This window comes from Sebaldella termitidis ATCC 33386 (assembly GCF_000024405.1).
Classification (GTDB): Bacteria; Fusobacteriota; Fusobacteriia; order Fusobacteriales; family Leptotrichiaceae; genus Sebaldella; species Sebaldella termitidis.
In genome coordinates, this window is sequence record NC_013517.1 from 692,057 (window position 1) to 1,614,802 (window position 922,746).

The 922,746-nt window shown below is 33.6% G+C and carries 881 protein-coding genes, 1 rRNA gene, 2 other RNA genes, 8 pseudogenes, 1 CRISPR repeat array and 4 riboswitches (2 of these 897 only partly in view); of the genes and pseudogenes, 689 read left to right on the top strand and 203 right to left on the bottom strand.

The window, feature by feature from the left end:
• The 9 genes and pseudogenes from STERM_RS03145 to STERM_RS03185 all read left to right on the top strand — a co-directional run.
• On the top strand, window positions 1–16 hold the final stretch of the coding sequence (locus STERM_RS03145; RefSeq protein WP_012860110.1) for an L-threonylcarbamoyladenylate synthase. It extends 614 nt beyond the left edge of the window; only the last 16 of its 630 coding nucleotides appear in the window; its start codon lies off the left edge, out of view; its stop codon occupies window positions 14–16.
• Entirely contained in the window at window positions 13–447 is a 435-nt protein-coding gene (locus STERM_RS03150; protein WP_012860111.1) for a hypothetical protein, read from the top strand. Before STERM_RS03145 ends, STERM_RS03150 begins: the two co-directional genes overlap by 4 nt.
• A 36-nt stretch (window positions 448–483) precedes the next feature.
• Window positions 484–1,599, top strand: coding sequence for a GspE/PulE family protein (locus tag STERM_RS03155; protein WP_012860112.1), 1,116 nt, complete (start codon window positions 484–486; stop codon window positions 1,597–1,599).
• A complete protein-coding gene (locus STERM_RS03160; RefSeq protein ID WP_012860113.1) occupies window positions 1,596–2,249 on the top strand; it encodes an HAD-IB family hydrolase in 654 nt (217 codons plus the stop codon). Before STERM_RS03155 ends, STERM_RS03160 begins: the two co-directional genes overlap by 4 nt.
• Before the next feature lie 113 nt (window positions 2,250–2,362).
• Window positions 2,363–3,551: pseudogene (tuf, locus tag STERM_RS03165) on the top strand (elongation factor Tu).
• Window positions 3,552–3,647: 96 nt separating this feature from the next.
• Complete coding sequence (locus tag STERM_RS03170) at window positions 3,648–4,667, top strand: hypothetical protein (protein ID WP_012860114.1); 1,020 nt, start codon at window positions 3,648–3,650, stop codon at window positions 4,665–4,667.
• Window positions 4,668–5,709: 1,042 nt separating this feature from the next.
• On the top strand, window positions 5,710–6,030 hold the full coding sequence (locus STERM_RS03175) for a (2Fe-2S)-binding protein (protein WP_012860115.1): 321 nt from the start codon (window positions 5,710–5,712) through the stop codon (window positions 6,028–6,030).
• 203 nt (window positions 6,031–6,233) lie between these two features.
• A complete protein-coding gene (locus STERM_RS03180) occupies window positions 6,234–6,965 on the top strand; it encodes an AzlC family ABC transporter permease (RefSeq protein WP_211205120.1) in 732 nt (243 codons plus the stop codon).
• Complete coding sequence (locus STERM_RS03185; protein ID WP_012860117.1) at window positions 6,955–7,272, top strand: AzlD domain-containing protein; 318 nt, start codon at window positions 6,955–6,957, stop codon at window positions 7,270–7,272. Before STERM_RS03180 ends, STERM_RS03185 begins: the two co-directional genes overlap by 11 nt.
• Window positions 7,273–7,357: 85 nt before the next feature.
• Here the strand turns inward: STERM_RS03185 and dhaL are convergent, their stop codons facing one another.
• The 10 genes from dhaL to STERM_RS03235 all read right to left on the bottom strand — a co-directional run bounded on the left by dhaL (window position 7,358) and on the right by STERM_RS03235 (window position 17,652).
• On the bottom strand, window positions 7,358–7,999 hold the full coding sequence (gene dhaL, locus STERM_RS03190) for a dihydroxyacetone kinase subunit DhaL (RefSeq protein ID WP_012860118.1): 642 nt from the start codon (window positions 7,997–7,999) through the stop codon (window positions 7,358–7,360).
• A 9-nt stretch (window positions 8,000–8,008) separates the two neighbouring features.
• Entirely contained in the window at window positions 8,009–9,013 is a 1,005-nt protein-coding gene (locus STERM_RS03195) for a dihydroxyacetone kinase subunit DhaK (RefSeq protein WP_012860119.1), read from the bottom strand.
• Between the two features lie 20 nt (window positions 9,014–9,033).
• Window positions 9,034–9,483, bottom strand: a complete 450-nt coding sequence (gene rpiB, locus STERM_RS03200) for a ribose 5-phosphate isomerase B (protein WP_012860120.1) — start codon at window positions 9,481–9,483, stop codon at window positions 9,034–9,036.
• Between the two features lie 19 nt (window positions 9,484–9,502).
• Complete coding sequence (locus STERM_RS03205) at window positions 9,503–10,360, bottom strand: sugar phosphate isomerase/epimerase family protein (protein ID WP_012860121.1); 858 nt, start codon at window positions 10,358–10,360, stop codon at window positions 9,503–9,505.
• A 46-nt stretch (window positions 10,361–10,406) separates the two neighbouring features.
• Window positions 10,407–11,324, bottom strand: coding sequence for a cupin domain-containing protein (locus STERM_RS03210; RefSeq protein ID WP_012860122.1), 918 nt, complete (start codon window positions 11,322–11,324; stop codon window positions 10,407–10,409).
• A gap of 160 nt (window positions 11,325–11,484) precedes the next feature.
• Complete coding sequence (locus tag STERM_RS03215; RefSeq protein WP_012860123.1) at window positions 11,485–13,422, bottom strand: BglG family transcription antiterminator; 1,938 nt, start codon at window positions 13,420–13,422, stop codon at window positions 11,485–11,487.
• 353 nt (window positions 13,423–13,775) lie between these two features.
• Window positions 13,776–14,825 carry a zinc-dependent alcohol dehydrogenase gene (locus STERM_RS03220; protein ID WP_012860124.1) on the bottom strand — a complete coding sequence of 350 codons (1,050 nt, stop codon included), beginning with the start codon at window positions 14,823–14,825 and terminating at the stop codon, window positions 13,776–13,778.
• A 17-nt stretch (window positions 14,826–14,842) separates the two neighbouring features.
• Window positions 14,843–15,721: a class II fructose-bisphosphate aldolase gene (locus STERM_RS03225; RefSeq protein ID WP_012860125.1), complete on the bottom strand. Its 879-nt coding sequence runs from the start codon at window positions 15,719–15,721 to the stop codon at window positions 14,843–14,845.
• Between the two features lie 78 nt (window positions 15,722–15,799).
• Window positions 15,800–16,237: a PTS mannitol transporter subunit IIA gene (locus STERM_RS03230; RefSeq protein WP_012860126.1), complete on the bottom strand. Its 438-nt coding sequence runs from the start codon at window positions 16,235–16,237 to the stop codon at window positions 15,800–15,802.
• Window positions 16,238–16,341: 104 nt separating this feature from the next.
• The gene (locus STERM_RS03235; protein ID WP_012860127.1) at window positions 16,342–17,652 is read right to left on the bottom strand and encodes a PTS transporter subunit EIIC; all 1,311 of its coding nucleotides are present in this window, start codon (window positions 17,650–17,652) and stop codon (window positions 16,342–16,344) included.
• A 534-nt stretch (window positions 17,653–18,186) separates the two neighbouring features.
• Between STERM_RS03235 and STERM_RS03240 the strand changes: the two genes are divergently transcribed.
• The 4 genes from STERM_RS03240 to STERM_RS21035 all read left to right on the top strand — a co-directional run bounded on the left by STERM_RS03240 (window position 18,187) and on the right by STERM_RS21035 (window position 21,057).
• Complete coding sequence (locus tag STERM_RS03240) at window positions 18,187–18,954, top strand: DeoR/GlpR family DNA-binding transcription regulator (RefSeq protein WP_012860128.1); 768 nt, start codon at window positions 18,187–18,189, stop codon at window positions 18,952–18,954.
• Between the two features lie 324 nt (window positions 18,955–19,278).
• The gene (locus STERM_RS03245) at window positions 19,279–19,860 is read left to right on the top strand and encodes a DUF1349 domain-containing protein (RefSeq protein WP_012860129.1); all 582 of its coding nucleotides are present in this window, start codon (window positions 19,279–19,281) and stop codon (window positions 19,858–19,860) included.
• Window positions 19,861–19,935: 75 nt separating this feature from the next.
• Entirely contained in the window at window positions 19,936–20,343 is a 408-nt protein-coding gene (locus STERM_RS03250; protein WP_012860130.1) for a YccF domain-containing protein, read from the top strand.
• Between the two features lie 132 nt (window positions 20,344–20,475).
• Window positions 20,476–21,057 carry a hypothetical protein gene (locus STERM_RS21035; RefSeq protein WP_012860131.1) on the top strand — a complete coding sequence of 194 codons (582 nt, stop codon included), beginning with the start codon at window positions 20,476–20,478 and terminating at the stop codon, window positions 21,055–21,057.
• A gap of 126 nt (window positions 21,058–21,183) precedes the next feature.
• Here the strand turns inward: STERM_RS21035 and STERM_RS03260 are convergent, their stop codons facing one another.
• Window positions 21,184–24,561: a DEAD/DEAH box helicase gene (locus tag STERM_RS03260; protein WP_012860132.1), complete on the bottom strand. Its 3,378-nt coding sequence runs from the start codon at window positions 24,559–24,561 to the stop codon at window positions 21,184–21,186.
• Window positions 24,562–24,854: 293 nt separating this feature from the next.
• Between STERM_RS03260 and STERM_RS03265 the strand changes: the two genes are divergently transcribed.
• The 3 genes from STERM_RS03265 (at window position 24,855) to STERM_RS03275 (ending at window position 27,061) form a co-directional block, all read left to right on the top strand.
• The gene (locus STERM_RS03265) at window positions 24,855–25,187 is read left to right on the top strand and encodes a nucleoside triphosphate pyrophosphohydrolase family protein (RefSeq protein WP_012860133.1); all 333 of its coding nucleotides are present in this window, start codon (window positions 24,855–24,857) and stop codon (window positions 25,185–25,187) included.
• 521 nt (window positions 25,188–25,708) lie between these two features.
• On the top strand, window positions 25,709–26,398 hold the full coding sequence (locus STERM_RS03270) for a metal-dependent hydrolase (protein WP_012860134.1): 690 nt from the start codon (window positions 25,709–25,711) through the stop codon (window positions 26,396–26,398).
• Window positions 26,399–26,524: 126 nt separating this feature from the next.
• Window positions 26,525–27,061 carry a hypothetical protein gene (locus STERM_RS03275; RefSeq protein WP_012860135.1) on the top strand — a complete coding sequence of 179 codons (537 nt, stop codon included), beginning with the start codon at window positions 26,525–26,527 and terminating at the stop codon, window positions 27,059–27,061.
• Between the two features lie 73 nt (window positions 27,062–27,134).
• Here STERM_RS03275 and STERM_RS03280 read toward each other — a convergent pair whose 3' ends face one another.
• Entirely contained in the window at window positions 27,135–27,908 is a 774-nt protein-coding gene (locus tag STERM_RS03280) for an IclR family transcriptional regulator (RefSeq protein WP_012860136.1), read from the bottom strand.
• Between the two features lie 426 nt (window positions 27,909–28,334).
• Between STERM_RS03280 and kduD the strand changes: the two genes are divergently transcribed.
• Both kduD and kduI read left to right on the top strand, forming a co-directional pair.
• Window positions 28,335–29,114, top strand: a complete 780-nt coding sequence (gene kduD, locus STERM_RS03285) for a 2-dehydro-3-deoxy-D-gluconate 5-dehydrogenase KduD (protein ID WP_012860137.1) — start codon at window positions 28,335–28,337, stop codon at window positions 29,112–29,114.
• Between the two features lie 47 nt (window positions 29,115–29,161).
• Window positions 29,162–29,992: a 5-dehydro-4-deoxy-D-glucuronate isomerase gene (gene kduI, locus STERM_RS03290; RefSeq protein WP_012860138.1), complete on the top strand. Its 831-nt coding sequence runs from the start codon at window positions 29,162–29,164 to the stop codon at window positions 29,990–29,992.
• 233 nt (window positions 29,993–30,225) lie between these two features.
• Here the strand turns inward: kduI and STERM_RS03295 are convergent, their stop codons facing one another.
• Window positions 30,226–31,068, bottom strand: coding sequence for a replication initiation protein (locus STERM_RS03295; protein WP_341872147.1), 843 nt, complete (start codon window positions 31,066–31,068; stop codon window positions 30,226–30,228).
• Between the two features lie 480 nt (window positions 31,069–31,548).
• Here STERM_RS03295 and STERM_RS03300 point away from each other — a divergent pair, with 480 nt between their 5' ends.
• From STERM_RS03300 to STERM_RS03330, 7 genes are all read left to right on the top strand, one after another.
• Window positions 31,549–32,853 carry a PTS sugar transporter subunit IIC gene (locus STERM_RS03300; RefSeq protein ID WP_012860140.1) on the top strand — a complete coding sequence of 435 codons (1,305 nt, stop codon included), beginning with the start codon at window positions 31,549–31,551 and terminating at the stop codon, window positions 32,851–32,853.
• Window positions 32,854–32,921: 68 nt separating this feature from the next.
• Entirely contained in the window at window positions 32,922–34,013 is a 1,092-nt protein-coding gene (locus STERM_RS03305; protein WP_012860141.1) for a DUF871 domain-containing protein, read from the top strand.
• Window positions 34,014–34,032: 19 nt separating this feature from the next.
• Entirely contained in the window at window positions 34,033–35,046 is a 1,014-nt protein-coding gene (locus tag STERM_RS03310) for a sugar kinase (protein ID WP_012860142.1), read from the top strand.
• Window positions 35,047–35,164: 118 nt separating this feature from the next.
• A complete protein-coding gene (locus STERM_RS03315) occupies window positions 35,165–36,277 on the top strand; it encodes an amidohydrolase/deacetylase family metallohydrolase (protein WP_012860143.1) in 1,113 nt (370 codons plus the stop codon).
• Between the two features lie 50 nt (window positions 36,278–36,327).
• Entirely contained in the window at window positions 36,328–37,425 is a 1,098-nt protein-coding gene (locus STERM_RS03320) for a DgaE family pyridoxal phosphate-dependent ammonia lyase (RefSeq protein ID WP_012860144.1), read from the top strand.
• A gap of 88 nt (window positions 37,426–37,513) precedes the next feature.
• A complete protein-coding gene (dagF, locus tag STERM_RS03325) occupies window positions 37,514–38,263 on the top strand; it encodes a 2-dehydro-3-deoxy-phosphogluconate aldolase (protein WP_012860145.1) in 750 nt (249 codons plus the stop codon).
• A gap of 137 nt (window positions 38,264–38,400) precedes the next feature.
• A complete protein-coding gene (locus tag STERM_RS03330; RefSeq protein ID WP_012860146.1) occupies window positions 38,401–38,943 on the top strand; it encodes a hypothetical protein in 543 nt (180 codons plus the stop codon).
• A 35-nt stretch (window positions 38,944–38,978) separates the two neighbouring features.
• Here the strand turns inward: STERM_RS03330 and STERM_RS03335 are convergent, their stop codons facing one another.
• The 4 genes from STERM_RS03335 to STERM_RS03350 form a co-directional block, all read right to left on the bottom strand.
• Window positions 38,979–39,392, bottom strand: a complete 414-nt coding sequence (locus STERM_RS03335) for a hypothetical protein (protein WP_012860147.1) — start codon at window positions 39,390–39,392, stop codon at window positions 38,979–38,981.
• A gap of 90 nt (window positions 39,393–39,482) precedes the next feature.
• Window positions 39,483–41,198, bottom strand: coding sequence for a proline--tRNA ligase (locus tag STERM_RS03340; protein ID WP_012860148.1), 1,716 nt, complete (start codon window positions 41,196–41,198; stop codon window positions 39,483–39,485).
• A 17-nt stretch (window positions 41,199–41,215) separates the two neighbouring features.
• Window positions 41,216–41,947, bottom strand: a complete 732-nt coding sequence (locus STERM_RS03345; RefSeq protein ID WP_012860149.1) for a class I SAM-dependent methyltransferase — start codon at window positions 41,945–41,947, stop codon at window positions 41,216–41,218.
• Between the two features lie 145 nt (window positions 41,948–42,092).
• On the bottom strand, window positions 42,093–43,490 hold the full coding sequence (locus STERM_RS03350; protein ID WP_012860150.1) for an L-cystine transporter: 1,398 nt from the start codon (window positions 43,488–43,490) through the stop codon (window positions 42,093–42,095).
• A 219-nt stretch (window positions 43,491–43,709) separates the two neighbouring features.
• On the opposite strand from STERM_RS03350, the gene STERM_RS03355 reads away from it, so the two are divergent.
• The 7 genes from STERM_RS03355 to STERM_RS03385 all read left to right on the top strand — a co-directional run bounded on the left by STERM_RS03355 (window position 43,710) and on the right by STERM_RS03385 (window position 48,418).
• Window positions 43,710–44,204: an RrF2 family transcriptional regulator gene (locus tag STERM_RS03355; protein ID WP_012860151.1), complete on the top strand. Its 495-nt coding sequence runs from the start codon at window positions 43,710–43,712 to the stop codon at window positions 44,202–44,204.
• Between the two features lie 129 nt (window positions 44,205–44,333).
• Window positions 44,334–44,708: a pyridoxamine 5'-phosphate oxidase family protein gene (locus tag STERM_RS03360; RefSeq protein ID WP_012860152.1), complete on the top strand. Its 375-nt coding sequence runs from the start codon at window positions 44,334–44,336 to the stop codon at window positions 44,706–44,708.
• Window positions 44,709–44,902: 194 nt separating this feature from the next.
• The gene (locus STERM_RS03365) at window positions 44,903–45,364 is read left to right on the top strand and encodes a hypothetical protein (protein WP_012860153.1); all 462 of its coding nucleotides are present in this window, start codon (window positions 44,903–44,905) and stop codon (window positions 45,362–45,364) included.
• Window positions 45,364–45,738, top strand: a complete 375-nt coding sequence (locus STERM_RS03370; RefSeq protein WP_012860154.1) for a hypothetical protein — start codon at window positions 45,364–45,366, stop codon at window positions 45,736–45,738. Before STERM_RS03365 ends, STERM_RS03370 begins: the two co-directional genes overlap by 1 nt.
• A 117-nt stretch (window positions 45,739–45,855) precedes the next feature.
• Complete coding sequence (locus STERM_RS03375; RefSeq protein WP_244407212.1) at window positions 45,856–46,872, top strand: S66 peptidase family protein; 1,017 nt, start codon at window positions 45,856–45,858, stop codon at window positions 46,870–46,872.
• A 146-nt stretch (window positions 46,873–47,018) separates the two neighbouring features.
• The gene (locus tag STERM_RS03380) at window positions 47,019–47,882 is read left to right on the top strand and encodes a hypothetical protein (RefSeq protein ID WP_012860156.1); all 864 of its coding nucleotides are present in this window, start codon (window positions 47,019–47,021) and stop codon (window positions 47,880–47,882) included.
• Window positions 47,840–48,418, top strand: a complete 579-nt coding sequence (locus STERM_RS03385; protein WP_211205121.1) for a hypothetical protein — start codon at window positions 47,840–47,842, stop codon at window positions 48,416–48,418. Before STERM_RS03380 ends, STERM_RS03385 begins: the two co-directional genes overlap by 43 nt.
• 106 nt (window positions 48,419–48,524) lie before the next feature.
• Here STERM_RS03385 and STERM_RS03390 read toward each other — a convergent pair whose 3' ends face one another.
• Window positions 48,525–49,265, bottom strand: coding sequence for an NADPH-dependent oxidoreductase (locus tag STERM_RS03390; protein WP_012860158.1), 741 nt, complete (start codon window positions 49,263–49,265; stop codon window positions 48,525–48,527).
• A 186-nt stretch (window positions 49,266–49,451) separates the two neighbouring features.
• Here STERM_RS03390 and STERM_RS03395 point away from each other — a divergent pair, with 186 nt between their 5' ends.
• The 20 genes from STERM_RS03395 (at window position 49,452) to STERM_RS03490 (ending at window position 72,537) form a co-directional block, all read left to right on the top strand.
• Entirely contained in the window at window positions 49,452–50,942 is a 1,491-nt protein-coding gene (locus STERM_RS03395; protein ID WP_012860159.1) for a UxaA family hydrolase, read from the top strand.
• 33 nt (window positions 50,943–50,975) lie between these two features.
• A complete protein-coding gene (locus tag STERM_RS03400) occupies window positions 50,976–52,070 on the top strand; it encodes an ABC transporter ATP-binding protein (protein WP_012860160.1) in 1,095 nt (364 codons plus the stop codon).
• Window positions 52,071–52,090: 20 nt separating this feature from the next.
• Window positions 52,091–53,494 carry a glucuronate isomerase gene (gene uxaC, locus STERM_RS03405; RefSeq protein ID WP_012860161.1) on the top strand — a complete coding sequence of 468 codons (1,404 nt, stop codon included), beginning with the start codon at window positions 52,091–52,093 and terminating at the stop codon, window positions 53,492–53,494.
• Window positions 53,495–53,608: 114 nt separating this feature from the next.
• Window positions 53,609–54,256: a GntR family transcriptional regulator gene (locus tag STERM_RS03410; protein WP_012860162.1), complete on the top strand. Its 648-nt coding sequence runs from the start codon at window positions 53,609–53,611 to the stop codon at window positions 54,254–54,256.
• 266 nt (window positions 54,257–54,522) lie between these two features.
• Window positions 54,523–55,881: a family 4 glycosyl hydrolase gene (locus STERM_RS03415; RefSeq protein WP_012860163.1), complete on the top strand. Its 1,359-nt coding sequence runs from the start codon at window positions 54,523–54,525 to the stop codon at window positions 55,879–55,881.
• Between the two features lie 356 nt (window positions 55,882–56,237).
• Window positions 56,238–57,326, top strand: a complete 1,089-nt coding sequence (locus STERM_RS03420) for a glycoside hydrolase family 88/105 protein (protein WP_012860164.1) — start codon at window positions 56,238–56,240, stop codon at window positions 57,324–57,326.
• Window positions 57,327–57,374: 48 nt separating this feature from the next.
• Entirely contained in the window at window positions 57,375–58,676 is a 1,302-nt protein-coding gene (locus STERM_RS03425) for an ABC transporter substrate-binding protein (RefSeq protein ID WP_012860165.1), read from the top strand.
• An 88-nt stretch (window positions 58,677–58,764) separates the two neighbouring features.
• Complete coding sequence (locus STERM_RS03430; RefSeq protein WP_012860166.1) at window positions 58,765–59,646, top strand: carbohydrate ABC transporter permease; 882 nt, start codon at window positions 58,765–58,767, stop codon at window positions 59,644–59,646.
• A gap of 1 nt (window position 59,647) precedes the next feature.
• Window positions 59,648–60,553 (top strand): carbohydrate ABC transporter permease, encoded by a 906-nt coding sequence (locus STERM_RS03435; protein ID WP_012860167.1) that lies wholly within the window; start codon window positions 59,648–59,650, stop codon window positions 60,551–60,553.
• 15 nt (window positions 60,554–60,568) lie between these two features.
• Window positions 60,569–62,098 carry a glycoside hydrolase family 28 protein gene (locus STERM_RS03440; protein WP_012860168.1) on the top strand — a complete coding sequence of 510 codons (1,530 nt, stop codon included), beginning with the start codon at window positions 60,569–60,571 and terminating at the stop codon, window positions 62,096–62,098.
• A gap of 66 nt (window positions 62,099–62,164) precedes the next feature.
• The gene (locus STERM_RS03445; RefSeq protein ID WP_012860169.1) at window positions 62,165–63,574 is read left to right on the top strand and encodes a tagaturonate reductase; all 1,410 of its coding nucleotides are present in this window, start codon (window positions 62,165–62,167) and stop codon (window positions 63,572–63,574) included.
• Window positions 63,575–63,972: 398 nt separating this feature from the next.
• A complete protein-coding gene (locus STERM_RS03450; RefSeq protein WP_012860170.1) occupies window positions 63,973–64,872 on the top strand; it encodes an OmpG family monomeric porin in 900 nt (299 codons plus the stop codon).
• A 372-nt stretch (window positions 64,873–65,244) separates the two neighbouring features.
• Window positions 65,245–66,144: an OmpG family monomeric porin gene (locus STERM_RS03455; RefSeq protein ID WP_012860171.1), complete on the top strand. Its 900-nt coding sequence runs from the start codon at window positions 65,245–65,247 to the stop codon at window positions 66,142–66,144.
• Window positions 66,145–66,366: 222 nt separating this feature from the next.
• Window positions 66,367–66,735 (top strand): hypothetical protein, encoded by a 369-nt coding sequence (locus STERM_RS03460; protein ID WP_012860172.1) that lies wholly within the window; start codon window positions 66,367–66,369, stop codon window positions 66,733–66,735.
• A 111-nt stretch (window positions 66,736–66,846) separates the two neighbouring features.
• Window positions 66,847–67,068 carry a hypothetical protein gene (locus STERM_RS03465; protein WP_012860173.1) on the top strand — a complete coding sequence of 74 codons (222 nt, stop codon included), beginning with the start codon at window positions 66,847–66,849 and terminating at the stop codon, window positions 67,066–67,068.
• Between the two features lie 145 nt (window positions 67,069–67,213).
• Window positions 67,214–67,522: a helix-turn-helix transcriptional regulator gene (locus STERM_RS03470; RefSeq protein WP_012860174.1), complete on the top strand. Its 309-nt coding sequence runs from the start codon at window positions 67,214–67,216 to the stop codon at window positions 67,520–67,522.
• Between the two features lie 86 nt (window positions 67,523–67,608).
• Window positions 67,609–67,774, top strand: a riboswitch (M-box (ykoK) riboswitch).
• 257 nt (window positions 67,775–68,031) lie between these two features.
• Entirely contained in the window at window positions 68,032–70,668 is a 2,637-nt protein-coding gene (gene mgtA / locus STERM_RS03475) for a magnesium-translocating P-type ATPase (protein ID WP_012860175.1), read from the top strand.
• A gap of 193 nt (window positions 70,669–70,861) precedes the next feature.
• A complete protein-coding gene (locus tag STERM_RS03480) occupies window positions 70,862–71,329 on the top strand; it encodes a hypothetical protein (RefSeq protein ID WP_012860176.1) in 468 nt (155 codons plus the stop codon).
• A gap of 297 nt (window positions 71,330–71,626) precedes the next feature.
• Window positions 71,627–72,106, top strand: a complete 480-nt coding sequence (locus tag STERM_RS03485) for a GNAT family N-acetyltransferase (RefSeq protein WP_012860177.1) — start codon at window positions 71,627–71,629, stop codon at window positions 72,104–72,106.
• A 20-nt stretch (window positions 72,107–72,126) separates the two neighbouring features.
• Window positions 72,127–72,537, top strand: coding sequence for an ACT domain-containing protein (locus STERM_RS03490; RefSeq protein ID WP_012860178.1), 411 nt, complete (start codon window positions 72,127–72,129; stop codon window positions 72,535–72,537).
• Here the strand turns inward: STERM_RS03490 and STERM_RS03495 are convergent.
• Window positions 72,518–73,126: a 5-formyltetrahydrofolate cyclo-ligase gene (locus tag STERM_RS03495; RefSeq protein ID WP_012860179.1), complete on the bottom strand. Its 609-nt coding sequence runs from the start codon at window positions 73,124–73,126 to the stop codon at window positions 72,518–72,520. The genes STERM_RS03490 and STERM_RS03495 overlap by 20 nt on opposite strands.
• Before the next feature lie 114 nt (window positions 73,127–73,240).
• On the opposite strand from STERM_RS03495, the gene STERM_RS03500 reads away from it, so the two are divergent.
• Window positions 73,241–74,023 (top strand): hypothetical protein, encoded by a 783-nt coding sequence (locus STERM_RS03500; RefSeq protein WP_012860180.1) that lies wholly within the window; start codon window positions 73,241–73,243, stop codon window positions 74,021–74,023.
• 58 nt (window positions 74,024–74,081) lie between these two features.
• Window positions 74,082–75,224 (top strand): cysteine desulfurase family protein, encoded by a 1,143-nt coding sequence (locus STERM_RS03505; protein ID WP_012860181.1) that lies wholly within the window; start codon window positions 74,082–74,084, stop codon window positions 75,222–75,224.
• Between the two features lie 83 nt (window positions 75,225–75,307).
• Here the strand turns inward: STERM_RS03505 and STERM_RS03510 are convergent, their stop codons facing one another.
• The 7 genes from STERM_RS03510 to STERM_RS03540 form a co-directional block, all read right to left on the bottom strand.
• Window positions 75,308–76,312 carry a LacI family DNA-binding transcriptional regulator gene (locus STERM_RS03510; RefSeq protein ID WP_012860182.1) on the bottom strand — a complete coding sequence of 335 codons (1,005 nt, stop codon included), beginning with the start codon at window positions 76,310–76,312 and terminating at the stop codon, window positions 75,308–75,310.
• A 75-nt stretch (window positions 76,313–76,387) separates the two neighbouring features.
• A complete protein-coding gene (gene ebgA, locus STERM_RS03515; protein WP_012860183.1) occupies window positions 76,388–79,462 on the bottom strand; it encodes a beta-galactosidase subunit alpha in 3,075 nt (1,024 codons plus the stop codon).
• Window positions 79,459–81,213, bottom strand: a complete 1,755-nt coding sequence (locus tag STERM_RS03520) for an amylo-alpha-1,6-glucosidase (protein WP_049768966.1) — start codon at window positions 81,211–81,213, stop codon at window positions 79,459–79,461. The genes ebgA and STERM_RS03520 overlap by 4 nt, the downstream gene beginning before the upstream one ends.
• A gap of 10 nt (window positions 81,214–81,223) precedes the next feature.
• Window positions 81,224–82,054 carry a carbohydrate ABC transporter permease gene (locus tag STERM_RS03525; RefSeq protein ID WP_041310373.1) on the bottom strand — a complete coding sequence of 277 codons (831 nt, stop codon included), beginning with the start codon at window positions 82,052–82,054 and terminating at the stop codon, window positions 81,224–81,226.
• Between the two features lie 80 nt (window positions 82,055–82,134).
• Window positions 82,135–83,094, bottom strand: coding sequence for a carbohydrate ABC transporter permease (locus tag STERM_RS03530; RefSeq protein ID WP_012860186.1), 960 nt, complete (start codon window positions 83,092–83,094; stop codon window positions 82,135–82,137).
• Between the two features lie 12 nt (window positions 83,095–83,106).
• Window positions 83,107–84,348, bottom strand: coding sequence for an ABC transporter substrate-binding protein (locus STERM_RS03535; RefSeq protein ID WP_012860187.1), 1,242 nt, complete (start codon window positions 84,346–84,348; stop codon window positions 83,107–83,109).
• Window positions 84,345–85,214 carry a DMT family transporter gene (locus STERM_RS03540; protein WP_012860188.1) on the bottom strand — a complete coding sequence of 290 codons (870 nt, stop codon included), beginning with the start codon at window positions 85,212–85,214 and terminating at the stop codon, window positions 84,345–84,347. Before STERM_RS03540 ends, STERM_RS03535 begins: the two co-directional genes overlap by 4 nt.
• A gap of 747 nt (window positions 85,215–85,961) precedes the next feature.
• On the opposite strand from STERM_RS03540, the gene STERM_RS03545 reads away from it, so the two are divergent.
• From STERM_RS03545 to STERM_RS03580, 9 genes are all read left to right on the top strand, one after another.
• Entirely contained in the window at window positions 85,962–97,718 is an 11,757-nt protein-coding gene (locus STERM_RS03545; protein ID WP_012860189.1) for an autotransporter-associated N-terminal domain-containing protein, read from the top strand.
• A 237-nt stretch (window positions 97,719–97,955) separates the two neighbouring features.
• Window positions 97,956–98,336, top strand: coding sequence for an adhesion protein FadA (locus tag STERM_RS03550; protein WP_012860190.1), 381 nt, complete (start codon window positions 97,956–97,958; stop codon window positions 98,334–98,336).
• 399 nt (window positions 98,337–98,735) lie between these two features.
• The gene (locus STERM_RS03555; RefSeq protein WP_012860191.1) at window positions 98,736–98,981 is read left to right on the top strand and encodes a hypothetical protein; all 246 of its coding nucleotides are present in this window, start codon (window positions 98,736–98,738) and stop codon (window positions 98,979–98,981) included.
• A gap of 10 nt (window positions 98,982–98,991) precedes the next feature.
• Window positions 98,992–99,135, top strand: coding sequence for a hypothetical protein (locus STERM_RS22025; RefSeq protein WP_012860192.1), 144 nt, complete (start codon window positions 98,992–98,994; stop codon window positions 99,133–99,135).
• 24 nt (window positions 99,136–99,159) lie between these two features.
• Window positions 99,160–99,438 carry a hypothetical protein gene (locus STERM_RS03560; RefSeq protein ID WP_012860193.1) on the top strand — a complete coding sequence of 93 codons (279 nt, stop codon included), beginning with the start codon at window positions 99,160–99,162 and terminating at the stop codon, window positions 99,436–99,438.
• Window positions 99,439–99,458: 20 nt separating this feature from the next.
• Window positions 99,459–99,656 carry a hypothetical protein gene (locus STERM_RS03565; protein ID WP_012860194.1) on the top strand — a complete coding sequence of 66 codons (198 nt, stop codon included), beginning with the start codon at window positions 99,459–99,461 and terminating at the stop codon, window positions 99,654–99,656.
• The gene (locus tag STERM_RS03570) at window positions 99,653–100,189 is read left to right on the top strand and encodes an OmpA family protein (RefSeq protein ID WP_012860195.1); all 537 of its coding nucleotides are present in this window, start codon (window positions 99,653–99,655) and stop codon (window positions 100,187–100,189) included. Before STERM_RS03565 ends, STERM_RS03570 begins: the two co-directional genes overlap by 4 nt.
• Before the next feature lie 856 nt (window positions 100,190–101,045).
• Window positions 101,046–104,816, top strand: a complete 3,771-nt coding sequence (locus STERM_RS03575; RefSeq protein ID WP_012860196.1) for an autotransporter domain-containing protein — start codon at window positions 101,046–101,048, stop codon at window positions 104,814–104,816.
• Between the two features lie 197 nt (window positions 104,817–105,013).
• Window positions 105,014–105,688, top strand: coding sequence for a C40 family peptidase (locus STERM_RS03580; RefSeq protein ID WP_012860197.1), 675 nt, complete (start codon window positions 105,014–105,016; stop codon window positions 105,686–105,688).
• 73 nt (window positions 105,689–105,761) lie between these two features.
• Here STERM_RS03580 and STERM_RS03585 read toward each other — a convergent pair whose 3' ends face one another.
• Complete coding sequence (locus tag STERM_RS03585) at window positions 105,762–106,364, bottom strand: TetR/AcrR family transcriptional regulator (protein ID WP_012860198.1); 603 nt, start codon at window positions 106,362–106,364, stop codon at window positions 105,762–105,764.
• Window positions 106,365–106,651: 287 nt separating this feature from the next.
• Here STERM_RS03585 and thiI point away from each other — a divergent pair, with 287 nt between their 5' ends.
• The 16 genes from thiI (at window position 106,652) to STERM_RS03665 (ending at window position 131,024) form a co-directional block, all read left to right on the top strand.
• Complete coding sequence (thiI, locus tag STERM_RS03590) at window positions 106,652–107,818, top strand: tRNA uracil 4-sulfurtransferase ThiI (protein ID WP_012860199.1); 1,167 nt, start codon at window positions 106,652–106,654, stop codon at window positions 107,816–107,818.
• A 32-nt stretch (window positions 107,819–107,850) separates the two neighbouring features.
• Complete coding sequence (locus tag STERM_RS03595) at window positions 107,851–109,125, top strand: YihY/virulence factor BrkB family protein (protein WP_012860200.1); 1,275 nt, start codon at window positions 107,851–107,853, stop codon at window positions 109,123–109,125.
• A gap of 88 nt (window positions 109,126–109,213) precedes the next feature.
• Window positions 109,214–110,497 (top strand): DNA recombination protein RmuC, encoded by a 1,284-nt coding sequence (locus STERM_RS03600; RefSeq protein WP_012860201.1) that lies wholly within the window; start codon window positions 109,214–109,216, stop codon window positions 110,495–110,497.
• Complete coding sequence (locus STERM_RS03605; RefSeq protein ID WP_012860202.1) at window positions 110,497–111,240, top strand: L,D-transpeptidase family protein; 744 nt, start codon at window positions 110,497–110,499, stop codon at window positions 111,238–111,240. Before STERM_RS03600 ends, STERM_RS03605 begins: the two co-directional genes overlap by 1 nt.
• Before the next feature lie 103 nt (window positions 111,241–111,343).
• Window positions 111,344–112,396 carry a flavodoxin-dependent (E)-4-hydroxy-3-methylbut-2-enyl-diphosphate synthase gene (gene ispG / locus STERM_RS03610; protein ID WP_012860203.1) on the top strand — a complete coding sequence of 351 codons (1,053 nt, stop codon included), beginning with the start codon at window positions 111,344–111,346 and terminating at the stop codon, window positions 112,394–112,396.
• 171 nt (window positions 112,397–112,567) lie between these two features.
• Entirely contained in the window at window positions 112,568–115,165 is a 2,598-nt protein-coding gene (leuS, locus tag STERM_RS03615; RefSeq protein ID WP_012860204.1) for a leucine--tRNA ligase, read from the top strand.
• Window positions 115,166–115,193: 28 nt separating this feature from the next.
• Window positions 115,194–116,255, top strand: coding sequence for a tRNA 2-thiouridine(34) synthase MnmA (mnmA, locus tag STERM_RS03620; RefSeq protein ID WP_012860205.1), 1,062 nt, complete (start codon window positions 115,194–115,196; stop codon window positions 116,253–116,255).
• Window positions 116,256–116,271: 16 nt separating this feature from the next.
• Window positions 116,272–116,991, top strand: coding sequence for a hypothetical protein (locus tag STERM_RS03625; protein WP_012860206.1), 720 nt, complete (start codon window positions 116,272–116,274; stop codon window positions 116,989–116,991).
• Window positions 116,992–117,296: 305 nt separating this feature from the next.
• The gene (locus STERM_RS03630; protein ID WP_012860207.1) at window positions 117,297–118,223 is read left to right on the top strand and encodes an ADP-ribosylglycohydrolase family protein; all 927 of its coding nucleotides are present in this window, start codon (window positions 117,297–117,299) and stop codon (window positions 118,221–118,223) included.
• Between the two features lie 104 nt (window positions 118,224–118,327).
• Entirely contained in the window at window positions 118,328–119,266 is a 939-nt protein-coding gene (locus STERM_RS03635) for an aminotransferase class IV (RefSeq protein WP_012860208.1), read from the top strand.
• Between the two features lie 454 nt (window positions 119,267–119,720).
• On the top strand, window positions 119,721–121,193 hold the full coding sequence (locus tag STERM_RS03640; RefSeq protein ID WP_012860209.1) for a DUF1254 domain-containing protein: 1,473 nt from the start codon (window positions 119,721–119,723) through the stop codon (window positions 121,191–121,193).
• A 225-nt stretch (window positions 121,194–121,418) separates the two neighbouring features.
• Window positions 121,419–121,970 carry a hypothetical protein gene (locus tag STERM_RS03645; protein WP_012860210.1) on the top strand — a complete coding sequence of 184 codons (552 nt, stop codon included), beginning with the start codon at window positions 121,419–121,421 and terminating at the stop codon, window positions 121,968–121,970.
• Window positions 121,971–122,059: 89 nt separating this feature from the next.
• A complete protein-coding gene (locus tag STERM_RS03650; protein ID WP_012860211.1) occupies window positions 122,060–122,605 on the top strand; it encodes a hypothetical protein in 546 nt (181 codons plus the stop codon).
• Between the two features lie 88 nt (window positions 122,606–122,693).
• Complete coding sequence (locus tag STERM_RS03655) at window positions 122,694–123,752, top strand: aminopeptidase P family protein (protein WP_012860212.1); 1,059 nt, start codon at window positions 122,694–122,696, stop codon at window positions 123,750–123,752.
• A gap of 94 nt (window positions 123,753–123,846) precedes the next feature.
• Window positions 123,847–124,374 (top strand): NUDIX hydrolase, encoded by a 528-nt coding sequence (locus STERM_RS03660; RefSeq protein WP_012860213.1) that lies wholly within the window; start codon window positions 123,847–123,849, stop codon window positions 124,372–124,374.
• A 374-nt stretch (window positions 124,375–124,748) separates the two neighbouring features.
• Entirely contained in the window at window positions 124,749–131,024 is a 6,276-nt protein-coding gene (locus STERM_RS03665; RefSeq protein ID WP_012860214.1) for an autotransporter domain-containing protein, read from the top strand.
• Between the two features lie 106 nt (window positions 131,025–131,130).
• Here the strand turns inward: STERM_RS03665 and STERM_RS03670 are convergent, their stop codons facing one another.
• Entirely contained in the window at window positions 131,131–131,661 is a 531-nt protein-coding gene (locus STERM_RS03670) for a flagellar basal body-associated FliL family protein (protein ID WP_012860215.1), read from the bottom strand.
• 254 nt (window positions 131,662–131,915) lie between these two features.
• Here STERM_RS03670 and STERM_RS03675 point away from each other — a divergent pair, with 254 nt between their 5' ends.
• The 7 genes from STERM_RS03675 to udp all read left to right on the top strand — a co-directional run bounded on the left by STERM_RS03675 (window position 131,916) and on the right by udp (window position 139,055).
• The gene (locus STERM_RS03675) at window positions 131,916–132,989 is read left to right on the top strand and encodes a BMP family lipoprotein (protein WP_012860216.1); all 1,074 of its coding nucleotides are present in this window, start codon (window positions 131,916–131,918) and stop codon (window positions 132,987–132,989) included.
• Window positions 132,990–133,061: 72 nt separating this feature from the next.
• On the top strand, window positions 133,062–134,552 hold the full coding sequence (locus STERM_RS03680) for an ABC transporter ATP-binding protein (protein ID WP_041310378.1): 1,491 nt from the start codon (window positions 133,062–133,064) through the stop codon (window positions 134,550–134,552).
• Window positions 134,542–135,630, top strand: coding sequence for an ABC transporter permease (locus tag STERM_RS03685; protein ID WP_012860218.1), 1,089 nt, complete (start codon window positions 134,542–134,544; stop codon window positions 135,628–135,630). Before STERM_RS03680 ends, STERM_RS03685 begins: the two co-directional genes overlap by 11 nt.
• Complete coding sequence (locus STERM_RS03690; protein ID WP_012860219.1) at window positions 135,614–136,519, top strand: ABC transporter permease; 906 nt, start codon at window positions 135,614–135,616, stop codon at window positions 136,517–136,519. The genes STERM_RS03685 and STERM_RS03690 overlap by 17 nt, the downstream gene beginning before the upstream one ends.
• A gap of 93 nt (window positions 136,520–136,612) precedes the next feature.
• Entirely contained in the window at window positions 136,613–137,356 is a 744-nt protein-coding gene (locus STERM_RS21040; RefSeq protein ID WP_012860220.1) for a GntR family transcriptional regulator, read from the top strand.
• 9 nt (window positions 137,357–137,365) lie between these two features.
• Window positions 137,366–138,298: a nucleoside hydrolase gene (locus STERM_RS03700; RefSeq protein ID WP_012860221.1), complete on the top strand. Its 933-nt coding sequence runs from the start codon at window positions 137,366–137,368 to the stop codon at window positions 138,296–138,298.
• A 4-nt stretch (window positions 138,299–138,302) separates the two neighbouring features.
• Complete coding sequence (gene udp, locus STERM_RS03705) at window positions 138,303–139,055, top strand: uridine phosphorylase (RefSeq protein ID WP_012860222.1); 753 nt, start codon at window positions 138,303–138,305, stop codon at window positions 139,053–139,055.
• Window positions 139,056–139,323: 268 nt separating this feature from the next.
• On the opposite strand, the gene STERM_RS03710 is transcribed toward udp, so the two are convergent.
• From STERM_RS03710 to STERM_RS03720, 3 genes are all read right to left on the bottom strand, one after another.
• Entirely contained in the window at window positions 139,324–147,684 is an 8,361-nt protein-coding gene (locus tag STERM_RS03710) for an autotransporter domain-containing protein (RefSeq protein ID WP_012860223.1), read from the bottom strand.
• Between the two features lie 554 nt (window positions 147,685–148,238).
• Window positions 148,239–149,324, bottom strand: coding sequence for an NAD(P)H-dependent flavin oxidoreductase (locus STERM_RS03715; RefSeq protein ID WP_012860224.1), 1,086 nt, complete (start codon window positions 149,322–149,324; stop codon window positions 148,239–148,241).
• A gap of 34 nt (window positions 149,325–149,358) precedes the next feature.
• Window positions 149,359–149,997, bottom strand: coding sequence for a hypothetical protein (locus STERM_RS03720; protein WP_012860225.1), 639 nt, complete (start codon window positions 149,995–149,997; stop codon window positions 149,359–149,361).
• Between the two features lie 448 nt (window positions 149,998–150,445).
• On the opposite strand from STERM_RS03720, the gene STERM_RS03725 reads away from it, so the two are divergent.
• The 3 genes from STERM_RS03725 (at window position 150,446) to prfH (ending at window position 152,656) form a co-directional block, all read left to right on the top strand.
• Entirely contained in the window at window positions 150,446–150,742 is a 297-nt protein-coding gene (locus STERM_RS03725) for a winged helix-turn-helix transcriptional regulator (protein WP_012860226.1), read from the top strand.
• A 208-nt stretch (window positions 150,743–150,950) separates the two neighbouring features.
• Window positions 150,951–152,030: an RNA ligase RtcB family protein gene (locus STERM_RS03730; RefSeq protein ID WP_081439590.1), complete on the top strand. Its 1,080-nt coding sequence runs from the start codon at window positions 150,951–150,953 to the stop codon at window positions 152,028–152,030.
• Between the two features lie 5 nt (window positions 152,031–152,035).
• Window positions 152,036–152,656: a peptide chain release factor H gene (gene prfH, locus STERM_RS03735; protein ID WP_012860228.1), complete on the top strand. Its 621-nt coding sequence runs from the start codon at window positions 152,036–152,038 to the stop codon at window positions 152,654–152,656.
• Between the two features lie 109 nt (window positions 152,657–152,765).
• Here prfH and STERM_RS03740 read toward each other — a convergent pair whose 3' ends face one another.
• Window positions 152,766–153,275 (bottom strand): hypothetical protein, encoded by a 510-nt coding sequence (locus tag STERM_RS03740; RefSeq protein ID WP_012860229.1) that lies wholly within the window; start codon window positions 153,273–153,275, stop codon window positions 152,766–152,768.
• A 155-nt stretch (window positions 153,276–153,430) separates the two neighbouring features.
• Here STERM_RS03740 and STERM_RS03745 point away from each other — a divergent pair, with 155 nt between their 5' ends.
• The 15 genes from STERM_RS03745 (at window position 153,431) to STERM_RS03815 (ending at window position 167,894) form a co-directional block, all read left to right on the top strand.
• Window positions 153,431–154,132: a vWA domain-containing protein gene (locus tag STERM_RS03745; protein WP_012860230.1), complete on the top strand. Its 702-nt coding sequence runs from the start codon at window positions 153,431–153,433 to the stop codon at window positions 154,130–154,132.
• A 288-nt stretch (window positions 154,133–154,420) separates the two neighbouring features.
• Entirely contained in the window at window positions 154,421–155,431 is a 1,011-nt protein-coding gene (hrcA, locus tag STERM_RS03750) for a heat-inducible transcriptional repressor HrcA (RefSeq protein ID WP_012860231.1), read from the top strand.
• A gap of 12 nt (window positions 155,432–155,443) precedes the next feature.
• The gene (grpE, locus tag STERM_RS03755; protein WP_012860232.1) at window positions 155,444–156,007 is read left to right on the top strand and encodes a nucleotide exchange factor GrpE; all 564 of its coding nucleotides are present in this window, start codon (window positions 155,444–155,446) and stop codon (window positions 156,005–156,007) included.
• A 22-nt stretch (window positions 156,008–156,029) separates the two neighbouring features.
• Window positions 156,030–157,853 carry a molecular chaperone DnaK gene (gene dnaK / locus STERM_RS03760; protein ID WP_012860233.1) on the top strand — a complete coding sequence of 608 codons (1,824 nt, stop codon included), beginning with the start codon at window positions 156,030–156,032 and terminating at the stop codon, window positions 157,851–157,853.
• Window positions 157,854–158,030: 177 nt separating this feature from the next.
• Window positions 158,031–158,894, top strand: coding sequence for an aldose 1-epimerase family protein (locus STERM_RS03765; RefSeq protein WP_012860234.1), 864 nt, complete (start codon window positions 158,031–158,033; stop codon window positions 158,892–158,894).
• Between the two features lie 18 nt (window positions 158,895–158,912).
• Window positions 158,913–160,052, top strand: a complete 1,140-nt coding sequence (gene dnaJ / locus STERM_RS03770; RefSeq protein WP_012860235.1) for a molecular chaperone DnaJ — start codon at window positions 158,913–158,915, stop codon at window positions 160,050–160,052.
• Window positions 160,053–160,139: 87 nt separating this feature from the next.
• The gene (locus tag STERM_RS03775) at window positions 160,140–161,156 is read left to right on the top strand and encodes a lactonase family protein (RefSeq protein ID WP_012860236.1); all 1,017 of its coding nucleotides are present in this window, start codon (window positions 160,140–160,142) and stop codon (window positions 161,154–161,156) included.
• Between the two features lie 105 nt (window positions 161,157–161,261).
• Window positions 161,262–161,519, top strand: a complete 258-nt coding sequence (gene yajC / locus STERM_RS03780; RefSeq protein WP_012860237.1) for a preprotein translocase subunit YajC — start codon at window positions 161,262–161,264, stop codon at window positions 161,517–161,519.
• Window positions 161,520–161,542: 23 nt separating this feature from the next.
• Window positions 161,543–162,559 carry an N-acetylmuramoyl-L-alanine amidase family protein gene (locus tag STERM_RS03785; protein ID WP_012860238.1) on the top strand — a complete coding sequence of 339 codons (1,017 nt, stop codon included), beginning with the start codon at window positions 161,543–161,545 and terminating at the stop codon, window positions 162,557–162,559.
• A gap of 15 nt (window positions 162,560–162,574) precedes the next feature.
• A complete protein-coding gene (locus STERM_RS03790) occupies window positions 162,575–163,078 on the top strand; it encodes a hypothetical protein (protein WP_012860239.1) in 504 nt (167 codons plus the stop codon).
• Between the two features lie 10 nt (window positions 163,079–163,088).
• Window positions 163,089–163,673 carry a bis(5'-nucleosyl)-tetraphosphatase (symmetrical) YqeK gene (gene yqeK, locus STERM_RS03795; protein WP_012860240.1) on the top strand — a complete coding sequence of 195 codons (585 nt, stop codon included), beginning with the start codon at window positions 163,089–163,091 and terminating at the stop codon, window positions 163,671–163,673.
• Window positions 163,670–165,757, top strand: coding sequence for a ribonuclease R (gene rnr / locus STERM_RS03800; protein WP_012860241.1), 2,088 nt, complete (start codon window positions 163,670–163,672; stop codon window positions 165,755–165,757). The genes yqeK and rnr overlap by 4 nt, the downstream gene beginning before the upstream one ends.
• Window positions 165,758–165,781: 24 nt before the next feature.
• Window positions 165,782–166,363: a hypothetical protein gene (locus STERM_RS03805; protein ID WP_012860242.1), complete on the top strand. Its 582-nt coding sequence runs from the start codon at window positions 165,782–165,784 to the stop codon at window positions 166,361–166,363.
• A 9-nt stretch (window positions 166,364–166,372) separates the two neighbouring features.
• Window positions 166,373–166,819, top strand: a complete 447-nt coding sequence (smpB, locus tag STERM_RS03810; protein ID WP_012860243.1) for an SsrA-binding protein SmpB — start codon at window positions 166,373–166,375, stop codon at window positions 166,817–166,819.
• A gap of 160 nt (window positions 166,820–166,979) precedes the next feature.
• Window positions 166,980–167,894, top strand: coding sequence for an aldo/keto reductase (locus STERM_RS03815; protein ID WP_012860244.1), 915 nt, complete (start codon window positions 166,980–166,982; stop codon window positions 167,892–167,894).
• 150 nt (window positions 167,895–168,044) lie between these two features.
• Here STERM_RS03815 and STERM_RS03820 read toward each other — a convergent pair whose 3' ends face one another.
• On the bottom strand, window positions 168,045–168,497 hold the full coding sequence (locus STERM_RS03820; RefSeq protein ID WP_012860245.1) for a MarR family winged helix-turn-helix transcriptional regulator: 453 nt from the start codon (window positions 168,495–168,497) through the stop codon (window positions 168,045–168,047).
• Window positions 168,498–168,501: 4 nt separating this feature from the next.
• Window positions 168,502–168,927 (bottom strand): SRPBCC family protein, encoded by a 426-nt coding sequence (locus STERM_RS21045; RefSeq protein WP_012860246.1) that lies wholly within the window; start codon window positions 168,925–168,927, stop codon window positions 168,502–168,504.
• A 144-nt stretch (window positions 168,928–169,071) separates the two neighbouring features.
• On the opposite strand from STERM_RS21045, the gene STERM_RS03830 reads away from it, so the two are divergent.
• From STERM_RS03830 to STERM_RS03845, 4 genes are all read left to right on the top strand, one after another.
• On the top strand, window positions 169,072–169,626 hold the full coding sequence (locus tag STERM_RS03830; RefSeq protein WP_012860247.1) for a PadR family transcriptional regulator: 555 nt from the start codon (window positions 169,072–169,074) through the stop codon (window positions 169,624–169,626).
• An 11-nt stretch (window positions 169,627–169,637) separates the two neighbouring features.
• Complete coding sequence (locus tag STERM_RS21050; protein ID WP_012860248.1) at window positions 169,638–170,183, top strand: flavodoxin family protein; 546 nt, start codon at window positions 169,638–169,640, stop codon at window positions 170,181–170,183.
• Window positions 170,164–170,826 carry an NAD(P)H-dependent oxidoreductase gene (locus STERM_RS03840; RefSeq protein WP_012860249.1) on the top strand — a complete coding sequence of 221 codons (663 nt, stop codon included), beginning with the start codon at window positions 170,164–170,166 and terminating at the stop codon, window positions 170,824–170,826. Before STERM_RS21050 ends, STERM_RS03840 begins: the two co-directional genes overlap by 20 nt.
• A 117-nt stretch (window positions 170,827–170,943) precedes the next feature.
• Entirely contained in the window at window positions 170,944–171,588 is a 645-nt protein-coding gene (locus STERM_RS03845) for a CDGSH iron-sulfur domain-containing protein (RefSeq protein WP_012860250.1), read from the top strand.
• Window positions 171,589–171,676: 88 nt separating this feature from the next.
• Here the strand turns inward: STERM_RS03845 and STERM_RS03850 are convergent, their stop codons facing one another.
• Window positions 171,677–172,336, bottom strand: a complete 660-nt coding sequence (locus tag STERM_RS03850) for a GntR family transcriptional regulator (RefSeq protein ID WP_012860251.1) — start codon at window positions 172,334–172,336, stop codon at window positions 171,677–171,679.
• A gap of 296 nt (window positions 172,337–172,632) precedes the next feature.
• Between STERM_RS03850 and STERM_RS03855 the strand changes: the two genes are divergently transcribed.
• Genes STERM_RS03855 through STERM_RS03880 form a run of 6 tightly spaced genes read left to right on the top strand, consistent with a single transcriptional unit; the run spans window position 172,633 to window position 180,176 of the window.
• On the top strand, window positions 172,633–174,354 hold the full coding sequence (locus STERM_RS03855) for an acyl-CoA synthetase FdrA (protein ID WP_012860252.1): 1,722 nt from the start codon (window positions 172,633–172,635) through the stop codon (window positions 174,352–174,354).
• 19 nt (window positions 174,355–174,373) lie between these two features.
• A complete protein-coding gene (locus tag STERM_RS03860; protein WP_012860253.1) occupies window positions 174,374–175,633 on the top strand; it encodes a YlbE family protein in 1,260 nt (419 codons plus the stop codon).
• 1 nt (window position 175,634) lies between these two features.
• Entirely contained in the window at window positions 175,635–176,540 is a 906-nt protein-coding gene (locus STERM_RS03865) for an oxamate carbamoyltransferase subunit AllH family protein (RefSeq protein WP_012860254.1), read from the top strand.
• 26 nt (window positions 176,541–176,566) lie between these two features.
• Window positions 176,567–177,505, top strand: a complete 939-nt coding sequence (arcC, locus tag STERM_RS03870) for a carbamate kinase (RefSeq protein WP_012860255.1) — start codon at window positions 176,567–176,569, stop codon at window positions 177,503–177,505.
• Window positions 177,506–177,553: 48 nt separating this feature from the next.
• Window positions 177,554–178,906: a hypothetical protein gene (locus STERM_RS03875; protein WP_012860256.1), complete on the top strand. Its 1,353-nt coding sequence runs from the start codon at window positions 177,554–177,556 to the stop codon at window positions 178,904–178,906.
• Window positions 178,907–178,946: 40 nt separating this feature from the next.
• Window positions 178,947–180,176, top strand: coding sequence for an amidohydrolase family protein (locus tag STERM_RS03880; RefSeq protein WP_012860257.1), 1,230 nt, complete (start codon window positions 178,947–178,949; stop codon window positions 180,174–180,176).
• Between the two features lie 219 nt (window positions 180,177–180,395).
• Here the strand turns inward: STERM_RS03880 and STERM_RS03885 are convergent, their stop codons facing one another.
• A complete protein-coding gene (locus tag STERM_RS03885) occupies window positions 180,396–181,043 on the bottom strand; it encodes a GntR family transcriptional regulator (RefSeq protein ID WP_012860258.1) in 648 nt (215 codons plus the stop codon).
• A 636-nt stretch (window positions 181,044–181,679) separates the two neighbouring features.
• Window positions 181,680–182,126 carry a hypothetical protein gene (locus STERM_RS03890; protein WP_147289465.1) on the bottom strand — a complete coding sequence of 149 codons (447 nt, stop codon included), beginning with the start codon at window positions 182,124–182,126 and terminating at the stop codon, window positions 181,680–181,682.
• 391 nt (window positions 182,127–182,517) lie between these two features.
• Here STERM_RS03890 and STERM_RS03895 point away from each other — a divergent pair, with 391 nt between their 5' ends.
• Window positions 182,518–183,060 (top strand): hypothetical protein, encoded by a 543-nt coding sequence (locus STERM_RS03895; protein ID WP_012860260.1) that lies wholly within the window; start codon window positions 182,518–182,520, stop codon window positions 183,058–183,060.
• 357 nt (window positions 183,061–183,417) lie between these two features.
• Here STERM_RS03895 and STERM_RS03900 read toward each other — a convergent pair whose 3' ends face one another.
• Window positions 183,418–185,703 (bottom strand): bifunctional dihydroorotate dehydrogenase B NAD binding subunit/NADPH-dependent glutamate synthase, encoded by a 2,286-nt coding sequence (locus tag STERM_RS03900; RefSeq protein WP_012860261.1) that lies wholly within the window; start codon window positions 185,701–185,703, stop codon window positions 183,418–183,420.
• A 345-nt stretch (window positions 185,704–186,048) separates the two neighbouring features.
• A complete protein-coding gene (locus tag STERM_RS03905; protein ID WP_012860262.1) occupies window positions 186,049–186,708 on the bottom strand; it encodes a GntR family transcriptional regulator in 660 nt (219 codons plus the stop codon).
• A 189-nt stretch (window positions 186,709–186,897) separates the two neighbouring features.
• On the opposite strand from STERM_RS03905, the gene ssrA reads away from it, so the two are divergent.
• Window positions 186,898–187,238, top strand: a transfer-messenger RNA (tmRNA) gene (gene ssrA, locus STERM_RS21545).
• Here ssrA and STERM_RS03910 read toward each other — a convergent pair.
• The 20 genes from STERM_RS03910 to STERM_RS21055 form a co-directional block, all read right to left on the bottom strand.
• Window positions 187,217–188,707, bottom strand: a complete 1,491-nt coding sequence (locus STERM_RS03910) for a recombinase family protein (RefSeq protein WP_012860263.1) — start codon at window positions 188,705–188,707, stop codon at window positions 187,217–187,219. The two genes, ssrA and STERM_RS03910, sit on opposite strands and share 22 nt — an antisense overlap.
• Before the next feature lie 125 nt (window positions 188,708–188,832).
• Complete coding sequence (locus tag STERM_RS03915; RefSeq protein WP_012860265.1) at window positions 188,833–189,090, bottom strand: hypothetical protein; 258 nt, start codon at window positions 189,088–189,090, stop codon at window positions 188,833–188,835.
• Window positions 189,087–189,338, bottom strand: coding sequence for a hypothetical protein (locus STERM_RS03920; RefSeq protein WP_012860266.1), 252 nt, complete (start codon window positions 189,336–189,338; stop codon window positions 189,087–189,089). Before STERM_RS03920 ends, STERM_RS03915 begins: the two co-directional genes overlap by 4 nt.
• A 1-nt stretch (window position 189,339) precedes the next feature.
• Window positions 189,340–189,684 carry a hypothetical protein gene (locus STERM_RS03925; RefSeq protein ID WP_012860267.1) on the bottom strand — a complete coding sequence of 115 codons (345 nt, stop codon included), beginning with the start codon at window positions 189,682–189,684 and terminating at the stop codon, window positions 189,340–189,342.
• 93 nt (window positions 189,685–189,777) lie between these two features.
• Window positions 189,778–190,044 (bottom strand): hypothetical protein, encoded by a 267-nt coding sequence (locus tag STERM_RS03930; RefSeq protein ID WP_012860268.1) that lies wholly within the window; start codon window positions 190,042–190,044, stop codon window positions 189,778–189,780.
• Between the two features lie 11 nt (window positions 190,045–190,055).
• Window positions 190,056–190,340, bottom strand: coding sequence for a hypothetical protein (locus STERM_RS03935; protein WP_012860269.1), 285 nt, complete (start codon window positions 190,338–190,340; stop codon window positions 190,056–190,058).
• A gap of 78 nt (window positions 190,341–190,418) precedes the next feature.
• Window positions 190,419–190,625, bottom strand: a complete 207-nt coding sequence (locus STERM_RS03940) for a hypothetical protein (protein ID WP_012860270.1) — start codon at window positions 190,623–190,625, stop codon at window positions 190,419–190,421.
• An 11-nt stretch (window positions 190,626–190,636) separates the two neighbouring features.
• Window positions 190,637–190,915 carry a hypothetical protein gene (locus STERM_RS03945; RefSeq protein WP_012860271.1) on the bottom strand — a complete coding sequence of 93 codons (279 nt, stop codon included), beginning with the start codon at window positions 190,913–190,915 and terminating at the stop codon, window positions 190,637–190,639.
• Complete coding sequence (locus STERM_RS03950; protein WP_244407214.1) at window positions 190,912–191,424, bottom strand: hypothetical protein; 513 nt, start codon at window positions 191,422–191,424, stop codon at window positions 190,912–190,914. The genes STERM_RS03945 and STERM_RS03950 overlap by 4 nt, the downstream gene beginning before the upstream one ends.
• Entirely contained in the window at window positions 191,384–191,587 is a 204-nt protein-coding gene (locus STERM_RS03955) for a hypothetical protein (protein WP_012860273.1), read from the bottom strand. The genes STERM_RS03950 and STERM_RS03955 overlap by 41 nt, the downstream gene beginning before the upstream one ends.
• A 1-nt stretch (window position 191,588) precedes the next feature.
• Entirely contained in the window at window positions 191,589–191,969 is a 381-nt protein-coding gene (locus STERM_RS03960; protein WP_012860274.1) for a YopX family protein, read from the bottom strand.
• A complete protein-coding gene (locus STERM_RS03965) occupies window positions 191,970–192,230 on the bottom strand; it encodes a hypothetical protein (protein ID WP_012860275.1) in 261 nt (86 codons plus the stop codon).
• Entirely contained in the window at window positions 192,227–192,571 is a 345-nt protein-coding gene (locus STERM_RS03970; RefSeq protein WP_012860276.1) for a hypothetical protein, read from the bottom strand. The genes STERM_RS03965 and STERM_RS03970 overlap by 4 nt, the downstream gene beginning before the upstream one ends.
• Window positions 192,561–192,716, bottom strand: a complete 156-nt coding sequence (locus STERM_RS22030) for a hypothetical protein (RefSeq protein ID WP_012860277.1) — start codon at window positions 192,714–192,716, stop codon at window positions 192,561–192,563. Before STERM_RS22030 ends, STERM_RS03970 begins: the two co-directional genes overlap by 11 nt.
• An 8-nt stretch (window positions 192,717–192,724) precedes the next feature.
• Window positions 192,725–192,994: a hypothetical protein gene (locus STERM_RS03975; protein WP_012860278.1), complete on the bottom strand. Its 270-nt coding sequence runs from the start codon at window positions 192,992–192,994 to the stop codon at window positions 192,725–192,727.
• A gap of 37 nt (window positions 192,995–193,031) precedes the next feature.
• On the bottom strand, window positions 193,032–193,868 hold the full coding sequence (locus STERM_RS03980) for a pentapeptide repeat-containing protein (RefSeq protein ID WP_012860279.1): 837 nt from the start codon (window positions 193,866–193,868) through the stop codon (window positions 193,032–193,034).
• A gap of 8 nt (window positions 193,869–193,876) precedes the next feature.
• Complete coding sequence (locus tag STERM_RS03985; RefSeq protein ID WP_012860280.1) at window positions 193,877–194,152, bottom strand: hypothetical protein; 276 nt, start codon at window positions 194,150–194,152, stop codon at window positions 193,877–193,879.
• A gap of 47 nt (window positions 194,153–194,199) precedes the next feature.
• On the bottom strand, window positions 194,200–194,577 hold the full coding sequence (locus tag STERM_RS03990) for a single-stranded DNA-binding protein (protein WP_012860281.1): 378 nt from the start codon (window positions 194,575–194,577) through the stop codon (window positions 194,200–194,202).
• The gene (locus STERM_RS03995; RefSeq protein ID WP_012860282.1) at window positions 194,577–195,191 is read right to left on the bottom strand and encodes an ERF family protein; all 615 of its coding nucleotides are present in this window, start codon (window positions 195,189–195,191) and stop codon (window positions 194,577–194,579) included. Before STERM_RS03995 ends, STERM_RS03990 begins: the two co-directional genes overlap by 1 nt.
• A gap of 115 nt (window positions 195,192–195,306) precedes the next feature.
• Window positions 195,307–195,927: a phage antirepressor N-terminal domain-containing protein gene (locus STERM_RS21055; RefSeq protein WP_012860283.1), complete on the bottom strand. Its 621-nt coding sequence runs from the start codon at window positions 195,925–195,927 to the stop codon at window positions 195,307–195,309.
• A 163-nt stretch (window positions 195,928–196,090) separates the two neighbouring features.
• Here STERM_RS21055 and STERM_RS04005 point away from each other — a divergent pair, with 163 nt between their 5' ends.
• Window positions 196,091–196,300, top strand: coding sequence for a helix-turn-helix domain-containing protein (locus STERM_RS04005; protein ID WP_012860284.1), 210 nt, complete (start codon window positions 196,091–196,093; stop codon window positions 196,298–196,300).
• 289 nt (window positions 196,301–196,589) lie between these two features.
• Here the strand turns inward: STERM_RS04005 and STERM_RS21060 are convergent, their stop codons facing one another.
• The 4 genes from STERM_RS21060 to STERM_RS04030 all read right to left on the bottom strand — a co-directional run bounded on the left by STERM_RS21060 (window position 196,590) and on the right by STERM_RS04030 (window position 198,752).
• On the bottom strand, window positions 196,590–197,327 hold the full coding sequence (locus STERM_RS21060; RefSeq protein ID WP_049768968.1) for a phage antirepressor KilAC domain-containing protein: 738 nt from the start codon (window positions 197,325–197,327) through the stop codon (window positions 196,590–196,592).
• Window positions 197,328–197,528: 201 nt separating this feature from the next.
• The gene (locus STERM_RS04020) at window positions 197,529–198,248 is read right to left on the bottom strand and encodes a DNA methyltransferase family protein (protein ID WP_012860287.1); all 720 of its coding nucleotides are present in this window, start codon (window positions 198,246–198,248) and stop codon (window positions 197,529–197,531) included.
• 15 nt (window positions 198,249–198,263) lie between these two features.
• The gene (locus STERM_RS04025) at window positions 198,264–198,464 is read right to left on the bottom strand and encodes a hypothetical protein (RefSeq protein WP_012860288.1); all 201 of its coding nucleotides are present in this window, start codon (window positions 198,462–198,464) and stop codon (window positions 198,264–198,266) included.
• Window positions 198,465–198,752 carry a hypothetical protein gene (locus tag STERM_RS04030; protein ID WP_012860289.1) on the bottom strand — a complete coding sequence of 96 codons (288 nt, stop codon included), beginning with the start codon at window positions 198,750–198,752 and terminating at the stop codon, window positions 198,465–198,467. It abuts the gene before it with no gap.
• A 207-nt stretch (window positions 198,753–198,959) separates the two neighbouring features.
• Here STERM_RS04030 and STERM_RS04035 point away from each other — a divergent pair, with 207 nt between their 5' ends.
• From STERM_RS04035 to STERM_RS04050, 4 genes are all read left to right on the top strand, one after another.
• On the top strand, window positions 198,960–199,424 hold the full coding sequence (locus STERM_RS04035; RefSeq protein WP_012860290.1) for a helix-turn-helix domain-containing protein: 465 nt from the start codon (window positions 198,960–198,962) through the stop codon (window positions 199,422–199,424).
• 14 nt (window positions 199,425–199,438) lie between these two features.
• A complete protein-coding gene (locus tag STERM_RS04040) occupies window positions 199,439–199,873 on the top strand; it encodes an ImmA/IrrE family metallo-endopeptidase (RefSeq protein ID WP_041309795.1) in 435 nt (144 codons plus the stop codon).
• Between the two features lie 96 nt (window positions 199,874–199,969).
• A complete protein-coding gene (locus STERM_RS04045; RefSeq protein WP_012860292.1) occupies window positions 199,970–200,200 on the top strand; it encodes a helix-turn-helix domain-containing protein in 231 nt (76 codons plus the stop codon).
• 79 nt (window positions 200,201–200,279) lie between these two features.
• Window positions 200,280–200,465 carry a hypothetical protein gene (locus tag STERM_RS04050; RefSeq protein WP_012860293.1) on the top strand — a complete coding sequence of 62 codons (186 nt, stop codon included), beginning with the start codon at window positions 200,280–200,282 and terminating at the stop codon, window positions 200,463–200,465.
• Here the strand turns inward: STERM_RS04050 and STERM_RS04055 are convergent.
• Window positions 200,449–201,042 carry a hypothetical protein gene (locus tag STERM_RS04055; protein WP_012860294.1) on the bottom strand — a complete coding sequence of 198 codons (594 nt, stop codon included), beginning with the start codon at window positions 201,040–201,042 and terminating at the stop codon, window positions 200,449–200,451. The genes STERM_RS04050 and STERM_RS04055 overlap by 17 nt on opposite strands.
• A gap of 251 nt (window positions 201,043–201,293) precedes the next feature.
• Between STERM_RS04055 and STERM_RS04060 the strand changes: the two genes are divergently transcribed.
• On the top strand, window positions 201,294–201,482 hold the full coding sequence (locus tag STERM_RS04060; protein WP_012860295.1) for a hypothetical protein: 189 nt from the start codon (window positions 201,294–201,296) through the stop codon (window positions 201,480–201,482).
• On the opposite strand, the gene STERM_RS04065 is transcribed toward STERM_RS04060, so the two are convergent.
• Window positions 201,459–201,839, bottom strand: coding sequence for a DUF2513 domain-containing protein (locus STERM_RS04065; protein ID WP_012860296.1), 381 nt, complete (start codon window positions 201,837–201,839; stop codon window positions 201,459–201,461). The two genes, STERM_RS04060 and STERM_RS04065, sit on opposite strands and share 24 nt — an antisense overlap.
• A gap of 104 nt (window positions 201,840–201,943) precedes the next feature.
• Between STERM_RS04065 and STERM_RS04070 the strand changes: the two genes are divergently transcribed.
• The 56 genes from STERM_RS04070 (at window position 201,944) to STERM_RS04325 (ending at window position 237,559) form a co-directional block, all read left to right on the top strand.
• A complete protein-coding gene (locus STERM_RS04070) occupies window positions 201,944–202,393 on the top strand; it encodes a hypothetical protein (RefSeq protein ID WP_012860297.1) in 450 nt (149 codons plus the stop codon).
• Between the two features lie 149 nt (window positions 202,394–202,542).
• Window positions 202,543–203,259: a conserved phage C-terminal domain-containing protein gene (locus STERM_RS21065; protein ID WP_012860298.1), complete on the top strand. Its 717-nt coding sequence runs from the start codon at window positions 202,543–202,545 to the stop codon at window positions 203,257–203,259.
• Window positions 203,204–204,022, top strand: coding sequence for an ATP-binding protein (locus tag STERM_RS04080; protein WP_012860299.1), 819 nt, complete (start codon window positions 203,204–203,206; stop codon window positions 204,020–204,022). Before STERM_RS21065 ends, STERM_RS04080 begins: the two co-directional genes overlap by 56 nt.
• A 4-nt stretch (window positions 204,023–204,026) precedes the next feature.
• Window positions 204,027–204,206: a hypothetical protein gene (locus tag STERM_RS04085; protein WP_147289466.1), complete on the top strand. Its 180-nt coding sequence runs from the start codon at window positions 204,027–204,029 to the stop codon at window positions 204,204–204,206.
• Between the two features lie 8 nt (window positions 204,207–204,214).
• A complete protein-coding gene (dcm, locus tag STERM_RS21070) occupies window positions 204,215–205,366 on the top strand; it encodes a DNA (cytosine-5-)-methyltransferase (protein WP_012860300.1) in 1,152 nt (383 codons plus the stop codon).
• 9 nt (window positions 205,367–205,375) lie between these two features.
• Window positions 205,376–206,284, top strand: a complete 909-nt coding sequence (locus STERM_RS04095; RefSeq protein WP_012860301.1) for a DNA-methyltransferase — start codon at window positions 205,376–205,378, stop codon at window positions 206,282–206,284.
• Window positions 206,281–206,862 carry a hypothetical protein gene (locus tag STERM_RS04100; protein WP_012860302.1) on the top strand — a complete coding sequence of 194 codons (582 nt, stop codon included), beginning with the start codon at window positions 206,281–206,283 and terminating at the stop codon, window positions 206,860–206,862. Before STERM_RS04095 ends, STERM_RS04100 begins: the two co-directional genes overlap by 4 nt.
• A gap of 10 nt (window positions 206,863–206,872) precedes the next feature.
• Entirely contained in the window at window positions 206,873–207,412 is a 540-nt protein-coding gene (locus STERM_RS04105) for a hypothetical protein (protein WP_012860303.1), read from the top strand.
• Window positions 207,413–207,420: 8 nt separating this feature from the next.
• A complete protein-coding gene (locus STERM_RS04110) occupies window positions 207,421–208,482 on the top strand; it encodes a hypothetical protein (protein ID WP_012860304.1) in 1,062 nt (353 codons plus the stop codon).
• 12 nt (window positions 208,483–208,494) lie between these two features.
• The gene (locus STERM_RS21075) at window positions 208,495–209,124 is read left to right on the top strand and encodes an ORF6N domain-containing protein (RefSeq protein ID WP_012860305.1); all 630 of its coding nucleotides are present in this window, start codon (window positions 208,495–208,497) and stop codon (window positions 209,122–209,124) included.
• An 8-nt stretch (window positions 209,125–209,132) separates the two neighbouring features.
• Complete coding sequence (locus STERM_RS04120; protein ID WP_012860306.1) at window positions 209,133–209,561, top strand: YopX family protein; 429 nt, start codon at window positions 209,133–209,135, stop codon at window positions 209,559–209,561.
• 16 nt (window positions 209,562–209,577) lie between these two features.
• Window positions 209,578–210,429: a putative HNHc nuclease gene (locus STERM_RS04125; protein ID WP_012860307.1), complete on the top strand. Its 852-nt coding sequence runs from the start codon at window positions 209,578–209,580 to the stop codon at window positions 210,427–210,429.
• Window positions 210,430–210,437: 8 nt separating this feature from the next.
• Window positions 210,438–210,659: a hypothetical protein gene (locus STERM_RS04130; protein WP_012860308.1), complete on the top strand. Its 222-nt coding sequence runs from the start codon at window positions 210,438–210,440 to the stop codon at window positions 210,657–210,659.
• Window positions 210,660–210,691: 32 nt separating this feature from the next.
• A complete protein-coding gene (locus STERM_RS22035; RefSeq protein WP_012860309.1) occupies window positions 210,692–210,868 on the top strand; it encodes a hypothetical protein in 177 nt (58 codons plus the stop codon).
• On the top strand, window positions 210,837–211,019 hold the full coding sequence (locus STERM_RS04135) for a hypothetical protein (protein ID WP_012860310.1): 183 nt from the start codon (window positions 210,837–210,839) through the stop codon (window positions 211,017–211,019). The genes STERM_RS22035 and STERM_RS04135 overlap by 32 nt, the downstream gene beginning before the upstream one ends.
• Window positions 211,019–211,285 (top strand): hypothetical protein, encoded by a 267-nt coding sequence (locus tag STERM_RS04140; RefSeq protein WP_012860311.1) that lies wholly within the window; start codon window positions 211,019–211,021, stop codon window positions 211,283–211,285. Before STERM_RS04135 ends, STERM_RS04140 begins: the two co-directional genes overlap by 1 nt.
• Before the next feature lie 93 nt (window positions 211,286–211,378).
• A complete protein-coding gene (locus STERM_RS22040; RefSeq protein ID WP_012860312.1) occupies window positions 211,379–211,540 on the top strand; it encodes a hypothetical protein in 162 nt (53 codons plus the stop codon).
• A gap of 26 nt (window positions 211,541–211,566) precedes the next feature.
• Complete coding sequence (locus STERM_RS04145) at window positions 211,567–212,028, top strand: thermonuclease family protein (protein ID WP_012860313.1); 462 nt, start codon at window positions 211,567–211,569, stop codon at window positions 212,026–212,028.
• A 19-nt stretch (window positions 212,029–212,047) separates the two neighbouring features.
• On the top strand, window positions 212,048–212,677 hold the full coding sequence (locus STERM_RS04150; RefSeq protein WP_012860314.1) for a hypothetical protein: 630 nt from the start codon (window positions 212,048–212,050) through the stop codon (window positions 212,675–212,677).
• A gap of 86 nt (window positions 212,678–212,763) precedes the next feature.
• Window positions 212,764–212,910, top strand: a complete 147-nt coding sequence (locus tag STERM_RS22045; RefSeq protein ID WP_169305375.1) for a hypothetical protein — start codon at window positions 212,764–212,766, stop codon at window positions 212,908–212,910.
• Between the two features lie 120 nt (window positions 212,911–213,030).
• The gene (locus tag STERM_RS04155; protein ID WP_012860315.1) at window positions 213,031–213,663 is read left to right on the top strand and encodes a phage antirepressor N-terminal domain-containing protein; all 633 of its coding nucleotides are present in this window, start codon (window positions 213,031–213,033) and stop codon (window positions 213,661–213,663) included.
• A gap of 35 nt (window positions 213,664–213,698) precedes the next feature.
• Window positions 213,699–214,187, top strand: a complete 489-nt coding sequence (locus STERM_RS04160) for a DUF6933 domain-containing protein (protein ID WP_012860316.1) — start codon at window positions 213,699–213,701, stop codon at window positions 214,185–214,187.
• A gap of 198 nt (window positions 214,188–214,385) precedes the next feature.
• Window positions 214,386–214,495: ribosomal RNA gene (rrf, locus tag STERM_RS22795) — 5S ribosomal RNA — on the top strand.
• Window positions 214,496–214,869: 374 nt separating this feature from the next.
• Window positions 214,870–215,004, top strand: a complete 135-nt coding sequence (locus STERM_RS22645) for a hypothetical protein (protein WP_012860317.1) — start codon at window positions 214,870–214,872, stop codon at window positions 215,002–215,004.
• 92 nt (window positions 215,005–215,096) lie between these two features.
• The gene (locus STERM_RS04170; RefSeq protein ID WP_012860318.1) at window positions 215,097–215,396 is read left to right on the top strand and encodes a hypothetical protein; all 300 of its coding nucleotides are present in this window, start codon (window positions 215,097–215,099) and stop codon (window positions 215,394–215,396) included.
• Window positions 215,397–216,089 (top strand): antA/AntB antirepressor family protein, encoded by a 693-nt coding sequence (locus STERM_RS04175; protein ID WP_012860319.1) that lies wholly within the window; start codon window positions 215,397–215,399, stop codon window positions 216,087–216,089. It abuts the gene before it with no gap.
• Window positions 216,090–216,111: 22 nt separating this feature from the next.
• The gene (locus STERM_RS04180) at window positions 216,112–216,987 is read left to right on the top strand and encodes a terminase small subunit (RefSeq protein ID WP_012860320.1); all 876 of its coding nucleotides are present in this window, start codon (window positions 216,112–216,114) and stop codon (window positions 216,985–216,987) included.
• On the top strand, window positions 216,965–218,464 hold the full coding sequence (locus STERM_RS04185) for a tRNA(Met) cytidine acetyltransferase TmcA (RefSeq protein WP_012860321.1): 1,500 nt from the start codon (window positions 216,965–216,967) through the stop codon (window positions 218,462–218,464). The genes STERM_RS04180 and STERM_RS04185 overlap by 23 nt, the downstream gene beginning before the upstream one ends.
• A gap of 12 nt (window positions 218,465–218,476) precedes the next feature.
• Window positions 218,477–219,697, top strand: a complete 1,221-nt coding sequence (locus STERM_RS04190; RefSeq protein WP_012860322.1) for a hypothetical protein — start codon at window positions 218,477–218,479, stop codon at window positions 219,695–219,697.
• Window positions 219,690–220,250, top strand: coding sequence for a hypothetical protein (locus STERM_RS04195; protein WP_012860323.1), 561 nt, complete (start codon window positions 219,690–219,692; stop codon window positions 220,248–220,250). Before STERM_RS04190 ends, STERM_RS04195 begins: the two co-directional genes overlap by 8 nt.
• A 13-nt stretch (window positions 220,251–220,263) precedes the next feature.
• Complete coding sequence (locus STERM_RS04200; RefSeq protein WP_012860324.1) at window positions 220,264–220,869, top strand: hypothetical protein; 606 nt, start codon at window positions 220,264–220,266, stop codon at window positions 220,867–220,869.
• Between the two features lie 14 nt (window positions 220,870–220,883).
• Window positions 220,884–221,255 (top strand): hypothetical protein, encoded by a 372-nt coding sequence (locus STERM_RS21080; RefSeq protein WP_012860325.1) that lies wholly within the window; start codon window positions 220,884–220,886, stop codon window positions 221,253–221,255.
• 11 nt (window positions 221,256–221,266) lie between these two features.
• A complete protein-coding gene (locus STERM_RS04210; protein WP_012860326.1) occupies window positions 221,267–222,319 on the top strand; it encodes a major capsid protein in 1,053 nt (350 codons plus the stop codon).
• Window positions 222,320–222,328: 9 nt separating this feature from the next.
• Entirely contained in the window at window positions 222,329–222,643 is a 315-nt protein-coding gene (locus STERM_RS04215; protein WP_012860327.1) for a hypothetical protein, read from the top strand.
• A gap of 2 nt (window positions 222,644–222,645) precedes the next feature.
• Window positions 222,646–222,966 carry a hypothetical protein gene (locus STERM_RS04220; RefSeq protein WP_012860328.1) on the top strand — a complete coding sequence of 107 codons (321 nt, stop codon included), beginning with the start codon at window positions 222,646–222,648 and terminating at the stop codon, window positions 222,964–222,966.
• 9 nt (window positions 222,967–222,975) lie between these two features.
• Window positions 222,976–223,215 (top strand): hypothetical protein, encoded by a 240-nt coding sequence (locus tag STERM_RS04225; protein ID WP_012860329.1) that lies wholly within the window; start codon window positions 222,976–222,978, stop codon window positions 223,213–223,215.
• Window positions 223,157–223,606: a hypothetical protein gene (locus tag STERM_RS04230; RefSeq protein WP_147289467.1), complete on the top strand. Its 450-nt coding sequence runs from the start codon at window positions 223,157–223,159 to the stop codon at window positions 223,604–223,606. The genes STERM_RS04225 and STERM_RS04230 overlap by 59 nt, the downstream gene beginning before the upstream one ends.
• A complete protein-coding gene (locus STERM_RS04235) occupies window positions 223,606–223,971 on the top strand; it encodes a hypothetical protein (RefSeq protein ID WP_012860331.1) in 366 nt (121 codons plus the stop codon). The genes STERM_RS04230 and STERM_RS04235 overlap by 1 nt, the downstream gene beginning before the upstream one ends.
• Window positions 223,955–224,425, top strand: coding sequence for a hypothetical protein (locus STERM_RS04240; protein WP_012860332.1), 471 nt, complete (start codon window positions 223,955–223,957; stop codon window positions 224,423–224,425). Before STERM_RS04235 ends, STERM_RS04240 begins: the two co-directional genes overlap by 17 nt.
• Window positions 224,412–225,542 carry a hypothetical protein gene (locus STERM_RS04245; RefSeq protein ID WP_012860333.1) on the top strand — a complete coding sequence of 377 codons (1,131 nt, stop codon included), beginning with the start codon at window positions 224,412–224,414 and terminating at the stop codon, window positions 225,540–225,542. Before STERM_RS04240 ends, STERM_RS04245 begins: the two co-directional genes overlap by 14 nt.
• On the top strand, window positions 225,542–225,979 hold the full coding sequence (locus tag STERM_RS04250; protein WP_012860334.1) for a hypothetical protein: 438 nt from the start codon (window positions 225,542–225,544) through the stop codon (window positions 225,977–225,979). Before STERM_RS04245 ends, STERM_RS04250 begins: the two co-directional genes overlap by 1 nt.
• Before the next feature lie 16 nt (window positions 225,980–225,995).
• A complete protein-coding gene (locus STERM_RS04255; protein WP_012860335.1) occupies window positions 225,996–226,493 on the top strand; it encodes a hypothetical protein in 498 nt (165 codons plus the stop codon).
• A gap of 286 nt (window positions 226,494–226,779) precedes the next feature.
• Complete coding sequence (locus STERM_RS04260) at window positions 226,780–229,725, top strand: phage tail tape measure protein (protein ID WP_012860336.1); 2,946 nt, start codon at window positions 226,780–226,782, stop codon at window positions 229,723–229,725.
• A 9-nt stretch (window positions 229,726–229,734) separates the two neighbouring features.
• Window positions 229,735–230,382 (top strand): hypothetical protein, encoded by a 648-nt coding sequence (locus STERM_RS04265; protein ID WP_012860337.1) that lies wholly within the window; start codon window positions 229,735–229,737, stop codon window positions 230,380–230,382.
• Window positions 230,354–230,692, top strand: a complete 339-nt coding sequence (locus STERM_RS04270) for a hypothetical protein (protein WP_012860338.1) — start codon at window positions 230,354–230,356, stop codon at window positions 230,690–230,692. The genes STERM_RS04265 and STERM_RS04270 overlap by 29 nt, the downstream gene beginning before the upstream one ends.
• Window positions 230,692–231,618, top strand: a complete 927-nt coding sequence (locus STERM_RS04275) for a phage protein (protein WP_012860339.1) — start codon at window positions 230,692–230,694, stop codon at window positions 231,616–231,618. Before STERM_RS04270 ends, STERM_RS04275 begins: the two co-directional genes overlap by 1 nt.
• Window positions 231,619–231,629: 11 nt before the next feature.
• Entirely contained in the window at window positions 231,630–232,250 is a 621-nt protein-coding gene (locus STERM_RS04280; RefSeq protein WP_012860340.1) for a hypothetical protein, read from the top strand.
• Window positions 232,250–232,612: a contractile injection system sheath initiator gene (locus STERM_RS04285; protein ID WP_012860341.1), complete on the top strand. Its 363-nt coding sequence runs from the start codon at window positions 232,250–232,252 to the stop codon at window positions 232,610–232,612. The genes STERM_RS04280 and STERM_RS04285 overlap by 1 nt, the downstream gene beginning before the upstream one ends.
• Before the next feature lie 8 nt (window positions 232,613–232,620).
• Window positions 232,621–233,787 carry a baseplate J/gp47 family protein gene (locus STERM_RS04290; RefSeq protein ID WP_012860342.1) on the top strand — a complete coding sequence of 389 codons (1,167 nt, stop codon included), beginning with the start codon at window positions 232,621–232,623 and terminating at the stop codon, window positions 233,785–233,787.
• Window positions 233,780–234,421 (top strand): hypothetical protein, encoded by a 642-nt coding sequence (locus STERM_RS04295; protein WP_012860343.1) that lies wholly within the window; start codon window positions 233,780–233,782, stop codon window positions 234,419–234,421. The genes STERM_RS04290 and STERM_RS04295 overlap by 8 nt, the downstream gene beginning before the upstream one ends.
• Window positions 234,421–235,269, top strand: coding sequence for a hypothetical protein (locus STERM_RS04300; RefSeq protein WP_012860344.1), 849 nt, complete (start codon window positions 234,421–234,423; stop codon window positions 235,267–235,269). Before STERM_RS04295 ends, STERM_RS04300 begins: the two co-directional genes overlap by 1 nt.
• Before the next feature lie 8 nt (window positions 235,270–235,277).
• Entirely contained in the window at window positions 235,278–235,730 is a 453-nt protein-coding gene (locus STERM_RS04305; RefSeq protein WP_012860345.1) for a hypothetical protein, read from the top strand.
• Window positions 235,727–236,386 carry an N-acetylmuramoyl-L-alanine amidase gene (locus tag STERM_RS21085; protein WP_012860346.1) on the top strand — a complete coding sequence of 220 codons (660 nt, stop codon included), beginning with the start codon at window positions 235,727–235,729 and terminating at the stop codon, window positions 236,384–236,386. Before STERM_RS04305 ends, STERM_RS21085 begins: the two co-directional genes overlap by 4 nt.
• Before the next feature lie 8 nt (window positions 236,387–236,394).
• Window positions 236,395–236,727, top strand: coding sequence for a hypothetical protein (locus STERM_RS04315; protein WP_012860347.1), 333 nt, complete (start codon window positions 236,395–236,397; stop codon window positions 236,725–236,727).
• 17 nt (window positions 236,728–236,744) lie between these two features.
• Complete coding sequence (locus STERM_RS04320) at window positions 236,745–236,969, top strand: excalibur calcium-binding domain-containing protein (RefSeq protein WP_012860348.1); 225 nt, start codon at window positions 236,745–236,747, stop codon at window positions 236,967–236,969.
• Complete coding sequence (locus STERM_RS04325; RefSeq protein WP_012860349.1) at window positions 236,966–237,559, top strand: hypothetical protein; 594 nt, start codon at window positions 236,966–236,968, stop codon at window positions 237,557–237,559. Before STERM_RS04320 ends, STERM_RS04325 begins: the two co-directional genes overlap by 4 nt.
• Before the next feature lie 21 nt (window positions 237,560–237,580).
• Here the strand turns inward: STERM_RS04325 and STERM_RS04330 are convergent, their stop codons facing one another.
• Both STERM_RS04330 and STERM_RS04340 read right to left on the bottom strand, forming a co-directional pair.
• The gene (locus tag STERM_RS04330; protein ID WP_012860350.1) at window positions 237,581–237,778 is read right to left on the bottom strand and encodes a hypothetical protein; all 198 of its coding nucleotides are present in this window, start codon (window positions 237,776–237,778) and stop codon (window positions 237,581–237,583) included.
• 425 nt (window positions 237,779–238,203) lie between these two features.
• Window positions 238,204–239,357 (bottom strand): annotated as a pseudogene (locus STERM_RS04340) (IS3 family transposase).
• Window positions 239,358–239,447: 90 nt separating this feature from the next.
• Between STERM_RS04340 and STERM_RS04350 the strand changes: the two are divergent.
• The 3 genes from STERM_RS04350 to STERM_RS04360 all read left to right on the top strand — a co-directional run bounded on the left by STERM_RS04350 (window position 239,448) and on the right by STERM_RS04360 (window position 241,522).
• Entirely contained in the window at window positions 239,448–239,711 is a 264-nt protein-coding gene (locus STERM_RS04350; RefSeq protein ID WP_147289468.1) for a hypothetical protein, read from the top strand.
• 656 nt (window positions 239,712–240,367) lie between these two features.
• Window positions 240,368–240,916 (top strand): hypothetical protein, encoded by a 549-nt coding sequence (locus STERM_RS04355; RefSeq protein WP_012860351.1) that lies wholly within the window; start codon window positions 240,368–240,370, stop codon window positions 240,914–240,916.
• A gap of 87 nt (window positions 240,917–241,003) precedes the next feature.
• Complete coding sequence (locus tag STERM_RS04360; RefSeq protein WP_012860352.1) at window positions 241,004–241,522, top strand: hypothetical protein; 519 nt, start codon at window positions 241,004–241,006, stop codon at window positions 241,520–241,522.
• 210 nt (window positions 241,523–241,732) lie between these two features.
• Here the strand turns inward: STERM_RS04360 and STERM_RS04365 are convergent.
• A pseudogene (locus tag STERM_RS04365) lies at window positions 241,733–242,944 on the bottom strand (IS256 family transposase); the annotation flags it as partial.
• Window positions 242,945–243,020: 76 nt separating this feature from the next.
• Entirely contained in the window at window positions 243,021–243,422 is a 402-nt protein-coding gene (locus STERM_RS04370; RefSeq protein WP_012860353.1) for a hypothetical protein, read from the bottom strand.
• A gap of 559 nt (window positions 243,423–243,981) precedes the next feature.
• On the opposite strand from STERM_RS04370, the gene STERM_RS04380 reads away from it, so the two are divergent.
• The 11 genes from STERM_RS04380 (at window position 243,982) to STERM_RS21870 (ending at window position 249,620) form a co-directional block, all read left to right on the top strand.
• Entirely contained in the window at window positions 243,982–244,167 is a 186-nt protein-coding gene (locus tag STERM_RS04380) for a hypothetical protein (protein WP_012860355.1), read from the top strand.
• Window positions 244,125–244,358 (top strand): hypothetical protein, encoded by a 234-nt coding sequence (locus STERM_RS04385; RefSeq protein WP_012860356.1) that lies wholly within the window; start codon window positions 244,125–244,127, stop codon window positions 244,356–244,358. Before STERM_RS04380 ends, STERM_RS04385 begins: the two co-directional genes overlap by 43 nt.
• Before the next feature lie 75 nt (window positions 244,359–244,433).
• Entirely contained in the window at window positions 244,434–244,661 is a 228-nt protein-coding gene (locus STERM_RS04390; protein ID WP_012860357.1) for a hypothetical protein, read from the top strand.
• 98 nt (window positions 244,662–244,759) lie between these two features.
• Entirely contained in the window at window positions 244,760–245,752 is a 993-nt protein-coding gene (locus STERM_RS04395) for a tetratricopeptide repeat protein (protein ID WP_012860358.1), read from the top strand.
• A gap of 53 nt (window positions 245,753–245,805) precedes the next feature.
• A complete protein-coding gene (locus STERM_RS04400) occupies window positions 245,806–246,537 on the top strand; it encodes a putative HNHc nuclease (RefSeq protein WP_012860359.1) in 732 nt (243 codons plus the stop codon).
• Window positions 246,538–246,630: 93 nt separating this feature from the next.
• Entirely contained in the window at window positions 246,631–247,266 is a 636-nt protein-coding gene (locus STERM_RS04405) for a hypothetical protein (protein WP_012860360.1), read from the top strand.
• Window positions 247,267–247,369: 103 nt separating this feature from the next.
• Window positions 247,370–248,134, top strand: coding sequence for a DKNYY domain-containing protein (locus STERM_RS21090; protein WP_012860361.1), 765 nt, complete (start codon window positions 247,370–247,372; stop codon window positions 248,132–248,134).
• Window positions 248,135–248,251: 117 nt separating this feature from the next.
• Window positions 248,252–248,641, top strand: coding sequence for a DKNYY domain-containing protein (locus STERM_RS04415; RefSeq protein WP_012860362.1), 390 nt, complete (start codon window positions 248,252–248,254; stop codon window positions 248,639–248,641).
• A complete protein-coding gene (locus tag STERM_RS04420) occupies window positions 248,638–249,123 on the top strand; it encodes a hypothetical protein (RefSeq protein ID WP_012860363.1) in 486 nt (161 codons plus the stop codon). Before STERM_RS04415 ends, STERM_RS04420 begins: the two co-directional genes overlap by 4 nt.
• Before the next feature lie 11 nt (window positions 249,124–249,134).
• Window positions 249,135–249,260, top strand: coding sequence for a hypothetical protein (locus STERM_RS22650; protein WP_256594919.1), 126 nt, complete (start codon window positions 249,135–249,137; stop codon window positions 249,258–249,260).
• A gap of 189 nt (window positions 249,261–249,449) precedes the next feature.
• A complete protein-coding gene (locus tag STERM_RS21870) occupies window positions 249,450–249,620 on the top strand; it encodes an AbrB/MazE/SpoVT family DNA-binding domain-containing protein (protein ID WP_115388747.1) in 171 nt (56 codons plus the stop codon).
• 119 nt (window positions 249,621–249,739) lie between these two features.
• Here STERM_RS21870 and STERM_RS22800 read toward each other — a convergent pair.
• The 3 genes and pseudogenes from STERM_RS22800 to STERM_RS22655 all read right to left on the bottom strand — a co-directional run.
• Window positions 249,740–249,937, bottom strand: a pseudogene (locus STERM_RS22800) (IS91 family transposase); the annotation flags it as partial.
• 441 nt (window positions 249,938–250,378) lie between these two features.
• The gene (locus STERM_RS21555; protein ID WP_169305388.1) at window positions 250,379–251,212 is read right to left on the bottom strand and encodes an IS91 family transposase; all 834 of its coding nucleotides are present in this window, start codon (window positions 251,210–251,212) and stop codon (window positions 250,379–250,381) included.
• Window positions 251,213–251,281: 69 nt separating this feature from the next.
• Window positions 251,282–251,521 (bottom strand): annotated as a pseudogene (locus STERM_RS22655) (transposase zinc-binding domain-containing protein); the annotation flags it as partial.
• Between the two features lie 56 nt (window positions 251,522–251,577).
• Here STERM_RS22655 and STERM_RS04435 point away from each other — a divergent pair.
• Complete coding sequence (locus STERM_RS04435; RefSeq protein WP_012860364.1) at window positions 251,578–251,829, top strand: hypothetical protein; 252 nt, start codon at window positions 251,578–251,580, stop codon at window positions 251,827–251,829.
• A gap of 30 nt (window positions 251,830–251,859) precedes the next feature.
• On the opposite strand, the gene STERM_RS04440 is transcribed toward STERM_RS04435, so the two are convergent.
• Complete coding sequence (locus STERM_RS04440) at window positions 251,860–252,660, bottom strand: YdcF family protein (RefSeq protein ID WP_012860365.1); 801 nt, start codon at window positions 252,658–252,660, stop codon at window positions 251,860–251,862.
• 628 nt (window positions 252,661–253,288) lie between these two features.
• Here STERM_RS04440 and STERM_RS04445 point away from each other — a divergent pair.
• Entirely contained in the window at window positions 253,289–260,365 is a 7,077-nt protein-coding gene (locus STERM_RS04445; protein ID WP_012860366.1) for an autotransporter domain-containing protein, read from the top strand.
• A gap of 204 nt (window positions 260,366–260,569) precedes the next feature.
• On the top strand, window positions 260,570–261,415 hold the full coding sequence (locus tag STERM_RS04450) for a hypothetical protein (protein ID WP_012860367.1): 846 nt from the start codon (window positions 260,570–260,572) through the stop codon (window positions 261,413–261,415).
• 115 nt (window positions 261,416–261,530) lie between these two features.
• Here STERM_RS04450 and STERM_RS04455 read toward each other — a convergent pair whose 3' ends face one another.
• Window positions 261,531–262,028, bottom strand: a complete 498-nt coding sequence (locus STERM_RS04455) for a hypothetical protein (RefSeq protein ID WP_012860368.1) — start codon at window positions 262,026–262,028, stop codon at window positions 261,531–261,533.
• A gap of 200 nt (window positions 262,029–262,228) precedes the next feature.
• On the opposite strand from STERM_RS04455, the gene STERM_RS04460 reads away from it, so the two are divergent.
• From STERM_RS04460 to STERM_RS04640, 38 genes are all read left to right on the top strand, one after another.
• Window positions 262,229–263,020, top strand: coding sequence for a Cof-type HAD-IIB family hydrolase (locus STERM_RS04460; protein ID WP_012860369.1), 792 nt, complete (start codon window positions 262,229–262,231; stop codon window positions 263,018–263,020).
• 244 nt (window positions 263,021–263,264) lie between these two features.
• Window positions 263,265–263,777 (top strand): COG2426 family protein, encoded by a 513-nt coding sequence (locus STERM_RS04465; RefSeq protein WP_012860370.1) that lies wholly within the window; start codon window positions 263,265–263,267, stop codon window positions 263,775–263,777.
• Window positions 263,778–264,128: 351 nt separating this feature from the next.
• Window positions 264,129–266,825 (top strand): calcium-translocating P-type ATPase, PMCA-type, encoded by a 2,697-nt coding sequence (locus STERM_RS04470; RefSeq protein ID WP_012860371.1) that lies wholly within the window; start codon window positions 264,129–264,131, stop codon window positions 266,823–266,825.
• A gap of 660 nt (window positions 266,826–267,485) precedes the next feature.
• Window positions 267,486–269,018 carry a DUF1538 domain-containing protein gene (locus STERM_RS04475; RefSeq protein WP_218564930.1) on the top strand — a complete coding sequence of 511 codons (1,533 nt, stop codon included), beginning with the start codon at window positions 267,486–267,488 and terminating at the stop codon, window positions 269,016–269,018.
• Complete coding sequence (locus STERM_RS04480) at window positions 269,018–269,740, top strand: hypothetical protein (protein ID WP_012860373.1); 723 nt, start codon at window positions 269,018–269,020, stop codon at window positions 269,738–269,740. The genes STERM_RS04475 and STERM_RS04480 overlap by 1 nt, the downstream gene beginning before the upstream one ends.
• 33 nt (window positions 269,741–269,773) lie before the next feature.
• A complete protein-coding gene (locus STERM_RS04485; protein ID WP_012860374.1) occupies window positions 269,774–270,451 on the top strand; it encodes a type 1 glutamine amidotransferase family protein in 678 nt (225 codons plus the stop codon).
• Between the two features lie 487 nt (window positions 270,452–270,938).
• Window positions 270,939–271,928, top strand: coding sequence for an ABC transporter ATP-binding protein (locus STERM_RS04490; protein WP_012860375.1), 990 nt, complete (start codon window positions 270,939–270,941; stop codon window positions 271,926–271,928).
• Window positions 271,921–272,781 carry an ABC transporter permease gene (locus STERM_RS04495; RefSeq protein WP_012860376.1) on the top strand — a complete coding sequence of 287 codons (861 nt, stop codon included), beginning with the start codon at window positions 271,921–271,923 and terminating at the stop codon, window positions 272,779–272,781. Before STERM_RS04490 ends, STERM_RS04495 begins: the two co-directional genes overlap by 8 nt.
• Window positions 272,778–273,572 carry an ABC transporter permease gene (locus STERM_RS04500; protein WP_012860377.1) on the top strand — a complete coding sequence of 265 codons (795 nt, stop codon included), beginning with the start codon at window positions 272,778–272,780 and terminating at the stop codon, window positions 273,570–273,572. Before STERM_RS04495 ends, STERM_RS04500 begins: the two co-directional genes overlap by 4 nt.
• A gap of 321 nt (window positions 273,573–273,893) precedes the next feature.
• A complete protein-coding gene (locus tag STERM_RS04505) occupies window positions 273,894–274,829 on the top strand; it encodes an MBL fold metallo-hydrolase (protein ID WP_012860378.1) in 936 nt (311 codons plus the stop codon).
• A 166-nt stretch (window positions 274,830–274,995) separates the two neighbouring features.
• Window positions 274,996–275,178 carry a hypothetical protein gene (locus STERM_RS21875; RefSeq protein ID WP_147289470.1) on the top strand — a complete coding sequence of 61 codons (183 nt, stop codon included), beginning with the start codon at window positions 274,996–274,998 and terminating at the stop codon, window positions 275,176–275,178.
• 214 nt (window positions 275,179–275,392) lie between these two features.
• A complete protein-coding gene (locus STERM_RS04510; protein WP_147289471.1) occupies window positions 275,393–276,124 on the top strand; it encodes a hypothetical protein in 732 nt (243 codons plus the stop codon).
• Window positions 276,121–276,753, top strand: a complete 633-nt coding sequence (locus STERM_RS04515; protein WP_012860380.1) for a hypothetical protein — start codon at window positions 276,121–276,123, stop codon at window positions 276,751–276,753. The genes STERM_RS04510 and STERM_RS04515 overlap by 4 nt, the downstream gene beginning before the upstream one ends.
• A complete protein-coding gene (locus STERM_RS04520; protein ID WP_012860381.1) occupies window positions 276,750–277,523 on the top strand; it encodes a hypothetical protein in 774 nt (257 codons plus the stop codon). The genes STERM_RS04515 and STERM_RS04520 overlap by 4 nt, the downstream gene beginning before the upstream one ends.
• A 95-nt stretch (window positions 277,524–277,618) precedes the next feature.
• Complete coding sequence (locus STERM_RS04525; protein WP_012860382.1) at window positions 277,619–278,170, top strand: hypothetical protein; 552 nt, start codon at window positions 277,619–277,621, stop codon at window positions 278,168–278,170.
• 60 nt (window positions 278,171–278,230) lie between these two features.
• Window positions 278,231–278,470 carry a hypothetical protein gene (locus tag STERM_RS04530; RefSeq protein WP_041309804.1) on the top strand — a complete coding sequence of 80 codons (240 nt, stop codon included), beginning with the start codon at window positions 278,231–278,233 and terminating at the stop codon, window positions 278,468–278,470.
• A 93-nt stretch (window positions 278,471–278,563) separates the two neighbouring features.
• A complete protein-coding gene (locus tag STERM_RS04535; RefSeq protein WP_041309806.1) occupies window positions 278,564–278,998 on the top strand; it encodes a hypothetical protein in 435 nt (144 codons plus the stop codon).
• Window positions 278,999–279,371: 373 nt separating this feature from the next.
• A complete protein-coding gene (locus STERM_RS21095) occupies window positions 279,372–280,043 on the top strand; it encodes a porin family protein (protein ID WP_012860384.1) in 672 nt (223 codons plus the stop codon).
• 930 nt (window positions 280,044–280,973) lie between these two features.
• Window positions 280,974–281,447 carry a hypothetical protein gene (locus STERM_RS04545; protein WP_012860385.1) on the top strand — a complete coding sequence of 158 codons (474 nt, stop codon included), beginning with the start codon at window positions 280,974–280,976 and terminating at the stop codon, window positions 281,445–281,447.
• Window positions 281,440–281,715, top strand: coding sequence for a hypothetical protein (locus tag STERM_RS04550; RefSeq protein ID WP_012860386.1), 276 nt, complete (start codon window positions 281,440–281,442; stop codon window positions 281,713–281,715). Before STERM_RS04545 ends, STERM_RS04550 begins: the two co-directional genes overlap by 8 nt.
• Entirely contained in the window at window positions 281,715–283,145 is a 1,431-nt protein-coding gene (locus STERM_RS04555; protein WP_012860387.1) for a phage tail sheath family protein, read from the top strand. Before STERM_RS04550 ends, STERM_RS04555 begins: the two co-directional genes overlap by 1 nt.
• Before the next feature lie 12 nt (window positions 283,146–283,157).
• Entirely contained in the window at window positions 283,158–283,679 is a 522-nt protein-coding gene (locus STERM_RS04560; protein WP_012860388.1) for a phage major tail tube protein, read from the top strand.
• Window positions 283,680–283,745: 66 nt separating this feature from the next.
• Window positions 283,746–284,021 carry a phage tail assembly protein gene (locus STERM_RS04565; RefSeq protein ID WP_012860389.1) on the top strand — a complete coding sequence of 92 codons (276 nt, stop codon included), beginning with the start codon at window positions 283,746–283,748 and terminating at the stop codon, window positions 284,019–284,021.
• 183 nt (window positions 284,022–284,204) lie between these two features.
• Window positions 284,205–286,088 carry a hypothetical protein gene (locus STERM_RS04570; RefSeq protein ID WP_012860390.1) on the top strand — a complete coding sequence of 628 codons (1,884 nt, stop codon included), beginning with the start codon at window positions 284,205–284,207 and terminating at the stop codon, window positions 286,086–286,088.
• Window positions 286,081–286,293 carry a tail protein X gene (locus tag STERM_RS04575; protein WP_012860391.1) on the top strand — a complete coding sequence of 71 codons (213 nt, stop codon included), beginning with the start codon at window positions 286,081–286,083 and terminating at the stop codon, window positions 286,291–286,293. Before STERM_RS04570 ends, STERM_RS04575 begins: the two co-directional genes overlap by 8 nt.
• 9 nt (window positions 286,294–286,302) lie before the next feature.
• Window positions 286,303–287,391, top strand: coding sequence for a phage late control D family protein (locus tag STERM_RS04580; protein WP_012860392.1), 1,089 nt, complete (start codon window positions 286,303–286,305; stop codon window positions 287,389–287,391).
• The gene (locus STERM_RS04585) at window positions 287,388–287,921 is read left to right on the top strand and encodes a phage baseplate assembly protein V (RefSeq protein WP_012860393.1); all 534 of its coding nucleotides are present in this window, start codon (window positions 287,388–287,390) and stop codon (window positions 287,919–287,921) included. Before STERM_RS04580 ends, STERM_RS04585 begins: the two co-directional genes overlap by 4 nt.
• A gap of 20 nt (window positions 287,922–287,941) precedes the next feature.
• Window positions 287,942–288,442 carry a phage tail protein gene (locus tag STERM_RS04590; RefSeq protein WP_012860394.1) on the top strand — a complete coding sequence of 167 codons (501 nt, stop codon included), beginning with the start codon at window positions 287,942–287,944 and terminating at the stop codon, window positions 288,440–288,442.
• Window positions 288,435–288,752, top strand: a complete 318-nt coding sequence (locus STERM_RS04595) for a hypothetical protein (protein ID WP_012860395.1) — start codon at window positions 288,435–288,437, stop codon at window positions 288,750–288,752. Before STERM_RS04590 ends, STERM_RS04595 begins: the two co-directional genes overlap by 8 nt.
• Entirely contained in the window at window positions 288,749–289,858 is a 1,110-nt protein-coding gene (locus STERM_RS04600) for a baseplate assembly protein (protein WP_012860396.1), read from the top strand. The genes STERM_RS04595 and STERM_RS04600 overlap by 4 nt, the downstream gene beginning before the upstream one ends.
• A complete protein-coding gene (locus STERM_RS04605) occupies window positions 289,855–290,496 on the top strand; it encodes a phage tail protein (protein ID WP_012860397.1) in 642 nt (213 codons plus the stop codon). The genes STERM_RS04600 and STERM_RS04605 overlap by 4 nt, the downstream gene beginning before the upstream one ends.
• 45 nt (window positions 290,497–290,541) lie before the next feature.
• Window positions 290,542–291,678: a phage tail-collar fiber domain-containing protein gene (locus STERM_RS21100; protein ID WP_012860398.1), complete on the top strand. Its 1,137-nt coding sequence runs from the start codon at window positions 290,542–290,544 to the stop codon at window positions 291,676–291,678.
• 11 nt (window positions 291,679–291,689) lie between these two features.
• Window positions 291,690–292,871 (top strand): gp53-like domain-containing protein, encoded by a 1,182-nt coding sequence (locus tag STERM_RS21105; protein ID WP_012860399.1) that lies wholly within the window; start codon window positions 291,690–291,692, stop codon window positions 292,869–292,871.
• A 9-nt stretch (window positions 292,872–292,880) separates the two neighbouring features.
• The gene (locus STERM_RS04620) at window positions 292,881–293,288 is read left to right on the top strand and encodes a hypothetical protein (protein ID WP_012860400.1); all 408 of its coding nucleotides are present in this window, start codon (window positions 292,881–292,883) and stop codon (window positions 293,286–293,288) included.
• 19 nt (window positions 293,289–293,307) lie between these two features.
• Window positions 293,308–293,625 (top strand): hypothetical protein, encoded by a 318-nt coding sequence (locus tag STERM_RS04625; RefSeq protein WP_012860401.1) that lies wholly within the window; start codon window positions 293,308–293,310, stop codon window positions 293,623–293,625.
• A 25-nt stretch (window positions 293,626–293,650) separates the two neighbouring features.
• Window positions 293,651–293,830 (top strand): hypothetical protein, encoded by a 180-nt coding sequence (locus tag STERM_RS04630; protein WP_012860402.1) that lies wholly within the window; start codon window positions 293,651–293,653, stop codon window positions 293,828–293,830.
• Between the two features lie 132 nt (window positions 293,831–293,962).
• Window positions 293,963–294,661, top strand: a complete 699-nt coding sequence (locus STERM_RS04635) for a class I SAM-dependent methyltransferase (RefSeq protein WP_012860403.1) — start codon at window positions 293,963–293,965, stop codon at window positions 294,659–294,661.
• Window positions 294,662–294,687: 26 nt separating this feature from the next.
• Window positions 294,688–295,173, top strand: a complete 486-nt coding sequence (locus STERM_RS04640; protein WP_012860404.1) for a GNAT family N-acetyltransferase — start codon at window positions 294,688–294,690, stop codon at window positions 295,171–295,173.
• Between the two features lie 154 nt (window positions 295,174–295,327).
• On the opposite strand, the gene STERM_RS04645 is transcribed toward STERM_RS04640, so the two are convergent.
• Entirely contained in the window at window positions 295,328–296,125 is a 798-nt protein-coding gene (locus STERM_RS04645; protein ID WP_012860405.1) for a histidine phosphatase family protein, read from the bottom strand.
• A 317-nt stretch (window positions 296,126–296,442) separates the two neighbouring features.
• Here STERM_RS04645 and STERM_RS04650 point away from each other — a divergent pair, with 317 nt between their 5' ends.
• On the top strand, window positions 296,443–297,189 hold the full coding sequence (locus STERM_RS04650; RefSeq protein ID WP_012860406.1) for a GntR family transcriptional regulator: 747 nt from the start codon (window positions 296,443–296,445) through the stop codon (window positions 297,187–297,189).
• An 86-nt stretch (window positions 297,190–297,275) separates the two neighbouring features.
• Here STERM_RS04650 and STERM_RS04655 read toward each other — a convergent pair whose 3' ends face one another.
• The 9 genes from STERM_RS04655 to STERM_RS04695 form a co-directional block, all read right to left on the bottom strand.
• Window positions 297,276–298,586 carry a uracil-xanthine permease family protein gene (locus STERM_RS04655; protein WP_012860407.1) on the bottom strand — a complete coding sequence of 437 codons (1,311 nt, stop codon included), beginning with the start codon at window positions 298,584–298,586 and terminating at the stop codon, window positions 297,276–297,278.
• Between the two features lie 50 nt (window positions 298,587–298,636).
• Entirely contained in the window at window positions 298,637–299,119 is a 483-nt protein-coding gene (locus STERM_RS04660) for a nucleoside deaminase (RefSeq protein WP_012860408.1), read from the bottom strand.
• 200 nt (window positions 299,120–299,319) lie between these two features.
• Window positions 299,320–300,300, bottom strand: coding sequence for a D-isomer specific 2-hydroxyacid dehydrogenase family protein (locus STERM_RS04665; protein ID WP_012860409.1), 981 nt, complete (start codon window positions 300,298–300,300; stop codon window positions 299,320–299,322).
• Between the two features lie 192 nt (window positions 300,301–300,492).
• Window positions 300,493–301,125 carry a beta/alpha barrel domain-containing protein gene (locus STERM_RS04670; protein WP_012860410.1) on the bottom strand — a complete coding sequence of 211 codons (633 nt, stop codon included), beginning with the start codon at window positions 301,123–301,125 and terminating at the stop codon, window positions 300,493–300,495.
• Window positions 301,126–301,453: 328 nt separating this feature from the next.
• Complete coding sequence (locus tag STERM_RS04675) at window positions 301,454–301,957, bottom strand: hypothetical protein (RefSeq protein ID WP_012860411.1); 504 nt, start codon at window positions 301,955–301,957, stop codon at window positions 301,454–301,456.
• An 81-nt stretch (window positions 301,958–302,038) separates the two neighbouring features.
• Entirely contained in the window at window positions 302,039–302,452 is a 414-nt protein-coding gene (locus tag STERM_RS04680; RefSeq protein WP_012860412.1) for a PTS sugar transporter subunit IIA, read from the bottom strand.
• Window positions 302,453–302,600: 148 nt separating this feature from the next.
• Window positions 302,601–303,419 carry a PTS system mannose/fructose/sorbose family transporter subunit IID gene (locus tag STERM_RS04685; RefSeq protein ID WP_012860413.1) on the bottom strand — a complete coding sequence of 273 codons (819 nt, stop codon included), beginning with the start codon at window positions 303,417–303,419 and terminating at the stop codon, window positions 302,601–302,603.
• Between the two features lies 1 nt (window position 303,420).
• Window positions 303,421–304,164, bottom strand: a complete 744-nt coding sequence (locus STERM_RS04690; protein ID WP_012860414.1) for a PTS mannose/fructose/sorbose/N-acetylgalactosamine transporter subunit IIC — start codon at window positions 304,162–304,164, stop codon at window positions 303,421–303,423.
• A 176-nt stretch (window positions 304,165–304,340) separates the two neighbouring features.
• Window positions 304,341–304,826, bottom strand: coding sequence for a PTS sugar transporter subunit IIB (locus STERM_RS04695; RefSeq protein ID WP_012860415.1), 486 nt, complete (start codon window positions 304,824–304,826; stop codon window positions 304,341–304,343).
• 579 nt (window positions 304,827–305,405) lie between these two features.
• On the opposite strand from STERM_RS04695, the gene STERM_RS04700 reads away from it, so the two are divergent.
• Window positions 305,406–307,748, top strand: a complete 2,343-nt coding sequence (locus STERM_RS04700; protein WP_012860416.1) for a transcriptional regulator — start codon at window positions 305,406–305,408, stop codon at window positions 307,746–307,748.
• Window positions 307,749–307,826: 78 nt separating this feature from the next.
• Here STERM_RS04700 and STERM_RS04705 read toward each other — a convergent pair whose 3' ends face one another.
• On the bottom strand, window positions 307,827–309,011 hold the full coding sequence (locus STERM_RS04705; protein WP_041309810.1) for a replication initiation protein: 1,185 nt from the start codon (window positions 309,009–309,011) through the stop codon (window positions 307,827–307,829).
• A 250-nt stretch (window positions 309,012–309,261) separates the two neighbouring features.
• Between STERM_RS04705 and STERM_RS04710 the strand changes: the two genes are divergently transcribed.
• The 7 genes from STERM_RS04710 (at window position 309,262) to STERM_RS04740 (ending at window position 319,481) form a co-directional block, all read left to right on the top strand.
• Window positions 309,262–309,627 carry a PRD domain-containing protein gene (locus STERM_RS04710; protein WP_012860418.1) on the top strand — a complete coding sequence of 122 codons (366 nt, stop codon included), beginning with the start codon at window positions 309,262–309,264 and terminating at the stop codon, window positions 309,625–309,627.
• Window positions 309,628–309,645: 18 nt separating this feature from the next.
• A complete protein-coding gene (locus STERM_RS04715; protein WP_012860419.1) occupies window positions 309,646–310,011 on the top strand; it encodes a glycine-rich SFCGS family protein in 366 nt (121 codons plus the stop codon).
• Window positions 310,012–310,042: 31 nt separating this feature from the next.
• The gene (locus STERM_RS04720; RefSeq protein WP_012860420.1) at window positions 310,043–310,324 is read left to right on the top strand and encodes a DUF4312 family protein; all 282 of its coding nucleotides are present in this window, start codon (window positions 310,043–310,045) and stop codon (window positions 310,322–310,324) included.
• Between the two features lie 8 nt (window positions 310,325–310,332).
• Complete coding sequence (locus STERM_RS04725; protein ID WP_012860421.1) at window positions 310,333–311,046, top strand: DUF4311 domain-containing protein; 714 nt, start codon at window positions 310,333–310,335, stop codon at window positions 311,044–311,046.
• A gap of 23 nt (window positions 311,047–311,069) precedes the next feature.
• The gene (locus STERM_RS04730; RefSeq protein WP_012860422.1) at window positions 311,070–311,708 is read left to right on the top strand and encodes a DUF4310 family protein; all 639 of its coding nucleotides are present in this window, start codon (window positions 311,070–311,072) and stop codon (window positions 311,706–311,708) included.
• Between the two features lie 21 nt (window positions 311,709–311,729).
• Window positions 311,730–312,479 (top strand): 2-dehydro-3-deoxy-phosphogluconate aldolase, encoded by a 750-nt coding sequence (dagF, locus tag STERM_RS04735; protein WP_012860423.1) that lies wholly within the window; start codon window positions 311,730–311,732, stop codon window positions 312,477–312,479.
• Between the two features lie 291 nt (window positions 312,480–312,770).
• Complete coding sequence (locus STERM_RS04740; RefSeq protein ID WP_012860424.1) at window positions 312,771–319,481, top strand: autotransporter domain-containing protein; 6,711 nt, start codon at window positions 312,771–312,773, stop codon at window positions 319,479–319,481.
• A gap of 94 nt (window positions 319,482–319,575) precedes the next feature.
• On the opposite strand, the gene STERM_RS04745 is transcribed toward STERM_RS04740, so the two are convergent.
• Window positions 319,576–320,472 carry an ROK family protein gene (locus tag STERM_RS04745; RefSeq protein ID WP_012860425.1) on the bottom strand — a complete coding sequence of 299 codons (897 nt, stop codon included), beginning with the start codon at window positions 320,470–320,472 and terminating at the stop codon, window positions 319,576–319,578.
• Window positions 320,473–320,495: 23 nt separating this feature from the next.
• Complete coding sequence (locus STERM_RS04750) at window positions 320,496–321,458, bottom strand: LacI family DNA-binding transcriptional regulator (RefSeq protein ID WP_012860426.1); 963 nt, start codon at window positions 321,456–321,458, stop codon at window positions 320,496–320,498.
• A gap of 842 nt (window positions 321,459–322,300) precedes the next feature.
• On the opposite strand from STERM_RS04750, the gene STERM_RS04755 reads away from it, so the two are divergent.
• From STERM_RS04755 to STERM_RS04785, 7 genes are all read left to right on the top strand, one after another.
• Complete coding sequence (locus STERM_RS04755) at window positions 322,301–322,579, top strand: hypothetical protein (protein ID WP_012860428.1); 279 nt, start codon at window positions 322,301–322,303, stop codon at window positions 322,577–322,579.
• Between the two features lie 18 nt (window positions 322,580–322,597).
• A complete protein-coding gene (locus tag STERM_RS04760; protein ID WP_012860429.1) occupies window positions 322,598–322,864 on the top strand; it encodes a hypothetical protein in 267 nt (88 codons plus the stop codon).
• A gap of 16 nt (window positions 322,865–322,880) precedes the next feature.
• Window positions 322,881–331,415: a transporter gene (locus tag STERM_RS04765; protein ID WP_012860430.1), complete on the top strand. Its 8,535-nt coding sequence runs from the start codon at window positions 322,881–322,883 to the stop codon at window positions 331,413–331,415.
• A 169-nt stretch (window positions 331,416–331,584) separates the two neighbouring features.
• The gene (locus STERM_RS04770) at window positions 331,585–338,385 is read left to right on the top strand and encodes an autotransporter domain-containing protein (RefSeq protein WP_012860431.1); all 6,801 of its coding nucleotides are present in this window, start codon (window positions 331,585–331,587) and stop codon (window positions 338,383–338,385) included.
• Between the two features lie 316 nt (window positions 338,386–338,701).
• Window positions 338,702–340,144 (top strand): glycoside hydrolase family 1 protein, encoded by a 1,443-nt coding sequence (locus STERM_RS04775; protein WP_012860432.1) that lies wholly within the window; start codon window positions 338,702–338,704, stop codon window positions 340,142–340,144.
• Window positions 340,145–340,156: 12 nt separating this feature from the next.
• The gene (locus STERM_RS04780) at window positions 340,157–340,873 is read left to right on the top strand and encodes a glucosamine-6-phosphate deaminase (protein ID WP_012860433.1); all 717 of its coding nucleotides are present in this window, start codon (window positions 340,157–340,159) and stop codon (window positions 340,871–340,873) included.
• Window positions 340,874–341,278: 405 nt separating this feature from the next.
• Window positions 341,279–341,518, top strand: coding sequence for a P-loop NTPase family protein (locus STERM_RS04785; RefSeq protein ID WP_012860434.1), 240 nt, complete (start codon window positions 341,279–341,281; stop codon window positions 341,516–341,518).
• Window positions 341,519–341,743: 225 nt separating this feature from the next.
• On the opposite strand, the gene STERM_RS04790 is transcribed toward STERM_RS04785, so the two are convergent.
• Window positions 341,744–342,049, bottom strand: a complete 306-nt coding sequence (locus STERM_RS04790) for a hypothetical protein (protein ID WP_012860435.1) — start codon at window positions 342,047–342,049, stop codon at window positions 341,744–341,746.
• A gap of 328 nt (window positions 342,050–342,377) precedes the next feature.
• Here STERM_RS04790 and STERM_RS04795 point away from each other — a divergent pair, with 328 nt between their 5' ends.
• From STERM_RS04795 to STERM_RS04810, 4 genes are read left to right on the top strand one after another with little or no spacing between them, the layout of a single operon-like run.
• Window positions 342,378–342,587: a hypothetical protein gene (locus STERM_RS04795; RefSeq protein WP_012860436.1), complete on the top strand. Its 210-nt coding sequence runs from the start codon at window positions 342,378–342,380 to the stop codon at window positions 342,585–342,587.
• 8 nt (window positions 342,588–342,595) lie between these two features.
• Complete coding sequence (locus STERM_RS04800; protein ID WP_244407218.1) at window positions 342,596–343,525, top strand: FAD:protein FMN transferase; 930 nt, start codon at window positions 342,596–342,598, stop codon at window positions 343,523–343,525.
• A 12-nt stretch (window positions 343,526–343,537) separates the two neighbouring features.
• Window positions 343,538–344,854 (top strand): electron transport complex subunit RsxC, encoded by a 1,317-nt coding sequence (gene rsxC / locus STERM_RS04805; protein ID WP_012860438.1) that lies wholly within the window; start codon window positions 343,538–343,540, stop codon window positions 344,852–344,854.
• Window positions 344,854–345,942 (top strand): RnfABCDGE type electron transport complex subunit D, encoded by a 1,089-nt coding sequence (locus STERM_RS04810; RefSeq protein ID WP_012860439.1) that lies wholly within the window; start codon window positions 344,854–344,856, stop codon window positions 345,940–345,942. Before rsxC ends, STERM_RS04810 begins: the two co-directional genes overlap by 1 nt.
• A 282-nt stretch (window positions 345,943–346,224) precedes the next feature.
• On the opposite strand, the gene STERM_RS04815 is transcribed toward STERM_RS04810, so the two are convergent.
• Window positions 346,225–347,577, bottom strand: a complete 1,353-nt coding sequence (locus tag STERM_RS04815; RefSeq protein WP_012860440.1) for a PTS transporter subunit EIIC — start codon at window positions 347,575–347,577, stop codon at window positions 346,225–346,227.
• A 284-nt stretch (window positions 347,578–347,861) separates the two neighbouring features.
• On the opposite strand from STERM_RS04815, the gene STERM_RS04820 reads away from it, so the two are divergent.
• The 7 genes from STERM_RS04820 (at window position 347,862) to STERM_RS04850 (ending at window position 359,556) form a co-directional block, all read left to right on the top strand.
• Window positions 347,862–349,061, top strand: coding sequence for an enolase C-terminal domain-like protein (locus tag STERM_RS04820; protein ID WP_012860441.1), 1,200 nt, complete (start codon window positions 347,862–347,864; stop codon window positions 349,059–349,061).
• A 72-nt stretch (window positions 349,062–349,133) separates the two neighbouring features.
• Window positions 349,134–349,847, top strand: coding sequence for a GntR family transcriptional regulator (locus STERM_RS04825; RefSeq protein ID WP_012860442.1), 714 nt, complete (start codon window positions 349,134–349,136; stop codon window positions 349,845–349,847).
• 302 nt (window positions 349,848–350,149) lie between these two features.
• Entirely contained in the window at window positions 350,150–350,395 is a 246-nt protein-coding gene (locus tag STERM_RS04830) for a putative hemolysin (protein WP_012860443.1), read from the top strand.
• A gap of 333 nt (window positions 350,396–350,728) precedes the next feature.
• A complete protein-coding gene (locus STERM_RS04835) occupies window positions 350,729–350,944 on the top strand; it encodes a hypothetical protein (RefSeq protein ID WP_012860444.1) in 216 nt (71 codons plus the stop codon).
• A 151-nt stretch (window positions 350,945–351,095) separates the two neighbouring features.
• The gene (locus STERM_RS04840; protein ID WP_012860445.1) at window positions 351,096–351,473 is read left to right on the top strand and encodes a YbaN family protein; all 378 of its coding nucleotides are present in this window, start codon (window positions 351,096–351,098) and stop codon (window positions 351,471–351,473) included.
• 576 nt (window positions 351,474–352,049) lie between these two features.
• Window positions 352,050–352,304 (top strand): hypothetical protein, encoded by a 255-nt coding sequence (locus tag STERM_RS04845; RefSeq protein ID WP_012860446.1) that lies wholly within the window; start codon window positions 352,050–352,052, stop codon window positions 352,302–352,304.
• A 322-nt stretch (window positions 352,305–352,626) separates the two neighbouring features.
• On the top strand, window positions 352,627–359,556 hold the full coding sequence (locus tag STERM_RS04850) for an autotransporter domain-containing protein (protein ID WP_012860447.1): 6,930 nt from the start codon (window positions 352,627–352,629) through the stop codon (window positions 359,554–359,556).
• A 191-nt stretch (window positions 359,557–359,747) separates the two neighbouring features.
• Here the strand turns inward: STERM_RS04850 and STERM_RS04855 are convergent, their stop codons facing one another.
• Window positions 359,748–360,122 carry a VOC family protein gene (locus STERM_RS04855; protein WP_012860448.1) on the bottom strand — a complete coding sequence of 125 codons (375 nt, stop codon included), beginning with the start codon at window positions 360,120–360,122 and terminating at the stop codon, window positions 359,748–359,750.
• Between the two features lie 200 nt (window positions 360,123–360,322).
• On the opposite strand from STERM_RS04855, the gene mnmH reads away from it, so the two are divergent.
• Window positions 360,323–361,351, top strand: a complete 1,029-nt coding sequence (mnmH, locus tag STERM_RS04860; protein WP_012860449.1) for a tRNA 2-selenouridine(34) synthase MnmH — start codon at window positions 360,323–360,325, stop codon at window positions 361,349–361,351.
• A gap of 240 nt (window positions 361,352–361,591) precedes the next feature.
• On the opposite strand, the gene STERM_RS04865 is transcribed toward mnmH, so the two are convergent.
• A complete protein-coding gene (locus tag STERM_RS04865) occupies window positions 361,592–362,509 on the bottom strand; it encodes a hypothetical protein (RefSeq protein WP_012860450.1) in 918 nt (305 codons plus the stop codon).
• Window positions 362,510–363,797: 1,288 nt separating this feature from the next.
• Here STERM_RS04865 and STERM_RS04870 point away from each other — a divergent pair.
• The 12 genes from STERM_RS04870 to STERM_RS04915 all read left to right on the top strand — a co-directional run bounded on the left by STERM_RS04870 (window position 363,798) and on the right by STERM_RS04915 (window position 394,228).
• Window positions 363,798–370,811, top strand: coding sequence for an autotransporter domain-containing protein (locus tag STERM_RS04870; protein ID WP_012860451.1), 7,014 nt, complete (start codon window positions 363,798–363,800; stop codon window positions 370,809–370,811).
• A gap of 862 nt (window positions 370,812–371,673) precedes the next feature.
• A complete protein-coding gene (locus tag STERM_RS04875; protein ID WP_012860452.1) occupies window positions 371,674–378,486 on the top strand; it encodes an autotransporter domain-containing protein in 6,813 nt (2,270 codons plus the stop codon).
• Window positions 378,487–379,046: 560 nt separating this feature from the next.
• Entirely contained in the window at window positions 379,047–379,199 is a 153-nt protein-coding gene (locus tag STERM_RS22055) for a hypothetical protein (protein WP_169305389.1), read from the top strand.
• Between the two features lie 233 nt (window positions 379,200–379,432).
• The gene (locus STERM_RS04880) at window positions 379,433–390,490 is read left to right on the top strand and encodes an autotransporter-associated N-terminal domain-containing protein (protein ID WP_012860453.1); all 11,058 of its coding nucleotides are present in this window, start codon (window positions 379,433–379,435) and stop codon (window positions 390,488–390,490) included.
• Window positions 390,491–390,558: 68 nt separating this feature from the next.
• On the top strand, window positions 390,559–390,933 hold the full coding sequence (locus STERM_RS04885; protein ID WP_012860454.1) for an adhesion protein FadA: 375 nt from the start codon (window positions 390,559–390,561) through the stop codon (window positions 390,931–390,933).
• Between the two features lie 31 nt (window positions 390,934–390,964).
• Entirely contained in the window at window positions 390,965–391,207 is a 243-nt protein-coding gene (locus tag STERM_RS04890; protein WP_012860455.1) for an FAD-I family protein, read from the top strand.
• 12 nt (window positions 391,208–391,219) lie between these two features.
• Window positions 391,220–391,360, top strand: a complete 141-nt coding sequence (locus STERM_RS22060; RefSeq protein ID WP_012860456.1) for a hypothetical protein — start codon at window positions 391,220–391,222, stop codon at window positions 391,358–391,360.
• 16 nt (window positions 391,361–391,376) lie between these two features.
• Complete coding sequence (locus STERM_RS04895) at window positions 391,377–391,601, top strand: hypothetical protein (protein WP_012860457.1); 225 nt, start codon at window positions 391,377–391,379, stop codon at window positions 391,599–391,601.
• Window positions 391,602–391,618: 17 nt separating this feature from the next.
• Entirely contained in the window at window positions 391,619–391,816 is a 198-nt protein-coding gene (locus STERM_RS04900) for a hypothetical protein (protein WP_012860458.1), read from the top strand.
• Window positions 391,813–392,352 (top strand): OmpA family protein, encoded by a 540-nt coding sequence (locus STERM_RS04905; RefSeq protein WP_012860459.1) that lies wholly within the window; start codon window positions 391,813–391,815, stop codon window positions 392,350–392,352. Before STERM_RS04900 ends, STERM_RS04905 begins: the two co-directional genes overlap by 4 nt.
• Window positions 392,353–392,633: 281 nt before the next feature.
• Window positions 392,634–393,374, top strand: a complete 741-nt coding sequence (locus STERM_RS04910; protein ID WP_012860460.1) for a class I SAM-dependent methyltransferase — start codon at window positions 392,634–392,636, stop codon at window positions 393,372–393,374.
• A gap of 95 nt (window positions 393,375–393,469) precedes the next feature.
• Window positions 393,470–394,228, top strand: coding sequence for a DKNYY domain-containing protein (locus STERM_RS04915; protein WP_012860461.1), 759 nt, complete (start codon window positions 393,470–393,472; stop codon window positions 394,226–394,228).
• Window positions 394,229–394,341: 113 nt separating this feature from the next.
• On the opposite strand, the gene STERM_RS04920 is transcribed toward STERM_RS04915, so the two are convergent.
• Window positions 394,342–394,947: a histidine phosphatase family protein gene (locus tag STERM_RS04920; protein WP_012860462.1), complete on the bottom strand. Its 606-nt coding sequence runs from the start codon at window positions 394,945–394,947 to the stop codon at window positions 394,342–394,344.
• Window positions 394,944–395,681 (bottom strand): adenosylcobinamide-GDP ribazoletransferase, encoded by a 738-nt coding sequence (gene cobS, locus STERM_RS04925; protein WP_370452841.1) that lies wholly within the window; start codon window positions 395,679–395,681, stop codon window positions 394,944–394,946. The genes STERM_RS04920 and cobS overlap by 4 nt, the downstream gene beginning before the upstream one ends.
• Before the next feature lie 159 nt (window positions 395,682–395,840).
• Here cobS and STERM_RS04930 point away from each other — a divergent pair, with 159 nt between their 5' ends.
• From STERM_RS04930 to STERM_RS05070, 30 genes are all read left to right on the top strand, one after another.
• Window positions 395,841–396,692: a hypothetical protein gene (locus tag STERM_RS04930; protein WP_012860464.1), complete on the top strand. Its 852-nt coding sequence runs from the start codon at window positions 395,841–395,843 to the stop codon at window positions 396,690–396,692.
• 74 nt (window positions 396,693–396,766) lie between these two features.
• Complete coding sequence (locus STERM_RS21880) at window positions 396,767–396,955, top strand: hypothetical protein (RefSeq protein ID WP_147289472.1); 189 nt, start codon at window positions 396,767–396,769, stop codon at window positions 396,953–396,955.
• A 68-nt stretch (window positions 396,956–397,023) separates the two neighbouring features.
• Complete coding sequence (locus tag STERM_RS04935) at window positions 397,024–397,353, top strand: hypothetical protein (protein WP_012860465.1); 330 nt, start codon at window positions 397,024–397,026, stop codon at window positions 397,351–397,353.
• 95 nt (window positions 397,354–397,448) lie between these two features.
• Window positions 397,449–397,622: riboswitch (cobalamin riboswitch) on the top strand.
• Between the two features lie 216 nt (window positions 397,623–397,838).
• Window positions 397,839–398,234, top strand: a complete 396-nt coding sequence (locus STERM_RS04940; RefSeq protein ID WP_147289473.1) for a sirohydrochlorin chelatase — start codon at window positions 397,839–397,841, stop codon at window positions 398,232–398,234.
• 66 nt (window positions 398,235–398,300) lie between these two features.
• Window positions 398,301–399,011 carry an energy-coupling factor ABC transporter permease gene (locus tag STERM_RS04945; RefSeq protein ID WP_012860467.1) on the top strand — a complete coding sequence of 237 codons (711 nt, stop codon included), beginning with the start codon at window positions 398,301–398,303 and terminating at the stop codon, window positions 399,009–399,011.
• A complete protein-coding gene (locus tag STERM_RS04950) occupies window positions 399,012–399,299 on the top strand; it encodes an energy-coupling factor ABC transporter substrate-binding protein (protein ID WP_012860468.1) in 288 nt (95 codons plus the stop codon). It begins immediately after the preceding gene.
• On the top strand, window positions 399,286–399,975 hold the full coding sequence (locus STERM_RS04955) for a CbiQ family ECF transporter T component (RefSeq protein ID WP_012860469.1): 690 nt from the start codon (window positions 399,286–399,288) through the stop codon (window positions 399,973–399,975). The genes STERM_RS04950 and STERM_RS04955 overlap by 14 nt, the downstream gene beginning before the upstream one ends.
• The gene (locus STERM_RS04960) at window positions 399,968–400,783 is read left to right on the top strand and encodes an energy-coupling factor ABC transporter ATP-binding protein (protein ID WP_012860470.1); all 816 of its coding nucleotides are present in this window, start codon (window positions 399,968–399,970) and stop codon (window positions 400,781–400,783) included. Before STERM_RS04955 ends, STERM_RS04960 begins: the two co-directional genes overlap by 8 nt.
• Complete coding sequence (locus STERM_RS04965) at window positions 400,784–402,112, top strand: cobyrinic acid a,c-diamide synthase CobB (RefSeq protein WP_012860471.1); 1,329 nt, start codon at window positions 400,784–400,786, stop codon at window positions 402,110–402,112.
• Between the two features lie 16 nt (window positions 402,113–402,128).
• A complete protein-coding gene (locus STERM_RS04970) occupies window positions 402,129–402,764 on the top strand; it encodes a precorrin-8X methylmutase (RefSeq protein ID WP_012860472.1) in 636 nt (211 codons plus the stop codon).
• Window positions 402,765–402,769: 5 nt separating this feature from the next.
• Complete coding sequence (gene cbiD, locus STERM_RS04975) at window positions 402,770–403,867, top strand: cobalt-precorrin-5B (C(1))-methyltransferase CbiD (RefSeq protein ID WP_012860473.1); 1,098 nt, start codon at window positions 402,770–402,772, stop codon at window positions 403,865–403,867.
• Between the two features lies 1 nt (window position 403,868).
• Window positions 403,869–404,492: a precorrin-6y C5,15-methyltransferase (decarboxylating) subunit CbiE gene (gene cbiE / locus STERM_RS04980; protein WP_012860474.1), complete on the top strand. Its 624-nt coding sequence runs from the start codon at window positions 403,869–403,871 to the stop codon at window positions 404,490–404,492.
• A 74-nt stretch (window positions 404,493–404,566) separates the two neighbouring features.
• Window positions 404,567–405,130, top strand: coding sequence for a precorrin-6Y C5,15-methyltransferase (decarboxylating) subunit CbiT (gene cbiT, locus STERM_RS04985; protein WP_012860475.1), 564 nt, complete (start codon window positions 404,567–404,569; stop codon window positions 405,128–405,130).
• A 4-nt stretch (window positions 405,131–405,134) separates the two neighbouring features.
• Entirely contained in the window at window positions 405,135–405,851 is a 717-nt protein-coding gene (gene cobI / locus STERM_RS04990; RefSeq protein ID WP_012860476.1) for a precorrin-2 C(20)-methyltransferase, read from the top strand.
• Complete coding sequence (cobM, locus tag STERM_RS04995) at window positions 405,830–406,591, top strand: precorrin-4 C(11)-methyltransferase (protein ID WP_012860477.1); 762 nt, start codon at window positions 405,830–405,832, stop codon at window positions 406,589–406,591. The genes cobI and cobM overlap by 22 nt, the downstream gene beginning before the upstream one ends.
• A complete protein-coding gene (gene cbiG / locus STERM_RS05000; RefSeq protein ID WP_012860478.1) occupies window positions 406,588–407,586 on the top strand; it encodes a cobalt-precorrin 5A hydrolase in 999 nt (332 codons plus the stop codon). Before cobM ends, cbiG begins: the two co-directional genes overlap by 4 nt.
• Window positions 407,587–407,631: 45 nt before the next feature.
• Window positions 407,632–408,354 carry a precorrin-3B C(17)-methyltransferase gene (cobJ, locus tag STERM_RS05005; protein WP_012860479.1) on the top strand — a complete coding sequence of 241 codons (723 nt, stop codon included), beginning with the start codon at window positions 407,632–407,634 and terminating at the stop codon, window positions 408,352–408,354.
• 136 nt (window positions 408,355–408,490) lie between these two features.
• The gene (gene cobU / locus STERM_RS05010) at window positions 408,491–409,045 is read left to right on the top strand and encodes a bifunctional adenosylcobinamide kinase/adenosylcobinamide-phosphate guanylyltransferase (protein WP_012860480.1); all 555 of its coding nucleotides are present in this window, start codon (window positions 408,491–408,493) and stop codon (window positions 409,043–409,045) included.
• Between the two features lie 50 nt (window positions 409,046–409,095).
• Window positions 409,096–409,800, top strand: a complete 705-nt coding sequence (locus STERM_RS05015) for a hypothetical protein (RefSeq protein WP_012860481.1) — start codon at window positions 409,096–409,098, stop codon at window positions 409,798–409,800.
• A 37-nt stretch (window positions 409,801–409,837) separates the two neighbouring features.
• Entirely contained in the window at window positions 409,838–411,322 is a 1,485-nt protein-coding gene (locus tag STERM_RS05020; RefSeq protein WP_012860482.1) for a cobyric acid synthase, read from the top strand.
• Between the two features lies 1 nt (window position 411,323).
• Window positions 411,324–412,250, top strand: coding sequence for an adenosylcobinamide-phosphate synthase CbiB (cbiB, locus tag STERM_RS05025; RefSeq protein ID WP_012860483.1), 927 nt, complete (start codon window positions 411,324–411,326; stop codon window positions 412,248–412,250).
• 22 nt (window positions 412,251–412,272) lie between these two features.
• Window positions 412,273–413,367 carry a threonine-phosphate decarboxylase CobD gene (cobD, locus tag STERM_RS05030; protein ID WP_012860484.1) on the top strand — a complete coding sequence of 365 codons (1,095 nt, stop codon included), beginning with the start codon at window positions 412,273–412,275 and terminating at the stop codon, window positions 413,365–413,367.
• Window positions 413,360–414,367, top strand: a complete 1,008-nt coding sequence (gene hemA, locus STERM_RS05035; protein ID WP_012860485.1) for a glutamyl-tRNA reductase — start codon at window positions 413,360–413,362, stop codon at window positions 414,365–414,367. Before cobD ends, hemA begins: the two co-directional genes overlap by 8 nt.
• 32 nt (window positions 414,368–414,399) lie before the next feature.
• The gene (gene hemC, locus STERM_RS05040) at window positions 414,400–415,293 is read left to right on the top strand and encodes a hydroxymethylbilane synthase (RefSeq protein ID WP_012860486.1); all 894 of its coding nucleotides are present in this window, start codon (window positions 414,400–414,402) and stop codon (window positions 415,291–415,293) included.
• The gene (cobA, locus tag STERM_RS05045; RefSeq protein WP_012860487.1) at window positions 415,286–416,767 is read left to right on the top strand and encodes a uroporphyrinogen-III C-methyltransferase; all 1,482 of its coding nucleotides are present in this window, start codon (window positions 415,286–415,288) and stop codon (window positions 416,765–416,767) included. The genes hemC and cobA overlap by 8 nt, the downstream gene beginning before the upstream one ends.
• A 48-nt stretch (window positions 416,768–416,815) precedes the next feature.
• Entirely contained in the window at window positions 416,816–418,120 is a 1,305-nt protein-coding gene (hemL, locus tag STERM_RS05050; protein WP_012860488.1) for a glutamate-1-semialdehyde 2,1-aminomutase, read from the top strand.
• Window positions 418,121–418,442: 322 nt separating this feature from the next.
• Window positions 418,443–419,474, top strand: coding sequence for a nicotinate-nucleotide--dimethylbenzimidazole phosphoribosyltransferase (gene cobT, locus STERM_RS05055; RefSeq protein WP_012860489.1), 1,032 nt, complete (start codon window positions 418,443–418,445; stop codon window positions 419,472–419,474).
• Entirely contained in the window at window positions 419,467–420,105 is a 639-nt protein-coding gene (locus tag STERM_RS05060) for a histidine phosphatase family protein (protein WP_012860490.1), read from the top strand. Before cobT ends, STERM_RS05060 begins: the two co-directional genes overlap by 8 nt.
• A 25-nt stretch (window positions 420,106–420,130) precedes the next feature.
• A complete protein-coding gene (gene hemB, locus STERM_RS05065) occupies window positions 420,131–421,108 on the top strand; it encodes a porphobilinogen synthase (protein WP_012860491.1) in 978 nt (325 codons plus the stop codon).
• Window positions 421,105–421,857 carry a cobalt-precorrin-6A reductase gene (locus STERM_RS05070; RefSeq protein ID WP_012860492.1) on the top strand — a complete coding sequence of 251 codons (753 nt, stop codon included), beginning with the start codon at window positions 421,105–421,107 and terminating at the stop codon, window positions 421,855–421,857. Before hemB ends, STERM_RS05070 begins: the two co-directional genes overlap by 4 nt.
• A gap of 76 nt (window positions 421,858–421,933) precedes the next feature.
• On the opposite strand, the gene STERM_RS05075 is transcribed toward STERM_RS05070, so the two are convergent.
• Window positions 421,934–422,416: a hypothetical protein gene (locus STERM_RS05075; protein WP_012860493.1), complete on the bottom strand. Its 483-nt coding sequence runs from the start codon at window positions 422,414–422,416 to the stop codon at window positions 421,934–421,936.
• Between the two features lie 493 nt (window positions 422,417–422,909).
• Here STERM_RS05075 and pduB point away from each other — a divergent pair, with 493 nt between their 5' ends.
• The 32 genes from pduB (at window position 422,910) to STERM_RS05235 (ending at window position 469,614) form a co-directional block, all read left to right on the top strand.
• The gene (pduB, locus tag STERM_RS05080; protein ID WP_012860494.1) at window positions 422,910–423,605 is read left to right on the top strand and encodes a propanediol utilization microcompartment protein PduB; all 696 of its coding nucleotides are present in this window, start codon (window positions 422,910–422,912) and stop codon (window positions 423,603–423,605) included.
• Window positions 423,606–423,688: 83 nt separating this feature from the next.
• On the top strand, window positions 423,689–425,350 hold the full coding sequence (locus STERM_RS05085; RefSeq protein WP_012860495.1) for a propanediol/glycerol family dehydratase large subunit: 1,662 nt from the start codon (window positions 423,689–423,691) through the stop codon (window positions 425,348–425,350).
• Between the two features lie 19 nt (window positions 425,351–425,369).
• Entirely contained in the window at window positions 425,370–426,044 is a 675-nt protein-coding gene (locus STERM_RS05090; protein ID WP_012860496.1) for a propanediol/glycerol family dehydratase medium subunit, read from the top strand.
• 13 nt (window positions 426,045–426,057) lie between these two features.
• A complete protein-coding gene (locus tag STERM_RS05095; RefSeq protein ID WP_012860497.1) occupies window positions 426,058–426,558 on the top strand; it encodes a diol dehydratase small subunit in 501 nt (166 codons plus the stop codon).
• A gap of 109 nt (window positions 426,559–426,667) precedes the next feature.
• Complete coding sequence (locus STERM_RS05100; RefSeq protein WP_012860498.1) at window positions 426,668–428,497, top strand: diol dehydratase reactivase subunit alpha; 1,830 nt, start codon at window positions 426,668–426,670, stop codon at window positions 428,495–428,497.
• A complete protein-coding gene (locus STERM_RS05105) occupies window positions 428,498–428,833 on the top strand; it encodes a glycerol dehydratase reactivase beta/small subunit family protein (RefSeq protein WP_012860499.1) in 336 nt (111 codons plus the stop codon).
• A gap of 28 nt (window positions 428,834–428,861) precedes the next feature.
• On the top strand, window positions 428,862–429,341 hold the full coding sequence (locus tag STERM_RS05110) for a GlcG/HbpS family heme-binding protein (protein WP_012860500.1): 480 nt from the start codon (window positions 428,862–428,864) through the stop codon (window positions 429,339–429,341).
• A 13-nt stretch (window positions 429,342–429,354) separates the two neighbouring features.
• Window positions 429,355–430,761 carry an aldehyde dehydrogenase family protein gene (locus STERM_RS05115; protein WP_012860501.1) on the top strand — a complete coding sequence of 469 codons (1,407 nt, stop codon included), beginning with the start codon at window positions 429,355–429,357 and terminating at the stop codon, window positions 430,759–430,761.
• A gap of 19 nt (window positions 430,762–430,780) precedes the next feature.
• The gene (gene eutM, locus STERM_RS05120) at window positions 430,781–431,056 is read left to right on the top strand and encodes an ethanolamine utilization microcompartment protein EutM (RefSeq protein WP_012860502.1); all 276 of its coding nucleotides are present in this window, start codon (window positions 430,781–430,783) and stop codon (window positions 431,054–431,056) included.
• Between the two features lie 411 nt (window positions 431,057–431,467).
• Window positions 431,468–431,743, top strand: a complete 276-nt coding sequence (gene eutM, locus STERM_RS05125; protein WP_012860503.1) for an ethanolamine utilization microcompartment protein EutM — start codon at window positions 431,468–431,470, stop codon at window positions 431,741–431,743.
• A gap of 51 nt (window positions 431,744–431,794) precedes the next feature.
• Window positions 431,795–432,142 (top strand): ethanolamine utilization microcompartment protein EutS, encoded by a 348-nt coding sequence (eutS, locus tag STERM_RS05130; RefSeq protein ID WP_012860504.1) that lies wholly within the window; start codon window positions 431,795–431,797, stop codon window positions 432,140–432,142.
• A gap of 4 nt (window positions 432,143–432,146) precedes the next feature.
• A complete protein-coding gene (locus STERM_RS05135; RefSeq protein WP_012860505.1) occupies window positions 432,147–432,581 on the top strand; it encodes a EutP/PduV family microcompartment system protein in 435 nt (144 codons plus the stop codon).
• A gap of 43 nt (window positions 432,582–432,624) precedes the next feature.
• A complete protein-coding gene (locus STERM_RS21110; protein ID WP_148211847.1) occupies window positions 432,625–433,395 on the top strand; it encodes a BMC domain-containing protein in 771 nt (256 codons plus the stop codon).
• An 11-nt stretch (window positions 433,396–433,406) separates the two neighbouring features.
• Window positions 433,407–433,700 carry an ethanolamine utilization microcompartment protein EutM gene (eutM, locus tag STERM_RS05145; protein WP_012860507.1) on the top strand — a complete coding sequence of 98 codons (294 nt, stop codon included), beginning with the start codon at window positions 433,407–433,409 and terminating at the stop codon, window positions 433,698–433,700.
• Window positions 433,701–433,728: 28 nt separating this feature from the next.
• Entirely contained in the window at window positions 433,729–435,180 is a 1,452-nt protein-coding gene (locus STERM_RS05150; RefSeq protein ID WP_012860508.1) for an acetaldehyde dehydrogenase (acetylating), read from the top strand.
• Window positions 435,181–435,198: 18 nt separating this feature from the next.
• On the top strand, window positions 435,199–435,945 hold the full coding sequence (locus STERM_RS05155; RefSeq protein ID WP_012860509.1) for a cobalamin adenosyltransferase: 747 nt from the start codon (window positions 435,199–435,201) through the stop codon (window positions 435,943–435,945).
• 200 nt (window positions 435,946–436,145) lie between these two features.
• Complete coding sequence (gene eutD, locus STERM_RS05160) at window positions 436,146–436,781, top strand: ethanolamine utilization phosphate acetyltransferase EutD (RefSeq protein ID WP_012860510.1); 636 nt, start codon at window positions 436,146–436,148, stop codon at window positions 436,779–436,781.
• A gap of 9 nt (window positions 436,782–436,790) precedes the next feature.
• Window positions 436,791–437,360, top strand: a complete 570-nt coding sequence (locus STERM_RS05165) for a hypothetical protein (protein WP_012860511.1) — start codon at window positions 436,791–436,793, stop codon at window positions 437,358–437,360.
• A 3-nt stretch (window positions 437,361–437,363) separates the two neighbouring features.
• On the top strand, window positions 437,364–437,612 hold the full coding sequence (locus STERM_RS05170) for a EutN/CcmL family microcompartment protein (RefSeq protein WP_012860512.1): 249 nt from the start codon (window positions 437,364–437,366) through the stop codon (window positions 437,610–437,612).
• A 13-nt stretch (window positions 437,613–437,625) separates the two neighbouring features.
• Window positions 437,626–437,871, top strand: coding sequence for a hypothetical protein (locus STERM_RS05175; RefSeq protein WP_012860513.1), 246 nt, complete (start codon window positions 437,626–437,628; stop codon window positions 437,869–437,871).
• Window positions 437,872–437,921: 50 nt separating this feature from the next.
• Entirely contained in the window at window positions 437,922–439,043 is a 1,122-nt protein-coding gene (locus STERM_RS05180) for a 1-propanol dehydrogenase PduQ (protein WP_012860514.1), read from the top strand.
• A 55-nt stretch (window positions 439,044–439,098) separates the two neighbouring features.
• Window positions 439,099–439,677, top strand: coding sequence for an ANTAR domain-containing response regulator (locus tag STERM_RS05185; RefSeq protein ID WP_012860515.1), 579 nt, complete (start codon window positions 439,099–439,101; stop codon window positions 439,675–439,677).
• The gene (locus tag STERM_RS05190; RefSeq protein ID WP_012860516.1) at window positions 439,670–441,067 is read left to right on the top strand and encodes a sensor histidine kinase; all 1,398 of its coding nucleotides are present in this window, start codon (window positions 439,670–439,672) and stop codon (window positions 441,065–441,067) included. The genes STERM_RS05185 and STERM_RS05190 overlap by 8 nt, the downstream gene beginning before the upstream one ends.
• Window positions 441,068–441,306: 239 nt before the next feature.
• Window positions 441,307–442,734: an ethanolamine ammonia-lyase reactivating factor EutA gene (gene eutA, locus STERM_RS05195; protein WP_012860517.1), complete on the top strand. Its 1,428-nt coding sequence runs from the start codon at window positions 441,307–441,309 to the stop codon at window positions 442,732–442,734.
• 42 nt (window positions 442,735–442,776) lie between these two features.
• Entirely contained in the window at window positions 442,777–444,141 is a 1,365-nt protein-coding gene (locus STERM_RS05200; RefSeq protein ID WP_012860518.1) for an ethanolamine ammonia-lyase subunit EutB, read from the top strand.
• 11 nt (window positions 444,142–444,152) lie between these two features.
• Complete coding sequence (gene eutC, locus STERM_RS05205) at window positions 444,153–445,052, top strand: ethanolamine ammonia-lyase subunit EutC (RefSeq protein WP_012860519.1); 900 nt, start codon at window positions 444,153–444,155, stop codon at window positions 445,050–445,052.
• A 19-nt stretch (window positions 445,053–445,071) separates the two neighbouring features.
• Window positions 445,072–445,725 carry an ethanolamine utilization microcompartment protein EutL gene (gene eutL / locus STERM_RS05210; RefSeq protein WP_012860520.1) on the top strand — a complete coding sequence of 218 codons (654 nt, stop codon included), beginning with the start codon at window positions 445,072–445,074 and terminating at the stop codon, window positions 445,723–445,725.
• A gap of 211 nt (window positions 445,726–445,936) precedes the next feature.
• Window positions 445,937–447,031: an ethanolamine utilization protein EutH gene (gene eutH, locus STERM_RS05215; protein WP_012860521.1), complete on the top strand. Its 1,095-nt coding sequence runs from the start codon at window positions 445,937–445,939 to the stop codon at window positions 447,029–447,031.
• Between the two features lie 27 nt (window positions 447,032–447,058).
• Window positions 447,059–447,520: a cupin domain-containing protein gene (locus tag STERM_RS05220; RefSeq protein ID WP_012860522.1), complete on the top strand. Its 462-nt coding sequence runs from the start codon at window positions 447,059–447,061 to the stop codon at window positions 447,518–447,520.
• 436 nt (window positions 447,521–447,956) lie between these two features.
• Window positions 447,957–451,028, top strand: a complete 3,072-nt coding sequence (locus tag STERM_RS05225) for an autotransporter outer membrane beta-barrel domain-containing protein (RefSeq protein WP_012860523.1) — start codon at window positions 447,957–447,959, stop codon at window positions 451,026–451,028.
• A 222-nt stretch (window positions 451,029–451,250) separates the two neighbouring features.
• Window positions 451,251–465,944, top strand: coding sequence for a beta strand repeat-containing protein (locus STERM_RS21885; protein ID WP_012860524.1), 14,694 nt, complete (start codon window positions 451,251–451,253; stop codon window positions 465,942–465,944).
• A gap of 1 nt (window position 465,945) precedes the next feature.
• A complete protein-coding gene (locus STERM_RS05235) occupies window positions 465,946–469,614 on the top strand; it encodes a porin family protein (protein WP_012860525.1) in 3,669 nt (1,222 codons plus the stop codon).
• 72 nt (window positions 469,615–469,686) lie between these two features.
• On the opposite strand, the gene STERM_RS05240 is transcribed toward STERM_RS05235, so the two are convergent.
• From STERM_RS05240 to STERM_RS05265, 6 genes are all read right to left on the bottom strand, one after another.
• Window positions 469,687–470,313, bottom strand: coding sequence for a hypothetical protein (locus tag STERM_RS05240; RefSeq protein ID WP_012860526.1), 627 nt, complete (start codon window positions 470,311–470,313; stop codon window positions 469,687–469,689).
• Between the two features lie 213 nt (window positions 470,314–470,526).
• Complete coding sequence (srlD, locus tag STERM_RS05245) at window positions 470,527–471,303, bottom strand: sorbitol-6-phosphate dehydrogenase (protein WP_012860527.1); 777 nt, start codon at window positions 471,301–471,303, stop codon at window positions 470,527–470,529.
• Between the two features lie 99 nt (window positions 471,304–471,402).
• Window positions 471,403–472,404 carry a PTS glucitol/sorbitol transporter subunit IIB gene (gene srlE, locus STERM_RS05250; protein WP_012860528.1) on the bottom strand — a complete coding sequence of 334 codons (1,002 nt, stop codon included), beginning with the start codon at window positions 472,402–472,404 and terminating at the stop codon, window positions 471,403–471,405.
• 12 nt (window positions 472,405–472,416) lie between these two features.
• Window positions 472,417–472,962 carry a PTS glucitol/sorbitol transporter subunit IIC gene (gene srlA, locus STERM_RS05255; RefSeq protein WP_012860529.1) on the bottom strand — a complete coding sequence of 182 codons (546 nt, stop codon included), beginning with the start codon at window positions 472,960–472,962 and terminating at the stop codon, window positions 472,417–472,419.
• Window positions 472,963–472,997: 35 nt separating this feature from the next.
• The gene (locus STERM_RS21115) at window positions 472,998–473,384 is read right to left on the bottom strand and encodes a transcriptional regulator GutM (RefSeq protein ID WP_012860530.1); all 387 of its coding nucleotides are present in this window, start codon (window positions 473,382–473,384) and stop codon (window positions 472,998–473,000) included.
• Window positions 473,385–473,718: 334 nt separating this feature from the next.
• A complete protein-coding gene (locus tag STERM_RS05265) occupies window positions 473,719–474,813 on the bottom strand; it encodes a glycerol dehydrogenase (RefSeq protein WP_012860531.1) in 1,095 nt (364 codons plus the stop codon).
• Between the two features lie 387 nt (window positions 474,814–475,200).
• Here STERM_RS05265 and STERM_RS05270 point away from each other — a divergent pair, with 387 nt between their 5' ends.
• On the top strand, window positions 475,201–475,884 hold the full coding sequence (locus STERM_RS05270) for a fructose-6-phosphate aldolase (protein ID WP_012860532.1): 684 nt from the start codon (window positions 475,201–475,203) through the stop codon (window positions 475,882–475,884).
• Window positions 475,885–476,255: 371 nt separating this feature from the next.
• Entirely contained in the window at window positions 476,256–477,206 is a 951-nt protein-coding gene (locus tag STERM_RS05275) for a sugar-binding transcriptional regulator (RefSeq protein ID WP_012860533.1), read from the top strand.
• Between the two features lie 133 nt (window positions 477,207–477,339).
• Here the strand turns inward: STERM_RS05275 and STERM_RS05280 are convergent, their stop codons facing one another.
• Window positions 477,340–478,110 carry a DeoR/GlpR family DNA-binding transcription regulator gene (locus STERM_RS05280; protein ID WP_012860534.1) on the bottom strand — a complete coding sequence of 257 codons (771 nt, stop codon included), beginning with the start codon at window positions 478,108–478,110 and terminating at the stop codon, window positions 477,340–477,342.
• A 404-nt stretch (window positions 478,111–478,514) separates the two neighbouring features.
• On the opposite strand from STERM_RS05280, the gene STERM_RS05285 reads away from it, so the two are divergent.
• From STERM_RS05285 to STERM_RS05340, 12 genes are all read left to right on the top strand, one after another.
• Window positions 478,515–479,477 (top strand): sugar-binding transcriptional regulator, encoded by a 963-nt coding sequence (locus tag STERM_RS05285; RefSeq protein WP_147289474.1) that lies wholly within the window; start codon window positions 478,515–478,517, stop codon window positions 479,475–479,477.
• Between the two features lie 43 nt (window positions 479,478–479,520).
• Window positions 479,521–480,999 carry a glucose-specific PTS transporter subunit IIBC gene (gene ptsG, locus STERM_RS05290; protein ID WP_012860536.1) on the top strand — a complete coding sequence of 493 codons (1,479 nt, stop codon included), beginning with the start codon at window positions 479,521–479,523 and terminating at the stop codon, window positions 480,997–480,999.
• Window positions 481,000–481,178: 179 nt separating this feature from the next.
• Window positions 481,179–482,075, top strand: a complete 897-nt coding sequence (locus STERM_RS05295; RefSeq protein WP_012860537.1) for a glycyl-radical enzyme activating protein — start codon at window positions 481,179–481,181, stop codon at window positions 482,073–482,075.
• A gap of 37 nt (window positions 482,076–482,112) precedes the next feature.
• Window positions 482,113–484,521, top strand: a complete 2,409-nt coding sequence (locus STERM_RS05300) for a glycyl radical protein (RefSeq protein ID WP_012860538.1) — start codon at window positions 482,113–482,115, stop codon at window positions 484,519–484,521.
• A gap of 725 nt (window positions 484,522–485,246) precedes the next feature.
• Window positions 485,247–485,930, top strand: a complete 684-nt coding sequence (locus tag STERM_RS05305) for a hypothetical protein (protein WP_012860539.1) — start codon at window positions 485,247–485,249, stop codon at window positions 485,928–485,930.
• Window positions 485,931–486,155: 225 nt separating this feature from the next.
• Window positions 486,156–487,379, top strand: a complete 1,224-nt coding sequence (locus tag STERM_RS05310; RefSeq protein WP_012860540.1) for a BaiN/RdsA family NAD(P)/FAD-dependent oxidoreductase — start codon at window positions 486,156–486,158, stop codon at window positions 487,377–487,379.
• Between the two features lie 29 nt (window positions 487,380–487,408).
• Window positions 487,409–488,995 carry an NAD(P)/FAD-dependent oxidoreductase gene (locus STERM_RS05315; RefSeq protein ID WP_012860541.1) on the top strand — a complete coding sequence of 529 codons (1,587 nt, stop codon included), beginning with the start codon at window positions 487,409–487,411 and terminating at the stop codon, window positions 488,993–488,995.
• Between the two features lie 49 nt (window positions 488,996–489,044).
• Window positions 489,045–489,242: a YwbE family protein gene (locus tag STERM_RS05320; protein ID WP_012860542.1), complete on the top strand. Its 198-nt coding sequence runs from the start codon at window positions 489,045–489,047 to the stop codon at window positions 489,240–489,242.
• A 139-nt stretch (window positions 489,243–489,381) separates the two neighbouring features.
• Window positions 489,382–489,951, top strand: coding sequence for a hypothetical protein (locus STERM_RS05325; protein WP_012860543.1), 570 nt, complete (start codon window positions 489,382–489,384; stop codon window positions 489,949–489,951).
• Between the two features lie 68 nt (window positions 489,952–490,019).
• A complete protein-coding gene (locus tag STERM_RS05330; protein WP_012860544.1) occupies window positions 490,020–490,526 on the top strand; it encodes a GNAT family N-acetyltransferase in 507 nt (168 codons plus the stop codon).
• A 101-nt stretch (window positions 490,527–490,627) separates the two neighbouring features.
• The gene (gene tpx, locus STERM_RS05335) at window positions 490,628–491,143 is read left to right on the top strand and encodes a thiol peroxidase (RefSeq protein WP_012860545.1); all 516 of its coding nucleotides are present in this window, start codon (window positions 490,628–490,630) and stop codon (window positions 491,141–491,143) included.
• Between the two features lie 454 nt (window positions 491,144–491,597).
• Window positions 491,598–494,345 carry an autotransporter domain-containing protein gene (locus tag STERM_RS05340; protein WP_012860546.1) on the top strand — a complete coding sequence of 916 codons (2,748 nt, stop codon included), beginning with the start codon at window positions 491,598–491,600 and terminating at the stop codon, window positions 494,343–494,345.
• Window positions 494,346–494,510: 165 nt separating this feature from the next.
• Here STERM_RS05340 and STERM_RS05345 read toward each other — a convergent pair whose 3' ends face one another.
• From STERM_RS05345 to STERM_RS05360, 5 genes are all read right to left on the bottom strand, one after another.
• Window positions 494,511–495,284 (bottom strand): Cof-type HAD-IIB family hydrolase, encoded by a 774-nt coding sequence (locus STERM_RS05345; protein WP_012860547.1) that lies wholly within the window; start codon window positions 495,282–495,284, stop codon window positions 494,511–494,513.
• A 222-nt stretch (window positions 495,285–495,506) separates the two neighbouring features.
• A complete protein-coding gene (locus STERM_RS22365) occupies window positions 495,507–495,869 on the bottom strand; it encodes a hypothetical protein (protein WP_012860548.1) in 363 nt (120 codons plus the stop codon).
• Window positions 495,870–496,002: 133 nt separating this feature from the next.
• A complete protein-coding gene (locus tag STERM_RS22660) occupies window positions 496,003–496,125 on the bottom strand; it encodes a hypothetical protein (protein WP_256594927.1) in 123 nt (40 codons plus the stop codon).
• Between the two features lie 68 nt (window positions 496,126–496,193).
• The gene (locus tag STERM_RS05355; protein ID WP_012860549.1) at window positions 496,194–497,609 is read right to left on the bottom strand and encodes a sensor histidine kinase; all 1,416 of its coding nucleotides are present in this window, start codon (window positions 497,607–497,609) and stop codon (window positions 496,194–496,196) included.
• A complete protein-coding gene (locus STERM_RS05360) occupies window positions 497,593–498,258 on the bottom strand; it encodes a response regulator transcription factor (protein ID WP_012860550.1) in 666 nt (221 codons plus the stop codon). Before STERM_RS05360 ends, STERM_RS05355 begins: the two co-directional genes overlap by 17 nt.
• A 145-nt stretch (window positions 498,259–498,403) precedes the next feature.
• Between STERM_RS05360 and STERM_RS05365 the strand changes: the two genes are divergently transcribed.
• From STERM_RS05365 to STERM_RS05390, 6 genes are all read left to right on the top strand, one after another.
• Complete coding sequence (locus STERM_RS05365) at window positions 498,404–499,171, top strand: YlmH family RNA-binding protein (protein WP_012860551.1); 768 nt, start codon at window positions 498,404–498,406, stop codon at window positions 499,169–499,171.
• Between the two features lie 14 nt (window positions 499,172–499,185).
• Complete coding sequence (locus STERM_RS05370) at window positions 499,186–499,881, top strand: hypothetical protein (RefSeq protein WP_012860552.1); 696 nt, start codon at window positions 499,186–499,188, stop codon at window positions 499,879–499,881.
• Between the two features lie 10 nt (window positions 499,882–499,891).
• Window positions 499,892–500,083, top strand: a complete 192-nt coding sequence (locus STERM_RS05375) for a hypothetical protein (RefSeq protein ID WP_012860553.1) — start codon at window positions 499,892–499,894, stop codon at window positions 500,081–500,083.
• Window positions 500,084–500,097: 14 nt separating this feature from the next.
• Window positions 500,098–501,993, top strand: coding sequence for an oligoendopeptidase F (pepF, locus tag STERM_RS05380; RefSeq protein WP_012860554.1), 1,896 nt, complete (start codon window positions 500,098–500,100; stop codon window positions 501,991–501,993).
• 64 nt (window positions 501,994–502,057) lie between these two features.
• Window positions 502,058–502,564: a PTS glucose transporter subunit IIA gene (gene crr / locus STERM_RS05385; RefSeq protein ID WP_012860555.1), complete on the top strand. Its 507-nt coding sequence runs from the start codon at window positions 502,058–502,060 to the stop codon at window positions 502,562–502,564.
• 204 nt (window positions 502,565–502,768) lie between these two features.
• A complete protein-coding gene (locus STERM_RS05390) occupies window positions 502,769–503,401 on the top strand; it encodes a porin family protein (RefSeq protein WP_012860556.1) in 633 nt (210 codons plus the stop codon).
• A 153-nt stretch (window positions 503,402–503,554) separates the two neighbouring features.
• Here STERM_RS05390 and STERM_RS05395 read toward each other — a convergent pair whose 3' ends face one another.
• The 3 genes from STERM_RS05395 to STERM_RS05405 form a co-directional block, all read right to left on the bottom strand.
• Window positions 503,555–504,301 (bottom strand): type III pantothenate kinase, encoded by a 747-nt coding sequence (locus tag STERM_RS05395; RefSeq protein WP_012860557.1) that lies wholly within the window; start codon window positions 504,299–504,301, stop codon window positions 503,555–503,557.
• A gap of 70 nt (window positions 504,302–504,371) precedes the next feature.
• Window positions 504,372–505,205: a formamidopyrimidine-DNA glycosylase gene (locus tag STERM_RS05400; protein WP_012860558.1), complete on the bottom strand. Its 834-nt coding sequence runs from the start codon at window positions 505,203–505,205 to the stop codon at window positions 504,372–504,374.
• 185 nt (window positions 505,206–505,390) lie between these two features.
• Window positions 505,391–506,206, bottom strand: coding sequence for a sulfurtransferase (locus STERM_RS05405; RefSeq protein WP_012860559.1), 816 nt, complete (start codon window positions 506,204–506,206; stop codon window positions 505,391–505,393).
• Window positions 506,207–506,263: 57 nt separating this feature from the next.
• On the opposite strand from STERM_RS05405, the gene STERM_RS22065 reads away from it, so the two are divergent.
• The 6 genes from STERM_RS22065 (at window position 506,264) to hydE (ending at window position 512,490) form a co-directional block, all read left to right on the top strand.
• Complete coding sequence (locus STERM_RS22065; protein WP_169305390.1) at window positions 506,264–506,422, top strand: hypothetical protein; 159 nt, start codon at window positions 506,264–506,266, stop codon at window positions 506,420–506,422.
• Window positions 506,423–506,451: 29 nt separating this feature from the next.
• Window positions 506,452–507,222, top strand: coding sequence for an SDR family NAD(P)-dependent oxidoreductase (locus tag STERM_RS05410; RefSeq protein WP_012860560.1), 771 nt, complete (start codon window positions 506,452–506,454; stop codon window positions 507,220–507,222).
• Between the two features lie 13 nt (window positions 507,223–507,235).
• Window positions 507,236–508,132, top strand: a complete 897-nt coding sequence (locus tag STERM_RS05415) for an alpha/beta fold hydrolase (RefSeq protein WP_012860561.1) — start codon at window positions 507,236–507,238, stop codon at window positions 508,130–508,132.
• A 180-nt stretch (window positions 508,133–508,312) separates the two neighbouring features.
• On the top strand, window positions 508,313–509,743 hold the full coding sequence (locus STERM_RS05420) for an NADP-dependent glyceraldehyde-3-phosphate dehydrogenase (protein ID WP_012860562.1): 1,431 nt from the start codon (window positions 508,313–508,315) through the stop codon (window positions 509,741–509,743).
• A gap of 514 nt (window positions 509,744–510,257) precedes the next feature.
• Window positions 510,258–511,394, top strand: coding sequence for a cysteine desulfurase family protein (locus STERM_RS05425; RefSeq protein ID WP_012860563.1), 1,137 nt, complete (start codon window positions 510,258–510,260; stop codon window positions 511,392–511,394).
• 1 nt (window position 511,395) lies between these two features.
• Complete coding sequence (gene hydE, locus STERM_RS05430; RefSeq protein ID WP_012860564.1) at window positions 511,396–512,490, top strand: [FeFe] hydrogenase H-cluster radical SAM maturase HydE; 1,095 nt, start codon at window positions 511,396–511,398, stop codon at window positions 512,488–512,490.
• 459 nt (window positions 512,491–512,949) lie between these two features.
• Here hydE and STERM_RS05435 read toward each other — a convergent pair whose 3' ends face one another.
• Both STERM_RS05435 and ahpC read right to left on the bottom strand, forming a co-directional pair.
• Window positions 512,950–513,582: a thioredoxin family protein gene (locus STERM_RS05435; RefSeq protein ID WP_012860565.1), complete on the bottom strand. Its 633-nt coding sequence runs from the start codon at window positions 513,580–513,582 to the stop codon at window positions 512,950–512,952.
• A gap of 105 nt (window positions 513,583–513,687) precedes the next feature.
• The gene (gene ahpC, locus STERM_RS05440; protein WP_012860566.1) at window positions 513,688–514,251 is read right to left on the bottom strand and encodes an alkyl hydroperoxide reductase subunit C; all 564 of its coding nucleotides are present in this window, start codon (window positions 514,249–514,251) and stop codon (window positions 513,688–513,690) included.
• A gap of 662 nt (window positions 514,252–514,913) precedes the next feature.
• On the opposite strand from ahpC, the gene STERM_RS05445 reads away from it, so the two are divergent.
• From STERM_RS05445 to STERM_RS05460, 4 genes are all read left to right on the top strand, one after another.
• Window positions 514,914–515,864 carry an ROK family protein gene (locus STERM_RS05445; protein WP_012860567.1) on the top strand — a complete coding sequence of 317 codons (951 nt, stop codon included), beginning with the start codon at window positions 514,914–514,916 and terminating at the stop codon, window positions 515,862–515,864.
• Window positions 515,864–517,387, top strand: coding sequence for a Ppx/GppA phosphatase family protein (locus STERM_RS05450; protein WP_012860568.1), 1,524 nt, complete (start codon window positions 515,864–515,866; stop codon window positions 517,385–517,387). The genes STERM_RS05445 and STERM_RS05450 overlap by 1 nt, the downstream gene beginning before the upstream one ends.
• Window positions 517,388–517,519: 132 nt before the next feature.
• Window positions 517,520–519,565 (top strand): RNA degradosome polyphosphate kinase, encoded by a 2,046-nt coding sequence (locus tag STERM_RS05455; protein WP_012860569.1) that lies wholly within the window; start codon window positions 517,520–517,522, stop codon window positions 519,563–519,565.
• 210 nt (window positions 519,566–519,775) lie between these two features.
• Window positions 519,776–521,095 (top strand): VanW family protein, encoded by a 1,320-nt coding sequence (locus tag STERM_RS05460; protein ID WP_012860570.1) that lies wholly within the window; start codon window positions 519,776–519,778, stop codon window positions 521,093–521,095.
• Between the two features lie 216 nt (window positions 521,096–521,311).
• On the opposite strand, the gene STERM_RS05465 is transcribed toward STERM_RS05460, so the two are convergent.
• Together STERM_RS05465 and STERM_RS22765 are read right to left on the bottom strand one after the other, a co-directional pair.
• Window positions 521,312–522,223 carry a DMT family transporter gene (locus STERM_RS05465; protein ID WP_012860571.1) on the bottom strand — a complete coding sequence of 304 codons (912 nt, stop codon included), beginning with the start codon at window positions 522,221–522,223 and terminating at the stop codon, window positions 521,312–521,314.
• 124 nt (window positions 522,224–522,347) lie between these two features.
• Window positions 522,348–523,394, bottom strand: a complete 1,047-nt coding sequence (locus tag STERM_RS22765; protein ID WP_012860572.1) for a bifunctional transcriptional activator/DNA repair enzyme AdaA — start codon at window positions 523,392–523,394, stop codon at window positions 522,348–522,350.
• 298 nt (window positions 523,395–523,692) lie between these two features.
• Here STERM_RS22765 and STERM_RS05475 point away from each other — a divergent pair, with 298 nt between their 5' ends.
• From STERM_RS05475 to STERM_RS05495, 5 genes are all read left to right on the top strand, one after another.
• Window positions 523,693–524,178 carry a flavodoxin family protein gene (locus STERM_RS05475; protein WP_012860573.1) on the top strand — a complete coding sequence of 162 codons (486 nt, stop codon included), beginning with the start codon at window positions 523,693–523,695 and terminating at the stop codon, window positions 524,176–524,178.
• A gap of 70 nt (window positions 524,179–524,248) precedes the next feature.
• Window positions 524,249–524,887: a hypothetical protein gene (locus STERM_RS05480; protein ID WP_012860574.1), complete on the top strand. Its 639-nt coding sequence runs from the start codon at window positions 524,249–524,251 to the stop codon at window positions 524,885–524,887.
• 370 nt (window positions 524,888–525,257) lie between these two features.
• Entirely contained in the window at window positions 525,258–525,677 is a 420-nt protein-coding gene (locus STERM_RS05485; protein ID WP_012860575.1) for a 4Fe-4S dicluster domain-containing protein, read from the top strand.
• Complete coding sequence (locus STERM_RS05490) at window positions 525,667–527,421, top strand: aldehyde ferredoxin oxidoreductase N-terminal domain-containing protein (protein WP_012860576.1); 1,755 nt, start codon at window positions 525,667–525,669, stop codon at window positions 527,419–527,421. The genes STERM_RS05485 and STERM_RS05490 overlap by 11 nt, the downstream gene beginning before the upstream one ends.
• Before the next feature lie 56 nt (window positions 527,422–527,477).
• Window positions 527,478–527,708: a hypothetical protein gene (locus STERM_RS05495; protein ID WP_012860577.1), complete on the top strand. Its 231-nt coding sequence runs from the start codon at window positions 527,478–527,480 to the stop codon at window positions 527,706–527,708.
• A 229-nt stretch (window positions 527,709–527,937) separates the two neighbouring features.
• Here the strand turns inward: STERM_RS05495 and STERM_RS05500 are convergent, their stop codons facing one another.
• Entirely contained in the window at window positions 527,938–528,429 is a 492-nt protein-coding gene (locus STERM_RS05500) for a hypothetical protein (RefSeq protein WP_012860578.1), read from the bottom strand.
• Window positions 528,430–528,760: 331 nt separating this feature from the next.
• On the opposite strand from STERM_RS05500, the gene STERM_RS05505 reads away from it, so the two are divergent.
• From STERM_RS05505 to STERM_RS05565, 13 genes are all read left to right on the top strand, one after another.
• The gene (locus STERM_RS05505; protein WP_012860579.1) at window positions 528,761–529,441 is read left to right on the top strand and encodes a deoxynucleoside kinase; all 681 of its coding nucleotides are present in this window, start codon (window positions 528,761–528,763) and stop codon (window positions 529,439–529,441) included.
• A 301-nt stretch (window positions 529,442–529,742) separates the two neighbouring features.
• Window positions 529,743–531,218, top strand: a complete 1,476-nt coding sequence (locus STERM_RS05510; RefSeq protein WP_049769017.1) for a nicotinate phosphoribosyltransferase — start codon at window positions 529,743–529,745, stop codon at window positions 531,216–531,218.
• Between the two features lie 137 nt (window positions 531,219–531,355).
• On the top strand, window positions 531,356–532,459 hold the full coding sequence (locus STERM_RS05515; RefSeq protein WP_012860581.1) for an ABC transporter ATP-binding protein: 1,104 nt from the start codon (window positions 531,356–531,358) through the stop codon (window positions 532,457–532,459).
• A 1-nt stretch (window position 532,460) separates the two neighbouring features.
• On the top strand, window positions 532,461–533,294 hold the full coding sequence (locus STERM_RS05520) for an ABC transporter permease (RefSeq protein WP_012860582.1): 834 nt from the start codon (window positions 532,461–532,463) through the stop codon (window positions 533,292–533,294).
• A complete protein-coding gene (locus tag STERM_RS05525; RefSeq protein WP_012860583.1) occupies window positions 533,294–534,079 on the top strand; it encodes an ABC transporter permease in 786 nt (261 codons plus the stop codon). Before STERM_RS05520 ends, STERM_RS05525 begins: the two co-directional genes overlap by 1 nt.
• Before the next feature lie 138 nt (window positions 534,080–534,217).
• Entirely contained in the window at window positions 534,218–535,810 is a 1,593-nt protein-coding gene (locus tag STERM_RS05530; protein WP_012860584.1) for a DEAD/DEAH box helicase, read from the top strand.
• A gap of 193 nt (window positions 535,811–536,003) precedes the next feature.
• The gene (locus STERM_RS05535) at window positions 536,004–536,483 is read left to right on the top strand and encodes a hypothetical protein (protein WP_012860585.1); all 480 of its coding nucleotides are present in this window, start codon (window positions 536,004–536,006) and stop codon (window positions 536,481–536,483) included.
• Between the two features lie 190 nt (window positions 536,484–536,673).
• The gene (gene tpiA / locus STERM_RS05540; RefSeq protein ID WP_012860586.1) at window positions 536,674–537,429 is read left to right on the top strand and encodes a triose-phosphate isomerase; all 756 of its coding nucleotides are present in this window, start codon (window positions 536,674–536,676) and stop codon (window positions 537,427–537,429) included.
• Window positions 537,430–537,447: 18 nt separating this feature from the next.
• Complete coding sequence (gpmI, locus tag STERM_RS05545) at window positions 537,448–538,989, top strand: 2,3-bisphosphoglycerate-independent phosphoglycerate mutase (protein ID WP_012860587.1); 1,542 nt, start codon at window positions 537,448–537,450, stop codon at window positions 538,987–538,989.
• An 8-nt stretch (window positions 538,990–538,997) separates the two neighbouring features.
• Complete coding sequence (gene secG, locus STERM_RS05550; protein WP_012860588.1) at window positions 538,998–539,198, top strand: preprotein translocase subunit SecG; 201 nt, start codon at window positions 538,998–539,000, stop codon at window positions 539,196–539,198.
• A gap of 69 nt (window positions 539,199–539,267) precedes the next feature.
• Window positions 539,268–540,494 carry a replication-associated recombination protein A gene (locus STERM_RS05555; protein ID WP_012860589.1) on the top strand — a complete coding sequence of 409 codons (1,227 nt, stop codon included), beginning with the start codon at window positions 539,268–539,270 and terminating at the stop codon, window positions 540,492–540,494.
• Between the two features lie 48 nt (window positions 540,495–540,542).
• Complete coding sequence (locus tag STERM_RS05560) at window positions 540,543–541,829, top strand: hemolysin family protein (protein WP_012860590.1); 1,287 nt, start codon at window positions 540,543–540,545, stop codon at window positions 541,827–541,829.
• Window positions 541,830–541,897: 68 nt separating this feature from the next.
• Window positions 541,898–542,227 carry a hypothetical protein gene (locus tag STERM_RS05565; protein ID WP_012860591.1) on the top strand — a complete coding sequence of 110 codons (330 nt, stop codon included), beginning with the start codon at window positions 541,898–541,900 and terminating at the stop codon, window positions 542,225–542,227.
• Between the two features lie 66 nt (window positions 542,228–542,293).
• Here the strand turns inward: STERM_RS05565 and STERM_RS05570 are convergent, their stop codons facing one another.
• Window positions 542,294–542,599 carry a DUF6506 family protein gene (locus STERM_RS05570; RefSeq protein WP_012860592.1) on the bottom strand — a complete coding sequence of 102 codons (306 nt, stop codon included), beginning with the start codon at window positions 542,597–542,599 and terminating at the stop codon, window positions 542,294–542,296.
• A gap of 348 nt (window positions 542,600–542,947) precedes the next feature.
• On the opposite strand from STERM_RS05570, the gene STERM_RS05575 reads away from it, so the two are divergent.
• Together STERM_RS05575 and STERM_RS05580 are read left to right on the top strand one after the other, a co-directional pair.
• A complete protein-coding gene (locus STERM_RS05575) occupies window positions 542,948–543,301 on the top strand; it encodes a hypothetical protein (protein ID WP_012860593.1) in 354 nt (117 codons plus the stop codon).
• A gap of 142 nt (window positions 543,302–543,443) precedes the next feature.
• Complete coding sequence (locus tag STERM_RS05580; protein WP_012860594.1) at window positions 543,444–543,824, top strand: hypothetical protein; 381 nt, start codon at window positions 543,444–543,446, stop codon at window positions 543,822–543,824.
• 178 nt (window positions 543,825–544,002) lie between these two features.
• On the opposite strand, the gene STERM_RS05585 is transcribed toward STERM_RS05580, so the two are convergent.
• The 4 genes from STERM_RS05585 to STERM_RS05600 form a co-directional block, all read right to left on the bottom strand.
• Window positions 544,003–544,422 carry a VOC family protein gene (locus STERM_RS05585; protein ID WP_012860595.1) on the bottom strand — a complete coding sequence of 140 codons (420 nt, stop codon included), beginning with the start codon at window positions 544,420–544,422 and terminating at the stop codon, window positions 544,003–544,005.
• Window positions 544,423–544,490: 68 nt separating this feature from the next.
• The gene (locus STERM_RS05590; protein ID WP_012860596.1) at window positions 544,491–545,867 is read right to left on the bottom strand and encodes a sensor histidine kinase; all 1,377 of its coding nucleotides are present in this window, start codon (window positions 545,865–545,867) and stop codon (window positions 544,491–544,493) included.
• Window positions 545,851–546,504 (bottom strand): response regulator transcription factor, encoded by a 654-nt coding sequence (locus STERM_RS05595; protein ID WP_012860597.1) that lies wholly within the window; start codon window positions 546,502–546,504, stop codon window positions 545,851–545,853. The genes STERM_RS05590 and STERM_RS05595 overlap by 17 nt, the downstream gene beginning before the upstream one ends.
• Window positions 546,505–546,731: 227 nt before the next feature.
• A complete protein-coding gene (locus STERM_RS05600; protein ID WP_012860598.1) occupies window positions 546,732–547,142 on the bottom strand; it encodes a hypothetical protein in 411 nt (136 codons plus the stop codon).
• Between the two features lie 324 nt (window positions 547,143–547,466).
• On the opposite strand from STERM_RS05600, the gene STERM_RS05605 reads away from it, so the two are divergent.
• From STERM_RS05605 to STERM_RS05635, 8 genes are all read left to right on the top strand, one after another.
• On the top strand, window positions 547,467–548,096 hold the full coding sequence (locus tag STERM_RS05605; protein WP_012860599.1) for a hypothetical protein: 630 nt from the start codon (window positions 547,467–547,469) through the stop codon (window positions 548,094–548,096).
• Between the two features lie 208 nt (window positions 548,097–548,304).
• Window positions 548,305–549,549: a histidine--tRNA ligase gene (hisS, locus tag STERM_RS05610; RefSeq protein ID WP_012860600.1), complete on the top strand. Its 1,245-nt coding sequence runs from the start codon at window positions 548,305–548,307 to the stop codon at window positions 549,547–549,549.
• The gene (gene aspS, locus STERM_RS05615; RefSeq protein ID WP_012860601.1) at window positions 549,542–551,335 is read left to right on the top strand and encodes an aspartate--tRNA ligase; all 1,794 of its coding nucleotides are present in this window, start codon (window positions 549,542–549,544) and stop codon (window positions 551,333–551,335) included. Before hisS ends, aspS begins: the two co-directional genes overlap by 8 nt.
• A 1-nt stretch (window position 551,336) precedes the next feature.
• Window positions 551,337–551,536, top strand: a non-coding RNA gene (gene ssrS, locus STERM_RS21670) — 6S RNA.
• A 130-nt stretch (window positions 551,537–551,666) separates the two neighbouring features.
• Window positions 551,667–553,019 (top strand): MATE family efflux transporter, encoded by a 1,353-nt coding sequence (locus tag STERM_RS05620; RefSeq protein ID WP_012860602.1) that lies wholly within the window; start codon window positions 551,667–551,669, stop codon window positions 553,017–553,019.
• Between the two features lie 31 nt (window positions 553,020–553,050).
• On the top strand, window positions 553,051–553,560 hold the full coding sequence (locus tag STERM_RS05625) for a DUF4274 domain-containing protein (protein WP_012860603.1): 510 nt from the start codon (window positions 553,051–553,053) through the stop codon (window positions 553,558–553,560).
• A gap of 33 nt (window positions 553,561–553,593) precedes the next feature.
• A complete protein-coding gene (locus STERM_RS05630) occupies window positions 553,594–553,902 on the top strand; it encodes a winged helix-turn-helix transcriptional regulator (protein WP_012860604.1) in 309 nt (102 codons plus the stop codon).
• Window positions 553,903–553,995: 93 nt separating this feature from the next.
• Entirely contained in the window at window positions 553,996–554,559 is a 564-nt protein-coding gene (locus STERM_RS05635; protein WP_012860605.1) for a YbhB/YbcL family Raf kinase inhibitor-like protein, read from the top strand.
• 69 nt (window positions 554,560–554,628) lie between these two features.
• Here the strand turns inward: STERM_RS05635 and STERM_RS05640 are convergent, their stop codons facing one another.
• The gene (locus STERM_RS05640; protein WP_012860606.1) at window positions 554,629–555,747 is read right to left on the bottom strand and encodes a DNA glycosylase AlkZ-like family protein; all 1,119 of its coding nucleotides are present in this window, start codon (window positions 555,745–555,747) and stop codon (window positions 554,629–554,631) included.
• A 154-nt stretch (window positions 555,748–555,901) separates the two neighbouring features.
• On the bottom strand, window positions 555,902–556,402 hold the full coding sequence (locus tag STERM_RS05645; RefSeq protein ID WP_012860607.1) for a DUF1439 domain-containing protein: 501 nt from the start codon (window positions 556,400–556,402) through the stop codon (window positions 555,902–555,904).
• 147 nt (window positions 556,403–556,549) lie between these two features.
• Between STERM_RS05645 and rapZ the strand changes: the two genes are divergently transcribed.
• The 13 genes from rapZ (at window position 556,550) to tenA (ending at window position 569,194) form a co-directional block, all read left to right on the top strand.
• Entirely contained in the window at window positions 556,550–557,413 is an 864-nt protein-coding gene (gene rapZ / locus STERM_RS05650; RefSeq protein WP_012860608.1) for an RNase adapter RapZ, read from the top strand.
• Window positions 557,410–559,194 (top strand): excinuclease ABC subunit UvrC, encoded by a 1,785-nt coding sequence (gene uvrC, locus STERM_RS05655; RefSeq protein WP_012860609.1) that lies wholly within the window; start codon window positions 557,410–557,412, stop codon window positions 559,192–559,194. Before rapZ ends, uvrC begins: the two co-directional genes overlap by 4 nt.
• 16 nt (window positions 559,195–559,210) lie before the next feature.
• The gene (locus STERM_RS05660; RefSeq protein ID WP_012860610.1) at window positions 559,211–560,239 is read left to right on the top strand and encodes a hypothetical protein; all 1,029 of its coding nucleotides are present in this window, start codon (window positions 559,211–559,213) and stop codon (window positions 560,237–560,239) included.
• Between the two features lie 43 nt (window positions 560,240–560,282).
• A complete protein-coding gene (locus STERM_RS05665) occupies window positions 560,283–561,848 on the top strand; it encodes an ABC transporter ATP-binding protein (RefSeq protein WP_012860611.1) in 1,566 nt (521 codons plus the stop codon).
• On the top strand, window positions 561,841–562,905 hold the full coding sequence (locus tag STERM_RS05670) for an ABC transporter permease (protein ID WP_012860612.1): 1,065 nt from the start codon (window positions 561,841–561,843) through the stop codon (window positions 562,903–562,905). Before STERM_RS05665 ends, STERM_RS05670 begins: the two co-directional genes overlap by 8 nt.
• A complete protein-coding gene (locus STERM_RS05675; protein WP_012860613.1) occupies window positions 562,902–563,756 on the top strand; it encodes an ABC transporter permease in 855 nt (284 codons plus the stop codon). Before STERM_RS05670 ends, STERM_RS05675 begins: the two co-directional genes overlap by 4 nt.
• A 47-nt stretch (window positions 563,757–563,803) precedes the next feature.
• On the top strand, window positions 563,804–564,493 hold the full coding sequence (locus STERM_RS21120; protein ID WP_012860614.1) for a LexA family transcriptional regulator: 690 nt from the start codon (window positions 563,804–563,806) through the stop codon (window positions 564,491–564,493).
• A gap of 169 nt (window positions 564,494–564,662) precedes the next feature.
• The gene (locus tag STERM_RS05685) at window positions 564,663–565,283 is read left to right on the top strand and encodes a helix-turn-helix domain-containing protein (RefSeq protein WP_012860615.1); all 621 of its coding nucleotides are present in this window, start codon (window positions 564,663–564,665) and stop codon (window positions 565,281–565,283) included.
• A gap of 84 nt (window positions 565,284–565,367) precedes the next feature.
• Window positions 565,368–565,604: a hypothetical protein gene (locus tag STERM_RS05690; RefSeq protein WP_012860616.1), complete on the top strand. Its 237-nt coding sequence runs from the start codon at window positions 565,368–565,370 to the stop codon at window positions 565,602–565,604.
• A gap of 424 nt (window positions 565,605–566,028) precedes the next feature.
• Window positions 566,029–566,127, top strand: a riboswitch (TPP riboswitch).
• 85 nt (window positions 566,128–566,212) lie between these two features.
• Complete coding sequence (gene thiD / locus STERM_RS05695) at window positions 566,213–567,031, top strand: bifunctional hydroxymethylpyrimidine kinase/phosphomethylpyrimidine kinase (protein WP_012860617.1); 819 nt, start codon at window positions 566,213–566,215, stop codon at window positions 567,029–567,031.
• A complete protein-coding gene (thiM, locus tag STERM_RS05700) occupies window positions 567,024–567,854 on the top strand; it encodes a hydroxyethylthiazole kinase (RefSeq protein WP_012860618.1) in 831 nt (276 codons plus the stop codon). Before thiD ends, thiM begins: the two co-directional genes overlap by 8 nt.
• A gap of 76 nt (window positions 567,855–567,930) precedes the next feature.
• Window positions 567,931–568,515: a thiamine phosphate synthase gene (gene thiE, locus STERM_RS05705; RefSeq protein ID WP_280109824.1), complete on the top strand. Its 585-nt coding sequence runs from the start codon at window positions 567,931–567,933 to the stop codon at window positions 568,513–568,515.
• A 10-nt stretch (window positions 568,516–568,525) separates the two neighbouring features.
• Window positions 568,526–569,194, top strand: coding sequence for a thiaminase II (tenA, locus tag STERM_RS05710; RefSeq protein WP_012860620.1), 669 nt, complete (start codon window positions 568,526–568,528; stop codon window positions 569,192–569,194).
• Between the two features lie 66 nt (window positions 569,195–569,260).
• Here tenA and STERM_RS05715 read toward each other — a convergent pair whose 3' ends face one another.
• Both STERM_RS05715 and STERM_RS05720 read right to left on the bottom strand, forming a co-directional pair.
• Window positions 569,261–569,788 carry a hypothetical protein gene (locus STERM_RS05715; protein ID WP_012860621.1) on the bottom strand — a complete coding sequence of 176 codons (528 nt, stop codon included), beginning with the start codon at window positions 569,786–569,788 and terminating at the stop codon, window positions 569,261–569,263.
• A 78-nt stretch (window positions 569,789–569,866) separates the two neighbouring features.
• Window positions 569,867–570,829 carry a helix-turn-helix transcriptional regulator gene (locus tag STERM_RS05720; protein WP_012860622.1) on the bottom strand — a complete coding sequence of 321 codons (963 nt, stop codon included), beginning with the start codon at window positions 570,827–570,829 and terminating at the stop codon, window positions 569,867–569,869.
• 195 nt (window positions 570,830–571,024) lie between these two features.
• On the opposite strand from STERM_RS05720, the gene modB reads away from it, so the two are divergent.
• The 39 genes from modB to STERM_RS05915 all read left to right on the top strand — a co-directional run bounded on the left by modB (window position 571,025) and on the right by STERM_RS05915 (window position 609,127).
• A complete protein-coding gene (gene modB, locus STERM_RS05725) occupies window positions 571,025–571,699 on the top strand; it encodes a molybdate ABC transporter permease subunit (RefSeq protein ID WP_012860623.1) in 675 nt (224 codons plus the stop codon).
• A 40-nt stretch (window positions 571,700–571,739) separates the two neighbouring features.
• The gene (modA, locus tag STERM_RS05730; RefSeq protein ID WP_012860624.1) at window positions 571,740–572,534 is read left to right on the top strand and encodes a molybdate ABC transporter substrate-binding protein; all 795 of its coding nucleotides are present in this window, start codon (window positions 571,740–571,742) and stop codon (window positions 572,532–572,534) included.
• Between the two features lie 412 nt (window positions 572,535–572,946).
• Window positions 572,947–573,480, top strand: a complete 534-nt coding sequence (gene infC, locus STERM_RS05735; RefSeq protein WP_012860625.1) for a translation initiation factor IF-3 — start codon at window positions 572,947–572,949, stop codon at window positions 573,478–573,480.
• A gap of 21 nt (window positions 573,481–573,501) precedes the next feature.
• Window positions 573,502–573,708, top strand: a complete 207-nt coding sequence (gene rpmI / locus STERM_RS05740; protein WP_012860626.1) for a 50S ribosomal protein L35 — start codon at window positions 573,502–573,504, stop codon at window positions 573,706–573,708.
• Window positions 573,709–573,728: 20 nt separating this feature from the next.
• Complete coding sequence (gene rplT / locus STERM_RS05745; protein WP_012860627.1) at window positions 573,729–574,073, top strand: 50S ribosomal protein L20; 345 nt, start codon at window positions 573,729–573,731, stop codon at window positions 574,071–574,073.
• Window positions 574,074–574,825: 752 nt separating this feature from the next.
• Window positions 574,826–577,549 carry a DNA translocase FtsK gene (locus STERM_RS05750; protein ID WP_012860628.1) on the top strand — a complete coding sequence of 908 codons (2,724 nt, stop codon included), beginning with the start codon at window positions 574,826–574,828 and terminating at the stop codon, window positions 577,547–577,549.
• Window positions 577,550–577,579: 30 nt separating this feature from the next.
• Window positions 577,580–578,626, top strand: a complete 1,047-nt coding sequence (mreB, locus tag STERM_RS05755) for a rod shape-determining protein (RefSeq protein ID WP_012860629.1) — start codon at window positions 577,580–577,582, stop codon at window positions 578,624–578,626.
• A 327-nt stretch (window positions 578,627–578,953) separates the two neighbouring features.
• Window positions 578,954–579,583: an SMC-Scp complex subunit ScpB gene (gene scpB, locus STERM_RS05760; RefSeq protein ID WP_012860630.1), complete on the top strand. Its 630-nt coding sequence runs from the start codon at window positions 578,954–578,956 to the stop codon at window positions 579,581–579,583.
• Complete coding sequence (locus STERM_RS05765) at window positions 579,570–580,256, top strand: pseudouridine synthase (RefSeq protein WP_012860631.1); 687 nt, start codon at window positions 579,570–579,572, stop codon at window positions 580,254–580,256. Before scpB ends, STERM_RS05765 begins: the two co-directional genes overlap by 14 nt.
• A gap of 18 nt (window positions 580,257–580,274) precedes the next feature.
• Entirely contained in the window at window positions 580,275–580,922 is a 648-nt protein-coding gene (locus STERM_RS05770; RefSeq protein ID WP_012860632.1) for an MtnX-like HAD-IB family phosphatase, read from the top strand.
• Entirely contained in the window at window positions 580,909–581,196 is a 288-nt protein-coding gene (gene gatC, locus STERM_RS05775; RefSeq protein WP_012860633.1) for an Asp-tRNA(Asn)/Glu-tRNA(Gln) amidotransferase subunit GatC, read from the top strand. The genes STERM_RS05770 and gatC overlap by 14 nt, the downstream gene beginning before the upstream one ends.
• Before the next feature lie 10 nt (window positions 581,197–581,206).
• Entirely contained in the window at window positions 581,207–582,646 is a 1,440-nt protein-coding gene (gene gatA, locus STERM_RS05780) for an Asp-tRNA(Asn)/Glu-tRNA(Gln) amidotransferase subunit GatA (protein WP_012860634.1), read from the top strand.
• A gap of 8 nt (window positions 582,647–582,654) precedes the next feature.
• Window positions 582,655–584,091, top strand: coding sequence for an Asp-tRNA(Asn)/Glu-tRNA(Gln) amidotransferase subunit GatB (gene gatB / locus STERM_RS05785; RefSeq protein ID WP_012860635.1), 1,437 nt, complete (start codon window positions 582,655–582,657; stop codon window positions 584,089–584,091).
• 9 nt (window positions 584,092–584,100) lie between these two features.
• Window positions 584,101–586,071: a penicillin-binding protein gene (locus STERM_RS05790; protein ID WP_012860636.1), complete on the top strand. Its 1,971-nt coding sequence runs from the start codon at window positions 584,101–584,103 to the stop codon at window positions 586,069–586,071.
• Between the two features lie 12 nt (window positions 586,072–586,083).
• Entirely contained in the window at window positions 586,084–588,231 is a 2,148-nt protein-coding gene (gene priA / locus STERM_RS05795; protein ID WP_012860637.1) for a replication restart helicase PriA, read from the top strand.
• Window positions 588,232–588,248: 17 nt separating this feature from the next.
• Window positions 588,249–588,737 (top strand): peptide deformylase, encoded by a 489-nt coding sequence (gene def / locus STERM_RS05800; protein ID WP_012860638.1) that lies wholly within the window; start codon window positions 588,249–588,251, stop codon window positions 588,735–588,737.
• A gap of 3 nt (window positions 588,738–588,740) precedes the next feature.
• Window positions 588,741–589,445, top strand: coding sequence for a hypothetical protein (locus STERM_RS05805; RefSeq protein WP_012860639.1), 705 nt, complete (start codon window positions 588,741–588,743; stop codon window positions 589,443–589,445).
• A gap of 20 nt (window positions 589,446–589,465) precedes the next feature.
• Window positions 589,466–590,395, top strand: a complete 930-nt coding sequence (gene fmt, locus STERM_RS05810; protein ID WP_012860640.1) for a methionyl-tRNA formyltransferase — start codon at window positions 589,466–589,468, stop codon at window positions 590,393–590,395.
• A gap of 16 nt (window positions 590,396–590,411) precedes the next feature.
• On the top strand, window positions 590,412–591,062 hold the full coding sequence (locus STERM_RS05815; protein ID WP_012860641.1) for a redox-sensing transcriptional repressor Rex: 651 nt from the start codon (window positions 590,412–590,414) through the stop codon (window positions 591,060–591,062).
• Window positions 591,063–591,064: 2 nt separating this feature from the next.
• A complete protein-coding gene (gene folD / locus STERM_RS05820; RefSeq protein ID WP_012860642.1) occupies window positions 591,065–591,922 on the top strand; it encodes a bifunctional methylenetetrahydrofolate dehydrogenase/methenyltetrahydrofolate cyclohydrolase FolD in 858 nt (285 codons plus the stop codon).
• Complete coding sequence (gene accB, locus STERM_RS05825) at window positions 591,922–592,386, top strand: acetyl-CoA carboxylase biotin carboxyl carrier protein (RefSeq protein WP_012860643.1); 465 nt, start codon at window positions 591,922–591,924, stop codon at window positions 592,384–592,386. The genes folD and accB overlap by 1 nt, the downstream gene beginning before the upstream one ends.
• A gap of 123 nt (window positions 592,387–592,509) precedes the next feature.
• Window positions 592,510–593,235 carry a hypothetical protein gene (locus tag STERM_RS05830; RefSeq protein ID WP_012860644.1) on the top strand — a complete coding sequence of 242 codons (726 nt, stop codon included), beginning with the start codon at window positions 592,510–592,512 and terminating at the stop codon, window positions 593,233–593,235.
• 70 nt (window positions 593,236–593,305) lie between these two features.
• The gene (gene ndk, locus STERM_RS05835) at window positions 593,306–593,758 is read left to right on the top strand and encodes a nucleoside-diphosphate kinase (RefSeq protein WP_012860645.1); all 453 of its coding nucleotides are present in this window, start codon (window positions 593,306–593,308) and stop codon (window positions 593,756–593,758) included.
• Window positions 593,759–594,105: 347 nt separating this feature from the next.
• Entirely contained in the window at window positions 594,106–594,549 is a 444-nt protein-coding gene (locus STERM_RS05840) for a CBS domain-containing protein (protein ID WP_012860646.1), read from the top strand.
• Window positions 594,550–594,586: 37 nt separating this feature from the next.
• Complete coding sequence (locus STERM_RS05845; protein ID WP_012860647.1) at window positions 594,587–595,861, top strand: hemolysin family protein; 1,275 nt, start codon at window positions 594,587–594,589, stop codon at window positions 595,859–595,861.
• Window positions 595,862–595,868: 7 nt separating this feature from the next.
• Window positions 595,869–596,312: an NUDIX domain-containing protein gene (locus tag STERM_RS05850; RefSeq protein ID WP_012860648.1), complete on the top strand. Its 444-nt coding sequence runs from the start codon at window positions 595,869–595,871 to the stop codon at window positions 596,310–596,312.
• Window positions 596,313–596,320: 8 nt separating this feature from the next.
• Window positions 596,321–596,851, top strand: a complete 531-nt coding sequence (locus tag STERM_RS05855; RefSeq protein ID WP_012860649.1) for an adenine phosphoribosyltransferase — start codon at window positions 596,321–596,323, stop codon at window positions 596,849–596,851.
• A 45-nt stretch (window positions 596,852–596,896) separates the two neighbouring features.
• On the top strand, window positions 596,897–599,062 hold the full coding sequence (locus STERM_RS05860; RefSeq protein WP_012860650.1) for a RelA/SpoT family protein: 2,166 nt from the start codon (window positions 596,897–596,899) through the stop codon (window positions 599,060–599,062).
• Between the two features lie 12 nt (window positions 599,063–599,074).
• Window positions 599,075–600,229, top strand: coding sequence for a tRNA guanosine(34) transglycosylase Tgt (gene tgt / locus STERM_RS05865; protein WP_012860651.1), 1,155 nt, complete (start codon window positions 599,075–599,077; stop codon window positions 600,227–600,229).
• A 100-nt stretch (window positions 600,230–600,329) separates the two neighbouring features.
• Entirely contained in the window at window positions 600,330–601,172 is an 843-nt protein-coding gene (locus STERM_RS05870; RefSeq protein WP_012860652.1) for a YcxB family protein, read from the top strand.
• A 30-nt stretch (window positions 601,173–601,202) separates the two neighbouring features.
• A complete protein-coding gene (locus STERM_RS05875; RefSeq protein WP_012860653.1) occupies window positions 601,203–602,051 on the top strand; it encodes a hypothetical protein in 849 nt (282 codons plus the stop codon).
• Window positions 602,052–602,099: 48 nt separating this feature from the next.
• Window positions 602,100–602,729, top strand: a complete 630-nt coding sequence (locus STERM_RS05880; protein ID WP_012860654.1) for an O-methyltransferase — start codon at window positions 602,100–602,102, stop codon at window positions 602,727–602,729.
• A 30-nt stretch (window positions 602,730–602,759) separates the two neighbouring features.
• Window positions 602,760–604,472 carry a Na/Pi cotransporter family protein gene (locus STERM_RS05885; protein ID WP_012860655.1) on the top strand — a complete coding sequence of 571 codons (1,713 nt, stop codon included), beginning with the start codon at window positions 602,760–602,762 and terminating at the stop codon, window positions 604,470–604,472.
• A gap of 30 nt (window positions 604,473–604,502) precedes the next feature.
• Complete coding sequence (locus STERM_RS05890; RefSeq protein ID WP_012860656.1) at window positions 604,503–604,829, top strand: DUF5713 family protein; 327 nt, start codon at window positions 604,503–604,505, stop codon at window positions 604,827–604,829.
• A gap of 290 nt (window positions 604,830–605,119) precedes the next feature.
• Entirely contained in the window at window positions 605,120–605,854 is a 735-nt protein-coding gene (locus tag STERM_RS05895; RefSeq protein WP_012860657.1) for an endonuclease/exonuclease/phosphatase family protein, read from the top strand.
• Between the two features lie 44 nt (window positions 605,855–605,898).
• Entirely contained in the window at window positions 605,899–606,837 is a 939-nt protein-coding gene (locus STERM_RS05900) for a YheT family hydrolase (RefSeq protein ID WP_012860658.1), read from the top strand.
• 102 nt (window positions 606,838–606,939) lie between these two features.
• A complete protein-coding gene (locus STERM_RS05905; protein WP_012860659.1) occupies window positions 606,940–608,160 on the top strand; it encodes a glycoside hydrolase family 10-like protein in 1,221 nt (406 codons plus the stop codon).
• A gap of 59 nt (window positions 608,161–608,219) precedes the next feature.
• A complete protein-coding gene (locus tag STERM_RS05910) occupies window positions 608,220–608,594 on the top strand; it encodes a hypothetical protein (RefSeq protein WP_012860660.1) in 375 nt (124 codons plus the stop codon).
• A gap of 20 nt (window positions 608,595–608,614) precedes the next feature.
• Window positions 608,615–609,127 carry a hypothetical protein gene (locus STERM_RS05915; protein WP_012860661.1) on the top strand — a complete coding sequence of 171 codons (513 nt, stop codon included), beginning with the start codon at window positions 608,615–608,617 and terminating at the stop codon, window positions 609,125–609,127.
• A gap of 113 nt (window positions 609,128–609,240) precedes the next feature.
• Here STERM_RS05915 and STERM_RS05920 read toward each other — a convergent pair whose 3' ends face one another.
• The 7 genes from STERM_RS05920 to STERM_RS05950 are packed head-to-tail and all read right to left on the bottom strand — an operon-like array spanning window position 609,241 to window position 615,804.
• On the bottom strand, window positions 609,241–610,008 hold the full coding sequence (locus STERM_RS05920; protein WP_012860662.1) for a sugar phosphate isomerase/epimerase family protein: 768 nt from the start codon (window positions 610,006–610,008) through the stop codon (window positions 609,241–609,243).
• 18 nt (window positions 610,009–610,026) lie between these two features.
• Complete coding sequence (locus STERM_RS05925) at window positions 610,027–610,977, bottom strand: aldo/keto reductase (RefSeq protein ID WP_012860663.1); 951 nt, start codon at window positions 610,975–610,977, stop codon at window positions 610,027–610,029.
• An 18-nt stretch (window positions 610,978–610,995) separates the two neighbouring features.
• Window positions 610,996–611,724 carry a glucosamine-6-phosphate deaminase gene (locus STERM_RS05930; protein WP_012860664.1) on the bottom strand — a complete coding sequence of 243 codons (729 nt, stop codon included), beginning with the start codon at window positions 611,722–611,724 and terminating at the stop codon, window positions 610,996–610,998.
• A 19-nt stretch (window positions 611,725–611,743) separates the two neighbouring features.
• Window positions 611,744–613,063 (bottom strand): PTS sugar transporter subunit IIC, encoded by a 1,320-nt coding sequence (locus tag STERM_RS05935; protein ID WP_012860665.1) that lies wholly within the window; start codon window positions 613,061–613,063, stop codon window positions 611,744–611,746.
• Between the two features lies 1 nt (window position 613,064).
• Window positions 613,065–613,412, bottom strand: coding sequence for a PTS sugar transporter subunit IIB (locus tag STERM_RS05940; protein WP_012860666.1), 348 nt, complete (start codon window positions 613,410–613,412; stop codon window positions 613,065–613,067).
• A 14-nt stretch (window positions 613,413–613,426) separates the two neighbouring features.
• Window positions 613,427–613,729, bottom strand: coding sequence for a PTS sugar transporter subunit IIA (locus STERM_RS05945; RefSeq protein WP_012860667.1), 303 nt, complete (start codon window positions 613,727–613,729; stop codon window positions 613,427–613,429).
• A 23-nt stretch (window positions 613,730–613,752) separates the two neighbouring features.
• On the bottom strand, window positions 613,753–615,804 hold the full coding sequence (locus STERM_RS05950) for a BglG family transcription antiterminator (RefSeq protein ID WP_012860668.1): 2,052 nt from the start codon (window positions 615,802–615,804) through the stop codon (window positions 613,753–613,755).
• A gap of 634 nt (window positions 615,805–616,438) precedes the next feature.
• Between STERM_RS05950 and STERM_RS05955 the strand changes: the two genes are divergently transcribed.
• The 19 genes from STERM_RS05955 (at window position 616,439) to STERM_RS21130 (ending at window position 639,368) form a co-directional block, all read left to right on the top strand.
• Complete coding sequence (locus tag STERM_RS05955; protein ID WP_012860669.1) at window positions 616,439–618,601, top strand: hypothetical protein; 2,163 nt, start codon at window positions 616,439–616,441, stop codon at window positions 618,599–618,601.
• 250 nt (window positions 618,602–618,851) lie between these two features.
• Window positions 618,852–619,289, top strand: coding sequence for a hypothetical protein (locus tag STERM_RS05960; RefSeq protein WP_012860670.1), 438 nt, complete (start codon window positions 618,852–618,854; stop codon window positions 619,287–619,289).
• Window positions 619,290–619,441: 152 nt separating this feature from the next.
• Window positions 619,442–620,221 carry a hypothetical protein gene (locus tag STERM_RS05965; protein ID WP_012860671.1) on the top strand — a complete coding sequence of 260 codons (780 nt, stop codon included), beginning with the start codon at window positions 619,442–619,444 and terminating at the stop codon, window positions 620,219–620,221.
• Window positions 620,222–620,317: 96 nt separating this feature from the next.
• On the top strand, window positions 620,318–620,722 hold the full coding sequence (locus tag STERM_RS05970; protein WP_012860672.1) for a DnaJ domain-containing protein: 405 nt from the start codon (window positions 620,318–620,320) through the stop codon (window positions 620,720–620,722).
• A 229-nt stretch (window positions 620,723–620,951) separates the two neighbouring features.
• Window positions 620,952–621,761 (top strand): FHA domain-containing protein, encoded by an 810-nt coding sequence (locus STERM_RS05975; protein ID WP_012860673.1) that lies wholly within the window; start codon window positions 620,952–620,954, stop codon window positions 621,759–621,761.
• Between the two features lie 33 nt (window positions 621,762–621,794).
• On the top strand, window positions 621,795–622,346 hold the full coding sequence (locus STERM_RS05980; protein ID WP_012860674.1) for an FHA domain-containing protein: 552 nt from the start codon (window positions 621,795–621,797) through the stop codon (window positions 622,344–622,346).
• Window positions 622,347–622,357: 11 nt separating this feature from the next.
• On the top strand, window positions 622,358–623,101 hold the full coding sequence (locus STERM_RS05985) for a PP2C family protein-serine/threonine phosphatase (protein WP_012860675.1): 744 nt from the start codon (window positions 622,358–622,360) through the stop codon (window positions 623,099–623,101).
• 7 nt (window positions 623,102–623,108) lie between these two features.
• Window positions 623,109–625,421, top strand: coding sequence for a PP2C family protein-serine/threonine phosphatase (locus tag STERM_RS05990; RefSeq protein WP_012860676.1), 2,313 nt, complete (start codon window positions 623,109–623,111; stop codon window positions 625,419–625,421).
• Between the two features lie 27 nt (window positions 625,422–625,448).
• Window positions 625,449–626,270, top strand: a complete 822-nt coding sequence (locus STERM_RS05995; protein WP_012860677.1) for a serine/threonine protein kinase — start codon at window positions 625,449–625,451, stop codon at window positions 626,268–626,270.
• Between the two features lie 10 nt (window positions 626,271–626,280).
• Window positions 626,281–627,300, top strand: a complete 1,020-nt coding sequence (locus STERM_RS06000) for a hypothetical protein (RefSeq protein WP_012860678.1) — start codon at window positions 626,281–626,283, stop codon at window positions 627,298–627,300.
• A gap of 31 nt (window positions 627,301–627,331) precedes the next feature.
• Entirely contained in the window at window positions 627,332–630,112 is a 2,781-nt protein-coding gene (locus STERM_RS06005; protein WP_012860679.1) for an acetate and sugar kinases/Hsc70/actin family protein, read from the top strand.
• Between the two features lie 153 nt (window positions 630,113–630,265).
• Window positions 630,266–631,792, top strand: a complete 1,527-nt coding sequence (locus tag STERM_RS21125) for a hypothetical protein (protein ID WP_012860680.1) — start codon at window positions 630,266–630,268, stop codon at window positions 631,790–631,792.
• A 103-nt stretch (window positions 631,793–631,895) separates the two neighbouring features.
• Window positions 631,896–632,741 carry a tetratricopeptide repeat protein gene (locus STERM_RS06015; RefSeq protein WP_012860681.1) on the top strand — a complete coding sequence of 282 codons (846 nt, stop codon included), beginning with the start codon at window positions 631,896–631,898 and terminating at the stop codon, window positions 632,739–632,741.
• Window position 632,742: 1 nt separating this feature from the next.
• A complete protein-coding gene (locus STERM_RS06020; RefSeq protein WP_012860682.1) occupies window positions 632,743–633,999 on the top strand; it encodes a DUF4280 domain-containing protein in 1,257 nt (418 codons plus the stop codon).
• Between the two features lie 7 nt (window positions 634,000–634,006).
• Complete coding sequence (locus STERM_RS06025; protein WP_012860683.1) at window positions 634,007–634,807, top strand: hypothetical protein; 801 nt, start codon at window positions 634,007–634,009, stop codon at window positions 634,805–634,807.
• A gap of 3 nt (window positions 634,808–634,810) precedes the next feature.
• Window positions 634,811–635,644 (top strand): hypothetical protein, encoded by an 834-nt coding sequence (locus STERM_RS06030; RefSeq protein WP_012860684.1) that lies wholly within the window; start codon window positions 634,811–634,813, stop codon window positions 635,642–635,644.
• Window positions 635,645–635,833: 189 nt separating this feature from the next.
• Window positions 635,834–637,117, top strand: a complete 1,284-nt coding sequence (locus STERM_RS06035; RefSeq protein ID WP_012860685.1) for an efflux RND transporter periplasmic adaptor subunit — start codon at window positions 635,834–635,836, stop codon at window positions 637,115–637,117.
• Between the two features lie 24 nt (window positions 637,118–637,141).
• Entirely contained in the window at window positions 637,142–638,050 is a 909-nt protein-coding gene (locus tag STERM_RS06040) for a permuted SH3 domain-containing protein (protein ID WP_012860686.1), read from the top strand.
• 73 nt (window positions 638,051–638,123) lie between these two features.
• Entirely contained in the window at window positions 638,124–639,368 is a 1,245-nt protein-coding gene (locus STERM_RS21130) for a LysM peptidoglycan-binding domain-containing M23 family metallopeptidase (protein ID WP_012860687.1), read from the top strand.
• Window positions 639,369–639,487: 119 nt separating this feature from the next.
• On the opposite strand, the gene STERM_RS21675 is transcribed toward STERM_RS21130, so the two are convergent.
• Both STERM_RS21675 and STERM_RS06055 read right to left on the bottom strand, forming a co-directional pair.
• Window positions 639,488–640,300 (bottom strand): TSUP family transporter, encoded by an 813-nt coding sequence (locus tag STERM_RS21675; RefSeq protein WP_081439598.1) that lies wholly within the window; start codon window positions 640,298–640,300, stop codon window positions 639,488–639,490.
• Window positions 640,301–640,569: 269 nt separating this feature from the next.
• Complete coding sequence (locus STERM_RS06055) at window positions 640,570–641,472, bottom strand: OmpG family monomeric porin (RefSeq protein WP_012860689.1); 903 nt, start codon at window positions 641,470–641,472, stop codon at window positions 640,570–640,572.
• A 734-nt stretch (window positions 641,473–642,206) separates the two neighbouring features.
• Between STERM_RS06055 and uvrB the strand changes: the two genes are divergently transcribed.
• The 7 genes from uvrB to STERM_RS06090 all read left to right on the top strand — a co-directional run bounded on the left by uvrB (window position 642,207) and on the right by STERM_RS06090 (window position 648,951).
• Complete coding sequence (uvrB, locus tag STERM_RS06060) at window positions 642,207–644,180, top strand: excinuclease ABC subunit UvrB (protein ID WP_012860690.1); 1,974 nt, start codon at window positions 642,207–642,209, stop codon at window positions 644,178–644,180.
• Between the two features lie 31 nt (window positions 644,181–644,211).
• Window positions 644,212–644,562, top strand: coding sequence for a Spx/MgsR family RNA polymerase-binding regulatory protein (locus STERM_RS06065; RefSeq protein WP_012860691.1), 351 nt, complete (start codon window positions 644,212–644,214; stop codon window positions 644,560–644,562).
• Window positions 644,563–644,574: 12 nt separating this feature from the next.
• Complete coding sequence (xseA, locus tag STERM_RS06070; protein ID WP_012860692.1) at window positions 644,575–645,915, top strand: exodeoxyribonuclease VII large subunit; 1,341 nt, start codon at window positions 644,575–644,577, stop codon at window positions 645,913–645,915.
• Window positions 645,916–645,996: 81 nt separating this feature from the next.
• The gene (locus tag STERM_RS21145) at window positions 645,997–646,710 is read left to right on the top strand and encodes a tetratricopeptide repeat protein (protein WP_012860693.1); all 714 of its coding nucleotides are present in this window, start codon (window positions 645,997–645,999) and stop codon (window positions 646,708–646,710) included.
• 37 nt (window positions 646,711–646,747) lie between these two features.
• On the top strand, window positions 646,748–647,233 hold the full coding sequence (locus STERM_RS06080) for a DUF3592 domain-containing protein (protein WP_012860694.1): 486 nt from the start codon (window positions 646,748–646,750) through the stop codon (window positions 647,231–647,233).
• A 441-nt stretch (window positions 647,234–647,674) separates the two neighbouring features.
• Window positions 647,675–647,935: a hypothetical protein gene (locus STERM_RS06085; protein ID WP_012860695.1), complete on the top strand. Its 261-nt coding sequence runs from the start codon at window positions 647,675–647,677 to the stop codon at window positions 647,933–647,935.
• A 311-nt stretch (window positions 647,936–648,246) separates the two neighbouring features.
• Window positions 648,247–648,951 (top strand): DNA-processing protein DprA, encoded by a 705-nt coding sequence (locus STERM_RS06090; RefSeq protein WP_012860696.1) that lies wholly within the window; start codon window positions 648,247–648,249, stop codon window positions 648,949–648,951.
• A gap of 156 nt (window positions 648,952–649,107) precedes the next feature.
• Here the strand turns inward: STERM_RS06090 and STERM_RS06095 are convergent, their stop codons facing one another.
• The 5 genes and pseudogenes from STERM_RS06095 to STERM_RS06115 all read right to left on the bottom strand — a co-directional run.
• Window positions 649,108–650,517, bottom strand: coding sequence for a recombinase family protein (locus STERM_RS06095; RefSeq protein WP_012860697.1), 1,410 nt, complete (start codon window positions 650,515–650,517; stop codon window positions 649,108–649,110).
• 110 nt (window positions 650,518–650,627) lie between these two features.
• The gene (gene bet / locus STERM_RS06100) at window positions 650,628–651,344 is read right to left on the bottom strand and encodes a phage recombination protein Bet (RefSeq protein WP_012860699.1); all 717 of its coding nucleotides are present in this window, start codon (window positions 651,342–651,344) and stop codon (window positions 650,628–650,630) included.
• A 9-nt stretch (window positions 651,345–651,353) separates the two neighbouring features.
• Entirely contained in the window at window positions 651,354–652,565 is a 1,212-nt protein-coding gene (locus STERM_RS06105; protein WP_012860700.1) for a DUF1351 domain-containing protein, read from the bottom strand.
• Window positions 652,558–652,749 carry a hypothetical protein gene (locus STERM_RS06110; RefSeq protein ID WP_012860701.1) on the bottom strand — a complete coding sequence of 64 codons (192 nt, stop codon included), beginning with the start codon at window positions 652,747–652,749 and terminating at the stop codon, window positions 652,558–652,560. The genes STERM_RS06105 and STERM_RS06110 overlap by 8 nt, the downstream gene beginning before the upstream one ends.
• A gap of 9 nt (window positions 652,750–652,758) precedes the next feature.
• A pseudogene (locus STERM_RS06115) lies at window positions 652,759–653,352 on the bottom strand (YqaJ viral recombinase family protein); the annotation flags it as partial.
• Window positions 653,353–653,668: 316 nt separating this feature from the next.
• Here STERM_RS06115 and STERM_RS06120 point away from each other — a divergent pair.
• A complete protein-coding gene (locus STERM_RS06120; protein ID WP_012860702.1) occupies window positions 653,669–654,055 on the top strand; it encodes a hypothetical protein in 387 nt (128 codons plus the stop codon).
• Window positions 654,056–654,081: 26 nt separating this feature from the next.
• On the opposite strand, the gene STERM_RS22665 is transcribed toward STERM_RS06120, so the two are convergent.
• From STERM_RS22665 to STERM_RS06125, 4 genes are all read right to left on the bottom strand, one after another.
• Entirely contained in the window at window positions 654,082–654,210 is a 129-nt protein-coding gene (locus tag STERM_RS22665; protein WP_012860703.1) for a hypothetical protein, read from the bottom strand.
• A complete protein-coding gene (locus STERM_RS22670; RefSeq protein ID WP_012860704.1) occupies window positions 654,204–654,335 on the bottom strand; it encodes a hypothetical protein in 132 nt (43 codons plus the stop codon). The genes STERM_RS22665 and STERM_RS22670 overlap by 7 nt, the downstream gene beginning before the upstream one ends.
• Before the next feature lie 14 nt (window positions 654,336–654,349).
• Complete coding sequence (locus STERM_RS22070) at window positions 654,350–654,493, bottom strand: hypothetical protein (protein WP_169305391.1); 144 nt, start codon at window positions 654,491–654,493, stop codon at window positions 654,350–654,352.
• Between the two features lie 294 nt (window positions 654,494–654,787).
• Entirely contained in the window at window positions 654,788–655,135 is a 348-nt protein-coding gene (locus STERM_RS06125; protein ID WP_012860705.1) for a hypothetical protein, read from the bottom strand.
• A gap of 184 nt (window positions 655,136–655,319) precedes the next feature.
• On the opposite strand from STERM_RS06125, the gene STERM_RS06130 reads away from it, so the two are divergent.
• From STERM_RS06130 to STERM_RS06175, 8 genes are all read left to right on the top strand, one after another.
• Window positions 655,320–656,000, top strand: coding sequence for an XRE family transcriptional regulator (locus tag STERM_RS06130; RefSeq protein WP_012860706.1), 681 nt, complete (start codon window positions 655,320–655,322; stop codon window positions 655,998–656,000).
• Window positions 656,001–656,041: 41 nt separating this feature from the next.
• Window positions 656,042–656,860: a serine/threonine-protein kinase gene (locus STERM_RS06135; RefSeq protein ID WP_012860707.1), complete on the top strand. Its 819-nt coding sequence runs from the start codon at window positions 656,042–656,044 to the stop codon at window positions 656,858–656,860.
• Window positions 656,850–658,001, top strand: coding sequence for a hypothetical protein (locus STERM_RS06140; protein ID WP_012860708.1), 1,152 nt, complete (start codon window positions 656,850–656,852; stop codon window positions 657,999–658,001). The genes STERM_RS06135 and STERM_RS06140 overlap by 11 nt, the downstream gene beginning before the upstream one ends.
• A gap of 39 nt (window positions 658,002–658,040) precedes the next feature.
• Complete coding sequence (locus STERM_RS06145; RefSeq protein WP_012860709.1) at window positions 658,041–658,559, top strand: hypothetical protein; 519 nt, start codon at window positions 658,041–658,043, stop codon at window positions 658,557–658,559.
• A gap of 84 nt (window positions 658,560–658,643) precedes the next feature.
• Window positions 658,644–658,829: a hypothetical protein gene (locus STERM_RS06150; RefSeq protein WP_012860710.1), complete on the top strand. Its 186-nt coding sequence runs from the start codon at window positions 658,644–658,646 to the stop codon at window positions 658,827–658,829.
• Window positions 658,830–660,211: 1,382 nt separating this feature from the next.
• Window positions 660,212–661,129 carry a hypothetical protein gene (locus STERM_RS06165; protein WP_012860711.1) on the top strand — a complete coding sequence of 306 codons (918 nt, stop codon included), beginning with the start codon at window positions 660,212–660,214 and terminating at the stop codon, window positions 661,127–661,129.
• Window positions 661,117–662,409 (top strand): replicative DNA helicase, encoded by a 1,293-nt coding sequence (locus STERM_RS06170; protein WP_012860712.1) that lies wholly within the window; start codon window positions 661,117–661,119, stop codon window positions 662,407–662,409. Before STERM_RS06165 ends, STERM_RS06170 begins: the two co-directional genes overlap by 13 nt.
• The gene (locus STERM_RS06175) at window positions 662,384–662,581 is read left to right on the top strand and encodes a hypothetical protein (RefSeq protein ID WP_012860713.1); all 198 of its coding nucleotides are present in this window, start codon (window positions 662,384–662,386) and stop codon (window positions 662,579–662,581) included. The genes STERM_RS06170 and STERM_RS06175 overlap by 26 nt, the downstream gene beginning before the upstream one ends.
• A gap of 44 nt (window positions 662,582–662,625) precedes the next feature.
• Here STERM_RS06175 and STERM_RS06180 read toward each other — a convergent pair whose 3' ends face one another.
• A complete protein-coding gene (locus tag STERM_RS06180; RefSeq protein ID WP_012860714.1) occupies window positions 662,626–663,036 on the bottom strand; it encodes a hypothetical protein in 411 nt (136 codons plus the stop codon).
• Between the two features lie 98 nt (window positions 663,037–663,134).
• Here STERM_RS06180 and STERM_RS06185 point away from each other — a divergent pair, with 98 nt between their 5' ends.
• The 32 genes from STERM_RS06185 to STERM_RS06335 all read left to right on the top strand — a co-directional run bounded on the left by STERM_RS06185 (window position 663,135) and on the right by STERM_RS06335 (window position 693,572).
• Window positions 663,135–663,584: a BAR domain-containing protein gene (locus STERM_RS06185; RefSeq protein ID WP_012860715.1), complete on the top strand. Its 450-nt coding sequence runs from the start codon at window positions 663,135–663,137 to the stop codon at window positions 663,582–663,584.
• 293 nt (window positions 663,585–663,877) lie between these two features.
• Window positions 663,878–664,612 carry a putative HNHc nuclease gene (locus STERM_RS06190; protein WP_012860716.1) on the top strand — a complete coding sequence of 245 codons (735 nt, stop codon included), beginning with the start codon at window positions 663,878–663,880 and terminating at the stop codon, window positions 664,610–664,612.
• Between the two features lie 713 nt (window positions 664,613–665,325).
• The gene (locus STERM_RS06200; RefSeq protein ID WP_012860717.1) at window positions 665,326–665,727 is read left to right on the top strand and encodes a DUF3592 domain-containing protein; all 402 of its coding nucleotides are present in this window, start codon (window positions 665,326–665,328) and stop codon (window positions 665,725–665,727) included.
• A gap of 134 nt (window positions 665,728–665,861) precedes the next feature.
• Window positions 665,862–666,260, top strand: a complete 399-nt coding sequence (locus STERM_RS06205) for a DKNYY domain-containing protein (RefSeq protein ID WP_012860718.1) — start codon at window positions 665,862–665,864, stop codon at window positions 666,258–666,260.
• 61 nt (window positions 666,261–666,321) lie between these two features.
• The gene (locus STERM_RS22075; protein WP_012860719.1) at window positions 666,322–666,471 is read left to right on the top strand and encodes a hypothetical protein; all 150 of its coding nucleotides are present in this window, start codon (window positions 666,322–666,324) and stop codon (window positions 666,469–666,471) included.
• 67 nt (window positions 666,472–666,538) lie between these two features.
• A complete protein-coding gene (locus tag STERM_RS06210) occupies window positions 666,539–666,733 on the top strand; it encodes a DUF4177 domain-containing protein (RefSeq protein ID WP_012860720.1) in 195 nt (64 codons plus the stop codon).
• A gap of 223 nt (window positions 666,734–666,956) precedes the next feature.
• Complete coding sequence (locus STERM_RS06215; protein ID WP_012860721.1) at window positions 666,957–667,883, top strand: terminase small subunit; 927 nt, start codon at window positions 666,957–666,959, stop codon at window positions 667,881–667,883.
• Between the two features lie 2 nt (window positions 667,884–667,885).
• Window positions 667,886–669,136, top strand: a complete 1,251-nt coding sequence (locus STERM_RS06220) for a PBSX family phage terminase large subunit (protein ID WP_012860722.1) — start codon at window positions 667,886–667,888, stop codon at window positions 669,134–669,136.
• 1 nt (window position 669,137) lies between these two features.
• Window positions 669,138–671,327 carry a phage head morphogenesis protein gene (locus STERM_RS06225; protein ID WP_012860723.1) on the top strand — a complete coding sequence of 730 codons (2,190 nt, stop codon included), beginning with the start codon at window positions 669,138–669,140 and terminating at the stop codon, window positions 671,325–671,327.
• Complete coding sequence (locus STERM_RS06230; protein WP_012860724.1) at window positions 671,317–671,787, top strand: phage virion morphogenesis protein; 471 nt, start codon at window positions 671,317–671,319, stop codon at window positions 671,785–671,787. Before STERM_RS06225 ends, STERM_RS06230 begins: the two co-directional genes overlap by 11 nt.
• 67 nt (window positions 671,788–671,854) lie before the next feature.
• Window positions 671,855–672,733, top strand: a complete 879-nt coding sequence (locus tag STERM_RS06235) for a hypothetical protein (protein WP_012860725.1) — start codon at window positions 671,855–671,857, stop codon at window positions 672,731–672,733.
• Between the two features lies 1 nt (window position 672,734).
• Entirely contained in the window at window positions 672,735–673,112 is a 378-nt protein-coding gene (locus STERM_RS06240) for a hypothetical protein (RefSeq protein ID WP_012860726.1), read from the top strand.
• Between the two features lie 12 nt (window positions 673,113–673,124).
• Window positions 673,125–674,123 (top strand): hypothetical protein, encoded by a 999-nt coding sequence (locus STERM_RS06245; protein ID WP_012860727.1) that lies wholly within the window; start codon window positions 673,125–673,127, stop codon window positions 674,121–674,123.
• A 9-nt stretch (window positions 674,124–674,132) separates the two neighbouring features.
• Complete coding sequence (locus STERM_RS06250; RefSeq protein ID WP_012860728.1) at window positions 674,133–674,468, top strand: hypothetical protein; 336 nt, start codon at window positions 674,133–674,135, stop codon at window positions 674,466–674,468.
• Window positions 674,469–674,471: 3 nt separating this feature from the next.
• Entirely contained in the window at window positions 674,472–674,879 is a 408-nt protein-coding gene (locus tag STERM_RS06255) for a hypothetical protein (RefSeq protein WP_012860729.1), read from the top strand.
• A 3-nt stretch (window positions 674,880–674,882) separates the two neighbouring features.
• Window positions 674,883–675,821, top strand: a complete 939-nt coding sequence (locus STERM_RS06260) for a phage tail tube protein (protein ID WP_012860730.1) — start codon at window positions 674,883–674,885, stop codon at window positions 675,819–675,821.
• Window positions 675,822–675,833: 12 nt separating this feature from the next.
• Complete coding sequence (locus STERM_RS06265; RefSeq protein WP_012860731.1) at window positions 675,834–676,418, top strand: hypothetical protein; 585 nt, start codon at window positions 675,834–675,836, stop codon at window positions 676,416–676,418.
• A 92-nt stretch (window positions 676,419–676,510) separates the two neighbouring features.
• A complete protein-coding gene (locus STERM_RS22675; RefSeq protein ID WP_256594931.1) occupies window positions 676,511–676,645 on the top strand; it encodes a hypothetical protein in 135 nt (44 codons plus the stop codon).
• Window positions 676,646–676,655: 10 nt separating this feature from the next.
• A complete protein-coding gene (locus tag STERM_RS06270; RefSeq protein ID WP_012860732.1) occupies window positions 676,656–682,433 on the top strand; it encodes a hypothetical protein in 5,778 nt (1,925 codons plus the stop codon).
• A 2-nt stretch (window positions 682,434–682,435) separates the two neighbouring features.
• Complete coding sequence (locus STERM_RS06275; protein WP_012860733.1) at window positions 682,436–684,724, top strand: hypothetical protein; 2,289 nt, start codon at window positions 682,436–682,438, stop codon at window positions 684,722–684,724.
• Window positions 684,708–685,001 (top strand): hypothetical protein, encoded by a 294-nt coding sequence (locus STERM_RS06280; protein WP_012860734.1) that lies wholly within the window; start codon window positions 684,708–684,710, stop codon window positions 684,999–685,001. The genes STERM_RS06275 and STERM_RS06280 overlap by 17 nt, the downstream gene beginning before the upstream one ends.
• 10 nt (window positions 685,002–685,011) lie before the next feature.
• Entirely contained in the window at window positions 685,012–685,623 is a 612-nt protein-coding gene (locus STERM_RS06285; RefSeq protein ID WP_012860735.1) for a hypothetical protein, read from the top strand.
• Between the two features lie 2 nt (window positions 685,624–685,625).
• Window positions 685,626–686,222, top strand: a complete 597-nt coding sequence (locus STERM_RS06290) for a hypothetical protein (protein WP_012860736.1) — start codon at window positions 685,626–685,628, stop codon at window positions 686,220–686,222.
• Entirely contained in the window at window positions 686,223–687,512 is a 1,290-nt protein-coding gene (locus STERM_RS06295) for a hypothetical protein (RefSeq protein WP_012860737.1), read from the top strand.
• Between the two features lie 12 nt (window positions 687,513–687,524).
• Window positions 687,525–687,986, top strand: coding sequence for a BppU family phage baseplate upper protein (locus tag STERM_RS06300; protein ID WP_012860738.1), 462 nt, complete (start codon window positions 687,525–687,527; stop codon window positions 687,984–687,986).
• Between the two features lie 14 nt (window positions 687,987–688,000).
• Window positions 688,001–688,438 carry a hypothetical protein gene (locus tag STERM_RS21150; RefSeq protein WP_012860739.1) on the top strand — a complete coding sequence of 146 codons (438 nt, stop codon included), beginning with the start codon at window positions 688,001–688,003 and terminating at the stop codon, window positions 688,436–688,438.
• A gap of 10 nt (window positions 688,439–688,448) precedes the next feature.
• On the top strand, window positions 688,449–689,240 hold the full coding sequence (locus tag STERM_RS06310) for a hypothetical protein (protein ID WP_012860740.1): 792 nt from the start codon (window positions 688,449–688,451) through the stop codon (window positions 689,238–689,240).
• Window positions 689,241–689,250: 10 nt separating this feature from the next.
• Window positions 689,251–689,994: an N-acetylmuramoyl-L-alanine amidase family protein gene (locus STERM_RS06315; protein ID WP_012860741.1), complete on the top strand. Its 744-nt coding sequence runs from the start codon at window positions 689,251–689,253 to the stop codon at window positions 689,992–689,994.
• Between the two features lie 20 nt (window positions 689,995–690,014).
• On the top strand, window positions 690,015–690,338 hold the full coding sequence (locus tag STERM_RS06320; protein WP_012860742.1) for a hypothetical protein: 324 nt from the start codon (window positions 690,015–690,017) through the stop codon (window positions 690,336–690,338).
• A gap of 16 nt (window positions 690,339–690,354) precedes the next feature.
• Window positions 690,355–690,762, top strand: a complete 408-nt coding sequence (locus STERM_RS06325; protein WP_012860743.1) for a phage holin family protein — start codon at window positions 690,355–690,357, stop codon at window positions 690,760–690,762.
• Between the two features lie 121 nt (window positions 690,763–690,883).
• Window positions 690,884–691,909, top strand: a complete 1,026-nt coding sequence (locus tag STERM_RS06330; protein ID WP_012860744.1) for a dsDNA nuclease domain-containing protein — start codon at window positions 690,884–690,886, stop codon at window positions 691,907–691,909.
• Entirely contained in the window at window positions 691,899–693,572 is a 1,674-nt protein-coding gene (locus STERM_RS06335) for a coiled-coil domain-containing protein (protein WP_012860745.1), read from the top strand. The genes STERM_RS06330 and STERM_RS06335 overlap by 11 nt, the downstream gene beginning before the upstream one ends.
• A 359-nt stretch (window positions 693,573–693,931) precedes the next feature.
• Here STERM_RS06335 and STERM_RS06340 read toward each other — a convergent pair whose 3' ends face one another.
• Entirely contained in the window at window positions 693,932–694,615 is a 684-nt protein-coding gene (locus STERM_RS06340) for a hypothetical protein (protein WP_012860746.1), read from the bottom strand.
• 176 nt (window positions 694,616–694,791) lie between these two features.
• Here STERM_RS06340 and STERM_RS21680 point away from each other — a divergent pair, with 176 nt between their 5' ends.
• The 10 genes from STERM_RS21680 (at window position 694,792) to STERM_RS06380 (ending at window position 702,234) form a co-directional block, all read left to right on the top strand.
• Window positions 694,792–694,923, top strand: coding sequence for a phage holin family protein (locus tag STERM_RS21680; RefSeq protein ID WP_081439601.1), 132 nt, complete (start codon window positions 694,792–694,794; stop codon window positions 694,921–694,923).
• 81 nt (window positions 694,924–695,004) lie between these two features.
• Entirely contained in the window at window positions 695,005–695,181 is a 177-nt protein-coding gene (locus STERM_RS22080) for a hypothetical protein (RefSeq protein ID WP_012860747.1), read from the top strand.
• A 45-nt stretch (window positions 695,182–695,226) separates the two neighbouring features.
• The gene (locus STERM_RS06345; RefSeq protein ID WP_012860748.1) at window positions 695,227–695,766 is read left to right on the top strand and encodes a hypothetical protein; all 540 of its coding nucleotides are present in this window, start codon (window positions 695,227–695,229) and stop codon (window positions 695,764–695,766) included.
• Window positions 695,767–696,103: 337 nt separating this feature from the next.
• Window positions 696,104–696,529: a hypothetical protein gene (locus STERM_RS06350; RefSeq protein WP_012860750.1), complete on the top strand. Its 426-nt coding sequence runs from the start codon at window positions 696,104–696,106 to the stop codon at window positions 696,527–696,529.
• Window positions 696,530–696,671: 142 nt separating this feature from the next.
• Complete coding sequence (locus STERM_RS06355) at window positions 696,672–697,181, top strand: hypothetical protein (RefSeq protein ID WP_012860751.1); 510 nt, start codon at window positions 696,672–696,674, stop codon at window positions 697,179–697,181.
• A gap of 121 nt (window positions 697,182–697,302) precedes the next feature.
• A complete protein-coding gene (locus tag STERM_RS06360; RefSeq protein ID WP_012860752.1) occupies window positions 697,303–697,821 on the top strand; it encodes a MarR family winged helix-turn-helix transcriptional regulator in 519 nt (172 codons plus the stop codon).
• 130 nt (window positions 697,822–697,951) lie between these two features.
• Window positions 697,952–698,257: a 7(1) septoil knot domain-containing protein gene (locus tag STERM_RS06365; protein ID WP_012860753.1), complete on the top strand. Its 306-nt coding sequence runs from the start codon at window positions 697,952–697,954 to the stop codon at window positions 698,255–698,257.
• 329 nt (window positions 698,258–698,586) lie between these two features.
• A complete protein-coding gene (locus STERM_RS06370) occupies window positions 698,587–700,557 on the top strand; it encodes an alkyl/aryl-sulfatase (RefSeq protein WP_012860754.1) in 1,971 nt (656 codons plus the stop codon).
• Between the two features lie 561 nt (window positions 700,558–701,118).
• On the top strand, window positions 701,119–701,301 hold the full coding sequence (locus STERM_RS06375) for a hypothetical protein (protein ID WP_012860756.1): 183 nt from the start codon (window positions 701,119–701,121) through the stop codon (window positions 701,299–701,301).
• A gap of 690 nt (window positions 701,302–701,991) precedes the next feature.
• Complete coding sequence (locus STERM_RS06380; protein ID WP_012860757.1) at window positions 701,992–702,234, top strand: hypothetical protein; 243 nt, start codon at window positions 701,992–701,994, stop codon at window positions 702,232–702,234.
• A 23-nt stretch (window positions 702,235–702,257) separates the two neighbouring features.
• On the opposite strand, the gene STERM_RS06385 is transcribed toward STERM_RS06380, so the two are convergent.
• Window positions 702,258–702,911 (bottom strand): DUF421 domain-containing protein, encoded by a 654-nt coding sequence (locus STERM_RS06385; RefSeq protein ID WP_012860758.1) that lies wholly within the window; start codon window positions 702,909–702,911, stop codon window positions 702,258–702,260.
• A 9-nt stretch (window positions 702,912–702,920) separates the two neighbouring features.
• Entirely contained in the window at window positions 702,921–703,367 is a 447-nt protein-coding gene (locus STERM_RS06390) for a DUF3290 domain-containing protein (protein ID WP_012860759.1), read from the bottom strand.
• A 974-nt stretch (window positions 703,368–704,341) separates the two neighbouring features.
• Here STERM_RS06390 and STERM_RS06395 point away from each other — a divergent pair.
• From STERM_RS06395 to STERM_RS06435, 9 genes are all read left to right on the top strand, one after another.
• Window positions 704,342–705,094 carry a hypothetical protein gene (locus STERM_RS06395; RefSeq protein ID WP_012860760.1) on the top strand — a complete coding sequence of 251 codons (753 nt, stop codon included), beginning with the start codon at window positions 704,342–704,344 and terminating at the stop codon, window positions 705,092–705,094.
• 218 nt (window positions 705,095–705,312) lie between these two features.
• Complete coding sequence (locus STERM_RS06400; protein WP_012860761.1) at window positions 705,313–706,329, top strand: permease; 1,017 nt, start codon at window positions 705,313–705,315, stop codon at window positions 706,327–706,329.
• A gap of 19 nt (window positions 706,330–706,348) precedes the next feature.
• Window positions 706,349–706,576, top strand: a complete 228-nt coding sequence (locus STERM_RS06405; protein WP_012860762.1) for a thioredoxin family protein — start codon at window positions 706,349–706,351, stop codon at window positions 706,574–706,576.
• 20 nt (window positions 706,577–706,596) lie between these two features.
• Window positions 706,597–706,935: an ArsR/SmtB family transcription factor gene (locus STERM_RS06410; RefSeq protein WP_012860763.1), complete on the top strand. Its 339-nt coding sequence runs from the start codon at window positions 706,597–706,599 to the stop codon at window positions 706,933–706,935.
• A 37-nt stretch (window positions 706,936–706,972) separates the two neighbouring features.
• Window positions 706,973–707,434: a C-GCAxxG-C-C family protein gene (locus STERM_RS06415; protein ID WP_012860764.1), complete on the top strand. Its 462-nt coding sequence runs from the start codon at window positions 706,973–706,975 to the stop codon at window positions 707,432–707,434.
• Window positions 707,435–707,451: 17 nt separating this feature from the next.
• Complete coding sequence (arsB, locus tag STERM_RS06420) at window positions 707,452–708,513, top strand: ACR3 family arsenite efflux transporter (RefSeq protein ID WP_012860765.1); 1,062 nt, start codon at window positions 707,452–707,454, stop codon at window positions 708,511–708,513.
• Between the two features lie 4 nt (window positions 708,514–708,517).
• On the top strand, window positions 708,518–708,919 hold the full coding sequence (locus tag STERM_RS06425) for an arsenate reductase ArsC (RefSeq protein WP_012860766.1): 402 nt from the start codon (window positions 708,518–708,520) through the stop codon (window positions 708,917–708,919).
• 491 nt (window positions 708,920–709,410) lie between these two features.
• A complete protein-coding gene (locus tag STERM_RS06430; protein WP_012860767.1) occupies window positions 709,411–710,022 on the top strand; it encodes a lactate utilization protein in 612 nt (203 codons plus the stop codon).
• 98 nt (window positions 710,023–710,120) lie between these two features.
• Complete coding sequence (locus STERM_RS06435) at window positions 710,121–710,708, top strand: DKNYY domain-containing protein (protein WP_012860768.1); 588 nt, start codon at window positions 710,121–710,123, stop codon at window positions 710,706–710,708.
• A 636-nt stretch (window positions 710,709–711,344) separates the two neighbouring features.
• Here the strand turns inward: STERM_RS06435 and STERM_RS06440 are convergent.
• Window positions 711,345–712,346 (bottom strand): YhdH/YhfP family quinone oxidoreductase, encoded by a 1,002-nt coding sequence (locus STERM_RS06440; RefSeq protein WP_012860769.1) that lies wholly within the window; start codon window positions 712,344–712,346, stop codon window positions 711,345–711,347.
• Window positions 712,347–712,481: 135 nt separating this feature from the next.
• Here STERM_RS06440 and STERM_RS06445 point away from each other — a divergent pair, with 135 nt between their 5' ends.
• From STERM_RS06445 to STERM_RS06470, 6 genes are all read left to right on the top strand, one after another.
• Complete coding sequence (locus STERM_RS06445) at window positions 712,482–712,910, top strand: MarR family winged helix-turn-helix transcriptional regulator (RefSeq protein WP_012860770.1); 429 nt, start codon at window positions 712,482–712,484, stop codon at window positions 712,908–712,910.
• A gap of 523 nt (window positions 712,911–713,433) precedes the next feature.
• Window positions 713,434–714,084 carry a DUF4145 domain-containing protein gene (locus STERM_RS06450; RefSeq protein ID WP_012860771.1) on the top strand — a complete coding sequence of 217 codons (651 nt, stop codon included), beginning with the start codon at window positions 713,434–713,436 and terminating at the stop codon, window positions 714,082–714,084.
• Between the two features lie 101 nt (window positions 714,085–714,185).
• Entirely contained in the window at window positions 714,186–714,497 is a 312-nt protein-coding gene (locus tag STERM_RS21155) for a hypothetical protein (RefSeq protein ID WP_244407220.1), read from the top strand.
• 161 nt (window positions 714,498–714,658) lie between these two features.
• Window positions 714,659–716,185, top strand: coding sequence for a DUF3696 domain-containing protein (locus STERM_RS06460; protein ID WP_012860773.1), 1,527 nt, complete (start codon window positions 714,659–714,661; stop codon window positions 716,183–716,185).
• Window positions 716,185–717,240 (top strand): hypothetical protein, encoded by a 1,056-nt coding sequence (locus STERM_RS06465; RefSeq protein WP_012860774.1) that lies wholly within the window; start codon window positions 716,185–716,187, stop codon window positions 717,238–717,240. The genes STERM_RS06460 and STERM_RS06465 overlap by 1 nt, the downstream gene beginning before the upstream one ends.
• A gap of 341 nt (window positions 717,241–717,581) precedes the next feature.
• Window positions 717,582–717,956, top strand: coding sequence for a hypothetical protein (locus STERM_RS06470; RefSeq protein ID WP_012860775.1), 375 nt, complete (start codon window positions 717,582–717,584; stop codon window positions 717,954–717,956).
• 425 nt (window positions 717,957–718,381) lie between these two features.
• On the opposite strand, the gene STERM_RS06475 is transcribed toward STERM_RS06470, so the two are convergent.
• The gene (locus STERM_RS06475; RefSeq protein WP_012860776.1) at window positions 718,382–718,813 is read right to left on the bottom strand and encodes a hypothetical protein; all 432 of its coding nucleotides are present in this window, start codon (window positions 718,811–718,813) and stop codon (window positions 718,382–718,384) included.
• A gap of 384 nt (window positions 718,814–719,197) precedes the next feature.
• On the opposite strand from STERM_RS06475, the gene STERM_RS06480 reads away from it, so the two are divergent.
• The 6 genes from STERM_RS06480 (at window position 719,198) to STERM_RS06500 (ending at window position 722,931) form a co-directional block, all read left to right on the top strand.
• Window positions 719,198–719,554 carry a hypothetical protein gene (locus STERM_RS06480; RefSeq protein ID WP_041309842.1) on the top strand — a complete coding sequence of 119 codons (357 nt, stop codon included), beginning with the start codon at window positions 719,198–719,200 and terminating at the stop codon, window positions 719,552–719,554.
• Between the two features lie 40 nt (window positions 719,555–719,594).
• Window positions 719,595–720,239, top strand: coding sequence for a type II TA system antitoxin MqsA family protein (locus tag STERM_RS06485; RefSeq protein ID WP_012860778.1), 645 nt, complete (start codon window positions 719,595–719,597; stop codon window positions 720,237–720,239).
• Window positions 720,240–720,257: 18 nt separating this feature from the next.
• On the top strand, window positions 720,258–720,665 hold the full coding sequence (locus tag STERM_RS06490; RefSeq protein WP_012860779.1) for a tetratricopeptide repeat protein: 408 nt from the start codon (window positions 720,258–720,260) through the stop codon (window positions 720,663–720,665).
• Window positions 720,646–722,250, top strand: a complete 1,605-nt coding sequence (locus STERM_RS06495) for a tetratricopeptide repeat protein (protein ID WP_012860780.1) — start codon at window positions 720,646–720,648, stop codon at window positions 722,248–722,250. The genes STERM_RS06490 and STERM_RS06495 overlap by 20 nt, the downstream gene beginning before the upstream one ends.
• A 94-nt stretch (window positions 722,251–722,344) precedes the next feature.
• Window positions 722,345–722,509 carry a hypothetical protein gene (locus STERM_RS22085; RefSeq protein ID WP_012860781.1) on the top strand — a complete coding sequence of 55 codons (165 nt, stop codon included), beginning with the start codon at window positions 722,345–722,347 and terminating at the stop codon, window positions 722,507–722,509.
• 44 nt (window positions 722,510–722,553) lie between these two features.
• Window positions 722,554–722,931 carry an SPFH domain-containing protein gene (locus tag STERM_RS06500; protein WP_012860782.1) on the top strand — a complete coding sequence of 126 codons (378 nt, stop codon included), beginning with the start codon at window positions 722,554–722,556 and terminating at the stop codon, window positions 722,929–722,931.
• A gap of 594 nt (window positions 722,932–723,525) precedes the next feature.
• Window positions 723,526–723,884: direct repeats of the CRISPR family, unit length 31 nt; unit sequence CTATTAATATAACTATCCTAGAATGTAAATT.
• 195 nt (window positions 723,885–724,079) lie between these two features.
• On the opposite strand, the gene STERM_RS06505 is transcribed toward STERM_RS06500, so the two are convergent.
• From STERM_RS06505 to STERM_RS21160, 8 genes are all read right to left on the bottom strand, one after another.
• On the bottom strand, window positions 724,080–724,625 hold the full coding sequence (locus STERM_RS06505; RefSeq protein WP_012860783.1) for a tetratricopeptide repeat protein: 546 nt from the start codon (window positions 724,623–724,625) through the stop codon (window positions 724,080–724,082).
• A 97-nt stretch (window positions 724,626–724,722) separates the two neighbouring features.
• Complete coding sequence (locus tag STERM_RS06510; protein ID WP_012860784.1) at window positions 724,723–725,433, bottom strand: BRO-N domain-containing protein; 711 nt, start codon at window positions 725,431–725,433, stop codon at window positions 724,723–724,725.
• Window positions 725,426–725,713, bottom strand: a complete 288-nt coding sequence (locus tag STERM_RS06515; RefSeq protein ID WP_012860785.1) for a hypothetical protein — start codon at window positions 725,711–725,713, stop codon at window positions 725,426–725,428. The genes STERM_RS06510 and STERM_RS06515 overlap by 8 nt, the downstream gene beginning before the upstream one ends.
• 204 nt (window positions 725,714–725,917) lie before the next feature.
• Complete coding sequence (locus STERM_RS22490; RefSeq protein WP_012860786.1) at window positions 725,918–726,409, bottom strand: helix-turn-helix domain-containing protein; 492 nt, start codon at window positions 726,407–726,409, stop codon at window positions 725,918–725,920.
• A 99-nt stretch (window positions 726,410–726,508) separates the two neighbouring features.
• Complete coding sequence (locus STERM_RS06525) at window positions 726,509–726,799, bottom strand: hypothetical protein (protein ID WP_012860787.1); 291 nt, start codon at window positions 726,797–726,799, stop codon at window positions 726,509–726,511.
• Between the two features lie 17 nt (window positions 726,800–726,816).
• Window positions 726,817–727,113 (bottom strand): hypothetical protein, encoded by a 297-nt coding sequence (locus STERM_RS06530; RefSeq protein WP_012860788.1) that lies wholly within the window; start codon window positions 727,111–727,113, stop codon window positions 726,817–726,819.
• A gap of 95 nt (window positions 727,114–727,208) precedes the next feature.
• A complete protein-coding gene (locus tag STERM_RS06535) occupies window positions 727,209–727,859 on the bottom strand; it encodes a hypothetical protein (protein ID WP_012860789.1) in 651 nt (216 codons plus the stop codon).
• Window positions 727,860–728,426 carry a hypothetical protein gene (locus STERM_RS21160; RefSeq protein ID WP_012860790.1) on the bottom strand — a complete coding sequence of 189 codons (567 nt, stop codon included), beginning with the start codon at window positions 728,424–728,426 and terminating at the stop codon, window positions 727,860–727,862.
• 103 nt (window positions 728,427–728,529) lie between these two features.
• On the opposite strand from STERM_RS21160, the gene STERM_RS06545 reads away from it, so the two are divergent.
• The 3 genes from STERM_RS06545 to STERM_RS06555 all read left to right on the top strand — a co-directional run bounded on the left by STERM_RS06545 (window position 728,530) and on the right by STERM_RS06555 (window position 730,776).
• On the top strand, window positions 728,530–728,892 hold the full coding sequence (locus tag STERM_RS06545; RefSeq protein ID WP_049768974.1) for a DNA-processing protein DprA: 363 nt from the start codon (window positions 728,530–728,532) through the stop codon (window positions 728,890–728,892).
• A 306-nt stretch (window positions 728,893–729,198) separates the two neighbouring features.
• The gene (locus STERM_RS06550) at window positions 729,199–730,101 is read left to right on the top strand and encodes an aldo/keto reductase (protein WP_012860791.1); all 903 of its coding nucleotides are present in this window, start codon (window positions 729,199–729,201) and stop codon (window positions 730,099–730,101) included.
• Window positions 730,102–730,299: 198 nt separating this feature from the next.
• Window positions 730,300–730,776 carry a cupin domain-containing protein gene (locus STERM_RS06555; protein ID WP_012860792.1) on the top strand — a complete coding sequence of 159 codons (477 nt, stop codon included), beginning with the start codon at window positions 730,300–730,302 and terminating at the stop codon, window positions 730,774–730,776.
• Between the two features lie 134 nt (window positions 730,777–730,910).
• On the opposite strand, the gene STERM_RS22090 is transcribed toward STERM_RS06555, so the two are convergent.
• The 3 genes from STERM_RS22090 to STERM_RS06565 all read right to left on the bottom strand — a co-directional run bounded on the left by STERM_RS22090 (window position 730,911) and on the right by STERM_RS06565 (window position 731,859).
• Window positions 730,911–731,072, bottom strand: coding sequence for a hypothetical protein (locus STERM_RS22090; RefSeq protein ID WP_012860793.1), 162 nt, complete (start codon window positions 731,070–731,072; stop codon window positions 730,911–730,913).
• A 24-nt stretch (window positions 731,073–731,096) separates the two neighbouring features.
• On the bottom strand, window positions 731,097–731,279 hold the full coding sequence (locus STERM_RS06560; RefSeq protein ID WP_012860794.1) for a hypothetical protein: 183 nt from the start codon (window positions 731,277–731,279) through the stop codon (window positions 731,097–731,099).
• Between the two features lie 163 nt (window positions 731,280–731,442).
• Window positions 731,443–731,859, bottom strand: coding sequence for a MarR family winged helix-turn-helix transcriptional regulator (locus STERM_RS06565; protein ID WP_041309845.1), 417 nt, complete (start codon window positions 731,857–731,859; stop codon window positions 731,443–731,445).
• Between the two features lie 323 nt (window positions 731,860–732,182).
• Between STERM_RS06565 and STERM_RS06570 the strand changes: the two genes are divergently transcribed.
• Window positions 732,183–732,773 (top strand): hypothetical protein, encoded by a 591-nt coding sequence (locus STERM_RS06570; RefSeq protein WP_012860796.1) that lies wholly within the window; start codon window positions 732,183–732,185, stop codon window positions 732,771–732,773.
• A gap of 163 nt (window positions 732,774–732,936) precedes the next feature.
• Here the strand turns inward: STERM_RS06570 and STERM_RS06575 are convergent, their stop codons facing one another.
• Entirely contained in the window at window positions 732,937–733,413 is a 477-nt protein-coding gene (locus STERM_RS06575; RefSeq protein ID WP_012860797.1) for a GNAT family N-acetyltransferase, read from the bottom strand.
• Window positions 733,414–733,692: 279 nt separating this feature from the next.
• On the opposite strand from STERM_RS06575, the gene STERM_RS06580 reads away from it, so the two are divergent.
• Together STERM_RS06580 and STERM_RS06585 are read left to right on the top strand one after the other, a co-directional pair.
• Window positions 733,693–734,178 carry a DKNYY domain-containing protein gene (locus STERM_RS06580; protein ID WP_012860798.1) on the top strand — a complete coding sequence of 162 codons (486 nt, stop codon included), beginning with the start codon at window positions 733,693–733,695 and terminating at the stop codon, window positions 734,176–734,178.
• A gap of 364 nt (window positions 734,179–734,542) precedes the next feature.
• Window positions 734,543–735,103, top strand: a complete 561-nt coding sequence (locus STERM_RS06585) for a DUF1062 domain-containing protein (RefSeq protein ID WP_012860799.1) — start codon at window positions 734,543–734,545, stop codon at window positions 735,101–735,103.
• A gap of 105 nt (window positions 735,104–735,208) precedes the next feature.
• Here STERM_RS06585 and STERM_RS06590 read toward each other — a convergent pair whose 3' ends face one another.
• From STERM_RS06590 to STERM_RS06605, 4 genes are all read right to left on the bottom strand, one after another.
• Entirely contained in the window at window positions 735,209–735,460 is a 252-nt protein-coding gene (locus STERM_RS06590; protein ID WP_012860800.1) for a hypothetical protein, read from the bottom strand.
• Window positions 735,461–735,488: 28 nt separating this feature from the next.
• Complete coding sequence (locus STERM_RS06595) at window positions 735,489–736,115, bottom strand: YdcF family protein (RefSeq protein ID WP_012860801.1); 627 nt, start codon at window positions 736,113–736,115, stop codon at window positions 735,489–735,491.
• Between the two features lie 198 nt (window positions 736,116–736,313).
• Window positions 736,314–736,682, bottom strand: a complete 369-nt coding sequence (locus STERM_RS06600; protein ID WP_169305392.1) for a MarR family transcriptional regulator — start codon at window positions 736,680–736,682, stop codon at window positions 736,314–736,316.
• Window positions 736,683–737,249: 567 nt separating this feature from the next.
• Window positions 737,250–737,627 carry a GyrI-like domain-containing protein gene (locus STERM_RS06605; protein ID WP_012860803.1) on the bottom strand — a complete coding sequence of 126 codons (378 nt, stop codon included), beginning with the start codon at window positions 737,625–737,627 and terminating at the stop codon, window positions 737,250–737,252.
• Between the two features lie 194 nt (window positions 737,628–737,821).
• Here STERM_RS06605 and STERM_RS06610 point away from each other — a divergent pair, with 194 nt between their 5' ends.
• The 8 genes from STERM_RS06610 to STERM_RS06645 all read left to right on the top strand — a co-directional run bounded on the left by STERM_RS06610 (window position 737,822) and on the right by STERM_RS06645 (window position 745,515).
• Window positions 737,822–738,706, top strand: coding sequence for a DMT family transporter (locus tag STERM_RS06610; RefSeq protein ID WP_012860804.1), 885 nt, complete (start codon window positions 737,822–737,824; stop codon window positions 738,704–738,706).
• Between the two features lie 30 nt (window positions 738,707–738,736).
• The gene (locus STERM_RS06615; protein ID WP_012860805.1) at window positions 738,737–739,048 is read left to right on the top strand and encodes a hypothetical protein; all 312 of its coding nucleotides are present in this window, start codon (window positions 738,737–738,739) and stop codon (window positions 739,046–739,048) included.
• Window positions 739,049–739,402: 354 nt separating this feature from the next.
• Entirely contained in the window at window positions 739,403–740,002 is a 600-nt protein-coding gene (locus STERM_RS06620) for a homing endonuclease associated repeat-containing protein (protein ID WP_012860806.1), read from the top strand.
• A gap of 440 nt (window positions 740,003–740,442) precedes the next feature.
• Window positions 740,443–741,963, top strand: coding sequence for a zincin-like metallopeptidase toxin domain-containing protein (locus STERM_RS22370; RefSeq protein WP_244407270.1), 1,521 nt, complete (start codon window positions 740,443–740,445; stop codon window positions 741,961–741,963).
• Window positions 741,964–741,974: 11 nt separating this feature from the next.
• Window positions 741,975–742,472, top strand: coding sequence for a hypothetical protein (locus tag STERM_RS06630; protein ID WP_012860808.1), 498 nt, complete (start codon window positions 741,975–741,977; stop codon window positions 742,470–742,472).
• Between the two features lie 92 nt (window positions 742,473–742,564).
• A complete protein-coding gene (locus STERM_RS06635) occupies window positions 742,565–743,383 on the top strand; it encodes a pentapeptide repeat-containing protein (protein WP_012860809.1) in 819 nt (272 codons plus the stop codon).
• A gap of 254 nt (window positions 743,384–743,637) precedes the next feature.
• A complete protein-coding gene (locus tag STERM_RS06640) occupies window positions 743,638–744,414 on the top strand; it encodes a PhzF family phenazine biosynthesis protein (RefSeq protein WP_012860810.1) in 777 nt (258 codons plus the stop codon).
• Between the two features lie 300 nt (window positions 744,415–744,714).
• Window positions 744,715–745,515 (top strand): hypothetical protein, encoded by an 801-nt coding sequence (locus STERM_RS06645; RefSeq protein WP_147289479.1) that lies wholly within the window; start codon window positions 744,715–744,717, stop codon window positions 745,513–745,515.
• Window positions 745,516–745,735: 220 nt separating this feature from the next.
• On the opposite strand, the gene STERM_RS06650 is transcribed toward STERM_RS06645, so the two are convergent.
• Together STERM_RS06650 and STERM_RS06655 are read right to left on the bottom strand one after the other, a co-directional pair.
• Complete coding sequence (locus tag STERM_RS06650) at window positions 745,736–746,158, bottom strand: DUF3592 domain-containing protein (RefSeq protein ID WP_012860812.1); 423 nt, start codon at window positions 746,156–746,158, stop codon at window positions 745,736–745,738.
• A 212-nt stretch (window positions 746,159–746,370) separates the two neighbouring features.
• Window positions 746,371–746,709 (bottom strand): winged helix-turn-helix transcriptional regulator, encoded by a 339-nt coding sequence (locus STERM_RS06655; RefSeq protein ID WP_012860813.1) that lies wholly within the window; start codon window positions 746,707–746,709, stop codon window positions 746,371–746,373.
• 103 nt (window positions 746,710–746,812) lie between these two features.
• On the opposite strand from STERM_RS06655, the gene STERM_RS06660 reads away from it, so the two are divergent.
• Entirely contained in the window at window positions 746,813–747,154 is a 342-nt protein-coding gene (locus STERM_RS06660; RefSeq protein WP_012860814.1) for a TIGR04076 family protein, read from the top strand.
• A gap of 247 nt (window positions 747,155–747,401) precedes the next feature.
• Here STERM_RS06660 and STERM_RS06665 read toward each other — a convergent pair whose 3' ends face one another.
• From STERM_RS06665 to STERM_RS06680, 4 genes are all read right to left on the bottom strand, one after another.
• Window positions 747,402–747,644, bottom strand: a complete 243-nt coding sequence (locus tag STERM_RS06665; RefSeq protein WP_012860815.1) for a hypothetical protein — start codon at window positions 747,642–747,644, stop codon at window positions 747,402–747,404.
• Between the two features lie 125 nt (window positions 747,645–747,769).
• Complete coding sequence (locus tag STERM_RS06670; RefSeq protein ID WP_012860816.1) at window positions 747,770–748,681, bottom strand: AraC family transcriptional regulator; 912 nt, start codon at window positions 748,679–748,681, stop codon at window positions 747,770–747,772.
• A gap of 75 nt (window positions 748,682–748,756) precedes the next feature.
• Window positions 748,757–749,338, bottom strand: a complete 582-nt coding sequence (locus STERM_RS06675; protein WP_012860817.1) for a GrpB family protein — start codon at window positions 749,336–749,338, stop codon at window positions 748,757–748,759.
• 158 nt (window positions 749,339–749,496) lie between these two features.
• Window positions 749,497–750,552: a lipocalin-like domain-containing protein gene (locus tag STERM_RS06680; protein WP_012860818.1), complete on the bottom strand. Its 1,056-nt coding sequence runs from the start codon at window positions 750,550–750,552 to the stop codon at window positions 749,497–749,499.
• Window positions 750,553–750,969: 417 nt separating this feature from the next.
• Between STERM_RS06680 and STERM_RS06685 the strand changes: the two genes are divergently transcribed.
• Entirely contained in the window at window positions 750,970–751,467 is a 498-nt protein-coding gene (locus tag STERM_RS06685; RefSeq protein ID WP_012860819.1) for a hypothetical protein, read from the top strand.
• A 146-nt stretch (window positions 751,468–751,613) separates the two neighbouring features.
• Window positions 751,614–751,732, top strand: a riboswitch (molybdenum cofactor riboswitch).
• A 404-nt stretch (window positions 751,733–752,136) separates the two neighbouring features.
• Entirely contained in the window at window positions 752,137–752,289 is a 153-nt protein-coding gene (locus tag STERM_RS22105) for a hypothetical protein (protein ID WP_012860820.1), read from the top strand.
• 84 nt (window positions 752,290–752,373) lie between these two features.
• Here STERM_RS22105 and STERM_RS06690 read toward each other — a convergent pair whose 3' ends face one another.
• On the bottom strand, window positions 752,374–753,003 hold the full coding sequence (locus tag STERM_RS06690; RefSeq protein ID WP_012860821.1) for a hypothetical protein: 630 nt from the start codon (window positions 753,001–753,003) through the stop codon (window positions 752,374–752,376).
• 241 nt (window positions 753,004–753,244) lie between these two features.
• Between STERM_RS06690 and STERM_RS21165 the strand changes: the two genes are divergently transcribed.
• From STERM_RS21165 to STERM_RS06730, 8 genes are all read left to right on the top strand, one after another.
• Window positions 753,245–753,910, top strand: coding sequence for a toxin-antitoxin system YwqK family antitoxin (locus STERM_RS21165; RefSeq protein ID WP_012860822.1), 666 nt, complete (start codon window positions 753,245–753,247; stop codon window positions 753,908–753,910).
• Window positions 753,911–753,988: 78 nt separating this feature from the next.
• Entirely contained in the window at window positions 753,989–754,831 is an 843-nt protein-coding gene (locus STERM_RS06700; protein WP_012860823.1) for a hypothetical protein, read from the top strand.
• An 84-nt stretch (window positions 754,832–754,915) separates the two neighbouring features.
• Window positions 754,916–755,680, top strand: a complete 765-nt coding sequence (locus STERM_RS06705; protein ID WP_012860824.1) for a glucose 1-dehydrogenase — start codon at window positions 754,916–754,918, stop codon at window positions 755,678–755,680.
• A 34-nt stretch (window positions 755,681–755,714) separates the two neighbouring features.
• Window positions 755,715–756,509: a tetratricopeptide repeat protein gene (locus STERM_RS21170; RefSeq protein WP_012860825.1), complete on the top strand. Its 795-nt coding sequence runs from the start codon at window positions 755,715–755,717 to the stop codon at window positions 756,507–756,509.
• 150 nt (window positions 756,510–756,659) lie between these two features.
• On the top strand, window positions 756,660–757,190 hold the full coding sequence (locus STERM_RS06715; protein ID WP_012860826.1) for a YcxB family protein: 531 nt from the start codon (window positions 756,660–756,662) through the stop codon (window positions 757,188–757,190).
• Between the two features lie 35 nt (window positions 757,191–757,225).
• Window positions 757,226–757,648, top strand: coding sequence for a hypothetical protein (locus STERM_RS06720; protein ID WP_012860827.1), 423 nt, complete (start codon window positions 757,226–757,228; stop codon window positions 757,646–757,648).
• A gap of 8 nt (window positions 757,649–757,656) precedes the next feature.
• A complete protein-coding gene (locus STERM_RS06725; RefSeq protein WP_012860828.1) occupies window positions 757,657–758,634 on the top strand; it encodes an HAD family hydrolase in 978 nt (325 codons plus the stop codon).
• A gap of 53 nt (window positions 758,635–758,687) precedes the next feature.
• Window positions 758,688–759,353 (top strand): hypothetical protein, encoded by a 666-nt coding sequence (locus STERM_RS06730; protein WP_012860829.1) that lies wholly within the window; start codon window positions 758,688–758,690, stop codon window positions 759,351–759,353.
• 97 nt (window positions 759,354–759,450) lie between these two features.
• On the opposite strand, the pseudogene pepT reads toward STERM_RS06730, so the two are convergent.
• The 3 genes and pseudogenes from pepT to STERM_RS06745 all read right to left on the bottom strand — a co-directional run bounded on the left by pepT (window position 759,451) and on the right by STERM_RS06745 (window position 762,158).
• Window positions 759,451–760,668, bottom strand: a pseudogene (gene pepT / locus STERM_RS06735) (peptidase T).
• A gap of 107 nt (window positions 760,669–760,775) precedes the next feature.
• On the bottom strand, window positions 760,776–761,327 hold the full coding sequence (locus tag STERM_RS06740; RefSeq protein ID WP_012860830.1) for a hypothetical protein: 552 nt from the start codon (window positions 761,325–761,327) through the stop codon (window positions 760,776–760,778).
• 66 nt (window positions 761,328–761,393) lie between these two features.
• The gene (locus STERM_RS06745; protein WP_012860831.1) at window positions 761,394–762,158 is read right to left on the bottom strand and encodes an alpha/beta hydrolase; all 765 of its coding nucleotides are present in this window, start codon (window positions 762,156–762,158) and stop codon (window positions 761,394–761,396) included.
• 423 nt (window positions 762,159–762,581) lie between these two features.
• Here STERM_RS06745 and STERM_RS06750 point away from each other — a divergent pair, with 423 nt between their 5' ends.
• Complete coding sequence (locus STERM_RS06750) at window positions 762,582–763,721, top strand: RtcB family protein (protein WP_012860833.1); 1,140 nt, start codon at window positions 762,582–762,584, stop codon at window positions 763,719–763,721.
• A 95-nt stretch (window positions 763,722–763,816) separates the two neighbouring features.
• Here STERM_RS06750 and STERM_RS06755 read toward each other — a convergent pair whose 3' ends face one another.
• Window positions 763,817–772,072 (bottom strand): autotransporter domain-containing protein, encoded by an 8,256-nt coding sequence (locus STERM_RS06755; protein WP_012860834.1) that lies wholly within the window; start codon window positions 772,070–772,072, stop codon window positions 763,817–763,819.
• 390 nt (window positions 772,073–772,462) lie between these two features.
• The gene (locus STERM_RS06760) at window positions 772,463–773,680 is read right to left on the bottom strand and encodes an RtcB family protein (protein ID WP_012860835.1); all 1,218 of its coding nucleotides are present in this window, start codon (window positions 773,678–773,680) and stop codon (window positions 772,463–772,465) included.
• A 576-nt stretch (window positions 773,681–774,256) separates the two neighbouring features.
• On the opposite strand from STERM_RS06760, the gene STERM_RS06770 reads away from it, so the two are divergent.
• From STERM_RS06770 to STERM_RS06785, 4 genes are all read left to right on the top strand, one after another.
• The gene (locus tag STERM_RS06770; protein ID WP_012860837.1) at window positions 774,257–774,676 is read left to right on the top strand and encodes a DUF4431 domain-containing protein; all 420 of its coding nucleotides are present in this window, start codon (window positions 774,257–774,259) and stop codon (window positions 774,674–774,676) included.
• A gap of 277 nt (window positions 774,677–774,953) precedes the next feature.
• Window positions 774,954–776,615, top strand: a complete 1,662-nt coding sequence (locus STERM_RS06775; RefSeq protein WP_012860838.1) for an alpha,alpha-phosphotrehalase — start codon at window positions 774,954–774,956, stop codon at window positions 776,613–776,615.
• A gap of 176 nt (window positions 776,616–776,791) precedes the next feature.
• Window positions 776,792–777,127 carry a tRNA-binding protein gene (locus tag STERM_RS06780; RefSeq protein WP_012860839.1) on the top strand — a complete coding sequence of 112 codons (336 nt, stop codon included), beginning with the start codon at window positions 776,792–776,794 and terminating at the stop codon, window positions 777,125–777,127.
• A 36-nt stretch (window positions 777,128–777,163) separates the two neighbouring features.
• A complete protein-coding gene (locus tag STERM_RS06785; RefSeq protein WP_012860840.1) occupies window positions 777,164–777,691 on the top strand; it encodes a DUF4303 domain-containing protein in 528 nt (175 codons plus the stop codon).
• A 91-nt stretch (window positions 777,692–777,782) separates the two neighbouring features.
• On the opposite strand, the gene clpB is transcribed toward STERM_RS06785, so the two are convergent.
• Complete coding sequence (gene clpB / locus STERM_RS06790; RefSeq protein ID WP_012860841.1) at window positions 777,783–780,356, bottom strand: ATP-dependent chaperone ClpB; 2,574 nt, start codon at window positions 780,354–780,356, stop codon at window positions 777,783–777,785.
• 420 nt (window positions 780,357–780,776) lie between these two features.
• Between clpB and STERM_RS06795 the strand changes: the two genes are divergently transcribed.
• The 4 genes from STERM_RS06795 (at window position 780,777) to STERM_RS06810 (ending at window position 785,917) form a co-directional block, all read left to right on the top strand.
• A complete protein-coding gene (locus tag STERM_RS06795) occupies window positions 780,777–782,822 on the top strand; it encodes a BglG family transcription antiterminator (RefSeq protein ID WP_012860842.1) in 2,046 nt (681 codons plus the stop codon).
• 61 nt (window positions 782,823–782,883) lie between these two features.
• Complete coding sequence (locus STERM_RS06800) at window positions 782,884–784,275, top strand: PTS mannitol transporter subunit IIBC (protein ID WP_041309848.1); 1,392 nt, start codon at window positions 782,884–782,886, stop codon at window positions 784,273–784,275.
• A gap of 125 nt (window positions 784,276–784,400) precedes the next feature.
• Window positions 784,401–784,760, top strand: coding sequence for a PTS mannitol transporter subunit IIA (locus tag STERM_RS22680; protein WP_280109825.1), 360 nt, complete (start codon window positions 784,401–784,403; stop codon window positions 784,758–784,760).
• Window positions 784,761–784,771: 11 nt separating this feature from the next.
• The gene (locus STERM_RS06810) at window positions 784,772–785,917 is read left to right on the top strand and encodes a mannitol-1-phosphate 5-dehydrogenase (RefSeq protein WP_012860843.1); all 1,146 of its coding nucleotides are present in this window, start codon (window positions 784,772–784,774) and stop codon (window positions 785,915–785,917) included.
• A 90-nt stretch (window positions 785,918–786,007) separates the two neighbouring features.
• Here the strand turns inward: STERM_RS06810 and STERM_RS22110 are convergent, their stop codons facing one another.
• From STERM_RS22110 to STERM_RS06830, 5 genes are all read right to left on the bottom strand, one after another.
• A complete protein-coding gene (locus STERM_RS22110) occupies window positions 786,008–786,166 on the bottom strand; it encodes a hypothetical protein (RefSeq protein WP_012860844.1) in 159 nt (52 codons plus the stop codon).
• A gap of 361 nt (window positions 786,167–786,527) precedes the next feature.
• Entirely contained in the window at window positions 786,528–787,562 is a 1,035-nt protein-coding gene (locus STERM_RS06815) for a tyrosine-type recombinase/integrase (protein WP_012860845.1), read from the bottom strand.
• Between the two features lie 124 nt (window positions 787,563–787,686).
• The gene (locus STERM_RS06820) at window positions 787,687–788,301 is read right to left on the bottom strand and encodes a hypothetical protein (RefSeq protein WP_012860846.1); all 615 of its coding nucleotides are present in this window, start codon (window positions 788,299–788,301) and stop codon (window positions 787,687–787,689) included.
• A 10-nt stretch (window positions 788,302–788,311) separates the two neighbouring features.
• Window positions 788,312–788,773 (bottom strand): ImmA/IrrE family metallo-endopeptidase, encoded by a 462-nt coding sequence (locus STERM_RS06825; protein WP_012860847.1) that lies wholly within the window; start codon window positions 788,771–788,773, stop codon window positions 788,312–788,314.
• Window positions 788,774–788,792: 19 nt separating this feature from the next.
• A complete protein-coding gene (locus STERM_RS06830; protein ID WP_012860848.1) occupies window positions 788,793–789,221 on the bottom strand; it encodes a helix-turn-helix domain-containing protein in 429 nt (142 codons plus the stop codon).
• A gap of 171 nt (window positions 789,222–789,392) precedes the next feature.
• Between STERM_RS06830 and STERM_RS06835 the strand changes: the two genes are divergently transcribed.
• On the top strand, window positions 789,393–789,620 hold the full coding sequence (locus STERM_RS06835; protein ID WP_012860849.1) for a helix-turn-helix domain-containing protein: 228 nt from the start codon (window positions 789,393–789,395) through the stop codon (window positions 789,618–789,620).
• A 20-nt stretch (window positions 789,621–789,640) separates the two neighbouring features.
• On the top strand, window positions 789,641–789,853 hold the full coding sequence (locus STERM_RS06840) for a hypothetical protein (protein WP_012860850.1): 213 nt from the start codon (window positions 789,641–789,643) through the stop codon (window positions 789,851–789,853).
• A gap of 53 nt (window positions 789,854–789,906) precedes the next feature.
• Here the strand turns inward: STERM_RS06840 and STERM_RS06845 are convergent, their stop codons facing one another.
• Both STERM_RS06845 and STERM_RS06850 read right to left on the bottom strand, forming a co-directional pair.
• Window positions 789,907–790,479: a hypothetical protein gene (locus tag STERM_RS06845; RefSeq protein ID WP_012860851.1), complete on the bottom strand. Its 573-nt coding sequence runs from the start codon at window positions 790,477–790,479 to the stop codon at window positions 789,907–789,909.
• A 321-nt stretch (window positions 790,480–790,800) separates the two neighbouring features.
• Window positions 790,801–791,016 carry a hypothetical protein gene (locus STERM_RS06850; RefSeq protein ID WP_012860852.1) on the bottom strand — a complete coding sequence of 72 codons (216 nt, stop codon included), beginning with the start codon at window positions 791,014–791,016 and terminating at the stop codon, window positions 790,801–790,803.
• Window positions 791,017–791,089: 73 nt separating this feature from the next.
• On the opposite strand from STERM_RS06850, the gene STERM_RS06855 reads away from it, so the two are divergent.
• The 63 genes from STERM_RS06855 (at window position 791,090) to STERM_RS07135 (ending at window position 831,487) form a co-directional block, all read left to right on the top strand.
• A complete protein-coding gene (locus STERM_RS06855; RefSeq protein WP_012860853.1) occupies window positions 791,090–791,419 on the top strand; it encodes a winged helix-turn-helix domain-containing protein in 330 nt (109 codons plus the stop codon).
• Between the two features lie 10 nt (window positions 791,420–791,429).
• Entirely contained in the window at window positions 791,430–791,657 is a 228-nt protein-coding gene (locus STERM_RS06860; RefSeq protein ID WP_012860854.1) for a helix-turn-helix domain-containing protein, read from the top strand.
• A gap of 2 nt (window positions 791,658–791,659) precedes the next feature.
• Complete coding sequence (locus STERM_RS22685) at window positions 791,660–791,791, top strand: hypothetical protein (RefSeq protein ID WP_012860855.1); 132 nt, start codon at window positions 791,660–791,662, stop codon at window positions 791,789–791,791.
• Window positions 791,788–791,961: a hypothetical protein gene (locus STERM_RS22115; protein WP_012860856.1), complete on the top strand. Its 174-nt coding sequence runs from the start codon at window positions 791,788–791,790 to the stop codon at window positions 791,959–791,961. The genes STERM_RS22685 and STERM_RS22115 overlap by 4 nt, the downstream gene beginning before the upstream one ends.
• Complete coding sequence (locus STERM_RS06865) at window positions 791,961–792,215, top strand: hypothetical protein (RefSeq protein ID WP_012860857.1); 255 nt, start codon at window positions 791,961–791,963, stop codon at window positions 792,213–792,215. Before STERM_RS22115 ends, STERM_RS06865 begins: the two co-directional genes overlap by 1 nt.
• On the top strand, window positions 792,215–792,394 hold the full coding sequence (locus STERM_RS06870; protein WP_012860858.1) for a hypothetical protein: 180 nt from the start codon (window positions 792,215–792,217) through the stop codon (window positions 792,392–792,394). The genes STERM_RS06865 and STERM_RS06870 overlap by 1 nt, the downstream gene beginning before the upstream one ends.
• Before the next feature lie 11 nt (window positions 792,395–792,405).
• Entirely contained in the window at window positions 792,406–792,558 is a 153-nt protein-coding gene (locus tag STERM_RS22120; protein WP_012860859.1) for a hypothetical protein, read from the top strand.
• 8 nt (window positions 792,559–792,566) lie between these two features.
• Window positions 792,567–792,893: a helix-turn-helix domain-containing protein gene (locus STERM_RS06875; protein WP_012860860.1), complete on the top strand. Its 327-nt coding sequence runs from the start codon at window positions 792,567–792,569 to the stop codon at window positions 792,891–792,893.
• 4 nt (window positions 792,894–792,897) lie between these two features.
• Window positions 792,898–793,107 carry a hypothetical protein gene (locus STERM_RS06880; RefSeq protein WP_012860861.1) on the top strand — a complete coding sequence of 70 codons (210 nt, stop codon included), beginning with the start codon at window positions 792,898–792,900 and terminating at the stop codon, window positions 793,105–793,107.
• A 4-nt stretch (window positions 793,108–793,111) separates the two neighbouring features.
• Window positions 793,112–793,309: a hypothetical protein gene (locus STERM_RS06885; protein WP_012860862.1), complete on the top strand. Its 198-nt coding sequence runs from the start codon at window positions 793,112–793,114 to the stop codon at window positions 793,307–793,309.
• Window positions 793,299–793,604: a hypothetical protein gene (locus tag STERM_RS06890; RefSeq protein WP_012860863.1), complete on the top strand. Its 306-nt coding sequence runs from the start codon at window positions 793,299–793,301 to the stop codon at window positions 793,602–793,604. Before STERM_RS06885 ends, STERM_RS06890 begins: the two co-directional genes overlap by 11 nt.
• Entirely contained in the window at window positions 793,592–793,846 is a 255-nt protein-coding gene (locus tag STERM_RS06895) for a hypothetical protein (RefSeq protein ID WP_012860864.1), read from the top strand. Before STERM_RS06890 ends, STERM_RS06895 begins: the two co-directional genes overlap by 13 nt.
• 70 nt (window positions 793,847–793,916) lie before the next feature.
• Window positions 793,917–794,078 carry a hypothetical protein gene (locus tag STERM_RS22125; RefSeq protein WP_012860865.1) on the top strand — a complete coding sequence of 54 codons (162 nt, stop codon included), beginning with the start codon at window positions 793,917–793,919 and terminating at the stop codon, window positions 794,076–794,078.
• 168 nt (window positions 794,079–794,246) lie between these two features.
• Window positions 794,247–794,798: a hypothetical protein gene (locus STERM_RS06905; RefSeq protein WP_012860866.1), complete on the top strand. Its 552-nt coding sequence runs from the start codon at window positions 794,247–794,249 to the stop codon at window positions 794,796–794,798.
• An 80-nt stretch (window positions 794,799–794,878) separates the two neighbouring features.
• Window positions 794,879–795,304: a hypothetical protein gene (locus STERM_RS06910; protein WP_012860867.1), complete on the top strand. Its 426-nt coding sequence runs from the start codon at window positions 794,879–794,881 to the stop codon at window positions 795,302–795,304.
• Window positions 795,304–796,473 (top strand): DUF2800 domain-containing protein, encoded by a 1,170-nt coding sequence (locus tag STERM_RS06915; RefSeq protein ID WP_012860868.1) that lies wholly within the window; start codon window positions 795,304–795,306, stop codon window positions 796,471–796,473. The genes STERM_RS06910 and STERM_RS06915 overlap by 1 nt, the downstream gene beginning before the upstream one ends.
• Before the next feature lie 19 nt (window positions 796,474–796,492).
• Window positions 796,493–797,080, top strand: coding sequence for a DUF2815 family protein (locus STERM_RS06920; protein WP_012860869.1), 588 nt, complete (start codon window positions 796,493–796,495; stop codon window positions 797,078–797,080).
• A gap of 56 nt (window positions 797,081–797,136) precedes the next feature.
• Window positions 797,137–798,141: a DNA polymerase family A protein gene (locus STERM_RS22495; protein ID WP_244407222.1), complete on the top strand. Its 1,005-nt coding sequence runs from the start codon at window positions 797,137–797,139 to the stop codon at window positions 798,139–798,141.
• Between the two features lie 34 nt (window positions 798,142–798,175).
• Window positions 798,176–799,105: a DNA polymerase gene (locus STERM_RS22500; protein WP_244407224.1), complete on the top strand. Its 930-nt coding sequence runs from the start codon at window positions 798,176–798,178 to the stop codon at window positions 799,103–799,105.
• A gap of 225 nt (window positions 799,106–799,330) precedes the next feature.
• Window positions 799,331–799,558: a hypothetical protein gene (locus STERM_RS06930; RefSeq protein WP_012860870.1), complete on the top strand. Its 228-nt coding sequence runs from the start codon at window positions 799,331–799,333 to the stop codon at window positions 799,556–799,558.
• Between the two features lie 16 nt (window positions 799,559–799,574).
• Window positions 799,575–799,754, top strand: a complete 180-nt coding sequence (locus STERM_RS22130) for a hypothetical protein (RefSeq protein WP_041309856.1) — start codon at window positions 799,575–799,577, stop codon at window positions 799,752–799,754.
• The gene (locus STERM_RS06940; RefSeq protein WP_012860871.1) at window positions 799,755–802,175 is read left to right on the top strand and encodes a virulence-associated E family protein; all 2,421 of its coding nucleotides are present in this window, start codon (window positions 799,755–799,757) and stop codon (window positions 802,173–802,175) included. It abuts the gene before it with no gap.
• Window positions 802,176–802,662: 487 nt separating this feature from the next.
• Window positions 802,663–802,995: a PDDEXK family nuclease gene (locus STERM_RS06945; RefSeq protein WP_012860872.1), complete on the top strand. Its 333-nt coding sequence runs from the start codon at window positions 802,663–802,665 to the stop codon at window positions 802,993–802,995.
• Entirely contained in the window at window positions 802,976–804,352 is a 1,377-nt protein-coding gene (locus STERM_RS06950; RefSeq protein WP_012860873.1) for a DEAD/DEAH box helicase, read from the top strand. Before STERM_RS06945 ends, STERM_RS06950 begins: the two co-directional genes overlap by 20 nt.
• Window positions 804,353–804,357: 5 nt before the next feature.
• The gene (locus STERM_RS06955) at window positions 804,358–804,639 is read left to right on the top strand and encodes a hypothetical protein (RefSeq protein ID WP_012860874.1); all 282 of its coding nucleotides are present in this window, start codon (window positions 804,358–804,360) and stop codon (window positions 804,637–804,639) included.
• A 9-nt stretch (window positions 804,640–804,648) separates the two neighbouring features.
• On the top strand, window positions 804,649–805,179 hold the full coding sequence (locus STERM_RS06960) for a hypothetical protein (protein WP_012860875.1): 531 nt from the start codon (window positions 804,649–804,651) through the stop codon (window positions 805,177–805,179).
• The gene (locus tag STERM_RS06965; protein ID WP_012860876.1) at window positions 805,179–805,385 is read left to right on the top strand and encodes a hypothetical protein; all 207 of its coding nucleotides are present in this window, start codon (window positions 805,179–805,181) and stop codon (window positions 805,383–805,385) included. The genes STERM_RS06960 and STERM_RS06965 overlap by 1 nt, the downstream gene beginning before the upstream one ends.
• The gene (locus STERM_RS22135; protein WP_012860877.1) at window positions 805,382–805,528 is read left to right on the top strand and encodes a hypothetical protein; all 147 of its coding nucleotides are present in this window, start codon (window positions 805,382–805,384) and stop codon (window positions 805,526–805,528) included. The genes STERM_RS06965 and STERM_RS22135 overlap by 4 nt, the downstream gene beginning before the upstream one ends.
• Complete coding sequence (locus STERM_RS06970; RefSeq protein ID WP_012860878.1) at window positions 805,528–805,752, top strand: hypothetical protein; 225 nt, start codon at window positions 805,528–805,530, stop codon at window positions 805,750–805,752. The genes STERM_RS22135 and STERM_RS06970 overlap by 1 nt, the downstream gene beginning before the upstream one ends.
• 4 nt (window positions 805,753–805,756) lie before the next feature.
• The gene (locus STERM_RS06975; protein WP_012860879.1) at window positions 805,757–806,200 is read left to right on the top strand and encodes a hypothetical protein; all 444 of its coding nucleotides are present in this window, start codon (window positions 805,757–805,759) and stop codon (window positions 806,198–806,200) included.
• Window positions 806,182–806,346, top strand: a complete 165-nt coding sequence (locus STERM_RS22140; RefSeq protein ID WP_012860880.1) for a hypothetical protein — start codon at window positions 806,182–806,184, stop codon at window positions 806,344–806,346. The genes STERM_RS06975 and STERM_RS22140 overlap by 19 nt, the downstream gene beginning before the upstream one ends.
• A complete protein-coding gene (locus STERM_RS06980) occupies window positions 806,330–806,857 on the top strand; it encodes a hypothetical protein (protein WP_012860881.1) in 528 nt (175 codons plus the stop codon). The genes STERM_RS22140 and STERM_RS06980 overlap by 17 nt, the downstream gene beginning before the upstream one ends.
• Window positions 806,858–807,175: 318 nt before the next feature.
• The gene (locus tag STERM_RS06985; RefSeq protein WP_012860882.1) at window positions 807,176–807,448 is read left to right on the top strand and encodes a hypothetical protein; all 273 of its coding nucleotides are present in this window, start codon (window positions 807,176–807,178) and stop codon (window positions 807,446–807,448) included.
• Window positions 807,449–807,493: 45 nt separating this feature from the next.
• Entirely contained in the window at window positions 807,494–807,934 is a 441-nt protein-coding gene (locus STERM_RS06990) for a terminase small subunit (RefSeq protein ID WP_012860883.1), read from the top strand.
• Window positions 807,918–809,210 (top strand): PBSX family phage terminase large subunit, encoded by a 1,293-nt coding sequence (locus tag STERM_RS06995; protein WP_012860884.1) that lies wholly within the window; start codon window positions 807,918–807,920, stop codon window positions 809,208–809,210. The genes STERM_RS06990 and STERM_RS06995 overlap by 17 nt, the downstream gene beginning before the upstream one ends.
• A 9-nt stretch (window positions 809,211–809,219) precedes the next feature.
• Window positions 809,220–810,671, top strand: coding sequence for a phage portal protein (locus STERM_RS07000; RefSeq protein ID WP_012860885.1), 1,452 nt, complete (start codon window positions 809,220–809,222; stop codon window positions 810,669–810,671).
• Window positions 810,658–812,583, top strand: coding sequence for a minor capsid protein (locus tag STERM_RS21175; RefSeq protein ID WP_012860886.1), 1,926 nt, complete (start codon window positions 810,658–810,660; stop codon window positions 812,581–812,583). Before STERM_RS07000 ends, STERM_RS21175 begins: the two co-directional genes overlap by 14 nt.
• The gene (locus tag STERM_RS07010) at window positions 812,583–812,789 is read left to right on the top strand and encodes a hypothetical protein (protein ID WP_012860887.1); all 207 of its coding nucleotides are present in this window, start codon (window positions 812,583–812,585) and stop codon (window positions 812,787–812,789) included. Before STERM_RS21175 ends, STERM_RS07010 begins: the two co-directional genes overlap by 1 nt.
• Before the next feature lie 137 nt (window positions 812,790–812,926).
• The gene (locus tag STERM_RS07015; protein ID WP_012860888.1) at window positions 812,927–813,529 is read left to right on the top strand and encodes a phage scaffolding protein; all 603 of its coding nucleotides are present in this window, start codon (window positions 812,927–812,929) and stop codon (window positions 813,527–813,529) included.
• 17 nt (window positions 813,530–813,546) lie between these two features.
• Window positions 813,547–814,620, top strand: a complete 1,074-nt coding sequence (locus STERM_RS07020) for a hypothetical protein (RefSeq protein ID WP_012860889.1) — start codon at window positions 813,547–813,549, stop codon at window positions 814,618–814,620.
• Window positions 814,621–814,638: 18 nt separating this feature from the next.
• Window positions 814,639–815,031 (top strand): hypothetical protein, encoded by a 393-nt coding sequence (locus STERM_RS07025; protein WP_012860890.1) that lies wholly within the window; start codon window positions 814,639–814,641, stop codon window positions 815,029–815,031.
• On the top strand, window positions 815,025–815,384 hold the full coding sequence (locus STERM_RS07030) for a hypothetical protein (RefSeq protein WP_012860891.1): 360 nt from the start codon (window positions 815,025–815,027) through the stop codon (window positions 815,382–815,384). The genes STERM_RS07025 and STERM_RS07030 overlap by 7 nt, the downstream gene beginning before the upstream one ends.
• The gene (locus tag STERM_RS07035; RefSeq protein ID WP_012860892.1) at window positions 815,385–815,834 is read left to right on the top strand and encodes an HK97 gp10 family phage protein; all 450 of its coding nucleotides are present in this window, start codon (window positions 815,385–815,387) and stop codon (window positions 815,832–815,834) included.
• Window positions 815,834–816,268 carry a phage tail terminator family protein gene (locus STERM_RS07040; protein WP_012860893.1) on the top strand — a complete coding sequence of 145 codons (435 nt, stop codon included), beginning with the start codon at window positions 815,834–815,836 and terminating at the stop codon, window positions 816,266–816,268. The genes STERM_RS07035 and STERM_RS07040 overlap by 1 nt, the downstream gene beginning before the upstream one ends.
• Before the next feature lie 2 nt (window positions 816,269–816,270).
• A complete protein-coding gene (locus STERM_RS07045; RefSeq protein WP_012860894.1) occupies window positions 816,271–816,462 on the top strand; it encodes a hypothetical protein in 192 nt (63 codons plus the stop codon).
• Between the two features lie 9 nt (window positions 816,463–816,471).
• Entirely contained in the window at window positions 816,472–817,779 is a 1,308-nt protein-coding gene (locus STERM_RS07050) for a phage tail sheath family protein (RefSeq protein WP_012860895.1), read from the top strand.
• A 17-nt stretch (window positions 817,780–817,796) separates the two neighbouring features.
• Complete coding sequence (locus tag STERM_RS07055; protein WP_012860896.1) at window positions 817,797–818,276, top strand: phage tail tube protein; 480 nt, start codon at window positions 817,797–817,799, stop codon at window positions 818,274–818,276.
• 25 nt (window positions 818,277–818,301) lie between these two features.
• Window positions 818,302–818,721 (top strand): phage tail assembly chaperone, encoded by a 420-nt coding sequence (locus STERM_RS07060; RefSeq protein WP_012860897.1) that lies wholly within the window; start codon window positions 818,302–818,304, stop codon window positions 818,719–818,721.
• A 181-nt stretch (window positions 818,722–818,902) separates the two neighbouring features.
• Window positions 818,903–821,023: a tape measure protein gene (locus tag STERM_RS07065; protein WP_012860899.1), complete on the top strand. Its 2,121-nt coding sequence runs from the start codon at window positions 818,903–818,905 to the stop codon at window positions 821,021–821,023.
• 71 nt (window positions 821,024–821,094) lie between these two features.
• Window positions 821,095–821,670 (top strand): hypothetical protein, encoded by a 576-nt coding sequence (locus STERM_RS21180; RefSeq protein WP_169305393.1) that lies wholly within the window; start codon window positions 821,095–821,097, stop codon window positions 821,668–821,670.
• Window positions 821,657–822,769, top strand: a complete 1,113-nt coding sequence (locus tag STERM_RS07075) for an XkdQ/YqbQ family protein (protein WP_012860901.1) — start codon at window positions 821,657–821,659, stop codon at window positions 822,767–822,769. The genes STERM_RS21180 and STERM_RS07075 overlap by 14 nt, the downstream gene beginning before the upstream one ends.
• On the top strand, window positions 822,766–823,206 hold the full coding sequence (locus STERM_RS07080) for a DUF2577 domain-containing protein (RefSeq protein WP_012860902.1): 441 nt from the start codon (window positions 822,766–822,768) through the stop codon (window positions 823,204–823,206). Before STERM_RS07075 ends, STERM_RS07080 begins: the two co-directional genes overlap by 4 nt.
• A complete protein-coding gene (locus STERM_RS07085) occupies window positions 823,206–823,616 on the top strand; it encodes a DUF2634 domain-containing protein (protein ID WP_012860903.1) in 411 nt (136 codons plus the stop codon). Before STERM_RS07080 ends, STERM_RS07085 begins: the two co-directional genes overlap by 1 nt.
• Window positions 823,616–824,707, top strand: coding sequence for a baseplate J/gp47 family protein (locus tag STERM_RS07090; RefSeq protein ID WP_012860904.1), 1,092 nt, complete (start codon window positions 823,616–823,618; stop codon window positions 824,705–824,707). Before STERM_RS07085 ends, STERM_RS07090 begins: the two co-directional genes overlap by 1 nt.
• Window positions 824,704–825,336 (top strand): putative phage tail protein, encoded by a 633-nt coding sequence (locus STERM_RS07095; protein ID WP_012860905.1) that lies wholly within the window; start codon window positions 824,704–824,706, stop codon window positions 825,334–825,336. Before STERM_RS07090 ends, STERM_RS07095 begins: the two co-directional genes overlap by 4 nt.
• Window position 825,337: 1 nt before the next feature.
• Window positions 825,338–826,156: a phage tail-collar fiber domain-containing protein gene (locus tag STERM_RS21185; RefSeq protein ID WP_012860906.1), complete on the top strand. Its 819-nt coding sequence runs from the start codon at window positions 825,338–825,340 to the stop codon at window positions 826,154–826,156.
• Window positions 826,157–826,164: 8 nt separating this feature from the next.
• Window positions 826,165–826,605 carry a hypothetical protein gene (locus tag STERM_RS07105; RefSeq protein WP_012860907.1) on the top strand — a complete coding sequence of 147 codons (441 nt, stop codon included), beginning with the start codon at window positions 826,165–826,167 and terminating at the stop codon, window positions 826,603–826,605.
• A 4-nt stretch (window positions 826,606–826,609) separates the two neighbouring features.
• On the top strand, window positions 826,610–827,167 hold the full coding sequence (locus STERM_RS07110; RefSeq protein WP_012860908.1) for a peptidoglycan recognition protein family protein: 558 nt from the start codon (window positions 826,610–826,612) through the stop codon (window positions 827,165–827,167).
• A gap of 15 nt (window positions 827,168–827,182) precedes the next feature.
• Entirely contained in the window at window positions 827,183–827,506 is a 324-nt protein-coding gene (locus tag STERM_RS07115) for a hypothetical protein (protein WP_012860909.1), read from the top strand.
• Between the two features lie 15 nt (window positions 827,507–827,521).
• Window positions 827,522–828,070: a hypothetical protein gene (locus STERM_RS07120; RefSeq protein ID WP_012860910.1), complete on the top strand. Its 549-nt coding sequence runs from the start codon at window positions 827,522–827,524 to the stop codon at window positions 828,068–828,070.
• Window positions 828,071–828,250: 180 nt separating this feature from the next.
• The gene (locus tag STERM_RS07125; protein ID WP_012860911.1) at window positions 828,251–829,189 is read left to right on the top strand and encodes a 1-phosphofructokinase family hexose kinase; all 939 of its coding nucleotides are present in this window, start codon (window positions 828,251–828,253) and stop codon (window positions 829,187–829,189) included.
• Between the two features lie 141 nt (window positions 829,190–829,330).
• Window positions 829,331–830,851, top strand: coding sequence for a phosphohexomutase domain-containing protein (locus STERM_RS07130; protein ID WP_012860912.1), 1,521 nt, complete (start codon window positions 829,331–829,333; stop codon window positions 830,849–830,851).
• Between the two features lie 156 nt (window positions 830,852–831,007).
• A complete protein-coding gene (locus tag STERM_RS07135; protein ID WP_012860913.1) occupies window positions 831,008–831,487 on the top strand; it encodes a DKNYY domain-containing protein in 480 nt (159 codons plus the stop codon).
• A 48-nt stretch (window positions 831,488–831,535) separates the two neighbouring features.
• On the opposite strand, the gene STERM_RS07140 is transcribed toward STERM_RS07135, so the two are convergent.
• From STERM_RS07140 to STERM_RS07155, 4 genes are all read right to left on the bottom strand, one after another.
• Window positions 831,536–834,220 carry a glycoside hydrolase family 38 N-terminal domain-containing protein gene (locus STERM_RS07140; RefSeq protein WP_012860914.1) on the bottom strand — a complete coding sequence of 895 codons (2,685 nt, stop codon included), beginning with the start codon at window positions 834,218–834,220 and terminating at the stop codon, window positions 831,536–831,538.
• Window positions 834,221–834,323: 103 nt separating this feature from the next.
• Entirely contained in the window at window positions 834,324–835,382 is a 1,059-nt protein-coding gene (locus tag STERM_RS07145) for a PTS fructose transporter subunit IIC (RefSeq protein ID WP_012860915.1), read from the bottom strand.
• Window positions 835,383–835,452: 70 nt separating this feature from the next.
• Complete coding sequence (locus STERM_RS07150; RefSeq protein ID WP_012860916.1) at window positions 835,453–835,758, bottom strand: PTS fructose transporter subunit IIB; 306 nt, start codon at window positions 835,756–835,758, stop codon at window positions 835,453–835,455.
• Complete coding sequence (locus STERM_RS07155; protein ID WP_012860917.1) at window positions 835,755–836,210, bottom strand: PTS sugar transporter subunit IIA; 456 nt, start codon at window positions 836,208–836,210, stop codon at window positions 835,755–835,757. Before STERM_RS07155 ends, STERM_RS07150 begins: the two co-directional genes overlap by 4 nt.
• A gap of 275 nt (window positions 836,211–836,485) precedes the next feature.
• Here STERM_RS07155 and STERM_RS07160 point away from each other — a divergent pair, with 275 nt between their 5' ends.
• From STERM_RS07160 to STERM_RS07205, 10 genes are all read left to right on the top strand, one after another.
• On the top strand, window positions 836,486–837,640 hold the full coding sequence (locus STERM_RS07160) for a replication initiation protein (protein WP_012860918.1): 1,155 nt from the start codon (window positions 836,486–836,488) through the stop codon (window positions 837,638–837,640).
• A gap of 68 nt (window positions 837,641–837,708) precedes the next feature.
• Complete coding sequence (locus STERM_RS07165; protein ID WP_012860919.1) at window positions 837,709–838,131, top strand: hypothetical protein; 423 nt, start codon at window positions 837,709–837,711, stop codon at window positions 838,129–838,131.
• 542 nt (window positions 838,132–838,673) lie between these two features.
• Window positions 838,674–846,866, top strand: a complete 8,193-nt coding sequence (locus tag STERM_RS07170; RefSeq protein ID WP_012860920.1) for an autotransporter domain-containing protein — start codon at window positions 838,674–838,676, stop codon at window positions 846,864–846,866.
• Window positions 846,867–847,223: 357 nt separating this feature from the next.
• The gene (locus STERM_RS07175; protein WP_012860921.1) at window positions 847,224–849,278 is read left to right on the top strand and encodes a BglG family transcription antiterminator; all 2,055 of its coding nucleotides are present in this window, start codon (window positions 847,224–847,226) and stop codon (window positions 849,276–849,278) included.
• A gap of 3 nt (window positions 849,279–849,281) precedes the next feature.
• The gene (locus STERM_RS07180) at window positions 849,282–849,731 is read left to right on the top strand and encodes a PTS sugar transporter subunit IIA (RefSeq protein ID WP_012860922.1); all 450 of its coding nucleotides are present in this window, start codon (window positions 849,282–849,284) and stop codon (window positions 849,729–849,731) included.
• Between the two features lie 12 nt (window positions 849,732–849,743).
• Complete coding sequence (locus tag STERM_RS07185; RefSeq protein ID WP_012860923.1) at window positions 849,744–850,028, top strand: PTS sugar transporter subunit IIB; 285 nt, start codon at window positions 849,744–849,746, stop codon at window positions 850,026–850,028.
• 2 nt (window positions 850,029–850,030) lie between these two features.
• Window positions 850,031–851,299 carry a PTS ascorbate transporter subunit IIC gene (locus tag STERM_RS07190; RefSeq protein WP_012860924.1) on the top strand — a complete coding sequence of 423 codons (1,269 nt, stop codon included), beginning with the start codon at window positions 850,031–850,033 and terminating at the stop codon, window positions 851,297–851,299.
• A 90-nt stretch (window positions 851,300–851,389) separates the two neighbouring features.
• Window positions 851,390–852,211, top strand: coding sequence for a transketolase (locus STERM_RS07195; RefSeq protein WP_012860925.1), 822 nt, complete (start codon window positions 851,390–851,392; stop codon window positions 852,209–852,211).
• Complete coding sequence (locus STERM_RS07200) at window positions 852,204–853,148, top strand: transketolase family protein (protein ID WP_012860926.1); 945 nt, start codon at window positions 852,204–852,206, stop codon at window positions 853,146–853,148. The genes STERM_RS07195 and STERM_RS07200 overlap by 8 nt, the downstream gene beginning before the upstream one ends.
• Window positions 853,149–853,657: 509 nt before the next feature.
• Window positions 853,658–864,727 carry an outer membrane autotransporter barrel domain-containing protein gene (locus tag STERM_RS07205; protein WP_012860927.1) on the top strand — a complete coding sequence of 3,690 codons (11,070 nt, stop codon included), beginning with the start codon at window positions 853,658–853,660 and terminating at the stop codon, window positions 864,725–864,727.
• A gap of 85 nt (window positions 864,728–864,812) precedes the next feature.
• On the opposite strand, the gene STERM_RS07210 is transcribed toward STERM_RS07205, so the two are convergent.
• Together STERM_RS07210 and STERM_RS07215 are read right to left on the bottom strand one after the other, a co-directional pair.
• A complete protein-coding gene (locus tag STERM_RS07210; protein WP_012860928.1) occupies window positions 864,813–865,388 on the bottom strand; it encodes a DUF4865 family protein in 576 nt (191 codons plus the stop codon).
• A gap of 51 nt (window positions 865,389–865,439) precedes the next feature.
• Window positions 865,440–865,766 carry a winged helix-turn-helix transcriptional regulator gene (locus STERM_RS07215; protein WP_012860929.1) on the bottom strand — a complete coding sequence of 109 codons (327 nt, stop codon included), beginning with the start codon at window positions 865,764–865,766 and terminating at the stop codon, window positions 865,440–865,442.
• A gap of 151 nt (window positions 865,767–865,917) precedes the next feature.
• On the opposite strand from STERM_RS07215, the gene STERM_RS07220 reads away from it, so the two are divergent.
• The 3 genes from STERM_RS07220 (at window position 865,918) to STERM_RS07230 (ending at window position 868,750) form a co-directional block, all read left to right on the top strand.
• Complete coding sequence (locus STERM_RS07220; RefSeq protein WP_012860930.1) at window positions 865,918–866,436, top strand: nitroreductase family protein; 519 nt, start codon at window positions 865,918–865,920, stop codon at window positions 866,434–866,436.
• Between the two features lie 488 nt (window positions 866,437–866,924).
• Window positions 866,925–868,439: a DUF4280 domain-containing protein gene (locus tag STERM_RS21190; RefSeq protein WP_081439605.1), complete on the top strand. Its 1,515-nt coding sequence runs from the start codon at window positions 866,925–866,927 to the stop codon at window positions 868,437–868,439.
• Complete coding sequence (locus STERM_RS07230; protein WP_012860932.1) at window positions 868,439–868,750, top strand: hypothetical protein; 312 nt, start codon at window positions 868,439–868,441, stop codon at window positions 868,748–868,750. Before STERM_RS21190 ends, STERM_RS07230 begins: the two co-directional genes overlap by 1 nt.
• 345 nt (window positions 868,751–869,095) lie before the next feature.
• Here the strand turns inward: STERM_RS07230 and STERM_RS07235 are convergent, their stop codons facing one another.
• Complete coding sequence (locus STERM_RS07235; RefSeq protein ID WP_041309858.1) at window positions 869,096–869,338, bottom strand: hypothetical protein; 243 nt, start codon at window positions 869,336–869,338, stop codon at window positions 869,096–869,098.
• 353 nt (window positions 869,339–869,691) lie between these two features.
• On the opposite strand from STERM_RS07235, the gene STERM_RS07240 reads away from it, so the two are divergent.
• On the top strand, window positions 869,692–870,645 hold the full coding sequence (locus tag STERM_RS07240) for a DKNYY domain-containing protein (RefSeq protein WP_012860933.1): 954 nt from the start codon (window positions 869,692–869,694) through the stop codon (window positions 870,643–870,645).
• A 480-nt stretch (window positions 870,646–871,125) separates the two neighbouring features.
• On the top strand, window positions 871,126–872,022 hold the full coding sequence (locus STERM_RS07245) for an alpha/beta hydrolase (RefSeq protein WP_012860934.1): 897 nt from the start codon (window positions 871,126–871,128) through the stop codon (window positions 872,020–872,022).
• Window positions 872,023–872,192: 170 nt separating this feature from the next.
• Here STERM_RS07245 and STERM_RS07250 read toward each other — a convergent pair whose 3' ends face one another.
• From STERM_RS07250 to STERM_RS07270, 5 genes are read right to left on the bottom strand one after another with little or no spacing between them, the layout of a single operon-like run.
• The gene (locus STERM_RS07250) at window positions 872,193–873,287 is read right to left on the bottom strand and encodes an ABC transporter permease (RefSeq protein WP_244407228.1); all 1,095 of its coding nucleotides are present in this window, start codon (window positions 873,285–873,287) and stop codon (window positions 872,193–872,195) included.
• Window positions 873,288–873,323: 36 nt separating this feature from the next.
• On the bottom strand, window positions 873,324–874,451 hold the full coding sequence (locus tag STERM_RS07255) for an ABC transporter permease (RefSeq protein ID WP_012860936.1): 1,128 nt from the start codon (window positions 874,449–874,451) through the stop codon (window positions 873,324–873,326).
• A 13-nt stretch (window positions 874,452–874,464) separates the two neighbouring features.
• Window positions 874,465–876,234 carry an ATP-binding cassette domain-containing protein gene (locus STERM_RS07260; RefSeq protein WP_012860937.1) on the bottom strand — a complete coding sequence of 590 codons (1,770 nt, stop codon included), beginning with the start codon at window positions 876,232–876,234 and terminating at the stop codon, window positions 874,465–874,467.
• A complete protein-coding gene (locus STERM_RS07265; RefSeq protein WP_012860938.1) occupies window positions 876,231–877,280 on the bottom strand; it encodes an HlyD family secretion protein in 1,050 nt (349 codons plus the stop codon). The genes STERM_RS07260 and STERM_RS07265 overlap by 4 nt, the downstream gene beginning before the upstream one ends.
• 17 nt (window positions 877,281–877,297) lie before the next feature.
• Window positions 877,298–878,773 carry a TolC family protein gene (locus tag STERM_RS07270; RefSeq protein WP_012860939.1) on the bottom strand — a complete coding sequence of 492 codons (1,476 nt, stop codon included), beginning with the start codon at window positions 878,771–878,773 and terminating at the stop codon, window positions 877,298–877,300.
• 385 nt (window positions 878,774–879,158) lie between these two features.
• On the opposite strand from STERM_RS07270, the gene STERM_RS07275 reads away from it, so the two are divergent.
• The 19 genes and pseudogenes from STERM_RS07275 (at window position 879,159) to STERM_RS07360 (ending at window position 896,498) form a co-directional block, all read left to right on the top strand.
• Entirely contained in the window at window positions 879,159–879,602 is a 444-nt protein-coding gene (locus STERM_RS07275; RefSeq protein ID WP_012860940.1) for a MarR family winged helix-turn-helix transcriptional regulator, read from the top strand.
• Between the two features lie 465 nt (window positions 879,603–880,067).
• Complete coding sequence (locus tag STERM_RS07280; protein WP_012860941.1) at window positions 880,068–880,751, top strand: YoaK family protein; 684 nt, start codon at window positions 880,068–880,070, stop codon at window positions 880,749–880,751.
• Between the two features lie 349 nt (window positions 880,752–881,100).
• Window positions 881,101–882,096 (top strand): LacI family DNA-binding transcriptional regulator, encoded by a 996-nt coding sequence (locus tag STERM_RS07285; RefSeq protein ID WP_012860942.1) that lies wholly within the window; start codon window positions 881,101–881,103, stop codon window positions 882,094–882,096.
• 235 nt (window positions 882,097–882,331) lie between these two features.
• A complete protein-coding gene (locus STERM_RS07290) occupies window positions 882,332–883,264 on the top strand; it encodes a sugar phosphate isomerase/epimerase family protein (protein WP_012860943.1) in 933 nt (310 codons plus the stop codon).
• Window positions 883,265–883,300: 36 nt separating this feature from the next.
• A complete protein-coding gene (locus tag STERM_RS07295) occupies window positions 883,301–884,329 on the top strand; it encodes a substrate-binding domain-containing protein (RefSeq protein WP_012860944.1) in 1,029 nt (342 codons plus the stop codon).
• Between the two features lie 87 nt (window positions 884,330–884,416).
• Window positions 884,417–885,901, top strand: coding sequence for a sugar ABC transporter ATP-binding protein (locus tag STERM_RS07300; protein WP_244407230.1), 1,485 nt, complete (start codon window positions 884,417–884,419; stop codon window positions 885,899–885,901).
• Window positions 885,894–886,883: an ABC transporter permease gene (locus STERM_RS07305; protein ID WP_012860946.1), complete on the top strand. Its 990-nt coding sequence runs from the start codon at window positions 885,894–885,896 to the stop codon at window positions 886,881–886,883. The genes STERM_RS07300 and STERM_RS07305 overlap by 8 nt, the downstream gene beginning before the upstream one ends.
• Before the next feature lie 16 nt (window positions 886,884–886,899).
• Window positions 886,900–888,033 carry a Gfo/Idh/MocA family protein gene (locus tag STERM_RS07310; RefSeq protein WP_012860947.1) on the top strand — a complete coding sequence of 378 codons (1,134 nt, stop codon included), beginning with the start codon at window positions 886,900–886,902 and terminating at the stop codon, window positions 888,031–888,033.
• Between the two features lie 219 nt (window positions 888,034–888,252).
• Complete coding sequence (locus STERM_RS07315; protein WP_012860948.1) at window positions 888,253–888,795, top strand: hypothetical protein; 543 nt, start codon at window positions 888,253–888,255, stop codon at window positions 888,793–888,795.
• A gap of 148 nt (window positions 888,796–888,943) precedes the next feature.
• A complete protein-coding gene (locus tag STERM_RS07320) occupies window positions 888,944–889,348 on the top strand; it encodes a DUF3592 domain-containing protein (RefSeq protein ID WP_012860949.1) in 405 nt (134 codons plus the stop codon).
• A 52-nt stretch (window positions 889,349–889,400) separates the two neighbouring features.
• The gene (locus STERM_RS07325) at window positions 889,401–890,339 is read left to right on the top strand and encodes a DKNYY domain-containing protein (RefSeq protein ID WP_012860950.1); all 939 of its coding nucleotides are present in this window, start codon (window positions 889,401–889,403) and stop codon (window positions 890,337–890,339) included.
• A 44-nt stretch (window positions 890,340–890,383) separates the two neighbouring features.
• Window positions 890,384–890,917 (top strand): hypothetical protein, encoded by a 534-nt coding sequence (locus STERM_RS07330; RefSeq protein WP_012860951.1) that lies wholly within the window; start codon window positions 890,384–890,386, stop codon window positions 890,915–890,917.
• A gap of 90 nt (window positions 890,918–891,007) precedes the next feature.
• Window positions 891,008–891,742, top strand: coding sequence for a DKNYY domain-containing protein (locus STERM_RS07335; protein ID WP_012860952.1), 735 nt, complete (start codon window positions 891,008–891,010; stop codon window positions 891,740–891,742).
• Window positions 891,743–891,812: 70 nt separating this feature from the next.
• The gene (locus STERM_RS07340; RefSeq protein ID WP_012860953.1) at window positions 891,813–892,427 is read left to right on the top strand and encodes a hypothetical protein; all 615 of its coding nucleotides are present in this window, start codon (window positions 891,813–891,815) and stop codon (window positions 892,425–892,427) included.
• A gap of 224 nt (window positions 892,428–892,651) precedes the next feature.
• A complete protein-coding gene (locus STERM_RS07345; protein WP_012860954.1) occupies window positions 892,652–893,092 on the top strand; it encodes a MarR family winged helix-turn-helix transcriptional regulator in 441 nt (146 codons plus the stop codon).
• A gap of 67 nt (window positions 893,093–893,159) precedes the next feature.
• Window positions 893,160–894,542, top strand: a complete 1,383-nt coding sequence (locus STERM_RS07350) for an MATE family efflux transporter (protein ID WP_012860955.1) — start codon at window positions 893,160–893,162, stop codon at window positions 894,540–894,542.
• Between the two features lie 211 nt (window positions 894,543–894,753).
• A pseudogene (locus STERM_RS22805) lies at window positions 894,754–895,086 on the top strand (ISL3 family transposase); the annotation flags it as partial.
• Between the two features lie 372 nt (window positions 895,087–895,458).
• On the top strand, window positions 895,459–896,190 hold the full coding sequence (locus STERM_RS07355; RefSeq protein ID WP_012860956.1) for a DKNYY domain-containing protein: 732 nt from the start codon (window positions 895,459–895,461) through the stop codon (window positions 896,188–896,190).
• Window positions 896,191–896,291: 101 nt separating this feature from the next.
• Complete coding sequence (locus STERM_RS07360) at window positions 896,292–896,498, top strand: hypothetical protein (RefSeq protein WP_041309860.1); 207 nt, start codon at window positions 896,292–896,294, stop codon at window positions 896,496–896,498.
• A gap of 390 nt (window positions 896,499–896,888) precedes the next feature.
• Here STERM_RS07360 and STERM_RS07365 read toward each other — a convergent pair whose 3' ends face one another.
• Both STERM_RS07365 and STERM_RS07370 read right to left on the bottom strand, forming a co-directional pair.
• Complete coding sequence (locus tag STERM_RS07365; RefSeq protein ID WP_012860957.1) at window positions 896,889–897,149, bottom strand: hypothetical protein; 261 nt, start codon at window positions 897,147–897,149, stop codon at window positions 896,889–896,891.
• Between the two features lie 240 nt (window positions 897,150–897,389).
• Entirely contained in the window at window positions 897,390–897,608 is a 219-nt protein-coding gene (locus STERM_RS07370) for a helix-turn-helix domain-containing protein (RefSeq protein ID WP_012860958.1), read from the bottom strand.
• Window positions 897,609–898,345: 737 nt separating this feature from the next.
• Between STERM_RS07370 and STERM_RS07375 the strand changes: the two genes are divergently transcribed.
• The 10 genes from STERM_RS07375 (at window position 898,346) to STERM_RS07410 (ending at window position 907,276) form a co-directional block, all read left to right on the top strand.
• On the top strand, window positions 898,346–898,624 hold the full coding sequence (locus STERM_RS07375) for a hypothetical protein (protein ID WP_041309862.1): 279 nt from the start codon (window positions 898,346–898,348) through the stop codon (window positions 898,622–898,624).
• The gene (locus STERM_RS22690) at window positions 898,614–898,742 is read left to right on the top strand and encodes a hypothetical protein (protein ID WP_256594943.1); all 129 of its coding nucleotides are present in this window, start codon (window positions 898,614–898,616) and stop codon (window positions 898,740–898,742) included. The genes STERM_RS07375 and STERM_RS22690 overlap by 11 nt, the downstream gene beginning before the upstream one ends.
• Before the next feature lie 501 nt (window positions 898,743–899,243).
• Window positions 899,244–901,217, top strand: coding sequence for a hypothetical protein (locus STERM_RS07380; RefSeq protein ID WP_012860959.1), 1,974 nt, complete (start codon window positions 899,244–899,246; stop codon window positions 901,215–901,217).
• 107 nt (window positions 901,218–901,324) lie between these two features.
• Window positions 901,325–902,110, top strand: a complete 786-nt coding sequence (locus tag STERM_RS07385; RefSeq protein ID WP_012860960.1) for a tetratricopeptide repeat protein — start codon at window positions 901,325–901,327, stop codon at window positions 902,108–902,110.
• Entirely contained in the window at window positions 902,111–902,281 is a 171-nt protein-coding gene (locus STERM_RS22145) for a hypothetical protein (protein WP_012860961.1), read from the top strand.
• Window positions 902,282–902,308: 27 nt separating this feature from the next.
• Window positions 902,309–902,998, top strand: coding sequence for a tetratricopeptide repeat protein (locus STERM_RS21195; RefSeq protein WP_012860962.1), 690 nt, complete (start codon window positions 902,309–902,311; stop codon window positions 902,996–902,998).
• A complete protein-coding gene (locus STERM_RS07395) occupies window positions 902,999–904,384 on the top strand; it encodes a PAAR-like protein (RefSeq protein WP_012860963.1) in 1,386 nt (461 codons plus the stop codon).
• 1 nt (window position 904,385) lies between these two features.
• Window positions 904,386–905,213, top strand: a complete 828-nt coding sequence (locus STERM_RS07400; protein WP_012860964.1) for a hypothetical protein — start codon at window positions 904,386–904,388, stop codon at window positions 905,211–905,213.
• A 3-nt stretch (window positions 905,214–905,216) separates the two neighbouring features.
• Window positions 905,217–905,969, top strand: a complete 753-nt coding sequence (locus STERM_RS07405; protein WP_012860965.1) for a hypothetical protein — start codon at window positions 905,217–905,219, stop codon at window positions 905,967–905,969.
• Window positions 905,970–906,103: 134 nt separating this feature from the next.
• Window positions 906,104–907,276 carry an iron-containing alcohol dehydrogenase gene (locus STERM_RS07410; RefSeq protein WP_012860966.1) on the top strand — a complete coding sequence of 391 codons (1,173 nt, stop codon included), beginning with the start codon at window positions 906,104–906,106 and terminating at the stop codon, window positions 907,274–907,276.
• A gap of 209 nt (window positions 907,277–907,485) precedes the next feature.
• Here STERM_RS07410 and STERM_RS07415 read toward each other — a convergent pair whose 3' ends face one another.
• Complete coding sequence (locus STERM_RS07415; RefSeq protein ID WP_012860967.1) at window positions 907,486–909,207, bottom strand: ABC-ATPase domain-containing protein; 1,722 nt, start codon at window positions 909,205–909,207, stop codon at window positions 907,486–907,488.
• Window positions 909,208–909,249: 42 nt separating this feature from the next.
• Entirely contained in the window at window positions 909,250–909,549 is a 300-nt protein-coding gene (locus STERM_RS07420) for a nucleotide pyrophosphohydrolase (protein WP_012860968.1), read from the bottom strand.
• Between the two features lie 221 nt (window positions 909,550–909,770).
• Between STERM_RS07420 and STERM_RS07425 the strand changes: the two genes are divergently transcribed.
• On the top strand, window positions 909,771–910,241 hold the full coding sequence (locus STERM_RS07425; RefSeq protein WP_012860969.1) for a DKNYY domain-containing protein: 471 nt from the start codon (window positions 909,771–909,773) through the stop codon (window positions 910,239–910,241).
• Window positions 910,242–910,329: 88 nt separating this feature from the next.
• Here STERM_RS07425 and STERM_RS07430 read toward each other — a convergent pair whose 3' ends face one another.
• The 3 genes from STERM_RS07430 to STERM_RS07440 form a co-directional block, all read right to left on the bottom strand.
• On the bottom strand, window positions 910,330–911,910 hold the full coding sequence (locus STERM_RS07430) for an ABC transporter permease/substrate-binding protein (protein ID WP_012860970.1): 1,581 nt from the start codon (window positions 911,908–911,910) through the stop codon (window positions 910,330–910,332).
• The gene (locus STERM_RS07435) at window positions 911,897–913,048 is read right to left on the bottom strand and encodes an ABC transporter ATP-binding protein (protein WP_012860971.1); all 1,152 of its coding nucleotides are present in this window, start codon (window positions 913,046–913,048) and stop codon (window positions 911,897–911,899) included. Before STERM_RS07435 ends, STERM_RS07430 begins: the two co-directional genes overlap by 14 nt.
• Window positions 913,049–913,609: 561 nt before the next feature.
• Window positions 913,610–913,993, bottom strand: coding sequence for a septal ring lytic transglycosylase RlpA family protein (locus tag STERM_RS07440; protein ID WP_012860972.1), 384 nt, complete (start codon window positions 913,991–913,993; stop codon window positions 913,610–913,612).
• A gap of 383 nt (window positions 913,994–914,376) precedes the next feature.
• Here STERM_RS07440 and adhE point away from each other — a divergent pair, with 383 nt between their 5' ends.
• Both adhE and STERM_RS07450 read left to right on the top strand, forming a co-directional pair.
• On the top strand, window positions 914,377–916,968 hold the full coding sequence (adhE, locus tag STERM_RS07445; RefSeq protein WP_012860973.1) for a bifunctional acetaldehyde-CoA/alcohol dehydrogenase: 2,592 nt from the start codon (window positions 914,377–914,379) through the stop codon (window positions 916,966–916,968).
• Between the two features lie 944 nt (window positions 916,969–917,912).
• Window positions 917,913–922,307 (top strand): autotransporter outer membrane beta-barrel domain-containing protein, encoded by a 4,395-nt coding sequence (locus STERM_RS07450; RefSeq protein WP_012860974.1) that lies wholly within the window; start codon window positions 917,913–917,915, stop codon window positions 922,305–922,307.
• Between the two features lie 66 nt (window positions 922,308–922,373).
• Here STERM_RS07450 and STERM_RS07455 read toward each other — a convergent pair whose 3' ends face one another.
• Window positions 922,374–922,746: the 3' portion of a hypothetical protein gene (locus tag STERM_RS07455; protein WP_012860975.1), read on the bottom strand. It continues 176 nt past the right edge of the window; the window shows 373 of its 549 coding nt (coding positions 177–549); the start codon falls outside the window, past its right edge — the gene reads right to left on this strand; its stop codon occupies window positions 922,374–922,376.

The window sequence follows — 922,746 nt, forward strand, 5'->3', positions numbered from 1 at the left end:
GGCAGAGAAAAAATGAAAAGACAAGCAGTAAACCCAAGTGCTGTAGATGCTATGGCAGCAAGGACACAAAATAAAGCAGCTTCACTTATACAAAAAATAGGCAGAGGGAAAAGAAATCTAAAGGTAGAGCTGAGCAGAGGAAATATGAAATATCTTGCCAAGCTGGTAAAAGAGATGAAAAAACAGATGCTTCCATATGAAAAACAGGCTTCTAATGTATTTACATTTTTAAATTATCTGGAAAAAGAAGCACAATCAAAGAGTAAAAAGATTACTTTAACTCTATCATATGAAGAACTGGACTTTTTAAAAATGCAGGTAAGAGAGTCTACAAAAGCAGTGGAAGAATTAAAGCAAAATTTGAAATGGCACAATATGATCAAAAAGATAGTATACGGACTTCTTGTTAAGCAAAATAAATACTTTCTGGAAGAATTATCAAAATAATAATCTTTGAATAATAAAATTAAAAGGCGGGGGAACATGGGGGACAATTTTAGAATTCATAACGGAAAACCGGGTATTATAGAAAGTGTAAACCGGATAATTCGTGATGCAACAACAAAGCATGCAAGTGATATACACATAGATATTAACAGCAGAGAGTTTAACATCCGCTACAGAATAGACGGTGTTTTGGAAAAAGCAGAAAAATTTTCATTTGATAATGAAAAGCTTGAAGTCATTTCAAGGATAAAGATCATTTCCGGAATGAATATAGCAGAGAAAAGACTTCCGCAGGATGGGAGTATCAATATCGTGATAAATAATCGAAAATACGATATAAGAGTATCTTCTCTGCCAACTGTTGATGGTGAAAGCCTTGTGTTAAGGATTCTTCAAAATGAAGAGAAAATAACGGATTTTGAGTCTTTGGGTTTTAGAGGCAAGAGTTTTTCCAATATAAAAAAATTAATTAATAAAAATCATGGATTAGTATTAATAAGCGGACCAACGGGTTCGGGAAAAACAACTACATTATTTTCCATAATAAATAAGCTTAATGATAAGAGTAAAAAAATAATTACTGTAGAAGATCCTGTAGAAAAAAAATTAAAAGGGATAACACAGATTCAGGTGAAAGAGAAGATAGGACTGACTTTTCTTGAAGGCTTAAAGCACGTACTTCGTAATGATCCGGATATTATAGTAATAGGTGAGATAAGGGATAAAGAAACTGCTGAAATTGCAGTTAAATCTGCGTTGACAGGACATTTGGTAATTGCTACTATACATACCAATGATTCATTGTCAACTATTTTTAGATTAATGGATATGGGAATTCCTGAGTACTTGATTTTAAATTCCCTGAACGGGGTGATTGCACAAAGGCTTGTCAGAAAAATATGTGTGAAATGCTGTGGTCAGTCCTGTCCTTCGTGTAATTCCGGATACAGCGGGAGAATAAATATAAATGAAATTCTTGTTTTTGATGACGGGGTACATGAATTATTCAGAAAAACAAATTCATTGGGAGAAATCAAAAATAAAATCAAAGAAACCGGATTTCGGGATATGCTGGATGATGCCCTTGAAAAAGAGAAAGAAAAAATAATAAACAAAGAAGAAATATTCAGAGTTTTAGGAGAATTGCAATGACAAAACTATCAGTATATGATTTCGATAAAACTATATATAATGGAGAAACTTTAAATGATTTTTACAGATTTTATCTGATAAAAAAACCTTGGAAAATTTATACTGTAATCTTTCAGTTATGGTATTTTTTGTTATATGTATTAAAAATAATAAATCTGGAGAAACTAAAGGAGAATTTTTTACGTTTCTTGAACGGAGAAAATACAGGTGAGTTAAAAAAACTAATAAGGGAATTTTGGAAAAAAAAAGAGAGTAAAATAAATCTCTGGGTAAAAGATGAAATACTAAAAAATAAAAAAGAAACAGAAATTTTAGTGGCAATATCTGCATCTCCGACATTTTTAATAATTGACAGATTAAGATTAATGGGATTTGATGTGGTAATAGGTACAGATTTTTTATTTGAGAGTACGAAATTTCATTCACATATAACAAGTAAAAACTGTAAAAATTATGAAAAAGTGAAAAGACTGGACAAGTGGGCAGAAGATAACAATATCCAGTATGATATAGTGAATTTTTATTCTGATAGTATAGCGGATAAACCTCTTTTTGATCTTGCAGAACACAAATACTGGATAAAAAAAGGAATATTGAAAAATGGGATGCCGCAAAAGAAAACCCTCATTGATAAATTATTCTGGAAATAGTCACAGTACGAGCCTGTAGCTGATTATAACACTACTAAAAGGGTTGCAAAGCCCAAAAAAATATGATATAATTACACATAAAATTTAATGAAATTGTAGGAGGAGAATTACAAATGGCAAAAGCTAAATTCGAAAGAAGCAAACCACACGTAAACGTGGGAACAATCGGTCACGTAGATCACGGAAAAAACAACAACAACAGCAGCAATATCAAAAGTATTATCGGATAAAGGACTGGCTCAAAAAGTAGATTTTGAAAATATTGACCAGGCACCTGAAGAAAAGAGAAAAGAGGAAATAACAATAAATACAGCTCACATAGAGTATGAAACAGAAGCAAGACACTACGCACACGTAGACTGTCCAGGCCATGCGGATTATGTAAAGAACATGATAACAGGAGCAGCACAAATGGATGGAGCAATCTTAGTAGTATCAGCAGCTGACGGTCCAATGCCTCAGACAAGAGAACATATCCTGCTTGCAAGACAGGTTGGAGTTCCTTATATCGTAGTATACTTAAACAAAGTAGATATGGTAGATGACGAAGAATTATTGGAATTAGTAGAAATGGAAGTAAGAGAATTACTAACAGAGTATGGATTCCCTGGAGACGATATACCAGTAATACAAGGATCATCATTAGGAGCGTTAAACGGAGAAGAAAAATGGATAGATGCAATAATGGAATTAATGAATGCAGTGGATTCATACATACCAACACCTGAAAGACCGGTAGATCAGCCGTTCCTATTACCAATAGAGGATGTATTTACTATAACAGGAAGAGGAACAGTAGTAACAGGAAGAGTAGAAAGAGGAAAAGTTAATGTTGGAGAAGAAGTAGAGATCATAGGAATAAGACCTACAACAAAGACAACAGTAACAGGAGTAGAAATGTTCAGAAAGTTATTAGATTCAGGAGAAGCAGGAGATAATATCGGAGCATTATTAAGAGGAACAAAGAAAGAGGATGTGGAAAGAGGACAGGTACTAGCTAAGCCGGGATCAATAACACCACATACTAACTTTAAATCAGAAGTATATGTATTGACAAAAGAAGAAGGCGGAAGACATACACCATTCTTTACAGGATACAGACCGCAGTTCTATTTCAGAACGACAGATATAACAGGAATGGTAAATCTGCCAGAAGGTATTGAAATGGTAATGCCTGGAGATAACATAGAAATGACAGTAGAATTAATCCACCCAATAGCAATGGAAGAAGGATTAAGATTCGCCATCAGAGAAGGCGGAAGAACAGTTGCTTCTGGTGTAGTTGCTACTATAACTAAGTAGTGAACTGTATAAATTTACATAAAAGTATTTACATATGAGGAATTATGTGGTATAAATAAGTGATATAAAATTTAAAATATTGTGGAGGTAAATTAAATGAAAAAATTATTCGGGTTATTAGCTTTAATGACAGTTATATCGGGTGTATCTGTCGCTGACGATTTTACTAATTTAAGTATTGATTCTCACTGGAGAAGCTTACATAGTGGTCGGACTACTAATGAAGCAATGAGAAATAGAACTCACATGACTGGTCAGGAAATGAGAAATGAGTTTACTGGAAAATTAACTTTAGATGATGAGTGGCAAGGATTAAGCTTTAACTTTGATTTTTTAAAGAAAGATTTTTATAATAGTAAAGGTAAACATCAAGGAAATGGTTGGGATAATGATGTATATTTCTCAAAAGATTTCTCAAAAGGTCCATTTGTTGGAGATATGAAATTAGGATGGAAATATGAAGGATATACTGATTCAGGACATGGTAATGAATTTTATTTTGGACCAACTGTAGGGTTTAAATTACTAGGACAAGAAGGAACTTTCTCAGCTCAGTTTGTATACTATAATGATGTAAACAGCCAAAAAGATTTTGGACCAAGTATTGTAGAAGAAAAAGTATACAATAGACACTATAAAGATACTGGTACAGAAGGAATCGGAGGAAACTTTGATTTTAACTTCAATGGAACTATCTTAGAAGGAAGATTCGGAACAGTTTCTTATAATTTAGATCTTAAAAACCATTTAAGAGATGCTACTAATACAAAAACTACAACTTCAGATGGTAGAAATACAGTATACTTAGATTATGATGGAGTAATTTCATATGACTCACCTAGATTCTACGGATTTGGTGTTGGATTAGACATTGAAAATGAATATGAAATGCAAACAGGTAATGGATGGTATAATAATGGGTTCTATTTAAGTCCAAAAGCTTCATTTAAGCACACTTTCGATACTTCACTTGGAAAAATTGGTGTAATGCCTTATGTTAAATGGGATGCAATTGATCAACAAAGAGGAGAATTTGCTGAAAGTGATGATACTTATTCAGGATATGGAGATACTAAGTTAAGAGCAGGATTAAACATATCATTAGACAGAAACTAATTATAATTATATAAAACAGGCTGAAAAGCCTGTTTTTTTGTAAAGTTTTTTGAATTATGAAAATTGGATAATGGTTATTATGGCATTATAAGTGTGGTGAAAAAAGTAAAAAAATTGCATAAGTGAAAATTCAATAGTATCATGTTTTTAAAAGAAAACAATATAAAAGGAATTTTACTTATGCGAAGTAATTATAGATATTTAGAGTAAAATGTTGAAGAGGTGAAAAATTTGACATATGTCATGTTGAAGCACTCAGGATTGATATAAGAGCAGTTTGCTGCCAAAAAAAGCGCTGAAACCTCTAAATTAAATGTAAGCTGGATAAAGAAGTTATGGAAGAATATAATGAAAATAAAGGTAACAATAGGTATTCTATAAGATAAAAATTTAATATATTCAAAAAACTGATTCAATTATGGTTTTCATTTTATATAGATTGTTTTTAGTCTGCTTATTGATAGAGAACTATAATTATAAAAAGAGTTATTATAAACTAAAAAAGCTATAGGAGTTAAAAGTTTTAGCGAGAGTGGTATTACAAAATTAATTACAGGAGGAAAAAGAAAAGTATGTCTGTGAAGAATTATGAAGTATATAAAGAAAAGACAGATAATAAAAATAAGAAAACAATATTTTTAGATACAATTGTATAAAAAAATCAGGCCTACCAAACCTGATTTTAAATAAAAAATTATTATTATCTTCTCTAGCGTATTTATCATACAATTTTTTATTTAGAAAAAACTTATAATAAACTTAGAAAAATCTTTGTTAATTAATTTTTGATGATTATAAAAAGTAAAAAATAGAATAATTGTAATTTTTATAAATTTGTATAGCTCAATTTAATAAAATTGTATATATTATTAAAAATGCACTGTATATTAGAATATTACATTTTGAATATAATATGATATATATAATATTAGGAAATATAGTACAATGGAAAATATTTTATTTTAAATTAGATTTTATTTGACATAGAGTGGAAAAATGATAAAATATAATATATAAAATTGGAATGAAAAGGAGAAGAATTTTGGCTGGAAATAGAATAGTTTGTGAAAAGAACAATGTAGATTACATAACTGTACGTAAAGCAATGTCTCAGGGAGCAAGAACAAAGGAAGAGATGAAGGAAACTGCGGGTGTCTGCCTTGAATGTGATAGCTGTAAAAGCGAATTAGATCAAATACTCAGCTCTGTGTGCGGATGTAAAAATGTATCACTGGAAGCTGTAATAAATGCTGTGAAACTTGGAGCAGCAACAGTTGACGAAGTAGGGCAGGCAACTGGTGCAGGGATAGACTGTGGAAGATGTAAAATTTTAGTAGAAAATATTATCGAGATAGGAAGATAGAATAGAAAATATCATTTTAACTAAAAATTTTAGTAATGTCTGATATTTTATTTTTGGAAACATATTTCATTATGAGCAGAATGAAGTTATATTGTAAATTTTCTGCTCATTTTTTATTGGATTCTAAAATATGAAATAATAAGATATATAATTTACTAATGTACTTAAAGATGATAAAATATAAATGTTGATTTGAAATTATTATGAAAGGTAATGATATGGGGAACAATATTACATACTGGAAGCAGGGGGTCAAAGACGGGGTTCCAATATGTCTGGGATATCTGGCAGTATCTTTTACATTTGGAATCGCAGCAAGAAATACTGGATTGACAGCTTTTCAGTCTTCATTAATGTCTGCAACAAATTACACATCAGCAGGACAGTTTTCTGCAATAGGTCTGATAGGAGTGTCAGCTTTATATTTTGAAATGGCTGTAACACAGCTTATAATTAATTTACGTTACTGTCTGATGTCATGCGCCTTATCGCAAAAGCTTAAAGAGAAAACTCCATTAATACATAAGTTTATTATGGCTTTTGGGATTACTGATGAAATTTTTGGAATATCAGTATGCAATGATGGAAAATTAAATCCTTTTTATATATATGGTGCAATGAGTGTAGCAATGCCCGGGTGGATTTTGGGAACATTTTTAGGAGTTATTTCGGGTGATATTCTGCCATTGGGAATTATAAGTACTTTAAGTGTGGCACTTTATGCTATGTTTATAGCAGTTATTATACCGCCTGCTAGAGGAAACAGAATATTAGCCGGTCTTATTACATTATCTATGATTTCAAGCCTTATTTTTTCGAAAATCCGGATTTTATCAGTAATATCACCAGGATTTAAGATTATTATTCTTACTATACTGATAGCTGGAGCTGCAACTGTAATTTTTCCGCTGAAGGAGGAGGAATATGAGGGGTAATGTTTATATTTACATACTTGTAATGTCTGGAGTCACTTATTTAATACGTCTGCTTCCATTACTGCTTTTTAACAGAGAGATAAAAAATATTTATATTAAGTCATTTTTATATTATGTACCTTATGTTACTCTTGCTGTTATGATTTTTCCGGGTATACTGTACGCAACAGGAAATAGATGGTCGGCTTTTGCCGGATTTTTAACAGCTCTTATACTGGCTTACAGGGGAAATAATTTATTTAGGGTTTCTCTTTGCGCATGTTTTTCAGTTTTTATTGTTGAATTAGTTCAAAAAATTATATTTTAACAGAATAATAAAAGACCGGCTGATATATCTTCAGCCGGCCACACTTTATATATAAATTTAGAAAACGGGACTTTATTTGAGCTGTTTAAGTTTCTGAAAGCATTTTTTGAATCGTATCAGCCATGGATTCAATAATCAGATAACAACTTGTAGCTCCTGCATCTAAAACACCTCTTGATCTTTCACCAAGTCTTGAAGCTCGTCCTATTTTGGCGACCATATCTTCTGTAGACTGCCAGCCTTTATAGGCAGCATCTTTCATTTCATTTAATGAGTCATAAAAATTATTTCCTTTTATATGGGCATTTTCAAAAGCTTCGTATGCAGGTACCAGAGTGTCAAGCAAAGTTTTATCGCCGGGTTTGGCATTTCCTATATCTTTTATTGCTTTAATAGAATTATTAAGTACTTCTGCAAAAATTTCAGCAGAAATATTTTCTTTATTTATTGAAAGTGATATTTCTTCAAAGAAAACTCCATATAAAGGACCCATTGAACCTCCAATATCATCCATAAGAGTTTCACTTAATACTTTTAATCCTTCAGAAAAAGAATAGGTTTTTCCTGCGAGCTTTTCACGGCACATAGTGAATCCCTTATTCATATTAATTCCATGGTCACCATCACCGATTTTTCCGTCTATTTCACTTAGATAATCTCTGTTATTCTGTATAGTAGTGATAAGATTATCTACAATTACTCCAGAAGTACTGTTTTTAAATATCATAAAATTACCTCATTTCCCAAACTGTGTTAATCCTACGGATTCTACAGGTATATCAATTAGTTCTTTTAACTCGTCGTCCAGTTTCATAACAGTAAGAGTTATACCCATCATTTCAAGTGATGTAAAATAGTTGCCTACATATGCTTTATATATGTTTATGCCTTTTTCCCTAAGAATACTGTCTACTTTATTATAAACTATATATTGTTCCATAACAGGCGTAGCACCAAGCCCTGAAAGAAGAACCACAACTTCGTCGCCGGAATTAAAAGGCAGATCAGGAAGAATAATATCAGTTATTTTTTTGGCTATTTCGTCAGCTTTTTTTAATGACTCTACAGCTATACCGGGTTCACCGTGATGTCCTATTCCGACTTCCATCATTCCTGCTTCTATAGTGAAGTTCGGATGTCCTACGGCAGGAATAGTGCATGGAGCAGTACCTATACCCACTGATCTTGTATTATCAATAGCTTTTTGAGCCGCTTTAATTACTTCGTCAAGATCAGCACCCTGTGAAGCTTTGGCACCGCCTATTTTCCACATCAAGACTTCTCCTGCCACACCTCTTCTTTTTTCTCTTTCACTTTTTCCTGCAGAAGCACAGTCGTCATTTGCAACTACGGTTTTTACTTCTATCCCGAGTGCTTTGGCTTTTCTTATTGCCATATTTACATTCATATTGTCGCCTGCATAATTTCCATAAAGACAGGCAACACCTTTACCGGAAGAAGCAGCAGATATTGCATCAAGAAAAGCATTTGCAGTAGGAGAAGAGAAAATCTCACCTACAGCAACAGCATCACACATATTTTTTCCTATATAACCGATAAACGCAGGTTTATGTCCTGAACCACCGCCTGTAACAATTCCTACTTTTCCTTCTACAGGTGCATTTATATATTTTATTACTCTCGAATTTTCAGTGGCTGTTACAAGATGTTTATTTGCTTTTATAAATCCTTTTAACATATCTTCTACCACAAAATCCGGATTATTAACTATTCTTGTCATAATACCCCTTTCTAAAAAAATCAACGGCGGTAAATTTTTTCTATTTCATTAATCATTTCTACTTTGTCTGTACTGCCTCCGCCTGAAAAATCATTTGAAAGCCAGATTTCTAACAGCTGTTTTGCCAGTTCATTTCCTATTACTCTTGCACCCATACACATAATTTGTGCATTATTGGAACATCTTGAACGGACTGCCGAAAAACTGTCATGACAAACTGCTGCACTGACACCCGGGATTTTATTAGCAGTAATACACATGCCTATACCTGTACCGCAAATTAAAACTCCTCTTTCATGTTTTCCGCCGGCTATTGCTTCTGCCACTTTTCTTCCGATATCAGGATATAAAACAGGATTTTTATCATAACAGCCATAGTCTTCTATACTATGCCCCAGCTCTTTTAATTTAGCAGCTATGATCTGTTTTAGATCGAAGCCGGCCTCATCACAGCCTAATGCAATATTCATATTAATCTCCTTCTTATGATTAAATAGTTTCGGCTATTTCTTTCAGATTTTTAAGTCCTTTGACAGCAAGTTCCTCGCCTGTATCGGCAAATTTTCTCCATATAGCACAGTTGCCGCTCAGTTCTTCAAAGCTTGGATCAAATGATTCTATTACAAGAGGACCTTCATAGCCTATATTTTTAACAGCAAGAAAGAATTCTTTGAACGGAACAAGCCCTGTTCCGGGAATACCTCTGTCATTCTCATTTACATGAATATATCCCAGATATTCTTTTCCGCATGTTTTAACTGCTTCGGTAAAGTTTTTTTCTTCCCTTATCATATGGAAACAGTCTAAATGAACTTTTATATTATCATAACCAACATCTTTACAGAATTTAACTGCGTCCTCTGCAATATTCAGAAAATGGGTTTCAAATCTATTTACACATTCTACACAGATAATGACATTTCCTTTTTCCTTGGCATATTTACACACTTCTTTCATGTTAGCTACAGCCCAATTCCATTCTTCTTCTGTTCGCGGCTTTTTTGTGAGATAACCCCATGCTGCATAATTAACCCCGCCCAAAATAGGAGATTCCAGTTCTTCACATATATCAACACATTTTTTCATAGCTTCTGCTGCATTTTTTCTTATTTCCGGATCGGGCGAAATCGGATTTGTTTCAGCAGTGAGAGTAGTAGTACATACACAGTCAATTCCTACTTCTTCCAGCTTTTCTTTTACAGCTTTAACAGGAAAAGAAAATGGGTCTGCTATAGCAAAATCAATAACTTCAAAACCAAGTTCCTTTGCTTTGGGAATAATCCATAGATCCTTTTCACTAAATTTTTCTGCCCATATAAAACTGTCTACACCAAATTTAAAATACATAAAAACACCTCACATTTGAATAAATTTAACTAAAGCGTAAAGAAGATCATAAATCAGTTATGGCAAAGACTAATTTTACAGGATGATTCTGAAAGTTTACCAGCTGATACTTGATTCCGGCAGGAATAAAGAAAGTATCTTCAGGCTCTATCTGAAAAGATTCCTCCATATCCACAAGATTAACAGTTACCGGTCCGTCAACACAATATAATGCAGCGTCTCCTTTGTGTATATCGGGATCTGAGCAACGAGGTCCGTATCCGCCGGCAGGAAGTATAAATTCACCCATGTGACCATAATCATTGCTTGATATGAATCTCATCAGCATAGGATGTGCAGTGCCGTGAACATTATTAAGTTTATCTCCGTCTCTTACAGCATATACTGCCTGAGGAGCTTTTCTTGCTTCCGGTCCGCTTACAGGCCATGCTCCTATATCATCAGTACACCCCTGTCTTGCAAAATCCTTTATGATTCCTCTCATATCAGGAAGATTATCATTATTAGGTCCTTTATAAAATTTAGTTTCTGAATCAGTAGGGATAACAGCAGGCGGAATATTTTCGCCCCATGCTTTAGGAGTAATAAAATAAAGAACTCTTGCTGTTTTGTCAGAAAAATTATGAGCTTTATGCCATGCTTCTTCAGGCATGTAAAGTCCGTCACCAGTTTCAAGGTATGCGAACTGACCATTTCCGCTTCTTTGTACAATAGGACCCTGAAGAATATAGTAAGTTTCATCACCTGGGTGAATATCAAGCGGATCAAATGCCCCGCCTGGTCCTAATTCATATATTCCCAGCATAAAAGTATCTGTAGTAACAATAGTATATGTGTTATCGCTGGTGAATGCATTATTCGGCGGATAAAGAGCCATAGAGTAATCCTGCTTTCTGATTAACATAGGTTTTTTCTTGTCAGGTTCGAATGGGAATTTACCCATAATTTCCATTAATTTTGCCATATTTCTTATCTCCTTTATAAATTATTTTTTTGATACTGTCGTTTGAGAAAATTGTATAAATTAATAATGTTTAAAAACTATATATTTTTATTAAGACCATAATGCCGATATTTGGGGAGCAGAGAGTATTAAGATTAATCGGATCGGAATTGCCGGAAGATCAGCTTTGTTTTAATAGAACCTGAAACATTTCCTCAGAATTTTCTACGTCAAGTAAATGTACCTGTTTTTCCGGGTTATCAATAAAAGTATAGAGTTTTTGAAGTAATTTTTTCATTTTATTTTTGGAATTTATATCAAGTGCCATGAGCAGTATAATTTTGACTTTATCTTCCCCGCACCATAAAACGGGATATTTTAATCTTACTGCTGCAATTGCCGTTTTCTTGACACAGTCTTTGAAAACATGCGGTATTGCTATTTGTGAACCGATAGAAGTAGGAGTTTTATTTTCACGTTCCAGTACTTTTTCTTCAAAGCCTTCGCTGACATAGCCTTTTTCCATCATCAGATTGCAAATTTTGGAAATGGCATCTTTTTTATCCTTGGCATATAGGTCACATAATACAAGTTCTCTGTGAAACACTTCTTCAAAAATATTGCTTGAAATAATTTCATCATAAAATTTTTCTCCTATTTTCTTTTGTATAAGTTCTATATCATCTTCATTGACCTCTTTACTTATGAATGCGGAATTATTGATATTAAGTGCTACTGTGGTAATAATGAGAGGAGGCTTTAGTGATTTTTTCATTTTGAAATTTTTATAGTGACTTATCTCTTTTACATCAAGTCCCATAATTTTTTCCATCAGCTTATTGGCCATGTATCTGGAAGTCTGTTTATCAGAGGCGGTAATGAGAACAGCTTCCTTTGATTTTACAGTTTCAACAATAGTGTTATGCAGGAGAAGAACAATCCATGCTACATCATCCTGTGTAAAGTCAACATTAAGCTCATCTTCGATATCATGAAGCTGTGCAAGACACATGCCGTAAAGACTTGCAAACCTTTCCTTTATGTCATGGTGTATATCATTCCAGGTTATTATTTGATAATCATTCCGGAATTTTATAATTTCGTAGAAGGCGGCTATATCTCTTATAAGATGATTTTTCTGAGAGAGAGTTGTTTCTCCGATAACACCTCCTATACCTGAAATGAATTTTTTTGCTATATTTTTATAATATTTATTTGAGGATAAAATATTGCTGGTACATGTGCGGTAAACCATAAGCCTTGCAGCCAGATAGGTGCTTTCCAGCTCCAGACCGGCTGTTTCTGCTTTGACTATACTGTTGAAAAGGTTTCGGGCTGCAGTAAAACATGATTCATTTAACTCAAGGGAGCTTTCAGGTTTTTGACTGGTGATAAATTTCTCATTTTTCATTCTTATGAGGCTGACTATAATATATTCCAAAAGCTGATAGAAAGAATCATCGGAAAATGTAATGTCCAATTCTTCTTCAAGCTTCTGGACAGCAGTCAGTATTTTTGACATATCAATATTTTCATAAGTATTTCTGAAATAGGAGTACTTTTTGCTGTCAAAACGTCTGTCCAGATCCTCGGGTAATTCAAAAGAATCTGAAACTGAATATTTTTTTATATTATGTTCGATCATAGCCTGTCTGATGTTAAATTCATTACCTTCAATTACAATTCCATAATTTCTTTTTTTCATTAGCGTGAGATCATGTCTTTCCAAAATATTCGTAATATACTGCAGGTCTTTTCTTATAATACTGCGGCTGACATATAACTCATCTGCGAAAAGCTGAATTGTATAAACGGAGTTATACTGAAACAGGGTATCAAGAATGTAATTTTTTCTGAATGAAAACGAATCAGGAGAATTAGCATTATCTATTTCCTGAAGTGTCAGAGCCCTTTGGCTGTTGTCAATATCAAGGCAAAAACCTTTTCGCGGGATGCTGAGCAGCTCGATATCGTATTTTTTTAATTCTTCACGAACATCTTTAATATTGTGTTTAATGCTGCTTACGGAGACATTCACTATTCTTGCAAGTTCATCGGCTGTCATATAATCATGAACATCAAGTAAAGTACGGATAATCTTTTTTACTAAATTTTTCATAATAATTTCTCCCAATGATTTTAATAAAAATTTATTTTAGCTGAGTACAATATTTTCTACATTAGTATATTACCCCAAAATTCTGGAAAACAAAGAAAATATAAAATCTAATTTTGCACTATAATTACTCAAATAATGCAAAAAACTTTTAACAGAAATACTTGATATATAAAAATTAACATTAATAAATATATAATATCAGACTCAAAAAATGAGAGAGGATATATGAAAATATATATTTATGGAAACTGTCTTAAAGTAAAATTTTTAAGACAGCTTCATAAAATATGTCTGTTTTAATAAATTACTCAAAATATTTTTATAGTTATTCTGAATGATATAGAATTTATAATTTATAGTTCTACTGTAACCCTGTATTTTCCAGGAATAGAAGCGTATTCCAGTGCTTCTTTAAAGTCATCCAGCTTAAAGGTTTTAGACTCAAGGAGATTAGTGACCTTAACTGCTCCTGAATTTAACAGTTCGGCAGCATCCATAAAGTCTATATAGTCTGCTGAAAAAGTTCCTATGATTTCCATACGTTTGTAATGTATAAGATTAGAGCTGATGTCAAAATTTGGCTCGGGATATCCTGCAGCAAAAACTAGGATTCTGCCGTAAGCTTCTTTCAGCATTTTTACAGACTGATTATTTGCTGCAGAATTACCCACAGCAACAACTACTGCATCCACTCCTTTACCGTTAGTAAGTCTCATTACACCTTCTACAGGATCCTCTTTTTTTATATCAATAACATCAAAACCAAGAGCTTTAGCATTTTCCAGTTTATTATCAAAACTTTCTGTCAGAATAACTTTACATCCATAAGCTTTTAATGTGAGGGCATTTAACAGCCCCATAGTTCCTGCGCCTATAACTGCAATAGTTTCATTTGGTTTTGCCTTGACCAGCTTTACCCCTTTTACTACTGTGGCTAAGGGTTCAAGAAATCCGGCCTCTGCTGAAGGAAGATCTTTATTTATTTTGGCAATTCTTCTGCTTGGTACTACCATATAATCAGCGAATCCAAAAAATCCTTTGTATCCGTCTTCCGAAAATTTATCCAGAATATCAGCGTCAGCGCACCGCCCTTCCTGTCCGGATTTACACATGTCGCAACGCCCGCAGGCATCATATAAAAGGGCAACTCTGTCTCCGATTTCGTATCCCTTTACTTTCCTTCCCTTTTCTATAATAATTCCTGACCCTTCGTGTCCCCCGGCCATAGGATATCCCTGATGTTCCCTTAAACCTGAAAACTGACCGTAATCTGTAGTACAGATATTGCAGGTTTCCTGTTTTATAAGCACGTCGAATTCTCCCATTTCAGGAAGGGCTCTCTCCCTTATTTCTGTAACTCCCTTAGCTTTCAGCATACCAAAGCGCATTTTTTTAATATCCATATTGTTATTACCTCCATCTATTTTCCATTTCTAAATGCTGTTAGGACTTCTTTCGCATGTTCTTTCATCAGACCGTAAACTGCCTCCTGCAATTCGTGATATCCAATTTTACCTTCTGTTTCTCTGATTTTTTCTTCTGCAAATTTAACAGCAGCTTTTGACATGTATGAATAATAGTTTATTTTGGAACAGCCGGCATCAATAGCACGCTGAACCTGATCAAATTCTACTCCTGATGCTCCGTGCATAACTATTCTGCAGTTATCCGGCATAGCAGCGCGGATTTCTTTTACTCTTTCAATATCAAGTACAGGCGGTTCGGCATATATACCGTGCATTGTACCAAAGCAGACAGCCAGAGCGTCACAGCCTGTTTCCCTTGCGAATTTTCCTGCTTCCTCAGGATCTGTAAAGTACTCTTTTATATCTTCATTTGTCAGCACTCTTGATTCTGCATCTCCGTGTGTATCTTCAGCGGAAGAAGCCATAACGCCGAGTTCGGCTTCCACGGTTATATCAAGTTCTTTTGCGATTCTGACAAAATCTTTTACATTTTTCATATTTTCTTCGAAGGGCAATGCGCTGCAATCATACATAATAGAAGAAAATCCAAGCCTGATAGCTTTCATAACAAAGTTAAAATCTACTCCGTGATCCAGATGTACACATACGGGTACTTTTGCCTGTTTGGCATATTTGACCATTTCCGGTCCTATTTTTTCAATAGGAATAACTGAATCATGAACCTGTGCATGATCTATGATTACAGGTGTATTCAGCTCTTCTGCTGCATCTACCACAGCACGCAGAGTTTCCATATTTGGTGTATTAATGCAGGGAACGGCGTATCTTTCTTTTTCCGCAATATCCAAAATTTCTCTCATGTTTACTAACATTTTATATTCCTCCTATTTTTTATAAACTCTATATCAGTCTGATATTTTAAACATCCATATTTGAATCAGTCTGATATTTTAAACATCCATATTTGAAAATGTGTTAATAATAAGATTTTTATCGTTTGTGTGACGTAATATTTCAATAGTTTCCAGTTCAGAGCATGCAAGGGCAATGTTGCTCAATATATCAATGTGTGTTCCGTCTTTTCCTGCAATACCTATCATAAGATAGGCGGTATCTTCGCCAAAAGATACCCCGTCAGGAATTTGTATAAATGAAATTCCAGAATGAAAGATGTGGCATTCGGAATTGGCAATTCCGTGGGGAATTGCCAGATGATTGCCGATGTGTACTGTAGCTACTTTTTCCCTCTCCAGCATATCATCAATATATTCTTCGGCGACATAGCCCTGATTTACCAATATTTCCCCGCAGGCTCTGATAGCATCCCATTTATTGTCAAATTCAGCCTGTAAAACTATATTTTCTTCACATATTATACTTTTACACATACTACCTCCCTTTGCAGATAACTTTTTCATAATACTATGGTCTGAAAACTGCTGTTTATACCGGTATATTCCGTATAACTGCATATTTTTCAGCAGTTATTAACCTAAGACAGTGTTTTTAAATATTCTATTATTTTTTCATATTCTGCATTATTCATAAGATTATCCACGGCAAAAACAGGAATATCCTTATTGTATTTTTTTATAACATCCCTGACTCTTCCCTCAAGGGATTTTGTGGTAACTATTAAGTCAGCCTTTTCCGGAATTTCAGCTACGGATACATGCTCGACATTTTTATAGATCATGGCTTTTTTCAGCATATTTTTCATAACGGAAACTCCCATAACACTTGACCCCATACCTGCATCACATGCAAATATAATATTTTCGATATTTCCAGATGGAGTCATTGTTTCCAGGGTATCTGCCGGCTCTCCGACACCTTCTGTGTTTAAGGCAGCTTCTGTTTCGTAATCTTCTGTTTTGTCCCTCATGAGGAAGAAAGAAGCTACAAGCATTGCAACAGCAGCTACGGTTCCGCCGTTAAAAGTGGTAAGGATAAACAGCGATGCCATGTTTCCGAGTATAGCTCCGAGCAATGTTTTTGGCTTACTTAATACATAAGGGAATACAACTTCTCCGATACCGCCGAAAAACATAATAAGTGCGGCTGCGGGAGCAGATTTTTTGGCCATGCCTTTTCCGAAGAACATAAAGGCAAGTGTGATACCAAACCAGCATCCGCAGTTTGCCTCTACGAGAAATATAACTGATTTTCCAAATTTAGCAGCCTGTTCTATTGCAATAGGTGTCATGATACCGTGATTAATAGCATTATTCAGGAATAATACCTGGCCAGGCTGGACAAATAATGCTGTTAATGGCAATAGCTTAGCATTAATAAGGAAATTTACGCCGACAGTCATTACGCTTAATATAACAGAAATAATGGGCTCAATAGCTACAAAGCCAAATATCATCATAATAAGTCCGACTATTCCCATGGAAAAATTATCAACGAGCATTTCCATTCCGGGTTTGACTTTACCTTCATATAGTTTATCAACCTGTTTCATTATCCAGGCACCCAGCGGTCCCATAATCATTCCGCCGATCAGCATAGTGATATCAGCACCTATGACAACACCCATTGTCGAAATAGCACCGATAACTCCTCCTCTTCGTCCGTATACAGCCCAGCCGCCGGTATAACCAATTAAAACCGGCATTAAATAATTCAGTGTAGGACCGACCATGCTTCCCAGTCTTTCATTAGGAAACCAGCCTGTAGGGATAAAAAGCGCTGTTAAGAGTCCCCATGCAATAAATGCTCCGATATTAGGCATGACCATACCGCTTAAAAATGCTCCAAATTTTTGGATTTTGATTTTAATTTGATTTTCTTGATTCATAAACGTCTCCTTCTTTCTCAAGTTCTTATGCTATAAGCAGCTTGTGAAACACTATGATGTCGTTTTGTAAATCCAGAGCTGTGTTAGTTTCTGTTTTATCAAACAGAAAAAGTTACAATTTTGTCTAATTGGTAATAAACAGCAGTTATCCGTTACAACCGGCTTATAAAATCACAGGATTGATATTTTATTTGCAGTATTAGACTGCATGGATTATTAGTACAGACCGGTACTGTCTTCGAAGAGCTGTACAGTTATTTAACCGTAAGGATGATGAAAATCATATGTTTTTGAATGAAGATGTGTAGAGATATTTCGGCAGAAAATTTAGTTCTGACTGATTCTGATAATTGACAACAGCGGATTTCTAATATCTACCTCCTTTCGTTACCGATTGATATTATTCGTTATCATTTATTATCAATATATACCATGATTTATTATCATTGTCAAGCGAATTTCTGAAAAAATGTTGAATTTATTCTCGATTTATGATAATATAAATAAAATGATAACAAATGGGAGTGCATATGTATGTTTATAGAAGAACGTCATGAAGTAATTCTTGATATGCTTAACAAAGAAGGAAAAGTAAATGTCAAGGAATTAAGCAAAACTTTTAATATAAGCGAAAGCATGATTAGAAAAGATCTCCAGTCTTTAGAGAAAAACGGAAAGCTTAAACGTACATACGGGGGAGCTATCCAGCTTGAACGTACACTGGTGGACGAGGAGGACTTTATAATTACAAGAGTTTACCGTAACAGGGAGGCTAAATCGGAAATAGCACATAAAGCTCTTGATCTGATACAGGATGATGATATTATTTTTCTTGATATTTCCAGTACTTCGTATTTATTGGCAAAAATGCTGGTAAACAGTAATAAAAATATTACAATCATCACAAATATGCCGCTGCTCGCTTCAATGATAAAGTCTACAAACGAGCAGAAATTTATTTTTATAGGCGGGGATTATAATACACTAGCAGGCGGTAATATAGGTTCTCAGGCAATAGAGCAGATAAGTAAATATCGCTGCAGCAAGTGTTTTATAGGATGCATAGGAATAAACCTGGATGACGGAAGCCTTACAGCACTGAATTCTGAGGATTCTCATACTAAAAAATCAATTATGGACATATCAAAAGAATCATATCTTTTTGCACCGAGCATGTATTTTAAGCAGGACGGATTATTTAATTTTGCCAATCTTATTGATTTTAAAGGGGTAATTACCGAAATAAAGCCTGATGATAAGACAATGTCTGCACTAAATCAGTACGGAGTAGAAGTAATATAAAAAAATTCCATAAAATGATAAAATATAAAGGAATTTTTCGGATATTTCAGTATGAATGATAATAAATGATAAAAAAAGAAACTTTATTTTTATATTTTAATCAGCTGCATATTAATATATTGTTTAATATCAACATAAATAGTGATATCATATAGTATATTGAAATATTTTTCGTTCTTTCTTAGTATTTTTACTTGGGGCAAATAGACGGCACTGCCGTCTTTTTGCGTTTTATAGGTGTAATGGTTGACAGAACTGCGGAAATATTATTATTATATAATAGTAAATATCTGTAAATTATGTGAATTTACAAGGAGGGATAAAATGGAAAATATTAATGCAGAGAAAGGCTTTTGGATTAATAAGCCGAAAAAATTTATAATTTCAAAAGAAAAAATAGTTATAACTACGGAAGAAAAAACAGATTTTTGGCAGAGAACTCATTATGGCTTCAGGAATGATAATGCACCGGCTTTTCTTTTTGAAACTGACAGAGAAGCTTTTTCATTTACTGTAAAAACTGCTTTTAATTCAAAAAAAGTTTATGATCAATGCGGAATCATCATTTATCAGAATAGCGATAACTGGTTTAAAGCATCTATAGAGTATGAAAATGAAATTTATCAGAGACTTGGAAGCGTAGTGACAAATAACGGCTATTCAGATTGGGCAACTACTGATATTGAGGCAGATATAAACGAGATGTATTATCGTCTGAGCCGTAAAGGAAACGATTTTTGTCTGGAAAGTTCTGCAGATGGCATTAATTTTAAACAAATGAGAATATTTCATCTGTTTGAAGCTAAAAATGAGATAAATATCGGAATATATGCATGCAGCCCGTCAGAATCAACATTTGATGCTGTATTTACAGAGATTGATTTTTCTGAATCAGTCTGGAAATAAAAAATTAACAAAGATTTGATAAATTATGATGGAAATGCTATAATTTACCGAAATTATAAAAATAGGGAGTGAATTATGAGCACGTTATTAAACATTATATGGATATTTTTCGGCGGTCTTGGTCTGGCACTGGGCTGGGTAATTTCCGGAATTTTATGCATAGTTTTTATTGTAACAATTCCATTTTCAGGAGCTTGTTTTGAACTGGCAGGACTTACACTGGCACCTTTCGGGAAAGAAGTAGTAGAAAGAAAACATTTGAATAATGCAGTAGTTCCCAAGCCTATAGCAAGTACACTTTGGATAATTTTTTCAGGATTCTGGCTTTATATAGGATACTTAATATCAGGTATACTTATGATGTGCACTGTAATAGGGATACCTCTTGGACTGCAGTGCTTCAAAATAGCAAAGGTCAGTCTGAATCCTTACAAATACACACTGGTTGACAGCAAAGTAATGAATATGATAAATAACAGATAAAATGACCGTTTTACGGTCTTTTTTTTATTACAAACAGAAGTTGAAAATATTGGAAAAATAAAGTAAAATAATATATGTTATTTTAGAAAAAATAAAAAAATTACGGAATATATCAAAGAACGGGAGATTAAAATGCAGGAATATGATGATAATAATGCTAATGCACCTGAAGTAATTACAGTCTACAGAAGTTTTGACTTTGAAGCTTACGATATAAAAGAAGCCGATAAAAATTATCTGTATGAAATAGAAAGAACAATAACCGACAATCAGGAGGCAGTTACAAAAGAACTGTGCGAAATAGCCAGAAAACTAAGCGAGGCCAGAAAGATACTCGGCGGATATGCAGACGGATGTTTTAATAAATGGTTTGAAAATCTTGGTTTTGAAAAGAATTATGTAAGTAAAATGATTGATAAATATGATCTGGTAGAGGAAACGCATGTGGAAAAGGCTATAGACCTGCCGGTAAGACTGGTTTCCGATATGAAAAAAGAAGATCTTGATACTGAGCAGAAAACAGAGATTGTAAACAGTCTGGAGCCTAAGCAGAAATTTAAAGAGATAAAAGAGGAAATATACGGACCTGAGCCTGAAAAGAACGAAGTAGAAGTAATTCTGGAAAAAATACATAAGGCAGAGCTGGCTATAACCAAGCAGGAGGATAAAATAGAAAGATTAAAAGAAAAATTAGAAAAACTGCGTGATATGTAATTTATATAGGGAAACGGCATATGGAAAAACCGTTTCTTTTTTATTACATTTTTTTAAATAAAGATAAAATAAAAACCGCAGTAAATATATGAAATTTATTTTCTGCGGTTTATTAACAAATCTTTTTTAAATATCAAAGAGATTTCTGATATCTTCCTCGGAAAGAGTATTTATAAGACTTCCCTCACTTGTAAGGACATTGTCTATCAGTTTTTTCTTTTTATTCTGAAGTTTCATTATTTTTTCTTCAATAGTTCCTTTAGTTATTAATTTAATAACCTGTACGCTGTTTTTCTGACCGATTCGGTGTGATCTGTCAGAGGCTTGATTTTCCACACTTGGATTCCACCATGGATCTACATGTATTACAGTGTCAGAGCCTGTAAGATTTAGTCCTGTTCCTCCGGCTTTCAGCGAGATAAGAAATATCGGAGTATTTCCAGCATTAAAAGAATTAACAAGTTCGAGTCTGTCACGAGCTTTCATGCTTCCGTCGAGGTAAAAATGTTCAATCCCTTTTTTCTTAAGCTCGCCGGAAATCAGTTTCAGCATAGTAGTAAACTGTGAAAAAACAAGTGTTTTGTGGTTTCCGGAAATCAGATCGTCAAAAAGCTCAAAAAGAGTTTCAAATTTTCCGCTGCTGTGTGCATAGTTGTCAATAAAGAGCTTTGGATGACAGCATATCTGTCTTAGCCTTGTAAGCAGAGAGAAGATTTTTATCTGGCTTCTGCTTAATTTCTCATTTTTTATTTCATTCTCAATTTCTTTTTTGGCAACTTCCAATTGGGACTGATAGAGTCTTTTCTGGTCAGTATCCAGTTCACAAAGCTGAGTTGTTTCTATTTTTGGGGGAAGCTCCAGAAGAACATCCTTTTTTATACGTCTTAAAATAAATGGTTTTATATGAAAGCTTAATGCTTCCAGTGCAGACTTATCATTCTGTTTCATAATAGGCGTCATAAAATTCTTGGAAAAATATCCGTGGCTGCCTAGATATCCGGGCATAATAAAGTCAAATATAGACCAGAGCTCGCTGAGATTATTCTCTATGGGAGTTCCGGTAAGGGCAAATCTGTGCTTTGCATTAACTGACTTTATAGCCTTGGTAAGGTTAATGCCGGGATTTTTTATATGCTGGGCTTCATCAAGAAAGCAGAAGCTGAACGTATATTTTTCATATATATCAATATCACTTCTGAAAAGTGAGTAAGAAGTAATTATAATATCATAATTCTCAGTTTTCTTTAGAAGCTTTTTTCTCGTGGAAATAGAACCTTCCACAATCAGAAGCTTTAGATTAGGAGAGAATTTTTTGAATTCTTCTTCCCAGTTATATAAAAGTGTTTTTGGGACTATGATAAGAGCAGGTGAAGAAAGCTCAAGCTTAGTAAGCAGTGCAATAACCTGCAGTGTTTTACCAAGTCCCATATCATCTGCAAGTATTCCGCCGAGGTTGATTTGTGAAAGAGATTCCATCCACTGTATGCCGAATCTCTGATAATCTCTCAGCTTTACATTCTCCAGCAGTGAATCGTCATATTTATCTACGTTAAGACTTTTTATTTTCTTAATATAGTTTTCAAGGCTTTCACTTTTTGTGTATTTATCTTCAAAATATTCTGTACCCAATAAATCTATATAAAAAGATTTATATTGGGGAATTGTTAATTTTGAGGAAAATTTAGAATTTTCAGGGAAAATCTTTTCTATGGAATCAAGCTGCTTTTTTAGTTTTTCATCCTCAAAATTTACAAAGCTGCCGTTTTTCAGCCTGTAAAATTGTTTTTTGATTCTGTAGCTGTGATAAAGATCTTCCATTTCTTCCGGTGTCATATCTTCTATCTCAAAGTTTATATTCAGATAGTCATCCTCCAAGGATACATTCATTGCAAAGTTTTTCTTATTTCTGGAAGATTCGATTTTTTTATCAGTATAAACAGCTGCTATTTCTTTTAGTTCGTCTATTCCGCGAAACAGAAAATCATAGATATCCTGCTCGATATTCATAATAAAACGGGCTTCTGTATTTTCTGATTTATCTTCATAATTTACTCTGTATCTGTGAAAAAATTCGATTATTTTGTTTTCTTTTGAATGATCTATTTTCTGTATTTTATCACCGTTTGTCAGCGGTGTCCCGTCAAGAGAAAAAACTGTATCTCCATAACAAAAATGAATACGGACTGTTAAATGCTGGGCATGTGTTTCTATATAAATTTTTGTTTCCAGTTCAGAATGATTTTCTTCATATACAAGTGATTTTGGAAGATAAAAATTACTTTTATTTACGATATTCGGGATAACATTATTAATAAAGATATCCTCATTATTTTTCGGTATTTTAAAATTAGTTAAATTCAGCTGATTTATCTTAAAAAGCGGTCTCAAAAATTTATTATCTTTCTCATCTGTAAGGTATGCAGTATCTTCCTGAATATATATACCGGAATTGGCAAGTGTATCAAAATCCCAGATTTGTTCACCGTCAGTATTCAAAATCAATTGGTCGTTTTCTCTGGAAAGATAAAAATCAACTTTTGGAAGTCCGTTTTTTACGATAATAGCTTTGCTTTTGGCATAAGAAGCAGTATCTGTCTTAACGTAGATTATCTCATTTTCATAAAGCTCAAAAAGTCTTCTTAAATCTTCCGGAAGCAGGAATTGTTTTTTTCCGTTATAGAGATAAGAATTATAAAAATTTCCTTTTACGATATTTTTCAAATTCCTTTCTTTATCAGCACAGTAAAACAGGAAATCTATGATTTTTTTTGATTTTTCATCAAACTGATCTTTTTTAAAATCGCATGTAAGATTTTTTCCCAGCTCAAAGATGCTGTTTCTTCTTAATGCAGTAGTGAAAAAATTAATGTCTTTTACCACATATTTATGTTTGTTCAAATAGCCCACCTTGTATTCCAGATAAGGATCAAGTTTGGTAAGAATAAGCTCAAAAGATAATTCGAGAAGCTCTTTGTTATAATTGCTTTTTTCCAGAGTTTTGTAGTCATCCATCAGAAGCTCTACAGCTCTTATACCGCTACTATTATCAGAGCGTGTTTTATTCGCTTTTTTTTCCGTATTTTTTGCTTTCTCATGAAAAAGATCATCAAGCATATTTTCTATATCGACATCTTTATATTTCTCAGCTTCTGTTTCCGTATCCTGAAAAATGAAATTATTTTCCTGCTCAGGTAAAATACTGTTTTTTTCCTGAAGATCCCTTAATTTTATAAGAACAGCAATAATATGTTTGCAGGCACCGCTGAACTGCTTAAAAGCGGTACAGTTACAGTGACACCGATAATCTATAATATTGGAATTTTTATCTAAGCCCACAGTTACGTCATAAACAGAGTCATTGCCGATTACTCTGCCCTCCCAGTTTAAGCCGAAGTTATCCGTACTTTTCAGGCTGATTATCCGGTTGGAAGAAAAGTAATCTTCACCTCGGGAAAAAACAGCTTTATTAGAAGCAAATTTTTTTATATCTGAATAGTTTAACATGTTATACTCCAATACTTATTTCTTGATATTTTCTCTATATTATATCATATTTCTTCTATAACATAATCAAAATTCTTTTCTAAAAACAATTTTTATTTTTATGAGCTAATTTTTATCATTTATCCATTTCAATGGAATATTGTTTTTGAATTTACAATTATCAGAACAAGCAAAACAGTTCGAAAAATAATTGGATATATTGGAAATCTGATGAAAAATGTGAGAAATTGAGATATAATTAATTATATAAACAAAGTATGGGAAGCAAGAAAAAAATATTTAGGAGGCAGAAAATGATATCTATTAACAGCTTACAAAAAGAAATACATAAAAATGCGGTATCTCATGGATGGTGGGATTCAAAAAGAGAATTCGGTACTTTGATAGCTTTGTGTCATTCAGAATTATCCGAGGCTCTGGAGGAAAACCGGAAAGGGATTCCGATTAACCAGACTTACTATACAGAATCCGGAAAGATGGAGGGTGTTCCTTCTGAGCTGGCAGATACAGTAATCAGAATTATGGATATCTGTGAATATTACGGTATTGATCTTGAAAAGGTTATTTTAGAAAAACATGAATATAATAAAAACAGAGAATTTAAACACGGTAATAAAAAATTTTAGTATAATTATGTAACCAAGAAAAGAGTTCCTGATAAAAGCTGGTAATAAAAATCATTTAAATTACGGAGATTCTTTCATATATTTACACTAAAAAGAGATCGGATTTTTCCGGTCTTTTCTTTTTTATCCGGAATTATATCATATGTTTAATAATATATTACATATCATAATATTTTTTTCTGAGTAAAATTATTATATTTGAAAATCAGAAAACTAATTTGGGTTTAGAAAAGGCAGAAAATATTTTTTTATTAACCGTCAAATCAAAAATAAAGTTTAAATAAAGCAAGGACTAAGGCTCTAATCATATAATAAACATAAGAAAAAAGTAAATACCCGAAAAAATTTACCTTTTTATATATAGAGACTATCAGTTACCCGACTGATAGTATTTTTTTTAAGCAAGGTATAAATTGTCTGTACAAATCATCTGTACAATGATAAAATTAATATAAACGTTTAATATAATAACTTCTTTCTGAAAGTAAGTCTGCAGCTATATTAATACAGGAGGTAACAAAATGAAAATAAAATTTTTGGGGCAGTCATGTTTCCTTATAGAAACTAACGGTAAAAATATAATAATAGATCCTTACCTTACGGAAAATCCAAAAAATCCCACTTCTCTTAATGATATTCCAAAGCTGGATCTGATATTGATAACACATGCGCATTCAGATCATGTAGGAAATGCTGTGGAACTGGCACTAAGAGATGATGCTCTTATAGTAACGGGAACTGAGCTGGCACGCTGGCTTGCATCTAAAGGGGCAAAGGTCATTCCCGCAGGGATAGGCGGAAAGAAGGATTTTGAATTTATAAGTGTAAAATTCACTCAGGCAATACACAGCTCCAGCATAAATGACAACGGACAGATGCTTTATGGCGGGTTGGCAGCAGGAATACTGATTTATGCAGAGGGAAAAACAATATATCATGCAGGGGATACAGCGCTGTTTCTTGATATGAAGCTTATAGGAGAAATGAATAATATTGATTATGCGATACTTCCTATAGGGGATAATTTTACTATGGGAATTGACGATTCAGTGACAGCCGCAAAATGGCTTAAGGCAAAAAAGTATATACCAATGCACTATAATACAATGCCGCTTATAGAACAGGATCCTTATGAGTGGCTTGGGAAAATAGAATCAAAAGGGCTTGCGGGAGAAATACTGAATTATGGAGATGTTCTTGAGATACAGTAAATAATAATGATTAGTGACAATAAACAGGATTCTTTTATGTTGTAAGTAAAGACATATTAATAATTGCTTGACGGATAAATTTAATGATGATAAAATTAAATATTAAAAATAAACGGAGGTTTAAATGTGAGGAAATTATTATCAGCATTATTTTTAGTTCTTGGTGTCGTTTCTTTTTCTAATTGCAGTCTCTTTACAGGAATAAATAAAGATCCCATGGCTGCAGCTGTTGTTAATGCCATTAGCGAGTCAAAATTAGATAATAAAGTATACTGCGACAACTCAGGATACTTCATGGTATATTACTGGAATGGACAAAACGGGATACAGGTCGGGCTTGCTTATCAGGTTCCAAGCATACAGAATGGAGCACCAACAGAAGCTTTTATAAAAGATGTAAAAAATATTCAGAAAAAATTGCCGAAAGAGTTTAAAGAAATGCAGATACACTATAGAATGTATATATACACGTCAAGTAAGACTTATTTTTACGGGAGTATCTTCATGGATAAAAATAAAGAATATCATTACAGTAATGAAAATAACAGAAATACATATTTGGAAGGAAAGCCTTTTGCTTCAACAGTTTCGACGTTCGGTGCAGGTATTTTTTCAGAATATAAATATCAAGGCTGGCAGTATACTGAAAATATAATTTATTAATTATAATGCCGATAAAGATAATATATAAAAAAGAGGTGTAACAAAATTATGCATTTTGTCCAGCCTCTTTATTTTATTTCGGAGAATAGCCCAGATTTTGGGAAATTTCCAAAGTAGTTTTCAGAAGGTATTTCAGTACCTTTTCTTCTTTTTCTTTATTAAATCTGTTTTTTGGAATAGAAACGCTTACGGCATAGTTGACAGTTCCGAGATTATTAAATACAGGGGCTGCAATACATATTATTTCCAGTTCCTGCTCTTCATTATCGTACGCATATCCGTTTTTCAGGATATTTTTTAGTTCATCTCTCATTTTATCTATGGAGACTATGGTGTTGGGAGTATAAGACTTTAGGTCAAATCCCGCCCATATCTCATCAAGATTATCCATATAATTATATGCGAGCATAATTTTTCCCACGGCTGTAGAGTAAAGAGGATTTCTTTTGCCGATGTAGGTATTCATTCTGTAAGGCATATCCTTTGGTTCCAGCTTATCTATATATGCGACTCCGAGACCGTCCAGAAATACCAGATGTATTGTTTCATTTATTTCAGAAAGAAGATTTTTCAAAAACGGTGCAGCTATTTCGTTAAATTTTGTTTCATTAAGAAGTTTGCTGCCAAGACTTAATATTTTAAATGACATTTTATATTTCAGGGTTTCCTCATTTTGTGTAATATATCCTCTTGCAAGAAGAGTATTGGCAATTCTGTGTGTAGTTGCTTTATTCCATTTTAAATTATTTGAAAGATCCGTAAGGGATAGTCCATTTTCATATCTGCTCAACAGTTCAAGCAGATCGAATGCTTTTAAAATGGATAAAACATTATTAGCATTATTCATGCTTCCTCCTTTTGGCACCGTAGTTTTGAATAATTAATTCCTATTAGAATAAGTCTCTTATATGGCATAAAATTATTTCCTTCTAAAACTTTTGGCAGCCAGAATTCTAAATAAGATTATTATAAGGTATAATTGATATTTTATCAAGATAGGCATATTTTGAGTATTTACGTGAAAAATATATATAAGTTAACAAATTTACTTATATGATATATTTTATAAATCAAAAAAAGTAAAATGATATATTATATATTATTTTGAAAAAACATAAAATGATGTATACTAGTATTGTAAGAGATAAATTTTTTTACAAAAATAAAAATGAAATTCAGTTTCATAATACGAAACTATTTTAAGAAAGTAAGTAATATCAGTTATTTCAAGCAAAAATAATATTTTAAAATAAATCAATAAGGAGATGATGGAATGTCAGGGTTAACAGGATTTTCAATGGACTTTTTCTCATTGAAAGGAAAAACGGTTTTTATTACAGGTGCCAATACAGGACTGGGACAGGGATATGCAATAGCGCTTGCCACAGCAGGAGCTGATTTGTTTATAGTGACTTATGACAGAGAATGGGAGGAAACAGAAAAGCTGATCACAGCTGAAGGAGTAAAAGTAAAGTTTTTTCAGGCAGATCTGACTAAAAGAGATCAAGTAACAGCAGCAGTAAATGCATGTATTGAAGAATACGGTAAAATAGATGTTCTGGTAAACAATGCGGGAACTATAAGAAGAGCTCCTCTTCTGGAGTATAAGGATGAAGACTGGCAGGCTGTCATGGACATTAATCTGAATGCCGTGTATTATCTGAGTCAGGATGTAGCAAAGCAAATGGCAAAGCAAGGCGGAGGAAAAATTATAAACGTTGCTTCCATGCTTTCATTTCAGGGAGGAAAATTCGTACCTCCGTATACAGCAAGCAAACATGGTGTAGCAGGCTTAACAAAAGCTTTTGCCAATGAACTTGCAGAGAAAAATATACAGGTAAATGCAATAGCACCGGGATATATAGAAACTGCGAATACTGCGCCAATAAGAGCAGATGAAAGCAGAAATAAAGAGATTCTGGGAAGAATACCGGCGGGCAAATGGGGAAAACCGTTTGACTTAATGGGCAGCATTGTATTTTTAGCAAGCAAGGCTTCTGACTATGTAACAGGACATATTTTGGCTGTTGACGGCGGATGGCTTGTAAGATAGAATTAATAATAAATTATAAAAAATAATAAATAAAGGAGAATGGAAAAATGGATGTAAGATATGCAAGTCACCCGGATGACGTAAAAAATTATGATACAGAGACTTTAAGAGAAAAGTTTTTAATAGAAAAAGTATTTGGAAAAGACGAAATAAATTTAACATATTCACATGTAGACAGAATAATAGCAGGCGGGATATTCCCGGTAGAAAAGGAACTGAAGCTGGAAGTGGGAGACGCTCTGGGAACTGATTATTTTCTTGAAAGAAGAGAAATGGGGATTATAAATATAGGCGGAAAAGGCGAGGTAGTTCTTGACGGAGAAACTTTTGCACTAAACCCGAAGGACGGAATGTATATGGGACTTGGAATTAAGGATGTTATTTTCAGATCACTTGATAAAAACGATCCTGCCAAATTTTATATGAATTCAGCACCGGCACATAAAAAATATCCTACTGTAAAAATAGATATAGATAAAGCAAATCCGGCTCATATGGGTGATGAAAAGCTTTCAAACAAAAGAACAATATATAAATATATAGATCCTAGTGTATGTGAAAGCTGTCAGCTTCTAATGGGAATGACTATACTGGAACCTAATAACATGTGGAATACAATGCCGTGCCATACACACGACAGAAGAATGGAAGTATATTTTTACTTTAATCTTCCGGAAGATCAAAGAGTATTTCATTTTATGGGAAAACCTGATGATACAAAGCATCTGGTACTTGCGAATGAGCAGGGAGCAATATCTCCAAGCTGGTCTATACACTCAGGTGTAGGAACACACAACTATACATTCATCTGGGGAATGGTCGGGGAAAATGTAAATTACGGTGATATGCAGGCAGTAAAAATGGAAGACTTAAAATAGTTTGTTACCTCTAAAATATTAATAGCAGGACTGTATAAAACAAAATAATTATGAATACTGAAATATCTGAAAACATTTAGTTTATTGATATTTATTCTGTAGATAATTTTTGTTTTTAACAGTCCTGTATTTAGTTCTGAATAAAACCTGTAAAATATATTTGAAAAGATTATTTTCCCTTATATTTTGCAGGTATGAAAGATTCATATTCATTCTGTTATTTTTTGTAAGATTTAAGTTTTTTTGTATATTTTTATATCATAAAACTTATCTGAAAGCTCCAGTATTTCTATTCGGATAGTTTTAGTTTCAAAAAAGATTTTTTTATCAATATTAAGCATATAGAATTTTTTATTAAATCTGCTGTTTATAATCTGATCATCAAAAATTTCGCTTTCCTTTATTTTTCCCATTTCCTGAAACAGTATTTTCTGAAGCAGTATAATATTATCTGCTTTTTCTTTTATATGAAGCAAAAGTGAGCTGTTTTCAAAAAACTGGTCTTTTATTATATTTTCAAGGTGATTTTCTATTGTTTTGTTTTTATCAAGATTTTTAATCCCTTTCAGGATAATTTCCTTGGAGTAAACACTGAGCAGTTCGGTAATTTTGGTAATTGCAGTGTTAAAATTTATGTACTGTGTGGTTTTTTCAAGAAGTTCTATAGCAAATTTAGAATTGGCATAAAAATTTTTATTTGTAATAATAAAGCTTAAGCTTACTATTTTATTATTAACACTGCTTCCGGATTTTATTTTATCATAAAAAACAATATAAGGAGTATTTTCTTCTATATCTGATACTATAGTTTTCAGTATAAATTTTTCAAAATCATAAAACCGTGCATAGGAATCTATTTCGATAGAATCCTTTAGATCGTCAACAGAGATATCTATTTTTTTGCTGTCACTAATATCCTGGCAGTATTTCAGGAAAAAACGCAGTGTAAATTTTTCCTGTAACGTCAGCACAGACTGAAAGTCAGGAATGATATTCATGTGTGAAATATTCTTTAATAAATCGCTGAACTGCAGACTTACTATATTACTGGTAGCTTCGTATCCTGACAGAAACATGTAGGAATATATTTCCTCCTTAAAATATATTTTTACATTTTTCTTTTGAAATTTGTCTAAAATATTGTAAAGTTCACTTTTGTTTACATCGATCTGAGACAAAATCTCTAGAATAGTGTATTTTTCAATTTTTTTATGTAAAAAATTTTTTATTAAAACTTTTTCATGTTTAGAAAGAAATTTGTCAAAACTTATTTTATGATTATCATAATAAAAAAATTCCATTAAATCACCTCTTTTTTTATCCGTGAAAAGTATCTTTTTTTAGAAAATACACGAAAACAGCTGACTGTGATTTTCAATTATTATATATTATACCATTATTATTGCTTAGTTACAAACGCTTAAGGCAAAAAAAATATTTTAAACGAAAACAGCACAAAAAATAGCCGGAATTTGACTTAGCATTATAATGTGGTAGAACATGAGTAGAATAAAAATTATTAACTAATTCAAAAAAATTTCAGGAGGAAAGAAATTATGAGTAAAATTATGACAATATTAGAAGAAAGGGTAGCACCGGCTGTAAACAAAATAGGCGGACAAAGACATTTGAGAGCAGTAAGAAACGGAATAATATCAATGCTGCCTCTGACTATAGTAGGATCATTTTTTGTAATATTTCTAAATGTACCAATACCGGGATATGATGAGCTGATAGCTCCTATCAAAGCTTCACTGGACATACCGTTCAGATATACCGTGGGTATAATGTCAATATATGTATCTTTTGGTATAGCACACCAGCTGGCAAAGAGCTATAATCTGGATGAGCTTACTTCAGGGTTTCTTGCTGTGGCAGGATTTCTTATTTCATCAGTAGTGCCTACACAGGTTTCAAAAGGCGTAGAAGGTGTAATTGCTGCCGGAAGATGGATGCCTATAGCAAAATTAAGTGCATCAAGTCTTTTTGGAGCAATACTTGCGTCAATAATATCAGTGGAGATATACAGATTCTTTAAAGAAAAGGATATAGTAATAAAGATGCCTGACGGTGTACCGCCTGCAGTATCAAACTCTTTTGCAGCATTATTTCCAGCAGTTGCCATAATATTGCTTTTCTGGACAATAAGACATTTATTGGGATTCGATATAAGTGAGGCTCTGTCAACGCTGCTTGCACCGTTAAAAGGTATTCTTGCAGGGAATTCACTGCTTGGAGGATTACTAACAGTTTTTCTTATACTGTTTTTCTGGGTTTTGGGAATTCACGGGCCTGCAATACTAGGACCGGTTATAAGACCGATCTGGGATGCTACAATAGCGGAAAATATGGATGCATTTACAGCAGGTGCCAGTGCACATGCACTGCCGAATATCTTTACAGAACAATTTCTGCAATGGTTCTTATGGATAGGCGGATCAGGTATGACGCTTCCTCTGGTATTCCTGTTTTTAATATCAAAATCAAGATTTCTGAAGGATCTGGGGAAATTATCACTCCTTCCGGGAATCTTTAATATAAATGAACCGGTAATTTTCGGAGCGCCGATAGTTATGAATCCGATTCTGGCGATACCATTTATAATAGTGCCTATAATATGTACAATAATATCATATATTTTAACAAGAGTGGGCATGATACCAATGATGATGGCGAAGCTGCCGTTTACAGTTCCTGCACCTATAGGGGCGTTGATAAGTACTAACTGGAGTGTGATGGCCTGTATTCTGGTATTTGTAAACTTCTTTATAGGACTTGTTATATACTATCCTTTCTTTAAAATGTATGAAAAACAGCTGCTTGAACAGGAAGCTGCTGCTAAGTCAACAGAAGAAGCATAAACTGATTATCATTGTGAAGGTAAAGCTGCCTTCACAATGGTATATTTTATAATTTACAGGAGGAAAAAATGAAAAGAAAACTGGGAATATCAATATATCCTGAAAAATCAACAGTGGAAAAAGATAAGGAATATATAGAAAAAGCACATAAATACGGATTCAGTAAAATTTTTACATGTCTTTTATCTGTGGATAAGCCTATAGAGATAATAAAAAAGGAATTTATAGAAATAATAGATTTTGCAGACAAGCTGGGAATGGAAGTAATACTGGATATTTCTCCGGCAGTATTCGATAAGCTGAATATAAGCTATAATGATCTGAGCTTTTTTAAAGAGCTCGGGGCAGCGGGAATACGTCTTGATCTTGGATTCGACGGTTTGAAAGAAGCTCAGCTTACTTATGACAAAACAGATTTGAAAATAGAGTTGAATATGAGTAATGATATAGATTATCTTAATAATATATTAAGCTATACACCCAATAAAGATAACCTGATAGGAAGTCACAATTTTTATCCACAGAAATATACAGGGCTTGAATACGGGTATTTTTTGAGATGCAGCAGAAGATTCAAGGAAAAAGGGATAAGAACATCAGCCTTTATTTCATCGCAGGCGGCAAGTTTCGGACCTTGGAGTATAAATGACGGTTTGTGTACGCTTGAAATGCACAGAAATCTTCCGGCAGCTGTTCAGGCAAAGCATTTGTGGGCAACAGGTCTTATAGATGATGTGGTAATAGGGAATGCTTATGCAAGTGAAGAAGAGCTGAAAGCCCTCGGAGAACTTAACCCTTATCTTCTTGAGCTGGATGTAGAGCTAGAAAATGGTATATCAGATGTAGAGAAGAAAATACTTTTTCAGGAAAATCATCTTAGAAGAGGTGATATAAGTGAGTATATGATAAGATCCACAGAAGTAAGAAAGAGATATACAGGAGCTGATATTCCCGCAAGAAATTATGATTCACAAAAAATCGGGGATATTGTGATAGGAAATAATGAATTCGGTAAGTATAAAGGAGAAACTCAGGTAGTGATAAAGGATATGCCGGCAGACAGCAGAAAAAACAGAGCAGGGAAGGTTATAGAGGAGGAATTGTTTTTACTTTCATTTATTGGTCCGTGGATAAATTTTAAATTCAAAGAAAAAAAATAATATAGAAAAGGTGATGTTAGTGAAAGTAGCAGCATTTGGGGAAGTGATGATGAGATGCAGTGTTCCCGGAAAAAAGAAGTTATTTCAGTCAAATAATCTGGAGTATATGTTTTCAGGAACTGGTCTGAATGTAATGGGACAGCTTGGAAGATTCGGTCTGGAAACAGAACTTATTACAAAGCTTCCCGATAATCCTCTGGGGGATGCGGCAGTCTCACAGATACAGAGTCTTGGTGTAAATACTGGGAAAATAGCCAGAGGCGGAGAATTTATAGGAATATATTTTCTCGAGGAAGGTTTTGGAAAAAGACCTTCTGTGGTTACATATACAGATAGAAGAGGAAGCTCCTTTTGTAAATCTAAGTTAAAGGATTACAATATGGAGGATATTCTGGAAAATGTACAGATGATTCATTTCTGCGGGATAAGCCTTGCAATGAATGATGATGTAAGAAATATTATGTTCTCTATGGCTAAAAGAGCTAAGGAAAAAGGGATACTGGTTGTTTTTGACTGCAATTACAGGGAAAAATTATGGAAAAAGAAATATGAGGATGCTATACCAAATTATAAAAAAATAATAGAATATTCTGATATTGTTTTTGCAAGTGAAAAAGATATAAGTAATATATTTGGCATAAAAAGTGAAAAAGAGAATGTAGAAATAGAGGAAATATTAAGAGATCTTATTCCGGAATTTGCTGCGAAGTATGATCTGAAGCTGGTGTCAGGAACAATCAGGGATAATAAAAGCCTGAATTCTCAAAAATTAAAGGGATTTGCTTATAAAAATAAAAAAATTTACTTTTCCGAATATCAAGAACTTGAAATTTATGATAGAATTGGAGGAGGTGATGCCTACACTTCAGGTATACTTTATAAATATCTGAAAAAGGCAAAGCTTGAAGAAATGGTAGATTTTGCAGTAGCAAGTGCTGTTTTGGGACACACTACATATGGAGATACGCCTGTATCAGCTTTGGAAGAAGTGGAGGAATTGCTTCACGGTGATTTTAGCGAGCTGAAAAGGTAAGGAATTACTTCTTCATGTCAAAATATGAACAAGTTTAACATCAGATGTTTTGATATTATTATTATACTATTATTTACTTCAGGCAAAACATCAATAAAAACATAAAGGAGGGAAATTTATGCTTATTAAGAACGGGGTGTTGATTGACAAAAACAACGGTTTTCATCTGAGCAGAAAGGATATCAGGGTCGAAGACGGACTCATAAAGGAGGTAGCTGATGATCTTCTTCCATATGAAAATGAAGAAATAGTGGATATCAGCGGTCTTGTAGCGGCTCCCGGCTTTACAGACATACATACACATGTATATCACGGGAAAACTGCCATAGGAATAGATCCGGACAGGGTCGGTGTAGAACAGGGAGTAACAGCGGTAGTAGACGCAGGAACTGCCGGAGCTGATACTTTCGAAGATTTCTATGAGCGTATTATAAAAAAAGCCAAGACCAGAGTATACGCCTTTTTGAATATTGCATCACCGGGACTGTTGAGTCTCAGCGAGCTGACTGATTTATCAAACATAGAATTTGAAAAAGTAAAGGAAACCGTAGAAAAGTACAAGGATGTCATAGTAGGAATAAAAGCAAGAGCTTCCGGTTCTGTCGTGGGAGAGAACGGGGCAGAGCCTATAAGAATAGCAAAGGAAATAGCTAAAAAACTAGGGCTTCCTATTATGGTACATATAGGAAACGCACCTCCGAAAGTAGAAGAGGTTTTGAATTTCATGGAAAAAGGAGATATAATAACACATTGTTTTCATAATAAAGTGAATAATCTGATAAGGGAGATAGGAATTCTTCCTGAAGCAAAGGCTGCCAGGGAAAGAGGAGTACTTTTTGATGTAGGACATGGAAATGCAAGCTTTTCATTTGATACAGGTGCTAAAGGTATAGCAGACGGTTTTATTCCTGATTTTTTGAGTACGGATATTTATGATAAAAATATAGAAAAACCTGTAAAAAGTCAGATAACTACTTTGAATAAAATGCTGTATCTGGGACTTACCCTGGAAGACTGCATAAATAAACTTACCAGAGAACCTGCCAAAGCACTTTCACTGGGAGAAACAGGAGAAATAAAAACAGGATACAGAGCTGATTTTACAATATTTGAATTGGTGGATAATTATACGGAATTAACTGATTCAGTGGATAAAACAGTGAAACAGAAGCCGTATGTAAAAGGGAAATACAGTATAGTAGGTGGAAAAGTCTACGAATGTGTGCAATAATATTATTATACCAATAACAGGATTTTATTATCCGTTTCTAAGGAGGAAAAGTGAATATATATGAAAAAATAGGTCTTCAGAAAGTAATAAACGCTAGCGGGAGAATGACAATACTAGGAGTATCGGTATTATCAGATAAGAGTACAGACGGCTTCAAGGAAGGAAGTCAGAATTTCGTGGTAATGGAAGATCTTATGAATAAAGCAGGAGAAATAGTTTCAGCTTATACAAAGGCTGAGGCAAGCTGTGTTACATCTTCGGCATCAGCAGGAATAGCAATAGCTGCAGCTTCTCTTATTACAAAGGATAATCAGACAATGGCTGAGAATCTTCATATACTGAATACTGATAAAAGAGAAATAATTATACAAAAAGGTCATGTAGTAAACTATGGCGCACCTATAAAGACTATGATAGAGCTAGGCGGAGGTAAGCTGGTGGAAGTAGGCCAGTCAAATCTTACAAGCGAAGAAAATATAACAGGAAATATAAATGAAAATACTGTGGGAATATTTTACGTAAAATCACATCATAGTGTACAGAAGGGTATGCTGAGTCTGGAAAAGACAATAGAGATAGGAAAGAAATATAATATTCCAGTAGTAGTGGATGCAGCAGCAGAAGAGGATCTGGAAAAATATGTGTTAATGGGAACAGACATGGTGATATACAGCGGTTCTAAGGCAATAGAAGGACCAGCATCGGGATTTATAACAGGAAAGAAGGAGCTTATCAAGAATTGTAAGCTGCAGTATAAGGGAATAGGAAGAGCAATGAAGGTGGACAAAGGAGTAATAATGAGTCTTTTGAGCGCTTTGGAACAGTATAGTCAAAAGGATGAGGCAAGGATAGAGCAGGAAAATAAGAAGAAAGCAGAGCTTCTAGCAGAGGAATTAAAGGGGATAAAGGGTACTGCAATATCAGTGGTAAAGGATGAAGCAGGAAGAGAGATATACAGAACAGAGATGAAGCTTCTGGATACTAAGCTGAATGCAGAAGAACTGATAAAGGAGCTGGAAGGCGGGAATCCTGCGATCTATACAAGAAACTATTATAAGAATCAGGGGAAAATACACTTTGACATGAGATCAGTAGATGAAAAGGAAATAGGAAATATATTTAAGAGAATAGAAGAAATATTAGGTTAACTCTATAAAAAATAAAAGCTTTTGTCCATTCAAAAGAAAAATATACAGAATGGAATGCTTATTCAAATAAATACAGGAGGAATATGAAATGCTTGATACAAAAATAAAGTTTTATAAAGGAAGAGTAGCATTAAATGTGCTTGCGAAAGATCTGGCGAATGCAAAGGAAATATATGAAGCAGCAGAAGGTCATGTAGTAGTGGGACTTTTATCGAAAAACTATGATAAGATAGAAGACGGAGTTGCAGAAGTAAAGGAGTATCTGAAAGAGCTGGGAGTGGTATCTGTAGGTCTTGGAGCGGGAGATCCGAGTCAGTTTGAGAAGGCAGCACTGATATCATGTGAGACAGATCCGGGTCATGTAAATCAAGTATTTACAGGAGCAGGATATGCAGCAGGAGCATTAAGAGCAAAGGGTCATGGCAGAACATATATAAATGTATTAATGAGTCCTACAGGAGAGCCTGGAAAGGTAAAGATAAGCACGGGAGAGCTGAGTGAAAAGGAGAAAGCAGCAATAGTCGATGTAGATACAGCAGTGGCAATGCTTAAGGATATGAGAGCACATTCGGTGAAATTCTTCCCTATGGGAGGTCTGAAATCACTGGAGGAGCTGAAGGAAGTGGCAAAGGCGAGTGAAAGAGGGAATCTGGAGCTGATAGAGCCTACAGGGGGAATAGATCTGGAGAATTTTGAGGAGATACTAAAGGTGTGTGTGGAAAGCAGTATACCAAGAATAATGCCGCATATATACGGATCAATAATAGATAAGGAAACAGGACTTACAAGAGTGGAAGACATAAAAAAACTTTATGAAATTATAAAAAAGCTGGTGTAATATAAATATTGAAGTTCGGAATATGGAATTAATCCGGACTTTTTTAATTTTAAATGATTCGGAATATAAAAGAATTTGAAAATAATAAAAAATAATGGTACAAATATAAAAAAACTGAATATAAGGTGAGGAGTCTGATGGAGCTGAAAGATATCTTATTCGGAGAAAAATTTTATAATATATGGGAAGAAGTCCAAATAAAACTGCCGAGAGAGGATTATTACAAAAAGCTGGCTGATAACAGGGAGAGAAGTGAATGGATAATTGATGAACTGACTTATTGTATAAAGAATGTAGCAAAAATTTTTGAGAAGTCATATCAGGAAGTTATAGAGTATTTATATGAATTTTTAATGTCAGATGTGGTTTTTTTATCTGATTTTACTGCGAAATGGATAAACGGGATATCAAAAGAAGAATTTGATGAGGATGAATTATCTGATTTTTTGCAGGATACAGGCATGTCAGAAGAAGAATATTTGGAATACAGTGCAGAAGGAAGCTATGATATCGGTATTGTATTTGATGCTTTAATTTATGCTTTTATTATAAAAAACAATCCTGAAGCACTGCTTTCCTATTTAGCAGAAGATATGTACATAAATCAGAAAAATTTAGAAAAAAGAAGGCAGATACTGATGAAAATTTTTAGTGAAAGTATACGAAAAGATAAGAATTAATAAAGCCGGAACAATTTCAATTTCCGGCTTTATTTTTATTTTTTATTAAAAATTTTGTCAAAAAGTTCATTTACAAATTCAGCAGCTTCACTATCAACATCGGAAACAGATTCGTAAACCTGTTTTCCGTCTTTTGTAATAACTGTCTTGGTATATTTTGCATAAATTTTTTTAATGTCATCTTCTGTGAGCTTAACATTATGTACATATTTATCCGAGGTAATATCACCAAGAACATCTATTACAGGACCTAAAAATTCATTTATGGTTTCCCTGCTTATATTATCACTGTCATTTTTAGTACTGTCTTTGCTGGAAAAAAATTCCCGGGAATTTGAATTTTCTTTTTGAAAATCTGCTTCTTTTTCTCTTTTTAATTCAGAAGCGGCAAAATCCGTTTCTGAATCTGAAATTTTTATTTTTGAAAAAAGCTTTTTAAATATGACCATAAATTACTCCTGATTTCTTGATTATAAAATTAATTACTGGTAATGAAGCAGTGAGCATTGATATAATGATAGTCTGAAAAAACAGAAGATTTATTTTCCAAGATGATTTTTTACATAATCAAGCAGTGTACCTATTTCAACAATTTCTGTATTTCCTGTCTTTCTGTCCTTTACTTCTACTTTTCCTTCGGCTATAGATTTTCCAGTGATTATTTTCATCGGGAAACCTATAAGATCAGCATCTTTAAATTTGAACCCTGCTCTTTCATCTCTGTCGTCAAGAATAACATCAATATTATGATCTTTTAGAAGCTGATAAACATCTTCTGCCACTCTTACCTGATCTTTATCTTTGATATTAGGAATTATGACATCTACTTCATACGGAGCGATGTTTACAGGCCAGATAATTCCGTTTTCATCGTAGTTTTGCTCAATTGCAGCGGACATTATTCTGGAAACCCCTATTCCGTAGCATCCCATTTTAAGAGTAGCCTGTTTTCCGTTTTCATCAAGAACATTTGCCTTCATAGCTTCTGAATACTTTGTTCCAAGCTCAAATATATGACCTACCTCGATACCTCTTGCTATTTTCAGAGTTCCGCCGCATCTCGGACATTTTTCTCCTTCTTTTGCTTCTCTTATATCACCTGTCATATCGTATTTAAAATCACTGATATTTGAATTTATATAATGATGATCTTTTTTATTAGGTCCCAGTGTAAAGTTTTTCATGAATTTTACACTTTCATCCATTACTATTTTTATATTTTCGTTATTTAATCCTACCGGACCGATAAATCCTTTAACAAGATTAAGTTTTTCCATATCGGAATCATTTATCATTTCCAGCTCTACAGCAGCATTAACAAGATTTTTTACTTTTATTGTATTTACTTCGTAGTCCCCTCTTATCAAAGCCATGTAGTATTTATCATTTTCACCGAAGGCTTCCTTTAGAACAATGGCCTTTACAGTTTTGCTTGTAGGAATATTAAAGAATGCAGCTACATCTTCTATAGTCCATGTATTAGGAGTTTCTACAAGCTCTATGCTTTTTGCTTCCTCGTCTGATTCTTTAAAATCAGCTTTGCTTGTGGCTTTTTCCTTATTAGCTGCATAATCGCATGAATCACAGTAAAGAACGTCATCTTCACCGCTTTCGGCCAATACCATAAATTCATGAGTAACATCTCCGCCTATAGATCCGGAATCAGCTTCTACGGCCCTAAAATCAAGTCCGCATCTTGTAAAGATATTTTCATAGGTAGTTTTCATATTCAGATATTCTTCATCAAGAGATTCATGAGTAGTATGAAAGCTGTAAGCATCCTTCATAATGAACTCCCGGCCTCTCATAAGTCCGAATCTTGGTCTTATCTCGTCTCTGAATTTTGTCTGGATCTGATACAGATTCATAGGAAGATCTTTATATGAATTTATTTCATTTCTGACAATATCAGTAACAACTTCTTCATGTGTAGGACCAAGAGCAAATTCTCTTTCATGTCTGTCTTTCATTCTCATGAGTTCAGGACCGTAAGCAATCCATCTTCCGCTTTCCTTCCAAAGATCAGCAGGCTGCAGAACAGGCATAAAAACTTCCTGTGCACCTGATTTGTCCATTTCTTCCCTTACGATGTTTTCTACTTTTTTTAATACTCTGTTACCAAGCGGCAGATAAGAATATACACCACTTGCAAGTCTTTTTATCATAGAAGCTCTCAGCATAAGCTTATGACTGATTACTTCTGCTTCTTTCGGAGCTTCTTTGTATGTTTTTACGAATGCTTTTGATAATCTCATATATTTTTCCTCTCTTTTTATAATTTTCTTGCTTTTATAAATAAAAAATGTGCTAAATTTTTTCCGTTTAAAAATTTTGGTTCTTTGGAAATAAGCTCATCATCTGCACGGCTTTCGGCAATTTCCAGAATTTCAAAATTATTTTTGATTATGGTATTTATTATGGTAGACAAAGTTCTATGATACTTTTTTACATTATCTATAAACCATTTCTCAAATCGTTCACCCTCTTCATTATAATTACTGACAGGCCAGTAACGGCTTTTGGTTTCCGGGTCGCAGATCCAGTCCTTTAATTGTCTGTTAGCCGTGACCATGGGGTGCTCCTGTGAAAAAATCAGACTTCCTCTTTTTCTCAATAATTTTGAAATATCCAAAATCAGTTTTTCAAAATTTTCAACATAGTGAAATGCCAGTGAGCTGACAGCTATATCAAATTTTTCACTGAGACTGTCGATATTCTCCATGGATAATTCCTGATACCGGATATTATTACTTATGTTTTTTTCTCTGGCGGTATTAAGCATCTTTTGGGAAATATCTATTCCGAGTACAGAATTGGCTGTTTTTGCAAGTATTGACGATAAATCACCGGAACCGCATCCGATATCGAGGATATCTTTGCCTTCTGTATTTCCGATAAGCTTTAGCATAAGGGGTTCTTCAATGCAGTTGTTATAATTCATTTTCTGACTGCGTATGCTCATGTACCCGTTAAAAAATTTTTCGTTATCGTAATAATTAGCCACGGGGCATCTCCTTTCCGTGAAAATATAAAACTTTGTACCTGATATTATACCAAATTCTTCAATTATAGTAAAACGTTTATTTAAACAAAGAAAAATAAAATTCCCTGTATACATTAAGATACAGGGAACTTATTATGATATGGATTTATGAGTGCATTTCATCACTTTCTACAGAGATGAGAGCAGGGTCGTTATACATATCAGTATTCAGCTCGTTTAACATTTTTCCGGTAACAACTCCGGAAAGTATAGAGTCATTGACATTTAGTGCAGTTCTTCCCATGTCGATCAAAGGTTCTACAGAGATCAGAAGTCCTGCCAGTCCTACAGGAAAGCCTAAAGATGAGAGTACTATAAGTGCCGCAAATGTGGCTCCTCCTCCTACGCCTGCCACTCCGAAAGAGCTTATGGTAATAATAACGATTAATTTTGCGATAAAGCCTATACTGTAAGGATTTACTCCCACAGTAGGTGCGATCATAACTGCAAGCATTGCAGGATAAATGGCTGCACAGCCGTTTTGCCCGATAGAGGCTCCGAATGTAGCAGAAAGATTGGCAATTCCCTGTGATACACCCAGTTTTTTAGTCTGTGTTTCTATATTCAGAGGTATTGCACCCATACTTGTTCTTGAGGTAAAGGCGAATGTAAGAACCGGAAATACCTTTTTCAGATAAATAACAGGGTTCAGCTTAAACAATGCAAGTATAATCATATGTATTATGAACATAATAATTATTGCAGTGTAAGATGCCAGTATAAACTTAATAAGCTTTGCAATCTGCAGGAAATCACTGCTTGCCAGTACATTGGTAATAAGAGCAAGTATACCGTAAGGAGTAAGTCTCAAAACAAGTGTAACCATTCTCATAACTATGTCGTGTGCAGAGTTAACAATGTTTCTGAAAGTTTCAAGAGATTCAGGTTTTTTCTTTTGTATACCAAGAGCTGCTATACCTACGAATGCCGAGAAAATAACCACGGCTATTGTGGATGTATTTCTTGCGCCTGTCATATCCAGAAACGGATTTGTCGGGATGAAATCCAGAACTTTCTGCGGGAAGGAAGAATTCGCTTCTCCGAGTTTATTCTGTAAGTATTCGGCTCTGGTCATTTCGGCACTTCCCTGAAGCATACCTGTAGCATCAAGCTTATAGAAAAGTGAAACCATGATTCCTACCAAACCTGCAATAGCCGCTGTAATTAACAGAATTGCTATAATATTTCCGCCCATTTTACCAAGCTGTTTACTGTCTTTAAGATTAATGATTGCCGAAGTAATGGAAACCATTATAAGAGGCATTACTATCATTTGAAGCAGTCTCACATATCCCGATCCGATGATGTTAAACCAGTCTTTGGTTACACTGATTGTATCAGAATTAGGTCCGTAGACATAATGCAGTATAAGTCCGTAAACTATCCCCAGCCCGAGTGCTGTGAAGACTCTTTTAGTAAACGAAAGATGTTTTTTTTGCATTTTATATAATACAAAGATTAAAGCTATTAATCCGATAATGTTTATTATCAGTTTGAAATCCATAAAGAATCCTCCTTCATAAAAATATATTTATTCACGTTATTGAAATCTATCTGTAGTATAGAATATTTTTTTCATTTTTTCAAGATTTTTTTGAATATACAAATGTTTTTTGAGAATATTTAATTATAAAATGGAGAATAATAAAAAGTCTTGACATATGCAATATAATTATGTTAAAGTAATTACAGATAATAATTGTCTGTAATTGGGAGTGGTAATATGCATTACAGTGTAGGTGTGGAATATGCGCTGCATTGTCTGATTTATCTGGCAACGCCGTCTGTTAAGCCGGTACTGACAGTAAAAGAGCTGGCTGAATTTCAGGGTATATCAGAAACATATCTGTCTAAGATTTTTACTAAGCTTTCTAAAAACGGCATAGTAAAAGCAACACCGGGAGTTACCGGAGGTTATCAGCTGAAACAGGATCCTTCTGTTGTAACATTCTGGGATGTGGTTCAGGCGGTGGAGGGAGAAAAACAGATATTCCGCTGTAAAAATATAATAGGGACATGTGCTCTGCATGATAAAAAAACTGAAGCAGAAGAATGTCCGGGTAAGGTAGACTGCCTTATAAATGATGTAATGCTTGATGCAGAAAAGCAGATGGAATTATATCTGAAAGAAAAAAATCTGAAATGGCTTACGGAAAAGCTTGAAAAAAAGCTTACAAAAGAATATCAGGATTTAACTGCGGATTGGTTTAACGGTTAGTATAGTATTTGATTAGTATATGAAATGCTATACTTTTTAATGATTTTCATTCTTAAAATGTAAATCTTATTTTTTTGAAAACAATTACGGATAAAAGTTATCGATAATAGAAAATAAGGAGGAATAAATATGTTTAATGAAAAATTCAATGAGGTACTTACTAAAGAAGGTGTAGTTTCTATTACATCATGGTCAGCAGAAAATGTTCATGTGGTGAATACATGGAACAGTTATCTGGTGAAGAGCGGTGAAAATAAACTGCTTATTCCTGCTGCAGGTATGAGAAAAACACAGAAAAATGTAGAAGCTAACAGCAGAGTAATATTAACACTGGGAAGTAAAGAGGTTATGGGCTATAAAGATTATCAGGGAACAGGATTTGTTATAGAAGGGACAGCAAAGTATCTTACTTCGGGAGAAGAATTTGATATGATGAAAGAAAAGTTTCCATTTCTAAGCAGAGTACTTGAAATAACTGTTGAAAGTTTGAAACAGACAATTTAATTTATTTTTATATATTTCGTCTGAAATATAGAGTGTTTTTTGTGGAAAATCATATGAAAATAAAATAGTGTTTAAATCCTGATATCATTTAAATATATCAGGTTTTTTTAAATTGTAATTTATGAATTGACAAGCATTATACTATATGGTATATTTAAAAATAATTTAATCAAACTATCGGGGGTTAGTGGGAAATGAGATTATATAAAAGTACAAGGCTGTGTCTGGAAAATAAGTCAAAAGAATTTGAAAAAGTAGGGTGGTATTCTCATGAGAAAGAATACAATAATTCTGCTGTCAGCAGATATTATTATTCAATGTTTATAAGGGTTTCTTATATTTATAAAGGGATTATGGGATATACAGACACTGGTTTGAATTCTCATCAGAGAGTATTAAGCCAGCTAAAAAAAATGATTGAAGGTTTTATTCTTGAAAAACAATATTTAGAATCAGGCACCGGGAAAAAAATCAGTGAGCTGTTTATAAGGCTGGAGTTATGCTGTAATTATAGAAATATTGCAGATTATAAAGATATTGAATTAACAAAAAATAATGTTAATTATTTAAAAAAGACTCTTTGGATGTTTAATAGTCTGTATGAAATAATCTTAGAAATTTGTGGAATTGTAAAAAAAGAAAGGGAGGATGTATAATGGGGAAAAAATTAATAAAAGCAGCAGAATCTGCTGTTTTTGAACTTCAAAGCAGATATGAGGGGTTGAAAATCCTTTTATATAATAATTTAGAAAGAAATCAGTATGAGATAATCGTAGATGTGGAAAAATACGGTCTTGATGATGCATTTGTGAGTGACTTAGCAAGAACTGTCCGTGAAAAAACGAATCCTGAAGGTTTTGGGATTTATACTTATTTTGTTAATGATTTTGATGAAAAGAAGAGAGCGCAGGAAAATATGAAAATACAGGGGAAGATATGTACCTTTTTTCGCCCGATTACTGCTGCAATGTCAGAATTTAGATTGAAGTATCTAATACGAAAACATAGAAAGAAACTAGAAAAATACTGATTATTTGAATAACTGAATAAAAATCAGAAGTCATATTGGCAGGTGTAATGTAAGAAATATATAAAATATCAATTTCCTTTTATACAGGGATTGTGATAAAATATATATAAATGCAATGTGAAAATAATACAGATAAAGGGAAAAGGTGCCGTAAATATGAAAAGACAGATTTTAATTTTATTAGTTTTATTTACTTCAATTATTTTAGGAGACGGAATGGTAAAGCCGCAGGCGTTAAAATACGGGGATACTATCGGTATAATTGCCCCGGCGAATTATTCAGGTGCTTCTGCCGATACAATGGTAAAAGATCTTGAGGCAAGAGGCTTTAAAGTCGTACTCGGGGATTCTTTCTATTCAAAATGGTATAATTTTGGCGGTTCTGATGAAATAAGAGCAAAAGATATAAACAACATGTTTAAAAATAAAGAAGTAAAAGCCATATTTTGTGTACGCGGCGGATACGGAAGCATACGTCTTCTGGATTTGATAGATTTCGATACAATAAGAAAAAATCCTAAAATATTCGTGGGCTACAGTGATATTACCACTTTACTTATGGCAATAAGCCAGAAAACCGGACTTGTGACATTTCATGGTCCGATGAGTTCTAATTATACGAATTTTGATGATATAACAAGAATTTCTTTTTTTGACACAATAATGACAGATAAGGATTCATATGTTCTGTCTGATTATTTGGGAGCCGATCTCAGAGTAATAAGCAGCGGGAAAGCAGAAGGAGAAATAGTAGGCGGTAATCTTTCGCTGATAGTAGCTTCTCTCGGGACAAAATATGAAATAGACACAAAAGGGAAAATTTTATTTATTGAAGAAGTAGGGGAATATACCTACAGAGTAGACAGAATGTTTCAGCAGCTAAAGCTCGCAGGAAAATTTGATGATGCAAGCGGAATAATACTGGGAAGTTTTACTAAGGCTAATCAGGAGGCACCGGAAGATATGCCGCTTCAGGAAGTGTTTTATGACAGCTTCGGCAGTTTGAAAAAGCCTGTAGTGAGTAATTTCAGTTCGGGACATATGAGACCGTTTATTACTGTGCCAATCGGAGCAAAGGCTAAAATGAATACAGATACAGGGAAAATAGAGATAGTAGGGGGAACTGTAAAATAAACACTAAAAAAGCAGAGAAGTCATATTGAACCTTTTCTGCTTTTTTAGTAGAAGTTTTTAACTATTATCTGATATATAGAAAATTGACTTAAATTAGTAAATAGTATAGAATTAATAAAGGATTTTATTTGAAGAAGGAGTTTATAATGAAAAAAATAGTTGTTTTACTGGTATTTTTATTTTCTTTTTGTGTTTTTTCAAAAGTATATGAATATGCAGTGATAAAAGATGCAAGAGGTTATACAGAAGTGATGGAGAACAGTAATACCGGTGCAAAAGTAAGGGCAAAATTAAAAAATAACACACTTGTCCGAATTGAGGAAATTAATGAGTCAAAAGGTCAATGGATAAAGATTTCTACAAGAACAGAATATATTGAAAATTCAAAATATACAGAAAATGCAGATGGCTATGTAATGAAGGATAAACTTTCATATGAATTCGGGCCTTTAATTTATGTAAGCTCAAGCACAGAGTGTGATAATACCACACTGGCAAAATTAGTATTGAAAAATAAAATGGATTACGATGATTTTAGTGTTCTGGCTGATTATATACAAAATAATGCCAATAATTATGAAAGAAATAAAAACAGCAGTTATTCCGTAAAAAGAGATTCTGAGGAAGAGTACATCTATATACTGAAAATTAATAACGGTCTGGAATTAAGACTTACTGAAGATTATGATATTTATATAAGCGGACTGAAATATAAAAAAATAAACATCAATAATGAAAAAATTCCTGTATTAAGCGAATTTGTCCCGGATACAAGTATTTCCGGGATTAACAGCATAAATATTTTTGAAGATAAAAATTATACAATTATAAATATTCCCATGGAAATAAAAGGTGATGGCTGCAGTATAGAATCAGGGAATAAAATATTTATGTTTAAAGATAATAACCTGACTTTTACAGCTGATATGATTTATGAAAATATCAGCAGTGTAAGAGAATTTAGGAAATGGATAAAGGTAAAGGAAGAAAGTATGACAGAGGAGAGGTAAAAATGAAAATTCCGGTATATTTAAAAAATAATGTAAAAAATTATGAGGAAAAAGACTTTGCAATAATGACGATTTGTTCGCAAACAGGAAATGACCTGCTTGAAGTATGGTATTACGGAGATTTTTTTATGGTCTCCGGCGAGGAGCGGAACTATATAGTAGGAACAGATTCTGCACCTGAAAAAATCGTAGCTAAAGATCCTGAAACAAATGAAGAAATTCTAATTTTTGACGGTACGGTGCACGGTTATGATAATATGTTTTGCGATGTATACACAGAAGAGCAGATTAATGACAGAGAATTAAAAAAACTTGATATTCCCGCATCGCAGCTTATTTTGGAATTAGGCTACAGTATTGACTATGAAGATGAAAAAGACGATTATGATTTTGATGAAAACGGGGAAGTAATTTTGGTGAATGGAAATAAAATGTCATGGGATGATGTGGTTTTGAACGGCTTCGATTATCTGGCATTATCGTATATTGATAAAAATGGTAAAAAAATTCAATTTGTAGATTGTGAGCTGGCATAGTAAAATTATGAAATGCTGTTCAGATACTATTAGAATAAGGGTGTAATAAATAACGGATCTGTACTGTTACAGATCCGTTATTTATTATCTTTAGTATTCCGATAGTTTATTTATCAAATTTGAAGCCCTGTTTTAAAGCTGTCGGGTATACATCAGGGAAATAAACAGTTTTGTAGGCATTAGCAACAAAATTACTCCATGATTTTTCCTGTTCTCTTCCGATTTCGTCCAGATATTTCGCTATTTGTCTGTCGTAGTTATTTATTAACTCGGGAAGTCTGTCTTTATCATATTTTTCATCAAAACGAAATGTCTTGATATCCATTCTTGGTTTCTGTCTTGAATGATCCTTGGGATGACCGACAGCCAGACCGACCATAGGGAAAGTATACTCAGGAAGCTCAAGAAGGTCTATTACAGTCTCGGGATTTTTTCTTACTGCACCTATAGGAACTATTCCGAGACCAAGTGATTCAGCGGCAGTTATAGCAGTACCGAGAGCTATTCCTGCATCTACTGACGCTACCATCATACCTTCCACACTTTCATGGATAATCTGTTCATATCCTGCATTTTTTACTCCAAGGCTTGTTTTATATAAATCAGCAATAAAAATTAAGAATACCGGGGCCTGTGCTACCCAAGTCTGACCGCCTGTAAGCTCAGCCATTTTTTCTCTTGTGTTCTTGTCCTTTATGACAATTATGCTTATTCCCTGTCCGTTTATGGAAGTAGGAGCATGCTGGGCGGCACTTATTACTGCACTTATCATTTCTTCAGATACTGGTTCATTTGTAAAGCTTCTTATGGATCTATGATTTTCCATAATTTTTATAGTTTCTGTCATTTTATCACATCCTTTACGTGTATGTACAAAATGATACTCTTTTTCACTAAAAATGTCAATTAATAAGAAAATTTTATTTTATATGTAAAGTATATTATTGACAATTAATAAAAAATGGGGTATATATTTAGTAATATATTACAAAATATATTTTTGTAAAAAATAGTCATAACGGAAGGTGAAGACATGAAAAAATATATTAAAATCAATAAGAATGATAATGTAGCAATAGTATTGGAGCCGATGAAAAAAGGAGAAATAATTACAGATGGGGATGAAGACACGATACTTGCAGAAGATATAGATAAGGGACATAAAACAGCTTTGACAGACATAAAAGAAGGGGAAAATATTATAAAATACGGAATGCCTATAGGAAAGGCAGTAAAAGATATCGCAGCCGGAGAATGGATTCATACACATAACGTAAAAACAAATCTTTCGGATCTGAATAATTATGAATATAATCCGAAGTTTCAGGAACACAGCATTAAGATTCCAGAAAAAAAGATCAATGCATACAGAAGAAAAAATGGTGAGATAGGTGTAAGAAATGAATTGTGGATTGTCCCCACTGTGGGCTGTGTAAACGGGATAGCGAAAATAGCAATAAATGAATTTCTAAAGGAAAACGACATATCCATGATTGACGGAATAAATATACTATCACATAATTACGGGTGTTCGCAGCTTGGTGATGATCATGAGAATACTAAAATAATACTGCAGGATGCTGTAAAGCATCCAAATGCAGGCGGTGTTCTGGTAATGGGACTAGGATGTGAAAATAACCAGATAGATGTATTTATGGATACACTGGGGGATTATGACAGGGAGAGAGTGAGATTTCTGGCTGTTCAGCAGGTAAGCGACGAGATAGATGAAGCAAAGAAGCTTTTGAAAGAGCTTTTTGATATAATGAAAAATGACAAAAGGGAAGAAACAAGTATTGCCGAATTAAAAGTTGGGCTGGAATGCGGGGGATCGGACGGTTTTTCCGGAATAACAGCTAACCCTATGCTCGGGGAATTTTCCGATTACATGGCTAATTACGGCGGGACAACCCTTTTGACAGAGGTTCCGGAAATGTTCGGAGCGGAAACACTTTTGATGGAAAGATGTGAAAACAGGGAAATATTTGAAAAAACAGTAAATCTGATAAATGATTTTAAAGATTATTTTATAAAGCATGACCAGGTAATATATGAAAATCCTTCACCAGGAAATAAAAAAGGCGGAATAACCACTCTTGAAGATAAATCTCTGGGATGTACACAAAAATCAGGAACTGCAAAAATAAGAGATGTTTTAAAATACGGGGAAAAAATAAAAAAGAACGGCCTGAATCTTCTTTCTGCACCGGGAAATGACCTTGTGGCAACTACGGCACTTGCAGCAGCAGGCTGTCATATGGTATTTTTTACTACTGGAAGAGGAACACCTTACGGAGGCTTCGTACCTACGGTAAAAATTTCCACTAATACAGAGCTGGCGGAGAATAAGCCTAAATGGATAGATTTTGATGCAGGAAAGCTGATAAGCCGTAACATGGAGATGGAGAAGCTTCTTGAAGAATTTATAGATTATATAGTAAAAGTAGCAAATGGTGAAAAAACAAGAAATGAAATAAATGAATTTAAAGAACTGGCTATATTTAAGTCAGGCGTAACGTTGTAATATTATAAAAAAACGAATTATGGAGGAGGAAATATGGCAAAGGTAACATTAAAAGGAGTGGAGAAACAATATCCAAACGGATTTAAAGCAGTACACGGGATAAATCTTGATATTAAAGACGGGGAGTTTATGGTCTTTGTCGGTCCCTCGGGATGTGCTAAATCAACTACACTTAGAATGGTAGCAGGTCTTGAAGAGATCACAGGAGGGGAAATATATATCGGTGATAAGCTCGTTAATGATGTAGCACCAAAAGACAGAGGAATAGCAATGGTTTTCCAGAACTATGCCCTTTATCCGCATATGAGCGTTTATGATAATATGGCTTTTGGACTGAAGCTAAAGAAGACACCAAAAGCAGAAATAGACAAAAGAGTAAGGGATGCAGCCGAAAAGCTTGAAATAACAGACCTGCTGGACAGAAAACCAAAGGATATGTCAGGAGGACAAAGACAAAGGGTAGCACTTGGAAGAGCAATAGTAAGAGAGCCGGAAGTATTCCTTTTTGACGAGCCTTTAAGTAATCTTGATGCAAAGCTGAGAGTATCCATGAGGGTAAGAATAAGCCAGCTTCATAAAGAGCTGGGGTCTACAATGATTTATGTGACACATGATCAGGTGGAGGCAATGACAATGGGAGACAGAATATGTGTCTTAAGAGAAGGAAAGATCATGCAGGTGGATACGCCGTTAAATCTGTATAACCATCCAGCGAATAAATTCGTAGCAGGCTTTATAGGATCACCGACAATGAATTTTTTGAATGGAGTAATAGAAGAAAAAGACGGGAAGCTGTTAATGAAGGTAAAGGGGACAGAGCTGGAATTTCCAGAGAGCATGAGAGAGAAGATAAAAGGACATACAGGAAAAGAGGTGTCATTCGGAATAAGACCGGAACATATCTCACTGGGAAAAGAAGGAGAGCAGAATGCACTGAGAGGGAATATACTGGTAAAGGAACAGATGGGAAATGAAGAGATAGTGTATTTTGAGAGTGAGGGAAACCAGATAACGGCAAGACTGACGCTGAATCAGGAGGAAAGTCTGAGCCTGAAGGAGAGCGGAATATTTAAAATAGATATGGAAAAATGTCATTTATTTGACAGAGATACTGAAGAAGCTATTTAACGATTTTAGGAGGATAATAAATGAAACAGTTTATGGACGAAAACTTTTTGCTAAAAAATGATGTGGCAGTGGAGCTGTATAATAAATATGCCAAAGATATGCCGATAATTGATTATCACTGTCATTTGAGCCCGCAGGAAATAGCTGAGAATAAAAGATATAAAAATATTACTGAATTATGGCTCGGAGGAGATCATTACAAATGGAGAGCAATGAGAATCAATGGCGTAGGAGAGGAATATATAACAGGAACAAAAGATGATAAGGAAAAATTCATAAAATGGGCGGAAACAATTGAAAACTGTATTGGAAATCCATTGTATCACTGGACACACCTTGAATTAAAGAGATATTTCGGTATAGATGAAGTACTGGGGAGCAAAACAGCGGAAGATATATGGGAAAGAGCCAATAAAATAATACAGAGTGACAGTTTTACGGCAAAAGAAATAATAAAAAAATCAAATGTAGAGATAATATGTACTACTGATGATCCGGCAGATGACTTAAAATATCACAAGGCGATAAAAGAAGACAAGGATTTTCCCGTAAAAGTATTTCCTGCATTCAGACCTGACAGAGCTATAAATATTGAAAAAGAAGATTTTGTTACATGGCTTGGTCTTCTTGAAAAAGCGGTAGGAAAAAAAATAAATGATATTAACGGACTTTTAAGTGCATTAGTAGAAAGAATCGAATATTTTCACGAGGCAGGATGCAGACTTTCGGATCATGCTCTGGAGCCTGTTATGTTCAGACATGGTAATATAAGCGAGATGGATGCGGTATTTAAAAAGGCACTATTAAAAGAAAGCTTCAGCGAATCTGATCTGACGCTTTATAAAGGGCAGTTAATGCTGTTTCTCGGGAAAGAGTATGCTAAAAGAGGATGGACTATGCAGATACATACAGGAACAATGAGAAATAATAATACAAAGATGTTCCGACAGCTGGGGCCTGATACCGGATTTGACGCTGTGGGGGATTACAGCTGTGCAAAAGCTCTTTCAGATTTGCTGAACAATCTTGACTATAATGATAAGCTTCCAAAAACAATACTGTATTGTCTGAACCCTAATGATAATTTTGTATTGGGGACCTTGCTGGGTTGCTTTCAGGACGGAAAAACTCCGGGAAAAATTCAGTTTGGCTCGGCATGGTGGTTTAATGACCAAAAAGAAGGAATGATAACACAGATGACAGATCTTGCCAATCTGGGGCTTCTTCCAAGATTCGTGGGAATGCTTACGGATTCCAGAAGCTTTTTATCATACACAAGACATGAGTATTTCAGAAGAATTTTATGCAATCTTATCGGCGAATGGGTAACGGACGGGGAATTTCCTTATGATACCGAGCTTCTGGGGAATATTGTGCAAAATATAAGCTATACAAATGCAAAAAATTATTTCGGACTTATATAAAAAAGGATAGATACTAAAAATCCGGGGGAATATGTACAAATAAGAGAATTGAAATATAAGAAAAAATATAATATAATATAATATATTTACAAATATATTTAAAGGTGGAAGATGATGGATACAAATAATTTGAAAATAAAGGCATATAATTATATCAAAAATAAGATAATTTCCGGAGTGTACCCCCCTAATCAAAAGATAGAGGAAAGTGAAATATCAAATGAGCTGAATTTTAGCAGGACACCAATTAGAGAAGCCATAAATACGCTTAAGGATGAAGGCTGGATAACTATAATACCCAGAAAAGGGATATTTGTAAGCGAGATATCATTAAAAGACATCAATGATATTTTTCAGGTAAGAGAAACTATAGAACCTATAATATTAAGGCTTGCTTTTGAAAATCTGAATACACAGGAGCTGGATGATTTTGAAAAGGCCTTTAAGAAATATGATAAGTCAAAAGAAATCAATTCTATTGTCCTTGATGAAAAGGATAATGATTTTCATAATTTTATACTGTATGCTTCGAAAAATAAATTTTTGATAAATATGATGAGCAATGTATATGAACATAATCAAAGACTGAGAAATATTTCAAAGCAGAAGCTGGAGAAAAGAAAGGAAGCTATACAGGAACATCTGGAGATAATAAAGGCTATAAAAGATAAGGATATAGAGAAGGCTGTGGAAAATCTGAGTCTTCATATTATAGAATCCAGAAATAATTTTCTTTCATGTATAGGAAATTTGAAAATTTAGATGTGTAATATATTACACATGATTTCAGCAGACAAAATTTCCATATTTTTATATATTTTATTATTATAAAAATACTCCTAGTATATTTGAAAAAAATTGTCTGCGGCAAAAGTGCTAAATAATTATATTGATATAAAATACCTGATTGATCAGGTATTTTTTTTACATATTGTATATTGACTTTTTTTAAAAAACGAGGTATATATTTAGTAATATATTTCAAAATATATTATGAAAATAATTTGAATTTATATCAGGAGGGAAAAATGGAATATAATGAAGAACTCACAAAAGTAAGTAAGATCAACATAGCATATATCGGAGGAGGTTCTCATAACTGGGCCAGAATTTTTATGAATGATATTTCCCAGGATAATGATATAAGCGGTGAAGTCAGGCTGTATGATATAGATTTTCAGGCGGCAAAAGCCAATGAAATGATAGGAAATAAAACTTCCGACAGATGGGAATATAAAGCCGTGGAAAAGGCGGAAGAAGCCCTTACAGATGCAGACTTCGTTTTTATATCAATATTACCGGGAAGCTTTGAAGAGATGAAAATAGATGTTCATATGCCTGAAAAATACGGGATATACCAGTCAGTAGGAGATACTGTGGGTATAGGCGGAATATTCAGATCATGGAGAACAGTTCCGATGATAGCCGAAATAGCCGAGAACATAAAAAAATATTGTCCTGAGGCATGGGTAGTGAATTTTACCAATCCTATGAGCAACTGTATAAAAACATTATATGAAGTATTTCCTGAAATAAAAGCTTACGGGTGCTGTCATGAAGTATTCGGCACACAAAAGCTTCTGAAAGCTGCCCTTGAAGAAAAAAAAGGATTAAAAAACATAGATTTCAGAGAGATAATGGTAAATGTAAAAGGAATAAACCACTTTACATGGATAGACAGAGCTTCTTACAAAGGGATAGATCTGCTGCCGATATACAGAGACTTTGTGGAAGAATGCAAAGAAAGCGGTTTTCAAAAGGGAGAAAAAAACTGGTTTAATGATCATTTTGTTTCTGCCGAAAGAGTAAAATTCGATTTATTCAGAAAATATAACTGCATAGCAGCTGCCGGAGACCGTCATCTTGCTGAATTTGTACCAAATGACTGGTATCTTCATGATAATGAAAAGTGGATGTTTAAGCTGACACTTGTAGACTGGCGAATATCTAACAGAAAAGAGCTGATAAAGGAAACGGAAGATCTTCTGAGCGGTAAAAAAGAGTTTGAGAAAAAGGAAGATTCCGGTGAAGATTTCGTAAGACAGATAAAAGGAATACTGGGACTAAAGGATGCGGTAACAAACATAAATATACCGAATTACGGGCAGGTGGAAAATATAGAAAAAGGGGCTATTGTGGAAACAAATGCTTTTTTTACCACAAACTATGTAAGTCCTATAATGGCCGGAAATGTTGATGACAAAGTACTTGAGCTGATGAAGCCGCATATAGAGAATCAGAGTCTGATAGTAAAAGCATGTCTTAGCAGAGATAAAGAATTGCTTTATAAGGCATTCCGAAATGATCCGCAGGGAGCTTCACTAAAAGAAGAGGATGCCGGCGCACTTTTTTCCGAAATGTTTGAAGCTCTGGAAAAGTTTAACTGATCAGCAAAAAAATGAATATCTGAAAAGTTTTTCGCAGTTACTGTATTTTCTATCGGGGTATCACCCGTTTATATAGAAAAAAATTCATATTTCTCAAGTTGTAAGCTTGTAAATACCCAAATTTAAAAGTATATTTATTTGAGTTTTTAATTGCCATATTACAAAATTTGGGTATTACAGCTTTTCAAAGTAATGTGATTTTTTTAATAAAATTATGTAAAAAACTGTACATGATTTTATCAATTTAATTCTAAAAAACTGATTACATAAAAGGGTTTAGAGAAATAATCAAATTATCAGTTTAGTTATATGAAAATTTTTAAGATATATATGAAAAAATATAAAAGGAGCTGGAAATGTTAGAAAATTTTGTTAAACAGATAATGGAAAATTTTAGTTTTTATAAAGAAAGCTGGAATTATGAGGATGGATGCATATATACAGGTATTATGGATATGTATAATGCGACCGGTGATGAAAAATATTATGATTTCGTTTTTGACAATATAAAAAAATGGATAGGTAAAGACGGAAAAATAAGAAATTATGAAATTTCCGAATATAATATTGATAATTTGAATTCAGGAAAAGTCCTGTTTTCAATATATAGCAGAACAAAGGAAAAAAAATACGAAACAGCAATAAAAGAACTTTATGAACAGGTAATGACACATCCGAGAACACTTGAGAAGAATTTCTGGCATAAAAAAATATATCCGAATCAGGTATGGCTTGACGGTCTGTATATGGCTCTTCCGTTTTATCTGGAATATGAAAATGTATTTAACAGCAGAAAGAGTTATGATGATATATACAATCAGATATTAAATGTAGAAAAATATATGAAAGACGGGAAAACAGGTCTTTACTACCATGGCTATGATGAATCGAGAGAAGAAAGATGGGCTGATTCCGAAACAGGACTTTCACAGAATTTCTGGTCAAGAGCAATGGGCTGGTATGTAATGGCTTTAATAGATGTACTTGAAATAACTGATGATAAATATGAAAAAAAGGAAAAAGTAAAGGAGGTATTCAGAAAGGCAGCAGATGCACTTTTAAATTTTCAGGATAAAGAAAACGGGATGTGGTATCAGGTAATAAACAAGGGAGATAATCCGAAAAACTATGCAGAAACTTCCGGAACACTTATGATAGCATACTCTATACTAAAGGGATGCCGTCTGGGAATTTTGGATGACGGATATAGAAAATCCGGTGAGAAGGCTTTTTACGGAACTATGAAAAAATACCTTTCGGAGAAAGACGGAAAAATAATTCTCGGCGGTATATGCGGAGTAGCTGGACTGGGTAATGACCCGTACAGAGACGGAAGCGAAGAATATTATTATTCAGAAAGGCTTATATCGAATGATGCCAAAGGAACAGGACCGTTTCTTATGGCTTACAGCGAGATAATACAAAATCAGAATATAACAAAATAAATTTGAATCAAAAAATAAATTTGAGAAAATAAAATTCAGGAGGAAAATATGAAAAAAATATTTATGTTATTAATGACATTTTTATTAATGATAAGCTGCGGCGGAGATAAAAAATCAGGCGGAGACGCAGGAGGAGACGGAAAAGAAGTAACCTTGAGATTTTCATGGTGGGGTGGAGATGAAAGACATGAAAAAACTCTGCAGGTAATAAAACTCTTCGAGGAAAAGAATCCAGGAGTAAAAATTAAGGCTGAATATTCTGGATGGACAGGACATTATGAGAAAATAACTACTCAGATGGCCGGAGGAACAGCAGCAGACATTATGCAGGTAAATCATAACTGGCTGGATGCTTTCTCCAAAGACGGAAACGGATACTACGACTTAAACCAGATGGCTGAACAGCTGCACTTAGATAACTATTCAAAGGAAGAACTGGCAAAAACTACAATAGACGGAAAATTAAATGCTATTCCCGTGGGAATAACTGCAAAAGAATTTTATTATAATTCTAATACATTTCAAAAAGCCGGACTGGAAATTCCAAAAACTTGGGATGAGCTTTTTAACGCAGGAAAAGTATTTAAGGAAAAATTAGGGGATGATTACTATCCAATGCAGGCAAATGCAGAGTATGCATTTCAGACAATGCTTTACTATCTGGAGCAGAAAACAGGAAAACCGTTTATTAATGATCAGAAGCAAATCAACTATACAGAAGAGGAGCTTACAGAGGGTATGAAGTTTTTTGAAAGACTTGTAAGCGAACATGTATTGGTTCCGTTACCTGTAAAATTATCAGCAGGAAATGTACCTTTGAATGAAGATGTAAACTGGATAAAAGGAAAATATGCGGGAGTTTATGAGTGGGACAGTTCTGTAGAAAAATATCAGGGAACACTTGAAGAAGGTCAGCAGCTGGTAGTAGGGGAATTTCCTACACTTGACGGAGCAGCTAAAGAAAATGCAGCTTTAGTAAAAGTTTCACTGGCTTTTGCGATAAACAAGAAATCAAAGAATCCGGAAATGGCGGCAAAATTCATAGACTTTATGCTTAATGATCCTGAGGCAGTGGAAATACTGGGGCTTTCAAGAGGGATACCTTCAAGTAAGGCTGCACAGGATGTATTAAAAGGTAAGGATATGTTAAAAGGTCTTTCATACGAAGGATACTTAAAAATGCAGGCAAGTCAGGGATTTGGTCTTTCGACTCTTGTAGAACACAGTAAATTTAAGGAGCTTTACAATTCTACATTTGAAGAATTAGGATATGGAAAAATAACTGCGGAACAGGCAGCAAAAAAATTATTAACTGACGGAAATGATATATTAGCCAGTATAACAAGATAAGATAACAAAAGCATACAGGGAAGTCTGCAAATGACAGCTTTCCTGTATGGAAAATTTTATAAAGCTATATAAGGAGAGGTGAAATAAGATGAAACTAACTAAAAAGCAGATGGGGATGATCTATCTGACACCTTGGATTATCGGTATTCTGGTATTTAAGCTGGTTCCGTTTGTATCAACGCTGGTCTTGAGCTTTGCAGATTATGACCTTATTACTGCACCAAGATTTATTGGATTTCAAAATTATATAAAGATATTTACACAGGATAAAAAATTTGTTACATCATTAATTGTTACATTTAAGTATGTGTTTTTAACAGTTCCTATAAAACTGGCTTTTGCGTTATTTATAGCATATATACTGAATTTCAAGCTAAAAGGGGTAAATTTTTTCAGAACGGCTTATTATATTCCTTCTATACTGGGTGGAAATGTGGCTATTGCGGTTTTATGGAGATTTTTATTTGCAGATACGGGATTAATAAATGTTTTGACAACAAAAGCAGGACTCGGAACCGTAAGCTGGCTCGGAGATCCGTCAACAGCATTGTTTACGCTTACATTGCTGAGAGTATGGCAGTTTGGTTCCGCTATGGTTATATTTCTGGCTGCATTGAAGAATATACCGGAGACACTTTATGAAGCTGCACAGATAGACGGGGCTTCAAAGATGAAGATGTTTTTCAGCATAACGATACCGCTTTTGACGCCTGTTATATTTTTTAACTTTATTATGCAGCTGGTACAGGCATTTCAGGAATTTAATGGTCCGTATATTATTACAAACGGGGGACCGCTGAATTCAACATATCTGTACTCACTGCTTATATACGACAACTCATTTAAATATTTCAGTATGGGTTATGGAAGTGCGCTTTCATGGATACTCTTTGTAATTATTCTTATATTTACAGCACTTACATTCAAAACTTCAAAACACTGGGTATATTATTCAGACGGGGAGGCATAACATGAATGAAAATATTGTTATAGATAAAGATATAGTGGAAATGAACAAAAAAAGGCTGAAAAAAATGAAAATGAAAAATACAGTAAATTCGGCTGTAAGATATTCTGTACTTATAATAGTAGGATTTATAATGCTTTATCCTCTTTTATGGATGATTGGTTCATCATTTAAAACCAATGCGGAAATTTTCAGCTCTGTAGGCTTTATTCCAAAATCACTTAATTTTGATAATTATGTAAAAGGATGGGAGACTTCGACAGAATATAGTTTCACCACATATTTTATAAATACTTTTAAGATACTCGTACCAAAGGTTTTCTTTACGATAATTTCTACTGTTATCACTGCATATGCATTTGCAAGATTCAAAATTCCCGGGAAAAAAATATTATTCGGAATATTAATAGGAACACTGCTTCTGCCCGAAATAGTAGTAAGAATACCTCAGTATCTGATATATAAACAGTTTGGCTGGCTGGATACTTACCTGCCTTTGATTGTTCCATCGGCATTCGGTGTAGATGCATTCTTCGTATTTATGCTTGTGCAGTTTTTCAGAGGGATTCCGAAAGACCTTGAAGAAGCTGCAGAAATAGACGGATGCAATACTTTTCAGACTTTGATTTATGTATTGGTTCCTGTTTTGAAACCGGCAATAATCTCTGTTGCGCTGTTTCAGTTTATGTGGACAATGAATGACTTTATGAGTCCTTTGATATACCTGTCAAGTGTAGAAAAATATCCTGTTTCCATAGCCTTGAAAATATCAATGGACGCCAGTGCGGCGGTGGAATGGAATAAAATTCTTGCAATGTCAGTGATAGTGCTGCTGCCTTCGCTAATAATTTTCTTTTTTGCACAAAAATACTTTGTTGACGGTGTATCTTCGAGCGGACTGAAAGAATAAAGAGAGGAAGATAAAATGAAAATAAAGCTGTTATGTAAAACTCCGAAAACAATTACATTTCAGATAATAAATGAAAACTGCTTTTATCTTGATGAAGAAACAGAAATATATGTAAACGGGGAAAAAGAGCTCGTGACTTCAAAAAATATAAATACAATTTATAATCTTATACCCGATAAAGAATATATTATTTTCGTGAAAAATTCAGAAGGAGAAAGCAATAAACTGAAAGTGAAAACAGAATTTGCGGCTTTTATTCTGGATATCAGGGAATTCGGAGCTGTAGGTGACGGAAAAACAGTGAATACATTTGCTATTCAGACAGCAATACTTTCAGCACCTGAAAATTCTATAATAGAAATTCGTGACGGGAATTATCTTACTGGACCTGTTCTTCTAAAAAGCAATATCACAATCAATATTGCCGGAAATGCAAGACTTACAGCTCTGAAAGAAAGAGAGATGTATCCTATACTTCCGGCCAGTATTAACAAAGCTGACAGAACTTTTTATCTCGGTTCATGGGAAGGGGAGCCGGCAGCCTGTTTTGCAAGTCTTTTTACAGGGGTAAGTGTAAATAATGTAAATATAACTGGTGAAGGAACTATTGACGGTAATTCTGACAGGGAAACCTGGTGGAAGGATGCAAAGATAAAGAGAATATCATGGCGTCCCAGAACGATATTTCTTACAGACTGCAGTAATATAAATATAGTGGGGATAAATATAGAAAATTCGCCTTCATGGACATTGCATCCTGTCTTTTCATCAAATCTTGGTTTTTTTGATATGAAAATAAGGAATCCTAAAGATTCTCCCAATACAGACGGCATAGACCCGGAATCATGTAAGAACGTGAGTATAATAGGGGTGAAATTCTCTGTAGGCGATGACTGTATAGCAATAAAGTCAGGAAAAGGTAAAATAGGCCGGGAAATAGGTATTCCTTCGGAAAATATAAATATAGAAAACTGTCATATGGAATTTGGACACGGAGGTGTGGTCATAGGCAGTGAAATGTCCGGCGGAATAAAAAATGTAAATATAAAAAACTGTCTCTTTGAAAATACAGACAGAGGACTGAGAATAAAAACAAGAAGGGGAAGAGGCGGAATAATTGACGGGATTCATGCTGAAAATATAGTAATGGACAAAGTCCTGACACCATTTGTAATAAATGAATTTTATTATTGCGACAGTGACGGAAAAACAGAATATGTATGGAATAAAGATAAACTGGAAATAACAGAAGAAACTCCGGTTATAAAAAATATTACTTTTAAAAATATGGTATGTAAAAATTCGGAGGTATGTGCGGGATTTATGTACGGACTTCCTGAAAGAAAGATAGAGAGGGTTGTGTTAGAAAATCTTACCATAGATTTTGCCGAGGATCCAAGGAGGGATATTCCGGCAATGATGGATTTTATTGATTCACAAAGCAGAGGAGGATTTTATTTTAATAATATAAAAGATCTTGAAATAAAAAATCTGACTGTAAAAAATGCCGAGGGTGAAGAAATAATCAGGAACAATGTAGAATAAGCCGTATCAGGTTTATATTTTGAATTGTAAGATTTTATTATGGTTATTTAGAGAGGAGAGAGTTTTTTGGAAAGAACCAGAAGATATCCCGAAAAAATAATTCAGTTTGGGGAAGGAAACTTTTTAAGATGTTTTATTGACTGGCAGATAGATATATTAAATGAAAAAACTGATTTTAATTCGGGAATTACAGTTATAAGACCGATTGATTATGACAGTGTACCCCTTCTGGATACACAGGACGGGCTGTATACTACTGTTATAAGGGGAATCAATGAAAGCGGCGAGGCAGTAAAGGACTACAGGCTTATTCAGTCTGTAAACAGGGAAATACCGGTTTATAAGGAATTTGATAAATATCTGAAGCTGGCTGAAAATCCTGAAATAAAATGGATTATATCAAATACTACAGAAGCAGGAATTGTATTTGACGGGAATGATAAATATGAAGACAGACCGCAGAGCACATTTCCCGGAAAACTTACAAGACTGCTGCATGAAAGATATAAGCTTTTTAAGGGAAGTAAAGACAGCGGATTTATAATACTGCCATGTGAGCTGATAGACTATAACGGTAAAATTCTGAAAGAAACTGTAATGAAGTATGCTGATATCTGGAAGCTGGACAGCGGATTTAAGGAATGGCTGACAGAAGCAAATACATGGTGTTCTACACTGGTAGACAGAATAGTAACAGGATATCCGTTTTCTGAAAAGGAAGAGCTGGAAAAAGAACTGGGATATAAGGATAATTTTATTACTACAGGAGAATATTTTTACCTGTTTGTAATACAAGGTCCTAAATGGCTGGAAAAAGAGCTGAAACTGGATAAAGTCAATATGAATATAAAAATAGTGGATGATATAAAACCATATAAACTAAGAAAAGTGGGTATATTGAACGGTGCTCATACTTTAATGGTTCCTGTGGCTTATTTATACGGGCTTGATACGGTAAAAGAAAGCATAGAGGACCCTGTCATAGGAAAGTATGTGAAAGAAGCGGTATTTGACGAAATAATCCCTGTATTGGATATGGAGGAGAAGGAACTTACAGATTTTGCAAATTCAGTAATAGACAGATTCAGAAACCCTTATATAAAGCATATGTTAATGTCAATATCACTGAATTCTATGAGTAAATACAAGTCGAGAATTCTTCCGCAGCTTTTGGGATACTATGAGAAGTATGATAAACTGCCTGAAAAGCTGGTATTTTCACTTGCGGCACTGATAAGATTTTATAAAGGAACCAGAAATGAAGAAAAAATTGATCTGAAAGATGATGCATATATTTTGGAATTTTATAATGAACTTTGGGATGGAGAAAATCACAATTATACTAGTATGGTAGAAAAGGTACTTAAACTTGAAAAATTATGGGGTTGTGACTTAAGTAATATAGATGGTTTATTAAAATTAACATCTTTTTATCTTAATGAAATAGATAATGAAGGTATAAAAAAAATGCTGTAAATAGTAAAAAAATAATAATATGACTTTACAAATGGAAAAAACGAGGTATAAAGTATTAAACTTATAATTTCAATATTTTTATGCCTTGTGGCTTTTATTGAAAAAAGATTGAATGTTTAATCAAATGAACTGGAGTTTAATATTTTATTGGTTGAATTAAATTCTTTGTCATATATTAGAAAAAATGTGAAAATATTTCTTTTTCATATGTAATTATCAATTTTATGTAATTAATTTTTATGATATTAATTATTGTTTTTAGATTATTTTATATATCATAAAATATAAAAATAAAATTTGAAAATGACATTGTTTTAGTTACTAATATTTAAAATTTGTTGTTTTAAGAATGCCGGATTTTAAATATTTATATAAAAAAATATTTTTTGGAGGTTGTGATGAAAAAATTACTAGTGTTAAGTCTGTTTTTGGGACTTATGGGTAGTGCGTATGCTTTGGAAAAGGTAGATATAACTACAGGGGTTTACATGGAATCTGAAAATCATAATGCAGAATATAATTCAAGTGATGTAACTGTACATGGTGTCAGAGCAAAGCTGGATTTTAAAGATTTTCCTTTATGGACAGAATTTGCATATGAGTACAGAAATGCTGACAGTCTTTCAGGACATCAGGGTGACGAAGACAGATATAAGTTTATGCTTGGATCTAGATTTAATGCAGGAGATTTTAGCTTTAGACCTGAATATGAATTAAGAGTAGGGGATAAAAGAGAATCGGCTGAAAAAAATGTCGGTCACAGATTTAAGCCGAATTGGGGATATAAGTTTAACGACCAATGGTCATTGTTCAACGGATGGTTATTTGCTTATGAACCTAATAAAGCGTACAGAGGGTATTCAGAAACAAAAACATGGGATGACTATTACCATGAGATAGAAACAGGATTGAAATTCAAATTTGCTGATGATCAGGCAGTAGCTTTCGGATTCTATAATGAATATAAGAAAGAAGAAAAGTCTGATATGTATCAAAGAGCTAAAAAGTTTGATGAGTGGCAGATAAGACTTGCTTATGAGAAAAAATTCGATAATGGAATTTTAGTATCTCCATTTGCAAGAATAACAGTAAGTCAAAAAGAAGAAGCTAAAGAAGGTTATGATATCAAATCTAAAGGAAAAGGAAGATATGGTGTTAAAATGGGATATGCTGCTGACAATGGTCTTGGCGTATATGGAGAAACATATTATCAGAATGAGCCTAGAGAAGTAGACGGTCATGATCAGTCTGATAAAAATAGATTCTTCCTGAAATTAGGTGTTGATTACACTTTTTAATCCGAATAATAAAAAGTGATTTACTTCCAATATAAATATGCAAAACTGTCTGATATTTCAGACAGTTTTTTTGTGGGAAAATTTTTTATTAAGTGAGAAAAATAATATTCATTAAAATAAAAATATGGTTAATTAATATTAAAAATAACTGGATCAGTATTTACAATTTCCAAAAACGAGGTATATATTAATCGTACAAATAATTAATTATGATTCTTGGATTTTATTAGGAGATGATAAATTAGATACAGAAGATTTTTTATTGGTATGAAATTTCGCTGATTTTTATTGGTTGACTGCCGCAGGAAGGCAGCCTGAATTTAGGGCAACAATATTTTAATATAAATAAATTCAAATTTTTGGAGGTTGTGGATGAAAAAACTAGCAATTTTAAGTCTGTTTTTAGGACTTGTAGGAAGTGCGTATGCTTTGGAAAAGGTAAATATTACTACCGGGGTTTACATGGAAAGCGAGGATCATAATTCGGAATATTCTTCAAGTGATCTGGATGTAAAAGGTATAAAATTAAAAGCTGCAATGAAAGAAATACCTTTATGGGTTGAGTTTAACTACGAGTATAGAAATGTCAATCTTAGCGGTCACACAGGAGATGAGGACAGATATAAATTTATGATCGGATACAAATTTGAAGCAGGAAGCTTCGTATTTAGACCTGAATATGAATTGAGAATAAGAGAATTAAGAGAATCGCCTGATGAGCAGTGGGGAAACAGATTTAAGCCGAACTGGGATTATAAATTCAATGACCAGTGGACTTTGTTCAATAACTGGATGTTTACATATCAGCCGACTAAGGCATACAGAGGAATGGCTGATACTAAAAACTGGGATGACTATTATCATGAGATAGAAACAGGGATAAAGTACAAATTTGAAGGAAACCAGGCTGTTTTATTCAGCGTCTACAATGAATATGAGAAAGATGAAAAATCACCGGCTCAAGTACAGGCTTACAGCTATGATGAATGGCAGTTAAGACTTGCTTATGAGAAAAAATTCAATAACGGTGTATTCGTATCTCCTTTTGTAAGAATAGGAATAGATAAGAGTGAAAAAACAGTTCTTGGTTATGATAATGATAATAAGTTAAGAAACAGATACGGAGCAAAAATGGGATATACTGCAGAAAACGGTATAGGTGTGTATGGTGAAGCATATTATCAGGATGAAGAAATGCAGACTGCTTCAGGAGTGAAAATGAATGAAAGAGATAAAGTATTCCTTAAGCTTGGTGTAGATTACACATTCTAAGTAAAAATGCCGAATGATTTATTTAAATATATTCAATAAAACCGTCTGGAATTATTCCATGCGGTTTTTTTAGGTAAGGTAAAAATACAGCAGTAATAATTTGACAGAGGATCAAAAGAAAAGATAAAATATTATAATCAGATAATGAGTTTTTTATCTAAAAATAGCTCCGGAAAAATTTAGAAATAAAAGCAGAAAAATTATATATATGAAGGTGGAAAGATGCAGTGGATTATTTTGATAGGTGATGAAAATTTTGATATTAGCAGCATAAAGGCTATAGAGCATTATGAAAGTATAAATTGCTATGATGTGGATGAAGGCAGGTATTGTGTAGATTATGGGAAAGACCATATTTTCTATGATTTGGATAATCTGACTGATGATTATGAAGAAGATGAGCTTTTGAAAATTCCGTTTAAAAATCCCCGCTTTATTGTGATGGTTTATACATCAAAAGAGCTTATGAAAAAAATATTGCAGCAGGATAATTATTTACGTAATATTTATGTGGATAATGACCATGAATGTATTCTTCCGATTGAAAAATTTATTGAAATCGGTATGCCGGTTGACTGGGGAAAATGTTAATTTTGAAAAAAAAGAAGGAACTGAATTTTTTGATATGGAAAAATAAAATTTATCAGAATGTCTTAAATGGATCAATGAATAAAAAAACAGCAATGAAAATGGGAGTCAGCCGTGAAAAATAAGAAGATGAATGAAAAATGGAAAGAAATAGGGATATTATTAGCAAATGATCCAAAAATAAAAATTCCTTGTCCTGTCTGTAAATATAAACAGCTTGAAGTAACAGATATCAATGCAGAGAGCGAGATTGATACAACTTTATTTGAAAGAATTATATTTTGTTCTAATTGCAACGGAAGAATTTATTTGAGAATGCATCATAAAAATAAGTAGTTTAGAGGATAAAAATTGAAAAAAGGAAAAATATATCAATAATTTTATTTTATCCTTATTTTCACGTAAAAAAGATATCAACCCTTGATTATTTCATATACAAATCATCTCATTCATGCTATAGTAAAGAAAAAAGGGAGAAAATATGATTTCTAAAATATTAAAATGCATTGCACAGGAAGATGTACTGAGAATTCTTAATCTGATTAACTGCAAAAAGACAATAAGCGAGGATGAGCTAAATGAAGTACTGAATATGCCGAGCTTTGAAATACATAAGCATATAAAAGAGCTGATTAATCTGGAAGTCATTATCGACAGGGAAATAGACAGAAAAGAAGTTTATTTTTTTAACAGTGCTTTTGTAAAGAAGTTTAAGTTTTTTGAAGTATTAATGAACGAACTTGAAAATGAGAATTTATATGTTCTGGATATGAGAAATCTGAGAAAATAATCTGAACAGATAAAAGTCATTACATTAAAACAAATAATCAAAAAAATTTGACATTTGTATTTTTTTATGAGTATAATATGTTGTCAATTGAATATCGGTAGGTGAGGTTAACTCAAGGGATACGGATTGCTGCCGCGGGAAGATGGAGACATTTTTTCGTTTTGGTATGAGCAGTCTAGGTCGATTCAAGGCTTAGAATAATGCAATTTCATTGCCCTGAGAAGCTAAAACTCGTACGATACTGTAATAGTAAACTTCGCCGTCTTTATGTGGGCGTTTTTTTATTTATAAATATTAAATTCAGGAGGTGGAAGAAATGCCGGAAGAACCCAGTAAGAATATAGAGCACAGGAGAATTACATATAATATAAGTATTTGCATGGAAAGTGGAAGGATTTCTTCCATCATATTGTAATGAAATAAATTTTTGGAAAATTATTGTATGAAATTCTTCAAGGCTTTATATTTTTGAGACATAGATTAAAAATAATAGCTTTGGAGGTAGGACAATGAAAAAAAGAGAAAATTTTCTGTCTTTTTCTGCTGCAGATCTGTTTAGATATGCAGAAATGGACATGAACGAGGTATATGAAGGATTAGAAAGCAGCAGCAGAGGTTTGAGCGAAGAGGAAGCTGAGGACAGACTTGAAATATTCGGTTTGAACGAAGTAAAGCATAATAAACAGGAAACATGGATAACACAGTTATCAAAAGCTTTTATAAATCCCTTTGTAGTTGTATTAATGCTACTTGCGGGAGTTTCTTTCATAACGGACGTATTTATGGAAACACAGGGTAAAAAAGACTGGACAACAGTTATAATAATAGGTCTTATGGTAGGTATCAGCGGAATGCTGAGATTTGTTCAGGAAATGAGATCCGGGAAAGAGGCAGAGAAGCTGAAAGCGCTTGTTCATAATACAAGTGATGTGCTGCGTAAGGATGGGAACAGACAGGAAATTCCGATGAAAAATGTGGTGCCGGGTGATATTGTAAGGCTTGCGGCAGGGGATATAATTCCCGGTGATTTGAGAATAATATATTCAAAGGATTTATTTTTAAGTCAGTCTATGCTTACAGGAGAAGCAGAGCCTGCTGAAAAATATAATGTTATAAAAAATCCGGATGAAAAGAAAACAGTCCTTGAGCTGGATAATATATGTTTTATGGGAACAAACGTAGTCAGCGGAAGCGGAATTGCAATAGTTGTCAATACAGGAAACAGAACATATTTTGGTTCTATGGCAAAAAGTCTTGCGGAAAAAAGACCTGAGACTAGCTTTGACAAAGGCGTAAACAGTGTAAGCTGGCTTTTGATAAAATTTATGCTTGTAATGATACCGCTGGTATTCTTAATAAACGGAATAATAAAAGGCGACTGGCTGAGTGCATTTTTATTTGCTGTTTCTATAGCCGTGGGACTGACTCCCGAGATGCTTCCTATGATAGTTACCACTAACCTTGCCAAAGGCGCGGTTTTTATGTCAAAGCATAAAACAGTAGTAAAAAGTCTGAATTCGATACAGAATTTTGGTGCTATGGATGTACTTTGTACTGATAAGACAGGAACTCTGACACAGGATAAAATTGTACTTGAAAAGCATCTTGATGTACACGGTAATGAAAATGACAATGTTCTAAAGCATGCTTATCTGAACAGCTACTACCAGACAGGACTCAAAAATCTTATGGATCTGGCAGTTATAGAATATGGAAATGAAATAGGACTGGAAAAAATACAGGATAAATATGAAAAAGTAGATGAAATACCATTTGATTTTGCAAGAAGAAGAATGTCAGTGGTAATAAAGGATAAAAGCGGGAAAACGCAGATGGTAACAAAAGGTGCAATAGAAGAAATGCTTTCGATATGCAGTCATACTGTTTATAACGGCAGAGCAATAGAGCTTACTGATAACATAAAGGATGAAGTAAGAAAAAATGCAATAGAGCTGAATGAGGACGGTATGAGGGTAATAGGAGTGGCACAGAAAACGAATCCGAGAAGTGAAGGGCTGTTCAGTGTGGAAGATGAGAAAAATATGCTCCTGATGGGATACATAGGCTTTCTCGATCCTCCTAAAGACAGTGCGGCAAAAGCAATACAGGCGCTTCATGAGTACGGTGTCAGCATAAAGGTGCTTACAGGTGATAATGAAATAGTAACAAAAAAAATATGTAAAGAAGTAGGAATAAAAGCAGAAAAAATAATTCTTGGGGTAGAGGTAGAAGAGCTTAGTGAGCTACAGCTGGAAAATATTGTGGAGGAAACTACAATATTTGCAAAATTATCTCCGCTTCAAAAATCAAGAGTGGTAAAGGCGCTTCAGAGAAGAGGGCATACAGTAGGATATATGGGTGACGGTATCAATGATGCACCGGCGCTGAAAGACGCAGATGTAGGAATATCTGTCGATACAGCCGTAGAAATAGCAAAAGAATCTGCTGATATTATTCTTCTGGAAAAAAGTCTTATGGTGCTTGAAGAAGGAGTAATAGAAGGAAGAAGAACTTTCGGAAATATAATAAAATATATAAAAATGACTGCGAGCTCAAATTTCGGTAACATGTTCAGTGTACTTGTGGCAAGTATATTTTTGCCTTTTCTGCCAATGCTTCCGATACATATACTTATACAAAATCTTATTTATGATATTTCGCAGATTTCGATACCATGGGATACGATGGACGAAGATTATCTAAAGCAGCCTAGAAAATGGGATGCATCTGGAATAAGCAGGTTTATGATTTTTATAGGACCGATAAGCTCAATATTTGATATAGTTACTTTTTTGGTGATGTGGTTTGTATTTAAATGCAGTGCAGGAACAGAAGCTGCACAGGCATTATTTCATTCAGGATGGTTTGTAGAGGGACTTTTGTCGCAAACATTGATTGTACATATGATACGTACAAAGAAGATACCTTTTATTCAGGATTCGGCTTCATTCCCGGTAATGATGCTTACATTCCTTGCAATGATAGCCGGAATAGTAATACCATTTACATCATTTGGACGTTCGGTAGATCTTACTGCACTTCCTCCGCTTTACTTTGTATGGCTTGCGGGAATTCTGATATCATATTGTTTCCTTACGCAGGTAGTAAAAAAATGGTATATTAAAAAGTTTAATTCATGGCTGTAGCTTGTCAATACAGTACTTGTTTATGCAAAATAAACAAGACAAGGTATAGATATATTTATACATATATATTACCCTGATTTTTATCAGGGTAATTTTTTTATAAAATAAACTGTAAAGTAATATTGCTTTTGCTAAAAAACAGGGTAAAATTTATTATGGTATTTTATATAAAAGTGAAAAAACGGAGGGATTTATGGCAAAAAAATTTTCTGATGAGGTATGTCTGGCTAATTATAAAAAAGTTCAGGAATTATTCAATAAGGTAATACCGGATCACAGCCGTTTTTCTGTAGTATACGGCTGTGGAGTAGATGTAGGAATGACTAACTTTGTGGTTGTCCGTAAAACTACCTATACATATTCCAGTTATGCAGTAGGCTTTGACACAGGCGGGGAAGAGATAGTGATACTGCCGATAGATATTGATATGGAGTCATACGGATCACCTGTATATCTGAAAAAATCCGAAATTGACAAGGCGAAAATAAGCTGGCTGTCAAAAGAAATAACAATACGGGATAAAAGACTTCCTAAAAAATATATTCAGTTCAGTGTCCCTGAAATGATTAATCAGGATCCTGACAATGTTGTTATTCCGGTAAAGCAAAATGAGGAAGCAAAAAGATTTGCGGAATTTTTTAAGAAAAGCTATTCAAAATAGAAGTACTAAAAACAAATCTTTTGGGAAAAAGTTTTGTAAAATGGGCGTGTAAAAAATAAGGCTCATTTTTTATTAATATTATTTTGAAAGGCGTGGTTTTCAGCAGTTTACCGTATAATACCAATTTGTATATGATTTTATCTGCTATTGCTAAGAATGTATAATCTGAGTAAAAATAATGTTTTTTTAAAATAAAGTGTTGATTTTATTGATATAGAAATGTTATATTATGTTATAAGCAGATTTAATCTGTTTTTGCGGGAATATAACAAATTTTTTGGGAGGTTTTCTAGACAGATGAAGGAACTTATAAAAATACGTGAAGCACAGGAAAATGATACTGGGATCATTCTGGAGTTTATAAAGGAACTGGCAGTATATGAAAAATTACTGCATGAAGTAACTGCGGATGAATCTTTACTGAAAAAAACACTGTTTGATACTGAGTATGCAAAAGTATTAATAGCTGAATATGACGGTGAACCTGCAGGGATGGCCTTATATTTTCACAGTTACTCTACTTTTCTGGGGAAACCGGGAATATATCTTGAAGATCTTTATGTAAAAGAGAAATTCCGAGGTAAGGGTCTTGGTAAAGGGCTTCTAAAAAAGCTCGCGGAAATATGTGATGAAAATGATTTTGGAAGACTGGAATGGTCTGTTCTTGATTGGAATAAGCCCTCAATAGATTTTTATGAAAGTCTGGGAGCTGACAGTCAGGATGAATGGATAAAATACAGAGTAACCGGTGATACTTTAAAGAAACTTTCAGAATAAGAAAAATTAGAGGAGAGAGAATGAAATTAAACATGAAGCTATTGCCGGGTGTTTACTCGGTTGTACAGGTAAAAGATATTTCCAAGATTAATTTTGAAAAATTCAAAGAATCATTTTTTAATCTCTGTATTACTGATGATGAGGTATCGGTTCTTTTGAATGAAGAGTATTCAGAATTAATTGATGAAAAAATAAATGAGGAAAAAGGATTTAAATGTCTAAAAATAGAAGGAGTTCTGGATTTCGGCGAAATTGGAATAATTGCCAAGATAAGCGGAATTCTGGCTAAAGAAGAAATAAGTATTTTTGTAGTTTCTACTTATAATACAGACTATGTTTTGGTAAAAGAAAATAAAATAGCACATGCTATACATGTGCTGAAAGAGAATCAAATTAATATATCCGAAATATCTACTCAGGTATTGTGCTAGGCAGATAACATTCCAAAAAAGTTTTTGAATATTTTGGATGATCGCTTATTACCGTTCTTTTCTCGGTAACAATAAGGTCCATTTTTATATCATTCTTACTGGTAGGAATATTATCGTATAGTTGAAAATCATAACATACACCAACTTTTAAAACAGATTTTTTAATAGAGGATAAAAAATTATCGTAAAATCCTTTGCCATAGCCTATTCTGCTTAGATTCTGGTCAAATACCACGCCCGGAACAATAATAAGGTCTAAAGTTTCCGGATCGGCATAGTCAGTATCCGAAGATTCAAGAATACCGAATTTATTTTTAACAAGTTTAGATGTATCCAAAGTATTTATTTTCATTGTTCCATCTTTAAATGTTTTTGGAATAAAAAAGTTTTTGTTTTTATACTGTTTTGTAACATTGGAAATGGTAACTTCATTTTTTATTTCCATAAATATTAAGATGTTTTTGTAGTAATCATTATTTAGAATGCAGAATAAGTTGTTAAGTATAATCTGTGATTTATGATTGACAAAATTGGGGTGTAGACGATTTCGAATATTTAAATTGAAGTCTCTTATTTCGGTTTTAGCCATTTATTATCACCTCTTTTCACATTATATCATATAAAATACATTAATAACATAGTCTTATTACAAAAAAATTGAGAATAATTAAAGGATAAATAAAAAATATATCAGGAGGAATTGATGAGTAAATTCAAAAAAATTATTTATATTTTACTTATTATGGTCATATATCTGATATTGATATTTATTCAGGTAACACCTAAGATATCTTTTAAGGGCCGGGTAATGGGAATTCCGGTGAATGAGAGAGTTTATATCTATCCGGGCAAGAATATCAGTATTTCAAAAATAGATGACAGGTATACAGGGATAATAAGTCCCGGTGTTATCGAGCTGTCGCCGGGAACACATGAGATAAAAGCGGAGTATAAAAGAGATGGAATAGCAGGCGAGTATTATTTTGAGCCTTATAATTATCCGCCGGGAACCAAGGTTATAGTCACCGCCACAGAAAAAAAAGGTGCCAGAAACGGTCTGGAATTTGATCTGAAGCTGGGAGAGGAAAAAGCCGAAGGCGGTCTAAATATTCTTGAATATATATTTTATACAATTTCTACTTTAATTGCTTCGGTGGCAGTATTTGTACTGACGAAGCAATTAAAGATAGTAAGAAAGTATGAAAGAAAAGCAAGAATAAATGAAGGAGCATTTTTAAAAACCGCGGAAGATCTTTATTTATATAAAATAAACGGGAAAAGAATAAATATCAAAAGTATGAAAGTACCGGGGGGAAAGTATTTTTTTGATATTGTTTATAAAAAGAAAAATGAAAAAGGATTTTTTGCGGGAACTACCTCTATACAATTTGATAATGTGGAAATAGAGGTATTGGATAAAGATATTCTGGAAATAGGGTATCTCATAGAAAATAAAAAAATAAGATTAGATTTTAAACTGGTATAGTATTCTGTCTGCTTTTCAGCTGATTGCAGAATAATACTGTACTGGATCAGGAGTAAAAATGATATATTTAGATAATGCGGCAAGTACAAGAGTGAGAGAAGAAGTTTTGGAAACTGTAAATGATATTTTGCTGAATGATTATGCTAATCCCGATGCTGCGCATGAATTCGGGCTACAGGCGGCCAAAAGAATAAAAAAATCCAGACAGATTATAGCAGACGCACTGAGTGTCAGCACAAAAGAGGTTTATTTTACTTCTGGAGGATCTGAGGGAAATAATATCATAATACAGGGAATAATAAACGGCAATCCAAGACAGGGGAAACATCTGATTACTACAAAAATAGAGCACCCGTCAATATTTGAGATATTTAAGGAATATGAAAGAAACGGATTTGAGGTGACATATCTGAATGTAGACTCAGACGGCAGGATAAAACTTGATGAGCTTACAGACAGTATACGTGATGATACTGTTTTGATTTCTGTGATAGCTGTAAACAGTGAGACAGGTGTAATTCAGGACTTGGAAAAAATTGGAAATATAATAAAACAAAAAAATAAAAATGTGTACTTTCACTCTGATTTTGTTCAGGGACTGGGACACATAAAGATAAATCCTGCGAAATGCCGTCTGGATGCATTAACGGTGAGCAGTCATAAAGTATACGGACCTAAAGGTGCCGGAGCAATTTATCTTTCAGGAAATGTGAAAATAAAACCGCTTATTTTCGGATCGAATCAGGAACAGGGAGTGGTGCAGAGAACCTTGAATTCATCCGGTATTATAGGTTTTGGAAAAGCAGTCCAGATTGCCTGTGAAAATTTTTCCAAAGATAATGCACAGATAAAAGAGGTAAAAGAATATCTTTTGCAAAAAATCCAAAATGAAATAAGTGATATAAGAGTAAATACCATTGAAGAAGATTCAGTTCCGCATATATTGAATATTTCATTCAGAGGGATACAGGGTGAGGTTCTGGTACATTTTCTCGGAATGAGTAAGATATATGTTTCGACGGGGTCGGCATGTTCATCAAGAAAGGGAAACAGCAGAATACTGGAAAGTATGGGACTGACTAAGGAAGAGGTCGCAGGGGGAATAAGGTTCAGTTTTTCTGTTTTTAATACAAAAGAAGAAATGGACGAAACTGTAAAAGTACTGAAAGAGGCTGTAGCAGCTATCAGAATGATGAAATAAAATTTAACTGAATATAATTATAGATAAGAGGCTTTTTGGCACAGCAGCCTCTTTTATATTACACATAAAAACTGCCTCAAAAATTATTTTGAGACAGTATTTTTTTCTATACAGCTTTTTCTTATTACAAGTTCTGTGGGGAGGATAACTTTTTTACTAAGCTTTCTGCCGTCGCGGATACGCTCCATAAGAAGACTTACTGTAGTTTCCCCCATAAAATCAGTATATATTTTCACAGTAGTAAGGGGAGGACTCATATACTGCGTTATAGAGATATCATTAAACCCTACTATGGAAATATCTTCCGGAATTGAGAGTTTATGCTCTTCTACAGCTTTATAGGCCCCGATTGCAATAGAATCGTTGGCAAGAAAGAAAGCACTCGGATATTCGGAGCTGTCTAAAATTTCATTCATATATTTATATCCGCAGTCAGAAGTAAAGGCTCCTATTTTTATAAAACTTTCATTATAAAGCTTTTTCTCTTTCATATATTCAATATAGTGAATCTGTCTGAAATCTATGGTATTTTCACCGTTTATGACATCAGAACCGCCTATAAAACCAATTTTCTTATGTCCTAAATTCAACAGATAGTCTAAAACTTTTCTTACAGATTTTCTTATATCAAATATTACACAGTCTATATTTTCATCTTCTATGTAAATATCACTGAAAATAATATTTTGATTCATTTTTTTTACAGTATCTATTTCATTCTGGGAAAAAAGTCCTGTAAGAATAATTCCGTCCAGTTTTTTCAGGCTGTCTGATATTGCATCTTTTTCTAAAATTTCATATTTTACATTATTTTGTTTTAAAGATTTTTCTATGGCAAGTCTGGTAGAAAGATAATAAATATCATCCAGTTCTTCCTGCTCGGAATATCCTTTGATAATATTTACACTATAACTGCTTTTTTTATTTTTCGGCTTCTTTTCTTTCAGATATTCCAGTTTTTCAGCAATTTCAAATATTTTTTTTCTTGTTTTGTCGGTAACCTTAAGAGTATTGTCGTAATTCAATACCCTGGATACCGTAGTTATAGAGACATGAGCTTTTTCAGCAATATCCTTAATAGTAGCCATATTTTCCTCCAGATATTATTTATACTTAATAGTATTATAATAGATTTATTTTGTCAAGATTTTCAGATATCAGCGTTAAAAAATAATTTTTTCTCCGGCTAAATCCAGATCGTTTATTTCTTTGTTATTATATAATGAAATTTTCAGAGATAAACTGAATTTTTCAAACCTGCACTTATATTTTTCCATCTGGGACTGTCCGCATGAATTGGAACCAAGGCCGTTTTGTTTGTAATCGATATTCAGAGTGATATAATCTCTCTTTTTTAGATCAGGCGTGTGTCCCGCATATTCAAGATCAGAGTCTTCAAAAAATCTTGCACTAAAGTCAAATTTATCCTGAGAGTAAACCATAAGTCCCATACCTCTGTCATTAAGCAGTCTTGTCCAGCTGCAGCTGCTTCTGCTGCCGTTTTCCTGCGGTTTTACATAGTTTGTAAAAAGTCCGTCTATATTATTTTCATAGAAGCCGAATAATTGTGATTCTTTTGAATCAGGATAAGACTCTCCGGGTCCTTTCCCGTGCCATCTCACATTTTCACAGGCTTTATTTAATCTGAGCTTTACACCGATACGCGGGATCATTTCAGGTGCCTGAGCTGTAATCCCCGAAGGAATTCCCTCAATGTCAAATAATATTGTTCCGTCAGCGAAAACCTTATACAGATATGTACTTTTATAATACCAGGCGGCATTAGGCGCTCCATTTATTGTCTTTACACATATCTCCACATAATTATCAGCAGCATTATACAGGAAGCTTTCAGTATTTTCTGTCATAAGGTTCATAAAATACTTTTTATAATAATCCTCGAGAAGATACATATCATTATCAATAGGAGCACGCCAAAAATTTAATTCAGGCCCGTTTTCCAGAATTTTTAATCCGTCTTTTTCTGCATACAGCATTCTTCCGGTAATTTTATCAAATGCACATTTAAAATCAAGACCGTAAATATTTAGTACTGACTGTGTTTCTGATACTAAAAGGGAACCATCCGTTTTCTTATTGCAGAATTCTGTTTTTTCACTAAGCAAAAACTGTGCCGCAGCCAGCTCGTGTCCCTCGTCAGACCAGTTAGTGCGTTTGTTTGTTCTGTATGAGATATTAAGATAATAGTCATGTGTATCTTTATATTTGATCTCTTTTAACGCTTCTATACAGATATTTTTTGTATCTCTGGCTGAGATATCGAGAGCCAGACTGCCGCTTTTTATGATCCTGTTATCCTCGTAAACACTGTAAGACATAGTAAGAATATTAAGATTAATAAAATCATAACGGCTTGTCAGTTTCAGAATTCCGTTATTCAGATCAACAGCCTCTGTTTTTACCGGCTCTATAATCTTTTTATATTCAAAAAGACTTGGTGACGGAGTTCTGTCAGGCATCAATAATCCGTCGATACAAAAATTACCATTATTAGGATTGTCTCCGAAATCTCCGCCATACTTATAATAAGAGTTTCCATTTTTATCATAAGCCTGAATCCCGTGATCAAACCATTCCCATACAAATCCCCCCTGCAGATGCTCGTATTCATAAAACAAATCCTGATATTCCTTGAAATTTCCCGGTCCGTTCCCCATCGCATGGGCATATTCACAGAGAATGTGAGGCTTTTTGGATGTAAGAGCTATATCTTTCATAAAAACTTTCTTTACCTCAGGTGTCTGGGAATTTTTTTCAAGCCACGTATACATAGTAGAAAAAACATCAGTTACTTCTGCTTCAAAATCACCTTCATAATGGACAAGCCTTGTGGGGTCATTTTTCTTAGCATATTCTGCCATAGCTCTGAAATTATCTCCGAAGGCTGACTCATTTCCCAGAGACCACATAATTATCGAAGGGTGATTTTTATCCCTTGCCATCATTCTTTCCAGTCTGTCGATATAAGCACTTTTCCAGACAGGATCATCAGTAATCCAGTCATATTTTTCCGTAAGCTCAAAACCATGACATTCAAGATCAGCTTCGTCGATTACATAAAGACCGTATTCGTCGCATAAGTCATAAAAGCAGGAAGAGTTAGGGTAATGTGCTGTTCTTACTGCGTTTATATTATTTTGTTTCATCAGAATAATATCTTTTTCCATCTCTTCTCTTGAAACAACACGTCCGTTTGCAGGATTATAATCGTGTCTGTTAACGCCTTTGAGCTTTATTGCTACATTATTAACAGTGAAGGTATTGCCTTTGATTTCAATTTTTCTAAATCCGGTCTTTTGTCCGGCAACTGCCAGAATCTGATCCTCTTTCTTTAGTGTAATGATGAAAGTATAAAGATATGGAGTTTCAGCAGACCATTTTTTCGGATTTGCTATTTTTTCACTTATATTATCAAAATTACTGTTTAGATTATTTTCAATATTAAGTATTTCATTATCCTGATCATCAAGAAGCAGATAATTTACGGTACAGCCCAGTACATTTCCCCTGAAGCTGACAGAAACATTCAGCACAGAGTCAGTATAATTTTCATCAAGATCAGTAGTAACAAAGATATCGTCAATACAGTCAAAAGGCTCGGCATATATCTCCACATCTCTGAAAATACCGCTCAGCCACCACATATCCTGATCTTCTAGGTAAGTTCCGTCCGACCATTGATAAACTCTTACAGTAAGGTCGTTTTCACTGTTTCGGACAATATGATCTGTAATATCAAATTCAGCTTCATATCTGGCACCTTTGCTGTAGCCTATTTCTTTGCCGTTCAGATAAATATGAAATGCAGAGTCCACACCATGAAATTTTAGTATAATTCTTTCATTTTTCCATGAATCAGGAATTGAAAATGTTCTTTTATAAATACCTGTGGGATTCAATGAAGGAACATAGGGAGGATTAATAGGAAAGTTATACCATAAATCTGAATAATGCATTTTTCCATATCCCTGCATCTGCCAGTTTCCCGGTACTGTTATATTATCCCAGTCTGATGTGTCAAAGCTCTTTTCAAAAAAGCCTTCAGGAGAATACTCAGGCGCATCTAAAAAGAGAAATTTCCATACTCCGTTCAGATTTTTGGAATTTTTTTTTCTTCTGTTGTCAATGGCAGCATTAATATTATCGTAAAGTCTGAAATCAGCTCTTTGCTTTAGTCTGTTTATATTGTTTATATTTATGTTTTCCCATATTTTCATTCGTTTGTCCTTTCGAAACTGTTATTCAGTATTAAAAATACTGCTGAAGTCCAGGCAAATCCTTTGTCACGCAGACCTTTACCGGTTTTGGCATCAAAATTTTCAGCCAGTCCGCCTGTATGTACTAAATTCAGATATCTGGCAGAAAGCTCTTTTGAAAATTCAATTTCCCCCGTGCGATACAGAGCATCTGTCATAAGCATCATAACCGGTGCCCATATAGGTCCTCTCCAATATCCGTCAGAATTATAAAACGGACTTTTCAGACTTTCTGTTGCCAGCCCGTAATCAGTGAGAAATCTTCCGTCTTCTTTTAGACCGGAAATCATTTTATCCGAAATATTTTCAGGAAGAAGCTTTCCCAGAATGAGCGGAATATACGAAATTAGAGAATCTCCCTTTGTGACTGGAATTTTCTTATTATTTTCAATTTTTTTTGAAATAAATTTTTCGCCGTTCCAGAATTCATTAATAAGTATTTTTAGAAATTCATTGCTTTTATTTTTCCAGAATTCTGTTTTATCATTCAAAGAAAGCTCTTTTGCCAGCTCTGAAAGATAATTCATCTGTAAAATGAGAAAACTGATCAGATCAGGACTTTCCAGCGGACCGCCGTCATGAAAGACAGTGCTGTTATCCCAGCCTGAATCATTTCCGTGATAATATTTCGGGATAGGATCATTTTTATGAGTTCTGTATGTGAGCCAGAAATTCGTCCATCCGGAAAGCATGTTATAAATCATTTCCAGCTTATCTTTGAAAAATTCCGGATTTTTTTCATACATATATTTTACAGCCCATCCGTGTACAGGCGGCTTGCAGCAGCTGAACGAAGCATATCTGTCATTTATATAATCAGGGAAAAGTCCGCTTTCATCCTGTAGGGAATAAAAGGCTTCCAGCTGAGCCCATGCCAGTTCGGGGTGATTTTCTATAAGAGCCATGGCAACAAAGCAGTTATCCCAGCTCCAGATGTTAGTCATCCAGTTTTTGGACATATATACTGCATCATGAGTAAGAACTCCCTCGCTGTAAACTGTATTATTCCATAAAACATAAGCTGCAAGAGCATTTTCTTCTTTATACTTTACGGGAACAGGGAAGCTTTCCAGCCATGCAGAAAATTCTTTTTTTATTTCTTCAAGACTCAGATCAAAATCTTTATATTTTTCTTTTGGGAGATAAACGCTTTTATAAAAGTGAAGAACACACTCAAAGCTTTCGCCACATATTTCTGCCTGTACCTTCTCGCTTCTTTCTTCATTCCATGGTGCGGTAATTACAGTTTTCCCAGAAAGAGGGACAAACATGGATTTTATATGCTTTGAGTAACTGTTAAACTCCCAGTTATTATTTTCGTGTGAAATAATATGATCATAAGACTGATTATTCAGCGTAAGACGGAGGGAACAGTTTTTTCCCCTGATTCTTATTTCATTCTTTTCAGAAATGATAAGCTCAATTTCGCCTTTTTTACCTGTAAGTTTCAGTCTTTCAGGCTCCATATCTATTCCATAATTCACCAAAACCCCGTCTTCCAGCATTTCAGCCAGAAGGAAGTCACCGGAATCCTCGTCTCCGCCGCGTATATTTCTTATATACAGTCCTTTTCCGAGTTCTTTTTCTTCCTTATAATAACTTACCGAAAGAAAAGAACCATATCTGCTGAATGAAATATTTTCTATATTTATTTTCATTTTTTTCCTTTCGATACAGTTTTTATTTATTTCTATTGCCTGAAAATTCTGCATTATCAGAAAATCAGCCTTTTAATCCTGTAGAGCTTACCCCTTCCACAATATGTTTTTGTGCGATAAAGAAAATAAGCACGGGAGGAATACAGATTAATGTAGTAATAGCCATAATAGCTGTGGTATCTACGCCGAATACACCTTTAAACTGCGCAAGTCCAAGTGTAAGTGTATATTTGCTCTGGTCATTCAGGAATATAAGGGGACCGAGATAGTCATTCCATGTATTCAGAATATTAAATATAGCAACAAGAATCAAAGCCGGTTTCATCAGAGGAAGATATATTCTCCAGTAAATCTGAAATGCATTTGCTCCGTCTATTCTTGCTGCTTCGTCAAGCTCCTTCGGAATTCCGAGCAGAAACTGCCTCAGCATAAATATAAAGAATCCCGAACCAAAGAATGACGGTACAATAAGCGGTTTTAGAGTGTTTATCCATCCGAATAAGTTAAATTCCATATAAAGAGGGATCATAGTAACATCCCATGGAATCATCATTGTGGCAAGTACAATTATAAAAAGAAAATTTTTCCCTTTGAAGTCAAATCTGGCAAAGCCGTAAGCAATCAATGAAGATGAAAAAACCTGCGCTACAGTAGTCATACCTACAACAATAAGAGAGTTTTTCAGAAACATGCCAAACGGCTGGAGCTGCCACGCATTTCCAAAATTTTCAAATTTGAAATGAGAAGGTATCCACTTTGGAGGAAAAAGAAAAACTTCATTGCTTGGTTTTACGGATGTACTGAACATCCAATAAAACGGTGCCAAAAATAACAGTGAACAAAAAATCAGCAATGCATAAATAAAGATATTTTTTAATAATTTATTTGTTTTCATATTTTTCATAAATTTCGGCCTTTCAAATATTATTTATAGTTATGCGGAAACTCTTGTCAGAGTAGCCGGCGGTATTATAATCAAGCCTTCTGAAAAGATTTTTTCAGAAACCCGAATTTTTTCTTTGTTTTTTTGGTTTTGGATACTTCACCCTCATAGTAAACCCACATAGACGAGGATTTGAATACAAGCAGTGTCAGAAGCAGAATAATAATAAACATAAACCATGCATTAGCTGAAGAGTATCCCATTTTAAAATACTTGAAAGCATTATCATAAACATACATTGCATAAAAATATGTAGCCCCTGCAGGACCTCCTCCCGTAAGAAGAAGGGCAAGCGTAAGCTGCTGGAATGCATTGATAATACTGGTAATAACATTAAATAATATAGTAGGACTCAGCATTGGCAGAGTAATCTTAAAGAATTTCTGAACCGGATTAGCTCCGTCTACTTCTGCCGCCTCATACAGCTCTTTAGGTATATTCTTAAGTCCTGTAAGGAATATAAGCATCATGGTTCCCTGTCCCCACAGGCTTGCCAGTACCATTGATATAACAGCCCATTTGGAATCCAGAAGCCAATTAGGCCCCTGGATATGTATAAGTGAAAGAAAGTAGTTCAAAATTCCGTATTCTCCGCTGTAAACCCATGACCAGATCATGGCAAGAGCAACACCCGATATGACAGACGGAAGATAAAATATAGTTTTAAAGATACCGCTTCCCTTTACATTTTGATTCAGAAGGATTGCAAGAATAAGTGCAGTAATAATATTTAAAGGAACGAATAAAAATGAGAATTTTAATGTTATCCCTAATGATGCCCAAAACTGGGGATCTTTGGTAAGCATAGTCTGATAATTCTTTATACCTACAAATTCGGCATCTCCTACAATAGGCCAGTTAAAAAAGCTGATAACCAGCGAAAAAATCAAAGGTCCCAAGGTAAAAAGCAAAAATCCTATAATCCACGGCGATATAAATAAATACGGAGTAAGATTAAATTTTTTTGTTTTTTTTGAAATAACTGTATTCATACAAAACTCCTTTTAGTTTAGTAAATGTTCGGATTTATTAACTACATCAGCAAGTCCTGTCTTGGCATCAGTATTTCCGATCAGAATATTTTCAAGTGCCATTGCAAGATTTCTCTGGACTTCCTTCCAGTTTTTGTTTAATAAGAAGGCAGGAGTATTATCAGATGTTTCCAGCATTTTGTAAAATGGTGCCATCATAGGGTCATTAAGAATTTCAAATTTTTCAACAAGGGATTTTCTTACAGGAAGATCAGCCACTCTTAATTTTGCTGCTTCTTCACTGTTATAAAACTTAATAAATTCCCATGCTGCATCCTTATGCTTTGAACCTTTCCACATAGATACAGCTGATACACTCATAACACTTTTCGGAGAATTGTTTCCTTTTCTTGGTAAAAGAGCAACGCCAAAATCTATATCAGCTGACTTAAATCCGTTCATAGGCCAGATACCGCTTTCCCACATGGCAATCTTCTGGGCTTTGAATATATCGTCTCCCGACTGCTGATCTTTACTGCCTACAAGCACCCCGGCTTTATTTTTTACAAGATCTGCAAAAAGCTGTGCAGCAGCAGCACTTTCCGGAGAATCCATATATCCTTTAAGTGTTTTTCCGTCAGGGCTTATATATGAGCTTCCGAAGCTCCATAAAAACTGTTCAAAATCATAAGGATCCGGTTTTGCAAGTACACCGAAACCATATACCTTTTCTTCGGGTCTGCTTAATTTTTGTGCTTTTTCTGCGAATTCCTCCCATGTCCATTCCTCTGTAGGATAAGGCACATTTGCATCATCAAAAAGCTTTTTGTTAAAATAAATTACATGTGTGGTAAATCCGGCAGGTATTCCGTATGTTTTTCCGTCAAGCTGTACATAGTTCATAAGCCCTTCGTAGAAATCCTTCATATCAACAGAGCTGTCCTTTTCAATATATGCGTTAAGATCTTCAAGCGATGAGCCGTAAGTAGGGAAATCCCACATATACATAACATCAGGAGCATCTTTGGCCCCGAATGCGGCTACCAGTTTTTGATCAAATCCGTCACCGTAAGCTTCTACCTGAACCTTTATATTCGGATTTTTTTCTTCAAATTTTTTAGCTATTTCTTTCTGGATATTTAGTGCTTCACCTGAATCCCATGTAGCGAATCTAAGTGTTACGGTACCATCCGCAGCCTCATTTTTTTTGCTGCCTCCGCCGCATGAAATGAGTAAAAGAAGCAAAAGCAGATTAATTATAAATATTTTTTTCATATTATATTCCTCCTAGATTTATATATAAAATTTAATTTTGTTTCGGAAATTATTATTGCTGCAAATATAAACAGACAGCCTATAAGTAATTTTGTAGTAAACTGTTCATTTAGAATAAGTATTGAGAATACTGCACCGAAAACTGTTTCTGTGGATAAGATCACCACTGTTTTGGCGGAGCTGGTGTATTTTTGTGCGGCTGTCTGTATGGTAAAAGCCAGAAATGTGCTGAATATACCAAGATATAAAGTGGCGAGTAAACCTTGGCTGCTTATCCCGAAGCTTACCTGTCCTGTAATTAGCGCTGAAACCGCAGAAAATAAAAATGCAAAGATTATTTGTAAAAATGCCAGAATCAGAGTGTCGTAGATTTTGGTAAAATAATCAAGTGCAATAATATGAAGGGCAAAAAATAATGCACAAAAGAGTGTATAGATGTCTCCCTTATTCATGGAAAGGCTTCCAAGCTCATTCGTATCCACAGACAGAAGACATATTCCGAAAAATGCCAGCAGTGTGGAAAATAAAGCAAATTTATCAGGTTTTTTTCTGAAAATAATCCAGCATAAATATGGTACAAAAATTACGTTTGTTCCGGTAAGAAATGCGTTTTTTGCTGATGTTGTATACTGAATTCCTATTGTCTGTGTGGCAAAAGCCGCATATAAAAATATCCCTGTAATAATTCCGGCTTTTATTTCTTTTTTGGTAATTTTTGATTTATGATAAATTATTAAAAATAATAGCGCAATACCGGCAATGCCAAATCTGAGAGTCATCATCCAAAACGGAAGCACGCCGCTTTCCACGGCAATTTTGGATGCAGTAAAGCCTGTGCCCCAGATTACTGCTACAAGAAGCAACATAAGATCGGCAAAATAATTCTTTTTTATGTCTTTATCCTCCTTTTTAGTAAAAAAAATTCTTTTAAAATATCAGTAATAATGATGTTGTTTTAAATATTATTATTAATATGATAACATCATTTTAGTAAAAGTCAATACAGTTTTACTAAAAAATATTTTTTTGAGTGATGAAAGTATTGAATTTAAAGACTTTTATTCAAGTAAAAAAATGAAAAAACAAGCCGGGAATTATCTGGGTGGATAATTTCTATATTCTCTTGACATTTATTTAAATTCACGGTAAAATTAAATCGGGTGATAGAAGAATATTTTCAGGAAAAATTTTTGGTATAACTTGGTATAAAAGAGTATTTGAGATACAGTAAAACAGAATAATAAAGAAAAAACATTATATATACATCTGTTAATTTAAAAAAACATTCTACAAACTTTTCTAAAAGTCAGTTTTTGATCACAAAATTACAGAATAAAAGCTCCGATATTATTATAGACAGCTGTTCCGAGAAGCTTTAAGAACAGACTTTGTACCTTATATTTTTCTTCTTTTCAAAATTAGAACGAAAATTCAATCCATTCAATTATTCATTTGAAAATAGCACTTCTAAATCCAGTCATTTAAAAAACTAATATTGCAATTAATTTTTTAATTGATAAATAATAAAAGCGGGAGGTAACCGGGGAAGAGGTTATCTGGTATTTGCATAACTTTAGAATTATTATTTAAGAACACAGTAAGGAAGGTGACATATGAAGAATGTGTTAGGACAGGTAGAGAAAAGGTTAAAATCATGCCTGAAACATAACAAGAGGATAAGATACTCAAAAGCACTGGCTTTGACATTTTTGTTGACCGGGGGATTTTTGAGTGCCGAACAGGCTGAATTAGCCGAGGATGTGAATTTCGTAAAGGTAAGCGAAAATCTGAACAAAAGAATAAAGCAGCTGCGGCTGGAAAATAAAAAGAAACTGAAGGACAGCAGGCTGGAATTGGAAAGGCTCGAAAAAGAGGGAGATCAGGTAATAAAATCACCTTGGGAGAGCTATATTTTTTCTACATTCGGCGGATTTAAAGATACAGATAAAAAAGACAAGGTATGGAAATACGGGTCAAGAATGGACACGGAACAGGACAGAATGAGAAACATAATGAGCGGTCAGCAGGGAGCTTATACAGGGCAAAGAGGAACAACAGGATGGATAACAGAGACACATACTAATAAACACGGGTACAGCTGGGCAAATTTTTCTCAGAATGCATGGGACGGGAATACAGCTATTTATGATAATACATATATGTTTTCCATAATGGCTACAGTAACTCCAAAGCAGCAGCCGGATATACCAGTGCCAAATGTGAATCTTCCTTCGTTGGGCGGAATAAATGCCCCTTCTTATAATCCTATAAGCATAAATGTAAATGAACCTTCTTTAATAGGAAGTATAAATATAAATCAGGTAAATATAGGATTTGTGGGAGTAAATCCTCCGCTTCTGGGTTCGATTGCCAATGTAACATCGCCTAAAAGTGTAACAGTAAGCGGTGTAGACCCGAATATAAACATAAATGTAGCGGCACCGGGCGAAGTAAAGATGGATGTCATAGTACCGCCGAAAATAGACGTAAATCCTCCGGTGATATCTGTAGACCCACAGACTCCGCCAAAAATAGAACCTCCGGTAATAGTGATACCGTCACCTAAGACGGTAGAAGCACCGAATTTCAGTAACTACATAGCACCGGGAGGAAGCTGGATTACAGGACACGGGGAAAGCATAAGAGGGGTAAATACTTTCCAAAGCGGAGTTTTAGTGGCATATACTACAGCCGAACCTTCAAAGGGAACTACGGAAAATCTTAGAATCGGTCAAGTAAGAAGACTTACTGATCCAGCTTTTCCTTTGTTTTCTGAATTGAGCCTTTCTGGCGGCAACGGCGGAAGAGGGACTGTATATGCGTACAGAACAGACGATAAAGTAACGGGTACAAGCGGATATAGCAATGTAAGAATTGGGGAGGCAGTAGCAGAATATGATCCGAAATACTGGAGTGCTGCCCCCGGTAACGGACAGGATATAGCTAACAGTGCAAATAGAACAGGATACGGAGCAGGAGCAATATTAACAAACAGCATTAATCAGAAGAACCGATGGCTTATGACAATTCATAAAAGAGGCGGCAGTGTTCCGACTACTATAGACAGAATTGATTTTATATTAGGAGGGCCTGATGGAGTGCCGGGAACACCAGCACCTGCCGGTGAAGCAGCAAAAACTGGGGAACAAGGTGTTCTGCTGATGAGAAATGACGGTGATGTGCAATTCAATAATTCCAGCATAACATTGCGGGGAAAAACTACAATTAATCAGAACATAGTGCATTATGGTAATCATTATCTTACTTCACTTGAATTTAACAATGTAACAATAAATATAGTAGGAAATGAAAATACTTTATTTACAAATGTCTCTGTTTCAGATATAGGTTATTGGTCAACACCTGAGATAAATTCGTCATACCCAAACTGGGGACTGCCTGAAAAAGATAACGGAATCGGAGCCAAAGGAATCTTTGGGAAGACAGATCTAGATATAGATACAAGAGTAAATACAATATTTTTTATTCAAAAGGCAGCCTCAAGAAGATGGAATGGATACAATGCCGTAACAAATCCAGGTGGTCTTGTGGTTTATACACCACTGATGGGAAGAATCAGATATTATAACAGAGATGGTTTAGGTGTCAAAGGAACTTTTAACTTCAACGGTGCGGGAAATGTAGGTGCATGGATTCATAAATATACACCTGACAGGGCAGCGTACGGATATTCCGGAGTAGGGGCAAGTGAGACTCCGTTGATAGATCTTGGAACTGTAAATATGCGCGGAGACAGCAATGTAGGAGTGTATTTTGCACAGCATGCTTCAAATGAGCAAAGACCTGATTATAATGGAATATATCAGGGAATTCTTCCATTGGATTTCAGAATAGGGGAAACTCTTGGAAAAGGCGGAGCTTTGACCCAGAGTAATGAAGGAGATAAAGACGGGGATAAAAGCACAACAACAGGAAACGTAGCTTTATATGTAACATCAGGACAGAGAAAAGAATTAACTGTGTTAAATGGATATTTTCCTGCTACTGTAAATCTTATTACACACGCTTCCACAAATACGCAGGCAACAGGAATAGCACCGGGAACTCAGCTGGGCTATACTGACCTGAATACACCGCAACATGCTATAAAAGATCTGACAGTAACAGATTATTCAGTATTGTTTGGAAAATATTCAAAAGATAATATAGCGGTAGTAGCAAGAAACGGAAGTGTGGTAAAAATACAGCCTGCCGGAAATATTACTGATGGTGTAGCAGCTGGGGCATCTGATGCAGACAGGGCAACAGGAACTATAATAGCTTATGCCGAAGGTGTATGGTTCAATCCAAGACCGGCTGTAATAAGTCCGAATACCGGCGGAGTAGGACCCGGACTGGTAGTTACAGACGGTACTCCGGGTCAAAAATATGTAGCAAATTACGGATCGGAAATTCATCTGTTGAAACCTGTTTTTATGGGAAGTAAAAATGCAATACCTCTGTATGCAAAGGATGGAGCCAAAATAGTAACACAGTCAATAACACTTTACGGGCCTGAATCTATAGGGTCTTATGCAGACGGAAGAAAATTCTGGGCTGTCTCTTCGCTTCAGGCAAGCGGTGCCGGCACAGGAGGAAAGCCGCAGACAAATGTAACAGTAAACGGAGATATAACAGCAACAAACGGAAATAATAACAAAGGTGTAATTTCGCTTAGTGCAAATAAACCTGCTAACTCTGAGACAGTAACAAGTACGGGTGACGGAAGTAACGTAACTGTATCGGGAAAAATAACTATAAACGGACTTGGTGCTTATGCAGACGGAGCAGCATCAAAGATAACAATTTCCGGAGCAGGAAGTTTAATTACTTCAAGCCCTGACGGGGCATTAGTTGCTAAAAACGGAGGGAAGATAAATTTCGCAGGGGGAACAGTAAATCATAATCATGATGACTCACTGGCATTTTTTGCAGGGGAGATAGGTACTAACCCGACGCTTTCACCGCTTTCCAATATTAACTTTACTGGAACAACAACGATAAACTACTCAAAAGGTGTGGTATTTTACGGAAAACCATCGGATTATTCATCAGTAGTCAGTACTACTGCAAGATACGGCGGAATGTCAAATGTTAAGATAAATATAACAGGACACGGTGTTAATCTGGGAGTATTTGAATTCACTCCTGCAGAAACTATAACAACATGGAACGGAGATAATACATCCCTTATGGCTTCATTGCAGACAAGAGTCGGAGGGGCAACAATTACAAACAGCGGAGGTTATTGGGTAAAATCATCTCTTGACGGCGGTAAATTCATTATAAATTCTGATGTAAACAGAGATAGTGTTTCGGCAGGATCTGTTTCGGGAGATCAGTTTAATGATATAACTATGGAAAGAGTGGCATTCACTCTTAATGCAGGAAAAACTATCAGCTCCAATGCCGGAAAAGGTGTGCTTATTACATCAAACAGTAAGGCTGCAAGCAATAATGAAACAGGATATACCATAGACGGAACTATAGATATAAATGGTGCAAACGGACTGGGAACTTTCGTAAACTACGGACATACAGTAGTAAACAGCGGCGGACAGATCCTTACTGAAAACGGTGTAGGAGTATATGGAGTAAACGGAAGCAGAGTGGAGAACAAGGCCGGTGGTCTGATATCTGTAGGAACAGCTTCGACACAGGAAAATATTGGTATAATAGGACTCAGTGAAAAGAAAAAAATCGGAGCTGAGGCTGATGATAACTTCGGATTTAAGGTGAACGGAGCATTAACCGCAGTAAATATCACAAACTCAGGTGACCTTGAAGTAACAGGTAACAAGAGTATGGGGATTTATGCAGATAATAATGTAGCATCACCTAATAAAGCCAAGGTGTTAGTAGTAAACGAGGGGAAAATAGAGGTTACCGGTGATGAAACAACAGGAATATATGTAAATACCGGAACAATAACTCTGAAAGACAGCAATAATATAATAGTAGGAAAAGACGGAAAAGGAGTTTACGGAAAAAATTCCGATCTTGCCGTAGGAAATACTTCGATTACAGTGGGTGACAACGGTGTAGGACTTCTGTTCGAAGGGACTACTACTGTTAATCCATACGGAGGAGCAGGAAAAACTCTGGAGGTAAAACTTTCAAGTCCTGCTACAGAAAAAGGAACAGGAATATATTTTACAGGGTTAAATGGCGAGACATTAACTAATAATATAAATATAAAAGCAGGAATAGACGGTCTGGGTGTAGACGACGGAAGTTCCGTAACGGGAATTTACGGTACCGGGAAAAAGGTCGGTGCAGTTCAGCATATGCCTGCAGTGATAAATAACGGAAATATACTTGTAGGTGAAGGGGATAAGGGTATATACGGAGAATATCTGAATATAAACAATACCGGCGAAATAGCTCTTCAAAATAAATCTGTGGGAATATATACGAAGAATTCTAATGTTACCACTGCTTCTGATAAAATAAAAGTAAACGGCGACGAAACAATAGGAGCATATGTAAGATGGAGCGGAACGCTGAACTTTGGAACGGCTGCCTCACAAGTACTTGCAGTAAACGGTAAAAAATCAATAGGTATGTATGTGGGAGGATATACAAGAAATATTATAAACGGTATTCCGGAAGATCCTTATGATCCGGGAAGTCCGAGTGTAAAAGCACCGGGAGCAAGAGGAATAAATAATGCCGTAATTACTCTGGCAAATACTACAAAAACAGCTTCTGCCAATCCTTATGAGGATCTGAAAATAGGAATGTATCTAAACGGCGGAGAAGAAATAAACAGTACACAAAATAATCTGAATAATACAGGGGCGGTAATAAACGTAGGAGCCAATAATATCGGAGTTTACGGTGTACGTTCGGAATTTACCAATGCTGGAACTATAAATAATAAAGATACAGGATCAGGAAATCAGAATATCGGTATTTACTTTACCGATGCGGCAACAGGTGTTCCGGCTCTTTCAGGCGGAGATAAATTCAGAGTTACCAATACAGGAACTATAGATGTGCTGGGTGAGAATAACCTTGGTATCTTTGCCACTATAAATGATATTTCGGGAAGAACAGATTCAAGCGGGGTAATCTATCTTGATGCAGGCGGAATAATAAATGTAAAACCTGTGAATAAAGGTGCAAGTCCTGTAAACACACCTATAGGAGTGTATGCTAAGGGAAGCGGGATAACAATAAGTACTTCTACAGCTGCCGGAAATACATTTAATGTAGATGAAGACGGAATAGGAATTTATTCAGACGGTGCGAATGAGCTAACAGGATATAAAGGTGCATATAATCTGAAATCAAGTATGGCAGGAGCACAGGCAGTAAAATCAATAGGAATATTTCTGAAAGACGGTTCTGTAGCTAAGAGCGGGGATATAACATTGAACAGTGTAACAGGAAATGATTCTTCCGGAAATGCCATTAGACCGATAGGAGTTTATTATTCTAAGCCGACAATACCGGGAATGCTGGGTACGATTGAACACGGACTGAATATAACGGATACAGGAAGCGGAGCTGGGAAATCAGTAATAGGATTGTTTATAACAGGAGTAAATGATACAGATTCTATAAAAAATACAGGGAATATAACTCTGGGAAGTAATGAAAGCCTTGGGGCATATGTAATAGATTCAGTATTGTCAAGTACAGGGACTATTACAGCTAACGGAAACAGTTCATATGGTGTTTACCTTACTAATTCCACAGCATTTGCAGCACAGGACAGTATATTTACAAATGAATACGATCCTCTGAAAAAAGGTGAAATATACGCTAAAGCAGATGGTTCTATAGGAATTCTGATCAAAGGGGACACAGCGGTAACAAAGGTTCCGCTCGGAATTAACAAGGGAGCTGTAGAATCTGGAGTCGGACTGACATCAGGAATAGATGCAGTAGGAGTGTATGTAGAAAATGGAAAATTCATAAATGATAAGACAGCAGCATATACAGGAATTATAAAATCTAATCTTGCTTCTACAGAACCTACGCCGGGGACAATAATAGCAGGAAGTATAGCTGTGTCATCTAAAGACGGGGAAGTATTAAATAAAGGAGATATAGTTTCCGAATATGTGGGAATTTATTCCGAAGACAGTAAAATAGAACATCAGGGAAATATTGATATTTTAAGCGGAACAGGAATAATAGGAAAAAGAACAACAGCACCCGGTGCAGATTCTACTGTAGTGCTGGATACTGATACAGTAACTGGAAATTCATCGAAGATAACAGGGACTGCAAACGCTCTTACAGGAGTGCTTGCATTGGACGGAACAAAGGTTACCCTGAAAAATTCAGATATTTCATTGACAGGAAACAATACTTTCGGATTATTGCTCACAAGTATGGTGCCCAGTGCCCTGAACAAGTCATCTGCAGAGCTTCTGAAAGGAGATATAACAGTAGGAAGCGGCGGAATAGCAGTTTACTCTGTTAACGGAAATCTGGATATAAAAAATTATGATGCAAATTCAAAATTTGTGCTGGGTAATGAAGGTATAGGGATATACGCAGATACAGCTACAGTAATTGATGCTGGTTCCGGAGTAAAAGTACTGAATATGGATTATACCTCTACTGCAAATAAAGGAGTAGGTGTATATTATGAAGAAAGTACGGGGACAGGAAACAGAGTCAATAATATTACTGTAAAAAATATAAATACCGGACTGAAAGAAAATTTTGTAAATATTTTGAGCAACAATACTAATCTTACAAATAATGCAGATCAGGTAGTAGGCAAGAGCGGAATTGGAATTTACGGTTCGGGAAGAGGAAGTATCATAAATAACGGTACGATTTTCTTAAACGGTGAAACTGCTGTGGGACTTTATGCCAAGGGAGCAGGTCCGCTTGATATAGTGACAATAACTAAGCTCGGATCTATAGAAGAAGAGGCTTCAAGTCTTGTTGATTATAAAGAAAGAATAGGAGCATATATAGATACTAATGCAAATATAACAGGTACAGACAGTTATTCATTTAATGTAGACGGCGGAATAGGAATGTATCTGAAGAGTTATATAGATTATGCGGGAACTATGATTGTGGGCGGAACTACGTTTAATGACGGCATAGATGATCACAGAACAATAGGAATATATGTAGACAGTTCGGTAAATAATCTGGCAAAAGATCTTAACGCAAATATAAAAGTAACAGGCGAGGAAGGTGTAGGAATTTATCTTGCCAAAACAGGAATGACCGGAGCAGCAGTGAAATATACAGGAACAATGGATCTTCTGGCAGTAAATCCTAATGGTAAATACGGAATAGGAATATACTTAAGCGAGTACAGCAATCTTGACTTTACAGGAACTATAAATATAGGAGGAGCCACAGGAGTAAACAATATAGGGTTCTATATAGAAAATAATGCTGTTTCAAACCTGACGGCCGGAACTATCAATACCAATAACAGCGGTATACTTGCATATATTAAGGAAGGAACGTTTAATACTTCAGGAAGCCTTGTAATAAACGGTCTGACTAACATAATAGTAGAAGGAACAACTGGTACTCTTACAAACGGAGTAAATGTAGAGGTAGGTACTACAGGACTTCAGGGTATAAACGGAGCTACAGTGGCCAATCTTTCAGCTGGTAAGCTGTGGTCAACGATAGATCAGGCATTAGCTCTTTCAGGTTCAGATGGTGTAAAAATATCAAATGAGGGAGTAATAGAACTAAAAGGTGAGAATTCCGTGGGAATATTCACAAAAGATTCTACAGCTACGCTGAAAAACGGAAGTACTATAGAAGTCGGGAAAAATGGTGTAGGGGTATATGCCCTTCTTGATAATAATGCTCCGGATTCTGTGGTGAAAATAGATACAGGATCATCTCTGATAAAAATAGGAGAAGGAGCTACAGGTATTGCCTTTGATAAGAAAGGAGTTTCCACAGGAGACTTAAAGCTTGATTTTGCAGGAACTGTAGATATACAGGGAACAGGCGGAGAAAATAAAGGTATATACATGAAGGATACAATCGTATCGGGAACAGTAGACGGAAATATAATTCTGAGTGATAATTCAACGGGAATTTATACTGACAGCAGCAATTTTACTACAAATGCTTATATAAAGGTAGGAGCAAGCACTGGAACTGGAACAGCAGTGGGAATATTTGCCGATAACGGAGCAGCAGTAACGAATACAGGTACAGTAGAAACAGGAGAGGCAGGTATAGCACACTTTGCAGGAAACGGAGCTGTAATAGATACCAGCGGAACAAACATAATGGCAGATAAGTCGACTATAGCAATGGCAGGTGCCGGCGGAACTATTAATTATAATAATTCCGGAGATGTATTTGTAGGAGATAATGAAAAGAAAGGATTTGCAGCGGACGGGGGAATTGTTAATCTTACAGGCGGAAAAACAGTAAATGTAGGAAATAACAACAGTGTAGGAATTATCATAGGTTCTTCTGGGAGTGTAAATAATATAAACAGTGTAAATGTAGGAAATGCTTCTACGGGAGTGTATGTAAAAGATAACTCAAACTATAATGTATATTATAATATATTCTTAAATGACCAGGGAGCAGGCGGAATTTCCGGAGAAGGCGGACTGATTACTCTTAACAGCGGAATTTTCATATTATCCGCAGCAGGTGTAAATGAAGCTATAGGTATGATAAACAAAGGTGCCGGAGGAATAGCAGATAACAGAGGGGTAATAGATTTCAGAGCAGGAACTGGAAATATAGGAATGTACGGAAGCAGCACTGATAATATTCAGAATAATAACCAGATACTAATAGGAGAGTCTGCAAGTACAAGTACAGCTGTGGGAATGTACGGAGAGGCAGCAAATAATGTACTGAATTATGCTGATATAACTATAGGAAAAGCAGCAATAGGAATGTACGGAAAAAATGTCACAGACGGAATTTCAGGTGTGGATAACTATGCAAACATAACAAGTACAGCCACAAATGCAATAGGAATGTACGGAGAAAATTCCGGAGTAAAAAATGCCGGAACTGTAGCAATGTCTCTTGCAGGTGTGGGTATATACGGAAAAAACAGTATAATAGAAAATACAGGAACAATAATAACAGGAGATACAATAAAAACAGGATTGGCAGAAGAAACAGCAGTGGGAATATATGCTACAGGAACAAGTGATGTAAGAAATGTAAGCAATATTAACACTGGATGGTCATCTGTGGGAATTTTCGGAGAGAACGGAACCATAATAAATGATGGTACAATAACTGCCGGTGAAAGTTCAATATATATGTTTACATACGGTGCCGGAGGAAACATAATAAATAACTCGCTTCTTAACCTTACAGACAGAAGTATAGGAATATATGCTACAGCGGGAACAGCTGTAAACAGCAATACCGGTGTAATAAATGTAGGGAAATCAGACATTATGAGTGATCCGAGAGAATTCGCAGTAGGAATGGCGACTGAAACAGGTACTGTAATCAACAGAGGAACTATTAATGTAGATAAGGAATACGGAGTAGGAATGTTTGCCGGTAAGAAAGATGCCAATACAGGGAAAGCTTATAATGAAGGAACTATAAATGTAACTGGTAAAAATGCTTATGGTATACAGGTAAATGAAGAGGCACAGGCATATAACAGCGGTATAATAAATGTAAGCGGAAACGGAGCATACGGTATAGCTGCTTCCAAGAGATCAAGTGTATATAATTCCGGAACTATGAATATAAGCGGTACTTCTATGGGAGTTTATCTGGAAGACAGTTCATATTTTGAAAACAGCGGTACAATGGTAATGGATACTACAGGACAGGGAGTGTATCTGGGGACAGGTTCACAATTTGTAAATACTCTTACAGGAACTCTGATAATAAACGGAATAAGCGCAACAGAGGATCAGGTTAAGAAAACCGGAGCAACAGACTTTACCAATATAGGAAATATAGTATTTGAAGGGCCTAATGTACAGATACACGGGGTACCTATAACAAATATAGGAAATATAGTAATTAACGGTCCGCTGAATATACCGGCAGGAACAAATGTTATTTTGAATACCGTAGATACAGACAACGGTATGGGCGCATGGAAGATTCTAGACGGAGTTACGGGAACAGGAAATATTATATTAAGCCCGGGAGCAACACAAGGCAATTCAAAACTTGTTCATAATGTTCAGATAATGGACTTTGGAACTACGGCAGGAGACCTGTCAATAGTATCGCAATCAGTAACATGGCTTGCAGATAAATGGTATGATGAAGAAAATACACGTCATGTATTAAGACTGACAAAAATACCATATGTAGAGCTTTTGGCAAATACTGAAGCAATGGAATTCGGAAGAGGTCTTGATTATATTTATGAAAGACAGGCAGCAAAAGAGCTTCAGATGTTTGACGGCATTGATACTATAATGAATAAAGACGAACTGGCAGAAACATTTGATATGCAGCTGAGAGGTAATGTATATGCGAATATCCAGCAGAGAATGATGGATGTGGACGGTGCATTCGATATGGCATACAGACAGCTGAAGAGTGAAGAGAATACAACTAAGGACGTGACTAAAGTATCTGCAATATATTCAGGGGGAAATATTTCGGATAAAAATCCGGGGGTAGAAGAATATGATTATCAGTCACTAGGGATTATGTATCTGAAAGAAAAAGAAACATTGAAATACGGAACAAATCTTAATTATTCACTCGGAATAATGCAGACTAAATTTGATTTTGACCAGGACTCAAAAGAGGATGTAACAAGTCTGAAAGCCGGAATAGGCTATGAACAATACCTTACACAGGGCAGCAGATTTAAATTCATGACAAGAGGGGAGCTGGGAGTAAATTATCATGACATGGAAAGAAAGATGCATCTGAATACAGGTACATATAAAAATAACGGAGATTATTTTTCAGGAACAGCGCAGATAAAAAACAGACTTAACTATGAACTGCCTATAATATCAAAAACATTTAAAATGGATGTTTACGGAAGTCTGAATATGGGCTACGGAGTATACGAAGGCTTTAAGGAAGACGGAGACGGAATATATCTGGATGTAAAATCGGAAGATTATTTCTCAATAAGACCGGGAGTAGGAATTGAAGGGGAAATTGCCTACACTACAGTCAAAGGAAATAAATTCATGGTGACTGCCGGAGCAGCATATGAGTATGAAACACAGGATATATATGATGACGGAAACCGTGTGAAGATAGCAGATACTCCTGCAGGTTATTACAGACTTGAAAAACCCGAAAAAATCGATAATATAGTAAAAGCTAATCTGGGACTGGGATTTGAAACTGCCCACGGATTTAAGACAGGTGTGAGAGTGGAAAGAGAAGAGGGAAGTGTAGACGGTACAAAGTATCAGATAGATTTCTCATGGAAATTCTAGTATAATATTCAGCATAATGACATCATAATGATATCTGCTGAAATTTATCAAAATTATTATATTTCAAATATTCGGGAAACATGGTCAGGATTATCAGACCGGCTGTAAAATAAGAAATATTTTCATTAGTTATATAAAGGAACTGCAGACTGCAGGAAAAAATCCTGCAGTGCAGTTTCGGAAAAAGGGTTTTATCCGGAATTTATACTTTTCGGAAAGAAGCCGGCAGGAGGAAAAATGAGAAAATTACTAATATGTTTTATGATATGTTTAAGTGCAGGGAGTTATGCCTATACAAGAACATCAACAATAACAAAGGAAGCAGAAAAAATAGAAAAAGCGGAAGAACAGAGAAAAGACAGGCTCAGCAGGAGAAAAGACAAGCTTGAGTCAGAGCTTGCTGAATTGCTGAAAAATTATAACAGCAGAGTAGAGATTACTGAAAAGCTTAAAATGGACTCAGAAGTAAGATGGTACAGAGATGAGTACAAAGAAATACTGAAAAAATATGAATCGGTTCAGGATAATCTGGAAAAAGAAATAGAAAAAAAAGAAAGAGAACTGGCGATAGTCAACAGAGGTCTCGGAATATCAGCAGAAGAAATTACAGAAGAATAAGATATAATTTTTTTAGATAAGAAAAACAGATATTCGTAATTTTGCGGTATTGTATCTTTTGGGATCTGTTTTGCGGAAGTCGCTGATATATGAATTTAAGATAATACAGACAGATTTAACGTCATTTCTTTACTTAAAAACAGTTATTTACCGGATTCCCCAAAAACCCGAAAATAAACTTTCAAGTTTTTAGATATATAAATACCCTTGTTCGAGTGTAAGTTTTATATGCTTTTCAGATAATTTAACAGATAGAAAAAAACATCCATTTTTAGAAAAACATCAGTCTTGCTGCAGAACAGATCTGAAAAGATACAATGTCAGTAAAATATGTAGTGTCTGTTTTTCAAAAAAAGAGATTAATAAAATGCCGTTTTTAATGGAGAAAAGAGGAAAGTCATGAAAAAAGTAATAATATTATCAGCATTACTGATATTTTCCGCAGGACAGGTCTCATTGTCAGCTCCGAAAGTAAGAAAAGTAAAAAAAACTGAAAGTCAGAAGATGAAAGAAGAAATAGACAGAATAGAAAAGAGAGTAAATGAGATAAATAAAAATATAGAGGATTATAAGACTGCTGAAATAAAACTGGACGAACTGGATGAAAAGTATTCACAGACAATGAAGGATCTAAGATTAGAATAAAGGAGAAATTATGAAAAAAATTTTTTTATCGGCAATAGCTCTGTTAATAATAACAGCCTGTACTTCCGGTGAAACCAAGAGAACAATAGATGATACCAAAGAGCGTGTAAAAAATACAGAACAGTATCTGTGGGAAAATCAGGTAGTGGAATAACAGAAGTGAAAGGAGAAATTTAGGATGAAAAGAAAAGTTTTTATATACGGCCTTCTGGGATTCTTACTGGGAATAGCAGGATTTGCTGCAGAAGAAGAGATCTATGATATAGAAGAAATACAGATATTGGAAGAGGAAAAAATACCTTTGACAAAAGTGGAAAAAGCAGAGCAGGAGCTCGCTCATATGCAGGGAAAAGTAGATTTTTATAAAAGAGTGGTAAGAAGTGTAGAAAGGGAAGAGGCTGAGCTTAAGGAACTGAATAAAATAAAAATGAGAGATATAAAGAAAACAATAAAATAGAAGCATTTAAAGGAGAAAATATGAAAAAAATTATATTATTATCTGTGTTCTTTCTGACAGTATCCTGTTCTACAAATAAAGCACTAGTGGAGTATAACAGACAGAGAATGGATAAAAATGAGGAATATCTGAATAGTGTAGAAGGAAAAACAGTACCTAAAGGGGAAATTAACGGAACAACCAGAAGAGTTCCTCTGGAAAAGGAGGCTGACAGATGAAAAAATTAGCATTGGTATTGCTGCTGGCAGTTCTTACTGTTCAGGGTATGGCCAGACCTTTTACCACAAAGCAGATGAGAAATGATACGATAAGAATAAATGCAATGGAAGTAGAGCTGATAAATGAGAAAACAGAGCCTGCTGAAAAGAAAGAGGTAAAGGAAGAAAAGAAGGTAATACGACTGGGTGAGGATAAGTTATATTTTGATTTTGACGACAGCAGGGTAAAGCCGGAGTATTACGGAGAATTACGAGCAGCAGCTGAAGTGATAAAAAACAGCAGCATGAGAGTAAATATAACCGGATATACTGATTCCAAAGGAAGTGCCGAGTATAACGAGAAACTTTCACTGAGAAGAGCAGAAGCAGTAAAAGCAAAGCTTATGGAATTTGGACTGAATGAGAATTATATAGCCGGTGTGAGAGGCTTAGGAGAAAGCAATCCTATAGCTCCGAATACAAAATCTGACGGAAAGGATAATCCTGAAGGAAGGGCAAAGAACAGAAGAATAGAATTGGAACTCATAAAATAAAAATAAAAGATCCCCGAAAGATACAATGCTTTCAGGGGATTTTTTATTAGAAAAAATTATTTATGAACAAATATAAAAATTGAAAAATTACAATTTTATAAAAAATATTTTTTTAAAATATAAATTATATATTCTTGACAAGACTACATTTTTCGGAAGATACAGCTTACAAAGAATTTTATTGTTGACAAATTCTGTGAAATAAGTATAATTTAATTAATTGTCTGAAATTTTAAGCTTTATAATTAATCTGTTTATATAAATTGATTTTATAAATTTAAATATAAAAGATCTGTCTTATTTTACCAGAAGGCTATGTAGGCAGAGCTATGATGAGATTTAACAGTAAAAGAATGAAAGAAAAATTTTTTCAGTTTGAATAAATTGAATACTTAATCAAAAATTCTTGATAATAATTTTGAAATAGAAATTTGACATTATAATTATCTTATTAAATAAAATAACTGTAGATATCAAATTGACAAAATCACTAGAATGGTTGATCTATTTTTGAGAATTAAGAATTTTAACCTGTGATATTTGAAAAAGTACATAATATAAAAATGCAGATTTGGAAAATATATACAGAAATATGAATACAAATGTTTGGAATTAGCAGTAGAGGCATAAAAGCAGATATTGTTAAATAAAAAATTCAACTTCTTTTATCATTTCAGAAAATCTTTTGACTAGAAAAACAGACAAGATTACTTTAAAAAGGATATATTTTCATATGTAACAGTAATATTCTTTTAGAAAATTATCAGAATGACATATCTTACAGATTTTAACACTGATATACAGGATTTTTGAGATTTGTATATTTATTTGCTGTATTCTGAGAGGAGATGTATAAATGAAAAAGAGTTTTTTGAAAGCAGGTGCTTTTATTCTTGCTTTAGCTCCTGCTATAAGCATGGGAACACAAAATAGTTTTGGAAATCCGGACGAGTTTTTATTATGGGGATCTTACTATAAATTTAAAAATAACAAAAAATCAACATATACTTCTAATTTCAAAGAAACTGAGGGTTCTGAGGAAGAAGGAGAAAAACCGGTGCCTCCTGTACCGGTTCCTGATCCGATAGCTGTGGTCAAAGAAAACGGAATAATAAAAGCCTGGAAGAACAATACAGGTGACAGTCTTTATTACACTGTTTCGGATAATATATTTTCCGCTGATAAGGCAGCCCTATGGCTGACTGATCTAAATACGAAAGTAGTGAATAATAAAATACTAGACTCTGTTTTTACAGGAGCAGGAAGTGAGCGTTTTTCAGTGGAGGCTGAGGGAAATGCAGTATTTGTTAATAATGGAACTGTGACTGGGACTCACGGAGGAATCAGGGGAAAAAACGGAACTGTGATTTATAATAATAACATAATAGCTAATACTGGGGATTACGGTATGTATCAGGAAGACGGAGATGCATATAATAACAGTGCAGGAGTAATTTCTAATACAGGAGATTATGGTATTTTTGCAGCAACAGAAAATAGTAATGCTGTTAATGAGGGAATCATAGATAACAGCGGTAATTACGGAATAGCTGTGAATGGCGGAAAAGCAGTGAATGCAGCCAGCGGAGTAGTGAAAAATGGTCAGGATTATGGTATATGGGGATATGGTGTAAATAGTGAGGTCATAAATAACGGAACTGTAGAGAATGGCGGAACTCACGGAATTTTTCTTTCTGACCGATCAGAGGGAGTGAATAACGGGACAGTAAAAAATGCCGGAGATTATGGTGTAGCTTTATCTGATTCGTATTTTGAGAATACCGGAATCATAGAAAATACAGGCATGCATGGTGTATATGCCGATATAGGTTCACAGGTTCTGAATAATACAACAGGTGTGATACAAAATAACGGCGACTATGGAGTTACAGTTTCAAATACAGGAGCCGTTGCTTCAAAGGCACTGAATAAAGGAACAGTAAAAAATAACGGTAATTACGGAATGTTTGCAGAATGGAACGGTGCTGTTATAGAAAATGAGGGTATGATAGAAAATACCGGAACTCACGGCATGTATGCAGAAAATGGTGCAGAAGCCCTGAATACTGTGGGCGGGATAGTGAAAAATTTGGGAAATACCGGAATGGCGGCTTCCGGCTCAGGAGCTATGGTCATAAATAATGGTACAATAGAAAATATAGGAGAAAACGGCTTTCATATTTCTGCTTCAGGAGAAGGGATAAATAATGGAATAATCAAGAATGCCGGTAATTACGGAATGCGTGTAATGAATAATTCCTATGTGCGAAATACAGGTACAATAGCGAACAACGGTACAAACGGGATACTTGTAACGGTAAATTCAGAAGCCTTGAATGATACCACAGGAATTATAGAGAACCAGGGAAATTACGGAATAGCAGTAGGTTCCGCTTCGAAAGCAGAAAATAAAGGGATTATAAAAAATAATGGTGCAAACGGTCTCTATGTAATTAACGGCGGACTGGGTATTAACAGCGGAACAATAGAAAATACGGGGACTCATGGTATCTTTATAACAGAAGCCGGTTCCAAAGGAGTAAATGACGGGACAATAAAAAATACCGGAACTCATGGAATGTATGCTACTAATGATTCCGAGGCAGTAAACGGCAGCGGAGGAATAATAGAAAATACCGGGAACTATGGAATTGTTGCCGGAAAGGACTCATTGGGGATAAATAACGGGATCATAAGAAATCAGGGAACAAACGGTATGTATACTACAAATGCAGGAACGATAATCAATAACGGAAGAATAGAAAATGTCGGAACTTATGGTATGCAGGCAACAGCAGCCGGTTCACAGGCTGTTAACGGGGTATCCGGAGTAATAGCAAATAAAGGGACATCAGGACTTTATGCCATTAACGGTGCTCATGCGGTAAATAAAGGGAGAATAGAAAATACCGGGGACTATGGTATGCATCTGAATAATGCCACCGGTATAAACGAAGGAACTATTCATCTGACAGGCGATAATAAGGTCGGAGTGCATATAAATAATAATGCTGTCTTCACGAATAACGGTACTATAATAGTGGACGGAAATAATGTTACCGGAATAAAGGCCATGGGAAATAGCGTGGTACAAATAGCACAAAATTCTCAGATAATCTTAAACGGCAATGCAGCAGTAACACAGAGCAGTACCGATTACAGTGATAAACAGAGTACAGGTGCAGCAAACAGCAATTCAGCGGGGAAAGCATATAATATAGATTCGACATCGACACTTATAAATGCCGGAACTATATCTGCCTATGGCACATTTACAGTAGAAGAAACGGGAAAATTTGTACTGGATACTAAAACAGGGGTTATAAATGCAGAAAGCATAAATTTAGAAGGGGATTTACATATAAACGCCGCAGGGACTGCTGATTCATTCAGTAATAAATTTATACTGGAAAATCTGAATACGGGGAAACTGACAGGTGACGGAACATTAATATCAGATTCATTTTTGTTTACAGGGAAGCTGGAAAAAAATTCCGGCGGAAAATATGATATAGTAATGGAAAGAAAGAATTTTTCCGAAGTGTTTAACAGTGAATTCGGGAAAATACTGGAATCAAATTATAATGAATCAGGGAATACAGAAGAAAAAAGTAAAATATATAATTCGCTGAAAATGAGTATAACTTCCGAAGCTAAGGCATTAACAGCGGAAAATGAACTGACAGGAAGAAGTATAGTAAGTAATCTGATGTATCAGGAATTCAGAAGAAACCGGGTATTGGAAGCCGGTGTAAATGATCTTCTTGAAAACAGGGACAGATCAGCAGATAAAGGAGTGTATGTTAATATACTCGGCGGAAAAGAAGATGCTGATAATGACGGTGAATTTCTTGGTTATAAAAACAGAGAAGCCGGTGTGATATTCGGAATGATGAAAAAAATCAACGGCAGAATATCGGCTGGAGGGTTTGCAGGCTATCTAAATTCTGATATTGATTATAAAGATGACGGGAATTCAAATCAGAAAACAGACACATTTTCATTAAAAGGAGCTTTGGAAGCAGAAATTACAGATAGTCTGAAGTGGCGTAATGTCTTGGGATATAATTACGGGAATACCGATACTAAAAGAAAACTAACGTATGACAGAAGCTATACTGAACTCAACGGTAACTTCGATTCATGGTCTGCAGAGATTGATACAAATCTGGAATATACTTATAATCTGAATAAAAGTATAAGTGTAATACCATCAGCCGGTCTGAATGTAAGCTACCTTCATCAGAATTCATACACTGAAAGCGGTGCTGACGGCTATAATCTGAAAGTAGATTCTGCATCGGGAACTTCGGTAAGACCGAAAGCCGGAGTAAGGGCTGAGCTGGGATTATATGAAAATAAAAATACGAAATTGAAATTAGTACCTTCGGCTCTTTATTCATATGAAACGGCAAATCCTTATAAAATAAGAAATATAGGCATAGGAGCATTTGATGATACACTGTCTCTGGATTCGAGAGATTCTGAGAGAGGAAATCTTGATCTGGGAATAGGACTTGAATATAATTATAACAGAGAACTGGTATTTTACGGACAGTATAAAAAAGAAGTACTTAATGACTCAGGTGATGATAAAATGAGTTTAGGTTTTAAGGTATATTTTTAGGAGAGAATAAAGTTGATTCAGTGATATATCTTCCCGATATTTGTCGGGGAGGTATATTTTTTATTGTTATTTTATTTTGGCGGGAAAGTTTTTCCGGAACAGAGTGCTGGACTTAGATATATTTTTCTATTATAATAAAAAATATTATATTTGAAATAAAATAAGCGAAGTTTAGATAAATTATTAAGGAGGATAAATTGAAAAAAGTTTGTATATTTTTATTTTTAGCAGTTAGTATATTCGGCTTCTCTAAAAAGACCTACGATGAAACAAAATTCAGACAGGAGCTTATAGACTGGGCTTCTTCCAAGGTGGGGGCTGCTTACAGTATGGAAAACCGATGGGGTGAAAATACTTATGACTGTTCGAGCTTCATAAGCAGAGGACTGCGTGAGACTGGAATGATATCTGTATCCGGCAAAAAATCTGATTACGGGACAACTGCCAGAGGTTTATACAATAACAGCGGTCAGAAAATAGAAAAAGATGATTACGGATTGCTGAAACCGGGGGATATAGTTCATTTTTCACCTGTTGTTTCCACTACTACTGGTCATGTGGGAATAGTAATAAGGAATCTTGGAAAGGGTAGAGTAGAGATAATAGATGCAAGAGGGACAATTTTCGGAGTAGTAAGAAGAGTAACGAATTTATCAAAAAATAAAAGATATTTAGGAGCAACAAGTGCTTCGCAGATTTTACGGAATAACGGCTATACTCCGGTTAATCAGGAAGGAATAATCAATATTCCTAAAAAATCATATCATCTGAGTCCGGTACAGTCAGCTGGAATTTTTACAGGCGGGATAATTATATTTTTTATAATGGTAAAAATATTTAAAAAACGAAAAAGAAGAAAAATAAAAGGATAAATATATTATAAAAAAAGCTATATCAAAACAAAAATATTTTTATTTTAATGCAGCTTTTATTTTTCCGGTGAAACTAAGACATAACCCTGTTTTCTACGTATAATCCTGACCAGATAAGATCATTCAGTATGTCAATTTTTTCATCATCCAGCGAAATATTCTTGTGGATAATGTCTTCCTTCATAAATTCATAAATGACTCCCAGAATAAAGGCGATTATGAATTCTGTACTTACATTTTTGATAATCCCTTTATCCTTGCATTTTTCCCAGAATGAGTTAAAAAAATTTGCTCCTGTGAACCGCCCTCTTTTTATCTCATCTGAAAGATAGCATGAACTTTTTGAAGTTATGATAAAGTTCAGCATACAAGGATTTGATTTATAAAAATAAATAACTTTTTTTACAAGATCCTCCATAAGAGTGGTGTACACTGTACACTCCTCATCTTTGGAAATTTCCGTGTAAGTTTTTATATCGACTGCTTCTATTAAACTGTTAATGCAGTAATAGTATAGTGTATTCAATAATTCTACTTTGCTGGAAAAGTAAAAATATACATTTCCAGGACTGACTTTTATTTTCTTGCACAGTCTTCCGATAGAAGCTTTTTCAAGACCAGTTTCAGCAACTAAGTCTAACATCCCTAATAAAATTTTTTCTTTCGTTTCAATCATTTCTCCCTAAAATCTCCTTCATAATTTTTATATCAATTAAAAGCTTACTATTCAGTAAAATCTTTCTGTTGATTGAATAATAATTCAAAACTCAAATAAAGTCAAGATAAAATTTGCAGACATTTAGTATGAATGTTCTAAAAATTGAACCTGAGTTGAATTTTTAAAGTGCTTCAAATATAAAAAAACAAAAAATATTTTTTTTGAAAAGTATAAAGATATAAAATATTTAAACCATCTCCATTCTATGATATAATTAGATAAAAATATAGTAAAGAGGGTATAAAATGTATAATGCTTTAGGAATAAGCTACGGAGAGCTGGCTTTGAAAGGAAAAAACAGAGGAAATTTTGAAAGAATTCTGAATACAAGAATAAGAAATATATTAAAAGGAACTGATTATAAATTAATAATAGACAGTTCAAAATTATATATACTGTCCGATCAGGAAAATATAGATGAAATAATAAGGAAAGTAAAAAAAATATTTGGAATAGTTCTTATTTCCCCGTCAGTACGTGTGGATAATGATGAGGATGAAATAAAAAAAGCTGTTTTGGAGGCAGCAGAAAGAGCTTATGAAAACGGAGCGAGAAATTTTAAAGTAGAAGTAAAAAGAAGCAATAAAAAATTTCAGAAAAGGTCAATGGATTTTGCAAGAGAGCTGGGAGGACACATCCTTGTGAACAGTAAATTTGAGCATGTGAAAATGAAAAATCCCGATGTGATGATATATCTTGAGATAAGAAACAGTACATATATATGCACTGAAAAAATAAAAACATACGGAGGACTGCCGCTGGGAACTACAGGAAAAGGTCTTGTACTTCTTTCTGGAGGGATAGACAGTCCGGTGGCTGCATTCATGATGGCCAAGAGAGGTATGTTTGTGAATGCGGTTACATTTCACAGCTTTCCTTTTACCAGTACTCAGGCATTGGAGAAAGTAAAGGAGCTGACTGAAATCCTGTCGCTTTATATACCCAAAACGAGACTTTTTTCTATGAATATATTGAAAATACAGCAGGAAATAAATCAGAAGACCAATAAAGAACTTGCTACTATTCTGACAAGAAGAGTAATGATGAGACTGGCTGAAAAACTTGCCAAAAGCAGGGGATACGGAGCTCTGATTACCGGAGAGAGTCTTGGTCAGGTGGCAAGCCAGACGATAGGCGGACTTACCTGTACGAATGCTTCTGTAAAGGATATCCCGGTTTTCAGACCGCTTATAGGCATGGACAAAACTGAAATTATGGATATTGCAGCAGAAATAGATACTTATGAAAAATCAATAGAGCCGTATGAAGACTCATGTGTAATTTTTGCACCAAAGCATCCGGTGACAAATCCTAAACTTGAAAATGTACTTTTGGAAGAGGAAAAAATCGAAGGTTATGATGAAATTATGGAAGAGATATACAATAATATGGAAATTTTTACTTTTGAATAATCTTAACAAATTTTAGAAGAACAGGTGAGAAAATGAGAAAAAAAGTAGAGAAAATGTATAATAAAATCAAGACTTTTAAAGAACATTTTGAAAAACAGATTCTTCTCGTAATAACAGTATACAGAAACTATAATGACAGTCAGACACAGCTATGGACAGCTTCACTGACATATTATTCAATACTGGCAGTGATTCCAGTAATAGCTCTTACTCTGGGAATAACAAAAGGCTTTGGAATAGATATGTTTTTTGAGGAAAAAATATACAGTACATTTCCTGAGAGCAAAGAAGGAGCCGCCATGATTATAAATGTGGCAAAAAAGCTTATTGATTCTACCAAAGGAAGTGTCCTCACAGGTGTCGGTGTGGTTATTTTGTTATGGACAATACTGAAACTGCTGCTGATGCTTGAAAATGCTTTTAACAGAGTATGGAAAGTAAAGAGAGACAGGTCTATTGTCAGAAGAATGATAGATTATGTAGCAATTGTCTTTTTGGGACCTATATTTTTTGCAGTGGTGCTGGCTACAATTTCTTTGCTTACCCGTTATTTGAGAGGACTGGCAAGAGGATTTCTGTTTAGTATGGGAGTACCTTTATTTCTTAATTTTGCCGGATTTCTGATTATAATATTATTATTTACATGTATTTATATAATAGTTCCGAATACAAAGGTAAAGTTTAAGCCTGCCCTTGTTGCCGGAATAGCCACTACAATAATGTTTTACATATTGAAATTTATATTTTTTCATGTACAGTCGTCAATTTCAAAATATAATGCAATATACGGAAGCTTGTCATTTATTCCGATATTTCTTATATGGGTACAGTATATATGGATGTCAGTACTGGTAGGGGCACAGATAAGCTTTTCCAGCCAAAATCTGGAAAAGTACAGTGTAACCAGAAATGCAGATGAAATGCCGGTGAAATTAAAAAAAGAGCTTTCGATACTGGTGATTTACTGTATGCTTAAGAAGTTTCACGAGGCAGAGGCTCCTTACAGCAGCAGAGAGCTTGCAAAAGAGCTGGGAGTGGAGGTTCCGTTAATGAGAGATATACTAAACGGACTTGAAGATATAGAATTAATAAATGAAATAGTAAATAACAGCGACGATGATAAATATCAGATTTCTGTAGATCCTGCAGTTCTTACTCTGGAAATGCTTCTGAATAAAATAGAGGTCAGAAATACAAACTTATATGAGGATGTGGAAATAAGCAAGAAATATAAGCCGATATTGAAGAATATACAAAAGGATATAATTTATAAAAATGAAAAACTGGTAAAGGATATAGAAAAATAATTTTTTGAATAAAAATATAATTTGATAAACCGGAATACTGCGGTAAATTCTCTGCGGTATTCTGACAGGAAATTTCAAAGGAGAGAGTATGGAGATAATAATAGTAGTTTTGCTGGCAGCTGTTATATTAATACAAATAATCGGCATTTTTTTCCAGAATAAAAAAAGAGCAGAGGAAAGCTCGGAAGTCACAGAGCTTTTAATTAAAAATATAAATAATGAGAAGGAAATTTTTCTGCAGATGGAAAATAATCTTGCATTAAAAAGTAAAAACACACTTCTTGAGGGTTTACAGGAAGTAAATAAAAATCTTTCGGCAAATAATGAAAATTTATTAATAAAATTCGGAAGTTTCAGTCAGAATCTTACTAATACTTCCGCAGAAAATAACAGACTGCTTACAAAGGATATCAATATATTTAAGGATGAGTTCAAATCCAGCATGAATAAGGATTTTGAACAATTAAACCAAAAAATAGAGTCAAGACTCGATATGCTGAATCTGAAAGTGGAGGAAAGACTTTCGAAGGGCTTCGAGCAGACAACAAAAACTTTTAATAATATAATAGAAAGACTTAGTAAAATAGACGAAGCACAGAAAAAAATAGACTCGCTTTCCACAAATATTATATCTTTGCAGGATGTACTTACTGATAAAAAGAGCAGGGGGATTTTCGGGGAAATACAGCTGAATCAGATATTAAAAACAGTATTTGGTGAAAGAAATGATAAAATCTTTTCGCTTCAGTATAAGCTTATCACGGGAGCAATAACGGATGCGGCAGTTTTTGCACCGGAACCTGTAGGAACAATATGTATAGATTCTAAGTTTCCTCTGGAAAATTATAAACGTATGTTTGATAAGAGTCTTGAGGAATCACAGAGAGAGGCTGCTAAAAAAGAATTCGGGATTAATCTCAGAAAGCATATTGATGATATTTCGGGAAAATATATTATAAAAGGGGAAACTGCCGATCAGGCAATAATGTTTCTTCCGGCAGAAGCAATATTTGCCGAAATAAATGCATATCATCAGGAAATTATAGAGTATTCCCACAAAAAGAAAGTATGGCTTGCATCTCCGACAACTCTGATGTCTGTGCTTACGACGCTTCAGGTGGTAATGGTAAATGTGGAAAGAGAAAAATATGCCCATGTGATACAGGAAGAGCTGCTCAGACTGGGGCAGGATTTTGACAGATATCAGAAAAGATGGACTAATCTTGCAAAGGATATAGATAAAGTGCATAAGGATGTGAAAGAGATTACAACCACTTCAAATAAAATAAGCAAGAGGTTTGATCAGATATCTACCGTAAAACTGGGGGAAAAATCAGAAATAACAGTATCTGAAGCAGACAAGGAGGAGTAATGGGGAAAAAGGGGAAAATAGCAGTCTTGGCTCTATTCTTTTTAGTGTTCATTGGGATCAGCAATAAAATAAGTTTTGAAAAAGTAATAGATGAAGGAGAAGAAATTATCAATACTATAAGCTTGGGAAATAAAGAATACAGAAATTCCGGCGAAAAAGGCGGACAGGAAAATATAAAAACGGGAAATCCTCTGTATATCAGAGTATTTAAAGAAGAAAAAGAACTGGAAATGTGGATAAAGAATGACAGCGGTACATACAGCCTGTATAAAGTATTTGATATATGTACTTTTTCGGGCGGACTGGGTCCCAAGAAGAAGGAAGGGGACAAAAAAAGTCCTGAGGGATTTTACTACACACAAAAATCATTTTTAAATCCAAACAGTGCATATCATCTTTCATTTAATATAGGATATCCGAATGAATATGATAAAAGTCACGGTTATACGGGAAGCCTTATAATGATTCACGGAGACTGCCTGTCTATAGGCTGTTATGCGATGACTGATAAATATATAGAAGAAATTTACGGGTTAGTGGAAAAAACGCTTAATAACGGTCAGGAAAAAATAAATGTTGATGTTTTTCCGTTTAAAATGACAGCAGCTAATATGAAACGGCATAAAAAATCGGAATATTACAGCTTTTGGGAAGAGCTAAAGCCCGGCTATGATTATTTTGAAAAAAATAAGATACCTCCGAGAATGACAGTAGAGAATAAAAAATATAAGCTGATGCCCTGATAAAGCATCTGAAAAATTAAAAAAAACAAGCTGTCTCTTGACAAAAAGAGAAAAAAGGTATAATCTGATTTATCAGGAAAATTACATAATGTAAGGAGGAAAAATGAGCCGGATAGTAAAAATAGGAAATGTAGTAATAGGCGGCGGAAATCCTATAGCAATACAATCAATGACAAATACAGATACAAAAGATGTAGATGCCACGGTAAAGCAGATAAAGGAATTGGCAAGTGCAGGATGCCATATAGTAAGAATGGCAGTAAAAGATAAGTATGATGCAGAGGCAGTAAAAGCAATAAAAAACGAAGTATCAGCAGTTCCACTTGTGGCAGATATACATTTTGACTATAGATTAGCCCTGGCGGCAATGGAAAACGGGATAGACAAGATAAGAATAAATCCCGGAAATATAGGTGACGAGGGAAAAGTAAAACTCGTGGCGGATGAAGCCAAAAGAAGAAGCATACCGATAAGAATCGGAATAAATTCGGGTTCTCTGGAAAAGCATCTTTTGATGAAATACGGTCATCCTACACCTGAAGCGATGGTAGCAAGTGCAATGTTTCATGTCAGACTTCTGGAAAAATACGGTTTTGAGGATATTGTTATTTCTCTGAAATCAAGTAATGTAAAAACAATGTATGATGCATATGTGAAAATGTCCGAGAATACGGACTATCCTCTTCATCTCGGTGTAACAGAAGCAGGAACCATGGAAAGAGGAAGCATAAAAAGTGCAATGGGAATAGGCGGACTTTTGTTAAGGGGAATAGGAGATACAATAAGGGTTTCGCTTACTGAAAATCCGGTAGAAGAAATAGGTGTAGCAAAAACTATTCTGAAAGTGTCCGGCTATATAGATGAGGGTGTAGATATAGTTTCATGTCCCACATGCGGAAGGACGGAAATAGATCTTATCGGTCTGGCAAAGCAGGTCGAAAAGGAGTTTAAAGATAAAAACTATAACATAGACATAGCTGTAATGGGATGTGTGGTAAACGGTCCCGGTGAAGCAAGAGAAGCTGATTATGGAATAGCAGGCGGAAAACAGGTGACAGTTCTGTTCAAAAAAGGACAGATAATAAAAAAAGTAGCTGAATCAGAAGCTTTGGAAGAACTAAAGAAAATGATAGAAGAAGATATGCATAAAAAATAAAAAGCTGAAAGCACTAAGACCGGTATCTGTTTGGAGCCGGTTTTATTTTACAGGAGACAGTCGGGTGTTGAAGATGCTGGTAATTGTATATTTCAACACAGATTTCTTGTGAAAAAAGTTAATTTATGTTATTATTAAGATAAAAAATAAAATTTATGGAAAGGGAGTTTCATGAGAGAGTACAATCCAAAAGAAATAGAGAACAAATGGCAGTCAAAATGGAATAAAGACAATATTTTCAAAAGTGAAAATGTAAGCGATAAGGAAAATTACTACATTCTGGAAATGTTTGCCTACCCGTCGGGAAATCTGCACGTTGGCCATCTTAGAAATTATACCATAGGTGATGCTATTGCCAGATATAAAAAAATGAAGGGCTTCAATGTACTTCATCCATTCGGGTGGGACAGTTTCGGACTTCCTGCTGAAAACGCAGCTATTGAAAATAAAGCACATCCGGGAGACTGGACCCGTAAAAATATAGATAATATGAAAAGACAGCTGAAACTAATGGGGATATCACATGACTGGTCCCGTGAGCTGGCAACATATCAGGAAAATTATTACAAATGGAATCAGTGGATGTTTATAAAAATGTATGAAAAAGGTCTGGTATATAAGAAAAAATCTTATGTTAACTGGTGTCCTGAGTGTAATACAGTTCTGGCTAATGAACAGGTAGAAGACGGAAAGTGCTGGAGACACTCAAAAACTGATGTTATTCAGAAAGAGCTTGATCAGTGGTATTTCAAAATTACCGACTATTCGGAAGAGCTTCTTCAAAGTCATGATGATCTGGCAGGAAACTGGCCTGATAAAGTAATTACAATGCAGAAAAACTGGATAGGCAAGTCATACGGAACAGAAATAGACTTTGTTCTGGAAGACGGAAAAACTAAAATACCTGCATTTACTACAAGACCTGACACATTATACGGAGTGACATATGTAGTACTGGCTCCCGAGCATCCCGTAGTAGAGGATATTATACTGAAAGATAATCCTGCTCTGAAAGTCAAAACTGATGCAATGATAAATGAGGATAAGATAGAAAGAACGGCTGAAGATAAAGAAAAAGAAGGCTTTTTTACGGGGAAATATGTTACTAATCCCGTAAACGGCGAAAAAATACCTTTGTGGGTAGGAAACTATGTATTGATGGACTATGGTACAGGGGCAGTAATGGCAGTTCCTGCTCATGACGAAAGAGATTTTCTGTTCGCAGGTAAATATGATCTGCCATTAAGAGTAGTTATAGAGCCCGAAGGGGAAAAGCTGGATATCAGCACAATGAAACAGGCTTACACAGGAGAGGGTATTCTTGTTAATTCTGATAAATTTGACGGAATGAAAAATAATGATGCCAAAACTGCTGTTTCAGAATATCTTGAGGAGATAAAGGGAGGATTAAGAACTGTAAATTACAGACTTCATGACTGGCTTTTAAGCAGACAGAGATATTGGGGAACTCCGATACCGGCTTTATACTGTGAAAAATGCGGTTTGGTTATGGAAAAAATAGAAAACCTGCCTGTAAAGCTCCCTATGGATATAGAATTTTCCGGTGTGGGAAATCCTTTGGAAACATCAGAGCAGTTTAAGAATGTAACATGTCCTGTATGCGGCGGAACAGCTAAAAGGGAGACAGATACAATGGATACATTTGTGGATTCTTCATGGTATTATCTGAGATTTTTGAACCCGAACCTGGATACTGCACCTTTTGATAAAACTGATGCAGATAACTGGACTCCTGTAGACCAGTATATAGGCGGAGTAGAGCATGCCGTAATGCATCTTCTTTATGCAAGGTTTTTTCATAAAGTACTAAGGGATATGGGACTTTTGAGTTCTAATGAGCCGTTTAGAAGACTGCTTACTCAGGGAATGGTTCTCGGACCTTCGTATTATTCAAATGAAGAAAGAAAATTTTATTTTGAGGCAGATGTGAATGTTGACAATAAGACTGGTAAAGCTTATTCAAAGAAAACAGGAGAAGAGCTTGCAGTAAAAGTGGAAAAAATGTCTAAGTCAAAGAATAATGGTGTAGATCCGGAAGTAATAGTAAAAGAATACGGAGCAGATTCTGCAAGAGTATTTTCTTTATTTGCAGCGCCGCCTGAAAAAGAGCTGGAGTGGAATATGAACGGTCTTGCAGGGGCATACAGATTTTTGAACAGATTATTTTTATTAATAGAGGATACAAAGGAGTTTTCTGAAGCCGGTGAGATAGATCACGGCAAGAGAAATAACGAAGATTCCGAAATACAGAAAAAACTTCACCAGACAGTGAAAAAGGTCAGTGAAAGCATGGAGGATAATTTTCACTTTAATACAGCAATAGCAGCATTAATGGAGCTTTTGAATGATATGACTTCATACAGACAAAAGGTTATAGATACTGGGAAGATCAGCAGCGAGTCAAAGAAAATATGGAGAGAAGTAATGGAAAAAACAGTATTAATGCTGTCTCCTTTTGCACCGCATATAGCTGACGAACTGTGGTCTGCCTCTGGAAGAGAAGGATATGCTTTTCTTGAAAGCTGGCCTGAATATATCGAGGAATTGACAAAAGAAAGTAAGATTAATCTTGTAGTTCAGGTAAACGGTAAATTAAGAGATACTATTCTTGCAGATGTTAACATACCAAAGGAAGAGCTGGAGAAAATAGCTCTTGCTTCCGAAAAGGCGCAAAAATTTCTGGAAGGTAAGGAAATAGTCAAGGTAGTGGTAGTTCCTAATAAACTGGTAAATATTGTTGTAAAATAATTACAAAAAAGAAAACAGGAAAGAAAATATGAAAACAAAAGTTATAGTAGGAATGAGCGGCGGCGTGGATAGTTCTGCCGCTGCTCTTTTTTTAAAGAAGCAGGGATATGAGGTAATAGGTATAACACTGAAACATCTCCCTGATGAACTATCTGAAAACGGCGGGAAGACCTGCTGCTCCATTGATGATATAACTGATGCAAAAAATGTATGCAGTCATTTGGAAATACCGCATTACACCATTGATGTATCAGAAGAATTCAAAAAAGAGGTCATGGATTATTTTATAAAAATGTATAATGAGGGAAAAACTCCCTCACCTTGTGTTATATGCGATGAAAAGATAAAAATAAAAAAGCTTGCAGAGATTGCGGATAAAATGGGTGCAGAATATATAGCGACAGGGCATTATTCGGGGAAAACCCTTGAAAATAAGCTTATATGGGACAGAGAGAATACAAAGGATCAGACATATATGCTTTACAGACTTGATACTGGTATTCTTTCAAGAATGCTGTTTCCGCTGTCAGGCTATAACAAGAAGGAAATACGCGAGATAGTAAAAGAAGCAGGAATAAGAATTCACTCAAAGCCTGACAGTCAGGGCATATGCTTTGCCCCGAAGGGCTATGAGGATTTTTTGAAAGGCAGCAAGGAAATAGTAATAAAAGAAGGGCTTTTTAAGGATAAAAACGGAAATGTACTTGGAAAGCATAAGGGATATCAGTTATTTACAGTGGGTCAGAGAAGAGGGCTGGGTATTAATCTGGGAAAAATGTATTTTATAACGGATATTATACCTGAGGAGAATCTGATAATTCTGGGAGAATTTCAGGATTTGATGAAAAAGTCGGTAAAGGTAATAAATTATAAATTTAATACAGAGCTGGAAAATACAGCCGGGAAAAAAATTACTGCAAGACCGAGATTTTCCAGTAAGGGATTAACAGGAGAAATTATTACAAAGGATAAAGAAGTTTATTTTGTATTTGATAATGAAAATGCAGAAAATGCAGAAGGACAGCACATAGTTTTTTATCTTGATGATGTACTTATCGGAGGCGGGGAAATAGCATTTTATAAATTTTAACAGGAGGATTTTTTACATGATTAATATTTTTGAGGTTTTAAGCAAAACATTTGATGATTATAAAAATAATTTTTTTAAGGCTTCTGTTTTATGCCTTATAATATACTGGTTTTATGAGCGAGGATTTTATATTTACAGTCCTTTGGATTTTTTTGCATACACTGCTTCTGGAGACAGCTTTTTTACACTGAGATTTATTTTGAGCTCTATAATAACCTTATTATTAGGCTCTATATTGATTTTCGGAGTTTATGATTATTTTTTGAAAATAAGCAGAAACGAAACTTATGGATTCATTATGTTAAGAAAAAACTACAATTTGACAATAACAGGAATTTTTTTGATGATTGGCTATTTTTTAACAGCTGCAGTGTTTTTTTTCATGATGTTTGTTTTTTCAAACGGGACAGCACTTACAGGAAAAAATATATATTTGAATGAATATATAAAAATTATTGTTGATTTTATTCCGATGTTTGTGATTTTATTTTATTCACTTATATTTTTTATAATAATAGACAATCCTCATTATAATGTCTGGGAAGTAATAAGGGAAAGTATTCTCCTTTTCAGGTTTCCCGACATACTTAACATGACAGCGCTGTTTATATTATTTGCTCTTTTGAAGTATGCGGCGGATCTGACAAGAGGGCTTGCTTATCTGGTTCTTATTCCGATGCTTTTTCTCTTTATGGCAAATTATTATAATGAATTATATTTGAGAAGGAATTCATAAAGTCGTAGTACATTAAAAAAATAAAATATGGTATATAAAATCCGGGAAAGTATTATTTGATATTGAAAATACCGGATTTTTGTTTTTCCATATATTTTAAAATAATAGAAAAATAAAAAATATATAATATTCTTGAAAAAATGACTGACAAAATTTTGGAAAAATGATAATATAGAAGTGTATGTATTACTGTCTGGATTTTGGAAATACTGTCTGGTAGTAACCGTCTGCAGATTAGTAAAAAATGGGGATTTATGTATTTGGCATTATAGGCTGAAAAAATTCAATTTATGGGAGTATGAAGAATGAGAGAAAAAATGAAGAGCGGGATTTACGGATATTTGATCGGTGATGCTGTCGGGGTTCCATACGAGTTTTGTACCTCTGAAAAACTCAGAAGACTGGAAAAAATAGATATGATACCTCCGAAGAAGTTCAACAGATCACATAAAGAAGTAAAACCCGGAACATGGTCGGATGACGGGGCACAGATGCTTTGTATGTTTGCGAGCCTCATGGAATGCAGAAGTTTTAACGTAAATAATCTGGCAAAAAAGCTTTTGGCTTGGTATGAAAAAGGATATATGGCTGTGAATCAGAAAGTTTTTGATGTGGGGGTACAAACGTCAAGATCACTGATAGAATATAGTAAAACTAAAAATCCTCTGACATCTGGACTTGTAGTAAAGAATGGCAGAGGGAATGGTTCTCTTATGCGTGTATTTCCGCTCGGGCTGTATAACAGTGAGCACGGGGAGGATAAAATTGTGGAATATGCACATCTGCAGTCAATGATTACTCACGGGGATATTGTTCCGCAGATATGCTGTGCTTTTTACAGTCTTTGGGTAAGAGAGACCGCAAAAGGCGGAAGTATAAAGGAATCGTACGAAAGATCTGCTGATAAGCTTATGAAAATATATGATGGTCAGACAGAGTACCTTTATTACCTTAATGAAAGGCTGAGACCGCTGGATTATAATATAAAGGGAAAAGGAACAGGCTATGTGCTGGATACGCTGAGAAGTGTACGGGATGTATTATTTGAGCATAATAATTACAGAGATGTAATAATTAATGCCGTTTTACTTGGAAATGATACAGATACTGTAGCTGCCATAGCAGGAGGTATAGCAGGTGTACATTATGGATATGAAGCCATACCTGAAGACTGGCTGAGGCTGCTGAAAGGTAAAAATATCGTAGAGAAGCTTCTTGCTAATTACTCTTAAAAATAAGTAAATCTTATGATAAAAATATTTTTTATTAATTTTACTAATGAGTATTTATTATGGTAATATATAATATAAGATGTAAATTTAGGAGGTAGAAAGATATGGCTGAAACAGCAGATTTTATGGAATATGCTTATTTTAGAAAAAATATAGTCGAATTCGAAAAGGCACAGGTAAGTATAGCAGCAAACAGTCTGCAATACGGAACTCTCGCTTTTGGAGGAATAAGAGGATATTTCAGAAATGGAAAAACAACAATATTCAGATTGAAAGAACACCATGAAAGATTAATGAATGCTTCAAAAATGCTGGGCTTTGAGTATTATATAGAATATGAGGAATTTAGAAATATAATGGGAGAGCTGATAAAGAAAAATAATGTATCCGGGGATTTTTACATCAGACCGTTTATATTTTGTGATACTCCAAGAATAGCACCAAAAAAACCGGGATTGGAATTTGATCTGGCAGTTTATTTTCTTCGTATGGATGACTATGTGAAATTTGACGGCGGAGTAAGATTTATGAGTTCTACATACAGAAAATATAATGATGCTTCTATACCGACAAAGGCAAAAGCAGGAGGGGCATATATAAATTCATTTCTGGCAACAAGTGATGCCGTAAGAAACGGATATGACGAGGCCCTTATGATGGATGATCAGGGAAATGTAGTGGAAGCTGCAGTAGCTAATGTTCTGGTAGTATACAGAGGAAGACTCTTGATACCGGATACAGGGGCGGCAGCACTGGAAGGAATAACAATCAGAACTGTCGTGGAATTATTAGAGCATGCAGGACATACTGTGGAAAGAGAAAGAATAGACAGATCAATGATTTTTTCCGCAGATGAGCTTTTGGTGACAGGAACAGCAATGAAGGTAGTTTATGCTGAATCTCTGGACGGAAAACCAATAGGAACACCTAATTATTCTGAAAAGCCGAAGGCAGGAAAATTCTGTAAATTCTTACAGGAGGAATTTGAAAAAGTAATAAACGGAGATCATGAAAAATCAAAAGACTGGTTGGAAGTGTTCTAAACTTATATATAAAGCAGGGCTGTATCGTGAGATGCAGCTTTTTTTGATATAAGAGAAAGTAAATTTGAAGATATCGGGGAGAAAGATGGGGGAAATTATAGAAATGGAGCTTTTTAAACAGGAGACTGTAAAAACTAATTAAATAAGATATTTTTAGTATAAGAGATATTTTAATAATAAGGGGAATGATTTTTTGCTTTTTTAATCATGCTGATGATAATCGACTTACTGGTTAATATTTTTAATTGAGGAAACGGGCATGGGAAAAGGGGAAAATTTAAGCTAGTAAGTACTAAAATAAAAAGTGATGTATAGTAAATAGAAAAATAAAATATATAATTAAGAAGATTCGAAAAAACCTAATGGACAATATTTTGAATATAAGATATAATTAAATAGAATTAATGTAAAATAAGAAGGTCTGTTCAATAACTGTCAAAAACAAGGAGGAAACATGAGAAAATCTAAAATATTATCTGCTGCTGTATTAGCATTGCTGTTAACAGCAACAACGTATACGGCCGGCACTGTCAGTACAGCTGCAAAGACAAATACTGCAGCAGTGAAAAATGTAAATACTGAAAATATGGAATTTACAGAGGCTTATGTAAAAGAGATCGGGAAAATGTCATATTTTTGGGGCTGGCCAATGGTAAATATGCATAACAGATATATAATAAGTTCACAAAATACTTCAATCGGTCTGCAGGGCGGTACTGTGCCGACCGCACCTCTTAATTATCTTTCAATGTTTCATGACTACGTAGATCCTGGAGGCAGAGTAGTAGCCTGTCCTAATCAGGATGTTGTTTACGGACAGTCAATGATGTCTCTTGATAAAGATGCTGTTATAGTACAGGTTCCCGATTTTAAAGGAAGATTCTGGGTTTATCAGATAGTAAACCAAAGAACAGACTCTATAGCAGAATTAGGTTCCATGTATAATTCAAAGCCCGGATTTTATATGATAACAGGACCTGACTGGAAAGGGACTGTACCAAAAGAAGTAATTAAAGTATTTCATTCTGATACAAAAATCGCATATGCAATACCGAGAATATTCATGAATGATACTGCGGAAGACAAAAAAGACATACAGGAGTTTATTAATAAGATAGATATATATCCTCTTTCAGAATTTGACGGCAAGGTGAAAGAAAGAAGCTGGGCTGACTTACCAATATTATCAGCACCTGCAACACAGGGCAGCAGTGAAGTAAAATGGGTGGATCCTGCTAAGTTTGCGGATGAGCTTCCTGTTATATTACAGGATGTACCGCCGTTAGCCGGGGAAGAAAATCTTTATGCGACTATGAAATCAGTACTTGAAGTGATAAAGAATAATCCTAAACTAAAGGAAGCATTTACTCAGGGAGCAGTGGAAGCAGATAAAGAGCTTGTAACACCATTATTTCAATTTAGCAACTATGGAATTAAGCTAAAAAATAATTGGACAACAACAAATAATGGAGCAGATTTCGGAACAGATTATTATACAAGAACAGCAGCGGCGAAGTCTAATATATTTATAAATAAAGCAGCAGAAACAAAGTATTTTTATCAGGATTTTGATTCAAATAAAGAAAGATTAAACGGAAGTAATAAATATACGGTAACTTTTCCAAAAGGGCAGATACCGCCTGTGAACGGCTTCTGGTCATTGACTTTGTATAATTCAGAGCATTTTTTTGAGCCGAATGAAATAAACCGATATTCACTTGGAACAAAAAATAAAGATTTAAAATATAACAGGGATGGCTCACTGACATTATATGTTCAGTCTGAAAAGCCGTCAAAGGACAAGGAAAGTAACTGGCTTCCCGCACCAAAGAACGGGGAATTTTCATTATATATAAGAGCTTACTGGCCTAAAGAGGTCATAAGTAACGGACAGTGGACACCTCCAGCAGTAATTAAAGCGAAATAAATGAAAATCAGATTATGGGGTTACACATTAGAGACGAAGTAAAGGTATCTGAATAATTTGAAAAGATAAAATAGAGCCGTAAGAAGCGGCTCTTTTTTGGTGCAATAAATCCATATTATTTTTATAGTATTGTTAAATATAGTTTAGTATAGTAGAATAAGATAAAGAATGCAGGAACTTCAAATAAATGTATCAGCTCGGAAAGCAGGCTTTGAAAGGAATATAATGAAGAAAAAAAATTATGATTTTTTAAAAATATTCGCAGCAGCAATAATACTAATTGGAGGAACTATCTGGTCAGTTAATCTGGTAATGACTGTGGAAAATAAAATTGCTCTTATGAATCGGGATAAACTTGTTCTTATTGAGGGAAAGGTTACCAGTCAGAAAGAATACTCCCTGAATCGCAGTGATATTGTATATGTGGATTGCAAAAATAATTGTATTGCACGTGTGAGGTATACTAAAATTATGCTTGAAAATAATCCGGAGTATTATTATCTGAATGGATATAGTGCTGAGGATCTTACAGGAAAAAGAGTGAAAACCTATTATGACAGAAATAAAAAAATTTTTCCAAAAGGGAAAACTGATTCTTTTGGGCTGTTTCTTGACAATAGAGAATTAATACCGGTTATTAGTAAGAGAGACCGTGATTCCAAAAGTGTTTATGTGTATTTGATGATAATGATTTTTGCAGATATAACATCTGTTGCTGTAATTCTTTTAATAATGTGGGAAAATTCTGTTTTTAATAATAACAGGAAAACAAGCTGAGAAACAGAAGAATTATATAACAGTAGCATTAATAATAAAAAATCAAAAGATATATAATAATATAGAAAAATAGAAAAGAGGTAGTGTGAATGAAAAATAAAGTTATGGTAATATTGTTTTTTCTGTTTGGTATTGTAATTTTCGCTACACCGCATTTTCCCGGAGGAATTCCCAGTATAGGGCCTTTAAAAGGCGGAGAGACTTTTTGGGGGACAGATGTCGAGGGAAATTATATTGACGGAGTAACATATCATGCCGATTACAATATTGAGATACCTAAATATGGGCAGGTACAGGTAAAAATAGGAGCAACGGAATTTTATTCCGGAGGAGGAAAAGCTGAAACCAGTGTTTTGTTTATATTAAAGAAGCCTATGGACGGCTTTACGGGTGAAATCAATATAAATACTGTTAATTCCGGCGGGAAAACCATCATAAAAAATTATAAAGGTTATTCGGACAGAAGCGGAGAATATATGTATAATGCAATGTTTGATTTTTCAGATGCAGATGCTAATTCCAGAGTTACTGTGGAATTTTTGCTTAATGACGGAAAAAAGCTTTCGGTAAAGCTTAAAAAAGTAGTTTCACAAGACTGGATTTTTATATCCCAGAAATTTCCTGTAACAAAATAAGGGAGATAAAAGCTGTTATTTAAAAAATAGAAATAAAATAAGAAGTATTTTGTGATATAATAAAAATAAAATCATTCAAGGAGGAAAAATGTTGAACAAAATAATGGAAAATGTGAATGTTGATGCGATATTCATAACAGATATGTATAATCTCAGATATTTTACCGGATTTACCGGAACTACAGGTGTTGCACTTGCCACAAAGAATGGAAATTTCTTTTTTTCGGATTTTAGATATAAGGAACAGGGAGCAAAGCAGGTAGAGCCTAATGGATTTCAATTTGTAGAAGTAGGAAGAAATTCTCTGGATAAGGTAAAGGAAAAAATAGATGAGCTTGGTATAAAAAAATTAGGATTCGAAGATTTGAACGTAACTTTCAGTTATTATAAAAAGCTGGAAGAATTATTTGCAGTGAGCATGTATCCTTTAGGTGATTCTTTAGTAAAACAGAGACTTGTAAAAAAAGATCATGAAATAGAAAATATAAAAAAAGCAATAGAAATTTCTGATATGGCATTCAGCGAAACTTTGAAAATTGTAAAAGTCGGTATAACTGAAAAGGAGATAGCAGCACATCTGGAATATATACAGAGAAAGCTCGGAGCGGAAAACAGATCCTTTGATACTATAGTAGCGAGCGGATACAGATCTGCATTACCGCACGGAGTGGCATCAGATAAAAAGGTAGGTATGAACGAACTGGTAACCACAGATTTTGGAGCATATTATAACGGTTATGTATCTGATATGACGAGAACATTTTTTGTGGGAGACGAAATTTCCGATAAACAGAAAGAAATTTATGATATAGTTCTGGAAGCTAATAAAATGGCAATAAAACAGGTTAAGGCCGGAATGAAGTGCAGTGATCTTGATAAAGTAGCCAGAGATTATATTGCATCAAAAGGATATGGGGATAATTTCGGACATGGCTTAGGACACGGAATCGGACTTGAAATACATGAGGCTCCTACGGTTTCGCCGGCAGGGGATATTATTCTTGAGGAAAATATGCTTATTACAATAGAGCCGGGAATATATATTGACGGATTCAGCGGTGTAAGAATAGAAGATGATGTAATAGTGAAAAAAGACGGCTGTGTTGTTTTGAATAAATCAAACAAGGAACTTATAATGATAAAGTAAAGAATTTTTGTAATTAAAATATAATATCTTCTACAGTATTTTACTGTAGAAGTTTTTTATAAAAATCATGGAAATACTATGAAAGGAAGCAGATATGAAACGGCTTGGCAGAAAAGTAATGTATGAAAGCAACTGGATTAATTTTTATCTGGACAGGGTAGAAATGAATGATAAAAGTATTATTGAAGATTACCATGTCATAAAATACCACAGAGAAGGGGTTACTGTCGTCGTAGAAAATGACAATGACGAAATATTATTTGTAGAGGCACACAGATATCTGCTTGGTACCACTGAGTGGGAGATACCAGCAGGAGGAACTGAAAAAGGCGAGGATATTTTGAAAACAGGTGAAAGGGAAGTCTTGGAGGAATCAGGCTATCATGTAAAAAATATTGAATATCTTTTTTCATACTATCCTGCAAGCGGGAGTACAGATCTGAAATTTCATGTTTTGAAAGCTGTATTAGATGAGGGAAAAGAGAGACAGGATTTTGATTTAAATGAAATAGCAGACGTAAAATGGATAAAAAAAGAAAAAATAAAAGAGATGATAAAAAATAATGAATTAAAAGACGGACTCACGCTCAGCGGTCTGATGTATTATTTGTTTCTTAATTAAGAAATGTAAATATATATTATTACTATATATAATTGAAATTTAGAATACAGGAATATATTAGACTTTCTGGAAAGTATTCAAATTTTCATAGATTATAAAAAATTAAAATTTAGTTCATGCAGGGATTTTGTCCCTGTTTTTTAATGATAATTTTTTTATAAAAATCTATAACAAAGAATTGAACGTTTTGTTTTTTTTGTTATATAAGTCATGTATTTATTGGAAAAATTTATTGACAAATTGAATAATAAAAATATATATTTATTAAATAAGAAATTATTTTATGTATTTTAAAATAAAATATTTTAATTATATAAAATAAACTGATAAGTCAGTATTTTAGGGAAGGATTAGAATAGAAGGAGAATTATAAAATGAAAAAAAATAAAAAATTATTAATGTTTTTAGCACTGAATTCGGTTTCAGCTTCTTTTGCTGCAACAGGACAATTGTCAGCTAAATCTGAAAGAATATACAATTCTATAGTAAAAAATATAAAATCAGAGAAGTCGAATGAAAAAAATTATAAATTATTAGAAAAAATATTAAAAGATAAAAATAAAGAATTAGAAAGTTTGTATCTACAAAATGATTATATTGTAAAACCTGAATATTTGGAATGGCAGATATTTTTTAGCGGTTTTTATAATGAAAAAAATAAGGGAGGACAGCCGTATAATAAACCGTACAGAGATAAACAAAAGGTTAAGGTGATAGATTTAGGCGTGACTATACCAATAAAGGGGAAAAATATTAATGTTTTAGATATAGATGTAAATCCGTCAGTATTTAAACCATTAATTCCACAGATAGAAAATACTGCAGCACTTAATTTTCTGAATATTCCTCTTTTAGATCTGCAGAAAATCAGCTACCAATCACCGAATGTTAATATAAAAAGTCCGTCTTCCATAGATATACGGACTCCGAGTCTTAATACTTATCAAAATTCTGCTTTTTTGACTCTGGTTGGCAATGAAAATGATTTAGGACCCGGGACATATATTTTAAGTACAGCACCTTATAATAGAAATAATGCAATAGTAGAATACGGACGTGGTCCCGGGGGAACGACAACATCTGATGTGAATTCCCTTATGATAGTGGATGTAAATAACAGGAGAGCAGTATCTATAGATTCGACCGGTCCCAGAACTTTTACTAATTATGGAAAAATACAGTTAATTTCCACTAATACAGCCGGACTGGAAGTGCAGGCCCAGGAGGGCGGAACAGTTACTGATGTTATGAACATGATAAATGAGGGAATAATAGAGGGAAATAACAGTTTACAGGCAGGAATGATTTTTACCCCTGAGAATGTAGGTACTGGTCCGACGACAGGAAGACCGAATATATTAAATAATAATAATTTGATAGAATTAAGCGGACGATATTCTACAGGAATGATGATAAATGGCTGGATGCCGAATTTTACTTGGCTTATTCAGGCTGAGAATAACGGGGCAATAAACATAAATGGAAATAACAGTTATGGAATGGGACTTAATATAAATTCAGACTTATTGCCGAATTCTTTTATAAAAAATAATGCAAACGGCGTGGTAAACATCTACGGAGAAGAATCAGGCGGAATTCTTATTCAGAGCTTTCTGAATGAATCTGAGATTAATCTTGGTAAAATTAACATTTATGGTGATAATTCTTTCGGGCTATATTCAAGTGTATCTCCAAGCCTGAAAAACTCAGGAGAAATAAATTTAAAAAATTCAACCGGATCAATAGGATTTAGAACCGAGGGAGGAAACTTAACTAATAATGCCGGCGGATTGATTGATATTTCCGGCGGGACGGAAAATATAGCCATGTATTCGATCAGCGGAGGAAAAAACATAAATAACGGGACAATAAAAATAACAGACGGTACTTTAAATAAAGGCTTTTTTATTACAGGTGCTGACAGTAAAGGGGAAAATAACGGACAAATAGAGATTAATGCAGATAATTCCTATGGAGTAGTTGTAACAGACAAGGGAAGTTTCATTGATAACGGATTATTGTCAATTTCAGGAAATGATTCTTACGGGATAGTTTCTAAAGGAGGGACTGCAGGCACTGGTAATTCGTTATCTATAGATTTAACTGGTGAAAATTCTATAGGTATTTATGCAGGTGACGTAACTGCTTCGAGTCAGGTTACGTTAACAGGCGGATCAGTCAGTGCAGATAACGGAGGTGTTAATTTCGGGGCCGGATTAAATGGTACTGTATCATTAAATAATGTTAATTTTACAGTTGGAAATAAAAGTTTAGGATTTTTTACTCAGGAAAATGGAATAATAAATATTCAAAATTCTACTGGTATAATAAAAGGAGCCGCTGCTTCTTCCGACAGAGGGACTGCGTTTTCACTCACCGGGGATGGAATTGGGATAACAGAGATAAATTCCCTTGCAGATTTAAATTCATTAATAACTGCTTCAGGATTAAATTTATCAAATCTGACTTTAAATATGGAATCCGGTTCAAGATTGTTTTTGATTCAAGATGCAAGTGTAAAATTAAGTACCATTAACAGAATAGAGTCAAATCCTGCATTATCAGGGGTTATAATAAACGGGTCAGATTATAAAACAATGTCTCTGCATAGCGCACTTTTGAATATAGACGAAGAAATGAATCTGGATAATAATAATGTAGAAATAACCAACAGCAGCGTAATAAATAACAGTATTATAAAAGGGACAAACAGTTCACAGCAGGGAATAGCCCAGGCAAATACAGCAGGAGCGGCAAAATCTTCGCTGGTATTAGTAAATAACGGCGAAATAAACCTTTCCGGACAGGAATCTGTGGGAATCTATGCAGATTATGGATTTATAAATAATAATAATATAATAAGCACTCAGGGATCCAGCTCATTTGGCATATATGGAGTAAACGGGACAGATATAGAGACAGCTGCCGGGAGTATCATAAAATCAGGGACAAACGGAGCTGGAATAGTAAGTCAGAGCTATATTCTGGATCCTGTAACAGGTTTAATAATAGATAACGGTTACGGGGACGGAACATTTAAGATAAGCCATAACGGTAAAATAGAAATGTCAGGTTCAAATTCATTTGGAATTTATGCAGATAATAACGACACAAATATTTTGACTGATATATCTGCAAGAATAATAAATCTGAATACCGGTTCATTAATAGATATGAGCAGTACATCAACTAAAGGAACAGCATTGTATGCTAATAAAGCCACGGTTAATGTGTATGGCAATATAAAAACCGGATCTGAAGGGATAGGAATTTATGCGGATAGCAGCAATATTACTCTGAACGGCGGAATAATTGATATATCAGGAGATAATGCTACCGGAATATTTTTGGACGGAAGTTCAAATATGACTTTGACTCACGGGGTAATAAATATCAAAGGGAACAATTCAACAATATTTTATATAAATTCATCTGCAATATTAACAGGGCAGGACAATGTTGTGATAAATGCAGATCCGGCACTGAAAATGGTACTGGCGAATGTAAAAAATAATAATTTTATTTATAATAGGGCATTGTCTGATGTCGGGCAAGGCTCAGTATTAATAGCAGGAGAAAATTCAATAATAGGATTTGAAACAAATGCAATTATTGATTCGAATTCGGAGGATGTGACCGGATTAGCAGCTAATGGCGGAAGTGCTGTGAATAAAGGAAAACTGACTTTTGCCGGAATAGATTCAATGGGAATTTATACAGAAAATGCAGATGCGGTAAATATGGGCGAACTGATTTTAGGAGAAAAAGGAACCGGTATTTATAATGAGAATGGAACAGTTAATAATGCCGGAAAAATAGAGATCGGAGAAAAAGGGACGGGTATATACGGCAGTAATTCTACCAGTATAAATAATAATTCACTGATACACAGTTTTGGAAATTCAACAGTAGGTATTTATGAAAATGGGGATACCGCAGGATCAGTAATAAAAAATGATATGTTAGGAGTAATTAATCTGGACGGATCAGGTACAATCGGTATTTATACTTCGGGAAACAGTGCTAAAAATGTGACTAATGCCGGAGAAATAAAGGTAGGTGATTCAAAGGATAGCAATAATCCGAGCATTGGAATATATAATAGTGCTTTAGGAACAGCTATTGTAAATAACGGAACTTTGACATCCGGGGAAAGCTCACTTGGAATTTATGATAAAGGCGGAAATATTACTGAAAACGGTATATTAAATGTCGGAAAATCCGGGATTGGAATATATACTGACGGCGGGATTGCCAATATAACACAGTTTTCGGTAATAACTACAAATGGAAATGAGGCTGCGGCGGTTCAGGGGAAAAATAACGCTTCAGTAGTAAATAATTCTCCTAATATAACATTAGGCAGCGGGGATTTCGGCTTTATACTGGAAACAGGTTCAAATTTGACAAATCTTGCCTCGGTAAAACTTGGAGATAATAATGTATTTGTTTATGGAGATAATGCAGGAATAATAAAAAGCGCCGATAGTATACAAATAACTGCTGACGGATCAAACAATATAATCTTTTATACAGTAAACGGCGGAGCAATACAGAATGATTCTATACTAAAAGCCGATATCGGAATAGGAAATATAGGGATTTTCAGTGATTCCGGAAATATAAAAAATAACGGAGATATTCTAATAGGAGATTCTAAAATCGTATATACAGCAGGTGTGGTAGATTCAAATTTAAGTACATATGCAGTGGGAATATACGGCGAAAACTCAGAAATAATAAATTATGGAGATATTTCATTAGGTGCGGGGGCAATAGGAATTTATACAAAGAACAATTCTGTGATAACCCAAAATTATGGAAACATAACAGGGGGGACTTCATCAATACCCAAAACAGGAGTAATAGGAATAATAGCTAATAACGGCAAAGGAATAGAGAATTTCGGAAATATCACACTTTATGGAGACGGTGCAATAGGAATAGCCGGAACTAATGCCCGAAATATAATAAATAACGGAATAATAAGTGTAACAGGAAATAATGCTATGGGAATTTACGCTCCGTCAGGTACTCTGGTAGAAAATAACGGAACTATAAATATATTAGGAACTGGCAGTGCGGGAATAGTGGCACCGAGTGGAAAAATAGCAAATAACGGGACAATTTATTTTTCAGACGGTGCAGCAGCAACAAAAGAACCGAATGAATATCCGCTGCCGGATCTGGAAAATATGGGGTTAATAATAGTAAACGGACATTTCAGCAATGAAGGAATGAATATTTCAATAAAGCCTGATATAAATACATTAAGAGCCTCTACTATAGCGGGTATAGATTTTGTACTGAACAGCGGAACAATATCAGCAAATACTATGACAATAACAGACACTGTAAATATACTCCCTGATTTTTCACAGGGAACAAATGCTAATGTATATATGCTGGAAAATATATTTATAACAAGTACCGGACAGGTAGTTTCACCAAACGGCAAGCTGCCTGTAGTCAGTAAATCACTTACCTGGGAAGCAACACCGAGTATAAATGATTCTGGAAATATAGATATTTATATGAGTAAATTGTCTTATCAGGATTTTGCATCCGGTTTTTGGTATGAAGGTTTCGGGAAAATATTAGATGAGAAGTATTTTAATGCAGCCGGCAGAGCCTTGAGTATATTTGATAAAATAGATATAATAGAAGATGAAAGTGAATTCAGACATATTATGTCAAGTCTCGGCGGGAATATATATGCGAATATAAACCAGAGAGAAGAGACAATAAAAGGAATATTTGATACATCATTAAACGTTTTACAGAATTCTGAAAATAATACAAAAGAAAATGTAAAAATAAATGTAATAGCAGGAAAAGGCGAGGTAACAGAAGATACAGACGGTATAACAGGCTATAATTATGAAACAGCAGGGATTTTAGCTTTAAGGGAAGTAGAAAGAACTTATAAGCATACATTCGGCTATTCACTGGGATATGCTCATACAGGATTTGAATTCAAAGATGGAAATGAAAGTGAAGAATGGGTGGATACAGTACAGCTGGGATTACATAACAAGTATAAATCAAATGGATGGAAAGTAGTAAATGACCTGACAGGAAGAGCAAGTATCCACAATATTGACAGAAATATAGACTGGGCTGATTCAGGAAGGTCTGAAATGAACGGAAATTACCAGACTTACAGTGTGACAAGTGATAATATTTTGGGTAAAGAGATTTCATTGGGGAAAAATACCAGAATAACACCTTATGGCGGTCTGGAAGCAACATATATGACAAGACCTACATTTGGTGAAAAAGGACTGGAGTCTCTCAATATAGAGGGAAATGATGCATGGAGTGTAAAACCAAAGGCAGGATTAGAATTAGAAGGAAGCATGCCATTAGGGGATACAGGCGGATGGAAATTAAAAGGTGCACTTGATCTAAGATATGAATATGAACTTGGAGATCTGAATGTAAGAGAGTCTGCAAAATTGACAGCAGTAGAAAATGAATATCGTCAGCTGGCAAAACCTGAAGATGAAAATGGGAAATTTAAGACAGGTGTTTTGGCAGGTGTAGAGATAGAGGACAGATATGGAATATTCTTAACCGGGGATTATTCAATAAGTGACAGTGATCAAAATGAATATAAGGTTGGAGTGGCATTTAAAGCTGTTTTTTAAGGGCGGGGAAATAATCTTAAATTTTATATGATATTGTAACAATAAAAAAGTACTTTCTTAATTCAAAATTTGGAAAGTACTTTTTTTATTACTATATATAAATTTATTAATTCCATTCTCCGACAGCATCCAGATAAAAATAATAAAGATTGCTTTCGATCCATCTTACTTCAAAAGTAGCAAAATCTCCTTTTTGGAAATGGTTATACATCTCATTGTTGCCAATATAAACCCTGTATTTCTCACCATTACATGAAATCATCCCGCCTTCGGCTTTTTGATCCACATTACTGGGGATTTTCTTTTCTTTAGCCGTAATTTCACATTCTATAGGTCTTACAGCTACTCCTCTTTCTGTGTAAGTATCAAAAGCTTCTTTTGCTGTAATGTAATTGGCTTTATTTTTAGCTGCTTTTTCATCAGCCTGTTTTTTTTCTGCTGCTTTCTTTTCATCAGCTTCTTCTTGTTCTTTTTCCTGTATTCTTTCCTCTACCTTCTGGTTTATCTGCTCTTCCTGTTCAGCAGCGGCAGTTTTCTGATTGTTTGAAATAAGGGTAAATGATAAAGTCCCTATTGCTAAAAGAAGGAATACAAATACAGCTGCAACAGCCGCAATAATAACAGTATTTTTTTTCATAACAATTCTCCTGAATTTTTAGTTTAGTATAGTTTCAAAAATTAAAACATACATAAAGATTATACCATTAAATTTAATAATGTCAATGAAATTTATTATTTTCAGCGAGGAAAAAAAATATTTTTTGTTTTGTTTAATTATTTTGGAAAATTATATATTGACAAATAGAAAAAATAAGGTATAACTTATTAAATTGTACAACTTATTTAACTTGTTCAACAAGTTGTACAAAAGAAAATATTTGAGGTGATGAGATGTTGAAGAAGAATTTTAAGTATCTGTTGTTGGTAATGACTATGATATTGGCAGTTTTAAGCTGCGGGAAGAGTGAAAGCGGCGGGGACAGTACTTCTGGGAAAAAGAATATAAAAGTAGGGGTTATATATACTAAAGCAAAGCTTGGAGGAAATTCATTTAATGATCTGGTATTTGAAGGTGTAAAAAGAGCAGAGGCAGATTTTGGAATAAAATATAACAATGTAGAGCCTAATACTGCGGCAGATCAGGAAAATGCACAGGAAACAATGGCTAGTTCCGGAGAATACGCGCTGATTATAGTAGTAGGACAGGAGCAGATGGATGCATTAAAGAAAACAGCGGAAAAATATCCTGATCAGAAGTTTGCATATATTGACGGAATATTGGAAATGCCAAATATAGCATCTTATGAGGCTAAAGAGCAGGAAGGGTCATTCCTTGTGGGTGTGCTTGCAGCATTATCAAAGGAAAATAAAATAGATCCTAAATTCAACAGTGAAAATAAGCTTGGATTTATCGGAGGAGTAAATTCGCCTCTTATAAATAAATTTTATACAGGTTATATGGCCGGAATAAGATATGTTAATCCGTCTTATGCGGTAACAGCTGATTATGTAGGCGGTTTTAATGATCCTTCTACTGGAAAAGTAATAGCAAGTACAATGAATCAAAAGGGAAATGATGTTATTTATCATGCTGCGGGAGCATCAGGAACAGGATTATTTCAGGCAGCAGAGGAAAAAGGCTTTATAGCAATAGGTGTTAATTCGAATCAAAATACACTCGCACCAAATAATATAATAGCAACAATGATAAAAAAGGTAGATGTAGCCGCATATTCGGCAATAAAAGATATCACAGAAGGGAAATTCAGCCAGGGTAAAAATATTCTGGGACTTAAAGAAGACGGTGTAGGATATACAACTGAGGGAAGCAATATAAAAGTACCTCAGGAAATAATAGATGAAGTGGAAAAAATAAAACAGAAAATAGTCAGCGGGGAATTAGTAATACCAGATACACCGGAAAGCGTAGATGAATTTTTGAAAAATAATACTTATTCCAAATAAGGCGGAATATTTAATTTAAAACTATTTATAAAACAGGTGAAAGTGAGGAGTAAAGTGTCTCTAGTTATAGAAATGAAAAATATAACAAAAACCTTTCCCGGTGTAAAAGCTAATGATGATATTACCTTTGAAGTAGAAAAAAATGAGATTCACTGTCTGCTAGGGGAAAACGGAACCGGCAAAAGCACCCTTATGAATATTTTATTTGGTCTTTATAAGCCGGATAGGGGAGAAATATTTATAAACGGAGAAAGGAGCAGCATCTCGAATCCCAGAGAGGCATTTCATAAAGGGATAGGGATGGTTCACCAGCATTTTATGCTTGTCAGTCAGATGACCGTTTTGGAAAATATCATTCTTGGGAAAGAGCACGGAAATTTCTTTATGGATTTAAAGGAAAGCCGTAAAATAATAAATGAACTGGCACAGAAATATAATTTTAAAATAGAACTGGATGAAAAGGTAGACAGTCTCTCTGTAGGAGTAAAGCAAAGAGTGGAAATACTAAAAACTCTGTACAGAGGAGCGGATATTATTATTTTGGATGAACCTACTGCAGTACTTACACCTCAGGAAGTGGAGGAGCTGTTTAAAATACTGAGAAGTCTTAAAGAAGACGGAAAAACAATAATTTTTATCACGCACAAGCTTAATGAAACAATGGAGCTTTCTGACAGGATAACAGTTTTGAGAAAAGGAAAAAAGGTAGTTACCCTAAACAAAGAAGAAACCAGTCCTGCCGAGCTTGCTTACTATATGGTGGGCAGAGACGTGAATTTTGAGATAGAGAAAGAGGCTGTAAAAACAGGCGATGTGATTCTTTCTGTAAAAGGACTGAAGCTTTTGGAAAAATCACAGAGTAAGGTTGATTTTACGGTAAAAGCCGGAGAGATTCTCGGGATAGCGGGTGTGGAAGGAAACGGGCAGCTGGAACTTGAGGAAATAATAATGGGGCTGCGAAAGCCTTTGGACGGGGAAATATTTATAAAGGATGAAAATATTACACATAAAAGTGTTCATGAACGCAGAGAAATGGGGATAGGATACATACCGTCCGACAGACATAAAAGAGCAATGGTAAAAGAATTCAGCATAAAGGAAAACTTTCTTCTTGGATATCAGGACAGCAGCCAGTTTACCAGAAATAAATTTGTAAAATACGGGGAACTTACTGAATACAGTAAGGAAATGATAGAAAAATTTGACATAAAAGTACCGGGGCCGGAGCATACAATAGGAAATCTTTCCGGAGGAAACCAGCAGAAGGTGATACTAAGCCGTGAAGTAAGCCACAGTCCGGAGCTTATAATAGCGGCACAGCCTATAAGAGGGCTGGATATAGGGGCTATAGAATTCATACATAATATTCTTCTGGAATTACGCTCACAGGGGAAAGCCATTCTTTTGATTTCGGCCGAGCTTTCCGAAATAATGAAATTAAGTGACAGAATAGCTGTATTTTATGAGGGTGAAATAAACGGACTTGTGAATGCGGGAGAACTGGAAAGAGAAGAAATAGGACTGCTTATGGCAGGGGAAAGGTTAGAAAAATATGGGAAATAATAAAAAGGATTTAGGTTTGGTTTTAAAAGAGATATCATCCATAAAATCCGTAAAGGATATATGGTCGTCCATAATAGCTATAATATTGGCTTTTCTGGTAAGCTCGGTGATTATTCTTTTAATGAATGAATCACCCGTAGAGGCTTATTCTTATTTGATACAGGGAGCTTTTGGAAATACAAGAGCCTTGTATAATACCATAGCTATGAGTATCCCTCTCATGTTTACCGGACTTGCTGTAGCTGTGGCTTCACGGGGAGGTCTGTTTAATATAGGGGCAGAAGGGCAGCTTTATATAGGGTCAATGTGCTCTGTACTTACTGCACTTGCTTTTCCGGGACTTCCAAAGCCTGTCTTGCTTCCGCTTATATTAATTGCAGGATTTGCAGGCGGAGCAGTATGGGGTCTTATTCCGGGATACCTGAAGGCAGTAAAGGGAATAAACGAAGTAATAGTTTGTATAATGCTGAATTATGTGGCACAGCTTTTTACATCTTATCTTGTAAACGGACCGTTTAAAGATGAGGGGATGCAGGCTCATACAAAGCAGATATCGGAAAATGCAAGGTTTGTACGTTATACGACAAGCTCGCAGCTGACTAACGCTGTTTTTGTAGCTATACTTATTATAGTCTGCATTTATATACTGCTTTGGAAAACATCAGCCGGTTTTAAGATAAGAACAGTAGGTCTGAATTTCTTTTCATCCGAAGCTGCAGGGATAAATCCCAAAATAACTATGATTGCTACAATGGCATTAAGCGGAGGAATAGCATCTATGGCAGGGGTAACGGAAATAACAGCTAAATACTACAGATTTGTGGATACCTTCTCGCCTTCATACGGCTTTACAGGAATAGCGGTAGCAGTATTAGGGAGAAATAACCCTTTCGGGATCATACTTACTTCACTGCTTTTTGGAATGCTTGATTCGGGAGCACTTAGAATGACACTGGAGACTTCTATTTCTTCCAGTATGATAAAAGTAATACAGAGTCTTGTAATATTATTTGTGGCAGCACCGCAGATAAGCAGGATTTTCAGTAAGAAGGTGATAAGATTTGGAAATTCAGATTAGTAATATTTTAGCAATAACATTTCAGATACTTATTCCTATTGCTCTTGCAGCTATAGCAGGAACAATTTCCGAGAGAAGCGGAGTAATAAATCTGGGGCTTGAGGGAATGATGCTCATAGGTGCGTTCGGAGGGGCCTACGGCAGTTTTATATCAGGGAATCCATATGTAGGAATAGTGTTTTCTGTGATAATATGCTCTGTAATGGGATTTTTACATGCATATTTCTGTCTTGCACTTAAAGCGCACCAGTCAGTGGTAGGAGTGGGAATAAACATATTTGCAGGCGGGATTACTGCCACACTTTTAAAAATAATCTGGCAGAATGAAGGGCAGAGTCCCATAGTAAAATCAGTGCCTAATGTGACAATACCGGTACTAAATAAGATACCTGTTTTAAGAGTCTTATTTGAAAATCAGTCTGTTTATCTTTATTTTACAATAATAATAGCAGTTTTTTCATATATAGTTATTTATAAAACCAAAGTGGGACTCAGACTGCGGGCAATAGGAGACCACCCGAAAACTGCACAGACATCTGGAATAAATGTAAATAAATACAGATATATTGCTGTTACTATAAGCGGGGCAATAGCAGGACTGGCAGGATCATATCTTTCTATTTCCCTTAATAATCTGTTTGTAAAAGATATGACAGCAGGAAGAGGTTTTATGGGTCTGGCTGCTAATATTTTCGGCGGATGGAATCCTTTGGGATCACTGATAGCGAGCTTTGTATTTTCGGTAGCACAGGCTTTGAGATTTTATCTTACAGGTCTTAATATACCAAGCTATTTTATAGAAATGATTCCTTATCTGGTGACTCTGGTAGTTCTGGTTGTTATAAAAAATAAATCAAAAGGACCGGAAGCTCTTGGTAAAATTGAATAATTTTAATGATGGGAAAATTCTTTTCATTTTTATTTTTTAAATTTTATTAATATGTTACAATAATAAGAAAACTTAACCAAAAGAGGGTATATCATGGCTAAAGAAAATAAGGATTTAGAAAAAGTAAAAAATAAGATTCCTTTGTATGTAACTGTTTATGAAGAGATATTCAGTATGATAAACAGAGGGGAGTTTAAGCTGGGAGAAAAGCTTCCCGGTGAGAATGAGCTTGCCAAAATGCTGAATGTAAGCAGGGGGACATTAAGACAGGCTCTGCTGCTGCTGCAGGAAGATAATATTATTTTTAATTATCAGGGAAAAGGAAATTTTATTACAAATAATAAATTTAAAATAAATGAGACTGCACAAAAGGAAGTAATAATAGCTACTGCATGTAATATTCAGGAATACAGTGATATAGAAGCAGAGGTTGTTTTTCAGCTGCCTACTGTAAAGCTTCAAAGAGCTTTGAATATAGAAAACAGCAGAATGATAGCAGCTTTTGACATTGATTTTTATATAAAAGGGGAACGTGTATGCTATATGGTGGCATTTCTGCCTTATGACAATATAAGCGAGTATAATATTGATTTTAAGGATAAAAAGAGTATAGCAGCTTCTCTTTTTGATTATGTGGAAAAAAATGTAGTAGATATAAGAACAAAGCTTACAATAATAGAAGTAGAAAAGGAACACAGGAAAAAATTCGATCCTGAGCATACAAAATCGCTGGCAGTATTTGACGAGATAGTATACTCTGATCTTGGAATGCCTATTGTCACTATGAAAACATACTGTGTTCCGAAATATTATGAATTTTACATAAAAAGAAAGTGACGGATAAATATGAAAATTATATTTGATTGTGATCCCGGGCTGGATGACGGAATAGCACTGCTTACTGCATTCAGTTACAAGGGATTTGATATAAAGGCTGTAACTACAGCTTTCGGATGTTCAACGCTGGAGAATACTACAAGGAATGCGTTAAGGCTTATGGATTTTCTCGGACGAAAAGATGTAAAGGTAGCAATGGGAGCATTTCAGTCAATGCTTGGCAAAACTGATATTGCGCCCTATGTACACGGGGAAGACGGTTTTAAAAATATAAATCTTCCTGAGACTGATATTAAACCGTATACTAAAAATGCAGCTGAAACTATTTATGAAACTGCAATGGAAAGTGAGGAAAAAATAACTATAGTTGCTACAGGTCCACTGACTAACATAGGAACAGCTCTGAAAAAGTATCCTGAATTAAAAGATAAGATAGAAAAAGTGTCTATAATGGGTGGCGCTGTGGGAATAGGGAATAAATCTCCTGTAGCTGAAGCAAACATATCAAATGACCCCGAGGCTGCGAGAATTCTTTTTGAATCAGGAATTCCGGTAATCATGAGCGGTCTGAATATGACTTTTAATGCACTTGTGTATGATGATGAAATAGAAGAGATTGCTGCACTCGGAAATAAGGAGGCGAAGCTTGGAGGTGATTTTCTGAGAGCTCACAGGGAATTTTACAGAAAACAGAATTTTGCAGGTGATCCGCCTCATGATATTTGTGCTGTAGCTCAGCTGATAAAGCCTGAAATCTTTGAAACTGTACACTGTCATGTAGATGTGGAGACTAAAGGTGAATTTACAAGAGGGGAAACAGTAGCTGATTTGAAAAATAAATTTGGTAAAGAAAAAAATGCTTTTGTAGCTGTCGGAGTAGACAGAAAAAAATTTATTGAATTTATCAAAGAGAGATTATCGGCGTATAAGGAGGGGAAATAGAACAATGAATGGAAAAGATGAATTTCATATAAAATGTAAGACCGGAGATGTGGGAAGATATGTTTTATTGCCCGGTGATCCTGACAGAGTGGAAAAAATCGCAAAATATCTTGATAATGCAGTCAAAGTACAGCAAAAAAGAGAATATACAGTATATACCGGATATCTGGACGGAGAAAAAGTATCTGTCTGTTCTACAGGAATAGGAGGCCCGTCAGCAGCAATAGCATTGGAAGAGCTTGCTAATATAGGCGGAGATACTTTTATCAGGGTAGGAACAGCAGGAGGAATGGATATTAATATAAAAGGCGGAGATTTGGTAATTGCTTCAGGAGCGATAAGAAATGAAGGGACAAGTAAGGAGTACCTTCCGCTTGAGTTTCCTGCTGTTGCTAATCATGAAGTGATGAGTGCGCTGATAACGGCAGCAGAAAATCTTGGCAGAGAATATCATATAGGAGTAGTGCACTGTAAAGATTCTTTTTACGGGCAGCATACACCGGAAAAAATGCCGGTGGGAAGTGAACTGAAGCATAAATGGGAGGCATATCTAGCAGGAGGAGCATTATGCTCTGAAATGGAATCTGCAGCGTTATTTACTGTGGGGAGCTACAGAAAAGTAAGGGTGGGAACAATATTGCTTGCTGTGGCTAATCAGGAGCGTGAAAAGCTCGGGCTTGAGAATGTTTTTGCAGATGATACAGAGCTTGCTATAAAAACAGCCGTGGAGGCTGTAAGGGTACTTATCAAAAAATAAGATAAAAAAAGAGGAACTGTATTGGTTTGGATACAGCTCCTCTTTTACATTTCCTGTTGTGTTACAGCTGATTTTAGGATATATACATTCATTCCTGCAGAAAAAGAAAGATTTAAAATTCTTTTGTTAATTTTCTTTTTTGATAAGTCGTGACGTGATTATTATAATATGTTTTGTTTGCTGAATTTTCTATTTTTCAGAGATGAAAAATAGAGTGTTTCCTGACTAAGAACATCAAAGTCTTGTCCGGGAAACACTCTCTATTTATTTAAAATATTGCTTTAAATGTTATTCCTGTTCTGTAATCATCTTCCTTATCATTTCCTGTTGAATACTCCCCTGTAAGGAATATTCCGTATCTGTCTATTACCTCTAACCCTATTGCTGCTTTTGTTCTGAATGTTCCTTTTTCATCTTCAGGTTTTGATAATTTATGATAGCCGTCTTCTACTGCTATGAGTCTCGCTTTTTCTCTTTCATTAAGATCCGCAAGCTCATATTCGTATGCAAGGTCAAGTGCTCCTTTTAACTGCCAGTTAGCTCCTAAAGGTAGTGCTCCTTTCAGCTCTAGCCCTGCTCTCGGCTTCGCACTCCATGCATCATTTCCTTCTACCTCAAGTGCCTCCAGTCCGCTTTCATTAAATGTAGGTCTTGTCACATACATTGCTCTGAATGCTCCGTATGGCATCAGGCTTGCTTTTTTACCTAAGCCAAATTCTTTCCCGAGTATATTGTCACTTGTTATACTGTATGTTTCATAAGATCCGTTCATTTCTGATCTGCTGTTAGGACTTGGCCAGTCTATATTTCTGTCCACATTATGGATACTTGCTCTTCCAGTCAGATCATTTACTACTTTCCATCCATTTGATCTATACTTGTTATGTACTCCCAGCTGGATTGTATCTACCCATTCTTCACTTTCATTTCCGTCTTTGAATTCAAAGCCTGTATGAACATATCCCAGTGAATAGCCGAATGTATGCTTATATGTTCTTTCCACTTCTCTTAAAGCAAGTACTCCTGTTGTTGTATAATCATAACCCACTACTCCGTCTGTTTCTTCTTTGTTCTTTCCTTTTCCAGCTATTACACTTATTTTTACATTTTCTTTTGTGTTGTTTGCAGAATCCTGCAATAAGTGCAGTGATTCTTCAAATGCCTTTGCTATGTCATATTCTCTCTGGTTTATATTAGCATATACATTTCCTGCAAGACTTGCCATTATATGTCTAAAGTCAGATTCATTTGTTATATAGTTGATCTTATCAAATATTTTTCTTCCCTCACCATAAGTAACGGCATATTTCTCATTCATCACTCTTCCAAAGTCTTCGTACCACAAGCCGTCTGTAAATTCTGTATATGGTTTTCTTGTCATTACCAGATTGCTTCCCTGAGCTGTTGCATCCCATGTTAGTGATTGAGATATATATTCACCTTTTCCCGTAGAACCTTTAAATATGTTTTCAAACACATATCTGTCTGTTGCAGTTCCTACAGAAAAATCTGGTGTTACTTCCAGTCTGTCCGGTATTACACCGCCGAATCCAACCTGACCTGACGAGTTTGTAGTTGGAGTATTTGTAGAAGGGTCGATTGTTACTATTACTTTTATCCCGTCATAATTAAAGTTCCCGCCTACATTTATGTTTATTACTCCAAAGTTCACCAGTGTCGGCATATCAGGCAGAATATACTGCTTTGATGTATACCCCTGTGTTGTGCCTGTGCTGTCCTGTATATTACCTTGCTCCACACTTGGTGTATAAGCTATTCCCAGTCCTGTTCCCGTTATATTTATAGTTCCCTTATTTACCAGCTTAGTATCATCTCCAGCCAGATATATTCCTGTTACATTATTACCAGTTACATTTATTATTGATCCGGTATGATTGTATATCTGGGCTCCGCTCTGTCCTGCTATTCCTATTACTCCTTCACCAGTCATATTAATTGTACCATAGTTATTTACTACTGCATTCTCTGCTGCAAATATTCCCTTGGCATTATCTCCGAAACCATTTATAATACCTCTGTTCTCCGCTGTATAACCTGCTCCTTTTACATAAATTCCTATCCCATCTTTTCCTACCTGTATAGTTTTGCCTGCATTATTCGTTATATTAGAATTTTCACCGTATATTCCCACTGAATAGCCCGTTTTATATTTTTCTCCCTTTGAATCTATGTGTTCTACTAAATTTGAATCTCCTAATATTATATCTGCATTATTTATTATACCTGCATTTTTGGCATATATTCCTATATTCGAAACTCCTGTATTACCTGTTATATCTGCATTGTTTATAAAAGATCCGCCGTTTTTCAGGTAATACCCTATGTTATCTGATCCTGTCATTGTCAGTGTTCCGCTATTATCCGCTGCCAGTACAGAATCAGCAAATACAAATATACTGTTATTTCCTATTACTGATGACTGATTATTTATAAATGACGGGGCTGTACTTCCTGTGAATACAAATCCGTATGATCCGTCTCCCACTGATACTGTAGAATCATTTAGTACCATTCCTGTCTGATTTACTGCATATACTCCCACTCCGTCATTCTGACCCACTGTTATTGATGATCCGGGGTGTAAAATTATTGTTCCTCCCTCTGAATATATACCTGTTCCGCCGTTTCCTGCTGTTATTGCTCCGTCATTTGTTATATTTCCGTTCTTATTATAGATTCCTACTCCGTTATCTCCTACATTTACTGCACTTGCTGTCATATTATGAATATTACTGTTTATGTTATCAGCATAGATTCCTACACCCGGCTGTGTCTGACTTGCAGAATTACCTATTAATATTGTACCTGCATTGACTATACTATTAGCACCGGCTGTGTATATCCCTATTGACTGGTCTCCGGTTAAGCTTATTTTATTGCTGTTTATTATTGTTGTCGGTAATAACGCTGAGTTTTCGGAATATATTCCCACTGCTTTCTGACTTCCGCTGTTTATTTCCGATATACCTGAATTCAAAATAAAGTCTCCGTCTTTTAGGAACAATCCTGTCGATTCCTGTCCGATTGTAATAATTCCGTTATTGTTTACTATATGCGAGCCTGCTCCTTCTCCATATATTCCTACTGAATTATTAGTTAACATTATCGTTCCTTCATTTCTTCCTCTTGCTCCTCCTGTCAGATACATTCCTGCTGATGAATCTCCAAGCGTTATTGATCCTAAATTCGTTCCTTCTTCATTTACTGTTATTCCCGGTGTAGTGAATGTATATGGAAGTGTTGAATACTGACCACTAAGTACCATTCCTGATACATTTGTTCCTAATGAATTTATATTTGATGATGTTCCAAATAATGATACTGTATTTATTCCATTTATCAATGACCCATTTGAACCTAATGTTGCTGATGTATCATTATAGAAATCCCCGCCTATCATATTTCCTACTACATATGTTGAACCTGGTGCTGAGTTTACTGTAAACGGTGTTGACAGATTTATACTTGAACTTGAATCTGTTATCATTAATGTTATGTTTTGTCCGTTTACTGCTATCGTTCCTCCAAGATTTGTGAAGCTGCTTCCGTTTGTCAGGTAGTAGCCTATTGCATTATCTCCGTTCAGTGACATTGTTCCGCCGTTTATATTCCCTGTACTTCCGCTTGCATATATTCCTACTCCGTCTTTTCCCACTGTTATATTTCCGTCTATATTCAATGTCGAATTTACTGCATAAATTCCTATTCCTGCCGCACCGCTTGATACATCTATATTTGAGCCTGTTCCAAGTGTTATTAATGAACTCGCTGCCGGAAGTGCTGTATTATTGGCATATATCCCGTATCCTCCATGTGCTGTCCCTGTGGAGATTATATTTCCGTTATTATTTATGTTTATTGTTCCGTTTCCATATAATTCCGGAGTAGTTAAATAGTTTACCCCATATATTCCTACACTTTTATTTCCTATATTTACTGTTCCCGCATTTGTTATCACAGTTCCGTTTGCTCCGTATATTCCTACTGATTCTTCTCCTGTTACTTTTATAAAGCTTCCGGCTCCTGTATTTGTTATATCTCCAAAATCTGCCAATATCCCTGTAGATTTATTTCCTGACATATCTATTACATTATTATTGTTTATTGTTATTATTGCTCTATCAACAGGAGCTGCTCCTGTTCCGTAGTTTACCTGTCCTACTCCCAGCTGTCCGGTATTTGATCCTGTTATTGATGAATTTACATCTACACTTGAATTTATGAAATCTGATTTATTATATGAATCTGCTGCATTGTTCAGGCTTACTGCCTGATCTACTATCAAAGTTCCTTTTGTTATAGAAAACGGTGTATAGTTTGGATTACTTGATGATGATATTTTTACCTGCGGTGTTATCGTTGCTCCCGGAGCATATGCCGCTCCCAGTGAGCTAAGCAGTATTGTTCCCGGTGTATCAAGTATCGCCAGTTTTGAAGTAGGATCCTTCAGATTTACTTCCAGTGTTCCTCCGCCTGTTACTAAGCTGCTCAGATATGTATTCAGGGCTCCTGTGGATGAAAATGCCATTCCTCCTGCTTCTACATCCACTACTATATTATTTCCTACAGGTATATTTATATTTCCCGAACCATTATTCAGAGCAAATATACCTCCGTTATCAACTACTGATTTATATGTTCCCGACAGCTGTATTGTTGCTCCGTTATCTGCATAAAGACCTATTGCTCCGCTTCCTGTCTTTATTATTCCGCCTGACAGATTATTTACAGTTCCGGCTTTGGCATAAAGACCTGCTCCGTTTTGCGAATATACTTCTATATTACCGCTTCCCATACTGAAAGTTCCCGAATGATTATACACTCCCACCTGATCTTTATCAGTTCCTACAGCTGTCAGCCTTATATTCCCGGCATTGACTCCTGAACCATGTACACCTATATACATTCCTATTGCTTTATCGGCAGATAGCGGCAGAGACTGTATGGTTCCGCTGTTTGTTATAGTTCCTGTATTACCTGCTGATACTCCGATACCATACATTCCTGTTACATTATCTCCGATGGATATTGTGTTTGTATTTGTTCCTGATGAAGTATTTCCGGCTGTAGCTTCCACATACATACCTATTCCAGTATCTACACCGTCTACTTTTACTGCTGCACCGCTGTTCATATTAGAATTTTTCAGATAAATTCCTGTTCCTGAACCGCCGGTAACTTCGATGCTTCCTGTTATTGAGGTTGATGTACTTTCATCTCCGTAAATTCCTATGGAGCTTCCTCCTGAAGCAGATTCCGCTTTTATTGTTCCTGCATTTGTGACATCTGTTTTTTTCAGGTAAACTCCTATAACCTTTCCTGACCCTTTTAAATCTAGATTTGATGTCGAAGTTAAATTAACTGTTGAATCTGAAAGAGCTAATGCATTATTTGCGTAAATACCAAAGGCATCTCCTGATACTCCGCCGCTTATAGTTTTTATATCTTTTTGATTTTCAATATCTATTTTTCGATTTCCATAAGCCGCAGCAGTGCTTCCAAAATCATTTTTCCCGTACATTCCCACAGAACCCGAACCTAATTCTATTAGTCCGTTATTCAGAGAATCGCTGCCATTTGAAATATACATTCCTACTGAATTTGTTCCTAGTTTTACAGAACCGTTATTAGTCATTGTTATATAATCTCCGGCTATTCCCGTAGATTTATTTCCTGATAATATAATATTTCCGTTATTTTCTATTTTTCTTCCAGTCACAGGATTTCCAATTTTATTTTTCTGTGCTATAGCAACCTGCTCGGCAGCAGTACCTTTTATATCTACACCGCTTGCCACGGTTATATCTGAATTAATAAACTGTATTTTCCCGTATGCTCCGGTATCTAAATTTGATTGCACAGTATCATTAAGTGTCAGATCAAAGCCATTCATTACATACTGATTATACCCAGTTCCGCTGAAATTAAAAAAGCTGGTTGTCATATCAGGCAGGCCTGTAAAATTTAGAATATTCGCTGATCCTCCGGGTAAATCTATATACATAATATTTGATCCTGCGTCCATATTGGCTGTCATGTTATAGGCATTGCTGAATGCTCCTTTTATAGCACCGGCTAAGGTCGGTATGTCAGTTAACGAATTTACTTTTGCATAAAGAAGCATTCCTCCAGCCTCTACTTTTAAAGATGAAGGAGCTGTTATATTGTATTTTCCAGTTACAGTACTTCCGCTGGCATGATTATAAAAGGCTAATCCACCGGCCTTTGCTGTAATTATATTTGATCCTGCTGCATTTATTGTTGCGTTATTACCGGAATAGAATGCCATTCCCCCATTTTGCGCTGTTATATTTCCGCCGCTTATATTTGTAACTGAGGCATTTCCTTCAGAATATACTCCTATCGAATTTTCTGCTCCGGATATTATTTGTCCGCCTGACATCGCAAATGTTCCTGTGTTATATATACCAAGGGAGTCTTTTCCGCTGATAGTTATTGACCCGCTGTTTTCACCTGTGGAAATAGTTCCTGCGGATGCTCCGAATACTGAAATTCCCTGTGATTTCATTCCGTTTATAGTTATTGATCCGCTGTTCAAAGCATGTCCGCCGTTCATTGATAAAAGAGCGGTTGCCTGCTGAAGATTACTTCCAATAGTAATTCCGGCTTTATTATTTACATATGTTAATTTGCCGCCAAGACTGTTTTTGTCATTGGCAAGCATCACGACATTGTCTGTTGCCGTATTCACTGCGTTAGTATTATCGATAGTTATGTTTTTATTCAGAGCAACACCATATTTATCATTTCGGATTAAAACACTGTTTTGGGCATTATCTCCAAATCCTAAACTCTGTATATGAGTATTGTTTAATTCTATTTCACCTGTTGTTGTCGTGACAAAGTTTTCATTTCTTAAAATTCCTACTCCTTTTGTCCCGTCAACTAAAATTCTCAGATTTCTTATATTTCCTATTATATCAGAACTGTTTGAAGCTGCGAGACCTTGTACTCCTGCAACTAATGTTGAGCCTGTTATTCTTTTGGAAAGTGAAATTCCTACGTTTTCTGTTCCGGCTACTTTTATTACACCGCCAGATCCGTCTATCAGGGTTTCATCGAAATATTTAGTTCCATTTGTTTGATTGTCAAATACTGTAGGAACTCTTAAGCCGTAATTATGCTGTCCGTTTATATCGATATTTCCGATTCCCACATAAAGTGTAAGAGCTCTTCCGGTAGGACTGTAAGTATATTGTGCAAAATCTATTCCTATACTGTCCTCACTGTTTATTATTATTTTATTTTTATTTTCCAGAGTTGACTCTTCCAGCGGACGTCTGCTTGTACTTGTGTATGCGTATTTTTCTATCATAGCAGTCATTCCAAAAAGGTTTTTTCCACTTTCCAGTGTAATAACTCCATTATTTATTGCTTTTGCAGGGAGTGCATCATAAGACTGATATTCTATGCCCACAGTCATATGTCCGTCTGTTCTTCCATATAAACTTACATTTGATCCTGCTGCTATTTCAAAAACAGTATTCAGGGTTTTTGCCCCGTAAGCATGATTTACACTTACAAATCTTGTAGTATTGGGTGAACTTACGGTAGTTTCATTTCTGAACTCCCAATTTCCGCTTATTGTATAGGATCCTGCCAATGCATTCAAAAATGTATGTTTGTAATTGCTGGTAACAGTACCTACAGCCTGCGTTCCGCTGCTGCTTGTCGAATCATTATATCCGCTCCAGTTAAAACCAACACCTGAAATATCAAAATTGGCATCTCTCACTTTGACGACTGTGGTTCCTCCGCCCACAGGACTGGCTGAAGCATTTCCCAAAATATTATTTTCTACATTTACCCCTAATGCCGCACCCTGAGAAAATCCTGTTGAGATCTTGTCCAATGCCGGAGGAGTGAAAGTTGCCGGAATTGCAATTACAGGATTTACAGGATTAAAGCCGCTGACAACTACTGTGCTGATAGACGGAGGTGTTATCGTTACCGGTAATGGTGTAGTCGGTGCGGCTATTGTCGGCACTGAGAATGATGTCAGCGGCGGTAATATCGGATTTATTGCGCTTACTGCAGGGCTGGCAGGAGACAGCGGTGTTACCATGGGCATTGAAGGTTTTGACACTCCCAGTGATATCGGCTGTCTGTTTGGCTCTCTTACCTGTATCCCTATTCCCATATCTATTTCTTTCGGTTGCTGTAATGGACGATGCGGTTTTCCGGACAAACCGTTTATACTTCCGCTTGTCATTACATAATTTCCGTTTACATCGTAATAACCAGTTACCTTTGAGTGATAGCTGGCATTTTCCTTGGTATTATCCTGCCCCTCGCTGTATTCCTCATAGAAACCTGTAAAAAATACCTGCCACTCCAGATATTCAGGTTTTACTATATAATCTCCCTGCAGATATAAATCTTTTAATTCTTTATTTTTTTGTTTGAGTATTCGTTCAAGTGTTTGGTAAGTTTTTTCACTTGAGCTTCCTTTATCTATACTTTTTACAATACTATTGTACATTCTGTCGTATTTTGTAGTTAAGGAAGCAGATGCTGCTGCTCCATAAGACGGTAATATTGCATTTATTGCCAGAAATGATATTAATAATTTTTTATTTTTTTTCATTATTCCTCCCGTATTAATGTATATGATTTTCTGTTTCGTACTACTTGATTTTAAAACAGCAGATTTTTTATTTTCTGTATTCAGACTTTTTATCAGTAATTGTCAGATACCTCTATGGCTTTTGACAGCTGTCTTAGATATTGTTTTAATATTTCTCAATTTTCTTTTTGTTTTTTATATCAATGAATATCCATGTTATGAGTAAGAGCTGAGTACAGAATTGTGATTATATTTTTTTAATGAAATAAAGAATATTTTTTATTTCCCTCCTTTCGAATAAATGTTAAAAACTTAAAAAAATTTTCAATATTGCTATTTTAGAAACATAATAATATAACCATTTTACTAAATTTCAGCTTTATAGTCAATTTTAATATAAAGAAACATGCTTTCTTATTTTTTAGAAAATAATTATTTATAAACATTGAAATTAGTTTTTTAATTAATAAAGACTGTCGAATATATTTTTTTAGAAAAAAGACATAAAAAAAACAGGGGAAATCCCTGTTAATTATAATATTTATTAATTTTTTGATGTTCTTATAAAATATTTTCTATTTTGGTCCGTTTAGCAGCTCATCAATAAGTTCTTTCACAGACATCATTTTATTAACTCTGTATCCGTTCGCTCCTGAGAAGAACAAACCTGTTTTAAGTCTTCCAAGATATGAATCCCCAAGACTGTCAGCGATACAGTAACCGACTTTTCTGGCACCTTCTCCTCTCTTACAAGGGAAGATACAATTACTGATACATTTTATAGGTGTTTCTCCCGGTTTTAGGTTTTCAGTCAGGTGTGATCTCATTGCACGCCCGGGGTATCCCACAGGAGAGCTTACTATTACCATATCCTCTTCTTTTGAATTAATAAGCATCTGCTTAAATTCATCACTGGCATCACACTCCGGAGTAGCTATGAATCTGGTACCCAGCTGAACTGCGTCAGCTCCGAGAGCCATCATTTTTTCTATATCGTCTTTGTCGAATATTCCTCCTGCAGCTATTACAGGAAAGTCTCCAAGCTTGTCTCTTTCAGCCACTACCTGTGGAAGAATAGCTTCCAGCTGATGTTCAGGCGAGAATAACTCGTCCTTTTTTGCTCCTTGGTGCCCGCCGCTTCTAGGCCCTTCTACAATAACTGCATCAGGAAGACGCCCGGCAGACTGTTTCCATTTTTTGGCTATAATTCTCAATGCTCTGTCTGATGAAACTATAGGAATAATGGCAACATCAGGATTATCTGCCACAAGGGAAGGAAGATCCAGCGGAAGTCCTGCACCTGTAACTATTATATTAGCTCCGGCTTTTACGGCATCTTTCACTACTCTCTGATAATCGTTAATAGCATGTAAAATATTACAAGCCAGCGGTTTGTCACCGCATATCTTTCTTGCGTTTTTAAAAATTTCCTCAAGAGCTCTTGCAGAATAAGTATTCACAGTATCAAGCGGTCTTCCGTCAACCTGTTTATCAATAAACTGCATGTTTTTGTAATAACCGCTGCATATTGCACTAATAGTACCAAGTCCTCCAAGTGAAGAAACAGTACCGGCCAGCTGGTCCCAGCTCACTCCTACTCCCATACCGCCCTGAATAATAGGGATGTCTATATTATATTTTCCTATACGAATTCCTTTCATTTCTCCTCCTATTTAAAATAATTTTTCGGATAATCTAAATAAAAGGCGGGGCCCTTACAATCCTTATCTGTGTTACTTCAAAAGAATAAAAATTCTTTTTAGACAGTATTATAAGTCTTGATAATTTTACCAGTTCCAAAAGCCTTCTTATAAATTTAATCAAAAAAAACGAAGGGAAATCAAAATGATTTACAAAATGAAAATCATCAAGCTTTTCTAAAATAAAACCGGCATGCTTATCATCAAGAAGCATAATTTTCTTACCGCCAAAGACGTGATTTTTTTTAATTAAATCAGTAATTTTGTTCGTTTTTTCAGAAAACCAGTTTTGTTTTTCGGAAATTACAAGATCTATATTTTTTACATGTTCGTCAAAATATGAACATGCCTGTCTTGATAAAGTTTTTATATTGGAATTTTCAAACTTTTCATTTATATAGCTCAGGCTGCCGTCAAAATAAGAAGACGCCTGTTTAGAAAAAGCTCTTATGTTTTTATTAAGGCTAAAATCCAAATTAAGATTATTAAACCAGTCCTGGCTTTCAGCAATGAAAATATCTATATTTTTTATACGGTCGTCAAAATAAGAATGTGCCTGTTTAGAAAAAGACTTTACATTCTTATTTATAATATTACTAAAATTAAACTGAAACCGGACATTAAATTTTATCATTGCGGATCAATATTCCTTTATAAATTTATATGTAAAAAACATATGGTTGAAAAATTCATCTTATTGTACGACTTTAGAGCTTAAAAGTCAAATATAAATATATTTTCAATTATATAATTTGTAAATAGACCGATATGATTACAGAAATATAAAAATATACAGCAAGGGATACAAAAAATAGCCGGAAAATAGTATTTTTTTGTATTAATGCTTTTTTCTTCTACTATTTTAATAATGAATAAATACATAATAAAAAAGCAGTTTTCTGTATATATGCAGAGTCTTTTTTTAATTTCGGTATAAAATGATTATTAACTTACTTTTTATAAGATAATTTTTGGTAAAAAATACTTTTTTTTATATATAATATACTCTTTTTATGGTATTTACATTTCAGCGGTAAAAATATACAATATATTATAAGAAATGTGACACAGGGGGGAGGGAAGTGGTACTTATAAAAATTCAAAAAGCATTTGAAATTCTGGGTAAAAAATGGTCAGGTCTGGTATTATACACACTATTGGAAGATCCTATGAGATTTACGGATATAAGAAGAAATATTCCTGAATTAAGCGACAGAGTATTGGCAGAGCGCTTAAAAGAGCTGGAACGGCTTCAGCTTGTGAAGAGGAATGTATATACCAGAATTCCGGTAAAAGTGGAATATGAACTGACCAAAAAAGGAAAAGAACTTGAAAAATCAATGAGAGAAATTGAAATATGGGCAGAGGATAATCTGTAATCAGGTATGTTCGTACAGATTATCATCTGTCTGTTTCTTTTGTAAGATAAGAAAAACTTGATTTATATATGATGTATATGGTAAAATAAGTGCTGTATATGAAAAAGAAGGAGATGGTTTTAATGAAAATAGATAAATGGAGCATGAGAGGATAAACATGTTCTGTTATTCTCTCGAATGAAAAAATAACACTAAAAAACAGGAGAGAATAAAATTGATAAACATAGTAAGAAATGAAAAGTCCTGGATAGAGAGCAATGCTGTAGAACAGCTGAAAAAATATGAAAAACTCGACGGGATGATAAGAATAACAGGGCTGCCTGATCTGCATGCAGGAAGAGTACCTGTAGGAGCGGCTTTTATAACAGAGAAAAAGATATATCCGTATCTTACAGGGTCAGATATCGGATGCGGAATAGCACTGTTTGACACAAAAGTAAAAATGAAAAAATTTAAAAGGGAAAATTTTATAAGAGATCTGAGCAGGGTAAAGCAGATGGAAGATATAGAAGCTGACTTATCAGAATATGAATTTCCCCATATGGAAAAACTCGGAACAATTGGTTCGGGAAATCATTTTGCCGAATTCCAGAAAATAGAAAAAATATATCTGAAGGATGAATTTGAAAAGTCAGGTATAAGCAAAGATAATCTTATGCTTTTGGTACACAGCGGTTCAAGGATATACGGGCAGGTCATACTTGAAAAATATCTGGAAAATCACGGAATGCTTCCTTTGGAAGAAGGCAGTGCGGAATTTGAAGAATATATGAAAGAGCATAATGATGCCGCAGCATATGCAAAGGCAAACAGGAAAGTAATAGCGGAGAAGCTTCTGAAAGTCATAGGTAAAGGCAAGCCTGATCTGATATTGGACAGTTCGCATAATATGATAGCGGAAAAAATAGAGATGGGTTCACGGATATATATTCACAGAAAAGGTGCTGCGCCTTCTGATGCAGGAATGATAGTGATTGCCGGAACACGAGACAGTCTTTCATATATTGTAAAGCCAAAAGAAAATCTTTCGAAGTACTGCTATTCAATATCTCACGGTGCAGGGAGAAAATGGACGCGTGAGGGATCTAAAGACAGAATGCTAAAGATTCACGGGAAAAATAAAATAATACAGATGAATAAGAATCTTATATATTCTGACAGAAAAGTATTGTTTGAAGAATCAAGGGAAGCATATAAAAATATAGAAAGAGTAATTCAGGATCTTATCAGTCACGATATGATAGAGATTGTAGCTTCTCTGAAGCCTCTTATTACTTTTAAGAGGTAGGGAACATGCGGATGATAATAAGTTCGGGAAATGGTCCCCAAGAATGTGAAAAAGCAGTATACGAATATTTTAAATATTTGAAAAAAGAATTTGCAAAGTATAATATAGAATACAGGTACATAGAAAGTGAAGCCGGAAACAAGGCGAAAACATTCAGGTCAGTTGTTTTGCAGATAAAAGAAAATACAAAATTTACCAATATATATACCGGAACTATTTTATGGATAAATGAAAGTATTTACAGAAAAAATCACAGAAGAAAAAACTGGTATATAAAATCAGTTTTAATCAAAGAAAATGAGTTTTTAAATAAAAGCATCAGTAAAAAAACAACAGAAATAACAACTATGAGAAGCAGCGGAAACGGCGGTCAAAATGTAAATAAACTGGAAACCGCAGTGAGGATAAAACATATTCCCACTGGAATTTCCATAGTTTCCAGAGAAGAAAGAACTCAATATGCCAATAAAAAAGCAGCTGTAAAAAAGCTGGAAGAAAAACTGACTAATATGGAGATTTATCACCAAAAAGAAGAGGAGATGAAAATCTGGTCTGTTAAAAACGAAATAGAGAGAGGAAATCCTGATCTTATTTTTGAGGGGGATAAGTTCAGAAGGATAAAATAATTTTATTTCAGATAGTAATTAAAAGGACTATATCAAAAAAATTGGTTATAGTCCTTTTTATATTTCAGAGAGAAAACAGACGCTTTAAAAGGTGTCTGTCCGGATATTACTACTCTTCGTCTGACACTGCTTCGATAGTATAACCGTTATTTGAAAAAAGGAAAGTCATGTTATAGTATTGAACAGCAGTTCTTGTTTTTGAAATTTTGAAAATTTTTATTTTTTTATATTCTTTTCCCGGAATAAGGATTGAAAAATCACCGGAAACAGCCTGAATTTCAATATAATCAGCGTTTTTGAATTCATTGTTCAAAGGGATAAGCACGGGATTTTTTATAGAATTCAGAAAAGTATACCCTGAACTTGACTTATTAAATGTAATAAGTCCGTTTCCAGTTATTGTCATATTTTTATAACTGACAGTTTCACCTGATAAAACATCATTAGGTGTATGTTCGGCATCGTCAACGGTAATTTCCTTATTTACAGTTCCTTTGTAGATTATTCTGTAATCTTCATTTCCAGTATCTAAGAGCCATGTATTTTCACTGTCAAAATCACTTTTCGCAAAAACCAAAGCCGAAGTGAAAAATAAAATAAAAACAATTAATTTCTTCATAATTACCTCCAAAATAGTATTTAGCCGAATTATGGTATAAAAAGCAATAAATGTAAAATAAATATTTTATATGTAAAATTGACATATTGAAATATGTCAGGTAGAATTATATAAAGTAATAAAATAAAGAAAAAATAATATTTTGGAGGTAATTAATGAAAAAGTTAAGTATTTTAGCAGGTGTTTTGTTTTTATTTGTATTCTCATTATTGTTTTCCAGATCTGTCACTGTAAAACCGGTGACAGTTAAGGATTCATTGCCTGTAGAACTTGTATTTGTAATGGACAGAAGCGGTTCTATGTCTGGTTTTGAAGCAGACACTATAGGAGGCTATAATACAGTTCTGAAGGAACAGGGAAAAGGCAGTAATGTCATTGTAACCACTGTATTGTTCAGTCATGAATATAAGGTTTTATTTGACGGCATAAAACCGGAAAAAGCAGAGCTTAATACGGATAATTATACTGTAGGCGGTAATACTGCCATGCTTGATGCGATAGGAAAGACTATAAATGATATAAAAGCACGTGAAAAGAAGCTGGGGAAAAGAAAGGTCATTTTTGTCATTACCACAGACGGCATGGAAAATGCGAGTAAAGAGTACACATATGCGACTGTAAGTAAAATGATTGATGAACAGCAAAAGAAAAACGGATGGACATTTATGTTTCTCGGAGCAAATATAGATGCATCCAAAGAAGCTGAAAGATTAAAAATACCTGTAAAACAATCTGCAACTTATATCCAGTCAACAACCGGAAATGATAAAATGTACAGATCGTTGAATGAAAACATATCTAATGTACAAAGCGGGAAAGAAGTAGATTTTAGCGAGCTGGAAAAAAATCCTGAATAACAGGGTCTTATATAATATATTGAAGATATACCTTTTAATTTTTTTGAAAGGTATATTTTTTTGTGATAAAGCATATCAGAAACTAAAAAAACTTTTCTTTTACTTTTTTTTATTTGATAAAAAATTAATAAGCCGTATAAAATAAAAAACAGCAGGGCTAAATAATAATACACCAAAAAAAATTGAAAAAAAATAAAAAAAACTATTGACAAAATTAGAAAAATGTAATATATTATGTTTAGTTAGCACTCTATGGTGATGAGTGCTAACAGAGGAAGGTGCTTGGTAATGAATGAAAGAGAAAGAGCGATTCTTACAGCAATAATAACACATTATCTGGAATACGGAGAGAGCGTAGGATCTCGTACTTTAGAAAAAAAATATAATATAGGAGTATCTTCGGCAACTATCAGAAATGTAATGGCTGATTTAGAAGATCAGGGTTTAATAGAGAAGATGCATACTTCTTCGGGAAGAGTCCCTACAAACAGCGGTTATAAGTTGTATGTAGAAGAATTGATAAAAATAAGGAAAATTTCCCTGAATGAGAAAAAAAGAATAGAAGAAGTATATAAAAATAAGATAAATCAGATTGACAGCATAATGGAAGAAACCTCAAAGCTTCTGTCTAAGATAACTTCGTATGCAGGGATAGTAATAGAGCCTTTTATAAAAAAAGAGAGCATAAAGAAGGTGGAGTTGGTTCATGTTAATAATTATATGTCATTGGCAGTGATAGTCATGAATAACTCCCATGTAAGAACGATAAATCTTTACTATGAAAATCCTGTTACTGAAGCAGAGGTAAGAGAGTCTAATTCTATATTAAACCGTTTGATGACAGAGCAAAAAATAACCTTTACAGTGTCAGAACTGGAAAAATTACTGCAAAAAATGAATAAATTCGAACATATGAAAATAGAAGACAAGAGCAGTAATGAAAGGGAAAAAATATTTTTTGACGGAATATCAAACTTACTGGAAAGTAATGCTACAAATGTAGAAGCGGTAATAGACAGGGCAAAACTTCTGAACCGGCCGGATTATCTTAAGTCCATATTCGTAAAGCTGATTGAAACTGATAAATACAAAAATGGAGAAGTATATATAGTTTTCGGCGAGGACTTTAATGTAAGAGAACTGGAAGATTTTAGTTTCGTTTTTTCTGTTTACACAGTGGAAGGTTCTAAAGGAATTATAGGGGTAATCGGCCCTAAGCGTATGGAATACTCCAAAACGGTAGGACTGGTAAACCATGTATCAGCAGAGGTTAAGAAAATGATGAAAAAAATAGAATAAAAGGAGTGAATAATGGAAAAAGACAACAAAACCAACGGAATGAACGGTGAAGCGCCTGTGGAAAATATGGAAGATAATACACAGGAAACAGTTCAGGAAGAAGCGGTTCAGGATGAAATGATAACAAAGATAAACATACTGGAAAAAGAACTGGAAGAATGGAAATCAGCTTATACAAGAAAGCTTGCCGATTTTCAGAATTATTCTAAAAGAAAAGATAATGAACTTGCTGAAATGAAAAAATTTGCAGCAGAGGGTTTAATACTCAAAATTCTTGATAATGTGGATAATCTTGAAAGAGCGGTATCAGCTTCTAAGGAAAATAAAGACGTAGATTCACTTTTGTCTGGTCTGGATATGGTACTGAAAGGAATAAAAGAAGTTTTGGTATCGGAAGGACTGGAAGAGATAGATGCAGCCGATAAAGAATACGATCCTTATGAACATCAGGCGATGATGGTAGAAAATGTAGATGAAAAAGAGAATAATATAGTTCTTGATGTCTTTAATAAAGGATATAAATTAAAAGGAAAAGTAATAAGACCGGCAATGGTAAAAGTAAATAAAAAAAATTAAATAACAAAAAGGAGAAATAGATATGAGTAAAATAATAGGAATAGATTTAGGGACAACAAATTCATGCGTAGCAGTAATGGAAGGCGGAAACTTTACTATAATACCTAATGCTGAAGGCGGAAGAACAACTCCTTCGGTAGTAAATATAAAAGAAAACGGAGAAATTATAGTAGGAGAAATAGCTAAAAGACAAGCTATTACTAATCCTGAATCTACAGTAATGTCAATAAAAACACATATGGGTTCAAATCATAAAGAAACAATATTCGGAAAAGATTATACACCGCAGGAAATATCAGCAATGATACTAAAAAAATTAAAAAAAGATGCGGAAGGATATTTGGGAAGTACAGTTAAAGAAGCTGTAATCACAGTTCCTGCATACTTTACAGATGCACAGAGACAGGCAACAAAAGATGCCGGTGAAATCGCAGGATTGGAAGTAAAAAGAATAATAAACGAGCCTACAGCAGCAGCACTTGCTTACGGACTTGACAAGCAAAAAGAAGAAAAAGTACTTGTATTTGACTTAGGTGGAGGTACATTTGACGTATCTATACTTGAAATAGGAGACGGAGTAGTAGAGGTATTGTCTACATCAGGTAATAACCATCTGGGAGGAGATGATTTCGATAAAAAGATCATGGACTGGCTGGCTGAAGAGTTCAAAAAAGAAACAGGAATAGATTTGAGAAATGACAAAATGGCAGCACAAAGACTAAAAGATGCAGCTGAGGATGCTAAGAAAAAATTATCAACAATGTTGGAAACTACTATTTCATTACCATTTATTACAATGGATCAAAATGGACCAAAACACTTGGAAAAGAAATTAACAAGAGCAGCATTTGATGATTTAACAAAAGATTTAGTGGAAGCTACAAAAGGTCCTGTTAAAACAGCTCTTGAAGATGCAGGATTTACTCCGAAGGATATAGATGAAGTATTATTGGTAGGAGGATCTACAAGAATACCGGCAGTTCAGGAATGGGTAAAAAGTTTTCTTGGAAAAGAGCCTAACAAAAGTATAAACCCTGATGAAGTGGTTGCGGCAGGAGCGGCAATACAGGGCGGAGTATTAATGGGAGATGTAAAAGATGTATTACTTCTTGATGTAACTCCGTTATCATTAGGAATTGAAACAGCAGGAGGAGTATTTACAAAAATAATTGAGAAAAATACTACAATTCCTGTAAAAAAATCTCAGGTATTTTCAACATATCAGGATAACCAGGAAGCTGTTACAATAAATGTATTACAGGGAGAAAGAGCAAGAGCTGCGGATAACCATAAATTAGGGGAATTCAATCTTGACGGAATACCGGCAGCACCAAGAGGTGTACCTCAGATAGAAGTAACATTTGATATAGATGCAAACGGAATAGTTCATGTTACTGCAAAGGATAAAGGAACTGGAAAAGAGAATCAGGTAACTATTTCAGGATCTTCTAATCTGTCAAAAGACGAAATAGATAAAATGAAAAAAGAAGCAGAAGCACATGAGGCAGAGGACAAGAAGTTTACAGAATTGGTAGAAGTAAGAAATCAGGCAGACCAGTTAATCTCTGCTGTGGAAAAAACTATTAAAGAAAATGAAGATAAACTTCAGGGTACTGAAAAAGAAGATATGGAAAAAGCAATAGAAGAATTGAAAAGTGTAAAAGATTCTGACAATGTAGATGAAATCAGAGCAAAAATAGACGGATTGTCAAAAGCGGCAGAAGGATTCTCAACAAGAATATATCAGGAAGCTCAGGCAAATGCTGCACAAAATGGTGAAGCACAGGGCGGAAATGATTCTGACGGCAGCGATGATGTTCAGGATGCAGAAGTGGTAGAAGACTAGTACTTTGTTTAGGCAGCATTCAAAATAAAGACTATATTTCGATGTCAAATCATGATAAGGGTTCTTTATTGAAGTATAGGGATAGACAGGGTCTATTCCTATTTTCAATAATTTATACATGCAATTTCATAAATAAAATGCTATAATTTATAAAAAAAATAGGAGAAGGTGCGCTATATGGAATATAAAATAAAAAAAGGAAATATTGAACTTGGAGTTTTAGGAAAAGGTGCAGAATTGGTAAGCCTGAAAAAGGACGGAACAGAGTTTGTATGGGAAAGAGATCCTAAATTCTGGGGGAAATCATCACCTGTATTATTTCCATTCGTTGGATCAATAAAAGACGGAAAATATAAATATAACGGAAAAGAATATTCAATGGAAACAAGACACGGATTTGCAAGAGACAATGATTTTGAACTTGTGGAAAAAGGTGAGGATTTTCTAAAATTTCTTTTGAAATCAAATGAAGCTACTTTGGAAAAATATCCCTTTAATTTTGAACTATATCTTACATATAAAATTGAAAATGAAAAGGTAGATGTAATTTATGAGGTAGTAAATCTTGATAAAGATGAAATGTATTTTTCAATAGGAGCGCATCCTGCTTTTGCTACGCCGATTAGTGATGAAATAAAGCTGGAAGACTATTATCTGGAATTAAATGAAAAAGAAACTGCTTCAATTTATCAAAATGAAGAAGCATTATTAATAAGAGAGAAGAAGGCGTACCTTGAAAATGAAAGTATAATAAATCTCGGAGAACATGTATTTGATAATGATGCAATTATTTTCAAAGGACTGAATTCCAATGAAGTAACAATCAAATGTAAAAAAAGCAGCAGAGAACTTAAAGTGGAATATGATAATTTTCCTTATATAGCATTTTGGAGTGTGCCGAAAGCACCTTTTGTATGTATAGAGCCATGGTACGGGCAGTCTGATTTTACTGATGCAAGCGGGGAACTTACAGAAAAAGAAGGAATAGAAAAGGTAAAAGACAGATTTACCGCAAAACTTTCTATATCAATGAAAGTATAATATTAAAAGGAGAAAGAAATGGCAAAAAAAGATTATTATGAGGTTTTGGGAGTAGAAAAAAATGCCACTGAACAAGAAATAAAAAAAGCCTATAGAAAACTGGCTATGAAATATCATCCTGACAGAAATAAAGACAATAAAGAAGCCGAAGAAAAATTTAAAGAGGCTTCGGAAGCGTATGAAGTACTTTCTGACGCTGATAAAAAAGCGCAGTATGATCAGTTCGGACATAGTGCATTCGAAAACGGCGGACCGGGACCTGGAGGATTCTCTGGATTTTCGGGAGGGTTCGGATTTGACGATATCAGTGATATACTAAACGGATTTGGATTTGGAAGAGCCGGCGGCGGACAGACAGCTGTACGCAGAGGAAGTGACATTCGTTATACTATGGATATGACACTTGAAGAAATAGCCGCAGGTGTGGAAAAAGAACTGAAATACAGAAGAAAAGGAAAATGTACTACATGCAGCGGTTCAGGAGCTGAGCCGGGGCATAAAATGAATACCTGTGATAAGTGTAACGGTTCCGGACAGATGAGAGTACAGATAAGAACTATATTCGGTATAAGTACTTCTATAGAGCCGTGTGATAAATGTCACGGGACAGGAAAAATTCCTGAAAAAGAGTGTCATGTGTGTCATGGAAGCGGTGTAGTGCGTGAAACAACTACAAAAAAAGTAAGAATTCCGGCAGGTGTGATGAACGGAATGGAATTAAATGTGCCGCAGGCCGGTGATGCCGGGGAAAATAACGGGGAATACGGGAATTTGCGTATTCGTATAATGGAAAAGAAGCATCCGATATTTACCAGACATGATACAGACATACACTGTGAAGTTCCTGTGGAACTGACTACTGCCATAATGGGCGGTGAAGTGGAAATACCTACTCTTGAAGGGAAAACCAAAATAAAAATACCGGAAGGAACACAGAGCGGAAAAGTATTCAGGCTGAAGGACAGGGGAATACCAAGACTTCATTCCAATTATAAAGGCTCTGAAATATTGGAAATAAAGGTAGAAATACCAACAGGACTTACTAATAAACAGAAAGATCTTTTGAAAAAATTCGGAGATTCATTGAGTGATAAAAATTATAAAAATTCAAAATCTTTTTTTGAAAAGGTAAAGAAATTTTTCGGAGCAGATGCTTAAAATGAATAAACCATTTGATAAAAAATTGTCAAATGGTTTTTCGTATTTAAAAATAAATATGAAATTACTTTATAAGGAGCTGGTTTTATGAAAAAGGAAGTTTATATAGGTACATATAGTAATGATGAGAACAGCGGAATTTTCAGACTGAACGTGAATACCAAAACTGGTGAAATGGACGGACTTACACAAATTACCAAAACTTTGAATCCCAGTTATATAGTAATGAACAAGGAAAAAAAATTGGTTTATTCAGTTTTAAAAGATGGTGATGACGGAGGGGTCTGTGCATCAGAAATTACAAATAATACAGTAATGCCGTTTTCTAAAATTTTATCGGGCGGTCATCTGCCGTGTTATATAAATATAGATAAGAATAAATCATTTTTATTTTCTGCCAATTACGGAACAGGTGTAATAAAAATATATTCTCTCGGAGAAAAAGGAGAGCTTACAGGAATAACAGCAGAGAGAGACCATAATGATCTGGGACTGGGAAAAACTCATCCGCATTATATAGGACTTACACCTGATGAGAAGTATTTATTTGTGGTGGATTTGGGCTTGGATATGATAATTTTGTATAATTATTCTGAAGGAAAGCTTGGTGAAATTTTTCAGAAAGTATTGTTCAAAAAAGGATGCGGACCAAGGCACATGGTATTTGACAATGACGGTAAATACGCATATCTTATAACAGAATATTCAACAGAAATTGTAACCATGAGATATTCAGAAGCAGAGGGGCTGGAGATAACAGATTATGTTTCAGCTTTGGGAGACGGATTTAACAATGAGGGAGACGGTTCGGCAATAAGGCTTTCCGGAGACGGTACCAGATTATTCAGCTCAAGCAGAAAACCGGGAACTGTATCAATGTTTGAGATAAATAAGGAAACAAAAAAGCCTGTGCTTCTGGATACTTCGGAATCAGGCGGTGAACATCCCAGAGATATAAATATAGATGAAGATGGAAAGATACTTATAGCAGCCAACAGATTTTCAAATAATCTGGTTACTTTTCTTGTCTCAGAAGATGGCAAAAAACTGATAAAAAGTGGGTATGAACTGCAGCTGGCTGAGCCTACATGCGTGGCTTTTTAATTTTTGAGACTTTGAAATGTATTAGAGACTTAAATTTAAATTTGGTATTTAATGCTATTTTATGTTATAATACTGTAGATTTATATCAATTAAAAGGAGTGTAATATGGGAGCTTATGTTCAGTATATATATTTTTTACCATTAGTAGTAATGCTTGCTATAATTTTTTATTCAAGCAATAAAAGAAAAAAGGAACAGATGAAATTAATGGACGGCCTCAAAACCGGGGATAAAGTAGTAACAATAGGCGGGATAAAAGGAACAATAGTAAAGGTAAATGAAGAGGATAATTCACTAGATATAAAAATCGACAACAATGCTAAAATGACTGTAATAAAATCAGCTATAGCTAGAAAAGGGTAAATAATTATAAGGAGTAATGAGTAATGAAAAAAATAGTTATATTAATGTCAATTATTTTATTTAGTTTTACACTGTTAGGTGAAACTTTAGACAGAACTACATATAAATCGGGGTCTTATTCTATATTTTTTAAGGAAAGAAGAGTCCCGCAGTATAAAACCAGATATGATAAAGGGCAGGATGCATTAGTAATAGAGTTTTCCAATTCTACAATAAGCAGAACAGTACCGAATACACTAAATGTAGACGATAAATTCGTAGATACAGTAGCTATGAGTACTTTAAATAATACAGTCAGTACGACTATATATCTTGCAAGAGGAGTGGACTATAAAGTTGCAGCTTCCGGCGGAGAATTAAGAGTAACACTGACTAAGTCAACAACAGCCAAAAAGAAATATACCATAATAGTAGATGCCGGTCATGGGGGAAAAGATTCAGGTGCTACAGGAAACGGATACAGGGAAAAGGATATAGCTCTGGATGTGGCGAAATATCTTGCCAGTGAATTAAGAAACGACTATAAGGTAATTTTGACAAGAGACAGTGATGTATTTATACCTCTTGGTGAAAGAGCAGAAATAGGTAATGATGCTAATGCTGATTTCTTTATAAGTATTCATTTGAATTCCGCTTCAAACAGTTCAGGTAACGGGTCAGAAGTATTTTACTACTCAAAAAAAGAATCATCATACGCAGCTGAGGTAGCTAAGTTTGAGAACAGTGTGGATTCTAAGTACGGAGTAACGGAACCTGTCTCGGATTTTATTTTAAATGATATATTTTACAGGGCAAACCAGCAAAAAAGTGCTGCTGTGGCAACAGATGTACTGGATAATATAGTAGGGGATATAGGATTAAGAAAAAGAGGCGTTTTTGGAGCTAATTTTGCAGTATTAAGAGGAAGCAAATCACCTTCGATACTGGTTGAAATAGGATTTATATCTAATTCCGGAGATATGTCATATTTTGGGAATGATTATTATAAGAGGGTAGTAGCTAAATCTATAGCTGAAGGTGTCAGAAAACACTTTTATTAGAAGGAGTAAAGGTTCATGGATATTAAGAAGATTCTGGCCGGTAGTAAATTTGTTATATTTATGCTGATTCTGGCTGTAATAGTAGGAATTTTATCTTACCGGGATTCTAAGGTAGATATAAAAACAATAAAAAAAGTAGATGTAAAAACTTCTTCTGATCAGGAAGATATACAGACTAAAATGGAACAGATAAGTTTTTATTTCTATAATCCGGCAACAAATGTTATAGAACAGACTACAAACGGGATAGAAAGTAAAAGAACCATAGTAGAAGGTGACTATGTGGAACAGATAATATTAAAATCACCGTTTGTACCAAAAGAGGTAAAGTTTCTTAGTGCTTACAGAATAGAAAACGGAAAGAAAGAAATAATCATATTCAATTCGGATCTTAGAAGCCTTAAAGCAACTAATGAAACACTGTATAACGGATTTGTAGAATCTATAAAAAGAACGATTTCGGAAAAATTCAATATACAGGAAGTAGTAGTTCAGATTGACGGAGATTCTATATTATAAGGTGATCATCATGGAAATAAAAGAAATAAGTGAATATGTAAAAGCAAGACTGGATGAAAAGAGATACAGTCACACAAAAAGAGTAGTGAAAAAAGCCAAACAACTGGCTAAATTATATAATGCACCTATTGACAAAGTCAAAATAGGTGCATATTTACATGATATAGCTAAATTTTATAAGGTAGAGGATATGGCAGAGCTGATAGGAAATAAGTATCCCGAGGTAAACCGGGAGGTCTACAGAAACGGACAGATACTTCACGGCTTTGCAGCTGCCGAAATAGCAGAAAGAGAACTCGGTATAGAGGATACAGAGATTTTGGATGCTATAAGATATCATACAGTAGGAAAAGAAAATATGTCACTGACAGCTAAAATAGTATATCTTGCAGATGCAATAGAAGATGCAAGAGACTGGTTCGGAGTAGTAAAGGCAAGGAAGCTTGCCGAAAAAAATATAGATACAGCTATAATTTATGAATTAGATAAAAAAATAGAGTATCTTATAAAAAAAGCATCTCTGATACATCCTAATACACTGGCTTTTAGAAATGATCTATTAACTAAAAAGAAAAAAGAGAGAGTAAAAATATGAGAGAATTAAAAGATTTAAAAGAAATTTTAGAACATAGATCCTTGACTTACAATGAAATTGTCAGCAGTCTTGGATGGTCTAAAAAAAACAGAAAGAAAAATAAACAGATTCTGGAAGAATGGATAGACAGAGGTGAAATACTTCTGATAAAAAGCGGTAAATATACACTTCCTGAAAAAGAAGGGTATGTAAGAGGAGATATTTCTATTACAACTGGGAAATTCGGCTTTTTGGATCTGGAAGGGGAAAACAGCATATTTATTCCCGGGCCTTATTTAAAAGGAGCAATGAATGGTGATACTGTTCTTGTAAGAATTTTGAAGGAGGCTAAGTCGGGAAAGAGCAGAGAAGGTGAAGTATACAAAATAATCGAAAGATCCAAGAATGTGGTAATCGGTGTTTATCAGCAAAATGATAATTTTGGCTTTGTTCTGCCCAGAGAAGCAATGGGAAGGGATATTTATGTCAGTAAGAAAAAGATAAGAGGAGCTAAAAACGGTGACCTTGTTGCAGTAAAAATTTATTTTTGGGGAGACGAGGACAGAAAACCTGAAGGTGAAATAATAAGTATTCTGGGGGATCCGCATAATACAGAAGCCCTTATAAATGCCATTCTTATTAATAACGGAGTAAGTGAGGAATTTTCCGAGGAGATAGAAGAGGAGCTGGCAAGAGTCACAAAAGTAGAAGCCTCTGATCTGAAAGGAAGAAAGGATCTTAGAGATTTTGATATCATAACAATAGACGGTTCTGATGCAAAAGATCTGGATGATGCTGTATATGTAAAAAAATCTTCTGAGGGCTTTAAGCTGATAGTAAGTATAGCTGATGTTTCTCACTATGTAAAAGAAAAAACAAAACTGGATGAGGAAGCTTTAAAGAGAGGTAATTCGATATATCTGGTAGACAGAGTAATACCGATGCTGCCGAGAAAGCTTTCCAATGATCTGTGTTCACTTAATCCTAATGAGGATAAGCTGGCTTTTTCTGCTGAAATAGACTTTGATCACAGCGGAAAAGTAGTAAAAAATGACTTTTACAAGTCTGTAATCAAATCAAAGCACAGAATGACATATTCAAAGGTAAATGAAATCATAGCAGAATCTGAAGAAGCAAATGCAGAATATCAGGACATAAAAGAAATGATTTCTGAAATGCTTGAGTTATCAAATCTTTTGAGGGAAACTAAAAAAAGAAGAGGAAGTATAGATTTTGAGCTTCCTGAAATAAAAGTGGTATTAAATGATGACAAAAGCGTAAAAGATATAGAACTGCGAAAAAGAGGAGAATCTGAGAGAATAATAGAGGATTTTATGGTTGCGGCTAATGAGGCTGTGGCTGAAAAATTATTCTGGGAAGAAATTCCTGCTATATACCGGGTTCATGAGGATCCTGACAAGGAAAAAATAAAAACATTAAACGACACACTGATAAAATTCGGGGTTCATCTGAAAAATCTGGAAGATATTCATCCCGGAAAATTTCAGACTATAATAGAAAAGACAAAAGATCTTGATGAGGGCTATCTGATACATAAGCTGATATTAAGAGCAATGCAGAGAGCAAGATATAATAATAAGAATCTGGGACATTTCGGCTTATCATCGAAGTTTTATCTGCATTTTACATCACCGATAAGAAGATATTCCGATCTGATAGTGCACAGAGTACTTGGGAAATCTTTGGAAAAATTCATAAAAGAAAAGGAAAAAGAAGAAATGCTTTCTAAATATGAAGTAATTTCTAAGCATATTTCCAAGACTGAAAGAGATGCGGACAGAATGGAAGAGGAAAGTGTAAAAATAAAACTCATTGAATATATGCAGGATAAAGTCGGAGAAGTATTTGTAGCAAGAATAAGCGGAATGAATAAAAGCAAGATATTTATGGAACTGGAAAATCATGTGGAAGTAGTTTATAATATACATAGCGAACAGGATGACTATTTGTATGACGAAGAAAATTACAAAATGATAAATACGCATAACGGTTTGGAATATACAATGGGAAATACATTAAAAGTACTTGTAACAAATGCTAGTTTTGAAAAAATGGAAATAGAAGTAATTCCATATAAGGAATAATTTTTTGGAAGGAAAGGTGAAAATATGAAAAAGCTAATTTTTACATTGTTTATATTGATTTTTACACTGGGGTTTACTGAAAATGTATTGGATGAAGTAAATACGCTGGAGACACTGCCTGAGGATTCTGCAATAAAACAGGAAGAAACTGCGGCTCCAAAAGCTACACCAAGAACTACTCCTAAAACGACTAAAACAACACCAAAAACAACAACAAAGGAAACAATGCCTGAAGAACCAAAAGGCGATAAAGCAGTCACTACAAAAGTTACACTTAAATTAAAAATAAGTAGAAATATTCCTGCTATAAAAAACGGAGATGCAGCAGTAACAGTATTTGAATATGATCCTTTACTTGCAGATTATCCGGCTGATGAGGTATTCTATAATGATTATTCCATAAAGCATGCTGGGAGGGCGGATACTCTAAAAACATTCAGCTTTAATATAAAAAGAACCAAAGGGAAAAAATATTATGCAGTAATAGAGGTAATAGACAATAAAACTCTGGATGTATACAGAGCTAAAAGTACAAAGGATGATATAGGAAGAATTCTTGAGTCTGATGTGGCAGGGCAGATATTTGTGGTTGACGATGAAGAATAGGAGAATATTATGAATATAGCACGAAACAAAAAAGCCTTTCATGATTATTTTATAGAAGAAAAACTGGAAGCAGGAATAGAGCTTCACGGTACAGAAGTAAAATCCATAAAAAACGGAAAAGTAAGCATAAAAGAAAGTTTCATCAGAATAATAAAAAATGAAGTTTTTATTATGAATATGCATGTAAGTAATTATGAATTCGGTAATATAAATAATCTTCCGGAAACAAGAGTGCGAAAACTGCTTCTTCACAGAAAAGAGATAGAAAAATTAATGGGCAAAATAGCTGAAAAGGGCTATACTCTGATTCCTCTTAACATATATACCAAAAATAGACTGGTAAAGGTGGAGATGGGGCTGGCCAAGGGTAAGAAGCTTTATGATAAAAGGGAAGATCTGAAAAGAAAAGATCAGAAGAGAGATATAGAAAGATCAATAAAAGATTTTAACAGATAAATATTACAGCTTTTGCAGTAAAAATACAGGGACTTTCGGTTATATGGAGATATATGAAGAAAGTTCCGTTTTTAAAAATGGAGAAAATATTGAAAAGCTCATAAAATTACAGAAATACACATGATTCAAATTAATAAAAAAATATTAAGGAGATGAAAATATGAAAAAAATTGCTGTTGGAAACATGTTTGACGGGACGGAAGTGTCTTTGGGGTGTATGAGAATGAAAGCACTGTCTGTTTCTGATGTGGAAAATATAGTTGGTGTAGCAATGGAGCAGGGTATTACATATTTTGACCATGCAGATATCTACGGGGATGGAAAATCAGAGGAAATATTCGGGCAGGCTTCAAAAAATCTCGGTTTAAAAAGGGACGAGATAATACTGCAGACTAAATGCGGAATTAGAAAAGGATTTTTTGATTTTTCCAAGGAGCATATAATCTCATCTGTGGAAAAAAGTCTGAAAAGACTTCAGGCAGATTATGTAGATGTTCTGCTTCTTCACAGACCTGATACTCTTGTAGAACCCGAAGAAGTAGCACAAGCTTTTGATACTCTGTATCAAAGCGGAAAGGTAAAATATTTCGGAGTAAGTAACCATAATCCTTATCAGATAGAACTGCTTCAAAAATTTTTGAAACATAAAATAGTGATAAATCAGATGCAGTTTGGAATAATGCATACAGTTATGATAGATGCAGGAATAAATGTAAATATGTATAATAATGACTCTGTTATGAGAGACGGGGGTACGCTCGATTACTGCAGGCTGAAAGATATCACAATACAGGCTTGGTCTCCATATCAATATGGTTTTTTTGAAGGAGTATTTCTGGATAATGAAAAATTTTCTACACTGAATAATGTAATAGACAGAATTGCCAAAGAAAAAGGGGTCTCTAATGTAACAATAGCAACAGCATGGATCTTAAGACATCCGGCAAAAATGCAGGTAGTAGTTGGTACTATGAATAAAGAGAGACTAAAAGAAATAGCAAAAGCAAGCAATGTAGAATTAAGCCGTGAAGAGTGGTATGAAATTTATACAGCCGCAGGACATGCTTTACCATAAATAATAAAATTGCAGAAAAATTATTTTTCTGATAAAAATGACAGAATAATTTCGTAATTTAATAATTTATAAAAAAATAAGATTTAGCTGTGAAGTTTTCTTTTATAGAATACTCTCCAAACTTAAATCTTATTTTTTGTTATCTGAACTCTAAATTTTTTCATTATCTTTTCTAAGCTCAGTAAGGAGCTCAAGAAAGAGTCTGTTTTTTTCAATATCTTCGAAAAAAAAGTTATCATCAACATTTTCCACAGCGGGAATAGCAGCATAGATAGCCTCGGTTCCTTTGGGCGTAATAATAATTACATTGGCTCTGGTATCCTTGGGGTGTGGTTTTCTTGTGATATAATTATTTTTTTCAAGAAGCCTCAATACACTTGAAACAGTCATTACATCGATAGAAGAAAAATCAGAAATTTCCTTTTGGGTAGCAGTCATATCATGCTCGCTTAATTCCTGTATAGTGGCAAGAATAACAAACTGAGTATGTGTGATTCCGATTTTATTAAGTGCTTCCTTGACCTTTCGCTGCCACAGGACAGAGACTCTCCAGAAGACAAGTCCTACACTTTGTTCACTATCATCAAATTTAGAAGTTTTCATATTTTTATCCTTTGCTTGAAAGTTTTATTAATTTCTCCATGCTGTCAGGTATATCTACAGTAAAGCTTTCTCCTATCTGTTCTGCTACCATATCAGCATTTTCACCTTTTATTATAACAGAATGTCTTAGAAAAAATCTATCATTTGTTTTCTTTTCAATAAAATGACCGACTATAATACTGACATTCAAAGGCTCAATAACTGTTTCATCAATAAAACATTTCTTTTCTTCCACTGTCGTCAGTGTGAAGTTCATAGGCTCCTGTCCCGTCATTGTCATAACTCCCTTTGTACCGGCAGTAAATTTACCGTCAATACTTATAGATCCTACCTCCTCATCCCATAATTTCCAGTTTTCTACATTTGAATACAAATCCCACAGTCTGTCTATATCAATATTGCATTCTTTCTCATGAATATAAGTCCACATTTTCTTTCCTCCTAATTTAATAAGTATAATTATTATAAGTTAACTTATTATAATTATATAGGAGATAAAATGAATTGTCAAGAAAAATTTGACTTTACTCAAAAAATATATTATTATAAAATTGGAATATGAAAGGAGAATGGTATGGCATTAAAGCATGGAATTTTAGGATTATTAAATTATGGAGATATGACAGGCTATGATTTGATGAAAATTTTTGAAAAATCACTTCATTATTTCTGGCATGTAAAAACAAGCCAGATATATCTGGAGCTGGATAATATGACAAAATCAGGACTTGTGGTTTTCAGGAAAGAAATACAGGAGAGCCGTCCCAATAAAAATATATTTATGATAACGGAAAAAGGGAAGGATGAGCTGAGAAAATGGCTGTCACATTATGATATGAAAAAATCTTTTAATATGAAAAATGAATTTTTAATGATCATATTTTTTCTGAATGAACTTCCTAAAGAAGAAGCATTGAGGATACTTGAGGAATATAAAGAACAGTGCATGAAGGAGAAGGATTCTCTTATGGATGCAAATGAAACAGTACAAACATTCAAGGATATATACAGTGTTAATAAAAAAGACCATATTTTTTGGCAGCTGACGGTAAAACACGGGGAATTATGCTATGAGGCATGTCTGAAATGGGCTGATTATGCTATTGAAGTAATAAAAAATAAATTGTGACAGGAGGAGAAATGAATATTCTGTATATTATTGATAACAGAGTTGCAGGCAGTACCGTGGCATATGTAGAAAACTTTAACAAAAACAGGTTTGGAAATAATGATAATATAAAAATATTTAATCTGAGTGAAATGACAGTAAATCAGTGTACAGGCTGCTTTTCATGCTGGCTGAAAACTCCGGGCGAATGTATATTTAAAGATTCAATGGAGGAAATATATTTTGAAATTGTAAAAGCAGATATTATGATTCTGGTCTCACCGATAAAAACAGGATTTATCAGCGGTAAAATAAAAACTTTTCTGGACAGACTTATTCCTTTGCTTCTTCCGTATTTTGAAATAATAAACAATGAATTTCATCATACAGGGAGATATGAAAATTATCCCATACTGGGAATGATTTTGGAGAGAACAGAAAGTACCGAAGATACCGATATAAACACAATAAAGAAATTTTTTGAAAGATTTTCTTTGAATTTTCATTCAAAAGTTGAAATTTTCGATGTGCTGGAAAAAGAACAGGAGGTATTGCGGAATGTCACTGGTAATATTTAACGGTTCTCCAAGGGGAACGGGAAGTAATTCTAAATTAATGGCAGATTCTTTTTTAAAAGGGTTCACAGCAGAGTCAAGTGAGGAAAGCAAAGTATTTTATTTAATAAAGAAAAAAGATCTGGAACTTCATAAAGAAGAATTTAAAAATGCAGAAAAAGTTATTTTTATTTTTCCGTTATATACAGATGCAATGCCGGGAATGGTAAAAGAATTTTTTGAAGAAGCGGAAGAATATAATTCTGAGAATAAAAAAATTGGTTTTATAGTTCATTCAGGATTTCCGGAAGCTATACATTCCGAATGTCTCGCAGAGTATCTTAAGAGGTTTGCGGAGATAATCAAGGCAGAGTATACAGGTACTGTGATTGCAGGAGGAAGTGAAGCTCTGAAATTTACAGATGAAAAAATGCAGAATAAAAAACTCGCGCCATTTTATGCATTAGGAAGCAGATATGCCTCAAACAGTAAATTTGACAGTGAAATAACTGAAAATTTAAGTAAAATACGCAGGTTTAACGGGTTTATTCTGGTAATTCTGAAAATCTGTATATCTCTGGGAATCTTTAATATTAACTGGAATAAAATACTGAAAAAAAACGGCAGTATGGATAAAAGACTGGCAAAACCTTATAAGAATATATAACCTGAGTTTCATAAATAATAAAATTCTGACATAAAATCCTGAAAATGATATAATGAATCATAGGGCTAAAAATGCCTTCTGTAAGTATCAACAGAAAATTTTTAGGAGGTACAAGTTATGGAAGATAACGAGAAGAAGGGAATAATAGTTTTTACCAAGTATAGTCCGTATTCAGCAGCGGATACCAGAATCGAGAATTATAAAGGCGAAGAGTACAAAACACTCAGAGTAGTTTCTTTATGCAGATGCGGTCACTCTAAAAATAAACCTTTTTGTGACGGAACACACAGCAGGATAGAATTTGACAATGAGAGAAAAGAAGAGAAAAAACATGGTCCAAAAGCTTACAAAGGAGCGAAAATAACTGTTTTTTATGACAGGTATCTTTGTAAGCATATAGGAAAATGTACACATGGTCTCCCGGAAGTTTTCGATGCCAAAAGAACACCGTGGATAATTCCGGATCAGACACAGGATGTGGAAAAACTTATTGAAGTAATAAGAAAATGTCCTTCAGGTGCATTGTCATATTCAATTGAAGACGGGAAAAGAGAAACAGAATATAGTAATGTGCAAAAAATAAGGATAGAAAAAAACGGGTCAATAAATATTTCGGGCGGGATAAAGCTTATTGATGATAATGACTCTGAAAGTATACTGGATAGTAAGGAGCATTATTCATTATGCAGATGCGGAGCTTCGAAGCATAAACCTTTCTGTGACGGAACTCATTATGAGATTGAATTCAACGGGGAGGAATAGTAAAAAATCATATTTATAAATGAAAAAAGAGCTTTTAGAATGCTCTTTTTTTAGTGTGAAATATCAGTGATGTTATTTTTGCAAAAAATTATAGACTGAAAGAATCAAGATTTTTAAAAAATTCATATTGCTCTTTTTCAATATGCCCTACGGAACATTCAAAAAGCTTTTCATATGATTCGTCGTTAAGAATAATATCTATTATTTCAATATGTTCTTTTATCGTTTCTCTTCTTTTAGGAATATCTTTATGAAGAGCCTTTCTTATTCTTGTAAGATTTTCATAAATAAAATTCATCTGACTGTAAAAAAACTGGTTGCCGCAGTTATCGGTAAAAAAGTGATGGAATTCATCATTATATTTATTAAAAAGTGTATCGTTTATTTCATCAAGCTCCAGCAGCTCGGTAAATTTTTTTTTCAGAGGCAGAAGATTTTTTTCAAGAAAGCCTTTTGTTTTTATTTTTGCTGTAAGGTCTATAATTATAGGCTCCAGCTTTAAGCGTATCTGAAAAGTATCCTTTATAGTCTTCAGATTTACCTCGTTAACAAAAACTCCCTTTCTGGGCTTTATATTTATAAATCCAAAATATTCCAGATAAAAAAGTGCCTCCTTTACAGGTGTCGTGCTTATATTCAGAGACTTTGCAATAGCACGTTCATTAATTTTTTCATTTGGTTTAAGTTCATTATTTATAATTTTCATTTTTAGGTTTTCAAAAATCTCATCTTTTAAACTATTTTTCATAATAGAAACTCCTTGAGTATGATATGTTATATTATCACAAATTATTGATTTTTTGTCAATCGAAAAAACTTTTGTGATATTTCACAATGTATAAAATTTGAAGAATATTTTTTGATTAATATTGACTATTGAAATATTATATTGTATTTATATATTAGACAAATATATTTGGAAAATGCAAAACAAAAATTTTATAAAGCTATTTTTATATAAATTTTTTGAACTTACATAGTTAGAGCTTATCGTTTTATACGGGCTTTAATGAATGAAATAATTAGAAAAGGAGAGTTTGGAAAATGCTGTACACGATAATTAAAAAGAACTCATATCAGGATTCAGTGAATTTAATGCTGCTAACTAAGGAACTTTCTGCTGCAGAAGGTATAGAGAAAATTTCTGTTATGATGGGAACTCCGGCTAATAAAGAAATTTTTGCCAATTCGGGATTGTATACTGAAGAATTGGAATCAGCTACTCCTAATGATATCTGTATCGTAATAGATACAGAGGATGAGGGAAAAATAGACGGAATACTGGAAAGCATCGAGTCATTTTTGAAAAATCAGTCATCTAAATCAAAAGGAAAAAAAATTCCTGTGGCAAGAACATGGGATTCAGCGTTAAGAAAGCTTCCTGATGCTAATCTGGCAATAATCTCTATACCAGGAGAATATGCCGCTGAGGAAACATCGAAAGCACTTGAAAAAGGACTAAATGTATTTTTATTCAGTGACAATGTTTCGATAGAGGATGAAAAAAGAATAAAAGAAGAGGCCAGAACAAAAGGTCTGCTTGTAATGGGACCCGACTGCGGAACAGGAATAATAGGCGGACTGCCCTTGGCATTTGCCAATGTAATAGAAAAAGGAAATATAGGGATAGTGGGAGCATCAGGAACAGGAATACAGGAAATTTCTACTATAATTTCAAGAAAAGGTTATGGAATTACTCAGGCGATAGGAACAGGAGGAAGAGACCTGTCAGCGCAAATAGAGGCAGTAACAGCAATAGAAGCTTTAAAACTTCTGGCAGCTGATGAGGATACAGATGTAATTGTATTTATATCAAAGCCGCCGGCACCGGAAGTAAGGGATAAAGTAATAGAGACATTCAAAATACTAGGAAAACCTGTAGTTGCTAATTTTTTAGGAGATAAAAAAAGAGAGAATCATGATAATGTTTTCTATACACATACTCTGGAAGATACAGCACTAAAAACAGTAGAAATAGCAGAAAAATATAAAATTTCGGAAAAAAATATAAGAAAAGAAATAAAAGAAGTAAAAGATATAATTGAAAATAAGGAACAGAGATCAATAAAAGGACTTTACTGCGGAGGAACCCTTGCTGCGGAAACAGGAATGATAATAAGAGACTATTATGGGATAGAAGACAGCGGATCACATGATAAGGGGATGATGCTCCATTATAACGGGCATGAAATTATAGATCTCGGAGATGATTTTTATACGCAGGGAAGACCGCATCCGATGATAGATCCGAGCATAAGAGTGGACATGGTATACGAGATGGCTAAAAGACCTGAAACAGCAGTTATCTTACTGGATAATGTAATTGGTTACGGCGGTCATGAGGATATGGCAGGGGTATTTGCTCCTGTAATAAAAGAGATAAAAGAAGATCCGGCTTATAAAAAAATAGTTTTCATTGCTTCAATAACAGGAACTGAAAATGATCCTCAAAAATACAGCGAGCAGTACAAAAAGCTGGAGGACAGCGGAGCAGTGGTATGTGAAAGCAATGCACAGGCAACAAGAATGGCTGTGGAAATAATAAAATCTCTTGAAAAGAGTGAAACAAATAATATAGAAACAGGAGAAGAAAGTATAGAAGTAAAATCCAATATTATAAATACAGAGCCTGTAATTATTAATATAGGTCTTGGAAAATTCGCAGAAACAGTTAAAAAATACGATGCAAAAGTAATTCAGTATAATTGGGCACCGACAGCAGGCGGAGATAAAAGACTGGCAGAAATACTGAAAAAGCTCAGATAAAAACAGAGGAGGATATAAGATGAACTATAAAACAATAGATGAAGCAAATGAGGCAGTAATACAGAAAATTACAGAAGCACAGCCGTTCCTGATTGATGTAAAGCCCGGAAAAGAATTAATACCGGAATTAAATGAAAGAGTTATACTCCATGCAGGACCTCCGATAAAATGGGAAGATATGACAGATCCTATGAAAGGTTCCTGCGTAGGCGGAGTATTATTTGAAGGCTGGGAAACAACAGAAGAGGGAGCAAGAAAGCTTCTTTCAGAAGGCGGAGTAAAATTTATACCTTGCCACAGTGTAGATGCAGTAGGACCTATGGGCGGAATAACTACTGGAAATATGCCCCTGCTTGTAGTAAAGAATAATGCAGACGGTAAAAAGGCTTATTGTACAATGAATGAGGGAATCGGGAAAGTGCTTCGTTTCGGAGCTTACAGCAGTGAAGTGGTAGACAGGCTGAAATGGATGAAGGACGTGCTGGGACCTGCTCTTTCAAAAGCGTTGCAAAAAATAGAAGGCGGATTAAATATAAATGTTATAGTAGCAAAAGCATTAACAATGGGAGATGAGTTCCACCAAAGAAATATAGCGGCTTCTGCTTTATTCCTGAAAGATATTATGCCATATCTTTTGAAGACTGATATATCACCGGCAGAGCTTGAAGAAGTAACAGTATTTCTTGCAGATACAGACCAGTTTTTTCTGAATATAATGATGGCTACATGTAAAGTAATAATGGATTCTTCAAGAGTAATAGAAGAAGGAAGCATAGTTACTGCAATGACGAGAAACGGAGATCAGTTCGGAATAAGAGTAAGCGGACTTGGTGAAGAATGGTTTACAGCACCGGTAAATACGCCGGAGGGCTTATTTTTTACGGGGTATTCACAGGAAGATGCCAATCCTGATATGGGAGACAGTGCAATTACAGAGACATTCGGTGTCGGGGGAATGGCAATGGTGGCTTCTCCGGGAGTAACAAGATTTATTGGTGCAGGAGGCTTTGAAGATGCCCTAAGCATTAGTGAAGAAATGAGAGAAATATGTATAGCAAATAATTCTAATTATGCGATACCAACATGGGATTTTCAGGGAACATGTCTTGGAATAGATATACGTAAAGTAGTGGAAACTGGAATTACTCCGGTTATTAATACAGGAATAGCACATAAAAAGGCAGGGATCGGACAGATAGGTGCAGGAACAGTAAGAGTTCCGCTTGAATGTTTTACCAAGGCACTTGAAGCATTGGCTAAAAAGTACGGAGTGAGTTAAAATGAGAGCTGTGTCTTCGAATTCCTATTCAGAAAATATATTGTTAGTTTTGGAGAAGGAAGATAAAGGAAAGCTGCACAGTTTATTCGAAACAAGTATTAATTTGAAATTCGGCGAAAGACTCATTAATATAAGCTGTAATAATACAGTTATGCCTCCTTTCGGTATACAGGTTCCGGAATACTGCATAAAAAAAATAACAGCAGATATGGAAAACCGGGAAGAAATAATTTTTGACAGTACAGAAAAGTCATTATTATTTAAAGACATGGATTTAAAGCTGAATTTACGGGGCAAGGTATATGACAGCAGGATTTTGCCTGTTCAGGCAGATAAAAAAAATGCGGAGAAAAATATAAAAGAGATTCTGGATTATTTTTTGGGAAATAATGAAAAAAATGGTTTCGGAATAGGCAGCAGAGAATTTGTAAAGGTAATTACCGATGTGGAGAACAGTACCTTAAACGAAGAAGTATTAGTAAAAATCAATAATATAAGAAAAGATATAGAAGCTGGGAAAACAGAGATAAAGAGTTATAATTACTTTTTGGGAAGAGGCGAAGGACTTACACCGGGCGGCGATGATTTCATAATAGGAATAATGGCAGCGATGAATTTTTTTAATCATAAGAAAACAGGGAAATTGAAAAAGGAACTGATGCAGGATATATATAAGAAAACTACGGATATCTCGGCAGAGTATCTGTATTACGGGGTGATTTCCTGTTTCAGCCTGAATATAACGGAATTTTGCAAGAAACTACTTTTGAATAATATAAATAAAGAGGAAGAGAAAAAAGCACTGTACAAAAGCTATGAAAATCTGATAAAAAACGGTCATACATCGGGAGTAGATACTCTTATGGGAATATTACTGTATATTATAACGGCCTTAAAAACAGTGTAGAAAATGAAACAGGAGGACAGGTAAAAATGTCAAAAAAAATAGTTATAGCTTTGGGAGGAAATGCTTTTGGGGATACACCAAAAGAGCAGCTTGAAGCTGTAAAAAAAACAGCAAGACCTATAGTTGATCTGATAGAGGCAGGAAATCAGGTTATACTTACACATGGAAACGGACCGCAGGTAGGAATGATAAATACAGCACTTGGAAAAGCAGCAGAAATTGATGATAAAATTCCTGATATTGATTTTCCGGAATGCGGTGCAATGAGTCAGGGATATATAGGCTTTCATCTGCAAAGTGCAGTAAGAGAAGAACTCAGAAACAGAAATATGGGTAAATCTGTTGCAAGTATAATTACACAGGTGATTGTCGATAAAAATGACAAAGCATTTGAAAACCCTACAAAGCCTGTAGGAATATTTTATACAAAAGAAGAAGCTGAAAAAATAGAGAAGGAAAAAGGATATATAATGGCGGAAGATTCCGGCAGAGGATACAGAAGAGTGGTACCTTCGCCAATGCCTGAAAAAATCGTAGAAGCTGAAATAATAAAAGATCTGGTAGAAAAAGAGCATGTGCTAATAACGGTAGGAGGCGGAGGGATTCCTGTAATTGAAAACGGAAACCAGCTGCAGGGTATTCCGGCAGTTATAGATAAAGACTTTGCAAGTGAAAGACTGGCAGAGCTTCTGGAAGCAGACTATCTGATAATACTTACAGGCGTAGAAAAAGTAGCTGTTAATTTTGGAAAACCGGATCAAAAATGGCTTGATGAAATATCAGTAAGTGAAGCAGAGCAATATATTAAAGAAGGACATTTTGCTCCGGGATCAATGCTTCCCAAAGTAGAAGCCGCAATAAAATTTATAAAGAGTAATCCGGATAAAAAGGCACTTATTACATCACTGGAAAAGGCAAAAGACGGGATTAACGGATTAACGGGAACAGTAATAACAGGTAAATAATAAATAAATTAGTTTACAGGAGAATGAGCTCCTGACAGGAGGAAAAAAATGTTTAAGAAAAATTCTTTGATTTTAAAAGTCATGTTTTCAATGTTATTCGTTTCAGGAATAACATTTGCCGAAGAGGCTGAAAAAGTAATACAGAAACCAGAGGGATTTATGGCAGTGTTAACTGTAATACCGTTAATAATAATAATATTTATGCTGTACAAAAAATTCGATATGCTGGTAGCAGGATTCGTAGGCGGAGCTCTTGCAATGGTGATAGGAAAAATATCACTTGGAGAAGCAAACGGAATTTTACTAAAATCAATACCGGCTATGCTGACAATTACTGTACCGATTATAAACTCAGCTCTTGCAATGGCAGTATTTAAATCGGGAGGGTATACTTCTGCGCTGTCACTTGTAAAGAGAGGAATAAAAGGAAAAGTAGAATATCTGGCAGCGTTCATAGTTATACTGCAGGCAGCAGCTACATATATGTCGGGAATCGGCGGAGGAAGTGCTATGGTTATTGCACCGCTTGCATTTGCAGCAGTAGGAGCTATACCTGAGCTGATAGCGGCGATGTCTATAGCAGCAGCGGTTTGTTTTACTACATCACCTGCATCACTGGAATCAAGTATAGTTTCTAAACTAAGTAATATACCTGTGGCAGAATATGTTTCAATGATGAAAATATTTGCTTTAGTGTTCACAATACTTGCTATTGCTTTGGGATATTACGGAGCAAGAAAAAGAAAAGTAATTTTTAAAGAGGATCACGAGGATGAATTCTCGTCAAAAAGCAACAAAGAATTGTTTATAATGACAATACCTACAATTTTCCTGTTATTTGCAGTTATTTTCGGACCGTTTGTAAATCAGATAGCAGGGATGCCGTTAATATCACCGCTTGTTTATTCGATAGTTACAATTATACTAATAGCTCTGTGTACTAAACTATCTTTAGGAGAATCATCAAATTCAATGGTGGAAGGATCAAATTATATACTGGTAAGATTATTCAGCGTGGGAATATTCCTTACTTTCATTAATATAATAGGTGAAACAGGAGCTTTTGCAGCTATAGTAAGTGTGGCGGAAATAGCGCCGAAAAGTCTTGTGGTTCCGGTTGCAGTGCTTGCAGGGTTCCTTGTAGGTGTACCGGCAGGAGCATATGTAGGCTCTATACTGACTCTGGTAATACCGATTGCAGTTTCGCTTGGCTTCTCACCGGTAGAATTAGGATTTGTAGCAATAGGTGTAGGTCTTGGCAGTCAGATGAGTTTCGTAAATATCACAATGCAGGCATTATCATCAGGATTCAGAATCCCTATTATAGATGTGGTTAAAGGTAACTCAAAATGGATTCTCGGATGTCTTGGTATACTATTGGTAATCTCTTACTTTGTATAATCGGAAAAATGATATATAATAAAATCTAAGGAGGAAAATTATGGATATAATAATCAGAAATGCCAGAATTTCAGACAAGGAAAACCTTAAAGACGTAGCAGTAAAAGACGGAAAAATAATAAAAATAGAAGAAAATATAGCTGAAAAAGCCAGCGAAGAAATAGATGCAGACGGAAGAGTACTTATTCCGGGACTTGTAGAAAGTCATATTCATATGGATAAAGCATTAATAGCTGACAGACTTCCCAACAGATCAGGAACTCTTGCAGAGGCGATAAAGGTAACAGCTGAATTAAAGCCTACTTTTACAAAAGAAGATGTAGAGGAAAGAGCAACTAAAGTTTTAATGATGCTGATACAGCACGGGATTACACATATAAGAACTCATTCGGAATTTGATCCGAGTCAGGGATTCACAGGGTTTGAAACAATTTTAAAGCTGAAAGAAAAATTTAAAAATGTAGTTGACATACAGGTAGTGGCGTTCCCGCAGGAAGGGATATTCAAAACGCCGGGAACAGAAAAAATGATGTATGAAGCAATGGAAATGGGTGCTGATGCTGTGGGAGGAATTCCTTATAATGACGCTCCGGCTAATGAGCATATAGATCTTGTTTTTGAAATAGCAAAAAAATATAATAGACCGCTTGATTTTCATCAGGATTTTAAAGACGGACCGGAAGGGATGACAATAGAGTATCTGTGTGAAAAGACAATAAAGGAGGGTTACGAGGGAAGAGTGTCAGTAGGTCATTTGACTAGTCTCGGAGCCATAGAAAGAGAAAGACTGCTGCCGATCATTGAATTAATGAGAAAAGCACAAATAAATGTTATGAGCCTTCCTGCTACAGATTTACATCTCGGAGGAAGAAACGACGAATATAATGTAAGACGCGGAATAACACCTATAAGAGCATTAAGAGACGGCGGAGTAAATGTATGTATAAGTACAAATAATATCAGAAATGCTTTCACACCGTATGGAAACGGAGACTTAATGCAGACTGCAATGCTTGCAATACCAGTAGGACACCTTGGAGGTGCAGATGATATAGAAACTGTTCTTTCTATGATAACTGTAAATCCAGCAAAAGCAATAGGAATAACAGAATACGGTCTTGAAGCAGGAAAAAATGCAGATATGGTTTTACTGGATACAAAAAAGGTAAAGGATGCAATTATAGATATTCCGGAAAGACTTTATGTAATTAAAAATGGTAAGATAACAGTAAAAACAGAAAAGAAGATACAATATAACTTTGCTGTATAATATAAATTCCGGTATTTTGTCTAATTAATAACTATACCTCTTAATGTCAAAATACCTGTGCCTGTTCCTTTTGCAACAAACCTAGATAATATAATTTGGGAACAGGAGTATTGAATAAGTAATAACAAAAAAAACTGCCATGAAATAAATAGCCATTTCTAAAAAAGAAAATATTTCAGGCAGTTTTTTTGTGTAAAAATTTATATGATTTTTAAAATTTTAAATTTTTAGATTATCCAGATTTGAGAAGAAATCACTCTGAGCATTTTCAATATGCTTTACAGAAAGACTTCTTGTGATTTCTATCGGTGATTCGTTAATTATCGAATCTATTATTTCGATACTTTCCCCTATTCCTTCAAGTCTTCTGTGATCTTCTTTATATAAGGATCTTCTGATTCTGTGGAGATGATCATACACGACATTCATCTGCTTCGTAAGGTACAGATTATTGCAGTTATTGGTAAAAAAATATCTGAAAGATTCATAAACCTTATCAAAAATATCTACATCAAGATTTTTTACTCTTGAAATATCAGTAAAATCTTTCTTTAGATTCAACAGATTCTTCAAAAGGAGTTTTTTTTCCATTGATTGTATGGTTAGTTCGATCAATACAGGTTCCAGTTTCATACGGGCCTGGAAGACATCTTTAATAAGCTTCAGATTGACTTCCTTTATATAAATACCTCTTCTGGGAAAAATCTGTATATGATTTTCCAGTTCCAGACGAAGCAGGGCTTCTTTCACAGGTGTAGTACTGATATTCAGTTCTTTTGCGATAGTTCTTTCATTAAGGTTTTCACTTGCGGGTATTTTGTTGTTTATAATCATTTCTTTCAGGTAATCATAAGTCATTGTTTTCATCTGCCGGTTCTCCGTTTCTAAAATAAAAAATGTTTCAATTAAATTATACAGGATAATTTTTAATTTTTCAATTTAATTAAATAAATATTCTTCCTTGAATTGTTTTTTCTTGTAAATATAATTTTGGTACATTTTTACTGCTTAAATTTGGGTCAGAAATATTTTTTATTTTCTTTTCAATAATTGAAATTATTTCTGATAATTTTCATTAATAACTTATTTTTATGTTCTTTGATTAAGTCATTTAGCATACTAATATTACCCATCTATAAAAAATATTGGTAAAACAGTTTCTTATTTGTTATAATTGCAGTGCTAGAGACTAGTAACAATTTTTTATTTGAGAGCAGCTTAGTCTGCTCTTTTGTAAGTTGACTTATTTTTAAACTTGTGTTATAATTGATCTTACTGATAAGGAATTATTAGTATTTATTCTAGCATTAGAAGTCTTTCGGGACTTCTTTATTTTTGTTTAGTGCATAAAAAAATAGCTATATCACTTTTTTGGACTTTAAAAAATCAAATACAGTTTAGAATTTGCAGGTATGATTAGAAATGAATTGTATTTTTTTGGATAAGATGAGGATTGATATCAAAGAATTTTAAGCTTAGTAATAGAGAGCCCAATTTTTCAGATTATATAATATATTTTATTAATTCATCTGTAAGCTTAACCTGAAGCTCTAAATAATTTTCGGCAAAAGCACTTTTAGTTGCAATTACTCGTTCTAACGGTGAAATAATCAAATCAGCTTTCAGCTCCAGAACTTGTTTTTCTTCATTATGAAAGATAACAAAATCAAAGTTTATGGAATAACCGTCAGGAAGTTTTTTTAATAGTCCGTAAGAATATTGAAACGCATTGTTTTCAAATTCTTCATAGTTTGGTTCATTAAATATAAAGAAGTTTCGTATAGAAGTGTTTTTTTGGGGGTCATAAAGCTTGAATACTTTGAGAGAATTTTTAAAGACCGGCTGTTCGAGTACTTTAGTATTAAAATAAAGATTATTTTCTTTGATAAAATCAATATTATTTTTATTCATAGCTTCCTTTCCATTGGGCTCTATTTTATGATACCACATATTTATAAGAAAGTATATTGCATGAAAAACTGAATTCAGAGAGTAAAAATAATAATTATAAATATTCCGGAACAATGAAGTATATCAATAAAAAAAGACCTTACTATAGGTCATAATACTTTTGCGAATTTGGTTAAAATAATTATACCACAGAAATTTAAATGATTCAATCAAAGCATTTTTAATTTACATATAATGGGGTTAATAATAGAAGTGAAATATACAGAAGTATAAAAAATTATTTGAAGAAATATTTAATGGATATAGGAGATAGTATATTATTAAGATAATTTTGAGTTTTTTTATTTAATTAAACAAAATATCCTTTATATTTCACATAAAATTCACATTGGTGTTATAATATATAAAAAAATGGGAGTGTGAGTTAGATATGAAATTGAAGAAAAATATTTTAGTTTCAGGATTTTTTTATTTATTTTTGTTTGTAACGAATATAGGAATAGCGGGAAGTATACTTGGAACTTATGAACAGGTTACTGTTTCAAAGCCGAAAGCAGTAAAAATAAGTGCTAATAATGTAAAAATAGTAAAAGACACAAAAGAAACTAAAAAAATATGGGTGAAGAACTTTCTTTCCGATGATATCTATGCAGTTAGACATACTTCAAATGAAGATACAGAAATATATGTTATTCCGGAACAAAATACAAAACAATATAGTGTAAAATCAGGATGTATAGTTTATTCAGAAGACAGAATAATTTTATCAATAGATAATAAAAATGACTGCCGAGGTATTAACTCAGAAGATTACAAAGTTGTAAAGATCGGAAGCGGAGGGATAAAAGCCGGAGACGTAAGTATTTCGCCGTCAGGAGTTTCAACATCAGGCGTGAAAGTCGGAAAAGACGGGGTAAAAGTTTCAGGAGAAGTACTAAAAGGTATTCAGTATATAGGTGAAAAAATTGATTAAGCAGATATATATAAGAATCCGAAAAAGGGTTCTTTTTTTAATAGGTTTTATAAATCAGAAATACAGATGTATTTTAGTAATTTAGATTTTCATAATCAAATAGAAAAAGCCTTCATATGAAGACTTTTTGGAGTAAAAAGAAATTTTCACGTGTATTAAAGTCAAATACTTTGATTAACAAAATAATTATATATTATAAAAAATAAAAAGTCAAGAATTTTTTAAAATTCTAAACATAATATTTTATAGGGTTAAAGTTGAAGAATTTGATAAATATATTTTTATATTTTGTCAGTCAAAATATTTTTTTGAATAAAAATTCCCGGCTGTAAAATTCCGGGAATTTATAATATTAAACTAGTTTTCTTTCAAAAATTCATCTATAGCCTTAGCTGCTTTTTTACCGGCACCCATTGCAAGGATAACTGTAGCAGCACCTGTAACTGCGTCTCCTCCGGCATAAACTCTGTCTTTTGTAGTTTTTCCTGTTTCCTCATCTGCAACTATACATTTCCATCTGTTTAGCTCTAATCCCGGAGTAGTACGTGATATAAGAGGATTAGGCGAAGTACCTATTGACATTATAACAGTATCTACATCAAGAATAAATTCAGAACCCGGAACTTCTACCGGTCGTCTTCTTCCGCTGTCGTCAGGCTCTCCAAGTTCCATTTTTATACATTTCATTCCGTTTACCCATCCTGATTCATCTGCAAGAATCTCTACAGGATTATTCAGGAATAAAAATTTAATTCCTTCTTCTTTGGCATGCTCTAATTCCTCTGCTCTTGCAGGACATTCCTCTTCAGATCTTCTGTATACGATATATACTTCCGATCCAAGTCTTAATGCTGTTCTGGCAGCATCCATAGCAACGTTTCCGGCTCCGACAACAGCAACCTTTTTACCAAGCTTTATAGGTGTTTTATAGCTTTCATCAAAGGCTTTCATCAGGTTACTTCTTGTAAGAAGCTCATTTGCTGACAGAACTCCGTTGGAATTTTCCCCTTTTATATGCATGAAATTAGGTAATCCTGCTCCAGAAGCAATATAAACAGCTTCAAAGCCTTCTTTTCCCAGCATATCATCTATAGTAAGAGTTTTTCCGACTACAACATCAGTTTCTATTTTGACTCCAAGATCCATAACACCCTGTATTTCAGGTTTTACAACCTGTTCTTTAGGAAGTCTGAATTCCGGAATTCCGTAAACAAGAACTCCTCCCGGTTCATGAAGAGCTTCAAAAATAGTAACATCATAACCGCTTTTGGCAAGATCACCGGCACATGCTATACCAGAAGGTCCGCTTCCGATTACAGCTACTTTCTTTCCGTTTTTCACTATTTTAGACGGGAAAGTAATATTTTTTTCTCTCACATAATCTGCCACAAATCTTTCAAGTCTTCCTATACCTACAGGTTCATTTTTAATTCCGACAACACAGCTTCCTTCACATTGATCTTCCTGCGGGCATACTCTTCCGCATACAGCAGGAAGTGCATTGGTTTCAAGAATAATTTCGGCAGCCTTTTCAAAGTTTCCGGCTTTTACTTCCATAATAAACTGCGGTATCTGTACATTTACCGGACAGTTATCCACACAACGGGGATTTTTACAGTTCAGACATCTTGTAGCTTCCTGCATTGCCAGCTCTTTTGTATATCCGAGACTTACTTCACTGAAGTTTGTTACTCTTTCTTCGGCCGGCTGAACAATGTCTTCGGTTTTTTTCTTTTTATCAAACGGTACATCTATTTTCATAGAATCACAACCGCAGCCTTCTCTGTGGTGTGTTCCCTTTTCTTCCTGTTTAAGCTGTATTCTTCCTTCTACAGTTTTGTACATAGTTTGTCTTCTTAATGCTTCGTCAAAATTAACTTTATGAGCATCAAACTCAGGTCCGTCAACGCATGCAAATTTTACTTCCCCGCCTACGGTAACTCTGCAGGCACCGCACATACCGGTACCGTCTACCATGATAGGATTCAAACTGACTATAGTAGGAATATCAAGCTCTTTAGTAAGGATTGATACGAATTTCATCATGATCATAGGTCCTATGGCTACAACTACGTCATATTTTTTTCCCTGAACCTGAACAAGATCTTTTAAAACATCAGTAACAAGCCCTTTATATCCGTATGAGCCGTCATCAGTAGTCACGTAAACATCCTTTGCTACTTTTTTCATCTCTTCTTCCATAATAACTGCTTCTTTGTTTTTAGCACCTATTATAACATCCACATTTACCCCGTTTTCATGAAGCCATTTTACCTGTGGGTAAACAGGAGCTGTTCCAAGTCCTCCAGCAACAAAAAGAATATTTTTCTTTTTCAGCTCATCTATATTTTCGTGTATGAAGTCGGAAGGATTTCCTAAAGGACCAACAAAGTCATGAAAATAATCCCCTGCTTCATAATCGAATAATTCTCTTGTAGAATTTCCAATAGTTTGGATAACTATTGTAACAAGTCCTTTTTCTCTGTCATAGTCACAGATGGTAAGAGGAATTCTCTCACCTTTCTCGTCCGCTATAAGTATTATAAACTGTCCTGGTTCTGCTGACTGAGCAACTCTCGGAGCCTCAATATCCATAAGGAATATTGAAGGAGCCAATATTCTTTTTTCGACTATCTTATACATATCTCTTTACACCATCTTCCGTTATTGATTTTATATTGAAAAAAATTTTAAATATATAAAACTAAACATTGATATCAATATGATTAATTATATATATTTATATATTTTATTTGATAAATTTTTTTTTATTTGATGAATTATTTTTCAACATATATATAAATTATATCTGATTTTCAGCAATTGTCAATTAAAAATGTTATATTTTGAAAAAAAATTTTTAAAATTTTTGAAAATATAAAGAAATCACTATGTTTTATTGTGTTTCACAGTGATTTTTAGATGCCTGTTTTTGGGGATCGGCAAAATAAAAGCAGATATTGTTTTTGATAATATCTGCATATAAAATTAAAGATTTAGATTATCAAGGTTTTTAAAGAAGTCCATCTGAGCTTCTTCAATATGCTTTTCACAAAGTTCCTTTATGAACTCTGCAGAGTTATTATCTAAAATACAGTCAATTATATAAATATGCTCTTCCAGAGCTTTCAGCCTTCTCATATTATTTCCATATAAAACTTTTCTGATACGGTGAAGATGATCATAAACAAGATTCATCTGACTGGAAAAGAAAAGATTGGCACAATTATCTGCGAAAAAATGTCTGTAGCTGTCATACAATATATCAAATTCATCATTATCAACAATTTTAACAGACGACATTTTTTTGAATTTCTCTTTGAAATCCAAAAGAGATTTTGTCAGCATTTCCTTATCCATAGAATTTATGGTAAGCTCTACAATCAGCGGTTCGATTCTTGAACGAACCTGAAAAACATCTTTTATCAGCTTTAGATCTACTTCCCGTACAGAAACAGATTTTCTCGGATTAATAATTAAAAAATTTTCGCTTTCCAGATATAAAAAGGCTTCTTTAACCGGGGTCTTGCTGATAGAAAGTTCATCGGATATCATTTTTTCGCTTATTATCTGGTTTGAGGCATATTCATTATTTAATATTTTATCTTTTATATAATTATATGCTAAAATTCTTAAATCTGTCTTCATAAAATCACCTTCTGGTTATAATTTAAAATTATTACAGAAAAACTTCTGTTTGTCAAATTAATTCTTCTGTCCTGCTGTTTAGGTAATTTTATTTTGCAGTATTACAATACCGGAAATATAAAGTTTTTCTGTAAAAAGTAAAAAAAATAATGAAAAAAATAAGAAAGTGTAGTATAATATGTGTTACTTGGGAGTGTCAAGGTTTCGACAGGGTAAAAAGGTTACTGTCAGCAGGTAAGCGGGAGCTTTAAAATCCAACCAAATAATAATCGGAAACGATAATTACGCTTTAGCTGCCTAATAAGGCGGCTCACCCTGACTAGAGATGCTGTTGCTCTTATCAGCGGTGTCATTTATTAACAGCTTACTCTTTCAGATGTCTATAACGGAAGAGGAAATTTTATAGACTCGCTTTGTGACTTTTGTTTGTTTAATATCACACTGTTAAAAATGATAAATAGACTAAACCTGTAGAAGACGGTAGTCGGCTTTTACTTTGGACGCGGGTTCAATTCCCGCCACTTCCACCATCATTACCCCCGTCCGGTAGACCAAAAAATTTTAGCCGGATGGTTATATGCCCTTTAAATACTAGAATTTCTTCAACGAATGTTTGAAGAATTTGTTTTTTTATAGAGACATTTTTATTTTCTAACCCTTCAACCAACTTTCTTACGTAGGCTTTGATTTTATTGACGTCTATGCCGTTTCCTCGGTTCAAATTTTCCCTCTCTCTTATTTTCTCAATTAATTGTAATTCCAACTCATCATTTTTTGGTTTAAATTCATCCTCATTCAAATGAGAGTCCAAAAATAAGCTTAGGAGCTTTTCTTTTTTATTTTTGATATTTTGTATAGCTTGATCATTCTTTTTAGTCAGAACGTCAATATTTTTGTTCTGATCATCTATTTTTTTTGTTAGTTCTTGAATAAATATATTTAATCTATCAGGAGAAAATATTTCATCCTTTATTGCTTTAAAAACGATATGCTCCAGAACTTCTTTTCTTATTTTAGGATTTATACAATCGGTTTTTTTACTTTTTCTACTTGTACATCCGTAAGAATCGTATTGTTTACTTCTCCCTTTTATCTTGCCGGCACCTGAATATGAACCTCCACACTCTCCGCATTTGCAAAATCCAGTTAATAAATAATCAACTTTGGCATTTGATTTTTTAGATGCAATTCTGTTTTTAAAAATATCTTGTACAGCGTAAAATGTTTCTTTATCAATTATAGCCGGTATAACACCTTCTTGAATTTTTTCTCTCCCTGTGAGTTGTCCTTTTTTATTCTTTTTCCCTAAGATGTAGTTGCCTATATATTTTTCATTTAATAGCATATCCCTTATTCCACCTTTTCCAAAAGGTCGTTTTCTTTTATTGAGATAGCCTTTTTTATTTAGAAAATTTGAAATGAAAGCATAACCATTACCTTCAAGAGATAGCCTGAATATTAATCTTACTATTTTAGCTTCTTCCTCATTAATGACATATTTTCTTGTTTCCTTATCCACATCTAAGCCCAGTGGTGGCATCCCGCTAGCATGTTGACAGTTATAAAAGTTTTCATAAAGTCCTTTTTTAGTCTCCCTTGAAAGATTTAAGGAGTAGTATTCATTCATACTGGTAATGACACCTTTCAAAATTACGTGTTCTGGGGAATCGTTAAATTGTTCAAGCACTGATATAATTTTTACCCTATTATCATTAAGTTTTTTCTCGTAGTATGCCTGATCATAGCTATTTCTAGCGAATCTATCTAATTTATGAACAACAACATAATCAAAATTATTTTTGCTACTATCCTCAATCATTTTCAAAAAATGGACTCGGCTATTAGCAGAAGTTCCGCTTATAGCCTCATCTATATAAGTATCAGTAACTAAAATATTATTTTTAGAACAATAATCTCTTATTGCTCTGATCTGTGCATCAATAGAAACGCTTCGTTGATTATCACTTGAAAATCTTGCATATATAACCGCTTTTTTCATATTGTCTCCTTACAAACCTGTCATAAAATCTTCTGTCAACATTTCCATTAATATATCAAATGATATTAATGTATCAACTATTTTCATGTCAACATTAACTCTCTTTTTCATTTTTCTCACTCTCCTTACTTAACAATTCTTAAAGTTCCATCTGCATTTAATCGAGGTACGACTGATATACCAAGGCTTTTATGTCCTTTATCTTCAAAGATCAAATATTCGATATTGGTTTGAGGGTCAACCCATGTAATAACTTTTAAAGTATCTCCTCTTAAGCCAATATCTAGACCATATCTGCTGTCAATCAACCACATTTTTCTTATACCTTCTGCTGTTAATAAGACTGATAATATTATAAATACTATAAATATTTTCTTTTTCATTTCGCTCCCTCCAACAATTTCTCAATCTCATACGGCTCGTCGTCTTCCCATTTGATGAATTTGAAATCTGAATAGACGTAATCGGATATCCAGTCATAGTAACCTTCACCATCCCAATCTAAACCACCTTTTACAGGTTTTGAACTATGTGCATACACTTCGCCATCTCCATCACGTGCTACAAATCTATAACCATCTGAATATTTTTCTTTTAAAACTTCTCTTTCCTCTTTTGTTAACTGCTGCATATTAATTCCCTCCGTTCTCTAGTTTTGACAGATGTTTTTTGATATATTCAATATCTTCATCATAATAATCACGTGCTCTATGTCTTGAAGTGAAATTGATTAGTTCGTTTAAATAAATTTCAATATATTCTCTCTGACTTACAGATTTTGCTAAAATTTCATTTTTCCAAACCCAATCAGCACCGGCTAATCTACATTCTTTGCCATAAAAAACATCCACTAAATATTGATCTTTGCTACCAAAAGATGTAACAATTCCTTTTCTTCCATCTTTTAATTCTAGTACATCTAGTAATACATATTCATGTAAATTATTATCAAAGTTTTTTAAATTTAATCGTTCCATTTACCCTTTCACCTCAAATCTCACTCAAGTATATAGCCAAACAGGCTATTGAAATACAGATACCAATAATTAGAAATTTCTTCATGTTACCTCCTAAATCTCTTTGATTTCCTTTTCAATTTCTTCTATCTTTGCTTCACTCAGCTCCAGAAGTTTAGAAAGGAAAGTTTCTTGTTCAGATTTTGAATCTATTAATCTCAAATCTTCATAATTAAGAGTATAATTGAAATATTCGCCTTTAAGTTTTATTTCCATATTTGTATTTTCAGTTACTGCCAGTTTTAAAATTCCTTTAATTTCTTTTGTTGCTTCATGCTTATTATTTAATTTGATGATTTTTTCAACGTTTTCTATTTTCATAGTTAATCCTCCTATTTCTTCAAATCTTCATGTAGTAGATCAAATCTTCCAGATTCACTGAACAATATTTTTATTTCTTCAAAAGCAATTTTTATATCTTCTTGTAGTGCATTTATATCCGTCGCTTCTGATTTTAGAATCTCCAAATTAAGAAGTCCGGCTAGGCAGTGATGTAAAGTCGCATAGTGATACTGAGCTATAAAAATTGATACACCTTCATTATTGGTTATTTCTTTTCCTATTTGATAAGAATTAGAATCACTTTTTATTACATAATTTTTAAATTTGATATACATTATTCCTCCTATATATTTTATTTTCCCGCTAATTTTATTCCTCCTTTTGTTCGTACTTGTTAGAAAGAGCGAACGTTTTTAATTATCTTCCCATTTTGCTATTCTTTTTAACCCTCCTAAGGTGTAGCTTGATTTTATCCCACATCTTGTACAAAAATATTTTGATTCGCTAAGTTCACTTTCTTCAATAAACTTTCCGATACTTCCGTCGTTTTCTATTTCATAATAATTTTTCTTGTATTCCGCTTCTCTTACATTTCCGCCACACTTTTTACATCTCCACATGCTAGTCCTCCTTAAAAAAGTCTCTTACATTCTTCAAATGCTGTGCATTTTCCACAATCCATGTTAGCCCTTGTTCTTGGAAAAAAAGTAACTGTGTCATCATGGTTTACTTTCCCGGATTTTATATCTTCCATTCTTATTTTCAAGCATTGGACATCATAAAAAGCTAGCTCTAATTTGTATAAAACCCCGTCTACATCAATGAACGGAAAATAAAATAGTATATTTAACCATATTCTTTTTAACATTGCTTTTTTATATTGTTTTTTTAAGTTCTTAATTTCGATCACTCTTTCACCTCTAATTCCATTAACTCCGATTTACTCCAAGCTTTTCCGCTTTCCCATGTGATGAAGGGGAATAGTTCGCTGTTTATTACAAGTCTGTCATCACCCCAAATTCTGCCCCAGTGACCTAATGAACATTGCTGTGGCATTTTCTCGAATATGCATAAACTATTATTTTCGCTTCTTGCTATGAAAAATTCATCTTCGTGACACTCTATAAGTATTTTCTCTTTCCTCGTAAGCTTAGGCTTTTCGTTAAGTATCACTTTGAGTCCGTAGAATTCTAGTTCTGCGAGGTTTTCTAAGCCTATGAATCTTAAAGAGATACAACATAATAATCCTTTGTTATCAAAAGTATCTGTTTGTTTTAAGACAAGATAATCTTGTCCGGTGAGAAGAAACTTTTTACCATGGTATTCCCACTCATACCCTTTTAATTCTTCCAGTTTCTCTATGTGTTTTGTTTGCATTTCAATACCTCCCATATCCGTTGATTTTCTTGTTTTGTTCAATTGCTCGTTTTTCTCTTTCTGCCTCTAGCATTCTTAAATATCCTTGATATTCTTTTTCCGTTAGTTTTAGAATTTTTATCTGTTCTTCCGCCCTTAAAATCTCATCTCTTAATTTTGTGTCCGATAGTTCCTTTATGTTTAGTTTATCTAGCAATATACCCATGTTATACCTCCAGCAACTCAGGATTTTCGTATATGTTTCCAATAATCTCAACTTTAGATTGATATGAAAATACTTTCTTGAATTCTACTGCTACATTAAAAGGGTAATTGATTAATTGAATATAATAGTTACAATTTAAATTGTTATATTGAACTATGCCAAAATCTCCGTTTTCCAGTTTTAATATATCTTCTTCAAAAACTTCCTTACCATTCATATCCTTTTGCCCTGTAAATTGCATTAATTCTGTCTCATCTAAATTAGCTACAAGTCTTAGATGTTTAGATATTAAATATACAGCATTACCCTTAAAATGAATGCTCTCTACTTCTGCCATTTCTTTTCTTCCGCTACTCCACGCTCTAAACTTAATCTCTCTCATTTATTCACCATCCATTATCCGTTTAATTTTTTTCATAAGGTCTAAAATAGCAGTTGTATTTTCTATTGTTAGACTGTTTAAGAAGCTGTTATATAGATGTACTTTATTTTTTCTATAAATCATAGCAATACTTTCACATGTTTCAGATAATTCAGCTTCTAAATAAGTATCTCCTGAAACATTTATACTTGAGAAATTTTTATATATTTCCTCATCATCAATAAGTTCTTCTATTTCTTTTTCCTTGTCTTTAAAAGTCATAGCTTCTCCTTCATTAATATATAATCTATCCATTTGCAAAATCCAATAACAAAAGGTTTCCAATTCTCTGAATCAGCCCATCCGGCAAAGCCTACAAATCCATCTTGATTGAAAGTAATGCCTTCACGGCTCTTAAAATTACTACCTTTTACTAATATTTCTGCAAATTTAAGTCCGTTCTTTCTCATATTTATATTTATTTTGATAACTTCCATTGATTTATTTTCAAAATTATCCAGTTCATTTTGAACAAAGTAAACTAATAAGTATATATGTTGTTTTTTTAAATTTTTATATGTAAAGTACTCATTGAATATTTTTCTAGCTTTATCAGTCGTCATTGCTGCTCCTTTCTGCTCTCAATTCATGACAATCACAAGTTTCATGTGGTTCCACAGTACCTTCATAAAAGAAACAGTAATATGTTCCTTCTCTTGCTTCGTAATCTACAGCAAATCTACAGTTATCACAAATAAGTTCTTCCATCTTTCCTCCTAAGATTTTAATGTATATAAGAATTTTATTAGACTAAATATAAAACTCATATCTTCGTAATCTATCTCAAAAATAGGCTCCTCGCCATCTAATATTATTCTAAATTCAAATTTTTCAGATATTTCAGATATTTCAGCATGATTAACTCTGCCAGAATCAAAATATCCTGTTAAATTTATTGAGTTTTTACCTATTAAAATATAATCATCTTTCTCAATGTTATTTTTTATCCAGTTTCTTATTTCTTCTTTATGTTCTCTAAAATTCATCATTCCTCCAATCAAGAGGGGAGTGATCCCCTCAGAATTATTTATCTATTTCAAGCTCTTTGCAAACATCTATTCCTGTTATTTCTTTGAAAATTTCATTGTCAAAGTTTGGCAGCTTTAATATAAGTTTTCTATTTTCTTTATTAGCATTATTCCAGCTATATTTCCATGCTTCTTTATATGTCATTTTTCTTAAACATCCGCCTAAAGCTTCATAATCAGGATTATTTTCTTTTTCTTCATCTGTCATGTCACAAGTATAAATGAACTTATTTAAAACATCGAAATACATGAAATCAGGTTTAATAGCTTTATTCCATGTTTCTCGGCTACACTCTTTATTGAAAACTAGTATAGTATCAGGTGTAATAGTATTTAGATATCCTGAGTTCCAGTTTCCTGAGTTCCAGTCTCCTGAGTTCCTGTTTCCTGAGTTCCTGTTTCCTGAGTTCCAGTTTCCTGAGTTCCAGTCTCCTGAGTTCCAGTCTCCTGAGTTCCCGTCTCCTGAGTTCCAGTCTCCTGAGTTCCAGTCTCCTGAGTTCCTGTTTCCTGTATTGCCAGAACCTACATTAACTAATTCAAGTACCTCATGCCATGATAATTCTCTTATAATCTTAAATTTATTAGTAACTTCTTTATCGTCACCATCATTTTTTATGTCACCTAAAATTTCTATTTCTGCTACTTTATTATTGCTATTAAAACCATAGTAATTAAAACAATTAACTAATTTAGGGCAGTAATGGAAACCTCTTTCACATATTTCAATTTCTCCATCCATTTCATATATTTCGCCTATTACATTTCCATTTCTTTTATAGTCATAATCCCTACATATCCAATCTGGTTCGAATACTTTGTATGCTTTTTTCATATTACCTCCTAGAATTTTATTTTTACGTGCTTTAATTTTGCTTTCAATTTTTCAAAATTTATTTCGTCATTTTCTTGTAAAAGTTTTACAAATTCTTTTATGACTGATACAGTTATTTCATCATCAAAAAATGCTTCTTCATAGTCATATTTGCCCTCTGTTCGACTTCCTAATGTTATCCTTACACAATTAACCTTTGACATAGATAAAGCTCTGCTACGGGCGTTTAAACGGTCACGTTCTTTTTTGAAAAACTTAACTTTTTCTATCTGAGTATCATTCATAGTTCCTCCTAAGAGTGCAGCGGTCGCTACACTCTATTTTTATTTATTCAAAATGGAAATTCCTCCGGATCTGATTCTGGAGCATCATTATGCTCATAATTATCATTTTCTTCAGTATCAGATTTTTGGTAATCAATAAAGTCAAACTTATCAACAATAACTTCTGTAATCCATTTAGTTTCTCCGTCTTTTTCATAGTTTCTCACACTTAATCTACCTTGTAGTGCTATTCTTCTGCCTTTTCTTAAATACTCGCAGATAGTTTCTGCTCTTTTGTCCCAAGCTATACAGTTTATAAAATCTGCTTCATCTCTGTTAAATTCCCTTGTTACTGCAATACTGAATTTTGTGAAAGCTTTTCCTGATTGAGAATATTTCAGTTCCGGATCCCTTGTTAATCTTCCCATTAAAGTAACTAAATTCATTATGCCACTCCTTCCTTATTTCGACTTCCTAATTTCTTGGCAATGTTATTTTTTAAGTAGTCTATTTGTTTATCGTCTAATTCCTCAATAGTTTCCTTTCCGGCTTTGCTTAGACATTCTGTTATATATGATTGGTATTCCTTTTGATGCTGCTTAATAAATTTGATTTGTCCATCTCGTTTAGGATTTTTTGCTGATTTTTCGCTTGCTTTGTTGTTTTCGCCAGTATTCGTAAAATCGCTATCTTTTACATCATCAATTGCAAATAATCCATTAAGAGCATATTTTCTTGCATAAGATGAACTTGAACCTGTTAATTGTGAACCGTCATATTTCTTCTTTTCTTCATCTTCACGTGCTGCGGCTTTTGTTTCTATTTTTTCACCGTTTTCTATATCTACAAAGTTTAGTGTAGTTTCAACATATATTCTATTTCCTTTTTCAATAACACTATCACTAAAGAATATAGTAACTTTTTGTTCTTTTAAGTGTGGTTTTAATGCAGTTAGTATATCTTCAGCACTTCTGAAATTATATCCACCAAAATCATTTCTTTGATTTTTCGGTACTATTAATTCCTGCTGTATATTAGATAACTTTTCATAAATTGACATATCTATTCCTCCTTGATATTTATTTTGAAATTTGTTATATTTTTTTTTGCAATAACTAATAAAAATTTTTTCTTTGAGAGGCAATTAAGCCTCTCTTTTATATTAAGTTTCTTTGCTATCTTCCGTTTAACTTGTCAATATCCTTAGTAGTAAGCTCTTTTCCGTTATCAATAAAATGTTTTTGTTTAGCTTTTCTGATATTTCCGATATATTCATCTCTTTTAGTTTCTGATCTGTTCCTTATCCAGTTGTAGTGATACACTAATTCATCGTATAGTCTTGTAAGTTCTGCTTCTATACCTCTAATGATTAAAGACCTGTCGTCAATATCATTTAAGTGTGGGTTTACTTTTGTATCATCTTTGCCCGGTAATACCATTTCCCTTTTCCCGAAAAATTCATCAGCGAGTATGTCTTTACAATGGAGCTGATAATCTAACAGTTTCTGTTTAAGTTCCTCGTTGAATCTTGAAGGGTTTATTTTGGCTAACCATATTGGCAAGTAGTCCAGTTCAAGCATTAAAACCTGTTGTATTCCGCCGTTTGTTTCAAGGGGGGCGAAAATTCTCCCACCTTTCAAAGTATAGTCATTGTTGACTTTGTCTCTTTGATTTTTACATTGTGATTCAGTCATGCCTAAGCCATTGCATATATGTTTCACACTTACATAGATTTTTCCATTTTCCTTAATTGTCAAAATTTTGTCCTCATGGAACACTATTTCTTTTTTAAGCATTTCGATACCTCCTAAATAAATTTTATTCTCTCTAAAAAAATAATATACCATTTAAATTTATTTGTCAAGAAAATAATTCATTTAAAAAGAATTTTATTTTTAAAACTCTTGAATAAAGAACTTTAAAGTGATATAATTTCTTTATACAAAGGAGGAAGCATTTATGATTAAATTAAAAATACATATTTTAATGGCAGAGCATAGAATGTCACAAAAAGATGTTTCTATTGCTACAGGAATTCAACCCTCTGTAATGAACAAGTATTATAATGACACTATTGTTAGAATAAATAGAGAACATTTAAATGCTTTTTGTAAATTATTCAACTGCACGATCCAAGACTTAATAGAGTATATCCCTGATGAGAATTAAGCCTTTAATGGAACAACCCAAGTTTTAGAGAGAGTAAATAGGAGGCTAGTCCTATTGAGTTGCTCCGTCAAAGGTTTAATACCTTTCTGCACTGCCTGATTTTAATTCTCTGAAATCTCTCCAAAAGACAGTGCAGATGTAAAATTAAGTTTCTTGTGGAATAACTCATTCTTCTATTACCCAATAATCTGAAAAATTGAGTTATTCCACTTAATGCTTAATATTGATCCCTGAACCGTGCTGTCTTTTTTTCTAACCCCCTTAATAGACAGCACAGTTGAGGGATTGTTTAATTAGCTATATTTGATACAGTAAAAGTATTTTCTGGAGAATTTTTCTTGTATCCTAAGTTCAGTAATAATTTCAAGATACCATCAACTCCCTTTTGGTAAACTACAGTTTTATAAGTTATACAAGTTTCTCCGTCAAGTTTTGTAAACTTACTTTCTATTAATCTGAACCAACCACGATCAACATACGACTGATAAGGAGTGTTATCACTTCTTAATATCTCGTTTTTTCTCAAGATATCAAACAAAGTGTTTCGACCGATTTTTTTAAAATTCAGTATTTTAGCTACTTTATCCATAGTGAAAGTAGTTTTGCTTCCAGTTACTTCGTCGTAAAATTCAACTTTGGGCATATCTTCAATGACTTTTAATTCAAGTGCTTCAATTTTCTCTTGTTGTTCTAATGCTAATAACAAAGCTTCTTTCATGGTAACAGGAGCTTTTATTTTATTTTGTAGTTCATTGACTTTTTGTATTAAGTTAAATCTAATTATCGCATCATATCTTGCACCTAATTGTAAAACCCCGTCTAAAGTTATGTTAAATGCAGGTTGTTTTCTATTTCTATTGTCCAGATATTCAATCGGCTGAAAAATTAGCCGACTTCTATCTTCCCCTAATTTACTGACCTCATCTCTAATATCAGCTAAAATATTTTTATGTTCTTTATTCGTTAACTCGGCTACTTCTAGACTTGTTATAGTTTCTTTATTCTCAATTCTCATTAATTCATTCACTCCAACACCACCTTCCTATTTTCCTCCAGCCTTATTTCAGATTCTTTTATATCGTCCTGCATTCCTTTTATTTGATTGATTGCATTTTCCCAGAAAGTTCTTTCTTCTTCCCACATTTTCATCACTCCCTTAAATTTATTCTTACCGAGGTATACGACGAGCAGAGGTGTCATATACCTGAGCAAGAATATATCTTGCTTGTTAAATATTTTTTCTTAAAACAACTATTTCAGCTTTTATTTTAGTTCTTGCAAATTCTTCTTGCATATCTTCTCTATCAACAACTTGAAATTTTTCTAAAATCTGAACTAATTTTTTGGGTCTTTCTTTGTCAATAAATCCCTTTGGAATTAATAAAATTGCTGTTCCGTCGTCCGTTAAAGTTTCATATAACCATTCAAGAAATTCAGTTAATACAGGTATTTCATATGGTGGATTTGAAATAATATTTTTTTCCTTTTCTTTATAGTCTTGGAACAAATTTCTTTCGGCAACTCCCTCAGTCCATTCGTCATATAATTGAATTAGACCTGCATCTATTTCAAGCCCTCTTACTTCAAAATTTTTGTTATACATTAATGCTTTTGTTAAACTTCCGAATCCACAACAAGCATCTAAAACTTTAGTCCCTTCAAAAAATCTTTCAGCCAATTCTCCCATTCTTTCCGCTGTCTTTCTTGGAGTGAAAAACTGTGAATTGTACACCCCAGCTCTTTTTTGGTATTCCACATAGCAGTCATAAAGCCACCAGTCACCTTCATATTCATTTTCAGAATTTTCATATCCTTCATATCTGAAAGGCAACTCATTGTGCTCTTTTAAATATTCAAAACATTCTTCCGGTGTTTGTGGAAATTGTGGATTTCTTAATTTAAAATAACTATTATTCAAAGCATATTTCTTTTTGATTTTTTCAAACATTTTATATTCTCCTCTCTAAATAATTTTTTCTATGAATTTTCTTGTTTCTTCAGATTCTAAATACTCATCTAAAGAATTCATATATGGTTCATATTCAACAATAATAGATTCACATATTTTTACAATTTCTTCAGCGGTATAAGATAATATTTCATCTGAAAATTCTCTTTGTAAAAACATTGCACATACTACAATGTCTTCAATTTCAAAATTCATTTACGCCACTTCCTTTCTATTTTCTAATTTAAATTGGAACTCTACATCATAAAAAGTATAATTTTCATCTTCACTAGCTAATGTGACACCAAGAGATTCCTTATAATATTTTTTCTTATCTATTTCGTAACTGTCTAGGTAGAAGTAGGGTATATCTGAAAGTTCCTGTAATTCTTCCTCATCTACTAATACAGTGACATAGCCTTTTACTCTGCCGTCTTTTATGTTCAAAGATGAATAATCTAAGTCTGCGTTATATATTAGTTCTTTTATTTCTTCTGGTGTCATGTTATCAGCTCCTTATAATTGTATAACCTATTTTTAGTTATGGAATATTGCAAAAAAAATTACCTATGGTGTTCTTCTGCCATCTAAAAATATTATAACTTATTTTTGGTTATATGTCAATAAGAAATAATAAAAATATTAGTAATGTTTGGAAAAATGCTTTGAAATATGGTATTATAATAAATAAAGTATAAGGAGAATTCGGTTATGGGATATCAAATTTCTCATTTTTTGAATGAATTTTTAGAGCGAATAGGAATAAGTGTGACGGAGCTAGCTAAAAAATTAGACATTAGTCAGGCTTATGTTTCTTATGTAAAGAATGGAACTAAAACAGCTTCTAAAAAATTTATCGAAAAGTTAGTGAGCACATATCCGTCATTAGAAGCGAAGAAAGAGAAATTGCTTGAAATGTTGGAAAATGACAAAAATATGGAGAAGTTAGAGAAAATAGAAAAGAAAAAACAAGAAGTTTTATCAAGTGTAGAAATGGTAAGCCCAAACGGGAAAAAATTATCTAAGAGGGAGAGGATGCAATTAAATGAAGTGATTGGTAGTGCAAATTATTTTTTTAATGACGAAACTGTTGATTTTGAAGACAAGGAAAAACTGATTTTAACTTTACACGAATTGTTTATTGATGCTAAGAATAAGAATAAAACAAAAAAATAAAATGGGTGATTAAGGTGAAAAAGCGGGAAGACATAAAGAAAATAGTTGATAAACTTGTTAAAAAGTATGGAACTAGAGACCCCTATATCTTGTGCCAAAAATTAAACATAAACATAGTATATAAATCTTTTAAAGGTATTAAAGGGTTTTACAAAAAGATATTGAGGGTTAAATATATTGTGTTAAATGAAGATTTAGATAAAGGTTCAGAAATTTCTGTTTTATCTCACGAACTGGGGCATGGTATTTTACATAGTAATATAGATATAGGTTTTATGAAGGGAAATTTCCGTTTTTATAATGAAATATTAGAAAGAGAAGCAAATATGTTTGCAGCTGAATTACTTTTTTCAGATGAAACTACAGAAGAATATTTTTATTTAAATAATAAAAATTCTGTCGGTTTTGAGTTTATAGAAAAATTATTTAGATACAAATTTAAGAAATAAATGATTATTAGTGTATTTATAGAGAACAAGTACACTAATATTTTTTCTATTGACTTATAACTAAAAATAAGTTATCATAAATATGAGGTGATAAGAATGAAGCTAGAAGAAATGAATAAAATTATAGCTAAGAATATTGAAAAATCTCTAATAGATAAAGATATGAGTAAGACAGATTTGGCAAGAAAATTAGATATTCAAGAAAAATCTGTCTCTTTCATATTCAGAAAACTAAAAAACGGAAAGAATGTTAATAATGCCACTTTATGCAAATGGGCAGATGTCATAGGGGTAGATGTTGGTGATTTTTTTTGCAACTTAACATAACCTTTTTTTAGTTATGGAAACTGAGATAGTATAACCAATCAAGACAAATAACCAGCACAGAGCGCGGAGAGGAGGAGGGATGGAAGAATTAAATAAATTAAGAACAGAAAATGAATGTTTAAAAGAAAAAATAAATAGCCTTGAAAAAGAGCTTCAAGACTATAGAGTTGCTGTTTTTGGTATTTTAAATCCAATTCAGAATTCAATAAATGAGTTATTAGTAGAAGTTGTACCAAAAGAAAAATTATTTAAAAAAACAACTTAACAAAAAATTTTCCGACAGCAATAGCTACATCAGAATGCTTGGCTAATAAATCGGAAAATTTAGAAAATATACCCTTAGTTAATGGTTTATTATTCACAGATGCCTCTTTGATTTCATCTAAAAGTTTTTGTAAAGCTTCTTTATCTTCTGTTTTGTTGTTGATAATTTCCTGAATATTTTTAATTGAATTATCAATATTTAAGGTAAAATCATGTGATCCAATAACATTTGTTCCATTTAATGGAGCATTGAAGTGAAAAACGTTATTAACCTCATTACGATTATTGGATTCGCTTACTTTTGGATCTGTTGAATATTCAAGCATATAATAACAAACTTCATTATCAAATGCTTTTGGTTGAGCATTAGTAACATAATATTTTTTTGATTGAAAAACTAGGCAATCATTATCTAAGATTTCAGTTTCTTCAACAGTTTGAATAGTATTAGGATAATCTTTCCCACAGACAAAAGCTTTCACAAAACCAATTGATTGATTATTTCTTATGATTTCAAAATCATTAGCCATTTTACGAATTGGTTGTAGTTGTTTTTTGATCATACGAGCTGTAATCATTTGTACACCTCCTTTCAGAGGTATTGTAACACAAATTTAATATTAATGAAAGAACTCAGACAAGTCCGCAAAGACTATAAACTATACCCCCTTGAAATATTTATAGATACAGAGAAACTCTGTATCAATTATGCCAGTGTTTTCATGATGGCACGGTTCATATCATACTAGTCAATGTTATGTATAAAATCCGGGGTGGTTAAAGTCCACCCACTGGCTGCCAATTTTTAAAGAGGAAGAAAGGATAAGATATGGAAGAACTACCAAAAATAAAAATATTAAGAAATAACGGTAAATCCGAAAGGATATTTATAGATGAAAAAGAAATAAAAGGTGTAACATCTATAAAAATAAAAAACTCAACTACAAATGAAGAAGACGATACATCTATAGTAGTTGAGATTGGTTTCATAAAGTCACTTGAAATTTTTGATGATTAATTCCGATATGACGTTTGATGCTATATCTTTTAAAGCATCTAAGGAATTGGTGCCTATTGTGTTAGCGATTTTTTTAGTTTTGTTCCAGTTGGTATTTTCCCTTATATTAGCTAAAAATTTATGACCTTCTGGCGATAAATCTTTTATTTGGAAGAGTGAAGATGTAAGTTTCATTTGAGTCGGAACAAGGAACTTATGATAAAAACATTGCCGTATATGATAAATGAATTCATCTTCCGAGTATTTATTTAAACGTTCAGGAATAGAATTTTTGTAAACGACAATAGAGTTTCTAGGTGTTATAACATCCTCAACCCAAAGCAAGATATCTCTGATACAATCAGGATTTAATTTCATAGTATGCCTCCTTTCACTTCAATAAGGATATTATAACATAAGCTTAATTTTGATAAAAGAAATCAGACAAATTATTAATAAAAATAAAATTTAAAGAGGACAATATGTTTAAAACTGAGCGTGAAATGCAAGATTTATTTATAAAAGCATTAGCTAGGAAATACGACCATTTTTTTCATTTATTTGAAGAAGTAAATACTAATTGGTGTAGGCCGGATATTGTGATGTATAGAAATTTAAATAATATCTGGGTTTATGAATTGAAATTAACAAATTCAAAAAAAGTATGGTATCAGGCTTTGAAGAATTTGCATATAAGTCATAAATCTTATATTGTTGTTCCGGTAGGAAAAGGATTGAAAATTCCGGCCGGATGGAATGGACAGGATTTGAAAGGTTCACCGATTGGAATATTAGAATTTGATGGTGAAAACATAATACAAGTCAAGAAATGTAAGAAAAATCCTTATAACATAAAAAAAGAGATATTGCTGCACTCTTTGGCAACACAGCAATACAAAGGCGGTATGAGGATGTTCAATAGTTATAAATAGCAAAGTTCAAAATGAACTTTAGCAACAGTTCAAAATGACCTTTGGGAACTTCCAAAGTTCAAAATGACCTATAATAATAATATTATCTATAGTATTTATATTATTATATATATTAATACTAAAAGATAATATATGCCGGAGGGATAGTAATGAAAGAAACGTTAAATTCATACTTTTCACAAAGAAAAGCAATGGAATTTGAATTAATGAGAGAGGATCTGGACTTTTTGGAATGGTTTATTTTCTGGAAAGATACAGGTGGTATGAGTAGTGAAAGCATTATTCATGCAGAAGATAAATATTATTGGATTTCTTACTCAAAAATATTACAGGATCTTCCGTTTATATTCCGGTCAGAATCAACAGTAAAAAGATCGCTTAATAGATTAATTGAGAAAAAGATAATAAAAAAATACCTCGGAAGTAAAAATGGAGCCAGAGCAACATATTTTGCTATAGGAGAAAATTATATTGCTTTATTAAAGGCAGATACTCGAATAAAAGATGAAATTCCAGCTGCTAAAGAAGAAAAAAAGAGACCAGCAAAATTTGAAAAAGAACATATTGAAATAATAGATCATCTAAATACGGTAACAAAATCAGCTTTCAAGTCAGACACAGTCGCATCAAAACAATTAATGAACAAGCTTTTAGAAAGCGGTTTTACTGTAGAAGATATCAAACTGGTAATAGAATTTAAGGCTAAAGAATGGGAAGGCACCGACCGGGAACAATATTTAAGACCAAAAACATTATTCAAAATGGATTATTTTCCGGGATATTTAAAAATGGCAAGAAAAGGAGCATGTAATGGCAGTGGCAATTTTGAGAGAGATGAAGGATCAGGCTTTAACAGATTTAACTAATGACGATATAAAAATAAAATTTATAGAAGAAAGCAAAAAAGAAGGTCAAAAAAATTATGAAGCTTTCCAGAAAAGAGAAGAAAAAAATAAGAAATTACAAGAAGAATTATTAAAGGAAGCAGAAATAAAAAAATATAAAAGTAATTCACAAATAACAAAAAAAGTTCAGAAAGCAAGTTTTGAAATTGCAACTTTTAAAAATGATAAAGAACGGAAATATTTTAATTATTTCAGAAATTATTGCAAACACTTTGATGAAGTGAGAGAAGATGTTATTGGAATACTGATAACTGGAAATCCGGGAACAGGAAAATCATTTGTTACGAGTTGTATTTATAATGAACTTCAAAATAAATATAAAGTTTACAGGTTTAACTTCAGTTTTTATATTGAGACTCTAAAGCAGAATTTTAATGAAATGGAAAGGCTAAACCTAGTTAAAAATGCGGATCTCGTTATAATAGATGATTTAGGAAACGAAATGCTTGAAACGGAATATAAAAAAAATCAGAATGATGAAAATACAATAAGCTGGCGACAGGAAAGAATGTTTAATTTGTTTCAGGAGATATATGAAAATGAAATTCCAGTAATTATAAATACAAACTTGACTTTTAGTCAGTTGAATAAATTTCTTGAAATAAAAAAAAGTGATAAATTACTTGATAGATTGATAGAAGATTGCAAACATCTGTATTTTGATTGGAAAAGCAGACGATCGGAAATAAAAAAAGACAAATTCAAAAAATATTTTGGTGAATAATATGATGACTAAAACGGAAAAGGATGAGATAAAAGTCAAAATATCAAAGATGGATATTGAGAGAATAGAAAAACTCATTTTATCCCAAGAATTAAGGGTTGAGAAAGCAAAATTTATACTGGATGCATTAATAGCTGAAAAATGGGAAAGAAATAGCAAAAAAGGTGGGAATGTTAATAGATAGGAGGAAAAATGCCTAGAGTAGTGGAAGCTTTTTCAGGGATAAGATCACAAACACAGGCCTTAAAAAATCTTGGGATAGATCATGAAGTAGTAGCAACTTTTGAAATAGATAAATGGGCCATAGAAATGGCTAAACTACTACATGGAAATGTCAATAATCTAGGAGATATATCTAAAGTTGATCCTAAAGAAGTGCCGGAACACGATTTATTTACTTATACTTTCCCGTGTCAAGATATTTCAACAGCTGGACATCAGGCAGGTCTTGAAAAAAATTCAGGGACTAGGAGTAGTTTACTGTGGGAGTGCAAGAAGATAATAGAATACCATAAACCAAAATATTTACTTATGGAAAATGTGGACAATCTATTGAGTAAAAGACATATAAAACAGTTTATGGATTGGTTGGTAGTACTTGAAAAGCTTGGATATAAAAATTACTATAAAATTTTAAATGCTAAAGATTACAGAATACCGCAAAGAAGAAAGAGAGTCTTCTGTGTAAGCATTTTTGGAAATGAAAAATATGTCTTCCCTAAACCTGTAGAATTGAAACTTAGATTAAGAGATATGCTTGAAAAAGAAGTGCCAGAAAAATATTATTTGAAAGATATTGATAATAATAAATTTCATGTAAATATGAATAAAAAACAGGGATATTTTATAAGTGGAGAAGTGGCAAATGCATTAACATCTAAAAATAATAGAAATAATCTGATACAAGTTGGCTATATAAATACAAATAGTCAGGGAAATAGAGTATATACAGATGATGTAGCTTGTACCATAAGTGCCTTAGGTGGTGGTGGTGGTGCGAAAACAGGACTTTATCTCGTGCCAAATGAAAAGATAATAGACGATGACATTTCATACTGTATAACTGCAAGCTATCACAAAGGCACTAACTTAAAAGGATATTTTAAAAAAGGAAGAAGACAATTAATTCAAGATGATAATTTCAGAATAAGAAGACTGACACCACGGGAATGCTGGCGGTTAATGGGATGGAAAGATGAACAAATAGATAAAGTTATACATTTTAGCGATAAACAGCTTATAGAAAAAGCTGGAAACAGTATAGTAATTGATGTACTAGAAGAAATATTCAGAAGTTTATTTTTAACAATACATGAAGAAGAGAATGAATATAGACTATTTTAAGGAGGTTAAATGAAATTATATCATGGAAATGCTGTAAGTTTGATAGATAAAATTAAAGATAATAGTATTCAATCAATCATAACAAGTCCGCCTTATTTTTGTCTTCGGGATTATGAATATCCTCAACAAATAGGACTAGAGGATCAAGTCGAAGACTATTTAACTAAATTGATCCAGATCTGGAACACAGCAAAAAATAAACTAAAAGATGATGGATTATTATTTATCAATATAGATGATACATATTATTATCCGAGACCAGGTGAAACAAAAATCTGGGGAATGAATGCAAATGGGGATAAACGACCGGGCATAAAAAAACATAATGAATATCGAAAAAGTAGTTTGATGGCAGTTCCACAAAAATTAATAATAAAAATGATTGAATCAGGTTGGATATTCAGGCAGCAGATAATATGGCAAAAACCAAACTGTATGCCTGAAAGTACAACTTCAAGATTTACAAGAGATTATGAAGCAATATTTATGTTCAGTAAATCAGAAAATTATAAATTTAATCAATTGAAAGAAGATATGAAAACAGAGGATTTATCAAATCCACGTGGAAGTAATGGGACTACAAAACAATCTGGTCGACGAAATGAAGAAAATAAGAAAACTGAATATACAAGAAATATGAGATCAGTATGGAGCATAAATAATGTGTGTTCAAGTAATAATAATCATTATGCAACCTTTCCAGCTGAGTTGGCCAGAAGATTAATATTATGTTCAACAGATGAAAAAGATACAGTATTAGATCCATTTAGTGGATCGGGAACAACCTTAAAAGTTGCGAAACAACTTAACAGGCATGGTATAGGAATAGAAATAAATAGCAAATATGTGGAACTAGCAGAAAAGAATATAAATGATCTTTTCACAAAAGTGGAGATTATAAAGGAGGAATGTATTTGAATATAACAGATCATGCGTTAATGCGATATGCACAAAGATTTGAAGGCGAACAAATATCAAGTGATAGTGTATTCAGAGAATGGAAGAAAAGCAATATTGATAAAGTGGAAAAATATGAGAAAGCATTAAGAATTTTATTTCAATCAGCAAAATTCTTGACGGAAGGAAAGTATGATAAAAACGGGAAAATATCAAGCTTTTATATTGTAGAAGAAGAAAGGGTATGTTTTGTTTATGATAAAAAACAGCAAAACATAGTAACTGTTTATTTTATTGATTTTGGGATGACGGAAGAGGAAAATTCTCAAATGTTAGCGATATTTCTTAATTTTATTTCTAATACAAAAGTAGAAAAAGAAGAATTTGAATTGAAATGGTCAGAAGAATTAACGCAATTAAAAAGAAAGAGCAGTGCTTTGGAAATTGAAAAAAATGAATACAGAGAAAAAATTAAGAAATTAGAATCAGAACAGCAGCTTATAAATAAACAAATCGAATTTTCGGGTAATAAAAGAAAAGTTTATGAAGCAAATTTACAAAATGCATATAAAAAAATAATAAATTCTATAGAATTTTAAGGAGATGAAAATGAAAAAGACAATATTTGGATTAAGTTTGATCGGAGTTATATTATTAATAGTATTTGTATTAGTAGTAAGTGCTTTAAATTTCAGAAATACAGCTATTAAGCTGGAGAAATCGTTTGAAGTTCAATATGTAGCAAATCAATCCAGTTATGATGCTATGTGGAAAAAATTCAGGGAATTAGCACAGGTTTCAGATCTACAGGCTGAACAAGTAAAAGAAGTTTATACAGGCCTAATTTCAGGAAGATATGAAAATGATACACAGGTTCTATTCAAATTAATAAGGGAAGACAATCCTAAAATGATAGATACTTATTCAATTATTCAACAGCAGTTGGCAGCAGATAGAAATAGTTTTAACAATGAACAGAAAAAAGTGGTTGATAAAGGAAATCAATACAACTACTACATAAAAAAACACTTTATCTGGAATAAATTTTTCAACTATCAAGAGAAAGATTTAAAGAGTCTTGTAGTAACTTCTGAGAAGACAGATGAAGCTTTTAAAAACAAAAAAGATGATGAATTAAAAATAAAGTAGGTGATTAAGTGGTAATAGGATCATTAATATTATTGGTACTGTTTTGTATTTTTGCGTGGTACTCCAAAGAACATACAATTTTAGATGTTATCATCTTAGGAATTTTATTCTTAATTATCTCCGGTTTCGTTTCTTGTATTGATAGGAGTATACAGACTTATGATGAAGAAATATGGTCTGGATATGCTTATGATGTAAAACATATTGAAGAATGGGATCAGTGGATACCACCACAAAGAATATGTACCAGAAGTGGAAAAACAACTAAATGTACAACAAGGCCGGGTTATTGGGTTCACCATTCAGCAGAAAATTATATATATACAACTGATGGTGGAAAAATTAAGGTTAATTGGTCTTTAGATGGAAAAGTCAAACTCAATGATAGGTTTCCAAATAAAAAAGAAGAATTGATTAAATTATGGCCTTTAGGAACTACGACAGCATCTAAGCATGAGTATAAAAACTTATTGAAAGCAAGTAGTAGCTTATATAAATTTGATGGTAATGTTAAAGATTATAAATTACCTGAATATCCAAATGAATTTAAATCTTATGTGAAAATAAATAGATTAATTGGTGATTTTGAAAATCATGTGGAATTAAATAATAAAATTATGAAAATAAATACTAATTTGAATATAAGGGATAAAAAACAAGTAAATTTTATTTTAGTGAAATTTGATAATGTAACTAATGATCATCTATATGCGTTAAGAGATTACTGGAAGAACGGGAAGAAAAATGATTATATAATAGCTTTGAATATGAATGGTGATTATGTTCAGGATATGTTGATAATATCTTGGACAGAAGCCGAAATTCTTAATACTAAAATAACAACTATGACTTTGCATAAAAGACTGGATATGAAAAATTTTGATAAATACTTGGAAAATGTGGAATATTTAATCAAAGAAAATTTTGTAAGAAAAGAAATGAAGGATTATGAGGAATATATTGTAATTGAAACTTCATTGACTTCAAAGATAATTTGTTTTGTATTAGAAATCTTAATAATTATAGGTTTCATAATATGTCCGGTGAAGAAAATGATGGATAATTATTAAAGAGGTGATTATATGAACAAGATGATACTTATAAACAATACATCAATAATAGCAAAAGAATATTCGGAAGAAAGAGTTATAACTGCATGGGATATTGCAAAACTTCACAAAAGAGAAATAAGGGAAATAAATCAAAATTTTAAACATATAAAAGATAGACTCAAATATGGTGAAGATTATTATGTGGTTTCCAGAGATTTTGCTGAATCAAATCAGATGATTCAGGAATTTTTGCCAAATAATGTCCGGGAAATAATACTTTTTACAGAAACAGGGTATCTGATGTTGGTGAGAACACTTAATGATGATCTAAGTTGGAAAATACAAAAATCTTTGATAAAAACATACTTTACATTGAAAAAAATCGAAGCTTTGACAGTTGAAGACATGATCATAATGCAAGCTAATGAAGTAAAAGCAGTAAAAACTAAAGTAGAAGTACTTGAAGATAAAATAAATAATCAGATTAGGAAAAAGAATAAAAATGAAAAAGGAGTTTTTCTTACTAAATTTAAAATAAAATCAAAGACTTACTCCATTCAAACCAGTAAAAATTATACAAAATATTTCAAGCAGGAAAAAACGCTTGCCAAATACTTAAATGAAAATGGTTGGAAAATATATACTGAAAATAAAAGCTAGGAGGATTCATGGATAAATTAAGAGTTTGGATAGAAAAGAAAAAATTATTAGGTGAAGTAAGAGAGGTAAATTATATTGATAAAATAGTCTGGGTAGTAGGTCAATGGGGTGGATTCCGTTCAGAAGATGCAATCTTTATGAAGCCATTAATGAAAAAAGATATAACAGGCAAAGATATATTTGAGGGTGATATTATTCAGTTTCATGATAATGACGGAAACGCCGGAAGAATGATAGTAAAATATGGTGAACTAGAACATATGGTATTGTCGAAATATAATCAAACACTTAAAAAAGTAAAAATGTGGGGTTTTTACTTTGAAGTATCTGATGAAGATAAAAAAGTACTTTGGAGGGCTGAAAATGATGATAGGACAGAAAATGATATTGAAAAAGAAATAAAAATTGTAGGGAATATATATGAAAATAAAAGCTAATTAAAGAAGGTCTTATATGGATAAATTAAAAACAGGGATATTTCAGTATGATGGAGAGAGTAATGAGCTGAAATTATACTGGAATGTTCAAAGTATACCAAAACCAAGTGACTTGAAGCTACAAACTGAAATACTCACAAATACACCAATTAAATTAATTCCTCAGTTGAGATTAAGTTTAGATCAAATGAGATTAATAAAAGTTCTGACAAGTGAATATGGGGCTATATTAGGTTATGAACAACCTGAAATGCAAGAAATTTTAAGGGATGAATTTTGTGAATTATATGAGTTTGAATGGTTTAGTACATCACCATACAAAACAGAGGCTTGTACATTGGAAGTGGCTACTAAATTTATAGATTTTATTATTAATCATGCAATTATAGTCAATAATATATATTTATATGTAATTGACAAAAAAGAAAAAAGAGCGATTCCGTGTAGAGAATATGTAAGTGACTTCTATAGTTATGTTGTAGCATGCTATTTAAATAAAAAATGTGTGGTATGTGGTCAAAGACATGAATATGAACAAGGGTATATAGTTGATTTTGACCATGCGGATAAGGTAGGAACTCTAGGAGCAAGAAAATATGATGACGGATTACAATTAAGAGGGTGGACATTATGCAGGAAGCATCACCAGCAAAGAGAAGCCACTCCGCTATTGGATTTTATGGAATACTGGCACATAGCACCAATTAAATTAAGTCCTACTTTAGTAGCAATAGGACAAAAACTATATCCTGAACAATTCAAAGCTTTTGATATTGAAAAGCATAGACCGCATGTCAGATTAGAAGTTCAGGAGTTTGTTCAAAAAAATAAAGGGAAGTTATTCCGTCAAGGGATAGCGTATGCATAGGAGGAACAATGAGTTTAGATGTTTTAGAAATAAAATTTAAAAATAAAGATCTGTTAGTAGTACATGATGTTAAATCTACAATTATGTTGCAAGAATATTGTTCGTTTATTGTAAAAGCAGCATCAGTGTTTAAATACAATAATAAAGTCGTAAAAAACTATACTTTTAATCTTGCGAAGATAGAAACAATAAAAAAAAATAATAAGTTGATTTATTTGGAAAAGTGCTAGGAAGACTCTTGTGTAGAAGATAGGAGGCTATAATGAAAAATAAAATAGAAATCCGTTGCAAAAAATGTGGAAAGCTAGCTATGGAGATAGAAGTAGAGGGTAGAGTAAAATATGACTTTAAGTGTAAAAGATGCAGTTGTAAAAATATAGGCATAGTAAAGGGTTTAAGGAGGAAATATGGAACAAATCTTACAATTATGGACGGCTGAGCCATTAAAGGTTGGATATTTAGTTAATATAATAAGCTTGAGTGAAAATAAAGAAGTTAAAGCTGAAATAATAAAAATCATAAGCCAAGATGTAAATGAAGTAGGAAATTGGTTTAATGTGATTACAGCTAAAGAATTAGGGGTGAAGTAATGCTAGCAATAACAATTGTAATATGTATATTTTTGTTTCTGATGGCTGCTTTGATATTAGGCCATATAGAAAAGAGACAGGCTGATAAAGAAGATATATATGAAATATTGAGCGAATTAGATAAACGCATACATGATTTAATAAAAAATAAAGTATCAATAGATGATTTGAATATAACGCAAGGAGCAATTGATCAACTTAGTTGTTTAGTCACGGAATGTAGAGACAGGGTTAATAATTTAGAAAAAGAAAAACACAATATATAGTTTTAAGTGGGATAATTTTCCGATAAAATACAATACAAAACACAAGATGTTGTAATTACCATCCAGCAGGATAAGAAAGGATTAATACTGAATATGAAGAAAGTTAGAGTGAGATGTAAGTTTTGTGGAAGACATGTAATAGGACTTGAAATAGAAGGGCAAGTAAAAGGCAATTGGAAATGTAAAAAGTGTGGCAGAGACAATAATATATCTGTTTTTGATAAAAATATTGAAAATGCACAATCAAAATGTTAAAATGTATTAAAAAATCGAGGTATAACATGAGAAAAATATTCTTGGTATTTTTGGTTGTTTCAAATTTATTATTTAGTTATAGAGTTATTAGTGTGAGTGATGGAGATACTATAACAATAATGATGAATGGTGAAAAACAGAAAATACGTTTATATGGGGTTGACACACCAGAAATCAATCAGTCATTCGGAACAGAAGCAAAGCAATTCTTATCAGATCAAATCCTTAATAGAGATGTAGAAATAGAAGTAAAAGACACAGATAGATATAAAAGGCTTGTGGCAATTGTTTATTTAAATGATAGAAGCATGAATGAACTGTTGTTAAAAGAAGGCTGGGCGTGGTGGTATGAAGCTTATGCTAAAAAGGAATACAAATATAAAGAGTTACAGGAGCAAGCTCAAGAGAAAAAGCGGGGAATGTGGAGAAATAAAGGAAATATTCCGCCTTGGGAGTTCAGGAAGATGAAAAAGGTTAAAACAAAATAATATATATTTAGGAGGGAAGATGAAAAAACAATTTTTATTAGGAATAGGTATAATAATTTTTATTTTTCTAGCAGTGGGGAGTACAGATTCTGACAAAGAAGAAAAAGAACGTGAAATAAAAGAATATGCTGAAAAAACAGCGAAATTGTCACCAGAAGAAAAAGCAAAAATAGATGCTGCAAATTTGGAAGAGAGGAGAAAACAAGAGGAACGGTCAAAGGAAAAACAGGCTAATAAAGTCCAAAAAGCGACGAGTTCTGTTTCGCCAGACTCTAAAACCGTTTATGAAGATGATGAAATTGGAAAAGAATTACGAGGTGAAATTGGTCATAGAGCTAAAAAAATAACTATTTTTGATGATGGGGCAATAGTACAAGTTGAAGCTCAAGATGGTATTGATAGAAAAATGGTAGTAAAGGGAATGGTGAGAGATTCAGGACAAATACTTGAAAAATTAGAAAAAATATCAAAGAAGCATGGAGCAAATTCATATCAAGAAGTTACAATAGAATTCTTTTTTGATTTGAGAGCTCCAGACGGGAAAGTGAGCAATGAAAAAATATTCAGAATAACAAAATCAGGTTCAGATATAAAGTCTACATTCATTCATCCTGTGATACAGCAAGCTTATTCTGAACTGTATGAATAATAGCCTAAATAAAGGGCTATTTTTATTTTGAAAAATATTTCTTGACTTCAATGTGTAAATGTGTTAATTTGTAAATGAGTTAGGAGGTGAGTTTTATAAAAAATATTGGCTTCACTGTTGAAGATGAATTCCATAAGAAACTCAAAATAAAAGCTACAAAAGAGGGGAAAGGTATAAAAGAATATATCATAGATTTGATAAAAAAAGATATGGAAAAAGACAGTGATAAATAAAAACAGCCCTTCATCTAAAAAAGATAAAGAGCTTTTGAAGTTTAATACTTCCTCACAAGAGTATTATATCAAAAAAAGCTCTAAATATCAATATAAAATACAAATTTAGGAGGTATTTTTATGAATTATTTAGAGAAAAAGATTGTGTTTCATGAAGATGAAATTTTGACATTTCAAGATCAAGAAACTGGCAAAATTTATGTAGCTGTTACAATGATATGTAATAGTCTTGGCATGTCAGAGAATCAAAGAGACACGCAGGTTAAAAAAATAAAAAATGATGGAACATTGAAATTAGGGGCTAAAGAGCTCACCGTCAAAATTGACGGTCAGGTTCGAGAACAGATGTTTATTGAGTTAGAGTTCCTTACAGGTTGGTTATTTAAAATAAATCCAGCAAGATTTTCCGAGGAGCTAAAAGAGAAACTTATTGATTATCAGCTTCATTGTCAAGAAATTTTAACTGATGAATTTTTTGGAAAAAGAGAACTATTATTACCCGGACACAATGATGAAAAATTGAATCCTCACTTAAATGATATTGACGACAGGTCTTCAATCATCAGGGGCATAGAAGCGGAACTTACAAAATTATATGACGAATTAGTATATCACTACAACTGGATAAAGAATAGATCAGAAGTCAAAAGAGATGAATATATCGGAAATATCAGAAAAGCTAAACAAAAACGTTTTATTGATAATGGAAAAGAACTTACAACAGAAGATATTGACAAGTTAAACGGAAGATGACAATAAAGGGACTAAATTTAAGGAGAGATATTCAAATGTTGGCAATTCAATGTACAAAGAAACTAAAAGATGAACTGAAAATAGAGTTTGAAGATAAAGAACTATATAATGTAGATCCGCTTTATTCATGGCATTCACATTTATTTAAGTACGGCAGAATGAAATGTGTAGTAATTATGAATACTTTGACAAGATATAATTTTATATTAGTCGGACTTAAAAGCAAAGATTTTAAAGATTATGAAAGAATAGTTTTAGAAGCAATAAGAGAAAATCTTTTGTTAGATGGTGCGACTGATGAAATGGTAGAAAAGTATTTTGATAAGATAAACCAGATTATTTATTTGCCTACAAGCAGTAGACCTGTAATAAGCCAAATGAATGAAGTTATAACAACATTTACTTGGTGGATTGAAGATAGCACTGTGGAAGAAGTGAATCGTAAACTGAATGATCACCCTATGCTGACATTACCTAAAATATATTCAGGAATATCAATGATGGATGAATTGAATAATTTGTGATAAAAAATATTGTTTACTTTAGTATATTATTTTGATATAATTTATATACTGAAAAAGCAACATCATCTCTTTTTCAGTTTCAATTTCAACTAGCTCTGGTAGGCTAGTATAAAAAATAAAAAAATAAAAAAAGATTTTAAATTGTAATCGAGTCATGCAGGACTCCTTTATTTGGGTGGAGAAATCCGCCTTTTTATTTGTTAATATTTAAATTCAGAGGGTACACCTTGTCACATGCCGAACCAAGCAGTTAAGTTCTGAAACTCAAAAGATACTTTTTCATTAGGGAAAATATGATATGTTAACGAAAATAAAAAAAGGAGAATATGTAATGTCGGAGATTACAATATTAGTTCTTGCTCTAGCCATATATAAGATTATCGATAAGCTAAAGTAAGAGTTTTGAAATTTTCAACCCTGTACCAGCAGGGTTGTTTTTATATTAAATAAATCATAAGCAAATGAGCTAAAAGTAAGTAGTAATGTTGACAAACACGAACTTTTGTAGTATAATTAAGTGAAAATTGAATATTGCGGAGCATTTAGTATAGATAATCTACGGACAATGTCTTTAATTCGCGCGAGTCCTAACGGGACCTGACACATAGCAATGTGTGTTGGGTTCCTTTTTTTTATTTTCAAAACTTAATCAAAATTAAATGTTTAGTGATGGAGGTAAGGCATGGCTAAAAGTAAAGTAGAAAGTGAAATTACTATAAAATTAGATTTTACTGATATAAAAGAACAGTTGCAAAATTTACTAAAAGCGATTGAAGTAATAGAAAATGAAAATAATCAGCCCGCATGTGAGCGCTAGAACTAATTGTAAACATAATAATTTTATAAAAATTTAAATAATATGGTTATGGCACAGTAGATTGATTTAGGTGCAGGGCATGGGAGGGAATAATGAAATTAAAAATAGGATGGAAGAAATACAGAATACTTAAAAAGAAAAAACCACGAATGGATAAGAAAGTAGTAAATGGTTCTATTGATTCTGACAGTTTAATAATTCAAATAGAAGAATCTTTATCAAAAAAAGTACAGCAACAAGTTTTAATTCATGAAGTAATACACGGGATATTTGAACATTCTGGAAAACAGGAATGGTTTGAAAACGAAGAGCTGGTAGATTGTGTTGCTAACGGAGTAATGCAAGTTATATATGATAATAAAAAGAATATATTTGAAAAGGTTGGTGAGTGAGTGAAAGAGTTAATAAGAGTGGTAGTTTCAAATAATGTCAGTATAGTAAGTTCAAGAGATTTATATGAATTTTTGGAAATAAAAGAAAGATTTAGCAGATGGTTTTCAAGAATGCTTGATTTTGGATATAAAAATGGTAAAGACTATACCCCGTACCTAATAGTACACCCTCAAAATAATCAAAAAATAAAAGACTATTGGCTAACTTTGGATATGGGCAAGGAATTATGCATGTTGGCGAGAAGTCCAAGAGGAAGAGAAGCCAGACAGTATTTTATAGATAGGGATAATGAATTAAGAAAATTAGAAAAGGCGAATATTTATAAAGAAAATACAGAATGGCTTATAACTAGAAAACAAGGAAAATTAGTAAGAAGAAATGAAACAGATTGTTTGGCTGAATTTATTATATATGCCAGAGAACAAGGAAGTAAAACTCCGGAAAAGTATTATATTAATTTCTCAAAGTTGGTTAATAAACAGGTCGGTATAGGAAAAGATATGCGGGATAAGGTAAGCATAACAACATTGAACCATATAGCTAATCTTGAGAACTTAATAATCAATACAGTAAAAGAAAATATGTTAAGCAAAGTTTATTACAAAGACATATATCAAATATGTAAAGGTAAATGTGAACAATACAAAGATTTATTGCAGCTTGAAAAAATAGAATGCAAGTTAATAAGTTAGGTTGGTGAGTGAATGAGGGGATATGGCTAAAAAACACAGTGATTTATTGATAAAGGAAATTAGAAAAGAATATGAAGCCGGAAGCTCAATAAATCATTTATCTAAAAAATATAAGGTATCAAGTGGAACTATAAAGTATTGGTCTACAAATAATGGATGGAAGAAAAAAAAACAGAACCAGCCAACCGTTAACCAACCAACCGAAATAGAAAAAACAACTTATCCAACCAACCAGATTAAAGAGGTTGGTAGGAGTGAAAAAGAAATAATAAAATCTATTGATAAAAAAATAGAAAGAGATAGACATTTAAATGACTCTGAAAAAGATTTTTGTCATATTTATATAAAGACTTTTAATGGAGCTTTAGCGGTAAAGAAAGCAGGGTACACTACAAAATATCCTGAACGGTATGCATATACATTGCTACAAAAAGATAAGATCAAAAAATACATAAATGAACTTCAGGATGAGATAAGGCAGAATGTAATTGTGAACATGGGAAATGTAATAGATCTTATGAAAAGAGTTGCATTTGCAGATATAGGAGATTTTGTAGAATTTGGATCAGAAGAGAAAGAAAATAGTAGTGGTGAAAAATATAAAAAAAATTATATCAATTTCAAAGATATAGAAGAAGTAGACGGGCAGCTCATCAATGAAGTATCGGTCGGTAAAGATGGAATAAAGGTTAAGCTTGTAAGCAAGGAAAAGGCTCTTGAGTTCTTGGCGAAATATATGGATTATCCGGATAAACTTGCGAAAGAAAGATTTGAACATGATAAAGAAAAATACAATGATGAGAAAGCAATAGAAGTTGAAAATGAGAATAACTCAAAAAATATTATAACAGAAATAATAGGAAAGGCTGATTTAAATGCAAAGAATAACAACTCTTAAAGAAGCTTTTGAATATTATAGAAGAGATCCAGTAAATTTTTTCAAAGATATATTGAATTTTCATTTTTTATCAGAGGATCAAACAAGAGTATTGCAAGCATTTAATGAATATAGAAGGCTAAGTGTGCCGGCAGGGCATTCAACGGGAAAATCAAGTCTGGCAGGTGGGTTAACTACATATTGGCTTATAACAAGACCGAAAAGCAGAGTAATAGTAACAGCACCAACTTATAGACAATTAAAAACTATATATTGGGCAGAAGTTAACAAAATATATAACAGAAGTAAATTAAAGCAATTAAATCTATTTGAAATCAATGACAAGATTATGAGGATTAATGATAAGGATTTAAAGCGTGAGTGGTTTGCATTACCAGTAACAGCAAGCACACCAGAGGGAATGCAAGGGCAGCATGGAGATAAAACAGAAGTAATAGAACAGATAATGAAACATTTAGGGATAGAAGAAATAGGTGATGATGAAACAATTGAAATAGTGAGTCAGATACTGAGAGGGGAAAAACAAATTGAAGGATTAACAAAGGAGGATAAAGAAAAATTACTTGTAATGGTAGATGAATCTTCCGGAGTTAAGAATGAAATATTTGAAGTCTTAGAGGGAACAGATTATGACAAACTTGTATTGTTTGGAAACATGACAAAAAATACAGGCTATTTCTATGAGAGTGTATATAATCCTAAAAGTAAGTTTTATAAGGTTACAATGAGTAGCTATAACAGCCCATTTATGAAAAAAGAACAGATACATGATCTAGAAGAAACATATGGTCCTGATAGTAATGTTGTAAGAGTGAGACTTAAAGGTGAAGCACCCGATGGAAATGAGAACTCTATATTTAGTAGCAATAAAATAGATTCTGCTTTTCAGAGATCATTATCTTTGTCGGAATATGAAACTATTAAGTTAGGTGTTGATGTTGGTAAAGGTAGCGGCGGAGATTCAAGTACTATTTATGAAAAAAAAGATAATAGAGTAAGAAAGAAATTAGATAGAAAAGATTTTACACTTCCAGATGTAAAAAGAGAAATAATTCAGTATTGCTATAAAAATAGAGACAAATTGATAATAGCAAATATTGATGGAACAGGTTTAGGAACAGGGTTAGTACAAGAGTTGGAAGAAGGGGAAATAGAAAACCTTGTTGTAAATGATATTCAGTTTGCTGGTAAAGCTAAAAATAAGAAAGAATTTAACAATAAAAGAACGGAAATGTACTTTGAATTATCAAGGAATCTGGATAAGTTAGATTTGGAAGAGGATCAGGAATTAAAGAGAGAACTATTAATACAAATATACGAATTTGATAATAACGGAAGATTTAAGCTGATAAGCAAAGATAAGATAAAGGAGATGCTGGGACATTCTCCAGATAAATCAGATGCATTGGCTTTATGTAATTATGAAGCTGAAACAAGAAATACAAGTTACAGAATGAGTACAGAAGATCTTTATTAAAAGGAAGGGAATATGGAAAAAGATGAAAAAATAGAAAAACTAAGACTATATTATTCTGATGAAATGTATGAAGAACAAGAAAATATACTGCAGCCTGTTTCAGCAGATGGAGCAACAGATGTATTATTACAACCTGTTTTTAATCCTCTTAAAAGAATAATTGACAATCTTTATTCTCTAGCCTTCAAGAATTTTGATTGTTCTGAAAAATCAGTGAAGGAAATATGGGAATTGAATAACTTTGAAGTAAGTAAAAAGAAATTAATTTCAGAAGCTATATTAACAGGAGAATCTTATTTAGAAGTTATAAAAAGCAGTAATGCTACAAAATATATCTTTCATAAAGTAGATGATGTAGAAGTAGAAAAAGATTTTGGTGAAATACTTAAATTTAGTTTCACAGGCGTGGCGAAAATAGTTAATGAAGATGGTGAAATAGAGGAAAATGAGATAGAAAAAACTTATTTCAAAATAGATGAAAAAGTTTTTCTTATTATAAATGATGAAAGTCCATTGTACATAGGCGATACAATGCCAATATTTGAATTTAATTTTGGATTAGATCTATTTAGAGCTTTGTATTACATAGATACATATAATGAGCTGGAATCTGAGTCAAGAACAATAATAAACCTTCATTCCTCACCTGAAAAATTAGGAAGAAACTTAGGAATTAAAAAACCTAAGGAGGAACAGCCAAATAATAACATAAATATTTTTCAAAAACTATTAAGGGCATTGAGTGAAAATAGATTCAGAAAGCAAAGAATGATTGTTGTAGATGAGAAAGAAGAAAGAACGGCAGACATTAAATATATTGAAATGAATAATACATGGGTAAATAGTGACATATTACCAAAAATGGAACAGGTGATGAATGATTTTAAAGAAGAGTTTCCAGAAATAGATTTAAAAGTAGAAAGTGGTAATGTAGCTATAAGAACATATTTGATGACAATGCAAGGCTTACGATCAAAAATATCTACAATAAGAGATAGTTTTATAGAGAAGATTAGGAAAGTGGATAGTTATTCAACAGGAAAAGAAATAGATATAAAAAAATATTCATATTCAGATATATTTGAACAAATGGAGGAAGAGGCAAATGTAGAGATATTAAATAAAAAATTAGATGCATTAGAAAAAGTTAATAGAATTCAGTCTGATGACAGAATACTAAAAATTGTTAATGATCTTTCTGAAGGAATACTGGAAGGAATGAGCAATGAATAAAGTTGATTTGAAGTACAGCTTAGATCATGAATATAGATTATCTAAGATATTACAGTCAATGACATTAAGCCTTTTAAATCATAAAGAAAATGATTTTCAGGAAATAAGTAAGGAAGTCAGTAAAGTTTTACTGGATTTCACAATTAAGAGTCAGGAGAAATATAAATCTTTTGATGCTGAAAGAGATAAGGAAAAGCATCTCGAAATTGTAAGGGAACAATTAATTAAAATAAAGAGATATATCAACGCTCAAACAAAGTGGATAGAAAAAAATAGGGACAATAAGGAATTGAAAAAGAAAGCATTAAGACATTCAGAATTAAAAGGTAGAGATATAAAAGGAAATGCTTATGCTGCTTTTTTGAAAGATATTGTTTCAAAAGATTCGGTTGGATTTGTATGGAATACAGTTGGAGACGACAGAGTAAGACCGGAACATGAAGATAGAGATCAAGAATTCTTCACATGGAAAGATGCAGATTTGTTACCTGGAGAAGATATTATGTGTAGATGTTGGGTAGAGGTGTATTTAAAAAAAGAAATAAGAAAATAAATAAGGAGGAAACATGAGATTTTTTAAAATAAGACAGAGATTTTATGATGCTAATGATCAAAATGGAGGAGAAGGAGGGGGTGGTAAAGAAGACGAAAAGGATGAAAAAGAGGATGAAAAAGATAAGCAGGCGGATAACGATATAAAAAAAGACCTTGAAAATATTAAAGCAGACATAAAAAAACTTATGGATGGATCTGGTGGGAATGATGCGACATTAAAGAGTTTGCAGGAACAAATTGATAAACTTGAAGATGGAGAAGCTAAATCCGGATTAGAAAAGATAAAAAATGAACTTACAGCTTCAAAAAATGAAAATATGATATTGAAATTGGAAATGTATAAGTCTAAAGCATTAGAAAGTGAAAAAATAAATAATGGATTCGCTGAACTAATTACAATAACTCCGGAAATGAAAACAGAGGATATAGATAACCTCGTAAAAAAAGCACAGGAAATTCAAGAAAAAATAAAACAGGATTTGGTTACAGTTAATCAAGATAAAAATCCAGCTTTTAAAATTGGGGATAAGAAAAAGACAGATGATTTTCATGATGAAATGATTAAAGAAGAAAGCGAAAAATATAAAGAAAAAGAAATGCCAAAATTTTTTAGATAAATAAGGAGGAAATAATGAGAAAAACAGTAATAGACACAAGTCAAAAACAACCAATTTATAAAGTTGATTATGCTGTGCCGGTCACAATAGATGCTGCAGCTACAGAATTTGAAATGGTTGGAAATAATAAAATTGTGAGAGCTGGAACTATTGTTAGTTCAACAAAGAATTTAACTGAACCAAATCAGGTTAAGGTTTTAACAGATAATACGGCAGGAAAAGGAATCCTAATGGATGATGTAGATATTACATTTGGTGATGCTATCGGAACAGCATTAGTAAAAGGAATAATATTTGCTGAAAGAATAACAAACCCGCCAACAACAGTAGACTATAATGATTACTTGGGAAATGGCTTAATTCAAGCTGTTTCTATAGACAGATAAGGAGGAAATAAATGAAATTACAAGAAATGTTTAAAGCAGAAAAGATAACAAATTATAATAAAACTTTGGGGAAACCAATGTTTTTACATGAATTTTTTATGGAAGTAAGATATACTGACAATTTTAAAATATCTACAAAAGTTAACGGGAAAAATGAGGGAATTGCAATTAATCCATCAAATTTTGATGCTGATCCAATACTGAGAGAATTTAAAGAAGTAGCGACTTATGATGAGGATAAAATATATTTTAAAGAGGCTCATAAACTTAATGAGGAAAATAGAAAGAGATTATTTGAATTACTTAAAATGGAGAGCAATAAAGCTTTGGAGATATTTGTGAAGCAAAGATTTAAAGAAATGGCTGGTGAAGATGGCTGGTTAGATTCTGTTAGAATTAGAGCTGAAATAATGTTTATCCAACTTATTACAAGCGGAAAAAATGCAATAAAAGAAAAGGCTGTGGAAAAAGAAATTGATTACTTGCACCCAGCTGATAATAAAATTGCATTAACAGGTGGGGAATTGTGGACAGCCCCAACAACAGCAACCCCAATTTCTGATTTATTAAGATGGAAGAAGTTTAATAAAGCTAATACAGAATATGCAATTATGAATAGAAAAACATTTGAAGATATGATTAAGACGGATGAAGTAAAAAATTATATGAAAGAAGAGTTCAAAATAACTCTTGCTTCAGATGAAGAATTTATAACAGCAGTACAAAGAAAAACTGGGCTTCAAATTATTATATATGAGTATGAAGCTAAAGCAAAAGAAACAGAAGCAAAAAAAGTAATTTTTCCTGATAGTGTTGTGGCATTATTGCCAAGAAAACTTGGGTATATATCTTACGGTCCGACAATAAGTGGAATAGATACAGAACTAGGATTAGAAGTTGAAGATAATATGTCTGTAATTCCTAAAACATACGCTACTTTAACAGTTACATTTGAGAAAAGTGGACAAGCTAGCAAGATAAGACAAATGATATTTGAAATAGAGTCTACAATGGCACCTGACGAACCTGATATGTCAAATTTAATTATAGCTAAGACAGCATAAGGAGGAAAAATGAAAGAAGCAGATATAAAAATAGATGATCTAGAAAAAGAAGAAACAAAGTCTGAAAAAAAAGGTAATGTGAAAAAAGAAAAAAATCAAGAAGCTGTAAAAAAAGATGATAGTGCTGAAATCCTTAAAGAGAATCGAAATGAAGACGATAAGAATGATACGGAAAATATAAAAGAAAAAGTAGTAAATAAAAGTACCAAAAAATATAAAGTATTAATAGGAATGGTAGGGAAAATAAGAAAAGGCGGAGAAATAGAACTGACAGATGAAGATGCTGAGGCACTTCTAAAAGAAGAATATATAGAAGAGGTATAAATATGGAAATACCTGAAGATCTAAAAATATTTGTTCCAGAAATAAAGAATTATCCTGACGAGGTTATACAAGCTATATATGATGTGGTTTATGCCTTATATCCTGACGAAGAACATAAGTTACTTAGATATTATTTTTTTGGGTTTCTGTTAACTAGTGACGATCCTACATACTTAGCAAGTAAGATTGAAATTTCAAATACTAAGATAGAACAGATAACTGGTGATAATGGAAATCCATATTGGGTAATGTATAAAAGGCTGTTAGGAGCTTTAGGTTTAGACGATGATACAGAAAATGAAACTACTGTTGTAGTTTATTGAGGAGGGAAAATGAAAGTAAAGATAATTTCAGAACTTGAAGCTACTCTTTATACAAGAAGAAACTTGATTGTATATAAAGGAGAGTATGAAATGATATTAGGCGCTCAGGATCTGGAAAATTATAAAAAAGAAATAGAAGATAGAAAACTTCCTATAAAAATTGAAGTTCTACCTGAAGAAGGTGTGGATAATGGGAATAAAGACAAAGGAAACGGTAAAAAATCCGCTAAAGAAGGTAATGGGATCTAATAAGGTACAAGTCGGTATCTTTGGAGATGGGGAACTGACAATGTTAGCTAATATATTTGAAGATGGGGGTGGACGTTGGGGGAGTGTGCCTGATTGGTCGCCACTAGAAACAGCAGCACCTAAGATATTGGAAGCTGCTGTGAATATAGTTAAGCAAGAAGCCGCTCAAATGATTATAAACGGGAAAGATAATACTTTAAAAAAGGTAGCTTTAGAAGGTGCAGGGATATTAAAAGAAACCATTGAAGGAATAAAAAGTCCGGGCAATAAAGAATCTACAATCAAGAAAAAAGGATTTGATAATCCTATGGTTGATAGTGGTAAATTCAAAAAGGCTGCTTCTGGAAAAGTGAATGGTGTTGGAACTTTTGGGAAAGGTAAATTAGGATAATGGCTGGGAAATTTAGAATATATCAAAGGATAAAAAGGTTATTTGAAAGAGATGTTATTTTACAAACAAGAACAATCACAAAAAGCTTTATTGGAGAACCTCAACCAACAATTACAGAATATAATATCAAAGCAGCAATTTTAAATCAGAAAACTGGATATAAACTTAATTCTTTAGCACTAGATAATGAAAGACAAAACACTGATTTAACAATGGATATTTACTTTCATGAAGATCTGGAAATAGAACCAAAAGTAAAAGATATAGTTTTGTGGAATGGTAAAAAATATCAAATTAATAAATTAGAAGATAATAGAATAACTTCTGACTTCTGGAAAGGAGAGATTGTTGAGCTTAGCAAATAGACTAAAAGAGATACATGAGGAAGTGAAAACTGTATTATGTGAAATCATTTATGAAAAAACAGAGATAACAAAAGAAGAAATAAATAATGATGATTATTTGAATGAGTATGATAATGAAGAGTTAGATAAACCAACAACATTATTCTATAAAGTAGATCTGATTTCTCCTTTTTCACCGGAAATAAATGGAAGTTATATTTATGATTTGAAGTTTGACATTAATTTACATCTACAAACCAAAGAACATAAAACAATAGCAGAATTATTATTATTCCTGTCAAATGATAGGGAAATAGTAAAAAGATTCAAAGGAACAAATAATAAATTAAAAATAAATATAAAGGATGTTGCATTACTTCAAAGCTCTAATTTCACACATAACAACGAAACATTTCATAAAGAGGTAATGACATTCAATATTATGTACGAGGAGGAATACAATGGCGATATATAAGCCTACATTGAATTTTTTGAATACAATTAATGTTGATACTAAATATTCAAAAAGTTATTTAACAGATGTAAGAGATGCATTATTTTTATCAACTGTAAAAGATGTAGAACCTACTGTAATAACAGAGGTTACAGATTTAATAACATTAGGTTTCACAACATCTGATCCTATTTATAAAAAAGTAGCTGATGCATTTGGACAAGGCGGAATAGATAACATATTAATTTATGGTGTTGATATGGTAACAGCAACTTCAATGACACCTGAAAGTGTTATGGAAGCTTATGATAATCATGTGCTTGCTACTGACTATACAATCTTGATTTTAGATGTAGTGGACATGGCTAAAGCTCAGTTATGGGCGACTGCTTTTAAACCACTTATTGATGATAAGCATCTATTCTTACAGTTTGACACTGTAACAAACACTATAGCAGAAATAAATACATTTAAAACAACAAATAATCTTGATAATGCAAGTGTATTTGTAATAGATAATGATACATACACAAATAATCTTGATTCTATCACATGGGCAAGAGTAAGAAACAGAGATCTAGGATCGTATATAGTTCACTCAACTGAAGTAAGAAATGTAACAAAGCCTAATTGGACAAAGACAGAACAACAAAATTTAAAAGATATGGGATTGAATTTTATCTCGAATCCAATAAGAGGGAAATTCCACATTCAAAACGGACTTACAACAAGCGAATTGCCAATAGAGGTACATTTGTATAGGTTATGGGAAATAAAAACACTGAGAGAGAGATTAACAAGGCTACAGATAGAAACAGATAAAATCCCTATCAATGAAAGTGGATATGAAATGATAGAGGGAACTATTAAAGGAGTAATATTTACAGCTGTGAATATGGGAATAGCTAAAACAGTAAATGGTGATCCGTTGGCTATTGAAAGAAGAACAGATGATAACGGAAATTCTCTTGATTACTTATTAGGAAAAGTAGAACTCCAATTTCCGTCAGAAGAAGATATAAGAAACGCTGATTTTAAGTTCAGATACTTTCATACTTTGCTTGACGGGATAAGACACGTGGATGTATCTGGATATATTTCCCAAACAGGAGAATTAATAATAGGAGGTACACAGTAATGATTAATTATAATTGGAGAAATGTACATATAACAATGTTATCCAATGATTTTCCTGGAGGAGTACTGAAGTTTGATTGTTTCCACGAAGATGGATTTCAAGATGAAAAAAAAGAGGAATCTTCACAATCTGTTAGTTTAAGCTGTGGTCAAACTATAAACGCAGTAAATACAAATAATGAATTTACTTTTACATTAGCTCTGGGTTATGGAACAAGTGAAGAAAAAGCAATGGTAGTATTTTACCAAACTGTTGGAATGTTACAACCAAACTATAGCTTAACAGTGATAATAAAGGATGATAACGATAGTTCAATTACAACTTATCCAGGAGTAGTGATAACAAAGCCATCTTCAGTAACACATAAAAAAGATGGTGCATTAGATGCTAGAACATGGGAGTTTAAAGCAGAAAGCAGAAGTATAGTTTATTACTAATAGAAAGGGTGAAATAATGGAAAAGAAAAATCCAAATCAAGATTTCAATATGGATGATGAAATAAAAAAAGCACAAGAAGAATTAATAAAAGAAGGTAAATTAGAAAAAGGTATTATTGATTCAGATGAATCAATTACAGAAGGTGTAGATCCCGAGGAACTGGCAGGCATGAGAAATGAAAAAGAACTGGAAAGACTAAAGAACCTTAAAAGAATAAAATCAGGTGATAGAGTAAACTATTTCATGGTAGATAATGATGACAGAGTAAGGGAAGTAGCTTTTAAGTTTCCGGCAACAAAAGTAATAATGAATCTAGCGGAATATGGAGTATCTGGGGACGGAAGATTATATTTAGATTTAACTAAAGCTATTGAAGTTTTAGAACAAAATAAACTATTTGTTGGAAAATTTGATGTTAATGACTTCTGTCAGGAGGAGTTGGAAGGATTTGGTGGTTTCTTAATGAGTATATTAAGAAATCCCAGAAAATTTATACAAAACTTATCTAAATAATACTGTTAATTTAAATGATGAAATTATTGTAGGAAATATAACTTATATAGAAAGTCTGGCATTTGAATTAGAAACAGATAGTTTTTTCAATAATTTTAATGCATTAGACTTTCTAAAGAGATATAACAACAATGAAATTTCAGATTATGAGTTTGATGTATTTTTAAAACAGATTTCTTATTCAAGATTTTTGAAAAAAAGAGATGCGAATACATCATTAGTAACTAATCAATATATAGTAGGAATAGCAAAAGGCTTTACAAAAAAATAGGAAGGAGGTTTATCAGTGGCAGCAGTACAAGGTTTATATGTTGAAATAGATTTTAAGTTCAAAAATGAATCACTAATGCAAGGTATTAATAATGCAAAAAAAGCTTTAAAAAGCTTAGGTGCAGATTTTCAAAATGTACAAAAAAATATACAGAAATCTGGCTATAGAGCTGGCGAAGTTTTTAAAAAAATAAATAAAGATGTTTCTAAAACAGCACAAACTATGAATAAGACGGCAAGCGATATAAACAAAAGCTTTAATAAAGTAAATGGAACAAAAATAGATAAACCTCTCGACGATTTTAATAAAAAAGCAAAGCAATCAGTAAACTTAACTAATAACTTGCAAAAAGGAATAAACAATATAGCACGTGGTGCTGCATATAAAGTCGGAGCTATGGCTGTTCAAGGAATGCAAGAAGGATTTAAAGGTGTAGCTGATGTAGATTTTAATATTCGTGGTGCTGTAGCAAAAACTGGAACAATGGCTCAAGGCTATAAAGAAATGTTGTCGCTTGCTAATGAAGTAGGAGGAAAAACAAAGTTCAATAACCTTGACGCTGCCCTTGCTATTAATAGTGCAGCTACATTAGGGTTAATGGATAAAGAAATAAAAGAACTGTTACCCTCTACTGCTGATTTAGCACAAGCATTTAACAGTGACTTAAATAAAACCTTAGAATCCACAATCGCATATATTAAAACATACAATATGGAAACAAGCGAAGCAGTTAGAGTAAATGATATGGTTGCAATGGTTTCCAAAAAATCTGCAGCGGATCTTGATAGACTGCAAGCTGGATTTCAATATGTAGGAAGTACTGCTAAATCTATGAATATTCCGTTAGAATCTACATTTGCCGTTCTTGGAAAGCTAAATGATTCAGGTATTTATGGAAGTAGTGCTGGAACTGCCTTAAATAATTTCTTGGTTCAGATGGCTAAGAATGCCCCTGATATTGAAAAATTAATAGGGGATAAGTTAACGGACAAAAACGGTAAATTAAAATCATTGCCAGATATTTTTCAGAAAGTAGCAGATAAAGTAAAGAATTTAGATGATACTACAAGAAGTGCGGTATTATTTGATTTATTCGGTATTCGTGGTGGTAAAAATATCTTAACATTCCTGAATCAAGGTGTAGAAGGATTAAAAGAGTTAGAAGCACAAATAAAAAACAGTGATGGAACAGTAAATGAGATGGCTAGATTTATGATGCAGGGAATCGGAGGAGCAATAGAAGAATTAGGCTCTACATGGGAGACAGCATTTCAATCAGTATTTCAGGCACTTGAACCACTATTGATGCCTATTTTTGTTGGCTTAACTTCAATAGGTGATGTGATTATACAGTTAAACAAGAATTTTCCTGAGCTTGCACAGGCAATAGGAACAATAGCAGGACTTGTAATAGGAAAAGCAGTATTTAAGTTAATGGCTAAGCAGATAGGAATGGTTAAGGCGGCACTCAGCGGAGCAATGACACTAAAAATGTTAGCCTTAGCAGCAGCATTATTTATAGTTTATCAAGGTATAAAAAGATTTAAAGAAGCTCTTGAAAAGGATAAAGAAGCGGCAGCACAGTGGCAAAAAGTTATTGAAAATGCTAAAGGTGTATTGAAAGAGTTGGCAAATATAATACTGGATGTAATAAAAGCAATGTTTGGATTTAGTGAGGAAAAAAACAAACTTATAGGAGACGGGCCAAATAAAAATCCAAGTAGCGATCTTGCATTATTTTTAAATGATGTGAGGGAAGCTCTGAGAAAAACACAGGCAAAGCTTGAAGAATTTAGAGACTGGATAGAAAAACATAAAGAAACATTTAAGAAACTCGGTAAATTTTTTAAAGATTGGGGACCTGCTATATTAGGATCAGGAATAGCACTATTTCTAATTTTAAATCCTTTATGGTTGATTCCTATTGCTGTTCCACTTGCAATAGGTGCTTTAGACAAACTGAATAAAGCTCTTGATGAGACTAAAGATTCAGCAAAAAAACTGAAAGAAGATGGTGATTTAGGAGCCTTTTTTGAAAAAGAATGGAAAAAACTTTTATTATATACAGGAACACTTACAGCAAGAAATCCGGGTTTTCTTGAAGCATACGATAATTATAAAAATTTATCTCCGGAAAGAAAACAGAATATAACCAAACAAAACAGTAAAACAACTATAGCCGGAAGTCTATTATATTCAAAACTACCGGTTTCACCAGCGGAAATGATTTATAACAAGTTTAAAGAAATTGATTGGACAGGACTTGCAAAAAAGATATATGACTCTTTGAATTATGTTTTTTTTGGCGGACTAGCTTCAGACTTAGGAACAAAAGTAGGGGAAAAAATAAGGTCAATAAATTGGAGCGGTCTTTGGGATAGTGTTGTAAACATTGCGAAAAGTAAATGGGATAGTTTTGTTCAGTGGATGTTTGGGAAAATATCAGAATTAAAAGAAAGATTTCCATTATTGGCACAGGGATTGAATGCATTTCATAATGCTTTGGAAGTAGCTAAAGGATTACTGCGAGAAATTATGAATTTTTCAGGTAAAGTAATAACAATAACATTGAATTTTCTACAAAAAGGTACAATTAAAGGCATTACAAATGATGTAATTGAAGCTGGTAAGAAAAATACAGAGAATGCAGGTAATCTTTTAAGAGGTGTACAACAAGAATACACAGGAACAAACTATTTCAGCGGTGGACTGACTACTATTAATGAAAAAGGTGACGAATTAATTATGGGACCATCTGGAATGATTGTGGCTAATAACCCATCTACAATGAATATCATGAGTAAATTAAGTAATTTAGAATCACAAACATCACAAATGAGATTCAGAATGGGAGAATCACAAGGTTCAGTAAATAACATAACTCTTAATATAGGCAGTGTTAGAAGTGATGATGACATTACAGAAATAAAAAGAACATTAGAAAATTTAGCATTAAGTTAAGGAGGAACTATGGCAGGAATATTGACAGATTTAATTCAGAACTTCGACATGGAAAAAGCAAATAAACTATGGCAACAGTTTTATGATGGATTTGCTAAGTTTACAGGTGCTTATATTTATCCTAACGGAATGCTGGGAGATACTCCTGTATTTATATCTTCTTTTGAATGGCAGACATCAACAAACGTTACATCAAACATCACTTTTGAAGGAACTGAAATAGCCGATAATGTTTCTGTCAATCCATATGGAGCAAAAATTAAAATTGTTGCGTTTACAGATTTTTATATAGATGTAATAGAACTTCATCAAAAAACAGCAAGGAATAGTAACGGACAAAAAGGATTAATGGCATTTTATTATAATAAATTCAAACAACTTTATGGTCCTGTGGTTATAACTAATATGAATTTCACAAATACAAGCAAAGATACTTTTATACAATTAATTGATATTGATTTGAAGTTTGTGGAAGTAAGGAAATTTGTAACTAATGAAGATGGAGTAATAACAACAGAAACTTTGGGTGCAAATAATTTTTTCCAAGATCAACAATTATTAGCAGAAGGGATGCCACAAAACTGGTTTGATGAGTTATCAAGAACAGATAAATTCAAGGAGATAGAAAATGCTGTCAAAAATTCGATTAACATATGATAAAGAAAGTTCAAATAATACTAAATTCATTATAGATGACGGAACAAATCAAAGAATAATAAGATTATCAGTCTATTATGTCTTAGGCTCGTGGTATGTTGACATATCTGATAATGAAAATTATTTGTTATATGGAAAAATAATAAATACATGGGTAGATTTGTTTGAGCTGCTTAAAATTTATTATAAAGATTTTCCTGATTTAAAACTCATGGCTTTGCCTTCCAATATTCAAGGTATTAACAAAAATTTTGTAGAAGATCTTCCAGGAGTATTACAAGAAATATATTTATTACAGGAGGACGTATAATGGAGAATTGTATATTATTTGGCAGAGTAGCATCTTTAAGATTTGAAACACCGCCTAGTGAAGCAAGTGGAGATACTCCGGCTGTTGAATCACAGATAATAAGTCTAACTAATGAACAGGCAACATTTGAATGTAATGTACAATTAGATAATACAAATAATTCAAATAAAGCAACTATAAGTATATATAATTTGCCTGCTAACATTAAGAACCTTCTTAAAAAGAATACTAAAGTGACAATTACAGCAGGATACGAAGGAGAGAATTGTTCAGGAACTGTATTCTTTGGAGTCATAGAAAAATATAAAGATTCACGTAATAATGAGGATATAAAAACAGAAATAACTTGTACTACTGCAAATGACGAGATGAAAGAAAATAAGATAAAGCTTTCTTTTCCTAAAAATTCTAAAGCTAGCTCAATTATAAGTACTGTTATCAAAAAGACAGACCTTAAAAACGGCGAAATAAAACTAGGTAAAGATACAGTATATGAAAGAGGAAAAACCTTAAATGGCAATGTAAAAAAAATATTTTCAACTATGGCAAGAACTACACAAAGTAGATTTTTCATTTCTAATAGAACAGTTTATTTTTATCCAATTGGAGAGGTAAAAAAAGAAGAAATACAATTAATAACTGGAAGTATATTAACAGTCGAAGAAACAGACGAGGGATGGAAAATAAATACAGTTTTAGATCACAGAATAGAAGAAGGCGTTTGGGTAATAATTGGTTATCAAAACGAGAGTTTAAGGCAAGATATAAAGGGTAAGTTTGAAGTTGTCAAAGTTAATCACAGAATTAATGCCAAACAAGGGGATCATAAAACTGAAATAGAAATACTGACTAAAATAAAAGAAGAAGAAAAAGCTCAGGAAATAAAGATAAATGGACAGAAAAAAAGAAAAACAAAGAAGAAATAATAGGTGGAAGTATGATTAATAAAATTGAAGAAGGAATACAAAAAAAGATAGGGGATTCTTTTGATGAGCTCAATAATTTAAATACATTAGCATTGGCTAAAATAATAGAAGTTAATAATGAAGGTTTATTTGCCACTATAAAAAAAATAGCTATGACAGAATTTAATGGAGAGTTTGATGATGACGAGCCTGTAGAAAATGTTCCAATAATGCCAATATTTAATTCGTCTGCTTTCTTTATTAATGCTCCTTATAATGTAGGAGATTTAGTAGTAGTAGGTTTCTTTCAACACTCACTTGAAGGAACTTTGGATCAAAGCGAACCAGTGGAGCCAAACAGTTATGACAGATATTCTGAGAATGATGCATTTATACTAGGAAATATAACCGCAAGGTATTCAAATAGTCACACAGATGGATTTTCAATAGTTCATAAAAAATCTGGTAATTACATAAAAATAGGTTCTGGCGGTGGAATAGAGATACAGGGTAATGTCAATATAAACGGTGATTTAAACATGAGTGGTAATAGTCAAGCAGCAGATCATATCAGTTCTGGAATAAGCGGAAAAGATCATAAACATGGTGGAGTAACTACCGGAAGTTCAGATACGGAGGTGCCTAAATCATAATGGACAGTAAAAATAGTTGGCTATTAGATGAGTCTGGTGATGTTGTGATTGGGAAAGGCATCACTTTAGCGGATTATGACAAGACAATAGCACAGAGAATTCAGAATAAAATAGCTTTACAATATGGGGAATGGTTTTTACATAATCAAGAGGGTGTAAGATGGTTTTCAGTAAATGATTTACCTGGAGTATTCGGACGTGAAGTTGCTGAAATAAATCTTGATACGCAGATAAAAGAATATATTGAAAATGACAAAGATGTTGAAAGGATAACTGAATATAAAACAAATTTCACTGATAAAGGTGATTATAAAATAGATATAGGGATATTGACAAAGAATAGTGAAGAAATATACTTCTAGGAGGAAATATGGGGCAATTAACAAATATAGGATATAAGAAAGAAACATTTTCAGAGCATTTGACTAATATTGAAAAAAGATGGAAAGCCAGATTGAATGACAATGAATTTACATTTGATTTCAACGCTCCGGAAGGAATTCACAATGAAGCATTAACTTATGAGATAACAAACTTAGATGAACAAATACTGGAATTATCAAATATGTTTAATATAGATGGAGCAAAAGGTATATTTCTTGATTATATTCAGAAACTTCTTCCGGTAGAGCCAAGATATACGGGGAAATATGCAAGCGGTTTGGTCTATGTAATAGTAGATACTCCTGTAACAATCCTGAAAGATACAATTATTAAAGCTGGTAGTCTTGAATTTCAAGTTATAGCAGACACGAATATTGATACAGTAAATAAGGAACTTTATGTAAGAGCAGTTGAAACAGGGACAGAATATAATATCGGAGAGCGAGAAATTAATAGTATTGAAGGATATACAGTAAATGAAATATATAATCCATATCCTTTTACAAACGGCGAAGATCTGGAAAGTGATTCAGACTTCAGATACAGACTTAAAAATTCAAAAAATATAGCTTCGACAGCTACATATGAAGCTATAACAACAGCTTTATTAGAATTAGATGTTGTAAATGATGTTATCATTCTTGATCCAAAGACTAATCCTTCTACAGAAAATGGAACTGTGGAGATTATAGTTGATGGAACTCCGGATAGGAAAATAGCAGAAGCAATAAAAGATACTCTTGCGGTTGGAATAATGACTCTTGAAGATAAAAAACTTGAAAGTAAATCAGAGGAATTCACAATAGCTGGAAATATAACGACAAAAGTAACTTATAATATTTTACAATTTGAAACTTTAAAAATAAGAGTAGAGGTTCTTGAAGTAAATGGAGAAAAAGATAATCGGTGGACTGAGCCTATTCAAGATGAACTGATTAAATATGTAGATTCTTTAAAATTAGGAGAATCTATTCTGTATAATGAACTTCATTCTGAAGTAAATGGTATAGATGAAATAAGATATGCCAAAGTTTATGTTTATGACAAGACAGATGATGAATATAAAACATACGATTTAAATCATAAATTCACAATATCACCAACACAAAAATTCAGATTAACCAGAAATGATATAGAGGTGATTTATGTATAGAGAAGATAAATTAAATGAGATATTAGAAAGATTTCCTCATATGTATAATATTGATATAGGAAGTAACAACGAATTTCTCATAAACTCAATTTATGAAGAAATAAGAAGCTTAAATCAAGCAATATATGATTTAAGTAAAGTAATTGATGTAGAAAATGCAAATGGTGTCTGGCTTGATAATATTGGTAGAATATTTAATGTTGTAAGAGAAACAGGTGAAGATGACGAAAGTTACCGTATTAGAATTTTAGCTTATTGGCTGACAGTAAGTAGAAATGCAACTACAGAAATCATAATAAAATTTCTAATGTCGGCAATAGAAGACGAAACAAATTTATTTAAATATGAAAATGGAATTGGGGAAATAACAATTATTTTGAATAAAAAGCTAAGGGCAGAGATAAAAAACACAATTGAAAAATCTTTGCTGGATATAAAAGCAGCCGGCGTAAACTTAAACTTATTTTTTCAATATAAAATGCAAGTAGGTAGTTATATATGTGGAATATCTCAAGCTGGAACTGAGATACAATTATATATAGAAGAAATACTGATAGATGATATATTCCAAAATAAAGGGTATGAAACAAATATATCTAAATCAGGAGTAATAGGAATGGAGGGAATATATTAATGGGATTCTTGAAATGGAAAGATTGGGCAGGGGGAGCTTTAAATGTTTTTAAAGAAACACCAGCTAGTGATATTGGTGAAGGCTTAATCCGTCATGAATGGCAAGGAGATAAATATAACGTACAACAGATAGGAACGACTCTAAAAGCAGAGATAATGAATAATTTACAAATGGGGTTGAATTTTTTAGTAGATTCTAATCATACTGTAGTAAATAGTGAAGATCATTATACTGTTGCTATAGATGGTCTTAAAACGACTACTTCTAATTCTGATGGATACGAACTTACAGAAAATTTACACTTTTCAATTAAGACAACAGAAGAAAATATAAATGGTGTCAGTAAATTAATTATTAACGGAGATAGCTATGATTTACAAAAAAAAGAAGAGGGTACTGTTGTTGAGTTAAATCAGTTGGATTTAAAAGCCGACAAAGTTTATAGTGTTTATTTTGATGGAGCAGGATTTATTATAGATAGTTCATCATTACAAGCTACAGAAAAAACAGCCGGAATAATAACACTCGAACAAATTAAAAGTGAAATAGAAAACTCATTTGAATTAAAAGCAAGTATTCCGGGGTATGAAAAAAGACCGAACGGGATAATGGAACAGTGGTTTTTAGCTCAAGCACTCTCTTCAAATGGTGAAGCAGGAACAATTGTAAATTTCCCTTATCCTTATGAAAATTCTGTGTTGGATATACGTGGCGGAGATGGCGGGAGTGGGGCACATTCTGTAGGAATAAGGATATTAAGCAAGACACAATGTATTGTTTGGGGGAAGCTTCCGGGTACTACAGGTTATATTGATACAACAGTAAGAATCTTTGTGAAAGGATATTAGGTGGAAAAATGTATTTATTATTTAATAAGCAGGGTGAATTTTCAGGATTTTCATACGGAAATTTAACTGATAAAGAGAAAGAAGATGGTTTCAATATAAAAGAAATCACAGATGAGGAACATAAAACCTATATAGAAAAAACAAATATGAAAGGATATACTTACTACCTTGAAAATGATGAGGTAGTTGAGAGAAGTCCAAAGCCTGATTTGTTTCATATTTGGAATACAGAAAGTAAAGAATGGAATTATAAAAAAGAGTTAGAAATTTCAGTACTTGAAGAGGAACTAGGAAGTTTGGAATTGGAAATAACTAATATACAAAAAGAAATAAAAAATCTTAAAGAAGCTGGAAAAACTTTTGCAGCAAAGAAGTTGGAAAAGGAAAATATAGAACTCGATAAAACATATCAGGAAAAACTAAAGAGATATGAAGAATTAACAGGAGAGGAGGAAAAATGAAAAAAATATGTTTGATAATAGGGCACGGACAATATAAAAAAGATAAAAATGGACAAACATACAGAGAACCGGGAGCGACTAATCCACACAACAAATATACTGAGTTTCAATATAACAGCGAATTAGTGCCTAAAATATCTGAAAAACTTAAAGGACAATATGAAGTCTTGATTGAAAATAGAGGTAATAACAGCATTGAAGATACAAGTAAAATAAATGCTTTTAATCCAGAGCTTATAATTTCATTTCATTGTAATGACTCGGAAAATGATACGGCAACAGGAACTGAGGCTATCTATTATCCCGGAAGTGTAAAGGGAAAAGGATTGGCAACAATAGTTTCTAAAAATGTTTCAGCAGCTTTAGGACTTAAAAATAGAGGGGCAAAGGAGCCGTGGCAAGGAAGGGGGAATGGATTATTATCGAGAACGAAAGCACCTTGCATTATCAGTGAAGGCTTTTTCATTGATAATGATAATGATTTAAGTGCCGGATTAAATAAAATGAACGATTATGCAGATGCAATTGTTAAAAGCATACATGAATTTTTAGGAGATGAAACAGTGCAGCCAAATCCTGATCCGGTTCCAGATCTGGATGAAACTATTTATATAGTAAAAAATGGACAAAAAATAGGAGAAATAAAATATTATTAGGAGGAAATATGGGAAATATATTAAATATGATAAAGATTTTTTTAGGAACAATAACAATTTTTGACTGGATATTGATAGGGGTAGCCGTAGTAGGGGTTGGATATGCATGTTATAAAAATTTCGATGCTGTAAAACAAATGGGATTAGAAGCTATGAAGCAAGCTCAAATAAAGTATTTCGGTGCTACTGGTGCTGAAAGAAAACAAAAGGCTATACAGATATTCAAAAGTATGAAGTTTGTTCAAAAATCAGCTATTTTAAAGCTAATTCCAATTGAAAAATTATATGATTTCTTTGAAAAATTATATCAGAAAAATAAGGATGAAATAAAAGCAAAATAATATAACAGGAGGGCAGCATGAGGAAGATGAAGAGAATTATATTATTAATAGCCGTAATAGGATTAATTCTTATTACGGCTGGGTATGGATATTATATAAAAGAAAAAGAGACATTCTATAACTGTACTCAAGCAAAATTGAAAGGTTATTACAACATTCCAAAAGAGAGCAAATTATATAGAAAATCATTAGATAGAGACAATAATGGTGTGGCTTGTGAGGTTAGCGAGGATCAGTTATGACTGCAGGTTTTATAATGTCACTTGGTGGTCTCATAGGATTTGTAGGATTTGCGATATGGGGGCTTGTAAAATATGTTTTAAAAGATGACGATATTACAAATAAGGAAATAGAAGAAAAAAATCAGATGAGACACGAAGAAACACAGAAAACATTTCAGAGAATGACACAGGCAATTGACAATTTAACAGATACAATGCAGGGGAAATATATAAGTCCTCAAAATTTTTCCGATTCTGTAAGTCTGAAGTTTAAAGAACTCCAACTGCTATTCTATTCGACCGTGGAAAAGAACAATGTGCAACAAAATTATGATGATATTATGAAAGAAATTGATATAAGAATAGAAGAAAAGCAGAATGAACTTGAAAATAATATAAAGCTTTCGGGGAACTCAGAACTATCTAAACTAATATTATCAGAATTAAAACCTATTTTCTTGAATTACTCTGAAAAAATTAAAGATGCTTTTTTCAAGTATCGTGAAAGTTTGCTGGAAGGAGAAGCAAAGAAGGGTGAAACAAAAAGAGAAATTTCAAATCATACGCAAGAAAGCATATTAAAATGCAAAGAAAAATTAGAAACCAGATAAAAAAGCAGCCTTAATGACTGCTTATTTTTTTACAATAACTTTTCCTGTTTTATCTAGTTTAGGAGTTAGGGAAGTTCCAGATCTTAAGTATATAACTCCAGTATCTTCATCAACAAACTCATCTATTTTAGTATCGTACTTACTAAATATAATAGCTATAATAGCAAAGAAACTTATGATAATGATAATCATAAAAGTTTTTCCTGCTCTTTTTTTCATAATTATTCCTACTTTCTATTTGATTTATTCATTAATAAATGATAAAATCAACTTGCATGGAGTGATTTTGTCACTTTAAAAAGGGAGCTGTGAGAGGCTTCCTTTGTGCATTTAGATGCTGTTGCACGGGTATATTTTTTGGTTAGTGATAAAAAAAGTTTATCCCCACTTCCACCAATAGTATCCCGAACTAAAAATTTATAAATTGGAGTTTCACCTCGACTCTATCCTTATATATGATGACTTTATCCACGAATGTTTCAACAACATTTCTCTTAAAATCATCATTTTTTTGTTCAAATTTTTCTGCTAAATCTTTCAAGTATGCTTTTATATCTTTCCGAGATATAACATCTGTATTATTTAATAAATTCAATTCAAGCTGCAGATCATGCAGATTCTTTTCCAGCTCTTGGTTTTTTACATTATATTCTTCTTTTGTTATTATTGAATCTGGAATGGCAACAAAAATTTAGACAGTTTTTCAAAAATTCTACAGGGTTTAAATATCCTAATGTAGAATGTATTCTATAATTGTTAAACCAATTAATGTAGTCTGCTAATTTCACTTCTAATTCATTAAATGTATTGAATATACTATTATTGTATTGATAAATTCTGTTAAAAGTAGACTCTGCTACTGCATTATCATATGGATTTCCTTTTCTACTCAAAGACTGTGATATTCCAAAGGAACCAAGGGCTTCATCAATAATGTAATTATTAAATTCACTTCCTCTGTCACTATGAAATATTTTTATCTTTTTCAAATTTACTTTTATTCCTGCCAAGGCTCTGTATACTTATTCTGCACTCTTTTTTCTTCCTACACTGTACCCAACTATCTGTCTATTAAAAATATCAACAAAAAGACAAATGTAGTTCCATTTGCTATTCACCCTTACATATGTGAGATCACTTACCAATATTTCTAGAGGATTTTTACTTTTAAATTCTCTATTCAAAAGATTACCGGTCTTATTTTCCGATATTTTGATATTAACAGGTTTGTAACTGGCTTTTGTATAGCTTGAAACAAGACCTGATTTTTTCATTATTCTACTGATTTTTCTTCTTGAAACTATATATTTTAATTTAGAAAGTTCAATTTTTATCTTTCTAGTCTCATAATTATTTCTACTATCTTTGAATATTTTTTTTATTGTCTGTTCCAAAATATCTGTATCTTCTTTTTTTACTGCTTTATAATAGTAAGTACTTCTAGATATTTTGAGGACACGATATATTGCTGATACTGAATATTTATGTATATTTGCTTTTATTATACTTATTTTCGTCCTAAGATCAGCCCCGCTTGCTTTAGGATATCATTCTCCATTTCTAAATCTTTATTTCTCTTTTTTGGTTGAATATTTTCAAGTTCCAGTTCACTTCTGTTTTCTTTTTCTTTAAAGTATCCGCTATTGTCATATTGACTAAGCCATCTCCCTATTACTGATACATGAATATCGTATTCTTTTGCTATATCTGCCTTACTTTTCCCATTTTGGTATAACTGGACTATTTGTTTCTTAAAAGTGGATGCGTAATTTCTTCTCTTTCTTTTTTTAGCTGCTATTTGCTATCTCCTTCTTTTTATCATAATTATTTTATATTAACTTATTTTTTCTGTCCAGTTTAGTGTAACCCATCCAATTTTTCATTAAGAGTGATAGAGAAAATGTTTAGATATTATGGCTTGATAATAAATATTGATAAAATTGATACATTCTATAAAATGAAACATTTGCCACTACATTTTTTAAGGAAATATGATTTAGAAGAAGGAAATAAAAATGATATCAGACTCATAGAATTGAAAGATACAACTTTTAATATACCAGTTTTAAAAGATAGAAGTAAGGAAAAATATTATTTCCAATGTGAAGGTTCTTATTCATCGGATGACAGAACTTTTTTTCCCCCAGACTGATCTATTTAAGACTGAGAGAGTAACTAAAATATCAAAAGTGAGATTTTCTAATATTGTAAATGAAATGGGAGGATCATTTGATATTAATAATCCAGCAAAATTATTTAGGAGAAGAATTGAAATACTGGAACCACTACTAGTGGTTATCTAAAAGAATATATTGGAGAAACAGGACTGTTAGATGTAAATTTTGATGGTTTAACAAAATCTGCTCATGAGAAAGATGTAGAAGAAATAGAGATGTTATTTAATTTCTTTACAGAAGATAAAGACGGTTAATCTGTCTTTTCTTTTTTACATCACTTTGCTTTAAAACAATATATTATATGAATATAATCATTGTATCGCCTTTTGTCAATAAATGTGTTATCATATATTAAAAGAAATAAACAGGCTATTATTTTCATAAAAGGAGATGTGGTTCCGTTGAGTGAAGAACAGGCAGAAAAAGAGAAGAAGGAAGATAAAGAAAATATTGGGAAAATAGATTACAGAATAATTTCATACATTCATAACAGAGAAAAATTTAAATTTAAAAAGGATTAGTGGGGGATACTTTTCTTAAAGAAAGAGCGACAGGAGAGCTCTTTTTTTTAATACTTGATAAATTACTAAAATCAAGGTAGAATATTAAAAAACATTTAGGAGGGTTCAAAGTGAGAAAAATATTAATTTTATTGGTTTTATGTTTAGGAGTATTAAGCTTTTCAGCAAGTAAGACAAGCAGGGAAGTAGCCAAAAAAGTAGATACGGTTCCTGGGTTTGAAAAGCTTATCTGGGGAATGAGTAAAGATGAAGTTATCAATAAGTTAGGAGAACCTAAGTTTAACTTCGATAAGATATTGACTTATGAAAATTTGGAATTTATAGGATTAAATGTTGAAGTTGATTTTTATTTTAAAGATGGAGAATTGTATCAATGGAGAGGCGATGCCGAAACAACTAGTTCAGATAATTTCGAGTTATTACGTATGTATATGAGAAAATATCCCAAAGGAACGAATTGGGGTACAGGTGAGATGTATCATTTTATGAATTCTGAAAGAGAGAATGACATGTCAATATATTTTTATATGGATAAGAAACCGGCAAAAGTTGAATTTCGTTATACTTCACCAAAAGAGTTTGATAGGAAAGAACAGGAACGGAAAGAAGAAAAATTGAAAAAAGAACAGCAGGAGAAACAAACATATGATAAAATATAAGTGACCTTACAGGGTTACTTTTTTTAATGCTTGATAAAATATTAAAATCAAGGTAAAATATTAAAAAACATTTTAGGAGGGTTCAGAGTGAAAAAAATATTAGTTATATTAGTTTTAAGTTTAAGTTCATTGTGTTTTACTGCGGAAGGGTTTAAAGATTTGAAATGGGGAGCTTCTAAAGAAGAAGTTATTCAAAAAATGGGTAAAGGGTATAAGGTCGACAAAAAGCAAAATGCACTTGTGTATAAAAATGTTGAGTTTTCTGCTTTAGATTTATCAAGTTTGACTTTTATTTTTGATGGGGACGATTTGACTGCTTGGGATTCAACAGCATTAACTACTAAAAGACAACTATCAGATTTAATTGAAGCTTATAAAAATAAATATGGAGAGAGATCAATTTACAAAGAGGTAGTGAAAGAATTTACTATAACAACAATTGAAGGAAAAACAGGGTTAATAAAAATATGGGAAATGAGATTACCGTTGCCAAATAACCAAGTTTCAATTCAAATTAATTATAGAAAATATAAACAAGAAGAACTGAAGAAACAAAAAAATGAATCAGAAGAAGAGTATAACGAAAGATTAACGAAAGATTTATAAGAGATAGGTTTTAGTTAAGGCAGCCAAAGAAGCTATCTTAATGGGAGTGCGTGAAATTCTCTGTAAATCAATCTTTCTATAATAAATAATTTAATCCATGTACTGTTTTTTGCTCTGGTATAATATACCTCTTAAATAACAGCATGTCAAGGAAACATCCTTATTCAGGATGTTTTTTTGATATTTTTTCTCAGTTTTATGGTAGTCTGTTTCATACATTATGCTAAATTCTCCATATACCTGACCCCAGTTTCTCTGGGGCATACTCCATTTTTTTGTCGCTTCAAATGTCGATAAATACAAAGTTTTTAGTAAGGAGTTTTTATTTGGAAATACACTTCTCAATCTGTTTAATCTTCTGTAAGTACTATTTAAGCTTTCTATTGCATTTGTTGTATATATTAATTTTCTTACTTCCTCTGAAAATTTAAACAACGGACTTATCACATCCCAGTTTGCCTCCCAGCTTTTCATTGCATGAGGATATTTCTTTGACCATTTCTCACTTATCTCCAATATATTTTCTTGTACCTGACTTTCTGATGGTGCATGATAGATTGTTTTCAGGTCTTTGGACATTTCTTTCTTATCTTTATTTGATACATATTTTAGTGTGTTTCTTACCTGATGGACTATACATCTCTGATATTCTGTATGAGGAAAGGCTACTGATATTGATTCCTTTATCCCACTTAATCCATCTCTGTACATAATATTAATATATCCTTTACTCCACGACCTTTTAAATTATTCAGTACCGACAGCCAGTATTTACTGCTTTTATTTTCTCCTATGTCTATACTCAATACTTCTTTTCTTCCTGATTCATTTATTCCTAATATTATGTAAGATGCTAATTTCTTAACTATTATTATTCTCTCTTACTGAAAAATGCACCGCATCTATGAATACTATCGGATATACTGTAGATAATGGTCTGTTCTGCCAGCCTTCTATCTTTGGAAGCAGTTTATTTGTTATATCCGATACCATTGTTTCTCCTACACTAAATCCGTAAATATCTTCTATCTGTTCTGATATCTGTCTTGTTGATAAACCTCTTGCATACATTGAAATTATTTTTTCTTCTATTTCTGATATGTCTTTTGTCCTTTTAGATACTATCTTTGGTTCAAAGCTTGATTCTCTGTCCTGGGGTACTGATATTGGTATTTCTCCATATTTACTGCGGATCATTTTTGTTTTTTTACCATTTCTTGAATTTGTCTTTGTACTTTTTACGTATTCATTGTACCCTAAATGTTCTGATAACTCACTGGTAAGCATGTATTCTATTGTTTCTCCTAATAGATCTTTTAGAGCGTCCTGTATATCTTCTGCTGATTTTATATCATACAGCACTATTAATTCTGTGATTACATTTCTTTTTCTTGATTTCTCCTCATTATTTCTTTTAGACATAAAAATCGCCCCCTATGATATTTTAATTTTATCATAGAAAGCTTTTTTTATTTACAGACTTTTTCTCACAGGCTCTTTAATAAGGGTATTCTGCATCTTCTTTAGTTGTTTCAATAATGGAATATGCAGTTTTACCACCAAAAAGTCCAGGTTTCATTTCACTTTTAATAATATAAAATTTACCGGCTTCTAATTCTGTATCGAAAGTTTTAGCAGCATCCATAAAGCCACCAAGTAATCTGGTTTTAAAAGTATAATTTCCAGGAGCTATAAAAATTCTAGCTTCATTTACTTTAAATTTAAGAGAATTAATTTCTGTAACTGTAATATTAGCAGGAACTTTAATAACAGCGTACTCACCTTCAGATAATTCAACAGCACTTGTATGCATGACTACTTTATTAGTAGTAACTTTCTTAGCAGAGACTGTAACAAAAATATTTAAAATTATAATTGTAAGTAAGAATAATTTTTTCATATAACCTCCATAAAATTTGATAGTTAATCATTATATTAAATTGATTAAAAAATATAAAGAAAAAGAGACTAGTCTGTTTCTTCAGCATTACGAACTTTAGTATATATTTTTTATAGTCATTAAAAATGTCAATATAATATGTTTGATTAGGTTTGAAATCATATTTAACAGGTACAGTGGCATATTTCTTCCCAGAACGATAATAAATCCCGATTGTATGGATACCTGGTTCGATTTTTATACTGTGAAAGTATGAAGTATGGAAAGTGAGTCCTTTATGAATTGACACATTATCAATGCTTAATATACCAGTATTACTAGATTTAACGTTGTTTTCCTTTTGTTTAATAAAATTAAGTTGAACTGTAACTGTTGCATTAGGATTGTCATCATTTAACTTATTATGTTTGGCATTAACACACATAAACATTAAAAGACACAATAAAAGAATAATTTTTTTCATATAACCTCCAATAAAATTTAATATCAGATTATAACATGAATTTTATAGAGAGTAAATTAAAAAAATTAAAAAATAAAATAATAGGAGGAAATAATTATGAACAATGAAATATTAATAGATAAAGTAGGAACATACGGAGTAAAGAAATGCAGCAAATGTGGAATAGAATTCCCGAATATTAAAGAATATTTCTATCAGACTACAGGAATAAAAGACGGACTAAGGACAGATTGTAAGAGATGTCAGGATACGCAGAAATTAAGAAAAAGATATTTTATCTGAAAGAGCTGGAGACAGTAGAAGCTGCCAAAGCAAAAGAAGCGGAAATAAAGGAATTAAAACGAATTATAGAAAAAGGAAATCAGGAAAGAAAGAATCTTGAAAATATAATAGCAATGACAGACGAAAGAAATGAAACTTTATCCGATACTGTAGCTAAATTTTCGGAAAAATACTTAAGATCTCATAAATAGAATTATGTATTAGGGGTATGTCTTGTATTAATCATAATTGGATCCGGATTAATAATATTTCTATAGGAGGGCCTGATGTTTTATAAAATATCTGATATAAAAAGAGAATGTGACAGAATTTATAGTGTGGAAAAAATAAACTATATAACCAGAGAAGGCAATGAAATAAAAGTATTTTATAATAGCTGGTCAAATGAATTAACACTGGGATCAGATGAAGAAGCGGAAGAATTTATCTTGGAGATGCACAAACTTTTGAATAAGAAGGGTTTATTTAGACAGATATTAGATTTATTGATATAGAAAACTAAAAAATGGACAATAACAACTGAATATTGAGGGTTTATCTTGATTTCTAAAAGTATTTTCTTTATAATAAGAAGAAAATATGGGAGGTTTTTATGAAGAAAAATTTATTGGTTTTATTTATAATTATTATATCATTATTTTCATGTTCAAAAGATACAATTAAAGAAAAGACTAATTTTAAAACTGCAGTTGAATATGAAGAAAAGGAAGATTATGAAAATGCTATAAAGTATTATAAATTAGCAATTGAAAAGGATAAGAATAAAGACGCAATGTATAATCTCGCACTTCTATATAAAGAACAAAAAAGGTTCACGGATCTTATCAGCTATTATAAAGTATTAGCTGATAGTGGAGAGGTAGAAGGAGCAAGGCTTTTAGGAATTATGTATTACGAGCAAGGAGACTACAAAGAAGCGGAGAAATATTATAGAATAGCAGCGGATAAAGGTGAAACAGATTCAATGTGTAATTTGGGACTTTTATATGATGAAGAAAAAAATGATATTGTAAAAGCTGAAAAATATTATAAAATGTCAGTTGATAAAGGAAATGTAGAATGTACAAGTTATTTGGGATATTTTTATTTAAAGAATAAAAATTTTAATGAGGCAGAAAAATACCTGAAAATAGCAGCGGATGAAGGAAATGAAAATTCAATTCATAATCTAGCAATATTGTACTTTCAAACAGGAAATTCTAAAGATGCTATTAAATATTTGAAAATAGCAGCAGAAAAGCATAATAGCATAATTGCTATAGAGAGTTTAGGGAATTTTTATTATGAAGAAAAAAATTATAAAGAAGCTGAAAAATATTATAAAATAGGAGTTGCAAGAAATAGTTTACATTCTATAAATGCTCTGGGAGCGACGTATGAAATGCAAAAAAAATATGAAGAAGCCGAAAAATACTATAGAATAGGAGCAGATAAAGAAGATGTCAACTCTATAGGTAATTTGGGAAGGATACAGTACTTTTTCCTGAATAATCATAAGGCAGGAGAAAAATATCTAAAGAAAGCGGCAGAAATGGGAAGTAAAGAAGCGCAGGATATATTAGACGGATTAAACATAGAATATTAACAACAAACCCTCGATATTAAGTTGAGGGTTTTTTAGTTCAGAAAGGAAAAGACATGGCTTTAGCAGAAATAACAAAAAATAAAATACTTTTAACTGTACCGGTTCAGGAAGTTACTCCTGGTATTAAAACAGAACTTGAAGAAGTCCTAAATAATTATCCAATTGAAGTAATTCCTAAAAAAATGATGTCAATTGAACAGATGAGACTTATTTATGTTCTGTTTCATCAATGGGCCGAAGAAGAAGCAGGAGGAGATTATTTATATATAAAAGATGTTCTGATAGGAGAGTTTTGTAGTAAATATGAGATCCCGGGATTTTCTACAAGTCCATATAAGGAAAATACCTTGGATATGGAAACCGCAACACAGTTTATTCAGTTTATCATTGAGCTTGGTATTGAGGAGAACAGAGTATTGTATATAAGGGACAAAAATCAAAACTATAAACATATCAGGACTATAGTTCCGGATATTCAGAAATATGTGATAACCTGTCTTAGAAACCGGGTATGTGCAATATGTGGGAAAAGGCATGATGAATATAATACTGTAGAATTACATCACTGGAAGTCGGTTGCTTCAGCTGTAGGAACTTATGAAAATGACGACGGGCTTAGTACACCTTTTATATCATTGTGTACAGAGCACCATCAGGAATTTCACGGTGTGGGAGTGGAAAGTTTTAAGAATAAGTATCATATTGAGGGTGTGTATTTGAATGAGAAATTGGTTATAGAGCTTAAAGAGATTTATACTAATCATTTTAAAGCTTTTAAGGGATAAAAGAATTTTGGACAATGGGAATTGAATGTTAGTCTTGTAAATTAAAATAGTTAATGTTATACTTATGAAAAATACTAAATGTGGAGGTTAGTTATGAAGCAAATTTTATTGGTAATAGTGCTAATTATTGGAATACTATCTTGCGGAATGCCAAAAGAGGTAGAGTATCCTAATGAGAATTTAAAAATTGAAAATAATATGGTTTTATATAAAAATAAGAAATACACAGGTAAAATATCAATAGAAGATGAGGGAAAAAATGTTACAGGAGAAATAAATTTAAAAGATGGTAAGTTAGAAGGAGGTGGCTTTTATAAAATAGGAGATGTGTATTTATTGGAATATAATATAAAAGAAGGAAAATTAGATGGTAAATTTGCAATTAAAGATACAAATGACAATTTTGAAATGTTATCTGAATATAAAGACGGAAAAATCAGAAAGTTTTTTACTGAAACTGAACTTATGATAACAGATTTTAGTTTTGACGAAGAAGGAAGAGTAAATGGAACAGAAGAAGCAGTGAGTGTAGGAGAAACTATCGCTTTTAAAGATGGTTTTGGAGAGAGACCGGATTGGGGTATGGAATTTAAAAAATACATAAATAAAGACGGGGAATTAGTTGAAGAAACCTATAAAAATGGTGTGTTGGATGATATGTATATATCAAGAGATAAATTTTATAATAGTGATGAAATAACAAAAACGATTTTTGGAGTTTTAAAATAAAGAATGTTTATTTTAAATTTTAGAAACAGAAAATGGAACGAGACTAAATAAAACAGTCTTGTTTTTTATAATGATAAATGTGAAAAAATACTTAAGGAGAAAGATGAAAAAAGTTGTTTTATTTTTTATGACAATATTTACTATAAATACTTCTATAACTATGGGGTGTTATTATTACGATATACGGCAGGATTCAGTGGAGTTTGCTTGTAAAAAAATAGAAGAAGCAGATAGTGAAACATTTCAAACTCTTGACTTCTTTTCAAGTTATGCAAAAGATAAAAATTATGTATACTATAATGGAAAAATTATAAAAGAGGCAGATGTTAGAACAATTGAACAAATAGATAAGTTAAGGATGTATGTGAAAGATAAAAAAGATGTATACTATAATGGAAAACGTCTACCTTTTGCTGATCCCACTACATTTGAATTAATAAACTGGAGTTTTGCGAAAGATAAAAAACATGTTTATTATAATGAGAAATTATTAAATAGTGCAAACCCCGAAACTTTTGAAGTTTTAGAATATTCTTTATACTCAAGAGATGGAAAAAATATTTACTTTGAAGATAAAAGATTGGAAGATGTAGACATAGAAACTTTTGGAGTAATAGAAAATTCACTATCAAAAGATAAAAGATATGTATATTATAAAGGTGATAAAATAAAAGATTTAGATATAGAAACTTTAGAAATATTAACTCCTTTATTTTTAAAAGATAAAAATGATTTTTATTATGAGGGAAAAAAGTTAAATATGGATATGAAAACTTCACACTATACAATAGGAGCATGGTGTTTAAAAGTAGAAGATAAGAATAAAAAACTTGAATATAATTGTAAAGATGGATGGAGTGTCGAGTGAACAAGGATAAAGCAGTCTTGTTTTTATTGAAACTAAAACTAGATAATGGCAATTGAGTATTTAGTCTTGAATTAAAAATTAAGTTATAATATATAAAATAATTTTAGGAGGTTATAAGTGATAAGAAAGTTAATGATTTTAGCAGGGTTATTTATGATGTTTCAATTTGGGTTTTCACTGAGTTGTTCAATGCCAAGAAGATATGAAATAAAGGAAAATGATATATTATATTCAGGGATTTCTGTTAAAGGAGTTGATAAAAGTTCTTTTAAGAAATTAGATATTAATTTAGCGAAAGATAAAAATAATATTTATTATAGAGGAAAAAATTTGAAAAACCTTGATTTAGAGACTTTTAAGGTAGTATCTTGGTATGAGCCAGTTCCACACCCAGTTTGGGGAATGAGTTGTAAATTTAGATATATTGAAAGATTTAGAGACAAAAATGGAGAATATGGAATAGAAGATATTAGTGATGGGGAATTAAAATTAGAGGAGAGAGAATGAAGAAAATTATATTGGGAATGCTAATAATATTAACAAGTTTAAGCTTTAGTAATAATTTAGATAAGTATGAGTCTAAGAGGGTTTTTGATAAAAATATAGAAGTACTTTTAACAGGGAACTATGATAAATATAAAGATGATCCTGAGATGGTAAGAGCTTTAGGAGAAATTGATAAAAAGTCTGAAACTAAGATGTCGGAAGAAGTTTTACTAAGTTACAAAAATAACCAATACAAAGTTACGGATGTGAAAGAGAATAAATATAAAAGTGAACTAACTGTACTAGTAACTTATTGTTCATTTTTAGATGTACTTCAAGATGAGCCATTGGAAGAGCTACAGATAGAAATTTTTAATAAGTTTCAGGAAGTTGTAGATGAAAGTGGTAAAACAGAAGAAGAGCTTGAAGATGAGTATGTGAAAGTATTATTGAATGTTTTATATGAAAAATATAAAGAAAAAGCACAAAAAAGACGAAAATAATAAAAGTGCATATGAATAAAAAGAATGGATTGTGGGATATAATAGGCTTTGAAGAAGAAACTAATAATGAGTTATTTTATACATTTTTTCCAATTCTAGAAATTTCAGAAATTTTTGGAGATACTTTAGCAGAATAGAATAATGTAGTAAAACAAGACTAAATATAAACAGTCTTGTTTTTTTATTGGAAACAAAACTGGACAATGACAATTGAATATTGAGGGAAAGCCTTCCTAGAATTTTTGGAGTTTGTAGAGTAGAATAAAAATAATTGGCAATTAGTCACTTATTATGTGAAATATAGGTGACTGATAGAAAAGAATAATATGGAAAAAAGAGATTTAAAAATTTCTTTTTATAAGGCTGGGACTGGAAAAGGTGCAAGGATTATTTTACCGATTCCGTGGCTTCGAAAATTAGATATAACAGAAAATGAAAAAGATATAGAGCTAATTTTGGATGAAGAAAATAACCAGCTTATAATAAAAAAGAGATAGAAAAAACTCCCATAAACTTTTTACAGTCTACAGGAGCAATTCAGTATAATAATATACCGTTACAAGCATATTATACTGTATTAACTCCAAAAATTCAAATTTGGGGACCGATCCACTCTTTAATTTTTACGGTAAATATTATGGAATTGATATTTAAAGATATCATTAACAGCCAAAGCAAGTTTAGAAAGAAGGGTTCTGTCATAGAAGAAAAATTCTCTGCATTGTTTAGGAATAGTAAAAAGGACATGTCTGTGAGGACAGTTGATAATATCTTTTGAAATTCTCTCAGTCCATGTAGCAGAATATTTGAAACCACAAGAAGGACAAAGTCAGGATTTACATGTAAGAGGGATTTTATGGGAATGACCGCAAGAGAAGCATTTGAGGAGAAGGCATTCTTTATCTAAATCCCTGCAGGCAATAAAGTTAGAGATAGATTTTTTGATGAATGAAATATCAGAATAAGAAAAATAAGTCTCCTTGAAAAGAAGATCAATGAATATTATTGTTGAAAATATATTTTCAGTTTATTCTGTATAGTTATTTTATTAGTCATAAAACAATTATACAAGAAATCAGCCGGATTTTGAATTCAGCTTTTTTTAAATAGTAAGGAAAGTTAATGTATTGAAATCAAGAAAAATAGATAAAACAAGAAATTTTGATATATATGAGATATGAATAAGGAGCGTAAGCTCCTTATCTATTAAAAAAAAACATCACAAAATAATCTAACAGAGTTAGATTAAAAAAAATCAAATATATATTCTGGTTGGTGGATATAAGTAATGATAAAATTCTGAGACTTTCATTTTAATATTACATTTAGGGCAAACAAAAGGATTGATACCAAAGGTATTGAATATTTGTCTTTCATACCATGGAAAATTTGAAGAAACAGCAGAAGTTTTAAATGCTTGAATAGCGTTAGTGAGTTTATGTGATTTTCTTCTGGCGTAAAACCCAAATCTGCTGATCATTTTAAAGTTTTTAGGAGGCAGGTGAATAAGGATTTGAGTAATAAATTTGGACAAAGGCATGGTAACTAAAGTTTTCTTTTTACCTAGTTTAAGATCATAAAAAAAGAAAGAAACAGAATCATGGGAAATATTAGAGATTTTGTATTCAGCAATAGGAGCTCTAGCAAGATACCGGCCAAGATATTTAATGATTCCCTTGTTGTTGTTAATATTCCCGTTAGCAACATCAAAGAAGAATCTTTTATCAATTTTGTACATTAGACTGACAGTATTTTTAGCTTTTAAACGAATATGTTCGTTAGGATATTTACCATTTGAAATAATATCAAGAAGAAGGAATTTCCATTGTCTAGCGATCGATTCAGCGTGAAAATATCGAAAGTTAACAAAGTGAAAAAATTTATTAAAACCGCCAAGAGAGAGAATAGCATGAATATGAGGATTCCACTTGAGGTCCCTGCCAAAGGAATGAATAACAGTAATAAGTCCGTAATGAATGACATCAGAGGGAGTAAAGTATTGATAGGAAGATTTAGGAATTTTGTTAACTCTTAGATTTTTACGATGAATATTATGAAATTGATATTTAAAGATATGGTTAACAGCCAAAGGAAGTTTAGAAAGAAGAGTTCTGTCATAGAAGAAAAATTCTCTGCATTGTTTAGGAATAGTAAAAAGGACATGTCTGTGAGGACAGTTGAGAATATCCTTTGAAATTCTCTCAGTCCATGTATCAGAATATTTGAAGCCGCATGAGGGGCAGAGTCTGGATTTACATGTAAGAGGAATTTTATGAGAATGCCCGCAAGAGAGACATTTAAAGATAAGGAATGCTTTATCTAAATCCCTGCATGCGATAAAATTAGAGATAGATTTTTTGATGAATGAAATATGGGAATTAGAAAAATATCTCTTGATTTCATTTTATTTGTATGTTAAAATATCGAAGTTGATAACAATTAAGGAGGTAAATTATGAGATATTTTAATTTGAAAATATTGGCGCAAAATCCTGAAAGTTATGAAGAAAAAATTGAAGAATTAAAACGGTATCCCAGAAATAAACTTTTTTTGGCTATAGAAAACTGTAAGAGACAAAAATATTCCGAAAGTATGATAATGCAGGAATTGATAGAAAGCGGATATGGGGAAGTAGAAGTGGATATAGCGCTGGAAGAATATTATAGATTTATAGAAAAATCTGTAAATTATAAATTGAATATATAAAAAAAACAAGACTAAAAAAGTCTTGTTTTTTTATGATTTGAACCTTTCATCAGCTACTCTTACATAAGAACCGTAATACTTTTTCAAATAATCAAATGCTTCTAAAACTTCATTTGGAATATTTACAGAAGCTATAAAGTTTTTTCCTTTAGGTCCGTAACCATCTTCATTATCGCATAATCTCGGAATCTCACCCATCAAAAGATTAATATATTTTTCCATATCCCACATTCCGGTTATATCTGAATCTTCGAAAACCAGTCTGTCTCCGCCGGCTTTAACTTTGGCAATATAAGGAGCAAAATTAATTACATTTATGCTGTTGTCTTTAAAAAGCAGTTTAAATGTAGCATCCATTCTCTGCTGCATTGTGGAATCCTGAATAATTATTATATTTTTCGGGGAAATGAAATTTTCTTTTAGTGTATTTAAGGCAAAGGTTACATTATTACCGCAGTTTGTAGATTGATTTTCGATCAGAGGATTGTTAATATTGTATTTTTGCATAAGATAGTCAGCGATAATATCGGCCTCTGAATGGTTTTCAGCTTTTATGGCAGGAAAATTTTCAGAGACAATTTTCCATAATTCACTGGTAGTATGTCCTATTCCCCCTGAAATAAGAAGTCTGTCAGCAAGATTATCCGTTACTGCCTTTGCAGCAATATCCCAGCCGTAAATTATACTTCCGCCGAAAAGTATCAGAACATCAGCTTTTTCAATTCCATATTTATTTTTCAATGCTTCTCTTGTTAATGCGGGAACATCCCGCCTTGATAAAAAATCACTAATAATATTTATATTTTTAGCAGATACATTTAAGTTTTCCATCATTATTCTCCTGTCTATATAAAAAAAATAAAGCTTTAGAAAAGTTTAGCATATATAGTGATAAGATTCAAATGCACACGAAGTCTGAGCTGATTAAAAAGCATTTCCGGCTAAATAAAAAAAACCGGGTGCTTAAAACCCGATTTCTTAAATAAAAAATTATTATTATTTTCTCTAGCACATTCATCGTATAATTATTAACTTATTTCCCAGTTAGTTTATTCTTTGAATTTTCTTTGGGAGCGAAATAAAATATGAGAATTGTAAAATGAAGAACTCTTTATGTAATAAAAGTAATATTTAGCAATGAAATTACAGAAGTCTGATATATGAAAATAAACCCATTCTTTAAAAAATATTTTTTAGAAACAGAGAAAATCGTCCGACATATTTTAATTTTAAATTTTTTTATGATTAAAATTGACTTTAGAAGAATATTCTAGTAAAATATTGGTAGCTATTGTACAAACTTAGAAATATACCAATTTAAAAAGCAATTCTATATCATTTATTTAAAATATCTTATGAAAAGTTTTAATGAAAGGAGGGTAAAGAAAAAAACAAAAATGTTGTTCAAATTGAAGATCATAAGTAAAAGTATTTTTAAACTAATTATCAAGGAGGGACAATGAAAAAAAATAAAAAATTATTAATGTCATTTCTAGCACTAAATGCATTAATACCGACATATTTGAAGGGAGCCGAAACCCCGCTCTCGCTAAAATATGATAAGCTCTATAATAAAATAACTAAAAACATAGAACTCGGGAAATCTAATGATGACTCTTACCGTTTATTGGAGAAAGTATTAAATCAAAGAAACAGAGAATTAAAAGATCTGTATTTACAGAGTGATTATATAGTGAAACCTGAATATCTGGAATGGCAGGTGTTTTTGAATACTTATTATACCGAGAGAAGGAAGGGAGACAATACACTGGAAAATGCAAAATATTATTCAGTGTCAACTACTTACAGCGGGAAGAAGAAGTTTAATCAGAATGCCTATAATGAAATGGCAGATGCACTCCGGGCTTCGGGTCTGCTTACTGAAAGCCAGCTGGCTTCTATTATGGCCGGTCATTATAATGTGATAAATTCTTTAAATGTAAATGATCAAAAAATAATTAGAAATATTCTTGACGAAAGGCTTTCATCTATTACACAGACAGACGGATTCAGAATTTATAAGGCACCCCAGAAACCAAAAGAGATAGACCTTGGAATAAATATAATACCAAAAGTGATTAACAGACAGCCGTTAAATCCGAATCCGACACTGCCGCAGGAACCCAGTATGAATGTGCCTGTATTCACGCCTTCGACACCGGCAGCTCCGGCAGTACCGTCACTGACAATAAAGACTTTTAATCCTGTCAGTCCTAATGTGGATCAGCCGACTCTTGGAGAGGCTCCTGATTTTAATATAAAACTGGGATCGTTTTGTAACTATATGAATCCAAACTGTGAAACGCGGGGAACAGACGGAGGTCCCTATGCAGGTATGGTAAGTAATGCAGTATCATATGAAAGCGTGGGGATTTATGATATAACTGCAGGTACGCAAAGTAATTTCGGGGCAACTACGGTTCTTACTCCGGGAAATCCGGCTATAAGACATGCCTGGCTTACATCAGGACCTTTTAATGCTGCACTGTTAAAAGTTTATTTTGATTATGGAAGTTCACTTACCCATAATTCAATAGCAACGTTAAAAGAAAATCTGACAATAGATTCTATTTCCAATTCTGTCATACAGGGTGATGCTTCTTTGGCAGCCTTTAACCGTCAGCAGTTTCTGGTGGGCGGTTCAAGAATTGCCACAGTTGATAACGTAATGAACGGAGCATTAGTAAATCAGGCTGTTGTAAATCTTGTGGGTCCTTTAGTTGTTGGCTTTGAAGTGCAGACTGATACGAACTGGTCAAGTCAGGGTTATGGAAATCAGGGGACAAGAAGGCTTTCTAATGAAGGGACTATAACTGACGAGGCAGAAACTACAAGCGTTGACTTAAATGGTGTGTTAGCTCTGAACAGCAGTACAACAATAAATTTAGCTCCTTTTGCAGGCGGAACACCTATTACAGTAAGAAGAGACGGAAGCGGTTATACAGGATACAAGGTAGGAATAATACTTACTTATGAAAATGATGATAGTGTTACAGGGCATAATTATATTTTACGGAATGAAGCAGCAGGGAAAATAAAATTTAACAGTGAAAAATCAGTAGGAATACAGGTTTATGCTCCTCAGTCTTTGAATACCAATGTAAATGTAGACAATGTAAGCGGCGGGGAAATTTCTATGGGCGGAATAGAAAGCTACGGCTTGAAATTATCTTCTAGAATAAGTTCGACATCTACATTCGCAAATAACGGAACAATAAATATAAGCGGTTCTACAAGTGACTTGAGCGGATCACGGTCTTCGGGAATAGGGGTAATAGAAGATCCTACATTGACCGGGGGAAGTTCTGTAAGAGGATATACCGGAGTAGCGAGAAATTCAACAACAGGAATAATAAATGTTTCGGGCGGGAAGGGAAATACAGGAGTCTTCCTGAAAGTAGCAGCTGCAGATAATATTACAAATGACGGTATAATAAATGTAATCGGAGAGAAAAACTCGGCAATGAGAGTAGATAACGGAGTAGTTGCTACTGATGCTGCCGGAAATCCTCGAATAATCAATTCAGGTTCCGGGATAATAAACATAAATTCCGGAGAGAACTTCGGAGCTATAGCTGCTGACGGAAATGCGTCAAACAGGGCGGAAGCAGTGAATAACGGAACTATAACTATAGAAAATAAAGGGCTGCCGGGAACATTTATAGAAAATATAGTGGGAATGGTTTCTATAAAAGCAGCAGTTTCAGCCACAAGCGGTGGTTACATAGAAAATAACGGAACTATCCAGATGCTGAATGATATAAAAACTTCTCAGGGAATGGCAATTCTTGCAAGTTCAGAAGGATTAAACACAGGAAATATTATAATAAATTCCGGGACTTTAGGTGAAAGTTCAGTTGGTGTTTATAATGAAGGAACATTCAGTATGACAGGCGGTCTTGTAGATGTAGCCTCGCCAAAGGGAATCGGAATATATGCCAAAAATAATTCGGCAGTTACTGCTGTAACTGGAGGAATAATCAGGGTTTCAAACGGAGCTATAGGACTATATGCCGATGATAAAGGAAATCTTGGAAACGGGGCAACAATAAATCTCACAGGCGGTGCTAAGCTGGAAGTAAATAGCGGCGGACTTATGCTTTATAACTATTCGGGAACAAGCGGAAATCCTGTAGGAAAATTTAATGTGACAGGAACAGTAAATACAGATATTAATGCCGGAGGAACAGCATTTTATTTTAAAGGTGTTCCGTCAGGAATTAATACATTTTTGACAAATATGGTAACAGGAAGCGGAAACCTGAATGTAAAACTGACAAGTTCTGATTCTAGTCTTTTTGTACTTGATAATCCGGGAAGTACTATAAATCTCAGTGATACTACATCTATCGGAATTATAGGAAGTCTGCCGCTGACAGTAACAATCGATCCTTCGAGTGTTTCTAATTATAAACCGTACTCGGTATTTAAGGGCGGTCTGAATGTAGATCTGGATGTAAATGTGGATGACCCGAATGATGCTTATAACAGATCGGAATTTTTGTCATCTAAGGTTACAGTGCTTTCAGGTAAAACTATATCCGGTGTGGGAGCAGGAAAATACGGTATCGGGCAGGAAAGCTTCCTCGGAAGTGTAAATAGAAATGATATACTAATAACTGTAAATAACGGTGCTGCTATAAATATGACCGGAGCAGGTTCGGCAGGTATTATAGCAAATTTCGGGACAGTTATTAATAACGGACAGATATCGGCAACCGGGGCAAACTCAATAGGAGTGGTATCATACAACGGAACACTTACACAAAACAATAATATAATAAAAGTTGGTGAAAGCGGAGCAGGTATATATGGAGAAAATAAAGTAAACAGCTCATACGGCAACGGCTTTATAGAGATTGAAAATAACGGACTGATAACAACAGCAGCATCAGCAGGAGGAACAAGCTACGGTATTTATGCCAATAATACAGAAGCTTTTCTGACTAGAGCTGACTCATTAATAAGACTTAATTCAGGGTCGGAGATAAATATGTCACCGCAGGACGGCGGTGTTGGTGTAAGTGCTGTAAAATCAACATTAACAAGTAACGGTAAAATAACCGTGGGTAAAAATGGTATAGCAGTATATGCAGATAATTCCGAAATAAATATAAACAGCGGAGATATAAATCTAAACGGAGATAATGCAATAGGATTTTACCTGATTAACGGCAGTGCATTTAACGGTAATTCAGGGACAATAAATATAAACGGACAGAATGTGGTACTTTTTAATATAATAAATTCAACATTTAATAATAATCTGTCAATAAACGCAGCACCGGGATCTACATATGTAGTGGGAAATCTTTCAAATGCCGCATATACCCACTTAGGAACTAATACTCTTTTTTCCGACAGTGTACTTCTAAATGGGACTAATTCTGCAATACTTGTAGGCAGCAGTTCAAATATAAGTTCATCTGGAACAGGAGTAGTGGGAGTATCAGTAGACGGTCAGTATTTATCACCATTTGCTCCTCCTTATACAGTAGAAGGAGAAAATGCAGGAACCATAGTCCTTGGAGATAATTCAGCAGCTGTATATGGTAAAAATAGTGCGAGACTGAAAAACAGCGGAATAATCGGACTGGGAGCTAATTCTGTGGGACTCTATTCCTTAGGTGCAGGTGCAGAGACTGAAAATACAGGGCTTATAACTTTGGGAAATAGTTCTGTGGGTCTTTATCAAAAAGGCGGAATAAATATAGTCAATAATAATACAATAAATGGAGCCGGAATCGGTGCTATAGGAATGTATATGGACAGCAATACAGGACTTACAGCTAATAACGGACTGATAGAGCTTTCGGGAGACAGGGCAATAGGAATTTATGCCGCAGGAAGTCCGCAGAATATAATTAATAACGGAACTATAAAAGTATATGACTCCGCTTCAATGGATGATCCCAGCATAGGAATTTATACTAAGGGTATCTCAGATACAATAGTAAACAGTACTTCCGGAATGATAGAAGCAGGAAAAAGATCACTGGGAGTTTACAGTCTGGGGCCACAGGTAGATCATATGGGAACTTTGAAGGTAGGAGACGAAGGAACAGGAATATATAAGGATACAGGTATATTAAACATTCACACCGGTTCTGCTGTACAAATAGGAAATAATGAAGCAGTGGGATTATATGGTATAAACGGTTCCAGCATAAATATAGCTCCGGGAGTAAATTTTCAGCTGGGATCGGGCAGCTACGGCGTAATAGCTGAGTCAGGTTCCAGTTTAAACAACCAATCGGCAATAACACTCAGTGACAGTAATATTTTTGTGTATGGTAACGGAGCCTCTGCTATTACAAACAGCGGACAGATTAATATGACCGGCTCTGACAATACGGCATTTTATACAATTAAGGCCGGAAATATTTTTAATACTGGAAATATAACAGGGACAGCAGGTACAGGGAATATAGCTTTGTATAACAGAGGACATTATGTAACTGAAGTGCAGCAGCCTGACGGGACAATGAAACTGGAAGGACTTATTACAGCGGGTTATATAGAAAATGACGCAGATATAACATTGGGAGATTCATTTTTAGTAACAAATGCCCACGGTGTAAAGACCGGATATTCAGTAGGGATTTATGCCGAAGGGTCAAGTGCGGTTAATAAAGCTACAAGAACAATAACCGTGGGAAAAGACGGTGTAGGAATGTATGCAAGAGATGCTGCAGCACCTTCGTATAATTACGGAACGATAACCGGAACCGGCGATAAAATCATCGGAATGTTTGCAGATAATACAAGGGCAGAAAATCATGGACTGATTAAGCTTACAGGCGATGAAGTAGTGGGAATGGCAGGAAGAAACGGAGCATATATCTATAATGCACCTTCTGGGGTAATAGAAGTTACCGGGAAAAATGTAACAGGTATATATCTCGCAGGAGCTGATACCAAGGTAGAGAACAAAGGACAGATTATAATAAAGAATACCGGAGATCCTCTGGAGGATCAGGGAGTCGGACTGAAATATGCAGCAAGCTTTGATGAGGATAATATAATAGGCGGAGTAGGAAGTATAACAGGAACTGGTTATATAGACCAAGGCTATACGACGACAGTATATAAGCTTCCTGAAATGCCGTCACTGATAAATTCCGGAGAGATAACTATAGATCTGGGAAGTAAGTTCTCATATGAAAATATGAAGGTAATAGTGAAGCTGGATCCGACAACAAATGAAGCAACAACAAGTTTTTCCGATACGATAGGATTCGGAGGGACAACAATTCCTGAAAAGCTGGAAATATCACCGGACTTTTCACAGGGAACATCAGCAGACAGATATACATTTAAGAATATATTCCGGGGAATGGACGGAACTGGGGAGTACATAAGCCAGTCATTAACTTGGGATGCCACAGGTCAGGGTACAGATATAGTAATGACAAGAATACCTTATATGGATTTTACAAGCGGTTTTTGGTATGAGGAATTCGGTCAGACATTGAATGACAGATATGCCAATCAGACAGGAAATGCGTTGAAAATCTATGATAAAATAGATATGATACAGACAGAACCGCATTTCAGACATGCTGTAGCCAGTCTTGCAGGAAATGTATATGCCAATATAAATCAGCGTGAAGAAGACATGGCAGGAATGCTTGAAGAATCATTACATACATTGCAAAATTCAGATAATAATACAAAAGAAAATGTGAAAATCAGCATAATCGGCGTGAAAGGTAAGACAGAAGAGGATACTGACGGCGTAGTACCGTATAAATACAGTGCAACAGGAATTCTTGCATTGAGAGAAGTAGAAAGAACATATAAACATACCTTTGGTTATTCACTTGGATACCTTCATACAGGCTTTGAGTTTGAAGACCATAATAAAAGTGAGGAATGGGTAGATACAATTCAGCTTGGACTGCATAATAAATACAGTGTTCAGGGATGGAGTCTGCGTAATGATCTTACGGGAAGGGTAAGCTTCCATAATATAGACAGAAATATTGACTGGCCTGATCAGTCAAAAGGTGTGGAAAGATCAGAAATGAATGGTACATATGAAACTTATTCCATTACTTCTGACAATATTCTGGGAAAAGAATTTAGTATAGGCAAAAAATTTAGTGTTACACCATATGGAGCATTTAAAGCGATGTATGTGACAAGACCCACATTCAGCGAAAGCGGTCTTGAAGCACTTCAGATAGAAGGAAATGATGCATGGAGTGCTAAGCCCAGAGCAGGTCTGGAACTAAAAACTACATTGCCGCTGGGTGCTAAGACAGCATGGCAGCTGAAAGGCTCGCTTGATTTTGCATATGAATACGAGCTGGCTGACTTGAATGAAAGGGAAAAAGCAAGATTGATAGCAGTAGAAGACGGTTATCACAAGCTGTCAAAGCCGGAAGATGAAAAAGGAACATTCAGAACAAGAGCAGTACTCGGAGTGGAAGTGGCAGACAGATATGGAATATTCCTAACCGGGGAATATAATCTGGGTAATGATGAACAGGACGGCTACAGAGCAGGGATAACTTTAAAAGCTGTGTTTTAATGAGATAGTAAAACTATATGGAGAAGATAATTTTATCTTCTTCATTTTTATCTTCTAAAATTCTTCTGTATGCATATTTTCAGAAATTTGAAGTTTATGTTAACTATACAAGAAATGCTTTTTTTGTTATAATTATTACTGTAATGACCAAAGAAATATAGTAAAAGAATAACGGATTAAATATATTGAAAGGAAGTCAGCTATATGAAAATAAATAAAAAGATAATATGGGTTTTCACGGCTTTACAAATAGCAGCTTTTATTCCTATTTCGGCAGCATCGGCAGGAAATGGAAAGGATAATACAGGCTCTGTAAAAAGTATATATCAGATGCCAAAGCTTTCGAGCAGTGATCTCAAAGTAATCGGAGACAAGATTTTTAAAAATGAGGCAGCCGGAAAAAAGGAAAATCTTGTATACTGGAACACAGGAGAGGATTTTCCATCATTGGGAATTGGACATTTTATATGGTATAGAAACGGACAGAAGGAAATTTTTGATGAAAGCTTTCCAAAGCTGGTTGATTTTTATAAAGAAAATAATATAAAGCTTCCAAAAATTCTTCAGGATAATAAATATGCACCCTGGACAGCAAGAAGTGCTTTTCTTGCGGATAAGGAAGCAGGAAAACTGGATGAACTAAGGGATTTTTTATATGAAACAAGAGATACACAGGTAGTGTTTATTTATAAAAGACTTGAAGCTTCACTTGATAAAATGCTCTTGCAGGCTGACAACAAAGAGAATGTAAAATATCAGTTTTACAGAGTATCAAATTCTCCAAACGGGCTGTATGCTTTGATTGATTATGTTAATTTCAAAGGGGAAGGTACATCGGAAACAGAAAGATATAACGGACAGGGCTGGGGATTATTGCAGATATTGGAAAATATGAAAGGAAAAGAAACAGGAAAAGCAGCTATGGATGAATTCAGTGCCAGTGCAAAATTTGTTCTTGAAAGAAGAGTTCAGAATTCAGATCCGAAAAGAAATGAAAAGCAATGGCTGAAAGGCTGGGAAAACAGAACAGAAACTTATAAGATAAAATAATAATTTAAAAATCGGATAAATTATTAGAAAATAAAAAAGAGATGTTTTCAGGAGTAAAAACCTGTTTCATCTCTTTTTTATATAGATTTTTTAAAAAATATAAATTTATTTGTTATCAAAATATTTTATGATTGATGATATCTATAAATTCTTCATTTTTATCAATAGAATCCAATACCCACTGTTTGTCTTTGGATAATATCATATATACAGAAATAGTTTTTTCCTGAAATTTCAGATCTTTTTGCTTAAGAGCTTCTTTCATTAGGGCAATTTTACTGTTAACACGTTTTTCAAAATCTATTTCAGGGTCATTGGGCAAACTATCATAATAACCCAAATCCGGGCTTTTGATAAGTATAGTTATAACACTGCGGTCTTTATCTTCTTTGGTTTCTATAATTTGAAATTCAATTTTTTTAGCACTGTCAACAAAATACGGAGCAAATTCAGTTATTTTTCCATCATTTCCTTTATGTCCTAAAAATTGTAAAAATTCCCCTTTTTCCTGTAGAATATTCATATAGGATATGAATGCTTTTTCTGATTGCGGAGATTTATTAATGCAGCCTGCTGCTAAAAGTATTAAAATTATAAATAAAATCTTTTTCATGAAAAATTCCCTCTTTTATTTTTTCAAAAATTTTAACATTGATTTTGCAGAGAGTCAAGAAAAATAAGAGCAATTATAAATTTAAACATTGATATAATATAATTTTTAGATATATAAGGAATTGAAAAAGTTATTTTTATTTACTTTTATAATTTTTCTCACTATAATTAATTTATAAACTATTATAGCGGGAGGATGGTATGGGAATTAAATTAATTGCAGTTGACATGGATGGAACATTTTTATCAGAAGCAGGTAATTATGATCGTGAAAGATTTAAAAAGCAGTATATAAAGATGAAAGAAAAAGATATAAAATTTGTAGTAGCAAGCGGTAATCAGTATTATCAGCTTCATTCGTTTTTCCCGGAATTCGCCGACGAATTGACTTATGTGGCGGAAAACGGAGCTTATATAGTATCGAAAGGAATAGAGCTCTTTGCAGCAGAGATTCCCAGAAAAGAGACAGAGGCCATAATAGATAAAATATCAGAAATGTCTGCTGTAAATATGGTTGTATGCGGGAAAAAAAGCGCTTATGTAAAAATGGAAACAAGTGATGAATTTTTTAATTATGCAAACCGTTATTACCATAAACTCTTAAGAACTGCAGATATAAAAAGTGCAGATGATCAGATTTTTAAATTTGCACTGAATTGTCCTGTAGAAATGGTAAAGGAGGTTCAGAAAGAGCTGAATAATCTGATAGGACATATTCTTATCCCTACTGCGAGCGGACATGGAGACATTGACCTGATTCTGCCTGGTATTAATAAAGCACATGGATTGACTGTTCTTCAGGAAAAATGGGGGATTTCAAAGGATGAAATTCTTGCCTTCGGTGACAGCGGCAATGATATAGAAATGCTGGCTCATGCATATTACAGCTATGCAATGGAAAATGGAAGCGAAGAGGTAAAGAAAACTGCAAGGTTTACCGCTCCGTCAAATAATGAAAACGGGGTACTGGAAATTATTGATAAATATATCTGAGCTTTGTCAGCTAATAAACTAAGTTATATAGGACAGATAAAATATTTATTCAAATATTTTCATTTATAAATAAGACTTTTATAAAATTACTGAATTAATAAATTTATATTTGAAAAATAGGCAGCATATAAATTATGATATCCGGGAAAAGTCAGATAATCTGAGTAAAAATAATCTGGTTAAAGATACTGTGATATGTTATAATAGCCTGATAGTTCAAAATTAATAGTAAGGGAGTTTAGTCATGCAAAAAGCAGCACAGTCAATAGTGGCTTTTATAATAGGGATTTTTGGGGTAAGCGCAGGAAAGATAATAGGAATTACATTTATTTCCATGATACCGATTATTGAATTACGTGGAAGTATTCCGGTAGGATTTGTTATGGGTCTTCCATGGTATGCGAGTCTGGTATGTTCCATAATAGGAAATATGCTTCCGGTACCCGTTATTCTGTTATTTGTGGTAAAAGTGTTTGAATTTATGAAAAAACATAATATATTAACAAAATTTGTAAATAAAATGGAACAAAAAGCAATGAACAGAAGTGAAAAAGTTTCCAAAGGAGAATTTTGGGGATTAATGCTTTTTGTAGCAATTCCGCTTCCGGGAACAGGCGCATGGACAGGTGCATTAATAGCAGCATTATTGAAAATGAACAGAAGAGATTCATTTCTTTCAATTCTGCTTGGTGTAACAATAGCCGGAACAATTATAACATTAGGGACTTATGGAGTATTAGGATTTATATTTAAATAGACTTACAGGCCGTGTATCTTTGAATAATAATTTTTCAAAGATTTCGGCTTTTTTTATTATAAAAAAATTTAATAACTCATGTAAATTTATAAAAAATACAATTTTGATATACGTCAAAGCTTTGAAAATCAATTAATTGAATAAACTAATGATCCCTTGACTTTGGAAATGAAAATATGTATAATTGAGAAACTGTAATTAAAAGGGAGTAATTCTAAGCACATATATCAACATGCTGATATTATAAATATCTGGTAATGTGGCCATTTCATATGGTAATGAGACTTTTAGTTTGAATAATTCAAGCTGGGAGTCTTTTTATTTTTATAAATTAATTTGGGAGAGAAAGATATGGAGTTTTATAGTGGAAACAGAGAAAATGTATTAAAAAAACTGGGAAGCAGTCAGAAAAGCGGGTTAACTAATGAAGAGGCGGAAGAAAATAAACTGAAATACGGTGTAAATCAGTTTAGCCAGGGGAAAAAAGAAAGTCTTATAGTGCAGATAATGGCTGCACTGAAGGAACCTATGATTTTTATTCTTATATTTGCTTCATTTATTACATTATTTGTAAATCTTTATATAATGTATAAAGGAGGGAAACCAGATTTTATTGAGTATGCAGGAATTCTGGCAGCAATAGTGCTTTCCGTTGCTATTACACTGGTAATGGAGGGACGCTCGCAGAAGGCATTCGAGACATTAAACAAGCTTAAAGAAAATATAGCCGTAAAAGTAAGAAGAAATAATGAGGTTATGCTTATACCGCAGCAGAAAATAGCCGCAGGAGATATTATTTTACTTGAAACAGGGGATAAGGTCCCTGCTGACTGCCGTCTGCTTGATTCTGTCAGTCTTGCAGCGGATGAGTCTTCACTTACAGGGGAAAGCAAACCTGTAAAAAAGGATGCGGCAGTAATATTTGATAAAGAAGATATACCTCTTGCCGAGCGATATAATATGTTATACTGCGGATGTTATATAACCGAGGGTTCATGCGCTGCTGTGGTTACAGCCGTGGGAGATAGTACAGAGCTGGGAAAAATTGCATTTGAGCTTAGGGAAAAGAAGCATACCAAAACTCCGCTTGAAGAAAAGCTGGACAGACTGGGGAAAATTGTTACAATTTTTGGAGTTTTGGCAGCTCTTGTGATTTTTTCAATACAAATAATACAGTATTATGCATTTGGAAATACAGTGCACAGTTCTGTATCGGAAATATTTATTAACAGTATAGTACTTATTGTTGCTGCAGTTCCGGAAGGACTTCCTACAATAGTAGCAGTATCACTTGCAGTAAATGTGATAAAGATGGCAAAGGAAAATGCCCTTGTGAAAAAAATAGTAGCCTGTGAAACTATAGGCTCTGTAAATGTAATATGCTCGGATAAAACAGGGACTCTCACTGAAAACCGTATGACTGTAACCGGTTTTTATGACGGTGAATGGCATGATGATCCGAGAGAGCTCGATTCGGGATATATGATTCATAATATCTGCCTGAATACCAATTCAAATTTATATATGGAGAACGGGAATTATAAATTTGTGGGGAATCCCACAGAAGGATCTATTTTAGCAGCTTATGAAAATTCAAATCTGCGTGAAAGTTCGGGAAAGTCATATACAGATGAACGGAGCGATCATGAAATCATACATGTTTTTCCGTTTTCTTCAGAGCTTAAACATATGACTACTGTTTCTAATGTTGATTCAAAGATAGTATCTTATGTAAAAGGAAGTCCGGAATTAATTTTGAAAATGTGTGATATATCTGATGAAAAGCTGGAAGAAATCAACAGACTTATATATGATGCTCAGGATCAGGCAATGCGGGTAATAGCCTTTGCACATAAAATTCTTGAAGAAAAGATAGACTACGGTGCAGAAGAGGAGCATGACAAGCTCGAAGAACATATGAATTTTGACGGCTTTGTTACTATAACAGATCCTATACGTTCTGAGGTTTTTAAGGCTGTAGAAACATGCAGGGAAGCAGGGATATCATTAAAAATATTAACGGGAGATCATCTGGTAACTGCAAGGGCTATAGCAAAACAGCTGAATATAATAAATGAGAATTCTTTTGTAGTATCAGCACATGAAATAGAAAAAATGCCAGATTCCGAGTTAAATGAAATGCTAGATAAAATATCTGTTATTGCACGGAGTACTCCAGCATTAAAACTGCGTATAGTAAAACTGTTAAAAGCCAGAGGCAGTGTAGTGGCAGTTACCGGAGACGGAGTTAATGACGCTCCGGCAATAAAATATGCTGATGTGGGAATTGCCATGGGAATATCAGGAACAGAGGTATCCAAGGAAGCTTCGGACATAGTGCTGCTAAATGATTCCTTTGCGGTTATTACGAAAGCAATTCAATGGGGAAGAGGAATATATCAAAATTTTCAGCGTTTTATGATCTTTCAGCTTACAGTGAATCTTTCAGCAGTTTTAACTGTGATACTTTCCATTTTGTCCGGACTGCCGTCACCTTTTGAGGCCCTTCAGCTTTTGTGGATAAATATTATTATGGACGGTCCTCCTGCGTTGACACTGGGGCTTGAACCGCTGAGAGAGGATCTTATGAAAGAAAAGCCTGTGGAAAGAGATGCACAGATAATAACCAAGAGAATGTGGATAAAAATAATTTACGGCGGAATTACAATTACTGTTTTATTTATGCTGCAAAATTTATTTAATGTACTTGGAGTATATCCCGAGGAGCAAAGAAGTACTTTATTTACTATGTTTGTGCTGTTTCAGCTTTTGAACGCTTTTAACTGCAGAGAACTGGGATATGAAAGTATCACGAAAAATTTTAAACAAAATAAAATAATGTTAGGTGTTTTCACACTGACATTTATATTACAGATACTGATAACACAGTATGGAGGAAAAGTATTCGAGACTCACCCGCTGCGGCTTATAATATGGATAAAAATATTTTTATACTGTTTTATTTTGATTCTGCTTTCTGAAATTATAAAGGCAGCAGTAAGGGGAAAGGGACATAAGCTGGAAAAAGCAGCAGCTCAAATAAATTAATGAATCAGTGCATTTAGGTTTTTATTACCCTAAGTGCACTTTTTTATGAATATTAAAATTAATTTTCTGCTGATATTTGCAAAGACGGGAAAAATATAAAGAGAAGAGCCGTAGACTTTCACTGTACCAAAACAGACACATTTTTTAAATAACATATCATGGTTTCTCTAGAGCAGTAATCTGAATATAAAATATAAATAATAAAATACATAATAAAAAGAAAAATCTTGTAATGTAGTTCCTAATATATTATAATAACAGGGAGAACCAGGTTTTAAATATGGAGTAGTTTTTAATATTTTTACAATTCTAAGTACAATCGTAATCTAAAATATAATTATTATCATAAGACAGAAAATAAAGTATCAAAAAAATATAGATTAAAGTAATCTATTTTTTTTGGCAATAGACTGAATGGCAAGTCAACTTTTGTGAAGCAATACCGGAATTTAATTTTTCCAAAAGCTGACTGTTGGAATATTTCAAAAAGTTATTTTATAGATTAAAGATTTTCAAAGAAAAACTGCCTGATAAAACACTATGAATCTGTAGATTTTCATTTCAATAAATGCGGCTGTAATATGTACAAAATCAATTGATTTCAGTCTTATATGGATATTACAGAATTATCCAAGGTCTCAAACTTAGAAGAAAATCGAGGTGATAAAGTTGAACCAGAAACTCAAGGAAAAGATTCAAGAAGCGTTTGCATCAGTATTGCCGATTACTGCAATTGTACTGATTCTGAGTACGCTGATGGTGCCGATATCCATAGGTACCATTGTTATGTTTATAGCAGGAGCTTCCCTGCTTATCATCGGTATGGGATTTTTCTCATTGGGAGCCGATATGGCTATGATTCCTATAGGTGAAGCAACAGGAATCCAGCTTACTAAAACAAAAAAATTATTGTTATCTGTGATACTCTGTTTTACAATGGGGTTCATTATCACTATTGCCGAGCCGGATTTACAGGTACTGGCAAGACAGGTACCGGCTATTCCGAATAATGTATTAATTCTTACAATAGCAGCAGGTGTAGGGGTATTTCTTGTTATTGCCCTTCTTCGTGTATTATTCAGGGTGAATTTGTCTTTGCTGCTGATAATTTTTTATCTGATAATGTTTGTATTATCAATATTTGTTCCTAATAATTTTATAGCAGTGGCATTCGATTCGGGCGGAGTAACGACAGGCCCTATAACTGTTCCTTTTATTCTTGCTATGGGAACCGGTCTTGCATCGATTCGTAGTGATAAGGACTCGCAGGATGACAGTTTCGGTTTTGTGGCATTATGTAGTATAGGGCCTATTCTCGCAGTTATGCTGCTGGGAATAAGCTATAATCCAAGTGATGCCGAATACGGGCAGGTAGTGATACCTGCAGTAGAAACAATGCAGGATGTAGTAAAGCAGTTTACGGTAGAATTACCGGTATATACAAAAGAAGTATCACTGGCAATGCTTCCTATATGTGCTTTTTTTGCAATATTTCAGCTTGTGTCAAGAAAATTCAATAAACATCAGCTTGGAAGAATTGGAATAGGTGTTGTTTATACACTTATTGGTCTTGTGTTATTTCTTACCGGCGTAAATGTAGGGTTTATTCCTGTGGGAAGTCTGCTCGGAGGACAGCTTGCCGATTCAGCCTTTAAATGGTTCTTGATTCCGATAGGAATGCTTATAGGATATTTTATAGTTGCTGCCGAGCCGGCTATTCACGTACTTAATAAACAGGTAGAGGAAGTTTCCGGCGGTGCTATCCCGTCAAAGGCAATGAATCTCTGTCTTTCATTGGGAGTGGCAACATCAGTGGGAATAGCTATGATAAGAGTATTAACAAGCATATCGATTTACTGGTTTCTTATACCGGGCTATGTAATAGCCATAGCACTGACATTTTATGTTCCCAAAATTTTTACAGGAATAGCATTTGACAGTGGAGGCGTAGCAAGCGGACCTATGACAACAACATTTCTGCTTCCATTTGCAATGGGTGCCTGTGAAACACTGAATGGAAATGTACTTACAGATGCGTTCGGAATTGTAGCCATGGTTGCTATGACTCCGCTTATAGCCATTCAGGTAATGGGACTTATTTATAAAAAGAAAATGGCTGAAATGGCAACAGAAAGTTCATCTGATGATAATTTTACGGAATTTATTAATTATGACGGGGAGGAGGATCAGTAATGGACAAATTTGATGAAAAGAAAAAAATGATTCTCGAGAAAATAGGAAAGTTTAAGCTTTATTTATTAGTAACTATAGTAGACAGAGACAGGGCAAAAAAAGTAAACGAGGTGCTTGCGGAGAAAAGTATAAAATCACAGTTTCTCTGGTTTGCGGAGGGAACAGCAAAGTCGGAAATATTGGATCTATTGGGTCTTGGATCAGTAGATAAAGCAGTAATGCTGAATATTTTACCGGACAATATGGTAGGTGAACTGGCATCTTCATTAAGCGATAAGCTGAAGCTGGAAAAGCCGGGAAAAGGAATAGTATTTGCCATTCCGCTGTCAGGTGCAGGAGCTCCTGAGCTGCAGAAAATAAATGAGGGTAAATGGAAAAAATGGCAGAATGAGATGGAAAAAGAGGTGGAGCAGATGAATATAAATATAAGTCATGATTTGATAGTGGCAGTTATAAATCAGGGAGACAGTGAGAAATTAATGACAGCTGCAAGGACAGCAGGTGCAAGAGGAGGGACTATGTTTCATGCCTTAAAAATGGGTGTGGGTGAAGCTGAAAAGTTCTTTGGTATTTCAGTCCAGCAAAAAAAGGATATTGTTGCTATAATTACAAAGCGTGAAAATAAAGAAAGTATAATGAAAGCTATAAACCAGTTTTGTGACGGGGAAAATAAGGCAGTTGTTTTTTCGCTTCCTGTAGATAATGTATTTGGGATAGCTTAGGATAAATTAATAAAGTACATCAGGAGAAATTTTATGAGATCAATATTGCTTAGTCAGTTTAATTTTGATGAAGAGTGGATATATGACAGTGTAAAGCAGTATATTACCGGCAATGAGAAAGTGGCAGTCTGTCCGCTGGCTTTCTCTCCGGCAATTATAAAAAACAGCGGAGACTGGACAGAGTTTTACAGTCACGGCTGCTGGTATTATGAAGAAATAACAGCACCGCTCAGAAAATTCGGATATATAGGCGATAAGGAATTTTCTGTTATATGGCTGAATTATTTTTCTGACAGCGGAGAGACTTTCAGAAGGAAGATAGCAGAAGCAGATATTCTTATACTTCCCGGAGGACTGCCGGATTTTCAGATGGAAAGAATGAAGGAACTGGATATTATTAAGACTATACAGGAATATAAAGGGCTTGTTATAGGAAAAAGTTCCGGTGCTCTCACGCAGACGCCTTATTTTTATCTTTCCCCTGATTCGGATTATCCTGAATTGAAATTCGGGGAAGGAATCGGACGTATTGATGCCGGATGCTATTTTGAAGTGCATTTTGATCCTAAAAATGAAGTACAGATGAAGGCACTAAAAAAAGCATTGAAAGAAAAATATAAAAAGGTCATTGCTATGGGAGATAAAGGCGGTCTTATTATTGAAGACAGTAATATAAGGGAATTTGGAGATGTATATACTTACAGCAAATGAATATCCAATTTGACAAATTATATATTCTTATGGTATACTGGCTAAAATTATTAAAGAAGGGAATGTTTGGATGTCGGATATTGTGACGGAAACTATAAACTGAATATAGTTTGAAGGCATAAAAAAGAAAAGAAGCTGTTTTGTAAAACGGTAATTTTGATTTGCAGTTTTTGATATTTTTTGTCTTCGGCCCGAGCAGAACAGCCGATATATGACATTTATAATAAATTATAAGTTTATATTTATGATATAGTATAAAGTGTAGCGGATTTTCTACTACACTTTTTTTGTGCGAAATTATTTTTATAACTATTATAAATACAGTCTTTCTTAGGACATTATTTTTTGGTGTGAATATCCACAGGGTTTTTCTGCTTCTGTAAGATAGCTTTTTTATCTTTGGAAACGGGCGGGAATTTTCTGTGGATATTTTGATATACGGCTGTTAGTCGGTATAAAAAAAATGAAGTTTTGAGAGGAGAAACAAATGAATATTATAGAAATAAAACAATTAACAAAAATATATAAGCTTTTTGAAAAAGAAGCAGGTTTCAGAGGCAGCTTGAAATCACTCTTTAATAGAAAATATACAGAGAAAAAAGCAGTGTCAGAGTTTGATCTGACTGTGGAAAAAGGAGAATTTATAGGGCTGATCGGCCGGAACGGTGCAGGAAAAACTACACTAATAAAAATGCTTACAGGGATTATAGCGCCAAGCTCGGGGAATCTTTCAGTATTGGGATATTCGCCTAATAAGCTTGAAAATGAATTTAAGAAAAGATATGCTGTGGTTATGGGGCAGAAAAGCCAGCTGTTTTTTGAGCTTACTCCTGCCGATACATTTATTTTATTTAAGGAATTATATGATATTCCTGATGAAGAGTACAGAAAGAACATAGAATATTTTACGGAATTATTTGATGCAGCAAAATATATGAATGTTCAGGTAAGGACTCTTTCGCTGGGAGAAAGAATGAAAATGGAGTTAATAACTGCTCTTTTGCATAATCCCGAAATTCTGTTTCTTGATGAGCCTACAATAGGGCTTGATGCTGTGGCACAAAAGCAGATACGTTATTTTCTGAAAGAGATAAACAGAACAAAAGGAACCACAATTATTCTGACATCACATTATATGGAGGATATAAAAAGTCTTTGTAAAAGATGTGTTGTAATAGAAAACAGCAGAAAAATTTATGACGGAAAAACAGATATTTTATTTGAAAAATTTCAGCTGTATAAGAAGATAACGGTTTCTTTTGAAGAGGAAACTGATGTAAAGCTGCCGGAAGATTTTGAAATTTTGGAAAAAACACCTTATAAAATGTCATTTATAATGCCAAAAGAAAAAGCCCGGGGAATTATAAAAGAATTTTTTGAAAATTATAAGGTAAAAGATATAGCAATAGAAGAAGAAGACATAGGAAACGTTGTAGAGCGTATTTATAAGGAAGGAAGCGGGAGCTATTATGAATAATAAAATTACTGAAAAAAATGAAAATGGATTTTTACTAATTAATAAATTTATATATGAAATAAAAAAATACTGTGAAGTAGCAAAAATTAATTTTAAGGGCTGTATAATATGGAGATTTGATATTTTGGCAAATCTTTTACTGACTGTTACAAAGATTACATTTGCATATATTTTATGGAAAGCAGTTTTTGGCGAAAATGATGTGATAGGCGGGTTTACTTTTTATTCTATGCTTACATATTATGTAACAGGAGCATTTTTATCCGGAGCTGATATGTCAAAGAAAATAAGCACTGAGATATGTACAAGGGTTATAAGCGGAACTTTTTCAAAATATATTATAATTCCTGTTAATATTCAGATATATTTTATGGCACAGAATTTCGGAAGACTGATTTTTTATCTGCTGCTAAACATGATTTCATTATTTACATGGATTTTTATTTTGCAGATAAGCTTTTCTTTTACAAATAATATGTATTATCTTGGGACAGCAGCAGTAATGGCACTGCTGGGTCTTATATTTATGACGGAGTTTCAGTTTTTTATAGGAATTTTATCATTTAAATTTCTGGAAATATCGATGTTTAGAATAATAGTAGATAATATAATGGTTTTTATAACTGGTGCGGCAATTCCACTTTCACTGCTGCCGGAAGCAGTAACGGCAGTTATGCGGATCTTTCCGTTTTATTATATTATTTATCTTCCTTCCATGCTTGCTATAGGAAGAAACGGTAATGAGGCATTATCAGGGCTTATTATAATTTTTGCATGGGTATTGGTATTTTTTATTATAAATAATCTTTTGTATAAAAGATTAAGAGTATTATTTGAAGGAGTAGGGATATGATTATAAAAAATTTACGATTTATATTTACATTATTAAAACTGAAATTTTCAAGAATGATGGTATTCAGATTTGATTTTTTCGGGGCATTTTTTGTGGATAGTTCTTTATTTATACTTCAGCTGCTTATGTTTGAGGCAATTTATTCCAGCGTGGATTCTATAGGAGGCTTTCGGCGAGGCGACATGATTATATTTATAGGGACTTTCTCACTGATAAATGCAATTAATATGACAATATTTTTCTTTGGAACTTATGATATTCCAAGAAAAATAAGAGAGGGGGAGCTTGATTATTATATTACAAAACCTGTAAATCCATTATTCAGAATGACTTTTGAAAATATAAATCCCGGATCATTTCCTTTGATTATTGCAAGCGGATTTATAATATTTTACGGGATTTCGGTTCTTGATTTGAAAATCAGTGCAGTCGGTATGGCTGTTTATATGATATGGGTATTGATGATGACACTTCTTTGGTATGATATATCAATTATATTAAGAACAGTTTCATTTTTTACATTTTCAAGTGCTGCTATGGAACAGCTGGAAGAAAATCTGCTGCCGCTTAATATGAAGCTTCCGGGTGTGGCATATAAAGGAATATTCAGATTTTTATTTTATTTTGTATTTCCGTACGGGATAATGGCGACATTTCCTACGCAGTATCTTACGGGAACTTTATCATGGCTTGGAATGGTTTATGGTGCAGTGCTGACCTGCTGTTTTACTTTATTTATGCTGTGGTTCTGGAAAACCGGACTTAGGAATTACAAGAGTGCGAGCAGTTAGTATGGGAAAAGCTGTATTTTACAGGATATTTTTGAATATTAGTTAGGTATAATAAGTAATGGTATATTTGGAGGATTACTTTAACAAAAAAGGCTTTATAAGAATTTCAGGAGGGACTGCCAGACAGACAGAGAAATTTTCGAAGAGGAAAAACGGGCTGAATAAAACCATCCTGTGATTTATAGTTTTAATTTTGACAAAGAATGTACAAAAATGTTAAAATTTTTAATAGAAAGGCATAAAATATCTAAGGAAAAATGAAACAGTAAAATGAAAGTGTAGAAATGTAATTTAAAAATCATATTTTTATAAGGAGGAATAATGAAAAAAATCATATTATTATTGAGTATTTTGTTTATTTCTGTTTTACATGCTGACACTGTAAAAATACAGAAAACACAGGTTCCGGGATATTACAGGTTTATGGTGGGGAGTTATGAAGTAACATCGATTTATGACGGGTACTCAAATCTGCCGTTAGATACATATAAGGGAATAGATGCGGCAAATGCCGAGGCAATTATAAAAAAAGAATATTCTCATATTTCAGGCAGCGGAAAAAACTTTAGTTTTAAGGTATCTGTAAATACGTTTCTTATTAATACAGGAAAGGAACTGATATTAGTAGATACAGGTTCCGGAAATTCTATGGGTCCTGCAACAGGAGCAGTTAAGAAAAATATAGAAATGGCGGGATATAAACCGGAGGATATTACCAAAATCATATTTACACATCTTCATCCTGACCATGTAGGAGGACTGTCGGAAGGCGGAAAACAGGTCTACCCCAATGCAGTTATCTATGCAAATGAGAAAGAAATGGATTTTTGGATGAATAATTCCGATTTTAACAAGGAATTTAAAGATATTCTGAATACTTATAAAAATAATAAAAAATATAAGGCTTTGAAAGATGGTGCAGAAATTGCAGCCGGAATAAAGGGAGTTTTATTACCCGGGCATACAATAGGTCATATGGGATATGAGATAACTTCAGGCGGGCAAAAACTCCTTATCTGGGGAGATATTACACATGGTTATGAAGTCCAGTTTGCAAATCCTGATGTAACAACAGCTTATGACTATGATCAGAATCAGGCAAAAGAAACAAGAAAGGCCCTTATGAAAAAGGTTTCGGATGAGGGAACAATGACAGCAGGTTCTCATCTTCCTTTTCCGGGACTGGGACATGTAGCTCCAAATGCTGACGGCAAAGGATATCGTTGGATTCCTGTGCAGTATGTCCCTTTGGATTAACGGGAAAATATATTTATATAATAAGGAATCCTTGAGATATAGGATTCCTTATTATTTTTTACCGCAAATTTATTTTAACATGAAAGGAGAACTGTGAATATTATAAAAAAATACAGAATAAAAAGTATAGATTATATAAGAAAATGTAACAGATGTTTTACAGAAATTGAGACTCCAAGATGGCAGATTCAGAGAATCAGGAGAAAAATATACACTTCATGCATCTATACGAATAACAGAACCGCACTTAAAGGTTATTTTGGATGAAGAAATGACTATAAATGAAAAAGAGTACTTTATGAAAAACTCCGATAAGATCATAATTACGACAGAGCTTGAAAAAATATAAAAGTACAGTATTTTATCTGTCTGTTCATTTAATTTTATTTTTATAATTTTTGATTATAATATGATATATATAAATAGAAATATATGTATAAATAAGCAACAAATACTAAAGGTTTTAAACAGTCAGAGAAATATTATAAATAATAATATTGAATAAAATTTATTGATTTTAAAATAATAAAATGATATTATTATATTAAAAAAATGGTGGTTTTATGAAGTTTAGGATTACGATAATGCAGTCACAGGGGAGTACTGATGTAAGCAGTGATATAAAATCTGTTAAGAATGCATTTTCAAGTACAAATAATTTTTTTGGCAATTCTGTAAAAACTGATAAATTATTCAAAAATTACAGCGGTGACGGAATTATTATTGCTCCTGAAGAAATTACAATGGTTGACTTTAATATTTCAGATTTTGGAGATAGTGTTGTTTCTAATACTGAATCAGACGTGACTGTAAGAGTATGCGGACTTATGCTGGCGCATCTTGAAGAATCAGGCAATTCAGTATTGGGAATAGAGAGCCTTCTTTCTTCTTATGCAGGTAAAAAACTTAACGGAGTAACACAAGGACTAAGCCAGGGGATAGATTATTTAGGGAATACTTTTGGGTCGAGCTTAAGTTCTACTTTAACTGGAATGCTTGGAAGCCTTTCACAGGGGAGCTTTAATTTAAACAGCCTTTATAATAATAATTTAAAAAATACAATAGAGTTAGCTAAATGGGCCTTAGAATATGGAGAAAGTACAGATTACAGGGATGTAGTAATAGAAACAATTATTAATGAATCTGTTTCCAAAACATATATACTGCCGGATATGTTTGCAGTGAAATATCATGAAAGCGTGAATGTTTCAAGCGGAAGCGGATTTTATGAATTTCTTCTGAAACAGAAAAGATACAGTAATAGAAAAATTCAGATAACAGGAGGAAATATTTGAAAAAGACTGATGTTACAGTGAATATTTTTGTTAAGTTAGTCATTTTGACTTTGTTTATTTTGTTTAGTTATTATAAAATGAGAATAAATATTTTTTATATAACAGCTGAGTTATTATTATTTTCTTTTATTAATTCCTTTTTTATTAAAGATAAAAAATTTCTTTTTAATATGGAAGTTTTTTCTTTTCAGGCTGCTACAGTTTTTTATTTTGAAAGGAGAGCTAATTTTTATTGGAGAGAAGTTCCTGAAAAAATATATGATAATTTTGATTATGTTAAATTATTATTTTTGTTATTTTTAGTAATCATTTCAATATTTTTATATTTTAAAAGTGAGAATAAATATTTAAAAAAATATATTTATTTTATATTTTTTCTTTTATTAATTATGGGAGATATTTTTAAAGTAAATATTTTTTCTTTGATTCCACTTGGCGGGGAATTATGGCTTGGTTTTTCAATAGGAAATATTGCTTTAACTCATTTGAAAATTGATATTATTTTAGTTGGCATATTTCTTTTTTTTCTGGGTAGGAAAGATAATGTTTTTTTCTTTATTTATAATTTTATAATTTTATGCTTATTTGTGAGATATATGACTGTTAATTTAGTGTGGGGGATCTTATGAGTAATAATTTTATTAAAAGAAGCGGAAAACTATCTGATAACAGTGATTTAAAGCTTTCTGATACAATTAAAATTAAAATACTGGCTTCTGACAGCGAATTTTCTATTTTGGCAAAATTAAATACATTTTTAAACCTTGGAATAATATTTCAATCAACTTCTTCAGTTTGTATGAGTTATTACATTGATGCTAAAACTCGTGCATCACCTCTTAATATGTTTAGCTTAACTGAATTTTTGAATTTACCCTATAAAAGATTAGTGGATATTGCCAGAGGGAGTATAGCAAACATTAATACTAATCAGGATTTTTTATGTTTTTATGGTTATGATGCAATAGGAAGAGGTGATTTATATACATACGCAAGTAAGATCAAGAATTATCTAATAAGTAACGTTCAATATGCTATTAAAAATAATGTTCCCAAAAAAGATATTCTAAAGTTTTATAATTATCAAAAAATTCCTGAAATTATCAGAAATAAAAAATCTCCTGCAGATAATGATTTTTATTTTGCTGTTGGAGACGGAAATTATCTTTATGGACAGGTTCATACATTAAATGAGAGAAAAAGAGAATTTCAGATTTTGTATGTTTTATATGATGAGTACAATTGGGATGACAATGTTACTTATTTTATAAAGGTTGAGCCAAAAGAAGGTCCATATTATTTAGTTCTTGAAACTGCAGCTTTCAAAAAATTGGAGAAATCAGGTTTGGCAAAACCGTTTTTACAATTTTTTATTGATACTTACACAGTTAGTTATTAAGATAAATAAGGTCATACAATGATTTTGTTTCGGATATTCATTATTTTGTTTATTTCCAAAATAGAAAGGCACAGTAATAGAAAAGGAGGTAAGGGTTGAAAAAAATAGATTTGATATTAAATATTTTGATAAAGCTGATTCTTTTGGCAATCTTTGTTTTATTTAGCTTTTACAAGCTGAAAATAAATATTTTAGTTATTACAATGACCTTATTGGTATTCTCATTTATTAATTCGTTTATTATAAAAAATAAAAAAATCAGTATTGATGTAGAAATTTTTATTTTTCAGGCAGCTTCAGTTTTTTATCTTGAGCGCAGAGCAAATTTTAAATGGAGAGAGGTGCCGGAAAGGATATTTGATAACTATGGATATGTGAAAGTATTGTTTATATTAGTATTTATACTTACTTTTATATATTTATGTATTAGAAATGAAAATAAATTATTAAAAAAATATGTTTATAGTATATTTTTTATTTTAGTAATTATTGAAAATATTTTTGAAATTGGTATCATATATACAATTTCTCTTTTATTTTCAATACCAAGCACTGTTTTGTCTTATACAAGAATAGATATTGCTGTTATGGGAATAGTAATTTTTTTGTTTATTAAAAAAAGAAAAAAAATTCTTTTTAATTTATAATTTTGTAATTTTATGCTTATTTGTGAGATATATGACAGCTAATCTAGTATGGGGGATTTTATGAGTAATAATTTTGTAAAAAGACAGGGAAGGTTGTCAGATAATTTAGATTTACAAACATCAAACTGGGTTATAAAAACGAAAATTTTGGCTTCTGACAGTACTAATATCATATTGTATAATTTGAAAAAAGGCTTGGTACCCTCGATTTATTTTCAATTTACTTCTTCAAGATGTCTGGATTATTACATCAGAGCCGAAAATAGATCGCATTCAGAAAAATTTTTCTCTTTGATATAGTTATTTGGTTTACCTGATAAAAAATTACAGGATATAGCACGAAAAAATACTAATATAAATCAGGATTTTTTGTCTTTTTACGGTTGTGATGCAATGAGCAGAGGCAGCTTGTATGTTTACACAAACAAAATAAAAAATTATTTAATAAATAATGTCAGGTATGCAATTAGGAATAATGTACCAAAGGAACAAATTTTAAAGTTTTATACATATCAGGATATTCCGGAAATTATCAGGGATAAAAATTCAGTACCAGATAATGATTTTTACTTTGCAGTAGGTGACGGAAATTGTCTCTATGGTCAAGTACATACCTTAAATGAAAGAAAGAGAGAATTTCAGATTTTATATGTTTTATATGATGAATATAATTGGGATGACAATATTACTTATTTTTTAAAAGAAGATACTGGAAAGGGAGCATACAGACTTGTAGTAGAAACAGCAGCATTCAAAAAATTAGAAAAGGCAGGAATAGCAAAACCGTTTTTGCAATTTTTTATTGATACTTATACAGTTAGTTATTAAGATGAAGAATAGAAGCATACCAAAGTTTTGTTTTTAATATGATCCGATTTTTACTTTTAAAATGGAAGTAAGCCTGATTTTGGAGAATAATTTTTGATTTAGAAAATAATATATAAGAAATTGGTATGTCAAAATTTTCTCCTGTGTTTTGAATAAATTTGTAATGGAAAAATTATCATCATATAAAACATTATATTTGTTTAAATTACTGTTCTTTCAATTAATTTGTTTGGGTTTTACTGTGCGTTATTTGATTAATAGATATAAAGATAAGTATTGGAATATTATTGAAATAAATAATAATATAATTAACGTTGACATTAAAAAACAGGTGTGATATAATTTTTGAACAAATTATACGGAGGTAAAATTCATGAAAAAATTATTATTAGCTTTTAGCATTTTAGCATTAGGCAGTTTTTCTTTTGCAAATGAAAGAAGCGGGCCGCAGATTGAAGGAAGGGTAGGCTGGAGCTTTAACAAAAATTATGACAATGATTACGATACTGATTCAAAAGGAATGGAATTTGCAGAAGGCGGGGTAGAGTTTAGAAAAGCCGGAATAGGAAGTCTTGAAAATTTAGAATTAGGTGTCGGAGGTTCATTTATGTATGATAACGGAACAAGACATACAGTAAATGATTATTCGTCTATACCGCTTTACGGTGTGGTAAGATATAACATAATAAATATTAATGACAGTATTATGCCGTATGTAAAAGGTCATCTGGGTTATTCGATAAATTCTCTTTCAGATAATGTCTATAATTCACAGGGAGGACGTGTAGACGGGGATATGAAAGGCGGACTTTATTATGGTGTTGGTATAGGAGTAGAACTGTACGGATTTACTGTTGAATTGATGTATAGAGGAATTAATGCAGAGTTTAAACAGGATGATAAATATGATTACTATGATGGTGAAACAAAAGCTAATAAAACATCATTGGGACTAAGTATAGGGTATAATGTATCCTGTCTTATTAATCCTGCTGCATGCTACGAAAGTGCATTTAAGCAGCCTGATTATATTCTGGTAAAATAGAAAAAGTATATAAAAATAATAGAAAATAGCGGGCTGTATTAAAATTTAATTTTGGTACAGCTCGTTTTAATTATATAAAATGAGGTAATGGTCATTATTTAGGAAATTTATATAAAAGAAAAGCTTGAGAAAATTACTTGAGAAGAAGCTCAGGCAGGATTAACACTGGAAGAATTTATAATTTTGAATTCTAATTTGGATTTGTGAAGTAATATTTATCTGATAAAATTTTTAAAAGAGAAAAAAGTATGGAGAATTTACATAAAAAATTTTTTCAAAAAAAATCTTGACAAAAAGCAATGAATGTTGTATAATTAATCATAACAATAAATGAAGTACATAATTAAAGAAAAAAAGGTGTAAAAGAAAATTAATCAAAATATTTTGAAGTTAAGAGTTTTTAAAAAAGAAATGACAATAGGAATAAAAATATTTTTTTGATCCATATATTGCAATAAGGCAATGAAGTGAAAAACCTTACTCATTATAAATGACAATTAAACAGCCGGACGAATAGTTGGATTTACTATATGTAAATTCTTAACCGGCATGCGGCTCAAGCAGCCCTGGTATATAGAGATATATGCCGGGGTTTTTTTGTTTTAAAAATTCAGATATTTAGAAAAATTGAATTTAGTGCTTTGAAAGTTTTGTATATTTCAAAATTCATTATTTGAAAAAATATGCATAAAACCATATTCAGTAAGGATTAATACAAGACAGACAGCATTGTTTTGAAACTCAGGTTAAAATTTGTGGAAATAATAAATATATCAATCAGGGTACAAAAATCAGTTGTTTTTTAACTTATTCTCCGTAAAAACCAGGTACGGCATTGATATATTTATGTTTTCATAAATAAACGGAAAGGGGCTGATTTCATAATGAAGTAAATAATTTTCGCAATAATTTACAGAAAGGGTAAAAAATATGATTTTAGAAGTAGAGAATACTCTGTTTGACGCTTTACGGAATTTATTTAAGGAAAACGTTTTTGAAACAGAAAACGGAAGTAAAACTCCTGTTATTGCAAGAGCATATTCATCACTTGAGAATATAGACAAGGACAGTATAAGTTATCCCTGTATTCTGGTAAAGCTTGATGAAGATACACATCTTGTGACAAAGGAAAAAGAAGATAAAAGCCTGAAATATCATTTTTTTATCGCAACAGATATTTCCAATAAGGAAAAGTCCTATGAAGAAACAGTAAAAATGTACGAAATCATTAAAAGCACTGTTGTAAATAACGGACGAATAGGCAATGTCATTGCGGACAGAAGAAATATGAAAGGAACTTTATCGGAAAACGGTCAGAATCCGTTTATATGGATGGATATGAGTGTGCAAATCACTGATGCCGTTCTTACCACAAATTTAGAGGAGGAAAATTTTTATGATTGAAAATTTGCAGGAAACAGAAATCAAAATCGGCAGAGCCGGTAAAATGGTTTATATAGGCCCTAATATTGAGGGACTGTTAAGCGGTACAGTATTTGACTATATGCCTGAATTGGAAAATTACAAAGAATATGAAAGTATTGAAAAATTATTTATTCCATTGGAGTCTCTGAAGGAAGAAACTTTGAAGCTGAGAGAAAAATCAAATTATCTGCATTTTATCTATGATGAAATAGCAGAATCAAAAAAGAGAAAAGGGAGTGTTGATTAATGGCGTTAGAACATGGAATTTATACGAGAGAGATAGATACGGCAGGCTTTTCAATGGTTTCTGTTGATACAGCCATTCCGTTTATAGTGGGGACTGCCCCTATTAATATGAAAGATACAAAGAATGTAAATAATGTAGTATTCTGCAATAACCTTGCAGAATTTACAGAAGCATTCGGGTCATCGAATAATCTTATGGATTACACACTAGTACAGGCTGCGAAGGTATATTTTACACTTTATGGTGTAGGGCCGGTATTTATGGTAAATGTACTTGACCCGAAAAAGCATGCTTCTGCTGTAATAACTGAGGAAGTGGCAGTTACTGACAAGAAAGCTGTAATTGAAACAGAAGGGATACTGCAGAATACATTAAAAGTAACAAATAAAGCGAGTTCTGCAGAGCTTGTAAAAGGAACTGACTATTATGTTTCTTATGATGAAGACGGATATGTAGAAATTTATCTTGTAAATGAAGCAGATATAAAAGTGGAATACAAAAAGCTTGATCCTTCAAAGGTAACAAAAGAGGATATAATCGGCGGGGTTGATCCTGTGACTTATGACAGAAAAGGTCTGGAATTAATTCATGAGGCATTTGTAAAATACAGAAAAACTGTAGGTGTAGTAATGGCTCCGGGATATTCGCATCTTTCTGATGTAATTGCAGTAATGGAAACAAAGACAAAGAATATAAGCGGTGCTTTTCAGGCTCATGCGATTATTGATTGTCCTGCTGATAAAAAATACAAAGAAATTCCTGAGTGGAAAAACAGCCTGAACATCGTAGATGAAGATATAATAGGGACTTACGGACTTGTAAGACTTGGTGACGAGTATTATTACCAGTCGCTTCACTTAGGTGCCCTGATGGCTTCTGTGGATAATAAAGCAGGCGGAGTTCCTTCTGAATCACCGTCAAATAAAAACTATAAAATGGATGGATTATTTATAAAAACAGCTGATGGTTTTGAAAAAATAAATCTTGACCTTACACAGGCAAATTATCTGAATGAAAACGGTATTGTAACTGCATTAAACTTCGTAAACGGATGGACTTCATGGGGGAACTACAATACATGCTATCCTTCAAGAACAGATATAAAGGATTCTTATGTTCCTGTAAAAAGAATGTTCAAATGGGCTGCAAATACATTGATATTAAGTACATGGCAGTTTATAGACAGAAAATTTACAAATGTATTAAGAGATTCTATTAATATGACAGTGGAAGACTGGCTGAAAACATTAACAGGAAATCACCTGTATGATGCAAAGATAGAATTAAGAGAGGAAAGCAATTCTCTTACTGATATGCAGAAAGGTAAATTTACATGGCATATAGATTTTAGTCCGATTCTGCCGTTCCAGGCCGGAGTTTATGAATTGGAATATAACTTGAACGATATTACAAATTATTATTTTAAATAGGAGGAATAAAATATGAGTACAAATGTACCTGCAGCGATTAATGCTGCAAAAGTATACGTAGACGGAAGCAACGAAGTAACAGGAATAGCAGAGGTTACACTTCCTGAATTAAAATTTATGGTGGCTGAAATAGAGGGCTTTGATATAGCCGGTAAAATAGAAGAGCCTATAATAGGGTCTACAGATGTAATGGATCTTGTAATGAAATTTTCAGCTATAAACGGGGATATTTCAAATATAAATGATCAGCAGGCACATACATTTCATTTGAGAGCAGCTCAGCAGCATATTGATTCTGCTACGGGAAATGCCGTTTTAAAAGGTCTTAAAGTAGATATAAAAGGAAAAGTAAAGGAATTCAAAGGCGGAACCGTAAAAGCCGGAGAAAAAACTGAAACTGAAATAGTTATTTCTTGTCTTGCATATAAAGTAACTTTGGACGGAAAAGAGATCATAAATATAGATAAATTAGGATTTAAGAGCAGTATAAACGGTGTGGATCAGGCTAAGAGATTCCAGAGTCTGTTAAGCTAGAGTTGCCTTATTTATATTTAAAATTTAGTCAGATAAAACATAATTAAAATCAGGAGGATAATATATATGGAAATTAAATTGGAAAAAGCATATGACATTAACGGGGAAATGACAGATACTATCGAGCTGGATTTTGATAAGCTCACAGGAAGACAGCTTATACAGCTGGAAAAAGAATTTAAGAAGGAAAACAAAGGGGAGTTAATATTAGTGGCGAATAATGCTTTTGCAGCTAAGGTAGCAGCTTTTTGTGCGGGAGTGAAGGAAGATGATATTCTTGATTTTTCCGGGAAAGACTTTACTACAGTAACAACAGAGGTAACCGTTTTTTTGAATTCATAAAGCCGTTTGATCCGTTAAATTACACCTATTCAGATATATTATCCAAACAAATAGCAAGAATTGTAGTCAGGGGAAATAATAATCTTCAAATGAATCTGAATTACGAGGACTTAAACAATTCCAGCGTATTTGATCTGATTAAATATGTGGACTTAATATCTGAATTGGAAAAGGAGGTGAAGAATGGCTGAAAAAATCACAGGGAATGATGAATTAAAACGGCAAAGGGAAGAATATGAAAAAATAATTTCTAAGTTGAATTCTGAAAAAAAAGCTTATGAACAAGTGTATAAAAAGTTGGAAAATATAGAAAAAAATATAAAACTAATAGAAAATATTCCTAAATCAATTTTTATTAAGGCTGAAGCAGAACTAGCTATACAAGATAAAAAGAGTGCTAAAAAGTCTAATCAAGGTAAAGAAGATAAAACGCCTATGTCGTATATTATTCAGGAAGTGACTATGAAATTTGCAGAAACTATACCGCAAATGGGGGCTGTACAGGCAACATCAATGAATTTAGAAATATATTTAGCTACAATTTGTAGTTTATTACAAATGAATAATGCTAATAATGTTGCTTGGAATTCACTTAATAATGTTATGTTAAGTAGTATTCACAGTGCTCTATTGGTGAATAATTCTGAACTGGTTTCTTTACGTGATGAGCTTAGTAAATGCAATGAAAACTCTGGAAAAATGCTTGTAGAGAATAAAACAAGATCTGAAGAAGCAGAACAAAAATCAACTGTAGATGTACTGGGAAATTTTTTGGATGTATTTGCTACAACATCAAGATATTTTGTTACACTAGATAAGAGCAAAAATCCATTTTTAATAAAAGTAGCTGTAGTAGCAACGGTCGCAGATGCAGGCTTTAAAACTGGAAAAATAGTAACTGAAACTTCTCTTTTTAAGAAAATATTTAAAACAACAGCAGTACAATATAACCCAGAATTAGGAGATAACTTTAGAAATAAACTTGTTCCTCTAGGAGAAATAAAAAATCCTAATACAGCAATAACTGTTTCGTCACCATCAGGTTTTGAACTATATAATTCTAACGTGGAGAAGGGAACAACAAATAATCAGTCAGCTAAAAGTCTAGAAAAATTAAAAAAACTTGAAGAAGGCATAGCAAAATCAAATATGGATAACAGGTTAAATGAAACAACAGTAAATATGCAACCAAACGCAGCTTTTAATCCCTCAACTAACACACCTGATCCCTCCCAAGGTACAGGAATCGAAGAAAAACTAGCTTTAATGCAGGCATCATCAACAGAAAACATGAATGCCTTAGCATTACTCTGGGATACTTATCTGCAGAAAGTAAGCCAAGTCTACGATATGATTCTGCTGACAATAAGCATGAAACATATGTTAATGACAATGAACACATTGTTAACAATACTAAATCTATACCTGACATGGATGACTTTACCGCCGATGCTCGAAGGAGTATGGCAGCAGATATTATCTGGTGCAGATATATTTTTATCAAACCTGAAATCAAAATTTACTGCGGCAATATCTGAAATAAAGCAGAAAATGTTGGAATTGTCTTCAGTTAGCATAAATCCGCCGTCTTCTGGAGGCGGAGCACCCGGACACAAATATACAGGTACAGGTTTCTGGAAAGGTGGATTAACATATGTAGGAGAAAGAGGGCGTGAATTAATCCAGTATCCTACAGGAGAACGTTTTATGGCAGAAGCAAAGATGCTTATGAATCTGCCGAAAGGTACCAAAATATTCAGAAATTCCATGACAGAAAGAATAATGAATAATGGATTTTCCGGAAATAATATGATGACAGCAGATGAAAACAATCAGTTAAAGAAATTAGGTGGATTTAATGGTTTATCAGATTATACCGATTCTAAATTTGGCGGAGGCATTAATTATTCAAGTGTTAAAGCCGATAATATCACAGTTAATATAACAAATACATATGGAAATCAGTCACCGGCACAAATAAAAGATACAAACAATGATTTGGTCAGAAAAATAAATGAAGTATTATTTCAGAAGGAAGACAGGAAAAGGAGGGTAAGTATTGGATAAGAAACTGGATGTGTATTATACGAAAGAAGGAGATACATGGGATAAAATTGCTTATAACGTTTATAATGACGAACTTCTGTATATCGATCTTATGCTGGCAAATGTTCTGCTTATTGATATAGCAGTATTTGATGCAAATATTCCCGTGATATGCCCTGACATAAAACCGACAAACAATGCAAACCTGCCGCCTTGGAAGCAATAGGAGGAGTATATGGAATCAAGGGAAACACTGCTTGTTATTACTTATAACGGCAAGGATATAAGTACAGATATTCAGCCGTATATTCAGTCATTCAGCTATCATGACAATTCCAAGCTTGAAATCGATGATATAGATTTATCTCTGGAAAATATTGATAAAAGATGGTTTGGAGAAGAATGGTTTCCTGAAGACGGTGACAGTATAACAGCATCTATTGTAAAAAGAAGATGGGATGACGAGCTCATAGAAGAGACGCTTCCCTGTGGAAAATTTTATGTAGACCAGATTGATTTTTATCCGGGCTCTGTGAGCATAAAAGCTCTTGCCATACCTTCTGCGGGAAATCTGACTAAACAGGAAAACAGCAAAGGCTGGGAAAAAATTTCTCTTAAGAATATAGCAATGGATATTTGTAATAAACATAGCATGAAGCTTGAATTTTATTCTGAAAAAGATGAGACTTTTGAAAGGATAGATCAGGATAAAGAAACAGATCTGGCATTTTTGACTCGGATATGCACAGATCAGGGGCTAAATCTAAAAGCTACGGAAAACAAAGTTGTTGTATTTGATAAAGAAGAATTTTATGAAAAGGAAGCAGTCATATCAGTATCTAGTTTAGATACTGATATGATAATAGATTATAAATTTTCTCATACTACTAAAGAAATTTATGACAAAGTAGAAGTCAGTTATTATGATCCTGAGAAGAAAAAGCTGGTGAGGGAAACTTATACCAAAGACGAGCTTGAAGAAAAGAGAAATAAAGAAAGAGAAGCTGAGAAAAAAAAGGAAAGTTCAAAAGCTTCGCAAAGAGGTCAGAGTAAAAATCAGAAAAGCAGCAAAGGTTCAGGTCCTACAAAAAAGATAAACGGAACCGGCGGAAGCAAAAAAGCCAAAGCCGCAATGGACGAAAAAAATAAAGAAAAAGAAACGGCAAGTATGACACTCCGCGGGAATTTCAGTCTTTTGGCAGGACAAAATGTAGAACTTACAGATTTCGGGAAATTCAGCGGAAAATATGCCATAGAAAAATCAACTCACAGTTTGAGCGGAGCTTATACGACAGATATTGAATTAAAGAGGATAAAAGAATGAATATAGAAGATATTATCAGAGTGGGAAATGTAGACAGCATAAATGCCCAGAACGGCACTGTAAGAGTAAGATTTCCCGACAGAGACGATAAGGTGTCAAAGGAGCTTAAGGTAATTTATCATAAGACACATCAGGATAAATCATATTTTATACCTGAAATCAATGAGATAGTATTATGTGTATTTCTGCCCGGCACTCAGGAGGAAGGCTTTGTTTTGGGAGCTTTTTATAATCAGGAGGATACTGTGCCTGTTTCTGACCCGAATAAAGCTGCCTGGTATTTTTCAGACGGAGGAATAATAGAATATGACAGGGCAGCAGGAAATCTGCTTATAAATGCCATAAGCAAAGTAGAAATAAAAGCGCCTGAAGTGGAAATAACAGCGGGAAATATTACTCTGAACGGAAATGTAAAAGTTTCTGAAAATCTGGAAGTTTCAGGCTCTTCAAAATTAAAAGACGTAAAAGCAGAAAGTGTGGATGCATCAGGCGGTGTAAAGAAAGGCGGGGCACTGTATATTCATCCGTAATAAGCGAAAGGAGGTAACATATGCAGATTGGATCTTTTGGAGATGTTATATTTCGTGTAGAAGAAGAAAATATACTGACAATAAAGGCAATGAGCAGGGAGAAAAAATCCAGATGGGAAGAAGCCCAGATACTAAACGATTTGTCATTTTTGGAATTCCGCGGAAGGGATCTGACGACAGTCAGTCTGGATATACAGCTAATAGAAACTTCCAAAATGAAAATAGTAGATACGCTTAATACATTAAATAATATGCTGGAAAACGGCGAGAATCACGAACTGATTCTCGGAAATACACTGATAGGGGAATTTCCGTTTGTACTGGAGAGCATGTCGGAAAAATTTGAAAAACATCAGGAGCAGTTTCAGCATGTAGAGTTATCAATAACCTTGAAAGAATATAGGGACAATCAGAAAAGCTTGAAACAGATAAGGGAAGAAAGAAATAAAAAACAGAATACCGAACAGGTTTCTGAAGGAACAATAATGGCTGAACAGACTGAGGTGAGCAGAAATGTATGAGTTAAGCAACGAAGATTTCAAAGTAAACTATATGCCTGACACGATCATTGAAGAAATTCTTCAGAACGGAAGAACAATTCTCGGTACTTTTTCAGGAACAGTTCCTTTGATGCGTGAATTTGCACAGGATTTTTCACTAATAGATCAGAATTCAATAGCAGTTTCCAATATTCTGTTATCCAGATTAATACCTTTATTTAAGAAATATGAGCCAAGAATAAGACTTAAGAGTCTTGATATAGATATGAACAGAAAAACAGGAATAACAGGAACATTTTATATAAAGTGTTATGTGGAGGTGATTGCGTGAATAATGAAGATTTTGACTTTATTGATACTACGGCAAAAGATAATGAAACGGCAGCAGTAAATAAATATGCGGAGTTAACAGGCGTTCAGCTGACAGAAGCTGATCCGAGAAGAATTATATTTAAATCCGTGTCATATATGCTGGCACTGGCTCAGGAAGTAATGAATGATACTGCAAAACAGAATTTTCTAAGATTTGCAAGAGACAACAGGCTTGATGCAAAAGGGGAGCTGTATGGAACCCGCGGGAAAAGACTGGATTCCGAGCCTGCAAGAACAACACTGCAGTTTGAGATAAGTGCTCCCCAGCAGAGTGATGTGGTTATACCTCTTGGAACAAAGACTACAGTTAATAAGCTGATATTCAAAACTGAGGAAGAGGGGCGTATAAAAAAAGGCGAAACTACAGTAGATGTTCAGGCTGTATGTACTGAAAACGGCGAGACAGGAAACGGGTTTCTGCCGGGGCAGATAGATAAAATAGTTGATGTTTTTCCGTATTATAAATCTGTAAAGAACATTACCGAAAGTAAAGGCGGAACAACTGTGGAAGCTGATGATCAGTACAGGGAAAGACTTATGGCCGTACCTGAAAGCTTTTCGGTGGCCGGTCCGTCAGGGGCTTATGAATTCTGGGCGAAATCAACAAGCCCTCTAATAACTAATGTAAGGGCAATATCTCCGACACCGGGCTGTGTGGATATTTATATCTGGACAAAATATGGAGAGCCTACGGTAGAGCTCATACATCAGGTTCAGGAGAAGGTCAGCGATGCAGAAGTAAGACCGCTTACAGATCTGGTAACTGTAAAGGTTCCTGAAAAGGTTTATTATTCTGTTGATCTTGAGTATTATATTGATAAAGAAAATGAACTTTATGCAGATGAAATAGAAAAAAATGTAAGAAGTATGGTTGCCGAGTGGGTAAGCTGGCAGCAGGAAAAGCTGGGAAGAGATATAAATACTGATGAACTGATTTATCGTCTGAAAAAAATAGGAGTAAAAAGAGTAAAAATCTTAAGTCCGGTATTTACAAAAATAGACGAGCATGAAGTTGCTATCATAGAAAGTGATGCAAATATTGTAAATAAAGGAACAGAAATATGAAGCGGATATATGATGTAAGTTTATTTGATTTTATACCGTTTAATTTTAAAGGTGATAAGGAAACAGAATATATAATAGAAACAATCGATTATCTGCTGAGAGAAAGATTTATAAAGCAGATACCCGAGGTTATACTGCTGGACAGGGTAGAACAGCTGGAGGACTGGAAGGTAAACGAGCTTTTTGCAGAATTTCATGTGGACTATTATAACAAAAATGTTTCTATAGAACAGAAAAGAGAACTTATCAAAACTTCCCTTCTTACTCACAGAACAAAAGGGACTCCGTTTGCTCTTAAGATCATTACGGATATTCTTTTCAAGAACGGAAAGGTCATGGAATGGTTTGATTATGACGGAGACCCCTATAAATTCAAAATAAGCACACAAAGCGACCTGAAAAATCAGGATGATTATGATCAGACAATTCAGGCAATAGAGATTTATAAAAATGCCCGTTCATGGCTGGAAAGTATTATTTTTAACAGGACAGACGATATGGAGCTTTTTGAGGCACATTTATCGCAGAAGAAAGTAAAGACTGTTCTGAATATGATAGAGCTTGAATTTCCTGTGGAAAATACAAAAAATCATACAGGGATTGCAACATTTGAGCACAGGAAAATGGAGATAAGGTAATTAATTTATAAATCTGAAAATAAATTTTTGGAAAAAGGAGGAAAAATGGCAGAATTCAGCGGATTTATCCTTACCAATAAGGGAAGGGAATTACTGGCAAAAGCAGTGGCAGGAGAAACTCTGACATTTACAAAAATCAGTTTTGGAGACGGACTCTATGAAGGGGATAAAAAAGAGATACAGGAATTGGCAGGTCTGAGAAATGTATTTTTTATTAATCAGATAAAGAAAACAGGTGTCGGGCAGGTTTCTTTGAGAGCTGTTATTACCAACAGGGCAGTGGAAACGGGTTATCATATAAAGGAAATAGGAATATATGCTGTCTGCGGGAATGAGGAGGAGGTTCTTTATGCTTATAATACAGCTGTGGAAGCAGATTATCTTCCGCCGTTTAACGGGAATAACCTTATAGAGCTTGAGTATCAGAATTATATTGTAATTGATCAGGCTGAAAAGGTGACGGCTATTATAGATCCTAGTGCTACTTATTTGACTAAGGAGGAGGCAGAGGAGATTTATGTTCCGCAGACGCAGGTGGCAGATGAAAAAAAATCTGGGATAGTTAACTTGGCTAAAATCAGAAAAGAGATTGGATATTTAGCACATGCACAATATGATGGTATATTTGGATCGGATTTGAAAAAAATAGTAAACGGAAAAAGTTATTTATATATAGATGATAATGGAGACGGCTACATTTATAAAGCTAAACAGAATAACGCAAATACAGCAGGGTTTTTAACTCCCACAGATGAAAATTTTGTAAACATAAGTAATAACATCTTAAATGAGAGAGTTAATAATATTGAATACAGAATTTCAAAATATGGACAGATAGCAAACTGGAGTCAGGGCGGACGTTATATAGATTCAAATTATGAGGTTATAAAAGCAGATTCAAAAGATGAATTTCATATCAGAGTAAAAGAGTGGGGCATATATATGTTTAGTGCGAAGGCTTTCGTTTATATGAATGCAAATTCAAGAGCAAATATAGCTGTTTATAATGATAATGCATTAGCAGGAGATACAAGAAATGGAATTATGACTGCTGGAACAGAGATGTTGACATTGCCAGTAGTAACAAATGCAGTAGCAGCAGGGAAAACAATAAGATTCTTAACTACAGGGCAAACAAGCATAGGCTCTGAATGGGGTTATTATATAACACGATTAGTGTAAGAGGAGGTAAAATGGGAAGTTTTAATGGTTTTATTTTAACAAATAATGGAAAGAAACTATTGGAAGAAGCATTAACGGGGAAAAGACTTGTGTTTACTAAATTTCAGTTTGGTGATGGGGAAACAACAGAGGATCCTAAGGAAGTAACAGAATTAGTTAATATGAGTAAGGAAACGACTATTAATCAGATAGAAAACAATGGAAACGGTCAGGTAATGTTAAGAGTTATCATAGATAACAAAGATATTGATACAGGCTATTATATAAAAGAAATAGGTGTTTTTGCCAAATGTGATGACGGTAAGGAAGTTTTATATGCTTATAATAAAGCTATGAAGCCGGATTATTTACCTGTTTATAATGGAATAAATCTTGTGGAACTGGAATATCAAAATTATATAACAATTGCTCAGATTGAGGATGTAACAGCTATTATTGATGAAAATTTTACTTATCTTACAAAAGAAGAGGCTAATGAGAAGTTTGTTAAACAGACTCAGCTGGCATTGGAGGAAAAACCTGGAATCATTACTTTGAATGAGGTTTATGAAGCTGGAATGCCTTTTAGAGGTATTCTTCCCTATGAAAATAAAATCTTGACGTATAGAGAAGTTATGGCTTTAAGAGATGGAGTTTATTCTGTAGAAGGAGCTAAATATTTTAAGTGCTTGAATATTCCAAAGAGTGACAGGGGAATGCATGATTGGGGAATATTAAGGAAAAAAACATTTGAAATATTAGAGGATCAAATAGCAACGAAACAGACTACCTTGGAGTATATACCACATAATTATAGGGCTGGAGTAAGTTCAACTATGTTACATTTCTGGAATAGGGAAGCTTCTATGGATTTAGAATTAAATACAAGTTATGAAATAGCAGGATTTTGGGTAACAAATGTTGGGTGGGATAAATTTAGCATGGCTAATCCTGGATATGCTAAATTAGCAAATGGTCTAACAATGCAATGGGGACAAATAACTTCTTCTGTTAGTAGTACAGATTATAAATATTTTCCTGTAGCATTTGACAATGAAGTATTTGTTGGGCTTTCGTCATATAGTACTTTGGAGTCTTTAGGAATGGGAACAGCTTTTCAAAAAGTTGATAGATCAAGATTTCTTTTGAGCTGTCGTTTATCAAACGGGAATTTGGTACAGGGTCATGTTCCATGGATAGCAATAGGATTTTAAGGAGGTTTAATGAATATATTATTAGATAAAGAAACTAAAACTTTAATGGGTTTTAGTTTAAAAGAAAAAGAGGAATATGAGAATCAAGAAATATCTGATGAAGAGCACAAAAAGTTTATAGAATTACAATCAAATGGCTATAGCTTGCTATGGAATAAAGTAAAAAATCAGGTGGAGTCAGTTAAACTTAATCAATTCGAATTCATAAATGAAAACGGCAAAATAGAGAAAAATATAGAAGCAGAAAAACAATATAACAATGACACACTTCTAAAGCTAAAGAGAGAGAAAATACAGTTGAAAAAAGACATAGCAGATTTTGAAGAGTTTGAAGAAGACACAGCATATCTGAAAGAACAGCTAAAAGAAAAAGAGACAGAAATAAAAGAACTGGAAGAGCAGTTAAAAAAATTGTAAAGATAAAAAAGGAGGAATTATGAATTTCATAAAAAACCTAATATCATTCTACACACAAAACACACTGCTAAATACAGTAATATTAATAGCAGCAGCAATTCTGTGCTGGTTTTTGTGGACATACAGAAAGCTGAAAGTAATGGCTTTAGCAGCAAGTATAAAAGCAGAATTAAAAGCTTATCTAAAAGGAGAGCAGAAACTGAATTTTGCTTTGGAATGGCTTATGAAACAAGACTTTTTTAAAAACACTATATTAAAATTTATACCTGCAAAAATAGTAAAATGGGTTATAAATACAATATTTAATGCAAACAAAGAAACTATAGAAGCAAAATAACCATAAAAATTTATAAGGTGGTATAATGGATCTTACTAAATTGGCAGATTACGGTATAATGGGAATAGTTCTGACCTATTTTATCTGGAAAGATATAAAAACCTTTGAAACATTTAAGGAATCTATGAGAGAAATAGTGGATGAACTAAAGGAACTGAATATAAGAATCGATAAGCTTGAACAAAATGATAAAGGGCCTGAATAATTCAGGTTCCTTTTAATTTTAAAAATTATTTGGCTGTTATTGTACAATTCATAATTTTATTATAATATAAAAAAATATAAAATTGACAAAATAAGAACTCTATATTAGAATGTTAAGACGAGGAGGTTTAAAATGTCAAAAGAGTATGTATATTCAGATTATACTTACAATAGTAGAAATCCATTAGTAAGATTTTCACATAGAAAAAGATTTTTAACTGCATTGAATTTTATTTTAAAAGAAAATTTTAAAAATCTTTTAGATTATGGAGCAGGGGACGGGCATTTTTTAAAAGAAGTATCAAAAATAAAAACAGATATAGAGCTGGTTGGTTTTGAACCGATTATGGACAATACTGATTCAGAGAAAATAAAGTATTATTCAGATGTGTCAGATATCAAGGATCAGAAATATGATGTAATTACATGTTTTGAAGTTTTGGAACATTTCAATTCAAACGCTCAGAATGAAATACTGGAAAATATATATAATCTTTTAAGTGATGATGGAGTGGTAATTATTTCTGTTCCAATAGAAATTTACTTTCCAAGTTTTATAAAGAACATCATAAGGATAAAATATACTAAATTGGATTTTCAATATATAAAAAATATATTGAAAGCATTGTTCGCTATGAACATTCCTGAAATACGAAATGAGGAAGGATATATAGGAACTCACTTAGGTTTTAATTATAAAAAACTAGAACTTTTATTTAAGAAATATTTTAAAATAATGCAAAAGAAAAACTCTCCTATGGAGTATTTACCTGTAATAGTAAATTCACAAGTTTTTTATAAACTCAAAAAAAATAGCAGTAACTGTTCTTAATATTGAATTTGAAAGGAGAAATATAGATGATATCTTACAGAAAAGCAGGGAAATCTGACATAGATGAATTAGTAAGAATAAGAAGTATTTTTCTTGAGGAATATGACAGGGAAAATCATTTGAATAATAAGGAAAATGTAGATAAAGAAGTGGAAAAATATCTGCAGAAATTTATGGATACAGAAATATTTACAGGCTTTGTAGCAGAAAAAGATGATAAAATAGTGGGGACAAGTGCGATAGCTTTTTATGATATTCTTCCGGCGGCACTTTATATGAACGGAAAACTAGGATATATTTCTAACGTCTTTGTTTTTCCCGAATACAGAAAACAGGGAATAGCAAAAAAACTTTTTGAACTGGCAGTAAATGAGGGACTTGACAGAAACTGTTCCAAGCTGACACTTCATGCGAGTAAGGACGGAGAGCCTGTATATAAAAAATTCGGATTTGTAAAAACTGCAACTGAAATGGAATATGTAAATGAGAAGTTTTATAACACAAAAAAATAATATTGAAAATAAAAATATCTGTATAAAAGTTCTTAAACAGATATTTTTATTTATAACGGGATGTTTCCTTGAAATTTTGTAATTTGAGAAATACATTATGTCAAGGTAAAAAATGATACAAATATTTGAAGATACTGAATAAGAGACCGGAGGATTATTTTCCGCCGAGCTTCTGCCCCAGCTCTACGAAGCTCATATCCCCGACTTCTTTAATTTCGTATTTTCCGTTCTTGTAAATAACTTTGGTAACACTGGCATTTTTAAGCCCGGCAGGCACATTAAGCTCAGGATCAAGAGTATTCACAAGAGCCGTTATGCTCAAACCGTGTGAAACAATTAAAACATTGCCTCCGCCTTTTCTGGCAGATTCCTTTGCAATTTCATCAATCCCGGCTTTGAGCCTTTTTGTGATAGTTTCATAATCCTCGGCAGGCCAGTTAAGACCCTCAGGATCACGTCCCTTATCCAGTGCTGCTACACTGTTTGCAAAGTCTTTCGGCGAAATTCCAGCTGCCTGCCATTCTTCCAGTGTCTTCCCCTGACTTTTAGCTATATCAGTCCACATTGTATGATTAAGATCTCCTTCATAAGTCCCGAAATTGAATTCTCTCAAACGCCAGTCGGTTTTTAGAGGAACAGCCTTTTGTCCGGTTTTTTCCAGAACAATATCGGCTGTTTGTATGCTCCGCCCGCTGTCACTGCTGTAAGCGGCACTAAATTTAATCTTTTTTTCCTTTAATCCGGCTCCGAGATATTCTGCCACTTCTATTCCGGCAGGAGTCAGAACTGCATCAGACCATCCCTGCACTCTGTCAGTAGTATTAAGCATAGTTTTCCCGTGTCTTACAATATACAAAACAACTTCATTGTCCTTGGCAGCAGAATACGAAGTAATACTAACAGCCAGAAACAAAAAGAAAACCCCAAAAATTCCAAAAAATCTTTTTTTCATTCTAAAATCTCATCCTTTCTAAAATAATAAATTTTTTAAGTGTTGGTACTATGGTAGTTTACAGATTATCTTTACACTAAAAAAGACAAAATCAAAAAATATCAAAGAAACTTGATAAATTTTAGATTTTGCCTCTAAAAAGAGTAACAACTCCAAACTATTTATATAAGGATACCTTGAAAATTTATAAAAGTCAATGAAAAACAAATAGTGAAAATTGAAAAAGCGTATTTAATATAGTATAATAAGCTGAATAAAAAAATCTGGGACATAAATAGAATTTTACTTTTAAAAAATAATAGTGAGGAAGGATTTTTATGAAAAAAATAAAAATAAAATCTTTAAGCAGTGAAGTAAAAACAGAGATATATAATTATATAAAGAAAAATTTTGACGGAACAAATATAAAACTGCCCACAGAGGATGAATTTGCAGATATTCTGGGTGTCAGCAGGGTAACAATAAGAACCGCGCTAAACGAACTTGCTTCTGACGGCATTATTTTCAGGAAGCAGGGCAGGGGAACATTTATAAACCCACAGGCTGTAACTATGAAAGTACAGTTTAATCCGGTAGTTCTTTTTAAGGAAATGATAATGCAGTCTGGTTATACACCGTCAGTGGATATTCTGGGGTATGAAGAGATAAAGCCTGACAAGGAAACTGCCGGAAAGCTTGGAATAAATGAAAATGATAATATTATCATGGCAAAAAAAGTTTTTTATGCAGATAAGAAGCCCTGTGTTTACTGTGAAGATTATTTTTCGAAAGAAATTTTCAGAAAAGACAGTGATCTTGTATATCTGAAAGATTATAAGGAATCTATTTTTGATTTTATCTATACTTACAGCGGAAGAAAAATATCGTGGGACAGAGTGGAAATTCTTACAGTGACTAATCATGACAAAAAAGATTTAAATACTTATTTTCATTGTGAAGATAAATTAAAGTCTTTTCTTTTGCTGGAAGGAATAAATTTTGACCAGGAGGACAGACCTGTTATTTTTGCAAAGGAATATATTGATACTAATTATATATGTTTTAACAGTATCAGAAAAAAATAATATAATAAACAACAAGAATAAAAAAGACGAAATCTGCCAAAAATTCCGTCTTTTTTATTTATATGATTTAAATATTACTTACTTATTTATTTTTTTACTTTCACATGATTTAACAGAAGATTCAGGGTTATGGTGACTAAACCTACCACAAATAAACCGTTGCTGAATAACATAGAAAGTATAAGCGGAAATTTATCAAAAACATTCGGAGTAAATGTAACGCTTACTCCTAAAGCCAGTCCGGTTCCCAAAACAAGGGAATTATTATTATTTGAATAATCAACTGAAGACAATATTGATATTCCGGCAGCGGTAATAGTCCCGAACAGGGCAAGAGTAGCTCCGCCTATAACCGGTTTTGGAATGCATGTGATAAATACAGAGAGTTTCGGTATCATGCTTATTATCAGAAGCATTACTGCAGAAGCCCCCACTGTTGAACGTTCTTTTATTCCGCTTAATTTAATGACTCCGACATTTTCATTAAACATAGTGGAAGGAACTGAGTTGAAGATTCCGCTGAAAATCTGTGCGAAAGCCTGACCCCTCATACCGTTTATTTTAGTTCCCGTATCAGTTTCTGTATTGCATACATCATCCAGAAAGGCATAAACACCAATACACTGAATCATGTTTATTACACAGAAAAGGACCATAATAAATACTGCATCTGCCCTAAATTCAGGAATGCCGAATTTAAAAGGGGTAATAAGTTCAAAGTAGCCGGCACTTTTTACAGGAGAGAGATCCAGCATATTTAAGGGAACAGAGATAACAGTCCCGATTGCCAGTCCGAGCAAAAGAGAAACAGACTGGATAACACCTTTTCCAAATCTGTTAAGAAGCACAATAATCATTAGGACAGTCAGACCAAGCAGAATATTGCTTATGCTTCCGAAGGTTTCGCTTCCGTATCCCCCTGCCAGATCATTAAAAGCTGTGGGAGCGAGGCTGACACCTATGAGGGTGACAAATGATCCTACCACTACAGCAGGGAAGAATTTTATTATTTTATTTATATAAAAGCAGATAATAAACATAACAATTCCTGAAACTATTACAGAACCGAAAAGTGTAGGGAGCCCGTACTGATTGCCGATAAGTATCATGGGTCCTAATGGGGCGAAAGCTGATCCCAGAACTATGGGAAGTCTGGAACCTATAAATTTTCCAAGTCCGTAGACCTGAATAAGAATTGCCACTGCACTTGTAAAAAGATTGGCAGCAACTAAAAATGAGGTTGTAGCGGCATCCAGCCCCATTGCATTTCCCAGAATAAGCGGAACTGCAATGGAACCAGGAACCATTGTAAGCAGATGTTGTATACCCATTGTAATATTTGTGGATAGTGAAGCCTTATTTTTTGAAGAATAAGTACCTGCTTCATTATTAGTCATATTTACCTCCTGATTATAAAACGGATAATGTATCCGGACAGATAATTTTTTTATTTCCAGTAACCTTCATGTACTTTTGCCGCTTTAGCTTCCAGTTCGGGAAATGGGCCTATTACTGTAATATCTTTCTGTCCTTTGCTGAATACATCTCTGCACGGAAGATCAAAGGTAGGGTTTTGCTCATCGCTTCCTGTTAATTCCAGAAGTCTTTTTTCTGTCATAGCATACGCCACAGTACCGATGTTTGCCCAGTAAATAGCACCGGCACACATACAGCACGGTTCAGCTGTGGTATATAAAGTACAGTCCCACAAAAATTCTTTTGAATATTCGTGAGAAGCTCTTTCGGCGAGAGACGCCTCAGCATGCCCGGTACATTTTTTTGCAGTAATTTCAATATTTCCCTGTTCCATAATAATATTTCCTTCTTTATCTACCAGTATTGCTCCGAAAGGAGTATTTCCCGATTCTCTTGCCTCTTTTGAAACCTCAATGGCTCTTTCCAAATAAAATTCATGACTTTTCTTACTCATAGTAACCTCCATAATCTAATTTTAAAAAATAGGTAATACGTATTACTTTATTATAACCGGATTTTTAAAAAATGCAATAGCAGGAAAAAAAATTTATGAAATAATTTTTTTATGAATAATAAAAAAGCATATATTCACATGCTGAAAACATGCGGATATATATGCTTTTGAGAGATGACTGCTTATCTTATATTAGAATATTATTTATATAAACGGTTTGTAGGTTCTTTACCGGCAAGAACATTTTTTATATCGCTGACTACACTTGAACACATCATATGATTGCATTCACGGTTATAAGCACCTATATGCGGTGTTGCAATGATTTTTTCATGATGTAAAAACGGATGATCTGCTTTCGGAGGCTCGAATTCCAGTACATCTGTAGCATATCCGCCAATTTGCCCGGCATCAAGAGCTTTTATTATATCATCTTCGATAACAAGCCCTCCTCTTGCACTGTTGATTAAAACAGCACTGTTTTTCATCTGAGAAAAACTTTTCTCATTAAAAATTCCTTTATTTTCAGCACTTACATTCATGTGAAGCGAAATGATATCAGAATCAGCAAGCAGCTGTTCAAATGTTACCTTTTTTCCACCTCTGTTTTTTACTTCTTCTTCGCTCAAATAAGGATCATAGCAGATAATTTCACAATTAAATGCACTTTTCATTATTTCACCGTAACGTACCCCTATATTTCCAAAACCGCATATTCCTACAGTTTTTCCGTTTACTCTCTGACCAAGGTAACGTTCACGGTTAACTGCCCATTCACCATTTTTGACAGCTGTGCTGGAAAAAACAAGAAGCTTTGCCATAGAAAGTGTAAGAGCTGCTGCATGCTCTGCGACATCATCCTTTTCCATAAAAGCAGGAATATTGGAAACCATAACTCCGTTTTCATTAGCAGCTATTACATCAACATTGTTATAGCCTATTCCAAAACGTGCTACAAGCTTCAGACTGTCGGCTTCCTGAAAAAAATCCTTTGTAAGCTGCGGTTCTGTTCCGATTACTATAAACGAAAAACCGCTTAGTTCTTTTGCCAGTTGTTTTTGATCTATATCTGCAGGAAATTTAAATCGTTCCACCTCACCTACATTTTTTGACAGATCATCAAGAAATTCCGGGAAATATCTGCCGAAACTGTTTGCATTTACTATTGCTGTTTTTTTCATTTTCTCTCCTTCCATTTTTTCTATAATGTCAAAATAATTGTATTTACGCCATGTTTCACTCGCAATTAGTCAAACAGTACCTGATATTTTATCATCTGAAACGCTGTAAGAAGCATAGTCACTGTTATGCTTTTTTGCAGACTGATAACCATTTAGCACCATTTGACCAAGAGCGGGTGATAATTTATAATATCAGCTGTTTCTTGTTTTGTCGGCTATTTCTCTCAGACGCTTTGCATTCTGAGCTATTTCTTCGCTTGTTCCTTTTGTCAGAAGTCCGCCTATACCAACACAGTCAATACCATTTTCAAACCATGTATGAAGATTATCAAATGTAGCACCGCCTGAAGCCAGCAGCGGAGTGTGAGGGACAGGGACCTTGATTACTTTTGCAAGATCCGGACCATAATAATTAGAGATAGGAAATGCTTTGATAAATGATGCCCCTGCTTTCAGAGCATCCATCATTTCACTGTATGAAGTACATCCCGGAGCGTAAGGAACCTGATATAAATTACATATTTCCTGTACTCCCTGATCATATGTAGGAGCTATAACAAATTGTGCTCCGTCTAATATTGACAGTCTTGCAGTTACAGGATCCAGTACTGTTCCTGCTCCGACAAGGATTTTGCTTCCGAATTTTTGTTTGATTGCTTTAATGACATCGCCTGCATTATTGTTAGTGTAGCTGATTTCCAGCACATCGACACCGCCGTCAAGACATCCCTGAGCGATTTCAATTCCACGTTCTATTGTTTCCACACGTACAATTGCCATAATTCCTGTTTTGCTGATTCTAAGAGCTGTTTCTGATTTCACCATAATGTTTTCCTCCTGATTTTTTGGTGTCATGTCTCATTTGTAAAAAATGATAAAATTTTAACTAAAGGTAAGAGAGACATAACACTGGTATTATTTTTTATTTTATAAAAATATAAATCTTTTAAGTCAGATGATTTTGTAATCAAATAAAATATGTCGGACACTTTTGGAAATGTTATCTATTTTGACTGCTAAAGATTATATTTCTGCTAAATTGTACAATCCGGTGCAGGGTTCTGCTCATAATTAACCAAAAACTATTATTTGTTTTCTGTATCATTTGATTAATTACAAGCAGAGTATTACACTGGTATTTATTATTTGATTCTCATAACCGCCCGTTTGCTAAGCTGTTTAAAACCTGTTTTGTTCCCAGAAATACTGCAATAACAATTACAGCATATACCATGATTTTCATTGAAGGATCTCCGGCCTGATTAGTCAGAACACAATATACCAGCCCGGCTGCAATTATAATAAATCCGATACCCTGTACAAGGGGTGCAGTAGAATTTGATGTGGGCTTCTTTTTTATTTTGATATTTTTAGCTGCTGCTTGATCAAATGACGGCAGTAATTTAGTATTAAACAAAAATAAATAAACACTGTAAATTATAAGTGCAGCTATAATGCAGAAATAGTATTCAAGATTAAAAAACAATCTGAGAATCATACCTGCTGTCAGTGCATTCAGAATATTATTCTGCAGCAGCTTGATCTGCGCTTCCTGTTTACTGGAAGAAATCTGATAATATTCATTCTTTCCCCTGATAAATAAAAATCTGTTATTTTTTGTATTTTCAACTATTCTGGTCTGAAATCCGAAAATCATGTTGTTCCCTCATTTCTTTCCGGTGCTTTGCCTGTAGCTGTGACAAAACACCTGTAATTTTTAATATATGAATCAAGAATATCAGATATCCAGAGATTTTCTCAGGTTGGCAACTGTACCCTGTGATGTCTCTTCAAGATATGCTGTTAACTCTTCTATAGTCATAGATTCTCTTTCTGTTAATGCCTCCATAAGTACAGGCATATTAACTCCTGTAAAGCATTCGATTTTATGGTTTTCTTTTAGTTCTTCCACTGCCAGTGCTGCCATATTAAACGGTGAACCACCGAAAATATCTATAAATATCAGAAAACCATCGCCGTCATCTTTATTTTTTATTTCACTGCATATTTTATCTTTCAAATCCTCTGGATTTTCCGTGGGAAATAATCCTATTGTACATATGTCGTCAGCCTGATCTCCGAAAAACATAGCGGCACTTTCACGTAAAGCACCGGCAAGCGGGCCGTGTGTTACTATTAAAATTTTAATCATTTTTGTCCTCCAGTCTGTAAATAAAGCGGAATTTATTTGAGGTTCCGCTTTAATAGCAGGGCAGAACCGGTATTTTTATAATGCTGATATAAAAATACCCGTATCTTAAGTATATTTTCAGTTTTTAAGTATGAAAATAATTAAGATATTACCCTAATAATCCGATGGCTCCTCCCAGAAAGCCTATGGCAAATAAAATTAACAGAATTGTAGTAATACTTTTTCCTTTGAGCTGCAGCCAGAATGAAAATAAAGTAAATCCTAACGGCAGTAAAGACGGTACAATTTTATTAATAAGCGTTCCTATAGACATTTTTCCTGTTGATAATTCCAGTTCTAATACAGCGTTGATTGATACATATTTTACAATCATGGCTCCGAGACAGAAGAGACCGACTATTCCCAGAAAAGAGGTTATCTTATTAATAAATCCGCTTTCAAGAAATTTATCAATTGAATCCATACCTAGTTTATATCCCTGTGTAAACATACCATATGTCAAAGCAAAATCTATAAGCGTAAATCCGATTCCAAAAGCAAATGCACCCCATATATATCCCTGAGCAGCCCATCCCAGTGTAATACTCAGGAAAATCGGCTTAAGCAGTCCTGCAAACACAGTATCTCCGATTCCTGCCAGAGGACCCATAAGAGCTGTTTTAATTTCTGTAATCATAGAATCATCTACATCATCAGAAGGATTATTGGCAAGTCCTTCTTCTAAGGCAACAGTCATTCCCGGAAGAACAGCTCCCAAACGAGGCTCGGTATTAAAGTAAAGCATGTGTCTTTTTAATCCCTTTGTCACTTCCTCCTTGTCGCCTTCATACATTTTATCCAGCAGCGGTCCCATTACTGTTGTCATGGCACCTGCCTGCAGACGCTGGTAGTTATAAGTAAGATGTGAAGATACCCACCATGTAACCGCAGCCTTTCTTATATCTTTTTTATCCAAGTGTTTTGCCATTTTATGACTCCTCCTTTACATCAGTGAATCCAAGTTTGATTAAAACAAATGCTATACAAACAGAAATAATTGCATACATCATTAAGTCCTTCATTCCTGTATATGCGGCAATTGCAAATCCAATAGCAAAGAAAGGAAGCAGTTCTTTCTTATACATAAATTTAAACAGCATCGACATACCTAATGCAGGAAGAATTTTTCCTACAGCACTTAATCCTCTCATTGCCCAAAGCGGCAGCAGATTAATCATGATCTGTATATATTCGCTACCTAATAAAGCTATCAGGAATACCGGCAGTGCTCTTAGCACAAGTACAATTGCAGGGCCTCCGAAAAACTGAATTTTTCTTATAGCGCGCCAGTTGCCGTTTTCAGCTAGTTTATCCATTTTTGTAGGCCAGAATGATGCAAGAGTCATATATGTGACGTGTACATAATTGCCCAGTAATCCTATAGGCACCGCAAATGCTACTGACTGCTCTATATTCATACCTCCCTTGATGGCAACGAATGCCCCGAGTAATCCTGCCCAGTATAAATCAGAGGCATTAGCGCCTCCGGCACTTATCCAGCCCAGATATGAAGCATTAATAGTAGCACCTATCATTACTCCCTGTACAGGATTTCCATAAATTAACCCTACCCAGAAACCTGCCATAACCGGTTCTCTGAAAAGCCACCAGGATACCGGCCACTGCATTCCGTTTAACAGGGCTAAAAAAGCCATTAATAAAGCTTGTACCATATTTTTCTTTCCTCCTTTATATATAAAACTTATTTGGAAATAGTATATTTCTATATTTCCGCACGAGTTTTTATTACATACAGATTGTTTTAACCGTGTGATAATGTTTATCGGTAATACCAGCAGATATAATAACAGTCCGGAAATTATGCAGTCTCTCTGCTGTGTTTAATATGTTAGAATTTATCCAGTGCAGTTTTAAACGGCACTTCCGAATCATCAGGTATAGGCTGACAGAAAACTTTTACACCACCGTCATGAATCGGCTTCAAATGATCAATATCCTCTTTTGACATTACGATATTACGGCATATATTTTTCTTCAATGCAGAGCCTTCTATTCCTCCTATCTGTAGAGATTTGAAGTCAATGCCTGCTTTCCATGCTCTTCCTGTAGTTTCGGGATCTTTGAATAAAATTAACAGGTTTCCCTTAGGAAAGTTTCCTTCTTTCCAACGAACAACAGCACTTTCCACAGATTCGATTTCCACCTTTATTCCCGCAGGTGCTGCATTAAGCAGAATCTTTTTTAGTATAGGGCTTTTTGAAGATTTATCATCAATTACTACAATATTTGTAATGTCATATTTTTTTACCCATCTTGTCATAACCTGTCCGTGAATTAATCTAAAGTCGATTCTTACCAATTTTAAGTTATCCATTTCTTACTCCTTTCTTATTTCATCATATAGAATTGTGATTTTTGTTAATTTTACAGAACGATTTTATAAGTATTTTGGTACTTCTAAAATTCAATGCCTGTTTTAGTGTTACTATTCTGTGTATTTTATTTCGGTATAGTTATGTCTCATTCATAATTAGCAAACAATACTGCCTGTTTTATTGCTTCATAACGGATTGTTTCCCTTCTTCTGCTTTGCAGAATGATAAAATATTCAGTGCTGTTTAACTAAAGATGGACAAGACATAACATTTAAAAAGATTTTTTATGTCCATTAGTTTCTTTTTTGGAGATAATATCTCATTAACTGATTTTCAAAATTGAAAATGAAAATTAACTTGATCACACTACAAGGTATAACAGGGGAATTATGTTTTGTCAAATTTCCAAGGAACACATTATTTTTTTAGAATGTAACACTGAAAAAGCCTTTTATTTTATATTTTTTTTAAAAAGATACACGGTTTATTGTTTTAGTGTTTATAGTGTGTTATAATGAAATGTAGATTAGTGCAGAGAAAAAGTTGAATATTACAACAAATTTCAGGAGGAATTATTTATGTCAAACCGTAGGGATTCTATAATAAAGTTAATTGAAAACTATACTCAACAGCAGATTTTGAACGGATCACTGGACTTTGGAGACTGTAATGCACATAATATTTCAGTTGATCTGAAAATAGACCGCACAAATATATCGCGGCTTTTAAACCAGCTTCATAAAGAGGGGAAATTTATTAAGATAAACGGGAGACCTACACTGTATATATCCATGAAGGTTATGGCAAATAATTTTCCTTATGTTTCGCTGCCAAATATAATTAATAAAGATGATGAGATAAATAATTATATACATCAGGCATCGGCAGCCGGACCTGTAGTAATAGGGGCAAAGCTTGATATGGTAGGCAGTGACATAAACGGTTCGCTTTATGAGAGTATTTTGAGGATACTGCCGATTCTTTATTATCCATATGAAGAAGTAAAAATTATAACTCTTCGCGGTGAAAAGGGAACCGGAAAAAAGCATTTTCTGTCACAGTTTTTGAAAAGAGGTCAGGAAATAGGAAAATTTAACAGAAAACAGGGAATTTTTTATACAGACCTTGACATAATTGCAGTTGCTCCTGTTTTTGAACTAAAAAAGCTTGAAAACAGCAGTTATGCAATTATCGCAGTTGCAATAAATAATGACACACAAATAAACAGTATGCTGTCTTTTATAAATCAGATTTCATACTATTACAGAAACAGCAATACAGCCCAGCCTGTGATAGCATTAATGATAGATTCAAAGGTAAAGGAATATCTGCAGTATTATGATCTGACTCCGTATAATTCGTATTTTCCCCCGCTGTCAAAAAGACCGCTTGGTGAAACAGTAGAATTAATTTTATCAATAATTCAGAACGAAGCAGACAGATTATCACAGGAGGTTCAGATATCAAAAGATTTTATCGTGGCTCTTGCGCTGGAAAATTATACTTCAAATATATTTCAGCTTAGAAATGAGATTATATACGCTTTGTCGCATTCCCGTTTTAATTATTCCGGAAAAACAAATACGCCTCTTGTGTTAGAGCTTCACTGCTTATCGGACGGTATACTCCAAAAGCAGAATAACAAAGCAGATATAAAAGATTCTCTACTTGCGGAGCTTCCGGAAAGAATTGTACTGGTACCCGGTCTGACTGTTGATTTGACAAAAATAATAAGGGAAAATAATGTTTCTAGGGCAAAACTGATTAAGGATAAAAGAGAATCGAAGATCAATATGATGGAAATGCTTATGACTAATCTGCCTACAGATTTGCACAATTACAGCTTTTCATTTCATGATCTTTCTTTTAAATACAGTATTTCCTCTATTTTTGAAGGAACTGTTCTGGGAAAAGACCCTGTATTGTTTGAATATGTCTTAAGTGTAGTAGATCAGGTAGTATTTAAGCAGATTGACATAAATAATTATTATTTTTCAAAAACCAGTAAGGGGTCAAAGCCGGCTCAGTCTGTTTACAGAAAGCTTATGAGATTTTTGGATATGAACATAGGCGGAATAGAAAACGAGAAGAAGAATTTTTTGAAACAGGTAATTTTTTCAGCGTTTGATCTGGTGAATCAGGTACAGATTCCTGTTATTATAATTACACACGGATCGGAGCTTGCAGATAATTTTGCATTAAGCTTTAACAAAATTCAGGGAAGAAGAGTTTTTTACTCATTGAATTACTCGATTGAACAGCAAAAGAATGAAATTGATTATTTTGTAAAAAGAATTTCAAAATATATCAGTACAGTGAGCCGGGGACAGGGAGTTCTTCTGGTCGTGGATCATGATCCGCTGAATAAGCTAGACAGCAAGTTATTTCTGAAAACACGTATTTTGACTTTTAGTACATATCCTGCTTCAATAGTTCATATAAACAGTGTATTTGAGCTGATGAATTCAGGGATGAGCATAGTTTCGTTTTCTGCTGCCATAATAAGAAAGAAAAACAATCATAAGGACTATCTGGCTGACTTTACCTTAAATGATAAAATAGTACGTAATAATGACAGTAATCTCAAGCTTATGACGGAGCTTTTCCCGAACATGGATATTCCGAGAACAAATGAAATTTTATACCGTCTGTTAAGGCAGATATGTGATAAAATATCATTAAGACCGAATAATCAGCTGATTGTGGACTTTCTTTTTCATGGAAACTGTGTTTTGGAGCGTGCTCTGCAAAGTGACGGGAAATATTTTAAGCAGGTAAGCTCTATGGAGGATCCTGATAATGAGCTTATTGAAATTATTAAGGAAAAAATTTCTCAAAGTACAGAATTAAATACAGTCGGATTTTCTTTGAATGATTATGTTATATTTTATGATTGTATTCATTCGGCTTTGGATATATAATAATAAATAGAAACTGCAGCTGATGAGGAACGGCATTTTTCTTGTCAGCTGCAGTCATAAAATTACTAAACCTGAGATTTACTTTTCAAAAACAAACATTCGGCTTTGATACTCCCCGTTATATTCTATAAATACGGCAATTTGATTATCGATATATTCCAGTTCGTTATATTTTTTCAGTTTATAAAGCTCCCTGTAAAAAGTATCCACCTGTGTAAGATAAAATAAATTCAGATTGGCGATGATCTTAAAAAATTCCGTATGCAGATCTGCAAGTGAAGCATAATGTTTTTCCTCATCAAAAACCAGCTTATGAGTTTCGCTGAATTTTGCCACTCTGTTTTTCAGTCTGTTGTCGTAATGGTTATATTTGAGAGCCTCTACAATGTATCTGTCCATATTGTCTTTTCTATGCAAAATAGTATAGCTTATATTTTTTTTCACATATTCGTATCCCTTTTTAGACAGCATGCTTAGTGTATAGTCCCATATCTTGTTATACTTTACAAATAAATCTTCGTATCCTTTCAGCAGTTCGTTGGTTTGCTTGCTTAAATTACTTCTTACATTATCAATGATGTAAAATTTTATTCCCACTATTTTACTATTCAGATAAGATTTATTCTTTATCTTTTCATATTTTATTTTTAGAGGAGTATATTTTTCAATCTGTGCAATAGATTTTTTCAGAACATTTTTTTCAAAATCATAAAAACGGTCATAGGTATTGGATAGTTCAAGATATTCTTTAAGATATTCCTCAGAAACTTCAAGTGTATCATTTATACTTTTATTATTAATAAGAAACAAAAAAAGTTTTTTTACAATCATACTGTCGAATTGAAGCAGAATGTCAAAGTAAAGCTCCTTAAAATTATTTTCTTCAGCAGAAAAAATGCTGTAAAATTTTTCGGAAATATCAATATAAAATTTTTCATCATTGAATTCAAAGGAAGCTACAGGATACAGGGAACCTTCAAATGTAAGAAGATTGAATTTTTTACATTTGTAGATTATTCTCTTTTCTGAAAAACTATTCATAAACCTTTCAAATTCCTCTTTTTCAGTAATATTAAGCACTTTAAAAAGTACCTCAATCTCAAAAACAAGAGTTTTTTCATTTGGATTTTCAAAATTATTTTTTATTTTTTCTATTAAAAATTCCAGGAAAAATTTTTCCCGCTTATTAATTTTTTTATGAAAATCAATAAAAATATCGTATTCCTGAAAAAAAAACTGGTTTTTTTTACTATTTTTTTCCATTTTTTCACCTAATTTCGTCAAAATTATATAAAAAATATGATTTTTTTGCGAATTTATATAATTTATTTTTTCGTTAACATGTAAAATCACTTTTATATATAACATAAAAAAAGAAAAAAATCAAAGAAAAATGGAAAATTAGCGACGAATATGTAAAATTTGACATTCGTGTATTTTGTGGTAACTTATATAGTGAAAAGATTTTTATCTTAAATATATATGTATAGAACAGTTTGAGAGGAGGAAAATCATGGAACAAAATTTTCTGGAAGACGTAAGACAGCATTTGGGACTGTCAGAAGCAGATTTTTCCAAGTATACTGAAAATGCTGCGGAAGTAGAAAAAATACTGGAAGAAAATAATGTAATATTTACTTATGAATTCAAGCTGGTATTTTATTCCCATATTGTCAGCTTTTGTCAAAGACTCGAAGCAAAAGAAAAACTAAATGTTACTAATTCAGGATTTGAGGAAGAAGTCAGCAAAGAGGCTTATGGAATATCTTCAAAGATAATAACAATGCTGTCGGAAAAATATGGAACAGAAGCAGATGATCTGGAAATAATACTGGCAGCAATTCAGATACAGCTTGCACTGGAATTTCAAAATCAATAAAAAAACAGGAGGAAAATCATGGAAAAGGAAATTGTAGTAGTAATAGGACATCGTCTCGGGCAGGGAGACAAGGTAGCCAAGGGTGTGGAAGAAGCAGGAGGAAAAGCAATAGTAATAAAAGGCATGGGTGCTGATACCAAGCTTGGCGACGTAATGAAGGAAAATAACGCGGATATAGGAATTTCATTTTGCGGAAGCGGCGGAGCAGGAGCTATAATGGCACAGACAAAGTACGGTTATAAGGCAAAGCATCATTTGAGATCTGTAGATGCCGGAGTAACAGCAATAAAAGAAGGTTATACAGTATTAGGTTTTGGTTTTCTTGATGTGGAGGAATTGGGCAGAAGAATAGTAGAGACATATAAAGAAAAGTATTCGGTATAAACTGCACAAAAATGTGTATAAGGAGAATCAGATGAACGAAATAATGTATCATGAAGAGAAAGATTATACTATTAAAGCAAAGGGCAAAAATGAGGAAGAGGTAATAGGGAAAATATTTACTATTTTGAAAAAAACTGTTACTTCGGATATTGAGGGAATAGTAATAAAGCTTGAGCCTGTTAATGTATACGAGATAAGCAAAAAAACAGAAGAGTATACAGAAACTTTTTTGTGGTTTTTTATGCCGAGAAAAAAACAGGAAATAGAAATAGAGCTTAAAATAGTAGTTAGTGTAAAATATGTAAAAATATAGGAGGTTTTATGTTAATAATTTTGCTAAAATCATTGGTTGTCGGCTTCCTTGGCGGATTCGGACTTACTGCAGGAGCCGCAAGGATGTTTCATACACCTACGCATCAGTCAATGGGAGCTTTTAGAACACTTGGGGAATTAAATGCCTGTCAGGGAGACCCCATTTCACATTTTTCATTTGGATTAGGTTTTTTATTTAACTCGGCAGCATCATCAATAGGAGCAGGGGCACTTACACAGGATGTATTTCACAGAATAGTTCCGAACTTCGCAGCGGCAAGTCTTTTATTTAAAAATAAAAAGGTTGAAGAAACTCTGTATGATCCGTATAAAATGGGAATAGCAGGCGGTATTATAGGGGCAGTAGTAGTGGTAATGCTGAATACAATGGCAGCTTTCGTACCAATAGAACTGGCAAAGGTAGCAAAGGAAATACTTACACCAGCATCAAATCTTATGATAAATCCTGTCATGCCTATCATTTTCTGGCTTGCGGCAATGGATGCAGGGAAGCTTACAGGTATGTGGTCTACTGTCTTAGGAGGATTAGGACATATGGTAATGGGTAATTCACTTCCGGGACTTGTGCTTGGTATCTTAATTGGTCAGTCAATCGAGGAAAAAGGAGTTACTAAATCTGTAAAAATAATGATATCTGTAGTAGTAGTACTATTCTTGGTAATAGCATATGCAAGAGGATTCTTTGCAAAGCTTGGCTTCTAAAAGTTTAGATTAAGGAGGAAAAAATGAAATCAACAAAGGAAAAATTCTGGTTAAGTGATAAAACCTTCCCCATACTGGTAGCATTAGCCTGTGCGGCTATGGTCGGGGGAACTCATATGTATATTAAGCATGGAACAGGTGCTTTAAATGAAATATTCGTAATACAGCTGCTGGATCAGGGACTACAAACAGGTGATTATGCAGCGGCAGCGGGATTTGCATTCGGATTCCTGCTTGCAAGAATATTGGAAGGGCCTCTGGTAGGTCTGTTAGATGTCGGGGGATCGTTGATGACGGGAGTAGGAATAGGAATTCCTGCGGTTTTACTGTCGGCCGGCTACGGAAAAAGTCTGAATAGTTTTGCATTAAGTCTCATAATCGGGGGAGCAATAGGATTAGTTATAGGATATATAATCATAGGTATAAGAAAGCTTATGCCGGAAAATGTCTCGGCAGCCGGAACAGGAATAATGATGGGTGCAGGGAATGCAACGGGAAGATTCCTCGGACCGCTTATTATATTATCGGCAGTACAGTATAACGTACCTGCGGGATTAGGTTCAATAATCGGGGCAGCCTTATTTTATAAAATAGACAAGCCGATAGCAGGAGGAGCAATATTAGGTTCTATGGCTTTCGCAGGGCTCGGACTTTTAATATAAGAAACACATCAGGAGGTAAAAATGTTAGATACAAAAATAAAATTTTATAACGGACGGGTTGCATTAAATGTTTTGGCAAAAGATCTGGAAAATGCACTTGCTGTGTATGAAGCAGCGGAAGGACATGCTGTAGTAGGTCTTTTGTCAAAAAAATATAATACTGTAGAAGAAGGTGTAAAGGAGGTACAGGAGTATCTCGGGAAATTAGGAGTGGTTTCAGTAGGGCTGGGAGCAGGAGATCCGAGCCAGTTTGAAAAAGCGGCATTAATAGCTGCGCAGACAGATCCCGGACATGTGAATCAGGTATTTACAGGAGCAGGGTATGCTGCAGGAGCTCTCAAAGCAAACCGGTTCAGCAGAACTTATATAAATGTATTAATGAGTCCTACAGGACAGCCGGGTAAAGTAAAAATAAATACGGGAGAGCTGAGCAGTAAAGCAGCAGATGCAGCAGTGGATATAGATACAGCTGTTGCTATGCTGAAAGATATGAGAGCCCATTCTGTAAAGTTTTTTCCTATGGAAGGATTAAAAGGTGCGGCTGAGCTTAAGGAAGTGGTGAAGGCCAGTGAAAGAGCAGGACTTGAATTAATAGAGCCGACAGGCGGTATAGATCTGGAAAATTTTGAAGAAATAATGAAGATATGTCTTGACAGCAGTATTCCAAGAATAATGCCGCATATATACGGATCAATAATAGATAAGGGAACAGGTCTTACAAGAATAGAAGATGTAAAAAAAATGTACGGAATCATAAAAAAACTTGTGTGATTTTTATCTGCTGTTTTAAATAACGGAAATTTTATTCTTCTTTGGGATATAATAATAGAAATTGAAAAATTACACCAATATAAAATAAACTGCCTGATTTTTTGTGTCTTAACTTAAAAATCAGGCAGTTTTTATATAAACAGCGGTATTATAAAATATAAAAAGAATGCAGTCAAATTGACATTTCTTACAAATTAGGATATAATATAATTAAGTATATTAAAATTAAACTAATGTATAATTAAGAGAGGAGAGGAGCATATACTGTTATGATAACCAAAAGGAGGAATAATGAAAAAAAATAAAAAATTAATATTATCATTTTTAGCGTTAAATGCAGTACTACCAATTTCTGCATCAGGAGCAGAGTCTTCGGCATCATTAAAGTATGACAGACTCTATAATAGCGTCATAAAAAATCTAGAAGCCGGGAAATCAAATGAGAAAAACTATAAGCTCATAGAAAAAGTCTTGAGTCAAAGAAATAAGGAACTAAAAGATCTGTATTTACAGAGTGATTATATAGTAAAACCGGAATATCTCGAATGGCAGATATTTTTCAGCGGATTTTACGAGGAGCATAATGAGGGAAGAGATAATACAGGAGAAAATGCCGAGTATTATTCAAAAGTAAACGGTTATTATGAAACAGACGGTTCTTATACAGTTACAAGTGCTAACAGAGCTTCAACTTCAGGGAAACCGTACCAGCCGCTGCAGAAGCCGAAAGAAATAGATTTAGGGGTAAATGTACCTATAAGCGGTATAACAAGACCGCCTCTGGAATTAAATATAAGTCCGAACAGCGGTTCCAACGTAACAGGAAATTACGGTCCTGTGACTATAGCAGCTCCGAGTGTTTCACCGGGAATTGCCATAAGTAATTTCCAGCCTGCTAATCCTAATGTAAGCATTTTAGCGCCTTTTGTAATAACACCTGTAACCTTTACCGGAACAGGATTTGGTCAGGGAACATCGAATACTTTTACTCCCGGCGGAAATCCACCAATGGAGAATTACAGCTATATTATTTCAAATACTACAGCAAACCTGAATACAGGAGGAACTTTTTCAGGAGATATAAGTTTCGGTGATTCCTTATCATCATTGAGTAACTGGAATTCCAGTACAGCAAGCGGAACACCGGCGGCATTTTACAGTGCAGCGGCAGATAAGAGAATAACTATAAGCGGTGAATGGAATGTAACGCATGCTACTGCCGGACAGACAATGTTCATAAGCTATAACCCTTATGAAGTCGGAAGAGGCGGTTCTACCGGAGCACAGTTTATGGAATTTGCGGGAACTTTAAATCTTAATAATACAGGGACAGGCTCTTTAATAGGAATAGAACATCAGGTATTGTCAGGCGGAGGAGGCGGAGGAAGTGCTTTTAATGCTGGGGCTTTTCCTGTAGTGGTAAACTCGGGGACAATAAATATTGACAATGGTACACGTATGCTGGGAATAATGATAGACCGTGAGTTTGCTACAACAGATTTCGTTTTACCGTCTCAGACATACAATACAGGTAAAATAGAATTAAAAGCAAACAGCTCCCAGAGTATTGGGATAGATTTTGGTCAGTATGGAAACGGTGCACTTAATACTGATGCTTATGTAGGGGATATAGTAGTTGACGGAACAGAAAACTACGGTGTCAGAGTGTATGATGTACATGCCGGGAATCTGAATTATTATGATAATATAAGAGTTCACGGTGAGAAGAGCAATCCTCTTATTTACGGAGCCGGCGGAGACGGGTTAATACATATAAAGGGAACTAAAAACATAGGAATAGCTTTTGTAAAAAAAATAGGTGCTTCTGGTTATGTTGATAATGTCAGTAATCTAAATATACTGGTAGACGGTAATGAAGGAATAGGGATACTAAGAAGCGGAGACTATGTTGCTACACAGACAGCGAATATTCTTCTTACAGGTTCACAGTTGAAATCACTGATGTACGGAGATAATTCAAATCAGAGTATTCTTGTTCGTAGTGACAGATTTACAACAGTTATAGATCCTACTTTGGGGGCAAATATAGGATCTAATGTGGGAGGAACAGTTACATTAGGCGGAATCGTAAAAAACGGAAATGATAATATTTTATTTCTTGCTAACGGAACCGGACAGACAGCTGCACAGGCAGGGAAAATAATTAATAATTCTGATATTACAGTTACAAGCGATGCAAAAAATGCAAAAACACTTGTTGCATATCAGGGCGGAGAAATAACTAATAATGCCGTTATGACAAATAATTCTACAAGAGACAGAGCAGTAGGCTCTACTAACGTAGGTGCTTTGGGAATGGCTCTTTTAGGTTCTTCAAGCATCGGGACAAATTCAAATACAGGGAAATTACTGCTTCAGAATACCGGAACCAAATTGTCGGTAGGGGTGTATAACGAGGGAACATTTACAAATAATGGAGAAATAGAAGTATACGGTAGTGAAGGAATAGGGGTATACTCACAGGGGGCAGCTTCAATAACAAATTTGACCAATAAAATTCTGGTGAATGGTGATAATTCAGTAGGTCTGTTTTCAGATAATACAAACAGCTCTAATTTTAGTGTAGGTTCTCTGACTCTGAATGTAAACGGTACTGATGCATATGCATTTTATGCCAAAAACGGAGGGGGATTTAATATTACCGGGAATACAGCAGTAAATGTAGGAGCCGGAGGTATCGGATTTCAATATGTGGGAACTGGGCTGACGACTTCTATAAGTCCGACACAGATCACTTCCATGTTTAATGCAGGCGGAGGTCATCTTACATTTAATCTTGATCCGAATTCATATGCTATGGTAATAGAAAATGCCCAGATAAAAACATCAGAAATAGGAACTTTTACTGCGATAATGCCTTCTCATGTGACAATGTCCGGATCAAATAAAGTAAAGCTGTATAAAGGACATTTGGAAATAGATGAGAATTCAAATATAGATTCAGCAGCAGCAACAGATATAAAATACAGGGATTTACCGATAGCTTCTTCAAGAATAACACTGAATTTCGGAAAAACAATATCAGGAACAGAAAGCGGACTTGCCGGAATAGGTCAGGAAAATGACAATATAGCAGGTATAACAAATGCTCAGATGCTTTTGACAAATAACGGGACAATAACACTTACCGGAGCTAATTCTACAGGTATGTATGCAAGCTACGGATCACTTGATAATGCATTGACGGGGAAAATACAGACAGCGAGCGGCGGAGTAGGATTATACGGTACGAACGGGACAATAACAGCAAATTCCGGGATAATAGAATTCGGTGACGGTGGAATAGGGATATACGGTACGAATGTAACTCCGGGAACCACGCCGACATATGGTACAAAAGATGTATCAATAACACATTCAGGAAGTATTGAATCTAAAGGTACAACTAAAGGATACGGGATAGTAGCTGATAATGACGGAAGCGGGTCATCATCCCTTACTATAAATTCCGGGTCATTAATTGATTTAAGTTCGGTGACTAATGCAGCAGTGGGAGATCTTGTAGGTATATATGCAAAAAATACTGTGGTAAATTCAAGCGGAGATATTACTATAGGAAAAAATGGAATAGTTATGTACGCCGAGGACAGTAATGTTACAATAAGCGGCGGGACAATAAATATTACCGGAGATAATGTACTGGGATTTTATCTGAAGGGAGCAACAACTTTCAGCGGTTCAGGAACAATCAATGTTTCGGGACAGGGAGTCACAATATTTAATCTGAATACAAATCCAGGTATGGCATTTACAAATCTCTTTACTATAAATACAATTGGCTCGGGAACTTATACACTGGGAAGTATAGCCAACGGATCATATTACTATAATAACGCTACTACTCTAGGAGGAAACGGAGCTATGGTTTCCGGAAAATCTTCCACAGTGCTATTTGACAGCGGTGCAAATATCGGAACTACAGGGGACAGCAATATAGGTATATATGTGGACGGTGTTTACACAGGAGGAGCTGTACCGGGATTCACAGCAGGTATAGAAGCTGAAAACAGAGGGATAATAACCCTGAATAATTCATCGGCAGGTCTTTATGGCTTGAACGGGGCAAGTGTCTATAATGCTGGAGGAACAATAACAGTAGGAAATGATTCTACGGGAATTTATGCATCAGGAGGTACATCAAATGCGATGAATACCGGAAACATAACAGTAGGAAGCAATTCTCAGGGAATATATCTGAAGGATGGTATATTAGCAGCTAATACAGCAGGGAATATATTAAGTGCCGGAACCAATTCAGTGGGAATTTATGCAGATAATATTTCGGGTGGCATAATAAACGGAGGAGTAATAGATTTATCTGGTGATAAATCAGTGGGAATTTATGCGACAGGACCTGCTAAGAACATAGTAAATACAGGAACAATAAAAGTAGGTAATTCAACTGAATTAAATAATCCGAGTATAGGAATATATACTACAACGCCGGGAGATATAATAACCAATTCTTCTGTTATTGATTCTGGGAAGAATTCAATAGGAATATATGCTGAAGGGGCAACAGTAAATCAAAACGGAACATCTGTAGTAGGAGAAACGGGAACAGGTATATATACAAAAGGCGGAACTGTTGTTTTAGGATTTGCAAGCGATATGCAGGTGGGAATGAATGAGGCTGTAGGTGTATATGGGACAAACGGAACATATATAGTAAACAGCAGTATGAACCCTGTGAATATAGGAAACGGCGGATACGGCTTTATACTGGAAACAGGTTCTGTATTGGATAATCATGGTATACTGGCTTTGAACGGGAAGGGAACAGGGGTATATTCCGATGGTGCAAATATTGTAAATAATCTTGCAGGAGCCGATATAAACATGGCCGGTGATAACAATATAGGAATATACATGGTTTCAGGCGGAACTATAAATAATGATGCAAATATAAACGGAACTCCAGGAAAATCAAATATAGGAATATACAATAAAAACGGTACAATTACAAATAGCGGAACTATAAGTGTAGGAGCATCTGTTCTTGCATATAATTCTGACGGAACAGTAGACTATGATAACAGCGGATATGCAGTAGGAATTTATGGTGAAGGATCAAATATAAATAATACCGGACAGATAAATATCGGTGAAAATGGTATAGGACTCTATACCAGAGATAATCCGGTAAAAATAGTAAATAAGGGAAATATAACCGGTGTAGGAAATGGTGCAACAGGAATTTTCGTAGACAACGGAATAGTTGAGAATGATGCCGGGGTTACTATTTCAATGACAGGCGATAATACAACAGGAATGGTGGCCAATAAGAACGGTACGATAATTAACAACGGAAATATAATAATGACAGGTAATGATGTAACGGCAATGTTTGCTAATATTACATCCACAGCAATAAATAACGGAGTAATAGATATGTCGGGTGCTACGGGAAACAGTGTGGCCTTTCTTCTCGGAGCAGGTTCTACATATGTAAATAATGTAGGAAGTACTTTGAATCTGGGACTTAGCGGAACTTTATCCGGAAGAGCGGGAATAACACATGATATACCCAGCATAATAAACGGAGGAATAATCCAGTCTGACGGAGTTCTTGCACTTGACGGAATATCAATTTCACTGAAGGTGGATCCGAGTACTGTAGTATACCAGAGTGATCCGACTACCGGACCGCAGTTCATAGCAAACGGTGCTTCGATAGTAGCAGACACTCTGATAACAGATAAGCCGATAATAATACTTCCGGGATTTGCTGACGGGACTAATGCAAATGTTTATAAAATAGTAAACGCGGTAAAAGCATCAGGCGGAATTTATGAATTTATAAGCGGATCGCTGTTATGGGAAGCAATTCCGGAAGCTACAGGAACAGGTGCGGATGTATACATGAAGAGAAAAAGCTTTACTGATTTTACAGACGGGTTATGGTTTGAAGATTTTGGCAATGCCTTGGAAGAAAAGTTCCTTGGTTCTTCCGGAGATGCAATGAAAATATACAATAAAACAGCCTATATAAAAACAGAGGAAGATTTTCGTCAGATAATGGCAAGTCTTGCTGGAAACGTATATGCTAATATAAACCAGAGAGAAAATGACATAGCGGAAATATTTGAAAATTCATTGAATCTTATATCTGATTCTGCGAATAATACAAAAGAAAATGTAAAGGTAAATGTAATTGCAGGAAAAGGTAAAAACAAAGAGGAGACAGACGGAGTTGTACCTTATGACTATACTACTGCGGGTGTTTTAGCTCTTAGAGAGGTAGAAAGAACATACAGACATACTTTCGGTTATTCACTGGGATATTTGCATACCGGATTTGAATTTAATGACGGAAATGAAAGTGAAGAATGGGTGGATACAATACAGCTCGGAGTTCACAGCAAGTATAATGCCGGAGGATGGAAGCTGAGAAATGATCTTACCGGAAGAGCAAGCATACATAATGTAGATAGAAATATCGAGTGGGGTACTGATCTTGGCAGATCTGAAATGAATGGAACATATGAAACATACAGTATTACAAGTGACAATATACTCGGGAAAGAATTCGGGCTTGGAAAAAGAGTAAATATAACACCTTACGGAGCATTTAAGGCAATGTATGTTACAAGACCGACTTTCAAAGAAAGCGGACTGGAAAGACTTGAAGTGGACGGAAACGATGCTTGGAGCGTAAAGCCAAGGGCAGGAGTGGAGCTTAACGCAGCTGTACCTTTGGGATCACAGTCACCGTGGCAACTGAAAGGAACTTTGGATTTTGCTTATGAATATGAGCTTGCAGATTTGAATGAAAGAGAGAAGGCAAGACTTGTAGCTGTTGAAGATAATTATCATAAATTATCAAAGCCGGAAGATGAAAAAGGAACATTCAGAACAAAAGCATATTTGGGTGTTGAGGTAGCAGACAGATACGGGATATTCCTGACTGGTGAGTATAAGCTGAGTGAGCATGACAAAGATGATTACAGAGCAGGAGTAATACTGAAAGCAGTTTTTTAGGATAGTATAATAAGTATAACAAAGTAGCAGAAATATAAAAAAGAAGGATATTTTCAGTTTATGGAATATCCTTCTTTATACATAAATATGATTTTTAGCTGTATTCCTGGAGATGATGAGCCAGAGCACCGAGTATATTGGCATCTTTTCTGTATGTAGCAGGTTTTATAACAGGTCTTATTTTATAAAAATTTTCCAGATTATCCAGTATTTCATTAGTTTTTTTATTTAGACCGTTTATAAAAGTATTATTGCAGCTTATAGCTCCGCCGATAAAGATCATTTCAGGATCGTATATATACTGAACATTAATTATACCTGCAGCTAATGCGGAATAAAATTCATCAATAGCTTTCAGACAATTCTTATCACCGTTCTCAGCTGCCTCAAAAATCATCTTTCCATTCATATCTTTATCTGGATAAATTTTTTTGACCTTTCTTACAAGGGCCTGTGTAGAACCAAGCTCACTGAGGTTTCTGAATCTGTCTTTCTCTGAATATGAGATATCAAGAAACATAAAGCCGAATTCTCCGCCATGAAGGTGTTTTCCGTGATGAATTCTGCCGTCCTTTACTATGGCACCGCCGACACCGCTTCCGCATACCAAAAAAGCCATATCTTTTATAAAGTTATATTTTCCAAAGTATACCTCAGAAAAGGCGGCACAGTTAGCATCATTTTCTATACTTACCGGCAGGGAGAACTCTGTATTCAGATTTTTTTTCCAGTTTGGGCCGTGAATATAAGGGATTGCACTGACTCCGCCTATAATTCCAGTTTTGCAATCTACTGATCCCGGTGCACTTACAGCTATTCCCATGATAGAATATCGTACTTTTGCATTTTTTATATATTCAAAAATAGATTTGGTAAATTCATAAAGAGTTTTCGGAATATTTATAGAAGATTGTTCATAAATATTTCCATTTTTATCTGTAATGGCTGTTTTTACAGAAGTTCCGCCAATATCAAGGCAGATATAATACATAAGAAACCTCCCGAAATTTTGATTTAGGTACTTTTTCTTTCCACAAGGTGAAAGCTCAGGGGAAATGAAGGTGTATTTTTATTGTTTAATATATTATCTATTATAATAAAGGCATTTTTAGCCTGTAAATCTATGGGATAGTGTATGGTAGTAAGCTTCAGCAGGCGGGAAATTTCAATATCATCAAAGCCCATTACTGAAAAATCACGCGGAATATCCAGTCCGTATTCCTGAGCCTTGGTAAATAATCCTGCCGCCACTGAATCTGAAAGAGTAGCAAATGCGTCGGGCTTCTCTTTTTGCTTAAGCCACCACTGTGCCATATTTTCACCGTTTTTTACAGAAGCAATGCCGTGAAAATTCTCGTTATAATGGATATTATATTTTTTACAGAAGTCTTCGTATGCCTTCATTCTGCTGCGGGTATTCAGACTTTCCAGATTGCCGTAGAGATTTACTATTTTTCTTCTTCCTTTTTTATAGAGGTGTTCTAGGGCAAGCGTATATCCGTCATATTGATTCATATAAACGGAGTGGATAATATCAGAGTCCAGTCTCTGCCATGTGACAACAGGGCCGTATTTGGCATACTGTTCAAGAACAGACCATTCGTTCAGACGGATAAGCAGCAGCACCGCATCAATCTGTTTTCTTCTAAGCATTTCAAATGCCTGTATTTCTTTATTTTTATCATTAAGTGTCATAAACAGACTTATATTATACCCTTCCTTTTGTGCAGCCATTGTAAAATGACTGAGCAGAAGATTCATGGAATCATTGAAATAAGGAGCGACAATTCCGAGAAAGCCGGTACGCCCTGTTTTTAACGAAACGGCATTTCTGTTGGGGACATAATCCAGCTGTTTCATGATTTTTTCTATAGTTATTCTGGTTTTTTCATTAACATAACCGCTTTGGTTTATTACTCTGGAGACCGTGGAAGCTGATACACCGGCAAGTCTGGCGATATCCTTTATATTAGCCATTGCTCCTCCTTTTCTTTGCAGATAAATAATCAGTTATATATATATTATCATATTTTTACATAAAACCGGAAGCAAATACAATAAAAACTTTATATTTCTAAAGATTTTATACTGCTGAGTAAAGACTGGATTTTACTAGTTCATATTTATTAAAACAGCTATATAAGATTACAAAAATTATAATTTTATTCTTGAAGCAAGAGCTGTCAAAATAAATTCAGAATATGAATCAGAAATACTTGTATAACAAATATAAATGTAATAACAAATGTTTATACAACAAAAATCAGAATAATGATTAAATTTAAAATAGTAAAATATTATTGTTTTATAATTTTATAAAGTAATATATCAATTTTTAGTATATAAATATATATGATTAATATTAGATTATAAAAAAATATTATTAAAATTCTGTAATACATAAAAATATAAGAATGAAAAAGTGGTATAATTATATAAAAGATAGAAATATCTTGTCATAATTCTAAAAAAAAATATTTTTTAATATTCTATGATAGTCCGACAAATTATTATAAATATATATTTTTTTTATTAAAATTGACTTTAAAACGTAAATTTAGTAAAATATTTATGATGCTTTACTTATGAAATCAACAAGTACGAATGATATTTCATTGAAATATCATTATTTTGAAAAGGAGGTCTGGTGAAAAAACTTATATTTAAGAATGCAGATCACTGCAAGCTGTTTTACATAAGCAGCCAAGAAAAGAAACATCAGATGAAAACAACAGGTTATAAAGTAAAAAATAACATGGCATAATACTGAACAAAATGAAATGTAAACATTTTAATAAATCAAAAAAATAGGAGGAAAAATGAGAAAAATCACGTTAATTTTTTTATTAATCTTGGTATCACTGACTCTTTACAGTAATGAGGCAAAAGCAGACAGAGCTGTGGAAGAAAGTGTAACAAAAGATTATGATCAGGACGGGGTGTATTCATCATATGAAAAAGCCTTGAGAAGGGCTCAGGGTTCGATATATGTGACATTACCCGAAAAAAGAGGATACTGGTATACTATGCTTGACAGAATAAAGGCGGAAGAGGAAGAATTAATGCCGGATGAAACAGCAAGAATGAGAAGAAAATAATAATTTTTGGGAGGAAAAATGAAAAAACTAGCAGTAAAAGCACTTTTATTTATTATGGGAACGATGCTGTATTCAGCGCCTACTTATGAATATAGGAGAGAATTAAGAGAAGGGGCAAGAGGAAAGTGGACTAATTTAAGACAGCATCTTAACAGCGGAACAAGACTGGAAAAAGAGCTGACTAAAGTAGATAAACAAATTGATAAGAAAGTAAATGAAATTCAGGAAATAGAAGATTTATTATTTAGAATAGAACAATATAAGGCAGCAAATAATATAAGATAGTATAACAGGAGGGAAAATGAAAAGAAATAAAAAATTATTAATATCATTTCTAGCACTGAATGCGATATTAATATCTTATGCAAAAGCAGAAACGGTACAGGCAACAAGATATGAAAGAATGTACAACAGTATTGTAAAGAATATAGAAAAAGGAAATACTAATGAAAAAGCCTACCAAACACTTGAACGAATACTCAAACAAAAAAATAAAGAATTGAAAGATTTATATCTTCAGGGAGATTATATAGTAAAACCTGAATATTTGGAGTGGCAGGTATTTTTTACCGGTTTTTATGATGAATACAGTGAGGGTCAGGATAATACCAGAGAAAATGCCAGTTATCATTCAAAAGTAACTGGTTATTACGATGTAAACGGAAATTACGTAATGACAAGCGGAAGCATAAACGGATTATTAGGAAAACCGCATCGGTCATTACAGCAGCCGAAAGAAATAGATCTTGGAATATCAATACAGGTAAGGGAACCAAACAGACAGCCGATATCACTGGGAGTGACAAAGCCTTCAATGCCGAAGATATCTCCGAATGCACCGGTATCGTTAGCTATTAATGCACCAGTGATACCTTTAATGCCAAATTTGTCTTTTGAGATAAATCCGCCGGCAGTATTCAATGTTCCGACTGTAAGTGCAAGCGTGAATTTGAATTTGCCTAATATAGCGGTAAGAGCTTTTAATCCTGTGGCTCCGAATCCTTATGTAGCTAATATACCTACCATAGCAAGCTTTCAGGTAAAAGTTCCAAGTACAGGAAACGGAGATGATGACTTTAACAGGTTAGGTCAGGTAAGTTCGAGTGACGGGACATCGTTTGTAGGGAATTACAGCTTTAGCAGCGGGGAGCTTGGCGGGACATGGCGGAATAGTTCGGGAACTTTAGAATCTTATTATTATACAAATTTGACCGGAAGCTCGAATTGGAAGAGCGGGACTAATACGATGACTAATGCTACTACAGGAACAATAACTGTAACTAGTCCCAAAGCAGCATTGTATGAATTTACCGGTGCACAGGTAGTAACTTTGGGAACAGCAGGGCAGCCTGTGGGAACAGTGGGAAATCCCGGAAATAATACAGTTTTGAGGATAATAGGACAGGCACCGTATACTTCATCTTCTACAATGGGGCATTTAATCCAGTTTGATCCGCATAATTCTTATTCATCAAGAACAGGATATCTGAATTATACATTAAATCATTATGGTGTAAGTACCGGAGTTTCAGCACCGGGAGATGGAAATCCCAATTATTATAATGTTCTTAGAAATCATGGTTTGATTCAGGCGGAAGGAAATTTTGTACTGATGGTAGGATTACAGGAACATGCAGATGCACATAGTGCAGTTGTTGAAAATTATGGAGCAATGGTGGGACATTGGGATGGCAGCAGCAGTCTTTATTCAAACGGACAGGGTAAACAGGTAGCCAATGCATTTATTGCAGGCGGCGGTGGGAATGCACAAAGAAGATTTGAATTCTATAATATGTCCGGCGGATCAATTGAAATGAGAGCACCTGAAAGTGTGGCTTATTTTTATGGAACAGTAGCATCAAAAGCTTATCATCATAATGTTATAAATAATGGGCGAATTGTAATGTATGGAGCTAATAATGTCGGAATACAGACAAATCAGGCAAGTCAGGATTTGAGCGGTTCCAAAATTATTTTGAATAAACCGATAGAAGTCAATGGAGATGAAAGTATCGGAATAGAGATAGCGAGAAATATGGATTATGGATATGGAGGTGTTACTCCAGGAGCGTATGATCCTCAGACGGCAGTGTTTAAAGTGTCACTGGGAACAGAGAGCAATAAATATTCCGGTGATTTGAATGATCCGAACTTTGTTGAAAATTCGGTCGGTTTATATATAAATATAACAAGCTACTATAGTGCTGCAAATATTGAAAGACTGAGAAATTTTGACTTTAAGTTCGGTGACTATGCAAAAGACAGTACATTAATATATGTAAAGAAAGGTAATTTACTTTTAGATACCGGCGGAACCGGAATAATAGATATAACTGCAGGTAAGAATAATACAGTAATAGCAGGTAATACCAGTGATTCTAAAATAACAATAAAGACAGATATAAATATAGGGAATGCTACTACAGAAGTAGAAAATACAACGGCAGTATTCGGAAAAGACAAAGCAGTTATTGATTTGTACGGGAATATATATGTTAACGGAAGCGGATCTTCAGGTTTTGCATTAAAGAATGACGGTACGGGAAATGCTGTGGGAACTATGCATACAGGCTCTGCAATAACGGTAAAAAAAGGAGCAACAGGAATATACAATGATGGTACATTTAATATGACAGACGGAACAATAGAAGCAACCGGAGATTCTGCAGTAGCGGTATACGGGGCGACAGGAAATACTGATACTAATATAAACGGCGGTACAATAGAAGCCGGTTCCGGAGGAATAGCCTTATTTTCAGGTAACGGGTCTAAAATCAATATAAAATCTGCAGCAGGTATTAAAGCAAATGCCGGCGGACTTTTATTTTATAATCATGCTGGTGGAACATTTACAGGGAAATATGTTCTGGATGGTGTAGTTTCACCAAGAGTAGAGGCTGGAGGAATGGTTTTCTATTATAAAGGCGGTTCATTATCTATTTCTGATTTAGCAGGAATTCCTAATATATTAAATTCATTTGAAGCAAAAACATTATTTGGAACTGATAAATTAGATTTAAAAATGGCAGCGGGTTCAAGTTTAATATATCTTGAAACAACACCGGGATTAACTAAAAATATTTCGGATTTAAATTCACTTCCGTTAACACCGTTAAGTGCTTCATGGCTTACTGTAACACCAGATTCAGGAGCTATAATAAAAACATACACATTATCTGATCTAAATCTGATATTGGATAATGACGGAGACTCAAATTTAGATACAGGTATATACAGCCAGCTGCAGATATTGAGTTCTGATGTAACTATAAACAGCGGGGTTACTGTAGCCGGAACAAAAGATGATCAGATAGCTGTAGTACAGAGAAATAAAACAGGAAGTACAAATCCTTCGGATATTTTAATTACAAATAACGGAACAATAAATTTAACAGGAGATAAAACTGTAGGTTTAGTAGGAGATTATGCACAAATAGATACCAGTTCATCATCAGTTATCAATTTATCCGGAGATAAATCAACAGGAATAATTTCTGCAAACGGAACTCAGACAACAAATGCCGGAACTATAATAATAGACGGGCATGAATCTCTCGGAATATACGGTGGGAATACATTAGATGATACACCGGCAGTTTTGGGATATGGAAACGGGAAGATTAACATAACTCACAGCGGAGAAATAAAGACTACTGCCACAGCAGGGAAAAGATATGGGATATTTGTGGAGAATCTTCCTTTATACTCAGTTTCGGCAGCAGATTCAGTCGTTACGACAACAGCAGGATCAAAAATAGACCTGAGTCTGGCAGCAATGGGAGGAGTAGGAATATATTCCGATAAAAGTACTGTAAATCATTCAGGTTCTGTAAAAATCAGTTCTACTGCAACGAATAACGGTACAGGTATATATGCAATAAAAGGAACTAATGCGGAAATTTTCAGCGGCGGTTCTGTAACAGTAACAGGAGACAAAGGCTATGGATTCTTTCTGGAAAACTCTACAGGAAAAAACAGCGGTACGATAACAGTAGGGAAAGAATCAATAGGAATAAGTCTTGCAGCGCTCTCTACAGGGAATAATAACGGAACACTTACTATAGGAGAATCTTCGGCAGGTCTGTATGTCGGCGGAACATCAACAGGAAATAACAATACAGGTGCTCTGATTACATCATCGGATTCAGAGGCTTTGGGAATTTATGTATTAAACGGGGCAACAGGAACAAATGCAGGAAATATAACATTAACAGGACAAAAATCATCAGGAGTTTATAACAAAGGGACTTTTACAATGACTGGCGGGACAGTAGAAGTTAATTCCATATCAGGAGCAGGTATATATGCAGATGCAGGATCGACAACAAGTATAAACTCAGGAACAATAAAAGTAGGAAAAGGTGCAATAGCACTTTATGCAAACAGTTCTACGATAAATGTAGCCGGAGGAACGAATTTTGATATCTCGGGTGACACAGACGGAAAAAGTATTTTTGCATATAATTATAATAATCTCGGTGTTATGACTACAGGTAAAGTAAATCTTACAGGAGCAACAAATACTACAGTAAATATAAATTCCGGCGGAATAGGATTTTATGTAAAAGGAATGACACTGAATACTTACATAGATAATCTGATATCAAACAGCGGAACAGGAAAACTTGAAATTGTAATGAATAATTCCAATTCAAATCTTTATGTACTAGACAGTCCTGGTTCTGTTACACAGCTGAGTACGATTTCATCATTAGTTCCGGGAACAACCTTGGGAACAGCAGGGGATGTAGTAATTTCGACTGGAAGTGTTTCGGATTACGGGCTTTTGACACTGGTAAAAGGTGAATTGGAAATAGATCAGGATGTAAACCTTGATGCAGCTTCAGATGCTTATAATAAATCAGACTTTGTAAACTCTTCTGTAAAATTAAATTCAGCCAAGAGTATAACAGGGACAGCAGCAAATGCTCTGGGAATAGGTCAAAGAAATTATACTGGCGGAACACTTGCTAATCTGCTTGTACAAAATGACGGGACTATTAATCTGACAGGGATTAAATCTACAGGAATCGCCGCAGATTTTGGACGAGTACAGAATTCGGCAGGAGCAGTGATAAATGTCGGAGAAGACGGAATAGGAATATATGCGGCGAATAGTTCACAGGTAACAAATGCAGGTGCTATAAACTTAACAAACAACGGAGTGGGTATATACGGGGCAAATTACTTTGACGGAGTAACAAGTGCGGCATATGGAACTGATGATATTGATATCACTAATTCAGGAGCAATAATTTCTACAGGAACAACAGGAAGAAATATTGGAATATATGCAAATAATACAGCAGGAGCCGGATCAACAGTAGTATTGAATACAGGCTCGAATATAGATGTTTCAAGCTCAGAAGACGGAATAGGAGTATATTCGGTAAATTCTACACTTACAATAAATGACGGAAATATAACTGTAGGGAAGAACGGAATAGGAGTATATGCAGAGGGAACAACAGGAACAATAGCTGGCGGAACAGTAAATTTAATAGGAGATAATGCAGTAGGATATTATCTGACTAATTCGAGCAGTCTGACTAATAACGGGGGAAATATTTATATTGACGGTCAAAATATAGTACTGACAATATCAGATGCAAGCTCAAGCATAAATTTTCTGACACCGTTTACTATAACAGCAACAGCCGGATCAACATATGTAGCAGGAAGCATGACAGGAGGAGAGTTTTATAATAATACTACAGCAACACTAGGTTCAAATGGTATGCTTATAAATGGTCTTGGTACTGCAGTACTTTTTGGAACAGCTTCAAATGTTAATTCGACAGGAACAAATGTAGCAGGTATGGTATTAAGCGGACGATATACGGATAATCCGCTGCCTTATCCGATTTCTGGAACACCTGTAAATGTAGAGGGAACAAATCTGGGGACGATAAGTCTTGGTGATTCATCAGCCGGAATATATCTTATGAATGGTGCAAGAGGAGAGAATAAAGGAACAATATCAGTAAACAATTATTCTGTGGCTATGTATGCAGAAGGAGCAGGCTCTTCCGTAAAAAATGACAGCGGTATTATTAGTATCGGTCAGGAATCAACAGGATTGTTTATGAAGGACGGAGCAAGTATTTCCAATACAGGAACAGCCGAAATAAACAGTACAGGGTTGAAAGCTGTAGGAATATATTCGGAAAATAATTTGGCAGGATCAGCAACAGTAACAAACAGTAATAAAATAGATTTAAACGGAGACCAGTCAATAGGAATATATACAACAGGAGAAAATAATGTAACAAATACCGGAATAATAAATATAGGTAATTCATCAAGCCAGACACAGCCGGGTGTAGGAATATATGCAGATCATGTAGGCAGCAGTATTACAAATTCGGCATCAGTAAATGTCGGAGATAACGGGGTAGGGATATATAACCTAAACGGAAATGTAACAAACAGTGGAGCAATAACAGCAGGAAACGGCGGAACGGGAATATATTCCGAAGGAGGAACGATAACTTTAAATGCCGGCTCATCAATAACAACCGGTCAGAATGATGCTGTGGGAGTATATGCAGTGAATCAGACAGGCGTGGTAACGAATAACTCGACAGTATCTGTAGGAGACGGATCATACGGATTTGTATTCACAGGAACAACAGCACCGACATTTATAAATAACCAGTCAGCTGTGATAGGAAATAACAGTATATTTGTATTCTCGGATTCAGTATTATCAGCAGATAACAGCGGGGCACTGACAATGACAGGCTCTGATAACATAGGGTATTACCTGAAAAACGGAGGATTATTTATAAATAATTCAAATATTACAGGGAATGCCGGAGTCTCTAATATAGGAGTGTATGCCAAAAATGCAGTAATAATAAATAACGGAAATATTATTCTTGGAGATTCAAATCTTATTGAACATACAGATGCCAGCGGTGCTAAATATAAGACCGGTTATTCAGTGGGAATATACGGAGAAGACTCAAATATAATGAATATGGCAGGAAATACTATTCAGGTAGGAAAAGAAGGGATAGGGATTTATGTAAAAGGAGCAGGCTATGCAGCAGTAAATTACGGAATTATAAATGGTTTCGGGGATGATGCCAAGGGGATATTTGCAGCGGATCACTCGGCTGTGAGAAACTACGGTACCATAAATATGACCGGGGATAATGTAATGGGAATAGCAGGACAGAACGGAGCTCAGATATATAACGACTACAGCGGGATAATAAATGTAAGCGGAAATGACGTAACAGGGATATATCTGGCAGGCGACGGTACAAAACTGGTAAACTACGGAACTATAAATATAACAGGGACAGGACTTGGAATAGCTTATACGCCGACAGTGGAATTAAGTGATGTAATAGATACAACAGGCACAACGCAGGGTTATACATCAAAACAGTATAGTCTTCCTGATATGCCGACTCTTGTGAACTCAGGTGTAATAAATATAAATGTAGGCGGAAATTTCAATTATGACGGAATAAAAGTAATAGTAACAGTCGACCCGTCTACAAATACTCCTACTACAAACTCGTCAAGCCAGGTAGGATTCGGCGGGGTAATACCGGATAAACTGGAGGTAGCACCGGATTTTGCAGTAGGAACAGCAGCGGACAGATATGTATTTGAGAATATATTCAAAGGAGCAACAGGGAAAGGAGACTACATATCACAGTCATTGACATGGGATGCAACAGCTCAGGGAAGCAATCTGGTAATGACAAGAAAGGCATATACAGAATTTACAGACGGTCTGTGGTATGAAGATTTTGGAGCGGCTCTGAATGAAAAATATGCTGTTACAACAGGTGAAGGAAGAAAAATATTTGACAAGATAAACTATATAACAAATGAAGCAGATTTCAGACATATAATGGCAAGTATGGCAGGAAATGTGTATGCTAATATAAACCAAAGAGAATACGATATGGCAAAGGCATTTGAAGAATCTCTGCATTTATTGCAGGATTCTGCAAATAACACAAAAGAAAATGTAAAAATAAGTGTAATAGCAGGAAAAGGAAAAAATAAAGAAGAAACTGACGGAGTAACAGGTTATGATTATACAACAACAGGAGTACTTGCCCTGCGTGAAGTAGAAAGAACTTACAGACATACATTCGGATATTCACTTGGATATCTGCATACAGGGTTTGAATTCAAGGACGGAAATGAAAGTGAAGAATGGGTAGACACAATTCAGCTGGGAGTACATAATAAATATAATGTAAACGGATGGCAGTTAAGAAATGATCTTACAGGAAGAGCAAGTATCCATAATGTGGACAGAAATATAGACTGGCCAAGCCCTAACAGCAGATCAGAAATGAACGGGTCGTATGAAACATACAGTATAACAAGTGACAATATACTTGGAAAAGAATTTGAACTGGGGAAAAAAGCAAGTATAATGCCGTACGGGGCCTTTAAGGCAATGTATGTGACAAGACCGTCATTTGAAGAGAAAGGTCTTGAAAGACTGGAAGTAGAAGGAAATGATGCATGGAGTGCAAAACCGAGAGCAGGAGTGGAGCTGAAAGGTGCAGTGCCTCTAGGAGCTAACACAGCATGGCAGTTAAAGGGAACTTTGGATTTAGCGTATGAATATGAACTTGCTGATTTGAATGAAAGAGAGAAAGCAAGATTAGTAACAATAGAGGATGAATATCACAAATTATCAAAACCTGAAGATGAAAAGGGAACATTCAGAACAAGAGCAGCCATAGGAGTAGAAGTAGAAGACAGATATGGTTTATTCCTGACAGGAGAGTATTCAACAGGAAATGATAAAGAAGATGATTACAGAGCAGGAGTGAGTTTGAAAGCAGTATTTTAATTAATAAAAGGAAGGAATGGAAGTTTTTCGAACAAAATATGGTATGTTCGGTTCGGGAAGCTTCGTTCTTTCTTTGAAAAAGGATAAAAAAAATTTTCGGAAAGGGTGAAAACCAGCAGACAATGCATTGCTTGGTATAATAGTAAAAATAATTAACACAGGAGGAAGAATGAAAAAAAATAAAAAATTATTGGTTTCTTTTCTAGCACTTAATGCAATGATGCATGCTTATGGAGCAAATACAGCTTCGGCAAAATATGACAGAATGTATAACAGTATTACAAAAAATATAGAAACCGGAAAATCAAATGAAAAAAATTATCAGGTAATAGAAAGAATACTTAAACAAAAAAATAAAGAATTAAAAGATTTATATCTGCAGAATGACTATGTAGTAAAGCCTGAATATCTTGAATGGCAGGTATTTTTTACAGGTTTTTATGATGAGTACAATGAGGGAAGGGATAATAGTTCTGAAAACTCATTATATCATTCAAAAGTAACGGGATATTATGATACGACCGGCAGTTATATAGTAACAAGCGGTTTTAAAGACGGGACATCTGGAAAACCTTATAAGGAACTGCAGCAGCCGAAAGAAATAGATCTGGGTGTAAATGTTCCTATAAGCGGAATAACAAGACCACCTCTTAGTTTAAATATTACGCCGAACAGCGGTTCGGGAGTAACAGGTAACTATGGTCCGATTACCATAGCGGCTCCAAGCATAGCACCAGGGGTTAATATTACTCCGTTTGTTCCGACAAATCCGGAAATTGTAGCACCGGGGTTACCCTTAGCGCCAGATTTTACAATAAGAGTTACATCGTATTGTAATACTTTTTGTTCTACGATTATACAGCGTGGCGGAAAAGGGAATTCGAGTTTCTCACAGGCAGATATTATTGCGAATCCTTTACCGGCAATTAGTTTTAGCTGGGCAGGAGCAACACCGTCGACAGGATTAATTTTTAAGTCATTTCTTGATACTGGGGTAATGTCTGATTTTGGATCTTCAGGAGTAGCACCATCATTACAGGAAATTACAATAGATTCTATACCGGAAGCACCCTATACGTCAAGTTTCGGAGGGAGTGTTACCTCAACTTTGAATGACCAGTATTTTTATGTCGGAGGTTCAAGGGTCGGTTCAATAAATAATTACGGGACTGCTGGGATTAACAATTATGCCAAGGTTAATATGATAGGTTTTAATGTAATCGGTTTTGAAGCACAAACTTTAGGCGGAGATCAAATAATAGAAAATCATGGGATTATCAGCGATGAGATAGAAAAAGATAATGCATATGTACAAAGCGTTCCCTCGAGTTTCTCAATGCTAAGAGCTGATTCAGGAACAACGACAGAATCAATAACAGTTAATAAATCTGCAGACGGCTATATAGGATACAAAGTCGGTATGGCCTATGTGGATGAAGGAAATAAATCAAGTGCAGCAACGAATTATTCAAGATTTGAAAATTATGAAACAATAGAATTTTATGGACCAAGATCGATAGCGATGCTTTCATATATTCCCGGTTATTCAGATTTAGCAGGAGGTTATAATGCAACTGATGCAGGATACCGTGTATTTTGGAGCAACAAATCTGGCGGAGATATAATTTTACATGGAAGTGAAAGCTACGGAATAAAAATCGGGAATGCAATTACCGCAGATTCTACAGTATATAATGAAGGAATGATAAAATTTACTAAAGGATTTAATGCAGATAAACCGGATAACAGTATAGGTATGGCTGCTATAGAAGATCCCGGAATAAATTCGGCAAAGCCACAGCTGAGAGTAAATATTTATAATGGTGTAATGAAAAATCTTGTAACAGGGACTATAATGTTTGAAGAAGGAACTACAAATTCAACAGGAATGTATCTGAAAGTTTTAGGAAATAATGATATAACAAATGAAGGAACAATTTTAATAGACTCAACAGCGGGCAAAAAAAATATGGGAATGCGTGTTGATCTGGGAAGTATAGATTTGGGAACAGCACCGGATAAAAATCCTGTTGCAATAAATACAAAGGACATTAAGATTAACGGAGTTAATACATTGTCAGAAGCAGATTATGTCAATTACGGAATGGTAGCAAACGGCAAATCAGGAATAAACATTGCTACAGCAAAAAATACAGGAACAGGTGTAATATCAGGAACAGGAGATAATGTAGTAGGATTATTTGCAGTAAACGGAGGAAAAGTCGAAAATGCCGGAACAATTAATTTTACTGACAATACAACAAAAGGCAAATCAGGAATAGTAGTAAAATCAGGAAGTGAGGGGGTAAATACCGGATCAGTTACAATTGTTGGAAATAATTCGGTAGGATTTTACAATGAAGGTTCCTTTATAAGTGATTCCGGGATATCTGTGACAGGAAATGACAGTGTGGGTGTTTATTCACTTGAAGGTTCTGCGAATACTGAAATTAAAGCAGGGACAATCACAGTATCGGGGAATAACGGAGTGGGAGTTTTTGCAGCAGCGCCGACAAATGCTGGGACAACAGTAAAGCTTGGAAGTACAGGAGCAGTAAATTTGAATGTAAGCGGAACTGATACTTATGCTTTTTATGCAAGCGGGTCAAACAATGTATTTTCAATTCTGGATAATACTACAGTAAGTGTAGGGGCAGGAAGTATAGGATTTCAGTATATCGGCTCGGGATTGTCCAACGCAATAAGCAGTTCGGATATATCAGCAATGTTTCCTGTAGCTGCAGGAAAAAGCCTGACTTTTAATCTGGATCCCAATTCATATGCAATGGTAATTCAAAAGGCTAAAATATCTTTATCTAATATCGGTACTTTTTCATCTATTTTACCGTCAAATGTGACTATGACAGGTTCGAATAAAGTAAAGATATATAAAGGTCATCTGGAAATAGATGAAAATTCAAATATAGATGCCGGAGCCGGAACAAATATAAAATTCAGAGATCTGCCGGTAGCTGCTTCATCAGTAACTTTATTAGCAGGAAATACAATAACCGGAACTGAAGGAAACCTTGTGGGTATAGGACAGGAAAATGATGACAGACTTCCTTTGACTCCAAATACTGATATCACCCTTACTAATAATGGTACAATAAATCTGAGCGGGTCGAATTCAACAGGATTGTATACAAGCTACGGAGTACTTAACAACAGCGGTTCAGGAATAATAAATGTATCGCTTAACGGAGTGGGATTGTATGGGACAAATGGTACAGCAGCAACAAATTCCGGGGTAATCACCTTTGGTGATAATGGAATAGGAATATACGGTGCCAATGTGACGCCTGCAACAACACCGACTTACGGGACAAAGAATATAAATATAACACATTCAGGAAGTATAGTATCAAATGGGGCAAATAAAGGATATGGAATAATTGCCGATAATGATAACAGCGGTACGTCAGCAATAACAATAAATGCAGGGTCTGCAATAGATCTAAGTTCTGTGACAAATGCTGCGATCGGAGATTTGATAGGAGTATATGCCAAGAATACCACAGTAAATTCCGACGGTGATATAACAATAGGCAAAAACGGGATTGTAATGTATGCGGAAGACAGTATTGTAAATATCACCGGGGGAACAATAAACATAACTGGGGATAATGCACTTGGATTTTATCTGAAGGGTGCAACAAACTTTACGAGTACTGCAGCTGCAACAATAAATATTTCAGGACAGGGAGTAACATTATTTAATCTGAATACAAATCCCGGAATGACATTTACGAATTTGTTTACTATAAATACAATCGGAACAGGAACATATACTTTAGGAAGTATTGCAAACGGTTCTTATTATTATAACAGTTCGACAGTATTAGGCGGCAATGGCGCCATGGTGTCTGCAAAAGACTCTACAATATTGTTTGATACTGGTGCAAATATAACTAGTACAGGTGATAATAATATAGCAATATATGTGGACAATGTTTATTCAGGACTACCGGTTGCAGGGTTCACGCCCGGAACAGAGGCTGAAAACAGAGGAACAATTACATTAAACAATTCATCGGCAGGATTATACGGTATAAACGGAGCAAGCCTGAATAACAGCGGTGCTATAACTGTAGGAAATGGCTCTACAGGAATTTACGGATCAGGAGCCACAGCAAATATAATAAATACAGGAACTATAACAATAGGGAATGACTCACAGGGAATTTATCTGAAAGACGGACAGACAGCAGATAACAGCGGAGTGATAACAAGTTCCGGTTCTAAGGCTGTAGGAATGTATACAGATAATGTATCAAATCCTATATTGAATAATAATCTGATAAATTTGACCGGTGATAAATCAATAGGTATTTATGCAGCCGGTGGAGTTAAAATAATAACAAACAATGGAACAATAAAAATCGGAGATTCATCAGATCTGAATGATCCAAGCATAGGTATCTATACAACAGCGGCAGGAGATACAGTAACAAACAGTGGTATAATAGATACAGGAATTAAATCAATAGGAATTTACTCAGAAGGAGCAGCAGTAAATCAAAATGGGACATCAACAGTAGGTCAGACAGGAACAGGAATATATACAAAAGGAGGTTCTGTAACTCTCGGAGCAGCAAGTATAGTATCAATAGGACAAAATGAAGCAGTAGGAGTATATGGAACGAATGGAACTTTAGTAACAAATAACAGTACTAATTTTTCAGTAGGCAACCGAGGTTACGGGTTTGTACTGGAATCAAATTCGGCATTAAATAATAATACTGCAATAAATCTCACAGGAAAAGGAACCGGGGTATATTCAGACGGGACAAATACTGTTACCAGTATAGCAGGAGCAGATATAAATATGACAGGTGATAACAATATAGGCTATTATCTGGTAAATGGAGGAACAGTAACAAACAGTGCAGATATAAACGGCACTTCCGGAGAATCAAATATAGGAATATATGCTAAAAATGGAGTGATAAATAACAGCGGAACAATAAGTGTAGGAGATTCAGTATTAGCATATAATTTAGACGGAACAGTAGATTATGATAACAGCGGTTATGCAGTAGGAATCTATGGGGAAGGATCACAGATAAATAATACAGGAAATATAAACATAGGTGAAAATGGAATAGGACTGTATACAAGGGATAATGGTACAACACCGGTAGTAAACCAAGGGAATATAACCGGGACAGGAAAAGGAGCAACGGGAATATTTGTAGATAATGGAATCGCCGAGAATGCAGCTGGAACGATAATAACAATGACAGGTGATGATTCCATAGGAATGGTGGCAAATAAGAACGGAACAATAATTAATAACGGAACAATAATAATGTCAGGAAATAATGTATCTGCGATGTTTGCCAATATAGGATCCACAGCAATAAATAATAATGTAATAGATATGACAGGAGCAACCGGAGATAAAAGTACAGCATTTTTATTAGGAGCAGGTTCAACATATGAAAATTACGGGACATTAAATCTAGGCTCAAATGCGACAATATCAGGAACAGCCGGGATCACTCACAAAATACCGAGCATGGTAAACGGTGGAATAATTCAGGCAAGCGGAGTACTGGCAGTGGACGGGATATCTTTATCAATAAAAGTAAATCCTGACAGTGTGGTTTATCAGACTTCAGTAACCTCAGGACCGCAGTTTGTGGCAAACGGAGCTTCAATAGTAGCAGATACGCTGATAACAGATAAACCGATAACAATACTTCCGGGATTTGCAGACGGGACAAATGCAAATGTATATAAGATAGAAAATGCAGTTATAGCATCCGGAGGAAATTATGAATTTATAAGCGGCTCGTTATTATGGGAAGCAACACCAGAAGCAACAGGAACCGGAGCAGATGTATATATGGAAAGAAAAGCATTTACAGACTTTACAGATGGATTATGGTTTGAAGATTTTGGAACTGCCCTTGAAGAAAATTTTCTGGGAGCTTCCGGAGATGCAATGCAGATTTATAATAAAACAGCATACATAAAGACTGAGGAAGAATTCCGACAGATAATGTCGAGTCTGGCAGGAGAGGTATACGCTAATATAAATCAGAGAGAATATGATATAGCAAAGGCATTTGAAGACTCGCTGCATTTACTTCAGGATTCCTCAAATAACACAAAAGAAAATGTAAAAATAAGTGTAATAGCAGGAAAAGGAAAAAATAAAGAGGAAACTGACGGAGTCACAGGTTATGATTATACAACTACGGGAGTACTGGCTTTACGTGAAGTAGAAAGAACCTATAGACATACATTCGGATATTCACTTGGATATTTACACACAGGCTTTGAATTCAAGGACGGAAATGAAAGTGAAGAATGGGTAGATACAATCCAGCTCGGGGTACATAATAAATATGCATCGGACGGATGGCAGCTGAGAAATGACCTTACGGGAAGGGCAAGTATTCATAATATAGACAGAAATATAGACTGGCCGTCGCCGCTAGGCAGATCAGAAATGAACGGAACATATGAAACATACAGTATCACAAGTGACAATATACTTGGAAAGGCATTTGGTCTAGGCAAGAATGCGAGTGTAATGCCGTATGGAGCATTCAGGGCAATGTATGTGACAAGACCTGCATTTAATGAAAGCGGACTGGAAGCTCTTGAGGTGGAAGGCAATGATGCATGGAGTGCAAAACCGCGAGCCGGTGTAGAATTGAAAGGTGCAGTACCTTTAGGAAGCAAGTCAGCGTGGCAGCTAAAAGGAACTCTTGATTTTGCTTATGAATATGAGCTTGCAGACCTTAATGAAAGGGAAAAAGCAAGACTGATAGCCATAGAAGACGGATATCATAAGCTTGCAAAGCCGCAGGATGAAAAGGGGACATTCAGAACAAAAGCAGCAATAGGAGTAGAGATAGAAGACAGATACGGAATATTCCTGACAGGAGAATACTCAACAGGAAATGATAAGGAAAATGATTACAGAGCAGGAGTGACATTAAAAGCAGTATTTTAATTATTTGATTAAAGAAAATGATTTTTTGGGATAAAAACCTGGTATGTTCAAGTCCGAAAAAAATCTTTCTTATAAAATTATTGCAATACTTATGTTTTTTATCTGATATCTTGCTGTTAGAATTTTTTCAACACGGCAAATCATAATAAATTAAATATTTATATTAAAGGAGCTGTATCAAAATATGAAAAATTTTTGATACGGTTTCTTTTTTTGACTGATTTTATAATTTTAATATATATATAATAAAAAAGTTCTTGACATGGAATGCATACCATAATTTATAGTATAAATATATAGGAAAAGGAGGTATTTTATGCAGAATTTACAGAAAAAATTCCCGGAAAATTTTCTTTGGGGAGGGGCTACAGCGGCGAATCAGCTGGAAGGTGCCTATAAAGAAGGCGGGAAAGGTCTTTCGATCATGGATGTTATACCGGGAGGTAAAAAGAGACTGGAAATAATAAGAAATCCTGATTTTGACTTTGAGATACATGATGATAAATACACTTATCCCAATCATGAAGGAATTGATTTTTACCATACATATAAAGAAGATATAGCTTTATTTGCCGAAATGGGATTTAAATGCTACAGACTGTCTATAGCATGGTCAAGAATATTTCCGCAGGGTGATGAAACTGAGCCTAATGAGGAAGGGCTGAAGTTTTATGATAATGTGTTTGATGAATGTCTGAAATACGGCATAGAACCTGTAGTAACCATTTCACATTACGAGATGCCTTTGAATCTTGCCGTTAAATACGGAGGATGGAAAAACAGAAAGCTGGTAGAATTTTTCAAAAGATATGCAGATACTGTATTGGAAAGATATTATAAAAAAGTAAAGTACTGGATGACCTTTAATGAAATAAACAGTGCCTTTTTTATACCCTTGTTTAGTCAGGGGTTTGTAAGAAAAAATACTGAAACATCAGAACAGGAAATATATCAGGGGCTTCACCATCAGTTCTTGGCAAGCAGTCTTGCAGTGAAAAAAGGACACGAGCTGGATAAGAATCTAAGAGTAGGGTGTATGATTATTTACGGTACAAGTTACTCATATGACAGTAATCCTGCCAACCAATGGGCTAATCTGGAAGAAAGCAGAATGTTCAATAATTTTTGTGCAGATGTTCAGGTAAGAGGTAAATATCCGTCATATATAAAAAAAGTATTTAAAGCTGAAAATATCAAGCTGGATATACAGCCTGGAGATTTGGAGCTGATCAGGGATTATCCCGCAGACTATATAGGATTCAGTTATTATATGTCGGCAGTAAGAGCAGCAGATCCGGGAAATCTGGAAAAAACTAACGGAAATCTGCTTTCAGCGATAAAAAATCCATTTTTGAAGGCCAGTGACTGGGGCTGGGAAATAGATCCCACAGGATTGAAAATAGCATTGAACGAGCTTTATGATAGATATCAGGTTCCTTTGTTTGTGGTGGAAAACGGACTGGGGGCACATGATATTCTGGAAGAAGGCAATAAAATAAATGATGACTACAGAATTCAGTATATGAGAGACCATATAGAGGCTATGGCAGAAGCTGTAGAAAGCGGTGTGGATCTTATGGGTTATACAAGCTGGGGCTGTATAGATCTCGTAAGTGCATCAACGGGAGAAATGGCAAAAAGATACGGTTTTATATATGTAGATATAGATGATGAAGGAAAAGGAACAGGGAAAAGATTTCCTAAAAAATCATTTTACTGGTATAAAAAAGTGATTGAAACTAATGGTGAAGAGATATAGAAAGGGGAAGACATGAAACTGATTATAACAAAAACTTATGAAGAAATGAGCGGTATAGCTGTAAATATTTTAATGGGTCTGATGTATCAGAATAAGAGAGTAAACCTTTCAATTACTGCAGGAAGTACGCCGAAAGAGATTTACAGACAGATGATAGCACAGGTAAAAGGAAAAGATTATTTTGACAATGTACATTATTATAATTTTGACGAGATACCTTTTAAGGGCTTAGACAGAGAAGGAGTAACAATAAGCAATCTCAGAAATGATTATCTTACGCCTGCGGGGATAAAAGAAGAAAATATACATAAGCTTACAATGGAAAATTATAAGGAGTTTGATGAAATGCTGGAAAAAGACGGCGGACTTGATGCGATACTGATGGGAATGGGAGCAGACGGACATTTCTGCGGAAATCTTCCAAAATTAACAAAATTCGGTAATAAAACATATATGGTTCCTATAGCGGAAGATTTAAAAGAACTGATGGTCGGAGAAGTAGGAGATATAAAATACGTTCCTGATTCATTTGTAACAATGGGGCCGGCAAGTGTATTTGCGGTGAAAAAGCTGATACTTGCAGTAAATGGGAAACATAAAGCATCAATAGTAAAAAAAGCACTTGAGGGAGAAGTGACTGAGGATGTTCCGTCGTCGCTTCTGAGACTGCATCCTGATATTACAATAATTCTCGATGAAGATGCCGCTTCTGAATTAGAGCTGGTGTAAAACCCACTGACTGATTTTGAAGTGAAGGAATATCAAAAAAACCAATAAAATACTCAGGGGGAGAATAGGGGAAATGCTGGTTAAAATTTTTGTAAGTTTTTTTAAAATAATATTTTTTCTCTAAATTTGTTTAGGATTTTAATTTAAAATATTTTAATTGCATAATTCATCTGAAAAATATTTAAATAAGGTTCTTTCTCTAAAAAGCAGATTATTACAAATATATTTTTTTCAGTGTTTCCCGCATTCTCTTCCTGAGTAAAGAAGACTGTATCATAAGTAAAATAGATCATGATACAGTTTTTTATTTTACGGAATTTTTAAAATTATATATAAAACATTTATTTTGGCTTTTCTTATATATTGGTATAATGTATATATAAAATTTTAAACGGAGATAGAAATATGATTATTGAAATTGAAGGTTATCAAATAAAAGCTTTTGTTTCAGGAAAAAAGTGTACAGAAGGAAAACTGCAGTGGCAAATGAAAAAGGTAATGGAACATATCGGGGATGATCAGCATTTTGTATCATTATTTTGTCATTTATTTGATTATGAAGAAATAGTATATTCTGATGAGACAGAGGCTGATTATGTCATAGATACAGATATTCACAGGGTATATAAACCTGTATATGGATAATAAAACCGGAAGTCAAAAGGCTGTATTGAAATTGCCCGTTTCAATACAGCCTGTAATGTTTATTTTTATATGAATAAATTTCTTTTCAATTATCAGATTACTGATTTTTAGCAAAAAATCCTAAAAATTTGCTAAATAAAAAAGATAATTAATATAATAAAAATTATTATATGAAATACTTATTTTCTTTTCTCCTTTTGTTAATCCAAGTCTAAAAAAGTCCCTCTATTGTAAAGGTAAATTTCTCTTTATCATTTCTTGCTCATACAAATTATATGCCGCTTCAGGTATTTTCAAATAAGATTTGTAAAAGATTCCTGACAGAAGAAAAGCCATTAATTTGTTGTCTTTCTGTTTTTTATATGTGTTGTATAATTTTACCAGTTTAGCATCATCGATTTTTCCGGACTCAAGTCTTTTCTTTAACTGCTTTGAGCTTAGCTTTGCCAGAAATCTTGTATATACACTAAAAAGCAGCATAAGTCCGCCAATAATGATGATAAATAGCAAAAATCCTACTAAATTTTCCATTACTGTTGCACTCCTTCCTAATATTCATAATTTTTGACAAAATAATTTTTTTTATTTACTGTTATTTATTATTGTCAAAGAATTACTTTCTATTATAATAAAAATTTTTTTAGATTGCAATGTTTTTTTGAAAACCTGTATATATTTGCTTAACTATCTGGAAGTATATTAAAAAAATAACAGAACAGGAGATCAGCAGAAATATTTGGAAATTGAAAATAAAATATGTTAAAATAAATAATAAAATATACATAATACTTTGGAGTCTTTTAAATATATCCTGTAATGTTTTCTGTAGTGAAATCTTCTAAAAAAGGAGCTGATAAAAATGACAAAGATAAAGAAAATCCTGATATTTCTAAGTGCTGTATTGCTGGTAATAGCAGGAAATAAAAAAAATTCGGATTTTGCAGCCAAAAATAAAGAAAAGAATAATAAAGAGATATTAGAGCAGGAAAAATCCACGGAAGCCGGGAACAATAACGGCAAGGTGACAACAGAGCCTGATGAAAAAGAAAGAGCAACGGCAAGCAAATGAAGAGGCTTATGTATAAAGCCAGAACGGAATATTTATTTCATTCACATATAAAAATAAAAATACCTGATAATTACGAAGACAAAATTTTTGATGAATTATTTGGAATTATGGAACAGGTAGATAAAAAATACAATTCATACTCGGAATTCTCTTATTTTGATCTGATAAATAAAAATGCCGGAAAATATACAGATGTGGACAGTATAACCATAGAAATACTGGAAGCAGCGAGAAAATATTCTGATTTTTTTGACGGTGTTTATGATATTACAGTAATGCCTCTTATAAGATTATGGGGATTTTACAGAGAAAAACGCAGGACAGTTCCATCACTTCATGAAATAGAAAAAGCAAAGAAAAAAACAGATTATAAAAATATTGAAATTGATCCGGTTAACCTGAAAGTAAGATCGGGAAGCGGGCAGGAGATAATAACAGGCTCCTTTCTAAAAGCATTTGCAGTGGATAAGGCTGCTGTAAGACTAGCGGAGCTTGGCATTGATAATGCAGTTATTAATGCAGGGGGAAGCAGTATAAGATGTTTTAACAATGATATAAAGAAAGAATGGACAATATCAGTTTCTGATCCTGATGAATCACAGAGAGATTTGTTCGATCTGAAGCTGCAAAATAAAGCATATTCTACATCTGCAATGGGAGGCAGCTTTGTAAAGATAAATAATAAAAAATATGGTCACATAATAAATCCGGTTACGGGATATCCGTCAGAAAATAAAGCAGTTGGGTTAATAACTGAGGAAAGCTTTATTGGGGATATATTATCAACAGGTTTTTTTAACTGTGAGCCGGAAAGATTTTTGCAATTAATGAAAATCCTGAAAAGAGATATGTACATAGAAGGGTTTTTAATGGATAAAGCCGGAAAGATTCACTATTCGGATGGTTTTGAAAAACATATAATTAAGTATGAGATTTAGCGGGGTGAAAATTTGAAAAAAGTACTTAACGAAAAAATGAGAATAACTTCTATGAAGGATGAAACTAAAAAAAAGAAAATGAGTCAGCTGGAGGAGCCGCAGTTTTTTTATATTTCACTTTCACAGCATATCGGCAATCCGGCTGCAGAAACTGTAAAAACCGGTGATTATGTGAAAAGATTCCAGCTGATAGGCGAATCACAGGGAAATATTTCTGCAAAAATACATTCGCCTGTATCAGGAAATGTGAAAGATATAATAGAAAAAGCTATGCCAAACGGAGCAAATGTAAAAACAGTCGTAATTGAGAATGATTTTCAATATATTGAAGAGGAGACTGTGAAAAGAGAAATAAGAAACCTAAGCAGCTATTCTGAAAAAGAGCTTCTAGAAATTATAGAAAATGCTGGTATTACCGGTGAAGGAGGAGCACAGTTCCCTGCACACATAAAGTATGATGTAAAAGATAAAAGGATAAAGAATCTGATCTTGAACGGCGCTGAATGTGAGCCTTATCTTACATGTGATTATACTCTTATGAAAGAATATACAAGAGAGCTTTTTGACGGAATAAAGATAATTTGCGAAATACTTAAACCGGAAAATATAATTTTGGCAATTGATGAAAAATACTCTGCTCTGGAAAGTGAGTTCCAAAAATACAATACTGATAATGTGAAGATATTAACAGTTTCGGATATTTATCCTCAGGGCAGCGAACAGCTGTTAATAAACAGTATTCTTAACAAAGAAATACCAAAATCAAAGCTTCCGGCCGAGGAAGGCATTATAGTAAGCAATGTAGGGACAGTAAAAGCTGTATATGAGGCCTTTTCATACGGAAGACCCCTTGTAGAGAGAATAGTGACAATATCCGGGGAAAAATCAGGAGAGTACGGGGATTATATTATAAAAATAGGAACACCTCTAAGTCATATTATAAAAAAATCAGGATTAAAAGATCAGCCAGAAAATGTAAGGATGATATTCGGCGGTCCTATGATGGGAAATGAAATAAGTGATTTAGAAACAGGCATAATGAAAGGAACATCAGGAGTTTTGTTTTTATCAAAAGAAATAGACAGAATAGAAAGAAAAAACTGTATTTTATGCGGCTATTGCTCTGAGGTATGCCCTGTTTATCTGATGCCTATGAAATTTGAAGAGTTCTACAGAAAAGGAAAGTATAAAAAGCTTTTGGAATTTAATCTGAATTCTTGTATAGAATGCGGAGCCTGTGAATATATTTGTCCTTCTCGTGTCGCACTGATAGAAAGCATAAAATCCGGTAAAAAAGAGCTTGCTAAAGGGAAAGGGGATAAAAATTAATGGATAATGCCGAAAAAACTTTTAATCCGTATATCAGAACAAATGACAATGTAGGGAAAGTGATGGGGGATGTGATTTTAGCTCTGTTTCCATGTATACTGGTAACTTTTCCCGCATACGGGATAAGACCTTTACTTTTGTGTACAGTATGTGTTTTGAGTACTGTTTTGGCTGAATGGCTTTTTTCAATGTTTTTCCTGAAAAAGAAAAATTCTGTAAATGATCTGTCTGCTGTAGTAACAGGTATACTTCTTTCTTTTACTCTGGCTCCTTTTACACCGCTTTATATTGCGGCTTTCGGAGGTGCAGCTGCTGTAATATTCGGTAAAATCGCCGTTGGAGGGCTCGGACGTAATATATTTAACCCGGCCTTACTGGGAAGAGAATTTATGACTGTATTTTTTCCGGCAGCAATGGGTTCTGGGATGATATGGGGAAACGAGAGTTTATTAAAATATAAGTATATAGAAATAATCAAATCTTCCGAGCCGGGAAGCTGGGCGGAATATCTGGACAGGATTTTTTTTACTGCAAGCGGTGCCATAGGAGAGTACTCGATATTTCTGCTTGCTGCAGGGGGAATTTATCTTATATACAGGGAAAGAATAACATGGCATATTCCGTTTTCCATGTTTATAGTGATATTTTTAGGGATAACGGTTTTTACATTTTTGGGATTTGATATAAAAATAGCTTTAGGCGGTCTGATTCTCGGCGGGATATATATGGCGACAGACATGCCTACGAGTACTACTACACCTGCAGCAAAAATATATTACGGGTGTATGATAGGAGTATCGGTAATTCTTTGCTGGATGAGCCGTATTGAATTTGAAACATTGTCTTATTCAATACTTATTATGAATGTATTCAAAAATCCTGTGGACAGCTTATGCAGACCAAGGGTATTCGGGACAGAAAGAGAAACTTTTAAAAGAATACTGCACGGCTTTTTCCTTTTTGTTATTATTGCATGTACTGTATTAATAGTGATGTTTTTTCATCATAACAATCTTATAAAATATCTGCTGTATATTTATATAATATGGTCAGCAGTAAGACTTATAAGGTCAGGAGAGGTTTTGTAAAAACAGCTTATATGTAAAAAAGATAAAATAAATCAAATAATAGGAATAAAAAAAGAATAGCCTAAGCTGTAAGAGGTAGAATTATTTTAAGCTAATAAGAAGAATAATTTTTTCATTACCCCCTTAATGAAAAAGCAGCTGCCTTGATCTGGATTGATTCAGGCGGCTTTTTTTTATGAACACGGAAATTAAAAAAAGAGAAAAACTAATATAATTCATATAAAAAAAGTATCGATGCAGTAAAATGCATCGATATATTTTTAAAAAAGTCAAAAAGCAGTTTTATTTTCCTTTTACTACGAATACATAAGAAAGTATACATGAAAGGATAATAGCAATAAGTATTCCTGCTACTGCAAAAGGAAAGTAAGGTCCTATATATGCAGGAAGACTGAATATGCTGGATAATATATATCCGTAAATACGCACTCCGAAAAATGCAATGAATGCAGATGCTGCCGAGCTTCCTATAGTAGCTGCCAGAAAAGCCTTTTTATATTTTGTAAGTACTCCGAATAAAGCCGGTTCTGTAATTCCGAGAAGTCCGGATATAGCAGAGGAAAGTATTACAGATTTTTCTTTTTTATCTTTCTCTTTAAAGTATACTGCAAGTGTAGCACCTGTAATAGCCATATTTGCCATAAACATCATAGGCATAAGCATATCATAGCCCTGTTCCTGAAAATTCTGCAGTGCAATAGGCGTCATGGCATGATGCATTCCGGTTAGTATAGCCACAGGACGGATTGCTCCTACGATCAGTCCGGCAAGAACAGGAGATATATTAAATAATGCCTGTATGATAACGGCAAGACCTTTTCCTAGATAAATACCCACAGGTCCTATGATACTTAATGTAAGAAAAGACATGATAAATAGAGTAACTGTAGGTGTAAAAACAGTTTTTAGAACTTCGGGCATGACTTTATCTACCATTTTATAAACATAACTCAAAACCCATACTGCAAATATAATGGGAATGACACTTCCGCTGTAATTAAACACAGGTATAGGGACAAAACCAAGGAAGCTGAACGAAGCAACAGCACCTTCCTTTGCCGCGGCAATCATATTAGGTGACATAATACATGCCGCAATTGCTGCTGCAAGATACTGGTTTGTCTTAAATATTTTTGCTGCAGATACTGCAAGGAAAAACGGAAGAAAAGTGAATACGCCGCTTGCTGCCATATCTATGATCTTTACTGTATCACTTTCATTGGAAATAATCTTTAAGGCAATAAATCCTGCAAGAAGCCCTTTTATCATCCCTGCTCCGGCAATAGCCGGAACAATAGGACCGAAAACACCCGATACTATGTCCATAAATATGGAAATTATCCCTTTTTTAGAATTTTTACTGTCATTCTGGGATTCTGTATTATTACTCAGCTCCATTTCTTTGGAAAATAAATCATAATAATCCTTTACATTTGTTCCGATAACTATCTGATACTGGTCGCTCTGAAGCTGTGAACCCATTATTCCGTCAAGTCTGTTTATATTTTCCTGATTTATTTTATTATTGTCTTTTAAGTCCAGTCTTAATCTGGTCATGCAGTGCCAGACATTATTAATATTTTCTTTTCCACCAACATTTTGGATAATTAATTTTACAACTTCTCTTTTATCCATTTTTCTCCTTCCAAAGTGTATATTATTTTAAAATTTTAGCAGCTACTAATTTTCTATACTAAATATACCATATCTTTCTGGAAAAGCAAACTTACCATTTTTTATATATTTTTTTAAATATGATAATAAAATAAAGGGTTTTGTTGATTTTTTATGATAAATTGGTATGTTATTTTCCTGTTATTGATGATTTTTTGAAACCAAATTGACAATGAAATTATTTAATGTTTTAATAACATCAGAAACAGTTAAAATATAAATCTTTTAGAAGAGAGGAAGAAATAATGACTCCTACAATAATAAAAAATATAGAATGTATTGTAACAAAGCCGGGGCGCCATAATCTTACAGTAGTAAAAGTGGAAACAGATAAAAATATTACAGGATACGGATGTGCAACTTTTCAGCAGAGACCTCTTGCAGTAAAAACAATGGTAGATGAATATATAAAGCCGCTGCTGACAGGAAGAGATGCTAATAATATAGAAGATATATGGCAGATGCTGATGGTAAATTCCTACTGGAGAAACGGTCCGGTAATAAATAATGCAATATCGGGAATAGATATGGCACTGTGGGATATAAAGGGGAAGCTGGCAGGAATGCCTTTATACCAGCTGTTCGGCGGTAAATCGAAAAATGCGGTTCCTGTTTATACTCATGCAGCCGGAGAAAATCTTAATGAATTATATGAGAAAATAGAATTTTTTTTAAATAAAGGTTATCGTTATATACGATGCCAGCTTGGGTTTTACGGAGGAAATTCAAAAGAGATACATATGACTGAAAATCCTGTCAAGGGGGCCTATTTTGATCAGGATGAGTACATAAAAACAACTTTATTTATGTTTAAATCTTTGCGTGAAAAATACGGGGACAGATTTCACATACTGCATGATGTCCATGAACGTCTGTTTCCAAATCAGGCTCTGCGTTTTGCAAAGGAAGCTGAGAAGTATAACCCGTACTTTATAGAGGATATACTTCCTCCGGATCAGAATGAGTGGCTTTCACAGATAAGAAGCCAGTCTTCGGTTCCGCTGGCAACAGGAGAGCTGTTTAATAATCCTATGGAATGGAAAAATATTATTATAAACAGACAAATAGATTTTTTACGCTGCCATGTATCGCAGATTGGCGGTATAACTCCTGCATTAAAGCTCGCAGCTTTATGCCAGACATTCGGGGTAAGAATGGCATGGCATACACCGCCTGATATAACTCCTGTCGGGTCGGCAGTTAATACACATCTGAATATATATCTTCATAATTCGGCAATTCAGGAATACGTGGAGGAACAGGAAGCTGTACTTACGGTTTTCACAGGAGCGGAAAAACCAAGAGACGGATATTTATATCCCGCAGAGAGAGCTGGTATAGGTGTAGAATTCCTCGAAGAGGAAGCAAAAAAATATCCTGTGGAATACAGACCGCATGAATGGACACAAAGCAGACTGCCGGACGGAGCTATTATGACTCCTTAATACTTTACTTTGGAAGAAGACTATTATATAATCTGATTAGTTAATATTGTCTGAAATGTGCGGAGGGTTCGTATGAAAAAAAAGGAATTTGTGGCACAGGATCTGCTGACTAAAATCTATCAGAATCTGTATAAAGATTATAAGCTTCCCACAGAAAGAGAGCTGGCATTAAAATATAATGTTTCCAGACACACGGTAAGAGAAGCACTGAAAAAACTGAATAATATCGGAATAATTGAAATAATTCAAGGATCAGGGATATTTATAAACCGTAAATTTCATCAGAGCCCCTTGATTTATAATTCGATAACCGAAAAAAAATATAATCAGATAAAATCAAAAATCATATATTTTGTCCCTAAAAAACCCGGGAAAGAAGAAAAACAGATTTTTGACCTGAAGGAAGATGAACTCTTATGGGAATTCCAGAGAGTAAGAATAGTAGATTATAAAATTACACAGATAGAAATATCAAAGCTTCCTGTTCATTTGTTCAGGGATCTGGAGAAGAAAAATATAGAAAGTTCCATACAGAAATATGTAAGGGACAAAAATCTGGAAATTTCCCATTATATAACTACTTATGAGGCAGTATCAATAAACAGGGAACAGGCAGAGCTTCTAAAATGTAAAAAAGGTACACCGGCTATGAAAATATTAAACAGGGGAATACTGGAAAACGGAATGGTATATGAATACAGTGAAATAATAGACATTGATTATTCCTGTACATATTTTATACCGTTTAATAAACAGAATCACAGTTTCAGACAGTTAGTGCCGTGAGCATCTTGCTTCTGAGAGCTGCGAATACACGGCTTATTTAATAGGGAATAAATCCGGATATACTGATGTAATAAAAAGCTGTCCTGAGAAATAGTTTCTTAATGAAATTATATTTCAGGATATTTTTATATTCTTTAATTCTTATATTAAAAATGAAATATTGTACTTTTGTCATAAAGAAACAGCAGAATTTATTTTACTTTTAGTTGATAAATGAATATGGTATAATTAGAGCAGTAAAAATGAAATATTATTATATAGCTATTATGAATTTTGATATGAGTAAAATGAGGAGGGAAATAATGAAAAAACTATCAGGACTATTGATATTGATCGGACTGACAGCATGCACTTCAGTAAAGAGCGGTACAGGCAGCGAGAATACCAAGATAGGAATGCCTAACCCGGCTTCTAAATATTGTGTGGAACAAGGCGGGAAATCTGAGATTAGAAAAGCAGAAAATGGAGGAAGCTACGGCGTATGCATATTTAAAGACGGAAGTGAAGAGGATGAATGGGAATATTTCAGAAAAAATAATGCAAAATAGTATGTAGCTTATCATTAAAGAGGACAAGAATCGACTAATGTTTTATCACCTGTTTTATTATAAAAAAATATTGATGGTTTCTACTATAGGACACGGTTTTAACTATAAATAATTATTTACTTTTTTTGCTTTTTAGGGTATAATATATGTTCTAAAATCAGAAAAATAAACAATAATTATGTGACTAAACAGATACAACATCTGTATATATTTCAAAATTGGTCTGGGCTTTACAGCTCTTTGATTTCGTGTTACAAATTGTCAACATACTGTTAATATTGAAATTCTATATTGGATAGGGATAAATAAACACTGGGAGATAAAAGGAGAAAAATGAAATTTTTAATGAAGTTTTTTCGCAAAATAACATGTTTTAAAAAACTGGATCATACAAAATTTACTTTGGAATCACAATATCTGGAGTATAAAGATTCAGATTACAAATATTATTATTTTAAAGATATAAGGACTAACCGTTATGTAAAGGTACTAAAGGAAGAAAATGACGAAAAGCTGGATATTTACACAAATTGGCTGAATAATAAGTAAATATGTTATTTTGTACTAAAGAAATCAGGGAGCAGAAGACCCTGATTTTTATTTTCTCTGCATTTTTTAAAATAAAAATTTACTTTGATAGACAAAGTATGGTAAAATTGAAAAGAAATAATTATAGTAATATAGATATATGGAGGTCATTTTGAAAAAGTTATTTAAAGGAATTTATATTATTTTGGGAATAATATTTTTAGGTGTCGGTATTATAGGAATAGTACTTCCTGTATTGCCAACCACACCGTTTGTACTTCTTGCTTCTTTTTGTCTTGCCAAAGGCTCTGACAGAATAAATAATCGTTTTAAAAAAACCAAAATATACAGAGAGTATATACTGAATTTCAAAGAAAACGGACTTACAAAAAAGCAAAAGATAAGAATAGTGCTTACAGCGGATCTGATGCTGCTGGCAAGCGGGTATTTTGTCAATAATTTTCATGTACGGATTTTTTTGTTCTGTCTTGCATTAATAAAAACAGCAGTTATTTTCAGAATAAAAACAAATGCCGGAGAGCCTGCATAAAAAAGTAGATATTTCGAATAAACCAGAGAAAATAAAAGTTTCTGTCCAAAGCTTTTATTTTTTTATGTAACAAAATAATATTCTAAAGAACTGAAAATTAAAATTAGTTTTTATCCCAGAAAATATAAAGAAATAATAAGAAAATAGTATTTTTAACCAAAAGCAGCTGCAGAATAAAATTGACAAGGATAATAATTTTTAGTAAAATACAGGTAGATAGTAATCCTAAAATCTTTTCGATAATCACAATCTAATTTCCAAAAATTCGATTTTTTATTCTTATTATTAAAATATTTAAAAAAACAAACTTGCTGTTTTACAATGTAAAATAGGTTTTTATAATGCTTTTCAAAAACTCTGTTCCGATTCATTTATATTTTCTGTTCTTATCTGTTCCAAAAAAATCCATAACTTATTCAGTCTATAATTTTTTAGTTTATATAAATTTTATAGTGTAAGGGTGTTTATATTAAAACATGAAAGGAGGGATACTGTTTATCTGTCGGCTTTTGTAATGCTTTTTGATTTTATTTGAAATAAATTCTGCAGTTTTAAACACAGGAACAGGAGGAAATTATGAGAAAAGCAGTATTGATATTTCTGGTATTATGTACAATATTTGTAGTATACGGAAAAACAGATGAAGATATGAGACTTCTGGAAGAAAGCATAACTAAAGATTATGATCAGGACGGTAAATATTCGGCCTATGAAAAAGCTTTAAGAAGGGCACAAGAAAGTATTTATGTAGCACTGCCCGAAAAAAAGGTTATTGGTATACAATGCTGGAAAAAATCAAAATTGAAGAAGCGGAACTATATACTGATGTAGAAGCGAGAATGAAGAAAAAATAAAACAGGAGGATAAAAATGAAAAAAATATTGCCTGTATTTTTGTTTTTTATCAGCTGCAGCAGTATCCAGTGCTGTAAAAACATATGAATACAAAAGAGAATTAAGAGAAGGGGCAAGAGGGAAATGGGTAAATCTGAGAAAACATTTAAGTAGCGGGGAAGGGCTCGAAAAAGAGCTGATAAAAGTAGACCGCCAAATAGATAAGAAGGTGAATGAAATTCAGGAAATAGAAGAATTATTATTTAAAATAGAAAAATATAAGATTGAAAATAATATCAGATGATTTCAAAGGAGGAGAAATGAAAAAATATAAAAAGTTTATAGTAGGATTTTTAGCATTGAATTCTATGATAACATCCTATAGTGAAACTTTGGGAGTTCAATCTTCGGGAAAATATGACAGAATATACGAAAATATAATAAAAAATATAAACAGAGGCAGACCAAGCGATACTTCATATAAATTAATAGAACAAATGCTGAAAAAGAAAAATAAAGAATTAAAAGATTTATATAATCAGGGCGATTATATTGTAAAGCCTGAATATCTGGAATGGCAGATATTTTTCAGCGGATTTTATGCAGAAAGGGATAAGGGGGATAATACTGAGGAAAATGCTGAAAGACATTCAGATCCTACATATGGGACAACAGGGTTTTATGACGAAGACGGCAGATATATAATAACAGGAACAAATAAAGCAGCTTACGGAAAAGAATACAGAGATCCTCAGGCACCAAGAACCGTTAATCTGGGAGTAAGCATTCCTATAAAAGGGCTTTCCAGAGGAGAGGTACACCTTGATTTGCCGTCGGGAAGTCCTGTAGAGATAAATCCGAGAAATTATGATGTATCTCCTCCTTCCGGGCTGGTAATTCCTGAAATTAATGTGTTCAGATTTGAAATAAATATTCCTTCAGTAGTCCTGCCTGTTATAACTACTCCGGGTTCATTTACCGTATCTGTTCCTGATACCGGTAATGGAGATGATACTGGAAGTTATCTTGGAGTAGCAAATTCATATACTGCTAAAATAGCTCAGTTTAATCTTACATCAGGACTTTTGGAAGGAACATGGAGCAGTACTTCCAGTCTGTCTGCTTACAGAGCAGTAAATTTAAACGGGAAAAGCGATTACGGCGGAACTACAATGGGAAGCAGAGCAGATATTACAAATTATACTTATTCTTCAAACAGCGGTGACGGAGCCGTGGCACTGTATAAAGTAGGGGGAGCTGAAAAAATAACACTGGGGACACAGGGAGATCCAAATGCTTTTATAATGAGAATAATAAGTAATGTGGGTGATTCATATCCGGCTGCCAGTACACTTCCGCATTTGATACAATATGATCCTCACGGAAGCCGAGGGACTTATAACAGATATCTTACGAATTATTACGGAACAGGAATTACGCCTTCAGGAATATTTGATTATTATGCAGAGCTTAATAACTACGGAAGACTGGAGGGAATAGGTGATTCATTTCTAATGATAGGTCTTCAGGAGCATACGGGAAATTTCAGCCCCACTGTAAAAAATTACGGAACAATAATAGGGATCGCAGATGATCAGTATACTCAGGGCGGAAGAAGACATGTAGCTTTTTCATTTATGGCACCGCAGCAGCATGGAACACAAGGCAGAAGATTTGAATTTTATAATATGACCGGTGGAAAAATTGAACTGCAGGCAAGAGAAAGTATTGCATTTAATTTTGGTGCTTCTCCCGGACTTGCTACCAGACCGCATTTTTTGATATATAATGACGGAGATGTTGTTCTTTACGGGAATAACAGCGTGGGAGTGAAAACAGCAAATAATAATCTTGATCTCCCATATTCAAAACTGGTATTTAATAAACCTATAAGAATAAACGGAGATCAGAGTATAGGAGTAGAACTGGTAAAAACTATGGATGACGGATATGGAAATGTAGAAGCCGGGAAATATGATCCTATGGAAGCTGTGATCAAAGTCATAATAGGTGACGAGCCGAACAGTAACACCGGAGATTCTAAAGGAGATAAGTCAAAAGTAGAAGAATCAATAGGTTTATATATAAATAAATCAACTATTGATTACAGGCTCGGAACCTTTGATTTTCAGTTTGGGGAATATGCCAAAAGAAGTACTTTGATTAATATTTCCAGCGGAAAGTTATTTCTGGATGATAATAAAGTAAGTGAAATATTCATAAATAAGGGGATAGATAATTTTGGTATTATTGCAACAGGATCAGCCTCCGAATTAACATTAAAACCAAATATTAAAATAGGAACTGCGGCGGATAATGTAAACGGAACAATAGCATTATACGGGACAAACGGAGCAAAAATTCATCTTCATTCCGGAAATAATATCGAAACAAACGGACTAAATTCTCACGGAATAATACTAACCAATTCGAATACAGTTCTGGATGATACATCATCCGGCGGTTCAAACCATTCTTTTACAGCGACGGGTAATGAAAGTACAGTAATATATACAGAAAACGGAGCTTCAGTAAATCTAGCCAATTCATCAAATATAGATGTAAAAGCAACAGGAGAAAAATCAATAGGGGTATATACAAAAGGAGGAACAGTAACACTGGGAACAGCAGGTACAGGTACGGGAACATATGAAATAGGGAAAAACGGAGTTCTCTTTTATAGTGACGGTACCGGAAACGGAAGAATAAATATTTCGGGAACTGACTTTACTGTGGGAGAAGGTTCATTATTTGTAAGAATAAATACGCCGTCGTTAATTGCAGGTAATCAGCAGATAAATTTTACGCATAATACAGGAAATACAAATCTGAATCTGCTGTCAGGAGGTATAGGATTCGTCTATACCGGAGACGGAATTAATCCGGTAGGGCTTTCAGATATTCAGAATTATTTTTCAAATAATTTTACCGGAATCAGCAATATGAATGTAACAGTTAATAAAGGAGCAAGACTTTTTGTAATAGAAAAGTATGCATCTATGAATCTTTCGGATATTATAGCAATCAGTTCCCCGACAGGCTTATTTAATGATGTGCGGAATAACGGCGGAAGTAAAGCATTTATGGTAAGGGGTAATCTGGTTCTTGATCCTGCAGGGGGTGTAATTAACCTTGATGATATAAATGAAGATTATAATAACATAGAAAGAGCACTAACGGGAATAACGGTGCCTTCGGGGGTGACTGTAACAGGAAGCGGCGACAGACAGACTGCATTGGTAGATGATAATTCATATGACAGTACATTATATGTAAAAATGGAGAATAACGGAACTATAAATCTTACAGGAAATAATTCAACAGCAATATATGTCAATAACGGACAGATTGATAATAAGGGAACGGTCAGCTCTATAGGTAACGGAGGAATAGGGTTGTTTGGAGAAAATGGTACAGTGATTAAAAATACAAATTTAATAACCATAGCCGATAACGGAGTAGGAATATACGGGATATCATATCAGGATCCTGCTTCAGTGCCTGTATACGGCGGAGGGAAAATCAATATTACCAATACAGGAATAATTCAATCAAATACGGGACAGCACGCTATAGGAATATATGCCGAAAATAACAGGACAGGCGGAGGAATTGCGGATTCACATATAGATTTGTCAAATGGAAAAATAAATCTTCAGAATTCAGAAGGAGCAATAGGCTTATATGTGGATAAAGGAACAGTCACAGACTCAGGCTCTGAGATAACTGTGGGAAAAAACGGCATAGGAATATATGCAAAAGACAGCGATATAACATTAACAGGGACAACAGTAAATTTATTTGGTGATAATGCTTTGGGGCTGTATGCTGACGGAAATACCAATCTTATTGGGAATGGCCAGATAAACATATCAGGAAAAAATGTTGTGTTATTTAATATGGTTTCAAGCGGTTCAATAACTAATAATTTTGTGGTAAATAATGTAGCACCCGGTTCTTCATATACTTTGGGAAATATATCCGGAACGAGCTTTGAATATGCGGGAAGCAGTCACCTGTCATCAGATGGAACGCTGATTAGCGGAAAAGATTCCACAATATTATTAAATGCTCTTTCATCAGTAAATGCTAATTCGGGAGAAATAAATATTGCTGCTCTTATAGCAGACGGGCAGTATACAGGAATTACTCCTTCAGGATTCACTCCGGGAATAGAGGGGGAAAACAGAGGAACAATCATAATGGGGAATTTATCCGCGGGATTAATAGGGAAAAATAATGCAAGATTAAAAAATGACGGTTTCATAACTGTAGGAAATAATTCGGCAGGTATGACATCTTTTGGAGGAGGTGCCCTTTTATTAAATACAAAATCTATAATAATAGGGAGTGATTCACACGGGATGTATCTGCAGAATGGTACTGATATAACCAATGATACGGGGGGAATAATAACAAGTGCCGGTAATAATTCGGTGGGGATATATGCTGATGCTATAACAGGGACTATTACAAACAAAGGGATAATAAGGTTAACCGGTGATAAAGAAATAGGAATTTATGCAACAGGAGCAAGCAATAAAATAATTAACAATGACGGTTTAATAGAAATAGGCGACTCAATTGACATAAATGTCCCGAATATAGGAATCTACAGCGAAACTGCCGGAGATACATTTACCAACAACGGAACTGTAACTTCCGGAAAAAATTCAATAGGAATGTACAATTACGGGGATACGGTAATACAAAACGGAATATTGAATGTGGGAGATACGGGGGTGGGAGCATATATAACAAATGGTAATATAACTAATACAACTGCAGCACAGTTCAATTTTATGAGCATAAATGCTATAGGAGTATATGCTTTAAACAGTCAGGTTTCCAACAGTGCCTTGATGAATATAGGCAACAGTAATTACGGATTTATATTAATGGACAGCAGCTTTATAAATATGGCACCTAATATTAATCTGGGAACAGATTCGGTGTTTGTTTACAGATCAGGGGCAGGAAATATAGTAAATAATGCAGGTACTGCCATAGCAATGAGCGGATCAGACAACATTGCTTATTATACGATAAACGGCGGAAGTATAACAAATGACGGGGATATTATCGGAACAGCCGGAAAAAATAATGTAGGTATTTATAATGTCGGAGGCGGAATTCTAAATAACGGTATAGTGGCGATAGGTGATTCAGATATAGCATATAAAAAAGACAGCCTGGGAAACTATATATATGATGTTAACGGAAACAGAATACTAGATGCGGAGAACAGTAAATATGCAGTTGGACTTTACGGGGAAGGTTCTGCTATATCAAACAGTGCATCAGGAAATATTACAGTAGGTGAGGGTTCGATAGGAATAGCCACAAAGGGCGGAAGCGGAATCAATGATGGAGTAATAACAGGAACGGGTGAAAGTACAAGAGGTATGTATACTGAGAAAGGAACAGTAATAAATAATAATATCATAAATATAACAGGGGATAATGCAATCGGAATGGCAGGAAACGGAGCAGGATCAGTAGTTATAAACAATGGTACGGTTACAGTTACCGGAAAAAATGTAATAGGATTATACGGGAATCTCGCAACAACAGTAATAAACTCTGGAACAGTAATAGCAAATGGCGAAGGTGCAGCGGGAATAGTACTTTCACAAGGTTCGAAGCTGGATAATACAGCAAGCGGGACTATGATAATTAATAGTGTAAGAACTGAGAATTACGGGACAAGTGCCGGTGAAATATATGAAACTCCTACAATAATAAATTCAGGAGTAATAAAAATATCAGAAAAATTTGAGACAGACGGAATAAATGTAGTAATAAAGGTAGATCCTGAAAGTGTAAGAAAGCCCACACCGGAAGAGATAGCAGCCGGCGGATATGATCCGTCAGATTCAGGAGCGGACTATCTTATATCAAATGCAGTGAGTATAGAGGCGCCTTCATTTACTATAACAGATCCGCTGCAGATAAGCGGAAATTTCACAGAAGGAACAAATGTAAAAAAATATAAACTTGAAGATATAATAAAATCAGCTTCGGGGCACGGAGTAAATGAAGGAATGGTTCCTGTAGTGAGCAGATCACTGACCTGGCGGGCAACTCCGATAGTAAATGAAGCAGGACATGTGGATATCTGGATGGAGAAAATAGACTACAATGAATTTACCGGAGGCTTGTGGTATGAGGAATTCGGTGCCGCTTTGGAAGATAAATACTATAATGCTGCAGGAGATGCACTTACTATTTATGATAAAATAGATGTCATAGAAAAAGAATCTGATTTTAGACATGTAATGGCAAGTCTTGCAGGAAATATATATTCCAATATAAACCAGCGTGAGGAAGATATGGCAAGAACTTTTGAAAATGCATTGGATGTAATCATAAATTCAAAAAATAATACAAAAGAAAATATAAAAATAAATATAATAGCTGGAAAAGGTAAGACTAAGGATGATACAGACGGTATAACAGATTATGATTACACAACAACCGGAATACTCGCACTCAGAGAGGTGGAAAGAACCCACAGACATACATTCGGTTACTCGCTCGGATATCTTCATACAGGATTTGAATTTAAGGATGGAAATGAGAGTGAGGAGCTGGTGGATACAATACAGCTGGGAGTACATAATAAATATACAGTAAACGGATGGAAGCTAAGAAACGATTTGACAGGAAGAGTAAGTTTTCATAATATAGACAGAAATATAGACTGGCCGAACAGACCGTTTGGGACAGAAAGGGAAGAAATGAACGGAAATTATGAAACTTACAGCTTCACATCTGATAATATACTGGGAAAAGAATTTAGTATTGGGAAACAAGTAAGTGTAATGCCTTACGGGGCATTCAGAGCTATGTATGTGACAAGACCGACATTTAGCGAGAGCGGTACGGAAAGACTCCAGGTAGAGGGAAATGATGCTTGGAGCGCAAAGCCGAGAGCGGGATTGGAGGTGAAAGGAGAGATGCCGCTGAGTAACAAAACAGCATGGAAACTAACTGGAAAACTTGACTTTGCTTATGAATATGAACTCGCTGACTTAAATGAGCGGGAAAGAGCAAAACTCATAGCAGTGGAAGACAGTTACCATAAATTATCAAAACCAGAGGAAGAAAAAGGTATGTTCAGAGCAAAAGCTTTATTTGGCATAGAGGTGGAGGATAGATACGGTTTATTCCTTACAGGGGAATATATGACGGGAAATGATGATCAAGATGATTACAGAGCAGGAGTAACACTAAAAGCAGTATTTTAATATTTTACTGTCATAAAAATTTGAAATTTAGATAAGGAATAGTGGTATGTTCATATTTAAAAAGTAAAATTAATATTTTAGGAAACAAATATAAGAAGAAACTGCCGGAATACCAAAGGAAAATGAGAATATTCAGGCAGTTTCTTTTATTTTGTAAAATAAGGCTGATGTGTAAATTTTACTGATAATAATTATCCGACAAAGAGGCACCATCTGACACCGAATTTATCAATAAGGTCCGCTAAATGTGTAGTGTAATCACAAGGGCCTAATGGAAAAAGAATTTTAGCATTATCAGTAAGAATATCATAGGCTTTTTTTAATAAATCTGTTTCTTCCTTGGAAAACTGCAGACAAAACTGCATTGTATTTCCTGTTATGCTGTCAGCGTCATCTGTTCTTTCTGCTACAGATATTATCTGACCGTAAACATTCAGCTCTGAATGATAAAAAGTCCCGTCCTCATGCACTACATTATATCCGAGAGTCGTGTTAAATGCTTTTTGATATAATTCGACAGCTTCTGCACTACCTTTAACATAAACCTGCATTAGTGTTCTTTCCATAACTATAACCTCCTTTAAGATATAGGCTCATTATAACACAGGTTATGCAATTTTTCTGTAATAATTTCAGAATAAAGCTGTGGCAATTGGAGAAAAAATTTACAGGAGAAAACAAACAGTTATAAATTACAGGAAATATTAAACAGAAAATGATAAAATTATGATATAATAAATATAAAAGCCGGAAAAGGAGAATAGGAATGGTAACAGCTCAAAGCTACGAAAAATTGTCTGAAAGTAAAGGGAAAATAATATTTATAGATGTAAGAACACCAAAAGAATATGAGGAGGCACGTATACCCGGCGCGGTTAATATTCCGGTCTTTAGCAACAGTGAACGTGAAATAATAGGAACAATATATAAGCAGGAAGGAAAACGGAATGCTATAAAGGAAGCACTGAAAATAGTCGGACCGAAGGTACTGGAGCTGTATATGCAGTTCGAAGAATATCATAAGGGAAAGAACAGAATGGTAGTTTATTGTGCAAGAGGAGGAATGAGATCTTCTACAGTTACGGCTCTTATGAAAGAGCTTTCACTGCCGCTGGTAAAACTGGAAGGCGGCTATAAGGGCTACAGACAGTATATAAATGAAAAACTGCCTTTGCTTGTGAAAAAATTTCAGTTTATAACATTATACGGTAAAACAGGGTCGGGAAAAACAGATATTTTGAAAAGATTGAAAAATGACGGATATGATATATTAGATCTTGAAGCATGTGCTAATAACAGAGGTTCTCTTTTGGGGGATATTGGTCTGGGCGGCAGATACAGTCAGAAATACTTCGAATCACTGGTTTTTGAAAGCCTTGTGAATGCTAAAAACGATATTCTGATAACTGAAGGCGAGAGCAGAAGAATAGGCAATATAGTCATGCCGACTTATTTATATGAAGTACTGATAAATTCCAGAAAACTGTATATAGAAACCAGTCTTGAGAGAAGAACAGAGATAATAAGAAAAGAATATCTCAAGGACGGGGTGGAACAGGAAGAGATAATAAAATCCATAGAACGTCTGAAAAAATATATAAATGAAAAACAGGTTCAGGAGTTTATAAACGGTGTTAAAAATGAAGATTACGATAATGTTATAAAGGATCTGATGATAAAATATTATGACAAGGTATACAGCAGTAAGGGCAAGACTTACGAGAGAGTTTTTAATAATGATAATGAAGACAGATGTGTAAAAGAGTTAACAGATTATATTTTTTCAGAAAAATAGCCGATTATCACAGAAAATATCAAAAATTTTCATATTATATCTATAAAAGATTATGATATTTTGATAATAAAAAAGCTTCGGAACTTTAAACAGTTCTGAATTTTTTTATATAAAAATCAGGCTTAAACAGCCTGATAGAGAATCAAAGTTTTTAATACAATTATGATATTATACTTGTATTAAGGATTTTCTTAATATTTTATATTTAAAACTTTTATTCTAAAAAATTGATTTTTGTACTTATTTTTCGTTTAAAACTTCTTTCCATACATCAGATATTTTAGTTGTCTGAAAATAATAGAATATAGAGGACGGATTTGGAAGAGATTCATTTTTTGCTATCTCTGTCTGTGTCAGTTTCCTACCGTATTTTTTATATTTATTATAAAGCATTAATTTTATTCCCTGCTTGCTGTATTTGGGCGTGATCTCCCTTTTTATTTCAAAACCGGCAATTTTTCTTAAGTAATTCAGACTTGTAAATCTGCTTGCCAATACTGATTTTGAATATGGAAAATCATATTCCTTGAGATCTCTTGATGTTGCACCATATTTTTCTTTCCCGATCTTTATGGATATCCTTCTGTACAGCTCTATCAGTTCTTCATTTGTATGAGTTACGCTGGTAATGATATGATTTGGTTCTTCACCCATATACCTAAGAAACATATTCCAGCTTTTAAAGTATTTTCTGATAGTCCCGGCACTAATGCCGGTTTCTTTTTTCAAGAGCTCGAAAGTTATTTTATTGTGCTTCTTTTTTACTTTATTATATTGGAGTGCTATACTTTCTGCAGTATATGAATATTTTTTTATTTTTATTCCGAATATTTTTTCCATTTCCTCTATAGTCCATAATTTTTTTATATATTTATAGCTTGGAAGATCAGCTATTTTATCAATATCTGAAATTCTTTTTATTTCTCCGGAATTTATTTTTTCTTTTATGGCAGCTAATAATTTCAGCTTATTATATTCTATACCGGAGGAGAGTCCTATTTCCTTCTTAGCATTGTTCCAGGTTCCAAAATATCTTTTCACTGTAGTAGAGCAGCAGACGTTTTTGTTTTCATTAAAACTTTTCATGGTTATAGTTTTCTTTTCACTGTAATGTAATCTCATTTGCTTTGTTATTTCTTCTTTGCTGTATAATTTCATTATATATCACCCCGGATTTTATGAACAGTAACAGAAAGGACATACTTTTCAAATGATACTTTCCTTTTTTGTACTTTTTTATTAATAATCCCTCTTAAGTGCTGTCTCTAGTAAGGTAGACAAATGTTAATTTTAAAAAGAAAAAAGAATTACAGCGGATTTTTAAATGTGATAAAATAAAGAATAAGATCTAAAGGTCTTTTTTTCATTTATTTACTCCTTTCTTATTATAATTTAACAATATTCGCATTTTATAAATAATACGAACATTTTTTTTGTGTTTTTAACTTTAAAATTATGGTCTGACATTTTTTAAATTTTTATTTTTTAAAAATTAAAATTGACTTTATTAAGCAGTTTTAGTAAAATAATTATATATTTATATTACGTATTATTTATAGAATGCGAACTTCATAATATAATCATAAATTTAGGACTGATATAAAAAAACAGAAATTTTATAGTGATAGCAGACAAATAAATTCTGATATGAATTCTTAAACCGTTCTTCCGTGCTTAATTCATTTCCCGAAATATTCTATAGTTTATATAATTTTTGAGATACATTGTTAAAATGTAAATAAATTTTATTGTTAATACAATTGTAAATCTAACAGGAGTAAAGAAATATAATTAATAAAATATAAAATAAAAATAATAATTCAAATAACAGATTTTTACAGAGAAAAATTATTGAAAAAGACAAAGGTAATGAAACTGGCAGATCAGGTACATTTCTCATCTTTAATATTTAAAATAAGTAAAAATATATTAATTTAAAAAGCATTATATATGTTAGACAAAAATAAGAATTATGATATAATTATATTGAAAAGTTTAAATTTTGTTATTAATACTATTATTTTAGAGATAAATTATAAAAATTAGTCAAAAATAAAGGTCTGACAATTTCTGTGAAATGTGTTTTTTTATAATTAGAATTGACTTCAAATGCTATTTTTAGTAGAATAGAAATAGCATACAAGAAATTTTTTTCACATAATTAAAAATGAATATTCGTTCTAAAAAGAAGAGATTTTATGAAGTTATTTTGTTTGAAAAAATATTTTAAAATTGGAAATTTTACAAAATTAAAATTATAATATTGTTATAAAAATAATAAAAAATGAATTTAATATTATAAATTTAATTTGCAATAAAGTTTTTGAAATTTTTAAATAATATCTGAAATAAGGAGGTGAAAATTAAATATAGAAAATGAAAGATTTATTGTTCAGGACAAAGCAATGCAAAATTGAAGCTAATGTAAAATAAACAAGGAGGAGCAATGAGAAAAAATAAAAAATTATTGGTATCATTTCTAGCGTTGAATTCAGTATTATCAATGTATAATACTGCGGCACCGGTAACTGTAAAGTATAACAGAATGTACAATAATATGGTAAAAAATATAAATCAGGGAAAGTCTAATGAAAAAAATTATGAAACAATACAGAAAATACTTAATCAAAAAAATAAGGAATTAAAAGATCTGTATTTGCAGGGAGAATATATAGTAAAACCTGAATATCTGGAATGGCAGGTATTTTTTACTGGATTTTATGACGAGTACGGAAAAGGTGTGGATAACAGTGCGGAAAATGCGGAGTATCATTCAAAGGTAACTGGATATTATGATGCCGGCGGAAATTATGTGGTAACAAGCGGGAGCATAAAAGGTCTCGCAGGAAAGGGATACAGAGCACTTCAGCAGCCTAAGGATATAAATCTGGGAGTAAGCATTCCGCTGAAAGGACTTTCTAGAGAGCCGCTGAACTTATCGTTAACACCTGCGGGGGAAATAAATATAAATCCGGGTTCACAGAATGTAACACCTCCGGTATTTTCCATCAATCCTACAGTTACTACTAATACTTTTAATATAGATATACCAAATATTACTGTTAATTCACCAACTGTTCCGACACCGTTTTCGGTAAAGCCGCCGGGAACAGGAAACGGAGACGAGACATATACAGCATTAAGACCAACAGATGTCGGGACTACTTATCGAGGCTATACAGCCATGATATCACAGTATAATCTTACAACCGGAAATATGACAGCACATTTTTCAGGAAGCGGATATACTGGATTAGGGAGCTGTACTTCCGGCGGATGCCTGACCAGCTATGATGTGGAAAATCTGAATGGAGCTATAGACTGGAGAGTAGGCAGCGGTGCAAATTACGGAGCGACGGATCCTGTTATAAATGATCTTACTGTAAGCTCGGCTCCGGGAGTAGGAAAAGCTGTTTATGACAGTCTGACAGCTTTATATAAAATAACAGCGGCCGAAAAAATAATATTGGGAATACCTAATAATCCTGTGGGAGGGACAGCAGATAATCTGGTAATGACACTGGATTCCAAAGCTACGGGAAATGATATGCCGCATTTAATTCAATTCGATCCCCATACCAATACTAACAGAAAATATACCGCATATATACAGGATCACTATGGAAATGCCACTGGAAGAACAAATACTTCGGATCAGGAATCTGATACTGATAAAAGAGTTCAGTATTACTATAATGTTCTGGAAAATCACGGACTGCTTCAGCTAAAAGGAAGCAACGGTCTTTTGATAGGTCTGCAGTCTCATAACGGAGTTGTAAGTGCTGTTTATGAGAATTACGGTGAGATGATAGGTCTTAATGAGGGAACTAATCCTACCAATCATGTGGCTCATGCTTTTATCGCTGCACAAAATAACAGCTATAATCACAGAAGATTTGAATTCTATAATAAACCCGGAGGATTGGTGGAGCTTCGTGCAAAAAGCAGTATCGCATATTATTATGGAGATCCGAATAATTATATAAGTAATAAAGCTCCTCATTATAATATTTTTAATGAAGGGCGTATAGTTTTGTACGGAAGTGAAAATATAGGGATTTCTACAAATGGTGCTTCACGAGATCCGGAAGGGTCAAAAATAGTACTTTATACTCCTATAGAAATAAACGGGGATAACAGTATCGGGGTAGAAATATCAAAATTAATGGATGACGGTTACGAAACACCTGTTGCTGAAAACCCAAGCGGAGGAGCAAATACTTATGATGCACGTCCTTCTGCAATAAGAGTCATTATAGGTAAGGAAGAAAACAAATATGCAGGAAACAGTACAGGGCTCAATTCAGCGGGAAATCCTTTTGAAGCAGGATATGTGGAAGATTCCGTGGGATTATATATTGATAAAGCAGGGCTTACATACAGACTAAAGGATTTTGGATTTGAATTCGGAGATTATGCAAGATACGGGAAATTAGTATATTTAAAAGCAGGAACTCTGTATCTCGACAACAGAGAAACTACAGATATAAACATAACTGCCGGAAAAGACAACTATGTATTTATAAGTGATTCATCAAGTTCGGATCTGACAGTAAATCCTAATCTGAATATAGGAACTGAAGCAAAGCCTGTTAACGGAACCATAGGAATTCTGGGTATAAATAACGGAAAGATACATTTCGGAGCTTCAAACAGTATAAAGACATACGGGGAGAACAGTCATGCAGTGATAATACAGGGCGGATCTGTTCTGAATAATGCTGCGGCAGGATTAAATCACAGCTTTGAGGTAAACGGAAAAGGAAGTATAGCCTTATATGTAAATCAGGGAACAGCTGATTTCAGCAATTCTCCTGAGATAAATGTGAAAGCAGTCGGGGAAAAAGCAGTCGGGGTATATAATTCTTCGGGAGTAGTAAAACTAGGAGCTTCCGGGACAGGAACAGGGATTTATACGGCAGACGGGCTGAACAGCGTGTTATTTTATAATAAAACTACAAATGCAGCAAATTCAATAGAAACTTCCGGTTCAATTTTTACGGTGAAAAACGGAGGATTGTTTTCATATATAGAAAACAAATTATCTGCACCGCAGATAAAATTTACGAATACCGGCGGAACAACACTTAATTTATCTGACGGAGCCAGAGGATTTATATATACCGGAAATAATACATCGGTAGCAGCTGCAGATATTCAGAATTACTTTAATGATAATTACAGCGGTCACGGTAATATGACAGTAAATCTAAGCTCAAATGCAAGTTTATTTGTAATACAGGAATTTGGTTCAATAAGCCTTGATGATGTCAATACTGTGGCAGCAGGAACGGGAATATTTAATCAGATAAATAATACAGGCGGGAAAAATGCTTTTTTAACTAAAGGAACACTGGTATTAAATCCGGCTTCCAATCTTGTGGATCTGGACAGTCCGTCGGAATTATACCTGAATATAGATAAGGCATTACTGGGAATAACAGTAAATTCCGGTGTGGCTGTCAAAGGAACACAGGATGGTCAGGCAGCCTTAGCTGATGATAATTCATATGACGCAGTTCTGCACGTAAAAATGGAAAATAACGGAACTATTGATCTGCAGGGAAAATCATCAATAGGAATATATACAAATAACGGGAAAATAACTAATAATAATATAATAAATGTTTCAGGAGATAGCTCTCTCGGAATATTCAGTGAAAATGGAACGGTAACATCAAATACCGGGACAATAAACATAGGAAACGGCAGTGTGGGAATATACGGAATATCACATCAAAATCCTGCAAGTGTTCCTGCACACGGCGGAGGACTTATAGATATAGCAAATACCGGAGTAATAAGAGCATCAGCCGGAACAGGGGCAATAGGAATATATGCTGATAATAACAGAACAGGCGGTATAGCTTCTGATGCAGATATAGATCTTTCGACAGGGACGATAGATGTAAAGAATTCTGAAAATGCTGTAGGAGTATATGTAAATAAAGGAACAATAGTAGATTCTGGATCAAGGATAACAGTAGGTAAAAACAGTGTTGCATTATATGCAAAAGATAGTGATGTTTCACTTAACGGAATAATAATTGACTTAAACGGTGATAATGCTCTCGGAATATTTTTGGACGGGACATCATCTCTGGCTACTACAGGAACGAATATCATAAATATAGACGGCCGGGATATAATTTTATTTAATATGAATTCAAGCGGGGCAGTCAGTAATAACTTTACTGTAGGAAGTATTGCGCCGGGGTCAACATATACTCTGGGGAATATAACAGGCGGAGTATTCAAATATACAGGAAACAGTGAACTTGCTTCAAACGGAACACTTGTAACGGGAAAAGAGTCAGCGGTATATCTGGACGGGTCAACTGTTACTTCGGCAGCAGGCTCTGTAAATGTAGCTGCAATAGCACTGAATGATCAATATTCAGGTTTGCTGCCTTTACCGGCAGGAATGACAGCCGGAATTGACGGTGAAAATAACGGAACTATTATTTTAGGCGACGGTTCAGCGGGAATTTACGGAAAGAACGGTTCTCGGATAAGCAACAAGGGTGCGATAACTGTAGGCAGTTCATCGGCCGGATTAATGACGTCAGGATCAGGATCAAAGGTTCTGAACAGCGGAATGATAACTGTGGGAACAGGTTCACAGGGAATTTATCTTAAAGACGGAATAAGTGCAGAGAATCTGGGAGCTGGAAATATATCAGGTACCGGAGCAGGAACAATAGGAATATATGCAGACAGTAATATTTCAACAATGCAGATAAGCAATGACGGTATTATTAATCTAAGCGGGGATAAATCTGTAGGAATATATACAACAGGGACAAACAGCTACTTAATAGACAACAATTCAACGGGAATAATAAGTATAGGTAATTCTACGAATACATCGGATCCCGGAATAGGAATTTACGGATCAACAGCTGGAAGTATAATAACAAATCACGGTACTGTAAGTTCGGGCGAAAATTCTATAGGTGCATACAGCAGCAGCGGTACAGTGGATAATAACGGTATATTCAATGTCGGTAATTCAGGAGTGGGAATATATTCATCAAATGGAATTGTGAATCTCAATACAGGTTCTGCAATAAATATGGGGACAAATGGAGCAGTGGCTGTGTATGGAGTTAATTCCGCAGTAACTAATTCATCTGATCTGAATATAGGAGATAAGAATTACGGATTTATTCTGAAGGGCGGTTCATTAACAACAGGAGCCGGTACAAACAGTATCTTGGGAAATGACTCGGTTTACATGTACAGTACAGAAGCTGTAACAGTGATTAATAACGGAAATGTTGCCATGACCGGCTCTGATAATATAGGATTCTATATGGCCAAGGATCCTGTAAGCAAAACAGGCGGAGGAACTATTGTCAACAGTCCTGGAAGTGTAATAGCAGGTACAGCAGGGGATAACAACATAGGAATCTATAACTACGGCGGAATAGTGGACAACTACGGTATGGTCATGGTAGGCGGCTCAGAGCTGAAGCTGATAGACGGAACTTCGGATATAGATGTGAAGAGCAGTAAATATTCAGTAGGAATATACGGTGAAGATGCTGCTGTTACAAACTACGGAAGCGGACTGATAACAGCAGGCTACGGCGGATTTGGTATAGTAGCCAAAGGCGGAACTGCAAGCAATTTCGGAATTATAATAACAAACGGGGATCACTCTACTGGAATGTATACAGAGGATGGAATAATAACAAATGAAGCAGCAGGAGTAATAGATGTAACAGGTAAGAATGCAATAGGAATGGCAGGAAAAGGAGAAGGCTCGCAGCTGATAAACCATGGAACTATTAATATTGACGGTGACGGTGCAATAGGAATGTATGGTAATGTGGGGACTGTAATTTTCAACAGTCCAACGGGAATCATAAATGTAACTGGAAATGGACAGGCTTTTGTATCGGCTGATCCTGCAAATTCGTCACATAATATAGAGAACGGATCGGCATTTATAAATGGTGCGATAACAGCTAATGTAATAGAATCAATAGGAAGTTCACACACACTTCCGACGCTGATAAATGCAGGGATAATAAAGTCAAGCGGAATACTGGCATTAGACGGAATGCAGGTAATGATAAAACCTGATCCTACAACAAAACAGCCGTCATCAGATCCGGATTATGACTTTGAATTATCAGGAACGTCGATAATAGCAGATCAGGTAACTGCCTCAAAACCTATAGTGATTCTTCCCGGATTTTCTGACGGGTTGATTGCCAATGTAATAAAGCTGGAAGGTCTGATACAGGCAACATCAGGGCAGTATGACTTTATAAGCGGATCGCTTCTGTGGGAAGCTACGCCTAAAGCAACAGGCTCAGGCTCTGATGTATATATGTCAAGAAAAGCATTTACAGAATTTACAGACGGACTCTGGTTTGAAGATTTTGGAACAGCACTGGAAAATAATTATATGACGGCATCAGGCGATGGAATAACAATATACAATAAGACAGGCTATATAACGAATGAAACAGATTTCAGACATATAATGGCAAGTCTTGCAGGAAATGTATATGCTAATATAAATCAGAGAGAAAATGATATAGCGAGAACATTTGAAGATTCAATGCATTTACTGCAAAATTCAGTAAATAACACAAAAGAAAATGTGAAAATAAGTGTAATAGCAGGAAAAGGAAAAAATAAAGAAGAAACTGACGGGGTAGTGAGCTATGACTATGCTACAACGGGAGTACTAGCACTAAGGGAAGTGGAAAGAACATACAGACATACTTTTGGATATTCAGTGGGATACTTGCATACAGGATTTGAATTTAATGACGGGAACAGCAGTGAAGAATGGGTAGATACAATCCAGCTCGGAGTACATAATAAGTATAAGTCGGGTGGCTGGGAAGTAAGAAATGACCTTACGGGAAGAGTGAGCTTTCATAATGTGGACAGAAATATAGACTGGCCGTCACCGCTTGTAAGATCGGAAATGAATGGGACATATGAAACATATAGTCTAACAAGTGATAATATTCTCGGGAAAGAATTCGGACTTGGTAAGAAAGCAAGTATAATGCCGTATGGGGCATTCAGGGCAATGTATGTGACAAGACCGGCATTCGATGAAAGCGGGCTGGAGGCACTTGAGGTGGAAGGAAACGATGCATGGAGTGCTAAGCCGAGAGCAGGTGTGGAACTAAAAGGATCTGTACCGCTCGGGGCAAAGTCGGCATGGAAGCTGAAAGGAACACTGGATCTTGCTTATGAATATGAACTGGCAGATCTGAATGAAAGAGAAAAAGCAAGATTAACAGCAATAGAAGACGGATATCATGAGCTGTCGAAACCGCAGGAGGAAAAAGGAGCATTCAGAACAAGAGCAGAAATAGGTGTGGAAGTAGAAGACAGATACGGAGTGTTTATTACAGGTGAATATTTGTCAGGGAATGATAAAGAAGATGATTACAGAGCAGGAGTAACACTTAAAGCAGTATTCTAGACTAAGAAAATAAAAAGGCAGGCATTTTGGAAAATCCAAAACTGCCTTTTTTATAATTTGGGAAAAAATATAATATTCCTGATGAAAATAATTAGAACGAATATTATTAATGTAAATATTTTGTAATATGATATTTTGTAACATATTTTTTTAATCAAATATTTTATATAGTTATTTAAAATAACTGCATATACATTTGTAGAGAGTATAAAAAAGATTTTTTCAATTAATTTATCGTAAAATAAATCTAATATTTTCAAAAATGAGACATATAACAAAAATTTTAAAATGTAATAAAATTAGACGGTTTATTCTATAAAAATATGTATATATCATAAAATCTTATATTAAAAAATAAAAATGAACATTAGATTATTTGTATATTATTGGTATAATTATAGTGAAATCTGATAATAGATACCTGCATATTTTAATTTTAAACATAAAATTTCTGTTAGTTAAATAAAATCAGATGTATAAATTTCATAGAAACTATTATTTTATCTACTGTGTATTGAAAAAATGTAAAGGAGTTTGTAAGGAGTATATTTAAATTGATTTATTTACAGAAATGTAAGGTTTGAATTAGAAAAAGAGAATTTTTTCTAACATTTTCGGCTATAAATGAAAATATTTAGAAAATCAGGATTTTGTCAGAATTTGGCAATTAGTAAAAATGCGGTATGTTTAATTTCTATATATAAATTGAGGAGGTGTAAATAAAAGCAAATTTTTCGTTATTTATCTCATTTAAGTCTATTATTCGGCAGAAATTTTTGTTATAGAATAAAAAATGAGAAGAAAAAATAACGAAAAAATATAATTTTATATTAACGTATTATAAGTGGATCAAGGAGGAAGAATGAGAAGAGATAAAAAATTATTATTATCATTTCTGGCGTTAAATACTGTACTATCCGGATATGCCGTGAGTGCGGGGAAAACTGTAGCATTAAACAGTGATAGATTATATAATAATATGATAAAAAATCTGGAACAGGGGAAAACAAACGAAGAAAATTACAAGCTTATAGAAAAAGTATTAAACCAGCGAAATAAAGAATTAAAAGATCTGTATTTACAGAGTGACTATATTGTAAAACCTGAATATCTGGAATGGCAGATTTTTGCCAGTGCATTTTATGAAGAACACGGAAAGGGTGTAGATAATACCAAAGAAAATGCAAAATATCGTTCACAGGTATCAGGATACTATGATGACAGCGGAAATTTTGTGACAACAAGCGGATCAATAAACGGAGTGGACGGAAAACCTTATCAGCCGCCACAGCAGCCTAAAAATATAAATTTAGGGGTCAGCATTCCTATGAAGGGAATGACCAGAGAGCCATTAAATCTAAACATAACACCGGCAAGCGAAATTAATATTAATCCTGCCGGATATAATTTTAACATACCTTCAGGAGCAACAATCCCGCAGATAAATGTAATAGAATTTCAGCCGATAGCACCTGATCTGACAGCACCCACACCTATTACGGTAAATCCGCTGAGCTTGTCATTCCCGGGAAGTGGTAACGGGGATAGTACATGGTTTGGATTAACTGCGAATAATGCACCTATAAAACAACAGTCAATGACAGGAATAAGCGGAACAGGAACTTTTGAGACATTGTTTACCGGTGCAAATAATATAAGACAGTATATAGACAATACTTTAATGCAGGGATATGCAGGTGGTCACACAGCTACTTCAGGAATTTCACATCCTGAAAATAATTATAAATTTAGCGGAACAGCTACATTTGGAAGTATGCTTCTGGTAGGTGGGGAATATATTCCGATAAATAACATGAATTTGACAGCTATGAAATTAGCCGGAGCTAATAATCTGGCAGTTTTCCACACAGATTCACACAATGATTTCGGGACTTCACTATGGGATTTGAATAATACAAATGTTACTATGAAAGGTGAAAAAACAATATTATATGATGTTCAATATCATGGGACTAACGGTGATTCCGGTATGGTATTTAATAATGGAACAATATTAGCAGATAATACTACATCTTATACTTCATTGTATGACGGAGCAGTATATAATTATAGTCCTGAAAAGAGATTTGTTTTTGTTTCCATTGCTGACGGCGGAGGTACTTCAAGATATCTTTATTTTAAAAATGAAGCTGGCGGAAAAATTTATCTAAATGGAAAAGAAGACGTTCTTTCTAACTTTGCAGCTGAAGATAATGCAAATTATGGAGGGTCATATTTTGAAAATAGAGGAACAATTGAACTGAACGGAATAAAGTCCATGGGGGCAGTATTTGCCAGAGAGTATACCAGATCTTGGGTTAGATTTGAAGAGGCTCTGAGCTTAAACGGTGATAAGAGTGTGGGAGTTGCATTTACATATAACTTTAATACTAATGCGACTAATGGTGCCGGAGCAGCACCAGTACTTAATGCAAACTATGAAACCTCACCGGTAAAAGATTCAGTATTTAATATAAAGATCGGAGAAAAATCAAATCCCAGCAATGCAGATTCAAATGACACTTCTATAGCAGGAAGTACTACAGCTCTGGTAGAAGAGGCAACAGCACTGTATTTTAATAACGGAAGCGGAACTAGAAAAGATTATAAAATAATGCATGCACAGCTTGATGCATTAGAAAATGCTAAAAGAGCAACATTGGTATCAATAGTAAGAGGAAAGGTAATATTAGACGGGACTGATACGGCAAACAGACTGAAAATAGACGGCGGGACTTCAAAAACAGGAATAAATAATATAGCAATATATGCAGGAGCTACCGGAACTCCAGGCTCTACACAGTCAGAAATAGAGAGCTATATTCCGTTAACTATAACAAATTCTGATTTATCAACAGCTATTTTTGGTGAAAAGAAGGCGGTAATAACAAATAACGGTGATATTACTATATCCGGCAGTAACGGAGTAAAAGGAATAATAATAGACAGCGGTGCTCAGGCAACAATAGGAGGAAATATAACACTTGCCAACGGAGGAGTGTATACGGATTCAGCGAATGTAAAAACCGGTTCAGTGGTGCTAGGTGTGATGAACGGATCTATGCTGACAAGTACCGGAATTATAACAGCTGATGTCCATGGTAAGGAATCAATAGCAGTTTATGCTGACAGCTCGGTAGTAACTATGACGAATGCAGGCTCAAGCATAAAAGCATTGGACGGAGCTTTTGCAATGACAGCTGTCAATGGCGGAAGCATCAAATATGACGGTAACTATATAGAAGCGGGACAAAAGTCACTGTTGTTTTATCTCGATAATACCGGGGAGATAAGAATAACATCACCAGCAACTGCAAAAGTAACCGGAGCTTCAAATGCCACAGACAGAGGAACAGCATTTTATTATAAATCTCCTACAGCATATGGAACATTTAATTCAAGTGATATTTCCTCATATTTTACAAATAGATATAATTCTACTTTAGGAAATCTGACATTAAATATGGATCCAGGTTCAAGATTGTTTATTGTGGACAATGTAGCGATGAACTTGTCAAGTACCAATGTATCAATGGGGTCTGTGCTAAATGCACCGATAATAAACGGAAGCTCATATAAAACATTTATGCTGTATCAGAGTGATTTGACAATAGATAAAGCAATAAATCTTGATTCAGCCACAGATGACTATAACAATCTGGAAATAGTAACTTCAAAAATAACAAACAACGGATTTAATATAACAGGGACTGCAGCGGGTCAGGCCGGAATGGCCCAGGAAAACGGGCTTGATATGACATCAACGCCATTAGCCAGATCAACTGTGACTTTAACAAATAACAACGGAGTAATTTCTCTCGGCGGAGCCAATTCAATAGGAATATACACAAGCAACGGGGAAATTTATAATAATGGTACAGGAAAAATAAACACAACAGGTGATAATTCAATCGCTATTTATGCAGTAAATGGTACTAAAGTGGATACAGCAGCAGGAACTGAAATAAATATAGGGAAAAATGGAGTAGGAATATTTGCAGAGGGCTATAAACAGGGGACAGCGCAGGTTTTTGGAAACGGCGAGCTTGATATAAAAAACAGCGGATTGATAAAATCAGGAACTGGAACTAATGCAATAGGGATTTACCTGAATAATAACTCAGGAGTGGCAATTGGTAATTCAAAACTTAATTTATCAAACGGAATTGTAGATATGAGTGCTTCTGAGGGTGGAGTAGGTGTTTATGTAGATAAAGGAACTGTAACTGATTCCGGCTCTACAATAACTGTAGGTAAAAACGGTGTAGCTCTTTATGCTAAAGACAGCAGTGTAACACTTGCAGGTTCTACAATTAATTTATTAGGTGATAATGCATTGGGACTTTATCTTGACGGCACAACAAGCTTTAACGGAACAGGGAACATAAATATAAGCGGACAGAATATAGTTTTATTTAATATGAATTCAAGCGGGTCAATCTCAAATAATTTTAATGTGGCAAATGTGGCTCCCGGCTCTACATATACTCTGGGAAATATCACAGGAGGAGCATTTGAATACACAGGAATCAGTAATCTGGCTACAAATGGGACACTTGTTTCGGGAACAAATTCTGCTATATATCTAAACGGATCTGTTATAACTTCAGCAGCAGGTGCAACAAATATAGCTGCCGCAGTTCTTAACGGGCAGTATACAGGAACAGTACCGGCTGGTATGACAGCAGGAACTGACGGAGAAAACAACGGAACGATTACTTTGGGAGATAGTTCAGTAGGATTATTCGGTAAAAACGGATCAAGAGTGAGCAATAAAGGGGTAATAACAGCAGGTAATGCATCAGCAGGCTTAATGACATCAGGAGCAGGTTCACTGGCAATGAACAGCGGAGCAATAAATCTGGGAGCAGGTTCACAGGGAATGGTTCTGAAAAACGGAACAACTATAGATAACTTAGGAACAGGAAATATATTAAGCAGCGGTGCAGGAACTGTAGGGATATTTGCTGATAATATTACAGGGAATATAAATAATGCCGGGGCAGTTGATCTTAGCGGTGATAAATCAATAGGAATATATTCGGCAGGATCAAATGCCGTAACTATAAATAATACAGGAACAGTAAAAGTAGGGAATTCATCAAATGTTTCCGACCCTTCAATAGGGATATACAGCGGAATAGCTGGAAATACAGTAACCAATTCGGGAACTGTAACTGCCGGTGATAATTCAATAGGGATATACAGCAATACAGGAACTGTTAACAGCAGCGGAATAATGAACATCGGAAATGCAGGTGTGGGAGTATACGGAACAAATGCAGTAATTAATCTAAATTCGGGAACAATAAATATAGGGACAAACGGAGCAGTAGGAGTATATGCTGAAAGCTCTGCGGTAACTAATTCATTAAGCTTTGATGCAGGAAGTCATAACTATGGTTTTATACTAACAGGCGGATCATTCACGAATAATGCGGGAACAAACAGCGTTATAGGTACAGATTCTGTATTTATGTACAGTCAGCAGGGAACAGCAGTAACAAATAACGGAAATCTTACAATGACAGGATCGGATAATGTCGGTTTCTATCTTGATAAGGATTCAAATTATGTCGGCGGAGCTGTAATTACTAATAACGGAACTATAACAGGAACAGCGGGGAATAATAATGTCGGAATCTATAATTACGGCGGAACAATTGATAACTACGGAACTGTAGCTGTAGGAGGTTCAGATATTGTAATTTCCAAAGGAGTGGTAGACAGTGATAAGAGTAAATATGCAGTGGGATTATACGGAGAAAATGCTGCAATCATAAATCATTCAGGAGCAACAGTAACAGCAGGTTACGGCGGATACGGAATAGTAGCCAAGGGCGGAACAGGAAGCAACTACGGTACGGTAACAACAAACGGAGATTATTCAGTAGGAATGTATACAGAAAATGGAACAGTAACCAATGAATCTGGCGGAGTAATTAATGTAACAGGCGACAATGCAATAGGTATGGGAGGAAAAGGAACAAACTCATTTATTACGAATCATGGTACTATAAATATAACAGGTAATGATGCAATAGGAATGTATGCTAATCCCGGAACAATAATAACAAATACAGGTACTATAAATATAACAGGAAACGGTCAGGCATTCGTATCTTCGGATCCTGATGATCCTGCTCATAGTGTAAACAGCGGAAGTGCCACAATAAATGGAGTATCAGATAATGTAATTCAGGGATTGGGAAATACTTATGCGATACCGACGCTGATAAATGCAGGAATAATCAAAACAACAGGAGTATTGGCACTGGACGGGATTCAGGTATTAATCAAGACTGATCTATCTACAAGACAGGCATCATCAGATCCTAATTATGATTTCGTAATATCGGGAACTTCAATAACAGCTGATGAAATACTGACAACAAAGCCTATAGTAATAATGCCCGGCTTTGCAGACGGAACAAATGCAGATGTTTATAAACTGGAAGGATTAATTAAGGCAAATTCAGGAAAATATGACTTCATAAGCGGATCGCTTCTGTGGGAAGCAACACCGAAAGTAACATCAACAGGCGCAGATATTTATATGTCAAGAAAAGCATTTACAGACTTTACAGACGGACTGTGGTTTGAAGACTTCGGGACAGCACTGGAAAATAATTATGCTGCTGCCACAGGAGATGGAGTAAAAATATACAATAAAACCGGCTATATAGCAGACGAAGAAAGCTTCAGACATATAATGGCGAGTCTTGCAGGAAATGTATATGCCAATATAAATCAGAGAGAGAATGATATAGCAAATGCATTTGAAAACTCATTACATTTGATGCAGAATTCAACAAATAACACAAAAGAAAATGTAAAAGTAAATATAATAGCAGGAAAAGGGAAAAACAAAGAAGAAACAGACGGGGTAACGAGTTATGATTATACAACAACAGGGGTACTGGCATTAAGAGAAGTGGAAAGAACTTACAGACATACATTCGGTTACTCACTTGGGTACTTACATACAGGCTTTGAATTCAATGACGGGAACGAGAGTGAAGAATGGGTAGATACAATCCAGCTTGGAGTGCATAATAAATATGATGCGAACAGCTGGCAGCTGAGAAATGATCTTACAGGAAGAGTAAGTTTCCATAATGTAGACAGAAATATAGACTGGCCATCACCGCTTGGAAGATCAGAAATGAACGGAACTTATGAGACATACAGCATAACAAGTGACAATATACTTGGAAAAGAATTCGGATTAGGAAAGAGAGCAAGTATAATGCCATATGGAGCATTCAGAGCAATGTATGTGACAAGACCGACATTTAATGAAAGCGGACTGGAAGCCCTTGAGGTGGAAGGGAATGATGCATGGAGTGCAAAGCCGAGAGCAGGAGTGGAACTAAAAGGCTCATTACCTTTAGGAAGCAAGACAGCATGGCAGTTAAAAGGAGCATTGGATGTAGCTTATGAATATGAGCTTGCGGATTTGAACGAAAGAGAAAAGGCAAGATTAATAGCCATAGAGGATGGTTATCATAAACTGTCAAAGCCACAGGATGAAGAGGGAATATTCAGAACAAGAGCTTCATTAGGAGTAGAGGTGGAAGACAGATACGGAATATTCCTGACAGGAGAATACTCAACAGGAAATAATAAGGAAAATGATTACAGAGCAGGAGTAGTATTCAAGGCAGTGTTTTAATTAAAGAATAATATAAAAAAACAGAATCTTTGTTATTGCTATTATAAAATCAGCAGTAATACACAGGTTCTGTTTTAAAATTACCGGGAATATTATATTCTGAAATTAAAAAAATAATCTTATTATTATGTATGATATTTTATATTGTTTTTAAAAAAAGATTATGATATAATTCTGTTAACAAAAAAAATGATAGTATTGTTATTATGGAATTCATTATTATCAGTATTAATAAACGAAAATTAACTATAGTGTATGCATTTTTTCTGTGATGAGAAGTCAGAAGATTATCAATGAAGAATCAAAAAATAAATTTATAAAATAGTTAATATATATAATAGTATTCGTATAAATTTAATAATACGAAAATTATTATTTGATTATTATATAGTAATGATACATATTTCTGAAAAAATGAAAAGCGGATCATTATCAGCGGTCATTTAGCTCGATGTCTGAAAAGAAAGAATTTTATATAATTGTTTTAGTCGCATTATTAAATGAATGCGACTGTTTTATTCCGTGAAGTAAAATTTTGGTTTTATTAAATTTTGAAGGAGGTGAAAATAAAGAATAAAAATAACAGAAAGAATTCTAAAATAATTAGTTTTTTACAGGGAAATATGATGAAAAAGATAACAGGTAAAGAGGAACCGGACAATAACAGGAATTTTAGTTTTAGAAAACAGCATGTAGACGGAATATTTGCTTGACAATAGACAGAAATTCAGTTATAAATAAATAAGTATTCTTAAATTTGAAACAAATTTTATGCTAAAAAATTTAAAATTAATCATTTTTTTAAATTTAACATAGGGTCAGTTTGAGGATTTTTTGGTGTATTTACCATGATTTGTACATTGATGTTAATTAAATTATATGTAATTAATTTTTATGGTAACAGACCGGAAAAAGTAATAAGAAAATGTGTACAGGAAGGTGAAAGATGAAAAATATACTTGGATATACTGAAAGGCAGCTAAAATCATGCCTAAAGAAAAATAAAAGGGTAAAATTTTCAAAAAGCCTGCCATTGATTTTTCTGATGACAGGTAATATTTTAAATGCAGGTGAAGAACCCGCTATGGGAAGAGTAGCTGAAAATCTACAAAAAAAGATAAAAAAACTGCGTGATGAAAATAAGAAAAATCTGAGATACAGCAGATTGGAACTGGAGCGTCTGGAAAAAGAGGGAGATCAGGTAATAAAATCTCCATGGGAAAGCTATATATTTTCAACATTATTTGGATATAAAGATATGGACAGTCAGAGCAAAGAATGGAAATACGGGGACAGGAAAGATACTATGCAGGATATGGACAGGGCAGTTTTGAGAAGTTTTCTCGGCCTGTCAAGTCTGCGCGGAGGAACCACTGGATGGATCACTGAAACTAATACAGGAGACGGAGAAGGAAATGCATGGACAGTGAATACATCGGTATATGATAATACGGCACAGTTTACAATAATCCCTACAATAAAAGTGCCTGAAGTAACAACTCCGCTGTCGCCGCAGGTTGATCTTCCAAGCATTAATGTACCTGTAGTTCCCGGAGCACCGGCAGTAACCTTAACACCTGTGAATGTGGGTACTATTTCCGTGAGTGTGGCAGCTCCGAGCATTACCGGGGCAATACCGGCAGTAACGCTGAATTCGCCGAATGATGTAAGTATAAGTACAATAGCACCTAACATAAATGTATCTGTGGATGAAGTAAGCGGTCCTGTAATAAGTACAGTAAATCAGCCGGTTATTTCATTTACACCGCCGAATTTAAGCGTAGCACCACAGGTGCCTCCGAAAATAAAAGTACCTACACCAACAGTGACGGCACCGGTTTCACCGCCGGCACCAAGCTTTGAGGCTTTTACAAGAGGAAGAGGAGACTGGCTGGGCGGTTTTTCGTTTATTCAGGGAAGAAATAATTTTGACAGAAAAATACTGGCATGGGAGCAGGGTTCGCCGGCACCGTCGCAAAGAGGAATAAACAGCCAGCCAATGTTCAATATAGGCGGGACAATAAGCGGGCACGGTAAAAATACTTCAAGTAAAATATATGCTACTACAAGCCCTCTGGGAGTAGTAAATAACCAATATACTGATATAAGGTTAAGCAATGCGGCAGCAGGAGGGAAACCTACGAACCAATACGGAGCAATTCCTTATCCTACAGTAGTGGTGAGTCCGGCGGCATTTCCGTCGAATTTAGCTGGAGAATGGGTTTCGGCAGTTGATAATGACACACTGCAGGGCTTTAGTACTTCAAGATATCAGCAGTCATGGATTTTTCAGGGTTCTCCCATAGTACAGGATATGGATATAATAGTAGGAGGATCTGCAACTTATTCTACGGCACTATTTGCACAGACTGGCTCAATTCAGATGAACAGAGTGGGACTGGAACTAAAAGGAAAAACAATAATAGGGCAGCTCAGCATAAGAGGTGCCTATAATGTAAAATTTACAGATGTAGATATAAATATAACAGGGGATTCAAACAGTCTTCTGACAACCCAGCTTTATCCCAATACACATGTATACTGGCAGTCTAGTGACGGGAGAAACTCAACTACATGGGGATCAAGTTATCTTGATAATGTTGCAAGTACTACAGCTATAGATTTTGGCGGAACAAAACTTGTAGCAGACAGAAGCAAAAATACTATAGTTTATGTAGCACCTGCCGAAATGCACAGATGGCTCGGATATTCCCAGATGGTACCGCTGCCTGGGACGACTTCGCCTACAGTTTATGATGTGAATGCTGCAAAGTATTATATGTATGCTCCTGTAATGGGAAATGTCAATGTAAAAAATACCGGCGGAGATGTAGAATATACAGGAAGTGGAAACGTAGGAATATGGGTAGCAGGTTATGTTCCAGACAGGACAAAATGGGCTACAGGACTGGCACCATCCCTTGATCTGGGGACTGTGAAGCTTCAGGGAGATAAAAACGTAGGTTTTTATCTTGCGTCGCATGATACAAGACCAGATGCAAACGGGATATTTCAGGGAAATATCAATGTGAATGTAAAACTGGGAACGGATATAGACGGTAAAGGCGGGACAACACAGACCGGAACTGGAAATATAAGCGGAAACAGCAATACAAAAAGTGAAGATAACGTAGCACTTTATGTATCATCAGGGCAGAGAGCCGGAATGAATAATACAGTAGGGACGGCGTATCAGGAATATTTTCCTGCTACACTGGATTTTAAAGTAGATAAAAGTGTTACTCCTAATCTTGTGGGAATAAATAACGGAACACAAATAGGATTTCAATATCTGACAGCTGATCCGATAAGAGATTTAAGCGTAACTAATTTTAATCTGGAATTTGGTAAATTTTCTGAAAGAGGAATAGGAATTATTTCTAAAAACGGAAGTGTGGTTAATGTAAATAAAGGAACTGCAATATCGGATAATGCCGGAACAGGTGCAGACAGAGCAACAGGAACAATTATGTTTTACAGTGAAGGTGTCTGGTTTAACCCGAGAAAAGTGCTTACAGGCGGAGTATACAATAAGGAAGCATACGGTAGAGGGGAAAGTCAGACAGGTCAGAAAAATATAGTAGATTTTAATTCTACAATAAATGTGAGTAACAATGTTTCCATGTCAAGCTATGAGGCAATAGCTTTCTTTGCTAAAAACGGAGGAAAGATAACAGGTAATGATGTAACTATGACAGGTCATAGTTCTATAGGAGCTTTTGCATACGGGGCTAATGACTTTGATTCGTCAAAAACTGTACTGGCTAACAATACAGGAGCGGGAAGTCAGGCTTCTACGACAATTACTCTGGGAAATGTAACTGCAACAGGACTTGGTTCAGCAGCTAATAAAAATGACGGAAGCAACAGTAATGTCGGAGTAGCAGCCTTAAGCATATCAAATGACGAGCTAACTAAAGGAACAGGAAATACAGCAGTAACTGTTACAGGAAATCTGAATGTAAACGGTGTCGGAGCTTTTGCTAAAGGTGACAAAGCCGTAATAAAAATTCTGGGAACAAACAGTACCGTAAATACAGGTGAAAATGGAGGGCTTGTTGCTCAGAAGGGCGGTAAGGTAGAATTCGGCGGCGGAACTATTACTCATAAAATTGCTGATAAAGTAGCTTTTTATTCTGATGCAAAAGCCGGGGCAACAGTATCTACCATAGACTTCAAAGGCGGAACAACATTTGAAATGTATAAGGGGATAGCTTTTTACGGATCGAAAAGTGATTTTGACGGAACTACGGGACGATATCTCGGAATGAATAATGTAACTGTAAATCTGAGAGACAATGGTATTAATCTGGGGTATTTTCAGTACAGCTCAAGCGAGAGCGATGCAGACAGAACAATTAACTGGACTGGGACTAATATTTCCACATATCTGAACAGTCTAAAAAGCAGAGTAGGAAATGCTACCATAAATGATAACGGCTTCTGGTTCAAATCTTCTTTAGACGGGGCAATTGTTAATGTAAACGGAGATGTAAATCTGGATTATGCGTCTGATGATTCAGGCGGAACACCGGATAAATTCAATGATATAACAATAGAAAGATCAAAGGTAATTGTGAATCCGGGTATAACTGTCGAGTCAATCGATAAAGGGAACGGACTGAAAATGGCTTCCAATACAAGTGCAGCTAATAATACGGAAACTGGTTATACAATAAAAGGGACAGTAAATATAAAGGATCCTACAGTAACTGGGCCGGGAGCTAAAGAAAATGTCGGTATTTATACCAGCTTCGGTCATATAAATAATACAAATACAGGATTAATAAAAGTAGATAAAGGTGTGGGAGCATACGGGGTAAACGGCAGTCAGATAATAAACGACGGAGTAATAGAAATTTCTGCTAAGACAAACAATACTCTGGGCGGAATAGGACTGGTCGGTGTTACAAGAAAGGTAAAAGCTGACGGTACTGTGGATACCGCAGAGAATTACGGTACTGACAATACTTCAAATCCGTCTATGGCGTCTCTGCCATTGGTAGATATTATAAATAGAGGTACATTAAATATATATTCGGCAGGAACAACCCCTGCTTCAAATGCTACTGGAATATTCGCGGAAAATAATACAGGCGGTGCAAGAAGCAGAGTAAAAATACACAATGAAAGCGAAGCGATAATTCTCGGGAATGAAAGTGTGGGAATTAAAGTAAAAGCAGCAAGCGGAATTACCGAGGGCGGAACTCTTACACTAAAGCATAAAACGGGTGTGAGCGGACCGGATATAAAAGTAGGTGAAACTTCATTTGTAATATCGGCAGAATACTCTGATGTGAAATTTGACGGAAATTATACTGTGGAAATGGGAAGAGAAAGTGTAGCGCTGAATCTTACGGGAAATAGTACTGTAAGTACTGCAAGTGCAGCTGATGTACTGACTGTTAATTATGATTATAATGATCCGGGGATAACAACGGCTCCGAAATACGGAACAGGAATTTATTATACGGGAAAAATCGGAGAAATAGTAACGAATAATCTGAACCTTGCATTACAGCCGGCAGGGCTCATATCAGATGATAATAACGCACTTGTAGGTATTTATGCGGCAGGAGCCGAGACAAATACTTCCAATATAACAAAACTCTATAATAACGGAAATATTTCCGTAGGTAATTATGATTATGGAATTTATGGAAAAAATATTTATACAATAAATACAGGAAATATCGAGGTAAAAGATAACGGTATAGGTATTTTATCAGATGAGGGCCGTGTAGAAACAGCGGATAATAAAATAAAAGTAACGGGTGACAAGGGAATAGGTATTTATGCAGGAGCTGTCAGCGGAACATATAACAGAGATGTGCTGATAAATCCGGGAATGAGCGGCAAGCTTGAAATAACAGGTGAAGAAGGTATAGGTGTATACCTTGAAGGAAAAGCAAGACTGGATAATAAAGGAACAATAGAAATGGCAGATTCTAATACACCGGGAGCTTTACCAGGAGAAATACTCAGAAAAACCGGGGTTTATCTGAAAAATTCCGATACTGCCAATGAATCAACAGGAATAATCAAAGTAAATAAAAACAATATAGGAGTATATTCACTGAATTCCAGATTTGAAAACAAAGGAGCTGGTCTGGTGTCGGTAGAAGATACTACAGCAGCACAAAATATAGGAATATATGCTGTAACTTCAAATGATGCCGCAGCAGATAATTTTCTTATTTCAAACAGCGGAACCATTGAAGTAAAGGGTTTGAAAAATATAGGGATCTATTCTGAAATAAAAGACACGGCAAGTGCTGGAGATACTGGACATATAAATCTGTCTTCGGGAAGAATAAATGTAACAGCTTCAGATCCTCTGACAGATTCAAATATTCCATTGGGAGTATATGCAAAGGGGCAGAATATAAATGTGTCATCAGTTTCATCTATTACAAAAGTCAGTGAAAATGGGATAGGTATTTATATTGACGGTATTTCGACACTGGGAAATTCCGTTAATGCATTTAACGGCGGATTTACACTAAAATCAGCAGCATTATCTACGCCGGCAATAGGGGCATATCTGAAAAACGGAGCTCAGGCACTGGCTGGAAATATTAATGTGATTAGTACAGGAACTGCAAATGACAGTTCAGGAAATCCTTTAAGACCAATAGGAATATTTTATGCGGAGAATACAGGAGCTCTTACTAACGGTGTAAATATTACCCTGACAAATGACGGTATAAATCTAAATCAGGAAACGATCGGGCTGTATGCAGAAAAAAATAACAGCCTTACAAATACGGGGAACATAACAATAAATGCAAATTCAAAAGGTATAGGCGGGTATTTTAAAGATACCAACCTTATAAACAGCGGAGCTGTAACTGTAAATGCAGATGGTGCATACGGGCTTTATGTAAAATCAGACGGAGCAGCAGTAACAAATTCTTCTAATTCAGGATTAATAAATGTTAATAATAAAGAAGCAGTGGGAATTATTCTTGATGATAAAGCCAAGCTGACTAATACAGCTGTAATAAATTCCACAGCTGGAGGAAATGCAGCACAAAATGGCTCTATGGGTGTATATGTGACAAATCAGGGAAATTTTGTAAATGATGTATCCGGGAATATATATGCTACAGCAGCAGCTGCAGGAACTAATCCGGGAAGTGTAGGAATTTATATAAAAAATGGTCTGGCAGATAATAAAGGAACAATAACATCTGATTATGTGGGGCTGTATGCAGAAAAAGACAGCAGTCTGGCATCTTCTTCAACTATCGCTGATCATACAGGAACTATAACTATAAATAACGGAATAGGAATATATGCTAAGGATACAGGAACACAGATAAATCTGAATGCAGGCGGAGCAATAAACGGTACTGTAAATGGTTTATCCGGAGTAATGGCTTATGATAAAGCATCTGTAAAATTAGCAGGAACAAATATATCACTTACAGGTGACCAGTCAAATGCAATAATATTGGGGAATAGTACTTTAAACACCGATAAGTCGGTTCTGGATCTGAATTCTGGGAATATAACTGTAGGTAAAGAAGGAACTGCAATATATTCTAAGAATGGAATTATTAATATAGCCGGCGGGTATACAGGATTAATTACATTGGGGGAAAAAGGAACAGGAGTATATGCCGATAAAGATACAGCAGTAAGTGCTGGGACTCTGGAAACAGTATATTCACACGGTACAAACAAAGGTGTGGGAATATTCTATGACGGAGGAATTCAGGAAAATAAAGTAACAATAAAACAGCATGCCGGGAATAATAATCTGATAAATATTTACGCGCAGGATATAGCACTTGTAAATAATGCAGATCAGGAAGTATCACAAAACGGAATAGGTATTTTTGTAAAAGGACCTGGATTAGCAACAAGCGTAGAAAATAAAAAGACGCTGTCACTAACAGGAACTAATTCTGTGGGAATAGTAACAGAGGCAGGCTCAGCTGTAACAGGTATAGGCAAAATAGCCGGGATAAACGGAAAACATGATAAGATAGGCGTATATGTAAAAGGCGGGGATATATCGGGAACAGCCGGTTATGAATTTGATATAGACGGCGGAATAGGAATATACCTGAACAATGCAGTAAGCTATACAGGGACAATGGAGCTGAAAGGCGGAGTGTATGATGACAGTCTGAATAAATACAGGGCAATAGGAATTCTTGCAGCACCGTCATTTGGTACTGGAACACTTTCTGCAGGTATAGATATGACAGGTTCTGGAGGAATAGGGATTTATCAGGAAAATGGAACTGATATCACATATACCGGTAAACTGGACATAAAAGGAACAAGTACAGCTGCTGATCAGGGAATAGGGGTTTATACAAAGGCAGGAAGCCAGTTTAATCTTGCTTCAGGCGGAGATATCAAAATAGGCGGTACAAACAATATTGGATTCTATGTGGAGTCTGGAGGAATCCTTAATGTAACAGGAGGAACCGTAACTAATACCGAAGACGGTATATTTGCTTATCTGGAAGGCGGAAGCATGACTTTTACCGGCGGAGGAACTAATATTAATTATGCCAATGTAATAGTAGCTTCAGGAGGAAGTCTTGTAAACCAGACAACTATAGCAACAGGAAAAACAGGACTTCAGGCAACAGGTGAAAGCCCACTGCTGGTACCGTCGACAATATTAAACGATACAGGCGGTATTATAAATTCATCTACACTAAATGCAGTGGCAATGACAGGACTGGACAAAGCTTATATTGAAAATAAAGGGAAAATAAATTTGAACGGTGACGGGTCTATCGGTATGTATGTAAGAGATGCCGACGGATTAACAACAGGTGAGGTTAATGTAGGCGAAAAATCTGTAGCTTATTATGCCGACGGAATAAATGGTAAAATGATAATTAACGGAACAAGCAATATAGGTAAAAACTCGACGCTGCTTGCAGTAGCAGACGGAGCGAGAATTGATTATCAGAGCGGAGCAATAAATCTCGGAGATGAAAGATACGGAGCCCTTATAGACGGAGCGGCAAGTATAATTGATTTTGGCGGGAATAACATAACAACAGGCAATAAGTCAGTAGCAATAATGCTGCAAAACGGCGGACAGCTGAATACTACACTGCATGATATAACAGTAGGCAGTGAAGCTGTAGGAATATATCTTGCAGATTTTACGAATGTAATATCGCCGTTATCAAGAACTATAAACCTTGGAACAGGTTCAACAGGTATATACGGGGAAAACGGAGGAAATATCCAGCTTGACGGAAGTATACTTTCAGCGGCATATGGAGCCAAAGGAATAGCATCTAAAAATTCTGCAGTAACATGGATAGAAAATTCCGGGATGATAAATCTGTCAGGTGCAGCAAGTGTGGGGATGTACGGCGAAGGAATAGCACAAATAAGAAACAGCAGTGGAAAAACAATAAAAATCGGAGACGGGGATACTATAAACAGTAAATCTGGTGTAGGAATCTTTGGACTTAATTCAGACAGCATTGTAAATGAAGGAATAATAGAATTTGGGAATGAAGCTGCGGGAATCTACGGTGAAAATATTACATCAGGTATAGAAAACAGAGCAGGAAGCCTGCTTACAAATAACGGCGGCCAGAAAGGAACAGGAATATTCGCCAAAGGCTCGATGGTGGAAAATCGTGGAAATATAGCTATGGGAGATGCATCAAATGGTATTTATTCTGATAACGGCTTAGTAAATAACTACAGCAATATAACTGTAGGGAATGATAAGTCGGCGGGAATATTTACTTCGGGAACAGCAGCTATAAATCATATTTCCGGAACAGTAAGTGCGGGATCAGATTCTGTAATTCTTGCTTCGGAAAGCGGGAATATAATAAATAACAGTACACTTATATCCACTGGTGAAGGAACTACATATATTTACAGTAAAGCCGGGAACGGGGAAACAAATACGGCTCTGACATTAACAGACTACAGTGTGGGAATGTACGGGCAGTCAGGAACAATGACAAATAAAAGTGTAATAACTGTGGGAAAATCAGATGTAGCAGCTGGGAAATTCTCTGTGGGAATGGCAACTGAAACAGGAAATATAATAAATTCATCAGGTGCTTTGATAACTGTGGGAAATGAAGCCGGAGTCGGTATGTTTGCCAGCGGTATAGAAGTAAAGCATTCTGACGGGACAGTGACTTTCGGTCCTTCAGGAAGAGCTGAAAACTATGGCACTATAGATGTAACAGGGCTAAAAGCTTACGGGATGCTCGGTACAAACGGTGCAACCGTATATAATGATTCAAACGGAATTATAAATGTGGACGGGACAGGTGCAAAAGGTCTCGTTGGAACAAATGAAGCACATTTGATAAATAATGGTACTGTAAATGTAAACGGACAGGATGCTCAGGGAGTATATATAGAAAAAGGCGCCACACTTACGAATACAGGACAGATTAATGTAAGCGGAGCCGGAAGAATCGGAGTATTTGTAGGAATGGGAAGCTCTTTTGTAAATACTGCGGGAATAACAATAAGCTCTGGAGGGACTGTAGTACTTGACGGAGGCGGAACACTCGCTAACATAGGAGATATAGTCATAGACGGACCTAATGCAACTGTAAACGGAATTACAATAAATAATACCGGAAAAATAGAGGTAACAGGAACAATTAATTTTACTGACAATATTCTTCTGGAAACAACACCGGGAAAAACAGGAACGATAAATGTAGGCGGAATATCCGGAACAGGACATATTATACTTAGTCCGGGAGCAACACTTGGAAATAATTATGATATGTATCATGTACAGCTTCTCGGAGGACTGCATAATCCGACTACAGAAACAATAAGGCTGACATCTCAATCGGTATCCTTCCTTGCGGAAAAATATTTTGACAAGGATCTGAACAGCTATGTACTGACACTTACAAGAATACCGTATGCACAGATGCTTAAAAATACAGAGGCGGTAGAATTCGGAAAAGGACTGGACGAGCTTTATACAAAAGGGCCTTCAGGCAGTGAAATGGATATGTTTGATGCATTGAAATCAGTATCTGATAAGGATGAACTGGCTGAAACATTTGATATGCAGCTGAGAGGTAATGTATATGCGAATATCCAGCAGAGAATGATGGATGTAAGCGGAGTTCTTGATACAGCATACAAGCAGCTGAAAAGCGAAGAAAATACAACTAAGGATATTACTAAGGTATCAGCGATTTATTCGGGAGGAAATATTACAGATAAGAATCCGGGAGTGGAGGAATATGATTATCAGTCACTGGGAATCATGTATCTGAAGGAAAAAGAAACATTGAAATATGGTACAAACTTTAATTATTCACTTGGAATACTGCAAAGTAAGTTTGATTTTGATCAGGGATCAAAAGAAGACATAACAAGTCTGAAAGCGGGAATAGGATATGAACAGTATCTGAAGCAGGGCAGCAGATTCAAATATATGACAAGAGGAGAGCTTGGGGTAAATTACCATGATATGGAAAGAAAGATTTACTTAAGCAACGGAACATACAAGAATAACGGAGATTACTTCTCTGGAACAGCAGAATGGAAAAACAGACTGAACTATGAACTTCCAATAATATCAAAGAATTTTAAGATGGATATATTTGGAAGTCTGAATACAGGATACGGGAAATTCCAAGGCTTCAAGGAAGACGGAGACGGAATGTATCTTGATGTAAAATCAGAGGATTACTTCTCATTAAGACCAGGAGCAGGGGTAGAGGGAGAATGGTCATATACAACGGTAAAAGGAAGTAAGTTTATGCTTACGGCAGGAGCAGCTTATGAATATGAGACACAGGATATCTATGGAGACGGAAATGAGGTAAAAATAGCCAATACAGATGCAGGGTACTACAGACTGGAAGAACCTGAAAAAATAGATAATATATTTAAGGCAAATGTCGGAGTAGGCTATGAAACATCAGGAGGATTTAAAACAGGAGTAAGAGTAGAGAGAGAAGAAGGAAGTGTAAAGGGTACAAAATATCAGTTAGACTTTTCATGGAAATTCTAAAGGGTAACAGACAGAAGAAATGAAGGCTTTCTTCATTTCTTCTGTTATAAAAATGAACAGGAGGAGAAATGAAAAGAATATTATTATGTTTGCTTTTAGGAACAATATGTTTTGGATATACCAGAATGTCAACACTTACCGAGGAAGCCGGGAAGATAAACAGCGCAGAGACAGCAAGGCAGGAAAGACTTCAGCGTAGAAAAGAAAAATTAGAGAATGATCTGGAAAAATTATATAAAAATTATGACAGCAGAGCAGAAATAACAGAAAAACTGAGAGTGGATTCGGAAGTAAGATGGTACAGGGATGAATACAGGGAGATACTGAAAAAATATGACGATGTCCAGAATAATTTAAATGAAGAGATAAGTAAAAAGGAAAAAGAACTGGCACTGGTAAATATAGGACTAGGCATTCAGGAAGAACCAGTTTTGGAAGATTAAGCAGTTTGTCAGAAGAAAACAGGAGGAAATTATGAAAAAAATGATATTACCCTTATTGATGTGTTTATTTGTAAGTCACGGACTTTTGGCAGCACCAAAACTGAAAAGCGGGAAAAAAACAGAAAGTCAGAAAATGCAGGCTGAAATAGACAGAATAGAAAAAAGAGTAAATGAGATTAATAATAATATAGAGGCTTATAAAGAAAATGAAAAAAAACTGGATGAGCTGGAAGTAAAATATGAGGAAACAGTAACAGATTTGAGACTGAAATAAAAGGAGACTGTGATGAAGAAATATTTGGTGTTAGTAGCGGTATTATTTCTGTTGGGATGTACCTCTGGTGAGACAAAAAGAACAATAGAGGATACGAAAGAAAGAGTAGACAGAACAGAAGAGTATTTATGGGAAAATCAGGTAAAAGAATAAGCTGGAGGAGGTAAAAATGAGAAAAATGATTCTGACAGGATTGTTTCTGTTTATTATAGCTCCTTTAGCAGCAGAGGAAATAATAATAGAAGAGGCAGAAACAGACGTAAAACTGGAAAAGGCAGAAGCAGAGCTGGATTATATGAAAGAAAAAGTAGATTTTTATAAAAGAGTGGTAAGAAGTGTGCAAAGGGAAGAAGAAGAATTAAAGGCACTGAAAAGAATAAGGGTTAGAAAATAAAAGACTAAGGAGAAAATATGAAAAAGAAGCTGCTGTTACTAATGAGTTTTTTACTGGTATCATGTACAACAAATAAAGCTTTGGTGGAATATAACAGAGTTAGAATGGATAAGAATGAAGAATATCTGAGAAATGTAGAAAATAAAACAGTACCAAAGGGAGAAGTAAAGGGAACGACAAGAAGAGAGCCTCTGGAAAAGGAGGCGGACAGATGAAAAAAAAGATAATATTGTTATTATTTGTGCTGGCAGTATTTAGCACAGCAAGGCCGTTTACGACAAAGCAGATGCGAAATGATACAATAAGAATAAATGCCCTGGAAGTAGAGTTTGTGGAGGAGAAGGCTGCGGTACAGGAAGTGAAACAGAATGGAAGCGGAGAAGTAAAGAAGATAATACGTCTGAATGAAAATAAGCTTTATTTTGATTTTGATGACAGCAGAATAAAGCCGGAATATTACGGATTATTGAGAGAAATGGTAGAAGAGATAAAAGCAATGGATTCAGATGTAATAATAAGAGGATATACAGATTCAAAGGGAACAGACGAATATAACAACAGACTGTCCCAGAGAAGAGCAGAGTCAGTCAGGGATAAGCTTATAGAGTTTGGTTTGGAGTCGGGCAGAGTTCTGAAAACAGAGGGAATGGGTGAACGAAATCCAATTGCACCGAATACAAACAAGGATGGAAGTGACAATCCGGCAGGACGTGCTTTGAACAGAAGAATTGAATTGGAACTTGTAAAATAGAGACTAATAAAAATTAACATAAAAAAAATCTGTGAATAAAAATCGACTGTTGTTTTAGAGATTTATTTTCAGATTTTTTGTAATTTAAAAAATTATATATGAAATCTGTATTTCAAAAGATATTGATTAAAAAGAAATTTTTATGAAAATATGTTAGAATAAAAAAGTACATGATTTATATGAAGTGTCTGAATAATTAGGAAAAAGGTATTTCGGTAAATAATTATATCAGTATTGTGGACGAAAATAAACTCAGATTTTATAGAGAGGTGAGGATAAAATTGAAAGAAAATAAATATGATGATGAAAAATTTTTTAATCAGTATAAAAAAATGGCAAGATCAACAGGCGGATTGGAAGCTGCGGGAGAATGGCACGAGTTCAGAAAAATGATGCCTGATTTTCAGGGGAAACGTGTGCTGGATCTGGGCTGCGGTTTTGGATGGCATTGCAGATATGCAGCAGATAACGGGGCAAAAGCAGTAACCGGGATAGACATATCAGAGAAAATGCTGGAAAAAGCAAAAGAAATGACAGAGTCGCCTGTAATTGAATATATTTTAATGCCTGTAGAGGAAGTTGACTATCCGTCTGAAAGCTTTGATGCAGTTCTAAGTTCACTGACTTTTCATTATATAGATTCCTTCAGGAATATGTGTAAAAAAATATATAATTTTCTAACTGACGGAGGATATTTTGTATTTTCTGTGGAGCATCCTGTATTTACTGCATATGGAACACAGGACTGGTATTACGGGAAAAACGGGGAGCGTCTTCACTGGCCGGTGGACAGATATTTTTCTGAAGGACTTAGAAAAGCAAATTTTCTCGGAGAGGAAGTAATGAAATATCATAAGACGCTTACCACTTATATAAATGATCTTATATGGGCAGGCTTTGAAATAACGGGATTTATGGAGCCGAAGCCTGAAGAGTCTATGCTAAGAGACATTCCGGAAATGCAGGATGAATTAAGACGTCCGATGATGCTTCTTATTTCGGCTAAAAAAAGGAAGAGATAAAATAACGGGAAAAGGGCTGTATTGTAAAAAAACTTTACTGATACAGTTTTTTTCTTAATTTTTATAATTTTTTACAAAAAAGGAGATACAAAAAAATGAAGAAAGTAATATTATTTTTTGGAGTAATAGTAATAGTATTAGTCTTAGGAATAAGTATTGTAAAAATTATTGAAGAGGGTGATTATGATTACTGGTCACATTATTTTGATAAAGATTATCTTGCGTTTAAAGGAATGAAAAATTCTGATGCGAAATATCTGTTAAGAGCAATAGAATTAGGTGAAAAAAGTACATGGGCATATTGTACGCTGGCATCTGTTTATGTAGAAGACAAGAACGATGACTTGGCTGAAAAGTATTATAAAAAAGCAATAAATAAACTGGATACAGAAAGTATAAAAATACTGGACAGCAGATATATTAAGGATAAAAATAATGTGTACCTTGAGTGCAGTGAAATTAAAGAGAGGGATGCGGAAAGTTTTGAAGTATTATCATATTTTTATACGAAAGATAAAATCAGAGTTTTTTATGTAGATGAAGAATTAAAAGGTGCAGATACTGAAACATTTACCATCTTAAACAGTGACTATGCAAAAGATAAAAATAATGTATATTATAATAATAAAAAAATAAATAAAGCAGATCAGAAAACATTTGAAGCTTATGAAAATTACGGAAAAGACAGAAACAATGTATATTATAGGGAAATATTGATGAAAGATGCTGATTCAGAGACATTTACAGAAAATAAAGTATGGCAGAGGACAGAGGACGGGATCGAATACATGGCAGAAGACAGAAATAATTACTATGCAGGAGAAGAAATAGTAAAAGAAAAAGACCGGAATTAACATATTGAATGAAATAACCGATTAAAAAATCTGCTGGTTAAAAGAGCTTAAAAATAAAAAATTAGAATATAAAAAAATAGGAATCCGGATAAGAATCCTATTTTTTAGTTTTATTATATTCTGTTAACATATTCCAAAAAAGCAAAATCAGAACTATCAAAACACAGCTTAGTCATAGAGCCGTGATTAAATCTGAATTTCCAGTAAGCCTCAAGGTTTCCTGTGAAATAATATGAAAGAACTGACTGTATAACACCTGAATGTGTTGTTATAAGAATTCTTTCTCCTTTACAGGCTTTTTTTATTTCCTCAATTTCATTTACAGCTCTCATCATAAAATCATGAATACTCTCACCGCCGGGAATACGGTATGTTTCCCAGTTTTTAAAAAAAATATCGGCTTCTTCTGGATATTTATTCATTAACTCTTCATGGCTTATTCCTTCAAAAATTCCGAAATTTAATTCACGAAATCCTTCTTTTTCTATAATATCAAGATTAAGAGATTCATTTATGATTTTTGCAGATTCAGTACATCTTTTCAGATCACTGGAATAAAACAGACTGATATTTTCATTGATAAGATTTTTTTTTGTATTTTGAATCTGCTGAATTCCTTCATTAATTAACGCCGGGTCAAGCTGTCCGAAATATACCTTTTTTACATTCAATTCTGTAATACCGTGACGTATAAATATAAATTCCGTATTTTTATTCATTTTAGAATCACTCCTGTGATAAGTACAAGGATACTGGTCATTTCAAGGCTTGCACCCATGGTATCACCCGTAACTCCGTCAATTTTTTTTGTGACATAAAATAAAAAATATATAATAAACGCCAGACACACAAAAACAGAGATTATACCTTTGAAGCCTCCTAAAAAAAAGCAGATTACAGAGGTAATGAGCAGTGAAATCAGAATATCAGACTTTGAATTATAATCCATTATAGCATTGCTCATGCCGTTTTTTCTGGCATATGTCCCGAGACCGGCATTCGTAACTGTAGCAAGTCTGGCGATGACAGGCATCATGATGATATACTTTATGTCAGCTTCTGCAAGCAGGAAAGTTTTCAGAAGAAAGTATATGATGAGAACAATCGCACCGTTAGTCCCTATTCTGGAATCCTTCATTATTTCCAGTATTTTATCTTTCGGACGGTAGCTGAAAAGTCCGTCAAATGTATCGGCAAGTCCGTCTAAATGTATTGCTCCGGTAATAACAGTTTCTGCAATAACAATAAAAACCGCAGTAAGAAGCCGGCTGTCGGTAAATTTTGTTACAATAAAATAAGTAAGATATAAAAGTCCGCCGATCAGCAAGCCCAAAACGGGAAAATATTTTATTGATTTTCCGAAATCCTTTTCATTATATTCAGTTTTCACGGGAACAGGAATACGTGTCATAAACTGTGTAAGCAGAATAAATTGTTTTATCAAAGTCAGCACCTCTAAATTATAATATTTGTTTTTATATTATCAGATATCTGATATTTTGTACAGCAGTAAAAATTTAGTATACAAACCTTTTTATATATGTTAAAATTTTTATGATCAGACAAATAGAAATTTAAAAAATATAAAATAAAAGATTAAGGAGATGAAAATATGCCGGGAGAGCAAAAAGGAATTCAGGATTTATACTTTCCGAACAGAAGTTATAGAGAAAATACCCATTTTCCAAGTATTATGGCAGCAGTGGAGAATCTGGACTTCGAGCAGGCAGTTTCAGAATTTGATAAATTAATACCAAGCGAGAGAAAGTCATACATAATAATGAGTTCTGTGCTGAAAAATTTTCTGGAGCCCAGAAAGATTAATTTTAATCTTCTCTTTCAGACAGGTGCCGAGTTATATAAAAATATAGGAGAACTGGGATTTTATTTTCAGGCCATATTGGACAAAAACAGTGCAGATAATGAAGATGTCAGAAAGTATGCTGATTTATTGATGCAGCTGAGTATTGCGGGAGTAATGAAAGTACAGGAAGAGTCAAACGGATATCCGGAAAAGCCGATTAACGGTATGGTATGGCTGGACGGAGCATGTATTGACGTGTGGAATGATTTTTTAGCAAATTATTTTGATATAATAAGGGATTATAAAAATTATTATAATTCAAGGCTTATACAGTCAAGAATAGTATTTTCAATAAAGCGTCATTATTCTTATGAAATAGCAAGAAGTACTTATAATATGGGACTAGCTAACAGCAAAATAGGTGAAATGGAGACAGCACTAAAATGTTATCAGGCTGTGGTAGATGATTTTCAGGAGATACTTGATCAGCCTTTGGAGTATTTTGCCGAGAACATGGAGGCTGTGCATGAGCTTTATTATTTGGGAGAAGCACTGGAAAAGTATATTGACCTTGAAGGGCATTCTGACGAGACTTTGCGGAATCAGTATAGAAAAGTAAAAGAACTGGAAAATATGATAAAAGCAAAAATGAATATTTAATGATAAAAAGGCAGTACTGGTGAGAAAATCCGGTACTGCCTTTGTAATTAATATAAATTAGTTTTTTTGGGGAGTTGTTTGAAACATGTAATTATAAAGCTTTAAAGTGTGTGGAGCATGAAGAAAAATGCAGTCACTGGTGGCATTATAATTTATCTGACGAAAGAGTTTTAAAAGAAATACTTGTAAATGATTTTGGCAAGTATAGCATTCAAACAGAAAAAATCATAAAAGTAATAAGAGAAATTTTGATAAAAAACTAAGAATCAGGTCAAGATTATTGATTAATCCGGCAATGATTCTGTAAATAACCTGCTAATGAAAGGAAAAAATGCAAAAGGAAAAATATGAGGTACACTTCGGTGAAGATGATTTTTGGATAAACGGATTTAGATTTAATGCAGTTCATATAATACCGAAAATACCGAATGAAATAACTGAAGTAGATTTTTATATGGACACTGGCGAGGAAATCTGTCTTTTGAGAGTGAGAAACAGTCCTTTGGATAAAATAACATTTTGTCAGGGAGAAATCACTTATATTATTATAGAAAAAACACTGCAGTTTGAAATAAAAAAAGAACTGGAAATGATTGCCGAAATTTTGAAAAAAGTAAAAATTCCGCATAATTTTAAAGAAAATATTTCTTTTTCAATATAAATGTGCCGAAAAAATCAAGATTTAAACAGGGAAAATAATTTTTCTGCTAAGTAAAAACCAGTTTGACAAATTTTTATTTCATGGTATACTTTAATAAATAATTTTAATAATCAGGTGTTTAAGGAACTTAATAAGGAAACCGGTTTGAATCCGGTACAGCCCCCACTACTGTGAAGCTGACGAAAGCATATTACCACTGGAAGTTTTTCCGGGAAGGATGTGAGTAGGGTGAAGCTAGTCAGGAGACTTGCCTGTTATTATTTATTTAAATTTTCTGGGAAGGGAAAATTTAATATACTATTAGAGAGATATATAAATCAATGAAGATTTAATTTCTGTGTATCGTTTTGGTTCGGTATACAGCAGTTTTATTTCTTAAATATTGTATATTAAATTCAGCTTCTTGCTGATTTTTTTGTTTTTATAGCCTAAAAATCAAAGATTTCGGGGATATTTTCCGGCAGGGAGCAGAAAATAAAACACAATTGAATAAGAAAGAAGGATTGATCAGAATGAAAGCAGTAATGATAGTAGGGCACGGAAGCCGTTCCCTGAAATCACAGGAAGAATTCAAAAAAATAATCGAGGTCATGAAACAGAAACTGGCTCATACAAAGGTGTATGGTACAAACATGGAATTAGCAGAACCGCTGATGGAGGATACTATTGACGAAATAGTAAAGGAAAACAGCGGGATCAGTGAAATTATTGTTGTACCATTTTTTTTGTTTGAGGGAATGCATATCAGAAAAGATATTCCTGAAAAATTAGATGAGTTCAGGGAAAAATATCCGGATATAAAAATAACGTTCGGAAGACCGCTTGGAGCAGATCCGATGATAGCAGAGGTATTAACTGCAAGAGTAAATGAAATGCTCTAGTATATATTCAGGATAACCAATGATTATAAAGATCATTATACTCAAAATAAAAAATAAGGAGGAAAAATGAAAAATAAAAGTAGAATATATTTAATTGCATCAGCATTTTTAATATTATCAGTGAGCAGTTATTCAATGCATATTATGGAAGGATATCTGCCGGTAAAATGGGCAGTATTCTGGTTTATTCTTTGTGCTCCGTTCTGGATTTACGGACTTGTAAAATTACAGAAAGAAGCAAAAGGTAACGTGGAAGAAAAATTGACACTGGCACTTGCAGGAGCGTTTATTTTTGTTCTTTCCGCATTAAAAATACCGTCAGTAACAGGAAGCTCGTCACATCCTACAGGTGTAGGACTGTCTGCAATATTATTCGGACCGTTTATTACATCAATACTGGGAACTATAGCACTTATATTTCAGGCAGTGCTGCTTGCACACGGAGGGCTTACCACACTCGGGGCAAATGCATTTTCCATGGCAGTGGCGGGACCTTTGGTGTCATATGGTATCTACAGACTTCTGAAAAAAAAGAATAAATCTCTTGCTGTATTTCTTGCGGCTTCACTGGGAAACCTGAGTACATATGTAATAACTTCTTTCCAGCTGGCACTTGCGAATCCATCGGCAGACGGGGGAATAACAGCATCATTTGTGAAATTTGCCATGATATTTGCCGTGACACAGATTCCTTTGGCAGTAATAGAAGGACTTCTGACTAACGTAGTAATGAATTTACTTGAAAAATATAATATAAAGCAAGGGGTGAAGGCATAAATGAAAATTTTGAAGAATAATATAGCATTAATCTGCCTTGTAATAGTTATCGGAGCAGCACCTCTGATGCTGGTAAAAAATTCCGAATTTGGCGGTGCAGACGGGAAGGCCGAGGAATTAATAACTGAGATAAATCCAGGTTATGAGCCTTGGGCGGAAAGTCTCATAGAGCCGCCGGGCGGAGAAACAGAAAGTCTTCTGTTTGCTTTGCAGGCAGCATTGGGAGCAGGAGTAGTCTGCTACGTTCTGGGATATTTCAGAGGCAGAGCCAAGAATGCTGATAGATAAAATATCTTATGCTAATTCTCTCAAGGATGTTAATCCTCTTGAAAAATTTATTTTATCGGCAGGAGTACTGGTATTCCTATTAATGACAAAAGAAAAAACAGTATTTATAATGAATTTTGTTATATTTAATTTTATTATTTTATTTATTATGAAGGTAAGTGCAGGAAAGCTTTTGAAGCTGTATTCGATTCCGGCGGTCTTTATACTGACTACACTTATTCCCATGTTTTTAATAAAAGGAGATATAACAATGCTTCTGCTGAGGGCATTTGCATCTCTTTCTGCTGCATATTTTCTGGTGTGTTCCACGCCGGCGGCAGATCTGGATTATATTTTTGAAAAGCTGAGATTCCCGAAAATTTTCAGAGAGATGTTTTTGCTGATTTACAGATATATTTTTGTTTTATTTGATATAAAAGATCAGATAATTACGGCACAGAAAAGCAGGTCAGGATATGTGAATTACAGAACGTCAAAGAGATCATTCGGAATTCTGCTGATATCAATATTAAGAAAGACATATTATTACAGCAGAAATTCCGTAAAGGCTGTAGAAGCAAGACTTGGAAATGAATTTATATTTTATCAAAGAAGATATAACAAGCCGGGTAAAGAAGTAGTTTTTATAATAACAATATTATTAATAAATTTATTTTTGGTGGTATGGTATGCTTAAATTGGAAGATGTTGTTTTTTCATATGAAAAAGGGACAGAAATAATAAAGGGAATAAATATTAATATAGAAGAGGGAAAGAAGATAGTGTTTCTGGGTGAAAACGGATCAGGAAAATCAACATTGTTTTTACTTATGAACGGTCTTCTGAAGCCTGAAAAGGGAAATCTTTACTTTAAAGGTGAAAAGATAGGATATAAGAAAAAAGAACTGGATAAACTGAGGGAAAAGGTAGGTATTGTATTTCAAGATCCGGAAATACAGATATTTGCTCCTACAGTGATGCAGGAGGTAGCCTTTGGTCTGCAAAACCTCGGTTACTCTTCGGATGAAACAGAGGAAAGAGCATTGGAAGCAATGAGAGCTCTGGAGATAGAAAATTTACGTAATACACCATGCCATCATCTAAGCTACGGCCAGAAAAAAAGAGTGGCAATAGCATCTATAACGGCGATGAAGCCGGAAATATTAATATTGGACGAGCCTCTTGCCTGGCTGGATCCTAAAAATAAGAAGAGAATACTGGAAATACTTCTGAATTTTTCAAAAGAGGGAAAGACAATGATTGTTTCCACACATGATGTAAATTTTGCCTATGATTTTGCTGATTATATTTTTGTGCTTAGGGACGGACAGCTTTTGAAAAGCGGTGATAAAAAAGAAGTTTTTTCTGATTTTGAATTTTTGAAAAATGCAAATCTGGATGTCCCTGTGATTCTGAAAATGTACAGCCATCTAAAAGACAGTTTGAATACTGACTTTGACAGCTTTCTTGCAGGATATAACAGATTTTTGAAGGAGAATTTTTAGATGAGAAAGATATTAATTGCCGGCACTATGAGCGGAAGCGGAAAAACTACAGTAAGCAGTATTATTATGTCTGCCTTTGCAAATGTTGCTCCGTTTAAAATCGGGCCGGACTATATAGATCCCGGATATCACAGACTTTTTACGGGAAATGCCTCATATAATCTGGATTCATTTATGTTTGACGAGAATACACTGAAATATATATTCGAGGAAAATTCCAAAGGAAAAGATATAGCGGTAATAGAGGGAGTAATGGGACTTTATGACGGAATAAACCATACAAAGGATAATTTCAGTACTGCACATACAGCAAGAATTCTCGATGTTCCGGTAATTCTCGTGGTAAATGCAAAGGGAATATCTACAAGCATAGCAGCAGAGGTGCTGGGATTTTCAGGCTTTGACAAAGATGTCAATATAGCAGGGGTTATTCTGAATAATGTTTCCGGGGAAAAGCTTTATCTTAGTCTGAAAGAAGCTGTGGAAGCATATACGGGTATTGAGTGTCTGGGATATATACCCAAGGATGAAAATATCGGTGTGGAGAGCAGGCATCTTGGACTGAAGCAGGCATTTGAAGTAGAGGATTCGGCTAAAAGAAAAGAATTTTTGAAGGATATAGGGGAAAAATATCTGAATCTAAAAAGAATATATGAAATTGCGGAAAGCTCCGAAGAATATAATATAAAAAATCCTGCTGAGGAACTTAAAAATATTTTTAGAGGGAAGAGAGCTGCTGTAGCCAGAGATAAGGCATTTTCATTTTATTACGAATCGAATTTTGATATGATGAAATACGCGGGTCTGGAGCTGGTGGAGTTTAGCCCTGTGTATGACAGTAAGGTTCCTGAAAATGTTGACTTTATCTATCTTGGCGGAGGATATCCCGAGCTTTATGCAAAAGAGCTTGCGGAAAATACAGAGATGAAAAAAAGCATCACGGCGGCACATAAGGCAGGAATACCTATATATGCAGAGTGCGGAGGTTTTATTTATCTTACAGACGGACTAAAAAATACTGATGGAAAATTTTATGAATTCTGCGGAATATTTGATATAAAAACAGCTATGAGAAAAAAGCTTAATATGGGAAGATTCGGATACATAAATATAAATATGGAAAACGGAATTAAAATAAGAGGGCATGAGTTTCATTATTCAGAGATATTTGAGAATAATGAAAAACAATGTTTTTACAATATAAAGAAAGAAAACGGCAGGGAATGGGAATGCGGCTATAAGAAAAATAACACTCTTGCCGGTTATCCTCATATTGCTTTTTATTCCGAGCCTGAATTTTTGAAATTTTTATTTGAACAGGTCCCATAGAAAACAGGAGGGAAAAATGTCGTATATAAAAGCACCAATGGATATAGAAAAAAGAAGCTTTGAAATAATAGAAGAGGAGCTCGGGGAAAAAATAAACAGCTTTACAGAAGCCGAGAAGCCCGTGGTAAAAAGAATTATACATACCACAGCGGATTTTGAATATGCAGATCTTCTGGATATAGAAAATGATGCAATAAATTCCGGAATGGAAGCATTAAAATCCGGTTGTAAGATTTATTGTGACACTAATATGATAGTAAACGGACTAAGCAGAGGTATACTTGAAAAGTTTTCCGTGAAAGCATATTCACTTGTATCAGATGAGGAAACTATAAAGGAAGCAAAAGAAAGAGGCGTTACAAGGTCTATAGTAGGAATGGAAAAGGCTCTGAAGGATAAGGACACAAAAATATTTCTTATAGGAAATGCACCTACAGCTCTTTACACACTTTTGGAAAATATGAAGGAAAATATGCCAAAGCTGATAGTGGGTGTTCCTGTAGGTTTCGTAGGAGCGAGTGAATCAAAAGAGGAGCTGTCAAAGTATGATGTTCCGTATATAAGAATAAGAGGCAGAAAGGGCGGGAGTACAGTAGCTGTATCTATTCTTCACGGTATTTTATACCAGATGTACCAAAGGGAAGGAATGTAAGTGAAATGGAAGGATATAGATATTATCAGGGGAAGCAGTTAAGGTGCGGTTTTACTACGGGAAGTGCTGCAGCTGCAGCTGCTCAGGCAGCAATGGCTGCGTTTTTCGGAGAAAGAGTTCCGGATGAAGTTATAATAGATCTTCCGGCAGGAGGAACTCTGAAAATAGAAATAAATACCGTGCGTGTAAGGGAGGGCTATACTATCGCCTCTGTAATAAAGGACGGCGGAGATGACCCTGATATTACACACGGCATTGAGATTTTTTCAAAAATAAGTATCCGTGAGGATAATAAGGTAAATATATATGGCGGAATAGGAGTGGGGACTGTTACCAAGCCCGGTCTTCCCATGAAAGTGGGGATGTCTTCCATAAATCCGGTGCCTATGAAGATGATAGAAAATGAAGTGCGGAAGGAACTTCCGGCTGGTAAAGGCGTGGATGTGGAAATATTCGTACCCGAAGGGGAAGAAATTGCAAAAAGAACATTGAACCCTAAGCTTGGTGTTTTGGGAGGAATTTCAATACTGGGAACAACGGGAATAGTAAAGCCCATGTCGGAAGAGGCTTTTAAAGATTCACTTGCCATAGAGCTGAAAATGCTTTTAGCTGAAAATCCTGAAAAAGAAGTGATTTTTGTATTTGGCAACCATGGGAAAAAATTTATAAAGGAAAAGTTTGATACAGACGAGGGGAAAATACTTGTAATAAGTAATTTTGTGGGCTTTATGCTTGACAGGGCATGTGAATACGGGGTAAGAAAAATCTTTTTTGCCGGAGATCTAGGAAAGTTCGTAAAGGTAGCGGGCGGGATATTTCATACACACAGCAGAATGTCCGATGCAAAACTGGAAATATTAACAGCAAATGCACTGCTTGCAGGGGAGGAGAGAAAGAACCTGTTGAAAATATTAAATTCCAACACCACAGAAGAGGCTGTTAATTATGTGACAAAAAAGGAAACATTTACACTTCTTGCGGAAAAGGCAAAAGAAAAATGTCAGGAATATGTAAGAAGAAACGGTGCGGAAATATCCGTGGAAACTCTGATATTTGCTTCAGGAGGAAGAGAGCTGGGGCGGAGTAAAGGATGGAAATTATAATATGAAGAAGATAAGGGTGGCAGGGCTCGGACCGGGAAATCCCGATTATATTCTGCCGGCAGTGAGAAAAGCGGCGGAGGATTCAGATATAATAATCGGCGGCAGGAGGAATATAGAAAGCATTAAGGAGCTTTTGGAAGGAAAAGAAATAAAATATATAGACAGCCGTCTTGCAGAACTTGCAGAATATATGAAACAAAACAGAATGAAAAAAATAACTGTAATAGTATCAGGTGATCCGGGATTTTACAGTATGCTGAATTATCTGGAAAATGTTTTCGGCAGGGAGGAACTGGAGGTTATACCCGGTATTTCTTCTGTGCAGTATATGTTTGCCAGACTTGGAATGCATTGGTATGATGCTTTTGTTTCCAGCCTTCATGGTAAGGAGTTTAATTTTACGGAAAAATTGAATGATTATAATAAGATGGGTTTATTAACAGACAGTAAGTTTACGCCGCAGAGAATAGCCGGAGAGCTTTTTAAAAATAAACAGAATGATGTAAAAATCTTTGTGGGGGAAAATTTGTCCTATGAAAATGAAAAAATATGGGAATTTTTTCCTGAAAATTTATATGATTTTGATTATAAATTTGGGATTAATGTAGTGGTGTTAGTGAAGTGAACGGATTTTAGCCGTTCAGGAACACTGCATTGATATAAGAATAAAATATTAAATTGTGAAATGTAAGGAGAGATATGTATCACATAAAAGACAGTGAATTTTTAAGAGGAAAAGTCCCTATGACAAAAGAGGAAGTAAGGGCTGTGAGCATAGCGAAGCTGGATATGAAGGATACTGATATCTGTCTGGATATAGGTGCGGGAACAGGTTCTGTATCTATAGAAATGGCACGGTTTGCCTCAAAGGGAAAGGTTTATGCCATAGAAGAAAAGCAGGAAGCAGTGGAGCTGATAAAAGAAAATATGAAGAAATTCCGTGTTTCCAATATTGAACTTATAACAGGCAAGGCTCCCGAGGATCTGAACAAAGTAAAAGCAGATAAGATATTTATAGGCGGTTCAGGAGGAAATTTAGACGGGATAATTAGATATTCATATGAATACTTAAATATAGACGGAAAAATTGTTTTGAATTTTATTGTTTTGGAAAATATTTTTACTGCACTGGAAAGCTTGAAAAAAACAGGATTTCAAAATATAGAAATAACTCAGATGATGATAAGCAGAAATAAAACAATAAAAGATTTTAATATGATGGTTGCAGAAAATCCAATATATATAATTTCAGCAGAAAGGTGACAAAATGAAGGGAAAATTTTACGGAGTAGGCGTAGGTGTGGGTGATGAAGAGGAGCTTACACTAAAAGCAGTGAGAATATTAAAGGAAGCAGATATTCTTGTATTGCCTGAGGCTAAGAAAAGTGAAGGAAGCACGGCATTTGAAATAGTAAAGAATTATCTGAGAGAAGATGCCGAAAAGCTTTTTCTGGAGTTTCCAATGCTTGAAGATGTAAAGGAGAAAGAAAAAATCAGGGTGGAAAATGCAAAAGCAATCAGGGAAGAACTGGAAAAGGGGAAAACTGTAGTTTTTCTTACAATCGGCGATCCTATGATTTTCAGCACTTACACATATATTCTGGAACACCTAGAGGAAACTGATGTAGTAGAGACAGTTCCCGGAATTACATCATTCGGAAGCATGGCTTCAAGACTGAATATTCCGCTTGTAATAGGAGATGAGGATCTTAAGATAGTATCATTAAATAAAAATACAGATATCCATAAGGAAATAGAAAACAATACCAATATTGTTTTTATGAAGTTAAGCAGGAATTTTGAAAGGCTGAAAAAAGCATTGGAAGATACAGAAAACCTTGAAAATTCCATATTAATATCAAATTGTGGAAAAGAAAACGAGGAAATAATCACAGATGTGGCAAATACTGAAAAGGTTCATTATTTTTCCACTTTAATATTAAAAAAAGGAGGGCTGAAAAAGTGGAAAAGGTTTATTTCATAGGTGCAGGACCCGGAGATCCTGATTTAATAACGGTAAAAGGGAAGAAAATAGTGGAGAAGGCAGATATAATAATCTATGCCGGTTCGCTGGTAAATAAAGATATTATTGCCTGTCATAAGGACGGAGCCGAAATATATAATTCAGCAGTAATGAATCTGGATGAGGTAATGGAAGTAACCGTAAAAGGAATAAAGGATAATAAAACGGTGGCAAGAGTACATACGGGAGATCCGAGTATATATGGTGCAATAAGAGAGCAGATGGATATTCTGGATGAGCACGGGATAGAATATGAAGTAATTCCCGGGGTTAGTTCGTTTGTAGCATCGGCTGCAGCGATAAAAAAGGAATTTACTCTTCCTGATGTAAGCCAGACTGTGATATGTACAAGACTTGAGGGGAGAACTCCTGTACCTGAGGGGGAAAGTCTCGAATCACTGGCAAGTCATAAAGCTTCAATGGCAATATTTCTGTCTGTTCAAATGATAGACAGTGTAGTGGAAAGACTTGGCAGATATTATGAAAAGGAAACACCTGTAGCAGTAATACAGAAAGCAACTTGGCCTGATGAAAAAATAGTACAGGGAACACTTGAAAATATAGCAGAGCTTGTAAAAAAAGAGAATATAACAAAAACTGCGCAGATTCTTGTAGGATGGTTTATGGGAGATAAGTATTCCAAATCAAAGCTGTATGATAAAAGCTTTACACATGAGTATAGAAAGGGAAGCGGTGAATGAAAACAGCTGTTTATTGTGTAAGTAAAAATGCCCTGAAGCTGGCTGAAAAAATAAAGACAGACAAGAGGTATGATACAGATCTGTATATATCCAAACGTATAGCAGAGTATACTGAAAAACAGGATTATGTGATAATACAGGGGACATTGAAAGAGACAGTAAAAGAGACATTTAATATATATGATCTGCACGTGTTTATTACTGCGGCCGGAATAGCAGTAAGGGTAATAGACGGTCTGCCGGATTCCAAGGCTAAAGATCCTGCGGTACTGGTAGCAGATGAACAGGGGAAATTTATTATTTCTTTATTATCGGGACATCTTGGGGGAGCAAATGAGGAATGCCGTTATCTTGCAGAAATGCTGGGCAGTATTCCGGTAATTACCACTGCTTCTGATGCAGGAGGTAAAATAGCAGTAGATACTTTGTCGCAAAAGCTGAACGCGGGACTTTCAGATCTGGAAGGTGCCAAAAAGGTAACTGCATTAATAGTGAATGGTGAAAAGGTAAAGCTTATACTGCCTGAAAATATTACACAGAAAGACGAGAATGTTTCCGGGGCAATTGTGGTATCAAACAGAAAAAATATAGAGATAAGCAAGATTATTCCAAGAAATATCATCATTGGAATCGGCTGTAAAAGAAATACAGATAAAGCGGAAATAATACATGCTGTAAATGATGCACTGAGCCGGTATAATCTGGAGTCTGATTCTGTGAAAAAGGGTGCTTCTGCATGGCTGAAAGAGGATGAAAAAGGACTTTTGGAGGCTTTTCACGAGCTGGGCAAGGAGCTGGTGTTTTTTTCAAAGGAAGAAATACTTGAGCTGGAAGGGAAGATACATAAAGAATCCGAATTTGTAAAAGCTCAGACAGGAGTGAGTGCGGTATCAGAGCCGTGTGCTTATCTGGCCTCTGAAAAAAACGGAGGATTTATTGCCAGAAAGCTGGTTTATAACGGTATAACAATATCAATCTACGAAGAAGCTTTATGAGCTAAAAAATATACAGAAAAGGAATAAAAGCGGAGGTAAAAAATAATGGCAAAAATTTATGTAGTGGGAATAGGTCCGGGGAAAAAAGGGGATATGACTTTCAGGGCTTATGATGCTCTTGAAAAAAGTGATGTTATTATAGGATATAAAACATATATTGATTTGATAAAGGAATATTTTCCGGAAAAGGAACTAATTTCTTCACCAATGAAAAAAGAAGTGGACAGATGCCGTGAAGTGGTGGAAATCGCTGAAAGCGGAAAAACAGTGAGCCTAATAAGCAGCGGTGATGCCGGAATATATGGTATGGCAGGGATAATGCTTGAAATAGTGCCGGAAAGCATAGAAACAGAAATAATTCCGGGAGTAACTGCTTCTAATGCAGCAGCAGCAACAGCGGGAGCACCGCTTATGCATGATTTTGCCACAATAAGTCTGAGTGATCTGCTGACTGACTGGGATCTGATAAAAAAAAGAGTGGATCTGGCAAGTCAGGGAGACTTTGTAATAAGTCTTTATAACCCCAAAAGCAAGGGAAGAACAACACAGATAGAAGATGCGGCAGAAATAATGCTGAAATATAAGTCGCCGGAAACGCCTGTGGCGATAGTAAGAAATGCAGGAAGAGAAGACGAGAGAGTAACGGCGGCAACTTTGGGTACTATGCTGGAGCATGAAATAGACATGCTTACTGTAATAATCATAGGTAATTCAAAAACGTTTATGAAAAACGGAAAAATAATTACTCCGAGAGGGTATAAATATTAATATTATTTTATATATTTTTGTAATTTGATAAACAGGAATTGATACGGATATTTTGATATTGAAGAATGTTTAAATGTAAACGAAATAAAATCTGTATCTGAAAAAATTGAAATTTAGGTATTGTGAGAGGTTCTTTATGGGAATTATATTTATAACAGGCGGGGCTAAGAGCGGTAAAAGCAAATTTGCAGAAAGTCTGGCTTTTAAGAGGGAAAAAAGGATATATCTGGCAACTTCCGTTCCTCTGGATAATGAAATGAAAAGCAGGGTGCAAAAACATAGAAAACAGAGGGGCGGGGACTGGATCACCATAGAGGCTTATAAGGATCTGGGCAAGGTACTTGAAAAAACTGCGGAGAACATAGATGTTATTTTACTGGACTGTCTTACGAATATGATAAGCAATATTATGTTTGAGGTATATGACGGTAACTGGGAAAGTATACCTGATTATATTCCTGAAAAAATTCAGAATACTGTTTTGGCAGAGGTAAATAAAATTCTTGATTTTAATAAAGTATATATGGGAGATATTATCTTGGTTTCTAACGAGGTAGGTCTGGGACTTGTTCCCGAAAATCCTCTGGGCAGATATTTCAGGGATATTGCAGGAAGCATGAACCAGATCATCGCTGCTGAATCAGATGAGGTATATATGGTAGTATCGGGAATTCCGGTAAAAATAAAGTAACCGGTTGCAAAAGTGAACGAAACATAAGGTAAGGGAATAGAGATAAGATTATGAAAGAAAATAAATTTATATATAATTTGAAAGATTTTGAGTATTTTAAAAAGAATATCAGACTGACATGTATTTCAGATACTTTGAAAAGAGCATTAACGGGAACGACAGCTGCAGCTTTGGGATTATGGATTATTTTAACTGTACTGGATATTATTTTCGGCATTTATAAAGGGAAATTATATGCTTTGTTAGGAAACTGGAAAACTCCGTTGATATTTAGCGGACTAATATTATTTTTTGTTATTGTGATATCAATTTTAAGTCTGTATTCCAAAAAAGCACTGGATGTGAAATATCATGAAATACACAGTCTTTACCTGAGCAATCCCGTTGTTTTGAAAAGAAGAAAAATATCCGGAAGAAAAAGAAATGTTCTGTGTGTAATAGCAGAGCTTCCAAAGGAACAGGAATATCTGGAAAAAAGACTAATGAAATTATTTTATGAAAATAAAAAAGCAGAAAAAACAGTGTATTCATTTTTGGCTGTAAGTCACGGGAAAAAAGAAACATTAAAGCAGGAAAGATTCAAAAATCAGATAATTTCCTGTGATGAAACATTAGAGAATTATTTTTTCAGCTTTGAAAGATTCAGAAATGATAATGAAGAGGATGATTTTGCATATTATATGATTATTAACGGTCATAATATAAGAATAAATAATGATAGAGCGGTAATGGCAGAAATAATTTTATTCAGGTAATTTAATTTTGAAATAAAGTGCCGGGAAAGGGGAAAATGTGAAACATAAAAATATAATGATACTGGGAACAGGATCAAATGTAGGGAAAAGCGTGGTGACAGCAGGTTTATGCAGAATATTCGTGCAGGACGGTTATAAAACGGCTCCTTTCAAGTCACAGAATATGGCACTGAATTCTTTTATTACAAAAGACGGTAAAGAAATGGGAAGAGCACAGGTGGTGCAGGCAGAAGCTGCCGGAATAGAGCCGGAAGTATATATGAATCCTATTTTGCTGAAACCTACCACAGACAGAAAATCCCAGGTAATAGTAAACGGAAAAGTTCTTAAAAATATGGATGCCCGTGATTATTTTGCCTTTAAGCATAATCTTAAGGATGAAATAATGAAGGCCTATAATTATATAAGGGAAAACTTTGAAATATCAGTACTGGAGGGTGCGGGAAGCCCTGCGGAAATAAACCTCAAGGAAGATGATATAGTAAATACCGGAATGGCGGAAATGGCAGATGCACCTGTAATTCTCATAGGAGATATTGACAGGGGAGGGGTATTTGCTTCGCTTTACGGTACTGTAATGCTTCTTGAGGAAAGTGAAAGAAAAAGAATAAAGGGTATTATAATAAATAAATTCAGAGGGGATGTTTCCCTTTTGGAGCCGGGTATAAAAATGCTGGAGGAATTGATAGAGATACCTGTTTTGGGAGTTTTGCCTTATGTAAAGCTGGAAATAGAAGAAGAAGACAGTCTTGGAATAAAAAATTTCAATGTGAAAAAAGACGGGAAGATAAATATTTCCGTGATAAAATTAAAGCATATATCTAATTTTACTGATATAAATGCTCTTGACCAGTACAGCGACCTGAATATTAAGTATGTAACGAAGGCTTCCGAGCTGGGAGACGAGGATATGATAATTATTCCGGGATCAAAAAATACTATTGAGGATATGAAAGATCTGTCAGATAAGGGAATAAGCGAAAAAATAGCAAGAGCAGCTAAGCAGGGAACTGTGATATTCGGTATATGCGGGGGATTTCAGATTCTCGGAGCCAAGATTACCGATCCTTATAATATAGAATCCAATATAGAGGAAATCCCCGGAATAGGTCTTCTGGATATAGAAACTGTAATGTCAAGGGAAAAGACAACAACACAGTATACTGATAAATTATCAGGTACAGAGGGAATACTTGCCGGCGGAGACGGACTGGAAATAAGCGGGTATGAGATACACCAGGGGATAAGTACCGGAAGCGGGGAAATAATTCTTGGGACACCGGAGGATATAAAAGGTGCAGTCAGGGAAAATATAATAGGGACTTATGTTCATGGTATTTTTGATAACGGGGATTTTACGGGATTTTTATTAAATAAGATCAGGGAAATGAAGGGTCTTGATAAAGTGGAGGAATACTTTGACTTTAAAGAATTTAAAGAACAGGAATATAATAAGCTTGCTGATGTAATACGCCAGAATCTGGATATTGAAAAAATTTACAAAATAATGGAAGGTGAATAGCTTGGTATTTATTCTGAAAATATATATTGCATATATTCTGGATCTTATATTCGGCGATCCTTATGTAATTCCGCATCCTGTTCAGGCAATAGGAAAGCTTATAAGTTTTCTGGAAAAAAGACTGATAGGATTTTCAAATAAAAAATTTTTTGGAATGATTCTGAATATTACAGTTTTAGCTGTTACCTTTACTGTATGCTATTTCCTGCAAAAGTTCGTAATTGTGGAAATATATCTTATGTACACTGTATTTTCAGTGAAGTGTCTGGGGGATGAGGGAAGAAAGGTATACAGAATATTAAAAGAAGGAAATCTTGCTAAGGCAAGAAAAGAACTTTCATATCTGGTATCAAGAGATACGGAAAGTCTTGAAAAAAATGATATAATAAGAAGTACGATGGAAACAATTTCGGAAAACACTGTAGATGGAGTAATAGCACCGATGATTTATATGTTTATCGGCGGCCTGCCGCTGGCTATGGTATATAAAGCCATAAATACCATGGATTCCATGCTTGGGTATAAAAATGATAAATACGCTGAATTTGGTTATTTTTCTGCAAAGCTCGATGATGCAGCTAATTTTATCCCGGCAAGAATTACAGGAGGTCTGCTTATTCCGCTGTCATGCTTCTTTCTGAGATATGATTATAAAAATGCATGGAAAATATTTTTCAGAGACAGAAAAAATCATGCGAGTCCCAATTCTGCACATCCTGAAGCAGCAGCAGCAGGAGCTCTGGGCATACAATTCGGCGGGAAAACGTCCTATTTTGGAAGGGAATACGATAAACCGACAATTGGAGATAAAAAAAGGGAATTTCAGACTGAGGATATAAAAAAGAATATAAAAATACTGTATATGACCAGTTTTCTGGGCTTGATCATATGCTCGGCAGTATATGCAGCTGTTTTGAAAATATTTTAGATTATTAAAAAAGGAGAAGCAAATGGATCTGCACGGCGGAAATATATATAAGATTTTCAGAGAAAAGGACATGGATAAAATACTGGATTACAGCTCAAATATTAATCCTTTCGGACTGCCTGAAAGTTTGAAAAAAGCAATATCGGAAAATATGGAGATTCTGGAAAAATATCCCGATCCTGATTATTATGATTTGAGAAAAACCATTGCTGAATATAACGGTACTGAAATAGATAATGTTTTGGCAGGAAACGGGGCAACAGAGCTTATATTTTTATATATGAAAGCTGTTAAGCCAAAAAAAGCACTTATTTTATCACCAACCTTTGCAGAATATGAAAGAGGTATAAAATCAGCTGCCCCGCAATGTGAAACAGTGTATTTTCATCTTGAAGAAGCAGATGACTTCATTCCTGATATGAAAAAACTAAAGGCTGAATTAAAAAAAGGCTATGATCTGGTGGTTCTCTGCAATCCGAATAATCCCACGGGAAAATTTCTTTCCAAAGAGAAAATACTGGAATTATTATCTGAATGTGATAAATATGATACAAGACTTTTTGTAGACGAGGCATTTATAGAATTCGCAGAGGGCGGAATAAAAAGCAGTCCTGCCGGGGAAAATGCCAATAAAAAAAATCTTTTTATAATAAGGGCATTAACTAAGTTTTTTGCACTGCCGGGTCTTCGTCTCGGGTATGCTTTGTTTTTTGACAGCAGTCTGAAAGAGATATTTGACAGTCTGAAAGAGCCGTGGAGTGTAAATGCTTTTGCGGAGCTTGCGGGGAAAACATTGTTTTCAGATACAGATTATATAGAAAAAACTGAAGGCTGGATAAAAGAAGAAAAAAGATATATGTTTAATGAGCTTGGTAAAATAAAAAATATAAAAGTATATAAAACAGAAACTAATTTTATTTTATTGAAAATGTATAAGAAAAATGCTGCATTTGTAAGGGCGGAGATGCTGAAAAAAGGGATACTTGTAAGAGATGCATCAAATTTTACCTATCTGGATGAGACATTCATCAGGCTTGCAGTAAAAGACAGGGAAAATAATAATATAGTAATAAAAAAATTAAATGAAGTTATTAATGGAGATAATGAGAATGAATAACATGAAAGCAGAAAATTTTTATATTATAAGTTTCAGCTATAAAAGCCTGAATCTTGAGGAACGGGAAGAGTTCGTCAGAACCGGCTATAAAAATATAATGGAAGAGTATTTTCAGAGAAAAGAAATAAAAGGATATACTGCTCTGGAGACATGTCTGCGTGTGGAGCTTTATCTGGAAACAGGAGAAAACTTTGATATTGATATGTTTCTGGAGAGAATGAATGCTTCAAATACGAGGATTTACAGAGGGAAAGATGCGGTAAAGTATCTTCTTACGGTTATCTGCGGTCTGGATTCTGTTATAAAAGGCGAGGATCAGATATTATCACAGATAAAAAAAACATATCTTGAATATATGGAAAATAATAAAACTTCTGCACTGCTGAATATTATTTTTAATAAAGCAGTAGAAACCGGAAAAAAATTTAGAAGCGTAAGCGGAATAAGCAGAAAAAATCTTTCTCTGGATTCTATAGCGGTGAAATTTATAAAATCAAAATTTTCCAATCTTGAAGATAAAAATATCTTTATAATCGGGGTAGGAGAACTAAGCCAGGAAATACTTGCCATACTTCACAAGATAAATAATGACAAAATAACCATGACAAACAGAAGCAGAAAGAAGTCAATAGAAGTACAGAAGCTGTTTTGCGGAGTTATGACAGCAGAATTTGATGAAAAATATAAAGTGGTAAAAAACAGCGATATTATTATTAGTGCTACATCAGCACCGCATCTGGTACTCAAGGAAAGCTTCATGAAAGAAATACTTGCCGACGGGAAAGAAAGATTTTTTCTTGATCTTGCAGTACCGAGAGATATTGATACCGAACTGAAAAAATATAATAATGTGACCTTATATCATCTTGAAGACATATGGGATGAGTATAATAAAAATATAGACAGAAGAAATAATATAGCCGACGAATATTACTATATAATCGAGGAACAGATGGAAAAGCTCGGAAAAAAACTTATGAGCAGATACCAGAGAAATTAATATTTTTGAAAATACAGGAAGAAGGCAGTATAATGAGAAAAATAGTAATGGGGACAAGGGGAAGTGTTCTAGCAGTGGCTCAGGCAGAAACCGTAAAGAAAATGCTTATTGAAAAAATTCCCGGTCTTACAGTAGAAATAAAAAAAATAGTGACGAGCGGAGACAGGGATCAAACTACAAACTGGGGAGGAGATTCTTCTCTGAAAAGTATGTTCGTAAAAGAGATAGAGAGAGAGCTTCTTGAGGGAACGATAGACTTTGCTGTTCATTCGATGAAGGATATGCCGCAGATATCGCCTGAAGGACTTATAAATGCCTGTTTTCCCATAAGGGAGGATAACAGGGACGTGCTTGTATCAAAGAATAATACTGTTTTTTCAGAAATGCCGTCCGGTTCGGTAATAGGTACAAGCAGTCTCAGAAGAAAGTCTGCAGTAACAGAGCTGTATCCTGAAATGGAGATAAAGCCCATAAGAGGAAATATTCATACAAGACTGGGAAAGCTGGATTCAGGTGAATATGACGGAATTATACTTGCGGCTGCAGGGCTTATAAGAACAGGACTTGAAAGCAGAATAAGTGAATATATAGATCCTGAAAAAATGCCGCCCGCACCTGCGCAGGGCATTTTATGCGTACAGTGCAGGGAAAATAATATGGAAATATTGGAAATACTAAAGGAGATAGATGACAGGGAAACACGTATAATCTGTGAGGCAGAAAGAGAATTCTCCAGAATATTTGACGGGGGATGTCATACTCCGATGGGTTGTTTTGCAGTGATAAAGGAAGAGGAAATATTCTTAAAGGGCATGTTTTGCTCCGGTGAAAAAATGTATTTTGGAGAAGCAGGGGGAAGTATAGAAAAACCTAAGGAAGCAGCACAAAAACTGGCGGAAATAATCAGGAGGCAGATAAATGAGTAATGGGAAGGTATATATAGCAGGAGCAGGATGTGGAGATCCTGGGCTGATAACAGTAAAGCTGAAAAAAGCTTTGGAAAATGCTGACTGTATTGTGTATGACAGACTGGTAGGAAGTGCGGTTCTGAATTATGCAGGGAAAAATGCCGAGCTTGTTTATTTTGGCAAGGAGAATACAGAGGGCGGGCTTATACAGGAAGAGATAAACAGGATTCTTGTGAAAAAGGCTAAAGAAGGAAAAAATACCGTAAGGCTGAAAGGCGGCGATCCTTTTGTCTTCGGAAGAGGCGGAGAGGAGATACTGGAGCTTGTAAATGAAGGGATTGAATTCGAGCTTATTCCGGGTATTACTTCGGCGGTAGCTGTCCCTGAATATGCGGGAATTCCCGTGAGCCACAGAGGGATTAATACGTCTTTTCATATATTCACAGGACATACGCAGAAAGACGGCAGCTGGCCGAATCTTGAAGCAGCAGCAAGACTCGAAGGCACACTTATATTTCTTATGGGTGTAAAGAATCTGGGACGAATATCACAGGAACTTATAAAATACGGTAAGGATAAAGGTACACCTGCCGCTGTGATAGAAAAAGGCTCTACTGCGAAACAGAGAGTAACACAGGGAACACTGCAGGACATAGAAAAAATATGTATTGAGCGAAACGTAGAATCACCTGCTGTTATTATAATAGGTGAAGTAGTGAAGCTGAGGGAAAAAATGAAATGGTTTGAGGAAAAGGAATTTTTCGGGAAAACTGTTTTGGTAACAAGAAATCAGGAACAGGTGCACTCACTTTCCGAAAAAATAAATGAAGCAGGCGGGAGTGCTTTGGAGCTGCCCTTTATAAATATAAGGTATAATGATTTTGAACTGCCTGATTTTAAGGATTATAAAGCAGTGCTGTTTAACAGTGCAAATGCTGTAAGGGGATTATTCGCCGGGATAAAAGATCTGAGGGTTTTAGGAGATATAAAAATCGGTGCAGTAGGAATAAAAACTCTTGAAGAGATCGAGAAAAACAAGATTATACCGGATTTTTTTCCAAAAGAGTATAAAATAGAAAAACTTGCTGAAATAGCAGTGGAATTTACGGGAGAAAATGACAGGATACTTGTGGTAACCTCGGATATTTCACCTTTTGATGAATCGGCTTATTCCGAAAAGCACAGCAGAACTTTTCAGGCATTAAAAGTATATAATACGGAAAAGATCATAAGGGATAAAACAGAAGTGGAGGATTATATAAATAAAAGTGATATTCTTACTTTCCTGAGTTCTTCAACATTTGAAGCGTTTATGGAAAGCATAAAGTCTGATAAAAAGCTTCTTGAAGGAAAAGTAATAGCTTCAATAGGACCTGTTACAAGCGATACTATCAGAAAATACGGTGTAAATGTGGATATAGAAGCCAAAAGCTATACAGCTGAAGGACTTTTGGAGATGATCGGAAAATTTGAAATATCTTTTAAAAATTGATAAGAATAATCGCAGTGCTGTAATAAAATCACTATCAGGGAGGATTAGATGAATATAAAAAAATCGGGTGAAATATTTGAAAGATCTCAGAAGTCAATACCGGGAGGAGTAAACAGTCCTGTGAGAGCCTTCAAATCTGTGGACAGACAATACCCCATATTTATAGAAACAGCTAAAGGAAGCAGGCTTTATGATGTGGACGGCAATGAATACACTGACTGTATCGGATCATGGGGACCAATGCTTCTGGGACATAATAATGAAAGAGTGCTTGAAGCTGTAAAAAAGAGTCTTGATGAAGGGACATCCTTTGGTCTGCCTACGGAAAAAGAAGTGGAGCTTGCCGAACTTATAAAAGAATGTTATCCGTCAATAGATAAAGTAAGACTGACTACGTCAGGGACAGAAGCAGCAATGGCAGCAGTGCGTCTTGCCAGGGCATATACCCAGAAAAATAAGATAATAAAATTCGAGGGCTGCTATCACGGACATTCGGATTCTCTAATGGTAAAAGCAGGCTCGGGGCTACTGACTTTTGGTCATCAGGACAGCAATGGGATAACAGAGGGTGTTATGAAAGATACTATAACACTTCCTTTCGGTAACAGTGAAAAGCTTATTGAAATACTGGATTCAGAAGAAGAGGCCGCTTGTATTATTCTTGAGCCGGTACCGGCTAATATGGGACTGATAATACCGGAAGAAGGTTTTCTGAAGTTATTAAGAGAAAAATGTACGGAAAAAAATATAGTTTTGATTTTTGATGAGGTAATAAGCGGTTTCAGAGTATCGCTGGGAGGAGCACAGGAATTATTTAATATTACTCCTGATCTGACTGTACTGGGTAAAATCATAGGCGGAGGCTTCCCGGTGGGGGCATTCGGCGGGAAAAAAGAGATAATGGATATGGTGGCTCCTGTAGGAAATGTGTATCATGCGGGAACTTTGTCAGGAAATCCTGTTTCTGTAAGTGCAGGGCTTGAAACTATAAATATACTGAAAGAAAACAGGGAGATTTATAATACTCTGGAAAAAAGAACAAAGGAGCTTGTGTTAAGAATAGAAGAGCTTATAGAAAAATATAATATAAAAGCCACTGTAAATCATATTGGAAGTCTTTATACGATATTTTTCTCTGATAAAAAGGTAGAAAACCTTGAAGATGCAATGGCTACAGATGATAAGGCATATAATACTTATTTTTCTTCTATGCTTGAAGACGGAATAATAGTTCCTCCTTCAAAATATGAGGCACATTTTATTTCATGGGCACATAATAATGAGGATTTTGAAAAACTTATTGCGGGAGTGGAAAAAAGCTTTATTGCAATAAATCAGAATTCAGGCCGTTAGTATGTTTTATATGTATCCAGTCAGTAACAGAAGTAATTTTTTATATAAAGAAACAGACAGTAAATATTTAATCAGATTGTAACTATGGAAAGACAGAGGTCGGGGAGCGTTGGTAATATATTTTACGAAGAACAGTTTTATTATTTTTTATCCGGTTAAGATATAATGAGGATAAGGACTCTAGTTGTATTGATGTCAGAAACTGTACGTAAAAATACTGTATTACCAACGTCCCCCCGCCTCTGAAAAATTATAAATTTACGACTTTCTGATTTACATCTTTGTTAATACAGAAATAAGCCGGAAAAAACAGGAGGCATATATGGAGATATTAAAGAAAACCATAGAGGGTATAGAGAAAATCAACAGGGAAAGTATGAACAGCAAAGAAAAAGAACTGAATTCCCTGCTAAAAACCCCGAGAGGTCTGGGAAAAATGGAGGATCTGGCAATACAGCTGGAAGGAATAAAGGAGAATTACACTCCGGATAAAAAAATAGTCTTGGTTATGGCCGCTGATAACGGTGTGGAGGCTGAAAAAGTAAGTGCTTCCAAGAGAGTAATAACCCAGTATGTGGTAGAAGCAATGCTGAGCGGTAATTCTTCTGTTAATTCTCTGGCAGTTTCGTTCGGGGCTGATGTAAAGGTAGTAGACTTGGGAATTGATTCCGAAAAAGATTTTTTTGGAATAATTAACAGAAAAATTATGAAGAACGGTACAAGGAATATAAGACGCGAAAGCGCAATGACAAGGGAAGAAGCAGTAAAGGCCATAGAAACAGGTATAGAAATAGTTGATGAGCTGGCAGAAAAAGGGTATAATCTTTTTGCACTTGGTGAAATGGGCATAGGGAATACAACTACAAGCAGTGCGGTATTAAATGTACTTACAGATATACCTCTTGAGGAAATAGTCGGAAGAGGAAGCGGAATAAATGATCAGACACTGGAGCATAAAAAAAATGTAGTAAAAGAATCAATAAAAATAAATGATCCTGATAAAACAGATCCTCTTGATGTACTGGCAAAGGTGGGCGGGCTGGATATTGCAGCTATGACCGGAGCATTTCTGGGCTGTGCCAAAAACAGGATTCCGGTAGTAATAGACGGATTGATATCGGGGGTATCGGCTCTTCTCGCTTATAAGCTCGCAGAAAATTCAAGAGATTATATGATTCCTTCTCATTTGAGCGAAGAACCGGGAATGAAGTGGCTGATGAAAGAAATGGATCTCGAGCCTGTATTTCTCATGAATATGAAGCTCGGGGAAGGCAGCGGTGCGGTACTGATGTTTCCGTTTGTGGAAGCGGCCTGCAAAATTACAAAAGATGTGAGGTTATATCCTGATGTGTAAAGACGAACAGCTGAACATATACTTTGTGAGACATGGTGAAACTCTTTGGAACAAAGAGGAGAAAATTCAGGGTGAGCTGGATTCGCCTCTGACACTCAATGGAATAGAAGATATACAAAAGCTTGCGGAAAATCTCGGACAGATAAAATTTGACGAAGTCTACAGCAGTGAGCTGGGAAGAGCATATGAAACAGCTTTGATATTAAGTAACGGCAGACACAGAATAAAGCGCATGAAAGAATTTAATGAAAAAAATTTCGGAGACTGGCAGGGAATGGAAATCAAGGAAATTTACAGAAAATACCCTGTACAGGCAGAATTTTATTTTAATGATATAAAAAATTATAACAGCAAGGAGATAAATGCTGAAAGTCTGGAGCATGCACTGAGAAGATTTGTCTCGGGAGTAAAAAAAATAGAAAAGTCCGTAAGAAATGGAAATGTGCTGGTAGTATCACACGGGACGATCCTGAAGCTTTTCTTTAATTATATTGATAATAAAGACATAAATGAGCTGAACGAAAAAGATCTTATGGAAAATACGAGCTTTAGGGTATTGCAGTACTGCGGAAGAAATATGGTTCAGAATTCCCGACCGGCAGAGAAAATATTAAGCAGTAATAAGACATGATACTAATTTAAGAGGGTGAACAAATATGTTTAAAAGACACAGAAGGCTCAGAGTAAATAAAAATATGAGAAATCTGGTAAGAGATGTGTATCTGGATGCGGATGACCTTGTATATCCGCTGTTTATAGAAGAAGGAACTGATATAAAAAGTGAGATTCCTTCTATGCCCGGTATATACAGATATTCTGTGGACAGGCTGAAAGAGGAGCTTGACGAGGTACAGTCTTTGGGAATAAAGACGCTTCTCCTTTTCGGAATTCCAAAGCATAAGGATAATACTGCAAGCGAAGCATATAATGAGCATGGAATAGTACAGGAGGCTGTAAGGTATATAAAAAAAGAATATCCTGATTTTCTTGTAATAACAGATGTATGCAACTGTGAGTATACAGATCACGGGCATTGCGGAATACTGGACGAAAATGGTTATGTATTAAATGATGTAACACTGGAGCTTCTGGGGAAAACAGCAGTTTCTCATGCTAAGGCAGGTGCGGATATCATAGCTCCTTCGGATATGATGGACGGAAGAATAGAGAAAATAAGAGAAGAGCTGGATAAAAACGGTTTTGAAAATATACCTGTAATGTCTTATGCAGTAAAGTTTTCATCGGCTTTTTACGGACCGTTCAGAGATGCAGCAGATTCAGCGCCGAAATTTGGTGACAGAAAATCCTATCAGATGGATTACAGGGCAGAATTTGACGTGTTAAGCGAAGCCTGCGAGGATATAAAGCAGGGAGCAGATATGATAATAGTAAAGCCTGCTCTGGCATACCTTGATTTAATCGCAAAAATAAAAAGAGAATGTAATGTACCTATAGTGGCATACAGCGTGAGCGGTGAGTATTCAATGGTAAAGGCAGCGGCACAAAACGGCTGGATAGATGAAAAAGGCGTGGTAATGGAAAAGATATATGCTATGAAGAGGGCAGGGGCAGGTATTATAATTACATATTATGCAAAAGACATAGCAGAATGGCTCAGAGAGGAAAAAAAATGATCTGGCTGGTGGCGGGTACTAAAGATGCAAGAGTCATTGCTGATAAGCTTCTTCTAAAGGGGACTGACAGGCTTTTGGCAAGTACTGCTACGGAATACGGAGGTAAGCTTTTTAATGACAGCAGAATTGAAGTGACTGTTAAGAAGCTGGAGTATGAGGATATGAAAAAGCTTATAGCTGAAAAAAATATAGATGTTATAGTAGATGCAAGCCATCCGTATGCTGCAAATGTGAGCAGAAATGTAATGAAAGCAGCAGAAGATACTGGAGCTTCATATTTCAGATTTGAGAGAAAAATGCTGGATTATAAAGGAGCGAAAAGATTTTCTTCGCTGGATGAAATAGTAAGATACATAAAAACAGCTTATAAAAATGAAAACATATTAAGTACTCTCGGCAGTAATAATCTTCCAGAAATAAAGTCTATCAGTGAGGAAAATAATCTCTATATAAGAATACTGCCTATAGTTTCTTCAGTAGAAAAAGCCGAAAGTCTGGGCTTTCTTCCGGGGAAAATAATAGCTGTGCAGGGGCCTTTCAGTAAGAACCTTAATAAAGTTATTCTGGAGGATTATAAAATAAAAGCTTTGATAACCAAGGAGAGCGGTGAAACAGGCGGGGAAGCAGAGAAAATAGAAGCATGTATTGAAACAGACACAGAAATTTTGGTTCTGGAAAGACCGAAAATCAGCTATATTAATTGCTTTGAGAATATAGAGGAATTAGTAAACAGAATTTTGAATAAATAAAAAGAGCTTTTCTGAGATTTCTGCAGGAAGCTCTTTTTTAAGTTCTAAAATTCCGGGGTTATAAAAAAATCAGCAGCTATTCAAAAGCAATACTGTCTGAAATAATCAGCCGCATATTTTTTTCGTCATAACCAAAGACAGTTCCAAGAATTTTATGTCCGGGATAGAGATTTTTAGGACTGCTGTTTTTTCTGCATGTATCATAATCAGAAATTCCCTGTATTTTGTCAATCTCCATTATAATGCCCTGCGGATAAAAATATTTGATAAATCCTTTTACTTGACTTCCTACAGGGTATTTTTTCTTTTCCTCATTCCAGACATTTAAATATGGAAAAGAGTATATATTCCATATTTTTTCAAATTCATCATTATCTATGGGTAAAATATTTTCATCAATTTCATCTGTAAGAATCATTCCTTCCGCAAGACAGTCATCCCTGCAGGAAATAGCGGCAAAACCGTCTTCTGACAGAATAATTTGTCTTAAAGCATATTTTTCCTCATCTAATTCCAGCCAGTAAGTTTCATTTTCAAAAGTAAAAGTTATATATTCCAAGACAGCCTCCCAAAATTAAAATTAATACTGATCTGCATTCAGTCCGGTACTGCATTACTATATCAGTCTAATATATTGGTTGTTTTTTGTCCAGTTATTTTCTGTTTAGTATCAGTAAACACAATAACAGAAGCAGACCGGGGAAAAAATAATTTGACAAATAAAGAAAAACAGGCTATAAATAAATGCAATTGTACGAAATAAGCGCTGCAACTTTGTGCAAAAGAATGGTTTTTAAAATAAATTTTTCACTAATTAAGATTAACAAAATATATTGACAAAATCATAAATTATGGTAAACTAAAACTAAGTAATAAAACATTTTTTATAATTTGTTTAACAATTTTCAATTCAATTTCAAGTAATATCAAAACATATCGTATTTAGAAATTTTTTACTATGTAAATAAGAAAATTAGTAATCTTGTACCACATTAGAAACACTGTAATTTTTAGTTGTTATTTAATAAATAATAATATAGAGAGGTGGAATAATGGCAGGAATAGGAGTAACCGAATTTGTAGGTGTTGCCAGAGGCGATACCATAGGATTGGTAATAGCTAATGTAGATGATGAGGTAAGGAAAGCCATGAATGTCGAAACTAAATACCGTTCAATCGGGATAGTAGGGGCAAGAACAGGAGCCGGACCTCATATTTTTGCTGCAGACGAAGCAGTAAAGGCAACGAATGCCGAAATAGTGAGCATAGAATTGCCGAGAGATACCAAAGGAGGAGGCGGACACGGGAACCTGATTATTTTCGGGGCAGATGATGTATCTGATGTAAGAAGGGCTGTGGAAGTGTGTCTTGGGGAACTGGAACGTACCTTTGGAGATGTATACGGAAATGAAGCAGGACATCTGGAATTTCAGTATACAGCAAGAGCAAGCCATGCAGTGGCAAAGGCATTCGGTGCACCAGTAGGAAAGGCATTTGGAATAACAGTAGGAAGCCCTGCTGCTATAGGTGTAGTAATGGCGGATAATGCTGTCAAAGCTGCCACAGTAGATGTAGTGGGATACTCTTCGCCTGGTCACGGGACAAGCTACAGTAACGAGGTAATTCTAAGTATCAGCGGAGATTCCGGAGCTGTAAAGCAGGCGATAATATCAGCAAGAGAGATCGGGTTAAAGCTTTTGGCACAGCTCGGAGCAGAGCCTGTAAGCGATACAAAGCCGTATATCTGATGTGTCTGATCATAAACGGAAATGATAGTCAGGAACAGATATAAATATTTTGACATTAGGAATGACGAGGAGGAATATAGATTATGAAGTCAAAAAGATTTGAAGTCCTAAGAAACAGACCGGTAAATCAGGATGGATTCGTTGCTGAATGGCCGGAGGTAGGATTTATCGCTATGAACGGACCAAATGATCCCAAGCCCGGAGTAAAGGTGCAAAATGGCGAAATAGTAGAGCTGGACGGTAAAAGGAAAGAAGATTTTGATTCGATAGATATGTTTATAGCAAAATATTCGATTAATATAGAAAAAGCAGAGGAAGTAATGAAAATGGATTCACAGAAGCTGGCAAACATGCTTTGTGATCCTAATGTGCCCCGTACTAAGCTGATAGAGATAACTACTGCCATGACTCCGGGGAAAATAGTAGAAGTTTTGGGACATATGAATGTACTGGAAATGATGATGGCGCTTCAAAAAATGCGTGCCAGAAAAACACCGGCAAATCAGTGTCATGTTACCAGTGTAAAGGATAATCCCGTTCAGATTGCTGCAGAAGCAGCAGAAGCAGCAGTAAGAGGATTTGCCGAGGAAGAAACTACAGTGGGAATAGCAAGATACGCTCCTTTTAATGCTCTTGGACTGCTTATAGGTTCTCAGGTGGGAAGAGGAGGAATTCTCACACAGTGTGCCCTTGAAGAAGCAACGGAACTTCTTCTGGGAATGAGAGGACTTACTTCATATGCAGAGACAATTTCTGTTTACGGAACAGAAGATGTCTTTACAGACGGTGACGACACTCCGTGGTCGAAGTCGTTTCTGGCATCTGCGTATGCGTCAAGAGGATTAAAAATGAGATTTACTTCCGGGACAGGTTCAGAGGTTCAGATGGGATATGCCGAAGGAAAGTCAATGCTTTATCTTGAGGCAAGATGTATATATATAACAAAAGGTGCAGGGGTACAGGGACTGCAGAACGGTTCCATAAGCTGTATCGGGATACCCGGGGCAGTACCTTCGGGAATACGTGCCGTGCTTGCGGAAAACCTTATAACAACAATGCTTGATCTGGAAGTAGCTTCCGGGAATGACCAGACTTTCTCGCATTCGGATATAAGAAGAACTGCGAGAATGCTTATGCAGATGGTTCCGGGGACAGATTTTATCTTTTCGGGATACAGTGCGACCCCTAATTATGATAATATGTTTGCCGGGTCAAATTTTGATGCTGAGGATTTTGATGATTATAATATTATACAAAGAGATCTGAAAGTAGACGGGGGTCTTCGTCCTGTAGTGGAAGACGAAATTGTGGCAATCAGAAATAAGGCTGCAAGAGTACTTCAGGCTGTATTCAGAGAACTGGGTCTTCCGGAAATTACTGATGAAGAGGTAACAGCAGCTACCTATGCACATGGAAGCAAGGATATGCCTGACAGAAATGTGGTGGAAGATCTGAAAGCAGCAGGAGAAATGCTGACAAGAGGTATAACCGGAGTGGATGTAGTAAAAGCTCTTCATAAAAATGGATATCTGGATGTAGCACAAAATGTGCTGAATATGCTGAAACAGAGAGTTTCCGGGGATTATCTTCATACATCGGCAATTATAAACAAGGATTTTGAAGTAATAAGTGCCGTGAATGATCTGAACGACTATTCCGGACCGGGAACCGGGTACAGAATAAGCGAAGAGCGTTGGAATGAGATAAAAGATATTCCAAATGCAATAAAACCTGATTCAATATAGTCCATGAAGGAGGAAATGTATGAATATTGATGAGAAACAGTTAAAAGATATAATTGCCGGCGTAATAAAGGAAATTCAGAATGAAAAAGGAAACTGCGGATGCACTTCTGACGGGAAAATCAGTTTCGGACAGGGAAGCAGTGATAACAGATTAAAGCTGAATGAGAACGGACAGGCAAAACAGGGAACAAGATCAGACGAAGTAGTTATAGGAATAGCCCCTGCATTTGGGGAATCACAGACGGAAACTATTATGCATGTTCCGCTTTATAAGGTATTAAGAGAGATAATTGCAGGAATAGAAGAAGAAGGGTTAAAATTCAGAATAATAAGAGTTACACGTACATCTGATGTTTGCTTTATAGCACATGATGCTGCGAAGCTGAGCGGTTCTAAAATAGGAATAGGAATACAGTCAAAAGGGACAGCGGTAATACATCAGGCTGACCTTATGCCTTTAAGTAATCTTGAGCTTTTTCCTCAGTGTCCTCTTTTGGATCTGGAAACATACAGGGCAATAGGAAAAAATGCTGCTAAATATGCCAAAGGTGAAACGCCTAATCCGGTTCCTGTGCGGAATGACCAGATGGTAAGACCAAAATATCAGGCCTTAGCTGCAATATTACATATAAAAGAAACAGAGCATGTTATTCCGCTTTCTAAACCTGTGGAATTAGAAGCTATATTTTCTTGATGGAGGATAGTTTATGGATGAAGTAATGATAAAAAATATGGTAAAGGAAATACTTAATAATATAGAAAAGCATGACAGCGGTAAAAAAGACAGCAGCGGGAAAATAGGAGTCTCATCTTATCCGCTTGGTTCCAGAAGACCGGATCTGGTAAGAACACCTACAAATAAAACACTTGATGATATAACGCTGGAAAATGTCATGAACGGTAAAATAACTATAGAAGATCTGAATATAACAGCTGATACGCTGGAGCTTCAGGCACAGGTAGCAGAAGATGCAGGAAGATCTTCCATAGCAAGGAATTTTAGAAGAGCAGCCGAGCTGACTACGATACCGGATGACAGAATATTACAGATATATAATTCATTAAGACCGTTTAGATCTACTAAAGCCGAGCTTTTACAGATAGCAGACGAGCTTGAGAATAAATATGGGGCATTGATAAATGCAGCATTGGTAAGAGAAGCCGCAGAGGTTTATGAAAAGAGAAAAAAATTAAGAAGCGATGATTAGCAGTTATTTTGATTTATACACAGAACATATTGCTGTAGAGGCTTTTGAAAAACAGATATAAGTATTACACGGTAAAAAATTATCAAGCTAAAATTATTTAGGAGGCATTATGAAGTATATAGCAGGGATAGATGTGGGAAATTCAACTACAGAAGTAGCTTTGGCAGAAATCTCGGAAGATAATGCCGTAAAGTTTTTATCAAGTGCTTTTGTATTAACCACTGGTATAAAAGGAACCCTGCAAAATAAACACGGAATATTCGGAGCTCTGCAAAAAGTACTTCAGAAATCAGGACTTACATACAAGGATCTCAGTCTGATAAGGATAAATGAAGCTGCCCCCGTAATAGGAGATGTTGCTATGGAAACTATCACGGAGACTATCATTACAGAATCCACAATGATAGGACATAATCCCAAAACTCCAGGAGGAATAGGGCTGAGCTCGGGAATCACGGTTATGTTTGAGGATATATTGAAACAGAATGCCAATGAAGATTTGGTAGTGATAGTGACAAAAGAAAATGATTTCGAAGAAGTAGCAAAGACTCTTAATAGAGCAGCAAAAAACGGAATAAAAATCTGTGCTGCTATTATGCAGAAAGATGATGCAGTACTTGTCAGCAACAGGCTGGATTTTAATATACCGATTATAGATGAAGTGTCTATGATAGATAAAATACCTCTGGGCATGAAATGTGCCGTGGAAGTGGCAGAACAGGGGAAGGTAATAGAAAATCTTTCGAACCCTTACGGTATAGCAACAGTTTTCGGTCTGACCCCGGAAGAAACGAAAAAAATAGTCCCTGTATCCAGAGCACTTATGGGGAACAGATCAGCTGTAGTAATAAAAACCCCGAAGGGTGATGTAAAGGAAAGAGTTATTCCGGCCGGGTCAATAGAAATAATCGGGGAAAATAAGACTGTAAAGGCAGGAATAGAAGAAGGAGCAGAGAGGATAATGACAGGGGTGGAGAGTGTTCAGTGTGTTACCGATGTAAGAGGCGAGCCCGGAACGAATGTGGGCGGAATGCTGGAAAAAGTACGGCAGACTATGGCCTCTCTTACTAAGAAACTTCCCTCTGATATCTATATTCAGGATCTTCTGGCAGTGGACACCTTTGTTCCGGTGAATATAAAAGGAGGACTTGCCAATGAATTCTCCATGGAAAATGCTGTGGGAATAGCTTCAATGGTAAAATCAGACAGACTGCAGATGCAGATTATAGCTGAGGAGCTGGAAAAAGAGCTGGGAGTAAAAGTAGAAATAGGCGGAGTAGAAGCTAATATGGCCATAATGGGAGCTCTTACTACTCCGGGAACAGACAGTCCCCTTGCCATTGTGGATATGGGGGCAGGTTCTACAGATGCATCTATTATCGACAGACAGGGAAGAATTTTTTCTGTGCATCTTGCAGGAGCAGGAAATATGGTAACCATGCTTATTAATTCTGAACTGGGACTTGCAGATACCGGACTTGCAGAGGATATAAAGATTTATCCCCTTGCAAAGGCGGAAAGCCTTTTCCATATAAGACACGAAGACGGTACGGTACAGTTTTTTAAAGAAGCACTGAAGCCGGAAGTTTTTGCAAGAGTTGTGGTTCTAAAAGAAGACGAAATGCTTCCTGTGCCGGGAGAACATTCTCTTGAGAAAATAAAGGCCGTAAGAAGAAGCGCCAAAGAGAGGGTATTTGTGAAAAATGCAATCAGAGCTTTAGAATTCGTGAGTCCTACAGGAAACATAAGAGATATACCTTTTGTGATAATGGTGGGAGGTTCTGCACTTGATTTTGAAATACCCGAGCTGGTAACTGACAGGCTGGCAAAGTATTCCATAGTAGCAGGAAGAGGGAATATAAGAGAAACCGAAGGGCCGAGAAATGCAGTAGCCACAGGTCTGATACTCGATATTGCGAATAAGGGCAGGGTGAAATAAATGAGAGCAGATATACCGGCAATAAAAATATCTGTTTTAGACAGAAATTCCGAATATATAAAAGAAATAACATACGGGATTGAAGAAGAAGGAATTCCGTATGAAATAACAGAGGAAAATTTTTATAATATAAAAGAAAAAGCATTTGAAATTTCACAGGCTTCCAGATTATCAGTGGGGATAGCCGTGGATAAAGAAGAGGCAGTTATCCATTTTTCAAAGCTTAGGATAGACAAACCGTTATTTATTCTGAGTCTGGACGGGTTAGAGAAAGAGAAGCTGAGAATATACGGAAGTAATGCTGCAAGACTTATAAAAGGAATTCCTTTTAAATAAAAATTCTTAAGAAGACCGGGGTGGAAAAATGTATCCTGAAAAAGAATACGAGGAACTAATTAAGAAAATAAAGACAAAGGTAAAAGAAGAACTGAATAAAAACAGTAAAGCAAATGTTTCCGGACTAAATCTCGATACTGCAAAAAGACTCGCAGATGCAGCAGTAAAAAAAGCCGGAGAGATGGGTGTAAATGTAGCAGTGGCAGTTATGGACATCCATGGGAATATGATACTCTTTAACAGGATGGACGATTCCGTGCTGGCAGCTATAGAGGTAGCACCCAAAAAAGCTTATACCAGCGCAGCCTTGAGAATTCCGTCATCAGAAGTATTAAAAGGCGGTTTTGACAAGCTTGTGGAAACGATGGAGGGGAAAATAGCCGCTTTCGGAGGCGGACTTCCTGTGAGAAGCAACGGAATATTTCTGGGTGCTTTGGGTGTAAGCGGGGGTACTTCGGAAGAAGACATAAAAATAGCAGAGTATGCAGTTAATGCTGTGTTTGGATAAAAAGGAGGCATTAATGTTGGATGGTTTACAATTAGAAGATATAATAAAAAAAGTTATAAATGATGTAAAAAATGAAAAGGATATAAATATTACAAATAAGGAAAATTCCTGCGGACACGGAATTTTTACGAATATAGAAACAGCAGTAGATAAGGCTTATGAAGCACAGCAGACGTATAACAGCCGTAGTCTTGAGGAAAGAAGAAATATTATAAGCAATATAAGAAAAGAGCTTTTGAAGTATACTGAGGAAATGGCGGAAAAAACCGTAGCTGAAACAAAAATGGGAAGAATAAAGGATAAAATATTAAAAAATAAACTTGCCATTGAAAAAACACCGGGAGTAGAAGATCTTGGGACAGAAGTATTTACAGGTGATGACGGTCTTACGCTGGTGGAGCTTTCAGCTTTTGGGGTTCTCGGTTCTGTAACTCCGGTTACCAATCCTACAGAAACTATTATAAATAATACGATTGGGGCTCTTGCAGGAGGGAACAGCATAGTTTTCTGCCCGCATCCGTCAGCAAAGAATATATGTCTTTGGCTTATAAAAAAACTGAACGGAATAATAACAGAGGCAGGCGGACCTGAAAATCTCGTAACCTCAGCCTCAGAAGCAAAAAAAGAAAATGTGGATATATTATTTTCACATGAAAAAATAAATATGCTTGTAATAACAGGCGGAACAGAAATAGTAAAGCTTGCTTTGAAAAGCGGGAAAAAAGTAATAGGAGCAGGGGCTGGAAATCCTCCGGTTATTGTAGATGAAACAGCAGATATAGAAAAGGCTGCAAAGGATATAGTAAACGGTGCGGGATTTGATAATAACCTTCCCTGCATAGCTGAAAAAGAAGTATTGGTATTGGAAAGTGTTGCTGACTATCTGATATTTAATATGGAGAAAGCAGGAGCATTTCATATTACAGATAAAGAGGACATAAAGAAGCTTGAAGACACTGTATATAAAAATGGCATGGTAAACAAAGAATTCATAGGAAAAGACGCCGGCTTTATATTGGAAAAATCCGGTATCAAATGTAGCTTCGATCCGGCACTGATAACACTTGAAACAGATATAAACCATGTGTTTGTTCAAAAGGAGCTCATGATGCCTGTACTGGCAGTAGTAAGACAGAAAAATTTTGAAGAAGCACTGAAAAATGCAATTCTTACAGAACACGGATTGAAGCATACAGCAGTCATGCATTCACAGAATGTAACAAGGCTGAGTATTGCCGCACGTGAAATGCAGACAACGATTTTTGTGAAAAATGCTCCGTCATACGCAGCTCTCGGATTTCAGGGAGAAGGCTACACCACTTTTACAATAGCGGGACCTACAGGAGAAGGGCTGACAAGTGCAAGAAATTTTACAAGAAAAAGAAGATGTGTACTAGGAGGAAGTTTTTCCATAAGATAAATAATCTGGGAGGTAAAATATGGCAGAATTAAGTGCATTGGGAATGATAGAGACAAAAGGACTGGTAGCAGCAATAGAAGCAGCAGATGCAATGGTAAAAGCCGCAAATGTTACTTTGATAGGAAAAGAGCATATAGGCGGAGGACTCGTAACAGTAATGGTGAGAGGAGATGTAGGAGCAGTAAAAGCAGCTACAGATGCCGGAGCGGCAGCAGCCGAGAGAGTAGGAGAACTGGTTTCTGTACATGTAATTGCAAGACCGCATGGAGAAATAGAAATGATACTTCCCAAATAAAAGATGATTTTCTCTTTTGGGTGTAACAGGACATAAAGTTTTGAATGAATTTGCCCCTTTGAAATCCGGCTTCCGGATAGTTTTAACTTGAAATTAAAAATAAAAGTGTTGACATTTATAGAAAATGAGTTAAAATTATCTTGTAGGTTAGGGATTTCTGACAATGGAGTTAGAAAAAAAATAATGTGTGGCTGTTTGAAAAATCTGCAAAATTACAGGACATAATCAAGTTATACTTATTTTTTCGGATAACCTTTTGAATTATAGAAATGAAAAATAGTTAATTTAATAGAGCAAAGGGGCTCAAAAACTATATGTTTTTTGAGTTCCTTTTTATTTTTATGTAGTTTTCAAAAAAATTTTAAATAGGACTCAAGTAAAAAAATAAAAAATATCTTAGGAGGAAGAACTATGTCTACAATGAATGCATTGGGAATGATTGAAACAAAAGGTCTGGTTGCGTCAATAGAAGCAGCAGATGCAATGGTAAAGGCAGCAAATGTTACTTTGATCGGTAAGGAGCATATAGGAGGAGGTCTTGTAACAGTAATGGTAAGAGGAGATGTAGGAGCAGTAAAAGCGGCAACTGATGCAGGAGCAGCAGCGGCTGAAAGAGTAGGAGAACTGGTTTCTGTTCACGTAATTCCAAGACCACACGGAGAAATAGAAGCTATTTTACCTAAGTAATATTCTCTGACAGTGTAACTTTTTGGAAAAAACCAATAATGAGGTTAGGATATGGATGAAAAAAAACAAAGGATGATACAGGAATATGTGCCCGGACGACAGCTTACTCTCGCACATATAATAGCAAGCCCGCAAAAGGAACTTGCCAAAAAAATCGGTCTCGACGGAAGTAAAGTAAATGCCATAGGGATTCTTACTATTACACCGGGAGAAGCTGCTATTATTGCCGCAGATATAGCTACTAAGAATGCTGCTGTAGAAATAGGCTTTGTGGACAGATTTACAGGCTCGGTGGTAATCAGCGGAGACGTGTCCAGTATCGAATCAGCAGTAAGCGAGGTAGTTGGTTACTTTCAAAATACTCTCAGATTTAGTATTACCGAAATAACAAGGTCGTGATAATTTGAAGCGTATACTTTTAATAGGAAGAACTGAATGCGGAAAAACAACTCTTGTACAGAGATTAAACGGACAGGCATTAAAGTATGAGAAGACACAGATGCTAGGGTATTATGACAACATGCTGGACACGCCCGGCGAATACATGGAAAACAGGGCATTGTATAAGGCACTTATTATTAGTTCCTATGACTGTGATGTAATAGGAATGGTACACTCCCTGAATGATGAAAGAAGTGTTTTCCCTCCCAACTTTTCGTCTGCATTTACCAAGCCTGTAATAGGAATAATTTCCAAAGCAGACCTTGGAGGAGATGTGGAGAAGGCAAAGGAGATTCTTGAGGATGCAGGTGCAGAGGAAACATTCGTGATCAGCTCATACAGTAATGAAGGAATATCAGCCCTGTATGAATATCTCGATGATGAAACAAGTTCATAGGGGCAAAAATACATGTTCTTAACTAAATAATATTTATTTGGGAATGAAGACAGAGGGTGATAATCAAATGGATTCATATGGGTATATAGAAACTATGGGTCTGTTAACGGCAATTGAAGCGGCGGATGCAGCATTGAAAGCAGCTAATGTAGTATTTACTAACTGCTACATAGTAAAAGGCGGTATAGTTACCGTGGAATTAGCCGGAGATGTGGCGGCAGTTACTGCAGCGGTAGAGGCCGGAAGTGAAAGTGCCAGAAAGCTCGGAAACTTTATAAGCAAAAATGTAATAGCAAGAGTGGATGATGAAACGAAAAAGATACTAAAAGGCGATACTTTCATTTCGGACAATAATAAAGACGGTAAAACAGAGAAAGAAATTTCTGAGGAAGAATTACTTCAGAATGAAATGGAAAAAGAGGAAGAGAGTATAGAAGAACTGGATGCACTGGAAGAGATCATAAAGGCTGATATTCCTACTGCAGAAGGAGATATACCTCTTTATGACGAGGTAATAAAAAGTCCGGAATTTTCTGAACTGGAAAATGATGAAGAAGCAAAAATAATAACAGAAACAGTAAAAAGAAACGATTCAGACGGGGAACCATATGAAACACAGGAAAAAATTACTGTGATAGAAGAAGAAATAAATACAAAACAGACAAATAACAATACAGATTATGAAAATATGAAAGTCACTGATTTGAGAGGAATAGTAAAGGAATTGAATTCACACCTCACATGGAATCAGGTAAAAGCAATGAATAAGAAAAAACTTGTGGAAACACTTAAGAAAAACAAGAGAGAAAAATAGGAGGTAGAACAATGGCAGTTTTAAATGCATTGGGAATGATAGAGACTAAAGGATTAGTAGCAGCAATAGAGGCAGCAGATGCGATGGTAAAAGCAGCAAATGTTACTTTGATAGGAAAAGAGCACATAGGCGGAGGTCTTGTAACTGTAATGGTAAGAGGCGACGTAGGAGCAGTAAAAGCTGCAACTGATGCAGGAGCAGCAGCAGCAGAAAGAGTCGGGGAATTAGTATCTATTCATGTAATCCCAAGACCGCACGGAGAAATAGAAGCTATATTGCCAAAGGCAAATGTAACAGCAGAATAATAAAAGAGGTTTCTTAGAAGGGAGAAGTATGGATAAGGATTTACTATCAATACAGGAAGTACGTGATTTGCTGAAAGAAGCTAAAAAAGCTCAAAGCATATATTCGACTTTTACTCAGGAACAGATAGATGCAATAGTAAAGGAAATGAGCATAGAAGCCACAAAGCACGAGGTAGAGCTTGCCAAAATGGCAAATCAGGAAACCGGTTTTGGTAAATGGGAAGATAAAGTATTAAAGAACCGTCTTGCTGCACAAGGTGTATATGATTATATAAAAGATATGAAAACTACGGGAATCATAAATGAAGATAAGAATGCAAAAATAATAGAAATAGGGGTTCCTATGGGAATTATAGCGGCGCTTATTCCGTCAACTAACCCTACTTCTACAGTAATATACAAAGTTATGATATCCCTGAAAGCAGGAAATGCTGTAGTAATAAGCCCGCATCCGAATGCAAAAGAATGTATCATAAGAACAGCGGAAATATTAATAGAAGCTGCTGAAAGAATGGGAGCGCCTAAAGGTCTTATAGGTGTAATAAAAACACCTACATTACAGGCTACAAACGAGCTTATGAAACATAAGGATACATCGCTTATTCTAGCTACAGGCGGAGAAGCAATGGTAAAGGCTGCATACAGTTCAGGAACACCTGCAATAGGTGTGGGACCAGGTAACGGACCTGCATTTATAGAAAGAAGTGCGGATGTAAAGCTGGCAGTAAAAAGAATACTGGACAGTAAAACTTTTGATAACGGGGTAATATGTGCCTCTGAACAGTCAATTGTTACTGAAAGCATTATCAGAAACGATGTAATAGCCGAACTGAAAAAACAGGGTGCTTACTTTTTGAACAGAGAAGAAAGTGACAAAGTAGGAAGCATTCTTATGAGGGCAAATGGAACAATGAGTCCTAAAATCGTAGGGAAAACAGCTGTTTATATAGCTGAAATGGCTGGAGTATCTGTTCCTTCAGATACAAGAGTACTTATTTCCGAAGAAAGAGAAGTTTCGCATGCTAATCCTTACTCAAGAGAAAAGCTTTGTCCTGTATTAGGATTTTATACAGAGGAAAACTGGGAAACTGCTTGTGAAAGATGTATAGAAATATTACAGAATGAAGGAGTCGGGCATACTATGACAATTCATTCGGAAAATGATAATGTAATCAGGGAATTTGCACTGAAAAAACCTGTTTCAAGACTTCTTGTTAATACAGCGGCAGCTCTCGGAGGAGTAGGAGCAACTACTAATCTCGCACCGGCATTTACACTTGGATGCGGAGCAGTGGGAGGAAGTTCTACTTCGGATAATATATCACCTCTGAATCTGATGAATATCAGAAGGGCAGCATACGGGACAAAAGAATTATGCGATTTGAGAAACAGCGGGGGAAGCAGCTGTGAATGTCAGTCAGGGGCAGAAGCAGAACTTGAACAGATCGTAAAAAAAGTTTTAAATGAACTTTTATCTTAAGAATAGGTTGTGGTAAATATGCCTGTTATTACTGAAGAATTTTTAAGAAAACTGGAAAAACAGGGAAAACTGAATACTCTAACAATAGATAAAAAAGATATTCTTACACCCTCAGCCAGAGAATTCTTAAGCAGTAGAAAACTAGATCCTGAAAGCAGGAGTGAAATTCCTGCGGTATCTGCAGAGTCTGAAAACACAGTCAAAGAAGCTGCGCCGGTCTATAAATATAAATGTTATACTACTGATGCACTGTTTGAAAAAAAACCGGAATATATGACACAGATTTTCGGAAACTATCTTGTGGTAAAAAATCATAAGAGGATAGTTCTCAGAGGGAAATTTGATATTCTTCAGGCAGAAACCATAAAATACTGGAAAAAATATCAGAAAAATAAAAAGCTGGAAAGTGATTTTTCACAGGCTTACAGATATATAAGGGATCTTTTTATATGTGAGATGACTGATTCGGAATTTATAGAAAGAGACGTATTAGGTCACACTATAGACAGTCTTAAAGATATTACGCATAATACAGTGAAATATTTTAAAACAGGACATCTTTTTGAGATAAATGCAGATTTCGGAGAAGATGTAATAGATATAAACTGTCTGAGAGCACTCTCAAGAGAATGTGAAGTAGCAGCAGTAGATGCTTTTTACAAAGAGGGGAAAACAGAGCACAATGATATTTTGAAAGCTTTGAACAGATTAAGCAGTATTTTCTACTTAATGATGTTAAAAGCAAATAACGGGGATTATAAATAAACTTTATCCGGTACTTTGACGGCATAAAAGATTTAGGCAGAATTCTTAAGTTATTTGAGATATTTTTAGACAAAATACTAGCACCTTATATTATCGAGTGTCTGAGTTTTAAAAATACGTAGGAACAGGTACAAGTATTTTGACACTATAAGGTATTAATTATTTGACAGAAACATTAGACAAAATACTAGGAGACCAATATGGATAAAATCGAATTGGAAAAGATTGTCAGGGAAAAAATAAAAGAAATGCTCGGTGATTCCGGCGATGAATTCATGGTAGAAGCTTCAGGAAGACACATTCATCTGTCAGAAGAGCATATGAAACATCTGTTTGGTGAGGATTATAAACTGACTCCGGTAAAAGACCTGTCTCAGCCAGGGCAGTATGCCTGTAAGGAAAGAGTCAGAGTAATAGGGTCAAAAGGAGAATTTTCCGGAGTAGTAATACTAGGGCCATGCAGAAATGAAACACAGATAGAATTATCACTCACTGACTGTACTACTATAGGGGTAAAAGGAGTTATCAGAGAGAGCGGAAAAATAGAAGGAACGCCGGGAATATTAATCGGTGTGGGAGATAAATTTGTAAAGATAGATAAAGGAGTAATAGTGGCACAGAGACATGTACACATGACTCCTGAGGATGCAGGCAGACTCGGCGTAAAAGACGGGGAAATAGTAAAAGTAAGAGTGAACGGAAGAAGACCTCTGATCTTTGATGATGTTTTGATAAGAGTAAAGGATTCATATAAGCTAAGCATGCACATTGATTATGACGAGGCAAATGCCTGCGGATTTGAAAGTGGGACAACGGGAAGTATCTATAGAAAGTAGGAGGAACCAATGGATACAGACAAACTCACAGAACTGATAAAAAAAGAACTGTTAAGAATACTGGAAGAAAAAAAAGCAGAAGATAAACCGGCCGAAGTAAAGTTTTGCGGTGATGACTCTCTTTTGAGAGATGAATTATCCAAGAAAATAAAAATTTCGGAAAATGGTGAAATTCTGGTGATTTCTACTCTTGGAATTAATGATATGGTAGATATAGCTTCCGGAAAGACTCATCCTGCAATCAGCGGTCTGCTGGAAAAAAAGACTGTATATATAGTAGAAGAAGGGCTGGAATATAAAAGATATTCAGAGCCGAAGGCTTTGATGGAAACTTATGACAAGCATCTGGATACTATTATAAAATACGGAATTCAGGTGGTAAAAAGAGTCGAGCTTATTGATAAACTCGGAGCTGTTACAGAAAAAACAGTACTAAAAGGTGTAATTACAATATCAAAATTACGGGAAAGAAATCTAAAAAATGCAGTACTTATTTTAGATAAAAAAAGTATAATAACACCACTTGCCATGGAATATATTAAAGAAAATAATATAGAGATACTTTATGAAAGAGGTTAAATTATGTTAATTGGAAAAGTTATAGGAAATGTATGGGCAACTAGAAAAGACCCGAAACTTTCTGGTCTGAAGCTTATGGTGGTGGAAATAAAAGAAGGCAGCTCGGTGAAAAGCATAGTTGCTGCAGACTATATAGGGGCAGGAATCGGTGATAATGTGATAGTGGTGAGCGGAAGTTCTGCAAGACACGTTTTTGACAATGAAACACCGGTAGATGCAACTATAGTGGGAATCATAGATAGTTTAGAATAGGACTGGTGAAAATATGAAAAAGAAATTAGTAACCATAGGTAATTTTTCTGAATACATATCCGGTAAAAAATTTGTTGCCTCTCATGATATGATAATAACTCCGGGAGCAAGAGATAAGATAAGAGAAGCCGGAGCAGAAATAGTTTATGAAAATCAAAGTCTGGAATTAAAGATAAAAGAGATTCTTGAAAAAGATTTTAATATAACAGATGACTCTATGGTACAGAAAGTAATAAACAAAATAAAGTCAATGAGTTAATTATAAAACCCCTTAATTAACTATCATGATGCACAAAGGAGGATAGTTAAATGGATTTATTTCAGGTAAAACCAAGGATTTATTACGGGAAAAATTCGTTAAAAAGCTTAAAAGAACTGGATATAAGCAGAGTCTTTATCGTTACCGACGAGAATATGGTAAGATTAAAAGTAGTAAATAATATAACAGACATTCTAAATAAAATGAATGTGGAAATTAAGATTTTTTCCAATATAAAGCCTGATCCAACAGATGAAGAAATAATAGAAGGGATGATAGAGCTTAATAAATTTGACCCTGACTGTATTATAGCTATAGGAGGAGGGTCTCCTATAGATGCATGCAAGGGAATAATATATTTTACCAACAAAATAAAGCAGGCTCTAAATGAGGAAACAAAAAAACAGATATTTATAGTAATACCAACTACAAGCGGTACGGGGTCAGAGGTTACCACTTATTCGGTAATTACTTCTGAAGGAAGGAAAATAGCTATTAGTGATGAGGAAATGCTCCCGCATATAGCGATACTGGATCCGGAATTCATTAGAACACTGCCGCCGCAGATAATAGCAGATACAGGGATGGATGTTCTCACACATGCAGTAGAAGCATATGTTTCGCTAAAGGCTAATATGTTTACCAGCAGCCTTGCATTAGGTGCAATAAAAACTGTTTTTACAGATCTGGTAAGTAACTATGAGAATCCGGAACTGGAATCAGAAAGAATAAATATGCAGCTGGCTTCATGTATGGCCGGAATTGCTTTTAGCAATTCGTCACTGGGAATAAACCATAGTATTGCACATGCTATAGGCGCTAAATATCATATACCTCACGGAAGGGCAAATGCCGTGATAATGCCTAAAGTAATTTTGTTTAACAGCAAAGTGGAGGGGGCACGTAAAGCTTATGATGAAATAGCAAAGGCTTTGGAATTTAGTTTGAAAAGAGAAGGCGAAGGTGCCGAAATCTTAGCCAAAGCAATAGACCTCAGAAAAGCAAAAATGGGAATTCCAATGAATCTTGAAGATCTGAAAATATCAAAAGAGCAGTATTTTAATGATCTGGAAGATATTATCGACCTTATATACAAGGATATTGCCACTGAATATAATCCTAGAAAATTTAACAGAAATGAAATAAGAGAATTATTGGAAACTTTATATTAATTTAATATTTTAAGAGTATAATCTATTTAAAAATACATTATGATAAAGGTGAAAAATGAGAAGAGTAATAGTAGTAGATGATGAGCCAATAACAAGAATGGACATTTGTGAGATATTAAGAGAAGGCGGTTACGATGTAATAGGACAGGCAGCAGACGGCTTTGATGCCATAGAGCAGTGCAAAAATCTGAAACCGGACTTCGTTATAATGGATGTTAAAATGCCGATATTAGACGGGTTAAAGGCCTCAAAAATAATCATAAAAGATAAACTGGCAAGGGGAGCAGTGCTGCTTACCGCTTATTCCAGCCAGGAGTTTATAGAAGAAGCCAAAAACATAGGGGTCTCGGGTTATATAGTAAAGCCTATAGATGAAAAATCCTTTTTGCCGAACCTTGAGGTAATACTGAGTAAGCAGGAAGAATATGAAGCTTTGGAAAAGAAATATATCAAAACTAATCAAAAACTGGAAGACAGAAAAAGACTGGATATAGCAAAAAGTATTCTGATGGAAAGAGATAAGATGACTGAGAAAGAGGCATATACCTACATAAGAAGTCTTAGCATGGATAAAAGATGTGATATGGGGAAAATAATTGATATTATAATTTTATCGGGGGAAACTAATGCTTAGAACTATATGTAAACAACACACTGCTCTGCCGGACAAAAGTATAAGAAAACTGGAAAAAATAGCCGAAGGACTGACAGTATTAAGTAAGCTGCTAAAGGCGGATATATTTATAGACTGCCCTACAGGAATTAACGATGCAGCAATAGTAGTAGCAGAAGCTAATCCTGAAACAGGTTCGAGCTATACTCAGAGTGTAGTAGGACAGTATGCATATAGAAAGAATGAGCCGGCTGTTTTAAGAACGCTGGAAACAGGACTTCCGTCGAGGGATTATAAAGCCCTGACTCAGGAAAATACTTTGGTTAGACAGAATGTGGTTCCTATAAAGAATGAAAAGGAAGAGGTAATAGGCGTCCTTATAGTGGAAGAAGGGAGTAATGATACCGGACTGAATAAGGAACTGAATTTTCTGCATGATGCTACAAACGAGCTTCTGAGAAGCTCCATGGAGATGACAAAGGAGCAGAAAATAATTGATTACATAAATGACGGGATTATTATTTTCAATGAAAAAGGAATACTTATATATGCTAATTCCAAGGCTAAAAATATTTATAAAAAAATAGGATACAAGCATAATATTCTTGGAACCAAATTTAGTAATATAGTTTTGAATAATATAGCTTTTAAGGATGTGCTTGACGGGATAATACCGGGAAGTTCAGACATACACATAGCAAAGATGGATCTGAACATACATTATTATCTGATAAAGGAATCCAAAAATGTAAAAAATGTGGTTCTTTTCATAAAAGATCTTACTGAAATAAAGGAAAAAGAGAAAGAGCTTATACTAAAATCAGTAGCAATAAAAGAAATACACCACAGAGTAAAAAATAATCTTCAGACTATAGCAAGTCTTCTCAGAATACAGGCAAGAAAAACCGAGGATGAGGCAGTAAGACAGGCTTTTAACGAAAGCATAAACCGTATACTCAGCATAGCAGTTACACATGAGATATTGGCACAAAATGGATTAGATGATCTTAAAATAAAAGAGATGTTTTCAAAAATTTTAAAAAATTCAATAAGAGCAAGTATAGGAGAAAATTTAGATTTAAAAACAAGTATTTCCGGTGATGACTTTAAGATAAATTCTGATAAGTCTACTTCTATAGCCCTGATAGCCAATGAACTGGTACAGAATTCCATAACACACGGCTTCAAGGGGATGACAAGCGGAAAAATAGATATTACCGTAAAACAGGGGAAAATTAAATCGAAAGTGACAATAGCTGACAATGGGGTTGGTTTTAAGTCAAAAGACTTCAAAAATGAAAGTTTGGGACTTCAGATAGTGAAAAGTCTGGTAAAGGAAAAACTTTTCGGAACTATAGATATTAAGTCCACAAAAAACGGAACGATAATAGTTTTTGACTTTGAAAATTAAAAGCTTGTTCTGTTTTCATTCTGAAGACTGAAAATAGCAGTGAGATATAAGTGTTTTAATATTGAAAGGTATTATGAAGCCGGATATAGCCGGCCAAAACACTAGGAGCAAAGGAGCTCAAAGAACATAAAAGATATGGTGTTTTTTGAGTTCCTTATTTTTTTTGACAATCACCCGTAACTTTTATTGAAAAACAGGGACTTTTCAGATAGAAGCAGTCTCTTACAAGGAGAGTTCACATGACAGAAGAAATATTAAGCGTAGGAATCGACATAGGAACATCAACTACACAACTTATATTTTCAAAGATATATATAGAAAACCGTGCTTCGGCATTTAGTGTTCCTCAGATAAAAATAACCGGGAAAGAGGTAATATACAGAAGTGACATATATATTACACCTTTGGAAACAGAAACCAAAATAGACACTGAAAAAGTACGGAAAATCATTGAGAATGAGTATAAAAAAGCAGGGGTTGATTACGGGGATGTGTCTACAGGAGCTGTTATAATAACCGGTGAAACAGCGAGAAAGGAAAATGCTAAAGAAGTGCTTGCAGCACTTAGCGGAATGGCAGGGGACTTCGTAGTTGCCACAGCAGGACCGGATCTTGAAAGTATAATTGCCGGAAAAGGTTCAGGGGCTTTCGGTTTTGCAGAAGATAAAAATACTTCCATAGTGAATTTCGACATAGGCGGCGGAACTACAAATATAGCCATATTTAACAGAGGTGACATAGAAGACACAACCTGTCTTGATATAGGCGGAAGGCTCATAAAACTCGACGGCAGCGGAAAAATTTCATATATTTATAAAAAGATATATGATGTGGCTAAAGATGTGGGAGTAAGTATAAATATAGGTGACAGAGCAGATGAAACCGCCCTTAGAAAGATATGCAGAAGAATGGGCGAGCTTATGTTTGAAAGTATGGGATTCTTCGAAAAAACTGATTTATACAGAGAAATAGTGACTTATCAGGATTTTAAAAAGAATTTTAAACCTGATTATTATTCATTTACAGGCGGGGTAGCTGATTTTGTCTACGGCGGTAAAGAAGCAGGATTATTTGAATATGATGATATAGGGGTAATTCTGGGGCAGGAAATAAAAAAGTTAGTAGAACAGTTAAATATAAATACAGTAAAGCTTGGCGAAACAATAGGAGCGACAGTTGTGGGGGCGGGAAGCCACACTACCGAGATAAGCGGGAGTACCATAACTTACTCAAGCGGAATCTTTCCGATAAAAAATATTCCGATACTGAAACTCAGCAGTAAAGATGAGGAAAGTTCTCTTGCAGAGCTGGAGGATATCATGGATCATAAGCTCAGCTGGTTTAACTCGCAGAATGAACAGGAAAATACAGCATTGGCACTAACCGGGAAACATAATATGGATTATCAGGAAATATCCGACTTGGGACGAGTTATTTCCAGAGTAATGAATAATAAAATAAACACAGGTTCTCCGATTATTGTCATTGTGGAAAATGATATGGCAAAAGTTTTGGGGCAATGTATGAAATTAGATTTGCAGGACAGAAATTTGATTTGTATAGATGGAATAAAGGTAAAAAACGGAGACTATATAGATATAGGAGCTCCTTTGGGCAATGGAAACGTACTCCCTGTAGTAATAAAAACACTGGTTTTCAGTTATTAATGCTTCAGAGCGGGTAAAGAAAAACTAAGAGAGGTGAAATTAATGGTATTAAAGACAAAATTATTTGGTCATGTCTATGAATTTAAGGATGTAAAAGAAGTTCTTGCCAAAGCGAATGAAGAAAGATCTGGAGATACACTTGCAGGTGTATCGGCTTCTACAGCTGAAGAAAGAGTGGCAGCTAAAGCAGTGCTTGCCGAATTAAAACTTTCTGATCTTAGAAATAATCCTGTGGTAGGATATGAAGAGGATGAAGTAACAAGAATAATACAAGATGACGTTAACGAAAAAATTTATAACGAAATAAAAAACTGGAGTGTAAGCGAACTTAGAGAATGGATACTCAGCTTAAGAACTTCGGGAGAAGAAATAAAAAGAATAAGCAGAGGACTTACAAGTGAAATGGTAGCAGGTGTGGCTAAGCTTATGACTAATATGGATCTTGTTGCTGCTGCAAGCAAGATTAGAATAACTGCACACTGTAATACTACAATCGGGGGAGAAGGAATTCTTGCAGTAAGATTACAGCCTAACCATACTACTGATGATCCGGACGGAATTATGCTTTCTACTTATGAAGGATTAAGCTATGGTATAGGAGACGCTCTTATAGGTCTGAATCCGGTGGATGACAGTGTGGACAGCGTAATGAGAGTACTTGAAAGATTTCATGAAATAAAAACTAAATGGGAAATACCGACACAAATTTGTGTTCTTGCCCATGTAACTACACAAATGGAAGCAGTAAAAAGAGGGGCGCCTACAGATATGATATTCCAAAGTATAGCGGGATCTGAAAAAGGAAATGAGGCTTTTGGAATAACAGGTACTATGATAGAAGAAGCAAGACAGCTTGTACTAAAGCAGGGTACATCTACAGGGCCGAATGTAATGTATTTTGAAACAGGACAGGGCTCTGAATTATCGTCTGATGCTCACCACGGTGCAGATCAGGTGACAATGGAAGCCAGATGTTATGGTTTTGCAAAAAGATATAATCCATTCCTTGTTAATACAGTAGTAGGGTTTATCGGACCGGAATATCTGTATAACAGTAAACAGGTAATAAGAGCAGGACTGGAAGATCACTTTATGGGAAAACTTACTGGAATATCTATGGGAGTAGATGCATGCTACACTAACCATATGAAGGCAGACCAGAATGATATAGAGAATCTGGAAATGCTTCTGACTCTTGCGGGATGTAACTATTTTATGGGAATACCTGCAGGTGACGATATCATGCTGAATTACCAGACTACTTCTTTCCATGATATTGCAACATTAAGAGATTTAGGTAAGGTAAGACCTATAAAAGAATTCGAAAGATGGCTTGAAAAAATGAATATAATGAAAAACGGAAAGCTCACAGACATAGCTGGTGACGCTTCAATTTTCTTAAAATAAGGAGGATTATAATGTTATCAGAAAGAGAATTAAGAGAAATCATAGGGAAAGTAATAGATGAAATGGGTAGTAACGGAAAAACTGATATCCCGGCAGCAGTAGGAAATGACTTCAAAGCTTCTTCATCAGTAAAAGAAAATGTTTCTGATGATCAACTGGTTGATTTAGGGGAGATAAATATAAAAGATCAGCTGCTGGTAGACAATCCTGCCAACAGAGAAGAATATATGAAATTAAAACAGAGAACTTCTGCAAGACTGGGAATAGGAAGAGCAGGAACAAGATTTAAGACAGATGTGCTCCTAAGATTCAGAGCAGACCATGCTGCTGCACAGGATGCGGTATTTAATGATGTACCTGAGTCATTCCTGGAAGAAGCAGGTTTATTTGAAGTAACGACAGAATGTAAAGACAGAGATGAATATATAACAAGACCAGATCTTGGAAGAAAAATTTCTGCTGAAGGAATAAAATTACTTGAGGAAAAATGCAAAAAATCTCCTACAGTACAGGTTTATGTATCTGACGGGTTAAGTTCTACAGCGGTGGAAGCAAATACTAAAAATATACTTCCGGCAGTATTAAACGGATTAAAAGGGTATGGAATAGATACAGGTACTCCGTTCTTTGTAAAATATGGAAGAGTGGCAGCTGAGGATCATATTTCCGATATTTTAAAGCCTGATGTAGTATGTGTGTTAATAGGTGAAAGACCGGGACTTACTACTGCAGAAAGTATGAGTGCATATATAGTGTATAAAGCATATGTAGGAATACCGGAAGCAAAAAGAACAGTAGTTTCTAATATTCACAAAGACGGAACGCCTGCAGCAGAAGCAGGAGCACATGTGGCTGACTTAATCAAAAAAATACTCGACGCTAAAGCAAGCGGACAAGATTTAAAATTATAATAATTTTAGGAGGAAAAAAATGAAAGATGACAGACAAAAAGCAAGCGTTCTTGCAGTAAGAATGATACCAAATGTGGATCTGGCTATGTGTAAAGAATTCAGCATGCCGGAAGGGCATAGAAGTATAGGTTTGATAACTTCTGACTGTGATGATGTTACATATACAGCATTAGACGATGCTACGAAAAAAGCAGATATAAAAGTAGTATACGCAAAATCTTTTTACGGAGGGGCTGCAAATGCTAATACAAAACTTGCCGGTGAAGTAATAGGGATAATTTCAGGACCAAATCCTGCCGAAGTAAAAAGCGGATTAAGTGCTGTAGTTGATTTTGTGGAAAATGAAGCCGCGTTTATAAGTGCTAATGAAGATGATTCAATTGCATATTATGCACACTGTATTTCAAGAACAGGGTCATATCTTTCAGAAGTAGCGGGAATACCAGAGGGAGAATCAATCGCATACCTTATAGCACCGCCTTTAGAAGCTATGTATGCTTTAGATGTGGCATTAAAGTCAGCTAATGTGGAATTAGTAGCATTTTACGGACCGCCATCAGAAACTAACTTTGGCGGAGGTTTATTAACTGGAAGCCAGTCAGCTTGTAAAGCAGCCTGCGATGCATTTGCAGAAGCAGTAAAAGCTGTAGCGGCAAATCCGCTGGGGTATTAAAAGTAACGTAAGCTTAAGGGTATTCAAACAAAGAAAAATCCTTACATTTATAGAAGATAATATTTAGCCAGATGGGAATGGCAGTATTATGAGCAATAAAGAAAGCTGTATTAATAAGGATAAGAGTTCTCAGCCAAATGGGAATAAACTTGGGAATATTCGAAAAACAAAAGTACTTATACTAAAGTTACTTTAACAAGAAGGAGGAAAAATGGGTATTAATGATATTATTATTTATATAATGGTCATATTTATGATCATTGGCGGAATTGATAAAATTTTAGGAAATAAATTCGGTTACGGGGAAAAATTCGAGGAAGGGTTTATGGCTATGGGATCTCTGGCTCTTGCAATGGTGGGGGTTATATCACTGGCTCCTGTTCTTGCCAAGGTGTTAAGACCTGTGGTAGAGCCTTTATACACTGCACTTGGTGCAGATCCTGCGATGTTTGCTACTACATTATTAGCAAATGATATGGGTGGATATCCGCTTGCAATGGAACTTGCAAAGGATCCTAATGCCGGATTATTTGCAGGGCTTATACTGGGTGCTATGATGGGGCCTACTCTTGTATTCACAATTCCTGTAGCTTTAGGAATTATTGAAAAAGAAGACAGACCTTATCTTGCAAAAGGTGTTCTTGCAGGTATGATAACTATACCTTTAGGATGTCTTGCCGGAGGACTTGTGGCAGGATTCGGAATTAATATGATCATAATGAATCTGATACCGATAATCATTTTCGCTGTACTAATTTGTATTGGATTATGGCTGATTCCTGAAAAAATGACAAAAGGATTTACTATTTTTGGTCAGGGTGTAGTAATAGTAATTACTATAGGATTAATGGCTGCGATAGTGGAAACACTTACAGGAATAGTAGTTATTCCGGGAATGGCACCGCTGAGTGAGGGAATCAATGTAATAGGATCAATAGCAATAGTGCTGGCAGGGGCATTTCCATTAGTGCACTTTATAACTAAGGCATTTAAAGCACCGCTTACTAAAGTAGGAAAGCAGCTGGGAATGAACGAAGTAGGTGCAGCAGGACTGGTTGCTACACTTGCCAATAATATACCGATGTTTGGTATGTTAAAAGATATGGATGAAAACGGGAAAATAATAAACGTTGCCTTTGCAGTAAGTGCGGCATTTGTATTCGGAGATCACTTAGGATTTACGGGCGGAGTAAATAAAAGTATGATTTTTCCAATGATAGTAGGAAAATTAGTTGGGGGAATTACTGCAATAGTTGTAGCAAAGATATTATTTGCAAGAAAGAAAAATAAACTGGAAGCTAAGTAATCTAAAGTTACTGGGAGGAAAGATCAGATGGATTTTAAAGATTTAGATAAAAATATGCTTGAGACTATTATTAGAAAAGTAGTAGAACAAGAATTAGGGAAAAATGGAAATACTTTTGAAAAATATATGGATAAAAGCGGTGTCGGTGTGGTAAAAGCCCGTACTGTAAAGCCTGAAAAGTTTGATACAGGGAATCCGAATGATAAAGTGTATCTGACAGATGTTTTTTCTATTGATGAAAGTGAAAGACTGAGCTGCGGAGTTATGGAAATGGAAGAATCTACGTTTGACTGGACTCTGAACTATGACGAGGTAGACTATGTGATAGAAGGAACACTGGAAATAATAATTGACGGAAGAAAGGTCACTGGTAACAAAGGAGATATTATTTTGATTCCAAAAGGGTCAAAGATAAAGTTCAGTGCACCTGATTATGCAAGATTTTTATATGTTATTTACCCTGCAAACTGGCAGGATACATGTAAATAATAAATTAACTGTTTTAATACCAACCTAAATAAATTATTAACTGTCTGGAATAGAGTAAAAGCACCTGTAATTTTCAATGAAAAATACATTTGAATTGCTGAAAACTCTGTTTCGGACGGTTTTTTTATAAAGGGGTTGTTTTTTATATTGGAGTATGGTAAAATTATTTGTTATAAATTGTCAGACTTTTGTAAAGGATACAATTTTGTAAGTATTAAAAAAAATCAATGTTTTTTTTTGATATATTTTAGAATGAATGATCGATAAATAGTCGCGAAAATTAGATGCTTCTCTAGTTAAAATCACAAGAAATGTCAAAAAATAAAAAAATGTCATTTATTTTCTCAAAAAAACAGATATAATAATATACAATTTTAATATATAGTATAATTGAGAAGGAGATTTTTTTAAGAAAAAAATTATATGGGGTGGAAAAATGAAAATAAAAAACACATTGAAAAATAAATTAGGTGTATTAAGTTTTTTTCTCTCCGCAGCAGCAGTTCCAGAAGCAAAAAATATATATGAAGTTTCGGGAACAGACTTTACACAGACAATTTGGAATAACTCGGCAGGCTCGACTCCTAAATACGGAGATGATGTAACTATTACAACGTCCGGTTCAGGAAATGGTGCCGGAATAGGTGCGAATGCCGGTGTTTATTCCAATATAGGCGGGGATATTATAGTTGGTGACAGACTTACGATAAAGACAATAGGAGCAGCAGCAGATGCTGTTCGTACGAATCCTTCCGGTACTAATGATTACAATAATTCAACAGGTGTAGTTACTATAGGGAACAATCTTACAGTAAGAGTATCCGGGGTGAGTGCCGATGGAATAAATGCAAACGGGCAGTCAAAGGTAGTAGTAGGAAATGACGCCGATCTAACAGTAGGAGGACTTGCAGGATATGCAGTAAGGGCAAATCACGGCAGTGAGGTAATTGTCGGGAATAACATGAAAGTGGAAATAAATGCCGGCAGCTCCTATGCAGTATATACAGACAGGGCAACTGCATCTACTACGGGATATACAGGCGGTTCTTCTATAGAGATAGGAGAAAATTCAGATATAAAAACAACAGGGAGTTCAGCTCATGCTGTATACCTAAATAATATAAACAGTTCAATATTGATGAGAGATAACGGCACAATACTTACGAACGGGAATAATTCAGACGGTTTTGTAATAAGTGCAAACGGATCAGGCGGAATAATCACTATAGGAAACAACTTTAGTGTAGAAACATTAAAAGATAAATCAGACGGAATAGTAACGGCAAAAGACGGTGCAGTGAAGACAGGAAACGATTTCAGCATAATAACCAATGCTAATGAGTCTACGGGAATTACTGCCAAAGATTCAAGCAGGATTGAAACAGGCAGTAATACAGTAATAAATACAAGGGGAAACAAATCACATGGAATATTTTTAAGCAGTAAGGATGCAGGAGTTAGTTCAAATTCAATTTCCATAGAAACTACAGGTGGATTGTCAGACGGAATTCTAGTTTCTTCGGGTGGTAATGTAACTGCAGGTATTCTTAATATAGAAACTAGTGATCCTTCTTCATATGGTCTTCATTTAATCGGAGATAGTTCGAACGTTAATTCTATTTATGGCGGAAGGATTCATTCTGAAGGGACAGCAGTAAAATTTCAGACAAATTCTGCAGGAAGTGACGGGCAGAAAGTTACATTAAGGGGAGTAACATTAACAAATAATGGAATTGCAGCAAGTGTAATAACAGGAAGTGCTTCTGATGTAGATAATGCAGGAAATTTGATACAGGTTGGCGGATTAACGGCAATTAACGGAAATGCAGACCAGGTCGTAGACAGTACTCTGAGTTTATATGACAGCACGGCAGCAGCAGGAGGAAGTAAAGAGCTGCTGAATGTAAGCAACGGAAGTATATTTACTTTTAATAATGATAATACAGTACTTACAGGAGATATAGAAACAGACAGTACCAGCTATGTAACTGTAAATCTAAAAAATAATTCATCATTTTCAGGTACAATTAATAATGTAAACAATATTAATATTCTTGACCTGAATATAGTATCAAGTACTTGGGAAATAACAGATGATTCATGGATTAGAGATCTTAATAATTCTGGGAAGGTTGTTTTTAGCGATACAGGGAAAATATTAACGGTAAACGGGGATTATATTGGGAATAGCGGAGTTTTGAATATTAAAACAATTCTTGAAGACGATAATTCTATCACTGACAAATTACATGTAAAAGGAAATACATCCGGCGAAACCTTGGTAAATATAGAAAAAGCAGGCGGGAATGGTGCAGCTACCGATGAAGGAATAAGGATAATAGAAGTGGAAGGCAATTCAGCAGGAAATTTTAGTCTTTCGGCACCTGTTCAGGCAGGGATATATGAGTATAATCTTTATAAAGGCGGAGTAACTACGCCTAATGACGGTGACTGGTATCTGAGATCTTATTATTATGAGGCTCCTAAGGAGCCTGAAAAACCTGTGGATCCTGAAAAACCGGAAGAATCAAAAGAACCGGAAAAAGTAATTCCGCCGCCTATAAATTCTCAGGAACCTGTAATAACTTACAGACCAGGAATATCCAATTATGTATCAGGACAAAAAGCAAACGCAGAACAGGGAATGCTCCAGCTTTCTACATATCATCAGAGAATGGGAAAGCAGGAAAAAGAATATGCAGAAGATAAGCAGATGTGGATACGTGCTTATGGAAGCCATCAGCATAATGACGGAAAAAAGAGATTTGATTATGAGCAGACAATTACAGGTATGCAGTTTGGAATGGATTTGTACAATAATGTAAATAGCAAAAGCACAACAGACCGTGCTGGTCTGATACTGGATTATTCATATGCGAATGCTCGTTTTTTCGATGATTTACGTTCTGAAAAAAATACAGGAAGAATGCATGCACAAAGTACCGCTTTTGGCGGGTATTATACAAAAATAACTAATGATTCGGCATATTTTGATATAGTGGGAATAGTCGGTCTATTAAATAACGGTTTTAAGGATTCATACGGAGAGAAAAGTGCACAGGACGGCTGGCGAACAGGTATATCATTGGAAACAGGATATCCTTTTGTAAGTAATAGCGGCTGGGGGCTGGAGCCGCAGCTGCAGCTGGCATATCAGCATACACATTACAGCAGTTTTAGTGATTCATATTCAGATATAGAAGGATATAACGCTGATATGTTACGTGGAAGAGGTGGCTTCAGGGTATTTAAAGATATTGGAAATAATGGGAGCCAGCTTTACGGAGTAGCAAATATAATACATGATTTTACAGATTTTAAAGATTTGAAAATTGACGGAACATCAATTGGTGAAGAGTATGACAAGAGTTACGGGGAAGCCGGGGTAGGCTTTAACCTAAAAACAACAGAAAAAAGCAGTATATACGGTGATATGCGTTATCAGAAATCCTTTGGCGGGAATATGGACAATGCGACATTTAGTATAGGATTTAAAAAAGAATTTTAAAAACACTAAAACACGGGCTGAGAAAATATAAAATTTTATCAGCCTTTAGTGTGAAACAGAACAAACTTAATAGCTTTAAATAATTAATTCTTTGTATACAGAAATGTATGACTGGGTTTATATTTTAAAAATATTAAAATTGTTGAGATCAAAAAAATTCTTATAAGCTTTTATTCTAATGGATAATTAAATTGAAGAAAGTTTAAAATGAAGGAGAAAAAAATGTTAATAAAATATAAGATGAGAGTACTTTTACTGATAGTATTTATTTTCAGTTTTCAGTTTTTAAGAGCTGAAGTCGGAGTTATCAGTGCAAATGAATTAGAAGTGATACTTGCCAGAGATGACGTAGATGCAATAGTACTTGAAGACAATATAATACTTACAAAAAATATTGACGTGACTCCGAGAAATGTAAAAATACGGGGAAATGGTTATGATCTAACCAGAGCCGGATATTATCTTAATGCTACTGGAACGAGCGGCTCTTATGATATTACATTTGACGGGATTTCATCTGGCGGGAGCAGTTATTTACTGTATAATTCCACGGCATCAAGCTGGAATGTAAAAATCACAGGAATAAATGAGCTTAGTAGTACAGGCGGGACAATATTTCGTGAAACTGCGAGCAGCAGTACTTTTACTGTAGATACAGGCGCGGTAGCTAATATGTCAGGCGGCGGAGCAGCTAACGGAATGATAAGCAATTATAAAAATAATGTAATAAAAGGTGAAGCAAATATATCTACTTCAAGCAGCGGAAGAGGAATATACACAACAGCTGCAGATGCTGTGCTTCAAGTAACAAGCAGCGGAAAATTAACAACTAATTCTTCGGCAGGTACTACATACGAAGCTGTGGGACTGTCAAATGGCGGAACAGTAGATATTAACGGTCAATGGACAGCGTCAGTTTACGGGGGAAAGGCTTTTGAAGGGGGAAAAGCAACAACTTTTAATGTAGACGGCGGAAATGTAAAATTTTCCACAGGTGTTGGTTATTCAGCAGCATCAGTGGCAGGAGCGGCTTATGAACAGGGAAGCGGGGCTGCCGGTACAATAAATATAAAAAATAACGGAACTATGGTTATAGAGGGAAAATCTGCGTATGGGATAAACAGCAGTGCTAATTCATCTTATGATTTTAATGTAAATGTAGAAAGAGGAAGTACGCTTAATGCATTTGGAGTTACGAACGGACTTCGTACAGTTACTATAACAGGAGCTGTTATCAAGCTAAATGTAAAAGGAACAGCGGAAATAACTTCAAATTCAGGTCCTGCTATACAGGGCGGTAATAAGACAAATATACTTGTAGACAGTGGAAAACTTACTGCTAATTCAGCAACGGACAACGCATTTTTAACAAACGGATACGGGACAGATATAAAAGCGATAAACAGCGGAACTATAGATTTCAGTTCAAGCGGGACAACAGCTGCTTCCAGAGTAATTTATATATCGGATGCGACTGCCACCAATGTAAGTAATTTTGAAATTTTAAGCGGTTCAAAATTTATTGTAACACATAAGGGAGCAGGAAACGGAATATATATGGATGATACATCCGATACTACAATTACTGTAGACGGCTCTGGGTCAGAATTCAAAGTAGAAGCTCCGAACGGCTCGTATGCTTTGTATACACAAAAGTACGGAACGGATTTTTATGTTACGAACGGTGCAAAAGCAGAATTCATATCAGGCAGAGCCGGTTCAAATACATTTTATCTTTCAGATGCAGGGTCGCCAAGTAATATTAATATACTAGGCGGAGCTTCATTTAATGTAACAAATAACGGAACAGGAGCGTCACGAGGGATATATACTGATGAGGGAACGACAATAATAAATCTTGATAATTCCGAATTAAACGTAAATGTTCCGAATGTGACAGGGACAGGATATGGTATATATATTTATAATCCTACGACTACAATTAAAGCAGATAATAAATCAAAAATAAATATAAATACCGGAGGAAGCGGCAGCGCAGCAGCTTTAAGAACCGGAACGGGAAATACAAAGATTACAGTTCAGGGGGCTTCTCAAATAAAAGCAATGAATAATTCTTCCGGCGGAGCTGTACTTGAACTGAATTCCGGCGGAGAATTTAATGTGACCGGTGCTGATTCACAAGCAAATATAGAAATAACAAATTCATCAAATTCAAGCAGTGCAGTTTCGGGAACTTCATCAGGTTTTACAATAAATCTTACTAACCTGGCAGAAATGTATATTTCAAACAGAAGCTCGTCAAACGCTACATTAAATGCAGGCGGAGGAGTTGTATTCAATGATCCGTCAGCATATGACGTGAAAAATCTCGGCGGAGGTCCTGCTATTTATAATGCAACAACGGCAACAGCCTTAACACTGGTAAATACAGATATAACGATGTGGGATAAAAGTAATTCGCCCGGATTCAGCAGCAGCAGTATTTTAGATGTATGGTCGGATTTAAATGCGAATTTATTAAGAACAGGGTCCACGACAGTTGCTCCGGGAAGTAAAGGAACAACTTCGGTAACAATGAGTAATATAGGACGTATAACAGCATTTGAAAAAAGTGCAAAAAAAGCAACAATAGCCGGAGGAACCAGTACTGTTATTGATTCCAAAACCGGAACCTATTATCCGGGAAGTACTATAATATATGAAGTGACGTATAAAAATGATTCGAATTTCACAGTTGCTCAGGCAGTAGTAGTCAAGGACAAATTATCTGAAATACAGACAGCTCTGGCTGACGGGACAACAGGGCAGGCATTCAAAAGCTGGACAATAACAGCTTCAAATGCACTTGGATCATCAGGAACTTCAAATGGAACTACTTTGGGAACATATTCCGATAATGCAGATTTAGATACAATAATAGATATAGCAATAGGAGACAGTGTAACATATAAAATTACTGCAACAGCAGCAGATACAGCAGTAGGAAATATAGTGAATACAGCTTTGATCGGAACTGCAGATGTAGAACCGAGCATAACATATACACCGCAAAGTCCTTCTCTGACTACTGCAAAAGCAGACGGGATAACAGGAACAAATACGGGAATATATTATGCAAACGGGATAATAACATATAAGCTGACGATTTCCAATGCTTCGAATACAGGCTTTGCAGATAATGTATCAGTTTCAGACCAGCTGTCGGCAATAAAAACAGCATTAAATGATTCTACGAACGGTTCGGCATTTATAAACTGGACAATAAAAAAACCGGTATTAAACGGGACAGGAACATCATCAACAATAAGTACAGATATTACAGATACAACAGCAGATCTGACAGATACTGCAGATATTGCACCCGGAGGAAGTATTGAATACACAATTACAGCTAAAGTAAATCCAAAAGCAATAGGTGAAATAACAAATATACCTGTAATAAATTCAGCATCTGTACCTGAAGCGACTACAAAACATACATATACAAAATTAGATGCTTCAAAGATATATAAAGGCTCTGCTGAAGGTTATATACCCGGGACAGAAACAACATATGAAATTATTGTAACAAACAACGGGGCAGGAACAGCAGGCGGAGTAACAGTAGAAGATATGCTGTCAAATGAAAAAACATATAAACTTGATGGAACAACAGAAATACCAGCCTATACAAGCTGGACAATAACATCAGCGGTATCAGGAACAGTATCAGGAAACAGCAGCGGAATAACAACAGATCTAAACGATACTCTGACTATAGGGCCGGGATCTTCGGTTACTTATACTGTTAAGGCAATAGTAAATTCAGAGGCTGCGGGAGTAATAAGCAATACTGCAAAAGTTGGCGGTGAAGAGATAAAAGCAGCAGATATAAATCCTGTAAATGATAAAAGCAAAGTGCAGGCAGTCAAAAAACTGGAGACAAATCTTCCCGGTAATCTTTATAATCCGGGACAGATAGTAGAGTATACAATAGAAATAGAAAATACGGGAACTTCTCCTGTAAAAGGATATAACATACAGGATATAAAAAATGAACAGAAAACAAAAGATCTTCTGGGAAATGAAATAAATGCATTTGATTCATGGGTAGTGACAGGGACAATAATCAGCGGTGAAGCTAAAAATGTAACATTGACTTCAGAATCAACAGATTTAAATGATACCATAGATTTAGGCCCGGGAGCTAAAGTATATTATTCTGTTGAGGTACAAATCAGTCCTAATGCAGCAGATGCGATAATAAATACAGCTAAGGCAGACGGGCAGGAAATAAAATCTCCTGTTATAAATCCTGAAAAAGGACTTAGTAATATAGTTGCAACAAAGACATATACCGGACCGGCACAGGGTTATACACCGGGTCAGCAGGTAACTTATGAACTGAAACTGGGCAATCCGGGGACAGCCTCAGCAATCGGGGTAACAGCTGTAGATATGCTGTCGGCAGAAACAACAACCGATATAAACGGTACATTAATTCCCGCATACACAAGCTGGACAATAACATCGCAAATACTTGGAGTAGTGTACGGCAATAGTACCGGAATAACAACAGATTTAAATGATACTTTAAATATAGGAGTTGGAGGATTAGTTGTTTATACGATAACAGCTACAGTGAATCCTGAAGCAGCAGGGAAGATAGGGAATACAGCAAAGGTAAACGGAAATGACATAACTGATCCAAGCGGTCCGAAAGACCCGGAAAATGGTAAGGATAATGTAACAGCAGTGAAAACGTATACTGGACCATCACAGGGATATACACCAGGCGGACAGGTAACTTATGAATTAAAGCTGACGAATACAGGTACAGCATTAGCCACAGGAGTTACAGCAATAGATACATTATCATCAGAAACAACAACTGACATAAATGGGGCATCAGTTCCGGCATATACAAGCTGGACAATAACATCAGCGAAAACCGGTTCGGTATCTGGAAACAGCAGCGGAATAACAGCTGACTTAAACGATACATTAAATATGGGAGCAGGAGCCACAGTAACTTATACAATAACGGCAACAGTAAATACAGATGCAGCAGGTAAAATAGGTAATACAGCAAAAATAAATGATACAGATGTAACAGATCCAAGCGGACCAAAAGACCCGGAAGACGGGAAGAGCAATGTAACTGCAACAAAAACATATACCGGACCGTCACAAGGCTATACACCGGGTCAGCAGGTAACATATGAACTAAAACTGACGAACAGCGGTACAGCATTAGCTATAGGGGTAACCGCAATAGATGCACTATCCTCAGAAACAACAACAGATATAAACGGCGCTTCAATTCCGGCATACACGAGCTGGACAATAACATCAATGAAAACTGGTTCAGTATCAGGAAACAGTACTGGAATAACAACAGATTTGAATGATACATTAAATATGGGAGCAGGAGCTACAGTAACTTATACAATAACAGCAACAGTAAATACAGATGCAGCAGGTAAAATAGGTAATACAGCAAAAATAAATGATACAGATGTAACAGATCCAAGCGGACCAAAAGATCCGGAAGATGGGAAGAGTAATGTAACTGCAGTGAAAACATACACAGGACCATCACAGGGATATACACCAGGCGGACAGGTAACATATGAACTGAAACTTACAAATACAGGAACAGCATTAGCTACAGGAGTAACAGCAGTAGACACATTATCCTCAGAAACAACAACAGACATAGACGGCGGATCAGTTCCGGCATATACAAGCTGGACAATAACATCAGTAAAAACTGGTTCAGTAACTGGGAACAGCACTGGAATAACGACTGATTTAAATGATACATTGACAATGGCTGGAGGCTCAACAGTAACCTATACAATAACAGCAACAGTAAATACAGATGCGGCAGGAAAGATAGGAAACACAGCAAAGGTAAATGGAAATGACATAACAGACCCAAGCGGGCCAAAAGACCCGGAAGATGGAAAGAGTAATGTAACTGCAACAAAAACATATACCGGACCATCACAAGGGTATACACCGGGTGGACAGGTAACATATGAGCTAAAACTGACGAACACTGGTACAGCGTTAGCTACAGGAGTAACTGCGGTAGATACACTGTCCTCAGAAACAACAACCGATATAAATGGTTCATCAGTTCCGGCATATACAAGCTGGACAATAACATCAGTAAAAACTGGATCAGTATCTGGAAACAGCAGTGGAATAACAACTGATTTAAATGATACGTTGACAATGGCTGGAGGCTCAACAGTAATCTATACAATAACAGCAACAGTAAATACAGATGCGGCAGGCAAAATAGGGAATACAGCCAAAATAAACGGTACAGATGTAACAGATCCAAGCGGACCAAAAGACCCCGAAGACGGGAAGAGTAATGTAACAGCAACAAAAGTATATACCGGACCATCACAAGGCTATACACCGGGTGGACAGGTAACTTATGAACTAAAACTGACAAACAGTGGTACAGCATTAGCATTGGGAGTAACAGCTGTAGATGCATTATCCTCAGAAACAACAACCGACATAAACGGCTCATCAGTCCCGGCATATACAAGCTGGACGATAACATCAGTGAAAACCGGTTCGGTATCTGGAAACAGCAGCGGAATAACGACTGATCTAAATGATACATTGACGATGGCTGGAGGTTCCACAGTAACCTATACAATAACAGCAACAGTAAATACAGATGCGGCAGGAAAAATAGGTAATACAGCAAAAATAAATGGTACAGATGTAACTGACCCAAGCGGACCAAAAGACCCGGAAGACGGAAAGAGTAATGTAACAGCAGTGAAAACATATACCGGACCATCACAGGGATATACACCAGGTGGACAGGTAACATATGAACTGAAACTAACAAACAGCGGTACAGCGTTAGCTACAGGAGTAACAGCAGTAGATACATTATCGTCAGAAACAACAACCGACATAGACGGTGGATCAGTTCCTGCATACACAAGCTGGACAATAACATCAGTGAAAACTGGTTCGGTATCTGGAAACAGTACTGGAATAACGACTGATCTGAATGATACTTTGACAATGTCTGGAGGTTCCACAGTAACTTATACAATAACAGCAACAGTAAATACAAATGCGGCAGGAAAAATAGGGAATACAGCAAAAATAAATGATACAGATGTAACAGATCCAAGCGGACCAAAAGACCCGGAAGACGGGAAGAGTAATGTAACCGCAGTGAAAACATATACCGGACCATCACAGGGGTACACACCAGGCGGACAGGTAACATATGAACTGAAACTGACAAACAGTGGGACAGCGTTAGCCACAGGGGTAACAGCAGTAGATGCATTATCCTCAGAAACAACAACTGACATAAATGGTTCGTCAATTCCTGCATACACAAGCTGGACAATAACATCAGTGAAAACTGGTTCGGTATCCGGAAACAGCACTGGAATAACGACAGATCTAAATGATACATTGACAATGTCTGGAGGTTCCACAGTAACTTACACAATAACAGCAACAGTAAATACAGATGCGGCAGGAAAAATAGGGAATACAGCTAAGATAAATGGTACAGATGTAACAGACCCAAGCGGGCCAAAAGATCCTGAAGATGGAAAGAGTAATGTAACGGCAACAAAAACATATACCGGACCATCACAGGGGTACACACCAGGTCAGCAGGTAACATATGAATTAAAACTGACAAACAGCGGTACAGCGTTAGCCACAGGGGTAACAGCAGTAGATATACTATCCTCAGAAACAACAACCGATATAAATGGCGCTTCAGTTCCTGCATACACAAGCTGGACAATAACATCAGTGAAAACTGGTTCGGTATCCGGAAACAGCACTGGAATAACGACAGATCTAAATGATACATTGACAATGTCTGGAGGTTCCACAGTAACTTACACAATAACAGCAACAGTAAATACAGATGCGGCAGGAAAAATAGGGAATACAGCTAAGATAAATGGTACAGATGTAACAGACCCAAGCGGGCCAAAAGATCCTGAAGATGGAAAGAGTAATGTAACGGCAACAAAAACATATACCGGACCATCACAGGGGTACACACCAGGTCAGCAGGTAACATATGAACTAAAACTGACGAACAGCGGTACAGCGTTAGCCACAGGAGTAACAGCAGTAGATACACTATCCTCAGAAACAACAACCGACATAAACGGTTCATCAGTTCCGGCATATACAAGCTGGACGATAACATCAGTGAAAACCGGTTCAGTATCTGGAAACAGCAGCGGAATAACAACCGACTTAAGCGATACATTAAATATGGGGGCAGGAGCTACAGTAACTTATACGATAACAGCGACAGTGAATCCAGATGCAGCAGGAAAGATAGGGAACACAGCAAAGATAAATGATACAGATATAACAGATCCAAGCGGGCCAAAAGATCCTGAAGATGGAAAGAGTGATGTAACGGCAACAAAAACATACACAGGACCATCACAGGGTTATACACCGGGTGGACAGGTAACATATGAACTGAAACTTACAAATACAGGAACAGCATTAGCTACAGGAGTAACAGCTGTAGATGCATTATCGTCAGAAACAACAACTGACATAAATGGTTCATCAATTCCTGCATACACAAGCTGGACAATAACATCAGTAAAAACCGGTTCGGTATCTGGAAACAGTACTGGAATAACGACTGATCTGAATGATACATTGACAATGTCTGGAGGTTCCACAGTAACTTATACAATAACAGCAACAGTAAATACAGATGCGGCAGGAAAGATAGGGAACACAGCAAAAGTAAATGGAAATGACATAACAGACCCAAGCGGACCAAAAGATCCAGAAGATGGAAAGAGTAATGTAACGGCAACAAAAACATACACAGGACCATCACAGGGCTATACACCAGGTCAGCAGGTAACTTATGAATTAAAACTGACAAACAGCGGTACAGCATTAGCTACAGGAGTAACAGCAATAGATATACTATCCTCAGAAACAACAACCGACATAAACGGTACATCAGTTCCGGCATATACAAGCTGGACAATAACATCAGTAAAAACTGGTTTAGTGTCCGGAAACAGCAGCGGAATAACAACTGATTTAAATGATACGTTGACAATGGCTGGAGGCTCAACAGTAATCTATACAATAACAGCAACAGTAAATACAGATGCGGCAGGCAAAATAGGGAATACAGCTAAAATAAACGGTACAGATGTAACAGATCCAAGCGGTCCAAAAGACCCCGAAGACGGGAAGAGTAATGTAACAGCAACAAAAGTATATACCGGACCGTCACAAGGCTATACACCGGGTCAGCAGGTAACATATGAACTAAAACTGACGAACACTGGTACAGCGTTAGCTACAGGAGTAACTGCGGTAGATACACTGTCCTCAGAAACAACAACCGATATAAATGGTTCATCAGTTCCAGCTTATACAAGCTGGACGATAACATCAGTGAAAACCGGTTCAGTATCTGGAAACAGCAGCGGAATAACAGTTGACTTAAGTGATACATTAAATATGGGGGCTGGAGCTACAGTAACTTACACAATAACAGCAACAGTAAATACAGATGCAGCAGGCAAAATAGGGAATACAGCAAAGGTAAATGGAAATGACATAACAGATCCAAGCGGACCAAAAAACCCGGAAGATGGAAAGAGCAATGTAACGGCAACAAAAACATACACAGGACCATCACAAGGGTATACACCGGGTGGACAGGTAACATATGAACTAAAACTGACGAATACTGGCACAGCGTTAGCTACAGGAGTAACTGCGGTAGATACACTGTCAGCAGAAACAACAACTAACATAAACGGTTCATCAGTTCCTGCATATACAAGCTGGACAATAACGTCAGTGAAAACCGGTTCAGTATCTGGAAACAGCAGCGGAATAACAGCTGACTTAAGCGATACATTAAATATGGGAGCAGGAGCCACAGTAACCTATACGATAACAGCGACAGTAAATCCAGCTGCAGCAGGTAAGATAGGGAATACAGCGAAAGTAAACGGAAATAATATAACAGATCCAAGCGGTCCTAAAGATCCTGAGAATGGTAAAGATAATGTAACTGCAGTGAAAACATACACAGGACCATCACAGGGTTATACACCAGGTGAGCAGGTAACTTATGAACTGAAATTAACAAATAGCGGTACAGCGTTAGCTACAGGAGTAACAGCAGTAGATGTGTTGTCAGGGGAAACAACAACAAATATAAACGGCGCTTCAGTTCCTGCATACACGAGCTGGACAATAACATCAGTGAAAACTGGTTCAGTATCTGGAAATAGCAATGGAATAACTACTGATCTAAATGATACATTAGCAATGTCTGGGGGTTCAACGGTAACTTATACAATAACAGCAACAGTAAATCCAGATGCAGCAGGCAAAATAGGAAATACAGCGAAAGTGAACGGAAATAACATAACAGATCCAAGCGGACCAAAAGACCCGGAAGACGGAAAGAGTAATGTAACTGCAACAAAAACATACACAGGACCATCGCAGGGCTATACACCAGGCCAGCAGGTAACATATGAACTAAAACTGACGAACACTGGTACAGCGTTAGCTACAGGAGTAACTGCGGTAGATACATTATCATCAGAAACAACAACAGACATAGACGGCGGATCAGTTCCTGCATACACAAGCTGGACAATAGCATCCTCAAAAACTGGTTCGGTATCTGGAAACAGTAATGGTATAACAACTGATTTAAATGATACATTGACGATGGCTGGTGGCTCAACGGTAACTTATACAATAACAGCGACAGTAAATACAGATGCAGCAGGCAAAATAGGAAACACAGCGAAAGTAAACGGAAATAATATAACAGACCCAAGCGGACCAAAAGACCCGGAAGATGGAAAAAGTAATGTAACAGCAGTGAAAACATACACAGGACCATCACAAGGATATACACCGGGCGGACAGGTAACATATGAACTAAAACTGACGAACACTGGTACAGCGTTAGCTACAGGAGTAACTGCGGTAGATACACTATCATCAGAAACAACAACCAACATAAACGGTTCATCAGTTCCTGCATATACAAGCTGGACAATAACATCCTCAAAAACTGGTTCAGTATCCGGAAACAGTAATGGTATAACAACAGACTTAAATGATACATTGATAATGTCTGGAGGTTCCACAGTAACCTATACAATAACAGCAACAGTAAATCCAGATGCAGCAGGCAAAATAGGAAATACAGCAAAGGTAAACGGAAATAACATAACAGATCCAAGTGGACCAAAAGACCCGGAAGATGGAAAAAGTAATGTAACAGCAGTGAAAACATACACAGGACCATCACAAGGGTATACACCGGGCGGACAGGTAACATATGAACTGAAACTAACAAATAGCGGTACAGCGTTAGCCACAGGAGTAACAGCTGTAGACGCATTATCGTCAGAAACAACAACCAATATAAATGGTTCATCAGTTCCTGCATACACAAGCTGGACAATAACATCAGTGAAAACCGGCTCAGTATCCGGAAACAGTAATGGTATAACAACAGACTTAAATGATACATTGATAATGTCTGGAGGTTCTACAGTAACTTATACAATAACGGCAACAGTAAATACAGATGCTGCTGGCAAAATAGGGAATACAGCAAAGGTAAATGGAAATAACATAACAGATCCAAGCGGACCAAAAGACCCTGAAGATGGAAAAAGTAATGTAACAGCGACAAAAACATATACCGGACCATCACAGGGCTATACGCCAGGTCAGCAGGTATCATATGAACTGAAACTGACTAACAGCGGAACGGCATTGGCTATAGGAGTAACAGCAATAGATACATTATCATCAGAAACAACAACCGATATAAACGGAACATCAGTTCCGGCATATACAAGCTGGACAATAACATCAGTGAAAACCGGCTCAGTATCTGGAAACAGTAGCGGAATAACAGCTGACTTGAATGATACATTAAATATGGGAGCAGGTTCCACAGTAACTTATACAATAACAGCAACAGTAAATACAAATGCAGCTGGAAAAATTGGGAATACGGCAAAAGTAAACGGAAATAACATAACAGATCCGAGCGGACCAAAAGATCCTGAAAATAATGTAAATAATATCAGGATAAATAAAGAACTGGTAACAGATTTGTCAAACGGCTATACACCTGGTCAGACAGTACAATATAAGATAACAGTTGAAAATCAAGGTACTGTCTTAGCATTGGGGTATAATGTCAAGGATATAAGAACAGATCAGAAAACTACGGATATGAATGGGACAGCAATAGATACATTTACAAGCTGGCAGATAAAGGGAACTGTTATATCCGGTTCAGCAGCGGGAGTAACTTCAAATACTACAGGGGATCTAAATGATACAATTTCACTTTCTTCGGGCGGAAAAGTAGAATATCTGATAACTGCAGTAATAAATACTAATGCAGCAGGTAAAATTACTAATAAAGGTGTAGGAAATGGAAATCCTGTAGAACCGTCGACACCTCCTGTTGATCCTGAAAATAATAAAAGTAATATTTCAGCTAAAAAAGAATTGATAACAGATTTATCAAACGGCTATACACCGGGTCAGACAGTACAGTATAAAATAGTGCTGGAAAATACAGGAACTACGCTGGTAAGCGGCTATGAGATAAAAGATATAAGAACCAATCAAAAAACTACAGATATAAGCGGAAACAGCATAGATTCATTTACAGGATGGACAATAACTGGTACTGTTACAAACGGGACAGGAACAGGAGTGACGCCAAGTACTACAGGTGATTTAAATGATACTGTATCATTATCTGCCGGCGGAAAGATAGAGTATATGATATCAGCAGTAATAAATACTGATGCGGCAGGTAAAATTACAAATGCAGGATTAGCTGACGGAAATAAAATAGAACCGTCAACACCGCCTGCAGAGCCTGTAAATGACAAAAGTAAAGTAACTGTAAAAAAAGAATTAGTTACAAGCTTATCAAATGGTTACATGCCGGGGCAGACTATAGAATACAAAATTACTTTAAAAAATACCGGAGTTTCGCCTGTAAATAACTATAGTATCAAAGATATAAGGGCAGATCAGAAAACGACTGATTTACTTGGAAACAGCATAGATTCATTTACAAGCTGGACGATAGCGGGAGCTGTTACAGCCGGAACAGGCGTAGGAGTAACACCAAATACCACTGGTGATTTAAATGATATACTGACACTGTCACCGGGAGCTGTAGTAGAATATACAGTAAATGCAGTTATCAATACTAATGCAGCAGGAAAAATCACAAATGCAGGATTAGCTGACGGAAATAGTGTAGAACCGTCAACACCGTCTGTAGATCCTGCAACAGATAACAGTAAAGTAACAGCGGTAAAAGAAATAATCACAAACTTTGAAAACGGCTATACTGCGGGTGAAAGAGTAGAATATAAAATTACTGTTGAAAATAAAGGGAATGTAATTGCTAAAGGAAATGTAGTAAAAGATATAAGACTGGATCAAAAAACTTTTGATTTTGACGGAAATACAATAAATGCCTTTGAAGGATGGACAGTAAGCGGAAAAGTAGTAAGCGGGCAGGCTTATGGTGTAACTGGAACTACAACTTCCGATCTGAATGATACTATTAATCTGGGACCAAATTCAAAAGTAGAATATATTGTTTCAGCAGTTATACATAGAGATGCTTATAATGATATTATAAATACAGGTTTTCTGAATGGTACTGAACTAAAAACAGCTTCCATAAAAGCAAAACCAGAAGCAGCAGATCTTACTATAAGTATTACTGCATCAAAAGATATAGTAGAGTTAGGCGAAACAATAGAGTATACTGTAAGGGTTTATAACAAAGGAAGAGTAGCAAGAACAGGATTGAATGTTAAAAATTTACTGCCTGTAGGATTTAGCTATATTGATGAAACTGTAGCATATAAAAAGGACAGTTCAAAATCAAGAACAGCATCAGCGGCAGGCGGCAGACTATCGGCATCTAATACTGGAGATGTAATCTTCAGTACTTTCGATCTGAACCCTAAAGAAGAAATAATAATAACTTATGCTGCTAAAATAGGAACTACAATACAGCCGGGAAAATACAAAACATCTGCAATTGCAAGGGAAGATAGCCAGGAAGTCACTGGTGCTGCAAGTGCAACGGTTCAGGTAACAGGAAACAGTATTGCGAATAGTGCAAGCATAATAGGAAAAGTCTTTGAAGATGTGAACGGAGACGGAATACAAAATGATGCAGGAGCAAATAAAATAATAATTAAGGATGCAGTAAACGGATCAGATTATGTTGATAATACAGCAGAATTAATTATGCTGGATGCATCTGGAAAAGAAATATCAAGAAAGAAAGTTAATGATAATGATTTGATTTTTAACGGTATAAAGATAGAAAAAATGGAAGGAAAATCATTAAACAAGACTCTAAAAGGAGTAAATAAAGTAATTGTGAGAACAGAAATAAAAACTCCCGAAATACAGGAAACATTCATGACAATTACGACAAAAGAAGGAATGGATCTTACATATAATAAAGGAATAATAAGTACTCTGGGCAGCAAGGGAGATGTGAAGTCGGGAATGTCATCACAGGAATTCTATATAAGTAAAGAAATAAAAAGAAGCGGTACTAAGTATATTCAGGAAGTTACAATAGAGAATGTGGGAATTCAGGAAGAGGGAATAGCAGGTGCAAAATTAAGAACTCCGACAGGAATAACTGTAACTACTGATGAGTACGGCAGATATCATGTTCCTGATGAATATGTAGAAAAGGAAAGAGGGAAAAATTTCATAATAAAAGTAGATGAAGCATCACTGCCGAAAGGAATGAAAGTAATTACCGAAAATCCTAGAGTAAAATTAATAACACAATACGGATTAAATGAATTCAACTTTGGAGTGCAGTCTGAGAAAAGAGGTGAGGAATAGCATGTTGAATCTTAAAAATAAAAAATCTCTGTTGTTTTTTTCGATATGCCTGAACTCACTTCTGTTGACGGGAAAGGGCTTAAACGGCCCTATCCCTGATCAGTCTGAAAGATTTATAGTAAAAAACAACAGAGAAGATGAAGAAATTAAAACTGAAAATACTGACGGATCAGATGATCCTGATGAAGTAATACCGGATCCTGAGAGTTTGACAACAGATACAATAGAGATAGAGGAAGTTTTATATAAAAGTGAATCGGATAATAAATTTGATGAAACACAGTTAAACAGAGAAAATCACAGGATAAATGTGGGGAATGGAACTATATGGACTTCTACTGAGGTTATAAAAGTAGATCCTGAAATGAATGTGGAACTGCTTACCAGCCCGGTAGTAAACGGAAGGAAATTTACGGAAGAAGAACTTGATTTCAGGGTAAAACTTAATTACAGTGATTATATTACAGGATATGAACTAAAAATTTACAGGGGGGAAGATAAAAATACACTAAATCCTCTGGCAGTGATTAAAGGCAAAGAATTAAAAAATGAAGATACGATAAGCTGGAAACCAAAAAGCTCCGACTATTTTATTCCGGGAAATCAGCTTACATATAAATTAAAAGTATATGATAAATCAGGAGATTTTGATGAAACAAATCTGGGAATAATAGATTTGATAAGCAGAAAGTCAAAGGAAAATACATATGATTTTGGAAAAGAATATAAAGATCAAGTATACAGTAACGCTGAATTAAGAATAAGAAATATAAAAAGTACTTTTGGAAAAGTAATTATCTCAGGAAATAATCTTACCAACATCCAAACCTTGAAGATAAACGGGGATAATTACTCGATAGATAAAGAAACAGATGCTGTAAAAGTGGAAAGATTGATTCCTTCGGGAGAGAGCAGCCTTTTGATACAGGCAATAGATAAAAACGGAAATACAGAAGAGCATAATCTAAAAGTTGAAATAGACAACAGATATTTCTTTGGTGTCGGAATAGCCGACTTTACAATAGGGCAGTATTCCAATACCGATGAATATAAGGATATCGACGGCAATGAAATGAACGGAAAACTTTTCAAACAGGGAAGGATAGCTTTTGACGGAGAAGCAAAGTTTAATGATAATCTGAGGGGAAGACTGCAGTTCGACACTAAGGACAGTGATATAAAGGATTTATTTGATGATTTTTTCAAAAGAGACAGAGAAGATGTATTTTTTAGAATAAGAGAAGATAATTTTTATCCCACATACGGTGATGATTCTATAATAACAAATGCAAACAGCTATTTACAGCAGGGGAAAATATTTGGTCAGCTGGAGTATAAGAAGTCCAGTATAATGTGGGGAACTTACGGTACAGGACTGAGCGGTCCGGAATTTTCACAGGTGAACAGAACATTATACGGAGCTAAAGGAGAGCTTATAAGCTCTAAAACCACAAGCTTCGGTGAAGATAAATATAATATTACGGCTTTTGGCTCAGAAGCTGAAACAATTCATGCAAAAAATGAATTTTTAGGAACAGGGGGAAGTCTTTATTTTCTAAAAAACGGAGAAGTCATCAGGGATACTGAAAAAATAAGTGTAGAATTAAGGAATAAAGACTCGGGGATAACAGAAAAAGTAGTTTACCTCGTAGAAGGAAAAGATTATGAAATAGATAATTATCAGGGAAGAGTTATTCTGAGAAAACCGCTTAAAGACCATGTGGCAGATTCATACAGTGATTTGATACAGGAAGACGGAAAGTCCGGAAGTGAATTATATCTTGTGGCAGAATATGATTATGAGCCGGGAACATCAGAATCATTGAGCAATATGACTTATGGAGGAAGAGGAAGTGCATGGATAGGTGAACATCTGCAAATAGGTGGTACTTACATAAAGGAAGAAAAGGATAACAGTTCTGATTATGAAGTTTATGGCGGAGATGCCACTTTAAGATATTCGGACGGCACATATTTAAGAGGAGAATACAGTGAATCCAAATCAAGAAATATAGATAATTATTATATATCTTATAACGGTGGCCTGGAGTTTACCAATAAAAACAGCAATCCTCTTGAAAAAAGCAGCGGAAGAGCCTATTCACTCAGGGGAGTATTAAATCTTTATGATTTGAACAAGAACTTATTTAAGCCGTATGGAAATGAAGTAAACGGCTGGTATTTAAATGTAGGAAGCGGTTTTTCCGGCGGGCAGTACAGTAATGACTATGCTCTGGAGGCTTACGGCGGGGAAATAAAGCTGAATCCTGCAGACGGATTATATTTCCGTACAAAATATGAGAGTACGGAAAAAGATTACTATTTAGACGGAAGAATAGAGACTAAGGAATCTATAACCGGACAGATAGAATATGCAGTAAGTGAAAAACTGAGATTATCAGCGGCATTGGAAAATAAGACAGAAAAAATGACGAATGAAGAGGATAAAGAAGCACTCATTCTTGCAGCAAGAGCTGATTATAAAGTAACTCCCAATCTGGATATTTACGGAGTAATTCAGGAAGCTGTAAAGCAGAAGAATTATGATAACAGATCACTTTACAGACTGGGAGTGGAAAGCAGATGGAATGACAGACTGACAGTAAAAGCAGAAGGTAAGCTCGGGGATAATGATACATCAGGTGCAGAGATTACTGCTGATTATAAAATAACTAATAATTATAGTGTTTATATGGGATATGATCTTTGGAACAGTATCTCGGAAAATTCTGATAAAGTTGTAATCGGTCAGAGGGCAAGAATAACAGACAAGTTTTCAGTATATGCAGAAAATCAGTTTTTAAAAGAAAGAGATGAAAAAAGTTATCTGGAATCATACGGAGCTGACTACAGTCTTACTGATAATTACAGAGCAGGAGTTTCATATCAGTATGGAAGGGTAAATCCCAACAACGGACCTTCTTATGACAGAACAGCAGTGAGTCTGTCATCAAGTTTTATAAAATCGAATTTTCAGCTTCAAAATAAATTGGAATACAGAATGGATAAAGGAGATGCTACAGATGAAGTCCAGTATGTATTGCTGAATTCGGCAAGCTATAAAGTAACAGAATCTTTGAGATTTCTTGCCAAAGGTGATTATACGATTTCCAAAGATAAAAGGACAAACAGAACTATTAATGAGTATGCTGAAGCGGGAATAGGAATAGCTTACAGACCTATACACAATAACAGGCTTAATATGCTGGGCAGATACAGCTATATATTAAATAAAGAAAATGATACTGACAGGGAAACTTCTTATCTTGAAGAATCAAAACACATATTTGAAGCAGAGGGGAATTACAAACTTACCAAAAGATTTACAACAGGTATGAAAGCAGCAGTAAAATTTGAAGATGACTATTATAAAACTTCAGACGGAAGAAATATAAAAGTAGAAAAGAACTTTGCACTGCTGGGATTCAGACAGGAATATGAAGTGATAAAGGACTGGGATCTGATGGCAGAATACCGGTTTCTTGCTGATATAGGAGAAAATAATAATACGGAGAATTTAAAACACGGGGCGTTAGTAGGAGTATACAAGCATATAGGAGAAAATCTGAAAATAGGTGTAGGATATAATTTTTCAAATTTTCAGGATGATCTGAGGGATACAGATATAAATGCTCAGGGATGGTTTATAAATATAATAGGGAAATTTTAAAAAAGAGGCAGCTGCCTCTTTTTTTAGTGTAGAAGTCATAGTTATATTTTCAGTTTAGTTATAATTTTATATTCAAAATTCAGTATAATCATATACAGAATTTTCCAAAGTCCATATATTATCTGCTTTTTTGGCTTTTATACTGATAATCTGACTTTTGAAATCTTTTATTTTAGGGACATATTCTAGTACAGATTCAGAAATTACAATAAAAGTAAGAAAATAAAGCTCATTTACTTCCTGATCAGAAAATTTTTCAATATCTGTAGCATAAGCACTGCCAAGTCTTTCAATAAGTTTTTTATCTATAAAATCATTAAAGTCTTTATTTTGGATAAGTATATCTATATCAGGAACACTTATTTTTACTAAAACAAGAGCGTCACCGGGAGAAAGGTAATGAATTTCCTGAATTTCATATTTTGTGGTCAGAAATTTAATATTAAGAAGCAGATAGGAGAAATAAGAAACCTGCAGCATTTCTTCAGAAATATTTTCAGAATGAATATCAAGTTTTTCTATTTCTGTTTTTTGTCTGGAAACAGAATCTTTAAATGCCTGTTCTATAAGAAGATTATTTTGTGTAAGTGTGTCTTTTTTTAGTCTGAGATCGGCTTCTTTCGTAGTCTTATATCCCGGAGCTGAAAAGCATACAATAAAAAATAAAATCAGGATAAGAATATTTGCTGATCTTCTCATAACATCACCTCGTTTCTTATAATTTATTTTAACCTTTTAAAATAAAAAACACAACAGATTTTATTGCAGATAATATCTTATTTATTTGAAGTAAACAGAATATTATACTTAAAGAGCTTATTAAAAAGATGAATGACAATTTTCAGGATTTATAAAACAAAAAACTGTATCTAATTTGATACAGCTTTTTAGAAAGAATTTTTATTTAAAAAATTAAAACATAACCTGTCCGCCGGTAATATTAATAGACTGACCCGTACAGTAAGAAGCTTTTTCAGAAGCATAAAACAGAAGGATATTCAGAACATCCTGATATTCACAGCCTCTTTTTAGCGGTACTTTATCTCTGTAGATTTTCTCTACCTGATCCTCGGAAACTCCGAGTTTTTTGGCATATTGCGGCAAAAGACTCTGGAACATAGGGGATTTAAGTAAATTGCCCAGCATAAGACTGTTTACCCTGATATTATGTTCTGCAAGATCCAGAGCAAGCGACTGGGTTAACCCGACACCTCCGAATTTTGAAGCAGAGTATGCTGAATTATGCTTGCTTCCTACTTTACCGGATTTTGTATTTATCTGTATAATATTCCCAAAACCTTGTTTTATCATGATTTTTGATATTTCCCTTGCACACAGAAAATATCCGGTAAGATTTACAGATACAGAGATATCCCAGTCTCTGAGATCAAAGCTGTCAATTTTCGAGCTTCTTGCTACTCCGGCATTATATACAAGAAGATCAACATGCTTGTAATTTTGTTCTGCAAATTTTCTCAGGTTTATAACTTCCTCTTCATTGGCTGCATTTGCCTGAAAGCTTTGAAAGTTTCCCTGATATTTGCTGCTAATTTCATCTTTTACTTTTTCGGCATTTTCTCCGTTTATATCTGCTATCAGTACATCATAGCCGGCTTCGGCCAATCCTTTGGAAAGAAACTCCCCGAGGGTTTGTCCGCCTCCTACTACTATTGCGACTTGTTTTTCCAATTTAAATCATCCCTTTCGTTTGTATCAGATTTAGTGTATTGTTGTGTCTGTCTCCCGATAAATATCATAGTACACTAGTGTAGTTTGATCTGCTGTGAATTATTTTGAATACATACCAAAGCTTGCAAGCCATGCTATGAATACTGTAGGTGCTCCTGTGAGGAAACGTGCGTACAATACTGAAGGAACCCCGACTTCTACTGTTTCTACCTCTGCCTCTGCCAGTCCCAGACCAACAGGAATAAAGTCACAAGCTGCCTGTGAATTAATGGCAAATAATGCCGGCAGTGCAAACTGTGCGGGTATATTTCCTTTTCCTATTTCCACACCTACAAGAACTCCTATTACCTGTGCTATTACAGCTCCCGGCCCTAAAAACGGCGATAAAAGAGGGAAAGAACATATCAGTGAAATTATAAGCAGTCCCGGAAGAGTACTTGCCAGAGGAGTAAGAGCCTTGGCGATAACATCTCCGATTCCTGATTTCAGTATAACACCTATAAGCATAGCAACAAATGCCATAAAAGGAAGTATTGTTTTTATTATGGTATCTATAGTTTCTCTTCCTGCCTGATAAAGAGTACTTACCAGATTACCCATTCCCATACCGATTTTCCCCATTAATCCCGAAGACTGCTGACTGATTTTTTTGTCAGTTGAATATTTTGGCTGCTTATTTTCCGAAGCAGCCTCTTTTACGGCAGCTGGAGCTGGTACAGCCGCACTTTCTTCTCCGGTATATTCTGTTATATTAGATGGTTTAACAGCTGAAACATAAATATCTTCAGTTATATACTGAGCAAGAGCTCCGCTTTTACCTGTTGCCATGATATTTATAGTAGGGACTCTTTTTTTGGGATAAATTCCGCATCTGAGATTACCTCCGCAGTCTATTATTACAGCTGCAATCTGTTCATCTTCTACTTTTGTCTTAAAACCGTCAACCAGTTCACCGCCTGTTTTTTCGGCAAGAACTTTTGCTACTTCGGGAATATGTCCTCCTGTTACATAAAGAATAACGTTTTTCTTTTCATCAGGGGCAATTATCAGCGGACCTCCGAAACCTCCGTCACCGGCATGAACTATTACTTTTTTATACATAAATATCCTCCTCTATAATTTTATTTCTGCAGGAAGCTTTACACCCTGCTGTTTTTCCACATAGGAAGTAGTAAAGTCTGTTACCCATCCTCTGAAAAAATTAGTAACGACCCCTACAAGAAAATATCTGAGTGCCAGATCCGAAATAGGAAGTCCCAGCTGTGTAATACCATTTGCTACTCCGAGAAAAACAAATAATTCGCCGGGATTAATATGAGGAAATAAACCGTTCATTGTATGGCACGCATATGTAGAAGCAGAATAATAGCTCGGCTTATATTTTTCCGGAAGAAATCTCCCCAGAGACATAGTCATAGGATTAATAAAGAAGAATGTACCTACTGTAGGCAGTACAAGATATCTTAATAACGGGTGAATAGCAGATTTTTGTGCCAATCTTTCTATTTTGTCCTCACCGACAAATTTAATAAGCGCATTCATTGCCACAAGCAGACATATTAAAAGGGGAAGTATTCCTGATACTAAACCTACAAAAACAGTTCCGCCTTCCTGAAACAGACCAATAAATCCTGTGGCCAGTTTTGATAAAAATTCCATATAGTTCCTCCTAAAATTTATTTTTAGCTGAAAGATTATGCAGGGATATTTTGTGTATTTAACATTTCCAGCTCCTTGATATAATTAGACTGTGCATTATACAATGCTTTTTTTATAACACTATCTATCTTTTCATCTTCCCAGTTTTCCATAATATTTCTGTTTTTAACGAAAGCTAAGGTTTTGAATCTTGTGAATACCGTATAACCGTTCATAACCTTGCCGTCCAGAATTTCTCCGTCTCTTGTGATAAGAAGAAGTATTACACAGCCTCTGCTGATTCTGGATCTCTGTTTTCCGATAAGTACAAATCCTTTTTTTCGCAGATTTATATATTCCCTGTTAAAATATTTCAGCTGAAATAGAGTGAAAACACATTGCAGAGCCCAAACCAGGATAATTAATATTATTAGTTGAATCACTTTTGTCACCTCCTTTTGAAATTTTGTATACTGTTAGCACAAAATTGCAAAAAAGTCTAAAAAAATTTGTATTAACATTATTTGCGGTGCTTTGAAATTTTGTTCTTGTATTGCACAAAATCGTAAAAAAGTCTAAAAAAATTGCAATTTTGTGTTATTTGAGAAAAAAATTGCTTATAATAATATATAACCCTAATTTATGGTTTTGTCAATAGAAGAAAAATAATTTTTTTAAATTATATTTTATAAGAAATTACTGTAAAAGGGAACAAAATACCAAAAAAACCTGAACAAAAGTCAGGTTTTTTACATCTAAAATTATAAATTAATAAAATTAAGAACTAAAATCTTCACCAAGTGAATTTGCCGTAAGAATTGCCGAGTATACATCATCAACAGTTACTTCAAAGGGCATATTATAAATAGTTTCGCCTTCTGCACATGCAAGTTTGGCTGCTTCGTAAATTTTTTCTTTATTTATATTTTCGATTCCCATATCTTTAAAGCAAACCGGAAGGTTGATTTTTTTACAGAATGACAAGACATCTTCTATTTCATTTTTCGGTGCATTTTCCAAAACCAGCTGCACCAGCACTCCGAAAGTTACTTTTTCTCCGTGGTATAAATGATGAAGTTCTTCTACAACTGTAAGTCCGTTATGTATAGCGTGTGCTGCCGCAAGTCCGCCGCTTTCAAAACCTACCCCGCTCAGATAAGTATTTGCTTCAATTATATTTTCGAGAGATTTAGTGACAACTTTGTTTTCAACAGATAATTTAGCAAGATATCCGTCAGACAGAAGTGTATTATAGCATAATTCAGCAAGCGCAGCAGATGCTTTGGTAGCAGTTCCGCCGGCCATAGTCTTTTTATTGGCGGCAGTACAGGCACGTGCTTCAAAATAAGTTGCCAAAGCATCCCCCATTCCTGCGGCCAGTAATCTTACCGGAGCATTAGCTATAATTTTTGTATCCATAATAACAAGATCAGGATTTTTGGAAAGGAACAGATACTCGCTGAAAACACCTTCATCAGTGTATATTACAGACAAAGCACTGCACGGAGCATCGGTAGAAGCAATGGTAGGAACTATCACTACAGGGATTTTTGCGTAGTATGATACTGCTTTAGCTGTATCCAGAGTTTTTCCCCCGCCGATTCCTACAATGGAGTCTATTTTGTTCTGCTGTATTATTTCCATAAGTCTGTTGATTTCTGTTTTTGAACATTCTCCGTTGAATTTTTCGAATAAGATGTTGCTGCTGCTGTTTTGATAGCTGTTTGAAACAGGTTCTTTAATAATTTTTGTAATAAAATCATCAGCAATGATAAGTGAATTTTTTCCTAAGCTTGAGGTATAAACTTCAAGTCTTTCAATAGTGTTATATCCTTGAACGTATTTTGACGGTGATAAAATTATTTTGTCCATTTGTGTTCCCTCCTTGTATAATTTAAATTGTTTAATTCTAACATTTTATTTTTAAATTATCAAATTATATTTCCAAATATTTTGTTAATTAAAATATAAGCATTGAAGGACTGGAAAAATACCCGCTGTAAAGAATATTGAGGTAAAAATATCCGGTGTTAACAAGTGATTTAAAGAATTCTAAAACAGCGGATGCATGAAAAACAGCGCAGACAAAATATAAAAATGTGCTAACACAGATTTGGCAGTCATGTAAATTTATTCTGTTAAATAAAAACTTGACAATTTAAAAAAATAAAAGTATAAATAGAATATAAGAATGTGTTTTTGATACACATATGTGCATAAATGAAAATAAAATTTTAAAATAAAATAACAGGAGGAAAAATGGAATATTTATTAGACACGGCTGATCTTAATGAGATTAGAGAAATTAACGCGTATTTCCCAATAACAGGAGTAACGACAAATCCGTCGATAATTGCAAAGGAAAAAAAGGATTACAAAGAGGCAATAAATGGAATTATCGAAATAATAGGAACTGAAAAAATGCTTCATGTGCAGGTATTGGGAATGACTGCGGATGTAATAGTAAAGGAAGCAAAATTACTGAAGGAGACTTTTAAGGCTAATCTCTTTATAAAGATTCCAGTATCGGCTGAAGGGCTGAAGGCTATGGGAATATTGAAAAAAGAAGGGTTTAATATTACTGCGACTGGAATACTGACATCACAGCAGATAGTAATGGCTGTTCAGGCAGGTGCTGATTATATGGCTCCTTATGTTAACAGAGCAGATAATATAAACGGTGACGGGGTAAGAGTAGTGGAAGAAGCATATAAAATAATCAGCAGAGACAAAAATAACAAGGCAAAAATACTGGGTGCTTCGTTTAAGAATGTAAAACAAGTTCATGATGCAATACTTGCCGGTGCAGAGGCTGTTACAGTGGGAACAGATGTTTTGAAACAGCTGATTTATCACCCATACACAGACTGGAGTATAGATAAGTTTAATTCTGACTGGGGAAAAGCATACGGAAACGGAAAAACACTTCTGGACATTTTATAAATATAATTTTAACTTATTAATAAATTCATCTGGTGCATTGGCCAACTTAATCAAGGTTGAACAGGGTACTGCATCAGCACAATATTTTCTGAAGAATTGTTTTAAAACTAAAAAATTCTGTTTAATATTTTTTACGGACTTGTTTTGACTGCAAAATTTTTAATCAGGATACTGTTAAGTACAGATAATTGTTTTTAAACAATTCTTTTGTTTTTTACTGAAAGTATATAAAATATATATATTTAAAATTCTTGTTCAGATACTTATTTATAATGGTATGGAATATATAAATTAATTGACAAAATATACGAAAAATTATATATTATATTAATAAAAGAACCCTGCATTTATTAAATATCGGGAAGGGAAAAATGATGATTGATAAAAAGCTGTTGTCAACGATTTGTAAATTATACTATTACGATGAGTTAACGCAAAATCAGATATCTGAAACATTAAAAATAGAACGTACAAAAGTAAGCAGACTTTTGAAAAAAGCAAAAGAGCTGGGTATAGTAAAAATAATAATAAATGATATGTATCTGGAACAGCTTGAGCTAGAAACAAGGCTAAAGAAAAAATACGGGCTGAAAAGCGTACAGCTGGTAGCAAGTGATGAGAATATTCTTATAAATATAGCAGGAGCTGCACATGCCTATCTGGAAACAATAGCAGAAAATAACGAAATAATAGGCATAACCTGGGGAAAGACCATAAGGGAATTTTCTCTTTATAAGCCTTTGAATGTAAATAAAAAAATAGATTTTATACCTCTTTTGGGCGGCTATAACAACATGAAGGATTATATGTCTATAAATTCCATGATTTATAATCTTGCGTCATTATATAAGGGAACGCCGTATTTTATAGAATCACCTCTGATCGTAGACAGTCCTGAAATGAGAGAGCAGATTATGAATTCTACATTTTTTAAAAAAATTATAGAGATCTGGGAGAAGCTCCGAATAGTAGTTGTCGGAATAGGTGCTACGGAAAAATCTTCAAATGTTTTGTGGGAAATAGGGCTTTCGGAATTGAAAGAACTGAATAATCTGGGAGAGATCAGGGAAAAAGCCGGAAAACGCAAAGCTATAGGGGAAATTTGTTCGAAATTTTATGATATAGACGGAAAGACAGTAAAAACAATACTGGATGACAGAGTAATAGGAATCGGACTTGAAAAACTGACACAAATGCCTTATTCTGTGGGTATTGCCGGCGGTGTGGAAAAAACAAATGCAATTTACGGTGCTATAATGGGAAAATATATTAATGTTTTGATAACTGATATGGAAACCGGAAAAAAATTGCTGGAAAAATAGCAGTTTATAAAGCGGGAATATGTCTGAAATCATAGAAGAAAAATGATTTTGGACATATTTTTTTTTGCAGAAAAAAACACAAAACCTGTAATAAAATTATAAAGTTTTGTGTTTTTATTTTTATAAATACTGATTATATAAACTCAATCATAAATTTTTTTATAAGTTTTTTTATATTAGGTGAAAGCTGTTCTTGTTTTTTTTCAGTGATAACAGTATCGAATTCATTCAATGATGAAAAACAAAACGTTCCTTCACATTCGAATTTTTTTGTTTCTACTATAAGAAATTTTTTCTTGGCAATGGAAAGAACGGCCTTTTTAGTGTTGCCGTCTTCGGACTGAAAATTCATAACAGCTCCTGTTTCTAAATTTATACCGCAGCTTCCGAGATATGCTTTGTCTACTTTATATTTATTAATACAGTTTATTGCTTCGCTTCCCACAATTCCGCCGATCTCCTTATTATAATTTCCGCCTGTTATAATAATTTCCGTTCCGCTGTCTTTTCTGAAAAGAGCTGATATGCTGGGCATATTTGTAATAAGAACAAGATTTTTATCTTCTTCTGCAAGCAGCTCGGCTACCATGTAGTTTATACTGGAAACATCAAGAAATATAGTTTCATTTTCAGAAATAGATGCAAAAATTTTCTTAGCAATATGACTCTTTTGTATGGTTTTATTAATGAGGCGTTCATCAAGTGTGGAAAGATGAACTATTTCTTTTCTTAGTATGGCCCCTCCGTGTGTTCTTTTCAGCTTTCCTTCTGTTTCAAGTCTCTGCAGGTCCTTCCTGATCATAACCTCGGATATACTAAAATGCTTTGCTAGATCATTTACTTTTACTTTTTTTTCTTTATTTAAAATCTCCATTATGGAGTTTAAGCGCTCATCTAAAAACATTTTTCACCTCTTTTGCCTTAAATATAGTTTAGTTTTGATATCTTTCATTTCATTATATAATAAAAAAATTCTTTTTACTATATAAAGTTTTTACGTGTGTAAAACAATAGAAAACACCTTATTTTGATTATTTTCATTTTTTTTGTAAAAAAAATAACAAAATAAAATAAAAACAATAAAAAGTAAATGAAATTAAAAAAATAATATAACGAAACAAAAAATAAAAAATAAATTAAAAGAAAAAAATTCTATATTGTTAAATCTAAGTTGAATATATTTTTATTTAAAAAGAAAGAAAATAATATTCAGTATAAACTTAAAGTTATTACATTTTGTCGGCTTGACAATAACTGAAAATATAGTATATATAGGTGAAATAAAAAATATCAAAACAGAACACAAATGTGAATTTAAGAAAAAATAAGGTAGGATTGATGAGAATGGAGCATGAATTACTGGTAAAGGTTGCCAAACTTTATTATCTTGATGAATGTACCCAAAGTCAGATTGCTAAGAAAATCGGTGTAGAAAGAAGCACTGTAAGCAGACTGCTGAAAAAATCAAGAGCAGAAGGAATAGTAAAAATAAGTATTGATGAAGGGCATACAAAGCAGGCAGGAATTGCCGGAGAGTTAAGAAAAAAATATAGTATGAAAGATATCATAATAGTGAAATCCGGACCGGGAATGCTCGAAGAAGTACATGAAAAAGCACATCAATATCTGCAAAAAGTAACAAATAAAAATGAAATAGTGGGTATAACCTGGGGAAAGACATTATGTGATTTTTCCAAATATAAGCTTTCCCAAAAGAATAAAAAACTGAATTTTATAGCTCTGACCGGCGGTTACGGTAATCTGAAGGAATACACCCATATAAATGCAATGATAAATAATCTTTCGGAAATGTATAACGGAAAAGGATACTTTATAGATTTTCCTCTGATTATGAACAGTGAACCGATAAAAGACGAGATTTATAATTCAAAGTTTTTCAGAAATATACGTAATATATGGGAAAGACTTCAGACAGTGGTAGTAGGAATAGGAACCTTTGAAAAAGATATCAATGTATTGTGGGATTCAGGACTTCCGGCGCCGAAAAATATGTGGGCGCTGCTAAAATCCGAGCAGCCTGTGGGTGAAATATGTACGAGGTTTTATGATGCAGAGGGAAAAATTATAAAAACAGAAATTGATAAAAGAAAAATAGGGATAGAAATAGAGCGTTTCAGAAAAATGAGAAATGTAATAGGGATTGCTGTGGGGGACAAAAAGGTAAATGCTATAAAAACCGCGATAAATTCTAATTTTATTAATGTTTTGATAACAGATGAAAAAACCGGGCAGAGTCTGCTCGAAGCATAAATGATGAATAAATAAATTATATATAAACTAGGAGGAATTGAATATGAAATTATTCACTGAGTTACAAAAAATAGGAAAGGCACTTTTAACACCAGTGGCAGTACTTCCTGCAGCAGGACTTCTGCTGGCTCTTGGAAATAAATTAGGGATTCCGTTGATGGAACAGACAGGAGGTATTATATTCAGTAATCTGCCGCTGTTATTCTGTGTGGGAGTAGCTGTAGGACTAACTAATGATGGTATTGCTGGTTTGGCGTCGATAGTAGCGTTTTTGGTTATGAATACAGTAATGGGGATAACAGCAGGTGTTACACCTGAAATGATAGGGAAGAACCCCGCATATGCATCGATAATGGGAATACCTACATTGCAGACAGGAGTTTTCGGAGGCTTGGTTGCAGGAGTAATAGCGGCCATAATGTTTAAGAAATTTTATAATATTGAATTGCCGGCTTATCTCGGGTTTTTTGCAGGAAAAAGATTTGTACCGATAATAACAGCGGCAGTAGCATTTATAATAGGTCTGTGTATGCCGTTTCTATGGAAGCCTGTTCAGGCGGGGGTAGCTGCATTATCTTATTATGCAAATGAATCAAATACTAATATATCTACTTTCCTTTTCGGACTGGTGGAAAGAGCTCTTGTACCTTTCGGACTTCACCATATATTTTATCCGCCGTTCTGGTGGCAGTTTGGAGAATATACTACTAAATCGGGACAGATAGTAACGGGAGATCAGACTATATGGTTTGCGATGCTGAAAGACGGAGTAAAATCATTTGATTCGGCTACTTATCAGGGAGCAGGGAAATTCATGGCAGGAAAGTTTCCCTTTATGATGTTTGGACTTCCGGCAGCAGCACTGGCAATGTATCACGAGGCAAAACCGGAAAGAAAAAAAATAGTGGGCGGAATACTTTTTTCTGCGGCGCTGACATCATTTCTTACAGGAATAACAGAACCGATTGAATTTGCATTTTTATTTGTGGCTCCGGTATTATTTATGGTTCACTCGGTATTTGCAGGATTATCATTTATGATAATGAATATTCTAAAAGTAAGGGTAGAATCTACTTTCTCAGGCGGGCTTATAGATTTTATAGGATTCGGGGTTCTGCCGTCTACTCAGGGCTTCCAGACAAGATGGATATTGGCAATTATAGTAGGACTGGTATTTGCAGTGGTATATTATGCTGTATTTAGAGCTTCTATCAGATTGTTTAATCTGGCAACACCGGGAAGAGAAGCTGAAGTGGAAGTGGAAGGCGAAGAGGGTGAGATATTCGCAGGAGGACTTGCAGATTCTGTTTTGCAGGCATTAGGAGGAAAAGATAATATAGTTTCTGTGGATTCATGTATAACCAGACTGAGAGTGGAAGTGGTGAATGTCGAAAAAGTAGATGATAATGTACTGAAAAGACTCGGGGCAGCAGGAGTATTAAAAGTAGGAAAGAACGGAGTACAGGCAGTTTTCGGCTCAAAAGCACAGTTTATATGTAATGATATAAATCAGTTAATATAAAAAATTCAAAAATTTGTCCCAAAATTATTTTATAGATTTTGGGACATTTCTTATTATGTTTAGTGGCTGATGTAATTAAAAAAATACATTTTTAAAAATATAGCTTGACAATTTTCTTTAAATGAAATAAAATAAAAATAAATGAAAGTAATTGAAATAAAAAAGGAGGAGAGGGGAAAATGAAAACCTATGTTTGTGAAATAGAAAGACTGGGGATACATGACGGACCGGGCATCAGAACAGTAGTATTCTTAAAAGGCTGTCCTCTGAAATGCATATGGTGCTCTAATCCTGAAACTCAGCTGTCATTGAATCAAATTTATTATAATGAAAAAAAATGCATAAAGTGCAGAAGATGTGTGGAAGCATCAGAAAATAATTCTGTGGAATTTGACGATGAATGGAAATTTTTTCCGGAAAGATGCAGTGATGTAAATAAAATTATACAAAGCTGTCCGGTTGGAGCATTAAAAAATACTTCCGAAAAAATGACGGCAGATGAAGTCTTTGATGAGGTAATGAAGGATTATCCTTACTATAAGAATTCAAACGGGGGTCTTACTGTATCAGGAGGTGAAGTGCTTATGAATTCAGATTTTGCTTATGAGCTGATAAAAAAAGTAAAAGAGGAATACATAAGTACAGCGATAGAAACCTCAGGTTTCGGAAATTATTCAGGACTGGAAAAAGTGGCAAAGGTCACGGATTATATTTTATTTGATATTAAACATATGGATGAAAAGATACATGAAGAAATAACAGGAGTTTCGAATAAAATAATTCTGGCTAACCTGAAAAAGCTTTCAGAATGGCATAAAAATATTATAATCAGGGTACCTCTGCTGAAAGGAGTAAACGATACAGAGGATAATATAATTAAAACTATCAAGTTTGTAAAAGAAATGAAACTAAACGAAATTCATATACTTCCCTATCATACATTAGGACTTGAAAAATACAGACAGTTAAAGATGGCTTATATGGGAAATGATTACAAAAAGCATACGCCGGAGGATTTGGAAAAAGTCAGAGAAATGGTGGAAGCAGGCGGATTGAAATGCAAGATAAACGGGTAATAAAAAATAATAAGAAAAAATCAAAGGAGGAATAAGTATGAAAACTTATGAATTGAAAAGTGAGAGAGTGGCAAGATTAAGGGAAGAAGCACTTGCTAAAGAGCCGGGAGTATGTGTAGAGAGAGCAAGATACCTTACGAAAGCATATAAAGAAAATGAAGAAAAATCAAAATATATAAAAAGAGCTTTGGCAGTGAAAGAAGTTCTGGAAAATATGAGTATTTACATAAAAGACGGGGAGCTCATAGTAGGGAACCAGTCCTCTGATGTGAGAACAGCGCCTTTATTTCCTGAATATGCTGTAGAATGGATAATTGAAGAGCTGAATGAAAAAGGAAACTTTGACCACAGAGACGGGGATAAATTTCATCTTCCCGAGGAGCATAAAAAAGAAGTTTTGGAAATTTGCGAATACTGGCAGGGGAAAACATTAAGAGAAAAATGTTATGCACAGATGCCTGAAGAACTACAGAAAGCTTCACAGGTAAAAGCAGTGCACGGAGAAGGGAATATGACATCAGGAGACGGACATATAGTACCGGATTTTGAAAAAGCATTAAAGGTGGGATTAAGAGGGATAATAAATGAAGCTGTCGAGGCAAGAGACAAAGTAGATATTACAGTATTCGGAGGATATGATAAAAGAGATTTTTTGGATTCCATTGTTATTCTTAACGAAGCAGTTATAGATTTTGCACACAGATTTTCAAGTCTTGCTTCTGAATTTGCAGAAAAAGAAACAGATGAAAAAAGAAAAAAGGAGCTTTTGACTATAGCAGAAAACTGTAAAAATGTTCCTGAAAATTCACCGAAAACTTTTTGGGAAGCAGTACAGCTTATATGGTTTATCCATTTGGTAATACAGATAGAAAGTAACGGACATTCAGCATCTCTTGGAAGAACAGACCAGTATTTATACGAGTTTTATAAAAAGGATGTTATAACTGATAAAACTATGGACAGAGAGTTTGCAAAGGAGCTGCTGCAATGTCTGTGGGTAAAGCTCTATACAGTGATTAAGGTAAGACCTACTTCACATTCGGGTTACGGGGCAGGATATCCTACATATCAGAACGTAACAATAGGAGGATCTAATTACGACGGAAGTGATGCGTGCAATGAGCTGACTTATCTGATTTTAGAAAGTGTGGCAGAAAATAAAATGACACAGCCTAATCTGGCAGTCAGATTTCATTCCAATTCACCGGAAAAATTCATCAGAGAAAGTGCAAGTGTGGCAGCTACAGGTTATGGAATGCCGGCTATGCATACAGATGAAATAATTATTCCTGCATTATTAAACAAAGGCGTAGAATTCAAGGATGCTTATAATTACACTATGGTAGGATGTGTGGAAGTAGCTGTTCCGGGAAAATGGGGTTACAGATGTACTGGAATGACTTTTCTGAATTTTATCAAAATAGTGGAGTTAGTAATAAATGACGGTCATGATCCGAGAACAGGAATGACTTTATATCAGGGTAACGGAACATTGCTTGATTTTGAAAGCTTTGATGATTTATGGAAATCATGGGAAAAAAATATTGCATATTATACAAGATTAAGTGTTGCTCTTGATGTACTTGCCGATACGCATCTTGAAGAGCTTCCCGATATACTATGTTCAAGTCTGATAGACAGCTGTATAGAAAGAGGAAAAACAGCGAAAGAAGGCGGAGCTAAATATGATATTATCGCCGGTCTCCAGGTAGGGCTATCTAATGCTGCAAATGCAATGTATGCTTTGAAAAAAACGGTTTTTGAAGATAAGGTTCTTACTAAGGAAGAAGTTTTTGAGGCATTAAAAAATAATTTTGAGGGCATAGACGGAGAAAGAGTAAGAAATATCCTGCTGAATGTACCTAAATACGGAAATGACATAGATGAAATAGACAGATTTACAGTAAAAACATACGAGCCTTATATCGAAGAGATTGCAAAGTATAAGAATACAAGATATGGAAGAGGGCCGATAAACGGAGGCTACGGTCTGTCTACCTCTGGAATTTCTTCTAATGTGCCTATGGGAACTGTAACAGGTGCTACACCTGACGGAAGATATGCTTATACACCTGCTGCCGAAGGAGCCTCTCCTACACAGGGAACAGATGTAAAAGGGCCTACAGCAGTGCTGAATTCAATAGTAAAGCTTCCGACACTTCTGATAACAGGCGGTCAGCTTCTAAATCAAAAATATTCTCCTGATTTGATAAAATCAGAGGATCAGTTTGAAAAATTTGTGGGAATTATAAAGACATTTATAAATCTGAAAGGATGGCATATACAGTTTAATATAATTTCGCGAGATACACTTCAGGCGGCAAAGGAAGATCCGGAAAAATACAGAGATATAGTAGTAAGAGTGGCAGGATACTGTGCACAGTTTGTGACACTGGATCCTATTACACAAGAGGATATAATAGCAAGAACAGAACAGGTAATGTAAATAAAAAAAAGTGCCTTGATTTTAATAAAAAGGTACTTTTTTTTATCTTCTAAATTTGTTTTATTTATATTGTGAAAAAATTAAAAATAAAATAATTTAAGAGTGTATAAATATAGAAACATAAATTAAAAATATTTTTTGACATAAGACTATTTTTTTAGTATAATGACTTATGAAGATTGGTTATATCTTCATATCATAGAGATTAAACCGGCTCTGGCAGGCTGGGAAACATGTAATAAAAAAACAGTTTTTAATTATTGTGTTCAGACATATTAAGGAAACTCCAGAAAAAAAGGCGGAGCTATCCGTCTTTTTATAGTGGCAATATTTAATGGGTCAGAATAGCAGACTTTCGAAGAACATCCTGAAATAGTATTTTGGCAGTTTTTTGTTTTAATTGCTAAAGTACCTGTATTTTATTCGATTAGTCAGAAGAGAATGAATAATTCTGATATTATTAGGGAAGAATATGTAATGTTAGCACTTTATTTTGCTGGCATTATTTATTTATCTGAAGGGGGAGGTTCCGGATGTCTGATATGATAATATTAATTTTAGCCCTAGCAGTTCTTAAGCTGTCCACACAAAAATAGGGTTAAGAAGAACTGTTTTAAAACAGCCTTTGTGCCAGCAGAGGCTGTATATTTATACAGTGTCTTACTAAATTGTTTAAAGCGGCAAATTATTGTATAATGATCATAAAGATTAAAAACGGAGGAGTTATGAAAAAAATAATATCGGCATTATTGCTTTTGATAATAACTGCTGCATGCTTTACAGGAAATAAAGCAAAAAGCAGGGAAGAAGTATATAAAGAAATGGAAAAAGAAATAGCAGAAATGAAATATTTTAAATATACCTCGCAGGATAGTGCATATCTCTCATTTTACGAGGGACAGAGCACGAATACTTTTAGTGTGGATAAAAAAGGGAACAGCTACAGCAACAGAAACGGAGAACACAGATATAAAGTAGACGGAGCAGTGTATCTGCGTTCTATTGTCCTGAAACAGGAAGGGGTAAAGGCTGCAGTAATAATGGATACTCTTTCGGAAGACGAAACGGATATAGGATATTTTGACAGAAATACAGAAAATGTGCGAAACTTTCTTCTGAGCAATATGAAAGCATTTAGTAAGCTTCCCAGCCAAAAGATCACCACACAGGGTAAGGGCATAAAAATAGAAATAACAGATTTGAAAGATACTAATTATGATCTTCTTGATAATATAGAAATTTTTTATGAACCGGGAAAGCAAATAACTTATTTATTTAGCAGAACTGAAAATCTAAACGGAGAGCAGAAAAAATATACTGTTACAGATAAGCTGGCACTTAATTCCGCGGAAGTAATAAAGCTTCCTGAACTAATGCAGCAGGGAGCAATACTGGAACTAAAACGATAAATAATATAGGAAAATGAACAATTTACTGTATGTAAAAAATCATTTTTTAGATGCAAAAGAAATTGCAGCTGATTATTAGGCAATGAGATTTTTATGCACTAATTTGATAAATAAAAGTCCTGTAAGGACTCAGGGCTTTACTTTTACTGCGGAAAATAAAATTTTGATATTCCCTTCTTATTATGGTAGTATGATAAATAAAGAAAAAACCCGGGAGTTGGTAAAATGTACACAGAAGCAGCAGTTATAGGCGGAGGCGCGGCAGGATTCATGGCTGCGGTTACAGCTAAGGCAAATGGTTTGGATATTATTATTATGGAAAGAAAAGACAGAGTTTTGAAAAAAGTTTTGGCAACAGGAAACGGAAGATGCAATTATACGAATATCAATGCCGGTATTTCTAATTATTACGGGGAAGACAGAGAATTCGCAAGGGATGTGCTGGAAATATTCGGTCCTGAAAATGCAGTGGATTTTTTTGAGAAACTTGGTATAGTACATAAAATAGAAGAAAACGGAAAAGTATATCCTTACAGCGGACAGGCTTCAGCTGTGGTAGATGCACTCAGATTTGAAACACAGAGACTGGAAATACCAATTTATACTAATTTTGATGTTTCCAGAATAAAATATGAAAATTCATTGTTTAAAATTTTTTCAAATGACGGAAACAAAATAATAACATGCAAAAAACTCATTATAGCAGCAGGAGGATGTTCTTATCCCGAGCTTGGGTCAAATGGGAGCGGGTACAGGCTTGCTGAAATGATGGGGCATAAGTCAACAGAACTTAGGCCTGCACTTGTACAGCTGAAAACAGAAAAAGATCCTGTAAAGGGTCTGCACGGAATAAAAGTAAATGCAAAAATTACGGCGTATTATAAAGGAAAAGAGCTGAATTCCTCTGAAGGAGAACTTTTGTTTACTGATTACGGCATATCAGGTCCGGTAGTTTTTAATCTGTCATATTTAACAGCTTTATATGACAATCTTATATTCAGGGCTGACTTAATGCCCGATTATAATATCTGTGATATAGAGAAGATGCTTACTGTAAGAAAAGAAAATCTGAGTCATCTGACAATGGAGGACTTTTTAGTGGGTATGATAAATAAAAAGTTGGGACAGCTTTTGCTGAAACGATCGGGAATAGAAAAGCTTTCTCTCTCTGTAGAAAAACTTTCTGATGAAAGAATTACCAAAATTGCATTTTTGATAAAAAATTATGATATAAAAATTCAGGAAACGACAGGTTTCAGGAATGCTCAGGTAACAGCAGGAGGAGTAAAAACAGAGGGAGTAAATCCCAAGACTATGGAATCAAAGAAAGTGAAAAATTTATATTTTGCCGGAGAGGTGCTTGATATTTTTGGCGACTGCGGAGGATATAATCTTCAATGGGCATGGGCTTCGGGCTATCTTGCGGGAAAAAGTGCCGCCGGAAAATAAATCTATGAAAAAAGTAAAGGACTTTGGATATGTTGAGAATAAATAATATAAAAATACCTGTAAAACACTCTAAAGAAGATGTATTAAAGCAAGCAGCGGAAATACTGGGAGTAAGAACAGACGAAATAAAGGAATTCAAAATAACGGGACAGTCAATAGATGCAAGAAATAAGAGTAATATTATATATGTGTATTCTGTGGACATAATGATTCCTGATGAAGACAGATTTTTAGAAAATAAAAATGTAAAAAAAACAGAGACTTTCATATATAAAACTGAAAAACTATCAAATATACCTGAAAAAAGGCCTGTAGTAGCAGGAAGCGGTCCTGCGGGAATATTTGCCGCGCTTATTCTGGCAGAAGCGGGACTGAAACCGGTTATACTTGAAAGAGGAAAAAATGTAGATGAAAGAAAAAAAGATGTCTATGACTTTTTTAAAACAGGTATTTTGAATACTGAATCAAATGTACAGTTTGGTGAAGGAGGAGCCGGAACATTTTCGGACGGGAAACTTACTACAAATACTCATAATATCAGAATAAAAAAAGTGATAAATGAATTTATCGAAGCAGGCGGGGGAGAAGAACTTGATTATATGTCTAAGCCTCATGTGGGAACGGACAGATTAATAGGAATACTTAGAAATATAAGGAAAAAAATAGAAGGTCTCGGCGGAGAATACAGATTCCAGAATAAGCTTACTTCTATAAATCATTCGGACGGCAGACTTCAGGGGATAAAAGTCGCAGGACCGGGCGGAGAGTATCTGATGGAAACGGATTATCTTATTCTTGCAGTAGGACACAGCGCACGGGATACTTTTTATATGCTTAATGAGAAAAAAATAGAAATGCAGCAAAAGCCGTTTTCTGTGGGCGTAAGAATAGAGCATAAACAGGATATGATAAATAAAAGCCAGTATGGAAAACTTGCAGACGAGCTTCCGCCGGCAGAATATAAAATAAATGTAAAATCATCAAACGGAAGAGGTGTTTATACCTTCTGTATGTGTCCAGGCGGAGTGGTAGTTCCGGCAGCGAGTGAAGACGGCTTTCTTGCGGTAAACGGAATGAGCTATTATAAAAGAAACAAAGAAAATGCCAATTCAGCAGTGCTTGTAAATGTATATCCTGAAGATTTCCGGGGTGATGACGTACTTGCAGGAGTAGAATTCCAAAGAAGGCTTGAAAAAAAAGCTTTTGAGCTCGGGGGCGGTAAATATAAAGCACCTGTACAGCTTGTAGGTGATTTTTTGAAAAATAAAAAATCTGAAAAACTTGGAAATGTTATTCCAAGCTACAGTATAGGATATAAACTAAGCAACCTGAATGACTGTTTTCCAAAATTTATAGCAGAGTCACTTAAAGAAGGAATACGGGAAATGGATAAAAAAATAAGGGGCTTTGCCGGCTTTGATTCTGTAATCACGGCTGTAGAAAGCCGAAGTTCCTCACCTGTGAGAATATTGCGCGATGAGAAAATGTTTTCCAGTATAAAAGGTCTGATTCCGTGCGGAGAAGGTGCCGGTCATGCTGGCGGTATTATTTCTGCTGCAGTAGACGGAATAAAATGTGCTGAAGCCTTGAATAATATAATAAAGGAACAGCAGTAAATATTAGCTTGATGAACTAAAAAAATTAAAGAAGATAACTGGAGGAAAAATGAACGGTCAAAATAGAAAAGATATAAAAATAGGAGCTTTGGTAGATATAGTCCTGAAAAAAGATCAGCGTACAGGAAAGCTTACACGGGGACATGTGAAAAAAATTCTGACAAACAGTCAGTTTCACCCTCACGGAATAAAAGTAATGCTGGAAGAAGAAGATCAGGTTGGTCGTGTGCAGATAATCGCAGAATAAATATAAGAAAATGAGCTGATTAATTAAACTGAAAAAAAATCAAAAAAAATAATGAAAACAATAGTGTTGTGATATAATATAAAAGATACAGACAAGAAAGTACATGTATGAAATCTTATTATAGTATAAGGAGGAACAAATGAACAAGAAAATATGTATATTAGCGGGAATAGCAATGCTTGCATTTTCTGCACAAGGTCTGGCAGCAGTAAAATCTACCAAATCTACTAAAACTACCAAGACAGTAAAAACAGAAGCAAAAACTAAAGCTGAAAAGCCGGTTTTGGTAAAGATGTCAATGGATAATTGGTTTGGATTACCCGCGGATAAATTGAGATTACAGGTAAAAGGAACAAAAGATGTTTTTATAACTGATGATAATGGAAAACAAGTTCTTGCAGGACTTGAGAAGAGAGAGACATGGTTTGGGATGAGCGGAGATGCTTTTTATTCACTGGCTGACGGCGAATCACCAAGCGGATGGGATGCAGGAGAGCTTCAGTCTATAATCATTACATATAAAAACGGATACTATAATACAGTAGTAAAGAATGTAGAAAAACAGCTGAAAACTGCCCCTGTTTCAAATGAGACTTCAAGCGGATACGAGACGATCTCGGAAGCAGTATTTACAAGCGGGAAACTTCGGTATGAAGTAAAAGAATATTTAGACAATGTAAAGGTAGAAATAGAATATAATGCAAATTAGTAATTAATGCCGTACCGTTTTTGGTATGGCTTTATTTTAATAAATATTTACAGGAAAAGGAGCATAATATGAAAATGAGACATGCAAAAAATGAAGATCTGGACAAAATAATGAAAATTATTGACGAAACAGTAAAAGAAATGAATGAAAACGGGAATTTTCAGTGGGACGAATCATATCCAAACAGAGAAGTTTTTATAAATGATATAAAAGAGGGGACACTTTATGCTGCGGTAAATGACCGTGATGAAGTAATAGGAATCAGTGTTGCCAATTTTGATTCTTTTGAAGAATATGATAATTTGGAATGGAAATCTCAAAAAAGTGATTATGTGATACATAGACTGGCTGTAGATAATGTATACAGAAATGAAGGAGTAGCGGCTTTTTTAATGGAGAATATAGAAAAGGAAATTATTAAAAAAGGAAAATGTTACATGAGAACTGATACAAATTCTAAAAATATAAAAGCACAAAGATTTTTTGAAAAAGTGGGATATAAATTTGTCGGCGAAATAAAAGTTCCAAGATTAAAAGATACTTTTTTCTGCTATGAAAAGAGGCTTTGTGATTAATAAAAAAGTTAATATTTTATTTTTAATTTTTTTATGCTAGAATATATTTGAGTATTCAAATATAAAATGATTATAAGATTTTTAAAATAGGAGGAATTAAGATGTTAGAAAGAAAAGGTATCGTAACATTTAAAGGAAATCCGGTAACACTAGTGGGTGAGGAAGTAAAGCCCGGAGATAAGGCTCCAGATTTTACAGCCTTAAAAACAGATCTGTCTGAATTAAAATTAAGTGATTATAAAGGAAGAGTCGTTATATTGACATCGTTTCCATCTGTGGACACAAGTGTGTGTGCATTGCAGGCAAAAAGATTTAACGAAGAAGCAGGAAAGCTGAAAGATGATGTTTCTGTTATTACGATTTCTGTTGATCTGCCTTTTGCACTTGGAAGATTTTGTGCAGCTGAGGGAATAGAAAATGAAGTGACTGTTTCAGATCACAGAGATTTGGATTTTGGTTATAAATATGGCTTCGTGGTAAAGGAATTAAGACTCCTTGAACGTGGAATAGTAGTAATAGATAAAGATGGAATAATAAGACATGTAGAGTATTGTAAAGAAATAGCAGAGCATCCTGATTATGATAAAGCTCTGGAAATAACAAAAAGCTTAATATAAGCAAAGGAAACCCGGGATTCCGGGTTTTTTATATGCAATTAAAATCATATATTACAATAAAAATAAATTTAAAAAAGATTAGTTAAATATAATTTATTTATTTGTTTTTTCGTAAAATAGCCAGTGAAAATACTTAGAGGCAAATAATCATATAAAAACTTAAACATCATCTAACAATAATAAATATTGAATTCATAAATGAAATAAAATAATGAATTATTGTAGTAAAAATATATTGTTATTTTGTACGTACATTTGTTTGTAAAAATAATGTTGACATCAATGAAAATAAATTATATAATAACTCACATGATAAGAAAAGAAATATGTAATTATTACAAATCGAAACAAAATATATTTTAGAAAATGACTCCTTATTCAAAATTGGATACAAGAAGAAACACACGACTCTAGTTTCTTGTATCTAATATTAATGAATAGAGGAGGAACAACAATGAATAAGAAAATTATGTTTATTATAACTTTGGCAACAGCTTTGGTAAGCTGTTCGAGCTCTGGCGGGGGCGAAGGAAACAGTGGCGGAGGAGGAACTGCAACACCGACTCCGATTGATGTGACTAGAGATATTCCTTTTAATCAAGAAGATCCGCATAGTGCAAAAGAAGCTAAAGTAAATAAAATAGATGGTACTGGAGTTACAGTTGGTGTAGTAGATAGTAACTTTGATGTCAATAATATCGAATTCAGAGATTCAAACGGTAAAAGCCGTATAACAAAAGACAATAAATATGCCGGAAGTACAAATATACACGGAAGCCTTGTATCGGAAATAATAGGCGGGAATACAATAGGTGTAGCTCCAAAAGTACAAATCAGGGGTGAAGCAGCAGGGACTATATGTTCTGATGGAAGTAACAGCTGTATAGTAGTGCAGAGAGGTATGTATGATAATTTATATAATAACGGTGTAAGAATATACAACCAATCATTCGGAGTAGCATCAAGAACAATAAAAACAGCTACAAAAGCTGATATGCCCTTGTCAGATCCGGTAATAGCTTTTTACAGAGATAAGGCATCAACAGACAGCCTGTTTATCTGGGCAGCAGGTAATTCGGGGAAAGACGAGGTTTCGGCAGAAGCAGGACTTCCATACTTTTATCCGGAGATGCAAAAAGGATGGATAGCAGTTATGGCTGTAAATTCTGCTGACGGAACTCCAAGCGATTATTCAAATAAATGCGGTATAGCACAGAATTGGTGTATAGCAGCAGTTGGTGATTATGACTTTAATGTAAGAAATGTTTCAGGAATGGGGACTTCATTTGCAGCACCGGTAGTAACAGGAACAGCAGCTCTGGTTCAGCAAAAATATCCGTGGATGAACGGAGACCTTATAAGACAGACAATCCTATCTACAGCCACTGATAAAGGTGCGAAAGGTGTAGATGCAGTATATGGCTGGGGACTTCTGAATATAAGCAAAGCAGTAAAAGGACCTGCACTTTTTGATAAAAGACTTGCATTAGGTGATTATGTCAATGTAGCATTTGATAATACTACTTCCACATTTGAAAATGATATATCAGGAGATGCGGGACTTATAAAAGCAGGGACAGGAAAATTAATACTCAGCGGGAAAAATACATATACAGGGAAAAACGTAGTAAACGGCGGAGTACTGGAAGTAAACGGACAGGTAGTATCGGAAGTAGATGTACAGTCTGGAGGAACTCTGTCAAGCAACGGAGGATACATAAATAATAATGTGGTTAATAACGGAGGAACTGTCAGCAGTATAGGTCAGGGAATGAATATACAGGGAAATTATACTTCTACTCCTGAAGGTGTAATAGTAAGTACAGCAGGAGCAACAATAAATGTGGGCGGAACAGCAGATTTAAATAATTCTATTTTAAGAGTAACAGCTCCTAAAGATGATGATAATAATCCAGTATACATAAGTAAAGAAGTGATAACAGAAAATGTAGTAAATGCAGCAAACGGAGTAACAAGCACATTTGGAAAAGTGGAAACACCTGTATTTCTTCAATCAGACGTTATATACGGAAATGACGGAGTAAAATTAAGTGTAGCAAGAAGAGATATAGCAGAATATGCTGATGAAGCTTATAATTCAGATGCAACAAGAAATAATTCATCACAAAATCTGGAACAGGTTTTGACAGCACTGGACAATAATAAAGGAAGCGATGAGTTTAGAACAAAAATAGCAATGCTGCAGCAGTCGTCATCATCAGATCTGGCAGCAACACTGGACAGTTTATCAGGACAGATTTATGCTTCGGCACAGGCATTAACATTTCAACAGTCGCAGGCAGTGAACAGAGACCTTACAAACAGACTGGTAATGCTTGGAAGCATGGAAAATAAGGCAGATATAGCAGGTCTATGGTTCAGCGGCATAGCATCTACAGGAAAACTAAAAGAATCGGGTTATGCTTCGGCGGATACAACATCATACGGCGGACAGGTAGGAATAGATAAGAATATAAATGACAGTACAATATTAGGTATAGCACTTTCTTACTCAGATGCAGAAGCAGATTTTGACCGATACGGAGGAAAATCAAAAAGCCAGAACTTTGGAGTATCACTTTACGGAAGATACGGTCAGAAAGAAGACAAATTCTATGTATTGGGAAGATTGGGAGTAGGAATTGTATCAAGTGATGTAGACAGAGAAGTAGTAACAGGAGTACAGAGTGAAAATGTATCAATAAATCATGATGATTATGTATATTCAGGATATGGTGAAACAGGTTATAAATTCAAATTGGCGAAAAACTTTAACTTAACACCGTTTGCAGGAATATCGTATGATTCAGTAAAAAGAGGAAGCTTTTCAGAAGACGGAAGCCTTTTGGGACTCGAAGCAGACAGCAAGACATATGATCAGACATCAGGTTCTATAGGTCTGAGAGGAGAATATGACTTTGAATGGATAGGCGGAAAAAGTACAATATTAGGATATGCATCATGGCAGAAAGCATTTAATGATGAAGATCTAAGTTTTGAGGCATCATATGTAGGACTGCCGTCAGAGAAATTCACAGTAGAGGGTATAGGACTTCCCGGAGATTCAGTATGGACAGGTGTGGGAGTAAGTACAGAAGTAAATGACAGATGGGCATGGTATGCAAACTATGATATGCAGATAAGTGACTCTGACATTTCAAACAATGTATTTTCAGCCGGGTTCAGATATAATATAAAATAAAAAACGAAAGGTATAAAAAAATAATGAATATAATAAGCTAAGGTGTGCTGATATAAGAAGAATAACAGCACACCTTCTTATATTTTTGGAAAAATAAAAAGGAAATATTAAATAAAAATATTTCCGATTTTTTATATTAAAGCATAAAAAAATTCTTTCATTAGCTTATAAAATTTTAAAATGTTCAAGAGCTTTTACCAGACCGTTGTCATCAATGTGAGAAGTAACATAATCAGCAGATCCTTTTACAAAATCGCTTGCATTTCCCATAGCAACTCCTGTTTTCACGTGCTTAAGCATTGTTACGTCATTTTCCCCGTCACCGAATGCCATAGTTTCTTCAAGAGGAATATTATAATATTTTAGTATAGCTTCTATTCCTACACTTTTACTTCCTCCTTTGGGAGTGACATCTATAAATTTATCATGCCATCTTGTAGCATCTATATGATTAGTACTGTTTAGCAGCATATCCTCCTGTTTCTTGTCGACGAAAGCAGTGAGCTGATAAATGTCATTTTTCGCAGTTTCCACAGCCGGATTACAAACTTCGGGTATTTTTGTATTAAGTTCACTTGCGAACCATTTTACCTGATCATTTACCATATTAGTGAAAACTTCATTTTCTTTGATAAAGTAACATGCATATAGATTTTTGCTCGTCTGCTCAGCTATTATTTCAATATCTTCTTTTTTTATAGACTGCTTATAGATAATTTCTTTGTTATTATAGCAATATTGACCGTTTAAAGTAACATAGCCGTCGAATTGAAAGACATTATCAAGTGTAATCATAGAATGATGACGTCCTGTCGCTATAAACAGCTTAATATCTTTTTTTCTCAGCTCGTGTAATGCGTGAATTGTTTCCTTTGGTATCTGATGTGTTTTGAAACTGACAAGTGTTCCGTCAATATCAAAAAAAATTGCTTTAGTCATTTTGTTCCTTCTTTCTTTTATATCATAAAATTCTTACTTTTAAATTATGTAAGTATATGTTATCTGTAACTACAAGTTTATCACTTTTTTACAGAAATGTAAATATCATACATAAAAATCTTAAAGAGCGGTAACTATAAAAAATATAATCGAGTATAAGAAAATAAAAAAACTGTCTCTGAATAATAGGGTTCATTCAGGGACAGTTCTTGTATAAATATATTAACGAGTATTTGGATAAGTAAAGTTTGGATTTTCTCTCATGTATTTTTCCATGGCTGTTCTCATTTTTGCCTGTTCAGTGGCAATATCAGTATTTAATTTTTCTATTTTTTTCCAGTCAGGAGAAGTCTTAATCATTTCTTTTTTTACATCAAGTCTTTTTTCTTCAATAGTTATCCAAGATTTTTGTATGTCAGGATTATTAGCCATCATCTGATAATGATGCCCGCCGCCATATCCCATTCCGCCGCAGCCACCGTGGCCACCGCCGTAACCCATTCCGCCTCCGTAGCCCATGCCTCTTGCTGCTGCAAAGCCTCCGATTGACAATACTAAAGCTCCTATTGTTAAAACTTTTTTCATAAAAATTCACATCCTATCATTTTTTAGTAAATATAATTTTTTGCATTTGGACAAAGATGAAATAAATATAATGATTTCACCCAGTCTGAATAATTGTGTTATAGCTTAATTATAAAATTTTATAAATAAGAATCTAGTAACGCCATGTGTGTCCGCAGCTGTCGCTGTGTCTGTGAGTTCCACCATGATGACTTCCAGCGAAAGCACCGGCAGAAATTACTAACATTAATAAAGCTGCTGTTACTAATTTTTTCATAAATATCACCCCATTCTTTAAAATCATTTTCTATAATTATGATACCATTCTAATGTGTCAGAATTATGTCAAAAAACTTTTTTTATGATAAATATAAATTTATTATTTTTTATTTCAATTTCCGGAATTAAACCATTTAATTTTAATATCATTTTTACTATGGATAAACCAAGACCATTACCGTCAATACTCTTGTCTGTGGCATTTTCACCTCTGGAAAAAGGCTCCCACAAAAGTTCTTTATCTTTAGTAAGTGCACAGTCCATAGTGTTTTCTATTTTTAATTTATTTTTATCAGAGGATATATATATTATACCATCTTCTTTTGAATATTTTAAGGCATTTTGTATAATATTATCAAAAGCTGTTTTTAACAATTTTTCTTCACCTAAAATAATAAAATCGTCTTCGGGAAAAACCCAGTTAATATCTTTTTCCAGTTCAAGAGTTTCATATTTCTCTATACTTCTTTTTATGAGATTTAATGAACTGACTTCAGTCTGATTAAGCTTTATACCTGGCGATGATAGTTTTGAAATAGTCAGAAGATTAGTAACAAGATCATTCATTTCTATACTTTCTTTTAAGATATTTCTGTAATACTTCGGCAGGCTGTCGCCTTTTATGATTCCGGATACCAGCGCCTGAGCATGGGAATTAATAACAGTAATAGGTGTTTTCAGCTCATGTGAGGCATTGGAAGCAAAAGACTTCAGGTTTTCGATAGATGATTCCAGATTTCCTGACATAGTATTTATGCTGTCGCTTAATTCACCTATTTCATCATTTCTGCTTATAGATATTTTTTCCGAAAAATCCAGAATAGAGATTTTTTTAGCTGCAAGATTCAGTTTTTCGAGATCCTTTGTTATTTTCTTTGAAAAAATACTGCCGATAACAGCGCTTATTAACAGAGCAGCAATTGTAGTGAGGATATTAAATAAAGAAATTTCACGTTTATAGTTTTTCATTGCAGTAAGTGAGCTAGATATAAGCAGTGTACTTTGGTCGGAAAGCTGTTCTTCGTAAAAAAGCAGCCTTAGTCCTGTTCTTTTCATTTCTATAATGGAGATATTGTCATAGAAAGTCTTTATTTTTCTTGAATCCTCCTTATGCATTCTTTCCATATCCTTATTCTGCATCATTCCTTTTAAAAACCGCGGAGGCTCGCTGTTATTATTCCGCATTCCGCCCCTCATTGCAGTATTTCCGCCATGTGTGTTATGAGACGGCGGTTTCATTATATCAATGTTAATTCCTTCTTTATCCTTTATATTTTCAAAAAAATCAGCAAGGTCAGTGTCATTGGCAGCTACTTTTCTTTTTACTTCACTGCTTATCTTTAATATCTGTTTTGACCTTCTGTGGATATAGAAGTTGTCCAGAAAAAAAATATTGAAAATATAATTCAGAAATACGGTAGTCAGGATAATAAAGATAGAAAAAATAAATATTTTCTGGAAAAAACTAATTTTTACTTTCATCAAACATATACCCCATTCCACGCACTGTTTTTATAAGATCTCCATAAGGAGAAAGCTTCTTTCTTGTTCTTTTTATAAGTGTGTCTACAACACGGTTATCCCCGTCAAAATCATAACCCCACACTTCATTGAGGAGCATATCTCTTGTCAGAAGTTTTCCTTTATTTTTTATTATATAATCCAGAAATAAACTTTCTTTTTTCGTAATTTCTATATTTTGTGAATCAATTATAAGTTCATAAGTCCCAAAATTAAATCTTAATGTTTCATACAGATAATAATCCTCATTTTCTATTTTAAGAAGCTTTTTTATTCTGAGGGTAAGGATTTTCAGACTGAAAGGTTTGGTAATATAATCATCAGCTCCTATGCTGAGACCTTTTAGCTCATCCAGTTCCGTGTCCCTTGCAGTCATTATTATAATAGGCTTATTGGAATCATTTCTTATTTCTTTGCATATGGTCCAGCCGTCTTTTTTCGGAAGATTTATATCCAGAAGTACCAGATCCGGATTCACTTCATAGAACATATCTATAGCGGCAGAGCCTTCGTATGCTTTGAAAATTTCAAAGTTTTCCTCAAGAAGGGTATCTTCCAGAACCTCCATAAGATTCACTTCATCTTCTACTATTAAAATCTTTTTTTTCATATAAGTACCCCTTTCTGAGATATTTACATTATATAATAATTTGGTGTCAAAATTATGACAAAATTTATATATATATTTTTATATTACCATTTATTAACAGTGAAATGAATAGTTTTTTATGGTATAATATAAAAGGTGATAAATAATGAAGAAGGAAAAATTTCTGGAGTTATTTCCCAAAGATGCAGTAAATGAAGCCAGAAAGCTGTATAATTATTTTGAAACAGCCGAGAAATACGAAATAAATATTTTTACTGAAGAGTTTTATACACCGAATTTCTGGAAAAGACTGGGTGTTAAAATAGGCAGTATGAATGTAAAAACATGCGGACTTACGGAAGTATCAGAGAGACGCCAGATATTATTTGAGAATTATGAAGATAAAGAAGCAGAATATCCCAATAAAATTCTGAATATAAAGAACCTTTCGAAATTTAAAAAACAGGAGCATAAGGATTATCTGGGGAGTCTTCTCGGACTGAATATAAAACGCGAACTTCTCGGTGATATTCTTGTTTATGAAAATGGAGCCTATGTTATAGTTTCAGAGAAAATCAGCGATTTTCTTCTGAATAATCTTGTGCAGATAGGCAGAACACCATGTGAAGTTTCTGTGACAGACGATATGAAGGAGCTGCCCGAAACTGAATTTCAGGAAATAATAATCAGAGTGAATTCAGAAAGGCTGGATTCCATAGTCTCAGAGCTTGTGAATATATCAAGAGGCAGTGCTTCCGAGGCTGTAGAATCAGGAAATATAATGCTGAACTATGTTGTGCAGAAAAGAAAAGACAAAAATGTGGATATTTCTGATATAATAACCATAAGACAGCATGGAAAGTTTATTTTTTCAAATGATTTGGGAATGACAAAAAAAGGAAAAAAGAAGCTGTTATTTAAAAAATATATTTAATCCGGAGAAATAATATGACAAAAGAACAATTCAAGAAATTTTGCAGTTTTAGGGATGAATTCAGGAAACAGACAGCATTATGGAATGAAGAGTATAACAAAGTATTGAAAGAGAAAATAGAATCTCTTTCAGGATGTGAAATAACTAACTCTTTTATTTATAATGAAAAACTGGATGAGATAAATGAAAATGACAATATAAAATATATATGGATTCAAGATAATCCCGGCTATAATGAAATGCTTCAAAACAGATATGCAGTGGGTGCCAGCGGAAAAGCAGGACAGAATTTTATGAAAAATGAAGGTCTTGCAGAAGATTTTGACAGGGAAGTTATTGTTCTTAATAAATCGCCTATTCATACCAAGGTTACTGCCGTACTGTCAAAGCTGAAAAACAGGGAAATTCAGGATGAAACGCAAAGGTATATGGCAAAAGCTATTTTTACTGTGCATAATATATTTGAATGTGATTTATGGATTTTGGGAATTTCAAATTTGAAAGGGATATTCGGAACATTTTCAAAGGATATGGAAAAATTATACAAAAATAGTGCCCTGAATAAAAAAATGTTTTTGTATTACCATTTTTCTCAGGGACAGTTTAAAAAAGCCTATAATTTGGAAGCAAATACTCTGGGGACGGATGATCCGGATAAAATTCTGGAAAGTATAGGAATTAAGAACAGAAAAAAGTATTTTGATTTTTAGGAGGAATTGTATGAGAGAAGTAAACCCAAGAAAAAATAATAGTAAAATGCTTCTTGCGAGTTTTTTATTATCGTTATTTCTGGTATTGGTTATAGCAATGATAAAAATAGCCCTGCAGGCTTTTTTGTCAGTGATATGGCTCATAATACCGTTTACTATAATTATATTCGTAATACTAAAGTCGAGAGACGAATTTTTATAGAAAAGGGAGGTATAATGAACAAGAGGCATTACAGCGTACTAATTTTACTTGTATTTTTAATATTTGGAGAGGAGATATCAATGGCAAAAGCATACGAGTCAAGAGATGAAATAGCACAGGAATATAAATGGAACCTGTCAGATATCTATAAAAACTGGGGTTTATGGAAAGAAGACTACACAAAGGCAGAGAGCATGCTGAAGGAACTCACAGAATATAAAGGAAAGCTTGAGGATAAGGATAAATTTCTGGAATTCCTTACAAAACAGGAAGAACTGGATAAATTATCATATAAACTGTACAGATATCCGCAGTTATTGAGAGATGTCAATGCATATGACAAAGATGCCACGGAAAATCTTCAGAAGGTTCAGTTTCTGTTTTCAAAGGTAACCACTGATCTGTCGTGGGTTAATTCAGAAACTATTTCAATAGGGGAAGAAAAAGTATTGGGCTGGACAAAAGAGGAAGCATTCTCAGATTACAAATTTGGTCTGGAAAATTTATTCAGACTTGAAAAGCATATACTTCCTGAGAATGAAAACAGACTTTTATCATATTATTCACAGTTTATGTCAGCTCCAAGAACTATTTACAGTGAACTGTCAGTATCAGATGTAAAATGGCCTGTGGTGGAATTATCTACAGGGGAAAAAGTGGAAGCAACATACGGGAACTACAGCAAGGTATTAAGTCAGAACAAAAATCAGGAAGACAGAAAAAAGATATTTGACGCTCATTACGGTACATTTAAGGAGAAGGAAAATACATACGCAGCAATTTATAATTCAATACTTCAGAAAGATATAGCAAGAAAAAATGCATATAATTATGATTCTTTTCTGGACAGCTTTCTTGAAGGAGACAATATACCAAAAGAGGTTTATCTTAACCTTATAAAAACAGCTAAAGAAGAATCGGCCCCTCTTAAAAGATACTCAAAATTAAGAAAAAAACTGCTGAATCTGAAAGAATATCATACTTATGACGGAAGTGTCAACTTAATAGATTTTAATAAGGAATATGACTATAAAACAGCAAAAGATCTTGTGATAAAATCGGTAGCTCCGCTGGGAGACGTATACCAGAGTAAATTAGAGGAGGCAGTAGGTCACGGCTGGCTTGATGTTTTTGAAACAAAAGGAAAAAGATCAGGAGCTTATTCGGCAGGTGTATACGGTGTTCATCCTTATATGCTTCTGAATTATAATGAAACACTCGACAGTGTATTTACACTGGGTCATGAGCTTGGGCATACGCTTCATACGCTTTATTCAAGTGAAAACCAGCCTTTTGCGACACATGATTATACGATTTTCGTAGCAGAAGTAGCATCTACATTTAATGAACGTCTTCTTCTGGATTCAATGCTGAAAGATACAAAGGATCCTAAAGAAAGAATAGCTCTTCTGGAACAGGCAATAAAAAATATAACAGGAACTTTTTATTTCCAGGCTTTACTGGCTGATTATGAATATCAGGCTCATAAGCTGGTAGATGAAGGGAAACCTGTAACACCGGAAGTATTAAACGGAATTATGAAACAGCTGTTCAAAGATTATTATGGAAATGAAATGGCAGAAGACGAGCTTTTATATTCAGTATGGGCAAGAATACCCCATTTTTATAATTCGCCGTTTTATGTATATCAATATGCTACATGCTTTGCATCTTCGGCAATTCTCTATGATAAGGTGATAAATGAAAAGAATCCTGAGAAAAGAGAAGAAGCCAGACAAAAATATATGGAGCTCCTGAGTTCGGGCGGAAATGACTTCCCGATGGAGCAGCTGAAAAAAGCAGGAGTGGATCTTGAAAAGAAAGAAACAATAAAGGCGGTAAGCAAACAGCTTAATGTTCTGCTGGATAAACTAGAAATAGAGATAAAAAACCTTGAAAAGTCTAATTGACTATTGTAAGCACTTATGATATGCTAGTAATGAAATTTAGATATAATTTTAGGAAGGTGGTAAAATGGGATTATTTAATCTGTTCAAAGGAAAAGATGATAAAAAAGATTTTGATGGTAAGATATTTGCACCATTAAACGGGAAAATAGTACCTGTGGAGGAAGTACCCGATGCAGTTTTTGCTGAAAAAATGGTTGGAGACGGGATAGCAATTGAACCAAGCGGCGGAGACCTTATTTTAGCCCCTATAGATGGTAAAGTGGAAAAAATATTTGATACTAACCATGCTTTTAGTATTGTAACAGATTCAGGAATAGAATTATTTGTTCACTTTGGGATTGACACAGTTCAGCTTGAAGGAAAAGGATTCGAAAGACTGGTAGAAGAAGGAAAAACTGTAAAAAGAGGAACACCTATTATTAAATATGATTATGAATTTTTGAAAGCAAATGCAAAAACAGTAATTACACCTGTGATAATTTCAAATATAGATGAATTCGCAGGACTTGAGAAATCATCAGGAGATGCTGTTGCAGGAGAAACAAAAGTACTAGAAGTAAAATTTAAATAATAATCTATAAGTAAATATACTCCGTTAATTAGTTAGAATAATTAAACGGAGTTTTTTTTATACAAGAAAAATTGTATTCTTCACATATAGTTCACATTGCAGTGTTATAGTATTCATGTGACTGAAAGCTATGGAGTATTTCAAAAGCGCAATTGAAAGGCGGGGGCCTGAGAGAATAAAAAAATTAAAAACGGGAGGAAAAATATGAGAAAATTTTTACTAGTAGCCGGACTATTAGCAAGCATGGCAGTATACGCAGAAGGAAATAAAGTGGAGGTAAGAGCAGGTTTTGATTTTGGTTCTACATTCCAGCATAATTATTATGATGTAAGCGAAGATGCTAAATTTTCATATGAGCTTGGTGCTGAATACAGAAGAGAATTACCTTATAATTTTGAATTAGGTGTAGGTTTGGCATATCAGGATCACGGAAAATTAAAATCAAAATCAAATTATAGAGGATCATACAGCTATACAACTGAGGGTGATTTATATGATTCAATACCTTTATACGTTACTGGAAGATACAATTTCAAAAATTCATCAGAAATAACACCATATGTTAAAGTAAATTTAGGATATTCAATTAACATGAATGACGGAACAATGAAATTAAAGTATAATGACGGTTCTGAAACTAATTTAGATGTAGATGCTAAAAATGGTTTCTATTACGGGGTAGGTGCCGGAGTGACATATAAAGGATTTGTAGCAGATTTATCATATCAGGCAAATTATTCAGATGTTGATTTTAAACAAAACGGTAGAACAGTTGAATCTTCAAGTGCTGATTTTAACAGAGTGACATTAGGATTAGGTTATACATTCGGTTTTTAATAATAAATAGTAAGAATCTGTTTTTAACAAACAGGTTCTTTTTTATAAACAGAGAAAAAGTATTACAAAAAAATATAATTATTAACAAAATAAAGCCATAAAAAAATCAAGAGCTGTACTAAAATTTATTTTTTAGCACAGCTCCTTTTATAATTAAAGATTGCTTTCATAAAGCTCAAATAATCCGGAAATAAGGAGTTCCGGTATAAAAATAACCTTAGTCCGGCATACAGGCAGAATATTCCCGGCATTTCCGCCGGTAACAATAACAGCAGTTTTTTCTGAGAGAGAATCTTCTATTCTCTGAACCATTCCGTCAAGCATTGCAGCATTGCCAAAAACAGCACCGGAAGTAATACAGTCTTTTGTATTCAGTCCCATAAGAGGGCTGGCAGCAGAAAGATCTATATCCGGCAGCTGGGCTGTATCTTTATATAAAGCATTTAGTCCCATACTTATTCCGGGAAGAATAGAGCCGCCCAGAAATTTATTTCCGCTGTCAATAACATTAATTGTAGTGGCAGTCCCAAAATCAAAAATAACAGCTGGTTCTTTGTATCTGCCGGCAGCAGCTTCACATACCGCAATACGATCACTTCCAAGCAGTTTTGTATCATAAAGAGATAAATCAAGCTTCATCTTCAAATCAGAATTTACAATAACCGGAGATAGTGAAAATATTATTTTGACAGCTTCTGTGAGATAAGGAGTCAATCCGGGGTTAACTGACGAAATAATAATTCCTTTGACTTTTTTAATATCGGTACTGTCTGTGATAATCTTTATAAAGTCTTCTTTAGATCCTATAAGCTTTGCCGGATATCTTCCAACGCTTATTTGGTTGTCTTCTTTTGTTCCAAGTACAAAATTTGTATTTCCTATACTCATTGCAATAATCATAAAAGTCCTCCGTAAAATATGCAGGTCACTACGTTTATACTGCCTGATGTTTTAAATATTTATAAATTTATTATCCTTTTAAGGGCTGGCAAACAGGACAAAAATAAATATTTCCGCCGAGATAAGCCTGTTTTGTTATAGCAGTACCGCAAACGGGACAAGGCTCTTTGTAAGTTTTGGCTGATAAAACTGTTTTATAATTTCCGTAGTTTCCGAATAGATCTTTTTCAGTATCTCGACCGCCGTTTTCAGCCATTTTCAGCAAAATTTCTTTAATATTCTGAAACAGTCTGTCTATATCAGAACTGTCAAGAAATTTTATTTTTGTTTTGGGATTAATTCCTGAAATAAATAAAATATCCTGAAGAATACCGTTTCCAAATCCGGGAATGCGCTGTTCCGTGGCAAGCAGAGCTTTTACCGACAATGTCGGCTTCGTATCAGATATTATTTTCTCAAAATAACTGATATCAAAATCTTTTGATAGAGGAGAAGGTTTTGTTTTAGCTACATGATAATAAAAATTATCGTTTTCTCCATGGGTAAATGCATGAAGTACTCCATACATCTGAACAGTACATACAATACATGAATTATCATCGAATTCCATAAGAAGCTGATGCTTTTCCGGAATTTTTTCTCCGGCAGGCAGATATCTTGCATTTACTCCGTCACCAAACAATATTCTTATATTTTCAGCAGTAATTTCAACTTGTCCGCCGATAGGTTCGATCTTTTCAATTTTTTTTCCTGAAAGCAGAGCATTGTAATTATCAGGATCATCATTAAAATAAAATGCAAATTTATGCGGAGACTGTGCAGCTTTAACATTTTTTATAACTTTATTTTTTACAGTCTGGTTTAATTGTTTTGCAAGATTAAAACTTTCTGGTATTTCCAGCATATAATCACCTCATAACAAAAAATATAAACAGTTCACAATGCTGTTGTAAATTATAAAATACAGCATTATACGTATATCAGCTAAAAAATAAGAAAATTAATTTTTTAGAGCAAGTGATCTATTTTTGAAAATTTTAAAATAAAAAGCCTTTCAAAAAGTGAAAGACTTAATATTGTCTGCATTAACTATTTCTCCACTTCGTTTTCCGGATAACTTACCCAGTCGCTATAACTTCCTGAATATAAAACAGGTTTTAGTCCGATCTCTTCAAGAAGAAGAAAATTCACACAGCCTGTTACACCGGAACCGCAGTAAACCACTATATTTTTATTAGTCAGACTTTTGAATCTGCTGTTTAATTCTTCTCTGTTCATGACAACACCATCTACAATAGCTTCTCCGTAAGGAAAATTAACTGCACCCGGAATATGACCAGGTATTCTGTCTACAGGTTCTGTCAGTCCCTGATATCTTTCGGCGGCACGTGAATCCACGAGAACAGTATCAGGATCATTTAATTTTGCTTTTACATAATTAACATCGCATAGAATATTAGTCTGTGTATCAGCAGAAAGCTTTCCTGAAACCTCAGCCTTATATTCCTTATTTGAAGTTTTGTACCCCTTTTTCTTCCATACCGGCAGACCGCCGTCAAGAACGTAAACATTTTCTTTACCTATATATTTAAAAAGCCACCACAGTCTTCCGGCACCGGCAAGGTCTCCGTCATCATAGATAACCACTTCTGTAGAATCACTGATACCGTGCTTTTCCATAGCAGAAATAAATTTTTCCACATTCGGGAGCGGATGTCTGCCGCCGTGTTCACCTATTTTGCTGCTTAATTCATTTTCGAAGTCAATAAAAACAGCGTTTTCGATATGCTCGGTATTATAGGCATTTCTTCCGTATTCCTTATCCCCAAGGCTGAAACGACAGTCCAGTATAGTATATTTATCCATATTTTCATTTAAAAAATCAGAACTTATAAGTTTGCTCATATTTACCTCCTTGTATGATATATACAAATATTTTATATCCTAAGTATATTATATTTAATGGCAATATGCAAGGCTAGTATAGCAACTGGTTCAATACTGCCGAAAAATGCTGCGGCACCTGCTGTTATTCAGTCAAAGCCGGATAAAGTGTCACGGCTGTATATGAAATTCCAAAAAGATAAATATATTTGGAAAAAAATTTTAAAAATAGTATAATTAAGTTAACAGCTGAAACGGGGTGAAATATGGAAACAGTTCTGATAACAGGTGCAAGCAGCGGAATAGGCCGGGAATTTTCGAAATTATTTGCAGAAAAAGGATACAGGCTGGTGATAACAGCCAGAAGAGAAAAAAACCTTGCAGAATTAAAAAAAATGTACCCTGAAAATAATGTAGAAGTGATTCCCTGTGATCTGGGAAGTGAAGCAGGTGCAGAGTATCTTTATAATGAAGTAAAAAAACGCAGCATAAAAGTAGATATTCTTATAAATAATGCGGGCTTTGGATTATTTGGCGAATTTTATGAAACTGATATTGAAAAAGAAAAGAAAATGATAGATCTTAATGTAAAAGCACTTGTTGAATTAAGCAAATATTTTTTACAGGAAATGCTGGAAAGAAATTCCGGCAGAATATTAAATGTAGCCTCAATAGCGGCTTTTCAGCCCGGGCCTTATATGAGTGTTTATTATGCCAGTAAAGCATTTGTACTGTCTTTTTCTGAAGCATTGAGAAATGAAGTAAGAAATACCGGAGTGTGTATTTCTGTTTTATGTCCCGGACCTGTGGAAACAGAATTTGAGAAAAGTTCAGAGCTTACTAAATCAAAGCTATTCAGTAAATTAAAACCGATTACTGCTGAAAAAGTGGCATATGCAGGATATAGAGGGCTTATGAAAAACAGGGCGGTAATAATACCGGGATTCTTTAACAGAGCAGCAATAACAGCAGGAACATTCGTACCTACAGGGATAAAAGTAAATATAGCAAGAAAAATACAGGAAAAGAAAAAATAAAACAGGAGGTATTATGCTAAAATCTTATTTTAAGTCTTTTGACGACAAAGAAATTTCGTATTTATTTTTTGAACCTAAAAGAACAGAGGTAAAAAAGAGTGTATTGATAATACACGGCATGATGGAAACGAAAGAAAGATACAGTGAATTTTCAGAATTTCTTGCAAATAACGGGTATAATGTTTTTATATTTGATCTGAGAGGGCATGGTGACTTTTCCGCTGAAGGGAAGCCTGTATATTTTGAAAAGGGTGAAAATGCATATACGATTTTAAAAGATATGGAATTTTTTATAAAAAATATTATAAAAGAAGAGCCTTTAATATTAGGGCACAGCTTTGGTTCAGTACTTACACTGAAATATGCCGAAGAGCATTCCGAAACAGATAAATTTATTCTTTCAGGCCATCCGCATATAAATGGTATCTCTTTATTTTTCGGAAAGATGTGGACAGCTTTTGAAGGAATATTCATAAAAAGAAAAAAATCTCTTTTGAACAAGACCTTTAAGTCATATAACAAGCATTTTAGACCCAATAAGACTGAATATGACTGGCTTACCAGAGATGAGGCAGAAACTGCAAGATATGCCTTAGATCCAAAATGCGGCTTTTATGCGACGCCGGGATTTTTTCACAGTTTTTTGAAGATAACGGGAGATTCTGCGAAAAATATAAAAAAAGTAAACAGTAATGCAAAGCTTCTTATATTATACGGTACAGAAGATATGGCAGCCGGTAAGGGGAAAAGTGCGGATAAACTTAAAAATAAACTGAAATCAATAGACAGAAAGATAAATATAATAGAAAACAAAAACGGAAGACACGAATCTCTTAATGAGATAAATAAATATGAGATATATGATTCAATATTGGAATGGCTGAATAAACTGTATGAAAAAAAAGTATAGAGCATATCATAAACCAAGAGAATGTTTCAGCAGGACAGCTATATAATATTTGTATATCTGCCGGAGTCTGCTAAGATAGTAGTATATACAAAATTAATAGCAGCAATACGATTATAATATTTTGCTTTCAATTATTTTTGTGATAAAATAATTTTAGAATAAAACAAACGAGGTGGAATTATGGCAGAAATAAAAGAATATAAAAATTTGATAAACGGAGAATGGAAGGAATCAAAAGAACAGATCACAATTTATTCTCCCATTGATAATAAAGAAATAGGGAAAGTACAGGCTATGACACATAAAGAAATAGATGATGCCATGGCTGCAGCTAAAGCAGCAATGAAAGCCTGGAGAGAGGTTCCTATAGTAGAAAGGGCAAAGGTCCTTTATAAAGCCGCAGAATTACTGGAAAAAAGAAAAGATGAGATAGGCGAGATTCTGGCTGAGGAAGTAGCAAAAAACCTGAAATCAGCTGTTTCTGAGGTCGTGAGAACAGCTGATCTGATAAGATATACAGCGGAAGAAGGAATAAGGGTGCACGGTGAGGTCATGAAAGGGGATACTTTTGAAGCAGCCAGTAAAAATAAACTGGCTATAATAAGAAGAGAGCCAATGGGTGTAGTACTGGCAATAGCACCTTTTAATTATCCTATAAATCTTTCTGCTTCAAAGATAGCACCAGCTCTTATAGGCGGGAATGTAGTAATATTCAAGCCGCCTACTCAGGGAGCAATAAGCGGTCTGCTGCTCACACAGGTCTTTGAGGAAGCAGGACTTCCAAAGGGAGTGCTTAACAGTGTAACTGGGAAAGGAAGTGTAATAGGTGATTATCTTATAGCACATCCGGATGTTAACTTTATTAATTTTACAGGAAGTACGGAAGTCGGCGAGAAAATAGGGGAAGTATCAGGAATGAAGCCTATTCTCCTTGAACTTGGCGGAAAGGATGCTGCTATTGTCCTTGAAGATGCTGATCTGGAAAAAGCTGCTTCTGAAATAGTAGCTGGTGCATTCAGTTATTCAGGTCAGAGATGTACTGCGATAAAGAGAGTACTGGTCGAAGAAAAAGTTGCCGATAAACTGGCAGAAATATTAGAGAAAAAAGTAAACAGTCTGTCAGTGGGGGATCCGTTCGATAATGCAGAAATAACACCGCTGATAAGCAACAAAGCTGCTGATTTTGTGGAAGAGCTGATTGATGATGCTGTAAATAAAGGTGCCAAAGTTATCAACCATCCTAAAAGAGAAGGCAATCTTATATGGCCGGGAGTATTTGACAATGTTACCCTTGATATGAGAATAGCATGGGAAGAGCCTTTCGGGCCTGTGCTTCCGATAATACGGGTAAAAGATGAAAATGAAGCAATAGAAATTAATAATAAATCGGAATATGGACTTCAGGCTGCTATTTTCACCAAGGATACTACAAGAGCTTTGGAAATAGCCGATAAGCTTGAAGTGGGAACTGTACATATGAATAATAAGACACAAAGAGGTCCTGATAATTTTCCGTTTCTTGGAATAAAGAAATCCGGTGTAGGAGTTCAAGGGATAAGATATAGTATAGAAAGCATGACAAAATTAAAATCTGTTGTTATAAATATTTAGGATTACAGATATCAATATAAAATTAGGAAATAACTGCCAAAACACCTCGTGTAAAGGCAGTTATTTTCTTTGCTGTAAATTTTATTAAAAAAACTATTGACATCGGAGCCGAAAAGGAATATGATTGGGATATAGCAAGAGAATGTAACAGGGAGTGAAGTGTAGTGAATTTTAACAAAGACAAGTTTAAGTATACCGCAAATGTCTTAATGGGAAAAGTTTTGATTGTTTTAATGTTAGTATATTTGTTCTCAAAATTAATTTTTACATCTTAAATATTTTGATTATGTATGAGACATTAAAAAAATGAAAATTTTAATAATAGACTTCTGCATAGAATCAGCGGTAAAATAAGATTTTAATATAAAAAATAAAAACAGATTTCTTTTAGAGGTCTGTTTTTTGTTATATTTGTGTACAAATGAGAAAAGATGAATTTTTTAAAAATAGAAAAATTAAATAAAATATAGTATAATGAGATAATAAATTACAAACGGAGGAGTATAACTGTAAAATGATTTATCTGGATAATGCAGCTTCTACCAGAATTCTGCCGGAAGTAATTCAGGAGTTGGTAAAAAGCTGCGAAGAATACTATGGGAATCCCTCGTCTATTCACAGTGCCGGTCAAAAAGCCAAAAAGCTTTTGGAAAACAGCAGGGAAGTAATAGCCGGTCTGTTTGGTGCTGAAGGAAAAGAAATAATTTTTACTTCCGGCGGGGCGGAAGGAAATAATCTGGTTATAAAGGGTGCTGCCGAGGCATATGCATATAAAGGAAAGCATATTATAACAACTGATATAGAACATCCGACAGTTCTGAACACTTTGTTGGATTTAGAGGAAAAAGGATATGAAATAACCTATCTTCATACTGATAAAAACGGTTTGATTAATGTGGAGGAATTAAAAGATTCACTGAGACAGGATACGATATTGGTATCAGTTATGAGTTCCAATAATGAAACAGGGGTTATTCAGCCAATAGAAGAAATAGGAAAAATATTATCCAAAACAGCTGTTTTTTTTCATGTTGATGCGGTACAAAGTATAGGGAAGGATATAATTTATCCAAAGGAATCAAGAATATCCGCCTTTACAGCAAGTGCACATAAGTTTTACGGTCCGAAAGGGGCAGGAATAGTTTTTCTGGATAAGAATTTTCTTGTAAAGAAACAGATATTCGGAGGTCATCAGGAGAGAAACCGAAGAGCAGGAACAGAAAATCTTAATTCTGTGTATGGTATGCAGAAAGCTCTGGAAATAATATACGGAAGTATTTTTCAGGAACAGATGAATGAAAAAAGACTTCATGAATATATGGAAAAGAGAATTAAGAATGAAATAAATGATGTGGTAATAAACGGGGAAGAAGCGGACAGACTGAATACAATAACGAGTCTTACCATAAGAGGATGTGACGTGCAGACTCTTCTTGTAGCACTGGATTTGAGAGGGATATGTGTAAGCGCCGGCTCTGCCTGCATGTCAGGAGCCTTTCTGGAATCTCCGGTTTTAAAGGCTATGGGATTATCAAAGGAGGATTTGAAGTCTACCATAAGAGTCAGCATAGGAAGATATAACACGATGGAGGAAATTGATTTTTTTATTGAAAATCTAAAGGAAATTGTAAAAACCGAAAGAGGCGAATAACTTGTTAGAACAGATATTGGAAAAAGAAAGTTTGACAAAAGATGATCTGATTTACTTAATGAAACTTACAAAACAGGATGATCTAAATAAATTGTATGAAAAAGCATACAGTATAAAAGAAAAGTATGTAGGCAGAAAAGCCTACTACAGAGGTCTGATAGAATTTTCAAACAGATGTGTGAAAAATTGTTATTATTGCGGAATAAGATCAGGCAATGAAAATGTGGAAAGATTCGACATGTCCGGTGATGAAATAATAAAAATGGCTAAATGGGCATATGAAAATAATTATGGTTCTGTTACACTTCAATCAGGTGAAAGACAGGATAAAAATTTTGAAAAATTCGTTAAGGATATGATTCTGGATATAAAAAAAGTGAGTGACGGCAAGTTAGGTCTTACACTTTGCCTCGGGGAACAAACAGAGGATATCTACAGAGAATGGTTTGAAGCCGGAGGGCACAGGTACCTGTTAAGAATAGAAACTACCAATGAAGAGCTTTATAAGGTGATACACCCTGATAATAACATCCACTCATTTCAAAAAAGAGTAGATTGTCTGAAAACACTGAAAAAAATCGGATATCAGGTAGGAACCGGGGTAATGATAGGACTTCCCGGACAAACAGAGGAAGATCTGGTAAATGATATTCTGTTTTTTGAGGAAATGGATATTGACATGATAGGTATGGGACCGTATGTTGTACATAAGGATACACCTCTTGGAAAAGACGTAATAAATAATGACCTAAATACAGAAGAGGAAAAATATAAAAGATTTGTATTAGGATTAAAGATGATAGCAATAACAAGGCTATACCTGAAAGATGTAAATATAGCGGCTACGACAGCACTTCAGGCTCTGAATCCTCTGGGAAGGGAACTCGGGCTGAAAGCCGGTGCCAATATATTAATGCCTATTATAACAATAGAGGAGCACAGGGAAAAATATCAGCTCTATGATAATAAACCATGTATAGATGATAATGCCGAAGAATGCAAGGCGTGTCTTACAGGCAGAGTTTCAAGCATAGGAGATATAGTAGGTTACGGCGAATGGGGAGATTCTCCTCACTTTAAAAGGAAAAATTTCTAAAAAAGAATTTTGCTAATTCATAAAAAAATCACCTTGTAATTATGTGTAAGCCTGTAATTACAAGGTGATTTTATAATATCAAAAAATAAGCCTTTTACTTATTCAAAAAAGTAATATGAAATTTTTTTTTAAAATCTTCACATTGAGTTCACATTGGTATGAAATAATAGTATCATAACAGGAAAGATAAGGTTTTTTGAGAGTAAGGAAGAGAAGTTAGACTTTAGCAGGTTTTGGATATAGAAGAAGTAGGAGCGTAAAAAAAAAGAAAACCAAGCTGAAAGCTTGGTTTTAAGGAGTTTTTTGAAGAAAAAAGTTATTTTTCTTTTAGCATGATTTATTTTAACTTTATTAACTTAGATTTTTCTTTTTATATACTTAGAGTTTACTTAGAAACAGTAAAGAATCATAAAAAAAACAGAACAAAGGGCTGTGTCATAAGACGCAACCCTTTTATTATTAACTGTTTTTTGCTATTTCAAGTAATTCGTCAAATGTTTTCGCGCCTATTGAAGCAAGTTTGTCATTTATGAATACAGTAGGAACGGCCTGAATATCTTTTGATTTCGCTTCCTCAGGATATATTCCCGAATCAATCATAGACACTGTAATATTATCATTGTACAGGGCTATAGAGTCCAGAGCCTGTACCACATCAGGACAGTGAGTGCATGACAGTGAAACAAAAACTTCGATATCAAGCGGTTTATTGATGCTTTTGATTTCATCAGCCTTATCAGTATCCAGTTTTTTTCCAAGACCGGCAAGATTAAGTATTGCCAGAACAAAACTGTTAAATTCATGTCCGCCCGGTATTCCGAAGAAATTAATCCCTGTTTTTTCATTATTTTTTACAATAGTAAAAGCTGTTTCTCTCTTTATTCCGTATAATTCTTCAAGTTTATTATTAGAACCAAACATATAAGATTCATATTTTATAGAATCTGATATATCGGCAACTTCATTTAGGAAGCTGTCCAGTTCTTTGGATTTATCACTTTCACTTAAAAAAGATATTATTTTTATATCTTCAGTGATTTTATCGAAAAATCCTTTCAGTTGTTTTACAATATTTTCATCTAATAAAGCCATTTTGTCCTCCTGAATATAAAATATGGTGCCATTATGAAGCTAGGTTATGCTGACCTCATGGAATGACACCATTCTGAGGGATATTTAGTCATCCCGGATTATTAATTAGATTTTACCTACAAGATCAAGTCCTGGTTTTAATGTTTCTTTTCCTTCTTCCCAATGTGCAGGACAAACAAGTCCAGGGTTCTCTGTGATGAACTTAGCTGCTTTTGCTCTTCTCAGTAAGTCCTTAGCATCTCTTCCGATACCCATTTCGTTTATTTCATAAGCCATGATTTCACCGTCAGGGTTAACTATAAAGCTTCCTCTGTATGCTGCACCTTCGTCTTCTTTATATACTTCAAACATTTTTGCGATAATCGCATTACGATCACCTAACATAGGATATTTTATTTTTTTGATAGTTTCTGATGTATCATGCCATGCTTTATGTACAAAATGAGAATCTGTACTTACTGAATAAATTTCAAATCCAGCTTTTTGGAATTCCTCATAATGATCAGCAACGTCTCCTAACTCTGTAGGGCATACGAATGTAAAATCACCCGGGTAGAAAAAGAAGATACTCCATTTTCCCATGATATCATTTAATGTAAGAGTTTTGAACTCCTCGTTTTGATAATATTCAATTTTAAAATCATCTAATTTTTTTCCTATTAACGACATTAAAAATTCCTCCTTAAAATAGTTTTATTTTTGTAATTATTACATTTCAATTATATAATACTTTCTTTTATTTGTCAATGACAAAAATAGAAAAATGCAGAAATAAAAAAAATTGTCAGAATGCAGACCAGCAAAATTATATAATTTGTTTTATGCATGTTTATTCAGCTTTTAAGTGAGGATATTTTCAGTATGCTCAGTATTGCACAACATGTTAAAATTTATTGACAAACAGTTAACTTTACTGTACAATTGAAATTGAAAAGACAAGGTATAAATACTGTCTTTTTTGAAGATTTTAAGTAATGTGAATGGGCACTACAAAAGTTGCTGCAATTATTCCAAATAAAACAGTAATTTTGAAAAAAATTTTTAAATTATACCTAAACATACCAGAAATTTATTTGGAATAAAAACAACATAATAGAAATTAGGAAAACAGCCCTGCATATCTGTACGGGCTGTTTTTATATATATTAGAGAAGAAAACTTACACATCAGCCCCCGGGATTTACAGATAAGGAAAAAGAGAACGAAGACAGGTATTCCGGACTTATAGTTACAGGAGATTTTTAATAATTAATTGGTTACTAAAAACTTTATTTATGGTAAAATATATAAAAGATAAAGCTGTAAATAAAATTTCAAAGGAGGAATTTTAGATGAATTATATAGGAATTGATCTCGGGGGAACAAAAATATTAGGTGCATTATTCGATGATAACGGAACGGTAATATATAAAAATAAGAAAAAAACAAAAGCGAAGAACGGAATAAAGGCTGTAGAGGAACAGCTATTCTCACTGATAGATGATCTGACAGATAAAAGCGGAAAAGAAGAAATAAAGGCAATAGGAATAGGTGTACCGGGTCTTGTGGATGTAAAGACGGGAACCGTGAAATTTGCTCCCAATATTGCAATGAATAATTATCCAATAGGAGATTTGATCAGAGATAAATATAAAATTGATGTATTTGTAGGAAATGATGTAAATGTGGGAACTCTGGGGGAATGGAAATATTCTCCGGAAGGTAAGTCTTCGAACTTTATAGGTATTTTCGTGGGAACGGGTATAGGGGGAGGAATTATTATTGATAATAAGCTTTATACAGGTTCCGGAGGTGTCGCAGGGGAATTGGGACATATGACGATAGATAGCAACGGAGCTATATGCGGGTGCGGTTCCAGAGGATGTCTTGAAGCCGTGGCTTCGAAAACGGGAATTCAGGCTGAAATAAAAGCCAGAATAAAAAGAGGAGAAGATACTGATATAAAAGAAAGCCTTGAAAAAGAAGGGATTCTAAAAAGCGGTCCGCTGAGAGCAGCATATGACAAAGGAGATATAGTGGTAAGAGAAACTGTGGAAAGAGCAGCCAAGTATCTCGGAGTAGGTGTAGCAAATCTGATCAATATATTTGATCCTGAAGCAGTAGTATTCGGGGGAGGTGTAATAGAGGAACTCGGTGATATTATTCTTCCGATTGTAAAAGAAGAAGCTTCACGTTATGCCATGAGAAGTATTTTTGAAAATGTAAAATTTGAAAAAGCACAGCTCGGCGATGATGCGGGAATAATGGGAGCTTTTGTGCTTGCACAGGAAGGTGTTAAATAATGAAGGATATGTTGTGTGTCATTAGTATAGCGTCACACGGTATTTACATGAAAATATTTCAGAAAAAAGGAACTGCTGTAAAGATTATAGATAAGGCAGTACATGTTTCACTGATAGGGAAAGAAGTCTTTTTCGAGGATAAGCTTACATTTAATAAAATAAAAGAAATAATAGACACGGTAAAAAAAATGAAGATCATAGCAGAAGGTTATCAGACTGATAAAATTGTTGTTATAGGAACTACAGCAGTACGTAAGGCAAAAAATAATTACTATCTTCAGGATCAGCTGAAAATAAATACAGGTTTGGATTTACTGGTAATGGATAAGCTTGATGAAAATTATCTGGCGTATGAAAAAATATCTGTCAGTCTTGAGAAGCATCTTGATGATTATAATGAAAAAAATAACCTGATCGTTTACGTAGGTTCGGGAAATATATCCTTTTCGGTTATAAGTAACGGAATTAACATATATAACACCAATATAGAGATAGGCTCTCTTGTTTTATCAGATATATCGGATAAGCTGAATCTCGGAACCAAAAAGAGAAATATAGTAATTGACGAATATATAAAAAGGCATTTGAGCGGGATCTTCCGAAATATTTCCGATATAAAAATAGAAAGGGTTATTCTTGCCGGAAAGTTTTTTGATATTTATATAGAAAGAGTAAAAAATAAAAAAAGAATTGACTTTATAGAAGAGCTTACACGTGAGGAGATATTCGAATATAACAAAAAGCTTTATGAAAAATCTCCGGAAGAAATAGCTAAAACTTATAATATAAAAAAAATCGAAGCTGAGATGCTTACTCAGAAAGTAAATATCATAAAAAATATAATACAAAAATTCAACAGCAACAAAATTATATTTGTAAATTTCAAATTATCCAATTCAATTGCAGAGTTTCACTTTTTTAAAAATGAAAAAATAAGAAGAAAAATAGAAAAAGATTCTGTGGAAAGTGCCAGAAAAATAGCCAAAAGATACTATTATATGGAGGAACATGTAGATAAACTCGAAGAAATAATAGATAAGATTTTTAATAAGGTTCATAAAACACACGGACTGACAAAAAAGGACAGATATTATCTGACTCTTGCGAATATTTTCAGGGAAACAGGGAAGTATATTACACTTGAAAATTATATTAATTTTTCCAGAGATATTCTGGAAGCATCAGGAATATTCGGAATCAGTACAAGAGAACATTTTTTTATTTCAAAAATCCTGAAGTATTTTGAAGAGGATATTCTGGAATTGGAAAACAGTAAATCTATAAGCAAAGAAGAAAAACTGTCAGTGGCAAAACTGGCAGCTATATTGAAAATAGCCGAATCTCTTGATTCCAGCATGGAACAGAAAATAGCCGATCTGGAAATTACAAGTGATGAAAATGATATTTATTTTAACGTAAAGCTCAAAAAGATGATTTTTTTGGAAAAGCTGGAATTTGAAGAGAAAAAAGAAGTTTTTGAAAATGTATTCGGATTGAAAACACATTTAGTTATAAATAAATAATCTAGTGCAGTGCCTCGGCCGAATGCCGCCGGATATTTTATTTCTCGGCAGGGATTCAGGTACAGCAGAGGATAAAACAGACAGTGCAATCGGCTGATTACGGATGAAAACTGCACTAAGGTAAGGAGAATTATGAAATATAAATCTGAAGATTTTATAAATAGAGAATTAAGCTGGCTGGAATTTAACGACAGAGTATTGAGCGAAGCAGAATATCAGGGAAATCCTTTGTTGGAAAAATGCAAATTTATTTCTATAACTTCTTCTAATCTGGATGAGTTTTTTATGATTAGAATAGCTGCATTAAAGGCTCAGATAGACAGTAAATTTACACAAAAAGATATTGCCGGACTGACTCCGATACAGCAGATGGAAAAAATAGAGGACAGAATAGAAACTTTGATAAAGAAGCAATATTCAATATATAGAAACGGTCTTATACCTGAACTGAAAAAGAACGGAATCGTGTTTTTGAAATATAAGGAGCTGACAGAAGACGAGAAAAAAGCAGCAGCGGAATATTTTGAAGAAACCCTGTTTCCTATTCTTACTCCTACAGCAATAGACAGCAGCAGACCATTTCCTTTTCTGCAGAATAAAAGCCTTAATATAATAGTGGAATTAAAAAAGGAGAAGGACAGATTTTCCTTTGTTCAGATTCCGTCAATAGTAAACAGAATGTTCAGGCTTCCCGGAAAGAACAAATACAGATTTATTCTAATAGAAGAGATAATCAAGGAATTTATGGGGACTCTTTTTGAGGGCTACAGTATAAGGAAGATGTCGGAATTCAGAATAACAAGAGACTCTGACGTAATAATAAATGAGGACGGTGCAGAAGATCTTCTCAGTAAAATAGAAAAATCAATAAAAAACAGAAAATGGGGAAGTCCTGTAAGGCTTGAAGTATGTGAAGACATAGAGAAAGATACCAGAGAATATCTAAAAGACATACTAAAGCTGAAAAAATCAGATGTATACAGAATTGACGGTCCGATAGACCTTACTTTTCTCATGAAATTATGGATTGAGACAGATAAGGACAAATTAAAATTTCCTCCGGAGCCTCCTGTTCTGATAAAGGAATTTCAGGGAGATGAATCTGTTTTTGATATAATGAAGGAGAAAGAGATAATATACCATCTTCCTTATGAAAGCTTTGAGCCTGTTATTGATCTTGTGGAAGAAGCGGCCAGAGATCCGAAAGTACTGGCGATAAAACAGACTCTGTACAGGGTCAGCGGTCAGTCTCCTATAGTAAAAGCCTTAAAGGATGCCGCAAGTAACGGGAAACAGGTTACAGTACTTGTGGAATTAAAGGCAAGGTTTGATGAGGAGCAGAATATCAACTGGGCAAAGGAACTGGAAAAAGCCGGATGTCATGTGATATACGGGCTGAAAGGACTGAAAACACATGCCAAACTTCTGCTGATAGTAAGACAGGAAACAGAGGGGATACAGAGGTATGTACATCTCAGTACGGGAAATTACAATGATAATACTGCCAAGCTGTATTCAGATATAGGCTTTTTCAGTACAAATGAAGATTTATGCACGGATATCTCTTATCTGTTTAATACGTTGACAGGGTTTTCCATGTCAAGATACTGGAATAAAGTAGCTGTAGCTCCAAATGATCTGAGAACGAAGATCTATGAGCTCATAGATAATGAGATAGAAAACCAGAAGGCAGGAAAAAAGGGAAGAATTATAATGAAGGCAAACTCTCTTACTGATAAAGAGATGATAGAGAAATTATACGACGCTTCAAGAATAGGCGTAGAAGTAAAGCTGGTGATAAGAGGAGCATGTTCTCTGAAAGTGGGAATAAAAGATATTTCAGAAAATATAGAGGTTTTCAGTATCGTAGGAAGATACCTTGAACACAGCAGAATTTATTATTTTGAAAATGACGGGGAAAGTAAAATATATCTGTCAAGTGCAGATCTGATGTCAAGAAATCTGGACAGAAGAATTGAAATTATGTTTCCTGTGGAAGACGAAAATTTGAAAGATCAGATAGTAAAAATACTGGAGCTGAATCTCACTGATAATGTAAAAAGAAGAATTCTGGAGCCGGACGGTACATATAGAAATTCAAATGCAAGATCATCCAAAAAGATAAATGCCCAAAGTGAATTTTACAAGCTTGCCAAAAAAGGAAGCATCAGCAGTTAATATCCTGGTCTGATAAAAAACAGCTGAAATAAGATATTGGTAATTGTTTAAAAGCCTGTATTAGCAGTGTTTTAGTATAAAAATTCATAAAATATATAAAATATACAATTAAAATTTATAAGAAATATTTGATTTTGTGTATATAAAAATATTATAATGTAAGTGTTAACTTTGTTAACGTGATTTTTTAGAAGGAGGTTTGTAAAGAAAATGTGGAAAAAAGTAACACTTATAATTGCTGGTATATTTTTACTTTTTGGCGGTGCATTCTTCTATTTTGTAAAGGACACAGATAAGATATATAATAATATATCAGTGTCTGGTGTTGATCTATCTGATACATCTAAGGAGACTGCGAAGAAAAAAATAGAGGAAATAAAGCTTGAAAATGTAAAGCTGAAGTATGAGGGTAAAGAGTTCATGATATCTGGTGACAGCATATCATATAAAGTTGATTCTGATACGATAGTAAATGAAGCGTATAATGTAGGAAGAAACGGAAATTTCCTGAAGAATAAGGCGAAAATATTTGCCTTGAAAGCTCTCGGGAAAAAAGTAAGCCTGCCGCTGCATTACAGTATTAATGAGGAGGCTTTAAAAAACGAACTTGTTAAAATAGCATCCGAGGTAGATGTAAAGGAACAGGATGCCAGACTCGTGATCAATAATGATCAGATTTCTGTTATAGATGAAGTAAACGGGAAGAAAATTAACATAGAGAAAACTCTGAGTGCTGTAATGGAAAGTATAAAATATTCTAAGCATGATGATATTAATCTTGTGGCAGAAACAGCTGTTCCAAAAGTAACTAAGGAAAAACTGGGTTCTGTAAATACACTTCTTGGCGAGTATACTACTACGTTTAATTCCGGTGTATACGGAAGAAGCGAGAATATAAAGCTCGCTGTAAAATCAATAAATGATGTTCTTCTGGAACCGCAGGATATTCTTTCGTTTAATGACAGTACAGGAATGCGTAATCCGAAAAATGGATATAAGAGTGCGCCTGTTATAGTTAACGGAGAGATCGAACAGGGTCTCGGAGGCGGAGTCTGTCAGGTTTCATCAACGTTGTTTAATGCAGGTGCTCTTTCAGGGCTGAAGATAGTGGAGAGAAGTAACCACTCAATTCCGTCTTCATATGTAGCACTTGGCAGAGATGCTGTTGTAGATTATGGAAATCTGGATTTGAAAATACAGAATAATTTTCAGAATCCTGTTTATATAGCAGCAGATGTAGTCGGAAGTAAAATTATTATCAAAGTATACGGAAATCAGAAGGATAAAGCAGATGAGGTAAAATTATATGCAGTAGTGAATGGAAGTATACCGAGAAAAACAAAAACTGTAAAATCTGGTAAAGCAACTAACGGAAGAGACGGAATAAAAGCTACAACATACAGAGTGATAGTTAAAAACGGAAGTGAAACTAAAGAGGTATTATCAAGCAACTATTATCCGCCTAAGGCGAGAGTAGTAGTGCTTACTCCGGCTCCGGCAGTAGTAAGCGAAGAAGCTCCCAGCTTATAAGAATACTCCGGAAATATTACTCACAAAGCAGAACAAAAAGCAATTATATACGAATAATTAAAATGACCGGTTTTTCCGGTCATTTTTCTTTTAGTGCTGTTATTTATCTGAAAGCAGTGATTATTCACTTTAAAAATTTATATAAAAATAACAGCCTTCTGCGGCGGACAAATGCCATAGAAGGCTGTTCTTGATAATATATGATAAAATCAGAAACTATTCTTTAGCCGGTTTATTTTCCGAAGTCAGCGTAAGCATCACAATCATAAGTATAATGAGAAATGCTCCTGCGAACTGATAAATTCCAAAGCTTACATGAAGCCATATAATAGAAGTTATAAGTGCGGATAACGGCTCACTGCAGCTGAGAAGCGAGGCTTCCTTTGCATTTATATATCTCAGACTCTCTATAAAAAAATAAAAAGGTATAAGAGTACCGAGAATTACAATAAACAGCATAGATAAGAAAATATCAAAATGTGCAAAATCTCTTACAGCTCCCCAGTCAGGAACAAACAATCCCAGTATAAAGCCTCCGATAACCATGCTCCATCCGATAATAACAGATGACGGCCATTTTAGAAGTTTTTTTACATAAATTGTGTAGAAGGCGAGGGCAAATGCAGAAGCAAGTCCCCAGAAAAAGGCTTCCTTGGAAATAATGAGAGACTCTGTATTGCCATTTGTAAGGAGTAAAAAAGTCCCGCTCAGTGCCATAAGAAGTGCTGCTGTTTCTGACAATGAAATTTTTTGTTTCAGACGTATCAGATAATAAATAATTATTATAACAGGAGCCAGATATTGCAGTAAAGTGGCAATAGCCGCATTACTTTTTGCTATGGTGGTAAAATATGTAAACTGTACTCCCAGCATTCCAAAAATAGAATATATTATTATGTGAAAACGTGAATATTTATCTTTCCATATTCCTGTAACCTTATCTTTATTTCCTTTGTAAACGGATATGATCAGGAGCATAATGCCCGCAGTAAACATCCTTATGGAAACCACACATGATACAGATACAGAAGCATTGTTAAATAAATACTGTGATACTGTTCCGGAAACTCCCCATAAAACAGAGCTTATTATTACCATAAGAATTCCGGGCCATTTTTTATTCTTCATATATCCTCCGTAAAAATAAAATAAACTATTATAACTTTAGCACAAGATATGAAAAATAACAACAAATACTTGGGGAAATCAGACTTTTATTTACCGGATATATTTTCAGAATAAATATGCTTTATTATAAACTGCTGTTTTTCCTTTCAAAATCTAACAGCCACTGTTTCCGCCATAAGCCTCCGGCATAACCTGTAAGCTTTCCGCTTTCTCCTATTATTCTGTGGCATGGTATTATTATGGCGATTCTGTTCGATCCGTTGGCTTTTCCTACTGCCCTTACTGCTTTTGGTTTATTTATAGCCAATGCCTGATCTTTATATGATCTGTGTTCTCCATATGGTATATCAATTAATTTTTTCCACACAAGATTCTGAAAGTCAGTTCCCGGTGTATGCAGAGGGAGGTCAAAAATTTTCCGCGTACCGGAAAAATATTCAGCGATCTGCTCTTTTAACATATCCAGATACTGGTTTTGACCAAAGATAATTTTAGCGTGAAGTGTCTTCTTCAGATATTCAAGTTCGTCATTAAGATTTTTTCTGTCAGAAAATTCCAGAAGATATATTCCTTTTTCAGTGGCGCATGCAGTCATAGGGCCAAGCAGAGTAGTAAAACGCATTATATTAATTATATTTATTTCTGCTGAATCAGACGGAGTACTTCCAGTGGCATTTTTGAATGCATGGGAAAATCCGCTGAGGGAATTATAACCGCTGTCAAAAGCTGAATCAATTATTTTTTCCCCGCCGGAAATCTGATGCAGGGCGGAATTGATCTTTAACATTCTCTGATATTCATGAAATGTAATATCAAGATTCTTTTTGAACCATCTTCTTACTTTATTAGGTTCTATATTTAATTCATTCAAATCACTGTCCTTTAATTTTTCATCAGGATTTTTTTCCAGCTTTTTCAGAATGATTTTTATATACTCTGGTGTAAAACCTAAGTGTTCAAGGGGATGACAGACTTTACACGGTCTGTAACCGTGTAATACTGCTTCTTTGCTTGTATGGAAAAACTCTACATTTTCTTTTTTTGGTTTTCTTGCAGTACATGTAGGGCGGCAGAATATTCCCGTAGTTTTTATTCCGGCAAAAAAGCTGCCTTCATAGGAACTGTCTTTATTTAATAAAGCATTATACATTTCTTCAAATTTTAGTTTCATAGGAAGACTCCTTTTTATTTTAGTATACCTGATAATTCGCTGTTTTTTCAACCGAAAAATTAACATATATTTTTGGAATATGATATTAGTGATAATAAATTTTTATAAAAAATATATAAACTTTTGACAGCAGACTGGATATTAATTAAATAATGTGGTATTATTTATAGGGAAAATATTCAATTCAACAGAAACAAATCTATTATTATCGAAACTAACATCTGGCAATTAAACAAAAAGATCTAGCAGAACTAAGAGTAAGTGAATTTTTATAATTATTTTAGTGAGGAGAAATAGTATGAAAATTTTGATTGTTTATTATTCTTTTGAGGGAAGTTGCAAGTATGTGGCAGAAGAGATCAGTAAAAATTTGAATGCCGAGATTTTAGAGCTGAAACCTAAAACAGATGTGAAGACCAAGGGTATATTAAAGTATGTTTTTGGCGGCAAACAGGCTTTTTCAAATGAAAAACCCGAGCTTCTCCCGTTGGAAAAGAATATCAATTCTTATGATTTTATTTTTCTGGGGACACCGGTATGGGCATGGAATTATGCGCCTGCATTAAAAACTTTTTTTTCAGAGCATAAAATAAAAGAAAAAAAGATGGCGTTATTTTGCTGCAGCGGAGGCGGAAAGGGAAAAACACTGGAAAATATGAAAAAGGAACTTTGTGAAAATGAAGTTATGGGAGAGATGGAATTTGTTAATGTTCTAAAGCAGACTAAATACAATATGGAGGCTGCAGTGGGAAACTGGGTGGATAATATTATGGAGACTTTTTGAATGGAAAGTTGAAATTTTTTTGATTATGATGTAAAATTATGATATGAATTATGTTTTTAGGAGGGATGAAATGAAGAAAATTATATTTACAATATTTTTGGCTTTCTTTTGCATTTCATTTTCTGATATAACAGGAATAGACACTAAAAAAATAATAAGAAGTCATTATACCGAAAAAGATCTTCTTATGAAAAAAAGTGATTATTTTCTGCCAAAAACAGGAAAAGAATTTAATTTCAGAGCTTTTGAATGGAATACATCAAAAGAAACAGCATTGAAATTTTTTGACGGGAAAAATTATACAGACCGTGGAAATGAATTGATATTCACTAATATTAACTTTGCAGGTATGGTACTGTCAGAACTGAAATTAAACTATGAAAATGACAAATTAGTAAGCTGGATTGGTTTTGGAAGAGCTGATGCGGAAACTTTAAAAGGATTGCAGGATACTTATAATTCAAAATATAAAGGGAAAATAATAGAGACTAATACTGATGCCCTGAAAATGTACATTACCAGAGACAGGGAAAACAGCTTTTTTATTATTTTTGATCCTGATATGACTACTTTTTATTATCAGAGTGCTGCTCAGTATGATAGAATAATCAGAGGCGAGACAGAAGAAAAAGAGCTGGAAAGAATAAGAATCGAAAATGAAAAGAAACAAAAGGAAAAAGTAAAGCAAGATATGTTTAATGATTTATAATTTTTATAAAGCTGCTGTAATAGCAGCTTTTTTTTGTACTTTTTTTATTTGTGAAAAAAAGTGTGAAATAAAATGTAATCAGGAAAACAGAAAAATTATATAAAAAAAATTAATATAATAAAAGCATGTTATAAACTCAAGGATTAACAGATTTTTTGTATTAAAAAAAATATAGTAAAAAAGTTTTCAAAATTGTTGATTTTTTCACAAAATCGAGGTAAAATACATTACTAAGAATGAATAAAAGTTCATTCGGTAATATATTTTAATATCGAATTATTTGTCGGTTAAAATATTTTATTTGGGCAGAGTAATAAAAGAGATAAGTATTTAAACTGGAAGAAAAAGAGAATTTAAAGAGGTGATTAAAGTGTCAAAAGTACTTCGGGCAGATGAAATGAAAAAATGTCTCGGCTGTTTTACATGTATGAACATATGTTCTATAGTAAATCATAAGAGCCATTCGTTAACTAAAAGCGCTATAAAGATAAGAACAAGCGGCGGTATAGCGGGAAGATTCGTAGGAATAGTATGTCTTGCATGTGAAAATGACAGAGCATGTGCAGAATCATGTCCATCCGGGGCATTGGAAAAAAGAGCAGGGGGCGGTGTAAAATTTATTTCGGAGAAGTGTATAGGATGCGGTTCCTGCGAGCAGGCATGTATAGTAAATGCAGTTCACTGGGATGAAACAGAAGACAGACCAATAATATGCAAACACTGCGGGGCCTGTGCAAGGTTTTGTCCGCATGATTGTCTGAGAATGGAGGAAGTAGGAAATGATTTATGAAAAATACATAAGAGTACTGCATATAGATCTTACAGCTAAAAAAGTAAGGATAGAACACAGGGAGGATCTATACGGATATCTTGGCGGAGTGGGTGTAGCTTCCAAGCTTCTTGAAGAAAATATGCATCCCGAGCTTGATCCGCTGGATGAAAAACAGCCTGTAATATTTGCAATCGGTGCGGCGAGTACAATATTTCCTGTAATTACTAAAACAGTAGCGACTTTCATATCACCTCTTACTGGAGAATACGGTGAAAGCTATGCCGGCGGAAGAATGGCGATGTCTTTATTTTATGCCGGATATGATGCGGTAGTAATTACCGGAAAATCAGATAAACCGGTTTATATATCCATAAAAAAGAATAATGTGGAATTCAAGGATGCCAGAGCAATGTGGGGGCTTGATCCCAATGAAGTGGAAAGAATACTTCGCGAAAGAGAAAAAGGACATGGGAAAAGAAGTATTGTGAGTATCGGACCTGCCGGAGAAAATCTGAGCAGTTTTGCATGTGTATGTGTGGATATTTTCAGACACTTTGGAAGACTGGGACTCGGAGCCTGCTTTGGAAGTAAAAATCTGAAAGCGGTTTTGACTATAGGAGATAAAGATATCCCTATTAAGGACTTTAAAAATTATTTTTCCGTATATCAGGAAATATATAAAGAATGCAGTGAAACAACAGCGATGACAAAATATCATGATTTGGGAACACCGGTAAATATAGAACCGTTAAATGCTGCCGGAGCTCTTCCTACACGAAATCTTCAGCAGACATCTTTTGAAAACAGTGAGGATATCTCAGGCGAGACCTTTGCAGATAAGAATCTTGTGAGAAAAATGTCATGTACAGGGTGTCCTGTGGGCTGTATACATATCGGCCAGCTTAGAAGACAGTTTGATAAAGGACATGAGTATGAGTCGCTGACAGTAGCATATGATTATGAGCTGATATTTTCATTAGGGACTTTTTTGGGGGTGAAAACTTCCGAAGAGGTGCTTAATCTGATTGATCATGTGGAAAAGACAGGATTTGATGCAATGTCTATGGGTGTGGTTCTCGGCTGGGCAACGGAAGCTCTGACAAAAGGAATTATTACAGAAGAACAGACAATGCTTCCATTGGCTTTCGGTGATTCTGAAAATTATGCCAAGGCTATAGAATACACTGCTAAAGGAGCAAATGAATTTTACAGGGATCTCGGAAAAGGGTCGGCTTATGTTTCAGCAAAATACGGCGGCTCGGATTTTGCACTGGAGATATCCAAAAATGAAATGGCCGGATATCATACAGGTTATGGGGCACTTGTGGGAGCAGCTGTAGGGACAAGGCATTCACATTTATGCAACGGAGGGTATTCCATAGATCAGAGCGGCGACAGTGAATTTGACGGGGACAAATTAGTGGATAAGCTTTATAAGGAAGAAGTGGAGAGATGTATGCTTAATTCACTCATAATATGTCTGTTTGCCAGAAAGGTTTATAACAGGGAGAAAGTATTAAAAGTATTGAATTCTATCGGACGGGAAACAACAGATGATGAGCTTACAGCAATAGCTGAGAGAATTTACAGAACAAAGCTTCGTATAAAAAAGGCACTCGGCTATAACCAGAAGGATATAAAATTTCCAAAAAGATTTTTTGAAACTGTAAGTATGAATGGAGAACTAAAACCAGAGATTGCACAGGAATTGATAAACAAATTTATTAGTAAAAATGAAGAGCTTATGAACAGGGAAGTATAAAAATTATTTGATTAGCAGCAGGAATTTTTTAGAATGAATACGGCAGGTGATGAAAGATGAAAGTCAGGCTTCTGTTAACTTCCTGGTTCAAAAGGTACGGAGACGGGAAAGATTTTCTGGAAATAGAAGTGCAGGAAGGAAGCAGTGTGGAAGATGTATTAAAAAAGAGCGGCATCCCTTTTGACGAAATAGGATTTGTGCATTCAGGAGGCAAGCTGAAGCATATGTCGGAGATTGTCGCTGATTCTGAGGAGCTGAAGGTTTTTACCAGAATCATCGGGGGATAATATAATTTTTACAGAAGGCCGGAGCTAATCCGGTCTTTTTGGATAAAAAACATTTTAACAGCTTAACAGCAAAATAAAATTGGCGTTTTAAATATTTTTTTATTAGAAGCAATGTGTTAGTGCTTTTTTTGAAAATTCACTAATTAGCTATTTTTGCAAAAAAATAGAGACTTTCAGCTGTTAACTGTCAATCTCTATTTTTAATGAATGTAATTTATCATAAATTTGATTATATAAACTGGAATAGGGAAATTTGCTGAAGAACCGCCTGAGTAGACTTTGTCATTCCCAGTGAAGTATATTTAATTTTTCTGTCAGCTGTAACTATAATAAACTTAGCAATAGAACCATTTATAAAACTAACTTCCTTTATCTGATTATATAAAACTTCTTCTTTTCCTATAATTAATCCATTTTCATAAATATCAAAGGAAGGGGTTTTAAAATAATCTATAATAAACCATAATCCGAGAAAAATACAAAAAATAGAAGCACCTATTATCATAAATGGAGATTCTTCTGCACCGGATGAAACGTGTACCCATCTTACACCCCGAGAATACAGATATAAGATAAAGCATGCTGACATAATGAGTATTAATCCCATGATAATTAAAGCCTTTGTTTTTTTTAGTTCTCCTTTGTGACTTCCGAATATGTTATTATTTTTTGAAGAATCAGAAGTTTTTGAAATACTTTCAGCTAAATTGAGTATATGCATATTTATTCTCCTTAAATTAAGTTTGTAAGGCATATTATATTATAATTTCTTGGTAAAATCAAAAAAATAAAATTTGATTTTTTTATCTGGCAGCAGTTTCATTGCTTCTATTCTAATAAAATAAAATTTATTTTTAAAATATTATATGTTTAATGAACTTGGGGAAATATCATTTGCTGCGGTATTTTATTGATTTTTGGCAGAAATAATAATGAAGATAATATTACGGCTAAGAAACCCTGTAAAAAATATCATAAAAAAATATACGTTCTTTCATAAATATAAAACTTATGCTATTATAATAAAAGATAATTTGTACAAGGAGTACTTTATGAATAATTACTATAAGGAATATTTTGAGAATATGAAAATTAAGGAGAGTATAATGGACGGCATAATATGTGTAGACGGAGTAGTCGGCGTGGGTAAAAGTACGCTGGGAAAGCTGATAGCTGAAAAATACAGCATGATTTTTTTTGAAGAGCCTGTGGTTAATAACCCTATATTAGATAAATTTTATTATGATAAAAAAAGATACAGCTTTCCGCTGCAGATATTCTTTCTGAATAAAAGATTCAAAGCCATGAAAGAAGCAGCAAAAATAAATAAATGTGTAATGGACAGATCAATATATGGGGATGTTATATTTTCCAGAATGCTGATGGAAGACGGAGATATGACGCATGAGGAATTTGAGCTTTATGAAGAGCTGCTTTATAATATGCTGGAGCACATCCAAAAACCGAAGCTGATGATCTATCTGGAAACAAGTGTAGATTCGGCCATGGAAAAGATAAAAAAAAGAGGCAGGGAATACGAGCTGGTAGTTACAAGGGGATATTGGGAAAGCCTTAATGCGAATTACAGAGCGTATTTTGAAAGCTATAATATTTCGGATATTTTGAAAATAAATGTAGATAACATGGATTTTGTTTCTAATTTTGAGGATAAGGAGCATATACTGAAACTCATTGATAATAAAATAAAAGAGATTGAAAATCAGACAAAATAAAGGATATCCAAAGGAAAAGCTAAGACGGAGATTGTAAACTGTTAGCATTATAAGAAAATTATTTTCTTCATAAAACTCCTTCAGAAAGCCCTTTTTTAGGGCTTTTTCATATGCAGTTGAAAAATACGGAAGTTTGCTTTTTTATATTTTAGAGAATAAAAAAGTAAATAAATCACTATATTTGTTTAATTACTGAATAAAATAAATGCTATATTATACTAGATTATTATATAGAAAATATAGTATAATTAATGTAATAACTTTTTTTGAGGTGAGTGTTGTGAATGATTTTTTGAGAGTAATGAATTCAGATAGATATCAATATACTGAAAGTAATGTATTTATCGAAGAGAAAATGGAAGACAGAATTGCGACATTTGATATGTTTTTCAGAAAAGCAGAAGGGGACGGTTTTGCAGTGGTTGCAGGGATATCTGATGTTTTGGAACTGATAGATATCATTAATAATACTGATGAAAAAACAAAAAGAGAATATCTGAGCAGGGTAATACAAGAGGAAGACCTTGTAGAATATCTCTCAACTATGAAATTTACCGGATCTGTAAGCGGATTGCGCGATGGTGAAATAGCTTATCCGAATGAACCGGTACTTACAATAACAGCACCATTAATACAGGCTAAAATTTTGGAAACCCCTATTTTGAATATTTTGAATCATCAGATGGCTGTGGCAACAAAGACATCAAGAGTAACAAGAGCGGCCAAAGATGTACCGGTGTCAGCTTTCGGGAGCAGAAGGGCCCATGGATTTGACAGTGCGGTAAGAGGATCAAAAGCATCATATATAGCAGGATGTGATTCACATTCTAATCTTGTGACAGAATATTTATACGGGATAAAAAGTATAGGAACAATGGCACATTCATATGTTCAGAGTTTTGGAGTAGGCGAAAAGGCTGAATACATAGCATTTGACAAGTTTATAAAACATAATAAGGAAGAAAGACACACTCTCATACTGCTCATAGACACTTACAATACACTTGAAATGGGACTGAAAAATGCAATAAAAGCCTTCAAGGCAAACGGAATAGATGATACTTACGAAGGGTCATACGGTATCAGGCTTGATTCCGGAGATCTGGCTTACTTATCGAAAAAATGCAGGATTGCATTGGATGAAGCCGGACTGACTAAAGCAAAAATAGCTCTGACTAACAGTCTTGACGAATATCTGATAAGATCACTGCTGGATCAGGGAGTAAAAGCTGATTTATTCGGTGTAGGCGATTCTATTGCTGTTTCTAAAGACAGACCATGCTTTGGCGGGGTTTATAAAATAGTGGAGATAGACGGTGAAAGACTGATAAAGCTGTCAAATGACATAGTAAAAATATCAAATCCCGGGAAAAAAGAAATATACAGACTGTTTGAAAACGAAAAGGCTATAGCAGATCTTGTCGTATTAAAAGAAAAAGATTCTGATACGGACAAAATACTTATGAAAAAAGAGCTTGTAATAGTAGATGAAAATAACAGATTTAACTCTTATAAATTCAAAGAAAATGCTTATGATTTTGAAAAAATAACAAAAGATTTTATAATAGACGGAAAAAGAACAGATGAGTATGATGAGCTTACAGATATAAAAAAATCTAAGGCACATTATGAAAACAGACTTACACAGCTTTTGAAAGGACACAAAAGACTGGATAATCCTCATACATACATGGTAGATTTGTCAATGGATCTGTATCATTTGAAGTCATCGCTCATAAAAAAAATAAAGAGTCAGATGCAAAATCTGGACGAATAAAAAGAATAACTGTTCAATACAGTATTTACGCAAGAAAATGCAAAAAAAATACAGCATGTAAAAAATTCTTTATGTATTTGCATTTTTATATGCTATAATAAGGATTGTAGTCGTTTATAATTCAGGAGGATTGATAATTGGAAAGAAATTTAGAAATAAAGGGAGTGAAAAAGACTTTTGGAAAAGATGAAATTCTGAAAGGCGTAAACTTAAATATAAAAAAAGGCGAATTTTTCTCTATATTAGGACCGTCAGGATGCGGAAAAACCACAATTCTGAGAATGATTGCCGGTTTTATAAAGCCTGATGAGGGAGAAATTCTTTTAAATAATGAAAGAATAGATAAGATAGATCCGAATAAAAGAAATGTCAATACGGTATTTCAAAATTACGCATTGTTTCCTCATATGACAGTGTTTGATAATGTGGCATTTCCTCTGAAGATAAAAAAAGTTTCAAAAGACGAAATAGAAAAAGAAGTCTTGAAATATTTGAAGCTTGTTCATCTTGAAGAATATAAAGATAAATTTCCAAAGAGTCTGTCAGGCGGGCAAAAGCAGAGAGTGGCAATAGCAAGAGCACTTATCGGCAAGCCTGATATTTTGCTTTTGGATGAGCCTTTATCTGCATTGGATGCTAAACTCAGACAGAAACTTCTGATAGAACTGGATACTATCCATGATGAAGTAGGGATTACTTTTATCTTCGTAACTCATGACCAGACAGAAGCACTCAGTGTTTCTGATAGAATTGCAATTATGAATAAAGGTGAAATACTTCAGATAGGAACGCCGAATGAAATATATGAATCTCCTGAAAATGCTTTTGTGGCGGATTTCATAGGAGAGACTAATTTTCTCAGCGGTAAGGTAACAGAGGTACATGAAAAACACGGCTATATAGAAACACCAATTCTAGGCAGAATGAAAATAGAGCTAGACAAACCAGTAAAAGTAGGAGACACCGTAGTATTAACATTAAGACCAGAAAAAATAAAGATTTCGAATAACAGACCAAATTTTTTACATGATAATTATAATATCCTTCACGGAATGATAGAAGAAGTCATTTATACAGGATTTCAGAGTAAGCTTTTTGTAAAGGTGGAGAACAGTGAAAACCTTATAAAAGTATTTAATCCGCATGTGGAATATCTGGTAGAGGAAGAGATTTACGAGTGGAAAGAGGAAGTTTATATTTTTTGGAATTATGAAGATGCCTATTTAGTGGAGGTGAAATAGTATGGGAAAAAAAGGTGGTTTTTCTTATTACATTTCACTTCTTTTGTGGTTAACAGCCTTTTTTGTTATTCCGACGCTGATAATAGCAGTTATCAGTTTTTTGAAAAAAGGGCCTTATGGAGGAGTGATTTTCTGGCAGTTTAGTCTGGATGCATATGCGAATTTATTTGATAAGGTATTTTTGAAAATAATATTCAAGACATTGGAAATATCAATATGGGTAACAATTGTAACTCTTGTTCTTGCACTGCCTACGGCATATTATATCTCAAGATCAAAATTAAAAAGTTTTTGGCTTCTTTTGATAATAATCCCGTTTTGGACTAATTTTCTGGTAAGAATATATTCATTTATTGCAATACTGGGAAATAACGGCATAGTGAATAAAGCCCTGCAGCTTGTATTTAATCTTGACGGCCCGATACAGCTGCTTTATAATAAAAATGCGGTAATAATAGTAACTGTTTATATTTATCTGCCGTATGCCATACTTCCGCTTTATTCATCAATAGAAAAATTTGATTTTTCGCTGCTTGATGCGGCAAGAGATCTTGGAGCTACGAAATTTAAGGCAATGGTTAAGGTTTTTCTTCCGGGGATAAAATCAGGGCTTATTTCGGCCATTATACTGACATTTATTCCGGCAGTCGGTTCATATGCAGTACCTGACCTTCTTGGCGGAAATGATGCATTAATGCTTGGGAATATAATAGGGAAGAGGCTTCTTGATGCGAGAGACTGGCCTATAGCTTCTGCTGTGTCAATGCTGCTTATAGTATTTACCACGATTGCAGTATTGTTATTTATGAGATCAGATAACGGGGAGGATGAATAATGGATGACAAAAGAAGAATTTCACTTTTTTTCTTTATATTGGTTCTGATATTCTTTTATCTGCCTATAATAATGCTGGTAGTACTTTCGTTTAATAATTCAAGAGGATTCAGCTGGGGCGGATTTTCACTGAAATGGTACATAGAATTATTTAGAAATTCCCCTGATTTATGGGAGGCAGTTTTAAGAAGTATATTAATAGCACTTGGTTCATCGTTTTTATCAGTGGTGATTGCCACTCTGGGAGCTATTGCAATAAAATGGTATAACTTTAAAGTAAAAAAGTACGTAAAATTTATTTCGTATATTCCATTAGTAATACCTGATATTATAATGGGAATATCGCTGGCAATATTCTTTGCCAATATAGTAAAAGGCGGTGTGCCTTTGAGCATGTGGACTATATTTATAGCACATACCACATTTAACATACCCTTTGCGTTATTTATAATAATGTCAAGGCTTGACGAATTTGATTATTCTGTAGTAGAGGCGGCATATGATCTCGGGGCAAGTGAGTTTACCACACTGGTAAAGGTAATAATCCCTATGATGATGCCGGGAATAATAGCCGGATTTTTAATGGCAGTAACGCTTTCCTTTGATGATTTTGTCATAACATCATTTGTCTCAGGAAACGGACAGCCGACATTGCCTATATATATATATGCATCGATAAAACGTGGAGTATCTCCTGTGGTGAATGCATTGTCGGTAATTTTGATAATAGGAACAATTATACTGACTTTTTCCAGCAGAAAATTACAGAAAAATTTGCTCGGCTGATATTTTGGCCGGAATCAGATTTTTGACAGCAGAAATCTGATTTATTAGAACGGTATCCAGCCGGTTGACGGTTTACAGGATACTAAATCATACATAAAATTATGGATATAAAAAAGAAGAAAGAAAAGAGGAAAAAAAATGAACGATAAAAGCTTTTTAGATTTGGGAGTGAGCGAAGCAACACTTAAAGCACTTGATAAAAAAGGATTTACATCTCCGAGTGCTATTCAGACACTTGTAATTCCCGAACTTTTAAAAGAAAGAACAAATTTGATAGGACAGGCTCAGACAGGGACAGGAAAAACAGCAGCATTTGCTATACCGATTCTGGAAACACTGGATTGTGACGGGAGCGTAAGAGCGATAGTTCTCGCACCAACAAGAGAGCTAGCCAATCAGGTGGCAGATGAAATGTATTCTTTAAGGGGTAAAAAAGAAATAAAGGTGCTACCTGTTTACGGCGGACAGTCAATTGACCAGCAGATAAAAAAGATAAAAAAAGGAATAGACGTAATAGTAGGAACTCCGGGGAGAATACTGGACTTAATGAACAGAAAGGTTATAAAGCTTAATAATCTTGAATATTTTGTACTGGATGAAGCTGATGAAATGCTTAATATGGGATTTATAGAGGATATAGAACTGATTCTTGAGAGAACAAATGAAGATAAAAAAATGCTGTTTTTCTCGGCTACAATACCTGATTCTATAATGAAAATAGCTAAAAAATTCATGAAGGACTATAAATTACTAAAGGTAAAAACAAAAGAGCTGACTACTAATCTTACTGAGCAGATTTATTTTGAAGTAACCGAAGGGGATAAATTTGAGGCTTTATGCAGAGTTTTGGACTATGTTCATGATTTTTACGGAATTGTATTCTGCAGAACAAAATCAGATGTGGATGATGTAGCACAGCACTTGAAAGGAAGAGGCTACGATGCTGAAGCTATACATGGTGATATAACTCAGGCAATGAGAATGAAAACACTTGAGGATTTTAAGAAAAAGAGAATAAATATCCTTGTGGCTACAGATGTGGCAGCAAGAGGAATAGATGTTAATGATCTTACGCATGTAATTAACTACTCAATACCGCAGGAGCCTGAATCATACGTTCACAGAATAGGAAGAACAGGAAGAGCAGGGAAAAAGGGAATAGCAATAACATTCGTTACACCTAAGGAAGCTTCAAAAATTTCCAAAATACAAAGACTTACAAAAACAGATATAAAGAAAGAAAAAATACCTAAGATAGAAGAAGTAATCAGCGTAAAAAAAGAAAATCTTTATGCCTGTGTGGAAGAGATAGAAAAAGAGGAAGATTTCGGTTACTACACAGGTATGGCGAAGGAACTTCTGGGAGATAAAGATCCCGAAGTAGTTTTGGCTTCACTTTTAAGACATATGTACGATGATGAGTTTCTTCCTGAAAGCTATAACGAAATTTCGGAAGTAAAAACTGGAAGAGGTCTGAACGCTAATAATGCCGGTGACGATAAAACAAGACTATTTATAGCTCTTGGTAAAAAAGACGGTTATACTCCGGGGAAATTACTGGATTTATTAAATAAAAAAGCTAAAACTCCAGGAAGAAAAGTACGTGATATAAAGATAATGGATAATTTTTCTTTTATTACAGTACCTTTGAGAGAAGCTGAATTTATAATGAAAGCACTTAATAAAAGCAATAAAAACAAGCCGCTTGTAGAAAAAGCAAAAAAGAAATAAAATAGAGCAGACTGTTTCAGAATAAAATCTGCACAAAGAAGAAGTGAGACTTTATCATTTGTGCAGAAGATTTTGAGATAGTCATTTTTTATTAAAAAACCGCAATTAAAAATATTATATGAAAAAAAGTTGAATTTGGAACTCATTTATATTAATATAAATATAGAAATCAATAAGAGGAGTTAGTATAAATATGTCAATAATTAACGAAACAAAGAAGTATCTTCATATGCTAGTAAAAATACTTGTATTTATATTGATTTTATGTGCATTCAAGCTTGTGGAAAGTTTTTTTGAGGTAAGACGTATGCCTGAAATGTATGTAATCAGCTATTTTGTATTTGCTTATTTTATTTTGGCAAGATTATTCAGCGAGAGAAAAGAAAAAATCATGATGATGATATATATTTTTATTGATACTGCGGTGCTTATTTATCTTTTGAAAAAAGGAACAGGGTATATGATGTTATATCTGGCTTTTTTTCTTATATTATCTGTGATGATGATAATAATGTATTATTATTTTAATAAAAATGAAAGAAAAGATAGAAGAAGAAAGTTTCTTATTTTTCTGATACCGTGTTACTCGTTATTTATAAAGTTTGTTTTTGCACTGACGTATATATATCTTCATATAGATGAGTATAATATATTTTCTTTGTGGTTTTTATAATAAAGAATTTTGGCGGAGCTGTGTATAAAAACAGCCAAAACTATGAATAACAGAATACTCAGAGTTTTGCTGCTGTTTTTCGTTTGTGAAAAATATTAGTAATACAGAGTGTAAGATTTTGGAAGTGTTAATTGAAAAATGAAGTAAAATATGATAGAATAAAACAAAAAATGAAGAAGGGAAGTTTGCCATGAGAAAGATAATTGTAGCAGGAAACTGGAAGATGAACAAAACAAATAAAGAGGCAGTAAGCTTTTTATCAGAATTAAAAGGTCTAGTAGGCGGGATAAATGAGGTAGAAACTGTAATAGGAGCACCATTTACAGCTTTATCAGATGCGGTGAAAGAAGTAGAAGGTTCAAATGTAAAAATCGCTGCACAAAATATGAATCCAAATGAAAGCGGTGCATATACAGGAGAAATATCACCTCTTATGCTGAAAGAATTAGGTGTGGAATATGTAATACTGGGGCATTCTGAAAGAAGAGAGTATTATGGTGAAAATAACGAATTCATAAATGCAAAAGTAAAAGCTGCTCTGAATCATGGGTTAAAGCCTATTTTATGTGTCGGGGAAAAACTGGAAGAGAGAGAAGCAGGGAAGACAGAAGATGTAGTGGCTAATCATGTGCAGGGTGGACTTGACGGAATAACTGCAGAAGAAATGAAAAATGTGGTAATAGCTTATGAGCCTGTATGGGCAATAGGAACAGGAAAAACAGCTACACCTGAGCAGGCTGAACTTGTTCATAACTTCATAAGATTGTTATTAATAGATTTATACGGAAAAGAAATCGGGGAAGGTGTAACTATCCAATACGGAGGTTCAATGAAACCTGATAATGCAAAAGAATTAATTTCACAAAAGAATATAGACGGCGGACTAATTGGAGGAGCAAGCTTAGAAGCAAAAAGTTTTTCTGAAATAGTAAAAGCAGCGTTATAAACGGAGAGGAATAGATTAATGAAAAAACCAATAGTACTGATGATTTTAGACGGATGGGGAATAAATGAGAATCCGGATCAGGTAAATGCAATAAGAATGGCAGATCCGGTTAATTTTAACAGATACTGGAATTCATATCCGCATACACAGCTTAGAGCAGACGGTGAATTTGTTGGACTGCCTGAAGGACAGTTCGGAAATTCTGAAGTAGGACATTTGAACATAGGTGCAGGAAGAGTAGTATACCAGCTTCTTCCCAAGATTACTAAAGCTATAAAAGAAAGAACAATATTAGATAACAAGGTTCTTTCGGATATTATGGAAAAAACAAAAGAGAACGGAAAGGCGCTTCATTTGACAGGACTTATGTCTGACGGAGGAGTGCATTCACATATCAGCCATATTTTAGGTGTGGTGGAAATGGCCAAAGAAAAAGGTCTTAATGAAGTTTATGTCCACGCTATCATGGATGGAAGAGATACTCCCCCTAAATCAGGAGTGAATTATCTTAAAGATCTGGAAGACGGACTGAAAAAAATAGGTATAGGAAAAACAGCTTCAGTAGTAGGAAGATACTATGCAATGGACAGAGATACAAATTGGGAGAGAACAGAAGAAGCATATGATCTTATGACTCTGGGAAACGGAATAAAAGCTAAAAGCTCTGATGAAGCAATAACCGGGGCATATAACAGAGATGAAACAGACGAGTTCGTGAAAGCGACAATAATAGTAAATGAGGACGAAACTCCCGTTGCACTGGTAAAGGACGGAGACGGTATTATTTTCTGCAATTTCAGACCAGACAGGGCAAGACAGCTTACGAGAGCATTTATGGAAGAGCCTTTTACAGGTTTTACAAGAAAAGCACATCCAAAGGTAAGTTTCGTATGTATGGCACAGTATGACGAGAAATTTGGTCTTCCTGTGGCTTACCCACCGGAAACAATAGTAAATACTTTCGGTGAAATATTATCAAAACATGGAATGAAACAGATAAGAACTGCTGAAACTGAAAAATATGCACATGTTACTTTCTTTTTTAACGGCGGTGTAGAAGATACATATCCGGGGGAGATAAGACTTCTTACTCCTTCGCCGAGTGTTGCTACATATGATTTGAAACCTGAAATGAGTGCATATGAAGTAACTGATAAGCTTTTGGAGGAGCTTCAAAAAGGAGATACCGATGTTGTTATCCTGAACTTTGCCAATACTGACATGGTAGGTCATACAGGAATTATAGAAGCAGAGATAAGAGCCGTAAAAGCTGTAGATGAATGTCTGAATAAGATAGCTTCAAAAGTGCTGGAAATGGAAGGAATGGTTCTGGTTACTGCAGATCACGGTAACGGAGATCTGATGGTAGATCCTGTTACTAAAGCTCCGTATACTGCACATACTGCAAATCCGGTACCATTTATACTGATATCAGATAAATTAAAAAATATAAAACTAAGAAATGACGGGAAGCTGGCTGACTTAACGCCTACTATTCTGGATATCTTAAAAATAGAGAAGCCTGCTGAAATGACAGGTGAATCTCTAATAGTAAAATAGGAGGAAAAATGACAACTTTACTGACAATAGTACTGGTTGTACTTGCTGCGTTGTTAATAGGTCTTATATTAATGCAGCCTGACAGAAGCCAGGGAATGGTAAATAACTCAAACATATTCGATAATACAAAAGAACCGATTGAGCAGCTGACAGAATATATAGCAATTGCTTTTCTGGTTGTAGCTATATTATTCCAAATAATCAGGTAATTTTAATAAAAGAAATAGGTATGCCGGAAAGATCAGCATATCTATTTTCTTTATGTAAATGGAGGAATTATGAATCTTTTTGAAAATCAGAATCAGGATAAAAAACCTCTGGCGTACAGATACAGACCGAAAACTCTGGAAGAATTCGCAGGGCAGAAAAATATAGTAGGCGATAAAGGTGTGCTAAAGAAGATACTAATCAAATCAAGATTTATGAATTCTATATTCTGGGGTCCTTCCGGAACAGGAAAAACTACACTTGCCGAAATAGTAGCAGAACAGCTGAATTATTACTATGAATATCTGAATGCAACTAAAGCTTCTGTTAATGATATTAAGGAGATAGCCGAAAAAGCCAAGAAAAGATTTTCCATTGAGGGAAAACAGACGATTTTATTTTTTGATGAAATACACAGATTTAATAAACTACAGCAAGATTCCCTGCTTCACGATATAGAAATCGGCAATATTATATTAATAGGTGCCACTACTGAAAATCCTTATTTTAATCTAAATAATGCGCTCTTATCAAGATGTCTTATGTTTGAATTTAAGAAACTCGATAAAGAAGATATTTTTGGTATTTTGAAAAGGATAAGGGAAAAAGAAGAAATAGAGCTTAGTGATGATGTGCTGAACTACATTTCCGATATTGTAGAAGGTGATGCAAGGCAGGCAATAAATTTTCTTGAGCTTCTTAGTAATCTTGAAGATGTAAATCTAAGTGTGGATGAAGTGAGACAGATAATTCAGACAAGAAAATCTTATGACAGGGTAGAAGATAAATATGATACTATTTCTGCTATGATAAAAAGTATAAGGGGCAGTGACCCTGATGCAGCTGTTTACTGGGTGGCAAAAATGCTCTCAGGCGGTGAAGATCCGTTATATCTGGCAAGAAGACTTGTGATTCTCGCTTCTGAAGATATAGGACTGGCAAATGCTAATGCTCTTCCTGTAGCAGTAGCCGGAATGCAGGCTGCCAAGGATATAGGAATGCCTGAAGTACGCATAATTTTGGCAGAGGTAGCTGTATATCTTGCTTTGTCTCCCAAAAGTAATTCAGCGTACATGGCTATTGACAAGGCAATAAGCGAAATAGAAAATAACAGTATACAGGAAGTTCCAAAACACCTGACAAAGCTGGGTGCAAAGGACTATAAATATCCGCATGCGTATAAAGGTAATTTTGTAAAACAGGATTATATGAAAATTAAAATCAAATTTTATGAATATGGCGAAAATAAATTTGAAATAGCGGCCAACGAAAGGTTGAAAAAATTATGGGGCGAATAATAAAAAAAAGTGTTTTGAACTTTATTAAAGATGGGAGAAAAGAAAAATATGAATAATTTTCTGAGCCTGCTTTTAGTATTTTTATTAGTTTTTTTAAACGGTTTCTTTGTTGCAGCCGAATTTTCCATTGTAAAAATAAGGGCTTCTAAAATAGAAACTCTTTTGGGAACCGGGGATAAAAAGGCCGGCTATACCAAAAAAGTTTTGGATGACCTGAATTCATATCTTTCAGCCTGTCAGTTTGGTATAACTCTGGCTTCGCTGGGACTAGGGTGGATAGGAGAGCCTGCTGTAGCCAATATTCTGAGCCCGTTATTTAATTATTTTACCGTGGATGAGGTACTAAAACACACTATTTCATTTGTAATAGGTTTTTCATTGATAACAGCGTTTCATATAGTATTGGGAGAATTGGTACCTAAATCAATAGCGATTTTGAGTTCGGAAAAAGTAGCACTTGCTGCTTCTCATCCCCTGATAATATTCTATAAGCTGAGTTATCCCGTAATATGGCTATTTGATAGAAGTACAAACTTTATATTAAGAATTTTTGGCATTAAAAACATTAGTACCCACGAAGAAATACACACAAATGATGAAATAATGCTGTTATTAACTGAAAATTATAAGCACGGACTTTTGAATAAAGAAGAACTGACTCTCGTAGATAATGTTTTTGAACTTTCTGAAAAAAATGTAATGAGTGTTATGATTCCCCGAACAGATATGCAGTGCATATATATGGGAGATAATTTAGAAAAAATAATGGACTTTGTGCTTGACGGAAAGTATACGAGATATCCCGTATGCCGTGAAAATAAAGATAATATCATAGGATTTGTGCATATACGTGATTTATGCAAGCAGGTCATTTTGAATACAGAAAATGATATTGAAGATATAATGAGGGAAATAATATTCGTTCCTGATACTATGTCGGTGAATGCTCTGTTCAAAAGGTTTCAGGAGGATCATTCCCAGATAGCGATAGTAATAGATGAATACGGAGGTACTGCAGGACTTGTTACTCTTGAGGATATATTAGAAGAACTGGTGGGTGAGATTCAGGACGAATTTGATATAAATGACGTATCGGAAATAAAGAAAATTTCAGACACAGTTTATTCGGTAGACGGTAAAGTTACCATTGACAGAATAAATAAACTGCTTAATATAAATATAGAAACTAAGGTAGAAACAATAGGTGGGCTGTTTAGTCTGGAGTATGGATCTCTTCCGGAAGCCGGAGAAAAAATAATTCATGACGGATATGAATTTACCATAATAAAATCTAATAATAAAAGGGTATTAAGAGTAAAAATAGAGAAAATATAAAAAAGTTCATAAATAATTCACATTGATGTAGTATAATTAAATTGGTAAAGAATAATGAGGTGATAAAAGTGAAAAAAATGTTATTAGCCATGTTTTTAATAGTCTTGAGTTTATCTTCAGTGAGCTTTGGTGCTAAGGATGATCATTATAAAAACAGAGTGGAAAAACAAAAAGCATACGATAAAATTTCTTCAAAATATGAAAAAAAAATAGAAGATTTAAATAAAAAACTTTCCAAAAAAAATGACGAGCTTGATAAAGCAAAAAGCCAGAAAAAACCTGATAATAAAAAGATAAAAGAAATAACGGGTGAACGTGATAAAATTAAAGGTGAGCTTGAATCAGTGCATTCTGATTTTAGAAAAGATTTATCAAAAAATAAGTTGAGTGATTTTTAAAGAGCAGTTAAGTAATTAACTGCTCTTTTATATTTGTAGCTATTCACTGGGACTGCTCTCAAAAATTTATTTGAAGAGCTCATCTCCGCTTTTAAAATCAAAGCCGGGATGAAAATCAAAACGAACTGCACCGACAGCAGCCTTTCCTTTGACAGCTTTGCTGATTCTTGCTAAACCTTTATTGCCGAAACCGGCACATAATTCTAACGCTTTTACTCCTTGGTCCGCCAATTCCACAGCTACTGTCTCAGCCTCTTCATAATCTTTTACACCAACGACAGTAAGGCTGACAGCTGGTGTGTTAACTACTGTTCTATGTATTTTGGCGTCTGCTTCCGGTGCAATAAATATAAATGCCGCATTTACTTTCATAAGAAATCTTCCTCTCAAAATTTTTAAAATAAAGATATTGAAACTTTAGTACACTTATATTATAAATTAAACAAGAATTTTATGACTGCTGTAGATAAAGAAAAAATATCCTCAATTAGCTGCAATTTTATCAATATTTAAATTAAAAAGCAAGAAAATTTACTGAATATCCCTAAAAAATCAGAATTTTTTTAATGGAAGCCAATGATTTGAAAATTATTATTTTTAAAAATTTAAAAACTTCATAATAACTTCACATAGATAGTATATTATATACTTAAGAAAGAAATTATTATAGTGATTTATTTATAAAAATAAATGAACTGCTATATCAGTGAGGTGATTAGAATGAAAAAAGTTATTGGCATAATAATTGTTATAATAGGATTGTACGAGGTTGGCTTTAGCAGTGGAAATTCATATACAGACGGAAAGTATACTGCTTCGGATTCAAGGGAAAGACTTAGATATGAACAGGTTTACTCGGGATACAGTGATAAAATAGATCTTTTGTATAAAAGACTGGATGAAAAAAATAAAGCATTATCAAGTGAAAAGAACAGAAGAAGTCCTGACTGGGGAAAAATAGAGAGACTGGAAAATGAAAAACGTATAATAAAAAGGGAACTGGATAATACTTATAAAGATTTAAGATATGATTTGAGAAGGAACAGAATAAATGACTATTCTTATAGAAGTTAACATAATTTCAAAAAGATTGTAAGATGAAAAATACAATCTTTTTTTATTTGTAAAAAAATAAAAAATAATTATAAACTTCATAATAAATTCACACAGGCATGGTATTATAATAATATAGAAAAAAAACAATGAGGTGATTAAAATGAAAAAGTTATTATTAATAGGAATGGTATTAATGTTAGGAATATCTTCAACAGGATTTAGCGCAAGACATAATGACAGAAATTCAAATAGAGGATATAATGAAAGATATAGAAATGAAAAACAGAAAAATGAAAATGAAAAAAGATATAATCAAATATATTCAAGATACAGCGGGAAAATAAATTCATTAGAAGCAAGTCTTAGAAATAAGGATAATGAAATAAAAAGAGAAAGAGTACAGAAAAGACCTGACAGAAGAAGAATGGAAAGACTGAACAGCGAAAGAAATTCTATCAGAAGAGAACTGGATTCTACATATGCACAGTTAAGAAGAGAACTGGACAGAAATAAACTTACAGCTTACGGGCCGAGAAGATAAAATTTTGAAATTAATATAAAATACAGAATATCAATAAATGATATTCTGTATTTTTTTGTATATTCTGAATCGGTATGAAAAAACAGGGACTTTTGTCTCTGTTTATAGAGTTTGTTAAGTTTTATAAAGCTTGCATAAGATATTCGGATATTTCTAAAAAATATCTGCAAAACAAATTTTATAATGTAGTATCATGATTTAGATTCCAAGATAATCCGAATTTATCTGTCACAGAACCGTAGCATTCACTCCATGGTGTTCTTTGGAGAGGCATAGTTGCATTTCCGCCGTTTTCCAGCTGTGAAAAAACTTCTTTTATGTCTTCCAGCGATGATGATCTGTAAGCTGTAACAATGTTATTTCCAAAATTATAATTATATGCAGGCGGAACATCTGCAAACATGATTGTTTCCCCGCCTATTTTTAATTCTCCGTGGGAAATAAGATTTTTCGTTTCATCAGTAAGTGCCGGGTCATTTTCACTTTTTACTTCCGAAAAAGTTTCAAAAATTGGTTCTGCTTTAAAGATTTTTCCGTAAAATTCCATAGCTTCCCTGCAGTTTCCGTTGAATAAAAAATATGGAGTTATTTTTGCCATAATAATTCTTCCTTTCAAATTTATATATTTGTATTATTATAGCAGATTTTTTATAAAATAAACAATGTTTATACGGCTTTTTCTATATCAAACCAAAATTTTACCCCGTTTTCGGTATTAACTACACCGGAATCACAGTTTAGCTTTTCAAGTATTCCCTTTACAATAGCCAGTCCCAGACCAGTTCCTCCATATTTTCTGCTGCGTGAATCATCCTCTTTGAAAAATGGTTTCCAGATTTTATCAATAACTTCTTCCGGAATCAAAGGCCCGTTATTTATAATCTCAATAGTAAGATAATTTCCCTTTGAAAAAGAATGCACTCTTATTATCCCTGTTCCGTCATCGGGAACAAATGAGATGGCATTGCTTATAAGATTGGTAAGTACCTGAAGCAGTAAAGTCCGATTGGAATTTACCATGATTTTCGGAACATTAAAGTCAAGAAGAATATTTTTGGCATCAAAATCTACTTTATATTTAAGGAGGATAGAATTAATAAATTCCCTCAATTCAAAAACTTCATATTGGAATTCATGTAAAAGTGATGAACTTTTTAACAGAACCAGAAGTGAATCAATGAGCTTGGTCATATGCTGTCCTTCATTTATTATTTCTCCGGCGTATTCCTGAAGCTCTTCTACAGTATCCGCATATCCTCCGGCAATAAATTCCGCATGTGTATTCATAATAGTAATGGGTGTTTTCAGTTCATGAGTTATGGCAGTAATAAAATTTTTGGTATCCTGATCTTTTTTTCTTTCGTAATCAATATCCTGTTGTAATTCAACATTCATGTTTTTCAGATTTTGAAGATTATTTTCCAGTGTCTGGGAAAGCAGGTTCAGATTATTGGCAGTTTCGCCAAATTCATCCCTGGTGTGTAGGTCGAGCTTTTCAGAGAAGTTAAGATTAATAATCTCTTTGATATTCCCGTTGATTAATGTGATTTTTTTGGAAAGGTATCTTGAAAAAATCATAACCAGAGGAATCGAAAAAACAAGAGATATCAAACCAACATAAACATAAAAAGTATTGGAAACTTCCACGGCATTTTCTACCTGTTCAAGCGGGGTTATCAGGGCATACTGTCCTTCAGGCGTTTTTCTTATTATAAGCTTCAGCCATGTGGGACCTCTTGAAAATCTTAGTATTTCAAATTCATAATTATTTTTTTTGAAAGCTTTTGTAGTTTTATTTCTGGTATCTTCAAGCATTCTTCTGGGAATAAAGTGATATGAGGTTTCATCGTCGATGTCAATGCTCTTTTTTTCCACAGGGATCAGTTTTCTGGTATCCAGAGTGGATGCAATACGCATAAGATCTTTTTCTCTCAGTGCTACATAGTAACTGTTTAAAAATAATTTATTTGATAATATTCCGAATGTTATTGTAGAAATTATTAATAACATTGTAAAGAAGAATATCTTATATATTATTTTCATTTTTCACCTCAAATTTATATCCAAATCCTTTTACAGTGGTAATATATTCATGTCCTATTTTCTTTCTCAGATTCTTAATATGAGTATCTACTGTTCTGGGATCACTTTCACAGAGAAGATCCCATACATTATTCAGAATCTGCTCTCTGGAAAAAATCTTACTGTGGTTTTTGGCAAGATAAAACAGCAGATCGTATTCCTTTGGAGGAAGATCAACAATTTTTTCATTTAAATATACATTTTTTTCATTTTTTAAAAATCTAAAGTTTCCTATTGTGTATATCTCATCACCCAGAAGGTTTTTCAAACGAAGCTCCAGAATTTTCAGGCTGAAAGGCTTTCTTATATAATCATCTGCTCCTATTTCAAGTCCTCTTATCTCGTCTTCTTCCTGAGTTTTGGCAGTAAGCATAAGGACAGGAGTAGTTTTTTCACTTTTAATGGCTCTGCATACTTCATAGCCGTCTTTTTTCGGCATCATAACATCAAGGAGCACAAGATCCGGATTCCATTCATAAAAAAGATCCAGCCCTTCCTCACCATCAGCGGCCTCTCTTACGATATAACCGTTTTTTACAAGAAAAGAACGAACTACTTTACGTATTCTTTCTTCATCTTCTACAATTAAAATTTTCATTTTCCCTCCTTAATGTGGTCGGCATCCTGTAATATCAGAATTTTCGTCAGGATGACAGTGTGAATTTTATATCTATTTATATCATATAAATAAAATTATGTAAAAAAGATTATTTATAAAATGTAAATAGGGAGAAATAAATATCTGTTTTTTGGCAATAGTGTCAGAATATTTATTTCTCCAAAATATTTTTGGATTTATAATATTAAAAGGTGTAGCGGGCTGTATTATCCTCTTTGAGGGGCGGGTCTGCTGCCTCTGTGCAGATTTTTTCCGGTATGTCCTGCTCTTAAATTGTTGTCTTTCATCTCGGCTCTCATCTGGTAACCCAGCAGCTCTTTCTGCGCCTTTAAGTCTGCTTTCTTTTTAGTAAGGTTTTCTACTTTTTTCCAGTCAACCTTCTCTGCTCTGAGCTGTTTTTGTAATTCCTGTCTGTTCTCCAAAAGACTTACATCAAGCTTGTTAAATTTGTCTTCGTATTTAGAGTAAATCTGCTCATATAATTTTTTATTTTCTGCCGAGATTGTTTTTTGTATCTGTTTAGCGGGAACCTGTACAGGAACAGCCTGCTCCGCAAAAGAGAATGAAGATAATGCTGTCATTACAGACAGTGTTGCAATTATATTTTTTTTAATCATTTTGATCACCTCATAAATTTTTTCTATATAACTATAATATAATATCAATGTGAAATGTAAGTGAAGAAAAAAAATATTTTTAAAATAAAAATTTCAGGTAAAATATTCTGGATATTATCTGGCTGTATAACATAAAAAGTTATATTTTTTAACAGGATTTTTCTTGAATTATTTTATAAATAATAGTAATATGTTAACAGTTATATTCAAAATTATATCAGCGTTATTCCTTTTGAATAGCAGGCATAAAAGACAAAGAGCTGAAAATTTTGATAAATAACCGGGAGTAAAAAATATATTACTGGGAAGTATTAGGAGAGAACGATGAAGAAGTTTTTTGGCATATTATTTGTATTAGCAATAACAGGGGTTTTGTATTATGCATTTTTGGGAAGCTTCAGATATAAAAATTATCTGTATTCCGATTATGTTTTTATGTTAAAAGAAAATGGGAAAGTATACAAAATGGATCCGGTTCAGCTCGTGGGAGACAGGATAACCGGAAAACGCTATGTCCTGCTGGGACTTAGCAAAAGCTGGAGTTACGGGCATGAAATACAAAAAATATTTATGTTCGCAGGGTCTGATTATAAAATTAATAATACTGATTCAAGGTTTTATGATGGAATTCTGACTCCGGATTATTCAAAAGAAAATCCGGTAAAAATCACTGAAATCAAAAAAGAGATAAATATTCATAAGAGTGAAGAGATAGAGATACTGGATATTAATTATAACGGAAGAAATGAAACTATGACGCTTGAGCCGAATAATAAAAATCCGGAATTTAAAGCATTTAGTTTTTGGATCTGTTCCAAAAGAAGAAACGGATATAGCTGTGGAAACCGCAGAGGATACGGGATAGATTTTGAGAAGCTGAAAAATAAATTTGGTTTGAATTTAGATATTGAAATAAATAACAGAGAAAAAGTGGTTTATTTTATAAAAAAATAGCAATATAAAAGACAGGAAGCAGAAAACCTGTTTTTTTAATGCTATCTGGTATTAATGCCAGAAAAAGATACAAAGTGTGTATAATTATGATATAATATAAGAAACAAAAGCATAATAAAAAATTTTGAAAAAAATCGTATATAATGTTATTATATTAAGAAAATTAAATGTAATATGAGAAATATACCGTTTGCAGAATGGAGAAAAAATGATAAAAGTATTAAAGGGTATGAAGGACAGATATTTTGAAGATATTAGAAAATATGATTATATTATAGATAGTGCAAAAAATGTTTTTTCAAAGTATGGTTTTGAAAAAATAATTACTCCTATTGTGGAAGAAACAGAATTATTTGAAAGAGGAGTAGGCGAAGAAACTGACGTAGTCTCTAAGGAAATGTACACTTTTCTTGACAAAGCAGGAAGAAGTATAACTATGCGTCCTGAAGGCACAGCCGGTGTAGTAAGAGCTTATCTGCAGGCTGGTCTTTATAAATCCGATCCTCTGGTAAAGTGGTTTTATTACGGCCCTATGTATAGATATGAGGCTCCGCAGAAAGGGAGATACAGAGAGTTTCATCAGGTAGGAGTAGAAGCTTTCGGTGTAAGAGATCCTTTTGCGGATGCTGAGATAATAAAAATGGGATGTGAATTTCTTGAAACAGCAGGAATAAAAAATCTTACAGTGGAAATAAACAGTCTTGGAAACAGCAGCTCAAGACAAAGATATACTGCCGAGCTGAAAAAATTTATAGAAGAAAGACTTGATAAACTATGCGATAACTGTAAAACCAGATATAAAAAAAATCCTTTGAGAGTACTTGACTGTAAATCAGAGGCTTGTCAGGAGCAGTATAAGAATGCACCTGTTCTAAAAGATTATCTTGATGAGGAAAGCAGCACTTATTATGAGGAATTAAAGAAATATCTGGAATTGCTTGAAGTAAATTATGTGGAAAATTACAGACTGGTACGCGGTCTTGATTATTATTCAGATACGGTTTTTGAAATTAAGTCTGAGAATCTCGGGGCACAGTCCACTGTTCTTGCAGGGGGAAGATATGATAAGCTTCTGGAAATACTGGGAGATATACAGATGCCCGGAATAGGGTTTGCCGCAGGGACAGAGAGAATAGCACTTCTAATGGACGAATCATTGTTGAAAGAGGAAGAAAAGCCCGTATATGTGGTTTATTTTCCTGAAACAAAGGAATATGCGCTGAATATAATAAAAATTTTGAGAGAAAACGGCATAAAAGTAGATTTTGACTATGGAATGAAGAGTTTTAAGTCGCAAATGAAAAAAGCAGGAAAATTAAACTCAAAATATGTTATAATATTAGGGGAAGATGAGAAAAACGAAAATAAAGCAGTACTGAAAAATTTTGATACAGGGGAACAGGAAAAACTTGAAATTGAAAAAGTCATAGAAAGGGTAAATGGAGATGTATAGAACGCATAATTTAGGCCAGTTAAGAATAGAAAATGCAGGAGAAGAAGTAGTTTTATCAGGATGGGTCGCGAATGTCCGAGATATGAATCATTTTTTATTTCTGGTTTTGAGAGACAGAGAAGGAATAACACAGGTAATAATAGATAAAGAAAACTCTCCCGAAGGGTTATTTGAAAAGGTAAAAGCATTAAATAACGAAGATGTGGTAAGGGTAACCGGAACTGTCAGAGAGAGAAGCAGTAAAAATAAAGATATGCCTACAGGTGATATAGAAGTGGCAGCCGATACTGTGGATATTCTCAGCAGATCACTGCAGCTTCCGTTTGCGATAAATGATAATATAACTAATCTTAGTGAGGATATGAGACTGAAATACAGATATCTTGATCTGAGAAGAACTAAAATGCTTAATAATCTGAAAAAAAGAAATACCATGCTGAAAGCAATAAGAGACTATCTTACAGATAAAGGTTTTCTTGATATAGATACACCGGTGCTTGCTAAGGCAACTCCGGAAGGTGCAAGAGATTTTATAGTACCCAGCAGAATAAATAAAGGAGATTTTTATGCACTTCCGCAGTCGCCGCAGCTGTTTAAGCAGATACTGATGGTAGCCGGCGTGGATAAATATTATCAGCTGGCGAAATGTTTCAGAGATGAGGATCTGAGAGCTGACAGACAGCCGGAATTTACCCAGCTGGATATAGAAATGTCTTTTGTAACTCAGGAAGATATACTTTGTGAAATGGAAAAAATGGCTAAAAAAGTATTTGAAAAGGTGACAGGCAAGAAAGCCGATTATGATTTTCCAAGAATGGACTATTATGAAGCTATGGACAGATACGGGTCGGATAAACCTGACACAAGATTCGGACTTGAGCTTATAGATATTACAGAGGAAGTAAGAAATTCGGGATTCAAGGCATTTGCCGGCGCAGCAGAAAGCGGAGGAAGCATTAAGGCGATAGTAGTACCCGGTAATCTGGAAAAATTCAGCAGAAAGTATATCGGAGATCTTGAAAATTATGTAAAGACTTATTATAAGGCAAAAGGACTTGCACATATAAGAATAGATGAAAATAATGAGACAGTTTCACCTATAGCGAAGTTTTTCAGTGAAGCTGAGCTTAGTGCAATAACAGGTAAGCTGGAATTAAAAGCAGGAAGTATAGCCTTGATAATAGCTGATACCAAGGATGTTACAAATAACGCACTCGGGGCATTAAGACTGAAAGTAGGAAATGAGCTTGATTTTATAAACGAGGAACAGGATAATTTCTTATGGGTGATAGATTTTCCAATGTTTGAATGGAGCGAGGAAGAAGAAAGATATAAGTCTACACATCACCCTTTTACTGCAATAAAAGAAGAAGATAAAGAATTTTTAAATAAAAATCTTGAAAAAATAAGAACTTTGAGTTATGATATGGTGTTAAATGGATATGAAATCGGCGGAGGAAGTATAAGAATTCATGATTCAGAGCTGCAGGATGTTATTTTTGAAAAGCTTGGTCTGAGCAAAGAAGAAGCGGAGGAGAAATTTGGATTTTTCCTGAATGCACTGAGATATGGCGTGCCTCCTCACGGAGGAATAGCATTCGGAGTGGACAGATGGCTTATGGCTATGCTCAAAGAAGATTCCATAAAGGAAGTAATTCCGTTTCCTAAAACTAACAAAGGGCAGGATCTTATGATGGAAGCTCCGGCAGCTGTAGATAAAAAGCAGCTCGAGGAAGAACTGCTGTTAAAAAGTCTTTATGTAGAAGAAGCAAAAGAAGATAAGTAAAAATTTTCTGGCCTGTGCGTGATCAATTATATAATTTTTGTTCTAACATTGTCATAACGGGGCTATCCCTATACTTGTCATCACAGACAAATCACGATCATACTCTTGAGATGATACGGATCCTGTATCGCAGGTATAAATAGCTACCACCTGATCTTCAGGCGACCAAAAATTCATTTGAAACGGCAGGCTGGATATTAAATAAAAAATTTAATAAGTAAGTTATAAATATTAACTATAGAAGTTTCAAAGGAATAGTGCGTATATCGCAGGGACTTTATAGTTAATTTTTATTTGTATAAAAGAAATATAATATTGAGGAAGGTGAAAAATGAAAAGCGAAAATTTTTACAGAGTATTTATAAAGTTAGCATTACCATTAATATGTCAGCAGTTTTTAAATGTAGCCCTGAATCTCGCAGATAATCTTATGATAGGCAGACTGGGGGAAACGGCTATAGCTTCTGTAGGATTTGCAAATAAATACTATATGGTATTTAATATAACATTATTTGGGGCTTTTAGCGGATGTTCCATTTTTATGGCACAGTTTTACGGCAAGAAAGATTATGCCATATTAAGGAAAATATTTGCCGTTATGATTATGCTGGCAGTTTTCTTTTTTTCAATTTTCAGTTTTCTGGGATATTTTTTTCCTGAATTTGTAATAAGAATATTTTCGGATGACCCCGAAGTAATAAGAATAGGTTCGGAATATCTGAAAATAATTAGCTTGTCATATCCTATGACTGCAATTTCAATGGCTGTTATTATGTCTATAAGATCCATGGGAAAAACAATTCAGCCGTTGGCAATATCATTTGTAGCAGTAATGGTAAATGTTGTCTTGAATTATATGCTTATAAACGGGAAAATGGGATTTCCGGTTCTGGGAGTAAACGGTTCGGCATATGCCACTCTTATTGCGAGAATACTTGAAATATGTATGTATATTATATTAATATATAAAAAAGGATATTATCTGAAAGGAAAACTGAAAACTTATTTCGGACTGTCAAAAGAGATAGTAATGTCAATGGTAAGAATATCAACTCCTGTTCTGCTTACTGAAATTATATGGGTATGCGGTACTGCAGCACTGACTATAGCATATGCAAAAGCCGGTACGGAGCAGGTAGCCAGCGTTCAGATAGGGGAGCTGCTGCTGAATTTTTCCACTATAGTTTTTATGGGAATAGCTAATGCTTCCAGTGTAATTATAGGGCAGGCTATAGGAGCCGGTAATCTTCCGAGGGCGATGGAAATGTCAAGGAAAATAATGAGAATTGCATTTGTATTTTCTATAATATGTGCTTGTTTTCTGGAGGTAATAGCAAAACCGGGTCTTGTATTTTATACACTGAAGCCTGAAGTACTGCAAATGACTGTGCGTGTAATAAGGGTTCTCGGAGTAGCAGTATTTTTCAAAATGCTTAACTGGACAATATTAATAGGAATATTAAGAGCAGGGGGAGATACAAAAGTAGCCTTTATTCTGGATACGGTATTTTTATTATTTTATGCTGTCCCTGTGGCATTTTTAGGAACAGTGGTATTGAAGCTTCCTGTATATCAGGTGGTAGCTCTTGCCAATATCGAGGAAATTATAAAATTTGTATTTGCTTTCTGGAGATATAAATCAAGAAAATGGATACATGATCTGACAAATATAGTAAAGCATTAGAAGAAAAACAGAAATCGGAAAGAGGCAGAAAATGTCAAATGAAGAATTAAAAGAGTTATTTAAGTTTATTCTGCATTCTGAAAGCTGTGAGGATATAACCGGAAAGATAAGCGGCATCAGGGATACCTATGTTTTGCATACTCTTGCGTATAATATGAATTATCATAAAATATATTATTATAAATCCGGGAATTTTTGCATAGAGAATGCTGTTATTAATAATCCTGACTGTGATTTAGGAACTGCAATGCTTTTGTTTTACTTTTGGAACGGCTTTGATTATCTGCTTGAAAGTAATATCAGATATAATAAAATAGTTTCGTTAATTAACAGGGTAACAGTTAGTAAAGAAACGCAATTTTTGAAAAAAGTTTATGAAAAGATTTTAAACAGGGGTTTTAAAACAGGTATTGCATATAAACCCAAGATAGGGAAAATTGAATTATCAATTTTTGAAAAGAGAAATTTTGTACCTCCGAAAGTATTTCTGGAAGAAACTCCGGGAATTGAGTATGAGGCTCTGAAAATATGGTATAAATAAAAAAACAGAAATAACCGGAAAGGATGGTGTCTTATGGATATAATATACACATGTCCTCTGGAGCTTACACAAAAAGTAATATCAAAAAAATGGACTGCCATATTATTATGGCGTTTAAGAATGGGAAAACAAAGAGTAAAAGATTTTAAAAATGATATAAAAGGGTGTAATGAAAAAATGCTTATACAGCATTTGAATTCTCTGCTGAAGGATGGATTTATCGGAAAGCTGGAATATGATGTATATCCCAAAAAAACAGAATATTATCTGACTGAAAAGGGAGAGGCTCTGCTGCCTGTTTTGAAGCTTATGCAGGAGTATGGAAGGGAGTATCTTATATAACTAACAAAAAAGTGTGTTATTCACTTTAGGATTTTGATGTGGTATATTTAATTACTGCGCAGGAATAAAAATCATTAAAGGAGAATGGTACATATGAAAAAAAGTGTGATTTTGATATGCCTGATATTTTCAGCTGTTATTTTTGGAAAAGGAAATTTTATTTTAAAAAGTGAAGGTATAGTAAATAATATTATAGAAGAAAAATATGGTGGAAAGGGTGCGGATACTATAAAAGGCGTGGGAAGCAGGTCACTTCCTCTGGAATGGTCAAATCCGCCTAAAGGAACAAAAAGCTTTGTTATAATAATGGAAGATCATGACGCTATACCGGTAACGGGATTTACGTGGATACACTGGAGTGTGGCTGATATAGAGCCGGAAAAGAGAAAGCTAAATGAAAACGAAAGCAGAAGCAATCCCGCTCTTATACAGGGATTAAACAGCTGGAACAGTTCTATAGGAGGTTTTACTTCTGAAGAGGCATCGTTTTACGGCGGGCCTATGCCGCCGGACAAAGATCATAAATACAGATTTACTATCTATGCACTGGATAAAAAGCTTGATTTGAAAAACGGTTATTATCTGAATGAGCTTTATGAAAAAATGGACGGGCATGTGTTGGACAAAAGTGTTTTGGAAGGAATTTACAAAAAATAAAATATAATATAAAAAAAGCAGAACCGGAGAAATAAACACAAAAACTGTGTAATTTCTCATGGTTCTGTTTTAATAACTGTTAAAATTGACTTCATTTATTTTCTTTTTCTGAAATAATGCAAGATTTTCAGCTTTTTTTATCAGTTTTTTCTTTTCTGAAGCATTAACTTTTTCAAACATAAAAAAGTTAAAATTTATATTTTTTCCTTTCGTTTCATAACGCCATGTTCCTGAAAGCCTGTTTCCGAGAAGAAAAACTGCTTCTATTATAGCAGAGGTACGCCATACTTCTTTTTCCTGTGCAGGTGATGCAATCCAGTCCTTGTGTTTATAACATACAAACAAAGGATCAAATTTTCCAAGAAGAAGAGCTTCCTTATTGTCATTGAATCTGTTGTCATTTTTTAGGGCAAGCAAATCTTCATCATTTTTTGGAAGATAGTATTTTTTGTTATCAAATGAAAATTCTTCAAGGGAATTCTTTATTTCATTAAATTTTCCCTCAACAAAAGATTTTTTTAATCCGCTCCAGTGGCAAAAATCTGCAAGAGTAGCTGGAGAATAATATGTGAAATAACGCAGCATGATATTTTTCAGGGTTTCTGCATGTCTATCACTGGTGAAGTTCCATTTTTTCTTATTTAGATTGGTATAGTGGACAAAGCTTTTTGTATGGGGCATTTCGGGAAGACCAAATAAGATTCTTGATAAAGTTGACTGTAAAATGAGAGAATACATCAGTCCGTTAGTATCGAAAGAAAAACCGCCGCTGTTTTTTTCTGTAATTTCTAAAATATCTTTTTTGGAAAGAATTTTTTTCTTTTGTCCCTCTTTGTCCAGAAGAGCAAGAAGACGGTCAAATTCTTCGGGGTTTTCGTTTCTGCATTTATTTACTACGGGAATGCTGCCGAAAAAAACATCGGATATATTTTCCCAGTCTTCAATGCCGTACATATGTACAGTAGTCCTCTGACCCCATGTTTTTACTATTTTATGTGAGGAATAGAGATCGATAAGGTCAGCAGGGTCAAGAGCCGGTTTCGTTCTGTTGAAAATGGAAATTTCACCGAACTGCTGATGCTGTGACTGTATCCCGATAAGATTATGAATACAGGACTGAACAGAATCAAAAGGTCTTAAAAGTCCGTTTTTCAAAAGACGGAGATAAATTATTTTTTCTTTTGTCACAGATTTTTCGCTCCTTTCATTTTTGGTATCGGGGGCTTAACAATATCATAGATTTTCTAAGGCAATAATAACACACAAAAAATAAAAAGACAATTGCAAAATAAAAATCCATACTAAGGAATAGGCGACTATTTCGAAATATGGATTTTTATATTTATTTGTAAACTATAAATTTCCCGTCTGAAATTTTGATATCTTCCACAAAGGAAAAATCATTCAGATCAAGAATAGGCTCTTTTTCCAGCCCTTTGAACGAAGCACCTAATGCTGTTCTTATAATAGGGTGCTTCTGCATGTCAATATCTTTGCCGTCCTTGGTAACGCTTACCAGTTCAAACTTATCAAGATAGAGCTTAGAATCAACCGAATCATATTTTACATGTGTCTGGAATGTCATGGTACCGCTGATGCTGTCTCCGACAGCCTGGTTTTTATATTTTGCTTCTATAATCAACGTGTCACCTATTAATGTAGTCTTTGGGTGACTTAACTTTATTTTGCCCACAGCATAACTTTTTTCAATAGGAAATTTCTTATTTACCGACATTTGAATAAGAAAGTTCGGAATTCCTACCTCTGGTTGTATATATAGATACAGTCCGTATCCAAATATAAGAAAAAGAGCTAAAAATAAAAAATTTAAAACTTTTTTCATCAATTCACCTCAACTTACTAAATTTACAAGCTAATTATAGCACCTGAATCTTTAAAATGTCTTAGAAAATGCAATGTTTTATAAAAAAACTTGAGTGAGTATATAATATTTGTTAAAATATAAGAAAAACATAAAGAGAGGCACTAAATGAGAGAATTAATAATTATAACTGGAATGAGCGGTGCCGGTAAATCCGTAACGCTGAAATTTTTTGAAGACAGAGAATATTTCTGTATAGATAATTTTCCTATACAGTTATTTCAATATATAGGACAAATATTTCTTGCAAAGGGAAAACGGGATAAAATAGCTGTGAGTATAGATATAAGAGATATGGAGATAATAAGTAAATTCGAGGAGCAGCTGGATATTCTGGATGATGAAAAGATAAAATACAGCGTAATCTACCTTGATGCCAAAAACGATATTCTCTTAAACAGATATGAGCTGAGCAGAAGGAAGCATCCTTTGAAGGTTTATGATACTCTTTTGAGTAATATAAAAAAAGAGAGACATCTTATAGAAAAATTAAAGCCAAAAGCCAATATAGTAATAGATACAAGCACGATTTCCACAAAGGAGCTGTATGAGATACTGGAAAGGGAATATACAAGGGATATTTCAAAGCTGAACATAAATCTTACGTCTTTTGGTTTTAAATACGGGATTCCTTTAGATCTGGATCTTATGTTTGATCTGAGGTTTCTGCCGAATCCTTATTACATAGAGGATCTGAAAAATAAAACAGGCAATCATATAGATGTTTATAATTATGTAGTAGAATCTGAGGAAAGCAAAAAATTTTATAAAATGCTTTTTGATATGCTGGTTTATCTGATACCTGAATACGAAGAAGAGGGAAAAGCCCACCTTCGTATAGGAATAGGGTGTTCCGGAGGACAGCACAGATCAGTTTCTTATGTGAATAAGCTTCATAAAGAATTAAGCGAAGAATTTGATTATAAAATAACATATTATCACAGAGAAGTGGGAGAAAAGGAGATCGTATGAATAATATAGAGCCTCCTGTAAAGCTGAATGAGATACCTCTGAATCCCGGCACATATATTATGAAAAATGAAAAAGGTAGGGTAATATATGTAGGGAAAGCCAAAAATCTAAGAAACAGGGTTTCGTCATATTTTAAAAATATCAGTTCACATACTGTAAAAACACTCGAACTTGTAAAAAATATAAGAAGCATAGAATTTTTTATATGCCAGAATGAAGTAGAGGCACTTATTCTGGAAAATAATCTTATAAAGAAGCATAAGCCGAAATATAATATAATGCTGAAGGATGAGAAAACTTATCCTTATATAAAAATAAGCAAGGAAGCATTCCCAAAGATAGAAATAGTAAGAAGTACCAAAAAATTAGACAGTAAAGAAGCAGAGTACTTCGGTCCTTATCCAATGGGAATATATTTTGCTGTAAAGTCACTTTTGAAGATATTTCCGATAAGGGACTGTAACAGGAATATGGAAAAGCAGTATGACAGACCGTGTCTGAAATATTATATGAATCTTTGTACAGGACCGTGTGTATATAAGGATTCTGTAACGGAATACAATGAAAATGTAAATAATTTCAGAAATTTTTTAAAGGGACATCAGAATAAAATTCTTGGCAGTCTAGAAGCCAGAATGAAAGAATTCAGTGAAAACATGGAATTTGAGAGGGCGATAAGAGAAAGAGAAAAGATAGTTTCACTGAAAAAGCTGCTTCAGAATCAGGTAATAGAATACAGCAAGGAGATAGACGAGGATGTATTTGTTATTGACCAGATAGGAGAAAAATCCTTTATATGTGTTCTGGATATCAGGGAAGGTAAGATTATCAATAAAAATCATATTTATGTATCCTTGGAAAATGTTCAGGAGGATGACTTATTCCACAGAATTTTTACGGCATATTATGAAAAAAGAAATATCCCCAAGAATATAATTCTGGATAAAAAATATGAAGAAGACGGAGACTTGATAAAAGGCTGGGTAAAGGCCGAAAAAAACAAAGATGTAAAACTGTATTTTCCGTCGATAGACAGCAGAAGAAAGCAGCTGCTGGAAATGGGATATCTGAACCTGAATGAAGAAGTGGAAAAATATTTTAAACAGAAAAAAATACTTGAAGAAGGGCTTGCTAAGCTGAAAATAGAGCTTAATCTAAGAAAGCTTCCAAGAAGGATTGACTGCTTTGATATATCCAATATTCAGGGGAAAGATGCCGTAGCGGCTATGACAGTGGCAATAGACGGTAATCCAGATCCGTCAAAATACAGACATTTTAAGATACAGACAAAGGATACTCCGGATGACTTCCATATGATGAGAGAGGCTCTCACAAGAAGATATTCAAAGATTCCGGATGAGGAATTTCCCGAACTTATATTGATAGATGGAGGAAAAGGGCAGCTTGGTGTGGCAACAGAGGTAATAGATTCTATAGATAAAAGCCATTTGGTAGATATAATAAGTATAGCCAAAAGAGAAGAAGAAATTTTCAAAAGCAGGGAAAGAGAACCCTATATATTCAGCAAAAGCGACGAGGCCTTGAAAATACTCCAGAGAATAAGAGATGAAGCGCACAGATTCGGTATTACTTATCACAGAAAATTACGAAGCAAAAGAAATGTAAAAAGTTTTCTTGATGACATATACGGTATAGGACCGAAACGTAAAAAAGAACTGATAAATAAATTCGGCACAATGAAAAATATAAAAGAAGCTAGTATTGAAGAATTAAGGAAAATAGTCCCCGAGGACATCGCAATAAAAATAAAAGAGAGTTAAAAAAAACGGAGGAAAAATGAAAAAAGCAATCTACATGCTGGTTTTTGTCTTATTGTCAATAGGTGCTCATGCCGGTCTCTTTGACAGGATAAAATCTGAAATAAAATTAAAAGAAGAAGAAAAACCTATATTTGAAAATGTTACATTATATATTGACGGTAAAGAAGTACAGGAAAAAGTCCTGCCGGGAGAATATACGCTGTATCTTTTTGAACTGGATTATCCTAATGATCTTTATAAAAAAATGGATTTTCTGAGAGATTTTTCGGAATTTTTGGATTATACCAAGAAAAATAATAAAAAGTATTCAGTTCTTTTAACTAAAGAGATGTTTAGTGATTTTATAGAAATAGAAAGCGGAAATACGCTGAAAAGTGAGGCAGTAATAAAAGAACCGGCTTCTTCACTGACTTATGAGCAGACAGAGCTTTTAAAAAATCTTTCCAGAGAGATAAAAGTAAAAGAATATATGGATACTGATCAGGAAAAGCTGAACAGACAAATTTATGTGCTTTATAGAATACTTGAGAAAAAAGGCTATATAGAGTCAAACGTTTATACAGAGCTGGATAAGGAAAATCTTATCGAGGAATTAAACGAAAGCAGAAAAAGACTGGTAGACAGATACAAAGTGACTCCTGTAGAGTATTTTTATAAAGAGGACTATAAGGATATCGATCTGAAAGATTTCTCGGATGAAGTAATGTATAAATTTGAGAAAGATATAGCATTATCCACAAAAATCGAAGATCAGGCTTTATTCCCTGATATTTCGCTGACACTTTATATTACTAATTTTGATTCACGTGTAATAGAAGAACTTGCACAAAAGCAGATAAAGCTGAAAAGAAGAATACTTCTGCTTGATAACAGGCTGTATCACGGCTATACATATAATGAGGAAAATACTGTTATTTTTATGAACGGGAAGCAGCCGCTGTATTATTTTCCTGATTATCAAATAGATATTAAGCTTATAAAGACAGATGTAAAAAAATTGAGAAATTATGATATGAAATACAATATAAATGACTTTTTTTATTAATGTCCTGCCCGATTCAGGGCATGACACTGGAAAGGATTCTGGGATGACTATGAATATTGCAAATGAAACAAATGGTGAAACAGAAAAAGAGAAAGCAGGATATATCCTGGAGATGGAAAATATACGTAAGGAATTTTTAGGCGGGAAGGTAATAGCGAATGAAGATATTACCTTAAAGGTAAAAAAGGGAGAAATCCATGCAATAGTCGGTGAAAACGGAGCAGGGAAATCCACACTGATGAAAATGCTGAATGGACTGTATGAGCCTACAAGCGGGAAGATACTCTATAAGGGAAAGGAAATAAATATAGATTCACCGTCAGTAGCAGCCAAGACAGGAATAGGAATGGTTTATCAGCACTTTATGCTGGTAGATACTCTTACTGTGGCAGAAAATATGGTTCTTGGTTTTGAGCCGAGTATAATGGGGAAATTTGATAAGAAGAAGGCAAGACAGGATGTAATAGATGTAGCAGAGAAATACGGACTTAATATAAATCCTGATTCAAAAGTAGAAGACCTTTCGGTAGGTATACAGCAGAGAATAGAGATACTGAAAATACTTTTCAAGGGAGCGGAGCTTCTGATATTTGACGAGCCGAGTGCAGTGCTGACACCGCAGGAGGTAAAGGAACTGTATCAGATAATGAGGAATCTGGTAAAAGAGGGGAAAACAATAATATTCATAACACATAAATTACAGGAAGTACTTGATGTTTCAGATAATATAACAGTAATAAGAAAAGGAAAGAACGCGGGAAGTATAAAGACAAGCGAGGCAACAAAAGAGATAATAGCCAATATGATGGTAGGAAGAAAGGTATTGTTTGAAGTAAACAGACCAGATGTAGAGCTTGGAAAAGACTTAGTAGAAGTACTGAATATGAGAGTAAACGGAGATAACGGTCTTGAGGCGGTAAAGGGAGTAGACCTGATAATCCATGAAGGAGAAGTACTGGGAATAGCAGGAGTGGAAGGGAACGGTCAGACAGAGCTGATAGAAGCGTTGGCAGGACTGAGAAAGGTGGAGAAGGGAAGCTTTAGAATAGGAGAGCAGAATCTGACACATTCATCACCGAGAGACAGAAGAGAAAGCGGACTTTCCCATATACCGGAAGACAGACATAAGAGAGCAGCAATAGATGATTTTACAATAGAGGAAAATATGATACTCGGAGTGGAAAATAATTACTGCCGGGGATCAATACTGGATTTTGGAAAAATAACAGAGAAAACAAATGAATATATAAAGAAATATGATATAAGAACCCCTGATTCAAAGGTAAAGTTCGGAGGACTGTCAGGAGGAAACCAGCAGAAGGTGGTAGTAGCAAGAGAGCTGGAGAAGGAAAATAGATTCATAATAGCGTCACAGCCGACAAGAGGAGTTGATATAGGAGCAATAGAGATGATCCATAATACAATCCTGAGTGAAAAAAAGAACAAGAAGGCAATACTGGTAGTATCGGCAGAGTTATCCGAGGTAATGAGCTTAAGTGACAAGATAGCGGTAATGTATGAAGGAAAAATAGTGGGAGTACTGAAAAGAGAAGAGGCAACGACAGAGAAACTGGGAATATTAATGGCAGGAGGTAAAATTGATGAATAAAAAGTATGTGGAAATTTTAACTCCGTTACTGGCGGTATTGACAGCCTTAATAATAGGGGGAATAATAATCCAGCTGAATGGTGTAAATGCATTTGAGGCATATGGTCAGTTATTTAAGTCGGCATTTTATCAGGCAAATCCGAAGGCACCGTTTATGAGCGGACTGGCAAAGACACTGCTGACGGCAACACCGATGATATTTGTGGGATTATCAGTAATGATAGCTTTTAAGGCGGGATTATTTAATATAGGAGCCCAGGGACAGATGATAATGGGCGGAGTAGCAGCAGCAGTAGTAGGGATATATGTGAAGAATGCTTTTCTGGGTAACTTTGTAACAGCAATAATAGCAGCAGGAATAGCAGGTTTTTTATGGGCTTCGATATCAGGTTATCTGAAAGCAAAGTTTGGAGTTCATGAGGTAATAAGTACAATAATGTTAAACTATATAGCAATCAATCTGCAGAATTATCTTCTGAACTATCCGTTGAAAGATCCGGCATCCCAGAATGTCCAGACAATGAAGGTACTGGAACCGGCAAGATTGTTTTTGCTTGCACCGTCAACAAAACAGAAGCTGAATTTAGGATTTATACTGGCAATAGCAGCGGTAATACTGGTATGGTATTTCTTCGGTAAGACAAAACAGGGCTATGAGATGAAGGCAGTAGGTCTGAATGCAGGTTCTGCAGAGAATGCGGGAATAAAGATAAAGAAGAATATAATATTTGCAATGGGACTTGCGGGAATACTGGCAGGAATAGGAGGAGCGGAAAGAGTTCTCGGAGGTTCTGCACAGTATGCTTATACGGAGCTGATAATGGGAGAGCTTGGCTTTACGGGAGTAGCAGTATCCTTATTGGGGAAAAGTAATCCAATAGGAGTATTTATAGCGGCGATCTTTTATGCCTCGCTGGAAATAGGCGGGCAGAGTCTTCAGAGTATGAGGATACCGAAAGAAGTGGTATATATAATCCAGGCATTAATAATAATATTTGTGGCAGGAGAAAATCTATTCAGATATATGTTATCAAAAAGAGGAGGTAAAAAACAATGATGGAAATATTAGGACAAATCTTGATGTTGGCCCCTCCGATATTAATAACAGCAGTAGGAGCATGTTTTACGGAAATAACAGGAGTAACGAACCTTGGTTTAGAGGGAATGATGTTATGCGGAGCATTTGCAGGAGCGACAGTATCATATTATACAGGTAATCCTTATATGGGATTAATAGCAGGAGTACTGGCAGGGGGAATAATATCTCTGGTCCATGCGTTTATAAGTATAAACTTACGAGGAAACCAGATAGTAAGCGGAGTTGCGATAAACCTTCTTGCAGTTGCACTGACCTCCTATCTGATAAAGGTATTGTTTAAGGTAGCGGGTTCGACACCTGCAGCACCGAGACAGGCAAGTCTGATGTTTGTACTGATACTGATATACGGTTTGGCAATAATATCGAATTATATAATGTACGGAACAGTATTGGGACTGAGAATGAGAGCAGTGGGAGAGCATCCGCTGGCAGCGGATACAGTGGGAATAAATGTATATTTGATAAGATATATAGGAGTAGTAATGTCAGGACTGTATGCAGGACTGGGAGGAGCATATATGACGACGGTAATGCTGCCTTCATTCAGCAATAACATGTCGGCGGGAAGAGGATTTATGGCAATGGCAGCGATGATATTCGGAAAGTGGAAGCCTTGGGGAGCAATGCTTGCGAGTTTCTTATTTGCCTTTGGAAGTGTACTGGAGGTCCAGTTAAAGATCCATTATCCGAACTTTCCGCAGCAGTTTTTGGCGATGATTCCGTATGTACTGACACTGCTTGCCTTGGTAGGCTTTGTAGGGAAGGCAAAGGCACCGGCTTCTTCGGGACAGCCTTATGAAAAACAGTAATATATAAAGGGATATATAAAATTCTTTTGAAAGAGCGGGTGTTTGGAATGTTAAATACAGGAGAAATACTGGAAAAGTATCTAAAGGGCAGAATGAGTATGACGGATCTGGCAGGATTACTGGGGATTACGCCGCAGTATATCAGCAGTGTACTGAATAATACCAAAAGACCTTCCAAAAATTTTCTGGAAAAGTTTTATATGATTTTTGATGTAATGGAGGAAGATAAAGAAAATATAGAGAATTATGAAGAATTTAGACGTCTTCCCGAAAATTTTCAAAAAGAATATTTGAAATTAAAAGAAAAAAATTCAAAAAACACTCCAAAAGGCTCAGGAATATTAAAATTTCCATTGAAGGCTATTGTGGAATCAGGACTGGGACTTTTGAATGAACTGGAAAAAGAGGAATATATAAGTATTCCGGAAACAGATTCTGTTTCTGAAAACAGCTTTTTTATAAAGATATACGGAAATGAACTGGAACCCGAGTTTATAAATAAGGATATGCTTCTTATGGATCCTGAAAGCTGCGGTGAATTATATCTTATGAATAACAAAATCTGTGTTTTGAAGCATAATAATGAATTATTTCTGAGAAGAGTAGAGTACTTTAAAGAGGTAGTTATTCTCAGATGTATTAATAATAAGCTTAATCCCATAGTTATTACAGGTGAAAATATTGAAAAAATCCAGTGTACGGGGCGTGTAAGACAGATTATAAGATATCTGGAATAATCTAAAAACTTAATATACTGATAAAATAATAGATTTGTAATTAATCGAATGCAGAGTAATAGATAGTTATCGAATAAATATATTAATTAACTTAATAGAAACATTATGTTTTTTTGTATTTTTTTTAAAAATATGCTATGATATACAAAAAATATTACAGGGGGATGAAATGTTTTTAGATTTGTTAAAGAGACATATTGAGGAAAGGGGACAGAGATTTTCACAGATAGCAAAATATCTGGATAAATCTGTTTCTTATGTTAATGAGATTCATAAAGGGAGAAGAGAAATAAAGCTTAATGATATCGTTAAGTTTACAGAAGCTTTGGAGCTGGATTTTCATGATAAAGTAGAGTTTATAGAGTTATATTTGTCTGAAAAATATCCTGAGTTATTTAAAGTACTGAAAATGAATGTCAGTGCAATTGAGAGTATTCCTGTTCTTGAAACGGAAAATGTCCTGAATTACAGGGAAAAAACAGAAAGCTATATGCATATACCTGTTATTTACTCCAATATAAAAGGAGTGCTGGCAATAAAGCTTGAAAAAGATTTTTTGGAAAATAAATTTTTGAAAGACGATTATTTGATTTTGAAATTAAGAGAAAATTCTGGTTTTACAGAGGAATGTCTGGGAAAATATATTCTTTATCCAGAAGAAAACGGGATATATCTTGATAAGCTGACTGAAAACAGCGGGAAATATTATTTTCTTGTCAAAAATGCCGAAATACCGGATACTAGTAAAATAATTGGTTACGTAATAGGTAAGTATACTGATATTTATTAGTTTTAATTTATAATTGACTTTTTACACTAAAAGTGTATAATATTAATAATGAAACTAAAAGTCAATTCGGAAAGGGTGGTTTTGGTGGAAAGGAATACAAATTTCAGACTTATAGCAAATGTCGAAAGAATTCTTCAGGAAAGAAACAGAGAAAGAGAAAAGGAGAATCTTCCGAAAATCAGAAAAAAAGATCTGGATTCACGGGCAAATGATACCTTGTACAGACTCAGACATAATCTGAATTATCCTAATCTTTCTACAATTATGAAATGGGCGAATGTTCTTGATGTGGATATAAGTGAGTTTTTTCAGCCTATTTAGAAAAATATTATATAAAGAATACACAGAAATTAGTCTGTGTATTCTTTCTTTTTCCGGGAAATTTTGGTGAAGCTCAAACAATACATATTAAACTTTATGAGAAATTTTGAAAAAATAATATTATAAAAAAGTTTTTGTTGAACAAATTCTACAGATCATAAAGGAAATCATAAGGAAAATCTAAATAAAATTATAAATGCAGAAAATGTAGAAGTTAACTGAAATTAAAGTTGACGAATAAGTATTCTAGTGCTAAACTATCAACATATATGCGGGGGAACTGCTTGCAGTTGAGAAGGCTAAAACCTGACCCATTGAACCTGTCAGTTAACACTGGTGAAGGGAAGCAGTTATTAGAATATCATTTTTTTGATTAAGTGCTTTCTTTATTTTTGAGGCACCTTTTTTTATTTAATAAAATTGAATATTTTTGCGGGGGGACTGCTTGCAGTTGAGAAGGTTAAACCTGACCCATTGAACCTGTCAGTTAACACTGGTGAAGGGAAGCAGTCTTTTATTTTGAGGTAGAAATTATCATATATATAAATAAAAAACTTTCCTTTAGGGGGAAGTTTTTTTTGTATAAATTTTTTACCTAGGAGGAACAAATGAAAAAAATTCTAAGTATCGCAGGCTCTGACTGCAGTGGAGGAGCAGGAATACAGGCAGATTTGAAAACTTTTTCGGCGCACGGACTTTTTGGAATGAGTGTAATTGTCTCTGTAGTAGCAGAGAATACCAGCAGGGTTATTGACATTCAAAATATAAGCCCTGATATGATCCGGAAACAGATTGATGCAGTTTTTGAAGATATTGGAACAGATGCTGTGAAAATAGGCATGCTTTCCGGAGAGGAGAGTATGAGAGCTGTGGCAGAAAAGCTTTCGGAATATAAGGCACAAAATGTAGTGGCAGATCCTGTAATGTATGCAAAAAACGGATGTCCGCTAATGGATCCTGATTCTGTAGGAGCTTTGATAGACATAATAATTCCGGCGGCCGATCTGCTTACGCCTAATATTCCCGAGGCGGAAAGAATAGCAGGGATTACAATTGAAAATACCGAAGATATGAAGAAGGCAGCAGCCAAAATACATAAAATGGGAAGCAGAAATGTACTGGTAAAAGGCGGGCATCTTGAGAAGGAAGCACTTGATATTTTGTATGACGGAAAAGATTATTATTATTTTAACTCGGAAAGGATAAATACAAAAAATACACATGGAACGGGCTGTACTTATTCATCAGCAATTGCTTCAAATCTTGCGTTGGGAATGGGGCTGGAAAATGCTGTGAGAAAAGCAAAAATTTATGTGACAACAGCTATAAGACATTCGCTTAATATAGGAAAAGGACATGGTCCTACCAATCATTTTTATTCTTTATATAAGAACGGACTTGAAAACGGAGGTGGGAATCATGACTAAAAAACTAACAGATATAATAAAGGAATATCCTGATGCGGTAAGAACAGAAAAACCTCTTATTCATCATATTACCAATTATGTAACAGTTAATGACTGTGCTAATATTACACTTGCCGCCGGGGCATCTCCCGTGATGGCTGATGATCCTGAAGAAGCTGAGGATATTGTTTCTCTGGCTTCGGCACTGGTAATAAATATGGGAACGCTGAATAAAAGAACTATAGAATCAATGATAACTGCCGGTAAAGCAGCAAAGAAAAAGAATATTCCGGTAATTTTTGATCCTGTGGGTGCAGGAGCAGGAACTCTCAGAAATGAAACTGCAGCAAGAATTCTGAAAGAAGTGAGACCGTCTGTTCTGAAAGGCAATGTATCTGAAATATTATTTATTTCAGGAGTAAGCTCCGGAGCAAAGGGAGTGGATGTTTCTGAAAATGATAAAAATATAAGAGAGGAAATTATCTGCGAGAAGATAAAGAAACTGGCTCTGAAAACCGGCTGTGTAGTAGCTGCTACAGGTGAAAAAGATATTATCTCAGACGGGAAAAGGGTCATATATGTGGAAAACGGACATAGAATGATGTCGGATATTACGGGAACAGGATGTATGACCACATCACTGACAGCAGTATTTTGCAGTGTCAGTAATGATCTGCTGCTGGGGACAGCAGCAGGAATCCTGTATATGGGACTTGCGGGAGAAAAAGCTTTTAATGAAGCAGGAAACCGGGGAAGCGGGAGTTTCAGGACAGCACTTATTGATCAGATTTATAATACCAGCAGAAAGAATATAGAAGAAAATGCCAAAATTTTTGAAAGATGAGGGAGAATACAGATGAAAGGAAAAGATGTATTATACGGAACTGAAATAAAAAAAAATTGATTATTCTTTGTATCTTGTGGCAGACACCAGTTTTATGACATTAGAAACCGCAGAAAAGAAAGTGACAGAGGCAATAGAGGGAGGGGTAACAATAGTACAGCTGCGGGCAAAGGATATTTCAGCAGCGGAATTTTATAATATGGCTTTAAAAATAAAAATGGTAACGGGTTATTATAATGTGCCATTGATAATAAATGACAGGGTAGATATAGCAATAGCCGCAGATGCAGATGGCGTACATACAGGTCAGGAGGATTTGCCTGCCGGAGAAGTAAGAAAATTAATAGGTATGAATAAGATAATGGGAATATCCGTTTCAAATACCTCCGAAGCAGAAAAGGCAGAGAGAGAAAGTGCGGATTATCTGGGAGCAGGAGCAATGTTTCCCACAGATACTAAGCTGGATGCAAAATATGTAAATCTTGAAGAGCTTGGGGAAATAAAGAAAAAAGTACAGATACCCGTAGTAGCAATAGGGGGAATAAATGCAGAGAATGCAGGACAACTGTTTTGTGCAGGTGCAGACGGTATAGCTGTGGTTTCAGCAATATTAGGAGAAAAAAATATAAAAGAAGCAGCTTTGAAGCTGGCTTTAAAATAGGAGGAATAACATGTCATTTTCAAATACACTAAAAGAAAAAGCCGGAAAAGTCTGGGAGGATTGTTACGAGCATCCTTTTTTACAGGAGCTGGGTAAGGGAACACTTGAGAAAGAAAAATTTAAGTTTTATCTTCTTCAGGATTACAGGTATTTGATAGAGTATGCAAAAGTATTCGCAGCAGGATCAATAAAATGTGATGAAGAAAAATATATGACAAAATTTTCAGGAGTTCAGCATAATATACTATATGATGAAATGGATATTCACAGAAAGTATATGGCAGATTTCGGGATAACTGAAAAAGAGGCGGAGGATACTGTCCAGTCTTTGTTCAGCAAGGCATATACTTCAAATATGCTTGCTACTGCTTATTCGGGTACGACGGCAGATATTATTGCCGTGGTATTTCCATGTGCATGGTCCTATCATGACTATGCCAAAAGACTAAAACAGAGCTATGGAGATATACCGGAAGATAATTTTTATAAAAAATGGATAGATACTTATGCAAGTGAGGAATTCGGAGAATCTTTCAGCTGGTTTTATGAATATTTGGACTTACTGTGTGAAAATAAAACAGAAAAAGAACTGAAAAAAATAGAAGACATATTCAGAACAAGTATAGAATTTGAATTTTTATTCTGGGATATGGCTTACAGAATGAAAATGTCTTATTAACAGTTACGCAAAAAAACAGGCTTTGGCGAAATACCGTCAAAAGCCTGTTTTTTATATATTCATTTGTTATTGTTGTGCAAAAGTGCTTAATCCGCCTGTAAGGTATACAAATAAATCAGTACTTTTCTCTGTGTCGATTTCCCAGTCTCCGTCAGTTTTTACCATATATACCGGAACAGTACCCGTCATATAGTTCAGATCTTTGCTTTCCAGTATATTGTTCATACTGTCGTTAAAAAATTTATCCATATCCTCTTCAGTAGCCCCGCTAAAGGCCAGGCTGAGTCCTTCTTTAAAAATGTCAATAAAAGGTTCCAGCACATTTGGAGCTTTTATTTCTACCTGAAGAACACTTTCATTTCCTTTTTCTTCGGCACTTAATACCTTGTACTCAATTTTTTTGAAAAAATTCATATAAAAATTCTCAAATTTTTGGACAGCAGGACTGTCAGAGCTGTTAATAAGCTCTTTAGCTTTGATCTGGTCAGCCGATTTAATATCTGACATACGGTTTTCAAAAGCTTTCTGCGATGAAGGCTTGCCGCAGCTCATAACTAAAAAGAACATCGTAAGAAAAATTAACAGTTTTTTCATCAATAACCTCCTAATATAAATTTAGAATAATTCTAACATAATAATATAAAAGAGACAATAAAATATATTTTTATTTTTTTATGTCAAAGCGATAATTTCACCCATTTCACTTATATCATAACCGCCGATATCTTTGAATTCAGACTTAAATTCATCAGAACGCAGAATTTTTAAAATACTCTGTACAACAGGAGTGTCAAAAATTTCTTTTTTGATTACCAGCTCGTATCGTTCTTTCTGAAGCGGAATAAAGTCGATGCCCTCCACCTGAGAAGCTATCTTTTCTATTCCCACCCCGATATCAGCTGCGCCTCTGCTGATGGTGCTTGCTACAGTAAGATGGGATTGTGTTTCATTATCATAACCGTTTAACGAGCTTCCGTAAATACCCATAAGACGGAGATGTTCATCAAGAAGAACACGTGAGCCGGCTCCCTTCTCTCTGTTAATGACTGTAATATCTCTGCGTTTAAGATCTTCCCATGAGTTTATATCTTTGGGGTTGCCTTTGGCTACATAGAATCCCTGTGTCCGGCAGGTAAGATGAATTATAACGGCGGGTATTCCAGGAAGAAGCCTTCTGACAAAGGGAACATTATATTGTCCTGTATCACCGTCCCATAAATGAGTGGTAGCTGCCTGTATATATCCGTTATACAAAGCCACAAGACTGCTGTAGCTGCCTATGTAAGCACGTAGTGCAGATATATTCTTACAGTATTTTCCCATATAGCTTGTCAGAATATCCAGCATAAGATCCTGCCCGCAGACTATAAATTCGTTGCTTGCGGGAACCTTTGCAAGACCGCCGAAAGTATCGGTATATAAATCCGAAAGAGCAGTATTTTCTTTTCTTCCGGGATTTTGTATTTTTTTTGAATTTTCAATATAGGATTCCACATCTTTCAGGGTAAAGCGAACTTTTCTTCCGACCTTGTAAGAATTAAGCTCGCCTCGTTTTACCAGTTCATAAACTGTATTTTTGGCAATTTTCAGTATATCTGCCACATCCTGCACAGTAAGAGCCTTAGTATTATCCATATAATCCAACCTTTCCCCGTGAATAAGTTTTTTATTTATTATAGCTTTTTTGGGGGTTAATTGCAATTATTTGAGTATTGCGCTCTTGACAAATTATTCTTTCCTAACTATAATGTATTAAACGTAACGAAACATGACGAAAAGTGATGTAAGATTATGAGAAGATAGATTTAATAAAAGGCGGAGGCTTATTTAATGTATGAGGCAATATTATTATCATTGAAGATTACGGGGATTTCAACGTTAATAACCAGTTTTCTGGGTATTATTACAGCGTATATTTTTAATAAACATGATTTTAGAGGAAAAAGCATACTGGAAACATTATTTCTTATGCCGATAGCACTTCCGCCCACAGTGGTGGGTTATTTGATAATGCTCGGAATCGGCAGAAAAAGTGTATTTGGACAGTTTTTATATAAAAATTTTGGTATAAATATATTATTTACCTGGCAGGCAGCATGTATAGCAGCAATAGTAGTGAGCTTTCCCCTGATATATCAAAATGCAAAAAATGCTTTCAAATATGTGGACGAGGATGTAAAAGATGCGGCAAGAGTGGATGGTGCCTGTGAGCTGAAGCTTTTTTGGTTTATAATAATACCGATAGCATTAAACGGGATAATCGGCGGGATTATACTTGCATTTGTGAGGGCATTGGGTGAATTCGGTGCTACACTGATTGTGGCAGGGAATATTCCGGGTCAGACACAGACAATACCGCTCCTAATATATTTCTCTATCGGAAGCGGAGATAACAAGACAGCTAATATGCTTGTAATACTTATTATGATAATAAGTATGTCACTTGTTTTGATAACTAACAGACTTCTGAAAAGAGATGAAACACCGAAGAAAAGTTCGGAATAAATCTGGTAATAAATTAATAATATAAAGGAGAGTAGGTATAATGAAAAAATTATTGGGGATATTGCTGATGCTGGGTATTGTAATTCTGACAGCCGGGTGCGGAGGCGGAAAAGATGCGGCAGAAACAGCAGAAAAGCCGGCAGCGGAAGAAAAAGAACTAACTGTAAGTATTGCTGCGAGTACTAAAAATGCAATTGATGAAATAGTGAAAAATTATGAGAGTGAGAATCCCGGTGTAAAAATAAAGATTAATTCAGGTGGTTCCGGTACATTGGAACAGCAGATTACCGGCGGGGCTCCAGTAGATATATTTTTATCGGCAAGTAAGAAAAATATGGATAATCTGGAAGAAAAAGGTTTTCTTCTGGAAGGGACAAGGCAGGATCTTCTGAAAAACAGTCTTGTATTAATAGGAAGCAGTGATGTAAAAGATAAGATAAAAGGTATAGAGGATCTGAAAGCCGGGGGAGTGAAAATAGCTTTAGGAGAATTAAATACAGTACCTGCCGGGAAATATGCAAAACAGGCTTTTGAAAAATTAGATATGTGGAATGAGATAGAGAAAGAAGCCATTTATCAAAAAGATGTAACAGCAGTACTGACTATAGTAGATTCAGGAGAAATTGAAACAGGAGTGGTATATTCTTCAGATGCCCTTACTTTGAAAAATGGATTTATAATAGAAGAGTTTGCTGCAGATACACATGATGCTGTTGTATATCCGGCAGCTATTATAAAGGAAACAAAAAATAAAGAGGAAGCGGAAAAATTCTTGAAATATCTTCAGAATGATGCCTCAAAAGAAATATTTGAAAAATATGGTTTTAAGCTATAAATAAAAGTGAAAAGTTAATTCTGCCTCTTAGCAGGTATTAATTATATACAGTGTAGGTGCTGTATTCCGGATTCAAAATTATTTTTTTCTTCTGGAATATCTGCACCTTATTTTTTGAAAAACAGAATAAATAAACATAGGATTACAGCAGAAAATAAAAGGACTTTAATAAAGAATATTAATAGTTCTTGACAAAGTCGAAATATTAGTGTATTATATTCAGGTCAATTGAATAACAGGTTACGGTAGAAGTAGAAACTTTGTTTCTCACCTTGATGTCCGTGTATAGTTAATTATACATGCTGGAATATGTATTATTCTGAGATATCGGGGTAAATGATTATGTTTATCTTATTTTTATATGAGAGATAACAGGGTTTTCTATTACCCTGTTTTTATTATTTTTTAGGAGGTGTTCTATATATTTAAAGGAACTAATAAAGATACTACAAGAATGAACGAGGGAATAAGAGCAAGAGAAGTAAGGGTGGTATCTGATGATGGTGAACAATACGGAGTTTTGACGCTTAAAGAGGCTTTGGAAAAAGCACAGGAGGCAGGAATGGATCTAGTAGAGATATCTCCGAATGCCAATCCGCCAGTATGTAAAATAATGGATTATGGGAAATTTAAATATGAGAAAACAAAAAAAGATAAGGAAAACAAAAAGAAGCAAAAACAGGTTGTTACAAAAGAAATGAGAGTAAAACCTCATATTGATACTCATGATAGAGATACAAAAATTGCACAAATCGAAAAATTCCTTGAAAAAGAGTATAAAATAAAAATCAGTCTGAGATTAGCAGGAAGACAAAAGCTATATGCAGATCAGGGAATAAAAGTACTGGACGAACTGGCTGATCATTTTAAAGATAAAGCGATCATAGAAAAAAAATACGGGAAAGATCAAATACAGAAATTTGTTTTGCTTTCACCCAAAAAATAACAAATAAGGAGGAATGAAGCAATGCCTAAAATGAAAACTCATAAAGGTACAAAAAAGAGAGTAAAAGTTACGGGAACAGGAAAATTTATGTTAAGACATTCTGGAAAAAGTCATATACTGACTAAGAAAAGCAAAAAAAGAAAAAACAGACTGGGTAAAGATATAGAAGCACCTGTTGGAGGAAGCAGAAAAATAGCTAAGTTATTAGCAGGACAAGAAGGAAGATAAATCGATAAGGAGGGAATAAAATGCCAAGAGTAAAAACAGGAATAGTCAGAAAAAAAAGACATAAAAAGGTTTTAGCGGAAGCTAAAGGTTTTAGAGGGTCTAGCAGAACTAATTATAAAAAAGCAAATGAAGCTGTAAAGAAAGCAATGGCTTACGCTACAGAGCATAGAAAACTAAAGAAAAGAAAAATGAGAGAATTATGGATAATCAGAATAAATGCAGCTGCAAGATTAAACGGATTATCTTATTCTAAATTTATGAATGGTCTAAAAAAATCAGGAATCGAATTAGACAGAAAAGTTCTGGCTGATCTGGCTGTAAATAATGCAGGAGAATTTGCAAAATTAGTAGACCTGGTAAAATAATATAATATTTTAGGGATAATATATAAATAGGTACCTTGGCAATATTAGATATTTAAAGTCTAAGTTCGCCAAGGTATTTATATTTTACAGTCTTTCTTATGGCCTGTGTTTGGACTCCTGCCAAAAGAGCAGCATTTTAATAATAACTGAAAAAATAAAGAAAAATATGTTATAATTTGTTTTTATAAAAAAATATTATATGAATCTTTAAGGAAATGAATTAAAAATATATTTTTTATATATTGAAATTTAAATATTTATATATTGATTTTTTTTAATTTTTTTTATTAGAGTAAGAAGAGTACCTTGAATTTTTTATGTAAATACAGTCTGGATTTTTGTATCATGTGAAATATATTATTTATATGGTAAAAGCTATTAAAATAGTTAAAAATAATGTTCAAACATGATATAATGATTGTATTGTGCCGATATTGCATTTTGTATATGATTAACTGAATACTGCGGTTTAGCTGATATTTATAGGATTTGGCAGAAGCGGGCAGGCAAATTTACATAAAATAAAGCAGGGTGAAATACTTTTTTAATTAAGTTATATCTTTTTGATATATGCTTTATTTGAAAATAATCAAAAATTATGCATTTACACTGTACAAAAGAAAATATAAAAAAATACAGGTGTTTTATTTTTGAAAATTGGTAATTTTTATTGACGGGGAACGTAATTCAATAATTGTAAAAATACTATTTTTATGATAAAATAATTTGAAAATTTATTTAGGAGAAAAATAATGAATAATAGTAGAAGAAAGATGCTTCGGGGAACTATTTTTACTACTATCGGACTGATAGTCCTACTATTGCTTTTATATAAAAAAATATTAATATATAAAAATGACAAAATTGAAGAGAATGCACTTCTGTCAATTTTAAATTTATTTGAGATAACTTTTGGTAAAATGCTGCTGTTTGCAGTGTTTTCATTGATTTTTTTCGGATTGGTTAATATATACACAAGTAAATCAAAAGTAAAAGTAGATAAAGGAAAATTATATTCTTATATAATTTTATTCTTAAGCATGTCGCTGTATTTTACGCAAAAATATATTGCTGCAAAGCTTCCGGATAACTTTTTTGAATCGGGGAGAAAATTGCTTGAAATAGGTTTTAACGTTAACAGATATCCGAACAGCGGCGGTCTGATCGGGAGTTTTCTGGCTTTTCCGTTTTATAAAATAATTCATTTCGGAAGTATTTCTGTTATTCTGCTTATAATGATTGTTTTGTCGGTATTATTTCTTTTGAAAGATTTTATTGCTTTTGGAGTTATGCTGATCATAGCATTAATAAAATATTACAGAAGTGATGAATACAGGAAAAAGTCAAAGATATTAAAGGCAAAAAAAATTATAGAAAAAAAAGAACAGCAGAATATGCGTCTGGATAAAAGAGAAGAATTAAAAAATAAAATTATAAATGCAAGAAAAGAAAAGCTGAGTTTTGAGCTGTCAAGAAAACCTAAAGCAGAAACAGAAGACGGAGAAGAGCACTACAGCAACTCCGAGCTGGAAAGAAAGCAGAAGGAATGGCTTGATTATCTCGAAGAAATAAGAAGAGACAAAGAACGCAAGAAAAAAGCAGAAGCTTTCGGACTGACAAGGAAAACAGCACAGCCTCATGAAGAAAGCAGCAAAGCAAATATTGAAGAAGAAAAAGAGAATGTTTCTCCGATAAAAACAGTACATAGCTTTCATGAAGAATTTGAAATACAGAAGGAGCAGGATAAAATTCAGGAAATGCCGGGTTCTTCGGAAGAAATTATCCAAAATAATGACTTTTATAATGAGAGTCAGAGTATACAGGATCAGTTTATGGAAAATGAACTTATTGAAGAAGAGCTGAATGAAAGCATACTCATGAATGAATTGGATATTACGGAAATATCGGACAATGATATACATAATACACCTGCACCGGATCATACGGTGCAAGCACAGGAAACCAGACAAGACAGTGCAAATAAATATGAAAAAATGCGTATTCATTCTCTGGAAAAAGAGATGCCTCCTGTACAGAAGACTTTTTCTCCTGAGACACTTATTCAGAAAGAGACAAAGAATAATGAACAGACGGGCGGACAATACGAACAGGAAGAATTTCATAAAGTCTCCATTGATGATATATTTGTGCAAAGAGAGCCTGATGAAAATAAAAGAAGAGAAATGGAAAAAATTATTCAGGAAAATGTGGCTCATCTGGAATCAGTATTAAAAGAGTTCGGAATAGACGCACAGGTGGTGGACTATCAGAGAGGACCGACAATAACAAGGTATGAACTGGTAATACCGAAAGGTATAAGAGTAAATAAAGTTACAGCACTGGCAGACGATATAGCAATGAATATGTCTGCGGAAAGTATAAGAATAGAGGCACCGATACCGGGGAAAAATACAATAGGAATAGAAACACCCAATAAGGTAAAGGAGCCGGTTTATTTCTCAAATCTGATAAGAAACAAGGAGCTTAAGGATCCAAAAACCCTAAAAGTAATTTTGGGAAAAGATATAGTAGGCAGAGACAGAATAATAGATATAGCAAAAATGCCGCATCTGCTTATAGCCGGTCAGACCGGTTCGGGGAAAAGTGTGGCGGTAAACACAATGGTAGCTTCCCTGATTGCCAATAAATCGGCAAAAGATGTAAAATTCATAATGGTAGATCCTAAAATGGTAGAATTAATGCCTTTTAACGGAATACCTCATCTGCTTCTTCCGGTAATAATAGATCCTAAACAGGCTTCTATTGCGCTGAAGTGGGCAGTAAGCGAAATGGAGAACAGATACAGAACATTAATGGAAGTGGGAGTAAGGAATATACAGAGTTATAATGAGCTGGGCGGCATGGAAAAAATGCCATTCATAATTATAATAATAGATGAGCTTGCAGATCTGATGATGGTGGCTGCCGGAAGTGTGGAAGAGTCAATTGCAAGAATTGCACAGAAGGCAAGAGCAGTAGGAATACATCTAGTGGTAGCAACACAGAGACCGTCTACAGATGTAATAACAGGGATGATAAAGGCAAATCTGCCGAGCAGAATATCATTTGCGCTAAGGTCGCAGATAGATTCAAGGACAATTTTAGACAGTCCAGGAGCGGAAAAACTTCTCGGAAAAGGTGACATGCTTCTTTTGGAAAATGGTTCGTCAAAGCTGGAAAGGATACAGGGAGCATTTATTTCAGACGAGGAAGTGCATAAACTTACTACAGAGTTAAAAGCAAATTATAGAACTGACTATAATGAGGGAATATTGTTTGAAATGGAGAATGATATAGAAAAAGACGAATTATTTAATGAGGCAGTAGATGTAATAAGACAGGAGGGGAAAGCATCAATTTCTCTGATACAGAGAAAACTGAAAATAGGGTTTAACAGGGCATCCAGAATTTATGAACAGCTGATGGACTGTGGGGTAATTAATGAAGATAAACAGGTAATGATGGATGAAGAATAGAATATTACATTAAAATTCATGGAGGGAAAAATGTTTAAAATTAAAAAAGTAATGAGAAGTTTTGTAAAATCCGCATCTAAAGATGTAGGGATCGACCTTGGAACGGCAAATACAGTAGTATACGTAAGAAATGAAGGAATATTAATAGATGAACCAACATACATAGCAATAAATTTGAAAACAGAAAGTATAGAGAACATAGGGATAAAGGCAAAGGAAGTAATAGGGAGAACAGCTTCCCACACAAAAATCATAAGACCTCTGAAAAACGGAGTAATATCAAATTATGAAATTACAGAAAAAATGCTTGAAAGATTTTTGAATAAAATAAAAAAAGATAAATTCCAGAGTGCAAGGGTAATTATCTGCGTTCCAAGCGGAGTTACACAGGTGGAAAGAAGAGCTGTAATGGACGTGGTAAAGGATTCCGGAGCTAAAGAGGTGTATCTGGTGGAAGAGCCGGTGGCAGCAGCAATAGGAGCAGGTATAGATATTTTTGAGCCGAAGGGTCATATGATAATCGACATAGGCGGCGGAACTACAGAGCTTGCATTTATAGTATCGGGAGGAGTAGCTTACTCTACTTCCATAAAGGTGGCAGGAGACAGATTTAATGAAGATATCATAGATTTTATAAGACAGAAATATAACCTTCTTATAGGAGAAACAACAGCTGAAAAACTAAAGATAGATGCGAGCAATTCTTCAAGCGAAAAGGAGCTTTTTGAAATAAGAGGAAGAGAGCTGGTAACAGGGCTTCCAAAGAGTATGAAAGTACATGGTCATGATATAGATGAAGCTATTACCAGAGATATAGATACTATTATAGAAACTGTAAAGCTTGCCCTTGAAGGAATAGAGCCGGAAGTATCGGCAGATATCTATGAAACAGGAATATTTCTTTCAGGCGGCGGTGCAGCTATAAAGGAGCTCACAAGAAAGCTGGAGAAAGAATTCAATCTGACTGTAACAATAGCAGATGAGCCTATTTACGCAGTAATAAAAGGAATTGCAATAATACTTGAAAACTTTGCTATGTATAAGAATGTTATTATTTCATCACATTCAGAATATTAATAGCCTGCATTCAGCATAAAAAAAAATTTTTAATGCCGAATTACTTGAATATTGCAGATTCGGATTTTATGTTTTCAAATTCTGTTTTAAACATTCTTATTATTAAAATATTAATGCTTTTAAAACGGCAGACAGCTGATAATGTCAAAGCATTTGTGCCCTGCAGGCTTATTTGGCCGGGATATGAATAAGATAAGGCACTAATACTTTGCCGGAACTGAAAGTACATTTTAAACAGCTGAAATTGTCAGGAAATTTATTTTCTGCGGCATATTTTGAACATAGGATCCGGTATTAGAGCATAAAATTTTTCAGGAGGAAAGAGATATGCTTGATTTAAAAAATAAAATAGAAGCACTGATTTTTCTTTCAAAAGAACCTTTGTCAATAGATGAACTAACCAAATATTTTAAACTTGAGAAACAGCAAATAGAGGAAGCGGTTGATGAGCTTAAGGAAGATAAAAAAAATACAGGGATAAACCTGAAAACAGATAAGGAAATACTGAGTTTTGTTACTAATCCTTCCTGCGGTGAAGAGATAAAGAATTTTTTTCATCCTGAGATGAAAATAAAAAAATTATCAAAATCAACTATGGAAACATTGGCAATAATAGCATATAAGGGACCTATTACCAAAGGAGAGATAGAGGTCATCAGGGGAGTGAGCGCCGAGAAAGCTATCAGTAATCTTTTGGAAAAAAATCTTATATATATTTCGGGAAAGAAAAAGTCTATAGGAACCCCAAATATATATAATGTAACTGAGGATTTTTACAGTTATCTGAATATAGATAAGGAAGAAAATCTTCCCGGTTACGAAGAGTTCAGGAAAATAAACCTGTTAACTCAAAAAAGTGCGGTAAGCGAAGACGAGCCTGAGGTTCCTGAGGTAATAACAAACAGTAATCAGAATAATATATTAAAAGAAAACGAGGAAAATAATGAGATTAAATAAATATATAGCCGAAAGCGGTTTTTGTTCAAGAAGAAAGGCAGATGAGCTGATATCTCAAAACAGGGTAACAATAAATAAAGATACAGCTAAGCTGGGAATGGAAGTACGTGACGGCGATATAGTAAGGATAGACGGAGAGAAAATAAAGGTGGATACAGACTACGAATATTATCTTCTGTATAAGCCTAAAAAAGTAATATGCACTAATTCTGACAATTTTGCCAGAAGACTTGCAGTAGATTTTATCAGATCCAAAAAAAGACTTTTTACATATGGAAGACTGGATTATATGACAGAGGGAATTATCCTGGTAAGCAATGACGGAGATACTTATAACAAGGTTATGCATCCCAGAAAAAAGCTTTTCAAGACTTATATAGCGAAACTGGACAAGCCTATTGAAGATAAAGACCTTGCCAGACTTGAAAAGGGAATACTTATAGACGGTCAGAAAACAGCTCCTGCAAAGATAAAGAAAACAGATGATGCAGAAGTAAAGGTTTCTATATTTGAAGGAAGAAACAGACAAATAAGAAAGATGTTCGAAAATCTTCACTATAATGTAAAAGAACTGAAAAGAGTAACAATAGGGGAATTTAAAATCGGGAATCTTAAACCCGGGGAATATAGAAAGCTCACTGAGGATGAGATAGAATACATAAAAAATTTATAATATCAGGTGATAAAGAAAATGACAAGTATTTTTTTAGTGGACTTCGATAAAACGATATCCTTTAATGACAGTACAGATGTAATAATGCGAAAGCATAATCCCGAGTTTTTGAAAAAAGTAAGGGAAAGATACAGAAATAAACAGGTGGGAATAATGGGATTCATGAAATCCTGTCTGGAATCTCTGGAATTATCCGAGGAAGAATATGTAAAATCCCTTGAGGATGTGAGAATAGACAGAACATTCAAAAAATTTCTGGAAAGCGGTCTTGATTTTAGAATAGTAAGTGCAGGGACAAGAACCAATGTAACCGGGTCACTTCTAAAGGAAGATATATTCGTGGATGAAGATCTGATTATATCAAATGAGTTAAAATTCAAGGACGGAAAAATAAAAATGGAATTTCCTTATGTAGATGAAGAGAGATATTTTGGACTGGACAAAAGATCTCTTGTTTTGGATTATAAAAACAACGGGAAAAAGGTAATTTTCGTAGGCGACGGACCGTCGGATTACGAAGCGGTAAAAGTAGCAGACTGTGTTTTTGCCAGAACTTCATCAAGACTGGTAGAGCACTGTAATGAAAATAATATAGAATTTAGAGAATTTACGGATTTCGAAGATTTAATAAGGCAGTATAAGGAGGAACATTGTGGAATTAAGTAAAGAAGATGTAATAAAAATAGCAATATTATCAAAGCTTGAGTTTAATGATGACGAGATAGAAAACTTCAGAAGCGATTTAAGCGAGATATTAAATTATATGAACGAACTGAATGAACTGGACACTGAAGGAATAAGTCCTTTGTTTAACGTCTTGGATTTGGATGATGTGACAAGAAAAGACGAGGTAAGAGATAGCTTAAAACAGGAAGAAGTATTGAAAAATGCTCCTGATAAAGATGAAAATTTTATAATAGTACCAAAAATTATAGGTTAGGTGAGATTATATGAAACTACATGAATTATCAGCAGTAGAGCTGTCGGAAAAAATAAAAAATTCTGATATTACTTCTGAGGAAGTGACTAAGATATTCTTAGACAGAATTAATTCAATAGATGAAAAAACAGGGGCTTTTGTCAGCGTAAACAGCGAAAAAGCACTTAAAGAAGCAAGAGAATACGGGGAAAAAGAAAACAGCAGTCCTTTGCATGGTGTTCCTATAGCAATAAAGGATAATATTTTATCTATAGGTGATTTGACAACATCAGCATCAAAAATTTTAGATAACTACATTGGAATTTATGATTCTACTGTTGTTAAAAAAATAAAGGAAAGCTGCATGCCGATATTGGGAAAGACTAATATGGATGAGTTCGCAATGGGGTCGTCAAATGAAAATTCCGGAATAAAACCGGTTTCCAATGTATGGGATACTGACAGAGTTCCCGGAGGAAGCAGCGGAGGGTCTGCAACAGCAGTGGCAGCAGGAGAAGCACCTGTGGCGCTGGGAACAGATACAGGAGGAAGCGTAAGACAGCCTGCGGCATTATCAGGAGTAGTAGGAATAAAGCCTACTTACGGAAGAGTATCAAGATATGGATTAATGGCTTTCGGCTCTTCTCTTGATCAGATCGGGGTTTTTTCCAAAACTGTAAGAGATGCAGCTGAAACATTGAAAATAATAGCAGGTTATGATGAAATGGACTCTACTTCTGCAGATGTACCGGTAGATAATTATACTGAATATCTTAACGGAGATATAAAAGGTCTGAAAATAGGAATACCAAAGGAGTATTTTGCAGAAAGTCTTGACAGTGAAATAAAAAAAGTTATAGATAATTCGATAAACATGCTTAAGGAGCAGGGTGCAGAGATCAGGGAAATATCACTGCCTCATACAAAATATGCTGTTCCGACATATTATATAATAGCCTGTGCAGAAGCGGCCTCGAATCTTGCAAGATATGACGGGGTAAGATACGGCTACAGAGGAGATAACAGCAGCATAGAAGATATGTATGTGAAATCAAGAACACAGGGCCTTGGTAAAGAGGTAAAAAGAAGAATAATGCTTGGAAATTATGTATTAAGCAGCGGGTTTTACGATGCTTATTATAAGAAAGCTTCACAGGTAAGAAGACTTATAAAAAATGATTTTGATAAGGCACTGGAAGAAGTAGATGTAATACTTACACCTACATCGCCTGTACTTCCGTTTAAAAAAGGCGAAAAAATGGAGGATCCTGTACAGATGTATCTTGCAGATATATATACAGTATCTATAAATCTTGCCGGACTTCCGGGAATATCGGTTCCTGCAGGTTTTGTAGACGGACTTCCCGTGGGACTGCAAATAATAGGAAAGTTTTTTGATGAAGCTACACTATTCAGAGTATCTGATAAATTTGAAAAAATAAGAGGAAAAATAACATATCCTGAGCTATAGGAGGAAAAATGAGCAAAGAATACGAAACGGTAATAGGTCTGGAAGTACACTGCCAGCTGAAAACGAAAACAAAAGTATGGTGCGGGTGCGATGCAGACTATGATCATAAAGATCCGAATACATCAACTTGTCCGGTGTGTACAGGACAGCCCGGAGCACTTCCGAAACTAAATGATAAGGTACTGGATTATGCAATAAAAGCTGCACTGGCACTAAACTGCGAAATAAATCCAAACAGTCAGTTTGACAGAAAGAATTATTTTTATCCCGATTCTCCGAAAAATTATCAAATTACACAATATTTTAAACCATATGCGGAAAACGGGTATCTGAACATAAAAACAAACAGCGGTAAAGAAGCAAGGGTAGGAATCGAAAGAATACAAATAGAAGAAGATACAGCAAAAAATATACATACAGACAGCGAATCCCTTTTGAATTTTAACAGAGCATCTATTCCACTGATTGAAATTATTTCAAAGCCTGAAATAAAAAATCAGGAAGAGGCATATGCATATCTGACTACACTGAGAGAAAGACTGAAATATACAAAAATCAGTGATGTAAGTATGGAGCTGGGGTCACTAAGATGTGATGCCAATGTATCTGTAAGGGTAAAAGGAGACACTGAGCTGGGAACAAGAACAGAAACTAAAAACCTGAACTCTTTCAAAGCAGTGGTAAGAGCAATAGAGTATGAAACAGCGAGACAGATAGAAATAATCGAAAACGGAGGAAGAATCGTACAGGAAACAAGGCTGTGGGATGAAGAAAACGGAATAACAAGACCAATGAGAAGCAAGGAAGAATCTATGGATTACAGATATTTTCCGGAACCTGATCTTCCAAGAGTTCATATTTCAGAAAACAGACTTGCGGCAGTGGAAAAAGAGATGCCTGAGTTTTCTGAGGATAAAGTGGTAAGATTCATAGCTGAATACAAAATTCCCGAATATGATGCAGGAATTCTTTCGGGAGAAATCGAGCTGGCCGATTATTATGAAAAGGTAACAAAGACCTCGGGAGATGCCAAGCTTTCTTCAAATTGGGTTTTGACAGAAGTATTGAGAATACTTAAAGAAAAAAATATATCAATAGAAGAATTCTCGGTTTCACCGGAAAATCTGGGAAAATTAATAGTTTTGATAAAAAATAACACAATCAGTTCTAAAATAGCAAAGGAAATATTCGAAGTTCTTCTCACAGAAGACAGAGATCCGGGAGAAATAGTAAAAGAAAAAGGTCTTGTTCAGATAACAGACAATAATGAGATAGAAAAAATAGTAGATACAGTTTTAGGTGAAAATGCACAGTCCATAGAAGATTATAAAGCCGGAAAGGATAAAGCAATGGGATTTCTGGTAGGACAGGCAATGAAATTATCAAAAGGGAAGGCTAATCCAAAAATAGTAACAGATATTATTTTGTCAAAAATCTCTGATTAAGGTGAATATATGAAAAGAAAATATAGCTTTAAAGGCAGATTCATAATAGTATGCATGTTCTTTTTCTTTAGTTTTTTGTTTCTGCTGCTGATATTATTTAAAATTCAGGTAATGGAAGGGCGCCGATGGTCTGAGGTAGGATACAGACAATACTACAGTGAGGTAATTACAAAAGCCAAAAGGGGAAGCATTATAACAACAGACGGTCAGGATATAGCATATGATGTGGAAGCATATCAGATTATTCTAGATCCTACTTTAATAAAGGCAGAAAACATAGATAAAGTATCAAGTATAATTTCATCAGAAGTAAAAGCAATAAAGTTTGAAACTTTGAAAAAAGAAATTAATGACAAAAAAAGACTGAGCAGAAAGTATCTGAAAGTAGGAGAGCCTATTGATTATAATATGAAAAACAGGATGAACAGCGAGCTTGCCAAAGAATCAGGGCTGAAATTCGGAGTTTTCTTTGAAACAATATATAAAAGAAAAGATCCCGGAAAAGAACTGTATGGTCCTGTAATTGGTTTTTTGAATTCTGAAGGAAAGGGTGTATATGGTCTTGAAAAGTACTATGAGGATACTCTTGAAGGGACAAACGGAGTAATAGCTACTTACAGAGCAACATACAGAGATTTTGAGCTTCCTACTGCCAAGAGAAGGGCAGAAAAGAAATACGCCGAAGACGGAAAGAACCTTGTGCTTACAATTGATTCTGTATTACAGTATACATTAGATGAGGAATTAAAAAAGGCCTATCTGGAATTTGATGCCAAGACTGCAACAGGTATAATAATGGAAAGCGATACCGGTAAGATTATAGCAATGTCTTCTTATCCGAAAGCAAAGGATAATTCCGAAATAAAGAATAACAATATATCGGATTTGTTCGAGCCGGGTTCTATTTTTAAGCCGCTTATAGTGGCTGAAGGTCTTCAGGAGGGTGTAATAAATAAAAATTCCATAATAAATTCATCAGGACAGATTCAGGTAAAGGACAGAATAATAAAAGATCATGATGCCTCTACAATAGGGGACCTGACTCTTGAAAAGATAATCTCGCTTTCAGGAAATGTGGCGATGGTAAAAATTGCCGAAAGAATAAAGGATGAAACATTTTACGAATATCTGAAAAAATTCGGACTGGACAGCAAAACAGGAATAGACCTTTACTCGGAAACAGCTATAAGAGTTCAGCCGCCGAGCAAATGGGACGGCGTAAAAAAGGCAAATATGTCTTTCGGACAGGGAATATCAATGACACAGATTCAGATAATAACTGCACTTAATACTATAGTAAATGACGGGAAAAGAGTAAGACCATATGTAGTGGATAAAATTATAGATGAAAACGGAAAAGTACTTGAGCTGACAAAGCCTGTAGTGGAAGAAGTAGTTTTTTCCCCTGATGTGGCAAGAGAAGTAAGAAGAATCATGGAAAGTGTTGTAGATAAAGGAACAGGGAGAGGAACAAGAATAGAAGGATATAAAATAGGAGGAAAAACAGGAACAGCACAAAAAGCCGGAAGCAGAGGCTATGCCGGCGGAGGTTATGTATCTTCGTTTTTCGCTTTTTTTCCTGTGGATAATCCCAAATATACTATTCTTGTAACAATAGATGAACCTAAAGGACAGTATTACGGTGCACAGGTTGCGCTTCCTACAGTTAAGGCAATGATAGAGAAAATTATAAAATATAAAGGTATTAAGCCAAACGGCGAAGAAAATATAATAGTAAATCTTAATGTAGGTAATGACAATAAAACAAAACCGCAAAATCATCAGGATTTGGAAAATTCTCTATTAAGCGGAGTTATGCCTGATTTTACAGGTTTGAGTCTGAGAGAAGTACTTATGATACTTCCTGCCGATATGTATCCTAATTATAAGGTCAGCGGCAGCGGAAGGGTAAAGTCGCAGTCACCTGCAAAGGGAAGCAAAATAGACGGTAAAACAAAAATAGTTATTAATTTGGAATGACCGGGAGAATAAATGAAATATTATGTGCTTTATGTGGAAAATACAAAAAGTTTTTTTACATATAAATCAGAAGAGGAATACAAGCCTGGGGAATGGTGTATAGTAGACTTTTCGGGCCGCAAGAGATCGGCTGTTATATTAAGAGAAACAGAAGAAGATAAAATAGATTTTGATATAAAAAAAATAAAGGAAATAGACAGCAGGGCAGATATTCTCTCAATTCCTGAAGATATTATAAAGCTTATGGACTGGATGGCTGTTTATTATATAAGTGACTATTATAACGTAATAAAAACAGTCTTTCCGGGAATATTAAAGCTTAATTATTCACAGAAAGCAGTTTTTTATAAAGAGCTTGAAAATGCAGAAAAGTATAATTCAGAAACAATAAAAGATTTTAATGATTATATGAAAAAGAAAAAGGTTGTTACATCTGCCACACTTATAAAAAAGTTTGGCAAAGACCTTGTTTCTTATGCACAGTCAAAGGACGCGGTAAAAATAGAGAAACATTTGGTCACAAAAGAAAATAAGATCAAAGAAATAGAAACTGACGGAATAATAAATGAAACTGATATAGAACTTAACGAAGAACAAAAAAATACAGTAGAAGCAATAGAAAATGGAAATAATGACTATTATCTCATAAAAGGGATAACAGGTTCAGGAAAAACAGAGGTATATATAAGACTGATAAAAAATGCGCTGAAATCCGGCGGAGGTTCTATCTTTCTGGTTCCTGAAATATCACTCACACCTCAGATGATGGACAGGCTGAAAAGAGAGTTTTCCAATAATGTAGCTCTTCTTCACAGCAGACTTACTACAAAGGAAAGAAAAGAAGAGTGGAATGCCATAAAAAGCGGAAACAAAAAAGTAGTAATAGGAGCAAGATCAGCTGTTTTTGCACCTGTTCAGAATCTGAAATATATAATTCTGGATGAAGAGCATGAAACTACTTACAAGCAGGAGAGCAATCCCAGATATCATACTAAAAATGTGGCAATAAAGAGAGCTAATCTGTTAGAAAATGTAAAAGTGATACTTGGTTCGGCGACTCCTTCATTTGATACATATTATCAGGCTAAGGAGGGCGTAATAGAGCTTCTGGAACTGAAAAACAGATATAATGACGCCAAAAAGCCTGTATACGACCTTGTTAATCTGCAGAATGTGAACGGAAATTTTTCACACGAGCTTCTGGAAAAAATATCAGAAAAGCTGTTAAAAAATGAACAGATAATATTGATACTAAACAGAAAAGCGTTTTCTACATTTATAAAGTGCAGAGACTGCGGAACAGTGGAAACGTGCCCTAACTGCAGTATAAGCCTTAATTATTACAGAAAAGAAAATAAGCTGAAATGTCATTACTGCGGCTATGAAAAGTATTTTAAGCCTGTATGCGGTAACTGCGGCAGTAAAAATCTTATCCATCTCGGAACGGGAACAGAAAAAATAGAGCTGGAGCTTGGTGAGATATTTAAAGATGCAAGGATTTTGAGAATTGATTCCGAGAATACAAAAACTCAGGAGCAGTTTGAAAAAATGTACAATGACTTTAAAAATCATAAATATGATATACTACTGGGAACGCAGATTATTGCCAAAGGATTTCATTTTCCCAATGTAACCTTGGTAAGTATAATAAATGCAGATATAATACTTAATTTTCCTGATTTCAGGGCCGGGGAAAAAACTTATCAGCTGCTTACGCAGGCTTCCGGAAGATCCGGGCGTGAAAAGAAAGAAGGAGAGGTTCTGATTCAGACTTATGATCCGGACAATGATGCAATAAAGAAAACGATAAGTGATAACTATGAGGGCTACTATGAAAATGAAATGGAAATAAGAAAAATACTGAAATATCCTCCGTACGGGAGAATCATTAATATAGTAATATCCTCGGAAACAGAAACAGGTTTGAAGGAAAAGGCGGAAAAGTTTTATAATATGATAAAGGAGAAGAATAGTTTTATTCCAAAACCGTTTAAAGCACCCATATATCGTATTAATAACAGATACAGGTATCAAATTTTTATAAAATCTGATAGAATATCTATAAACAATATTAAGCACAGAATTAGAAGCTCACTGGTAAATTACCGGGAAAAGGATGTCAGAATAAGTGTAGACGTGGATCCCGTGAATTTATTATAAAGATAAAGGAGAAAATAATGAAAATAATATATTATGGTAATCCGGTGCTGCGTGAAGTATCTAAGGAAGTTACCGAAATAACAGATGAGATAAGACAAATACTTGATGAAATGGTCGAAACAATGAGAGAAGAAAGCGGAGTAGGCCTCGCAGCTAATCAGGTCGGACTAACACAAAGATTTTTTGTAGGTGAAGTAGACGGAAATGTGAAGAAAATTATTAATCCCGAAATTATTGAGTTCGGTAAGGAAGAAATAGAGCTGGAAGAAGGTTGTCTGAGTATTCCAGGTATCTATAAAAGAGTAAAAAGACCTGAGAAAATAAAGGTAAGATACCAAAATGAAAAAGGCGAAACTGTGGAAGAAGAGCTTAATGAAGTATGGGCAAGAGTATTCCAGCATGAGCTGGATCACTTGGACGGTATTTTATTCATAGATAAAATCTCACCTTTAAATAAAAGACTAATATCGAAAAGACTGGCACAAATAAAAAAAGAAGGTAACTAAAATATGAAAAAAATAATCTGTTTATTTTTTCTTCTGCTTTTATTTTCATGCGGAAAAGAGAATAAGGAAATAAATATAAGATCAGGTCTTGACAGCATAGACAGTATCGGGTCGGTGCAGGAGATAAAGCAGGAGGATATAAAAGATTTTTGGGATTTATATTCAAAAACTGAAAAGCAGATAATGGACAGTTTTAACGAGGGAGATAAATATCAGAATAAATACATAGCAGATCTAGATGATAAAATAAGAGAAATAGATCCGAGTCTTTCGGTAGAAATAAAGCCGAATACTGATAAAGACAGAGTTCTTACAATTACAGCCAATGGTATACCTGAATTATTTCCCGTGGTAATAAAAATTGCCAAAGCAGCTCCGAAAGACAGATTATGGAAAATAGAGGCGCTCAAACAAAGAGTGGAATTACCGATAATAATAGACTATAAAGGCACTATTCTGGATTCGAAAACTGTGGAATTTACCTATAAAAAAAGTGATGACGGCAGACTGGAACTGACTGTTTATTATCCTTTGGTTACAGATGATAATTTGTATATTACATATATTTTTCTTGACGGAATTATAGGAGAATATGATACTGCAAGATATATAAAAAATATAGAATTTGCCGCTAAGAAAAACCGGGCTTACCGACCTTTGGAAAATCTGAGAAATGTTTTAGATAATGAAATAAAGAGTAAAAAATAAACATAGGAAAAGGAGTAAACATGAAAACAATATTTATGGGAACCCCTGAATTTGCAGTACCGAGTCTGGAAAAAGTCTTTGAGACCACTGAGCTTACTGCTATATTTACTAAAGAGGATAAACCGAATGCAAGAGGGAATAAAATTATAATAAATCCTGTAAAGCAGTTTGGAATAGAGCATAATATAGAAATTATACAGCCTCGTAAGATGAAAGACAGTGAACTGATAAAGAAAATAAAGGATTTGGATCCTGATTTGATTGTAGTGGTGGCATATGGTAAAATATTGCCCAGAGAAATAATAGAGATTCCAAAATACGGGATAATAAATGTTCATTCATCACTTCTGCCAAAATACAGAGGTGCTTCACCGATACATTCAGCGATATTAAATGGTGAAAAAGAAACAGGTGTAAGTATTATGTATATTGAAGAAGGATTGGATTCAGGAGATGTAATTCTTATGGAATCGTGTGAAATAACAGAAACCGACACACTGGGGACACTGCATGACAAACTAAAAGTAATAGGAGCGGAGCTTCTCGGAAAAGCAATCACTCTTATTGAAAAAGAAGAAGTTACTTCGTCACCTCAGGATCATACAAAGGCAACATTTGTAAAGCCTATCACAAAAGAGGAAGAGAAGATAGACTGGAGCAGACCGGCAGAGGAGGTATACAACAAAGTCAGAGGTTTGAATCCTTTTCCCGGTGCTTATACTACTTTTAAGGATACAGTAGTAAAAATATATGAAACTGAGAAAGATTATGAAGAATATGAGGGAGACTTCGGTGAGATAGTAGCCTTAAAGAAAAAACACGGGCCTGTGGTAAAATTAAGAGACGGGAATCTGATATTAAAAAATGTTAAATTACAGGGAAAAAAGAACCAAAGTGGGATAGATTTGCTTAATGGAAGGGTATTTCAAACAGGGGATAAATTTATTTAAATTTTAGGAGGGAAAAATGAAATTAAAGAGAGACGATATTTCGGACAGAGTTATACAAAGGTTAACCAAGTATTTATCAATTTTGCATGACATGAAGAAATATGAGGAGTATATAAATTCATCTGAACTTTCAAAGATAATGAATACTACTTCAGCTCAGATAAGAAGGGATTTATCCACTTTTGGGGAATTTGGCATAAGAGGAAAAGGATATGATATTGAAAATCTCATATCTATAATAGAAAGAATACTTGGAATAGACAGAATAAATAAAGTGATTCTTGTAGGACACGGGAAGGTCGGCGAAATGCTGACTTCCAATACGGAGGTTTTGGGGAAAAGCTTTAATATAGTAGAAGTATTCGATAAAAGTCCGAGTAAGGTCGGAAAAGAAATAAAGGATCTGAATATAAAAATTAAGGATATTAAGGATATAGACAGTGATCTTGGCAAAATAAACGTAGATACTGCTATTTTATCTGTAATAAAAGAACAGGCACAGATAGTTACTGATATACTGGTGAAAAATCATATTAAAGGAATACTGAATTTTACCACGTATAAACTGGAAACGCCTGATGATGTGGCAGTAGTGGATGTTAATATAAGTGCTAATCTGCAGGAACTAAACTTTTGGAAAGATATGCTTAAGAATAAGGGGGAATAGCTTTGATATTAATAGACGGAAAAGCAGTTTCCGAAAAAATAAGAGAACAGATAAGAAGAGAGCATGAAATACTTTCGAAAGAAATAGGGAGAAAAGCAGGACTGGCAGTTATTCTTGCCGGAGAGGACCCTGCTTCAAAAATATATGTAAATAATAAGGCAAAAGCCTGTGAAAAAGCAGGATTTAACTCAGCAATACATTATCTGAGCGGGGATGTAAGCGAAGAGGAACTTTTGAAGCTTATAACCGATCTGAATAATGATGAAAATACAGACGGTATTTTAGTGCAGCTGCCTCTGCCGAAGCATATAGATGAGCTGAAAGTAATTACCAGTGTATCGCCGGAAAAAGATGTAGATGCATTTCATCCCGTAAATATAGGGAAATATGTAATAGGAGATGAAAGTGGTTTTTTACCTTGTACGCCATATGGTATAATACAGTTGCTGGATGAGTATAAGATAGAAACCCAGGGTAAAGATACCGTAATAATAGGAAGAAGCAATATAGTGGGAAAACCGATGGCTATGCTGATGCTTCAGAAAAGTGCCACGGTTCAGATATGTCACACGAAAACAAAAAATTTATTTGAAAAAATGAGAAATGCAGATATAATAATATCAGCAGTAGGAGTGCCTAATCTGGTAACGGAAGATAAGGTAAAAGAAGGAGCAGTAGTTATAGATGTAGGAATTTCCAGAGTAGAGGGAAAGGTATGCGGTGATGTGGAGTTTACAGGAGTATCCAAAAAAGCATCGTATATAACACCTGTACCGGGAGGGGTAGGTCCGATGACTATCACAAGCCTTCTCGGGAATACACTAAAATCATTTAAAAATAAAAGAAGAGAGGTTAAGTAATGAAAGACAAGGTAAAACTAATAAAAGAGCTTGCTAAAAGTATAAATACTTATGAAGTAGACAGTGTAGAATATGAAAATGAAGATTTTAAAGTAAAAATCAAAAAAAATCTTGAGGAAAAAGTGGTTTATGCAGCAGTAAATGAATCTCAGGCTATTCAGAATGCCCAGCCTGTTACTGTCTCAAATATAGAAAGTATCGAAGCAAAGCCGGCAGAGGAAGAGATTTCAGGGACTAAAATAGAATCGCCTATGGTAGGGACTTTCTATGAGGCACCTTCACCATCTTCGCCTCCTTATGTAAAAGAAGGGGATAAAGTATCGGAAGGAGATACGCTCTGTATAGTGGAGGCAATGAAATTAATGAATGAAATAAAGGCTTCTGCAAGCGGAACAATAAAAAAAATATATGCAAAAGATGGAATGACAATAAAAAAAGGCGATGTTTTAATGATAATAGAGTAAATTTTTGTATATAATGCGAGAGTAGGCATAAAAAATCAGCTTGATTATAACTCTTGAGAGCTTTTCAGAAGCTTTTTCACAGATATAATCAAGCTGTTTATTTTTTAGAAACGGGGAGAGGCTATGGCGAAGAAAAAAAGCTATTATATAACAGCGGCAATATTTGTTCTGATATCGGGATTTTTTTCGCAGTATATAAAATATGAGGTGGAAAGTTTCAGATTTTTAAAAATTTTTATGAATAAATATGCTGATACTGTGATTTATCTGGAACAAAAGAATTCTACAGACAGCTTTTTCACCAAAAAAAGTAAAGCTGTAAAAATGAGAAAAGAACTCGGAGAGAAAATAAGCAGAATAAATAAATATGCAGGATCGGAAGCCGGAAATGAACCGGAATTTCTTTCAGAAATGTATAACAAAACAGTAGGGATGACTGTACAGCAGGCTTTGTCCGAAGAGGCAGTAAGAAATAAAATGCTTAATGACAAGCTTATCAGTGATGTTTATAATAATAAAGCCGTACTGAAAAGAAACGCAGGTTTTATTTCAGGAATAAAAAACGGATTTTTAACAGGTGTCAGTTATCCTGTTTCCGTAAAAGATAAATTCATAAGCCTGACTGACAGAGGAGAGTCTCTTCCGGTTTCAATCATTAAAGCATATTTTGTTAGTATGGCTGATTATCTGAAAATTGGAATGAATTGTTTTTTATTCTATGGTCTGCCCTACAAAGCAGGGTATGCAGTCACTTGGCTTATCAGTGCTTTTTTAACTGTTATTCTGGTATTTCTTCCGTTTTTTCTGTTAAAACCGAAAAAAAGACCAAAAACAACATATGAATTTTAAAAAATACTCAAAGATCATTATTATATACTAAGTTAAATGTGATATAATATAAATATTCAGGAGGTAGCATATGGAAAAGACTTTCTCAATGATTAAACCTGACGGTATTCAAAGAGGACTTGTGGGAGAGATTCTGCAAAGATTTGAAAAAAAGGGAATAAAAATAGCTGCAATGAAATTTATGATGATCAGCAGGGAGCTTGCTGAAAAGCATTATACGGCACATAAAGGAAAGGTTTTTTATGATGATCTGATAAGATTTATTACTTCATCGCCTGTTCTGGCAATGGTTTTTGAAGGGGAGGATGTAATAAATATAGTGAGAAAGCTGGCAGGAGCCACATCGCCTGAAGCAGCACTTCCGGGAACTGTAAGAGGTGATTATTCGCTGGATGTAGAGTATAATCTGATACATGCCTCAGATTCAAAAGAGAGCGCTGAAAGGGAAATTTCTCTGTTTTTCAGAGAGGAAGAAATAATAAATTATGAGCTCATTACTGCAAAATGGGTTTATCCAAAATAACAGAATAAAATCACTATAAAACTGAAATGCCGATATCAGTGTATTTAAGCAAAAGCGAATGTGCCGCTGTACCGGCCGCTAAAAAATAGTTTTTTTATAAGTCTTGTTAATCAAATAAAAATATGATAAAATTAGCAGGTAATTAATATGAAATGTGTTCTTCTGGAGTTTTGTACAATGTATATTCAAAGTAACTGATATCTGGTAATATTAAAACACTTGTACCCTTGAGTATAAGTACTCAGGCTGTGAAATATAAAAAAATTCAGCCGGAGTTCCGATGCCTCATTATCTTATTTAAATAACAAAATATGAATAAGACTAGGTGCCAAACTAAGGAGGGAATTATGAAAAAAATAGCGGATATTATGAATAAAAATCTGGCAACGGTAGATGCCGATGACAGTTTTGAAGAAGCTTTAAAATTAATGAAGGAAAAAGGTATCGGAAGAGTTCCGGTATTGGAAAATGGTAAATTAATAGGTGTAATAACAAGAAATGATATTCTGGTAAAGACTGAAAAGGCTCCTCTGCCGCCTGTACTGGCGATCTGGGATCTTCTCATTACATTACCGAATAACAAAGAGTTCAGAGAAAAATATGATAAAATAACAGGCGTAACTGCAAAAGAAATTATGACAAAAGAGTTCAATACAATAGATGTAAATGCTGATCTTCAGGAAGCAGTTACAAGTATAGTAGACAACGAAAAAGATTTCTTTTTCGTATTTGATAAGGGAAGTTTAGTAGGGGTACTTACTAAAACGGATCTTATAAATGGTATATTTTAAAGGAAGGTGCTTAAATTTGGAAGAATTCAGGTTTTGGATGGAGATAGCTTTATTGATTGTCTTAATAGGGCTTTCAGCATTTTTTTCCGCATCGGAAACAGCCTTAACTTCATTTAGAAGAGTGTATATAGGAGAAATAAAAGATAAGAAAAAGGTAAAGCTGCTGAAAGAATGGCTGGCTAAGCCGAACGAATATCTTACTACAATACTGCTGGGTAATAATATAGTGAATGTAGGAGCTACAACCATAGCTACGATTATTACATTCGGTGTTGTTCAAAAATTAGGATTAAACAGAGGGATAGCAGGTCTGCTGGTAACTGTAGTTATGACTGCGCTGCTTTTAATATTCGGAGAAATTACTCCGAAGGTAATTGCCAAAAATTATTCGATACAGATTTCCAAAGCTGTTATTGTCCCGATAAATACATTAAAAAAATTATCAAAATTTATAGTAGTAGTTTTTATAAGTATTTCGAAATTTTTCAGCAGGCTTTTTAATGTTCCTATAAATGATGATATGTTTCTGATTACGGAAGATTCCATAAAAACATATGTAGTTCAGGGAAAAGAAGACGGGGCAATAGAGGAAGAAGAACAGGAAATGATACACAGCATTATAGACTTTACTGATACAAGTGCAAAGGAGATACTGACACCAAGAACATCTATTTTCGCACTGGAAGGAAACAAATGTCTTGATGAGGTATGGGACAGCATAATAGATCAGGGATTTTCGAGAATTCCTATTTATGAAGAGCAGATAGATAATGTGGTAGGAATCCTTTATTCCAAGGATCTGTTAAAATTCGACAGAACAAGGGATAAAGATGTAAAGGTAAGCGAACTGAAAAGAGATGCTTATTTTATTCCGGGGACAAAGACTCTTATAGAGCTTCTGGAGGAATTCAGGGAAAAACAAAATCACATGGCAATTGTAATAGATGAATACGGAGGAACTCTGGGTCTTGTTACCATAGAAGACCTTCTTGAGGAGATTGTCGGCGAAATAAGAGATGAGTATGATTTTGAAGAGGAAAATATCAATCAGATAAAAGATGAAGTATTTGATATAAAGGGAGATACAGAAATAGAAACAGTCAATAAAGAACTGGATATAAATATTCCTATTTCTGACGAATACGATACTATAGCTGGATATGTCCACTATGAACTGGGAAAGGTTGCAGAAGTCAACGATAAGGTAAACGGCGAGGATTATGTCATAAGGGTTCTGCATCTGGACAGTCACAGAATAGATAAAGTAAGAATAATAAAACTGGTTACAGAAATAAATGAGGAAGATAACTGAGGTGACAATGGATAATAATAGGCCAAGGGTCAGAGTAGCAGGGGTACTGGAAGAAGACGGAAAATTACTGCTGATAGAACATACAAAAAATGAAAGAAGCTATTGGCTGCTGCCGGGCGGCGGAGTCGACTGGGGAGAATCATTGGAAGAAGCAGTAAAAAGAGAATTTCTGGAAGAAACTAATCTTACGGTAAAAATTGAAGAGTTTTTATTTATATCTGAAACACTTGCTCCGGATAAGACTAAGCATGTAATCAATTTATACTTTAAGGTAAAAAGAGAATCAGGGGAGCTTGCACTGGGTGACGACAGTGTGCTGAGCGATCTGAAATTTTTTACGCTTGAAGAGATGGATAAAATAAAAATATATCCTAATGTAAACGGGATTTTAAAAAAAATTATGAAAAAAGAGTCATATGAAAATTTTTTGGGTATGATTTGGGATAAATAGGAGGACAAATGGAAAAATTAGAAATGGAAAGATTAAAAGAATTAATTAGATCTATACCGGACTTTCCCGAAAAAGGAGTAATGTTTCGAGATATAACTACGGCTCTTAAGGATAAACAAGGCCTTCATGCAATAATTGATGATTTCACAAACAGATACACAGATAAGGGAATAGACTATGTACTTGGTGCAGACGCAAGAGGATTTATCTTCGGGGCAGCCATTGCATATAATATAGGAGCAGGATTTGTTCCTGCAAGAAAAATAGGAAAATTGCCCGGAGAGACTGCACGGGTGGAGTATGATCTTGAATACGGAACAAATACAATAGAAGTTCATAATGATGCCTTTGAAAAAGGTGCTAATGTACTTATAGTAGATGATCTGCTGGCTACGGGAGGTACTGCGGCAGCTATGGTAAAGCTGGTGGAAATGCTAGGGGCGGATGTATATGAGCTGGCTTTCTTAATAGAATTAGAAGATTTAAATGGTAGAGATTTATTAGATGGTCATAGTGTTTATTCTATCTTAAAATACTAATAACGACATGTAATATGTCGTTTTTTTAAAATCTGGGGAGATAAAATGAGAATAATAAAAGAGAGATTTGCTGAACTGGAAAAAAAGATTAAAGAAAATAATCTGGATGTTGATGTAGACAAAATTGAGAATGCCTTTGTGCTGGCATATGAATCACATGTGGGACAGAAGAGAAAAAGCGGGGAAGATTATATCCTGCATCCTATTGAAGTAGCGGAAATTCTGGTAGACTTGAGGCTTGATACTGACACTATAGTGGCAGGTATTTTGCATGATGTAGTGGAAGATACGCTTATTACAATTCCGGATATAGAATATAATTTTGGAAAAGAAGTGGCAAGGCTGGTAGACGGAGTAACAAAATTACGTAATCTTCCCAGAACAGACAGCAGCAAAAGAATAGAAAATATACGAAAAATGGTCGTGGCTATGTCTGAAGATATAAGAGTAGTATTAATAAAGCTCGCTGACAGGCTCCATAATATGAGAACACTTAAATATATGAAACCGGAAAAGCAGATAGAAAAGGCCAAGGAATCATTGGAAATATATGCACCCATAGCACATAGAATAGGAATGGCGAAAATAAAATGGGAATTGGAGGATATAAGCTTTAGGTATCTTTATCCGGAAAAATATAAGGAAATAAGCACTCTTGTAAAAACAAAGAGAAAAGAACGTGAAAAGTATACCAATGAGGTAATAGAGAAGATATCCGGCGAACTGAAGAAATTTAATATTCAGGGGGAAGTAACCGGAAGACCGAAGCATCTTTACAGTATATATAAAAAGATGGTGGAGAAGCAGAAAAATTTTAATGATCTTCATGACCTTATTGCTATCAGGATTCTTGTTAATAAAGAAGTGGAATGTTACAATGTTCTTGGAATAATACACAGTCTGTATATACCTGTGGCTGGAAGATTTAAGGACTACATAGCTGTTCCTAAGTCTAACGGCTATCAGTCAATACATACTACTATAGAAGGACCTGATAAACAGAATATAGAGGTGCAGATAAGAACTTATGCCATGCACATGATAGCAGAAGAAGGGGTTGCCGCACACTGGAAATATAAAGAGAAAAAGAGCAAGAGCAAAGATGAGAATTATTATGCCGCAGTAAAGAAAATGATTGCCGGTAATGAGAATGTTGATAGTTTTGTGAAAGAAGTTACTGATAATGTATTAAATGAAACTATATTTGTTTTCACGCCGAAAGGTGATGTCATAGAGCTTCAGAATGCAGCTACGCCTTTGGATTTTGCATTTCATATACATACACAGATTGGATATAAAACCGTAGGGGCTAAAGTCAACGATAAAATAGTTCCTTTGGATTACGAGCTGAAAAACGGTGATAAAATAGAAATACTTACTTCAAAAAACAGTAAGGGGCCTGGTAAAGACTGGATAAATATGGTAAAGGCAAACAGCTCAAAAGTAAAAATCAGAAAATGGTTTAAGGATAAGGAATTTGAAGAAAGAACAAAAGACGGAGAGCTGCTCCTTGAACGCGAGCTGGAAAAAATAAATCTGAAATTTAAGGATATAGAAGAAGATGAGAAGCTTTTTCTATATATGAAAAAATATAATATAAATGATACAAAATCTTTATTTTATAAATTTGCTACAGGTGAATTGTCACTGGAAGGCTTTACAAACAGATTTGAGGTAAAGAAAGAGCTGGATGAGAAGCAGGTTCTGGAAGAAGAAACTCTGAAAGGAAATAAAAGGAAGGAAAAAAGTACAGGCGGTATCAGAATAAGCGGAACTGACAATACTATGTATAAATTTGCCAAATGCTGTACCCCGCTTCCGGGAGATGATATACAGGGCTTTGTGACAAAGGTAAGAGGAATAGTAATTCACAGAAAAGACTGTAAAAATCTCCATAATCTTTTGAAAAATGATCCTGACAGAGCGATTGACGTGGAGTGGGATGTAGAGGAAATCGGGAAGTCTACTTCAAAATATGAATTTGTATTTACTGCGAAAGCACTTAACAGACCTAATATTCTAATGGATATAATAAAGGTACTTAATGACTTTAAGATGGATCTGATAAATGTAAATACCACTGTAACAAAGGAAAACGGAATAGAATATTCACTTATGAAATTTGATATTATGATAAAAAAACGTGATGACTTTGACAGACTGGCAAATAATCTGAAGTCAATGAAAGACATCGTTGATATAATAAGATAAAAGGAGAAACAAATGGAATTACCTGTAAAGTATACTTTAGAAAAAAAAGACGGAAATGCAAGAGCAGGAGTAATAGAAACACCTCACGGCAAGATAGAAACACCCGTTTTTATGCCGGTAGGTACTCAGGCTACAGTAAAAACAATGACAAGAGAAGAACTGGAGACTATAGAAACAGAAATAATTCTCGGGAATACATATCATTTATATTTAAGACCGGGAGATAAACTGATAGATGACTTCGGAGGACTGCATAAATTCATGAACTGGGATAAACCCATTCTTACAGACAGCGGTGGATTTCAGGTTTTTAGTCTCGGGGATCTGAGAAAAATAACAGAAGAAGGTGTGCATTTCAGATCGCATATAGACGGATCAAAGCATTTTCTTTCGCCGGAAAAGTCGATAGATATACAGAATAATCTTGGAAGCGATATAATGATGGCGCTTGATGAGTGTCCTCCCGGGCTTTCTGCAAGGGAATATCTGATTCCTTCTATAGAGAGAACAACAAGATGGGCCCAGAGATGTATAGAGGCTAACAGAAATAAAGACAGACAGGGACTTTTTGGGATTTTTCAGGGCGGGATATATGAGGATCTCCGTGAGAAGAGTTTTGAAGAGCTTTATAAGATGGATGAATACTTTTCAGGATATGCGATAGGAGGACTGGCTGTCGGCGAGCCAAGGGAAGATATGTACAGAATACTTGAATATATGACGCCGAAGCTTCCTGAAAACAAACCCAGATATCTGATGGGCGTAGGTGAGCCTGTGGATATGCTTGAAGCAGTGGAAGACGGAGTAGATATGATGGATTGCGTACAGCCTACAAGGATAGGAAGGCATGGTACGGTTTTTACCAAGTACGGAAGACTTGTAATAAAAAATGCCAAGTATTTCAGAGATCCAAGACCTCTTGATGACGGCTGCGACTGTTATGTCTGCAGAAATTATACAAGAGCCTATATAAGACATCTGTTTAAGGCAGAGGAAATGCTGGGACAGAGACTTACTACATACCATAATCTTTATTTCCTTATAAAGCTTATGAAAGGAGCAAGAACCGCAATTCTTGAAAATCGTTTTCAAGAGTATAAGAATAATTTTATCTCAGATTATTCGGCAGGCAGTACGCACGAATGGATAACGGCAAAGGAACTTTAAGACTGGAAATAATTATTTATGAGAGATTTGCTATTATTCAGCAGATAACTCTGGTATAGCAGCCCGAATATATAAATAATTTCCGGGAAAGGAGTTATGAATGGAAGATATTATAAAAATAAAGTACAGACTGGATTTTAACCGGCTGAAAGACACATATATGTCAGCTTACGGTGCGGCCAGCGATGAATATCTGAGGGAATTTGACGGATCAATAGCAGACAGTACGAGAAATATCGAAGCAGAATTTGACAATGAAAAAGTAGTTATTAAAATCATTGATAAAAATGAGAAAAATACTTATTTTTATAACGAAATTTTTAAAATAAAAAAAGAGAAAGACAGCTATTTATTTTTTATAAGTAAAATTCAGTTTTTTTATTTCAAATTCAGTGACTTCTCTTCAGAAGATCTTGCTAAAATTGATATAATTCTGAAAGAATTTTATGAAAAGACACAGGGAGAAATTCTTGCAGCAGTGGAAAATTATGAGCTTAACGAAGAAAGAGTTATTGCTGCAAGTAAAATTATATATAAAAATCTGAATATTGTATTTTTGTTATTGGGCATTATTCTGACAATACTTCATCAGATAATGTACCGCAGTATGTTGGTAAACGTTCTCACAATTGTGTTATATACAGTTTTTATATTGTTTTTTCTGAAATTTTATTATAAAAGCATGGGAAAAAGAATAATAAAATCTACCAATAAGAATTTTTTATATGCAAGAATATTATTTTATAAGGATAAAATAGAGGTAATATCTAAAAGAAAAATGGGGCTGTCTGAGATTTATTACAATGAATTCTACAAAATAAAAAAGACAAAAAAAGGATATCTGTTTTTAACTCAAAAATATAGTTTTTATTTCTTTTTTTATGATGAATTCAAAAAAGATGAGCTTGAAAGACTTAGCAGCACTTTGTCCCAATATATATAAGGTGTTTGGATATAAGAGAGGAGATACTTTGTGAAAGAAATAGCAGAAATACAATACACAGTAGATGCAGACAGACTGAAGCGCCTGTATTATGCCAGATACAAGGTAAATTATGAAAAATTTTCACAGGAAATTTATGAATCAAGATCTGAGAGTGAAAGAGAGTACAAGGATATATTTTTTGATGACAGGGTAATTTCAGAAAATATTCTGAAAAATGAAAAAACAACTTTTTTATATGATGAATTATTTGCTGTAGAGAAAACAGAGGACGGATATCTGTTTCATATTACAAATAACAGCCTGCTCTTTTATGGATTTAATGAATTTGATCCGAAGAGTCTGGAAGCTCTTGATGAAATTTTGCGTCCTTATTATGAAATAAAGCTTGAAAAACCTGCAGCAGTGATAGAGAATTTTGAATATACAGAAAATAAAATAAGAAAGATAATGTTCAAAAAGGTTTTCAATTACAGGCTGTTGCTTGTAATAACAGCATATATACTTTTAATATGGAGTGAACTTTTATACACCAGCAGTTTTTCTAAAGTATTATGTATGGTAATAGCCTTAGGAATTTCTATTCAATATTTATATTCTTATTTTATAATCCCTAAAAAAACTCTAAAATCAATGAAGAATGGATTGTTAAGGGGAAGAGTACTTTTTTATCAGGACAGGCTTGAATTAATAAATAAAACAAAAGCAGAAATTTCTGTAATAAAATACGAAGAATTTTTTAAAATAAAAGAAATAAAATATGGTTTTTTGTTCTATATTCAAAGGTATAAGTGCTTTTTATTCGAATATTCCGAAATTCAGGGTGACATGGAAAATTTAAAAAAAATTTTATTTAATAATAAAGAAAGCAAAAAATAAAATAGTAGGAAAATCAGAAAAAAAATATTATAATACAGGGAGATGGGCATGATAGTCGATTTTGACAAGGCTGCTGAATATACCAGAAAACTGCTGAAAATAAATAATGAAAAAATACTTGAAATAAAAAAGTATGGGGAAGAAAATAAAATTCCTATAATAACCGAGGAAGTTTTAAATTTTATGATTTTTTCGGCTAAGACAGCTAAAGCTGCAAATATTCTGGAAATAGGAACTGCAATTGGTTACTCGGGAGTATTCTTAGCAGAAATATCTGAGGGAAACGGGGGAAAGTTTTACACAATAGAAATAGATGAGGAAAGATACAGCAGGGCAAAGGAGAATTTTGAAAAATTTAGTTTTGAAAATGTGACTTTGATTTTAGGTGATGCACTGGAAAAAATAAGTGAAATAGATGAAAAATTTGATTTTATTTTTATAGATGCGGCAAAAGGACAGTACAAAAAGTTTTTTGATCTCGCATACCCTAAACTATCGGATAACTGTATAATATTTATCGATAATATAATGTTCAAAGGACTGGTAGCTGAAGCAGAAATACCGAAAAGATATAAGACGATAGTAAGAAAATTAAATGAATTCATCAGTTATCTGAATGATAATCACAATTTTGTACTGCTTCCGTTTGGTGACGGAGTAGGACTGGTGACAAAGTAAAAGCTTTTTGAAAGATGAAGGGAGAAAAATATGCTGGATGGAAATGAAGGGGCAATAAGCCCGCAGACTCTGATGATGTTATTAGGAGGATTGGGTATTTTTTTATTTGGTATTAAGTTTATGGGGGAAGCATTAAAGAACTATGCCGGGGATAAAATGAGAGATCTTATAAATAAGTACACTGATACGCCTGTAAAAGGAGTTTTGGTAGGAACGTTTTCAACAATGCTGATACAAAGCAGCTCAGGAACTACTGCGCTTACGATATCGCTGGTAAGAGCCGGTCTGATGGATCTGCGGCAGGCAATCGGAGTAATAATGGGAGCCAATATAGGAACAACAATAACAGCATTTTTAATAGGACTGAAAATTAAGGATTATGCACTGCCCATAATGTTTGTTGGTGCGATAATATATATGTTTGCGCAGGGAAACAAAATAAATTCCCTGGGACAGATTTTTTTCGGATTTGGTGCTTTGTTTTTTGGACTTGATATAATGAGTAAAGCTCTGGAGCCTCTGGCGCACTTACCGGTATTCGCAGAATACATGGTAAAATTATCACACAATCCAATATTAGGGATATTAACAGGAACAGCACTTACAATGGTAGTGCAGTCTTCATCTGCAACAATAGGAATATTACAGACTCTCTATGCACAGCATACGATTTCATTTGTCGGTGCCATACCGGTGCTTCTCGGAGATAATATAGGAACTACGATAACAGCGGTTTTATCTGCACTGGGCGGAGCTACAGCAGCAAAAAGAGCAGCAACTGCACATGTAATATTTAATATTTTTGGTGCCATAGTATTTGGTGTTGTATTATTTCTTTTTCAGGCTATCATACCGTATGAATATCTCGTGACAACCCTGCTTCATCTGAATCCTGAGATGCAGCTGGCCTTTACACACGGGTTGTTTAACTTCTCTGTGACATTAATGCTACTGCCGTTTGTATCTTTACTGGAAAAAACGGTTAAGAAAATAATACCGTCTAAAAAAGGCGACAGAGAAACTAAATTTAACGAAAAACTGCTGAATGAGGAATTAATAGTGCAGTCACCTGTACTGGCAACAGAGCAGGCTTCAAAAACACTGCTTGCCCTTGCCAATCTTGTGGTAGAAATGCTGGAAGAAACAAATACTTATATAAAAACTAAAAATCAGGAAAGTGCCAAAGCAGTATTTAGCTTGGAAACAGCAGTAAATTCAATAGATAAAAAGCTGCATAACTTCTGTATAAAATTATCAGGTGCGGTTTTATCAAGTGAAGATACAAAAAAACTAAATGTAATCATGTATTCGCTCAGGGATTATGAGAGAATAGCAGATCTTGCACAAAATACAGTTATAAAAATGCAGAATATATATGCTACAAAAGAAAAAATAACAAATGAGGCTGTAGGAGAAATGGCAAAAATGCTGGAAGTATGCTATCTTGCAGTAAAGGATACCATAAATATGTTTTTACAGAGAGATTTGAAATTTGGTGCTTCAGTTAATGAAAAGGAAGAATATATAGATAAATTAGAAAGAAAAGCTATAAAGAATCATATGAACAGAACAAGAGAAGGCAAATGCGTGGGAAGCGCGGCTGTAATATATGTAGATATCATTTCGGACATAGAAAGAATAGGAGATCATGCAGTAAATATAGTAGAGCACTATACTTACAAAGATCTTGTTCTTACTCCCGAAGAAGAAGATCTTGATTTATCAAAATTTATTATAGAATAAAAAAATATTTTTATAACCACAGGAGAAAAAATGAAAAAATTTGATGAAAATTATATTTATCTAAAAGATATGTATAATGACAGTTATTTTCCAAAATTTTTAGTAGACAAGGTAAAGCAGGAGATAGTAAAAGTAGTGGAGTATCTTGAGGAAGAGGGGCATACAACAGAGGATATACAGAAGAAATTCGATATTATGACCATTGCAATTAACGATCTGCAGGAGGAATTTTATGAGAACGACAGTGAGATAGAAACTGCCGCAAGAGACTCCATAGGGGTAACTGTAGATTATATATTGAAATATTTTAATATAGATATTGATACAGAAACAGCAATAGGAGAAAGAGACTGGTAAACAGACAGAAAAGTAATGCCGGGAAAATTCCGGTGAGATATAATTTTTAATGAGGTGGTATAATTTATAAAAAGCAGTGAAAGATATTCGGAAAAATATCAAAAAACTCTGGAAAATATAATTATATCTGCCTCATTTTTTTATTTATAAAAGCATAAGAAAATTTAGGTATTTACTGGAAACAGAAATACTTAGAAATCTCTAAAACCGGATAATTTTGAATTTGATTCTTGTAAATTTTTTTTAAAAGGAGTAATATAATAATATAAACGCAGAATGGTGATGAGAATATGAAGTTTATTTTATATAATATCCGATATGGAACAGGAAAATACTTACACCAGCCTTTGAAGCATATAAGGGGGTATTTGGGAAAATCAGTGGAGCAAACTGATAAAATAGGGGATTTTTTGAAAAAATATAAACCTGATGTGGTAGGGCTTGTAGAAGTAGATCTTGGCTCATACAGAACAAGAAGGAAAAATCAGGCTACTTTTTTGGGAAAGCAGCTTGGGCATTATGGAATTTATGAGCATAAGTATTCACAGAATTCCAGTCTTATGAAAGTTCCTGTTTTAAGAAGACAGGGAAATGCTTTTTTATCAGGTCTTCAGGTAGAGGGGCAGAAATTCCATTATTTTAATAACGGAATGAAAAAACTGGTGATAGAGCTTGAAACGAAGGATTTTTCGATATTTCTGATACACCTTGCACTGGGTGCAAAAACACGGCTGAAACAAATTGTAGAGCTGTATGAGGTAATAGATTCATGTACAAAGCCGTTTATTATAGCCGGTGATTTTAATTTATTCTGGGGCGAGGAGGAAATAGAATTATTTCTGAGAGCATTGAACCTGAAAAATGCTAATATAAAAAATATTCCCACATATCCAAGCTGGAAACCAAAAAAAGTATTGGATTTTATTATATATTCCGAAGGAATAAAAATTAATGATTTTAAAGTTCTGACAGATGTGAGGCTTTCGGATCATCTGCCGTTATATGTGGATTTTGAAACAATTTAATATTTTACAGCAACATTGATAAGCATAATATCAGGAGGGATAAAATGAAAACATATAAACCTGGATTTTTATTTAAATTGGGTGATGTAAATACAGTATACCCGACTTTTTTCAGAAACGTAAAAGTAAACTATGAGAGAGAAAGATTAGAGCTGAAAGACGGAGATTTTCTGGATATAGACAGAATAAAGAACGGTAATAGGAAAGCAGCTGTTTTATGTCATGGACTTGAAGGTTCTTCTAACAGTAATTATATAAGGGCTGCTGCAAGCTTTTTAAGCAAGAACGGTTTTGATATCACGGCTGTAAATTACAGATCATGCAGCGGGGAATTAAACAGGCTTCCCAGATTTTACCATGCAGGGGCAACAGATGATCTGAAAGAAATAATAAACCATATAGAGCCTGAGTATGATGAGATATATCTCGTAGGCTACAGTCTGGGTGCTAATCTGGTACTAAAATATATGGGAGTAGATGCCGGGAAAGATAAAAAGCTAAAGGCCGGTGTAGCTATTTCCTGTCCTATGGATCTGTATGATTCTTCTTTTACTTTGAATAAAAGAAGAAATTATGTATACAGAATGAAATTTATTTTGAGCTTTAGAAAAAAAATAAAAGAAAAACATAAGATGATGCCGGATAAAATCAATATTGACGGTATAGATAAAATGACTGACTTCAACGAAATGGATAACAGATACACCGCTAAATTAGGCGGCTTTAAGGATGCTGAGGATTATTACAAAAAAGAAAGTGCAATAAATTTTTTACCGGATATAAAGGTGCCGGCATTAATAATAAATGCCAAAGATGATCCTATATTATCAAGTAAATGTTATCCGAAACATTTGAAAAAAATAAATGAAAATTTGAATGTGCTTTATCCAAAATATGGGGGACATGTTGGTTTTGCAAAATTTAATAAGGACTATTACTGGACTGATTATAAGGTTCTAGACTTTTTTAGACGTGTAGGCTAAGCTGTTTCTAAGACTGATAAGGTAAAATTAAAAAGTTATAATACAGAAAGATCTGTTTTATAACTTTTTACATTTTTAATAATATAACAAAATGGAGGAATAATGAAATCAAAAATAATACTGTTAATCAGTTTGTTTATATTTTGCACAGGTTTTTCAGCTTCTGTAAAACCCGCAGGGAATACTAAAAAAGCAGGAACTGCTGCAAAACAAAGAAAAGAATTCAGGGCAGTGTGGGTAGCAAGTGTGGCAAATATAGACTGGCCCTCAAAAAAAGGACTTAGCGAAGAACAGCAGAAAAGAGAATATCTGAATATATTAGATAATGTGAAAAGATGGAACATGAATGCAGTTGTAGTCCAGGTAAAACCTACAGGAGATGCTTTTTATCCGTCAAAATACGGTCCGTGGTCAGAATATCTTACAGGAAAACAGGGAGTAAATCCCGGATATGACCCGCTGAAATTTATGGTAGAGGAAGCACATAAACGTGGAATAGAATTCCATGCATGGTTTAATCCTTACAGATTATCAATGAACACTGACAGAAGCAGACTGTCAAGGGATAATATTGTTTTCAAAAAACCGGAATGGATAGTAGAATACGGTGGAAAGCTATATCTGGATCCTGGGATTCCGGCGGTAGATGATTATGTAGTGGACAGTATTATGGAGGTAGTAAAAAATTATGACATAGATGCTGTGCATATGGATGATTATTTTTATCCTTACAAGGTTAAAAATCAGGAGTATCCGGATGAATATACTTACAGACAATACGGCAGTGAATATAACAGTAAAAGTGCATGGAGAAGAGATAACGTAAACAGACTTGTAGAGAAGCTGTCGGCTGAAATAAAAAAGACGAAGCCTAATGTACAATTTGGAATAAGCCCTTTTGGTGTTTGGAGAAATAAAAGTACTGATCCTGTAAGAGGCTCTGATACGAAAGCCGGAGTTCAGAATTATGATGACTTATATGCAGATATTTTGTTATGGATAGACAAAGGCTGGATAGATTACGTAGCACCTCAGATATACTGGAATCAGGGCTTTAATCTGGCAGAATACAATACTCTGGTAAGATGGTGGAGTGATGCCGTGGCAGGATCAAAAACTGATTTATATATAGGTCAGGCTGCTTATAAAGTAAAAGAGTGGAAAAATTCAAATGAGCTCATAAATCAGGTTTATTTTAACAGAGATTTTTCAAATGTAAAGGGAAGTATATTTTTTAGTTATAAATCTCTTTTAGATAATCCCAAAGAAGTAACTTTTAATCTGATGGAAGGACCATATAAGTCAGATTATATATTAAAATAAAAATGGAATTCCTTATTGCAAAACGTGATAAGGAATTTTCTGTAATGGAGTGAGTAAATATGGAGAAAGGGCTTATATACAGTCCCTTGACAGTACATTCAGATGATGAGATAAAAAGGATTCTCAAAATGGGAAGCTATGAGGAGATATTGAAACTGCCCCTTGAAATAGGAATGAACCACTATGACTGGAAGTTTGCACAGGATGTATGTCTACAGTTGGCTGAGCATGAAGATGAGAGAATAAGAGCAAATGCTATTTTAGGATTAGCGTATATAGCAAGAACAAAAGGGAAATTATCAAAACATCTCGTAAAGCCTGTAATTTTAAAAGAGTTGAGGAGAATGGAAAATTTTAAGTGGAGAATAGAGGATGCAATATGTGATATAAATCTTTTCTTAGGCTGGAATCTTGCATTCAGACATAAAATATAACTATAACGGGAGGTAACATTATGAAAGAGCTTGATGAAAGTATTATTGACAGATGTCTGATAATAGCAGATATTAGTTTTATAGGAGAAAAGCCTGTATTTGGCGATCTTCTGGCTATGACAGGCATAGAGGATTCTAAATTTCCCATAAAAAATGAAAATTTTTTGAAGCTGTGTGATCTGGGAATAGAACAGTCTGATGATTTCTTTACGATACCGAATGAAAATATTGATTTTGGCGATGATAATATTCTCTGGATTATACCGCTTATAAAAAAAACAGAGGTATGGCATAATCCGGGACCATATGACGGCTTGAGGTTTACTTACGATATTCTAAGAAATCGTGAGGAAAATAAAGAGATATATCTGAACTGTCTTGAAAAATTTATAAATCTGTTTTCTGTAAGTGTTTCATACAGGGGAGAAAAGCAGAAAAATCTGGAAAAAATAAAAAAAGATATTGAAAAGACAATAAAAGAGCTGCTGGAAAATGATGTGAAGCCAGGATCGGAAGAGGCTTTAATGCAGTAATGTCAGTACAGCATTTCTTTCATAATCAATTACATATGAATACTGATGACAAAAATGCCGCAATGGAAAAATGCGGCATTTTTTGGTAAATATGAATTATTCAAAAATAATTTTTAAAGCTGTTCAGAAAGTTTTATAAGATTTTCCAGACTTACAGCCATACTTTCAAGCATCCCGCCTGACAAGGCTGAAACATCCTGCTCAACTATGTAAGATTCGATTCCGTTTTTTTCTCCCCATTTTAGAAACGGCAGAAAATCTATACATCCTGTACCTATTTCTGCAAGAGATTCCGGATAAGAAAGTGATAAATCGCTTTTCATATCCTTAAAGTGGATCATGGGAATTCTTCCGGAAAACTTTTTCATATATTCAAAAGGATCGGCACCACCGACTTTAGCCCAGTAAGTATCTATTTCAGGATATAAAAACAGATTTCCTTCAGGTTTTACAATATAATCCATGATCATTTCACCGTTTATGGAACCTCTGAATTCGTAATCATGATTATGATGCCCTATTCTAAAACCAAGCGGGTTCAGCTTTTTGGCAGTATTCAGCAAAGTATTGCGTGCATAGATAACTTCTTCCTCATTAGTAAGCTCGGAACTGCAGAATATATCTTTAGTGCCGAATAACAGGCATTCATATATAAGATTATCAAGGTCATTATTTAGACGGTCAAGGTTAGCATGCATGCTGACAGCTTTTAGTCCTGTTTCTTTTAAAGCAGCGGCAACCTCCTCGGCAGTATAGCCACGGAGCCCGTCTATCTGAACAGTTTCCCAGCCCTGTTTTTTCAGCTCTTTTAATACTCCGGGAAAATCCTTGGTAAGTTCTTTTCTGAGACTGTATAATTGTACAGCGAATTTATGTTTCATGTAAATACACTCCTTTTATTATTTTAGATCAAGCCAGTCAACTTCTTTTGCCGTAAGTGAAAGTTTTGATCCGTTATATGATGAAATAAGCTCAGTTATGTTTTCCGGTCCGATAACAGCAGTTGTAGGAAACTTTTGGTTTAAAACATAGGCAAGAGCTGTCTGAATAGGTGTAAGTCCTTTATTTTCCGCCATTTTCACTGCTCTGTCATATCTTTCCCAGTTATCATCATTATAGAAAACATCGACCATTTCCTGATCATCCTTGTTTTCACGTGTAAATCTTCCCGAGAAAAAGCCTCCTGCCTGTGCAGACCATGAAAATAAAGGAAGCTTTGTTTTTTCATGCCATGAAATCATGGCGGAATCTGCTGACACACATCCTTCCCAACGCGGCTTTCTGCATTTTGCAAGGCTTAAATTAGGACTGTTAAATGTAAAGCCGATCAATCCATGTTCTTCTGCATACTTATTTGCCTCTATAATTCTCGGCAGCTCCCAGTTTGAAGCTCCGATGGCATAAATTTTTCCTGAGTGTATATGCTCGTTTAAAATTTCCATAATCGGACCTACAGGAACGCTTTCATCATCTCTGTGCAGAGCATAGAGTTCAACATGATCGGTTTTTAATGTTTCAAGACTGACAAGCAAATCTTCTGTTATTGCCTGCGGAGTTACCCTTGCTTTTTTAGGCTCTTCTCTTGTGGGATGACAGCCTTTGGTAAGGATGACAATATCATCTCTGATATTTCTCATTTCTATCCATTCTGCGAGAGCCTTTTCGCTATGGCGGTATTGTCTTGCAGTATCAAAGGTATTACCGCCCAGTTCTATAAATTTATCCAGTACGGGTGCTGCAAAATCCATATTGTCAATTCTCAGAAAATCGGATGCACCAAGTACAAGCTGCGAGCATTTTATCTGTATTTCTTTTCCGTCTTTATATCCTTTTACATTTATATAGTTCATTATAAATTACCTCCGGTTCTATTTTGTAAGTTTTGATGCGGCTGCTTCGTCAAGAAAGAACCACAGTTTTGGAAAATCCTGAAAAAGACTGGAAGGAACTTCAGATGTTTTTTCCCCTTCAATTGTTTTTACGACAATATCTGCTTTTCTAAAATCATCTGCGATCAGAAGTATTGTATCTGCTCTGGTGATAGTTTTCATTCCGAGTGAAATTCCCTGTTTTACATCAAGAGCCGTATCAAAATATTTTACGGAAACTTCCTTGGTAACAGGATCAAGACCGACAATGTGGCATTCTGTGTCAAGAGGAACATTAGGCTCATTAAATCCGATGTGCCCGTTCATACCGATTCCTAAAACAATCAAATCAAGATTTCCGTGATCCGAGATAAATTTATCCACTTTTCTGCATTCATTTTCCATATTATCTGCAAGACCGTCAAAAAAACATATTTGTTCTTCTTTTACAGGAATAAGATCAAAAAAGTTATTATAAAGAGTTTCCTTGCAGCTTCCTCTTGTTTCTCTGCCAAGCCCTACCCATTCATCAAGGCTCACAAATTTGCAGCTGCTAAAATCAATTTTTCCCTCATTGGCATATTTTACAAGATATCTGAAAATTCCCATGGGAGTTTCTCCGCCGGCAATACAAAGGAGTGTATCCGGCTTTTTTGCAATATATTCGGCAATAAAATCTGCCGCTTTTTCTGACATAGCTTCATAGTCTTTATTAATAATAATATTCATTTTTCCTCCTGATATTTTTTTAAAAATCTAAATCCAAAGCATCAAATGCTGCCTGTCTGTCACTGACTACACTTTCTTCCTGAAGAATTTTTCTTTCATACATTTTGAAAAAAGGATAATACATGCAGACTGCCAGTCCCAAAATTACAAATCCCAGCACAACCGCTTTCCAGTCCATAGTAGCCAGATACTGTGCCAGCGGTATAGGCGTTCCTCCTACATTGGCAATAGGGGGACGAACTATTCCCAGCTTAAATACATAATATGCAAAAACTCCGATACACGGTGTACCAAATACAAACGGTATAAACAAATAAGGGTTATAAACTACAGGAAGCCCGAATACTACAGGCTCTGATATTGTAAATATGGCAGGTACCACTGAGGCCTTTCCTATTGCTTTCAGTTCCTTTGATTTACTGAACAGAGCTAGAATAACTAAGGCACCGGTAATTCCCGAACCGGAAAAACCAAGAAAATAATCCCAGAAATTAGGAGCGAAAACATGGGGGATAGGCAGTCCGGCTGCATATGCCGCAGCATTTTCCCCAAGATACTGTGTCATAAAAGGAAGAACAAATCCTATTAAAATGGCATAACCATTCAATCCGATAAACCAGAATATCATTTCCAGAAATGAAATCAGGAATATAGCATAAGGAGTATCAATACTGTTAATAGACGGTGCAAGGAAAGTCGTAAAAGCTTCGGGCAGATTGCTTCCCCCTGTAAAATGTATAACCAGTGCATCTACAAGAACAGCGCCGAATAAAACAGTAACCAGAGGAATAATTGCTTCAAAAGTCTGGGCAATTCCGTCGGGCAGTCCTTTTATTCTGATTGTTATTTTATTTTTCATAAAAAATGCCATAGTTTCCACTGTAATCAAAGATGCAAAAATAGCAATAAACAGCCCTCTTGAATCAAGATATTCTATATTTACTTCATCACCTACAAGTTTTATATTTAATACAAGAGTAGTAAGAAGTCCTCCGATAATAGCATGTAAAAATGGAATTTTCAGCTGTCTTGCATGATTATATGATATGCTGACAGCGCAGTAAACTGAAAGAAGCCCGAATGTAAACCTGAACGGAAGGCTTATCAGAGTATTGTATCTTTCAAAAAACATTTTTACGGCAGAGCCGTCCGGAAACATTCCGCCTATAGCCATTATAATCAGTGAAAATGATCCTACCATGAGAACAGCCATAAGAGCAATCATTCCGTTTTTTATAGTGGATATATGTCTTTGATTTTCGATTTTGGCAGCTACAGGCTCAAGATATTTTTCCAGAAAAACTATTAATTTATCCATAATCCCTTGTTTTTTATTCATTTTATTCTCCCTTCAGTGCTTCCAGTTTCAGAATAATAGCAGTTTTTAAAATATTGCCTCCATTTACCGAACCGTAATCCTTGGTATCAATAACAGTAACCGGCTTGTTTTTTTCTTTACACAGTATTTCAAGATCCTTGAAACGGTGCTTTATCTGCGGACCAAGCATTACCACGTCAAAGTCATCTATATATTCCAGAATATCACCGGCAGGATGTGCCTCTATTTTTATATCAACATCTTTTAATTTTTGGCTTTCAGCAGCAATTTCTTTCATTTTGGTAACCATAACACCTGTAGATGCACCAAGATTACATACCAAAAGTACGTAAAGTCTGTCTAAGTTCATTATAAACACCTCTTTTATTTATTTTTATATAATTCTATAAATTCTTCAAATATTGTTTCTGCAAGAATTGCATTCATAAGCGTATCCTGTGCATGTGCGAGAAGTACTGAATATTCGCTTTTTTCACCCTGAGCTTCAAGAGTTATAACTTCTGTATGTACATTATGTGCTTCTGTTAATGTTTTTTTAGCAGAGCTCATCAGTTCATCCGCTTTTTGAAAATTACCAAGTTTAGCTTCTGAAAGGGCCTCCCTCATTTTCGAAAAGCTGTCTCCTGCATATGAGATAATATGAAAGCTGATTTTTTCTGTGTCCATGTTTATCTTCCTTTCCAGATATGTTATTTTAGATATTTTGCTATAGTTTTTATAATTAAATCAGAATTTTTTACTAAAGATATTTCGTCCAGAAATTCCTTATTGCGGGAAAGCTCCATTATATCTTCCACACTCTTCAAATGATCTTTAGTGGTTTTGGCACTGATAAAAAAAATCAGGAATGCTTTTTTTCCCTCGGGGAAAATTACCGGTTTTTTGGAAAGCAGTATACTTATAGAGGAATTAAAAACATTTTTCCCCACTTCCCCGTGAGGAATAGCAATTCCATTTTCCAAAACAAAGTGAGAACCAAAATTTTCTGTAAGATTATGAATTTCATCAATGTATTTTTCACTTACGTCCCGGGTTTTTACCAGCATATTCCCGCAGATTTCCAAGGCTTTCTCCCAGCTTATCTTATCCTTGACCAGTGTACTTTTTTCTTTTGAGATAAAGTAAAGCAGGTCTTTTACTTCTTTAGTTTCCTTATCTCGGCTTTTTTCAGTCAGAGCTTCTGATAACTCTGAAATAAGTGTATTCCTGTTTTTTACAATACTGTTTTTTTCTATTATTTTAAGTATGGTCTGTAATTTTTCATCGCTGAATTTTTTTTTCATAAGAAATCTGCTTAGTTTTTTTTGATCATTATAAGTAAAAAAAGGTGAGATTTTTATAAGCGGAATTTCTATATGTCTTTTAGCATCCTTCCTTAATTTCAGCGTGGTTATTACCAGATCGATGTTCGAAATATCGTAATCCAGAAACTGCATATAAGAAATAGTATCAATAATTTCAAGATTATAATTTTGTTTAATCTGACCGGCTACAAGCATAGAAGTACCGTATCCTCCGCCGCATATGAGAATAACTTTTTTTCTTTTGTTTTCTTTATTCCTTTCAAGCGAAGCCAGAAAATGAAGTGTGAATAAAGCAATTTCGGAGTCGGGTATTTTTTTGCCGATAAGCTCTTCCAATTCAAAAAGAGCATTTTTAATAATATTGAATAACTCCGGATAAGCTTCAACAGCTTCAATATAGATATCGTCTTCGACGGCGAGATTATTTTTCAATCTGTAAATAGTCGGTTTTATATGGCTCAGAAGACTGCTGAGCAGCTCCTCGTCACCGGAAATATTAATTTGTGTATGTGTGTTTACTTTATTAATAAGATTTTTTATAATAACTTCTGTTTTTATCCAGTATTCAAAAATAGATGTATTATAGGAATAGGATAAAAAGCCGAGGATATAATCACAAAGCAGGAGTCTTTCTTCTTTTGAAAATTTGATTTTGATTTTTGTTTCCAGTTTTTCCAGCTCTTCTGCGATAATATGATATTCGCCTGTATTATAAAGAAAGCTTTCGTTTTCGACCTTTTGAATCTTTTTATTATTTTTTACCCTTATATATAATAGTATAAGATAGGTAAAAGTATATTCGTGAAAATTATTAGCATTATTTTTTAGTTTTATCAGAATATCATCTATAAATTGTTTCAAATATGTGATATTTAAATCTGATATATAAGGATAAAAATAATCCAAAAGCATATTCTTATCCATTGTTTCCTTATTATAGTAGTAAAACTGTATAAGATCTTCATGAAAATACTTCAGAATAAGATTTCTTATATTTTTTTCGCTCAGATAGAGTTTATTATCTATGACAATAACATTGTCAGATGAAAATTCGGCAGTAATTTCTTTGATATCAGCTCTAACTGTAGTTCTGCTCACATCAAGGCTTCGTGCAAGAGAACTTATATTAACTGTTTCTTCAGACAGAAAAATCAGTTTTATGTATCTGATACGTTCTTCTTTGGAACATGTATCAATGTTATCCAAAAAAACAGTCAGATTTTCATTTTTTACTTCCCTGTCGAATAGAATACTTCCCTTGGATCCTTTTTTTACCGGTGGAAGATTATTCAGACCGAGTAAAAAATTTAGATTTTCTATTTCATAACGTACGCTTCTTTCTGAAATATCCAAATAAGCGGAAATTTCCTTTATATTGGTTTCCGGTTTCTTTTCCAGAAAATTCAGAATTTTTAATAATCGATTATTGATTTTCATTTTTCTCACCGATATGATTGTACCCTTATACGGTATAAAAACAAGTGAACAACTTTTTTACAAATTTTTTCAATTTACTTCCATATGGATTTTTCTTTTTTGAGGTTATTCATTTTTAACGTTTTGCTTTATATATAGAAGTAAAAATTTTGTGTAAAATAAATATGTTTTAAAGTATTAAACTATAAATAATAAATATATTTTTTTGATATATAAATCAAAATACAGAATAATAATTCATTTTATTTCTCGAAATTTTTTTTGTTCACATTAACTACACATTGATATTATAAAATATTATTAATCAATATTTACTTTTTATAATTTTTTCTGAAAATGACAGTCGATTTTAAACTTATGGAAAATAAAAAAACAAAAATTGATTTTATTTTTAAAAAACAATACACATAATAAATGCCTTTAAAATATTATATTTTTAGTAAATTAAAGAAAAAGTTTTTATATTTTTTAAAATAATTGTTCTAAAAAACAATGAAAAAAAAAGATTTTTTAATTGACTATTAGTAGAAAATATATTAAGATAAAACGATTGAAATTAAAAATAGTATTTAAGTTTATTAATTAATTAAGCTTGTTACATTTAAAAATATTGATATTATTATGAGGAGGGAAAATGATTAAAAATTTTATTTATCAAACTAACAGAACAATGCTGTTTGAAGAGATAAATCCTGAAAAACTGGATTTGCTGACCCTGATAGGCGATGCCAGAGAAATGGACAGTCTGGATGATGAAAGAGTTTTGGAAGTAAATGAGCATTTATTAGTAAAAAGTTTCAATGAATTTTTGACAAAATTTGAGCCTAAAGTATACAGTTATTTTAACGCTGCTAATCAAAAGGTAAAATATACACTGAAAAAACCCGAGGGTATTCCGGAAGAGCTAATAACAGAAATAAAAATAGATAACGGAAACACTTTCTTTAAAATGCTGAATACATTAATTGAAACACGTAATTCACAAGGCAATAAAAATGTAGATTTCAAATTTGAGAATATCTTGGAATTAATTTCTCCGAAGAAAGTAATCGAAGATATAAAGCAAATAAGAAAGGAAATAACATATTTATACTCAAAGCATGAAGAGCTGGATGAAGAAAATCCAAAAAGACTCGAATACGGTGATAAGCTGAATCAGAAATTCGAAGAAGCATCATCGAATTATAACAACATTTTAGGGATGCTTCCCCTTGCGATAGAAGATATAAAAACAAGACTTTTGTTTACACATGAGGATGAAAAGACAAAATCGGAAAAAATAAGAATAGGAATGCTTCATGTAGGTGATAAGGGCGAGCTTGAAGTTATTGAATATAAACAGAGCAATAAAAAAGAGCTCATAGTAAGAGATGAAAAAGTGTCAAAAGAGCTTGCCCAGGCATTCAGAGATGATTATGACGAAATTACGGAAGAGCCTAATAAGTATATAAGCGATCTTGTGGTAAGAACATTTGTTCCTCTTGAAAAAGGCGTAGTGGAAATAGATGAGGAAAGAGAAGTAGAAAATTATAATAATTATCTCCAGTTCTACAAATCTGCCCAGGAAGATTTCATAAAAGTAGCAAAACCATTAATTGAGAAAATTCTGGGAGTAAAAATGTTTTTTGACCAATACAGCGTAAAGGTAAAAAATATGCAGCCGACTCTTCTTATTTCTAATATTAAACCGGAAATGCTGGCTAAAGCCGGAAACAGAGAAAGATTCAAGGCATATTTAAATACAGTAAATTCTAAAAATGATTTTGATAATTCAATATGGTTTGGGATATTCCCTAATGTGGATCTGGATATTAAGAAAACTGAAAAGAAAGTAAGAGAAAGATTCAAAGGTACAAAAGCAGAAGAAAAAGACGGAAAAAATACCATGGAAACGCTGACAAATTTAATGACTCTGCTGGCAGACTACAAAATTCAGGTTTTCTTTAATTTTGAAGGAACTTATGAAACATCATTTGATAATCTTGCCACAATGGGAATAGATAAATATGTGGAAAGAACGCAGATTCTTGAAGGAAACAAATATTCAGAATACGTAATTCCGGCACTTCCGAATTTTACAATAATACCTAAGGATAAATCAGGAGTTATACTGGATTATAAAATGAAATATGAGGAGGAAAACGGGGTACAGCTTTCAAAGGAGAAGGAGGATCTGCTGAAGTTCTGGATAGAAGGGGTTTATATAGATGCGTCATATGTAGCAGCAGGAATAATAGCTGCTTTGCAGTGTCCGAGCTATCTGAAAGAAAGATTCAGAAAAGTATCAAATGTTTATCCGGGAGTAAGATTTGATATAGAGGCTGAGGATAATGCGTACAAGGTTAAAACTACAATGTCAAAAGAAATTTCAGGATTTACAAATACAATTAAAGACAGAATAAACAGTTTTAATTACGGATTTATTTTTTCATCAGACAGCGCACATCTCAAAAAAGAGAAAATAAAAAATGTGACTGTATACAAAGCAAGAACAATGAGTAAAAATTCTGACGGAATTTACGAGCCGATGTATAAAACACAGGCAACAACATATATAGAAAGAGTGCTTAGAGCAGCAACAATGGATTTTAAAGAGGATAAGATCAATTATTTTTTCAGCAATGATCCTGAAAGCCAGAAATCTATATGGAATAAAGAGCTGAACTTTGTAAACTCAATAATACAGCTTGGAGATGACATATCGCATATAATAGATAAGGAAAATAATGTATGCCAGCTTAATATTACATTCTCGGGAAATGTAAAAAACCTTCAGGTTGATATAAATAAAAACTAGTTCTCATTATGTGGGAACAGGAATGATTACCAAAGATTTAACATTGACAGGTGCTTGCAGCACTAATGATTAAAATACCAAACAATGTTAAGTAATAAATACCCTGATTAACTATCAAAATAAAAACAACTGTAAAATCCTGACAGAAAGATCAGTTTGAATCGGGGTATTAATTATGGGTTTTACAGTAAAAACAGAGATTTTAATCATTTGATTAGAATAGATAATAAAAATTTAGGAGGAGGAAAAAATGGGATTCAGATTAACAGTAAAAGGGCAGACTGACGAAATTTTATTAGAAAAAGAAAGTATTTTGGATGTAAAGTACTTATCGGAAACACCGGAAGACTCTAACGCAAGAGCAACAGATTTAGGGATTACCCTTGAAATCAGCGGAAGAATACTTGCAGCAGCCAGCGGAGATAATGAAGATGATTCGAGAAAAACAGCGCAATGGTCTTTATTACCTGCGGAAGTGGCAGATGCATACAGACATGCTACCTTAGAAGTAATTTCTGCAGGACAGATGGTTAGAAAGTTTGAAATGCCGAATGCATTTGTGGTAGATTATGTAGAAACATTTGGAAATCAGGAAGGAACTGGAACATTCCTTTTAAAAATTAAACAAAAGAAAGAAAAAGTAAAAGAAGTAGCAATAGAAGGTGGATATCAGGCACACGAAGCGTAGCCTTTTTGAAAAAGGGTGGCCACTGCACTGCTGTGGTACCCTTTTCTATTTAAGTATTTAAGCACGGTTTAAAACAGAATATGACTGCTCATTTCAGCATCGAACCGGCTTGAATTTTTGAATAGAAAATTTTTAAAAAAGGAGAGGGAGCTGTGTTGGAAAATAAATATCCGTTATTTAAAAAAAATGAAATTCTGGAAAAGGAAATGCTGGATCTTCTGCGTGACAATCCTATGGAAATATATAATCTTCTGTATATGGATTTTTCTGACGGAATAGTGAACGGGTTTAACTTTACCATTGATTCCGAAAGAAAGCTTTTGATTATGGAGCCCGGGATTTTGAAACATAACGGGAAAATATTCTGGGAAAAAGAAATAACCGAAATACCATTTCCCGAACAGGAAGATCACTATGTAGTGAAATATAAACTAAATTGCTGTTCAGAAGAAAAAAAATATTATAAAAGAAGCGGAGAGATAATAACAGAAGCAGGAAAAAGTATTCATGAGGATGAACTTGAGCTTTTGAGATTTATTCTGAGGGAGGGTGCGGAACTGAGAGAAAATTACGAACAGTTTGAAGATCTTGTACGCGAATATAATACAATACAAATAGTAGACAGGAAATATTCCTCAAGACATAAATCCGGGACACTGGATCCGAGAGTCACTAAATTCTGGGGGCTGGAAGCTTTGGAACGGGAGAACCTCAACCCGGAGGATTTTATTTTTGCTGCGGCCTGCATAAATAATCCTGTGGAAAGAGAGATTATATCATCATATATAAACAGAAAAAAAAGGGTGGAAACAAGAGAATACACAAACAGGGAGCTTTATGAAGAGCTGAATGACATTCTTATAAAAATGGGACCGAGAAGATCTATAGGAGTGAAAAAGATATACAGACCGGAAAAGATTGTGGTGGACTAGGAATTTTAAAGCCGGGATTAATCAAGAGCAGGATAAGAATTCGGCAGTAAATGCCGGTAAGATAAATAAGTCATTACACTTAAAGGAGATGTACAGATGACATATTATGAGATATTAGGAGTAAAGCAGGATGCGGACTTTGACGAAATAAAATCAAAATACAGAAAACTTGCCATGAAATATCATCCGGACAGGAATCCGGATAATAAAGAGGCCGAAGAAAGATTTAAGCAGGTATCCGAAGCTTATGAAATTCTTGGTGATGCCGAGAAAAGAAAGAATTATGACGAAAAACTGGTTAATAAAAGAACAGGAAGCAGAAAAAAATCATCTTCCGAAGGTTATACCGGAGATTTTAGCTTTAATCCAAATGATTTCAAAGATATGTTTTCAGATTATTTCAGTGAAGACAAAATGAATACCAAAGACAAAGATACAAATAAGAAAATGAAAGAAAATATGAACAGTGCGTTTGAAAATTTTTTTAAACCAAAAAAATAATAAAGAAATTTACTGTAACAGAGAAAAAAATATATTCATGTTTTGGAGTATAAACTCAGAGGAAAAGAATATTAATGTTTTCCATAAGATTCACAGCGGTTATTCTTTCCCTCTCTTGTGGAGCGTGTTCCATGCGGGAGGGAAATTTCATTTTAAGAGGATGATTTGATATTTTATCATACTGATTTATAGAAAGCAGGAAAACAATTTATGAAGAAGGAGCAGTGAAATGTTAAGACGAATTTTTAGATTTCCGAGAATACCTTTTCTTAGAAGATCAAGGATAGGATACGGAACTGTCCGTAAAGCAGGTCAGCTTATGACTCAGCAGAAGACAGAAAAGAACAGTAATACAGAGCAGCAAAAAATGAATGTGGAAAAAGGTATAAAGAAATTCGAGAAAAGACAGACAGAGGCAAGGGGAGGAAGGCCTGCAAAGTTTTTTTCACTTAGAAATATTATAATACTTATAATTGTGGTAATAACATTTATATATATGCATATGAATGCATATTCTACAAAAAGCCTGTATGCGGCAATATTTATATTTACAGGAATAACTTTATACATGCTTCTTGTAGAAAGATTTATAGAAAAAACAGAAATAGAAACAGAGATCAAGGATATGAAGGTCGAGAGAGAAAAAGAGCATAATGTTTTTCTGGACAGGGTACAGGAGATAGAGCAGGTAAAGAAAAACAGACTGGAATCAATAATACTTAAAGATGAAGACGGTTATGACAGGAAGGTATGGAGAATAGGAAGAGCCACATCAATGCTTCTGGGGAAAAAAACACCCAGAAATAAAGTAGATGTTGATTTGGGTGAATCAGTATATGCGAATCTCGTGAGCCGTGCACACGGGGTATTGAATCTGGTAAATGACAGCTGGTATTATGAAGATCTTGGTTCAAGAAACGGAAGCGGTCTTGAGCGTAAAAGGGACGGAAGAAAAATAAAGCTGAAATCCAATATGCCGGTAAAAGTGGAAACAGGGGATATTATATATCTTGCTACAACAAAGGTATTGTTAAAATAATAAGAAGAATATAAATTAACGGAGGTATGAAAAATGAATTTACAAAGATGTAATAACGGGCACTTATATGATTCGGGAAGACACAGCAGATGTCCGTACTGTGAATCAGAGGGTCTTACTGATGAAATAAAGGATGAAAAAATAAATCTGGTAGATGAGATGGATGATGATGATAAAACCGTGGCATATTGGTCAAAGGACAGTAAAGTAGATCCTGTAGTCGGCTGGCTTACTTGTATAGAAGGGCCTGATAAAGGAAAGGACTACAGAATAGTAAGCGAAAGAAACTTTATAGGCAGAGGCGATGATATGGATATCTGTATAAACGGAGATTCTGCGATTTCAAGAAATAACCACTGTTCTATAAGCTACAATCCCAAAGAAAGAAAATTTGTAATGACACCCGGTTCGGGAAACGGTCTGGTTTATATAAATAATGCCCCGTTATATGAAACAAAACAAATATTTTCACATAATTTTATTGAAATAGGAGAAAGTAAATTCGTATTTGTAGAATTATGCGGACAGCATTTTGACTGGAATAAAGAAAAAACCAAAGATATAGAAACAAATAAAGACAGATAGAAAGTCATATTATGAAATATATATTAGTTGTTTTGATTATTTTGGTAATTTTTATAATTATTATGCTGAAAAAACAGCCGGGTTACAAAGACAGGGGGAATTTGGCGATAACAGCTTACATGGAGAACTATACAGGAAGAAGAAAAATACAGGAGGACTGTATGGAGCTGGTAAGTTTTTCCAAATATGAAATTCTCGGGATAATTGCTGACGGAATGGGCGGCTTTCATAACGGGAAGCTTGCAAGTCAGTTTTCAGTAGACAGGTTTGTGGATCTGTATTCGGCAGGGGACTTATCTGTAATAGAAATCCTAAAAAAGATAAATAAGGAGATATTGAGTTATTCATATAATATAGGAATAGAGAATAAAGTAGGAACTACTTTTCTGGCAGGTGAAATTTTATATAACAGATTAAAGTTTTTCTCTGTAGGAGACAGTTCCTTATTTTTATTCAGAAAAAATAAGCTGGAAAGACTGAACAGGCATCAGGAGAAAAAAGGCTATCTTACGAATTATCTCGGGTACAGCAGTTTTTCAAATGCAGAAAACGGGGAAATACTTCTTGAGAAAAATGATATTGTTTTAATGTGCAGTGACGGACTGGATAAATTCTTGTCTTTTGATGAAATAGAAGACATAATGAAGCATTCTAAAAATAAAAGCAGCAAAAGAATAGTAAGAAAGCTTATGGACGCCCTAATAGAAAAAAAATCGGGAAAACAGGATAATGTGAGTATCATTGTTATAAAATAGGAGAGTGGTGTGGGAGAATATGCGAAAAGAGGAAGCAAAATTTGAAACAAGGTTTATAAGTAATCTGGGAACTCAGGAAAAAAATAACGATTATTTCGGATATGTTCAGCTGGATAACTATGCTATATGGGCAGTGGCGGACGGCTTTGATGAGGAGGAAGGTGCAGACGTTGCTGCCAGAATAGCAGTGGAAGCTGCAGTGGAATATTTTATGCTTACACCGGGATTTAATACAAAGATTCTGAAAGAAATAACAGAATATGCACATTCCAAGGTAGTGGAAAAGCAGGAGGAAAACGAAAGGTTTTCTCTGATGCATACTTCACTTCTTATAGTAATAAGCAATTATCATTCTATATTATGGGCAAATGTAGGGAATACAAGGCTGTATCATCTGAGAGACGGTTTTATATTTTTTCAGACGAAGGATGACTCCATATCGCAGCTTCTTGTTAATGATGAAGCTCTTGATATCAGGGATATAAAGCAGCACAGACAGAGAAATGATCTGACACAGGCTGTGGGTGATTATATAAAAGTAAAACCGAATATTTCAAAAAATCCTGTAATACTTCAGGAAGGTGATATTCTCCTTATGACAACAATGGGCGCCTGGGAAAATCTGGATGAAAGCGAAATTGAAACAGAGCTTTCCAAAATAGATAACAGACAGCAGTGGCTGAAAAGTCTGGAAAATAAAATTATGGCTACCTCAAGAAAAGAAGTGGAAAATTATACACTGGTTTCCGTGGTGGCTGAACAGCTTGCAAGTCCTGAAAAAATAAAGAAAAATAAAAAGCCGTTAATAATAAAAATTATAATAATATCAGCAGTATTATTGATAATTTTATTATCAATGAGTCTTTGGAGTATGAAAAAGAGAAGCAATATAGAGAAAACAGCACTTGGTTATCAGAAGCAGGCAGAAGAATCAATAGTAAAGAAGGATTTTAATAACTCCCTTGATGAACTAAATCTTGCTATAGGGGAATATGACAAGCTTCATATAAAAAGCCGGGGAATAATAGGATTTTTCAAGGGGGCAAAAGGGAAAAACAGAGACACGGACGGGAAAATAAATGAAATAAAGCTGAGAATAGAGCAGACAGAGAAGCTTCAAAAAGCCTTTCAGGATATAAACGACGGAAATCAGCTGTATAATTCCGGGGATTATGAACAGGCTTCAAGAAAATATCAGTCGGCTAAATTTACACTTGAACAGAATACATATAAGAGAGATGAACTAAATACCGATGATATACTTACAATACTTAATTCCAGAATAGACGCCACGCCAAAGCTTATGGAGGCAAAATCACTGGAAAAAAACGGTGACGAAGCAATGGCAAGATCAGATTTTGCCACTGCCAAGTCAAAATATGATGATGCAATAAATATTTATCTGACTAACGGAAAAGCTGATTATGTAATAAATCTTGAGAGAAAAATGGAGGGGATTTCCGAACAGCAGCAAACAGCGTATAACGGGGCACTGCTGACTGAAAACAGGGCTGATATGCTTTCGGCATCCAATCCGGACTCATCAAGAGAGACTTATTATGAAGCAAGAAGAATGTATCAGCTGCTTGGAGATAAGGTAAAAACAGGTGAAGTAGACAACAAAATTCAGGAAATAAATGCCAGACAGCTTGCAGATCTGCAGACTGCAAATAATCTTATACAGGAAGGTCTCAGTCTTTTGAACAGCGGTAATCCTGTCATGGCAATTGCTAATTTTAATAAAGCGAAGCTGATATATAATAAACTAGGGGATTCTGGAAATAGCAGAAGTACCGACGAGTATATTAAGCAGGCTCATACCTTTGTAAAAATAGAGGACCATACTAAGCAGCTCGAACAGCAGAGCAAAGAGGAGCTGGCAGTAAAGCAGCAGGAAATAGATAAAAAAAATGCGGCAATAGCTGAGGAAATGAGAAAGGCAGAGGAGAGAAACCAAAAAATCATACTGGCGGGAGATTTGAAAAATAAAGGAGATGAATTGGCATTTGCTGAAAGGTACATAGAAAGTATAGATAAATATGAGGAAGCAAAAAAGCTTTATACTGAACTTGATTTGAAAGGCGAGACAGAATACCTTGAATACAAAATAAAAAGAAATGAAGGTTATTTATATGAGCTTCAGGGAGATCAGGCATATAAAGCCAAAAAATGGATAGATGCCGAACAAAAATATAAAATGTCTGCAGACAGTTTTGACAAAGCGGGAGATATAAGCGAAGAAGTAAAATCAAGAGTGGAAAAAAAGCTTGCTAAAGCGACAAGAAAGGTTAATAAGAGATGGTGGCAGTTCTGGAAATAGAGAATTAAAACAGGTTTTGGAGGAAAAATGACGGATCATTTGTTAAAAGGAACGGTTTTGAAAGGAAAATATACAGTAGAAAGCTTAATGGAAAATAGTGATTTCTCAAATATATATACAGGAAAAGCCGGCAATAAGGATATCATTATTAAAGAATGTTTTCCAAAATCACTTGTAATCCGCGGAAGTGACAATGAAGTTTTTACTATAAAGCATAAAGAAAATTTTGATCTCATAAAAAAAAGTTTTATTACTGAAGCACGTATACTTGAAAATATTAAGCATGCAAATATAGTAAAAATATATGATAAATTCAGATGTAACAATACATATTATATTGTTATGGAGATATGCAGGGGAAGTACGCTGAAACATTTTATACTTAATAACGAATTAACAGAGGAAGAAATAAAAAGTCTGTTTTTGAAGATATTGAAGGCTGTAAAATACATACATAAACAAGGATATATTCACAGAGACATAAAACCGTCAAATATAGTGATAAAAGGGAAAACATTAAAAATATTGGATTTTGGTTCGGCAATAGATAAAAGATCAAAGAATGCCGAATATGTAAGAGTAACATCAGGCTATTCACCTATGGAAATGTATTCATTGAAAAGCATAAATGATGAGAGTACAGATATTTACAGTCTGTGTGCTTTGTTATACTTTATGCTTTACAAACAAAAGCCTATGGATGTACTTAAGAGATTCTATTACAGCGAGTTAATATTCAAAGATAATACAGATCCGGTATTGAGGCAAACCATAGAAAAGGGGTTAATGATAGAGAGCAGGGACAGATACCAGAGTATTGCCGAAATTGAAAAAATATTGAAAAACTGAGGACAGGTATATGAATTTTTTAAAAAATTTGAAGGATAAAATAAAAGTAATATTCCGCGGTAAGGAAAAAGAACAGGAAACGGAAGTAAAAGAGGAAGAGCAGATTACAGAGCTGATACAGGCGGAAGTTCCGGAAGAGGAAGCTGATAAAGAACAGGAGGTAATCCAAGAAAATACAGAGCTTGCTGATAATATCAAGAAAGTGATAAAAAAATTTCCACTGAAAAGCAAGGTAGTATTACTGGGAGATGCCATAGAAAAGCTTGACAATATAGAACTTCTGACTTTGGTATATTATGTGGATACTTATTCACTGATAATATCCGAAAATAAAGAATATGTATGGATAAATCTTAAAAATACAGAGTATGATGTCGCACTAAAGCTGTTTACAGTATTGGGAAAAGAGGAGTATTCGCTGGTATATGAGGATGAATATCTGATAGGAAGAGACAGCAGTGTGGAGGTTTCGGCAGGGGACTATATGAAAATAGTTAATTATAAAATATCTGCTGTTAAATATATAAAAATTAAGATCGCTAAATTTTTGTGTCTTTATTACTCGGAGATACTGAAATACAGGAAATATTATGCAGACAGTGAGAATGACATGATAATTTCAAATATTGGTGAGTATATTAATAAATTTCTTGCTGAAAGAAAAAGAAATTTTGAATACAGCGAGCTTCAGAAATATTTTGAAAAAGAGCTTAATAAAAAAATAATCAGCAGAGTCAGCCATGATGAAAACGGAATTTTTTATTTTGAATATGGTGAAGAAAGGTATATAAAAAATAAATATATTTTCAGCGAAAATGAAGACGGAAGAAACCGCGGTTATTTTAAGACAGAGTTTAAAAAATTTGCAGCACTGAGGGAATTAGATGAACAGGAGCTGTCAGAGTTAAGTAATATAGAGGTATATGAAAATCTTGCGGGAAGTAAAAAACTCATTTTTTATAATGAAAATAAAAAATCTTATATACAGAATGTATATAAAATAAACAAAAACGATATTATGACGGTATAGAGCCGGAAATACCTGAAAACAGGGAGGAAAAATGAAAAAGTTATATGAGGAAGAAGAACTTAGAACCAAATCATATTATGAATTATACGAAATAGCAATGGCAGAAAAATTAATAGAAGCATATATGGAGAATCCCACAAGGGAGCAGCTGATAAATATAATTTTGAAATACAGAGGACTAAAGGCTTCTAATGATATAAACATATATAATGAAAACGGACTTCATTATGTTCAGATGCTTTTTGATACAAGGCTTGCAGGAAAGCTGCATCATGAATACAGAATAAAAATTCCGCATAAAATAATAATATATAAAGGCTTTGACCTGACAAGGGAAGATAATTACAAGATAATAATCCCGGAATATATAAACAGCGGGAATGTATTTTTGGTAAATGCCAATAATTATCTGTGCGGAATACTGAGTCTGGAAAAGGATGTGGATTCAAGAGATGCATATTATCTTACGAGCAAACAGGAATTTATGAGACTGGATGATTTGCAGAATAATAAATTTTCACTTTTGTTTTTTAAAGAAGCTGATGCAGTTTTTCCTTATAATTTCTACAATATGCAGGACGGAAAAGAGAATGAACTGTATCCTTTTAAGCTGGATTACTATAAGGTAGATATAGAAAGCTTCGAATACAGAACGCCGGAAGAAACAACAGCAACTTTATGCATAGATTTCGGGACTACTAATACAGTGGCCGGGGCTTACATAGACCAGAATTACGTGAGAGATCTTCCGACTAATGATATCTTAAACGGAAATATAAAATTAAATGAGATAAATTATGTGAAATTTCCTGACGGTGAAAGAGGGTTCAGTATCATTTATCCTACACTGGCATATGTGGAGGACTGCAGAAATCCTAAGAATATAAAATTTCTTTTTGGACATGATGTCACAAAGAAGCTTGAAGCCAATGACTACATCGTAAACGGGACATTATTCTACGGACTGAAAAAATGGGTACATGATAAAGAGGAGAAGGAAAAGGTAGTGGATGAATTCGGAAATATAAGGTATATCCCGAGAAAAGATATTATCAGGGCATATTTGAAGTATGTAGTGGAAAGAGCGGAATATCTTTTTAAATGTAAATTTAAAAGAATACATGCTTCCAGTCCTGTAAGGCTTAAGGAGCAGTTTCTTAATATGTTTCAGGAGATTTTTACTATTGAGGTGGATGAAGCAGTAAATGAGAAAAAAGTAATATCTGTAATAAAATCGGGTGATGACAAGAATAGTGCCGAACTTGAGAAGAAGTTTGATAATGAAACAGGAGAAGCAGGAAAGAAAGAGGTAATATCAGAAATAGAAGAGGTAGAAATAGAAACAGTAACAGGCAAAAAGGTAATACAGGAATATGAAATAATACGTGACAAATCAATGGATGAAGCAATTGCAGTGCTTTATAATACAATAGAATCACAAATGCGATCAAAGGATATACGGGAAAATCAGGAATATAAAGCGCTGATAATAGACTGCGGCGGAGGAACCACTGATCTCGCAGCCTGCAGATTTACTGTAGGAAATACACAGAATGTGGCGTTTCACCTGGATATAAGAACAAGCTTTGAAAACGGGGATGAAAATTTCGGGGGAAATAATCTTACGTATAGAATAATGCAGTATCTTAAAATAATTCTCGCGGGTAATTATACTGAGAGAAATATAGATATGAATTATCTGCTGCCGTTTGAGACTGATATCATTTACAGAATGGTCGATGATTTGGGAGTTAACGGTGTATTTAAGACACTGCAGGAAGAATACGACAAAGCAGAAAAAATTATACCGACAAAATTTTCAAAATTTGAGAATAAATTAAGTGATGAATATAGAAAGATAAAAAATAATTTTTATCTTTTATGGGAAGCAGCAGAAAATTTGAAGAAAGAATTTTTTAAAAGGGACGATACTTTGAGAACAAGATTTGATAATTTTAGAAATTTTGAGAAAAGCAATGATTTTCATATCACTGTCTTAAAATCATGGAACCTTCATATTTTGGAAAACGGTCTGTTTAGAAAAGAAACTGTTTATCCTGCAAATATATTTACAATAAAGGAAATGGAGAAGCTGGTAAAGATAGATATTTACGGAATGCTTAAAAAATTTCTTAATACATATTATGAAGAAGGGCTTCTGTATAATTATGCATTAATTAAGCTTAGCGGACAGTCTGCAAGAATAGGTGTATTTCAGGAGGTTTTAAAGGAATTTGTTCCCGGAAGGCAGATAGAATTCAAAACAAGGGGCAGCGATGACGAAGGATATGATCTGAAGCTCAGCTGTCTTGACGGAGTGATAAAATACCTCGATTATAGAAGATTCGGACATATGAATGTAGAGATAATCAATGAAATACCTCTTGTTCCGTATTCGGTCTGGGGCGAAACATATAAGGGAGAGCCTGTGGAGATAATAAGGACTTCGCGTCGTGCCAATGAAAATCTGGGGTATATAGATAAGGTTTCTTCTGTGATAGAATTGAAGCTCTATCTGAAAAATGTAGAAGATCAGATGAAAAAAGAATTTGTTTATAAGAATGATATTGATTTTGTGGATAAAGATGTACAGCCTATTATACATGAGCTTCGTGAAAAAATCAGCCAGAATGAAACGGATAATGTACCAAACGGAATAACGAGATTTCTGGTGTATACTGATGAAAACTGCTGGGGATTTTATGTCTGTCCCATAAGAAGAAGGGATGATCAGATATATATGGGAAAACCGGAATATTATCCATTTGAAAATGATCTGAATGAAATTAGTTTTTTTGACGGGGAGCATTAAAAAAATATAGGAATCTGTAAAAATAAAATATACTTTAGAAGGAAAAATTATATTGATTATAGAAAGTATTGAATTGATATCAGAAGGAAAGGAATGGAAAATAAATTACTTTAGGAGGGATGAATTCTGGAAAAAGATCTGAAATTTAATAGTTTGACAAATATTAAAAATGATAGAACTGAAAATATATCCGGTTCAAATAATGTCAAAAATATAAAGGATAAAGTTTTATATGCTGCCAAACAGGCAAAAATAAGAATAAATAATAAGGTATGTGACATTAAAGATTTAGATTTCAGCATAAATAAGGAAACATGGAAACATGATTATCTGGAAATGGAATTTACTATACAAAATCAAGAGGTAGGAAAGTATCATTCTTATATCTTTAGTCTGGATAATCAATTAGAGATAGAGCTTAACAGGATAACAGAGTCTGGTAATGAAGACTGGAAAAATATATTTTACGGACCTATAGAAAATATTGATATTGAATTGTCAGCTGGAGAAAGAGCAAAGTGTAAAATAAAAACTTATTCTGAAAGTGTAAAGATGGATAAAATAAAAAAATACAGGTCGTTTTTAGATCCAGAAATTACATATAAGAAAATAGCAGAGATAATCATGGAAACTTATGAACTAAAATATAAATTAGCTCCGGAATTAGAACAATCAATAAAACATGTATATATACAAAACGGAGAAACAGACTGGCAGTTCCTAAAAAGAATATTATCAGATGTAAATATACCTTTATTTAGTCATTTAAGCGAAATTTTATTTGGTAAAATAAACAGTGAAGAATACCTTATAGATTTAAGCAGTTCTATTTATGGAAGAGGAAGAGAACTGGGTAATATTTTATTTAAAGTAAATGGAACAGATCCTTACAACATTGGGGAAAAAGTCAGTGTGCAATTTGAAGAGGACGGACGTAATATGGTAGGGACAAAGCTTGTTTCAAAATCGTATTTGTTTATAGAAGATAATTATATAAAGTGTAAGTGTGATTTAGTAGATACAGGCGGTTTCCATAAATATGAGAAGTATGAAAATAACACTTTCATAGGAAAGAGTATAGAGGGGAATGTAATAGAGGTAGTAAATTCTGATGGTATAGCAAAACTCACATTGGATTTAACACAAGGCTTGAAAAAATGTATAAAAGATGACAGTGAAGAAGCATATATTGATGTATATGCAGGAAAATGGCAAATACCGTATGTGACACCTTATAGTTCCAGTAATACAGGTTTATTTTGTACGCCAGAGAAGGGGGATAATGTGAAGTTGTTTTTTGGAAGTAATAATGAAGAGGATATTTATATTCAGGGTGCAGTGAACAATCCTGGGAATGGCCGTTTTTCAGATTATGAAAACAGAAATTTTCATGTAAATAATTCAGATTTTAATATGATAGTAGCTAAAGATAATTTTTCCGTGAATGCAGCATCTTCTATTGTATATTCATCTGAAAATATAACAGAATCTGCAAAAATTATTTCAAATAATTCGGAGAATCATGTGGAAACTGTGAGAAATGATAAAACAGTAATAGCTAAAAATATTAATCATACAGCTGCAAAGAATACTACTATAAAATCAAATGCCAATACTTCTATAACTGCTAATGGAGTATCAACAGTGAGTGGCGGGCAGAAAGTAAATATAAACGGTTAATGGTTTTGTCGGTTAGACAAAGAGGGGGGGGCTGTAGAAAATTATAGTAATGCTTTGAATTATGAATAGATGATATTCTATAACTTCTTGAAAGGTGGAAAGGATGAAAAAAATATATAGGTTACTGTTGCTATTTGTATTGATACTGTTCATATTATCGTGCAGCGGTCAAAACGATGAGGAAATCAAAAAAGTGATAGAAAGAATAGAAAATGTATCAGGTAAGACTGATGAACAAAAATACACGGACTTATATGTAACAGGGGTATTATGGGAGAATAAAGATGTAAGGACAGCAGAAAAGTATTATCTGGAAGCGGCGAAGTATAAAAAATCATCATATGCAGATATAGGGAGAATGTATTACAGGAAGGTAAATAAAAAAAAGGGTATAGAGAAATATAAAGAAGGGTGGAAAAATGGGGATTCGGAATCGGCGAACGAATTAGGAATAATTTATGACAGATATGAAAAGAAGCCGGAAGAGGCGGAAAAGTGGTGGAAGCTGGCAGGAGAACAGGGAAATGCTAGTGCTCAATTTAGTTTGGGGCTTATGTATGAAGAAAAAGGAGAAATATCAAATTCTATTAAATGGTATAAAAAATCAGCAGAACAAGATAATATAAAAGCACAATATAATTTAGCACTATTATTTAAAGAGAAAAATATGTTAAAAGAAGCAGAATATTGGTATGGAAAAGCTGCAGAATCAGGAGATACAGATTCACAAAATGGATTGGGAATAATTTATGAGAAAAGACAAAATTATATTGAGGCAGAAAAATGGTATAAAAAATCATCTGAAGGTGGAAATAAAAATGGAAAATACAATTTGGCATATTTATATGAAACTATTTTTAAAGATTTTGAGAAAGCTAAAATACTATATTTGGAATTAGATGATAAAAACTCTATGGAAAGAATAGAAAATATGGAAAGGGTAAAATGAAATGTTGATTGAAAATATAAATAATAGATATAAAATAATGTTCTCTCCAGACGCAGACATTCAATATTATAGTAGTATAAAGCCAAAAGAAAAAGAAAAATATACAAAAATAGAACTCCCAACTGACGAATCCTATACCTTAGTATGTGACGGAGCAGGAATAACATGTAGTAATCATATTACAATAGCTAGTTCTCCGACAAACTATTATTCTCCTAATTCTCCAATGACAGAAATGCCTTTGACGTATACAGGTTTTATATTACAGGTATTAAAACCGCAGGCAAGATTTATGGGCTTAGAACCAATGGCATCAGAATTAGATCATTATCCTGAGAATTTTATACTGGCAAATAAAAGTATAAAGTGTAAAAAAACAGGTGAAAAATGTAAAATAAAGCCGCAAGTATGGAAAAATACTTCAAATAAAATATATTTTAATGGATATGCAGCATTAGTGACAGAAAAAAGTACAATAAAATGTTTGGAAGATGAAAGTGCTGAGATAATAATAATAACTAATGGTCAGGATATTAGCAGTGCAGAAGTATTACGTACAAAATTTTTCAATTCAATTGGAGAAAGACCAAACCATAGTTACTTAGGTAAAATGACGTGGGGATCTTTAAAAATATCCGGCGGTGCTAGTCAGGTGACTATAGGAACCGGTTTATGTCTGACTATAGCCGGCTGTGTTTTAAGCTGGTCATTAATAATAAACGGGGGAATAACTATAGTTGATGGAGCAAGAGATTTTACAAGCGGAGTGGCAACTTTTTTCTCTGATGAAAATATAGACACCCAAAAAGTTATGTTAGATAATACAGTAGGGAAAGTATTTACCCCGGAAACCGCAGATTCAGCAAATAATTTTATAGATAACACATATAAAGTAAACGGATATGTAAGTATGATATTAACACCTGTTAAAGTACAATATAATGTAGCCCTTTCAGAATCAATTGCACCAGGAGCCCAAAATGTAATAAATAAAACAGGATATGCAAGAATAGTTAACAATGCTGCAGCACAACAAAATTGGGGGCAATATGATAAATTAATTAGTAATGCACCAAAACCTGAGATAATAGGAAGTGATTTATCTTATTTAACGCTTACTGGTATTGCAGAAGATCAGGTAAATACTTTCATGGAGTCCAGTACTAAAACAATGGAGACTCTAACATCTCAAGAGAGATTTGATCTTGTGCTGCAAAGAGAGAATGACTGGTATATTAATATAATATCGGGAAATTAGGTGAAGTATGATAAAAGCTGATTTAGCGAATTTTGACCAAAAAAAGTATCATGTAGAATATAAAAAACTTACAAAAATATATGAAGAAAAGGTGATTGATAAACGAGCTACAATTTGTACAGTAAAAAAGCTGGGAAGAGTAAATTCAGAACTTTTTGATATTGGTGTATATGAACAAAATTTAAGAATAGATTCATATGATAATTTTCAGAGAAAAATCGAAGAATCATTGCTGGATATTTTATTTTTAAGGATTGATAAAAATTTTAATTTATATAAAGTATTGAATAAAGATTTGATATATAAAAAATTGAAAATTATAAAAGAAATGTCTGAAAATATTGATTTTTTAGAAATGGATTTTAGTATTTTAAAAATTGAAAAAATATTGGAAAATGATGATTATTTAAATTTTGTAATAAGAAAATATAAGTTTTATGATTGTTTCTTTAGTGAAATTTATACTGGATTTTACAAAAATCTACGTGGTTTTCTAAAAGGAAATGAATATGTAACAGATTTAATGCCCAACATAACAATTCCACTAAACTTAAAATTAGAGGAAACAGGCTTGAGAAAATATCAAATAACTGGAGAATTGGATACAATAAAATTATCTGAATTGAATTTTTGTGAACAAATAATGAAAAAAACGGGCTTAAATATCACAAAAATAGAATTATTTTATAAAAATGATATTGAAATGGATGAAAATAATATAATTAGGAATTCAAAAAAGAAATTTATACTGGAAGCTGATAATAAATTTTTACATGGAAGAGAGATTAATATAAAGGAAGAGGTGTGATATTTGGAGAAAAGTTATTTTTTAAAAAGCAGAACTGAGAAATACTATAACAGATACAAAGTAAGTGATATACTGGAAATTAAAAAAAAGGAAACCGGATATCTTGTTCAGAATTATGAAATAGATGTAAAAGGAAAAGGAAATAATATTTTGGATTTTAAATTATGCCATGGTGAAAAAAGGATCTGCGAACTGAATTTTGAATTGGAAATGACAGATAGATTTGAAAGAGAAAATAATAAGTTTGTTTTAAAAATAAATAAAAACAATGAAATAGAGGAAATATTAAATAAAAAAGAAATGGCTGATAATATTGACAATAAATTATTTCAGTACATGGAAGAAAATATTGAGAATTCTGGAAAAATAATGGATCTAGTTTACTTATATAAAAAACAGCTAGAAAATAAAGGAGAATTAGAATTTTTTATGAATACAGAAGGAATGAGTTCATATTTTTTCATTAATATTTTTGATAAAGAATACTTTGAAACGAAAGAAACAAAAATAATAAAGTACATAGGAAATATAGTACCTGAAGTTGCTATTCCGGTTGAACTTAAATTTAAAATAAAAAAACTGACAGAAAATGAATTACTTTTGTATTTTACATCTGATTATAGCGGAATGGCAAGTTATGCTAATATAGTATCAGCATATAAAGAATATCTGCAGCTTCCTGAATATGAAAAAATTGAATTTTATCTTGATATTAAAGGGCAATATACAATAGATACTAAAGAAAATAAGCTGAAAAAATATAATGTTCTTAGAGAGCTCAGTCTTGGTGATAATACATACAACAGGCAAATAATAGCAGAAGGAATTTGGAGATAAAAAATGCTTTTGACAGCTTCCTGATTGAGAAAAATATTAAATTAAAAACAAACTCAAACATATTGTATGTTTTAGCAGAATTTTCTAGAGCTGTCCGCTCTTCATATAATTGATTATTTGATAGTATTTATAGAACTAATCAATTTCTGCTTAAGCATAAAGTATACAATATTAACGAAAGGGACACATATGAAGAGAAACGACAATTACATGTGGATTTTACCAAGCATACTTATATTATTGTTTTTATTTTCTGTAAAATTTTGTACAAGGAGAATAAATGAAGAATATACAGTGGTAAAAGCAGAAAGACAGGATATAAGTCTTTTTGTCAGTGCAAGGGGAGAGATAGAGGCGAGAGATGTAATGCCTATAGGTCTTGATATAGAACTGGGTGTAGATGAAATATATTTTAAGGAAGGGGATTATGTAAAGCAGGGGGATTTAATTATCAGGTTCAGTGAATATCAGGAAGAGCAATATAAAAAGGAAATAGATGAAATAAAAGAAACACTGGCAGCTAAGAGCTCGAAGCTGCGTTTTGAGGAGGAGAAGTATCAGCTTTCGGGTGATAATAATATAGAAGAATTACAGAAACTGCGTGGTAAAATACAGTCGCTGCAAAATTCACTGACAGCCAGACAGAGTAAAAGAAAACTGATAGTAAGAGATATTACAAGTCCTGTCAGCGGATATATCATAAAAATAAATGCTGTAAAAGGCGGGACGAATGATCCGGCTAAACCGGTACTTATACTTGCGAAAAAAACAGATATTAAAATAGTGACGGAACCTGTAACAAAAGAAAAAGCCCGGCTGATACAGACAGGAAACAGTGCTTTAATAAGTTCGGTGAATGATCCTGAGAAAGAATTTGAAGCAACAGTTTATAAAATAGATGATTCACAAGGAGCAGGTTTTGCTGCAGTTGAACTTTTGACAAAAAATGTAGAAAACAGATATCTGCACGAAATATTAAATGTAAAAATATTTTATCAAAAGAGGGAGAATGTAGTAGCAGTTCCGTCGAGTGCATTAATAAAGACTGAAGATAAAGATAAGAATGTAAAATATTATGTTTATACAATAGATAAGGAAAACAGAATTAAAAAGCGGGCTGTAGATCCCGGGCTGTCAAATGGGGAAGTAACAGAGATAAAGAACGGACTTGAAGAAAACGAGGAAATAATACTTACACCTGATAAAAAACTGGAAAATAATACAATAGTAAGAAGAAAAGATATTGAAAGGGAGAAAAGAGAGAGGGAAGAAAGGCTGAAAAAAATAAAGGAAAAAAATAGTGAATATAATGAAGAGATAGAAAAGAATAACAGGGAAATATTAAAGCTGGAAAAAGAGAGCGGGGCAAAGAAAAAAGATACAAAAAAAGCAGAGGAAGAGATTATACAGCCGCAGCAAAAAGCAATGACACTGGAGGAAATGGAAGAAGAAGACAGGCAAAACAGAGAGTAGAATTTTATTTGAAAGGGCAGACAGATGGAAAAAAGACCGGATTTTATGAAAGTAATAATGGTGCTGTGTTTTGCTGCAGTAGCTGTTATATTTGTTTCAAAACAGAGTAAACCAAAGGGAGAAAAAAATAATTACGAGATAATATCAGTAAAAAAAGAACAGAGAGAGATAAAAACAACAATAGAAGGAATTATTGAAATTAGTAACCTTACAGAAGTGAAGGTAACAAAAGGATTGAAAACAAAAGAAATAAACTTTCATGAAGGTGATCAGGTAAAAAAAGGTGATGTAATTGCTACTTTTAGTTCATATGTCACAAGGAAAGGGAAAAACGGCAAAAGATACAGAGCTGAAAGGATAAGAAGATACGTGAGCGGACAGGATGGATATATATTTAAAATGAATTTGAATATAGGGGAGGAAGTGCCGGAAATAGCATTTATTATTGTAAATCCTGAAGATATAAAGCTTTATACCGGAAATATAAAATCCGGTAACAAAAATAATCTGCTACCGGGAATGCCTGTAACTGTGAAGTTTTCAGACAATCAAAAAATAAAATCTGAAATAATAAGAGTGGAAAAAGCAGGAGACAGCGGAGATCTGCGCGGAGAGCTTGCTGTTAGTGATATAAAGGGAATAATAACCAATGCTGATAAAAATATAAGTATAGATGCAGTTTCGCAGGATAAAAAGGAGATTTTAGCGATACCGGTAAAAACAATTATAAAAAAAGAAAAAGCTGGCGGAAATTATGAAAATTATGTTTATGCAGTAGACAGTAACAATAAAGTAACGGAAAAGCAGATAACTCTCGGGGAAGTAAACGGTGCTGTTATTGAGATAGAAGAAGGACTGGAAGACGGAGACAGAGTGATTCTCAATCCTGATAACAGACTGGAAAACGGTTTTATAATAAAAACAGAAAAATAGTATGTCATAATGTAAAAATAACTTTTATATATAACCGGGGAAATAGACTTTTTTACAGTGAGAAGGAGCAATAGTGGGCAGAGGAAAAAAATATAAATTTATAAATATATATGTTCCCTTTTTATTTCTTATAGTTATATTTGCAGTTGTATTAAACGGGATATTAAGTACTGAGTATATAGATGATACAGAGAAATTTTCCAATATTTATGAAGAAATAAATAAAATTCCGAATACAGAAAAAGATATTGATAACTTTAAATATGATATTTATGTTGTTACAGAATCTGTGAATATAAAAGTTCTGGGGGAGAAGCTGGGGACAGAGCCTGAAATTATTTTGTATAATAATCCTTATTTAATAGGAAAATCTATTCTGGAGGCAGGGGACAGAATAGTTCTGTATAACGAGCCGGTTATTTTTTATAAAGTGGCTGAAAATGATACGATAGAAAAAATAACAGAAAAGTTTCATGTAAAAGAGGAGGAAATATTAAAATCAAATCCTGAGCTGCTAGATATCGGGATTCAAAATAAGAGATATCTTCTGATAAAAAATCCGCTTATTACAGAAAGTATTCTTTTGAGTCTGAAAGATGAAATGGTTTATGAAAATACTGCATATAACCTGAGTAATCAGGAAAAGCTTGTTTATGAAGAAAAAAAAGACGGTAAGAATCAAATGATATCAGAAAGAGAATCTGAAATTTCGGAAATAAAAAAAAGCGGTAATGTCAAAGAACGCAAACAGATACAGGAAGGCAGAAAAACTGAAAATCGGCAGTACACCGGGGAAAATAACAAGGACAGCAAAAATAGCGATTCAGGTGAAAAATATAAAGATAAAGAGCCGTTAACTGCATCGGTAAAAACAAAAGATACTTTGCAAACAATTGAAAGATCAAGGGAAACAGGATATGAAATTAATAAATATATGCTGTGGCCCGTTTCGGGGACTACAATTACAAGCGGATACGGTAACAGAACACATCCGATACTAAAAACCAAAAAATTTCACAGGGGTCTGGATATAAGAGTAGGAATGGGAACTCCGCTGAAAGCTTCTTTTACAGGCGTAGTTACTTATGCTTCTGCAAAAGGCGGTTATGGGAATCTGATAGAGCTGGAAAGATCAGACGGAATAAGAGTGAGATATGCCCATCTGGATAAAATATCCGTGAATAAAGGTGATACTGTAAAAGAAGGTCAGATAATAGGTGCAACAGGAAATACAGGATTATCAACAGGACCGCACCTGCATTTTGAGATACTTATTGATGGAAATCCTGTAGATCCTAAAAAATGGAATTATTTCTGATATTTAAGAAGTTTGAAAATTTTTAGATAATGAAAAATAAAAAAACAGCTGATATTATTATCTGGAATAACAATAATATTCTGCTGTTTTTATTATATTAATAAATTAAATAATGAATTTTAGTGGAGAAGTTTATCATAAAACATTTTAATTGCAATAATAAAAGAAACACTTAAAAATACCGGTCTTATAAATGGAACTCCCTTTTTTATGGCAAGTTTTGTTCCTGCAAGAGAACCGAGCAGAATAGCAACAGTACCGATTAAGCCGTAAAAGAAGTTTACCTTTCCGTTGATCAGGAAAATAAAAAAAGCTGACAAACCTGATGCAAAATTCAATAATTTGGTATTTCCAGAAGCTTCAAGAAAATCAACACTGAATATCTTTATAAGCATAACTATAAAAAATGTTCCTGCCCCTGGTCCAAAAAAACCGTCATAAAAGCCCACAAGAAAAGTGAAAAAAATTCCCTTTGTGAGAACAGCTTTTTTGGGATGCTTGTACATGCTTACTCCTCCAAGAGACTTATTAAAGAGAGAATACAGACCCACGCCAAGTATCAGGAAAGGAATAGCGGCATTTAGAAAATCTGCTTTTATTTTCGTAACTATAAATGAACCGAGCATAGAACCTGCAAAAGAAGCAGGAACCAGAAATTTCAGCAGTTTCAGATGCAGTTTATTATGTTTCAGATAGCCTAGAAAGCTTCCGAAGGTTCCGAAAATAGAAGAAAACTTATTGGTTGCCAGTGCAGATACAGTGGGAAGTCCTGTCAGCAGATAGGCCGGCAGTGTAAGAAGTCCGCCTCCTCCTGCAATAGAATCTATAAAGCCCCCTGCAAAAAGCAGTAAAACAAAAGGTACAAAGTTGTCAATGCTGTGAAAAATGATAATCTCCTCCTCAAAAAATTTATGTATGAAATTACGGATAATATACTACACTAAGTATATAATGTAAGTAAAAAAAATACAATTAAAAAATTTCGAGTATACTAAAATAAATTCAAAAATCGGGAGTATCCGAAATTCTGTGTTAATTCCGGATAATTCAATAAAAAGAATATGTACAATGAGCTCTGAAGTGCCTTAATACTGAATACAAATAAAAAAATGAGCTGGTTAGGCTCATTTTTATACCTTTTGGTACAGGTATATTTTTTGGATTATTGCGTAAATTAAACTATATATTATTCGATAGTTTACTAAAATTTATAATCTAAACCAAGTTTGAAGAATACTCTGTTTTTATCAGGAGAATCTGGTCCTGGAGTATTTTCTCTCGGCTCGTTCTGATAATATGTTTCAGCGTAAACTCCGATTCCATTATCAGCTACATATCCCATTTTTACACCATATCTTCCTTTTCCGTCGTGGTCTGTGTCCACCCCGTTGCTATTCTCTGTTTTAGAGCTTACACTGTATCTTATAAAAGGTGATACGGCAATTCCGTTATCAAATTTCTTTTCATATGCTATTCTTACCTGCCAGTCATCAAATTTATGAGCTCTATATTGCATATCAGATTTTTCACTTTTTACATACTCATTATATATTGAAAAAGATACTGCCTGACTGTCGGCAAATTTGTACTTAACTCCTGTTTCTAACTCATGGAAATAGTCATCCCAAGATTTCACTTCCGAATACCCTCTGTATGCGTCGTCTTGTCTGTAACCAAATAACCAGCCGTTATACAATGACCATTGATCATTAAATGTATAGCCCCAGTTTGGCTGAAATCTGTGATCTGTTGTCTTCTCAGAAGATTCTCTCATATCAGTGATTCTTAATTCATATGTTGGATTAAAATTAAAATTTCCATACTTAAGTGCAGAACCTAACATAACTTTGTATCTATCAGCATCTCCTTTATGACCTGAAGAACTGTCAGCATTTCTATACTCATATACGAATTCAGTCCACAAAGGAAAATCCTTAGCATTTAAGTTAACTCTGAAACCATGTACAGTAACGTCGCTTGAATTATAAACAGCATTATGATTTTCTGATTCAATGTACGCTCCTGTTGTGATATCTAATTTTTCTAAAGCCTGAACACTTCCTACTAAACCTAGGAATAGACTTAATACCAAAAACTTCTTCATCTTAATATAACCTCCAAATATTTTATATTGTATTACTAAATACTAATGTATACCCTGATTTTTACTTTTGTAAAGTACGTATAAAAGGCATTTTTATATTTGTAAAAGAAAATGTAATTATGGAAAATAAAGATGATTATATTATTTTTTATATTGTCAATTAAATCACTTTGAACAGGCTTAATGATAAAAACAATATTTTTTTAAAATATTGTTTTTAATAAATGGTAAGATATTAAAGTAAGAAAGTGAAATATATTTCTGTACAATTTATAAAAAATTATAAATTATATGAAAATTAATAGTTATATTATACTTGATAAGTGTATATTTAGAGAGGATACTTTTTTTAAATTTAATGATTAAAGAGCAAAATAACTTTTAGAATACAGAATATTTTTTTCTGGAAAATATGGGGAAATGTAATACAAATAGAAAATAAAGAGATTTTATATAAAAAAAGTGTATGGTTTTGACAATTTTAATAGTTCTATGAGTAATGGCAATATTAACTTTATTGAGGTTCATACGGGAATACTCCGGGAGACAGAGAACAAATAAAGAAGTATAAAATTCTAACAGATGTAACATAAAAGGAAAAAAATTATATTTTCCTTATTTTGTAAGATACATATAATAAAATAAGAAAAAGGAGATCATAATATTAAAAGCAATCTTCATAATATACACAGTTTATGATATAATAAGAGATATAAAAAAATTGGGTGATTATAATGGATTTTAAGATACATTCGGACTTTAAGCCTACCGGAGATCAGCCGGAAGCAATAGAAAAAATAGTGGAAAATCTGGAAAACGGAGTTTCCGATCAGATACTTCTCGGGGTTACAGGTTCCGGGAAGACTTTTACAGTGGCAAATGTAATAGAAAGATTAAACAGACCTGCATTAATCATGGCTCCGAACAAAACACTCGCAGCACAGCTTTATAACGAATATAAGCAGTTTTTTCCAGATAATGCCGTGGAATATTTCGTATCATATTATGATTATTATCAACCGGAAGCTTATGTAGCTGTTACGGATACCTACATAGAGAAGGATTCGTCAATAAATGACGAAATAGATAAATTGCGGCATGCTGCTACGGCAGCCCTTTTGAACAGAAGAGACGTTATTATAGTAGCATCTGTTTCTGCAATATACGGCTTAGGATCACCGGAAGCATATAAAAAAAGATCTATACCGATAGATGTTTCTGTGGGATTTGACAGAAATGATCTGATACTGAGACTTGTAGATCTGAGATACGAAAGAAATGATTATGCATTCGAACGTGGAAAGTTCAGAGTTAACGGGGATGTTGTGGATTTATATCCGACTTATCAGGATACTGGATATAGATTTGAGTTTTTCGGGGATGATCTGGAAGATATATCGGAGATAAATACATTAACAGGACAGAAAATCAGGAAAATTCAGAGAATTTCAATAATGCCGGCGACTCATTACCTTTCTACAGAGGATTCCGAGACAATGTTCAGGGAAATAAAAAGTGAACTGGATGAGAGAATAGAATTTTTTAATAAAAAAAATATGCTTCTGGAAGCACAGAGAATAAAACAAAGAACCGAATATGATCTGGAAATGATAGCAGAAATAGGTTTTTGCAAGGGGATAGAGAACTATTCCAGATATCTGACAGGAAAAGGTCCGGGAGAAACACCCGACACTCTGATAGATTATTTCCCAAAAGATCTTGTTGTCTTTTTGGATGAGTCACATATTTCCGTTCCGCAGATTAACGGTATGTATAAAGGGGACAGGGCAAGAAAGCAGTCATTGATTGATAACGGGTTCAGACTTCCAAGTGCTTTTGATAACAGACCGATGAGATTCGAGGAATTTTTCGAAAAAACACCTCAGGTTGTTTATATTTCAGCTACTCCGGGAGATTATGAAATGGAGCAGTCAAAGAGTGAGGTAATAGAACAGCTGGTAAGACCTACGGGAATAGTGGAGCCTACTATAGAAGTAAGACCTACAAAAAATCAGATCGATGATTTAATGGATGAAATAAAGCTGAGAGTAGAAAAGGGCGAAAGGGTGCTTGTTACCACACTTACTAAAAAGATGGCTGAAGAGCTTACGGATTATTATCTGGAATATGGTCTGAAAGTAAAATATATGCATTCTGATATAGAAACACTGGAAAGAATAGAGATAATAAGAGGACTACGGAGAGGGGAATTTGATGTACTTGTGGGGATAAACCTTTTGAGAGAGGGATTGGATATACCGGAAGTAGCACTTGTAGCTATTTTGGAAGCTGACAAGGAAGGATATCTGAGATCCAGAAGATCATTGATACAGACTATGGGAAGAGCGGCAAGAAACGTAGAAGGAAAAGTAATTCTTTATGCAGACAGAATAACAGGATCAATGAAAGAAGCAATGGACGAGGTAGAGAGAAGACGTGAAATTCAGATCGAATATAATAAAGAACATAATATAAATCCAAAAACAATTGTAAGTAAAATTTCTGATTCCATTGTGGATTATGAAATAGGCAATGAAGAAAAAGTAGACAGAATCAAGAAGATTTACAAGGATAAAAAAGATATAGAAAAAGAGATAAGAATTCTTGAAAAGGAAATAAGAAAACTGGCTGAGGAGCTGAATTTTGAAAAGGCAATAGCTAAAAGAGACGAGATGAAGGCTCTGAAAGAGCTGCTGCTGGAATTATAAAATAAATAAAAAAAGAAACGGGGAAGAAGATATGAAAATATATTATTATCCTTCATGCAGTACATGTAAAAAAGCTTTGAAGTGGCTTGATAATTCTGAATTAAAATATGAAAAGGAACATATAGTGGATGCAAATTTAACAAGAAAAGAAATAGAAAATATATATAAGAAGAGCAAGCTTGATATAAAAAAATTTTTTAATACCAGCGGGAAGGTTTATAAAGAACTGGATTTGAAGAATAAACTTCTTAATATGAATGAAAGTGAAAAACTCGAGCTTCTTGCCTCTAACGGCATGCTGCTGAAAAGACCGCTGCTTGTAGAGGGAAATAAGGTCATCGTTGGTTTTAATGAAAAGGAATATGAAGAAAAATTAAAATAGCCGGGAGAAGATATGGAAGCAGGAATTTTTACCGTAAGTGAATTAAACAGAGCAGTAAAAGAATATCTTGAAGGCACGCGGGCTTTTAAGAATATTTATATACAGGGGGAGATATCCAATATCACTTATTATAAAAGCGGACACCTGTATTTTACTTTGAAGGACAATAAATCAAGTGTGAAATGTGCTGTATTCAGATATATGATAAAAGGAGTTCCTAGGGATCTGAAGGAAGGGGATCAGGTAAAGCTCCTCGGGAGTGCTACTTTATACGAACAGGGAGGATCTTTTCAGGTAATCGGGGAACATCTTGAAAAGCAGAATAAGCTGGGTGAGCTTTATGAAAAATTTGAAAAGCTGAAAAAATATTATTTTGAATTAGGATATTTTAATGAGGAAATCAAGAAGAAACTTCCTAAAGTACCATTGAATATTGGGGTAGTTACAGCAGAAACAGGAGCAGCCATAAGGGATATTATTAATACAGCGCATAAGAGATTTCGCAATGTAAATATATATTTATATCCTTCCAGGGTTCAGGGAGAAGGAGCCGCATATGAGGTAGCACGGGGGATAGAAATTTTTAACAGGGAAAATGTCAGGGAAAGACTGGATCTCGATTTTATAATAATCGGGAGAGGCGGAGGAAGTATAGAAGATCTCTGGGCCTTTAATGAAGAGCCTGTAATAGAAGCAGTATATAAATCTGATCTGCCCGTAATATCAGCTGTTGGTCATGAAATAGACAATCTTCTGTCTGATCTGACAGCAGATATAAGAGCAGCAACCCCTACACAGGCAATAGAAATTTCAGTGCCGCTGAAAAGTGATCTGATACAGGAACTGGAGTACAGAAAAAATCTTTTGAATAAGCATCTTATGAATGAAATTGCACTAATGAAAAATAATCTGGAGAAGAGAAAATCAAATTATATTATAAGAAATTTCCTGAATATACTCATTGAGAAAAAAATGATGATGATAGATAAGGAAAATCGTCTGAACAAAAGTCTGAAGTATAAGATTGCTGCCAGCAGTGAAAAGCTTACAATGACAAAAAAGCTGCTTTCAAAAATTAAGCTGGAAGACAAAATAAAAGAGAAAAAAGAAGAACTGACAGATATGGAAAGGATATTGACAAAGCTGATTACCGAAAAAATAAAGGAATACAAAAATAATTTAGAGTATAAAAAGGCAGTAGCAGCAAAATATAATTCCGGTGAAATATTGAAACAGGGTTATACCCTTACAAAGTATAAGGGGAAATTAATAGTAAAAAAGGAAAGTCTGAAAAAAGATGATGAAATTACAACTGTATTTTCAGACGGGGAGATAAAAAGTATTGTTCGGTAGAATAAATTATATTTAAAAATATATTTGCATAATTTGTTTTTTTTGATACAATATAGTATATATAAAAATCTTGGAGGATCAATGAAAAGAAGAATAGCAACGGTTTTATTGATTATTTTAGCATCAATTGCGATAGTCGGAGAACAAACTGCACCTGCAGGTGGAGAACCACCGGCTGCCGGCGGAGGTGCCAAGCCGCAGAGCGGAGGCGGAGCGAAACCGGAATCACAGGTAAAAACAGAGAATGAAATAGATCAGATAATTCAGTCAGAATTAAACAATATAAATAATACTGATACAGCAGCAACGACAACAACGACAACTACTACTTCCACTGTTGATACAGGAACTACTCCTACTATCGGCGGTGACGAAGCTTCAGACGGATCGAAGTTTAAAGTATACGATAACTATGAAAAAGCGATAAAAACCAATCCTAGTTCCGGAGCGATATTCAGACTGTGTAATCTGTATTTCAGAGACGGTCTTTATGAAAGAGCCTTGAGTCTGGCAAAACAGGATAATGCAAGAGATATAAGAAACCTTTATGTTGTGGCACTCTCATCAAGACTTATGGGGAATTTTGACCAGTCAATACAGTATTATAATGAAATACTGGCAAGATACCCGAACTTCCTTGAAGCACATCTGGGTCTTGGAATCGCATATAAGTCAAAAAGAGATTTTAAAAGAGCTGTAGAATATCTGAAAACTTATAATAACTCAAGAAGAGATGAAAATGTAAATAGAGAAATTGCTCTTTTGAACAATATAATAAATGGAACTCTTAATTAAAATAATCATATGAGACTCTGTGAGGGGTCTCTTTTTTATGGAAAAGCTGCGAAAAACTGAATTTTACAGACAGCTGTTTCATAAGCTGAAAGAAAAACACAGACAGAAAGAAGTTGAAAATATGGAAATAATATTTGGAATGACAGGAACACTGTTTTTAGGACTCATGTTTTTGGCAGCAGGAAGATTTTTCCTTGAAAAAGAGAAAAAATTAAAAATAACAGGAATTAAAACAACAGCAAAAATAACAGAAAAGAAGTCGGGATATAGAAAAAGCTTGCTGCTGACAGTAGAATACACAGCTGATAATAAAGTGATAAAAAAGAAAATTACAACAAGCAGATTTTTATTTTCATTAGAAAAAGGCGACGAGGTAACTATTTTTTATAATAAAAATAAGCCTGAAAATTTTTGTTTTGAAAATGATAAAAGATATATTGTGCGTTCAGGCCTCTTCTTTTTTGCGGGACTAATGGAAATACTGGCATCAATTGCAGCATTTTTTACTTGGATATTAAAGTAATCTGAATGATTCAAATATTCTCTGGGCTGTATAATAAAGAGATAAAATCTGTAATTGAAATATACAGTAAGAAATGTTAGAATAGTGGGAGGTCAAAAGAAAAAAGACTTTGAAAGAAGAAAAATTGCCGTAGGGGTTTTTGATTAATTGAAACAAAGAATAAATAGCAGTAAGACAGCTTCTGCAGAATAATCCTTTATTGAAAGATAGAAGAGTCTTGGTAAATTAGATTTTACAAAATATTCTTCAAAACTTTTAATTTAAATATCGGTTCATTTTTGTTATAATATAAAATAAGACTTTGCATTAATACAGCCGGATGCTATGAAATCGGACAGGAGATAATATCAGCTGTTTCATAGGTCTAAACAATAAGATTTTCAAGGATAAGAAATATATTTATAATAAGATTATTATATAGTTTGAAGATTGGAGGAAAATATGGATTTAAACATTGGGTTAGTAAAAGAAGGTTATTCACAGCATATAATCATAAAATATAAAGTAGAGGCAACAATAGAAAAAGGAATGAGAACCGGAAAAAAGAACAGAATGTATGAGTCAAACGAAGTAGATACACTTCAGGAGGTCAATGCAATTTTGAAATGGTTAGAGCAGGAAGGCTTAAAAGAAGGGGAAGTGATTGCTGATTTATCAATTTTAACAATTAATGAATTAGGTTTTATAAAAGAAAAAAAATAAAAATTGTACAGATTCATAGATAACAATCAGATAAGATATTTTAAATAAAATGTGTGAAAATTGGGAGACTAAGAGCTGCTAAATAAAATAGAAAAAATTCTATTAGTTTAACAGCTTTTTGTTTTATAGAGTTTTTTTAAAAATTAATTTTTTACTGTTAGTAATATTTTTATGAATTTCATTTTTACAGTAATATAGTAATAAACAAAAAATGTAAATTTTTTAATGACGTTAAAAATATTATAAAAATTATATATTTATGATTAATTTTATGTTATAATATAAAAGAGTAAATTTATCAAGGGGGCAGTATGGGGTGGATAAACTTAAGGGAGTTTGGAATAAAGGACTCCCTCATATTAAAATTTATGAAAGAATTCAAAAGCTTTGAATCATTTATCAGAGATGAAAATCTCAGAATATTGGACAGAGATATAAGAGCAAAGGTTTTACTCGCAGCTTTGCATGATAACAGAAAATTTTATGAAAAACTGCAAGAGAGTAATATCCGTTTGCTAGAATATACAAGTGATGATTATCCGGAAAATCTGAGAAATATACAGGATCCGCCGCTTTTCCTTTACGTTGCCGGAAAGATAAAATTCGGTGAAAGAAATATCGGGGTGGTAGGAACCAGAAGAAATACAATTTATGGAAAGGTTTCCTGTGAAAGTATATTAAAGGAATTACTGGAATATGATGTGAACATAGTCAGCGGTCTGGCACTTGGAATAGACACCATTGCCCATGAATTCACACTAAAGAAAAACTGCTGCTGTATCGGCGTAGTAGGAAGCGGACTGGATAAAATATTTCCTTATGAAAGCAGAAAATTATGGGAAAGAATACCTGAAAACGGAATGTTAATAAGTGAGTATCCGCCGGGAAGCGAACCTCTGAAATGGAATTTTCCAAGAAGAAACAGAATTATTGCAGGACTTTCGCAGGGGATACTTTTATGTGAGAGCTATGAGAAGGGAGGAGGTCTAGTAAATAGTCGCTTCCAGAGGAAATAAAACTTTTTAAAAATAAGAGACCTCCAAGTAAATAATGAAAGCTGGTGATTATTTTTTATATATTATAAATTTTAGATTTTTTAAACTGTTCTATAATAATATGATTATGATAAAATGGTTAACGTTTATTTGGTTTTATATTTATTTTTTTGGTTTTTACAAAAAATAAATCTCAAATCTGTAATTATTTTCAAATCTTACTTCAATTGCCAGTTGAAGTAATTTTTTTAGTTTAATTCTGTCTTTCTCATAGTAAAAATCAATTACTTTTTTTAAGATATCCTTTTTATTTTCTGTAGCTTGTTCACTGGACAGAATATACTGGAGTCTTTTAATCTCTTCAGTATTAGAAAGAATACTATTGTCGATTTTACTTTGTTCTTCCAGGATCTTATCAATCATAAAGTCGTTATTTTTAACTTTGATAAATTTATGGGCAAGATCATTTTTATCATTCTCGAGTTTTATATTATCATTCAGAAGCTGATTCAGTCTAATTCGTATTTTAGAGTTTGGATCATAAACATCATGATCCAAATTTGATATTTCATCTTCAATTTTTTTAATAACTTCTTTCTCTAATACATCTGCCCTTTTCATTTTACACCGGCAGATTTTTTTATTAGAACAGACATAATATTGGTTGTTCCTTAAAGTTGTTCCGTAAAGTTTCCAGCCACAGTAGCAAAATACGACTCCACCTAATAAATATTTTTCATTATCTGTTATCCGGATTTTTTTAAAACTTCTTTTTTCAATGATTTCCTGAACAGAGTAGAAGGTATCATGATCAATTATACTTTCCCAGTTACCGGGAACTTCAATAATATCATCATTTGTTTTAATTCTTTTGCCTTGAAAATAGATATATTTACCGTATACATTAATACCAATATATGTTTTATTCATAAGGATCTGCTTAACAGTGGTGTAACCCATATTATGTTTTTTAGCAATATTATTTAAGCTTTCTCCTTTTAAAGCTAACTGAAACATTTCTTTTACTATATCAGCTTCTTTTTCCTGAACAATTGGTATTTTATCAATCATTTTATATCCAAGCGGGACACCGGTTAATTTAAAGCCCTGTTTGGCTTTGCTAAGTGTTTCTATTTTATACCGGTCTTTAGTCATATGATATTCAGCATCGTTATAAAATACATCGAACATCCACATCTGCCTTGTTTTAGTTTCATACTTTCCAAGCCTTAATGAATAAAGTTCTATTTTCTGGGCTTCAGCTAAATTAATTAACGGGATAGAGATCAGAGGATCCCGGGCCACTCTTCCGATTTCTTTGATAAATACTACGTTTATAAGACCTCTTTCAACTTTATTAAACATTTTTATTAAATCTTCTCTTTCAGAAGAGTAGCCACTTTCAATATCCCAGTAGACATTTTCTAAAATCCAGTCTGGTTCTCTGTTTTCTTCAAATTCTGTAGTAAGTGTTTTAATTCGGTCCTTTATTTTAGACAGGCTTAAAACTTTCTCACGTGATAGTTTCATTTCCTCGTCTGATAGATCATCACGTGAGATTCTTGCATATATTGCTACATATTTCATATGGAGATGTCCATCTCATTGTATAACAGAAATACCAGATTCCAGAATTCCTCTATTCTTGTCTTTCTTTCAGTTTCATTCATTTCTATTTTCATGATTCCTCCTTACTGTTAAAAAATATCATCTGCAGTTAAATCATTACTTTTTTCATTAGTGTTATCTTGTATATCTTCTATATCATCAGTAATAATTTCAGCTTCAGAAATATCATTTAAATTTACGTTTACTTCTTCCTGTTCATACATTCCCTCAAGTTCTTCAATAAATGCTTCTCTCAAGGCTTGTGCCTTGGCGACTTTTGTGACCATGGTCACCGGTTTATTGGTCCAGTTAGCATTAACAGTGCCGTCTTTCTTTCTTCCGATGTATTCATCAAGATTAACTTCTACACTGACAGGATTTTCCCAGTCTTTACGATAAACAGTACACCATGCTCCGATAAGTTTTTCAGTTTCTTTTATGTATATGGTACCATCTCTTTTGATGAGTTCATTAGTTTCTTTGTTCATAACATATATTCCGACTTTTTTACCATTGTATTGTACATTTTTGATGGCACGCTTTTCAAGTGCATCTCTTGCGACTACCATTGTAGCAGGTTCATGACCATATTTAATAAGATAAGCTTCTTTGATAAAAGGATTTAACTGTCTCGATTTACACAGATGCATAAAATATACAATTTCCTGATCAGTTACAGCTCCCTGGCCGTTCACAAGATATTTTCTTACAATACCCGGATTTAGTTTTACCTGATCATTTCCAACTTTGAATATCATTGTCTGTTTATCTTTTTCATTACTGTTGATGTTATTCTCTACTCTCATATTCTCCTCCTATAAATTTTTGATTATTTTTTGTTCTACCTCATAAAAGCAATCGGAGCTTGCAAAGTCTCCGCCTTCCTGCATTTCTGTTGCGGGTTCTTCTTTCCAGTAACCAAAGATTCTGCCGTCACTTTCCCTTCGGTAATAAATATATTTTGTAATACTCCATCTACGTGATTCCCCATATTCTTCACTTACATAAAGTAGGCTATTTTCTTCAGCAGCATCTTCATAATATTCATTTTTGCTTATTTGAATTTTTTCATTCGTGAATTTTGGAATAGAGTATTTATCATATTCGATTTCTTCATTATCAAGAAAATTCTTAAGTCTTATAGCTTTTTGAATATCAGAATTAGCTATTTTTATAACTAATGCTGTGTAATCATCCTTTGAAGATATCTTTTTTCTGTTATCAAATGTAAGATTTTTTTCAAAGTCATCAGTATTTCTAACAGGACGTTCAATACTTTCTTTCTCAATATCTTTATCTATTTTCTTTCGTTCTTCCTCAAGAGCTTTTTCAACAGCTTCCTGTTTTTCTTTGGCAGCCTTTTCTTTAACTTTTTCTTCCTGAGCTCTTCTGAAGTTAGCAGTAGTTTCTATTCTTGGAATAATATTACTAATTTCAGTATCAAAGATAGACTTGACATCATCAAAAGTGATTTTATTAATCAGGTTAGCATTATTTTTTTCAATTTCTTTCAGGATATAGTTATACTTATCATGATTTTTACTGGCTTTAATAGTTATATCTTCTTCGATTTTCTTAAGAGTGAAAGTTTTATTGGTAATTTTACTATCCAGTTTAATGAATTCGTGAATTTCTTCCGGTATATTCATTTCTGCCAGAATTTTAGATTTGGCAGCAGTAGCAAGTTTTACTTTTTTCTCTTTTTCTTCTTCTTCGAAGCTTTTTATCTGGACATCTATACTATTGCTTATATCAGATATTTCTTTTACAGCAGAGTCTATTTTCTCTAAAAATTCAGATATCCCTTCTTTTCCTTTTTCCTCAACATATTTTTTGGCTTCTTTTAGTTTAGCCACTATTTTATTTAAATTTGCCCGGTCTTTTTTGGAAGAGGTCACAATATCTTCTGTAACAATTGTACCAGCATATTTATTTCTTATTTCTTCAAGAAAAGTATCCAGTTTTTCAATATTGGTTTGTATTGCTATTTGTTGTGTAACTTTGGTCTCCAGCTGAAATTCATCCATTGTTTTCCTCCTTATAAATTGTTTTGCCATCCAGAATTATTTCTTTTGTTTCTGAAAAAGGTAAAACAAACCTAAATCCGTGTTTTTTCTGAAACTGGTAGTCAATATTATCTTTACATACTTTAGCATCAAAAATATCTGCTTTTCTGCTTTTTCCGTCATATCCTATAATTTCTAACAGCATTATCCCTCCTTAAATTATTAGTCTTTTTATAAGTGGCGGCTCTATATTATTCTCAATATAGGACCAAAATTCTATTTCTTTTTCCTGTAGCTTTTTTATTTCATTTTTAAAATCATCTCTATAAATGGTATAAGTTTTAATTTCTTTCTTCAGATCAAATTCATCATCTTCAAAACATTTAAATCTTATATCAGCTACAAGGACAGCGAATTCATAGTTGGTTACCAGAAAGTAGTGTAGTATCTGATATAAATAAGTTTCAGGAATATTATTTTTCCAGTATTGCAGATAAACAGAATAGTTATGTATTGTAGTGGTTTTGATTTCCAGTATTCCTGTTTTCTTATTCGATAAAACTATTTCACCATCCAGACTGGCACGTATAAAATCAAAGTTTTTATGAACATAATAATCTTTAACTTCATATATTTTTTTATCAGGATTATCAATCTTATATTGTTTTCTAATGATATCTTCGAGTTTTTTTCCTCTTTCAGTGGCTTCATTAGTATATTCTTCTATTGGATTACCAGAAGCACTTTTTTTCTTCTCTTTCCAGAGATCAATTATATTTTTATAATTGTTTACTCCCATTATTATCCCGGCATCACTTCCTGCCTATTCCCAAACTTCTTAGTCTTAACCAGTCTTGTCTGTCTGCCGGTAGTATTTTCTTAAAGTTCATATGGACCTCCTTGATTTATATAGATATTTTTGTTATTATATGGCATCTAGTTAACAAAGTTGTTATTCTTTTTTAGCAAGAGGGCAGTATAAGCTCTCTTTTTAGTTTTCTCAATCCTTATTGAACTGGCTTTGTAAGTTTCCTATTATCAGTGGCAGAAGTACATTGCAGTGTTCTTGAATTTTTAATTTTTTTATGCTATAAATTTGTATGAATAATAAATAAGGAGATATTATGTATAATAAAACAGAATATAAAAGCATAAAATTAAGAATGCAAATTGCAATGATACTAACTTTATTAATGTGTATTCCAACTAATTATGGAATGATCAAAGCTTTACTAAATGTTTCGGATCCCCAATATGTAGGAAATTTAATTATACCTATGCCCATAGTCTTATTAGGTGATTTTTGTGTATTATTACAAATCAAATCTTTATTTGATTTAAAAGAAGAAACTAATTTAGTAAAAATACGAAAGAGATATAAGTTTCTAAGAATTTTTTATATATTCTATTTTTTTATAGGGTTACTACCAATGATTCTTATATTTTCAGTTCCAAGCTTAATTGATAAATTAATAATGAAACTGAATGATGATAAAAAAGTGATGGAATAATTAGACAACATTTTTAGTTGTCTTTTTTATTTTGCAATATATTTTTCAGAAATTTTAAAATCATTTATAGAAAGAATATTTATAAGTATTTTGTTACTTCTGATAAATTTCTTAAACTTTCTGTCTTTTAAATATTGTTTTATCAGTCTCACCATGAAAAAGCCTCCTTATTAAGTTCTATATTATATTTATTATTGAATCTTTCATTTCTGACTTTTCTTAATTTTTTATCCTTGTAATTTTTGAATTTTGACTTGATTATATAAATTATTCTTTTCATTATGATTGCCTCCTTTAAATGATTTCCCAGCTTTCTATAAAATAAACCATTCCTTTTTCCCTAATTATTTGTAATTCTGCAGATGTTTGGGAATGGGATCTGATGATTTCAATAACCATTTTCCGGTTGTAATAATACTGAACTGCATAAGTTTTCATAATCCTCCTAGTTGAAATTCAGAATTTTTTATCCTTTTGATATATGAAAGCCTAATATTTTTCTATGTTGCAATGGCTTCTCTTATATCTTTAGTAGATATTACTGTGTACATAACTATTCCTCCTATTTTATAATTTAGGGTATTGACAAAATAAAAAAATTAAATATAATATATATGCAACTGTTAAAATATATATTTATTTCGTAGTTGAAAAATGTTTTGTCTTTGGGAGGCTGTCCCCTATGCCTCCCTTTTTATATTAAGTTTCTTTGTTAAAGTTTCTATTTTCCTATCAATTATTTCCGATAAAAAATATATATTTTTGAAAAAGATTAAGTGATATTATTGTTGATACGCTAGGAATATAATAAAAATTTTTTATTTCTTTTTTGTTCTTCCCCAAAGTTTGATACTGAGGGTAGTAATAATTACCCTCGAACTCAACTTCTTTGATTTTACTGATTTCATCTTTCTCATCATCTGTAAAATCAGATAAATCTAATGAGATTGTGTATTCTTTTCCATATTCATCCTCATCAAAATCATCGAATACAGGTCTCATTTGACTTTCCTCTATTATTTTAAATTCTTTGCAAGCTATCATTTCGATAATTAGTTCTTTTATTTCTTTTGTTGTCATAATAATTTCTCCTTCGTTTGACTTTAGTCAAATATAATGTTAAAAAAATATAACTTTCTCTTATCTTGGTACCATTATATAATCTTATTTGATAAAAGTCAATATATTTTTTGAATTTAGTCAAAAAAATTGTCGTTTGTCAAAAAAAGTAGTATAATTAAAATAAGAATAAGTGGAGGAAACCATGGATAAAATAGAGAGAGTAACTAAAAAAATTAGAAGCAGAAGAGAAGAATTAGGGTTAAGATTGGAAGATGTCGCAAATAGTTTAAAAAGACAAGGAGTAGAAATTACTATTTCAGGCTTACATAGAATTGAAAGTGGAGGAAGACAAAAACTGGATGCAAATTTATTAGTAGGCCTGTCTAATATTTTAGACTATAATTTTTTTGATATGTTAGGTTGGAAAGCTCCAAAAGAAAATAGTAACTATTCAATTAAGGAAAAAGAGAAAATTTTGGTAAAAATACATACTTATGACTCAAGTAAAGCTGGGAGGATTGACCTAGAAAATTTCACAGAGGAGGCTTTAATGGTTGAGGACGAAATTAGTAATAGTGTGAACGAAGGAATTATTATAAAAATAAAAGGTAATTTTATGCAGCCACATTTCTATGAAGGAGATGTGTTACTAATTGAGAAAGAGAAATTTGAAAATTGGCAGGAATTAGACAGAAAGATTGTATTATATGAATTTGATGGGGAAACTTATATAAGAAAAGTGTTGTTTGAAAATGCAAAAGGGTATTTAATAGCTTTTAACAACAGGCTTTATGAGAATATAGAGATAAATGAAAAAATAACATATATAGGGAGGGTGAGAAAACAAATCAATATAAGGGATCTTGACAATATAGAATTTTAACTGATTCTAGGAGTGGGTGAATGTTTAAAAGGAGGGAATTTATGTATGGAAGAATAATAGAGGAAATTATTAAAGAAAGTAATGGTAGATTACAAATTGAGAATATTATTGTGCAAGCTGGCCAAAAAGTGGTGTGGAAAGGAATACATAGCGATCATGGTGAGGTTGTTTTGAAGCTAGGAGATTATAACATCAGGATAGAACAAGAATATGAGATTATACAAAGTATAAAAAATGAAAATTTTCCTAAGATATACGACTTTCAAAATCGAAGAGGAATTTTTTACATTTTAGAAGAGTATATCCCAAATGGTTCATTAAGTGATATTAAAAATAAAATTTTATATCAAAGTGAGGAAAAAATAATAGAACTGTTAAAAGATATAGTAATTCAAATGACACCAATTTGGGAGAAAAATATAGTTCATAGAGATTTAAAACCTGCTAATATTCTAATTCGGGAAAATGGAACTCCTGTAGTAATTGATTTTGGGATAGCCAAAAAAGAAGAAAGGAATATTACAAAGATATATGGTGTTACACCAAAGACATTAATATATGCTCCACCGGAACAGTATAATGAAATAAAGAAAGATATGATTGATTTAAGAACGGATTTTTATTCTTTAGGAATAATAGCTTTAGAGTTAATTTTAGGGCATCATCCATTTTTTATTAATGGAGAATTTTTAGAAGATAAATTTTTAAACTGCGAATATGAGTTCAATAAAACTGTTTCAGATGATTTTAAAAAATTAATAAGTAAATTAGCTAATAAAAAAATATATAAAAGATTTCGAAATTCAAAGATTTTTTATGAATTTTTACTTGATATGGAGGGAAATTATTATGAAAATTAATCATCTAATTGGTCACAATGGAGCATGGAACTATTCTATTTATAGTGAAGACGGTATTGGACATGAATTTATAATGTCATATTTATTTTTTAGTAGTGTGAATAAGAAAATTTTAAATTCGTTAGAATTCAAGTTTGTTGACTTAAATTTATATTTTTTATCTCATGAAGAAGTGTATATTGATTATGAAAAAGATGGAAAAAAATCTCAAAGTAAGGTGAATAAGAAACTAATTGAAAAAGGAATTGTATGTAAAAAGGCTGGAGATTTTAAAATAAACTATGACCTTTTTTTAAAAGAACTAGACAGATTTAAATATGAAAACATTTTAATTCCATTCTTTGATTATAATTTAGATTTAAAAGATAAGTTAGCATTAAATAGTGAGAAAATAAAAGAATTTCGTGAAAATGTAAAACAGCAAAAAGAATATTTATCTTACGTAGTTTCTTATGATGAATTGAAAAATGAGGGAAATTTTGAAAGAATATTGACATGGATAACTAAATTTGATATAAAAGGTGTATATTTAATTTTAAAAGATGAGAGTTCAAGTGAAATTAAGGAAGATATTGAAGGATTAAAAAAATACATTGAATTAATTGAAACATTAAAAGAGAATGATTTAGAAGTACATTTGGGATATAATAATAATGAATCTTTTTTATTATCAGTTGCTATGCCAGATTCGATAACCTTAGGTACTTATAAAAATTTACGAATTTTTAGTAAAAATAATTTTATAGCTAGGCAAACTAAAAAAGCAAATTTCAAAGTATTTTCCCCACTTTTATTAAATACGATACAACAAACCTATGTTGAGAATATAGAAGCAGAACTAAGAGATAATGAGAAATTAAATAAATATTTCCCTTTAAATAAATATTTAGTTTTGAAGCCAGAAACTTCTAATTGGCAATTTAAAGAACCAGCTGTTTATAAGTATCATATGTTTGAACTGTATAAATTATTGAAAAAATTACCACCAAATAAGAAAGAAAGAAAAAAATATATAATAGAAAAGTTGAACAAAAGTATTGAAGAATATAATTTTTTAACTAATGAATTAAGAATTAGATTTGATCCAAAAGATTCAGGAGATTTTTTATATAAATGGTTGAGTGTTTTAGAACAAATTTAAATTGTTGTTTTAAAATATCTTGTAGAAGAGGAGAGAATTATGAAAAAGTTTGCAAGTGAAGCAGAGATGCAGGAAAAATTTAACGAATTTTTACACGATACTCTACTTCAAGAAGAAGATATTTATTTAGAGAATGAATTAAAAGGATTAGTTGGAATTCCAGATGTTGTAGTATATGAAAAGAGAAATATATACGTAAATTATGTTCTTTCGATAGAATTAAAATTAAAAAATTGGCAAAGGGCCTTGGTTCAAGCATATAAATATTCGAGTTTTTCGAATATGACATTTGCAATTATGGACGAAGCAACTATGGCTCCAGCTTTAAAAAATATAATTGAATTTGAACATGCTAATGTGGGCTTAGCTTCATTTAATATATATAAAGAGCTAAAAATATATTTTGTTCCAGAAGAAAAAGCCCCTTTTTCTAAAAGGCTAATGTATAGATTTTTAGAAATGATGACAAATAAAAGTATTGAAAAGAAATTGTATAGTAATTGTTCAAAGTTAATTTATCCAACTATAAGAAATATATATGAAAATACAGAATTATGAAAAACGCATTTCTATGTGTTTTTTTTAAAATATTTTCATTGACAAAAATCAAACGAAAGGTTATAATCATATCGAGGTGAAAAAATGAAAAATAATTATAGAAAGTCAAAAGAGTATATTATTTTTAGAAATACCTTATGGCGGAAAGACCTTACAATAAAAGAATTTTCAAAGAAAATAGGGATGTCACGTCAAAATATTTATCTGGCATTTCAGAATAATACAAAGGCAACTATAGAAAAAATATTAACAGAAGTACTTAGTTTATGAGTTTTTTTATAAAATATTTTGATTTTTGTCAATTTTTAATATTTAAAATTTTGTTATACAGATAAATTATTGAGGAAATAAGAGTATGAAAAATGATTATTCAAAAGTAAAAATAATAAAAAAAATTAAGAGAAATTATGAAAAATATTATGAGTAGTAAAGAAATAAAAAAGAGAGAGAATAAAAGCTCTCCCTATCACAAGCAACATTTTTTACAGCAACAAAAATATTTCTTTGGATTCTGTTTCTGAGCCTGCTTTAAGGCTTCAAAAGGATTGTTAAATTTGCCTATTTAGGTTTTGAAAGAAATCGTAGATAGATATTCACAATCTTCAGTATGTATGGTGTGTTTAAAATCATTAGAAATAAGCTTATCAAAATAATATTTCTTAGAAAACAAGACATGTCTCCTTCTAAAACATGATACTTATATCATAACATAAATTTAATAGTTTTGGTAATAAAAAAGACCTCCGAAGAGGTCAGAAAAACTTGTTTTTCTCTACTACAATTAATTATAACATAAAAATGAAAAAAATCAATAGTAGGAGTGATTGGATTTAAATATATTAGAATTTGGAGAAAAGTAGAAAGTAATTTAAGTATTATAAAATAAAAAAAGCCCGTATAGGGCAATATGAATAAGTTAATAATATTTTTCAATCATACAATAAACACATTTTTTCTTGTAACGAGGGTGTCCTTTGATCTCTTCATTTAAAAGATCTGAATCAAAAATATTTTGGAGTTCAATTTTATGTATATTACAACTTTGGGTGATATTTGAAAAATCATGACAAATACCGGAATTAATATCTAAAATAAATTTTTTATTCAAATATTTATACATAAAAAACTACCTTTCTTTAGAAAAATGTTGAATATATTTATAATCACAATAGATGAATTTTTTTAAGAAAGTTCATAAGAAAAAATCACATAATTCTAAAAAAATATCAATCGTTGTACTAAAAGAGAAAAAATCAGAAACAAGTTTGATAAAATTCTTTAATAGAATTTATTGAAGAGAAATTTTTTGTACAAATTACATTGATGGGCATCATTACAATTACAATGTTCGCTACTACATCGATAAAGAACTTTTTTTTGATTTTTTGTAGGAAAACCTTCAGGAGAAATACCAAAAATTTTAACAGTTATTTCCTCAAATTGTTCAGTTTTAGTGCAGTAGTCTTTAAAATAGTCAAAATAAAAATTCATAATATACACATCCTTAAAATATTAAGTAATAAAATATTGAAAAAATGGAAAGTGAATAGTACTGAAAAGTTATAGATTAAGTTTTATATCAGAAAGCGAATGGAATGAATATTAATAATTATATCATAAGTAAAAATTAAAATAAAGTAGGAGTGATTGGATTGGATTTAAATGTATTAGGATTTAACCAGGAAAAAGTAATTAAAATAAAAAATATAAAAATAGAAAAAAGAAAAAATACAGAAAAGGAAATTACTCAAACTTTAGGAATAGATGATTTATATATTTTAAATAGATTATTTAATTTTAGAGGAAGTTTAAAAACAATAAATAAAATTATAGATAATAAAGTCTTTTTCTGGATTAGTTATAAAACTCTTTTAGAAAGTATGCCTATTTTAGATATAACGACTGATTCTTTGGGCAGAAGGTTTAAGAAATATGAAGAAATGGGTTTAATAGAGAGATCAAAAGAGAATGAAGCAAATGGCAAGAAAGGTTGTTTTAGCTTTATTCATATTACAGTTAAACTAGAAGATTTGAGGACAAATGAAAATTTAGAAATGAGAGATGAGCAAGGAAATGATTACGGTGATAACAAAACAAAGGTTCCGGCGTTAAAAACTGAAACCTTGCGTCGTCAACAAGCTAAAGCTTCCTGTGATGACATCGGAACAAAGAATATAAAAGAAATAAAGGGAAAAGAGAAAAAGGAAAAAGAGAGAAAGACAGATATAAATTCTATAGAAAAAGTAAAAGTTAAATTGAAGGATGTATTAGGTCAGTCTGTCGAAAATCCTCAAATATTAGATTCTAAAGTAAGTAAGATATCAGCTCTAGTAGTAAGTTTAGGTTTGGAGAAAGTAATGGAAACACTTGATAAAATAAAAGAAAATAAATTTTTGATGGATCTTCGTAAGAAAAAAGGGGATCTGAACTTTTTGAATTATATTCTGGGACTTGAAAAATTTACTGACATAGCATTTGGTGCACATGATCCGTTTAAAAAAGATGATACTTTATCAGCTGAAGAATTAAAACAATGCTTTAAGGAGGAGGAAGATTCTTGGTTAACATAGAACTGGAAAAAGGAATACTGGGGAAAATAATAATACTGCCGTATTTACTGGCGGAAAGTCTTGATAAGGGCCTAAAAGAAGAGTATTTTTTGAATGAACAAACAAATATAATATTCAAAAAAATGCTGAAAGTTTTTGATGTAAATTCAAAATTTGACCCCAGTCTTTTAAAACTGGAACAAAAGAAAATGATAGAGCTTGGGGATTACTCGACTAATGTTGTTCATATAGATCTTGCCATTAAACAGCTAAAAGAAAATTATAGAAATTCTGTATTAGATAATAAAATCCGTAATATTCTTACGAACGATAAAAAAGAAACTGCAGAGAAGCAGAGTGAGATAATGGCTGTTATTGACGGATTACAGAATTTTGAAACTGAACAAAATAAATTTTATGATATGAAGGAGTTATCAACACAATGGTGGAAGTCATTGGAAAATAAGAAAGTAGACGGGATAAGAACAAGTTATAAGGATCTCGATAATTATTTTATATTTGAATCAGGAAGTCTTGTGACTGTTGGTGCAAGACCAGCAGTGGGAAAAACAGCCTTTGGACTTAATCTGGCTTCAAGAAATGCAGTAAAAGAAAGTGTTCTTTATGTAAATCTCGAGATGAGTACGAACCAGATAAGTAACAGAATACTGTCAAGCATGAGTGGTGTATCGCTGAAAAAAATAATAAATAAAACACTGAATGATGAAGAAGCAGGCAAAATAGCAAGTAAGATGGAAATATTTGAAAATTTAAATTTAAGCTTATTAGATTGTCGGGATAGTGATTTTACTTCAATAGTTCAAAAGATTCGGAGAATGTACGAGAAAAAACAGTTTAAACTGATTGTAATAGACTACCTGACGTTGCTGCATGTGAAAAAATATAAAGACCGGAATACAGAGGTTGAGTATATGTCCAACAGGCTAAAATTACTGGCTACTGAATTAAATACGTGCATTGTAATATTAGCTCAGCTGAACAGACAGGTGGAACTAAGGGCAGATAAAAAGCCAGTATTGTCAGATTTAAGAGATTCCGGGGGAATAGAGCAGGCAAGTAATGTTGTCATGTTTTTATACAGGGCTGATTATTATTACGGAAAAGACGAGGAAGAGCCCAAACCTTATTCTTCACTGGAAGTATTGATAAGGAAAAACAGAAACGGGCAAACTGGAAATGTGGTCTTAGCTTATAACAAAGAAACACAGTCAATCGTAAATGCAAAAGTTCAAATGAAGATCGGGGAGGATATGGATGAAAAGCGTAGACTCTATGAATAATACTGAACTTAATGATTATATAGATACCTTGGAAAGGACTAAAACAAATAAATCTAAGGAGCTTATAAAAATAAACAAGGAATTTCGGGAAATAGACGAGAGTTTACAGAAAGCTCTGGCGGAGAGAAATAACAGGAATATAGACAAAAGGTATAAGCAATTAAATTTATAAGAGAAAGTTATAAGAAATAAAAAAAGATTGATATAGTCTCAATCTTAATCAAAATGATTCCCGTTAATATAATTTTCGGCATTCTCTTTCGGAATTTCAATGAGAGTGTATGCAGTTTTACCGCCAGAACGTTCAGGATTTTTGAAAGCTTCGACAATATAAAATTTATTGCTTTCTATTTCAAAAATAAAACTTTTAGAAAAATCTTTATAAATTTTGGATTTAAAAGTGTATTCACCGGGAGCAATAATAATTACAGAATTTTTGATATTAACCTTTTCTGAGTTAATTTTAGTGACTGTGATGTACTTAGGTACTATAACTGTTGAATATTCACCTTCATTTAGTCCGGTGGCACTTGCATGTAAAATTTTCTTATTAGTAATTGGTGTTTTAGCTGAAGTAATTGTAAAAATGGATAAAATTAATACTGTAATTAGAAATACTTTTTTCATATAGTCTCCTTTAAACTTTTATATTAGATTGTATCATAAGTTTTATAAGGAGTAAATTAATGTGATAAATAAAGATAAAAAAATAGGAGGAACTAATTATGAACATTGAAATATTAATGGATAAAGTAGAAACATACGGAGTAAAGAAATGCAGTAAATGTGGAATAGAATTCCCAAATATTAAAGAATATTTTTATCAGACTACAGGAACAAAAGATGGACTAAGGACAGATTGTAAAAGATGTCAGGATACACAGAAATTAAGAAAAAAGATATCTTATTTGAAAGAGCTGGAGACAGTAGAAGCTGCCAAAGCAAAAGAAGCGGAAATAAAGGAATTAAAACGAATTATAGAGAAAGGAAATCAGGAAAGAAAGAATCTAGAAAATATAATAGCAATGACCGATGAAAGAAATGAAACTTTGTCAGATACTGCAGCTAAATTTTCGGAAAAATACTTAAGATCTCATAAATGGAATTATGTATTAGGAGGAGGTTTAGCAATGTTGATAATTGGAATAGGAATAATCCATTTTTGTAGATTTTAATAGAAAAATAAAACGATAGCCTTATTATAGACTATCGTTGCTAGTTAAGATAATAACAGTTTCATAAATTAGTTAATATACTCACTAAACTAACATAAAAAACAAGAAATGTCAAGAAAAAATGAACAACACAAGGTTGTTCATGAATAAAAAATTACTATTATCTTCACTAGCAAATATATTGTAACAAAGATAAAGATGTATTACAACTATTTTTTGAAAAAAATTTAGTTACTAAAAAAAACTTGTGAATAAAGAAGTAGTACGGGAAAAAGATATAGAGAGGTGGCGATATGGCTTTAGCAGAAATAACAAAAAATAAAATACTTTTAACTGTACCGGTTCAGGAAGTCACTCCGGATATTAAAACAGAACTTGAAGAAGTCCTGAATAATTATCCAATTGAAGTAATTCCTAAAAAAATGATGTCAATTGAGCAGATGAGACTTATTTATGTTCTGTTTCATCAATGGGCCGAAGAAGAAGCAGGAGGAGATTATTTATATATAAAAGATGTTTTGATAGGAGAGTTCTGTAGTAAATATGAAATTCCGGGATTTTCTACGAGTCCATATAAAGCTAATACTCTGGACATGGAAACAGCAACACAGTTTATTCAGTTCATTATTGAGCTTGGTATTCAGGAGAACAGGGTATTGTATATAAGGGATAAAAATCAAAACTATAAACACATCAGGACTATAGTTCCGGATATCCAGAAATATGTGATAGCTTGTCTTAGAAACCGGGTATGTGCGATATGTGGGAAAAGGCATGATGAATATAATACTGTGGAATTACATCACTGGAAGTCGGTTGCTTCAGCTGTAGGGACTTATGAAAATGATGATGGGCTTAGTACACCTTTTATATCATTGTGTACAGAGCACCATCAGGAGTTTCATCATAGAGGAGTGGAAAGTTTTAAGGATAAGTATCATATTGAGGGTGTATATTTGAACGAGAAATTAGTTATAGAGCTTAAAGAGATTTATACTAATCATTTTAAGGCTTTTAAAGAGAAATAAGAAAAAGAAGTGATATAAATCACTTCAATTAAAATGAGAGGAATAATAGGAATAAAGAAAAAAGACTCAAAGTTATCCCCAAAAAAATGAATAAAAAAAATCCTAACTTAAAATATTTGGGTAAAAAAGATATAAAATCATTAAGCTTTTCTGAGGTTATAATATTGTATTTATAGGAAGAAGATAAATTTTCTGAAAAGTAAAAATATTTTGTATTTTTTCCTAGGGATTTAATATAAATTCCTTTAAAAGCATTTGGAAATTTATAAAAAGAAATTTTATTTTTCTGATCCATTGTTATTTCTTTTCTTATGCATAAGGATAAAATTGTTGAAATAACAAATAAACCTATGATCTTTAATATTATGTTTTCAACTAAGTAACTGGAAAATTTTGGTGTTATAATAAAATTTAAATCACCCATTATATAAATTATTGGAATTAGTAAAGCTGTATAAAAACTTAAGCTTAAGAATATAAAAAATAAATTTAAAGGAATAATGCCTTTTAATACTTCTTTTTGTGAATTAATAAGAAATCACCTCCTGAACATGATAATTATTATAGCAAAAAAATTAGAAATATAATAATAAAAAAAAGAGTTAATGTTATTTTGTTTGGACAATGGCAATTGAATATTTAGTCTTGTAATGAATATGAAAAAAATATATAATTTCTGGTGTATTAATTAAAAAAATGAAAAGGAAATGATTATGGAAAAAACTATAGGAATAGTAATAACTATTATAATAGGATTAATATTTATAACGATAGGGGTGTATTTCCGAAAAAAAGATGAGAAATTAAAAGAGAATGGAGTAAAGTCACAAGCTAAAATACTTGAAAAAAAGATTGGAATTAGGAATAGGGCATATGTAACCGTAGAGTATACTGTAGAATACAAAGTAATAATAAAAAGAATAGTTACAGCAAGGTCAATATATAAGTCATATCCATTTAATGAAGGTGAAAAAACAATTATTTATTATGACAAAAAAGATCCTAAATCTTTTTGTTTTGAAAATGATAAAAGACATATCGCAATATCAAACATATTTTTTTGTGCAGGGGGTCTGGAAATAATTGTAGCAATTTTGAGTTTTTTTCTAAATTAAATATCCCTAAACAAGACTAAATAAGACAGTCTTGTTTTTTATTGAAAACCAAAACTAGACAATGGCAATCGAGTATTTAGTCTTGAATTAAAAACTATGTTATAATATAACAAACCAATTTTAGGAGGTTATAAGTGATAAAAAAGTTATTGATTTTAGCAGGGTTATTTATAGTATTTCAGTTTGGGTATTCTTTAAGTTGTATTGCTTCGTATTACAGAGTGGTAGATGGAGTACTTAGATATACTGGTGCTGGTCAAAATAGGGTAGTAAAAAATGTTGATATCGAAACATTTGAAGATTTGGATTGGGCTTTTGGAAAAGATAAAAATAGAGTTTACTATTTAGGACAGAATATTAAAAATATAGATGCGAAAACATTTGAAGTTATTCATGAATATAAACCAATTCCTGAATTTATAAAAAGCCCAGTGCCGACATGTGGCCCTCCGAATATTGAAAAATTTAAGGATAAAAATGGAACATATGAATTAAAGGATATTCAGAATGGGAAATTACAATTAGAGGAGTAAAAAATAAAACAAGACTAAATAAAAACAGTCTTGTTTTTTATTACAAAATAAAGGAGCCAAAATGAAAAAGTATAGAATAAGATGTAAGTATTGCGGAAGATTCCATGTTGAACTTAAGGTGTATGAAAAAGCAGAATTAAAATGGAAGTGCAGACAATGTAAGAAAGAGAATCAAATATTAGTAACAGTAGATAAATACTTTAAAAATTAGAGTGTTTTTTTATTTTTTGTGATAAAATTTAGGAAAATGAATTATGAAGAAAGGATAAGAGTGAGCTATGGAGAAATTTGAATATCAGGTCTTAGAATTTGGGAAGTCAACTTTTGTAACACTAGATATAAAGAACATACAGCCAACATTAAATAGATTAGGAGCAGAAGGTTGGGAAGTAGTGAGTATGATAACAATAAATTTTACTGACGGTGGAACCCGTTCAATTATCGCTACACTTAAACGAAAAATTATAGATTAATATTAAAAAAGAGCTGAAGTTAAGTAAATCATATATTTACAAGCAGAAAGAAATATAGTATAATTAAGTATAAAATTAAATATCATGCAGAGGGATTACCTTAAATGTTATTGAGAACATTTTTAATCTGTAAGAGACCCAAGAGGACTTAATACGTAGCAATGCGTATCAGGTCCTTTTTTTGTTTGAAATTTATTTTTATGGAGGTAGATAGTGAGAGGTTATGGCTAAATATGAAGAAGCATTAATACAAAAAATAAAAATACAATATGAAAATGGAAAATCTATAAGTAAATTATCAAAACAATACTCAGTTCCGACAGGAACCATAAAAACATGGTCCAGTACATATAAATGGGTAAAGAAAAAGAATTCCAACCAACCAAAAATAAAAACGGTTGAAAAAAGAACCAACCAACCAACTGAAATGGAAATTGGTTTATTACATGATGAAGATTTAGTGACAGATATAGTAGATGAGGTAATTAGCGAGGAGAAAGCAAAAAAAACATATAAAGTATTTACTGAGAAAGAAAGAATGTTTATTACATATTACTTTGCATATAAATTTAATGTAAAAGCAGCAAGTTTAGCAGTGGGCTATTGGAGCGAAGTTGAAGGACACCGGGTATTGAATAAACCAAAGATAAAAAAGATAGTAAGAAGAATTAAGCAAATAATTCTGGAAAGGGCCGATATAAATTTCACAGCAAATGAATTATTGGAAGAATTGTTTCTGGTATTGAAGAAAGCAACAGGGGAAATACCACAGAATAAGATATTTCTGATAAGTAAATTTGATAAGAAAACTATTCCGGTATCAGTTAGAACTTATGAAGGTAAGTTAACAGATGGAACGGAGGTAAAAGGGTCAAATATACTTGGGGTAATAGAAAAAGGAAGTTTTAAAGATGTTGTGAAGAATCAAATAAATGAAATATCCTATCAGGTTCCAGAAGAGTATGTATTAAAAGATACGGATTTAAAAGCAGCTAATGCAGCAATAAAATTAATAGCGGATTTATATGGTTTTATGGATAATTCTAAATTAGCAAGAGAAAGATTTGAATATGAAAAAGCAAAAAATATTGAAGAAAGAGAAGCAGAGAAAAATATTAATATAACTTTTTCAAATGACTTGGAGGAGTAACAATGCAGGTCAAATTAAGTCAGGTAGTAGGAAAAGGATATAAAACTTTTTGGGAAAGCAAGAAAAGATACAGAGTATTAAAAGGAAGCAGAGGAAGTAAGAAAAGTAAAACAACAGCACTGTGGATAATTTACAATATGATGAAACATAAAGAATCTAATACCTTAGTTATAAGAAAAGTTTTTAATTCACTAAGAGACAGCTGCTATTCAGATCTTTTATGGGCTATTGAAAGACTGGGAGTCAGTCATTTATGGAAATCCACAAAAAGTCCGCTTGAATTAGTATACAAACCTACGGGACAGAAAATATTATTTCGTGGTTTGGATGATCCGTTAAAGCTTACATCAATCACAGTAGAAAAAGGTTACTTATGCTGGGTATGGATTGAGGAAGCTTATGAACTCATGAGTGAAGATGCTTTTAATAAACTTGATTTGTCAATCAGAGGGAAATTACCTGAACATCTATGGAAACAAATTACTTTCACATTTAACCCGTGGAATGAAAAACACTGGTTGAAAGCAAGATTTTTTGATGTGGAAGATGAGGATATACTGGCACTTACTACAACTTATAAAATAAATGAATTTCTCGATGATGATGACAGAAAAGTATTTGAAAAAATGAAAAGAGACAACCCGAAAAGATACAGGGTAGAAGGTGAAGCAGAATGGGGAATAGCAGAAGGTCTCATATTTGAAAACTGGGAAGAGAAAGAATTTGACTACAGGGAAATATCTAAAAGAAAAGGAGTAGTCTCAAGATTCGGACTTGACTTCGGATATACGAATGATCCTTCCGCTTTTACAGGTTATCTTGAAGATGAAAAAAATAAAGAAATATATGTATTTGATGAATTCTATAAATCCGGAATGCTGAATGACGAGATAGCAAACCAGATTAAATACATGGGGTATGCAAAAGAGGAAATAATAGGAGATTCATCAGAACAAAAAAGTATAGAAGAAATAAAAAGATACGGAATAAGACGGATAAGACCATCAGTTAAAGGAAAAGACAGCGTACTTCACGGAATACAGTTATTACAGCAATATAAGATATACATCCATCCGAAGTGTGTAAATACTATAACAGAATTTTCAAGTTATATATGGGATACAAAGGATAATAAAGCACTAAATAAGCCTGTGGATGCTTTTAATCACATAATAGATGCAATGAGATATGCAATATATAAACAGCCTAAAAAAGGAATAGATGTTGAAAGATTACTAAAGAGAGGAAGATAAAATGTTTTGGAAAAACAGAAAACCAAGGGAACCGTCATATATAACAGATAAAGTATTGATACAAAATATAGCCCGTAATGTAATAGACATAAGCAGCTTTGATATCGAGTATAAAAATATTTATGAAATAAGGGAACTGCAGGAGATATTTGAATATATAGATATAAATACTGCAGTCTCAACTCTGGTCCGGGGAGTAACATCAAGAGAATTAATATTTACGAGTGAAAATGGAAAAGAAGAGAATAAAAAATTAATAGAAGAGGGCCAGAAAAGAATTAATAATATAAAGGGGAAAATGAACTTTATAAAAGAGCTGGCCAAAACACCTTTCCTTAAAATAACAGTCCATGAAATAATTTATAATGATAATTTTGAGATAGAGAGAATGGAATTTATTCCAAGAGAATTAATAAGATATGACAAGGAAAAGAAAAAATTCTATATAGAGACTAATGCAACAGAGAATATATATCTGGATAATCCAATGAAATGGCATGTAGCTGTATACAATGAAAGTATAACAAGACCCTATGGAGAAACCATATTAAAATCCATACTTAAAACCTATGAAGAAATAAAATATATAAAAGGAAAAATGAACGGAATAATAGAAAAGTATGGCGGGACAATTGTACTATTCGGGTATGATCCTAATTTAGAAGATGACTTGGTAGAAAAAACAGGTTTAGAACTAAAAAGAATGATGGATTCAAATACTGTCGGAATTCCAAGTGAAAGCGGAATAAAGGATAACATTGTATTATTGAGACTTGCTGATCTTAATATAGAAATTCATACTCTGCTTATGGAAAAACTGGAAAAGAAGATCTATCAAAATCTACTGGGTAGCACACTTACAGTAACAGACGGAAGCAACGGAAAAGGAACTCATGCTTTAGGAACTGTTCATCAGGAAGAAAAGGAAAAAATAGAAGATGAAATTGCCTTATTTGTGAGAGAAGAGCTCGATAAATTAATAGATATAGACGGATTAATACATGGTTATGATCCTAATCAGTACTATATAGAGATAAACAGACAAAAGGACCGGGGAAAAGAACTTGAAATAAAAAATCTCGAACAGGATGAAGTAAATAAGAAGGCAGATTTGATAGTTAAATTATCACAGGCAGGTTATGAAGTAGAGGATAGTGAATTACAGGAAGTATTCGGATATAAGACACTGAAGAAAAAAGAGCAGCAACAGATTAATAATTCGTTTTTTGAATTCTCTAAAAAGAATACTGAGGATAGTAATCAGAAAACACTGGAGTATCTTGAAAGACTCAGGAAAAGAATAATATCCGGAATAAGTGAGAAGGTAACAGAACAGATACAAAAGATAAAAACTCCTGATGATATAAAAAATCTAGATACAGGAACTAAAGAACATGAGAATGCCCTAGTACTATCAGAGTTATGGGGACACTATCTGACAATAAAAGACAGGGAAAAAGTAAAGGAATATAAAAAGAAAAGTGAATTTGCCTTTTATTCTGAAATAGATCTTCAGGATATATTTAATATGACTTTCAATGAAGCTGTAAACTGGCTGCTTGATCGTGAACCGTTGATGTATGATCAGATACAGAAAGTAATAGAGAGATACAGGACTAATTATTTCTGGATAAAAAGAAGCACAGATATTGAAGTAACAAAGATATTATATGCAGAGCTATTAAAGAATCTTGAACTCGGCCAGACTTTTGAAGATTTTAAAAAGAATCTTGATATAGAGAGTTTAGGTCTCGGAAGTGATGGGTATTATCTGAAACAGGTATTTGATCAGACAATGATAAATGCTCAGGCCGTGGGACAGTGGGAACAACTGCAGGAAGGGATACAATATGGCTACATATACGGTTTGTATGATGCTGTAGTAGACGGAAGGGAAACGGCTCTTTGCAGAATGCTTGATGGAAAGATATACAGGTTGGATAGTCCGTTTTGGGAAATATATTATCCGCCAAATCATTTTAAATGCAGAAGCAGAGTGATTGCACTGAGTGAAGAAGATATGCAGACTTACGGATATTCAGCTGAGAATATTATTCCGGAAAACAAACCACAGAAAGGTTTTAATAACAATATAGGAAGTAATTATATTACAGGAATAAAAAGATATGTAAACCAGAAAGAAAAAGAGGCTGAAATCTTATACAAGAAGGTAAGTAACTATGAAGGCTAAATTTAAGGTAATAAGAAAACTTAAGAATATAGAAAAGAGAGTAAATGCAGTAAAAAATATGTATGATATCACATTTTTAACTGGAAAAATCTCAAAAGACATGGAAAAAGAAGTTGATATGAGATTTCGAAATGAAGTGGATCTGGAAGGAAAACCTTGGAAAGAGCTAAAAAGCAGGAGCATAATATCAAAATATAATTCAGGTTTAAAGAAGAAAAAAGGAAGAAAAGCAGTGAAGGGCAGAAGTAAGATACTTCAAAACACGGGAAGGTTGAAAAGATCTATACAGGCAAGAAATACTAGAACAGAAGCAATAGTTGGAACAAATATAAAGTATGCAGCAACTCATAATTTTGGTTATCGTAGGATTCCACAAAGAAGATTTATGGGCCTAAGCAGAGATCAAAGGATTAAATATAAAGATTGGATAAGAAAATGGCATAAAGGACAGCTGAAGTAAAAATGTTGAAAAGATGTTGAAAAAATAAGGTAAAAAAGTTAGATAAATGTGGAAAAGAGGTGGGAATGTGCGAAAAAAGATAAAAATTTTCAAAAGTGGAAAATACAGACAGGGAGAATATGATAAGGAAAGAGTCAAGAATATATTTTCAAATGCTAAAGAAACAGAAGCAATATTTTTACACAGTTCATTATGGGCTAAAAATGAAAAGCCTTTGAATCTGGGTAAATTCAGTAATTATGAGTTTAAAGATGCAGATGGAGAAATAGAAGTATTTGCTGATCTTGAATTAAATGAAACCGGAGAAAAATTCTATAACGGAAGAGTGTTAAACGGAGTATCAGTGGAACTTCCTAATGATGAACTTACAAAAATAGCAATACTGCCAAATAAGGTTAATCCAGCAGTAGAAGGAGCAGAATTTCAGGAAGCACCAATATTTATGGAATTTCAGGAAATAGAAGAAAAAAAATCAGAAAAGAAAGAAAAAGGAGAAGATAAAACTATGGATAGAACAGAGGTATTAAATTCATTAACAAAAGAAGAAATACAAGGACAAGCCCAAAGGCTTAACATAGAAGTAAAGGAGAAACTAAAAGCAAAAACACCGGAAGAAATAGAAACAGATATAAAAGCAAAGCTGAATAAAGAATATGCGGATAAAGAAAAAGTAACGGAATTCATGAAAGAGAATGATAAAAAAATCCTGCCGGCATTTAAACCTTTTTTTGAAAAAATAGCGGAAGAGAGTTTAAAAAGTGAAGTAAACTGGGAATTCAATAAAAAAGATACAACACTCTTTGAGGGGTTACAGGAATTTATGAAACAGATGAATGAGTTTTCAGGCTTTAAAAACTATTCAGATAATATAGAGTTTGCTGATCAGGGAACAAATGAAAACAGTCCGTTTAAACAAGGACAAAAAGCAGTAGAAGGAGGAAATTAATATGGCAAGAATGGGAATAGAGTCAATAAAGAAGGAATTTGATTACAGAGTAATAGAAATTACAAGAACAGGAACATATAAAGCAGTGGCTAACATTACAGTTCCGGATAATAAAGTTGTGATAGTGGCAATAGATAATTCGGATCCTGCCGAGGCACAAATAAAAGAATACACAGGAACTGCAGGCGATCTTATTGTAGGAGTAATTAAAGAAAATGTAACAGCAGGAGATAATTCTGTTGTAATAAAGAGAGGGAAACTTGATAAAAAGGCAATACACACTTCAAATATATCTGGTTTGGAAGATTATGAAGTATATGAAATATTGGAACAACAAAACTTGTTCCCAGAAAATATAAGTGAAAGACAAGAATTTTAGGAGGATATAAGAATGGATAAGAAAATAGCACAAATAATATATTTTGTAGGGATACTTAGTAAAATAGAACCTACAGAAAAGACTTTTTACCTTGACCTGTTAAAAGGACCTAAGATAAAAACACCAGTATCAACGATAATATATGATGCATATGTACCAAAATATGTTAGGGCAATGTTAATTGGAAATGATGATAAAACAGCTGGGAATTATGCAGGAAGAGAAGGGTATAACCAGTTTAAAGTTACACCTGGAAAAACTAGAGAAAGATATCAACTGACAGCTGATGAGGCGGAATATATAAAAGCAGGAGAAACAGCATATTTTAACGGAACTGAGAGAAAAGCTTCTGATGCCATATATGAAAATGTGGCAGTATATTTGAAAAATTCCATAATATCAAGAATGGATCTGATAACAGCTGAGTTATTGTCAAAAGGTGAATATTATGCTGATACCGGAGAAAAAATAAGTTTTGATATACCAGCAGTGAAGTCAAGAAAGAAAAATGATATATCAGATTTTAAAAGTTTTCTTAGAATTATGAAAGAAGAGATAAATGATTACAAGAAGAAATCATTTGATACTCCGGACAGAATATTGGTAGGAGAAGATATAGTAAATGATCTTATAGATGATGAATTCTTCATAAATCAGGTAAATAAACTGGGACTTGCCAATGTAACAATAGATGATAAGTATATTGCAATAGCAAAAGTATTTAATTATCTGTTGTTGGAAAGTGAACCAATAACAGATATGAAGGGAGTAAGCATAGATATAGCCAAAGGTAACAGGATGACGTTACTTGCCACAAAGAGGTTACATGTAGGCCATGCCGGGGTAGATGTACTTGATTCAACAGGAACTCCAAAGAAAATAGCAGCAGAATACATTATGAGAAATACTTCGGATGAACTAAATGCCACAGCCCTATACGTGGGTGAGTCATGTTTTACACCAATAATATCAAATCCAAAATCTGTAGTAAGAATAGATGTAACTAAATAGGGGAAGAGTATGGGAGCTGATTATGAGCTCCCTCAGGCTCTGAAAATTAGATTGAATAAGCTTGGCTACAATGATGAAAAGATAACAGAGAAAATAACAGAATATTCAGAGGAAGCAAGAGTATATATAAATTTGGAGCTTGAGGGATTTGAACTGAAAGAAGAAGAAATACATCTTATAAAAAATAATTATATTCAATATAAGTTGTTTTCAGATGTAGAAATGGAATCCCTTGTGGAAGATAAAAGAATTTTCATAAGGGAACTCATTGCAAATATAAAAAAGAATAAATTAAGACTTCAAAATGAAGAAAGAGAGAAACCTAAGAGGACGAAGGTGTTTTGAAATATGAAAACAGTAGATATATTTTTAAAGAGAATAAAGGAATTAAGCGGAAAAGAATGTGAATTCGGGTTTCTCAATGATTATACATTTAAATCAATGACTTTGGCAGAAGGCAGATTTATAATAGAGCCTCAGAGTATAAATTCCCGTACAATAGGAATAAACCACAGAAAAGAAAGAAACAGAAAACTGACTTTGTATTATGTAATTTCAAATGATGTGGTAACCAACTCAAAAGAAGTTGTGGAAGAAATAGAGGGATTATTGAAAGAAATGGAAAAAGACAGAGAAATATTATCAGAGATAATAAACTTTGATTATTATTGCATGGTAAGAAATGCAAAAGAAGATGAAGGAGATTTAACAGGGCTTGTAATCTTCGAAGTAAATTTGGATATAAAGGAGAGATAATAAATGGAAGTAAGAGTATTGGTAGGAAAACAAACTGCCAGAGGAACAGCAGAGATATCGACTATGTACAGATTAGCAAGTACAGATTTTGGAATGGCTCCGAGTGTTGATAAGACTACATCAGAAGCATTAGGTTCAGGGAGATGGGAGCGTGACGGTTTTGTATCAAAGATAGCAGTTGAAGGAGATTTACCGGTAGAAGCAACAAGAGAACAACTGGAACTGCTCTTCTACGGAGCAGGATTTGACGGCGTAGCTGATTCAGTGGATCCTGATTTATGGTTAATTTCTCCATCAAGTGCAACAAAGAATTATCTTACTGTAGGAATGGATGATGTAGATAACAGTATGTTTGAATATTCAAAAGATTGTCTCATATCTTCAATAGGGATAAGTGCTTCTGTAGCATCGTATGTGACAGCAACAGCCAGTATGATAGGAATGGATTTTACAACAAATAGTACAGGATATACGGGAACAGAAATAGCACCTAAAGGAGAACCGCTGATTTGTCTGGGAACAACAATAAAACAAAACGGGGTAGATATAACTTCAAAAGTAGAAAGTATAGATATCAACATAGATAATAAACTTGAAGGAAAACAGTCACTGAACTCTGAGTATTACAAAGCAATAAGACAAGGAGAGCGGGGAAGTGTGACAATATCAATGACTTTTAACGAATTTGATAAACCAACATATATTCAGGATTTAAGCGATATAAAGTCGAACAATTCATATGAAATAATAACTGAATTTGCAGAAAAAAAGAATCCGACAAAGATATTCAGAATGACTTTTCCTAACTGTAAGCCAACAAAAACAGAAAGAACAGACCTTGCAGGAGCAGGGGGACTTACAAAAGAAGTATCAGCATATTACGATGAAACAGCAAAAACACCGGTAAAGATAGAGATGACAGATTATGCAAGTATTTTATAGTAAGGTGATAATGTGGCCAAAAAGAATATAGAAATAATAGACAGAAGTAAGGAGAATGTTTCTTCTGTTCCGGATAAACAAGAAAATTTAAAGTATCAAAATGAAAAGCTAAGAGTGAATAACCAGAATCCTGATAATAAGGGCCTCAAGAATACAGGTGAAGATATCAAAAAAGAAATAGAAAGTAATGAATCACCTGTAATACCTGAACAGCAAATAACTAATATAAAAACATATGGAACAAAAACAGATAAATTAGTAGTAGAACTGGTAGGAAAATACAGAAATATATGGAACTATCTTACAAAGCCGGATGTAATAAGAAGAATAAAGGAAAACAGCAAAGATATAGAAGTAATACCAATAGAATACAGTTTCATGGAAAGTAAAGAAATAGAATTTCTGTTTTCTCAGATAAAAGAAATTTATCTGGATGGTGTCAGTATAGAAGTAAGTATGGAAAACTTAAATAAATTCAGCGATAGGCATGGGGAGATATTAAGTGAAGTATTACTGGAATTAATATCCTCAAATGTAGAACAGATAAAAAAGTATCAGGCCAGAATTCAGATAATATATATGCTAGGGCGTGTCTAAATATAGTAAAAGGACATGAGACAACAGATGAGGGATTACAAAAAGTAATAAGTGATATTCAGAGATATGTAATATATTTTGGCATAGCAGGTATGGGTGGTTCATATGAGATAAGACATTTACCACTAAGTAGATCAATGGATGAGCATCCATATTGGATGATAGTAAAACTAAAATATATAAAAGACAGACTAAATATAGCATATCAGGAGAAAAAACCAAAGTAAGGAGGCAAAAGTGGAACAGGACAGAATAGAAACGGTCTTAAGTGTGGTAGATAACTATACAAGAGAGATAGAAAGATATAGAAATGAATTAAAGACTGTGACAAAGCAAATAACAGATATGGGTAATACTTCCGGAGGAGCCGTTTCTGGTGTTCGGAAATTGGCAGCCTCCTTAGGTGGAATAAAAGGAATTCTGGCCGGCTTAGGAATAGCAGTAGGAATAAAGGAAATAGGAAAATTAGGAATGAGTTGTATAGATGCAGCCTCAGAAATAAAAGAACTTGATAATGTCCTGGAACAGGTATTTGAAAAAGGAAGTAATGAAGTAGTAAAGTGGGCAGACAGTATATCAACAAATGTAGGAAGAGCAAGTTTTGAACTACAAAAACAGGCTTCTATATTTGGAGCAGTATTTAAAGGAGCCGGGATAAAAACAGAAGATCTTCAGGATATGTCAATGGCCTTATCTCAACTGGCAGCGGATTTTAGTTCATTTTATGATAATGATATGGAACAGGTATTTAATGCATTAAAATCTGGACTAACGGGAGAGACTGAACCATTAAAACGTTACGGGATAATTTTAAATGAGACAACTGCTGCTGAGTATGCTTTGTCAATGGGAATAAAAACAAAATGGAAAGAGATGTCGGAAGCTCAAAAACAAATTGTAAGATATAACTTTCTAATGGAAAAAACAAAGTTTGTACAGGGAGATGCTGAAAGAACAATAGACAGTTATGCCAATCAGGTAAAAGTACTTAATGCATACTGGGACAGTATAAGCAGAACTCTTGGACAAAAATTTATTCCTGTCGGAGAAGACACTCTTCATATAATTAATAACTTAATGGGAACTATAGATGGCTGGCTGAATAAACCAACAGCAGGAGGATATATAGGAGAATTTTTAGGAGAAGCATCAGAAATCCAGAATCTTGCAGCAGAATATGAAGCATTATCTAAAAAAGCAAGCCTTACAAATGATGAGGAATCAAGGAGAGTACAGATATTTTCTGAATTACAGACAAAATATCCGGATATACTATCAGGTATAAGCGGAGAGAAAAGTGCATACAGGGATGTAATAACAGCTCTTGATGATGTAATAGAAAGGCTAAAGGAGAAAATAAAGCTTCAGATAATGGAAGGCTTTTCAGATGAAATGGCCAAAGAAGTAAAGAAATTTACAGATAAAATAAATAAAGCCATGGAAACAGCAAATAATATAAAAGTAAAAATAGCAACAGATTTTAACATAGATGCAGATAAATTTGTAACTCCTCAAATGGTAGAAGAACTGAAAAAGTCAATGGATAAAGGTATGGCAGAGCGAATGGCAGCTACAGGAAAAATGACAGCAGAGTTTGAAGATATGCTGGTCCAGCAGGGAGTCAATGATAAAAATGCTATATACATAGCCAGAATGTTAACAGATTACGCAGCTAACCAAGTAGAAGTAATGCAAAAACAAGAGCAGGGGTATGTAAAACTTGAGGATAATCTGACAAAAATAGCTCAAAAGAGAGATAATACAATAGAAATATTTGATAAGTTTGCCAGTTCAATAGAAGCAGGTGATAATCAGATATTACAAGGAATTTTCTCGGTCAAACAAGACATAAAGAATAATGCAAATAACATAATATCAAATTCAAAAATAGCTCAACTGGAATCAGATAAATATATAGCTGGAGTGGTAAGAGATTCCAAAGGAGAAGTAGTAGGAAGAATAGATGGAAGTGAAAAAGCTCTGTCAATGGAAATGTTACAAGGATTTTTGGAAACTAATGACCATATCACAATAATGGGAAGTGAACTTCATACGACAATATCCAAAGGACTAAACGGAATGTATAACATAGTCCAAAGAAGTGCACAAAATGGAGTAGTCGTAAATGAAACTGATAAAAATGCCGAGAACCTTGAAAAAGCAATAAGAGGATTAAGTAAAAATATAAATAAGCCAAATCTTGGAGATTATAATAAAGCGAGCGGAGGAAGCAGTAAAAATAAAGGTGGAAAAGGAAAAAGTCCAGAAAAAGATAAATGGGAGCAGATGCTTGAGAGTCTAAATAAACAGATAAAAGATTTTAGTATTAACAGTGAAGTATTGGCAGGAAAAATAAAAAATGCCAGAAATGAACTTGATAAACTGGAAATAAGTAAAATAATAGATTTTAGAGATGCCCTAGACTGGTCAAATGCCGAAGTATTACAATCCTTCATAAAAATAAAAGAAACATCAAGGGATTTAGCAAGAACTCTGGGAGATAAAGGAGCAGTAGAGCAATATACACAGGAAATAAAGAAACTGAATGAACAGCTGTATTTTGCCAATACTTCGAAGGACTATAAGAAAAAGACAGAAGAGCTAAATTATAACATAAAAAAAGATGATAATAAGCAGGTTTACAATGAATTAATAAAAAATATGGCAGAATACTTTGAAGCATCCAGTATAGACTTAGAAAAAAGATATACAGAAGGAATGGACGATTATGATATTTACTTAGATAAACAGATTAAGCTGTTAGAGGGAATAGAAGATACATTTGATAAATTGGGATTAACCAATAAAAAACTGGCAGCAGTGATGGAAAAAGAAGCCTTAATAAGAGAAAAAAACCAAAATAATGTAATAGATCAAATAAAAGAAATAAGGGCAATGGGCGAGCTATTGGGAACAGATCAAAGCGAGGTAGACAAACAAATAGCAGATGTATATAAAAATAGTTCAGAAACAATAGCAAAATCCATATACGAACTTACTAAGAGGATAGAGCAATTAAAGAAAAATACACCACAATCAACAGAAGTAAAAGAAGAAAAAACGGAAAATTCGGTAAAAAATATAGAAAAATCTGATAAAAGTACAGAAGAATTACAAAAGGAATTAATCTTTATAAATTCAGAAATAGTAAAAAATCAAAAAGTTTTAAGTGAATTAAATAGTCATCTATCTATATTACCAGAAAACTTAAGAAGTAAACAGGAAGAAGAGTTTAAAAGGAATATAGACTTATGGCAAAAGCTTTTGGATAACGCCTATGCTAAAAAAGAACAGTTAGAATATAGTCTTGGGACACCGGCAGTAGTAGCAAGTACGAAAAAAGATGGAGAAATAACAGGGCTGTTAACAACAGAAGACAAGAAAATACTGGAAGATTTTAATATAAAACTTGGAGAGAAGCTCAAATATATAACTCATGGAATAAATATAGATTTTAGCGTATTTAATACTATTGATGACATAAAAGCCATGTATGATGAAACACAAAAACAGTTATCGGAATTATCAGGGAAAAAAGATAATGCAGTAAATAAGAGCAAAAAAGAAACATATACAGTTTTACTGCAATCATTATCAGAAATACTTAAAACGAATACGGGCAGGGAAATAGTAAATAAAGGGACACAAAAGACAGTAAAAGCAAAGGATATAGGAGAATTAGAAAGATTAAAAGCAGAAGAAACTGAAAAACTTGTCCAAGCTCTGAAAAATGAAAGAGAACAAAGGGAAATAGCAAGACAAAGTTCACAAGTATATGATTTTGAAAAAGGAATAGAAGATCTGTTTTTAAATATAAACCCACAAGGAATACAGGAAAGTCTTATATCCGGAGTAAAAGATCTTTTTGATAAAGCAGTTACTGGAACAGATATAGGTGGGGTATACCGAGATAAATACAATGTAGCTTTTGGAAATACCTTTAAGGAAGTAATGGCAGATTTTAAGCCAAGCGGAAATTATCTTAAGGACCAGGAAGAATATCAGAAAAGATTTATCGGAGCTCTTAAAGAACTGGCGACGAGTTCGGATGCAGCAGTACGAAGTATAGCCAACCTTACCTTATTTGATACAGTAAAAGGTCAGCTTGATGAACTTGCCGGGCATCTAACTACGGCAGGAGAAGTATTAAAAGATGACTTCCTAAAAAATCTGGCAATAACAGTAGAAAGCCTGGCATCATTAGCTGAAAGCCTTAAAAATACAAGTTTAACAAGTAATTCAAAACTAGGTGGAATACTTGGAGGAGTAGGAGGATTTCTTTCAAATGTAACGAGTGGAATAGGCATGGTAACAGGTTTAGTAACTACAGGAGTATCTTTATTCCGAAGTGCTGGAAATCTTTTAGGTTTTGGAAGTAGTAAGAAGCAAAAAGCTAAAAATGAAGAGGAAAGAAAAAAAGCAGCTGAATGGTATGAAAAACAATTCAAAGAAAATGCTGATCTTATAAAGAGTATAAATGATCTTACAGGCTCTATAGTAGATTTAAATACAAAACTTATTCAGAATATTGCAAATGATACATCAGATAAAAATATAACAAAACAGAAAAATTATTATGATAACCTGATTACAAAAACAGGAGATCTGTTTGATGAGAATATCACAGCGACAGGATACAGTACAAGTAAGAAAAGAAGATTATTCGGTTCAAAAACAAAAGATTCATATGGAACATTAAATCAAAGCTTTGATGAGTATTTCGGAGATGCTTGGAAATACACAGCAAGAGATTCAAAAAGTCTAGAGCAGTTCTATGATGCATATTTAAAGAACTTTGACATAAATACTCTTAAAAAGAAACTTGGGAAAAACAGCCTGGACAATCAGAATATAGATGAAGTAAAAGGTCAATTTCTCAGATTTATTGATGATATTAAAACTATGGAACGACACTCTGCAAATTTACCAAAAAATGGAATACTGGAAAGTTTTGAGGGTGTGGAAGTAGTTGATGTATTTGAGCTTAGAGATGAATATCAGAAACAGCTTGAGAACATCTATAAAGGAATGGGAAAAGATCCTGAAAACCACAGGGAAGAAATCCTAAATCAGGTCAATGTTCTTATTCAGGAGGGACAGACTATAATTAGTGCCTTTAATGATGTGAAAAGTACATTCTATGGCAAAATTATTGAAGGCGACCAAACTATTATGTCTCTTGCTACTGGAATGGAAAGCTATTTTACAAAGCTGAGAACAAATATATCAAAAGTATTTTATGATATTAATTTTCAAGGCTTAGAGGAAGGTTTTAATAGTAAATTTGCAAATATTTCTGATAAGTTGGCCGACCTTAGGCTTTCCGGAAATACAGACTTAAATGCTTTTGTAAATGAAAACCTCAATTTCTGGAATGAATTTACAATGCTTAAAAGTACTGAAAATATAAAAAATGATATGAATGAAGTACTTAATATCTTAAAATCCCAAGCCAAAGGAGCAGGCTTAAGTGATGATGTAATAAATGCAATGTTTCCTGACTCGGCTATTGAAGATAAAGCCTCGGATATAAAAAATGCATTGGAAAAAGCAATGAGAGATGCATTGGACACCAATTCATTCAGTCAGTTCAGTATGTCACTTGGAGATAGTATTTATAATAGTGTAAAAGACGGACTGATTGAAGCTTTTTATGAATCAAATACATTTAAGGCACTTGCCGAAAAGTATTTCCTGAATGAAGATTACACAAAAGCACTGGAAGGAGCCGGAAGTTTTAAAGATGCATACGATATTATTAAAGCACAGCTCGATAAAGCAGAAATACAACTACAGGCAGAAGGATTAGATTTCAGAGGAACAAACTCATCTACAGGAGAATATTACGGTGGCTTATCAAATAGTTATAAAACAGCCACAGGACTTTTGGCTAGCGAAATGAAGTTTGATTTTACTATTAATAATTATGGTTTTCTTGCTATTGATGACCTTATGAAACATATAACAAAAACAGTAAAAGAAGAATTACATAAATCAAGTAAGAAGGAGGTCTAAATATGTTACCACAAAGCTATATAGATAAAACATACCTGGAAGAAAATAATTTGAAACACCGGATAAAAATATATAACAAAACAAAAAATGTGGATATATCGGAATATCTAGACAATGATACTTTGGAAATATCAAAATTTCTTGAAAATGAAACACAAAGTATAGCAGCTAATACTTTAGACCTTACTTTCTTAAAGCCTGAAACAGATAAATCATCAGAAAAAGAAGTAATATATTTCTCAGACAGTGACAAAACCTTTGATGTATACGACATGTTGTTTACAGATTTTAAAGATAGTTATGAAAATAACATCATAAATTTAAATGATGAAATTCATGTAATAGATCTGTTTGACGGAGAAGAACTTCTTTTGTTTGTTGGAATAGTTTCAGAACCGGTCATTCGGCGTGAACACCTGAGAACATACATAAAGCTGAAACTGGAAGACAAAACATCTATAGGATTTAAGAAAAGATTTGATAAAGATTACGTATTTCAGGGTTATTATGTTTATCATTCAGGAGCAAAGAATTTATCTCTTTTGTATAAATTGGCCAAAGAACTAGGATTTGAAGATATTGATATAGAAATAGAAGAAATGAAGCATACTTTAGGAGATTACATAACAATACCCGTTGCAAAATTTGAAAAAGACAAAAGTATTATGGAAGAACTTGCAGAATTAGTCCGGTCAGTAGTAGGGGATATCTGGGTAACCCGCGAAGGAAAATTAAAAATAACAAGTCTATTAAATCAAAAGGATACTAATATTGTTGATTATAAACTAAAGTATCGAAATATCCTTAATTATCTTGAGTCCACTGTAACAAAACCGGAAAGTAATAAAGTAGAAGTGTCATTTACAGAAAATAAGACAGAAGCAAGACAGGCTGTATTTATTCTTGCAGGACAGAATGCAAATTATGAAGCTGACGATGCAAAAGTAAAAGTACCTGCAAATACACTAACCAATAACGAATATTGGCAGATAAAGTATCTGACTGATTATGTAAATAATCTTGAAAAAACTCCTGAGGTAGTTGCATATATTCCAAATTCAGACGGAACAAAGACATATATAACATACACAGACTATGAATTGGTTCTTGATAATGACGGAGGAAAAGTAAAGTTTTTTAATCATACTACTTCGGATATCTTCATAGAGAAGTTTAAACTGTATGGAGAGCCGATCAAAGTATACGAGGGAAATACTGTTACTTATACAGAGAAGAATTTAGCAGATCATGAAATAGAGCTTTACACATATGACAATAAATATATTCAGGATATACGACTTGCCCAAAGTGTTGCAAGATATTTATATTTTAAAAATTGTAGAGAAAAAACAACACATAAAATGAGGACTAACAGTATTCCATTTCTGGAATTACAGGATGTTGTGAAACTTGATTTTGAAGAATTAACCGCAGATATACAGTTAACAAAGATAACACAGAAGCAAAATGAACTTGAGATAGAAGCTGTAGAATATGAGGAATACAAACCTAATACAGAGTATTTTGAGAATCAGAAGTCCAACCTTTTCGATGAATCATATCTAAATAATGGTTATGTTGAATGGGGAAATATAAAATATCCTGCAGATAAACCACCAACACCTATTAATTTAGTTCCAGAGAATCTACATTTAGGAGTGGGAGCAAAATGGGATAAAGTAAACAGGGATGACATTCAGGAATATATAGTGTATATGAAAGGCTTAACTGAAAATGGGGATTATACAGGACTGAATTTAAAATTTAGCCGTGGAAACAGTACTCACTTTTTAGCAAATACGGACCCGGGATTTTATGAAATAAAAGTATCCTGCGTAACAATGGCAGGGATGGAAAGTGACCAGTCAACTGCTGTAATAGCTAAGTCACTTGAAATAACTGGGGAACAGATAGGAGTGGACGGAGATACAATAGTTGTTGATACAGGAAGTAAAAAATTAATATTGGGAACAGTTTACGCTAAAAATATATCAGCTGATAATATCCTTGCAAGACATATAGCAGCGAATCAAATAGAAGCGAAGCATGTTAAGGCAAATACAATAACAACAGATAAAATACTTTTTGGAGCAGGAGATGCAATTCAGAAAAATGCTTCCGGGGGAATAGAAGTAAAATTAATTAATGGAAATAGTCTTGATATATCCGGAATGCTACAGGTGTACAGTAAGGCAGGGCTTACAGTATATAACAATACTACAGATGCAAACTCTACTAAAAAGACTGTGATACAAGGCGGGATGATTATATTCTATGAGAGGTCTCCCTAGCACGGGTAGTTGGTACAGAGTAGCAATAACAACAATATCAATAAGAAATACAAGTCCTGTATATTTAAAAAATCTTGAAACTTTAACCGTCTATACTAATTCAACAAATGCTTCAAATACAAATATAATAGTAAATCCCATAATGCTCGAATCAACAAGACTGACAGAGGGAGCAATAAGTACAACAAAGAGAATTGAAAACGGTAAAGTAGTATTTGACCTAAAACCACTTAACTGTAATGCAAAATTCAATTATCAGGTATTTGAATATAATTAAGGAGAGAAACATGGGAAACTGGGAAAAGAAAACAGTACTAATTAAAAGAAAAATGTTTCCAATATCAACCGGAATACAATTTAAACTTTCAGATTTGACTGATGGATTAGCTTGGGGAGATCATGTTGTGAGGGCAGGCATAACTAATATGGAACATGGATATGATACTTTTTCTACTGAATGCGAAGTAGTGAGAACCGGTCATGATACCTATTATACGAGAATATGGAGACAGGGAGTAATAAGTGAGGGAATAGTACGAAATTACTCTATTCCTTATACAGGATTCGGAGCAATTCACACTATTGTAAATGAAGTAAATTTTGGAGGAATATCGATCTACATAGCTGTGCATGACTGTATTCCACCGCTACAGGTATTAGTATTGGTGAATGATGAATACTGGCTTCTAAATCAGGTATTCAATAATACAAGTTTTAGTATATCAAATACTCTAAAGGTTCCTGCAACAGATTATGTCACAGGAAATGTAAAGGTACAGTTAATACCACAAACAGGACAAATATATACCACAACAAGAGCAGATATATCTTTTAGTAAATTTGTAAAAACCAGAAATGAAATAGCCGGAACAACGAATGTTTTAGCTTATGAGGTGTAACTATGGGTGATTGGATTGCATTTAGACAAATGAAAAAGTTTGTGGAAGGAACTATACAAAGTGGAACAGTCTTAGATTTAAGAAGTCTTACGGGAGGAGTTCCATGGGAAAATGAACAGATATTTTTAGATATGTACTCTTACTTACCTGACTTCACCAAAACGCGATATTATGCTGAAGCAATTCCTCTTGGCGATAATAAATATCAGATTATCTGCCGGCTTGTAGGATATGATTACAGTAATGCAATAAGGCTTCCAGATATGAATGTGGATCCTAATGCGGAATGGATAACAATCTATTCAGGTCAGTTTTACGGGGTTAATTATACTTATAATAATGCAGGAACTTTAGGTGTAGAAGGACATAGAGCTTATGCAAACGGTAATTTGTTTGTAGAGCATGCTGGAAGTAGAGTGGAAAAGATTGCAGGGTACACAGCAAGTTATTTTAACCCGACACAACAAAACGGGGCAGTAGTTATTCAGCAGTTTGGGAGAAGTTACGGAGGAACACTTTCAAATATAACAATTTTTACAACTCCTGCAGAAATAAAAGATTTGTTAGTTAACTTTGTGGCAATGGAAGGAGATTTTTAAATGAGTATAAAGGATGACATAAATAAAGGCTTTACAGTAGGAGATGTAACAACAGCTAACTATGACAGCGAAGCTAAAATAAAAGTAAAAGAATACTATGAGCTTGATAAGCTTGAGAGAAGTAAGCTTCTGGAATTAGCAGGGCAGGTAGATATAGAGCTTGCTAAAAGAGATATAAAAATAGAGGAACTGGAAGAAAAAATAGATAACAGTAGTGGCGGAAATACAGGGGGCGGAATGTATACTTATTATCCACCTAAAGAGATGGGATATTATGTATTATATAAGAAAGTAATACCAAAATCTGAAATTGATGAAAAATGTCTGTTAACACTGGATAAATATAATGCTTTATCAGGTTATGAGAAATTTAACGTAGATTCTTCACTTGAAGAACTAGGTTTTGAACTACCTGTGACATTAGAAAAAGTAAAAGCATATATTACAGGAAAACCAACAGGATATGGTGCTAAAAATTTAATGTATATATGCATGCTGTTTTCAGAATGTATAGAATTATCTACAAATTTAAATATAGAATATTACAAAACGGATTTTAAAAGCAGCTATATAACAGAGACAATGGAGTACTACAAATTGTTCTTACCAAAACTTACAGTATTTATAGGAGAAAATAAAGAATTGATAATATCAGAACGTGAGGCTATGGGGAAGTGGAGCAGAATAGATGGAAACAGAACACCTATGTATAATACCTCAGCTTGTCCCATGATGGTCAGATATAATTTCAATGAAACTGGAGATTGTGAGATATCAGTAGTTTGTAATGCCGACTATAGTTCGAATTATGTTCTTAGAGCGAATGTTGAAGCAGAGCTTATAGGTTCGCAGACATATTCATTTAGATATTTGATACCAATTACAGATTTTAATGTCACAATCATATTCCATAATTCAGTATTATCATATATACCTGTAAATCTTGATTACTATCTATCAGATATTGAAGTTGACAAGATACGATTATTGAGTTTTAAAAACTCGGTGGGTAATCAGGTGAATGAGGTAAATATTCAGTTTATGGTACTTGAAGATATTACTATAACTGCAGACAGTTACTCAGATAAAAGAATAAAAGTATTAAAAAATTTGAATTTCAGAAATATTGAAGGGAAAAAAGAAATAATTTTGATATCCGGTTCGGAAACAGTAAAAGCAGAACTGACATACTCGGAATTAACAATAATAGTGCCTAAAGGCGAAACAATAACATTGAAGAAAAATAATAGTTATGTCTACAAAGGTTCAGTAATAAATACTTTGCAGTAGGAAGGAGAGGAAATGAGAAAAGAATATTCAGTTGATTTAGAATTATTTGACAATATAAAGCATACAAATATTTTGTATGTTCAGGGAGATAGTGAAGTATATCCATTAACAATTAATTTGCGAAAGCATGGTATGCCGTTCGATTTGACAGGGAAAACAGCAACATTGACAGTAACAAAGATGTCAGGGGCTGTGGTGGTGGGAGAATGTGAGATAAAAGATATAGACGGTGTATTAGTATATAATTTTAAGGGAAATGAGATAACTGAGGGAGGGAAAGTAAGTGTATTAGTACAAGTTTATGAGGGAAATAAGAGGCTTACCTTTCAGGAATTTGTATTCCATGTAAAATCAACAAAGGATTTAAACGAATCCATAAAAGTAACAGATGAGTTTAATGTTCTTACTGATTTAATTGATAGTGTAGAGAACATAGGCGACTGGAAGGACTATAAAATAGAATTAGAAGATTAGAGAGGATGATTATAATGGCAGTAAAAAAAGGAACTTTAAAAAGAAAAAACGGTGCAGGGACTTATGATGAGATAAATTTAAAGACAACAGCAGAACAGGTAAAAATGACAGATGGAACAACAGTACAGGCTTTTCTTGATACTCTACCTACAGGTGGAGGGGCAGGAGCAAAAGTGGTAGCAGATATTACAGCAAGGGATGCTCTGACATCAGAGGAAGGTTTAATTGCTTATGTAGTTGATGCGACAGGAGATAGTACGGTAAAATCAGGTGGAGCTTCTTACATTTATGATGGAAGTAACTGGATAAAGATATCAGAATTTGAGAGCATGGACATGATAATTGACTGGACAGATATACAAAATAAGCCGAATATTGTTGACATCAAAGTATCGGCAACAGAGCCGACAGGGCAGATAGAAGGAGATATCTGGATACAAGAAACTGTGTAGGTGATTAAGTATGGCAAATGTGAAAATAAAAAAGAAAAAAGATGATGGCGGATATGAACAGCTATATCCGCATACACTTGCAAAAAATGTGATGACAGGAACAGGTAATGTAGATACGGATATAATCATGCTGAGACAAAGAATAGTAAATTTAGAATATACTAAAACTCCTGTAGTAATTGAAGTACAGGAAAAATATTCAGACGGAGAATACCAATTCTATGAAGCTTCAAGTTTTCATGCATGGCATTTTCAAAATACAGAAGCCAATTTGAAGATAGTATTTAATGAAACAAATCGGGGTGGAAATATAGTAATAGATGCTACCGATGATATGGGAATGACTATGAATTACCCTATTTTAGCAGGACTTTATGACAGAAAATTTGAAGACGGCGAAATAAAGCCTGGGAAGATATATGATCTTTTATATCACAATTACCAGTTTTATTTGACAGGTAGTGATTCTGGCAGGGATGACTTATTTTTCAAAAAACTAAATATAGCTATATCAGCATCAAACAACATTGTGCTAATGAATGCCTATCTTTCAGGAAATGTTTTAATAGTGAATGGTTTTCTTACTGATCCTACAACATTTAATTCAGCGGCACCCAGTACTGAATTTGTCAATTTGGGTACAATGATACCTGAAATTAAAGATTATATAGTAGTTGCAGAACCGATAGCAAGTATGAATTTGATATTGAGTCCAAATTTTGCACTTACTAAAAGTACATCAGCTTCACCATTTTATACTAATCATCATTTTACGATTATAGCAGGTATTACAAAAAGATAAGGAGGAAAACATGGAACACAGATATAAAGACCCGAAAGAGCTTATCGGGATAGAATTTGAAGAATCAGGACAAACTTATAAAATAACCGGAATAGGAGAAACAACAGAGGAATTCATGACACTGTTTACAGAAAAAGTAAAAGAGGAAATAATTAATTGGAATGGAAAAGTACTTATTGATGTAGGTCACGGTGGAACCAAAACCACATCAAGTGGCAAAAAATACAGAGATTACGGAGCTGTAAACGATAAGTCAAAAGTGGACGAATTTACATGGAATCATGACTTTGTTATGAGATATATAATTCCAGAATTAAATGCATCTGGAATAGCAAATAAAGTAGTTTTAAGAAGCACAAATATAACAAAACTTGTTACTGATTTAAATAAAGAATCAGGAAAAGATGATATTATTCTATCTTTTCACCTGAACAGTGATATAAAAGCTTCTGGAACAGAGACATTGTACTGGCATACAAGTGAAAAAGGCAAAAAGCTTGCGGGACTAATTCAAAAAGGACTGGTAGGAGTTTTAGGGTTGCCGGACAGAGGAATCAAAATAAGAAGAAAACCTTTAGATAATGCTGATGCATTAAATCAAAGAGGTTGGACAATGTTTAAAGATACCAAAGTTCCATTTGTAATGTTAGAAAGTTTCTTTATTACAAATGACGGGGATCTCAAAAGAGGAAATGAAAAAAAGGCAGAGTTAGCAAAAGCTGTGGTATCAGCAATAAAAGAATATATAAAATAAAAAATAGGAGAGTGAGATATATGAAAGAATTAGCAGTGAAATTATTTATAGTAGGGAAAATCAATGAATGGATAAGAAAAAGAATTCTGGAAGAGGAAATTACAGGAAAAGGAAAAAAAGGAGTGGAGAAACTTCAAAATATACTTGATGAATATGTGTGGGATAATATACAAAAATTTATCGTAGCTGCTAAAGCAAAAGACAATAAATTTATTCCGAATTTTATAGAAACATTTTCAGAAGATATCTTTGATTCTGTATTCCAAGATACAAAAAAAACTCTGGATTTAAGAAACTTATTAGAAAGCATATTACTAGAAGAAAAGCAGGCAATAGGAATCTAAGAATAAGGAGAATACCATGACAACAAAAATAGAGTATTCAGTTGTATTTTCAGTAATAGGAAGTTTTGTATTTTATTTTTTGGGTGGTGCCGATACGTTACTAAAAGTGACGGTCAGCCTTATCCTTTTAGATTATCTGACAGGATTTATAAAAGCGATAATGACAACTGGACTTAATTCAAATAAAGGTTTAAAAGGAATACTAAGAAAAACAATGTATTTATCAGCAATAATATTATCAGTATTATTGGATAAAGTAACACATTTAAATGAAGCAGGGCTAAGTTTTCGGACTATAATGTTATTATATATGATAGGAACAGAAGGAATATCAATACTGGAAAACCTATCAATTATGGGAATAAAAATGCCAAAAAAGATAGAAAATATGTTAGAAAAATTGAAAGATGAAGTACCTAGATAAGTGGGTTCTTTTTTTACTAATGAAATAACAGAAAAATAAATTAATTTTTTAGAAATGCTTTTTTATTGATTAAATATTTTTTTTATTATATAATAATAAAAAATATTAAACTGGAGGCACAATGTTGAGTGAAACTAAAGTTGATTTTGGTGGAGTGGAAGCAATAAGAGGATTTACTTATCAAAAAGCTGTCACAGCTCTTATTTTATTATTGAATTATAATAATGAAACCCTTTGGGTAGTGCCAGAAGGATATGAAGATATAGATGTTCATTTAGAAGAAAATCTTTATTATATTCAAGTAAAATCAAAATCATTAACAACTTCTAAACTAATCGTACCAGATAAGAATCAAGAATACTCAATAATTGAAAAATTGCATAATAATAAAATAAATAGTGAAAATTTAAATTTTAAAATAGTTTGTATTGATTGTGATTGTATTAAAGAAGATAGTGCAGAAGCAACAGTATTATTTACTCGAACAGATACCCATATTAATAAATATAAGTATGGAATTGATATAGGAAAAATAGAAAAATCTAGAGCATACAAAAAGTTTAATGATAGTAAAAAAGAAAATTTGAAAGAAATTGCTAAAAAGATATATGTATATAAAACTCCCTTTACAAAAGAATTAGATAGTTATTGGACATATTTATTAGGGGTTTTGACGGGAAAAAATATTGTTACAAATGATCATAAGGGGAAAAATACATTAATTTTAATTGATAGTATTATAAAGGCTAAGACGCAGATCAAGTTTTTAAATGATCAAGTTTATGAAGATAAAAAAATACATACAAGTATGATAAAACCACTTATTGAGACAAATAAAATGTCAGCATTATTTAATGAGTGTTTGGAAGAGATAGGATATGGAATTTTACAAAAAGATGAAATAAATCAAGCTAAAGCAATGATTGCTATTCCTTTAATTTCTGATAGACATTATTCTTATATAGAGTCTTGTTTAAATGATTTGAGCTATTTAAAATCATTAAGATATAAAATAAAAGATTACATTGATTTTTCTTTAGGAGAAATAAAGAAAAATGAACAAATTATGAATGAATTATCAGAGAATGATATAATAGCAAGAATTGTTTTATACTATGTCAGAAAGGAGTTTCAGCATGACATTTGATAAATTTATTATTTTAGATTATGTTAATAAAAAATCATTGAAGCTAGAATTTTCTAACACACAAAACTTAATAGTTGGAAAAAGAAATAAAATAGGAAAATCAAGTATTGTAAAATCATTATTTTATACATTAGGTTATAATAATGGAAGTTCTATGCCTGATGGTTGGATATATAATAATATGAAATTTAAATTATTTTTTACTAATAATGGCGAAAGTAGTTACATAATTAGACATCAAGATTTATTCTATGTGGAAGGCAGTGAAAAACCATTAGATGAAAAGGAGTATAGATATTGGTTTCAAAATTTACTTGGTATAGATTATAGATTAAAATTAAGTAGAGAAAAAGAAATACAAAATGCGAATGAATATAAAATATATGCTTCAGCAGTAATTATGCCATTTTATATTGATCAAGATATTTCATGGCGTGGAACTCCTTATAAATCAGAAGTCATGGGAATGTATGGGCAAAGTTCATATAAAAATATGTTTGAAAAATTATTTTCTGTTTCAGACGATAAAATTACTAAATTGAAAGAAAAAATTAAAAAATTTAAAGATGAAAATAAAAAACTATTAGAAAAAATTTCTGTTCTTGAAGAATTAATAGAGGAGCAAATAAAACAAAAAAATAGTAGTATACAGTATGATGAAGAATATTTTGAGAAGAGAGAAGAGTATCTAAAAATTCTTAGTAAAATAAATGATGAAATACAAAATAATACTAAAGAAAAAATGAAAATCTCTGAAAAATTAAATACGATATTTTCTGAATTAAATCATTTAGAAGAAATAAAAAAGATGTTGGAGAAAAAAAATAAGAACTTGATGGGAGTATGTAAACATTGTGGTTCATCTTCTTCAATAACGCAATTAGCGGATAGACTTACAGTTATGAATAATATTGATGAAATAAGCTATCAAATTGATACTACTAGAAAAAGCATGGAATTAGAGCAACAAACAATGAATGAGTTTATTGAAAGAGAAAAGAAAGTAAAAAATATTTATAATGAGTATATGAGTATAATAAAAAGAGAACCAGACTTAAAATCCATTGATAGTTATATTCAAAATTCAGCAGAAAGTTTGGCAAGTGATGTTCTTATAAAAAAGAAAGAAAAAGCAGGAACAAAAGTAGGAACAAATATTGTAGAAATAAAGAAAAATGAAAGTTTATTGCGTACTTTGGAATCTAAACAACAAAAGAAAACAGCTGAAATATCTAAAAAATATGAAGAATTGTTTTTAGATATAATATCAAGCTCATTAACTTCAATTTCAAATTATACATTAAAAGACTATCCTTTTTTAAATTTTACTAAAATTAAAGGTAGTGGTACCGATGCAAATCTTAAAACTTATTTAGTATACTTAATATATTTTAATTTATTAAATTCATATTCAGAAGTAAAGATTCCTTTTTTAATTGATTCTTTCATAACAACAGAGCTTGATATTGAAAATAAAAAAGAAATGTTTAGTGCAGTATCAAAATACTTTTTAGAATTAGATTCTCAAACTTTTTTTACAGTTATTGAAGAAAATTTAGAATATATAACGAACCATGAAAAATATAAAAAACATTTTATACATTCGAAACCAATATTAAAAGATGAAAATTATGAGGAAAATTTAGAAGAATTTAAATTATAAAAATATTTCATATGTAGAGGAGTCATTATGCTACTTTCTTATTTGACAAAATAAATATTGACAGATATTATAAGAATTAATAAAATATTCTGAGCGCAGATATACTTTTATAGTATAGTCTATCTAGAAGTAAGTAGTAAAAAAGTAGGAAAGACCTATTGAAAAATCAATATTTTATCAATGATATTAATAAGAGTATTAATTGGATAAAATAAGTTTGAGGCTAGATAACATCATGAGTTTTAGAAAAAGATATTTAAGAGTTTGGATAAGTAAAAATAAGAAGAGTACAATTAAATATTATATGGAAAAGTATTTAGGAATAAAAAAATGAGCTAAACTTTGCTCATTTTTTGTTATCATAGTACTTCTTTTTTTAGCGCTTCTGTTGATAAATAATAATATTTTCTACAAATTTTTAGAATCTTATATTTTTCCATGTTATTAGAATCTTTTAGAAGTGATTTGAAATTTTTTTTATTTTTTCTTCGAAATAAAAATTTAATTTTAAAATAAGATTCAAAATTTGAAACTTCTAACTTGAAAAAAATATTTAAATCATTGAGAATGATAAAGTTTTCTCTTTGTTTAACATTTTTACTGATTTCTTTTAGAGCAAAATCCATTTCAATTTTTTGCTTGTAAATATTTTTAATAACATTAATATCAAATATATTTTCCCACTCAAGTATAATATCTAAAGTAAGGAGAATTAAAAAACAAAACAGTATAAAAGAATAGAAAGAAGAAAAGTATACCAATAGGGGATCTTTGATTTCAATATTCCAAAAAAGATTAAAGTAAAATATGAAAATAAAAAAAATAATAGCAAAAATAACATGTTTTGAAATTTTATTATTATGAGATTTTATTCCATATAGTAAAATACCACTTAGATATGAAAAAATAACAAAATTAGAACTTAGTGATGAAATATCCAATTTAATATATCTTTTTAAGTCATATGTAAAATAAATAATTATTAAACAAATATAAATGCCTATAATTAATTTATAATTGTGGAATCTGTATTTTTTTTTCATAAATCCTCCTAAATAAAATATAAACTAAGTATAGCAAAAAGTTGATAAAAAACAAAGAAATTATTAGAATACTGATTTTCACATAAAAAAATATTAAGAACGAGAAATTATGTTTTGTTTACATAAAACAAAGAAAAATAAAAGTAAAAAAGCAATATCTTTAATCAGATAACAGTATGAGTTTTCGGATATTGGTGCTTATAATAGCAAATGAGGGAATATCAATACTGGAAAATATATCAGAAATGGGAGTACCGATACCCGGATTTTTAAAGAAGGTATTTGAAAGACTGGATAAGAATGAATAGAACCTGATTAATTTCAGGTTTCTTTTATTTAAAATGAAATTATGTTATAATACTATAGATTATTTTAAGGAGGGAAAAACAATGGGATGGATCATGGTATCAGTAAGTGTTCTTTATCTTTCAATATTTGGATATAGGGTAGCAAAAGGGCATTCTTTTAACTATAGACCTAAATTTTTAATTGCGTTTATTATTATATTTATTTTAGGTGTTTACTGCCTAATTACAGGTGAAGATATATCTAAATATGTAGGATAAGTTGAAAAATGCAATTAAAAATATTAATTTAAATAGGGGAATAAAATGAAAAAGATAATTTTAGTTTTATTTAGTCTAATATTTTTAACAGGATATTCTTGTGATCCGGCTTATATAGATTTTTTACAAGAAGCCAACATTCCAGAAGATAGTAAGAATTTGAAATTATATGAAGATTCAAGTGAAGATTATAGTAATAACCTAATCTTTAGATTAGGAAATGACTTATATGTATACGGGAAGAAATTTCTAAAAGTTGACGATAAATCATATGAATACTTAGGGAATGGGTATTATAAAAATGGAGAAACAATCTATTTTTTTACTAGAAAAGTTGCTAAAATAAAAGGTGAACACAAAATAAAAACTTCTGTTAAAATTAAAACAAATGGCAGCATGAAAGGCACGAGTTGTGAAGGGGCATTCCATGACTATACCTATTATTTGGAAATAGACGGAATGAAATTTAAAAATGATAGAAAAGAAGAAAACTTTTTAAATTTACTGATAAACCATATAAAAAGTTTAAGAGATCATCTATTTGGTTCTTTTTTATCAGAATTTAAGTATAAAACCTCCCAATAATAGAGAGGCAATCAAAATCTCATAATTAGGGAAAGGAATACATAAAAATTAAAAAAGTCAATACCTTTTATTTATATTTATGAATATGTTAACGGACTTATTCAAAGAAGCTTGATGAAAATAAATCGGTGATTCACAGCGCTTTTGAACCACTTGAAAATCCACATGGAAAATCTGAAGAGGAAGAAAGTAAAAAATAGAGAAATAGAAATGGAGTATGCATTATATGATCCAAAAATAGAAAAATATCTGGAGGATAATATCAAGTTTGTAGAAGAGTATGATCGGTCATCAGAAGCAACTTTTTTTAATAAATTAACTTAAAGGAGATGAATGAATGAGAAAATCATTACTATTTTTACTTTTAGGAGCCTTTATATTTGGAGATATAGATATAGTGCCTAAAGATCCTTCAGGTGCATCATCGTTTTATTCAGGGCTGGTTGTACTTGCACCTAGTTATGCATCCGGATATTGGTCAGAGGGTTCTTCAAAAGCTTCAGAAGAATCAAGTGGAATAAAAGAGAAAGAAACACCAGAATTAACATATAAATATTATGAAACACTACTAGAAAAGAGGTTTGTAAAAGCAAACGAAGTGTTTACAGATATAGGTTTAAATAAATTGAAATTATTGGACGCAGATTTGGTTGAATTGACTGAAACGAAAGTAGGAATACTAGTAACAGATAAAAAAAGGAATTTGGCGTTAATTCCCCAAAAGGAAATACACTATGATTTAGTAGATAGAGTAATAAGATAGATAAAATGTTCAAAAAAAACTATAAATCAATTGGATAAGATATTTTAAGTAATAAAAGATAGTTTATATAATCTGTAGGAAGATTCCTTTTTTGGGAAATATATGATAAAATGTAGTACAATAAAAAATAAGGAGATTTTACATGAAAAAGAGCATAATTTTGACAATTTTAATAAGTATATTAATTTTTGCAACATTAGCATATGCAAATGTTATAAGAACTCAGCCAGTTGTAGAGGATGCAAAAAGTAATAGTAATAAGTCATTGCTTGTAGCAGAAGCAAAATCAAGTCTTAGTAAAGTTCAGAGAGAAATAGCAGAAGATGAGGCAGAGATAATAAGTGATGAAAAAAAAATAACAGCAGAAATAGAGGAAGACAGAGTAAAATATAGAGATAAACCAGCAAAATTAGCTGAAAAAGAAAGAGAATATAAGGCAGATTTAGAAGAATTGAATTTTGATAAGAAAGAATTGCAGTTTAAAAAAGATAATATTGATTTGTTAGTACAAATAGAAGAAAAACGTTATCAAATTCATATTGCGAAAAGAAGCGGAAATTCAGATTGGGCAGTAATAGAAAAGTTAATAACTGAAAGAAATGCTTTGGAAGCAGACTATGAGAGAAAAAAAGCAAATGCTTTATATAAGTAAAACGGAAATAACATGAATTGTTGTATAATATAATTTTAATTGTTTGAGAACCTAAAAAAAGGTTCTTTTTTATTTTATATATTTCGTGTATAATTATAAAAAATAAAGTGAGGTGGTTAATATGAAGACTAAATTTCCAAGTGAGAAACATTATGAGTTATTAGCTAAAGATTTTCCCAGTGTTGATAGTGATATTACTAAGTCTTATCTGGAATATATTTTGATATGTCAGAAAACTATTGCTAAAATAGAGAGTTATTTAAGCAAAATAGAAATGACGAACAGTCAATTTTTAATTTTACTTTGTTTATATGTAAGTGACAAAAATATTGATAATATAACTAATATTTCTAAAAAATTAGGAATTTCAAATGTAACTGTAAGTAATGTTGTGAAAACTCTACAAATAAAAGGTTTAGTTGAAAGAAAAAAATTAAAAGAAGATAAAAGATTTTCACGTGTAGTTTTGAATAAGAAAGGAAAAGATTTTATGAAAAATTTTATTCCGGAATATTATTCTAAATATAAGGGATTATTTAAAGAGTTTGATAAAGAAGAATTGCTGCAACTGCAATTTTTAATAGTAAAATTGAACCTTGCAATTGAGTCAATGTCAGGCAAAGAAAAATTTTGGTGGTAAAAGCTAAATTGATTGAATAATCAATGAACCATTCAAAATATTTTAAAGGATCTGTGAGGGTTCTTTTTCTCATCTTCACATAAATGTCACAGTTATAGTATAAGATATAAATAAAACATTAGGAGGTATTATGAAAAGAGTTCCTCTATTCTTATTATTTGGAGCAGTAATTTTTTCAGGAAACATTGGCAGTGACTGCACATTAAATGGTAAGAGATTGTATGGTAAAGTAAGAGTTGTATCATCTATGGCCGATTTTAAAGTAGAAGTTGTTAGTAGTGGTGCAGATCTTAAGGTTGAGCAAGTGAATATGTTTTCTGATTCTTGTGGTAAATGGGAATTTACCGATATGTTCTCAGATTTTACAGTTGAATTTGTAAATGTAAATTCTGATTTTAAGATTGAATTTGTTAATATGTTTCCTGGAGTTCAATAACAAATATAAGAAAAATAAAAATTATTATAACAAAACGATCTTATTATTTTTATATAAGGTCGTTTTATATTTTCCTCTTATCAATTTTCTATACTAATATCATCAATAAAAATAGAAAGAATTCTTTTTTGCAATAAAAAAATTAATGAATTTTATTTTTAATTATTTGAATTTTTATGGTTTTATATTCTGAATAATTTTTTATATTGATTAATTTTCTTGACATTTTTAAAGTATGTTGTTATAAATGTTGTATATGTAAATAACTATATGTTATATTAAGGTGTGTTATATATTTTTTAAAAAATGAATTGCAGGAGGAAAATTTTATGAGTAGAATGAACATTTTGAAAGTTAGTTTGCTGTCTATTTTAATGACAATTACTATTTATGCAGCTGATCAACCTAAACCAGCAACATCTTTTACAAAGGAAAAAAATGAACAAGTGTTAAAAGAGCTGCCATTTAATAACATGCAGGATTTTGAGGATGCTAAAAGAGGATTTATAGATACGATACCTAATTTAGTTATAAAAAATAAAGCAGGAACTGAGGCTTGGGATATGACAAAATTTGATTTTGTAAATAATAAAGAAATTCCAAGTACGGTAAATCCAAGTTTATGGAGAATTGCCCAGTTAAATAATATCAACGGGCTCTTTAAAGTAACTGATAAAGTATATCAAATAAGAGGATTTGATATTTCTAATATGACAATTATAGAAGGAAATACAGGACTTATAATAATAGATCCATTATTAGCGGAAGAAATAGCAAAAACAGCATTAGATTTTTATTATGAAAACAGACCAAAAAAACCTGTGAAAGCTATTATTTATACACATAGCCATGGTGACCATTATGGAGGAGTACGTGGAGTGGCTGATGAAAAAGATGTGAAATCCGGAAAAGTAAAAATATATGCTCCTGAGTTTTTTTTACAAGAGGCAGCCAGTGAAAATGTATATGCTGGAACGGCAATGAGCAGAAGGGCTATATATCAATATGGAGCTTTACTTCCTAAAGGTGTAGACGGTCAGGTAGATGCAGGGTTGGGGAAAACAGGTTCTCTTGGAAATACTGGATTAATTGCTCCAACAGATCTAATATCAAAAACTGGAGAAAAAAAGATTATAGATGGAATAGAAATAGAATTTATAATGGCTCCTGGAACTGAAGCTCCGGCAGAAATGTTATTGTATTTTCCACAATTTAAGATGTTAAATACAGCTGAGGATGCTACACATACTCTACATAATTTATATACATTGAGAGGAGCTCAGGTAAGGAATGCAGTAGTATGGTGGAAAACTTTAGATTTATTATTAGCGGATTATGGGGATAAGACTGAGATAGTGATAGCGCAACATCACTGGCCAAAGTGGGGGAAGGAGAATATAAGTAATTATTTGGTAAAACAAAGAGATATATATAAGTATATTCATGATCAGACATTAAGGCTCGCAAATGAAGGATATACGATGAATGAAATAGCTGAAGTAATGAGCTATCCCAAAGGTTTAGACGATGAATGGTCTATAAGAGGTTATTATGGAAGTTTAAGTCATAATTCAAAAGCCGTGTATCAAAGATATCTGGGATGGTATGACAGTAATCCGGCTAATTTAAATCCTCTCCCTCCGATGGAATCTTCTAAAAGATACGTTGAATTTATGGGAGGATCTAAAGCTGTAATAAAAAAAGCAAAAGAATATTATAATAGAGGTGAGTATAGATGGGTAGCAGAAGTCATGAACAAGGTTGTATTTGCAGAACCAGATAATCAAGAAGCTAAAAATCTGGCAGCTGATGCATTGGAACAATTAGGATATCAGGCAGAAGATCCGACTTGGAGAAATGAATATTTAATGGGAGCATACGAATTAAGAAATGGAACTCCGAAAGTCCCAGATACATTTGGGACAAATACACCTGATACTGTAAAAGCTATGACAATGGATATGTATTTGGATTATTTAGGAATACGTTTGAACGGAGATAAAGCAAACGGGAAAAATTTATCATTGAACTGGGAACTTCCGGATATAAAAGAGAAGTATACAGTAAATTTAGAAAATTCAGTATTGACATATAGAAAAGTTAATTCATTTACTAAAAATGCAGAAATAACATTAACAATGGATAAAACAGTTCTTGATGCAATTCAAACTAAAGAAACAACACTTGATAAAGAAATTAGTTCAGGTAAGGTAAAAATATCAGGAGATGTAAATAAATTAAAAGAATATCTTGGATTATTTGATAGTTTTACACCTGACTTCAATATAGTTACACCATAAAATACTCAATAGGAATAAAGCGCCTTAATATAGGGCGCTTTTATAAAAAAATAACTTTGCTTGGAATTGTAAGGTTATATTTTTATAAAAATATTCATTGAACTAATTTTTAAATATGACATAATATTATCATATTTAAAATGATATAATAAAGAAAAAAGATGCCAGCAGGTATGACATGAGTGAGGTAAAGGATTATACTATTGAAGGTTTTAGTCAGTACTATTTGAAACATAGAGATGAATTTTTATATGAAAAACGACCTTATATGGAATCAGAAGGTCGTTTTTTAGTTTTACTCAATATTATGCTATAATATTATAAATCTTTTATGGGGGAGTTTGAGCATTTATGAAAAAATGAAAAAAGAGAAGTACTTTAATAGTAGGAATTATAATTTTTGGAGTTTTAGATTTAGGCAGCATTGAGATTAATACGATATTCTCGACTCTGAATTTTAAGACAAACAATGGGAGTTTTTATGATCAAGTAAGGAAGAATCCGCAGAATAAATATATAAGCAATTAAAGGTATAATATAAATAAAATATGAGGAGGTATTATGAAAAAAATCATTTTTTCATTATTTTTAATTTTCAATATAATAAGTTACTCAGGTTATTATTCAGTGACAGTTACTTCTGAAGAGGCAGGAAAACAACTTGTTCGATTGTTAGAATACAAGTATATAATTGATCATATTGTTGTTGTTGGAAACTCTGTAGTCATTGTTTACCATAATTAAAAAAGAGTTATAAGAATCTTTTTTATATAGAATTAGGGCATTTAATCCAATCATCATAATTAAGAAGAATGCTACAACGATAAATTAAGTATAAGAAAGCAAATGTAAAAATTGACAAAAACAATAGAAAAATCAGAATTTTTTTTATGAATTAAAAAAGTTAATGAAAAAAGATTGTAAAATAGTAAATTATTGAATTTGTAAATTTAAAAGCTTGTTTTTTCTCCAACAAATATAATTAAGACAGTACAAAAACTAATAATAAAAAGTGAAACTAAAATATTGTAGAGAATAATTAAGTAAAAAAATTTTTCTTTCATGAAAAAACTCCTTTTGAATTTAGTATGGAATATTATAACATAAACAGCATATAAATTTATATAAAAACAATATTGAGAAGAAGAGAAAGAATTTTCTTTTATCTTTATATAAACTTTACTTGTATATTATAATATTTATATAATGGTTAAGAACGGAGATTATCCATGAAAAAAGTAAAAAGAAAGGTTTTTTATAGAACTGTAATTATTCTAGTTACAATATTTTGCAGTCTGGTATTTTTTTATTTGTGGTTGTATTGAATGATGATACAGTAGATTATATAAAGTATGGCAACCTATAAAAAATAGAAAATACTTTTAATTTATAGTGCTACAAAAGAAACTATTGTATTTTTGGGGAGGAAAATAAATGTATTACAAAAAAAGGAAAATGATTATATCACTCATTATTACAATATTACTTGTATTGACTTTAGTTCCTAAAACTTTCTATCTAAAAGATGGTGGGACAATAAGGCACGAAGCCATGTTGTATCAAATAATAAATTGGCATGCTATGCGCGGTGTGAGAAATACATATTATATTGGTCTTGAAGTTAAAGTACTAGGAATAACTATTTATAATGATGCTAAAGAAATAGAGAGGAAATAATGAAGAAAAGCTAGGTATAGAGCCTAGTTTTTTTGTTTTAATGGGATTCCATATGGATAAATAAAAATTTTTTGATATATATATTCAGCTATATATATTTGTGATAGCGTGAAACCTTGTTTTTCTATTTCATTAATAATCCAATCTTCATCTTTATTTATTATTTCTAGTACATCAAAATTAATTTGTCCATCAATTACAATTGGATATTTTATATCATCCTTATCATTGACTGTTATTATGCTTAACTGACCATTTTCTTGAAGAACAACTCTTTTTAAAGAATGAATATGATATATTCCCAGAGTGCGTAATTTAAATGTTAAATCATTGGCAGTTATTCCAGATTTCATACATTCATCTGTTAATACTTTTCCATTAAGTATTAAAGTTACAGGTTTTCCATCTAATAAATACTTGATGTATCTATTATGATTTTTAATAAATTTAAGTGTAAAAATTAGTAATGTCCAAATTACTAAAATTAAAAAAAATTGTAAAACAGTAATATCTTTATTATATATAACACCCCCAATAATTCCACCAAGTACATAATTTTGAACCTGATCCATTGCTGTAGAAGGAGCTAAATTTCCTTTTCCCATTAAATTAATTTGGAAAATTAAACAAAAAATACCTAAAACTAGTTTTATAAAAGTATAATAAAATAATATCATGATTAACTCCTATTCTTCTTTGATTTCAATATCAGAAACTAATAATTCAACATTTTTTAATGAGTAGAATTTGAATCCACTGTCAAAATTAACTTGATAATATGTTCTATCAAGTCTTATAACTATACCATCATATAAATAAGTACTATTTACTAAAATATTTTCAACTGAAATTGATTTATCAGTACTCATTTTTTGGATAAAACTAAGCATTTCAGAGGTTTGAGCAGAATTCGTTTTACTTTGATTATACTCACTATAATTAATACCTAACATTAAAATAATAATTAAAATAAGGATAATAATTAAATCTCTATATTTAGAAGATATACGATTTTGTAAATATTTAACAATTAAAAAAAAGAATAATACTAATACAGAAATTATAATAATATACTTTAGAACAGTATTAGAATGAACTTTATTTTCAAAATATTGATAAGTATAAAATACCATAAAGCCTCCTTTATTCATATGTTAAGAATAACATATTTTTATATACAATTCAATCTTTATTCTTCTATATACAAGATTTTGAAAAACATAAAAATGAAGATATGAAAAATACAGAATCCTATATATCTAGGATTTTTTAGAAAATTCAGAAAAATAGCTGAGATTGAATGGGTTATGTTAAATCAGGTAGAAAAAATAAGTTAGTATAAAATCGTCAGGATAAGATAGACATACAAATCTCTGCTTCAATTTTTCAGATTAACTAATAAATATCAAGAAATAAAAAACCTCCTATTAGGAGGTTTACCAATAATTGGAGTGAAAAATGTTTTAATAAACTAGATTTATTTATTTTATTTTTCATAGACCTAAATTTACTTTAACACATAAATTAAAAGAAGTAAAGAAAAATAACCACTCCTAAAGTTAATTATGAGCGTATCCGCATTACCTTCATTTTGTAATATGTTTTTAGTGTAAATTAATATGCATTACTATTCTTATATATTGGCATCTTTTAAGTGGAGTTTCAATATTTTTTTCATGATTGTAATAATGATTTATTTTGAAATATATTGATAAATAATGAAATATTATAAGGATAATCAAATGACAATATAATTAATTGCATATACAAATTAAAGAAATTTATATGTATTAAAAAAGATATTTTAAGTATAATGTATACATGAAAAGGCTTATTATAGAAATATAGGAACAGAATGTTAATATATGCATATAATAAGTCTTCTATCTTGCAAAGAGATTAAGTATAAATAACTAGAGCTCGTAAGAGTTCTTTTTTTATAATAAAACGACCTTATATGGGAATTTAAAGGTCGTAGTTACGAGATTCTATCAATTTTTTAGTTGTTACCTATCTGCATTATTATTTTACCATACAAATTAAAAAAGTCAATATCTTTTATTTAGCTTTATGATATAATAATTATAAATATTTTATAGTGAGGTTTATGTATTTATGGAAAACGGCAAAAGGAGAACAGGATGAAAAAGATGGGGCCTGGAAATCAGAATATAATATTGGAGAACAGACACCTTCAGTAAAATTTGGAAAAGGAACTGGTTCTACACCAACTCTTATGGGATTTGGTTCTGATAAAGATAAACTAGTGATGATAACAGATGGACAGGACAGAATGAATATAGTGACAATCTGGAGAGATGAAATACCAGTAGGATTTAAACAAAAACCTGGAACAAAATCAAACCATATAGCCGACCAGATGCCTATAACAGCAGGGCAACCCAAAACTGCAAAATGGATACATTCGGAACAGTCAGTAGTAGTAAAAGGTTATGGGGCATTTGTAGTAAATAATATAGTGTATAAGGCACCAGATGACAGATTGGTTGGAGTAATAGCACTAGGTCCAGTAATTAAACCTCCTGTAGGATTGGAAAGAGTACAATGGGATTCAAAAACAGATTCATGGAAATCTGTATGGGCAAGAGGAGATGTATCATCGATTAGTATGGTACCTTCAATGAGTACAGGCTCAAATATAGTATTCGTAAACGGATATGACCAAAAAACTGGTTGGGAAGTAACAGGATTAGACTGGGAGAACGGTAGAACAGTATATAGAGCAAAATTTGGATTTGATAACTATGGTAATGGAGCCTATGCAATAGTACAGTTTTTACCAAATGGGGATTTATTGTTTAATAGTATAGCAGGTCCTATAAGAGTAACCACTAAATGAAATCATGCAAAAAAGATATTATAGGTTACTTTTACAAAATTTAAGAATTAAATTAAAAAAAGTTAGGTAGTAAGCCTAACTTTTTTATTTTGAATAGAGTTATAATACTTGGAAGTTTGTGGGCTTTTTCTATTAATTCAAAAAAAGTTGACAATATATTTTCATTTATGATATTATTTGTATAACCGGTTTAACGAATATGAAGAATGGAGAAAAATATGGAAATGTTTATAAAAGGGTTTAATTCTATAATGGATATTTTTTTTAAAATGACTTGGTTGAATGATTTGTCTGGACTTATAGTACAAAAATTACTAAGACTTGACTTAGCTTCTCAAATAGGTGGAAGTATTCAGTTCTTTATATTTGATACTATAAAAATATTTATATTATTAACATTGTTAATATATGGGATTTCTTATATACAAAGCTATTTTCCGCCCGAAAGAACTAAAAAATTATTGGGAAATATGAAAGGAATTAAAGGTAGAATAGTAGGAGCTTTATTAGGAACGATAACACCTTTCTGCAGCTGTTCAAGCATTCCTATTTTTATAGGATTTACAGCCTCAGGATTACCATTAGGAACTACTTTTTCATTTTTAATTTCCTCACCATTAGTGGATCTCGGAAGTTTTTTGTTATTAATGTCTTTTTTTGGATTTAAGATAGCGTTTGTATATGTTTTAGTGGGATTAGTACTGGCTGTTGTAGGCGGTGGTATAATAGACCATTTAAATTTAGAATCACAGGTAGAGGAATATGTGAGAGAAATGCCTGATGTTGACGGTGAGCTGGAAACCATGACAAAAAGAAAAAGACATGAGTTTGCCAAGGAACAGGTAAAAGATATATTTAAAAAAGTATGGCCTTATGTAATAATCGGAGTAGGAATAGGAGCACTGATTCATAACTGGATACCGCAGGAATTAATAGAAAATCTAATAGGGAATAATAATAAATTTGCTGTATTAATATCAACAATATTAGGAATGCCGATGTATGCAGATATATTCGGTACTATCCCGATAGCAGAAGCTTTATTTTTAAAAGGAGTAGGAATAGGAACAATATTATCTTTCATGATGGCAGTTACAGCACTGTCTCTGCCTTCAGTAATAATGTTAAGTAAAGTGGTAAAGCCAAAGTTGTTAACGATTTTTGTTTTAATAGTAGGTATAGGAATAATAATAATCGGATATTCTTTTAATTTTTTCGGTTATATGTTTATATAATTTAAAGGAGGAAAAAAATATGAAAATTAAAGTTTTGGGAAGCGGATGCAAAAATTGTCAAAATTTAGAAAAAAATGTTAAAGAGGCTTTGAAAGAAAGCGGAAAAGAAGCAGAGGTGGAAAAGGTAACAGATATGAAAGAGATTTTGAAATTCGGCGTAATGAAAACTCCTGCTCTGGTAATTGATGAAAAAGTAGTAGTTTCCGGAAGAGTAGCAACAATAAAAGAATTAATAGAAATTTTATAGTTACAGTATGGAGGTAAGTAATGATTGATATCGTAGACCAGTTAAAAGCATTATCAGATGAAACTAGGTTAAGAATAGTTAATTTATTATATGACAGAGAATTGTGTGTATGTGATATTTTAAAAGTGCTTGATATCACACAGACAAAAGCTTCGAGACACTTGGCGTATTTAAAAAATAATGCTTTTGTCAAGGATAGAAAAGAAGCTCAATGGTCACATTATACATTGATAAAAAAGGAAAATGAGTTATTAAAATTATTAGTAGAAAATTATTTGAGAAAAGAAGATATGTATCAAGAAGATTTAAAAAAATTAGAAAAATATTTTGAACTTAAAAACGAAAAATGTGCTATCTAAACATGCTCACTTAATTAATAAGAGAAGAGGATAAGTCATGGATAAAGAGGTAAGCTTAGGAAATATAAAAAAAGAAGCAGAAAAATATTATGCGGAAGGTGACTATTATTGTTCAGAAGCAATTGTTGCTGTTATAAAAAAATATATAGATAATAATATACCCAAAGAAGCTATAGCGATGGCATCAGGATTTCCTGTAGGTATTGGAGGATCAAAATGTGTTTGTGGTGCAGTATCAGGTGGAATCATTAGCTTAGGATACTTTTTCGGAAGAAGTAATCCAAAAGATAAACAAGTAAATAAAACATTAGAGCTTGCAGATGAATTACAGCAAAGTTTCAAAGAAAATCATAAAGTATTGTGTTGTAGAGTTTTAACAAAGGATATGGAAATGGGCTCAGATGTACATATGAAACAATGCATAGAATTTACTGGGGAAATTGCTAGAAAAACTGCAGAAATAATAACAAGAGAGCTGAATATCAAAACTGTAGAATAAAATTTGAGGAGTAGTTTATGAATAATGAAAATAAAAAAATAGGATTTTTTGAAAGATACCTAACAGTATGGGTAGCTATTTGTATAATTCTGGGAGTGGCAATAGGTAAATTTATTCCGCTGATTCCTGAAACATTAAGTAAATTTGAATATTACAATGTTTCTATTCCAACAGCAATACTAATTTGGTTAATGATATATCCAATGATGTTAAAGATAGATTTCAAAAGTATACTTAATGCTACTAAAAAACCAAAAGGATTAATAATAACCTGCACAACAAATTGGTTAATAAAACCATTTACAATGTATGCAATCTCAAGTTTTTTTCTTTACATAGTCTTTAAATCATTTATTCCAACTGATTTAGCAAAAGAGTATTTAGCAGGAGCTGTTTTATTGGGAGCAGCACCGTGTACAGCAATGGTATTTGTATGGAGTTATTTAACTGACGGGGATCCTGCCTATACTTTAGTTCAGGTAGCAGTAAATGATCTTATAATTTTGGTAGCTTTTGCACCAATTGTGGGATTTTTATTAGGAATTGGCGGGATAACAATACCATGGAATACTCTGATTTTATCAACGGTTTTATTTGTAGTAATACCATTATTATTAGGTTTTATTACTAGAAATATAGTAATAAAAAATAAAGGTATGGAATATTTTAATGAAGTATTTTTAAAAAAATTCAATGGAATAACTATAATTGGTTTATTACTAACTTTAATAATAATATTTTCATTTCAAGGAGATAGAATTCTAAATAATCCGTTACATATATTATTAATTGCGATACCGCTAACAATACAAACATTCTTAATCTTTTTTCTGGCTTATTTATGGGCTAAAGCATGGAAATTACCACATAACATAGCATCACCAGCCGGAATGATAGGTGCTAGTAATTTTTTTGAACTATCTGTGGCAGTTGCAATATCATTGTTTGGCTTAAGATCCGGTGCCACTCTTGCAACAGTTGTTGGAGTGTTAGTTGAAGTTCCTGTGATGCTTATGTTAGTCAGAATATCAAATAATACGATAAGTTGGTTTGAAAAAAATAGCTATGAAAGAGGATAATGATATGTTAAAAGTTGGTTTTATATGTGTGCATAATTCATGTAGATCACAAATTGCAGAAGCATTAGGGAAAAAATTAGCTCTTAATACATTTGAAGCTTATTCAGCTGGAACGGAGTTTAAACCAGAAATTAACCAAGATGCAGTAAGATTAATGAAAGAAAAATATGGAATAGATATGGAAAAAACTCAAAGATCAAAATTATTAGCAGAGTTACCAGAATTAGATATAGTTATTACAATGGGTTGTAATGTTGAATGCCCATATCTGCCATGTAAATATAGAGAGGACTGGGGGTTAGATGATCCAACAGGAAGAAGTGATGATGAATTCTTAATGATAATCAAAATTATTGAAAGTAAAATTTTAGATTTAAAAGACAGAATAGAAAATAAGTTAATATAAAAGGCTTGTATGAGTCTTTTATATTTTAAATTTATGTGTATTGTTATACTCAAAATATTCTTTAACAAAAACTTCTACTGTGTGTGGGAAATTTTAGAGGGATAAATCTCTAAAAAAGTGTTGCTTTGATGAAGAGACTACCCTTAATAAGATATAACTATAAAAAAAAATTTATATATGTTATTATAGAAGTATCTTCATAATATATATTTTGATAATAAAAATTTGATTTATCTGTTAGTATCTGAGGATAAAATTTTAATTATTTTATATTTAAAGAATGGCAATTTAAAATAAATAAAAAATGATTGATAACATTTGATATCAGTCATTTTTTTAAAGTGGAAAAATAGATAAAGAAAGACAAGAAAATATGAAAACTATTAACAAAAGAAAATGGAAGAAAAACAGCAATAAATTAGGAGCATGATAAAAGTATTTGATATAGTTTTTAAAATAGGATATTTTAAAATTAGGGAGGAGCAAATGATATGGAAGATAAGTATAAAAAAATAATAAAAAATTTTGAAAAAAAAGAATATGAAGTAAGCTTTTTTGAAACAATAGAAAATGCCGTTGATTATTTAGAACAATCAATTGTTGGGAAAAATATCGGTTTTGGTGATTCATTGACTTTAGATTACATTAATTTAAAAGAAAAACTATCTTTGAAAAATAATGTAATTGATCCTGGAGTTTGTAAAAATACTGAAGAGTTTATTGAAACGGCGAGAAAGTGTTTAACAACAAACATCTTTATAACTTCTGTTAATGCAGCCACAGAATCAGGGGAATTAATAAATATTGATGATACAGGTAATAGAATAGCTGGCTCATTATTTGGTCATGATAAAGTATATTTCATTATAGGCTTAAATAAATTAACTTTAAATTTGGATGATGCAATTAACAGGGCAAGAAATTTAGCAGCACCATTAAATGCAAGAAGATTAAAATTGAAAACTCCTTGTGCGATTTCTGAAATTAAATGCTACGATTGTTCAAGTAAATCTAGAATATGTAATGGAATGATGATTTATTATAAAAAAATGAATAATATTAAAATGGAAATAATACTAATAAATGAAAATTTAGGCTATTAATTTTTACATTCTCTGATTATATTATATAAAGAATAATAGAAAAGTCGATTTAAAATCTTATATAAAGCGTAATTTTAAAATAAAAAGGAGTTGTTAAAATGAGAAAAATTATATCAGTTATTTTCTTAAGTATATCTATTTTTATCTATTGTGAAATCAAAGATAAAAAAATAAATTTTTCTGAAAAACAAGAAAATAGTGAAGAGGTAAAAAAAATAGAATTTTTAAGTATTCATGGGTATACTAAAGAAAAAAATAAAATATATTTTGCTGGTATACAATTGGAAGGAGTAGATTCAGAAAGTTTTGAATATTTAGGTAATGAATATGCCAAAGATAAAAATCATGTTTATGCTTTTGGGGATAACTCTTTTCTTAGTACTGAAGATGTAGATTTGAAAAGCTTTAAATATTTAGGGGCGGATTATAGTAAGGATAAATATAGTGTTTATTATGGATATAGAAAATTAGAAAAAATAGATCCGTCAAGTTTTGAAGTTTTAGGAGGTTTTTATGGAAAAGATAAAAACAATGTATATTATTTTGATTCAAAAATAAATAATGCCGATCCAGAAACATTTAAAGTATATACAGAAGATAGGTATATTAAAGATACAATTTATAATGCAGAAGATAAAAATAATTACTATTATCAAGAAGATATAGTGAAGAATAAAAAAAAGTAACTTCTTACTAAAGATTATGTTTCTATTTATATGTATAAACTATGTTATTGGAATGATATCGAGTATTATGATAGAATTAGTAATAAAAAAATATTTTCTAAAGTAAAAATAATTATATTAATAAGTAAAATTATAATGAAACTCTCTGAGAAGACCTTTATTATGCAAATAGAGTACTTATAATGACATAAATAAATACATTTTTTAAAACTTACACTTTTTCGGAAATATGATATAATAACATTAAAAACAAAGATTAAGTTTTAAATTGCTAGAAAAAGTTAGGTGTAAACCTAACTTTTTTTATCATATATTATAATAATTCGTGGCTCTAGCAAGCCATAAACTTAATCTTTGGAGCGTATATTAGCAATAGTTACTATATTTTATAGTAATTACTAAAGTACTGTATCAAGAGTTCCTCAACCCCTTTGGAACTTTTATACTGATAGAGTACCTACCTAAAATAATAGATAAAGTAAATCTTAAATGAGCAATACAAGTTGGAGTAGGGGATTGAATTCTCTTTTTTTAATTAAAAAAGAGGGCATATTTTATGACTTTTAGTTATAATTAGATTGAAAGATTGTATTTAAGATAGAATTATTTTGAGTCTTAAAATTGAATTTTTTAATTTTATTTATCTAAATTAACAATCTTCCTCCCCGTATGATCTTCAAATAGAAAGTTTTTCAATGATATAACTAGTTCTTCCATAGAAATTTCTTGAACAAGATTTTCAATAGATGAATTTTTCCATTCTTTAGATAGTTTATTCCAAATTTCTTTTCTAAGATCTGTAGAACATTGAACAGAATCTATTCCAATTAAACTAACACCTCTTAAAATAAAGGGATAAATACTGGAAGAAAGTTTATGTGAAGAAACATTACCACAACAAGTAACAATTCCGCCATATTTTGTTGATTTTATAGCATTAGATAAAGTTTCACCACCAACTGTATCAATTACACCAGAATATATTTCTTTTAATAAAGGTTTTTCAGAATTTATATTAAAATCTTCTCTATAAATGACCTCATTAGCCCCGAGTTTTAATAAGAAATCTCTAGTTTCTTTTTTTCCTGTTAGTGCTGTAACAGTATAGCCAAGTGAATTTAAAATAGTAATAGCTAAAGAACCAACTCCGCCAGTTGATCCAGTTACTAATATATTTCCTAAATCTGGAGTTATTCCTGATTTTATTAGTTGATAAACAGAAAGACCGGCAGTAAGACCAGCTGTTCCATAAATCATACTATCTCTTAATGAAAAATTATCCGGTAATTTTAAAATCCATTCTTTGGGCACACTAATATATTGACTATACCCCCCTGAAGTATTCATACCAAAATCATATCCTGTTATGAGAACTTTATCTCCGATTTTAAAATCAGGGTAATTACTTTTAACAATGACTCCTGCAGCATCAATTCCAGGAGTATGAGGGAATTTTCTAGTAACGCCTCTATTTCCCTGACTTGATAAAGCATCTTTGTAGTTTAGAGAGGAATATTTTACATTTATTATAATATTGCTATCTTCTATTTCATTAAAATTTTTATTAACAATATTAATATCAAATTTTCCATTATGTGCTTCTGAGACAACAATAGCTTTAAAAGTATTAATTTTCATATTTAAATCTCCTTTTGATTAGTATTATTTAATTATAATAACATATAATTGGTTTAGTATCAAACTAAAATTGTTTTAGATTGTTAATTATATAGAAAAAAGTTATAATATATTACATTTAAAGGAGGAAAAAAATTGAATGATAAATATATAGTTTATTTTATAAGTAGAACAAAGAAAAAAATAATGACATTTATTGAAAAAGAACTACAAAAAGAAGGTTTAAATGATTTAATACCATCATGTGGAAATATATTAACAGTATTATATGAAAATAATAGTCCACTATCTATGAAAGAAATAAGTAAGTTAATTGGTAAGGATAAATCGACAGTAACTTTTTTAATAAATAAACTCTTAGAATTAGAATATATTGAAAAATTTAAGAATGATAATGATAAAAGAAAACTAAATATAGTTTTGACAAATAAGGGTAAGAAGTTAAGGAAAAAATTTGATAAAATTTCTAAAAATGTTTATAATACAGCTTATAAGAATTTCACAATTGAAGAAAAGGAACAGTTTCTTAATTTGTTAAAAAAATTAAACAATAATTTTTCTTAGAAGTATTTTCAATTTCAAAAGATAATAGAGTATTTGATTTTTTTGGATATTCATTATATCCATTTTTTAAAGAAAAAAATCATACTAGCAAGAATTATAATAAAATAAAACTTTCCAAGAGAATCTTTATTATGCAGATAGAGTGCTTATAATAAATGTAAATAAACACATTTTTAAAAACTTGCACTTTTTCGGAAATGTGATATAATATATTTGAAAACAATATGTATAAATTAAAATCTGTGAAAAAAAGCTGGGTTTCGATCTAGCTTTTTTTATATTCATTTATTATAATATTTTGTGGCTTCACAGAGCCATAATTTATGCATATTGGAGGAATACAATGTTTAAAGTAGTCCTGATAATCTTGTTCTTGATTATCACAAAATTACTTCACTAAAGTATTCCTCACCCCGTTAGGGGATGAGCCGTTCTTATTGAAGGCTTTTTTTATTTATATTTTCAAAATTAATATAATTTTATGGTATAATTATACTAAATAACTTTATAGGGAGGTTTATGATTGGAAAAAACTGAAAGAATAGAAAAAAAGTTTTGTAACAAATGTAATGGGAAGAGAAATCATAAATATCAAGTAGATTTTTTATTTGAAGATTCCGAAATTATTGAAAATATGTTTGGAGTAGAGTGGAGTGAGAATTGGATCATTTGGCAATGTATGGGTTGTGATGAAATAGTCATTGAAAAAGTTGATTATTTTTCTGAAGATAGAGATGAAGAAGGCAATCCTATTTTAACAAATACTTTCTATCCAACAAGAAATATAAAATCATTAAAGAAAAAAATATATATAAAAATACCACAAAAATTAAGAGTTATTTATAATGAAATAATTGATAGTTATAATAACTCATGTTTATTACTTTGTTCAATAGGACTAAGAACTTTACTTGAAGCTATTTGTGTAGATAAAGGAGTAAAAGGGAAAAATTTAATGAATAAAATAGATAATTCTACTTTTATAACTGATAATATAAAAAAGAATTTACATGGAATCAGATACTTAGGAAATGATGCGACTCATGATTTTATTTCATCTAAAAAAGAGGATTTAGAATTAACAATAAAAATACTCGAGGATATACTAAATACTGTATATGATTTAGATTATAAGAGTACGATTATGTATAATAAATTTAAGAAGATTACATAAAATTTCTTTAAATAATATAATTATAAAAAAGTTATTTGAGTAGGGAAGTGATCAAAATAGAAATATTAACTCGTAACAGCTGGAAATTTAATCCTATAAATATGCCAATACCATTAGAGTACAATCGTGTATTATCTCTTAATGAATTGAAACTATTAAAAAGAGGATTGAAACCAAAAGTAATGGAAGACAAGTGGTTTATATTTTTGGAAGAGAATACGATGCATTTTGCCCGAAGTTGGACCAGATATTGTATTTTTTCAATAGAGATAAAAATATTGAATAATGAGACTGTCTTACTCTATAAAGCAATAATGGAAAGTGATAAAAGTATTTACAAAGGAGGCACATCGGATAGTGTACTTGATGATTTAATAGCAATGGTAATAAGGTATAATAAAAAGAATGACTAGGCTTTTTTAGCCATTTTCTTATATATAGATTTATTTTTTGTTAGACAATTTATTTTTTTATATTAAAAAATAAATGGATGTGTTATAATAAATAACAAGATTTTGGAGAAACTTAATTGGAAAAATAAATATAATATAAAATTAAAAGTCAGGAGAGTTTTATGTTTAAAATGGGGTATAAGAATTTAAGAAGTTTAAATATGGAAGAATCACTTGAAATTAAACCAATAACTACTTTAGTTGGACTAAATAGTTCCGGGAAGAGTACTTTTTTGAGAGCGTTAATGTTATTAAAACAAAGTTTTGATTTAAACAATGCTGCACCAATCATATGGTATAATTATGATAATCAAGTAGATTTCGGTTCTTTTGATGAGGCTATAAATAATAATGCTTCTGAAGAAGAAATTATGTTTTCATTTGAATTTTTATTTTCAAATATTATAAGCGGATATAGTTTTGAAGACAAAAGAGAAGAAAAAATACCAATAAAAATAAATAGTACATTAAAAAAAAGTGGTGGAAAAGAATATATATCTAAAGTAGAGTTTGAATTTTTTGGCAATAATTTTTTAATTAGTCATGAAAAGAAAAATACTGTTAAGGTAAAAATAAATAATGAAATATTTGAAGAAGTTGAAAAAAAACATTGGATATATCCATTTAAATTAAGTACTTTAATTCCGGAGATTCATGTTGGGAGAGAAAAGCTTTTTGCTGAAATAGATGAGGATATTTTTGATGTAGAGAAGTTAGGAAAACTTATGAATAAAAAAAATAGCTTTGAAATAGAAATATTAGGAAGAAAAAAAAATTCTAAAAAACAGGAAGAATTTTTAAAGTTTTTTTCGTTGATAGAAAAAATTCTAAGATATGAGGAATTTGCTGAACTTATAACAAAGTTCTCAAAAATAACTTTGAAAAAAAATGATACGATGAAATATTATAATTTGTTTTTAGCATATAACTTGTATAAAATTAATATGAATATTTCGATTACACTTTGTAAAATAATAGAGAATGTTGAGTATATAACCCCATTAAGAGCAATGAGTGAAAGATATTATAGAATAAATTCCAACATTAGAAAGATAGATCCTAGTGGTAGAAATTTAGCTACTTATATTTCTAATTTTTCTGAAACTGACATGATTAAATTAAAAAAATGGTTAATTGAAAATTTTCAATTTTCAATTGACTTAAAAGAATCTACTGGACATAATTCAATTAAAGTAATTGATGCCTCAAACAATGAAGGAGCAAATATAATAGATACTGGCTTTGGATACTCACAAATTTTACCAATTTTAATTAATTTGTGGGAAATTTCAAATAAAACTAATAAAAGTAGACAATATGACAAAAATTTAAAAATTTTATTAATAGAACAACCAGAACTACATTTACATCCAGCTTTTCAAGCGAAATTAACTGATGTGATAATAAATTTAGTTGAAAAAACGAAAGAAAAAATTGATTTTAGAATAATAATGGAAACTCATAGTGAAACAATTATAAATAGAATTTGTAATCAGATAGGAAAAGGAAACTTAAATAAAGAGGATATTTCGTTGTTGATCTTTGAAAAAGAAAAAATAGGTACTGTAATTAAAGAAGCAGAATTTGACGATGAGGGATATTTGACAAATTGGCCTTATGGTTTTTTTGAACCAGAAGGAGTGAAATAATGCTTATAAAATTAGATAGTTCTATTGTTGAATTAAATAGAAATTATGAAGATGAAGAAATTTATGCTATACAGAAGTTAATAAATTTAGTAAGAAAAAGATACCATCTTATATATTCAAAATATGAAGTTTTGGAAAAATTATCAAAAATTGAAGATTTAGGCTGCAGAGATAGAAAAATTTTTGAAAAGCTTGCAACAAGAATTCGTCAAAAATTTAATTTTTATGAAAAAAATTTCAAAAAAAGACTTTTAATATATATAGATACACCAAAGGAAAAAAAATCTAAAAATGATATTCAAATAGAGTTAAAAGATTTTGATAAAATTGACGAAACTAAAACAAATTTTTTAGTAGAAGGAAAGGATATAACTTTTTTTGATTTTATTGTCAATTTTCATTTTGAAAATTTTAATAAAAAAATAGCTTATAATTACATAAATACTTATGATGAAATTACTGGTGGTGGAAACACCACTGCTGATAATTTTAGAAAATTAAAAAAAAATAAAATTGTGATTTGTGTATGTGATAGTGATAGAGATTATAAAAATTGTAGACTTGGAGATACAGCAAAAAAAATAAAAAAAGTTAAGATACTTTGCCATGAAATTGCTCATTTGATGATTTTAGAAGAAAAAGCAATTGAAAATCTAATTCCAAGAGTAATCTATAATCCAATTCTTGAAAATAAGTCAGATTTTTTAGATAAATTAGAAAAAGAAAAAGAATTCGAATATATAAAACATTTAGATTTTAAAAAAGGGATGAAAAAGAAAAGATTTTTGGAGTGTAAAGAATATAAAAAATTCTGGAAATTGAAAATAGAAGAATTCTTTAAAGAAGAATTGGATAAAAAATTAGATGATTTGGATGAAGAGAGTTGTGTGATAGAAAAAGTTTCAGAAAATTTATTAAATTCAGTAAATAAAAGAATAGAAACAGGTAAAATAAATATAGAATATAGTTCATTATCTGATTATCATAAAAAAAGATGGCAGGAAATTGCTGAAGAGTTGATTTGTTGGTTTATTTGTGAAACCAATCCAATATAAGGTAGTTTTTTCAAACAATAATAGATATATCAATATATTTCTAAAAACTTGCACTTTTCCAGAAATATGATATAATAATATTGAAAACAATATTATGTATGTAAATCGCGAAAAAAGTCGGATTATTTCTGGCTTTTTTATTTTTCATTTGTTATAATTATCTGTGGCTTTCGCGGGCCAACATACATAATATTGGAGGAATACAAATGTTGAAAGTACTTCTGATAATCATGTTTTTGGTTATCACAAAAATACTTTACTAAAGTATTTCTCATCCCGATAGGGGATAGCGTGAAGAAAATATAGAGATCTAAAATAACTACTAACTAGGAGAATAAAAAATGGGAGATTGGAGTTATGAACCTTGGGGAAATGATGAAGCCGCTGATTGGTTCGGGAAATTTTGGAAAAATGGGAAATTTATAGTTTTAATAGATGAAATAGAAAATTTTGATGAAAGAGAAGAACGCTATGATTCATTGCGTGCTGCAGCATACTTACTACAAACATTAGGTGTTGTCTATATTTGGCCTGTAGAATATCTCAATAAATTGAAGCCATTGCTTGATAAAACAATCATTATTTTAAATAATATGATTAATCCTCCTGATGAAAACTGGGCTTATTTGGAAATGGGCGGAGATAAAGAAAAACTAATGCAGGCTGTAAAAGAACAAATTGATATTCTCAAGGAACGACGAAAAGATATTATATAAATTAACAGAATAGTGTATTTGATGTATAATAAATAAAAGAAGTTTTATGGGTAAGGTGTTAATATAGCTATACTAGAATGTAAATTTTAAAATTTTTGTAGTTTTACCCGCTTGAGACAAACTATTAATATAACTATCTTAGAATTATATATAATAAAAAAGCCCTTTAAAGAGGGCTTTTACTAATTGAAGGAGAACTATTTTAAATCAAAAACTTAGAAGTTGTTTCTCTATAATTTTTTAAAATATTTTCTGAATCATTGAAATATTTTTCATTTTCTTATAAAAGAGGCAAAGTTTTTTTTGATTTCCAAAAATATAATTTATTGTATAGATTGATTCTTGCAATCTTATCCCTGAAAAAGAAATTGATACTATTAAGTAGACAGAGATCATCGAGAGTATATATATTATTTTCTACTTTATTAATAATATAGTAGAGTTTTATTTTCTTCGTATTCTATGGAAGATTTTATATCAATATGAATTTCCCATTCCAGTAAAACACCAAGCGAGAATATAAGCAAGCCGAAAAATAAAATTGTTCTTATAAAAAAAATTGTATCTTTAGAATATAAAAAAGAAAATTTTCCGGAAAACAAGAATAGCACCATAAATATTATTAGTATTACAGGAAATTTTACTAAAAAATAGTTTTTAAATTTAACTCCAAACCCACATAAGGCTATAACAAAAGGAACTAAAAACTTAATATTAGCAATACTTAGAAATGTGAAATTAGGATTATCTTTCATATGTAAATATGTGAGAAAACCAACTCCAAGTAAAAGAATTTCAAATCCAAAAATTAATCTAAGTTTACTTCTATGCCTTTTCTCAATTAACTTTATATCCAAATGATATACCTCCTTAAAATAATTTAAATTATAACATATTAGTTAATAAAAAAAATTTTTTAAATAGTTTATTAGAAAAAATAGATAAATAGAGTAGTGTTTGTGAGATATAATAAATAAAAGAAGTTTTGGAATATGATGTTGCAATACAACTATCTGAAAAGTTATATTTAATCAAAAAGTCTTCCAAAAGAAGTACATACATCAAATTTATTGATAGAAATAAAATTCTTACATATGAGTAACAATTCGTAGGCATTCCTTTATAGAAAGAGTTATAAACTATTTTTTTAGACAGTAAGGTATAGCTTGATAAAAAATAAAAAAAATGTTATGATATTTATAATATTAAAAGTATCATTTGATACTCCAATGGAGGGAACTATGTCTGAAACAATAGTTAGTTTATTAGAAACAGTAAGAGGATATATAGTAAATGGAGAGTATGATTTTCTGGTATATAGAGAGAAAAATAAAAAAACTTTAGAAGATTATGGAATAACAGCTGAATTTTTAGTTAGTAACATCTTTGATGAATTGGAGCCAGGTGATTTATTCAGAGGACCAATTCCTGATAAAGATCCAAATAAACAAGATGGAGATGTTTATATATTTATGAAGGATATAAATTGTATAATTCCAGAAATTAGCAAGAAATTTTATATAAAATTTAAAATTGTAGAAGAAAATAACAAGAAATTAATAATATTGTCATTACATGAGGAAGGAATGTTTGAATGATTTTAAAAGGGTTATAGAAGATAAATTATGGAGGATATTTATGCAAATTGAAAAAATAGTATCAAAAAAGAAAACATATAAAGTTAAGAATTTAGATATTACATTTATTGAACAAACTAAAATTAATATTGAAACTGGGGAAGAAATATTTGATTCAAAATTAGAGAAAGAGAATGGAATAAGAGTAACAGATGAATATAAAAATCAAGTTGGTCTTCTCACATCAAATGAATTAAAAAAAATAAGAAATAAGTATAAAATTAGTCAAATTGAATTTGCTTTATTACTGGATTTAGGAGAAAAAAATATAACAAGATATGAAAATGGAATGATACAAAATAAATCAATTGATTCATTGATTAGATTAATGAAAAATAATATGAATTTTTTAACATTATTAGTAGAAAATAAGAATAATTTTTCTAATGAACGATATTATGAATTATTAAGAAATATAACTTTAAAAATTTTACAAGAGAATTTGACACAAAATATTATGATAGATTCAAGGAAAAATATACCAGTTCGTTCTAGAGTGGTGGCTGCTCCTTTTAGTCCTAGAAAAGCAAAAAATAGAAATAGAAGAATAAAGGAAAATGGAATGATTCAAGTTTCTAAGATTGGGAATAGAAAAATTGGAGAAAATGAAAAAAGTGAAATTTTAAAAAGCCGATTTTATAAGTAAAGAAAGGGTTAGAAAATAATGAGCGATGTGAATCTTAAGAAAAATATTGTTGAAGAAATAGATGAAATGGTAAAAAAAATAAAAGAAGCTCGTGAAAATAATGAAGAATATAAAAGTAGAGTAGAAAATTTAGTACTCTACTCCTTAGATAATGGAGAATACCAAAAAGTAACAGATGCGATTGAGTCATTAGGACTGTCAAGTGAAGGGGATTCTAGTTTATATAATAACTTGGGTGTATTATATATAAGGCAAAATTTGTATGAGAAGTCGATAGAAAATTTTGAAAAGTCAATAGAGATGGGAAATAAAAATATTGGTGTTTATATCAATTTAAGTAGAGTTTATTTGGAAGAGAAGAAGTTCAATGATGCAATAGAAACATTGGAAAAAGCTAAAAATATTTATGAAAATAAAAGAAACTAAAGAGCAAATTTTATTAAAAGAAATGAAAGAGAATTTATCTGATATATATAATCAGTTAGGAATTACTTATTCAGAAATGCAAGAATATGATAAAGCTATTAAAAATTTAGATAAAGCGATAGAAATAAATCCTGATAATAGCTTAGCATATAATAATTTAGGATTTATTTATTCAGAACAAAAAGATTTTGAAAATGCAATATCTAAATATAAGATAGCTATAGAAAAAGGGAATACAATAGCATATAATAACTTAGGTACAATTTATTTATCACAAGAAAGATATAAAGAAGCAGAGGACAGTTATAAAAAGGCTCTAATTTCCTTCAAAGATAATAGTATGATACTTTATAATTTAGGAATATTTTATTTTGAACAAGAACAATATGATGAAGCAATAAAATTTTATGAAAAGTCATTAGAAATACAGGATGATGAAGCAACAAGATTTCATTTAGGTTTAGTTTTTTCTTTGACCAATCAATATGAAAAAGCAAAAAATAATTATGAGAAAGTAACTAAAAATCCTCGTTTTTCTTTTCCATATCTAAATGAAATATATCTTCAAATGATAAAAAATATAAAAGAATTAGACAGTGAAATACTGGTAAGAATTATCTTGATGATGTATTTTACGGATGAAATTCTAAAAAGATGCCATATAAAAATTGATAATATTGCACATTATACATCAATAAATGTTTTTAGTAAGATTTTAGAGGGGAAAAAAAATGAAGAAGATGAAAAAATAAAAGAAAAATTTTTAAGAATGGGAATCTCTCATCTTTGTAATGATCCAACAGAAGGTCATCTTTTATATAATTATTTAGAATTACCAATTGAAAGATTAATAGAACAATATCTTTGTTTTTTAACATGCTTTTCTTTAGATACTGACTCTCTAAATCAATTCAGATTATATGGTAAAGAAAATGGGAGAGAAGCAACAGGAGTTGCAATAGTGCTAAATAGTTCTTTTTTTAGTAAGGATTTTAATAATCTTGATTATTTTTGTGAAAAATCAAGTTCTAAAATAAAGTTTGAAGAAACAAACAAAATTATTAAGACTGAACATAGATCATTATATCGGTGTATATATTTTGGATTTGATAATAAAAATAAAGAGCGTATATATTGTAAATTGGCTAAAAGAAGTGAATGGTCAGAATTTAATGAAATACATAAAAGCCAAGAAGATTATGATAATCTAGAAAAGTTAGAAAAAGAGATAGAAAATTCAATAAAAAAAATAATGGAGCATAATAATATGTTAGTAGAAACTAAAATGACTAAAGTAACGAATCTTATTCCTGAAATTTTAATGCCTTTAAGGTACTTAATTAAAGATCCGGCATATGAAGAAGAAAGAGAGTGTAGGATTATAAAAATACTAAAATTTGGAAATGAAGAAATAATAGAAGATAATGAATTAAAAAGAATCTACAGCGAATATAAAGTAAATATAGAAGATCATATTGCTTACATAAACATACATCAAAGGCAAGAACTATATACGACATTTTTTCAAAATAAATTAAAAGATAGAAATAAAGTAAAAATATCAAAGAATCCTTTCAATGGCTAATGTAAATGATTGTAAATAATATGTTAAAATGGTGGAGTTACCTCAAAGAAGTATACCTGAAGTTAAGATAGTGAGAAAAAATTGAGGAAGGTTCATGGTGGAAAAAATATTAATTATATTGATTTTATGTTTAGGGACGTTGGGCTGTGATGCAATGCTTAGTGAAGCTGACAAGCAGTTAAAAGTAATAGAGAAATTAGAAAAAATATTCCAGAAGAGTTGGAAAATAACCGACAAGCTATTATTGGATATTGTTTAGAATTGGGAACTGTAGTCCCTGATGTGATAGATTCGAGTTGCACAATGGTAAAAACAAGTGGAGCTGATAAGCAGTTAGAATTTTTAAATAAAAATGCTCAGTTAATAAAAGCAAAAAGTGTGAGTGAAGCTGTAGAAGTATTACAAGCGGAGTATAATGCAATGGAAAAGGAAGTTATATTTTTTGATGGGATAGAAACGATAAAATTTGTAGTAGATAAAGCGAACTTAATACCAGTTGTTCCTGAAAATGAGTTAAAACTCTTGAAAATAATGAATTTAAGTTATATGTTAGGTTTAGATTTATCTTTAGGGACTAATTATATGGAAAAAACAGGAGAAATATTGTTGAATGATGATATTGAATACCAGAGAACTAAGTACAGAAGTCTAAAAGCATTAAGTGAATCTTCAGGAAAATAATAATGATGAAAATTGGCAGTTAGTTATATTTGTTAAAATAAGGTAAATATCAAAATTTATATTGAGAATTATACTAAAATAAAGCCCTCCAAAGAGGGCCTTTTATTATGCGGATAGAGTGCTTACAATAATATAAATAAACATATTTTTAAAAACTTGCACTTTTTCGGAAATATGATATAATAATATTGAAAACGAGTATAAAGATTTAAAATTTTGTGACAATTAAGCTAGACGTGAGTCTGGCTTTTTTGTTATAATAATTTGTGGTTTCACAAAAACCATAAATCTTTATACTCGGAGGACATCTATGCGTACATTAGCAATAGTTACTATATTATTTATAGTAATTACTAAAGTACTGTATTAACAGTTCCTCAGCCCCTTTGGGGCTTTTTTTAATTCTATAATTTCTGTCGACCTCCATTAAGGTAAAAACTATAGGAGATCGACAACTTTAAGTAGAACAATGCTTTGATAGCATTTTCTCATAAAATGAGACATGATTATGTCAAGGTTTCAGTAAACGAAAAAAATAGGTCGACAGAATAGTGTATTTGAGGTATAATAAATAAAAGGTTTTTAAATAGAGGACTATTAATATAACTATCCTAGAATGTAAATTTCTCTAGCTTTTGCAAATATTTTTTTCATTGTTGCCTATTAATATAACTATCCTAGAATGTAAATTCTTGTCATGGGAGCGTTTCAACTTGATTTTTACAGCTATTAATATAACTATCCTAGAATGTAAATTTTTCTAATTCTTCCGCAACTATTATAGTTTTATCTATTAATATAACTATCCTAGAATGTAAATATAGTTCCTTGCAGTATTGCAAATACAAGCAAGATTCTATTAATATAACTATCCTAGAATGTAAATTATAAAACAAAAGTAAAGCAATTAGCTGATCTGTTTCTATTAATATAACTATCCTAGAATGTAAATATGTACTCTTCCCAGATTAGGCCAAAAGTTTTTTTATCTATTAATGTAACTATCTTAGAAGTAATACATAATAAAAAAGCCCTCCAAAGAGGGCCTTTTATTATGGGGATAGAGTGCTTACAATATTCTTCAAAATATCAATAATCTTTATATAATACCTGAAAATTTTAGTTATATTTCTATATAAATTAGATTTTTATTTTCTTATTTCATCTAATAAATTTTTAGCTCCTTCAACTCCATTATCATAAGCCATTTTTGCATATTTTTCAGCAAGTTTATATTTTCCTTGCTCATAGTATAAAACACTTAAATTAATCATGGCATCATAATTATTATTTTCAATAGCCATAAGATAGTATTTTTCAGCAAGTTTGAATTTTTCTTGATCATGATATAAAAGTCCTAAATTATATAAGGCTAATTTATTATCGTATTTAATGGCCATGAGAAAGAGCCTTTCTGCAAGTTCAAATTTCTCTTGTTTTTTATATAGATTTCCTAAATTGTTCATAGCATTAGAGTCACTATGTTCGCTAGCCATAAGATAGTATTTTTCAGCAAGTTCGAATTTTCCTTGTTCTTGATATAAAAGACCTAATTGAAACATAGATTCTCGATCTTCAATTTTTATTTTTTCAAGATAATATTCTTCAGTTCCTACAGTTGGTTCAGGATTTGAAGGAGAGCAAGAATAAAATACACCAAAGATAATGAAAGTAACGAATATTTTTTTAATCATTAGTTCCTCCAGTAGTTAAGATATGAAAAATTGTAACAGCTAAATTATAAAAAATCAAACAAATAATTTATAAAAATTTTTATATAGAGATTTTTCTTTATGCGGATAGAGTGCTAACAATATTCTTTAAAATATCAATAACCTTAATATAATACCTGAAAGTCTCAACTTCCTTACTGGAATACTTAGACTTGTCATAAAAGACTTTTCCATATTCTTCAGTACGGAGATTATGCTTTTTAGTTAATCTTCCAACCATATTAGCTGAGATATTAAGCATTTTGCCAATTTCAGTAGCACTATAGGTTATTTCACCAACAACAGGTAATGGAAGTAGAAAATCCCCGGTTAGTACCTTAGTAGCATGAGCATTAAGTATCTGCTTGTATTCAGGAATCAGAATACTGTCAGCCATATTATTAAGAAATTCAGCAGTTTTAAGTTGGATTTCTTTTTCTTTTAGTTCAAGTTCTTTTGGTGTTTGGTTTATTGAGTAGCTGCCAGTTTTTCTTAGTGAAGGTAATACATCATGGGTTACCCATTTAGTAAATTGATTAGCTTGAGGTTTGTCACTTCTAAAAATTACTTTATATAATCCGCTTTCATTAATGATATTGGTAATCCCTGATAAGCTCCCTAAGTCAAACTTAGTCACCTCGTCCTCATCTAATCTTTTGATCACACTACTTGGATTTGAAAGTTCTAATATCTTACATATATCAATTAATACAAACCAGACTTCATTTTCTATCAATACAGTTCTTACTTTTCCAAATTCTTTACTTTGAAATATTTGAAGTTTATCCATGAAGTACCACCTCATTTGGAGTTAAATACATTTTGTTGATATTAGATATTCCAGAAGTAGCTCCGTGTTCAAAATAGGTTTTCTTTGCGGTTAATAATACAGTTTCAAAAGTGTTAATAAGCTGTTGGATGTCATTTTTAGTACATGTAGTTTTAGAATTGATGTTTTCAATTAAGTTATAAAAGTTATCTTCCATTTTAGACAGGTCGTCTTTTAAATGACCGTAATCATACATCTCTTCAATGTGAGAGATCATAAATTCTTTAATGTTTTGATTCATAGTGATTCCTCCTAAAAAATTGTATTTTTTTAGGATATTTGTTATAATGTACATATTCGGGGGTACTTATAACAAGTATCCTTTATAATAGTCAGCTGCTTCAACAGTTGGCTATTTTTATTTCTAATAATAATATATAACATATTTACTTTTTTGTCAAATGTATTTACGTATTTTTTGAAAAAAAGAGACCATGAAATGGCCTCAAGTTATAGTAAATAAATCATCTAAGCTACAATTGAAAAATTTTTTTAATTTAATGATAGTTGATAAATTCATCTTTTCAACTCCAATATTCTGAGAAAGTCTCTGTAGAGTTTGTCTGGAAATATATAAATTTTTCATTTTTAATTGTCGTTCTAAAGAAGAAACACTTTTTATATTATGTTTTTCCATAAGTTCTTCTAAATTGATTTTTACATTTATTAGTGATGCACTAAGAACATCAATTAATTCTTGAGCATATTCACCTAAATAAGGTGACTTTTCAGAATGAAGATAATTTCCTTTTATTTTACTTATATATTCTTCAATTTGACTGTTATCGAAATTCTTTTTTTGAATATTTTCATTCATTTTTGCTATATAATCTAATAATAGTTCAGAATATTCTTTATCACGACCAGATTCTTTTTCTATAATTATACGCAATTCTCCAGTAATTTTTCTTATAATTTTATCTACTGATTCATTCATATGGATTCATTACTCCTAACTTTCAAGTATATATACTCTTGTATATTTTAAGTCATTTTTTGTATAAATGCAAGATAAGTATTTTATATAGAATCAATATTAATAAAAGTATCTTCTATCTTCTATCTTCATCATTCTTTTTAATTCTTTACCTAAAGCATAATAGTTAGGCAGGTCTTTCTTTAAAACACATATTATGTTTCCGGCTTCTCCTTGTGAAAGACATGTAAGCTGCAAATATTCATTGTTACCGTAAATCTCTGATATCAGATATTCATAATAATCTTTAGATTTATCTGAAACATTCAAGCCAACATTGTATAATTTTACAATTATTCCAGACCAGATTTTAGCATCATCACTTAATTGTGAAATAGGAATCCAATTCATATTTTCCCTCCATTTGATTATTCCAAAAAATTCTGATAAAGTTCTTCAAGTTGAATAAATTTATCATTATTAATGTCATCGTTAAATTGTATCATAATTTCCAGAGTAGTAGTAGGCATAAATTTATTTAAATTATCGTTTATATATATATATGATAAAGATAAGCTGATATAAATATTATTCAGCATAAGAAAAGTTCCAGAAGAGATACTTTTTAAAACATATCCATTACATTCCTTAATTCCTAGTTCTTCCATCATAGTCACAATTTCCTGTGACTTTTCATATAGTTCATTCATTTTTTCTTTAGTCATGTTTTCCTCCTGATTAAATTTATTTGACAGGAGAAACCTAAAAAAGGTATAATCTATTTGCGGTAGAGTGCCTTTTATTAGGTGCTCCTTTTTTATTAGTTTATTTCCTTTAATGTATCAATTTTTTCCTTTAGAGAATTTTTTATAAAAGTTCTGTTTTGTGTTATATCAGTTTTAAGGCTATCTGTATATCTAATAAAATGATATTTTGAATATTCTCCTATATAAGCTTTTAATAAAAAGCTCGGTAAGTATTCAACAGATTTTTTAATAGCAAAATGAAAGCTATTATCAATAAATGGTTCATAAAAATCAATTTGATCATTTAATTCGGTGTTTTTAATATCTAATTGTGTTATTAAATTAGATATTTTTTTGGTATTGCTATTTAGATCATTTGCTTTTAAAAAAGAAAAAAGTTCATAAAATAAATTGTAATAAATATTATATTTATCCCAAAGTTTAAAGCAAGCTTCAAAATCTTTTTTAAATTTTAAAGTATAAACAAGTTTATTTTTATTGATGACATCATTTAATTTGATAATTTCTTTTTCATATTCAATTTTTTGTTCTTGTATTTCAGTATTAAAAGTATGTTGGTATTCAAGTTTTTCAATTTCAAAATTATGTTTTAAATTGGTAAGTTGCCTATTGAAAAGAAAACCAATAATGAGTGGGATTACTGTTGAAATAATAAGATTTAGTATAATTAACATAATATTTTGTTCTTTTAAAAATTCTCCCATTTAAACCACCTTCTCATACTTAATCAAATAAAACCAATACCCGGTAAAAGCAAGATGCAAGGTCTCCTTAGTTTCACTATATATGATATCCTCATCAATATCATGCTTATCCCGGAACTTTTCCAGTTCTTCTTTTGATGCATACAACTCGCAATGATTATTAAAAATCTTATGCTTCATTCCTTTGATATCAATCTTATCTTCAATATAGTAAGACTTTATTTCTTCAATTTTAGTTCCCTTATTAAGCGGGATTCCGTTTCTTAAATAAGCTAAGAATGAAGTTTCGTTATAATCAAATTTGATGGCAGCATCTTTTGCTGTAATCCCTTTTTTATAGAGATCAAATAATAGTTTGCTTTCCTTGTATTCTGCATAATTTTCATGATCAGCAAGGAAATCTTCATATGTATAATTAAGCTCATTAACTACATCGACTCTGCCGGCTATTGAAGTCAGCTTGGGATGTATCCTGTAATTGACAAGTTCATATACATATTGTCTGGGGAAAATCCCCTCTAATTCCTTCTTTGTATACTTACTAAATAATTTTTCCAATAAAATCACTTGTAACCCTCCTTTGAATATGTTATAAGTATTATAGCATAAAGTTAAAAAAAAGTGGAATATATGTTTGTTTTGCATTAGCTTATTTCGTCAAGGAGGCGCTTTGATAACCGCAGAGCTCGGTTTTCAGAATAACAGGGAGATTTTTGCAGTACCCGGATTTATAAATTATCCTTCTTTCAAAGGCTGTAATAAACTAATAAGAGAATTAAAGGCAAAGCTGGTGCTGACCGGAAAGGATATAGCTGATGAATTTTTATGGGAAAAAAAATCAAAAGCAGAAGCTGAGCAGAGTCTAAGCTCTGAAGAGAAAAAAATTCTTTCCCTGCTTGATATGGAAAAGAGTCTGGATGAACTGATAATGGAAACAGGACTTAGTGCAGGAATTATTTTGGCAGTACTTGCCAATCTTGAAGTAAAGGATTTTATATTTGAAATATCCGGAGGAAGATATAAAGGGAGATAGATAAAGGAAAATTTTAATAATGATATTTTATGTTAACTGCAATTGTTTTTCAGACTTTATACAGAATTTCAGCTGTCTGTTATAATTTTCAAAGACAGCTTTTTATTATATGAGAGTACAGTATTTTTGAGAATAGATACTTAAAAACTTTTATTTTTTAAGAATATGGCGTAATATACTCGAAAACAATGCAAAAGATCAGAATTTTTCGATAATTAAGCTGGACGCAAGTCTAAATTTTTTGTTATAATAATTTATAGATTTACTAATGAATATGAATACTCAATCTATGGAAAGAGGTATTTTATGAGAAAAATTTTTTTGGGGAAATCAAATCTTAAAGTTTCACAGCTTGGGCTTGGATGCATAAATTTCGGCAGTAAAACATCAGAATCTGATTCTTTTGAACTTCTGGATACCTATATTGAAAATGGCGGTAACTTTATAGACACTGCCAATAATTATGCAGTATGGGCAGGAGGAAACGGAAAACAGAGTGAAGAAACGCTTGGAAAATGGATATCTGCACGAAAAAATAGAAAAGATTATATCTTAGCGACAAAATTAGGGGCTTATCCTAAGGATATAAATTCCAGAGATTTTTCCAATATGCAGGGACTAGACAGCAAAACAATAAAGGAAGAGATAGAAAAATCCCTTAATAATCTAAAAACAGATTATATAGATCTTTTATATCTTCATGTTGATGACTATAAAACACCTCAGGAAGAAACTATGGAAACCCTTGACGAAATGATACGTAAGGGATTTATCAGAGAGATTGGATGCAGTAACTTTCAAACATGGAGAATCGAAAGTGCTAGGAATATCTGTGAAAAAAATAATTATAAATTTTTTAGTGCTGTACAGCAGCGATATACATATCTTCAGCCTGTGCTTGATGCTGATTTTTTTCCTCAGGTAGCGGCAGATAAAAGTCTTGGTGAGTATATAGAATTCTATCATGATATTACGATGGTGTCACATACCTCACTTTTAAAAGGGCAGTATCTAAAAGATGAAATTACTTTGAAAGTTTATGATACCGCAGAAAACAGAGAAAAGTTACAAAAGCTGCGTGCTGAAGAAAAAAATCCTGTTTCATGGGTATTGAAGTATATAACAGAACAATTTGGGGGCAGTGTTGCTTTGTTTACTACAAATAGTACAAAACATCTTGTAGAAAATATAAAATATTTTGAGGAGTAATTTTACTTTTGACTGCCATAAATTTTTTTTGCTTTATTAGGGAATAGCGAAAATTATAAAGCAGTGATTTAAAAATATCTGAAAGAGAAATAGCAAAAAAAGAACGGCTGACTATAAAAGGAGGTTTGTAAACATGAATTTTAAAGAATATGGAGAAAAAGTATTTAAAGAAAGTCTTGAGTTATACAAGGAGGTAGTATGTCTTTAAAAAAAATTTTAGTAACCAATATCAATCAAATTGAACCAAAACATGTATCACCTAATGAGATTTATGAATTTGACAGATATGATGTAAGTGGTTTATTACATGAAAACAAGTGTACGGTAACATTTTATTCTCTTTCCCCGGGCAAATCTAATTATCCGTATCATTATCATACATCAAATGAAGAGGTGTTCTATATTATTAGCGGACAAGGACTTCTTGAAACACCGGCAGGTGAAATTTCTGTTAAGGGAGGAGATGTTATTGTATTTCCGCCTTGTAAAGATGCTGCACATAGATTGAAAAACTCATCAGAAAATGAGATGTTAGTTTACTTGGATGTTGATACAAATAATTCTCCGGATGTTGTTATTTATCCTCATACAAACAAAGTTGGCGTATTTGTAAATGGTGAATTCCCAAAATTCTATAAGCAGGATTCAAATATTCCTTATTATGAAGATGAATAATATAAGGATGCATAAATATTCCGGAGCAGTTATATTTATGCTTTTAAAATATATAAAATTGTTACTGCTTTATCTATTAATAATATAAAAAGACCGGATTATCCCGGTCTTTTTATATGTACACAGATTCAGTATTATTCTCCCTGATATCTTCTCATCATTTCTTCTAATCTTTCATCTTTTGTAGTTTCTTTTGATTGTGTTTGTCCAGTAAATTTAAGATTTATCATAGTTTCGGCTGCAAAAGCTGAAGAAACTAAAGTTAATAAAGTAAAAAATAAGATTGTCTTTTTCATAGTATTTCCTCCTAAATATTATATTTATTTGTGTTTTATTTCTTGTTGTATTCTTTCTATTATTTCTTCCGGCGAATCATAGGTTACTGCTTTTTGTGTAGCAGTAGGCACTGTCTTTTTAGCTATTTTAACTGCATAATTATTTTCAGCTAAGGACATAAAAGATACTGTTGTGCATAAGGTTAAAATTAATATTGATTTTTTCATAGTATTTCCTCCTGTTAAATTTTTTTATTATAAAAGTTATGAGATAAGTATGGTCTTGTATATTTATTAGCCGATAATATCTGAATTAAATTCGGGCGCTAACAGTTATGTTCCTAACAATATGTTTTGAAAAATAACCATCTTTAATATTAGATGGAATATTTTAATACATAATGTTTTTCATCATTTTTGCAATAATTTTCAAAAAAAATTCTATTTCTTCTGCTGTAAGATTTTCAGTCAATTTTTTCTCATCCGCTATAAGGGTTTCACGGATTTTCTTGCAAAAAAGGTTGGACTTTTCTGTTAAAACTAATTTTTTTAAGCGCTTGTCATATGAAACAGATTCGCGTTTTAACATATCGTTTTTTTCTAAAGAATTTAGAATACCAGTTGCTGTAGAACGTCTTATGTTAAATTCTTCTTCAATATCTTTCTGAAACACTTCTCCTGTTTCACTTGAAATATTAATATATGCAATAATTCCTGCCTGAATACCCGTCATGTCTTTTTCAATATTTGCAGCACTTTCATCAAGCAGTCGTTTTAATTGGAGTGTTAATGATTTTATTGCAAACATTACATAACGATTTCTATTAATAAAAAGCACCTCCTTAGTTCGCTCCCTAACAATTATATGTCTAAGTATATAACATAAAAAATATTTTGTCAATACTTTTTTGAAAAAAATTGGAAAACTGCAGATAAGCAGCTTAAGAAAGTAAGAACAGAAGTCTAAAAAAGTTTTATCTAAAATGTAGATTTTATATAACTTAAAACAGAGAATATATTGTAGGGAAGATAAAACACTAATAAAGTAATTTTTCTTAGTGTCAAAAGATATTAGTTTTTACAAAAAATAATATTTATAGTATAATGGAACAAAAAATAAGGAGAAAATTTATGAAAAAGTTATTATTAGTAGTATTTGTTCTTTTTTTAGGTTTATTTATTGTAAGCTGTAAAAAAAAGGATATAGTAGATCCGAAAAACCGTATTGAAGAAACGTTAGAGGAAGAAATAAATGAAAAGCAGCCAAAAAAAGTATTTGAAAGTTCTTTTAGCATAGATGATATTTCGAATACAGTTTTAGACTATAATGGTACTTATGGCGGTAAAAGTTTAGCACTCAAGATAAAAAATATATCTAAAGGAATAGAAAAGGTGAAATTGCAATCAATAACGGTAAACGGAGAAAACCAGCCGATAGTTATAAGTAAAGGGAATAATAATGTTTTTGAATATCCAAAAGATAATTCTTTTGTTGTTTTAATGCCTGATAATGAAAAAATAATTTTAATAAAATTATTTGAAAAATCAAAAGATAATATAAGAATATTAGAAAAAGAGTTTGATTATCCTGCCATGGTGACTTTTGTAGTGGAGGAAAAAATAACTGGTACTGAGTATTTGCAAGAATTTATAATAAATGAAAAAGGTCAGGTTTTATATGAAAATTTAAAAATAATAAAAGGCAAAAAATCTTCATATTAATGAAAATAAATTTTTGTCTTATAAAAATTAAAAGCAGAAAAAGCCCTTTTTAGAGGGCTTTTTCTTATATAGGTATTTGTATCTGAATTATTATAAAAACTTTAGCGTATTCTTTCATATGAAAATGAAAAATTTATAATTTATCAACAATGCAGATATGGATTTATATGTTTTTCATCATATGTAACAAGACATAACTATTACTTCCTATTATTATGTTTTCTTCGCCAAAAACAGAAAAGTTATTCTTTTCATAAAATGAAACAGCAGGTTTATTAAGCATTAAGACTCCAAGAGTCAGATAACTTTTATTATTATTTTTAGCAATAGATTCAGCCTTTTGCAAAAGCTTGGTTCCAAACCCTCTGCCTTTATATGCGTCAGATAAATAAATCCTGTCAATATCAAGTGAATTGTTAAGTTTATAAGAGTCATGATTATACTTCATATATCCTATTTTTTTATTATCAAATGTCAGGAATAAAAACCGGGTTGTTTTATCTTCAAGCTCGGCTCTTAAATTTTCTAAGCTGTATTTAGCTGAGATATATGCTTTTACATCATTTTCATTTAATATTTTGCAAAAAGAATTTAAGTAGGTAGTACGGCTGAGCTCTTGTAAATTCCTTAATATCTTCAATTTTACATTCTTTAAAGTCTGTCATATTTCTCTCCTATGTATTAGTTTGATATATGTTTCTGAGTAAGCAGGTTCATTGCTTAGCATAAAAAGGTTTCATAATGAGATATATCCTATTTATACTTAATTTTTGAATTTTCTTCAAGTTCAGCAATACTGAAAGAAGAAATGGCCAATATGAAAAGCAATAATATTTTTCTTGTTTCTAACAATCATTGTTCACCAAAACTTCACATTTATAGTATATCATGTATTTAAATACTTGAGTGGAGGTTTTTTATGAAAAAATTTTTATTTACTGTTTTAATGATTATATTTATTTTTAATACAGGCTTTTCTAACAGAAAATATGATAATAACTTGTATTATAAAGATTCTTATAATGTTTACTATGAAGGGAAAAAAATTAGCGGAGCATCCGCCGCTTCTTTTGTAGTCCTTAGTAACGGATATGCCAGAGATAATTATTACGCTTATTACAGAGGAAATAAAATCAGCGGTTCAAGCGGCAATTCCTTTAAAATTCTTGATAACGGATATGCCAGAGATAATTATTATGCTTATTACAGAGGAAATAAGATCAGCGGCTCAAGCGGCAATTCTTTTGAAGCTCTTGGTAACGGATATGCCAGAGATAATTATTACGCTTATTACAGAGGAAATAAAATCAGCGGTTCAAGCGGCAATTCTTTTAAAAATCTTGATAACGGATATGCTAAGGACAATTACAGTACTTATTATAAAGGTAAAAAAGTCAATAACTGATATTTTAAGTAAAAAACAGAGTGAGCCGGTAATTATGCAATGGTAGTGAATACTTGTACTTTTTCCTGAAATATGATATATTTAAAAATAATTATATAAAGTATAAAAATAAACCAAATGGTAAGCAGCTGTAAATTTTGAGCTAAGTAAGTGAGTAAAATCAAAGGAAAAATATAATATATGATTATATTAAAATTATGAAAGGCGGTTAAACCAATGTACTAAAATTTTTGATAATATGATTTTTATAATAAAAAAATTTTGAGGAGTGATTAATTTTGGGAATTACATATGGTTTTAGAATAACCCCGCCTTTTTTTGCTTTACTATTACAAAACAAAATAATAGTAAAGGATATTTTAATATGGAAAAAATTATTTGGAGAGTGGAATATACTTCACTTCCAAGAGTAAAAAAATATTGTAAAAAATGTGGTAAAAAAAGTGAATTTTTATCATCGAAATTATTCAGAGTGAATGCCAATCAAAAAAATCTTGATGTATGGCTTATCTATAATTGCTCTAATTGTAAAACTACGTGGAAACAAGAGTTGTTTTCCAGAGTAAAGCACAATTATTTTTCCAGAGAAATGCTTGATAAATTCTATGGAAATGACACTGAATTAGCTCATTATTATACTATGAGCTGCAATCATTTATCAAAAACCGGTTTTGAGATATTGCCGCCGACTTATTCACTTATCGGAGAACATATTGATATTTACACAGACAATAGCTTTGAAATACATCTGAAATCAGATTATCAGTTTGATATTAAATTAATGTCTATTTTGAAAGAAAAGCTTTGTATCTCGAACAGCCGGTTAGATTATTTAATAAAAAATAACAAGATCTTTTGTAATATGGACAGGAAAATTAAGAAATGTAAATTACAAAAGGAACAGATAATATATTTGACAACATAGTAAGACAGAGAAATGAGAGCTTTGATTTTTAAAGCTCTCATTTAGCGTATTAATAAAAAATATGTAATTGTAAACCAAAAATCTGAAATATTATTATTTATAATTTTATTCTCCTTTTACCTGAGCATTATTATAAACAGTAATTCCAAGTATTTTGACCTCGAGCCCTTTATAAACATAAAATATTTTTGAAGAAACATTTTCTTTGTTATTTATGCTCTGCCATTGAATAACCTGATATAAAACCGCTCTATATTCCACTGTCCCGCCGTCTTTATAATGTATGGTCACAGGCATCAGAGAAAATACAAACAATAACATAATTATAGTAATTATTTTTTTCTTTTTATTACGCATACAATACTCCTGGAATTCTTAATTATTTTTAGAGACCAGACTTAAACAGCCGTGAAATATAGTCGAACATAGTATATATTTTATATCCCACATAAAAAAACACTTCTCTTAATAAAAAAGGCAGAGTACTTTTCAAAGTTATATATTTTGTTGTAGGAGTGGGGGAGCTGTAACAGTCTATCTTGCTATTTTTAGCCATTAGCATAGCTCTTTTCATATGCAGCGGATCACTGACAAGAATTGCTGTATGATAAGAATTTTTATCCATTATCATCTTTGCATTCTTAATGTTTTCCTGCGTAATTACGGACATTTCTTCGAGTAATATATCATCCTTCGGAACGCCTTGCTTTATTGCATACTGCATTGCAGTATAAGCATCTGAATTTTGATTTCCTTTTCCTGTGCCGCCTGTAAAAATAAGTTTTTTTACATATTTATTTTTGTATAATGATATCCCGTGATTGATACGTTCCTGAAAAACAGGTGATACCTTTTCGTCAGATGCGCCTGCCCCGAGAATAACAGCAACATCGGCAGGCTGCTTTTCATCGACTTTACTGTAAAGACAGATGCTTATGGCCGTGATTACGACATATGCAATTATGATACCTGCAATAAAAATTAATAGTTTTTTTAAATTTATTTTTTTCATAATAATATAACTGCTTTCAAAATTATTTTAGTAAAACCTGCTTTTGCAGTCTGGAAATTGCGAAGTTACTGTGACTCCTAAATTCAGAAGTCCATATAAGAAAATTCCCTTTCCTGTATCTGTAAAATTCTAAATGACATCGAAAGGGAGTTCTTTTTATATTTTCTTTCAAAAAGTAATATATTCTTGAGTCAGGTATTAAAAAGAATCAAGATTAGAAAAAATTTTTAAAGATAGTTCTTTTAGATAATTTAATTCTTCGGCATCAAAGTTTGAAAGAAAATCCTCATATTTTTCTTTACAGTATGGAATAAAATCTTTTAAAAAATTTATTCCATTTTTATCTAAAGTTATATAAGAAGATTTTTTATTTTCCGGCGATGTCTGTTTTTGAATATATTCTTTTTTATGCAGAGTTTTTAGGACATTGCTTATAGTGGGAGTGGATAACCCCAATTTTTTTGAAATACTGCTGGGTGTTTCAAAAGAGTCTTTATTTAAATGAAGAAGCAGCAATATTGAAAGTTGAGTATTTGTTAAATTGAATTTAGTTAAAAAACCCTCCATTTTTCCGGAGAATTTCTGGGAAGTAAATAAAAAACTGAAAAATGCACCTATAATATCTGAGTTCCCAGTAGTATACTCTTGTATTAACAAATTTAATCCTTTAATATCAGGAAATTTTTCAATAATGACAATCGCCTCATTTCTAAATTTGTATAAAAAAGCAAATCCGTTAGTGAGCTAATTATATAACTATCTATTAGATTTGTCAATAAATAAAGTAATGTTTTTATAGATTATTTATTCTATTTCGTACTAAAAAGCTAATATAAGTAGCTTTATAAATTTAATTGATTGTACAGTTCATTATGAAAAAACAGATAATTGTAAATTTATTTAATAAAATATTTTTTTAAAAATTTTTTGTACAATTGAAAGAATTGAATATAATAATAAGTTCTTATGATATTATTATTAAGTAAATTATAGTTTATTTACTTAATAAAATCAATAAATATTACTAATGATACATTATAAAAGGTACTTTGCAACAGACTTACAGTAAATAAAAAAGAAGCATAAAAAAATCTAAGTATCCTGCAGAAAAACTTAGATTTATAGCTGATTTGTTTATTTTATTCCGATAAAAATTTTTATACTTCCATCTTGTGAGTATACTTCAAAATCACTTTCGTAGGCTCTGTCTAATTCGGTATTCCAGATTTTCTGCCATGCTGATCCCACGGCATCCTGGGAATCAGCCGTCCATATCATGTATTTTCCTTCTTTAATATCTGCAAAGTCCTTTAAAGCACTATTCTCAGAACCAATCAAAAAATCAAAATCCCCGTTAAAGTCACTTTCATAATTATAGTATACAGCATAGATATCGCCGCTTAACCCCAGTGTGGGAACTTCTTTCCATAAAGAGATGATTTCATCAATTTTATTATTGTTAGTTCGTATTTTTTTTCCGGTAATTTTTTTAGATTTAATATTTTCAAGCATTAGTATCACCCTTTCTTATATAATATAAACATTATATGATTAATAATATGACAAAAGCATGTCATATTATCTAAAACCACAAAAAGTTAATTTAATGCTTTAAATTATCTGAAAAAAGAGATCGACAGAACAATATATTTAAGATATAATAAATGAAATTATTTGAAATATATATAATACTTGAAAGGAGCAATATGAAATTTAAGGACAGCTATCATCCGTATGCAATAATTACGATTGTATTTTGGTCATTGGCGTATGTATTAACAAGACTGACATTACAGTATTTTTCGTCTTTTTCTCTGGGATTTTTAAGATACTTTATTGCTTCTTGTGCTCTACTCTGCATTGCCTTTATAACAAAAATGAAATTCCCTTCAAAAAAAGACTTTCCCTGGTTTTTACTGGCAGGAGCAGTGGGATTTTTCATTTATATAATTACGTTTAATAAAGGGCAGGAAAGTATATCAGCTTCCACAGCAAGCGTTGTTATAGCTACAGTTCCTGTTATTACAGCGGTATTAGCACGTTTTATTTATTCTGAAAAACTAAGCTGTATTCAATGGGGAGCTATTATCATTGAGCTCATAGGAGTATGTATTTTGACATTGCTAAAGGGGATATTTTCTATTAATATAGGATTGTTATGGCTCTTTCTGGCTGCATTAGTACTAAGCATATATAACTTAATACAGCGCAGGCTTACAAAAAAATATACAGCATTACAGACTTCTTCTTTCAGCATTTTCAGCGGAACAATACTGCTGGCTGTTTTTATGCCTGCTTCTCTGAGAGAGGTTTTACACGTACCTTTTATACAATTATTCTATGTTGTATTATTAGGTGTATTTTCCAGTGCGATTGCATATATTGCATGGTCAAAAGCATTTTCAAAAGCAAGACAGACCTCGGATGTAAGTAATTATATGTTTGTTACACCATTTTTGACAAGTATTTTAGGTTTTTTTATTGCAAATGAAATTCCGGAATATTCGACTCTGATCGGAGGAGCAGTAATTCTTTTCGGAATTTTAGTCTTTAATTTTGGTGATAAAATATACGGGCTTCTATACAAGTAACAGATATATTAATTTTATTAATCCGGAGGTGTGAAAAAATGGGGAATACCAGTTCTGATAGAAGAAATAGAAAATTTTGATGAAACCAAAGAAACCTATGATTCATTTCGTGCTGCCGCATATTTACTGCAGACATTAGGAATTGTATATGTCTGGCCGGCAGAATATCTTAATGAATTAAAAAAGCTGCTTGACAGCGCAATAATTACTTTGGAAAAAATGATTGATCCGCCTGATGAAAACTGGGCTTATCTTGATATGGGCGGAGACAGGGAAAAACTTATACAGAATGTAAAAGAGCAAATTTCAGTTCTGCAGGAACGGCGAAAAGCACTTGTATAATAAATAAAAAACATAATACAGAAATTAAATGATTTTAGAAAAAATTTAATCAGGAAATTTAATATAAATAAAGATAGATAGTTAGAATGTAATTTTCATTGATTATAGAGAAAATGTATAAAAAATAACTTTCTGAGATATCTTAATCTTTGCTTATTTGTAGATTTTTATCACAGCTTTAATTAAAAAAGCTCTTCAAGGATGAAGTGCACCCCAAAAGTTAGACAGAACTAACAAATGGAGGTGCATTTTATATAGCAGAAATTCACCATAATAAAAAAAATTTTTAATAAAATAATTGAAAAAAATAAATATTTATGTTAAATTATAAAAAAACTATGTTTGGAGGATTTTATGGCTGGAACTGAACAAAGATACAGTAATGAAGATATGTTAGAACAACTAAGAGACCATTATAAAAGAAATTCTAAAATAACAAGAAGTAGTTTTGCAAAGGATAAAGCTGTATGTTCAAGTTCGATAGTATATATGAGATTTGGAAGCTGGAATAATGCTTTATTAAAGGCAGGAATTGGAAATAAGATAACAAAGGAAGCGATAATAAAAGACTTAAAAGATCATTATTCCAAAAATAGAAAAATAACAAAGAAAAGCTTTGATTCTGATAAGACAGTATGTTCGGCAAAAATAGTAGAATTAAAATTTGGAAGCTGGGCAAACGGAATAAAAGCAGCTAATCTGAGAAATAATATAAAAGAAAAAATAATAATTGAGTTAGAAAATCCAAAAAAAAGAGAATATCTATACACAAAGGGAGAGCTGGTAGGAAAATATAAAAGATTAAAAAAACAGATGAAATATAAAAATGTAAAAATATCATCGGAAGATTTTTATAAGGAAACTGGTATAACTATAGAGCAGATAATAAACAGCTTTGGGGATTGGGAGAAGTTTTGCAGAATAGCAAAGCCATTGAAAAGTGGAAAGAAATAAACAGGTTAAAAATTCAAAAATTAATATGAAAAATAAGATATGAGTGAAAGAATTTAATATTAAATGATGAAGAGTAACAAATGATAATTGAAGATGTAATAAAAATACTGATGGAAATCAGCATTTTTTAATAACCAAAGAATAAAAATTTTCAAGTTCATTATCAAGTTTCTCAATAATTTTAATAGTAACCCTAGGCATAAATTTACTTAAACTATTATCAATATAAGTATCTATAAGAAATGAAGGAATGAAAATATTGTCAAGTTAGAGAAAATTACTAATGGTAGTATATAAAAGTTAGTGCTAATATAATTATAAATAATAAAAAAAGCGTACAAAAGGCGAACTTTCATTAGTTAATTTTTACTAAAATAGAAGGTGGGGTGTGTTAGATTAGCAGGGAAAATAAGGAATATTTAATTCTTGGAAGTAAACTTATCTGTGATAAAGGAGAATTTGAAAGTAAATTTGAGGTATCACCAAAGAATATTAAGTTACAGGGATATTATGTAGCAAGTCAAGCAGACAATGTTGCAGGAAAGCATATTAAATCATTTGGCAGCTGCAGTGTTACGGGAAAGTGTAAAATGGAATCAGATTTATATGGTCAGTTTTTGATCTGGTTTGAGACTTATTCAAAAGTAATACTTGCAGGAAGTGAGGCATTATTGGAAGATAGTTATTGTTTTTGCCCGTATGGCGGCAGGATAACAATTTCCGATAGTAGACAGATTGATTATGCTTCAGCAATGACAGAATTATTTGGAGATTTTGCAGACACAGTAGAACAGATGAAAGACAGTATGGAAAATTTATCTGATATGGCTGTAAAGTCTTTAATAGGAATGTTTGACGGAGCAATGACTGAATATTTTACAAATGAAGAGAATAGGCTGAGAAGTACTGTAAGAGACATGGAAAGAAATAATAAAGGAAACTCTTATATGTACATGCAGACAGGTTATGATCCAAGAGAGGAACTGGCTCAATTACAGAGAAGCAAGCAAATATATGAAGCTGATAACTGGCAGGATATAAAAAACGTGAATTTAAGAGATATTTATGCTAAAATGCAGGAAAACCCTAATAAGGTAGATTTAGAACCGCGAAAGATATCAGGATTAATGGCTTTAACAAATCCTTTATTTGCAGCAGGTTATTATATAGAAACTAAAGTAAGAGATATCCGTTCAGTGTTACCAGATATGACAATAGGAGATTTCTTTAGCAGGGGAACAAGTAAAGAAGGAATAACAGAACTTTGGGAAAAAGGAATGGATTGTCAGAACAAAAAAATGCTTCCTGGTGTATTGGGATACCATCCATTACAGGCAGCATATGCAGGAGGGTATACAAATTATGATCCAATGGAATCAGCTCAGATAGTAAATTCATTAAGTGATGATGGAAAAGCGGCATATATGTTAAGGAAAACAGCTAATGATGGGATGTCAGCATATAATGAGATATATGGATATTATCAAATGGTAAAAGCTTTAGATATGTCGACAAAGGGTAAGGTTAAGACTGGAAGTAAGTCAAACAGTGAAAATTTAGATTATAGAAAAAAACCAGTAGTGGAAGTAAATCCTGTTGGGGAAACAATAGCAACTAGAAAAGAAATAAAAAATTATAAGACATACTGGGGTAGATGTGGCATAAAAGTAAAAATTGATAAAGACGGAATATTACCAGAAAGGATGGCTGCTGGTTTTGATTACAAAGATGGCATAATTTATGTAAGAGAAAAACCTAGTAATATTAGCATGGCTCATGAAGGTTATCATACAAAACAATGGTTGAAGTTAGGAAAAGAAGAATATCTAAAGCTTACTCGCTTACAAAGAGAAGAGTTAGTTTATGAACAAATAATGAAAAATCAATATAGATTTGACAAGGCTTCTATTGATAATGCTAAAATATATATTGATAGGCTCAGACTAGAATTAGGGGAATAGGAGGAATTTTTATGGATAATAAAAAAACGGATAGTAAAGAAATAAGAAAGAAGAATGTTAGTGATGGAAATGCGAAGCATTTAAGAAGAATTAATGAAATAACGATTTCTGTTTCTTTAAAACCAGAGGAAGTAATTAAAATAGCAAAAGATTATCATGAAATAAATAAACTGGAAGGGAATGTTAATGAAGATTTTGGACAGTTATTTTTTGATGAAGAATATACATTTAAAATAGATTTAAATAATAGAAAAAATGATGATAAACGGTCGGCTTGGAGGGTAAAGGTTAATTTGCCGGAAAATTCATTTTTATATGAGGATTATACATTGATTGTTTCTGATAAAGATAGAAAAGTAATGGGAATGCTGGATCCTAATGGGCACCCTGTATTTGACGGCAATGAATTTTCGGATGAAGATATAAAATATATAATGGATGATGACAACAATGACAATGATGATGACGATAATTGGAAAAAGGTATTAAAGAGTTTTGATGATGAGTAAAATATAACAAGGAGAATTTCTAAAGTAAAAAAAATTAAATTAATAAGCATAATTAAATTTAATAGCAGATCCGACAGATTGGGGTATTAAAATTGAGAATATATACTAATTCAGATGAAGCAATTTTAAATTTAGATATAATTAGTTTAGAAAGTCAAAATATTAAGGGAATAAATTTTCACAGAGCTTTTCTGGATAAAATAAAAATAAAGAAAACTTTTGTAGAAAATTCAGATTTTAGAAATGCTATTTTTAATGATACAATTATTATAAATTCTAGTTTCAAAGATAGCGTATTTATAATGTCAGAATTTGAAAATGTAAGGATATCGAATTCAAATTTTGAGAATTGTAAAATGAGATTTTCAAACTTTCAAAATTCTCTTATAACTGATACATATTTTAAAAGCAGTGATATGAAAACTGCAAATTTTAAAAACACAATACTATTTAACACAATATTTGAAAATATCGAAAATTCGCAAAGTATTAATTTTGATAATGCATATTATAATATAAAAACTCAGTTACCAAAGGGGGTAGATCCAAAAGAGAAAAAAATGCTATTTATTGATAACGAAATTGATGAAAAGTATATTATAATAAAAAAAGAATTTAATAATAATAAAAGTTATGATGAAAAACATCCTTTAAGAGAATTTGATATTTTTGTGAAAAATAATTTGAATAACTTAAATAAAGATGACAACAATAGTTTTCTTTTACATTTGATACTAAGTAATATTATATTACAGTATAAAGTTATATTTAAAGACTTTGCAGATAGAACTGATAAATTTATAAAAAATAGAAATACATATCTTAAAGATTATTCTAATAAGAATAGAGAAAAAATAAAATTACTAATTGAAAATTATAATGAAAATATACAATTGAGTCGAAAATACTGAAATCAGATAGATGTAAAAGGAGCTGGGCTGTATCATAAGTTTTATAGAGTAATTTTTCTTTAGTATAATAATTTATATTACCAATAATTTGAAACTAAATACCCCGCACTATAAAATTGATTAAAGCTCTCAAATATAGTATAATACTAAAAATAAAAAAACTGAGTCCAAAATGAGAACAAAATAAAAGATAGGGACAACACTGATAGAATATTCATAGAATGTCACTATTTAGAAATAGGAGAGTAATTATTTTGAAATATTTTATAGTTGATGCATTTACAGATCATCATTTTTCAGGAAATCCAGCGGGTGTCTGTTTATTAGAGGAGCCAATAGCTGATGAAATAATGCAGAATATAGCTGCGGAAAATAATCTGGCAGAAACGGCATTTATACTAAAACAAGGAAATGAATATAATTTACGCTGGTTTACGCCTGAACAGGAATTCGATCTGTGCGGACATGCTACTCTTGCCAGTGCTTATGTTCTTTTTCAATTCGTTGATAAAAAAGCAGAACATTTAGTCTTTTCAACACAAAGCGGCATTTTAGAAGTGACACGGAATGACGGGTTATTAGAAATGGATTTTCCGTCACGTCCTCCTGAGCAAATAGAAGTGACCGAGCTGATGGAAAATGCTTTGGGTGTACCGATAATGGAAGCTCATTTATCACGAGATATGATATTAGTTCTTCAAACAGAAAAGGATGTTTACGAGGCAGTCCCTGATTTAGATATTGTTTCAAAAATTCCGGGCTGTGTAAATTTAATAATTACTGCTCAAGGGAGAGAAGCAGATTTTGTGTCCCGGTATTTTACTCCGGGAATTAGTATACCAGAAGATCCTGTAACCGGATCTGCACATTCATCGTTAATTCCGTTTTGGGCAAAACGACTTGGAAAAGAAAAACTTACAGCACATCAATTGTCCAAAAGAGGGGGCATTTTATACTGTCAGGATAAGGGAGACAGAGTAAAAATTTCAGGAAACGCAATTCTTTATCTTGCTGGTGAAATTTATTTATAATATTACTAAATAAGGATTGAATAAATACTAACTGTTCAAAATGACACCAGACTGGAAATCTGGGATAATAGGAGCAGTCAAAATAGAAAAATAACTAAATATGTATTAGCAGTCTGCTCAGCCTCTCGGGGCTTTTTTCTTTTATGTTTATAGATTTGGTTGATTACTATTCTGATTTTGTTTATAAGTGTGATTATCAGACTATATAAAAATTGATTTAAAATCTTAAATACTGTATAATTTTAAAATTAAAATTGAATCATAGATGAACAATTATAAATTTCCAAGAAAGTAAAAATAATGAGAGGAATATTAAAAATGACAACAGATTTAGAGAAAGAGCGTGATCTTATTGCCGAATATTTATTAAATATAGATGAGAAATATTCAGGGAAAATAAAAAATATCAGAAGAATAAGGCGCAGTCTGAACTGGTTTGCAGAAGAAGATAATGAGAAGTGTCTTTTATTTATAAAGGATATCGCAGATAAATATGTACATCAAGATGGAAATGATATTAATGACGCTTGGATATTTCACTATTCTCAAAGAAATGAGTTATTTCATAAATTGGATCTGGATTATGTATTGAAAATTATGTATGAATCTAATACAAATTTTAAAAATAATATTTTATATAATTTAGGAAGTACACATAAAGAATTGTTAGAATTTAAAATTCTCTCAGCACCGCGTATTTTTCCTGCAGATAAAGTGTACGAGGTTCTTAGAGAAGATATTCGTAAATATTATATGGTGTCGCCATGTCTCAGCAGGGCATACGGGATAGAGTATAATAAAAATTACAGTGATTCACAACGGATTTGGGATAAACGCTGGGCATCTTTTTTTCTGGATATGGGAAATATCGGAGCAGCATCTAACTTTATATATGATGAAGATAGTGAGAATTGGGATATGCTGCTAAGTCATTGCAGAATATCACCAAGAGAAAATTATGAAAATAATCGGCAGTTTCGCCAAGATTGTAAATATTTTGTAGATTTACTAAACAGGGCGAAAAGAAATAAGCATCCAAAATATGAGTTTTACTGCAATGAATTTATATCACAGGGTTTGCCAAAAGATTTACTTAAATAAAAAATATTCCGACTTATTAATAATCAGGAGCGGAATTTTTGATTATTGCAGCGGGAAACTATGGAAATTTCATGGAGTGTACCAGAAAAATTACACTATAAAAAAATAAAGCCCTTCAAGCAGGGGCTTTATTATATTGAGATACCAGCAACAGACATAAAAAAATATATAAAATAAGCATTTTAGCAGAATTTTTTATCAAGATTTTCATAAAGTATTTTCACACTTCCTTTGATTTTCGACTGCCGCTGTCCATGAAAACAACTCCTAATCCGGCAAGCAGTAAAATAACTGCCATGCCTGCAAGAAAAAAAACAGATAGATAAGAAATATACTTTGCTTCGGAAGGAAAAGCAGTATTTACATAAATATTAATTTTTTTTCCTACAAACATATTACTGTTATAAGCATTAATATAGACATGTTCATATATTTTATCAGCATATTTGTAATCAACGAATACATTATGTCCTATTTCACCGTCATTTCTGGAATATGTACTTATATTAGAAATTACTGCTGTGACCGGGACAGCTGTTTTTTTAAAATCATTAGTAGAATTAAAAATAGAAATACTTACATAAATTAGAAGGATTCCTATTAAAAAAAGAGGGATAGCAGTCATTTTAACCAGTCGTTCCATAAAAAAACCTCCTTGTTATAAAATATAGATATTCTTTATGACACTTCGTATTTATAAATATTCAGGGATATTATAACACATTAATTAGAATTGTAATAAAGATACAAAGAAAAATATAAACGCTTTCCAAAGATTCTTTCTGCCATAAGTATTTATAAAAAATAAAGAAATATTATTAGTTTTTTATAATACAGATATAAAAAAAGCAAAACTCATTCAGATTTGTTGAGCTCTCCCCATTTACACATTTCCTCCATAAGAGGAAACAGCGAGCGGCCTTTCTGAGTCAGACTATATTCAACCCTGGGAGGAATCTGAGGATATTCCTTACGTATGATTAAGCCGTCTTTTTCCAGATCTTTCAGCTGACTGCTTAACATTTTGTGGGAAATAGAACCGATAAGACGTTTTAATTCATTATATCTGACAGTATTAACTTCAAACAGCCAGTACAGTATAATCATCTTCCATTTGCCGCCTATAATCGAAAGTGTATATCCGAACGGGGTATCGTGTAAATTTTTGATGTTTTTGAAATCTTTCATACTCATTTAAACTCTCCTTTTGGTAAGTATGTAACAAAAAAGTGCGTACTTTAATATTCTTTTTTTATATTGTACAATATGAATAATAGATAGTAAAGGAGGAAAAGAGATGAATAAGTGTAAAATTGAAGTTTTAAAAACAACATTTGATGAAGAATTAGCCAAAGAATACGGGTGTAAGGGGCTTGGAAAATGTCCGATGCACAAAGTCGGAGATATTTTTTACGGTGATTACGCCAAACCGGAAGGATTATGCGATGAAGCATGGAAGGCGATGTACCAGTATGTTTTTTCTATTTCTCACGGTAGCGGAATATTTTATTACGGAGATTGGATTGATAAGCCGGGTATTGCTGTCTGCAGCTGTAATGACGGTCTTAGACCTGTTATTTTCAAAATTTCGGCAACTGATGAAGAATCTAAAATAGATTATGTGCCTGTAAAAGAGTAAGCATTTATTTTTATAATACTGATAATGCATTCCTTTACCGGTAATTGACAGTTCTGCCATAAAAATTATAACACGACTCTGGCGGCAGATCAAAATAAAAATGTCCTAAATAAAAACCCTGTAAGATACTGTTATATGAAAGCTGGCAGAAATCATATATTTGTATCTTACAGGGGAGAGTCAGGATATCTTTTGAAATCCTGTTTGTGGTTTATGATAAATTCTTTTTTGTCAGCAAGATTAGCTACTAATAATCTCTGATTGTGAAAAGAACAATATCCATGTAATCTTTGGGATTGGCAATATCAAGTGAAAGCTTCAGAAAATTTTTGTTTTTTCTGTGTTTTTTTAATAATTCATCCTGAATACCATACTGTTTGTTAAGGGTTTCTCTTTTCATATTCTGATGTAATAAATTAATTGTGTCTCTGCATTCATTTATTGTTTTAAAAAAATTGTCTATATTGAAAATATTTAATTTTATAATCATAATACATCCTCCATTCAAAAAGCTTTCGGACGATAACTTAATGTGTTACATTTTTAGGTTTACTCATCGTCCTTACAAGTATATTGTAACAAAAACATTTTTGAATGAATATCTTATTTCTGCCCTTATATATCATTATTCTGCCATTTTTGCCGGTATTCTGCCGGGGAATATCCAAAATGCTCACGGAAAACTTTTCCGAAATAACTGTTGCTTCCCAGTCCGCAGGCATGACCGACAGATGAAATTGCCTCTCTGCTTCCTATTAACATATTGCATGCCATTTGAAGACGGTAATTTTTTATAAATTCTGTCGGTGTAGTATGCAGACGTTCGTGAAATATTCGAAAACACTTTCGTTCGCTGATAAATGCATAGTTTGCAATTTCAGATACAGAAATTTTTTCCATATAATGTTCATAGATGTATATCATCATCATTTTTAATTCGTCATTTGTTTTATCATAAGTTCCTTTTTCTTTTAACAGCGGTTCTGAGAATAAAAAAAGCCGGCTCCATATTTCTGATAAAGCTGAACGTAATCTCAATTCATAAGCATAGCTGTCATTTTTTATATTAAAGGACTCGCGAATCATACTTAATACATCAGAGTGTTCAGGATTATCGGGATAGAATGCCAATGCTTCTATTTGCGGGGCTGTAATAAAGGGGATGATAAATTTTTGCTCTATTTTACTCCCTGATTGTCCCCCTATAAAGGAAGTATCGAATATATGCAGCAGCTGAACTGTATTATTTACCTTTTCTTGTGTTTTGGTCATGTGCAGTACATTAGAATTGATGATCCCGCCTGATCCTGCCGGAAACACAATTTTTTTCTCTGGTGTATAATATTCCAGAACCCCGCTTCTTATATAAAATAATTCAACTTCTTTATGCCAGTGCCAGGGAACAAAACGGCCTGCATGCTTGTCTAATTCGACAAAAGAAGCAATATAAGGAAAATCCGGAGTAAGACCGGGTAATAATTCCTCTTTGCTTCCATCTCTAAATTTTACACTACATATATTTTTCAAAGGAACAGCACCTCCTTTTGTGTACTTTATTTTATTCAAATTCAAAATGAGAATCCCGCATATATTTTAACAGGATTATTTTGGCTTATATCTGTTTTGAAATTCATGTTTTGCAATATGGGAATATTTTATAATAAAATCACTCTTAGCAGCAGTATAGGCATCTCTGTTATGCCTGAATTCTTTTTGCAGTATTATTTTCAAATATCCGTAGTCAGCAGCAGTAGCAGGGTGTTTTAGAAGATAATCCCTGAAATATAATTCGTTCCAATTGCCGAGATATCTGACATGAAGGTGATAAACTTTTTCAGCAAATCCTTCTGGAGTATAACCTTTGCACAATTCCCACTGGGGAGGATTATTTTTATGCATCATAAGGGTCCAGCCGTTTGCTTTCAGGTCATTGATTACGTGCGTAATATTACAGCATCCGTCAAGCTCCAGCAGTATATCCACTGTAGGCTTGGCAATAAGACTTTTGACAGCAGTACTGCCAATATGGTTAATCCGTGCAATATCAGAAGCTTTTATATGATTGAGGATGTTTTGTTTTTCTGCCCCGAACCAATTCCTATATTCCGGATTATAATCTTTCAAAATTATGGGAAACAGCTCCCATAGTTCTTCCAATGACATTTCGGATAATTGTTTTTTCAAATTTAATACTCCTGTTATAAATTATTTTTTATATTATATCATATTGTAAAATATAGTGCTTTAGAAAAATATTAGAAAAACTGAATCCTTATATTACAGAATTCAGTTCCTTTATTTTAGATATATTATTGAAATAAAATTGGAGTATACATTTATAATTAATCATTATTAACGGGTAATCCAAAGTACATCATTTCCCAGATACCTGTTTCAGAAACCTCATCGGTCAGATTGTTATTTTCAAAGCTTTTTATTGTAACATTACCGGAAAATCTTAGGTATGCACCGTCTTTAGCATCATGAAAGCGATTACGGACTATAATGTCCTGATTTTCAAGAGAGATCATAAATTGTTTATCCCCCTCTTTATAGGAACATTCAAGCAGGTTACCGTATGGCTTGCCGGTTTCCTGATCAATTTGCAGGTCCTTTTCTGTCAGCCGCAGAAGCTGTCCGTTATCAGCTATGATTTTTCCGTCTTTAGCCAGAAGAAAATCAAATGCCGGGGCATATCCATACTCTTTTTCACTATATACACAAGCTAGCACAAAAAAGTAATCTCCTATCTTTCCGCGACCCCAGTACCAGTGATGAATTATTTCAGAAAGTATACATGTTCCCCAGTTATGATCATGGTATCCAATACCGTTTAAAACTTCTTTTTCACCGTTTTTATTCAGGGTAACAGTGGTTTTTCCGTTAGGAACGGCTATAAGCCAGTTAAATTCTTTATCATTATAACGTCTGATTCCAGTTTTTGATCTCCAAGAAACAAGAGAATTTTTTAATTCTACGTCACAAGAAAAATCCTCAAATTCAACATGAATTTTATAATTTGAAAGATCACCGGAAAAATAGTTTTTACCTATATGAACATCGCATTTTTCTTTGGAAGCAGAGAACTCGGATACGGGAAATTTCATTCCCAGTCTTACAACATCATTTTTCCCGTCCGGTCTTGTAAGATTAAAATCTACCATTGGAACAAGACCTTTTACCGGATTTGTATAATGTTTCGTAAAAAAGGTAATTACAAGTTTAGATTTATCTTCAAGCTCAGTATCAAAATACCACCATTCAAATTCAGAAGTATCAGGATTGGTTCTGAGTCCGTCTTCCCATTCTTCGACTTTTTCTTTTGAAAGACCGAGTTTTTTATAATCTGCATCACTTTGCAGCAAAGAAACCGGCAGTGTTTCATTTTCGTTGATCATAAAAATTACCTCCTCAAAATAATTATAATATAGTTTATCAATATAAATTCCAAAATAAAGATATTTAATTTTGGAATAGTAAATAAAAGAATGAAATGTATATATCAGTATGGATAAATTAATTATATAACCAATAGATTAATTTGTCAATTGTTTAATAACTGATATATCCGATTAAAAAAGAAATTCTGTGGATTTTTCAGAAAAGAAGAGATTTTTATATTAATCTGGTATATTTTTTGAGTTCTTTTATCCAGACTGCTTGAAACAGAATTTGGAATATGGTATAAAGAGGTAATATTACTTTTATAAAATAATAATAACATAAACTGAACAATGGCTGACTGCCGGCATATCTGCTGAAAAACAGATACGATAACTTTTAGCAGAAAAATAAAAATAATAAGGAGTCCGATTATGAAAAAAATGATAGCTGTATTATTTTATATTTTGTTTTTTGCTGTATATCCATGCAAACCTTTGATAACTGATTATCTGGAAAAGGCAGGCATAGCGCCGGACAGTAAAAATCTGGTGCTGTATAATGATTCAATAGAAAATTTTGATTCAAATCTTATATTTAAGCTTAATGATAAGCTGTATATCTATGGGGAAGAATTTATGTCTGTTAATGACAAAACTTACAGATATCTGGGTAACGGATATTATAAAAATGACGGAACAGTGTATTTTTTTCGTCAGAAAACGGCTGAAATCAAAGACAGTGATAAAGTGAGAACATCCGTGAAAACTGAAGAAGTGGATAAATTCAAAGGGACAAGCTGTGACGGGCAGTTTCATGAGTATTTTTATTTTCTCGAAATCAATAATACAAAATATGAAAATGGAGAAAAGAAGAGTAATTTTGTAACTTCATTATTTAATAAGATTCTTGGAATTTTTAGAAGACAATAACGGCTGCTTAAAAATATAATGTAAAAATTTTTGAAAATAAAATTAGATGTAATTCATAAAAGATAGCGGAAAATAATCAAAAATATGAAAGTATAAAAAATTTCCGCCATATTGACATAAAGGGTATTTGATGTTAAAATCATAATAAATAATATTACCACCGACTCATTTCGGCTAAAGAAGAAAATTCCATGCTGATCTGAGCAGGGTATATCTGGAAACGGATGTGCCTCCCAGTGCGGAAAGGTCGGCTTCTTGTTAAACTATGTTTGACGCTTTTTTCGTACAGGAAAGCGTTTTTTTGTTGTCTGAAATTTTATATTTAGCTCTGATTTATAGAGGTTAGGGTTTTGAGATAAATACTTATCCTAAACAATAGTAAAATATATATCTAATATTTAATTTTTTGTATTTTAATAAAAAAAGAAAGCCCAAAAACAAATGAATGTCCAAATTCATAAATTCTTACTATTTTTCGTTATGCCCAAATGAAAAATAGGCTCCTAACCTCTATAAATCAGACTTAAATTAATAGCGCAGTATTCTGGAAATGAGTACTGCTTTTTTATTTGAAAATTTTCATGTCAAAAATATCGGAAGATGTTCACACAAAGTTCACAAAGATGGTGTATTATGAAATCAGGATAAACCGACAAAGGAGGAATTAGTATGAAAAAGATAATGTTAGTTATGCTGGTGGCAATAGGTCTGTTTAGTCTGAAAAATGTATATAGCGGTGAAGGAAAAGATGCGATTAAGGAATTCAAGCATGCTATGGAAACTGAAAATATAGAGGCTCTGGATGAATTTCTGAGATTATAGATATTGGTATGGTAAGGCAGCTTACAGAAAATTTATATTCTTTCTAACAGGATATAAAATTATGTAATCTGCCTCTTTAGATTATTAGACTATTTTTAGGTTTTCAATTCTGTTTCGGATAATTTCTTCTATTGAAACTGAAAAATTCAGAAGCTTTACCATTTCATAAAGGTAAGAATCCAGATCAATTTTTTGATAATCATCATTTGAAAGATATTCGGCTAATATTTTTGACTGATTTGAAAAAATAATCAAAAGTGAATATAATTCCTGAAAATAAAAAGGACGGTTTTTATCTATGATTTCGGAAAATACTGAGCTGTACGATTTTAAGAGATTATACTCATTCTTAAGCGCTTTATTCGCTTCCGAACAGTCATTATCAGTACTGTTTAGTTCTGTCAGATGATCCTGAATATTATGAAAAGATTTTGTGATATTGGAAATTTCGAGCCATATTTTTTTATAAAGTTCAAATTCTGTATCAAACTGTGTTTTATGGACAAAATTCATTCTTTCTATGCTTCCGCTCAATCTTGTTATTTCTTTGTCAAATTCATTTTTTTGTCTTGTAAGATTTCTGTCATGCTCTTCTTTTTGGAGATTCAGTTTTTTATTTTGTTTATATGCAATAATACTGAGAAAAACTGCTGTTGCCGATGAGATGAAAACAGATAAAATGCTGACCAGATATGTCAAAGAAAATTCTTTCATAAAAAACCTCCCTGTAAAGTGAATGAAAATCAAGTATTCTAACCTGACTATACTATTAAAATCATAACATATAAATAAAAAAAATATAAGTGGAAATATTATAATGCCTGATATATAAGGGTTACAGACTGTGAAACAAGAAATATGTTTACAAAATACGAAAAATATTATAAAATTAGAGATAGTTATGAAGACATGGTTTTAATTGTTTTATGGTGTAAAATTAACATTAGGAGGAGAAATGAAAAAAGTAATACTGTTTTTAGGGATATTCTTTATGAGTTTTTTAGGGTATTCTGAGAATTTTAAAGGAACAGACAAAGAATTTATGGAGATATTCAATCCCAATTTTGATACATTTACTAAAAAAGACGGAAGTGTATATACAGGAAAAATAGAAGTTACAAGAAGTGCTACAGGAAAGCCCTGGTTTGTAATGGATATAAAGGACGGTAAGAAAAACGGAAAAGTAGTCTTTTATTTTCAGGATGGTAAAATGAAATCCGAATCAAATTATGACAGAGGAAGAATAACAGGAAAGTATGTTTTTTATGATGGAAAAGGGAAGGTTCTATATGAGACAACCCTGAAAAACGGTACCGGTCAGACAAAGGATTATACTGAAGACGGAAAGCTTACTCTTGTAATAGATTATGTAAACGGAGTAAAAGAAGGAAAAGTAACAACATATAATTTAGACGGTACAGTGAAGAATGTGACATACTATTCTGACGGGAGAGAAGATGTTGCTCCGGATGCAGTTCCTGTGTCAGTACCAGCCACTGTAAAAGCAAATACGGAAAAGAAGGCAGTACTTTTGGAAATAAAAGCAAAGATGATAAACATAGAAAAAGAGCTGTATGCTGATTACTATAATTTATTTACACCGGTAAAATCGAAAATTTAGATAAAAATAAAAGGAGTATGTCAGTATTCCTTTTTATTTTAACGTTTAATATCACATCTGAGAGGAAGAAAAAGATTTATGAAAAAAATTTTTGTAACAATATTTACATTATTAATGTTTTTGGGCTGTTCAATTCAGAAAGGTACTTTTATTCTGGATAATCCTACAGATACGGCAATTAAAACAAAGGTTGACGGAAAAGAATATAATCTGGGGGCCGGAGAATATGAAAAGCTGGTTTTAAAGCCCGGTAAGCATACATTAACAGATGCTTACGGAAAAGAGCTGTCCTTTATTGTATATGCAGATTCAAGCGGGGGAGTAATCAATCCTTCAAGAAGTAATTATATATATGTAAGTATGGCTTATGCCGCCGAAGGAGCCGGTGATTCATTCAGACCCGCTGGTGAAGATGTAATATTAGACGGGCTGAAATATGAAGGTCCTTTTGGAATGACAGATGATCTGATTATTGATAAAAATCTCAGAAACTGGAAATATGATATACACACTCCATTTCCGGAGAAGATTTATACAAGCGACAGAAACAGCAAAGGGAATATTTTTACTAAAATTTTTACACAAAAGGAGTTTCTGGACTTTATGACAGAGATGGGAGTTCAGGGGATACCGGCAGATGAAGGGGAAATGAAGAAAACAGCGGAAGTGCCTGCTGTTCCGGAGTATAAAGTACCTCCTTTTAAGAATCCTGATGTAAAAAAGTATGCTGAAGAAATGGTTGCTCTGGATAAAGCATACGCAACAGCAGAAAAGGCCGGGGAACAGAAAAAAATAATGTCAGAATATAAAAAAGCATGGAAAAATTATGTTCAGGCTTCTATGAAGGATAATTCGGATCTGGAGCTTCTCAATGAGCTGAAATTTAATAATCTGGGAAGAGGTGTTCTGGTAACAGAGTAAATTGAAAAAGAATTTTTTATATGATAAAATGAATGAAAAATTTAAATGATTTTTTGTATGTTTTTTATTATTGAGAGGTGCTTTATGAATTTTGAAAAAAAAGTAGTAATAGTAACCGGAGCAGGAGAAGGAATCGGAAGAGCGGCAGCAGAAAAGTATGGAGAAAGCGGAGCATATGTGGTTGTTGCTGATATTAACAGAGAAGCCGGCGAAGAAACAAGGGATTTTATAATAAAAAAGAAGGGTAAGGCTGTTTTTATAAAAACTGATGTTGCCAAGGAGGAAGACTGCAGGAGGCTTGCCGAAGAAACTGTAAAAGAGTATGGGAAAATAGATATACTGATTAATAACGCAGGTATAGCCGATGCTAAAAAAGCCGGAATTTTTGGTGAAGGAATGGAAGAATTTGACAGAGTCATAAGTGTAAATCTGAGAGGTACATTTATGTGTTCTAAATATTGTGTGCCTTTTATGAAGCCGGGCAGCAGTATAGTCAATATATCGTCGACAAGGGCTTTTATGTCAGAGCCTGAAACAGAAGCTTATTCAGCTTCAAAGGGAGGAATTGCCGCTCTGACTCATTCCATGGCAGTGTCTCTTAGTGAGAAAAATATAAGGGTTAACAGCATAAGCCCGGGCTGGATTGATGTATCAGGATGGAAAAAGGGCAGCGGAAAAGAAGAGGTTCTTACAGAAGCCGAGCATAAGCAGCATCCTGCCGGAAGAGTCGGTAAGCCGGAGGATATTGCAGCAGCCTGTTTTTATCTGACTGGAGAGGAAGCCGGCTTTGTTACCGGGACAAACCTGAATGTTGACGGCGGAATGACTGTGAAAATGATTTATGTATAGTTAAGATTTTAGATATATTCAGAGGAGGTAATGAATGAAAAAGTTTTTTTTATTTTTTTTTATCAGTATTTTTATGTTCACAGCTCAGAGTAATCAGCGGGATCTGATTACACAGGAGATGAAAAATTTCGGCATAAAGCAGAAATCAATTGATTTATACTGGAAAACCAAAGAATTTACAGTTCCTGACAAGGAATATGAGAAAACGCTGAATAAAGCTATAGAAGCTGATCCGAGAAATTATTTTGCGCTGGATGATATGGGAGTTCATTACAGACGTTCGAATAATCCGGATAAAGCAATAGAGTATTATAAAAAATCTATTGCGGTAAATCCGAATAATCCGTTTCCATATTTTAATGCCGGTGTAGCATATATGTATAAAAAAGATTTTGTAAATGCTGAAAGGATATACAAGCAGCTGATTACGGCTATTCCTGACTATCCTGAAGGATACTACGGACTGGGGCAGGTTTATCTGAATATGGAAAATTATGCAAAAGCTCTGGAATTTATACAAAAGGCAAAGGAAAAATACAAGAATCTGGATACTAAAAAATATTTTGAGGAAGCTGCAAAAAAAGATATGTATATTGCAGACTGTAATTATTTGGAGGGACAGATAAATTACAGAATGAAAGATTATCAAAAGGCTGTTGACGGTTTTTTTGATTCATTTGAGGATATGAAAGCTATAAGATATTATGCTCTTTCTGATTTTGCCACGCTTGCATATTTTGCAAATGAAGGATTAAAAGGAACAAACCCGAAACAATATGATAAAAATCTTAAAAAATTTGAAGCTGCGGGTATAAAAATGAAGCGGTAATATAATGGAGAACAGTCTGATAAAGCGATTCAGACTGTTTTTTGATATCAAAATTATAAAAATAAAAGTTTGATATTTTGAAGGAAATATAATAGAATTAGAAGATAGAGATATTTTAAAAATAATACATAAAGAATGAAAAGAGGGAATATGAATATAGAAATAAAGAAACTGTCATTTAAGGATTACGTTATCAGCAGGGTAGAGATGGAAAAGATAAAGCTGCTTATTTCTCTGGGTGTTATCTGGGCTTATGTTATTTATGACATGGAGAGTAAGGGAAACGGGGCAGGCTTGCAAACTATACTGAAAGAATATACATTACCTGCACTTGTTCTTTCTTTAGGGATAAATATATTTGTTTATCTGGTGGTGTACTTTTTTTCCTATAAAAAGGCACTGAAAGAGAGCGGAGTTATCAAGGCACAGGTGACAGATAATTATTTGAAAAATTTCTATTTTTTTGGTGATAAATCAAAGCAGGCAATGAGAAAATACAGCGAATTTAATAAAATATACGAGAGAAGAAGCGGCTTTTATTTTAATTTAATCGGAAGAATTACTTTTTTTATACCTAAAAAAGGAATGACAGATGAAGAAGTGGAGTATGTTTCCTCTGTAATCAGCAAGAATAACAAAGCAGCCAAAGCAAAACAGACTAAACCTAAAAAGAAAAAGTAAGATTCCGTTGTTTTATATACAGGAGGTCTTTTATTATGGGTACTTTATTAAAAAAACTAGATTCTAAAGCAAATAACAACATGGTGATTTTTAACATGCCGCCGGAATTCGAACCGGTGGAAAGAAATTTACATAAAGATATACATATTTATAAAAGCAATACTGCGATAAAAACTGAATTTATACTTATTTTTATAAAAACAAAGGCTGAACTAGAGCATTTTACCAAACATAACAGAAGTTATTTGTTAAGTTTTTCTGATGGTCTTATTTGGTTTGCGTATCCTAAAGAGAATTCCGAAAAATATGGGAAAAAATCAGATATTTCCAGAGACAGAGGCTGGGAGCCGCTTATGAATCTGGGATATAAGGGAGTCAGAATAGTATCGATAGATAATGACTGGACTGCTTTTCGGGTTAGAAAAGAAGAGTATATAATAAAACAGAGGAAGGCATAAGGAGAAGCATGAAAAAGATTTTAGTTTTACTATTATTTTTACAGACATTTTTTATATCTGTTTCGGTTACAAAGAAATCAATATCGGCGGAAGACTGGCTTTCAAGCTGGAATAATGAAATGAAAATCAAAATAGTTAATTACATAGATATGGTAACTGATCCGAAAAATCCGGGTTTTATACCAGAAAGTGAAAGATTTGCCGTATTTGACAATGATGGTACGCTTTGGGCAGAACAGCCCACTGTAGAAGAGCTGTTTATAATATATTATGCAAAAAAAATGACAGAAAAAAATCCTTCATTAAAAAACAAACATCCTTTTAGCAGGATAAATGATTTTTACAGTAACGGGAAGTTTGTAATAAAAGATAGAAGAATATTTGACGAGCTTGTGGGAATAGTACATGAGGGAATGACAAATAAAGAATTTCAGAAAACAGCGGAAGATTTTTTCAGAGAAACAAAATATCCCGGTCTGAATGTTCCTTTAGAAAAAATCGTTTACCAGCCTCAGCTGGAATTAATGGACTACCTGAGAAAAAACGGATTCAAGGTATACATTTGTTCAGGAGGAGAGACAGATTTTATGAGGGTAATTTCTGAAAAATACTATGGGATATCCAAAGAACAGGTAATAGGAAGTGAGCTGGTTTTTGAGTATAATGAAAATACAAATATTATGGTAAGAAGATCAAAGCTGTATACTGATAATAACGGAAGGGCAAAGGCAGAAAATATTTATCACAGATTAGGAAGACCGGCGGTTTTTGCTGTAGGGAATGTACGTTCAGGCGGCGATATTTATATGCTGAGATATAGTCAGGCATCGGAATATCCGTCGTTTCAGCTTCTTATAGATCATGATGATGAAAAAAGAGAATTTTTATATACCGAAGCTGATAATATATCCCTTAAGTGGGCAGAAAAATATAACTGGAATGTAGTGAGCATGAAGAAAGACTGGAAACAGATATTTCCCAAATAGATATTTAAAAATTTACATATTTTATTATAGTCTTGTTTGAAAGAGGTGTTATTATGAATAAGAAACTGTTAGAATTTAAGCATGAAGAAATAACATTAACAGAGGCGGCAAACAGGTACGGCGATCAGGTAAAGGGGATATGGACATTTGATACATGGGCTAAGGGACTTGAAGATGAAATTAAGGGAATTACTTTTTATGTTTATAAAGATCATATAATTATTGATTATATAGACTTAAATCCTGAGGGAAGCAGGGTAGAGGGATATGTTTTCGAAAAAGGTATTACTGTGGAGGGCAGTATCTATAACGAGGCAGATGACTTCGGAATAGCTTTTATCTCTCTGGGAGATGTATATGCCAAGAATATATATCTGGGAGGCGGTGACTTCTATGTAGACGGAAATGTCGAAGTGGAGGAAATTGCCGGCGGCAGATATGACCACAGCAATATGCGTGTGGAAAGAAGTCTGAAATGTAAGGTCTTGCTTATAGATGACTATAATATTTCAATAGGCGGGAAATTCGAGGGTATGTACCCCATTCAGCAGTATGGATATCTGGAAGTCATGGGAAGAGAATATCCGATGGATAATCTTGATCTGAAAGATCTGCTGAAGGAAGAGGTAGTTATCATTGAAGACGGAGAGTCTGTTCTTCTTGATCACAGAGTTATCAGCCTTCTTGAAGAAGGAAAGAGCATTTTAAAAGAAAAATAGTATAAAAAGATTTTATATACGGGGATGAATATCCCCTTTTTTTATGAGAAAATAAAAGCTGTATCAAATTTTTTGATACAGCCGGTTTTTGGGAAATTTATAAATCTAAAGAATTTTCTACAATTTTTAGTATGACATCTACGGCTTTTTCCATTGACTGAACAGGTATATATTCAAATCTGCTGTGAAAATTATGTCCACCTGTAAAAATATTAGGACAAGGAAGCCCCATATATGAAAGTTTTCCGCCGTCTGTTCCGCCCCGGATAGCTTGTATCAGAGGTTTTACACCTGCATCCTTCATTGATTTTTCTGCAAGATCAACAATATACATTACAGGCTCAATTTTTTCTTTCATGTTATAATATGAATCTGTAACTTTAACATTGATCCAGTTCCCGTTGTATAATTTATTTATATATCCTGCAATTCTTGCGGCTTCGCTTTTTTTATGTTCAAATTTTATTTTGTCATGATCTCTTATAATATATTTTAATGTGCTGTTTTCAGTAGTTCCGTTCATTTCTATCAGATGATAGAAGCCTTCGTATTTTTCAGTATATTCAGGTCTTTCAAATGAAGGAAGACTGTTATGAAAATGTATCCCAAGCTCCAGTGCATTGATCAGCTTGTCTTTAGCACTTCCCGGGTGGACATTTCTTCCCGTGATCTGTACTTCCAGTGTAGCAGCATTAAAATTTTCATATTCCAGTTCTCCGATCTCCCCGCCGTCAAGCGTATAGGCAAAATCTGCCGCAAAATCTTCTACATCAAATAAATCGGCACCTCTGCCTATTTCTTCATCGGGAGTAAAGCCTACACATATTGTTCCGTGTTCTATTTCAGGATGTTTTTTCAGATAAGCCACAGCTGTAATTATTTCAGCAATTCCCGCTTTATCATCAGCTCCCAGAAGAGTAGTACCGTCGGTTACAATAATGTCATTTCCCACATAGTTAAGAAGTTCCGGAAAATCTGAAGTTTTCATAGTATATTCTGAATTCAGCGGAATATCCTTCCCGTTATAATTTTAGATAATAACAGGCTTTACATTCTCACCAGTAATATCTGTAGCAGTATCCATGTGTGCAATAAAACCTATAGAGGGGACTTTTTTTTCTGTATTGGAATAAAGCTTTCCGGTAACATAACCGTTTTTGTCCATTTTTACGTCATCAAGACCGATTTCCTCAAGCTCTTTTACCAGAAGCTTTGCCAGAACAAGCTGTCTTTCAGTGCTTGGACAAGTTTCGCTATTTTCATCCGATGTTGTGTAGATCTTTGCATAGTTTATAAATCGTTCATGTACTTTCATTTTGGTTTCTCCTTTTTGATGTTATTTTCACGGACTAAACAGAAGACTCACATAGGGTCACAGACTGTTTAGTCTTTGGTTTATTTATATCTGAAAAATTATAGAAACTATTTTCCAGCTTTGTATGTTTCATAAAATTCTTTGTTGGCAATTCTGTAAACTTCGCTGTAATCAAGAGGAGAAACAAGAAGATCCCCTTTTTTTACTGTCATTTCCTCTCCCCATGAAGTCTCTATGGAAAAATCAATACCATCCACTCCGAGTCTCTTTGTAAGGGCACTGTCTACTTTAACTGCTTTGACTTTACCCAGAGGCTGATAAATATTCCATTTTGAATCCAGCTTTTTCAAATATTTGTATCTTTTTTCAAATTTTTCTTTTGTAAGTATGTACATTTCTTTTGCATCAGTGGTATTCTTAACTACGAAATCACCTTCGCCGGCAGTATTCTGTGTTTCATAACCGTCTGCGGTATAAGTCTTTATGATTTCTCCCGGAACAGCCTTTCTGGCATAAATCACCTTAAATTTTTCATAAGTCTTTGCTTTTTGAAGAACAGGCTTCATATCCTCAAGCAGAAGTTTCTGCGGAATAATAACAGAAGCTGAGATTGAGATAAGTGATAAAAGCGAAAACAACATAATAATTATTTTTTTCATGATACCTCCTAAAATATTTCAATTAATAAAATTAAAGTTTCAGATATAAATACCTCTAAAAAAGGATTAGTCAATGGGAAGCCAGTCAATTACTTCTTTTATGGCATTATCCCAAAATCCCCATTCGTGTTCGCCGGGCCCTTCTTTGTATGTAAGCGGAAGCTTTAGTTTTTGTACAAGATCTCTGAATCTGACATTGTCATCATATAAAAAATCTTCAGTACCGCATGTCTGGTAAAGCTTTGGAAGAATAACACCATTCTCGGCATGCTTCTTTATAAGATAAAAAAGGTCATTGTCAGTATTTTCCAGTGTTTCCATATCACCATAGATACTTTTAGTATTAAAGCCATTTTTAGGGCCTTCTATAAAGAGATGGTTTATATCAAGGGCACCGGACAAACTCGCTGCAGCCGCAAAGGATTCAGGCTTTAGAAGAGCAATTTTGAAGCTGCCGTATCCGCCCATAGAGTGCCCGGCAATAAAATTATCCTCTCTTTTATCAGAAAGAGGGAAAATATTTCTGATAAATTGAGGAATTTCCTCACTAATGAATGTAAAATATTTATGTCCGTATTCCATATCGGTATAAAAACTGTGGTCTGCCGAAGGCATAACTACAGCAAGATTCTTTTTTAATGCATAACGCTCTATACTGGTATATCTCATATATGCAGAATAATCATTTCCTAAGCCGTGAAGGAGATAGAGAGTTTTCAGATTTTTATTAAACTGCCCGGTAAAAATTTTGTCACTTTCAGGGATAATAACGTTAACATTCGTACGCATACCAAGGCATTTTGAGTTAAAATTTAGCTGGATAAAAGACATTGTAAAACCTCCCGATAGTTTTATAGCTTTATTATAATACAGTATATTCAAAAAGACAAATATATTAATGTGAAAATATATTTATATTTAATTTCTAAAATTTTAAAAATATAGATGAAAATGAAAAGTCAAGAAGAAATACTTGACAAAATTTTGGTGATATGGTATTATGACAAGGATTCACATGTGATAAAAAATAAAGAAAGGAGAGACTAGCCATGAAAAAGCCTAGTGTAAAAACAATAAAAAGTGTAATAACAAACAGAGTAAAGACAGACAGCTTCATGTTAGTCATGCTCTCATACATATAGACAGGGCTGTATTTCCCTGTTTGAAAACAGGAAAAGCAGAAACCGGCAAATAAATAGTAAGGTGCTTACCTTACTTTTTTTGTGCAAAAAAATAAAATAACAGGAGAAAAAAATGATAGAAATAAGAGGAAAGTATAATGAGGCAGCTGCCTATACTGATATAATAGAGGAGCAATGTTTATCACAGATTTACAGAATGTGCAAACAAAAAATATTTAAAGATACAATAATAAAAATAATGCCCGACACACATGCAGGAAAGGGGAGCGTAGTCGGCTTTACATGTGCAGGTCTTGATTATGTGATACCTAATATAATAGGCTCGGATATCGGGTGCGGAATGGAAGTTACCGAGCTGGGAGAATGTGAAATAGATTTTGAAAAGCTGGACAGTTTTATAATAAATAATATTCCTTTTTCTGTAAATATTAATAAAACTGTGGATAAAGCAGTGCCAAAGGAATGGAAAAAGACATTGAAGCCGCTGACCGACAAAATAAATTATGATATAAGAAAGGCATTGAGAGCTGCAGGAAGTCTTGGCGGCGGCAATCATTTCATAGAGATAAATACAGATAAAAATAATAAGAAATATCTGGTTATTCATTCAGGGAGCAGAAAACTAGGAAATGAAACTGCGCTTTACTATCAAAGAAAAGCTGAAAAATACTGCCGGGAGATGAGAGAAAAAAATAATAAGGACAGTATATATCATATTCCAAAAGAGCTCTCGTTTTTGGAAGGTGATGCTGCTGCTGAATATCTGGAAGCAATGAAAATGGTGCAAAAATATGCAGAATTAAACAGAAAAATAATGTCCGGGAGGATTGCAGAGTTTCTTGGGATAGATTACAAAAATTCTGAAAAGTTTACTTCTGTACATAATTATTATAATTTTGAAGACAGGATAATAAGAAAAGGAGCAATTTCTGCAAAAGAAGGGGAGAAGGTAATTATTCCCCTAAATATGAGGGACGGTTCGATTCTTGCTGTGGGAAAAGGTAGTAAGGAATGGAATTATTCAGCACCGCACGGAGCGGGAAGACTTATGAGCCGCGGAGAGGCAAAGGGAAAAATCAGCCTTGAAGAATTTGAGAGAAGTATGAAAGGTATATTCACCACATCGGTAAAGAATTCTACAATTGATGAGGCACCTATGGCATATAAAACTCCGGAATCTATAATGATTTATCTGGAAGAAACTGTGGAAGTACTGGAAATAATAAAACCGCTTTATAATTTTAAAGCTTAAGTACTTTGATAAATGGAATATTTCAAGAAAATAAAAAATACACCTCTGATCGGTAAAAAACTGATTATGAGGTGTATTTATTTTATTGATATAGTTTAAAAGACAGCTTTAAATGTAACTCCTGCTTTGTAATCTTCTCTATCGTCATTTCCCATGCTGTATTCTCCAGTAAGAAAAATTCCGTATCTGTCTTTTATTTCTACCCCTATTTCTGCTCTTGTTCTAAAAGTTCCTTTTTCTTCTTCAGGCTTAGAAAGCTTGTGGTATCCGTCTTCTATAGTAATTAATCTTGCTTTTTCTCTTTCGTTAAGATCTGCCAGTTCGTATTCATAAGCAAAATCAAGATTTCCTTTTAGATTCCACACTGATTTATTTCCTAAAGGAAGACTGCCCTGAAGCTCCATTCCCACACGTGGTTTGGCACTCCAAGCGTCATTGCCTTCTACCTCAAGTCTTTCAAGACCATTTTCACTGAATGTAGGTCTTGTTACATACATTGCCCTGAAAGCACCATAAGGCATAATACTTACATTTTTTGAAAGATCAAATTCTTTCCCGAAAATATTGTCAGATGTAATGCTGTAAGCTTCATATGAGGCATCCATACTTGATTTTCCGCTGTTCTGCCAGTTTATATTTCTGTCTACATTATGGAAACTTACTCTTCCTGTAAGATCATTTTTCAGCTTCCATCCGTTTGTTTCATATTTATTATGAACACCGAGCTGGATTGTATCAGCTTTATCTTCACTGTCATTTCCGTCATTAAGGTCAAATCCCGTATGCAGATATCCGAGTGAATATCCGAATGTATGTCTGTATGTACGTTCTACCTCTCTCAGAGCAAGAACACCTGCTGTAGTATAGTCGTATCCTGTAATTCCGTCTGTTTCTTCTTTATTCTTACCTTTTCCGCCTATAATATTAATTTTTACATTTTCTTTTGTATTATTTTCGGAATTTTGCATAAAAGCCAGTGAATTTTCAAATGATCTGGCTATATCATATTCTCTCTGGTTCATATTGGCGTAGATATTACCAGCAAGACTCGCCATTGCATCTCTGAAAGAATACTCGTCAGTAATATAGTTTATTTTATCATAGATTTTTCTTCCTTCACCTGTTGTTACAGAGTATTTATCATTTAATACACCGGCGAATTCTTCATACCAAAGACCTTCTGCAAACTCGTTATAGTCCTTTCTTGTCATTACAAGGTCACTTCCTGATGCAGTGGCATCCCATGTGAGCGACTGTGAAATATATTCTCCTTTTCCTGTAGTACCTTTAAAAATATTTTCAAATACATATCTGTCAGCTGCTGTACCTGTTGCGAAGTCAGGAGCTACTTCAATTCTGTCAGGTATAACCCCGCCGAATCCTACCTGGCTTGAAGAGCTTGTAGTAGGAGTATTCGTAGAAGGATCTATTGTTACAATAACACGTATTCCGTCATAATTGAAATTTCCGCCTACATTTATGTTTATTACCCCGGAGTTTACAAGAGACGGCATATCAGGAAGCTCATAATACTTTGATGTAGATCCCTTTGAGGCACCTGTGCTGTCAAGAATATTTGATAATTCCACAGTAGGAGTATAAGCAATTCCCACACCTGTTCCGGTAATATTGATAATACCGTTGTTAACCAGTTTTGTGGAATCACCTGCAAGATATATACCTGTTACATCATTCCCTGTTACATTTATTACCGCACTAGAATCATTGTAAATATAAGCACCGTTTTGCCCGGCAATACCGATTACATTATTTCCTGTAAGATTAATTGTTCCATAGTTTCTTACAGTGGAATTATCTGCGAATATTCCTTTTGCATTATTGCCAGTACCTGTAATAGTTCCGTAGTTTTCTGTAACACCGGCACCTTTTGAATAAATACCTATTCCGTCACTGCCTATCTGTATTGTATTTCCCGCATTATTTGTAATATTGGAATTTTCTCCGTATATTCCCACAGAATATCCGGTTTTATATTTAATTCCGTTTGGAGCCGTATATTCAGTAAGAACGGAGTCTCCGAGTATAATATCGGCATTATTTGTGATAGTGCTGTTTTTAGCATAGATACCTATATTTGATGTACCTGTATTTCCGGTAATATTGGCATTGTTAACAACAGAACCTCCGTTTTTCAGATAGTATCCTATATTATTCGATCCTGTCATTGTAACAGCAGCATTGTTCGTCACATCAAGCACTGAATCTGCAAAGGTAAATATACTGTCATTACCTGTTACTGCTGCCTGACTGTTAATAAATACAGGAGCAGTAGAGCCTGAAAATACAAATCCGTAAGAAGAGTCTCCTATGGTAACGGCAGAGTTATTTGTAAGTGTTCCAGTCTGATTTAATGCATAAACACCTATGGCATTATTTCCTCCCACAGCAATAGATGAACCGGAATTCAGATTTAGTGTTCCCCCGTTTGTATAAATACCTGTTCCTCCGTTTCCGGCAGTTACAGAACCTGAATTAGTGACAGTTCCGTTGATATTATAGATACCTATTGAATTATCACCAGCATTTATATTTCCTGTATTGGAAATTGATCCGGCAATACCGTCCTGATAAATGCCTACACCCGGCTGGTCAGGATCAGAAGAATTTCCAATTAGAATATTACCTGTATTAGAAATATTATGATTTCCCGAAGCATATATTCCTATTGACTGTTCGCCTGCAAGATCTATTTTATTATCATTCGTTATTTGGACTGCACCTGCTGCGGTATTTTCCGAATATATACCGACAGCTTTATTTCCTGTTCCGTTTATTTCGGCAGTTCCCAGATTTTCGGCACGGATACCGTCACTTAAGAATATACCTGTTGATTCTTCTCCAACATTGATAATTCCGTTATTATTTACGACATATGCTCCTGCTCCGGCAGCATATATACCTACTGATTGTTTTCCAACGCTGACAGTTCCTTCGTTTCTTCCGCTTGCTCCTCCTGTAAGATACATTCCCGCAGATGAATCTGCAAGACTTATAATTCCTAAATTTGTTCCCTCTTCTGCAGCGGTGTAGCCTTCGCCTGAAAAGTAAAATGGTTTAGAAGCATATTGTCCGCTTAGTACCATACCTGAAACATTATTTCCGGCAGAAGTTACATTAGAGCCTGTACCAAATAAAACTATTGAGTTTAGCCCGTTTACAAGCGATCCGTTGGAACCTAAGGCAGCAGATGTACTGTTATAATAGTCCCCGCCTATCATATTGCCGAAGACATAAGTAGAACCCGGTGTCGCACTTATAGTAAACGGATTTGTAGTAGCAAGGCTTGAACCTGCATCTGTAACCACAAGAGTAATATTCTGGCCGTTTACTGAAATACTGCCTCCGGTATTATTAAAGGTACTTCCGTTAGTCAGATAATATCCTACAGCGTTATCCCCGTTCAGGTTAAGATTTCCGCCGCTGATAGTTCCTGTGGAATTAGAAGCGTAAACACCAATTCCGTTTTTACCGACTGTTATTGTTCCGTCATTTATATTCAATGTCGAATCAGTTACATAAACGCCGATCCCGCTTTCTCCGCTGGAAACATCAATGTTCGAGCCTGAATTCAGATTAATTACTGAATCTGGCCGCGAGAGAGTATTTTTTACGTATATTCCATATCCGCCATGTGTTGTATCTGTAGAAATAATATTGGCATTATTATCTATTCTGATCTGACCGTTTCCATATGTTTCGGCCGTTCCCTGAAGATAATTTGTACCGTAAATTCCGATACTTTTATTTCCTATATTCAAAGTTCCGTTGTTTGTAACCAGTGATCCGTTAGCTCCGTATAAAGCAACTGATTCTGTACCGGATACTTTTACCGTACCTGTATTATTAATTTTACCGAAATCAGTCAGGATACCTGTAGAGCTGTTTCCTGCCAGATCAATTGTTCCGCTGTTGTTAATAGTAATTTTATCTCTGTCTGCGGCTGCTGAGCCTGTTCCGTAGTTTACCTGTCCCACGGCAAGCTGATTTACGCCTGATCCGCTTATTACATTACCAGAGTTTACATCAATACTGGAATTTATAAAATCGGATCTGTTATAAAACAGTGAATTGTTATCAAGACTTATATTTTCATCTATAATAAGCTTTCCTTTTAGCAGTGAAAACGGTATATAGTTAGGATTGCTCGAAGATGATATTTTCACATTCGCAGTAATATTAGCACCCGGAGCAAATGATGTTGTTACTGAACTAAGTGTTATCGGTGATGACGGAGAATCTAATATTGCCAGTTTTGAAGTATCGCTTGTCAGATTTAGTTCAAGAACCCCTGAACCTGCTACAAAACTTCCAAGGTAAGTAGCAAGGTCCCCAACAGATGAGAATGCTATTCCGCCTGCATTAATGTCAACTACTGTATTTCCTGATACATTTAATTTACCTGATCCGCTTCCAAGGGCAAAGATTCCGCCGTTATTTATTACAGATTTGAAAGAACCAGACAGATTAACTGCAGAATTATCCATATATATACCCACAGCACCGTTTTCTGCTGTTATTGTTCCGCCGGACAGATTTGTTACTGTAGTACTTCCGGTAGTATAAAGACCGGCACCGTCCTGTGAAGATACAGAAATATTTCCTGCACTCATACTGAATTCACCGGAGTTATAAACACCTACCTGGCTTTTGTCAGTACCAAGCGCTGTAAGTGCTATTGTTCCTGTATTAGTTCCTTTTCCGTTTGAACCTATATACATTCCTATTGCTTTATCTGATGATGCAAGCGAAGTAATAGTTCCTGCATTTGTAATATTACCAAAATTTGCAGAAGAAGCTCCTTCGGAATACATTCCTGTTACACTGGCTCCCAGAGAAAGCAGTCCGTTGTTTGTAATAGAAGAAGTATTACCGGCAGTTGCTTTGGAATACATTCCTATTCCTGATGTAACATTATCAATTGTTACATTACCGTTATATGAAATATTGGAATTTTCAGCAAAGATACCAACACTGTTTCCGTCAGTTATTTCGATACTTCCTGTATTATTTGCACCTGTTCCCGTACTTCCTGCCGATGCGTAAATACCTACTCCTGAAGTGGAAGAGTCTACTTTTATGGAACCTTTATTTGAAATATCAGATTTCTCGGAATAAACACCAATTACAGTCCCTGTACCTTTCAGATCTATGTTTGATGCAGAAGTAAGTACTATAGAAGCATCGCTTGCATTAAGAATATTTTTTGAATATATTCCAAATGCATCTCCTGTAACTCCTCCGGAAATTGTTTTTATATCTTTTTCATTAGTTATATTTATTTTATCGTTTCCATAACCCAGTACTGATGAAGTCTTGGTACCGTCAAAATAATTCTGTCCGTATATTCCCACAGAACCTGAACCGAATTCGATTAATCCTGAATTTACTGCTTCAGATCCGTTGGCAGTATATATACCTATGGAATTCGTTCCGAGCTTGATCTGTCCTGTAGAAGTATTTTTGATTGCAGTATAATCCCCGGCTATACCTGTAGACTGATTTCCTGTTAAGGCTATAGTACCGTTATTAGTCAGTTTTCTGTCATTGACATTTACAGAACCGGATTTATTTTTCTGAACAATGGCAACCTGACCTGCAGCAGTACCATTTACTGTAGTACTGTTAGTTACAGTGATATCAGAATTCAAAAACTGAATTTTGCCGTAAGAGCCGGTATCAAGGTTAGATTCCGCATCATTGTCCAGAGACAGATTGAATCCATTCATAACATAGCCTTTGTATCCGCTTCCCACAAAGTTAAAGAAACCTGTAGTAAGATCAGGAAGCCCCGTAAATGCAGTTATACTTGCAGATGAGCCTGCTGTATCCACATAAAGGATACTTGATCCGGCAGCCATATTTACAGTAAGATTTGATGCCCCTGTAAATGCTGCTTTTAATGAACCGGCTACTGTAGATATATCAGCCACACTGTCGACTTTTGTATAAAGAACCATTCCTCCTGCATCTACCTGTGCTGTAGCAGGAGCAGTAATATTATATTTCCCTGTAATTGTATTAGAAGAATTCAGAAAATTATAAAACAGAAGTCCGCCAGCCTCAGCTTTCAGGATATTACTTCCGGAAAGATTAATAGTGGAGTTATCACCTGAGAATAAAGCAATTCCTCCGTCCTTAGCTGTTATAGTTCCGCCGCTTACAGTAGTTCCGGCAGTATTATCCGAATAAATACCTATTGCATTTTCTGCGGAAGAAACTATAGAACCGCTTCCCATAGTAAATGTTCCTGCATTATAAACACCCACAGACTTTTGACCTGTAATATTTATAGTTCCTACATTGTTCCCAGAAGCTGCTGTTCCTCCGGAAGTACCGAATACTGCCATACCCTGTGACTCTTGTCCGTTTATATTGATGGTTCCCGTATTTGTTCCGTATCCTCCGTTTATAGCAAGAATCCCAGTAGTATTTTTCAGATTATTTCCAATTGTCAGTACAGCATTATTGGAAACAAAAGTCCGCTGACTTCCGAGTGAAGTTTTGTCATTGGCCAGCAACACTACATTATTAACAGCTGTATTTACGGCATTACTGTTATTTACTGTAATATCTCTGTCCAAAGCTATTCCGAATTTATCAGTTCTTATTAATGTACTGTTTGATGCCGTATCCCCGAATTCCAGACTTTCTATCTTAGCATTTGTAAGGCTCATGGTACCTGTATGAGTATTGTTATAGTTGGAACTTCTCAGGAAGCCGACATTTTGTGTTCCGTTTACCTTTATATTAAGATTTGTGATATTAGCAATTACATCAGCAGCAGTACCGATACGTTTTTCCAGTGAAATTCCCACATTTTTGGTTCCGTTTATTTCGATCCCGCCGTTAGCGCTTTTGCTTCCGTCAATATATGTTTTATCATAATAATCATCGTTGAAGATATTCTTAACTCTCAAAGCATAGTTATCATGATTGTTTACTTCAATGTATCCTGATTTTAAAAGGGCATTTAATCCGTTGTAATATTGTCCGAAATCTACACCTATACTATTGTCACTGTTAATAATTATTTTACCTTCATTGATTGTTTCAGCAGGAGTAACAAACTGCGCACCTTCCGAATCTATATTTATTCCGACTATATATGATCCGCTTGCCAAAGTTATCGTCCCCGTATTTTTTAGTATAGAGGTAGCATGTGTATTACTGCCGGGCTGGTAGGTAAGAAGCTGATGTTCAATTCCTGTCAGAGGCTGTGTTCCCTGATTATTTAATGTAAGATTTCCTCTAAAATCAAATACTCTTGAAACAGGGCTTTTTCCTACATCATAGGGGTTTAAACTTATGAAACGAACTTGTCCGGTAGGAGAGTTATTATTTACAATCCAGTCACCATCTATTATTACATCAATATCTGCGGCTGAGTTTATTATAGCAGCAGGTGACGATGTTGATGCGGTTGTTCCCGAATAATAACTTGTAGTCCCTGATGTTGTGTAAGAAAAATCACCAGAAATATTAGAAGATGTTCCTGTGGTTATCGTAACAGGGGTAGTTGCTGTTACATCGTTATAGTTATTTATCATTGTAGCACTTGTAAGCGTAAGCGAAGGTGCACGTCCCTGTCCGAATCCAGTCGCCACAAAGTTTAGTGTCGGCGGATCAAATGTTGCCGGCGGTGTTATTACCGGATTAATCGGATCAAAGCTTCCTACGACCACGGTAGTCGGCGACGGCGGTGTTATTGTAACCGATGCCGGCGGTGTAGGAGCGGATATTGAAGGAACCGTAAATGATTTTATCGGCGGTATTACAGGAATAATAGTATCTACCTGAGGGCTTTCAGGTGTTACCGGAGTTACCGAAGGCATTGCCGGTTTACTGATATTCAATGCTATAGGCTGCCTGTCAGGCTCTTTCACAAAAAGACCTATACCAAGATCTATTTCCTTGGGCTGCTGCAGCGAGAGCAGCGGTTTACCGTATAGTCCGTTTATCTGACCGCCTGTTGCGACAAAGTTGCCGTTACTGTCATAATATCCTTCTACATGTGAATGGTATTTTGCACTTTTGGATGTATTATCAACACCTTCATTATATTCGTTGTAAAAACCGCTGAAAAATACCTGCCATTCAAGATATTCCGGTTTCATAACATAATCACTCTGCAGATATAAATCTTTGAGCTCTTTGTTTTTTTGGTTGAGTATTCGTTCGATTAACTTGTAAGATTCATTGTTGGATTTATTTGAATTTAAGTTCTTAATCATTTTGTCGTATAATCGGTCATATTTGGCTGATGCACTGGACATTGGAGCAATAACTGCATTCAAAGCTAAAAACAGCAATAACTTATTTTGAGTTTTCATATTTACCTCCTTAATTTGTTAATATTGTGTATAAATTTTTTTATTGATTTACAATAAAATTTATAGAAAATTAGTATGATTATACTATAAAAATTAAAAAATGTCAACAAATTTTAAATTAACAAATGGTATTTAACGATGTTTTTGAAAGGCGGAATAAGAATGTTTTATAAATAATTTTAATTAAAAATTTCATATTATTATCAGTAAATATAGCGTTTAGTTTAGAAAGATAGGTTTTAGGGGTATTGGAAAATTAATTTTTTCGTTTAAAAAACTTTCGATTAATAACTGGATGAAGTTAAAAATATGGATTTGTAAAAAAATTTAGATAAGATAAAATGGAATTTTTTATGAGAGCCTGTTAAACAAGCGCTTTTCAGGCTCTCTTTATTTTGCCTTAAAATTATAAATTGGTTTTATGGTGTCAAGGACTTCAAGAGAAGGTGCAATAACAGGCAATATAGCATTTACAGGCTTATAAGCAGCAGGAAGCTCATCAATGCAATACTGTGCAGTAGTAGTGTATACACCTGACATTATTTCGTTTACATTGCTGTCCTTCAGCTGTTCGTTTGCCTTTGTTCTCGATAAAACACGGCCTGCACCGTGGGGAGCAGAGCAGTTCCAGTCCTCATTGCCTTTTCCTTTTCCGAGAATTATTCCGTCTCTCATGTTAAACGGTATGATTATAAGCTCATCTTTTTTGGCAGATATTGCTCCCTTTCTTAAAACAGGATTTTTACCGGAAAAATCTATATAGTTATGTGTACTGTTTATAATATCTTGTTTTTCAAGGATATAATCTCTTTCAAGAAGCTCGTAAATTTCACCAAGCATAGCAATTCTGTTATAGTATGCGAAATTCTGGGCTATGTCAAGATCTCTGAAATAACCGTCATTTCCGTCAATTAATTCTATATTTTGGGGGAAATAAGACTTTCTTTCATTTTTGATGAAGTCTTCTATTTCGGCATGTCTGTTTTCAGCTTTTAATTTTTCTACTTTTTCACGTAATTCCAGATTAAATTCTTCCAATTCCTTGTTTTTTTCTCTGGATTCTTTAATATAATGTTCGGCAACTTTCAATCCGAAATTTCTGCTTCCGCTGTGTACTGTAAGATAATAATAATGCTCGCCGTTTTTTGGCTTATACCCCATTTCTATAAAGTGGTTGCCTCCGCCCAATGAACAAAGGCTGTTTTTTACATCTTCGTAGTTAATAACAGTAATAGTATCACATAATTTTTTTAATTTTTTATCAAAATCCTGAGATACATATTTTTCATATCTTAATGAGTTTTTATTTCTGTTGATTCCTGACGGAATATTATTTTTTATAGTTTTATCAAGATAATTAAGATCAATGTTTTTATCAGACTTAAAAATCATCATAGTAACGCCGCAGCCTATATCTACTCCGACAAATGCAGGATTAACAAGAGAAGAAGTCATTTCCTGCGTAAATCCTATACATGATCCCTTTCCTAAATGACAGTCAGGCATAATTCTGATTTTCTGGTCTTTATAGTGCTCCTGTTCATGAATGCTTATGATTTGGTTTTTTGTTTGTTCATCAATTAAGTCTGCAAATATTTTTAAACTCATTGCTGCTCCTTTCAAATTTTAATTTTATAAATATTTTGTATAAAAAAAACTTCCTTTAAGGAAGTCATGAAAACATAATTATTACTATTCAGGAAATAGAAGCCGGGAGGCTGTTATCCTTTATTATATTTGTAATATATACGGATTTATTAAAAAAATTCCGCTTTATATTTTCTGCTTCACTAAAATATTTTTTTTCTGATATATAGGCTGGTATATCCAGCGTGTGTATTTCACTGCACATTAAAAAATCAGCATTATTAAAACTAATAAAAGCCGGCTTTTGATATAAATTACCAGTTGTAAAATATTGATTTCTAATATTTTTCACAATGAAAACCTCCATAAATATAAATCAGATGAAAAAATTATAACAAAATTTTTATAAGAAGTCTATAAATATTTTATGATCAGCAGATATTTATTATTTAAATAGAAGCTTAAGAAAACTTTGGTTAATTTATTCTGATAAATATAGTATAATGTAAAGATAAAACAGCAGATGTTACCAGAAAAGGAACATATTTAGAGAAAATATAAATAAAATCAATAAAAAATAATCAAAGGTGGGCAGCTATGAAAAAAGTTATTTTGTCGTTATTAGTATTATTATCAGTTATTTCAGTTTCAGAGAGAGCAGTTTATTATTATGGAGTAAATGATACTGTTATTCTGGGAAAGCTTGTCAGGGAAAAAATAAAAAATCCTGCGGGATATAACAGAAATGCAGTTATTTATCCTTATTTTATAGTTTTTGAAAATCCTGTAGATGTGAAAAAAACATCAGATACAGAGATAAGAAACAGATATGAAATATTTGATCCTGTATATAATGTTTCGCGGATTCAGCTGAACTTTGATTCCGCAAAAATAGAACCAGATCAATTAACAGGGAAAACAGTGAGGGTTACCGGTTTTCTTCTTCATTCCAATTCCAGATATCATTATACAGAAATAATATTGGATGTGGATAAAATAGAGGCAGTGGCAGAATAAAATTATAAGGCAGACCGTTTGAAACAGAATTACATTTTTTATAAATTTTAATGATAAATAATAAAACAGGAGAGTTTTCATAATGACCTCCTGTTTTATTTTATTATGAAATAATCAAAATTTTTATGCACAAAAAGTAGTTGTATTGAAGTATAATTTTATTTCTGAAAAAAAATTGACAAACTTGTTTAAATAAGTTATGATAAAGCAGGAACAACAAGTCTGGGATAGTATTCTTAGACTGAGGCAGATTATATTTTGTGTAAAGGAGAAAAAGATGACAGATTATAAAAAGATGAGTGTATATCAGATTTATCCAAAAAGCTTTCAGGACAGTAATGGTGACGGAATAGGAGATATTAACGGGATAATCAGCAGGCTTCCTTATATTGCAGAGCTGGGGGTAGAATATATATGGCTGACACCGATATATATAAGTCCGGGTAATGATAACGGATATGATATTGCAGATTACTATAATATAGACCCTGTTTACGGAACAACAGATGATTTCAAAAATCTTCTTCATGAAACACATAAAAGAGGGCTGAAAGTAATGATGGACATTGTGGTCAATCATACGTCGACAGAGCATATATGGTTCAAAGAATCATCAAAATCAGAAGATAATCCATACAGAAATTTTTATATCTGGAAAAAAAATGAAGGTAAACTTCCTAACAACTGGGTATCGAAGTTTGGAGGACCGGTCTGGACACTGGATGAAAGAACAGACAGCTATTATCTTCATTTATATGATGTTACACAAGCTGATCTAAACTGGGAATATGAACCTATGAGACAGGAAATATATAAAATGATGAGACACTGGCTGGATCTCGGGATTGACGGATTCCGTCTTGATGTAATAAATCTTTTGTCAAAAGATCAGAATTTTCCTTATGATACTCTTAATACTTTTACGGATGACGGAAGAAAATATTATACAGACGGTCCTAAAATACATGATTATCTGAAAGAAATGAATAAAGAAGTGTTTAGCAGATATAACAATGTAATAACAGTGGGAGAGATGTCTTCTACATCGCTGGAAGCATGTATAGAATATACAAAGCCGGAGAGTAAAGAGCTTTCAATGATTTTTAGCTTTCATCATCTGAAAACAGATTATAAAAATAAAGATAAATGGGAATTACAAAAACCTGATATCATGGAGCTTAAGGAATATTTTACAAAATGGCAGAACGGAATGGAGAAGGAAAGCGGGTGGAGTGCTTTATTCTGGTGTAATCATGATCAGCCCCGTATAGTGAGCCGTATGGGAAATGAAACTGAATACAGATATGAATCTGCCGCTATGCTTGCCACACTTCTGCATATGATGCAGGGAACACCTTATATTTATCAGGGGGAAGAGATCGGAATGCTGAATGCACATTTTGATAAAATTACTGATTATGAAGATGTGGAATCGCTTAATGCATATAAAAATATGATAAATGCAGGAAAAAGTGAAGAGGAAGCACTTAAAATTTTACGAGAACGTTCTCGGGATAATTCAAGAACACCGGTTCAGTGGGATAATACTGAAAATTCAGGGTTCAGCACAGGAAAACCATGGATAAAAATGGGGAAGATGGCAGACAGAATAAATGTTGAAGAAGATCTAAAAAATGAAAAATCTGTATTTTCTTATTACAAGAAGCTGATAAATATGAGAAAAGAATATGATATTATAAGAGACGGAAATTTCACAATACTGGATGCTGATTCGGAAGATACATTTATTTATACACGTGAGACCGAGAGGGAAGTTCTTTATGTAATATGTAATCTTACAGATAAAACACTGGAAATAGATAAAAAAATAACAGACAGCGCAGCAGGCGGAAAGTGCCTTATTACAAATACAGATATACCATGTGAAAAGGGTATGCTGAAACCATATGAAACAAGTGTCTGGCTTCTAAAAAAGTAACAGATGTCAGTTTGAAAATAATTATAACAGGAAAAATCCCTGAATAGCGGAATAATATGATACTGTATTAAAACAACAGTTTCATCCAGATATTCAGGGGATTTTTTATTACAAAATTTTTATAAAAAATAAAGTTATGATATAATGATGGAAAAAAGGGACAGGTGAGAAGAAAAATGGCAGTATTTGATGATTTTATGAAGCTTGATATACGTGTAGGAGAAATAATTGATGTTCAGGAATTTCCGGAAGCAAGGAAACCGGCTTATAAAGTATGGGTTGATTTTGGCGAGGAAATAGGAGTGAAAAAATCCAGTGCCCAGATAACTGATTTATATAAACCGGAAGATATAAAGGGGAAACAAGTATTGGGAGTGGTTAATTTTCCGCCCAGACAGATCGGAGCTTTTATGTCTGAGGTTTTAGTCCTGGGGGTGTATGGTGAAAAAGGCGTGGTACTTATTCAGCCCGATTCGGGAATTAATGTAAAAAACGGCGATAAGCTGGGGTAAGGATTTATTGCATATTTGATAAGATGAAGGTGAAAAATGAAGAATGATTTTGACGAAATTGTTTGTGAAATGGCATCAATACTTAAAGTAGTTTTTACTGAGCTTTTTAATAATAATGAAAAGTTTTACTATTGTACATTTTTAACCACCGGGGAAGGTCTGCCCCCTCTGATATCTGCCTGGTCGGAGGAAGCTTTAAAGAGAGAAGGCAGTTTATATAAAAATGCTGATGAATACAGAGAAATAAAATGGTCTTATGCTGACAGTCCTTATTATGCATTCAGATATGAAAGGTTTAGTCATATTTTTTCTTCACGTCCTCTAATGGCGACTATGAATGAAAAAGAATGGGAGAAGGAATTTCTGTTTAGGCTGAATGCAATGGAAACAGCAGTAAGACAGGTCGATAAAGAGGGAATCTTTTCTATAAATCAGAAAAGAGAAGATATTTGTGTGGAAGTAGGAACAATGCCCCCGGATAAATTAACAACAGAAATAACAAAACGTCTGAATAATCCGGATTCTTTGATCATGAAAGAATATATGGCAGAAGCAGCCGAATAAAAATAATATATCTAATAAAAAAGCTGTATCAAAAGTATAATATTACTTCTGATACAGCTGTATTTTTATCTGTTGAATACCAAGTAAATCATTATGCAGGAAGATTAATATTATAGCTTAATGTATAGCCGTCGCTGTCTATTAATATAACATCATTTTCCTTTACTTCATTTGCAAGAATCATTTTTGAAAGATTAGTTTCTATATCTTTCTGTACGAATCTTCTCAAAGGTCTTGCCCCGTAGCTCGGGTCATAAGCCTCTTTTACTATAAAATCAAGAGCTGCATCTGTGTATTCTATTCTCATATACTGTTCTTTTAATTTTTTATTGATATCGTCAAGAACAAGACGTACAATTCCTTTTACATTATCTCTGTCAAGTGCCTTGAAGACAATAGTATCATCCACTCTGTTCAAAAACTCAGGTCTGAATCTCATCTTAAGTTCATTCATTACCCCGTCTCTTGTTTCCTGTTTCATTTCAGGATCTTCAAGAATGAGATGGCTTCCCAAGTTTGATGTCATTATAATTATTGAGTTTTTAAAGTCTACTACTTTACCTTTTCCGTCTGTGAGTCTTCCGTCGTCAAGGAGCTGTAATAAAACATTGAATACATCAGGGTGTGCCTTTTCTATTTCATCAAAAAGTATAACAGAATATGGTTTTCTTCTGATAGCCTCAGTAAGCTGTCCGCCCTCTTCGTATCCGACATATCCCGGAGGTGCTCCGATTAGTCTGGTAACACTGAATTTATCCATATATTCACTCATATCGATTCTGACAATATTATTTTCATCATCAAATAAATTATATGCAAGAGTTTTTGCAAGATAAGTCTTACCAACACCTGTGGGACCAAGGAATATAAATGATCCGATCGGTCTGTTCGGGTCTTTCAGTCCTGCACGTGATCTGATAATAGTATCACTGATGGCTTTGATAGCTTCATCCTGACCGACTACTCTTGCTTTCAGGTGATCTTCAAGATGGAGTATTTTATCTTTTTCACCTTCCATTAGTTTTGATACAGGGATACCAGTCCATTTTCCGACTACTTCTGCTATTTCTTCACTGTCAAGCTCTTGTTTCAGCAGTCTTGCACTGTCTTTTTTTGTTTCCAGATCTGCCTCTTCCTGCTCTTTCTTTTTCTCAAGTGCAGCAAGCTTACCGTATTTTAATTCGGCAAGTTTATTCAGGTCATAAACCCTTTCGGCTTCCTGAATATCTAATTTTACTTTATCAATTTCCTCGTTTATTTTCTTTAATGTGTCGACTTCATGCTTTTCAGCTTCCCATTGACTCTGAAGAGTGCTTTTCTTTTCATTAAGGTCTGCAAGCTCTTTTTCCAGAGATTCAAGCCTGTCCTGTGAAGCCTTGTCTTTTTCTTTTTTCAGCGCTTCTCTCTCTATTTCAAGCTGTAATACCTTTCTTGTAACTTCATCAAGCTCTGTAGGCATAGAGTCTATTTCTGTCTTTATTTTTGCAGAAGCCTCATCAATAAGATCAATTGCCTTATCCGGTAAAAATCTGTCGCTTATATATCTGTCACTCATAACAGCAGCTGCTACAAGCGCATTATCAGTAATTCTGATACCATGGAAAGTCTCGAATTTTTCTTTCAGTCCACGCAGTATGGAAATAGTATCCTCTACAGAAGATTCAGGCACTAAAACAGGCTGGAATCTACGCTCAAGGGCAGGATCCTTTTCTATATATTTTCTGTATTCTTCTATTGTGGTAGCCCCTATAACCTTGGCATCACCACGGGCAAGCATAGGCTTTAGAAGATTTCCCGCATCCATAGCTCCGTCGCCTTTTCCTGCACCGACAATAGTATGTACCTCATCTATAAAAAGTATAATTCTTCCGTCACTGTCTTCTATTTCTTTAATAACTGCTTTTAATCTTTCCTCGAATTCACCTCTGTATTTGGCACCGGAAATAAGCGAACCCATATCAAGCGAGAATACAGTCTTGTCTTTCAGACTCTCAGGTACGTCTCCTTTAAGTATTCTCTGTGCTATTCCTTCTGCAATGGCTGTTTTACCGACACCGGGCTCACCTATAAGAATAGGATTGTTTTTTGTTCTTCTTGAAAGAATCTGTATAGCACGTCTTATTTCTGTATCTCTTCCTATAATAGGGTCAATTTTACCTTTTCTTGCCAGTTCCACAAGATCTTTACCGTATTTTTCCAGAGCATCGTATGAATTCTCAGGAGTAGTATTATCTACTCTTTTATTTCCTCTTACATCGGCAAGAACATTTTCAAACTGGTCTTTATTTATATTATTAGCCTTTAAGAAATTATTATTATCAAAAGCAGCTAAAAACAAGTGCTCTGTGCTGATATAAGAATCATGATATTTTTTCATATAATCTTCTGCCTGTACAAGAACTCTGTTTAACTCCACATTAGGTCTCGGATCTCCTGATGAACCCTCTACTTTTGAAAATGAGTCCAGCTTAGCTGATAATTTATTTATAAGATTAGATGTATTTATTCCCATTTTTTGTAAAAGCTTAGGGATTAATCCTTCCATCTGGCCGACTAATGCAAGCAGTAAATGCTCTACCTTCATATCCGGACTTTTATATCTGACAGCGTAGTTATGCGCCTCTGAGATGGCTTCCACGCTTTTTTCAGTAAATTTATTTTCCATATAATCACCTCATATTTATTTAGCACTCACCTGTTTAGAGTGCTAATAATTTTATATCATTTTCACAGTAAAATGTCAATAGTAAAATTAAAAAAAATAAAAATTTTTTTTATGCGGATAATTTGAAGCTTCAGCAGAGAATTTACCGAGGAAGAAATATTTTTTCTTTAAGAAAATAACAAAAAATATGAATATTATAAAAAAAGTATATTTTTGTTTTTTGTATATAATTAATATGGTAAAATAGTTTATGGAAGATTAAAAACACGGAATAAGAAGTCGGAGATTTTGAATAAAAAGCATTGAAGATATTAAGGGAAATGAGATTTTAAAAAATCCTTTCAAAAAATTATGAACGATTTTGTAGTTTTCTTTTTACATTTTATGATGTAAATTATTAGTGTATCAGAGGTGATAAAAATGTTGTCGAAAAAAAGTCTGGATATTTTGACACTGCTGGATGAAGCAGGGGAATTAAAAGAAATAGCAAATAAACTGAATTTATCAGAACGGGCAATCAGATATGAAATAGAGAATCTGAATTACTATCTGACAAAATTCGGATTTGATGAAATTCAGATAATCTCAAGAAAAGTGGAGAAACCGGAAAATTTAAATTACAATACTGTTCTGGAATATCTTAACAAGGAAAATTATACATATTCCAAAGAAGAAAGAACAGACTATATTCTGGCAAATTATCTGTTTAATTCACAAAATTTGAAACAGATAAATCTTGAAGAAAATCTGAATGTAAGCTCTACCACCGTGGCTAATGATATGGCAAGGGTAAAAGATGTTCTCTCCTTAAATAAGCTTGAGTTTAACAGCTATTCTAAGGATTTCGAGTATATAGAGGGAGCTGAAAAGAATATAAGACGTTATATTCTGAACTTTTTGCTCGAGTATTTATTTATTACGAAAAAGTATCCCGGTGAGATAATGGTAAAAGAGGTCATAGAAAATTATTTTTCTGATATAGACCTGAACTATATAAGGGAATTCATAAAGAAAATACAGGAAAAAATAGGAAAGATAATATCTGATGAAGCATATAAGATTCTTACTCTGTATCTTTTGATAATGATAAAGAGAGTAAGAGAGGGAAAAGTGCTGGGAGAGATAAAAAATCCCGTCTTTATAACATCAAGCGACGAATTTAAGATAATATCCGTAATAATCAGCAGCCTGGAAAAAAATGCCCTCGTAAAATTCAGCAATCAGGAAATAATGGCTTTTTCCGAATATGTTCTCGGAAGTCATTCGTATAACTTTGATTATTCATATTATGAAAACTGGATACAGCTGGAAATACTTGTAAATAAATTAATTGTAGATATTAACAGCAAGATAGATACTAATATTTTAGGAGACAACATATTATTTGAAGGTCTTTTGAATCATCTAAAGCCTGCTATATACAGAATAAAGCAGGGAATAAAACTGGAAAATGCTATTTATGAGGAGGTATTGGATAATTACCCGGAACTCTTTTTAATGATAAAAGATTCCATGACAAAACTGATACACTATCTGGAAGTAGAAATAAACGATGACGAAATCGCCTTTGTAACAATACACTTTAAGGAAGCCATAGACAGAAGGGCAGAAAAAGCCCTGAAAAATGTAATAATAGTATGCGGCTTCGGATACGGCAGTTCAAAGCTGCTGAAAGAAAATATAAAAAAATACTTTGAGGTAAATGTGGTAAACACCCTGCCTATGCATAAATTCGAAGAAATAACAGACTTTAACAATATCGATCTTATTATAACAACAGTACCTATAAAGGAGGAAAAGATTCCGGTAATACATGTAAATCCCATACTTACAAAAGAGGATCTGGAAAAGCTTGAATCTTACGGACTGGATAAAGAAAGAAAACTGATATATCTCGAAGAGCTGCTAGAAATAATAAAGGAGCATGCGGAGATAAAAGATGAAGCAGGACTTATAGAAAGTCTTACAGAGAAATATAAAAATAAAATAACATTTAATGTAGAAAATAAGAAGCATAATCTGGAAATAATTCTCGGGAAAGAGAATATATACACTAATCTGACATTTGATTCATGGGAGAACGCTCTTTATTTCGGGGGAGAAGTACTTGAGCAAAAAGGAGCGGTAAGCCCGGATTATGTGGAAAGTATTATAAATATACTAAAAACACATGGAAGCTATATGGTAATAAACGAGCATATTCTTCTGGCACACGGAAGAAATGAGGATAATGTTTTTGAAACATCAATGATACTTATGACTCTGAAGGACTATATAGAATTCCCCAATGATAAAAAGATAAAGATAATTATTCTTTTCTCCAGCAGGGATAATCAGGAGCATCTTAATGCACTGCTTAAGCTTACCGAGCTTCTGGACGAAAGGGATCTGTATAACCAGATAAAGGATCTGGAAACAAGCGGGGAAATATATGAGAAAATATTAAGCTTAACAGAGGAAAATTAAATAAGTGAATAAAAAATAACATAAATTTAGAAAAATAAGAAAAAATTGGGAGGAAATAAAAATGAGCGATAATTCAGCAAGAGTACAGGTGCAGAAATTCGGAAGATTTCTAAGCGCCATGGTAATGCCAAATATAGGTGCTTTTATAGCTTGGGGACTTATAACAGCGTTATTTATAGAAAAAGGATGGTTTCCAAATGAAAGTCTGGCTACTTTGGTAGGACCTATGATATCATATCTTCTGCCCCTTTTAATAGGGTATACAGGGGGTACAATAGTAGGCGGAAAAAGAGGAGGAGTAGTTGGTGCCATTACTACAATGGGTGTAGTAGTTGGAGCTGATATTCCGATGTTTCTTGGAGCAATGATAGCAGGACCTCTTGGAGGATTTGCAATAAAAGCTTTTGATAAATTTATTGAAGGAAAAATCAAACCGGGATTTGAAATGCTTATAAATAACTTCTCAGCAGGAATCATAGGAATGATACTTGCAATAGTAGCATTTAAGGCAATAGGACCAGCAGTACAGTTTTTGACAAAGGGTCTGATGTTTGCAGTAAACCAGTTAGTGGCAATGAAGCTTTTACCATTGGTTTCTATAGTAATAGAGCCGGCAAAAATCTTTTTCCTTAATAATGCGGTAAATCACGGAATCTTTACACCGCTGGGAACAGAACAGGTTACACAAATGGGAAAATCTATCTTCTTCTTAATAGAAGCTAATCCGGGACCTGGATTAGGAATCTTACTGGCTTACACTGTTTTTGGAAAAGGAAATGCAAAGCAGTCAGCGCCGGGAGCAATAATAATACACTTTTTAGGTGGAATACACGAAATTTACTTTCCGTACGTATTAATGAATCCGGCATTATTCTTAGCGGTAATAGCTGGAGGAATGACAGGAGTAGCTACAAATATGCTTTTAGGTACAGGACTTGTGGGGCCGGCTTCTCCGGGAAGTATAATAGCAATAGGGCTTGTTACAGCTAAAGGAAGTATGCTGGGTGTAATGCTGTCAGTACTTCTTGCCACAGTAGTGTCTTTCCTTGTAGCTTCAGTATTTGTAAAAAGAGCAGCATCAAATGTCGATGACGATGAATTTGAGGCAGCAGCAAGTAAAATGGCAGACTTAAAAGGCGGAAAAGCAGGAGCAGATATAGCTGATATAAACAGCGGTGAAATCAGAAAAATAATAGTAGCATGTGATGCCGGAATGGGTTCAAGTGCCATGGGGGCAAGCCTTCTGAAAAAGAGAGTGCAGAATGCTGGGCTTAATATAATAGTAGAAAATAAGGCAATTAATGAAATACCAAAGGATGCCGATATGATAATAACTCATCAGGATCTGACTGCAAGAGCGAAAGGCGTGGCGCCTGAGAAGATTCATTTATCTTTGACAAACTTTGTAGACGGAGATTTTTATGACGAGGTAGTGAAAAAATTAAAAAAGTAGACGGCTCATCGGACACAAATCTGGATAATCCAGATGTTCCTCAAACTGGTGAGCAGAAGAAAGAGGAAATTTTAAAGCAGTCAAATATTAAGCTGGGGCTGGCTTCGGTATCAAAGGAAGAAGCTATAAAACAGGCCGGTGAATTATTGAAAAATGCAGGATATGTGGAAGAAGGATATATTAACGGCATGCTTGAAAGAGAGAAGCTGGTATCGACATATCTTGACCATAATATTGCAATACCTCACGGAGAGGCAGAAGTAAAAGAAAAAGTAAAGAAAACAGGAATAGTGGTACTTCAGTATCCGCAAGGGATAGATTACGGTGACGGGAATACTGTAAAGTTTCTGATAGGAATAGCAGGAAAAGGAAACGAGCATATAGATGTCATTGCCAAGCTTGCAGGAATTCTTGATGATGAAGCCGAGGCCGAAAAACTTGTAAATTCGTCAGATGCTGATTATGTGTATAATTGCTTAAAATAAAGGAGGCAGAAATGAAAAGAGCATTACATTTTGGGGCAGGCAATATAGGCAGAGGTTTCATAGGAAAGATAATATCAGAAGCAGGATATGAAGTGATTTTTGCCGATGTTAACGGGCAGGTAATAGATCAGCTGAATATAGATAAGGAATATGAAGTAGAAGTAGTAGGGGAAAATTCTAAAACTGATATTGTAAAAAATGTCAGTGGTATAATGTCGAATGATCCTGAAAAGGTGAAGGAGGCAGGGCTTAGAGTAAGTCTTATTACTACAGCTGTAGGGCCTAATGTACTAAAGATAATATCAGGATCATTTGCAGATGTTATAAAAGCAAGAAAAGAAAAAGGTTTGGAAGAAGTTCTGAATATCATAGCATGTGAAAATATGGTAAAAGGAACCACATTTTTGAAAGAAAATATTTATGAAAAACTGAATGAATCAGAGAAGGAATATGCGGATAAATATATAGGATTTCCGGATTCAGCAGTGGACAGAATAGTGCCGCCGGTAAATGCCGAAGGGAAAAAGCCTACATATGTGGTAGTGGAAGAATTTTATGAGTGGATTGTGGACAGAAATCTTATAAAAGGCGATCTGGAACTGGAAGGAATGATAAAAACAGATAATCTTATGGCATATATAGAGAGAAAACTGTTTACCCTGAATACAGGACATGCAATAACAGCTTATATAGGAAAGTATAAAAAATATAAAACTATAGATGAGAGCATAAAAGATGCCGATATCAGAAATATAGTAAAGGGTGCAATGGGTGAAAGCGGTGAGGTATTAATAAAAAGATACAGTTTTGACAGGGAAGAACACTTTAAGTATATAGATAAAATCATAAAAAGATTTGAAAATATATATCTGAAGGATGATGTAGAGAGAGTAGGGAGACAGCCTTTAAGAAAGCTGGGCAAAAATGAAAGATTAATAAAGCCTCTTCTCGGAACTCTGGAATATAATACTTCCAATGAGAATCTTGTTACGGGAATCGCTTATGCTTTGAAATTCGACGGCAGTGACGAAGAAAGCGTGAAACTAAGCAGCATGATGAAAGAAAAAGGACTGGCTGAAACCTTGAAAGAGGTAACGGAAAATTCTATAGGTGAAGATATAACAGCAAGGGTAGAAAGTATTTATAATAAACTGTAAAAATAATATATAAAAAGCATCAGGAGTCATTCCTGATGCTTTTCTCACATTTTTGATAATAAAATGTATTAATAACTGATGTTTTGATCCTTATACAATACCGAATACATATTTTCCGGCGAAAAAAGCCAAAACTAATATTATTAAGATTACTATTTTTGTAAAAAATAAATTTTTAATAAAACGAAAAATTCCGTAAATTACAAAAACAGCTACCAGTATTACTATGAGGTTAGTATATTGTTCCATAAATTCTCCTGTTTAAAAAAATATTACCAATATTATACAGGATACAAGAAAATTCTTCAATATTTTTAAATATAATAAAAAAATAAGCAAAAATCTGTTTTTTAGAATAAGTCATTAAATATTTGATTTTAGTGCAGATAATAAATTTATTTTTCTTTTCATTTAGAATATAATAAGGTAAAATAATCTGGCGTATTTCAAAAACAATGAATTCAATGTTTATAATATCTAGCGTTAGTTTAGTATATACCAAAATCAGTGTAAAAATTTTTTACAATATACAAACAATATACAAATACAGTTTTATAAAACATAATATTTTCAATATAAAAATAGCAGTAATACTAAACTGCTATTTTTTTTAATTTACAAGTTCAAGAGCTTTTCTCAATTCATCTATTTTTTTATGTGTATAAACTTTTTCAGTTAAAGTAAAAGATTCGTGACCTATCATTTTTTTGATTGCTGTAGCATTTCCGCCCGCATCGTTTAATCTCGTAGCAAATGTATGACGGCAATCATGCGGAGTATGGTTCATTTTAAGACTTTTCATTACAGGAGCAAAGAAATGTCTTAAATAGTTAACATATTCTAATGATGTTTTATTTGTAGCCGATGCTATTAGATTATCTATATTTGAATGTTCATATCTGATATGTATGAGTTCTTTTATTCTAGGGTGTATCGGGATAACTCTGTTTCTACCTGCGGCTGTCTTACTTTCTTTGACTGTGATAGTCTGTTCAATTAAATCAACATCTTGTTTCATCAGGCTTAATAATTCGCCGATCCTCATGCCTGTATAGATCATGATAAGAATTGTATCAGCATACTTAAAATTTTGTAAATTATCCCACAATAAATCGATTTCAGCATCAGTAAAAACAGATTTTTCTTTTAGAACTTTTCGTTTTCCAACATTTATAAATTTGCTGTAATCTTTTTGTATAATATCCAATTTCATAGCGTATTCAAATACTTGATTTATAACGTTTTTTAAGATCATTAATGTACCATGATTTTTATTAAGATCATCGATGAAGTTTTGTAAGTGGACGGTTTTAATTTCTGTCATCTTAAGATTTAAAATTGGCTTACAGTAATTGAATGCTGTGTTATATGTTTTTATAGTATTGACACTTAGGTCTTTAAAATGCTTATTTTTCCATCTTTCGTGCAGTTCTCCGAAAGTAATTTCACTTTCATCAATATTGTATGGGTTTGTATTATATTCTGCTAAAGCTTGCATTGCATCTTTTCTTGTAGTATAGTAGCCTAAATATTTATATTGCTGTTTGTAGTCTTTACTCCATCCGGTTGTAACCCGGACAGCCCATGGCTTTCTCCTGTTTCCGGATAGTTTGAAAACCGATCCATAATTGTTGGGATTGCGCATAAAAAAATCACTCCTTTAAATATTCGTAAAAAGTTTAAAAGTGTGATATAATTAAACTGCTGAAAGTGGTAATTATATCACTGTAAAGATCCTTTCTTGGTCGGGAGGATCTTTTTTTATATATTTAATCTATATATTCAGTGCCGTCAAGTATAAAAGACTTAACAATGCCATTTTTTATATCATATTTTATTTGAAATTCATTTCTGACCTCAACGCCAAAAGCATTTTTCGATGTAACCTCGCTTTGTGATGTTATTATATTTTTCTTTTTTTCGAATCTCCATTCATCTAAATTTTTAAATTTTGCACTATTGGGGCTCACCAATATGTCTTTCATTGCTTTTATAGTCATATTTCTAATTTTATTCGCTTCTTCCTCAGTAACAATATAGTTGGTTATTTTATCCACAACTTTCCCATTTTTGAACATGTACTTATCGGCGTATCTAATCGAAGATATAGTACCGTCTTCTTTTAAATATAATATGGCATTACCAATATAATCAGCTTTAATTCGATATCCTTTCGTGTTGTCTTCGATTAGATTGTCTAGACTTGGGTCAGGTTCAATTCTAAAATTATCCGATATTCCCAATTCTTTAAAAACAGTTTTAATCTCATCCGTGGCTATAGATTCAGTTACAGTTGAATCAGTAGTTTCAGTATCAGAATCTACACTACCTACAGCTAAAACTATAAAAGCAAGTAGTCCAATAATCAAAGTTACTTTTTTCATGTTACCCTCCTTATATATTTAAATATTTGTTACTAAATCTAAATTCTCTTAATCTGTTAAGTAATTCTCTGTCAAATTCATCTGTAGACACTTCGTCGCAATAATAATCGCAGTATTCGATATTATCATTATCATAAGCATTAATGAGAAGTTCAGCGGCAAATTTGTTTGCTTCGTTTTCTAAAATATCACTATAGTTTAAAAAGTGATCTTTCATAAATGCTGTGTCATAGTCTGAATGTAAAATCGCATGTCCTAATTCATGAGCTAGTATTATTTTTTGAGCGAAAGTACTAAAAACAGAATTAATCATAATAATTTTCATTCCCATAGTTGATTTACAAAAACCTTTAACAATACCTAAATCTTCATATATCACTATAATACCTAATTTTTGGCATATTTTGTAAGGATCAGTAGTATTATATTTTTTTACAAGATTTTTAACCCTCAATTTTATATTCCGTCTCATAGATAGCCTTTCTTGAAGCTTATTTTTTCTTTTTTTTATTCTTTTGCATTAAAGCGGTAACGAAAGCATTTTGCAACGCGTCAGAAAATTTCTTTTTATCTTCATCGCTTACAGTCTCATCATTAAAAAAATATGTAGCACTTTCCATGAATTTATCATATTCAAATTTTTCTTTTTTGGATAGCTGCGATATTGGGTCAGTAATTTTCGATTTATTGGTGAGAGGATTCCCTTTTTCATCTTCCCAACCCATCAGATATGAAGGACTAACTTTTAAAGCTTTAGCGATTACTTCCAATTTGTCTATTGGGAGTTTATTTATAGCACCAGTCTCATATCTTTGTAAAGTAGACGCCGTTATCCCTGTTATCTTTTCCAAATCTTTATAAGAATATTCCAAATTAAGTCTTTGTCTTTTCATTCTATTTGCGATATCTTTATTACCCATTTTAACAACTCCTAATACTTTAATTATATATAATATACATGAAAAAAAGCAAAATTGCAATAATTTTTTAAAAAATTTAAAAAAAATTGCAATTTTGGGTTGACTTTTTCAAAAAAACATAGTATAAATTGTTATAGCGTAAACGCAATGGAAGGAATGAGGTGATTTTTAATGAATTATAACAAACTAAAAGGTATAATAGTTGAAAAAAGGATAACTCAAACAGCATTATCTAAGAAACTTAATATGTCTGTACAAGGGTTCAACAGCAAATTAAATGGGAAGGGTAGCTTTTCAGTAGAAGATGCGGAGCAACTAGCAATAATACTTGAATTAGACGATCCTGCAGAAATTTTTTTCGATAAATTATCGCGTAAATGCAATGGAAAACATTCATAAAGTAAAGAGAGGTGATAGGGATGAAAAAACTAATTTTACCAGATTATCTGACTAAAAAACAAAAATCAGATATAAAAAGAGCTGTAAAAGATAACATCCCCATAATAGTAAAAGGGAAACAAGGAGCTACAGGAAAAACAACATTGGTTGATATGCTGAAAGAGCAAGGTGTTGTTGCCTTTGAATTATGGGAATGTCAGGAAATAGAGTTAAATAAATTATTAAGAAAGTGAGGTGGGTATTATGGCAAATCCAGAAGAATCATATTTAATATTTTTAGTAACATCTATGGGAAATCAGGTTTTGGCACTTTTAGATTGTTGTATCCTTGCGAGCGGTCTGAGAAAATCTTTAAAAAAGGCTTTGTTATTATCGGCAGGTCTAGCTCACTTGCTATCGATTGTGCTTCTAGTAGTATTGAATATCCTATTGTAAAGAATATAGTATCGTAAATTTTACTTGCCTCAGTTTCACTTGGAATTACCTCAGGACTCGGTTCTACACAATACGCATAAAACCAAGAGAAATAAATATAAGCACTGGAAAAATCTTCACACAAGGATATTGTTTTTTCATCAAGATGTCGAATATTTTCACTAATAATTTTGTCAAAATCTTTCATACATTTTGGTTGGTTGCATGATGCGAAGTCCCAAGCGTGAATTGAGTATAATAGCCGAATATAGGGGAAATAAAAATTATTATATCTTTCTTCTTTTATTCGAAGTCTATATTCCTGTTTATCTTTTTTAGAACCTAAGTAATAAGATACAAAAATACAAAATACTTGAATGATAATGGCTAAGATTTGTATAGCAATAGTAATTAATTGCATTTTAGTAAATTGTGATTCCGGCATAAGAATATCATCCTTTCATAATCAAAGTTAGGGGTATTATAACACAAATTAACAATATTTTAAATAAATAAAGCCCCAAAGGGCTTTCGAGAATTTTACTTTAAAGTTTCATACCAAAATATTATCACGAAACTGATCAAAAGTAAAGAAAGGATGACTCGAATGAAAAATATAGTTTTACCGGATTATCTGACCAAAAAGCAAAAGTTTTTAGAGTCGTAAAATTTCCTCCTTCAAAATAAGATATGGAGATTACAACACAAATAAAAAAATCCACACTACCCTTAATACTTAAAAAGCAGTGGAATTTATAAAATTGCATTATTTTATAAATAGAAATCCGTAACCCGTGATTTGGATATCACAAGTTTTATTTTTAGGACACCCTAGAATAGTTATTAGATTTTCATTTTCCATTTCCTTTAATAGAGTTATGAAGTCAATTTCTTTATATTTATCTTTTGGGTATCTAAAATGTATAATTTCACCAGATTTACAAGAATTTAATATTAGGTGTTTCAATGTAAGAATAAACATAAATTACCTCCCTATGGTAATTGTAACATAAAATTAATATTTTGAAAATTTAAAAGAAAAGTGAGGTGTCAAAATGACAGAAATAAACGCAATATTAGAATATCTGCGAAATAATCCAAAAGCAACGAATCCGGAAATAGCAGATAGCCTAAAAATAGATGTTAATAATGTAAAAGCAAATATTGGTAAATTAAAGGCTAGAGGATATATAGAAGTGCAAGGACAGGGAATAACAAGAACTATAACAGTATTAAAAGAAATGCCTGTATCAAAGCACAGTTATAAAAAAGAAATTATCGAAACGATGATTGGTAAATATATGGAGGACTTCGAAGAGAGCGGGACATTAAATGACAGAATAGAAGTCGGGAAAGTAATTTTAAGATTACTAGAAAAATTGTAAGGAGGTTCATATGGCTAAAGATCATAACGAATTCACCCTGACAGTCCCTGAGTTAGCAGAGATCATGGGACGTAGCGAGCAATATGTCAGGCTTGCTATGGAACGGGGAGAGATAAATGTAGGAAGCTGCCGGGATAATGGAAAAGGAAAACGAAACAGTTATCTTATATCTAAGAAGCTTGTAGAGGACTTTCTGGGGGATATAACAGACAAGCTGAATGAGATTAGGAACAGATAGCTATGGAAAAAGTATATGTTGTAAAAACTGAATCAGGAGAAATAACACTAAATGATGAAGCAGATGCATGGAGAGTATACGATGAATTAAGAAAATACTGTCTTGCATCAGAGCCGGAAGAGAGGAGATTATGATAAGAAGATTTTTTGAAAATCCGATGATAAGTAACGGGAGAATAGTATGCGATTGTTGTAGTCAGCCGATATGGGAAGATGAGAAGTTTGATGTTGACGGAGAGATTATGTGTGAGAGTTGTTATAACGATGAGTGTGAAATTATTTTTGAAAATAAGGAGGAAGATTAATGGCAAGATTATTAAAGGCAGATATTGAAGCTTTAAAAGATTTACATGAGGAAGGTTTTACATTTCTAGCAAGAGATGAGAATGGAAAGCTTTGGACTTTTATGGATGAACATATTGGAGATATTGAAAAAGAAGACAATATTTGGATATGTGAAGACTACTGCAAAAGTATTAATAAAAAACTATTCAAATTCATCAAATGGGAAGATGAGAAACCCACATCAATAAGAGAATTAATGAAAGAGGTGAAATAATGTTTGATGTATTAATAGCATTCATATTGCTAATTGCAATAGTAGTATCTGAGATATTGGATCACAGAGCGAATAAAAGAAAACGTATAGAAAAAGATAAAAAGTTAAAGAAAGCAATTCAAAAAATCAAAAGAGACCACGAATTTGGAGAAAAATACAATATTAAAGTAGTTTATTAGGAGGCGAAAATATGCAAGATTTGGATATGGAAAAATTAAAAAAGGGAGAACCAAGTAAGGAAGAAATAAAAGAGCCGGAACAGAAGAAAGTTAAAAAGCGTTGTAAGAGAAAACAGAAGCCGAGAAAAAGAAGAATTAAAACATATGGGATCAATAAAAAGTAGGTGAGGAATTGTATAAACTTATAGGATCAAATATCAAAAATTATAGAAAAACAAATAAATTAACACAACAAGAATTAGCAGATAAAATTGGAAAACATAAAATCACAGTGGCTAAATATGAAAGCGGAAAAATATCTGTACCTATGGCTGTGTTGCATGAAATATCTGAAATTTTAGATACTCCAATGAGTGATTTTTTTAAAGAAAATCCTATATCTATTGATAATTTTGAACCAAAAGAAAAATATCGGGAATTCCACATAATAGAAAGAATAAAAAAATATCCAGAAAAAACACTATCAGATCTGATGGATGTAGACTGGGAGTTGAGGTGAGAAGGTGAAAACCATTGATAAAATAAGCGAATTAATGAGAATGGGAATACCCAGCAAAAACGGATATTTTATAAAAAGCAGGGGCAGTTATGGGGATAAGATAACTTTGGGTATTGCCAAATCAGATGAACAGTGGCTATTAAGACAAGGGAAAATATTATGGTTTAAAGATATGAAAGAAGTGAGAGAGTATATTGTAAAAGAATGGGGATGATTAAATGGCGAAAATAGTAGAACTTACTAACGAAGAAGTTACGTTTTTACATGTGTATTTATCACGGCACTTAATAACAATAGATTGGTTTCAAATACATGATCCGGTTCTTAGTGGTTCGATTAAGGATGCAAAAAGAGTAATGAGGGATCTTTTGGGTAAACTGAAAGTTGCAGAAAGCGAGGTAAACGATGACAAATAAAGTAATAGAAAACCATATGAAAAATTTATTTGAGGAACTTTTGTATGAGTGTCATGTAAGAACTCTGGAACAGGAGGAGATCCTGACAAAAATTGTAAAAATAGAAAATGAGATAAAAGAAAAGTACCCTGACGCATGGACTTTATTCAGAAAATTAGATGATTTACAGTCAAGTTACACAGCAAAACAAGAAGGAATAGTATTTGATCTTACAACACATTTAAATAAAGCTTTTTTACCATTAATGAATATAGACTTTAAAAACTTGGGGGGGGGTAAAACGTGGATAAATTAAAAGGTATTGAAGTGATAGGAGTTATTAAAATTGATGGTAAAGCAAATTTAATGCTAGCAATAGAGGGTTCAAGTGACTGGTGGAGCGCCGAGGTGCTCAGAGATAAAAAAGGCTCTTATATTAAGGTAAGCGACAAGCACGTGAACATTTCAAAAACAGTAGCTAACAAAAAACATTATATTAAAGGTAACTTATGGTGGGCTGTTAATAGATTTGAGAAGTATCTGGAAGAAGGTGAGTAAATGAGAACAATAGAGTTTAACGATCTGCCGATAGGACCAGTTTTTAAATCGGGGGGGGGGCTTGGTGTTAATGATAAATGGCGAACCTAAGTTAAAATTACGAAAAAATGACAGTTTTGGCAGAGTTATGTTTCAAGGTAAAGAAATGCTTTATGCGGATAAAAGATTTACTAAAAAAGAATCAGAGTATTACTGTGGGGCAAAAGGAAAAATCTATAATTGTTTTGTTTAGAGAGGTAGGACTTAATATGGTTAGGTGGTTTAAAACTCGGAAAAAGTTATTGGAAGAAATAAAATTACAGGAACAATACATAAAAATGCTGGAAGAAGAATTGAGAAGGCATTTGATGTCGACAAAAGGTAAAGTGATATCTTTTAGAAAAATTAGGAGTTGATATCTGTGGATATAAAAGAATTATTCAATGAAATTGAAGAAGAGGTACTATGTGCAAATACTAAATTAGAAGAGTTACAGAACAAAGTAACGTTCCTGTCACAGCTTCTGCCAAACAGAGATAATCTAGGTAAATTATTGTATTCAAGTACAAATTTATATGGTCTGGTGCATCAGAAGAAAAGAGAATTTTTCTATGAAACTGTAGAAATATTTAAAAATTTTCATAATCTGGCAGATTCGACAAGAGATATAGCCTATACAGGACTGCTTAATATCTTTGATGAGGTAGGGGGAAACTGTATTTATAAAGATAAAGAGTATGAAACCGAAAATAAAAAGCATCTTGCTAAACTAAGTGATTATGAGAATCGGTTGTCGGAAACCGAAAAGAAAATATTTTTAGAAATAAATAATTTTGAAGCTTCATATAATGAGATTTATTCAAATTTATTATTTGAAACAATGCTGATAGTCAGCAGTTTATTAAATAGCGTAGAACGTACAAAAAAAAATTATGTTTTAGGAGGATGCTATGAAGTACAGAAATATAAATGACTGTGCTGGAGAACACAGTCATTATAGTAAGTTAATTTTAGTCAACTAAATTATATCAAAAAAATCAGGAGGAATCAAATATGGAATTGAAAGTGATCTTTAGTATGGATAAAAAGACAATAGACTGTATAGATAGATTGGCAGGAGCTTTGGCAGGTATAAAAAATCTTGTACCATTGGAAGGAGCAGAGTTGGTAAATACTCCTGAAAATCCACAGGAACCTATTCAAGAACCGGTGCCAGATAGTAGCCCTGTAGCTGAAACACCGCAAGAAACTGTAACAGAAGAAACAGCAACACCACAACCGGAAACAGCAACAAGAGTTTATACAAGAGATGAACTGTCAAAGGCAGCGGCTGAATTCGCAAGATTAGGAGCAGATAAAAGAGAACACTTACAAAAACATGTAACAGAAAAATATGGAGTATCAGGCGTAATGAGTATCCCAAAGGAAAGATACGGGGAGTTCGCAGCAGACTTACGAGAAATGGGGGCGAATATATAGTGTCCCATGCAATATTAAGTGCAAGCGGGGCGAGTAGGTGGATAAACTGTAACCCTTCTGCACGATTAGAAGAAACTATGGAAAATACAACATCGGGATATGCGGAGGAAGGAACACTGGCACATGCACTGGCTGAACTGAAGTTAAGAAAGTATTTCATAGAGACAGGCATGGCAAAACGAACATATACATCAGAACTTAATAAACTCAAAAAACACAGACTCTGGCAGAATGAAATTGACAGCTACACAGATGAATATGTGGACCATGTAAGAGCAATAGCAATGTCTTTTGATGTTGCACCGTTTATAGAAATAGAAAAGAAAGTTAGTTTTGAGGAATATGTACCAGAAGCATTCGGGACAGCAGATACAATAATTATAAGTGGTGACCGGTTATATATAATCGATTTGAAATATGGAAAAGGTGTACCGGTCTATGCTGAGAATAATTCACAACTGATGCTGTATGCACTTGGTGCTTATCTTGAATACTCATTGTTTTATGGAATAGAAAATATAGAAATGCATATCGTACAGCCGAGACTTGAAAACATCTCAATGTTTAGTATAAAAGTAAATGATCTGCTGGAATGGGCAGAAACTGTAATAAAGCCCAATGCACAGAGAGCATTCGCAGGTGAGGGGGAATTCAATCCCGGAGAGCATTGTAAGTTCTGTAAAGCAAAAGCAAGCTGCAGAGCAAGAGCAGCAAATTATTTTACACTGGAAGCTCTGAAAGAAAAAGGGCCGTTACTGACTAATGAAGAAAAAGCAGAAGCACTGCAAAGAGGTGCAGAACTTGATAAATGGCTTGGAGAATTGAAAGTCGAAATATTCTCAGCTATCGAAAAAGGTGAAGAAGTAAAAGGCTGGAAAATTGTACAAGGCAGATCTGCAGGAAGAAAGTTCACAGATACAGATGCAGCCGTGGGGAAACTAAAAGAACACGGGATCGCAGAAGAACTATTATATGAAAGAAAAATGTTAACTGTACCACAAATGGAAACAGTGATTGGAAAGAAAGACTTTAAGGAATGGGTTGGTGATATGGTTGAAACTATTCCGGGAAAACCAACATTAGCACCTGAAAGTGATAAAAGAGAAGCTATAAGTAAAAGAAAATCTAAAGATGTATTTAGTGTGATAAGTAACGAAAATAATATATAAAAAAAAGGAGAGATAAATTATGAATTTAAAGAAAACAGAAGCAGTAACAGGTAAAGTGAGATTGAATTTTCCGGCGTTATTTACGCCTGTAGCAATGGATAAAAACAAACCAGAGGATAAAAAATATGGTTGCCAGATTCTAGTACCAAAATCGGATAAAGCAACAATGGACAGATTAAAAGCTGCAATTGATGAAGCTGTAAAGTCAGGAATAAGCGGAGCATGGGGCGGCGTAACACCTGCAATTATACATAAACCCGTTCATGACGGTGACGGGACAAAACCTGTATCAGGTGAATCGTATGGTGATGAATGCAAAGATCATTATGTATTAAATGCAACAGCTAATGTAAATTATCCACCGGATGTAGTTGACACACAACTAAATCCTATCTTAAATCAATCGGAAATTTATTCAGGTGTGTATGCAAGAGTGCTGTTAAACTTTTATCCTTACAATTATCAGGGGAAAAAAGGTATCGGTGTAAGTATTGGAAATGTTCAAAAAATAGCCGATGGAACTCCATTAGGCGGAGCTCCTAAAAAGTCCGCTGATGTATTTGGTGAAGTGAAATATGATGATTTGACAGGAGAAGTAATAGTATAAAAATACAACATAGGAGCGGCTAAATTTTGGCCGTTCTTAGTTTTAAGGAGATAGGAATGAATCATTTAAATATAGATATAGAAACATACAGCTCTGTAGATATAAAAACTTCTGGAGCATATAAGTATGCCCAAAGTGGAGATTTTGAAATACTTCTGTTTGCATATTCCTTAAATAACAGTCCTGTTAAAATAGTAGATCTTACTCAGGGTGAAAAAACTCCTAATGAAATTATAAAACTTTTGAATGACCCTGACTGCACAAAGCATGCATATAATGCAGCTTTTGAGTGGTGGTGTCTGAATCAGGCTGGATATGAAACAGATATAAATCAATGGCAATGTACTATGATTCAGGGATTATATTGTGGGTATCCTGCAGGACTGGAACAGATAGGAAAGGCTCTTAAATTACCACAGGATAAAGCAAAGTTGACTACTGGGAAAGCACTAATAAAATATTTCTGTGTTCCATGCAAATCCACAAAAGTAAACGGTGGAAGATTACGGAATTTGCCACATCATGAGCCTGAGAAATGGCAGATATTTAAAGATTATTGTGTACAGGATGTAGTCACAGAAATGGAGGTACTACGATATTTTGAAGAGTTTCAAGTACCTGAAAAAGAATGGGAATTATGGAGATTTGATGTTTTGATGAACTCAGAAGGTGTAAAGATAGACAGGCAGATGGTAGGAAATGCTTTATACATAGATAGTAAAGTATCAGCTGATTTACAGGAAGAAGCAAAAAGATTAACAGGTCTCTCTAACCCTAACAGTACAGCACAGCTTAAACCTTGGTTAATTGATAGTGGTCTTGATATAGACAATTTACAAAAAGGCACAGTATCAGAATTACTAGAAACTACAGATGGCGAAGTCAAAAGAGTTCTTGAAATAAGGCAGGAATTGTCCAAAACCAGTACTAAAAAGTATGTAGCGATGAGAGAAGGAGCCGGATCAGATGATCGTGTAAGAGGGCTGTTACAGTTCTATGGAGCCAATAGAACTGGGAGGTGGGCCAGGACGTTTAGTTCAAGTTCAAAATTTACCTCGTAATTATTTAGATACACTCAATACAGCAAGAGAACTTGTGAAAAGTAGTGATCTTGATACTTTAGAACTATTTTATGGGAATATTCCGGATACATTAAGCCAGCTCATCAGGACGGCTTTCATACCAGAAGCCGGAAAAAAGTTTATAGTAGCAGACTTTTCTGCTATTGAGGCAAGAGTCATAGCATGGTTAGCAGGAGAGGAATGGCGACAGAATGTATTCAGAACACACGGGAAAATATACGAGGCATCAGCCTCACAGATGTTCGGGGTCCCTTTAGAGAAAATAGTAAAAGGTAATAAAGAGTATGAATTAAGACAAAAGGGAAAAATAGCAGAATTGGCACTTGGTTATGGCGGCAGTGTGGGAGCATTAAAAGCTATGGGAGCTGACAAAATGGGACTAAATGATGATGAACTTCAAGACATAGTAAATAGATGGAGAGCATCAAATAAAAGAATCTATGACTTGTGGCAGCAATTAGGCGGTGCTGCAGTGTATGTAATTGAGAATAGGGAGGCAGTAAATATAAAAGGCTTAATACTGGCATATGAATATGATTTTATATCAGGTCTTGATTTTATGACTATAAAACTACCAAGTGGAAGAAAATTATATTATGCATCACCGGGAACAACACTAAGTAAATGGAATACAACTGCTATAACTTATAAAGGCGTAAATCAAACTACGAGGAAGTGGGAAACACAGGAAAGTTATGGCGGAAAACTTGTGGAGAATGTGACGCAGGCTATTGCACGGGACTGTTTGGCAGAAAGCTTACTACGAATAAAAAATGCCGGATATAAGACAGTTATGCATATACATGATGAAATAGTAGTCGAGGCAGAAGAAAGTGTCACAGTAGACGAATTATGCAATATAATGGGACAGGATATCGACTGGGCTCCGGGACTTTTACTAAGAGCGGACGGTTTTGAAAGTTATTATTATAAGAAGGACTAAAAAAAGCCCTGAAAAGGGCTTGAAAGCTAGAATAGATACTAATAGTTTCTTATTGTACGGACATAATATAGCACATATTTATGAAAGTGTCAACTATATAAAAAGGGCAGCTTTTAATTGCTGCCTCTGAATAAAAAATTATTACTTTCTTCTAGCATGTCAATTATACCAAATTTAAAATTGTTATACAAGATATTTTTGAAAAAAAAATTGGAGGTATTAAAAATGTTAAGTAATTTAAGTGAAGATTATACAAAGAAATTAGACATAATAAAGAATCATTTCGCGGAAGTGCATCAGAAGGTAAAATTGTTGGAAGAATTGGAAGAGGTAGATAACGAATTCTGGAATTTTAAATATGGGATTACCGAAATAGACATAATTTTAGAAGATCTGAAAAACAAAGATCAGAAGATTATTAACATATTGAATGAAATAGCAGATTGCTTATAGTTATATTTTATATGATATGGAATCAGAAGTATTGGAAATAGCAAGACAGAAAATAGACAGGACATTGGAAAGAATAGAATCAGGATATTATGATTCTTGTCCTGAATGTAATGGGAAAGGGTCAATAAGATTACCCTATGGGCGAACCCATACATTATGTAAAAAGTGTAAAGGAACAGGGCGAAAGGAGAAATAAATGGAGAACAACAGGGATATAGTGATCAGTACTGGTAACAGCAGAAAGTCAATAGACTGGAAAACGGAAGTAATGAAGTGGTCTGATTTTGTTAATAAAATAAAAACACCGGTTCGTACTGATGAAACTTTAGAAGACTTTCTGGCGATGAGAAAACCGGATCAGGATGAATTGAAAGACGTCGGAGGTTTTGTAGGCGGGAAGCTTAAAGAAGGTAAGAGAAGAAATGTAAATATATTATCAAGGGACCTTGTAACTCTTGATTTGGATAATATAGAGTCCGGGAAAACACAGGAAGTATTAAAAAGAATAAGTGGTCTTAATATCGGATATGCCGTATATTCAACAAGAAAACATTCAGATTATCAGCCAAGATTAAGAGTAATTATCCCTGTTGACCGCAGTATGACTTCTGATGAATATGAACCGGTGGCAAGAAAATTAGGAAATATGATAGGAATAGGGCTGTGTGATCCTACCACTTTTGAAGTAGCAAGATTGATGTTCTGGCCGAGCTGTAGTTCTGACAGTATTTATATTAACGAACATGAAGATAAGCCTTTTATAAAGGTTGACTGGGTATTATCTCAATATAATGACTGGAAAGATGTTACAGAGTGGCCACAAGTTCCGGGTTATGACAAGGTTAGGGAAAATCAGGTAAAAAAGCAACAGGACCCTACTGAAAAAGGCGGAGTAATAGGGGCTTTCTGTAAAGTATTTAATATATATGAGGCAATAGAAAGATTTATACCTGATAGTTATGAAATATGTGATGTAAAAGACCGGTTAACTTATACCGGTGGGTCAACTTACGGCGGGGCAGTAGTCTATGATGATAAATTTGTATATTCTCATCATGCAACGGATCCGGCAGGGCAAACTTTATGTAACGCTTTTGATTTAGTAAGACTCCATAAATTTGGTGCTCTTGATGAAGAAGCAAAAGAATTGACACCTAATGGAAAATTACCGTCCTCTGTTGAGATGCGTAAACTGGCACATGGAATTGATGAGGTTAACAATCTTATGATGCAGGAGAAATATCAAAAAGCTGTAGATAATTTTGATGTAGTTGAAAACAAAGAAATGGATACATCATGGATAAAACAGCTGATAAGAGATAAGAATGGCAAGATTGAAAGTACAATAAAAAATATAGAAATAATATTGGAAAATGACCCCTACTTAAAAGGGAAAATTACTTTAGATGAGTTTGCTAACAGAAGTCTGGTGTTAGGAAAACTTCCTTGGGATCATTCAGAAGTTTTTGAGCCCAGAGAGTGGGAAGATGCCGACGACAGTGGTCTTAGAAGTTATTTAGAAACAGTACACGGCATAGTAGGAATGAATAAAATTTATGATGCCTTGATGCTTGTGACGAAAAAATATAAATCAAATGAAGTAAAAGATTACCTTGAAAGTTTAGTATGGGACGGGGTGTCCCGTCTTGAAACCTTACTAATAGATTATTTCGGAGTAGCTGATAATTCTTATACAAGACAAGTTATGAAAGTATCTTTAACAGCAGCTGTAGCAAGAGCGGTAGGAAAAGGAGTGAAGTGGGATTATACGCCGATAATATACGGTCCTCAGGGGAAATATAAAACATGGTTTTTCGAAATATTGGGTAGTAAGTGGTTTAATAACAGCCTTGGAAATTTTGACGGGAAAGAAGCAGCTATAACAATTCAGGGCTCTTGGATAGTAGAACTTGGAGAACTGGCGAGTATGGCTAAATCAGAGCTGAATGCAATAAAACTCTTTCTTACCAAAAGAGAGGATATATACAGAGAACCCTTTGGGAGAAGAACGGGAAAACACCCAAGAAGATGTGTATTTTTTGGAACAACTAATGACTGGGAATTTTTAAGGGATAGAACAGGAGATCGAAGATTTTGGCCAGTTGTAATTTTAGAGACTGAGCCTACAAAAGTAGTGCCTGTAGATTTACCAAAAGAACTGGATCAGATATGGGCAGAGGCATATTTTAACTATTCGGTAATGGGTCTTAAGCTCGATTTAGAAGGAGACGAAGCTAAAGCCATAGCTTTAGAAATGCAGCAACAGCATAGTGAGAGCAGTCCATTAGAAGGTATGATAACAGAATTTTTAGAAAAAGAAATACCAGAAGACTGGCAACGGAAAACAGTAAAACAGAGAAGAGATTATTTTAATAGCGGTATGGAGCCAGTTAAAGATAATACAAAAAAATATATAAAACGAGATAGAATATGCGCCTTAGAGATATGGAATGAATGTTTTGGCAGAGATCCGGGAAGTTTGAAAAGATTTAATACAAAAGAGATAAACGATATACTTGCCAATAATCCAGCATGGGAGAGAGGGAAAAAAGCAATAAGATTTGGAGAGTATGGAGTGCAAAAAGGTTTTAAAAAGAAAGATGATATCAAGAAATAATATTTAGAAATGGTTAAAAATATAAGATTTATGTGTAACTTTCTATGTAACTAACTAGGTATTTTAATGAATTTTAAACCATATTAAGCAAATTAAGTAATACCTAAAATGTAACTTTCTGTGTAACTTACTAGTGATTTTAATTGAAAATAAATGATTTTAAGCAAATTAAGCATTGAAAAAATGTAACTTTCTAAAGTTACAACTGGGTAGAAAGTTACAAATTGCTTGTAACCTCAAATTAGAAAGTTACATGAAAGTTACAGTAGAAAGTTACAGCTTTAATATAGTAATATCAGTATCTATAGAATATATGTAACTTTGTAACCTTATATTTATTAAAAGTATTGATTTAAGTATATTATGTATATTTAAGCAAATTATATATTTTGCTTAAATTGCTTAAATCCTTTATCTGAACATTCCATACGCGTGTACGTGTGAAAGTTACTAAATAGAAAAATAATTTTTTGAGGAGACATTTGAAATGTTTAAAAATGAATTAAAAGAAAAAGATATTGAAAAATATTTGAGAGATGAGATAAAAAAAGTCGGAGGCATTGCTTATAAATTTGTCAGCCCGGGGAATGCAGGAGTACCTGACAGACTGGTATTGTTGCCCGGAAGATGGTCGTTTTTTGTAGAATTGAAAGCTCCGGGGAAGAAGACAAGAGCTGTACAAGACAGACAGATCAGAAAAATAAGAAATTTAGATTTTTCAGTTTTGATAATAGATTCAAAAAAACAGGTTGATGACTTAGTAAAAATGATAAAACACCATTTAGGAGTTGATAAAAACAATGGAATTCATACCACATAATTATCAAAAATATTGTATTGACAGGGCTGTATCAGATAAAAGCCTAGGATTGTTGTTGGATATGGGACTTGGAAAAACAATAATAACGCTGACAGCAATAAACGAATTGATATACAGCAGGCTTGATGTAGACAGAGTTCTTGTAATAGCTCCAAAGAAAGTGGCTGAATCTACTTGGAGCAAAGAAATAGAAAAGTGGGAACACTTGAGATTATTAAGAGTTTCAAAAGTACTCGGGACTTTAAAACAAAGAATAAAGGCTCTGAATACTCCGGCGGATATCTATGTGATTAATCGTGAGAATGTACAATGGCTTGTGGAATATTATCAGAATTCATGGCCTTTCGATATGGTTGTAATAGACGAGCTGTCATCATTCAAAAATCACCAGTCCAAAAGATTCAAAAGTCTGAAACTGGTCCGGGATAAAATAAAAAGAATTATCGGGTTGACAGGAACACCGGCACCGAATGGATTAATTGATATATGGACTCAGATCTATTTGCTTGATAAAGGCGAAAGACTGGAAAGAAATATAACAGCTTTCCGGGAAAGATATTTTAATTATACAAGATATGGTGATCAAGCTTTTGGAACATATGATTTAAAAACAGGATCCGAGGATTCGATACAGAATAAAATATCCGATATCTGTATCAGCATGAAATCAGAGGATTATCTGGAATTACCAGATATAAATTACAACAGAATATCAGTCGAACTGGATACAAAGGCAAAGAAAGCTTACGACGAATTGGAAAAAGAAATGATACTTGAATTAATCGAAACAGGAGAGACAATAGATGTGACCAGTGCAGCAGCTCTGACAAATAAGCTTTTACAACTTAGTAACGGAGCTGTGTATGATGAAGATAGAAAAGTGCATGAAGTTCATAATTGCAAGATAGAGGCTTTTATGGAGCTCGTAGAAGCTCTAAATGGTCAGCCTGCATTAGTTTTTTATTCTTTTCAACATGACAAGGACCGAATAAAAAAAGCTTTGTCAAAACTAAAATTGAGAGTCAGGGAGTTAAAGACAGATCAGGATGTGACAGACTGGAACAACAGAGAAATAGATATATTACTTTCCCATCCTGCAAGCAGTGCATATGGACTGAATTTGCAAAGAGGCGGAAATCATATAATCTGGTTTGGATTAAATTGGTCATTAGAACTTTATCAGCAGGCAAATAAAAGACTTCACAGACAAGGGCAAACTGAAAAAGTATTTATACATCACCTGATAACAGAAGGGACAAGAGATACTGATGTAATGGCAGCACTTGGAGATAAAGGAGACATTCAGGAATCTTTGTTAAATAGCCTGAAAGCAAGAATTGATAAGTATAGGAGATGATAAAAATGGATATGGAAACTTTGAAAAAAGCAGTAAAACTAAAGCGTGATTTAGATATATTTTCAAAAGTACATGAACACTTTGAGAAAGCTTTAACAGGGAAAGAGTTAAATGTCAATATCGATATAAATAGCAGAATAAACAGAGGATATGCGCCGTCTACCATACATCAGAGTGAAATAGACCGTTTAGGTTTGAAAGAAGAATTTGACAATTTTTTAAAGCTGGGAAAAGCTAAGACTTTAAAAAGAATAAACGAAATTGAAAAAGAAATCCAAAAGCTTTAGGAGGATATTATGCAAAAAGGAAATGGAGTAAAGGGGAAGTATATGGAAAATATGGATTATACCATTAAAAATATAGATAAACTGGAAGATTTGAAGGACTTTGAGTGGGAATATAAAAACAAAAAATTTCTCTTGCTTGATGCAGTTGCATTCGATGATATGCTAACTTTAGTAGAGAAAAACTACATAGATGCTGACGGTTATATGAGCGAAAAACGATACAGGTCTTTTTCATTGAAAAACCTCACAGAGCTAGAATTCTTCGGTTTAAAAGTAGTTCTGAATGAAAAGCCTAAACTTTCAAAAGAAGATAAAGAATTTCTTGAAAAAGAAATGTACTTTGCAAGAGAAAGAAACGGAACACTATATGTTTATTTTGAAAAACCTGTCCAAGTTCTAGAGGATGGGCAATGGGAAGCTAATACATTTAACACATTTGATTGTTTTCCGATAGATGAAGAAAAATTCCCATTCATCACATGGAAATCAGGCAAGGCTTGGAGTAAGGCTGAGTTAATGGAATTAGAGGTGATAGAGTAATGTTTATAGAAATAACAGACTATGTAAATAGTATTAGACAGGATAATTATATTGATACTGAACAGATAGAAGCTATACAAAAATTACCAAGTAAGATACAAATATTTTTAAAATCAGGAAGTCTTTTATATTTAGAACCCGGAGGATGGGAGAAAACAAACGAGGAACTGAACCGCATATTGCAATGCTGGAGGTCTGGTGAATGAAAGAGATAATAATAGTTTTCATAATATGCGGGGCTATATACAGCATATGGTCTGCTACCTTGGAATACAGAGCAGAGATTAAAAGGCTTGAGAAAATACAATTTTTGGAAGATCTTAAAAACTGGAAATACGGAGGGAGCTAATGAAAAAAGTAGATTTTAAATACTGTAAAAAGAATATAACTGCAGCACATCGGCTAGAGATACACAAGACTATAACGGGCAAATATGAATTATGCGCTTATGATCCTTTAGGATGGATGATATTTATAGTTTATAAAGGAAAATCTAGGCTAAAAGCAGAATTATTGAGAGCGTATTTCCGGGAATATGTACAGGAATTAAGATGGAAGATTGATTGGGAGTGATTGAATGAAGAAATTAATGAAAATAGCTGAGTTAATAGTTGATTATTATAAAAGATATTACTACCAGCATGAGGTATTAGAGCTTGGAGATGACTTAGTTCAAATAAATTTTTATACATACGATGGTCCTGCGATTGAATACATAATCGGATATGTTGGGAAAAAGATAGAAATTAATCAAATTGATGAAATAAAATCGGAGGATCCGGAGTTATATCAGATGATCATGGATGTGATAGATGAATCTGAGAAAAGACCGTATAATGCAAGACCTGTGACACGAACAGAAAAAGAGAAAGCCGCACGTTTCTTGGAAATTGTAACTGAAATTAATAATCGGGGCACAGGAGAGAGAAGACTTAGAAATTTACTAGAATTTCTTAGAATGAATAATACACAAAAGGATTTAGTGATGTTTAGGAGGCGGCTATGGAAGAAATTAAAATAAAGTGCAGTGCTTGCGGTAAAGTGCATATGGAACTGGATGTAAAAGCAACTACAAAATATAAATTTAGGTGCAAAAGGTGTAAACACTGGAATACTGGATATATAACAATTATGAATATGGAGGACGACAATGGCAAAAAGCAATAAGGAGCTTATAAAAGAAGTGATTGAGGAATTAGGGAAAATGAATGTACTAAAAGTAGAGTTACTGAACCCGTATCAGAAAATGGAGAAATTATTATACATGTATACAGGCTTGAAATTGTCTATTGATAGAAAGAAAAATCAACTTGAAGATTTGGAGAAAAACGGAATTATACCACTTATAATGGGAATATCTGAACGAGTTGATGGTGGAATAATTGACCATAAATCGGAAGTGGAAAAGCAAGAAGATAGAAAAGAAAAGCTTAAAAATGAGATAGATTATTTTGAGAAAACAATGGAATTGATAGAGAATACACTTGAAACTGTAAAACAGGATAAATATTACAGAATTATAGAATTGAAATATTTTAATAAAAAAAATTTAAATGAGATAGCGGAAGAATTTCAAGTGGATATTAGTACAATCAAACGCAATAAAAATAGGTTGATAAATGAAATAGTACATATATTTATAACAGAAAAGGAACTAAAAAAATTAACTGAAATTTAAGTGAAATGCCCCTTTTTTGCACTTCCCTATGAGCTGTCAATAGGGTATAATAGGTTATAATGTGAAATTTATTCATAGGATATCAACCCTTTCAAAGAATTTAGAGTATTTTGTTTCGATTTTTACAGGAGAGACGCAAGGCTCTTTTTATTTTTAAAAGTAAAGATAAGAAAAAACAAAAATATTGTTTTAAATGCCAAAAAGTACGACAAATATTTTTTGATTTTATGATATTCGGATGTATTTGATTTAGTTAAAATTGAATATAGTTGTTATAATTTCGGTATAAATTGGAAGAATAGCAAGAGGTGATTAAAGATGTCGGAATATTATTTCTTTAATAGTGTAAAGAAAAGTCAGGAGATTGAACAGTGGTTTCAAAAGAATCTGAGAGGTATTGTATTTTTAGAGCATACAGCACCAGTAACTTTTACTATTGATCATGTAACTTATGCGATTAGGTATAATCAAGAAAGTGACTACATCTACACAATAAAATTACATGGACACAATACAAATATTAGAGGATATCATGCAAATATTAGAAACAGAGTTGAAAGATATCTGAATAATTTAAAAGCAACCAACTAGAGCCAAGTGGCTCTTTTTTTATTTCAAAATGTAGGAGGTGAGTGGATGAAATTAACAGAAAAACAAAAAAGATTTTGTGATTATTTCATAGAAACAGGGAATATAACGGAAGCAGCAACTAAAGCTGGATATAGTAAAAAGACAGCGTATGCAATAGGGCAGGAGAACTTGAAAAAACCTATGCTGAAAACGTATATTGATGAAAAACTGGAAGAAATGCAAGGTAAAAGAATAGCAAGTGCAACTGAGGTGATGGAGTTACTCACTCAAGCCCTACGTGGAGAAATAAAAGAGGAGGTTGTAGTGGTTGAGGGATCAGGAGATGGGTACAGTGAAGCGAAAACAATAGATAAGCAGATAGGGGCGAAAGATAGAATAAAGGCTGCCGAATTGCTCGGGAAGCGGTACGGACTTTATACCGATAAAGTGAATATAACTGGTACGGTTCCGGTGATGATAGTAGGAGAAGATGACCTTGAGGAGTAAAGGAAGTAACGGCAGTAATGCCAGTAAAGAAAGTAAATACATCAAAGTTAATCTACCTAAAATAGTAGGAGCCGGATATAAGGACTTTTGGCAGTTTAAAGGTCGTTACCGTGTTTGTAAGGGATCCCGGGCGAGTAAGAAGTCAAAAACAACAGCAATAAACTTTATACATAATATAATGAAATATCCTGATGCCAATTTGTTGGTAGTTCGTAAAGTATTTAGAACCCTGAAAGATAGCTGTTTTACCGATTTAAAGTGGGCTATTAACAGACTCAAAGTAAAGGACTACTGGGAAATAAAAGAATCTCCGCTGGAAATGACATATAAGCCAACAGGGCAAAAAATACTTTTCAGAGGTCTTGATGATCCTATGAAAATTACATCGATCACAGTGGAAACAGGTGTGTTGTGTTGGTGTTGGATAGAGGAAGCTTACGAGATAACAAAAGAAAAAGATTTTGACATGCTTAATGAGTCGATCAGGGGAGAAGTTCCTGAGAATTTATATAAACAAATTACTCTGACTTTTAACCCATGGAATCAGGGGCACTGGTTAAAGAAGCGGTTTTTTGATGTAGAAGATAGCGACATAATGGCAAAAACAACAAATTACCAGTGTAATGAATTTCTGGACGAATCAGATAAAAAATTATTTGAGGATATGAAAGTAAAGAACCCTCGCCGTTACCGAGTTGCTGGACTTGGTGAATGGGGAATCGTTGAGGGGCTTATTTATGAAAACTGGGAAGAACGGGAGTTCGATATAGAGAAACTTTTATCAAGAACCGATATTAAAACAGCCTTTGGTCTTGATTTTGGATATACTAATGACCCAAGTGGTTTATTTTGTGGTGCTGTAGATAAAGCTAATAAAATCATATATGTATTTGATGAATTTTACAAAAAAGGCTTATCGAATAGAAAAATATACGAGGAAATAAAGATAAAAGGTTACAGTAAAGAACGGATAAGAGCAGATTGTGCGGAACCTAAAAGTATAGACGAATTAAAAAGAGATTTTGGACTTAAGATTAAGGGAGCGAGAAAAGGGAAAGACAGCATAAATAACGGAATACAATATATACAGGACTATAAAATTATAATACATCCCAGATGCGTAAATTTCATCACAGAGATAAGTAATTACACATGGGCTGACGACAGGCTGGGTGATAAAATAAATGTCCCTATAGACGATTTTAATCACTTGATGGATGCAATGAGGTACGGACTAGAGGATCTGATTATTGGGGCAACATATTCATTTGAATAGGAGAAAATAATGTTTGATTTTATAAAAAAACTATTTAGGAGAAAAGAAAATATGAATGAATTTAATAAAAGTGAAACCGAAGCACTTATAAATGCTTATCAAGTTTCGCCTAAATATATAAGCATGTTGACTGGAAAAAGATATTATGAGGGACAACATGATATATTGAAACGGAAAAGACAAGTAATTGGTGAGGATGGGAAACTGACACCTATTGAAAACTTGCCAAACAATAAGCTTGTAGATAATCAATATGCTAAAATGGTTAACCAGAAAACAAATTATCTTTTGTCTAAAGTTCCAACACTGCAGAGTGAAAACACTGAGTATGTAAAGGCTCTGAATAATGTATTTAACAAACAATTTCTTAAAACAATGAAAAGGCTGGGTAAGGATTGCTACAATTATGGGATAGGATGGCTACATGTATATTATAATGAAGCTGGTGAGTTCAAAATTAAGCGTATGGATCCACTTGAAATTATCCCAATTTGGAAAGATAACGATCATGAGGAACTGGACAGCATAATAAGATTGTACGTCATTCAAACATATAAAAGAGGTACTTTTAAGGCTACTACTAAAGCGGAAATTTATACAAAAAATGGTATTCAGTATTTTATTTGGGACGGAGTAAAGCTTTATAAAGATATGGAAAAAGAACCCATAAGTTACATGACAATGGAAACAGACGAGGGGGAGAAAAAGCCTTACAACTGGGATAAAATACCTTTTATTTCTTTTAGACCGGATGAGCTGGAACAGCCTTTGATTATTAGACTTAAATCATTACAGGACGGGATAAATACAATTTTATCGAACTTTCAAAACAATATGGAGGAGGACAACAGAAATACCATTATTGTCATAACCAATTATGACGGCGAGAATTTGGGGCAATTCAGAAAGAATTTAAGCCAGTTCGGAGCGGTAAAGGTTAATGACAATGGTGGAGTTGAAACACTTACGATTGAGATAAATGCAGAGAATTACAAGGCTATATTAGATTTATTTAAAAAGGCTTTGATAGAAAATGCTAGAGGGTTTGATAGTAAATCAGATGTGCTGGGCTCTAATCCTAACCAGATGAACATACAATCAATGTATTCTGATATTGATTTAGATGCAAACGAAATGGAAACGGAATTTCAGGCAAGCTTTGAGGAATTATTATTTTTTGTAAAAAAACATTTTATAAATACTGATGTTGGGGACTTTGATAATGAAACGGTTGAAATTATATTCAACAGGGACATTCTTATAAATGAGTCTACGGTTATTGATGATATTGCAAAAAGTATGGGTATATTGTCACAAGAAACTCTAGTATCACAGCATCCTTATGTTATTGATACCGAAAAAGAACTGGAAAGAATTAAAAAGGAAAAAGAGGAAGATTTGGACATATATGGAGAGTTTGGTAAGGAAAACCCCGCCAGTGGTATAGATGTCAAAGAATAAATACTGGACAGAACGATTTAAACAAGAAGAAGCCAGAATGCACGCCTTAACTGAAATAGAAGTAAGAAAAGCAGCAAAAGAATATGAAAAATCATTCCGGGAAATTGAAAAAGATATCAATAACTGGTATTCTCGTATAGCAAAAAACAATGACATTTCCTATGCAGATGCTAAAAAACTGTTAAATAAAAAAGAATTACAAGAATTTAAGTGGACTGTAGACGAATACATTAAACGAGGTCGTGAAAATAACCTGACAGGTGAATGGATGAAACAACTTGAGAACGCATCGGCAAAATATCATATTGAACGTCTGGAAGCTATGAAACTGCAGATATCAAATCAGGTAGAGCATTTATATAATGGTCGGAAATATGACATGGATAATTTTTTAAGAAATACTTTTAAGGATTCATACTATCATTCAGCGTTCAATATTGCACAGGGTACAGGAGTTGGAAAGAAAATATATGCATTGAATTCCAACTTAGTGGACAAAGTCATAAATAAGCCGTGGATGGCGGACGGTAAAAACTTTAGTGACAGGTTATGGCAGGACAAAGAAAATCTTATAAATACGCTGCATACTGAATTGACACAGTCATTTATCAGAGGAGATACGCAGGATAAAGTAATTAAACGGTTCATGGAAAAGTTTGATACTAAAAAACATGTAGCAGCCAGACTGATTAGAACAGAGAGTGCTGCATATCAGTCGAAAGGACGATTACAGTGCTATGGTGATTTGGATGTTGAAAAATACGAGATAATATCGACTTTAGATATAAAAACATCCCACATATGCCGTGATCTGGACGGAGCTATCTTTGATGCGAAAGATTATGAAATAGGTGTGACAGCTAACCCTTTTCATCCATTCTGCAGGTCGACAACAGCACCCTATTTTGATGATGCTGAGGATGATGTAAGAGCTGCAAGGGATAGCAGAACTGGAAAAACCAATTATGTACCGGGCGACATGAAATATAATGACTGGTATAATAAATATGTTGTTGAGAAACCAAAGGAAAAACCGGAAACCGTTCCGGATGTAAAAGCAGATTTGACAATAGAAAAGAAACAGGATAATATTAAATTGGAAGATAATACACTTATAAAACAAATGAGTGATATTTACAAAAGTTGGGATGGAGAAAATAGAAGAACTTTAGCAACTGAGCTTTTACGAGCAAATGGGTTGGAAATAAAGCCGAGTATCAAGAAGTTAAAAAATGCATATGGAGAGTGTGCAGCCTACCTAATTGATGATAGGCACAGATTAGTACAATTCAATTTATTAAGTACGGATAATAGATCTATGGAGGATCAAGTAAAAACTATATTTCATGAACTTTTTCATGCAAATTATAACAACCTACTGACTGACCGGAAAACAAAAGTACCCGGAGATGTGTGGTCTTTTATAGAGGAAACTTTTGCAGAAAGTTCTGCGCATTATTTATCTAAAGCAGCAGGAATTGAGAAAAATATGGCTTTCGCTTATCCAGATTATTTAGTCGCAGCTTTACCACGACTAAAAAAAATGGAAATGTTTAAAAATTGTTCTAGTGTGTCAGATTTTGGTAAAATTATTTCTGAATTCCGATTTGGTAAAAATAGAACTGCGCAATGGTCGAAATTTGATGGCATACTGTATAACATAAAAAATGATAACTTTAATATAAAAAAATATGCCAAAAACTACACGGCTTATATAGCTGATAATAAAGAAAAACTCGTTGAGATATTTATTTCGTCCAATCCGACATCAAAACATTATAAAAAATCAATTTTAGAAAGTATAACCGATACAAATGATAAATTACATAATGGGGAAACTGTAGAAATAAGTAAGTTTAAATTATATAAAAATATTTTGATACTTGCCATGGATGAGAAAGGAGTGATTTAATGCTGTTAATATTTCCGGAACAACTCAATAAACCTGAAAATCTTGAAAGAGTGTATGAAATTATAAATAGTAAAAATTTAGTAGATTGCGCACTTGTTGGGGAAAATGAAAAAAAGATTGATGAAATAATACAGGAGTTACAGGAACTGGGAGAAACAAAAATAATTAATATGATCAATTCAGGTGAATTGATTTTAATAGGTTAGTACCACAGGCACTTAGTGAAAACTAGGTGCTTTTTTATTTATCGTCGTTTTGGTATTGTCGACGTTAAATAACAAGACTAATAGAACCGTGTCATACACGTAAAACATGAAAATATTAGAAAAAAAAGGAGAAATATATGGAAAAGGAAAAATTAATTAAATTAGGTTTGACAGAAGAACAGGCGGACAAAGTGATTGCTGAACACAAAGCACAGCTTGAGGGTAATTATATTCCGAAAAGTAGATTTGATGATGTTAATAATGCAAAGAAAAAACTTGAAAAAGATATTGCAGAAAGAGATAAACAACTAAAAACGCTCAAAGAAGATACTAACACCAATGAAGAACTCAAGACAATAATAGAAAAGCTTGAAGCTGATAATAAAGCAGCAAACGACGATTATAAAAAAGAAATTGCAGCTTTAAAACTCAATGCCGCAATAGAATCTACTTTATTGACTCAAAAGGCTAAAAATATAAAAGCGGTAAAATCTTTGTTGGATATCAGTAAAATATCACTTGAAAATGAAAATTTATCAGGTTTAGAGGAACAGATAAAAGTGTTAAAAGAAGCTGAGGACTCAAAATTTTTATTTGAGGTGGAAGCAAAAGCAGATCCAAAGACACCTGCAGGAGCAACACCGGGGGCAAGTAATATTGATACAGGATCAGATACAAAAAATATGAGTTACGAGCAACTTGCGGAATACATGGAAGCTAACCCGGGTATAAAATTATAAATTAGGAGGAGAAAAGAATGGCAAAATTTGACAGTAAAACATTTAACCCAGAAGCGTTCGGGGTTTATGTTGAAAGAGTACCAAATACAAAAAGAAATGAACTGATTAAATCAGGAGTATTGAAAGGAAATGAAGCAATAAGAAATACTTTTTCAAACCAATCAGGAACGGCATATGCAACATTACCAATGTACGGGCTATTGGATGGGGATCCGTTAAACTATGACGGAGAAACAGATATTACATCAACAAGTACAACAACATTTCAGAGAAGTGTGGTTGTGGTAGGGAGAGCCAAAGCATGGGTTGAGGGTGATTTTGCTTATGATATAACTGGCGGCGCAGATTTTATGTCGAATGTAGGGAATCAAGTGGCGAGCTATTGGGAAAATATATATCAAAGGGAATTACTGCATATTTTAAATGGTATATTCTCAATGACTGGAAATTCTGGTAATACTGGCTTTGTAACAAATCATACTTATGACATATCAGGAGATGCTGACGAAGCTAAACAAATAGTAGGGGCTACTACTCTAAACAGTGCTGCTGCAAAGGCGACAGGGGATAATAAAAGCAATTTCAAGGTTGTAATAATGCATTCAACTATTGCGACTAATCTGGAAAACTTAAAAGTATTGAAATATTTTACACAAACAGATGCTGAGGGTATAAATAGAGAAATAGGGCTTGCAACATGGAATGGAAGAACAGTATTTATAGATGACTCTATGCCTGTAGAAGTGGTTCCGGCATCAGGAACTGATCCAGAGTATACAAAATATACTACTTATATTCTGGGTACAGGTTCAATTGATTATGAGGATATAGGGGCAAAAGTACCTTATGAAATGGCAAGAGATCCTAAAACTAATGGAGGACTTGATACTTTGTACACAAGAAAAAGATTTGTGTATAGCCCATACGGGATAAGTTATACTAAAAAGAATCAAGTAACTTTATCGCCTACATCAGATGAATTGGAAGATGGTGCAAACTGGGAACTTGTAAATAATGGAGTTACTGGAGCAGGTAAAAAGTATATTGATCATAAAGCCATAGCGATTGCAAGAATAATCTCAAGAGGTTAATAAAAGGAGTGGTTCAGTATGGATATATTTGAAACCTTTGATAAAAAGCTAAAGACATTCATGGATATAACTGAAAATGATTTATTTTTACAAAACTGTGCGCTGAATAAAGTGAAAGAGTATATAAAAAACACTGCAAACATAAAAGAAATACCCGAGGGTCTGGACTATGTTGTAATAGACCGGGCGATCGGGGAGTTTCTTTTATTTAAAAAAGGTACCGGAACTTTAGAACTTAGTAATATTGATTTAGATGCCGTTTTCTCAAGCATCCAAGAGGGGGATACTCGTGTGGATCTGGGATATGGAAAAGGCACACAAACACCAGAGCAGCGGTTGGACGATCTTATAAATTATCTTATTACTTATGGAGAAAAAGAAATACTGGGATATAGGAGATTGAGATGGTAAAGGGACATAGAAAAGCATTAGAAAGCTTATACTTAGCTGTATGCAATATTTATGCTTTTATAAAAGAAGAGGATGAGTTTGAATTGACAGATCAGACAGAACAGCTTATATATGAAAATAAGAAATGCAGAGTAAGCTATAAAAATATAAGTGCTGCAAATCAAACAGAATCATTCGCAACTACAGCGCAGGAAATTAAACTGTTTATAGCACCTGAATTATTAATTCCTCCGGGTTCTACTATTGAGGTTACCCAAAATAACCGGACTGAAAAATATAAAAGCTCCGGAAAAGCTGCAGTATACACCAACCATCAAGAAATAATTCTTAATCTGTATGAGGAGCGTGCTTAAATGGGTAGAGATATTAGAATAGATACAAAATCTCTTGAAGCTTTCCGGGATCAAATACAGGAAATGGAGCAGCAGGCAGTCAATGAATTTTTTGAAAGTTTGGCAAAAGAAATTGCTGCCCGGTTGCTTAGAAAAGTTATTAAAAGAACCCCAACAAAAACAGGGAATTTAAGAAACTTATGGGGCGCCGCTAAAGATATAAAAGTGAAAAAGACTGGCAATAATTATGAAGTAAATATTGAGAATAGTGCCAGTTATGCATCATATGTTGAATATGGTCACAGGCAAACACCGGGGCGGTATGTTCCTGAAATAGGAAAAAGGCTGGTTAATGACTGGGTAGATGGTAAGTTCATGCTTACTTTGTCAGAACATGAATTAAAAGGACAATTACCCGGAATAATTAAGAGAAAAATGGATGCGTGGCTTGCTGGGTTGGGAGGTTCTTAATGATATTAGAGGATATAATAAAAGGAATAAATAGAATTATAAAGAGTGAATTCCCATCCATGGAAATTTATGCAAACGAAATACAACAGGGCTTTAAGGAGCCTTGTTTTTTTATAAAAATGCTTAAATTGGATGAAAAACAGATAATTGGCGAACGATATTTCAGAAGATATTTTTTTGATATTCGGTACCATCCCGACAAACATAAGAAAAGTCAGAATATCTGGGGAGTGGCTGATAAGCTGCAAGATCTTCTTGAGATGATAACAACACCAGAGGGGCATTTAATGAGAGGGACAGACAGAAATGCAGCAGTCGAGGATGATGTGCTGCATTATTTTATTTCTTATAACATGTTTGTGATTAAACCAAAGAATCAGGAAGAATACATGGAACATCTACAGCAAAAACAAGGAGTGAAAGGAAGTGGTTAAAAGTGGCAAAGACTAAGAAAGAAGATGATGAAAAAGAAAAGCCAGTTTTTTCAAAAGAAAGTTTGCTGAATTCTAAAAAGTATATGTTCCAAAAAGACCTATTAAATATACTTTTAAAAGATACCAAAGAATACACATTGGAAGAAGTGGACAAAAAAATAAACGAATTCAAAATAGGAATAGTAAAAGAATAGGAGGAAATAATGGCATTAGGTGGAGGTACTTGGTTAGTACAAAATAAAATACTACCCGGTACATACATGAATTTCGTATCGGCTAAAAGAGCAATGTTGTCATTTGCCGATCGTGGATATACTGCTTTACCTTTGATACTTGATTGGGGTGTAGAGGGTGAAGTATTTACAGTAGAAAATGAGGACTTTCAAACAAACACACGTAAAATATTTGGTTACAGCTATGATCATGAGAAAATGAAGCCTTTGAGGGACTTATTTTTAAATGCAAAAACTTTATATGCATTTAGAGTAAATGACAGCACAAAAGCAGTAAGCGCCTTTGGAAATGCAAAATACGGCGGAATAAGAGGTAATGACTTAAGAATAGTAATTCAGACCAATGTAGATGATACTACAAAATTTGATGTTTCTACATATCTGGACACGTCACTTGTGGATACTCAGACAGTCGCAAGTGCTGCAGAGTTAATCAACAATGATTTTATTGATTTTGATAAAACAGCAACGCTGGCTGCTACTGCCGGGACACCTCTAACAGGTGGAACAACAGGGGCGGCTACAGGGGATAATTACCAGAAATTTATAGATAAAATAGATGGATATTATTTCAATGTTACGGGTTATACGGGAACAGATAAGGTGATTAAGTCTTTATTTGCACAATTTACAAAACGTATGCGTGACGAAATAGGGGCTAAATTTCAATGCGTTTTATATAGAGCAGAAGATGCAGACTATGAGGGGATCATATCAGTAGAAAATAAAAGCTTAACTTCCGGATACGCTGAGTCTGCACTGGTTTACTGGACTGTAGGAGCTCAGGCGGGATGTGCTGTTAATAAATCGGTTACAAACAAGGTTTATGACGGAGAGTTTGATGTAGAAACTAAAGAAAATCAAACAGCCTTAAAAGATGGAATAAACAAAGGAAAATTTCTATTCCATAAAGTAGAGGATAAAATCAGAGTATTAACAGATATAAACACATTTACATCTGTTACCGTAGAGAAAAATATAGATTTTACAAGCAATCAAACAATTAGGGTATTAGACCAAATCGCTATTGATGTGGCAACTATATTTAATACAAGATATCTCGGACAGGTTCCGAATGACAATGAGGGTAGAACAGATCTGTGGAAAGATATTGTAAAACATCATGAGGAACTTTTAAGAATAAGGGCAATTGAAGATTTTACAGATGCTGACATAACAATACAAAAAGGCGAGGATAAAAAATCGGTTCTTGTCACAGATAATGTAACGCCTGTTAACTGTATGGAAAAATTATATATGACAGTTGTGGTTGCGTAGAAAGGAGAGTGTAATGCATGAGTACAGCGGAAACAATGAGAGGTAGGGATGCCATCTCTGGGAGTATGGCGAAATGCTTTATAGATTTTGGAGATAAGCGTGTAAATTTCATGACTGCTATAAAATTGGAAGCAACAATGGAAAAAACAAAAGTAAAAGTACCAGTACTGGGTAAAACTGGGAAAGGCAATAAAGCAACAGGCTGGGAGGGAAGTGGAACCCTAACATTACATTTTAATAACTCAATAATCAGAGAATTGGCAATAAAATATGCTGAAACAGGAGAAGATTTTTATTTTGATATTCAGGTAACAAATGAAGATCCCACAAGTACAGTAGGACGGCAAACAGTGGTTTTACTAGATTGTAATATAGATAAGACATTATTGGCGAAATTTGATGCGGATGCGGATTATATAGAGGAAGATGTAGACTTTACTTTCGATGGGATGAAAATGCCTGAAAAATTTAAAGATTTACCGGGAATGGTGCAATAAAAAAATTTAGGAGGAAAATTTAATTATGGATATGAAGTCGTTTTTAAAACAGAACGTGAGAAAGCCGGAAGAGGAAAAAGTTATCGCAACAAAAAGAGTACTTAAAGAGAATGGAGAGCCTGAGGAGTGGATAATAAAAGCAATCACTAACACAACAGATGATCGCTTGAGAAAAAACAATACAAAAACTGTTAATAGAGGAAAGGGTGTTTATGTCCCCGAGCTGGATACAACAGCTTATTTAAAAGACTTAGTGGTGAATAGTGTTGTTTATCCTGACTTAGAAAATAAGGAAGCACAGGACTCATGGAATGTTATGGGAGCAGGTCAGTTACTTGATTGTTTATTACTTCCGGGCGAATATAATGCTTTGGTTGAAAAAGTTCAAAAAATCAACGGATGGGATATTTCGTTGCCAGATTTGGTGGATGAAGCAAAAAACTAATAAATAGCGGCAACCCTGATATTAATTATGCTTATTATTGTTTTACTGAGCATGGGATGCTGCCAAGTCAATATGCTGTGCTCGATGACATGGAGAAAGCATTTGTAATTGCAGCTATTGACTTAAAACTAGAAGCAGACAAGGAAAGAGATAAAAAACTAAAAAAGAAAGCGAGGAAATAATGGCAACCATACAAAGCTCAATCATGTTAAATGATAGAATGACAAGTGTATTTACTAATATAGTAAGCTCAGTAAATACGACTATAAGAACAATGCAGAGATTAGACAATACAAATGTGTCACCAGACGTGTCGCAATTACAGCAGGCATCTGCACAGCTAAGAATTGCAGAAAATGAACTAAATGAAATGGTTGCCAGTTCTCAGCAACTAAATAACAATCTGGGACAAACCAGTGGCATAGCAGGGAGTTTAAAAAGTAAACTAATGGGAATAGGTGCCGGGATGTTGGCGGGCTTTAGTGTGAAAAAGATAATAGAAGCATCGGACAAAAACGCTCAAATAACAGCCCGGTTGAATCTTATTTCAGATGATCCTGAAATGTTAAAAAAACAAATATATGCATCAGCACAAGATGCAAGAATAGCTTACACAGAAGCCGCAGACGGTGTTGCAAAACTCGGCTTACTCGCTAAAGATGCATTCAGAAATACCGACGAGGTTGTAATGTTCAGCAATCTTGTCGGAAAGTCTTTAAAAATAGCGGGTGCAGATATTCAACAGGCAGATGCTGCAATGCTGCAGTTAACTCAGGCGATGGCATCGGGACGGCTGCAAGGTGACGAGTTTGTATCAGTTCTGGAAAATGCACCAATGATTGCACAGGCGATTGCTAAACATATGAATGTCACAATGGGACAGCTCAAGGAAATGAGTTCAAAAGGGAAAATTACATCGGATATTATAAAAGCTGCAGTATTTAGTGCTGCAGATGATATAAATGCAAAATTTGGACAAATGCCAATGACATGGACGGATATATGGACACAAATGAAAAATTATGCTTTGTTTGCCAGTGACGGAGTGCTTAAAAAAGTAAATCAAATTGCAAATAGCCAAGCATTTCAAAAGTTCTTAAGTGGAGCACAAACAGCTTTTGGGGTGTTGTTAAGTGTTGCGAACACGACATTTAATGCGGTAGCGGGTTTTGCTAAGATTATTATTGATAACTGGGCGCTGATTAGTCCTATAATTTATGGAGTTGCTGCGGCTTTGACAGCATATGCTGCAATACAGGGATTAGTTACATTACTATCGTGGGCGCAAACAGCAGCAGAAGTTGCAAAAGGTGTAGCTTTAACGATAGCAAATGCAGCAATGATTGCTTTAACTTTTGTAACCGGAGGATATACGGCAGCACAAACAGCAGCTAATGCTGCAGCATGGTCTTTTCCGGGTACATGGATAGCGGCAATTATTATTGGTGTGATTGCAGCAGTTATTGCTTTAATTGTTGCAATTGTCAAATGGGGAACAGGAACAGCAACCGTCGCTGGTACTGTAGTTGGGATATTTTACTGGATAGGTGCCGCATTTTATAATGTCGTCGCTTGGATAGTAAATACTGCAGTGAGTATGGCAAATAGTTTCAGAAGTACAATAAACAGTATGGCGCAAGGAGCAGCTAATGTTGCCAGTGCAATAGCAAATGTTTTTATTGATGGTTTTAATTTAATTGCGAGAAAAGCTGCCGAGATATTAAACGGTATTTTTGATAAAGCCCGGGCTTTTGCGGGAGCAATAGATGGTTTGATGGGTACAAATTTATCAAGCGCAGTGAACGTCAAATTTACAGCGAAACAAGCAGAGCGTGTCCAATTACAAGCACCTCAATTGGGGATGTATAATGGTGGAAATAGTCAAGTGATGCAAATGAAAGATTTGGGCGGAGCATACAATAAAGGTGTTGGTAAAGGGAATGACATGGCTGCAAAGTTCGGGGGGGTACTTGACGATGTAAATGGAATTATGAAAGGTTTGGAGATACCAAAAGGAGATGCCGCTGGAGCAGGAAAAGGCGCTGATCCCAACAATAAAAGAACAGCGGATAATACTGGTAAAATGGCGAATCAGTTGGAAGCAACTGAGGAAGAATTAAAATATTTGCGTGATGTTGCTGAAAGGGAATACATAAATCAATTCACTACTGCAGAGATAAAAATAGACATGAAAAATGAGAATAATATAAGTAATGAAAATGATGTTGACACTATAATAGATGTGCTTGTAGAAAGACTACAAGAAGCTGCAGCAACACTTGCAGAGGGGGTGCATCAATAATGTATGATATTTATATAGACAGATATTTATTACCACTAAGCCCTCGACAAATACAAATATCAAGCAAAAATATGAATGAAACAGTAAAGCTTATAAATGATGCTGAGGTGAATATATTGAAAAAAGAGGGTTTAAAAGAAATAACTTTTGAGTTTATTTTGCCTGCTTATAAATATCCATTCACTAATTTTAGATATGGTTATGAAAGCCCACAACATTTTTTATCGAAAATAGAAAGGCTAAAAAGAGAGCAAAGACCTTTTCAGTTCATTATCGTTAGGCAATACCCTACTGGGAAGAATTACTTTAACACAAATATAAAGGTGTCTTTGGAAGATTACGACGTTTCGGATGATACTGACGAATTTATGGACATAAAAGTGTCTGTAAAATTGAAAGAATATAAAAACCCCAGATCTACTACACTTGAGTTATTAGAAGATAAACTAGGGGCTTATATTACAATGCCCCGAGGAATTACCAAAATTATAGACCGAGTTTATACAACAAAGGCAGGTGAGGTTCTATGGCAGATATGCAGAGAACAAACAGGAGGTTTGGAAAGACTGGGGGAAATAATGAACGAAAATGGATTAAACTCACTAAATCAATATTTACCGGGGGTGTTAAGAATTGGAAATAAATAATACTTTAAATAAAGTTTTTAACACTGCTTTCAATATAGCAAAAAATACTTTTGATCTTGAAAAAGATTTACAATTGACCGTTTCTGGAAAACACGGAAGCGGTCATGTTTCTATGCCAGTAGTTGCTGATAATATAACTTTAAGTTATGAATGGCGAGGAGCACCGGGGAAATTAGATTTTAAAGTTTTAGTGCAGGAAGATAAACCCGGACAAGGGATAAATTATATAGTTGAGGGCGACCAAGTATCGCTTGTATACAAAGGTGAGAATATATTTTTAGGATATGTATTCACAAGAAAAATAGATAAAAACAATATTATGCAAATAACTGCTTATGATCAGTTAAGATATTTAAAAAACAAGAATTACTATTATTTTGAGAATGTAACGGCTACAGAGATAATAAAAAGAATTGCAGAAGATTTTCAACTTAAGATAGGAGAACTTGAGGACACTGTATATAAATTTGAGAGCAGGAGAGAGGACAATAAAACATTAATAGATATAATATTAACGGCTTTATCTCTGACAACACAAAATACAAAGAAAATGTATACCTTATATGATCAATACGGGGAACTGACTCTTAAAGAAATGGAAAATATGAAAATAACTGATTTTATAATAGACGATCTATCTGCATCTGATTTTGACTATTCGTCCTCTATTGATAGTGATGTTTACAATCAAATAAAATTAACATATCCCAACAAGGAAACAAAGAAAAGAGAGAATTATATAGTATATGACAGCTCTAATATTGAACGCTGGGGGTTATTACAACTTTATGAAACTATAGATGAGAAAATAAACGGGAAAGAAAAAGCTGATAATCTTATAAAGCTTTATAATTCACCAAAACGTAAGTTTTCAATAAAAAAGGCTTTCGGTGATATAAGAATAAAAGGTGGTTCTAGTTTTCTTGTAATGCTAAAAATGGGAGAGCTGGATATTAAAAATTACATGATTGTAGAATCAGTAAAACATACCTTTAAATTTGGGGAGTATTTTATGGACTTAAATTTAATAAAACATATAAAAGAAAAAGAAGAATCGGCAGCATATACAAGTACGAGTAATACAGAGGTGATGACATGAGTAACAATTTAAGTACATTCTTGGAGCTAGTAAAAGGTACAGCCAAAGGGGTTGTGGATAACTCGGAACCCTCAGTGCTTGTTTTCGGAACAGTTGAAACAATAACGCCGTTGACGATCAGAGTGGATGCACAGACAGTTCTGCAAGAAAAAGAATTGATTTTGACACACCTTGTAAGAGATTATGAGGTGGATATAGAAGTTTCACACAGAACAATTAATGATGATATTTTAAACACTTTACACGATCACCTCGGAGTACCACAAAATAGTTTTGACTCACATCATTATCATGCGTATGAGGGGCGGAAGAAAATAAAAATATATCAAGGTTTAGTTATAGGTGAGGGGGTTGTGATGATAAAAGAGCAAGGAGGACAACGCCACATCGTATTAGATCGATTGGGTGATCCCATGACAAGTGGGGAGTGGTTTTAATGGTACCTAAAAATTTTGTAAACATTCCTGATATAAATATTGTCACTATCCCCACTAAAACTTATAAGATGGAATTAGAGGAGAACAGCGACAGGATATCGGGTTTTACAGATGAACAGGAAGCAATGAAACAGGCAATATATAAAATAATCAGGACAGAAAGGTACAAATACATAATTTATGACTGGAACTATGGCATTGAATTAGAAGATTTGTTTGGTATGCCTGTAAATTACTGCGTACCTGAGATAGAAAGACGAATAAGGGAAGCCTTGCTGCAGGATACTAGAATAAGTGAAGTGAACAATTTTGAATTTGATACAAGTAAAAAAGGTGTAGTATTAGTCAAATTTACTGCATACACGGAATTTGGAGAAATAAACATAATAGACGAGGAGGTGTCTATATAATGTATGAAGATCAAACTTTTGAAAGAATATTAAGAAGAATATTAGGCAGAGCCCCCTCTGATGTGGATATAAGACAGGCAGCTATTATTTACGATGCTGTGGCACCTGCATCTATGGAGATTGAAAGCTTATATTTTGCTTTAGATATCATATTACAGGAAACTTTTGCGGATACGAATACAAGACCATATCTGATACGCCGATGTGCAGAGCGTGGAATAATACCTGATCCTGCATTCAAGGCTGTGCTAAAGGGTAAGTTTAATATACAGGTTCCAATTGGTTCCCGGTTTAGCTTGGATGATTTGAACTATACAGTAATTAGTTATATAGAGCAGGAAGTGCCGCCGACTGGAAATTATGTTTATCAAGTTGAGTGTGAAACACCGGGCATTATTGGTAACAGTAAATATGGGACTTTGATTCCCATTCAATATATTAATGGATTAACATACGCTCAAATAACAGATCTATTAATACCCGGGGAAGATGAACAGAGTACGGAAAGCTTAAGACAAGAGTATTTTGATAGCTTTAATATGGTCGCTTATGGCGGAAATATAGCGGACTATAAAAAGAAAGTTCTTGATATACCGGGTTTAGGAGCTGTAAAAGTAACCCCTGTATGGCAAGGTGGCGGAACAGTTAGGCTGACAATACTGGATGCGGAATATAATAAAGCAAGTAATACTTTAATAGAAACAGTTCAAACTTTAATAGATCCCACACAGGATGCCAAAGGCTTAGGAATAGCACCAATTGGTCATATTGTTACAGTAGAGACTGCAGCAGATGTTGCTGTAAATATTTCTTTACATATAGACCTAGAAAGCGGCTTTGAGTGGGAACAAGTAAAAACACCTATTGAGGATGTTATAAAAGACTATCTGTTAGAATTACGGAAAACATGGGCGCCCAATGACAAACCAGTCAGTGATGACTTGATTGTAAGGGTTGCCAAAATAGAAGCGGCAATTTTAAATATTTCCGGAATAGTTGATGTATATAATACAGAAATAAACGGTACCGCAGGAAATTTAAACATAGGTACTTATGATATACCTGTGTTTGGGAGTGTGAACAGAGTATGATATTTGAAATGGAGCATATCGTAAAACTTATAGAATACCTACCACAGTTCATGGCAGATCGTAAGGAGATGCAGGTAATAACATCGGCGGAGGAACCGGAGTTCACTTTATTCTGGGCGGTGCTGAAAAGGGTTATAAATAATCAATTCATTACAACCTGTGACGAGCAGGGAATAAGTAAGTTTGAAAAGATGCTGAAATTATATCCATACGAGTCTGATACACTGGAAATGCGTATTGCTCGGGTATTGGTTGAATGGAATGCACAGCTACCTTACACGATGAGAAGTTTAAAACAAATGCTTGACGTATTGTGTGGAGCTGGAAATTATAGAGTTAAATTGAAAAATAATGAGTATGTGTTGGAGATCAACACATTTTTTTATGATTCAAAAATGCTGACACAACTAAATAAATTGCTCTTGAAAGTATTACCCGCAAATCTTGCTTATGATAGCACAAACTACATAGTAGAGGAAGCGAAACAAGATTATTATTTGGGTGCTGCAGCTATGTCAAGTATGCATTATGTGCTTTCAAGTGATTTTACAGGCAACTACGAATTATCTGGCAGCGGAAATTTAACAGGATCGATTATACAAGGAAAAAAATACGTTTTAGGAGGATGAGATGGCAGTATTTACCAATACGATAATAACTAAAAAAGCTCATGCCCTTGTAGCTAAAGGAATGGCTGGGGAGCAGATTAATTTTACTAAAGTAAGGACAAGTGATTATGATTATCCAAGCAGCACAAATTTTGAAAACCTGACTGTACTGGGAAGTATAAAACAAACAGTAGATATTAGTGCTGTTAACATAGAGAATGAAAGTACAGTAAGAGTAAAAGCAGCTATATTAAATACAGATGTTACAACAGGCTATTATGTCAAAAACATAGGGCTTTATGCAAATGATCCTGATGAGGGTGAAATATTATTCAGCATCACTACAGCCACAACGGCAGACTTCATGCCTGCTTATAACGGTGTAAATACTTCTGTACTAACAGTAGATTTACTTACAACTGTAAGTAATAGCGGGAATGTAAATTTAACTGTGAGTCCGGGCGGACTGGTTACAACTGAGATGATTGCGACAAAGACTCAGTATGGAATTGTGACTCTCAATATGGTTAGAGATGAAATAGAAAACTCATTTGAATTAAAAGCAAGTATTCCGGGGTATGAAAAAAGACCGAACGGGATAATGGAACAGTGGTTTTTAGCTCAAGCACTCTCTTCAAATGGTGAAGCAGGAACAATTGTAAATTTCCCTTATCCTTATGAAAATTCTGTGTTGGATATACGTGGCGGAGATGGCGGGAGTGGGGCACATTCTGTAGGAATAAGGATATTAAGCAAGACACAATGTATTGTTTGGGGGAAGCTTCCGGGTACTACAGGTTATATTGATACAACAGTAAGAATCTTTGTGAAAGGATATTAGGTGGAAAAATGTATTTATTATTTAATAAGCAGGGTGAATTTTCAGGATTTTCATATGGAAATTTAACTGATAAAGAGAAAAAAGATGGTTTCAATATAAAAGAAATCACAGATGAGGAACATAAAACCTATATAGAAAAAACAAATATGAAAGGATATACTTACTATCTTGAAAATGATGAGGTAGTTGAGAGAAGTCCAAAGCCTGATTTGTTTCATATTTGGAATACAGAAAGTAAAGAATGGAATTATAAAAAAGAGTTAGAAATTTCAGTACTTGAAGAGGAACTAGGAAGTTTGGAATTGGAAATAACTAATATACAAAAAGAAATAAAAAATCTTAAAGAAGCTGGAAAAACTTTTGCAGCAAAGAAGTTGGAAAAGGAAAATATAGAACTCGATAAAACATATCAGGAAAAACTAAAGAGATATGAAGAATTGGAGGGCTAAAAATATGAAATACAATGAAGTAAAGAAAAATCATTTACCAGTGAATAAGAAAAGAACTGGGAAGAAACTGGACTTTAAATGGATTACAGTGCATAACACAGGTAACCCAAAGAGTACGGCAGCAAATGAAAGGGCATGGCTTACTAATCCTGAAAATACAACATCTACAGGGTGGCATATAGTAGTAGATGGTAAGGAAGCAATAGAAGCTATACCGATTACCGAGATAGCTTATCACGCAGGCACATCTGAGGGGAACAGTACATCAATAGGCATAGAAATATGCGATAGTGCGGGACTTGCAGCAGAGAAAAATGCTATTGAACTAATTGCTAGTCTTTTGATAGAAAAGAACTGGGGAACGGATAAAGTCCGTACACATAAAAGTTGGTCTGGAAAGCAGTGCCCTCACATCATACTTCCAAGATGGGATCAGTTTGTAAAAGACATTGAAACAGAAGTAAAAAGACAGAAAGCTGGAAACAATGCTGTAGTGGAAGAAACTAAAACAATAGAATTATTCGATAAAACAGGTAAATTATTAGGAAGTATAAAATTATAAGGAGAGTGAAAGAATATGACAGAAATGGCAATGAAAATATTTATAGTAGGAAAGATTAACGAGTGGATCAGAAAAAGAATACTTGAGGAGGAAATAATAAGCAGAGGAAAGGCAGGTATAGAAAAGCTGCAGAACGTTCTAGACAAACATGTATGGGAGAACATAGAAAAGTTTATAAAAGCTGCTAAAGCAAAAGATAATAAGCTTATACCGAACTTTATTGAAAATTTTACCGAAGATGTATTTGAAAAAGTATTCACCGAAATAAAAGGAATGCTGGACTTGAACGAGTTACTGGAAAGTATACTGAAAGAGGAAAAGAAAGCAATAAAAATTTAAGATCAGGAGAAGTAAATGGACATTCTTACAATAATAAATAAAATTGCAGAATTAGGGCTACTGGTAGTCTTGTCTAGTGTATCAGTATGGAATCAAATTAATATGTATAAAAGAATGAATTCCGATGCGACCAACAGGGATATATTAGAAGCATTAAAACAATTCCAAAAAGGGCACCTAATGTCGGCAGGATTAAAAATCATAGTGCCTTACTTTATTCAAGGATCCCGGTGGAAAATAGAAAATACCTTGCGGGACATTATAAATGTCAATAACATAAGTGCAAATTATAATGATGTGAAAACCAAAATAGCGCTATGTTATTCTAAAGAAAGAAATAAATTAAAAAATATTCTGGAAGTATCTGCAGATAATGCATATAAATACATAATAATTAAAAGTGTATATGATAATTTACAAATAAATGAAAATGCAATAAACTCAATATTTGAGGATATAAAAGAAGAAACAAAAGAAAATTATCATAAATATAAAGAAAAAATAAAACTTGAGATGAATCAATTTGAAGAAAATGCAGTATCTCAAGTGAATGATATATTATAAATAAAAACGCCCTCTGGAATTTTTCGGAGGGTTCTTTTTTTATTTGGTTAAATATTATATAATAGTAAAATATTACGCAATATACACACAATATACAAAAATACACTCAATGCACTATTAATAGGGCTTAGAAATATAATAAGGTAAAATATTATAAAAAATGATTATCTGAGGTGGAGAATGCTTTATACAATAACATTAAATCCGGCAGTTGATAAGGTAATAGAAATTGCGGGAACTCTTGAAAGAGAGCAGAATAACAAAATAAAAAAAGTGCTTTATGATATCGGAGGAAAAGGATGTCATGTATCAGCAGTATTTTCTGCACTGGGGCTTCCTAATATTGCTACTGGATTTACTGGCGGGAGAAATGGTATAAAGCTTGTGGAATTAATGGAGGAAAAGAATATTAAATGTGAATTTATAAACGCAGGCAGTACAAATACCAGAGAATGTACCATTCTAGTAGATGAATCTAATCTCGGCAGCTACATGATTACAGAATCTGGGGAGCTTCCTGATGAGAAAGCATACAGTGAACTGATTCTGAAAATACAGAAAGAGATAAATGAGGACGATATAGCAGCATTATCAGGATCACCGGCAACAGGCTTTCCGAAAGAAAAATACTGTGAAATAGTGAAAACGCTGAAAAATACCGGGGCTAAGATATTTATAGATGCAAGAGACGAATATTTGAAGGAGGTAATAAATCTGGAGCCTTTTTTTATAAAACCAAATAAGTATGAATTTCAGGTATTAACAGGGAAAAAACTTGAAAAAACAGACGATTTTATAGAGGAAATACAAAGGCTTAATGAAAAAATAGAGATAGTAGCAGTGTCTCTCGGGGAGGAAGGAAGCATAGTAGGGGTAAAAGACAGGGGAGTATACGGATTTACTCCACCAAAGATAGATGTAGTAAGTGAAACAGGCTGCGGGGATATATTCGTAGGCGGTGTAATTTCAAAATATTATCTGAAAAAAGACATAGAGGAAATTTTTAGATTTGCCACAGCGATAAGTGCATCTAAAGCAGCACATTTTTTAAGCTCGGATTTTTCACTGGAGCAGACCAGTAAACTCCTGCCTCTGGTAAAAATAAAAAAATATAAGTAAAGCAGAAAATAAATAATACATAATAACTGTATTTTCAGCTTATGTCCAAATACTTCAAAAAATTTGAAATAAATAAGCCTTTAAAAAACACAGGGAAAAATGCTATAATAAGACAAATATAAAAACACAGGAGGTTTAGGTGTGGAGAAAGTTTTAAGAAAATTACAAAGCGGTTCCGACATCAGAGGAATAGCTATTCAGCACGAGGACAAACAGGTGACTTTGAACAGAGAAACTGTAGCTGCATTGGCACAGGGATATGTGAATTATATAAGTAAAAAACTAGGTAAAAATCCTGAGGAAATAGCAGTTTCAGCCGGGACTGACCCGAGAATAACAGGAGGTAAGCTGCAATGTGCCTTTATTGAAGAGCTGCTGGATGCGGGAATGACAGTTTATGATTTTGGTTTATCAACGACTCCGTCTATGTTTATGAGTACAATTTTTGAAAAGTATAACTGTGATGCTGCTATTATGTTCACTGCAAGTCATCTTCCTTTTTATTATAACGGAATAAAATTCTTTACTAAAGAAGGCGGATTTGAGAAGGAAGATATCAAACAGGTTATAGAAAATTCGATAGATATTTTGAAAAATTCTACGGTTAAACAAACTAAAAAGGGAAAAATAGTTAAGACCACAATAATAAAAGATTACTCTAAATTTTTAGTAGAAAAAATAAGAACAGAAGTAAATTCTAAAAAAAATTATGAAAAACCGCTTGAAGGACTGCATATAGTAGTAGATGCCGGAAACGGAGCAGGAGGATTTTTTGCAGAGGAGGTTTTAGAAGTTCTTGGTGCTAAAACTGCAGGAAGTGCTTTTCTGAATCCTGACGGACTTTTTCCTAATCATGTGCCTAATCCTGAAGACGAAACAGCAATGGGATTCCTGAAAAGAGCAGTTCTTAACAGTAAGGCAGATTTTGGTATAATATTTGATACAGATGTGGACAGAGCATCATGTGTGGATAAGAACGGAGAGGAAATAAACAGAAACAGATTAATCGCTTTATCTTCTGCAATAGTTCTTGAGCAGAATCCGGGAAGTACAATAGTAACAGATTCCATTACTTCTGATGAATTAAATGAATTTATTACTAAGCTCGGCGGAAAACATTTCAGATATCAGAGAGGGTACAAGAATGTTATAAATAAAGCAAAAGAACTAAATGAAAAAGGGATAGAGTGTCCTCTGGCTATAGAAACATCAGGACATGCAGCTTTTAAGGAAAATAATTTTCTTGACGACGGTGCTTATCTTACTGCCAAAATATTAATAACTCTGGCAAAGCTCCACGAAGAGAACAAGAATATAGAGGATCTTCTTGAAGGATATAAGGAACCGCTTGAATCAAAGGAGATACGTCTGAATGTAAATACACAGTCAATAAAAGAATATGCCGATAAAGTAATAAGCGAGCTTGAGCAGTTCGTGAAAGAGGAACCGGAATGGTCTCAGGTGGAAGAAAATTACGAGGGAATAAGAGTAAACTGCAAGGGCGGAGAAGGAAGCGGATGGTTTTTATTAAGATCATCTCTGCATGAACCGATAATCTGTATAAATATGGAAGCAGATTATGCCGGAGGAGTGGAGAAAACAGAGAAGAAGCTTGCTGAATTTTTGAAAAAATACAGTGAAATAGATACTTCAGCTTTATAAAAAATAAAATTTATTATAAGATAACAATACTGTCGGAATAACAGAATTCCGGCAGTATTTTTCAGGTGTTATTTTATGGGAGAATGATGAGAATCAATTCTTTCTTTATCTGAATATAAATGTTATAATAAACAAAAAATTAAGGAGTTATAAATCATGAAGAAAGTAATGTTTTTATTTTTTCTGTTTTCAATTACGGCTTTCCCGTGTAAAATGCTGGTAAATCCGGGGAAACCATTTATAATATCAAATAATAAAGTCTATTATACAGAAGCTGGAAATGCAAAGATGGAGCTGTCAGGGGCAGATTCTGCTGATTTTCAGACTATTTCATATTCTGTGGAATCATGTGAATACAGAGATTACGGGAAAGACAGCCGAAATGTATATTTCAAAAATACAAAGGTAGAAGGAGCAGATGCCGGGAGTTTTATTATGCTGGAACAGGGCTATTATAAAGATAAAAGATATCTGTATTTTTACGGTAAGAAACTGAGAGACAGTGATTCCAGAAAAGAAATAAAATTTATCAAGGATAACAAAGATACGGACTGTATTCCCTGGGGAGACGGCGGCTGTGTTATCAACAACGGAAATAAATATAAAGACGGGAAAAAATATTTCAAAGGAGCATAAATATAGTGATTTTTACATATTAAAAAATCAGGGGAATTTCCCCTGATTTTATATGGTAATTTTTAAAGTAAGAATCTCTGCATTTTTTAAACCCGGCAGGATATAAGAATTATCCGAAATTTTGAGATTTCCTAAAAATGCCGTTTCTTTCAGGTTAGTAATAGAAACAGAATTATGCGGGAAATTTATTTTCAGTCTGTTATTTTCAGAAAGCTTCTGAGAAGGATTAAATAATCTCAGAATAATATTTTTATCTCTTTCTGCTTTTTTCAAAGCTGATACTTCAATATTATTTCCTGTTAATTCAATATACTCTTTTCTTAAAGGTCTGTCTCCTGTTTTTATATCTTCTAAAAACTGTTTTACATTAACCGGAGCAGAATAAAGGGATACAAGCCTTTGAATCTGTGTATCAGAATAATTGCCTGAATGAGGAATTATCCCGAATTCAAATTTATAATTCCCCGTCATCTGAGAATCAGGCGTATTGAATTCTATTCCGCTCACTCTGCCCGGACGTATTTCGAGATCTGATTTTCCCATTTTTCCTACACTTCTCATAAGTGTGAGGGCAATAGTGTCGTTATTATAAATTTCATATTCCGGCAGACCGGCAGACAGCACTGCGATTCCTGTTTTACTGTCGGAAATATCAGTGAATCCCTGCATTGGATATATAGGAAGCGGCTTTGATTTATAGTTCAGCTCTTTCCAGTTTTCAGGGACTGAAATTTGATTATCTCTTTTTATGACTGAAAAATGGTCTCCTGCATATGATGAATCTGTGGTAACAGGGGCACTGCATAATACCTTTATTATATGATCATGAGAATTATTGTAAAGTTCGGTTTTTACTGCAATTATTCTTGAAGCAGCTCTTAATGAAACGGTGCTTTTGATTTTCAGTTCTGTCAGTTCTGTATTTCTTCCTGATCTGTCGGGATTTAATGCATTTGGCACCATCATAACATGTTTTATTTCAAAAGCTGTTTCAAAATTATTTTCATACAGCTTAGTTATTTCTGCTTTCAGGTTTTCAGTAGTAAAAATTCTGTCATTTTTTGGAGGAGAATAGTCGTATTCATCTCCGTCATCACCTTTTTCTTCATATGTCAAAGCCGAAAATTTTTCTCCGCTTTCTTTTTCAAAAATATCTAAAGAACCGTTTTCCTTGATATTTATTTTCAGATATTCATTTTCCAGCTGATTTTCATGAGAGGATACCAGCTTTTCATTATTGTTCGCTGCTTCATTCTCACGTATATCAATAACTTCATAGCCGCCTGCCGGAAGAAAATCAGAAGAAATTATGATTTTATTTTTCCAGAAGACATATTTTGGATTTTTGCTGTAAGAATCCAGAATATAATTTTCTGATGCGATGTCCATGGCAAGACTTATATCAGTCTCTGAAAGATCTGTATTTAGAGATGAAACAATCTCATAAGGAATCTTTTTACCTGCAGAAGTATAAATAGAGAATTCCTTTTCCTTTGTGTATACTGTAATTTCGATAAATTTTTCCCTTTTATAAGGGAGTGTATTAACAAGAAGAACTGCTCTGCCTTTTATTTGGGAAAGATCAAGCTCTCTTTCCATATATCTGAAAAACATGTTTTCCAGCTCTTTGTTTATCTGTCCTGAGTACTTGAATCTGTTCATAATATCATCGTGGCTTTCATCTGTACAGCATGTGCATATACTGTCATGTGCCTGATTTTCAAAAAGATATTTCCATGATTTATTAATCAGTCCGTTGGAATAAATACCATTTTCAAGATATGCAAATGTCGAAAGAGGCTCAATAACAGAAGAAATTTTATATTCAAGTGTTTTATTCAGGTATTTTATATCCATTCTGCTGGAAGAATCACCGAAATGAACTCTTTGTTCCTTCGGGTTTCTTAATTCACCGTGAAGCACCTGTAATTTTCTGCTGCTTTTCTTCAATGCATTTTTTATATCTTTAGTTAATAATTCAGGATTTGATATTTTTATATTTAAATCATAATTATTTTTTTTGAAATATTCATTTGCATAATTGATGATATCGGGAAGACCATTTTGTATAGTTGTATGATCACCTCCGCCCATAAGCATAACTTCGCCGTCTTTAAATCTGTCAGCTATTTTTTCTTCGGTTTCCAGAATTTTTTTTACGGCATTTTCCTTATCAGCGGGAAGATATCTGTTATAGCCGTATCCCAGCGGGAAATGTATGCCAAGTATCTCCGAGCCGTCAGGTGACTGCCAGGAAAATACCGAATCATCAATGTCGTCACAGGCAATTCCCCGCCATACAAGAACAGATTTCAGATCAAAGCCGTTTAATATCTGGGGAAGCTGTGCAGACTGACCGAAGGAATCAGGAATATAGCCTGTCTCCATAGAGTGCCCCATGTCATCTGCTATATTAGAGCCTATTAAAAGATTTCTGACAAGGGATTCTCCGCTGATAAGATAAAAATCCGGCTGTGTATACCAAGGACCTACAAAGAGCCTTTTATCAGAAATTAATTTTTTCAGTCTTTCTCTGTTTTCGGGATATACTGTGAGATAATCATCAAGAATGGAAGTCTGGGCATCATACATAAAATAGTCAAAATTTTTGTCATTTTCCATAGTGTCCAGAAGAATTTCCATACTATAGCCAAGTCTTACCCTGAAAGCTTCAAAGGTTTTGTGCCATTCTCTGTCCCAGTGAGTATGGGGAATGTAATGTAAATTTTTCATTTGCGTCTCCTTTTTATTATAATGCCAATACTCTGACAGGGACTGGTATTCTTAATCTCTGTCTGAGTATTGGCATATTTTTGTTTTGTTATAAAATTAGAATTTATTCGGCAGCCAGCTCTTGAGCCGGTTTTCTGAGAAGTATATTTGCAAAAGCTATAAAAAATGCACCGATAAATATAGATAAAACATACAGCGGCCATTTTTCCACAGTAAACCATCCGTAAAAACCTGAAATAGGCGCGGGGTTATTTGCTCCGAACATGACTGCAAGAGCAGAAGCCAGTGCTGAGCCTATTACATTTATAGGAATTACTTTTAACGGAGATTCTATGGCAAAAGGTATTGCACCTTCTGAAATACCGACAAGTCCCATTAAAATAGAAGACTTTCCGGCTTCAAGCATAGATTCGTCATACTTTTTCTTTGACAGAAGAGTAGCGATTCCCAAGCCTATAGGAGGAACAATTATTGCTACCTGAGCAGCAGTATTGGGTGTAGTGATTCCGGAAGTAAGAAGAGCCATGGCTGTAGTAACCGCTGCTTTATTAACAGGGCCGCCGAGATCAAAACCGACCATTCCGCCGATAATAGCAGCAAGAACGATTTTATTTGTACCTGTCATACTTGTAAGCCATAATTCAAGAGCTCTGTTAATGCCGGCAAGCGGTGCTCCCACGACATACTGCATAAGAAGGCAGGTAACGAGAGTTCCCAAAACAGGTGCCAGAAAAATAGCCGTAATACCTGCTGCAAAATCAGGAAGCTGCATTTTTTCTAGAATAAATTTTACTGTGTATCCTGCAAGTATACCTGCGGCAAGTGCTCCTAGAAATCCGGTATTCATATTTTTAGCAAGAAGCCCTGCTACGAATCCCGGTACTATTCCAGGTCTGTCTATAATGGAAAAAGCTATAAATCCTGCAATAAACGGAAGCATCAGCCCAAGCGCAAGACCGCCTATACCATCCATAGTATGAAAAAGCTTTACCAGTGCATGACTGCTTTCAGCGTGTGAAGCATCCCATATATCCACGACTCCGTAAAAAGAAGAACCTATTCTGGCTATTCCCATGATCACAGCTCCGGCTATTACTAACGGAATCATATATGAGATTCCTGTTAAAAAGTGTCTTTTTAAATCAATAAAAAAATTTTTCATGTTTCCTCCTAAAATTAATTTCAAAATAACAGATAAAATCGCTTGTATTCATTTTTTAGAGTATGACAAATTATAATGCCAGAGCATCATTGATAGCTTTTTCAGCATTTTTGATAGCTTCCTTTACAGAAATTTTGTGTATGATTTTATCCTTAAATCTTTCTTCTTCTCTTACTTTAGTCTCCACTGCAAATATAACAGCATCAGCATCAGCGATTTCCTGTACAGTGATTTTGTTTTTTATTCCGGTAGCACCCTGAGTTTCCACCTTTATATCATAATTTAATTTTTTTCCTGCAGTTTCAAGAGCTTTGGCAGCCATAAAAGTATGGGCTATCCCTGTAGGACAGGCAGTAATTGCAACTATTTTTTTCATTTGGAATCCTCCTTTTCTGTAATAATCTTATAAATTTCATTTTTGCTGTCAGAATTTTTTATATTGGAAATAAAGTCTTCCTCCATAATTTTTGATGCAAGCTCGGACAGTATCTCTATATGTGTGTCTGAGGAATCTTTTTTTACTGCAAGCATAAAGATAATATCGATTTCTTCTTTTGTTTCAAAATTCCATATAACCGGTTTTTTCAGAGTAGCAATACAGACCGAGTTTTCTATTACCGTTTCTGACCGTCCATGCGGTATAGCAGTATATTCTCCCACTTCTGTAGTAGATTCATTTTCTCTTTCATATATGGAGTCTCTGAATTCTGATAAAGAATTTATTCTGTTTTCTTTATCCAGCATACAGATAAGCTGTTCAATTGCCGAATCCTTGGAGTCTGCCTCCAGATTCACGGCAATTAGTCTTTCACTGTAAAGATTTGACATAGCAGTTTCCTTTCTGATATTTATAAAAACTCATGAGTATTTTTATATATAACTCCTTTGGCTGTAAAAAGGATTTTAGTGATCAGCTTTTGTAGCACAGCTTATTCACACTAGAAGTATATAATGAAAAAATATATAGTCAATCAAAAATTGACAGATTATTTTTTTCAGTCGTCTTTGGAAATAAAAAAAACTTGAAAAATAAACCTAAAAAAACTATAATCAATTATAGACGACGAAAAAATATTATTGAATCGTTATATAGGAGGCGGTCTGTGAATAAAAAATTTTCAAACAGGATAAAAATGTCACTGTCTTTGAGTAAGCAGCAAAAAAAGCTCTTCAAATACCTGTTTCTTGAAGCTAAAAAGGTATATGAGGAAGATAAAAATATTATAGAGTTCAAACTTGAGATAAAAAAAATATTCAGATACTTAAATGTAAGATATAATATTATCGAAATTTTTGAATTTGAAAAAAATCTTGAGAAAATTTTGGAGAATAAAATAATTTATACAGTTATCTCTGCTGATAATACTGAAATTATGCGGGGAAGATTTAATCTTTTAAGCTCTTACAGCATACAGCAGGATATTCTCAGCTATGTATTTCCGAAAGAAATACTGGAAAGCACCGGAGAGGAAAATTATTTTTCGGCACTGGATTTTCTTGTTTCTATAGAGCTGGAGCTGGAAAGAAGTCTTATATTATATAAAGAGCTAAGCAGAAGTCTGGATTCCATCAAAAGAAAAAACAGCGTGGAGATAGAACTGGAAAAATATAAAGAACTAATGGATGCTGCTGATATGTATAAGAGAATGTATGATCTTGAAAGAAAAATTATAGAGCCGACATTAAAGGATATAAACAGCTATTCACAGTATTTTATATCCGTGGATAAAATAAAAGAGAATAATAATCCTAAGAGTAAAGTAAAATCTCTTGTTTTTCATATATATTTAAAAGAGGATAATGAAAAGATACAGCATCTTCTGAATATGTTTCCGGCAGATATCAGAAATAAAAACTCTGTAAGGGAGAAAACCGAGGATTTTTATTACAGGGAAGGATATGATTTCGTATATAAGGTAATAAAATATTCCAAAGAAAAGCACGGGAATCTTGCTCTGGAAGATATGTTCTTTAAGACGCTTGATGAAATATATGTGGAGAATAAAGAAGAAACCGAGGGATTTATGCTGTATGAGGATATAAAAGACGGTCTTGAAAAATTTTCAAAATTTAAAAACAGAATGGGGAGAGTACTGCTTCAGACAAGATTCGAGCTTCCCGTACTTTTGGACATATTAAACACTCTTGCTATTGAAAAGAATCTGAAGTATGAAAATAAATATTATAAAATAACAGCCTGTTATTCCGAAAATCCTGAGAAGAGATTCATAAAAATATACAAAAATACAAAAAAATAAAAAAGTTCACACTAATATCACATTGTAATGGTATAATTATTCTAACAGAAAAAATACCGGAGGTAGATATGAAAAAAAAATTAGCTGTTTTATTTATTTTGTTTGCTGCTGTTTTAACAGCGGGGAGTGTATCAGAGGATTTGGTAAAAAAGCAGAATAAAATAAATGAAAAACAGAGAAAGATAGATGAGAAAAAAAAGCTGAATCAGATAAAGTACAAGGATAACAAAGGAAAGCTCGCAGCAAAAAATGCAGAGCTTGAATTTGACCAGAGAGAAGTGGACTATGACAAGGCAAAATTAAAGTTCATGAAGGATAATAAGGATCTTCTGGTAAAAATAGAAAATAAAAAAACAGAAATACATTATGAAAAAAGAAAGAATAATCCAGACTGGGCAAAAATAGATAAAATGATTTCCGAAAGAGAAGCACTTGAAGATAAGTACAGAGATAAAGAATTAAAATTTGAGACAAATTATGCCAAAAAATAGAAACAGAAGAATAAGCCGGTGAGAAATGCCGGTTTTTTTTATTGCTGATTTTTAATTATTTTAAGAAGGGAAATTATTAAATAGACTGAATATACTATGAAAATTATAGTTTTGAAAGAGTAAATATTATTATTTTAGAAAATAAATTTATAAAAGCAAAAAAATATAAAAAAGTTGGAAGTACGACAATTTCTTTATTTGAAATAAATTTTGTTTTATACTTCTAAACTAATTAAAACAGAGTTTGGATATAATTTTGAATTGCCTTAGAAAATAAAGCTTGTAAGTAATATTTTATGAAATCGATTACTTATCTGACAATAAAATTATGTTTATATTATTTAAATATAATTTTTATATTAAATAATATAAAAGGATAAATAAAGTCAATTGACAGCTTGTATTGTTTTTAGTATTATTAAATGGGAAGTAATGAAAGAATATAAATTAGTTTTGAAGTAATGTAAGAATATTAAAAAATAAAATTTTATGAAAGGAGATTAAAAATAAATATATAATTATAAAATACTTAAGGAGGAAATGTGAAAAAAAATAAAAAACTGTTAGTATTATTTTTAGCTCTTAACTCAATTTTGACATCTTATGCCGATACAGCAGGCGGAACAGGTCTGTCCGGCAGTAAATATGAAAGAATGTATAATAATATAGTAAAAAATATAGAAAAAGGAAATTCTACACAGAAAAATTATCAGGTTATAGAAAATATTCTAAAAAAGAAGAATAAAGAATTAAAGGATTTATATCTGCAGGGGGATTATGTAGTAAAGCCGGAATATTTGGAATGGCAGGTATTTTTTACAGGATTTTATGCAGAAAATGAAAAAGGCGATAATACAATGGAAAATGCTGATTATTATACTTCAGCAAGAACACAGAGCGGTAAATTAACAGTAAATTTAAGAATATATAATGAGCTTCTGGCGGCAGGACTGACTTCAAACCAGGTAGAGGCACTTTTTAACGGTGACAGGAATGTGATAAATTCTCTGACTGATGAACAGAAGAATATTTTTTATAGTCCGAGTAATCTTTCTGGTACTTTTAAATCATTTCATCAGAAAGAAGATCCTAATAATATAAAACTGGGGGCTTCGATACCAATAAAAGAAGTATTGGATTTTTCACTTGATCCTCAGATAAAAATAGTGGAAAAAGCAATAAACCCGATAATAGTAAATCTTCCAAATACAAAAGTAGAAAAAATAATGATAACAGATTTCAGAGGAATAACAGCACCGACACCGCAGGCACCTACGATTAATATTACTGTAAATCCTTCTGCTACCATTAATTCACCTGTTATAAACTTTAATTTTAGTGCAGGACATAATGCGGGGGCTCCGATGAATCTGAGCGGAGGTGTAGTAAACCACGATACATATAATAATAAAATAGTTTCAATGAATTATAACCGTGTTTTTACAATAACAGACACTTTTCATATTGTTAACAGTCCTGGCGGAAAAATGTTTTTTGCTCAGGGGACTGATATAGAATTTACAAATTCAAATCCCAGTCCTGCAAGTTCATACGGGAGATTTTTTGCAGAAAACAGAAACAATGCTACATTACTTGCAAATTATGGGAAGATAACAATATCAGCGGCTTCATCAGACGCATTTATATTTGGTGATACTGTGGATTCGGTTCTATCCGGAGGTGTACCGTTCAGTACTTCTGTATATAATGGGGGAACAATGATACTGAATGCTGCTTCTCATAACGGACAGGCGAGTATTCCGGGTGGTGTTGCTATGGCATATCTTTCCAGGGGTGATGATGCCAATAGCGGTGCGAAGCAGAGATACTTGGTAAATGGAATAAATGGTGTCATGAATATAAACGGTTGGGGAAATTACGGAATATTAATGAATCAGGTAGATAGTGAGCCTACTTCACATAAAACAGAAGTAACAGAAGCGAATATAAATTTACTTATAAATAAAGGTAAAGTAAATATAAATGTAAATGGAAGACCAGGAGGATATACAGAGGGGAATGTAGGTATAGCTGCTTTTGCAGATAACACACTGGGTACTGGGAATGATAATTCGTTTGTTTTAAATGATAATGAAGGAACAATAACTTCAAATAGTGGAAATAATATTCTTTTAAGACATAAAGGAACAGGTGAGGTTTGGAATAAAGGAGTAATGCTGATTAATTCGGGAAATACAATAGGGATTGACAGGGAAAACTGGCTTTATGCGGCATCTTCTAATCCTGGAAGTCTGGCATTGGGAGTTAATGATGGTGCAATAATTGTAACTGAAAATGCAGAAAATGTAAAAGCAGTATCTGGTACAAGCGATACAAAAAAACATAACAATACACAAAATACGGATAAAAAAATAATCATAAAAAATGGAGACGGTGTAACGGGCGGAGCTGATTACGATAAAGATAACGCGGCTTCTTCTTCTATTACTAAGAATATAAGTAAAAGCAGTGCTGGAAAAGGCGGAAGCGTAAACGGAGATATAACTGGAATGATGTCTACTGCACCGGGGATGTCAGCAGGAACAACAACTTTGGATAATGATCCTAATATTGATAGTATAATTGAAAATAAAACAACAACTTTCAGTATGACAATAGCAGGGAAAACTTATAATTATTCCACACAGGATGGTGTCATATTTTTAGGAGGAAAAAATTCAGCCGGACTAGCTTCTGATGTAAGAAATATAGGTTCTTATAATCCTCAATTAGACTTGGTTACAGTGAGAAATGACATAGACGGAAAAATATTCATTTATTCCACAGGAAACAGTGCAAGTCAGTATACTATAGGGATAAATGGTCTATATTCAACAGTAGAAAATAAAGGCGGAATATTTCTGGGACTTACGGCACAAAGCGGTCCAATAGCAGCACTGGCTTCAGCTGTAGCAACTGAAGGCGCAGTTGCGACACCCGGGAATTATAACTATATAGGTATTTACGGAAAAGGAAGTAATATATCCAATACCGGATTTATAACTGATAAAGCTTCTGATGCTTTAAACTATTCTCAAAAGGCAATAGGAATCTATGCCGAAAATTCTAAAGTGAACGGGACACTAGTAGGGAAAGTGGAAAACAGCGGGAATATAACTCTTGGAATCGGCGGAAGTGCAGTTATAACTAAGGGATTAAGTGCAGCTGAAAAGATAGGACTGAAAAGTACAGGGGAAATCAGTGTGTCTGGAAATGCTGTATATCAAGGAATCGGATTTACACTTGAAAATACTGATGCCGAAATTTCAAATAAAATAAACCTTTCCGGAGAAAATACGATCGGAATCTATGGAAAGAACAGCACTATTAAGGCAGGCTCACTGGAAATCGCCGGGAATAATATCGGGAAAAGTATTGGAATCGTGGGAGATACTGCAGTACTGGAAGTGAAAAACGGAGTAAAAATAAATCTTCTTAACGGCGAAAATAATATAGGTATTTACGGAAAAAATATTACCTATACAGACAGCATTACAGGAACACAGCCGGATTATCTGACGGTTAATCTTGGTAACAGTGGTATAGGAGCTTATTTAACAGACCTTGTATCCAATACAACATTAAAAATAAATACTATTAATACAGGAAATACAACTACTGCACAGCTTGCAGGAGGAATTTATGCCACGTCTTCGGCAGGAAGCATAAATATAACCGGCGGATCAATAAAAGTAGGAACTTCTCTTCAGAACGGAGGCGGATTTGGAATATACGTTTCTGGAGGAGCTGGAACCAACGGTACCATAAATCTGGGAACAAATGCAGTAACTGTAAATCAGAGATCAGGATTAGGAATTTATGCAAATAATATAACAAATATAACAACAGGAGATATAACTGCAGGAAATACAGGTGTATTCCAAAATAATACTTCGGCAGCAGGGGCGCTAAAAACTGGAAAGATAATCCTTACAGGCAGTGAGGACAATATGATAGGTGTTTATACTTCCGGAAATACTACAAATGCAGAAATTAACGGACTTGAAATGACAGGCCTTGAAAAACTGACAGGTATATATGTAGGAAAAGGCGGATTTAAAAATACAGGAAATATAAGCATAAATGCAGGAAAATTATCCTACGGTATCTATATAAAAGGGGATGCAGGCAATAAAACCGTAGATTTTGGAAGCGGGACAAGCAATATAGTATTAGGAAACGAAAGTCTGGGATTATATCTTGATAACGTAAATGTAACTGGAAGTATGCCGACAGGCATAACTGTAGGGGATTCAAATACCTCAGGCAAGCAGAGTGTGGGAATTTATGCCAAGGATACAGCTTTTAGCAATCCTGTGGGTACCAATGTAATTTCAGGAAAAGAATCTGTAGGTGTGTACTTTGATACAAATACCGGAAACATAGAGTATAACGGAAGTGTGTCTCTTGGAGAAAATTCACTCGGGATTTATAAAAACAGCGGTACGCTGAAAAGAGATCCATCGGCTTCATTAGTATTTGCAGGTACTAACAATATGCAGTCCACAGGTTTTTATCTTGATAATGCAGTACTGGATTTTACATCAGGTGCTCTAAATGCAAATACTCTTTCAATGAATTCGGGAATAGCCTTTTTATTAAAAGGAAATACTTCTGATGTAAGGGTAAACGGTACAACAATAACTCCGACACAGCTGGACAGTCTCGGTCTTGCACCGAAGGTAGAACGGATTGTTTATTCGGAAAAAAATGAAACAGTAGCAGGAGATATAACACTGGATCCGGCAGTAAGATATTACGGTCACAGAGCTAAGGACGGAAGGCTGGAAATAAACGGAAATATATATACCAGCAGTAATATAACAGCTACATACGGGGTAGCGGTACAAAACAGATATACAGTACTGCCTGTGACGGAAGAAGTACTTTTGAACAGCGGATATGTAGTAGATATGTCAAATTCTTCCGGAAGTGTAGGTATACAGTCACTGGCAGGAGCAAGAGCAGTAAATAAGGGGAAAGTAATAGTCGGTAACAGCAGCAGTGCAAGTGCAGGAATAGGTATACTTGCCGAAAGCAGTACAATAAACCTTACAAGCGTGGTAAATGATTCTGGAGCAGTAATAGAGATGCCTTATGCAGGAATTGGTATATATCTGGATTCACTTGAGCTTGGCGGAAGTGTAACAAATGCAGGGACAATAAGCTCTACCCAGGCAAATGCTTTGGGAATTTATGCGAAAATGTCCTCGACGGGAGTTTTGGGAGCACCGATTACTGCAATTACAAATACGGGAAGTATTAATCTTTCTGATAACGGATTTGGAATATTTACGGATAATTCTACAATTACAAATTCGGGAAATATAACAGTGGATAATCCTGGAACAAACAGTATTATTGCTATTTATGGAGGAAGAAACTCTATTATTAACAATACCGGAGGAAATATTTCAGTGGGAGAAGGCGGAATAGCCTTTTACGGAAATAATACAGCTATGACAATTTCAGGCGGAAATTTTTCTACTGAAGGCGGTACACTGATTTATGCAGAAAATAATACAAATATAACTTATACAGCCAATGGAACAACTCTGGGGAATAAAATAGGAATTTACCTTGATCAGAGTAAAATAGATCTTGGAGGAAAAAATTTCTCAGTTATGGATTCAGGTTCGGCTATATATCTTCTTGGGGCAAATGCAGAGGCTAAATCATTGGGAACAATGACTCTGGGGAATAATTCCGAAGGTGCTTACGTAAAAAACAGCATGATGAATCTTCTCGGCGGTACTATGAATATAACAGGCTCTAATTCTACAGGGATAATAGGAATAAACTCCAATATTGAAAATACAACGGCAATAAATGCCAATATATTGGCAGGAAGCTTTGAAAATAAAGGATTACTTGTAAAAGTAGATGACGGCGGAACATATACAATAAGAAACAAGGCAGCCATAAATATAACAGGTGCTAATTCACTGGGAATATACGGAAGTACTCTTGACAGCAGCGGAAATATTCTCGGAGCACTTAATATAATAAATGAAAATAATATAAATATGGGTTCTGCTTCTGATATAAATAATATGCTGATGGGAATATACGGAACACAGAATGTAAATATTTCCAATACTACAGGAAATATAACAGGGGGCAGTTATACTGCCGGAATATATTCAGCAGGAGGAACAGTAACGCATGATTCCAGTATTAGTCTCGGTGATGCATCAGTAGGGATTTATATGTCAGGAGGAACAGGGACAGTAAGTCTCGGAGCCGGTGTATCAGTAGGGAACGGAATAAGAAAGATAGTTTCCGGAAATCAGGTAATAGAGAGCGGAGTGGCACTATATGCCAATAATGGTGCAGTTATTACCAATTTCTCCCCTAATATAAATGTGGGAAGCGACAGTATAATAGGTTATTCAAAAGGTGCAGGCTCAAAAATAATAAATCACGGCAATGCAGCACTTGGAACAGAAGCTATAGGATTTTACACAAGCGGTGCCGAGCTTGAAAATTACGGGACACTATCTTCAAGTGGTGACGGAGTAATTTATTTCTACGGTAAAGACGGGAAAATAACAAACAGCGGAAATATAAACGGAGCTGCACATAATTACGGAGTGGGAATATATGGTAAAAATTCTGAAATTATAAATACAGCAGATATACTATTGGGAGATACATACTATAATCCTGCCAAAGCTGATGATCCTTCTGATTCAAGCCACAGATATGCAGTAGGAATCTACGGGGATCAGTCAAAAATATATAATAACGGAGAAATACATATAGGACAGCGTGGTATAGGAATTTATTCATATGGTCAGACCGGTGATCTTATAAATGATATAAACGGGAAAATAATTTCTTCCGGGGATAATACAGTAGGCTTACTTGTGGAAGGAAGCGGAAGCTATAATGTCATTAATAACGGGCAGATAATCTTATCGGGGAAAAATTCGGTAGGAGCTTCTATAAACAGAAATACTACACTGATAAACAACGGATTAATAGAAGTAAGCGGAGAAAACAGTGTGGGTATAATGGCGGAAGCAAGCTCGAAGGTAGTTAACAATGCTGTAATAAGTGCATTGGGAACAAGTGTGGCGGGAGTGGTGCTGAGAAGCGGTTCAGTGCTGGAAAACCACGGGACTATAACCGGTCTTGTGCTTGCCGATGATGTGGACAGTGCAGTAGCAAGTGCTTCCAGTGCATCAGTGGCGGCAACAAGCCTTTACGGATATACTGAAAAGCTTCCGGGAACTGTGCTGCCGTCTTATGCAAAACCGACAATAGTAAACTCAGGTGTAATAAATGTAGATAATAATTTTCTTCTTGACGGGATTAATCTGATAATAAAGCCTGATCTTCAAAATCCATCGACTACTGTAATAAGCTCAGGAAATATAGACTTTATATATGATGCAGTGAAATTCACAGGAGGAAAAATAGATAAGGGTATGCTGGTAGAGGTTACGCCTGACTTTGCAGAAGGAACAACAGCAACGGCAATACAGCTTCTGAAAACATTTACGTCTACTTCGGGACTGGATATAAATGATTTTGATGTAATAAGCCAGTCTATTCTATGGGCAATAACACCGGCATATAATAAGGATGACGGAACATCAATCGATCTTATAGCTACGAAAAAGTTATTTCATACATTATCTGAAGGCTTATGGTATGAAGATTTTGCCGCTAATATGGACAATAATTATTCAGGTTCTGCGGGAGATGCACTAAAAATATACAATAAAGCAAACTGGCTGACTTCCGACAAGGACTTGAGACATGTAATGGCAAGTCTTGCAGGAAATGTATATGCCAATATAAATCAGAGAGAAATGGATATAGAGGCAGTATTTGATAATTCCGTGAATTTCCTTCAGGATTCGGAAAATAATACAAAAGAAAATGTAAAAATAAATGTAATAGCAGGAAAAGGTGAATTAAAAGAGGATACAGACGGTGTAGTGCCGTATGATTACAGAACAACAGGAGTAATAGCACTTAGAGAAGTAGAAAGAACATACAGACATACATTTGGCTACTCGCTGGGATATGCAAATACCAATTTTGATATGAAGGATAATAATGACAGCGAGGAAACAGTAAATACAATACAGCTTGGATTTCATAATAAATACACAACGGACAGCTGGAAAATAAAAAATAATCTTACAGGAAGAGTAAGCTTCCATGATATGGACAGAAATATCATGTGGCCGACAAAAGACGGAAGATCAGAGATGAGCAGCAGATATGAAGTATACAGTATTTCAAGCGATAATATTCTCGGGAAAGAATTGGCACTTGGTAAAAATGCAAGTATAACACCATATGGAGCGATAAAAGCAGTATATATGACAAGACCTGATTTTACGGAAGACGGACTGGAAAGTCTTCAGGTGGACGGAAATGATGCATGGAGCGTAAAACCTAGAGCTGGAGTAGAGCTTAAGGCAGAAGTTCCTTTGGGAGCAAATACAGCATGGAAATTAAAGGGAACTATTGATCTGGCATATGAATATGAACTGGCAGATATAAATGAGAGAGAATATGCAAGATTAACAGCAATAGAAAGTGATTATCACGAGCTTTCAAAACCAGAGGATGAAAAAGGAGCATTTAGAAGCAAGGCTGCTATAGGTGTGGAAGTAGAAAATAGATACGGAATATTCCTTACAGGGGAATATGTAACAGGAGAAAATGACAAAGAGGATTACAGAGCGGGAGTTTCTCTGAAAGCAGTATTCTAAGATAAAAAATATAGTAAATGATAATAGCTTCCCGAAATAAAATTTTGGGAGAGATAAACAGGTACAAATAAATGGAACCGAATAGATTAATACATGCAGATGTGTATTTTCTAAATGGTTCCATTTTATATTATAAAAGCAGTAATTTTTTAGTATTATACTTATTCTGACGACAGACAGAATAAAGTACGGGGAATTTTTTTCCGGTATTATCGTTTATTTGTTTATACAATTTTGTGTTTGGAATAAAAGAATTTTTAAAACTTTTTGTAACTTTATAATACAAATTTGTGAATCTTTCCTTTTTCCCTATTTGGGGTATATTATAAGTGACTATAGTTGAAATGAGGGTTAAATATGATTATTAGTTCTAGAACAATAAAAATTCTGGAGTATGTTTCCAGAAAGGGGGAAACTACAATCAGGGATATCGGGGAAAATCTGCTGTTATCCGAAAGAATAGTGAGATATGAGATTGATAATATCAATTTTATTGTATCAAATGAAAAAACTGCTTCATATATTATAAACAAAAGAGGCAGGCTGCATATGAACAATACTCCGAAAATGCTGGGAATAATAGAGGACTTAAAGGAAGTGGAAAAAGTATCAAAGCATGAAAGAGAAGATTATATATTTATAAAACTCCTGTTCGAAGGAAAAATAAACCTGAGAAGACTTACAGAAGAGCTGGATGTAAGCAGGACAACAGTAAAAAAGGATCTGGCTTCACTGGAAATGAAAAAGACAGGAATAGAGATAGTGAACAATTCACTTTGTTTTCCGGTAAATGATGAGTTTGAAAAAAGAAAACTGCTTATTGATACGCTGGATGAATATATAGATGAATATCTGAACGGAATCGGAAATAACATAGTTATAGATGTTTTGAAAAAGATGTTTAGCAAAGAGGAGCAGCTTCTCATAGAAAAATTTTTGAAAAATATTTCCGAGCATAACCTGAAGGCAAATAAACTCTACAAAACCTTTTATATGTACCTCATTATCACAATTCAGAGAATAAGAACCAATAACCTGATTTTGAAGAATGAAAATGCTAATTTCCTGAAAACCACAGAGGAATATCAAAAGATAAACAAGGAAATAATATTGCTGGAGAAAAATTTTGAAATATTGTTTACAGAAAATGAAAAATTACAGATAGCGGATTTTTTAACGGGATTATTTTCATATTCATATAATACGTCCATATTTGATGTATGGATAAAAATAAACATATTTATAAAGGAAATAATAAAAAATGTAGGGGGAAAGCTGCAAATAAACCTTGAAGATGATGTCTGGCTTCTTGAAGGTCTGATGAATCACATAAAGCCTGCAATTTACAGAATACGAAATAATATAAATCTAAAAAGCATGGAGGTATATTACGAAGAGGCACGGGAAATCTATCCGAGACTTTTTACAGTAATAAAGGAAGAGCTGAAGGCTTTGGAAAAACTTATAAATATTGAATTTCCCGAAAATGAACTTCTGCTTTTTCTTATTCACTTTCAGGCAGCTTTGGAAAGAAATAAAAATAACGGGGAAATAAAAAATGTACTGCTGGTGTGCATAGGAGGCTTCGGTACGACAAATATACTGGCATATAAGCTTCAGAGAGCCTATGAACTGAATGAAATAAAAATAATATCTTATCTGGAAATTGATAAATCTTATCGAAATATAGATGCTGTTATTACAACCGCAGATCTGAATATTAATGTAAAGGAAAATATCAGTGTTCCTGTAATTAAGGTTTCGCCGTTTCTCACGGAAAAGGATACGGCAATATTAAATGAACACGGCTTTTCGAGAAAGCAGAATACATATGATATTTCAGAGATAGTAAAACAGCTGAATGAGAGTGCGAGTATAAAAAATAAAGAAAAATTCAGAAAAGAGCTCCAAAATATTTTCAGTGTAAGTATAAGAGGAGATGAAGCAGAAAAAAAGGATTTATTTTATTTTTTGAAAGAGGAAAATATAATCTTTGAAAAGAAAAAGCTGGAAAAATGGGAAGATGCAGTAAAGGAAGGATTTAAACCTTTGGAAAAAGGGAAGTATGTAGATGAAAGTTATTATAAAAGTATAATAGAACTGATAAATAATTTTGGTTCATACATGGTAGTAAGCGAAGGTCTGGCAATTCCCCATGCGGAAAATATGAATAATGTACATAAATCAGGGATAAGTCTTTTGTATTTAAAACATCCGGTGATATTTCCCGGCAATAAAAAAGTAAATTTGTTATTCTGCCTGTCAGCAGTAGACAAAAAGGATCATGTACAGAGTCTGGAGGATATTATCAGACTTGAAGAAGAGTTTTCATTCAGAAAAAAAATGGCAGAAACAAACTCAAAAGAGGAAATTACAGAAATTTTAGATAAATATAAAAGATTCAGGAGGTGAAAAATGCTGACCGATTACATAAAAAAAGAATGGATAAAATTAGACACGGAAGCGGAAAACTGGGAGGAAGCGATAGAAAAAGGGGCTAACGAGCTTCTGAAAGATAATGTAATAACTAAAAGCTATATAGAAGCCATGAAGAAAGCGGTAAAAGATATGGGGGCATATTTTGTGGTAACAAAGAATGTGGCACTTCCCCATGCGAAGGCAGAAGAAGGAATATTAAAAACAGGCTTTGGTCTTGTTACATTGAAAGATCCCGTAGAATTTGGAAATGTAGATAATGACCCGGTAAAATATATATTTTGTCTTGCTATAAAAAGCAGCAATGAACACATAGAAATACTGAAAGAATTATCGGAGCTTCTGGAAGATAAAGAGTTTTTCAGACTTTTGGACAGTGAAAAAGACGAAGGGAAAATTTATACTTATTTGAAAAATAAAAAAATATAAGAGGTGAGAAGTATGAGAAGAGGTCTGGTAGTGTGCAGAACAGGAATGGGAAGCAGTATGATGCTTAGAATAAAGCTGGAACAGGTAATAGGTGAAAATAAATTTCCCATTGAAATGGAGCATGATGTATTAAGTGCATTAAGTAATTATGATGTAGACTTCGTGGTAACTATGAATGATCTGGTGGATCAGGTAAAGGAAGAGACAAAATATACCATTGGAATAGAGGATCTTATGAATAAAGGGGAGATAAAGGAAAAACTGGAAAAATATCTAAAAGAAACTGAGGAGGTATGAAAATGGAGATTTTGAAAATATTTGTCTTTGACTTTCTGGGATCGGCTCCGATTCTGGTGGGTCTTATGGCATTATTGGGACTTATTCTGCAGAAAAAAAGACCTGAAAAAATAATATCAGGAACGCTGAAAACAATAGTAGGCTTTCTTATTTTCGGCGGCGGAGCCGGTATGGCAGTGGCGTCTCTTGCCAGCTTTCAGACATTATTCAGTGAGGGCTTCGGTCTGAAAGGGGTTCTTCCTCTGGCAGAGGCAATAACGGCACTTGCCCAGACAAAATTCGCATCTGTGGTATCACTTGTAATGGTAGTGGGATTTATCTGCAATCTGCTTGTAGCCAGATTTACAAAATTTAAATATATATTTCTTACAGGGCAGCATAATCTGTATCTTGCAGCTTTATTGACAGTAGTTTTGAAAGCACTTAATTTTGGGAATACTACTGTAGTAATAATGGGAGGAATAATACTGGGATTCGCAGCAGCACTTTACCCGGCACTGGCACAGCCGTGGATGAGAAAGGTAACAGGTAATGATGAAATAGCAATGGGGCATTATGTTACTATAGCTTATGCACTTTCAGGATGGCTTGGCTCAAAAGTAGGGAATCCGGACGAAAGTACTGAAAAGCTGAAGCTTCCCGGATGGCTTTCCATATTTAAGGATTATATAGTATCTGTAAGTATTTCCATAATTATATTTTTCTATATAGCAGCATTTATGGCGGGTAAAGTAAAGGTAGAACAGCTTTCGGGAGGAGTAAGCTGGCTTGTGTTTCCGCTGTTTCAGTCACTGACATTTACTGCGGCTCTTTATATTATCATAACAGGGGTAAGAATGTTTCTGGGTGAAATAGTTCCTGCATTTGTAGGAATATCGGAAAAATTAATACCAAATGCAAAACCGGCTCTGGATTGTCCCGTAGTGTTCCCGTATGCACCTACAGCCACAGTAGTAGGATTCATATCTGCATATATAGGCGGTCTCTTATGTATGTTTATACTGGCCGCTCTTCATATGACAGTAATAATTCCCGTGGCAATTCCTTATTTCTTCATAGGAGCTACGGCAGGGGTTTTTGGTAATGCAACAGGCGGATGGAAAGGTGCAATAGCAGGAGGTTTTGTAACCGGAATACTTATTGCGATAGGACCGGCTTTGTTATATCCTGTTATGGAAGTAATAGGACTTTCGGGAACTACTTTTCCGGAAACAGATTTCGTAGCTTTAGGTCTGGTAATATATTATCTGGGAAAAATGTTCGGACGTTAGTGCTTTGTCTTCTTTGTATTTTGCGGATATAGTTAAAAATTGACATTATAAGATATAAATATTGTTCAGACAAAACTTGGGAGGAATAAAATGAAAAAAGACATTAGTACATTAAAAGAGGAAGCAAAAAAGAATAGAAAAAAAATACTGGAAATGGTATATAAAGCAAATGCGGGACATCCCGGCGGGTCACTTTCGGTAATAGATATTCTTACTGCAATTTATACTAATGAAGTGGACTTTACTGCAAAGGAGAGAAGCAGGGTTATACTGTCAAAGGGACATGCGACTCCGGCATTATATGCAGTATTAAATCAGCTTGGATTTATAAGTGAAAGTGAATTTGATACATTTAGAAAGGCAGATTCAAGACTGCAGGGACACCCGGACAAAAATAAAATTCCTGAAATAGATGCGAATACAGGGCTGCTCGGACAGGGGCTTTCTATTGGCATAGGAATGGCCCTTGGGAAAAAACTAAAAAAGGATGGAAACAGGGTTTATGTTATTTTGGGAGATGGAGAGCTTCATGAGGGACAGGTATGGGAAGCATTAATGTCGGCACCTCACTATAAACTTGATAATCTCGTGGCAATACTTGATTATAACAGGCTTTCTTCAAAAGATGATGTAAATAAGGTGATGAATCTGGAACCCTTAAGAGATAAAATAAAGGCTTTTAACTGGGAATTGATGGAAATAAACGGACACAGCATGGAAGAAATCACCGAAGTACTGGGAAAAGCAAAGGAAATCGTGGAGAAGCCTGTATTCATAATTGCTGATACTGTAAAGGGAAAAGGTGTGAGTTTCATGGAAAACAATCCTAAATGGCACAGCGGAGGACTTAAGGAAGAGGAATATATAACCGGCATAAAGGATATAGATACAGGAGGTAATAATAATGGATAATTACAAGCTGGTATCTCCGAGAGACTTTATAGGGGAGACACTTATTGAATTTGCAGAGGAAAATGAAAAGATAGCAGTAATAGACAGTGACTTATCTTCGTCAGTTACAACAAATAAATTTGCTGAAAAATTTCCGGAAAGATTTTTTGAGATGGGAATTGCAGAGCAAAACTCAATGGGAGTGACAACAGGACTTGCCCTTGAAGGGCTGATACCGTTTTTCGTGGATTTTTCAATATTTGTTACTGGTACTGTATGGACACAGCTGAGACAGGCATGTTATTCCAAGGCAAATGTAAAAATAATAGGCTCGCATCCGGGGATAGATAACGGGCCTGACGGGGCAACGCATCATGCACTGGAGGATATAGCACTTTCGAGAGTTCTGCCTAATCTTACAGTATTGATTCCGGCTGATACTTATGAACTGAAGGATATGATAAAAAAAGCGATTGAAATAAACGGGCCTGTTTATATAAGAACAGCAAGAGATGTTGTACCTTTATACAATACTGAGGATACAGGATTCGAACCGGGGAAAGCTCAGGTCATATACGATGAGGGTGATGATATAGCTCTGATATTTGAAGGTACAGCGGGCAAACAGGCTTTTGAAGGATTTAAGCTTTTGAAGGAAAAAGGATATAAATGTAAATTAATCAATATAAGAAGTATAAAGCCTGTAGATAAGGAATTAATACTAAAAACAGGAAGGACTGTAAAAGGAATAATAACAGTGGAGAATCATTCTGTATACGGAGGGCTGGGCTCTGTCACGGCAGAAATACTCGGCACGGCTGAGCATAAAGCTGTTCTCAGATATGTAGGTATAAAGGATACATTTACAGAATCCGGCAAGACATCAGATGTTAAAGAGAAATACGGATTAAGTAAAGAAAAAATATTAATAGCAGCAGAAGATATAATGAAAAAGTAATTTTAACGAGTAAAAAAATCCAAAACTATATCATAAAAAATTGATATAGTTTTTTTATAATACTTTGTATTTCCATTGAATTGTATTAGTATTTAATTTGAAAAAGAAATTGACAAAATCAAATTCATGAAGTAAAATATACTACAATACTGTTTTAGCTATGTTATAGATTCAATGAAATTAAATAATTTGATCATTATTATTTTAAAAAAATAATATAATTTTTTTAAAACTAAGGAGGTGCAGACTAATTTTTAAAAAATAATAATTATTACTGAAAATAACTATCAATAATGTTAAAATATTTGTTTGATTAATTTAATATACACAAAATAATAATTTTATTTTAGAAATATTTAGACTGATCCTTAGTAAAGTAAGGCATGATTTTCTTAAAATAGCAAAAAATAGATTTATTTATAAAGATAATTTATAAAACAAAATCAGGAAAGGATATTTTTTGATAAACAGGGGAAGGCTATTTGAGAGGCACAGCTAAGGAGGAAAATATGAAAAAACCAAAAAGAAATAAAAGATTATTAATGTCTTTTTTAGCAATAAACACACTGGTAACAGCTTATACTGGAACAAATCAGAGTCTGACAACTACCAAAACAGACAGACTTTATAATAGTATAGTTAAAAACATACAAACTGGAAAAACAAATAAAGACAATTATAAACTTATCGAAAACATTCTAAAGAAAAAAAATAAAGAATTAAAAGATCTTTATGTACAGGGGGATTATATTGTAAAGCCGGAATATCTGGAATGGCAGATATTTTTCAGCGGTTATTATGAAGAATATAATAAAGATGTAGATAATACAGGTGAAAATGCATTGTACCATTCTAATCCTGAACATGGTACAAGCGGTTATTATGATGCAAACGGAGTTTATGTGGCAACAGGAAGAACTTCGGGATTATTTGGTAAAGCCTACCAGCCGCCTCAGGAGGGTAAGGAAATAAGAATGGGTGTAAATATTACGCTCAGAGACATGAAAAAGGAAGCTATTAACCTTAGTGTGGGAAATGTAGATGTGGCTGAAGTGACACCGCTTACAATGAATGTAACACCGCCAGAGGTAAAGGATCTTCCGGAAATATCAGTAGGAACATACGGAGGAATAACGACTCCGTCAATTTCGATACCCACAGTAAATCCTATCAGTATAGGAACAATAACAGCAAGTTCACCGGGAGCGATTTCGACACCTACGATTACTCCGTTTGAAGTAACAGTTCCTACGGCACCTACGGTAAAAGAACCGGTAGTAGGGGAAATAATGGCGCCTTCGGCACCTGCTACGCCTACAGCACCTACTGTTACGGCAGTAGCTTTTAATCCGGTTACTCCAAATGTTGCAACACCAAATACTACAACACCGCCTAATCTGACTTTTGTTCCAACAGGATTTGGACAACCGAGTGGTTATAGCTATAATACAGGGTCAACGTCAGGAATATTTAATAACTATGACAGATATGATGCAGCGGGGACCACAATAACTGTAAACAGTTCCGGAGGAAGTAATTTCAGCGGATCAATCACTTATTATCAGGGAGCAACCCCCTTAACTACAGCAGCAAGTGCTAATATATCAGCAAATCAGGATGCATTTATAAACCACGTGGATAACAGAGATGTAAATATAAACGGAACATATACAGTAAATAATTTAAATAGAAACTATGGAACAATAAGATTTGTAAGCTATAATCCATATATGGTTCAAACAACAGACAGAACAGTGAATTTCAATGGAGTTTTGAATTTGAATGGTATAAACAGTGCTACTTGTAATCTTGCTTCAGGATGTGTACTTGTAGGAATAGAACATCAGTTATTATTTGGTAACGGAGGCGGTACTTCTGCCGCAATGTTGACTTCAAGATCTACATTTGATAATACTGGTACCATAAATATAACAGGTGGAAATCAGACTATAGCTATAATGATAGACTCGGAAGGGACACAATCTCCTTTCAGATCTTATACAAGAAACAGTGGAACTATAATTATAGCTGGTTCAGAAAATATAGGGATTGATTTTGGAGCGTACTATAATTCAGCTCAAATAGGAGGTACTTATACTGCAGGGGAGTTAGCAGGGAAACCTGTCACAGGACATCCTAATGTAGAGGTACAGCCTGGAAATATTAATATAAACGGAAGTCAAAACTATGGGGTAAGAGTACAGAATCTGATTGGGAAAGGGAGATATTCTGATATAACAGCAGATTATTACAGATACTCGCTGATAAATGGCTCTAATGGAGTTATAAGAGTAAATGGTGATAAAAATGTTGGGATATCTTTTTCACAGTATATACGTCCTGACGGTTCTACAGATCCTATAGGAAATGTCAGTAATTTACGAATAGTATTAAACGGAACAGACGGAGTAGGTTTTTTACGAAGAGAAGATTATGCTGCTACACAGACAGATAATATGGTTCTAACAGGAACTCATATTCAACAGTTGGATTTTGGGACAAGCGCCTCAGGAGGAGTGTTAATCAGATCAGATTTTGGAAAAATTATATTGGACAGAGATATAAGTGTAAGTAGTGGCGGAGCAAACAATACAGTAATACAGTCTAATGGTACAGGGACTTCTGTGGAACTAAATGCCGGACGTACTATTACATTAGGAACTGGAACGACAGCTTTTACAGGAATGCTGGCATCAAACAGCGGAGCTTTGGCAAACAGAGGAACAATTACAGTAAACAGAAATTTATCACAGGGAATTGCGATATTGGCATCATCCAGCGGAACAAATTCAGGAACAATAACAGTAGGTGGAAATACTGCAACTGGTGTGTATAATGCAGGAACATTTAATATGACTGCTGGAAGTATAAATGTCTCTAATTCAGGAATAGGAATTTATGCTGCAGGAGGTGCTACGACTAGTTTAACTTCAGGAACAATAACAGCAAGCAGCGGATCAGCGGCAATATATGCCAATAATGCAACTGTAGGATTAGGAAGCGGATTTTCAACAACAATAAATAACGGAGGACTTCTGTTTTACAGAGGCGGTACCGGAAATCTCAGCGTAACAGGAACATCAACAGCTAATATAAATTCCGGAGGAACAGCATTTTATCTTTCAGGAGGAACAGTGGCTTCACTTGGAAATCTGGTAAGCTCGGGAAATCTGGCATTAAATATGGCATCAGGTTCAAGCCTTGTAGGGTGGGATTCGCCGTCGACGCCGATTCAGTCATCGGCAATGCCTACATTGCTTTCTGTAAGCTCAATAACTAATACAACAGTTACCGGATCAGGGTATAATAATTTCTTGATAAATAAAGCAACTGTAGACATAAACAATGCAGTAAATCTGGATACTTATGCAGGGAAATATTATGATAAAGTAGACTTTGTTTCATCGAATGTAGGAGTATCAAGCGGAGGATCCTTAACAGGAACGAATTCCAACCAGATCGGAATTGCACAGAGAAGTTATAATGGAGCAACAGTAGGAAGTATAAACCTGACTAACAGCGGTACTATAAGTATGTCGGGAAGTGACTCTACAGGTATAGCAGGAGATTTTGCAACTATAACAAATAACGCTGCAGGAATTATAACAATATCAGGAAATAAATCAACAGGAATATTCTCGGCTAACGGTTCACTCACTAAAAACAGCGGAATAATTAATGTAAATACATCCGGTGCCGGAAACAGTTCAGTAGGAATTTACGGTTCGAATAATTTCGGCGGTTCAGCTGCGACATACGGCGACCAAAAAATTAATATAACTAATGACGGGACTATAAGATACGGAGGATCACTTACTTCTGACGGAATAGGAATTTATGTAAAAAACAATAATGCAAACAAATCAGATGCCTTAATAACATTAAACGGAAGCTCAAATATAGATATGACTGGTTCTAAAAGCGGAGTAGGAATATTCGCAGACAAAGCTCTTATAAATATAGCTGCCGGAAAAATAAAAGCAGGAGAGAATACAACAGGTATTTATGCAGAGAACGGGACAGAAATTTCTACTACCGGGGGAACAATAGATATTTATGAAAAAGGAGTAGGGATATATCTTGCAGGTTCAAGCAAATATAATTCAGGAACAGGTAAATTTGTACTTTATGAAGAGGGAGGAGCGGTTTTCGGACTTGAAAACGGTTCAGTATTTAATATAACTACTGCAAATATAGATAATACAACATACGGCGGAGGTTCGGCACTGAGCTTTGTACTGGGAAGCGTAGGGAAAAAGGCCTATACACATAACTCGGTCATAAATCTGGGTGCAATAGACAATGCGACTCTTCTTGGAACTAAAGGCGGAGTAATAACACTCGGTACAAGTTCTGATCTTCAGTCTACTGGTAAAAGTGTGGTAGGAATAGGAGCAGGATCAATAAAAGACAGCTCTGTAGCAGGAACAAGAGAAATAACAAACAGCGGTAATATAAAGCTGACAGGCGAAGGTTCAACAGGTATTTATGTAAAAGACGGTGCGAGAGCACTGAATAATGCCACAGGAGCTAATGCACTTACTATAAGTGATTCATCTGTAGGAATGTTCGCTACAGGAGCAGCTACGACAGCTGAAAACAGCGGAAATATTCTGGCGGGAACAGGTTCAGTTGGTATGTATTCAGCAGCCACAGGGGCAGGAAGCGGAATATTCCTTACAGGGGGAAGTATAAAATCTTATGAGACAGTTCCCGGAACACCTGATGAAAAAGTAACCGGAATGTATATAAAGGCTTCTTCAAACGGAAGCCAGTCAGGCGGAACTATCCAGCTAGAAGGAAAAGAGTCAACAGGAATATATAATGAAGGAACATATGCTCTCTCAAACGGTGCAATAACAATGAAATCTGAAAAAGGGGTAGGAATTTATGCCACATCAGGATCTACTACAAATATAAGCAACGGAACAATAAGTGCGGAAAATGGATCAGTTGCATTATATGCTGATAAATCAACAATAAATATTTCAGGCGGAAATTTTGTTATCGGAAATGCAGGACTTCTGTTTTATAACTATCCTTCCGCGGGAACGGGAAGAGGAAGTCTGTATATGACAGGCTCTGCCAATGCTACAATAAACAGCGGCGGAATGGCTTTTTATATAGAGGGCGGAGCATCTTCGAATATAGCAACTGAATTATCTTCACTGGTAGGAAGCTCTGGCTCGGGAAATAAATTAAACATAACTATGAATTCAGGATCGAATTTGATTAGATGGAATGCTCCTACGGGAGGAAGTATAAATCTTTCGAGCATAAGCAGTCTGAGCAGTTCGATAGCTAATGTAACAGTAACAGGGAGCAACTATAACACATTATCTATAAATAAAGGAGAACTGGTAATAGATGAGAATGTGGCTTTGACAGGTACAGGCAATGCATATAACGGTGTAGAAATGTCACAGTCAAAGGTAACTCTGGCTTCCGGTTATAATATAACAGGTGCTCTTGACGGTCAGATTGGAATAGCTCAGATAAATCCGGGAACACTTTCTGATGTTTCAATAACAAATAACGGAACAATTACATTAAGCGGTAAAAAATCTACTGGTTTGGCTCTTGATCACGGCTATATAACAAATACAGGTACTATAGAAGTGACAAATCCCGGAATAACAGGAGAAGGTTCATTGGGAATTTTCTCGGCTAACGATACAGTGACTGTTAATAACGGAGCTATAAATGTTAGCGGAATTGAATCAGTGGGAATATACGGAGCCAATGATTTCGTAGCTGGTACCCCTGCTTCTTACGGGACAAGAAAAATAGATATTACACATAATAATATTATTACATTGACAGATTCAAAAAATAACTATGGAATTTATCTGAATAATACAGCAGTTCCACAAAGTGACTCAAATCTGGTTTTAGGATCAGGATCAAAAATAATAATGGGAAATAATACTGTTACTGACAGAAGCATAGGAATAACACTAAAAAATTCAACTCTTACCAATAACGGCGGTACAATAGAAGTAGGCAAAAATGGAGTGGGAATTTATGCAGAAAATAGTAAAGTAACTGGCAGCGGCGGAGTAACAAAGCTTCTGGAAAAATCAGTGGCTTATACACTTGAAGGAAATATTGACTTTAATGCAGCAGTGGGAACAGTGGAATTTAACGGAAATAATACCACTGATGCATCTGCTATATACTCAATAGGGGATAACAGCGGAGCTAATACCCTTGCATTTAATACAGGGGATATAAAGGTAAATGTTACAAACGGGGGAATACTTACTGTAGGGAATATAGGGAAGAACAGAGTATTAACTTTAAATAATAAAATAGAGGTGGGAAATCCGTCAGCAGGAACAATTACAGGTTCAATACTGGGACTTACCGAATCAAAAATAACACTGGGAACATCATCACAGCTGATTACTGAAAATGCAATGACAGGAGTAAGTGCTGCGGGTGCATCAAGTGCAGGCGGATATGAAGTAACAAATCAGGGGAAAATAACAATAGGTAAAGAAGCCGCAGGAATATATGTATCTGACGGTGCTGAGGCATTAAATGATTCCGGTCAGATAACAATAGGAGAAAAGGCAGTGGGAATGTATGCGATGACTTCCGGAGCTGCCAGCAGTAAAGCGGTAAATACTGGGTTAATCACTCTAAATGGTGAATCAGCATTAGGATTATACGGAAAATCATCAGGAACAGGAACTGTGGAAATAGAAAATACAGGTTCCATTGTTTCTGCACAGGACAGCTCATCGAATTATTATATAAAAACACTTGGAATGGTTTTGGAAAGTGCAAAAATTACGGCTAAAAACAGCGGAATAATAGACCTGAGAGGAAATAACTCAATAGGTGTATATAATAAAGACGGAAACTTCACAATGACAGCAGGTTCTGTATATGTTGACGGTGAAAAAAGTGTGGGAGTGTATGCAAGTACTAATCCGGGAGGAACTACGACAATAAGCTCGGGAACGATAGAAGCACGCGGAGCAGGAAGTATAGGACTCTATGCTGAGAAAGCAGCAGGTGGAAATACTACAATAAATATCGGAAACGGAACAAATATAAAAGCAAGTAACGGAGCACTGGCTTTTTATACATCGCTGGACGGGTCAAATAATCCTACAGGACACTTTAATGTAGTAAGCGGTACAGCTACGGCGGAAATAGGAGCAAATGGAACAGCCTTTTATTATAAAGGTTTGAATAATCCTACAGATATAAAAACATTTTTGACTAATATGTTTACCGGAACAGGAACACTAAATCTAAAGCTTACAGATTCAAGTTCAAAAATGATGATACTAGAGCCTACAGGCGGAGGAACAATGCTTCTTTCAAGTCTTGGAGGCGGGGGAACACCGCTGCTTCCAACTAATGTAACAATAGATGCAGGTTCTGTAAGTGATTATAAAATATTACAGGTAAATAAAGGAACACTAAGTATAAACCAAAATGTAGATCTTGATAATGTTAATGATGCTTATAACAGAACAGATTTTTCATCATCAAATGTTACTCTTGAATCCGGGATTAATATGACAAGCAATTCTCCGAGTAAAATAGCAATAGCTCAAAAGAGTTACACAGGTGCTTTAAGAAGTGACATCAAGTTAATTAATGCCGGTGGAAGCATCATTCTGCAGGGAGAAAAAAGTGTGGGAATAGTGGCTGATTTTGGAGAGATCAGCAACAACGCTGGAGGAGTTATAGAAGTAGCAGGAAAAGACGGAATTGCAATAATCAGTGCAAATGGTTCATACGCTGTAAACAGCGGAACTGTCAGAATAGGGGAAGCCGGAGTAGGTATGTACGGGGCAAATGCACTTGATACTGGAAATATACCGACTTACGGAGATCAGAAAATAGAACTGGAGAATCATGGATTGATTCAGGGTCTGGCAGGCTCAAAGAAAGCTTATGGAATAATAGCGGACAATAAACTGCTTACTCAGGCAGATTCAAAGGTAACTCTTGGGTCAGGATCAAATATAGATATGTCAGCATCTGAAGGCGGTATAGGAGTTTATACCAATAATTCAGGTTTGACAGTTAACGGTATAATGAAAACAGGAAAAGACGGTGTGGGTATATTTGCCAAGGATTCTGCAGTAACAATAAACGGACTGAATCTTGAGCTTTCGGGAAATAATTCCCTTGGATTGTATACAGCAGGAAATACAGCAACAACTGTAAGCGGACCAGTAAATGCATTAATAACAGGTACAGACGCAGTATTGTTTAACTTTGAATCAACAGGTGCAGTAAACGGGCTTGGAACAAATTTAGTAATAAACGGCGGAAGTACAGGAACATTTTCATTAGGTGCAATAAAAAACAGCGTATTTGATTTTAGCAATGCAGCGGCAAATACAGTTAATCTGGGTTCAGGGAATGCATCTACAGGAATCAATGCTGTTAATTCTGCAGTAAGATATGGTACTAATGTAACAGTAAACGGATCAGCGACTTCTCAGACTGGAATGGCATTAGACGGTATATCCGCTGGATTTATAGGAGGCTATACAAATTATGAAGGAGTAAACGAAGGACAGATTTCATTATCTGGAATAAAGTCTGTGGGAATTTACGGTAAAAATGGTGCCAGAGTAATAAATACCGGCGGAATAACTGTAGGAGACAACTCGGCTGGAGTTTTTGTAAAAGACGGCGGAGAGATAAAAAATACTGGAATTATTACAATTGGTGCGAATTCACAGGGACTTGCACTGAAAAACGGTGTGGGAATTGATAACAGTAACACTATCAGCAGTACACAGGGCAAAGCTATAGGAATTTACAGTGAAAATATATCAGGAAATGTAGAATCATCAGGAATCATAAATCTTTCAGGTGATAAATCCATAGGAATATATTCAAAAGGTACAGCAGCACAGATAAATAATACAGGAAGCATAATAATAGGGCCTTCATCTGATGAAAAAGATCCAGGTATGGGAATTTATTATGACAACACAGCAGGGACTACAATAAATTCCAATATTATCACAGTGGGAGACAAATCACTGGGAATATATAACAAAGCAAATACAGGTACAATTAATCAAACAGGAGCACTTAGTGTAGGAAAAGGCGGAACAGGAATCTATACAAACGGCGGAATCTTGAATATAAGCGGTACTATATCAGTGGATGATGCATTTGATCCTTCGAGAAATTCTGTAGGAGTTTATGGAAACGGTGTAACAGTTATAAATGATTCTACAGCAACAGTATCAATAGGAAACGATTCATTCGGATATCTGCTTAATACTGCCGGTTCCAGCTTTACCAATACAGGTGGGGCAGTTACCCTGAATACAAACGGTGTTTATGTCCATGCAAAAGATTCTGTAATACAGAATTATAACAGTATAACTATGCTTGGAAGAGAAAATATAGCAATATATACTGAGGGAGGAACTGTAGCCAACTATGCTTCGATACAAAGTACAGGATCTGCAGCAGATATAGGAAATATAGCGATATATAATAACGGCGGTTCTGTAGACAACTATGGAAATATTCAGGTAGGACACTCAGATATAGTATCTAAGTTCGACCCTACACTAAATAAATATGCCGTAGGAATTTACGGGGTAGATTCATCTGTTACGAATCATTCGGGAGCAGTAGTAAGAGTAGGAAAAGACGGAATAGGAATTTATGGCGGAAAAACTGATGGAAATCCACTGATCCCTGTAATAAAAAATATGGGAGATATAGTATCATCAGAAGAGAATGCACAGGGTATGTATATAGTTGGTGCTAGTGGTATAAACAGCGGAACTATTCATCTTACAGGAGATAACTCAACTGGAATAGTTGCCGAAGGAGCTACAATTACCAATGATACAACAGGCAGAATAATAATGGACGGGGATAATTCTACGGGAGTATTCCTGACAAGCGGTTCAGTATTATATAATAAAGGAACTATAGAAATAAACGGTGCAAACAGTGTGGGAGTGCAAAAGGATACAGCCGGTGTTACAATAGCCGAAGGAGATAATTCAGCACATATAATATTAGGTTCGGGAGCAGTAAATTCGAATCTGGTTCAGCAGTCTGGAAAAGGATATACAAAACCTTCAATAAGAAATGCCGGATTAATAAAAGTAAATGATAACTTTACTATAGACGGATTTAATATGATAATAGAGCCTGATCTGACTTCGCATAAAGCAGAGGCATATGTAGATTCAATCGGTGAAAATTATATGTTTGTGGTAAATAATACTTATCTGGATGTAAAAGGCGATCTTACAGTTTCTGCAAATGATACTATTATAATAAAGCCGACTTTTACAAAGGGAACAAGTGCGAATGTATATAAGCTGGAAAATGCCATAACTGCCGGCGGTCAGATAAAGCTTACAGATGGAAAGACAAACATAAAGAGCGGATCGCTGACATGGGAAATTACACCTGTGGATACTACAAACGGATATGATTTATATGCACAAAAGATAGATTATGATAATTTTACAAGCGGATTATGGTATGAAGATTTTGGACGTGCACTGGATGAAAAATATCTTACACCAGCCGGAGAATACGAGAGAAAAGAGATATTTGAAAAAATAGACGCAATAACAAACGAAAAGGATTTTAGAAATGCAATGGCAAGCCTTGCCGGAGATATATATGCCAATATGAATCAGAGAGAATATGATATAGCAAGAGCATTTGAAAATTCACTGGATTTAATGGCAAATTCTACGAACAATACAAAAGAAAATGTTAAATTAAACGTAATAGCAGGAAAAGGTAAAAATAAAGAGGAAACAGACGGTGTAATAGGTTATGACTATACTACAACAGGAGTTCTGGCATTAAGGGAAGTAGAAAGAACATACAGACATACATTCGGATACTCTCTGGGGTATATGCATACAGAATATGATTTTGATGATATAGGAAACAGTGAGGAGAAAGCAGAGACAATTCAGCTTGGATTCCATAACAAGTATGCTGCAAATGGATGGAAGCTGAGAAATGACCTTACAGGAAGGGTAAGCTTCCATAATACTGAGAGAAGTATATTATGGGAAAATAACGCTCCTTCCGAACTTGAAGCATCATATGAAACATATTCGGTAACATTGGATAATATACTCGGAAGAGAATTTGAGCTTAGCAAAAAGCTGAGTATAGTTCCATACGGAGCTTTGAAAGCAATGTATATGACAAGACCGTCATTTAGTGAAAGCGGTCTGGAAAGACTTGAAGTAGAAGGAAATGATGCTTGGAGTGTAAAACCAAGAGCAGGGGTGGAATTAAAAGCAGCTGTACCTTTGGGAGCACAAAGTGCATGGCAGGTGAAAGGAACTCTGGACTTCGCATATGAATACGAGCTTGCAGACCTGAATGAAAGGGAAAAAGCAAGATTGATAGTAGTGGAGGACAGTTATCACAAGCTTTCAAAACCACAGGATGAAAAAGGAACATTCAGAACAAGAGCAAGCATTGGTGTGGAAGTAGAAGACAGATACGGAATTTTCCTGACAGGAGAATACACAGCAGGAAATGATGACAGAGATGACTACAGAGCAGGAGTAACTTTAAAAGCTATATTTTAATAATGGTAAAAAATAAAAGACCGGCTGGTAAGACCAGGCCGGTTTTTTATATGAAAAATCATAAAGATACTATTATAAAGGAATATTATTTTGAAGATTCAATATCTAATTTTTTACCGTCATCTGATACATGAAGTATTTCATAATAGGTTCCTTTTTCCAGATAAAGTCTGTCGACGTTATTAGTAAACAAGAAAATGGAAAATTTCCATGAATCAGGATTATAAAGGGCAAAAATTCCCAGATGATTATTAAAGCCGGCAGTTTCGGCAATAATACGGTCCTTTATGGAAATAAGACTTCTGGAAGGCTTGATATACTGTACTAATTCAAATACATATTTTGAATTGGCAATTTCATCACTGAAATCATAAAATAACGGGATACCTGTATTCACATGCTGCCAACCGAAGGATTCCAGTATGTTATCATAGAAGCCTTCAAAAAGAAACTTATTCATACCCGAATGATTTTTCCAGAGATATAAAGGAGCATAAGAATTTTGTAGATTTCCGTTAATATTTTTTTCTGTAATCATATAAAACTTGAACTTTAGGGAATGAAACCCGTCAGTCTTATATCCGTTGTTTTTTACTCTTTCTCTTATAACATTCATGTTATAATCAGCGGGAAGATTAATTTTATACTGCATTCCAATCATTGCTATCACACTCCTGAAAAATGAATTTGGTATTATTTTCTTCTGATATTATTAAGTCCACTTTTTACCCCATAGTTTCATTTCATTGATAATATTGTTAAGATCTCTTCCTTTTTCTGTCAATGTATATTCTACTGCCGGAGGAATAGTAGGGTAAACTTTTCTTGTAAGAATATCATTTTTTTCAAGATCCCGCAGACAGCTGGTTAATGTTTTCGGACTGATATTATGAAGAGCTTTTCGTATTTCACCGAATCTCATGGTACCGTCAAAAAGATGCTTGATTATCAAAAATGACCACTTTCCTCCAATAATATTAAGTGCTTTTTCTACGTTGCACTGAAAACTGTCTATGCATTTAGAGTCTTCTTTTTTCACGTTTTTCCTCCTATAGTTTCTATTGGTAAGTAAGTATAAAAAATAAACTTAATTTTTATAAAGTAATTATGTGGTGAAAATGTAACTACTTGTAATTATATACTGACTATGTTAGGATGTCAATATAAGATAACTATATAAGGAGGAAAGTATGGATTTTAATGAATTAGCAAGACAAAGATATTCGGTAAGAAAGTACAAGCCTTTGAAAGTGGAAGAGGAAAAAATAAAAAAAATAATAGAAGCAGGATGGGTAGCTCCAACAGCAAAAAATTTTCAGCCACAGAGATTTCTCGTATTAACGGATGAAAATAAGCTTGAGAAATTAAATAAGGTAACGAACTATCACAAGGCACCGCTGGTAATAATAGTCTGCTCTGACAGAGAAACTGTATGGCATCGTCCTTATGACAATAAAGATATGATGGATGTAGATGCTTCTATAGCTACAGATCATATGATGATGGCAGCTCAGAATCTGGGACTCGGAACATGCTGGATGACATATTTTGATCCTGCCGGTCTGAAAGAAGAGTTTAATATTCCTGATAATCTGGAAGCAATAAATATTCTGGAAATAGGTTATGCCGATGGAGAGGCAAAATCTCCGGACAGACATAAGGATATGAGAAAAAATCCTGATGAGATGGTTTTTTATAATAAATTTTAATAATGACAGAAAAAGGAAAGCTATTTATGATAATTTTCCTTTTTTTAGTTGAAGTCAGTAAAAATAAGAGTTAGTTTATATTCTTCTGTATATGTTTTTCTCATAAAATTGATCTCTTTTCTATTTTTCTCTCGATTTTTTATCTGCTTTAGTATAACCTCTCCAAAAACAAACTTAAAAAAACTGTCTAAATTTTTGATACTATTCCAAAATGAAAAACGAAAAGATTTGGTCAGCTTAATAACTTACAATAGTGTAAACTAGTTTAGAAGTACAACATCAAATAAGTAAGATAAAAAAAGTAAAATCTTAAAAGTATTAGAAATAATCAAGTGAATAAAATATTTTAAAAGCTGAGTGGGTTCTTTTTCCTTGTAATTATTGTTTTTTCATGTTATATTAAATTATAATTGAGAAGTTTTAATGGGGAGAGGTGTATTTGAATAAGCAGAGAAAATAAGGAATACTTAATTCTTGGAAGCGAACTAATTTGTGATAAAGGAGAATTTGAAAGTAAGTTTGAAGTATCACCAAAGAATATTAAGTTACAGGGTTATCATGTAGCAAGTCAGTCAGATAATGTAGCTGGAAAACATGTTAGATCATTTGGCAGCTGCAGTATTATGGGAAAATGTAAAATGGAATCAGATTTATATGGTCAGTTTTTAATTTGGTTTGAGACTTATTCAAAAGTAGTATTTGAAGGAAGTGAAGCATTACTGGAAGATAGTCATTGTTTTTGTCCGTATGGCGGCAGGATAACAATCTCTGATAGTAAACAGATTGATTACGCTTTAGCAATGACAGAATTATTTGGAGATTTTGCAAACACAGTAGAACAAATGAAAGACAGTATAGAAAATTTATCTGATATGGCTGTAAAGTCTTTAATAGGAATGTTTGACGGGGCAATGACGGAATATTTTGCTAAAGAGGAAGCAAGGTTATTAGAAGCTGTAAATTTTTCAAAAAATAATACAATGAGTGCCTATATGACCATGCAGACAGGTAATGATCCTAAAGAAAAACTTGCTGAATTAAGACGGAGTAGAAGTGTATATGAGGCAAATAACTGGAATGATATTAAAGATATAAATTTAAAAGATGTTTATGCTAAAATGCAGGAAAATCCTAATAAGGTGGAGTTAGGTCCGAGAAAGATATCAGGGTTAATGGCTTTATCAAATCCTTTATTAGCAGCAGGCTATTATGTAGAAACCAGAGTAAGGAATATAAGGTCAGTACTTCCGGATATGACAATAAGAGATTTCTTTAGAAGAGGAGTTAGCAAAGAAGGAATAACAGAGCTATCAGCCGGAATTGACAGCCGAAACAAAAAAATGTTACCGGGATTATTTGGTGGTGATGTATTGCAATCATCTTTTACAGCGGGTTACAGTTATTATGATCCTGTAGAATCAATGAAGATAGTAGATTCATTGAGTGATGACGGGAAAGCAGCGTATATGCTAAGAAAAGAAGCGAATGACGGGATGTCTGCATATAGGGATATTTACGGATATTATCAGATGGTAAAGGCTTTAGATATGTCAATGAAAGGAAAAGTAAAAACTGGTTCTAAAGTAGATATTTTAGATGAGGAACTGGAAGAATTAGAATTATATCGTAGAGGTAAAAACATAGGTGATTTTGAAGAATTAGAAGAATTGATGACTAAAAGAAACGTATTAAAAGTAATTGACGATGCGGGAATGAATTTTGATGGAATTAAGATTAAAATATCGAGAGATAAAGGAATGTTAAGAAGACAACTTTTAGAGTGGACTCCTGATAATGGCAAGCTTGTTTATTTATATCCAAATGCTTTTAAAAATACTGAAACATTAGTGACAACATTAGGGCATGAAAAAATACACATTCTTCAAGTTAGAAAATATGGTATACCATTGGGAAGTGAAAAATTAGTATTTTTTGAAGATGTTGCTCAAAGATCAGAAGGTCTTTGGTGGGCAAGATATAAAGCTAGAAATGGGGTGAAATAATGATTATAGGAACTTATAAAAATGAAAAGATGTTTGATAAATGGTTGCTTCTATTGCCAGAAGATGATAATTATGAGAAAATTGGGGATTCAAGTTGTCCCTATTGCGGTAAAAGTGAAATAGATTATTTATATATTGGAAATAAGAAAAAGATGAGAGGATATTTACAACTTTGGTGTAATGCATGCAAGCATGGAATCTATATTAGTCAAGCTTTAATTCCTGAAAATGCTAAGATGGTTGAAATAAGAGATAAATCGATTGATTTCAATATTTTAATACCAGATTATATTAGAGTCGTACCGGAATGAATCAAGTTTATATTTTAATAAAAGGGATTGTATCAAAATGAAAATTTTTAGGGAGCGTAAAAAAGTTTACATAGAGTTAAGGTATGAAATTTTCTTCTCATTACTATAGCAGTTTTAAAAATGCAGTTTTTGAATAAATTTTTATAAAAAGGCTGAATAAAAAAGTCTTGTTTATCATTAGGAACAAATACAGGACGATGATAATAGAGTATTGAAGGAGAGTTTTTTTAAAATTTTGGAGTAACCTTAATAAAATAAAAAAAGCTAAAAATAATAGCTTTTTAAATTTAATATCAAAATTATAAAATTAATTACTTAAAGAATCAAATTTATTGGGAAATATAATTAAGTGTGAATTCTTCTTTTTTGGAGAGTTTCCAGATATTGGGTAAAATGGATGAAATTTAATCTTGCTAAAAGTGTACACTTCCTATTAAAAGCCCGAGTAGAATATCGACTGGCATTTACTGCTTGGAAATTATGGATTTGAATATCAAGCAGTTTAATATCTTGAAGATATTTATTAATATAATTTTTCCTTGTTTCTTCAGACAATGTATTCATGGCAGCAGCTAACTTTGATTTCATAAAACCTCCTTATACTGTAATTTATTCAATTAACATATTTTAACATTTAATATATATAAATTCAAAAATAAATTTACATTACATTTTTAAATTTTCTTTTTATCAAGCTGGAAATGTTAGGAAATCTGCACATATAATATACCTAGTATAAAAAATAAATTGAATTTAATTCAGACAAAATTTTTACTGTCATGAAGGATGATGAATTGTATGCCGGAGATTATATAAATAAAATTGCCTTCATTATTTAATTGAGGATTTTAATTTGGACGGCGGGAAATGAATATTAATCTTGTGAACTAATAAAAGATCTGTTACAATAATTTAATATTAAGTATTTTAGGAGGAGTTAGATGATCGGGAAAAAAAACTATATATTAGTAATATTTTTTGTTTTATTCATAATAATCTCCTGCAGTAAAAACAGAGCTCAGTCAGCATTTAATAAAGAAAGCAGATATAAGGTCATTGAAAATAAAGTTTATTATGATAATATTGTTTTAGAAGATGTAGATTTGAAAAGTTTTATAATTTTAAATAAATATTATGCGCGGGATAAAGAAAATATATATTGGAAAGAAGAAAAAATAGACGGGATAGATACTGATTCATTTGAAATTTTAGATATTAATTATTCAAGAGACAGGAATAATGTATATGGATTTAAAGGAATAAAAATAGAAGGAGCTGATCCTGAAAGTTTTAAGGTATTAAATGATGCTTATGCCAAAGATAAAACAAGTGTGTATTGGGATGGGAAAAAATTGGAAAGGGCTGATCCAGCCACATTTAAAAAAATAAATCATCCTAATTCTGTTTCTTATTCTATGGATAAAGATAATGTGTATTATATAACGGAAAAAATAGAAGGAGCAGATCCGAAAAGCTTTCAAATATTTCATCATAGCCTTGCTAAAGATAACAACGCTGTATATTGGGCGGGAGAAAAATTGCAAGGAACAGATGCCAAAAGTTTTGAATATCTGGGAGGTCCTTATTCCAGAGATAAAAATAATATTTACAGGCAAGAAAAGATAATAAACGGAGCAGATCAAAAAACTTTTGAAATGATTAATTCTGTTATATCAAAAGATAAAAATAATGTATATTATAAAGATTTAATAATAAATGGGGCAGATTCGCAAACTTTTGAAGTATTAGAATGCGGAAAAAAAGTAAAACCAAGATTATTGGAATCAAAATCAGAAGTGATAAAGTGTTTAGTAGAATATACAGATAAAAATTATATTTATGAAGACTTTACAATAGAGGATGGAAAGCTAACAGTAACAAAGAAAAAACGATGATTAAAAGTAAATAGGAAATTAAGAATGGAATATGATTAATACAGCAGGACTAATTAATAGTCTTGTTTTTTACTGTAAAATAAAGGAGCCAAAATGAAAAATTTTAGAATAAAAGGCAGGGATTGCGATAGATTTCTTGTTTTATAGAAAAATAAAATTAAAATGAAGGTATAGAGGATACAAGAATGAAAATGAAATAGTAGCAACAGAAAAGAAATACCCCAAAAATTGCAGTATTTTTTTATTTTATGTGATAAAATCTAGGCAAATAAATTATGCTAGTTAAAAAGAAGAAAGGATAAGAGTGAACTGTGGAGAAATTTGAATATTAGCTTTTGTAACACGTTCAATAGTTGCTACACTTAAACGGAAAATTGCAGATTAATTATGGGAAAAGAAATAAACTAATAAAATTTTTAAAAGAAGTTATAATGAAAAAGGAAAACTGATAAGAGAATATCATAAAAAACGGAGGATGGAATGATCAGTAAAGAAGCCAAAACAGCAAAAGAAAAATTATTTCAAAATAAAAATCTGGAAGAGATACTTAGCACACCCATAGAAATTCAAAGAGAAGAATGGGAAGAATCTGTCAAAAATATAAAACTGCCAAGCAATATAAAAATAGAGGAAATTACAGTAAAGAATATAAAAGCGGATTGGATAACACCAGAATTTACTACATCAGAAGTGGTTATTTTTTATTTTCACGGCGGTGGTCTGAATCAGGGGTCAAAATTAACACATAGAAAGCTGGCAGCAGAAATTGCGAATCGTTCAAAGTTAAGAGTATTTATACATAATTATCCATTGGCTCCGGAAAATCCATATCCGAATGCTCTTAATAAATCTTTGGAATTATATTTATGGTTATTGGAGAGCGGTCTGAAAGCGGAAAATATTATTTTTGGAAGTGATTCATCCGGCAGTGCACTGGCTTTAGCATTAATTTTACTTTTAAAACAGGAAAAGCAATCCTTGCCTAAAGCAGCATTTCTTTTTTCACCGATGCTGGATTTTTCAATATCAGGCGAGTCTGTTACAAAGAATAAAGATTTAGACCCAAAAATTTTTAAAGAAGATCTGGAACTAACATCAAAATATTATTGTGATAAAAAATCCGTGAAGGATCCTTTGGTATCACCGGTCTATGGAGATTTTACAGATTTTCCGCCTTTATTTATACAGGTTGGAAGTGAAGAACTTTTGTTAAGTGATTCATTAACTTTGGAAAAAAGAGTGAAAAATGCAGGTGTATCTGTTAAATTAGAAGTATGGGAAGGGATGTGGCATGTCTTTCAAACAAGGTTTGAATCAATACCGGAAGCTGATCAGGCAGTTACGAATGCTGTCGATTTTATTAATTCATTAGTATAATTAGAAACAGAAAATTACTGGAGCTGAGAATATCATATATTTACAATCTTACAGATTAAATGTTATTGAGAAAATTTAATCTGTAAGAGGACTTAATACATAACAATGCATATCAGTCCTCTTTTTGTTTCAAATTTATTTTTCTATTCAATTTAGCGGAGTCCGAAAATTTAAGCAGATTTATTTTTAAAAAGCCATGCAGCTAACGGTAAAGTCAGCATTGCTATGATTATCATAGGGATAAAATTAGGAGCTACTTGTGTTAAACCGGCGCCTTCCAAGTATACTCTCCTTATAGCTTCCACGCCAAAACGTAACGGGTTGGCATATGTAGCAATCTGAAGAATTCTGGGCATATTACGTATCGGTGTGGATAAACCTGATAATAAAGTCATAGGCATGAGAAGAACAAATGTATACACCATTACCTGCTGCATACTTGAAGATACGGCGGAAACTGATAAACCTATTCCGGTACTGCTGATCATAAATATCAAAATAGTAAGATAAAGAGTAACAAATGAACCGTTCATAGGTATTTTAAACCAAAATATACAAAATAATAACATGATAGTTACTTGAAGAAGACCTATGAACAGAGGCGGTACGGCTTTACCTATTAGAATTTCTGCCGAAGACAGCGGTGTAACAAGTAATTGATCAAAAGTCCCCTGTTCTCTTTCTTTAGCAATAGATAACCCTGCAAGTATTAACATCTGTGTCAGACTTAAAGCCGCTAACATTCCGGGAAGAAAACTCCATCTGGTTATAAGATTGGGATTATACCATGCTCTTGTTTCCACATTAATAAGCTGTTTATTCCCGTTTCTTTCAGTATTTAATTTTTCGATAATATCATTTACATAGCTTAAAGCTACACTTGATGTCATGGTATTGCGTCCGTCTGTGATTACCTGAATCGAAGCTGAATTTCCTCTGGCTAAATTTTTTTCAAAATCTGAATCTATGCTTATTACTATCATTGCTTTATCTGAATCTATACTACCGGCAATTTGACTGGTATTCATCAGAGTTTGAGTACGTTGGAAAACGCCTGTCCCGTCAAGTCTGGCAAGAAATTCTGTTGAAGTTTTGCTTTTACTATTGTCAAGACAGGCATAAGGCACTCTGTCAAGATTATAAGTTGCTGCATAACCAAATAAAACGATTTGTAAAATAATGGGAAGAGTAAGTATGAGCTTAGCCGAAGGATCTTTCAAAGTAACTAAAAGTTCTTTTTTACATATATTAATTAATTTTGACATATCTGTCATCAATTTAAGCATTTTTTCTCTCTTTCTTTATTCAAGGCTCTTTTTTGTCACTTTTAATGCTGTAGAAACAAAAAATACAGCATAAGCAGATAGTATTAAACAGTTTTTCAAAATTAAGTTCCAATTATTTCCGCCAAGAAAAAGTGATTTAAGTAATTGCAAATAATATGTTGCCGGGAGTATCTGCCCTATATTCCGGATAAAAACTGGGACACTCCGCAGATCAAATAAAAATCCTGTCAGCATCATTGCAGGTAAAAAGCTTACAACTAATGCTACCTGGCTTGCTAAAAATTGATTTTTTGTGATAGAGGATATAATAAGTCCCATTCCCAAGGATACGAACAAATAAAGCATGGAACAAAATATGATTATAAGCAGTGAGCCGTGTATAGGAACTTTAAATAAAACGCGTGCGGCAACTAAGCAGAGTGAAAAGCCAATCATAGCCGTACAAAAATACGGAATCATTTTTGATAATAATATTTCTAAGGGTTTTATGGGAGAAATAAATAATGATTCCAGTGTTCCGCGCTCCCATTCACGTGCCATAACAAGCGAAGTCAAAAAAACTCCTACAATTGTCATTATAAGCACTATCAAGCCCGGAATAAAATACCATGTGCTTGAATTGGAATCATTAAACCACATTCTGTTTTCAATAAGAATATTACCTGCACTTGGACTATTCATGAAAGCAGAATTATTTAATGCCTCCCATTGTTTTATAGAGACTTCGATATATCCTTTTACAGTAGTGGCAGTACTGGAGTCTACACCATACAAAATTAATTGTATTGAGCTTTTTTGTTTATATAAATTTTCTGAAAAATCAGACGGGATTTTTAGAACAGCATCGACTTTTCGATCATCCATTAATTCTACTGCTTCATACATAGATGTTACATAAATTGGAGAGAAGTATTCAGAGCCGTTAAGAAAGCTTAAAACATCATGAGCCGTAGGTGATGTATCTTCAAGTACAACTGCCACAGGAACATTTTTAACATCGAGTGTTACCCCGTAGCCTATAATGAATATAAGGATAATAGGTAAAAATATTCCGATTAAAATGCTGCTGTTGTCACGTATTAACTGCCGGAATTCTTTTTTTATCATTGCAGTAAGACGTACTAAAAAATTATTTTTAAACATCATTTTCTCCTTATTAAATAATTTTATTTTGTAAACGATTCTGTTCTATTATTTCAATAAAAGCCTGATTCATTGTTTTTACATTTTCTCCGGCATTTTCTCTTACTTCCTGAGGGGTGCCCAGTACCAGCATTTTTCCCTGATCCTGTATCATAATACGGTCGCAGTACTCTGCTTCTTCCATAAAATGTGTGGTAATTATTATTGTAGTTCCTTCAGCTGCAAGAGCTGTTATTTGATACCAGAAAGAACGCCTTGCCAAAGGATCAATACCACTGGTCGGTTCATCAAGAAAAAGTATTTTTGGTTCATGAAGAAGTGCTACAGCCATTGATAAACGCTGTTTAAATCCTCCCGGAAGTTCTCCGCTCGGCTTTGTTTCCATTCCTGTGAGTTCAAACTGCTCTTTTACCTCTTCCATTCTTTTTTTCAGTTTTTCTCTTTTCAAACCGTAAACTCCGCCAAAAAATTTTAGATTTTCTTCTACAGATAGAGTTGAATATAAAGAAAATTTTTGTGCAACATATCCAATATTTGCTCTGGCCTGAGTTCTGGCCTTTCTCAAATCGACACCGGCTACTGACAGACTGCCGCTTGTCAAAGGCAGTAAACCGCACAGCATTCTGAATGTTGTTGTTTTTCCGGCACCGTTTGGACCCAAAAGTCCGAATATTTCTCCTTTATGTACCTGAAAGGATGTATTTCCTACAGCAGTAAAATCACCGAATTTACATACCAGATTATTAACTTCTATATCAACCTGATCTGATATTTCAAACTTGTCAGGAAATTCTATATGGAATTTCTCTTTGATATTATCATCATCATCATTATGTTCATTTTCATATTCACTTAACAAGGTCATGAATCCGTCCTCCAATCTGGAATCTACCTTCTGGATTTCTAAATTGCCGTCAATTTTTTTTATATTATCAAAAGCTTTTTTTGAGCGAATGATAAATCTCACGGCTCCGCCCTCAGGAACAGCATCAATAATATTTTCTTTATCATCAAGTAATTTTGTCTGTATTAATCTGGAAGGCATGCTTTTAGGCGGCTGAATTTTAAAGCATTTATCTGCAGCTTTTCTTCGCAGTCCTTCCGGAGTTCCCACATCTAATACTTTGCTTTTATGCATCACTATAGTTTTTTGGCAAAGCTCAGCTTCATCCATATAAGCTGTACTCACAAGAACTGTAAGTTTTTCCTTTTGCACAAGCTTTTGAAGAATTTCCCACAGTTCTCTTCTCGAAAGAGGGTCGACTCCTACTGTTGGTTCATCCAGCAGCAAAAGCTCGGGAGAACGGACTAATGTGCAGGCTAAGCTGAGCTTCTGTTTCATTCCGCCGGAAAGCTTTCCTGCCTGTCTTTTGGTAAAAGCTTCCAGACCTGTCATTTTCAAAAGTTCGTCAAAACGTTCTCTGCGTTCTTTTTTTGATACTCCGTGCAAGTCAGCATAAAGATCAAGATTTTCCTGAATGCTTAAATCTTCATAAAGCCCGAAGCGCTGTGACATATAACTGATTCTGTTTTGAATTTCCTGAGGATTGTCTTTTGTATTTATTCCAAGAACTGTGAGATTTCCCTCGCTGGGAGTCATAAGACCGCATATTAGACGCATAAATGTACTTTTGCCTGCTCCGTCTGGTCCGATTAATGCAGTAAGCTTTCCTGCCGGAATTTTAATATTTATATTTGTGAGAGCATTTATCGTTTTTTTGGATGGCTTGGCAATAAAACGTTTATATAAATTTTCTGCAATAACTACATTTTCTGTATTCATAAATTTTTCTCCTTACTGTCTGCCGTGTTATAGGAATTGATTTTTATTGTAGCAGGCATACCCATACGCAGTATATCCTCGCTGTCCTTCACGTAAACACGGATTTCATATAACAAAGAAGTTCTTAATTCTGCTGTCTGTACAGTTTTAGGAGTGAATTCCGCAACTGAAGATATATATCCGATCTGCCCTTTTATAGGTTTGTCTGAATAGCTGTCAATATAGACGCTGACTTCCATTCCCTCGTTAATATATCCTAATTGTTTTTCCTGAATATATGCTCTTACCCATTTTTTGTCATTTACAGCGAGAAGGAAAGTGATTTGCTGAGGTGATGCCATATCTCCCGGCTCCTGCAGCCGGGAACGTATAACTCCGTCAATCGGTGATTTTAATTGAGCTTGTTCCAATAAATATTCCTGTATTGCTAATTCAGCTTTTTCAGCTTTCAGCCGGGCCTCCGCTTCTGTAATTTCTTCCTTACGAGGTCCTAATACTGCAAGACGATAAGATTCGGAAGTTTCCTTTACACGTGCTGAAGTTACTTTAAAATTCGATCTTGCATTATCTATTTCCTGTTTGCTTACTGAACGGCCGTCTGAATCATTATAGGCATTTTCAATTCTTTGTAACTGTATTTTTGCATTTTGAGCTTCAGCTTTTGCAGCATTCACTTTTGCTAACATTTGAGACTTCTCCTGCGGTCTTGAACCATTCTTTAAGCGTGATACTATGCTTTCCTGAGCTTCAATCTGAGATTTATTTTTTTCTATTTGGAGTTTTATATTTTCGGTGTCAAGACTTGCCAGCAGCTGACCTTTTTTTACGATATCTCCTTCTTCTACGTATATTTGATCTATTCTTTCATTAGCGTTAAAAGCCAGTGAGACCTGTCTGATATCTACATTCCCGTATAATATAATTTCTTCGCTTTTATTTTGTTTGCTGTATATAAACCAGCCGCAGAAAATTATTGCTGAAATAACTATTACAAACAGCCAATTTTTCTTATTTTTTATTGCTGAAAATGTATTTTCTTTATTCATTTTTCCTCCTGATAAGTTTATTTATTAACTATCTCTGTTTCTTCCTGAGTAAGAGGTTTCCAGCCGCCGCCCAGTGCTTTAAATAAACCGACTAAATTAGAAACTTTCTGTCCTTTGCTTATTGCATACTGATCCTGTAAAGATAGCAATGATCTTTGGGCATCAAGGACACTCTGGTAGTCCGTAAGTCCGTTGTTATATTTGTTTTGTGCTATTTTCAGGGCTGCTGATGCATTCGCAACTCCGTCTTTTAACGAAGTATTTTTTTCTGATTCCTGAGCTACTGCCGTTAATGCGTTTCTTACCTCGGCAGCAGCATTTAAAACTGTATTCTCATAAGCGGCAAGATACTGCTCTTCCCTCGCAGACTGGACATTTATATTTTTTCTTATTGCTCCTGCATTAAAAATAGGAAAGCTAATCTGAGGAAGAAGGGAAAATCCCTTACTTGCTCCTGACAGCAGCGAACCGCTGGTCAGACTTTCCAGCCCTATGGAACCAAATAATGACAGTTTCGGCAGCAGATCTGTTCTTGCAGATTTGGTACGGGCAATTTGGGATTCCAGCTTATATTCCGCAGCCTGTATATCTGGTCTTTGTCTTAGTGCTTCTGCCGGGATTCCTACATATATCATTTCATTTACATCAGGAAGTTCTTTTCTTTCCGACAATGTTTTTTCGAGACTTCCCGGAACCTGTCCGGTAAGTATTGCCAGATTATTCAGTATTTCCTCTATACTTATCTTAATGGCAGGAATAGCGGCTTTAGTCTGATTCGCGGTGTATTTTGCCTGATTCAGGTTTAGTTCGTCTGTTAATCCGGCTTTATTTTTCGACTGCAGCAGTTTGATTGAAGTTTCCTGTAGAGCTAAGTTACTCTCGGCTATTGCAAGACGTTCCTGTAATGTTCTCAGAGAAAGATAGTTAACGGCTACTTCAGAAGAAATGCTGACCCATGTAGAATGAAGCAGGGCATTCTGTGCAAGTAAATCCGATTCTGCGGCTTTTACTTTATATCGGTTTCCTCCAAAGATATCAATCTCCCATGAAGCATCAATCCCGAGTCTGTAAATATCGGTTATACCGATTTCAGGGGTAATGTTATCGGAAATTTTTGCTCTTCCCCAGAAATTATTACTGTCAAGCCACGGGAGGAGCTCGGCCTGACTAATCCCGAGAGCAGCTCTTGCTTCATTAACTCTGGCTCTGGCTTCCATGAGATTTTTGTTATTGTTTAGCGATAGTGTTATGAGCTGTGTAAGGGTATCGTCATCCAGAATATTCCACCAGTCGGCCAAAACATCGGGAGAAAGATTATTCTGTGTTTTAGTGTTGAAATAAGGACTGTCATATTCTGTCGAGAGTTCAGTCCATTTATTCTGCTTTGAATCCAGATATTGTTTTTCTGTCGTACCGATCTGGGTATTGCTGCAGGAAGTAGCTAATAAAACCACAGAAATAAAATAAAATGCTTGTTTCCATAACTTTTTCATAAGTTCACCTTTCTAACATTGGAATAAAATTTGTACAAATGTTCATGCATATAATGTGATTTTGGTTAATTCTATTTTATATTATTCCAAAAAACACTCTCGAGCACATGTAATTCAATATAAAATAAAATTCTCGAAATAATAAGCTTCATAATGGTAATGATGCTAACTATTTTTTCTAAATTATCATATTTGAATAAGCTTGTCAATATTTATTTTAATTATATGTATTTTTTTATTTAATTAATTTTAATTTTTTCGTTGGATAAGCTTTTTTGAAAGTATATATATAATTATATTTCTGATAAATTTTTAAAAATTACTTGACAATATAAAAGTTTTACTATAAAAAATTAGTATAATCTAAAAATTAAGGAGGCTCATAATGGAAATAGCTGACGCAATTATGTTTAAAATAAGAATTTTAGACAATCAGATAAAAAGATTCATTGATAAAAAAGCAATGTCTGTTGATAAGAATTTGACAGGAATGCAGCTGGCAGTTCTTTTATTTGTCGGTTATCATAATAAGCTGGATAAAAATAAAGATATTTTTCCTAATGATATCGAAAAAAAATTTAATGTAAGGCGCTCCACTGTTACTACTATCTTAAAAAAACTTGTGAAAGACGGATATATAACTCAAATTCGTGCTTCGTATGATGAACGGTATAAAAGGCTCTTTATTACTGAAAAATCCGAGCTGATATATTCAAAAATACAACAGGCACAGATAGAGGGAGAAGAAATAGTTTCCAAAGGATTAAGCCAGGAAAAAATAGATATTTTCTTTGAGGTAGCTAATAAAATTATGGAAAATATTTCTTGAATAATAATTATGTTTAAAATACAAGCTGTACTTATACTTTTTATAAGAAAAGATATAAAGTTTTTTCTGAAATATACTTTTTAAGAAAGAAGAGAAAAGCTCAGATTATTAGAGCACTAAATATAATATTTTAATACAATCAATTAATTAGACATTTTATATAAACAGTTAAACGGATTTTTTTTAAAAATTTATAATTAGTATTATAACTATTAGGATTCTAATGTTTGTTCAGGTATAATTTTCCGTTTCTTATTTTTAAATGCTCAGAAGGGTTTTATTTAAATTAAACTCGTGTTATAATAAATACGTTGTTAATATAAATAATATACATATACGGCTGATTATCCCGGAAAAATATGCATCTTTAATACTGGTTATCTTGGAGTTTTTACGACAGTCTGTTTTTTGGGAGCCGGAATCTAAGTATGATATTATTTTTTATAAAAGAAAAGGGAGTAAGAAATGGAAAATAAAATAAAAATAGCATATATCTTTTCATTTATATACGGATATATAAATTCACTCGGTTTTATAATAATGAACGGGTTATTTTTTACGTTTATGAGCGGAAATTCCGTCAGACTGGGTGTAAATATAGGAGAACTGAATCTAGGAACAGGCTTCAGGTATTTCTCGCTCTTTTTATTTTTAATTTTCGGTGCATTTATAGGAGATATTATCTTTTCATATTATAGAAAGACCGGAATGTTCATATTATTAGTTTTAGAACTTTTTTTATTTATGACAGCTGTAATTTTCTCATTAAGGCACAATGCATGGGTAGTTTTTATACCGCTGGGCATAGCAATGGGAATACAAAATATTGTGAATCTGTTAATAGGAAACAGTCTGATAGGCAGAAGCTTTATATCCGGAATAGTTTTTAATCTGGGAATAGCTTTTTCGAGAATATTACAGAAAAAAAGCGAGTGGGGGATAATAAGGATATATTTGAATACATGGCTGTTATTCATACTTGGAGCTGTACTAGGAACAATCATACTGGAAAATAGTAATTTGTGTATTTCTTTAATATTAATTACCATTGTTTATGCTTATGCAGCACTTATGATATTCAGGGTGTGGAAATCCGATAAAAGATTTCTTGTAAGAATGAAGAAAAATAAAAGTAAATTTGTGGTATAAGAGGACAAAATTAAAAGGTGTTTTGAAAAAGGATATTCTTGAAACCGGCAAAGAATAATAAATACTAAAATAAAATATAAACAGTGTGTTAGATTATATAATTTAATACACTGTTTTTTTAGAAAAAATAATATGAAAAATTAGTTTAAGCGCATGAAAAGCCTGAAAAAACAAGGGGGATTTAGTTCGATGATATAAATGGGATTTTATAAATTTTGTGAGAATACATAGAAAAATCAAGTGTTTTTTGAAAAAGAAAAAAAACATAAATTATGACTTGACAATTTGAAAAATCAGGCTAAAATATATTAGAGTTTTTGAAAAGGTTTACAAAAAATGGTGATTAATTATGACAGGAATAAAGAAAGTCGCCAGCTTAGCTGGTGTGTCGACGGCCACTGTATCAAGGGTCATTAATAAAAATCAAAATGTTTCCGAGGAAAAAAGACTGAGAGTCCAGAAAGTACTGGATGAGCTTAACTATGAAGTAAATTATCATGCTAAGTCTCTTCGTGAAATGAGAACAGGAATGCTCCTTTTTATCGTAACCAATATCTCAAATCCGTTTTATGCAGAGATAGTAAAGGGAGCGGAGGAATATGCCAAGACTAAGAATTATAATGTTTTGGTCTGTAACGGATATTCCGACAGGGATATAGAAAGAAAATATTTCAAATTCATAGAAAATAAATTAGTTGACGGTGCCTTTATAATGGATCTTGCTATAGAAAAGGATTTTTTAAAAGATTTTTCAATAAAGTATCCTATTATACAATGCAGTGAATTTTATGATGACATAGGGGTTCCCTTTGTTTCGATAGATCATGAAAAGGCAGCCTTTGAAGCTACGAGCTATCTGCTTGAAACCGGTTTTGAGAAAATCTTTTATGTACAGACATACGGAGACTTTATTTTTGATAAACTAAGACTGGCAGGATATAAAAGAGCCCTTGCGAAGTTTGGCAGACCGTTTGATGAAAGACTTATCATAAAAACAGACTTTAATTACAGCGGAGGAATTAACGCAGCTAAGCAGATACTAAAAAGTAAGATAAAAAAAGCCGGAATTTTTACTGTATCGGATATGATTGCCATAAGCATGGTAAATTATCTGAATTATAAAAATGTCAAAATTCCAGAGAACTATTCAGTAATAGGATTCGATGATATAGAATTATGCAATGCCACTTATCCGGGAATTACTACGATTCATCAGCCGAGAATAAAAATAGGAAAAGAGGCCTGCAAATTATTAATTAACAGAATACTCAAATTAAATACTTCCAACACAATTCAAAATAAATTTTTACCGCATAAGCTTATTAAAAGAGGAACAACTTTCTAATTACAAAAAAATTACAAATAAACATTCTGCTTTGTGACTAAATGCAAAGCAGAGGAGAATCAGCCCTTTACTTTGCATTAATATATAACATCATGAGAGCACATAGTGAAAAATATTCATAATTTTGGGAAAAAAATTAACAGCAAGAGGAGGAGTGATAATTTTATTTTCAATTTTGTAAAGCTTTACAAAAATAAAAAACTGAAAAAACAGAACAAAATTAAGGAGAATCAATATGAAATTATCGTATTTAACAGCCTGCTTTAATAATTTATCTTTGGAAGAAAAGGTAAAATTTGCAGCAGAACAAAAATTTGATGCTATCGAGCTTTCATGCTGGCCTGTGGCAAATGACAGAGATTATTCAAGCACTGATATTGATGTTTCAAAATTCGACAGTAAGACTAAGGAGGATATATTGAAATTAACAGGGGAAAATAACATAGAAATAGCTTCCCTTGCTTACTATGACAATTGTCTTCATCCTGATACATCAATAAGGGAAAATAACGTAAAGCATCTCTATAATGTAATTGAAACTGCAGGAAAATTAGGAGTAAAATTTGTGGGAGCTTTTGCAGGGAGAAATCTGGATCTCAGCTTTGAAGAAAATTTTACGGAATTTGAAAAGATCTTTCCCAATATAGTAAAATACGCAGCTGACAGAAACGTGAATCTTCTGATAGAGAACTGTTCTATGCCGGGCTGGCACAGAGAAGGCTGGGGAGCTACTATATCATACTCGCCGGAATTATGGGACAGAATGTTTGAAATCATTCCTGATGAAAATTTCGGACTGAATTTTGATCCTTCACATCTGATATGGCTGGGAGTGGACTATATTAAGGCATTAATTGATTACAAGGAAAGAGTGCTTTATTTCCATGCAAAGGATACAAAGATATTTGAAGAAAAAAGAAGCTACTACAGCATATTCGGCAAGCAGCTGGACAGGGAGAACGAATGGGACTACGGATGGTGGCAGCATAAAATACCCGGAAAAGGAAGCGTGGACTGGCAGAAAATATATCAGACACTGAGAGAAATAGGGTATGACGGCTATGTAAGTATAGAACACGAGGATCTGAATTATTCTGAAAATGATGAGGCAATAAAATTAGGACTGATGAAAGGCAAGGCATTTTTGGATTCCATATTCAAAAAGTAACATATAATATAATAAAAAAAATTTGGAGGTAACAAAATGAAAAAAATAATGTTTCTTTTATTTTCTCTGCTGCTTTTGGTTTTAACAGTTTCTTGCGGGGGTGAATCAAAAGGAGGAGCGGAAGGAACACCGGAAGCAAAGCCCGGAAAGAAAAAAGTACTTGGTATAGTAATGCCTAATGCAACTCACGGATTTCTCGGGGAAAGTATAAAGCATGCCGAGGCAGAAGCTAAGGCACTTGCAGAATCTCAGGGATTCGAGTATAAGTTTTTGACATCAAGTGAAGCTTCGGAACAAAACAACCAGATGGATACGCTTATTAATGAAAAAGTAGATGCTATAGTACTTTGGCCTCATAACGGAGATGAGCTGCGTTCTACAGCGCAGGCAGCCATGGATGCAGGAATTCCGCTTATTGTGTATGACAGACTGATAAACAACTTTACACCTACAGCGACTATAATGGGTGATAATACAGGAATCGGAGAAATGACAGGAAATTATCTGAATAAATATTTCGAGGAAGATCTGAAAGCCGGAGAAGTTCTTGTACTAGAATTCTTAGGAGATAACTCGACTGTACCGCAGCAAAGACATGACGGATTTATGGCGACAGCAGATAAAAACATAAAAATAGTGCAAAGCTTTAATACAAACTGGCAGAGACAAAAAGCACAGGAGCAGATGGAAAACTTCCTGAATACTTCAAAACCTGAGGATATCGAAAAAATAAAAGCTGTGATAACTCAGGATGATGAAGTGGAAATGGGTATCCTTGATGCTATAAATGCATATAAAGGCTCTGCAAAAATAAATATAAAATTAGTTACGGGAGTAAGTGCGAGAAAAGAAAATCTTGATACTTTTGAAAAAGAAAAATTAGACCAGGTAACATATGCTTTTTCACCTGCAATGGTAAGAGAGGCAGTACAGCTTGGGGCTGACGTGCTGAACGGAAAAACACTTGAAAAAGAATATATTATAAAAACAGTGGAAGTAGACAGAAATAATGTAAATGATTTCAGAAACTCAGATATTTATAAAATCAGATACAGTATTCAGTAATAAATATTTTTAGATTTTACACAATAAAAAAATATAAAGCTGATAAATGATCTTTACTTAGAAGGTTGTGAAATAATGTTATTGGAGATGAAAAATATATCAAAATTTTTTGGTCCGGTAAAAGCTTTATCAGGGGTCGATTTTTCTGTACAGAGAGCGTCCATTCACGGGCTGCTCGGTGAAAACGGTGCAGGGAAATCTACCCTTATGAATATTTTATCAGGAACCATACCTCTTTCTGAAGGCGATATTTATTTTCAGGATGAGAAAATAGATGAGATGACAACTAATAAATCAAAAAAACTCGGGATTCGTTTTATACATCAGGAATTAAACCTTATTAATGACCTGAAAGTATATGAAAACTTATTTTTAAGTGAGGAAATAAAAAATAAGTTTGGTTTTCTTGATAAAAAAGCCATGATTGAAAAATCACGGGAAATAATAAAGAAGCTGAAAATGACTATAAATCCTGAAGAGATAGTGGAATATCTGGATATGCCACAAAAGCAGATGATAGAAATAGCGAAGGCGTTATTGTTTGATTCCAAGCTGATAATAATGGATGAACCTACGACAGCACTAACAAATAAGGAGATAGACTCGCTTTTTGATATAATGAGGTTTTTGAAAGAAGAGGGAGTAAGTATTATTTATATTTCACACAAAATGCCGGAGCTTTTTAGTATTTGTGATGATTATACCGTACTTCGCGACGGCAGATTTATACAGACCGGAAAATTTTCCGATATAAATGAAAAAATGGCTACAGAGCTTCTGGTGGGGAGAAAGCTCGTGGAAGACGAGCTGGAAGCCGGAGAAATTCCGGATATACCTCTTTTGAAAGTAAATAATTTTTCTGGGAAAACTTTTAAAAATATTAGTTTTGATGTGAAAAAAGGAGAGATAATAGCGATTACAGGTCTCTACGGAGATGGGAGGGCAGAATTCGCCGAAGCACTTTTTGGTGCTTATCCGCTGGATGAAGGTGAAATGTATCTGAATGATAAAAAAGTAAATATGTCTTCTATAAAAAACGTAATAGCAAGCGGTATTTCCCTTGTTCCCAGAAACAGGAAAGAAAAAGGAATAATAAAAGACCTGAGTATTCAGGATAATTTGTCCATTGCTTTTTTTAAGAATATGCATAAAAAATTATTTATAAACAAAAATGAAGAAACAGAAAGATATAATAAAAATAAGGAGCTTATCAATATAAAAGCAGATAATCCCTCAGATCTGATAACGTCGCTGAGCGGGGGGAACCAGCAGAAAGTTATTATTTCCAGATGGCTGGAGCTGGATTCTGATGTATATATACTGGATAATCCTACACAGGGAATAGATGTGGGGGCCAAGTTTGAGATATATAAAATAATGCATAATCTGGCTGCTGCAGGAAAATCTGTTGTTGTATTCAGTTCGGAGTTCCCTGAAATCTGGAAAACTTCCCACAGATGCATAGTTATGTATAAAGGAAATATAAATACTATTTTGGACAGGGAAAATCTCACTGAGGAAAATATAATGTACTACGCAACAGGTTCAAATTTGGAGGTAAAAAATGACTAATGGCGGAAAACAAATGTCTTTTCTTAATAAAGCAAGTTTTAATAAAACAAATCTGCAAAAATTTTATAGTAATTACAGTTATCTGGTTTCATTTCTGATACTGTTTTCTATAGCCACTATAATAAACCCGAGATTTTTATCATATACCAATCTGAGTACGCTTCTGAAGCAGGCGGCAATAATAGGGATAGTGGCATTGGGAATGAATCTGGTAATTATTGCCGGAATGATAGATCTGTCTGTAGGCTCGCTGGTGGCATTAACAGCAGGACTCGGGGTTATAGTGCTGAATTCTACGGGAAGCATATTTTTAACATTGATATTTTCTCTTGTATTCGGGACTATTCTCGGGGGAATTAACGGAATACTTATAACTAAAGGGAAAATAGCTCCGTTTATAGTAACACTCGCTACAATGTCGGCTTTCAGATCGATTATTGTGCAGCTGGGACAGGGAGGACCTTTTAATGTAGGGGAAAAGTCATATAATACTTTTCGTCTTATAGCTGCTGGAGAAACACTGGGAATTCCTAACCTTGCAATCATATTTATAATTACGGCAGTGATAATTTCCATAATAATGAATAAAACAAAATTCGGAAGATATGTTTATGCGGTGGGAAGTAATGAAAATGCAACCAATCTTACAGGTATAAATGTAAATAGGATGAAGAATGCAGTTTTCTGTATTACCGGACTGCTTTCAGGACTTTCGGCTTTTCTTCTTTCATCAAGACTTACATCAATAACAGCACCTAATGCAGGTATGGGATTTGAGCTTGATGCGATAGCCTCGGTAGCAATAGGCGGAACAGCAATGAACGGAGGAAGAGGAAAGGTTTTCGGAACATTTCTCGGGGCGATAATGCTTCAGATGATAAATAATATACTGGTTATAGCTAATATACCACCGTTTTTGGAAGGGCTTGTAAAAGGAATCATCATTATAGTCGCTGTGTTATTCCAAAGTAAAAATAAGTGATGAAGGGAGATAAAATATGAAAACTTATAAAGCAGGAGTAATAGGAACAGGATTTATCGGCGTGGCACACGTAGAAGCACTTAGAAGACTGGGGAATATAGAGGTAGTTGCTATTACCGATACACAGGATCATAAAATAAAAGCTGAAATGATGAATATACCAAACAGCTTTGCAGACTATAAAGAGATGATGGACACACTCGAGCTTGATATGATTCATATCTGTACACCAAATAATACACATCATGAAATAGCCATGTATGCAATGAAAAAAGGAATAAATGTAGTGTGTGAAAAACCCATGACAAAAACAGCTGATGAAGCAAAAGAAATGTACGAGTATGCAAAGGAACATAATATAGTAAATGCCGTAAATTTTCATAACCGTTTTAATCCCATGGTTCATCAGATAAAAAGAATGGCTTCCGGCGGAGAGCTTGGAGAAATTATTTCTGTTCACGGAGGATATGTGCAGGACTGGCTTTTGCTGGAAACAGACTTCAACTGGAGAATAAACAGCAAGGAGTCAGGGCAGACAAGGGCTGTGGCGGATATAGGATCACACTGGATTGATACTGTGGAATATGTAACACAACTAAAAGTTACTGAGATTTTTGCTGAATTTTTGACATATCATAAAAAAAGAAAGAAATTCCTAAAGCCTGTGGAAACTTTTTCCAAGGCTCAGGAGGATGCAGAGTATGAGGAAGTACCTATAGATACAGAGGATATAGCTGTGGTAATGCTTCGTTTTGATAACGGGGCAATTGGAAATGCTTTCATTTCTCAAATGTTCTCCGGAAGAAAAAATAAGATTTCTATATTTATAGGCGGAAGCAAGCAATCGGCAGAATGGGATTCAGAGAGACTCAATGAGATGATAATAGGAGAAAGAGATAACTTTAATAAGATATTTGATAAAGATCCGGCTATACTAAGTCCGGAAACACAGAAAATAGTAGATTATCCCGGAGGACATGTGGAAGGATTTCCGGATACGTTCAAGCAGTGTTTTCGACAGGTATACAGCAGTATAGCTGACAAGGGAAAGGATTATGATTTTGCTACTTTTGAAGACGGATACAGACAGATGATTCTGGAAGAAAAGATTTTCGAGAGTGCAAACAGCGGGAAGTGGGTTAAAGTGTAGGGGACTTAATATGTCTATACCAAAATTTTAAATAATAATAAGAAGAATCGGCGGGTAATTGCCGGTTCTTTTAAGTTTATTGTCATTTAATATGTTTTTTGGCGTAATGCTTTGTTTATCTTTGAAAAGATGTTATTAAAACAGAAGGATGTATTTTGTTATTTTGAAAATTAGTGTTAAAATAGACGTATAAACAGGTAATTGGTATAAGGAGAAAATATGAAGGAAATAAAATTTTATTACTGTAACAGGTTTATTCTTCATTTTATCTGGTTTGGTATGACACTTGCGGGCTTTATAATATTTATAATTTTATTCAGAAACTGGCTCGGAACTGTAGGAATCGAACCAAACGGGCGTTTTATCTCAGACTGGTGGTTTGAACATAAGGCTGTTTTTATTTTTGTAATATTTGTGATTCCCTGTATAGCGTATTGTGTCATATTTTTGTTAAGTATGGTTATTACTGTTATTCTTCAGAATAAAAAAGGGAAATGCATATTTTATGATGACTTTTGTGTAATAACTTTTAGCAGAAAAATCCGGATAAATTACAGTGATATCAAAAATATAAAATATACTCCTATATACACTTCACTGGCTTATCTTGGACGTACACCGCATAAGCTTATAATAAAAACAAAAAAGAAGAGGATAAAAATTAATATGTCTTTGAAGGAATCATGGTTTAACAGGAAAAAGCCGGTTACGCTGGAAGTGCTTTATATGGAATTACTGGGAGAATATAGTAAGAGCAGTTAAAGATGAAGTTTTTGCTGTCAGGGATTTTTATGGTAAAGTTCAGTATTTGAAAACATTCAACAAATAATATAAATTGTACCATAATAAAGATTGCTAAAAAGCGAAAAATCTTATAAAATATAATAAATACAAAATAAGGAAGTGAAGAATGGAATTATACCAAATAATAGTTATAGCATCCGTTTTTTTTTCGGGGATAACATTTTTGACTGTAAGCATCATAGGATTCAGAAGAGATAACTATATTAAAACACAAGGAATACCCGTTCAGGCAGAAGTAGTGGAGATAAAGCAGAGCGGCAGCAACTATAAGCCTGTAGTAGAGTACAATACTTCCAGAGGAAGGATAAGGGCTAAAAGTTTTTATTCTGGAAGCAGTGTGTTTTTTAATTGTAAAATCGGAGACAGAGTAAATATTTTCTACGATGAAAATAAGCCTGAAAGCTTTCGCTTTGAAAATAATAAAATCGGGATATTTTTATGGGGATTATTCTTTTTCTTCGGGGTGATGTCTTTAATAATGGCTTGTTTTATTCCGTTTGTACTGGTATAGCGGTTATGAAAAAAATGTACCTGCACTAGTCTGGGAAATATAGGAGGGAAAAATGAAAAGAATATTTATTTTAGCATTGTTTTTTAATATGATATTATACCCGGCAAGTTTGAAAAGCGGTGTTTATAAAGCAGAATATGATTATTCAAAAATTTCTGAAAATACATATATTAGGGAAAAAATAGTTCCCTGTGAAGAGCTTACTACTAATAATATTATGCAAAGATATAAATGCAGTGATCTGAAAGTATTTAAAGACGGGAAAAGAATATTCCTCAGAATAAAGAGCTACATGGATACCGGAAATTTTGTTCACATGAACAGAGGGGATTATCTCGCCGAATTAAAAGATGGAAAGAATGGATCATACTATGGTAAAAATGATTATATAGATTTTCAGCTGATAAAAACAGGTGATAATGAACTGGAACTCACTGTTATTTCAAGAATAAAGTACTCTTCCACTGAATTTCCAATGCGGGGCGGAGCTTATGTGCCTGAGGGAAATGACAGAATTGTTTTTAAATATAAGGGGAAAATAACGGAAAATGATGAAAATGAATCTGTAAAATCTGCACAAGACTTCAAAGATACTGCAGAAGAGCTGGGAATAAATTACGGGAATTATAAAAAGCTGGAAAATGAAATTTATTATGGGGATAAAAAGGTAGAAGATGCTGATTTTGACAGTTTCATTGTTTATAAAAGCAGTGTATATTATTCAATGGTATTTTCTGACTATGCCAAAGATAAAAACAATATATTTTATGCCGGAAAATTATGGAAGGTGCCGGACTATAATTCATTTCAGTTTTTAGGGGAAAGCTATTCCAGGGATAAGGATAATATTTATTACAGCGGTAAGAAAATACGGGGTGCAGATTTGGAGACTTTCAGAATAATTAACTGGGCATATGCCAAGGATAAAAAATATGTCTATCTGAAAGGGGAAATAGTAAAAGGTGAGGATCCGGCTACATTTAAGCTGTGATATAAATATACAGAATTGCAAATATAAAATGATCAGGAGGACATATGAAAAAGGTATTGATTTTGATAATGTTTTTTAGCGTATTGTCATATTCGGCAGGCTTAAAGAGTGGATTATACATTACAGATGAACCGCAGTTTGATTCTTTGATGATAAATTACAACAGCTATGGTGATTTGAAAGTATTTAAAGACGGAAAAACGGTATTTCTTTCTGTAAAACTCTGGAGAGATACAGGGAATTGGAAAGCGGGAAATACAGGGCTGTATCTTTTGGAATTACAAGATCAGGGTGACGGGACATATTACGGAAAAAATAATTTAGCGGAATTTTATATAAAAAGTCTGGATTCTGACAGCAATGAAATTGTAATTGATGTCATTTCAATGGATATGTATTCCAAAATAAGCGATTCCCGAATCATAATGAGTGATCGTGAAACATTTATCACAGAGAAAAATATAAATATAGTTCTTAGGTACAGCAGAGGAATTACAAATGCTGAGGAGAAAGAAGTAAAGGACAGAATTGAAACATTTAGAAAGCAGCTGGAGAGTAAGAGGGATAATAAAAGTTAGATTATAAGGGAGAGAGAGGAACTGCTCTCCTTCTTAATTTTACAAAAAATATTTTGAAGTTATAGAAAATTTTATTATGAAGGTGGTTTGATGAAAAAAATTATTTATTTACTGGCTTTATTATTGGTGATATTTAGCACAGTGTATACAAAAGAAACAGATATAGAAGAAATATTATTTAAACAATGGGATTTTTTAGTGAGGAACGAGAATGTTTATTATGGAAAACAAAGAGTTCCTAATCTTGATTATATGAGTTTTAAGAAATTAAATGCTTATTATCTGAAAGATAGAAATGGAATTTATGCTGTTGAACCAACAATTGTTGTTACCGGTTGGGCGACCCTTGAAGACGATGAAAATTTTAATAATGAGAACTGGTATGAAGATAAAGTGACAGATCAGTGGTTTAGTGTGGAGATGAAAGCAGGGCTGATTTCACAGATAGGAACTGATAATTATGTATTGGACGGGCAGTATATATTCGGGAATGGTTATGCAGTAAACAGGACGGAATTAATACATCTGGGTAAAAATGCTGCATTTAAAGTAGATATGGGAACGTTGAGAATTATTGATACTGGTTTATTAAAGTGTGCTGATAATGATTTTAGATGTTTGTATAGCAGAAATATGCTGCTGAAAGATAAGAATGGTGTATATGTGATAGTTGACGGATATGATGAAGTGTCGGAAGTATATAAGATGAAAAGTGTTGATATTCCTAGTTTTGAAAAAACAGGGGCACATCTTTATAAGGATAAGAACAGGGCTTATACTTTGGAAGATTTATATAAAAAAGCTGTCAGAATGAAGAGAAATTAGAATTTTGATAAAGAGTAACTTTTATCGTATATTAATATAAAAATACATAAAATATTGTTAGGAGACGGATATGAATTTACAGGAATTAACAGCTGAAGAATGTTTAAAACTGCCGGCAGATATTTTGCAATGGCTGAAAAAAGATTTGAATCTGGAAAATGTGGAAGATCAGGAAGAATTAAGAGAAAAATTTGATAACTTCATTAATGAAGAATTTTCTATTTTTTATCATGATGGTGATTACTCCGGTGAAGTATTTGACTTTGATCAGGAGGGCGGATTTGTAATAGTTAACGGAAATGTAAATGCAGGTAAAAGTACTGCTTTTTATGGAATAACTATCGCATATATTACTGGCAATGTTATAACGAATAACTTTGTGACACAGGATTCCATAATTATAATTAACGGAGATGTAACTGTTAACGAAAATCTCATTATTAGCGATTCCAGTACTTATCTGGAAATAAAAGGAAAACTGGATGCGAAAAATATCATTAATCAGATTCCTGATGCAGACTCTGCCGAACGAATAAAAATTGGTACAATAGGACATTATGAAAATGTATATTTTAGCGAAAACAGTTATGGTCAGATGGGAAGTAAGGAACTTTTGGAGAAGATCGGATTTTCCGATGCAAAAGAATTGGATGAAATGACTGATATATGGAAAGCGGTGTATTAGAAGAAAAATAATTAATATTTTATTTTATGTACTTTAGCGGGTTTAATGTTATATGAATTCAGCTAAGGTATTTTTTATAGGAAATTTACAGTGAAAGAATAGTAAATATTGAATTTTTGCGTTTTATTCTAAATGATAAAGTAAAATTTATAAAAATATATTGACAAAGTAGAATTCTACCTATATAATATTGGTAGAATTCTACTTAAATAAAGAGGTAAAATATGAAAAAAAAATTTCAGGAATTAAATTTTGATTTTTACATAAGAGGTATAGGACACAGCATGCGTTATGCAAATGATCAGGGACTTGCGGGGTATAATATTACAAATCAGCAGGCACGGCTTCTTGGTGAAATATACGACAGACTGGAGAGTAATGTGGAGATAAGCCGACGTATTCTAAGCAAGGCAATGAGACTCAGCGGGCCTTCTGTTACCAGTCTTTTGAACGGATTAGAAAAAAATGGATTTATTATACGTCACACGGGAAACGAAGACGGGCGTACTATGCAGATAGAGATAACTTCCAAAGCTATGAAGTTTATAGATGAAACTAATGATATCTTTACCGGAACAGAGGAAAAACTACTTTGTGACTTTACTGAGGAGGAGAAAGAGATATTTTTAGAATTACTAAAGAAAGCTTATAAAAATATAACTTAATTTTTTAAATATGTTTTTTCATATTAAAATAGGTAGAATTCGACTTAAAATTGAAGGAGGAATTAAAATGAATAATGAAAATAACACTCTATATTATCTGGAAAAGGCACCAGTATCAAAAGCAATTGTGCATATGGCAGTTCCGATGATATTAAGTATGGTTATTAATATAGTTTATAATATTACTGATGCATTTTACATAGGGATGCTGAATAATACTTCAATGCTGGCAGCCATTACTCTAGCACTTCCATTTACTACAATTCTTATGGCTTTGGGAGAGATATTCGGAACAGGAGGAAGTACGTATATTTCACGTCTGTTAGGTGAAAATAATCTGGAAAGAGTGAAAAAAGCTTCATCTGTTAACTTTTATCTTTCGCTGTTCACGGGAGTAATTTTTATTTTGATAAGTGTACCTTTTATGCCGCAGATTTTACAGGTCTTGGGTGTCGGAGTTGAAACAGCCGGACCTACAAGGGATTATGTGCTGGCTTATACATTTGGAGCGCCGTTTGTAATAGCTAATTTTAATTTGGGGCAGACTGTACGCGGAGAAGGGGCTTCTAAGGAATCGTTAATTGGGATGATAATTAGTGTAGCTGTAAATATGATTCTTGATCCTGTGTTTATATTTTCGTTTCATATGGGAATTACAGGGGCTGCTATTGCCACTGTTATCGGGAATGTTTGTGCTGTGATTTATTACATATGGTATCTGGCAAAGAAAAGTTCTGTGCAGAGTGTTTCATTCAGATATTTTAAGCCTGATATGAAAATATTGGGCAATATATTCAAAGTGGGAATTTCTGCATTTTTACTGTCATGTTTTTTGATTGTGTCTGGTTTGATGTTTAATAATTATGCAATGATATATGGGGAACATGTAGTGGCAGCTTTTGGAATTGCAAATCGTGTATGTCAGATTTCAGATTTTATAGGAATGGGACTTTACATGGGAGTAGTACCTTTGATTGCTTATTCTTATGCTGCCGGTGATACTGAAAGGCTTAACAGGATTTTGAAAACTGTGTTTATTTATTTAGGGGCTATTGTTTTTGGGATTGCAGTTGTTTTATTCTTTTTTAGAGAGCAAGTTATAAGGATGTTTAGTTCTGATATAGAAGTCATCAGAGTAGGGATGACTATTCTGGCCGCTTTGTTAGCTTCTACACTGTTTGCAGGATTGTCTGGGATGTTTACAAGTATGTTTCAGGCTTTTGGTAAGGGTGTACAGTCTAATATAATGTCTGTTACAAGAGGGATTGCTTTAATTCCAGTTATTGTTATAGGGAATTTTATGTTTGGGCTGACTGGTGTTATATGGGCTATGACTATTTCGGAATTTTGTGCTTGTTTGATGGGGGTTGGATTATGGATTTTGGCTAGGAAAGGGATTATGGGAGTGCCTGTGAAGGAGAGGGCGGAGTTTGATATAGACATGGGGTAAGAAGCGGGGGAGCTTTGGTATTCTGATGTAAAAAATATTTATGAAATTCAATAGTATTATGTTTTTGATGAAACAAAACTATACAGGATTTAGAGCAAATATAAAAAAATCATATATCTTAGATTACATATCATATTGAAGCCGTTAGAATTGATGGTAAGGGATATACGAATAAAATTGTATTTAAATATAAAGACCTAAAAAAAATTGGAAACTGATATCCAAAAATTCACTGAAGTTGAGTGAAAAACAACAAAAGCGAATAAATAAGTTAAGGAAGTTGAATGTGAAGTTTTCAGAAAGTTATGAATATAAGGAAGAATTTTAAAAATTACTGAAGCTATCATCACTGGAAGAATTTCAAGAAAGATTTGAGGGTTTAATAGAAAGATTAAAAAAATCAGAAATAGAAGAGTGTATATCTTTATCAAAAACTTACAAGAACTAGAAAGAAGAGATATTAAATTCGAATGAATACATGCTAGATAATGGATTTTTAGAGGGGTATAATAACAAAATAAAAGTAATAAAGAGGGTCTCTTAGGGAAACAAAAAATTTAATATACTCAAAAAGCTAATTCAAGTGAAGTTTTTATCTTGTGTTGCTTATTTTTTGACCCTGCTTATTGAAAGAGAATCTATATTAATTAGATAATTAATCCACTTCTTAATATATTAACATCATTTTCAAGATATGCTTTCAGGCAGACAAGCTTGTACACTCAGGCATCTTTATTTTTTAAAAGTTTGTTTGTGAGGTTATTATTTTCTTTCCATCCTTATTCGAGTTACAGAAAAATAATATAATAAAATACTTGCATGGAGGAGTATTTAATGATTTAATATATTAATATTTATTTTATACAAATAAAATATTTTATAAAATATTTAAAAATTTTATTACAGAGGTGGTTTGATGAAAAGAGTTATTTTTTTACTTTCTTTATTGATATTAATGTTTAATATTACATACACGGAAGAAGAGGATATAGAGGAAATACTATATAAACAGTGGAGTTTTTCAGTGAAGGACGAAAGTGTCTATTATGGAAAGCAGAAGATTTCTAATCTTGATTATCTGAGTTTTGAGAAATTAAATGATTATTATGTGAGAGATAAAAATGGAATTTATGGGATAATAAGAACTGTAGTTGTCACTGGATGGGAAACACTCGCTGTTGACGATAATTTTAAAAATGAGAACTGGTATGAAGATAAAGAGATTGATCAATGGTACAGTCTTGAAATAGAAGCAGAAAAAATTTCTCAGATAAATCGTGAAAATTATATTCTGGACGGGCAGTATATATTTGGGAGTGGTTATGGTGCTAATAGAGGGAAAATAATATATTTGAAGAAAAATGTACCATTCAAGGTTGATATGAAAACATTGAAAATTGTTGATAATAATATATCAGATTGCGACGATAATAATTTAGAGTGTAACTTTTATAGAAATATACTGCTTAAAGATAAAAATGGTGTTTATGGTTTAGCAGATACAGATGATGAGACAGAAGTGTATAAAATAAAAAATGTTGATATTTCTAGTTTTGAAAAAACCGGTATACGTCTTTATAAGGATAAAAATAAGGGTTATAATGCAGAGAATTTAGAGAAGAGGCTTGTTAGGATGAGGAGGAATTAGGGATAAAGAAAAGAGATAAAGCAGAATATGCTATAGATGTATTAGAAAAAAATTTGAACCAAAAAGAAGCAGAATGCTATTACAGCAGATCTATAGTTGAGATGAGCGAGATAGAAAGAAAACCATATATGGAAAATGAAATAAAATATTTAGCATTTTTTCAAATGTTATTTGATTTAAATAATCAGGAATTAATGATTAGAATAAATTTTATTAGTAATTCGGATATCAATGAGTTTTTTGAAAATGAAAAAAATAGGTGTGGAAAATATAATATTAAAAAAGAGAATATTGATCAAAAAATTTGATGATATCATTTATTGTATAAAATTAAGTTATAGAGATTTTAGAGCTGGATTTAATAAAGTGGAGCTTTGGTATGAAAATCTTAATATAAAAATATCTTAAAATTCTGATTATATTTATATTTTGGAAACTTCCAATGAAGTAAGCGGGGAAATTAAAAAAATTGCTGAAAAAAATATGGTATATATAAAAAGAGTCAGGACTTTATTATAGTGAATAAATAAAAAAACTGAGTGAAAAGTTAATAAGAAAAATATTGGTAATGTAAAAGATTTTTTTTATTATTTGAAAATTAGCTTTCTATTTAGAAGTGATAGATTAAGAGAGCGTATAGTAAAAGCCGGATTATTTCCGGCTTTTACTATAAATTTTTAGCATAATTTATAAGAATATTATGTAAGAACATGAGTGTTTAGGATATCATTAGCTGTGATTCCGTATTTAAAGTATTTATACTTCATTTCACTGCAAAGATCCACTATTGAATCTGATAAACGGCTTATAATCTCTTTTAGCTCAGGAAATTCTTCCGGTATCTGTTCTAATTCTGAGAGTAGATTTTCCTGTTTTTGATGCAGGATAGTTTTATTGTCAGTATCTGAGCTTACTTCTTCTATAAAATAGAACAGAAGATTTTTTTGTTCATTATCCATTGATTGTCCCCCTTTTTCTATGTTTTTTTCTTTGCATTATTGCATTTTTTTACGTGATTTATTATAATGGTAGTGAAAAACATATTGTTTATTTTGTTAGAGCAGTTGACTTGGTTGGCTGTTCTTTTTCTTTTATTATAGAAAAATTATAACATAGTGTTTATAAAATATCAAATAGTTTTTATAAAAAATAATAAAAAAAGACTGATTAATGTTTACTTTGGACAACAATCAGTCTGCTTATCTAATATCAAATAATTCTTCAAATGTACAGTTAAAAAAATTTATTAGTTTTACTACAGATTCTAAATTCATCTTATCTAGCTTATTTCCATGAAAAATTCTATGGAGTGTAGGATAGGAAATTTTATAGCCTTTCTTTTCCATAGCATTCTGTAAGTCTGTGAGTTTGTTAATATTCCTTTCTGCCATTAGAATATTAAGTCTGCTTTTAAACATTTATTTTTCACCTCAAAAATAGTGTATTTATAATGACTTATTTTAACATTTTATTTGTAGGTGTGCAAGTTTGGGGGAATATCTTGAAAAGATTGGTAATAGGTAAGTATAGATATTCTATTAAAAGTACTGTTGAAGTGGTTCAATGAATTTATTTTTAAATTATATTCAGATAAATATTTCAGATACTAAAAAAGCCGGATATTTAGTCCGGCGATTTTAGCACAAATTTATATTTTTTATCACGATTTTTGATTTTGCCCGTTAGGGCAGGGAATACTTAATGAAGTAATCTTGAAATAATCATAAATAATATGCTTATGACAATTAATCTGTTCATCGTATTCCCCCAATCATGTGGTGTCAGGCTTTTTTGGAAAGCCTGATTTATTATATAAAAAAAACCGGATTTTAATCCAGTCTTTTTTCCAAAAAATTTAACACCATATGATTGTTTTATGAATTAATTATATCATAGATTTTGAAAAAGTCAATAGGATTAATGTGTTGGGAAGTGCTGTGAATGTTGAAGTTATGAAACGTTTTTTTGTAATATTAAATGGAGAAATATGTGTCGAATATTGAAGTATGATTTATTACACAAGAAAAAAACTTTCTTATATGAGAAATTTATAAATAAAACTTTAATAAATTTATTTAATAATTATATATTTTATGATATAATTTAAGCGATAATGACTTAATTTGAGGAGGAAGAATGATGTACTATAGGAAGTATGCCCAAATTAATATATAGTAAAGATATAGATCATTTAAGATGGAAAAATCTTCTGGAAAATGATTCTGAGACCAGATATAAATTATTTAGAAGTGAGAATGGTGTTTTCGATTTTTTAAAGAATTTGAATAAAGATGAAGAAAGTGTTTTTTCTAAATACATGGAAAATGCCTACTTTAATATACCTACTGAAAGAGTTCTGGAACGGGTAATGGATGAAATAGAAGAGCTTTATAATACAAAAGAGATGAAAAATAAAGATAGGAATGATATTTGATAAACCTTTTTGCGATTCTCATACAGAGTTTTTTTTTGGATTATTTCCTAATGCGAAAGAACAGCATGCAATATTTGAAATTATTGATAAAATTAATAACAATGTTGTAATAAGTTAAATAAAAATACTTTGAGTGATTATTCTCAGAGTATTTTTTTTATCTGAAAATAAGTAACGATACTTAAAACTCATCTAAAAATACTTATAATTAATATATGATTTAAAAATTAATCTATAATTATATAACAAAATTATAGATAGTGTAGTTATTGAAGTTAAAAAATATATGAATTAATTAAAAAATATGATATTATATTTTATGTAATAAATGTTTAATTAAAAAAGATGGAACATATTAAGAAAATAAAGAGTTTTTAAACCGAGAAAATAGAAGAAAGTCAGCATAATCTTTACCAGAGAATTTGTATCAGATAAAAGTTACAAACAAAAAGAAAAGCAGAGTTATCGAAAAGTTTAAGAAAGCTCTTTTTTATATTGAAATAAATTTTTGAAATCTGTTATCGAATTATGCTGATTCGATAAGCTAATGTAGTGAATATAGTTATGTTTAGTAAATAAAAATTACAATTAAAAAATAAATGATTTTTAGGAGGAGAAAATGAGGGAAAGATTCAAAGGAACAGGAAGTTTGAAAAACTTTACAGACAACACAAGAAAAACTAAATATGCAAATGGCTTAACAACAGAAAAAAAAGATATCCTGGATTTATGGGATATTGAAGAGATGGATGAGTATGATAAGGAAATTTTATTTGAAAAATATTCAATCACAAAAAAAGATTTAGATATATATTATAACAGAATACAATCAAAAGATAATATTGTTGACAATGAAGTAGAAGAAGACATAGAGATACAAAATAATAAATTGAATTTGTTTCAAAGTAAATCCGAAGTAAATAATGATAATTTTAAAAATACGATTACGACAGCAGGGATAAGTGCAGTAGCTTTAGGAGCAGGCAGTTTCATACAGAAAAGCAGTGAAAAAAACTTTATCAATAAACGGGATAGCAATAATTTCGGAACAGGAATAATTGCCGGCAGTAATCTGGCTGCAGAGGGATCTGAGCAGATACAATATCAGGTGAAAAATATGGATATTTTAATGAATGGAGAAAAAACTGATCCTAAAGATGTAGAATTTGATATTCAAAAAGAATCCGGTAAACATGATATATTGAAAATGAGTTTTAATATAATGACATCAGAAATAAATAAATATATATATTTGATTCGCTCAAAAGATACATCAATAGAGATAGTGCTGAACAGAGTATCGGAAGTAACAGGATATGAGGATTTTAAAAGAATATTTGACGGAATAATTACTAGTGGAGAAGTAATAAAAAATAATGGGGAATTATCAAAAGTTACATTAACAGCTTTTTCAGGTTCGGTATTAATGGACAGGATTAAACATTACAGAGTATTTCAGGATGTTACAATGACAAGGAAACAAGCACTGGAAATAATAATGAAAGATCATACAGGAAAAGATAAAATACAAGTACATTATGACCAGAGATTGGATAAAAAACTGGGCAGAGTATATATTCAGCTTGGTATGACTAACTGGGAATTTGTAAACTATATGCTGAGTACATTTGAAGAAACCGGAATGTCTGTAACAGCTCATTTGAAGTCTGTTATATTTGGAAATATAAATATAACCCAGTATTCATGTGATCTAAAATATGCTTTATTTGCACAAAAGAGAGACGGCGAAAATTTACTATATAAAGTATGCGGGACAGACCCGTATAATCCTGGAGAGATCGTAACTTTTGATGATTCTTCCGATGTAGATTATGGTAAAAACAAAGTGCATATAAGCAGGATGTGGATTGAAAAAAATTTGATAAATTGTGAATTTGAAACAATAGATGAAACAAAACATGTATACCCGCTTCTGGGAAACAGTGCGGTAATGGGGAAAGCAGTGGAAGCCAGAGTAGTAGAAACAGGGGGAGAGAATGAAATAGCGACTGTAACATTGGATTTTAGCCATGGTCTCAAAAGAATGGCAAAAAGAAATTCTATATTTCATGAAGATACAGGAAAAGGAAAATGGAATGTTCCATATACTTCAATGTATTCACAGAGTCATACAGGATTTTTTACGGCACCTGAGCCCGGAGATGTGGTATCGGTATATTTTCCCGATGATGATGAAATACTCGGATATGTACAGGGATGTGTAAATAATCCGGGAAATATAAGGGCAAGTAACCCGAATATAAGAAATTATACTTTAGGAGGAGATGATAGTGCAGGAGGGAGTCCGATGTTTAATTTTCAGCTGGACAGCAGGAAATTTGACGTAAGTGTTACGGATTACATTAGTCTGGCAGGGAAAAACAATATATCTGTGAATGTAAGCGATGGGGAAGTGGATATAAGTTCAAAAGGAATGACCGAGACCATTGAAGGAGTGAAAACAACCATAGGAAAAGAAGTTGTTCAGGTCTCTGCCGGGAATACACGAATTGATTCAGGGGGAAGTACTGTGGTAAATTCAGGTTCATATTCGGTAGTTAATGGAGGGGCTAATGTAATAATAAATGGCTAATATTTATGTACCAAGGAGAAATGATATTTAGAAGCTATTCACAAATTATCTGAAGTTTATACTGGATATTTTTGTTATATATATTAATTTTAATGGGAAGTAATAAAATGGATGAAACTGAGATGAAAAGAAAAAAAGTGATTTCTATATTAAAAATGGTGCTGATATTACTAGTATTATTGCTTTTATGTACTTGTTTTTATGAAGGCAGCAGTTATAGAAGTCAGGTATTAAAGCATATAGAGAAAATAGGTGATAATCCCACGCAGAACCAGATAGATGAGATGTTTATTTCTGGACAATACATATATGGAGATGATCCAGAGTCTGCAAAGCTTTATTTTGAGAAAGTAGCAGAATATGAACCGAGGGCAGCTTATTATTTATCAGAATATTATTATGAGAAAAAAGATATGGATAATTATTTAAAGTGGGCTAAACATGCAGGTGAAAGAGGGGTTGGAGATGCACAGTTTAATTTGGGGGTGTACTATAAAGAAAAAAATAAATTGAAAGAAGCAGAGAAGTGGTATATAAAAGCGGCGGAACAGGGACATGTGGAAGCCCAGTATAATTTAGGAGTTTTATATGAAAAAAATAATCGATTAGAAGAAGCTGAAAATTGGTATATAAAATCAGCAGAACAAGGTTTTGTGAATGCCCAGTATAATTTAGGAGTTTTATATGAAAAAAATAATCGATTAGAAGAAGCCAAAAATTGGTATTTAAAAGCAGCAGAGCAAAGTTTTGTGGATGCACAATATAATTTAGGAGTTTTATATGAAAAAAAAGATCGATTAGAAGAAGCCAAAAATTGGTATTCGAAAGCTGCAAGTCAGGGAGATAAAGAAGCAGCAGAAAATTTAAAGATACTGGAAAAAATGGGGGATTAAATGTTTTTTAAATATGAAAATTATGAAAATAAATTTATGACAAAATTTTATGCTCCTGAAAGTCGAGAAAGTGGAAGTGAAGTAATACGGAAAATTATCACCAAAGACTCCGGTAAAAGCGTAGTTTGTGATAGAGTGATATTAGAATTCTATGTGGAATATTTTTGCTAGATATAAATTCAAAAGGAGAAAAATAAAATGGATGAAACTGAAATAAAAAGAAAAAAAGTAATTTCAATATTAAAAATAATACTGATATTATTGGTGTTACTGCTGGTATGTACTTGTTTTTATGAAGGTAGCAGTTACAGAAGTCAGGTATTAAAGCATATAGAGAAAATAGGTGATAATCCTACACAGAACCAGATAGATGAGATGTTTATTTCTGGACAATACATATATGGAGATGATCCAGAGTCTGCAAAGCTTTATTTTGAGAGAGTAGTGGAATATGAACCGAGGGCTGCTTATTATTTGTCGGAATATTATTATGAGAAAAAAGATATGGATAATTATTTAAAGTGGGCTAAAAATGCAGGTGAAAGAGGGGTTGGAGATGCACAGTTTAATTTGGGGGTGTATTATGATAAGTTATCTAATAAAAGAGAAGCAGAAAACTGGTATTTAAAAGCTGCAGAACAAAATAACTTTAGAGCACAGTATAATTTAGGAGTGCATTATTATAAAGTGGGTAATATGAAAGAAGCGGAAAATTGGTTTTTAAAAGCAGCAGAACAGAATGATAAGTCTGCTCAATATAATTTAGGAGTATTATATTATGAAAGTAAACAGTTAGAGAAAGCTCAAAACTGGTATGAAAAAGCGGCTGTTCAAGGACATGTGGGAGCACAAGAAGAATTGAGTAAACTAATGGGAGGAGAGAAATAAATGTTTTTAATAAATAATAGTTATGAATCTAAATTTATAAAAATATTTTATAATCCTAAAATTGATGATATAAAAGACAAATTCACAATCACCAAAGACTCCGGTAAAAGCGTAGTTTGTGACGGAGCAACATTAAATTGTCCAAATGGTGAAATAAGAACAGAAAGTTTTTCAAATACACCTTACATATATACAAACACTACAACAGTAACAAGTAATTCAATATCGCAGGGAGTGGCTTCAGGTTACGGGGCAGGTCAGGAAATAAAACCTGTCATGATTACTTTTGTTGTACCAAATCCAAAAATTTTGCTGATGGGTATAGATCCTATTGGTCTAAGTACACATATTTTAAGAGAAAATTTTGAACCACTGCCTAATTTATATTGTAAAAAAACCGGAGATTTATGCAAAATAAAAAATAAAGCATTTTGCTGGGAAAATATCTCATATGAAGTGATTATAAACGGAGCAAATGGTTTGGTAAAAAACTCAGTGCTTAAATGTATGGAGGATATGAGTGTAGAGATTACTGTCATTGATAATGGGCAAAATCCTGAGATAAAAAATAGAGATATGTATATTTTACTTAAAAATTACGGAATAGGTTATGATGGGATCAGGCATATAAAAGAATATGGAGGAGGCGGGTTACGAATAGTATCAGGGGTTACAAAAATATATACAGGAGTAGTTACGACAGGATTGTCAGGAGGAACTACAGTTGTAATTTTTATTGACGGGGTAAATGATATAGTACAGGGTTCCAGAAAAGTGATAAACCATTCTGTAAACTGGTATTCAGAAAATGAAACGGGAGAATATGGTGATTTTGAGGTAATGGAAGCAGGTCTAATCTTACATCAGAGTATTATGGGGATAGATTCTGAACAGGCAGAAGCAAACAGTAAAACAGTAGTAAAGATATATGATAAGGGTGATCAGATGTGGGGAGTCTTTACAATATTTTATTCTCCTTATAATAAAATTTCAAAAGTTTATGATAAAGAGACTCAGACGATGATGAAAATATATGATGAAACTAGTTCTGGATCAAATTTAGTAAATACTGCACTTGGGAAAAACACTCCGGTGAAAGAGATAACTCTAGCCAATAAAATAACATATTCAGAAGGATTTAAAAGAGCGTTAAATGATGCCAAGGAATTCCATAAGAATAACCCGTCATCTTATTCACTATCTAATTTAAGCGAAGCATATAAAGAAAATTTGCCGTTTATTCAGGGAAGTAAACTGGATTTAGCCAGAACAGCCGGAAGTAAAGTAGTTACAGGAGCCAGCAGGGCATATCAGATAGTCGGAGACAGAGAGATATACAATGCCGTTATAGAAGATGATTTTTTTTATACAATAATAGGAGATTAAAATGAAAAAACTGATTTTTGAGAAAAATAAAAAGAGAAGATATGCCTATAAAGAAGAAATAAAAATAAGAAATAATTCATATGGAATTTCCAATATGAAAATAAATTCAACACTAATTCTGAAAACTTTAGAAAATTATAAGAAATTAGGAATAACATACAGTGTAGTGGGAATAAGGGAAAAAGATCTTCGAATTGAGATGGATCATGAGGTGGTGAGAGAGTATCTTATGTTTAGAAATAAACTGCTGGAATATATATTTATATTAGTAGATGACAAAGCAGAACTGCAATGTTTGCTTAACAGAGAGAATATCAAAGAAAAAACATTCTTATTTTTTGAATTAATGAAAAACTCAATGTTTGACGGCTATTTTGAAACTATTGAAAATGAAAAAAAGATAGTCAAAAAAATTATTGATAATGACGATTATGAAATTTTATTACAGTTTTCAAGAGGGGTAAATTCTTTGTTTGTTCCGTTTATTTATAAAGAAAACATGGATTATTCCAATATTTTTTATATAAATGATCTGATTCCAGGCGGAAGTATTCCTGTGAAACTTGATATAAAAGGCGAAAGATGTAAGAAGCAGATAACCGGAAAAATACATGATGTATATTTTGACAGGATCCAATTTGAAAAAATTATAAAAAACACTTTTTTTTATAATAAAATGAAAGACTGTGTACTGGATTATCAATATGATGTAGAAATAGATGAAAATGACGGATTTTTGAGAAATGGTAATTTGTTTATGAGAATAGTGATTGACAGTGAAATTGAGATAGAGAAAAGAATATCAGTAATTTTGCAGAATGAGGGATAAAAAATGGCAGAAAGTGTGTATGAAGTATTAGAAAAATCCAATGTTAATAGTAAGCAGATTACAAATAATAAATATAAGCTTATTTTGAAAGAAGAAAAAGAATTTTGTGAGTTGTCAATGAAGGAACATATAAATAAAAATAACGGGATTTTAGGAAGAATATGGCAGGATATAGAATGTTATCATCTAAAACTAAATTCTGATAATGAAGTTTATGAATTAGTAAATAAAGAAGAAATACTGACAGCTATAGATAATAAAATATTCGATTATTTAAAGGAAGATAAAATTAAGAGTTCGGAAATAATGGGGAAAATAAATTATGTAAAAAGTATAGTAAAATCTGATGAAATAATTTCACTTTTTAATAACAGGGGAATTTCTGCCTTTATATTTATGAATAGGGCATTAGGAAATAATTCTGTGTCAAAGTCATTAGGCGGAATAATAGATATGTTATTAATACCATTTAATTTTACATTTTCAAAGTTTGAAGAGAGTGAGAAATACTTGAAATACACTTTAAATTCGGAAATTGACCCTGCCAAGTCAAGTATTATAAATATAAAAGCTCTTTTTAGGGAAATATCCAAAATACCGGCAGAGGAGAAATTAGATTTGGAATTGTCTATTGACGGAGTGTATATTGTTAATAAAATAAATAATATGATAAAAGATATGAAAATTGTTATTTCTTTCCAAATGAATGAACATAATATTTTAACAGAATATATTATGAGTGGAATAGATAAATAAAAATCCATTATTAAAAATTCTTCTTGACTTAAAGCTAACTCTAAGTGATAGAATAAAAAAGAACTTTAAATATTATTTATAATAAAAAGTTTCAAATAATAATAATACTTAGAAAAACCAAGGAGGAAAGAGATATGTTAGGAAATTTTACTTATTCAAATCCGACAAAATTATATTTTGGGAAAGAATCGTTAAACGGGCTGAATGAAGAACTGCCAAAATACGGAAAAAACGTACTGCTGATCTATGGCGGCGGTTCTATCAAAAAAACCGGTCTTTATGACGAAGTTATAAAAATCCTTAAAGATAATAATAAAGAGATTTTTGAAGATGCAGGGGTTATGCCGAACCCTACTGTGGAAAAATTATATGAAGGCTGTGAAAGAGCAAGAAAAGGTAATGTAGACTTTATTCTGGCAGTAGGCGGCGGATCTGTCTGTGATTATGCAAAAGCAGTGTCAGTTTCGGTTTACAGTGAGGAAGATCCGTGGGATAAATATTTTCTTCGTATGGAGGATGTAGATAACAAAATTATTCCTGTGGGCTGTGTTCTGACAATGGTGGGAACAGGATCTGAAATGAACGGAGGCTCTGTTATTACCAATCATGAGAGTAAGCTGAAAATAGGTCATGTATTTGGTGAGAATGTATTTCCGAAATTCTCTATAATGAACCCTGTTTATACATTTACTCTGCCTGAATACCAAATGGTAGCGGGATTCTTTGATATTATGTCCCACATTCTCGAGCAGTATTTTTCAGGAGAAGATGACAATACTTCAGATTATCTTATGGAAGGCCTGCTGAAATCGCTTATTCATTCTTCAAAAATTGCAGTGAAAAATCCTGAGGATTATGAAGCAAGAAGTAATATAATGTGGACTGCAACATGGGCATTAAATACCCTTGTTGCCAAAGGAAAGTCTACTGACTGGATGGTACACATGATAGGACAGTCTGTGGGAGCTTACACTGACGCAACACACGGAATGACACTGGCAGCAGTATCAATTCCTTACTATAAGCATATTATGCCTTACGGTCTTGCAAAGTTTAAGCGTTTTGCCATAAATGTATGGGATGTTAATCCAGAAGGTAAAAGTGACGAACAGATTGCAAATGAAGGTCTTGAGTGTATGGAAAAATGGATGAAGGAAATAGGGCTTGTAATGAGCATAAAAGAACTGGGTGCTACCGAAGATATGCTTGACGGTATTGCAAAGGGTACTTTTATTCTGGAAGGCGGTTATAAGGTACTTAATCATGATGAAATCGTTGATATTTTAAAAGAAAGCATGAAAGCATAAAAATATAGAAATGAATATTAAAAACCGGCATTCTGTAGATATAAAGAGTGCCGGTTTTCTTTTGTGGTTCCTGATTTTTAGAAAATTTCAGGATCATTCCTGATGAGTATTAAAGAATAAAAAAAGATCCGGCATACACCAGATCATAAAGTGCTAATTAACTGATACAGATTTTTCAAAAAGCAATCTGCAAAAATGCTGAAAAACAGTTAATATTTCTTGATTTTCAATTCCCTGTATCTGTTTATTGCGGCACTAAGTTCATATTTTCTCGGAAGGGCAAGTTTGCCAGAAAAATTTCTTGTTCCTGAGAGACAATACAGTCCCTGAGATTTTATTTTATCATAAAGCTTGTCCAGAGTATCAGACAGATTTGTTTTATCATCGAAACCATTTTTTGCGAGATATTCTAGCATAGCAGCCAGACAGCGTGTCTGACTGTCGCTTACCAGCTGTTCCAGATTAGACAGATCAATTTCATTTCTTCCGTATAAAATACTGTTTTTTTCTTTGGATTTTATTTTAGTGTTTTTACCATTAAGCTCAAAACAAGATTTAAGCGGAACACGTGCTGTAATTTCACCAAAAGCAGTATTTTTATCTTTTTCATCTTCTTCTATATCGGGAAGCTCATCACTCACTATAGCTTTAGCCTCTTCTGTTACATCTTTCGGGATATATTCATCCATCATAATTACATGATCAGCTGTCTTAAAATAGTCTCCCGAACCACCCGCCACTATTATACTGGAAACACCATGCTCTTCATAAAGCTGTCTTACTTTATCAACAAAAGGTGTTATAGGCTCTTTTTCCCGAGAAACCAGTTTTTTCATTCTGTCGTCTCTTATCATAAAATTAGTTGCCGAAGTATCTTCATCTATTAAAAGAAGCCTGCTACCCGCTTCCAGAGCTTCCATAACATTGGCTGCCTGTGATGTACTTCCGCTGGCATTTTCAGTGGAAAATCTGTAGGTATCTTTGTTATTGGGAAGATTATTTATAAATGGGGTAATATTCACCATTTCGATATTTCTGCCGTCTTCGGCACGTATTTTTACGGCATCGTCTCTGGTAATAACCATCTCACGTCCGTCATTTATTTTATGGTTATAAACGCTGGACTCAATGGCATTCAGCAGAGTGGACTTGCCATGGTATCCACCGCCGACAATCAGGGTTATTCCTTCCGGTATTCCCATTCCTTTAATAAGTCCGGCATTGGGAAGCTCAAATTCTGTTTCCAGACTTTCCGGGCTATTAAATAAAACAGCATTTTTAGCCAGAGGCTTGTCTGAGATACCGCTTTCTCTGGGAAGAACCGAGCCGTTGGCAATAAAAGCCGTCAGTTTTCTTTTTTTTAGTTCTTTTCGAAGATATTCCTGATCAAGCTTTAGTTTTATCTGCGAATCAAGAAAGTCCCTGCTGATATTTTTATAAAACCCGGCAGTATTGATGATTTTTGGAAGAACATCAAAAAAAATATGAATCGCAGCCTTACCGGAAATTCTTCTGCCATTCGCGGGGAGACCGGCTTCCATTCTTATTTCAGTATTATTGTCATTAATAATAACAGAAGTTCTTTCAAGCACTTCCTGACCGCAATGATCTATTCTTATAATTCCGCTGTTGCCGGAACCGTTCCTGTCCCCTGAAAATTTATAAACCGCATCTTCAAAGGCTCTGGTCAAAAAATCAGAAAGTACTGTTTTTTTATAATCGGAATTAATTATATCTTCCGGAAATTCAGAATCTTTATGCGAAACAGAAATTCTGATTTTTGACGGGGAAGCAAACGGATCTGACTGTACACGATCGAAGAAAAGCGTGTAGTTTCCAAAGTCATAATCTCCTTTTAGAGCTTTATATGCAGGATATCCTTTTCCGTCTATTGAAGTCAGAAGTTTTTTTAAATCAATATGAGTTAGCATTATATATCCTTTCTGATACTTTTATTCTGTTTTTATATGATTTTAAAATTTAAAAACTCTTTTTTTATTAATTTCCATTTTTTCTTTGATAATCTCATAAGGTTCGATTCCCAGTTTGTCACACATAAAAAAGATATAAATAAGGACATCGGCAAGCTCGAGCTTAATATTCTGCCTGTCCTCATCATTAATATCCTCAGGATTTCTCCACTGAAAAATTTCCACCAGCTCTGATGCTTCTATAGAAACAGAAAGAGCGAGATCCTTTAGGTTATGATACTGCTCCCAGTTTCTTTCCGCAACGAATTCCCTTAATTCATTTCTTATATCTTCATAAGTCATATTATCACTCCGTAAATTCAATGTATAGCAATAAATTATAGCATAAAAAAAGAAAAATATCCTGTTTGAAAAAACTGAAAATTTAAAAACATAAAATAGAAAATAAATCTGTAATATAAACTAAAAATCTAAAAATTCCATAATAAAAACAAATAAATAAAATTAAACGAAGAGTATAAAATATGATACAATAAGTAAATAAATAAAAAAGGAGTGAGGAAATGAAAAAGTTTTTATTATCAGTATTTATATTTACAGGTATTGCTGTATATTCTGATACATGCAATGCAGGATTTTATAAAATTGAGGGAAATAAGGTATATTATGCCTATGACATGAATCCAAATCCCGATCTTGTGGAACTGGGAAAACAGGCTGAAGTAAAAGGAGCAGATGCTAAAACTTTTAATAATAAGGCTGATTACGGGAAAGACAGTAAAAATATTTATTTTGAAGGAAAAATCATAAAAGGGGTTGATACTAAAACATTTGAAGTTTTATCAAATGAGAAAGAAGTAAAAAATTCAGGTCATCGTGCAGTATGCTATTATTATGCCAAAGATAAGAAAAGTGTATATTACAAAGGACAGATAATAAACGGGGCAGATGTAAAAACATTTAAAGTATTGGAAAATCTTTATGCAGAAGATAAAAACTCTTGGTATGAATATGGGAAAAAAATAAATAATTAAAAAAGAATATATCTCTTAATTTTGTGAAAGTAAAAATAAAGACTGCCGGACTGGCAGTCTTTTAAATATAAATAAAATTTTTTGAAATCTATTTTTCTTTTATAAAGCCTCTTTCTATAAGGAATTCACGTGCAACCTTGTCAGGCTCCATGCCGAGTTTATCTACCTTATAGTTTAGCTCTCTCATAGTCTTGTCATCAATCTGTCCTGCCAGCTTATTTATAGCTTCCTCCAGCTGAGGATATTTTTCAAGAATCTCTTTTCTTATAACAGGGACAGCATAATAAGGCGGGAAAAAATGCTGGTCATCTTCAAGCACTTCAAGCTCAAATGCTTTAAGCAGTCCGTCTGTAGAGAATGCATCTATAACCTGACTTTTCCCTGATTCGATGGCACTGTATCTGAGAGCTCCTTCTACAGGATTTACAGCCTTGAATTCCATATCATATGCTTTTAGAAATCCTGGAAGCCCGTCCGGTCTGTTGCTGAATTCTATTGTAGGCGATAGTGTAAAATCTTTACTTACAGCCTTTAAATCAGAAATTTTATTTAAATTGTATTTTTCTTTTATTTCTTTTGTTGTAGCGATAGTGTAAGTATTATTAAAACCAAGAGGCTTCAAAAGCTTCAGTCCGTATCTTTTATCAAATTCATCTTTTACGGTATTATAAGTAGAGTCAGTATCTGAGTTACTCGGGAGCTGGAGTATATTTACCAGTGCAGTACCTGTATATTCTACATAGACGTCGATTTCCCCGTTTGTAATTCCGGTAAAGGTTATCTGCGTACTTCCGAGTCTGAGCTTTCTGTCTACTTTCAGATCTGTGTTTTCTTCTATTACATCGGAAACCATATTACCAAGAATAACTTGCTCCGAAAAGCTTTTTGATCCTACAGTTATCTTTTTCTTATTTTCTAGTGTTGTGTAAAAAATAGTACCTGCTGTAATCAAGGCAAAAATGATAATAAAAATAAGTCCGTATTTTCTTATTCTCTTATTTCTGGCAATTGTCTGTTCTGAAATTACTGTTTTACCTTTTCTAAGCGGAAGCGGAGTAACAAAATACTCAATCTTACCTACGAAGAAATCTATGGCAAGTGCCAGTATACAAGCCGGAATTGCACCAGCCAGAATTTTATTGTAGTTTACAGTCTGTATACCCGCAAAAATAAGTGAACCAAGTCCTCCTGCACCTATGAATGCCGCTACTGTCATTAATCCCACTGCAGTAACAGATGAGATTCTGATACCTGCCATTATTATCGGCAGAGCAAGAGGCATCTTTACTTTAAAAAGCCTCTGGAGTCTTGTCATTCCAATTCCTTTTGAAGCTTCCAGAGTCTGGGGATTGATAGCATTTAGTCCGGTGTAGGTGTTTTTTACAATCGGCAGCAGTGAATAAAGTATTACTACAGCTATTGCCGGGAGTACACCGATACCGAGCAGAGGTATAAAAAGCCCTAAAAGAGCCAGACTTGGAACGGCCTGTATAAGGTTAATCACTCCTATGATACCTTTGGAAAGACTTTTATAGGTATTGATCAGGATTCCCAAAGGAACTCCGATTAATATTGCAAGCAGTACAGCTATAAAGGTCAGTTTTATATGTGCAAAGGCAAGACTGAGAATATACTGGTAATTTTCAGAAACATAATTAAGAAAGTTCATTATTGTCACCTGCCTTTTCATTTTCATTGTCCAGATACTGCATACCCAGAGAAGTAACAAGGGTACCGGGAGTAATAAGACCTTTTAGTCTTTGCCGTCTGTCTACTACAGGGATTGCCGAAAGATTATTATCTATAATCAGCTGCAGAAGATTTATTATGCTGTAATCTTCATAGATAGTAAAGAGGCTTTTATTCATCACTTCGGATGCTTTGACATTATGGGAATGCACATCATTCAGTGTACGGATAGTGATTAAGCCTTCCAGCTTATCATTGCTGTCTACTATAAAGATACTGTCAACCTTGCTTTTACGCATTTTTTCTATACAGTTGCACAGCGGTTCGTCGCTGCCTGCCGTAACAGGATTTTTTATCATAATATCTTTCGCCCTTATCAGATCAGGCACAGTCCATATTCTGTTTTTTCCTACGAAATTACTGACAAATTCATTAATGGGCTCTTTTAATATATTTTCCGGAGTATCAGCCTGTACTATTTCACCGTTATTCATAATACAGATTCTATCGGCAATTTTTACAGCTTCATCCATATCGTGAGTAACGAAAACTATGGTTTTTTTCATTTTTTCCTGAAGAGCAATAAGCTCCTGCTGAAGCTGGTTTCTGCTGATAGGATCCAGTGCAGAAAACGGCTCATCCATAAGAATAATATCGGGATCGTATGCGAATGCCCTTGCGACACCTACTCTCTGCATCTGTCCTCCGCTGAGCTGTGCAGGGAACCGATACAGATATTCATCAGGATCCAGATCGATCATTTTCATTAATTCCACTGTTTTTTTAGAAATTTCGTCGCTTTTTACATGTTCCAGCCTTGGTATAATCTCGATATTTTCTTTTACTGTCATATGTGGAAAAAGACCGGTCTGCTGGATAACATATCCAATTTTTCTACGCAGCTTTATAATATCTTTTTTTTCGATATTTTCATCGTTTATAAAAATATGTCCTGAAGTGGGGTGAATAAGTCTGTTAATCATTTTCAGAGTGGTGGTCTTCCCGCATCCGCTGGGGCCTATGAGAACTGTGAGTTCTCCGCTATTGATATTTAAATTAATATTATTCAAAACTTTTTGATTTCTGAAACTTTTGTTGATATTTTGAAATTTTATCATTTAAAAATACCTCCTTTTTAGTTTTTTGAAAGCTACTTCTTTTTGAATATGAGAATTTTCAGTTATTTATAAGATAATAACTTAGTTTATAAAGGTGTACTTTCTGTTTAAAACCTTTATTAATGATAACATAGATAGAATGACTTGTCAAAATTTCAATATTATAAAAATTTTATATAAATAATTTATTTATTTATTTTAAATTTTATAATTAAAGAAATTAATTTTTTAAAAAATGAAAAAATTGATTAATTATAAAGTGATCATTCTAATTTTAAAAATGGTTTGAATAGTGTAAGTGTGATAAATGAAAAATAAATTTATGTTTTGGATTAGGCTGTAAATTTAAGGAAATAAATATAAAAATATTAATTTTTCAAAGTGACTGCATATGAAATAAAATTAAAAAAAATGAAAATGTATTTTTGAAAATGTGAAGAGGCTGGGGGTATAGGCATTTAACAAAGAAAAAATGAAATATTTTAAAACAGTTTTACAGAAAAAAGCTGTATTATATAAACAGATTATCACGGCGGAAAAATAATACAGCTTTATAAATTATTACTTTACTACTTTTATGCTTACATCAATGACTCCTTTATTAACATCGGCAATTCTTGAAAAGGCCTCTTTGCTCAGATCTATAATTCTGCCTTTGGTAAAGGGACCTCTGTCATTTATACGTACTTTTATTTTTTTGTTATTTTCTACATTGGTTACCTCTACAATACTTCCAAACGGAAGACTGGGATGGGCAGCAGTAAGAGCTCTGTCGGAAAAAATTTCGCCGCTTGCCGTGGAATTACCGTTAAATTTATCACCATACCATGATGCTTTTCCGGAATACGGCAGACTGGCAGAAGGAGTGCCGCCTCCCTTGTGTGAAACTCCCGAACATGATATTATCATCAAAAAAACTGTAAAAATATAGATTATTTTTCTCATAATTTTACTCCTTTAACAAAAATTAAATAGTTTATCGAATGAACAAAAATTCATCGTATATGTATTTGTTGTATTTATTATAACATACTGCATAAAAAAGTTTAATAGAAAATTTATTTGACATTTTATTCACAAAGAAATATAATAAGACATATAAAAGATTAGATAACAGTCTCTATATTGTGAATAAAATATTATTATTCATCAATAAAAGACTTTTTAAGATTTTATATTAAGTGAAAAAAATAACATAATTATAAGGTATAGATTATATATATAAAATTAATAGATACTTTTACAATTGAAATAATATATACTGTATGATTTTATGTTAGTATAATTTTTTCTGAAAAAGTGAAAAAAATAATTTATGGAGGTCAAAAATGGTTAAGGATTTGGAATCATTAAAAGAAATGATGGCAAAAGTAAAAGCAGCGCAGGCAAAATTCGCTGAATACAGCCAAGAAGAAGTAGACAGAATCTTTAAAGAAGTCGCTTTAGTAATTAACAATGAAAGAATTAATCTTGCAAAAATGGCTGTTGAGGAAACAGGAATGGGTATTTTGGAGGATAAGGTAATAAAAAATCATTTTGCCTCTGAATATATTTATAATAAATACAAGGATGAAAAAACTTGCGGCGTACTTGAAGAAGACAGATCATTCGGAATCAAAAAAATAGCCACACCAATAGGAGTGGTAGCCGGGGTAATACCTACAACAAACCCTACATCGACTACAGCGTTCAAAACACTGCTTGCTCTGAAAACAAGAAACGGAATTATATTTTCTCCGCATCCAAGAGCAAAAGGATGTACTATCTATACTGCGAAACTAGCTTTAGAGGCTGCAGTGAAAGCTGGAGCACCTGAAAATATCATTGGGTGGATAGATGAACCGAGTGTGGATCTTTCTAAGGAACTAATGGCAGAAGCTGATCTGATTCTTGCAACTGGAGGACCGGGAATGGTTAAAGCTGCTTACTCATCAGGAAAACCTGCAATAGGGGTAGGAGCAGGAAATACACCGGTAGTAGTAGACGAAACAGCTGATGTAAAAATGACTGTAAACTATACATTAATGTCAAAAACTTTTGACAACGGGGTAATCTGTGCATCTGAGCAGGCAATAATAGTAGACGAGAAGATTTATGACGAAGTAAGAAAAGAATTTGACTTAAGAGGAGCATATATTCTTAAGAAAACTGAACTGGATAAAGTAAGAAATACAATATTTATAGATGGTGCATTAAATTCTAAAATAGTAGGTCAAAGTGCATATACTATAGCAAAAATGGCAGGAGTGGAAGTTCCGGAAACTGCAAAGGTTCTTATCGGGGAAGTAACTTCTGTGGCACATGACGAGCCGTTTGCACATGAGAAATTATCTCCGGTTCTGGCTATGTACAAAGCAAAGAATTACGACGATGCATTGGATAAAGCAGCAAAGCTGGTAGATCTTGGAGGACTGGGACATACATCGCTTCTTTATGTAAATCTTGCTGAAAGAGAAAAAATAGACAGATTCGGTAAAAGAATGAAAACAGGAAGAACTCTTGTAAATATGCCTTCATCACTGGGAGCAATAGGAGATGTATTTAACTTTAAATTAGAGCCGTCATTAACATTAGGATGTGGGTCTTGGGGAGGAAACTCTGTTTCTGAAAACGTAGGAGTAAAACATTTGATTAATATAAAAACAGTTGCTGAAAGGAGAGAAAATATGCTTTGGTTTAGAGTTCCTGAAAAAATCTATTTTAAATTTGGTTCGCTTCCTGTAGCTTTAGAAGAATTGAAGGGGTCTAAAAAGAGAGCATTTATCGTAACAGATTCGGCGCTGGCAAAATTAGGATTTACTAATCATATTACAAAGGTACTTGATGAATTAAATATAGACTACAGAATATTCTCTGATGTAGTGGAGGATCCGACATTATCATCAGCTCAAAAAGGAGCACAGGCAATGCTTGACTACAATCCTGATGTGATTATAGCACTTGGCGGAGGATCTGCAATGGATGCTGCCAAAATCATGTGGGTGTTATATGAGCATCCTGAAGTAAAATTCCATGACTTATCAATGAGATTTATGGATATAAGAAAGAGAATATATCAATTTCCTAAGATGGGAGTAAAGGCAGAATTTATAGCTGTAGCAACATCAGCTGGAACAGGTTCGGAAGTTACACCGTTCTCAGTAATAACTGATGATGAAACTGGAGTAAAATATCCACTTGCTGATTATGAATTAACACCTGATGTGGCAATAATTGATCCTGAATTAATGCTTACTATGCCTAGAGGCTTAACAGTGGCATCTGGTATAGACGTACTTACACATGCTGTGGAATCATATGTTTCTACACTTGCTACTGAGTTTACAAAGCCTATATCGCTGGAATCAATGAAGCTGGTATTCGACTATCTGCCTGAATCAGTGGAAGGCGGAGCAAAAGCAATTCATGCAAAAGAAAAAATGGCTAATGCATCATGTCTTGCAGGTATGGCTTTCGCAAATGCATTCCTTGGAATATGTCACTCAATGGCACATAAACTGGGAGGAAAATTCCATGTACCTCATGGTATAGCAAATGCACTGCTTCTTAATGAAGTAATCAAGTTTAATGCTGTGGAAAGTCCAACTAAAATGGGAGTATTCCCTCAGTACAAATATCCTGATGCTAAAAACAGATATGTGGAAATAGCAAACTTCTTAGGAGTAAACGGTAAAACAGATGATGATAAAATAACTAATCTGATAAAAGCAATAGACGGTCTGAAGGATAAAATAGGAATCCCGGCTTCTATAAAAGAATTCGGAGTTCCTGAAAAAGAATTTTTAGAAGCTGTTGACCAACTTGCACTTGATGCATTTGACGATCAGTGTACAGGAGCAAACCCAAGATATCCGTTAGTAACTGAGCTAAAAGAAATATACTTAAAAGCATACTATGGTGCTGATTATCAAGGCAAATAAAATTTTAATAAATGTGAGAGCCTGCTGAAAAGCAGGCTCTTTATATATTTTCAAATAAATATTGCGGCAGGAAAAGCAGCTTTGTAATATATTGTTTTTAGATATCAAATATTATACAGATCAAAATAATCAGAATTTTAATATATGAAAAAATTTAGAATCGTATAAGTTAAAAAAAATATAAAACTAATTCTGAAATAAGCAAAATCAAATGAAGAAAATGTATGATGTTACTGTTAGTAAGAAACAGTATGATTGTTAGCATTTCTGCCTGAAAAAATTTTACTGATAAAATAGTTTTAGAAATTGAAATATGGTAATAGTAATTAAATATTATGCAAAATTTGTGTAAAAATGTGATTATCAAAATTCTAAAATAATGAATTGATTTAAAAAAAATATAAAAAAACTACCCCACCTTGAAATAAATAGAACAGAATTTTATGGATTTACATTTTGTAATTATAGTTTTGTATATAAATAGAGTAAAAGTAAGAGTAGTAATAAAGAACAGTTTTGAACGAACGATGGTATGTTTGGGATCAGTAAAATGGCAGTTATGAACTACAGTTATACATGCTGACGGAAAAATGAAAAGCAGAAATTTTAATTTAATCCTGCGGGATATATTTTAGAATTTCTGCAATGAAATAAATTTACTAAAATATCAATAAAATAAGGTATACATCATGAATTTGATTATACCTTATTTTTAAAACATAAAAAATGAAGCAAGATCATTTGGTCGTATGTTTTCTTGGGATTTCTGCTCTGATAATACACTGTATGGTCTGAAAATAAAGGCTTTCAAAGATTTGACATGCAAGGGAAAATGTGATAATATAGTTTATATACTTAATTTATAAACTGATCGTAAAATTCTTAAATTTAATTTATATTTTTTTATTTGCTTATGCAAATGAAAGGAAAAGAGAAAGAGGAATATGAAAAAAATAATATTAATGTCAATACTCGGAACATTGTCTAGTCTTGGGAATGCACAGATTACAGTTAATACATCCTCTGATACTAAAAATATAACTACTAATACACAAACAACAGATGATATGATAATTACCGGAGAAGGACCGTTCACTGCCGGCGGGAACAACGGAAATCCCGATCCTAACTGGTATTTACAGGGATATAAGGTAAATAACGGGGCAGTTCTTGAAAATGTAAATAAAATTGATTTAAATGCAAAATATGATAACGGTGTTTTGATTAGCAATAATTCAGGTCTAGTTAATTCCGGAACAATCAGTCTGAACAGCACTAATGGCGTAGGAGTTTTATCGTCTGACGGAACAGGAAATATAGTAAACTCTTCTAATGGTGTTATAAAGTTAACAACAGGAATAGGAATCGCCACAAAAGGTTATTCCGGTCCCACATTTACAGGGACTATCAGAAATGACGGTCAAATATTGTCTACAGCGGGAGGAACAGGAATATTTACATATGGAAGTCAGTATGTACCCGGCGGGACAGTGGAAAATAACGGAATAATAAGTGTGAGCGGAGGAACAAACGCTACAGGTGTTTCAATAAGGGGTTTCACCACATTTACCAATAATGAAACAGTATCTGGTTCAGCTTCAGCCAGTTCGTCTTTTGGTGCTTTGGTTACAGGAGACAGCGGGGCTCAGCTTATAAACTCGTCAACCGGAGAGATAATCGGGAAAAATTATGCCAACGGAATGTATGCTGCCAATAATTCTGCTACTAATCAGACATTTGCAAGAAATGACGGAACTATAGTTGTAGATAAAGGTTATGGTATATATGCAATTTCTTCAAAAGCAGAAAATAACGGAACAATATATTCGAATAATATAGGAATATATGCAACTAAATATTCAGGGACATCCCCGGTTTCTGTTATTTCAAATAACGGAACTATAGTAATAGGAAATAACGGGATCGGAATGCAGCTAGGACAGGCAATAGGGAAAAATACCGGGGAAATAGTTATTGCCGGAAATAATGTAATAGGTGCATATATATTCGGCGGAAGTAATTATGAGGGAAGTCTTACAAATTATCATGATATAAGCTCTGATGCAGATAAGACAGGGGTTATTCTGATAAAACTCAGCGGAAGTACAACAGCAGGAGATAAAACAGCACATATATATAATAATGCTTCATTAACAGCATTAGGTGATAATTCGATTGCTATCTATTCTATAAGTAACGGTAAAATTCATAATACGGGAAATATAACTGTAAATAACGGAATTGGTATAAAATTGGAGAATTCTTCGTTGAATAACGGTGATAATACCGGTGTTATTACAGTAAAAGGGAGCGGAATCGGAATTTTGGCGGGTGCTTCTAACTATAACGGTTCCGTACTAAATAACGACGGGAAGATAATACTTGAAAATAACGGGACAGGTATTTATGTTTCTTCAGGAAACACTTATATGAATGGAACAACAGGAACAAATGCCGGAACAATAGAGTTCAGCGGAGACGGCGGGACAGGTATTTATGTAACAGATACTAAATCATCATTTACAAACAATGCAGATATCACATCATCAGGGAAAAATACTACAGGTATGTCTGCTGTGAATTTTGCAAGCATAACAAATACAGGTAATATGAATCTTTCAGGAGAAGGCTCTGTAGGACTGAATATAGCCGGCGACGGAAAGCTGCTGTCTAATACGGGAAATCTGACTGTAGATAACGGAATAGGAATAAAAGTAAGCAATTCTAAAATAGAAGCAGGACAAAATACGGGTGCTATCACTGTCAGCGGTGAATCTGGCGCAGGAATAGCCGGTATAAACTCAAAAATTATCAATAACGGTAAAATTTATGTGAATGATATGGCTCTTGGAATATACAGCAGTAATTCTGAAGTGACAAGTGCAGGAGAGATAGAGATAACAGAAGGTACAGGAATAGGAGCTGAAACTGGCAGTAAAATTACAAATGAGGCTTCAATAGAAATCTCGGGATCAGGTACAGGAATAAAATCTGCCGGTTCTATAATAGCAAATAAAAATACAGGCGAAATATCTGTAGTTAAAGGAACTAATATAGAAGCAAGTGATTCACTGGTAACAAATAATGCAGTTTTGAGCAATAAAGACGGAACAGGAATACTTGGCAGAAATACAGAGATAATAAATAATGGAAATTTACAGATAGAAAAAGGTACAGGTATTTCTGCATTGAGTAATAGTCTGTTGACAAATAGCGCAGAAATAAATGTAACAACAGAAGGAGCAGGAATAAAAGCTTCAAATTCAGAGATAAATAATAATAGTAACGGAACAATAACTGTCACAAAAGGAGTTAATATTGATTTATCAGAATCAGTTTTGGAAAATGCTGCGTTATTAAGTAATTCAGATGGTATAGGAATAAAAGCTGATAATTCAACAGTGAAGAATACAGGAAATATAGATATAACAAACGGAACAGCCATAGAAGCTTTGAATAACAGCAGTATTTTGAATACAGCTTATTTGAAGAGCGGCAATACCGGAATAAATACTTCGAATTCAATACTATTAAATGAAGGAAAAATCGATGCAGCAGAAACTGGAATTTATGCATCGGATAACATAAAAACTGTAAATACAGGAGAAATAAAAGGTAAAACTGGTGTAGAAATAATTTCCGGGACAGAAGAATACAGCGGCCACTTTTTGAATACAGGAAAGATCACAGGTACAGATTATGCCGTGAAATTTGATAATAATAATAGTGTATTTGAACTGGGGAGCGGAAGTATCATAAACGGAAAAATTGATGCCTCAGGCGGAGAAAATGTATTAATAGTAAATGGAACTGTAAATATAGACAGTGCTGATAATTTTAATAAAATAGTAAGCAGAGGGGATTCTGTTATTTCCGGAATCGTTAATTTGAATCCTGCTGCAGATGACAGTTATTATACAGAAGCTTTTTCTGCGAAAAAGAGTATGGCGGATATGGCATCTGAAACAGAGCTGGGAGAATTAACAGTATCAGGAGTGGTAAATGTAGGCGTAAATTATGACGGCATAGTTGATGAAACAGATAAAACAGGAAAAATTATAGCAGCAAGTCTAAATTTACAAAACGGAAAAATAGTTTTGAATAATGCAGGAAGTACGGTAAATGATATTGCTAAAGAATCAGGACTGACTAATTACGGAGACCAGATCAGAGTAAAAAGTATAGTAGTATCAAATAAACAACAGGCAGTAGACCCGTCTTTCCAATTTCAGTCAACTGGCGGAATGAATGAAGCAGAAGGGTGGACAAGAGAAACAGTAGCAAGGATAGAAAACGGCGTTACAGTATTAGATGCATTATATACTAATCTTAATAAAGAAGTTCCTGTAACACCTACACCAGAACCTGCACCAGAACCGACACCGGATCCCGCACCTGTACCAAATCCCAAACCCACAGCGGCTGAAAAAACAAATGCGGTTCCCAGAAACAGGATTGATCTTGATAATCTAAACAGACTGGACAGTATATCGGGAAGTTTTCTTTCAATGGAAGCAGACAGTATGAATGCCGGTGAAAGAAGACAGTCAGTGGAATATACGGGAACAAAAGCAGGATCAAATTTCAAGGCAAGCAACAGCCTTAATTATGACTATGATGCTGATTCTGACGGAATAGCAGGAACAACTCTTTATAAACATACAGACAGCTTATACAGCGGATTTACTTTAGGATATTCAGATAATAAGGTAAATTATGATAACGGAGATGATGAAAAAATAAGTTCGGCAGGAATAAATATATTTGGAAGATATAAAACAGGGAACTGGAATTTTGACGGGCATTTTGGATACAGCTATAATGAACATGAGCTGAATGCAGACTGGCTTATGGCAGGAAGAAAAGAGAGCAATTATAATTCACATGTAATAAAAACAGGAGTATCGGCAAGCTATGACCAGAATCTGGGAAATACAGGACTGGTATTGACTCCGTCAATAGGTGCAGATTATATAATGGTGAATGAGGAAACAATAAGAACAGACGGAATGGCAAATATAGAAGGTGCACACGGGAACGGTGCAGCAGGGAAAATAGGACTTCATCTCGGCAATACTGCCGGAAATTTCAGATGGTTAGCCGGAATAGGGTATGAACAGAATTTTACAGATACTTTTCACAAAGAGAGAAAAATGCTGAATAATTATACAATGGAAGAACTGCATTATGGAAAAGGAACTTTCAATGCTAATTTAAATATGGATTTTAAAGTAACTGATAAATTTACTCTGAAAACAGGCTATGAATACGAAAATAACAGTAATTATGAAAATCATAAAATTAATGCAGGTATTTCGTTTATACTTGGTGAAAAATAAATATTTATACTCAATAAAAAAGAACTGTGTGTTACAAAACAGTTCTTTTTTTCGTGCTTAAGAGTATTATTTCAGATAAATATCAGATTTTTTTATGAAGTATTCCCAATTATCCGCCATTTTATTTGAAAGATTAATAAATTTCAGAAGTCCTTTTGCAGGATTTTCTTTTGACCAGACTGAAGAAGCTTCCAGAAATTCCAGTTTATATTTATACGCAGTCACAGCATCCTGATGAAGCTCTTTTACTGCTTTATTAAAGTTTTCATCGTCGGTATTTCCCCAGTTTTGAGCTTCCAGATCTTTTAATATCGCATTTATCTCTTTGATGCCTTCACGGGATTGGGCATTAACCAGCGGAGTATCAGTATCTTCGAGTGCCTTAGCTATAATTTTTAGTCTGGGGATATGCATATCTTCATATTCGATCAGCTTTTCC

Excerpts from the sequence above, each read along its gene's own strand:
- STERM_RS03150 (WP_012860111.1), top strand. The coding sequence starts at position 13 with ATGAAAAGACAAGCAGTAAACCCAAGTGCTGTAGATGCTATGGCAGCA.
- STERM_RS03155 (WP_012860112.1), top strand. The coding sequence starts at position 484 with ATGGGGGACAATTTTAGAATTCATAACGGAAAACCGGGTATTATAGAA.
- STERM_RS03160 (WP_012860113.1), top strand. The coding sequence starts at position 1,596 with ATGACAAAACTATCAGTATATGATTTCGATAAAACTATATATAATGGA.
- STERM_RS03170 (WP_012860114.1), top strand. The coding sequence starts at position 3,648 with ATGAAAAAATTATTCGGGTTATTAGCTTTAATGACAGTTATATCGGGT.
- STERM_RS03180 (WP_211205120.1), top strand. The coding sequence starts at position 6,234 with ATGAAAGGTAATGATATGGGGAACAATATTACATACTGGAAGCAGGGG.
- STERM_RS03185 (WP_012860117.1), top strand. The coding sequence starts at position 6,955 with ATGAGGGGTAATGTTTATATTTACATACTTGTAATGTCTGGAGTCACT.
- dhaL (WP_012860118.1), bottom strand. The coding sequence starts at position 7,999 with ATGATATTTAAAAACAGTACTTCTGGAGTAATTGTAGATAATCTTATC.
- STERM_RS03195 (WP_012860119.1), bottom strand. The coding sequence starts at position 9,013 with ATGACAAGAATAGTTAATAATCCGGATTTTGTGGTAGAAGATATGTTA.
- rpiB (WP_012860120.1), bottom strand. The coding sequence starts at position 9,483 with ATGAATATTGCATTAGGCTGTGATGAGGCCGGCTTCGATCTAAAACAG.
- STERM_RS03205 (WP_012860121.1), bottom strand. The coding sequence starts at position 10,360 with ATGTATTTTAAATTTGGTGTAGACAGTTTTATATGGGCAGAAAAATTT.
- STERM_RS03210 (WP_012860122.1), bottom strand. The coding sequence starts at position 11,324 with ATGGCAAAATTAATGGAAATTATGGGTAAATTCCCATTCGAACCTGAC.
- STERM_RS03215 (WP_012860123.1), bottom strand. The coding sequence starts at position 13,422 with ATGAAAAATTTAGTAAAAAAGATTATCCGTACTTTACTTGATGTTCAT.
- STERM_RS03220 (WP_012860124.1), bottom strand. The coding sequence starts at position 14,825 with ATGGATATTAAAAAAATGCGCTTTGGTATGCTGAAAGCTAAGGGAGTT.
- STERM_RS03225 (WP_012860125.1), bottom strand. The coding sequence starts at position 15,721 with ATGTTAGTAAACATGAGAGAAATTTTGGATATTGCGGAAAAAGAAAGA.
- STERM_RS03230 (WP_012860126.1), bottom strand. The coding sequence starts at position 16,237 with ATGTGTAAAAGTATAATATGTGAAGAAAATATAGTTTTACAGGCTGAA.
- STERM_RS03235 (WP_012860127.1), bottom strand. The coding sequence starts at position 17,652 with ATGAATCAAGAAAATCAAATTAAAATCAAAATCCAAAAATTTGGAGCA.
- STERM_RS03240 (WP_012860128.1), top strand. The coding sequence starts at position 18,187 with ATGTTTATAGAAGAACGTCATGAAGTAATTCTTGATATGCTTAACAAA.
- STERM_RS03245 (WP_012860129.1), top strand. The coding sequence starts at position 19,279 with ATGGAAAATATTAATGCAGAGAAAGGCTTTTGGATTAATAAGCCGAAA.
- STERM_RS03250 (WP_012860130.1), top strand. The coding sequence starts at position 19,936 with ATGAGCACGTTATTAAACATTATATGGATATTTTTCGGCGGTCTTGGT.
- STERM_RS21035 (WP_012860131.1), top strand. The coding sequence starts at position 20,476 with ATGCAGGAATATGATGATAATAATGCTAATGCACCTGAAGTAATTACA.
- STERM_RS03260 (WP_012860132.1), bottom strand. The coding sequence starts at position 24,561 with ATGTTAAACTATTCAGATATAAAAAAATTTGCTTCTAATAAAGCTGTT.
- STERM_RS03265 (WP_012860133.1), top strand. The coding sequence starts at position 24,855 with ATGATATCTATTAACAGCTTACAAAAAGAAATACATAAAAATGCGGTA.
- STERM_RS03270 (WP_012860134.1), top strand. The coding sequence starts at position 25,709 with ATGAAAATAAAATTTTTGGGGCAGTCATGTTTCCTTATAGAAACTAAC.
- STERM_RS03280 (WP_012860136.1), bottom strand. The coding sequence starts at position 27,908 with ATGAATAATGCTAATAATGTTTTATCCATTTTAAAAGCATTCGATCTG.
- kduD (WP_012860137.1), top strand. The coding sequence starts at position 28,335 with ATGTCAGGGTTAACAGGATTTTCAATGGACTTTTTCTCATTGAAAGGA.
- kduI (WP_012860138.1), top strand. The coding sequence starts at position 29,162 with ATGGATGTAAGATATGCAAGTCACCCGGATGACGTAAAAAATTATGAT.
- STERM_RS03295 (WP_341872147.1), bottom strand. The coding sequence starts at position 31,068 with ATGTTTCTGTCAGGATACGAAGCTACCAGTAATATAGTAAGTCTGCAG.
- STERM_RS03300 (WP_012860140.1), top strand. The coding sequence starts at position 31,549 with ATGAGTAAAATTATGACAATATTAGAAGAAAGGGTAGCACCGGCTGTA.
- STERM_RS03305 (WP_012860141.1), top strand. The coding sequence starts at position 32,922 with ATGAAAAGAAAACTGGGAATATCAATATATCCTGAAAAATCAACAGTG.
- STERM_RS03315 (WP_012860143.1), top strand. The coding sequence starts at position 35,165 with ATGCTTATTAAGAACGGGGTGTTGATTGACAAAAACAACGGTTTTCAT.
- dagF (WP_012860145.1), top strand. The coding sequence starts at position 37,514 with ATGCTTGATACAAAAATAAAGTTTTATAAAGGAAGAGTAGCATTAAAT.
- STERM_RS03330 (WP_012860146.1), top strand. The coding sequence starts at position 38,401 with ATGGAGCTGAAAGATATCTTATTCGGAGAAAAATTTTATAATATATGG.
- STERM_RS03335 (WP_012860147.1), bottom strand. The coding sequence starts at position 39,392 with ATGGTCATATTTAAAAAGCTTTTTTCAAAAATAAAAATTTCAGATTCA.
- STERM_RS03340 (WP_012860148.1), bottom strand. The coding sequence starts at position 41,198 with ATGAGATTATCAAAAGCATTCGTAAAAACATACAAAGAAGCTCCGAAA.
- STERM_RS03350 (WP_012860150.1), bottom strand. The coding sequence starts at position 43,490 with ATGGATTTCAAACTGATAATAAACATTATCGGATTAATAGCTTTAATC.
- STERM_RS03355 (WP_012860151.1), top strand. The coding sequence starts at position 43,710 with ATGCATTACAGTGTAGGTGTGGAATATGCGCTGCATTGTCTGATTTAT.
- STERM_RS03360 (WP_012860152.1), top strand. The coding sequence starts at position 44,334 with ATGTTTAATGAAAAATTCAATGAGGTACTTACTAAAGAAGGTGTAGTT.
- STERM_RS03365 (WP_012860153.1), top strand. The coding sequence starts at position 44,903 with ATGAGATTATATAAAAGTACAAGGCTGTGTCTGGAAAATAAGTCAAAA.
- STERM_RS03370 (WP_012860154.1), top strand. The coding sequence starts at position 45,364 with ATGGGGAAAAAATTAATAAAAGCAGCAGAATCTGCTGTTTTTGAACTT.
- STERM_RS03380 (WP_012860156.1), top strand. The coding sequence starts at position 47,019 with ATGAAAAAAATAGTTGTTTTACTGGTATTTTTATTTTCTTTTTGTGTT.
- STERM_RS03385 (WP_211205121.1), top strand. The coding sequence starts at position 47,840 with ATGGATAAAGGTAAAGGAAGAAAGTATGACAGAGGAGAGGTAAAAATG.
- STERM_RS03390 (WP_012860158.1), bottom strand. The coding sequence starts at position 49,265 with ATGACAGAAACTATAAAAATTATGGAAAATCATAGATCCATAAGAAGC.
- STERM_RS03395 (WP_012860159.1), top strand. The coding sequence starts at position 49,452 with ATGAAAAAATATATTAAAATCAATAAGAATGATAATGTAGCAATAGTA.
- STERM_RS03400 (WP_012860160.1), top strand. The coding sequence starts at position 50,976 with ATGGCAAAGGTAACATTAAAAGGAGTGGAGAAACAATATCCAAACGGA.
- uxaC (WP_012860161.1), top strand. The coding sequence starts at position 52,091 with ATGAAACAGTTTATGGACGAAAACTTTTTGCTAAAAAATGATGTGGCA.
- STERM_RS03410 (WP_012860162.1), top strand. The coding sequence starts at position 53,609 with ATGGATACAAATAATTTGAAAATAAAGGCATATAATTATATCAAAAAT.
- STERM_RS03415 (WP_012860163.1), top strand. The coding sequence starts at position 54,523 with ATGGAATATAATGAAGAACTCACAAAAGTAAGTAAGATCAACATAGCA.
- STERM_RS03420 (WP_012860164.1), top strand. The coding sequence starts at position 56,238 with ATGTTAGAAAATTTTGTTAAACAGATAATGGAAAATTTTAGTTTTTAT.
- STERM_RS03425 (WP_012860165.1), top strand. The coding sequence starts at position 57,375 with ATGAAAAAAATATTTATGTTATTAATGACATTTTTATTAATGATAAGC.
- STERM_RS03430 (WP_012860166.1), top strand. The coding sequence starts at position 58,765 with ATGAAACTAACTAAAAAGCAGATGGGGATGATCTATCTGACACCTTGG.
- STERM_RS03435 (WP_012860167.1), top strand. The coding sequence starts at position 59,648 with ATGAATGAAAATATTGTTATAGATAAAGATATAGTGGAAATGAACAAA.
- STERM_RS03440 (WP_012860168.1), top strand. The coding sequence starts at position 60,569 with ATGAAAATAAAGCTGTTATGTAAAACTCCGAAAACAATTACATTTCAG.
- STERM_RS03450 (WP_012860170.1), top strand. The coding sequence starts at position 63,973 with ATGAAAAAATTACTAGTGTTAAGTCTGTTTTTGGGACTTATGGGTAGT.
- STERM_RS03455 (WP_012860171.1), top strand. The coding sequence starts at position 65,245 with ATGAAAAAACTAGCAATTTTAAGTCTGTTTTTAGGACTTGTAGGAAGT.
- STERM_RS03460 (WP_012860172.1), top strand. The coding sequence starts at position 66,367 with ATGCAGTGGATTATTTTGATAGGTGATGAAAATTTTGATATTAGCAGC.
- STERM_RS03470 (WP_012860174.1), top strand. The coding sequence starts at position 67,214 with ATGATTTCTAAAATATTAAAATGCATTGCACAGGAAGATGTACTGAGA.
- mgtA (WP_012860175.1), top strand. The coding sequence starts at position 68,032 with ATGAAAAAAAGAGAAAATTTTCTGTCTTTTTCTGCTGCAGATCTGTTT.
- STERM_RS03480 (WP_012860176.1), top strand. The coding sequence starts at position 70,862 with ATGGCAAAAAAATTTTCTGATGAGGTATGTCTGGCTAATTATAAAAAA.
- STERM_RS03485 (WP_012860177.1), top strand. The coding sequence starts at position 71,627 with ATGAAGGAACTTATAAAAATACGTGAAGCACAGGAAAATGATACTGGG.
- STERM_RS03490 (WP_012860178.1), top strand. The coding sequence starts at position 72,127 with ATGAAATTAAACATGAAGCTATTGCCGGGTGTTTACTCGGTTGTACAG.
- STERM_RS03495 (WP_012860179.1), bottom strand. The coding sequence starts at position 73,126 with ATGGCTAAAACCGAAATAAGAGACTTCAATTTAAATATTCGAAATCGT.
- STERM_RS03500 (WP_012860180.1), top strand. The coding sequence starts at position 73,241 with ATGAGTAAATTCAAAAAAATTATTTATATTTTACTTATTATGGTCATA.
- STERM_RS03505 (WP_012860181.1), top strand. The coding sequence starts at position 74,082 with ATGATATATTTAGATAATGCGGCAAGTACAAGAGTGAGAGAAGAAGTT.
- STERM_RS03510 (WP_012860182.1), bottom strand. The coding sequence starts at position 76,312 with ATGGCTACTATTAAGGATATTGCTGAAAAAGCTCATGTCTCTATAACT.
- ebgA (WP_012860183.1), bottom strand. The coding sequence starts at position 79,462 with ATGAAAATATGGGAAAACATAAATATAAACAATATAAACAGACTAAAG.
- STERM_RS03520 (WP_049768966.1), bottom strand. The coding sequence starts at position 81,213 with ATGCAGAATTTTCAGGCAATAGAAATAAATAAAAACTGTATCGAAAGG.
- STERM_RS03525 (WP_041310373.1), bottom strand. The coding sequence starts at position 82,054 with ATGAAAACAAATAAATTATTAAAAAATATCTTTATTTATGCATTGCTG.
- STERM_RS03530 (WP_012860186.1), bottom strand. The coding sequence starts at position 83,094 with ATGAATACAGTTATTTCAAAAAAAACAAAAAAATTTAATCTTACTCCG.
- STERM_RS03535 (WP_012860187.1), bottom strand. The coding sequence starts at position 84,348 with ATGAAAAAAATATTTATAATTAATCTGCTTTTGCTTCTTTTACTCATT.
- STERM_RS03540 (WP_012860188.1), bottom strand. The coding sequence starts at position 85,214 with ATGTTGCTTCTTGTAGCAGTAATCTGGGGCACAGGCTTTACTGCATCC.
- STERM_RS03545 (WP_012860189.1), top strand. The coding sequence starts at position 85,962 with ATGAAGAATGTGTTAGGACAGGTAGAGAAAAGGTTAAAATCATGCCTG.
- STERM_RS03550 (WP_012860190.1), top strand. The coding sequence starts at position 97,956 with ATGAGAAAATTACTAATATGTTTTATGATATGTTTAAGTGCAGGGAGT.
- STERM_RS03555 (WP_012860191.1), top strand. The coding sequence starts at position 98,736 with ATGAAAAAAGTAATAATATTATCAGCATTACTGATATTTTCCGCAGGA.
- STERM_RS22025 (WP_012860192.1), top strand. The coding sequence starts at position 98,992 with ATGAAAAAAATTTTTTTATCGGCAATAGCTCTGTTAATAATAACAGCC.
- STERM_RS03560 (WP_012860193.1), top strand. The coding sequence starts at position 99,160 with ATGAAAAGAAAAGTTTTTATATACGGCCTTCTGGGATTCTTACTGGGA.
- STERM_RS03565 (WP_012860194.1), top strand. The coding sequence starts at position 99,459 with ATGAAAAAAATTATATTATTATCTGTGTTCTTTCTGACAGTATCCTGT.
- STERM_RS03570 (WP_012860195.1), top strand. The coding sequence starts at position 99,653 with ATGAAAAAATTAGCATTGGTATTGCTGCTGGCAGTTCTTACTGTTCAG.
- STERM_RS03575 (WP_012860196.1), top strand. The coding sequence starts at position 101,046 with ATGAAAAAGAGTTTTTTGAAAGCAGGTGCTTTTATTCTTGCTTTAGCT.
- STERM_RS03585 (WP_012860198.1), bottom strand. The coding sequence starts at position 106,364 with ATGATTGAAACGAAAGAAAAAATTTTATTAGGGATGTTAGACTTAGTT.
- thiI (WP_012860199.1), top strand. The coding sequence starts at position 106,652 with ATGTATAATGCTTTAGGAATAAGCTACGGAGAGCTGGCTTTGAAAGGA.
- STERM_RS03595 (WP_012860200.1), top strand. The coding sequence starts at position 107,851 with ATGAGAAAAAAAGTAGAGAAAATGTATAATAAAATCAAGACTTTTAAA.
- STERM_RS03600 (WP_012860201.1), top strand. The coding sequence starts at position 109,214 with ATGGAGATAATAATAGTAGTTTTGCTGGCAGCTGTTATATTAATACAA.
- STERM_RS03605 (WP_012860202.1), top strand. The coding sequence starts at position 110,497 with ATGGGGAAAAAGGGGAAAATAGCAGTCTTGGCTCTATTCTTTTTAGTG.
- ispG (WP_012860203.1), top strand. The coding sequence starts at position 111,344 with ATGAGCCGGATAGTAAAAATAGGAAATGTAGTAATAGGCGGCGGAAAT.
- leuS (WP_012860204.1), top strand. The coding sequence starts at position 112,568 with ATGAGAGAGTACAATCCAAAAGAAATAGAGAACAAATGGCAGTCAAAA.
- mnmA (WP_012860205.1), top strand. The coding sequence starts at position 115,194 with ATGAAAACAAAAGTTATAGTAGGAATGAGCGGCGGCGTGGATAGTTCT.
- STERM_RS03625 (WP_012860206.1), top strand. The coding sequence starts at position 116,272 with ATGATTAATATTTTTGAGGTTTTAAGCAAAACATTTGATGATTATAAA.
- STERM_RS03630 (WP_012860207.1), top strand. The coding sequence starts at position 117,297 with ATGAGAGAAAAAATGAAGAGCGGGATTTACGGATATTTGATCGGTGAT.
- STERM_RS03635 (WP_012860208.1), top strand. The coding sequence starts at position 118,328 with ATGGCTGAAACAGCAGATTTTATGGAATATGCTTATTTTAGAAAAAAT.
- STERM_RS03640 (WP_012860209.1), top strand. The coding sequence starts at position 119,721 with ATGAGAAAATCTAAAATATTATCTGCTGCTGTATTAGCATTGCTGTTA.
- STERM_RS03645 (WP_012860210.1), top strand. The coding sequence starts at position 121,419 with ATGAAGAAAAAAAATTATGATTTTTTAAAAATATTCGCAGCAGCAATA.
- STERM_RS03650 (WP_012860211.1), top strand. The coding sequence starts at position 122,060 with ATGAAAAATAAAGTTATGGTAATATTGTTTTTTCTGTTTGGTATTGTA.
- STERM_RS03655 (WP_012860212.1), top strand. The coding sequence starts at position 122,694 with ATGTTGAACAAAATAATGGAAAATGTGAATGTTGATGCGATATTCATA.
- STERM_RS03660 (WP_012860213.1), top strand. The coding sequence starts at position 123,847 with ATGAAACGGCTTGGCAGAAAAGTAATGTATGAAAGCAACTGGATTAAT.
- STERM_RS03665 (WP_012860214.1), top strand. The coding sequence starts at position 124,749 with ATGAAAAAAAATAAAAAATTATTAATGTTTTTAGCACTGAATTCGGTT.
- STERM_RS03670 (WP_012860215.1), bottom strand. The coding sequence starts at position 131,661 with ATGAAAAAAAATACTGTTATTATTGCGGCTGTTGCAGCTGTATTTGTA.
- STERM_RS03675 (WP_012860216.1), top strand. The coding sequence starts at position 131,916 with ATGTTGAAGAAGAATTTTAAGTATCTGTTGTTGGTAATGACTATGATA.
- STERM_RS03680 (WP_041310378.1), top strand. The coding sequence starts at position 133,062 with ATGAAAAATATAACAAAAACCTTTCCCGGTGTAAAAGCTAATGATGAT.
- STERM_RS03685 (WP_012860218.1), top strand. The coding sequence starts at position 134,542 with ATGGGAAATAATAAAAAGGATTTAGGTTTGGTTTTAAAAGAGATATCA.
- STERM_RS21040 (WP_012860220.1), top strand. The coding sequence starts at position 136,613 with ATGGCTAAAGAAAATAAGGATTTAGAAAAAGTAAAAAATAAGATTCCT.
- STERM_RS03700 (WP_012860221.1), top strand. The coding sequence starts at position 137,366 with ATGAAAATTATATTTGATTGTGATCCCGGGCTGGATGACGGAATAGCA.
- udp (WP_012860222.1), top strand. The coding sequence starts at position 138,303 with ATGAATGGAAAAGATGAATTTCATATAAAATGTAAGACCGGAGATGTG.
- STERM_RS03710 (WP_012860223.1), bottom strand. The coding sequence starts at position 147,684 with ATGAAAAAAAATAAAAAATTATTAATATCATTTCTGGCAATAAATGCA.
- STERM_RS03715 (WP_012860224.1), bottom strand. The coding sequence starts at position 149,324 with ATGAAAGGAATTCGTATAGGAAAATATAATATAGACATCCCTATTATT.
- STERM_RS03720 (WP_012860225.1), bottom strand. The coding sequence starts at position 149,997 with ATGATAAAATTTAATGTCCGGTTTCAGTTTAATTTTAGTAATATTATA.
- prfH (WP_012860228.1), top strand. The coding sequence starts at position 152,036 with ATGCGGATGATAATAAGTTCGGGAAATGGTCCCCAAGAATGTGAAAAA.
- STERM_RS03740 (WP_012860229.1), bottom strand. The coding sequence starts at position 153,275 with ATGAAGAAATTAATTGTTTTTATTTTATTTTTCACTTCGGCTTTGGTT.
- STERM_RS03745 (WP_012860230.1), top strand. The coding sequence starts at position 153,431 with ATGAAAAAGTTAAGTATTTTAGCAGGTGTTTTGTTTTTATTTGTATTC.
- hrcA (WP_012860231.1), top strand. The coding sequence starts at position 154,421 with ATGAATGAAAGAGAAAGAGCGATTCTTACAGCAATAATAACACATTAT.
- grpE (WP_012860232.1), top strand. The coding sequence starts at position 155,444 with ATGGAAAAAGACAACAAAACCAACGGAATGAACGGTGAAGCGCCTGTG.
- dnaK (WP_012860233.1), top strand. The coding sequence starts at position 156,030 with ATGAGTAAAATAATAGGAATAGATTTAGGGACAACAAATTCATGCGTA.
- STERM_RS03765 (WP_012860234.1), top strand. The coding sequence starts at position 158,031 with ATGGAATATAAAATAAAAAAAGGAAATATTGAACTTGGAGTTTTAGGA.
- dnaJ (WP_012860235.1), top strand. The coding sequence starts at position 158,913 with ATGGCAAAAAAAGATTATTATGAGGTTTTGGGAGTAGAAAAAAATGCC.
- STERM_RS03775 (WP_012860236.1), top strand. The coding sequence starts at position 160,140 with ATGAAAAAGGAAGTTTATATAGGTACATATAGTAATGATGAGAACAGC.
- yajC (WP_012860237.1), top strand. The coding sequence starts at position 161,262 with ATGGGAGCTTATGTTCAGTATATATATTTTTTACCATTAGTAGTAATG.
- STERM_RS03785 (WP_012860238.1), top strand. The coding sequence starts at position 161,543 with ATGAAAAAAATAGTTATATTAATGTCAATTATTTTATTTAGTTTTACA.
- STERM_RS03790 (WP_012860239.1), top strand. The coding sequence starts at position 162,575 with ATGGATATTAAGAAGATTCTGGCCGGTAGTAAATTTGTTATATTTATG.
- yqeK (WP_012860240.1), top strand. The coding sequence starts at position 163,089 with ATGGAAATAAAAGAAATAAGTGAATATGTAAAAGCAAGACTGGATGAA.
- rnr (WP_012860241.1), top strand. The coding sequence starts at position 163,670 with ATGAGAGAATTAAAAGATTTAAAAGAAATTTTAGAACATAGATCCTTG.
- STERM_RS03805 (WP_012860242.1), top strand. The coding sequence starts at position 165,782 with ATGAAAAAGCTAATTTTTACATTGTTTATATTGATTTTTACACTGGGG.
- smpB (WP_012860243.1), top strand. The coding sequence starts at position 166,373 with ATGAATATAGCACGAAACAAAAAAGCCTTTCATGATTATTTTATAGAA.
- STERM_RS03815 (WP_012860244.1), top strand. The coding sequence starts at position 166,980 with ATGAAAAAAATTGCTGTTGGAAACATGTTTGACGGGACGGAAGTGTCT.
- STERM_RS03820 (WP_012860245.1), bottom strand. The coding sequence starts at position 168,497 with ATGAAAACTTCTAAATTTGATGATAGTGAACAAAGTGTAGGACTTGTC.
- STERM_RS21045 (WP_012860246.1), bottom strand. The coding sequence starts at position 168,927 with ATGTGGACTTATATTCATGAGAAAGAATGCAATATTGATATAGACAGA.
- STERM_RS03830 (WP_012860247.1), top strand. The coding sequence starts at position 169,072 with ATGGCATTAAAGCATGGAATTTTAGGATTATTAAATTATGGAGATATG.
- STERM_RS21050 (WP_012860248.1), top strand. The coding sequence starts at position 169,638 with ATGAATATTCTGTATATTATTGATAACAGAGTTGCAGGCAGTACCGTG.
- STERM_RS03840 (WP_012860249.1), top strand. The coding sequence starts at position 170,164 with ATGTCACTGGTAATATTTAACGGTTCTCCAAGGGGAACGGGAAGTAAT.
- STERM_RS03845 (WP_012860250.1), top strand. The coding sequence starts at position 170,944 with ATGGAAGATAACGAGAAGAAGGGAATAATAGTTTTTACCAAGTATAGT.
- STERM_RS03850 (WP_012860251.1), bottom strand. The coding sequence starts at position 172,336 with ATGAAAAATAGTTTAAAAGATGAGATTTTTGAAAACCTAAAAATGAAA.
- STERM_RS03855 (WP_012860252.1), top strand. The coding sequence starts at position 172,633 with ATGCTGTACACGATAATTAAAAAGAACTCATATCAGGATTCAGTGAAT.
- STERM_RS03860 (WP_012860253.1), top strand. The coding sequence starts at position 174,374 with ATGAACTATAAAACAATAGATGAAGCAAATGAGGCAGTAATACAGAAA.
- STERM_RS03865 (WP_012860254.1), top strand. The coding sequence starts at position 175,635 with ATGAGAGCTGTGTCTTCGAATTCCTATTCAGAAAATATATTGTTAGTT.
- arcC (WP_012860255.1), top strand. The coding sequence starts at position 176,567 with ATGTCAAAAAAAATAGTTATAGCTTTGGGAGGAAATGCTTTTGGGGAT.
- STERM_RS03875 (WP_012860256.1), top strand. The coding sequence starts at position 177,554 with ATGTTTAAGAAAAATTCTTTGATTTTAAAAGTCATGTTTTCAATGTTA.
- STERM_RS03880 (WP_012860257.1), top strand. The coding sequence starts at position 178,947 with ATGGATATAATAATCAGAAATGCCAGAATTTCAGACAAGGAAAACCTT.
- STERM_RS03885 (WP_012860258.1), bottom strand. The coding sequence starts at position 181,043 with ATGAAAACAATGACTTATGATTACCTGAAAGAAATGATTATAAACAAC.
- STERM_RS03890 (WP_147289465.1), bottom strand. The coding sequence starts at position 182,126 with ATGTGGTATCATAAAATAGAGCCCAATGGAAAGGAAGCTATGAATAAA.
- STERM_RS03895 (WP_012860260.1), top strand. The coding sequence starts at position 182,518 with ATGAAATTGAAGAAAAATATTTTAGTTTCAGGATTTTTTTATTTATTT.
- STERM_RS03900 (WP_012860261.1), bottom strand. The coding sequence starts at position 185,703 with ATGTATAAGATAGTCGAAAAAAGAATATTGGCTCCTTCAATATTCCTT.
- STERM_RS03905 (WP_012860262.1), bottom strand. The coding sequence starts at position 186,708 with ATGAAGACAGATTTAAGAATTTTAGCATATAATTATATAAAAGATAAA.
- STERM_RS03910 (WP_012860263.1), bottom strand. The coding sequence starts at position 188,707 with ATGAAAAAAGCGGTTATATATGCAAGATTTTCAAGTGATAATCAACGA.
- STERM_RS03915 (WP_012860265.1), bottom strand. The coding sequence starts at position 189,090 with ATGAAAAAGAAAATATTTATAGTATTTATAATATTATCAGTCTTATTA.
- STERM_RS03920 (WP_012860266.1), bottom strand. The coding sequence starts at position 189,338 with ATGCAGCAGTTAACAAAAGAGGAAAGAGAAGTTTTAAAAGAAAAATAT.
- STERM_RS03925 (WP_012860267.1), bottom strand. The coding sequence starts at position 189,684 with ATGGAACGATTAAATTTAAAAAACTTTGATAATAATTTACATGAATAT.
- STERM_RS03930 (WP_012860268.1), bottom strand. The coding sequence starts at position 190,044 with ATGAAAATAGAAAACGTTGAAAAAATCATCAAATTAAATAATAAGCAT.
- STERM_RS03935 (WP_012860269.1), bottom strand. The coding sequence starts at position 190,340 with ATGTATATCAAATTTAAAAATTATGTAATAAAAAGTGATTCTAATTCT.
- STERM_RS03940 (WP_012860270.1), bottom strand. The coding sequence starts at position 190,625 with ATGTGGAGATGTAAAAAGTGTGGCGGAAATGTAAGAGAAGCGGAATAC.
- STERM_RS03955 (WP_012860273.1), bottom strand. The coding sequence starts at position 191,587 with ATGGGTATATTGCTAGATAAACTAAACATAAAGGAACTATCGGACACA.
- STERM_RS03960 (WP_012860274.1), bottom strand. The coding sequence starts at position 191,969 with ATGAGAGAGATTAAGTTTAGAGCGTGGAGTAGCGGAAGAAAAGAAATG.
- STERM_RS03965 (WP_012860275.1), bottom strand. The coding sequence starts at position 192,230 with ATGACTTTTAAAGACAAGGAAAAAGAAATAGAAGAACTTATTGATGAT.
- STERM_RS03970 (WP_012860276.1), bottom strand. The coding sequence starts at position 192,571 with ATGACGACTGATAAAGCTAGAAAAATATTCAATGAGTACTTTACATAT.
- STERM_RS22030 (WP_012860277.1), bottom strand. The coding sequence starts at position 192,716 with ATGGAAGAACTTATTTGTGATAACTGTAGATTTGCTGTAGATTACGAA.
- STERM_RS03975 (WP_012860278.1), bottom strand. The coding sequence starts at position 192,994 with ATGAATTTTAGAGAACATAAAGAAGAAATAAGAAACTGGATAAAAAAT.
- STERM_RS03980 (WP_012860279.1), bottom strand. The coding sequence starts at position 193,868 with ATGAAAAAAGCATACAAAGTATTCGAACCAGATTGGATATGTAGGGAT.
- STERM_RS03985 (WP_012860280.1), bottom strand. The coding sequence starts at position 194,152 with ATGAATGATACTCAGATAGAAAAAGTTAAGTTTTTCAAAAAAGAACGT.
- STERM_RS03990 (WP_012860281.1), bottom strand. The coding sequence starts at position 194,577 with ATGAATTTAGTTACTTTAATGGGAAGATTAACAAGGGATCCGGAACTG.
- STERM_RS03995 (WP_012860282.1), bottom strand. The coding sequence starts at position 195,191 with ATGTCAATTTATGAAAAGTTATCTAATATACAGCAGGAATTAATAGTA.
- STERM_RS21055 (WP_012860283.1), bottom strand. The coding sequence starts at position 195,927 with ATGCTTAAAAAAGAAATAGTGTTCCATGAGGACAAAATTTTGACAATT.
- STERM_RS04005 (WP_012860284.1), top strand. The coding sequence starts at position 196,091 with ATGATTAAATTAAAAATACATATTTTAATGGCAGAGCATAGAATGTCA.
- STERM_RS04020 (WP_012860287.1), bottom strand. The coding sequence starts at position 198,248 with ATGTTTGAAAAAATCAAAAAGAAATATGCTTTGAATAATAGTTATTTT.
- STERM_RS04025 (WP_012860288.1), bottom strand. The coding sequence starts at position 198,464 with ATGAATTTTGAAATTGAAGACATTGTAGTATGTGCAATGTTTTTACAA.
- STERM_RS04030 (WP_012860289.1), bottom strand. The coding sequence starts at position 198,752 with ATGACACCAGAAGAAATAAAAGAACTAATATATAACGCAGACTTAGAT.
- STERM_RS04035 (WP_012860290.1), top strand. The coding sequence starts at position 198,960 with ATGGGATATCAAATTTCTCATTTTTTGAATGAATTTTTAGAGCGAATA.
- STERM_RS04045 (WP_012860292.1), top strand. The coding sequence starts at position 199,970 with ATGAAGCTAGAAGAAATGAATAAAATTATAGCTAAGAATATTGAAAAA.
- STERM_RS04050 (WP_012860293.1), top strand. The coding sequence starts at position 200,280 with ATGGAAGAATTAAATAAATTAAGAACAGAAAATGAATGTTTAAAAGAA.
- STERM_RS04055 (WP_012860294.1), bottom strand. The coding sequence starts at position 201,042 with ATGATTACAGCTCGTATGATCAAAAAACAACTACAACCAATTCGTAAA.
- STERM_RS04060 (WP_012860295.1), top strand. The coding sequence starts at position 201,294 with ATGGAAGAACTACCAAAAATAAAAATATTAAGAAATAACGGTAAATCC.
- STERM_RS04065 (WP_012860296.1), bottom strand. The coding sequence starts at position 201,839 with ATGAAATTAAATCCTGATTGTATCAGAGATATCTTGCTTTGGGTTGAG.
- STERM_RS04070 (WP_012860297.1), top strand. The coding sequence starts at position 201,944 with ATGTTTAAAACTGAGCGTGAAATGCAAGATTTATTTATAAAAGCATTA.
- STERM_RS21065 (WP_012860298.1), top strand. The coding sequence starts at position 202,543 with ATGAAAGAAACGTTAAATTCATACTTTTCACAAAGAAAAGCAATGGAA.
- STERM_RS04080 (WP_012860299.1), top strand. The coding sequence starts at position 203,204 with ATGGCAGTGGCAATTTTGAGAGAGATGAAGGATCAGGCTTTAACAGAT.
- STERM_RS04085 (WP_147289466.1), top strand. The coding sequence starts at position 204,027 with ATGACTAAAACGGAAAAGGATGAGATAAAAGTCAAAATATCAAAGATG.
- dcm (WP_012860300.1), top strand. The coding sequence starts at position 204,215 with ATGCCTAGAGTAGTGGAAGCTTTTTCAGGGATAAGATCACAAACACAG.
- STERM_RS04095 (WP_012860301.1), top strand. The coding sequence starts at position 205,376 with ATGAAATTATATCATGGAAATGCTGTAAGTTTGATAGATAAAATTAAA.
- STERM_RS04105 (WP_012860303.1), top strand. The coding sequence starts at position 206,873 with ATGAAAAAGACAATATTTGGATTAAGTTTGATCGGAGTTATATTATTA.
- STERM_RS21075 (WP_012860305.1), top strand. The coding sequence starts at position 208,495 with ATGAACAAGATGATACTTATAAACAATACATCAATAATAGCAAAAGAA.
- STERM_RS04120 (WP_012860306.1), top strand. The coding sequence starts at position 209,133 with ATGGATAAATTAAGAGTTTGGATAGAAAAGAAAAAATTATTAGGTGAA.
- STERM_RS04125 (WP_012860307.1), top strand. The coding sequence starts at position 209,578 with ATGGATAAATTAAAAACAGGGATATTTCAGTATGATGGAGAGAGTAAT.
- STERM_RS04130 (WP_012860308.1), top strand. The coding sequence starts at position 210,438 with ATGAGTTTAGATGTTTTAGAAATAAAATTTAAAAATAAAGATCTGTTA.
- STERM_RS22035 (WP_012860309.1), top strand. The coding sequence starts at position 210,692 with ATGAAAAATAAAATAGAAATCCGTTGCAAAAAATGTGGAAAGCTAGCT.
- STERM_RS04135 (WP_012860310.1), top strand. The coding sequence starts at position 210,837 with ATGGAACAAATCTTACAATTATGGACGGCTGAGCCATTAAAGGTTGGA.
- STERM_RS04140 (WP_012860311.1), top strand. The coding sequence starts at position 211,019 with ATGCTAGCAATAACAATTGTAATATGTATATTTTTGTTTCTGATGGCT.
- STERM_RS22040 (WP_012860312.1), top strand. The coding sequence starts at position 211,379 with ATGAAGAAAGTTAGAGTGAGATGTAAGTTTTGTGGAAGACATGTAATA.
- STERM_RS04145 (WP_012860313.1), top strand. The coding sequence starts at position 211,567 with ATGAGAAAAATATTCTTGGTATTTTTGGTTGTTTCAAATTTATTATTT.
- STERM_RS04150 (WP_012860314.1), top strand. The coding sequence starts at position 212,048 with ATGAAAAAACAATTTTTATTAGGAATAGGTATAATAATTTTTATTTTT.
- STERM_RS04155 (WP_012860315.1), top strand. The coding sequence starts at position 213,031 with ATGAATTATTTAGAGAAAAAGATTGTGTTTCATGAAGATGAAATTTTG.
- STERM_RS04160 (WP_012860316.1), top strand. The coding sequence starts at position 213,699 with ATGTTGGCAATTCAATGTACAAAGAAACTAAAAGATGAACTGAAAATA.
- STERM_RS22645 (WP_012860317.1), top strand. The coding sequence starts at position 214,870 with ATGGCTAAAAGTAAAGTAGAAAGTGAAATTACTATAAAATTAGATTTT.
- STERM_RS04170 (WP_012860318.1), top strand. The coding sequence starts at position 215,097 with ATGAAATTAAAAATAGGATGGAAGAAATACAGAATACTTAAAAAGAAA.
- STERM_RS04180 (WP_012860320.1), top strand. The coding sequence starts at position 216,112 with ATGGCTAAAAAACACAGTGATTTATTGATAAAGGAAATTAGAAAAGAA.
- STERM_RS04185 (WP_012860321.1), top strand. The coding sequence starts at position 216,965 with ATGCAAAGAATAACAACTCTTAAAGAAGCTTTTGAATATTATAGAAGA.
- STERM_RS04190 (WP_012860322.1), top strand. The coding sequence starts at position 218,477 with ATGGAAAAAGATGAAAAAATAGAAAAACTAAGACTATATTATTCTGAT.
- STERM_RS04195 (WP_012860323.1), top strand. The coding sequence starts at position 219,690 with ATGAATAAAGTTGATTTGAAGTACAGCTTAGATCATGAATATAGATTA.
- STERM_RS04200 (WP_012860324.1), top strand. The coding sequence starts at position 220,264 with ATGAGATTTTTTAAAATAAGACAGAGATTTTATGATGCTAATGATCAA.
- STERM_RS21080 (WP_012860325.1), top strand. The coding sequence starts at position 220,884 with ATGAGAAAAACAGTAATAGACACAAGTCAAAAACAACCAATTTATAAA.
- STERM_RS04210 (WP_012860326.1), top strand. The coding sequence starts at position 221,267 with ATGAAATTACAAGAAATGTTTAAAGCAGAAAAGATAACAAATTATAAT.
- STERM_RS04215 (WP_012860327.1), top strand. The coding sequence starts at position 222,329 with ATGAAAGAAGCAGATATAAAAATAGATGATCTAGAAAAAGAAGAAACA.
- STERM_RS04220 (WP_012860328.1), top strand. The coding sequence starts at position 222,646 with ATGGAAATACCTGAAGATCTAAAAATATTTGTTCCAGAAATAAAGAAT.
- STERM_RS04225 (WP_012860329.1), top strand. The coding sequence starts at position 222,976 with ATGAAAGTAAAGATAATTTCAGAACTTGAAGCTACTCTTTATACAAGA.
- STERM_RS04230 (WP_147289467.1), top strand. The coding sequence starts at position 223,157 with ATGGGAATAAAGACAAAGGAAACGGTAAAAAATCCGCTAAAGAAGGTA.
- STERM_RS04235 (WP_012860331.1), top strand. The coding sequence starts at position 223,606 with ATGGCTGGGAAATTTAGAATATATCAAAGGATAAAAAGGTTATTTGAA.
- STERM_RS04245 (WP_012860333.1), top strand. The coding sequence starts at position 224,412 with ATGGCGATATATAAGCCTACATTGAATTTTTTGAATACAATTAATGTT.
- STERM_RS04250 (WP_012860334.1), top strand. The coding sequence starts at position 225,542 with ATGATTAATTATAATTGGAGAAATGTACATATAACAATGTTATCCAAT.
- STERM_RS04255 (WP_012860335.1), top strand. The coding sequence starts at position 225,996 with ATGGAAAAGAAAAATCCAAATCAAGATTTCAATATGGATGATGAAATA.
- STERM_RS04265 (WP_012860337.1), top strand. The coding sequence starts at position 229,735 with ATGGCAGGAATATTGACAGATTTAATTCAGAACTTCGACATGGAAAAA.
- STERM_RS04270 (WP_012860338.1), top strand. The coding sequence starts at position 230,354 with ATGCTGTCAAAAATTCGATTAACATATGATAAAGAAAGTTCAAATAAT.
- STERM_RS04275 (WP_012860339.1), top strand. The coding sequence starts at position 230,692 with ATGGAGAATTGTATATTATTTGGCAGAGTAGCATCTTTAAGATTTGAA.
- STERM_RS04280 (WP_012860340.1), top strand. The coding sequence starts at position 231,630 with ATGATTAATAAAATTGAAGAAGGAATACAAAAAAAGATAGGGGATTCT.
- STERM_RS04285 (WP_012860341.1), top strand. The coding sequence starts at position 232,250 with ATGGACAGTAAAAATAGTTGGCTATTAGATGAGTCTGGTGATGTTGTG.
- STERM_RS04290 (WP_012860342.1), top strand. The coding sequence starts at position 232,621 with ATGGGGCAATTAACAAATATAGGATATAAGAAAGAAACATTTTCAGAG.
- STERM_RS04295 (WP_012860343.1), top strand. The coding sequence starts at position 233,780 with ATGTATAGAGAAGATAAATTAAATGAGATATTAGAAAGATTTCCTCAT.
- STERM_RS04300 (WP_012860344.1), top strand. The coding sequence starts at position 234,421 with ATGGGATTCTTGAAATGGAAAGATTGGGCAGGGGGAGCTTTAAATGTT.
- STERM_RS04305 (WP_012860345.1), top strand. The coding sequence starts at position 235,278 with ATGTATTTATTATTTAATAAGCAGGGTGAATTTTCAGGATTTTCATAC.
- STERM_RS21085 (WP_012860346.1), top strand. The coding sequence starts at position 235,727 with ATGAAAAAAATATGTTTGATAATAGGGCACGGACAATATAAAAAAGAT.
- STERM_RS04315 (WP_012860347.1), top strand. The coding sequence starts at position 236,395 with ATGGGAAATATATTAAATATGATAAAGATTTTTTTAGGAACAATAACA.
- STERM_RS04320 (WP_012860348.1), top strand. The coding sequence starts at position 236,745 with ATGAGGAAGATGAAGAGAATTATATTATTAATAGCCGTAATAGGATTA.
- STERM_RS04325 (WP_012860349.1), top strand. The coding sequence starts at position 236,966 with ATGACTGCAGGTTTTATAATGTCACTTGGTGGTCTCATAGGATTTGTA.
- STERM_RS04330 (WP_012860350.1), bottom strand. The coding sequence starts at position 237,778 with ATGAAAAAAAGAGCAGGAAAAACTTTTATGATTATCATTATCATAAGT.
- STERM_RS04370 (WP_012860353.1), bottom strand. The coding sequence starts at position 243,422 with ATGAAAAAATTATTCTTACTTACAATTATAATTTTAAATATTTTTGTT.
- STERM_RS04380 (WP_012860355.1), top strand. The coding sequence starts at position 243,982 with ATGAACAATGAAATATTAATAGATAAAGTAGGAACATACGGAGTAAAG.
- STERM_RS04385 (WP_012860356.1), top strand. The coding sequence starts at position 244,125 with ATGTCAGGATACGCAGAAATTAAGAAAAAGATATTTTATCTGAAAGAG.
- STERM_RS04390 (WP_012860357.1), top strand. The coding sequence starts at position 244,434 with ATGTTTTATAAAATATCTGATATAAAAAGAGAATGTGACAGAATTTAT.
- STERM_RS04395 (WP_012860358.1), top strand. The coding sequence starts at position 244,760 with ATGAAGAAAAATTTATTGGTTTTATTTATAATTATTATATCATTATTT.
- STERM_RS04400 (WP_012860359.1), top strand. The coding sequence starts at position 245,806 with ATGGCTTTAGCAGAAATAACAAAAAATAAAATACTTTTAACTGTACCG.
- STERM_RS04405 (WP_012860360.1), top strand. The coding sequence starts at position 246,631 with ATGAAGCAAATTTTATTGGTAATAGTGCTAATTATTGGAATACTATCT.
- STERM_RS21090 (WP_012860361.1), top strand. The coding sequence starts at position 247,370 with ATGAAAAAAGTTGTTTTATTTTTTATGACAATATTTACTATAAATACT.
- STERM_RS04420 (WP_012860363.1), top strand. The coding sequence starts at position 248,638 with ATGAAGAAAATTATATTGGGAATGCTAATAATATTAACAAGTTTAAGC.
- STERM_RS22650 (WP_256594919.1), top strand. The coding sequence starts at position 249,135 with ATGAATAAAAAGAATGGATTGTGGGATATAATAGGCTTTGAAGAAGAA.
- STERM_RS21870 (WP_115388747.1), top strand. The coding sequence starts at position 249,450 with ATGGAAAAAAGAGATTTAAAAATTTCTTTTTATAAGGCTGGGACTGGA.
- STERM_RS04435 (WP_012860364.1), top strand. The coding sequence starts at position 251,578 with ATGAGATATTTTAATTTGAAAATATTGGCGCAAAATCCTGAAAGTTAT.
- STERM_RS04440 (WP_012860365.1), bottom strand. The coding sequence starts at position 252,660 with ATGGAAAACTTAAATGTATCTGCTAAAAATATAAATATTATTAGTGAT.
- STERM_RS04445 (WP_012860366.1), top strand. The coding sequence starts at position 253,289 with ATGAAAAAAAATAAAAAATTATTAATGTCATTTCTAGCACTAAATGCA.
- STERM_RS04450 (WP_012860367.1), top strand. The coding sequence starts at position 260,570 with ATGAAAATAAATAAAAAGATAATATGGGTTTTCACGGCTTTACAAATA.
- STERM_RS04455 (WP_012860368.1), bottom strand. The coding sequence starts at position 262,028 with ATGAAAAAGATTTTATTTATAATTTTAATACTTTTAGCAGCAGGCTGC.
- STERM_RS04460 (WP_012860369.1), top strand. The coding sequence starts at position 262,229 with ATGGGAATTAAATTAATTGCAGTTGACATGGATGGAACATTTTTATCA.
- STERM_RS04465 (WP_012860370.1), top strand. The coding sequence starts at position 263,265 with ATGCAAAAAGCAGCACAGTCAATAGTGGCTTTTATAATAGGGATTTTT.
- STERM_RS04470 (WP_012860371.1), top strand. The coding sequence starts at position 264,129 with ATGGAGTTTTATAGTGGAAACAGAGAAAATGTATTAAAAAAACTGGGA.
- STERM_RS04480 (WP_012860373.1), top strand. The coding sequence starts at position 269,018 with ATGGACAAATTTGATGAAAAGAAAAAAATGATTCTCGAGAAAATAGGA.
- STERM_RS04485 (WP_012860374.1), top strand. The coding sequence starts at position 269,774 with ATGAGATCAATATTGCTTAGTCAGTTTAATTTTGATGAAGAGTGGATA.
- STERM_RS04490 (WP_012860375.1), top strand. The coding sequence starts at position 270,939 with ATGAATATTATAGAAATAAAACAATTAACAAAAATATATAAGCTTTTT.
- STERM_RS04495 (WP_012860376.1), top strand. The coding sequence starts at position 271,921 with ATGAATAATAAAATTACTGAAAAAAATGAAAATGGATTTTTACTAATT.
- STERM_RS04500 (WP_012860377.1), top strand. The coding sequence starts at position 272,778 with ATGATTATAAAAAATTTACGATTTATATTTACATTATTAAAACTGAAA.
- STERM_RS04505 (WP_012860378.1), top strand. The coding sequence starts at position 273,894 with ATGAAAAAAATCATATTATTATTGAGTATTTTGTTTATTTCTGTTTTA.
- STERM_RS04510 (WP_147289471.1), top strand. The coding sequence starts at position 275,393 with ATGAAGTTTAGGATTACGATAATGCAGTCACAGGGGAGTACTGATGTA.
- STERM_RS04520 (WP_012860381.1), top strand. The coding sequence starts at position 276,750 with ATGAGTAATAATTTTATTAAAAGAAGCGGAAAACTATCTGATAACAGT.
- STERM_RS04530 (WP_041309804.1), top strand. The coding sequence starts at position 278,231 with ATGAGTAATAATTTTGTAAAAAGACAGGGAAGGTTGTCAGATAATTTA.
- STERM_RS04535 (WP_041309806.1), top strand. The coding sequence starts at position 278,564 with ATGAGCAGAGGCAGCTTGTATGTTTACACAAACAAAATAAAAAATTAT.
- STERM_RS21095 (WP_012860384.1), top strand. The coding sequence starts at position 279,372 with ATGAAAAAATTATTATTAGCTTTTAGCATTTTAGCATTAGGCAGTTTT.
- STERM_RS04545 (WP_012860385.1), top strand. The coding sequence starts at position 280,974 with ATGATTTTAGAAGTAGAGAATACTCTGTTTGACGCTTTACGGAATTTA.
- STERM_RS04550 (WP_012860386.1), top strand. The coding sequence starts at position 281,440 with ATGATTGAAAATTTGCAGGAAACAGAAATCAAAATCGGCAGAGCCGGT.
- STERM_RS04555 (WP_012860387.1), top strand. The coding sequence starts at position 281,715 with ATGGCGTTAGAACATGGAATTTATACGAGAGAGATAGATACGGCAGGC.
- STERM_RS04560 (WP_012860388.1), top strand. The coding sequence starts at position 283,158 with ATGAGTACAAATGTACCTGCAGCGATTAATGCTGCAAAAGTATACGTA.
- STERM_RS04565 (WP_012860389.1), top strand. The coding sequence starts at position 283,746 with ATGGAAATTAAATTGGAAAAAGCATATGACATTAACGGGGAAATGACA.
- STERM_RS04570 (WP_012860390.1), top strand. The coding sequence starts at position 284,205 with ATGGCTGAAAAAATCACAGGGAATGATGAATTAAAACGGCAAAGGGAA.
- STERM_RS04580 (WP_012860392.1), top strand. The coding sequence starts at position 286,303 with ATGGAATCAAGGGAAACACTGCTTGTTATTACTTATAACGGCAAGGAT.
- STERM_RS04585 (WP_012860393.1), top strand. The coding sequence starts at position 287,388 with ATGAATATAGAAGATATTATCAGAGTGGGAAATGTAGACAGCATAAAT.
- STERM_RS04590 (WP_012860394.1), top strand. The coding sequence starts at position 287,942 with ATGCAGATTGGATCTTTTGGAGATGTTATATTTCGTGTAGAAGAAGAA.
- STERM_RS04595 (WP_012860395.1), top strand. The coding sequence starts at position 288,435 with ATGTATGAGTTAAGCAACGAAGATTTCAAAGTAAACTATATGCCTGAC.
- STERM_RS04605 (WP_012860397.1), top strand. The coding sequence starts at position 289,855 with ATGAAGCGGATATATGATGTAAGTTTATTTGATTTTATACCGTTTAAT.
- STERM_RS21100 (WP_012860398.1), top strand. The coding sequence starts at position 290,542 with ATGGCAGAATTCAGCGGATTTATCCTTACCAATAAGGGAAGGGAATTA.
- STERM_RS21105 (WP_012860399.1), top strand. The coding sequence starts at position 291,690 with ATGGGAAGTTTTAATGGTTTTATTTTAACAAATAATGGAAAGAAACTA.
- STERM_RS04620 (WP_012860400.1), top strand. The coding sequence starts at position 292,881 with ATGAATATATTATTAGATAAAGAAACTAAAACTTTAATGGGTTTTAGT.
- STERM_RS04625 (WP_012860401.1), top strand. The coding sequence starts at position 293,308 with ATGAATTTCATAAAAAACCTAATATCATTCTACACACAAAACACACTG.
- STERM_RS04630 (WP_012860402.1), top strand. The coding sequence starts at position 293,651 with ATGGATCTTACTAAATTGGCAGATTACGGTATAATGGGAATAGTTCTG.
- STERM_RS04635 (WP_012860403.1), top strand. The coding sequence starts at position 293,963 with ATGTCAAAAGAGTATGTATATTCAGATTATACTTACAATAGTAGAAAT.
- STERM_RS04640 (WP_012860404.1), top strand. The coding sequence starts at position 294,688 with ATGATATCTTACAGAAAAGCAGGGAAATCTGACATAGATGAATTAGTA.
- STERM_RS04645 (WP_012860405.1), bottom strand. The coding sequence starts at position 296,125 with ATGAAAAAAAGATTTTTTGGAATTTTTGGGGTTTTCTTTTTGTTTCTG.
- STERM_RS04650 (WP_012860406.1), top strand. The coding sequence starts at position 296,443 with ATGAAAAAAATAAAAATAAAATCTTTAAGCAGTGAAGTAAAAACAGAG.
- STERM_RS04655 (WP_012860407.1), bottom strand. The coding sequence starts at position 298,586 with ATGACTAATAATGAAGCAGGTACTTATTCTTCAAAAAATAAGGCTTCA.
- STERM_RS04660 (WP_012860408.1), bottom strand. The coding sequence starts at position 299,119 with ATGAGTAAGAAAAGTCATGAATTTTATTTGGAAAGAGCCATTGAGGTT.
- STERM_RS04665 (WP_012860409.1), bottom strand. The coding sequence starts at position 300,300 with ATGAAAAAAACAGCAATAGTAAATGCAAACAGTTTCGGCAGATATTTC.
- STERM_RS04670 (WP_012860410.1), bottom strand. The coding sequence starts at position 301,125 with ATGGTGAAATCAGAAACAGCTCTTAGAATCAGCAAAACAGGAATTATG.
- STERM_RS04675 (WP_012860411.1), bottom strand. The coding sequence starts at position 301,957 with ATGATTTTCGGATTTCAGACCAGAATAGTTGAAAATACAAAAAATAAC.
- STERM_RS04680 (WP_012860412.1), bottom strand. The coding sequence starts at position 302,452 with ATGATTAAAATTTTAATAGTAACACACGGCCCGCTTGCCGGTGCTTTA.
- STERM_RS04685 (WP_012860413.1), bottom strand. The coding sequence starts at position 303,419 with ATGGCAAAACACTTGGATAAAAAAGATATAAGAAAGGCTGCGGTTACA.
- STERM_RS04690 (WP_012860414.1), bottom strand. The coding sequence starts at position 304,164 with ATGGTACAAGCTTTATTAATGGCTTTTTTAGCCCTGTTAAACGGAATG.
- STERM_RS04695 (WP_012860415.1), bottom strand. The coding sequence starts at position 304,826 with ATGGATAACTTAAAATTGGTAAGAATCGACTTTAGATTAATTCACGGA.
- STERM_RS04700 (WP_012860416.1), top strand. The coding sequence starts at position 305,406 with ATGTCAAACCGTAGGGATTCTATAATAAAGTTAATTGAAAACTATACT.
- STERM_RS04705 (WP_041309810.1), bottom strand. The coding sequence starts at position 309,011 with ATGGAAAAAAATAGTAAAAAAAACCAGTTTTTTTTTCAGGAATACGAT.
- STERM_RS04710 (WP_012860418.1), top strand. The coding sequence starts at position 309,262 with ATGGAACAAAATTTTCTGGAAGACGTAAGACAGCATTTGGGACTGTCA.
- STERM_RS04715 (WP_012860419.1), top strand. The coding sequence starts at position 309,646 with ATGGAAAAGGAAATTGTAGTAGTAATAGGACATCGTCTCGGGCAGGGA.
- STERM_RS04720 (WP_012860420.1), top strand. The coding sequence starts at position 310,043 with ATGAACGAAATAATGTATCATGAAGAGAAAGATTATACTATTAAAGCA.
- STERM_RS04725 (WP_012860421.1), top strand. The coding sequence starts at position 310,333 with ATGTTAATAATTTTGCTAAAATCATTGGTTGTCGGCTTCCTTGGCGGA.
- STERM_RS04730 (WP_012860422.1), top strand. The coding sequence starts at position 311,070 with ATGAAATCAACAAAGGAAAAATTCTGGTTAAGTGATAAAACCTTCCCC.
- dagF (WP_012860423.1), top strand. The coding sequence starts at position 311,730 with ATGTTAGATACAAAAATAAAATTTTATAACGGACGGGTTGCATTAAAT.
- STERM_RS04740 (WP_012860424.1), top strand. The coding sequence starts at position 312,771 with ATGAAAAAAAATAAAAAATTAATATTATCATTTTTAGCGTTAAATGCA.
- STERM_RS04745 (WP_012860425.1), bottom strand. The coding sequence starts at position 320,472 with ATGTATTATATCTGCCTTGATATTGGCGGAACTTCTGTAAAAACAGCC.
- STERM_RS04750 (WP_012860426.1), bottom strand. The coding sequence starts at position 321,458 with ATGGCTAATATAAAGGATATCGCCAGACTTGCCGGTGTATCAGCTTCC.
- STERM_RS04755 (WP_012860428.1), top strand. The coding sequence starts at position 322,301 with ATGAGAAAAATCACGTTAATTTTTTTATTAATCTTGGTATCACTGACT.
- STERM_RS04760 (WP_012860429.1), top strand. The coding sequence starts at position 322,598 with ATGAAAAAACTAGCAGTAAAAGCACTTTTATTTATTATGGGAACGATG.
- STERM_RS04765 (WP_012860430.1), top strand. The coding sequence starts at position 322,881 with ATGAAAAGAAATAAAAAATTATTAATATCATTTCTAGCACTGAATGCG.
- STERM_RS04770 (WP_012860431.1), top strand. The coding sequence starts at position 331,585 with ATGAAAAAAAATAAAAAATTATTGGTTTCTTTTCTAGCACTTAATGCA.
- STERM_RS04775 (WP_012860432.1), top strand. The coding sequence starts at position 338,702 with ATGCAGAATTTACAGAAAAAATTCCCGGAAAATTTTCTTTGGGGAGGG.
- STERM_RS04780 (WP_012860433.1), top strand. The coding sequence starts at position 340,157 with ATGAAACTGATTATAACAAAAACTTATGAAGAAATGAGCGGTATAGCT.
- STERM_RS04785 (WP_012860434.1), top strand. The coding sequence starts at position 341,279 with ATGATTATTGAAATTGAAGGTTATCAAATAAAAGCTTTTGTTTCAGGA.
- STERM_RS04790 (WP_012860435.1), bottom strand. The coding sequence starts at position 342,049 with ATGGAAAATTTAGTAGGATTTTTGCTATTTATCATCATTATTGGCGGA.
- STERM_RS04795 (WP_012860436.1), top strand. The coding sequence starts at position 342,378 with ATGACAAAGATAAAGAAAATCCTGATATTTCTAAGTGCTGTATTGCTG.
- STERM_RS04800 (WP_244407218.1), top strand. The coding sequence starts at position 342,596 with ATGTATAAAGCCAGAACGGAATATTTATTTCATTCACATATAAAAATA.
- STERM_RS04810 (WP_012860439.1), top strand. The coding sequence starts at position 344,854 with ATGGATAATGCCGAAAAAACTTTTAATCCGTATATCAGAACAAATGAC.
- STERM_RS04815 (WP_012860440.1), bottom strand. The coding sequence starts at position 347,577 with ATGGATAAAAGAGAAGTTGTAAAATTAATTATCCAAAATGTTGGTGGA.
- STERM_RS04820 (WP_012860441.1), top strand. The coding sequence starts at position 347,862 with ATGACTCCTACAATAATAAAAAATATAGAATGTATTGTAACAAAGCCG.
- STERM_RS04825 (WP_012860442.1), top strand. The coding sequence starts at position 349,134 with ATGAAAAAAAAGGAATTTGTGGCACAGGATCTGCTGACTAAAATCTAT.
- STERM_RS04830 (WP_012860443.1), top strand. The coding sequence starts at position 350,150 with ATGAAAAAACTATCAGGACTATTGATATTGATCGGACTGACAGCATGC.
- STERM_RS04835 (WP_012860444.1), top strand. The coding sequence starts at position 350,729 with ATGAAATTTTTAATGAAGTTTTTTCGCAAAATAACATGTTTTAAAAAA.
- STERM_RS04845 (WP_012860446.1), top strand. The coding sequence starts at position 352,050 with ATGAGAAAAGCAGTATTGATATTTCTGGTATTATGTACAATATTTGTA.
- STERM_RS04850 (WP_012860447.1), top strand. The coding sequence starts at position 352,627 with ATGAAAAAATATAAAAAGTTTATAGTAGGATTTTTAGCATTGAATTCT.
- STERM_RS04855 (WP_012860448.1), bottom strand. The coding sequence starts at position 360,122 with ATGGAAAGAACACTAATGCAGGTTTATGTTAAAGGTAGTGCAGAAGCT.
- mnmH (WP_012860449.1), top strand. The coding sequence starts at position 360,323 with ATGGTAACAGCTCAAAGCTACGAAAAATTGTCTGAAAGTAAAGGGAAA.
- STERM_RS04865 (WP_012860450.1), bottom strand. The coding sequence starts at position 362,509 with ATGAAATTATACAGCAAAGAAGAAATAACAAAGCAAATGAGATTACAT.
- STERM_RS04870 (WP_012860451.1), top strand. The coding sequence starts at position 363,798 with ATGAGAAAAAATAAAAAATTATTGGTATCATTTCTAGCGTTGAATTCA.
- STERM_RS04875 (WP_012860452.1), top strand. The coding sequence starts at position 371,674 with ATGAGAAGAGATAAAAAATTATTATTATCATTTCTGGCGTTAAATACT.
- STERM_RS04880 (WP_012860453.1), top strand. The coding sequence starts at position 379,433 with ATGAAAAATATACTTGGATATACTGAAAGGCAGCTAAAATCATGCCTA.
- STERM_RS04885 (WP_012860454.1), top strand. The coding sequence starts at position 390,559 with ATGAAAAGAATATTATTATGTTTGCTTTTAGGAACAATATGTTTTGGA.
- STERM_RS04890 (WP_012860455.1), top strand. The coding sequence starts at position 390,965 with ATGAAAAAAATGATATTACCCTTATTGATGTGTTTATTTGTAAGTCAC.
- STERM_RS22060 (WP_012860456.1), top strand. The coding sequence starts at position 391,220 with ATGAAGAAATATTTGGTGTTAGTAGCGGTATTATTTCTGTTGGGATGT.
- STERM_RS04895 (WP_012860457.1), top strand. The coding sequence starts at position 391,377 with ATGAGAAAAATGATTCTGACAGGATTGTTTCTGTTTATTATAGCTCCT.
- STERM_RS04900 (WP_012860458.1), top strand. The coding sequence starts at position 391,619 with ATGAAAAAGAAGCTGCTGTTACTAATGAGTTTTTTACTGGTATCATGT.
- STERM_RS04905 (WP_012860459.1), top strand. The coding sequence starts at position 391,813 with ATGAAAAAAAAGATAATATTGTTATTATTTGTGCTGGCAGTATTTAGC.
- STERM_RS04915 (WP_012860461.1), top strand. The coding sequence starts at position 393,470 with ATGAAGAAAGTAATATTATTTTTTGGAGTAATAGTAATAGTATTAGTC.
- STERM_RS04920 (WP_012860462.1), bottom strand. The coding sequence starts at position 394,947 with ATGAATAAAAATACGGAATTTATATTTATACGTCACGGTATTACAGAA.
- STERM_RS04930 (WP_012860464.1), top strand. The coding sequence starts at position 395,841 with ATGCCGGGAGAGCAAAAAGGAATTCAGGATTTATACTTTCCGAACAGA.
- STERM_RS04935 (WP_012860465.1), top strand. The coding sequence starts at position 397,024 with ATGCAAAAGGAAAAATATGAGGTACACTTCGGTGAAGATGATTTTTGG.
- STERM_RS04945 (WP_012860467.1), top strand. The coding sequence starts at position 398,301 with ATGAAAAATAAAAGTAGAATATATTTAATTGCATCAGCATTTTTAATA.
- STERM_RS04950 (WP_012860468.1), top strand. The coding sequence starts at position 399,012 with ATGAAAATTTTGAAGAATAATATAGCATTAATCTGCCTTGTAATAGTT.
- STERM_RS04955 (WP_012860469.1), top strand. The coding sequence starts at position 399,286 with ATGCTGATAGATAAAATATCTTATGCTAATTCTCTCAAGGATGTTAAT.
- STERM_RS04960 (WP_012860470.1), top strand. The coding sequence starts at position 399,968 with ATGCTTAAATTGGAAGATGTTGTTTTTTCATATGAAAAAGGGACAGAA.
- STERM_RS04965 (WP_012860471.1), top strand. The coding sequence starts at position 400,784 with ATGAGAAAGATATTAATTGCCGGCACTATGAGCGGAAGCGGAAAAACT.
- STERM_RS04970 (WP_012860472.1), top strand. The coding sequence starts at position 402,129 with ATGTCGTATATAAAAGCACCAATGGATATAGAAAAAAGAAGCTTTGAA.
- cbiD (WP_012860473.1), top strand. The coding sequence starts at position 402,770 with ATGGAAGGATATAGATATTATCAGGGGAAGCAGTTAAGGTGCGGTTTT.
- cbiE (WP_012860474.1), top strand. The coding sequence starts at position 403,869 with ATGAAGAAGATAAGGGTGGCAGGGCTCGGACCGGGAAATCCCGATTAT.
- cbiT (WP_012860475.1), top strand. The coding sequence starts at position 404,567 with ATGTATCACATAAAAGACAGTGAATTTTTAAGAGGAAAAGTCCCTATG.
- cobI (WP_012860476.1), top strand. The coding sequence starts at position 405,135 with ATGAAGGGAAAATTTTACGGAGTAGGCGTAGGTGTGGGTGATGAAGAG.
- cbiG (WP_012860478.1), top strand. The coding sequence starts at position 406,588 with ATGAAAACAGCTGTTTATTGTGTAAGTAAAAATGCCCTGAAGCTGGCT.
- cobJ (WP_012860479.1), top strand. The coding sequence starts at position 407,632 with ATGGCAAAAATTTATGTAGTGGGAATAGGTCCGGGGAAAAAAGGGGAT.
- cobU (WP_012860480.1), top strand. The coding sequence starts at position 408,491 with ATGGGAATTATATTTATAACAGGCGGGGCTAAGAGCGGTAAAAGCAAA.
- STERM_RS05015 (WP_012860481.1), top strand. The coding sequence starts at position 409,096 with ATGAAAGAAAATAAATTTATATATAATTTGAAAGATTTTGAGTATTTT.
- cobD (WP_012860484.1), top strand. The coding sequence starts at position 412,273 with ATGGATCTGCACGGCGGAAATATATATAAGATTTTCAGAGAAAAGGAC.
- hemA (WP_012860485.1), top strand. The coding sequence starts at position 413,360 with ATGAATAACATGAAAGCAGAAAATTTTTATATTATAAGTTTCAGCTAT.
- hemC (WP_012860486.1), top strand. The coding sequence starts at position 414,400 with ATGAGAAAAATAGTAATGGGGACAAGGGGAAGTGTTCTAGCAGTGGCT.
- cobA (WP_012860487.1), top strand. The coding sequence starts at position 415,286 with ATGAGTAATGGGAAGGTATATATAGCAGGAGCAGGATGTGGAGATCCT.
- hemL (WP_012860488.1), top strand. The coding sequence starts at position 416,816 with ATGAATATAAAAAAATCGGGTGAAATATTTGAAAGATCTCAGAAGTCA.
- cobT (WP_012860489.1), top strand. The coding sequence starts at position 418,443 with ATGGAGATATTAAAGAAAACCATAGAGGGTATAGAGAAAATCAACAGG.
- STERM_RS05060 (WP_012860490.1), top strand. The coding sequence starts at position 419,467 with ATGTGTAAAGACGAACAGCTGAACATATACTTTGTGAGACATGGTGAA.
- hemB (WP_012860491.1), top strand. The coding sequence starts at position 420,131 with ATGTTTAAAAGACACAGAAGGCTCAGAGTAAATAAAAATATGAGAAAT.
- STERM_RS05070 (WP_012860492.1), top strand. The coding sequence starts at position 421,105 with ATGATCTGGCTGGTGGCGGGTACTAAAGATGCAAGAGTCATTGCTGAT.
- pduB (WP_012860494.1), top strand. The coding sequence starts at position 422,910 with ATGGCAGGAATAGGAGTAACCGAATTTGTAGGTGTTGCCAGAGGCGAT.
- STERM_RS05085 (WP_012860495.1), top strand. The coding sequence starts at position 423,689 with ATGAAGTCAAAAAGATTTGAAGTCCTAAGAAACAGACCGGTAAATCAG.
- STERM_RS05090 (WP_012860496.1), top strand. The coding sequence starts at position 425,370 with ATGAATATTGATGAGAAACAGTTAAAAGATATAATTGCCGGCGTAATA.
- STERM_RS05095 (WP_012860497.1), top strand. The coding sequence starts at position 426,058 with ATGGATGAAGTAATGATAAAAAATATGGTAAAGGAAATACTTAATAAT.
- STERM_RS05100 (WP_012860498.1), top strand. The coding sequence starts at position 426,668 with ATGAAGTATATAGCAGGGATAGATGTGGGAAATTCAACTACAGAAGTA.
- STERM_RS05105 (WP_012860499.1), top strand. The coding sequence starts at position 428,498 with ATGAGAGCAGATATACCGGCAATAAAAATATCTGTTTTAGACAGAAAT.
- STERM_RS05110 (WP_012860500.1), top strand. The coding sequence starts at position 428,862 with ATGTATCCTGAAAAAGAATACGAGGAACTAATTAAGAAAATAAAGACA.
- STERM_RS05115 (WP_012860501.1), top strand. The coding sequence starts at position 429,355 with ATGTTGGATGGTTTACAATTAGAAGATATAATAAAAAAAGTTATAAAT.
- eutM (WP_012860502.1), top strand. The coding sequence starts at position 430,781 with ATGGCAGAATTAAGTGCATTGGGAATGATAGAGACAAAAGGACTGGTA.
- eutM (WP_012860503.1), top strand. The coding sequence starts at position 431,468 with ATGTCTACAATGAATGCATTGGGAATGATTGAAACAAAAGGTCTGGTT.
- eutS (WP_012860504.1), top strand. The coding sequence starts at position 431,795 with ATGGATGAAAAAAAACAAAGGATGATACAGGAATATGTGCCCGGACGA.
- STERM_RS21110 (WP_148211847.1), top strand. The coding sequence starts at position 432,625 with ATGAAGACAGAGGGTGATAATCAAATGGATTCATATGGGTATATAGAA.
- eutM (WP_012860507.1), top strand. The coding sequence starts at position 433,407 with ATGGCAGTTTTAAATGCATTGGGAATGATAGAGACTAAAGGATTAGTA.
- STERM_RS05150 (WP_012860508.1), top strand. The coding sequence starts at position 433,729 with ATGGATAAGGATTTACTATCAATACAGGAAGTACGTGATTTGCTGAAA.
- STERM_RS05155 (WP_012860509.1), top strand. The coding sequence starts at position 435,199 with ATGCCTGTTATTACTGAAGAATTTTTAAGAAAACTGGAAAAACAGGGA.
- eutD (WP_012860510.1), top strand. The coding sequence starts at position 436,146 with ATGGATAAAATCGAATTGGAAAAGATTGTCAGGGAAAAAATAAAAGAA.
- STERM_RS05165 (WP_012860511.1), top strand. The coding sequence starts at position 436,791 with ATGGATACAGACAAACTCACAGAACTGATAAAAAAAGAACTGTTAAGA.
- STERM_RS05170 (WP_012860512.1), top strand. The coding sequence starts at position 437,364 with ATGTTAATTGGAAAAGTTATAGGAAATGTATGGGCAACTAGAAAAGAC.
- STERM_RS05175 (WP_012860513.1), top strand. The coding sequence starts at position 437,626 with ATGAAAAAGAAATTAGTAACCATAGGTAATTTTTCTGAATACATATCC.
- STERM_RS05180 (WP_012860514.1), top strand. The coding sequence starts at position 437,922 with ATGGATTTATTTCAGGTAAAACCAAGGATTTATTACGGGAAAAATTCG.
- STERM_RS05185 (WP_012860515.1), top strand. The coding sequence starts at position 439,099 with ATGAGAAGAGTAATAGTAGTAGATGATGAGCCAATAACAAGAATGGAC.
- STERM_RS05190 (WP_012860516.1), top strand. The coding sequence starts at position 439,670 with ATGCTTAGAACTATATGTAAACAACACACTGCTCTGCCGGACAAAAGT.
- eutA (WP_012860517.1), top strand. The coding sequence starts at position 441,307 with ATGACAGAAGAAATATTAAGCGTAGGAATCGACATAGGAACATCAACT.
- STERM_RS05200 (WP_012860518.1), top strand. The coding sequence starts at position 442,777 with ATGGTATTAAAGACAAAATTATTTGGTCATGTCTATGAATTTAAGGAT.
- eutC (WP_012860519.1), top strand. The coding sequence starts at position 444,153 with ATGTTATCAGAAAGAGAATTAAGAGAAATCATAGGGAAAGTAATAGAT.
- eutL (WP_012860520.1), top strand. The coding sequence starts at position 445,072 with ATGAAAGATGACAGACAAAAAGCAAGCGTTCTTGCAGTAAGAATGATA.
- eutH (WP_012860521.1), top strand. The coding sequence starts at position 445,937 with ATGGGTATTAATGATATTATTATTTATATAATGGTCATATTTATGATC.
- STERM_RS05220 (WP_012860522.1), top strand. The coding sequence starts at position 447,059 with ATGGATTTTAAAGATTTAGATAAAAATATGCTTGAGACTATTATTAGA.
- STERM_RS05225 (WP_012860523.1), top strand. The coding sequence starts at position 447,957 with ATGAAAATAAAAAACACATTGAAAAATAAATTAGGTGTATTAAGTTTT.
- STERM_RS21885 (WP_012860524.1), top strand. The coding sequence starts at position 451,251 with ATGTTAATAAAATATAAGATGAGAGTACTTTTACTGATAGTATTTATT.
- STERM_RS05235 (WP_012860525.1), top strand. The coding sequence starts at position 465,946 with ATGTTGAATCTTAAAAATAAAAAATCTCTGTTGTTTTTTTCGATATGC.
- STERM_RS05240 (WP_012860526.1), bottom strand. The coding sequence starts at position 470,313 with ATGAGAAGATCAGCAAATATTCTTATCCTGATTTTATTTTTTATTGTA.
- srlE (WP_012860528.1), bottom strand. The coding sequence starts at position 472,404 with ATGTATAAAAAAGTAATAGTTCATGCCGGTGACGGAGGTTTCGGAGGT.
- srlA (WP_012860529.1), bottom strand. The coding sequence starts at position 472,962 with ATGGAATTTTTATCAAAACTGGCCACAGGATTTATTGGTCTGTTTCAG.
- STERM_RS05265 (WP_012860531.1), bottom strand. The coding sequence starts at position 474,813 with ATGGACAAAATAATTTTATCACCGTCAAAATACGTTCAAGGATATAAC.
- STERM_RS05270 (WP_012860532.1), top strand. The coding sequence starts at position 475,201 with ATGGAATATTTATTAGACACGGCTGATCTTAATGAGATTAGAGAAATT.
- STERM_RS05275 (WP_012860533.1), top strand. The coding sequence starts at position 476,256 with ATGATGATTGATAAAAAGCTGTTGTCAACGATTTGTAAATTATACTAT.
- STERM_RS05280 (WP_012860534.1), bottom strand. The coding sequence starts at position 478,110 with ATGTTTTTAGATGAGCGCTTAAACTCCATAATGGAGATTTTAAATAAA.
- ptsG (WP_012860536.1), top strand. The coding sequence starts at position 479,521 with ATGAAATTATTCACTGAGTTACAAAAAATAGGAAAGGCACTTTTAACA.
- STERM_RS05295 (WP_012860537.1), top strand. The coding sequence starts at position 481,179 with ATGAAAACCTATGTTTGTGAAATAGAAAGACTGGGGATACATGACGGA.
- STERM_RS05300 (WP_012860538.1), top strand. The coding sequence starts at position 482,113 with ATGAAAACTTATGAATTGAAAAGTGAGAGAGTGGCAAGATTAAGGGAA.
- STERM_RS05305 (WP_012860539.1), top strand. The coding sequence starts at position 485,247 with ATGAAAAAAATAATATCGGCATTATTGCTTTTGATAATAACTGCTGCA.
- STERM_RS05310 (WP_012860540.1), top strand. The coding sequence starts at position 486,156 with ATGTACACAGAAGCAGCAGTTATAGGCGGAGGCGCGGCAGGATTCATG.
- STERM_RS05315 (WP_012860541.1), top strand. The coding sequence starts at position 487,409 with ATGTTGAGAATAAATAATATAAAAATACCTGTAAAACACTCTAAAGAA.
- STERM_RS05320 (WP_012860542.1), top strand. The coding sequence starts at position 489,045 with ATGAACGGTCAAAATAGAAAAGATATAAAAATAGGAGCTTTGGTAGAT.
- STERM_RS05325 (WP_012860543.1), top strand. The coding sequence starts at position 489,382 with ATGAACAAGAAAATATGTATATTAGCGGGAATAGCAATGCTTGCATTT.
- STERM_RS05330 (WP_012860544.1), top strand. The coding sequence starts at position 490,020 with ATGAAAATGAGACATGCAAAAAATGAAGATCTGGACAAAATAATGAAA.
- tpx (WP_012860545.1), top strand. The coding sequence starts at position 490,628 with ATGTTAGAAAGAAAAGGTATCGTAACATTTAAAGGAAATCCGGTAACA.
- STERM_RS05340 (WP_012860546.1), top strand. The coding sequence starts at position 491,598 with ATGAATAAGAAAATTATGTTTATTATAACTTTGGCAACAGCTTTGGTA.
- STERM_RS05345 (WP_012860547.1), bottom strand. The coding sequence starts at position 495,284 with ATGACTAAAGCAATTTTTTTTGATATTGACGGAACACTTGTCAGTTTC.
- STERM_RS22365 (WP_012860548.1), bottom strand. The coding sequence starts at position 495,869 with ATGAAAAAAGTTTTAACAATAGGAGCTTTAGTATTGTCAATCGGAGGC.
- STERM_RS22660 (WP_256594927.1), bottom strand. The coding sequence starts at position 496,125 with ATGAAAAAATTAGTAACAGCAGCTTTATTAATGTTAGTAATTTCTGCC.
- STERM_RS05355 (WP_012860549.1), bottom strand. The coding sequence starts at position 497,609 with ATGAAAGTAAAAATTAGTTTTTTCCAGAAAATATTTATTTTTTCTATC.
- STERM_RS05360 (WP_012860550.1), bottom strand. The coding sequence starts at position 498,258 with ATGAAAAAAAAGATTTTAATAGTAGAAGATGAAGTGAATCTTATGGAG.
- STERM_RS05365 (WP_012860551.1), top strand. The coding sequence starts at position 498,404 with ATGAAGAAGGAAAAATTTCTGGAGTTATTTCCCAAAGATGCAGTAAAT.
- STERM_RS05370 (WP_012860552.1), top strand. The coding sequence starts at position 499,186 with ATGACAAAAGAACAATTCAAGAAATTTTGCAGTTTTAGGGATGAATTC.
- STERM_RS05375 (WP_012860553.1), top strand. The coding sequence starts at position 499,892 with ATGAGAGAAGTAAACCCAAGAAAAAATAATAGTAAAATGCTTCTTGCG.
- pepF (WP_012860554.1), top strand. The coding sequence starts at position 500,098 with ATGAACAAGAGGCATTACAGCGTACTAATTTTACTTGTATTTTTAATA.
- crr (WP_012860555.1), top strand. The coding sequence starts at position 502,058 with ATGGGATTATTTAATCTGTTCAAAGGAAAAGATGATAAAAAAGATTTT.
- STERM_RS05390 (WP_012860556.1), top strand. The coding sequence starts at position 502,769 with ATGAGAAAATTTTTACTAGTAGCCGGACTATTAGCAAGCATGGCAGTA.
- STERM_RS05395 (WP_012860557.1), bottom strand. The coding sequence starts at position 504,301 with ATGATTATTGCAATGAGTATAGGAAATACAAATTTTGTACTTGGAACA.
- STERM_RS05400 (WP_012860558.1), bottom strand. The coding sequence starts at position 505,205 with ATGCTGGAAATACCAGAAAGTTTTAATCTTGCAAAACAATTAAACCAG.
- STERM_RS05405 (WP_012860559.1), bottom strand. The coding sequence starts at position 506,206 with ATGAGCAAACTTATAAGTTCTGATTTTTTAAATGAAAATATGGATAAA.
- STERM_RS22065 (WP_169305390.1), top strand. The coding sequence starts at position 506,264 with ATGGCAATATGCAAGGCTAGTATAGCAACTGGTTCAATACTGCCGAAA.
- STERM_RS05410 (WP_012860560.1), top strand. The coding sequence starts at position 506,452 with ATGGAAACAGTTCTGATAACAGGTGCAAGCAGCGGAATAGGCCGGGAA.
- STERM_RS05415 (WP_012860561.1), top strand. The coding sequence starts at position 507,236 with ATGCTAAAATCTTATTTTAAGTCTTTTGACGACAAAGAAATTTCGTAT.
- STERM_RS05420 (WP_012860562.1), top strand. The coding sequence starts at position 508,313 with ATGGCAGAAATAAAAGAATATAAAAATTTGATAAACGGAGAATGGAAG.
- STERM_RS05425 (WP_012860563.1), top strand. The coding sequence starts at position 510,258 with ATGATTTATCTGGATAATGCAGCTTCTACCAGAATTCTGCCGGAAGTA.
- STERM_RS05435 (WP_012860565.1), bottom strand. The coding sequence starts at position 513,582 with ATGGCTTTATTAGATGAAAATATTGTAAAACAACTGAAAGGATTTTTC.
- ahpC (WP_012860566.1), bottom strand. The coding sequence starts at position 514,251 with ATGTCGTTAATAGGAAAAAAATTAGATGATTTTAAAATTGAATATTAT.
- STERM_RS05445 (WP_012860567.1), top strand. The coding sequence starts at position 514,914 with ATGAATTATATAGGAATTGATCTCGGGGGAACAAAAATATTAGGTGCA.
- STERM_RS05450 (WP_012860568.1), top strand. The coding sequence starts at position 515,864 with ATGAAGGATATGTTGTGTGTCATTAGTATAGCGTCACACGGTATTTAC.
- STERM_RS05455 (WP_012860569.1), top strand. The coding sequence starts at position 517,520 with ATGAAATATAAATCTGAAGATTTTATAAATAGAGAATTAAGCTGGCTG.
- STERM_RS05460 (WP_012860570.1), top strand. The coding sequence starts at position 519,776 with ATGTGGAAAAAAGTAACACTTATAATTGCTGGTATATTTTTACTTTTT.
- STERM_RS05465 (WP_012860571.1), bottom strand. The coding sequence starts at position 522,223 with ATGAAGAATAAAAAATGGCCCGGAATTCTTATGGTAATAATAAGCTCT.
- STERM_RS22765 (WP_012860572.1), bottom strand. The coding sequence starts at position 523,394 with ATGAAACTAAAATTTGAAGAAATGTATAATGCTTTATTAAATAAAGAC.
- STERM_RS05475 (WP_012860573.1), top strand. The coding sequence starts at position 523,693 with ATGAAAATTTTGATTGTTTATTATTCTTTTGAGGGAAGTTGCAAGTAT.
- STERM_RS05480 (WP_012860574.1), top strand. The coding sequence starts at position 524,249 with ATGAAGAAAATTATATTTACAATATTTTTGGCTTTCTTTTGCATTTCA.
- STERM_RS05490 (WP_012860576.1), top strand. The coding sequence starts at position 525,667 with ATGATTTATGAAAAATACATAAGAGTACTGCATATAGATCTTACAGCT.
- STERM_RS05495 (WP_012860577.1), top strand. The coding sequence starts at position 527,478 with ATGAAAGTCAGGCTTCTGTTAACTTCCTGGTTCAAAAGGTACGGAGAC.
- STERM_RS05500 (WP_012860578.1), bottom strand. The coding sequence starts at position 528,429 with ATGCATATACTCAATTTAGCTGAAAGTATTTCAAAAACTTCTGATTCT.
- STERM_RS05505 (WP_012860579.1), top strand. The coding sequence starts at position 528,761 with ATGAATAATTACTATAAGGAATATTTTGAGAATATGAAAATTAAGGAG.
- STERM_RS05510 (WP_049769017.1), top strand. The coding sequence starts at position 529,743 with ATGAATTCAGATAGATATCAATATACTGAAAGTAATGTATTTATCGAA.
- STERM_RS05520 (WP_012860582.1), top strand. The coding sequence starts at position 532,461 with ATGGGAAAAAAAGGTGGTTTTTCTTATTACATTTCACTTCTTTTGTGG.
- STERM_RS05525 (WP_012860583.1), top strand. The coding sequence starts at position 533,294 with ATGGATGACAAAAGAAGAATTTCACTTTTTTTCTTTATATTGGTTCTG.
- STERM_RS05530 (WP_012860584.1), top strand. The coding sequence starts at position 534,218 with ATGAACGATAAAAGCTTTTTAGATTTGGGAGTGAGCGAAGCAACACTT.
- STERM_RS05535 (WP_012860585.1), top strand. The coding sequence starts at position 536,004 with ATGTCAATAATTAACGAAACAAAGAAGTATCTTCATATGCTAGTAAAA.
- tpiA (WP_012860586.1), top strand. The coding sequence starts at position 536,674 with ATGAGAAAGATAATTGTAGCAGGAAACTGGAAGATGAACAAAACAAAT.
- gpmI (WP_012860587.1), top strand. The coding sequence starts at position 537,448 with ATGAAAAAACCAATAGTACTGATGATTTTAGACGGATGGGGAATAAAT.
- secG (WP_012860588.1), top strand. The coding sequence starts at position 538,998 with ATGACAACTTTACTGACAATAGTACTGGTTGTACTTGCTGCGTTGTTA.
- STERM_RS05555 (WP_012860589.1), top strand. The coding sequence starts at position 539,268 with ATGAATCTTTTTGAAAATCAGAATCAGGATAAAAAACCTCTGGCGTAC.
- STERM_RS05560 (WP_012860590.1), top strand. The coding sequence starts at position 540,543 with ATGAATAATTTTCTGAGCCTGCTTTTAGTATTTTTATTAGTTTTTTTA.
- STERM_RS05570 (WP_012860592.1), bottom strand. The coding sequence starts at position 542,599 with ATGAAAGTAAATGCGGCATTTATATTTATTGCACCGGAAGCAGACGCC.
- STERM_RS05575 (WP_012860593.1), top strand. The coding sequence starts at position 542,948 with ATGAAAAAAGTTATTGGCATAATAATTGTTATAATAGGATTGTACGAG.
- STERM_RS05580 (WP_012860594.1), top strand. The coding sequence starts at position 543,444 with ATGAAAAAGTTATTATTAATAGGAATGGTATTAATGTTAGGAATATCT.
- STERM_RS05585 (WP_012860595.1), bottom strand. The coding sequence starts at position 544,422 with ATGGCAAAAATAACTCCATATTTTTTATTCAACGGAAACTGCAGGGAA.
- STERM_RS05590 (WP_012860596.1), bottom strand. The coding sequence starts at position 545,867 with ATGAAAATAATATATAAGATATTCTTCTTTACAATGTTATTAATAATT.
- STERM_RS05595 (WP_012860597.1), bottom strand. The coding sequence starts at position 546,504 with ATGAAAATTTTAATTGTAGAAGATGAAGAAAGAATACGTAAAGTAGTT.
- STERM_RS05600 (WP_012860598.1), bottom strand. The coding sequence starts at position 547,142 with ATGATTAAAAAAAATATAATTGCAACACTGTCTGTAATGACAGCATTA.
- STERM_RS05605 (WP_012860599.1), top strand. The coding sequence starts at position 547,467 with ATGAAGAAGTTTTTTGGCATATTATTTGTATTAGCAATAACAGGGGTT.
- hisS (WP_012860600.1), top strand. The coding sequence starts at position 548,305 with ATGATAAAAGTATTAAAGGGTATGAAGGACAGATATTTTGAAGATATT.
- aspS (WP_012860601.1), top strand. The coding sequence starts at position 549,542 with ATGTATAGAACGCATAATTTAGGCCAGTTAAGAATAGAAAATGCAGGA.
- STERM_RS05620 (WP_012860602.1), top strand. The coding sequence starts at position 551,667 with ATGAAAAGCGAAAATTTTTACAGAGTATTTATAAAGTTAGCATTACCA.
- STERM_RS05625 (WP_012860603.1), top strand. The coding sequence starts at position 553,051 with ATGTCAAATGAAGAATTAAAAGAGTTATTTAAGTTTATTCTGCATTCT.
- STERM_RS05630 (WP_012860604.1), top strand. The coding sequence starts at position 553,594 with ATGGATATAATATACACATGTCCTCTGGAGCTTACACAAAAAGTAATA.
- STERM_RS05635 (WP_012860605.1), top strand. The coding sequence starts at position 553,996 with ATGAAAAAAAGTGTGATTTTGATATGCCTGATATTTTCAGCTGTTATT.
- STERM_RS05645 (WP_012860607.1), bottom strand. The coding sequence starts at position 556,402 with ATGAAAAAAGTTTTAAATTTTTTATTTTTAGCTCTTTTTCTTATATTT.
- rapZ (WP_012860608.1), top strand. The coding sequence starts at position 556,550 with ATGAGAGAATTAATAATTATAACTGGAATGAGCGGTGCCGGTAAATCC.
- uvrC (WP_012860609.1), top strand. The coding sequence starts at position 557,410 with ATGAATAATATAGAGCCTCCTGTAAAGCTGAATGAGATACCTCTGAAT.
- STERM_RS05660 (WP_012860610.1), top strand. The coding sequence starts at position 559,211 with ATGAAAAAAGCAATCTACATGCTGGTTTTTGTCTTATTGTCAATAGGT.
- STERM_RS05665 (WP_012860611.1), top strand. The coding sequence starts at position 560,283 with ATGACTATGAATATTGCAAATGAAACAAATGGTGAAACAGAAAAAGAG.
- STERM_RS05670 (WP_012860612.1), top strand. The coding sequence starts at position 561,841 with ATGAATAAAAAGTATGTGGAAATTTTAACTCCGTTACTGGCGGTATTG.
- STERM_RS05675 (WP_012860613.1), top strand. The coding sequence starts at position 562,902 with ATGATGGAAATATTAGGACAAATCTTGATGTTGGCCCCTCCGATATTA.
- STERM_RS21120 (WP_012860614.1), top strand. The coding sequence starts at position 563,804 with ATGTTAAATACAGGAGAAATACTGGAAAAGTATCTAAAGGGCAGAATG.
- STERM_RS05685 (WP_012860615.1), top strand. The coding sequence starts at position 564,663 with ATGTTTTTAGATTTGTTAAAGAGACATATTGAGGAAAGGGGACAGAGA.
- thiD (WP_012860617.1), top strand. The coding sequence starts at position 566,213 with ATGAAAAAAATTCTAAGTATCGCAGGCTCTGACTGCAGTGGAGGAGCA.
- thiM (WP_012860618.1), top strand. The coding sequence starts at position 567,024 with ATGACTAAAAAACTAACAGATATAATAAAGGAATATCCTGATGCGGTA.
- tenA (WP_012860620.1), top strand. The coding sequence starts at position 568,526 with ATGTCATTTTCAAATACACTAAAAGAAAAAGCCGGAAAAGTCTGGGAG.
- STERM_RS05715 (WP_012860621.1), bottom strand. The coding sequence starts at position 569,788 with ATGAAAAAACTGTTAATTTTTCTTACGATGTTCTTTTTAGTTATGAGC.
- STERM_RS05720 (WP_012860622.1), bottom strand. The coding sequence starts at position 570,829 with ATGGATAATACTAAGGCTCTTACTGTGCAGGATGTGGCAGATATACTG.
- modB (WP_012860623.1), top strand. The coding sequence starts at position 571,025 with ATGTATGAGGCAATATTATTATCATTGAAGATTACGGGGATTTCAACG.
- modA (WP_012860624.1), top strand. The coding sequence starts at position 571,740 with ATGAAAAAATTATTGGGGATATTGCTGATGCTGGGTATTGTAATTCTG.
- rpmI (WP_012860626.1), top strand. The coding sequence starts at position 573,502 with ATGCCTAAAATGAAAACTCATAAAGGTACAAAAAAGAGAGTAAAAGTT.
- rplT (WP_012860627.1), top strand. The coding sequence starts at position 573,729 with ATGCCAAGAGTAAAAACAGGAATAGTCAGAAAAAAAAGACATAAAAAG.
- STERM_RS05750 (WP_012860628.1), top strand. The coding sequence starts at position 574,826 with ATGAATAATAGTAGAAGAAAGATGCTTCGGGGAACTATTTTTACTACT.
- mreB (WP_012860629.1), top strand. The coding sequence starts at position 577,580 with ATGTTTAAAATTAAAAAAGTAATGAGAAGTTTTGTAAAATCCGCATCT.
- scpB (WP_012860630.1), top strand. The coding sequence starts at position 578,954 with ATGCTTGATTTAAAAAATAAAATAGAAGCACTGATTTTTCTTTCAAAA.
- STERM_RS05765 (WP_012860631.1), top strand. The coding sequence starts at position 579,570 with ATGAGATTAAATAAATATATAGCCGAAAGCGGTTTTTGTTCAAGAAGA.
- STERM_RS05770 (WP_012860632.1), top strand. The coding sequence starts at position 580,275 with ATGACAAGTATTTTTTTAGTGGACTTCGATAAAACGATATCCTTTAAT.
- gatA (WP_012860634.1), top strand. The coding sequence starts at position 581,207 with ATGAAACTACATGAATTATCAGCAGTAGAGCTGTCGGAAAAAATAAAA.
- gatB (WP_012860635.1), top strand. The coding sequence starts at position 582,655 with ATGAGCAAAGAATACGAAACGGTAATAGGTCTGGAAGTACACTGCCAG.
- STERM_RS05790 (WP_012860636.1), top strand. The coding sequence starts at position 584,101 with ATGAAAAGAAAATATAGCTTTAAAGGCAGATTCATAATAGTATGCATG.
- priA (WP_012860637.1), top strand. The coding sequence starts at position 586,084 with ATGAAATATTATGTGCTTTATGTGGAAAATACAAAAAGTTTTTTTACA.
- def (WP_012860638.1), top strand. The coding sequence starts at position 588,249 with ATGAAAATAATATATTATGGTAATCCGGTGCTGCGTGAAGTATCTAAG.
- STERM_RS05805 (WP_012860639.1), top strand. The coding sequence starts at position 588,741 with ATGAAAAAAATAATCTGTTTATTTTTTCTTCTGCTTTTATTTTCATGC.
- fmt (WP_012860640.1), top strand. The coding sequence starts at position 589,466 with ATGAAAACAATATTTATGGGAACCCCTGAATTTGCAGTACCGAGTCTG.
- STERM_RS05815 (WP_012860641.1), top strand. The coding sequence starts at position 590,412 with ATGAAATTAAAGAGAGACGATATTTCGGACAGAGTTATACAAAGGTTA.
- accB (WP_012860643.1), top strand. The coding sequence starts at position 591,922 with ATGAAAGACAAGGTAAAACTAATAAAAGAGCTTGCTAAAAGTATAAAT.
- STERM_RS05830 (WP_012860644.1), top strand. The coding sequence starts at position 592,510 with ATGGCGAAGAAAAAAAGCTATTATATAACAGCGGCAATATTTGTTCTG.
- ndk (WP_012860645.1), top strand. The coding sequence starts at position 593,306 with ATGGAAAAGACTTTCTCAATGATTAAACCTGACGGTATTCAAAGAGGA.
- STERM_RS05840 (WP_012860646.1), top strand. The coding sequence starts at position 594,106 with ATGAAAAAAATAGCGGATATTATGAATAAAAATCTGGCAACGGTAGAT.
- STERM_RS05845 (WP_012860647.1), top strand. The coding sequence starts at position 594,587 with ATGGAGATAGCTTTATTGATTGTCTTAATAGGGCTTTCAGCATTTTTT.
- STERM_RS05850 (WP_012860648.1), top strand. The coding sequence starts at position 595,869 with ATGGATAATAATAGGCCAAGGGTCAGAGTAGCAGGGGTACTGGAAGAA.
- STERM_RS05855 (WP_012860649.1), top strand. The coding sequence starts at position 596,321 with ATGGAAAAATTAGAAATGGAAAGATTAAAAGAATTAATTAGATCTATA.
- STERM_RS05860 (WP_012860650.1), top strand. The coding sequence starts at position 596,897 with ATGAGAATAATAAAAGAGAGATTTGCTGAACTGGAAAAAAAGATTAAA.
- tgt (WP_012860651.1), top strand. The coding sequence starts at position 599,075 with ATGGAATTACCTGTAAAGTATACTTTAGAAAAAAAAGACGGAAATGCA.
- STERM_RS05870 (WP_012860652.1), top strand. The coding sequence starts at position 600,330 with ATGGAAGATATTATAAAAATAAAGTACAGACTGGATTTTAACCGGCTG.
- STERM_RS05880 (WP_012860654.1), top strand. The coding sequence starts at position 602,100 with ATGATAGTCGATTTTGACAAGGCTGCTGAATATACCAGAAAACTGCTG.
- STERM_RS05885 (WP_012860655.1), top strand. The coding sequence starts at position 602,760 with ATGCTGGATGGAAATGAAGGGGCAATAAGCCCGCAGACTCTGATGATG.
- STERM_RS05890 (WP_012860656.1), top strand. The coding sequence starts at position 604,503 with ATGAAAAAATTTGATGAAAATTATATTTATCTAAAAGATATGTATAAT.
- STERM_RS05895 (WP_012860657.1), top strand. The coding sequence starts at position 605,120 with ATGAAGTTTATTTTATATAATATCCGATATGGAACAGGAAAATACTTA.
- STERM_RS05900 (WP_012860658.1), top strand. The coding sequence starts at position 605,899 with ATGAAAACATATAAACCTGGATTTTTATTTAAATTGGGTGATGTAAAT.
- STERM_RS05905 (WP_012860659.1), top strand. The coding sequence starts at position 606,940 with ATGAAATCAAAAATAATACTGTTAATCAGTTTGTTTATATTTTGCACA.
- STERM_RS05910 (WP_012860660.1), top strand. The coding sequence starts at position 608,220 with ATGGAGAAAGGGCTTATATACAGTCCCTTGACAGTACATTCAGATGAT.
- STERM_RS05915 (WP_012860661.1), top strand. The coding sequence starts at position 608,615 with ATGAAAGAGCTTGATGAAAGTATTATTGACAGATGTCTGATAATAGCA.
- STERM_RS05920 (WP_012860662.1), bottom strand. The coding sequence starts at position 610,008 with ATGAAACATAAATTCGCTGTACAATTATACAGTCTCAGAAAAGAACTT.
- STERM_RS05925 (WP_012860663.1), bottom strand. The coding sequence starts at position 610,977 with ATGAACTATATAAATGTAAAAGGATATAAAGACGGAAAAGAAATACAG.
- STERM_RS05930 (WP_012860664.1), bottom strand. The coding sequence starts at position 611,724 with ATGAATATTATTATTAATAAAGACTATGAAGCTATGTCAGAAAAAGCG.
- STERM_RS05935 (WP_012860665.1), bottom strand. The coding sequence starts at position 613,063 with ATGAATAAAAAACAAGGGATTATGGATAAATTAATAGTTTTTCTGGAA.
- STERM_RS05940 (WP_012860666.1), bottom strand. The coding sequence starts at position 613,412 with ATGAACTTAGACAGACTTTACGTACTTTTGGTATGTAATCTTGGTGCA.
- STERM_RS05945 (WP_012860667.1), bottom strand. The coding sequence starts at position 613,729 with ATGGACACAGAAAAAATCAGCTTTCATATTATCTCATATGCAGGAGAC.
- STERM_RS05950 (WP_012860668.1), bottom strand. The coding sequence starts at position 615,804 with ATGAAAATCAATAATCGATTATTAAAAATTCTGAATTTTCTGGAAAAG.
- STERM_RS05955 (WP_012860669.1), top strand. The coding sequence starts at position 616,439 with ATGATTAAAAATTTTATTTATCAAACTAACAGAACAATGCTGTTTGAA.
- STERM_RS05960 (WP_012860670.1), top strand. The coding sequence starts at position 618,852 with ATGGGATTCAGATTAACAGTAAAAGGGCAGACTGACGAAATTTTATTA.
- STERM_RS05970 (WP_012860672.1), top strand. The coding sequence starts at position 620,318 with ATGACATATTATGAGATATTAGGAGTAAAGCAGGATGCGGACTTTGAC.
- STERM_RS05975 (WP_012860673.1), top strand. The coding sequence starts at position 620,952 with ATGTTAAGACGAATTTTTAGATTTCCGAGAATACCTTTTCTTAGAAGA.
- STERM_RS05980 (WP_012860674.1), top strand. The coding sequence starts at position 621,795 with ATGAATTTACAAAGATGTAATAACGGGCACTTATATGATTCGGGAAGA.
- STERM_RS05985 (WP_012860675.1), top strand. The coding sequence starts at position 622,358 with ATGAAATATATATTAGTTGTTTTGATTATTTTGGTAATTTTTATAATT.
- STERM_RS05995 (WP_012860677.1), top strand. The coding sequence starts at position 625,449 with ATGACGGATCATTTGTTAAAAGGAACGGTTTTGAAAGGAAAATATACA.
- STERM_RS06000 (WP_012860678.1), top strand. The coding sequence starts at position 626,281 with ATGAATTTTTTAAAAAATTTGAAGGATAAAATAAAAGTAATATTCCGC.
- STERM_RS06005 (WP_012860679.1), top strand. The coding sequence starts at position 627,332 with ATGAAAAAGTTATATGAGGAAGAAGAACTTAGAACCAAATCATATTAT.
- STERM_RS06015 (WP_012860681.1), top strand. The coding sequence starts at position 631,896 with ATGAAAAAAATATATAGGTTACTGTTGCTATTTGTATTGATACTGTTC.
- STERM_RS06020 (WP_012860682.1), top strand. The coding sequence starts at position 632,743 with ATGTTGATTGAAAATATAAATAATAGATATAAAATAATGTTCTCTCCA.
- STERM_RS06025 (WP_012860683.1), top strand. The coding sequence starts at position 634,007 with ATGATAAAAGCTGATTTAGCGAATTTTGACCAAAAAAAGTATCATGTA.
- STERM_RS06035 (WP_012860685.1), top strand. The coding sequence starts at position 635,834 with ATGAAGAGAAACGACAATTACATGTGGATTTTACCAAGCATACTTATA.
- STERM_RS06040 (WP_012860686.1), top strand. The coding sequence starts at position 637,142 with ATGGAAAAAAGACCGGATTTTATGAAAGTAATAATGGTGCTGTGTTTT.
- STERM_RS06055 (WP_012860689.1), bottom strand. The coding sequence starts at position 641,472 with ATGAAGAAGTTTTTGGTATTAAGTCTATTCCTAGGTTTAGTAGGAAGT.
- uvrB (WP_012860690.1), top strand. The coding sequence starts at position 642,207 with ATGGATTTTAAGATACATTCGGACTTTAAGCCTACCGGAGATCAGCCG.
- STERM_RS06065 (WP_012860691.1), top strand. The coding sequence starts at position 644,212 with ATGAAAATATATTATTATCCTTCATGCAGTACATGTAAAAAAGCTTTG.
- xseA (WP_012860692.1), top strand. The coding sequence starts at position 644,575 with ATGGAAGCAGGAATTTTTACCGTAAGTGAATTAAACAGAGCAGTAAAA.
- STERM_RS21145 (WP_012860693.1), top strand. The coding sequence starts at position 645,997 with ATGAAAAGAAGAATAGCAACGGTTTTATTGATTATTTTAGCATCAATT.
- STERM_RS06080 (WP_012860694.1), top strand. The coding sequence starts at position 646,748 with ATGGAAAAGCTGCGAAAAACTGAATTTTACAGACAGCTGTTTCATAAG.
- STERM_RS06085 (WP_012860695.1), top strand. The coding sequence starts at position 647,675 with ATGGATTTAAACATTGGGTTAGTAAAAGAAGGTTATTCACAGCATATA.
- STERM_RS06090 (WP_012860696.1), top strand. The coding sequence starts at position 648,247 with ATGGGGTGGATAAACTTAAGGGAGTTTGGAATAAAGGACTCCCTCATA.
- STERM_RS06095 (WP_012860697.1), bottom strand. The coding sequence starts at position 650,517 with ATGAAATATGTAGCAATATATGCAAGAATCTCACGTGATGATCTATCA.
- bet (WP_012860699.1), bottom strand. The coding sequence starts at position 651,344 with ATGAGAGTAGAGAATAACATCAACAGTAATGAAAAAGATAAACAGACA.
- STERM_RS06105 (WP_012860700.1), bottom strand. The coding sequence starts at position 652,565 with ATGGATGAATTTCAGCTGGAGACCAAAGTTACACAACAAATAGCAATA.
- STERM_RS06110 (WP_012860701.1), bottom strand. The coding sequence starts at position 652,749 with ATGCTGTTAGAAATTATAGGATATGACGGAAAAAGCAGAAAAGCAGAT.
- STERM_RS06120 (WP_012860702.1), top strand. The coding sequence starts at position 653,669 with ATGTATAATAAAACAGAATATAAAAGCATAAAATTAAGAATGCAAATT.
- STERM_RS22665 (WP_012860703.1), bottom strand. The coding sequence starts at position 654,210 with ATGGTGAGACTGATAAAACAATATTTAAAAGACAGAAAGTTTAAGAAA.
- STERM_RS22670 (WP_012860704.1), bottom strand. The coding sequence starts at position 654,335 with ATGAAAAGAATAATTTATATAATCAAGTCAAAATTCAAAAATTACAAG.
- STERM_RS22070 (WP_169305391.1), bottom strand. The coding sequence starts at position 654,493 with ATGAAAACTTATGCAGTTCAGTATTATTACAACCGGAAAATGGTTATT.
- STERM_RS06125 (WP_012860705.1), bottom strand. The coding sequence starts at position 655,135 with ATGACAACAAAAGAAATAAAAGAACTAATTATCGAAATGATAGCTTGC.
- STERM_RS06130 (WP_012860706.1), top strand. The coding sequence starts at position 655,320 with ATGGATAAAATAGAGAGAGTAACTAAAAAAATTAGAAGCAGAAGAGAA.
- STERM_RS06135 (WP_012860707.1), top strand. The coding sequence starts at position 656,042 with ATGTATGGAAGAATAATAGAGGAAATTATTAAAGAAAGTAATGGTAGA.
- STERM_RS06140 (WP_012860708.1), top strand. The coding sequence starts at position 656,850 with ATGAAAATTAATCATCTAATTGGTCACAATGGAGCATGGAACTATTCT.
- STERM_RS06145 (WP_012860709.1), top strand. The coding sequence starts at position 658,041 with ATGAAAAAGTTTGCAAGTGAAGCAGAGATGCAGGAAAAATTTAACGAA.
- STERM_RS06150 (WP_012860710.1), top strand. The coding sequence starts at position 658,644 with ATGAAAAATAATTATAGAAAGTCAAAAGAGTATATTATTTTTAGAAAT.
- STERM_RS06175 (WP_012860713.1), top strand. The coding sequence starts at position 662,384 with ATGAAAAGCGTAGACTCTATGAATAATACTGAACTTAATGATTATATA.
- STERM_RS06180 (WP_012860714.1), bottom strand. The coding sequence starts at position 663,036 with ATGAAAAAAGTATTTCTAATTACAGTATTAATTTTATCCATTTTTACA.
- STERM_RS06185 (WP_012860715.1), top strand. The coding sequence starts at position 663,135 with ATGAACATTGAAATATTAATGGATAAAGTAGAAACATACGGAGTAAAG.
- STERM_RS06190 (WP_012860716.1), top strand. The coding sequence starts at position 663,878 with ATGGCTTTAGCAGAAATAACAAAAAATAAAATACTTTTAACTGTACCG.
- STERM_RS06200 (WP_012860717.1), top strand. The coding sequence starts at position 665,326 with ATGGAAAAAACTATAGGAATAGTAATAACTATTATAATAGGATTAATA.
- STERM_RS22075 (WP_012860719.1), top strand. The coding sequence starts at position 666,322 with ATGAAAAAGTATAGAATAAGATGTAAGTATTGCGGAAGATTCCATGTT.
- STERM_RS06210 (WP_012860720.1), top strand. The coding sequence starts at position 666,539 with ATGGAGAAATTTGAATATCAGGTCTTAGAATTTGGGAAGTCAACTTTT.
- STERM_RS06215 (WP_012860721.1), top strand. The coding sequence starts at position 666,957 with ATGGCTAAATATGAAGAAGCATTAATACAAAAAATAAAAATACAATAT.
- STERM_RS06220 (WP_012860722.1), top strand. The coding sequence starts at position 667,886 with ATGCAGGTCAAATTAAGTCAGGTAGTAGGAAAAGGATATAAAACTTTT.
- STERM_RS06225 (WP_012860723.1), top strand. The coding sequence starts at position 669,138 with ATGTTTTGGAAAAACAGAAAACCAAGGGAACCGTCATATATAACAGAT.
- STERM_RS06230 (WP_012860724.1), top strand. The coding sequence starts at position 671,317 with ATGAAGGCTAAATTTAAGGTAATAAGAAAACTTAAGAATATAGAAAAG.
- STERM_RS06240 (WP_012860726.1), top strand. The coding sequence starts at position 672,735 with ATGGCAAGAATGGGAATAGAGTCAATAAAGAAGGAATTTGATTACAGA.
- STERM_RS06245 (WP_012860727.1), top strand. The coding sequence starts at position 673,125 with ATGGATAAGAAAATAGCACAAATAATATATTTTGTAGGGATACTTAGT.
- STERM_RS06250 (WP_012860728.1), top strand. The coding sequence starts at position 674,133 with ATGGGAGCTGATTATGAGCTCCCTCAGGCTCTGAAAATTAGATTGAAT.
- STERM_RS06255 (WP_012860729.1), top strand. The coding sequence starts at position 674,472 with ATGAAAACAGTAGATATATTTTTAAAGAGAATAAAGGAATTAAGCGGA.
- STERM_RS06260 (WP_012860730.1), top strand. The coding sequence starts at position 674,883 with ATGGAAGTAAGAGTATTGGTAGGAAAACAAACTGCCAGAGGAACAGCA.
- STERM_RS22675 (WP_256594931.1), top strand. The coding sequence starts at position 676,511 with ATGGGTGGTTCATATGAGATAAGACATTTACCACTAAGTAGATCAATG.
- STERM_RS06275 (WP_012860733.1), top strand. The coding sequence starts at position 682,436 with ATGTTACCACAAAGCTATATAGATAAAACATACCTGGAAGAAAATAAT.
- STERM_RS06280 (WP_012860734.1), top strand. The coding sequence starts at position 684,708 with ATGAGAGGTCTCCCTAGCACGGGTAGTTGGTACAGAGTAGCAATAACA.
- STERM_RS06285 (WP_012860735.1), top strand. The coding sequence starts at position 685,012 with ATGGGAAACTGGGAAAAGAAAACAGTACTAATTAAAAGAAAAATGTTT.
- STERM_RS06290 (WP_012860736.1), top strand. The coding sequence starts at position 685,626 with ATGGGTGATTGGATTGCATTTAGACAAATGAAAAAGTTTGTGGAAGGA.
- STERM_RS06295 (WP_012860737.1), top strand. The coding sequence starts at position 686,223 with ATGAGTATAAAGGATGACATAAATAAAGGCTTTACAGTAGGAGATGTA.
- STERM_RS06300 (WP_012860738.1), top strand. The coding sequence starts at position 687,525 with ATGAGAAAAGAATATTCAGTTGATTTAGAATTATTTGACAATATAAAG.
- STERM_RS21150 (WP_012860739.1), top strand. The coding sequence starts at position 688,001 with ATGGCAGTAAAAAAAGGAACTTTAAAAAGAAAAAACGGTGCAGGGACT.
- STERM_RS06310 (WP_012860740.1), top strand. The coding sequence starts at position 688,449 with ATGGCAAATGTGAAAATAAAAAAGAAAAAAGATGATGGCGGATATGAA.
- STERM_RS06315 (WP_012860741.1), top strand. The coding sequence starts at position 689,251 with ATGGAACACAGATATAAAGACCCGAAAGAGCTTATCGGGATAGAATTT.
- STERM_RS06320 (WP_012860742.1), top strand. The coding sequence starts at position 690,015 with ATGAAAGAATTAGCAGTGAAATTATTTATAGTAGGGAAAATCAATGAA.
- STERM_RS06325 (WP_012860743.1), top strand. The coding sequence starts at position 690,355 with ATGACAACAAAAATAGAGTATTCAGTTGTATTTTCAGTAATAGGAAGT.
- STERM_RS06330 (WP_012860744.1), top strand. The coding sequence starts at position 690,884 with ATGTTGAGTGAAACTAAAGTTGATTTTGGTGGAGTGGAAGCAATAAGA.
- STERM_RS06335 (WP_012860745.1), top strand. The coding sequence starts at position 691,899 with ATGACATTTGATAAATTTATTATTTTAGATTATGTTAATAAAAAATCA.
- STERM_RS06340 (WP_012860746.1), bottom strand. The coding sequence starts at position 694,615 with ATGAAAAAAAAATACAGATTCCACAATTATAAATTAATTATAGGCATT.
- STERM_RS21680 (WP_081439601.1), top strand. The coding sequence starts at position 694,792 with ATGAGTTTTCGGATATTGGTGCTTATAATAGCAAATGAGGGAATATCA.
- STERM_RS22080 (WP_012860747.1), top strand. The coding sequence starts at position 695,005 with ATGGGATGGATCATGGTATCAGTAAGTGTTCTTTATCTTTCAATATTT.
- STERM_RS06345 (WP_012860748.1), top strand. The coding sequence starts at position 695,227 with ATGAAAAAGATAATTTTAGTTTTATTTAGTCTAATATTTTTAACAGGA.
- STERM_RS06350 (WP_012860750.1), top strand. The coding sequence starts at position 696,104 with ATGAGAAAATCATTACTATTTTTACTTTTAGGAGCCTTTATATTTGGA.
- STERM_RS06355 (WP_012860751.1), top strand. The coding sequence starts at position 696,672 with ATGAAAAAGAGCATAATTTTGACAATTTTAATAAGTATATTAATTTTT.
- STERM_RS06360 (WP_012860752.1), top strand. The coding sequence starts at position 697,303 with ATGAAGACTAAATTTCCAAGTGAGAAACATTATGAGTTATTAGCTAAA.
- STERM_RS06365 (WP_012860753.1), top strand. The coding sequence starts at position 697,952 with ATGAAAAGAGTTCCTCTATTCTTATTATTTGGAGCAGTAATTTTTTCA.
- STERM_RS06370 (WP_012860754.1), top strand. The coding sequence starts at position 698,587 with ATGAGTAGAATGAACATTTTGAAAGTTAGTTTGCTGTCTATTTTAATG.
- STERM_RS06375 (WP_012860756.1), top strand. The coding sequence starts at position 701,119 with ATGAAAAAAATCATTTTTTCATTATTTTTAATTTTCAATATAATAAGT.
- STERM_RS06380 (WP_012860757.1), top strand. The coding sequence starts at position 701,992 with ATGTATTACAAAAAAAGGAAAATGATTATATCACTCATTATTACAATA.
- STERM_RS06385 (WP_012860758.1), bottom strand. The coding sequence starts at position 702,911 with ATGATATTATTTTATTATACTTTTATAAAACTAGTTTTAGGTATTTTT.
- STERM_RS06390 (WP_012860759.1), bottom strand. The coding sequence starts at position 703,367 with ATGGTATTTTATACTTATCAATATTTTGAAAATAAAGTTCATTCTAAT.
- STERM_RS06395 (WP_012860760.1), top strand. The coding sequence starts at position 704,342 with ATGTATTTATGGAAAACGGCAAAAGGAGAACAGGATGAAAAAGATGGG.
- STERM_RS06400 (WP_012860761.1), top strand. The coding sequence starts at position 705,313 with ATGGAAATGTTTATAAAAGGGTTTAATTCTATAATGGATATTTTTTTT.
- STERM_RS06405 (WP_012860762.1), top strand. The coding sequence starts at position 706,349 with ATGAAAATTAAAGTTTTGGGAAGCGGATGCAAAAATTGTCAAAATTTA.
- STERM_RS06410 (WP_012860763.1), top strand. The coding sequence starts at position 706,597 with ATGATTGATATCGTAGACCAGTTAAAAGCATTATCAGATGAAACTAGG.
- STERM_RS06415 (WP_012860764.1), top strand. The coding sequence starts at position 706,973 with ATGGATAAAGAGGTAAGCTTAGGAAATATAAAAAAAGAAGCAGAAAAA.
- arsB (WP_012860765.1), top strand. The coding sequence starts at position 707,452 with ATGAATAATGAAAATAAAAAAATAGGATTTTTTGAAAGATACCTAACA.
- STERM_RS06425 (WP_012860766.1), top strand. The coding sequence starts at position 708,518 with ATGTTAAAAGTTGGTTTTATATGTGTGCATAATTCATGTAGATCACAA.
- STERM_RS06430 (WP_012860767.1), top strand. The coding sequence starts at position 709,411 with ATGGAAGATAAGTATAAAAAAATAATAAAAAATTTTGAAAAAAAAGAA.
- STERM_RS06435 (WP_012860768.1), top strand. The coding sequence starts at position 710,121 with ATGAGAAAAATTATATCAGTTATTTTCTTAAGTATATCTATTTTTATC.
- STERM_RS06440 (WP_012860769.1), bottom strand. The coding sequence starts at position 712,346 with ATGAAAATTAATACTTTTAAAGCTATTGTTGTCTCAGAAGCACATAAT.
- STERM_RS21155 (WP_244407220.1), top strand. The coding sequence starts at position 714,186 with ATGCCAATACCATTAGAGTACAATCGTGTATTATCTCTTAATGAATTG.
- STERM_RS06460 (WP_012860773.1), top strand. The coding sequence starts at position 714,659 with ATGTTTAAAATGGGGTATAAGAATTTAAGAAGTTTAAATATGGAAGAA.
- STERM_RS06465 (WP_012860774.1), top strand. The coding sequence starts at position 716,185 with ATGCTTATAAAATTAGATAGTTCTATTGTTGAATTAAATAGAAATTAT.
- STERM_RS06470 (WP_012860775.1), top strand. The coding sequence starts at position 717,582 with ATGGGAGATTGGAGTTATGAACCTTGGGGAAATGATGAAGCCGCTGAT.
- STERM_RS06480 (WP_041309842.1), top strand. The coding sequence starts at position 719,198 with ATGTCTGAAACAATAGTTAGTTTATTAGAAACAGTAAGAGGATATATA.
- STERM_RS06485 (WP_012860778.1), top strand. The coding sequence starts at position 719,595 with ATGCAAATTGAAAAAATAGTATCAAAAAAGAAAACATATAAAGTTAAG.
- STERM_RS06490 (WP_012860779.1), top strand. The coding sequence starts at position 720,258 with ATGAGCGATGTGAATCTTAAGAAAAATATTGTTGAAGAAATAGATGAA.
- STERM_RS06495 (WP_012860780.1), top strand. The coding sequence starts at position 720,646 with ATGAAAATAAAAGAAACTAAAGAGCAAATTTTATTAAAAGAAATGAAA.
- STERM_RS22085 (WP_012860781.1), top strand. The coding sequence starts at position 722,345 with ATGGTGGAAAAAATATTAATTATATTGATTTTATGTTTAGGGACGTTG.
- STERM_RS06500 (WP_012860782.1), top strand. The coding sequence starts at position 722,554 with ATGGTAAAAACAAGTGGAGCTGATAAGCAGTTAGAATTTTTAAATAAA.
- STERM_RS06505 (WP_012860783.1), bottom strand. The coding sequence starts at position 724,625 with ATGATTAAAAAAATATTCGTTACTTTCATTATCTTTGGTGTATTTTAT.
- STERM_RS06510 (WP_012860784.1), bottom strand. The coding sequence starts at position 725,433 with ATGGATAAACTTCAAATATTTCAAAGTAAAGAATTTGGAAAAGTAAGA.
- STERM_RS06515 (WP_012860785.1), bottom strand. The coding sequence starts at position 725,713 with ATGAATCAAAACATTAAAGAATTTATGATCTCTCACATTGAAGAGATG.
- STERM_RS22490 (WP_012860786.1), bottom strand. The coding sequence starts at position 726,409 with ATGAATGAATCAGTAGATAAAATTATAAGAAAAATTACTGGAGAATTG.
- STERM_RS06525 (WP_012860787.1), bottom strand. The coding sequence starts at position 726,799 with ATGAATTGGATTCCTATTTCACAATTAAGTGATGATGCTAAAATCTGG.
- STERM_RS06530 (WP_012860788.1), bottom strand. The coding sequence starts at position 727,113 with ATGACTAAAGAAAAAATGAATGAACTATATGAAAAGTCACAGGAAATT.
- STERM_RS06535 (WP_012860789.1), bottom strand. The coding sequence starts at position 727,859 with ATGGGAGAATTTTTAAAAGAACAAAATATTATGTTAATTATACTAAAT.
- STERM_RS06550 (WP_012860791.1), top strand. The coding sequence starts at position 729,199 with ATGAGAAAAATTTTTTTGGGGAAATCAAATCTTAAAGTTTCACAGCTT.
- STERM_RS06555 (WP_012860792.1), top strand. The coding sequence starts at position 730,300 with ATGTCTTTAAAAAAAATTTTAGTAACCAATATCAATCAAATTGAACCA.
- STERM_RS22090 (WP_012860793.1), bottom strand. The coding sequence starts at position 731,072 with ATGAAAAAGACAATCTTATTTTTTACTTTATTAACTTTAGTTTCTTCA.
- STERM_RS06560 (WP_012860794.1), bottom strand. The coding sequence starts at position 731,279 with ATGAAAAAATCAATATTAATTTTAACCTTATGCACAACAGTATCTTTT.
- STERM_RS06565 (WP_041309845.1), bottom strand. The coding sequence starts at position 731,859 with ATGTTTGCAATAAAATCATTAACACTCCAATTAAAACGACTGCTTGAT.
- STERM_RS06570 (WP_012860796.1), top strand. The coding sequence starts at position 732,183 with ATGAAAAAGTTATTATTAGTAGTATTTGTTCTTTTTTTAGGTTTATTT.
- STERM_RS06580 (WP_012860798.1), top strand. The coding sequence starts at position 733,693 with ATGAAAAAATTTTTATTTACTGTTTTAATGATTATATTTATTTTTAAT.
- STERM_RS06585 (WP_012860799.1), top strand. The coding sequence starts at position 734,543 with ATGGAAAAAATTATTTGGAGAGTGGAATATACTTCACTTCCAAGAGTA.
- STERM_RS06590 (WP_012860800.1), bottom strand. The coding sequence starts at position 735,460 with ATGCGTAATAAAAAGAAAAAAATAATTACTATAATTATGTTATTGTTT.
- STERM_RS06595 (WP_012860801.1), bottom strand. The coding sequence starts at position 736,115 with ATGAAAAAAATAAATTTAAAAAAACTATTAATTTTTATTGCAGGTATC.
- STERM_RS06600 (WP_169305392.1), bottom strand. The coding sequence starts at position 736,682 with ATGGAGGGTTTTTTAACTAAATTCAATTTAACAAATACTCAACTTTCA.
- STERM_RS06605 (WP_012860803.1), bottom strand. The coding sequence starts at position 737,627 with ATGCTTGAAAATATTAAATCTAAAAAAATTACCGGAAAAAAAATACGA.
- STERM_RS06610 (WP_012860804.1), top strand. The coding sequence starts at position 737,822 with ATGAAATTTAAGGACAGCTATCATCCGTATGCAATAATTACGATTGTA.
- STERM_RS06620 (WP_012860806.1), top strand. The coding sequence starts at position 739,403 with ATGGCTGGAACTGAACAAAGATACAGTAATGAAGATATGTTAGAACAA.
- STERM_RS06630 (WP_012860808.1), top strand. The coding sequence starts at position 741,975 with ATGGATAATAAAAAAACGGATAGTAAAGAAATAAGAAAGAAGAATGTT.
- STERM_RS06645 (WP_147289479.1), top strand. The coding sequence starts at position 744,715 with ATGAGAGGAATATTAAAAATGACAACAGATTTAGAGAAAGAGCGTGAT.
- STERM_RS06650 (WP_012860812.1), bottom strand. The coding sequence starts at position 746,158 with ATGGAACGACTGGTTAAAATGACTGCTATCCCTCTTTTTTTAATAGGA.
- STERM_RS06655 (WP_012860813.1), bottom strand. The coding sequence starts at position 746,709 with ATGAGTATGAAAGATTTCAAAAACATCAAAAATTTACACGATACCCCG.
- STERM_RS06660 (WP_012860814.1), top strand. The coding sequence starts at position 746,813 with ATGAATAAGTGTAAAATTGAAGTTTTAAAAACAACATTTGATGAAGAA.
- STERM_RS06665 (WP_012860815.1), bottom strand. The coding sequence starts at position 747,644 with ATGATTATAAAATTAAATATTTTCAATATAGACAATTTTTTTAAAACA.
- STERM_RS06680 (WP_012860818.1), bottom strand. The coding sequence starts at position 750,552 with ATGATCAACGAAAATGAAACACTGCCGGTTTCTTTGCTGCAAAGTGAT.
- STERM_RS06685 (WP_012860819.1), top strand. The coding sequence starts at position 750,970 with ATGAAAAAAATGATAGCTGTATTATTTTATATTTTGTTTTTTGCTGTA.
- STERM_RS22105 (WP_012860820.1), top strand. The coding sequence starts at position 752,137 with ATGAAAAAGATAATGTTAGTTATGCTGGTGGCAATAGGTCTGTTTAGT.
- STERM_RS06690 (WP_012860821.1), bottom strand. The coding sequence starts at position 753,003 with ATGAAAGAATTTTCTTTGACATATCTGGTCAGCATTTTATCTGTTTTC.
- STERM_RS21165 (WP_012860822.1), top strand. The coding sequence starts at position 753,245 with ATGAAAAAAGTAATACTGTTTTTAGGGATATTCTTTATGAGTTTTTTA.
- STERM_RS06700 (WP_012860823.1), top strand. The coding sequence starts at position 753,989 with ATGAAAAAAATTTTTGTAACAATATTTACATTATTAATGTTTTTGGGC.
- STERM_RS06705 (WP_012860824.1), top strand. The coding sequence starts at position 754,916 with ATGAATTTTGAAAAAAAAGTAGTAATAGTAACCGGAGCAGGAGAAGGA.
- STERM_RS21170 (WP_012860825.1), top strand. The coding sequence starts at position 755,715 with ATGAAAAAGTTTTTTTTATTTTTTTTTATCAGTATTTTTATGTTCACA.
- STERM_RS06715 (WP_012860826.1), top strand. The coding sequence starts at position 756,660 with ATGAATATAGAAATAAAGAAACTGTCATTTAAGGATTACGTTATCAGC.
- STERM_RS06720 (WP_012860827.1), top strand. The coding sequence starts at position 757,226 with ATGGGTACTTTATTAAAAAAACTAGATTCTAAAGCAAATAACAACATG.
- STERM_RS06725 (WP_012860828.1), top strand. The coding sequence starts at position 757,657 with ATGAAAAAGATTTTAGTTTTACTATTATTTTTACAGACATTTTTTATA.
- STERM_RS06730 (WP_012860829.1), top strand. The coding sequence starts at position 758,688 with ATGAATAAGAAACTGTTAGAATTTAAGCATGAAGAAATAACATTAACA.
- STERM_RS06740 (WP_012860830.1), bottom strand. The coding sequence starts at position 761,327 with ATGAAAAAAATAATTATTATGTTGTTTTCGCTTTTATCACTTATCTCA.
- STERM_RS06745 (WP_012860831.1), bottom strand. The coding sequence starts at position 762,158 with ATGTCTTTTATCCAGCTAAATTTTAACTCAAAATGCCTTGGTATGCGT.
- STERM_RS06750 (WP_012860833.1), top strand. The coding sequence starts at position 762,582 with ATGATAGAAATAAGAGGAAAGTATAATGAGGCAGCTGCCTATACTGAT.
- STERM_RS06755 (WP_012860834.1), bottom strand. The coding sequence starts at position 772,072 with ATGAAAACTCAAAATAAGTTATTGCTGTTTTTAGCTTTGAATGCAGTT.
- STERM_RS06760 (WP_012860835.1), bottom strand. The coding sequence starts at position 773,680 with ATGAGTTTAAAAATATTTGCAGACTTAATTGATGAACAAACAAAAAAC.
- STERM_RS06770 (WP_012860837.1), top strand. The coding sequence starts at position 774,257 with ATGAAAAAAGTTATTTTGTCGTTATTAGTATTATTATCAGTTATTTCA.
- STERM_RS06775 (WP_012860838.1), top strand. The coding sequence starts at position 774,954 with ATGACAGATTATAAAAAGATGAGTGTATATCAGATTTATCCAAAAAGC.
- STERM_RS06780 (WP_012860839.1), top strand. The coding sequence starts at position 776,792 with ATGGCAGTATTTGATGATTTTATGAAGCTTGATATACGTGTAGGAGAA.
- STERM_RS06785 (WP_012860840.1), top strand. The coding sequence starts at position 777,164 with ATGAAGAATGATTTTGACGAAATTGTTTGTGAAATGGCATCAATACTT.
- clpB (WP_012860841.1), bottom strand. The coding sequence starts at position 780,356 with ATGGAAAATAAATTTACTGAAAAAAGCGTGGAAGCCATCTCAGAGGCG.
- STERM_RS06795 (WP_012860842.1), top strand. The coding sequence starts at position 780,777 with ATGTTGTCGAAAAAAAGTCTGGATATTTTGACACTGCTGGATGAAGCA.
- STERM_RS06800 (WP_041309848.1), top strand. The coding sequence starts at position 782,884 with ATGAGCGATAATTCAGCAAGAGTACAGGTGCAGAAATTCGGAAGATTT.
- STERM_RS06810 (WP_012860843.1), top strand. The coding sequence starts at position 784,772 with ATGAAAAGAGCATTACATTTTGGGGCAGGCAATATAGGCAGAGGTTTC.
- STERM_RS22110 (WP_012860844.1), bottom strand. The coding sequence starts at position 786,166 with ATGGAACAATATACTAACCTCATAGTAATACTGGTAGCTGTTTTTGTA.
- STERM_RS06815 (WP_012860845.1), bottom strand. The coding sequence starts at position 787,562 with ATGCGCAATCCCAACAATTATGGATCGGTTTTCAAACTATCCGGAAAC.
- STERM_RS06820 (WP_012860846.1), bottom strand. The coding sequence starts at position 788,301 with ATGAAAAAAGTAACTTTGATTATTGGACTACTTGCTTTTATAGTTTTA.
- STERM_RS06825 (WP_012860847.1), bottom strand. The coding sequence starts at position 788,773 with ATGAGACGGAATATAAAATTGAGGGTTAAAAATCTTGTAAAAAAATAT.
- STERM_RS06830 (WP_012860848.1), bottom strand. The coding sequence starts at position 789,221 with ATGGGTAATAAAGATATCGCAAATAGAATGAAAAGACAAAGACTTAAT.
- STERM_RS06835 (WP_012860849.1), top strand. The coding sequence starts at position 789,393 with ATGAATTATAACAAACTAAAAGGTATAATAGTTGAAAAAAGGATAACT.
- STERM_RS06840 (WP_012860850.1), top strand. The coding sequence starts at position 789,641 with ATGAAAAAACTAATTTTACCAGATTATCTGACTAAAAAACAAAAATCA.
- STERM_RS06845 (WP_012860851.1), bottom strand. The coding sequence starts at position 790,479 with ATGCCGGAATCACAATTTACTAAAATGCAATTAATTACTATTGCTATA.
- STERM_RS06850 (WP_012860852.1), bottom strand. The coding sequence starts at position 791,016 with ATGTTTATTCTTACATTGAAACACCTAATATTAAATTCTTGTAAATCT.
- STERM_RS06855 (WP_012860853.1), top strand. The coding sequence starts at position 791,090 with ATGACAGAAATAAACGCAATATTAGAATATCTGCGAAATAATCCAAAA.
- STERM_RS06860 (WP_012860854.1), top strand. The coding sequence starts at position 791,430 with ATGGCTAAAGATCATAACGAATTCACCCTGACAGTCCCTGAGTTAGCA.
- STERM_RS22685 (WP_012860855.1), top strand. The coding sequence starts at position 791,660 with ATGGAAAAAGTATATGTTGTAAAAACTGAATCAGGAGAAATAACACTA.
- STERM_RS22115 (WP_012860856.1), top strand. The coding sequence starts at position 791,788 with ATGATAAGAAGATTTTTTGAAAATCCGATGATAAGTAACGGGAGAATA.
- STERM_RS06865 (WP_012860857.1), top strand. The coding sequence starts at position 791,961 with ATGGCAAGATTATTAAAGGCAGATATTGAAGCTTTAAAAGATTTACAT.
- STERM_RS06870 (WP_012860858.1), top strand. The coding sequence starts at position 792,215 with ATGTTTGATGTATTAATAGCATTCATATTGCTAATTGCAATAGTAGTA.
- STERM_RS22120 (WP_012860859.1), top strand. The coding sequence starts at position 792,406 with ATGCAAGATTTGGATATGGAAAAATTAAAAAAGGGAGAACCAAGTAAG.
- STERM_RS06885 (WP_012860862.1), top strand. The coding sequence starts at position 793,112 with ATGGCGAAAATAGTAGAACTTACTAACGAAGAAGTTACGTTTTTACAT.
- STERM_RS06890 (WP_012860863.1), top strand. The coding sequence starts at position 793,299 with ATGACAAATAAAGTAATAGAAAACCATATGAAAAATTTATTTGAGGAA.
- STERM_RS22125 (WP_012860865.1), top strand. The coding sequence starts at position 793,917 with ATGATAAATGGCGAACCTAAGTTAAAATTACGAAAAAATGACAGTTTT.
- STERM_RS06910 (WP_012860867.1), top strand. The coding sequence starts at position 794,879 with ATGGAATTGAAAGTGATCTTTAGTATGGATAAAAAGACAATAGACTGT.
- STERM_RS06920 (WP_012860869.1), top strand. The coding sequence starts at position 796,493 with ATGAATTTAAAGAAAACAGAAGCAGTAACAGGTAAAGTGAGATTGAAT.
- STERM_RS22495 (WP_244407222.1), top strand. The coding sequence starts at position 797,137 with ATGAATCATTTAAATATAGATATAGAAACATACAGCTCTGTAGATATA.
- STERM_RS06930 (WP_012860870.1), top strand. The coding sequence starts at position 799,331 with ATGTTAAGTAATTTAAGTGAAGATTATACAAAGAAATTAGACATAATA.
- STERM_RS22130 (WP_041309856.1), top strand. The coding sequence starts at position 799,575 with ATGGAATCAGAAGTATTGGAAATAGCAAGACAGAAAATAGACAGGACA.
- STERM_RS06940 (WP_012860871.1), top strand. The coding sequence starts at position 799,755 with ATGGAGAACAACAGGGATATAGTGATCAGTACTGGTAACAGCAGAAAG.
- STERM_RS06945 (WP_012860872.1), top strand. The coding sequence starts at position 802,663 with ATGTTTAAAAATGAATTAAAAGAAAAAGATATTGAAAAATATTTGAGA.
- STERM_RS06950 (WP_012860873.1), top strand. The coding sequence starts at position 802,976 with ATGGAATTCATACCACATAATTATCAAAAATATTGTATTGACAGGGCT.
- STERM_RS06955 (WP_012860874.1), top strand. The coding sequence starts at position 804,358 with ATGGATATGGAAACTTTGAAAAAAGCAGTAAAACTAAAGCGTGATTTA.
- STERM_RS06960 (WP_012860875.1), top strand. The coding sequence starts at position 804,649 with ATGCAAAAAGGAAATGGAGTAAAGGGGAAGTATATGGAAAATATGGAT.
- STERM_RS06965 (WP_012860876.1), top strand. The coding sequence starts at position 805,179 with ATGTTTATAGAAATAACAGACTATGTAAATAGTATTAGACAGGATAAT.
- STERM_RS22135 (WP_012860877.1), top strand. The coding sequence starts at position 805,382 with ATGAAAGAGATAATAATAGTTTTCATAATATGCGGGGCTATATACAGC.
- STERM_RS06970 (WP_012860878.1), top strand. The coding sequence starts at position 805,528 with ATGAAAAAAGTAGATTTTAAATACTGTAAAAAGAATATAACTGCAGCA.
- STERM_RS06975 (WP_012860879.1), top strand. The coding sequence starts at position 805,757 with ATGAAGAAATTAATGAAAATAGCTGAGTTAATAGTTGATTATTATAAA.
- STERM_RS22140 (WP_012860880.1), top strand. The coding sequence starts at position 806,182 with ATGGAAGAAATTAAAATAAAGTGCAGTGCTTGCGGTAAAGTGCATATG.
- STERM_RS06980 (WP_012860881.1), top strand. The coding sequence starts at position 806,330 with ATGGCAAAAAGCAATAAGGAGCTTATAAAAGAAGTGATTGAGGAATTA.
- STERM_RS06985 (WP_012860882.1), top strand. The coding sequence starts at position 807,176 with ATGTCGGAATATTATTTCTTTAATAGTGTAAAGAAAAGTCAGGAGATT.
- STERM_RS06990 (WP_012860883.1), top strand. The coding sequence starts at position 807,494 with ATGAAATTAACAGAAAAACAAAAAAGATTTTGTGATTATTTCATAGAA.
- STERM_RS06995 (WP_012860884.1), top strand. The coding sequence starts at position 807,918 with ATGACCTTGAGGAGTAAAGGAAGTAACGGCAGTAATGCCAGTAAAGAA.
- STERM_RS07000 (WP_012860885.1), top strand. The coding sequence starts at position 809,220 with ATGTTTGATTTTATAAAAAAACTATTTAGGAGAAAAGAAAATATGAAT.
- STERM_RS21175 (WP_012860886.1), top strand. The coding sequence starts at position 810,658 with ATGTCAAAGAATAAATACTGGACAGAACGATTTAAACAAGAAGAAGCC.
- STERM_RS07010 (WP_012860887.1), top strand. The coding sequence starts at position 812,583 with ATGCTGTTAATATTTCCGGAACAACTCAATAAACCTGAAAATCTTGAA.
- STERM_RS07015 (WP_012860888.1), top strand. The coding sequence starts at position 812,927 with ATGGAAAAGGAAAAATTAATTAAATTAGGTTTGACAGAAGAACAGGCG.
- STERM_RS07020 (WP_012860889.1), top strand. The coding sequence starts at position 813,547 with ATGGCAAAATTTGACAGTAAAACATTTAACCCAGAAGCGTTCGGGGTT.
- STERM_RS07025 (WP_012860890.1), top strand. The coding sequence starts at position 814,639 with ATGGATATATTTGAAACCTTTGATAAAAAGCTAAAGACATTCATGGAT.
- STERM_RS07030 (WP_012860891.1), top strand. The coding sequence starts at position 815,025 with ATGGTAAAGGGACATAGAAAAGCATTAGAAAGCTTATACTTAGCTGTA.
- STERM_RS07035 (WP_012860892.1), top strand. The coding sequence starts at position 815,385 with ATGGGTAGAGATATTAGAATAGATACAAAATCTCTTGAAGCTTTCCGG.
- STERM_RS07040 (WP_012860893.1), top strand. The coding sequence starts at position 815,834 with ATGATATTAGAGGATATAATAAAAGGAATAAATAGAATTATAAAGAGT.
- STERM_RS07050 (WP_012860895.1), top strand. The coding sequence starts at position 816,472 with ATGGCATTAGGTGGAGGTACTTGGTTAGTACAAAATAAAATACTACCC.
- STERM_RS07055 (WP_012860896.1), top strand. The coding sequence starts at position 817,797 with ATGAGTACAGCGGAAACAATGAGAGGTAGGGATGCCATCTCTGGGAGT.
- STERM_RS07060 (WP_012860897.1), top strand. The coding sequence starts at position 818,302 with ATGGATATGAAGTCGTTTTTAAAACAGAACGTGAGAAAGCCGGAAGAG.
- STERM_RS07065 (WP_012860899.1), top strand. The coding sequence starts at position 818,903 with ATGGCAACCATACAAAGCTCAATCATGTTAAATGATAGAATGACAAGT.
- STERM_RS21180 (WP_169305393.1), top strand. The coding sequence starts at position 821,095 with ATGAATGAAACAGTAAAGCTTATAAATGATGCTGAGGTGAATATATTG.
- STERM_RS07080 (WP_012860902.1), top strand. The coding sequence starts at position 822,766 with ATGAGTAACAATTTAAGTACATTCTTGGAGCTAGTAAAAGGTACAGCC.
- STERM_RS07085 (WP_012860903.1), top strand. The coding sequence starts at position 823,206 with ATGGTACCTAAAAATTTTGTAAACATTCCTGATATAAATATTGTCACT.
- STERM_RS07090 (WP_012860904.1), top strand. The coding sequence starts at position 823,616 with ATGTATGAAGATCAAACTTTTGAAAGAATATTAAGAAGAATATTAGGC.
- STERM_RS07095 (WP_012860905.1), top strand. The coding sequence starts at position 824,704 with ATGATATTTGAAATGGAGCATATCGTAAAACTTATAGAATACCTACCA.
- STERM_RS21185 (WP_012860906.1), top strand. The coding sequence starts at position 825,338 with ATGGCAGTATTTACCAATACGATAATAACTAAAAAAGCTCATGCCCTT.
- STERM_RS07105 (WP_012860907.1), top strand. The coding sequence starts at position 826,165 with ATGTATTTATTATTTAATAAGCAGGGTGAATTTTCAGGATTTTCATAT.
- STERM_RS07110 (WP_012860908.1), top strand. The coding sequence starts at position 826,610 with ATGAAATACAATGAAGTAAAGAAAAATCATTTACCAGTGAATAAGAAA.
- STERM_RS07115 (WP_012860909.1), top strand. The coding sequence starts at position 827,183 with ATGACAGAAATGGCAATGAAAATATTTATAGTAGGAAAGATTAACGAG.
- STERM_RS07120 (WP_012860910.1), top strand. The coding sequence starts at position 827,522 with ATGGACATTCTTACAATAATAAATAAAATTGCAGAATTAGGGCTACTG.
- STERM_RS07125 (WP_012860911.1), top strand. The coding sequence starts at position 828,251 with ATGCTTTATACAATAACATTAAATCCGGCAGTTGATAAGGTAATAGAA.
- STERM_RS07135 (WP_012860913.1), top strand. The coding sequence starts at position 831,008 with ATGAAGAAAGTAATGTTTTTATTTTTTCTGTTTTCAATTACGGCTTTC.
- STERM_RS07140 (WP_012860914.1), bottom strand. The coding sequence starts at position 834,220 with ATGAAAAATTTACATTACATTCCCCATACTCACTGGGACAGAGAATGG.
- STERM_RS07145 (WP_012860915.1), bottom strand. The coding sequence starts at position 835,382 with ATGAAAAATTTTTTTATTGATTTAAAAAGACACTTTTTAACAGGAATC.
- STERM_RS07150 (WP_012860916.1), bottom strand. The coding sequence starts at position 835,758 with ATGAAAAAAATAGTTGCAATTACTGCCTGTCCTACAGGGATAGCCCAT.
- STERM_RS07155 (WP_012860917.1), bottom strand. The coding sequence starts at position 836,210 with ATGTCAAATCTTTACAGTGAAAGACTAATTGCCGTGAATCTGGAGGCA.
- STERM_RS07165 (WP_012860919.1), top strand. The coding sequence starts at position 837,709 with ATGAAAAAAAAATTAGCTGTTTTATTTATTTTGTTTGCTGCTGTTTTA.
- STERM_RS07175 (WP_012860921.1), top strand. The coding sequence starts at position 847,224 with ATGATTATTAGTTCTAGAACAATAAAAATTCTGGAGTATGTTTCCAGA.
- STERM_RS07180 (WP_012860922.1), top strand. The coding sequence starts at position 849,282 with ATGCTGACCGATTACATAAAAAAAGAATGGATAAAATTAGACACGGAA.
- STERM_RS07185 (WP_012860923.1), top strand. The coding sequence starts at position 849,744 with ATGAGAAGAGGTCTGGTAGTGTGCAGAACAGGAATGGGAAGCAGTATG.
- STERM_RS07190 (WP_012860924.1), top strand. The coding sequence starts at position 850,031 with ATGGAGATTTTGAAAATATTTGTCTTTGACTTTCTGGGATCGGCTCCG.
- STERM_RS07195 (WP_012860925.1), top strand. The coding sequence starts at position 851,390 with ATGAAAAAAGACATTAGTACATTAAAAGAGGAAGCAAAAAAGAATAGA.
- STERM_RS07200 (WP_012860926.1), top strand. The coding sequence starts at position 852,204 with ATGGATAATTACAAGCTGGTATCTCCGAGAGACTTTATAGGGGAGACA.
- STERM_RS07205 (WP_012860927.1), top strand. The coding sequence starts at position 853,658 with ATGAAAAAACCAAAAAGAAATAAAAGATTATTAATGTCTTTTTTAGCA.
- STERM_RS07210 (WP_012860928.1), bottom strand. The coding sequence starts at position 865,388 with ATGATTGGAATGCAGTATAAAATTAATCTTCCCGCTGATTATAACATG.
- STERM_RS07220 (WP_012860930.1), top strand. The coding sequence starts at position 865,918 with ATGGATTTTAATGAATTAGCAAGACAAAGATATTCGGTAAGAAAGTAC.
- STERM_RS07230 (WP_012860932.1), top strand. The coding sequence starts at position 868,439 with ATGATTATAGGAACTTATAAAAATGAAAAGATGTTTGATAAATGGTTG.
- STERM_RS07235 (WP_041309858.1), bottom strand. The coding sequence starts at position 869,338 with ATGAAATCAAAGTTAGCTGCTGCCATGAATACATTGTCTGAAGAAACA.
- STERM_RS07240 (WP_012860933.1), top strand. The coding sequence starts at position 869,692 with ATGATCGGGAAAAAAAACTATATATTAGTAATATTTTTTGTTTTATTC.
- STERM_RS07245 (WP_012860934.1), top strand. The coding sequence starts at position 871,126 with ATGATCAGTAAAGAAGCCAAAACAGCAAAAGAAAAATTATTTCAAAAT.
- STERM_RS07250 (WP_244407228.1), bottom strand. The coding sequence starts at position 873,287 with ATGTCAAAATTAATTAATATATGTAAAAAAGAACTTTTAGTTACTTTG.
- STERM_RS07255 (WP_012860936.1), bottom strand. The coding sequence starts at position 874,451 with ATGTTTAAAAATAATTTTTTAGTACGTCTTACTGCAATGATAAAAAAA.
- STERM_RS07260 (WP_012860937.1), bottom strand. The coding sequence starts at position 876,234 with ATGAATACAGAAAATGTAGTTATTGCAGAAAATTTATATAAACGTTTT.
- STERM_RS07265 (WP_012860938.1), bottom strand. The coding sequence starts at position 877,280 with ATGAATAAAGAAAATACATTTTCAGCAATAAAAAATAAGAAAAATTGG.
- STERM_RS07270 (WP_012860939.1), bottom strand. The coding sequence starts at position 878,773 with ATGAAAAAGTTATGGAAACAAGCATTTTATTTTATTTCTGTGGTTTTA.
- STERM_RS07275 (WP_012860940.1), top strand. The coding sequence starts at position 879,159 with ATGGAAATAGCTGACGCAATTATGTTTAAAATAAGAATTTTAGACAAT.
- STERM_RS07280 (WP_012860941.1), top strand. The coding sequence starts at position 880,068 with ATGGAAAATAAAATAAAAATAGCATATATCTTTTCATTTATATACGGA.
- STERM_RS07285 (WP_012860942.1), top strand. The coding sequence starts at position 881,101 with ATGACAGGAATAAAGAAAGTCGCCAGCTTAGCTGGTGTGTCGACGGCC.
- STERM_RS07290 (WP_012860943.1), top strand. The coding sequence starts at position 882,332 with ATGAAATTATCGTATTTAACAGCCTGCTTTAATAATTTATCTTTGGAA.
- STERM_RS07295 (WP_012860944.1), top strand. The coding sequence starts at position 883,301 with ATGAAAAAAATAATGTTTCTTTTATTTTCTCTGCTGCTTTTGGTTTTA.
- STERM_RS07300 (WP_244407230.1), top strand. The coding sequence starts at position 884,417 with ATGAAAAATATATCAAAATTTTTTGGTCCGGTAAAAGCTTTATCAGGG.
- STERM_RS07305 (WP_012860946.1), top strand. The coding sequence starts at position 885,894 with ATGACTAATGGCGGAAAACAAATGTCTTTTCTTAATAAAGCAAGTTTT.
- STERM_RS07310 (WP_012860947.1), top strand. The coding sequence starts at position 886,900 with ATGAAAACTTATAAAGCAGGAGTAATAGGAACAGGATTTATCGGCGTG.
- STERM_RS07315 (WP_012860948.1), top strand. The coding sequence starts at position 888,253 with ATGAAGGAAATAAAATTTTATTACTGTAACAGGTTTATTCTTCATTTT.
- STERM_RS07320 (WP_012860949.1), top strand. The coding sequence starts at position 888,944 with ATGGAATTATACCAAATAATAGTTATAGCATCCGTTTTTTTTTCGGGG.
- STERM_RS07325 (WP_012860950.1), top strand. The coding sequence starts at position 889,401 with ATGAAAAGAATATTTATTTTAGCATTGTTTTTTAATATGATATTATAC.
- STERM_RS07330 (WP_012860951.1), top strand. The coding sequence starts at position 890,384 with ATGAAAAAGGTATTGATTTTGATAATGTTTTTTAGCGTATTGTCATAT.
- STERM_RS07335 (WP_012860952.1), top strand. The coding sequence starts at position 891,008 with ATGAAAAAAATTATTTATTTACTGGCTTTATTATTGGTGATATTTAGC.
- STERM_RS07340 (WP_012860953.1), top strand. The coding sequence starts at position 891,813 with ATGAATTTACAGGAATTAACAGCTGAAGAATGTTTAAAACTGCCGGCA.
- STERM_RS07345 (WP_012860954.1), top strand. The coding sequence starts at position 892,652 with ATGAAAAAAAAATTTCAGGAATTAAATTTTGATTTTTACATAAGAGGT.
- STERM_RS07350 (WP_012860955.1), top strand. The coding sequence starts at position 893,160 with ATGAATAATGAAAATAACACTCTATATTATCTGGAAAAGGCACCAGTA.
- STERM_RS07355 (WP_012860956.1), top strand. The coding sequence starts at position 895,459 with ATGAAAAGAGTTATTTTTTTACTTTCTTTATTGATATTAATGTTTAAT.
- STERM_RS07360 (WP_041309860.1), top strand. The coding sequence starts at position 896,292 with ATGAGCGAGATAGAAAGAAAACCATATATGGAAAATGAAATAAAATAT.
- STERM_RS07365 (WP_012860957.1), bottom strand. The coding sequence starts at position 897,149 with ATGGATAATGAACAAAAAAATCTTCTGTTCTATTTTATAGAAGAAGTA.
- STERM_RS07370 (WP_012860958.1), bottom strand. The coding sequence starts at position 897,608 with ATGTTTAAAAGCAGACTTAATATTCTAATGGCAGAAAGGAATATTAAC.
- STERM_RS07375 (WP_041309862.1), top strand. The coding sequence starts at position 898,346 with ATGCCCAAATTAATATATAGTAAAGATATAGATCATTTAAGATGGAAA.
- STERM_RS22690 (WP_256594943.1), top strand. The coding sequence starts at position 898,614 with ATGATATTTGATAAACCTTTTTGCGATTCTCATACAGAGTTTTTTTTT.
- STERM_RS07380 (WP_012860959.1), top strand. The coding sequence starts at position 899,244 with ATGAGGGAAAGATTCAAAGGAACAGGAAGTTTGAAAAACTTTACAGAC.
- STERM_RS07385 (WP_012860960.1), top strand. The coding sequence starts at position 901,325 with ATGGATGAAACTGAGATGAAAAGAAAAAAAGTGATTTCTATATTAAAA.
- STERM_RS22145 (WP_012860961.1), top strand. The coding sequence starts at position 902,111 with ATGTTTTTTAAATATGAAAATTATGAAAATAAATTTATGACAAAATTT.
- STERM_RS21195 (WP_012860962.1), top strand. The coding sequence starts at position 902,309 with ATGGATGAAACTGAAATAAAAAGAAAAAAAGTAATTTCAATATTAAAA.
- STERM_RS07395 (WP_012860963.1), top strand. The coding sequence starts at position 902,999 with ATGTTTTTAATAAATAATAGTTATGAATCTAAATTTATAAAAATATTT.
- STERM_RS07400 (WP_012860964.1), top strand. The coding sequence starts at position 904,386 with ATGAAAAAACTGATTTTTGAGAAAAATAAAAAGAGAAGATATGCCTAT.
- STERM_RS07405 (WP_012860965.1), top strand. The coding sequence starts at position 905,217 with ATGGCAGAAAGTGTGTATGAAGTATTAGAAAAATCCAATGTTAATAGT.
- STERM_RS07410 (WP_012860966.1), top strand. The coding sequence starts at position 906,104 with ATGTTAGGAAATTTTACTTATTCAAATCCGACAAAATTATATTTTGGG.
- STERM_RS07415 (WP_012860967.1), bottom strand. The coding sequence starts at position 909,207 with ATGCTAACTCATATTGATTTAAAAAAACTTCTGACTTCAATAGACGGA.
- STERM_RS07420 (WP_012860968.1), bottom strand. The coding sequence starts at position 909,549 with ATGACTTATGAAGATATAAGAAATGAATTAAGGGAATTCGTTGCGGAA.
- STERM_RS07425 (WP_012860969.1), top strand. The coding sequence starts at position 909,771 with ATGAAAAAGTTTTTATTATCAGTATTTATATTTACAGGTATTGCTGTA.
- STERM_RS07430 (WP_012860970.1), bottom strand. The coding sequence starts at position 911,910 with ATGAACTTTCTTAATTATGTTTCTGAAAATTACCAGTATATTCTCAGT.
- STERM_RS07435 (WP_012860971.1), bottom strand. The coding sequence starts at position 913,048 with ATGATAAAATTTCAAAATATCAACAAAAGTTTCAGAAATCAAAAAGTT.
- STERM_RS07440 (WP_012860972.1), bottom strand. The coding sequence starts at position 913,993 with ATGAGAAAAATAATCTATATTTTTACAGTTTTTTTGATGATAATATCA.
- adhE (WP_012860973.1), top strand. The coding sequence starts at position 914,377 with ATGGTTAAGGATTTGGAATCATTAAAAGAAATGATGGCAAAAGTAAAA.
- STERM_RS07450 (WP_012860974.1), top strand. The coding sequence starts at position 917,913 with ATGAAAAAAATAATATTAATGTCAATACTCGGAACATTGTCTAGTCTT.